Annotated in this window: 850 protein-coding genes, 9 tRNA genes, 3 rRNA genes, 1 other RNA gene, 12 pseudogenes and 2 riboswitches (2 of these 877 cut by a window edge); of the genes and pseudogenes, 360 read left to right on the top strand and 515 right to left on the bottom strand. The window is 71.3% G+C overall.

Features of this window, described 5'->3' with window-relative positions; translation table 11 throughout:
• Positions 1-56, top strand: partial view of a Stk1 family PASTA domain-containing Ser/Thr kinase gene (pknB, locus tag OG992_RS29645; RefSeq protein WP_238682847.1) — the 3' portion only. Its footprint begins 1933 nt before the window's first position; only the last 56 of its 1989 coding nucleotides appear in the window; its start codon lies beyond the left edge, outside the window; its stop codon occupies positions 54-56.
• Entirely contained in the window at positions 56-925 is an 870-nt protein-coding gene (locus tag OG992_RS29640) for a deoxyribonuclease IV (RefSeq protein ID WP_238682846.1), read from the top strand. The genes pknB and OG992_RS29640 overlap by 1 nt, the downstream gene beginning before the upstream one ends.
• A gap of 85 nt (positions 926-1010) precedes the next feature.
• Here the strand turns inward: OG992_RS29640 and OG992_RS29635 are convergent, their stop codons facing one another.
• The 4 genes from OG992_RS29635 to OG992_RS29620 all read right to left on the bottom strand — a co-directional run bounded on the left by OG992_RS29635 (position 1011) and on the right by OG992_RS29620 (position 5947).
• Positions 1011-2045, bottom strand: a complete 1035-nt coding sequence (locus OG992_RS29635; RefSeq protein WP_238682845.1) for a low specificity L-threonine aldolase — start codon at positions 2043-2045, stop codon at positions 1011-1013.
• A 94-nt stretch (positions 2046-2139) separates the two neighbouring features.
• Positions 2140-3546: a class II 3-deoxy-7-phosphoheptulonate synthase gene (locus OG992_RS29630; RefSeq protein ID WP_266304873.1), complete on the bottom strand. Its 1407-nt coding sequence runs from the start codon at positions 3544-3546 to the stop codon at positions 2140-2142.
• An 87-nt stretch (positions 3547-3633) separates the two neighbouring features.
• On the bottom strand, positions 3634-4140 hold the full coding sequence (locus tag OG992_RS29625) for a nuclear transport factor 2 family protein (protein WP_266304872.1): 507 nt from the start codon (positions 4138-4140) through the stop codon (positions 3634-3636).
• Positions 4141-4321: 181 nt separating this feature from the next.
• Positions 4322-5947 (bottom strand): glycosyl hydrolase family 18 protein, encoded by a 1626-nt coding sequence (locus OG992_RS29620; protein WP_238682843.1) that lies wholly within the window; start codon positions 5945-5947, stop codon positions 4322-4324.
• 167 nt (positions 5948-6114) lie between these two features.
• Between OG992_RS29620 and OG992_RS29615 the strand changes: the two genes are divergently transcribed.
• Both OG992_RS29615 and OG992_RS29610 read left to right on the top strand, forming a co-directional pair.
• A complete protein-coding gene (locus OG992_RS29615) occupies positions 6115-6606 on the top strand; it encodes a glutathione peroxidase (protein WP_238682842.1) in 492 nt (163 codons plus the stop codon).
• A gap of 367 nt (positions 6607-6973) precedes the next feature.
• Positions 6974-7648 carry an NADPH-dependent F420 reductase gene (locus OG992_RS29610; protein ID WP_238682841.1) on the top strand — a complete coding sequence of 225 codons (675 nt, stop codon included), beginning with the start codon at positions 6974-6976 and terminating at the stop codon, positions 7646-7648.
• 76 nt (positions 7649-7724) lie between these two features.
• Here the strand turns inward: OG992_RS29610 and OG992_RS29605 are convergent, their stop codons facing one another.
• Positions 7725-8171 (bottom strand): Imm50 family immunity protein, encoded by a 447-nt coding sequence (locus OG992_RS29605; protein WP_238682840.1) that lies wholly within the window; start codon positions 8169-8171, stop codon positions 7725-7727.
• A 13-nt stretch (positions 8172-8184) separates the two neighbouring features.
• Complete coding sequence (locus OG992_RS29600) at positions 8185-9786, bottom strand: glycosyltransferase 87 family protein (protein ID WP_266304871.1); 1602 nt, start codon at positions 9784-9786, stop codon at positions 8185-8187.
• A gap of 175 nt (positions 9787-9961) precedes the next feature.
• Here OG992_RS29600 and OG992_RS29595 point away from each other — a divergent pair, with 175 nt between their 5' ends.
• On the top strand, positions 9962-10831 hold the full coding sequence (locus OG992_RS29595) for a DUF4397 domain-containing protein (protein WP_266304870.1): 870 nt from the start codon (positions 9962-9964) through the stop codon (positions 10829-10831).
• Positions 10828-11505, top strand: coding sequence for a class F sortase (locus OG992_RS29590; RefSeq protein ID WP_266304869.1), 678 nt, complete (start codon positions 10828-10830; stop codon positions 11503-11505). The genes OG992_RS29595 and OG992_RS29590 overlap by 4 nt, the downstream gene beginning before the upstream one ends.
• Before the next feature lies 1 nt (position 11506).
• On the opposite strand, the gene OG992_RS29585 is transcribed toward OG992_RS29590, so the two are convergent.
• The 5 genes from OG992_RS29585 to OG992_RS29565 all read right to left on the bottom strand — a co-directional run bounded on the left by OG992_RS29585 (position 11507) and on the right by OG992_RS29565 (position 15066).
• Positions 11507-11857, bottom strand: coding sequence for a DUF2203 domain-containing protein (locus OG992_RS29585; RefSeq protein WP_091407586.1), 351 nt, complete (start codon positions 11855-11857; stop codon positions 11507-11509).
• 46 nt (positions 11858-11903) lie between these two features.
• Positions 11904-12722, bottom strand: a complete 819-nt coding sequence (gene proC / locus OG992_RS29580) for a pyrroline-5-carboxylate reductase (protein ID WP_266304868.1) — start codon at positions 12720-12722, stop codon at positions 11904-11906.
• 72 nt (positions 12723-12794) lie between these two features.
• The gene (locus tag OG992_RS29575) at positions 12795-13823 is read right to left on the bottom strand and encodes a 6-phosphofructokinase (protein WP_088949424.1); all 1029 of its coding nucleotides are present in this window, start codon (positions 13821-13823) and stop codon (positions 12795-12797) included.
• A gap of 162 nt (positions 13824-13985) precedes the next feature.
• A complete protein-coding gene (locus tag OG992_RS29570; protein WP_238682836.1) occupies positions 13986-14489 on the bottom strand; it encodes a pyridoxamine 5'-phosphate oxidase family protein in 504 nt (167 codons plus the stop codon).
• A gap of 79 nt (positions 14490-14568) precedes the next feature.
• The gene (locus OG992_RS29565) at positions 14569-15066 is read right to left on the bottom strand and encodes a polyadenylate-specific 3'-exoribonuclease AS (protein WP_238682880.1); all 498 of its coding nucleotides are present in this window, start codon (positions 15064-15066) and stop codon (positions 14569-14571) included.
• Between the two features lie 269 nt (positions 15067-15335).
• Between OG992_RS29565 and OG992_RS29560 the strand changes: the two genes are divergently transcribed.
• Positions 15336-16028: a Crp/Fnr family transcriptional regulator gene (locus tag OG992_RS29560; protein WP_091407574.1), complete on the top strand. Its 693-nt coding sequence runs from the start codon at positions 15336-15338 to the stop codon at positions 16026-16028.
• A 181-nt stretch (positions 16029-16209) separates the two neighbouring features.
• On the opposite strand, the gene OG992_RS29555 is transcribed toward OG992_RS29560, so the two are convergent.
• Positions 16210-16467, bottom strand: coding sequence for a hypothetical protein (locus OG992_RS29555; RefSeq protein WP_084597913.1), 258 nt, complete (start codon positions 16465-16467; stop codon positions 16210-16212).
• A gap of 131 nt (positions 16468-16598) precedes the next feature.
• On the opposite strand from OG992_RS29555, the gene OG992_RS29550 reads away from it, so the two are divergent.
• On the top strand, positions 16599-20096 hold the full coding sequence (locus tag OG992_RS29550; RefSeq protein ID WP_323181988.1) for an adenylate/guanylate cyclase domain-containing protein: 3498 nt from the start codon (positions 16599-16601) through the stop codon (positions 20094-20096).
• Between the two features lie 27 nt (positions 20097-20123).
• On the opposite strand, the gene OG992_RS29545 is transcribed toward OG992_RS29550, so the two are convergent.
• Positions 20124-20816, bottom strand: coding sequence for a 1-acyl-sn-glycerol-3-phosphate acyltransferase (locus tag OG992_RS29545; protein WP_266304867.1), 693 nt, complete (start codon positions 20814-20816; stop codon positions 20124-20126).
• A gap of 324 nt (positions 20817-21140) precedes the next feature.
• Between OG992_RS29545 and OG992_RS29540 the strand changes: the two genes are divergently transcribed.
• Together OG992_RS29540 and OG992_RS29535 are read left to right on the top strand one after the other, a co-directional pair.
• On the top strand, positions 21141-21992 hold the full coding sequence (locus OG992_RS29540) for a DUF308 domain-containing protein (protein ID WP_266304866.1): 852 nt from the start codon (positions 21141-21143) through the stop codon (positions 21990-21992).
• A gap of 159 nt (positions 21993-22151) precedes the next feature.
• Positions 22152-23648 carry a trehalose-6-phosphate synthase gene (locus OG992_RS29535; protein WP_266305296.1) on the top strand — a complete coding sequence of 499 codons (1497 nt, stop codon included), beginning with the start codon at positions 22152-22154 and terminating at the stop codon, positions 23646-23648.
• Positions 23649-23667: 19 nt separating this feature from the next.
• Here OG992_RS29535 and OG992_RS29530 read toward each other — a convergent pair whose 3' ends face one another.
• The 6 genes from OG992_RS29530 to OG992_RS29505 form a co-directional block, all read right to left on the bottom strand.
• On the bottom strand, positions 23668-24462 hold the full coding sequence (locus tag OG992_RS29530) for an alpha/beta hydrolase (RefSeq protein ID WP_266305295.1): 795 nt from the start codon (positions 24460-24462) through the stop codon (positions 23668-23670).
• A 79-nt stretch (positions 24463-24541) separates the two neighbouring features.
• Positions 24542-25948 (bottom strand): NAD(P)/FAD-dependent oxidoreductase, encoded by a 1407-nt coding sequence (locus tag OG992_RS29525; RefSeq protein ID WP_266304865.1) that lies wholly within the window; start codon positions 25946-25948, stop codon positions 24542-24544.
• 118 nt (positions 25949-26066) lie between these two features.
• Positions 26067-26774 carry an endonuclease/exonuclease/phosphatase family protein gene (locus tag OG992_RS29520; RefSeq protein ID WP_266305294.1) on the bottom strand — a complete coding sequence of 236 codons (708 nt, stop codon included), beginning with the start codon at positions 26772-26774 and terminating at the stop codon, positions 26067-26069.
• Complete coding sequence (locus OG992_RS29515; RefSeq protein ID WP_091407561.1) at positions 26771-27718, bottom strand: ROK family glucokinase; 948 nt, start codon at positions 27716-27718, stop codon at positions 26771-26773. The genes OG992_RS29520 and OG992_RS29515 overlap by 4 nt, the downstream gene beginning before the upstream one ends.
• Positions 27719-27794: 76 nt before the next feature.
• Positions 27795-28499 (bottom strand): hypothetical protein, encoded by a 705-nt coding sequence (locus OG992_RS29510; protein ID WP_266304864.1) that lies wholly within the window; start codon positions 28497-28499, stop codon positions 27795-27797.
• A 31-nt stretch (positions 28500-28530) separates the two neighbouring features.
• Entirely contained in the window at positions 28531-28986 is a 456-nt protein-coding gene (locus OG992_RS29505) for an SRPBCC family protein (protein ID WP_266304863.1), read from the bottom strand.
• A gap of 118 nt (positions 28987-29104) precedes the next feature.
• On the opposite strand from OG992_RS29505, the gene OG992_RS29500 reads away from it, so the two are divergent.
• The 7 genes from OG992_RS29500 (at position 29105) to OG992_RS29470 (ending at position 37388) form a co-directional block, all read left to right on the top strand.
• Positions 29105-30919: a long-chain fatty acid--CoA ligase gene (locus tag OG992_RS29500; RefSeq protein WP_266304862.1), complete on the top strand. Its 1815-nt coding sequence runs from the start codon at positions 29105-29107 to the stop codon at positions 30917-30919.
• 14 nt (positions 30920-30933) lie between these two features.
• Positions 30934-32625 (top strand): GAF domain-containing sensor histidine kinase, encoded by a 1692-nt coding sequence (locus OG992_RS29495; RefSeq protein ID WP_238682828.1) that lies wholly within the window; start codon positions 30934-30936, stop codon positions 32623-32625.
• Between the two features lie 7 nt (positions 32626-32632).
• Positions 32633-33301 (top strand): response regulator transcription factor, encoded by a 669-nt coding sequence (locus OG992_RS29490; protein ID WP_030337723.1) that lies wholly within the window; start codon positions 32633-32635, stop codon positions 33299-33301.
• Positions 33302-33490: 189 nt separating this feature from the next.
• On the top strand, positions 33491-34300 hold the full coding sequence (locus OG992_RS29485) for an SAM-dependent methyltransferase (RefSeq protein WP_238682875.1): 810 nt from the start codon (positions 33491-33493) through the stop codon (positions 34298-34300).
• A gap of 79 nt (positions 34301-34379) precedes the next feature.
• Positions 34380-36038 carry a bifunctional diguanylate cyclase/phosphodiesterase gene (locus tag OG992_RS29480; protein ID WP_238682874.1) on the top strand — a complete coding sequence of 553 codons (1659 nt, stop codon included), beginning with the start codon at positions 34380-34382 and terminating at the stop codon, positions 36036-36038.
• An 82-nt stretch (positions 36039-36120) separates the two neighbouring features.
• A complete protein-coding gene (locus OG992_RS29475) occupies positions 36121-36705 on the top strand; it encodes a TetR/AcrR family transcriptional regulator (RefSeq protein ID WP_266304861.1) in 585 nt (194 codons plus the stop codon).
• Between the two features lie 20 nt (positions 36706-36725).
• The gene (locus OG992_RS29470) at positions 36726-37388 is read left to right on the top strand and encodes a 1-acyl-sn-glycerol-3-phosphate acyltransferase (protein WP_238682826.1); all 663 of its coding nucleotides are present in this window, start codon (positions 36726-36728) and stop codon (positions 37386-37388) included.
• A gap of 13 nt (positions 37389-37401) precedes the next feature.
• On the opposite strand, the gene OG992_RS29465 is transcribed toward OG992_RS29470, so the two are convergent.
• From OG992_RS29465 to OG992_RS29455, 3 genes are all read right to left on the bottom strand, one after another.
• Positions 37402-38526 carry a glycosyltransferase family 4 protein gene (locus OG992_RS29465; RefSeq protein ID WP_238682825.1) on the bottom strand — a complete coding sequence of 375 codons (1125 nt, stop codon included), beginning with the start codon at positions 38524-38526 and terminating at the stop codon, positions 37402-37404.
• Positions 38523-39782, bottom strand: coding sequence for a M48 family metalloprotease (locus OG992_RS29460; protein WP_266304860.1), 1260 nt, complete (start codon positions 39780-39782; stop codon positions 38523-38525). Before OG992_RS29460 ends, OG992_RS29465 begins: the two co-directional genes overlap by 4 nt.
• Before the next feature lie 102 nt (positions 39783-39884).
• Positions 39885-40103 (bottom strand): hypothetical protein, encoded by a 219-nt coding sequence (locus OG992_RS29455; protein ID WP_196918964.1) that lies wholly within the window; start codon positions 40101-40103, stop codon positions 39885-39887.
• A 229-nt stretch (positions 40104-40332) separates the two neighbouring features.
• On the opposite strand from OG992_RS29455, the gene OG992_RS29450 reads away from it, so the two are divergent.
• Positions 40333-40866 (top strand): hypothetical protein, encoded by a 534-nt coding sequence (locus OG992_RS29450; RefSeq protein ID WP_266304859.1) that lies wholly within the window; start codon positions 40333-40335, stop codon positions 40864-40866.
• Between the two features lie 101 nt (positions 40867-40967).
• Here OG992_RS29450 and OG992_RS29445 read toward each other — a convergent pair whose 3' ends face one another.
• The gene (locus OG992_RS29445; protein WP_266304858.1) at positions 40968-41687 is read right to left on the bottom strand and encodes a DinB family protein; all 720 of its coding nucleotides are present in this window, start codon (positions 41685-41687) and stop codon (positions 40968-40970) included.
• A gap of 142 nt (positions 41688-41829) precedes the next feature.
• Positions 41830-43284, bottom strand: a complete 1455-nt coding sequence (locus OG992_RS29440; RefSeq protein WP_266304857.1) for an NYN domain-containing protein — start codon at positions 43282-43284, stop codon at positions 41830-41832.
• A gap of 127 nt (positions 43285-43411) precedes the next feature.
• Here OG992_RS29440 and OG992_RS29435 point away from each other — a divergent pair, with 127 nt between their 5' ends.
• The 5 genes from OG992_RS29435 to OG992_RS29415 all read left to right on the top strand — a co-directional run bounded on the left by OG992_RS29435 (position 43412) and on the right by OG992_RS29415 (position 48912).
• Positions 43412-45166, top strand: coding sequence for a DEDD exonuclease domain-containing protein (locus OG992_RS29435; RefSeq protein ID WP_238682820.1), 1755 nt, complete (start codon positions 43412-43414; stop codon positions 45164-45166).
• Positions 45167-45292: 126 nt separating this feature from the next.
• Positions 45293-47083: a bifunctional (p)ppGpp synthetase/guanosine-3',5'-bis(diphosphate) 3'-pyrophosphohydrolase gene (locus OG992_RS29430; RefSeq protein WP_238682873.1), complete on the top strand. Its 1791-nt coding sequence runs from the start codon at positions 45293-45295 to the stop codon at positions 47081-47083.
• A gap of 53 nt (positions 47084-47136) precedes the next feature.
• Complete coding sequence (locus tag OG992_RS29425; protein WP_238682819.1) at positions 47137-47679, top strand: NUDIX hydrolase; 543 nt, start codon at positions 47137-47139, stop codon at positions 47677-47679.
• Complete coding sequence (locus OG992_RS29420; RefSeq protein WP_266304856.1) at positions 47676-48545, top strand: sugar phosphate nucleotidyltransferase; 870 nt, start codon at positions 47676-47678, stop codon at positions 48543-48545. The genes OG992_RS29425 and OG992_RS29420 overlap by 4 nt, the downstream gene beginning before the upstream one ends.
• 79 nt (positions 48546-48624) lie before the next feature.
• Positions 48625-48912: an Lrp/AsnC family transcriptional regulator gene (locus OG992_RS29415; protein WP_074313163.1), complete on the top strand. Its 288-nt coding sequence runs from the start codon at positions 48625-48627 to the stop codon at positions 48910-48912.
• A gap of 105 nt (positions 48913-49017) precedes the next feature.
• Here OG992_RS29415 and OG992_RS29410 read toward each other — a convergent pair whose 3' ends face one another.
• The 5 genes from OG992_RS29410 to OG992_RS29390 all read right to left on the bottom strand — a co-directional run bounded on the left by OG992_RS29410 (position 49018) and on the right by OG992_RS29390 (position 54191).
• Positions 49018-49710: a DUF4142 domain-containing protein gene (locus OG992_RS29410; protein WP_238680080.1), complete on the bottom strand. Its 693-nt coding sequence runs from the start codon at positions 49708-49710 to the stop codon at positions 49018-49020.
• 193 nt (positions 49711-49903) lie between these two features.
• Positions 49904-51535 carry a ubiquinol-cytochrome c reductase cytochrome b subunit gene (locus tag OG992_RS29405; protein ID WP_238682817.1) on the bottom strand — a complete coding sequence of 544 codons (1632 nt, stop codon included), beginning with the start codon at positions 51533-51535 and terminating at the stop codon, positions 49904-49906.
• Positions 51532-52620, bottom strand: coding sequence for a ubiquinol-cytochrome c reductase iron-sulfur subunit (locus tag OG992_RS29400; protein ID WP_238682816.1), 1089 nt, complete (start codon positions 52618-52620; stop codon positions 51532-51534). Before OG992_RS29400 ends, OG992_RS29405 begins: the two co-directional genes overlap by 4 nt.
• Positions 52621-52684: 64 nt before the next feature.
• Positions 52685-53521, bottom strand: a complete 837-nt coding sequence (locus tag OG992_RS29395) for a cytochrome c (RefSeq protein WP_238682815.1) — start codon at positions 53519-53521, stop codon at positions 52685-52687.
• A gap of 70 nt (positions 53522-53591) precedes the next feature.
• Positions 53592-54191, bottom strand: coding sequence for a heme-copper oxidase subunit III (locus OG992_RS29390; RefSeq protein ID WP_112582810.1), 600 nt, complete (start codon positions 54189-54191; stop codon positions 53592-53594).
• A gap of 99 nt (positions 54192-54290) precedes the next feature.
• Here OG992_RS29390 and OG992_RS29385 point away from each other — a divergent pair, with 99 nt between their 5' ends.
• The 4 genes from OG992_RS29385 to OG992_RS29370 all read left to right on the top strand — a co-directional run bounded on the left by OG992_RS29385 (position 54291) and on the right by OG992_RS29370 (position 57252).
• Positions 54291-55220, top strand: coding sequence for a cytochrome c oxidase assembly protein (locus OG992_RS29385; protein ID WP_238682872.1), 930 nt, complete (start codon positions 54291-54293; stop codon positions 55218-55220).
• Positions 55221-55323: 103 nt separating this feature from the next.
• Positions 55324-55719 carry a hypothetical protein gene (locus OG992_RS29380; RefSeq protein WP_091407513.1) on the top strand — a complete coding sequence of 132 codons (396 nt, stop codon included), beginning with the start codon at positions 55324-55326 and terminating at the stop codon, positions 55717-55719.
• Positions 55720-55810: 91 nt separating this feature from the next.
• Positions 55811-56854 carry an anthranilate phosphoribosyltransferase gene (trpD, locus tag OG992_RS29375; RefSeq protein ID WP_266304855.1) on the top strand — a complete coding sequence of 348 codons (1044 nt, stop codon included), beginning with the start codon at positions 55811-55813 and terminating at the stop codon, positions 56852-56854.
• A gap of 197 nt (positions 56855-57051) precedes the next feature.
• Positions 57052-57252, top strand: a complete 201-nt coding sequence (locus tag OG992_RS29370; protein ID WP_238682813.1) for a hypothetical protein — start codon at positions 57052-57054, stop codon at positions 57250-57252.
• 105 nt (positions 57253-57357) lie between these two features.
• Here the strand turns inward: OG992_RS29370 and OG992_RS29365 are convergent, their stop codons facing one another.
• Both OG992_RS29365 and coxB read right to left on the bottom strand, forming a co-directional pair.
• Positions 57358-57783: a cytochrome c oxidase subunit 4 gene (locus tag OG992_RS29365; RefSeq protein ID WP_091407506.1), complete on the bottom strand. Its 426-nt coding sequence runs from the start codon at positions 57781-57783 to the stop codon at positions 57358-57360.
• Positions 57784-57792: 9 nt separating this feature from the next.
• The gene (coxB, locus tag OG992_RS29360; RefSeq protein ID WP_266304854.1) at positions 57793-58764 is read right to left on the bottom strand and encodes a cytochrome c oxidase subunit II; all 972 of its coding nucleotides are present in this window, start codon (positions 58762-58764) and stop codon (positions 57793-57795) included.
• Positions 58765-58993: 229 nt separating this feature from the next.
• On the opposite strand from coxB, the gene OG992_RS29355 reads away from it, so the two are divergent.
• Both OG992_RS29355 and OG992_RS29350 read left to right on the top strand, forming a co-directional pair.
• Complete coding sequence (locus tag OG992_RS29355; RefSeq protein ID WP_266304853.1) at positions 58994-60145, top strand: cysteine desulfurase family protein; 1152 nt, start codon at positions 58994-58996, stop codon at positions 60143-60145.
• Positions 60142-60375 (top strand): sulfurtransferase TusA family protein, encoded by a 234-nt coding sequence (locus OG992_RS29350; protein ID WP_266304852.1) that lies wholly within the window; start codon positions 60142-60144, stop codon positions 60373-60375. The genes OG992_RS29355 and OG992_RS29350 overlap by 4 nt, the downstream gene beginning before the upstream one ends.
• A gap of 123 nt (positions 60376-60498) precedes the next feature.
• Here OG992_RS29350 and OG992_RS29345 read toward each other — a convergent pair whose 3' ends face one another.
• The 3 genes from OG992_RS29345 to OG992_RS29335 form a co-directional block, all read right to left on the bottom strand.
• On the bottom strand, positions 60499-61479 hold the full coding sequence (locus tag OG992_RS29345; RefSeq protein ID WP_124820724.1) for a carbohydrate kinase family protein: 981 nt from the start codon (positions 61477-61479) through the stop codon (positions 60499-60501).
• Positions 61480-61677: 198 nt separating this feature from the next.
• Positions 61678-62046: an iron-sulfur cluster insertion protein ErpA gene (erpA, locus tag OG992_RS29340; protein ID WP_091407494.1), complete on the bottom strand. Its 369-nt coding sequence runs from the start codon at positions 62044-62046 to the stop codon at positions 61678-61680.
• Between the two features lie 181 nt (positions 62047-62227).
• Positions 62228-63367 carry a glycerate kinase gene (locus OG992_RS29335; protein WP_266305293.1) on the bottom strand — a complete coding sequence of 380 codons (1140 nt, stop codon included), beginning with the start codon at positions 63365-63367 and terminating at the stop codon, positions 62228-62230.
• A 68-nt stretch (positions 63368-63435) separates the two neighbouring features.
• Between OG992_RS29335 and nadA the strand changes: the two genes are divergently transcribed.
• The 6 genes from nadA to OG992_RS29305 all read left to right on the top strand — a co-directional run bounded on the left by nadA (position 63436) and on the right by OG992_RS29305 (position 74004).
• Positions 63436-64635: a quinolinate synthase NadA gene (gene nadA / locus OG992_RS29330; RefSeq protein ID WP_266304851.1), complete on the top strand. Its 1200-nt coding sequence runs from the start codon at positions 63436-63438 to the stop codon at positions 64633-64635.
• 212 nt (positions 64636-64847) lie between these two features.
• Positions 64848-66203, top strand: coding sequence for a UDP-N-acetylglucosamine 1-carboxyvinyltransferase (gene murA, locus OG992_RS29325; protein WP_110564159.1), 1356 nt, complete (start codon positions 64848-64850; stop codon positions 66201-66203).
• A gap of 113 nt (positions 66204-66316) precedes the next feature.
• Positions 66317-66910 (top strand): DUF3043 domain-containing protein, encoded by a 594-nt coding sequence (locus OG992_RS29320; protein WP_091407492.1) that lies wholly within the window; start codon positions 66317-66319, stop codon positions 66908-66910.
• Between the two features lie 172 nt (positions 66911-67082).
• Positions 67083-67643 carry a helix-turn-helix domain-containing protein gene (locus tag OG992_RS29315; RefSeq protein ID WP_238682808.1) on the top strand — a complete coding sequence of 187 codons (561 nt, stop codon included), beginning with the start codon at positions 67083-67085 and terminating at the stop codon, positions 67641-67643.
• Positions 67644-68026: 383 nt separating this feature from the next.
• Positions 68027-72961: a WG repeat-containing protein gene (locus OG992_RS29310; RefSeq protein WP_266304850.1), complete on the top strand. Its 4935-nt coding sequence runs from the start codon at positions 68027-68029 to the stop codon at positions 72959-72961.
• 44 nt (positions 72962-73005) lie between these two features.
• A complete protein-coding gene (locus OG992_RS29305; RefSeq protein ID WP_238686663.1) occupies positions 73006-74004 on the top strand; it encodes an aldo/keto reductase family protein in 999 nt (332 codons plus the stop codon).
• A gap of 102 nt (positions 74005-74106) precedes the next feature.
• On the opposite strand, the gene OG992_RS29300 is transcribed toward OG992_RS29305, so the two are convergent.
• Positions 74107-74901, bottom strand: a complete 795-nt coding sequence (locus OG992_RS29300; protein WP_266304849.1) for a site-2 protease family protein — start codon at positions 74899-74901, stop codon at positions 74107-74109.
• Positions 74901-75101: a hypothetical protein gene (locus tag OG992_RS29295; RefSeq protein WP_238686661.1), complete on the bottom strand. Its 201-nt coding sequence runs from the start codon at positions 75099-75101 to the stop codon at positions 74901-74903. The genes OG992_RS29300 and OG992_RS29295 overlap by 1 nt, the downstream gene beginning before the upstream one ends.
• Positions 75102-75246: 145 nt before the next feature.
• Between OG992_RS29295 and OG992_RS29290 the strand changes: the two are divergent.
• The 4 genes and pseudogenes from OG992_RS29290 to OG992_RS29275 form a co-directional block, all read left to right on the top strand.
• Positions 75247-76683 (top strand): annotated as a pseudogene (locus OG992_RS29290) (protein kinase); the annotation flags it as partial.
• Positions 76684-77119: 436 nt separating this feature from the next.
• The gene (locus OG992_RS29285) at positions 77120-79048 is read left to right on the top strand and encodes a bifunctional adenosylcobinamide kinase/adenosylcobinamide-phosphate guanylyltransferase (RefSeq protein WP_266304848.1); all 1929 of its coding nucleotides are present in this window, start codon (positions 77120-77122) and stop codon (positions 79046-79048) included.
• The gene (locus OG992_RS29280) at positions 79038-79811 is read left to right on the top strand and encodes an adenosylcobinamide-GDP ribazoletransferase (protein ID WP_238686659.1); all 774 of its coding nucleotides are present in this window, start codon (positions 79038-79040) and stop codon (positions 79809-79811) included. The genes OG992_RS29285 and OG992_RS29280 overlap by 11 nt, the downstream gene beginning before the upstream one ends.
• Before the next feature lie 67 nt (positions 79812-79878).
• Positions 79879-81174 (top strand): DUF2314 domain-containing protein, encoded by a 1296-nt coding sequence (locus OG992_RS29275; protein ID WP_266304847.1) that lies wholly within the window; start codon positions 79879-79881, stop codon positions 81172-81174.
• Between the two features lie 89 nt (positions 81175-81263).
• Here the strand turns inward: OG992_RS29275 and gcvT are convergent, their stop codons facing one another.
• The gene (gene gcvT / locus OG992_RS29270; RefSeq protein WP_266304846.1) at positions 81264-82394 is read right to left on the bottom strand and encodes a glycine cleavage system aminomethyltransferase GcvT; all 1131 of its coding nucleotides are present in this window, start codon (positions 82392-82394) and stop codon (positions 81264-81266) included.
• Between the two features lie 162 nt (positions 82395-82556).
• Between gcvT and OG992_RS29265 the strand changes: the two genes are divergently transcribed.
• On the top strand, positions 82557-84131 hold the full coding sequence (locus OG992_RS29265; protein WP_266304845.1) for a leucyl aminopeptidase: 1575 nt from the start codon (positions 82557-82559) through the stop codon (positions 84129-84131).
• Between the two features lie 48 nt (positions 84132-84179).
• Here the strand turns inward: OG992_RS29265 and OG992_RS29260 are convergent, their stop codons facing one another.
• A complete protein-coding gene (locus tag OG992_RS29260; protein ID WP_238686655.1) occupies positions 84180-84509 on the bottom strand; it encodes a hypothetical protein in 330 nt (109 codons plus the stop codon).
• Positions 84510-84687: 178 nt separating this feature from the next.
• Here OG992_RS29260 and lpdA point away from each other — a divergent pair, with 178 nt between their 5' ends.
• Both lpdA and sucB read left to right on the top strand, forming a co-directional pair.
• On the top strand, positions 84688-86079 hold the full coding sequence (gene lpdA, locus OG992_RS29255) for a dihydrolipoyl dehydrogenase (RefSeq protein WP_238686654.1): 1392 nt from the start codon (positions 84688-84690) through the stop codon (positions 86077-86079).
• 67 nt (positions 86080-86146) lie between these two features.
• A complete protein-coding gene (gene sucB / locus OG992_RS29250; RefSeq protein WP_266304844.1) occupies positions 86147-87985 on the top strand; it encodes a 2-oxoglutarate dehydrogenase, E2 component, dihydrolipoamide succinyltransferase in 1839 nt (612 codons plus the stop codon).
• Between the two features lie 64 nt (positions 87986-88049).
• On the opposite strand, the gene OG992_RS29245 is transcribed toward sucB, so the two are convergent.
• Positions 88050-88985, bottom strand: a complete 936-nt coding sequence (locus OG992_RS29245) for an SDR family NAD(P)-dependent oxidoreductase (protein ID WP_238686652.1) — start codon at positions 88983-88985, stop codon at positions 88050-88052.
• Between the two features lie 153 nt (positions 88986-89138).
• On the opposite strand from OG992_RS29245, the gene OG992_RS29240 reads away from it, so the two are divergent.
• Both OG992_RS29240 and OG992_RS29235 read left to right on the top strand, forming a co-directional pair.
• Positions 89139-90476, top strand: coding sequence for a low temperature requirement protein A (locus tag OG992_RS29240; protein WP_238686651.1), 1338 nt, complete (start codon positions 89139-89141; stop codon positions 90474-90476).
• 111 nt (positions 90477-90587) lie between these two features.
• Complete coding sequence (locus OG992_RS29235) at positions 90588-91082, top strand: hemerythrin domain-containing protein (protein ID WP_238686650.1); 495 nt, start codon at positions 90588-90590, stop codon at positions 91080-91082.
• A gap of 160 nt (positions 91083-91242) precedes the next feature.
• On the opposite strand, the gene OG992_RS29230 is transcribed toward OG992_RS29235, so the two are convergent.
• On the bottom strand, positions 91243-91629 hold the full coding sequence (locus OG992_RS29230) for a MerR family transcriptional regulator (protein WP_238686649.1): 387 nt from the start codon (positions 91627-91629) through the stop codon (positions 91243-91245).
• Positions 91630-91685: 56 nt separating this feature from the next.
• On the opposite strand from OG992_RS29230, the gene OG992_RS29225 reads away from it, so the two are divergent.
• A complete protein-coding gene (locus tag OG992_RS29225) occupies positions 91686-92684 on the top strand; it encodes an aldo/keto reductase (protein ID WP_266304843.1) in 999 nt (332 codons plus the stop codon).
• A 30-nt stretch (positions 92685-92714) separates the two neighbouring features.
• Here OG992_RS29225 and OG992_RS29220 read toward each other — a convergent pair whose 3' ends face one another.
• On the bottom strand, positions 92715-93566 hold the full coding sequence (locus tag OG992_RS29220) for an NAD(P)H-binding protein (protein ID WP_238686647.1): 852 nt from the start codon (positions 93564-93566) through the stop codon (positions 92715-92717).
• A 312-nt stretch (positions 93567-93878) separates the two neighbouring features.
• On the opposite strand from OG992_RS29220, the gene OG992_RS29215 reads away from it, so the two are divergent.
• Positions 93879-94784, top strand: coding sequence for a TIGR01777 family oxidoreductase (locus tag OG992_RS29215; protein WP_238686646.1), 906 nt, complete (start codon positions 93879-93881; stop codon positions 94782-94784).
• Between the two features lie 174 nt (positions 94785-94958).
• Positions 94959-95873 (top strand): LLM class flavin-dependent oxidoreductase, encoded by a 915-nt coding sequence (locus OG992_RS29210; protein WP_266304842.1) that lies wholly within the window; start codon positions 94959-94961, stop codon positions 95871-95873.
• A 98-nt stretch (positions 95874-95971) separates the two neighbouring features.
• Here the strand turns inward: OG992_RS29210 and OG992_RS29205 are convergent, their stop codons facing one another.
• Complete coding sequence (locus OG992_RS29205; RefSeq protein ID WP_266304841.1) at positions 95972-97189, bottom strand: PHB depolymerase family esterase; 1218 nt, start codon at positions 97187-97189, stop codon at positions 95972-95974.
• 217 nt (positions 97190-97406) lie between these two features.
• Between OG992_RS29205 and OG992_RS29200 the strand changes: the two genes are divergently transcribed.
• The gene (locus OG992_RS29200) at positions 97407-99239 is read left to right on the top strand and encodes a DUF2079 domain-containing protein (RefSeq protein WP_266304840.1); all 1833 of its coding nucleotides are present in this window, start codon (positions 97407-97409) and stop codon (positions 99237-99239) included.
• A gap of 71 nt (positions 99240-99310) precedes the next feature.
• The gene (gene lipB, locus OG992_RS29195; protein WP_266304839.1) at positions 99311-99952 is read left to right on the top strand and encodes a lipoyl(octanoyl) transferase LipB; all 642 of its coding nucleotides are present in this window, start codon (positions 99311-99313) and stop codon (positions 99950-99952) included.
• 39 nt (positions 99953-99991) lie between these two features.
• Here the strand turns inward: lipB and aspS are convergent, their stop codons facing one another.
• Positions 99992-101278 carry an aspartate--tRNA(Asn) ligase gene (gene aspS, locus OG992_RS29190; protein ID WP_266304838.1) on the bottom strand — a complete coding sequence of 429 codons (1287 nt, stop codon included), beginning with the start codon at positions 101276-101278 and terminating at the stop codon, positions 99992-99994.
• 453 nt (positions 101279-101731) lie between these two features.
• Here aspS and lipA point away from each other — a divergent pair, with 453 nt between their 5' ends.
• Entirely contained in the window at positions 101732-102727 is a 996-nt protein-coding gene (gene lipA / locus OG992_RS29185) for a lipoyl synthase (protein ID WP_091407425.1), read from the top strand.
• 53 nt (positions 102728-102780) lie between these two features.
• Positions 102781-104499 (top strand): hypothetical protein, encoded by a 1719-nt coding sequence (locus OG992_RS29180; RefSeq protein ID WP_266304837.1) that lies wholly within the window; start codon positions 102781-102783, stop codon positions 104497-104499.
• A gap of 102 nt (positions 104500-104601) precedes the next feature.
• On the opposite strand, the gene OG992_RS29175 is transcribed toward OG992_RS29180, so the two are convergent.
• Positions 104602-107493 carry a helix-turn-helix transcriptional regulator gene (locus OG992_RS29175; protein WP_266304836.1) on the bottom strand — a complete coding sequence of 964 codons (2892 nt, stop codon included), beginning with the start codon at positions 107491-107493 and terminating at the stop codon, positions 104602-104604.
• Positions 107494-107642: 149 nt separating this feature from the next.
• Positions 107643-107813 carry a hypothetical protein gene (locus tag OG992_RS29170; protein ID WP_167493919.1) on the bottom strand — a complete coding sequence of 57 codons (171 nt, stop codon included), beginning with the start codon at positions 107811-107813 and terminating at the stop codon, positions 107643-107645.
• Between the two features lie 207 nt (positions 107814-108020).
• On the opposite strand from OG992_RS29170, the gene OG992_RS29165 reads away from it, so the two are divergent.
• A complete protein-coding gene (locus OG992_RS29165) occupies positions 108021-108707 on the top strand; it encodes a DUF4191 domain-containing protein (RefSeq protein ID WP_091407420.1) in 687 nt (228 codons plus the stop codon).
• 324 nt (positions 108708-109031) lie between these two features.
• On the opposite strand, the gene OG992_RS29160 is transcribed toward OG992_RS29165, so the two are convergent.
• Complete coding sequence (locus OG992_RS29160; protein ID WP_308193766.1) at positions 109032-109430, bottom strand: RDD family protein; 399 nt, start codon at positions 109428-109430, stop codon at positions 109032-109034.
• Positions 109431-109692: 262 nt separating this feature from the next.
• Here OG992_RS29160 and glnA (OG992_RS29155) point away from each other — a divergent pair, with 262 nt between their 5' ends.
• On the top strand, positions 109693-111117 hold the full coding sequence (gene glnA / locus OG992_RS29155; RefSeq protein ID WP_112671701.1) for a type I glutamate--ammonia ligase: 1425 nt from the start codon (positions 109693-109695) through the stop codon (positions 111115-111117).
• 81 nt (positions 111118-111198) lie between these two features.
• On the opposite strand, the gene OG992_RS29150 is transcribed toward glnA (OG992_RS29155), so the two are convergent.
• The 10 genes from OG992_RS29150 to OG992_RS29105 form a co-directional block, all read right to left on the bottom strand.
• Positions 111199-112404, bottom strand: a complete 1206-nt coding sequence (locus OG992_RS29150; protein ID WP_266304835.1) for a site-specific integrase — start codon at positions 112402-112404, stop codon at positions 111199-111201.
• Positions 112405-112407: 3 nt separating this feature from the next.
• Complete coding sequence (locus tag OG992_RS29145) at positions 112408-112605, bottom strand: helix-turn-helix domain-containing protein (RefSeq protein ID WP_110565749.1); 198 nt, start codon at positions 112603-112605, stop codon at positions 112408-112410.
• An 83-nt stretch (positions 112606-112688) separates the two neighbouring features.
• Positions 112689-114155, bottom strand: a complete 1467-nt coding sequence (locus OG992_RS29140) for a replication initiator (RefSeq protein ID WP_266305292.1) — start codon at positions 114153-114155, stop codon at positions 112689-112691.
• A gap of 98 nt (positions 114156-114253) precedes the next feature.
• Positions 114254-115318 carry a hypothetical protein gene (locus OG992_RS29135; protein WP_266304834.1) on the bottom strand — a complete coding sequence of 355 codons (1065 nt, stop codon included), beginning with the start codon at positions 115316-115318 and terminating at the stop codon, positions 114254-114256.
• Positions 115315-115995, bottom strand: a complete 681-nt coding sequence (locus OG992_RS33845) for a hypothetical protein (RefSeq protein ID WP_323181921.1) — start codon at positions 115993-115995, stop codon at positions 115315-115317. The genes OG992_RS29135 and OG992_RS33845 overlap by 4 nt, the downstream gene beginning before the upstream one ends.
• Entirely contained in the window at positions 115992-116546 is a 555-nt protein-coding gene (locus OG992_RS29125) for a hypothetical protein (protein ID WP_266304833.1), read from the bottom strand. The genes OG992_RS33845 and OG992_RS29125 overlap by 4 nt, the downstream gene beginning before the upstream one ends.
• A gap of 90 nt (positions 116547-116636) precedes the next feature.
• Positions 116637-116963: a hypothetical protein gene (locus OG992_RS29120; protein ID WP_266304832.1), complete on the bottom strand. Its 327-nt coding sequence runs from the start codon at positions 116961-116963 to the stop codon at positions 116637-116639.
• Positions 116960-117799 carry an FtsK/SpoIIIE domain-containing protein gene (locus OG992_RS29115; RefSeq protein ID WP_266304831.1) on the bottom strand — a complete coding sequence of 280 codons (840 nt, stop codon included), beginning with the start codon at positions 117797-117799 and terminating at the stop codon, positions 116960-116962. Before OG992_RS29115 ends, OG992_RS29120 begins: the two co-directional genes overlap by 4 nt.
• A gap of 11 nt (positions 117800-117810) precedes the next feature.
• Positions 117811-118257, bottom strand: coding sequence for a single-stranded DNA-binding protein (locus tag OG992_RS29110; protein WP_266304830.1), 447 nt, complete (start codon positions 118255-118257; stop codon positions 117811-117813).
• Positions 118258-118350: 93 nt separating this feature from the next.
• Positions 118351-119199: a hypothetical protein gene (locus OG992_RS29105; RefSeq protein WP_266304829.1), complete on the bottom strand. Its 849-nt coding sequence runs from the start codon at positions 119197-119199 to the stop codon at positions 118351-118353.
• A 219-nt stretch (positions 119200-119418) separates the two neighbouring features.
• Between OG992_RS29105 and OG992_RS29100 the strand changes: the two genes are divergently transcribed.
• The 7 genes from OG992_RS29100 to OG992_RS29070 all read left to right on the top strand — a co-directional run bounded on the left by OG992_RS29100 (position 119419) and on the right by OG992_RS29070 (position 126405).
• Positions 119419-120675 (top strand): XRE family transcriptional regulator, encoded by a 1257-nt coding sequence (locus tag OG992_RS29100; RefSeq protein WP_266304828.1) that lies wholly within the window; start codon positions 119419-119421, stop codon positions 120673-120675.
• Positions 120676-121212: 537 nt separating this feature from the next.
• On the top strand, positions 121213-121737 hold the full coding sequence (locus OG992_RS29095; RefSeq protein WP_266304827.1) for a DUF4365 domain-containing protein: 525 nt from the start codon (positions 121213-121215) through the stop codon (positions 121735-121737).
• Positions 121737-122900 carry a hypothetical protein gene (locus OG992_RS29090; RefSeq protein WP_266304826.1) on the top strand — a complete coding sequence of 388 codons (1164 nt, stop codon included), beginning with the start codon at positions 121737-121739 and terminating at the stop codon, positions 122898-122900. The genes OG992_RS29095 and OG992_RS29090 overlap by 1 nt, the downstream gene beginning before the upstream one ends.
• A gap of 142 nt (positions 122901-123042) precedes the next feature.
• The gene (locus OG992_RS29085) at positions 123043-123831 is read left to right on the top strand and encodes a hypothetical protein (RefSeq protein WP_266304825.1); all 789 of its coding nucleotides are present in this window, start codon (positions 123043-123045) and stop codon (positions 123829-123831) included.
• 303 nt (positions 123832-124134) lie between these two features.
• A complete protein-coding gene (locus OG992_RS29080; protein WP_266304824.1) occupies positions 124135-124506 on the top strand; it encodes a hypothetical protein in 372 nt (123 codons plus the stop codon).
• A 553-nt stretch (positions 124507-125059) separates the two neighbouring features.
• Positions 125060-125425, top strand: a complete 366-nt coding sequence (locus OG992_RS29075) for a PadR family transcriptional regulator (RefSeq protein WP_266304823.1) — start codon at positions 125060-125062, stop codon at positions 125423-125425.
• The gene (locus OG992_RS29070) at positions 125422-126405 is read left to right on the top strand and encodes a hypothetical protein (protein ID WP_266304822.1); all 984 of its coding nucleotides are present in this window, start codon (positions 125422-125424) and stop codon (positions 126403-126405) included. The genes OG992_RS29075 and OG992_RS29070 overlap by 4 nt, the downstream gene beginning before the upstream one ends.
• A gap of 163 nt (positions 126406-126568) precedes the next feature.
• Here OG992_RS29070 and mptB (OG992_RS29065) read toward each other — a convergent pair whose 3' ends face one another.
• Genes mptB (OG992_RS29065) through OG992_RS29045 form a run of 5 tightly spaced genes read right to left on the bottom strand, consistent with a single transcriptional unit; the run spans position 126569 to position 135009 of the window.
• On the bottom strand, positions 126569-128104 hold the full coding sequence (gene mptB / locus OG992_RS29065) for a polyprenol phosphomannose-dependent alpha 1,6 mannosyltransferase MptB (RefSeq protein WP_266304821.1): 1536 nt from the start codon (positions 128102-128104) through the stop codon (positions 126569-126571).
• Between the two features lie 14 nt (positions 128105-128118).
• Complete coding sequence (mptB, locus tag OG992_RS29060; RefSeq protein WP_266304820.1) at positions 128119-129519, bottom strand: polyprenol phosphomannose-dependent alpha 1,6 mannosyltransferase MptB; 1401 nt, start codon at positions 129517-129519, stop codon at positions 128119-128121.
• 48 nt (positions 129520-129567) lie between these two features.
• Positions 129568-131187 carry a hypothetical protein gene (locus tag OG992_RS29055; RefSeq protein ID WP_266304819.1) on the bottom strand — a complete coding sequence of 540 codons (1620 nt, stop codon included), beginning with the start codon at positions 131185-131187 and terminating at the stop codon, positions 129568-129570.
• Complete coding sequence (locus OG992_RS29050; protein ID WP_266304818.1) at positions 131180-134242, bottom strand: bifunctional [glutamine synthetase] adenylyltransferase/[glutamine synthetase]-adenylyl-L-tyrosine phosphorylase; 3063 nt, start codon at positions 134240-134242, stop codon at positions 131180-131182. Before OG992_RS29050 ends, OG992_RS29055 begins: the two co-directional genes overlap by 8 nt.
• On the bottom strand, positions 134242-135009 hold the full coding sequence (locus OG992_RS29045; protein WP_266304817.1) for a type 1 glutamine amidotransferase: 768 nt from the start codon (positions 135007-135009) through the stop codon (positions 134242-134244). Before OG992_RS29045 ends, OG992_RS29050 begins: the two co-directional genes overlap by 1 nt.
• Before the next feature lie 102 nt (positions 135010-135111).
• Here OG992_RS29045 and OG992_RS29040 point away from each other — a divergent pair, with 102 nt between their 5' ends.
• The gene (locus tag OG992_RS29040; RefSeq protein WP_266304816.1) at positions 135112-136047 is read left to right on the top strand and encodes an LD-carboxypeptidase; all 936 of its coding nucleotides are present in this window, start codon (positions 135112-135114) and stop codon (positions 136045-136047) included.
• A gap of 175 nt (positions 136048-136222) precedes the next feature.
• Here OG992_RS29040 and OG992_RS29035 read toward each other — a convergent pair whose 3' ends face one another.
• A complete protein-coding gene (locus OG992_RS29035; RefSeq protein ID WP_266304815.1) occupies positions 136223-137110 on the bottom strand; it encodes a virginiamycin B lyase in 888 nt (295 codons plus the stop codon).
• A gap of 185 nt (positions 137111-137295) precedes the next feature.
• On the opposite strand from OG992_RS29035, the gene OG992_RS29030 reads away from it, so the two are divergent.
• Positions 137296-137766 carry a hypothetical protein gene (locus tag OG992_RS29030; protein WP_266305291.1) on the top strand — a complete coding sequence of 157 codons (471 nt, stop codon included), beginning with the start codon at positions 137296-137298 and terminating at the stop codon, positions 137764-137766.
• A 140-nt stretch (positions 137767-137906) separates the two neighbouring features.
• On the opposite strand, the gene OG992_RS29025 is transcribed toward OG992_RS29030, so the two are convergent.
• The 4 genes from OG992_RS29025 to glnA (OG992_RS29010) form a co-directional block, all read right to left on the bottom strand.
• Positions 137907-138290 (bottom strand): VOC family protein, encoded by a 384-nt coding sequence (locus OG992_RS29025; RefSeq protein ID WP_238687291.1) that lies wholly within the window; start codon positions 138288-138290, stop codon positions 137907-137909.
• Between the two features lie 148 nt (positions 138291-138438).
• Entirely contained in the window at positions 138439-139131 is a 693-nt protein-coding gene (locus OG992_RS29020; RefSeq protein ID WP_238687290.1) for a YafY family protein, read from the bottom strand.
• Positions 139132-139245: 114 nt separating this feature from the next.
• The gene (locus tag OG992_RS29015) at positions 139246-139671 is read right to left on the bottom strand and encodes a DUF350 domain-containing protein (protein ID WP_112582646.1); all 426 of its coding nucleotides are present in this window, start codon (positions 139669-139671) and stop codon (positions 139246-139248) included.
• Positions 139672-139759: 88 nt separating this feature from the next.
• Positions 139760-141109, bottom strand: coding sequence for a type I glutamate--ammonia ligase (glnA, locus tag OG992_RS29010; RefSeq protein WP_091409557.1), 1350 nt, complete (start codon positions 141107-141109; stop codon positions 139760-139762).
• A gap of 284 nt (positions 141110-141393) precedes the next feature.
• On the opposite strand from glnA (OG992_RS29010), the gene OG992_RS29005 reads away from it, so the two are divergent.
• Both OG992_RS29005 and panB read left to right on the top strand, forming a co-directional pair.
• Positions 141394-143151: an NAD+ synthase gene (locus OG992_RS29005; RefSeq protein WP_238687288.1), complete on the top strand. Its 1758-nt coding sequence runs from the start codon at positions 141394-141396 to the stop codon at positions 143149-143151.
• Between the two features lie 210 nt (positions 143152-143361).
• Entirely contained in the window at positions 143362-144207 is an 846-nt protein-coding gene (gene panB, locus OG992_RS29000) for a 3-methyl-2-oxobutanoate hydroxymethyltransferase (protein ID WP_124855798.1), read from the top strand.
• Positions 144208-144272: 65 nt separating this feature from the next.
• Here the strand turns inward: panB and npdG are convergent, their stop codons facing one another.
• The 4 genes from npdG to OG992_RS28980 form a co-directional block, all read right to left on the bottom strand.
• Complete coding sequence (gene npdG / locus OG992_RS28995) at positions 144273-144971, bottom strand: NADPH-dependent F420 reductase (RefSeq protein ID WP_266304814.1); 699 nt, start codon at positions 144969-144971, stop codon at positions 144273-144275.
• A 114-nt stretch (positions 144972-145085) separates the two neighbouring features.
• Entirely contained in the window at positions 145086-146516 is a 1431-nt protein-coding gene (locus tag OG992_RS28990; RefSeq protein WP_238687282.1) for an RNB domain-containing ribonuclease, read from the bottom strand.
• An 80-nt stretch (positions 146517-146596) separates the two neighbouring features.
• A complete protein-coding gene (locus OG992_RS28985) occupies positions 146597-147484 on the bottom strand; it encodes a histone (protein ID WP_266304813.1) in 888 nt (295 codons plus the stop codon).
• 83 nt (positions 147485-147567) lie between these two features.
• Positions 147568-147771: a hypothetical protein gene (locus OG992_RS28980; protein ID WP_238687280.1), complete on the bottom strand. Its 204-nt coding sequence runs from the start codon at positions 147769-147771 to the stop codon at positions 147568-147570.
• A gap of 340 nt (positions 147772-148111) precedes the next feature.
• Between OG992_RS28980 and OG992_RS28975 the strand changes: the two genes are divergently transcribed.
• Positions 148112-149212 carry a M48 family metallopeptidase gene (locus OG992_RS28975; RefSeq protein WP_266304812.1) on the top strand — a complete coding sequence of 367 codons (1101 nt, stop codon included), beginning with the start codon at positions 148112-148114 and terminating at the stop codon, positions 149210-149212.
• A 59-nt stretch (positions 149213-149271) separates the two neighbouring features.
• The gene (locus OG992_RS28970; RefSeq protein ID WP_238687278.1) at positions 149272-149769 is read left to right on the top strand and encodes an NUDIX domain-containing protein; all 498 of its coding nucleotides are present in this window, start codon (positions 149272-149274) and stop codon (positions 149767-149769) included.
• Between the two features lie 3 nt (positions 149770-149772).
• Here OG992_RS28970 and OG992_RS28965 read toward each other — a convergent pair whose 3' ends face one another.
• From OG992_RS28965 to OG992_RS28950, 4 genes are read right to left on the bottom strand one after another with little or no spacing between them, the layout of a single operon-like run.
• On the bottom strand, positions 149773-150729 hold the full coding sequence (locus OG992_RS28965; protein WP_266304811.1) for a hypothetical protein: 957 nt from the start codon (positions 150727-150729) through the stop codon (positions 149773-149775).
• Positions 150730-150760: 31 nt separating this feature from the next.
• Positions 150761-151795: a hypothetical protein gene (locus tag OG992_RS28960; protein ID WP_266304810.1), complete on the bottom strand. Its 1035-nt coding sequence runs from the start codon at positions 151793-151795 to the stop codon at positions 150761-150763.
• Positions 151789-152124, bottom strand: coding sequence for a PadR family transcriptional regulator (locus OG992_RS28955; protein WP_238687275.1), 336 nt, complete (start codon positions 152122-152124; stop codon positions 151789-151791). The genes OG992_RS28960 and OG992_RS28955 overlap by 7 nt, the downstream gene beginning before the upstream one ends.
• A gap of 20 nt (positions 152125-152144) precedes the next feature.
• The gene (locus tag OG992_RS28950) at positions 152145-153017 is read right to left on the bottom strand and encodes an AraC family transcriptional regulator (RefSeq protein ID WP_266304809.1); all 873 of its coding nucleotides are present in this window, start codon (positions 153015-153017) and stop codon (positions 152145-152147) included.
• A gap of 144 nt (positions 153018-153161) precedes the next feature.
• On the opposite strand from OG992_RS28950, the gene OG992_RS28945 reads away from it, so the two are divergent.
• Positions 153162-153596, top strand: coding sequence for a GrpB family protein (locus OG992_RS28945; protein WP_266304808.1), 435 nt, complete (start codon positions 153162-153164; stop codon positions 153594-153596).
• 123 nt (positions 153597-153719) lie between these two features.
• Here OG992_RS28945 and OG992_RS28940 read toward each other — a convergent pair whose 3' ends face one another.
• Positions 153720-154619 (bottom strand): DUF1963 domain-containing protein, encoded by a 900-nt coding sequence (locus OG992_RS28940; RefSeq protein ID WP_266304807.1) that lies wholly within the window; start codon positions 154617-154619, stop codon positions 153720-153722.
• Between the two features lie 34 nt (positions 154620-154653).
• Positions 154654-155226 (bottom strand): GNAT family N-acetyltransferase, encoded by a 573-nt coding sequence (locus OG992_RS28935; RefSeq protein ID WP_266304806.1) that lies wholly within the window; start codon positions 155224-155226, stop codon positions 154654-154656.
• Between the two features lie 68 nt (positions 155227-155294).
• Between OG992_RS28935 and OG992_RS28930 the strand changes: the two genes are divergently transcribed.
• Entirely contained in the window at positions 155295-156179 is an 885-nt protein-coding gene (locus OG992_RS28930) for a transglutaminase domain-containing protein (RefSeq protein ID WP_266304805.1), read from the top strand.
• On the opposite strand, the gene OG992_RS28925 is transcribed toward OG992_RS28930, so the two are convergent.
• From OG992_RS28925 to OG992_RS28910, 4 genes are all read right to left on the bottom strand, one after another.
• Positions 156166-157107: a redoxin family protein gene (locus tag OG992_RS28925; RefSeq protein ID WP_266304804.1), complete on the bottom strand. Its 942-nt coding sequence runs from the start codon at positions 157105-157107 to the stop codon at positions 156166-156168. The two genes, OG992_RS28930 and OG992_RS28925, sit on opposite strands and share 14 nt — an antisense overlap.
• Positions 157108-158334 carry an epoxide hydrolase family protein gene (locus OG992_RS28920; RefSeq protein ID WP_266304803.1) on the bottom strand — a complete coding sequence of 409 codons (1227 nt, stop codon included), beginning with the start codon at positions 158332-158334 and terminating at the stop codon, positions 157108-157110.
• A 233-nt stretch (positions 158335-158567) separates the two neighbouring features.
• Entirely contained in the window at positions 158568-159314 is a 747-nt protein-coding gene (locus OG992_RS28915) for a hypothetical protein (RefSeq protein WP_266304802.1), read from the bottom strand.
• 345 nt (positions 159315-159659) lie between these two features.
• Positions 159660-160493, bottom strand: coding sequence for an SDR family oxidoreductase (locus tag OG992_RS28910; RefSeq protein ID WP_266304801.1), 834 nt, complete (start codon positions 160491-160493; stop codon positions 159660-159662).
• Positions 160494-160612: 119 nt separating this feature from the next.
• On the opposite strand from OG992_RS28910, the gene OG992_RS28905 reads away from it, so the two are divergent.
• Entirely contained in the window at positions 160613-161215 is a 603-nt protein-coding gene (locus OG992_RS28905; RefSeq protein WP_266304800.1) for a TetR/AcrR family transcriptional regulator, read from the top strand.
• 55 nt (positions 161216-161270) lie between these two features.
• Positions 161271-162200, top strand: coding sequence for an expansin EXLX1 family cellulose-binding protein (locus tag OG992_RS28900; RefSeq protein WP_266304799.1), 930 nt, complete (start codon positions 161271-161273; stop codon positions 162198-162200).
• Between the two features lie 52 nt (positions 162201-162252).
• Here OG992_RS28900 and OG992_RS28895 read toward each other — a convergent pair whose 3' ends face one another.
• The 3 genes from OG992_RS28895 to OG992_RS28885 form a co-directional block, all read right to left on the bottom strand.
• Positions 162253-163671, bottom strand: a complete 1419-nt coding sequence (locus tag OG992_RS28895; RefSeq protein WP_266304798.1) for a hypothetical protein — start codon at positions 163669-163671, stop codon at positions 162253-162255.
• A gap of 78 nt (positions 163672-163749) precedes the next feature.
• A complete protein-coding gene (locus OG992_RS28890; RefSeq protein WP_238687263.1) occupies positions 163750-164946 on the bottom strand; it encodes an RNA polymerase sigma factor in 1197 nt (398 codons plus the stop codon).
• Positions 164943-165284, bottom strand: coding sequence for a YciI family protein (locus OG992_RS28885; protein WP_238687262.1), 342 nt, complete (start codon positions 165282-165284; stop codon positions 164943-164945). The genes OG992_RS28890 and OG992_RS28885 overlap by 4 nt, the downstream gene beginning before the upstream one ends.
• A 148-nt stretch (positions 165285-165432) precedes the next feature.
• Here OG992_RS28885 and OG992_RS28880 point away from each other — a divergent pair, with 148 nt between their 5' ends.
• The gene (locus tag OG992_RS28880; protein WP_266304797.1) at positions 165433-165804 is read left to right on the top strand and encodes a hypothetical protein; all 372 of its coding nucleotides are present in this window, start codon (positions 165433-165435) and stop codon (positions 165802-165804) included.
• A 191-nt stretch (positions 165805-165995) separates the two neighbouring features.
• Entirely contained in the window at positions 165996-168791 is a 2796-nt protein-coding gene (locus tag OG992_RS28875; protein WP_266304796.1) for a TIM-barrel domain-containing protein, read from the top strand.
• A gap of 69 nt (positions 168792-168860) precedes the next feature.
• On the opposite strand, the gene OG992_RS28870 is transcribed toward OG992_RS28875, so the two are convergent.
• Entirely contained in the window at positions 168861-169097 is a 237-nt protein-coding gene (locus OG992_RS28870) for a hypothetical protein (protein ID WP_266304795.1), read from the bottom strand.
• A gap of 26 nt (positions 169098-169123) precedes the next feature.
• Entirely contained in the window at positions 169124-169390 is a 267-nt protein-coding gene (locus OG992_RS28865; protein ID WP_266305290.1) for a hypothetical protein, read from the bottom strand.
• A gap of 264 nt (positions 169391-169654) precedes the next feature.
• On the opposite strand from OG992_RS28865, the gene OG992_RS28860 reads away from it, so the two are divergent.
• Entirely contained in the window at positions 169655-170461 is an 807-nt protein-coding gene (locus tag OG992_RS28860) for a helix-turn-helix transcriptional regulator (RefSeq protein WP_151496849.1), read from the top strand.
• Complete coding sequence (locus OG992_RS28855) at positions 170448-170639, top strand: DUF397 domain-containing protein (protein ID WP_266304794.1); 192 nt, start codon at positions 170448-170450, stop codon at positions 170637-170639. Before OG992_RS28860 ends, OG992_RS28855 begins: the two co-directional genes overlap by 14 nt.
• Before the next feature lie 176 nt (positions 170640-170815).
• On the opposite strand, the gene OG992_RS28850 is transcribed toward OG992_RS28855, so the two are convergent.
• The 7 genes from OG992_RS28850 to OG992_RS28820 all read right to left on the bottom strand — a co-directional run bounded on the left by OG992_RS28850 (position 170816) and on the right by OG992_RS28820 (position 178837).
• On the bottom strand, positions 170816-171646 hold the full coding sequence (locus OG992_RS28850; RefSeq protein ID WP_266304793.1) for a hypothetical protein: 831 nt from the start codon (positions 171644-171646) through the stop codon (positions 170816-170818).
• A gap of 628 nt (positions 171647-172274) precedes the next feature.
• Positions 172275-174137, bottom strand: a complete 1863-nt coding sequence (locus OG992_RS28845) for a hypothetical protein (protein ID WP_266304792.1) — start codon at positions 174135-174137, stop codon at positions 172275-172277.
• Positions 174130-174612 carry an ABC-three component system middle component 2 gene (locus tag OG992_RS28840; RefSeq protein ID WP_266304791.1) on the bottom strand — a complete coding sequence of 161 codons (483 nt, stop codon included), beginning with the start codon at positions 174610-174612 and terminating at the stop codon, positions 174130-174132. Before OG992_RS28840 ends, OG992_RS28845 begins: the two co-directional genes overlap by 8 nt.
• On the bottom strand, positions 174609-175724 hold the full coding sequence (locus tag OG992_RS28835; RefSeq protein WP_266304790.1) for an ABC-three component system protein: 1116 nt from the start codon (positions 175722-175724) through the stop codon (positions 174609-174611). Before OG992_RS28835 ends, OG992_RS28840 begins: the two co-directional genes overlap by 4 nt.
• Positions 175725-176365: 641 nt before the next feature.
• An RNA gene (gene rnpB / locus OG992_RS28830) (RNase P RNA component class A) lies at positions 176366-176781 on the bottom strand.
• Positions 176782-176849: 68 nt separating this feature from the next.
• Positions 176850-178322 (bottom strand): hypothetical protein, encoded by a 1473-nt coding sequence (locus OG992_RS28825; protein ID WP_238687252.1) that lies wholly within the window; start codon positions 178320-178322, stop codon positions 176850-176852.
• Positions 178319-178837 (bottom strand): SigE family RNA polymerase sigma factor, encoded by a 519-nt coding sequence (locus OG992_RS28820; RefSeq protein WP_238687251.1) that lies wholly within the window; start codon positions 178835-178837, stop codon positions 178319-178321. Before OG992_RS28820 ends, OG992_RS28825 begins: the two co-directional genes overlap by 4 nt.
• A gap of 119 nt (positions 178838-178956) precedes the next feature.
• Here OG992_RS28820 and OG992_RS28815 point away from each other — a divergent pair, with 119 nt between their 5' ends.
• Positions 178957-179718, top strand: a complete 762-nt coding sequence (locus OG992_RS28815) for a sulfite exporter TauE/SafE family protein (RefSeq protein ID WP_266304789.1) — start codon at positions 178957-178959, stop codon at positions 179716-179718.
• 16 nt (positions 179719-179734) lie between these two features.
• On the opposite strand, the gene OG992_RS28810 is transcribed toward OG992_RS28815, so the two are convergent.
• Positions 179735-180958, bottom strand: coding sequence for an MFS transporter (locus OG992_RS28810; protein WP_266304788.1), 1224 nt, complete (start codon positions 180956-180958; stop codon positions 179735-179737).
• 54 nt (positions 180959-181012) lie between these two features.
• Between OG992_RS28810 and OG992_RS28805 the strand changes: the two genes are divergently transcribed.
• The gene (locus OG992_RS28805; protein ID WP_238687248.1) at positions 181013-181474 is read left to right on the top strand and encodes a MarR family winged helix-turn-helix transcriptional regulator; all 462 of its coding nucleotides are present in this window, start codon (positions 181013-181015) and stop codon (positions 181472-181474) included.
• A gap of 460 nt (positions 181475-181934) precedes the next feature.
• Here OG992_RS28805 and mctP read toward each other — a convergent pair whose 3' ends face one another.
• The 7 genes from mctP to OG992_RS28770 form a co-directional block, all read right to left on the bottom strand.
• A complete protein-coding gene (gene mctP, locus OG992_RS28800; protein WP_238687247.1) occupies positions 181935-183584 on the bottom strand; it encodes a monocarboxylate uptake permease MctP in 1650 nt (549 codons plus the stop codon).
• The gene (locus OG992_RS28795; protein ID WP_091409411.1) at positions 183584-183826 is read right to left on the bottom strand and encodes a DUF3311 domain-containing protein; all 243 of its coding nucleotides are present in this window, start codon (positions 183824-183826) and stop codon (positions 183584-183586) included. Before OG992_RS28795 ends, mctP begins: the two co-directional genes overlap by 1 nt.
• A gap of 163 nt (positions 183827-183989) precedes the next feature.
• Positions 183990-185159 carry a bifunctional RNase H/acid phosphatase gene (locus tag OG992_RS28790; RefSeq protein ID WP_238687246.1) on the bottom strand — a complete coding sequence of 390 codons (1170 nt, stop codon included), beginning with the start codon at positions 185157-185159 and terminating at the stop codon, positions 183990-183992.
• A gap of 3 nt (positions 185160-185162) precedes the next feature.
• On the bottom strand, positions 185163-185900 hold the full coding sequence (locus OG992_RS28785) for a zinc ribbon domain-containing protein (protein ID WP_238687245.1): 738 nt from the start codon (positions 185898-185900) through the stop codon (positions 185163-185165).
• A complete protein-coding gene (locus OG992_RS28780) occupies positions 185890-186762 on the bottom strand; it encodes a Nif3-like dinuclear metal center hexameric protein (protein WP_238687244.1) in 873 nt (290 codons plus the stop codon). The genes OG992_RS28785 and OG992_RS28780 overlap by 11 nt, the downstream gene beginning before the upstream one ends.
• A gap of 82 nt (positions 186763-186844) precedes the next feature.
• Complete coding sequence (locus OG992_RS28775) at positions 186845-187417, bottom strand: flavoprotein (RefSeq protein ID WP_238687243.1); 573 nt, start codon at positions 187415-187417, stop codon at positions 186845-186847.
• Between the two features lie 16 nt (positions 187418-187433).
• Positions 187434-188663: a helix-turn-helix domain-containing protein gene (locus OG992_RS28770; RefSeq protein ID WP_238680500.1), complete on the bottom strand. Its 1230-nt coding sequence runs from the start codon at positions 188661-188663 to the stop codon at positions 187434-187436.
• A 248-nt stretch (positions 188664-188911) separates the two neighbouring features.
• Here OG992_RS28770 and OG992_RS28765 point away from each other — a divergent pair, with 248 nt between their 5' ends.
• Complete coding sequence (locus OG992_RS28765) at positions 188912-189583, top strand: bifunctional DNA primase/polymerase (protein ID WP_091409390.1); 672 nt, start codon at positions 188912-188914, stop codon at positions 189581-189583.
• Between the two features lie 408 nt (positions 189584-189991).
• Here OG992_RS28765 and OG992_RS28760 read toward each other — a convergent pair whose 3' ends face one another.
• The 5 genes from OG992_RS28760 to OG992_RS28740 are packed head-to-tail and all read right to left on the bottom strand — an operon-like array spanning position 189992 to position 196282.
• A complete protein-coding gene (locus tag OG992_RS28760; protein WP_266305289.1) occupies positions 189992-190714 on the bottom strand; it encodes an FAD:protein FMN transferase in 723 nt (240 codons plus the stop codon).
• Between the two features lie 49 nt (positions 190715-190763).
• Entirely contained in the window at positions 190764-191381 is a 618-nt protein-coding gene (locus OG992_RS28755) for an FMN-binding protein (protein WP_238687242.1), read from the bottom strand.
• Positions 191382-191394: 13 nt separating this feature from the next.
• A complete protein-coding gene (locus OG992_RS28750; protein ID WP_238687241.1) occupies positions 191395-192813 on the bottom strand; it encodes a ferric reductase-like transmembrane domain-containing protein in 1419 nt (472 codons plus the stop codon).
• Positions 192810-194192: a DUF1501 domain-containing protein gene (locus OG992_RS28745; protein WP_238687240.1), complete on the bottom strand. Its 1383-nt coding sequence runs from the start codon at positions 194190-194192 to the stop codon at positions 192810-192812. Before OG992_RS28745 ends, OG992_RS28750 begins: the two co-directional genes overlap by 4 nt.
• An 8-nt stretch (positions 194193-194200) precedes the next feature.
• Entirely contained in the window at positions 194201-196282 is a 2082-nt protein-coding gene (locus tag OG992_RS28740) for a DUF1800 domain-containing protein (protein WP_238687239.1), read from the bottom strand.
• Positions 196283-196713: 431 nt separating this feature from the next.
• Between OG992_RS28740 and OG992_RS28735 the strand changes: the two genes are divergently transcribed.
• Positions 196714-196971, top strand: a complete 258-nt coding sequence (locus OG992_RS28735; RefSeq protein ID WP_091409372.1) for a DUF3040 domain-containing protein — start codon at positions 196714-196716, stop codon at positions 196969-196971.
• 46 nt (positions 196972-197017) lie between these two features.
• Here OG992_RS28735 and OG992_RS28730 read toward each other — a convergent pair whose 3' ends face one another.
• Positions 197018-197920, bottom strand: coding sequence for an SWIM zinc finger family protein (locus OG992_RS28730; protein ID WP_266304787.1), 903 nt, complete (start codon positions 197918-197920; stop codon positions 197018-197020).
• Positions 197917-201309 (bottom strand): DEAD/DEAH box helicase, encoded by a 3393-nt coding sequence (locus OG992_RS28725; protein WP_266304786.1) that lies wholly within the window; start codon positions 201307-201309, stop codon positions 197917-197919. Before OG992_RS28725 ends, OG992_RS28730 begins: the two co-directional genes overlap by 4 nt.
• Before the next feature lie 191 nt (positions 201310-201500).
• Here OG992_RS28725 and OG992_RS28720 point away from each other — a divergent pair, with 191 nt between their 5' ends.
• The gene (locus tag OG992_RS28720) at positions 201501-202373 is read left to right on the top strand and encodes a carbohydrate kinase family protein (protein ID WP_266304785.1); all 873 of its coding nucleotides are present in this window, start codon (positions 201501-201503) and stop codon (positions 202371-202373) included.
• A 29-nt stretch (positions 202374-202402) separates the two neighbouring features.
• Here OG992_RS28720 and OG992_RS28715 read toward each other — a convergent pair whose 3' ends face one another.
• On the bottom strand, positions 202403-202921 hold the full coding sequence (locus OG992_RS28715; protein WP_266304784.1) for a DinB family protein: 519 nt from the start codon (positions 202919-202921) through the stop codon (positions 202403-202405).
• A gap of 82 nt (positions 202922-203003) precedes the next feature.
• Between OG992_RS28715 and OG992_RS28710 the strand changes: the two genes are divergently transcribed.
• On the top strand, positions 203004-203210 hold the full coding sequence (locus OG992_RS28710; RefSeq protein WP_238687234.1) for a hypothetical protein: 207 nt from the start codon (positions 203004-203006) through the stop codon (positions 203208-203210).
• 8 nt (positions 203211-203218) lie between these two features.
• Here the strand turns inward: OG992_RS28710 and OG992_RS28705 are convergent, their stop codons facing one another.
• Positions 203219-204361: a polysaccharide pyruvyl transferase family protein gene (locus OG992_RS28705; RefSeq protein ID WP_238687233.1), complete on the bottom strand. Its 1143-nt coding sequence runs from the start codon at positions 204359-204361 to the stop codon at positions 203219-203221.
• A 94-nt stretch (positions 204362-204455) separates the two neighbouring features.
• On the bottom strand, positions 204456-204935 hold the full coding sequence (locus OG992_RS28700) for an N-acetyltransferase (RefSeq protein WP_238687232.1): 480 nt from the start codon (positions 204933-204935) through the stop codon (positions 204456-204458).
• Between the two features lie 32 nt (positions 204936-204967).
• On the opposite strand from OG992_RS28700, the gene OG992_RS28695 reads away from it, so the two are divergent.
• A complete protein-coding gene (locus tag OG992_RS28695; RefSeq protein WP_266304783.1) occupies positions 204968-206329 on the top strand; it encodes a glycosyltransferase in 1362 nt (453 codons plus the stop codon).
• A 20-nt stretch (positions 206330-206349) separates the two neighbouring features.
• A complete protein-coding gene (locus tag OG992_RS28690; protein WP_266304782.1) occupies positions 206350-206979 on the top strand; it encodes a Pr6Pr family membrane protein in 630 nt (209 codons plus the stop codon).
• Between the two features lie 6 nt (positions 206980-206985).
• Here the strand turns inward: OG992_RS28690 and OG992_RS28685 are convergent, their stop codons facing one another.
• Complete coding sequence (locus OG992_RS28685; protein ID WP_266304781.1) at positions 206986-207615, bottom strand: HAD-IA family hydrolase; 630 nt, start codon at positions 207613-207615, stop codon at positions 206986-206988.
• A gap of 238 nt (positions 207616-207853) precedes the next feature.
• On the opposite strand from OG992_RS28685, the gene OG992_RS28680 reads away from it, so the two are divergent.
• Positions 207854-208597 carry an SDR family NAD(P)-dependent oxidoreductase gene (locus OG992_RS28680; protein WP_266304780.1) on the top strand — a complete coding sequence of 248 codons (744 nt, stop codon included), beginning with the start codon at positions 207854-207856 and terminating at the stop codon, positions 208595-208597.
• A 70-nt stretch (positions 208598-208667) separates the two neighbouring features.
• Here OG992_RS28680 and OG992_RS28675 read toward each other — a convergent pair.
• The 8 genes and pseudogenes from OG992_RS28675 to OG992_RS28645 form a co-directional block, all read right to left on the bottom strand.
• Positions 208668-208739: transfer RNA gene (locus OG992_RS28675), tRNA-Val, on the bottom strand.
• 74 nt (positions 208740-208813) lie between these two features.
• Positions 208814-209278, bottom strand: a complete 465-nt coding sequence (locus tag OG992_RS28670; RefSeq protein WP_266304779.1) for a peroxiredoxin — start codon at positions 209276-209278, stop codon at positions 208814-208816.
• 87 nt (positions 209279-209365) lie between these two features.
• Positions 209366-209803: a DUF3052 domain-containing protein gene (locus OG992_RS28665; protein WP_030330240.1), complete on the bottom strand. Its 438-nt coding sequence runs from the start codon at positions 209801-209803 to the stop codon at positions 209366-209368.
• A gap of 112 nt (positions 209804-209915) precedes the next feature.
• A pseudogene (locus tag OG992_RS28660) lies at positions 209916-211886 on the bottom strand (thiamine pyrophosphate-dependent enzyme); the annotation flags it as partial.
• A gap of 306 nt (positions 211887-212192) precedes the next feature.
• A pseudogene (locus OG992_RS33840) lies at positions 212193-212537 on the bottom strand (transketolase); the annotation flags it as partial.
• Between the two features lie 51 nt (positions 212538-212588).
• Positions 212589-212993, bottom strand: coding sequence for a MarR family winged helix-turn-helix transcriptional regulator (locus tag OG992_RS28655; protein WP_238687308.1), 405 nt, complete (start codon positions 212991-212993; stop codon positions 212589-212591).
• Positions 212994-213233: 240 nt separating this feature from the next.
• Positions 213234-213638, bottom strand: coding sequence for a YjbQ family protein (locus OG992_RS28650; protein ID WP_167457620.1), 405 nt, complete (start codon positions 213636-213638; stop codon positions 213234-213236).
• Positions 213639-213664: 26 nt separating this feature from the next.
• Positions 213665-214111: a hypothetical protein gene (locus OG992_RS28645; RefSeq protein WP_238687224.1), complete on the bottom strand. Its 447-nt coding sequence runs from the start codon at positions 214109-214111 to the stop codon at positions 213665-213667.
• A gap of 178 nt (positions 214112-214289) precedes the next feature.
• Here OG992_RS28645 and aceE point away from each other — a divergent pair, with 178 nt between their 5' ends.
• Positions 214290-217028: a pyruvate dehydrogenase (acetyl-transferring), homodimeric type gene (gene aceE / locus OG992_RS28640; RefSeq protein WP_308193763.1), complete on the top strand. Its 2739-nt coding sequence runs from the start codon at positions 214290-214292 to the stop codon at positions 217026-217028.
• Between the two features lie 134 nt (positions 217029-217162).
• Here aceE and OG992_RS28635 read toward each other — a convergent pair whose 3' ends face one another.
• Positions 217163-217609: an SRPBCC domain-containing protein gene (locus OG992_RS28635; protein ID WP_210783445.1), complete on the bottom strand. Its 447-nt coding sequence runs from the start codon at positions 217607-217609 to the stop codon at positions 217163-217165.
• Positions 217610-217797: 188 nt separating this feature from the next.
• On the opposite strand from OG992_RS28635, the gene OG992_RS28630 reads away from it, so the two are divergent.
• Genes OG992_RS28630 through gltX form a run of 3 tightly spaced genes read left to right on the top strand, consistent with a single transcriptional unit; the run spans position 217798 to position 221882 of the window.
• The gene (locus OG992_RS28630) at positions 217798-219147 is read left to right on the top strand and encodes a GH1 family beta-glucosidase (RefSeq protein WP_266304777.1); all 1350 of its coding nucleotides are present in this window, start codon (positions 217798-217800) and stop codon (positions 219145-219147) included.
• On the top strand, positions 219144-220421 hold the full coding sequence (locus OG992_RS28625; RefSeq protein WP_238687222.1) for an MFS transporter: 1278 nt from the start codon (positions 219144-219146) through the stop codon (positions 220419-220421). Before OG992_RS28630 ends, OG992_RS28625 begins: the two co-directional genes overlap by 4 nt.
• 51 nt (positions 220422-220472) lie before the next feature.
• Complete coding sequence (gene gltX / locus OG992_RS28620) at positions 220473-221882, top strand: glutamate--tRNA ligase (protein WP_266304776.1); 1410 nt, start codon at positions 220473-220475, stop codon at positions 221880-221882.
• A 198-nt stretch (positions 221883-222080) separates the two neighbouring features.
• Here gltX and OG992_RS28615 read toward each other — a convergent pair whose 3' ends face one another.
• Entirely contained in the window at positions 222081-222698 is a 618-nt protein-coding gene (locus OG992_RS28615) for a copper resistance CopC family protein (RefSeq protein WP_238687221.1), read from the bottom strand.
• A gap of 252 nt (positions 222699-222950) precedes the next feature.
• On the opposite strand from OG992_RS28615, the gene OG992_RS28610 reads away from it, so the two are divergent.
• On the top strand, positions 222951-223601 hold the full coding sequence (locus OG992_RS28610; RefSeq protein WP_238687220.1) for a hypothetical protein: 651 nt from the start codon (positions 222951-222953) through the stop codon (positions 223599-223601).
• Between the two features lie 90 nt (positions 223602-223691).
• Here the strand turns inward: OG992_RS28610 and OG992_RS28605 are convergent, their stop codons facing one another.
• On the bottom strand, positions 223692-224021 hold the full coding sequence (locus OG992_RS28605; RefSeq protein WP_238687219.1) for a hypothetical protein: 330 nt from the start codon (positions 224019-224021) through the stop codon (positions 223692-223694).
• A 313-nt stretch (positions 224022-224334) separates the two neighbouring features.
• On the opposite strand from OG992_RS28605, the gene OG992_RS28600 reads away from it, so the two are divergent.
• From OG992_RS28600 to fabF, 8 genes and pseudogenes are all read left to right on the top strand, one after another.
• Positions 224335-225540: a sensor histidine kinase gene (locus OG992_RS28600; protein ID WP_266304775.1), complete on the top strand. Its 1206-nt coding sequence runs from the start codon at positions 224335-224337 to the stop codon at positions 225538-225540.
• The gene (locus OG992_RS28595; protein ID WP_266304774.1) at positions 225537-226229 is read left to right on the top strand and encodes a response regulator transcription factor; all 693 of its coding nucleotides are present in this window, start codon (positions 225537-225539) and stop codon (positions 226227-226229) included. The genes OG992_RS28600 and OG992_RS28595 overlap by 4 nt, the downstream gene beginning before the upstream one ends.
• Before the next feature lie 96 nt (positions 226230-226325).
• Positions 226326-227177 carry a septum formation family protein gene (locus OG992_RS28590; protein WP_266304773.1) on the top strand — a complete coding sequence of 284 codons (852 nt, stop codon included), beginning with the start codon at positions 226326-226328 and terminating at the stop codon, positions 227175-227177.
• Between the two features lie 11 nt (positions 227178-227188).
• Positions 227189-228490, top strand: coding sequence for a helix-turn-helix domain-containing protein (locus tag OG992_RS28585; RefSeq protein WP_308193761.1), 1302 nt, complete (start codon positions 227189-227191; stop codon positions 228488-228490).
• Positions 228491-228568: 78 nt separating this feature from the next.
• Positions 228569-229477: pseudogene (locus OG992_RS28580) on the top strand (ACP S-malonyltransferase); the annotation flags it as partial.
• A 14-nt stretch (positions 229478-229491) separates the two neighbouring features.
• On the top strand, positions 229492-230436 hold the full coding sequence (locus OG992_RS28575) for a beta-ketoacyl-ACP synthase III (protein WP_238687214.1): 945 nt from the start codon (positions 229492-229494) through the stop codon (positions 230434-230436).
• An 85-nt stretch (positions 230437-230521) separates the two neighbouring features.
• Complete coding sequence (locus OG992_RS28570) at positions 230522-230761, top strand: acyl carrier protein (RefSeq protein ID WP_030330276.1); 240 nt, start codon at positions 230522-230524, stop codon at positions 230759-230761.
• A 2-nt stretch (positions 230762-230763) separates the two neighbouring features.
• Positions 230764-231990: a beta-ketoacyl-ACP synthase II gene (gene fabF / locus OG992_RS28565; RefSeq protein ID WP_124855678.1), complete on the top strand. Its 1227-nt coding sequence runs from the start codon at positions 230764-230766 to the stop codon at positions 231988-231990.
• A gap of 50 nt (positions 231991-232040) precedes the next feature.
• Here the strand turns inward: fabF and OG992_RS28560 are convergent, their stop codons facing one another.
• The gene (locus tag OG992_RS28560) at positions 232041-232259 is read right to left on the bottom strand and encodes a hypothetical protein (protein WP_238687213.1); all 219 of its coding nucleotides are present in this window, start codon (positions 232257-232259) and stop codon (positions 232041-232043) included.
• A 134-nt stretch (positions 232260-232393) separates the two neighbouring features.
• On the opposite strand from OG992_RS28560, the gene OG992_RS28555 reads away from it, so the two are divergent.
• Positions 232394-233047, top strand: coding sequence for a lipoprotein (locus OG992_RS28555; RefSeq protein WP_238687212.1), 654 nt, complete (start codon positions 232394-232396; stop codon positions 233045-233047).
• A gap of 31 nt (positions 233048-233078) precedes the next feature.
• Here the strand turns inward: OG992_RS28555 and OG992_RS28550 are convergent, their stop codons facing one another.
• Together OG992_RS28550 and OG992_RS28545 are read right to left on the bottom strand one after the other, a co-directional pair.
• Complete coding sequence (locus tag OG992_RS28550; protein ID WP_266304772.1) at positions 233079-234812, bottom strand: glycoside hydrolase family 3 protein; 1734 nt, start codon at positions 234810-234812, stop codon at positions 233079-233081.
• Positions 234813-234899: 87 nt separating this feature from the next.
• On the bottom strand, positions 234900-235391 hold the full coding sequence (locus OG992_RS28545; RefSeq protein ID WP_238687210.1) for a DUF3145 domain-containing protein: 492 nt from the start codon (positions 235389-235391) through the stop codon (positions 234900-234902).
• A 309-nt stretch (positions 235392-235700) separates the two neighbouring features.
• Here OG992_RS28545 and OG992_RS28540 point away from each other — a divergent pair, with 309 nt between their 5' ends.
• Positions 235701-236030, top strand: coding sequence for a hypothetical protein (locus OG992_RS28540; RefSeq protein WP_238687209.1), 330 nt, complete (start codon positions 235701-235703; stop codon positions 236028-236030).
• 74 nt (positions 236031-236104) lie between these two features.
• Here OG992_RS28540 and OG992_RS28535 read toward each other — a convergent pair whose 3' ends face one another.
• A complete protein-coding gene (locus OG992_RS28535; protein WP_266304771.1) occupies positions 236105-236728 on the bottom strand; it encodes a carbonic anhydrase in 624 nt (207 codons plus the stop codon).
• A 172-nt stretch (positions 236729-236900) separates the two neighbouring features.
• On the opposite strand from OG992_RS28535, the gene OG992_RS28530 reads away from it, so the two are divergent.
• From OG992_RS28530 to OG992_RS28510, 5 genes are all read left to right on the top strand, one after another.
• Positions 236901-237872, top strand: coding sequence for an alpha/beta fold hydrolase (locus OG992_RS28530; protein ID WP_266304770.1), 972 nt, complete (start codon positions 236901-236903; stop codon positions 237870-237872).
• 107 nt (positions 237873-237979) lie between these two features.
• Positions 237980-240097: an AAA family ATPase gene (locus tag OG992_RS28525; protein ID WP_238687207.1), complete on the top strand. Its 2118-nt coding sequence runs from the start codon at positions 237980-237982 to the stop codon at positions 240095-240097.
• A 106-nt stretch (positions 240098-240203) separates the two neighbouring features.
• Positions 240204-241121 (top strand): cation diffusion facilitator family transporter, encoded by a 918-nt coding sequence (locus tag OG992_RS28520; protein WP_266304769.1) that lies wholly within the window; start codon positions 240204-240206, stop codon positions 241119-241121.
• Positions 241122-241239: 118 nt separating this feature from the next.
• A riboswitch (cyclic di-AMP (ydaO/yuaA leader) is annotated at positions 241240-241371 on the top strand.
• A gap of 56 nt (positions 241372-241427) precedes the next feature.
• A complete protein-coding gene (locus OG992_RS28515) occupies positions 241428-242441 on the top strand; it encodes a hypothetical protein (protein WP_238687303.1) in 1014 nt (337 codons plus the stop codon).
• Between the two features lie 141 nt (positions 242442-242582).
• Complete coding sequence (locus OG992_RS28510; RefSeq protein WP_266304768.1) at positions 242583-243092, top strand: hypothetical protein; 510 nt, start codon at positions 242583-242585, stop codon at positions 243090-243092.
• Between the two features lie 168 nt (positions 243093-243260).
• Here OG992_RS28510 and OG992_RS28505 read toward each other — a convergent pair whose 3' ends face one another.
• A complete protein-coding gene (locus OG992_RS28505; RefSeq protein WP_238687205.1) occupies positions 243261-243728 on the bottom strand; it encodes an SRPBCC family protein in 468 nt (155 codons plus the stop codon).
• A 191-nt stretch (positions 243729-243919) separates the two neighbouring features.
• Here OG992_RS28505 and OG992_RS28500 point away from each other — a divergent pair, with 191 nt between their 5' ends.
• Together OG992_RS28500 and surE are read left to right on the top strand one after the other, a co-directional pair.
• On the top strand, positions 243920-244897 hold the full coding sequence (locus OG992_RS28500) for a 1-phosphofructokinase family hexose kinase (protein ID WP_266304767.1): 978 nt from the start codon (positions 243920-243922) through the stop codon (positions 244895-244897).
• Complete coding sequence (gene surE / locus OG992_RS28495) at positions 244894-245721, top strand: 5'/3'-nucleotidase SurE (protein ID WP_238687203.1); 828 nt, start codon at positions 244894-244896, stop codon at positions 245719-245721. The genes OG992_RS28500 and surE overlap by 4 nt, the downstream gene beginning before the upstream one ends.
• 17 nt (positions 245722-245738) lie before the next feature.
• Here the strand turns inward: surE and OG992_RS28490 are convergent, their stop codons facing one another.
• The gene (locus tag OG992_RS28490; RefSeq protein ID WP_030330302.1) at positions 245739-246101 is read right to left on the bottom strand and encodes an STAS domain-containing protein; all 363 of its coding nucleotides are present in this window, start codon (positions 246099-246101) and stop codon (positions 245739-245741) included.
• Between the two features lie 385 nt (positions 246102-246486).
• On the opposite strand from OG992_RS28490, the gene OG992_RS28485 reads away from it, so the two are divergent.
• A complete protein-coding gene (locus tag OG992_RS28485; RefSeq protein WP_167457621.1) occupies positions 246487-246627 on the top strand; it encodes a hypothetical protein in 141 nt (46 codons plus the stop codon).
• 170 nt (positions 246628-246797) lie between these two features.
• Positions 246798-247196: a hypothetical protein gene (locus tag OG992_RS28480; protein ID WP_238687202.1), complete on the top strand. Its 399-nt coding sequence runs from the start codon at positions 246798-246800 to the stop codon at positions 247194-247196.
• Between the two features lie 155 nt (positions 247197-247351).
• Here OG992_RS28480 and OG992_RS28475 read toward each other — a convergent pair whose 3' ends face one another.
• Positions 247352-250060 (bottom strand): cellulose binding domain-containing protein, encoded by a 2709-nt coding sequence (locus OG992_RS28475; RefSeq protein ID WP_266304766.1) that lies wholly within the window; start codon positions 250058-250060, stop codon positions 247352-247354.
• A 375-nt stretch (positions 250061-250435) separates the two neighbouring features.
• Between OG992_RS28475 and OG992_RS28470 the strand changes: the two genes are divergently transcribed.
• From OG992_RS28470 to OG992_RS28460, 3 genes are all read left to right on the top strand, one after another.
• The gene (locus tag OG992_RS28470) at positions 250436-251122 is read left to right on the top strand and encodes a BON domain-containing protein (protein WP_238687200.1); all 687 of its coding nucleotides are present in this window, start codon (positions 250436-250438) and stop codon (positions 251120-251122) included.
• A 75-nt stretch (positions 251123-251197) separates the two neighbouring features.
• Positions 251198-251695 (top strand): redoxin domain-containing protein, encoded by a 498-nt coding sequence (locus tag OG992_RS28465; protein ID WP_266304765.1) that lies wholly within the window; start codon positions 251198-251200, stop codon positions 251693-251695.
• Complete coding sequence (locus OG992_RS28460; RefSeq protein ID WP_238687198.1) at positions 251692-252240, top strand: DsbA family protein; 549 nt, start codon at positions 251692-251694, stop codon at positions 252238-252240. Before OG992_RS28465 ends, OG992_RS28460 begins: the two co-directional genes overlap by 4 nt.
• 5 nt (positions 252241-252245) lie before the next feature.
• On the opposite strand, the gene OG992_RS28455 is transcribed toward OG992_RS28460, so the two are convergent.
• Entirely contained in the window at positions 252246-255092 is a 2847-nt protein-coding gene (locus tag OG992_RS28455; RefSeq protein WP_266304764.1) for a LuxR C-terminal-related transcriptional regulator, read from the bottom strand.
• A gap of 135 nt (positions 255093-255227) precedes the next feature.
• On the opposite strand from OG992_RS28455, the gene OG992_RS28450 reads away from it, so the two are divergent.
• The 5 genes from OG992_RS28450 (at position 255228) to serS (ending at position 260557) form a co-directional block, all read left to right on the top strand.
• Positions 255228-255677, top strand: a complete 450-nt coding sequence (locus tag OG992_RS28450; RefSeq protein ID WP_266304763.1) for a hypothetical protein — start codon at positions 255228-255230, stop codon at positions 255675-255677.
• Positions 255674-256822, top strand: a complete 1149-nt coding sequence (locus OG992_RS28445) for an alcohol dehydrogenase catalytic domain-containing protein (RefSeq protein ID WP_266304762.1) — start codon at positions 255674-255676, stop codon at positions 256820-256822. Before OG992_RS28450 ends, OG992_RS28445 begins: the two co-directional genes overlap by 4 nt.
• A gap of 50 nt (positions 256823-256872) precedes the next feature.
• Positions 256873-258069, top strand: coding sequence for a trans-acting enoyl reductase family protein (locus tag OG992_RS28440; RefSeq protein WP_266304761.1), 1197 nt, complete (start codon positions 256873-256875; stop codon positions 258067-258069).
• Between the two features lie 25 nt (positions 258070-258094).
• On the top strand, positions 258095-259177 hold the full coding sequence (locus tag OG992_RS28435; protein ID WP_266304760.1) for a MerR family transcriptional regulator: 1083 nt from the start codon (positions 258095-258097) through the stop codon (positions 259175-259177).
• Between the two features lie 96 nt (positions 259178-259273).
• The gene (gene serS, locus OG992_RS28430; protein ID WP_238687302.1) at positions 259274-260557 is read left to right on the top strand and encodes a serine--tRNA ligase; all 1284 of its coding nucleotides are present in this window, start codon (positions 259274-259276) and stop codon (positions 260555-260557) included.
• 30 nt (positions 260558-260587) lie between these two features.
• Here the strand turns inward: serS and OG992_RS28425 are convergent, their stop codons facing one another.
• From OG992_RS28425 to OG992_RS28410, 4 genes are read right to left on the bottom strand one after another with little or no spacing between them, the layout of a single operon-like run.
• The gene (locus OG992_RS28425) at positions 260588-261466 is read right to left on the bottom strand and encodes a cytochrome c biogenesis CcdA family protein (protein WP_238687192.1); all 879 of its coding nucleotides are present in this window, start codon (positions 261464-261466) and stop codon (positions 260588-260590) included.
• Positions 261463-262089 (bottom strand): thioredoxin-like domain-containing protein, encoded by a 627-nt coding sequence (locus OG992_RS28420; RefSeq protein WP_266304759.1) that lies wholly within the window; start codon positions 262087-262089, stop codon positions 261463-261465. The genes OG992_RS28425 and OG992_RS28420 overlap by 4 nt, the downstream gene beginning before the upstream one ends.
• A 51-nt stretch (positions 262090-262140) precedes the next feature.
• Positions 262141-263604 (bottom strand): NADH-quinone oxidoreductase subunit NuoF family protein, encoded by a 1464-nt coding sequence (locus OG992_RS28415; protein ID WP_266304758.1) that lies wholly within the window; start codon positions 263602-263604, stop codon positions 262141-262143.
• Positions 263604-265250 (bottom strand): ferric reductase-like transmembrane domain-containing protein, encoded by a 1647-nt coding sequence (locus tag OG992_RS28410; protein ID WP_266304757.1) that lies wholly within the window; start codon positions 265248-265250, stop codon positions 263604-263606. Before OG992_RS28410 ends, OG992_RS28415 begins: the two co-directional genes overlap by 1 nt.
• A 279-nt stretch (positions 265251-265529) precedes the next feature.
• On the opposite strand from OG992_RS28410, the gene OG992_RS28405 reads away from it, so the two are divergent.
• The gene (locus tag OG992_RS28405; RefSeq protein WP_266304756.1) at positions 265530-266975 is read left to right on the top strand and encodes an alpha-amylase family protein; all 1446 of its coding nucleotides are present in this window, start codon (positions 265530-265532) and stop codon (positions 266973-266975) included.
• 75 nt (positions 266976-267050) lie between these two features.
• Positions 267051-267962 (top strand): L,D-transpeptidase, encoded by a 912-nt coding sequence (locus OG992_RS28400; RefSeq protein ID WP_238687187.1) that lies wholly within the window; start codon positions 267051-267053, stop codon positions 267960-267962.
• Between the two features lie 16 nt (positions 267963-267978).
• Here OG992_RS28400 and OG992_RS28395 read toward each other — a convergent pair whose 3' ends face one another.
• From OG992_RS28395 to OG992_RS28380, 4 genes are read right to left on the bottom strand one after another with little or no spacing between them, the layout of a single operon-like run.
• Positions 267979-268611, bottom strand: coding sequence for a response regulator transcription factor (locus tag OG992_RS28395; protein ID WP_181539422.1), 633 nt, complete (start codon positions 268609-268611; stop codon positions 267979-267981).
• On the bottom strand, positions 268608-269738 hold the full coding sequence (locus OG992_RS28390; RefSeq protein WP_266304755.1) for a sensor histidine kinase: 1131 nt from the start codon (positions 269736-269738) through the stop codon (positions 268608-268610). Before OG992_RS28390 ends, OG992_RS28395 begins: the two co-directional genes overlap by 4 nt.
• Positions 269739-269765: 27 nt before the next feature.
• Positions 269766-270566, bottom strand: coding sequence for an ABC transporter permease (locus tag OG992_RS28385; RefSeq protein ID WP_238687185.1), 801 nt, complete (start codon positions 270564-270566; stop codon positions 269766-269768).
• A gap of 1 nt (position 270567) precedes the next feature.
• Positions 270568-271467 (bottom strand): ABC transporter ATP-binding protein, encoded by a 900-nt coding sequence (locus OG992_RS28380; protein WP_238687184.1) that lies wholly within the window; start codon positions 271465-271467, stop codon positions 270568-270570.
• Positions 271468-271607: 140 nt separating this feature from the next.
• Between OG992_RS28380 and OG992_RS28375 the strand changes: the two genes are divergently transcribed.
• Both OG992_RS28375 and OG992_RS28370 read left to right on the top strand, forming a co-directional pair.
• A complete protein-coding gene (locus OG992_RS28375) occupies positions 271608-272462 on the top strand; it encodes an alpha/beta hydrolase (protein ID WP_266304754.1) in 855 nt (284 codons plus the stop codon).
• 241 nt (positions 272463-272703) lie between these two features.
• Positions 272704-273849, top strand: coding sequence for a site-2 protease family protein (locus OG992_RS28370; RefSeq protein ID WP_266304753.1), 1146 nt, complete (start codon positions 272704-272706; stop codon positions 273847-273849).
• A gap of 101 nt (positions 273850-273950) precedes the next feature.
• On the opposite strand, the gene OG992_RS28365 is transcribed toward OG992_RS28370, so the two are convergent.
• The 3 genes from OG992_RS28365 to OG992_RS28355 form a co-directional block, all read right to left on the bottom strand.
• Positions 273951-274868, bottom strand: coding sequence for an alpha/beta hydrolase (locus OG992_RS28365; protein WP_266304752.1), 918 nt, complete (start codon positions 274866-274868; stop codon positions 273951-273953).
• Positions 274869-275011: 143 nt separating this feature from the next.
• A complete protein-coding gene (locus OG992_RS28360) occupies positions 275012-276283 on the bottom strand; it encodes an FAD-binding protein (protein WP_266304751.1) in 1272 nt (423 codons plus the stop codon).
• A complete protein-coding gene (locus tag OG992_RS28355) occupies positions 276280-277032 on the bottom strand; it encodes a hypothetical protein (protein ID WP_238686945.1) in 753 nt (250 codons plus the stop codon). Before OG992_RS28355 ends, OG992_RS28360 begins: the two co-directional genes overlap by 4 nt.
• A gap of 120 nt (positions 277033-277152) precedes the next feature.
• On the opposite strand from OG992_RS28355, the gene OG992_RS28350 reads away from it, so the two are divergent.
• Positions 277153-277575 (top strand): hypothetical protein, encoded by a 423-nt coding sequence (locus OG992_RS28350; protein WP_266304750.1) that lies wholly within the window; start codon positions 277153-277155, stop codon positions 277573-277575.
• Positions 277576-277593: 18 nt separating this feature from the next.
• Here OG992_RS28350 and OG992_RS28345 read toward each other — a convergent pair whose 3' ends face one another.
• Complete coding sequence (locus OG992_RS28345; protein ID WP_238686943.1) at positions 277594-278520, bottom strand: LLM class F420-dependent oxidoreductase; 927 nt, start codon at positions 278518-278520, stop codon at positions 277594-277596.
• A 98-nt stretch (positions 278521-278618) separates the two neighbouring features.
• Here OG992_RS28345 and OG992_RS28340 point away from each other — a divergent pair, with 98 nt between their 5' ends.
• On the top strand, positions 278619-278930 hold the full coding sequence (locus tag OG992_RS28340; RefSeq protein ID WP_238686942.1) for a helix-turn-helix transcriptional regulator: 312 nt from the start codon (positions 278619-278621) through the stop codon (positions 278928-278930).
• Positions 278931-279452 (top strand): SRPBCC family protein, encoded by a 522-nt coding sequence (locus tag OG992_RS28335; RefSeq protein WP_266304749.1) that lies wholly within the window; start codon positions 278931-278933, stop codon positions 279450-279452.
• A 47-nt stretch (positions 279453-279499) separates the two neighbouring features.
• Here OG992_RS28335 and OG992_RS28330 read toward each other — a convergent pair whose 3' ends face one another.
• The 3 genes from OG992_RS28330 to OG992_RS28320 all read right to left on the bottom strand — a co-directional run bounded on the left by OG992_RS28330 (position 279500) and on the right by OG992_RS28320 (position 282044).
• A complete protein-coding gene (locus tag OG992_RS28330; RefSeq protein WP_238686940.1) occupies positions 279500-280537 on the bottom strand; it encodes a hypothetical protein in 1038 nt (345 codons plus the stop codon).
• Positions 280537-280806 carry a hypothetical protein gene (locus OG992_RS28325; RefSeq protein WP_238686939.1) on the bottom strand — a complete coding sequence of 90 codons (270 nt, stop codon included), beginning with the start codon at positions 280804-280806 and terminating at the stop codon, positions 280537-280539. The genes OG992_RS28330 and OG992_RS28325 overlap by 1 nt, the downstream gene beginning before the upstream one ends.
• A gap of 443 nt (positions 280807-281249) precedes the next feature.
• The gene (locus OG992_RS28320) at positions 281250-282044 is read right to left on the bottom strand and encodes a class I SAM-dependent methyltransferase (RefSeq protein ID WP_266304748.1); all 795 of its coding nucleotides are present in this window, start codon (positions 282042-282044) and stop codon (positions 281250-281252) included.
• Between the two features lie 59 nt (positions 282045-282103).
• Here OG992_RS28320 and OG992_RS28315 point away from each other — a divergent pair, with 59 nt between their 5' ends.
• Together OG992_RS28315 and OG992_RS28310 are read left to right on the top strand one after the other, a co-directional pair.
• Complete coding sequence (locus OG992_RS28315) at positions 282104-282577, top strand: GNAT family N-acetyltransferase (RefSeq protein WP_266304747.1); 474 nt, start codon at positions 282104-282106, stop codon at positions 282575-282577.
• A 132-nt stretch (positions 282578-282709) separates the two neighbouring features.
• Positions 282710-283930, top strand: a complete 1221-nt coding sequence (locus OG992_RS28310) for an MFS transporter (RefSeq protein WP_266304746.1) — start codon at positions 282710-282712, stop codon at positions 283928-283930.
• A gap of 6 nt (positions 283931-283936) precedes the next feature.
• On the opposite strand, the gene OG992_RS28305 is transcribed toward OG992_RS28310, so the two are convergent.
• The gene (locus OG992_RS28305; protein ID WP_266304745.1) at positions 283937-284530 is read right to left on the bottom strand and encodes an HD domain-containing protein; all 594 of its coding nucleotides are present in this window, start codon (positions 284528-284530) and stop codon (positions 283937-283939) included.
• Positions 284531-284634: 104 nt separating this feature from the next.
• Here OG992_RS28305 and OG992_RS28300 point away from each other — a divergent pair, with 104 nt between their 5' ends.
• The 3 genes from OG992_RS28300 (at position 284635) to OG992_RS28290 (ending at position 287689) form a co-directional block, all read left to right on the top strand.
• Entirely contained in the window at positions 284635-285399 is a 765-nt protein-coding gene (locus tag OG992_RS28300; RefSeq protein WP_266304744.1) for a hypothetical protein, read from the top strand.
• 75 nt (positions 285400-285474) lie between these two features.
• Entirely contained in the window at positions 285475-286419 is a 945-nt protein-coding gene (locus OG992_RS28295; RefSeq protein ID WP_238686933.1) for an RNA polymerase sigma-70 factor, read from the top strand.
• 82 nt (positions 286420-286501) lie between these two features.
• A complete protein-coding gene (locus OG992_RS28290; protein WP_266304743.1) occupies positions 286502-287689 on the top strand; it encodes an NAD(P)/FAD-dependent oxidoreductase in 1188 nt (395 codons plus the stop codon).
• Between the two features lie 68 nt (positions 287690-287757).
• On the opposite strand, the gene OG992_RS28285 is transcribed toward OG992_RS28290, so the two are convergent.
• Positions 287758-288261 (bottom strand): hypothetical protein, encoded by a 504-nt coding sequence (locus OG992_RS28285; RefSeq protein ID WP_238686931.1) that lies wholly within the window; start codon positions 288259-288261, stop codon positions 287758-287760.
• A gap of 71 nt (positions 288262-288332) precedes the next feature.
• Between OG992_RS28285 and OG992_RS28280 the strand changes: the two genes are divergently transcribed.
• Positions 288333-288917 carry a hypothetical protein gene (locus OG992_RS28280; RefSeq protein WP_266304742.1) on the top strand — a complete coding sequence of 195 codons (585 nt, stop codon included), beginning with the start codon at positions 288333-288335 and terminating at the stop codon, positions 288915-288917.
• Positions 288918-289388: 471 nt separating this feature from the next.
• On the opposite strand, the gene OG992_RS28275 is transcribed toward OG992_RS28280, so the two are convergent.
• The 6 genes from OG992_RS28275 to OG992_RS28250 all read right to left on the bottom strand — a co-directional run bounded on the left by OG992_RS28275 (position 289389) and on the right by OG992_RS28250 (position 297337).
• The gene (locus OG992_RS28275; protein ID WP_266304741.1) at positions 289389-290597 is read right to left on the bottom strand and encodes an Imm21 family immunity protein; all 1209 of its coding nucleotides are present in this window, start codon (positions 290595-290597) and stop codon (positions 289389-289391) included.
• Between the two features lie 89 nt (positions 290598-290686).
• Complete coding sequence (locus OG992_RS28270; RefSeq protein ID WP_266304740.1) at positions 290687-292117, bottom strand: hypothetical protein; 1431 nt, start codon at positions 292115-292117, stop codon at positions 290687-290689.
• Positions 292114-292647 (bottom strand): SigE family RNA polymerase sigma factor, encoded by a 534-nt coding sequence (locus tag OG992_RS28265; RefSeq protein WP_266304739.1) that lies wholly within the window; start codon positions 292645-292647, stop codon positions 292114-292116. The genes OG992_RS28270 and OG992_RS28265 overlap by 4 nt, the downstream gene beginning before the upstream one ends.
• A gap of 191 nt (positions 292648-292838) precedes the next feature.
• Positions 292839-293708, bottom strand: coding sequence for a hypothetical protein (locus OG992_RS28260; protein WP_266304738.1), 870 nt, complete (start codon positions 293706-293708; stop codon positions 292839-292841).
• A gap of 43 nt (positions 293709-293751) precedes the next feature.
• Positions 293752-294471: a hypothetical protein gene (locus OG992_RS28255; RefSeq protein ID WP_266304737.1), complete on the bottom strand. Its 720-nt coding sequence runs from the start codon at positions 294469-294471 to the stop codon at positions 293752-293754.
• A gap of 94 nt (positions 294472-294565) precedes the next feature.
• Complete coding sequence (locus tag OG992_RS28250; protein WP_266304736.1) at positions 294566-297337, bottom strand: BTAD domain-containing putative transcriptional regulator; 2772 nt, start codon at positions 297335-297337, stop codon at positions 294566-294568.
• A gap of 131 nt (positions 297338-297468) precedes the next feature.
• Here OG992_RS28250 and OG992_RS28245 point away from each other — a divergent pair, with 131 nt between their 5' ends.
• The 6 genes from OG992_RS28245 to OG992_RS28220 all read left to right on the top strand — a co-directional run bounded on the left by OG992_RS28245 (position 297469) and on the right by OG992_RS28220 (position 301700).
• Positions 297469-298389, top strand: a complete 921-nt coding sequence (locus tag OG992_RS28245; RefSeq protein WP_266304735.1) for a hypothetical protein — start codon at positions 297469-297471, stop codon at positions 298387-298389.
• Between the two features lie 9 nt (positions 298390-298398).
• A complete protein-coding gene (locus tag OG992_RS28240; RefSeq protein ID WP_266304734.1) occupies positions 298399-299019 on the top strand; it encodes a dihydrofolate reductase family protein in 621 nt (206 codons plus the stop codon).
• A 21-nt stretch (positions 299020-299040) separates the two neighbouring features.
• Positions 299041-299493 (top strand): hypothetical protein, encoded by a 453-nt coding sequence (locus OG992_RS28235; protein WP_266304733.1) that lies wholly within the window; start codon positions 299041-299043, stop codon positions 299491-299493.
• Positions 299494-300172: 679 nt separating this feature from the next.
• Complete coding sequence (locus OG992_RS28230; protein WP_266304732.1) at positions 300173-300877, top strand: TMEM175 family protein; 705 nt, start codon at positions 300173-300175, stop codon at positions 300875-300877.
• 42 nt (positions 300878-300919) lie between these two features.
• On the top strand, positions 300920-301243 hold the full coding sequence (locus tag OG992_RS28225) for a hypothetical protein (RefSeq protein WP_266304731.1): 324 nt from the start codon (positions 300920-300922) through the stop codon (positions 301241-301243).
• 40 nt (positions 301244-301283) lie between these two features.
• Complete coding sequence (locus OG992_RS28220; protein WP_266304730.1) at positions 301284-301700, top strand: hypothetical protein; 417 nt, start codon at positions 301284-301286, stop codon at positions 301698-301700.
• Positions 301701-301721: 21 nt separating this feature from the next.
• On the opposite strand, the pseudogene OG992_RS28215 reads toward OG992_RS28220, so the two are convergent.
• Positions 301722-301868 (bottom strand): annotated as a pseudogene (locus OG992_RS28215) (uridylate kinase); the annotation flags it as partial.
• A gap of 86 nt (positions 301869-301954) precedes the next feature.
• Here OG992_RS28215 and OG992_RS28210 point away from each other — a divergent pair.
• Positions 301955-302596: a hypothetical protein gene (locus OG992_RS28210; RefSeq protein WP_238686917.1), complete on the top strand. Its 642-nt coding sequence runs from the start codon at positions 301955-301957 to the stop codon at positions 302594-302596.
• A gap of 61 nt (positions 302597-302657) precedes the next feature.
• On the opposite strand, the gene OG992_RS33925 is transcribed toward OG992_RS28210, so the two are convergent.
• A complete protein-coding gene (locus OG992_RS33925) occupies positions 302658-302873 on the bottom strand; it encodes a DUF397 domain-containing protein (RefSeq protein WP_353962157.1) in 216 nt (71 codons plus the stop codon).
• Between the two features lie 253 nt (positions 302874-303126).
• Positions 303127-303660 (bottom strand): SUKH-4 family immunity protein, encoded by a 534-nt coding sequence (locus OG992_RS28205; RefSeq protein ID WP_266304729.1) that lies wholly within the window; start codon positions 303658-303660, stop codon positions 303127-303129.
• 364 nt (positions 303661-304024) lie between these two features.
• Here OG992_RS28205 and OG992_RS28200 point away from each other — a divergent pair, with 364 nt between their 5' ends.
• Positions 304025-304843, top strand: coding sequence for a hypothetical protein (locus OG992_RS28200; RefSeq protein ID WP_266304728.1), 819 nt, complete (start codon positions 304025-304027; stop codon positions 304841-304843).
• A 204-nt stretch (positions 304844-305047) separates the two neighbouring features.
• Here OG992_RS28200 and OG992_RS28195 read toward each other — a convergent pair.
• The 4 genes from OG992_RS28195 to OG992_RS28180 all read right to left on the bottom strand — a co-directional run bounded on the left by OG992_RS28195 (position 305048) and on the right by OG992_RS28180 (position 308821).
• A tRNA-Ile gene (locus tag OG992_RS28195) sits at positions 305048-305124 on the bottom strand.
• A gap of 121 nt (positions 305125-305245) precedes the next feature.
• Positions 305246-306484, bottom strand: a complete 1239-nt coding sequence (locus OG992_RS28190) for an FAD-dependent oxidoreductase (protein ID WP_266304727.1) — start codon at positions 306482-306484, stop codon at positions 305246-305248.
• Positions 306474-308591 (bottom strand): MMPL family transporter, encoded by a 2118-nt coding sequence (locus OG992_RS28185; protein WP_266304726.1) that lies wholly within the window; start codon positions 308589-308591, stop codon positions 306474-306476. The genes OG992_RS28190 and OG992_RS28185 overlap by 11 nt, the downstream gene beginning before the upstream one ends.
• A gap of 157 nt (positions 308592-308748) precedes the next feature.
• Positions 308749-308821, bottom strand: a tRNA-Asn gene (locus tag OG992_RS28180).
• Between the two features lie 261 nt (positions 308822-309082).
• Here OG992_RS28180 and OG992_RS28175 point away from each other — a divergent pair.
• Positions 309083-309487, top strand: a complete 405-nt coding sequence (locus OG992_RS28175; RefSeq protein ID WP_091409037.1) for a hypothetical protein — start codon at positions 309083-309085, stop codon at positions 309485-309487.
• Positions 309488-309551: 64 nt separating this feature from the next.
• Here OG992_RS28175 and OG992_RS28170 read toward each other — a convergent pair whose 3' ends face one another.
• From OG992_RS28170 to OG992_RS28090, 17 genes are all read right to left on the bottom strand, one after another.
• Positions 309552-310559: a sugar phosphate isomerase/epimerase gene (locus OG992_RS28170; RefSeq protein ID WP_030488695.1), complete on the bottom strand. Its 1008-nt coding sequence runs from the start codon at positions 310557-310559 to the stop codon at positions 309552-309554.
• Between the two features lie 212 nt (positions 310560-310771).
• Positions 310772-311275, bottom strand: coding sequence for a sensor histidine kinase (locus OG992_RS28165; RefSeq protein WP_266304725.1), 504 nt, complete (start codon positions 311273-311275; stop codon positions 310772-310774).
• A gap of 355 nt (positions 311276-311630) precedes the next feature.
• On the bottom strand, positions 311631-313733 hold the full coding sequence (locus tag OG992_RS28160) for a ThuA domain-containing protein (RefSeq protein ID WP_266304724.1): 2103 nt from the start codon (positions 313731-313733) through the stop codon (positions 311631-311633).
• Between the two features lie 75 nt (positions 313734-313808).
• Complete coding sequence (locus tag OG992_RS28155) at positions 313809-316664, bottom strand: PQQ-dependent sugar dehydrogenase (RefSeq protein ID WP_266304723.1); 2856 nt, start codon at positions 316662-316664, stop codon at positions 313809-313811.
• Between the two features lie 219 nt (positions 316665-316883).
• The gene (locus OG992_RS28150; RefSeq protein ID WP_266304722.1) at positions 316884-317951 is read right to left on the bottom strand and encodes a polyprenyl synthetase family protein; all 1068 of its coding nucleotides are present in this window, start codon (positions 317949-317951) and stop codon (positions 316884-316886) included.
• Positions 317948-319363 (bottom strand): alkaline phosphatase family protein, encoded by a 1416-nt coding sequence (locus OG992_RS28145; protein WP_266304721.1) that lies wholly within the window; start codon positions 319361-319363, stop codon positions 317948-317950. The genes OG992_RS28150 and OG992_RS28145 overlap by 4 nt, the downstream gene beginning before the upstream one ends.
• Positions 319360-320559 (bottom strand): metabolite traffic protein EboE, encoded by a 1200-nt coding sequence (gene eboE, locus OG992_RS28140; protein ID WP_266304720.1) that lies wholly within the window; start codon positions 320557-320559, stop codon positions 319360-319362. Before eboE ends, OG992_RS28145 begins: the two co-directional genes overlap by 4 nt.
• Positions 320559-321416 carry a TatD family hydrolase gene (locus OG992_RS28135; protein ID WP_238686906.1) on the bottom strand — a complete coding sequence of 286 codons (858 nt, stop codon included), beginning with the start codon at positions 321414-321416 and terminating at the stop codon, positions 320559-320561. The genes eboE and OG992_RS28135 overlap by 1 nt, the downstream gene beginning before the upstream one ends.
• Positions 321417-322025, bottom strand: coding sequence for an EboA domain-containing protein (locus tag OG992_RS28130; protein ID WP_266304719.1), 609 nt, complete (start codon positions 322023-322025; stop codon positions 321417-321419).
• 57 nt (positions 322026-322082) lie between these two features.
• Positions 322083-323051 (bottom strand): sugar phosphate isomerase/epimerase, encoded by a 969-nt coding sequence (locus tag OG992_RS28125; RefSeq protein ID WP_266304718.1) that lies wholly within the window; start codon positions 323049-323051, stop codon positions 322083-322085.
• Positions 323048-324007, bottom strand: a complete 960-nt coding sequence (locus OG992_RS28120; protein ID WP_266304717.1) for an SCO3242 family prenyltransferase — start codon at positions 324005-324007, stop codon at positions 323048-323050. The genes OG992_RS28125 and OG992_RS28120 overlap by 4 nt, the downstream gene beginning before the upstream one ends.
• On the bottom strand, positions 323991-325157 hold the full coding sequence (locus tag OG992_RS28115) for an inositol-3-phosphate synthase (RefSeq protein ID WP_266304716.1): 1167 nt from the start codon (positions 325155-325157) through the stop codon (positions 323991-323993). The genes OG992_RS28120 and OG992_RS28115 overlap by 17 nt, the downstream gene beginning before the upstream one ends.
• A 572-nt stretch (positions 325158-325729) precedes the next feature.
• Complete coding sequence (locus tag OG992_RS28110; RefSeq protein WP_238686901.1) at positions 325730-326938, bottom strand: Gfo/Idh/MocA family protein; 1209 nt, start codon at positions 326936-326938, stop codon at positions 325730-325732.
• 21 nt (positions 326939-326959) lie between these two features.
• Positions 326960-328012: a substrate-binding domain-containing protein gene (locus OG992_RS28105; protein WP_238686900.1), complete on the bottom strand. Its 1053-nt coding sequence runs from the start codon at positions 328010-328012 to the stop codon at positions 326960-326962.
• Between the two features lie 98 nt (positions 328013-328110).
• On the bottom strand, positions 328111-329238 hold the full coding sequence (locus OG992_RS28100; RefSeq protein WP_091408995.1) for an ABC transporter permease: 1128 nt from the start codon (positions 329236-329238) through the stop codon (positions 328111-328113).
• Positions 329235-330743, bottom strand: coding sequence for a sugar ABC transporter ATP-binding protein (locus tag OG992_RS28095; protein WP_238686947.1), 1509 nt, complete (start codon positions 330741-330743; stop codon positions 329235-329237). Before OG992_RS28095 ends, OG992_RS28100 begins: the two co-directional genes overlap by 4 nt.
• A 133-nt stretch (positions 330744-330876) precedes the next feature.
• Positions 330877-332055: an ROK family protein gene (locus OG992_RS28090; RefSeq protein ID WP_238686898.1), complete on the bottom strand. Its 1179-nt coding sequence runs from the start codon at positions 332053-332055 to the stop codon at positions 330877-330879.
• A 533-nt stretch (positions 332056-332588) separates the two neighbouring features.
• Between OG992_RS28090 and OG992_RS28085 the strand changes: the two genes are divergently transcribed.
• Positions 332589-333062, top strand: a complete 474-nt coding sequence (locus OG992_RS28085) for a hypothetical protein (RefSeq protein ID WP_238686897.1) — start codon at positions 332589-332591, stop codon at positions 333060-333062.
• A gap of 72 nt (positions 333063-333134) precedes the next feature.
• Here the strand turns inward: OG992_RS28085 and OG992_RS28080 are convergent, their stop codons facing one another.
• The 6 genes from OG992_RS28080 to OG992_RS28055 all read right to left on the bottom strand — a co-directional run bounded on the left by OG992_RS28080 (position 333135) and on the right by OG992_RS28055 (position 337652).
• Complete coding sequence (locus tag OG992_RS28080; protein WP_266304715.1) at positions 333135-334157, bottom strand: YihY/virulence factor BrkB family protein; 1023 nt, start codon at positions 334155-334157, stop codon at positions 333135-333137.
• Positions 334158-334221: 64 nt separating this feature from the next.
• Entirely contained in the window at positions 334222-335031 is an 810-nt protein-coding gene (locus OG992_RS28075) for an ABC transporter permease (protein WP_266304714.1), read from the bottom strand.
• A gap of 52 nt (positions 335032-335083) precedes the next feature.
• The gene (locus tag OG992_RS28070; protein ID WP_266304713.1) at positions 335084-335872 is read right to left on the bottom strand and encodes an ABC transporter permease; all 789 of its coding nucleotides are present in this window, start codon (positions 335870-335872) and stop codon (positions 335084-335086) included.
• On the bottom strand, positions 335869-336633 hold the full coding sequence (locus tag OG992_RS28065; RefSeq protein ID WP_266304712.1) for a hypothetical protein: 765 nt from the start codon (positions 336631-336633) through the stop codon (positions 335869-335871). The genes OG992_RS28070 and OG992_RS28065 overlap by 4 nt, the downstream gene beginning before the upstream one ends.
• A 48-nt stretch (positions 336634-336681) precedes the next feature.
• A complete protein-coding gene (locus OG992_RS28060) occupies positions 336682-336873 on the bottom strand; it encodes a DUF397 domain-containing protein (protein ID WP_266304711.1) in 192 nt (63 codons plus the stop codon).
• The gene (locus tag OG992_RS28055) at positions 336864-337652 is read right to left on the bottom strand and encodes a helix-turn-helix transcriptional regulator (protein WP_266304710.1); all 789 of its coding nucleotides are present in this window, start codon (positions 337650-337652) and stop codon (positions 336864-336866) included. Before OG992_RS28055 ends, OG992_RS28060 begins: the two co-directional genes overlap by 10 nt.
• A 288-nt stretch (positions 337653-337940) precedes the next feature.
• Here OG992_RS28055 and OG992_RS28050 point away from each other — a divergent pair, with 288 nt between their 5' ends.
• Entirely contained in the window at positions 337941-338156 is a 216-nt protein-coding gene (locus OG992_RS28050) for a flavin reductase (protein WP_266304709.1), read from the top strand.
• Between the two features lie 22 nt (positions 338157-338178).
• On the opposite strand, the gene OG992_RS28045 is transcribed toward OG992_RS28050, so the two are convergent.
• Together OG992_RS28045 and OG992_RS28040 are read right to left on the bottom strand one after the other, a co-directional pair.
• Entirely contained in the window at positions 338179-338718 is a 540-nt protein-coding gene (locus tag OG992_RS28045; protein WP_266304708.1) for a hypothetical protein, read from the bottom strand.
• A 142-nt stretch (positions 338719-338860) separates the two neighbouring features.
• A complete protein-coding gene (locus OG992_RS28040; protein ID WP_266304707.1) occupies positions 338861-339793 on the bottom strand; it encodes an ABC transporter ATP-binding protein in 933 nt (310 codons plus the stop codon).
• A 180-nt stretch (positions 339794-339973) separates the two neighbouring features.
• On the opposite strand from OG992_RS28040, the gene OG992_RS28035 reads away from it, so the two are divergent.
• Positions 339974-342274 (top strand): TRAP transporter fused permease subunit, encoded by a 2301-nt coding sequence (locus OG992_RS28035; protein WP_266304706.1) that lies wholly within the window; start codon positions 339974-339976, stop codon positions 342272-342274.
• On the top strand, positions 342271-343290 hold the full coding sequence (locus tag OG992_RS28030) for a TAXI family TRAP transporter solute-binding subunit (protein WP_238687117.1): 1020 nt from the start codon (positions 342271-342273) through the stop codon (positions 343288-343290). The genes OG992_RS28035 and OG992_RS28030 overlap by 4 nt, the downstream gene beginning before the upstream one ends.
• Before the next feature lie 9 nt (positions 343291-343299).
• On the opposite strand, the gene OG992_RS28025 is transcribed toward OG992_RS28030, so the two are convergent.
• Positions 343300-343836: a hypothetical protein gene (locus OG992_RS28025; protein ID WP_238687116.1), complete on the bottom strand. Its 537-nt coding sequence runs from the start codon at positions 343834-343836 to the stop codon at positions 343300-343302.
• A pseudogene (gene dnaG / locus OG992_RS28020) lies at positions 343837-345739 on the bottom strand (DNA primase). It lies immediately after the preceding gene.
• 113 nt (positions 345740-345852) lie between these two features.
• Here dnaG and OG992_RS28015 point away from each other — a divergent pair.
• Positions 345853-347058: a low temperature requirement protein A gene (locus tag OG992_RS28015; RefSeq protein ID WP_266304705.1), complete on the top strand. Its 1206-nt coding sequence runs from the start codon at positions 345853-345855 to the stop codon at positions 347056-347058.
• Positions 347059-347065: 7 nt separating this feature from the next.
• On the opposite strand, the gene OG992_RS28010 is transcribed toward OG992_RS28015, so the two are convergent.
• From OG992_RS28010 to OG992_RS28000, 3 genes are read right to left on the bottom strand one after another with little or no spacing between them, the layout of a single operon-like run.
• Positions 347066-347914, bottom strand: coding sequence for a siderophore-interacting protein (locus OG992_RS28010; RefSeq protein WP_266304704.1), 849 nt, complete (start codon positions 347912-347914; stop codon positions 347066-347068).
• Positions 347915-347929: 15 nt separating this feature from the next.
• Positions 347930-349201 (bottom strand): deoxyguanosinetriphosphate triphosphohydrolase, encoded by a 1272-nt coding sequence (locus OG992_RS28005; RefSeq protein WP_238687113.1) that lies wholly within the window; start codon positions 349199-349201, stop codon positions 347930-347932.
• Positions 349202-349243: 42 nt separating this feature from the next.
• A complete protein-coding gene (locus OG992_RS28000; protein ID WP_238687112.1) occupies positions 349244-349597 on the bottom strand; it encodes a VOC family protein in 354 nt (117 codons plus the stop codon).
• A gap of 253 nt (positions 349598-349850) precedes the next feature.
• Between OG992_RS28000 and OG992_RS27995 the strand changes: the two genes are divergently transcribed.
• Complete coding sequence (locus tag OG992_RS27995; RefSeq protein WP_266304703.1) at positions 349851-350351, top strand: roadblock/LC7 domain-containing protein; 501 nt, start codon at positions 349851-349853, stop codon at positions 350349-350351.
• 42 nt (positions 350352-350393) lie between these two features.
• On the opposite strand, the gene ppdK is transcribed toward OG992_RS27995, so the two are convergent.
• Positions 350394-353102 carry a pyruvate, phosphate dikinase gene (ppdK, locus tag OG992_RS27990; protein WP_238687110.1) on the bottom strand — a complete coding sequence of 903 codons (2709 nt, stop codon included), beginning with the start codon at positions 353100-353102 and terminating at the stop codon, positions 350394-350396.
• A 325-nt stretch (positions 353103-353427) separates the two neighbouring features.
• Between ppdK and OG992_RS27985 the strand changes: the two genes are divergently transcribed.
• Both OG992_RS27985 and OG992_RS27980 read left to right on the top strand, forming a co-directional pair.
• On the top strand, positions 353428-355113 hold the full coding sequence (locus OG992_RS27985; protein ID WP_266305288.1) for a beta-N-acetylhexosaminidase: 1686 nt from the start codon (positions 353428-353430) through the stop codon (positions 355111-355113).
• 589 nt (positions 355114-355702) lie between these two features.
• Positions 355703-356365: a C39 family peptidase gene (locus OG992_RS27980; protein ID WP_266304702.1), complete on the top strand. Its 663-nt coding sequence runs from the start codon at positions 355703-355705 to the stop codon at positions 356363-356365.
• A 406-nt stretch (positions 356366-356771) separates the two neighbouring features.
• On the opposite strand, the gene dusB is transcribed toward OG992_RS27980, so the two are convergent.
• The 4 genes from dusB to OG992_RS27960 form a co-directional block, all read right to left on the bottom strand.
• Positions 356772-357944 carry a tRNA dihydrouridine synthase DusB gene (gene dusB, locus OG992_RS27975; RefSeq protein ID WP_266304701.1) on the bottom strand — a complete coding sequence of 391 codons (1173 nt, stop codon included), beginning with the start codon at positions 357942-357944 and terminating at the stop codon, positions 356772-356774.
• A gap of 64 nt (positions 357945-358008) precedes the next feature.
• Positions 358009-359388 (bottom strand): glycine--tRNA ligase, encoded by a 1380-nt coding sequence (locus OG992_RS27970; protein WP_238687313.1) that lies wholly within the window; start codon positions 359386-359388, stop codon positions 358009-358011.
• Positions 359389-359502: 114 nt separating this feature from the next.
• Positions 359503-359982, bottom strand: a complete 480-nt coding sequence (locus tag OG992_RS27965; RefSeq protein WP_266304700.1) for a hypothetical protein — start codon at positions 359980-359982, stop codon at positions 359503-359505.
• A 24-nt stretch (positions 359983-360006) separates the two neighbouring features.
• On the bottom strand, positions 360007-360348 hold the full coding sequence (locus tag OG992_RS27960) for an antibiotic biosynthesis monooxygenase (protein ID WP_112642190.1): 342 nt from the start codon (positions 360346-360348) through the stop codon (positions 360007-360009).
• A 29-nt stretch (positions 360349-360377) separates the two neighbouring features.
• On the opposite strand from OG992_RS27960, the gene OG992_RS27955 reads away from it, so the two are divergent.
• The 9 genes from OG992_RS27955 to OG992_RS27915 all read left to right on the top strand — a co-directional run bounded on the left by OG992_RS27955 (position 360378) and on the right by OG992_RS27915 (position 365945).
• Positions 360378-360635: a hypothetical protein gene (locus OG992_RS27955; RefSeq protein WP_266304699.1), complete on the top strand. Its 258-nt coding sequence runs from the start codon at positions 360378-360380 to the stop codon at positions 360633-360635.
• A 54-nt stretch (positions 360636-360689) separates the two neighbouring features.
• A complete protein-coding gene (locus OG992_RS27950) occupies positions 360690-361634 on the top strand; it encodes a metal ABC transporter substrate-binding protein (RefSeq protein ID WP_266304698.1) in 945 nt (314 codons plus the stop codon).
• Positions 361631-362392 (top strand): metal ABC transporter ATP-binding protein, encoded by a 762-nt coding sequence (locus OG992_RS27945; protein ID WP_091409689.1) that lies wholly within the window; start codon positions 361631-361633, stop codon positions 362390-362392. Before OG992_RS27950 ends, OG992_RS27945 begins: the two co-directional genes overlap by 4 nt.
• 3 nt (positions 362393-362395) lie before the next feature.
• Positions 362396-363262, top strand: a complete 867-nt coding sequence (locus OG992_RS27940) for a metal ABC transporter permease (protein ID WP_266304697.1) — start codon at positions 362396-362398, stop codon at positions 363260-363262.
• Between the two features lie 43 nt (positions 363263-363305).
• Positions 363306-363605 (top strand): metalloregulator ArsR/SmtB family transcription factor, encoded by a 300-nt coding sequence (locus OG992_RS27935; protein ID WP_030338189.1) that lies wholly within the window; start codon positions 363306-363308, stop codon positions 363603-363605.
• Positions 363602-364000: a Fur family transcriptional regulator gene (locus OG992_RS27930; RefSeq protein ID WP_145792480.1), complete on the top strand. Its 399-nt coding sequence runs from the start codon at positions 363602-363604 to the stop codon at positions 363998-364000. The genes OG992_RS27935 and OG992_RS27930 overlap by 4 nt, the downstream gene beginning before the upstream one ends.
• A gap of 64 nt (positions 364001-364064) precedes the next feature.
• Positions 364065-364868, top strand: a complete 804-nt coding sequence (locus tag OG992_RS27925) for a class I SAM-dependent methyltransferase (protein WP_266304696.1) — start codon at positions 364065-364067, stop codon at positions 364866-364868.
• A 115-nt stretch (positions 364869-364983) separates the two neighbouring features.
• On the top strand, positions 364984-365592 hold the full coding sequence (locus tag OG992_RS27920; RefSeq protein WP_266304695.1) for a hypothetical protein: 609 nt from the start codon (positions 364984-364986) through the stop codon (positions 365590-365592).
• Positions 365593-365777: 185 nt separating this feature from the next.
• Entirely contained in the window at positions 365778-365945 is a 168-nt protein-coding gene (locus OG992_RS27915; RefSeq protein ID WP_266304694.1) for a hypothetical protein, read from the top strand.
• Between the two features lie 90 nt (positions 365946-366035).
• Here OG992_RS27915 and OG992_RS27910 read toward each other — a convergent pair whose 3' ends face one another.
• The 5 genes from OG992_RS27910 to OG992_RS27890 form a co-directional block, all read right to left on the bottom strand.
• Positions 366036-368033 (bottom strand): acyl-CoA dehydrogenase family protein, encoded by a 1998-nt coding sequence (locus OG992_RS27910; protein WP_266304693.1) that lies wholly within the window; start codon positions 368031-368033, stop codon positions 366036-366038.
• A gap of 104 nt (positions 368034-368137) precedes the next feature.
• Positions 368138-368641 (bottom strand): DUF6328 family protein, encoded by a 504-nt coding sequence (locus OG992_RS27905; RefSeq protein ID WP_266304692.1) that lies wholly within the window; start codon positions 368639-368641, stop codon positions 368138-368140.
• A 139-nt stretch (positions 368642-368780) separates the two neighbouring features.
• Positions 368781-369530, bottom strand: coding sequence for an SIS domain-containing protein (locus OG992_RS27900; RefSeq protein ID WP_266304691.1), 750 nt, complete (start codon positions 369528-369530; stop codon positions 368781-368783).
• On the bottom strand, positions 369527-370333 hold the full coding sequence (locus tag OG992_RS27895; protein ID WP_266304690.1) for an aminoglycoside N(3)-acetyltransferase: 807 nt from the start codon (positions 370331-370333) through the stop codon (positions 369527-369529). Before OG992_RS27895 ends, OG992_RS27900 begins: the two co-directional genes overlap by 4 nt.
• Positions 370334-370362: 29 nt before the next feature.
• Positions 370363-371193, bottom strand: a complete 831-nt coding sequence (locus tag OG992_RS27890; RefSeq protein WP_266304689.1) for an alpha/beta fold hydrolase — start codon at positions 371191-371193, stop codon at positions 370363-370365.
• 107 nt (positions 371194-371300) lie between these two features.
• Positions 371301-371405, top strand: a riboswitch (TPP riboswitch).
• Positions 371406-371479: 74 nt separating this feature from the next.
• Between OG992_RS27890 and OG992_RS27885 the strand changes: the two genes are divergently transcribed.
• From OG992_RS27885 to OG992_RS27860, 6 genes are all read left to right on the top strand, one after another.
• On the top strand, positions 371480-372073 hold the full coding sequence (locus tag OG992_RS27885) for an ECF transporter S component (RefSeq protein WP_266304688.1): 594 nt from the start codon (positions 371480-371482) through the stop codon (positions 372071-372073).
• Positions 372074-372179: 106 nt separating this feature from the next.
• A complete protein-coding gene (locus OG992_RS27880; RefSeq protein WP_266304687.1) occupies positions 372180-373610 on the top strand; it encodes an ABC transporter ATP-binding protein in 1431 nt (476 codons plus the stop codon).
• Complete coding sequence (locus tag OG992_RS27875; RefSeq protein WP_266304686.1) at positions 373607-374407, top strand: energy-coupling factor transporter transmembrane protein EcfT; 801 nt, start codon at positions 373607-373609, stop codon at positions 374405-374407. The genes OG992_RS27880 and OG992_RS27875 overlap by 4 nt, the downstream gene beginning before the upstream one ends.
• Positions 374408-374436: 29 nt before the next feature.
• The gene (locus tag OG992_RS27870) at positions 374437-374580 is read left to right on the top strand and encodes a hypothetical protein (RefSeq protein ID WP_266304685.1); all 144 of its coding nucleotides are present in this window, start codon (positions 374437-374439) and stop codon (positions 374578-374580) included.
• Complete coding sequence (locus OG992_RS27865) at positions 374577-374717, top strand: hypothetical protein (RefSeq protein WP_266304684.1); 141 nt, start codon at positions 374577-374579, stop codon at positions 374715-374717. The genes OG992_RS27870 and OG992_RS27865 overlap by 4 nt, the downstream gene beginning before the upstream one ends.
• 86 nt (positions 374718-374803) lie before the next feature.
• Positions 374804-375091: a hypothetical protein gene (locus tag OG992_RS27860; RefSeq protein WP_266304683.1), complete on the top strand. Its 288-nt coding sequence runs from the start codon at positions 374804-374806 to the stop codon at positions 375089-375091.
• 8 nt (positions 375092-375099) lie between these two features.
• On the opposite strand, the gene OG992_RS27855 is transcribed toward OG992_RS27860, so the two are convergent.
• Genes OG992_RS27855 through OG992_RS27830 form a run of 6 tightly spaced genes read right to left on the bottom strand, consistent with a single transcriptional unit; the run spans position 375100 to position 382412 of the window.
• A complete protein-coding gene (locus OG992_RS27855; RefSeq protein WP_266304682.1) occupies positions 375100-377019 on the bottom strand; it encodes a protein kinase in 1920 nt (639 codons plus the stop codon).
• A gap of 19 nt (positions 377020-377038) precedes the next feature.
• Positions 377039-379060, bottom strand: a complete 2022-nt coding sequence (locus OG992_RS27850) for a cation:proton antiporter (RefSeq protein ID WP_266304681.1) — start codon at positions 379058-379060, stop codon at positions 377039-377041.
• On the bottom strand, positions 379057-379860 hold the full coding sequence (locus OG992_RS27845; protein WP_266304680.1) for a protein kinase: 804 nt from the start codon (positions 379858-379860) through the stop codon (positions 379057-379059). The genes OG992_RS27850 and OG992_RS27845 overlap by 4 nt, the downstream gene beginning before the upstream one ends.
• Positions 379861-379868: 8 nt before the next feature.
• A complete protein-coding gene (locus OG992_RS27840) occupies positions 379869-380450 on the bottom strand; it encodes an FHA domain-containing protein (RefSeq protein WP_266304679.1) in 582 nt (193 codons plus the stop codon).
• Positions 380447-380872 carry a hypothetical protein gene (locus tag OG992_RS27835; protein WP_266304678.1) on the bottom strand — a complete coding sequence of 142 codons (426 nt, stop codon included), beginning with the start codon at positions 380870-380872 and terminating at the stop codon, positions 380447-380449. The genes OG992_RS27840 and OG992_RS27835 overlap by 4 nt, the downstream gene beginning before the upstream one ends.
• 4 nt (positions 380873-380876) lie before the next feature.
• Positions 380877-382412 carry a hypothetical protein gene (locus tag OG992_RS27830; protein WP_266304677.1) on the bottom strand — a complete coding sequence of 512 codons (1536 nt, stop codon included), beginning with the start codon at positions 382410-382412 and terminating at the stop codon, positions 380877-380879.
• Between the two features lie 141 nt (positions 382413-382553).
• On the opposite strand from OG992_RS27830, the pseudogene OG992_RS27825 reads away from it, so the two are divergent.
• A pseudogene (locus tag OG992_RS27825) lies at positions 382554-383147 on the top strand (energy-coupling factor transporter transmembrane protein EcfT); the annotation flags it as partial.
• A gap of 367 nt (positions 383148-383514) precedes the next feature.
• Here OG992_RS27825 and OG992_RS27820 read toward each other — a convergent pair.
• Entirely contained in the window at positions 383515-383910 is a 396-nt protein-coding gene (locus tag OG992_RS27820; protein WP_266304676.1) for a hypothetical protein, read from the bottom strand.
• 290 nt (positions 383911-384200) lie between these two features.
• On the opposite strand from OG992_RS27820, the gene OG992_RS27815 reads away from it, so the two are divergent.
• Both OG992_RS27815 and gndA read left to right on the top strand, forming a co-directional pair.
• The gene (locus OG992_RS27815; RefSeq protein WP_196919265.1) at positions 384201-384497 is read left to right on the top strand and encodes a thiamine-binding protein; all 297 of its coding nucleotides are present in this window, start codon (positions 384201-384203) and stop codon (positions 384495-384497) included.
• A 189-nt stretch (positions 384498-384686) separates the two neighbouring features.
• Complete coding sequence (gene gndA / locus OG992_RS27810; protein ID WP_266304675.1) at positions 384687-386129, top strand: NADP-dependent phosphogluconate dehydrogenase; 1443 nt, start codon at positions 384687-384689, stop codon at positions 386127-386129.
• A 124-nt stretch (positions 386130-386253) separates the two neighbouring features.
• Here gndA and OG992_RS27805 read toward each other — a convergent pair whose 3' ends face one another.
• The 5 genes from OG992_RS27805 to recO form a co-directional block, all read right to left on the bottom strand.
• Entirely contained in the window at positions 386254-387012 is a 759-nt protein-coding gene (locus OG992_RS27805; protein ID WP_266304674.1) for a pirin-like bicupin family protein, read from the bottom strand.
• Positions 387006-387206 carry a thioredoxin reductase gene (locus OG992_RS27800; RefSeq protein WP_238670381.1) on the bottom strand — a complete coding sequence of 67 codons (201 nt, stop codon included), beginning with the start codon at positions 387204-387206 and terminating at the stop codon, positions 387006-387008. The genes OG992_RS27805 and OG992_RS27800 overlap by 7 nt, the downstream gene beginning before the upstream one ends.
• A gap of 335 nt (positions 387207-387541) precedes the next feature.
• On the bottom strand, positions 387542-387727 hold the full coding sequence (locus OG992_RS27795) for a hypothetical protein (RefSeq protein WP_030336441.1): 186 nt from the start codon (positions 387725-387727) through the stop codon (positions 387542-387544).
• Between the two features lie 71 nt (positions 387728-387798).
• On the bottom strand, positions 387799-388611 hold the full coding sequence (locus OG992_RS27790; protein ID WP_266304673.1) for an isoprenyl transferase: 813 nt from the start codon (positions 388609-388611) through the stop codon (positions 387799-387801).
• 4 nt (positions 388612-388615) lie between these two features.
• The gene (gene recO / locus OG992_RS27785; RefSeq protein WP_266304672.1) at positions 388616-389482 is read right to left on the bottom strand and encodes a DNA repair protein RecO; all 867 of its coding nucleotides are present in this window, start codon (positions 389480-389482) and stop codon (positions 388616-388618) included.
• A 102-nt stretch (positions 389483-389584) separates the two neighbouring features.
• On the opposite strand from recO, the gene OG992_RS27780 reads away from it, so the two are divergent.
• Positions 389585-390394, top strand: a complete 810-nt coding sequence (locus OG992_RS27780; protein ID WP_266304671.1) for a DUF4097 family beta strand repeat-containing protein — start codon at positions 389585-389587, stop codon at positions 390392-390394.
• Here OG992_RS27780 and OG992_RS27775 read toward each other — a convergent pair.
• The 8 genes from OG992_RS27775 to OG992_RS27740 all read right to left on the bottom strand — a co-directional run bounded on the left by OG992_RS27775 (position 390381) and on the right by OG992_RS27740 (position 397873).
• The gene (locus tag OG992_RS27775; RefSeq protein WP_266304670.1) at positions 390381-391529 is read right to left on the bottom strand and encodes an acyltransferase; all 1149 of its coding nucleotides are present in this window, start codon (positions 391527-391529) and stop codon (positions 390381-390383) included. The genes OG992_RS27780 and OG992_RS27775 overlap by 14 nt on opposite strands.
• A gap of 153 nt (positions 391530-391682) precedes the next feature.
• On the bottom strand, positions 391683-392588 hold the full coding sequence (era, locus tag OG992_RS27770; RefSeq protein ID WP_181518637.1) for a GTPase Era: 906 nt from the start codon (positions 392586-392588) through the stop codon (positions 391683-391685).
• Positions 392585-392971, bottom strand: a complete 387-nt coding sequence (locus tag OG992_RS27765; protein ID WP_266304669.1) for a cytidine deaminase — start codon at positions 392969-392971, stop codon at positions 392585-392587. Before OG992_RS27765 ends, era begins: the two co-directional genes overlap by 4 nt.
• On the bottom strand, positions 392964-394388 hold the full coding sequence (locus tag OG992_RS27760; protein ID WP_266305287.1) for a hemolysin family protein: 1425 nt from the start codon (positions 394386-394388) through the stop codon (positions 392964-392966). Before OG992_RS27760 ends, OG992_RS27765 begins: the two co-directional genes overlap by 8 nt.
• Positions 394364-394837, bottom strand: a complete 474-nt coding sequence (ybeY, locus tag OG992_RS27755) for an rRNA maturation RNase YbeY (RefSeq protein ID WP_030491788.1) — start codon at positions 394835-394837, stop codon at positions 394364-394366. Before ybeY ends, OG992_RS27760 begins: the two co-directional genes overlap by 25 nt.
• Before the next feature lie 15 nt (positions 394838-394852).
• Positions 394853-395911, bottom strand: coding sequence for a PhoH family protein (locus OG992_RS27750; RefSeq protein ID WP_266304668.1), 1059 nt, complete (start codon positions 395909-395911; stop codon positions 394853-394855).
• A 131-nt stretch (positions 395912-396042) separates the two neighbouring features.
• Positions 396043-397440, bottom strand: a complete 1398-nt coding sequence (locus tag OG992_RS27745; RefSeq protein WP_266304667.1) for a serine hydrolase — start codon at positions 397438-397440, stop codon at positions 396043-396045.
• Between the two features lie 73 nt (positions 397441-397513).
• On the bottom strand, positions 397514-397873 hold the full coding sequence (locus tag OG992_RS27740; protein ID WP_266304666.1) for a histidine triad nucleotide-binding protein: 360 nt from the start codon (positions 397871-397873) through the stop codon (positions 397514-397516).
• 98 nt (positions 397874-397971) lie between these two features.
• Between OG992_RS27740 and OG992_RS27735 the strand changes: the two genes are divergently transcribed.
• Together OG992_RS27735 and ppk2 are read left to right on the top strand one after the other, a co-directional pair.
• Complete coding sequence (locus OG992_RS27735; RefSeq protein WP_266304665.1) at positions 397972-398733, top strand: SDR family NAD(P)-dependent oxidoreductase; 762 nt, start codon at positions 397972-397974, stop codon at positions 398731-398733.
• Between the two features lie 72 nt (positions 398734-398805).
• Positions 398806-399717: a polyphosphate kinase 2 gene (gene ppk2, locus OG992_RS27730; RefSeq protein ID WP_266304664.1), complete on the top strand. Its 912-nt coding sequence runs from the start codon at positions 398806-398808 to the stop codon at positions 399715-399717.
• 19 nt (positions 399718-399736) lie between these two features.
• Here ppk2 and OG992_RS27725 read toward each other — a convergent pair whose 3' ends face one another.
• The 3 genes from OG992_RS27725 to hrcA form a co-directional block, all read right to left on the bottom strand.
• Complete coding sequence (locus tag OG992_RS27725) at positions 399737-400471, bottom strand: 16S rRNA (uracil(1498)-N(3))-methyltransferase (protein WP_266304663.1); 735 nt, start codon at positions 400469-400471, stop codon at positions 399737-399739.
• A gap of 1 nt (position 400472) precedes the next feature.
• A complete protein-coding gene (dnaJ, locus tag OG992_RS27720) occupies positions 400473-401618 on the bottom strand; it encodes a molecular chaperone DnaJ (RefSeq protein WP_181518639.1) in 1146 nt (381 codons plus the stop codon).
• 75 nt (positions 401619-401693) lie between these two features.
• On the bottom strand, positions 401694-402716 hold the full coding sequence (hrcA, locus tag OG992_RS27715) for a heat-inducible transcriptional repressor HrcA (protein WP_091409786.1): 1023 nt from the start codon (positions 402714-402716) through the stop codon (positions 401694-401696).
• A gap of 225 nt (positions 402717-402941) precedes the next feature.
• Here hrcA and OG992_RS27710 point away from each other — a divergent pair, with 225 nt between their 5' ends.
• Positions 402942-403568, top strand: coding sequence for a DUF4870 domain-containing protein (locus tag OG992_RS27710; RefSeq protein ID WP_266304662.1), 627 nt, complete (start codon positions 402942-402944; stop codon positions 403566-403568).
• A 67-nt stretch (positions 403569-403635) separates the two neighbouring features.
• Here the strand turns inward: OG992_RS27710 and hemW are convergent, their stop codons facing one another.
• Positions 403636-404859, bottom strand: coding sequence for a radical SAM family heme chaperone HemW (gene hemW, locus OG992_RS27705; RefSeq protein WP_266305286.1), 1224 nt, complete (start codon positions 404857-404859; stop codon positions 403636-403638).
• Positions 404860-404878: 19 nt separating this feature from the next.
• On the opposite strand from hemW, the gene OG992_RS27700 reads away from it, so the two are divergent.
• On the top strand, positions 404879-405667 hold the full coding sequence (locus tag OG992_RS27700) for an enoyl-CoA hydratase-related protein (RefSeq protein WP_266304661.1): 789 nt from the start codon (positions 404879-404881) through the stop codon (positions 405665-405667).
• A gap of 47 nt (positions 405668-405714) precedes the next feature.
• Here the strand turns inward: OG992_RS27700 and OG992_RS27695 are convergent, their stop codons facing one another.
• Complete coding sequence (locus tag OG992_RS27695) at positions 405715-406479, bottom strand: SDR family NAD(P)-dependent oxidoreductase (protein ID WP_266304660.1); 765 nt, start codon at positions 406477-406479, stop codon at positions 405715-405717.
• 323 nt (positions 406480-406802) lie between these two features.
• On the opposite strand from OG992_RS27695, the gene OG992_RS27690 reads away from it, so the two are divergent.
• The 3 genes from OG992_RS27690 (at position 406803) to OG992_RS27680 (ending at position 410159) form a co-directional block, all read left to right on the top strand.
• Positions 406803-407663, top strand: a complete 861-nt coding sequence (locus OG992_RS27690; RefSeq protein ID WP_266304659.1) for a hypothetical protein — start codon at positions 406803-406805, stop codon at positions 407661-407663.
• Between the two features lie 221 nt (positions 407664-407884).
• On the top strand, positions 407885-408787 hold the full coding sequence (locus OG992_RS27685) for a phytanoyl-CoA dioxygenase family protein (protein WP_266304658.1): 903 nt from the start codon (positions 407885-407887) through the stop codon (positions 408785-408787).
• A 184-nt stretch (positions 408788-408971) separates the two neighbouring features.
• Positions 408972-410159, top strand: a complete 1188-nt coding sequence (locus OG992_RS27680) for a low temperature requirement protein A (RefSeq protein WP_266304657.1) — start codon at positions 408972-408974, stop codon at positions 410157-410159.
• 27 nt (positions 410160-410186) lie between these two features.
• Here OG992_RS27680 and OG992_RS27675 read toward each other — a convergent pair whose 3' ends face one another.
• The 9 genes from OG992_RS27675 to OG992_RS27635 form a co-directional block, all read right to left on the bottom strand.
• Positions 410187-411380 carry a low temperature requirement protein A gene (locus OG992_RS27675; RefSeq protein WP_266304656.1) on the bottom strand — a complete coding sequence of 398 codons (1194 nt, stop codon included), beginning with the start codon at positions 411378-411380 and terminating at the stop codon, positions 410187-410189.
• Positions 411381-411553: 173 nt separating this feature from the next.
• Complete coding sequence (locus OG992_RS27670; RefSeq protein WP_266304655.1) at positions 411554-412195, bottom strand: MOSC domain-containing protein; 642 nt, start codon at positions 412193-412195, stop codon at positions 411554-411556.
• 52 nt (positions 412196-412247) lie between these two features.
• A complete protein-coding gene (locus OG992_RS27665) occupies positions 412248-413078 on the bottom strand; it encodes a carbohydrate ABC transporter permease (RefSeq protein WP_238678492.1) in 831 nt (276 codons plus the stop codon).
• The gene (locus OG992_RS27660; protein ID WP_266304654.1) at positions 413075-414061 is read right to left on the bottom strand and encodes a carbohydrate ABC transporter permease; all 987 of its coding nucleotides are present in this window, start codon (positions 414059-414061) and stop codon (positions 413075-413077) included. Before OG992_RS27660 ends, OG992_RS27665 begins: the two co-directional genes overlap by 4 nt.
• Positions 414058-415344, bottom strand: coding sequence for a sugar ABC transporter substrate-binding protein (locus tag OG992_RS27655; protein ID WP_266304653.1), 1287 nt, complete (start codon positions 415342-415344; stop codon positions 414058-414060). The genes OG992_RS27660 and OG992_RS27655 overlap by 4 nt, the downstream gene beginning before the upstream one ends.
• Positions 415345-415595: 251 nt before the next feature.
• A complete protein-coding gene (locus OG992_RS27650) occupies positions 415596-415880 on the bottom strand; it encodes a GlsB/YeaQ/YmgE family stress response membrane protein (protein WP_091410004.1) in 285 nt (94 codons plus the stop codon).
• A 317-nt stretch (positions 415881-416197) separates the two neighbouring features.
• Complete coding sequence (locus tag OG992_RS27645; protein WP_091409827.1) at positions 416198-416482, bottom strand: GlsB/YeaQ/YmgE family stress response membrane protein; 285 nt, start codon at positions 416480-416482, stop codon at positions 416198-416200.
• A 341-nt stretch (positions 416483-416823) separates the two neighbouring features.
• A complete protein-coding gene (gene lepA / locus OG992_RS27640) occupies positions 416824-418701 on the bottom strand; it encodes a translation elongation factor 4 (RefSeq protein ID WP_266304652.1) in 1878 nt (625 codons plus the stop codon).
• Between the two features lie 116 nt (positions 418702-418817).
• Positions 418818-419354, bottom strand: a complete 537-nt coding sequence (locus OG992_RS27635; RefSeq protein ID WP_266304651.1) for a DUF4240 domain-containing protein — start codon at positions 419352-419354, stop codon at positions 418818-418820.
• A gap of 61 nt (positions 419355-419415) precedes the next feature.
• Between OG992_RS27635 and OG992_RS27630 the strand changes: the two genes are divergently transcribed.
• Together OG992_RS27630 and rpsT are read left to right on the top strand one after the other, a co-directional pair.
• On the top strand, positions 419416-420402 hold the full coding sequence (locus OG992_RS27630) for a phosphotransferase (protein ID WP_266304650.1): 987 nt from the start codon (positions 419416-419418) through the stop codon (positions 420400-420402).
• 251 nt (positions 420403-420653) lie between these two features.
• Positions 420654-420920 carry a 30S ribosomal protein S20 gene (gene rpsT / locus OG992_RS27625; protein ID WP_030491765.1) on the top strand — a complete coding sequence of 89 codons (267 nt, stop codon included), beginning with the start codon at positions 420654-420656 and terminating at the stop codon, positions 420918-420920.
• Between the two features lie 162 nt (positions 420921-421082).
• Here rpsT and OG992_RS27620 read toward each other — a convergent pair whose 3' ends face one another.
• The 5 genes and pseudogenes from OG992_RS27620 to OG992_RS27600 form a co-directional block, all read right to left on the bottom strand.
• On the bottom strand, positions 421083-421505 hold the full coding sequence (locus OG992_RS27620; RefSeq protein ID WP_124856751.1) for a hypothetical protein: 423 nt from the start codon (positions 421503-421505) through the stop codon (positions 421083-421085).
• The gene (holA, locus tag OG992_RS27615) at positions 421502-422482 is read right to left on the bottom strand and encodes a DNA polymerase III subunit delta (protein ID WP_266304649.1); all 981 of its coding nucleotides are present in this window, start codon (positions 422480-422482) and stop codon (positions 421502-421504) included. Before holA ends, OG992_RS27620 begins: the two co-directional genes overlap by 4 nt.
• Positions 422483-422832: 350 nt before the next feature.
• Positions 422833-425217, bottom strand: a pseudogene (locus OG992_RS27610) (ComEC/Rec2 family competence protein); the annotation flags it as partial.
• Between the two features lie 68 nt (positions 425218-425285).
• Positions 425286-426125, bottom strand: coding sequence for a ComEA family DNA-binding protein (locus tag OG992_RS27605; RefSeq protein ID WP_266304648.1), 840 nt, complete (start codon positions 426123-426125; stop codon positions 425286-425288).
• Positions 426126-426337: 212 nt separating this feature from the next.
• Positions 426338-427081 (bottom strand): DUF3592 domain-containing protein, encoded by a 744-nt coding sequence (locus OG992_RS27600; protein WP_266304647.1) that lies wholly within the window; start codon positions 427079-427081, stop codon positions 426338-426340.
• A 276-nt stretch (positions 427082-427357) separates the two neighbouring features.
• Here OG992_RS27600 and OG992_RS27595 point away from each other — a divergent pair, with 276 nt between their 5' ends.
• Positions 427358-427579 carry a GntR family transcriptional regulator gene (locus tag OG992_RS27595; RefSeq protein ID WP_091409860.1) on the top strand — a complete coding sequence of 74 codons (222 nt, stop codon included), beginning with the start codon at positions 427358-427360 and terminating at the stop codon, positions 427577-427579.
• 20 nt (positions 427580-427599) lie between these two features.
• On the opposite strand, the gene OG992_RS27590 is transcribed toward OG992_RS27595, so the two are convergent.
• The 5 genes from OG992_RS27590 to nadD form a co-directional block, all read right to left on the bottom strand.
• On the bottom strand, positions 427600-428355 hold the full coding sequence (locus OG992_RS27590) for an SDR family NAD(P)-dependent oxidoreductase (protein WP_266304646.1): 756 nt from the start codon (positions 428353-428355) through the stop codon (positions 427600-427602).
• A gap of 21 nt (positions 428356-428376) precedes the next feature.
• On the bottom strand, positions 428377-429231 hold the full coding sequence (locus tag OG992_RS27585; RefSeq protein ID WP_266304645.1) for a DegV family protein: 855 nt from the start codon (positions 429229-429231) through the stop codon (positions 428377-428379).
• A 48-nt stretch (positions 429232-429279) separates the two neighbouring features.
• Positions 429280-429909 carry a histidine phosphatase family protein gene (locus OG992_RS27580; RefSeq protein WP_266304644.1) on the bottom strand — a complete coding sequence of 210 codons (630 nt, stop codon included), beginning with the start codon at positions 429907-429909 and terminating at the stop codon, positions 429280-429282.
• A complete protein-coding gene (gene rsfS, locus OG992_RS27575) occupies positions 429906-430313 on the bottom strand; it encodes a ribosome silencing factor (RefSeq protein ID WP_210785344.1) in 408 nt (135 codons plus the stop codon). Before rsfS ends, OG992_RS27580 begins: the two co-directional genes overlap by 4 nt.
• A 110-nt stretch (positions 430314-430423) precedes the next feature.
• Positions 430424-431020: a nicotinate-nucleotide adenylyltransferase gene (gene nadD, locus OG992_RS27570; protein WP_030336528.1), complete on the bottom strand. Its 597-nt coding sequence runs from the start codon at positions 431018-431020 to the stop codon at positions 430424-430426.
• Between the two features lie 197 nt (positions 431021-431217).
• Between nadD and OG992_RS27565 the strand changes: the two genes are divergently transcribed.
• Positions 431218-431943: a PadR family transcriptional regulator gene (locus OG992_RS27565; protein WP_266304643.1), complete on the top strand. Its 726-nt coding sequence runs from the start codon at positions 431218-431220 to the stop codon at positions 431941-431943.
• A 187-nt stretch (positions 431944-432130) separates the two neighbouring features.
• Positions 432131-433336: an NAD(P)/FAD-dependent oxidoreductase gene (locus OG992_RS27560; RefSeq protein ID WP_266304642.1), complete on the top strand. Its 1206-nt coding sequence runs from the start codon at positions 432131-432133 to the stop codon at positions 433334-433336.
• Positions 433337-433437: 101 nt separating this feature from the next.
• On the opposite strand, the gene pepN (OG992_RS27555) is transcribed toward OG992_RS27560, so the two are convergent.
• A complete protein-coding gene (pepN, locus tag OG992_RS27555) occupies positions 433438-435954 on the bottom strand; it encodes an aminopeptidase N (protein ID WP_266304641.1) in 2517 nt (838 codons plus the stop codon).
• A 69-nt stretch (positions 435955-436023) separates the two neighbouring features.
• Here pepN (OG992_RS27555) and OG992_RS27550 point away from each other — a divergent pair, with 69 nt between their 5' ends.
• A complete protein-coding gene (locus OG992_RS27550) occupies positions 436024-436242 on the top strand; it encodes a DUF397 domain-containing protein (RefSeq protein ID WP_124817462.1) in 219 nt (72 codons plus the stop codon).
• A gap of 120 nt (positions 436243-436362) precedes the next feature.
• On the opposite strand, the gene OG992_RS27545 is transcribed toward OG992_RS27550, so the two are convergent.
• Positions 436363-436764: a hypothetical protein gene (locus OG992_RS27545; RefSeq protein ID WP_238685108.1), complete on the bottom strand. Its 402-nt coding sequence runs from the start codon at positions 436762-436764 to the stop codon at positions 436363-436365.
• A gap of 145 nt (positions 436765-436909) precedes the next feature.
• Here OG992_RS27545 and OG992_RS27540 point away from each other — a divergent pair, with 145 nt between their 5' ends.
• Positions 436910-438157, top strand: a complete 1248-nt coding sequence (locus OG992_RS27540) for a cytochrome P450 (RefSeq protein ID WP_266304640.1) — start codon at positions 436910-436912, stop codon at positions 438155-438157.
• Positions 438158-438205: 48 nt separating this feature from the next.
• On the opposite strand, the gene OG992_RS27535 is transcribed toward OG992_RS27540, so the two are convergent.
• Together OG992_RS27535 and OG992_RS27530 are read right to left on the bottom strand one after the other, a co-directional pair.
• Entirely contained in the window at positions 438206-439375 is a 1170-nt protein-coding gene (locus tag OG992_RS27535; RefSeq protein WP_266304639.1) for a zinc-dependent alcohol dehydrogenase, read from the bottom strand.
• Positions 439372-440010 carry a cyclase gene (locus tag OG992_RS27530; protein ID WP_266304638.1) on the bottom strand — a complete coding sequence of 213 codons (639 nt, stop codon included), beginning with the start codon at positions 440008-440010 and terminating at the stop codon, positions 439372-439374. Before OG992_RS27530 ends, OG992_RS27535 begins: the two co-directional genes overlap by 4 nt.
• Before the next feature lie 156 nt (positions 440011-440166).
• Here OG992_RS27530 and OG992_RS27525 point away from each other — a divergent pair, with 156 nt between their 5' ends.
• Positions 440167-441237 (top strand): glycosyltransferase family 2 protein, encoded by a 1071-nt coding sequence (locus OG992_RS27525; protein ID WP_266304637.1) that lies wholly within the window; start codon positions 440167-440169, stop codon positions 441235-441237.
• A gap of 107 nt (positions 441238-441344) precedes the next feature.
• Here OG992_RS27525 and OG992_RS27520 read toward each other — a convergent pair whose 3' ends face one another.
• From OG992_RS27520 to OG992_RS27510, 3 genes are read right to left on the bottom strand one after another with little or no spacing between them, the layout of a single operon-like run.
• Positions 441345-441962: a DUF3618 domain-containing protein gene (locus tag OG992_RS27520; protein WP_266304636.1), complete on the bottom strand. Its 618-nt coding sequence runs from the start codon at positions 441960-441962 to the stop codon at positions 441345-441347.
• Positions 441959-442426 (bottom strand): phage holin family protein, encoded by a 468-nt coding sequence (locus OG992_RS27515; RefSeq protein ID WP_238678469.1) that lies wholly within the window; start codon positions 442424-442426, stop codon positions 441959-441961. The genes OG992_RS27520 and OG992_RS27515 overlap by 4 nt, the downstream gene beginning before the upstream one ends.
• Positions 442427-442457: 31 nt before the next feature.
• Positions 442458-443303, bottom strand: coding sequence for a hypothetical protein (locus OG992_RS27510; RefSeq protein ID WP_266304635.1), 846 nt, complete (start codon positions 443301-443303; stop codon positions 442458-442460).
• Positions 443304-443532: 229 nt separating this feature from the next.
• Here OG992_RS27510 and OG992_RS27505 point away from each other — a divergent pair, with 229 nt between their 5' ends.
• On the top strand, positions 443533-444024 hold the full coding sequence (locus OG992_RS27505) for a DUF4383 domain-containing protein (RefSeq protein ID WP_266304634.1): 492 nt from the start codon (positions 443533-443535) through the stop codon (positions 444022-444024).
• 66 nt (positions 444025-444090) lie between these two features.
• Positions 444091-444750 (top strand): DUF6766 family protein, encoded by a 660-nt coding sequence (locus OG992_RS27500; protein ID WP_266304633.1) that lies wholly within the window; start codon positions 444091-444093, stop codon positions 444748-444750.
• 30 nt (positions 444751-444780) lie between these two features.
• On the opposite strand, the gene OG992_RS27495 is transcribed toward OG992_RS27500, so the two are convergent.
• The 11 genes from OG992_RS27495 to OG992_RS27445 all read right to left on the bottom strand — a co-directional run bounded on the left by OG992_RS27495 (position 444781) and on the right by OG992_RS27445 (position 458062).
• Positions 444781-445230: a GNAT family N-acetyltransferase gene (locus OG992_RS27495; protein ID WP_238685117.1), complete on the bottom strand. Its 450-nt coding sequence runs from the start codon at positions 445228-445230 to the stop codon at positions 444781-444783.
• A gap of 70 nt (positions 445231-445300) precedes the next feature.
• Positions 445301-446767, bottom strand: coding sequence for a GTPase ObgE (gene obgE, locus OG992_RS27490; RefSeq protein ID WP_238685118.1), 1467 nt, complete (start codon positions 446765-446767; stop codon positions 445301-445303).
• 95 nt (positions 446768-446862) lie between these two features.
• Positions 446863-447117, bottom strand: coding sequence for a 50S ribosomal protein L27 (rpmA, locus tag OG992_RS27485; RefSeq protein ID WP_007464062.1), 255 nt, complete (start codon positions 447115-447117; stop codon positions 446863-446865).
• Between the two features lie 11 nt (positions 447118-447128).
• Positions 447129-447443, bottom strand: coding sequence for a 50S ribosomal protein L21 (gene rplU, locus OG992_RS27480; protein WP_007464063.1), 315 nt, complete (start codon positions 447441-447443; stop codon positions 447129-447131).
• Between the two features lie 166 nt (positions 447444-447609).
• On the bottom strand, positions 447610-448092 hold the full coding sequence (locus OG992_RS27475; RefSeq protein ID WP_266304632.1) for a hypothetical protein: 483 nt from the start codon (positions 448090-448092) through the stop codon (positions 447610-447612).
• Between the two features lie 116 nt (positions 448093-448208).
• Complete coding sequence (locus OG992_RS27470; RefSeq protein ID WP_266304631.1) at positions 448209-451337, bottom strand: Rne/Rng family ribonuclease; 3129 nt, start codon at positions 451335-451337, stop codon at positions 448209-448211.
• Positions 451338-451468: 131 nt separating this feature from the next.
• On the bottom strand, positions 451469-452281 hold the full coding sequence (locus OG992_RS27465; RefSeq protein ID WP_266304630.1) for a TIGR03936 family radical SAM-associated protein: 813 nt from the start codon (positions 452279-452281) through the stop codon (positions 451469-451471).
• A 156-nt stretch (positions 452282-452437) separates the two neighbouring features.
• Positions 452438-453844 (bottom strand): type VII secretion-associated serine protease mycosin, encoded by a 1407-nt coding sequence (gene mycP / locus OG992_RS27460; protein ID WP_266304629.1) that lies wholly within the window; start codon positions 453842-453844, stop codon positions 452438-452440.
• Positions 453845-453854: 10 nt separating this feature from the next.
• Positions 453855-455342 (bottom strand): WXG100 family type VII secretion target, encoded by a 1488-nt coding sequence (locus OG992_RS27455; RefSeq protein ID WP_266304628.1) that lies wholly within the window; start codon positions 455340-455342, stop codon positions 453855-453857.
• Between the two features lie 10 nt (positions 455343-455352).
• Entirely contained in the window at positions 455353-455793 is a 441-nt protein-coding gene (locus tag OG992_RS27450; protein ID WP_196919316.1) for a hypothetical protein, read from the bottom strand.
• Between the two features lie 262 nt (positions 455794-456055).
• Positions 456056-458062, bottom strand: a complete 2007-nt coding sequence (locus OG992_RS27445; RefSeq protein ID WP_238685124.1) for a TIGR03960 family B12-binding radical SAM protein — start codon at positions 458060-458062, stop codon at positions 456056-456058.
• A gap of 107 nt (positions 458063-458169) precedes the next feature.
• On the opposite strand from OG992_RS27445, the gene OG992_RS27440 reads away from it, so the two are divergent.
• The gene (locus OG992_RS27440) at positions 458170-459516 is read left to right on the top strand and encodes a hypothetical protein (protein ID WP_266304627.1); all 1347 of its coding nucleotides are present in this window, start codon (positions 458170-458172) and stop codon (positions 459514-459516) included.
• 258 nt (positions 459517-459774) lie between these two features.
• Here the strand turns inward: OG992_RS27440 and OG992_RS27435 are convergent, their stop codons facing one another.
• Complete coding sequence (locus OG992_RS27435; RefSeq protein WP_238685126.1) at positions 459775-460464, bottom strand: 1-acyl-sn-glycerol-3-phosphate acyltransferase; 690 nt, start codon at positions 460462-460464, stop codon at positions 459775-459777.
• Positions 460465-460569: 105 nt separating this feature from the next.
• The gene (gene ileS / locus OG992_RS27430; RefSeq protein WP_266304626.1) at positions 460570-463764 is read right to left on the bottom strand and encodes an isoleucine--tRNA ligase; all 3195 of its coding nucleotides are present in this window, start codon (positions 463762-463764) and stop codon (positions 460570-460572) included.
• A 430-nt stretch (positions 463765-464194) separates the two neighbouring features.
• Here ileS and OG992_RS27425 point away from each other — a divergent pair, with 430 nt between their 5' ends.
• The gene (locus OG992_RS27425; protein WP_238685128.1) at positions 464195-464635 is read left to right on the top strand and encodes a carboxymuconolactone decarboxylase family protein; all 441 of its coding nucleotides are present in this window, start codon (positions 464195-464197) and stop codon (positions 464633-464635) included.
• A complete protein-coding gene (gene sigJ, locus OG992_RS27420; RefSeq protein WP_266304625.1) occupies positions 464632-465510 on the top strand; it encodes an RNA polymerase sigma factor SigJ in 879 nt (292 codons plus the stop codon). Before OG992_RS27425 ends, sigJ begins: the two co-directional genes overlap by 4 nt.
• 36 nt (positions 465511-465546) lie before the next feature.
• Here the strand turns inward: sigJ and ndk are convergent, their stop codons facing one another.
• On the bottom strand, positions 465547-465972 hold the full coding sequence (gene ndk / locus OG992_RS27415) for a nucleoside-diphosphate kinase (protein WP_088949743.1): 426 nt from the start codon (positions 465970-465972) through the stop codon (positions 465547-465549).
• A gap of 141 nt (positions 465973-466113) precedes the next feature.
• Between ndk and OG992_RS27410 the strand changes: the two genes are divergently transcribed.
• Complete coding sequence (locus OG992_RS27410; protein ID WP_266304624.1) at positions 466114-467625, top strand: VOC family protein; 1512 nt, start codon at positions 466114-466116, stop codon at positions 467623-467625.
• A gap of 38 nt (positions 467626-467663) precedes the next feature.
• Here OG992_RS27410 and OG992_RS27405 read toward each other — a convergent pair whose 3' ends face one another.
• From OG992_RS27405 to OG992_RS27395, 3 genes are read right to left on the bottom strand one after another with little or no spacing between them, the layout of a single operon-like run.
• Positions 467664-468098, bottom strand: coding sequence for a DUF4233 domain-containing protein (locus OG992_RS27405; RefSeq protein WP_266304623.1), 435 nt, complete (start codon positions 468096-468098; stop codon positions 467664-467666).
• Positions 468095-469429, bottom strand: coding sequence for a folylpolyglutamate synthase/dihydrofolate synthase family protein (locus tag OG992_RS27400; RefSeq protein WP_238685132.1), 1335 nt, complete (start codon positions 469427-469429; stop codon positions 468095-468097). The genes OG992_RS27405 and OG992_RS27400 overlap by 4 nt, the downstream gene beginning before the upstream one ends.
• Positions 469426-472044, bottom strand: coding sequence for a valine--tRNA ligase (locus tag OG992_RS27395; RefSeq protein ID WP_266304622.1), 2619 nt, complete (start codon positions 472042-472044; stop codon positions 469426-469428). Before OG992_RS27395 ends, OG992_RS27400 begins: the two co-directional genes overlap by 4 nt.
• Before the next feature lie 69 nt (positions 472045-472113).
• On the opposite strand from OG992_RS27395, the gene OG992_RS27390 reads away from it, so the two are divergent.
• Positions 472114-472800 carry a hypothetical protein gene (locus OG992_RS27390; protein ID WP_266304621.1) on the top strand — a complete coding sequence of 229 codons (687 nt, stop codon included), beginning with the start codon at positions 472114-472116 and terminating at the stop codon, positions 472798-472800.
• A 220-nt stretch (positions 472801-473020) separates the two neighbouring features.
• Here the strand turns inward: OG992_RS27390 and rrf are convergent.
• From rrf to OG992_RS27375, 3 genes are all read right to left on the bottom strand, one after another.
• Positions 473021-473137 (bottom strand): 5S ribosomal RNA (gene rrf / locus OG992_RS27385).
• 85 nt (positions 473138-473222) lie between these two features.
• Positions 473223-476331 (bottom strand): 23S ribosomal RNA (locus OG992_RS27380).
• Positions 476332-476717: 386 nt separating this feature from the next.
• Positions 476718-478232, bottom strand: a 16S ribosomal RNA gene (locus OG992_RS27375).
• The 16S, 23S and 5S rRNA genes sit together here, the layout of an rRNA operon.
• 729 nt (positions 478233-478961) lie before the next feature.
• On the opposite strand from OG992_RS27375, the gene OG992_RS27370 reads away from it, so the two are divergent.
• Complete coding sequence (locus tag OG992_RS27370; RefSeq protein ID WP_112584164.1) at positions 478962-479186, top strand: hypothetical protein; 225 nt, start codon at positions 478962-478964, stop codon at positions 479184-479186.
• A 3-nt stretch (positions 479187-479189) separates the two neighbouring features.
• Here the strand turns inward: OG992_RS27370 and OG992_RS27365 are convergent, their stop codons facing one another.
• From OG992_RS27365 to OG992_RS27340, 6 genes are all read right to left on the bottom strand, one after another.
• Positions 479190-479987: a carbon-nitrogen hydrolase family protein gene (locus OG992_RS27365; protein WP_266304620.1), complete on the bottom strand. Its 798-nt coding sequence runs from the start codon at positions 479985-479987 to the stop codon at positions 479190-479192.
• Between the two features lie 139 nt (positions 479988-480126).
• Positions 480127-481422 carry an ATP-dependent Clp protease ATP-binding subunit ClpX gene (gene clpX, locus OG992_RS27360; protein ID WP_112676080.1) on the bottom strand — a complete coding sequence of 432 codons (1296 nt, stop codon included), beginning with the start codon at positions 481420-481422 and terminating at the stop codon, positions 480127-480129.
• Positions 481423-481631: 209 nt separating this feature from the next.
• A complete protein-coding gene (locus OG992_RS27355) occupies positions 481632-482294 on the bottom strand; it encodes an ATP-dependent Clp protease proteolytic subunit (protein ID WP_030333536.1) in 663 nt (220 codons plus the stop codon).
• Positions 482295-482304: 10 nt separating this feature from the next.
• On the bottom strand, positions 482305-482946 hold the full coding sequence (locus OG992_RS27350) for an ATP-dependent Clp protease proteolytic subunit (RefSeq protein ID WP_007464111.1): 642 nt from the start codon (positions 482944-482946) through the stop codon (positions 482305-482307).
• 272 nt (positions 482947-483218) lie between these two features.
• The gene (gene tig / locus OG992_RS27345) at positions 483219-484565 is read right to left on the bottom strand and encodes a trigger factor (RefSeq protein WP_145789660.1); all 1347 of its coding nucleotides are present in this window, start codon (positions 484563-484565) and stop codon (positions 483219-483221) included.
• 139 nt (positions 484566-484704) lie between these two features.
• Positions 484705-484778, bottom strand: a tRNA-Pro gene (locus OG992_RS27340).
• 321 nt (positions 484779-485099) lie between these two features.
• Here OG992_RS27340 and OG992_RS27335 point away from each other — a divergent pair.
• A tRNA-Gly gene (locus tag OG992_RS27335) sits at positions 485100-485173 on the top strand.
• A 136-nt stretch (positions 485174-485309) separates the two neighbouring features.
• Here OG992_RS27335 and OG992_RS27330 read toward each other — a convergent pair.
• Positions 485310-486140 carry a hypothetical protein gene (locus OG992_RS27330; protein WP_266304619.1) on the bottom strand — a complete coding sequence of 277 codons (831 nt, stop codon included), beginning with the start codon at positions 486138-486140 and terminating at the stop codon, positions 485310-485312.
• On the bottom strand, positions 486137-486646 hold the full coding sequence (locus OG992_RS27325) for a SigE family RNA polymerase sigma factor (RefSeq protein ID WP_266304618.1): 510 nt from the start codon (positions 486644-486646) through the stop codon (positions 486137-486139). Before OG992_RS27325 ends, OG992_RS27330 begins: the two co-directional genes overlap by 4 nt.
• Positions 486647-486825: 179 nt before the next feature.
• On the opposite strand from OG992_RS27325, the gene OG992_RS27320 reads away from it, so the two are divergent.
• Positions 486826-488967 (top strand): M14 family zinc carboxypeptidase, encoded by a 2142-nt coding sequence (locus OG992_RS27320; RefSeq protein ID WP_266304617.1) that lies wholly within the window; start codon positions 486826-486828, stop codon positions 488965-488967.
• A 94-nt stretch (positions 488968-489061) separates the two neighbouring features.
• On the top strand, positions 489062-489328 hold the full coding sequence (locus OG992_RS27315; RefSeq protein WP_238685431.1) for a hypothetical protein: 267 nt from the start codon (positions 489062-489064) through the stop codon (positions 489326-489328).
• Positions 489329-489493: 165 nt separating this feature from the next.
• On the opposite strand, the gene OG992_RS27310 is transcribed toward OG992_RS27315, so the two are convergent.
• A complete protein-coding gene (locus OG992_RS27310; protein WP_238685432.1) occupies positions 489494-490039 on the bottom strand; it encodes a hypothetical protein in 546 nt (181 codons plus the stop codon).
• 139 nt (positions 490040-490178) lie between these two features.
• Here OG992_RS27310 and OG992_RS27305 point away from each other — a divergent pair, with 139 nt between their 5' ends.
• On the top strand, positions 490179-490520 hold the full coding sequence (locus tag OG992_RS27305) for a hypothetical protein (protein WP_238685433.1): 342 nt from the start codon (positions 490179-490181) through the stop codon (positions 490518-490520).
• Positions 490521-490531: 11 nt separating this feature from the next.
• Here OG992_RS27305 and OG992_RS27300 read toward each other — a convergent pair whose 3' ends face one another.
• From OG992_RS27300 to OG992_RS27285, 4 genes are all read right to left on the bottom strand, one after another.
• Positions 490532-490999, bottom strand: coding sequence for a ribose-5-phosphate isomerase (locus OG992_RS27300; protein WP_112584153.1), 468 nt, complete (start codon positions 490997-490999; stop codon positions 490532-490534).
• Between the two features lie 87 nt (positions 491000-491086).
• Positions 491087-492286 carry a DUF1015 family protein gene (locus tag OG992_RS27295; RefSeq protein ID WP_266304616.1) on the bottom strand — a complete coding sequence of 400 codons (1200 nt, stop codon included), beginning with the start codon at positions 492284-492286 and terminating at the stop codon, positions 491087-491089.
• Between the two features lie 89 nt (positions 492287-492375).
• The gene (locus OG992_RS27290) at positions 492376-492891 is read right to left on the bottom strand and encodes a hypothetical protein (protein WP_238685435.1); all 516 of its coding nucleotides are present in this window, start codon (positions 492889-492891) and stop codon (positions 492376-492378) included.
• A gap of 181 nt (positions 492892-493072) precedes the next feature.
• Positions 493073-493699 carry a disulfide bond formation protein DsbA gene (locus tag OG992_RS27285; protein WP_210786053.1) on the bottom strand — a complete coding sequence of 209 codons (627 nt, stop codon included), beginning with the start codon at positions 493697-493699 and terminating at the stop codon, positions 493073-493075.
• Between the two features lie 221 nt (positions 493700-493920).
• Here OG992_RS27285 and pepN (OG992_RS27280) point away from each other — a divergent pair, with 221 nt between their 5' ends.
• On the top strand, positions 493921-496470 hold the full coding sequence (pepN, locus tag OG992_RS27280) for an aminopeptidase N (RefSeq protein ID WP_266304615.1): 2550 nt from the start codon (positions 493921-493923) through the stop codon (positions 496468-496470).
• Between the two features lie 327 nt (positions 496471-496797).
• Here pepN (OG992_RS27280) and OG992_RS27275 read toward each other — a convergent pair whose 3' ends face one another.
• The 14 genes from OG992_RS27275 to OG992_RS27210 all read right to left on the bottom strand — a co-directional run bounded on the left by OG992_RS27275 (position 496798) and on the right by OG992_RS27210 (position 509822).
• Complete coding sequence (locus OG992_RS27275) at positions 496798-497205, bottom strand: DUF5130 family protein (RefSeq protein ID WP_238685437.1); 408 nt, start codon at positions 497203-497205, stop codon at positions 496798-496800.
• Complete coding sequence (locus OG992_RS27270) at positions 497192-497488, bottom strand: hypothetical protein (RefSeq protein ID WP_112584149.1); 297 nt, start codon at positions 497486-497488, stop codon at positions 497192-497194. Before OG992_RS27270 ends, OG992_RS27275 begins: the two co-directional genes overlap by 14 nt.
• Before the next feature lie 75 nt (positions 497489-497563).
• A complete protein-coding gene (locus tag OG992_RS27265) occupies positions 497564-499027 on the bottom strand; it encodes an amidase (protein ID WP_266304614.1) in 1464 nt (487 codons plus the stop codon).
• Between the two features lie 179 nt (positions 499028-499206).
• Complete coding sequence (locus tag OG992_RS27260) at positions 499207-500208, bottom strand: amidohydrolase family protein (RefSeq protein WP_238685439.1); 1002 nt, start codon at positions 500206-500208, stop codon at positions 499207-499209.
• Entirely contained in the window at positions 500208-500732 is a 525-nt protein-coding gene (locus OG992_RS27255; RefSeq protein ID WP_266304613.1) for a 3-hydroxyanthranilate 3,4-dioxygenase, read from the bottom strand. The genes OG992_RS27260 and OG992_RS27255 overlap by 1 nt, the downstream gene beginning before the upstream one ends.
• On the bottom strand, positions 500729-501151 hold the full coding sequence (locus OG992_RS27250; RefSeq protein ID WP_238685441.1) for a RidA family protein: 423 nt from the start codon (positions 501149-501151) through the stop codon (positions 500729-500731). The genes OG992_RS27255 and OG992_RS27250 overlap by 4 nt, the downstream gene beginning before the upstream one ends.
• A complete protein-coding gene (locus OG992_RS27245) occupies positions 501148-501921 on the bottom strand; it encodes a 2-keto-4-pentenoate hydratase (RefSeq protein ID WP_238685442.1) in 774 nt (257 codons plus the stop codon). The genes OG992_RS27250 and OG992_RS27245 overlap by 4 nt, the downstream gene beginning before the upstream one ends.
• Positions 501918-503042 (bottom strand): 4-hydroxy-2-oxovalerate aldolase, encoded by a 1125-nt coding sequence (gene dmpG / locus OG992_RS27240; protein ID WP_266304612.1) that lies wholly within the window; start codon positions 503040-503042, stop codon positions 501918-501920. The genes OG992_RS27245 and dmpG overlap by 4 nt, the downstream gene beginning before the upstream one ends.
• Complete coding sequence (locus tag OG992_RS27235; protein WP_266304611.1) at positions 503039-503974, bottom strand: acetaldehyde dehydrogenase (acetylating); 936 nt, start codon at positions 503972-503974, stop codon at positions 503039-503041. The genes dmpG and OG992_RS27235 overlap by 4 nt, the downstream gene beginning before the upstream one ends.
• The gene (locus tag OG992_RS27230) at positions 503971-504768 is read right to left on the bottom strand and encodes a 2-keto-4-pentenoate hydratase (RefSeq protein ID WP_266304610.1); all 798 of its coding nucleotides are present in this window, start codon (positions 504766-504768) and stop codon (positions 503971-503973) included. Before OG992_RS27230 ends, OG992_RS27235 begins: the two co-directional genes overlap by 4 nt.
• 20 nt (positions 504769-504788) lie before the next feature.
• Positions 504789-506270, bottom strand: a complete 1482-nt coding sequence (locus OG992_RS27225; protein WP_266305285.1) for a 2-hydroxymuconic semialdehyde dehydrogenase — start codon at positions 506268-506270, stop codon at positions 504789-504791.
• Positions 506271-506293: 23 nt separating this feature from the next.
• Entirely contained in the window at positions 506294-507631 is a 1338-nt protein-coding gene (locus OG992_RS27220; RefSeq protein ID WP_266304609.1) for an NAD(P)/FAD-dependent oxidoreductase, read from the bottom strand.
• Positions 507628-508905, bottom strand: a complete 1278-nt coding sequence (gene kynU / locus OG992_RS27215; protein WP_266304608.1) for a kynureninase — start codon at positions 508903-508905, stop codon at positions 507628-507630. Before kynU ends, OG992_RS27220 begins: the two co-directional genes overlap by 4 nt.
• A gap of 14 nt (positions 508906-508919) precedes the next feature.
• Positions 508920-509822, bottom strand: a complete 903-nt coding sequence (locus OG992_RS27210) for a tryptophan 2,3-dioxygenase (RefSeq protein WP_266305284.1) — start codon at positions 509820-509822, stop codon at positions 508920-508922.
• A 148-nt stretch (positions 509823-509970) separates the two neighbouring features.
• Between OG992_RS27210 and OG992_RS27205 the strand changes: the two genes are divergently transcribed.
• From OG992_RS27205 to OG992_RS27195, 3 genes are all read left to right on the top strand, one after another.
• Positions 509971-510435: an Lrp/AsnC family transcriptional regulator gene (locus OG992_RS27205; protein ID WP_091405454.1), complete on the top strand. Its 465-nt coding sequence runs from the start codon at positions 509971-509973 to the stop codon at positions 510433-510435.
• A 200-nt stretch (positions 510436-510635) separates the two neighbouring features.
• Complete coding sequence (locus tag OG992_RS27200) at positions 510636-511160, top strand: hypothetical protein (protein ID WP_238685448.1); 525 nt, start codon at positions 510636-510638, stop codon at positions 511158-511160.
• 12 nt (positions 511161-511172) lie between these two features.
• Positions 511173-512012: a class F sortase gene (locus OG992_RS27195; RefSeq protein ID WP_238685449.1), complete on the top strand. Its 840-nt coding sequence runs from the start codon at positions 511173-511175 to the stop codon at positions 512010-512012.
• Here the strand turns inward: OG992_RS27195 and OG992_RS27190 are convergent.
• Positions 511955-512728: a MerR family transcriptional regulator gene (locus OG992_RS27190; protein ID WP_266304607.1), complete on the bottom strand. Its 774-nt coding sequence runs from the start codon at positions 512726-512728 to the stop codon at positions 511955-511957. The genes OG992_RS27195 and OG992_RS27190 overlap by 58 nt on opposite strands.
• A gap of 54 nt (positions 512729-512782) precedes the next feature.
• Here OG992_RS27190 and OG992_RS27185 point away from each other — a divergent pair, with 54 nt between their 5' ends.
• Positions 512783-514378, top strand: coding sequence for a DUF6194 family protein (locus OG992_RS27185; RefSeq protein ID WP_266304606.1), 1596 nt, complete (start codon positions 512783-512785; stop codon positions 514376-514378).
• A gap of 13 nt (positions 514379-514391) precedes the next feature.
• Here the strand turns inward: OG992_RS27185 and OG992_RS27180 are convergent, their stop codons facing one another.
• Entirely contained in the window at positions 514392-514928 is a 537-nt protein-coding gene (locus OG992_RS27180) for an HNH endonuclease (RefSeq protein WP_238685452.1), read from the bottom strand.
• Positions 514929-515281: 353 nt separating this feature from the next.
• Here OG992_RS27180 and OG992_RS27175 point away from each other — a divergent pair, with 353 nt between their 5' ends.
• The 3 genes from OG992_RS27175 to OG992_RS27165 all read left to right on the top strand — a co-directional run bounded on the left by OG992_RS27175 (position 515282) and on the right by OG992_RS27165 (position 518511).
• The gene (locus OG992_RS27175) at positions 515282-516340 is read left to right on the top strand and encodes a mechanosensitive ion channel family protein (protein ID WP_266304605.1); all 1059 of its coding nucleotides are present in this window, start codon (positions 515282-515284) and stop codon (positions 516338-516340) included.
• A 233-nt stretch (positions 516341-516573) separates the two neighbouring features.
• A complete protein-coding gene (locus tag OG992_RS27170; protein WP_238685456.1) occupies positions 516574-517959 on the top strand; it encodes an MFS transporter in 1386 nt (461 codons plus the stop codon).
• A gap of 123 nt (positions 517960-518082) precedes the next feature.
• Entirely contained in the window at positions 518083-518511 is a 429-nt protein-coding gene (locus OG992_RS27165) for a globin (RefSeq protein WP_307850661.1), read from the top strand.
• Positions 518512-518532: 21 nt separating this feature from the next.
• Here the strand turns inward: OG992_RS27165 and OG992_RS27160 are convergent, their stop codons facing one another.
• The 4 genes from OG992_RS27160 to ettA form a co-directional block, all read right to left on the bottom strand.
• Entirely contained in the window at positions 518533-519117 is a 585-nt protein-coding gene (locus OG992_RS27160) for a YbjN domain-containing protein (RefSeq protein WP_112676053.1), read from the bottom strand.
• 131 nt (positions 519118-519248) lie between these two features.
• Complete coding sequence (locus OG992_RS27155; RefSeq protein WP_266304604.1) at positions 519249-519986, bottom strand: hypothetical protein; 738 nt, start codon at positions 519984-519986, stop codon at positions 519249-519251.
• Positions 519983-520429: a thioesterase family protein gene (locus tag OG992_RS27150; RefSeq protein ID WP_266304603.1), complete on the bottom strand. Its 447-nt coding sequence runs from the start codon at positions 520427-520429 to the stop codon at positions 519983-519985. The genes OG992_RS27155 and OG992_RS27150 overlap by 4 nt, the downstream gene beginning before the upstream one ends.
• 12 nt (positions 520430-520441) lie before the next feature.
• Positions 520442-522118 carry an energy-dependent translational throttle protein EttA gene (ettA, locus tag OG992_RS27145; RefSeq protein WP_238685504.1) on the bottom strand — a complete coding sequence of 559 codons (1677 nt, stop codon included), beginning with the start codon at positions 522116-522118 and terminating at the stop codon, positions 520442-520444.
• A 209-nt stretch (positions 522119-522327) separates the two neighbouring features.
• On the opposite strand from ettA, the gene OG992_RS27140 reads away from it, so the two are divergent.
• The 4 genes from OG992_RS27140 to otsB all read left to right on the top strand — a co-directional run bounded on the left by OG992_RS27140 (position 522328) and on the right by otsB (position 527150).
• Complete coding sequence (locus OG992_RS27140) at positions 522328-522612, top strand: hypothetical protein (protein WP_238685459.1); 285 nt, start codon at positions 522328-522330, stop codon at positions 522610-522612.
• Entirely contained in the window at positions 522609-523031 is a 423-nt protein-coding gene (locus OG992_RS27135) for a hypothetical protein (RefSeq protein ID WP_238685460.1), read from the top strand. Before OG992_RS27140 ends, OG992_RS27135 begins: the two co-directional genes overlap by 4 nt.
• 112 nt (positions 523032-523143) lie before the next feature.
• Positions 523144-524544 carry a trehalose-6-phosphate synthase gene (locus OG992_RS27130; protein ID WP_124817234.1) on the top strand — a complete coding sequence of 467 codons (1401 nt, stop codon included), beginning with the start codon at positions 523144-523146 and terminating at the stop codon, positions 524542-524544.
• 41 nt (positions 524545-524585) lie between these two features.
• Complete coding sequence (gene otsB, locus OG992_RS27125) at positions 524586-527150, top strand: trehalose-phosphatase (RefSeq protein ID WP_238685505.1); 2565 nt, start codon at positions 524586-524588, stop codon at positions 527148-527150.
• 50 nt (positions 527151-527200) lie between these two features.
• Here otsB and OG992_RS27120 read toward each other — a convergent pair whose 3' ends face one another.
• From OG992_RS27120 to cobC, 4 genes are all read right to left on the bottom strand, one after another.
• Positions 527201-528487 (bottom strand): hypothetical protein, encoded by a 1287-nt coding sequence (locus OG992_RS27120; protein ID WP_266304602.1) that lies wholly within the window; start codon positions 528485-528487, stop codon positions 527201-527203.
• Positions 528488-528614: 127 nt separating this feature from the next.
• Positions 528615-529856 carry a uroporphyrinogen-III C-methyltransferase gene (gene cobA / locus OG992_RS27115; protein ID WP_266304601.1) on the bottom strand — a complete coding sequence of 414 codons (1242 nt, stop codon included), beginning with the start codon at positions 529854-529856 and terminating at the stop codon, positions 528615-528617.
• A gap of 40 nt (positions 529857-529896) precedes the next feature.
• A complete protein-coding gene (cobT, locus tag OG992_RS27110; RefSeq protein ID WP_238685506.1) occupies positions 529897-531000 on the bottom strand; it encodes a nicotinate-nucleotide--dimethylbenzimidazole phosphoribosyltransferase in 1104 nt (367 codons plus the stop codon).
• Positions 531000-532085 carry an Rv2231c family pyridoxal phosphate-dependent protein CobC gene (cobC, locus tag OG992_RS27105; RefSeq protein ID WP_266304600.1) on the bottom strand — a complete coding sequence of 362 codons (1086 nt, stop codon included), beginning with the start codon at positions 532083-532085 and terminating at the stop codon, positions 531000-531002. Before cobC ends, cobT begins: the two co-directional genes overlap by 1 nt.
• Before the next feature lie 121 nt (positions 532086-532206).
• On the opposite strand from cobC, the gene OG992_RS27100 reads away from it, so the two are divergent.
• Positions 532207-534336: a transglycosylase domain-containing protein gene (locus OG992_RS27100; RefSeq protein ID WP_238685464.1), complete on the top strand. Its 2130-nt coding sequence runs from the start codon at positions 532207-532209 to the stop codon at positions 534334-534336.
• Positions 534337-534361: 25 nt separating this feature from the next.
• Here OG992_RS27100 and OG992_RS27095 read toward each other — a convergent pair whose 3' ends face one another.
• Both OG992_RS27095 and OG992_RS27090 read right to left on the bottom strand, forming a co-directional pair.
• Positions 534362-534931 carry a GNAT family N-acetyltransferase gene (locus OG992_RS27095; protein WP_238685465.1) on the bottom strand — a complete coding sequence of 190 codons (570 nt, stop codon included), beginning with the start codon at positions 534929-534931 and terminating at the stop codon, positions 534362-534364.
• Positions 534928-536331 carry a cobyrinate a,c-diamide synthase gene (locus tag OG992_RS27090; RefSeq protein WP_266304599.1) on the bottom strand — a complete coding sequence of 468 codons (1404 nt, stop codon included), beginning with the start codon at positions 536329-536331 and terminating at the stop codon, positions 534928-534930. The genes OG992_RS27095 and OG992_RS27090 overlap by 4 nt, the downstream gene beginning before the upstream one ends.
• 206 nt (positions 536332-536537) lie before the next feature.
• Here OG992_RS27090 and OG992_RS27085 point away from each other — a divergent pair, with 206 nt between their 5' ends.
• Complete coding sequence (locus OG992_RS27085) at positions 536538-537359, top strand: SURF1 family protein (RefSeq protein ID WP_266304598.1); 822 nt, start codon at positions 536538-536540, stop codon at positions 537357-537359.
• Positions 537360-537369: 10 nt separating this feature from the next.
• On the opposite strand, the gene OG992_RS27080 is transcribed toward OG992_RS27085, so the two are convergent.
• The 5 genes from OG992_RS27080 to OG992_RS27060 form a co-directional block, all read right to left on the bottom strand.
• On the bottom strand, positions 537370-538962 hold the full coding sequence (locus OG992_RS27080; RefSeq protein WP_266304597.1) for an ATP-dependent DNA ligase: 1593 nt from the start codon (positions 538960-538962) through the stop codon (positions 537370-537372).
• A 92-nt stretch (positions 538963-539054) separates the two neighbouring features.
• Positions 539055-539261: a hypothetical protein gene (locus OG992_RS27075; RefSeq protein WP_266304596.1), complete on the bottom strand. Its 207-nt coding sequence runs from the start codon at positions 539259-539261 to the stop codon at positions 539055-539057.
• Positions 539262-539338: 77 nt separating this feature from the next.
• Positions 539339-540682 (bottom strand): dipeptidase, encoded by a 1344-nt coding sequence (locus OG992_RS27070; protein ID WP_266305283.1) that lies wholly within the window; start codon positions 540680-540682, stop codon positions 539339-539341.
• 36 nt (positions 540683-540718) lie between these two features.
• A complete protein-coding gene (locus OG992_RS27065) occupies positions 540719-541864 on the bottom strand; it encodes a M48 family metallopeptidase (RefSeq protein WP_238685470.1) in 1146 nt (381 codons plus the stop codon).
• 68 nt (positions 541865-541932) lie between these two features.
• A complete protein-coding gene (locus tag OG992_RS27060) occupies positions 541933-542577 on the bottom strand; it encodes a uridine kinase (RefSeq protein WP_266304595.1) in 645 nt (214 codons plus the stop codon).
• Positions 542578-542847: 270 nt separating this feature from the next.
• Here OG992_RS27060 and OG992_RS27055 point away from each other — a divergent pair, with 270 nt between their 5' ends.
• A complete protein-coding gene (locus tag OG992_RS27055) occupies positions 542848-543249 on the top strand; it encodes a rhodanese-like domain-containing protein (RefSeq protein WP_266304594.1) in 402 nt (133 codons plus the stop codon).
• Positions 543250-543412: 163 nt separating this feature from the next.
• On the opposite strand, the gene OG992_RS27050 is transcribed toward OG992_RS27055, so the two are convergent.
• The 3 genes from OG992_RS27050 to OG992_RS27040 form a co-directional block, all read right to left on the bottom strand.
• Positions 543413-544951, bottom strand: a complete 1539-nt coding sequence (locus OG992_RS27050; protein WP_266304593.1) for a cobyric acid synthase — start codon at positions 544949-544951, stop codon at positions 543413-543415.
• Positions 544948-546006, bottom strand: coding sequence for a cobalamin biosynthesis protein (locus OG992_RS27045; RefSeq protein ID WP_266305282.1), 1059 nt, complete (start codon positions 546004-546006; stop codon positions 544948-544950). Before OG992_RS27045 ends, OG992_RS27050 begins: the two co-directional genes overlap by 4 nt.
• 188 nt (positions 546007-546194) lie before the next feature.
• Positions 546195-547013: a single-stranded DNA-binding protein gene (locus OG992_RS27040; protein WP_266304592.1), complete on the bottom strand. Its 819-nt coding sequence runs from the start codon at positions 547011-547013 to the stop codon at positions 546195-546197.
• Between the two features lie 304 nt (positions 547014-547317).
• Here OG992_RS27040 and OG992_RS27035 point away from each other — a divergent pair, with 304 nt between their 5' ends.
• A complete protein-coding gene (locus OG992_RS27035) occupies positions 547318-547737 on the top strand; it encodes an HPF/RaiA family ribosome-associated protein (RefSeq protein ID WP_238685474.1) in 420 nt (139 codons plus the stop codon).
• A gap of 151 nt (positions 547738-547888) precedes the next feature.
• Complete coding sequence (locus OG992_RS27030) at positions 547889-548980, top strand: alpha/beta hydrolase (RefSeq protein WP_238685475.1); 1092 nt, start codon at positions 547889-547891, stop codon at positions 548978-548980.
• Between the two features lie 21 nt (positions 548981-549001).
• Here OG992_RS27030 and OG992_RS27025 read toward each other — a convergent pair whose 3' ends face one another.
• The gene (locus OG992_RS27025; protein ID WP_238685476.1) at positions 549002-549697 is read right to left on the bottom strand and encodes a hypothetical protein; all 696 of its coding nucleotides are present in this window, start codon (positions 549695-549697) and stop codon (positions 549002-549004) included.
• A 160-nt stretch (positions 549698-549857) separates the two neighbouring features.
• Between OG992_RS27025 and OG992_RS27020 the strand changes: the two genes are divergently transcribed.
• The 3 genes from OG992_RS27020 to OG992_RS27010 all read left to right on the top strand — a co-directional run bounded on the left by OG992_RS27020 (position 549858) and on the right by OG992_RS27010 (position 551081).
• Positions 549858-549930 (top strand) — tRNA-Arg (locus tag OG992_RS27020).
• Between the two features lie 231 nt (positions 549931-550161).
• On the top strand, positions 550162-550740 hold the full coding sequence (locus OG992_RS27015; protein WP_266304591.1) for an LPXTG cell wall anchor domain-containing protein: 579 nt from the start codon (positions 550162-550164) through the stop codon (positions 550738-550740).
• Positions 550741-550907: 167 nt separating this feature from the next.
• The gene (locus OG992_RS27010) at positions 550908-551081 is read left to right on the top strand and encodes a hypothetical protein (RefSeq protein ID WP_266304590.1); all 174 of its coding nucleotides are present in this window, start codon (positions 550908-550910) and stop codon (positions 551079-551081) included.
• Here OG992_RS27010 and OG992_RS27005 read toward each other — a convergent pair.
• Positions 551066-551368: a MerR family transcriptional regulator gene (locus OG992_RS27005; RefSeq protein WP_238678144.1), complete on the bottom strand. Its 303-nt coding sequence runs from the start codon at positions 551366-551368 to the stop codon at positions 551066-551068. The genes OG992_RS27010 and OG992_RS27005 overlap by 16 nt on opposite strands.
• A 730-nt stretch (positions 551369-552098) precedes the next feature.
• On the opposite strand from OG992_RS27005, the gene OG992_RS27000 reads away from it, so the two are divergent.
• Positions 552099-552596, top strand: coding sequence for a SigE family RNA polymerase sigma factor (locus OG992_RS27000; protein WP_238685479.1), 498 nt, complete (start codon positions 552099-552101; stop codon positions 552594-552596).
• On the top strand, positions 552596-553639 hold the full coding sequence (locus OG992_RS26995; RefSeq protein WP_238685480.1) for a hypothetical protein: 1044 nt from the start codon (positions 552596-552598) through the stop codon (positions 553637-553639). The genes OG992_RS27000 and OG992_RS26995 overlap by 1 nt, the downstream gene beginning before the upstream one ends.
• Positions 553640-553678: 39 nt before the next feature.
• Here OG992_RS26995 and OG992_RS26990 read toward each other — a convergent pair whose 3' ends face one another.
• Together OG992_RS26990 and OG992_RS26985 are read right to left on the bottom strand one after the other, a co-directional pair.
• Entirely contained in the window at positions 553679-554176 is a 498-nt protein-coding gene (locus tag OG992_RS26990; protein WP_266304589.1) for an STAS domain-containing protein, read from the bottom strand.
• A gap of 179 nt (positions 554177-554355) precedes the next feature.
• A complete protein-coding gene (locus tag OG992_RS26985) occupies positions 554356-555102 on the bottom strand; it encodes a GAF and ANTAR domain-containing protein (protein ID WP_266304588.1) in 747 nt (248 codons plus the stop codon).
• Positions 555103-555466: 364 nt separating this feature from the next.
• On the opposite strand from OG992_RS26985, the gene OG992_RS26980 reads away from it, so the two are divergent.
• Positions 555467-555790, top strand: a complete 324-nt coding sequence (locus tag OG992_RS26980; protein ID WP_091405580.1) for a plasmid stabilization protein — start codon at positions 555467-555469, stop codon at positions 555788-555790.
• Positions 555791-555844: 54 nt separating this feature from the next.
• Here OG992_RS26980 and OG992_RS26975 read toward each other — a convergent pair whose 3' ends face one another.
• The gene (locus tag OG992_RS26975; RefSeq protein WP_266304587.1) at positions 555845-556843 is read right to left on the bottom strand and encodes a hypothetical protein; all 999 of its coding nucleotides are present in this window, start codon (positions 556841-556843) and stop codon (positions 555845-555847) included.
• 140 nt (positions 556844-556983) lie between these two features.
• On the opposite strand from OG992_RS26975, the gene OG992_RS26970 reads away from it, so the two are divergent.
• The 5 genes from OG992_RS26970 to OG992_RS26950 all read left to right on the top strand — a co-directional run bounded on the left by OG992_RS26970 (position 556984) and on the right by OG992_RS26950 (position 561356).
• Entirely contained in the window at positions 556984-557379 is a 396-nt protein-coding gene (locus OG992_RS26970; RefSeq protein ID WP_266304586.1) for a VOC family protein, read from the top strand.
• A 119-nt stretch (positions 557380-557498) separates the two neighbouring features.
• On the top strand, positions 557499-558677 hold the full coding sequence (locus tag OG992_RS26965; protein ID WP_323181979.1) for an ATP-binding protein: 1179 nt from the start codon (positions 557499-557501) through the stop codon (positions 558675-558677).
• Positions 558667-559875, top strand: a complete 1209-nt coding sequence (locus OG992_RS26960) for a hypothetical protein (RefSeq protein ID WP_266304584.1) — start codon at positions 558667-558669, stop codon at positions 559873-559875. Before OG992_RS26965 ends, OG992_RS26960 begins: the two co-directional genes overlap by 11 nt.
• Positions 559848-560561: a response regulator transcription factor gene (locus tag OG992_RS26955; protein ID WP_238678153.1), complete on the top strand. Its 714-nt coding sequence runs from the start codon at positions 559848-559850 to the stop codon at positions 560559-560561. Before OG992_RS26960 ends, OG992_RS26955 begins: the two co-directional genes overlap by 28 nt.
• Before the next feature lie 72 nt (positions 560562-560633).
• Positions 560634-561356 (top strand): hypothetical protein, encoded by a 723-nt coding sequence (locus OG992_RS26950; RefSeq protein WP_238685488.1) that lies wholly within the window; start codon positions 560634-560636, stop codon positions 561354-561356.
• Here the strand turns inward: OG992_RS26950 and OG992_RS26945 are convergent.
• The 7 genes from OG992_RS26945 to OG992_RS26915 form a co-directional block, all read right to left on the bottom strand.
• Positions 561238-562218 carry a GlxA family transcriptional regulator gene (locus tag OG992_RS26945; RefSeq protein ID WP_238685489.1) on the bottom strand — a complete coding sequence of 327 codons (981 nt, stop codon included), beginning with the start codon at positions 562216-562218 and terminating at the stop codon, positions 561238-561240. The two genes, OG992_RS26950 and OG992_RS26945, sit on opposite strands and share 119 nt — an antisense overlap.
• Positions 562219-562222: 4 nt before the next feature.
• Positions 562223-562831 carry a cysteine hydrolase family protein gene (locus OG992_RS26940; RefSeq protein ID WP_266304583.1) on the bottom strand — a complete coding sequence of 203 codons (609 nt, stop codon included), beginning with the start codon at positions 562829-562831 and terminating at the stop codon, positions 562223-562225.
• A gap of 73 nt (positions 562832-562904) precedes the next feature.
• Positions 562905-563657 (bottom strand): 1-acyl-sn-glycerol-3-phosphate acyltransferase, encoded by a 753-nt coding sequence (locus OG992_RS26935; protein WP_266304582.1) that lies wholly within the window; start codon positions 563655-563657, stop codon positions 562905-562907.
• Positions 563658-563753: 96 nt separating this feature from the next.
• Positions 563754-565814 (bottom strand): glycogen debranching N-terminal domain-containing protein, encoded by a 2061-nt coding sequence (locus OG992_RS26930; RefSeq protein WP_238685492.1) that lies wholly within the window; start codon positions 565812-565814, stop codon positions 563754-563756.
• On the bottom strand, positions 565814-566185 hold the full coding sequence (locus OG992_RS26925; RefSeq protein ID WP_238685493.1) for an SCP2 sterol-binding domain-containing protein: 372 nt from the start codon (positions 566183-566185) through the stop codon (positions 565814-565816). Before OG992_RS26925 ends, OG992_RS26930 begins: the two co-directional genes overlap by 1 nt.
• Positions 566186-566478: 293 nt before the next feature.
• Entirely contained in the window at positions 566479-566895 is a 417-nt protein-coding gene (locus OG992_RS26920; RefSeq protein ID WP_091405600.1) for a CBS domain-containing protein, read from the bottom strand.
• Positions 566896-566969: 74 nt separating this feature from the next.
• On the bottom strand, positions 566970-567653 hold the full coding sequence (locus OG992_RS26915; RefSeq protein WP_238685494.1) for a TMEM175 family protein: 684 nt from the start codon (positions 567651-567653) through the stop codon (positions 566970-566972).
• A gap of 113 nt (positions 567654-567766) precedes the next feature.
• Here OG992_RS26915 and OG992_RS26910 point away from each other — a divergent pair, with 113 nt between their 5' ends.
• Positions 567767-568348: a nucleotidyltransferase family protein gene (locus OG992_RS26910; RefSeq protein WP_266304581.1), complete on the top strand. Its 582-nt coding sequence runs from the start codon at positions 567767-567769 to the stop codon at positions 568346-568348.
• Between the two features lie 29 nt (positions 568349-568377).
• On the opposite strand, the gene OG992_RS26905 is transcribed toward OG992_RS26910, so the two are convergent.
• The 4 genes from OG992_RS26905 to OG992_RS26890 all read right to left on the bottom strand — a co-directional run bounded on the left by OG992_RS26905 (position 568378) and on the right by OG992_RS26890 (position 572789).
• A complete protein-coding gene (locus tag OG992_RS26905; protein WP_266305281.1) occupies positions 568378-568818 on the bottom strand; it encodes a PPOX class F420-dependent oxidoreductase in 441 nt (146 codons plus the stop codon).
• Between the two features lie 158 nt (positions 568819-568976).
• On the bottom strand, positions 568977-570002 hold the full coding sequence (locus tag OG992_RS26900) for an aspartate-semialdehyde dehydrogenase (RefSeq protein WP_196919411.1): 1026 nt from the start codon (positions 570000-570002) through the stop codon (positions 568977-568979).
• Positions 570003-570165: 163 nt separating this feature from the next.
• Positions 570166-571503: a pitrilysin family protein gene (locus OG992_RS26895; protein ID WP_238685496.1), complete on the bottom strand. Its 1338-nt coding sequence runs from the start codon at positions 571501-571503 to the stop codon at positions 570166-570168.
• On the bottom strand, positions 571500-572789 hold the full coding sequence (locus OG992_RS26890; RefSeq protein WP_266304580.1) for a pitrilysin family protein: 1290 nt from the start codon (positions 572787-572789) through the stop codon (positions 571500-571502). Before OG992_RS26890 ends, OG992_RS26895 begins: the two co-directional genes overlap by 4 nt.
• 103 nt (positions 572790-572892) lie before the next feature.
• On the opposite strand from OG992_RS26890, the gene OG992_RS26885 reads away from it, so the two are divergent.
• Positions 572893-573642, top strand: a complete 750-nt coding sequence (locus OG992_RS26885) for a phosphodiesterase (protein WP_266304579.1) — start codon at positions 572893-572895, stop codon at positions 573640-573642.
• Here OG992_RS26885 and OG992_RS26880 read toward each other — a convergent pair.
• Positions 573609-573827, bottom strand: a complete 219-nt coding sequence (locus OG992_RS26880; protein WP_238685499.1) for a hypothetical protein — start codon at positions 573825-573827, stop codon at positions 573609-573611. The two genes, OG992_RS26885 and OG992_RS26880, sit on opposite strands and share 34 nt — an antisense overlap.
• 273 nt (positions 573828-574100) lie before the next feature.
• Here OG992_RS26880 and OG992_RS26875 point away from each other — a divergent pair, with 273 nt between their 5' ends.
• The 3 genes from OG992_RS26875 (at position 574101) to OG992_RS26865 (ending at position 576135) form a co-directional block, all read left to right on the top strand.
• Positions 574101-575195, top strand: coding sequence for a 3-deoxy-7-phosphoheptulonate synthase (locus OG992_RS26875; protein WP_238685500.1), 1095 nt, complete (start codon positions 574101-574103; stop codon positions 575193-575195).
• A 471-nt stretch (positions 575196-575666) separates the two neighbouring features.
• The gene (locus OG992_RS26870; RefSeq protein WP_091405642.1) at positions 575667-575891 is read left to right on the top strand and encodes a hypothetical protein; all 225 of its coding nucleotides are present in this window, start codon (positions 575667-575669) and stop codon (positions 575889-575891) included.
• A gap of 49 nt (positions 575892-575940) precedes the next feature.
• Positions 575941-576135, top strand: a complete 195-nt coding sequence (locus OG992_RS26865) for a hypothetical protein (protein ID WP_091405645.1) — start codon at positions 575941-575943, stop codon at positions 576133-576135.
• Positions 576136-576190: 55 nt separating this feature from the next.
• Here OG992_RS26865 and OG992_RS26860 read toward each other — a convergent pair whose 3' ends face one another.
• From OG992_RS26860 to OG992_RS26850, 3 genes are read right to left on the bottom strand one after another with little or no spacing between them, the layout of a single operon-like run.
• Positions 576191-576733, bottom strand: a complete 543-nt coding sequence (locus OG992_RS26860) for a DUF1360 domain-containing protein (protein ID WP_124858679.1) — start codon at positions 576731-576733, stop codon at positions 576191-576193.
• A 53-nt stretch (positions 576734-576786) separates the two neighbouring features.
• Positions 576787-577125, bottom strand: a complete 339-nt coding sequence (locus tag OG992_RS26855; RefSeq protein ID WP_238678168.1) for an SRPBCC family protein — start codon at positions 577123-577125, stop codon at positions 576787-576789.
• Complete coding sequence (locus OG992_RS26850) at positions 577125-577463, bottom strand: DUF6158 family protein (protein ID WP_238684512.1); 339 nt, start codon at positions 577461-577463, stop codon at positions 577125-577127. The genes OG992_RS26855 and OG992_RS26850 overlap by 1 nt, the downstream gene beginning before the upstream one ends.
• A 134-nt stretch (positions 577464-577597) precedes the next feature.
• Here OG992_RS26850 and OG992_RS26845 point away from each other — a divergent pair, with 134 nt between their 5' ends.
• Both OG992_RS26845 and OG992_RS26840 read left to right on the top strand, forming a co-directional pair.
• Positions 577598-578020: a hypothetical protein gene (locus OG992_RS26845; protein WP_238684511.1), complete on the top strand. Its 423-nt coding sequence runs from the start codon at positions 577598-577600 to the stop codon at positions 578018-578020.
• Positions 578021-578045: 25 nt separating this feature from the next.
• Entirely contained in the window at positions 578046-578375 is a 330-nt protein-coding gene (locus OG992_RS26840; protein ID WP_238684510.1) for a DUF3817 domain-containing protein, read from the top strand.
• Between the two features lie 52 nt (positions 578376-578427).
• Here OG992_RS26840 and OG992_RS26835 read toward each other — a convergent pair whose 3' ends face one another.
• A complete protein-coding gene (locus tag OG992_RS26835; RefSeq protein WP_238684509.1) occupies positions 578428-578949 on the bottom strand; it encodes a DUF6232 family protein in 522 nt (173 codons plus the stop codon).
• A 499-nt stretch (positions 578950-579448) separates the two neighbouring features.
• Between OG992_RS26835 and OG992_RS26830 the strand changes: the two genes are divergently transcribed.
• A complete protein-coding gene (locus OG992_RS26830) occupies positions 579449-580426 on the top strand; it encodes a C40 family peptidase (protein WP_238684508.1) in 978 nt (325 codons plus the stop codon).
• A 71-nt stretch (positions 580427-580497) separates the two neighbouring features.
• On the opposite strand, the gene OG992_RS26825 is transcribed toward OG992_RS26830, so the two are convergent.
• The 4 genes from OG992_RS26825 to OG992_RS26810 form a co-directional block, all read right to left on the bottom strand.
• Complete coding sequence (locus OG992_RS26825; RefSeq protein ID WP_091405669.1) at positions 580498-581487, bottom strand: RNA polymerase sigma factor RpoD/SigA; 990 nt, start codon at positions 581485-581487, stop codon at positions 580498-580500.
• Between the two features lie 377 nt (positions 581488-581864).
• Positions 581865-582806 (bottom strand): N-acetylmuramic acid 6-phosphate etherase, encoded by a 942-nt coding sequence (gene murQ / locus OG992_RS26820; RefSeq protein ID WP_210784546.1) that lies wholly within the window; start codon positions 582804-582806, stop codon positions 581865-581867.
• Positions 582803-583717: a MurR/RpiR family transcriptional regulator gene (locus OG992_RS26815; protein WP_238684507.1), complete on the bottom strand. Its 915-nt coding sequence runs from the start codon at positions 583715-583717 to the stop codon at positions 582803-582805. The genes murQ and OG992_RS26815 overlap by 4 nt, the downstream gene beginning before the upstream one ends.
• A 76-nt stretch (positions 583718-583793) precedes the next feature.
• Entirely contained in the window at positions 583794-584810 is a 1017-nt protein-coding gene (locus OG992_RS26810) for an NAD-dependent epimerase/dehydratase family protein (RefSeq protein ID WP_266304578.1), read from the bottom strand.
• A gap of 160 nt (positions 584811-584970) precedes the next feature.
• On the opposite strand from OG992_RS26810, the gene OG992_RS26805 reads away from it, so the two are divergent.
• Complete coding sequence (locus tag OG992_RS26805; protein ID WP_238684505.1) at positions 584971-585663, top strand: SDR family NAD(P)-dependent oxidoreductase; 693 nt, start codon at positions 584971-584973, stop codon at positions 585661-585663.
• Here the strand turns inward: OG992_RS26805 and OG992_RS26800 are convergent.
• A complete protein-coding gene (locus OG992_RS26800) occupies positions 585648-586316 on the bottom strand; it encodes a thymidylate kinase (protein WP_238684504.1) in 669 nt (222 codons plus the stop codon). The two genes, OG992_RS26805 and OG992_RS26800, sit on opposite strands and share 16 nt — an antisense overlap.
• A gap of 179 nt (positions 586317-586495) precedes the next feature.
• On the opposite strand from OG992_RS26800, the pseudogene OG992_RS26795 reads away from it, so the two are divergent.
• From OG992_RS26795 to OG992_RS26775, 5 genes and pseudogenes are all read left to right on the top strand, one after another.
• Positions 586496-587083 (top strand): annotated as a pseudogene (locus OG992_RS26795) (nucleotidyltransferase); the annotation flags it as partial.
• Complete coding sequence (locus OG992_RS26790; protein ID WP_112676011.1) at positions 587080-587355, top strand: hypothetical protein; 276 nt, start codon at positions 587080-587082, stop codon at positions 587353-587355. The pseudogene OG992_RS26795 and the gene OG992_RS26790, both read left to right, overlap by 4 nt.
• A 10-nt stretch (positions 587356-587365) precedes the next feature.
• Complete coding sequence (locus OG992_RS26785) at positions 587366-588142, top strand: metallophosphoesterase (RefSeq protein ID WP_091405690.1); 777 nt, start codon at positions 587366-587368, stop codon at positions 588140-588142.
• Positions 588133-588276 (top strand): GPGG-motif small membrane protein, encoded by a 144-nt coding sequence (locus OG992_RS26780; protein WP_007464364.1) that lies wholly within the window; start codon positions 588133-588135, stop codon positions 588274-588276. Before OG992_RS26785 ends, OG992_RS26780 begins: the two co-directional genes overlap by 10 nt.
• Before the next feature lie 172 nt (positions 588277-588448).
• Positions 588449-588943 (top strand): TspO/MBR family protein, encoded by a 495-nt coding sequence (locus tag OG992_RS26775; RefSeq protein WP_266304577.1) that lies wholly within the window; start codon positions 588449-588451, stop codon positions 588941-588943.
• A gap of 45 nt (positions 588944-588988) precedes the next feature.
• On the opposite strand, the gene OG992_RS26770 is transcribed toward OG992_RS26775, so the two are convergent.
• Positions 588989-589762 carry a M23 family metallopeptidase gene (locus OG992_RS26770; protein ID WP_238684500.1) on the bottom strand — a complete coding sequence of 258 codons (774 nt, stop codon included), beginning with the start codon at positions 589760-589762 and terminating at the stop codon, positions 588989-588991.
• A gap of 251 nt (positions 589763-590013) precedes the next feature.
• Between OG992_RS26770 and OG992_RS26765 the strand changes: the two genes are divergently transcribed.
• The 5 genes from OG992_RS26765 (at position 590014) to OG992_RS26745 (ending at position 596268) form a co-directional block, all read left to right on the top strand.
• Positions 590014-591360: an ABC transporter substrate-binding protein gene (locus OG992_RS26765; RefSeq protein ID WP_238684499.1), complete on the top strand. Its 1347-nt coding sequence runs from the start codon at positions 590014-590016 to the stop codon at positions 591358-591360.
• 71 nt (positions 591361-591431) lie between these two features.
• Positions 591432-592478, top strand: a complete 1047-nt coding sequence (locus tag OG992_RS26760; RefSeq protein WP_238684498.1) for a carbohydrate ABC transporter permease — start codon at positions 591432-591434, stop codon at positions 592476-592478.
• A 1-nt stretch (position 592479) separates the two neighbouring features.
• The gene (locus OG992_RS26755) at positions 592480-593448 is read left to right on the top strand and encodes a carbohydrate ABC transporter permease (protein ID WP_238684497.1); all 969 of its coding nucleotides are present in this window, start codon (positions 592480-592482) and stop codon (positions 593446-593448) included.
• A 69-nt stretch (positions 593449-593517) separates the two neighbouring features.
• Positions 593518-594564 carry a LacI family DNA-binding transcriptional regulator gene (locus OG992_RS26750; RefSeq protein ID WP_238684496.1) on the top strand — a complete coding sequence of 349 codons (1047 nt, stop codon included), beginning with the start codon at positions 593518-593520 and terminating at the stop codon, positions 594562-594564.
• Between the two features lie 30 nt (positions 594565-594594).
• The gene (locus tag OG992_RS26745; protein WP_238684515.1) at positions 594595-596268 is read left to right on the top strand and encodes a glycoside hydrolase family 13 protein; all 1674 of its coding nucleotides are present in this window, start codon (positions 594595-594597) and stop codon (positions 596266-596268) included.
• A gap of 369 nt (positions 596269-596637) precedes the next feature.
• On the opposite strand, the gene OG992_RS26740 is transcribed toward OG992_RS26745, so the two are convergent.
• From OG992_RS26740 to xylA, 3 genes are all read right to left on the bottom strand, one after another.
• Positions 596638-598071 carry an MFS transporter gene (locus OG992_RS26740; protein WP_238684495.1) on the bottom strand — a complete coding sequence of 478 codons (1434 nt, stop codon included), beginning with the start codon at positions 598069-598071 and terminating at the stop codon, positions 596638-596640.
• Positions 598072-598164: 93 nt separating this feature from the next.
• On the bottom strand, positions 598165-599592 hold the full coding sequence (gene xylB, locus OG992_RS26735; protein ID WP_266304576.1) for a xylulokinase: 1428 nt from the start codon (positions 599590-599592) through the stop codon (positions 598165-598167).
• Positions 599593-599601: 9 nt separating this feature from the next.
• The gene (gene xylA, locus OG992_RS26730; protein WP_210784534.1) at positions 599602-600789 is read right to left on the bottom strand and encodes a xylose isomerase; all 1188 of its coding nucleotides are present in this window, start codon (positions 600787-600789) and stop codon (positions 599602-599604) included.
• 78 nt (positions 600790-600867) lie between these two features.
• On the opposite strand from xylA, the gene OG992_RS26725 reads away from it, so the two are divergent.
• Together OG992_RS26725 and OG992_RS26720 are read left to right on the top strand one after the other, a co-directional pair.
• Positions 600868-602106 carry an ROK family transcriptional regulator gene (locus tag OG992_RS26725; protein ID WP_238684493.1) on the top strand — a complete coding sequence of 413 codons (1239 nt, stop codon included), beginning with the start codon at positions 600868-600870 and terminating at the stop codon, positions 602104-602106.
• A gap of 126 nt (positions 602107-602232) precedes the next feature.
• Positions 602233-603837, top strand: a complete 1605-nt coding sequence (locus OG992_RS26720; RefSeq protein ID WP_266304575.1) for a PP2C family protein-serine/threonine phosphatase — start codon at positions 602233-602235, stop codon at positions 603835-603837.
• Between the two features lie 28 nt (positions 603838-603865).
• Here OG992_RS26720 and OG992_RS26715 read toward each other — a convergent pair whose 3' ends face one another.
• Positions 603866-604531 carry a MarR family winged helix-turn-helix transcriptional regulator gene (locus OG992_RS26715; RefSeq protein ID WP_266304574.1) on the bottom strand — a complete coding sequence of 222 codons (666 nt, stop codon included), beginning with the start codon at positions 604529-604531 and terminating at the stop codon, positions 603866-603868.
• Positions 604532-604589: 58 nt separating this feature from the next.
• Here OG992_RS26715 and OG992_RS26710 point away from each other — a divergent pair, with 58 nt between their 5' ends.
• Positions 604590-605720: a PP2C family protein-serine/threonine phosphatase gene (locus OG992_RS26710; RefSeq protein WP_238684490.1), complete on the top strand. Its 1131-nt coding sequence runs from the start codon at positions 604590-604592 to the stop codon at positions 605718-605720.
• A gap of 7 nt (positions 605721-605727) precedes the next feature.
• Here OG992_RS26710 and OG992_RS26705 read toward each other — a convergent pair whose 3' ends face one another.
• From OG992_RS26705 to OG992_RS26675, 7 genes are all read right to left on the bottom strand, one after another.
• Complete coding sequence (locus OG992_RS26705) at positions 605728-607143, bottom strand: sugar transferase (protein WP_238684514.1); 1416 nt, start codon at positions 607141-607143, stop codon at positions 605728-605730.
• Positions 607144-607424: 281 nt separating this feature from the next.
• Positions 607425-609182 (bottom strand): substrate-binding domain-containing protein, encoded by a 1758-nt coding sequence (locus OG992_RS26700; protein WP_238684489.1) that lies wholly within the window; start codon positions 609180-609182, stop codon positions 607425-607427.
• Between the two features lie 157 nt (positions 609183-609339).
• On the bottom strand, positions 609340-610377 hold the full coding sequence (locus tag OG992_RS26695; RefSeq protein ID WP_266304573.1) for a lactonase family protein: 1038 nt from the start codon (positions 610375-610377) through the stop codon (positions 609340-609342).
• A gap of 87 nt (positions 610378-610464) precedes the next feature.
• The gene (locus OG992_RS26690; protein ID WP_238684487.1) at positions 610465-611067 is read right to left on the bottom strand and encodes an ATP/GTP-binding protein; all 603 of its coding nucleotides are present in this window, start codon (positions 611065-611067) and stop codon (positions 610465-610467) included.
• A complete protein-coding gene (locus OG992_RS26685) occupies positions 611048-611437 on the bottom strand; it encodes a DUF742 domain-containing protein (RefSeq protein WP_238684486.1) in 390 nt (129 codons plus the stop codon). The genes OG992_RS26690 and OG992_RS26685 overlap by 20 nt, the downstream gene beginning before the upstream one ends.
• Positions 611427-611849 carry a roadblock/LC7 domain-containing protein gene (locus OG992_RS26680; RefSeq protein WP_112584065.1) on the bottom strand — a complete coding sequence of 141 codons (423 nt, stop codon included), beginning with the start codon at positions 611847-611849 and terminating at the stop codon, positions 611427-611429. The genes OG992_RS26685 and OG992_RS26680 overlap by 11 nt, the downstream gene beginning before the upstream one ends.
• A complete protein-coding gene (locus OG992_RS26675; RefSeq protein ID WP_266304572.1) occupies positions 611849-614215 on the bottom strand; it encodes a nitrate- and nitrite sensing domain-containing protein in 2367 nt (788 codons plus the stop codon). Before OG992_RS26675 ends, OG992_RS26680 begins: the two co-directional genes overlap by 1 nt.
• Before the next feature lie 286 nt (positions 614216-614501).
• Between OG992_RS26675 and OG992_RS26670 the strand changes: the two genes are divergently transcribed.
• The 5 genes from OG992_RS26670 to OG992_RS26650 all read left to right on the top strand — a co-directional run bounded on the left by OG992_RS26670 (position 614502) and on the right by OG992_RS26650 (position 618838).
• On the top strand, positions 614502-615095 hold the full coding sequence (locus OG992_RS26670; protein ID WP_238670584.1) for a hypothetical protein: 594 nt from the start codon (positions 614502-614504) through the stop codon (positions 615093-615095).
• Between the two features lie 11 nt (positions 615096-615106).
• Positions 615107-616150 carry a hypothetical protein gene (locus OG992_RS26665; protein ID WP_266304571.1) on the top strand — a complete coding sequence of 348 codons (1044 nt, stop codon included), beginning with the start codon at positions 615107-615109 and terminating at the stop codon, positions 616148-616150.
• Between the two features lie 198 nt (positions 616151-616348).
• Positions 616349-618007: a sodium:solute symporter family protein gene (locus OG992_RS26660; protein ID WP_238684483.1), complete on the top strand. Its 1659-nt coding sequence runs from the start codon at positions 616349-616351 to the stop codon at positions 618005-618007.
• A 16-nt stretch (positions 618008-618023) separates the two neighbouring features.
• A complete protein-coding gene (locus OG992_RS26655) occupies positions 618024-618332 on the top strand; it encodes a hypothetical protein (RefSeq protein ID WP_238684482.1) in 309 nt (102 codons plus the stop codon).
• Between the two features lie 119 nt (positions 618333-618451).
• Complete coding sequence (locus tag OG992_RS26650; protein ID WP_210786102.1) at positions 618452-618838, top strand: hypothetical protein; 387 nt, start codon at positions 618452-618454, stop codon at positions 618836-618838.
• Between the two features lie 110 nt (positions 618839-618948).
• Here the strand turns inward: OG992_RS26650 and OG992_RS26645 are convergent, their stop codons facing one another.
• A complete protein-coding gene (locus OG992_RS26645; protein WP_266304570.1) occupies positions 618949-620745 on the bottom strand; it encodes a glycoside hydrolase family 6 protein in 1797 nt (598 codons plus the stop codon).
• 600 nt (positions 620746-621345) lie between these two features.
• Here OG992_RS26645 and OG992_RS26640 point away from each other — a divergent pair.
• On the top strand, positions 621346-622581 hold the full coding sequence (locus tag OG992_RS26640; protein ID WP_266304569.1) for a hypothetical protein: 1236 nt from the start codon (positions 621346-621348) through the stop codon (positions 622579-622581).
• Between the two features lies 1 nt (position 622582).
• Entirely contained in the window at positions 622583-623281 is a 699-nt protein-coding gene (locus tag OG992_RS26635; RefSeq protein ID WP_266305280.1) for a class F sortase, read from the top strand.
• A gap of 74 nt (positions 623282-623355) precedes the next feature.
• Here OG992_RS26635 and OG992_RS26630 read toward each other — a convergent pair whose 3' ends face one another.
• Complete coding sequence (locus tag OG992_RS26630) at positions 623356-628437, bottom strand: NAD-glutamate dehydrogenase (RefSeq protein WP_266304568.1); 5082 nt, start codon at positions 628435-628437, stop codon at positions 623356-623358.
• Positions 628438-628726: 289 nt separating this feature from the next.
• Here OG992_RS26630 and OG992_RS26625 point away from each other — a divergent pair, with 289 nt between their 5' ends.
• Positions 628727-630691, top strand: coding sequence for a penicillin-binding transpeptidase domain-containing protein (locus OG992_RS26625; RefSeq protein ID WP_266304567.1), 1965 nt, complete (start codon positions 628727-628729; stop codon positions 630689-630691).
• A 421-nt stretch (positions 630692-631112) separates the two neighbouring features.
• Here the strand turns inward: OG992_RS26625 and OG992_RS26620 are convergent.
• The 7 genes and pseudogenes from OG992_RS26620 to OG992_RS26590 all read right to left on the bottom strand — a co-directional run.
• A pseudogene (locus OG992_RS26620) lies at positions 631113-632186 on the bottom strand (arginase family protein); the annotation flags it as partial.
• 69 nt (positions 632187-632255) lie between these two features.
• Positions 632256-633179 (bottom strand): tetratricopeptide repeat protein, encoded by a 924-nt coding sequence (locus tag OG992_RS26615; RefSeq protein ID WP_238687327.1) that lies wholly within the window; start codon positions 633177-633179, stop codon positions 632256-632258.
• Positions 633180-633360: 181 nt separating this feature from the next.
• Positions 633361-635049: a methylmalonyl-CoA mutase gene (locus OG992_RS26610; RefSeq protein ID WP_266304566.1), complete on the bottom strand. Its 1689-nt coding sequence runs from the start codon at positions 635047-635049 to the stop codon at positions 633361-633363.
• 213 nt (positions 635050-635262) lie between these two features.
• A complete protein-coding gene (locus OG992_RS26605; RefSeq protein ID WP_238687329.1) occupies positions 635263-635676 on the bottom strand; it encodes an Asp23/Gls24 family envelope stress response protein in 414 nt (137 codons plus the stop codon).
• A 58-nt stretch (positions 635677-635734) separates the two neighbouring features.
• Positions 635735-636154 carry an Asp23/Gls24 family envelope stress response protein gene (locus OG992_RS26600; RefSeq protein ID WP_266304565.1) on the bottom strand — a complete coding sequence of 140 codons (420 nt, stop codon included), beginning with the start codon at positions 636152-636154 and terminating at the stop codon, positions 635735-635737.
• 215 nt (positions 636155-636369) lie between these two features.
• The gene (meaB, locus tag OG992_RS26595; RefSeq protein ID WP_238687331.1) at positions 636370-637371 is read right to left on the bottom strand and encodes a methylmalonyl Co-A mutase-associated GTPase MeaB; all 1002 of its coding nucleotides are present in this window, start codon (positions 637369-637371) and stop codon (positions 636370-636372) included.
• Between the two features lie 55 nt (positions 637372-637426).
• Positions 637427-638626, bottom strand: a complete 1200-nt coding sequence (locus tag OG992_RS26590) for an acetyl-CoA C-acetyltransferase (RefSeq protein WP_238687332.1) — start codon at positions 638624-638626, stop codon at positions 637427-637429.
• Positions 638627-638688: 62 nt separating this feature from the next.
• Between OG992_RS26590 and mce the strand changes: the two genes are divergently transcribed.
• The 4 genes from mce (at position 638689) to OG992_RS26570 (ending at position 644816) form a co-directional block, all read left to right on the top strand.
• Positions 638689-639165 (top strand): methylmalonyl-CoA epimerase, encoded by a 477-nt coding sequence (gene mce, locus OG992_RS26585; RefSeq protein ID WP_238687333.1) that lies wholly within the window; start codon positions 638689-638691, stop codon positions 639163-639165.
• Positions 639166-639541: 376 nt separating this feature from the next.
• The gene (ccrA, locus tag OG992_RS26580; protein ID WP_266305279.1) at positions 639542-640897 is read left to right on the top strand and encodes a crotonyl-CoA carboxylase/reductase; all 1356 of its coding nucleotides are present in this window, start codon (positions 639542-639544) and stop codon (positions 640895-640897) included.
• Between the two features lie 385 nt (positions 640898-641282).
• Positions 641283-642548, top strand: coding sequence for a DivIVA domain-containing protein (locus OG992_RS26575; RefSeq protein WP_266304564.1), 1266 nt, complete (start codon positions 641283-641285; stop codon positions 642546-642548).
• A 177-nt stretch (positions 642549-642725) separates the two neighbouring features.
• On the top strand, positions 642726-644816 hold the full coding sequence (locus OG992_RS26570) for a hypothetical protein (protein ID WP_266304563.1): 2091 nt from the start codon (positions 642726-642728) through the stop codon (positions 644814-644816).
• Positions 644817-644888: 72 nt separating this feature from the next.
• Here OG992_RS26570 and OG992_RS26565 read toward each other — a convergent pair whose 3' ends face one another.
• Positions 644889-645863 (bottom strand): endonuclease domain-containing protein, encoded by a 975-nt coding sequence (locus tag OG992_RS26565; protein WP_266304562.1) that lies wholly within the window; start codon positions 645861-645863, stop codon positions 644889-644891.
• Positions 645864-646140: 277 nt separating this feature from the next.
• Here OG992_RS26565 and OG992_RS26560 point away from each other — a divergent pair.
• The 3 genes and pseudogenes from OG992_RS26560 to OG992_RS26550 all read left to right on the top strand — a co-directional run.
• Positions 646141-646359, top strand: a pseudogene (locus tag OG992_RS26560) (Scr1 family TA system antitoxin-like transcriptional regulator); the annotation flags it as partial.
• Positions 646350-646538, top strand: a complete 189-nt coding sequence (locus OG992_RS26555) for a DUF397 domain-containing protein (RefSeq protein WP_266304561.1) — start codon at positions 646350-646352, stop codon at positions 646536-646538. The pseudogene OG992_RS26560 and the gene OG992_RS26555, both read left to right, overlap by 10 nt.
• A gap of 201 nt (positions 646539-646739) precedes the next feature.
• A complete protein-coding gene (locus OG992_RS26550) occupies positions 646740-647840 on the top strand; it encodes an AI-2E family transporter (protein WP_238687472.1) in 1101 nt (366 codons plus the stop codon).
• Between the two features lie 27 nt (positions 647841-647867).
• Here the strand turns inward: OG992_RS26550 and OG992_RS26545 are convergent, their stop codons facing one another.
• From OG992_RS26545 to OG992_RS26525, 5 genes are all read right to left on the bottom strand, one after another.
• The gene (locus OG992_RS26545) at positions 647868-648677 is read right to left on the bottom strand and encodes an alpha/beta hydrolase (RefSeq protein ID WP_238687338.1); all 810 of its coding nucleotides are present in this window, start codon (positions 648675-648677) and stop codon (positions 647868-647870) included.
• Between the two features lie 66 nt (positions 648678-648743).
• On the bottom strand, positions 648744-649073 hold the full coding sequence (locus tag OG992_RS26540; RefSeq protein WP_112725385.1) for an ATP/GTP-binding protein: 330 nt from the start codon (positions 649071-649073) through the stop codon (positions 648744-648746).
• 98 nt (positions 649074-649171) lie between these two features.
• Positions 649172-650962, bottom strand: coding sequence for a 3-hydroxyacyl-CoA dehydrogenase family protein (locus OG992_RS26535; protein WP_266304560.1), 1791 nt, complete (start codon positions 650960-650962; stop codon positions 649172-649174).
• A gap of 127 nt (positions 650963-651089) precedes the next feature.
• Complete coding sequence (locus OG992_RS26530; protein ID WP_266304559.1) at positions 651090-652160, bottom strand: alpha/beta hydrolase; 1071 nt, start codon at positions 652158-652160, stop codon at positions 651090-651092.
• Between the two features lie 80 nt (positions 652161-652240).
• Entirely contained in the window at positions 652241-652657 is a 417-nt protein-coding gene (locus tag OG992_RS26525) for an FHA domain-containing protein (protein WP_266304558.1), read from the bottom strand.
• A 257-nt stretch (positions 652658-652914) separates the two neighbouring features.
• Between OG992_RS26525 and OG992_RS26520 the strand changes: the two genes are divergently transcribed.
• On the top strand, positions 652915-654411 hold the full coding sequence (locus OG992_RS26520) for an aldehyde dehydrogenase family protein (protein WP_238687342.1): 1497 nt from the start codon (positions 652915-652917) through the stop codon (positions 654409-654411).
• Between the two features lie 80 nt (positions 654412-654491).
• Positions 654492-655148: a trans-aconitate 2-methyltransferase gene (locus tag OG992_RS26515; protein ID WP_266304557.1), complete on the top strand. Its 657-nt coding sequence runs from the start codon at positions 654492-654494 to the stop codon at positions 655146-655148.
• An 8-nt stretch (positions 655149-655156) separates the two neighbouring features.
• On the opposite strand, the gene nucS is transcribed toward OG992_RS26515, so the two are convergent.
• Complete coding sequence (gene nucS, locus OG992_RS26510) at positions 655157-655816, bottom strand: endonuclease NucS (RefSeq protein WP_112584054.1); 660 nt, start codon at positions 655814-655816, stop codon at positions 655157-655159.
• Between the two features lie 71 nt (positions 655817-655887).
• Here nucS and OG992_RS26505 point away from each other — a divergent pair, with 71 nt between their 5' ends.
• Together OG992_RS26505 and OG992_RS26500 are read left to right on the top strand one after the other, a co-directional pair.
• A complete protein-coding gene (locus OG992_RS26505; RefSeq protein ID WP_124857624.1) occupies positions 655888-656505 on the top strand; it encodes a DUF4126 domain-containing protein in 618 nt (205 codons plus the stop codon).
• 85 nt (positions 656506-656590) lie between these two features.
• Positions 656591-656887, top strand: a complete 297-nt coding sequence (locus OG992_RS26500) for a DUF1540 domain-containing protein (RefSeq protein ID WP_203120485.1) — start codon at positions 656591-656593, stop codon at positions 656885-656887.
• A gap of 37 nt (positions 656888-656924) precedes the next feature.
• Here the strand turns inward: OG992_RS26500 and OG992_RS26495 are convergent, their stop codons facing one another.
• Positions 656925-658931: a protein meaA gene (locus tag OG992_RS26495; protein WP_238687345.1), complete on the bottom strand. Its 2007-nt coding sequence runs from the start codon at positions 658929-658931 to the stop codon at positions 656925-656927.
• A 151-nt stretch (positions 658932-659082) separates the two neighbouring features.
• On the opposite strand from OG992_RS26495, the gene OG992_RS26490 reads away from it, so the two are divergent.
• The 3 genes from OG992_RS26490 to OG992_RS26480 are packed head-to-tail and all read left to right on the top strand — an operon-like array spanning position 659083 to position 661637.
• Positions 659083-659934 (top strand): ABC transporter ATP-binding protein, encoded by an 852-nt coding sequence (locus OG992_RS26490; protein WP_238687346.1) that lies wholly within the window; start codon positions 659083-659085, stop codon positions 659932-659934.
• On the top strand, positions 659931-660776 hold the full coding sequence (locus OG992_RS26485; RefSeq protein ID WP_091405863.1) for an ABC transporter permease: 846 nt from the start codon (positions 659931-659933) through the stop codon (positions 660774-660776). The genes OG992_RS26490 and OG992_RS26485 overlap by 4 nt, the downstream gene beginning before the upstream one ends.
• Positions 660777-660824: 48 nt before the next feature.
• Positions 660825-661637, top strand: coding sequence for an alpha/beta hydrolase family protein (locus tag OG992_RS26480; protein WP_266304556.1), 813 nt, complete (start codon positions 660825-660827; stop codon positions 661635-661637).
• Positions 661638-661681: 44 nt separating this feature from the next.
• On the opposite strand, the gene OG992_RS26475 is transcribed toward OG992_RS26480, so the two are convergent.
• Positions 661682-662530: a 3-hydroxyacyl-CoA dehydrogenase family protein gene (locus tag OG992_RS26475; protein ID WP_110561611.1), complete on the bottom strand. Its 849-nt coding sequence runs from the start codon at positions 662528-662530 to the stop codon at positions 661682-661684.
• Positions 662531-662625: 95 nt separating this feature from the next.
• The gene (gene murA, locus OG992_RS26470) at positions 662626-664068 is read right to left on the bottom strand and encodes a UDP-N-acetylglucosamine 1-carboxyvinyltransferase (RefSeq protein ID WP_266304555.1); all 1443 of its coding nucleotides are present in this window, start codon (positions 664066-664068) and stop codon (positions 662626-662628) included.
• Here murA (OG992_RS26470) and OG992_RS26465 point away from each other — a divergent pair.
• Positions 664067-664639 (top strand): cob(I)yrinic acid a,c-diamide adenosyltransferase, encoded by a 573-nt coding sequence (locus OG992_RS26465; RefSeq protein ID WP_266304554.1) that lies wholly within the window; start codon positions 664067-664069, stop codon positions 664637-664639. The genes murA (OG992_RS26470) and OG992_RS26465 overlap by 2 nt on opposite strands.
• Positions 664640-665002: 363 nt before the next feature.
• Here OG992_RS26465 and OG992_RS26460 read toward each other — a convergent pair whose 3' ends face one another.
• The 13 genes from OG992_RS26460 to glyA all read right to left on the bottom strand — a co-directional run bounded on the left by OG992_RS26460 (position 665003) and on the right by glyA (position 676009).
• Positions 665003-665458, bottom strand: a complete 456-nt coding sequence (locus OG992_RS26460) for a DUF2550 domain-containing protein (protein ID WP_266304553.1) — start codon at positions 665456-665458, stop codon at positions 665003-665005.
• A gap of 12 nt (positions 665459-665470) precedes the next feature.
• Complete coding sequence (locus tag OG992_RS26455; RefSeq protein WP_030333186.1) at positions 665471-665752, bottom strand: F0F1 ATP synthase subunit epsilon; 282 nt, start codon at positions 665750-665752, stop codon at positions 665471-665473.
• An 88-nt stretch (positions 665753-665840) separates the two neighbouring features.
• Positions 665841-666983, bottom strand: a complete 1143-nt coding sequence (locus OG992_RS26450) for an LCP family protein (RefSeq protein WP_238687473.1) — start codon at positions 666981-666983, stop codon at positions 665841-665843.
• A gap of 219 nt (positions 666984-667202) precedes the next feature.
• Positions 667203-668639 (bottom strand): F0F1 ATP synthase subunit beta, encoded by a 1437-nt coding sequence (gene atpD / locus OG992_RS26445; RefSeq protein ID WP_210785813.1) that lies wholly within the window; start codon positions 668637-668639, stop codon positions 667203-667205.
• Positions 668639-669568, bottom strand: coding sequence for a F0F1 ATP synthase subunit gamma (locus OG992_RS26440; RefSeq protein ID WP_238687351.1), 930 nt, complete (start codon positions 669566-669568; stop codon positions 668639-668641). Before OG992_RS26440 ends, atpD begins: the two co-directional genes overlap by 1 nt.
• Before the next feature lie 4 nt (positions 669569-669572).
• Positions 669573-671225 carry a F0F1 ATP synthase subunit alpha gene (gene atpA / locus OG992_RS26435; RefSeq protein ID WP_238687352.1) on the bottom strand — a complete coding sequence of 551 codons (1653 nt, stop codon included), beginning with the start codon at positions 671223-671225 and terminating at the stop codon, positions 669573-669575.
• A 165-nt stretch (positions 671226-671390) separates the two neighbouring features.
• A complete protein-coding gene (locus tag OG992_RS26430; protein ID WP_238687353.1) occupies positions 671391-672212 on the bottom strand; it encodes a F0F1 ATP synthase subunit delta in 822 nt (273 codons plus the stop codon).
• Positions 672212-672751 (bottom strand): F0F1 ATP synthase subunit B, encoded by a 540-nt coding sequence (locus tag OG992_RS26425; protein WP_112584053.1) that lies wholly within the window; start codon positions 672749-672751, stop codon positions 672212-672214. Before OG992_RS26425 ends, OG992_RS26430 begins: the two co-directional genes overlap by 1 nt.
• A gap of 32 nt (positions 672752-672783) precedes the next feature.
• Entirely contained in the window at positions 672784-673011 is a 228-nt protein-coding gene (locus OG992_RS26420; protein WP_074314047.1) for an ATP synthase F0 subunit C, read from the bottom strand.
• Positions 673012-673074: 63 nt separating this feature from the next.
• Positions 673075-673872: a F0F1 ATP synthase subunit A gene (atpB, locus tag OG992_RS26415; RefSeq protein WP_112584020.1), complete on the bottom strand. Its 798-nt coding sequence runs from the start codon at positions 673870-673872 to the stop codon at positions 673075-673077.
• A gap of 11 nt (positions 673873-673883) precedes the next feature.
• Entirely contained in the window at positions 673884-674120 is a 237-nt protein-coding gene (locus tag OG992_RS26410; protein WP_091405894.1) for an AtpZ/AtpI family protein, read from the bottom strand.
• A 181-nt stretch (positions 674121-674301) separates the two neighbouring features.
• The gene (locus OG992_RS26405) at positions 674302-674727 is read right to left on the bottom strand and encodes a hypothetical protein (protein WP_238687354.1); all 426 of its coding nucleotides are present in this window, start codon (positions 674725-674727) and stop codon (positions 674302-674304) included.
• A complete protein-coding gene (gene glyA / locus OG992_RS26400; protein WP_196919496.1) occupies positions 674720-676009 on the bottom strand; it encodes a serine hydroxymethyltransferase in 1290 nt (429 codons plus the stop codon). Before glyA ends, OG992_RS26405 begins: the two co-directional genes overlap by 8 nt.
• Positions 676010-676044: 35 nt before the next feature.
• On the opposite strand from glyA, the gene OG992_RS26395 reads away from it, so the two are divergent.
• The gene (locus tag OG992_RS26395; RefSeq protein ID WP_266304552.1) at positions 676045-677508 is read left to right on the top strand and encodes an SDR family oxidoreductase; all 1464 of its coding nucleotides are present in this window, start codon (positions 676045-676047) and stop codon (positions 677506-677508) included.
• Between the two features lie 206 nt (positions 677509-677714).
• Here the strand turns inward: OG992_RS26395 and OG992_RS26390 are convergent, their stop codons facing one another.
• The 4 genes from OG992_RS26390 to prmC form a co-directional block, all read right to left on the bottom strand.
• The gene (locus OG992_RS26390) at positions 677715-679826 is read right to left on the bottom strand and encodes a transglycosylase domain-containing protein (RefSeq protein ID WP_266304551.1); all 2112 of its coding nucleotides are present in this window, start codon (positions 679824-679826) and stop codon (positions 677715-677717) included.
• A gap of 106 nt (positions 679827-679932) precedes the next feature.
• A complete protein-coding gene (locus OG992_RS26385; protein ID WP_266304550.1) occupies positions 679933-680544 on the bottom strand; it encodes a phosphotyrosine protein phosphatase in 612 nt (203 codons plus the stop codon).
• The gene (locus OG992_RS26380) at positions 680545-681192 is read right to left on the bottom strand and encodes an L-threonylcarbamoyladenylate synthase (protein WP_091406475.1); all 648 of its coding nucleotides are present in this window, start codon (positions 681190-681192) and stop codon (positions 680545-680547) included.
• Positions 681192-682139 carry a peptide chain release factor N(5)-glutamine methyltransferase gene (gene prmC, locus OG992_RS26375; protein ID WP_266304549.1) on the bottom strand — a complete coding sequence of 316 codons (948 nt, stop codon included), beginning with the start codon at positions 682137-682139 and terminating at the stop codon, positions 681192-681194. Before prmC ends, OG992_RS26380 begins: the two co-directional genes overlap by 1 nt.
• A 73-nt stretch (positions 682140-682212) precedes the next feature.
• Here prmC and OG992_RS26370 point away from each other — a divergent pair, with 73 nt between their 5' ends.
• Positions 682213-683757: a diguanylate cyclase gene (locus OG992_RS26370; RefSeq protein WP_238687359.1), complete on the top strand. Its 1545-nt coding sequence runs from the start codon at positions 682213-682215 to the stop codon at positions 683755-683757.
• Positions 683758-683821: 64 nt separating this feature from the next.
• Here OG992_RS26370 and prfA read toward each other — a convergent pair whose 3' ends face one another.
• Together prfA and rpmE are read right to left on the bottom strand one after the other, a co-directional pair.
• A complete protein-coding gene (gene prfA / locus OG992_RS26365) occupies positions 683822-684910 on the bottom strand; it encodes a peptide chain release factor 1 (RefSeq protein WP_091405908.1) in 1089 nt (362 codons plus the stop codon).
• Positions 684911-685043: 133 nt separating this feature from the next.
• Positions 685044-685268, bottom strand: a complete 225-nt coding sequence (gene rpmE / locus OG992_RS26360) for a 50S ribosomal protein L31 (protein WP_030333150.1) — start codon at positions 685266-685268, stop codon at positions 685044-685046.
• A gap of 273 nt (positions 685269-685541) precedes the next feature.
• Here rpmE and OG992_RS26355 point away from each other — a divergent pair, with 273 nt between their 5' ends.
• A complete protein-coding gene (locus OG992_RS26355) occupies positions 685542-686438 on the top strand; it encodes an AAA family ATPase (RefSeq protein ID WP_266304548.1) in 897 nt (298 codons plus the stop codon).
• Between the two features lie 44 nt (positions 686439-686482).
• Here the strand turns inward: OG992_RS26355 and OG992_RS26350 are convergent, their stop codons facing one another.
• The 10 genes from OG992_RS26350 to argS form a co-directional block, all read right to left on the bottom strand.
• Entirely contained in the window at positions 686483-689977 is a 3495-nt protein-coding gene (locus OG992_RS26350) for a phosphodiester glycosidase family protein (RefSeq protein ID WP_266304547.1), read from the bottom strand.
• Positions 689978-690174: 197 nt separating this feature from the next.
• Positions 690175-692376, bottom strand: coding sequence for a transcription termination factor Rho (gene rho / locus OG992_RS26345; protein ID WP_266304546.1), 2202 nt, complete (start codon positions 692374-692376; stop codon positions 690175-690177).
• A 296-nt stretch (positions 692377-692672) separates the two neighbouring features.
• Complete coding sequence (gene thrB / locus OG992_RS26340) at positions 692673-693617, bottom strand: homoserine kinase (RefSeq protein ID WP_266304545.1); 945 nt, start codon at positions 693615-693617, stop codon at positions 692673-692675.
• Positions 693618-693681: 64 nt separating this feature from the next.
• Positions 693682-694926 (bottom strand): MFS transporter, encoded by a 1245-nt coding sequence (locus OG992_RS26335; protein ID WP_238687364.1) that lies wholly within the window; start codon positions 694924-694926, stop codon positions 693682-693684.
• A gap of 11 nt (positions 694927-694937) precedes the next feature.
• On the bottom strand, positions 694938-695789 hold the full coding sequence (locus tag OG992_RS26330; RefSeq protein ID WP_266304544.1) for a polysaccharide deacetylase family protein: 852 nt from the start codon (positions 695787-695789) through the stop codon (positions 694938-694940).
• A 124-nt stretch (positions 695790-695913) separates the two neighbouring features.
• Positions 695914-699192, bottom strand: a complete 3279-nt coding sequence (locus OG992_RS26325; RefSeq protein WP_266304543.1) for an efflux RND transporter permease subunit — start codon at positions 699190-699192, stop codon at positions 695914-695916.
• Positions 699193-699333: 141 nt separating this feature from the next.
• The gene (gene thrC, locus OG992_RS26320) at positions 699334-700383 is read right to left on the bottom strand and encodes a threonine synthase (protein WP_238687367.1); all 1050 of its coding nucleotides are present in this window, start codon (positions 700381-700383) and stop codon (positions 699334-699336) included.
• Between the two features lie 139 nt (positions 700384-700522).
• Positions 700523-701833 carry a homoserine dehydrogenase gene (locus tag OG992_RS26315; RefSeq protein WP_266305278.1) on the bottom strand — a complete coding sequence of 437 codons (1311 nt, stop codon included), beginning with the start codon at positions 701831-701833 and terminating at the stop codon, positions 700523-700525.
• 8 nt (positions 701834-701841) lie between these two features.
• Positions 701842-703227: a diaminopimelate decarboxylase gene (gene lysA, locus OG992_RS26310; protein ID WP_266304542.1), complete on the bottom strand. Its 1386-nt coding sequence runs from the start codon at positions 703225-703227 to the stop codon at positions 701842-701844.
• Between the two features lies 1 nt (position 703228).
• Positions 703229-704896, bottom strand: coding sequence for an arginine--tRNA ligase (gene argS / locus OG992_RS26305; protein WP_266304541.1), 1668 nt, complete (start codon positions 704894-704896; stop codon positions 703229-703231).
• 97 nt (positions 704897-704993) lie between these two features.
• Here argS and OG992_RS26300 point away from each other — a divergent pair, with 97 nt between their 5' ends.
• From OG992_RS26300 to OG992_RS26280, 5 genes are all read left to right on the top strand, one after another.
• Positions 704994-705797, top strand: coding sequence for a DUF3105 domain-containing protein (locus OG992_RS26300; RefSeq protein WP_238687370.1), 804 nt, complete (start codon positions 704994-704996; stop codon positions 705795-705797).
• 8 nt (positions 705798-705805) lie between these two features.
• A complete protein-coding gene (locus OG992_RS26295) occupies positions 705806-706474 on the top strand; it encodes a DUF305 domain-containing protein (protein WP_266304540.1) in 669 nt (222 codons plus the stop codon).
• A gap of 267 nt (positions 706475-706741) precedes the next feature.
• Complete coding sequence (locus tag OG992_RS26290) at positions 706742-707434, top strand: winged helix-turn-helix domain-containing protein (protein WP_266304539.1); 693 nt, start codon at positions 706742-706744, stop codon at positions 707432-707434.
• Between the two features lie 90 nt (positions 707435-707524).
• Positions 707525-707599 (top strand) — tRNA-Arg (locus tag OG992_RS26285).
• Positions 707600-707685: 86 nt separating this feature from the next.
• Positions 707686-708144 carry a hypothetical protein gene (locus OG992_RS26280; RefSeq protein ID WP_238687373.1) on the top strand — a complete coding sequence of 153 codons (459 nt, stop codon included), beginning with the start codon at positions 707686-707688 and terminating at the stop codon, positions 708142-708144.
• Between the two features lie 10 nt (positions 708145-708154).
• Here the strand turns inward: OG992_RS26280 and OG992_RS26275 are convergent, their stop codons facing one another.
• The 5 genes from OG992_RS26275 to OG992_RS26255 all read right to left on the bottom strand — a co-directional run bounded on the left by OG992_RS26275 (position 708155) and on the right by OG992_RS26255 (position 713978).
• Positions 708155-710536, bottom strand: a complete 2382-nt coding sequence (locus tag OG992_RS26275) for an excinuclease ABC subunit UvrA (RefSeq protein WP_266304538.1) — start codon at positions 710534-710536, stop codon at positions 708155-708157.
• 29 nt (positions 710537-710565) lie between these two features.
• Positions 710566-710976 carry a VOC family protein gene (locus OG992_RS26270; protein ID WP_238687375.1) on the bottom strand — a complete coding sequence of 137 codons (411 nt, stop codon included), beginning with the start codon at positions 710974-710976 and terminating at the stop codon, positions 710566-710568.
• A 5-nt stretch (positions 710977-710981) separates the two neighbouring features.
• Complete coding sequence (locus OG992_RS26265; protein WP_238687376.1) at positions 710982-711431, bottom strand: helix-turn-helix transcriptional regulator; 450 nt, start codon at positions 711429-711431, stop codon at positions 710982-710984.
• Positions 711432-711502: 71 nt separating this feature from the next.
• Positions 711503-712462 (bottom strand): DNA polymerase domain-containing protein, encoded by a 960-nt coding sequence (locus OG992_RS26260; protein WP_238687377.1) that lies wholly within the window; start codon positions 712460-712462, stop codon positions 711503-711505.
• A 31-nt stretch (positions 712463-712493) separates the two neighbouring features.
• Entirely contained in the window at positions 712494-713978 is a 1485-nt protein-coding gene (locus OG992_RS26255; RefSeq protein ID WP_238687378.1) for an MFS transporter, read from the bottom strand.
• A 74-nt stretch (positions 713979-714052) separates the two neighbouring features.
• Here OG992_RS26255 and OG992_RS26250 point away from each other — a divergent pair, with 74 nt between their 5' ends.
• The 3 genes from OG992_RS26250 (at position 714053) to OG992_RS26240 (ending at position 717423) form a co-directional block, all read left to right on the top strand.
• Entirely contained in the window at positions 714053-714487 is a 435-nt protein-coding gene (locus OG992_RS26250; protein ID WP_238687379.1) for a helix-turn-helix domain-containing protein, read from the top strand.
• Between the two features lie 102 nt (positions 714488-714589).
• Positions 714590-715177, top strand: coding sequence for a TetR/AcrR family transcriptional regulator (locus OG992_RS26245; protein ID WP_238687380.1), 588 nt, complete (start codon positions 714590-714592; stop codon positions 715175-715177).
• Entirely contained in the window at positions 715177-717423 is a 2247-nt protein-coding gene (locus OG992_RS26240; protein ID WP_266304537.1) for an MMPL family transporter, read from the top strand. Before OG992_RS26245 ends, OG992_RS26240 begins: the two co-directional genes overlap by 1 nt.
• 101 nt (positions 717424-717524) lie before the next feature.
• Here OG992_RS26240 and OG992_RS26235 read toward each other — a convergent pair whose 3' ends face one another.
• Positions 717525-718781, bottom strand: coding sequence for an erythromycin esterase family protein (locus OG992_RS26235; protein WP_266304536.1), 1257 nt, complete (start codon positions 718779-718781; stop codon positions 717525-717527).
• Positions 718782-718909: 128 nt separating this feature from the next.
• On the opposite strand from OG992_RS26235, the gene OG992_RS26230 reads away from it, so the two are divergent.
• Entirely contained in the window at positions 718910-719101 is a 192-nt protein-coding gene (locus tag OG992_RS26230) for a DUF2795 domain-containing protein (protein ID WP_266304535.1), read from the top strand.
• Between the two features lie 218 nt (positions 719102-719319).
• Here OG992_RS26230 and OG992_RS26225 read toward each other — a convergent pair whose 3' ends face one another.
• The gene (locus tag OG992_RS26225; protein WP_266304534.1) at positions 719320-720222 is read right to left on the bottom strand and encodes a Gfo/Idh/MocA family protein; all 903 of its coding nucleotides are present in this window, start codon (positions 720220-720222) and stop codon (positions 719320-719322) included.
• A gap of 324 nt (positions 720223-720546) precedes the next feature.
• Here OG992_RS26225 and OG992_RS26220 point away from each other — a divergent pair, with 324 nt between their 5' ends.
• Both OG992_RS26220 and OG992_RS26215 read left to right on the top strand, forming a co-directional pair.
• Entirely contained in the window at positions 720547-720939 is a 393-nt protein-coding gene (locus OG992_RS26220) for a hypothetical protein (RefSeq protein WP_266304533.1), read from the top strand.
• Positions 720932-721348, top strand: a complete 417-nt coding sequence (locus OG992_RS26215) for a hypothetical protein (protein ID WP_091405972.1) — start codon at positions 720932-720934, stop codon at positions 721346-721348. Before OG992_RS26220 ends, OG992_RS26215 begins: the two co-directional genes overlap by 8 nt.
• A gap of 104 nt (positions 721349-721452) precedes the next feature.
• Here the strand turns inward: OG992_RS26215 and fabG are convergent, their stop codons facing one another.
• Together fabG and OG992_RS26205 are read right to left on the bottom strand one after the other, a co-directional pair.
• A complete protein-coding gene (gene fabG, locus OG992_RS26210) occupies positions 721453-722211 on the bottom strand; it encodes a 3-oxoacyl-ACP reductase FabG (RefSeq protein ID WP_266304532.1) in 759 nt (252 codons plus the stop codon).
• A 43-nt stretch (positions 722212-722254) separates the two neighbouring features.
• Complete coding sequence (locus tag OG992_RS26205; RefSeq protein WP_238687387.1) at positions 722255-723907, bottom strand: alpha-amylase family protein; 1653 nt, start codon at positions 723905-723907, stop codon at positions 722255-722257.
• 110 nt (positions 723908-724017) lie between these two features.
• On the opposite strand from OG992_RS26205, the gene OG992_RS26200 reads away from it, so the two are divergent.
• Together OG992_RS26200 and OG992_RS26195 are read left to right on the top strand one after the other, a co-directional pair.
• Positions 724018-724632, top strand: coding sequence for a DUF1349 domain-containing protein (locus tag OG992_RS26200; RefSeq protein WP_266304531.1), 615 nt, complete (start codon positions 724018-724020; stop codon positions 724630-724632).
• Positions 724633-724701: 69 nt separating this feature from the next.
• Positions 724702-725373: a DedA family protein gene (locus tag OG992_RS26195; RefSeq protein ID WP_266304530.1), complete on the top strand. Its 672-nt coding sequence runs from the start codon at positions 724702-724704 to the stop codon at positions 725371-725373.
• A 51-nt stretch (positions 725374-725424) separates the two neighbouring features.
• On the opposite strand, the gene OG992_RS26190 is transcribed toward OG992_RS26195, so the two are convergent.
• From OG992_RS26190 to OG992_RS26180, 3 genes are all read right to left on the bottom strand, one after another.
• Positions 725425-726840 (bottom strand): chitinase, encoded by a 1416-nt coding sequence (locus tag OG992_RS26190; RefSeq protein WP_266304529.1) that lies wholly within the window; start codon positions 726838-726840, stop codon positions 725425-725427.
• Between the two features lie 63 nt (positions 726841-726903).
• Positions 726904-727659: a YidC/Oxa1 family membrane protein insertase gene (locus OG992_RS26185; protein WP_238687391.1), complete on the bottom strand. Its 756-nt coding sequence runs from the start codon at positions 727657-727659 to the stop codon at positions 726904-726906.
• Positions 727660-727761: 102 nt separating this feature from the next.
• Positions 727762-728055 (bottom strand): DUF6412 domain-containing protein, encoded by a 294-nt coding sequence (locus tag OG992_RS26180; RefSeq protein ID WP_266304528.1) that lies wholly within the window; start codon positions 728053-728055, stop codon positions 727762-727764.
• A gap of 162 nt (positions 728056-728217) precedes the next feature.
• Here OG992_RS26180 and OG992_RS26175 point away from each other — a divergent pair, with 162 nt between their 5' ends.
• The 3 genes from OG992_RS26175 (at position 728218) to OG992_RS26165 (ending at position 731795) form a co-directional block, all read left to right on the top strand.
• Complete coding sequence (locus tag OG992_RS26175) at positions 728218-729354, top strand: glutamate--cysteine ligase (RefSeq protein WP_091405989.1); 1137 nt, start codon at positions 728218-728220, stop codon at positions 729352-729354.
• 23 nt (positions 729355-729377) lie between these two features.
• Positions 729378-730754: an FAD-dependent oxidoreductase gene (locus OG992_RS26170; RefSeq protein ID WP_266304527.1), complete on the top strand. Its 1377-nt coding sequence runs from the start codon at positions 729378-729380 to the stop codon at positions 730752-730754.
• A gap of 72 nt (positions 730755-730826) precedes the next feature.
• Positions 730827-731795: a LacI family DNA-binding transcriptional regulator gene (locus OG992_RS26165; RefSeq protein ID WP_266305277.1), complete on the top strand. Its 969-nt coding sequence runs from the start codon at positions 730827-730829 to the stop codon at positions 731793-731795.
• A gap of 194 nt (positions 731796-731989) precedes the next feature.
• On the opposite strand, the gene OG992_RS26160 is transcribed toward OG992_RS26165, so the two are convergent.
• From OG992_RS26160 to OG992_RS26150, 3 genes are all read right to left on the bottom strand, one after another.
• Positions 731990-732943: a carbohydrate kinase gene (locus OG992_RS26160; RefSeq protein WP_266304526.1), complete on the bottom strand. Its 954-nt coding sequence runs from the start codon at positions 732941-732943 to the stop codon at positions 731990-731992.
• Positions 732940-734205 (bottom strand): AGE family epimerase/isomerase, encoded by a 1266-nt coding sequence (locus OG992_RS26155; protein ID WP_323181916.1) that lies wholly within the window; start codon positions 734203-734205, stop codon positions 732940-732942. Before OG992_RS26155 ends, OG992_RS26160 begins: the two co-directional genes overlap by 4 nt.
• 268 nt (positions 734206-734473) lie before the next feature.
• Complete coding sequence (locus OG992_RS26150) at positions 734474-735115, bottom strand: TetR/AcrR family transcriptional regulator (RefSeq protein ID WP_266304525.1); 642 nt, start codon at positions 735113-735115, stop codon at positions 734474-734476.
• A 146-nt stretch (positions 735116-735261) separates the two neighbouring features.
• On the opposite strand from OG992_RS26150, the gene OG992_RS26145 reads away from it, so the two are divergent.
• Positions 735262-736041 carry an arylamine N-acetyltransferase gene (locus OG992_RS26145; protein WP_266304524.1) on the top strand — a complete coding sequence of 260 codons (780 nt, stop codon included), beginning with the start codon at positions 735262-735264 and terminating at the stop codon, positions 736039-736041.
• A 102-nt stretch (positions 736042-736143) separates the two neighbouring features.
• Here OG992_RS26145 and OG992_RS26140 read toward each other — a convergent pair whose 3' ends face one another.
• Positions 736144-736569, bottom strand: coding sequence for a nucleoside deaminase (locus OG992_RS26140; RefSeq protein WP_091405997.1), 426 nt, complete (start codon positions 736567-736569; stop codon positions 736144-736146).
• Positions 736566-737417: an LLM class flavin-dependent oxidoreductase gene (locus OG992_RS26135; RefSeq protein WP_266304523.1), complete on the bottom strand. Its 852-nt coding sequence runs from the start codon at positions 737415-737417 to the stop codon at positions 736566-736568. The genes OG992_RS26140 and OG992_RS26135 overlap by 4 nt, the downstream gene beginning before the upstream one ends.
• A gap of 99 nt (positions 737418-737516) precedes the next feature.
• Here OG992_RS26135 and OG992_RS26130 point away from each other — a divergent pair, with 99 nt between their 5' ends.
• The gene (locus OG992_RS26130; protein ID WP_266304522.1) at positions 737517-738398 is read left to right on the top strand and encodes an aminoglycoside phosphotransferase family protein; all 882 of its coding nucleotides are present in this window, start codon (positions 737517-737519) and stop codon (positions 738396-738398) included.
• A gap of 172 nt (positions 738399-738570) precedes the next feature.
• Here the strand turns inward: OG992_RS26130 and OG992_RS26125 are convergent, their stop codons facing one another.
• A complete protein-coding gene (locus OG992_RS26125; protein WP_266304521.1) occupies positions 738571-739380 on the bottom strand; it encodes an Fpg/Nei family DNA glycosylase in 810 nt (269 codons plus the stop codon).
• Positions 739381-739537: 157 nt separating this feature from the next.
• On the opposite strand from OG992_RS26125, the gene OG992_RS26120 reads away from it, so the two are divergent.
• The 3 genes from OG992_RS26120 to rocD all read left to right on the top strand — a co-directional run bounded on the left by OG992_RS26120 (position 739538) and on the right by rocD (position 743204).
• Entirely contained in the window at positions 739538-740440 is a 903-nt protein-coding gene (locus tag OG992_RS26120) for a thrombospondin (RefSeq protein WP_266304520.1), read from the top strand.
• Between the two features lie 734 nt (positions 740441-741174).
• A complete protein-coding gene (gene ddaH / locus OG992_RS26115) occupies positions 741175-741990 on the top strand; it encodes a dimethylargininase (RefSeq protein ID WP_181518433.1) in 816 nt (271 codons plus the stop codon).
• On the top strand, positions 741990-743204 hold the full coding sequence (gene rocD, locus OG992_RS26110; RefSeq protein WP_266305276.1) for an ornithine--oxo-acid transaminase: 1215 nt from the start codon (positions 741990-741992) through the stop codon (positions 743202-743204). Before ddaH ends, rocD begins: the two co-directional genes overlap by 1 nt.
• Before the next feature lie 53 nt (positions 743205-743257).
• Here the strand turns inward: rocD and OG992_RS26105 are convergent, their stop codons facing one another.
• The 7 genes from OG992_RS26105 to OG992_RS26075 form a co-directional block, all read right to left on the bottom strand.
• On the bottom strand, positions 743258-744412 hold the full coding sequence (locus OG992_RS26105) for an FHA domain-containing protein (RefSeq protein WP_238687401.1): 1155 nt from the start codon (positions 744410-744412) through the stop codon (positions 743258-743260).
• On the bottom strand, positions 744409-744702 hold the full coding sequence (locus tag OG992_RS26100; RefSeq protein WP_266304519.1) for a 4a-hydroxytetrahydrobiopterin dehydratase: 294 nt from the start codon (positions 744700-744702) through the stop codon (positions 744409-744411). The genes OG992_RS26105 and OG992_RS26100 overlap by 4 nt, the downstream gene beginning before the upstream one ends.
• 122 nt (positions 744703-744824) lie before the next feature.
• Complete coding sequence (locus OG992_RS26095; RefSeq protein WP_266304518.1) at positions 744825-745874, bottom strand: acyl-CoA desaturase; 1050 nt, start codon at positions 745872-745874, stop codon at positions 744825-744827.
• A 136-nt stretch (positions 745875-746010) separates the two neighbouring features.
• Entirely contained in the window at positions 746011-749466 is a 3456-nt protein-coding gene (locus OG992_RS26090) for an SCO7613 C-terminal domain-containing membrane protein (RefSeq protein WP_266304517.1), read from the bottom strand.
• 48 nt (positions 749467-749514) lie between these two features.
• Positions 749515-749835 carry a divalent-cation tolerance protein CutA gene (gene cutA, locus OG992_RS26085; RefSeq protein WP_091406014.1) on the bottom strand — a complete coding sequence of 107 codons (321 nt, stop codon included), beginning with the start codon at positions 749833-749835 and terminating at the stop codon, positions 749515-749517.
• A 21-nt stretch (positions 749836-749856) separates the two neighbouring features.
• Entirely contained in the window at positions 749857-750861 is a 1005-nt protein-coding gene (locus OG992_RS26080) for a 1-acyl-sn-glycerol-3-phosphate acyltransferase (protein ID WP_238687405.1), read from the bottom strand.
• Positions 750861-751694 (bottom strand): patatin-like phospholipase family protein, encoded by an 834-nt coding sequence (locus tag OG992_RS26075; RefSeq protein WP_238687406.1) that lies wholly within the window; start codon positions 751692-751694, stop codon positions 750861-750863. Before OG992_RS26075 ends, OG992_RS26080 begins: the two co-directional genes overlap by 1 nt.
• Positions 751695-751850: 156 nt before the next feature.
• Between OG992_RS26075 and OG992_RS26070 the strand changes: the two genes are divergently transcribed.
• A complete protein-coding gene (locus OG992_RS26070) occupies positions 751851-753359 on the top strand; it encodes a serine/threonine-protein kinase (protein WP_266304516.1) in 1509 nt (502 codons plus the stop codon).
• Between the two features lie 18 nt (positions 753360-753377).
• Here the strand turns inward: OG992_RS26070 and OG992_RS26065 are convergent, their stop codons facing one another.
• From OG992_RS26065 to OG992_RS26025, 9 genes are all read right to left on the bottom strand, one after another.
• Positions 753378-754433, bottom strand: coding sequence for a glycosyltransferase family 4 protein (locus OG992_RS26065; RefSeq protein ID WP_238687479.1), 1056 nt, complete (start codon positions 754431-754433; stop codon positions 753378-753380).
• 148 nt (positions 754434-754581) lie between these two features.
• On the bottom strand, positions 754582-755253 hold the full coding sequence (locus tag OG992_RS26060) for a BON domain-containing protein (protein WP_238687408.1): 672 nt from the start codon (positions 755251-755253) through the stop codon (positions 754582-754584).
• Positions 755254-755432: 179 nt separating this feature from the next.
• The gene (locus OG992_RS26055; RefSeq protein WP_238687409.1) at positions 755433-757070 is read right to left on the bottom strand and encodes a trypsin-like peptidase domain-containing protein; all 1638 of its coding nucleotides are present in this window, start codon (positions 757068-757070) and stop codon (positions 755433-755435) included.
• Positions 757071-757132: 62 nt separating this feature from the next.
• Positions 757133-758689, bottom strand: a complete 1557-nt coding sequence (locus OG992_RS26050; protein WP_238687410.1) for a HAMP domain-containing sensor histidine kinase — start codon at positions 758687-758689, stop codon at positions 757133-757135.
• Positions 758686-759387, bottom strand: a complete 702-nt coding sequence (locus OG992_RS26045; RefSeq protein ID WP_030336721.1) for a response regulator transcription factor — start codon at positions 759385-759387, stop codon at positions 758686-758688. Before OG992_RS26045 ends, OG992_RS26050 begins: the two co-directional genes overlap by 4 nt.
• Before the next feature lie 85 nt (positions 759388-759472).
• A complete protein-coding gene (locus OG992_RS26040) occupies positions 759473-760084 on the bottom strand; it encodes a PadR family transcriptional regulator (protein ID WP_266304515.1) in 612 nt (203 codons plus the stop codon).
• Complete coding sequence (locus tag OG992_RS26035; RefSeq protein ID WP_266304514.1) at positions 760081-760905, bottom strand: DUF4097 family beta strand repeat-containing protein; 825 nt, start codon at positions 760903-760905, stop codon at positions 760081-760083. Before OG992_RS26035 ends, OG992_RS26040 begins: the two co-directional genes overlap by 4 nt.
• Before the next feature lie 121 nt (positions 760906-761026).
• Positions 761027-761965, bottom strand: coding sequence for a 1-acyl-sn-glycerol-3-phosphate acyltransferase (locus tag OG992_RS26030; RefSeq protein ID WP_266304513.1), 939 nt, complete (start codon positions 761963-761965; stop codon positions 761027-761029).
• Positions 761962-762735 carry a GNAT family N-acetyltransferase gene (locus OG992_RS26025; protein WP_238687417.1) on the bottom strand — a complete coding sequence of 258 codons (774 nt, stop codon included), beginning with the start codon at positions 762733-762735 and terminating at the stop codon, positions 761962-761964. Before OG992_RS26025 ends, OG992_RS26030 begins: the two co-directional genes overlap by 4 nt.
• 159 nt (positions 762736-762894) lie before the next feature.
• Between OG992_RS26025 and OG992_RS26020 the strand changes: the two genes are divergently transcribed.
• The 7 genes from OG992_RS26020 to OG992_RS25990 all read left to right on the top strand — a co-directional run bounded on the left by OG992_RS26020 (position 762895) and on the right by OG992_RS25990 (position 773105).
• Positions 762895-763542 (top strand): hypothetical protein, encoded by a 648-nt coding sequence (locus OG992_RS26020; protein ID WP_266304512.1) that lies wholly within the window; start codon positions 762895-762897, stop codon positions 763540-763542.
• A 142-nt stretch (positions 763543-763684) separates the two neighbouring features.
• The gene (locus OG992_RS26015) at positions 763685-764620 is read left to right on the top strand and encodes an ABC transporter ATP-binding protein (RefSeq protein WP_091406038.1); all 936 of its coding nucleotides are present in this window, start codon (positions 763685-763687) and stop codon (positions 764618-764620) included.
• Positions 764617-765429, top strand: coding sequence for an ABC transporter permease (locus OG992_RS26010; protein ID WP_238687419.1), 813 nt, complete (start codon positions 764617-764619; stop codon positions 765427-765429). The genes OG992_RS26015 and OG992_RS26010 overlap by 4 nt, the downstream gene beginning before the upstream one ends.
• Before the next feature lie 316 nt (positions 765430-765745).
• On the top strand, positions 765746-769516 hold the full coding sequence (locus OG992_RS26005) for a multifunctional oxoglutarate decarboxylase/oxoglutarate dehydrogenase thiamine pyrophosphate-binding subunit/dihydrolipoyllysine-residue succinyltransferase subunit (protein ID WP_266304511.1): 3771 nt from the start codon (positions 765746-765748) through the stop codon (positions 769514-769516).
• A 122-nt stretch (positions 769517-769638) separates the two neighbouring features.
• Positions 769639-769824, top strand: a complete 186-nt coding sequence (locus OG992_RS26000; protein WP_030490374.1) for a DUF6104 family protein — start codon at positions 769639-769641, stop codon at positions 769822-769824.
• Positions 769825-769923: 99 nt separating this feature from the next.
• The gene (gene pta, locus OG992_RS25995) at positions 769924-771993 is read left to right on the top strand and encodes a phosphate acetyltransferase (RefSeq protein ID WP_238687421.1); all 2070 of its coding nucleotides are present in this window, start codon (positions 769924-769926) and stop codon (positions 771991-771993) included.
• The gene (locus tag OG992_RS25990; protein ID WP_266304510.1) at positions 771990-773105 is read left to right on the top strand and encodes an acetate/propionate family kinase; all 1116 of its coding nucleotides are present in this window, start codon (positions 771990-771992) and stop codon (positions 773103-773105) included. Before pta ends, OG992_RS25990 begins: the two co-directional genes overlap by 4 nt.
• Before the next feature lie 145 nt (positions 773106-773250).
• Here OG992_RS25990 and OG992_RS25985 read toward each other — a convergent pair whose 3' ends face one another.
• Positions 773251-773424, bottom strand: coding sequence for a hypothetical protein (locus tag OG992_RS25985; protein ID WP_167362491.1), 174 nt, complete (start codon positions 773422-773424; stop codon positions 773251-773253).
• A gap of 156 nt (positions 773425-773580) precedes the next feature.
• Between OG992_RS25985 and OG992_RS25980 the strand changes: the two genes are divergently transcribed.
• Entirely contained in the window at positions 773581-774477 is an 897-nt protein-coding gene (locus OG992_RS25980) for an alpha/beta hydrolase (protein ID WP_238687423.1), read from the top strand.
• Between the two features lie 290 nt (positions 774478-774767).
• The gene (locus OG992_RS25975; protein ID WP_266304509.1) at positions 774768-775733 is read left to right on the top strand and encodes a chlorophyllase; all 966 of its coding nucleotides are present in this window, start codon (positions 774768-774770) and stop codon (positions 775731-775733) included.
• Between the two features lie 169 nt (positions 775734-775902).
• Here OG992_RS25975 and OG992_RS25970 read toward each other — a convergent pair whose 3' ends face one another.
• The 3 genes from OG992_RS25970 to OG992_RS25960 form a co-directional block, all read right to left on the bottom strand.
• Positions 775903-776865: a zinc-binding dehydrogenase gene (locus tag OG992_RS25970; RefSeq protein ID WP_266304508.1), complete on the bottom strand. Its 963-nt coding sequence runs from the start codon at positions 776863-776865 to the stop codon at positions 775903-775905.
• A gap of 77 nt (positions 776866-776942) precedes the next feature.
• Positions 776943-778121 carry an NADP-dependent malic enzyme gene (locus tag OG992_RS25965; protein WP_266304507.1) on the bottom strand — a complete coding sequence of 393 codons (1179 nt, stop codon included), beginning with the start codon at positions 778119-778121 and terminating at the stop codon, positions 776943-776945.
• A 145-nt stretch (positions 778122-778266) separates the two neighbouring features.
• Positions 778267-778617: a S24/S26 family peptidase gene (locus OG992_RS25960; protein WP_323181915.1), complete on the bottom strand. Its 351-nt coding sequence runs from the start codon at positions 778615-778617 to the stop codon at positions 778267-778269.
• Positions 778618-778701: 84 nt separating this feature from the next.
• On the opposite strand from OG992_RS25960, the gene sodN reads away from it, so the two are divergent.
• From sodN to OG992_RS25945, 3 genes are read left to right on the top strand one after another with little or no spacing between them, the layout of a single operon-like run.
• Positions 778702-779106: a superoxide dismutase, Ni gene (gene sodN / locus OG992_RS25955; protein ID WP_088987805.1), complete on the top strand. Its 405-nt coding sequence runs from the start codon at positions 778702-778704 to the stop codon at positions 779104-779106.
• Positions 779103-779678 carry a GNAT family N-acetyltransferase gene (locus OG992_RS25950; protein WP_238687426.1) on the top strand — a complete coding sequence of 192 codons (576 nt, stop codon included), beginning with the start codon at positions 779103-779105 and terminating at the stop codon, positions 779676-779678. The genes sodN and OG992_RS25950 overlap by 4 nt, the downstream gene beginning before the upstream one ends.
• Positions 779679-779710: 32 nt before the next feature.
• On the top strand, positions 779711-780118 hold the full coding sequence (locus OG992_RS25945; RefSeq protein ID WP_266304506.1) for an ATP-binding protein: 408 nt from the start codon (positions 779711-779713) through the stop codon (positions 780116-780118).
• Positions 780119-780140: 22 nt separating this feature from the next.
• Here the strand turns inward: OG992_RS25945 and OG992_RS25940 are convergent, their stop codons facing one another.
• Complete coding sequence (locus tag OG992_RS25940; RefSeq protein WP_266304505.1) at positions 780141-780530, bottom strand: hypothetical protein; 390 nt, start codon at positions 780528-780530, stop codon at positions 780141-780143.
• Between the two features lie 43 nt (positions 780531-780573).
• On the opposite strand from OG992_RS25940, the gene OG992_RS25935 reads away from it, so the two are divergent.
• Together OG992_RS25935 and OG992_RS25930 are read left to right on the top strand one after the other, a co-directional pair.
• Positions 780574-781524, top strand: coding sequence for a diacylglycerol kinase family protein (locus OG992_RS25935; protein ID WP_091406065.1), 951 nt, complete (start codon positions 780574-780576; stop codon positions 781522-781524).
• A 449-nt stretch (positions 781525-781973) separates the two neighbouring features.
• Entirely contained in the window at positions 781974-782231 is a 258-nt protein-coding gene (locus tag OG992_RS25930) for a WhiB family transcriptional regulator (protein ID WP_088950012.1), read from the top strand.
• A 138-nt stretch (positions 782232-782369) separates the two neighbouring features.
• Here the strand turns inward: OG992_RS25930 and OG992_RS25925 are convergent, their stop codons facing one another.
• The 4 genes from OG992_RS25925 to OG992_RS25910 are packed head-to-tail and all read right to left on the bottom strand — an operon-like array spanning position 782370 to position 785783.
• Entirely contained in the window at positions 782370-783137 is a 768-nt protein-coding gene (locus OG992_RS25925; RefSeq protein ID WP_266305275.1) for a sirohydrochlorin chelatase, read from the bottom strand.
• A 17-nt stretch (positions 783138-783154) separates the two neighbouring features.
• Complete coding sequence (locus OG992_RS25920; protein WP_210784604.1) at positions 783155-783916, bottom strand: phosphoadenylyl-sulfate reductase; 762 nt, start codon at positions 783914-783916, stop codon at positions 783155-783157.
• The gene (locus OG992_RS25915; protein ID WP_165435836.1) at positions 783913-784074 is read right to left on the bottom strand and encodes a hypothetical protein; all 162 of its coding nucleotides are present in this window, start codon (positions 784072-784074) and stop codon (positions 783913-783915) included. The genes OG992_RS25920 and OG992_RS25915 overlap by 4 nt, the downstream gene beginning before the upstream one ends.
• Positions 784071-785783: a nitrite/sulfite reductase gene (locus OG992_RS25910; RefSeq protein ID WP_266304504.1), complete on the bottom strand. Its 1713-nt coding sequence runs from the start codon at positions 785781-785783 to the stop codon at positions 784071-784073. Before OG992_RS25910 ends, OG992_RS25915 begins: the two co-directional genes overlap by 4 nt.
• Positions 785784-786168: 385 nt before the next feature.
• On the opposite strand from OG992_RS25910, the gene OG992_RS25905 reads away from it, so the two are divergent.
• Positions 786169-787677 carry a glycosyltransferase family 39 protein gene (locus OG992_RS25905; RefSeq protein ID WP_266304503.1) on the top strand — a complete coding sequence of 503 codons (1509 nt, stop codon included), beginning with the start codon at positions 786169-786171 and terminating at the stop codon, positions 787675-787677.
• Between the two features lie 28 nt (positions 787678-787705).
• Here OG992_RS25905 and OG992_RS25900 read toward each other — a convergent pair whose 3' ends face one another.
• Both OG992_RS25900 and OG992_RS25895 read right to left on the bottom strand, forming a co-directional pair.
• Positions 787706-789298: a PAS domain-containing sensor histidine kinase gene (locus OG992_RS25900; RefSeq protein WP_238687430.1), complete on the bottom strand. Its 1593-nt coding sequence runs from the start codon at positions 789296-789298 to the stop codon at positions 787706-787708.
• Positions 789299-789323: 25 nt separating this feature from the next.
• A complete protein-coding gene (locus OG992_RS25895) occupies positions 789324-790355 on the bottom strand; it encodes an SIS domain-containing protein (protein WP_124776247.1) in 1032 nt (343 codons plus the stop codon).
• A 188-nt stretch (positions 790356-790543) separates the two neighbouring features.
• On the opposite strand from OG992_RS25895, the gene OG992_RS25890 reads away from it, so the two are divergent.
• A complete protein-coding gene (locus tag OG992_RS25890) occupies positions 790544-792370 on the top strand; it encodes a tetratricopeptide repeat protein (RefSeq protein ID WP_266304502.1) in 1827 nt (608 codons plus the stop codon).
• 97 nt (positions 792371-792467) lie between these two features.
• Here the strand turns inward: OG992_RS25890 and OG992_RS25885 are convergent, their stop codons facing one another.
• Entirely contained in the window at positions 792468-794054 is a 1587-nt protein-coding gene (locus OG992_RS25885; RefSeq protein WP_238687432.1) for an MDR family MFS transporter, read from the bottom strand.
• Positions 794055-794159: 105 nt separating this feature from the next.
• Between OG992_RS25885 and OG992_RS25880 the strand changes: the two genes are divergently transcribed.
• Complete coding sequence (locus tag OG992_RS25880; RefSeq protein WP_238687433.1) at positions 794160-794744, top strand: TetR/AcrR family transcriptional regulator; 585 nt, start codon at positions 794160-794162, stop codon at positions 794742-794744.
• A gap of 42 nt (positions 794745-794786) precedes the next feature.
• Here OG992_RS25880 and OG992_RS25875 read toward each other — a convergent pair whose 3' ends face one another.
• From OG992_RS25875 to OG992_RS25840, 8 genes are all read right to left on the bottom strand, one after another.
• Entirely contained in the window at positions 794787-795296 is a 510-nt protein-coding gene (locus OG992_RS25875; protein WP_266304501.1) for a GNAT family N-acetyltransferase, read from the bottom strand.
• Positions 795293-795514: a biotin/lipoyl-binding carrier protein gene (locus OG992_RS25870; RefSeq protein WP_181518367.1), complete on the bottom strand. Its 222-nt coding sequence runs from the start codon at positions 795512-795514 to the stop codon at positions 795293-795295. Before OG992_RS25870 ends, OG992_RS25875 begins: the two co-directional genes overlap by 4 nt.
• Positions 795515-795719: 205 nt before the next feature.
• Positions 795720-795884 (bottom strand): hypothetical protein, encoded by a 165-nt coding sequence (locus OG992_RS25865; protein ID WP_238668194.1) that lies wholly within the window; start codon positions 795882-795884, stop codon positions 795720-795722.
• A gap of 59 nt (positions 795885-795943) precedes the next feature.
• The gene (gene rsrA, locus OG992_RS25860; RefSeq protein ID WP_030490399.1) at positions 795944-796231 is read right to left on the bottom strand and encodes a mycothiol system anti-sigma-R factor; all 288 of its coding nucleotides are present in this window, start codon (positions 796229-796231) and stop codon (positions 795944-795946) included.
• 1 nt (position 796232) lies between these two features.
• Positions 796233-797057 (bottom strand): sigma-70 family RNA polymerase sigma factor, encoded by an 825-nt coding sequence (locus OG992_RS25855; protein WP_210784612.1) that lies wholly within the window; start codon positions 797055-797057, stop codon positions 796233-796235.
• A gap of 235 nt (positions 797058-797292) precedes the next feature.
• Positions 797293-797910: an alpha/beta family hydrolase gene (locus OG992_RS25850; RefSeq protein WP_266304500.1), complete on the bottom strand. Its 618-nt coding sequence runs from the start codon at positions 797908-797910 to the stop codon at positions 797293-797295.
• A gap of 51 nt (positions 797911-797961) precedes the next feature.
• Complete coding sequence (locus OG992_RS25845) at positions 797962-798354, bottom strand: WhiB family transcriptional regulator (protein ID WP_238687436.1); 393 nt, start codon at positions 798352-798354, stop codon at positions 797962-797964.
• 196 nt (positions 798355-798550) lie between these two features.
• Positions 798551-799261 carry an SOS response-associated peptidase gene (locus tag OG992_RS25840; protein WP_266304499.1) on the bottom strand — a complete coding sequence of 237 codons (711 nt, stop codon included), beginning with the start codon at positions 799259-799261 and terminating at the stop codon, positions 798551-798553.
• A gap of 103 nt (positions 799262-799364) precedes the next feature.
• Here OG992_RS25840 and aroA point away from each other — a divergent pair, with 103 nt between their 5' ends.
• The 4 genes from aroA to OG992_RS25820 are packed head-to-tail and all read left to right on the top strand — an operon-like array spanning position 799365 to position 803559.
• A complete protein-coding gene (gene aroA / locus OG992_RS25835; RefSeq protein ID WP_266304498.1) occupies positions 799365-800666 on the top strand; it encodes a 3-phosphoshikimate 1-carboxyvinyltransferase in 1302 nt (433 codons plus the stop codon).
• 55 nt (positions 800667-800721) lie between these two features.
• A complete protein-coding gene (rsgA, locus tag OG992_RS25830; RefSeq protein ID WP_210784616.1) occupies positions 800722-801798 on the top strand; it encodes a ribosome small subunit-dependent GTPase A in 1077 nt (358 codons plus the stop codon).
• A gap of 28 nt (positions 801799-801826) precedes the next feature.
• Positions 801827-802645 (top strand): histidinol-phosphatase, encoded by an 819-nt coding sequence (gene hisN, locus OG992_RS25825; protein ID WP_266304497.1) that lies wholly within the window; start codon positions 801827-801829, stop codon positions 802643-802645.
• Positions 802646-802704: 59 nt separating this feature from the next.
• The gene (locus OG992_RS25820; protein ID WP_238687482.1) at positions 802705-803559 is read left to right on the top strand and encodes a hypothetical protein; all 855 of its coding nucleotides are present in this window, start codon (positions 802705-802707) and stop codon (positions 803557-803559) included.
• Between the two features lie 34 nt (positions 803560-803593).
• Here the strand turns inward: OG992_RS25820 and OG992_RS25815 are convergent, their stop codons facing one another.
• Entirely contained in the window at positions 803594-804793 is a 1200-nt protein-coding gene (locus OG992_RS25815) for a glycosyltransferase (RefSeq protein ID WP_238687440.1), read from the bottom strand.
• Between the two features lie 224 nt (positions 804794-805017).
• Here OG992_RS25815 and OG992_RS25810 point away from each other — a divergent pair, with 224 nt between their 5' ends.
• The 3 genes from OG992_RS25810 (at position 805018) to OG992_RS25800 (ending at position 807468) form a co-directional block, all read left to right on the top strand.
• Entirely contained in the window at positions 805018-806016 is a 999-nt protein-coding gene (locus OG992_RS25810) for an SDR family oxidoreductase (protein ID WP_266304496.1), read from the top strand.
• Complete coding sequence (locus OG992_RS25805) at positions 806016-806807, top strand: ATP-binding protein (RefSeq protein ID WP_266304495.1); 792 nt, start codon at positions 806016-806018, stop codon at positions 806805-806807. The genes OG992_RS25810 and OG992_RS25805 overlap by 1 nt, the downstream gene beginning before the upstream one ends.
• Before the next feature lie 88 nt (positions 806808-806895).
• The gene (locus OG992_RS25800; RefSeq protein ID WP_091406114.1) at positions 806896-807468 is read left to right on the top strand and encodes a DUF5709 domain-containing protein; all 573 of its coding nucleotides are present in this window, start codon (positions 806896-806898) and stop codon (positions 807466-807468) included.
• Positions 807469-807475: 7 nt separating this feature from the next.
• Here the strand turns inward: OG992_RS25800 and OG992_RS25795 are convergent, their stop codons facing one another.
• The gene (locus OG992_RS25795) at positions 807476-808129 is read right to left on the bottom strand and encodes a response regulator transcription factor (protein ID WP_196924633.1); all 654 of its coding nucleotides are present in this window, start codon (positions 808127-808129) and stop codon (positions 807476-807478) included.
• A gap of 23 nt (positions 808130-808152) precedes the next feature.
• A complete protein-coding gene (locus OG992_RS25790; RefSeq protein ID WP_238687443.1) occupies positions 808153-809277 on the bottom strand; it encodes a MacS family sensor histidine kinase in 1125 nt (374 codons plus the stop codon).
• A gap of 119 nt (positions 809278-809396) precedes the next feature.
• On the opposite strand from OG992_RS25790, the gene OG992_RS25785 reads away from it, so the two are divergent.
• Positions 809397-809852 carry an ATP-binding protein gene (locus OG992_RS25785; protein WP_238687444.1) on the top strand — a complete coding sequence of 152 codons (456 nt, stop codon included), beginning with the start codon at positions 809397-809399 and terminating at the stop codon, positions 809850-809852.
• A gap of 120 nt (positions 809853-809972) precedes the next feature.
• Here the strand turns inward: OG992_RS25785 and OG992_RS25780 are convergent, their stop codons facing one another.
• Positions 809973-810911 carry a ribose-phosphate pyrophosphokinase gene (locus OG992_RS25780; RefSeq protein ID WP_238687445.1) on the bottom strand — a complete coding sequence of 313 codons (939 nt, stop codon included), beginning with the start codon at positions 810909-810911 and terminating at the stop codon, positions 809973-809975.
• 101 nt (positions 810912-811012) lie between these two features.
• Here OG992_RS25780 and glpK point away from each other — a divergent pair, with 101 nt between their 5' ends.
• The gene (glpK, locus tag OG992_RS25775; RefSeq protein ID WP_266304494.1) at positions 811013-812497 is read left to right on the top strand and encodes a glycerol kinase GlpK; all 1485 of its coding nucleotides are present in this window, start codon (positions 811013-811015) and stop codon (positions 812495-812497) included.
• Positions 812498-812512: 15 nt separating this feature from the next.
• Here glpK and OG992_RS25770 read toward each other — a convergent pair whose 3' ends face one another.
• On the bottom strand, positions 812513-813346 hold the full coding sequence (locus OG992_RS25770) for a phosphoribosylaminoimidazolesuccinocarboxamide synthase (protein ID WP_238687447.1): 834 nt from the start codon (positions 813344-813346) through the stop codon (positions 812513-812515).
• Positions 813347-813484: 138 nt separating this feature from the next.
• Between OG992_RS25770 and OG992_RS25765 the strand changes: the two genes are divergently transcribed.
• Complete coding sequence (locus OG992_RS25765) at positions 813485-814804, top strand: ABC transporter substrate-binding protein (RefSeq protein ID WP_266304493.1); 1320 nt, start codon at positions 813485-813487, stop codon at positions 814802-814804.
• A gap of 58 nt (positions 814805-814862) precedes the next feature.
• Here the strand turns inward: OG992_RS25765 and OG992_RS25760 are convergent, their stop codons facing one another.
• The gene (locus OG992_RS25760; protein WP_030336617.1) at positions 814863-815111 is read right to left on the bottom strand and encodes a hypothetical protein; all 249 of its coding nucleotides are present in this window, start codon (positions 815109-815111) and stop codon (positions 814863-814865) included.
• A gap of 163 nt (positions 815112-815274) precedes the next feature.
• Here OG992_RS25760 and OG992_RS25755 point away from each other — a divergent pair, with 163 nt between their 5' ends.
• On the top strand, positions 815275-819048 hold the full coding sequence (locus OG992_RS25755; RefSeq protein WP_266304492.1) for a S8 family serine peptidase: 3774 nt from the start codon (positions 815275-815277) through the stop codon (positions 819046-819048).
• 115 nt (positions 819049-819163) lie between these two features.
• Here OG992_RS25755 and OG992_RS25750 read toward each other — a convergent pair.
• The 6 genes from OG992_RS25750 to OG992_RS25725 form a co-directional block, all read right to left on the bottom strand.
• Positions 819164-819240: transfer RNA gene (locus OG992_RS25750), tRNA-Met, on the bottom strand.
• Between the two features lie 143 nt (positions 819241-819383).
• A tRNA-Met gene (locus OG992_RS25745) sits at positions 819384-819457 on the bottom strand.
• Between the two features lie 88 nt (positions 819458-819545).
• The gene (locus OG992_RS25740) at positions 819546-820484 is read right to left on the bottom strand and encodes a hypothetical protein (protein ID WP_266304491.1); all 939 of its coding nucleotides are present in this window, start codon (positions 820482-820484) and stop codon (positions 819546-819548) included.
• Positions 820474-820983, bottom strand: a complete 510-nt coding sequence (locus OG992_RS25735; protein ID WP_238687451.1) for a SigE family RNA polymerase sigma factor — start codon at positions 820981-820983, stop codon at positions 820474-820476. The genes OG992_RS25740 and OG992_RS25735 overlap by 11 nt, the downstream gene beginning before the upstream one ends.
• 191 nt (positions 820984-821174) lie before the next feature.
• Complete coding sequence (locus tag OG992_RS25730; RefSeq protein ID WP_266304490.1) at positions 821175-824165, bottom strand: UPF0182 family protein; 2991 nt, start codon at positions 824163-824165, stop codon at positions 821175-821177.
• Between the two features lie 96 nt (positions 824166-824261).
• Positions 824262-825275: a PDZ domain-containing protein gene (locus OG992_RS25725; RefSeq protein ID WP_238687453.1), complete on the bottom strand. Its 1014-nt coding sequence runs from the start codon at positions 825273-825275 to the stop codon at positions 824262-824264.
• A gap of 115 nt (positions 825276-825390) precedes the next feature.
• Here OG992_RS25725 and OG992_RS25720 point away from each other — a divergent pair, with 115 nt between their 5' ends.
• Positions 825391-826725 carry a zinc-dependent metalloprotease gene (locus tag OG992_RS25720; RefSeq protein WP_238687454.1) on the top strand — a complete coding sequence of 445 codons (1335 nt, stop codon included), beginning with the start codon at positions 825391-825393 and terminating at the stop codon, positions 826723-826725.
• Between the two features lie 81 nt (positions 826726-826806).
• Here the strand turns inward: OG992_RS25720 and OG992_RS25715 are convergent, their stop codons facing one another.
• Together OG992_RS25715 and OG992_RS25710 are read right to left on the bottom strand one after the other, a co-directional pair.
• On the bottom strand, positions 826807-827415 hold the full coding sequence (locus OG992_RS25715; protein ID WP_266304489.1) for a hypothetical protein: 609 nt from the start codon (positions 827413-827415) through the stop codon (positions 826807-826809).
• Positions 827416-827707: 292 nt separating this feature from the next.
• Positions 827708-828241 (bottom strand): M48 family metallopeptidase, encoded by a 534-nt coding sequence (locus OG992_RS25710; protein ID WP_266304488.1) that lies wholly within the window; start codon positions 828239-828241, stop codon positions 827708-827710.
• Positions 828242-828754: 513 nt separating this feature from the next.
• On the opposite strand from OG992_RS25710, the gene OG992_RS25705 reads away from it, so the two are divergent.
• The 3 genes from OG992_RS25705 to OG992_RS25695 all read left to right on the top strand — a co-directional run bounded on the left by OG992_RS25705 (position 828755) and on the right by OG992_RS25695 (position 831601).
• The gene (locus OG992_RS25705) at positions 828755-828925 is read left to right on the top strand and encodes a DUF5679 domain-containing protein (RefSeq protein ID WP_167457767.1); all 171 of its coding nucleotides are present in this window, start codon (positions 828755-828757) and stop codon (positions 828923-828925) included.
• 220 nt (positions 828926-829145) lie between these two features.
• A complete protein-coding gene (locus tag OG992_RS25700) occupies positions 829146-830258 on the top strand; it encodes a TOMM precursor leader peptide-binding protein (RefSeq protein WP_266304487.1) in 1113 nt (370 codons plus the stop codon).
• Complete coding sequence (locus tag OG992_RS25695; RefSeq protein ID WP_266304486.1) at positions 830255-831601, top strand: AarF/ABC1/UbiB kinase family protein; 1347 nt, start codon at positions 830255-830257, stop codon at positions 831599-831601. Before OG992_RS25700 ends, OG992_RS25695 begins: the two co-directional genes overlap by 4 nt.
• Positions 831602-831939: 338 nt before the next feature.
• Here OG992_RS25695 and OG992_RS25690 read toward each other — a convergent pair whose 3' ends face one another.
• From OG992_RS25690 to OG992_RS25680, 3 genes are all read right to left on the bottom strand, one after another.
• Positions 831940-832305, bottom strand: a complete 366-nt coding sequence (locus OG992_RS25690) for a WhiB family transcriptional regulator (protein WP_030490434.1) — start codon at positions 832303-832305, stop codon at positions 831940-831942.
• 130 nt (positions 832306-832435) lie between these two features.
• Positions 832436-832684 carry a hypothetical protein gene (locus OG992_RS25685; RefSeq protein ID WP_091406140.1) on the bottom strand — a complete coding sequence of 83 codons (249 nt, stop codon included), beginning with the start codon at positions 832682-832684 and terminating at the stop codon, positions 832436-832438.
• 122 nt (positions 832685-832806) lie between these two features.
• Positions 832807-834972 (bottom strand): ATP-dependent DNA helicase UvrD2, encoded by a 2166-nt coding sequence (locus OG992_RS25680; RefSeq protein WP_238687458.1) that lies wholly within the window; start codon positions 834970-834972, stop codon positions 832807-832809.
• A gap of 92 nt (positions 834973-835064) precedes the next feature.
• Between OG992_RS25680 and OG992_RS25675 the strand changes: the two genes are divergently transcribed.
• Complete coding sequence (locus OG992_RS25675; RefSeq protein WP_112681335.1) at positions 835065-835307, top strand: mycoredoxin; 243 nt, start codon at positions 835065-835067, stop codon at positions 835305-835307.
• Here the strand turns inward: OG992_RS25675 and OG992_RS25670 are convergent.
• Positions 835297-836664: an MFS transporter gene (locus OG992_RS25670; protein ID WP_266304485.1), complete on the bottom strand. Its 1368-nt coding sequence runs from the start codon at positions 836662-836664 to the stop codon at positions 835297-835299. The genes OG992_RS25675 and OG992_RS25670 overlap by 11 nt on opposite strands.
• Positions 836665-836877: 213 nt before the next feature.
• Here OG992_RS25670 and OG992_RS25665 point away from each other — a divergent pair, with 213 nt between their 5' ends.
• The 3 genes from OG992_RS25665 (at position 836878) to OG992_RS25655 (ending at position 838661) form a co-directional block, all read left to right on the top strand.
• Complete coding sequence (locus OG992_RS25665; RefSeq protein WP_238687460.1) at positions 836878-837858, top strand: helix-turn-helix transcriptional regulator; 981 nt, start codon at positions 836878-836880, stop codon at positions 837856-837858.
• A 74-nt stretch (positions 837859-837932) separates the two neighbouring features.
• Entirely contained in the window at positions 837933-838172 is a 240-nt protein-coding gene (locus OG992_RS25660; RefSeq protein ID WP_266304484.1) for a DUF397 domain-containing protein, read from the top strand.
• A 213-nt stretch (positions 838173-838385) separates the two neighbouring features.
• Positions 838386-838661, top strand: coding sequence for a hypothetical protein (locus tag OG992_RS25655; protein WP_091406149.1), 276 nt, complete (start codon positions 838386-838388; stop codon positions 838659-838661).
• Between the two features lie 127 nt (positions 838662-838788).
• Here the strand turns inward: OG992_RS25655 and nudC are convergent, their stop codons facing one another.
• The 4 genes from nudC to OG992_RS25635 all read right to left on the bottom strand — a co-directional run bounded on the left by nudC (position 838789) and on the right by OG992_RS25635 (position 843651).
• On the bottom strand, positions 838789-839748 hold the full coding sequence (nudC, locus tag OG992_RS25650) for an NAD(+) diphosphatase (RefSeq protein ID WP_238687461.1): 960 nt from the start codon (positions 839746-839748) through the stop codon (positions 838789-838791).
• Positions 839749-839815: 67 nt separating this feature from the next.
• Positions 839816-841159 carry a pitrilysin family protein gene (locus OG992_RS25645; protein WP_266304483.1) on the bottom strand — a complete coding sequence of 448 codons (1344 nt, stop codon included), beginning with the start codon at positions 841157-841159 and terminating at the stop codon, positions 839816-839818.
• A gap of 55 nt (positions 841160-841214) precedes the next feature.
• On the bottom strand, positions 841215-842525 hold the full coding sequence (locus OG992_RS25640) for a pitrilysin family protein (protein WP_238687463.1): 1311 nt from the start codon (positions 842523-842525) through the stop codon (positions 841215-841217).
• 10 nt (positions 842526-842535) lie between these two features.
• Positions 842536-843651 (bottom strand): LLM class flavin-dependent oxidoreductase, encoded by a 1116-nt coding sequence (locus OG992_RS25635; RefSeq protein ID WP_266304482.1) that lies wholly within the window; start codon positions 843649-843651, stop codon positions 842536-842538.
• Positions 843652-843824: 173 nt separating this feature from the next.
• On the opposite strand from OG992_RS25635, the gene OG992_RS25630 reads away from it, so the two are divergent.
• From OG992_RS25630 to OG992_RS25615, 4 genes are read left to right on the top strand one after another with little or no spacing between them, the layout of a single operon-like run.
• Positions 843825-844889, top strand: coding sequence for an ABC transporter substrate-binding protein (locus tag OG992_RS25630; RefSeq protein ID WP_266304481.1), 1065 nt, complete (start codon positions 843825-843827; stop codon positions 844887-844889).
• Positions 844886-845662, top strand: a complete 777-nt coding sequence (locus tag OG992_RS25625; RefSeq protein WP_266304480.1) for an ABC transporter ATP-binding protein — start codon at positions 844886-844888, stop codon at positions 845660-845662. Before OG992_RS25630 ends, OG992_RS25625 begins: the two co-directional genes overlap by 4 nt.
• A complete protein-coding gene (locus OG992_RS25620; protein ID WP_266304479.1) occupies positions 845652-846536 on the top strand; it encodes an ABC transporter permease in 885 nt (294 codons plus the stop codon). Before OG992_RS25625 ends, OG992_RS25620 begins: the two co-directional genes overlap by 11 nt.
• Position 846537: 1 nt before the next feature.
• Positions 846538-846975: an Rrf2 family transcriptional regulator gene (locus tag OG992_RS25615; RefSeq protein WP_238687468.1), complete on the top strand. Its 438-nt coding sequence runs from the start codon at positions 846538-846540 to the stop codon at positions 846973-846975.
• Positions 846976-847197: 222 nt separating this feature from the next.
• Here OG992_RS25615 and OG992_RS25610 read toward each other — a convergent pair whose 3' ends face one another.
• From OG992_RS25610 to dapE, 8 genes are all read right to left on the bottom strand, one after another.
• Positions 847198-847398, bottom strand: a complete 201-nt coding sequence (locus tag OG992_RS25610) for a hypothetical protein (RefSeq protein WP_238687469.1) — start codon at positions 847396-847398, stop codon at positions 847198-847200.
• Between the two features lie 245 nt (positions 847399-847643).
• Positions 847644-848957: a DEAD/DEAH box helicase gene (locus OG992_RS25605; RefSeq protein WP_238687470.1), complete on the bottom strand. Its 1314-nt coding sequence runs from the start codon at positions 848955-848957 to the stop codon at positions 847644-847646.
• A gap of 224 nt (positions 848958-849181) precedes the next feature.
• On the bottom strand, positions 849182-849385 hold the full coding sequence (locus tag OG992_RS25600; protein WP_007464836.1) for a cold-shock protein: 204 nt from the start codon (positions 849383-849385) through the stop codon (positions 849182-849184).
• 226 nt (positions 849386-849611) lie between these two features.
• A complete protein-coding gene (locus tag OG992_RS25595) occupies positions 849612-853085 on the bottom strand; it encodes an ATP-dependent helicase (RefSeq protein ID WP_266304478.1) in 3474 nt (1157 codons plus the stop codon).
• A gap of 147 nt (positions 853086-853232) precedes the next feature.
• Complete coding sequence (locus OG992_RS25590; RefSeq protein WP_266304477.1) at positions 853233-856787, bottom strand: ATP-dependent DNA helicase; 3555 nt, start codon at positions 856785-856787, stop codon at positions 853233-853235.
• A 213-nt stretch (positions 856788-857000) separates the two neighbouring features.
• Positions 857001-857546, bottom strand: coding sequence for a TIGR00730 family Rossman fold protein (locus OG992_RS25585; RefSeq protein WP_112675715.1), 546 nt, complete (start codon positions 857544-857546; stop codon positions 857001-857003).
• On the bottom strand, positions 857546-858400 hold the full coding sequence (locus OG992_RS25580) for a TIGR00730 family Rossman fold protein (protein WP_238686737.1): 855 nt from the start codon (positions 858398-858400) through the stop codon (positions 857546-857548). The genes OG992_RS25585 and OG992_RS25580 overlap by 1 nt, the downstream gene beginning before the upstream one ends.
• 372 nt (positions 858401-858772) lie before the next feature.
• Positions 858773-859846, bottom strand: coding sequence for a succinyl-diaminopimelate desuccinylase (dapE, locus tag OG992_RS25575; RefSeq protein WP_266304476.1), 1074 nt, complete (start codon positions 859844-859846; stop codon positions 858773-858775).
• A gap of 78 nt (positions 859847-859924) precedes the next feature.
• On the opposite strand from dapE, the gene dapD reads away from it, so the two are divergent.
• Positions 859925-860884, top strand: a complete 960-nt coding sequence (dapD, locus tag OG992_RS25570; RefSeq protein WP_266304475.1) for a 2,3,4,5-tetrahydropyridine-2,6-dicarboxylate N-succinyltransferase — start codon at positions 859925-859927, stop codon at positions 860882-860884.
• A 51-nt stretch (positions 860885-860935) separates the two neighbouring features.
• On the opposite strand, the gene OG992_RS25565 is transcribed toward dapD, so the two are convergent.
• Entirely contained in the window at positions 860936-864355 is a 3420-nt protein-coding gene (locus OG992_RS25565; RefSeq protein WP_266304474.1) for a S8 family serine peptidase, read from the bottom strand.
• 76 nt (positions 864356-864431) lie between these two features.
• On the opposite strand from OG992_RS25565, the gene OG992_RS25560 reads away from it, so the two are divergent.
• Positions 864432-864989, top strand: coding sequence for a sugar O-acetyltransferase (locus tag OG992_RS25560; RefSeq protein ID WP_266304473.1), 558 nt, complete (start codon positions 864432-864434; stop codon positions 864987-864989).
• Here the strand turns inward: OG992_RS25560 and OG992_RS25555 are convergent.
• Genes OG992_RS25555 through fdxA form a run of 5 tightly spaced genes read right to left on the bottom strand, consistent with a single transcriptional unit; the run spans position 864986 to position 868762 of the window.
• The gene (locus OG992_RS25555) at positions 864986-865633 is read right to left on the bottom strand and encodes a nucleoside/nucleotide kinase family protein (RefSeq protein WP_266304472.1); all 648 of its coding nucleotides are present in this window, start codon (positions 865631-865633) and stop codon (positions 864986-864988) included. The two genes, OG992_RS25560 and OG992_RS25555, sit on opposite strands and share 4 nt — an antisense overlap.
• Positions 865633-866283, bottom strand: a complete 651-nt coding sequence (locus OG992_RS25550; protein WP_266304471.1) for an SIMPL domain-containing protein — start codon at positions 866281-866283, stop codon at positions 865633-865635. The genes OG992_RS25555 and OG992_RS25550 overlap by 1 nt, the downstream gene beginning before the upstream one ends.
• A 10-nt stretch (positions 866284-866293) precedes the next feature.
• Positions 866294-867313, bottom strand: a complete 1020-nt coding sequence (locus OG992_RS25545; RefSeq protein WP_238686730.1) for a prephenate dehydrogenase/arogenate dehydrogenase family protein — start codon at positions 867311-867313, stop codon at positions 866294-866296.
• Between the two features lie 22 nt (positions 867314-867335).
• A complete protein-coding gene (dapC, locus tag OG992_RS25540) occupies positions 867336-868439 on the bottom strand; it encodes a succinyldiaminopimelate transaminase (RefSeq protein WP_274531635.1) in 1104 nt (367 codons plus the stop codon).
• A complete protein-coding gene (gene fdxA, locus OG992_RS25535) occupies positions 868436-868762 on the bottom strand; it encodes a ferredoxin (RefSeq protein ID WP_030490464.1) in 327 nt (108 codons plus the stop codon). The genes dapC and fdxA overlap by 4 nt, the downstream gene beginning before the upstream one ends.
• A gap of 79 nt (positions 868763-868841) precedes the next feature.
• Between fdxA and OG992_RS25530 the strand changes: the two genes are divergently transcribed.
• The gene (locus tag OG992_RS25530) at positions 868842-869813 is read left to right on the top strand and encodes a GNAT family N-acetyltransferase (RefSeq protein ID WP_266304470.1); all 972 of its coding nucleotides are present in this window, start codon (positions 868842-868844) and stop codon (positions 869811-869813) included.
• Positions 869814-869856: 43 nt separating this feature from the next.
• Here OG992_RS25530 and OG992_RS25525 read toward each other — a convergent pair whose 3' ends face one another.
• The 3 genes from OG992_RS25525 to mshB form a co-directional block, all read right to left on the bottom strand.
• Complete coding sequence (locus OG992_RS25525) at positions 869857-870321, bottom strand: hypothetical protein (protein ID WP_238686728.1); 465 nt, start codon at positions 870319-870321, stop codon at positions 869857-869859.
• A gap of 115 nt (positions 870322-870436) precedes the next feature.
• Positions 870437-870874, bottom strand: coding sequence for a hypothetical protein (locus tag OG992_RS25520; RefSeq protein ID WP_238686727.1), 438 nt, complete (start codon positions 870872-870874; stop codon positions 870437-870439).
• A gap of 17 nt (positions 870875-870891) precedes the next feature.
• On the bottom strand, positions 870892-871818 hold the full coding sequence (gene mshB / locus OG992_RS25515) for an N-acetyl-1-D-myo-inositol-2-amino-2-deoxy-alpha-D-glucopyranoside deacetylase (RefSeq protein WP_238686726.1): 927 nt from the start codon (positions 871816-871818) through the stop codon (positions 870892-870894).
• Between the two features lie 87 nt (positions 871819-871905).
• Between mshB and OG992_RS25510 the strand changes: the two genes are divergently transcribed.
• The 4 genes from OG992_RS25510 (at position 871906) to OG992_RS25495 (ending at position 876421) form a co-directional block, all read left to right on the top strand.
• On the top strand, positions 871906-874050 hold the full coding sequence (locus OG992_RS25510) for a prolyl oligopeptidase family serine peptidase (RefSeq protein WP_266304469.1): 2145 nt from the start codon (positions 871906-871908) through the stop codon (positions 874048-874050).
• A gap of 128 nt (positions 874051-874178) precedes the next feature.
• Positions 874179-875099 (top strand): alpha/beta fold hydrolase, encoded by a 921-nt coding sequence (locus OG992_RS25505; RefSeq protein ID WP_238686724.1) that lies wholly within the window; start codon positions 874179-874181, stop codon positions 875097-875099.
• 133 nt (positions 875100-875232) lie between these two features.
• Positions 875233-875361, top strand: coding sequence for a hypothetical protein (locus OG992_RS25500; protein WP_266304468.1), 129 nt, complete (start codon positions 875233-875235; stop codon positions 875359-875361).
• 67 nt (positions 875362-875428) lie between these two features.
• A complete protein-coding gene (locus OG992_RS25495; RefSeq protein ID WP_238686723.1) occupies positions 875429-876421 on the top strand; it encodes a MerR family transcriptional regulator in 993 nt (330 codons plus the stop codon).
• A gap of 242 nt (positions 876422-876663) precedes the next feature.
• Here OG992_RS25495 and pip read toward each other — a convergent pair whose 3' ends face one another.
• The 6 genes from pip to OG992_RS25465 all read right to left on the bottom strand — a co-directional run bounded on the left by pip (position 876664) and on the right by OG992_RS25465 (position 883765).
• Positions 876664-877620 (bottom strand): prolyl aminopeptidase, encoded by a 957-nt coding sequence (gene pip / locus OG992_RS25490; RefSeq protein ID WP_238686722.1) that lies wholly within the window; start codon positions 877618-877620, stop codon positions 876664-876666.
• A gap of 62 nt (positions 877621-877682) precedes the next feature.
• Positions 877683-879425 carry an ABC transporter substrate-binding protein gene (locus OG992_RS25485; protein WP_238686721.1) on the bottom strand — a complete coding sequence of 581 codons (1743 nt, stop codon included), beginning with the start codon at positions 879423-879425 and terminating at the stop codon, positions 877683-877685.
• A gap of 156 nt (positions 879426-879581) precedes the next feature.
• On the bottom strand, positions 879582-880568 hold the full coding sequence (locus OG992_RS25480) for an ABC transporter permease (protein WP_238686720.1): 987 nt from the start codon (positions 880566-880568) through the stop codon (positions 879582-879584).
• Positions 880569-880579: 11 nt separating this feature from the next.
• Positions 880580-881587 (bottom strand): ABC transporter permease, encoded by a 1008-nt coding sequence (locus tag OG992_RS25475; protein WP_266304467.1) that lies wholly within the window; start codon positions 881585-881587, stop codon positions 880580-880582.
• Positions 881584-882645, bottom strand: a complete 1062-nt coding sequence (locus OG992_RS25470; RefSeq protein WP_266304466.1) for an ABC transporter ATP-binding protein — start codon at positions 882643-882645, stop codon at positions 881584-881586. Before OG992_RS25470 ends, OG992_RS25475 begins: the two co-directional genes overlap by 4 nt.
• A 55-nt stretch (positions 882646-882700) precedes the next feature.
• Positions 882701-883765, bottom strand: coding sequence for an ABC transporter ATP-binding protein (locus tag OG992_RS25465; RefSeq protein WP_266305274.1), 1065 nt, complete (start codon positions 883763-883765; stop codon positions 882701-882703).
• A gap of 568 nt (positions 883766-884333) precedes the next feature.
• Here OG992_RS25465 and OG992_RS25460 point away from each other — a divergent pair.
• The 5 genes from OG992_RS25460 to OG992_RS25440 all read left to right on the top strand — a co-directional run bounded on the left by OG992_RS25460 (position 884334) and on the right by OG992_RS25440 (position 891351).
• Positions 884334-885770, top strand: coding sequence for a TldD/PmbA family protein (locus OG992_RS25460; RefSeq protein ID WP_266304465.1), 1437 nt, complete (start codon positions 884334-884336; stop codon positions 885768-885770).
• 144 nt (positions 885771-885914) lie between these two features.
• On the top strand, positions 885915-887297 hold the full coding sequence (locus OG992_RS25455; RefSeq protein WP_266305273.1) for a TldD/PmbA family protein: 1383 nt from the start codon (positions 885915-885917) through the stop codon (positions 887295-887297).
• A 245-nt stretch (positions 887298-887542) separates the two neighbouring features.
• On the top strand, positions 887543-888349 hold the full coding sequence (locus OG992_RS25450; protein ID WP_112583731.1) for a hypothetical protein: 807 nt from the start codon (positions 887543-887545) through the stop codon (positions 888347-888349).
• Positions 888350-888361: 12 nt separating this feature from the next.
• On the top strand, positions 888362-890290 hold the full coding sequence (locus OG992_RS25445; RefSeq protein WP_238687709.1) for a fumarate reductase/succinate dehydrogenase flavoprotein subunit: 1929 nt from the start codon (positions 888362-888364) through the stop codon (positions 890288-890290).
• Positions 890287-891351 (top strand): succinate dehydrogenase/fumarate reductase iron-sulfur subunit, encoded by a 1065-nt coding sequence (locus OG992_RS25440; RefSeq protein WP_238687710.1) that lies wholly within the window; start codon positions 890287-890289, stop codon positions 891349-891351. The genes OG992_RS25445 and OG992_RS25440 overlap by 4 nt, the downstream gene beginning before the upstream one ends.
• A 160-nt stretch (positions 891352-891511) precedes the next feature.
• Here OG992_RS25440 and OG992_RS25435 read toward each other — a convergent pair whose 3' ends face one another.
• Positions 891512-891955 carry a (deoxy)nucleoside triphosphate pyrophosphohydrolase gene (locus OG992_RS25435; RefSeq protein WP_238687711.1) on the bottom strand — a complete coding sequence of 148 codons (444 nt, stop codon included), beginning with the start codon at positions 891953-891955 and terminating at the stop codon, positions 891512-891514.
• Between the two features lie 183 nt (positions 891956-892138).
• Here OG992_RS25435 and OG992_RS25430 point away from each other — a divergent pair, with 183 nt between their 5' ends.
• Positions 892139-892447 carry a 4a-hydroxytetrahydrobiopterin dehydratase gene (locus OG992_RS25430; RefSeq protein WP_238687712.1) on the top strand — a complete coding sequence of 103 codons (309 nt, stop codon included), beginning with the start codon at positions 892139-892141 and terminating at the stop codon, positions 892445-892447.
• Here the strand turns inward: OG992_RS25430 and OG992_RS25425 are convergent.
• Complete coding sequence (locus OG992_RS25425; RefSeq protein WP_266304464.1) at positions 892434-892898, bottom strand: VOC family protein; 465 nt, start codon at positions 892896-892898, stop codon at positions 892434-892436. The genes OG992_RS25430 and OG992_RS25425 overlap by 14 nt on opposite strands.
• Before the next feature lie 114 nt (positions 892899-893012).
• Between OG992_RS25425 and OG992_RS25420 the strand changes: the two genes are divergently transcribed.
• The 5 genes from OG992_RS25420 to OG992_RS25400 all read left to right on the top strand — a co-directional run bounded on the left by OG992_RS25420 (position 893013) and on the right by OG992_RS25400 (position 896277).
• Positions 893013-893897, top strand: coding sequence for a LysR family transcriptional regulator (locus tag OG992_RS25420; protein ID WP_238687714.1), 885 nt, complete (start codon positions 893013-893015; stop codon positions 893895-893897).
• Positions 893894-894649: a class I SAM-dependent methyltransferase gene (locus OG992_RS25415; protein ID WP_266304463.1), complete on the top strand. Its 756-nt coding sequence runs from the start codon at positions 893894-893896 to the stop codon at positions 894647-894649. Before OG992_RS25420 ends, OG992_RS25415 begins: the two co-directional genes overlap by 4 nt.
• Before the next feature lie 10 nt (positions 894650-894659).
• Positions 894660-895022: a PH domain-containing protein gene (locus OG992_RS25410; RefSeq protein ID WP_030337500.1), complete on the top strand. Its 363-nt coding sequence runs from the start codon at positions 894660-894662 to the stop codon at positions 895020-895022.
• Positions 895023-895245: 223 nt separating this feature from the next.
• Positions 895246-895977 carry a class I SAM-dependent methyltransferase gene (locus tag OG992_RS25405; RefSeq protein WP_238687716.1) on the top strand — a complete coding sequence of 244 codons (732 nt, stop codon included), beginning with the start codon at positions 895246-895248 and terminating at the stop codon, positions 895975-895977.
• 99 nt (positions 895978-896076) lie between these two features.
• Positions 896077-896277, top strand: a complete 201-nt coding sequence (locus OG992_RS25400; RefSeq protein WP_266304462.1) for a hypothetical protein — start codon at positions 896077-896079, stop codon at positions 896275-896277.
• A gap of 200 nt (positions 896278-896477) precedes the next feature.
• Here the strand turns inward: OG992_RS25400 and OG992_RS25395 are convergent, their stop codons facing one another.
• Genes OG992_RS25395 through OG992_RS25385 form a run of 3 tightly spaced genes read right to left on the bottom strand, consistent with a single transcriptional unit; the run spans position 896478 to position 897729 of the window.
• Positions 896478-896921 carry an SRPBCC domain-containing protein gene (locus OG992_RS25395; protein ID WP_266304461.1) on the bottom strand — a complete coding sequence of 148 codons (444 nt, stop codon included), beginning with the start codon at positions 896919-896921 and terminating at the stop codon, positions 896478-896480.
• A 2-nt stretch (positions 896922-896923) separates the two neighbouring features.
• Positions 896924-897274 carry a metalloregulator ArsR/SmtB family transcription factor gene (locus OG992_RS25390; protein WP_238687719.1) on the bottom strand — a complete coding sequence of 117 codons (351 nt, stop codon included), beginning with the start codon at positions 897272-897274 and terminating at the stop codon, positions 896924-896926.
• Positions 897271-897729 carry an SRPBCC domain-containing protein gene (locus tag OG992_RS25385; protein ID WP_266304460.1) on the bottom strand — a complete coding sequence of 153 codons (459 nt, stop codon included), beginning with the start codon at positions 897727-897729 and terminating at the stop codon, positions 897271-897273. Before OG992_RS25385 ends, OG992_RS25390 begins: the two co-directional genes overlap by 4 nt.
• A 114-nt stretch (positions 897730-897843) precedes the next feature.
• Between OG992_RS25385 and OG992_RS25380 the strand changes: the two genes are divergently transcribed.
• Together OG992_RS25380 and OG992_RS25375 are read left to right on the top strand one after the other, a co-directional pair.
• On the top strand, positions 897844-898218 hold the full coding sequence (locus tag OG992_RS25380; protein ID WP_266304459.1) for a VOC family protein: 375 nt from the start codon (positions 897844-897846) through the stop codon (positions 898216-898218).
• Between the two features lie 60 nt (positions 898219-898278).
• A complete protein-coding gene (locus OG992_RS25375) occupies positions 898279-899085 on the top strand; it encodes a nucleotidyltransferase domain-containing protein (protein WP_266304458.1) in 807 nt (268 codons plus the stop codon).
• Position 899086: 1 nt separating this feature from the next.
• Here OG992_RS25375 and OG992_RS25370 read toward each other — a convergent pair whose 3' ends face one another.
• Positions 899087-899416: a hypothetical protein gene (locus OG992_RS25370; RefSeq protein ID WP_266304457.1), complete on the bottom strand. Its 330-nt coding sequence runs from the start codon at positions 899414-899416 to the stop codon at positions 899087-899089.
• A 65-nt stretch (positions 899417-899481) separates the two neighbouring features.
• Entirely contained in the window at positions 899482-900252 is a 771-nt protein-coding gene (locus OG992_RS25365; protein WP_266304456.1) for a class I SAM-dependent methyltransferase, read from the bottom strand.
• A gap of 49 nt (positions 900253-900301) precedes the next feature.
• Here OG992_RS25365 and OG992_RS25360 point away from each other — a divergent pair, with 49 nt between their 5' ends.
• Positions 900302-900457: a hypothetical protein gene (locus tag OG992_RS25360; protein ID WP_266304455.1), complete on the top strand. Its 156-nt coding sequence runs from the start codon at positions 900302-900304 to the stop codon at positions 900455-900457.
• A gap of 296 nt (positions 900458-900753) precedes the next feature.
• On the opposite strand, the gene OG992_RS25355 is transcribed toward OG992_RS25360, so the two are convergent.
• Positions 900754-901347, bottom strand: coding sequence for an Imm21 family immunity protein (locus OG992_RS25355; protein WP_238687724.1), 594 nt, complete (start codon positions 901345-901347; stop codon positions 900754-900756).
• A 208-nt stretch (positions 901348-901555) separates the two neighbouring features.
• On the opposite strand from OG992_RS25355, the pseudogene OG992_RS25350 reads away from it, so the two are divergent.
• Positions 901556-901957: pseudogene (locus tag OG992_RS25350) on the top strand (tyrosine-type recombinase/integrase); the annotation flags it as partial.
• Between the two features lie 20 nt (positions 901958-901977).
• On the opposite strand, the gene ychF reads toward OG992_RS25350, so the two are convergent.
• Positions 901978-903063 (bottom strand): redox-regulated ATPase YchF, encoded by a 1086-nt coding sequence (ychF, locus tag OG992_RS25345; RefSeq protein ID WP_238687726.1) that lies wholly within the window; start codon positions 903061-903063, stop codon positions 901978-901980.
• A gap of 143 nt (positions 903064-903206) precedes the next feature.
• Between ychF and OG992_RS25340 the strand changes: the two genes are divergently transcribed.
• The gene (locus OG992_RS25340; protein ID WP_238687727.1) at positions 903207-903776 is read left to right on the top strand and encodes an exonuclease; all 570 of its coding nucleotides are present in this window, start codon (positions 903207-903209) and stop codon (positions 903774-903776) included.
• 3 nt (positions 903777-903779) lie between these two features.
• Here the strand turns inward: OG992_RS25340 and OG992_RS25335 are convergent, their stop codons facing one another.
• Positions 903780-904514 carry a peptidase E gene (locus tag OG992_RS25335; protein ID WP_238687728.1) on the bottom strand — a complete coding sequence of 245 codons (735 nt, stop codon included), beginning with the start codon at positions 904512-904514 and terminating at the stop codon, positions 903780-903782.
• A gap of 121 nt (positions 904515-904635) precedes the next feature.
• Positions 904636-905139, bottom strand: coding sequence for a hypothetical protein (locus OG992_RS25330; RefSeq protein ID WP_238687729.1), 504 nt, complete (start codon positions 905137-905139; stop codon positions 904636-904638).
• Positions 905140-905278: 139 nt separating this feature from the next.
• Between OG992_RS25330 and OG992_RS25325 the strand changes: the two genes are divergently transcribed.
• From OG992_RS25325 to valS, 8 genes are all read left to right on the top strand, one after another.
• A complete protein-coding gene (locus OG992_RS25325) occupies positions 905279-905788 on the top strand; it encodes a SigE family RNA polymerase sigma factor (RefSeq protein WP_238687730.1) in 510 nt (169 codons plus the stop codon).
• Positions 905785-906285 carry a hypothetical protein gene (locus OG992_RS25320; protein WP_266304454.1) on the top strand — a complete coding sequence of 167 codons (501 nt, stop codon included), beginning with the start codon at positions 905785-905787 and terminating at the stop codon, positions 906283-906285. Before OG992_RS25325 ends, OG992_RS25320 begins: the two co-directional genes overlap by 4 nt.
• Before the next feature lie 198 nt (positions 906286-906483).
• Positions 906484-907908: an FAD-binding oxidoreductase gene (locus OG992_RS25315; protein ID WP_266304453.1), complete on the top strand. Its 1425-nt coding sequence runs from the start codon at positions 906484-906486 to the stop codon at positions 907906-907908.
• A gap of 84 nt (positions 907909-907992) precedes the next feature.
• Entirely contained in the window at positions 907993-909507 is a 1515-nt protein-coding gene (locus OG992_RS25310) for a DNA-3-methyladenine glycosylase 2 family protein (protein ID WP_266304452.1), read from the top strand.
• The gene (locus tag OG992_RS25305; protein ID WP_238687734.1) at positions 909504-910013 is read left to right on the top strand and encodes a methylated-DNA--[protein]-cysteine S-methyltransferase; all 510 of its coding nucleotides are present in this window, start codon (positions 909504-909506) and stop codon (positions 910011-910013) included. The genes OG992_RS25310 and OG992_RS25305 overlap by 4 nt, the downstream gene beginning before the upstream one ends.
• Before the next feature lie 37 nt (positions 910014-910050).
• On the top strand, positions 910051-911907 hold the full coding sequence (locus tag OG992_RS25300) for an ABC transporter ATP-binding protein (RefSeq protein WP_266304451.1): 1857 nt from the start codon (positions 910051-910053) through the stop codon (positions 911905-911907).
• Positions 911904-913787, top strand: a complete 1884-nt coding sequence (locus OG992_RS25295) for an ABC transporter ATP-binding protein (RefSeq protein ID WP_266304450.1) — start codon at positions 911904-911906, stop codon at positions 913785-913787. The genes OG992_RS25300 and OG992_RS25295 overlap by 4 nt, the downstream gene beginning before the upstream one ends.
• A gap of 91 nt (positions 913788-913878) precedes the next feature.
• Positions 913879-916497 (top strand): valine--tRNA ligase, encoded by a 2619-nt coding sequence (gene valS, locus OG992_RS25290; RefSeq protein WP_266304449.1) that lies wholly within the window; start codon positions 913879-913881, stop codon positions 916495-916497.
• Between the two features lie 44 nt (positions 916498-916541).
• Here the strand turns inward: valS and OG992_RS25285 are convergent, their stop codons facing one another.
• Positions 916542-916659, bottom strand: the end of a protein-coding gene (locus OG992_RS25285; RefSeq protein ID WP_238687738.1) for a hypothetical protein. Its footprint extends 527 nt past the window's final position; the window shows 118 of its 645 coding nt (coding positions 528-645); its start codon lies beyond the right edge, outside the window; it ends in the stop codon at positions 916542-916544.

Genomic DNA, 916659 nt, shown 5'->3' with positions numbered 1-916659 from the left:
CGGGCGAGAATTCGCAGGTGGCGCCCGGCACCCCGGTCACCCTCACGTGCTTCTGATGCCGACGATCCCCGCGCGCCCTGTGGGCACGCACACTCCGACCTCGGGTGGGCTGGCGAAGGCCGCCCTGCCGTACGCCGACGCGACCGGTGCACAGGTGGTGCAGGTCTACGTCTCCAACTCGCGAGGCTGGGCACTGCCCAACGGCGACCCGGTGCAGGACGCGCTGTTCCGCGACGGTTGCGCCGAGCGGGGCATTCCCGCGTTCATCCACGCCGCGCTGCTGGTCAACCTCGGCTCACCCACCCCGGCCACTGTCGAGAAGTCGGCCGAGACGCTGGCGCACGCGTTGCGTCGGGGCGTGGCGATCGGCGCGCGCGGGGTGGTGTTCCACGCGGGCAGTTCGGTGGACGAGGGGCACGCCGAGGCGGCGATGGGACAGGTCCGCGAAGTGTTGCTGCCGCTGCTCGACTGGGCTGCCGACGCTGGTGGGCCGATGTTGCTGGTCGAGCCGAGCGCCGGCGGTGGCCGGTCACTGGCCTCCCGGGTGGAGCAGCTCGGCCCCTACCTGGACGCGGTGGACGGCCACCCCATGCTCGGGGTCTGCTTCGACACCTGCCACGCCTGGGCGGCCGGCCACGACCTGGCGGCCGAGGGCGGCATGACGGCGACCCTGGACACCCTGGTGGCCACCGTCGGTGCGGACCGGCTGCGGCTGGTCCACGCCAACGACTCGAAGGATCTGTGCGGCTCCACCCGGGATCGGCACGAGAACATCGGCAAGGGCAGCATCGGCGAGCCGGCCTTCGCCGAGCTGATGGCGCACCCGGCGACCGCTGGCGTCCCGACCGTCGTGGAAACCCCCAGCGAGAAGCACGTGGGCCACGCCGCCGACATCGCCACCCTCACCCGCCTGTCCCACCCCTGACCCCAACCTCGTTGATCAAGAGGTTTGCGTCACCCGGCGACCGGAATCTGACGCGAACCTCTTGATCACCGAGGTGAACAGGGGTTCAGGCTGCGGCGAGGATTCGGGGTAGGGCTGCCAGGGCGCGGTCGACGTCCGCGTCGCTGAGGCCCAGGTGGGTGACCAGGCGGGCGGTACGGGGGCCGAGCACCGAGATCAGTACGCCCTCGGCCCGCGCCGCGGCGGCCAGCGCCCGCGCGTCCAGGGTGTGCTTGGTGAGGTCCAGCGCGACAAGGTTGGTACGGACCGTGGTGGCGAGCACACCGAACGGCGCGACCGCCTCGGCGAGCCGGGCGGCCTTCGCGTGGTCGTCGGCCAACCTGTCGATGTGGTGCGCGAGCGCGTACCGGCCGGCGGCGGCGAGAATGCCGGCCTGGCGCATGCCCCCGCCCATCCGCTTGCGGATCAGCCGGGCACGTTCGATCTTCTCCGCGCTGCCGATCACCAGCGAACCGACCGGCGCGCCGAGGCCCTTGGAGAGGCATACCGACAGCGTGTCGAAGAGCCGGCCGTACTCGATCAGCGGCACCTGGTCGGCGACGTGCGCGTGCCAGATCCGGGCGCCGTCACAGTGCAGTGCGACCCCCGCCTCGTCAGCGACCCCGCGCAGATCCCGCAGGGTCGCCAGCGGAATCACCCCGCCGCCGCCGCGATTGTGGGTCTGCTCGACGGCGACCGCGCGGGTGGGGACGGCGAAGTAACCATCCGGCCGGATCATCCCGGCCACCATCTCCGGGTCGATGTCCGCGCCCACGGCGGGCCAGGTCCGCGAGGAGATCCCGCCGTACGCGGCCGCGGCGCCGATCTCGTACGTGACCACGTGCGCGTCGGCGTCGCAGAGCAACTCGTCGCCGGGCGACACCAGCAGTTGCAGGGCGATCTGGTTCGCCATCGAACCACTCGGGGCGAACAGCGCCGCCTCGTGCCCGAACAACGCGGCGACCTCGGCCTCCAGCGCGTTGACGCTCGGGTCCTCGCCGTAGACGTCGTCACCGACCTCGGCGGCGGCCATCGCCTCCCGCATCCCGGCGGTGGGTCGGGTCACCGTGTCGGACCGCAGGTCCACGAACAGATCAGGCACTGTCATCCTTTCAACTGCCGACTGCGGGCTCGCAAGCTCGCTCCCCACGTCAGCCATTGTCATCCTCTGACTTGCCGGCTGCGGGCTCGCAAGCTCAGCCCCGCAGCATTTCCGCTACGAGGAAGGCCAACTCCAACGACTGCTGGGTGTTCAGACGCGGGTCGCAGGCGGTCTCGTACCGGTCGGGCAGGTCGAGATCCTCGATCCCCTGGGCGCCGCCGAGGCACTCGGTGACGTCCTCGCCGGTCAACTCGACGTGCAGGCCGCCGGGGTGGGTGTCCAGCCCCCGGTGCACCTCGAAGTAGCCGAGCACCTCGTCGACGATGCGGTCGAAGTGCCGGGTCTTGTAGCCGTTCGACGACTCGTGCGTGTTGCCGTGCATCGGGTCGCACTGCCAGACCACCTTGGCCCCGGCGGCGGTGACCTTGGCGACGATCGGCGGCAGCGCCTCGCGTACCCGGTGGTTGCCCATCCGGCTGATCAGTGTGAGCCGGCCGGGGATGTTGTCCGGGTTGAGCTTCTCGCACAACTCGATCGCCTCGTCCGGGGAGGTGGTCGGGCCGAGCTTGACGCCGATCGGGTTGGCGATCCGGGAGATGAAGTCGATGTGCGCCCCGCTGATCTGCCGGGTGCGCTCGCCGATCCACAGGAAGTGCCCGGAGAGCCCGTACGCCCGACGGTCGGAGACCCGGGTGAGCGCCCGGTCGTACTCCAGGGCCAGGGCCTCGTGGGAGCAGTAGAGCGTGACGGTGCGCAGCGCCTCGTCGTCGGTCATGCCGCAGGCCCGGATGAAGGCCAGCGCCCGGTCGATCTCCCGGGCGATCGCCTCGTAACGCTCCCCCGCCGGGGAGTTCTTCACGAAGCCCTTGTTCCAGTCGTGTACGGCGTGCAGGTCGGCCAGCCCGCCGGCGAGGTACGCCCGGAGCATGTTCATCGCCGCCGCCGAGTTGGCGTACGCGCGGATCATGCGTTGCGGGTCGGCGACCCGGGCGGCCGGGTCGGCCTCCAGTGAGTTGATCATGTCGCCGCGGTACGCGGGCAGGCCGCGGGCGTCGGTCGGCAGCGAGCGGGGCTTCGTGTACTGCCCGGCGACCCGGGCGACCTTGACCACCGGCAGCGACGCGCCGTAGGTGAGCACGATCGCCATCTGGAGCAGGGTGCGGGCGTTGGCCAGCAGGTGGCTCTCGGTGTTGTCCACGAACGTCTCGGCGCAGTCACCACCCTGCAGCAGGAAGGCCTTGCCCTCGCAGACCAGGGCGAGCTTCTGCCGGAGCTGGTCCACCTCGTAGGGCGCGACGACCGACGGCACGGTGTCGAGGACCTTGCAGACCGCGGCCACGGCAGCCGGGTCGGACCACGGCGGGACCTGCTCGCGGGGCAGCTCCCGCCATCGGTCCAGACCGAGCGCGGCGTCCTCGGCGGAGTCGATGGTCGGTCGGCTGGTCTGCAGGCCCGGGCTGCCCACCGCGGGATGGCTCAGCTGATGCCACTCATGGCGCATGACAGAAAGCGTACGGCGACGGTCGGGGTGACCGGGCGGCGAGGGGGACGGTTCCGGCAGATGGGAGATCAATCTGCCGGGCGCTGGTCAGGACGCGGGGGTAGGGGCGACGCCGGCCGGCGTCGGGGCGGCCGGCTCACCCGGCGCTTCGGCGGCGATGCACCAGTCGCTGCCGTCCCGGGTGACGGTGAAGACCAGTGGCCGGGTGACGGTGCGCTTGCCGACCGCGACCGAGACCGAGACGCGGACTTCCTGCCCGAGCGGACCGGACCGGATGTCCGTGATGGCCGCCTCCGGCACCTGGAAGTGATCGGCGAAGTCACCGTTGGGGCCGGTGGCGCCCAGGTCGAAGCCGTCGTGCAGCAGAGCGCAGAGCTGGCTACGGCCGGCGGCGACGTCCTTGGCCGCCATCGCGTCGAGGTACGCCTGCACGCGCTCACGGGAGCGGGTGGCGGCCTCGTCGGCGGGGGCTCGGGCCGGCTTGGCGGCGGACTTCTCCTCGTCCTTGTCGCCGATCCCGCAACCGATGAGGGCGACCGGCAGCAGCATCAGCCCGGCGGCGGTCGCCGCGAGCCTGCGGTGCGTCGGGCGCATGATCACCTCCGTCGGCGGTGAGATCGAGACGTGCCGAGCCGCGAGTCTGCCACATCCGGCTGACCGAGCCCAATGGCGGCGGCCCGGTCGACGCTGGGCGTCGGCCGGGCCGCTGTGTCACGGGCGGGAAGGGACGGTGCGGGCCCCTTCCCGCCGTGTGGGTGGTGCGTCGGCCCTCGGCTCAGCCGAGACCGCCCTTGATGGCGCCGATCAGCTCGCCGTTGCTCGTGTCACCGGAGAGCTCCCAGAAGAACGCGCCACCGAGGCCCTGGTTGTTCGCGTACGTCATCTTGCCGTTGATGGTCGACGGGGTGTCGTAGCTCCACCAGTTGCTGCCGCACTTGGCGTACGCGGTGCCGGCGATCGTGCCGGTGGCCGGGCAGGTGTTCTTGAGGACCTTGTAGTCCTCGATGCCGGCCTCGTAGGTGCCCGGCGCCGCGCCGGTGGCGCTGCCACCCGGAGCGGCCTGGGTGACACCGGTCCAGCCCCGACCGTAGAAACCGATGCCGAGCAGCAGCTTGTTGGCCGGGACGCCCTTGCTCTTGAGCTTCTGGATCGCCGCGTCGGAGTTGAAGCCCTGCTGCGGGATGCCGGTGTACGAGGTGAGCGGGGAGTGCGGTGCCGTCGGACCCTGTGCGGCGAAGGCGCCGAAGTAGTCGTAGGTCATCGGCATCAGCCAGTTGAGGTTGCCGATGGCGCCGGCGTAGTCGGTGGCATCGATCTTGCCGCCGTTGCTGCCGTCCGCGGTGATGGCCGCGGTGACCAGGGCGCTGGACCCGAACTTCGACCGCAACGCGCTGATCACGTTCTTGAACGCGTTCGGGCCGCTGGTGTCACAGGTCAGACCGCAGGCGTTCGGGTACTCCCAGTCGACGTCGATGCCGTCGAAGACGTCCGCCCAGCGCGGGTCCTCGACCAGGTTGTAGCAGCTCTCGGCGAACGCGGCCGGGTTCTGCGCGGCCTGGGTGAAGCCACCGGACCAGGTCCAGCCACCGAACGACCAGATCACCTTGAGGTGCGGGTTCAGCTGCTTGAGCTTGCGCAACTGGTTGAAGCTGCCGCGCAGCGGCTGGTCCCACGTGTCGGCGACGCCGTCCACGCTCTCCGCAGCCGTGTACGCCTTCTCGTAGTCGGCGTAGCTGTCACCGATGGCACACCGGCCACCGGTGGTGTTGCCGAAGGCGTACAGGATGTGGGTCAGCTTGGCGGCCGAGCCGCTGGTCTGGATGTTCTTGACGTGGTAGTTGCGCCCGTAGACGCCCCACTCGGCGAAGTAACCGACGATCTTCTTGCCGCCCGGGTTCGGCGGGTTGGTGGTCGGCGGTGGCGTGGTGGGCGGAGGGGTGGTGGGCGGCGTCGTCGTCGGTGGGGTGGTGGTCGGCGGAGTGGTGGTCGGCGGGGTCGTCCCGCCGCCGCACGCGGCACCGTTGATGGTGCAGTTCAGTGGTGCCTTGTAGGCGCCGCTGCCGTTGTAGCCCCAGCTGAACGAGGCGCCGGGGGCGATGCCGCCGGCCCAGCTCTTCTTGACCGCGACGTAGTGGTTGCCGCTGCTGGTGACGTCGGCGTCCCACGCGCTGCTGATGGTGGTGCCCGACGGCAGGTCGAACTCGATGCGCCAGGTGGTGACGGTGGCGCTGGAGCCGTTGGTGACGGTCACCCTCGTCTCGTGACCGGTCCCCCAGTCCTGCGCCTTGGTGAAGGTGGTGGTGACAGTGCCGGCGCCGAACGCGGTGGTCACCGGCACCGCTGCGACGGTCACGGCGACCACGGCACCGGCCCAGAGGGCCCGGCGGAGCGATCTTTTCATGAGGCGTCTCCCGAACTGTTAGGAAACTTTCCAAAAGAGATGGTGAGACGGTACTCACGCCGTCATCAGTTCGTCAAGATGCGCATGTTTCGATTTCTCCTGGTGCACGGAGTGCGTACGCTGCGCCCACCCCGGGTCGACACCCGGCCGGCGCGTAGCCTCGGCCCATGACCGTCTTCGACATCCCGATCGACGCCCTCAACGGCGGCCCCGCCGACCTGGCCCGCCACCGCGGCAAGGCGTTGCTGGTCGTCAACGTGGCCTCCCGCTGCGGCCTCACCCCGCAGTACGCCGGCCTCCAGACGCTCGCCGACTCCTACGCCGACCGGGGCCTCGTGGTGCTCGGCGTGCCGTGCAACCAGTTCGCCGGGCAGGAGCCGGGCAGCGCCGCCGAGATCAGCGACTTCTGCCAGGTCAACTACGGGGTCACCTTCCCGTTGACCGAGAAGGTCGACGTCAACGGCCCCGACCGGCACCCGCTCTACGCCGCGCTCGTGGACACCCCGGACGCCGACGGGCACACCGGTGACGTGCGCTGGAACTTCGAGAAGTTCCTGGTGGCCCCGGACGGCTCGGTCGCCGCCCGCTTCGCCCCCACTGTCGCGCCCGACTCCGACGACCTGCGCGCGGCCATCGAGAAGACCCTCCCCACCTCCTGACGCCCCGGGCGCTCGCCGCACCGCCTTGATCACGCTCGAACATGGATGTAGTGGCCTGCCAACTGTCGGATGCCACTACATCCCGGATCGAGCGCGATCTTGCGGGGCCGGCATCGCAGGACGACCGGCGGTCCACATCGACCACCCGCCCGAACCGCTCACCACCGGAGAGTGGCACGTCCCCGGAGAGCCGGTCGGCGACCAGCGCGAGCAGTACGTTGTGCAGGACGGGCTCGCGCGCCACCAGGCACCCGCCGCGACGGCGAAGGTCGCGAGCAGCCTGCGCAGCTACCCGGCAGCGGGCAATCGGAATAACCCACCAGTCTGGTTGGGAATGCGTCGTGGGTGAACGAAGTTGGGAACGAGCATGACAACTGTGGGACTGATCGGCAGTGGCAACATCGGCGGCACCGTGGCCCGGCTGGCCGTCGACGCCGGCTACGACGTGGTGCTGAGCAACTCGCGGGGCCCGGAGACCCTCACCGACCTGGTGGAGACCCTGGGCGAGCACGCCAGCGCCGGCACCACGCAGGACGCGGCGCAGGTCGGTGACCTGGTGATGGTCAGTGTGCCGCTGAAGGCGTACCGCGCGGTGCCAGTGGAACCGCTGGCCGGCAAGGTCGTTCTCGACACCAACAACTACTACCCGCAGCGTGATGGCACCTTCCCGGAGCTGGACTCCGGCGAGACCACCAGCAGCGAGTTGCTCCAGCGCCACCTGCCGGACTCGCGGGTGGTCAAGGTCTTCAACAACATCAACTTCAAGGGCCTGGCCGCCCTCCCCCGGCCAACCGGTGCGGCCGACCGCAGCGCCCTCGCGATCGCCGGTGACGACGCCGCCGCGAAGGCCGAGGTGACCGCCTTCCTGGACCGGATCGGCTACGACGCGGTGGACGTCGGCCCGCTGGCCGAGGGGTGGCGGTACCAGCCGGACACCCCGGCGTACGGCACGCTCTACTCCGCCAGCCCGACCGACTGGGAGCACCCGGCCCCGGGCGACGCCGCGAAGCTGCGCGCCGCCCTGGCCGCCGCCACCCGCTGAGCAAGGCCAGCCGCCGCCCAGCCGGCGATCACCTACCGGGTGGTCGTACGGAGGGCGGCGGCGAGCCGCCTAACGGTCAGCTTCCCGCCCACTGTCTGTCCGTGTACGCCACCAGCTCGGACACCGTGACCGAAGCCGCGAACGCCGATACGACCATCGACGCGGAGCGAACGTCGAGGCTCACCCCGCTTGCGGCTCGAATCTCCAGGTCGGCGACCAGTTCGGTGGAGATGCCGACCAGCCGCAGCTCACTGACGCCGCCGAAGAGAAGTTCGACCTGAACCGTGTTGAATCCGGCGCGAAGCCATTTGGCTGGCGGGTTGGCCGGGTAGGCGGGCAGGTCCAGTCTGAGCCGAAGAGTAGGTCCCTCACGCTCGACGACCAACCCGTGCAGGCTGACCCCACTCAGTGACGGAGGCCCTTCCGGAAAAATCTCCCGGAGGCCCTGCGGATTCGTGACCAGGTCGACCCAGGTCCTGTCGCCCCGAGACCTAGGCGCATGGACCCGTACACCGTCTGACACCTCGTCCAACCTCCTACCGGGTGGTCGTACGGAGGGCGGCGGCGAGTTCGTCGTCGTAGCTGGCAATCTGCTGCCCGTCCGAGGCGTACGCGACGAGCCGACCGTGGGCCATCGTCGCTGACCGGAACGAGAAGGTACGCGAACCCGGGTACGCGGCGAGCAGCGGGATGGCCCTGGGTGCTCCACCCGGTGCGGAGTAGTACTCCAGGCGGGTCACCTGCGGGGAGACCACGCCGTTGACCCGGACCTTGGTCTTCTCGGCGCGGGTGCCGAAGGTGACCGGCACGTCGGTGGCGTAGGCGGCGCATTCGGCCGGACCACGGCAGACGAAGAAGTATCGCGGGTTGACCACGTCGTCGAGGGTGTACGCCTTGAAGGTGGGGTCGGCTCCGGCCGGCAGCGGCTGCACGGCGAAGAACGCGACCGCCACCGTGGCCGTGACGCCCACCCGCAGCCAGGCACGGCCGGCGGCCGGTCGTCTGCTCGTACGGTGGGCGGCGACGGCGACACCGCCGAAACCGACGAGGCACAGGACGCACACCCCGACGGCACGGGCGTTCTCGAAGAGGAACTGCACCCCCGGCCGCGTCGAGATCGGGCTGAGCACCGCGCCCAACGAGACGACCATGGCGGCGAGCAGCGCCACGCCGGCGACCCGCTGGGTGACGCCGGACGCGCCGATCAGCAGCATCGCGGCGAGCACCGGCCACACCTGGTGGTGGGTCCAGGAGACCGGGGACGCGGCCACCGTGGCGCAGCCGACGAGCACGGCGGCGTGCCCGGGGCAGCCCTGCCGCGTCAACTGCCGGGCCCGGAGCAGCGCCGCCACGCAGATCAGTGCCACCAGGGCGGCCCAGAGCACTGGCAGCGCCCTCTCGTCGACGCCGACGCGCAGCAACATTCCGTGCACTGACTGGTTGCCCAACGAGGACAGATTGCCGATGCGCGAGGTCTGCCGCACGGTCTCGGTCCAGTAGGACCAACTCTCGCGGGGCAGCACGATCGCGGCGAGCCCCGCGCAGGCCACGAACGCTGCCACCGACCGGCCGGCGTCTCGGTAGCGCCCGACGGCGAGGAAGTAGACCACGAACAGCAGCGGGGTGAGCTTGATCGCCGCGGCCACCCCGACCAGCGTCCCGCGCAGTCGGGGTGGGACGACGCCCAGCCCGTCGAGCACTGCCATCAACACGATGAAGATGCTGACCTGCCCGAAGCGTAGGTTGCTCTGCACCGGCGCGGACAGCATCAGCGCGGTGGCCGCCAGCGCCACGACGAGCGGGCGCCGGGAACGTCGGGTGGTCAGCGCGACACCCACCGACCCGGCGATGGCGACGACCGCCGCGCACGTCGCCACCAGCCAGATCCCCTGGAGTACGCCCTCGCTGACGAAGGTGATCGGCCACAGCACGAGAGCGGCGAACGGCGGATAGGTGAACGGACCGCCGTTCTCCGCCTCATACCCGTACAGCGGCTTGCCGGCGCGCAGGTCGGACAGCGCGCCGTAGTAGATGTGCAGGTCGGAGAGGCGATCCGGCCGATGTAGAACGAGCACACAGGACACCAGCGCGACGACGACGAAGGCCGCCCACGCCAGCGCCACCCGGCGATCCCGCATCGCCCGAGGATAGGCGAGCGTCTTGGTCCGTGTGGGACCCGCAGCGGCAGACGCGGGGCTTCGGTAGCGACAGCCGGCAGAAACATCGCTGTGGCAACTTGCGCCACAGTCCTGTTCACGGGACCCTGTTCTCTGGGTTGCCACCCGCTCACCGAACGTGCCCCCCGGAGGCGACATGCACACGCTCCGTACCGTGCCCCGCCGGCTGCTGGCCGGCTCCGGCGCGCTCCTGCTCGGCACCGCCCTCGCCACCGCCGCCGTTCCGATTCCGGCCAACGCCGCGACCGGCGCGGACACCGTCGGATACGTCCGACTCGCGCACCTCTCCCCGGACACCCCGGCGGTGGACGTCTACCTGGCCGCGCCGGGCGCTGCGAAGCCGCAGGTCTTCCCCGGGGTCGGTTACGGCGTGGTCTCCGACTACCTGGAACTAGCGCCGGGCCGGTACGCGGTGGCCATGCGCGAGGCCGGCGCCCCCGCCAGCGACCCCCCGGTGCTCACCACCGAGGTCGCGGTGACCAGCGGGAACGCCTTCACTGTGGCCGGTGTCGGCCGGCACGCCGACCTCGGCCTGCGGGTGCTCACCGACGATCTCAGCGCCCCCACCGACGGCCGCGCCAAGGTGCGGGTCGTGCAGGCGTCGGTGCGGACCCCGGTGCTCGACGTGGCCGCCGCCGACGGCCCGATGATCGCCGACGGGGTGCAGTTCGCCACCACTACCGACTACCAGCAGGTCGAGCCGGGCAGTTGGCGGCTGAAGCTGACGGGCGCCGGCGGGCCGAGCACCGACGCCGAGGTGCGGCTCACCGGCGGCGCCGTCTACTCGCTGCTGGTGCTCGACGCGAAACAGGGCGGGCTCACCGCCGAGCTGCGCCGCGACGCCGAGGGCGGCACCGTCGTGCCGGCCGGCGGGGTGGACACCGGCGCCGGTGGCACCGCCGGGGCCGGGCTCGCCGCGTACCCAGTGGTGGCCGGCGGTCTGGCCGCGGCGGCCGGCGCGGTGGCCCTGCTGCTCTGGCGCCGGCGGCGGCGCACCACCTGGTGAGCGCCGGGCCGGACCCGTCGATCCGGCGGCACCGTGAGCGCCGGATACCGCTGGCCGCGCTGGTCGCGGCCGGCGCGGCGGTCTGCCTGGCCGCCGGCACCGGGGTCGGGCTGGCCACCACCGGCTCGCCACCGCCGGTGGCGGCCTGGCACCCCGGCTGCGGCGACGACTGCCCGTCGGTGGCCGCCGCGCCCACGCCACACGGTCCACCCACGCGGGTACGCGTACCGCGCATCGACGTCGACTCACCGCTCACCGTGCTGGGTCTGGACCGCGCTGGCGTGCTGATTCCGCCGACCGACTTCCACACCGCTGGCTGGTACGGCGGCGGCCCGGCCCCGGGCGACACCGGTCCGGCCGTACTCGCCGGGCACCTGGACTCACGACGCGGCCCGGCTGTCTTCGCCCGGCTCGGCGAGCTACGGCCCGGGGACCTGGTGGAGGTGTGGCGCGGCGGGCAGCGGTTGCCGTTCCGGGTGACCGGGTCGCTGCGTACCCGCAAGGACCAGTTTCCGACTGCCGTGGTCTACGGCCCGACGCCCGGGGCGGAGCTGCGCCTGGTCACCTGCGGGGGCGACTTCGACCGGCGGCGGGGCCACTACGTCGACAACGTGGTGGTGTTCGCGGTGACCGAGGCCCCCGACCCGGTCCTGCCGACGTCCGCCGCAGGCTGAGTCAGAGGGGACGGCGGCCGGCGAAGCCGCACTCGGCCCGGTGGTACCAGCGCACGTCGGAGTCGCCCTCCAGCCAGCACCAGAGCACGGCGCGGCCGGCCCGCTCGCCGGGGAAGTCGAGCAGCACCGGGGCGATGCCCTTGACCTGGATGTCGTGCTGGTGCAACTCGTCGACGACGGCGTGCAGTCGAGCTTCCAGTGCCTTGACCTCGGCCAGCCCGCCGAGCGCGCTCACGCCGTGGTCGGCCAGGTCGACGCGCAGCTCGGCCAGGTCGGCCCGGACCCGGATCAACTCGTCGACGCGCGGTTGCAGGGTGGCCACCAGGTGCCGGGCCTGGGCAAGTGTGAACACCGAGCCAGTATGCGGCACACACGGCCCCGCGACGCGCCCCGACCGCTCAGTCGGCCTGTGCCGCCAGCTCGCGGGCGCGATCCCGGGCGGCCTCCAGCGCGGCGAGCAGCGCCGCGCGTACGCCGTGCTTCTCCAGCTCACGAATCGCGGAGATGGTGGTGCCGGCCGGCGAGGTGACCGCCTCGCGCAGCTTGACCGGGTGCTCGCCGGAGTCGCGCAGCATCACCGCCGACCCGATCGCCGTCTGCACGATCAACTCGTGCGCCACCTGACGGGGCAGCCCGAGCAGGATCCCCGCGTCGATCATGGCTTCGACCAGCAGGTAGAAGTAGGCCGGGCCGGAGCCGGAGAGCGCGGTGACGGCGTCCTGCTGCGACTCGGGCACCCGGATCGTCTGGCCGAGCGGCTTGAACATCTCCTCGGCAAGCGTGAGGTGCGCCCCGGTGGCGTGCGCGCCGGCGGAGATCGCGGTCATCGCCTCGTCGACCAGCGCCGGGGTGTTCGTCATCACCCGCACCACCGGGGTGCCCTCGGGCAACCGGCGGCTGAAGAAGCTGGTAGGCAGCCCCGCGCAGAGCGAGATGACGAGCTTGTCGGCCGGCACCTTGGGGCCGATCTCGTCGAGGAGCGCGGCGGCGTCCTGCGGCTTGACCGAGACCGCGAGCACAGCGGCCTCGTCCACAGCGGTGAGGTTGTCGACCACCCGTACGCCGTACCGGGCGGACAACTCCTCCGCGCGAGCGGGTCGGCGGGCGGTGGCCAGCAGCCGGTCCACCGGCCATCCTGAGCGCAGCAGCCCGGAGAGCATCAGCTCACCGATCTTGCCCGCGCCGATCACCGCGACAGTGTGCACTCCGGCGGACATGTCGGCCCGTACCCCCTCGCATCGGGTCGCGGCGCGGCGGACCCGCAGGCCCGCCGCGCCGCCGACGATCGATCAGCTGCCGAAGAACACCTCGGCCTCGGCGTACCGCTCCAGCGGCACGGTCTTCAGCTCGCGGGTGGCCTCGGCGAGGGGCACCCGGACGATGTCGGTGCTCTGCATCGCGACCATCTTGCCCCAGTCGCCGTCGTTGACGGCGTCGATGGCCTGCAGGCCCAGGCGGGTGGCGAGCACCCGGTCGAAGGCGGTCGGGGTGCCACCGCGCTGGATGTGGCCCAGCACCACGGTGCGGGCCTCCTTGCCGGTCTTGGCCTCCAGCTGCTCGGCGAGCCACTGGCCGATGCCGCCGAGGCGGACGTGGCCGAACGAGTCGAGCTCCTGGTTGGCGAGGACCATCTGGCCGTCGAGCGGCTGGGCGCCCTCGGCGACCACGACGATCGGGGCGTACTGGTGCTGGAAGCGCTTCTCGACGTAGCCGGCCACCTGCTCGACGTCGAACTGACGCTCGGGTAGCAGGATCACGTTGGCGCCGCCGGCCAGGCCGGCGTGCAGGGCGATCCAGCCGGCGTGCCGGCCCATCACCTCGACGACCAGGGTGCGGTGGTGGCTCTCCGCTGTGGTGTGCAGCCGGTCGATGGCCTCCATCGCGATGTTGACAGCGGTGTCGAAGCCGAAGGTGTAGTCGGTGGCGCCGAGGTCGTTGTCGATCGTCTTCGGCACGCCGACGACGTGCACGCCCAGCTCGTAGAGCTTGGTGGCAACGCCGAGGGTGTCCTCGCCGCCGATCGCGATCAGCGCGTCCACGCCCTGGGCGGCGAGGTTGTCCTTGATCCGCTCGACGCCGTTCTCGATCTTGAACGGGTTGGTACGGGACGAGCCGAGGATGGTGCCGCCGCGGGGCAGAATGCCGCGAACGTCGGCAATGTCCAGCGGGCGGGACAGACCCTCGAGCGGGCCCTTCCAGCCGTCCCGGAAGCCCACGAACTCGTGACCGTAAGTGGCGACGCCCTTGCGGACCACCGCCCGGATGACCGCGTTGAGACCGGGGCAGTCGCCGCCGCCGGTGAGCACGCCGATACGCATGATCCGCTCATCCTCCTGGAGCATCAGGTAAAGCCCGATATGCCCCAGGGTATGTGTCAGGTCAGACCATCGGCGCCGTTGCCGGCCCGGGGCGGGCCGTCACTGCGAACTGTAGTCGGCCCGCCAGTACGACGACAGCGCGCCCCGGGCACCCACCCCCGGTCAGTAGGTCACCTCGTGGCTCTCGCCGACCTTCGGTGGCCGGCCGGTGACCGCGGCCCTCGCGTAGTCGAGCAGGTTCACCACCGTGCTGTTCGGCGAGTCCCAGTACTCGGCGGAGCTGGCGTGCACCTTGATCAGCGTGAGACCGGAGGTGTCCAGCCCGTCGGGGAACCACGCCTTGAGCAGCGGGCTCCACAGCCGCTCGGCCCGGGCCCGGTCGAACCCCTCGGTGGCGGTGCCGGAGATCGACACCCACGCGTTGTGCTTCTGGTCGGAGAAGGCGACGTTGACCTCCGGGTTCACCCGGATCTGGCGGATCTTGGCCGAGTCGGCGTAGGCGAAGAACCACAACTCGCCGTCGAACTCGGCCTCCTGGAGGGCCATCGGTCGACTCACCTGCCGCCCGTCCAGAGCAGTAGTGGTGAGCATGCAGATGCGCGCGGCCCGGGCCAGGCCGGTGACCCGGGCGCGTGCCTCCGCGGCGCTGCTGGGCTGGTCGCTCATGGCTATCTCCCTCGGCTCGGCTGGTCGAACCGTTGCCCGGGACAGAACCGGTCAAAACCTGCGGCGGCGTGGCCACCACTCAACGAGCGGTCATCGCCCGCCAGCGGGCCAGATTGTGCCGGGCATCGACCAGAGCGTCGTGCCGGGCCGCGTCCGCCTCCGGCAGGGGCGGCCGGCCCCGGTCGTCCCAGAGCTGCCGCAGTTCCTTGGTGTAGCGGGGAATCTCCCGGGGCAGCGCCGGCATCGCGCCCCAGAGCTGGGCGAGCACCACGTGGTCGTACGCGGCGAACCAGGCCCACAGCTCCAGCTGCTCCCCCGGCCGGTCCCGGATCGGCTCCATCAGGAAGTCGTACAGGTCGTCGCGAATGCGCTCACGCGAGCGCCACGCCCGGTCCGCCGGGGAGGGCAGCTTGTCCAGCACGTTGCGTCGGACCCAGGGCACGGCGCGGGAGTCGTCGAACTCGGTGGAGACCGCGTAGAACTCGCGGCCGTACTCGTCGACGACACCGATCGAGACGAGGTCGACGGTCGTGCCGTCCTCGATGAACTCGCAGTCGTAGAAATAGCGGTAGACCATTCCGGGCATCCTCGCCCACCGCCGCACGGCCGCGCCCGGCGGGGCCCGTCCGGAGGTCGACCGAACTCCGACGACACCTCGTGAACGGCACGTCGCAGCTCGTGACGGTCACGGAAGTGCTTCGAGGGGTGTACAGCAAGCGACCGGACCGTCATGATCTGATGTGTACCGCTACCGGACGCCGAATCGGTGTCAGTTCACCTTGTCGGGGCCCATCAGGTTCGCCCGGTGAGCGAGTTGTGGTCCATGACCGGGGGAGGGGTTGGGCCGTGGAGGTTCGCCTGCCGGAGCCGGGTGACGCGCTCACGGGTGTCGAGATGTTCGCCGGGCTGGAGCCCGAGGTGCGGCAGCGTGTCATCGCCGCCGCCGTTCCGCGCACCTACCGCAAGGGTCAGCTGCTCTTCGTGGAGAACGACCCCGGCGAGTCGCTGATCGTGCTGCGCCGCGGCGCGGTGGCGGTCTTTCGCACCGCTCCCACCGGCGAGCGGGCCGTGCTGTCGGTTATCCGTCCACCGGACGTGCTCGGTGAGGTCTCCCTGCTCGACGCGTCCACCCGGTCCGCCTCGGCGGAGGCCATCGAGGACTGCGCGGCGCTCGCGCTCTCGCGGGGTGCGTTCATGGAGTTGGTGCACTCCAACCCCCGCATCCTGGACGCGGTGATGCGCTCACTGGGCGGGCTGATCCGCCGACTCACCGAGCAGAACGCCGATCACGTCTTCCTCGACCTGCCCGGTCGGGTCGCGAAGACGCTGGTGCGGTTGGCCGGCGAGAGCCAGGCACCGATGATCACGATCGAGCTCAACCAGAGCCAACTGGCCGAGATGGCCGGTGGTTCCCGGCAGAGCGTCAACCAGGCGATCGGCTCGTTCGCCAGCCGTGGCTGGCTGCGTACCGAGGGCCGCCGGATCGTGGTGACCGACGTGGCCGCGCTGCGCCGCCGCGCCGGCATGGCCGACCGCTGACCGACCGGCCCGCGCCGGCCTCGTCACCGACCCGGGCTCCGGTGTGGACGTCCGTCACCGGTCGCCGGCCCACCCGTACCCACGGCTGATGCCGGCCGCCACTGGCAACCGGCATCAGCGAACGCTTAGGACAGACAGGTGCGGCCGGTGGACCGATGGCCCGCCGACCGCACCCGGGCGATCAGTTCTCCGTGCTGTCGGCCGGCGGCGCGCCCGGCCCCGGACCGATCTTCTTCGGATCGGTCGGCTTACCAGCCGTGGACGTGCTCGACGAGGTGGTCGTGGTCTCCCCCGACCCGCCCGACTGACCCTCAGGCTCTTCCACCATGCCCTGCTCCTCCAGTTCGGCGAGAGTGACCGCATCGACGTCGATCGTGTCCCCCGGCGCCCACAGCGTGCCACCCGGATCGGTCCACGAGGCGGACAGTCGTACCTGCACGGCACTCTCCCTGACATGAAACTTCCTGGTACGGAACACTAACCCCGACCGATCGATGCCGTTGCCCGTCCGCACGTCGGGTACCCGACTGGGCCGACCGGCCGCGATACTGACCTCTTTCGCCCACGGAGCTGAACATCGACCTCAAGTGTGGACACTGCGCACGCGCGGCCGGGCCGGACGACCGCTTCTGCGGCGGGTGTGGCCAGCCGCTCGGGGTCAACTGTGCGCACTGCGGCCATGCCAACAGCACCGAGGTCAACTTCTGCACCAGCTGTGGTCAGCCGCTGCGGGACAACGCCGTCGCGGTGCAGGAGGACCGGCGTCAGGTCAGCGTGCTCTTCGTCGACATCGTGGACTTCACCAGCTACGCGGAGCGGGCCGACCCGGAGCAGGCCCGCGGTCTGCAGCAGACCTACTTCGCCACGGTGCGCCGGATCGTGCACCAGTACGGCGGGGTGGTCGAGAAGTACATCGGCGACGCGGCGATGGCGCTGTTCGGCGCGCCGGTGGCCACCGACAACGACGCGTTGCGATGTGTCCGCGCCGGGCTGGAGCTGCAACGGAACCTGGCCCGCCAGCCCGCCGGTCCGCAGCCGCCGCTGAGCTTCCGGGTCGGCATCGCGACCGGCGAGGCCCTGGTCGACCTCTCCGCCACCCGAGACGGGGGGCAGGCCTTCGTGACCGGGGACGTGGTCAACACCGCTTCCCGCCTCCAGGGGTTCGCCCCGCCGGGCGGTGTCGTCGTCGACGAGAGCACCTGGTCGGCCACCCGAAACGAGATGGAGTACGCCGACCAACCACCGGTCACCCTGCGCGGCCGGTCCGCGGTCAGCCGGATCTGGCTGGCCGTCCAGGTGCGACCACATCGGGACCCGCGCGGCGCCGAACTGACCCCGATGGTGGACCGGGAGCATGAACGCGGCCTGCTGGTCAACGCGCTGCACCGGATGGTCACCGAGCGGACCTCCCAACTGGTGACGGTGTTCGGCCCGGCCGGTGTGGGCAAGAGCCGGCTGTTGCGCGAGCTGGCCCGGCACGCCGGCAGCCTGCCCGGCACGCCGATCACCTGGCTCGTCGGCCAGTGCCCGCCGTTCGGCGAGAACGTCACCTGGGCCGCCCTGTCGGACATCGTGAAGACCTGGGTGGGCGTGCCGGAGGTCGACGACCCGGTTGCGCTGCGCGAGCGGCTGCGGTCCCGGCTGGGGCAACTCGCCGACCCGCACGCGATCCGGCTGGCCGAGGCGCTCGGGCCGCTGATCGGCGTACCCGGTGAACGGCTCACCCCTGTCGAGACCGAGGCCGCCTGGCGGCGGTTCCTGCTCGCCCTGGCGACCACCGGCCCGACAGTGCTGGTCTTCGAGGACATGCACTGGGCCGACCAGGCGATGCTCGCCTTCGTCGAGCAGTTGGGCGCGTCAGCGCGCGGCGTACCGCTGCTTGTCGTCGCGACGGCCCGACCGGAGCTGCGGGAACGGAACCCGGCCTGGACCGGCACGATCAGTGGCGCGATGTCCATCTCGGTGCCGCCGATGCACGACACCGACATCGACGCGCTCTACTCGCTGCTCCTCGGGCAGGCGACGCTGCCGTCCAGCTCGCGTACCCCGCTGATCGAGTTCGCCGACGGCAACCCGCTCTACGCCCAGGAGTACGCCCGGATGCTGCTGGACGGCGGCCTGCTCGACGCGGTCGGTTCGGCCGCCCGCCTCGACCTCGACGGTGGCGCGGAGATGCCCCGCACCGTGCAGGCGGTCATCGCCAACCGGCTCGACCTGCTGGACCCGGCCGACCGGGCGGTGCTCCAGGCCGCCGCCGTGGTCGGCGTGGTGTTCTGGGCCGCGCCGGTGGCGATGGCGTTGGGCCGGCCGGTGGAGTGGGTGGAGCGTGCGCTGGACCGCCTGCAACGTCGCGACCTGGTGTACGAGCAGAGCACGTCGACGATGCCCGGTCAGTCCGAGTACCGGTTCCGGCACATCCTGGTGCGCGACGTCTGCTACCAGCGGCTGCCCAGGGCCGAACGGGTGCTGCGCCACCAACGCACCGCCGACTGGATGGCACAGCTCACCGACGGCCGGCAGTACGACCTGGCCGAGGTGCTGGCCAACCATCGCTGGGCGGCCCACGAGATCGCCCGGACGGTCGGGCTGGACACCGCCCCCTACGCCCCGTCGGCGCGGGCCGCGCTGCACCGGGCGGCCCGCCGCGCGTACGAGTTGCACGCGTTGGACACCGCCGCCGCGCTGGTCGGCCGGGCGCTGGCCCTGGACGTCGGGCCGGACCCGGCGCTGGAGCTGTTCGACGCCGAGCTGGCGTTCTATCGGGACGGGGACGCCTTCCTGGTGGCGGGGGGCACTGACACCCTCACCCGGCTGGCCGAGCGGCTCGCCACGAGCGGCGACCGGACGGGGGCGGCGCGCGCCTGGACGCTGCTCGCCACCGCCGCCTGGAGTCGGGCCGACCGGTCGGCGACGTTGCGCTGCCTGGACCAGGCGATCGGCATCTACGGGGACCTACCGGACAGTCAGGAGAAGGCGGGCGCCCTGCTCGAGCTGGCCCGGGTGCACATGCTCAACGCGGAGACCGAGCCGGCGTGCACCGCGGCGCGGGCGGCAGCGTCCCTCGCCGAGCGGCTCCAGCTGCGCGAGGTCCAGGCCAACGCGCGGATCACCCTGGCCGTGGCGCGCTACCTGGCCGGCTCCGCCTCGGCGTTCCCGGAGCTGGCGGAGGTGACCGAGCACTGCCGGGTGGAACGGCTGACCAGTCGGCGTCGGGCGGTGCAGAACCTGGCCTGGGCGTTGCAGGAGGAGGGCGACCTGGCCGGCTCGGCCCGGTTGGTCGACGAGCAGCTCACCCTCGACCTGGGCGGCGAGCACAGCCTCGCCACCAGCTTCGCCGACCAGTGGGCCCGGTCGTACTACGCGGGTGACTGGACGGCGGCGCTGGCGATGGCGGCGGAGTCGACCCGACGGCCGACCGCGGAGTGGGATCTGCACATCGTGGCCGTCTCGGGTTGGATGCGCGGGCTGGCCGGAGCCGAGCTGGCCGGCCCCGACCGGCCCGACGAAACTGCGGGGCCGGCCGCATCGGGTGGGGATCTGGTCGAGCAGGCGCTGGTCGCGGCGCGGCGCACCGGTTTCCACCGGGTGCTGCGCTCCACCCTGGCGCACGCCGCCCTCTGCCGGGCGGTGCAGGGCCGCCGTGACGAGGCGATGGCGCTGCTCACCGAACTGGACGAGGACTGGCAACGGACCCGGATGATTCCGTTCGCGGAGTGGGTGCCGGCCGTCGGGCACGTCGCCGGGGTGCTCGGCGCGGACGCGGCCCGGCTGGTCCGGCAGTTGCTCGACCGGGCGCCCCGGACGACCCCGTGGGCTCGGGCCGCCGGTCAGGTCGCCGACGCCACGCTGGCCCGGCACGCCGGGGACGCCTCGACGGCGGCGAACCTGCTGCGCTCGGCGGCGGCGAGCTACGCCCGGATGACCGACGTGACCGACGAGGTCATCACGCTGGCGCTGGCGATCCGCCCGTTGGCCGAGACCGACCCACCCGCCGCCGCGGCGACTCGCGCCCGCCTGCACGACTTCGCCACCCGCCACCACGCCCCCGCCCTGCTCCACCTGCCCTGACCGCCGAGAGGGCCGGCCCGGCGGCGGTCAGGCGGCCAGCGGTGCCGGGACGGGCTGCTTGAGCTTCTGGGCGTAGACGTCGACGTACTCCCGACCGGAGAGCTCCATCAACTCGTACATGATCTCGTCGGTGACCGCGCGCTCGACGAACCGGTCGCCGGCCAACCCGGCGTAGCGGGAGAAGTCCAGCGGCGCCCCGAACCGGATCCGCACCCGGTCGATCTTGGGGATGAGCTTGCCCGGCGGCTGGATCTCGTCGGCGTTGAGCATCGCCACCGGCACCACCACCGCGCCGCTCTCCAGGGCGAGCCGGGCCACCCCGGTCTTGCCCCGGTAGAGCCGGCCGTCCGGTGAGCGGGTGCCCTCGGGGTAGATGCCGGCCACTCCCCCGGCCCGCAGCACCTGCAACTGGGTGTCCAAGGCGGCGCGCGCGGCCCGGCCACCGGAGCGGTCCACCGGAATCGTGCCGGTGCCGACGAAGAACATCTTGGTCAACCAGCCCTTGATTCCCTTGCCGGTGAAGTACTCGGCCTTGGCGACGAAGGTGACCTTCCGCGCGGTGATCAACGGTGTGAAGATCGAGTCGGAGAAGGAGAGGTGGTTGCTCGCCAGGATCACCGGGCCGGTCGCCGGCACGTTGTGCAGGCCCTCCACCTGCGGGCGGAAGATCAGCTTGAGCAGCGGACCGAGGATGACGTACTTCAGCAGCCAGTAGAGCACCGGCGTCCTTTCCCGTGGTGTGCCCGCGACAGCGCCAGCCGTCGTCGCCGCCGAGCCTACGAAGCGAGCGCTCTCACCACAACGGACGACGTTCGGGGGCCGAGGCATCGAGCCTTCCCGCGATCACCGAGATCGCACTTGTCGCGCAAGAACGGACAAAGGAGCCCCGCCGCGACCTGCGGAAGCAGCCGTGACTTTGGAAGACGCGACACAACGCACTCCCGGAACCATGCCCTGACGTGTCACGATTCAGAGCACGGCGTGCGGATGGCGCCGAAGGGCAGGGGTGGCCGCGCCGGAAGGCGCGTTAAGGGGGATGTCCGGGTGTCAGCGGGTGGGGCCCGCCGGGGACGGCGGGACAACGGGCTCGACGCGAACGAGTACGCCGTCGTCGGCGACGTCGATCCGCGCGTCGGTGAGCACCTGCTCGACGTGCTGGCCGCCGGCGGGATCGCCGCCTACCTCCAGCCTTCGGCCGACCTCAACCCGGTCACCCGCACCACCACGGTGCCGGCCCGGCCGGTCGACCGGCTCTACGTCGACCGCTCGCACCTGACCACCGCCCGGGACTACCTGACCCAACTCGCCGACGAGACCACTCCGGAGCAGCCGCCGGCTCGCGACGAACCGGACATCGACGCCGAGTGGGCGCGGATCGTGGCGGGCTTCCACACCACCTCCACGCCCGGTGACCACCCGTGGCCGGCCTCGGAGGACGTGGACGAACGGGACGGCCGGGACGAGCCGACCTCCGGGCCGCTGACCCGCTCCGGCGCCGACGAACCCGGTCCGACCGCCACCGACGTTCGCCGGCTGCCGTCCGCGACGGACATCTCCGGGATTTCCGTGGGGCGGGGCACCCGACCGGACGAGCCGTCGCTGCTGGACGGGTTGGACACCTTCGGCGCCGACCTGCCCGACGACGAGGACGACGAGGGCTACCACCCGCCGCCACCGCCGCCGCTGCCGCGGGTCAGCAAGTACGCGGTGATCGGCGTGCTCGGGGTGGTCGTCGGGTTCGTGCTGTTCCTCTTCCCCTGGCTGCTCCCGATCGACCGCTCCGCGGTCACGCTGTTCGGGTTCACCGGCATCCTGGCCGGCTTCGTCACGCTGATCTGGCGGCTGCGTCCCGGCGACGAGGACGAGGACGACCCGGACAACGGCGCGGTCGTCTGAGGGTCGGCCCGCATCCCGGGACAGCAGCGCCCCGCCGGGGGCGTAACAGTGGTGTAACTTACTGTCAGTAGGAATACCGCTGTACGTCACTTCCCCCGCTGACTGACCGGTTTTTCCTTGCTCGCGGCGGTCAGTCCTCTGCTGATCGGAATGCCCGAGATGCGACAGAGTTCTCTCGTGGTGGTGGCCAACCGCCTCCCCATCGACGACAATCAGGCCCCCGACGGGGCCTGCGAGTGGCGGCGCAGCCCGGGCGGGTTGGTCAGCGCGCTGCACCCGCTCCTGAGGCACACCCCGGCGACCTGGGTCGGCTGGGCCGGTGGCACCGGGCCTGCCCCCGCCCTGCCGGACGTCGACGGCGTGCGGATGCACACCGTCGCGCTCAGCCCGGAAGACCTGCGCGACCACTACGAGGGGTTCGCCAACGCCACCCTCTGGCCGCTCTACCACGACTCCGTCGAGCAGCCGCAGCACCACCGCCGGTGGTGGGAGGCGTACCAGCGGGTCAACCAGCGCTTCGCCGAGGCGACAGCGGAGGTGGCCGAGCAGGGCGGGGTGGTCTGGGTGCAGGACTACCACCTGCAACTGGTCCCCGGTCTGCTGCGCGCGCTCCGCCCGGACCTGCGCATCGGCTTCTTCCTGCACGTGCCGTTCCCGCCGCCGGAGCTGTTCATGCAACTGCCCCGCCGGGCCGAACTGCTGCGCGGCATGCTCGGCGCCGACCTGGTCGGCTTCCAGCGGGTGCAGGCGGCGCACAACTTCGCCCAGTTGGTGACCCGGGTGCTGGACCTGCCGGCCACCGACCGGCGGATCGGCGTCGACGACCGGGTCGTCCGCATCGGCGCGTTCCCGGTCTCCATCGACACCGCCGAGATGGCAGCGCTCGCCGACCGTCCGGACGTGGCCGCCCGGGCCCACCGGCTCCGTCAGGACCTCGGCGATCCCCGGCAGGTCGTCCTCAGCGTGGACCGGATGGACTACACGAAGGGCATCGAGCAGCGCCTCAAGGCGTACAGCGAGTTGCTCGCCAGCGGCGACGTCAAGGTCCGCGACACGGTGCTGGTGCAGGTCGCCATGCCGAGCCGGGAACGCGTCGGCCAGTACCAGATCCTCCGTGAGCGCATCGAACGCGAAGTCGGCCGGATCAACGGCGAGTTCGGCCGGGTCGGTGAGCCGGCGATCCACTACCTCACCCAGCCCTTCGACCGGGCCGAGCTGGCCGCGCTCTACCGGGTCGCCGACGTGATGGCGGTGACCCCGTTGCGCGACGGAATGAACCTGGTCGCCAAGGAGTACGTGGCCGCGCGGGTCGACGACACCGGCGCGCTGCTGCTCAGCGAGTTCGCCGGCACCGCCGCCGAGCTGTCCCAGGCGTACCTGGTCAACCCGCACGACCTGGAAGGGCTCAAGCAGGGCCTGCGCGCGGCGCTGCGGGCCGACCCGGCCGACACCACCCAGCGGATGCGCGGCATGCGCGCCCACCTGCACAAACACGACATCCGAGCCTGGGCCCGCTCCTACCTTCGCGCGCTGGACGAGGGCGGCGGCCTGATCAGTCGCCTGACCAGCACCGACACCGGTTCCGACGGTGCCGCTCGGGTGCCCCGACCGGCCACCCCGGCCGGCAGCCCGGCCGTCCACCAGGCCGGCGGCTGACCGCCGGCGGCCCGGCTGGTCAGTGCGCCACCGGCTCCTTCTCCAGCCAGTCCAGGATCGCGTCGATCGGCTCCGCCCACCGCGCGTCCAGCATCAGGTCGTGGCCCATTCCGGGAAAGAGCAGCGGGGCCGACCCGTACCGGCGGGCCACCCGGGTCAACGTCGACGCCGGCACCACCCGGTCGTCCGGGCTACCCAGCACCAACACCGGGGGCGCGCCAACGGCCGGCTCGGCCTCCGGCTCACCCAGCAGCGCCCACTGGGCCCGCCGACCCGCCCGACCGAGGCGTCCGACATACCGCCGGGCCTCCTCGTCGGGCAACTCGCGGCTGAACAACTGCCCCCGGTTGAGCCGCAACGGCCCGCCGAACACCGCCGGCAACGTGCCCGCCGGGTTGCGGCGCAACGCCGCGCCGAGCACTCCCCAGCCGCCGAAGACCGGCGCCACCAGCACCGCGCCCCGCGCCGGGTAGCGGGCCAACGCGTGCGCCACCACCAGGGCTCCGGCGCCGTGCCCCACCAGCACCGCCTGCCGAGGCAGGCTCGCGGCCACCTGGACCACATCGTGGGCGTACGCCCGCAGCGTCGCCTCCGGCGCCGGCTCGCTGCCACCGTGCCCCCGCAGGCTCACCGCGTACGCCGGGAACCCTCGCGACGCCACGTGACCCAACCAGTGCTCGGCGAACGCCCACGCGCCATGCCCGAACCCGGGTACGAACAGCAGCGGCGGACGCCCCTGCTCCAGCTCGGGGACGGCGCTGAGCACCTCCCGCCGGGCCGGCCGCACCGGCCGGGACCACTCCCGGCCCCGCATGATCCGCAGCTCGCTACTCGCGCTCACCGTGCCAGCCTTTCGTTCGCGACTGCGGGGCTCGCAAGCTCACTCCTCGCGCTCACTTGCCCTCCAGCTCGACCAGGGCGCGTTGGATGGCGCGCAGATAGTCGGCGTGCCCAACCTCGAACCAGTGCCGGCTGCTGTCCTTGACCGGCCCGGAGTACCGCTCCCCCGCCCGGTCCCGTACCCGCTGCGCGAACGCCGTGGCCCGTTCCGGCCGGTCCCGACGGGCCTGTAGCAGCCGGGCGAACAGCACCGTCTGCCAGTGCGACAGGGTGAACAGCCCGGAGTCCGGTTGCAGCAGGCCGGCGACGGCCAGGGTCGGATGCCCCGGGGTGAACGCGTTGAGCCACAGCGTGGGACGACCCGCGCCCGCGCTGTCTCCGAACACCGACGCGTCGAGGAACTCGAAGCGCGGCAGGTAACCGGTGGCGAAGACGACCACCTCGGGGTCGATCTCGCGGCCGTCGGCCAACTCCACCGCGTACGGGTGGAACCGGGCGACGTCCGGCACCGGGCCGATCCCGCCGTGGCCCACGTAGTAGACGAGCTGACTGTTCGCGATCGGGTGCGTCTCGTACACCCGGTGGTCGGGCTTGGGCAGGCCGAAGCGGGTCAGGTCGCCGACGGTCAGCCGCAGCGTCCAGTGGTAGAGCCACTGCCGCACCCGCAGCGGCACCCGCAGCGCCAACAGGCTGTCGTTGACCTGGTCGGCGGGGCGACCGAGCACGAACTTCGGCGCGTACCAGTAACCCCGGCGGGTGGAGTGCCAGCAGCGCGATGCCTGCTGGGCAGCCTCGACGGCGATGTCGCAGCCGGTGTTGCCGGCGCCGACGACCAGCACCCGCTTGCCGCGCAGCTGCGCCGGGTCCTTGTAGGACGAGGCGTGCATGATCTCGCCGCGGAACTGTTCGAGGCCCTCGTAGCGGGGCAGCTTCGGCGACCAGTTGTGGCCGTTGGCGATCACCACGGCGGCGTACCGGGCGGTGCGCTCGGGGCCGTACCCGCCGGTGGAGCGGGTGGTCACGTCCCACCGGTCGCCCTCGACGGGCTGGACCCGGATCACCTCGGTGCCGAACCAGATGTGTGATCGCAGGTCGAAGTGGTCGGCGTAGCGCTCGAAGTAGGACAGCAGCTGACTGTGGTGCGGGTAGTCGGGCCAGGAGTCCGGCATCGGGAAGTCGGGGAACTGGGTGAACGGCTTCGACGAGATCAGGTGGGTGCTGGCGTACACGGGGCTGCGGTCGTGCCGCCAGTTCCAGGCGCCGCCGACGCCCGTCTCCCGCTCGTAGCAGTCCACGCCGAAACCGTGCTCACGCAGGTTCTTGATGGCCGTCAGGCCGCTGGCCCCGGCCCCGATGACGCAGACCGTGTCGCCCCGGTCGGAGACCGGGCGGCCCTCGCTGTTCGCCGCGGGCGAGGTCGCCTCCGGGTCGGGCCGGCCGTGGTCGGTGGAGGTGGACACCGGGGACATCTCCTTTTGGTACGGCAGGCGTGCCGGTCGCCGCGAAATCCTCTCCACAACCGGGCCGGATGTCCAGTCCTGGGGCCGGATGCGCCGACGGTCGGGCCGGGGTCGGGGGTCAGCCGGTGGCGGGTAGCAGCAGGTCGACCAGGACCGGGAAGTGGTCGCTGGCCCGACGGGTCTGCGGGGTGTCCACCACGTCGTAGTCGACAACTGTGATCCGCGGGTCGACGAAGAGCGCGTCGATACGTCGGCGCGGGTCGGCGCAGGAGTAGGTGAGCCGCTCGGCCCGGTCGGCCGCCACCGCCGCGTCGGTCAACCCGCGCGACACGGTGGCCCAGGCGGGCCCGTCCGGACCCTCGTTGAGGTCCGCCCCGGCCAGCACCGGGCTGGTCGCCGCGTCCAGGCCACGCTTGAGCTCGGTGGCCTGGGAGGGCCGCTCGGCCGGGTCGGTGGACAGGTGCGAGCCGGCGAGGGTGAACCGGGCGTCACCGACCCGGCAGTCGGCGTACGCGGCCCCGCGCAGGTGCCGACCGGGGGTCAGCGGGAAACGCTGGCATCGGGTGCCCAGCACCTGGACCCGCAGACTGGTCAGCAGCAGGTTGCCCAGGGCGGGCAGCCCACCGGCGGCCACCACCAGGCCGAACGACTCGGCCAACGTGGCGGACTTCTGCCGCCACCGGAACCGGCGCGGCCCCTCCTGCACGATCACCACGTCCGGCGTCGCGGCCCGGACCACCGCAGCCAGCGCGGCGGTGTCGTCGCGCTGGCTGTGGATGTTGTACGACACCACGCGCAGTGGCACGCCCATCCCGGACCGCCTCAGATCCGGCGGGCCAGGTCAGCGGCGCCGATCACCCCGGCGCTGTTGCCCAGCTCCGCCGGGAGCACCTCGGCCACCGGCAGGCGACCGCGCTGGGCGAGCGCGTCGAGGTACGAGCGGCGGGTGGGACCGAGCAGCAGGTCACCGGCGTCGATCACGCCACCGCCGACCACCAGGGTCTGCGGGTCGAGGATCTGTGCCATGTCGGCGAGGCTGGTGCCCAGCCACCGGCCGATCTGGGCGAACGCCTCGGCGGAGACCGGGTCGCCGCCCTGCGCGGCGGCGGTCACCATCGGGCCGGTGATCGCCTCGGCCTCACCGCCGGCCAGCTTCAGCAGGGCGGTGGCCCGGTTGGGCTCCTGCCGGGCGCCGGCACGGGCGAACCGCACCAGGGCGCTGCCGCTGGCGTACTGCTCGATGCAGCCCAGCCGGCCGCAGCCGCACTGGTGCCCGTCCGGCACGGCAAGCATGTGGCCCAACTCCGCGGCGATGCCGTGCGCGCCGCGCATCAGGTCGCCACCGAGGACGATGCCGCCACCCACACCGGTGCCGATGGTGAACATGATCATCGAGTCGTCGGCGTCGCGGGCCGCGCCGTAGCGGAACTCGGCCCACGCGGCGACGTTCCCGTCGTTCTCCACGATGACGGGCAGCCCGACGGCCTCGCTGACGTACTCGCGCAGCGGTTCGTCACGCCAGGCCAGGTTGGGGGCGAAGAGCACTGTCGAACGGCTGGCGTCGATCCAACCGGCCGCGCCGATGCCGACGGCCTCGATGGTCCGCCCGGCAGCCAGCTCGCCGACCAACTCGATGATGACGTCGCGGGTCTTGGCCACGTCATCGGCGGGAGTGTCCCGTCGGGTCTGCACGAGGACCGTGCCGGTGTCGTCCACGACACCGCCGGCCACCTTCGTGCCACCGACGTCGACTCCGATGGTCAGCGTCACCGCTACCGCCCCCCTCTGCTGTGCTGTCCGGCCCAGGTTCCGGCCCAGTGCCGGTCCGGGTCGGAAGGTCCCGCGCTCAGGCGCCGTCGCCCGATGCTTCCGCGTCGGCGTCATCGGGCACCCGCGAGGCGGGCACCACGGGACGGGTGGTCGGTGCCGGTACGGTCGCCGTCCCGGCCTCGTCGACGGGTGGTACGGCGGCCGGGGCGAGTGGGTCCGCCGTCCGGGTGGCGACCGACCAGACATCCCGCTCCGGCGCCGGCTGAGAATCATGCCCGGTACGGGTGGCATCGCGCCACACGTGGTTGTCGACTGCCGCTGTGGGCGGGGCGCTCGGGGGTGCCTCGGGGAGCACGCCGTCGCTGCTCGCGGCGGGTGCCGGCGAGGGCGGGGTGGTCGGCTCGGCGGCCGGCTCGGCGGGGCTCGGCGCGGACGGTTCCGGCGGGGAGAACGCGCGGAGCAGGCTGGCGACGCCCGCGGCGAGGTCACCGGCGCCGGTCGCGAGCCGTTCGGCGAATTCCGGACTCGGGTCCCGCAACGCGGCGATGCCTCGACAGACCGGGCAGACGCAGCATTCGGCCGAACCGGTGGCGAAAGCACCACCGGCGCCGGAGCGGGCGTCCGGGCCCGCGCTGTGACCGAGGACACCGGACAGCATCCCGCCCAACGAGCCGAACGCGCCGCCCGCCGAGCCTGCGGAGGCCAGTCGCGCCCCCGCCAGCAGGGTGGCGACCAGTCGCTCCGCCTCTTCCCGGGCCGAACCCGGATCCGTTCCACCCACCGTCGGCTCCTCTACCGTGCCACCGGACACGTCACTGCGCCGCACCGGTTGCTTCTACCCGGCGCTTGAGCTGCTTCAACGCGGTGTCCATGATCATCTTTTCGGCTTTGCGCCGAAACATCCCGAGCATGCCGACCGACAGGTCGACCTCCAGCGTGTAGGTCACCGTCGTGCTGCCGTCCGGGTTACCCACCAGGTCGTACGAACCACGCTGGGCCTTCTGCATCTTCGAGGGGGCGACCAGGTGCCACTCGATCCGGGACAGGTCCTCGGCGTACTCGTAGGCGAGCACGTACTCGTCGGCCATCACCCCGGCGTCGATGGTGAAACGCACCTGACTGGGGTAGCCGTCCTCGTACTCCTCGACGACCTCGGCGCGACGCACCGCGTCGGTCCACTCCGGGTAGCGCGCGAAGTCGCAGATGACCGCCGTCACCCGATCCGGTGCGACGCCGATGATGATCGACTGGGTGGAGGAGTCCGCCATGGGGGGAGGCTACCCGCCTCCTGGTTGTCTCACCCCGACCGCCCGCCGGGTAGGTTTCGACACATGCCGACGCCACGGCGGCGGCCGGCCCAACCAGTGCGAGCACGAAGGAGTGCAGGTGCGCGAGTTCTCCGTCCCGCCGATCGTCACCGTTGGCGACGCGGCCAACCTCACCGATCCGGTCTGGGACAACGCCGAAGTCGCGCCCGACACCGTCCAGTTCGCCCGCCCCACCCCGCGCGCCGACGGCACCGTCACCGAATGGACCGAGGTGACCTGCCTCCAGTTCCGCGACGAGGTGGCCGCCGTGGCCCGCGGGCTGATCGCCGCCGGCATCGAGCCCGGTGTCCGGGTCGGGCTGATGAGCCGCACCCGCTACGAGTGGACGCTGCTCGACTACGCCATCTGGACCGTCGGTGCCGTGACGGTGCCTATCTACGAGACGTCCAGCGCCGAGCAGGCCGCGTGGATCCTCGAGGACTCCAACGCGGTCGCCGTCGTGGTGGAGAGCGAGGCCCACGCCGCCCTGATCGCCGGTGTCCGGCATCGACTGCCGGAGCTGGGCCAGGTCTGGCAGATCGACAGCGGCGGGGTCGACGAGCTGGTCACCACCGGTGCCACCGTCGAGCTGGCCGAGGTCGAGCGGCGGCGCAAGGCCGTCCGCGCCGGCGACCTGGCCACGATCATCTACACCAGCGGCACCACCGGCCGGCCCAAGGGCTGCGTGCTCACCCACCGCAACATGTACGCCGACATCGCCAACGCGGTGCCGGTGCTGCCGAACCTGTTCAACGCCGGCGCGAGCACCCTGCTCTTCCTCCCGCTGGCGCACGCCTTCGCCCGACTCATCCAGATCGGCGTCGTTCAGGCGCGAGCCACCATGGCGCACTGCGCCGACACCAAGAACCTGGTCGCCGAGCTACAGGCGTTCCGGCCGACCTTCGTGCTCTCCGTACCCCGGGTCTTCGAGAAGGTCTACAACGCCGCCAAGCAGAAGGCCGAGGCGGACGGCAAGGGCGGCATCTTCGCCCGCGCCGAGCAGGTCGCCATCGCGTACAGCGAGGCGCTGGAGACCCCGGGCGGCCCCGGCCTGGCGCTGCGCGCCCAGCACGTGGTCTTCGACCGGCTGGTCTACCGCAAGCTGCGCGCCGCGCTCGGCGGACGGTGCCGGGACGCGATCTCCGGCGGCGCGCCCCTCGGCGCCCGGCTCGGCCACTTCTTCCGGGGCATCGGCGTGACGGTCCTGGAGGGCTACGGCCTCACCGAGACCTCGCCCGCCGCCGCCGCGAACCTGCCCAGCGGCACCCGGATGGGCAGCGTCGGCCGTCCGCTGCCCGGCGTGACAGTGCGGATCGAGGACGACGGCGAGATCCTGATCTCCGGCGAGCTGGTCTTCCAGGGCTACTGGCGCAACGAGACAGCGACCGCCGAGACGATCAGCGCCGACGGCTGGTTCCGCACCGGCGACCTGGGCCAGCTCGACTCCGACGGCTACCTGAGCATCACCGGCCGCAAGAAGGAGCTGATCGTCACCGCCGGCGGCAAGAACGTCGCCCCGGCGGTACTGGAGGACCTGGTCCGGGCGCACCCGCTGATCAGCCAGTGTGTCGTGGTCGGCGACCGGAAGCCGTTCATCGCGGCACTGGTCACCGTCGACGAGGAGGCGCTGCCGACCTGGCTGGAGAGCGCCGGCATGCCCCTCGACACCACCATCGAGCAGCTGCGCGAGCACGAGGGCCTCCGCAAGGAGATCCAGGCCGCGATCGACGCCGCGAACCAGGCCGTGTCGAAGGCCGAGGCGATCAAGGTGTTCCGGGTCCTGCCCCACGACTTCACCGAGGCGACCGGCGAGCTGACCCCGTCGCTCAAGGTCAAGCGCCAGGTTGTCCACAAGACGTACGCGGCGGAGATCGCCGATATCTACCGAGGCTGACTACCATCCGTCACGTGCCCGCATCCACAGCCACCGCCCCGCACCCGCATCCCCTCGCCGCGGCCGCCCGCGTGGTGATGCTGGCGCTGATCGCCATCCTGACCCTGTTCGCCACCCGCGACGTCACCCAGCTCTGGTGGATCGCGCTGCTGGCGGTGGCCGGGCTGCCGTCGCTGCTGGCACCGCAGCACCGGCTGGTCGGCCCGCTGAGCCGGGTGGCCGAGGTGGTGGTGCTGGGGCTGGCCGCGAGCCACGTCGCCGCTGTGGCGTCCATCGGTGGCACAGTCGACGGCCTGGGCGCCTCGGCGGTGCTGCCCTACCTGGCGGTCCCGGTGACCGTCACCGCGCTGCGCCGCCGCTTCCCGGAGGGCGCCGCGCTGCTCGTGGTCACCGCCGCGACCCTGCTGCTCAGCGGCGCGCTGACCCGGGTCGACGGTGATCTCCAGCTCGGCCAACTGGGTTACCTCGCGGTCTGCGCGCAGTGGCTGATCCTGGCGGCGCTGGGGCTCTACGCCGCCGGCACGCTACACCGGGTGATGGCGGTCCGCGGTGAGGGCAAACCCCAGCCGTACGCCGAGGCGACCCGGCTGCTGACCCAGCTGCGGACTGTGGCCCGGCAGCTGCCCGGGGCGACCCTGGATCCGGGCGGCATCTCCGAGCACCTGCTGGAGGAACTGCGCACCGTGGCCCGCGCGGACCGGGGCGCGGTGCTGTCGGCCAGCGGCGGAGGTCGGCTCGTGGTGCTCGCCCAGGCCGGCGTCGACCGGGTTGACTGGGAGACGACGCTGGACGCGGACTCGGCGATCGCCGACGCCTGGGCCACCCAGCAGGCCACCACTGCCGCCAGGTCGCAGTCCCGCTCGCACCGCGGTGGCGACGTGTCCGCGCTGATCATTCCGCTGGTCGCCGGGGTGCGCACTGTGGGGCTGGTGGTGCTGGAGGCCGATGCCGCGCACGCGTACCCACCGCCGGTGGTGTCCCGGGTGACAGCACTGACCCGACCGGCCGCACTGCGGCTGGAGGCGGCGCTGCTCTTCGACGAGGTGCGCTCGCTGGCCACCAACGAGGAGCGGCAGCGGCTGGCCCGGGAGATCCACGACGGGGTGGCCCAGGAACTGGTGATGGTCGGCTACGGCATCGACAACGCCCTGGCCACCGTCTTCGACGACGCCGACGAGACCGCCGAGGCCCTGCGTACGCTACGCGGGGAGGTGACGCGGGTGATCCAGGAGCTGCGGCTGAGCCTCTTCGAGCTGCGCAGCGAGGTGGACCGGCAGGGTGGGTTGGCCGCGGCGATCGCCGAGTACGCGCGCACAGTGGGCGCGTCCGGCGGGCTGCGGGTGCACCTCTCGCTGGACGAGTCCACCGCCCGGCTGCCGGCCGCCACCGAAGCCGAGTTGCTGCGCATCGCGCAGGAGGCGGTGACCAACGCGCGCAAGCACGCCGGGGCGTCGAATTTGTGGGTCACGTGTGAGGTCGACCCCCCGTACGCGCAAATAGAAGTGTCGGATGACGGTCAGGGGATGGCTGACCAGCGCCCGGACGGGCGGTACGGTCTTGCGATCATGGCCGAGAGGGCGGAACGTATCCGGGGCCGGTTGGAGATCAGGCCGCGGCAACCCAGCGGCACGACTGTGGCGGTGGTTCTCGGCACCTCGGCCCGGCGCGATAACGTGCGCGGCAGCGCAGCACCAGAAGGGGAGTAACCCGAGGATGACCACAAGTCCGATACCGGCCACCCGTACCAAGGTCCTCCTTGTCGACGATCATGACCTGATTCGCAAGGGTTTGCGGCACGCCTTCGAGCGGGACCGCCAGTTCGAGGTCGTCGGTGAGGCGGCCACGGCGGCGGAGGGAGTACGCCAGGCCGGCGCCTTGCAGCCGGACGTGGTGATCATGGATCTGCGGCTGCCCGACGGCAGCGGCCTGGAGGCCACCCGCGCACTGCGGAAGTCCAGCGCGTCGATGGGCATCGTGGTGCTGACCATGTACGCCGGCGACGACCAGCTCTTCGGCGCCCTGGAGGCCGGCGCGAGCGCCTTCGTGCCGAAGACCGCCCCGGCCGACGAGGTGGTGGCCGCCGCACGGCACGCCGCCTCCTCCCCCAGCGCGTTCACCGCGGCCGACCTGGCCGAGGCGATGAAGCGCCGGCTCGCCCCGTCCGGCCCGCAGTTGTCTCCCCGGGAGGGGCAGGTGCTGCGGCTGCTCGCCGACGGGATGAGCGTGGCGGGCATCGCCAAGCAGCTGTTCGTCAGCGAGTCCACGGCGAAGACGCACATCTCGAAGCTCTACGAGAAGCTCGGCGCGGCCAACCGGGCTCAGGCCCTGATGACCGCGCTCCGGCTGGGCCTGCTCGAGGCACCGGACGCGCCGAAGTTCTGACCTGCCTCCCGCTCGTTCAGCGGGACGACGCGACCGACGGTCCGCGCCAGCTTCGGCCGGCGCGGACCGTCGCGCATCGACCGACGTCGGCGGGCAACCTTCGGCGCGCTATGGTCTGGCGTGCGTGGCGGGTGCACAATACCCGCGCGGGCGACGATGCTCGCGTCGCGGATTCGAGGGGTGAAACGCATGCAGCGGCCGGACTGGGCACCCGACACCATCGACATCGAGCGCCCGAGCGTCGCGCGGATGTACGACTACTACCTCGGCGGCTCACACAACTTCGCCGCCGACCGGGCCGCGGCGCAGGCCATGGTCGCCGCGGTGCCCGAGGCACCGTTGATGGCCCAGGCCAACCGGGCGTTCCTGCGCCGTGCCGTGCACCACCTCGCCGACGCCGGGATCCGGCAGTTCCTGGACATCGGTTCGGGCATCCCGACGGTCGGCAACGTGCACGAGATCGCCCAGCAGCTCGACCCGCAGTCGCGAGTGGTCTATGTGGACGTCGACCCGGTGGCGGTGGCGCACAGCCGTGAGATCCTCGCCGGCAACGAGCAGGCCGCGGTCGTGCAGGAGGACCTGCGTAACCCGGAGGCGATCCTGGCCCATCCGGACGTCCGCAAGCTGCTCGACCTGAGCCAACCGGTGGCCGTGATGGTGGTGGCCGTCCTGCACTTCGTCCCCGACGAGGACCGGCCGGCGGAGCTGCTGCGGACGCTGCGGGACGCGTTGGCGCCCGGCAGCTACCTGGTGCTGTCGCAGGCCAGCGACGACGGGCGCAGCGAGGACGAACGCGCCGAGGCGGAGCGGGTCTACCGGCGCACCGACAACCCGCTGTCGGTGCGCAGCCGCGCCGAGCTGACCGCGCTCTTCGACGGCTTCGAGCTGCTCGACCCCGGCGTGGTCTGGGTGCCCGAGTGGCGACCGGACACTCCGGAGAGCGCGGAGGACGCCGAGCGGGCGGTCTTCATGGGCGGCGTCGGGCGCCTCGGTGACTGAGTCGCCCCGGGCGAACCCCTACCCGGGGACGTTCGCCCGGGCCTGGGCGAAGGCGGTCTCCGGTACCAGCTACCTACCGATGACCCAGGCCCAGTTGGAGTCCCTGCTGGACCGGCTCACCGGGCAACTGGCCGGGGCGTTGCTCACCGAGCCGTTCGACCTGCGTGCCGGGCACCGGGTCGGCGCCGAGTTGGTCGCCGCGCACATCGCCTCCGCCGAAGGGCTGGGTCGTACCGTCGAGGTCATCCAGCTCCGCCTGGTGCGCGACCTGGGCCTGGTGGCCGAGGACGTCGAGGACCGGATGGCCCGGCTGCTGGCGGCCGTGGCGACCGGCTACGCCCGCGCGCTGCGCGACCGGACGCTCGACGAGCAGGAGTCGATCCGCCGCGCCGCCATGCGGGCCCGTACGCAGGCCGAGCGGGCGCTGCGGGCCAGCGAGGCCCGGTTCCGGCATCAGGCCACCCACGACCCGCTCACCGGTCTGCCCAACCGGACGCTGTTCACCGAACGGCTCGCCGCGGCGCTCAACGAGCCGGGCCGGGGCGCGCAGCGGGTCGGGGTGTGCTTCCTGGACCTGGACCGCTTCAAGGTGGTCAACGACACGCTGGGGCACCAGATCGGCGACCTGCTGCTGGCCACTGTGGCCGAGCGGCTGCGCAAGGCCATGGGCGAGCACCTGGTGGCCCGGCTCGGTGGCGACGAGTTCGTCATCCTGGTGGAACACACCGCCGGCACCGACGACATGGTGGCGGTGGCCGAGACCGCGCTCGCCGCGGTACGCACACCGGCGCTGGTCGACGGGCACGAGCTGCAGATCTCGGCGAGCATCGGCATCGTCGAGCGCCAGGTGGCCGGGGCCAACCCGACCGACCTGATGCGGGCCGCCGACAGCACCCTGCACTGGGCGAAGTCCGCCGGTGGGGCGCGCTGGGCGCTCTACGACGCCGAGCGCAACCAACGTGAACTGGCCCGCTACGCGCTCTCCGCGGCCATCCCGGCGGCGTTGGAGCGGGGCGAGTTCTACCTCGACTACCAGCCACTGACCTCGCTGCGCGACGGCAGCCTGGTCGGCGTGGAGGCGCTGGTCCGCTGGCGGCACCCCGAGTTGGGGGTGCTACGCCCGGACAGCTTCATCGGGTTGGCCGAGGAGACCGGCCTGATCGTCCAGCTGGGCGGTTGGGTGTTGGCCGAGGCGTGCCGCGAGGCCGAGGCGTGGTCGGCCGGGGGTGTCACCGCGCCCTTCGTCAGCGTCAACCTGGCGGTACGGCAGGTGCACCGGCCCGGGTTGGTGCAGGAGGTCCGCGCGCTGCTGCGGCAGACCGGCCTGCCACCGGAACGGCTCCAACTGGAGATCACCGAGAGCACGATGATGAGCACCGCCGAGGAGCCGGTCCGCGCCCTGCGGGTCCTTGCCGACCTCGGGGTACGCATCGCCATCGACGACTTCGGCACCGGCTACAGCAACCTGGCGTACCTGCGGGACCTGCCGGTGACCGAGCTGAAGGTGGCCGGGGAGTTCGTGGCCGGCCTGCGCTCGCCCTCCGTCGGCCGCACCGACGAGCGGATCCTCGCCTCGCTGGTCTCGCTGGCGCACGCGCTGGACCTGACCGTCACCGCCGAAGGTGTGGAGACCGCCGGGCAGGCCGAGCGGCTACGCGCGATCGGCTGTGACGCAGCGCAGGGCTGGCACTTCGGCCGCCCGGCCCCCGCCGATCGCATCCTGGCCCGCATCCGCTGACCCTCGGGCCCGCCCACTCCCCCCAAACTGCGGCCCCACCGCCGAGGTAGACGGCGTCTACGGAAGCTGGTAGACACTGTCTATGAGCGCGGACGAGACGGGGCTGCGCGCTCGGTTGGTGGCCGCCGGTGTTGACCTGGTGCTGCGCGAGGGCCAGTCGGCGGTGTCGCTGCGGGAGATCGCCCGCCGTGCCGGGGTCTCGCACGGCGCACCGCGCCGCTACTTCCCCACCCACGTCGACCTGCTCTCCGCCATCGCCCGGGAGGGCTTCGCCGACCTCACCGCCCGGGTCGAGCGAACGCTGCGTGACCTCGGCCCGGACCCGCGTACCCGATTGACCGCGCTGGCCCGGACGTACCTGGACTTCGCGGCGGACCACCGTGGCATGTTCGAGATGATGTTCCGCCACGACCTACTGGACAGCGGCCGACTGCGGCTGCGCGAGACGAGCCTGCCGCTGTTCGCCGTCCTGGCCGACCTGGTGGCGCAGGCGCGCCGGCCCACCGACGCGCCCGCGGCGGTGCTGGCCGGCGCGCTCTGGGCGAACCTGCACGGCATCGCCCAACTCTGGGCCTGGGGCAGCCTGCCGCTGGCCACCGGAGCCACCGACGACGACGCCCTGCTGCGCGCCGCGTTGGAGGCCCACCTCGGCCCCGCGCCCGCCTGAAACTCGACCCCGGAGGACACGTGCCCCTGCTGTACGACGTCACCAAGCTGACCGTCGGCACCGCGCTGCGGTTTGGCTGGCGGCCCCGGGTGGAAGGGCTGGAGCATCTGCCCCGACACGGCGGCGCGATCCTCGCCGGCAATCACCTGTCCGTCGCCGACGAGCTGTTCCTCGTCACCGCGACGCCCCGACACGTCACCTTCTGGGCGAAGGTCGAGTACTTCAACGGGCGGGGTCCGGGCGGCTGGCTGAACCGGCGGATCGTCGCCGGCATGGGTGCCATCCCGGTCGACCGCGCCGACGGCCGGGCCGCCCTGCGCGCCCTCGACGCCGCCGTACCGGTGCTGCGCGCCGGCGGCCTGGTCGCCGTCTACCCGGAGGGCACCCGCTCCCCGGACGGGCGGCTCTACCGGGGCCGGGTCGGGATGACCCGGCTGGCCCGCGACGCCGAAGTGCCGATCATCCCGGTCGGCGTGACCGGCACCGCCGAGGTGCTGCCTGTCGACGCGCGGCTGCCCCGTCGACACCCGATCGCCCTGCGGTTCGGCCCGCCGATCCCGGTCGCCGAGCGGATCAACGGGCCACGCGACATCCGGACGGTCACCGACGAGGTGATGGCGGCGATCCAGAAACTCACCGGCCAGGAGTACGTGCCGCACTACGCGCCCGCCCGGGAGAGCTGAACGACGGCGGCGATCAGCCGGCGAGCAGTGCCGCCATGCGTTCCGCCTGCGCCTCCCAGCGCCACTCCCGTTCCACCCACGCCCGGCCAGCCGCGCCCAGCTGACGGGCCAGGTCCCGGTCGGCGAGCAGCCGGGCGACCCGGTCGGCAAGCTGGGCGACGTCCCGACCGCGGACGACGTAGCCGGTCTCCCCCTCCCGGACCGCGTCCGGCGCGCCACCGGAATCACCTGCCACCACCGGCAGGCCGGTCGCGGATGCCTCCAGGTAGACGATGCCCAGCCCTTCGACGTCGAGGCCGCGGTTGCGGGTGCGGCACGGCATCGCGTAGACGTCACCGGCCGCGTAGTGCGCCGGCAACTCCACCGACGGCACGGTGCCGGTGAACACCACATCCCGTTCCACACCGGTCTGGCGGGCCAGCTTCTCCAGGGTCGCCCGGTACGGCCCGCCACCGACGATCAGCAGCGCCGCGTCGGGCACCTGGCGGCGGATCTCCGGCAGGGCCCGGATCAGGGTGTCCTGACCCTTGCGCGGCACCAGCCGGGACACACAGACGACCACCGGCCGGTCGGTCAACCCCAGCCGGGCCCGGACCTGTTCACCGTCCACGCTCGGGTGGTAGGTGTCCACGTCGACCCCGGGCGCGAGGCGGCGCAGCTCGGTCACCCCGTCCAGCACCCGGGCCAACCGGCTGCGGGTGTACTCGCCGAGATAGGTGGTCACGTCCACACCCCGACCGATGCGCCGCAGCGCCGGCCGGGCAGCCGGCACCGCCGCCCAACCGACCTCGTGCCCGTGGGTCTGCGCCACCACCCGGCGGATGCCGGCCCGACGCCGCAGGCCGGCCGCGAGCAGGCCCAACGGGGCCGCCGCGCCGAACCACACGGTGTCGCAGTCGTACGAGCGAGCCAACCGGGCCGCCCTGCGAGCGATCAACGGGGTCGGCAACAACACCCGGGTACGCTCCCGGATCACCTCGAACGGCTGGTCGGCGTCGAACTTCGCGGCCCCGCGCCAGCTCGACGCGTAGACGACCACCGAGCCGGCCGGTTGACGGACCGCGAGGTTGTGCACGAACGACTGGATCCCACCCGGGCGGGGCGGAAAGTCATTGGTGATCAGCAGGGTGCGGTTCATCGGCCGGCCTCCCGGGCGTACGCGCGGGCGGCGGCCATCCGCTCCACTGTCGACGGATGTGAGGCCGAATAGAGGTATTCCCAGCGGGGCGGGTCGGGGTCGCCGAGGTTGACCGAGCCGAGCCGGCGCTGCATCGACTCGAAGGACTCGGGGTCGTTGGTGAGCGCGAGCGCGTGCGCATCGGCCCGCGCCTCCACCCGTCGGGACATCAGCGCCTGCACCGGAGCGGCAACCAGCCCGGCCACCGTGACCAGGGCGACCAGCAGTGGGAACGCACGCGGTTGGGCCACCGAGTCGACACCGGCCAGCCGCAGCAGCGGCCCCCACGAGCCGAGCAGGTAGAGCGCCACCACGGCGGCCGCGGCGCCCAGCGCCCCGGTCAGCGTGCCGGCCGCCACGTCGGAGTCCTTCGCGTGCCCCAACTCGTGCGCCACGACGGCGGTCACCTCGGCCGGGGTCGCCTCCCGCAGCAGCGTGTCGTAGACGACCACCCGTCGGGTCGGCCCGAGACCGGAGACGTACGCGTTGACCGCCCTGGTGCGCCGGGAGGCATCGGCGACCAGCACGTCACGCACCGGCACCCCGTCGCGGGCGGCCATGCTCATCAGCTCGGTGCGCAACGGGCCCTGCTCCATCGGGGTGAACCGGTTGAACACCGGCTCCACCAGCACCGGCAGCACGAACGACAGCAGCACCACCAGCACCGCCGCGCCGGCCGCACCGAACGCCCACCACCAGCGCGGCGCGAGCCGGATGACCGCGTAGAAGCCGAACAGCGCCACCGCGCCGATCACCGCGCTGACGGCGTACGACTTGAGCAGGTCGACCGCCCAGCCGCTCCAGCCGTTGGTGCTCAACCCGTAGCGGGTGAGCACGCTCTGCCGCCAGGCGGCGAACGGGAGCGTCACCAGGTCGGCGACGAGCACCACCGCCAGCCCGCCGAGCACAGCCTGTGCTGCCCAGTGCCCACCGAACGGCCTGCCCACCAGCTCGACCAGGCGACTGCCCAGCGGGGTCAACCCGAGCGCGAGGGCGATCAGCAGCCCGACGGCGAGTGCGGCATAGCCACCGGGACGCAGCGCGGCCCGGAACTCCCGCCCCCTGGCCACCTGCTCGGCCGGAAGGTCGCGCAGCGCGGCGAGTTGGTCGGCCCGGGGTGCCGGCGGGCGGTGCCACGGGATGAGCAGCGCGGCCAGCACGACCAGCGCGAGGGTGAGCCCGGCCAGGGTCAGCAGCGCCCAGCCGCGCGGGGTCACCGCGTCACCGCCCGTTGTTCCCCGTTCATCGCGCCGCTCCTCCTGCCGTGACCGCTCATCCTATGGCCCGCGAGAAGCCCGCTTCCGGGCGCGGTGCCGCGCTCAGGCGACGCGGCGGGTGGCACGACGGCGAGCTGCCTCCGGGCGCGCGGGCGCGGCCAGCACCTCCACGTCGAAGCCAGCCCGGGCGAACACCTCGATGGCTTCGACCTCGGCGGCGACCAACCCGGCCGCCGGGGACGTCTCGTCGAACAGGGCGGTCAGCGGGCAGCCGGAACAGCCGTCGGCCCGCTTCGCGCACCCGTCGCAGTCGATGAGCATCGTGCCTCCTGATCGGCTCTCGGCGCTCGGTCGACGCCCTTTCGTCGCCGACCGAGCACCGTCGGTGACATCGACACTAACCACCGGGTACGACAGGAACCCCGTCCGACCGCCCGTTTCAGGGCTAGATCCACTCCAGATCAGCGATATCGGGGTATCCCACCCGGCCGGAACCCCGACACCGAGGAACCCGACGAACTCATGCCGTCAACCGACGGAGGGGCGTCGTTTGGCCGACCGGCCACCCGGGCACTGGGCGACGGTGGCCGACCTCGATGCTTCGTCCGTCGTGGACTTCCGGTACTCCCCTCGCCGACACCGCCGCGCCAAGGTCGTCGCTGTGCTGGGCGCCGCGGCTCTGCTGGCCGCCTACGCGGCGCTGTTCGACGAGCCCTGGTGGCAGGCACCGCTGCGGTTCGGCTGGATCGGCGCCGTCGTCGCGCTCGTCCTCAACTGGCAACTGCGCCGGCAGCCTCGTCTGCCGCTGCGGCTGACCGACGAGACGCTGCACCTGACCGGACCGAACGGCACCGGGCTCAGCATCGACTGGGTCAACATGACCAGCGCCCAGGTCCGAGGCCGCCTGGATCCGCGGCTGGTGGTCACGCCACGCGACCCGGAGCAGACCCGGCCCCCCATGCGACCCGGGCAGTGGTCGACGCCCGGACGCGGCCCCTACGAGCTGGTCGTCCGGCTCAACTGGATGACGCCGGGCCCCGACACACTGCGTCGTGAGCTGGCCCGGCGACTACCGGCCACCTGACCGGCGGCCGCCCCGAGCGCCGGCCATGCCGAGCGGTCGAACGCCGGAGCGTCGGCATGGCCGGAGCCGCCGAGCGGCCGAGCGGCCGTTGGGGCGAGGTCTCAGCCCTGCGCGTCGAGGTCACGCAAGGCGAAGCGGAGGTGCTGCCACTCCTCGCCGAAGATGACGTGAAGGCAGTGCAGGACCGACACCTGCTTCTCGGGCCACCAGGCGGCCGGCCGAGTCTCGGCGAGCAGCTCCGGTGTGACGGCCACGAGAAAGTCGCGCACCATCGCCTGCCGCTCGGCCCGCAGCTCGACGGTCGCGGCGAACGTCGGCTGCTCGACGGCGAAGATCGACACGTCGAAGCCCTCCGTCTCGTACTCGGCATGGGGTTGCCCGAGCGGGTGGAAGGGCTGCGGCAGGCGCAGGATCGACTTGCCCAACCAGGTGTCGGCGGCGAACGCGAGGTGGCGCAGTGTCTGCGCGAACGACCACTCCCCGTCGATCGAGACGTCGACAGCACCCTCGGGCATGGACACAGCCCGGTCGACCGCCGCCGCCCAGGCCCGTTCGAGTGCCGCCCACGCCACCCGGAGGTCGTCCGGATTGTCGGCGTGCCGGAGGTCGCGACCGGGAAACCGCCTGTTGAGTTCGGCCTCGACCAGCGGTACGACATCGACGCCGTTGATCAGGAACGTGCCCTCGGCCAGCCACGGCGCGTCGATGTCCAGAGCATCCACATCGACGCCGCGCATCACCGCACCGGCCAGCGTCGACCTGTTGAACCGGGCACCTCGCAGGTCCCGGTCGACGAAGTCCTTGACGTCGTCCTGTGCCATGGCGACTCCCATCCCTCGGCGGTCGCGGCGATGCTAGCGCCGGGGTGGGACAGGTTGAGGCACAGCGCGACGTGGGGCGCGCCGGCCGGGCTCACCCAACCCTCGCCGGGACCCGGCCCGTCGACGGGTCGGCCCGCTGCGGTCAGGAGCGGGCGAGCCGCCGTAGCAGCGAGTCCGCGCCCAGCGGGTAGGCGCCGTGCCGGCGTACCCCGTCGGCGACCTCGCGGTCCGACGAGACCACTACCACCGGCCGGCCCGCCGGCTCGGCACGGACCAGTCGCCGGATCAGCTCGTCGGCGGTCTCACCCTTGCGGGAGAAGAGCACCCGTACGCCGCGCGGCGCGGGCGGCAGCCCGTGCATCCGCTCGGCGCCGTCGAAGACCACAGTGACCTCGTCGCCGGTCTGCGCGGCGATCCCGCCCAGCCCGGTGATCAGGCGCTTGCGCTGCTGCTCCAGGGACATCTCGCCGAAGCCACGCTTGGTGACGTTGTAGCCGTCCACCACCAGGTGCGCCCGGGGCAGGGCGAGCAACTGGTCGAGCCGGGCCGGGTCGTCGGTGTCGCGGGCGCGGGCGGCGGGGCCGGCCGGGGCGGTGCCCGGCTGCTCGGCGAACGCGTCGGCGACGAAGTCGGCGGGGAGTTTGTCCACCGGGTCGAGCGCCAGCTCCCGGCGCAGCCCGACGGCGGCCTGGCCGATGGTCTCCAGGAGCAGCCAGAGCCGGGCGTCGTCGACCGAGCGGGCCTCCTTGGCGCTGGCCCGGGCCACCCCGGCGGCGGCCTCGGCCTCGGCCAGCCGGGCCCGGGCGCGGCGGAGTTCGGCGTCCACGTCGGCGCTGGCGCGGGCGGCCCGGCCTCGCTCGGTGGCCAGCAGTTCGGTGGCCTTCCGCTCGCGGGCCTGGGTCTCCCGCAGGGTGCGGGCCACCTGTCGGGACTCCTCGCGGAGCTGACCCAGCTCCTCGCGGACGCGGGCCAACTCGTCGCGGAGCTTCTCGGCCTCGACCCGGGCCACCGCGCGGTCGTGCTCGGCCCGGGTGGCCCGCTGCTCGGCCTCGCGGACCAACTCGGCGACGACCGCGCTGTCCGCCTCGGCGCGCACTGCCGCGCCGCTGGCGTCGATCAGCTCCCGCCAGCCACGGGGCCGGGCCAGGTAGGCCAGCGCGGCCACCTCGACCGGGTCGGCGGCGGCCGGTGCGGTGCCCTCGACCACTGCCGCGCCGAGGTCGCCGGCGTCGGCCAGGACCCGTGCGGTGACCCGCTGCCGGAACAGCGGGTCGGCGGTCAGCTGGGCGGCGATGACCGGCGCGCCGAGTCGGGCGCGTCGGTTGGGGGCGAACTTGGCCACCCGGCGCAACGGCACCGGGACCTCGTCGGTGGGAAGGGTGGGCAGCACCGCGGCGGTCAGCGTCACGATCCGCTGCCGGACCGACTCGGGCAGGGTCGGCTCCGGCTCGGCGGCGGGGCCGTCACCAGTCGTCGTCGGGCCTGATGCGCCAGAGGTGTCGGTGACTACGTTGTCGTCCGGGTTGCCCAGGGCCCCGTCGAGCGCGACCGGATCCTCCTGCGGGAGGTGGTCGTCGTACGGCTCGGTGAGGGGCATGTGGCAAGTCTCCCACCGCGACCGGGCCCACCGCCCGGTGAGTGAGCCGATCTCTCATCCTAGCCCCATGGTGACGGATGGGACGGCTGCGACGGGAGTGTCGGACCGGGGCGCTAGCGTGCCGCCGATGGCACAGGCGGAGTACGTCCAGGAGTCACTGGCCGGTCTCGACCCGGCGGTGGGCGGGGTGGACCCGGCGCTGCCGCTCTACGCGACGACGTTCGTGGTGGTCGACCTGGAGACCACCGGCGGCGCGCCGGACGGCGGCGGCATCACCGAGATCGGCGCGGTCAAGGTGCGCGGTGGCGAGCAGTTGGGGGTGCTGGCGACCCTGGTCAACCCGGGCCAGCCGATTCCGCCGTTCATCACGGTGCTGACCGGCATCACCCAGGCCATGCTGGTGCCGGCGCCACCGATCGAGCAGGTGCTGCCGAGCTTCCTGGAGTTCATCGACGACGCGGTGCTGGTGGCCCACAACGCCCCGTACGACGTGGGCTTCCTCAAGGCCGCCTGCGCCAAGCACGGCTACCGCTGGCCCAACCCCCGGGTCCTGGACACGGCGGCACTCGCCCGCCGGGTGCTGACCCGCGACGAGGTGCCCAACCGCAAGCTTGGCACCCTGGCCGCCTACTTCCGCACCGCCACCCAGCCCACCCACCGGGCGTTGGACGACGCGAAGGCCACTGTCGACGTGCTGCACGGGCTGATCGGTCGGCTCGGCGGGCACCGGGTGGACACGGTCGGCGACGCCATCGAGTTCGCCCGCGCTGTCTCCCCGACCCAGCGCCGCAAACGGCACCTGGCCGAAGGGCTGCCCAAGGTCCCCGGCGTCTACATCTTCCGGGCCGCCGACGACCGGCCGCTCTACGTGGGCACCTCGGTCGACATCGCCACCCGGGTGCGCAGCTACTTCACCGCCGGCGAGAAGCGCGCCCGGATCTCCGAGATGCTGGGCGCGGCCGAGCGGGTGGAGGCGGTGGAGTGCGCCCACTCGTTGGAGGCTGAGGTCCGTGAGCTGCGGTTGATCGCCGCGCACGCCCCGCCGTACAACCGCCGGTCCAAATACCCGGAACGAATGGTCTGGCTCAAGCTGACCGACGGTCCGTACCCTCGGCTGTCGATCGTCCGCGACCTCTCCCCCACCGACACCGCGTACCTCGGGCCGTTCACCTCCCGGCGGGCCGCCGAGCTGGCCGCCGCCGGTTTCCACGACGCGGTGCCGCTGCGCCAGTGCACGCACCGGCTCTCCCTACGCACCGTCACGCCAGCCTGCGCGCTGGCCGAGCTGGGTCGCTGCCCGGCGCCCTGCGAACACAAGATCACGCCCGAGGAGTACGACGACAGGGCCGCCGCGCCCTTCCGCACCGCGACGGCCAGCGATCCGCAGCCGGTGGTGGACGCGCTGCTCGCACGGATCGACGTGCTCTCCCGCGACCAGCGCTACGAGGAGGCCGCCGTGGTGCGGTTCCGGCTGGCCGCCGTGCTGCGGGCCACAGTGCGGATGCAGCGGCTGGCCGCGCTGACCGGGATCGTCGAGTTGGCCGCGGCCCGGCCGGCTGCTCGGGGCGGCTGGGAGTTGGCGCTGGTCCGGCACGGCAGACTGGCCGGCGCGGGGGTGTCCCCGCCGGGCGTGCACCCGCGTCCCACGTTGACCACGATCCGGGCCACCGCCGAGACGGTGTCGGGTGGGCACGGTCCGGTGCCGGCCGCCACCGCCGAGGAGTCCGAGCGGATCCTGTCCTGGTTGGAACGACCGGAGACCCGACTCGTCGAGATGTCCTCCGGTTGGTCCTCTCCGGCGAGTGGCGCGGGCCGCTTCCGTGACCTGCTGGCGAAGGCCGAGAGCGGCGCGTCCCACCAACTCTCGACCGAACGCTCATGACCAACTGACCGATCGGACTACGTTGACTCGCTTAGGCTGTTAGAGAAGTGCAGTCCTGCCCGATTCGTGGGCCTGCTCCCCCGCCGGGTCCCGGCGGTGCGGAGCCGGGGTGAGGAGGTGTCCCTCGTGGACGTCGACGCCGGACACGGCGCCGCCCTGGGGGGCGCCCTGCCGACACAGCCGGGTGAGCTGCCGCTCGCCCGCCGGCTGCGGTCGCTGCTCAGCTGGCCGACCACCGACTCGGACCCGGTCACCCAACTGGTCCGCACCCACCGGGGCATCCACGCCGGCACCGACCCCGCGGTGTTGCGCCGTGCCTACACGATCGCGGAAAACATGCACCGCGGGCAGTTCCGCAAGAGCGGGGAGCCGTACATCACCCATCCCCTCGCGGTGGCGCAGATCTGCGCCGAGCTGGGGATGGACACCACCACCCTGGTCGCGGCGCTGCTGCACGACACCGTGGAGGACACTCGCTACACCCTCCAGGCGCTCTCCGAGGACTTCGGCGGCGAGGTGGCCCACCTGGTCGACGGGGTGACCAAGTTCGACAAGGCGTTCTACGGCAAGGCCGCCGAGGCGGAGACGGTCCGCAAGATGATCGTCGCGGCCGCCAAGGACGTCCGGGTGCTGATCATCAAGCTGGCCGACCGGCTGCACAACATGCGGACGCTCGGAGTGCGCTCCGCGTCGTCGCGGGAACGGATCGCCCGCAAGACCCAGGAGGTGCTGGTCCCGCTCTGTGATCGGCTGGGCATCCAGACGCTCAAACGCGAGCTGGACGACGTGGTGCTGCTGCACCTCGAGCCCGACGAGCACGCCCGGCTGGCCCGGCACGTGCACGATCGGCCGGGCTGGGATTCCTACCTCGACTCGGTCGTCACCCGGACCCGGGTGGCGCTGCGCCGCAGCCGGGTCGACGCCGAGGTCAGCCCCCGTCCCCGGCACCTCTACTCGATCTGGAAGGACACCATCGCCGGCGGCCACACCGCCCCGTACGACCTGCCCCGCATCGTGGTGGTGGTCGACGGCCCGGCCACCGACTGTTACGCCGCGCTGGGCGCGATCCACGGCACCTGGCGACCGGTGCCCGGCCGTTTCAAGGACTTCATCGCCTCACCGAAGAACAACCTCTACCGTTCGCTGCACACCAGCGTCTGCGGCCCTCAGGACCGCACGGTGGAGGTGCTGATCCGCACCGAGGAGATGCACCGCTCGGCCGAGTACGGCATCGCTGCCGACTTCCGGTTCCCCCGCTCCGGCAGCACCGCCGCGGCCCGTGCCGAACAGTTGGACTGGCTGCGGCGGGTGCTCGACTGGGAGCCGGACGCCGCCGATCCGGCACAGTTCTACGAGTCGCTGCGCTGCGACCTGGCCGAGGGGCAGATCCAGGTGTTCGCCGACGGACGGCAGGTCGTGCTGCCGGCCGGTGCCACGCCTGTCGACCTCGCGTACGAGCTGGGCAACGACCGGGGCGACCACTGCCTCGCCGCACGCATCAACGGTCGGCTGGCCCCGCTCAGTTCGGAGCTGGACGAGGGCGACGTGGTGGAGATCTTCACCGAGAACGACGGCGACAACGGCTTCGAGGCCGGTGTGGCGCCGCGCGGCCCCCGGCGGGAGTGGCTGACCTTCGTCAAGTCGCCGCACGCGCAGATGCAGATCAACAGGTGGTTCGCCGAGCACACCGAGCCCGGCATCACGATCAGCGACAAGGTACGCCTCGGTCGGGCCACCATCGGGCTCGCCCTGCGCCAGCACAACCGGGGCCTCGCCAGTGACCTGCCACTGCTGCGCCTTTCGGAGGAGTTGGGCTACCCCGACCTGGAGACCCTGTTGGTAGCGGTCTTCGACCGGGTGATCGAACCGGACACCGTGGTCCGCCAGCTCATCGACCTGGTCGACCATCGACAGTGACCCGCCAGGCCCCAGCGCGACCGAGGGACATTCGTGACCACTAGCCTGGAGTCATGATCCCCCGCTCCCGCGCCACCGGTCGGGCCCTCTTCTACCAGGCCTTCTACCGGCTGCCGCTGCCGGTGCGTCGGCAGCTGGTCCGGCTGGCCGTGCCCAAGTACATCGTTGGCGCGGTGACCCTGGTCCGGGACACCGAGGCGACGGGCGCGGGTCGGTTGCTGATGCTGCGCCAGCCGCCCGGCAAGGGTTGGTCACTCCCCGCCGGCCTGCTCAATCGGGGTGAGGCCCCGGTGGTGGGCGCGGCCCGTGAGCTGTTCGAGGAGTCCGGCGTCCGGCTCCCACCGTCGCGGCTGCGCCCGGCGGTGCCGAACGCGATCGTGCACGCCAAGGGCTGGGTGGACATGGTCTTCGAGGCCGAGGTTCCGGCGTCCAGCACCGAGCTGACCGTCGACGGCGGGGAGGTGTTCGAGGCCGCCTGGCACCCCCTGGACGACCTGCCCAAGCTGACCTGGCCGACGGCCCGGCTGCTCGCCTACTACGACATCGGGCCGTTGGCCGGGCAGTTCCCGCCGCCGGTGCCCGACGACACCCCGTGACCGGGGCGGCCGGGGTGCCGGCGGAGCTGTGCGCGGTGGTGCTGGCCGCCGGCGAGGGCACGCGGCTTCGCCCGCTCACCGAACGGCTGCCCAAGGCGCTCTGCCCGGTAGGCAACGTCGCCCTGCTGGATCGGGCGTTGGCGCGGCTGGCCGGCCTGGGCCTGACCGGTCCCGATCGGGTGGCGGTGAACGCCTGCTACCTCGGCGATCAGGTGGTGGCGCACGTCGGCGACCGCGCACACCTGTCGGTGGAGCCGGGCGACCCGCTGGGCACCGCGGGCGGGGTGGCCAACCTGCGGGACTGGATCGACGGGCGGCCGGTGCTGGTCGGCAACGCCGACGCGTACCTCGCCGACCCGGCTGCTCCCCCGGGCCCGGACGTGGCCGCCCTGCTCGACGGCTGGGACGGGCACACCGTACGTCTGCTCGGCCAGCCCGCCGCGGACCCGGCGGCGCCGGGCACCTTCGCCGGGCACTGCTTCACCGGGTTCTCGCTGCTGCCCTGGCGGCTGGTCCGGGACCTGCCTGTCGTCTTCTCGGACCTGGTTCGCGCCGTGTGGCGTCCGGCCGAGGCCGCGGGCGCTCTGACGGTGGTGCCGTACCCGGGCACCTTCTTCGACACCGGCACCCCGGCCGACTACCTGTCGGCCAACCTGCACGCCGCGGCCGGCGGCGTTCTCGTCGAGGAGTCCGCGACGGTGACCGGCCACTGTGTGGAGTCGGTCGTCGGCGCGGGCGCGCGGGTGGACGGTGACGTGTTCCGCACCGTGGTGTGGCCGGGCGCGACCGTACGGGCCGACGAGCGGCTGCGGAACGTGATCCGGGCCGGGAGCGACCTGACCGTGCCCTGCCCCGCCCAGGGCTGAGCCCTGACGGCTCCCGCCTCCGGTCCGGGGGCGGAACATCTAGCATGGGCGACGACGCCGACGAACGGAGAAATGCCCCGTGATCACCGCGATCGTGCTGATCGACTGCGCCACCGATGCGATCCCCGAGGTGGCGGAGAACCTGGCCAACCTTCCCGGTGTCAGCGAGGTCTACTCGGTGGCCGGGCACGTCGACCTCATCGCCATCGTCCGGGTCCGCGAGTTCGACCAGATCGCCCAGGTCATCGCGGGCAGCATCTCCAAGGTCCCGGGCGTGCTCAACACCGAGTCCCACATCGCCTTCCGGGCGTACTCGCAGCACGACCTGGAGGAGGCGTTCGCGATCGGTCTGGCCAGCGCCGACTGACCGGCTCGCCGTTGCGGGGCACGCGCCGGGCCCCACGGCGGCGCGTAGCGCGCACAGGGCGGCCGGCCCACCACGAGGGTGGACCGGCCGTCTGCTGTGGCTACGTCAGCTCTCGCTGGGAGCCGGTACCTCGGTGCTGCCGCCGCCGGGAGCCGGCGACTCGGTGCCGGTGCCGCCCGGAGCCGGCGACTCGGTGACAGTGCCGCCCGGAGCCGGGGACTCAGTGCCGGTGCCGCCCGGGCTGGGCGTACCGCTGGCGCTGGTCTGCGGAACCGGGATGCCCAGCTTGTTGGCGAGCGCCACCAACTCGTCGTAGTGCGTCTGCAGCGTCGGAAGCGCCGTCTGCGCCAACTGGACCACCGACTGCTCGGAGCCCTGCGAGATCTCCGTCTGGGTGGCCTGGATGGCCTGGACGTGGCCGGCCAGCTCACTGGTCACCCAGAGCCGGTCGAACTCCGCGCCGCTGGCGTTGTTCAGCTTGTCGATGACCGCCTGCTGATCGGCACTGGGCTCGTTCGGCAGTTCCACCCCGAGCTGCGACGCGGTCTGCTGCACCGTCTGGTCCAGCTGGGTGTGGTCGGTCTTCAGCATCGCGCCCAGGTCCTTGACCCCCTGGTCCTGACCCTTCTGCTGAGCCAGGTCACCAGCGGTGATCTCGAACAGGTTGACCTGGTGTACCGCCTGCAGGTACTGGGTGTCCTGCGTTGACGGCTGTGCCGCGGCCTGCGCGGCCGCAGCCGGCGCGACACCGACAAGTACCAGCGCGGCCAACAGGCCGAGGCGTTTGATACCCAACATGCTTCCCCCCCTTGAGACGTTGGACCGCACGGATACCCGGCTCACCGTGGTTATTCCTGCGATCGCCCGTCGCGCGGGGTCGACCGGTCCCATCAGGGGCGTCCGACTCCTGGTCGGATGGGACGGGGGGTGTGGATACGACGGAGCGCCCGCCGGAATCCGGCGGGCGCTCCGTAACCGTGTAACTGGGCGGTCAGCGGCGGCTTTCGCCGCTGCCGATCTCCTCGCGCTCGGGTCGGGCCTCGACCGGCGGGTGCCCCGGCGAGACCGGTGCCTCGACCGGCTTCTCGATCGGGTAGAAGAAGCCCCGGATGGCCGGGCCGAGGGCCCCCAGCCGGTTCATCTTCTTCGGCACTACCCAGCCGACGTAGTCCAGCTGGCCGTGACCGTCAGCGTGACCGTTGGACGCGCTGAGCGGCTGGTGCACCTCGACGAACCGACCGTCCGGCATGCGCCGGATGATGCCGGTCTCCACGCCGTGCGCCAGCACCTCCCGGTCGTGCTGCTGCAGACCCAGGCAGAGCCGGTAGGTGACGTAGTACGCCAGCGGCGGGACCACCAGCAGGCCGATGCGGCCCGCCCAGGTCATCGCGTTCAGGCTGATCTGGAACTTGTCCGCGATCACGTCGTTGGCGCCCGAGAGCGTCAGCACGATGTAGAACGAGACGGCCATGGCGCCGACGGCGGTCCGGGCCGGAGCGTCCCGGGGACGCTCGAGCAGGTTGTGGCTCTTGCGGTCCTTGAGGTGCCGGGCTTCCAGGAACGGGTACATCGTCGACAGGCCCACCAGGATGCCGGGCAGCACGACAGTCGGCCAGAACAGCGGCGGGATGACGTACCCGTCGCCGAGCGGGATGTTGATTTCCCAGGCCGGCATGAGTCGGGTCGACCCGTCGAGGAACATGACGTACCAGTCGGGCTGGCTGGCGGCCGAGACCACCCACGCCTCGTACGGGCCGAACAACCAGATCGGGTTGATCTGGAACAGACCGCCCATCAGCGCGATGACGCCGAAGACGACCATGAAGAAGCCGCCCTGCTTCAGCGCGTACCGCGGGAACATCCGCTCGCCGACCACGTTGTTGTTGGTCCGGCCGGGGCCGGGCCACTGCGTGTGCTTCTGCTTGAAGACCAGACCCAGGTGGACGCTGATCAGCGCGACCAGCAGACCCGGGATGAGCAGCACGTGGGCGATGAAGAACCGGCTGATGATGATCGTGCCAGGGAATTCGCCGGCGAAGACCGACGAGGTGACCCAGGAGCCGATCACCGGGATGGACAGCATGATCGCCGAGGCGATCCGCAGGCCGGTGCCGGACAGGCCGTCGTCCGGCAGCGAGTAGCCGGTGAAGCCGGCCAGGAAGCCGACCCAGAACAGCAGCGAGCCGATGATCCAGTTGGTCTCGCGCGGCTTGCGGAAGGCGCCGGTGAAGAAGACCCGCAGCATGTGCACGACGATCGCGGCCATGAACAGCAGCGCCGCCCAGTGGTGCATCTGCCGCATCACCAGACCGCCGCGGACGTCGAACGAGATGTCCAGGCTGGAGGCGTACGCGGCGGACATCGGGGTGCCCTGCAGCGGTGCGAAGCTGCCGTCGTAGACCACCTCGGTCATCGCCGGCTCGTAGAAGAAGGTGAGGAACACACCGGTCAGCAACAGCACGATGAACGAGAACAGCGCGATCTCGCCGAGCAGGAAGGACCAGTGGTCCGGGAAGACCTTGTTCAGCAGCCTGCGCAGCGGGGTGGCCACCTGGAAGCGGTCGTCCACTCCCACCGCGGCCTTGCCCGGCGTCGCCGCAAGGTCAAACTTTCGACGCTTCATGGCCGCTCCCAGAAATCAGGCCCGACGGTCTCGGTGTAGTCGGACTTCGCCACGAAGAAGCCCTCGGAGTCCACCTCGATCGGCAGCTGCGGCAGCCGCCGGCTGGCGGGGCCGAAGACTGGCCGGGCGTTGTCGGTGATCAGGAACTGGGACTGGTGGCACGGGCAGAGCAGCCGGTTGGTCTGCTGCTCGTACAGGCTGGCCGGGCATCCCGCGTGCGTGCAGATCTTGGAGAACGCCGCGTAGTTGCCCCACATGTAGTCGCCATGGCCGATCTTCTCGTTGGCCCGGCGCGATTCCTGTGCGTCCGAGTCGCGGAGGTGGATCAGCAGCGTCGGCGAGTCGGCGTGCTTGTTGCTCACACCATGGTCGATGCCGGGGAAGACGGTGATCTGGCCACCGGTGCTGACGTCCGCCGGGCGGACCGGACGGCCGTCCTCGCGGACCAGGCGGATCCGCTCGCCGCCCTCGGACGTGCCGAACCCGGTGGTGAACATCTGGTTGTTCTTGTGCGGCTGCGAGATCAGGCCGCCGACCAGCGGCGCCGCGGCGACCGCGGCGACCGGCGCGAGACCGGCCAACAGCGAGATGCCGAGCAGAGGACGACGCTTCACGCCCAGCTCGTCCGCCATGTAGAGCATGGTCTGGCCGGTGATGGTGCGGCCGTCGGAGTCCACCTGGCCCTCGTGCCGGTCCTGGATCGAGACCTCCTTGGGCAGCAGCTTCTTGCCCCAGGTCAGGATGCCGAAGCCGACGGCGAGCAGCGCCACGCCGAGGGTGAAGCCGAGCAGCGGGGTGTAGAACTTGTCGCCGCCCCGGCCCGCCTCGTACTGCCAGGGCCACCAGATGTAGATGGCCAGGAAGGCGGTCGCGGCCAGGCCGGTGATCAGGAAGAAACCGGCGACCACCCGGGTCAGCCGACGCTCGGCCTTGGTGCCCGGCAGCACCTGTGGCTCGTAGTGGACGATCTCGATGTCGTCCCGACGCGCGCCCTCACGAACGATGTCGAACCGGGTCAGCTTGGGGTCGTTCACATCGAGCGGCTCCGGACCCTGTGAGGCCCGGTGCTCGGGGTGGGTGCTCATGCCGTCACCTCGCTACGGGTGGCGCCGAGCGGCACCACAGCACTGAATCGGATGGCCTGCTCGATCACGACTTACCCGCAATCCACAGGCTAGCGAAGACGAGCGCCACGATGCCAACCAGGAAGATCGCCAGGCCCTCGGTGGACGGGCCGTACCGCCCGAGGTTCAACCCACCCGGGTCCTGGTCGTGCTTCAGCGTCTCCTGGATGTAGGCGATGATGTCGGCCTTCTGCTCCGGCCGGAGCTGGTTGTCGCCGAACACCGGCATGTTCTGCGGGCCGCTCAACATCGCCGCGTAGATCTGGCGGTCGGTCGCGGGGTGCAGGCTCGGGGCGAACTTGCCCGAGGAGAGCGCACCACCGCCGCCACCGAAGGCGTGGCACTGCGAGCAGTTGATCCGGAACAGCTCACCGCCGGCGGCGATGTTGCCGTCCTCGCGGAGGTCGTCGCCCTCGGGCACGACCGGGCCGCCGCCGAGCTCCTGGACGTACTGGGCCAGCTGACGGGTCTGCTCGTCGGTGAAGACCGGGGGCTTGCGGTGCGCCTGGGCCTCCTGGCGGGCCAGCGGCATCCGCCCGGAGCTGACCTGGAACTCGACCGACGCCGCGCCGACGCCGATCAGGCTCGGCCCGCGGCCCTCGACGCCCTGGGCGTTGCGGCCGTGGCAGGTCACGCAGCTCACGTCGAACAGCGCCTTGCCCTCGGCGGCGGCGCCGGTCAGCTGCGGGTTGTCCTGCGCCTGGGCGCCCGGGGCGAAGACGGTGTACGCGCCACCGGCGAGCATCAGCGCGGCGATCAGCCGGACCGCGGCGCCCAGCCGGCGGCGGCCCCTGCTGCGCGCGGCGGGCCGCTCGCGCAACCGCGCGAGCAGACCGCGTCGGCGGTCGTTGTCAGAAGTCATGAGCGGTGTCCTTAACCGGTTGGACCTGTCTCAGGGGACGGAGCAGCAGCGCGGAATGTGACGCGCAAGATCACTGGAGCCAGTAGATCATGGCGTACAGCCCGATCCACACGACGTCGACGAAGTGCCAGTAGTACGACACGACGATCGCCGACGTCGCCTGCGCCGGAGTGAACCGGCCCATGGTCGTACGGACCATGAAGATGATGAAGGCGATCAGACCACCGGTCACGTGCAGGCCGTGGAAGCCGGTGGTCAGGTAGAACACCGACCCGTACCCGTCTTCGTTGATCTTGATGCCGTCGGCGACCAGGTGCCGGTACTCGTTCAGCTGGCCGAGGACGAAGATCAGGCCCATCACGAAGGTGACGGTGAACCAGCGCCGCAGCGCGTGCACGTCACCCTTCTCCGCCGCGAAGACGCCGAGCTGGCACGTCACCGAGGACAGCACCAGGATCACCGTGAAGGTGGTCGCGTACGGGATGTTCAGCGCCTCGGTGTGCTTCTCCCATTGCTCCGGCGCAGCCGCGCGGATGGAGAAGTACATCGCGAACAGCGCCGCGAAGAACATGAGTTCGCTGGAGAGCCACACGATCGTCCCGACGCTGACCATGTTTGGTCGGGTCAGAGAGTGGATCCGGCTCTTGTCAATGGCTGGGGCCGCAGTCACGCCGTCATTATTGCCCCTGACCGGGGCCGCCGATCAGCGGGGTGGCAAACCCGCGCCTTCCGTGGCCCGAGCGTCAGGGTCCGGTTCGCCTGGCCTAGCCTGAAAAGCGTGCTGCACGTCGATCCGATCTTCGCCGCCACCTCGGCCCCGCCGCCGTTCACCGTCGGCGCGGTGCTGACCGAGACCCGGCTGGACAGCTGGCTGGCCCTCGGCCTGGTGCTCGCCGCCGGCCTGTACCTCTACGGCGTGTACCGGCTACGCCTACGGGGCGACCGTTGGCCGATCGCCCGAACCGTGTTCTTCCTCGGCCCCGGCCTGGGCGGCATCGCGCTCGTCACGGTCAGCGGGCTGCACGCGTACGACACCGCGCTGCTGTCCGTGCACATGATCCAGCACATGGTGCTCTCCATGGTGGCGCCGATCTTCCTGGCGCTGGGCGCGCCGATGACCCTGGCCCTGCGCACCCTGCCGGTCGCGCCACGCAAGCGCCTGCTCGCGATCGTGCACAGCCGCGTCGCCCGGGTCTACAGCTTCCCGCTGGTGGCGTTCGCCATCTTCGTGGTCAACCCGTTCGTGCTGTACTTCAGTGATCTGTACCGCTACACCCTCGAACACGCCTGGGCGCACGAGCTGGTGCACGCGCACTTCATCATGACCGGCTGCGTGTTCTTCTGGCCGCTGCTCGGCCTCGACCCGCTGCCCGGCCGCTGGCCGTACCCGGCGCGTGCGCTGCTGATGCTGCTCTCCGTGCCGTTCCACACAGTGCTCGGCCTCACCATCATGCAGAGCAGCACGCTCTTCGGCGGTGACTGGTACCCGTCGCTCAACCTCGGTTGGGTCGACCCGTGGCAGGACCAGGTGGTCGCCGGCGGCATCCTCTGGGCCGGTGGCGAGTTCGTCAGTGTGACGATGCTCGCGGTGCTGGTGGTGCAGTGGGTCAAGCAGTCCGAACGGGAGGCCCGCCGGGTGGACCGCGAGCTGGACCGCCAGGAGGCCCGCGAACGCGCCGCCGACGCCGCGCCCGCCTGAGCTGCCCGGACGGTACGCCCCGACGCGCGACGCCGGGCGGGATGTCGGCTACGTCACGCCGACCGGTACGATCTGCGGGCAGCTACGAGGTGGGAGTTCCGGCATGACCGATCGTCTTTGCACCGTGTTGCTCTACAGCGACGACCCGCAGGTCCGTGATCGGATGCGGATGGCCGTCGGCACCCGGCCCGCTCCCGGTCTGCAGATCGAGTTCGTCGAGGCGTCGACCTACGCGGAGACGATCCGGCTGGTCGACGACTACGAGATCGACCTGCTGCTGCTCGACGGTGAGGCCAGCCCGGGCGGCGGCATCGGCATCGCGCGGCAGGTCAAGGACGACCGGGACGACGCTCCCCCGACCTGCCTGGTGATCGCCCGCGCCGCCGACCGATGGCTCGCCGCGTACGCCGAGGTCGACGCGACGCTGGTGCACCCGCTCGACCCGGTGACCACCGGCGGCACGGTGGCCGAGTTGCTGCGGACGCACGCACCCGCCTGACGTCTCACGCTCCTCCGGCACCCCCACGGCGCCGGATCTCCTCGGCGCCGGTTCCAGCCCACCCGCACTTCGCATGCTCGGGAGGCCCGCCATGGGCGATCGGACCTGGCCGCACCTGCTCAACGCGCTGCTGCGCGGTGACGAACTCTCCACCGCCGACACCGCCTGGGCGATGGACGAGATCATGACCGGCTCGGCGAGCGCGGCGCAGATCGCCGCCTTCGCCGTGGCGCTGCGGGCCAAGGGGGAGACCGCCGCCGAGCTGGCCGGCCTGGTGGAGGCGATGCTCGGACGCGCGGTCCCGGTGGCGCTCCCCGAGGAGCTGCGCCGTACCGCGCTCGACGTGGTCGGCACCGGCGGTGACCTCGCCCACACGGTGAACATCTCCACGATGACGGCGCTGGTGGTCGCCGGCACGGGCGTCCGTGTCGTGAAGCACGGCAACCGGGCCGCCTCCTCCCTGTGCGGCACCGCCGACCTGCTGGAGTTCCTCGGCATCCCGCTCGATCTCGGGCCGGAGCAGGTTGCCCGCTGTGTCGAGGAGGCCGGCATCGGGTTCTGCTTCGCGGCCCGCTTCCACCCCGGGATGCGGCACGCCGGCCCGGTCCGCCGCGAGGTGGGCGTGCCCACCTTCTTCAACTTCCTCGGCCCGCTGACCAACCCGGCCCGCCCCCGGGCCGGCGCGGTCGGCTGCTTCGACCTGCGGATGGCCCCGGTGATGGCCAGCGTGTTCGCGGCCCGTGGCGACTCGGCGATCGTGATGCGCGGCGAGGACGGGCTGGACGAGTTCACCACCGCCGCGCCCACCCGGATCTGGGCGGCCCAGGGCGGCACCGTACGCGAGGTCGTGCTGGACGCGACCGACCTGGGGGTACCCCGGTCCACCCTCGCCGATCTGCGGGGCGGTGACGCCGCGTACAACGCTGGCGTGGCCCGTCGCCTGCTGGCCGGCGAGACGGGCCCGGTCCGGGACGCGGTCCTGGTCAACGCGGCGGCGGCGCTGGCCACCCAGGGCCCGCTGGACGGCGACCTGACCGAGGCGCTCCGCGCCGGCCTGGCCCGCGCGGCCGAGTCGATCGACTCCGGCGCGGCCGCCGCGACCCTGGACCGCTGGATCGAGACCGCCGCCGCCTGACCTCACCACCACCCGAATCGCCGGCGTCGTCCGCGGGCGGATTCGTGGACGTCGCGCGGATGCCGACCAGGGGGCGACCGTGCGCGGAGATTTGTCGGACCCGTCTGGGAAACTACAGGTGAGTAGTTCTCTGCTGCCGTCGGTGCGTCGTTGTCGCATCCGGGGGCGGTCCGCCTGGTATCCGAGAGGAGACGCCCGTGTCGCATCGCGAGCTCTACTGCGACGTCTGCGAGGGCGTGGCGCTGTTCGAGGCGCCGCCCTGCGTCGACAGCCACGGCACCGACTGTCCAGAGCTGATCTGCACCGACTGCGGCGCCGCAATCGTGGTCGGCACGTTCGCCTTCCCGGTCACCCGGCTGGCCACCCGCCGCCGCCAGCCCGCCCGCCGCGCCGCCTGACCGCCGCGCCACTCTCGGCGGGGTAGAACATGACCGAAGGCCCGCTCCCCTTCCGGGGAACGGGCCTTCGTCGTGCCGGGTCGGTCGCGACGGCGACCGGGCGGATCAGTGCTCGGCGGTACGCCGGGTGCCGCTGTAGTACTCGAACAGGAGCCCACAGGCGGAGAAGACGACGGCCAGCAGACCGGCGCCGATCAGCCAGTACTGCCAGAACACCATGCCGAGCGCGGCGATCGCGGCGGCCAGCGCCAGACCGAACGGCCAGTAGCTGCCCGGGCTGAAGAAGCCGACCTCACCGGCGCCGTCGGCGATCTCGGCGTCCGGGCGGTCCTCCGGGCGCAGGTCGATGCGGCGGGAGACGAACCAGAAGAAGCCACCGCACATCGAGCAGAGCAGGAACGACAGCAGCAGGGCGACGGTGCCGACCCACTCGATGCCGCCCGACGCACCGTTCGTCCAGGCGCCGTAGAGGATGGTGGCGCCGAAGAGGAACCCGGCGATGATCAGGAAGATACGCCACTCGGTCTTCATGCGGCTGCCTCAGCTTCCCGTGCGGGCCGGAACGTCGTCCGGGTTGAAGTTGTCCTGCGTCCGCCGCGTGTCGAACGGCTGCGTGGTCGTCGCGTACGGCTGCTCACCGATCGCGGACAGCGCATCCTGGGTCGACTTGCCGCTCTGCTTGGCCGCGAGGAACTGGTCGTACTTCTCCGGCGAGACCACCCGCAGCTCGAAGTTCATGAACGCGTGGTAGCTGCCGCACAGTTCGGCGCAGCGCCCGACGTAGGCGCCCTCGGCGTCCAGGCTCGAGACCTCGAACACGTTGCGGATCTTGCCCGGCATGACGTCCCGCTTGAAGAGCAGCTCGGGCACCCAGAACGAGTGGATGACGTCGCGGCTGGTCTCCTCGAACCGGATGGACCGGTTGGTCGGCAGCACCAGCACCGGGATGACCTCACTGGTGCCGAGCGTCGACGCGGTGGTGCGGGCTTCAGTGCCCTGGCCGTCCCGGTAGTTGAACTGCCAGTTCCACTTGAACGCGACGACCTCGACAGTGACGTCCGGGTTCTTCGACAACTTGTCGACGTCGGTCTGCACGATCGCCGTGTAGTAGAAGAGCACGGAGACGATCAGGATCGGCGCGATGGTGTAGAGGAACTCCATCGGCATGTTGTAGCGGGTCTGCACCGGCAGCGCGTTGCCACGCTTGCGGTAGCGCACGACGCACCAGAAGATCAGGCCCCACACGAAGACGCCGACCGCGAGCGCGGCGATGCAGGAGGCGATCCACAGGTCGTACATCCGCTTGGACTCCGGCGAGATGCCGCCCTGCGGCCAGCCGAAGCCGTGGAACGTCTGACCCACGTCACAGCCCGTGAGCAGAACCAGCAACGCCACGCCACCGAGACCGAGCCCGGCCAGGCGACCAGCACCACGCCCCCGGCGTCCACCAACCCCTGGGGAAGCGCTGTGCCGTACGGCCGACGGCCGTACCTCCGAACTCCTTGCGACCACCTGGTCCTGCCTCCCTAGCGCGCCGCGGTGCGTCTTTCCTCAGCACCCGCGGCAAAGGCGTCACCGACGGTCGCAGATTACTCGACCATGACGGACTCGGCCGTGGTGGGGTCACTGTCCGACCCCCATCGGGGGGATCCTAGGCATACCGCCGCGATAGCGTTTGGTCTGTGAGCGCGAGGAACGAGCCGGGGTCGCGAGCCCCGCGACCGCGAACGAAGGCAGGTCTGTGAGCGCATCCCCGGTCTACCTGGACGCGGCGACCGCCGCGCCGATGCACCCGGTCGCGCGGCAGGCCCTGCTGGCCGCCCTCGACGACGGCTGGGCCGACCCGGGCAAGCTGTACACGCAGGCCCGCCGGGCCCGGCAACTACTCGACGCCGCCCGCGAGGCCACCGCGCTGACGCTCGGCGTCCGCGCCGACGAGGTCTCCTTCACCCCCAGTGGTACGACCGCAGCCCACGGCGCGGTGCTCGGCGGCCTGGTGGGGCGGCGCCGGGTCGGGTCGACGCTGGTGCACTCGGCGATCGAGCACTCGGCGGTGCTGCACGCGGCGGAACGGCACGTCAACGCGGGCGGGACGGCCACCGCGGTGCCGGTCGACCGGTTGGGCCGGCTGGACCTGACCGCGTGGTCGACAGCCGTTCGGGCCCCGTGGGTCGCGCTGGCCGCGTTGATTACCGCCAGTCACGAGGTGGGGACGGTGCAGCCCGTCGCCGAGGCGGCGGCCGCGTGCGCCGACGTGGGTGTGCCGCTGTACGTGGACGCGGCGCAGTCGGTGGGCCGGGTGCCCCTGCCGGCCGGCTGGTCGGTGCTCACGGCGAGCGCCCACAAGTGGGGTGGGCCACCCGGCGTGGGGGTGCTGGCGGTCCGGAAGGGCGTTCGCTGGGAGTCACCCTGGCCGGCCGACGAGCGGGAGAGCGGACGTACCCCCGGAGTGGTGAACCTGCCCGCGGTCGTGGCGGCGGCGGCGAGCCTGCGGGCGGCGGCGGCCGACGCGGCGGCCGAGGCGACCCGGTTGGCCGCCCTGGTGGACCGGATCCGGGAGCGGGTAGCGGCGGAGGTGCCCGACGTGGAGGTGGTCGGCGACCCGGTGCTCCGGCTCCCCCACCTGGTGACCTTCTCCTGCCTGTACGTCGACGGGGAGGCGCTGCTGCACGCCCTGGACCGGCGGGGCTTCGCCGTGTCGTCCGGCTCGTCCTGCACCTCGTCCACGTTGCGTCCGTCGCACGTGCTGGAGGCGATGGGGGTGCTCTCGCACGGCAACGTGCGGGTCAGCCTGCACCGGGAGACGACCGAGGCGGACGTGGAACGGTTCCTGACCGAGCTGCCGGGGATCGTCGCCGGGCTGCGGGCCGAGGCCGGGGTCGTGGGGTTGTGACGACGCCGGACGAGGTGGTCGACTGCCGGGGGCAGCGCTGTCCGCTGCCGGTGATCGCGGCGGCGCGGCGGATGCCCGAGGTGCCGGTCGGCACTGTGGTCCGGGTGCTGGCCGACGACCCGGCGGCGGCGGTCGACATCCCCGCCTGGTGCCGGATGCGCGGCCAGGAGTTCCTAGGGTCCGTCAACGGCCCAGACGGCCCCGCCCACGACATCCGCCGCACCCACTAACCCGGCGCTACCCCGGCGCTACCCCGGCCACCCCCGCGATCTTGCAGTTTCTGCGTGGACAAAGGGGTGCAGAAGCCGCAAGACGGCGACAGAAAGTGCAAGATCGCCAGGGTGGGGGCGGGGTTACGCCGGGAGGAGGTGGGGGCGGACCTCTTCCGCTGCGGTGTCGCCGTAGGACTCGGCGAGCCGCTTGACGAACAGGTCGCGGCGGACGTCGTACTCCTGGGTGCCGACGGTCTCCAGGACCAGCGTGGCCAGCAGCGAGCCGACCTGGGCGGCGCGTTCCAGGCCGAGACCCCAGGAGAGTGCGGTGAAGAAGCCGGCCCGGAAGCCGTCGCCGACGCCGGTCGGGTCGACCGCGCGGATCTCCCGCGCGATCGGTACGTGGATCGGGTCGATGCCGCGACCGGCGATCTCCACACCGTGCTTGCCCAGCGTGGTGACCCGCACCTTGACCAGGTCCAGCAGTTGGTCGTCGCTGAGCTGCGCCTTGCTCTGCAGCAGCGACTTCTCGTAGTCGTTGGTCATCAGGTACTCGGCGCCCTCGATCAGCGCCACCACGTCCTCGCCGGGCATCCGGGCGAGCTGCTGGGACGGGTCGGCGGCGAAGGCGTACCCGCGGGTGCGGCACTCGGCCGAGTGGCGCAGCATCGCCTCGGGGTCGTTCGCGCCGACCAGCACCAGGTCCAGACCGCCCAGCCGGTCGGCGACCGGGGCCAGCTCGATGTTGCGGGCCTCGCTCATCGCACCGGCGTAGAACGACGCGATCTGGCACATGTCGGTGTCGGTGGTGCAGACGAAGCGGGCGGTGTGCGCCACCTCGCTGATGTGCACCGAGTCGCAGTCCACGCCGTGGCGCTCCAGCCAGGAGCGGTAGTCGGCGAAGTCGGCGCCGACCGCCCCGAGCAGCACCGGGCGCAGCCCGAGCTGACCCATCCCGAAGGAGATGTTCGCCGCCACCCCGCCGCGGCGGAGCACCAGGTCGTCCACCAGGAAGGAGAGGGACACCTTGTGCAGTTGATCGGCGATGAGCTGGTCGGCGAAGCGACCGGGGAAGCTCATCAGGTGATCGGTGGCGATCGAGCCGGTGACGGCGATCTTCATGTCAACCCTCGGGGTCGGGAGCAGGGCGCGGTCAGCCTACCGGGACGGCAACCCGATGGTCACCGCTCGGTCGGACAACGGCAACCAGGCCGCCACGACCCCCTTCGGGACCGCTCCCGGACGGGTGCGACCGCCGACAAATACGCCGATGGGGCCGTCCCGAAGAACGGCCCCATCGTCGCTGGTGTGTGGTGTGACTCAGTTGAACGAGTCACCGCAGGCGCAGGAGCTGCCCGCGTTGGGGTTGTCGATGGTGAAACCCTGGGCGTCGATCCGGTCGGCGAAGTCGATCGTCGCGCCGGAAAGGTACGGGGCGCTCATCCGGTCGACGACGACCTCGACACCACCGAAGTCGGTCACGACGTCACCGTCGAGCGAACGCTCGTCGAAGAAGAGCTGGTACCGCAGGCCGGAGCAGCCGCCCGGCTGCACGGCGACGCGGAGCCGCAGGTCGTCGCGGCCCTCCTGCTCGATCAGGGCCTTGACCTTCTGCGCCGCGACGTCGGTGAGGACGACGGAAGTAGGGGCCTTGGCCTCGGTCGACTCGGTCTGCGCTGGCGTGGTCACGTGGAAGTCTCCCTGCGCGGTTTGGGTCCGGACGCACTGGCCAACGTCGCGCGTCGTCCAGTGATTCCCGGTTGTGGTCCTCACCCGATCGTACGCCGCCTTGGCCGGGCTCACCCGCGTGGCGTGACCCCCGCCGCAGGTAGGCCCTCGGTCGGGGCGGACTGACGGGCGGTCGGGAGGCTCAGCGGCTCCACTGCCGGGCCAGTCGGGCGCCCAGCTCGCGCAGCCCCTCCGCGGGCCGGCTCAGCGCCGCGTCGAGCCCGCCGCCCTCCTCGCCGCCGAAGTGCTCCACCAGGCTGTACGCGTCGGTCACCCCGGCCGAGGCGGCCTCCCGCCGACCGGTGCTCACCTGCCCGGCCACCACCACGCAGGGCACTCCCCGGTCACGGGCGGCGCCTGCCACCCCGGCGACGACCTTGCCGCGCAACGACTGGTGGTCGAACGACCCCTCACCCGTGATCACCAGGTCGGCGGTGTCCAGCGCGGTGTCGAGTCGGGTGGCGCGGGTGACCAGGCCGATCCCCGACTCGCAGTCGCCGCCCAGGGCGAGGAGCGCCGCGCCGATGCCACCGGCGGCCCCGCCCCCGGGCAGCGCGCCCAGCACCGCCGGGCAGCCGGCCAGGTCCCGTTCCAGCACCGCCGCGAAACGCTCCAGGGCCGCGTCGAGCAGCAACACGTCGGCGCGGTCGGCGCCCTTCTGCGGCCCGAACACGTTGCTGGCCCCGTGCAGGCCGAGCAGGGGGTTGTCCACGTCGGTGGCCGCTACCAGCCGGACACCGCGTAGCCGGGGAGCGCCGTCCAACGCGTCGACCGCGGCGAGCGCGGCCCCGCCGTACGGCAGCGCGGCGCCACCCTGGTCGAGGGGGGTCACGCCCAGCGCGGCGAGCATTCCGGCGCCGGCGTCGTTGGTGCCGGAGCCGCCCAGCCCGATCACCACGGTGCGGGCACCGCTCTCCACAGCGGCGGCCACCAGCAGACCCAGCCCGTACGAGGTGGTGGCCTTCGGGTCGCGCTCGGCCGCGGAGAGCAGGTGCAGACCACACGCCTGCGCGCTCTCCAGGTAGGCGGTCGCGCCGTCGGCGGTGAGCAGGATCTCACCGGCCGCCGGACGGCCCAGCGGATCGACGGTCGGCACCTGCACCCGCCGGCCGCCGAGGGCCTCGGCGAGCACCTCCACGAAGCCCGGTCCGCCGTCGGCGAGGGGCCGGATCAGCAGATCGTCTCCGTCGGTGACGGTGCGCCAACCGGCGGCGACGGCGGCGGCCACCTCCGGTGCGGACAGGGTGCCGGCGAACTTGTCCGGGCAGAGCAGCACGCGCATGCCGAGCAGTGTGGCAGCCCACACCGAGCGAGGCTGCGTCGCGCTCGCGCTGTGGGACCATGGGCTACGTGACTTCGACCTGGGTGGAACCCTCCAACACGGCGACGGCTCTGCTGCTGCTCGGCCGGGGCAGCGACCCCGACACCGAGCGCGGCGTCGAGTGTCCGGGCGACCTACCGGCGCCCAGCGATCCGGATCTGGTGGCCCGCGCCACCGCCGCGAAGGCGAAGCTGGGCAGCAAGGTCTTCGTGCTGGGGCACCACTACCAGCGCGACGAGGTGATCCAGTTCGCCGACGTGACGGGTGACTCGTTCAAGCTGGCCCGGGAGGCCGCGGCCCGCCCGGACGCGGAGTACATCGTCTTCTGCGGCGTGCACTTCATGGCCGAGAGCGCCGACATCCTCACCACCGACACCCAGCGGGTGATCCTGCCCGACCTCGCGGCGGGTTGCTCGATGGCGGACATGGCGGTGCTGGGCCAGGTCGAGGCCGCGTGGGACACGCTGACCGAGCTGGGCATCGCCGGCGACACAGTGCCGGTGACGTACATGAACTCCTCGGCCGACATCAAGGGCTTCGTGGGCCGCAACGGCGGCGTGGTCTGCACCTCGTCCAACGCCAAGCGCGCCCTGGACTGGGCCTTCGAGCAGGGGTCGAAGGTGCTCTTCCTGCCGGATCAGCACCTGGGCCGTAACACCGCGGTGTTGGAGATGGGTCTGTCGCTGGACGACTGCGTGCTCTACGACCCGCACAAGCCCGGTGGCGGGCTCACCCCGGAACAGCTGCGCGACGCCAAGATGATCCTGTGGCGGGGGCACTGCTCGGTGCACGGCCGGTTCACCCTGGAGAGCGTCAACGACGTACGGGAGCGGGTGCCCGGGGTCAACGTCCTGGTCCACCCGGAGTGCCGGCACGAGGTGGTCACGGCCTCCGACCACGTCGGGTCCACCGAGTACATCATCAAGACCATCGAGGCGGCCCCGGCCGGCTCGGCGTGGGCGCTCGGCACCGAGTTGAACCTGGTGCGCCGGCTCGCGCTGGCGCACCCGGACAAGCAGATCATGTTCCTGGACAAGGCCGTCTGCTACTGCTCGACGATGAACCGGATCGATCTGCCGCACCTGGTCTGGGCCCTGGAGGAGCTGGTCGCGGGCCGGGTCGTCAACCAGATCACTGTCGACACCGACACCGCGCACCACGCGCGGGTGGCGCTTGATCAGATGCTCGCGCTGCCCGGCGCGGACACTCCGCCGCCGACGGTGTCCTGATCACGATCCGTAGCGCTCTTGGTACGCAAAAGTGCCGGATCACCGATTAATGCCACACACGCCGATGTGACCGAGTCCTTTTTCGTCACCGAGGGCTATGCTGCCCAAGCGACGACACACGCGGGCCGTTTCGACATGGCCGCATCCGGGGTAGCGACAACGTTCAGGCTCCCCACCATCAACACGGCAGCACCGACGCGCTGGAGGTTGCGTTGACCGACGACGTCCTGGTTGTGCACGGAGGTACTCCGCTCGAAGGGCGGATCCGCGTGCGCGGCGCGAAGAACCTGGTATCGAAGGCGATGGTCGCCGCGTTGCTCGGCGACAGCCCGAGCCGGCTGTTCGACGTGCCCAAGATCCGCGATGTCGAGGTGGTGCGAGGTCTGCTCGGCCTGCACGGCGTCAAGGTCACCGACGGCACCGAGGACGGCGAGCTCGTCTTCGACCCGGCGAACGTGGAGAGCGCCAGCACCGACCAGATCAACGTGCACGCCGGTTCCAGCCGGATCCCGATCCTGTTCTGCGGCCCGCTGCTGCACCGCCTCGGGCACGCGTTCATCCCGGATCTGGGTGGCTGCCACATCGGCCCGCGCCCGATCGACTTCCACCTCCAGGCGCTGCGCGAGTTCGGCGCCACTGTCGAGAAGCGGCCCGAGGGTCTGCACCTGTCCGCGCCGAACGGGCTGCACGGCACCAAGTTCGCGCTGCCGTACCCGAGCGTCGGCGCCACCGAGCAGGTGCTGCTGACCGCCGTGATGGCCGAGGGCGTCACCGAGCTGCGCAACGCCGCCGTGGAGCCGGAGATCATCGACCTGATCTGCATCCTGCAGAAGATGGGCGCGATCATCAAGGTCCACACCGACCGGGTGATCGAGATCCAGGGCGTGCCCAAGCTGCACGGCTACACCCACCGGCCGATCCCGGACCGCATCGAGGCGGCGAGCTGGGCGGCCGCCGCCCTGGCGACCCGTGGTCACGTCGAGGTGCTGGGCGCGCAGCAGGCCGACATGATGACCTTCCTGAACATCTTCCGCTCGGTCGGCGGCGAGTACGAGGTCACCGACGCCCGCGCGCCGAAGCTGGGCGACCCCGGTCAAGAGGGCGGCATCCGCTTCTGGCACCCGGGTGGCGAGCTGAACGCGGTGGCGCTGGAGACCGACGTGCACCCCGGTTTCATGACCGACTGGCAGCAGCCGCTGGTCGTGGCGCTGACCCAGGCCCGCGGCCTGTCGATCGTCCACGAGACGGTCTACGAGCAGCGGCTGGGCTACACCGAGGCCCTCAACTCGATGGGCGCCAACATCCAGGTCTACCGGGACTGCCTCGGCGGCACCCCGTGCCGCTTCGGCCGGCGCAACTTCAAGCACTCCGCGGTGATCGCCGGGCCGAGCAAGCTGCACGCCGCCGACCTGGTCATCCCGGATCTGCGGGCCGGGTTCAGCCACCTGATCGCCGCGCTCGCGGCCGAGGGCACCTCCCGGGTGTACGGCGTGGATCTGATCAACCGGGGCTACGAGGACTTCGAGGCGAAGCTCGCCGATCTGGGCGCGCACGCCGAGCGTCCGTAACCTCGCTCACCCATCGTTCGGATATGACGGCTCCAGGTCGCGCTGCGACCTGGAGCCGTCGGCCGCTGTACCGCGATGTGCACAGGGCGCGGACCGTTGGCTACCCTTGCCGCGTGCCGTCGCTCTTTCGCCGCAAGTCCACCGACCTCGTCGACGAGGCCGTCACCTCGGTGACCCCCGAGGAGACCGCTGAGCGTTCCCGGGGTTACACCCCAGCCAAGGGTCGGGAGACGCCCAAGCGGCCGACCGTCGGCCGTCGCCCGGCCGGCCCCACTCGCCCCCTCACCAAGGAGGAGGAGCGGGAGCGTCGCCGTCAACTGCGCGCCGAGGCGGCGTCGGAGTTCCGCCGTGAGGGTGGCCCCCGCGACCGTGGCCCGGAGCGGCTGCTGGCCCGCAACGTGGTCGACTCCCGGCGTACCGTCGGCACCTGGTTCTTCGGCGGCGCGCTGATCGTGCTGGTCGGGTCGAACGCCGCCATGCCGCCGCTGGTCCGACTGATCTCCAACGTGCTCTGGGGCGCGCTGGCGCTGGGTGTGGTCGTCGACTCGGTGCTGATCTGCCGCAAGATCAGCAAGCTGGTCCGGGAACGCTTCCCGAAGACCGACCAGCGGATGGGCTCGCTCTTCCTCTACGCGGTCATGCGGTCGATCACCTTCCGCCGGATGCGCGCTCCGGCGCCCCAGGTCAAACTGGGCGACAAGGTCTGACCCCCGGCTCCACTCCCGCATCTCCAAGATCCGCGCGACATCAGCGAAACTGCTGCCTCAGACATCTCCGAGGCAGCAGTTTCGCCGTAACTGCGCGGATCTCGTCGTGCGTTCATCATGCTGAACGGGTCGTTGTTCGACAGACCGAACATTTGACCAATGGAGCGAAGGCATGCCTTCGGAACCGGCTGCTCCCCTGGCCACCATCGCCGCGGCTCTGCGCCGGGAGCGGGAACGGGTCGGCATCTCGCTGACCGAGCTGGCCCGCCGGGCGGGGGTGGCCAAGTCGACCCTCTCCCAGCTGGAGTCGGGCACCGGAAACCCGAGTGTGGAGACGCTCTGGGCGCTGGGCGTCGCACTCGGTGTGCCGTTCAGCCGGCTGGTGGAGCCCGTCGACGACGGCGTACGGGTCATCCGCGCCGGGGACGGGCCGCGCGTGCGCTCGGAACGGGCCGACTTCAGCGGAACGCTGCTCAGCGCCGGTGCGGCGCACCTGCGCCGGGACGTCTACCTGATCAGGTTGGAGCCGGGCGCGGTCCGAGCCGGGCACGGACACACCCCGCGCAGCATCGAGCACGTGGTGGTCGCTGCCGGCCGGCTGCGGGTGGGGCCCGAGGCGGCACCTGTCGACCTCGAACCCGGTGACTACGCCACGTTCCCCGGCGACGCCCCGCACCGTTACGAGGCGCTCGCTCCCGGTACGTTCGCCGTCCTCATCATGGAGCACCCCTGAACGAGGACGGCGATCCCGCCGCAGCCGGGTTGCCGTCGAGTGCGGTATGGTCGGACAGCAGATTCGCTTATAGGACCAAATGTCCGAAACCAATGGGATAACGTTTGCGCCGGTGGGCGGTGCCACAGTGGCGGTGAGCGAGCCCACGCCGTTACCCTCCATCCGCAGCCACGGCCTGCCGGAGCAGCGATCTGACCGGCACGGGCGGCCCCAGCGCGACAATTTGCAACGAGGTGACAACGCGTGAGCGAGCGGACGCGAGCCGGCCACCGGGGCGTGGCAGGCGGCGACCGGACGCCCAGCGGTCACCCGACGACGGCTGCGGACACCTCACCCCCGGCGAGAATCGGCCCAGCGGCCGGGTGTGGCGACGGGCTCGACGGATGAACGGCCGCTACACCGACCGGTGGTCAGATCCGAACGAACCGTCCTGGGTGGTCGAGCCGACCACCGAGTGGCACCCCCAGTTCCCCGGCCAGCGGTACGCCGGCGACATCGGCATGCCGCACCAGCCGCCACCGCGCGGCCGCGCGACGGTGTCCGGTCGCGCCGAGGTGCCGCCGCTGGCGCCCACCCGCCCGGACGGCACCTACCTCGGCCGGTCCTGGTCCGACGAACCACCGGCCGAACAGGCACCGCACGGCCGTTCCTGGGTGGACGACGAGCCGGGTGAGGCATCGGCCTACAGCCGACTCCGCAGCGACGAGCTCTCGGCGGACACCTACGGCCGGCCCGACAACGCCGACTCCCGCCACTACGACCACGAGCCGTACCGTCGTCCGCTGCCCGAGCCACCCCGCCGCGATGACCGCCGCTCGCCCGAGTCGGACCGACGTACCGCCTGGTCCGACCGGCGCCCCGCCGACGAGCGGGGGCCGGCGCGGGAAGCCGCCTGGCACCGGGACCAGCCCACCCCCGAGCGGTACGACAGCCGCCGTCCCCGGCAGGAGCCCACCGAGCGGGATCGGGGTTACCGGGGCTCTCCGCCGGTCTCCCCCGCGCCCCGGCCCGAACCCGGCTGGGTGCCCGAGTCGGACGACACACCACGTCGGCGCGGCGCACCGGAACGACCGGCCGCAGGTTACGAACGGCACACCGGCGACGGGTACGGCGTCCGACCGACCCGCGACCACGACGGCCGCGTCGCCGACGGGGTCGACCCGTGGGCACCCGTGGACGGCCGCGCGCGATACCGCGCCGACGGGTACCCGGACCGGGCCACCGACGACCCGCGCCGCCCAGAGCCGCGCTACCGCCCGGACGAGGGGATCGGCGCCGCACCCTCCCCCAACGGGGGACGACGGCGTCGCCCCGAGCCGGACCTGCCCGACCAGCCTCGCCTCGACGACGACCGGCGACGGCCCGACACCGACCCGCACCGGCAGCAGCCCCGTGAGGCGGCGGCCCGCGCCGAGGCGTACCCGGACCGGCGGCCCCGCGAGCAGGCCCGCCCGGACACCTACCGCGACAACGGGTACCGCGAGGACGCGCCTCGTGAGGACGCGTACCGCGAGCCCCGGCCACAGCCGGGCCAGCGCTCGGACGGCAGTCTGCCCTGGCCAGCACCGGGTCCGGTGCGCCAGGACCGCACCCCGGACCGCACCCGGGAACCGGGGCACCGCACCGATCCACCCCGCACCGGAGACCCCCACCGCACCGCGGACCCGCAACGCACCGATCCGCACCGCGATCCCGATCCGCACCGCGGTTCTGACCCGCACCGCGGTCCCGACCCGCACCGCAGTCCCGATCCGCACCGCACCGCGGACCCGTACCGCGGCGCAGAGCCGGGCATCGCGTCGCGGCCGGCCGCCCGGTCCGAACGGCCGACGACCACGCCGTCCCGGCCCGACGATCGCCCGGCGGCCACCCCGGCGCGGTACGACGATCGACCGGTACGCCCGGCCGCCTCGGCGCCGCCCGCGCCCAGCCGTGCCATGCCGGTCCCACCGGTCTCCCCGGAGCGACCGGTGTCGTCGGCCCCCGTCTCGCCCGGTTGGGACCGACCGCTGTCGGCCGTCCCGGTCTCCCCCGCCTCGCCGGATCGGCCGGTGTCACCAGCGTCCGACTCCCGCGCCACCCGCGGCTGGGACCGGCCGGTGTCAGCCGCCCCGGTCTCCCCAGATCGGCCGGTGTCACCGGCACCCGTCTCTCCCGCCGCGCCCGGCTGGGACCGGCCGGTGTCGGCCGCTCCGGTCTCCCCCGCCTCCGACCGGCCCGTCTCGGGGCCGCCCGCCGCGCGCCTGCGGCTGGAGTACCTGCCCGCGCCCGTGGACCCGCCCGGCGCCGACGAGCGCTCGGCTGCCGAGCCAGCATCGGGACGCCGGCCGCTGGCCGAACCGCCGCCGGCGTCTGGCGCGCATCCCGCCCCGCCGCCGCGTTACCCCGGCCCGGACAGCGGGGACCGTCCGGTGGACCAGCGGCGCGGCGAGGAGCCGGGCCCGGACCGCCGTCGGGTCGGCGACCCGTTGGCCGGCACCCCACCGACCGACCGCCGCCCGACCTCCCCGGACCGCTCGCCCCACGGGGAGCGGCCGCACCCCGCCGATCGCCCGGCCGCGCCGGAACGCCCGGCCGCGCAGCAGCGCCCGTACTCGCCGGAGCGACTGGCCCCGACGGCGGACGCGCGCCCGTCGGTGGCCCCGCCACCCACCTGGCAGGCACCGCCGCCACCGGCGACCCGCCCCGACCCGACCCCGGCCGACCCGACGCCCGCGGTTCCGGCTCCGGCGGCGTCGCAGCCACCGGCGCCGGTGCTCCCGCCGGCCCCCGGCACGCCGCGCCGCTACGTACCCCCGCCGCCCTCGGAAGAGCCGGTGGGGCCCGTTCACGAGCCGGACGACGTTCCGGGCACGCGCGGGCCGGAAGCGTGGTTCAGCCCCGCTCAGCCCGCCGAATCCGACCAGGCCGAGCCCGCGACCGACCAGCGGTCCGTCGACCCGGTCGACGACGAGTCGATGACCGGCGACCCCGACCTCTCCGCGACACCGATCGAACCGGACGCGCAGACGTCGGCGTCTGCGGCCGACACCCACCTCGACGTGACCGACGAGCAGGCCAGCGGGTCGACAGCAGACGACGCGTTCGACCCGGTCTCCGCACCGCCCGCCCACCCCGTTTCCGGTGCCCCTCGGATCTGGGCGGACGACCTGGACGACGATCCGCGGCCCGCTTTCGACACGGGAACGTTGCACGGCGACCAGCCCGTCTCTGGCGCACCTGTCGTCGCGATGCCCCATCAGCGGACCGAAGCCGACCCCGAAGCCGAGGGTGAGGCCGGCCAGCAGCCCCTCACCGCTTCGCCCAGCGACGACACCTACCCGGTCGAGCACACCCCGACGGACGAACTCGCGACACCCGACGAGCCGACGGACGCGATAGACGATCCGAACGCGGACCCGGCGGATGGTTCGCGAATCGACGAGTGGCGGAGCGACGCGGCACCGCACGTCACGTCTGCGGACGACACGAGCCCGCCCGTCTCCGCACCGCCCGCCTCGGTCACGCCGGTCTCCGCTCCTCCGGCACCGCCGGTATCGGCACCGCCCGCGGCACCCGTCTCCGCGCCGCCAGCGCCCGTCTCCGCGCCGCCATCACTCGCCGCAGCGCCCGTCTCCGCGCCACCCATCCCCATCGCGCCCATCTCCGCGCCGCCAGCGCCGACCCCAGCCCCGGTGTCCGCACCACCCGCCTCGGCGCAGCCGTACCCCGTAGCACCGGTCTCCGCGCCGCCGGCGCCCGTCTCCGCGCCACCGGCCTCGACACCACCGCCCACCGCAGCGCCCGTCTCCGGGCCACCAGCGTCGGTAGTGCCGACGTCCGGGCCGCCAGCGTCGGTGGTGCCGACGTCCGGGCCACCCGCGTCGGTGGTGCCAACATCCGGGCCACCAGCGTCGGTAGTGCCGACCTCCGGGCCACCCGCGTCGGCCGTGCCCGGCCCGAGGATCGGCTCGGACGGGGAGAACGGGCCGGTGTCCGCGCCACCCGACGAGGCACCGCCGGTGCTGACCCGCCCGTCGCTGGCCGACCCGGGCGACCCGGAGCAGGTGCTGGCCGCGTACCGGTGGCGGTTGGACCCGGTCACCCTGCGCGAGGAACTGACGGAGCCGGACGACCTGCGGGCCATCCGGCGGCGGCTGACCGAGAAGTTGGGATCGGCGGTCGACAACCGGGCCCGGGCCCGGCTGCTCAGCCTGCGGGCGGTGGCCTCGCGGATTCTCGGCGACCTGGACGACGCGCTGGCCGACGGTCGGCTCGCCCTCACCTACGCCGAGGCCACCGGCGAGCTGCGCCGGACCGCGCTGGCCCAGGCCCGGCTGGCCCACGTGCTGCGCTGGCGCGGCGACTTCGCCGAGGCCGACCAACTCTTCGCCCAGGCCAACTCGGTCGAGTTGCCCGACCGGCTGCGGGCCGCGCTGCACGAGCACGCCGGGCGGTCGTGTTACGACCAGGGACGACTCATGGAGGCCTGCGAACACTTCGAGAAGGCGCTCGACCTGCGCGGCGCGGGCGACGCCGAACTGTTGGACCGGGTCCGGGTGGCCCTCGACGCGGTCACCATCCGGGCCGAGGCCGATGGTTTCGGGGCGTACCCCCGGGGTCGGGACGAGGTGCTCGACCGGGACCGACCCCCGTTGCCGGACCGGGACGGGTCGCTGTGGGGTTACACCAGCCAGGACGGCGATGTGGTCGTCCCCGCCCGGTACGCCGAGGCGCAGCCCTTCCACGACGGGTTGGCCTGGGTTCGCCGGCCGGACACCGACCGCTGGTCGCTGATCAACCTGCTCGGTACGACGGTGATCCCGCCGTCCTTCCGGGCCGCGCAGCCGTTCAGCGACGGCCTGGCCTGGGTGGTCGGCGAGGGTGGTTGGACGGCGATCGACGCGACCGGGGCGGTGCAGGTCGCGCCCAACTTCGCCGAGGTACGACCGTTCCGGCGTGGGCTGGCCGCGGTGCGGCGCGAGGGGTGGGGGGCTGTCGACCGGACCGGTCGGGTCATCGTGCCCACCCGCTACCACGGCTTCGTCACCGAGTTGGCCGACGGCCAGCAGATCGACGGTTTCACCGACGAAGGGCTCGCCGTGGTCGACGTCGCGGGACGGCGGGGCGTGGTGGACCGCACCGGCACGGTACTGGTGCCGGCAGCGCACCCGATGCTGGTCATCCACCCCGTGGCGTTCCTGATCGAGAGCGACAACGGGCGGTGGGGCGCGCTGGACCGGCGCGGCGTGCCGCTCATCGATCCGGTGCACCGCGATCGCGCCGAGGTGCTGGAGGAGATCGACCGGCTACTCACCGACGCCAACCCGGTGCTCTGAGTCACCGGTCGTCAGTCTTGATCCACTGGAGTTAGGGTCGGTACATGGAATTCCGACACCTGGGCCGTTCCGGCCTGATGGTCAGCGAGATCTCGTACGGCAACTGGATCACCCACGGGTCGCAGGTCGAGGAGGACGCCGCGTTCGCCTGCGTCCGGGCCGCACTCGACGCGGGGATCACGACCTTCGACACCGCCGACGTGTACGCCGGCACCCGAGCAGAGGACGTGCTCGGCCGGGCGCTGGAGAACGAGCGCCGGGAGGGCCTGGAGATCTTCACCAAGGTCTACTGGCCGACCGGTCCGGGCCGCAACGACCGTGGCCTGTCCCGCAAGCACATCATGGAGTCGATCAACGGCTCGCTGCGCCGGCTGCGTACCGACTACGTGGACCTCTACCAGGCCCACCGGTACGACTACAGCACGCCGCTGGAGGAGACGATGGAGGCGTTCGCCGACGTCGTCCACTCCGGCAAGGCGCACTACATCGGGGTCTCCGAGTGGACCGCCGAGCAGCTGCGCGCCGCGCACCCGCTCGCCCGGGAGCTGCACATCCCGCTGGTCTCCAACCAACCTCAGTACTCGATGCTCTGGCGGGTCATCGAGACCGAGGTGGTGCCGGCCAGTGAGGAGCTGGGCATCGGGCAGATCGTCTGGTCGCCGATGGCGCAGGGTGTGCTCTCCGGCAAGTACCTGCCGGGGCAGCCGCCGCCGGCCGGTTCCCGCGCCACCGACGAGAAGTCCGGTGCGGGCTTCATCTCCCGGTTCATGAACGACGACGTGCTCACCCGGGTGCAGCAGCTCAAGCCAATCGCCGAGCAGGCCGGGCTGAGCATGGCCCAGCTCGCCGTGGCGTGGGTCCTGCAGAACCCGAACGTCTCGTCGGCGATCATCGGCGCGTCCCGCCCCGAGCAGGTGCACGACAACGTGAAGGCGGCCGGGGTGAAGCTCGACGCCGACCTGCTCAAGGCGATCGACGACATCGTCGGGCCGGTCACCGAGCGGGACCCGGCGAAGACCGAGTCCCCCGCGCAGCGTCCCTGACGCCGTTCCGGCCCGGCCGGCGCGAAACCCTCGCGCCGACCGGGCCGGGTCAGGTCAGGTCCGTCTGGTAGCCGATTCAGGTCAACTCTGCCCGGTCGCCGGTCACCGCCAGAAGCGAATCAGCTCCAGGCCGGTGGCGTAGAGCCACGACGGCAGACCGAGCAGGTCACCGACCGCGAAGACAGCGTCGAAGAACCAGCCGCCGATGCGCGGGTTCCACAGCAGCGCGAAGAGCAGGATGAAGCCGTACGGCGCGAACAGGTCGTACATCTTGCGCCACTGCGGGTTGAGCCACGGCTGGATCATGTTGCCGCCATCCAGGCCAGGCACCGGCAGCAGGTTCAGGAAGCTCGCGGTGAGCTGGAGGAAGGCGAGCAGCGCCACCCCGGCCCAGAACTCCACCGGACCACCCGACTGGGTGCCGAGCCGCACCGCCGCCACCAACACCAGCGTGAACAGCACGTTTGTCGCCGGGCCGGCGAGGCTGACCAGGGTGTGCCGCAGTCGACCCGGGATGGCGTGCCGGTCCACCCAGACCGCGCCACCGGGCAGGCCGATGCCGCCGAGCAGCACCACCACCACCGGCAGCACTATCGACAGCAACGGGTGGGTGTACTTCAACGGGTTGAGCGTCAGGTAGCCGCGATGGGCGATGTCCCGGTCGCCGGCCCGGTAGGCCACCACCGCGTGGGCGTACTCGTGCAGGCAGAGCGACACCAGCCAGCCGGACACCACGAAGAGGAACACGTTGAACCGGACGCTGCCGTACCCGTTCCAGGTCAGCACCCCGCTGACCGCGAAGAGCGCGACCAGGCCGAGGAAGACCGGGCTGGGCCGGAACGCCGCCTTGGGCACGCCGAGGACCAGCCCGTCACCGCCCGGGCGGTCGTAGGCCATCACTCGGCCGTGGGCAGCAGGCTCATCCGGTACTCCACCCGGTCGTCCTCGACGAGCGCGACCGAGGTGACGCCGGACGCCGCGAGCTCCCGCCAGGTCTGACCGATCCAGGATTCGGCGTCGGCCTGGCTGCTGAACGACTCCGCCGGCCCCTCGACCGTCTTGCCGTCCGTGCCCTCGTACCGCCAGCTCCACGCCATGCCGCGTCTCCCCTCGCCGCTGAAGTCCCCGTGGGACGAACCCTCGCCAGCGTAGTCGGCCCGACGCGCAACGGCCGCTCGCTCGCCCCGGCAGAGCCCCACGGGGTGGATCAATCCAATCGACGCCGGCCGGTACGGTGGCTCGGTGCTGACACGGGGAGTGCTGCTCGGCGACCGATACCGGCTGGGCGAGCGGGTGGCGACGGGTGGGATGGGCGCGGTCTGGCGCGGCACTGACGTGCTGCTGGAACGCGAGGTCGCCGTGAAGGTTCTGCTGCCGTCGCTGGTCGCCGATCCGGAGTTCACCGCCCGCTTCCGGGCCGAGGCGCGGATGCTGGCCGCGCTGCGGCACCCCGGAGTGGTGCCGGTGCACGACGTGGGGCAGGCCGCGCTCGACGACGGCAGCCAGGTCGACTACCTGGTGATGGAGTACGTCGACGGCGAGCCGCTGTCCGCCCGAGTGCGCGCGGTCGGGCGGCTGGACCCGGCCACCGCCATGTCGGTGCTGGCCCAGGCCGCCGACGCGCTGCACACCGCCCACCTCGCCGGCATCGTGCACCGGGACGTGAAGCCGGGCAACCTGCTGGTCAAGGCCGACGGCACCGTGGTGCTCGTCGACTTCGGCATCGCCCGGTCCCGCACCATGGCTGGGCTCACCGCCGCGAACATGGTGCTCGGCACCGCCTCGTACATGTCTCCCGAGCAGGCCACCGGGCAGCCGGTCTCGGCCGCCACCGACATCTACGCGCTCGGCGCTGTGGCGTACTTCTGCCTTGCCGGGCAGCCGCCCTTCCACGGTGACAACCCCCTCGCGGTGGCGCTGCGGCACGCGCAGGAGGACCCGGCGCCGCTGCCAGCGGACACCCCACCGGCGGTCGCCGCCGTGGTGAGCCGCGCGCTGGCCAAGCGTCCGGAGGACCGGTTCGGCAGCGCCGCCGAGTTGGCCGCTGCCGCCGCCGACGCCCGCGACGCGACACTGGCCAGCATTCCGGTCTCGGCCCGCCCACCGTGGGCGCTGGCCGCCCCCACCCCGGGGACGCCCGCGGCCGTTCCGGTCACGCCGGCTGCCACACCCCCCGCCCCGCAGGCCGCACCGGCCCCCGTGCCGCCGGCCGCACCGCCGCTCTCGGCCGGACCGACGCCGGTCGGGCAGCCCGCGCCGGTCGGGGCTGCCGCCGTGCGCACGCCGGCCGGCTTCGCGGCCTCGCCGGTGAGCGGGCCGGGGTCGACCCGGGAGGACGTGTTGCGGACGGGGTCGTCCGGCCGGCGCCGCCAACTGCTGATCGGGGTCGGCGCGGGCGCTCTCGTGGCGCTGATCGCCATGGCCGTGGCGGCCCTGGTGCCCGACGGGGAGCCGGGTGGGGCGGACCATCCACCCGCGCTGGCCGGCGAGTCGGCGGCGGCCCCGGACGGCGGCGCACTCGACGACGGAGGTGCGAGCACCTCGGGACCCGCACCGAGCGGCGCGCCGAGTACCAGCCGCACCGCGTCCGCCGCACCGACCGTCTCCGGCGGACAGCCCGACGCGCCGACCAACGCGCCGGACCCGCGCACCACGACGCCGGGCAGCACACCGACCGGTACGGCCAGCAGCCGACCGACGCCCACCCGCACCCCGTCGAGCCGGCCCAACCCGTACACGGCCGCACAGGCGTGCGGCAGCGGCTACCAGGTGATCGACTCGGCGACGCTGACCGGCGGGGACGGGCAGCGCAAGGGCCGGGTCTTCCTGCTGTACCACTCGGGCAACGGCACCAACTGCGTGGTGACCCTCAAGGACGCCGCGGTCGGTGCGAAGTCGGCCGCCTCGGCGTACCTGGAGGTGCAGGGGCGGGCACGCAGCACCGACAGCGGGTCCTTCGACTACTACGCCGGACCGGTGCGGGCCACCGCCGCTGGGACGTGCGTCAAGTGGGGCGGCTCCACCGGCGGGGTCAGTTACGGCAGCGGGTTCGAACACTGCGACTGAACGACGGGCCGGCAGGCACCACAACCCTGGGCGGCCTTAAGGTACGGGCATGTCCGTAGACGGGTGGAACACGGTCCTGGTGCTCGGCGGTATCCGGTCCGGCAAGTCCGAGTTCGCCGAGTCCCTGGTCACCGACGCGCCGGTGGTCCGCTACGTCGCCACCGCGCCCGAGGGCGACCCGGAGGACACCGAGTGGGCGACCCGGCTGGCGGCGCATCGGGCCCGACGGCCGGGAAGCTGGACCACCGAGGAGACCACCGAGGACCCACGCCGGCTAGCCGACGTGCTGGAGTCCGCCGAGCCCAACGAGATGCTGCTCGTCGACGACCTGGGCGGCTGGGTGACGGTGCTGCTCGACCCGGATCACCAGCCCGCCGACGACGTGGCCACCATCGCCGAGCTGGCCGAGGCGATCCGCGGGTGCGCCGCGCGGGTGGTGCTGGTGAGCCCCGAGGTGGGGCTGTCGCTGGTGCCGACCACCCCGCTGGGCCGGGCGTTCACCGACGCCTTGGGCGCGGCCAACCGCGCGGTCGCCGACGCCTGCGACGCGGTCGTACTGGTCGTCGCCGGTCAGCCGGTCTGGCTCAAGCCGGCCGCCACCGCTACCGAACCGTCCGTTCCCGCCACAGTGACCGCGCCGACGGCCGCCGCCACCGCACCGATCGTGGCCAGCCTGGCCGACGCCGAGCCCACCCCCGAGGTTCAGCTGCCCGACGTGCTGACCCCCACGCCACCGGCCGCCCCGACCGCGGAGCCGGGCAACCCGTGGGCCGCGCCGACAATGGCGCTGCCGATGGTGTCCACCGGGCTGGTCATTCAGCCCGGCATGGAGCTGCCGATGCCCGACGAGTACGCCGGCCCGCAGGCGGTCGACCGGCTGACCACCCTTGACGTACCGGGCGCCGGGCTGGGCGTGCTGGACCGGGTGGTGGGCTTCGCCGCCACCACCCAGGGCACCTCGACCCCCGCCCCCTGGGGCTCGGTGCGGGTGCTGCTGCTGCACGGCGACCACGCCGGCGGGGCGGCGGCCGGCACCGTCGCCGGTGAGTCGGCGCGCCGCGCCGCGCAGGCCCGCGCCGGCCAGGGCGCGTTGGCGCGGCTGGCCGCCGAGAGCGGCGCGAGTCTCCAGGTGGTGGACACTCCTGCCTCCGCGCCGATCGAAGACCAACCGGCCCTCGCGCCGGAGCAGGTGGAGTCCGCGCTGCGCTACGGCTGGCGGTTGGCCGAGCAGGCCGCCGACGCCGGCGTACAACTGCTGGTGCTCGGCGCGTGCGGCGCCGGCACCGAGGCGGCGGCCGCGGCGGTGCTCGCGGCGACAGCGGGCGCGGAGCCGCCCGCCGTGTTGGGCCGGGTGATCACCGACTCCGGCGAGATCGACGACGCGGCGTGGATGATCCGCTGCGCGGCGGTGCGCGACGCGCTGCACCGCACCAGACGCTCGTCGCGCGGCGCCAAGGACATCCTGGCCGAGCTGGGCGGCGGCGACGTGGCGGTGGCCACCGGCGTGCTGCTCGGCGCCACCGCCCGCCGGGTGCCGGTACTGCTCGACGGGCCGGTCGGGTTGGCCGCCGGCATGGTGAGCCGCGACCTGGCCGGGCAGGCCCGGCACTGGTGCCTGCTGGCCGACCACGGCGGGCACCCGGCCGTACGACTCGCCGCCGACGTGCTGGGCCTCACCCCGCTGCTCGACCTGCGGATGGATCTCGGCGAGGGCGCGAACGCGCTCGTCGCGCTGCCGCTGCTGCGCTCGGTGTTGGCGCTGTCCGCCGCGCTGCCGGTGCACCCGTCGCTGGCCGGCACCGACGACACCGAACCGGTCGCCGACGAGCCGGAGTCCACCGACCCGAGCTACGCCGACTCGGATCTCACCGAGCCCGACTCGACCGAGCCCGACTTCGCCGAGCCGGAGCCGGCCGGGCCGGGCCCGGCCAGCACCGGGGCGGACGAGCAGCCGGCGTCGGGCTGGCGTGCCGGCTGAGCCACGGCTGCTCGCGGGGGCCCGGCTGGCGGTCACCACGTTCACCACGCTGCCGGTGCGGGCCGGGCGCATCGACCGCCCGGTCGCCGGCACGGCGATGGCCCTCGCCCCGGTGGTCGGCGCGCTGCTCGGCGCAGTGCTGGCCGGTGTGCTGCTGCTGGCCGGGGCGCTCGCCCCACCGCTGGTGGCGGCCGGTGTGACAGTCGGCGTCGCCGCACTGCTCAGCCGAGGGCTGCACCTGGACGGGCTGGCCGACACAGTGGACGCGCTCGGCTCGTACCGGCGGGGCGCTGCCGCCCTGGAGATCATGAAGAAGCCGGACGTCGGCCCGTTCGGAGTGGTCGCCCTGGTGGTCGTACTCCTGGTGCAGGCCGCGGCGCTCGCCGACCTCGCCGGTCGGTCCTGGCCGGCGTGCCTCGCGGCGGTGGTAGCGGCGACCGCGGCCGGGCGGCTCGGTGTCACTGTGGCCTGCCGGCGGGGCGTGCCGGCGGCCCGGCCCGACGGGCTGGGCGCGCTCGTCGCCGGCACGGTCGGCCCGGTGGCGGTGGCCGCCGGCGCGGTCGCCGTCGTGCTGCTGGCGGTGCCCGCGGTGCCGGACCGACCGTGGCAGGGGCCGCTGGCCGTCGTCGCCGCGATCGCCGTCGCGCTACCGCTGCTCAACCACGTGGTACGCCGCCTCGGCGGGATCACCGGCGACGTCCTCGGGGCGACCGTCGAGGTGGTCACCACGCTGGTCTACCTGGGTCTGGTGCTGTCCGGCTGAACCGGGCCCGGCGGGCCGGGTAGCGTTCGGCTCGACAACACCGGCGCGGCCACCGGGGGATCCCACAATGCTCATCACGGACGACTTCCTGCCCGTACCGGTGCCGGAGTCGCTCAGCGCGACCTACCTGGTGCCGATGGCGGGGCTACCGAAGGTCAGTGCGAAGACAGCGGTGGCGGCCCTGACCGGCCGGCTGGCCGAGCCGGTGCACGGGCTGGCCCGGCAGATGCTCGACAGCCCGCTGATGAGCGTCGACACCCGGCCTATCGCCGAGTTCCCCGAGCTGCCACCGGACCTGCTCACCGCGTTCGGTGCCACCAAGGAGCAGCTGGACCGGCTGGCGGCGGCGACGCACCTGGTGGTCGTACAGGCCGAGTACCGGCCCGGTTGGCCACCCGCGCACGAGTGGGCCGCCCGGGCGGTCGCGGCCGCCGTGGCGGAATCCGTCGACAGCGACGTGGTGGACGTCTTCGGCCTCCAGTTCCTCGACCCGGCGACCGCGCTGCGCTCCCTCCCCGACGAGCAGGGCCGCATCCGACTTGTCGACTGGGTGCTGGTGCCGTACTCCTCGGACAACGAGGGCCTGTGGTTCACCACCAAGGGGCTGCGCCGCTTCGGTCTGCTGGAGTTGCAGACCCAGGGGGTGCCCGACCACCTCACCCGCGCCTGGGGTGCGGTGATGACCGGGGCGGCCCGCCGACTGCTGCGGGACTGGACCGACGGGCTCACCGGCGAGGAGGTGCCGGCGTTCGTGCAGCTCCCGGTGCTGGCCACTGTCACCGGGCACGACATCGCGGTGGCGTACGGCAACCCGGAGCAGCACGGCGCCACCGCTCCGGTGCTGCTCCGCCTCGAACTGGACCCGGCGACCGACCCGGAGGCCGACTCGTTCCTCAGCCTGCGTCCGCCTGCCGGGCACCCCGGCCCGGACGGGCGCTACTACGCCGTCGCCTGCGCGACACTGTTCTCCGGGATCCAGCCGGACGTGCGCTACGCCCGCTCCGGTGACGCGATGAGCCGTGCGGTCGCCACCGCCCGGGCCGCGCTGGATGACGCGCGGGCCCGGTTCGTCGCCGGCCAGCTCCCCGCCGAGTCGCAACTGGTGGTGAAGTACGGCCTGCCCGGAGACGACGGGCCGGAGTACGTCTGGGCGGGCGTCACCTCGTGGGAGACCCCGGAACGCATCGTCGGCGTGAGCGCCAGCGACGCCAACACCGACGAGAGCGTGCGCATCGGCGCCCCAGTGGTAGTGGAGGCGTCCGACGTTGTCGACTGGGCCGTCCTGGACGCGACAGGCGTCATAGAGGGCGGCTGGACCCAAGCGGTCCTGGACTCAGGCGAACCCCCAACCCCCTCCCGCTAACCCCCTGGCCTAGTTGATCAAGAGGTTTGCGTCAGAATCCCGTCCGAACTTGACGCAAACCTCTTGATCACCGGGGCAAGGCGGTGGGGTTACTTCACTGAGGGGGTTACGAAGGGGGGCTTCGTCAGCTTCAGGGGGGCTCGGCGGCCTCGGATGTCGATCTCTACCTCGTCGCCGTCGGTGAGGTTGGCGTTGGTGTTCAGCAGGGCCAGCGCTATGCCCTGTTTGCGGGTTGGGGAGAAGGTGCCGCTGGTCACCACACCCACCTGGGTGTCACCCACGTGCAGCGTCATGCCGGGGCGGGGGATGGCCCGGTCGACTGCCACCAGGCCGCGCAGCGTACGCCGGGGGCCGGCGGCCTTCTCGGCGAGCAGCGTGTCGCGGCCCCAGAAGGCCGGCTTGTCCCAGCCGACGGCCCAGCCGGAGCGGGCCTGCACCGGGCTGATGTCCAGGGAGAGGTCCTGCCCGTGCAGCGGGTACCCCATCTCGGTGCGCAGCGTGTCCCGGGCGGCCAGCCCGCAGGCGCGCAGCTCGAACGCCGCGCCGGCGGCGAAGAGCGCATCCCAGACGGCGACCGCGTGCTCCGCCGGCACCACCAGCTCGTAGCCCAGCTCACCCGTGTAGCCGGTACGGCAGACGGTCAGCTCCACCCCGGCCAGGCTGGCTGCGGAGAAGCTCATGTAGCCGTGTTCGGTGGGCAGGTCCAGGGCGGCCAGCAACTCGGCCGAGCGGGGGCCCTGCACGGCCAGCACCGCGTACGCCTCGTGCTCGTCGGTGACTGTCACCTGCTCGGGAGCGGCGGCGCGCAACCGGCGCACCACCTCGGCGGTGTTCGCCGCGTTCGGGATGAGGAAGACGTGGTCGTCGGCGTACAGGTAGGCGATGATGTCGTCCACCACGCCACCGCTGGCGTCGTCGCAGCAGAGCGTGTACTGCGCCCGGCCCGGGCCGATCCGGCCCAGGTCGTTGCTGAGGCAGGAGTTCACGAAGTCGGCCGCGCCGGGGCCGCTCACCCGGGCCTTGCCCAGGTGTGACACGTCGAAGACCCCGACCGCCGTACGCACGGCGGTGTGCTCCTTGAGCACTCCGCCGCCGGCGTACTCCAGGGGCATCTCCCAGCCCCCGAAGGGGGCGAACTTGGCTCCGGCGGCGGTGTGCCGCTCGTGCAGCGGGGAACGGCGCAGCCGGGTCGCGGCGGCGTCGGAGGTCACGTCGGTCATGGGTGGCAACTTACCGGGGGCAACGTCGCTGGTTAGCATCGGCGGGAGCCCGCTGGCGCTGTCGGCGGGACAGCCATGACGTCCGGCGGGTAGGTTCCGCCGGAGACCTTCACCGCTGGTACGCGACGCCGCGACCGGCCCGGCCCGCCCGGAGTAGCTTCAGTGACTTCACCCCGCACCACCAACCTGAGCCTGGTCGACACCGACCCGGCCGAGCTCGCCGTCGACGCGATCGTGATCGGCGTGCACAGCCAGACCGGAGAGCAGGGCGCCACCAGCGGCCTCGCCGGCACCCTGCTGCTCGCCAGCGGCGCGGAGAGCATCGCGGCCGCGTTCGACGGCAAGCTGACCGAGACCCTCGCGCTGCTCGGCGCGACCGGCGGGCCGGGTGAGGTCATCAAGCTGGCCACGCTGGGCACCGTAACCGCCCCGCTGGTCACCGCGGTCGGGCTCGGCCCGGAGCCGTCGGGCGCCGCCCCGGCCCCGGAGACGCTGCGCCGGGCCGCCGGTGCGGCGATCCGGGCCCTGGCCGGCGCACCCCGGGTCGCGTTGGCGCTGCCGCTGCCGGACGACGCGGACGCGTCGGCCGAGCTGCGCGCGGTCGCCGAGGGCGCGCTGCTCGGCGGGTACCGGTTCGCCGGTTACAAGACCCGGCCCCAGCCGACCCGGCGCGAGCCGGTGGCCGAGGTGCTCATCGCGGTGCCGGACGCCGGCGACGCGGGAGCCCAGGCGGAGGTTGCCCGGGCGCAGGCGGTGGCGGGCGCGGTCCGGCTCAGCCGGGACTGGGTGAACACGGCGCCGAACGAGCTGCGTCCGCCGTCGTTCGCCGACGCGGTAGCCAGCGCGGCGCGCGAGGCGGGCCTCGGCGTCGAGGTGCTGGACGAGGCGGCGCTGGCCGCTGGCGGGTACGGCGGCATTGTCGCGGTCGGGCAGGGCTCGGAGGCTCCGCCGCGGCTGGTGAAGCTGACCTACACCCCGCAGGACGGCGGCAACGGCAAGCGGGTAGCGCTGGTCGGCAAGGGCATCACCTTCGACACCGGCGGCATCTCGATCAAGCCGGCGCAGGGCATGTGGGAGATGAAGTCCGACATGGCGGGCGCTGCCGCGGTGGGCGCGGCCATGCTGGCGATCGCCGCGCTGAAGCCGACGGTGGCGGTCAGCGCGTACCTGCCGATGGCGGAGAACATGCCGTCGGGCACCAGCTACCGGCCGGGCGACGTGATCACCATGTTCAACGGCAAGCGGGTCGAGGTGCTCAACACCGACGCCGAGGGCCGGATGATCCTGGGCGACGCCATCGCCCGCGCCTGCGCGGACGGCACCGACTACCTGTTCGAGACCTCGACGCTGACCGGTGGCCAGGTCATCGCGCTGGGCAAGCGGATGGCCGGCGTGATGGGCACCCCGCAGCTGTGCGACCGGGTGAAGGTGGTCGGCGACGCCGTCGGCGAGCCGGCCTGGCCGATGCCGCTGCCCGACGACGTCCGTAAGGGCATGGAGTCGGATGTGGCGGACATCTCGCAGGTCAACGCCGGGATGGACCGCGCCGGTCACATGCTGCAGGGCGGCGTGTTCCTGCGCGAGTTCGTGACCGACGACGTGGCCTGGGCGCACATCGACATCGCCGGTCCGGGCTACCACTCGGGCGAGCCGACCGGCTACTGGACCAAGGGCGGCACCGGCGTTCCGGTCCGCACGCTGGTGCAGCTCGTCGAGGATGTCGCCGCCAACGGCTGACGGACATGCGAAAGGGGCCCCCTGCTCAGGGGGCCCCTTTCGCGTTGCTCAGTGTCGCTCGGGGCGACGTTTGCGGCGCTCGTTGAAGTCGCGCATCCGCTGTGGGTAGCCCATCAGCCGGACGTCGTACACCGGGATGCCCATCCGGTACGCGAAGCGCCGGGCGCCGTCCGGGCCGTCGATGCGCCGACGGGTCCACTCCCCGTCGTCGGCGATCAGGATGACGGTGGTCTCCGTCACCGTCGTACGGGGCTCGATGTACGCCTCGACGCCGCGCCGACTCCGGATGAAGTTCTCCAAATGGTCCAGATCGCCGCGACTGGCGGCGCGGTCATGGCTCGGCACAGCCGCCTGTTTGCGGCGCCGGAACAAGCCCACCGGATCTCTCCCCCACGTTGCGTCATCGACGACGGTGCCAAGGGTACGTGTCGATGACGTGTCGTTGGGCACCTCGGTACGCACCCTGTGCCCAGTGGTGACAAGATGACCGAGGTGGGGTGTGTCCCTGTTACACCTCTGTGACCCCCGATGCAGCGACGCGACCTGGGAGTTGGACGTGAGCGAGCCGAACGAAGCGACCTTCGACATTGTCATTCTCGGAGGTGGCAGCGGCGGCTACGCGACCGCGCTGCGCGCCGTCCAGCTGGGCCTGAAGGTCGCGCTGGTCGAGAAGGGCAAACTCGGCGGCACCTGCCTGCACAACGGCTGCATCCCGACGAAGGCCCTGCTGCACGCCGCCGAGATCGCCGACCAGGCCCGCGAGTCGGAGCAGTTCGGTGTGAAGGCCGAGCTGATCGGCATCGACATGGCCGGGGTCAACTCGTACAAGGACGGCGTGATCGCCCGCCTGTACAAGGGCCTGCAGGGCATGTTGAAGGGCAACAAGGGCATCACGATCGTCGAGGGCGCCGGCAAGCTGGTCGGCAAGAACGTGGTCGAGGTGGACGGCAAGCGCTACACCGGCCGCAACATCGTCCTGGCCTCCGGCTCGTACGCGAAGAGCCTGCCCGGCCTGGATGTCGACGGCGAGCGGATCATCACCAGCGACCACGCTCTCACGATGGACCGGGTGCCGTCGTCGGTGATCGTGCTCGGTGGCGGCGTGATCGGCGTCGAGTTCGCCAGCGTGTGGAAGTCCTTCGGCGTCGACGTGACGATCGTCGAGGCGCTGCCCCGACTGGTCGCCGCCGAGGACGAGGAGTCGTCCAAGGCGCTGGAGCGGGCGTTCCGCAAGCGGAAGATCAACTTCAAGGTCGGCAAGCCGTTCGAGAAGGTCGAGAAGACCGAGAGCGGCGTCAAGCTGACCATCTCCGGCGGCGAGACCGTCGAGGCCGAGCTGCTGCTGGTCGCCGTGGGTCGCGGCCCGAACACCGCCAACCTCGGGTACGAGGAGCAGGGCGTCAAGATGGACCGCGGCTACGTGCTGACCGACGAGCGGCTGCGCACCAGCGTGCCGAACGTCTACGCGGTCGGCGACATCGTGCCCGGCCTCCAGCTCGCGCACCGGGGCTTCCAGCAGGGCATCTTCGTGGCCGAGGAGATCGCCGGGCAGACCCCCGCCGTGATCGACGAGGTCGGCATCCCGCGCGTCACCTACTGCGACCCGGAGCTGGCGTCGGTGGGTCTCACCGAGGCCAAGGCCAAGGAGCAGTACGGCGCCGACAAGGTCAAGACGTACAACTACAACCTGGGTGGCAACGGTAAGAGCCAGATCCTCAAGACCACCGGCTTCGTGAAGCTGGTCCGGGTCGAGGACGGCCCGGTGGTCGGCGTACACATGATCGGCGCCCGGGTGGGTGAGCTGATCGGTGAGGCGCAGCTCATCTACAACTGGGAGGCCTACCCGGCGGAGGTCGCCCAGCTCGTGCACGCCCACCCCACCCAGAACGAGGCCCTGGGCGAGGCGCACCTGGCCCTCGCCGGCAAGCCGCTGCACGCGCACGCCTGATCATCCACAACCGCGGCGTCCGGCGACGGGCGAAGATCCCACCAGGGGAATGAAGGAGTCTCAGAAAATGCCGGTATCGGTCACCATGCCCCGGCTCGGCGAGAGCGTCACCGAGGGCACCGTCACTCGCTGGCTCAAGCAGGAGGGCGACACGGTAGAGGTCGACGAGCCCCTGCTCGAGGTCTCCACCGACAAGGTCGACACCGAGATCCCGTCACCCGCTGCCGGCGTGCTGAGCCGGATCGTGGTCGGCGAGGACGAGACCGCCGAGGTCGGCAGCGAGCTGGCCGTCATCGCCGGTGAGGGCGAGTCGACCGGCGGTGGCGAGGCCGCCCCGCAGGAGCAGGCCCCGGCCGAGTCGGTCGAGCCGGCCGCCGAGCCGACGGCCGCCGCCGAGGGCACCGCCGACGAGGTGGCCCAGGACGAGGCCCCGGCAGAGGCGCCGGCTCCGGCCGCCGCCTCGTCGGGCGAGGGCACCGCGGTGAAGATGCCCGCCCTGGGCGAGAGCGTCACCGAGGGTACTGTCACCCGCTGGCTGAAGCAGGTCGGCGAGACCATCGAGGTCGACGAGCCGCTGCTGGAGGTCTCCACCGACAAGGTGGACACCGAGATCCCGTCGCCGGTCGCCGGCACGGTGCTGGAGATCAAGGTCGCCGAGGACGAGACCGCAGCGGTCGGCGCCGACCTGGCGATCATCGGCGCTGCCGGCGGTGCCCCCGCCCCGGCACAGCCCGAGCCGAAGCCCGAGCCGAAGGCGGAGGCCAAGCCGGCGCCGAAGGCCGAGCCGAAGCCGGAGCCGAAGGTCGAGGAGCCGACGCAGGGCGCCTCGTACAGCGAGCCCGCCGCGGAGACCGAGAGCTCGGCGCAGCCGGCGAAGACCGAGCAGGCCGCGCAGCCGGCCGCGTCGACTTCGGCGCCGGCCCGCCCGTCCGCCCCGGCGCCGGGTGCCGGCGAGGAGGCCGCCGGTTACGTGACCCCGCTGGTGCGCAAGCTGGCCAGTGAGCACGGCGTCGACCTGTCCGCGCTCAACGGCACCGGCGTGGGTGGTCGGATCCGCAAGCAGGACGTGCTGGAGGCCGCCGAGAAGGCGAAGGCCGCCAAGGCCGCTCCGGCTCCGGCTGCCGCTCCCGCCGCCGCCGCGCCCCCGGCCAAGCCGGCCGCGAAGCCCCAGCCGAGTTCCAAGCGGGGCACCACGGAGAAGCTGCCGCGGATCCGGGCGACGATCGCCAAGCGGATGCAGCAGTCGCTGCACGAGACGGCGCAGCTGACCACCGTCGTCGAGGTCGACGTCACCAAGGTCGCCAAGCTGCGGGTTCAGGCGAAGGACTCGTTCCAGGCCAAGCACGGCGTGAAGTTGTCCTTCCTGCCGTTCTTCGCCCTCGCCGCCATCGAGGCGCTGCAGACCCACCCGATCATCCAGGCCAGCATGGACCTGGACGGCGGCACGATCACCTACCCGGCCGCCGAGCACCTCGGCATCGCCGTGGACACCGAGCGTGGGCTGCTCGTGCCGGTCATCCACAACGCCGGTGACCTCAACATGGGCGGCATCGCCAAGCGGATCGCCGACCTGGCCGAGCGCACCCGGGCCAACAAGATCACCCCGGACGAGATGGCCGGGGCGACCTTCACGCTGACCAACACGGGCAGCCGGGGCGCGCTGTTCGACACTCCGATCGTGCCGTCGCCGCAGTCGGCGATGCTCGGCACGGGTGCCGTGGTGAAGCGTCCGGTCGTTGTCAACGACCCGGAGCTGGGCGAGGTCATCGCGGTCCGGTCGATGGTCTACCTGGCCATGTCCTACGACCACCGGCTGATCGACGGCGCCGACGCGGCCCGCTTCCTGACCGCGGTCAAGGAGCGGCTGGAGGCCGGCAACTTCGATTCGGAGCTGGGCCTGGCCTGATCTGCCCGCTAACGCCGAGAGGGCGCCCCGGTCGTCGACCGGGGCGCCCTCTCGTCTGCGGTCCTCAGCTCTTGAGCAGCGCGGTCGAGACCTTCCAGAGCCGCTCGGCGGCATCCGGGTCCAGCGCGTAGTCGGCGACACCCGTCCGCCCACCGGGCTGGGCGGGGGCGGCCTGCTGACAGTCCTCGAAGTAGCGCCCGCCCACGCCGTCGAGCAGCGGCGAGGCGGCGACCAGCACTGAGGTGGCGGCACCCTGCTCGACCGTCTTCCAGGACGCCGCGTTGCCGGCGCGCAGCCGGTCCAACTCCTCCTCGCTCACGTAGCGCTGGAGGTTGGTCCGGATCGCGCCGGGCATCAGCGAGTTGGTGAGGATGCCGTCGTCGGCCCAGCGCCGGGTGGCCTCCACGGCGAACAGCACGTTGGCCGTCTTGGACTGCCCGTACGCCTGCCACGGCTCGTACTCCCGCTTGTCGTACTGGATGTCCTCGAAGACCACCGGTGAGCGCAGGTGGGCGGCGGAGCTGACCGAGACGATCCTGGCCCCGTCGCCGGCGGCGAGTGCCGGGCGCAGCCCGGTGGCGAGCGCGAAGTGCCCCAGGTGGTTGGTGGCGAACTGCATCTCCCAACCCTGCGGGGTGCGGGACAGAGGTGCGGCCATGATGCCGGCGTTGTTGACCAGGATGTGCAGCGGGCCGTCCCAGTTGGCCACGAAGTCGGCGACCGAACCCTGGTCGGCGAGGTCGAGCGGGGCCACCAGGACGCGGTCGTTGCCGGTGGTGGCGGTGATGTCGTTGGCGGCCTGCTGACCCGCGTCGGGGTTGCGAACGGCCAGGGTCACCTCCGCGCCGGCGCTGGCCAGGGCGCGGGCGGTCTCCACGCCGATCCCGGAGGACCCGCCGGTGACGATCGCCCGCCGCCCGACGAGGTCCACGCCCCGGATCACGTCCATGGCCGTGGAGTGATGGGCGAACGAAGTGGTGATCGGGTTGTTGGTCGTCATTGTCCATCCTTGTCCGGGGTGAGCGGACCGACCGGCCCGCTGCGAGAGGCCGTGGCCCCGCTGTTTCCCCGACCCGGGCCGGAGGTAACGCGGGGCCCCGCCGCCATCGCCGTTCGGGCCTCCGAGCAGCCCGGACGCTGCCAGAGTGGGATCGTGGGCGGCTACCGGCGGGGTGGACAGTTGGGACCGGCCGTCCCGATCGCCCCGGGCGCCCGGGTGGACAAGTTCGAGGTCTTCTTCGACCTGGTCTTCGTCTTCTCGTTCTTCATCATCACCCGGGCCACCGCCGCGAACATCTCCGGTCGGCAACTGGTGCACGCCGGCCTGGTGCTCGCCGTGCTCTGGTGGATCTGGGTGGTGCACAGCCTGGTCGCCACCCGGGTCCGGCTCGGCGAGGGCTACGTCCCGGTGCTCATGGTGATCGCGATGGTCGCCCTGTTCGCGTTCGCGCTGGCGCTGCCGCAGGCGTTCAACGACCCGAAGGGGAGCGCCGCCGGCCCGATGCTGGTGGCCATCAGCTACGTCGTGGTCCGGGCCGTACACATGATCCTCTATCAGCATGTGGTGCGGGACAGCCCGCAGGAGCGGCGGCAGCTGCGGCGGTTCGCGCCGGAGCTGGCGGTGAGCATCGTGCTGCTGCTGGCCGCCGCGCTCATCCCGCCGCAGATCAGCGACCCCGACCGCGCCGCCCTGGTCCGCGACGGGCTGTGGATCACCGTGGTGGTGGTGCAGTACGCCACCGGCTTCATCGTCGGGACCTGGGGCTGGGGGGTGACCAGCGCCGAGCACTGGACCGAGCGCTACGACCTCATCCTGATCATCGCGCTGGGCGAGTCGATCATCTCGACGGGCGTCGGCGGCAACCTGCTCGGCAAGCCGGTCACCTGGCCGGCGGTGGCCGCCGCCGCGCTCGGCATCGTGGTCACCGCAGCCCTCTGGTGGGCGCACTTCGACTTCATCGGGCCGGCCGCCCGGATCGCCCTGCACGCGGCGGAGGGCGCTCCCCGGGTGGCGATGGCCCGCGACGCGTACGCGTATCTCTACCTGCCGATGATCGCCGGGGTGATCCTCTTCTCGATTGGCAACGAGGAGGTCCTGCACAAGATCACCGACCCGGCCGGCGGGATCGCCGAGAAGGTCGAGGGGCCGGCGGTGCCGATGCTCTTCGGCGGGTTGATCTGTTATTTCGCCGTCAACCTGCTCTTCCAGCTACGCACCCTGCACACCGTCACGTGGACCCGCGTCGGCGTCATAGTGGTGCTCACGGCGGCCCTTCCGGTCGGCCAGCACCTGCCAGCGCTGGGCGCGCTCACCCTCGCGACAGTGATCTGCGTGGCGCTGGTGGCCGTCGAGGTGATGGTGATGGCGCAGTCCCGGCACGCCCTGCGGGCCGCCGTCTTCCAGGAGCGGACCAGCCACGAGGCCCATGAGGCCGCCTGGCGGGCGCGCTGGCACGACGTCCGGGAGACCGACGAACCGACCACGCCGTGACCGCGGCGTTTCCCGGGTTTGTCGGCATGACCGGCCGGCCCTAGACTTCGGCGCAGCGTCGCAGTGCACCCGGCCCGAAGGCCGCCGTGGGCATGGAGGCGCGGGGACAGCATGGGACGAAACGTGCACCCAACCGGTTCACCGGCCGGCCGGCTCGCCGCCGTCGGCAATCAGATGATCGAGATTCACCTCTGGCTCAGCGCGGAACTGGCCCGGCTCCAGGCAAGCCTCGACAGCCCGTCCCGGGACCTGCGGGCACACTGCCTGACCTTCTGCGCCGCGCTGGGCCGACACCACAGCGGTGAGGACGCGGGCGCGTTCCGGTTGCTGGCCGAGGAAGCCCCCGAGCTGCGCCCGGTCATCGACAACCTGATCACCGATCACGAGGTGGTGGCGGGAATCCTGGAACGGGTCGAGGCACTGCTGGGCGGCGACGCGGCGGTGCCGGTCGACCAGGTGCGCGCCGAACTGGGCGGGCTGGCCGCCCTGCTGGAGTCGCACTTCCGCTACGAGGAGAAGCGGCTGGTCACCGCCCTGAACGCGCTCACCGGTCGAACCGGTACCACCGAGGAACTACTCGGCCTGACCGCGCCCGGTCCCTCCTAGGGCCTATTTCAACAGGGCGGTCGAGCCGAGGCGGAGTCCGGGCGGCGATCCGGCAAGGCGCGGTTTCGTTCGGATACCGGTGTGGTATCCGGACGAAACCGCAACGCCGCCGGTCGTCGTTCGGGCCCGCCGCAGGCCGGCCAGTCTCATGAAACAGGCCCTAGCCGGGCTCCGACCCCGGTGCCGTGCCGGGCAGTCGCTCGTAGAAGCGGATCTTCTCCCGCAGGTGGTCGTACTGGCGCTGGAGCAGGCGCATCTGCTCCTCGACCCGCGCCGCGTGGTGGCACAGCAACTCGTGCCGCTCGTCGGTGGTGTGCTCACCGTCGCGGGCCAGTTGCGCGTAGCGGCGCATCTGCGCGATCGGCATCCCGGTGTCGCGCAGGCAGCGGAACAGCACCAGCCAGCCGAGGTCGTCGTCGGTGAAGACCCGCTGCCCGCCCGCCGTACGCTCCACGTCCGCGAGCAGGCCAATCTTCTCGTAGTACCGCAGGGTGTCCAGGCTGAAGCCGCTGCGGCGGGCGGCCTCCGAGGGGGCGTAACCGCTCATGTCGCGAGATGCTAGTGCTTGACCTGGAGCGCGCTCCAGGTTGGAGGCTGGTGACCATGACGACGACACGGACGCTGGGACGCAGCGGCATCACTGTGAGCGCGATCGGAATGGGGTGCTGGGCCATCGGCGGCCCCCTCTGGGGTGACGACGGGCAGCCGTTCGGTTGGGGTGAGGTGGACGACGACGAGTCGATTCGCACCATCCACCGGGCGCTCGATCTCGGGGTGACGCTGTTCGACACCGCCAGCAACTACGGCGCCGGGCACAGCGAGCGGATCCTCGGTCGAGCAGTGGCCGGGCGACGGGACAGCGTGGTGATCGCCACCAAGTTCGGCAACGTCAGCGAGGAGAACACGCGGCGGGCGCTTGGCACCGACGCCAGCCCGGCCTTCGCGGTGCGCAGCCTGGAAGACTCGCTCCGCCGCCTCGGCACCGACTACGTCGACCTCTACCAACTGCACATCAACGCACTGCCGGTGCCCGCCGCGCTCGATCTGGTCGACACCCTGGAGGCCCTGGTCGACCAGGGCAAGATCCGGGCGTACGGCTGGAGCACCGACGACCCGGCCTCGGCGGAGGCGTTCGCGGTCGCCGGCGCGCACTGCGCAGCGATCCAGCACGACGAGTCGGTGCTGCGCGACAACGCGGCGGTGCTGGCGGTCTGCGACAAGCACGACCTGGCCAGCCTCAACCGTGGTCCGTTGGCGATGGGGCTGCTCACCGGGTCGACCCGGGCGGTCGGGGCGGACGACGTGCGCGGACGGGCACCGGAGTGGCTGGAGTGGTTCACCGACGGCCGGCCGACGCCGCGCTGGGCGAGCCGGGTCGATCAGGTCCGCGCTGCGCTCACCGCCGACGGGCGCACCCTCGCACAGGGCGCGCTCGGCTGGCTGCTGGCGCGCAGCCCCCGTACCGTGCCGATTCCCGGCCTGCGCACGGTGGCCCAGGCCGACGAGAACCTGGCCACCCTGACGCTCGGCCCGCTGAGCCCCGAGTCGTACGCCGAGGTGGAGCGACTGCTCGCCGACCTGCGCCCGGCCCACGCGGCCTGACCGCCGGGCCGGTCCACGCCCCGGGCGTTGTCACCGGAAGTCGTCAGCGTGCTCGGCGGCCCACTGCCGGAACGTGCGCCCGGGGCGTCCGGTCACCTGCTCGACGTCCGGGGCGACCCAGGCGTTGCCGTCGAGATAGCGCCCCATCTCCAGGAACCACTCGATCACCTCAACGGGATAGTGGTCCTTCCAGTGCTCGCGGGCCTGCTCCGGGGTCAGTTCGTCGAAGCGCACCGGACGGCCGATCGCCTCGCCGATCATCCGGACCGCGTCCCGGCGACGGACCGGCTCGGGCCCCGTAGGTTGGTACACCCGGCCGGCGTGGCCGTCCTCGGTCAGCGCGGCCACGATGACCGCGGCGATGTCCGCCTCGTGGACCAGCGCGCTGTTCCAGTCCCCGAACGGCGCCCGCACCACCCCCTCGGCGCGGATGCCGGCCGCCCACTCGCGGGTGTTCGCCATGAACTCGCCCGGGAAGACGTGCGTCCATTCCAGGCCCGAGTTCTCGACGGCCCGGTGCAGCGGCCGGTGGGGCGCCTCGAGCGGGTCGTCGTCGGCCCGGCTCGGATCGTTGTGGCCGAGGTGGGTGACCCGGCGGACGCCGGCCTGACGGGCCAGCTCCAGAATCTCCGCACCGGTGCTCAGCGGCCCGTACCCGTCCATCGCGACCAGATGCATCCGCGGCACGCCGCGCAGCGCCGGGACCAGCGTGTGGGGCCTGGCGAAGTCGCCGGCCATCACCTCCACCTGGCCGGGCAGCGCGGTGGCCGCCGGCGAGGTGGGATCGCGGGTCAGTGCGCGTACGTCGTGGCCGGCGGCCACCAGTTGCCGGACCAGGCTGCCTCCGACGGTTCCGGTCGCTCCGGTCACCAGGATCGGCATGGTTCCTCCTCAGGTGTCGCCCGACGGTGGGCACGGTGAGCCGACCCCGCCATTCCGGGGCGCTCTCGGATGGCTCATGGTCAGCCAGATCGATGCCGCAAGCAATCGCGAACATTGCATTCACGTTCGCTCTGACCTGCGGAAACGCGACCGGCACCGAATGCGCGCGACAGCCTTTTTCGGTACCCGGAACAGCCGTTGACCTGCGCTTTCAGGCCGCACAAGGGTTCCGCGCACGTTCGTTCGCCGAAACGCCCCCACCTTTGGCAGCCCCACGCATCCACCGGTGGCGTTCTGGACGAAGATGGGGGTATGCGGATCCTTCTGGCCGGCGCGTCCGGCTTCCTTGGCACCCGGCTGGCCGACCTGCTCGTCAGCGACGGGCACGAGGTCACCCGGTTGGTCCGTCGAGCGCCGGGCGGGCCGCAGGAGCGGCGGTGGGACCCTGCTGCCGGGCAGCTCGACCCGGCCGTGGTCGCCGAGGCCGACGCCGTGGTCAACCTGGCCGGCGCGGGTGTCGGCGACAAACGCTGGAACGACGACTACCGGCGGTTGATCCGCACCAGTCGGGTGGACACCACCACCACGCTGGCGACCACCATCGCCGGGCTCCCCGCCGCGGACCGACCCCGGGTGCTGCTCAACTCATCGGCCGTCGGCTGGTACGGCAACACGGGCGACCGCGCGGTCGAGGAGGACGCGCCGGCCGGCGAGGGCTTCCTGGCCGACGTCTGCCGGGTGTGGGAGGCCGCGACCCGGCCGGCCGAGGACGCCGGGGTACGCGTGGTCCGGCTGCGTACCGGTCTGCCGCTGCACCGCGAGGGCGGGCTACTGAAGCCACAACTGCTGCCGTTCAAGCTGGGCATCGCCGGCCGGCTGGGCAGTGGCCGGCAGTGGCTGCCGTGGATCTCGATGGCTGACTGGCTGGACGCGACACGCTTCCTGCTCGACCGCGACGACATCGCCGGCCCGGTCAACGTGGTGGGGCCGAACCCGGTCACCAACGCCGAGTTCACCCGCGAGCTGGCCCGGCAACTACACCGGCCGGCGATCATCCCGATCCCCGCGCTGGCGCTCAAGGTGGTCCTCGGCGGCTTCTCCCACGAGGCCCTCACCAGCACCCGAGTCCTCCCCGGAGTCCTGGCGAGAGCCGCCTACCCCTACCAGCACCCCACCCTCCCCCAAGCCCTCCAAACAGCCCTAACCCCAACCCCCTGACCCGGTCCCGGTCCCGCCCCCGTTCGCGTTGATCATGAAGTTATTGCCGTTCGCCCCGGCGTGTCGTAACAACAACTTCATGATCGACAGGGTTCGCCCGGGGGTGGTTCGGCCCTTGGCAGAATCGGCTGTCGGCGGGTCGCCGGTGGGCCAGCGTGGGCCGATGCTGGACCGATGGCGACCTTCTCCCTCCAGGCCACCCCAACCGACGCGGCGAGCTGGGCCGAGCTGGCCCGCCGGGCCGAGAGCGTCGGCTTCGACGCTCTGCTCGCCGCGGACCACCCCGGCGACGTGACGTCACCGTTCGTGGCGCTGGCCGCCGCCGCCCCGGTCACCTCGACGATCGGGCTCGGCTCGTACGTGTCGAACCTCGGCGTACGGGAACCGATGCTGCTCGCGGCCGACGTGGCCACCCTCGATCTGATCTCCGGCGGTCGGGCCCGGCTCGGCGTCGGCGCCGGTCACACCCCGGCGGAGTGGCGCGCGGTGGGCCGGGAACGCCCCGACGTGGCCGGCCGGGTCCGCCGTTGCGTGGCCGTCGCCGAGGCGGTCCGCGCCCTGCTCGACGACGCCTCGGTCACCGTCGACTCGGCCGAGCTGACGATGCGCGAGGCGGTGCTGCGCGAACCCCGGCCGGTGCAGGACCGGATCCCGCTGACGATGGGTACGGCGAACTCGACGCTGCTGCGCTGGGCCGGCGCGCACGCCGACGTGGTCGGGCTGACCGGGTTCGGACGTACCCTCGCCGACGGCCACCAGCATGAGGCGCGCTGGCGGGCCGACCAGATCGAGGCGCAGGTGGCCTGCGTGGCCGCCGGCGCGGCCGGCCGAACCGACCCGCCGGCGCTGGAGGCGCTGGTGCAGACGGTGCTGGTCACCGACGACGCGGAGGCTGCCGCTGCGGAACAGGCCCGCCGCAACGGCATGACGGCCGCCGAACTACTGGCCACCCCGTTCGTACTGATCGGCACTGTGGACGAGATCGTCACGGCGGTCGCCGAACACGAACGGCGCTGGGGGGTGACCCGGTTCGTGGTCCGCAGCGACGCGCTGGATCCGCTAGCGCCGGTCCTGGCCCGCCCAACCTGAGCCCCCGCCGACAACCCCGTTGATCAAGAGGTTTGCGTCAGATTCCGGCTTCCGGATGACGCAAACCTCTTGATCAACAGGGGCAAGGAGGGTGGGACTCAGCAGCCGACCACCCAGTGGTTGGGGGCGGTCTGCTTGAGGGCGCTGGTGTAGAAGGTGTTGTAGAGGCCCATCCGCTGGTTGGAGCCGTTGGCGTAGGCGTAGCCGCCGGACTGGTACGCGCGACCAGCCGCCACGTGCGCGTAGTTGCTGGCCGTCACACAGGTCGGCGGTGTGGTCGGAGTGGCCGTCGGGGTCGGCGTGGGGGTGGCCGTCGGGGTCGGGGTCGGGTTGGTCCCGCCGCCGTTCAGACCGAAGAAGAGCGCGTCACGGTACGTCGAGCAGATGGTGTCCAGGAAGTACGCGCCAGCGGTGCCGCACTGCTCGGCCGCCGAGCCCGGGTCGACCGGGGTACCGTGGCCCATCCCGGAGATCCGGTAGAGGCGCACGTCGTCGTTGCCGTACACCTCGAGGTTGGTGTTGCCGGGCAGCGACGAGGTGCTGGTCGGGGTCTGCGACACGCCGCGCACGTTGGTCCACTGGTCGCGGGACTCGGTGCCGTTGAGCGGGGTGACCGTGTAGTCCGAGGTGCCGTGCCAGATGGCCACCCGGGGGCGCGGGCCGGTGTAGCCGGAGTACGCGCCGCGGACCAGGTCGCCCCACGCGGCCGGGGTCTTGTCCGCACCCGGGTTCATGCAGCTGAACGCGTTGACCATGCTGGTGGCGCAGCGGTACGGGATCCCCGCGATGATCGATCCGGCGGCGAAGACGTCCGGGTAGGTGGCCAGCATGACAGCGCTCATCGCCCCGCCCGCGGAGAGCCCGCTGACGTAGACCCGCGAGCCGTTCACCCCGTAGTTCGTCTTGGCGTGGTCGACCATCTGCTTGATCGACAGCGCCTCACCCTGGCCTCGTGTGGTGTCCCCCGCCTCGAAGAAGTTGAAGCAGGAGTTGGCGTTGTTGCCGGAGGGTTGTTGGGCGACGATCAGGGCGAACTTCCACTGGTCGGCGTACTTCTGCCAGCCGGAGTTGGCGAAGTAGCCGGAGGCGTTCTGGGTGCAGCCGTGCAGCAGGACGACGGCTGGGGAGTTGGCCGGCAGGCCGTCCGGCCGATAGGCGTACATGGCGAGGTTGCCGGGGTTGGAGCCGAACCCGGTGACCTGGGTGAGGGTGGCGGCCTGAGCGGGTGCGGCGACGGCGACCGCGCCCGCGACGGCGAGGGCGAGGCCGGCGACCGCACCGAGCAGCCGGGTGAGGGTGGACGAGGAGCGGCGCACGACGGCCTCCTGAGGGGCAGACTGTGAACTGGGTCACTGTCGAGTTGCCGTGACGTTACGACGATGTATCGCAGCTATGACATGGGGCACACTCACACATTCACGACGGACGCTGTGTACGTCAGACCGTCGACGTGGCGGGTCGAATCCGTCCCCAACGGTCCCGTCCTTGCAGGTCTGACCGGCCCGTCCAGGTCCGGTTGGTAACGTCCGCTGCGTGCCGTCCTCCCCGTCGCTGGCCACCGGGCCCGCACCCGTGTCGCCGCCGCGCACCGTCCGGGACCGCCGGGCCGACCTGATCGTCGTGCTGGTGGCGCTCGCGCTCGCCGTCTGGGTGACCAGTGGGCTGTGGCGGGACCCGAACGGCCGCACCATCACCGTCAACTCCAGCGACCAGGCGCTCTTCGAATGGCTGTTGGCCTTCGGTGGGCACGCGGTCACCCACTGGGACAACCCGCTCTTCACCTACCTGATCAACGTCCCGGACGGCGTGAACCTCGCGGTCAACACGACGATCACCGTGTACGCGGTGGTCTTCGCGCCGCTCACGTACCTGATCGGGCCGCCGGCGACGTTCCTGGTGATCCTCACCCTGAACCTGCTCGCCACCGCGCTGGTCTGGTACTGGCTGCTCTCCCGGCACCTGGTCCACAGCCAGCTGGCCGCCGGGGTCGGCGCCCTGTTCATCGCCTACTCCCCGGGCATGGTGTCGCACGCCAACGCGCACCTGAACTGGACCGCCGGTTGGCTGGTGCCGCTGCTGATCTGGCGGCTGTTCGCGCTACGCCGCGCCGGGCACTGGCTTCGGGACGGGGTGATCCTCGGCGTGCTGGTCGCTGTGGCCTTCTCGATCGCCGCCGAAGGGCTCTTCTTCACCGCGCTGGCGCTGGGGGTGTTCGTCGCCATCTGGGCGCTGCACCCGGCCAACCGGGTGGAGGCCCGCGCCGCGCTGCCCACCTTCCTGCGCGGGCTCGGGGTGACCGCAGTGGTCGCCGGCGTGCTGCTGTCGTACCCCCTGTGGTTGCACTTCGCCGGGCCACAACGGTTCCACGGCACCGGCTTCGACCCGGTGATCCACTCGGAGGACATCGCGGCGTTCGCTGCCTTCCCGCGCCGCTCGCTGGCCGGCGAGGCCGGGTTGGGCACCTCGCTGGCGCCGAACCCGACGGAGGAGAACTCGTTCTTCGGCATCCCGCTGCTGGTGCTCACAGTGATCTGTTTCGTCGTGCTCTGGCGGCGGGCCGACAGGCACCGCCGGGCCACCCTCTGGGCCCTGGGCGCGCTCGCGCTGATCTTCACGGTGCTCTCCTTCGGGCCGGTCGCCAAGGTCGACGGCCGACGCACCGATCTACCCATGCCGTTCGACCTGGTCGGACAACTGCCGGTGGTGAACGCCGCGCTGCCGGCCCGGCTGGCGCTGGTGGTCGCGCCGGTGGTCGGGCTGTTGCTGGCGTACGTCGTCGACCAGTTGCGCGCCGCACCACCCCGGCACCGCTCCACGGAACTGGCCTGGCTGCTGGGTTTCGCGGTGGCCCTGGTGCCGCTGCTGCCCACCCCACTGCTGACCGACGAGCGGGAGCCGATCCCGCGCTTCATCACCTCCGGGACGTGGCGGGACTACGTGTCGCCCGACGGGGTGCTGACCCCGGTGCCGCTGACTGTGGACATCTACCCGGACGGCCAGCGCTGGCAGGCGTACGCGTTGTCGCACCGCCAGGGCGAGTTCGCCATCCCGGGCGGCTTCTTCCTCGGCCCCGGCGGGCCGGACGGGCGGGGCCGGATCGGTCCGGTGCCGCGCACGTTGAGCGCGTTGATGGACCAGGCCGGCCGCACCGGGCTGGTCCCCATCGTCACCGACGGGACGATCCGGGAGGTCCAGTCGGACCTGCGGCACTGGCGCATCGAGACGGTGGTGCTCGCCGACGAGGTGCACGGCGCGAAGTTCGAGGTCGACGAGAAGGCGCTGCTGCGTACCGGCACCGCCCTGTTCGGCGAGCCGCAACGGGTCGACGACGTCTGGCTCTGGCGCATCCCGCCTGCCGATCGATAGGCCCACGACGAGATCCCTGGTGAGGCGGCTCACCAGGGAAGATCGCCGGTCGCGGGGCTAGGCTTGTTGCCGTGACGACGACGACCCCCGGCCTGACGGCCGTCCGCGCCGGCCTGCTCGACTACCAGGCCGCCTGGGACGAGCAGCGGCGCCTGCACGAGTCGGTGGTGGCTGGCGAGCGCGGCGACATGGTGCTGCTGCTGGAGCACCCGAGCGTCTACACCGCGGGCAAGCGCACCGAACCGTGGGACCGGCCCATGGACGGCACTCCGGTCGTCGACGTGGACCGTGGCGGCAAGATCACCTGGCATGGGCCGGGTCAGCTCGTCGGTTACCCGATCCTGCGCCTGCCCGACCCGGTGGACGTGGTCGCCTACGTGCGCCGAACCGAAGAGCTGCTCATCGACGTGTGCGCCGAGTTCGGGCTGACCGCCGGCCGGGTCGAGGGGCGCAGCGGCGTCTGGGTGCCCGAGGACGACCGGGGGCCGGCCCGCAAGGTGGCGGCCATCGGCATCCGGGTGGCCCGGGGCGTCACCCTGCACGGCTTCTCGATCAACTGCGACTGCGACCTGACGTACTTCGACCGGATCGTGCCGTGCGGCATCCGGGACGCGGGCGTCACCTCGCTCACCGCCGAACTGGGCCGCCCGATCAGCGTCGCCGACGTGCTGCCGGTGGTCGAGCGCCGGCTCTCCACCCTCATCAAGGTCTGAGCGGCGGCCCCCGGGCGGCGACGCCGGGGGCCGCCTCGCTCACGGCGTCAGTCGGTGCAGGTCACGCGGGAACGCGGTGACCTCCCGGATGTTTGCCGCGCCGACCAGCCGGGCCACGAACCGTTCCAGGCCGATGGCGAAGCCACCGTGCGGTGGCATGCCGTGCCGGAACGCGTCCAGGTAGCCGACGTACGGCTCGACCGGCTCACCCCGGGCCGCCAACGCCGCCAGGTAGTCGGCGTGCCGGTGCAGCCGCTGCCCGCCGGTGACCAGCTCCAGACCCCGAAAGAGCAGGTCAAAACCGTTCGAGTACGCGGGCCGCGCCGGGTCCGGGTGGGTGTAGAAGGGCCGCTTCGCCATCGGATAGCCGGTGACGAAGAGGAAGTCCGACCCGTGTTCGCGCAGTGCCCACTGGCCCAGCGCCCGTTCGTGGGCCGGCGCGAGGTCCGGCTCGTCGGCGGGCGCCTCGGCGATCGTCAGCGCCTCGGTGAAGTGCACCGCCGGGATCTCCGCCGGCACCTGCGGCGGCGTGACGCCGAGCGTCGCCAGGGCGCTGCCGGCCCGCCCGCTCACCGCGTCCAGCATCCCGGCCACCGTGTCGCGCAGCACCCGCATCACGTCCCGGTGGTCGGCGATGAAGCCCAACTCCGCGTCGAGCGACGTGTACTGGGCGAGGTGCCGGACGGTGTCGTGCGGTTCGGCCCGGAAGACCGGCCCCACCTCGTAGACACGTTCGAAGACGCCGACCATCAGTTGCTTGTAGAACTGCGGCGACTGGGCCAGGTACGCGGGTCGGCCAAACCAGTCCAGCGAGAACACGTTCGCCCCGCTCTCGGTGCTGGAGCTGACCACCTTCGGCGTGTGGACCTCCACGAAGTCCTGGGCGTCGAGTGCGGTCCGGAACCCGGCCACCGCGGCCGCCGAGATCCGCAGCGCGGCCGACCGGGTGGGGTGCCGCAGCGCGGTGGGAGCGTTGTCGAGCTGGGTGGGCAGGCTCGCGGTGAGCGCCGGCCGGTACAGGTCGAACGGTGGCGGCACGGCGGGCGGCCCGAGGAGACGTACCGTCGGGTCGGTCAGCTCGACCCCGGCGGGCGCCGTGCCGTTCGCGGTGGCCGTCGCGGTGACCTCGACGACCGTCTCCTCGGTGAGTTTCTCCAGCTCGGCGCGGACGGCCGGGTCGGTGACGACCACCTGGGCCAGGCCGGTGGCGTCCCGCACGATCAGGAAGGCCACCGACTTGAGCAGTCGGCGGCGGTGCACCCAGCCGGCGATCCGCACTGTCGTGCCGATTCTGGCGGGCAGTTGCTGGGACAGGGTTCGTTGCATGGCGGACTGCTCCTCGGTCGATCGCCACGCCGTCGCCGCCCTGGGGTGGCGAAAGCGTCGCATCAGCCCCAGGGAGGTGTGGGCGAGCGGGAACCTCGCGGTGCCACCACACCTTCGCCCCCGCCGGAACGGGGGCCTCGTTCGTCGCCTGATGACCGGGGCCAGCCGGGCGGGCTCTACTGGGCGCGGGTGACCCGCGGCCGTTCTTCCCGCAGCTCGGGAGGGTCTTCGCGCCCCGGTGCCAGACCGCCTCTCAGCACCGGCGGCTCTCTGCACTGGCGGGTCGGGGGCTACTCGGCTCCGTCGTCGCTGTTGCCGGCGACCGTAGCACCCGATTCCCCGGTCTGTGACGCCCTTTTCCGGCCGGCCGGTGTCCGGCGTCACAACGTTTGGGGCGTGACGCCGGTCGCCTGACGCACATAGACACCTGCCGTCCGGCGTAGGCTCATTTTCGTGACGATCGAGCACTCCGCGCCGACGACCGGCCAGGCAGCGCGCACCGCAACGGCGGCCCCCGAGGGGCGGCGCCTGCTGCGGATCGAGGCGCGCAACGCCGAGACGCCGATCGAGCGCAAACCGCCATGGATCAAGGTCAAGGCCAAGATGGGCCCGGAGTACACCCAGCTGCGCGGGCTCGTCTCGCGCGAAGGGCTGCACACCGTCTGCCAGGAGGCCGGCTGCCCCAACATCTACGAGTGTTGGGAAGACCGGGAGGCCACCTTCCTCATCGGTGGTGACCAGTGCACCCGGCGCTGCGACTTCTGCCAGATCGACACCGGCAAGCCGGCCGAGTTCGACGCCGACGAGCCGCGTCGCGTCGCCGAGTCGGTGGTCTCGATGGGGCTGCGGTACGCCACCATCACCGGTGTCGCCCGTGACGACCTGCCCGACGGCGGCGCCTGGCTGTACGCCGAGACCGTCCGTCAGATCCACGCCCTGCAGCCCGGCTGCGGCGTCGAGCTGCTGATCCCGGACTTCAACGCCGTCCCCGAGCAGTTGGCCGAGGTCTTCAGCTCCCGTCCCGAGGTGCTGGCCCACAACGTGGAGACCGTGCCGCGCATCTTCAAGCGCATCCGGCCGGCGTTCCGCTACGACCGCTCGCTGGACGTGATCCGCCAGGCCCGCGCCGACGGCCTGGTCACCAAGAGCAACCTCATCCTGGGCATGGGCGAGGAGCGGGCCGAGGTCTCGCAGGCGCTGCGCGACCTGCACGAGGCCGGCTGCGAGCTGATCACCATCACCCAGTACCTGCGCCCCTCGCCCCGGCACCACCCGGTGACCCGCTGGGTCAAGCCGGAGGAGTTCGTGGAGCTGCGCGAGGAGGCCGAGGAGATCGGCTTCGCCGGGGTGATGAGCGGGCCGCTGGTGCGCTCGTCGTACCGGGCCGGTCGGCTCTACAAGCAGGCCATCGACGCCCGCGCCGCCGCCTCGGTCGCCACCGCCAGCTGACGTCGCGGGCAGCGCCGCGCGGCCGTTCGGCGCCCGGGTGTCATGATCCTGTGATGACCGTCGGCGTACGCGAGCAGCCGCGCGGCGCGGACTCGCCCCGCCGGCGACCCGGCGCACGCCCCGGCCTGGTCGGTTGGCTCACCGGGTTGGCAGTGCTCGCCGGGGTGGGTCATCGGCTCTGGCTGCTGCTGCACGCCGCCCCGCCGACCAACAGCGACGAGGCCACCATGGGGTTGGCCGCGCTGCACATCGCCCGGGGTGAGGGCTTTCCGGTCTGGTTCTACGGCCAGCAGTACATGGGCACGCTGGAGGCGTACCTGGCCGCGCCGGTGTTCGCCCTCGCCGGTGGGCCGTCGCTGCTCGGGCTGCGGTTGCCCACGCTGGCCCTGTACGCGCTGTTCCTGCTGCTGGCCTGGCGGTTGACGCTGCGGCTGACCGGGGACCGATGGTTCGGGCTGCTGATGGTGGCGCTGCTGGCCCTCGGTTCCGACCGGATCGTCAAGAACCAGCTGATCGCCGGCGGCGGCTACCCCGAGATGAACGCGGCCGGGGCCGCGCTGGCCCTGCTCGCAGTGGATCTGGCCACCGGTCGACCGGGGCGGCGATCGGCCGGCGCTGGGCGACCCGACGGGCCGACGGCCGGCACCGGGCGACCCGGCTGGCGGCTGGCGCGCTGGGCCGCGTGGGGGCTCCTGGCCGGGCTGATGCTCTGGGTCGACCCGCTCGTGTTGCCGTACGTCGCGACGACCGGCGCGGTCCTCGTCGGGTTCTGCCGCCGGGAGCTGCGGGGTGCCCCCGGGGCGCTGCTCGCGGCGGCGGCCGTGCTGGGGGCGGCCCCACTGCTGTTGCACAGCCTGCTGGCCGGGCGTAACCCGCTGCACGCCGTGCTCGCGGCCAGCGGTGCGAACGCCAGCGCGGGCTGGCCGGACCGGCTGCACGGCGGCCTGGTGCTCGGCCCGCCGCTGGGCATGGGTTTCTGCGCTCCCGGCCAGTGCGCCGCCTGGCAACTGTGGTGGGCGCTCGCCCTGCCACTGCTGCTGGTCATCGCCGCCGCCACCGCCTGGCGTGCCCTGCGCGCCCCCGACCCCGACCCTGCTGGCTCTGCCGCTGTCGGCCCCGACGCGGTGTCGCCGCGGGTGGCGGCGGCGGCACGCCTGGCGCTCGTGCTGGCCGCGGTGGCCACCCTCGGCGCGTACACGGTCAGCAGTTCCGCCGGGCTCACCCCGGTGGAGAGTTCCCGCTACCTGTCCTGCCTGCTCATCTCCCTGCCGGCGCTGCTCTGGCCGGTGTGGACGGTGGCCCGGCACGGGCGGCGTCCGGCGGCGACCGGCCGGCGCGGCGTCGGGTCGACGCTGGCCCGGTCGCTCGCGGCGGTGCTGCTCGCCGCCACGCTGGGCACTGCGGCCCACGCCACCTGGCGGGCAGCGGAGACCGTACCGGCGACCCGGGCCGCCGAGGCCCGGCACACCGAGTTGGTGAGCACCCTGCGTCAGCTCGGCGTACGGCACGTGCGCGCCGGCTACTGGACCTGCAACCGGCTCACCTTCGCCAGCGCGGAGCAGGTGGTCTGCGCGGTCGTCGACGACAGTCTGCGCCCCGGTTTCGACCGCTACCCCGCGTACCGGCGGGAGGTGGACAGCGCGGCGGCACCGGCCTGGGTCGCGCCGGCCGGCTCACCCCTGGCGGAGGTGCTCGACGAGCGGCAGCGAGTCACGCCCGGCGGCCTCGACCTGGTCACCATCGAGGGCTGGCGCATCTACCTGCCGCGCTGACCTCGGCGGCGCGCGTGTGCGCGGCTCGGCGGTCTCGGCGCGCGTCAGCGCGGCTCGGCGGCCTCGGCGCGCGTGTGCGCGGCTCGCTGGCCTCGGCGCGCGTCAGCGCGGCGCGGCGGTCTCGGTGAGCAGGCCGAGGCGGTGGGCCAGGGCGGCGGCCTCCACCCGGTTGGTGACACCCAGCTTCGCGATGATCCGGGAGACGTGCACGCTTGCCGTCTTCGGCGAGATGAACAGCCGCTCGGCGATCCGGCTGTTGCTGTGCCCCTCGGCGACCAGGCGCAGCACCTCCCGCTCCCGAGCGGTCAGCAGGTCCGCGCCGGCCCCGCCCCCGGCGCGCAGGCCGACCCGCCGCGCCAGGGTGGCGGCCGCCTCGACCAGCGGGGTCGCGCCCAGCCGCCGGCCGATCTCGGTGGCCTCGGTGACCGCTGCCGCCGCCTCGTCACGTTCCCCGGCGGCGGCGGTCGCCTCGGCCAGTGCCAGCAACGCCCTGCCCAACGGGTGGGGCTGCCCATCGGCCCGCCACGCGTCGACCGCCGCACGCCAGGCCGGCAGTGCCTGGTCGCCGACCGCGAGCAGCGCGGTGACCTGGGCGGCGTGCGCGCGGGCCGCCGGGTGTCGCGCCGGCAGGTCGGTGGCGAGCGCCCCGATCGCCGCCGCCAACTCCCGGTCACCCACCCGGGCGGCGGTACGCGCGACGGCGCTGAGCACCGGCCACCCTTCCCGGGGCAGCTGTGGCAGGCTCTCGTCGGCCACGGCGACGCGGGCCGCCCGTACCGCCTCGACCTTGTCGTCCGCGGCCAGCGCCGCCTCGATCGCCAGCTCGTGCAGGGGCAGGCGGTGGTTCGGCCACAGGTACGGTCGATTGAGGAAGGTGAGCGCCCGGTCGACCAGTTCGTCGGCGCCCGGATGGGCGCGGGCCAGCCGCAGCCCGGCGCCCAACTGCAGCCAGTGCAGACCTGTGACACCGGACAGGTCGATCCGGGCGGCCTCCGCGCAGACCGCCTCGGCCTCGTCCCACCGACCCAGCGCGATGAGCGCCTCGGCCCGGTTGGAGAGCAGGTACGCCCCGGTGGAGCGGCTGATCCCCACCCGTCGCGCCTCGGCCACGCCGGCCTCGGCGGCCTGCGCCGATTCGGCGTAGCGGCCCAGCTCGCAGAGCATGTCCGACTCGAACACCATGGCGAGCACCAGGGTCGGCGCGTCGCCCGCCGCACGGGCGGCGGCGGCCGCCCGGCCCAGCTCGGCCAGCCCGCCGGTCAGGTCCCGCTCGCCGTGACAGAGCAACGCGATCCGCGTCGACAGCAGGGCCACGTGTTCTCCGAGCGCCTCGGCGTCGGTGGCGGCCTCGGCTGCCACCCGGGCCGCCTTCTGTGGGTCGATCTTGACCAGGTGGGTGGCGATGTCGGCGAGCAGCCGGACCCGCTCCCCGCCGGGCGGGCCACCGGCCGCCAGCCGGTACGCCTCATCCAGCTCGCGGCTGCCGTCGCTCTTGCCGAGCAGGGCCATCAGTCGACCGCGCTGGTCCAGCAGGCGGGCGGCGCGCAGCGGCGTGGCGTCGGCGTCCACCTCGGCCAGCCCGGCCCGGGTCAGCGTGATGGCCCGGCTGAAGTCGCCTGCGGTGACCGCGGCGTCGAGGGTCTGCTCCAGCAACGCCAGGTGGTCCATGCCGAGCAGGTCGGCGGCGTCCGGTACCAGTTCCCACAACTCCAGCGCCCGCTCCAGCAGTCGGCGCTGCTCGGCGTACGCGTAGCGGTCGGCGGCGGCGCACGCCGCGGCTCGTGCGGCGACGAGGGCACGCGGGTGGTCGTGTGCGGCGTGCCAGTGGTGGGCGATCTCGGCCGGGGCGCGGCCGGCGGCGACCAGATGCGGCTGGGCCTCGATGGCGGCGGCGAAGCGGGCGTGCAGCCGGGCGTGTTCACCGGGCAACAACTCGTCGTGTACGGCCTCGCGGACCAGCGCGTGTCGGAACTCGTAGTCACCGTCCCGGTCGGCCACCACCAACTGGGCGGCGACGGCAGCGCGTAACGCGTCCTCCAACTCGGTTTCGGGCAGCCCGGCGACCTCGGCGAGCAGGTCATGGGCGAATCGGGTGCCGCCGGCGGCCGCGATCCGCAACACCCGCTGGGCCGGCTCGGGGAGCCGGTCCACCCGGGCCAGCAGTAGGTCACGCAGCGTCTCAGGCAGCGCCGCGCAGCCGATCGGGTCACCGGCGACCGCCAACTCCTCGATGAAGAAGGGGTTGCCCTGGGTGCGGTCGTGGACGTCGTCGACGGCGCGGGCGAGCGGCTCGGCGCCGAGCAGGTCGGCGAGGATCGCGGCGGTGCCGTCGCGGTCCAGGCGAGCCAGCTCGACCCGCTCCACACCCCGGGCCCGATCCAGCTCGGCGAGGAACGGGCGCAGCGGGTGCCCGCGCTGCAACTCGTCGGTGCGGTAGGTGCAGACCAGCAGCAGCCGGCCCGGCCTCGCCGCCCGGACGAGGAAGCCGATGAGGTCGCGGGTGGAGCGGTCGGCCCAGTGCAGGTCCTCGATGATCAGGACCAGCGGGCGAGCATCGGCCAGCCGCTGGAACAGCTCGGCGACCAGGTCGAACAGGTAGCCGCGCGGGGCGTCGCTGAGCGGGACCGCGCGCGGGGTGGTCAGCGCCGCGGAGGCGCGGCCCAGCTCCGGCAGGAGCGGAGCGAACTCGGCCTCGTAGCCGGCGAAGACCTCGGGGCCGTCGGCGCGGAGCACCGCGCGCAACGCGGCGGCGAACGGCGCGAACGGCAGACCCGCCTCGCCCAACTCCAGGCACTGGCCGACGAGCACCCGCGACGCGCCGTCGGTGGCCCAGCCCGCGAACTCCTCCAGCAGCCGGGTCTTACCCACACCCGCCTCGCCGCCGACCAGCACCGTGGTCGGCTCGCCGGCCCGCGCCCGGCCCAGCGCGTCTCGCAACGCCGCAGTCTCGCGGTGGCGCCCGACGAGGACTGAGCTGGCGGCGCGTACGGTCACGTGTTCGAGCATGCCATGGCGGCCCGTCCCGCCGGCCCCGCCGATCGGCCGGTGGCCGGGCGGCGGGGCCGGATCGGGTCGAGCGGTCAGCCCGCCGGGCGCCGTGGGCGTGGCGGGCGCGCTGGGCGTGGCGGGCGCCGTGGGCGCGGTCACCGGCGGGCGTCGCTGGTGCGACCGGCCTGCCTGCGCCGGCCCAACCACCCTCGGCTGACCGGACGCGACAGCGACCGGGCGAGCCGGTCCGCGGCCGCGTCGGCGCGCAGCTCGGCGGCGTGGGTACGGTGCAGTGTGAGCAGGAAATCTGCGTCGTTGCCGAACATGTCGGGCTCCTTCGTGGCGTCGTCGTCTTCTGCTGACGACTCTTCGCGCGAAGGCCCCACCCGGGCATGGGCATGGCGCCTCATCTTCGCCGCCCACAGCCCCCTTACCCGTCCTGTCCGGGCGCGTACGGCGACGTAAGGTACTCAGCTGCCCCGGCACCCGGACGCGGATCAACCGGGCCGGCGGCGACCACTAGACTCTGCGGCATGGCAAAGCCCCAGGAGAAGGTCTCGTTCGGCCAGCGGCTGAAGCAGATCGGGATGGTGTTCCAGTTCACCGCCAAGCAGGACCGGTGGTTCGCGCCGCTGGTCGCCGCCGCGGTGCTCATCCCGCTCGCGCTCACCGTGGTCGCGGTCATCCTCTGGAGCTGGATCTGGCTGCCGATCGGCATCCTGTTCGTCCTGCTCGCGGTGCTGATCGTGCTCAACCTGCGGTCCAACAAGGCGATGATGAACGCCGCCGAGGGGCAACCCGGCGCGGCGGCGCAGATCATGGAGAACATGCGCGGCGACTGGCGGGTGACCCCGGCGGTCAGCTCGACGACCCAGATGGACATGGTCCACCTGGTGATCGGCCGCCCGGGCGTGATCCTGCTGGCCGAGGGCAACCCGCAGCGGGTGCGCGGCCTGCTGGGCCAGGAGAAGCGGCGGCTGTCCAAGGTGATCGGCTCCGCTCCCCTGCACGACTACGTGATCGGGCAGGAAGAAGGCGAGCTGCCGATCCGCAAGTTGCGGACGACGCTGCTGCGCCTGCCCCGCGCCCTCTCCGGCAAGGACGTCAACTCGCTGGACAAGCGACTCAAGGCGCTCACCGCCCGGCCACAGATGCCCAAGGGCGCGATCCCGAAGAACATGCGGCCGCCAGGCGCCTTCCGCCAGTCGCGGGGCCGCTGACCCCAGGTGTACGCGTAAGAGCCGGACCCGTGCGGGTCCGGCTCTTTTCACGTACACCCTGAGGTGCCCACCCCCGACGCTCCGCCCGCCCTTGCCCGTCGCCGTCGCCGTCGCCCTTGCCCTTGCCCTTGCCCTTGCCCTTGCCCTCGCCCTCGCCCTCGCCATGATCGTGCTCGATCCTGGATGCAGTGGCCTCGGGCGCGGAGGATGCCACTACATCCAGGATCGAGTGCGATCAGCGCGATCAGCGCGATCAGCGCGATCAGCGCGATCTTGCGGGTTGCGGGGTCGCGCGGCCCCGGACCGGCCTTGGCGGGGTCGGCCTCAGCCGCGGGGGGCGTCGACGATGACCGAGCCGGCGATTCGGTCGTGCAGGCCGCGCCGGTGCTCGTCCATGATCAGTGCGGGGACGACGAGGGCAAGCAGCAGGCCACGGATCAGCCCCCGGAGCACGCCGATCCGGCCACCGTCGTGCCAGGTCACACAGCGGATCCTGGTGATGTACATGCCCGGCGTCTGGGCGAACAGGCCGAGGAAGATGCCGTACTCCAGGACGAGCACCAGCACCGGGGCCCAGCCGTCGCGTACCGGGTCGGCGAAGAAGTTGGACACCAGCAGGCAGAGCACCCAGTCGATGATCAGCGCCCCGAACCGCCGACCGAGGCTCGGCGCGGTGAACGTGGGATCGGTGGCCGGCGCTGCCGGAAGGTGCGGGTTGGTCACAGCGGTCAAGGGTATCCGCGCCGGGATGAGGGCTTGCCGGGTGCCACCGCCGCTGTGTGCCGATTCAGGCCAAAGGCATCAGATGTCATTACACTGGCACAGTCGGTACGGCGTTCCTGGCGGGCCGAGGCGCGGACCGGGGCGTCGCTGACGCTCCGCGAGGGACGTAACACGGCAGAAACAACGGAGACACGGCCGGGCAACCCCCCGGCCCTAGCGTCGCCAGAAGCCTAGCCACCCCGTGGACGTGCCAGGAGGATGTGTGTTCGCCAATCCCGAGGAACTGCTGCGATACCTCAAGAACGAGGACGTGAAGTTCGTCGACGTTCGTTTCTGTGACCTGCCCGGCGTGATGCAGCACTTCAATCTGCCGGTCGAGTCCGTCAACGACGACCTCTTCACCGACGGCCTCGCGTTCGACGGTTCGTCGATCCGCGGTTTCCAGGCGATCCACGAGTCGGACATGCTCCTGCTCCCGGATGTCGCCACCGCGTTCATCGACCCGTTCCGCGCGCAGAAGACGCTCGCGCTCAACTTCTTCATCCACGACCCGTTCACCCGCGAGGCCTACAGCCGCGACCCGCGTAACGTGGCGAAGAAGGCCGAGGCGTACCTGGCGGCGAGCGGCATCGCCGACACCGCCTACTTCGGCGCCGAGGCGGAGTTCTACATCTTCGACTCGATCCGCCACGAGACCTCGGCGCATCAGTCGTTCTACTACATCGACTCGATCGAGGGCGCCTGGAACACCGGCCGCGAAGAGCCGGGCGGCAACCGCGGTTACAAGACCGCGTACAAGGGCGGCTACTTCCCCGTCCCGCCGGTCGACCACTACGCCGACCTGCGTGACTCGATCGTGCGCCGCCTGGTCGACACCGGCTTCAACGTGGAGCGCTCGCACCACGAGGTGGGCACCGCCGGCCAGTCCGAAATCAACTACCGGTTCTCCACCCTGCTGCACGCCGGTGACCAGCTCCAGCTCTTCAAGTACATCGTGAAGAACGAGGCCTGGGCCAACGGCAAGACCGCGACGTTCATGCCCAAGCCGCTGTTCGGCGACAACGGCTCCGGCATGCACACCCACCAGAGCCTCTGGCTCAACGGTGAGCCGCTGTTCTACGACGAGACCGGCTACGCCGGCCTGTCCGACATGGCCCGCTGGTACATCGGCGGTCTGCTGCACCACGCGCCGTCGCTGCTGGCCTTCACCAACCCGACGATCAACTCGTACCGTCGTCTGGTGCCGGGCTTCGAGGCGCCGGTCAACCTGGTCTACTCGCAGCGCAACCGGTCCGCCTGCACCCGCATCCCGGTGACCGGCGCGAACCCGAAGGCCAAGCGCGTCGAGTTCCGCGTCCCGGACCCGTCGGCCAACGTCTACCTGGCCTTCTCGGCCATGATGATGGCCGGCCTCGACGGCATCAAGAGCAAGATCGAGCCGCCGACGCCGATCGACAAGGACCTCTACGACCTCCCGCCGGAGGAGTGGGGCGACGTCAAGCAGGTGCCGGGCTCGCTGTCGGCAGTGCTCGACTCGCTGGAGGCCGACCACGACTACCTGCTCGACGGTGGCGTCTTCACCCCCGACCTGATCTCCACCTGGGTCGACTGGAAGCGCGCCAACGAGGTCGACCCGGTGCGCCTGCGCCCGACCCCGCACGAGTTCGCCATGTACTACGACTGCTGAGCCTGATCAAGGCTCCGACCTGCACGAACAGGATCACTACTGATCTTGGGTACAGGTTGGGTACAGACTGACAAGCGGCGGTCATGCTCGGCTCCCAGCCGGCATGGCCGCCGTTTGGCGTCCGCCGAGCGCGCTGTCGACGAGCAGGCGGGTCCGGTCGACCACGTCCGGCCACTCGTGTACGTACGTGTTCAGCGTGACGGTCGGCGTGCTGTGCCCGAGCGAAAGCTGGACCGTCTTCACCGACGCGCCTGCGTGGATCAGCACTGTGGCGTAGTAGTGCCGCAGTCCGTGGATCCCCCACCGCGCGGGAAGGCCGACCGCCGCCCGAGCGGTCGACCATGTCCGGGAGAAGGTCGCTGCATTGACCGGCTCGCCGCCGACACCTCGGAATAGCAGGCGTGCGGGCCGGCGCACCGGCCGGCGACGATCCGTGTCGTCGTCGAGTTCGACCGCGTCGCAGCCGTCGGCAAGGTGCAGGCGCAGCGCCGCCGCGACGACCTCGGGTAGCTCCACAGTCCGGGCGCTGGTCTTCGTCTTGACCGGGCCGAGGAACGGCTGACGGCCCTTGAGCACCTTGAGTTGGCGACGGACATGCACCTCTCGCGCGTCGAAATCGATGTCGTCCACCTCCAAGCCGAGGATCTCCCCCAGGCGCAGACCGCAGCCGGCTGCGAGGTACACCGTTGCGGCCAGCCGAGGCGGCAGCGTAAGCGCCAGGTCGTGGACTTGGTCCGCCGATGGAATGACTCTGTTCCCCCGGTCGATCGACGGCAGCCGGATGCCCTTGTCGCACGGGTTGGTAGGGATCAGGCGATCCCGTACGGCCATGGCGAACATCGACCTGAGGTAGGTGTAGACCACCCGCAGCGTGCTCGGGGCCAGGACACCCGACCGGTCCTTCACCCACCCTTGGATATGGCTCGGTCGGACGTCCTTGATCTGCTGTTGGCCCAACCTCGGCAGCACGTGGAGCCGGACAGCGTGCTCCACCAGGACGGTTGTGCTGTCGGTGTGGAGCTGGGCGGCTCGCCACAGCTCGGCGAGGGCCGCAACGGTGATGCGGCCCGCCCGGTCATCGATGTACTGACCCCGGCTCAGGTCGGCACGCACGTTGGCGTCGTGGCGGTCGGCATCCACCTTCCGCTCGAACAACTGCGTACGCGTCTCGCCGAGGTTGTCCGTCCAGCGGACCCGCCACCGCTTGCCCCGCCCGTGCCGTCTCGACGGCAGCCGCGTCCCGTCGGGTCCACGCGAGTTCAGGTACCACAGGTCGTCAACGGGCATGGCCTACGCCGCCTGCTCCGCGACCCAGGACCGCACGTCCTGCGGGTCGTACCTCAGGTGCCGTCCGACCTTGGCCGCCGGTGGCCCGAAACGGCGGTGCCGCCATTGGTACAGGGTGCCCACCGGCACGCCGAGGAAGGCGGAGACATCCTCCACCGTCCACAGCCGGTCGACAGCGCTTGTCTGCCTTTGGGTGCTCATCAGTCCAGTGCTCCATTCCACGACTGCGATGGCCGATGGTCGGCCGGTTTGGTGTCAAGGTGGGCTTGACGCTGAATCGCGCGTCAGGCAACGAGGGTCTGTAGGTACTCGCGTGCCGCGTCCTGGTGCTCTCGGGCCATAGCGGCGGAGGCGTTGGCGAGCAGCGCGTCAGCCGTGGTGTGCCAACCGGCGCCCACGAATTGCAGGAAGTTGACCACCAGCGTCGCCGGCTCGGTCCCGGCCACGGCTTGCTCCGGCCCGCTGCTCTGGGTGCGGCGGAACACGACGCGTTGGTTGCGCAGCAGGGCGAAGGTGATCGAGTAGCGGCGGGACTTGGTGAGGAAGTGGCCGCCGAAGCCGAGCATGTGCGCCCAGCGGCGCAGCCGTCGCCAATCGCGGGGCGTGCCGAGCATCCAGCACGCGTCTATGAGGCGTTCGGCGTGGCTGCCGGCCGGGTCGGCGTAGATGTCGATGGTGTCGCCGGTCAGCCGATTCGAGGCGTGGCCGGTCACCTCGGTCGACTTGGTGGCGTACTTGGCCAGGTACGCGGCAACCTGCGCGTCGGTCACTTCGCCCCGGCCGGCCACCGTGATCACCTTGGTCAGCACCTGAGTGCCCCAGGCGATCGTCCAGCCGCCCGGGCGGGCAGGGTGGTCCGGGGTGGTGAAGCCGACGGTGGCGGCGGCGTGGTCGACGGCGGCCACCAGGTCGGCGGCGTCGAGCTGCGGCGGGGCCGGCACGATGGCGTCCGGGTCGTCGAGGTCGCGGCCGTCCAGCCGGATGATGGCATGGAAGTGCACGACGCCGCGTCGTTGCATCTCGGCGGCCTTGCCGAACGACAGCCGCACCGGGGACACCCACCGGGTCTTACCGGTACGCGGTGAGGTCACGGGGATGTCGGGGATGCCACGAGCGGTGGCCAGCCGGTGCATGTAGCGGTTGATGGCGATGGTGGTGCGCCGCCACAGTTCCCCGGCCGTGAGGTTCCAGACCGCTTGCGCGTCGTGGTCGTAGCAGTCGAGGCACAGCGGTGTGCCCAACCGGGCGTCGGTGTCCTCGTGGCGGGCGAAGCAGACCAGCCGCACGCCATGCGGGCAGACCGTCAGATCCCGGCGGGCGTGGCAGGGTTCGGGTCGGCAGTCGCAGGAGGTCCGGCGGGTGCAGGTGTGCCGCTTGACGAACCGGGTGTGCACCTCGCCGAAGGACGGGGCGGTGAAGGTCGGGAACACCGCCGGGTGGTGCGCCACCTGCTCGGGCACGCCCTTGCCGCCGACCAGGCCGGCCCGCACCACCTGGTAGGCGTCGCGTTGGTAGAGCTTGGAGCAGGTCGGGCACACGGCGGCGCGGCGGTTGCCGCACGGCTTGTAGATGACGCCGTCGGGCATGTCGGCCGTTGACCGCTCCGAGAGCAGACGGCCGGTGGCGGCCTCGACGGTGGCCATGGTGCCGACCAGGCGGACCGGGCGGGTGCAGCCAGCGGCCGGGCGGACGTGGCGCAGCCAACCGGCGAAGTCGGGTTGCGTCAGCCGGGCAGCGGCCTGCCGTCGGATGTCGGCGGAGGTGGCGTACCAGGGCGGGGCGGTCGGCTCGGCGCACGGGGCCGTACCCGAAGCAGGTGCTTCGGGTACGACGGTCAGCGTCGAGACGGTCAACGGGTCGCCTTCATAGGGTGGCCGTTGGCGGGTCGGACGGGTCGGTTGTCGGTGTTGGGGTCGAGGTCCAGGACCGCGAGGGCTTGCGTGGCCTCATCCGAGGTCACCTTGAGGCGGACGGCCAGTTGGCCCGGGGTGATCGGCGTGCCGTGCTCGGTGCGGTACTGCTTCGCGACGCGGGTCGCTCGGGCGAGCAGGTCCGGGGCCACGATCGGCAGGGGAAGTTGGGCAGCGTCAGACGCGGTGACAGGAGTGTCAGTGGTGGACGGTGCCAACATCGGTGCCGGGGTGACATCAGGCTTGCTCGGTCGGGGACGGGCGGGGCGGGCAGTCGCATCGGGTGCAGGCGTCGACGGCTCCGGGGTGGGGGCCGGTCGCGGTGCGGTGATCCGGGTGGCGACCTGGGCCGGGGTCGGGATCTCGGGCTGGGCCGGCATCGGTGCCGGTTCGGCGGGGTCGATGGTGGGCATGATGGGCAGCTCGGGCCGGCCGGGCGTCGGTGCCGGGACGGCGGGAACGGTGACGGTTGGGGCTGGCGTCTTGGCGGGTGCCGGGGACGCTGGTGCGGTGCCGGTGGCGGCGGTCAGAGTTCGACCGCTTCCCCGGCGGAGCAGGGCGCGCATGTGCACGGCCAGGCCGGCGACGGCCGGGGGCAGTGCCCCGACGATCGCGGCCAGGACCACACGCCACACCTCGACTCCGGTGGAGAAGGTGGACAGCAGGTGGTACGCCGACTGGGCAGCGATGCCGATGCCGGCAGCACCGTAGGTGTTCTTCTTGGCGAATGCGGCGACCTGTGCGGGTACGGGGGCCATCCACAGCACCAGGGCGACGACCACGTAGCCGTCGACCGCGATGGGCATCAGCCAGGCCAGGGCGAGGCTGACCGAGGTGCCGGGGACTGTAAGGCGGGCGGTGAAGCCGGCGAGTTCGGCCAGCGCGATCCAGGTGGAGGAGGACAGGCCGAACGACGCGGCCAGCACCGCCCACGAGGCGATCGACGCCAACCGGGGCTCACCGGCCACCAGCCGGGTAGAGGTTGGATTCGGGTTGGTGGTCACGCCGTGGCCCTCCCGTCAGCGAGGCCGAACAGGGTCGGTTCCTCACCGGAAGGCAGCGAAGTGGGTTGGGCCGCCCTGCGGGATGCCGTCCGGTTGCTCCGGGCGGTCTTGAGGTTGTGCAGGTCGGCGAACTGGTCAGGCGTCAGCACGGACAGCGCCTGCTTGTCTTCGCCGCGCCGCCGGTACAGCAGCGGGCGGACTGTGGCGTTGGTCGGGCAGTCCGTCACCCCGTCGGGGTAGCGGAAGCCGCAGCCGGGGCACAGTGACGGTGCCGGGCTACCGGGGTAGTGATCAGCGAACACCTTCGCGAGGATCGCCACCGTGACGCCGAGGCCGGCGCGGATGAGCCGCTCGTCCAGGGCGACACGATCGGCGCGATCGCCGTAGCGCATCTGTACCGCCTGCCGGGACACGCCCAGCCGGTCGGCGATCTCCGCCCAGGAGTACCGGTACGGAGCCTGCCGCAGACCGGTGACGGCGAGCCGCGTCATGGCGTCCACGTCGGTGGACAGCGCCGCGAGTGACCGCAGCGCCTCGATGTCGCCGGCAGCGACCCGACGGGCATACGCCCGCAGGATGCGCCGCACGAACGCGTCGAACTCGGTGGTTTCCACGGACCGCTTGGCGCGCTTGGTGCGGGTGCGCGTCAAGCCGGGCTTGACGGTTTTCTTGTTCATGCCGCACCACCGGCAGTGGCGCTCCAACCGCAGACATCGCAGTCGTAGAAGCCGCAGTACTGGCAGCAGCCAGAGCGGTCCTGATTACGCGGCATGACGTCCGCGCAGTCAGAGTCCCCGCAGCGGCAACCATCCTTGGTTGGCGTGCCATTGGTGCGGTCCCACGCGTCGGCCGCCGCATTGAGGACGGCGATGACAGCGTCGGCTGTCTGGCCCTTGGCGTCGTTGAAGTCGTAGGCGTTGTCGAGCCTCTCGTAGTACTGGCTGTCGGCGAACCGGAGGGCCAAGTACCAGTCCAGGTAGGTCAACGCCGCCTCGAAGTCAGCGAACTCCGGGGCTTCGAACATGTGGGCCGGGGCGTCGACGGGTCCGCCGTAGCAGACGATGCCGATTGCGCCGACCAGACAAGCCGGGGGCGTGAACGACCCCGACGTGGCGTCGTAGTAGGCGCCCTGCGTCCAGCCGTGGCGGGACAGGTACAGGACGGCGTCCCGCAGCGTGCGGGCCGGGGTGGTCACCTGCTCGGCGACCGTGTTTTGGGTAGCGTGCATGACGGCAGCTCCTTCCGGGCTGTTGATGGGGCGGGTCGGCGGCGTCCGGGGTGCTTTCTCAGGGCTGATCCCGGTGCTGCCGGCCCGTTTCTATGGGGTTCGGCGCTGGGGGCGGACCATCCGCCGCAGGGCCGCGTCGAACTCGGTGACGATCCGCATCAGGTGCGCCCTGGCGTTGGTGTCGCCGGCCGCGAGGCTGATGCGGGTGCGGATCTCGGCGTGCTGGCTGCCGTCGGCGGCCAGCACCCGGGTCAGGACCACCACGCCGCGACCGGGAACCCGCAGGGTCACCGGCTGGGCTCGGTGCTCGCCCATCCCGCAGAGGTGGCCACGGGCGCACCAGTCCGGGTGAAGGTGGTCGTCGGTGGTCGGCCAGGTTGGCGACGTGGCCGGCCGGGGTCGGATACGGATACTCATGCCGCACGCCCCTTGCGGTCAGCCCGCATGCGGGCGGCGTAGGTCGCGATCCGGGCACAGGCCGCGTCATCGAGGTACGCGGCTTTGATCAGTTGCGGGATGCCGCCCTCGGCGATGAGCAGGCCCACGCCGGGATTGGTCGGGCTGATCGTGTTGGACGACCAGCCGCGGTCTGCCCACCCGTGCCCCAGCACGATGTCGGAGGACACGTTGGTGGTGCACCGGAAGGCGCACCGCCAGGCGAACAGGTCCCGCAGGCTCGTCGGGATGATGTCGGAAGACGGGCGTTGCGTCGCCGCGACGACGATGATGCCGACCGCCCGGCCCCGAGCCACCAGGTCCCGCAGCAGACCCGCGAAGTCCTCCCGGGTCTTCTTGTCCCCGACGGTGGCCGAGAAGTAGGCGATCTCATCGATGGCGACCAGGATCGGGCTGAACACGTCATCGCGTTGGGTCTTCCGGCGGCCCTCAACTTCCAGGTAGGCGTACCGGTTGTCCATCACGATCTGCATCCGCCGCAACGTGGCCAGGGCATGCATGATGTCCGGGCCGACGAACACGTCGGCGCAGCTCTTCCACTGGCCCAACTCGACCTGCTTGCCATCCAGCAGGCACAGCCGGCAGTCCAGCGACAGGGCGGCGTGAGCCACGATCAGGTTCAGCAGGGTCGACTTGCCGCCGCCCGGTTCCCCACCGATCAACAGATTGCGGTAGATCAGCGGGACCTGCACCGGGTGGCCGAACTCGTCCACCCCGACATGCACCGGGTCGAAAATCGACACAGTCGGGTCGGCGGGCATGCCACCCGGTGCCGGAGAAGCGGTCAGCGTCGACATCACTGGCCCGCTCAGGCCGCCGCCGGCGCAGCGGTCGACCAGGGGTCATCCGCCGGCGCTTCCGGGGTGAACCCGTCCCCACCGGAGCGGGTCCGGGACGTCTTCTTCACCGTCGCCGTGGCGAACCGCAGCGACGGGCCGACCTCATCCACGTCCAGGCCGTACGCGGAACGCTTCTCGCCCTCCTCGTTCTCCCACCGCGACAGCCGCAGCCGACCGGCCACCACCACGCGGGTGCCCTTGGCCAGGGACTCGGCGATGTGCTCCGCCAGGTCCCGCCACGCGGTGCAGGTCAGGAACAGCGGGTCACCGTCGCGGTACTCACCCGAGGCGCGGTCGAACACCCGAGGCGTGGACGCCACGGTGAACTTCACCAGCGCCACCCCGGCCGGGGTGAACCGCAGTTCCGGGTCGGCGGTCAGGTTGCCGACCACCGTCACGGTCGTGTCGTTTGCCATTACAGATCCTCCTTGGATCGGTTTCCGAGGTATGTGTGCCGTTGAACGCGGCGACACGGGTACGGGTCAGACATCTTGTGCGAGTTTTGGCGGTCAACGGCGCGGGTTGCGTTGCTCCGGTGCCGGCGCTGGCACGTCCAGCAGGTCCAGGCCCAGCGGCGGCATGGCCGGCGATACCGGGGCGTCCTCGTCGCGCATCCACGCCACCCAGGTCGACAGCGGCGAGGCCACCAGGCCGGTCAGCGGGTCACGACGGGTGATGTCGACCCGCACCAGCGCGGCATGCCGGGCCGACGCACGAACCATCCGCGCCTCACCCGCCCAGCAGGCCACCGCGAGCTTGTCCGCCTTGCCGTCCAGGTCCATCAGGTCCAGGCCCGGCCGCAGCCACACCCACGCCCGCTCCCCGGCCGGCGTCGGCCGCGCCCACAGGATCAGCGGCAACCGACCCGGGTGCAGCCGCGACGTCGAGCGGATGAACTCCGCGAAGCACAGCCGCAGCCGGTGCCGCACCACCACGCACCACACCCACGCCGACACCCGCCGACGAAGCCGGCCGACACCGAAGACGACACCCAGCACCACGGCCAGGAGCACCAGCGGCACCGCCGGGTGCGTCGCCCGGGACAGGTACGCCATGCCGACGAAGAGCGTGACCGCAGTGACGATCTCGAACGCCCACCACCACAGCACCCGTAGCGCCGGCCACACCCGGACCACGGCGGCGACCACCAGGCCGCACACCGCGCCGGACAACAGCCCGATCACCACCGCGAGCGCCAGCGGCACCGTCACCGACGCGGTAGCGGCCACCACCAGGGCGACGGACGCCGCCACGACGAGGAACGCCACCCGAGCCTTCTGCGCGTACGACCGCGACACCGGCGTCTCCACCAACGTCACCGCGCCCACCGGGCGCTCACCGAACAATCGTTTGGCCATGCCTCGACTCCCCTCCGTGGCCCAAGTACTAACCGAGTTAGTAATTGGGACGCTACGACACCGCACCCTTGATCGCCAGCCCTCCGGGTCGGCGATTTTCGGCAGCGGAACTTGTAGATATGACGATCACTCAGGTACTCATCGAACGACAGGTGTCACTGCGGGGTCAGGCCGATGTCCCCTTCCCTGTCACCCCCTTAGCGGGGCCATACTGGGCTCATGGGAGACACGGGAAGCGCGGGCGAGGGCCGGCCTCTGTGGGCTCGGCGTATCCGGAACGAGCGGGCCGCCCGAGGGTGGTCGCAAGCTGAGGCGGTCGAAGCCCTCCGGGCGCACGCTTCGTCTGAGCTGCCGTCGAGCGGCAGCCTTCTCCGAAACTGGAAGCGCTGGGAGGCCGGCGACGCCGAGCCAGACGACTTCTACAAGGGCCTCATCGCGGTTACGTTCGGCACCGTCACCGCTGCGTTCTTCCCACGACGTGGCCGCGACGACGTCGACAAGACTTTGATGGCTGGCACTGGCCTGGACACCCTCGAAATCGTCACTCGCATGCGCGCGTCGGATGTGTCCCAAGCGACCCTCGAAGGGCTGAGGATCACCGCCGACAGGCTGTGCAGCGAGTATCCCTACACCGACTCGGCAGACCTGCGAGTCGAGGGACACGCGTGGCTGCGCCGCATGACGGCACTTCTCGACGCTCGTCTCACGCTCGCCCAGCACAGAGAGCTGCTTACCTTGGCGGGAACGGTCGCCCTCCTGGTGGGTTGCGTCGAGTACGACATGGGTCGACGCACCGAAGCCGAGGCGACCCGTAGGGCGGCGTTGCAGCTCGGGGAAGAGTCCGGGGACGTGAACGTCATCGGTTGGGCGCAGGAGATGCGGGCGTGGTACGCGCTGACCGCAGGTGATTTTCGCGGCGTAGTCGCTGCCGCCGAAGCAGGCGAGGCAGCCGCGCCGCGCCAAAGCGTGGCAGTCCAACTAGCTGCCCAACGGGCGAAAGCATGGGCGCGAATGGGCGACCGGCGTCAAGTCGAGCTTGCCCTAGACCAGGGCCGCCGCATCCTTGAAGGACTGCCGTACCCGGAGAACCTGGATCACCACTTCGTCGTCGACCCGGCCAAGTTCGACTTCTACGCGATGGACTGCTACCGAATCGTCGGCGAGAACGGGCTTGCTGAGGTCTACGCGGACGAGGTGATCCGCTCATCCACGGACAGCAGCGGCACAGTGCGAAAGCCCATGAGAGTGGCGGAAGCACAGATCACCCTTGGTGTCGTGGCCGCACGAGCGGGCGACTTGGATCGCGCCGTCGACCTCGGCCGCCAGGCGCTCAGCGGGAACCGGCGGTCACTGCCATCGCTCGCCATGGTGGCCACGGACCTGTCGTCAGTGCTGGCCAAGCAGTACCCGGACGCGCCAGAGACGCGGGACTTCGCGGACGAGTTGCGAGCGGTCAAGGCCGGCCCGAGCGCCTAGCGTTCAGCGTCATCGCCCGAGGGCGGTTGAACCTCAGCCCGCGACCTGCCGCCGACACCGGGTCGTGGCCGCGCCTCGTGCCAGTTGACAATGTGCGCCGGTCGCCACACGTGCGTCCGTCCAAGCGTCAGATCGGGCGCAGGCATCTGCCCCCGCTTCCGGTACGTCGCCACCGTGCCAACCCGCACCCCGAGGTACGCAGCGACGTCCGAGGTCGTCCACCACTCCGCGTCGGGATCAGGGCTCGTCACGTCCGCCATTCTGCCTGCGTTGAACGCTCAACGCACCTACGTACCGGGGCAGCCTCCTGAGCGCTTGCGGCGCTGACCTGGCTTGGCCTCAACTCCCCTCCGAGGGTGCACGCATACAGAGCGAACACCAGCTTGGGTGCATTTCTATCTGACCGTTTGGCTGGATGCCACGCACCGTCCTCTTTAGATCGCTGGCGGACAGGGTCTAGATCCACACCACGACATGTCGCTACAGTGAGGCGTACCACCGATCACCGTCTGTGATGCGCCCCGGGGGGCACCGCACATGTGGCTTAACAGCGAGGTCTGGCAAGGGCAGTACGGCGAGGCCTTCGTCCGCGGCTTAGCCTGCGCGGCTGGCCTCACAACGTCTACCAAGAGCCTCGACGTCGACGGCACTGACATCCAGATCAGCATCCCAGGGCGGCGCGGCTCCTTCCGTTACCCGGCGATCGAAGCGCAAGTTAAGTCTTGGTCGACACCCAACTCCGACGGCGATCACTTCCGATATCCACTGAGCCTTCACAACTACGCCGACCTGGTCGGGACTGTGGGGATCGACCTCCCACTCCCCCGTTATCTTTTTCTGGTGATCGTGCCGCCCGAGAAGGACGGCTACACGCTGGCATCTCACGATTGCCTTCACTTTCATCACGCGGCATACTGGGTTTCTCTCATGGACGAGACACCCGCTTCAGAACTGACAGTTAAATCCTCAAAAACGGTTTATGTACCTAGAGATAACCTCTTGACCGTTGAAACGCTGGTTAACCTGGTTTGCCCAGAGGGACAGAAGAGGGAGGCGGCCTGATGGATGTCGAAATCGTAGACACCGATGCCCTCACTGCCCGCGACCCCTCGCAGATCGCTCTCTACTTGCGCAGCCGAGGTTGGGAGCCGGACTCTGCGCCGGGCGGAACCGTCTGGCAACTGGGAGTCGGGGACGAACGGTTGGAGGCGTTAGTTCCGACCAATAGCCGAATGAAGGGCTACGCGGGTTTCATTCGTCAGCTTCTACACCTGCTCGAAGACGTCGAAGAACGCTCGCAGCTGGAGATATTCCGAGACATCTCTACGGCTGCCGCCGACGTTCAGTACGTTCGCACCATGCCTAATTCCCCAGCAGGAACAATACCCATTAACGACGCCTCGAAAACTCTCGAAAATATTCGACAGTGGGTACTAGCTGCCGCAGTCGGAGTTGCAAGCCCTTTTCGCCGCGCGGTACAGCCCGCGAGAAAGCCAGCAGACGCCCTTGAGTTCATGCGCGGCGTGAGGCTCGGTCCTAGCTACGAGGGCAGCTACATATGGTCCGTGGAAGTACCGTTACCACCCCGCGTCGGACAGGAGATTCTCCCTTTCGACGATCCTGACGTTCAATACCATTCGCAACCGTTCCCTCGTCGCGTATCGCAGTTTCTCTACAGAGCAACGAGCAGAGCGCTCAGTGCAGCACAGCTCGTCGTGCATCAGGACCAAGGGTTAGACGCTTTCACTTCGGGTGTTAATGACGGAGTTACGGCCAACCTCTGCGAATCTTTGGCAGGTTTGGCGGGCGAGGAAGAGAGGCCCTTCCAGCTCTCGTTTCAGTGGGCTATTTCTCGCCCTGTCGAGCCCACTCCTTCGATCCGCTTTGACCCGCCAGAAGTTCAGGTGCTTGCTCAAGCCGCGAAGGAAATGCGAGCCAACCTCCCGGAAGAAGACATTCGCATCATCGGCAATGTCGTCCGCCTTCATCGCGAAAGCAGCCTCGGCTCAGGCGAGGTGAGTATTGCGGGTGTGATGGAGGGCGACACCAGTGAACGACTGTGGCGAGTATGGGTAGAACTTACGGAGCAGGACTACCTGCACGCAATCACAGCGCACGACCGAGGTCATTCCGTGTCGGTGCGGGGTGACCTCACACGCCGAGGTAATCGTTCGAATCTAAGCCGAGTCTCGGTGTTCGAGGTGCTACCTGATCAGTCTGCCTAAGTTCAGGCGAGTCTCCTCGTCGGGCAGTCGTCAGACCGTCCATCCTCCCCGGACGGGGACAGGTCCGGCTCAGCTCGCCCCGGTGGCCCCTGCGTCAGCGTTGCGTCCGCCTGCCCTTGCGGGGAAGAACTAACCTGATCGCGTGACCGAGCAGACTCCGGCTGATGGCTTGCCGAACTCGTCCGAGGACCAGTTCGAGGCAGTACCTCTGGGCCGTTGGGAGCGGCTTGGAGCATCCGCGCTCGGACTGGTCGCTGCCGGGGGCGGCGCCTGGGCTGTCTTCGCTACTGACAACCAAGCCGGATCCGCAGTTCTTGTCATCATCGGCGCGGCCTTTCTGCTGATGGGCCTGCAAGGCACACCTCTGATTCGGGTCGGTAGCGCAGATAGTGGCGTAGAGCTTGAGCGTCGTCGTCGCCGAGTCGAGAAGGCGATGGAGCAGGCCCGGCAGGAGGAGAGCCCAGAAATAGCGGCTGGGATTGTTGAGGCGGCTTCGATCATCGAACCTCGGATCTTTCAGTCGCCGCGCTACCGAAGCGAGCTCTACACCTCGAAGGTGGCTCTGGCATTCCAGATTGCGGTTGCGAACGCCACGGTTGAACGGCACTCGCTGGACTATGGCCCTGACCTCACGGTTCGCACGGGCATGGGCACGGCGAACGTCGAGGTCAAGTACCGCGAGCGAGGTCCGCTGAGAATGCAAGACGTCCGGAAACTGGAGTGGTACAGCGAAAGTTCGCGTGGCCTCCTCATCGTCACTAACGCTCCCCTTTCCCCCGAGGTCGAGGCCTACAACGCCGACGAGGCGAACCGACATGTCGAGGTAGTGACGTGGAAGGGCGAGGAAGACGCTGGGATACTTGTGCGAGCGCTTATCCGGGTAGCTGCTGCCGGTGGGGCACCAAGTCCAGCGGCTGATGTTGGTCTCTGAGGATCTCCTCGTCGGGCAGTCGTAGACCGTCCAGCCTCCTCGACCGCGGCGTTCCGCCTGAATTCTCGCCGGTGAGAACTTTCCATACGTCTTCAAGGCGGCCCTGCGGGCCGCTCGCCGGCCACTTTCGCCGGCCGTCCGCGCCTTGCCGCTTCGCTCCCGGCGCGGACCGGCAGTGGCCTCGGCGAGGCCAGCGGACACGCCGAAACCCCGGCGGCATCCGATCAACGGTGACGCCGGGGCCTACAGCTCTCCAGGCTACGGACGAGCCGGTTGGTACTGTCCCGACGGAGGCCACCCGCCATGTCGATGGATGATCCACCGCAGGAAGCGACCGAAGCTGCCGTTGCCGAGCTGCTCCGTCTCACCTTCCTGTGGATTCGCACCCTGTCTGCTCGCCTGGTCGAGGACCAGTCGACGGAAGCGCTGATTAAGCGCCACGCCCAGATCCACGAGTTGGCCGACATCTGCCACAACTTGCCGGGCCTGCTCGACCCGGGCAGGCGGCATAACCTCGCCGCAGGGCTTCGCTACGAGTGGCGCACATCGTCCCAGCGCAAGCGCGACTGGATGACCGCCTGCTGGGACCGTGCTGACTATGACTACGGCTGGCTCAGCGAACCGGAGTCCGAGCAGTCGGCCGCTGACTCTGACAGCGGTGCCTCCGGCGGGTAGGGCCTCCGGCCCTACGACCCGGGAATGGCCTCCGGCGGCCGGGGCTACTCGCCCCGAACCCTCGGCGACTCTGGGATGCCCCGGCCGCGACCGGGTACCCGTCGCACACCGGAGGCCACCAGACCGCGCCGACCTGGTCCAGGTCGTTCGTCCGGCGGGGCGCTCCACCTGGACCAGGTCGGCGCGGCCCGGCAGGGCGGAGCCTGCGCGACGGGATGCACCACCGGCCCTCTTCCGAACCCCTCGCACACAACCCCAACCCATGATCATTAGGTACACGAGGGGTACAGATGCCGCCTGGAAACACTGGATAACGATGGAAGTTGATATACGGCGTACGGGCTGCCCAGCGGCTTGATCGATGCCACTCTCCCAGGTCAGCCGCCACGCGCAGTTAGTTCGCCATGTACTACGACTGCTGAGCAGTCAGACGCACGACGACTGCTGAGCAGTCGCTGGAACACCGGCCGGGCCGGCTCCGCTCACCGCGGAGCCGGCCCGGCTCGCTGTGCGCCGCCCCCCGGCATACCTTCGCGTCCGATATATTGCTTCGGTGGACACACCACTGCGCGAACCGACCTTCCTGATCCTCACCGCGCTGGCCGGCCAGCCGATGCACGGCTACGGGCTGATCGGCGAGGTCGCCGCCCTCTCCGACAACCGGGTGTCGCTACGCCCTGGAACGCTCTACGGGGCGCTCGACCGGCTGGTCGACGCCGGCCTCGTCGAGGTCGACAGGGAAGAGGTGGTGGACGGCCGACTGCGCCGCTACTACCGCCTCTCCCCCGGCGGCGAGACCACGTTGAGCACCGAGACCGAGCGGCTGCGCCGCAACGTCGAAGCCGCCACCACCCGGCTGTCCAAGCGGACCCGCGCCGCCCTCCCGACCACCCCGCGTACGGCCGGAGGCTTGGCATGAACGACCTGGAACGCCGATACCTCCGGCTGCTGCGCGCGTACCCCGCCGACTACCGGCGTGCCCGAGGCGCCGAAATCGTCGGTACCTACCTCGACCTGGCCGCCCCCGACCAACGCTGGCCGGCGCCGGTGGACGCCGCGGACCTGCTGCGCGGGGGCCTCCGCCAGCGACTGCGGGCCGCGGGCATCACCGACCTGATCCCCGGGGTACGCCTCGCGGCGCTGCTCGCCCTGGTCACCGCGAGCGCCCTCGCCGGCGTCTGGGGTACGGCGGAGCTGCATCCGCCACCCGTGGAGTGGGGCCTCCCCCACGTCGGCCCGTTCGTCTCGCTCGGCGTCGTCGCGTGGGCGGCATGGCTGCTGGCGGCGGCGGTGATCGCCGTCGCGCCGAGCCGGGTCGCCCGGTGGGCCATCACCCTCGCGCTCCTGGTCACGATCGCGCTGCCACCGGTGGCCGCGGCGCTCGACGCACTCCGACCGCCGCTGATGGTGCTGCTGCCGCAGGTGGCCCTGGGCCTGCTGGGGCTCGCCCTGCCCGACCGAGCATCCCGGGCGACCCGCCTCGCGCCGGCGCTGTCCGCGCTGTCGGCGGTGGTGGCGACGGAATTCCTGGTGGGCTTGGATGCGGTCGGCAGCTACTACGGCGCCACCCTGGAAGTCTTCCTGCCCACCGTCGGCGGACTGTTGCTGGTCGTCGGGGCTCTGCTGGCCATGGGTCTGGCACTGGGCGGGGACACCCGGGGCGGCTGGGCGCTCGTCACACTGCTCACCCCCGCCGGCTTCCTGGCGGTGCCCAGCCTGGCGGACAGCTTCGGCCCGGCATACGGCGCCATCACCTTCGCGGAACTGGCCGTGACCGCTGTCGCCGTCGCGCTCGCCGGTCCGGCCGCACTGTTCCTGGCCGTCGTGTTCCGCTCCCGCCGGACCTCCAGCCCTCAGCCCTCGGGCCAGCCCTGCCCCACCTGCGGCGCGCGAACCTGACCCCCTTCGTCCCGCCTCAAGATCGTGCTCGATCCTGGATGTAGTGGCCTCGATCGCGTCGGACACCACTACATCCACGTTCGAGCACGATCTTGACCGCAAGACGATGACGATCCTGAGGCTGGCGAGGCGTTCCGTCCAGATTGTCCCATCAATCTCATGATCAACGGCGGCGGGCGGCGCGGGCGATGCGCCGGGTGCGCAGGGTGCGGGCGAGCACGGTCAGGAGCAGGGCGGTCATCGCCAGTGCACCGGGTGCCTTGGTGACGCGGGCCAGGTTGGTGCCGTCGGGCAGGGCCAGGAAGGCTGCCGCCGCGGTGGGCAGCACGAACCACGTCGTACGGGCGGCGGTGAGCGCCAGCAGCGCCAGCGGCCAGGTCGCGTACCAGGGGTGGAAGACTGGGGACAGGACGACGGTGGCGACCAGCGCCAACGCCGCGCCGCGCAGCGCCACCCGGGACCGCGCCACTCCCGAACACCCCACCTCGTTCAGCCCGCGCAGGGTCTGCCAGGCCCGCCACCAGAGCACTACCAGCACCCCGACGAGCAGCAGCAGCGCGACCGCTCGGAGGACCGGCACCGCCTGCGGGTCCCGGCCGACCAGCGCGCCGACGTAGTCCACGACGAAGCCCACGGCGGTGGGTGGTGACGTCCACTGCTCCGAGTCGCCGCTGTGGGTCAGCCCGCCCACCCAACCGAAGCCGAGGCCGGACACCGCCGAGGTGACCAGCAGCGCGGCGAGCAGCCCACCGGCCAGCCAACCACAGTGGCGTACCAACGCCCGAACGGTGTACTGGTCGGGCATCCCGGCCAGCACGGCGAACGGCACCACCACCACGGCGCTGGCCTTCACAGTGACCGCCAGCCCGAGCAGCGCTCCGGCCAGCAGCAGCGCCGCCGGCCGACCTGGTCGACGGACCACGACCAGCAGTCCACACAGCAGCAGGCCCAGCATCACGGCGTCGTTGTGCGCGCCGGCCACCAGGTGGACGCCGACCAGCGGACCGGCCAGCGCCAACCAGACCGCGCGCCGGGCCGGCACCCCGGCCGCCCAGCCGGTCGGCGCTCCCCGCCCCTGCCGGGCCGGCACCCCGGCCGCCCGCGCCAGAGCGGGCAGGCAGAGCGCGGCCAGCAGCAGCCCCGCCACGGCGATCACGCGCAGCGCCACGATGGTGCCGGTGAGCCCGCCGCCGAGACCGACGGCGAGGGCCGCGAGCAGGACGAACACCGGCCCGTACGGTGCCGGGGTGTCCCGCCAGATCGGCGCCACGGTGTCCAGCCAGGGGCAGCCCGCCGCCGCCACCCCCACTGTGTACGGGTCGACGCCGTGCGCGTACGTCCAGCCCTGGCAGGCGTACGAGTAGACGTCCCGGCTGCCCAGCGGCGGCGCGACCAGCAGCGGTAGCGCCCACAGCCCGGCGGTGACGTACGCCCAACGGGTCGACGGCGCACCCTCGCGCAGTGACCACCACGCCCCGACCAGCAGCACGGTGCCGGCCAGCCAGCAGGTCAGCGTCGCCGGGCCGTCCGGGGTTCGCCAGATCGACGCGGGTGTCGCGCCCAGCGGGGCGTCGGGCAGCGCCCCGCCGAGGTATCCGGCCACGGCGAGCAGAACCGCGCCGGCCAGGCCCGCGTACCGGGCACCCGATGACGCCGACGTCACAGGCGGCGGCGGAACAGGCGGGCCGGGAGCGGTCACCGGCGCACCTTCCCTCAATCGACGGCGACCGGCTGACGGGCCGCCCGAGCCGACCGTACCAACCGGATGACCAGCACGATCACCAACAGCGTCATCAGCGGCGCCCCGACCGTCTTGGTGTACCGGGGAAACCCGGTGCCGTCGGGCAGGACCAGGAAGGACGCGACCACTGCGACCACGATGAACCATCTGGTCCGTTGGGCGGTGGCCGCCAGGACGAACAGCGGCCAGGTCCAGTACCAGGGGTGCACGACGGGGGCGAGCGCGACGGTGAGGGCGAGCGCGAGGCCTGCGTGGTACAGCGGGTCGCGGGTGCGGGCCCGCCACCAGAGCCAGACGAGCAGTACGGCCAGGAGGACCACGGCGATCCCGCGGGTGACCGGCAGCGCGTCGATGTGACCGCCGAACAGCGCCGCGACGTACCCGGCCGTCTGGCCCACTGCTGTCGACGGGGACGTCCAGGCGATGGCGGCGCCACTCTGGGACAGTCCGCCGACCCAGGCGAAGTCCAGCCCACCGGCGACTGTCACACCGACAACGGTGGCGACGGTGCCGCCGACCACCCAGCCGCCGTCACGGATCAGCGTGCGGATCCGGTACGGCCCGGCGGTGGCCGCCAGTGCGGCGAACGGCACCACCACCACGGCGGTCACCTTGATCGCCACCGCGAGTCCGAGGAGCAGCCCGCCGACCAGCAGCATTCCGCGTCGGCCCGGGTGCGTCGCCACCACTGCCAGCCCACCGACCAACGCGGCGAGCATCAGCGCCTCGTTGTGGGGGCCACCGATCAGGTGCGCGGCGACCAGCGGGGAACCCAACGCCAGCCACACCGCCCGCTTCGCCGGCACACCGGCCCGACGCGCCAGCGCCGGCAGGGCCCACGCGGCGACGGCCACGCCGACCAGCGACAGCGCACGGAACAGCACGATGCTGGCGGTCAGCGAACCGGTGGCCTTCACCACGGCGCCCGCGATGAGCACGAACAGCGGCCCGTACGGCGCCGGGGTGTCGCGCCAGATGACCGACACCGTGTCCAGCCACGGGCAGGGCAGCGCGGAGACGCCCTGTTCGTACGGGCTGATGCCGCCGGCGAAGCTGGCGCCCTGGCAGGTGTACGCGTACACGTCCCGGCTGCCGAAGGGCGGCGCGATCAGCAACGGCAGCAGCCAGAGCCCGACGGTGACCAGTGCCCACCGCGTCGAGGGCCCCCCGTCACGCAGCGCCCACCAGGCGTACGCCATCAGGCCGGTGCCGACCGCCCAGGCGGCGAGGATCAGCGGGCCGTTGGGCCCCTGCCAGATGCTGACCGGGGTGCTGCGCAGGGGGCCGCTGGGAAACGCGCCGCCGAGGAAAGCGGAGAGCGCGAGCAGCATCGAGCCGGCCAGGCCGGTCCAGCGCGCGAGGTGGGAGGGCACGCCGGACATGCTGCCAGCCCGTCGGTGGGAGGCCGACGGCAGGCACTGTCAGCAGTGGCGCGCCGGTGCCAGCCCACTGGAGATCGAGTAGTCGCCGGCGGCGCGGACCCGTACCTCGGTCCACCCGTCCGCGCCCGGTCGCAGACAACCGTCCGGGCCGTTCAGAGTGAGCCAGCGTGACCAGCGCACCCGGACCGGCACGTCCCCGGGCGTGGCGGTCAGGCGGACCGCGCCGCGGTCGGCGGCGACGAGGTGACCCGGGGCACCGACCAGCGGGGTCGGATCGACCACTGCGTACATCTGCCAGGTGGCGTCTCGCCAGACCTCCCGCAGGTACGGCAGGCCGGCGCGGATCAGCGCGGCCTCGTCGCGGCCCCACCGGTCGGCGGGTGCGTCGGGGGCGAGCACCACGTAGCTCACCGCCTCGTGCCGTAACCACTGCTCGTACGTCTGCGCGTTCAGGTTGCCGTCGTAGAACAGCGCGTTGCGGTCGCTGTCGACCTGGCGTTCCCAACCTCGGGCCAGTGGCACCGTCGGCGGCAGGTACGCGGACTCCCAGTGGTCGCGCAGCGGCACCACCTCGACCCGCCCGACCGGCTGCCGCCTGTCGAGTTCGGCGACGAGCGGCTGGTAGAAGCCTTCGGCGCTCTCCGGGGCGCCGGCCCGGGTCACGTCGCTCGTCATCACCGGGGACTGCCACCAGACGGTCGCGGCGAGCAGCCCGGCCAGCCACGGTCCCGGCAACGCGGCGTATCCGGCCAGCACGGGCACTGCGAACAGCATCGGCAGCCGTAGCGCGTTGGAACCGATCGGGCTGGGCACGTAGTACGCCCCGATCAGGAGCAGCACGGTGAGCACCGCGCCGACGCGCAGTACCCGGCGGCGACGCGGCAGCACGACCGCCACCAGCACCGCGAGCGCGACGTTGATGCGCATCGACTCGGCCGAGTACGGCTGGGTGCCGCCGTTGCCGAAGACGAACGCCATCGGGGCGAGCGTGACGGCGGGTGCCACGGCCAGGACGAACCCCTCGACCAGTGGTCGCTCGGCTCGCCAGCCTCCGGGCAGCGGGCGGCCCGGCCCGTCACCGGTGCGCAGCGCGCTCAGCAGCAGCGCCGCGCCGGCCAGCCCGGTGAACAGGCCGGCGACCGGGCTGGCCGCCGTCGCCAGGGCGGCGCAGACGGCGGCGAGCGTCAACCGGAGCCAACGCGGTGGGCGTTGCGCGCTGACCGCGCAGAGCGCCAGCAGCCCGAACGCCAGCCCGACCGCGAAGGTGATGCGACCGCTAGCCAGGTTGGCGACCAGCACCACAGCGCCGAGGACGCCGGCCAGCAGTGGTCGGCGGGCCCGGTTACGGGTGAACAGCCAACCCAGCGCGGCAGCACCGACCACGGCGGCGACCGCCCCCAGCGGACGCACCCCGATCAGCGCGCCGAACCTGGCCGTGAAGAGGCTGTAGCCGTACTGGTTGACGCCGCCGTACCAGCCGAAGTCGACCGGCGCGGCCCCGTACCGCTCGGTGAACTCGGCGCGGGCCACCTGGGCGGCGAGGTCGGTGCCCATCGGCGGCGCGAGGAGGAACGCGACGGCGAGCAGCACCGCCACACCGGTCGCCGCCGCCCAACCCGTGACGCTCCGCCCGACTGGGGGCGGCGACGCGTCAGGCATCGAGGACCCGTTCGGCAGCGGCGCGGGAGCGGCGGCCGGTGCGCAGGTACTCGTCGAGGAACTCCCCCGGGTCGTCTCGGCCGAGTAGCCGGGCCACGCCGGCCAACTCCACGCCGTGCCGGGGCAGTTGGTCGCCGGCCCGGCCCCGGACCAGCATCAACGCGTTGCGGACCTGCGCGGCCAGGGCCCAACCGGCGGCCATCTCGGCGGCGTCCGCCGGGTCGATCAGGCCGGCCCGCTCGGCCGCCGCGAGGGCGTCGAGGGTACGCGTGCCGCGCAGCGCCGGGTTCGCGCCGGCGTGCCGGAGCTGGACGAGTTGCACCGCCCACTCCACGTCGGCGAGCCCACCGCGCCCCAGCTTGGTGTGGGTTGCCGGGTCGGCGCCCCGGGGCAGCCGTTCGGTCTCCACCCGGGCCTTGATCCGCCGGATCTCGACGACCTGCTCGCGGGTCAGCCCGTCGGCCGGATAGCGCACCGGCTCGATCATCGCCTCGAACTCGGCGCCCAGCTCGGCGTCGCCGCAGACGAACCGGGCACGCAGCAGCGCCTGCGCCTCCCACACCCGCGACCAGCGGGCGTAGTACTGCGCATACGCGGCGAGGCTGCGGACCAGCGGACCCTGGCGGCCCTCCGGCCGCAGGTCGGCGTCGACGCCCAGCGGCGGGTCGGGGGCGGGCACGCCGAGCAGTCGGCGCAGTTCCTCGGCGACGGCGTGCGCGGCGGCGCTGGCGGCGCTCTCGCTGGTGCCCGGCGGCGGGTCGTAGACGAAGAGCACGTCGGCGTCGGAGAGGTAGTTCGACTCGTACCCGCCGAGCCGGCCCATGCCGATCACCGCGAACCGCAGCCCCGCCGGTGCCGGCTGGCTGGCCTGAGCGGCCCGCAGCGCGGCGGCCAGTGTGGCGTCGGTGACGTCGGCGAGCGCCGTACCGACAGCGGTGATGTCGGACAGCCCGCGGGCGGGCCGGTTCGCGCCGTCCGCCCGGGTGGGGCTGGGCGCGAGCGCGCCGGCCCGGCAGAGCACGTCGGCGCAGGCCACCCGGACCAGTTCGCGACGTCGCAGCGCGCGCACCGCGCTGGTGGCCTCGACCGGGTCGGTGTGCCGGGCCGCCGCCGCCAGGAACCCCTCCCGCAGCACCTCGGGCGCGCGTGGCGCCAGCTCGTTCTCCTCGGCCAGCAGCCGCAGCGCCTCCGGGTCGCGGGCGAGCAGGTCGGCCACGTACCGGGACAGGGCGAGGACCCGGGCCAGCCGACGGGCGACCGGGCCGCCGTCGCGCAGCAGCCGCAGATACCAGGGGGTGCTGCCCAGCTTGTCGGAGACCTTGCGGTAGTTGAGCAGCCCCCGGTCCGGCTCCGGCGCGTCGGCGAACTCGCTGAGCAGCACCGGCAGCAGGGTGCGCTGGATGGCCGCCGTGCGGCTCACCCCGCCGGTGAGCGCCTGGAGGTGACGCAACGCCCCGGCCGGGTCGGCGAAGCCGAGGATCTCCAGGCGGTTCCTGGCCGCCTCCGGGGTGAGCCGCAACCCGTCGGCCGGCACTCGGGCCACCGACTCCAGCAGCGGCCGGTAGAGCAGTTTGGCGTGCAGTCGGCGTACCTCGGTGGCGTGGGTGACCCACTCGGCCCGGAAGCTCTCCACGGCGCTGCGCCCCGGCGCGGCAGTGAAACCCAGCGCGGCGGCGAGCCAGCGCAGCGCGCCCGGCTCGGCGGGCACCGTGTGCGTACGACGCAGGCCCTGGAGTTGCAGCCGGTGCTCGACGCCGCGCAGGAAGCGGTAGCCGCGCAGCAGGGCCTCGCCGTCGGCCCGACCGACGTAGCCGCCGGCGACGAGCGCGCGCAACGCCGGGATGGTGCCCGGCGGGCGCAGCGTCTCGTCGCCGCGACCGTGCACGAGTTGCAGCAACTGGACGGCGAACTCGATGTCGCGCAGCCCGCCGGGACCGCGCTTGATCTCGCGCTCCAGCTCCTTCGGCGGGATGTGGTCGATGATCCGGCGGCGCATGGCGCGGACGTCCTCGACCGCCTCGGGTCGCTCGGCCGCCCGCCAGACCAGCGGCGCGAGCTGGTCGATCCACTCCTGGGCCAGCGGCAAGTCACCGGCTGCCGGGCGGGCCTTGAGCAGCGCCTGGAACTCCCAGGTGCGCGCCCACCGCCGGTAGTAGGCAAGGTGGCTGGCGAGGGTCCGCACCAGCGGGCCGCGGCTGCCCTCGGGGCGCAGCGCGGCGTCCACCGGCCAGGCGACCAGCCCGCAGATGTAGATCAACCGGGTCGCCACCAGTGTCGCGGCGGACAGGTCGGCGTCCTCGGCGGCGACGAAGATGACGTCCACGTCGGAGACGTAGTTCAGTTCGCCGCCGCCGCACTTTCCCATCGCCACCACCGCGAGCCGGGGCCGCTCGGTCCCCTCCGCCAGCTCCGCGACAGCGATCTCGTACGCCGCGGAGAGCGTCGCGTCGGCCAGCGCGGAGAGCGCCGCCATCGTCTGTTCCAGGCCGCGACCGCCGGTCAGGTCGGCCGCCGCGATCCGCAACAACGCCAGGCGGTACGCGGTCCGCAGCGCCGCCACCGCGTTGCCGCCGTCGGCCGGCTCCAGCCGCCCCTCGGCGATCGGGGCGAGCCCGTCCGGGGCGGTCCGCAGCGCCCGGTAGTGCTCGGGGTGGGCCACCAGGTGGTCGCCGAGCGCCGCCGACGCGCCGAGCACGGCGATCAACCGCCGCCGTAGCCCGGGATCGGCGTGCACGTCCGCCAGCAGCGGCGATTCGGCGCCGCCTTCGGCGGTGCGGCCGTCGGCGGCCCGGCTTCCGGCGCCGCCTTCGATGCTGCGGCCCTCGGCCTCCACGATGCGGTGCAGTTGGCGCAGCGCCAGGTCCGGGTCGGCGGCCCGGGACAGCGCGGCGAGCAACTCCGCGGCGGCCTCGTCGACCGGCTCCTGCTCGGCCGGCCGCCACAGCCGCAGCCCCTCCGGGCCGAGCAGGTCCGCGGCGCGCGCGCCGCCGTCGCCTTCGGCGGTGCCGAAGCCGTACCGGGCGAGCCGGCCCGGTGCCCTGGTCGGCCGGCTCATCAGTGCCCGAGCAACGGCAGGCCGCGCCGCGTCGTGCTGTCGTCCAACTCGCCGAGGGCCAGCGCGGCGAACCGGGCGGCGAACGGCTGCCAGACCTCCTCGACGTCGGGCAGCACCGAGGCACAGGCCGCGACCACCAGCTCCGGGTCATAGCCCAGCTCGGCGAGTTGCGCCGAGTCGGTGGCCCAGTCGGCGATCATCGCGGCGTCGCACTCGATGTGGAACTGCAACCCCCAGGCCCGGTCACCGAGGCGGAACGCCTGATGCGGGTAGCGGGTGGAGGCGGCCAGCAGGGTCGCGCCCCGAGGCAGCTCGGTGATCTCGTCGGCGTGCCACTGGAGCACGTCCGGGATCAACGGCACGTACCGGAACAACGGGTCGTTCTCGGCGGCGTCGCGCCGGCCGACCACGCCGGGGCCGATTTCCGGCCCGGACGGGCTGCGCTCCACCAACCCGGCGTGCGCGGTGGCGAGCAGCTGCGCGCCCAGGCAGACCGCCAGGGTCGGCACCCGGTACCGGACGGCCTTGCGCAGCAGGCCCTCCACTGCGGGAAACCAGGGAGCGCCGGGCGAGCCGTCCGGCAACGGGTACGCCTGTTGGTCGCCGCCGAGCACCACCAGCGCCGCGTACCCCTCCAGGTCGGCGGGGAGCTCGTCGCCGGCGTGCGGGCGCACCACCCACAGCTCCAGCCCAGCCTCGGTCAGCCACTCACCCAGCCGGCGCGCGTCGTCCGTCGGGTCGTTCTCGATCACCAGCGCGGTTGCCACAGGTCGAGGCTAGCCGGTACGCCGCACGGCACCACCCCCCGGCACGGGCCCGCCCGCTGGGTGGCGGCCCGGCCATGGTCGGGGTGATTAGGCTCTGCGGTTGTGATCAGCGAGGACACCACCGCCGTACGCCCGCCCATGCTGCGCCCGGGTGACACGGTGCTACTGGTGTCGCCGTCCGGGCCGACCTCGCCGGAGCGGGTGGCCCGGGGCATGGAACTGCTCACCGGCTGGGGTCTACGCCCGGTGCCGGCGCCGAACGCGTACGCCCGCCACGGCTACCTCGCCGGCACCGACGACCTGCGCGCCGCCGACCTGAACGCGGCCTTCGCCGACCCGGACGTGCGCGGGGTGATCTGCACTCGCGGCGGCTACGGCGCCCAGCGGGTCGTGGACGCCATCGACATGGCCGCCGTCCGCCGCGACCCGAAGGTGGTGGCCGGCTTCTCGGACATCACCGCGTTGCAGTTCGCACTGTGGCGGGGCGCCCGCCTGGCCGGGGTGCACGGCCCCGGGGCGGCCTGGCGCGACGAGCGGACGCCACTGCGCTCCGCCGAATCCCTGCACGCGGCGCTGATGACCACCGAACCGGTGTCGATCACCGCGGTCCCCACCGAGGAGACCTTCGGCGTACGCGTACCGGGTCGCGCCACCGGCACCCTGCTCGGCGGCAACCTGTGCATGATCGCCGCCTCGATCGGCACGCCGGACCTACCCGACCTGACCGGTGCGGTGCTGTTGATCGAGGACGTGCAGGAGCCCCCGTACAAGGTCGACCGGATGCTCACCCACCTACGTCGGGCCGGCGCGCTGGACGGACTGGCCGGGGTGGCGGTCGGGCAGTTCACCGACTGCGGCGACGGCTGGGACACCACAATCGTCGACGTGCTCACCGAACGCCTCGGCGACCTGGGCGTACCGGTCCTCGGCGGCCTCCCCATCGGCCACGGCCCCAACCAGCTCACAGTCCCGGTAGGCACAACCGCCACCCTCGACACCGACACCGCCACCCTCACCGCAACCCCAGCAGTCCACTAACCCCCACCCGCCCCGCCCCCTCCCGCCCCGCGCCCCTCCCCCAGCTCCCCCCGGTGATCAAGAGGTTTGCGTCATGTTCGGGGCGGATCCTGACGCAAATCTCTTGATCAACCAGAGCGGGGGCGGGGGGAGGGGGAGGGAGATCGGCGGGTTGGTGGGGTCGGGCGGGGGTCGGTCAGAAGGTGGGTGGGGTTAGGTGGGCTACTGCGCCGATTTCCAGGGCGGCCCAGATGCCGGTGGGGGTGCGGGTGATGCCGTGCGGTTCGGCGTTGGGAGTGGGTAGGGCGTGGCCCTCGATCCGTCCGGTGGGGTCGAGGTGACCGATCCGGTTGGCACCCCACTCGGTGAACCACGCGCCGCCGTCCGGGTCGGCCACGATCGCGTGCGGGCGGGCGGTCCGGTCCGGCAGCGGGAACTCGACGATCTCGCCGTCCGGGTCGATCCGGCCAAGCTGACCGGCGGCGATCTCCACGAACCAGATGACGCCGTCGTCGCCCAGTGTGATGCCGACCGGGCCCGCGTTCGCGGTCGGTAATGGATGCAGCGTCACCCTGCCGTCGAGGTCGATCCGGCCGATGGCATTGGCCTGGTTGAGGGTGAACCAGAGCGCCTGGTCCGCGCCAGCAGTGATCATCGAGGCGAATCCCCCGGTCACCGGCAGCGGGAATGCCGTGTGGGTGCCGTCGGTCCCCACCCGGCCGATGGTGTCGGAGGTCATCCCGGCGTACCAGAGCGCGCCATCAGGCCCCGCCGCGATGCCACCCGGCCCGGTGCCGGCCGGCAGGGCGATGGTGCGCTGCTCACCGTCGACGGTGATCCGACCGATCCGGTCGTCTCCCGAGCGGGTGAACCAGAGCGCCCCGTCCGGCCCGGCCGTGATGATCAACGGGCGACCGCCGGCCGGATCCAGCGGGTAGGTCCGGACCGCGCCGTCGGGCGACAACCGGGCGATGCCGCCGGCATGGGCCAGCGTCAGCCACAGCGCGCCGTCCGGGCCAGGCGTGATGCCGTACGGCCCGGCGCCCGCCTCGACGAGTGGAATCTCCCGAATCTCGACGGTCATACCGTGGTGTCCTTCCGTCGGTGGATCGTCCACCCTGACCGCTCGGCCAGCGACCACACAACCGATTTCGCCCACCGCCGGCCCTGATTGTCAGCTCGCTGACAGGGTCGCCACGGCTCCCACCCAGACTCCCCGGTCACTGTCGGTGATGACAGCGCAGGATGACCGAACCTCTGGAGGACAGCATGTCCCGCACCATCCGTAGGAAGCACCTGCTGGCCGGCCTGGCCACCGCCGGCGTCCTCGGCGTCGGGATCGCGGCCCCGACGATCGCGTTCGCCGCCGACACCGCCACGCCGACACCGAGCGCCAGCACCGCCCCGGCTCCCGGCGGGGCCCCGGGTGCGAAGGCCGACCGGCAGGGCGAGTTCGCCGAGGCGCTCGCCAAGGAGCTGGGCGTGCCCACCGACAAGGTGACCGCCGCACTGGAGAAGATCCGCGAGCAGCACCGCCCGACCGACCGCCCGCAGCGCCCGTCCGCCGAGGACCGGCAGGCCGCGCTCACGCAGCGCCTGGACCAGGCCGTCAAGGACGGCAAGCTCACCCAGGAGCAGGCCGACGCCATCACCAAGGCCGTCGAGGCCGGCGTCTTCCCCGGCCCCGGCGGCCACCGCGGTCCGGGCGGCCACCACGGCGCTGGTACGCCCGGCAAGTAGTCCGGCGAGCCCGGCCCCGGCAGGCACCAGCAGGCCGGGGCCGGCCTTGGCCTGTCGTGCCCGGGGCAGGCCCGGGCCGCTCTGTCGTGCCGATCCCACGGCCAGGCCAGCCGGGCATCAGCGCGGCCCCGGGAATGGGGTCAGGGCTGCGGGGGTGGGGGCGTGAACACGCCCAGGTGGTTGCCGGCCGGGTCGAGTAGGTGGGCCAACGTGAGACCGCTCGGTGCCGTACGCGCTGGCACCAGGACCCGGCCGCCGGCAGCTTCGGCCTGCCGGCAGGTCTCCGCCACGTCGGCGACTTCGGCGTAGAACACCGTGTAGTTCGGCGACGTGCCGTCGGTCGCCCGGATCGCCCCGCCGATCCCGGTGTCGCCGCCGGCCTCGGTCACGCGGTAGGACCCGCCGTTGGTCGAGCCCTGCTCCTCGAAGGTCCAGCCGAACAGCTCCCCGTAGAACCGCTCCGCGTCCTCGGGCCGGTCGGTGCCGATCTCGAACCAGGTGATGGGCGTGGTGGACCTGGACATCTACTGCCTCCAGAATTTCGTGCCGGCCGTTCGGCCGTCGTCTGGAGCAGTCTCGGGGCCGTTGGCGACAGCGTCCTGTCGGTGTTTCCGGATCACCCGGCGGGGTTCCCCGCGACGAGGGCTACCAGGCCGCCGCGCCGAACTCGTCTCACACCAGGCTCAGCGGGCGGACCCGCTCGTGCGGGATGTCGAGATCCGTCAGGCGTAGCTCCCGGGCCACCACGTCGGGCAGCGCCCAGACGCTCCGGATCCGGTCGGTGCGGAAGCACCGCAGTTCGTCGCGCAGGCGGCACCAGGCGACCAGGTACCAGTGTCGGGAGTTGCCGAGGTAGCCGAGTGGCTCGACGTCACGGGTCGAGTCGGCGCCGGCGCGGTCGGCGTACCGGATGCGCAGCACCCGCCGCGCGGTGACCGCGTCGGCGACGGTGGCCGGGACGGGCGCGGCCGGCCCGTCGCCGATCAGGTGCACCCGGCCGGCGAGGCGGTGTGCCTCGGCGGCGTCGGCGGCCGGCAGCACCGCCACCAGCTTGCGCAGCGCGGTGGCGGCCGGCCCGGCGAACGGCGAGCCGGCGAGCCGGTGCAGCGCCACTGCCATCGCCACCGCCTCGGCGGCGGTCAGGTTGACCGGCGGCAGGGTGCGGGCGCGGTCCAGGACGTAGCCGCCGGTGCGCCCGGGCTCGGCCCAGATCGGCACACCGGCCTCCTGCAACGCGCCCAGGTCCCGTTCGATGGTCCGGCTGCTCACCTCGAAGCGCGCGGCCAGCCAACGGGCGCTGCGCGGCCGCGGTGACACCGCCCGTAGCTCCTCGACCAGCGCGTACAGGCGATCAGTGCGGTTCATGCCCGGCACGCTACGGCCGGGGTACGACGCCCACCGGCGCCCGCCCGCACGGCAACGCGGACGACTGAGACAGCGCCGCAGACGACCACCCGCGCGTCGACGCGGACAACCGGCTCAGGCGATGCAGGCGCAGACGATCAGCGCGGCCCCGAAGTGGGTGGCGGCGCTGACCCGGGCGGCCGGGTGCGGCTCGGGCGAGCAGATGACCTCGCCAAGCTTGCCGGGGGTGAGCAGGTCCAGCACCACGAAGGCCAGCGCCATGATCGCCAACCCGACCAGTCCGAAGACCACGGTGGAGGCGAGCCCCTTGCCGAAGTCGCTGTAGCTGGTGAGGATCGCGGTGAAGACGATCCCGGCGATGCCGAGCTGGTTGGCGGCGAGCAGCAACCCCGCGTTGGCGTTGCGCTCGACCCAGATCAGGTCTCGCAACCGGCCCGGGGTGAGCAGGTCGACGAGCCCGAAGCCGGCGGCCATGAGGCCGACGCCGACGATCCCGAACACGACGCTCTGCCAGGCACCGCTGAACAGATCCTCCAGCACCGACTTGCCTCCCGACTCTCCGCCCGGAGGGTACCGGCGCGGTGATCGAGACGATAGCGGCAGCGCGCAACGGCGTCAGCCCCCGCGTCTACAGGGCCAGGTAGCGCTGCCGCTCGTACGGGGTGACCTCACGGCGGTACTGCTCCCACTCGGCCCGCTTGTTGCGCAGGAAGAAGTCGAAGACGTGTTCGCCGAGCACCTCGGCGACCAGTTCCGAGCCGGCCATCACGTCGATCGCCTCGGCGAGGTTCTCCGGCAGCGCCTCGTAGCCCATGGCGCGCCGCTCCGCGCTGGTCAGCGACCAGACGTCGTCCTCGGCGCCCGGCGGCAGCTCGTACCCCTCCTCGATGCCCTTGAGGCCGGCGCCGAGCAGCACCGCGAAGGCGAGGTACGGGTTGGCCGCCGAGTCCAGCGAGCGGACCTCGACCCGGGCCGAGTTGGGCTTGCCGTACGCGGGAACCCGGACCAGCGCGGACCGGTTGAGGTGACCCCAGCAGACGTACGCCGGGCTCTCGGTGATCCGGTCGGGCAGGTGCTGCGGGAAGAGCCGCTTGTACGAGTTGACCCACTGGTTGGTGACAGCCGTGTACTCGCGGGCGTGCACCAGCAGGCCGGCGATGAACGACTTCGCCACCTTGGACAGCTTCATCGGGTCGCCGCTGTCGTGGAAGGCGTTGCGCTCCCCCTCGAACAGCGACAGGTGGGTGTGCATCCCGCTGCCCGGCTGGTCGGTGAACGGCTTCGGCATGAAGCTGGCCTGCACACCGGTGGAGAGTGCCACCTCCTTGACCACGTGCCGGAAGGTCATGATGTTGTCGGCGGTGGTCAGCGCGTCGGCGTAGCGCAGGTCGATCTCCTGCTGGCCGGGCGCGACCTCGTGGTGGCTGAACTCCACCGAGATGCCGATCCGTTCCAGCGCCAGGACGCCCTGACGGCGGAAGTCCCGGGCGACGGCGTGGGTGGTGTGCTCGAAGTAGCCGCCGGTGTCGACCGGGGTGGGCACCGAGCCGTCCTGCGGACCGTTCTCGAGCAGGAAGAACTCGATCTCGGGGTGGGTGTAGAAGGTGAAGCCCTTCTCGGCTGCCTTGGACAGCGCGCGGCGCAGCACGTGCCGGGGGTCTGCCCAGGACGGCCCGCCGTCGGGCAGCAGGATGTCGCAGAACATCCGGGCGCTCTCGCCGCTGACGCCGCCCTCGAAGGGGAAGACCTGGAAGGTGGTCGGGTCGGGCATGGCCACCATGTCCGATTCGAAGACCCGGGCGAAGCCCTCGATCGCCGAGCCGTCGAAGCCGATGCCTTCCTCGAAGGCCGCCTCGAGCTCGGCGGGTGCCACCGAAACGCTCTTGAGCGTGCCCAGAACGTCGGTGAACCACAGCCGGACGAACCGGATGTCCCGCTCTTCCAGCGTGCGGAGGACGAACTCCTGCTGACGGTCCACTTCCCCAACCCCTCGCGACACTTTTTGTCCGCCTTGGCCGGGCTGTACCCGGCCTGATCGCCCAGTGTTCCCGGGCCTGGTTACGCAGACGTTACGCGAACTGCCGCCGGCCGTCCTCTCGTGTCCCGCCCGGCGAGCGCGGGCCAGCGCCGTGCCGCCGAGACCGCCTCCACGACGGCCGAGCTCCTGCCGCCGCGGCCTCTCGGACGCCGGTCGCGGGCGGGTGGCGGCAATCTCGTCGGAGGGTACGGATTGTCGCGACGAGGCTGGGGCAAGATGAAGGCATGCCCACCCTGCGTCTCGCCCTGTCCCAGGTCAACCCGAGCGTCGGCGACCTCGCCGGAAACGCCGACCTGGTCCGCAGCTGGACTCGCCAGGCCGCCGATGCCGGTGCCCAGCTGGTGCTCTTCCCGGAGATGATGCTGACCGGGTACCCGGTCGAGGACCTCGTCTTCCGGCGTTCCTTCGTGGCCGCGTCCCGGGCCGCCGTGGAGCGGCTGGCCGCCGACCTGGCCGCCGACGGTCTCGGCGAGTTGCCGGTCGTGGTCGGCTACCTGGACGCCGACGGCCCGCCGCAGGTCAGCGGGGACGCCGAGCCGGGCCGGGGTGCCCGTAACGCCGCCGCGCTGCTGCACCGGGGCGTCGTGGCCGCCCGCTACTTCAAGCACCACCTGCCCAACTACGGGGTCTTCGACGAAGACCGGTACTTCGTCTCCGGTGACGCGCTGACAGTGGTGCGGATCGGCGGCGTGGACGTCGCGCTGACCATCTGCGAGGACCTGTGGCAGGCCGGCGGTCCGTTCGCCGCCGCCCGGATGGCCGGCGTCGGCCTGGTCGTCAACATCAACGGCTCGCCGTACGAGCTGAACAAGGACGACATCCGGCTGCCGCTGGTTCGCCGCCGGGCCGCCGAGGCGGGCGCCGCCATCGCGTACGTCAACATGATCGGCGGCCAGGACGAGCTGGTCTTCGAGGGCGACTCGATGATCGTGAGCGCCGACGGTGAGCTGCTCACCCGGGCACCGCAGTTCGTCGAGCACCTGCTCGTGCACGACGTCGAGTTGCCGGCCGCGAGCGCCGCGACGACCACGGAGACCGTCGCGGACGGCATGCGGATCGTGCACAGCACGCTGGACGGCATTCCGCCCACGCCGTCCGGCCCGGCCGCCACCGGCGGGCTGATCGAGCCGGTGGCCGACGAGGCCGAGGTGTGGCAGGCGCTGGTGCTGGGTCTGCGTGACTACGTCAACAAGAACCGGTTCCCGTCGGTGGTGCTCGGCCTGTCCGGCGGCATCGACTCGGCGGTGGTGGCCGCGCTCGCCGTCGACGCGCTCGGGCCGGACCGGGTGGTCGGGGTGTCGCTGCCCAGCCAGCACTCCTCGGAGCACTCCCGGGAGGACGCCGCCGACCTGGCCAAGCGCACCGGCCTGGACTACCGCGTCGAGCCGATCCAGCCGATGGTCGACGGCTTTTTGGCCAACCTGTCGCTGTCCGGCGTGGCAGTGGAGAACCTGCAGGCCCGGGTCCGTGGCGTGATCCTGATGGCGCTGTCGAACCAGGAGGGCCACCTGGTGCTGACCACCGGCAACAAGAGTGAGCTGGCGGTCGGCTACTCCACCCTGTACGGCGACTCGGTGGGCGGCTTCAACCCGGTCAAGGACGTGTGGAAGACGCTGATCTGGCGGCTCGCGAAGTGGCGCAACAGGGACGCGGCCCGGCGCGGTGAGACCGCCCCGATCCCGGAGAACTCGATCGGCAAGCCGCCGAGCGCCGAGCTGAGCCCGGGGCAGCTCGACAGCGACAGCCTGCCCGACTACGACGTCCTGGACCCGATCCTGATCGGCTACGTCGACGGTGACCTCGGCCGCGACGGGCTGGTCGAGTCGGGTCACGACCCGGCGATCGTGGACAAGGTGCTGCGGCTGGTGGATACCGCCGAGTACAAGCGACGGCAGTCGGCGCCGGGCACGAAGATCTCCATGAAGGCGTTCGGCCGGGACCGCCGTCTGCCGATCACCAGCCGGTGGCGCGAGCACGGCTGAGCCGTACCCCTGGGGGTGCCGGGTCGGTGGCGCGGCCCGGCGCCGCCTCGCGGTGACCGCGCGGCGCGGTCCCGGTTGGCCAGGTGGGGGCGGCCCCGCGCTGGTGGAGTGACATCTTGCACTGGGCCCTGCCGTCAGCCCGTCTCGCGGTGCGACGATCGCGACGGAACCCGGGGACCGCGCAGGCGGCCTCGAGGAAGGGAGACAGAGATGGTGGAGTCCACTCCGCACGAGGTGACCGCGTTGTACGGCGGCCCGGCCACCCGACGGGTCCGCACCCGCGACCTGATGGCCGCCAAGGAGCGCGGCGAGCGGTGGCCGATGCTCACCTCGTACGACCAGTACACGGCGTCGATCTTCGACCAGGCCGGTGTTCCGGTGCTGCTGGTCGGCGACTCGGCCGCGAACAACGTGTTCGGCTACGAGACCACCCTGCCGATCACCGCCGACGAGCTGCTTCCGCTGGTTCGGGCCGTGGTGCGGGCGACCCGGCAGGCGCTGGTCGTCGGTGACCTGCCGTTCGGCTCGTACGAGGAAGGTCCGGCCCAGGCGCTGCGCACCGCCGTCCGGTTCATGAAGGAGGGTGGCTGTCACGCGGTGAAGTTGGAGGGTGGCCGCCGCAACGCCGCGCAGATCGCCGCGATCGTCGGCGCCGGCATCCCGGTGATGGCGCACATCGGTTTCACCCCGCAGAGCGAGCACACACTGGGCGGCTACCGGGTGCAGGGTCGCGGCGACGCCGCCGACGAGGTGCTGGCCGACGCACGGGCTGTGGCGGAGGCGGGCGCGTTCGCCGTGGTGTTGGAGATGGTGCCCGGCGAGGTGGCCAAGCGGATCACCCACGAGCTGCCGATTCCCACTGTGGGCATCGGCGCGGGCCCGGACACCGATGCGCAGGTGCTGGTCTGGCAGGACATGGCCGGCCTGCGGACGGGCAAGGCGCCCCGTTTCGTCAAGCGGTACGCGGATCTGGCCGGCGCTCTCACCGACGCCACCCGCCGTTTCGCCGACGAGGTCCGCGGCGGCGAGTTCCCCGCCGCCGAACACACCTTCTAGCCAGCGACTCGGTCCTGCCGATATCGGGGTGTCCTGGCAGCACCGGGACACCCCGATATCGAGTGTCAGAGGTCGGTGACGCGGAGGCCGGCGTGCGCCTTGTAGCGCTTGTTGATGGCGATCAGGTTGGCGGTGAACGCCTCGATCTGGTGGGCGTTGCGCAACCGGCCGGCGTAGATGCCCCGCATGCCCGGGATCCGGGCGGCCAGCGCGCCGACGATGTCGACCAGCTCGCGGTCCTCGGTGCAGATCAGCACGTCCAGGTCGATCCGGTCGACCTCGGGGTCGGCCAGCAGCGGAGCGCTGACGTGGTTGAACGCGGCGCAGACCCGGGCGTCGGGCAGCAGCGCGGCGGCCTGCTGCACGGCGCTGCCCTCGGCGACGGTCAGCGCGTACGGGCCCTGCTTGTCGAAGCCGAGCGGGTTGACGCAGTCGACGACGATCCGGCCGGCGAGCGGCTCGGCGAGGGCGGCGACGGTGGCGGCGTGCCCGTCCCACGGCACCGCGATGATCACCACGTCGCTGCGTCGGGCCACCTCGTCGTTTGCCGCACCGGTGACGCTGCCGCCGGCCGGCACCCCGGGCAGGGCGGCGATCTCCGCCGCGGACTCGGCGGCCCGCTCAGCCGACCGGGACCCGATCAGCACCGTCTGGCCGGCCCGCGCGAAGCGGTAGGCGAGGCCCCGCCCCTGGTCGCCGGTGCCGCCGATGATGCCGACAGTCAGCCCGGACACGTCGGGCAGCGTGCTCGCGTCGTATGCCATGGCCTCATCCTCGCAAACCGCTCGTCCGGCAGCAGCGCCGAGCGCTGTGAGAATCCCCGCTACCGCGAGCGACCGCACCCCCGGGCGAGGATTGGGCCAGCGACGGCGGCCCGGTCAGGCCAGCTCGAACAGGACGGTACGGGCCGCCGGGTCGGCGGTGACCAGGCGGACCCGGACCCGTTCGCCGAGCGGCAGTTGGCCGAGGCAGCGGGCGCGTACCGGCGGGGCGTCCAGCGCGACGGTGCCACCGGGCGGTCGGGGCCGGGACTTGCCGTTGGGCGGGGCGTCGACGTCTAGGACGGCCGCGTCGAAGGTCTCGCCCACCCGGTGCTCCAGCACCGCCGCCTCGGCCAACTCGACGGCACCACGAGCGGCCGCCGAGGCGACCCGGTCGGTGCTCGCCATCACCTCGGGCAGCCGGGGCAGCGCGGCGCGGGCCCAGTCGGGCACCGCCTGGCCGGCGTGCAGGGCCAGGCAGACCTCGGTGGCGTACCGGTCGGCCAGCCGCCGCAACGGCGCCGTCACGTGGGCGTACGCGGCCGCCACGCCACCATGTTCCGGCTGCTCCGGCAGCTCCCCGTCGAAGGATGTGTACGCGGCACCGCGCATCAGCTCGGCCGCCTGGTCGATGAACGCGGCGGCGCGTGGCTGGGCGGCGTCCAGACCGGCGATGACCTGTCCCGGGCCCACGTCGTCCGGCCAGTGCACGCCCAGCGGCGCGGCGGCGGCCCGGAGCCGCTGCACCGCCTCCGGCTTGGGCGCCGGCATCGTCCGTAGCAGACCCACCCGGCCGGCCAGCATGATGTCGGCGGCAGCCATCCCGGTCAGCAGGGAGATCTGCGCGTTGTGTTCTTCCATCGGCACCGGCGCGCGCAGCACCAGCCGCCAGCCCTCACCGTCGGGCTCCAGATCCTGCTCGGGCAGCGGCAGGTTGATGGCGCCCCGGCTCAGCCCTCGCGCGGTCAGTCGGTCGCCGATCTCCGGCAGCAGCGCGATCGGGTCGGGTAGCCGCCCGGCCTCGGCTGCCGCCTGCACTCCGCTGTAGTCGAGTTTGGCGCGGCTGCGGACCAGGGCGCGTTCCAGCTCGACGGCCACGGTGCCGCCGTCGGCGTCCAGGTCGATGGTCCAGACCACAGCTGCCCGGTCGTCGTCGGGCAGCAGACTCGCCGCACCCTCGCTGAGGGTGTGCGGGTGCAGCGGCACGTTGCCGTCGGGCAGGTAGATGGTCTGCCCCCGCCGCCAGGTCTCCGCCTCCAACGCCCCACCCGGTCTGACGTGCGCGGCGACGTCGGCGATCGCGTACCGCACCCGGTAGCCCCCGTCGGGGCGGCGGCTGAGGTGCATCGCCTGGTCCAGATCCCGCGAGGTGGCCGGGTCGAGAGTGACGAACGGTATGTCCGTGCGGTCGACGGGCGGCTGCGGCGGTGCCGCAGCCGCCTCGTCGGCTTCACGCTGGGCGTCGGCCGGAAACTCCTCGGGCAGGCCGAGCTCGCGGCGCAACGCGCCGAAGTCGATGCGGGGCGCGAGTACGCGTCGGATGACCACGGGTCAATCCTGACAGCGCCACGGGTGATCCGCTTCCGGTGACCGGCCGGAAATCCGACCGGTGAGGGGATGCTCCGCGCTCAGCCGGTCGCCTTGCGGGCGGCGCTGCGGGCCCCCCTGGGTGCGGTGGCTCGGGCGGCGACCGGGCTGGCCGGAGACTTGCGGGCTGTCACCTTGCGGGCCGGCGCCTTGGCCGCGACGGTCTTCTTCGCCGGGGCCTTCTTCGCCGCCGCCTTGCGGGCGGTGGTCGACGAGGTACCCGTCGCCTTCGCGGCCGGGGCCTTCTTGGCCGGAGCCTTGCGCGCGCCACCGCTGGGGCGGGTCGACGCGGTCTTCTTCGCAGCGGCCGTCTTCTTCGTCGCTGTCTTCTTGGCGGCGGACGCCTTGGTCGCCACCTTCCGCGCCGGGGCCTTCGCCGCGCTGGTGGTCTTGCGCGCCGGGGCCTTCGCGGCGGTGGTGGTCTTGCGCGCCGAGGCCTTGGCGGCGGTGGTGGTCTTCTTCGCCGGGGCCTTGGCGGCGGTGGTGGTCTTTCTCGCCGCGCTGGCGGTGGTCTTCTTCGCCGCGCTCACCGTCTTCTTCGCCGTGCCGGTGGTCTTCTTCGCGGCGGTGGTGGTCTTGCGCGCGGCGGTGGTGGTCTTGCGCGCGGCGGACGCCGGGGCCCGCTTGGCGGCGGTGGTCGTCTTGCGGGTGGTGGTCGAGGCCTTCGCGGGGGCCTTCTTGGCCGCGGCGGTGGTCCTGGTCGTGGCCTTCTTCGCGGGGGCCTTCGTGGCCGCCGTGGTGGTCTTCCTGGCCGGTGCGCGGCCCGCCCCGCCGGCGGCCTTGCGGGCCGGTGCCTTCGCGGCAGCCGCGGTGGACTTGCGCACGGGGGTGGTCCGGCTCGCCGCCGTGTTCCGCTCCGCCGCGGCGGTCTTCTTCGCGGTGGTGCGTCGGGCGGCCGGGCGCTTGGTGGCCTGCTGTGCTTCGGCCATCGTGGTTCCCTCCTCGGGGGACGTGCTCTCGCGTGCGTCCTCGCGGAGCACGAAATACCTCGGCGCGAGCCGTCCCGCGCCGCCTATCTGTCGTCCCCGGCCCAACGAGCGTCCTCGGCATCCCACGCCTCGTTCCGCTCCTGCACTCGTTGCAGGGCGTTCTCCGCGTCGGCCGCCGAGTCGTACGGGCCGAGAACGTGCTTCGCCGGACACACGTTGGTGTCCGTCTCGACCCGGTGATGCCGGGTGCACCAGTAGAACTGCCCACCACGTCCGCTGTCGCTCATGGGAATCACTGTGCACCGCGAACCGGCCGGCCGCCACCGGATCGCACAAGTCGCCGACGATCTCCACAGTAGATATGCATTGCGTTCGTCGGGGCGGAACGCGGAAATAGGGTCGGACGAACAGTCAGTTCCGGTGCGATCCAGGGCTGAGGCATGATCTGCGCTCGTGATCAATACGGTGACCGGCGCGGGGGCGTGCCCGGGGTGTGCGGCGACGACGGCATCGGTACGCGACGCGGTGCCCTGGTGTCCCAGCTGTGAATGGAATCTGGACGCCTATGACCAGGCACGTCGCCAACGCGAGTTCGGGTGGAGTTGGGTCGACCGGTGGACCTACCGAATGGCGTTCCGGGCGACCAGGCGGCAGTTCACCGAACTGGTTGGGCGACCGTTGGGCACCAACGGGTCCGACGCCGCCCGGACGCTCACCGCAGCAGCCTCGTTGCTCCTGATCGCCGCGGTGCTCGCGCTCGCGGTCGTCGGTGGTTGGCTGATCGTGGCGTTCCCGTTTCCCAACCTGGCGATCGTGCCGGGTGTGGCGATGGTCGGTCTGGCGATCGCGTTGCGGCCCCGGTTCGGTCGCCTCGACCCGGAACTGGAGGTGCTCACCCGCGACCAGGCGCCGGAGCTGTTCGACCTGATCGACGAGGTGGCCGCTGCGGTCGGGGCGCCTGCGCCGGACGTGGTGGGCGTGGACGACACCATCAACGCGTACGCGGGCACTGTCGGGTTGCGGCGGCGGAAGGTGCTCGGTCTCGGACTTCCGCTGTGGGGTTCGCTTCCCGCCGGTGGCCGGGTGGCGTTGCTCGGCCACGAACTCGGTCACTTCGTCAACGGTGACCCGCGCCGGGGCCTGTTCACCCAGCCCGCGTTCACCATGCTCGGCTCGGCCGCCGACCTGTTCCGGCCGGTGCGGACCAGCGTCGGGGCGGGGCTGGTGGAGATGCTGGGCGACGCGGTGGGCCGCGCGTTCCAGTGGGTGGTGTCGCGGGTGCTGTTCGTCGCGTACCTGCTGTTGGTGACTGTGGCACTGCGGGACAGTCAGCGCGCCGAGTACCTCGCCGACGAACTGGCCGCCCGGGTGGCCGGCACGACCGCCGCTACCGATTTCCTCGACACCCTGCTCGCCACCGAGTCGTTGGCGCTGGCGGTGCGTCGGGAGAGCCGGGCGGGGCATGGCCCGGACCGGTGGCGCTCGGCGCTGGCCGAGTCCCGTGCGGCCAGGACGGACCGGTTGCCGTTGCTGCGGCAGCTGTCGGTCCGCGACGAGGCGTCGCTGTTCGCCGCTCACCCACCGACCGGACTGCGCCGCCAGATGCTCGCCGGGCGCGGATGGCAGGATCCCTCGGTGGTGCTCACCGAAGCCCGGATGGAACGGATCGACGCCGAACTCGGCAAGGAGTACGACCGCTTCCGCCGTACCGTCAGCTGGTCGGGCTGACGCCGGACGCGCACCCGCGGGCGGCGTTGGGCAGAGCGGCAGCGGCCTATGATCGCCGGATGGCGACACCGGACTACATCGTGGGGCTGCGCAAGCACGTCGGCCATGACCTGCTCTGGCTGCCGAGCGTCAGCGCGGTGGTCCGCAACGACGCCGGTGAGCTGCTGCTCGGCCAGCGTGCCGACGACGGGCGCTGGTCGGTGGTCAGCGGTTTCGTCGAGCCGGGCGAGCAGCCGGCCACCGCGCTCGTCCGTGAGGTGCGCGAGGAGACGGGCCTGGAGGTGGCGCCGGTGCGGATGTCCAGCGCCGTGTCGCACCCGCACACGTACCCGAATGGCGACCGCTGCGAATACCTGAACCTGGGGTTCCTGTGCCGGTTGGTGGCCGGCACCGCCCGCGTCAACGACGACGAGTCGCTGGCCGTGCGGTGGTTCCCGCTGGACCGGCTGCCCGAGCTGGACAAGCACGCCCTGCTGGTCATCGCGTACGCGTTGCGCGAGAACCAGCTGGCCGGTTACCTGGAGCCGGGTACGACGTGGGACGACGTACCCGACTGAGGTTCACACCGGGGTCGGCGCGAGCGCGACCGTCTCGGCGGGCGCCGACCGGGCCGCCCGGATGGTGTACGCGAGCGCGTACGGCGTGCAGGCCAGGTAGAACATCGGCTCCAGCAACAACTGGTCGGTGATCAGGAAGATCTCCCACGACGTGGGGCGGGGCAGGCCGAAGTTCCAGTCGGTCCAGCAGACCAGGAGCCACAGCGGCGCGGAGATCCGGTCGACGCTGTCCGGTGTCATCGCGTCGGCCGGGACGGTGCCGGGCCCCGGAATGGTCTGGAGCACGAAGAGAATCACTGCCAGGTCGGCCGCGACGAGCGCGCCGAGGAGGCCGACCAACCAGGCGACGCCAACCCGACCCCGGGCGGCGAGGTTCGCCGCAGCCCACAGGGCCAGCGTCAGGCCAGCCAACCAGAGCAGCAGACCGGGTACGAACCTGCCGAAGACACTGCCGTTGACGACGGACATGAGCCCGAGTGCGGCCACACCGACGGGGAGCACCACGCCGAGCGCGATGCGCAGCGGGCCCCGAAGTGCGGAGTGCCGGGCCGACCGTGACGTGTACCTCGCCAACAGCACCGCGAAGCCGACTGTCAGCGTCGACCAGAGCGGCAACTGCGCCGCTGTCGACCAGCTCACCCGTATCGACAGCACGTTGTGGACCTGACTCATGACCAGCGCGCTGACGACCACGATCGTGGCGCAGGCGAGCGGGGCCAGTAGCAGGGCGGCGGCGGTACGGCGGGCCCGCCGATGCATCATGCTGCGGTCGACGAGCGGGGCACCGGCCCGGCTGACGGCCAGGCTCATGGCGAAGCCGACCATCGTCGTCCAGCGACCGCTCTCGGCGAGGACGTGCAGCTCGGCGGCCCACTCGCGGCGCAGGTCGTCGCGGACGTCGGTCGGCCAACGGCGCGCGGCCAACTTCAGCAACAGCTCGGCGATCCGGCGGGTCACCATGCCGGCGCTCCGATGGTCGCTCCCGTTTTCCTCACCCGTTCGCCGCTCGGGTGCCCAGGTGGGGCTTTCCGCTCGCCGTGTATGCCCAGCCCGTGGCGCTGCGCGTCTGGGCCAGAGCGACCGGCGCGTCGGGCGAGGACCGGGCCGCCCGGATGGTGTACGCGAGCGCGTACGGCGTGCAGGCCAGGTAGAGCATGGGCTCTATCAACACCCGGTTGGTGATCAGGAAGATCTCCCACTCGATCGGCCGGGGCAGGCCGAAGTTCCAGTCCGTCCAGCAGGCGAAGAGCCACAGCGGCGCGGAGATCGGGTCGACGCGCTCCCGTGCCTCGATCGTCGGCCCAGCGCCGAATCCGGCGGGGTACGCGTCGACGATGACGAGGATCACCGCGAGGTCCGCGGCGACGAGTGCGCCGAGGACGCCCACCCACCAGGCGGTGCGGACGCGACCCCGGGCGGCGAGGCTCGCCGCGGCCCAGAGCGTGAGCGTCAGGCCGGCCGACCAGAGCAGCAGACCGGGTACGGCGTCGGCCAGGCCCTCGGCGTTGACGACGTACCTGAAGTTGACGACGTACACGAACAGGATGACGGCCGCACCGACCGGGAGCACCACGCCGAGCGCGATACGAAGTGGGCCGTCAAGTGCGTTGTGCCGGGCCCAGCGGGCGGCGAACACCGCCAGCACGATCGCCAGCACGATGGTGAACGCCGCCCAGATCGGCCTCTGCGCCCGCTCCACCCAACTCGCCCGCACCAGCAACGAGTCGACGAAGAACAGCGCCAACACACCGAGGGCCACGATCCCGACGCAGGCGATCGGGGACAGCAGTAGAGCGGCGACGGTGCGGCCGATCCGACCGCGCATCAGGCGGCGGTCGACGATCGGGGCGCCGGTGCGACTGACGGCCAGGCTCACCGCGAAGCCCAGCATCCTCGTCCGGTGACCGCTTTCGGCGAGGACGTGCAGCTCGGCGGCCCACTCGCGGCGCAGGTCGTCGCGAACGCCGGCCGGCCAACGGCGCGCGGCCAACTCCAGCAGCAGCTCGGCGGCACGGCGGGTCACCACGCCGGCGCTCCGGTGGGCTCGGTGCCGCCCCACGGGCGACGGCCACCGTCGGGGATCGCGGCCCGCAGGTCGGCGAGCGCCTGCCGAGCCTGCGTCACCCCGACGGCGGTCAGTCGGTAGTAGCGGCGGGCCGGCCGCCCGGCCGCTACGGGATCGATCGCCTCCCAGTCGGCGGCCAGCCAGCCGGCCCCCTGCAACCGGTGCAGCACCGGGTAGAGGGTGCCGCTGGGCAGGCCGGTCAATCGCATCAGGTCGAGCCCGTAGCGCTGCTCGTCGGGCTCGGCGAGCAGCGCCGCGAGCACCTTCGCGACCGGAATGGTCATCCGCATGTGACCACTGTATCGGAACTCTACATAGGGGTGGGTACCCGTTCGACGGGAATCCACAGCTCGGCGTCCGCCTGGGTGCCGTCCGCCGACACGCGGACCCGGCTGATCTCCGGTCCAGGTCGGCTGCGGTACGGGTTGGACGGAAACCACTGGGTGAACACGTCACGCCACAGGTACTGCACCGCCTGCGGAAACGCGCCGGAGGTGGTGAACACCGCCCACGACCCGGCCTGCACCGGCAGCGCGTCCAGGTCCTCCGGCGGCTCGGCTGCGGTCACCACCCCGTGCCAGTAGTCCAGCTCGGTGCCCTCCTGGCGGCTGTCGGCGAGGTTGTCGCTGACGTTGACGATCCCCTTCGGCTCCTGATCGGAGAGCGCCTCGATCCGTTCGGTCGTCTCCTTGTCGATGCTCCGGATGAACGCGACGATCGCCGGGTTCATCCCCTCGTGCACCAACGGGACCCGGGCCTTGCGCCCCACCAGTGCGAATGCGTCCTTGTCGACGATCCGGTACTCCATGCTGCCACTCCCTTCGACTGTGAGTCGGAAGGACATCCGGGGCTGGGCGCGCAGCGCCGCGCCCGTACGCCGGGCTTCTCCGGGCCCCACGCCGTGCACGGCGTGGAACGCCCTGGCGAACGCCTCCGCCGAGCCGTAGCCGTAGTGCACGGCGACGTCGAGCAACGTCCGCTCCCCCGCCAGCACGTCCGCACCGGCGACGGTGAGCCGACGCCGCCGGATGTACTCCGACAGCGGCATTCCGGCCAGTGCGGAGAACAGCCGCCGGAAGTGGTACTCCGACGTCAGCGCGATCCGCGCCAGCTCGGCCACCTCGATCTTCTGGTCGAGGTGACGCTCGATGTACGCCATGGCCTCGTTGAGCCGATCCAGCACCCGGGCCTCCTTCCCTTTCGAGCACCGACGTTAGGTCGCGGGGTCGGTCGCCCACCCGACATCCGATGCCCGCATCGGTCGGGTACGGCGGCACCGATAGCCCGTGTCGTAGCCTGGCGGACTTTGCTTCCCAAGGAGGTTGACGTGGCCGAGTATCCGCAGGACGTCGTGCAGCGCTTCCACGGCACCCCCGACCAGGTCGACGCCGGCCTGGTGGGCGAGCCGCCGCGGACGTGGGAGTCCGTCGTTATCGAGGACACCGCCCAGGAGGACGCCTATCTCCCCGCCCTGGAACGGCTCGGGTACCGGCTCGTCCTTCGGGAACCCTGGTGGCACGGGCACCGGATGCTTCTCAGCCCCGCCGAGGACGTCAACCTGCACGTCTGGCCCCAGGGTGCGCCGGAGCCGATCCGGCACCGGCTCTTCCGCGACTGGCTGCGCGCGCATCCGCACGACCGGGAGCGGTACGCCGCGACCAAGCGCCGCCTCGCACGGGACAACGCGCACCGGCCCCGCGACTACAGCCTCGCGAAGAACGACGTCATCGACGAGATCTACGCGCGAATCTTCGCCGCCTGATGACCTCACGTCGACGGCGGTCGCGCGTAGATCTTGGACAGTTTCCGTTATCAGTTAACGGAAAGTGTCCAAGATTGGGCCGTGGGCCGAGGATGTGAGCCTGCCAGTGACCACCCGGGTTCGTCAGGAACAGTCGAAGCGGTACTCGAACGGCCTGGTGGGGCAGGCGGTGCAGACGAAGAGGTAGATCCCGCCGACGTCGCCCAGCATGAGCCCGGTGGGGTTCTGGATCGTCGACCACGGATGATCGTCGGTGGTGGCCGTCTCCCAACCGGACATCGCCGGACGATCCTCTACCGGAATCCACCGCTTTTCGTCACCGCGGCTGAACTCCCAGCTCGCGACCGTCAGCAGATGGTCCATGAACGAGCCGCACCCGCAGACCGGCCAGTCCGGAGACTGGGTCCAGCCGGGGTAACCGCCGACCTTGATCCCCGAGGCGACCGCCAGATCGGTTTCGTACTCCCAACCGGTCTCCTGCGCCACCCGCTTCATCGTGTCCTCGATCTGCGGCCACACGGCACGCGGGAGGTCCCAGGATGGGTACTCGGTGACCCGCTCCGGGTCGAGCACGCACGGGTCGGGGACGTGCGCTGGATCTGACTCCACATCCGGTACGGGCATGTCGTGAAGTCGGGCGCCGATATCGGCGCGGCGACGCCACCGCAGTGAAGGGCGAGGTGACGTCCACGGGTCGTGGTCGAATGGGCACCACAACACCTGTAGGACGTCCGTGCCGGCCGGGAACGGCACTTCGGGCACGTCCTCGGCCAGCAACTGCGCCACCGGCACCAGCGGTGCCGCCGGCTCACCCGGATAGTCGAGGTAATGGTCGCCCGGCTCCGGCCCGTCGCACATCGGCCAGGCTTCGTCGGCCGGCCACAGCAGCGGGCCGCCTACCGAACTCTGCTCCGCTGTCGGCGAACCCGGACGGGGATGCAACCGGACGGTCGTCCGCGCCAACGGCGCAACCGCCGGAAAGATCTGTGGCACGTCGATGGGGCTGGAGGGGGTGGTGTGCACGCCGCCGAGCGTAGGAGGCGCGCGATCAGCGTGTTCAGCGCGGCGGCTGCTGCATGATCCAGGTGGGCACGGGCTCCGGCAGGAAGCCCGCCACCTCCCAGCCGGCCCGGCGGTACAGCTCGACGTTGCCCGGGTTGCTGGTCTCCAGGATCGCCGGCAGGCCCTCGGCGGCGGCACGGGCCAGGCCGGCCCGCATGACGGCACGGCCCCAACCGCGTCCGGCGCTGTCGGGGTGGGTGCCCAGGACGCCGAGGTACCAGAACGGGAACGTCGGCAGGGCGGCGTGCACGGCGTCGTCGTAGCCCTGGACGCGGGCCAGCACGTCAGCGGGGTAGTGAGCGGCGAGCCCGCCCGCCGGTGACCCGGTCAGCGACCCCGCCGGTGGCTCCCAGATGGCGACCGACGCACCCCCACCGAGCGTCCAGATCGACGACTGGTGCACCCGCTTGTCGAAGAGGTGCCCGAAGAAGGTGGCGGCGTACCGCGGATAGGTCTCCTCGTCGGGGAAGAGGCACCGCAGGATCGGATCCTTGACGAACGCGGCGACCAGGGTACCAACCACCGCATCGCGGTCCGCCGGGGTGGCGATGGTGATCTCGGGCGTCATCACAGCAGTCGACACTATCCGAAAAGGCGCCTTGACCCTGACACGGTGGCGGACCGGAGACTGCCCCCATGGACCTCGATTTCTACCGTGGACACTCCCCCTACAGCGACCCCGGTCGGCACGGCGGGCTCCTCGACGCCGTGGCGTCCGACGTCCCCACAGTGGCGGCGACCGCCCGCAACGTGATCGTCCACTACCGGGCCGGCGGCGTCGAGCTGCCCGTCGACCGGCTGGACGAGGTGAACCGCCGCTGGGTGGACCGCATCCTCGACACCGACCAGTCCCGCTTTCCCCTGCCGCTGAGCGTTGCGCGCCCGGCCGTGGACCGGGTGGCCGGCTGCTGCCGGGACCACACACTGCTATCGGTCGCGATCCTCCGCCAGCACGGCATTCCCAGCCGCAGCCGGATCGGCTTCGCCTCCTACTTCACCCCCGGCTGGCACCACGATCACGTGCTGCTGGAGTACTGGAACGGCGAACGCTGGGTCTGGGCCGACCCGGAGCTCGACCCGGCCGACGACCGGCGGTTCGACGGCTACGACATCGACCCGACGGCGGGGCTCTTCGACTCGGCAGCGCGGGTGTGGTCGGCGTACCGGGCCGGGACGATCGATCCGAACGTCTACGGCGTGGCCCCCGACGTGCCCGTCCACGGCGCCTGGTTCATCTACACCTACGTCCTGCACGAGCTGGCCCATCGGCAGAAGGACGAGTTGCTGCTGTGGGACAGCTTCGGCGCGATGACCGACGACCTCGCCAACGCCGACCTCACGCTCGCCGACGAGATCGCCGCCCTGCTGCTCGAAGCCGACGACGGCGACGAGGCCGCGGAGAAGGCCCTCGCCGACCGGTACGCGACCGACAGCCGTTTGCGTCCCGGCGCTCAGGTACGCAGCTTCTCACCGGTCTCCGGCACGGTGCGCACTGTCGATCTGCGCGTCAGCCGAAGGTGAAGGCGTACGCCTCGGCGCCGGGCTGGTCGAACGTGATCTCCAGGGTTCGCTCCCGGACCGCGCCGTCCTGGCGGACGAGCTGGTAGAGCCGGCCGTCCTGGAGCACGCCGTTGCCGGCCTCGTCGATGTCGACGCCGTGTGCCGGGCCGGGGGCGTCACCGTCGAGCAGCACGCGGAACGGGATCGACGCTCCCGCCCCGGGGGCCAGCACGAGATGCGCGTCGCGGGCGTGGAACCGGAAGGCGATGCCGCCACCGGCCCGGTCCAGCACGACGTTCTCCGACCTGATCGTCCACTCCCCCGCCAACGCCCACTGGTTGAGGCCGAGGCTCTGCGGCACCTGGTAGGCGCGGCGTTCGTCGAGCGCGGGGTCGTTGGGCGACGCGAAGTGTTCGCCGCGACCGAAACCGAGGTACGTCTCGGGCGTGCGCAGGTTGGCCCAGTCGGCCTCCGCCTCCGGGCCGAGCCCCTTGACGGGTACGGGTTCCCGCTCGATGCCGAGCAGTTGCTGGAGCACCCGCTCGGACTGCTCGTAGCGTCCCTCGCCGAAGTGCTCGTCACGGATGACGCCGTCGGTGTCGACGAAGTAGAGCGCCGGCCAGTAGTGGTTGTCGAACGCACTCCAGATCGCGTAGTCGTTGTCGACCGCCACCGGGTAGTCGATCGACCGGGCCGCCACCGCCCGCCGCACCCAGTCGACGTCGTGCTCGAACGCGAACTCCGGGGTGTGCACACCGATGACGACCAGCCCGTCATCGCGGTAGGCCTGCGACCAGGCACGCACGTACGGCTCCTGGCGCAGCCAGTTGATGCAGGTCAGCGTCCAGAAATTGACCAGGACGACGCGCCCACCCAGGTCGGCGGGGCCGAGTGGCTCGGCGTTGAGCCACTCGGCCGCCCCGTTGAGCGGGGGCACGTGCACGGCCATCTAGCGCAGTGACCGGAAGGCGGTGCGAAGCTCCTCGGAGAAGATCTTCGGCTGTTCCCAGGCCGCGAAGTGCCCGCCCACGTCGAGCTTGTTGTAGTAGATGAGGTTGGAGTACGCCTGCTCGGCCCAGCTCTGCGGCGCCTCGTACAGCTCGTCGGGGAAGACGCTCACGGCGACCGGGACGTTAACGCCCTTGGCGGCGAAGAACGACAGCTTGTTCTCCGCGTACAGACGGGACGCGGAGACCGCGGTGTTCGTCAACCAGTAGAGCGAGATGTTGTCCAGGATGTCGTCGCGGGTGAGGCCCGCTTGGGCCCCGTCGAACACCTGCGCGATCAGGGCCAGACTCTTCGCGTCGTGGTCGAGCAGGAAGGACGCCAGACCGACCGGAGAATCCGCCAGCCCGGTCAGCGTCTGCGGACGTGTCGCCATCATGAGGGCGTAGGCGACGTGCTTCCAGACGTAGTTGGCTTCCTCGGCGGCACGCATTTCGTCGTCGGAAAGCCCGGATGGCAGCGAGCCCATGGCGTTGTTCGCGCCGGTGGTGTCGCCCTGGAACAGCAGGTCGATCTCCGGTGGGATCGCACCGGGCATGTTGGTGTGGATGCCGAGCAGTTCCGGAGGCGCCTGGATGCCCATCTGGTCGACGATGACCGCACCCCAGTCTCCGCCCTGCGCGACGAACCGGTTGTAGCCGAGCCGCTTCATCAGCTCCGTCCAGGCGGTCGCGATCTTCTGCGGGTTCCACCCCGACTCGGTCGGTTTGCCGGAGAAGCCGTGGCCGGGCAGCGACGGGATCACCAGGTGGAAGGCGTCCGACGCGCTCCCGCCGTGCGCCGTCGGGTCGGTGAGCGGCTCGATGATCTTCATCTGCTCGATCACCGAGCCCGGCCATCCGTGGGTGACGATGAGCGGCAGCGCGTCCTCGTGCTTCGAGCGCACGTGGATGAAGTGGATGTCCACCCCGTCGATGGTGGTCATGAACTGCGGTACGGCATTCAGCCGTGCCTCGACCTTGCGCCAGTCGTACTCTTTCTCCCAATAGCGGGCGACGGCCTGAATGGTCGCGAGTGGCACGCCCTGCGACTGGTCGTCCACCGTTTCCTTGTCCGGCCAGCGGGCGGCCTTGATGCGCCTCTTGAGGTCATCAAGGTCGGCCTGAGGAATGTCGACCGAGAACGGCCGAATCTCCGTGGTGCCGGGACGAGTCTTGGTTTTGACAGCCATGCGTGTTTCCTCTCCGTCTAGGTGTGCGCCTCGCGAGGAGAAATCATGGGTGAAAGGCTCTGCCCGGACTTATGTGCCAACGATGGGCACGCCGCCGCCATATCTCGGAGCCTACTGTTGGCTGACCGCGATGGTTGGCGAAGTTTGCCACTTACTCGGCGGCGATCCGGACATTGGTCGACACACCGACCATCACGGCGGTTCTCCTTCAGCCGTGCGCTTCGTGCCCGATGCTAGCGGCGGTCGGGTTTGGTCACTCGCCGCCGCAGACGACTCAGCAAGGACTCGGGGGTGAGAGAGAAATAGACGCTTAGGGCGATGAGGAGAAGGGGCAACGTCATCACTGCCCCCAATTGATCAAAGACAGCCGCACCTAGCGAGATCATGATTATTGCAAAGGTAGGCTTCACCCACCCGCCCTCGCGGTCAGGGTCGGCCCTCCCGCGAATATCGATGTCCGCCATCTCCGCCATCACCTGGAGCTGCGGTGGGCCGTCGACAAGCAGTATGTAGCCAAGGTGGTGCCGACGGGTGAGGAGTGCCGGCCCGACGTGGAGGCCCGTTGACGTCACGGTCAACGCTGGCACGGGAACGGCCGATCTCCCAGAGTGGGACCATGAATCCAGCAGTTCGATCACCGGTGCTCCGACATCCAAGTTGAGCGGCTGAGCCCCGAAGGCGGGCCGCGGGATGTCGCGGCTGCTCCGGCTGAGCACCTCTACCGTGACCAGGTAGGGCTGGCTCAGCGGCCTTCCCTTGTGGAGCACCTCAATTCCCTCGCTGATCTCGGGCTCTGACCGGAGCAGAGACACTGCCGACGGCATGGTGATGTAGAGGACGCGGCGGGGGTTGGCCGAGCGGAAAGCTGCCCACGCCCCTACGGCGATGGCCACTACCGCCACCACGACGGCCGCGATGGCCCAGAAGGTGCCTGATCCGTACCAAGGCGCAACGGTGGAGTCAGACGGTTCCAGTGACATGCGGCAATCAAAGCAGGTAGCTCACCCCTCGGCCATGAATCGGTGCTGCCGTCGCTACACGTCGTCCGAGTCGGCTGACACGACCTGCCTGGCTCAACGTCGGCTGAGTAGCGGAATGTCTGAACTTTCCTAATAAGCGATCAGGGTTGGCACGCGGATTTCGAGGCCGGCGATGATCACGTCGTCGTCTTTCCCGGACGCGTTTCCCGCTACACCAAGGGCGATCGCCCGGGAAGACAGGCTGCCATGGAGCACTGCCGGACTGTCGGCGCAGCCGATCATCATCGGGACTGGGGCGAATGAACGCGGACGAGTCCCGCTCGTGGCCCATCCCGGACGGGCCAGTTATGAGCGTTCGGGGGCCGCGACGGCGTGTTCGGCGGCGCGGCTGACCTGCTCCCAGCCCGCCCAGGTGTCCATCCGTCGGCGGGCGATGTCGAACGCCAGGTCGTAAACCATGCTGCCGAGCAGGAGCCGCAGCGGCGGCTCGTCGCTGTCGACCAGTTGCAGGAGCGCCTCGGCGGCGAGCCGCGGTTCGCTGTCGATCGAGCCTTCCGCCCACTGGCGCTCCAGCTCGGCACGCAGTGGCGCGTAGGCGTCCATCGGGGTGGTGGCGCGCAGGTTGGTGTAGAGGTCGGTCCAGTATCCGCCCGGCTGCACGATGCTGAGCCTGATGTCGAAGGCCGCCGCCTCCATCGCCAGGGCCTCGCTCATGCCCTCCAGGGCGAACTTGCTCGCGCTGTAGAGGCCGGTGCTGGGGAAGCCGCCGAGCGCGGCGATGCTGGAGACCTGCACGATGTGGCCGGACCGTTGGGCGCGCAGGTGCGGCAGCACTGCCTGACTGACCCAGAGCGCGCCGAAGAGGTTGACCTCGAACTGGGCGCGCGCCTCGGCCTCGGTGAACTCTTCGATCATGCCCATGGACAGGGTTCCGGCGTTGTTGACGACGATGTCGAGCCGGCCGAAGTGCGCGACGGCGGTGTTCACGGCGGCGATGACCGCCGCGCGGTCGGTCACGTCGAGGGTCAGGGCCAGCAGCCGGTCGGCGTACTTCTCGTCGAAGTCGGTAGTGGCGATGGTCCGGGCGGCGGCGACCACCCGGTCACCCCGGTCGAGTGCGGCGTCGGCGAAGGCGCGGCCCAGGCCGCGGCTGGCACCGGTGATGAACCAGGTACGCATGTGTTCTCCCAGCGTTTCAAGACGAGACGGTCCGTCTCGCGATGGACCGAGACTAGGCCCGTGACGTCGCCGCCGTCAAGACGAGACGGTTCGTCTCGTCCGCTGGTATCGTTCTGCCCATGACGCCCAACACGGCCCGCCGGAGAGAGACCTCCCGACGCGCCATCCTCACCGCGGCCTTCGACCTGCTCCAGGAAACGGGGTACGCGAAGCTCAGCATCGAGGGCATCGCCGCGCGGGCCGGCGTCGGCAAACAGACCATCTACCGCTGGTGGCCGTCGAAGGGCGCTGTCATCTTCGACGCCTTCCTCATGCTCAGCGAGGCCACCGAGGATGGGCCGCCGGCGCTGCCGGACACCGGCGACCTGGCGGCGGACCTGACAGTGGTGCTGCGCGCGACGGTCGAGGAGATGAACGACCCCCGGTACGAGCAACCGATGCGCGCGCTGGCCACCGAGATCGCACTCGACCCCGAGCTGGCCGCGGCGTACGCCGAACGGTTGGACGGGCCGTTGAAGGAGGCGAAACGACAGCGCCTGCGCAGCGCCCAGCAGGCCGGTCAGATCGCCGACGACGTCGACCTCGGCGTGGCGGTGGACATGATCTGGGGGCCGGTGCTCAACCGCTGGTTGCACCGCAGCGGGCCGCTCACCGCCGAGTACGCCGATCTCGTCGTCGCCACCGCCCTCAACGGACTGCGCCCCCGCCGATCCGGCGAGTGACGATCGGTGGGACGGCTTTGCGCTGCCACAGCACGGTGCGGCAACATCAGGCGCCGTGACGGCACCAGGCACGGCTCCCGACAACGACATCCCGGCGGCCGACGACGGCACGCCTCGGTCGAGTCGGCGGGTCAGACACTGGTTGGCCGGTGCCGGGGTCACCGCCCTGGCCGCCGTCCTGGGCATCACCCTCGCCGTCCGTGGTGGCGCCACCCCGGCCTGTGCCGCGCCGCCGTCGGGCAACGCCATCCACAAGGGAACCGCCAGCTTCTACGACGCGGGCCGCTCGGGTGGCAACTGTTCCTTCCCGGGTCCGCCGGCGGACCGCCTCTACGTGGCCCTCGGGCCATCCCAGTACTCCGGATCGGCGGCCTGCGGCAGCTACCTGGAGGTGAGCGGCCCGAAGGGCAAGGTCCGGGTCATGGTGATGGACCAGTGCGGCGGCTGCGGACCCAGCAAGATCGACCTGTCCACCGAGGCGTTCACCAGGATCGCGGACCGGTCGCAGGGCATCGCACGCGTGACGTACCGGGCGGTGGTGAACCCGCCGCTCGACGGAGGCCTCACCTTCCGGATGAAGGGCGGCGCCTCGAAGTACTGGTTCGCGGTGCAGGTCGGCAATCACGGCAACCCGCTCCGCTCGGTCGAGGCGAAGGGACCGGGCGGCGGCTTCCGCAAGGCCGCCCGGCAGAGCGACAACCACTGGACCATCGAGGGCGGGATCGGCCCCGGGCCGTACAGCATCAAGGTCACCGACGTGTACGGACGCCAGGCGACCGCCACCGGCATCCGCATGGTCACCAAGCAGGTGCAACGCAGCACTGCCACCCTCGCCAGCGCATCCCCCACGCCCAGCAACTCGCCCTCGGCCCCGCCGAGCCCCACCGTCGCGCCCGCACCGACGCCGACGGAGTCGGTCGCGCCGACGGCGACAGTCGAGGCGCTCGCGGGTGCCGCCGCTCCACTCGACCGCCCCCGCTGCTGATCGAGCCGTGGCGGCACGATCGCCAGCCTTGCCGCGCGACGGGAAACCCGCCTCAGCGGAACACGCGCGCGACAAGCATCAGTAGCGCCCTGAGCAGCACCACTACGCGGTACACCGCGTAGACGATCCACACGACGAACATGCCGATGGCGCTGACGATCAGGGCGGGCCCCACGACTGTCGTTTCCTCGACCACCCAGCCGCCCGCGATCATCACTGTGACCACGACGCCGAGCAGCACGACAGCGCGTCCCACCCCCTTCGACGCCTGCCACAGGGCTGTCGTGTGCACGCGGGCCGGCTGGGCTCCCTCTGATGGCCTGGCGGGCGAGGCGACGGATGTCGGTGCCTGCGACGCCAGTTCGTCGAGTTGCCGACCTGCGGCGCGGTCCCGTTCGTCGGCGGAGTCACGCAGGACCGCCTCCACGGCACGCAGGTCGTCCCGATCGCGAAGCAGTCCGGTACGCGGATCAGCGAGGAGCAGCACGGGAACGGGAGGTTCCTCGTCTGCCGAGCGGGCCAGCACCCACGCTTCGCCGAAGCCCTTGAGCTGCCCCGGTTGCCGCACCGTGACGATCCCGGACACCAGGCTGATCCGGGGCGACTCCGGACCAGCACCGATGACGAGGTCGGTGCCGTCGATCCTCGCTTCGTCGTCGAGCAGGTCCCGGCAACTCTCGGTGAAGTGCCGAACGACAGTGGTGACGATGCCGACCACCACCAGGGACACGACCAACACGATGCCGCCGAGCAGCTCGTTGTGCTGTGTCGCCACGATGGTGAGCGACAGCAACGGGACGAGGACGAGCAGGTACCAGCCGACGAACAGCAGGGCCCTGCGCCGGTCCAGCCACCGCTTGAGCCGGGCACGGTCGGTCTGGTCCGGAAAGTGCCGCAGGGGAACACCGCTGGTCGGCGGGATCGGTGGCCGGAACAGGGGGTGGAAGCGCTCACCCGCCAGCAGCGCCAGGTCCCGCGTGAACTGGTCCTCCTTGTAGGCCACCTCACCGAGTTCGAACAGTTCGACGGCCGCTTGGCCGTCCACCGGGCTCTTCTCGGTCAGCGGGACGCCCAGGCTCACCCCGGCCGCAGGCACCAGGAGCAGACGTGGACCCCGCAGCATGCGTCGGACGGCGGTCGCGGGCGCGTCGGCGGTCCCGGGCGCGTCGGCGGTCGCGGGCGCGTCGGCGAGCACGACCGCGGCAACCTCGTCCCACAGCAGATGGCGGTTGAGCTTCGGAATCCGCACCGACAAGCCGTGCGAGTCGACATCGACGCGAAACGGCACCACCGCGTCGCGCACCAGCCGGCCACCTGTCGCCAGGCCGAGCGCCACAGCCGCCGCGCTCAGGAACAGGCCGACCCAGGCGATGTCCATTAATCCGTACGCGATACCGACAGCTCCGGCGAGCAGCAGCATCCCGAACACCAGGGGGACGAGACGGTCGAAGTACGGTCGCCGTACCTTCACCAGCTCATCGTCCAGCACGAGGTCAAGCCGGCGTCGCGACAAACGATGTGAACCGGCACGGGGCGACGGCATACCAGTTCAGGCCCAGTTGAGGCGGTGGCGCAGGAGGGACCGTTCGGCAGGGTTGGTGGCGAGGGCGAGGGCGCGTTCGTCGGCCGTCCGGGCCCGGGCGGTGGCGCCTAGGTCGCGGAGCAGCTCGGCTCGGGTGGCGTGGAACAGGTGGTAGTCGTCCAGTTCCCTGGCCAGGGCATCGACTTCGGCGAGCGCGACTGATGCTCCGCTGACGTAGCGCAGCGCGATTGCCCGGTGGAGCCGGGTGACCGGTGACGGTGCCAGGCGCAGCAGCAGGTCGTAGAGCACTGTGATCTGGGTCCAGTCGGTCTCCTCCCAGCTGGTGGCCTCGGCGTGGCAGGCGACGATGGCGGCTTGCAGCTGGTACGGGCCTGGCCTTTTCTGCGTAGCTGCTTGGGCGATCAGCCGGCCGGCGGCGGCGATGGCGCGCAGGTTCCAGAGAGATCGGTCTTGGTGCTGGAGCTGGATGATCTCATCGTGCCGGTCGAAGCGGGCGCTGGTTCGGGCTCGGTGCAGCCGGATAAGCGCTAGCAAACCGGCGACCTCCGGTTCGGTGGGCATGAGCTGATGCAGCAGAGCGGCGAGGAACTCGGCGTCGTCGGTCAGGTCGCGAGCTTGGGCCTGGTCACCGCCCGTGGACAGGTAGCCCTCGTTGAAGAGCAGGTAGATGACTGCAAGGACCTCGGTGAGCCGCGAGCCGAGATCGTCGGCCGACGGGATCCGGTACGGGATGGCCGCGTCGCTGATTTTCCGTTTGGCTCGGGTGATGCGCTGCCCGACGGTGCTCTCCGGGACGAGGAACGCTCGGGCGATCTGCGCGGTGGTCAGACCGCAGACCACCCGCAAGGTGAGGGCGACCTGGGCGGCCCGGGGCAGAGCCGGATGGCAGCAGGTGAAGATCAGCCGAAGCCGGTCGTCCGCTGGCGGCTCGACCGGCCACGCCACCAACGCCATCTTCCGGCGGTGGCGCTGCTCGCGGCGGAGCTGATCCAGACCGCGGCGACGGGCCACGGTGTACATCCACGCAGCTGGCCGGTCAGGAATCCCTTCGACCGGCCAGTGGGTCAGCGCAGCCTCGATGGCGTCCTGAACGAGGTCCTCGGCGGCGCTGAAGTCACCGACCAGATGCACCAGGGACGCGGCGAGCTGGCCCGCGTGATCGCGGACCACGCGGGCCAGCTCAGCGTACGTCGGTTGGCTCATCCGGCGATGGGGCGAATCTCCACCACCGGACAGGCTGGCCAGGACTTGGCGACCCGCAATGCCTCGTCAAGGTTGGCCACCTCGATCTCGGCGTAGCCGCTGACGATCTCCTTACCTTCCACGAACGGACCATCGGAAACCAGCGGCTCGCCCCGGTCCAGCCGCAGAGTGGTGGCGGTGTCCGGCGGCATCAGGTAGGCATGATGAGTGATCTTGTCATGGTGGTCGGCGAACCACTGCTGCACGCGGGCGTAGGCCCGGTTCCGCTCGGGCTCATCCATGGCGGCCAGGTCGGCGGCGAACTGCGGCGTGTCGACGAACATCAGCACGTACTTCATCGTTCCTCCAACGGCGGTCAACGGGACGAGGCGGGTATGCGCCTCCACCAACCAGACGACCAGCGAGGGTCCCAATCCGACAACCAGCCGAACCTGTTTCCGGGTACGTGTCAACAACGGTCAGCGACGCCCCTCGTACCATCCGACGATGATTTCGGAGACCTTCGATGCGCGCGGCGGGCTCACCTACGTTGACCGCCTCGACGTCACCCGAGGCAACCCCCTCAGGGCCGTCCGACGGATGGCCTGGCCGACAGTGACGCTGCACGCCGACGACAGGACGCTGACCTTCACGTCGCGTTCCGGATCGGACACCCTGGAGCAGTTCAACGTGGCGGCGCTGGCGCACCATCCGTTCTACCGACGGTTCCCGCTGTCGGCGACCGCCGTCTCTTTCGACGTCGAGGGACGCGACCAGATCCTGCTCTTCTGGACTCCCCGCGCGGGCGCGGTCCTGCGTGCACTCGACAGGCTGGGCTGGGACGCCGAACAGCCCGAGCCTTGGAACCCGTACGTCTGAGCCGGTGGTCGTGGGGTAGCCCGCGGCCCGGCGACCCGCCTTCGTCACCGTGCGGAGCGACGCCTGTCGGACGAGTACGGACTGTGACGAAAGAGAGAAGGGACACCCTCCGAGGCCCGTTGACATGCGTTTCGAGCGAGTGACAGCGTTGTCATCGACTCATTTCCTCCATTTGAGACGAGGAGCGCATCTTGCTCTATCGGAACTCACCCCGCCGCAGCGCGACAGCAGCCGCCGCCGTCGGCATTCTCATCACGGGGCTGGCGCTCGCTCCGTCCGCGCCGGCCCAGGCGAGCCGCCACCGGGCGCAAGACGGAGCCGTACGGTCGGGTGGCGCACGCTTCGAAGTGCTGTCCCCGACCCTGATCCGCACCGAGTACCAGAAGGACGGCAGGTTCACCGACGCCGCCACGTTCAACGCCATCGGGCGCGACGATTTCCCCCGCACGCGTTTCACGAAGCACGTCGACAACGGCTGGCTCACCATCGACACCGGCGCGATGACGCTGCGTTACCGGGTCGGCTCGGGCGCGTTCACCGCCGACAACCTCACCGTGCAGCTCAAGACCGGCAAGCAGGTCGTGCAGGGCCAACCCTGGGCCGGCCACACCGCCCCGACCTGCGCGTTCGGCGCGCTCTGCGAGGCCGAATCGCTGCAGTTGAACGGCCCCGGCGTGGCCACCGACCACCAGGGATTCACCGGACGCGGCTTCGCGGCCGGCTTCGCCTCGTCCGGCGACTCGATCACGTTCGCGCTGGACGCTCCCGAGGGCGGCACGAAGCAGCTCGCCGTCCGCTATGCCAACAGCACCGGCGGCGACGGCCAGAACGTGGACCGCACCCTGACTGTCCAGGTCGACGGCGACGCCGGCCACACGCTGACGCTGCCGCCCACCGCGAACTGGGACACCTGGGGCCTGGCCACCGTGCCGGTCGACCTCACCGCGGGCCGGCACGAGATCAGCGTCGTACGGGGTTCCAACGACTCCGGCAACGTGAACGTCGACAGCCTCGCGGTGGTCAACCCGGGTGATTCGTTCCCGGCGCCGACCCCGCCCGAGCCACAGCCCCTGCGGTTCGGCTCGCTGGCAGAGGCCGAGACCGGCGCGCTGACCGGCGGCGCGAGGCCCGCGAACGACCACAACGGCGCTTCCGGTACGGGATTCCTGGCCGGCCTGGAAAGCACCACGTCCGCCGACACGCTCACAGTGACTGATGTTCCGTCCGCCGGTGACTACCAGGTGCAGATCCGCTATGCCAACGGTCAGGCCGGCGCCCAGCCGAGCCAGACGCGCACCATGTCGGTCACCGCGGGAACCGCGGCGCCGGTCATGGCGACCCTTCCGCCGACCAGCGGATGGGACTACTGGAACACCGTTTCCGTCCCGGTCCACCTCAACAAGGGCACCAACACCGTGACGCTGGGGTGCCCCACTGACGCCAGCTGCAACGTCAACGTGGACACGGTCGCCATCACGAGCAAGGCCTCCCCGCTGCTCGCCCCGCACGCGCCGCTCGGCGGCTACCGCCGGGGCCTGGACGGCGTGACCGGTCCCGCCCTCACCGCTCCGGGCCTGCTCTACCAGGACGGCTGGTACCTGCTCGACGACTCGGCCTCGGCGCTGAGCACCACCAAGCCCCGGCCCGCCGCCGAGCAGGACGGCTACGTCTTCGCGTACGGGCAGGACTTCACTAAGGCTCTGAAGGACCTGTCGACCCTGACCGGGCCCACGAAACTGCTGCCCAAGTGGGCGTACGGGGTGTGGTACTCCGAGTACTACGACCGCACCGCCACCGAGTTCCAGAACCTGGTGACCCGGGCCAAGGCCGAGGGTGTCCCGCTTGACGTGCTCGTCCTCGACACCGACGTCAAGGCGCCGGACAAGTGGAACGGCTGGAGCATCGACCCCACCCGCATCCCCGACCCGAAGGCGTTCTTCGACTGGGCCAAGAAGCAGGGCCTGCACACCGGCATCAACATCCACCCGAGCATCCTCGGCTCGGACCCGAAGTTCGCGCAGGCGCAGGCCACCGCGAAGGGCAAGCTCCAACGCGTCGGCTGCAACGGCGGCCCCGACTGCTACGCGTTCGACTTCGGCGACCCGGACCAGCTCAAGGCCTACATGCAGCTGCACGACGGGATGATCCCGAAGGGCACCAAGGGCCCGGACCTGTGGTGGCTGGACTGGTGCTGCGACAACACGAAGTCCTCCCTCGCCGGGGTGACCGCCGACGCGTGGATCAACCAGCAGTACGCCGACAAGACCGGCTTCGCGTTCTCCCGGGCGTACGGCTCGTTGCAGGCCGGCGGCTACAGCAGCCCGACCCCGGTGTCGACCGGACCGTGGGCCGACAAGCGCACCACGCTGCACTTCACCGGCGACACCACCTCCGACTGGTCCACCCTGCAGATGGAGGTCGGCTACACGCCGGGCGAGTCGGCAGCGACCGGGCTGGCCGCGGTCAGCCACGACATCGGCGGGCACACCGGCGGCCTCCAGGAGCCGGGCAGCGAACCGGGCAGCACCAAGCTGCCCGACGACCTCTACGCCCGGTGGGTGCAGTTCGGCACGTTCCAGCCGATCGACAGGCTGCACTCCAACCACAGCGACCGGCTGCCCTGGCAGTACGGCCCGGAGGCGAACGCGTCGGCCAAGAAGTTCCTTAACCTGCGGAAGAAGCTGCTTCCGTACACCTACGCCGCCGCCAAGGAGGCCACCCGCACCGGTACGCCAATCGTCCGCTCGATGTACCTGGCGTACCCGAATGAGCAGGCCGCCTACGCCACCGCCGGTTCCCAGTACCTCTACGGCCCGGACTACCTGGTGGCACCCGTGACGACGCCCGGCACCACCGCCACCACGTCGGTGTGGTTCCCGCCGGGCAACAGCTGGACCGACATCTTCACCGGGAAGACGTACCGGGGCGGCACCACGCAGAACATCACCACCACGCTGGACACCATGCCAGTGTTCAAGAAGCACTGACGTTTCTAGAGATCCGGACGGCCGGGTGGGGGCAACCCCGCCCGGCCGGTTCGTTTGGTTGGGCTGGATTTAGTGTCGGCGAGGTCGGCGGGCCAGGGACAACCAGCCGAGGAACCTGGCGTGCATCGCCGGCAGGTCCGGACGCAGACCCAGGCCGTACATGTCGTCGGTTGCCTCCTGCATCGACGCGGCCAGGTAGAACGCCAGCGCGATCGAGTGACCGTAGAACTCGGTCACGAGGGCGAGCTGCGCCGGGCTGCACGGCCAGGGCGCGGCGCAGTTGCGGCACAGCCACGCTGGACGCATCGGCAGGTGGGGGCGAGGGCGCGCGGTCACCCGACCCGCACCGGATTCCGGCGGCGTTTGGCGGGCCTGGGCTGTTTGACGGGCAGGTCCTGCAACCGCACGCCCGCGCGCATCACGTACAACTCGCGCCGCGCCACAGCGTCGCCCGCCGCGTTCAGCTGGTAACCCTCAATCCAGACCCATCCGTCGTACGTGTGCCGCTCGGGCAACTCGCGGATGACGCGTACGAAGATCGGGCGCAGGAACTGCACGCTCGCCGCGGCGGTCAAGAGGATCACGTCGCCGGCCTTCATCTTCCCGGGTTTGTCGTCGGGCACGGTCTCCCCTTGGTGCCGTTGGGAAGGGGCCGCTCCCGTGAGTGCTCGCCCGCCGGGAGCGGCCCCGCTACGAACACGACCGTCGGATCTCGTGGGCCTGCCAGCCGCGCCGCCTGGTGACACTCTGCTGTGGAAACCATTACGCTCGGAAGGTGCTGCCGATGTCCGGGCTGACCTGGCCTGACAGCCTCCCAACGTGTGGCACCTCGGGTAGTCGATCTTTGAGTTGAGGGGCGTTGTATGGCTGACGTACCAGGGCCGTTATCGGCGTTCATCGTTGGCGAGATCCGCCGCGCCCGCGGGGCTTCCGGCATGACGCAAGAGTCGTTCGGCCGCGCTGCGGGCTTCAGCGCCTCACACGTCAGCGCCGTGGAGAGCGGCACGCGAGCGCTGACGATCGACTTCATCAAGGGTGCCGATCGAGGGCTCAACAACGGCGGGCTCTTCGAACGCCTGGCGACGAAGTTCGGAGCACCGTCGTGGTTCCTGCCCTGGCTGGACGCTGAGCGCGAAGCGACACAGCTTCGCTACTTCGAGCCCAACCTGATCCCCGGCCTGCTCCAGGTGGAGCACTACGCCCGCACCGTCCTGCGGACAGTCGAAAGCCTCACCGATGACGAGGTTGAGCAGCGCGTGCAGGGGCGCATGAGCCGGCAGGCGATCCTGACCGGCGAGCGTCGGCCGCAGTTCGTCGCCGTGCTGGACGAAGCCGCAATCCGGCGTACCGGTGATGGTCTGGGCGGCATCATGGCCCAGCAGGTGGCTCACCTGGTCGCGATGGCCGAGCTTCCGCACGTTCACGTCCACGTCATCCCGATCGGCAGCGGCCTGCACATCGGGCTGTCCGGACCGTTCGCGCTGGCTCGGTCCAGCGAGGGCGTGTGGGTTGGACACCTCGAAAACCAGCTTGGCGGGGACGTCATCGACAAGGACGATGATGTAGCTACGCTTCAGGCAAGGTGGGAGAGCGTCCGGAACGAGGCTCTACCGCGCCGGCAGTCCATCGACCTGCTGAAGGAAGTTGAGAGCCATCATGGACCTCAGTAACGCCCGGTGGCGCAAGTCCACCCGCAGCGGCGCGAGCGGCGGGAACTGCGTCGAGGTGGCAAGCAACCTGCCCGGTGTTGTCGCCGTGCGCGACTCGAAGGACGCCGCCGGACCGACCCTTGCATTCGCCCCCGCCACCTGGGCCGCGTTCGTCGCCCAAGTTTCCGGGCGGCCTTAACGTATCCCGGTGACTAGGGTCGGCGTGATACCGGCCGCGAGCACGGCGAGATGCCAGCTCTTGTTGTAGGAGGTGCGCCGGTTGATCAATTTGCGGGCAGCTGCCCCAGCATTGGGATGGTAGGTCATGCGGTGGCTTCAACATCTCCGCCTAGGCTCAAAGGTCCACCGCTAATGTCATCGGCCTCGCTCGTGCAGTAGACACATCAGGTGATCGCCTCGGCGCACCGACTCTCCCGCGAGCTCAACCACCTGCCGCAACGCGGCGAGATCCGCCAACTGTCCCTGGGCGAGGCCCACCACCAAAGGTGTTACCTCACCTTCGGCCATCTCCCAGGGCCACGGCTCCTCGGATATGAACGCGTTGCGGTCCGACAAGCTAGTAAGTAGGTCGTCAAAGTCACTAAGTGTGTCGACCAGCCGCCGGGCCGAAGCAGTCACCTGCGGGTCGTCCACTCCCAGCCGAGGAAGCAGCACAGCGATGAGCCGACGCTGCCACGCCTGGCGATCCTGAGGCGACCCGGCCGCCCACATGACAAACCACACCTCGGCGATACCGCCGAGAACCTCGTCGAGGTCGTTGGGTAGATCCCACTCCACCGGCAATCCCGCCTCGAACCGCTCGGCCAGTGCCCGTTCCTGATGTTCCAACTTCTGCCACACCCGCTCGGCCGCAACAATCCGCCCGACCACCAACTCCGCTTGCTCGACCCAAAATAGGCCGAGTAGCAACTCCCTCAGGTTGTCCCACTTTTGGCCGATTGCCCCCGTCAACTCCTGCGCGACCGCCGCCCACCGGCGCTCTCGGTTGCGGCGCACCGCAGCCTCGATTACGACATAAGCAGCGAAGAACTCCACCGGAACGACAAGCAGCCCGGCTGCTACATTCGCGGCCACCGGACGGTCTGTACTAAAAGACGGAAACCAGTCGTCCAGCCACCAGGCAACCAGAAGACACGCCACCGCCACCATCAACCAGACGGTGAGGAAAACCTTGCGCCACCACACGGAGCTGAGCGTACGCAGCCGCCCCAAGTCAACGCCGATCAACAACCGGTGGCACCGCGCAGAAGGCTCGCCAAGCCGGCGGACGGCCCTCAGGACGAGACGGACACCGGGGAAGTTCGAGGTCCCCTGAGCCTCCACCAAGGCCGTCTTCAGTCCGTCCCAGGCCGCATCCAGGCGTCTACGGTCTCGGGCGAGGCAATCGGCATCGAAGCAGGATCGGGTGTGATCGAACGGCAAGACGTCACCGGCGAAGCGGAGCTGTCGCCAAAGTCGTGAGGATCTACCGACCACCTCGAGCGGGAACGTAAGTCCGATAGGACCTTCGGCCGCGGGACCATGACGCAGCCCATCTCCCACGCTCCACGCCCAGTAGCCGGCGCGGCGCCTTGGGCGCAGCTGGGCCGACTTTCGACCATGATCGGAATTTGCCCGGTTGAGACGGCGCCCGGCAGCCGCTTCAACTACATAGGTAGCGACGGCCAACAGTCTGACTAAGGGTGCGTCGGAGGGAACGCTCTAAGCAGGAGTGCCTGCGCCGGGAAAGGGCGCAAATCGTCGGTGGTTGCCAGTTTCGCGCGGCTTTTCGGTAGGACATGCGGTTTTTGATCTCCGCCCAACGCCCGCGAGGTTAAACTGCCCCCGAACTTGCGAGCTCCCGCACCGGAACAACGGGAAAGAAGCCGTACCTGCCGTGCCGACTCTTGGTGAACTCATAAACTGTTGCCTCTTCGCTAATCTCAGACGGCGGTGCCACATTCTCCAGTATGACAGCTTGCCCGAGGAACCTGGAGGCCATATATCGGAAGAAATGAGTAGCCACATCGTTACCCATAATTCTTTCGTCCTCCGCGCTTTCTGGCTCCTTGTAAGTAACAAGGGGCGAGTCCAGAACTACGAAGCCGGGGTGCGGAAGATTGCGCACGATGCACCATTGAGCTAGACCAACGGTAAATGCCGCATGAAGAATAGCGCGCATGCCCTTGCCGTGTGACGAGCGGGGTATGCCATTCATACTGATATCACATGATTCCGCGTCGAAAGACACGTGCCGCAGTTCTGGAACCCGCCAATCTTCGAGGATTCCGAAGAGCAGCTCTCCAAATTCTTGGGCTACGCCCCCGCCGAGAGCTGTTGCCGGAACTGACGCCGGCTCGTCTACGCTTCCTAGACTCACCTTCAAAGTCTCTATGTGCTCAATTTGCTCATGAGCCGCTATTCTTCGCTCAAGATCACCCTTCGCTGCAACAAGCTCCCTCAGCTCACCTCGTTGGGGGGACAGGCGATCGTCTAGGGCTCTTGCGGCGTCACGCACACCCTCGACTTGAGCTTCCAGAACGGCAAGAGCTCTAAGTCCGCTCTCCCGCTCTGCTCCCAAGTCCTGGATCGCTAAGGCAAGGTCTACTCGCAAGCCCAGCGTCTTACTTTGTTCAGCGCGCACCGCGTCGGCAAACAGTGTTCTATCTTCGGCACGATGGGCAGCAGTGGATTGATTCTCAGGAGTTGAGCCGCAAAAAACGCAGTCGCCGACATCAAAGTAGCCTAAAAGCGTGCCAGCCTCCTCAAGCATTCCCAATCGCTCGAGGTCAGAGTCGTATTTCTGCAGCAAGAGCCGAAAGTTGCTAAGGAGGTCTGCAATTTCCGTGACCCGATGCCGCTGTTCCTCGTACTGGCGCTGCAGCTGGCGGATCTCATCTTTTAGCCGAGCCTGCTCCTCTAGGTGGCCGTCGAGAGAGTTAGAGATACCCTCGATTGACTGCTCTAGCCTTACCAGTCGGGCCTGTGCGTCGGAACTGCTCTCCCAATCACCTAAAGCTTGCCGCAACTCACCAACAATCTGCTCCATAGCGGCTAGTCGTCCTTGGTTCCGCTGGCGCTCGGCTGTCGCAGCCTTCGTCGTTCGGGGAAGGTCAGAGTCATCGTTCCCTTGCAGTACGAACTTGAGCACTGACCGCTCAGTGGTCTTTGAGATAAACTGACCACTTAATGCCGGTGGCGCCTCAGAGACAATGTCAGTCTCACTCACTAAAAAGAGGCGTGATAGTAGGCGGAGAGTCAGTGAGACAGTCTCGTTTCGATCGTTTGACCGAACCCAACTCTCGCCGATTCCCATCTCGGCAAGGAACAGGGTCGAGATATCGTTGCCAGTTTTTTGATGACGTGGCGACAGCACACGTGGACGTCCACTACGCTGAAGCCCTTCGTAAACACGAAATTTCGCTGCACTCTTGCTCTGCTCTATGGATCTTTCTAGAACCAAACCCTCCGGACTCCTTGGTGTCAGCAAGGACAACAGGCCCGTGTCGTAGCCTGCCGATTCGTCTATATGCTTGAGGTTGGATGCGCCTAGCAGGTAGTTTATAAGGTCGAAGACATAGGTCTTGCCCGTATTCGAGGCACCGTAGACGACGGTAAGACCTCGGCCCAGGTCAAGTTCAGCGGATTCTAGATCTGGGCCGATTGCGGCGAGCTTGTTGATCCTTATGCTAGTCATCCCCCGCCTCCATTGCTTGCCGTCGCGCTCCAGAAATCCAGTGATTAACCAGAGCTCTCAATTGAGGCTCCTTAGACGCCTCGTCTTGTCGTGGTAGCTGGTCAATCACCCAGTCAGCTCTCGCACGTAGGCTCTCCGCATACCTCGAACTCAGAACAGAGACGAAGGGCGGCGCGTTCTCTGACGCCTGGAAGGCGAAGCCCGCGTTCGTTGGTTTCGCTACTACAAGTCCGGCGCGCATCATTGCATCTATACCTGACTTCACGAGATCTCGCTTAATAGCCAGTTCTCCAATCGAGCCAGGAAGCTCCGGGTGAATGCTTGCCGGTCCATCATTCTGCCCGGTATGAAGAAGAGCATGGTCGAGTTGTGCAAGCGCGTCGAGATCAAAAGATAGCGGGAAGGCGCTAGACAGCAGGAAGACCACGCGCAGACCAACTTCGAGTGGACTGTTGAGGGGCGGCGTAATGTTCACTGGCACCACCTCAGCCGATCCTCATTGGCTAGCTGATGACAAATCCCCTTCTTGTCGCGAGCTTGCCACACCGTGATTAAGGCATTCGTCGTTAGGTTTATCTGCTGAGAAGCGCTAAGCACTTTTTGAAGGCGATCGTAGCCGGTGCTGTGATCGTCGTCATGAATTTCCTTCACACCTTCATGTAATTGATCTTGCAGGTTTTCGAACGTCCTCGAAGGCACTTTGTCGCGATAGAAAATACGAAATGTTTCGGCGCAATAGAAATATTCACGCTGGCTGCGCAGGTGGGCATGCGCTTTTGCATGCTCGACTAGGGCCTCAATGGTTCTGGCACTGGTGCCGAACTTCTCGGCATAGACATCGAAAAGTTGTTCCAAGTAATTTGTTTCGTCAGCGGCCGGCGCGGATGGTGGCAGCTCAGGGGGCGGCGCGAACGGGAGTGGAACGGCGAATCTAACTATATGTTGTGGAGACTTTTGATGTTGCTGGAGTAGTTCGATAGGTGTGGCTGATTGGAAAATGGAAAAGTCTACCGTCTGCGCGTAGGCGGCAACCTTGGCTCTTTCATTAGGTGTTCCGACTTTCCCTTCGCCGAGGACATTCAAGAACGCATCCTTCAGTTCGCCGGGCCTCAGAATCATTTGCTCAAGCGATGGACCCAGCCCCCGAGGTGCCATGAAATAGTACGTCCTCGGTAAAGAGTAGTAGCCAGCTTCCGCATACCGCAGAATCTTGTATATCTCCGGCCAAGCATCAGTCGGCATCAACGCATTAGCGTAATGCTTACATTGAAAGCAGTCCCATTCTCCACCAAAACCAGCTGCCGATTCGAACCCTGCAATGTCCACGCCGTGGTCATTTGCTCCACCGAATCGACGCACTTTGCGATATGGAAGGGTTCTCGCCCATTCATGGATAAACTCCTCCCACATCGCGGACGTGTAGATGAAGAGCTGAGCTTCAGGACTGAACCGTGGGCCTTGCTGAGCTGGTACTACAAGGGCAACACCCAAGGGTTCCGGAGGGACCAAGGCCAGGTCCGCCTCAGCCGGGTAAGGACCTGACAAGGAGTGCTCCTTCGGGTCAGAAGCTTCTGCCTGTTGTTTCACGCAGGGTAGAGGAGACGTGCGCGGAGCGATAGATCAAGTGACTACATCCCGACAGGCAACCGGCGTTCGCTTCGCCAGGCTAGGGCCGCAGCCCCGTGTGGAGCCGGTTGACCACCGCCACGCCGTTTCCGGGGATTCACGCGGCTTAGCAGGATGGTTGGGTCGTGTATGTCCCCTGGCGGGACAGGCTGTGATGACGTGCGGCGACGCACCTGCCGAATTCCTCTGTTTGCCGCCCCACCGAAGACAGGAACCAGCCCCAACGAGCCGTGACGGAAGCCGGCGCGGCTGCTCTGGTCGGATGGTCGGGGTTTCCGGCTGCCGCGCCAGTCCAACCCCAGGACTGGCTTGCCACCGGGTCACCGGGTCACGGCACCAACTCCACCGCCAGGACGTGCCCGGCTCTCCCCTCAGCCGCCAGGCATCGACTCAGACCCCGAAACGCGACCCCGAAAGCCCTCACCACGGGATTGCGCCCCAGACGGAGGCAAGCCCGACTGAGCCGGCGGTCAGGGCGCCTCCAGTGCGCCAGGGCGTCGTCAGGGTGCCAAACGCCGCCCAATATTGACCATGAACCACCATCGACACCCGAACATAGAACCAGCTCAGAGCCATGATCGAGTCTCTGAGCTGGTGGGCGACGGACGAGTCGACCTGTACGCCGGATTCTGTGCGCGGCGCGTACCCCGAGGGGTTTGCGCCGGCGGCGGCCATCCATCTCGGCCTGCCGTTGCCGGCAGGCTCCAGCGGCCTACCCGCAGACATCGGGCGGGCAGCCCTCAAGCGTCTGCGCCGGGTCGTCATCTTGCGGTGACGGCCCTTGCTTGGCCTTGCTCCGGGTGGGGTTTACCGAGCCACCCCGGTCACCCGGGGTGCTGGTGGGCTCTTACCCCACCGTTTCACCCTTACCGTCCCCGTTGGGGTCGGCGGTCTGTTTTCTGTGGCACTGTCCCGCGGGTCGCCCCGGGTTGCCGTTAACAACCACCCTGCCCTGTGGAGTCCGGACGTTCCTCGGCGGCGGGCCGAAGCCCGCCGACGCGGCCGCCCGGTCGACTCGTCCGTCGCGCTCTCATCCTAACGAGCCCGGGCCTACCTCCATTTCCGCCCCGGCTGCGGCGTGCCCCGTTACCAGTCCGACACCAGCAGCTCCCCGAAGATCCGCTCACCGCCGGCAGGTTCGCTTAATTGCGTGGAGGTGAGCAGGCCACCGGTGCCGTCGAGCACCCGCAGGGTGACGGTGCTTCCGACCGGCAGGGTCAGCAGCGCGGCGCCGCCGCGTACCGGGGCGCCCGCACGCACCTGGCCGCCCGCGACCGCCTCGACCCGGGCGGCCTTTCCCACCGGCACGACCAGCAGGCGGTCGGTCGGCACGGTGCGGCTCCCGGAGCGGGCGGTCACCCGCACCGCCGCCAGGTCGTCGGTAGAAGCAATTCCGGTGGCGACCAGTTCGGCCTGCTGTCCGCCGGTCGTCGGCGTCTCCGTGTCATCGTGGGCCTCCTCCCGGTCGACGGCCGTCAGCGGCAGGGAGAGTCTTTCGCCCACTCCGATCTGCAACAGCAGCGGTCCGGCGCCCGGCCGGCCGACGAGCACCGATTCGGTCTCGTCGTCGGGGTCGAGCCGCCCGGCCCACCTGATCACCGGCTGGGGCGCAGTGAGATCGCTGATCTGGGTCAACGTCCGGTACGCCCGGCCGGCGTCCCGGGGCACCCGCCAATCCGCGATCGTCGGGGCCGGTGACGGTCGGGCGTCCGGCGGCAGGTCGGGGTCGGCAGGAGTCTCGCCGGTCGCTGCGAGCAAGGGGGCGATCGGCCGCTGCTCGCGTACCTGTCCGTCGCATCGGACCCGCCACCAGCCGGGCTGCGCACCGGTTCGGGTGGACCGCTGGTCGAGCAACAGCCAGTCGCCGTCGGAGGACGGCTCCCAGTTTCGGCGCACCTCGCCCCCGGAGACCGACGCGGAGCGGCTGTACGACACGTCGCAACCGGTCGGTCCGAGACCTAGCACCCACTGCTCCTGGTCGCCGGGCAGGCCCGACCTGCCGGTGAGCACGGTGAACGGGTTGATGCGGTCATTGGCCTCGCCATCGGCGGCCAGCAGACTGCGCGGTGACGCCCCGACGGGGGCCTGCCGGGTCACCAGCGCCGCGTGGGTGTCGGAATGGAAGGCGAGCACCACCCGCCGGTAGCCGGCGGAGTCGTCCGCGTAGAGCAGCTTCACGTCGGGCAGGTCCGCAGAGACATGGAGGCTGTCCCGCTCACGGTCGAAGAGGCGGGTCACCTGGGCGGCGAAATCCCGGTCGTCCGCGAGGCTCCCCCGGGTCGGTGAGTTGATCAGTCGCCAGGTCCACGGTGAGTCGACCGGGGAGCCGTGCAGGACGAGCGACGGGTCGTGAGGTCCGTCGGAGTGCCCGCCGACGCCGAGCACCGTCGGGCCGACCAGCGCCGTCGCCAGGAGCGCGGCCACCGCACCGCCACGGCCAACGACGCGGTGCCACCGGCGCCGTCGGGCCTGCCGCACCAATCGGGTGTACGGGTCGGCGTCGGGTACCACCGTCTCGGCGATCGCCGCCAGCCGTACGCGCAGCTCGTCGACGCTCATGCCCGCTCCCCCACCAGCTTGTTCGACACCGTTGCGGAGCGGTGGCCCGGGCTGCTGAGCACGTTCCGCAGCCGGGCCAGCCCTCGCGCGGACTGACTCTTCACCGTCCCCACCGAACAGCCCATCGCCTCGGCCACCGTCGCCTCCGACAGGTCCTCCCAGTACCGCAGCACAAGCACGGTGCGCATCCGGATCGGCAGCCGGTCCAGTGCGGCGAGCAGTTCGTCACGGACGACGACCGCCTCGGTGGCATCCGCGGCCGCTCGGTCCGGGATGACCGAGATCAGCAGTTCGCGCAGTCCGAGCCGCCGCCACCGGCTGTTGCGTTCGTTGACCATCGCCCGGCGGACGTACGCCATCGGCTCGTCGACGCGACGCCAGTGCCGCATCACCTTCAGCAGCGCCTCGTGCACGAGATCCTGCGCCGCGTCCCTGCTGCCGGTGAGCAGGTACGCGGTGCGCAGCAGGTCGGGATAGCGAAGCTCGACGAACTCGCGGAAGTCCGCGTCATCCACCAGCCGACCCCCCGTCGTGACCAGGCACGTGTCATTCCTCTCGTCGTCCGTCACCCGCAATGACGCGACGGCGTCCCGAAAGGTTGAGCGCACGGGCGGCGTACTAGCCTCGGGTCGTCATGGATCTCTCCCACGCCGCGCTGCTGCTCGCCGCCGGTCTCGCCGCTGGCACTGTCAACGCGGTGGCCGGTGGCGGTTCGTTGATCACCTTTCCGGCGATGATCGCGATCGGGTTGCCCCCGGTGCCGGCGAACGTCAGCAACTCCGTCGCCGTCTTCCCCGGGTACCTGGCCAGCGTGGCGGGCAGCCGGCAGGACCTGCCGCGCCCCCGCGCGTTGGCCACGCTCGTGCCTACCACCATCGTGGGCACGATTCTCGGGGCGTTGCTGCTGCTGGCCACTCCGGCCCGCGCGTTCGAGCTGGTCGTACCCTTTCTGGTCCTCGGCGCGACAGCGGTCCTGGCCTTCCAGGACCCGCTGCGCCGCCTGGTCGGTCACCCCCGGGACCTGTCGCCGCGTCGGCGGACTGTCGCGGTGCAGACGATGGTCGCGCTCGGCGCGGTGTACGGCGGGTACTTCGGCGCGGCGCTCGGGGTGATGCTGGTGGCCGGGCTGGCCCTGGTGCTGGACGCGACACTGGCCCGGGTGAGCGCGATCAAGAACCTGCTCTCCGCGGTGGTGGGGTTGACGACGCTCGTGGTGTTCGCCCTGTTCGGCCCCTTGAACTGGGCGGCCGTCGCGGTGGTCGCGCCCGCCACCCTCATTGGGGGGTACGCGGGCGCCAGGCTCGTCCGCCGGCTGCCGGCGGTGGTGCTCAAGACGGTGATCGTGGTGTTCGGTACGACGATCGGCCTCTACCTGCTCTGGCGCGCCCTGAACTGACCCCACCTGCCGCCGCTCAGTAGGTCTCGCCGACGGGCTCGTGTTCGGTGTCGGCGGCGGCGCGGTTCCAGCGGGACCAGAGGACGCGTTCGCCGTAGCCGGCGGCCATCAGGTGGGCGAAGGCCAGGTAGACGAGCACGCCGACGGCGAGCACTCCGAAGCCGACCCAGAACGGCAGCGACAGCGACTGCTCGGCGAGCTTGCCGGAGATGATCGGTGCCGGCGCGGCGGCGCCCCAGCGAACCAGGTTGAACGCGCCGGTGGCGACGCGCCGGTCGCTGGAGCCGAGGCCGAGCGCCAGGTCGGTGAGGTTGGCGTTGGCCAGTCCCATGCAGAGTCCGGCGAGCACCAGCACCACGAGCGCCTCGGCGGTGCTGGTGGAGGTGGCGAAGAGGACCATGCAGACCAGCAGCCCGACGATGGCGACGCCGACGGTCTGTACCGCGCCGATGCGGTGGGCCAGCCGGTGGCCGATCACCAAGATGCCGGCGGCCAGGCCGAGCCCCCAGCCGGTGAACGCGAGCCCCAGCGGGATGACCTCCAGGCCGAGGAAGAGCGGCGTGTAGCCGAGCACCACGAAGAACACGAAGTTGTACGCGGCGGTGACCACGCAGAGGGCGATGAACGCCGGCCGGCGGTAGGTGGCGAAGATCTGGCCGACGCGTACCGGGGCTTGGCGGTTGGTGGGCTCGCGGAGTTTGCGGGAGGCCACGCCGAGGGCGAGGACCATGAAGACGCCGCAGACGAAGAACGGCAGCCGCCAGCTGACCTCGCCGAGCAGGCCACCGATCAGCGGTCCGACGGCGAAGCCGAGGCCGAGGGCGGTCTCGAAGAGGCCCACCACCCATTCCCGGTCGACGGCCAGGTTGACCAGGACCACCATGGCGGTGGCGAAGAACATCGCGTTGCCCAGCCCCCAGACGCCGCGCAGCACGGAGAGCTGCACGATGTTGTCGCTGAACGAGGCGAGGATTGCGGCCAGGCCGACCACTGAGACGCCGGTGATGAGCACCGGCTTGAAGCCGAACCGGCCGCTGGCCAGGGTCGCCGGGATCATGCCAAGGGCCATGACCGCGATGTACGCGGTGAACAGCAGCTCGACCTGCCAGGCGGTGACCCCGATCGCCTCGCCGATGGCCGGCAGGATCGGGTCGACGACGGCGATGCCGGCGATGGCGAGGAAGGCCACCAGCGTGGTGGCGTAGATGGCACTGCGGTTCGGTTCGGAACGCCGATCCACTCCGACTCCTCAGATAGCTGTATCGTACAGGTACTTATTCTGTATCATACAGCTATGAGCGACGACCACGACGAGAGCACCCTCGGCCGGATCGAGACCGAGGTGGCCCTGCTGATGCGCTTCGGCGAGGCCACCCGGCGGGCCACCGGCACCGCCGAGCACCGGGTGCTGGACCGCGCGGCGTACGTCATCCTGCGCCACCTGGCCGACGCCGGCCCGCAGAACGTCTCCGCGCTCGCCGCCCGACTCAACCTGGACGGCTCGACAGTCACCCGACAGGTGTCAGCGCTTCAGCGCGACGGCCTCATCACCCGCACCCCGGACCCGTCCGACGGCCGCGGCACCGTCATCTCCCCCACCCCGGCCGGTCTGCAACGGATGGCCGCCGTCCAGGCCGCCCGCACCCGGCTCTACGGCGACATGCTGGCCGACTGGACCACCGAGGACCGCGCCACCCTGGCCGCCCTACTGGGCCGCCTCAACCAGGCCCTGATAAACCGCAACCGCCCCCGCTAACCCAGCCAGTGGCGTGGCTCCCGTCGCCGAATGCGCATCCGCCGGCCACCACCACGCTGCGCGGCGAACCAGGTCGCGACAGCCCCGTCCACCGCCAAGATCGCGCAAGATCCTTGTTGTAGTGGCATTCCGCGCGGTCCGACACCACTACAACAATGATCGAGCATGATCTTGGCGGCGAAGCCGGCAAAACCGCCCGGCCCGCCGGAGCCGCCAGCCCACCAGGCCCCGCCACGGCCATCAAGCCCCGCCACAGCCCACCAGGCCCCGCCACGGCCACCAGGCCCCGCCACGGCCATCGGCGAGGCCAGGCGGCGCCTGAATCGTCTACGACATCAGCTCGACAGCCGATCCCGCGCAACCTGAGCAAGCGGCTGCCGGCGGAGACACCCCACGGCCGCCACGGCGGAACAGGTACGCCCGGGCACCGACCGACGTCGGCGCCCGGGCGTACCTGAGGTCACGCGACCGGCTCGCGGGCCGAGTCGGCGTCGCGGTCGGGGCCCGGGGTGACCCGTGGGTCGCCCTCGTCGGCGAAGTAGTCGTCCGGCTCGGTGCCGTCGACTCCTTCCTCGACCTTCGCGGCCCGCAGCGCGAGCGTCACCAGCGCCGCCACGGCCAGGTTGACCGCCACCGCCACGATGCCGACGTAGATCGTCCGGGTGGTGTCGAACCCGAACTCCGACAGCGGGAACGCCGAGCCGCCAAAGTGCTTCCGGGTCGGGCTGGCCACCTGGTAGAGCATCCACATGCCCAGCCCCATGCCGGCCACCCAGCCGACGATCAGGCCGGTGCGGTGGAACCAACGGGTGTAGAGGCCCAGCGCCACCGCCGGTAGCGTCTGCAGGATGATCACGCCACCGATCAGCTGGAGGTCGATGGAGAACTGCGGGTCGAGGAAGACGATGCAGGCCACCGCGCCGACCTTCACCACCAGTGAGGTGATCTTCGAGACGTTCGCCTCCTGGGCCGGGGAGGCGTCGCGCTTCAGGTACTCCTTGTAGATGTTGCGGGTGAACAGGTTCGCCGCCGCGATCGACATGATCGCCGCGGGCACCAGCGCGCCGATGCCGATCGCCGCGTACGCGACACCGGCGAACCAGTCCGGGAACTGCTGGTCGAACAGCAGCGGGACGATGGTGTTGTTGTCCACCGAGCCGGCCGAGTTGCCGGGCAGCGGCTTCACGCCGGCCGCGATGGCCATGTAGCCGAGCAGCGCGATCAACCCGAGCAGCAGGCTGTACGCGGGCAGCGCCGACATGTTCCGCTTGATCACGTCGCGGTTCCTGCTGGCCAGCACACCGGTGATGCTGTGCGGGTAGAGGAAGAGCGCCAACGCCGAGCCGAGCGCCAGTGTCACGTACTGGAGCTGGTTGTTGCCGTTGAGCAGGATGCCGTCGTTCGGGTTGGGTGAGGCGTCGAACTTCGCGTCCGCGGCGGCGAAGATGTCACCCCAGCCGCCCAGCTTGTACGGCAGGTAGATGACCGCCACCAGGATCACGATGTAGATCAGGCTGTCCTTGACGAACGCGATCAACGCGGGCGCGCGCAGCCCCGACTGGTACGTGTACGCGGCCAGGATGGCGAACGCGATGATGATCGGCAGGTGCCGGGCCAGCGCGTTGTCGCCGGTGACGCCCATCGTCTTGAGCACCGCCTCGATGCCGATCAGCTGCAACGCGATGTACGGCATGGTGGCGACGATGCCGGTGATGGCGATCAGCAGCGCCAGCACCGGCGAGTCGAACCGGTTGCGGACGAAGTCGGCAGGCGTGACGAACCCGTGCCGGTGCGACACCGACCAGAGCCGCACCAGCACCAGGAAGACCAGCGGGTAGATGACGATGGTGTACGGCACGGCGAAGAACCCGGCCGCGCCGGCACCGAACATCAACGCCGGCACCGCCACGAAGGTGTACGCGGTGTAGAGGTCACCGCCGACCAGGAACCAGGTGATCCAGCCGCCGAAGCTGCGCCCGCCCAGCCCCCACTCGTCCAGGTGCGCCATGTCCTTCGGTGCCCGCCACCGGGCGGCCACGAAGCCCATCACGCTGACCAGGAGGAACAGCAGGGAGAAGACGATGATCTCGGTGAGATGGTCGCGCCACATCAGCGGCCTCCCCGCTTCTTCGTCATCTGGTAGACCAACGTGGTGGTGCCGACGCCGAGCAGGATGAAGGCCAGTTGCAGCCAGTAGAAGCGCGGGAAGCCGAAGACCCGGGGCGAGTCGCCATTGAAGAACGCCGGGATCAGCGGCACCACGATGGGGATGAAGAGCAACCAGTTCCAGGGGCTGTGGTCCTTCGCCCTGGTCGGCGCCGTGGGCGGCGCCTCCGGTTCGGGTGCAGCCATCTGACACACCTCCGGGGAGTCGTGGCTCTCGATGTAACGGCCGGAGGCTACGACTCTGTGATGGCGGTCACCTGACCCGTTCGGAGGGTGCTGCGCCGAACGGCCGGCCGGCTGCGCCGAACGGCGCGGCCGACCGGCCGTTACCAACGAAGGGTGTGGCGGCTCAGTCGAGGGTGGCGAGGTGGGCGGTGTCGTTGACAGTGCGCACTGCCACGCCGCCGTCGGGCCACATGTCGAGCACCGAGATGCCGGCCGCGTCCAGGAAGAGCCGGTGCAGGAAACCGTCGCCGGCCGCGAGGGCGTCGCGCAGCATCAGCTTGATCGGCGAGACGTGCGAGACGACCACCACTGTCTCACCGGGGTACGCGGTGAGCAGCCCCGAGATGACCCGGTGCGCGCGTTCGGCGACCTGGGTGAACGACTCCCCGTCCGGCGGCGCGATCCGGGGTGACGCGAGCCAGGCGTCCATCTCCCCCGGCCACTGCTGGCGCACCTCGGCGAAGGTGCGCCCCTCCCACTGGCCGAAGTCGCACTCGATCAGGTCGTCCTCGGTGCGGACCGGCACGTCCCCGCCGAGCGCCTCGGCGATCGACGCCGCGGTGGCCGTACACCGGGACAACGGTGAGCTGAGCACGGCCGCGACGGACGGGGCCAACCCGGCGACCCGAGTGCCGGTGGCGCGGGCCTGGGCCCGGCCACGCTCGGAGAGCGGCACGTCGCCGCGCCCGGAGTAGCGCCGCTGCTCGGTGTAGGCGGTCTCGCCGTGCCGGACCAGGATGAGCCGGGTGGCGGTGAAGGTCGGCCGTGGCTCCCAGGAGGCCGGCGCGGTCGCCGGGTCGCTGCCGATGATCGGGGTCGAGGGCTGGCCGGCGGCCCCAGTCGTCGCGGGACGGGCGGGGGCCGCGGTCGCCGGGGGACGACCCGCTGCGGCGTCCATGGCGGCGTTGGCGAGGGCGTCGGCGTGCCGGTTCTGCTCGCGCGGAATCCAGCTGAACCGGACCGCTGCGAACCGGCCCACCAGCGCGGCGGCCTGGGCGGCGAGAGGCCGCAGGCCGGGGTGCTTGATCTGCCACCGGCCGCACATCTGCTCGACCACCAGCTTGGAGTCCATCCGGACGTCCACCTCGGCGGCGCCCAACTCGGCGGCGGCGGTCAACCCGGCGATCAGGCCCTGGTACTCGGCGACGTTGTTGGTGGCGGTCCCGAGCGACTCGGAGCGCTCGGCGAGCACCTCGCCGGTCTCCGGGTCGCGGACCACAGCGCCGTAACCGGCGGGGCCGGGATTGCCCCGGGACCCACCGTCGGCCTCCATGGAGACCACGCGCGGCGCCACGACCTACAGGCCCGACTCGTTGGTGCGGACCATGATCCGTCGGCAGTCCTCGCAGCGGACCACGTCGTCGGGGGCGGCCTTGCGGATCCGGGCCAGGTCGGCGCCGGACAGGTCCAGGCGGCACCCGCCGCAGCGGCCCCCGGTGAGCAGCGCGGCGCCCAACCCGGTGTCCTCGCGGATCTTGTCGTACAGGTTGACCAGGTCGCTGGGGAGGTCGGCGGCGAGCGGCTGACGGGCGCCCCGCTTGAACTCCTCCTCCTTGGCGATCTCGGCCAGCGCCTCGTCGCGGCGCTGCTCGGTAGCGGCCCGCTTGTCCCGGGTCTCGGCCAGCCGCTGCTCCACGCCGTCCAGTACGCCCTGCGCGGTCTCCCGCTGCTCCATCAGCTCCAGCTCGGCGTCCTCCAGGTCGCCCTGGCGGCGCTTGAGCGAGACCAGCTCGTGCTGGAGCGCCTCCAGCTCACGGGCCGGGCCGGTGCCGGCGGCAAGCCGGTTCTCGTCCTTCTCCTTGCGGGCCCGGACCTGCTCGACGTCCTTCTCCAACCGGGCGATGTCCCGGTCCAGGTCGTCCACAGCCACCTGGGCGCGAACCCGCTCGTCCTCCATCGACGACAGCTCCCGAGCCAGCGACTCCAGCTCGGCCCGCTCGGCAAGCGTTCGCCTGCGGTGGGCGAGCTGGGCGAGGTTGGTGTCGATCGCCTGGAGGTCGAGCAGGCGGCGCTGCACCTTGGGGTCAGCCTTCACGGTCGGGCTCCTTGTCGTCCACAGCGGGTGCGGCGGCGTGCACGGTCCACGGGTCGGTGTCCAGGTCGGACACCAGCGTCTCGACGTCCAGCGCCTCCCGGAGGAAGGCGGCCAGGTCGTCCAGCCACGGTCGTTCGGTCGCCCAGTGGGCGGCGTCGATCAGGGCGGGACCATCGGCGGCGAGGTGCTCGCCGGCCGGGTGGTGCCGCAGGTCGGCGGTGAGGAACGCGTCCACCCCGGCGGCGGTCGCGGCGCCGAGGAAGCTGTCCCCCGACCCGCCGCTGACGGCGAGGGTACGAACCATACGCCCGGGATCCCCCGCCGCGCGAACTCCCCAGGACGTGACGGGGAGCACCGCTGCCGCGTGCCGGGTCAGCTCGGCGAGGGTCATCGGCTCGGGCAGTTCGCCGATCCGGCCGAACCCCCTGTCGTCGCCGTGGGCGGGCGAGCCGGGCGCGGGTCGTTGAAGTGGGCGCAGACCGGTGAGCCCGAAGCGGGCGGCGAGGGCGTCGGAGACGCCCGGGGAGGCCACGTCGGCGTTGGTGTGCGCCGCGTAGAGCGCCACCCCGGCCCGGATCAACCGGTGGATGATCCGCCCCTTGAAGGTGGTCGCGGCGACCGACGACACCCCGCGCAGCAGCAGCGGGTGATGCGCGACGATCATGTCCGCGTCGGCGGCGAGGGCTTCGTCGACAGTCTCGGGCACCACGTCGACCACGCAGAGCACCCGGCGGACCGGGGTTGCCGGCTCACCGAGCACCAGGCCCACCCGGTCCCACTCCTCCGCCCAGACCGGCGGAAAGCGCCGTTCCAGCGCGGCCACCACGTCGCTGACTGTGGGGGCGGATCCGCTTGTGCTCACGGCGGGCCAGCTTACCGGCGTCGGGGCCGCTGGGCGGTGACACCTGGCCCGGCCGCGTCGTGTGGAAGATCTGCCGGATGCGCTAGGCGGCGCTCCAGGAAACGGTCTGCAACGCGGCCAGCGGCATCGCCCAGGGGAAGGCGTGCAGGTGCTGTTCCCCCGTTCCGGGCGGATGCAGAGCGATCACATCGTCGCCGAACAGCACTGTGACACCCCACTCGGCCAACCGGGCCACCCCGGCACGAAACGCCGGGTGGCAGGCCATCGCCGCGTTGGTGTACGGCACCGCCACGATGGGGACGCCCTTGCCCTGCGCCTCGACCAACAGCCCGAGCGCGAGCGTGTCGGTGATCCCGGCCGCCCACTTGTTGACGGTGTTGACGGTGGCCGGGCAGACGATCATGGCGTCGGCGGGTGGCAGCACGTCCGGGTCACCGGGGTTCTTGTAGTGCGTCCGCACCGGGTGGCCGGTCTGCCGAATCAGGGCCGACTGGTCGACGAACTTCGCGCCGTCCGGCGTGGTGACCACGCAGACGTCCCAACCGTCCTGTTGGGCGAGGTCGACCAGACGGCCGACGTGCCGGGCCAGCGGCGAACCGCAGGCGATGACGTAGAGCACCTCGCGGTGCCCGTTGTTGTGCGCTGCACCGGCCATCAGACCGGCTCCGCGCTCATACCCCTACTCCCATGTGCTCAGCCAACTCCGCTACCGGAGAAGGCGGCGCACCACGTGTGCGACGGAGGATGTCGGACATCACCTCGTGCGCGATCGGCCGGCAGCGGATCTCCGACGGGGCGAGCCGATCACCGAGCAGCAGCATCTCGCCCGCGTTCGCCACGTCACCTATCTGGGCGTACCCGCGGGCGATGTCGAGCAGGTGGTGGGCGCGACGCTCGGGCAGCAGCGCGTTGAAGGAGGGCTCCGCGATGCGCAGCTGGTGCACCTCCACGGCCCGCCCCCCGTCGCCCAGCTCCACAGCGGCGGCGGCCCGGTGCAGTTCGACGTTCGTCGGGCCGAACGACGTCCAGTAGTGGTTGTGGTCGCCGCCGAGCAGGGTGGCGGCCTCCTGCGCGCAGTTGATCAGGTCGTCGACGCTGGCCGAGTCACCGATGCGGGACGCGGCCATCGCCCCCTGGAGCAGCAGCATCCCGTAGACGGAGAGGCGGGCCGGCGAGACCTCGTTGCTGCCACCCGGTGCCAACCGGTTGGCGATCTGGACGTTCAGCTCCAGCGCGGGGCGGGCCCGGCCCATCGCGACCAGGGCGTTGCACACCCGGGTGGTGGCGATCCCGGCGAGCAGCGGATCGTCGGCCCGCTGGGCCACCGCCATCGACCGGTCCGCGGCCAACCAGGCGAGCTCACACTCGCCGAGCTTGCGCAGCACCGAGGAGGCGATCTGGTAGACCTGGCCGAGCAGGTGGGCCGCCTCGGCGGCCTGCTCACCGCCGTAGGCGGCGTCGGCCGCCTGGGCGTCGCGCAGCAGCTTCGGCAGCGCCCGGGTGAGCATCCCGTAGCGGCCGTACTGGTAGGTGAGCCAGGCGTGGTTGACGGCCTTGCGCATGTCGTCCATCGGCGGCGGGTACGGGGCCGCGTCGAAGTACGCGCTCATCGAGTCGTAGCGTTCCAGCGCCGCCCGGATCTCCTGCACCTCGACCTGGTCGATGCAGTTGAGGGCGTCGGCTCGCCGCTCCGGGTCCTTGCCCATCAGCAGCTGCACGTCCATCTGGAGGATGTCGGCGATCTCGTAGAGGACGGAGAACTTGTCCAGCCGTCGGACGCCGCGTTCGACCTTGTCCACCCAGCTCTTGGACTTGCCCAGCCGGTCCGCGAAGACCTGCTGCGACATCTTGCGTCGCCCCCGCCAGTAGGCCACTCGCCGTCCTATGGGTAGCTCGTCCATCTCCCCATCCTCCCCTGCCACCGACGACCAATCGAGTCGGGGCGATGTCCGCGGGTGCGGCGACTGCCGTTCATTTTCAGGTTTTCGCTGGTCGCACAGGATGTACGTCAGCCGTACAGCTGGTCCTCGTACTTTTCGTGCAAGTTGCACGAGCCGTTCGTCAACCTCAACGATCGTGGGTTACGGCAGTGACGGTGCTCGACATGCGACCTGGCGAACGCCGGGCCCGACGAGAGGAGTTGGCACACATGTGGGGGAATGTCGTACCGCGCGTTGCCGAACTGTCGCCGCTGGAACGGGTCCGGCTGCGCCGGGTCGCCATCCGGTACGCGGTACACGGCTGGGAAGTCACCCCGGGTGCCTGTCTGGCCCGCAGCCGCTTCGTCTGCGGGCGGGCCGGCTGTCCCACAGTGGGCTGCCACCCCGCCCTGGAGAACTGGGAACTGGCCGCCAGCGCCGACCCGGCCCGGGTGGCGACCTGGTGGCGGAGCCGACCACACGGGGTGCTGCTGCCCACCGGCCGAGCCTTCGACGTGCTGGAGGTGCCCGCCCACCTCGGCCGACACGTGCTCGACGCGGTCCAGATCCACCCGGCCGGCACCGGCGTACGCGGACCGGTGCTGGTCACGCCCACCGGGCGGTGGATGTTCCTCGTCCGCCCCGGCGACCCGCTCCGGCCGGAGTTGGAGCACTGCTTCCACGTGGTCCGGCACGGGCCGGGCTCGTGGATCCCCGCGCCGCCCACCCGGCTGCCGGAGGGCACTGTCCGCTGGGCGGTCGCCCCGGAGCAGGCACGCTGGCAGCTTCCGGATTCGTACCTCGTGCAGAACACGTTGATCGGGGCGCTACGCGCCGCCGGGGTGACGCTCGCCCCCGACCTGCTCCCCGGTCACCTGCCGCTGCCCCGACGAGGCATGTGAAGCCGGCCCGGTCGACGATTCGATCCGGTGCCCGACAGCGTCGCCGAGGCGTCGGTCCTCGTTGACAGGGGGACGGTGCGAACGCGCGCCACGAACGGGGGAACGATGTCCACAAACGACAGAGCGCCTCACCCCGGCGGCACCGAGCCGCCCCGGCGCAGCCACCCGGGGCGCCGCTGGGCCGGCACCCGGCCGTCCGGGTCCCGCCCCGGCCGCCCACGCCCCACCGGCTCCCGCCCAGCCGGCACCCACCGCCCCCTCCGCTAGTCGGGTCGCCGCGACCCCCACCCCAAACTCCCGTCGATCTTGCACATTCTGTCCCGACAATCTCTACATAACGGGACAAGCCAGCAACCGAAACTGCAAGATCGCGGGGAGCGGAGGGGCGCGCGGGGGGCGCGGGGGGGGCTAGTCGGTTAGGGGGAGGTTGGCGGAGTGGTATTGGCGGGCGTTGTCGGTTATCGCCGCGTGGGTGTGGTCGTCCAGGCGGGCCAGCCAGTTGAGGCCGGGGGTGCCCATGGCGAGGGCGGCGGTGGCGTACGCGTCGGCCACCCCGAGGTCGGTGCCGACCACCGTCACCGAGCGCAGCCCACTGGCCGGTGCCCCCCGGCGCGGGTCCAGCACGTGCCGGCCCCGCTCGTACACGCCGGACGTGGCCACTGCCAGGTCGGTCCCGCTGAGCACCAGGCAGGCCGCCATCGCGTCCCACGGGTGCCGGATGCCGATACGCCACGGCTCCCCGGACGGCGACAGGCCCCGCACCCGTACGTCGCCGCCGGCGTTCACGCAGTGGTTGACGGCCCCGGCCGCGACGAGGCGGTCCGAGGCGACCTGAGCGGCCCAGCCCTTGACGTAGCCGGACGGGTCGAGCCGACCGGTGGCGTACGCGTCGAAGAACCCGTCGGTGGCGCCCCACAGGTCGGCGCAGGTCTCCAGCACGTACCGCAGGTCCGCTGACGCCTCGGAGAGCAGCACCTCACCCCGGTCGAAGCGGCACGCCTCGCTGTCCGGCTTGTAGGTGCTGAACCGCGTGTCCACCTCGTGCATCCAGGCGAAGACCTCGTCCGCCAGCTCGCGCGCTGTCGCCGGTGGCAGATCGTCGGCGAGGTCCAGGGTGATCGTCGTACCCATGATCTGTTCGACCCGGCACAGCCCGGGTCGGGTCAGCGTGGCCCGCACGTCAGAATGCCTTCTCGATGGCGGACCGCAGGGACTTCTTGTAGGCGTCGCTGGTGGCTGTGGCACCGGAGACGGTGTTGAGGTTGGCGCTCTGCTTCTGCACCACCTCGGCGCCGCTGCCGTCGTAGGCGGTACGAACGTCGCCACTGTGGATGTCGGATTCACCCCCGCTGGGCAGCGACAGCGCGACGGCGTCGACGATCCGGTTACCCGAGACGACGATCTGCACCAGCACGTACCCGTACTTCTGGCTGCCCTCAACCGCGTCGAAGCCGTTTCCGTCGATCCGCCGGGTGGTCGACTGGGGTGCCTTGGTGGTGGTCCGCGGAGCGCTGGGTGCCTTCGTCGTCTTGGTGCCCGACGGGCGCGCGGTGGTCTTGCCGGGCTTGGGCGACGTCGACGGCTTGGCGCTTGCCGATGACGTCGGCGTGCCGCCGGCCGGGTCGGTGCCCGGCGCATCCGCGAGGGCACCGGGGTCGGTGCCCGCCCCGGAGGGGTTGACCGGCTGCGCTGTCGGCAGGTTCTGGGCGACCTGGCTGGTGCCTGGCGAGCCCTTGAACACCACGAGCGCGGTGGTGCTGGCGGCCAGGCCGGTGATCGCGAGGAGCGCGCGACGCATGGGGATGCCCTTCCTACAGCTCGAACGTGGCCAGGTGGATCTGCCGTCGGGGCACGCCGGCCCGCCGCAGCGCCCGCACCGACTGTTCCACCAGACCGGGTGGCCCGCACAGGTAGACGTCGCGGCGGGCCACGTCGGGCACCAGTTGCCGCAGCCCGTCCGGGCTCATCAACTGGCGGGGGCCGGGGTCGTCGCGGGAGCCGATGACGTACCAGACGGAGGTGTGGCGTTCCTGGGCCAGCCAGTCCAACTCGCGGCTGAGCAGCACGTCGGCCGGCGTGCGGGCACGGTAGATCAGCGCCGCGCCCGGCGGCAACTCTTCCAGCATGGCCCGGATCGGGGTGATGCCGCTGCCGCCGGCGATCAGCAGCGCCCGCTCACCGAGCCGGTGCGCGGCGGTGAAGGTGCCCGACGGGCCTTCGGCCCAGACCCGGGTGCCCGGTTCCAGGTCGCGCAGGTCGGCGGTGTGGGTGCCGACCACCTTCACGGTGACCCGCAGCCAGCGGCCGTTGGCGGCGGCGGAGACGGAGAACGGGTGCGACTGCCACCAGCAGCCCCGGGTGAGGAACCGCCAGCGGAAGTGTTGGCCGCCGAGCATCGCCAGCCGGCCGAGCCGCTCCCCGGTGAGGTAGATGGAGATGGTGTCGGGGCTCTCGGCGACCACGTCGGCGACCCGCAGCTTGTAGCGCAGGTTGAACGCCAGCGGCGCGATCACGCGGCCCCAGAGCAGGGCGGCGACCACCAGCACGTAGAGCGCGATCCAGCCGGTGCGCACCGGGCCGGGCCGGTAGAGCTGCGCGCCGTGGGCGAACTGGTGGCCGAAGCCGAGCAGCAGGATCAGGTAGCTGGACAGGTGCAGCAGGTGCCACATCTCGTAGGGCAACGCCCGCCGGATCGCCCGGATGCTGCTGAACCCGACGAGCATCATGATGCCGGTGGCGACGAACGCCGAGACCATGTCCTCGTAGTCGCCGAGCAACGTGCCGACCTCGGCGAGGATCGACTGCTTACGCAGGTCGGCGTAGCCGACCAGGATCAGCGACATGTGTGCCAGCACGGTGACCAGCAGGGTGGCGCCGATGTCCCGGTGCCAGCGGGCCATGTGCTCGCCGCCGATCCACCGTTCCAGCACCGGCAGTCGGCTCATCATCAGCACCTGCACCAACAGCAGGTAGCCGGCGACCAGGCCGGTGATCCGGCCGGCCGAGGTGACTGTTGCCGCGGTGGTCCGCAGCGATCCGGCCGGGGTGCCCAGCCACCAGGGCAGCACGCTGGCGAGCAGGCCGACCAGGAGCAGCACACCCAGCAGCCGTCGGCCGCCGGGTCCGCGCCGGTCCGGGATCTGCGGGGGTACGGGTGCAGCCGACCGGCCGCCGTGCCGGGACGAGGTCCCGGTACGACGGCCGGCGGCGTGGGTGTGCGAATGCGTCACGCGTACAGCTTCATCGGGGCGTACTTCTGGCGGGGGAAGACCTTGTCGACCTCCGCGTTGGTGAGCCCGAACCGGCCCTGCGCCACGGCGCCGTAGACGTTGAACATGTTGTTGTACTCCGGCACGTCACCGGAGTCCAGCTTGTCCAGACCGTTCCAGGTGCCCAGCAGCGAACCGGCCAGCTTCTTGCCGGACAGCAGGGTGACCACGCCGCCGTGCCCGTGGTCGGTGCCGTTGTTGTTGGAGCCGACCCGACGGCCGAACTCGCTGGACACCATGATCGTCACGTCGGCGGCCTTCGGGCCGAGGTCGGTGAAGAAGGCGGCCATCGCGCTGGCCAGCTCGTTGAGCCGGCGGTGCAGTTGGCCACCCTCGCGGGTGCCCTGGTTCTCGTGGGTGTCGTAGCCGCCCATGCCGACGGTGGCGACCCGGACGTTGGCGCCGCCCTTGATCAACTGGGCGAGTTGCTGGAACGCGTTGCCGACGCCCTCGTACTTGACGCCCTCGGCGGGCTGGTACGGCTTGGCGGCAAGCTTCTGGGCGGTGGCCAGCGCGCCCATGCCCTCCTGCACGGCTTCCTCGACCGGGTGGTTGATCCCGGTGAAGAGGCCCTTGATGGCCTTCTCGGTGGCGGCCCGGAACCGCTCGTCACCGTTGAGCCGCAGGGAGCCGACGTTGTTCAGCGACAGCGCGCCGTTGTTGCCGACCAGCGAACGCGGCAGCGTGCTGCCGATGCCGACGCTGCGGAACGCGGTGCCCTTGCCCAGGTTGTCGACCAGACCGTCGAGCCAACCCCGGCCGCCGGTCTCGTTGGGCAGCCCGCCCAGGTTGCAGGCGTCGGCGGCCTGGAAGTGGCTGCGGGACAGCCGCTCGTCGGAGACCGCCGGGATGAAGCCCAACTGACCGGCCGTGAGCCACTTCTCCAACGGCTTGAACGCGCTGGTCAGCTTGAAGCCGCGGCCCAGGGACAGCGAGTCGTTGCCGAGCAGCAGGTCGGGCCGGGCCTTGTTGAGCACCGCGTCGTTGTCCGGCGCGATCAGGCTCAGGCCGTCCAGCCCGCCGTAGAGGAAGACGTGGATCAGGGTGCCGGTCTTGGTCGCCGCGAACGACGCCGAAGTGGTGACGAACTGGGCGGTGGCCAGCGCGGTGGCGGTGGCCGCGGCACCGGCGACGAAGGTCCGCCGGGTCACGCCGCGACCGTCCTGCTGGGCCTCCTCCAGGTCCTCCAGGGTGCGGTACCTGTCGAACTCGGCGGCGTTCTCGGCGGCGACGATGTCCGCCTCGGCGCGCAGCAACGCCTCGGCCGGGTTGTCGGCCAGCCGTCGCACGTCGGGGCATTCGGGGTGCAGGGGGAAAGAGTTGTACACAGTCTTCTCCATCGGGTGCCTCACCGGAGGTGGTGCTGGGGGGAAGCGAGGATCGCCCGCGCGACGGCGGTGATGGCCCCGTTGAACGTGGCGTCGACCTTGGTGGTCGCCGCCACACCGGCCACGCCGAGGATGAGGTTCTTCTCCCGCGTGCTCAACTTCTGGCCCACCAGCCGCAGGGAGAGCGCGTCCACGTACGCCCCGGCCGTCGCCGGTGGCTTGGCGACCAGCTTCTCCGGCGCCGTGTACGTGAAGGTGGTGCGGTAGCCGCCGAGGATCTCGCCCGCCTCGTTCCAGCCGTTGACCATCGTGCCGGCCGAGGTCCACGCGACGTAGACGTCCGGGTAGCCGTCCGGGGTCGGATGACCCATCGGGGACTGACCCAACTCGCGCATCTTGTCGTGGATCTGGCGCAGCCCCCGGGCGTACGCGGTGCGCTTGCTGTCGCCGTTGTTGTGCTTCGGCGACGCCTCCGGCGAGACGCCCAGGGTGCGGTACGTGGCGACCAGGTACTCCATCGGCCGGCGCACCTTCTGACCCACACCGGCCCAGAACTCCGACGAGCAGAACAGCGTCATCAGGACCGGCTTGATCATGCCCTTGTTCGTGGTGTACGTCTTCGCCAGCCGGTCCACGAGGGACTTCGGCGGGGTGTCCGAGACGAACCGGGTGGCCAGGCTCTGCGCCACGTACTTCGCTGTCGACGGGTGCGTCGCGATGTAGGTGATGTACGCGTCGATCGCCGCTTCGGCCTTCTTCGGGTCGGCCGAGTTGTTCGCGTGGGTGAAGCCCAGGATCTTCACCTTGCCGACGTAGTGCTGTTCGGGGCGGAAGACGTACTTGCCCTTGTCGTCCACACCGCGGCCGGTCTGCAACATGGCGGCCTGCCGGACGTCCGGCTCCTTGTAGCCGCCGTCGACGCCGACCGAGTAGAGCTCGAGGTTCTCCCGGGCGAGGTTCTCGTTGATCGCGTCCTTGCGGGAGTCCTTCTGGTTCAGGTAGATCAGCAGCGCCGGGTGCTTGTTCGCGGCGACCAGCATCTCCGGGTAGCTGCCCAGCGCGTGCTTGCGCACGACGTCCTGGTCGAACGAGCTGCGGTACACCTCGCCGCCGTCGAAGTCCGCGGCGACGTGCAGGAAGTCGTTCCAGAAGTCGACCATCACCTCGAACAGCTGGCGCTTGGACCAGATCTGCCGGGCGATGGTGGCGTCGACCATCTCCCGCTCCGGGTGCGCGTCCTGCTCGTTGAGCTTGTCCCGCTGGTCACGCAGCTGCTGCACGGAGAGCTTCTGGGTCGGCAGCTCGGCGAGCTTCAGCTCACCCTTGCTCGGCTCCAACTTCTCCGGGTCCAGCTGGGCGCGGATCCAGGCGTCCATGCCGTCGCGCTTGATGTCGGCGACCACAGCCGGCGTCGCGCCGAAGGTGGCGCGCCGGGCCAGGTGCAGGATCGGGTCCTTGGCCAGCACGGTCTTCACTGTCACCTTGGTCGCCGCCGCGGCCGCTGCCGGGCCGGAGAAGGTGCGACCACCGGCCGGCGCGTTCTTCTTCAGCGCCTCACCGGCCCGCGAACCCATGTAGCTTTCGTTCTGCTCGGTGTAGGTACGCACGGTGCTGGGCTGCTGGCCGCTGGGCCGCGCCGCGGTGCCGTCGGTCACCGTGCTGCCGGTCGCGTCGCCCGCCGCCGCCTCGTCGCCGAAGAGGCCACGGATCTGCGGGGTCATGGCGAGCGCCGCGCCACCGGCGACGACGGCGGCGGTGCCGCCGAGGGCCACCATCGCCTTCCGTCGGCCGACCTTGCGACCCGGCTCGTTGTCATCGTCGAGGGTGGGCAGTCCGGTGCCGGCCGGGCGTGCCGGGGCCGGACGGCCGAGGCCCTCCGGGCCGACCCACTGCGGACCGCGCGGGGCGGGCGCGGGCTGCCCGGCGTACTGCTCACGCGGGTCGGCCGGCGCGGCGTAGCCGCCCTGGTAGGGGTGGGGCGAGTCGTAGCCGTAGGGCGCGGGCGTGTGGGGGTCGCCGTAGCCGTCAGCGCTGGGGTGCTGATGTCCGTCCCAACCGCGGTCGTCCCGCGGTCGACGTGGTGGCACATTCTGGTCGGCCATGTACCAATCCCGATTTCTGATGAGCGCCGGAAGCTGCTACCGGGCAGGTGCGGCAGGTGCGGCGACTGTTGCCTGAGGGGGTTGCTACGGCAAGGTAACCAAGGCCCCAGGGCCCTTCAAGGTGGCCGGAACCCACTCGTGGGGGCACTTAAGACAGCGCTCAGCGCGACCTCGGCGGTGGGCGATGGGATGGACCTGCCCGCAGACCTTCCCAGCAGGGCGTACGCGCGGCAGCCGAGCACGGATCGGACCACGCCGCCGTACGCGACAGTTTCGGCGTCGTTCACCACCAAAGGCAAACTTAAGGTTCAGGTAAGCCGGACATGAAGCGCGCTCGCGTGGAGGAAAAGTAGCAGCAGCGGGTGAGCGTGAGCCGCCACCGCAGCGGGTATGCCGCCGAACCGCTGAACGCGTGAGGGGAAGGCAGCGCCATGCTCAGCAAAGAGGATCAGCGCAGATTCGACCAGATCACCCGTCAGCTCCGGGAAAGTGACCCGGCCTTCTTCAACCGGCTGGACCACAGGGCCCGAGCCCGCAGGGGCCGCTACCTGATGTTGTTGACCATCGTGCTGTGGGCGTCGCTGCCGGCGATAGCCGTGTTCGCCGGTCGACTCACCGGCGCGATCTGCGCGGTGGTGCTGGTGGCCAACGCCGCGATCATGTGGCGGTTCCGCCGCCGCTGGACGTGACTGTTCAACCGCTCAACGGGACGGCCCCACCGGTGGACGTGACAGCTCACCTGTCGGCCGGACCGAACGCCCGGTACGCGCGGCGCAACCGTTCGAGCAGTCCCGGCCCACCGATGGCCGGGGCCGGCGCTCCGAGCTGGCGCAGCAGCAGGTCGGTGCCGGTCACCAGTCGGGGCGGACGATCCGGCAGCGGCACCGGTGCTGACCAGAACCGGTCCGCCGTATCCGCCAGCGGCGTCGCCGACAGCCCGGCGAGCGCCCGAGCGGCACCGACCGGGGCGACGACGTCCACTGTCGACACCGCACCGTCCGGTCCGGACGGTGAGCCGACCGGTGCGGACGGTGGGGTGACACCGGTGCTCGCGGCCCGCCGGGCGCGGAGCGCGTCGAGCAACTCCGCCCGGGACCGACCTCGCCAGTGCAGCAGCTCGAACGGGTCCGCGTCGAACGCCTCGGCCAGCAGGTAGAACGTCGCCGCGAGGTGCTTGCACGGCACCGCGAAGTCGGGGCAGTTGCAGCGCTGGGTCAACTCGTCCACGGCCGCCGGGAAGAGCGGCGCGCCGACGGCGGCGAACAGCTCCTCCAACTCCTCGGGGAGGTCCCCGGCGAGCAGCCGGGCGCTGAAGAACGCCTGCCCGGCCAGCTCGTCCTCGATTCGGGACCAGAGAGCCGCCCGGAACGGCTTCAGCGCGATCGACACCTGGTAAGGCTGCGGCCGGGAGCCCTGCACCACCGCGTTGACCCGCCCGGGTGTGATGTCGAGCGTGAGCACCTGACCGGCCCGCGCGTACGACCGGCCCCGGGTCAGCCGGGTGCCGAGCGCGAACGACTCCAGCACCTCCAGGAAACGCCGCGACCACCAGGACCGGCCGATCGCGCCCCGGGCACTGCGTGCCCGCAGGCCCCCGTCGACCCGACGTGGGCGCCCGTAGTCGGCGAAATCCGTCACTCGACCACCGCGCCGGCTTCCAGGGCGAACAGGTCCCGCAGCTGGCCGGTGGACAACTCGGTGATCCACTGCTCGCCGGTGCCGACCACCCGTTGGGCGAGGCTCCGCTTGTCGGCGATCATCGCGGCCACCTTCTCCTCGACAGTGCCGGCGCACACGAACTTGCGCACCTGCACCCGTCGGCGCTGCCCGATCCGGAACGCCCGGTCGGTGGCCTGGTCCTCGACCGCCGGGTTCCACCACCGGTCCACATGCACCACGTGGTTCGCCGCGGTCAGGGTCAGCCCGGTGCCGCCGGCCTTGAGGGAGAGGACGAACAGCGGCGGGCCCTCCGCCGACTGGAAACGCTGCACCAGGGCGTCCCGCTCGGCCTTGCCGAGGCCACCGTGCAGGAACAGCACCTCCCGGCCGAACCGTGCCGACAGGTGACCCCGCAACATCGCACCGAACTCGGCGTACTGGGTGAAGAGCAGTGCCCGCTCCCCCGCCGCCAGCACCTCCTCCAGGATCTCGGTGAGCCGAGCCAGCTTGCCGGAGCGGCCCTCCAGCGGTGAGCCGTCACGCAGCAACTGGGCGGGGTGGTTGCACACCTGCTTGAGTCGGGTCATGGTGGCCAGCACCAGGCCGCGTCGTTCGATGCCGTCGCTGGTCTCGATCCGGGCGAGCATGTCGTCGACCACCACCTGGTACAGGGCTGCCTGCTCAGCGGTGAGGTTGCAGAGCACCTCCATCTCCAGCTTCTCCGGCAGGTCGGAGATGATCGACGAGTCGGTCTTGAGCCGGCGCAACACGAACGGGCCGGTGATCCGGCGGAGCCGCTCGGCGGCCTCGGCGTCGCCGTGCCGCTCGATCGGCTCGGCGAACCGTTTGCGGAACGTCGCGGCCGGCCCGAGCAGACCCGGATTGGCGAACTGCATGATCGACCAGAGGTCGGCGAGGCGGTTCTCCACCGGTGTACCGGTCACCGCCACCCGCTGCCGGGCGGGCAGCGCGCGAACCGCCTCGGCCTGCCGGGTCGACGCGTTCTTGATCGCCTGCGCCTCGTCCACCACCACCCGGTGCCAGTCGATGCCGGCCAGGTCGGCGGCGTCGCGGGCGGCCACCGAGTAGGTGGTGAGGACCAGGTCCGTGCCGTGCGCGGCCGCTGTGAACTCCGCCCCCCGCGCCCGCTCGGCGCCATGGTGTACGTGGACCCGCAACTCCGGGGTGAACCGGGCCGCCTCCCGCTGCCAGTTGCCGACCAGCGACATCGGACAGACCAGCAGCGTCGGCCCGGCCTCCGGTGGGTCCCCGGCGAGCAGCGCGAGCAGTTGCACAGTCTTGCCCAGCCCCATGTCGTCGGCGAGCACACCACCCAGACCGAGTGAGCGCAGGAAGGCCAGCCAGGCCAGCCCTCGCTGCTGGTACGGCCGCAGCGTCCCCCGAAAGCCCGGTGGCGGGTCCAGCGGGGTGAGCCGCCGCTCGACCGCGCCGGCGAGCAGGTCGCCCAGCGCCCCGTCGGCGGTCACCTCCAGCACCGGCAGCTCGCCGGTGGCCTCGCCGTCGGCCAGCCCGAGTCGGAGCAGGTCGGCGACGGTCAGCTCACCCGCGGAGCGGAGCAGACGCAGCCCTGCCGCGAGCCGCCCCGGGTCCAGTTCCACCCACCGGCCGCGGAGCCGCACCAGCGGGGTCTTCGTCTCGGCCAGCGCCGCCAACTCCTCGGCGGAGAGCGGGTGGTCACCGAGCGCGATCTCCCAGCGGTAGTCGACCAGGGCGTCCAGGCCGACACCGGCATCGGCGCCACCCACAGTGCCCGGCGCGGTGCGGCTGCGCGCTCGCAAGCGGGCGCCCAGTCGCGCCGACGGCCGCTGCCACCAGGACGGCAGCAGCACCCCGAAACCCGCTGCGTGCAGCACCGGTGCGCCCGCACTGAGGAAACGGTGCGCCCCCTCGACGTCGAGTTCCATCACCTCCGGGGCGGCGGTGCGCAGGGCGACGTCCAGGTCCGGCCAGAGCCGGCTGGCCCGGCCCAGCTCGGCGAGGAGCGTCTCCTGCGGGCTGGTCGTCCGACCGACCAGGCCGCCGAGGGTCTGCGGCGCTCGCCAGATGTCCCCGGCGTCGACGTGCAGGCCGGGTTCGTCCGCGGCCTGCAACCCGAACTCCAACCGCCAGCGCCCGGCACCGATCGACCCGACCGACACCGGCGCGCTGTCGGCGGGCACCGACGCGCCGTCGGCGGGCACCGGCGCGCTGTCGGCGGGCACCGACGCACCATCGGCGGACACCGGCACCGGCGCGCCGCCGGCGGGCACCGCTCGGGTGGCAAGGATCGGTTCGGTGACCTCGTCGGGGGCCGGTTCCACAAGGCGGAAACTGGCCCGCACCGGGCCACCGGCGGCGTCGCGCTGCCAGGCGTCCAGTTCGGCGGAGAGAGTGGACAGCCCGGCCGGGTCGATGGTGAAGTCCCGCTGCGGGCCGGCGAGGGCGGCCAGCCAGGCCGGCGCCGGACCACCCGGGCGCAGCCCTCGGGCCAGCGTGGTGGTCGCCAGCGCGGCCCGCGCGGCGGCGTCGGTCAACGCGTCCAGCGCATCCGCGACCAGGGCGGCAGCGGTCAGCTCAGGCCCGCCCGAGCCGACGGTCCCCGCAGCGGAGGTGACGGCGCTCCCGGTAGACCCCTGAGCAGCGGCGGCGGAGGACGGCAGCGCGGCGGTGGACGGCAGCGCGGCAGCGGGCGGCAGCAGGACGGCGGCTCGGGCGGCTGGTGGCAGGGCCAGCGCCAGCGAGCGCGCCCAGGCGGCGTCGGTGCCGGTCAGCAGCGGACGCCAGACCGCCTGCGCCGGCACCTGCCCGGCACCGCCCGACGCCGCCGTCGCGCCAGCGCCGGGCATCCAGTCACCCGCCGTCGCGCCAGCGCCGCGCGTCTGGTCGACCGTCGTCGTGCGCACGCCGGGGAGGACGCGGCCACGGGTCACCAGGTCGGCGGCGAAGTCGGCCAGCTCGGCGAGGTGCCGCACTGTGGCCCCGGACACCGCCGGGATGTCGTCCAGGGCTCGCAGCAGCGACAGGGCGTCGTCCGGGGCGTACACCAGTGTGGGCACCCGCCACCCGGCCAGCGTGAGCCGGCCACGGGCCGCAGGTGCGACGGTGGTCCTGATCAGCTCGGGTGAGTCGGTCGGCGCGCCCGCCAGCGTGGGCAGGGTGATGAGCGCGGTGTCCGGCCGGCTCGGCTCGGCGGCGTCGGCGAGGACGGCGGCCAGGTCGGTGTGCCCGGCGGCGAACGGATGCGGGCGTTCCCGGGCTGGCCGGCCCGAACGCGCAGCGGGAATCGGTGCGGCGCTGTCCTCGGCCCAGACGGCGAGGCCGCCGGTCGAGCTGCCGCCAGGCAACCACAGCCCGTGGATGACCAGCACCTGCTCCCCCTAGTCGCCGCCCGCCCCCAGAATAGGCGGCCCGCCCGACCAGGCGTCCGCACCCACCGGCCCACCTGCGCGATCTTGCAGTTTGTGTCGTCGTTCTGCGAACTGTGCACCTTTTGTCGCCGCAGAAAACGCAAGATCGCGGAGGGCTGGAGGTGGGAGGGGTGACGGGCTAGCGTCGCTTCGTGATCGATCTGCTGGTTCTTGGCGGGCTTGGGGTGGACGTACGGGTTCGGGTGCCCGCGCTGCCCCTCCCGGCTGCCGATTCCCACACCGTCGAGCCGATCGAGCTGCGGATCGGCAACACCGGTGCCGGGGTGGCCTTGGCCGCCCGGGCGCTCGGCCTGCGCGTACTGGTTGTCGACACCATCGGTGCCGATCCGGCCGGTGAGCTGGTCCGGGCGGCGTTGACCCGGGCCGAGGTGCCGGCGCTGCTGGCCGAGCACCGGGGCGGCACCCGCCGGTCGGTGAACCTGGTGGATCCGGGCGGGCGGCGCACGTCGCTGTACGACCCGCGCCCGTGGCAGGGTGGTCCACCATTCTCCGCCGCCGAGTTGGCCGCACTGGTCCGCGACGCCCGGCACGTCCACCTCTCGATCATGGACTGGACAGTGCCGTTGCTGTCCGCCGTGCGGGCTGCCGTTCCGGCGGGCGCGGCGCTCTCCACCGACCTGCACGACTGGGACGGCGAGAACACCTACCATCAGCCGTTCGCGCAGGTCGCCGACCTCATTCTGCTGAGCGGGGTGCGGTTGGGCGGCCGGGCCCCGTCGCTCGCCGGCACGCTGGCGCCCCGGACGGTGGTGGTGACCCGCGGCGCGGACGGCGCCGAGCTGTACCCGGGTGACGGCACCGCGGTGCCCGTGCCACCCGCCGCCCCGGAAAAGCCGGTGGTGGACAGCAACGGGGCGGGCGACGCCTTCGCGGCCGGCCTGATCGCCGCCCGGTTACGCGGTGAGCCACTGACGCGTGCCGCCCGGTACGCGGCGCGGGTTGCCGCCGCGGCCTGTACGCACGACGGGATGGAGTACCCGCCGGGCCTGTTGCCCACCGGTTGACGACCGGCGGCGTGCGGCGACCAGGGGGCTCAGAGCGCGCCGGCCTCGCCGTCGGTCAGCTCGCGCAGGATGTCGGCGTGGCCCGCGTGCCGGGCCGTCTCCTCGATCATGTGCACCAGAATCCAGCGCAGCGACACCTCACCGAGCTGCGGGTGCGGCACCACGTGGTCGAGGTCGATGCTCGCGGCGACCGCCCGGGAGCGGGCACAGGCCCGCTCGTATGCCTCGGTGAGCATGACGGTGCTTTCCTGGTCGCCCAGCGTGAAGCTGGCGACCGCGTCCTCCTCGGAGGTCAGGTAGACGTCGTCGGGCTCGGGAGCCAACAGGGTCGGGAACCAGTTCCGCTCGACCAGCGTCAGGTGCTTGACCAGCCCGGCGAGCGTGGTCGCCGACGGCACCAGCCGGCGTCGGGCGTCGGCGTCGGAGAGACCGCGCAGTTTGCGCAGCACAACGGCCCTGTGGAAGTCGAGGAACGAGGTCAGGACGGCGCGTTCGTCGCCGGTGCGGGCGAGCACCGGACCGAGCGTGGGATCGATCGTCTGCTCCATCCGCCGACCCTAGCCACGGGCCGGGCGCCCCGCTGCCCCGCTATCCGCTGCGGGCTGGCGCTGGGCCGGGCAGGATGGGCGCATGGCTTCATCCGTGCAGATCCTTCTCGTCGGCGGCACGGCGGACGGGCAGACCATCACCGTCGAACTGGACAGCAACGGCCGTCCGCCGCTGACCCACCATCACCTCGGCTCCGGTGGGCTGGCCGACGCGCAGATCTACGAGTTGGAGACCGCCCGCGAGGAGGCCCGCGAGTGGTGCTACCGGTGGACCGGCCCGGCGGTGTGACCGCCCGCTCAGACGCGGGTGAGCGCCTGGCTTCGCAGGCTCTCCAACACGCCGCGGGTGACCTCCGAGGTGCCCCGCGCCTGGTCGCACACCTCCGCCACCCGTCGTGCGGTGGCCTCGGCGCGTTGCTCCCGCTCGTCCCAGAGTCGGTCGACCTCGGCCAGCAGCGGGCCCTCGACCTCCCGCTCCACGCCGCGTAGCGCCGGCACGCCGAGCCGTTGGGCCAGGTCGAAGACCTTGCCGGCGTACGGCAGGGGCAGGAACGGCGTACCGACCATCGCCGCGAAGATCAGGAAGTGCAGGCGCATGCCGACGGCCAGGTCGAAGTGGCGCATCAGCCCCAGCACCTGCTGCGGAGAGTAGGTGCCGTGCAGGATGCGACCTCGCTCGGCGGCGACCATGTGCGACAGCACCCCGTGGGAGTGCCGGATGTCGTCGCGCTCCATCGGCACGAACAGCACGTACGCGTCGATCCGGTGCACCAGGAAGTCACCGATCTGGGCCAGCAGCCGGTGGTAGCCGTCCACGTCGAGGCGTTCGGCGGCCCGGCCCGGCTCCCGCACGCTGATCCCGACGAGGCGCTTGCCGACCGGCACACCCTCCTCGGCCAGCAGGTGGGCCGGAAACTCCTCCGGTTGCAGAAGGAACGCCGGATCCGCGGTGACAGTGATCGGGTTCAGCAGGCCGGCCTCCTCCAGCACCATCCGGGACTCCTGGTCCCGGACGGTCACCTGGGTCGCGCTGGAGAGCGTCTCCCGGACCATGCCGGTGTCCACCCCGTCGCTGAGCGGCCCGACCCCCACCGCGTACGTGATCAGCGGCAGGCCGCGTTCCTGGGCCACCCGGACCACCCGCAGGTAACGGCGGGCCTCCCTGTCGTACAGGATGCCGCCGCCGCCCAGGATGAGCAGGTCGAGCTGGGCCAGGACCAGGGCCGAGTCGGTACGGCTCACGCCCTCCCAGGGCACCGCTTCGACGTCCGGATGGGCGGCCCGGGTGTGCTCCGGATTCCGAGAGAAGACGATGATCCGGGCGTTCGGTTCCTGCGTACGCAGATCGGTGAGCAGGCCGGTGAGGATCGCCTCGTCGCCGAGGTTTCGCCCACCGTACGAGCCGAGCACACCGATGGTCAGTCCGGCGCCGTGCGTCATCCGTCGCTCCTCCCCAGGTGCGGTCCGCGCCGGTTTCCCGCTGGGCAGGTGAACAGTCCTGCCGAAGGGACCCGTCCCCGGGGCCGCCGGCAGCTCAGCCCGCCGGGGTGAGGCGCTTCGCCATCTGCTGCGAGGTGACCTCGAAGCCCAGACTGCGGTAGAGGCCGATCGCCACGGTGTTCGTGCCGAAGACGTTCAGACCCAGCTCGGCCACGCCGAGGTGGGCGAGTTCCGCCTCGATGAGCTGGATCATCCGCCGCGCGTGCCCGTGTCCCCGGTGCTCCTCGTGCACCTCGATGTTGTGGATCCAGGCCTGGTTCGGGGCGGCGGCCGTCGGCAGTGTCACCCAGATCCAGCCGACCTCGGTGTCGCCGACCCGGCCCACCCGCAGCAGGGCGCCCTCGGTGGCCGCGCCCGCCGGCAGAGACTCCCGGATCTGGGTGACCGACCGGTCGAGGGCCGCCTCCGGGGTCAGCCCCCGATGCGCCACCAGGTCCTCGGCGTACCCCTGCTCCAGTGATTCGAGCAGGCGGGCCAACTCCTGTGCCGTCATCGGCGTCAACGTCAACTCCACAGCGTCTCCCCGTTCATCGTCGCGAGCGGGTAGTGCAGCAGAACCCGTCCGGCCACGCCAACTGTTTCCCGGCCCGGCCCGGGGCGGACGCGACGGCCGGGGGTGCGCGGGCGGGCGACGATGGCAGCGTGCGGATCGCCCACGTCAGCGACAGCCACCTCACCAACCCGGAGGGGGTGGCCACCTCGGTCGGCACCACAGTGGCGCTGCTGCGCGCCGCCGGGCACCGGGTCGTGCTGCACTGCCCCGGCCCACTGTCCCGGTGTCGCCGCCGACCGGGTGAGGTGCCCTCGCTGTCGGTGCCGACCCGGCCGTACCGGTTGGCGCTGCCCCGGCCGCCCAGCACACCGGTCGACGTGGTGCACGTGCACACCACCGGCCCACTCGGCGTCGCCGGGCTGCGCTGGGCCGCCACCCGGGGCGTACCGACCGTACTGACCTGGCACACCGACCTCGTCGCGTACGCCGCGCACTACCCGGAGATCCCGATCGGGGCCGCGTACGCCGGCCTGCGGTTGGGTCTGCGCTGGCGGGCGTTCGACCTGTGGGCGCTCGCCCATCCCGGACCGGGTCGACAGGCCCGGCTGGCGGCGCTCGGGCGAACCCTCCTGGCCCACACCACTGTCCTGATCGCTCCGTCGGCGAAGACCGCGGCGATGATGGCGACGATGGCGGGGCGTACCCCGATCGTGGTCCTGCCGACCCCGGCCGCCGCACCGCACGCCGACGCCGACGATCGGCGGCGGCTGCGGGCCCGGCTCGGCATCCCGGCGGACGCGCCGGTGCTGCTCGCTGTGGGACGGGCCACACCGGAGAAGAACCCGGAGTTGTTGCTGGCCGCGTTCGCCCAGGTCCGCCGCGAGCTGCCGGCCGCCCGACTGGTGCTGCTCGGGGCCCGGCGGCACCGGCTCACGGTCCGCCGGATGGCCCGCCGGTACGGCGTCAGCGGCGCGCTGCACCTGCTCCGTCCGGTGCCACGCCACCGGGTCGGCGCCCACTACCGGGCGGCGGATGTGCTCGCGTTCACCTCCACCACCGACACGCAGGGCCTGGTGCTCGCCGAGGCCGAGGCGTACGGACTGCCGGTGGCCATGGTGGACACTCTGCTCGCCGAACGGCCCGGCACCGGCACCACCCGACCGGTCGCCGATCCCAGTCCGGCAGCGTTCGGGGCGCTGCTCAGCCGGCTGCTGACCGAACGGGAGTTGCGCGGGGCCGTGATCCGGGACGGCCGGGCGGCGGCGACGGACTGGTCCGCGGAGCGCTACCTGGCCGAGTTGGTCAAGCTGTACGCCTCGCTGCCCCCCGTCGGCCCGGCGGGAGGTGCCATCCCCAAGGCACGGCGAGGTGAGGCGGGGGCCAGGCCGGAACGACCAGTCGACCCGGCGCCGTGAATTGCGCGTCGCTTCTCGTCGTGGCGTCCATCGATGCGGCGGTGATAGCGTCCGCCGGTGGCGACCGGGTCCTGCGGGTGAGCACCGCGCTCGTGCTCGCCGTCGGGCTGGTGCTCGCCGGAATCGCCGCCCGCGAGGAGCCCGTCGAGCTGCTCTTCTACTTCACTGTGCAGGTCGACCTGGCCTACCTGGTGGTGCTGCTGGTCGGGTGCGGTGACCGGGTACGCACCGCGCTCACCGTCTACCTCGTCGGCACCGCGGTGGTCTTCGTCCTCGTACTGGCCAACCCGTGGAGCGGCTACGCCATGGTGGCGACCCCCGAGGCTAGGGGGCTGGTCTCCGACGCCGCCAACCTGCTGCTGCACGCCGTGGTGCCGCCGCTGGCCGCCGTCGAGTGGCTCAACCACCGACCTCGGGCCGCGCTGCGCCCGGCGTACGCGGTCAGCCTGCTCGGCTACCCGCTGCTGTGGCTGACGGTGATCCTGGTTCGGGGCGCCGTCGGCGGGGCCGAGGGCCGCTACCTCTACCCGTTCCTCGACGTACCCCGACTCGGATACCCCACCGTCGCCCTCAACGCCCTGCTCTTCGGCGTCACACTGCTGCTGATCGCCCTGACCGCGGTTCGCCTGACTCAAGGGCGCACTGGTTGACAGTGGTCAGGGTGCCGACGGCGTCGACTCCAGGTGGTGCGCCAGTTGGGCCAGGTCGCGTAGACGCAGGTCGCCGTCGAGGCCCTTCAGCGCGGCGGTCATCGCCCCGGCCGCCCGACCGGCCCGCAGGCCGACCTCGGCGTCCTCGACGACCAGGCACCGCCCCACGGGTACGCCCAGCAGCGCCGCGCCCCGCAGGTAGCCCTCCGGGTCCGGCTTGCCGACGCTGACGTCCTCCACCGTGACGAGGACCGGCGCCTTGATGCCGGCGGCACCGAGCCGTGCCTCGGCGAGCCGTGTGTCGGCGCTGGTCACCACCGCCCAGGGCAACGCCATCCGGGCCAGCGTGTTCAGCAGCTCGTGCGCCCCGGGGGTGGCCGTCACGTCGGACAGGTCGTCGTACTGCAACGCGAGCTGTCGAGCCGCGGCAACAACGACCTCGGCGGCGTCGAGCGTGGGCAGCAGCCGGCGGATGGTCCGGTCGGCCGGGCTGCCGTGCGCGATCGCCAACGCCGCCGTCGGGTCGACGGCGTACTCGGCAGCCCACCGCTCCCAGGCCCGCTCCACTGCGGCGTCGGAGTCGACAAGGGTGCCGTCCATGTCGAACAGCACCGCGCCAATGCCCGCCAGTTCCACTACACACGCTCCCCGAATCGCCCGCCCCACCCTCCCCCACCTCGCAAGATCCGCGCAACTTCGGTGATCCTGCTGTCTCGTCGCCTCGGGAGGCAGCAGGAGCTGTGACGTTGCGCGGATCATGGCGGCCCGCCGGGTCGGCAGGCCGTCGAGGATCGCGGGAATCGGACCTTGAGGTCGGAGCGAGACGTCCGATGGCCGCCAGACGGGAGGGCGGCGCGGACAGATGATCGTTCGCATGACGACGACACTCAACGAGAAGGTCGCCCTGGTTACCGGGGGTTCCCGGGGCATCGGTGCCGGCATCGCGCTGCGCCTGGCACAGGACGGGGCCGACGTGGCGCTGACCTACCGGCAGGACGCCGCGCGGGCCGCGATAGTGGTGAAGCAGATCGAAGCGCTGGGCCGCAGAGCGCTGGCGATCCAGGCGGACGGCGCCGACCCGGCCGCCGTGCGGGATGCGGTCGACCGGGTGGCCGCCGAACTGGGCCGGTTGGACATCCTGGTGAACAACGCCGCGGTGTTCCTGGTCGGCGCCCTGGACGAGCTCGGCTCGGCAGAGGTGGAACAGACCATCGCGGTCAACATCCGGGCACCGTATGTCGCCGCGCGGGCGGCACTGCGGCACCTGGGCGACGGCGGACGGATCATCAGCATCGGCAGCAACGTCGGTGAACGGGCGGTCTTTCCCGGGCTGACGCTGTACGCGATGAGCAAGACCGCTCTGGTCGGGCTGACCCGGGGCCTGGCCCGTGAACTGGGCCCACGGGCCATCACCGTCAACCTGGTCAACCCCGGGCCGACGGACACCGACGCCAACCCGGCGGACGGACCGAACGCGGCGGCGATCACCGGGTTCACCGCCGTCGGCCGGTACGCGCGCCCCGCGGATATCGCGGCCACCGTCGCGCACCTGGCCAGCCCCGAAGCCGGCTACGTGACCGGTGCGGTGGTAAACGTGGACGGCGGCTTCACCAGCTGACCCGTCGACCCTCGCCTGACTGGCTCGTGCCGGGGCGGGTCCTCGTGGGCGGCGACGTCGTGCTGAAGGGTGGGCGCGGCAGGTTTCGAACCTGCGACCCCTCGCTTGTAAGGCGAGTGCTCTCCCACTGAGCTACGCGCCCGGATCGCCCGTGGCGGGCCGGTGGCTGGCAAGCTTACCTGCCCGCCACCGACCCGGGCGCACGGCGTACCCCGGTCAGTTTGTCGCTTCGGCGATGGCCTTGCGCCAGCCCTGCTGGTCGCGGGCCTCGCCCGGGCCGTTCATCTCGGCGAAGCGGACCACGCCGGTCTTGTCGATGACGAAGGTGCCCCGGTTGGCGAAGCCGGCCACGTCGTTGAAGACCCCGTACGCCTGGGCGACGGCGCCGTGCGGCCAGAAGTCGGCGAGCATCGGGAACTGGTAGCCCTCACGGTCGGCCCAGATCTTGTGGCTGTAGGCCGAGTCGACGCTGACGGTCAGCACCTGGACGTCGTCGTTCACGTACTCGCCGAGGTTGTCGCGCACCTCGCCCAACTCGCCCTGGCAGGTGCCGGTGAAGGCGAGCGGGTAGAAGACCAGCAGCACGGCGCGCCTGCCCCGGAAGTCCGAGAGGCGGACCTCCTGGTTGTTCTGGTCCTTGAGCACGAAGTCGGGTGCTTCGGCACCAACCTCGATGGGCATGCGAACTCCCCTCGCGTCGAGTCGGGTGACGGCGTCAGCCTGCTACCCGGCGGTGGGCGGACCGTCGGGCGAGCGGAGCGGCGCTGGCTACTTCTTGGCCTTGGCCCCTCGACGCAGCACCAGACGGGCGCCGCTCCAGTCCCGGCCGGCGTTGACGGTCGAGGTCTGCTGGAGGCCGGCGGTGGGCGCGGACTCCGCGACCTCGCTCGGCTCGACGTGCCCCTCACGCCCCGCCTTCGGGGTGAGCAGCCACACGACGCCGTTGTCGGCCAGCGGGCCGAGGGCATCGACGAGCAGCTCGAAAAGGTCACCGTCGCCGTCCCGGTACCAGACCAGCACCGCGTCGACCACCTCGTCGGTGTCCTCGTCGACCAGATCTCCACAGCGGTCGGTCAGGGCGTCTCGGAGATCCTGGTCGACGTCGTCGTCGTACCCCATCTCCATGACGACCATCCCCGGTTCGATTCCGAACCGGTCCGCCAGGCTGCGTACCCCGTCGGCGGCCTGACCAGCGGTCGCGCTCACTGTCGCGTGCCTCCTCATCTCGTCCCTGCTCGCGGCGTCGGTGCGACGCCGTCAGGCAAAGTCCACACAGTTGTTGGTCTTCGCGCAAGTGGCGCACCGGGTGGAACGGAATTTACCGTGCCAGCAGCGTACGGGCACCGTCGGTAATGGCTTCAGCGGAGACCAGTACGTGACGCGCTGCCGGACCTAATGGTACAAACGAGTCAACTCCCGCCACTCGACGTGCGGCACCGACATATCCGGCGTCGACCAGGGCGGCGATCACGCCCTCGCCGACCCCGCCGGAGCGGCGCGTCTCGTCCACCACCAGCACCCGACCGGTCGCCGAGGACTCCCTGATGATGTCGGCCACCGGCAGCGGAGCCAGCCACCGCAGATCCACCACGCGGGTGCCCACCCCCTCCTCGGCGAGGACTGCGGCGGCCCGCAGCGACATCCGTACCCCGTTACCGAAGGTGATGATGGTGAGGTCGTCCGCCGAGCCGACCCGGTAGACCCGGGCCCGCCCGATCGGCACGTGCCCGGCCACCCAGCCGCCCGGCTCCGGATATCCGGCCAACCACTCCCCGTCACCCTCCGTGTACAGGTCGCGGGTGTGATAGAGCGCGATCGGTTCCAGGAACACGCAGACACTGCCGTCCACCGCCGCGCTGGCCAGACAGGTCCGCAGCATGGGCGCGGCATCGTCCGGCCGCGCCGGCACCGCGACCACCAGGCCGGGCACATCCCGGAGTACGGCCACCGAGTTGTCGTTGTGGAAGTGCCCGCCGAACCCCTCCTGGTACGCCAGGCCCGCCACCCGCACCACCATCGGGTTGCGGAACGCCCCCTGCGAGAAGAACCGCATGGTGGCCGCCTCACCGCGCAGCTGGTCCTCGGCGTTGTGCAGGTACGCCAGGTACTGGATCTCCGGCACCGGCAGCATCCCGGCCAGCCCGGCGCCGAGGCCCAGCCCGAGCACCGACGTCTCGTCCAGCAGGGTGTCGAAGACCCGGGCCGCCCCGAACCGGTCGCGCAGCCCCTTCGTCACCCCGTACACGCCGCCCTTGGCGGCCACGTCCTCACCGAAGAGCGCCATCTGCGGATGGTCGAGCATCCCGTCGGCGAGCGCGGCGTTGATGCTCTGCGCCAGGGTCATCGGCCCGGCCAGCTCCGGCGGCTTGCCGCCGAACGCCTCCGCCCGGGCGCCCGCGCCCAGCCCGCTGGCCCGCGCCGCGGCGTCGGCCACCGCCCGCGCCACCCGCACCGGACGACGTGGGGCCAGCGCCGACACCACGTCGGCAGCGGAGGCCAGCTTCGGCTCGCCCAGCACCTCCTCGGCCAGTCGGCGCACCTGCCAGCCGGTCTCGTCGTACCGGGCCAGCAACTCCTCGCCGGTCGCCACGCCCGCGTCGACAAGCAGCCGCGCGGTGGCGGCCACCGGGTCCCGGTCCAGGTCCTCGGCCAGCTCGGCCGAACTCCGGTACGCCGACTCCGCGTCCGCCCCGGCGTGCCCCATCAGCCGTACGGTGCGCAGGTGCAGCGCCGCCGGCCGGCGGTTGCGGCGTACCCAGGCCGCGGCCTCCGCCGCCACCTCGTACGTCCGCACCGGGTCGGCTCCGTCCGCGCTGAAGTAGCGGATGCCCGGCTTGGCCCGCAGGGTCGCCTCGACCCAGCCCTCCGGCGAGCGGACGCTGATGCCCAGCCCGTTGTCCTCGCAGACGAAGAGCACCGGGATCCGCAGACCCGCGTGGTCGTACCACCCGGCGGTGTTGAAGGCTGCTGTGGCGCTGGCGTGGTTGACCGAGGCGTCGCCGAAGGAGCAGACCACTATGGCGTCCGGTGGCCAGGGTGCGTGCGTGGCCCCCGCGCCGCTGCCGACCCGCACCCCGGCCCCGGTACGCCGTCCGGCGCTGTCCAGCCGGCGCAGCCGCTCCACTGCCAGTCCCATTCCGACCGCGCGGGGCAGGTGCGAGGCGATGGTGGAGGTGGTCGGCACGATGGCCAGGTCGGCCCGGCCGAACACCTTGTGCCGCCCCCCGGCGATCGGTTCGAGGCTGGACGCGACCATCCCGCGCAGCACGTCCCGGGCCGCGTCGGCGTACGCCGCGAACCCGTTGGCCACCCCGTTCGGTTCGGTACCGGCTGACTCCGATTCGGACCCCTGCGGATCGGCGGTCGGCTCGGGTTCGCGGGTCGATGCGTCGCCGTCTGTCGACTCACTGTCGGAGGACCGCTCGGAGCCAATGGTCCGCGCTCGCTCGGCGTCCTGGTCGGGATCGGCGGTCCGAGTCCGGCCGGCGTCCTGGTCGGGATCGGCGGTCCGAGTCCGGCCGGTGTCCTGGTCGGGCTCGGCGGTCCGCGTCGGGTCGGCGGACGGCTGGGAGTCGGTGGCCAGCGTCGGGTCGGCGGCGACCTGGGCGGCGCGCAGACAGTAGAACGCGCCCGAGCGGTAGTGCAGCAGAGCCGGATCGGTGGGACGCAGCGCGGCAGCGACAGCGGCGTTGCCCTCGTGCCCGGCCGAGCCGATGGTGTAGAAACCCTCCCCGAAGCTGCGCAACCAGCGGCCGGCCAGGTCGAGCTGCCGGCTGGTCACCTGGGCGTCGAACAGGTCGAGCACCTGCGCGCCGGTCAGCGGGGCGTCGTCGGTGACCGGGTCGGCGGGGTCACGCCGCCGCTCGGCGGCAGGCAGCGCCGCCAGCGTCTCCCGGAACCGGTCGTCGAGATCTTGCGGGGTGGTCACGTCGGACAGCATTACCGACGGAAGGCCTGCTCGCCCAGTGGGACACGGCCGGCAGGGGTGCGCTCACTCCGGCCCGAGGGACTCCGGACAGCCGCCGTCGGACACCTTCCAGACCAGGTCACGAAGGGTGCTCAGCTCCTGGTCGCTCAGCCCGGACAGGAGTCGGGAGTCGGACATCACCTCGATCACCCGGGCTCGCACGGCGCGACCCTCCTCGGTCACCACCAGCGTCTTCTGCCGCCGGTCCGTCGGGTCGGTGCGGCGCTCGACCAGCCCGGCCTGCTCCAACTTGTCGACCAACACCGTCACGTTCGACCGGTCACAACCCAACTGACCGGCGAGATCCCGGGCCGGCAGCGGGTGGTCCGGGTCCAACTCCCGCAGCGCCCGGGCCGCCGCCGGGGTGAGCCCCAGATCGGCGAACGCGGAATCCTGCCGGTGTCGCAACGCGGCGGTGACGTGCGCCATCCGCCGCACCACATCGACGGCGAGACCGGTCCGATCCACCGGACCGCCCACCGCTGAACCCACCTGCCGCGTCACGACCACATCGTACGCAACAGCCCGTCACTGCCAGCTCACCGATCAGGCCAGGACGGGCCAACCCGCGCACCTGCTACGCCGATCTTGCAGTTTCGGTTGTCCAGATGAGTGGGATGTCCCTTGTGTCGGGACAGTAAGTGCAAGATCGCCGGGAGAGGGGCGGGGTTAGGCGGGGAGGAAGGAGAAGCGGACTTGGCGGGTCGGGTTGTCGCCGTTGGTGTCGACGAGGCAGATCGACTGCCAGGTGCCCAGCGCCAGTCGACCGCCGAGCACCGGCAGCGTGGCGTACGGCGGGATGAACGCCGGCAGCACGTGGTCGCGGCCGTGGCCGGGCGAGCCGTGTCGGTGCCGCCAGCGGTCCTCGGTGGGGAGCAGGTCGTCCACGGCGCTGAGCAGGTCGTCGTCGGACCCCGACCCGGTCTCGATGATCGCCAGGCCGGCGGTGGCGTGCGGCACGAAGACGTGCAGCAGGCCGTCGCCCTCGCCCGAGACGAACTGCTGGGCCTCGGCGGTGATGTCCCGGACGGTCGGCCGGGACCCGGTCTGGACGGTGATCACGTCGCTGCGCATACGTCGCATTCTGCCGCAGTGTGCGGTCAGGAACTGCCGCCACCGCCACCCGAGTCGCCGCCACCGGACCAGCCGCCACCGGAGTCACCGCCGGACCAGCCCCATCCGGACCAGCCTCCCCCGGAGTCGCCGCTGCCGCCGGCCGGCTCCGTACCGTCGGAGCTGTCGTGGTCACCGTCACGCTGACGGCCGACGTGCCCGCTGCCGGCATCCCCGGCGGGCATCGGGTAGAAGCCGTACCCGCCGCCGTCCGAGTCCGAACGAGGGCGACGACGTCCGGACTGGCCGCTCCGGCGGGCAGCGCGGATCGCGTCCCGCAGCAGGCCCGCGCCGAGCACCGCCACCAGGGCGCCGAGGGCCACCAGTCCGACCATCGGCAGGTTGCCGGAGGCGAGGGCGACCGCGCCGATGACCAGGCCGACCACCCCGACAACGATCATGATCGCGGCGACCGCGACACGGCGTCCGTTCATGGCGGTAACGGTAGGACCGGCGGTCAAACCGCTCAGGTTCCACACGGTCGTCGCGCTAAGTTACCGGCGAGTACCTGTGTTCAGCATCGCGTCGGGGGCACCTAGACGTGACGACGGGTGCCACCAGGGGGCAGGATGGCGCTAGAGACCTATCCCACACACAACCGAGGGAACGCCTGTGGCTACGGAACGCAAGCGCCCGGTGATCAGCGACGGCCTACCGAGCCAGCTTCCGGACATCGACCCTGAAGAGACCAGCGAATGGGTCGAGTCGCTTGACGGTGTCATCGACGAACGCGGGGCCAAACGCGCCCGCTACGTCATGCTGCGCCTGCTGGAGCGGGCCCGTGAGCGCCAGGTCGGGGTTCCGCCCCTGACCACCACCGATTACATCAACACCATCCCGTCGGAGCGCGAGCCCTGGTTCCCGGGTGACGAGCACGTCGAGCGGCGAATCCGGGCGTACGTCCGGTGGAACGCCGCCATGCTGGTGCACCGGGCGCAACGCCCGGAGATCGGCGTCGGCGGGCACATCTCCACCTTCGCCAGCTCGGCCTCGCTCTACGAGGTGGGCTTCAACCACTTCTTCCGGGGCAAGAACCACCCGGGCGGTGGCGACCAGATCTTCTACCAGGGCCACGCCTCCCCCGGCATGTACGCGAGGGCGTTCCTGGAGGGGCGGCTCAGCGAGCACCAGCTCGACGGGTTCCGCCAGGAGCTGTCGCACCCCGGTGGTGGGCTGCCCTCGTACCCGCACCCTCGGCTGATGCCGGACTTCTGGGAGTTCCCCACCGTCTCGATGGGCCTCGGCGGTCTGAACGCGATCTACCAGGCCCGCTTCAACAGGTACCTGCAGCACCGCGGCATCAAGGACACCTCCCAGCAGCACGTCTGGGCGTTCCTCGGCGACGGCGAGATGGACGAGCCGGAGACGCTCGGCGCGATCGGCGTCGCCGCCCGCGAGGAACTGGACAACCTCACCTTCGTGATCAACTGCAACCTGCAGCGGCTGGACGGCCCGGTCCGGGGCAACGGCAAGGTCATGCAGGAGCTGGAGGCGTTCTTCCGGGGTGCCGGCTGGAACGTGATCAAGGTCGTCTGGGGCCGTGAGTGGGACCCGCTGCTCGCCGCGGACACCGACGGCGCGTTGGTCAACCTGATGAACACCACGACCGACGGCGACTACCAGACCTACAAGGCGGAGTCCGGCGCGTACGTGCGGGAACACTTCTTCGGCCGTGACGCACGGACCCGCAAGATGGTCGAGCCGCTCAGCGACGACGAGATCTGGAACCTCAAGCGGGGTGGGCACGACTACCGCAAGCTCTACGCGGCCTACAAGGCGGCCACCGAGCACACCGGTCAGCCCACTGTCATCCTGGCGAAGACGATCAAGGGTTGGACCCTCGGTTCGCACTTCGAGGGCCGCAACGCGACCCACCAGATGAAGAAGCTGACGCTGGAGGACCTGAAGACCTTCCGCGACCGGCTCTACCTGGACATCCCGGACTCGGCGCTGGAGGACAACCCCTACCTGCCGCCGTACTTCCACCCGGGCGAGAAGTCCGAGGAGCTGGCGTACCTCAAGGAGCGGCGCGAGCAGCTCGGCGGGTACCTGCCGTCCCGGCGCACCAGCACGAAGCGGCTGGCCATCCCCGGCCCGGAGCGGTTCGCCGACGTCAAGCGCGGCTCGGGCAAGCAGAAGGTGGCCACCACGCAGGCCTTCGTCCGTCTGCTCAAGGACGTGATGAAGGACAAGGAGTTCGGCAAGCGTTGGGTGCCGATCATCCCGGACGAGGCCCGCACCTTCGGTCTCGACTCGATCTTCCCGACCGCGAAGATCTACTCGCCGCACGGCCAGCGCTACACCTCGGTCGACCGCGAGCTGTTCCTGTCGTACAAGGAGTCGACCTCCGGGCAGATCCTGCACGAGGGGATCAACGAGGCCGGTTCGGTGGCCTCGTTCACCGCGGCCGGCTCGGCGTACGCCACGCACGACGAGCCGATGATCCCGATGTACATCTTCTACTCGATGTTCGGGTTCCAGCGGACCGCCGACGGGCTGTGGGCAGCGGCCGACCAGATGGCCAGGGGCTTCCTGCTCGGCGCCACGGCGGGTCGGACCACGCTCAACGGTGAGGGCCTTCAGCACGAGGACGGGCACTCGCTGCTGATCGCCGCCACCAACCCGGCCGTGGTGGCGTACGACCCGGCGTTCGCGTACGAGATCGCGCACATCCTGGAGCAGGGTCTGCACCGGATGTACGGGGACGCGCAGGAGAACGTCTTCTACTACCTGACGGTCTACAACGAGCCGACGCTGCAGCCGGCCGAGCCGGCCGACGTGGACGTGGAGGGCCTGCTCAAGGGCATCTACCGCTACTCGCCGGCACCGCAGGTCGACGGTCCGAAGGCCAACCTGCTCGCCTCGGGCACCGGGATGCAGTGGGCGCTCAAGGCCCAGCAGCTCCTCGCCCAGGACTGGGGGGTGGGCGCCGATGTCTGGTCGGTGACCTCCTGGACCGAGCTGCGCCGCGACGCGGTGGAGACCGAGGAGTACAACCTCCTCAACCCGGGCGCCGAGGCGAAGGTTCCGTACATCCAGCAGAAGCTGGCCGAGGCGGACGGGCCGAAGATCGCGGTCAGCGACTTCATGCGCGCGGTACCGGATCTGATCGCCCGCTGGGTACCCGGCGACTACACGTCGCTCGGCACCGACGGTTTCGGCATGTCGGACACCCGGCACGCGCTGCGCCGGCACTTCCACGTCGACGCGGAGTCGATCGTGGTGGCCACGCTGCGGCAGCTCGCCCGCAGCGGCGCGGTGGCGACCACGGTGCCGGCCGAGGCCGCCAAGAAGTACGCGATCGACGATGTCAACGCCGCACCGGTCGGCGAGACCGGCGGCGACAGCTGATCCAGCACCACTGAGGAGGGCCCGGCGCATCCGCGCCGGGCCCTTTTCGGTGTACGGAGCGGCGGTGGTCCGGGAGCCCTGGCGGGGATCCGGACCACCGCCGTCGCGGGTGACGCCGGGAGGATGGGCGCTCGTCAGCCGACGGCGGCCAGGTCGGTGAGCCGGGCCAGCGAGTCCTCCAGGTCGGCGCCGACCCGACGCAGTCCGAGGCGCAGCATGGCCGCCTTGACCGGGCCGGCCGGCCAGCGGACCACGATGAGGCGCACGATCGTCCCGCCCTCCTCCTCGTCTCCGGTGAGCTGGACGTAGATCTCGGTGCGCGCCTCCGCCCGAGATCCAGCACCCTTGGCCCGTTCCCGCCAGCCGATCAGCGTCGGCTCCTGGTAGGCGATCACCTCGGCCTCATGCGCCGAGCCACGCCCTGCCTGGACGAGTTGTCGCCGCCCGAAGCCCTCTCCCGAGAGCACTTCGGCCGCTCGGACCCCGGCCAGCCAGGCCGGCAACTGCTCGGCCCGCTGCACGACATCCCAGACCACTTCAATTGGCGCCGCCACGTGCGCACTGCGTTCCACGAGGATCATTTCCGTCTTTCCTCCGGTGAGGACATCCCACGATATCGGCACTCTATGCGCTAAATCGGACTTACCTGGACGGGTTCGGAAAAAGACACGCCGATCAACCATTGCGGAATGCGTCAGGCCGGCCTATGGCGCATTCATCGAGAGCGCTCTAAAGTCCCGAACACGTTTCACGTTGACCGGGAGGGCGCATGTCGACAGCACCGATGCCCCAGTTCCCCACCGGCTTCCGCTGGGGCGTCTCCACATCGGCCCACCAGATCGAGGGCGCCACCACCGCCGACGGGCGCGGTCCGTCCATCTGGGACACGTTCGCGCACTCCCCCGGGCGGATCAGCGACGGCAGCAGCGGCGAGGTGGCCTGCGACCACTACCACCGGCACACCGAGGACGTCGCGCTGCTGGCCGGCCTGGGCGTCTCCGCGTACCGGTTCTCCATCGCCTGGCCCCGGGTCCAGCCCACCGGATCCGGTCCGGCCAACCCGGCCGGCCTGGACTTCTACGACCGCCTGGTGGACGAGTTGTTGGCCGCCGGCGTCGACCCGGTGGCCACCCTCTACCACTGGGACCTGCCGCAACCCCTCGAAGACGCCGGCGGCTGGCTGCACCGCGACACCGCCGCCCGCTTCGCCGAGTACGCCGAGAAGACCGCCGCCCGGCTCGGCGACCGGGTCCGGCTCTGGATCACCCTCAACGAGCCGTTCATCCACATGAGCCTCGGCTACGGCATGGGCGAACACGCCCCCGGCCGGGCGCTGCTGTTCGACGCCTTCCCGGTCGCCCACCACCAACTGCTCGGGCACGGGCTCGCGGTCGCCGCGCTGCGGGCCCACAGCGCCAGCCCGGTGGCGATCGCCAACAACTACTCGCCGGTGCGGGTGCTCGGTGACCGCGACGCCGACCGGGCCGCCGGGGCGACGTACGAGGCCCTGCACAACCGGCTCTTCACCGACCCGCTGCTCGGCCGCGGCTACCCGGATCTGCCCGGATTCGACCCGAGCGTCATCCACCCCGGCGACCTCGACACGATCGGCGCGCCGATCGACGTGCTCGGAGTCAACTACTACAACCCCACCGGGGTACGGGCTGCCGAGGAGGGTTCACCACTGCCGTTCGACCTCGTGCCGCTGGACGGCTACCCACGCACCGCCTTCGACTGGCCGGTGGCCCCCGACGGGCTGCGCGAGCTGCTCGGCTGGCTGCGCGACACCTACGGCGACGCGCTGCCGCCCATCGAGATCACCGAGAGCGGCTGCGCGTACGACGACGCGCCCGACGCCGACGGGCAGGTGGCCGACCCGGAGCGGATCGCCTACCTCGACGGGCACCTGCGGGCGGTCCGGGCCGCCGTCGACGACGGGGTGGACGTCCGCGGGTACTTCGTCTGGTCGCTGCTGGACAACTGGGAGTGGGCCGAGGGCTTCACCAAGCGCTTCGGTCTGGTGCACGTCGACTACGCCACCCAGACCCGTACGCCGAAGTCGTCGTACACCTGGTTGCGCGACGTGATCGCGGCCAGCCGGCCGGGGTCGGCGCGGTGACCACCCTCGACCCGACGCCGGCGTCGCTGCCGGCGGCGCTCGCCGAGCCGACGGTGCCGGTGCGGCGCGGCTGGATCGGTTTGATCTTCGCGGCCAACCTCGGCGTGTGGATGGCGTTCTTCACGCCCATCCAGGTGCTGCTGCCGCAGCAGATCGAGCAGATCGCGCCCGGCGACAAGGAGAACATGCTGGCAGTGGTCACCGGCCTCGGTGCGCTGGCAGCGGTGCTGGCCAACCCCCTGGCCGGCGCGTTCTCCGACCGGACCTGCCTGCGGATCGCCGGCCGCGAGTTCGGCCGTCGGCACGTCTGGACGGCGGGCGGGGCCGTGCTCGGCGCGGCGGCCCTGGTGCTGCTGGCCCAGCAACGGACCATCCTCGGCGTCGCCCTTGGCTGGGTCGCCGCGCAGGTCTGCTTCAACGCGATGCTGGCCAGCCTCACCGCCGCCATCCCGGACCGGGTGCCGGTGCGGCAGCGCGGTGGCGTCTCGGGGTGGGTGGGCATCCCGCAGGCGCTCGGGTTGGTGCTCGGCGCGGTGCTGGTCACCGCCGTGGTCACCGGCAACGCCGCCGGCTACCTGGCCATCGCCGTGGCCATCCTGCTGCTGTCACTGCCGTTCGCGCTGTTCACCCCCGACGAACCGCTGCCGCGTACCCATCGCCCGGCGATCCGGACGCGGGCGCTGCTCGCCTCGATGTGGATCAGCCCCCGCCGGCACCCGGATTTCGCCTGGGCCTGGATCACCCGGTTCCTGGTCCAGCTGGGAAACGCGCTGGGCACCCTCTACCTGCTGTACTTCCTCAGCGACGGGGTGCGCCACCCCGACCCCGAGGGCGGCCTGCTGATCCTGATCCTGCTCTACACGCTCGGCATGATGCTGACCGCTGTGATCGCCGGCCGGATGTCCGACCGTTCCGGCCGGCGCAAGATCTACGTGATCGTCTCCGGGCTGATCATGGCGGTGGCGGCGCTGCTGCTCGCTGTCGCGCCGGTCTGGCCGATGGCGATCGTCGCCGCGCTGCTGCTCGGCGCCGGCTACGGCGTCTACCTCTCGGTGGACGCCGCGTTGATCACCCAGGTGCTGCCCCGGGCCACCGACCGGGCCAAGGACCTGGGGGTCATCAACATCGCCAACTCGGCACCCCAGGTGCTCGGCCCGGCGCTCTCCGCCCCGCTCGTGGTGTACCTGGGCGGCTATCCCACGCTCTACGCGGTCACCGCAGTGGTCACCCTGCTCGGCAGCGCGCTGGTCGTCAAGATCCGCTCCGTCCCCTGAGCAAGGGGGCGGTGGCGGAAAGCAGTCGCGTACCGCCGTAGGCTGGGGGACGTGACAGTACGTGTGCGCTTCGCCCCTTCCCCGACCGGTATGTTCCACGTCGGCGGCGCCCGCTCGGCGCTGCAGAACTGGATCTACGCCAAGCAGCAGGGCGGCGTGTTCGTGCTGCGCATCGAGGACACCGACGCGGCGCGCAACAAGCCCGAGTGGACCGAGGGCATCCTCTCCGCGCTGGACTGGATCGGGATCTCCCGGGGCAGCTACGAAGGCCCGTACTTCCAGTCGGCGAACGCCGGCGAGCACCGGGCCGCCGCAGCGCGCCTGCACGAGTCGGGCCGCGCCTACTACTGCGACTGCACCCGCGAGGACGTGCAGGCCCGCACCGGCTCGCAGTACCAGGGCTACGACGGCTACCACCGCGACCGTGGCCTCGCCCCCGGCCCCGGACACGCCCTGCGCTTCCGTACGCCCGACGAGGGCGCGACGGTTGTGGTCGACCTGATCCGTGGTGAGCCCACCTTCGAGAACAAGCTCATCGAGGACTTTGTCATCGCCCGGGGCGACGGCTCGCCGGTCTTCCTGCTGGCCAACGTCGTCGACGACATGACGATGGGCATCACTCACGTGATCCGGGCCGAGGAGCACCTGCCCAACACCCCCAAGCAGCAGTTGCTCTGGGAAGCCCTCGGGGTCAAGCCGCCGATCTGGGCGCACGTGCCGGTGGTGGTCAACGAGAAGCGGCAGAAGCTCTCCAAGCGCCGGGACAAGGTCGCCCTGGAGGCGTACCGCGATGAGGGTTACCTCGCCGGCGCGATGCGCAACTACCTCATGCTGCTCGGCTGGGCCCCCTCCGGCGACCGGGAGATCGTTCCCTGGTCGGTCATCGAGGACGAGTTCCGGCTGGACGAGGTCAACCTCTCCTCGGCGTTCTTCGACGAGAAGAAGCTGCGGGCGTTCAACGGCGAGTACATCCGCGCGCTGCCGGTGGCCGAGTTCGTCGACGCCTGCCAGCCGTGGCTGACCGGCACCGGGACCATCGCGCCGCCGCCCTGGCAGCCGGAGGAGTTCGACGCCGACGCGTTCGCCGCCGTGGCGCCGCTGGCCCAGACGCGGATCGCGGTTCTCAGCGAGATCGTGCCGAACGTCGACTTCCTCTTCCTGGCCTCGCCGCTGATCGATGAGGCCGCCTGGACCAAGACGATGAAGGACGGTTCCGCCGAGCTGCTGGACGACGCCGTCGCGGCGTTCGAGGCGCTGGACTCCTGGGACGCCGAGTCGTTGAAGTCGACGCTGGAGGCGGTCGGCGCCGAGCGGGGCCTCAAGCTCGGCAAGACGCAGGCACCGGTACGGGTCGCTGTCACCGGCCGCACCGTCGGTCTGCCGCTGTTCGAGTCGCTGGAGGTGCTCGGTCGCGAGCGCACCCTGACCCGGATGCGCGCCGCCCGCCTGCGCCTGGTCTGACTGTCGCCCGTCAGCTCGTCAGCTCGTCAAGAAGACGTCGCCGGCCTAGCTCCGCTTCGCCCTGCCTTTGCTCTGCACCCCAATTTGCACCGGTCGCCGACCGCCGCCGACCGCCGCCGACCGCCGCCGTCGCATCCGCGGGTGCAGAGCAAAGGATGATGCGCACGCTGCCCACCGGGAGCGGCGAGGATCAGAGGGTTACCGAGCTCGTCGCTGGCGGCGGAACACGAGACCGGCCCCGAGTGCGGCGAGCAGCAACAGGCCGCCGAGCGCCCAGATCCACCAGCGACCGCCGGAGTCGGACCGCTCCGACGCCGCCGGCACCGTGGAGGCCGTCGAACCGCCGGGGGTCGCCGACGCGGGCCCGGCGGAGGGTACGCCGACGGCCGACGCGGCGGCCGAGGGCGAGCCGGCCGGGTTGGTGCTGGCGGCGGCCGACGGCGAGGCGGACGGATCGGCGGCGGTACCGGTGGTGAGGGTGAACCGCACCTCGCCCTTCACCGGGTGCCCGTCGGACGACGCGAGCTGGTAGCCGACGATGTAGAGCCCGGCGGCGGCCGGCTTGAACGGCACCCGCACTCGACTGCCGTCGAAGGCGGGAGTCCCGCCAGCGACCACATTGTCCGGTCCGGTTATTGTGATCTTCGTCGTAGTTGGTGACGGCTTGGCGAGGAACCGCAGCTCGACCCGGGCGGGCGCCGACGCCACGCGGGCGCCGTCGCGCGGGTTGCTGCCGGTCAGCTGGTTGTGGGCGGCGGCCGGAGTCGCCGGCACCAGAAACGACACACCGAACGCCACGCCGAGCACCACTGGCATGACCCGCACCGTACGTGTAACCCTGCCCCCCATGAACCCCTCCGTAAGGGTACGATCCGCCCGCTGATCAAACGGCTCCTCATTAGTCGAGCAGAGATCGCAGATAGTTCCAATTACTGTTCCGAAAGCTGCAACTCATCGACGTTCTGCGGAGTCTGTAGGAGTGGACGCGACCATCCGGTCGATGCCGCACCGGCAGATCGGTCCAGACGTCACGACGAAGCCATCCATCGAACGGGGCGAGGAGGCGGGATGGTCCGACACATGAGGCGGTTGGCCGCCGTGTTGGCGGGCACGCTGGCGGTGGCACTGCTGTCGCTAGGCACCGCCAGCTCGGCCTCGGCGGCACCGAAGCCGGCACCCGCCGGAGTGGACATCACCGGCACGGGGCTGTCCGCGCCGCTGCGGTTGCACGCGGACACGGAGCCCGCCCTCGTGGGCGCGGTCATCGACCAGGTCAACTTCCTCGCTCGCACCGGCATGCCGACCGGTCCGAAGGCAGCCAACCTCGGTCCGAAATACACTGTCGTGGTGCTCGCCGGCGAGACGCCGAAGCAGACCTACGACCTCTATCCCAAGGCGATCGGCGGCCCTCGCGTCTTCCGGCCGGCGAAGCAGCCGGACGGCCGCAAGACCAGCGCCGGCTGGTTCCTGGGTCGGCTCAGCATGTCCGAGACCCTGCGCGCCGCCGGTGTGCCGCTGGAGCGGCAGTTCGACACGGTCAGTGGCGGCGCGGGCGGCGGCGAGCGAGTTCTCCCGGAGGACACGCTCGACCCGGCGAAGGACCTCGACGAGGCGCTCGGCGACCTGCAACACCTGCTGCTGCTCAACGTCGGCGTGATGCTGACCATCACGGTCGGCCTCGCCGGGATCGCCCTGCTGATCCGTCGGCGCACGCGCTGAGCCCACGCACGCGCTGAGCCGACGCAGTCGCTGAGCCGACGCACTCGCTGACCCGACGCACTCGCTGATCAGCGAGTGCGTCGGCGGTGCTCAGCACCAGCGGCGCGGTGGGCGCTCCCGGCGGGTGGCCCGCGGCCTCGGTCGGACCGCGCCGTGCCGGTGCGCCCCGGCCCAGCCGGGAAGTTCGCTGAGGCAACCAGCGGGAACGTCCGCGTCGGGCTCGGCGAGACCGGCGGGCTCGGCAGAGCGCTGACGCGGCAGCACGGGTTCGTCATCGACGCGCCCGTGCAGTGGCTCGACCGGGTGCGCTGGTGCGCCGCCGACCGGCCGGCGGTGCTTGCCAGCCGCCTGCGGGTCGTGGTGCCCCGGCCGGCAGGGCTCGCCCTGGGCGCAGCCGTGTTCGGCCTCCCCGTGCGCCATCCCCGGTCTCCTCACGCTCGCCTCGCCCCCGGGTGCTCTCCCCGAGGTGCCCTGTCACCGTACTGGCCGGGACCGACGGGCCGCGCGCAGCGTACCCGGGGTCCGGACCGGTCGGTCCTCGAAGAGGCCGCTGAGCGCGGGGGCCGGTTACGCAGTTCACACCTTCTTTTCGCGCAGTTCACCCGGCGAGTCACGGTCGAGGGCCCACCGGCGGTCGGTAAGGGTCCGCGTACCCCTTTCGGCGCATGGCGGTGCGGTCGAGGTCCTCCCCCGGTGGGAGTTCGGCGGACGACGGCTGTGGTGGGATCGGGGCATGCGTGCGCCACCGTGGCTCGACTCCGGCACCCTCGGCCGCGACCTCGTGCTGGCCGGCGCGTCACTGGCCGGTGGCCTGGTGCTGCACGCCCTGGGTTGGCAACCGCAGGTCCGTCCGGACGGGAACGTGCCGTCGGCGCTGTTCCTGCCGCCGCTGGTGGCGGTCTGCGTCGCCGTCGGCCTACGGCGGGTCGCACCACGCGCCAGCCTGGCCGTGGGGACCGGCGCGCTGGTGGTCGACACGGCGCTGGGCAGTTCGCTGGGCACGGTCCTGGTCTACACGCAGGTGCTCTACGACGCCTGCGTGTACGGCCCGCCCCGGCTGTGGCGGTGGTTGCTGCGGATCACCGTGGCGCTGAGCCTGGTCGGGGTGGTCGTCGGCGTGCTCGGGTACGGCCAGTGGCGCGGCGCGGCGCTCGGGGTGCTGGTGGTGCTCGCCGGGGTGCTGCCGGTCCTGACCGGCATCAGTGTGCGGCAGTACCGCGACCAGGCCGCCGCCGAGCGGGCGCGGGCCGAGCAGACCGCCCGGTTGGTCGAGTTGGACCGTCGGCAGGCGGTCAGCGCCGAGCGGGCCAGGATGGCCCGGGAGCTGCACGACGTGGTCGCGAACCACCTCAGCGCGGTGGCCATCCACGCCACCGCCGTGCTGTCCGTGCCCGGGTTGGATCGCGGCCAGGTCGAGTCGGCGTTGCGGGTGATCCGGGAGAGCAGCGTGCAGGGGCTGGCGGAGATGCGTCAGATGATCGAGGTGCTGCGCGAGCCGGGGGCCACCGGTGGTTCGGCGCCATCGGGTGACGACCCGACCGTGCCGGAGGTGATCAGCGCCCGGCTGGCCGAGGCGGACGGGCTGGTCGACCGGATCCGGGCCGCCGGCCTGGCGGTGCGGGTCCGCACCGACGGCACGCCGGGGCCGCTGCCGGTGGCGGTGGACCTGGCCGCGTACCGGATCGTGCAGGAGTCGTTGACCAACGCGCTCAAGCACGGCACGGGTGAGGCCGACCTGACGATCGCGTACGGGTCGGCGGAGGTGGTGCTGACTGTGGAGAACCCGGTGCGCCGGCACGGGGTCGGTCTGCCGGGCGCCGGGGCCGGGCTGATCGGCATGCGGGAGCGGACCACGCTGCTGGCCGGTCGGATCACCGCGGGGCCGCAGGATGGTCGCTGGCTGGTCCGGGCCGCCCTGCCCACCGGGGAGGTCGGGTGACCGGGCCGTCAGGCCACGCGGGCACGGCGACGGTACGGGTGGTGCTCGCGGACGACCAGCCAGCGGTGCGGGCGGGGCTGGCCCTGATCCTGGGTGGCTCGCCGGGCATCGAGGTGGTCGGCGAGGCAGGCGACGGCGACGAGGCGGTGCGGTTGTGTCGGGAGTCGCGCCCGGACGTGGCGGTCCTGGACGTCCGCATGCCCCGCCGGGACGGGATCTCCGCGACCCGGGCCATCGTCGCCGACGGGCTCGCCGACGTGCTGGTGCTCACCACCTTCGACCTCGACGAGTACGTCTTCGGCGCGTTGCGTGCCGGTGCGGCCGGTTTCCTGCTGAAGGACACCGACGCCGACGGCCTGGTGGCGGCGGTGCGGACGGTGGCGCGTGGCGACGGCTTCATCGCCCCCGCGGTGACCCGCCGGTTGATCACCGCCTTCGCGGCCACCACGCCGGGCGCGTCCGCGGCCACCCGGGCCGCGCTGGACACCCTCACCCCACGCGAGCGCGACGTGCTGGCCTGCCTCGGCCTGGGCCTGTCCAACCAGCAGATCGCCGATCGGCTGGTGCTGGCGGAGAGCACCACCAAGACACATGTGAGCCGGATCCTGGCGAAGCTGAGCCTGCGTAGCCGGGTGCAGGCCGCGATCCTGGCCCAGGAGCTGGGGCTGCCCGCTCCCCCACAACCGTGAACCGGTTTCTGTCCACTCTGGACAGGAGGGTGCCGCCCCGCTGCCGTACGCTGCGCGCCACCGGCGTCGATGCCGGCCGCTCAGAATGGGGAAACCGTGCGACGGTGGTGGGGGACGACGATCCTGACGGCGCTGATCGTGGGGACGGGCGGTTGTGACGTCATCCTCGCCGACGAGTCGGCACCGCTCTTCGCACCTGAGGCAGGGGTTTGTCACGCCGCCGCCTCCGACGAGCGCAGCCCTGAGGCGTACACGCCGATCCCCTGCTCGTCGAAGCACGAGACGGAGACCTTCCTGGTCGGCCGGTTCGGCGGCGCGGACGCCGCCGCGTCGGCGCCACCGGCGGCCGGCACCGAGGGCAGCGGGCGGGTGTACGAGTCGTGCGACGCCGAGGCCGACTTCTTCCTGGGTGGCGAATGGCGCGAGTCACGGCTGGCGATGCGGGTGCTGATCCCGTCGGCGGCGCGCTGGGAGGCGGGCGAACGGTGGTACCGCTGCGACCTGCTGGAGATGCATGCGGTGGACCGGTGGTTCCCGAATCCCCGGGCAAACAGCCTGAGCGGCGCCCTGACCGGTGACTCGCCGCTGCGGCTGAGCTGCTTCACCGAGCCGGAGGAAACCTCCGATGGCCTTGTCAATCTGCCGCCAGCCTCGTGCGTCGGACCGCACACCACCGAGTTCGTCGGCATCTGGCGGGCCGGGCCGGACGTCGAGAAGGTGACCGACGAGATCGTGGACGCGGGGTGCCTGTCGACCATCGCCAGTCATGTCGGACTGCCGGAGAGGACTCTGGGGCGCCGTTTCGAGCCGTTGGCGCTCGCGCCCGAGGGCGAGCCGGAGTGGCAGGCGGGCACGCTCGGCGTGTGGTGCTTCCTCCACAGCACCGATCGGGTGCTCAACGCGTCGGTCAAGGGCGCCGGTCGAACCGTCCTTGCGGCGGCCCGCTGACCGGTGCCGGCGTGGTTGGCCTGCTCACGACGTGTCAGGCTAGGGCGGTGAGCACGCCGGGCGGTGGGGAACTGTCGGCCACGCTGCGTCGGATCGAACGATCGGCGGGGGCGTTGGCCACCTCCAGCGTGGCCCGGATGGACGAGACGCTGCCCTGGTTCCGGGCGTTGCCGGCCGACCAGCGTTCCTGGGTGATGCTGGTGGCCCAGGCGGGCGCGAGGTCGCTGGTGCAGTGGCTGCGCGAGGGCGGCGGCACGACGGACAGCACCCAGGAGGTCTCGGACGAGGTCTTCGCCGCCGCCCCGCAGGCGCTGGCCCGGTCGATCACCCTCCAGCAGACCGTGGCGTTGATCAAGGTGACGATCGACGTGGTCGAGGAGCAGGTGTCGCACCTGGCCGCCGAGGGCGAGGAGCAGCAGCTACGCGAGGCGGTGCTGCGCTTCTCCCGGGAGATCGCGTTCTCCGCCGCCCGGGTGTACGCGCGGGCCGCCGAGTCGCGCGGCGCCTGGGACGCCCGGTTGCAGGCGCTGCTGGTCGACGCGCTGTTGCGCGGTGACTCGCCGGACGTCCTGGCCAGTCGGGCCGCCGCGCTCGGCTGGGCGGACGCGCCGCCGGTGGCGGTGGCTGTCGGTCGGTCGCCCGGCGGCGAGGTCTCCGCGGTGCTGCACGTGGTCTACCGGCAGGCCCGCCGGATCGGCGTGGAGGTGATCGGCGGCGTCCACGGCGACCGGCTGGTGATCGTGCTGGGTGGCGCACCTGACCCACTGACCGCCACCGCGAAGCTGCTGAGCGCGTTCGGGGACGGCCCGGTGGTGGTCGGTCCGGCCGTACCGAGCCTCGACGAGGCGACCGAGTCGGCGCGGGCCGCGCTGTCCGGCTTTCGGGCCGCACCGGCCTGGCCGAGCGCGCCCCGGCCGGTGCCGGCCGCGGACCTGCTGCCGGAGCGGGCCCTCGCCGGCGACGCCGAGGCCCGTCGGCGGCTGCGTCACGATGTGTACGCGACGCTGGTGCGCGCCGGAGGGGAACTGCTGGCGACCCTGGACGCCTTCCTGGCCGCCGGTGGCACACTGGAGAGCGCGGCGCGGGCACTGTTCGTGCACCCGAACACGGTGCGCTACCGGTTGCGCCGGATCGCCGAGGTCACCGGGTTCTCGCCACTGTCGCCGCGCGACGCGTTCGCCCTTCAGGTGGCGCTGACCGTGGGTCGGTTGGATCCGGTCGCCCCGCTGGCCTCGCCGGTCCCGACTCAGACAATGACCCCGGCTACCCGGAAATCCGCCCAAACCGAGGATGATCCCCGCCGATCTTTGTAGGAACCCTCCAAAGGTCCTAGTGTGGTTTGGTCGAAGGCGGCACCGCGTTACCCGCCTTTATCCGGGAGAGTCATAGACGTGCTCGCCGTACTTAGTCCCGGCCAGGGTTCTCAGAAACCCGGCTTCCTGACCCCCTGGCTCGACCTGACCGGCACCGAGGCGCGACTGCGCGACTGGTCGGCGTTGGCCGGGGTCGACCTGCTGCACCTGGGCACCAAGGCCGACGCCGACGAGATCAAGGACACCGCCCGCACCCAGCCGTTGCTGGTCGCGGCGGCGTTGCTCGCGGCCGAACACCTGCCGCTGGACGGCGTCGCGCTCACCGCCGGCCACAGCGTCGGCGAGTTGGGTGCGGCTGCCCTGGCCGGTGTGCTGACGGCCGACGCCGCGATCACCCTGGCCGGTGTCCGCGGCCGGGAGATGGCCGCCGCGTGCGCGCTGGAGCCGACCGGAATGGCCGCGGTTCTCGGTGGTGACCCCGACGAGGTGATCGCCGCGATCGAGGCGAACGGGCTCTACCCGGCCAACCGCAACGGCGCTGGGCAGATCGTCGCCGCGGGCGCCCTGGACGGGCTCGACAAGCTCGCCGCCGCGCCGCCCGCACGGACCCGGATCATCCGGCTCCAGGTGGCCGGCGCGTTCCACACCCCGTACATGGCTCCGGCCGAGACCGCGCTCGCCGCGGAGGCCGCCGGGATCACCCCCGCCGACCCGGCCCGGACCCTGCTGTCGAACCTCGACGGCACCGCCGTCGACAACGGCGCGGCCATGGTGCAGCGCCTCGTTCGTCAGGTCACCGCGCCGGTGCGCTGGGACCTGTGCATGCGTACGCTGGCCGACCTCGGGGTCACCGGCGTGATCGAGCTGCCCCCGGCCGGCACCCTCGCCGGCCTGGTCAAGCGGGAACTCAAGGGCGACGGCGCCCCGGAGATCGTCACCCTCAACACCCCGGACGACCTGCCGGCCGCACGGGACCTGATCGCCCGTATCGGAGGTCGTTCATGACTGGCAGTCGCATCGTCTCGATGGGGCACTACCAGCCCTCCCGGGTGGTGACCAACGACGACATCGCCCAGCTCGTCGACACCAACGACGAGTGGATTCGCGACCGGGTCGGCATCGTCAGCCGGCGGATCGCCGACACTGAGACGGTCGCCGACATGGCCGCCGCGGCTGCCGGCAAGGCGCTGGCCAACTCGGGCCTGACCGCCGCCGACATCGACCTGGTAGTGGTCGCCACCTGCTCCTCCATCGATCGCAGCCCCAACGTGGCCTGCCGGGTCGCCGCCAAGCTGGGCATCACCGCCCCCGGCGCGTTCGACCTCAACACCGCCTGCTCGGGCTTCGCGTACGCGCTGGGCACCGTCGACCACGCCATCCGGGCCGGGGCGTCGCGCAACGCGATCGTCATCGGCGCGGAGAAGCTGTCCGACTTCACCGACTGGACCGACCGTTCCACCTGCATCATCTTCGCGGACGGCGCCGGTGCCGCTGTGGTCTCCGCCACCGCCGACGACGAGCCGACCGGGATCGGCCCAGTCGTCTGGGGTTCGGTGCCGGACAAGAGCGACGCGGTCCGCATCGAGGGTTGGCGCCCGTACATCCAGCAGGAGGGGCAGGCGGTGTTCCGCTGGGCCACCACCGCTATCGCGCCGCTCGCGCTGCAGGCCTGCGAGCGGGCCGGGGTCGACCCGTCGGAGCTGGCCGCGTTCGTGCCGCACCAGGCCAACGCCAGGATCATCGACGGCATCGCCAAGCGGCTCAACATCCCCGACGCGATCATCGCGAAGGACATCGTCGAGTCCGGCAACACCTCCGCGGCGAGCGTGCCGCTGGCCCTGTCCAAGCTGGTCGAGCGCCGGGAGGTGCCCTCGGGCGCACCGGTGCTGCTGTTCGGCTTCGGCGGTGGCCTGACCTACGCCGGTCAGGTCGTCCGCTGCCCCTGATGACCCCCTCGGGCGCGTACGCGTCCAGGAGTGGCGGTCGGCGACGCCGACCGCCGGAGAACCCCGATGAAAGGAACCAACCGCAATGACCCGTGACGAGATCACCACCGGCCTCGCCGAGATCCTCGAAGAGGTTGCCGGGGTGAACCCGGACGACGTGGCCGAGGGGAAGTCCTTCACCGACGACCTCGACGTCGACTCGCTCTCCATGGTTGAGGTCGTTGTCGCGGCCGAGGAGAAGTTCGGCGTCAAGATCCCGGACAACGAGGTGCAGAACCTCAAGACCGTCGGCGACGCTGTCAGCTACATCGCGGCGCAGTCCTGATCATGAGTCGTCCAGACGTCGTCGTCACCGGGCTCGGCGCGACGACCCCGCTTGGCGGGGACGTCGCGTCGACCTGGGACGCCATGCTCGCCGGCCGCTCCGGGGTGAGTGCCCTCACCCAGGAGTGGGCCGAGCAACTGCCGGTCCGGATCGCCGCCCAACTGGCCGTGGAGCCGTCCGAGGTGCTGGACCGGGTCCGCCTGCGCCGCCTGGATCGTTCCGAGGCGATCGCGATCATCGCGGCGCAGCAGGCCTGGGCGGACGCCGGCCTCGCCGGTTCCGACCTCGACGGGGAGCGGTTGGCAGTCAGCGTCGGCTCCGGCATCGGCGGTGCCACCACCCTGCTCGCCCAGGACGACATCCTGGAGGCGTCCGGGCCACGGCGGGTCTCCCCGCACACCATCCCGATGCTGATGCCGAACGGTCCGGCCGCCTGGGTCGGGCTGGAGCTGGGCGCCAAGGCCGGCGTGCACTCGGTGGCCAGCGCCTGCGCCACCGGCGCCGAGGCGATCGCCCTCGGCCTGGACATCATCCGCTCCGGCCGGGCCGACGTGGTGGTGGCCGGCGGCACCGAGGCGGTCATCCACCCCCTGCCGATCGCCGGCTTCAGCTCGATGCGGGCCATGTCCACCCGCAACGACGACCCGGAGCGGGCCTCCCGCCCGTGGGACCGGGGCCGGGACGGCTTCGTCCTCGGCGAGGGCGCCGGCATCGTGGTGCTGGAGCGGGCCGAGCACGCCGCGGCCCGGGGCGCCCGGGTGTACGCGCGCCTCGCCGGCGCCGGCATCACCTCCGACGCGTACGACATCGTGCAGCCGCACGCCGAGGGCGAGGGCGCCATCCGGGCCATCGCCAAGGCGATCGCCGACGCGGACGTGGCCAAGCGGGACATCGTGCACGTCAACGCGCACGCCACCTCGACTCCGGTCGGGGACATGCTGGAGATCGGTGGGCTGCACAAGGCGCTCGGCGACCACCCGGTGCTGTCCGCGACGAAGTCGATGACCGGTCACCTGCTCGGTGCTGCCGGTGCGCTGGAGTCGATCGCCACCATCCTGGCGATCCGCGACAGTGTCGTCCCTCCGACGATCAACCTCGACGACCCGGAGCCAGGCCTCACCCTGGATGTCGCCGCGCACAAGGCCCGCCACATGGAGATCCCGGCCGCGTTGAACAACGCGTTCGGCTTCGGCGGCCACAACGTGGCGCTGGTCTTCGCCCGCCCCTGAGATCCCGCGAAAGGGCCCCTCCTCGTCGAGAGGAGGGGCCCTTTCGTCGTTCAGCCTCGGTTGCGGGGGTGCTGCTTCGCGGTGCGCTCGTTGCCGTGGCGGTAGTTGCCGGTCCAGCGGGCCATCACCAACTGCGGGTCGTCGTCGACCTCGGCCAGGAACTCCGCGGCCCGAGCGCCACGCAGCGTGCCGGCGACCCGGCCATGGTGGGTGATCACCACAGTGCCGTCCGCCCGTTGCTCGTGCCGGAATCCTGCTGCCGCTCCCATGGGCTGAGGCTGTCAGACCGACCGGCGCGGGGGCGACCCGATTTCCGTCGCGCGGGCCCACGATCCCGATTGACGTCGAGAGACCGCACGGCTTAGATGGGCCGACTGAAGATCGACTGACGGGGATCACCACGATGGACACTCGCACCCTGGTCGCCGTGTCGACGGCGCTCACCCTCGGCCTGCTGGCCGGCTGCGGCGACGACGCTGCCGCTCCCGCCGGGCCCGCGGCCGGCGGCCCGGCCCCACAGGCCACTGGCGAGCCCTGGTACGACGAGACGACCCCGGCCTCGCCCGGCGGCACCAGTTCCCCCTGCCCGGTACCGGTGACGTTTCCGCTGGCCGACGGGTGGGCGGCGAAGGCGATCGAGCCTCCCAAGGGTGAGCTGGCCGAACAGGTCGGCGAGGCGCTCACCAAGCGCGGCGGCAGCACCGTGCGCTGCGAGGTGGATGGCCGCTCAGCCGGCGGCGGATTCCTGCGGATCTGGGCGGCGGACTCGCCGACCGTCACGCCGCGCGCCGCGCTGCAGAGTTTCGCCGCCGGGGCCGGCGAGACGGTCGCCGGTCAACAGTTCCGCGACCTCCGCGCCGGCGGCTTCGACGCCACCGAGACGACCTGGCTCGCCACCAGTCCGCTGACCGAGGAGGAGTCGCGAAACTGGGCGCTGGCCGTCCAGTCGGCGGGGCAGACGCTGGTCTTCACTGTCAGCGAGGGGCTGATCACCGAGCGGGCGGACGTGCTGCCGGCGTACCGGCTCGCGGTGCGAGGGCTCGCGAAGAGCGAGTGAGGTGGGCGCTGAGCCGTCGGCGTCCGATCGGTCAGGTGCCACAGGTCGTCGCGGGCAGTCCGGGAACGGCCACCGGGGACCGGCCACCCGGCCGGGCCTTGCCGGCGAGCACGGCGGCCAGGGCGGTCATCGAGGCACGGCTGGAGGAGTACGTGGCCAACAGCGTCGGTGACTTCGCGTCGCCCAGCACGTACGGCGTGTCCATGGCGACGGTGATCGCCGCGTCGGGACTCAGGTCCTTGGCGCCGTCGCCGTATCCCACCAGGTGCACGATGGTGCCGCCGCTGGGCTTGACCTGCACCCCGGCGGCGGTCAACGCGGCGGTGAGCGCGGCCCGGGTGCCGTCCCGACCGCCGGACGAGGTGACGGTGACCGGCCCGCGTACCGCCTTGCCGCAGGCGCCGCGCAGCACCGTGACGGCGGCGGCGGCCAGCGCGTCGGCCGCCGCCCGGTGCGCCGGGGTGTTGAGGGTGGACATCTGCGCCGCCGGCAACTCCGCGAGCTTGAACTTCATGGTCAGCACTCGGGTGACCGCCTCGACCAGCCGGGTCCGGGGCAGCGATCCGCCGCGCAGCGCGGCGAGCAGCCCGTCGTACGCCTGACCGACGTTCGGGGTCATCAGGATGAGGTCGTTACCGGCGTTGAGCGCCCGGACCGCCGCCTCGCCGGGAGCCCAGCGCATCGCGGGCGGCATGTTCATCCCGTCGGTGATCACCACGCCCTTGAAGCCGAGTTGGCCGCGCAGGACATCGGTGAGCAGCTTGTGCGAGAACGTCGCCGGGGTCCCCGGGTCGATCGTGCGCGCGTCCAGGTGACCGGACATCACTGCCATCGCGCCCGCGTCCATCCCGGCGGTGAACGGCGGCCACGCGCCGCTCCGCAACGCCGCGGCGGACTGGGTGAGCACCGGAAGGTCCTTGTGCGAGTCGTCGGCGCTGTGGCCATGCCCGGGGAAGTGCTTCAGGGTGGCCGCGACCCCGACCGCCTGGAGGCCGCGGACCGCGCCGCCCACCTGCGCCGCGGCCTGCTTCGGGTCGGCGCCGTACGACCGGGAGCCGATCACGGCGCTGCGGGTGGCCAGCACGTCGGCCACCGGAGCGAAGTCGATGTTGATGCCCATCGCGGCCAACTCGGCGCCGGCGGCCCGCCAGGCGGCCTCGGTGAGCTTCGGGTCACCGGCCGCGCCGGCCGCGAGGGCGCTGGGCAGCACTGTGACCCCGTCGGTCACGCGGGTGACGACGCCGTACTCCTGGTCGGTGCCGATGAGCAGCGGCGCCGAACCGGCGGCGAGCCGACCGGCGGCGGTCCGCAGCCCGGTGGTGAGTTCGTGGACCTGCTTGGGGTTGTCGACGTTGGTGGTTTCCTGGTTGCCCTTTGTCGGGTCGTCGGCGCTGAAGCCGACCAGGATCAGACCACCCAGTCGGTACTTGGCGATCATGTCGGCGGGGGTGTCCACCCCGGCGAGGGCCTGGTTACCGGCCGCCGAGCCGGCGGAGACCTTCGTCGCCGAGTCGCCGTAGGCGTACGGCATCAGCACTTGGCCGACCAGATCTTCGTCGGACAGCGTCGCCACCAGCGCGGCGGCGCGGCCGGCGGGGTCGCTGGCCGGCGGCGCCGCCGGGACGCTCGGGCCCGCGGACGTGGCGACCGGGCTGGGCGTCGGCGTGGGGCGCTCCGGGTCACCTGAGCAGCCGGAGACGAGCAGGGCGGTCAGGGCGGCGACAGCGACACTGGCGCGCCACGGGCGATTCGACACGCCGCCCATCCCACCAGCTTCTCCCTTATCGGGGCAACTTGACCTTACCGGTCGTCACCGGTGCGACGGCCCACGGCCAGCGGCCCGCCGACCGGGTCAGCCGACCCGAGTGAGCAAGGTCACCGGGGCACCGTCGCCGGCGTACCGGTAGGGCTCCAGGTCAGCGTCCCACGCGGTGCCGAGCGCCTTGTCGAGGGCGTGCGCCAGCGCCTCAGGGGCCCGGGAGGTCGCCATCAGCGCCCGAAGGCGGTCCTCGCCGAGCTGGATGTCGCCGGCCACGCCGACAGTTGCCCGGAACAGGCCACGGGCTGGCACGTACATGAACCGCTCACCGTCGGCACCGGGACTCGGCTCCTCGGTGACCTCGAAACGGATCATGGGCCACTGCCGGAGGGCAACAGCCAGCTCGGCGCCCGTCCCCGGACGACCGGTCCACCCGCACTCGGCCCGGCGTGCGCCGGGGTCGACGGGCTGAGCCGTCCACTGCAGGTTGACCGGCGCGGCTAGGACGCGCGCGATCGCCCACTCGACGTGTGAGCACACGGCGAGCGGGGTCGAATGGACGTATACGACGCCACGCGTTGGCACGGTGACCTCCCGGGAGAGCGAGGTGCGTCTTCCCCTACGACCTCGTCCACCCAGGTGGCTGCTGCAACACATGATGACTCTTGTGACGCGTGGTGCGCCAGGGAATCGGAAAAAACGCCGGGTGGAATAGCCGGACGGGTGGTCGCCGTTGCCTCTCAGGACACCGCGACGACCAGCATGATGTCGTGGTCCTGTACAGTTCCACCGGCGGCTTATGCCGCGTTACACCTTCGCGGGTCGAGTCACGTACGACCCGCACACAGCCCCCGGACGTCCAGTCCTCCCGTACGTCTTGCAAGGAGTACCTCCGTGGCGAGCAACACCTCTAAGACCGCGCGCGCGTCCGTCCGGGCCGGCCAGGCTGGCCAGGGTGGCGCCCTCAGCGTGCTGGGCGAGTTCAAGTACCTCATCCCGCTCAACGGCGGCAAGCACGCCTACGTGCGGAACCTGACCAACGGCAAGACCGCGCACCTGCGCACGGACTCCGACGCCTTCGTCGAGGAGATCCGCGTTCTGGCCGCCGCCGGCCACGCCGCCAAGATCCGGGCGGAGATCAACAACCTGGCTGTCACCCACCCGGGTGACGGCTGGGAGGCCACCGAGAAGCGCCTGGTCGCGGCCGGCGTCTTCGAGGGCTGAGCCCTCCCCCACCGCACCAACGAAACCGCCCGCTGGGACTTCCCGGCGGGCGGTTCCGCATGTCCGGCGGCAGGTCAGCCTGGATCGAGCAGGGCGACCTCGCCGCTGGCCAGGTCGTAGAGGCCGCCGACCACTGCCACCCGACCGGCGGCCACCGGCCCGGCCAGTAGGTAGTCCTCGCGCAGGGTGCGCACCGTGCGCCGGACGTGCCGACGGATCGCCAGCGGCTGCACCGCCGGATCGTCCAGCCCCGCCTCGGTGACCGCCGGGGCGATCTCGTCCACCAGGTGCGCCAGCGACCCGCCGGGACGCTGCCCGGTGCGCAGCGCCTCCACGGTGGCCTGCACCGCGCCGCACCGCTCGTGGCCGAGGACCATCACCAGCGGTACGCCGAGCTGGCCGACCACGTACTCGATCGAGCCGCAGACCGCGCGATCGAGCACGTGCCCCCCGGTACGGATCACGCAGATCGCCCCGAAGGTCTGGTCGAAGATCGCCTCCAGCGGCACCCGGGAGTCGATGCAGCCCAGCACCACCGCGTACGGCTGCTGGTCGCCGGAGGCTGCGGCGGCGGCCGTGACGTCGTGTCCGTGCACCGGCTGGCCGCTGACGAACCGCCGATTGCCGGCGAGCAGGTCGGCCAGCGCGGCGCGGGGTGTGCCGCCGGCCTGCCGCCCCTGCCCCGACGTCGCACCCATGGGCGCTCCCGACGACCCCATGCCGTCCAGCTTGGCCCGCCGCCGTCCGGCACGGGCGAGGTCGGGAATCTTCGGCACAGCGCGATTGGCGTGGTGTCATGGCGGGTAGCCGGTGTTACCGCCGGGTATCGGAGGTGCTGGTGGTACTGGGCGGCCCTGGGGAGGTGTGGCGATGCCGGAGCGGTTCGAGGTCGGTCTGCCGGACGGCGTACGGCTCAACGTCGAGGCGACGGGTCCGACGGACGCCCAGGTCACCGCCATCCTGCTGCACGGCTGGACGCTGGACGGGCGTGCCTGGCACCGGCAGGTCGACGCGCTCACGGCACCGCCGTTCGGCGATGCGGTGCGGGTGGTCGCCTACGACGCACGGGGGCACGGTCGGTCGAGTTGCATGGCGCTGCCCACTGCCACAGTCGCCCAGTTGGGTGACGACCTGGCCGCGGTGATCGACGCGGTCGCGCCGACCGGCCCGGTGGTGCTGGTCGGGCACTCGATGGGCGGCATGACGATCATGGAGTACGCGCACCGCCACCCCGCGCACTTCGCCGCCCGTACCGCCGGCCTGGTCTTCGTCTCGACCACCGCCGAGGGGCACACGCACACCGTCTACGGGCTCTCGCCGCGGATCGCCCGGTTGATCCGGTTGGCCGAGACGACCGGCGCCGGGGTGCTGGCCCGGTGTGGCTCGTGGCGTGCGCCCCGGGCGCTGCTGAACGCGCTGCAACCGAGCATCCGGTGGATGCTCTTCGGTGACCGCTGCGAGCCGGCCGACATCCGCCTGGTGACGTCGGCGGTGGCTCGGGCCTCGCTGCGCTCGATCGGCGGGTTCCGCGCCTCCATCGGCACCCAGCACCGACTGGACACCCTCGCCGCGTTGGCCCACCTGCCGGCCGCCGCCCTGGTCGGCGACCGGGACCGGCTGACCCCACCGCCGTGCGCCGAGTCGATCGCGGGGGCCCTGCCGGCCACCGAGCTGACCGTCTGCCCGGGTGCCGGGCACATGCTGATGATGGAGCGTCCGGACGAGGTCAACGCCGCGCTCGGCGGCGTGCTGCGACGGGTGCTCGCCGAATCGCCGCCGACTCACCGTGGCGCACCGCAGCCGACTCACCGTGGCACGGCCCCCGCCGAGGCGGGTGCCTGAGCACGTTCGCGCACCTCGGGCGCGGCGGGTCGGGCCCAGGGCCGTACTCTTCTCGGTTGGCCCGCGCGGTTCCCGCCGCCTGCCGGCGACCTCTGAAGGAGCGTGCGTTGACCGACCAGACCGGCCTGGAGCAGGAGATCGCCGTCGAGCAACGACACCTCGACCGGGTGTACGCCCGACTGGCCGAACTGCGGCAGTCGGCCGTCCGCGCCGAGCGTGACGGCTACCGGATGGCTCGGGTGGGCACGCACGGCGCCCTGGTCGAGCGCGACGCGATGGTCTTCCACGCGGCGCAGCGACGGCACACCCTGGACGCCGAGCACGAGGGGCTGGTCTTCGGTCGGCTGGACCTGCGCGACCGTCAGGTGCTGCACGTCGGGCGACTGGGGATCCGCGACGAGAACGCTGTCACGCTCGTCGTCGACTGGCGCGCGCCGGCCGCAGCCGCCTTCTACCAGGCCACCCCGGCACAGCCGCTGGACGTGGTGCGGCGCCGCACCATCCAGTCCCGCGCCGAGCGGGTCACCCGGATCGAGGACGACCTGCTGGACCCGACGGCCGCCCCGGAGGGGATGACTGTCGTCGGTGACGGCGCGTTGCTGGCCACCCTGTCCAAGGCCACCGGCCGGGGCATGCGCGACATCGTGGCGACCATCCAGCGGGAGCAGGACGAGGCGATCCGCTCGCCCGGTTCCGGCGTGACGATCGTCGCGGGCGGCCCCGGCACGGGCAAGACCGCTGTCGCCCTGCACCGGGCCGCGTTCCTGCTGTACTCCGACCGCAGCCGCTACGCCGGCGGCGGCATCCTGGTGGTCGGCCCGTCGTCGGTCTTCGTCGAGTACATCGGTTCCGTGCTGCCGTCGCTCGGTGAGGACACCGCGACCCTGCACTCGCTGGGCACCCTCTTCCCGGGGATGACCGCCACCCGCCCCGACCCGCCCGAGGTGGCGGCGGTGAAGGGCTCGCTGCGGATGCGCCGGGTGTTGGAGCGGGCGGCCCGCGACGCGGTGCCGGGCGGCCCGGGTGAGCTGCGGCTGCTCTACCGCGGCACGCTGCTGCGGTTGGACCGGGCCGCGCTGGACCGAATCCGGGATCGCGCGCTGCAACGCGGCGCACGACGCAACGAGGTGCGCCGGGCCGGTTTCGACGGGGTGTTCGCCGCGCTCTGGGCGCAGGCCCGTGAGCTGAGCAGCGGTCGGCTGCCGGAGCAACCGGCCTTCGAGGCGGAGATCGCCGAACGGTCGGAGTTCCGGGAGTTCCTCAAGGCGTGGTGGCCTCGGCTGCACCCCCGGCACGTGCTCGGCTGGCTGGCGCAGCCGGACCGGCTGCGCCGGTACGCCGGGGGGATCCTCTCCTCGGCGGAGATCCGGCTGCTCAACGCCGCGTACCGGAACCTGGACTCGGCCGGGCTGACCATCGCCGACGTGGCGCTGCTTGACGAGTTGGACGCGTTGCTCGGTAAGCCCGCGCAGCCGGCCCGCGCGCGACGCGATCCGTTCCAGCTCGCCGGCGGCGTCCGTGAGCTGAGCACCCTCGGCGAACGGCAGCGGGCCGCCCGCGCGGCGGCCCGGGAACGCCCGGAGGACTACCGGGAGTACGCGCACGTGGTGGTGGACGAGGCGCAGGACGTCTCGCCGATGCAGTGGCGGATGATCGGTCGACGCGGCCGACTGGCCTCCTGGACCGTGGTGGGCGACCCCGCACAGACCGCGTGGACCGGCGATCCGGAGGAGCTGGACCGGGCCCGCGACCAGGCGCTGGGCCGGCGCAAGCGACACGACTTCACGCTCACCACCAACTACCGCAACTCGGCGGAGATCTTCGCGGTGGCGGCGGCGGAGATCCGTCGGCTCTACCCGGACCTGCCGCTGCCGACCGCCGTCCGCTCCACCGGGGTCGAGCCGGTGGAGCTGGTGGTGCCCGCGACGGGGTTGGAGACCGCGACGGTGGAGGCCGCCGCCGGCCTGCTGGCCGAGGTGGAGGGCACGGTCGGGGTGATCACGCCGGTCCCCCGCCGGGACGAGGTCGCGGGGTGGCTGGGCGCGCTCGGCGCGCCGAGGTTGCAGGTGGTGACCAGCCTGGAGGCCAAGGGCATGGAGTACGACGGGGTGGTGCTGGTCGCCCCGAGCGAGATCCGGGCAGATCCGGGTGCCGGGGTGCGCACCCTGTACGTGGCGCTTTCCCGGGCCACCCAGCGTCTCACCACCATCGACCCGACCGGCTGACGTGTGCGGAGCGCCACCAGCGGACGGCGCTGCCCGTACACTTGCACACATAGCGATGTGAGCATACATTTGACCGGGTCCCGACCAGCGGCGGAAGGTGGTTCTCGTGGGCGCAGGTCATGACCACCACCATGGGTCCGTCGCCAATGCCGCACACCAGCACCGAGGTCGACTCTGGGCGGCGTTCGGGTTGCTCGCCACCCTGATGGTGGTCGAGGCGGTGGCCGCCCTGCACACCGGCTCGCTCGCCCTGCTCTCCGACGCCGGGCACATGTTCACCGACGTGCTCGGCATCGGGATGGCGCTCGCCGCCATCACGGCGACCCGGCGGGCGACCGGCGACCCGCAGCGCACCTTCGGGCTCTACCGGCTCGAGGTGCTCGCCGCGCTGGCCAACGCCGTCCTACTCTCCGGCGTCGCGATCTACGTGGTGATCGAGGCGATCCGCCGTTTCGGCGACCCGCACCAGGTCATCGCCGGCCCGATGCTCGCGGTGGCCGTGCTCGGCCTGCTCGCGAACATCGCCGCCTTCGCGCTGCTGCGCGCCGGGGCCCGGGAGAGCATCAACTTCCAGGGCGCCTACCTGGAGGTGCTCGGTGACCTGCTCGGCTCGCTCGGCGTCATCGGCGCGGCGCTGCTCATCACCGTCACCGACTGGTGGTGGGCCGACCCCCTGGTCGCGGTCGCCATCGGCGTCTTCATCCTGCCGCGCACCTGGCGGCTGGCCCGCGCCGCCATCCGCATCCTGGTGCAGGCCGCCCCGGAGCACCTCCAGGTGACCGCCGTGCACGACCGGCTCGCCGCCGTTCCCGGTGTCGTCGAGGTGCACGACCTGCACGTCTGGACGCTCACCTCGGGCATGGAGGTGGCCTCCGCCCACCTGACCATGGCACCCGGCGCGGAGGTCGGCGCGGTGCTCACCGCGGCGCGTACGGCCCTGCACGACGACTTCCGCATCGAGCACGCGACGTTGCAGATTGAGCCCGGCGCCGCTTCTGGAGCCTGTGGCTCCATCGAATGGTGACGGATCCGTAATTTTCCGTCGTGACGCACGCACCGTCCGTCACATCGGCTGCAGCGGCCCCACCCGCACCGGTAGGCTCGGTCCCGGCCTCCACCAGGCGGCGCCCTCCCGGCGCCGGTGGCGGTCGCCGCCTAATCGCCCAACTGGGCGAACCGGGGAACCATGTTCCTGGGGTGTATCCGCGTCAGCGGTAGGGATCTTCCGTCCCGAACCCGTCAGCTAACCCGGTCGGCGGCTGACGGAAGGACATGCGCAGTGGCACCAGCACGACCACCCGCCGCCCGACTGGCGGCCCTGATCGTCGCGATGTTCGCCCTCGGCGTCGCGCTTCCGGCCGGCACCGCCTCGGCCGCTCCCCCGACCGGCCTGCGGGCCGCCGCACCCGACTCCGACGAGGAGGGCGGCACCCCGGCGTTGCGGGCCCAACTCGAGGCGGCCAGCAAGGGCTACCTGGACGCGAAGCGCGCCCTGGACACCTCGGTGCAACGGCAGAAGCAACTCGCCACCCAGCTGACGACCATCGAGGGTGAGATCGACCAGCGCAACGGCAAGGTCGGCGAGATCGCCGAGGTGGCCTACCGCACCGGCCGGCTCGGTGCGATGTCGGCGCTGCTCAACAGCAACACTCCGGAAGGCTTCATGGACCGGGCGGCCGCGCTGGACGCGGTGGCGGCCAACGAGGACCGGGTGCTGCGCGACCTGCTGGACAGCAAGGACAAGGCCAACCGCACCCGGGTCGCCCTGGACGGCGAAATCAACGAACAACGCAAGCAGGTCGCGGTGATGGCCAAGCGCAAGGAGCAGGCCGAACGGGCCCTGACAGTGGCCACCACACCCAAACCGCAGACCACCGCCGACGGCGGCTCCAACCGGGGCACCTCCAGCGCCAACGCGAAGGCCGCACCGCGCAACTCCGACGGCTCCTGGCCCTCCGAGTCGTGCAGCGTCAACGACCCCACGCCGGCCAACGGCTGCATCACCCCGCGCACCCTGCACGCGCTCAACCAGGCCAAGGCCGCCGGATTCACCCGCTACGTCTCGTGCCACCGCCCCAGCGGCTCCGGCGAACACCCGAAGGGCCGGGCCTGCGACTTCGCGGCGCAGAAGGGCGGCTTCGGCGGGAACGCCACCGGCGGCGACAAGACGTACGGCAACAACCTGGCGGCGTACTTCATCCGCAACGCCGACCGGCTCGCCGTGCTCTACGTGATCTGGTACAGGCAGATCTGGCTGCCCAGCAGCGGGTGGAAGTCGTACAGCGGGGCGCAGGGCACCCCGTCGACCGACCACACCAACCACGTACACCTGTCGGTCTACTGACCCACGCGTCGTGATGCCTGTGAGTCATGGGTTGGCTCACAGGCATCACGTGTGTCCGGGGCGGGGCTACGTCGCCGGGCGTACCCGTGATGTCGTCGATCGTCGGACGACCCGGCAGCGGTCGGCGGGAAGCATCGCGGTATGCCTCGGATCCGACCCACCACCCGCAAGGCGCTGCTCACCCTGCATCTCGTCACCTCGCTCGGCTGGCTCGGCGCCGACCTGGTGCTGCTCACCCTCGGCATCGCCGTCCAGCGGGGCGCCGACCCGGCTGTGGTCTATCCGGTCACGGCCCTGGTCGGCACTGTGCTGTTCGCGCCGCTGAGCGTCCTGGTCTGGCTGATCGGGGTCGCCAGCTCGCTGCTCACCCCGTGGGGCCTGCTGCGCCACCGCTGGGTGCTGGTCAAGCTCGTGCTCACCACGGTGATGGTCGGGCTGGTGCTGTTCCTGCTCACCCCGAACCTGCGCCACGCCGGAGCGGTCGGCGCCGCCCTGCCCGCCCGGGATCGCGCCGACCTGGTCATCGCGCCGGCGGTGTCGACCAGCCTGATGATCATCGCGACGGTGCTGTCCACCTACAAGCCCTGGGGCCGGCGTCCCGCCACCCGACCGGCCCGCACCAGCCGTGATCGCGCCGCAACCACGATCTAGACACCACGCCCGCTGAGCACGTCGCACCAAGCGCAAGCGACCTGCCCAGCTCCGCGATCTTGCACTTACTGTCCCGACATATGGGGCATTACGCCGATATAGACAACCGAAACTACAAGATCGACGCGGCGGGGCGGCGGGGCGGCGGGCGGGGCGGGGCGACGCGGGTCAGGTCGGGTTTGGCGGGGTGCCGGTGCGGTCGAGGGCCGCGCCCAGCCGGGTGGCTAGGGCTAGGTGAGCGGCCTGGGCCTGGCGGAACGCGTAGCGGAACAGCGGCGTCGGCGCGGTCAGGGTGATCTCCACGTCGATGCGGACCAGGCCGTCCGGCTCGGCGCGTAGCCGGGTGTGGTTGCGCACTGTGGTGGCCGGCCACTGGCGGGCCACCATGACGATCTCGTCGGCCTCGCTGATCAGCACGTCCGCGTGGTAGGTGGTCCGGAAGCGCAGCGGACCGGCCGCCAACCGGTCGTTGATCGTGTAGCTGGCCTGGGCGCCAGGCCGCGGCGGCACCCGGCGGACCCGGACGATCAGCGGGTGCAGCTCGCCCTGCCGGGTCAGGTCGCTGAGCAACGCTGCCGCCTCGGCGGGTGAGCACCGGGCCTGGACGGTGTAGCTGAAGGTATCGCTGCTGCGCACACCGTCTCCCGCCGTCGTTTGTCGCTCGATCGTCCCGTACCGATGTCTGGCTGGCAACGCCCCCGGGCCCTCGGCGCCGCGCCGGACCCGGCCGATGCGACGACCTGCCACCACCTGCGCCATTAAGGTCGGTTAGTGCGAAATCTTCCCCGAAGATGCCGGAGGGCGGCCAGCATGAACGGCGACGACCGATGAGTGGGCACGTGATGGTCTTCGCGCCCACTCCACAGCTGACGGTGACCGTGGACCAGCCCAACGACCACCCCGAGCTGCACCTGCACCCTGGCGGGCAGGGCGTCTGGCAGGCCCGGATGGTGATCTCCCTCGGAGTCGACGTGGTGCTCTGCGCCGCCCTCGGCGGTGAGATCGGCCAGGTGCTGGAGCCACTGCTGGTCAGTGAGGGCGTGGACCTCAAGGTGGTGGTCCGTGACTCGGGCAGCGGCGGGTACGTGCACGATCGCCGCGACGGCTCCCGGCAGGAGATCGCCGACGTGCCCGGGCAGCCGCTGAGCCGGCACGAGATCGACGAGCTGTACAACCTCGCCCTCGGCGAGGGCCTGCAGGCCTCGGTGAGCATCCTCAGTGGGCCGAACGAACCGTGGCTCGTACCGGCCGACCTGTACCGACGCTTCGCCGCCGACCTCGGCGCGAACGGCGGCCGGGTGGTGGTCGACCTCTCCGGCGATCACCTCGCTTCGGTGCTGGAGAGCGGTGTGTTCTTCCTCAAGGTGAGTCACGAGGAGTTGATCCGCGACGGCCGCGCCCGCAGCGACGACACCGAGGAGCTGACCCGGGCCATGTACGAGCTGCACGCGGGCGGCGCCGAGACGGTGGTGGTGAGCCGCGCCGACCAGCCGGCGTTGGCGCTCATCGAGGGGGAGCTGTTCCAGGTCGAGATGCCCCGGCTGGAGGCCGCCGACCCGCGCGGCGCGGGTGACTCGATGACGGCCGGAGTGGCGGCCGTCGTGGCCAGGGGCGGGGACATTCGGACCGCCATCCGCACCGGCGCCGCCGCCGGCGCACTGAACGTGACCCGGCATGGCCTGGGCACCGGACGGCTGGACTCGATCACCGGCCTGGTGGACCGGGTCCGGCTGGTGCCGGCGGACAGCCGGCAACAGGAGCGGACCACCCCGGACGAGCTGGCCGGCCGGGTGGTCGAGCGATGACACTGCGGGTGTTGATCACCAACGACGATGGGATCGCGGCGCCGGGCATCCAGGCGCTGGCCTGGGCCGCCCGGCAGCGGGGCCTGGACGTCGTGGTGGCCGCGCCGATGGAGGAGGCGAGCGGCACCAGCGCCGCGATGAGCGCCATGGAGCGCGACGGGCGAGTCGTCGTGAACGACCATCCGCTGCCGGACCTGGCGGGTGTGCCGGCGTACGGGGTCGCCGGGTCACCGGGCTTCATCACGCTGATCGCCCTGCACGGGGCGTTCGGCCCGCCGCCGTCGGTGGTGCTTTCCGGGGTCAACCGGGGCGCCAACGCCGGCCGGGCGGTGCTGCACTCCGGGACGGTGGGTGCCGCCTTCACCGCCGCCACCAACGGCTGCCGGGCGATGGCGGTCTCCCTGGACGTGCTCTCCGCCGGTGAGGCGACGGCCGCGAGCGGTGGCGCCGCCGTGGACGCCGCAGCCCGGGTACGCGACGCCGAGCGGCACTGGGGCACCGCCGCGCGGGTGGCCCTGGACCTGCTCCCCCGCTTGACCTCCGCGCCCCTGGAGAGCGTGCTCAACGTGAACACCCCGGACCTGCCGCACGGGCAACTGCGCGGGGTGCGGCGCGGCACCCTGGCCAGCTTCGGTCAGGTGCAGATGACGGTGGCCGAATCCGGCCACGGGTTCGTCCGTACCTCGCTGGAGGAGCCGGGGCAGGCCGCACAGCCGGGCACGGACGTGGCGTTGCTGGCCGCCGGGTACGCGTCGGTGACGGCCGTCCGAGCGGTCACCGAGGCGACCGACGTCGACCTGACCGGCCTGGACGAGCAGCCCTGACGGGCAGCCCGGCGCGCTCAGGCGCCGGGCAGCACCTCGGGGGTGGCAGCGCCAGCGAAGTAGGGCTCCGGGGCGCCGAAGAGGCCGAGCAGGCCGGTCACCCAGAGCTGCCGGTGCACGAACCGGCTCGGCTCGGTGACCACCAGCTTGACGTCGCTGACCTCGGCTGTCTGGAAGCCGGCGACCATGGCGCTGATGCCGACCGAGTCGATGAAGGTGACCAACCTCATGTTGAGTTCGATACGTAGAGGGCGGCCCTTGGCCAGCACCTCTGCGATCGCTTCGCGCACCTCGTACGCTGTGTCGACGTCGATCTCACCCCGTGGGGCGATCTCCACGACACCACCGGACAGAACCGACTTCACGATCGACAGGCTCACGCGAGCACCTCCACCCGCCCGTCCCCCGGGCGCCTCATCAGTACGCGGGCCGCGACCGAGAGTATTCCTCCGACGGCCTCGGTCGCCACCCCTCGGGATGAGCAATTCGCGGATCCGGGCCCACAAAGCCACCCATATCCGCACTTTTCAGTATCTGTTTACTCAAGACTTTTCGTTATCTGAGCACCGGCGATCGGTCGTGACCGGCCCGCCGCCGAACCAGGGTAGCGGTCCCGGCCCGGCGCGCCCGACAACCGGCCCATGACGTACGCCTGCCCCGTGTGCCGTCGGCGTGTCGCCCACCGCCGACCGGCGCGACCCGCGCCCCCGGTTGCCCACGCGCCCTAGCATCGGCCGGGACACCCCGCGACGGAGAGGATCTTCGATGATCAAGCGACTTGCCGGGCTGGCCGGCGTCGGTGTTCTGCTCGCCCTCGTCCTGGCCTGCGGTTTCGGTGGCGGAGGCGACGATGACGACGATGACGACGACTTCGCCCGAGGTGTCGCCGTGTCAGCGGTGCGCTGATTCGGCGGCGCGCCGAGTTCCGGAGCGCCGAGTTACCGGGTGCTCCGCGGAGGTCGGGGTTTGCGTCCGGCTGACGCGGGGCACTGCGGGGTAGGCGACACCGTGACGCGCTGGAAAGACGCCGAAGTCCGAAGTGGCCGGCGGCTTCGGCACCCGAGGAGGTAACCACGATGTTCGGAACCAACCTGCTGGACCGTCGCAGCAAGCCGGAGCGGATCGCGGATCAGGCATGGGAGCACCTGCTCTCAGCCGTCAGCTACGCCGGAGACAGCGTGCGGGACACCGCCCGCTCGGCCCGCCAGAACAGCAGCGATCTCGCCGACGGGGCGGGTGACCTGGTGGGATCCGCCGCCGACGAGGCGCGACGCCGCGCCTCGTTGGCCTTCGACGCGCTCGCCGGCCGCCAGCCGGCACTGCCCTGGACGCTCCTGATCGGCGCCGCGCTCGTCGGCGCGGCGGTCGGCTGGGCCGTCGGCTCCGCCGCGCGGGCCGCCGGCAGCCGGGACGACCAAGCGGTCGACGACGTGGAGTTCGTCGACGTCGACCGTCCCAACTCCCCCGCCATCTGAACGTCAGCGCCACAGCGGGCCCCGATCGACTTCAGGTCGAGCGGGGCCCGCTGTGGCGCCGGGGGTGGACCCGGTCCGCCGGGTGCCGGACCCCTCAGGCGGCCCGGCGGACCGGTGCTTGGTGGTGATCCGGGGTCCCGACCCGGATCACCCGCTCAGCGGCTCGTGCAGGTGATGACGGCCGGGGACGTGTTGCTACCGGCCCACGAGCCGAGGAAGCCGGCGGTGGTGCTGGCCCCGGCGGCGAGCGCGCCGTTCCAGCCCGTGTCCCGGACCGACACGGCGGCTCCGGTCTGGGTGTGGGTGCCGCTCCAGAGCTGGTCGATCCGCTGGCCGTCGGTGAAGGTCCAGCCCAGCGTCCAGCCGGCGATGGGGGCGCTTCCGACGTTGCGGACCACCAGCTCGGCCTGGAAACCGCCGGACCAGGAGCCGGTCACCCGGTAGGTCGCCGCGCAGCCGGCGGACGGCGGCGGAGTGGTCGGGGGCGGCGTGGTCGGGGGCGGCGTGGTGGGCGGCGGAGTAGTCGGGGGTGGTGTGGTCGGGGGCGGCGTGGTCGGGGGCTCGCCCCCGCTGCGCTCGGCGACCAGGATGCCGCGACCGTTGGTGCCGAGGTAGACCCGACCGTGGACACGCGGGTCGCCGGTCAGCGCCTCGGTCGGATTGCCGTACTGGTGGCCGTCATCGTTGACGCGTACCCAGGTCGCGCCGGCGTCGTCGGAACGGTGCACGCCCGGTTGACCGTTCACGGTGCCGTAGAGGAAGACCGCGGGGTTGGTCCGCCCAGGTGCCGCCTTGCCGAAACCGACGTTGCCGGAGGCGCTGACGCCGTCCAGCCTGGTGAAGCTGGCGCCGGCGTCGGTGGAGCGCCACAGACCACCCGGCCCCGCCAGCCACAGTTCGCCGGCCCGGCCCGGCAGCGCCTTGAACCGCACGTCGGCGTTGGGCAGCCCGGTCGTCGCGGTCGGGGTGAAGCTGGCCCCGCCGTCGGTGCTCAGGTAGAAACGCCCGCCGCTGAAGCCGTAGAACCGGGTGGGGTCGACCCGGTCGGACTCGATAGTGGCGTTCGCCGGGATGCCGGTCGACGCTGCCCAGGAGTTGCCGAAACCGACCGAGTGGACGACGCGTTGGCCCGCGTCACCGGGCGCCCAGACGAAGCGGCTGCCGTCGGCCGCTGCGGCCACCGTGCCACCGAGGTTGACCCCGGACGGTTCGGTGCCCTGGAACCAGGTGGCGCCGCCGTCGGTGGAGAAGGCGACGTGGCTGTCGTTGGGCCGGTCGGCGTCGGTGAAGTTGCCGGCGCGCACCAGCACCGCGGGTTTGCTCTCGGCGTAGTCGAGGCTGGTGGTGGTCGTGAACACCGGCTGGGTGAACAGCATCGACGGAATCGCGTCCAGGTCGGTGTGCCGGAAGCCGCCGACGTCGCCGAGCGCGCTGATCAGGGGTGCGCCGCTCGGCGGGCTGATCAGGTCGAGGACGGCGGTCTCCTCAAGCCCCCGGACCATGGGCCGGAGGGTGAACTGACCACCGGTGTCCCACTTGGTCAGGTCGGTGGTGCCGTAGATGGTGGCACCGGTGCCGTACATCATGCGGTTGGAGTCGTGCGGGTCGATCTCCACCGACTCGTTCATCCAGCCGAGCTTGGGCGCGTCCTCCGGAGGTGCCCGGTGGAGACCGAAGGTCAACCAGGGCACCGAACTGATGTCCATGGTGTAGCGGCGGGACCTCTCCGGGTAGTTGCTGAACTCCCAGATCCGCGTCCAGGTCGCCCCGCCGTCGGTGCTGCGGAAGAAGATGGCGTCCGGCCACCAGGAGACCTGGGTGGCCACCAGCAGGGTGTTCGGGCGAAGCCGATCGATGGTCAGCCCGCTGTAGCCGAAGTAGGCGTCGGCGCTGGTGGAGGGCACCGGGCTGATCCGCGTCCAGGCCCCGGTCGACCGGGTGAACTTCCAGACGTCGCCCTTGCCGCCGTCGTACGGGCCGCCGGTGTCGCTGGTGGCGATGTAGAGGTGACCGCCGACCGGGTCGACGACCCCCTTGTGGGCCAGGTAGCCGGTGGGCTGACCGGGGATGCGCGCCCAGGTGACGCCGCCGTCGGTGCTGCGGTAGACCGGGTTCTCCTTGTCCGCCACGCCCACGTAGATGGTCTGCGTGGTGGAGCCGGCGGTGCCGGTGCTCTTGTCGAAACTGACCCAGGTCAGGCCCTGGTTCTGCCCGTTGTAGCCGTTCGGGTCGCCGGGGTCCGCCCGGTAGTTGCCGACGTTGGGGAAGGCGGCGACGCGGGCCCAGGTCACGCCGTGGTCGGTGCTGCGCCAGAGCCCGTTGCCGCCCTCGGCGCCGTAGTACACGACGCTGTTCCGGTTGGGGTCGACGGCGAGCCGCTCCCCCATTCCCCGGCCCGGCATGTTGCCGCCGTTCTTGAACGGCAACTCGGTGGCCTGCCAGGTGGCGCCCTTGTCGGTCGATCGCAGGATCGCGCCGTTGTTCGGGTCCCAGCCGTTTGTGTACATGCCGACCGCCGCGTACACCCGGTTGGTCTGGACCGGGTCGGTGGCGATGCTGACCACGCCGTTGTAGCCCCACCGGTCGGCGCCGACCCAGTCGAGCAGCGGCGTCCAGGACTGGCTGGTCTGTTCCCAGCGGTACGCCCCGCCGATGTCGGTGCGCGCGTAGATGAGGTTCTTCTCGGTGGGGTTGAAGACGATGCCGGGTACGAAGCCGCCACCGCCCACCGGGACGTTCCGCCAGGTGTACGCCTCCGCCGCGGCCGGGGTGGGGGCCGACCCAGCGGCGGTGAACGGGACCACCACGACGGCTGTGGCGGCGGCCAGCACGGACACGATCGTGCCGGCGAGACTTCTCCGCATCTGCGGTTCCTCTCGGGATGGAGCCCCGGGGGACGGGGTTCGATCGCCTGGGTGACGCCGTGGCCCGGGGGACGAGCAACGACGACGGGGTGAGCACGACGACGGGACGGGCGGAGCTGCCCTGGCTCCACCACCCGACGCGACGGCTCCCGCGATCGAGGAACGCGATTACCGTAACCGAAATTGGCTCGCTTTGGAAGCGCTCCCATCATCGATGTTCGTCAGCCGTTCCCGCCCGTCCCGCCCAGGTCGAGCCGCGCCGTCACCCGGTCCGGGCGAGGGCGGCTCACCCGGAGCGGCGGCAGGATCGCACACGGCGGACCTCCGGCCGCGGCCAGCACCCGGTCCGCCATCGGAACAGCGGAGGAGGGACAGATGGCCATCGCGGAGATCAACCGCACCGACCAGGACATCCAGTCCGCCGTGCTCGACGAGCTGACCTGGGAACCGCGGGTGCAGCCGCACGAGATCGGCGTGACCGTCGCCGAGGGCGTCGTCACCCTGACCGGCCGCGTGGACAGCTACGCCAAGAAGTGGGCCGCCGAACGGGCCACCCACCGGGTCGCCTCGGTCCGGGCGGTCGCCAACGACGTGGCCGTACAGCTCACCAACGGCACCGAGCGCGCCGACAGCGACCTGGCCGCCGCGGCCAGCCACGGACTGGAGTGGGACGCGTTCGTGCCCATCGAGAAGCTCCAGGTCACCGTCTCAGCCGGCTGGGTGACGCTGCACGGCGACGTCGAGTGGGAGTACCAACGTCGAGCCGCCGAACGCGCGGTGGCCCGGCTGACCGGCGTACGCGGGGTGAGCAACGGCATCACCGTCCGACCGGCCACCGCGCCGGACGCCCGCAACCTGGCCGACCGGATCGTCGACGCCCTCGCCCGGGCCGGAGCGACCGAGGCCGAACGGATCAGCGTCCGGGTGCACGGCGACACCGCGATACTCGCCGGGTTGGTGCATTCGATGCCCGAACGGGCCGAGGTCGAGCAGGTGGCCTGGTCCGCGCCGGGCATCCGGGAGGTGCAGAACCACATCGCTGTCGCCCCGGTGCTGCGCTGAGCGGGCGCTGAACGCGCGCGGAACCACCCGGGGTGGGTGAGCCCGTCTCACCCACCCCGGGAGCAGGCTGGTGGCATGAGTGATCCGAACGGGCTGATCCAACCGGGGCGCACCGCGCCCGGTTTCACCCTGCCGGCCACCCCGGACGGGGCTCTGCTGGGGCCCGAGCAGTTCCGTGGCCGGCCGGTCGTGCTCGCCTTCTACCCCGCCGACTGGAGCCCGGTCTGCGGTGACCAGATGTCGCTCTACCAGTCGGCGGCACCCGTGTTCGCCCAGTACCAGGCGGTGGTCCTCGGGGTGTCGGTGGACGGCATCTGGTCACACCGGGCGTTCGCGGAGAGCCGGGGCATCGAGTTCCCCCTGCTGGCCGATTTCGAGCCCAAGGGCGAGGTGGCCCGCAGCTACGGCGCGTACATGCCGAACGGTGAGGCGGCCCGCGCGCTCGTGGTGCTGGACCCGACCGGGAAGGTGACCTGGAGCTACCTGTCGCCGCCCGACGTCAACCCCGGCGCCGACGGCATCTTCGACGCGCTGGACCAACTCGCCGCCGACCGGAAGGTGATGGCCGAATGAGCACGCCACTGCAGGTCACCGCCCGACTTCGAGACCCGGTGACCTCCGACGACCACATCCGGGGGCCGGCCGACGCGGCGGTGACCATCGTCGAGTACGGCGACTTCCAGTGCCAGTTCTGCGGTGCCGCGTACCCGAACCTGCACGAGTTGCTGCGGCAGCGGGCCGACACCGTACGGCTGGTCTACCGCTACTTCCCGATCGCCAACGTGCACCCGTACGCCGAACGGGCCGCCGAGACGGCCGAGGCCGCCGGGGTTCGCGGCCGGTTCTGGGAGATGCACGACTGGCTCTACGAGCATCAGGACCAGCTCGACCCGGTGCACCTCTCGCTCGGCGTCGAGCAGGTCGGATTGCCGCCGGACGAGTTGAACGCCGAGGTGGAGAACCGTGCGCACGCGGACCGGGTGCGCCGGGACTTCGTCGGCGGCATCCGCAGCGGGGTGAACGGCACCCCGACCCTGTTCGTCAACGGCATCCGGCACGACGGCGGGTACGACCTGCCCGACCTGCTGACGGCCGCGGACGCCGCCGCCAACGCCTGACCCGCTCAGATCAGCCGCAACTCGCGCGCCCGCCGGACCGCCTCGCGCCGGCGGGTCGCGTCGAGTTTGCGGTAGATGTTGCGGACGTGGGTCTTCACCGTGTTGACCGAGAGGGACAACTCGCCGGCGATCTCCACGTTGGACAGGATGCTCTGCAGGTAGCGCAGGATGGTCAGCTCCCGCTCGGTGAGCGGCTCGTCGAGCGCGCCCCTCGCCCCGGTGGCCGGCCCAACGGCGCCCTGTCCCGCGCCCCGCACCAGGTCACCGACCAGAGTGAAGTGCGCGGTGCCCGCGTCCAGGTGCGCTGCCAGCAGGTCCCGCACCTGCGGTTCGGCGCGGGTGAAGACCCGACGGCAGCCCTGCGGGCCGGCCAGGTCCAGCGTCTGCTCCAGGATCCGACCCGCCCGACGACCGTCCCCGGCGCGCTGGGCCAGCACCGCGTCGAGCAGACCGGCGTCCAGGCGTACCGGTAGCGGCCAGGCAGTGGCATCTGGCGTCTGCCAGTCCGGCAGGGTCCGCTCGGCGGTGGCGGCGTCGCCGGCCCGCAGCTGCACCTTCGCCAACGTGACGGCGAGCACCGGCTCGGCCCCCTCGTCGGCGGCGTCGGCCAGCAGGTCGCGGGCGGAGTCCAGGTCGCCCCGCGCGGCCCGCAGTTCGGCCTCGGCGGCCCGCAGCAGAGCGGCCAGCTCGTCGGCGGACGGCCGGTCGGCCAGCGCCTCCCGGGCCCGGACGAGCAGGCGCTGGCCGGTCGCCGGGTCACCGGAGTCGTGGCGTAGCTGGGCCCGGCACAGCGCGGCCACCGCCGCCGCCACCGGTTGGTCGGAGGCGGCGGACAGCAAGTCGCCGTCCACCTCGGGGTCGCCGGCCCAGCCGCCGGTCACGTCGAGCGCCGGGAGGGCGAGGGCGAGGTTCGCCGTAGCCTCCTCGGGCTGGTCGCGCAGCAGTGCCACCACGGCGAGAGCCAGGTACGCGTGACCGCAGTCGAGCCGACAGGACCAGCCCCGACAGGGCGGCATGCCGAGCGCGTCCCTGGCCGCCTGCTCGGCTGCCCGCAGTTCGCCGCGCACCGCGAGCAGCAGCGCGGCGCGGCTCGCGGCGACCAGCTCGGTACGCGGCCGGCCGGCTTCCCGAGCGGCCGCCCGGGCCCGGACGAACCGGGCGGTGGGCAGCGCCCCGTCGGCCAACTCGACCAGCCCCAGCGCGGTGCCCGTGAACGCCCGCAGGTCCAGGTCGTCGGCGGCCCCGCCACCACCGGCCGTCGGGGCGGAACCGGTCGCCCCGGTCGGCAGCCGGGTCGGCGTGGCTTCCGCCGGGCGGGTGCGCAGTAGGCGAGCGGCGGCGCCCCGGACCTCGGTGCGGTCGTCGGCGAGCCGGGCCACTGTCAGCTCCAACGCGGTGACCAACCGCAGGAACCGGTCCCGACGCGGCACCGGCAGGCCCACCGCGTGCCCGGCGGCGGCCCGCAGGTGACCGGTGGCGGCCGGCAGGTCACCGGCGTACGCGCGCTCGGCGGCGCAGGCCAACGCCACCTCCGGGTCGGCGCGGATCACCTCCGCTGGCGGCGGCGTGGGTGCCGGGGCGCGCACCGGGTCCCTGTCGTAGCGGGTCAGCTCCGGCCAGTGCGCGACGAACAGGTCACCGGCCAGGTCCCAGCGGCCGGCGGCCAGGGCGTGCCGCAGAGCGTCGGCGGGCCGGCCGTCACCCGCGTACCAGTCGGCGGCCCGGACGTGCAGCTCACGTAGCTCCTCGGTGGGCAACCGGGCGAGGTCGGCGCGGAGCAGGTCGGCGAGCAGGGAGTCGTACCGGTACCAGGGCGGCCGGGTGTCCTCCCGGTGCAGCAGACCACCGGTCCCGGCCAGGTCGGCCAGCACCTGCCCGGCGTCGGCGCGGCCGGTCAGCGCCTCGGCCAGGTCGGCGCAGACGGTGTCGACGACGGCGGTCCGGCGCAGCAGATCCTCCTCGGCCGGGTCGAGCGTCGCCAGCACCTCCTCCCGCAGGTAGCCGGCGATCTCCGGTTGGTCTCCGCCGAACTGCCCCACCCAGCGTTCCGGGTCGGCCTGACCGCGTACCGCGAGGGCGGCGATGCGCAGCGCGGCCGGCCAGCCGCCGGTGCGCTCCCGCAGCCGGTGCACGGCGGTCGCCGGCAGCGCGGCGGCGTGGGCGGTGAGCAGGTCGGCCACCTCGTCGTCGGTGAACGCCAGCTCGTCCGGGCCGATCTCGGTCAGCTCGCCGGCGAGGCGGAGTCGGTGCAGTGGCAGGTGCAGTCCGGCCCGCGCGCCGATCACCAGACGGAGCCGCCGCCCGGCGTGCCGCAGCAGGAACTCCAGGCCGGTCAACGCCGCGGGGTCGGCGACCCGGTGCAGGTCGTCCAGGATCAGCAGGACCGGCCGGTCGGCGGCGGCGAGCGTGGCGGCCAGCGCCTCCAGCTGGTCGGGGCGCGGCGGCCGGTCGGGCACCGGGCCGCCCTCCGACGACCCGATCGCCGAGCGCAGCGCCGCGGCGAGGTACGCCCAGAGCCGGTCGGAGTCGTCGCCGGCCTCCACCGACATCCACGCCGAGACCGGGTCGTCGGCCGGGGAGACCGACAGGTCGCCGGAGTCCGGCAGTATCGCGCCCGGCTCCACGTCGGGTGGCGCGCCGCCCAGCCGCATCCAGGAGGCGAGCAGTGTGGTCTTGCCCCAGCCGGCGGGGGCGGCCACCAGGGTGACCGGTCCCGCGCTGCCCTCGTCCAACCGGCGCAGCAGGCGGGGCCGGGCGACCACCGGCTCCGGCGGCACAGCCGGCGTCAGCCGGGACGCCAACAGCGGTGGCCCAGGTGCCGGTTCGACGCGTACGTGATCCTGTTCCGGCACCCAGCCCCACCCCCACCACGCGCTCCGCCCCCGGTCGGCGAGCGGTTACCCGGCACGGGCGGGTTCACCCCTTCCGGGCGAGCGCGCTTCACCCGGGAGCGACAGACGATCGGGGGACGTGAACCGGGAGGACGGGTGGTACCGATGGGACGGCTGGCGCGGGCGGGACCAGCCCTCGGCGGCGTGGTGCTGGCCGGGGCGGCGCGGCTGCTGCGCGTACCCCGTCGGGTTGCCCGACAAGGCGCGGACGGCGACGCAGCCGCGCCGGCCCGGTGGGAGGTGGTGACCGTCGACCGGCCGCCGGAGCAGGTGCTGCCGGAGGGCCGTTGGCCGGAGCCGCTGCGCCGCCTGGACGGGGCGGTCGAGGTGCGGGTGCGCGCGGCGCCCGGCGACCGGGGCACCGAGTTGGCCGCCCGGCCGCTGGCCGGCGTCAGCCCGCCCACCGGGCTGGCCGCGCATCTGGTCGGCGACGACCCGGGTCTGCTGGTCCGCCGGACCCTGCGCCAGATCAAGCAACGGGTGGAGGCCGGTGAGGTGCTCCGCGCGGACCGGTCCGCGCTGGACCGCCCCGAGGTCCACGGGTGAGAGCGCTGTGTTGGGTGGCCGCCGGCGAACTGGCCGTACGCGAGGTCCCCGACCCGGAGCTGCGCAACGAGCGTGACGTCATCGTTCGGGTCCGGCGCAGCGCCACCTGCGGAGGTGACCTGCCGCTGCTGGCCGGCCGGCACCCGCTGCTGCGGCCCGGCGACGTGCTCGGCGCGGAGTTCCTGGGCGAGGTGGTGGAGGTCGGGCCCGGAGTCCGCCGACACCGCGCCGGCGATCGGGTGGTCGTCGGCGCGAGCGTGGCCTGCGGTGGCTGCTGGTACTGCCGCCAGGGCCTGCACTCCTGCTGCGACAACGCCCAGGCCGACCTTCCCAGCGCCGATCCCGACTGGGCCCGCTCCGACGCCGGCTGTTTCGGCCGGCCCCGCGCGGCGGGAGGTTTCGCGGGCGGCCACGCCGAGTACGTGCGGGTGCCGTACGCCGACGTGAGCGCCTTCCGGGTGCCGGACGTCGTCGACGACGACCGGGCGGTGTTCGCCGCCGACGTGGCGCCCACCGGGTGGCTGGCCACCGAGTTGGGTGCGGTACGCCCCGGCGACGTGGTGGCGATCTGGGGCGCCGGGGCGGTGGGTCAGTTGACCGCCCGGGCGGCGGTGCTGCGCGGCGCCGCCCGGGTGCTGGTGGTGGACCGGCACGAGGAGCGGTTGCGGATGGCCGAGCGGCACTCCGACGCCGAGCCGCTCGACTACCGCCGTACCGACGTCGCGGCGGAACTGCGCGACCGTAGCGGTGGGCGCGGGCCCGACGTGTGCGTGGTGGCGGTCGGCCCGCCGCCGGCCCGGTCGAGGGCGGACCGGTTCGCGGGGCAGCACCCCGACCGACCGGACGCGCTGCGGGAGGCCGTGCACGCGTGTCGCAAGAGCGGCGTGGTGGTGGTGCTCGGCACGGCGGGAGGGTTCGTCGACGCGTTCCCGTTGGGTGCGCTGACCGAGCGGCGACTCACGCTGCGCGGCGCCGGTCGGCCGGATCTGCGGGACGTGCCGATGCTGCTGGACCGGATGGCCCGCGACGAGCTGCGGACCGAACACCTGGCCACCCACCGGCTGCCGTTGGCGCGGGGCCCCGAGGGGTACGCGCTGTTCCGGGACCGGGCCGACGGCTGCGTACGCACCGTGTTCACGCCGTGACCGCCTCCTCGTGATCGCTGATCGGCGACCACGAATGGCAGACTCTGAGGATGACTGGCGAGCGAACGTACGACGTGGTGCTGTTCGGGGCGACCGGGTTCACCGGCGGCCTGACCGCCGAATACCTGGCTCGGCACGCGCCGGCCGAGCTGCGCTGGGCGTTGGCCGGGCGCAACCCGCAGCGCCTCGCCGCCGTACGGGATCGGCTGGCCGCTATCGACCCGAGCCTGGCCGACCTGCCGCTGCTCACCGCCGACGTGACCGACGCCGACTCCCTGCGGGCGGTGGCGGAGAGCGCCCGGGTGGTGGCCAGCACGGTCGGCCCGTACATCCACCACGGGGAGCCGCTGGTCGGGGCCTGCGCCCGGTCCGGCACCGACTACCTGGACATTACCGGCGAGCCGGAGTTCGTCGACCTCATGTACGTGCGTCACCACGCCGAGGCGACACGCACCGGCGCGCGGCTGGTGCACGCCTGCGGCTTCGACTCCATCCCGCACGACCTGGGCGTCTGGTTCACCGTCAAGCAGTTGCCCGCCGACGTCCCGATCACCGTGGACGGGTACGTGCGCGCCGGCGGCCGGTTCTCCGCCGGCACCTACCACTCGGCGCTCAACGCGTTCTCCCGTACCGGGCAGGCCAGCCGGGCCGCCCGAGACCGCCGGGCGGTCGAGCCACGCCCCACCGACCGGCGGGTCCGGGCGGTGCCCGGCCGGCTGGCCCGCTCGGCGGAGCTGGGCATCTGGACCGTGCCGCTGCCGACGATCGACCCGCAGGTGGTCCGCCGCTCGGCCACTGCCCGCCCTGAATACGGCCCGGACTTCCGCTACCGGCACTTCGCCGCGGTGAAGCGGCTGCCCACGGTGCTGGCCGGCGCGGCCGGGCTCGGCGCGCTGATCGGGCTGGTGAAGCTGCCGCCCAGCCGGCGCTGGCTGCTCGGCCGGCTGGCGTCCGGGCAGGGGCCCACCGCGCAGCAGCGGGCCTCGTCCTGGTTCCGGGTCCGGTTCGTCGGCACCGGCGGCGGGCAGCGGGTGGTCACCGAGGTCGCCGGCGGCGACCCCGGCTACGACGAGACGGCGAAGATGCTGGCCGAGTCGGCGCTGTGCCTGGCGCTCGACGAGCTGCCGCCGACCGCCGGCCAGCTCACCCCGGTCGCCGCGATGGGTGACGCGCTGCTCGACCGGCTGGTCCGGGCCGGCCTCACCTTCCGGGTGCTCAAGCAGGAGACGCGGGAGCCCGCGGCTTGACCCTCAACCGGGTCGAGGGGGCAGGATGCCCAGCGTGAGCGACCTGCACAGCATCGGCGAGCTGGCCCGGGCCAGCGGCCTGACCGTCAGCGCACTGCGCTTCTACGACTCGGCGGGGGTGCTGGAGCCGACAGTGGTCGACCCGGTGACCGGCTACCGCTGGTACGCCGAGGGGCAGATCGCCCCGGCCCGGCTGGTGGCCGGGCTGCGTCGGATCGGCATGCCGGTGCCGGAGATCGCCGCAGCGGTGCGCGCCGAGCCGGCGGGGGTGCACCACCTGCTCGACGCGCACCTGCGCCGGCTGGCCGACGGGCTCAGCGACGCCCGCCGCGAGGTCGACCGGCTCCGGGCCCTGGTCGACGCGGCCCCGCCGACCGCCACCACACTTCTGGTCGCCCCCGCCGCCCTGGCCGCCGCGCTCGACGCGGTGCGCTTCGCCGTCGGTGTCGATCCGGAGTTGCCGATGCTCGCCGGTGTGCTGTTCGACGTGGAGTCCGACGGCGTCCGGCTCGTCGCCACCGATCGGTACCGGCTCGCGCTGGCTCGGGCCGGGGCCGACGTCGACGGGCCGCCGGTGCGGGTGTTCGTGCCGGTGGCCCTCGTCGACCAGCTCCGGCCACTGCTCGACACCGCCGACACCTGGCCGGTACGGCTGACAGTGGCGGGCGCGGACCTGCGGGTGCGGGTGGCCGACCGCACGGTGACCGGCGTCGCCCTGCCGTACGACTTCCCGGACTACCACCGGCTGCTGCGCAAGTCCGTCGGTGAGCGGCCGAGCGCGCGCCGGATCCCGGTGGACGTGGCAGCGCTGCGCGCCGAGCTGGCCGACCCGGCGGCCCCCACTGTCGCCCTCGACCACGACGGCACGACCCGGGAGGTGACAGTGCTCGGCGTCGATCACCAGGGCCGGCTGCGGCTGCTTCCCGCCGCCGACCTGGGCACTGACGCGCTGCGGGTCGGGGTGGACGGCGGTTACCTGCTGGACGCGCTGAACGCGGCCGGCGCGCCGCAACTGGTGCTGGAGCTGGATGGGCCGATCGCCCCGCTGGCCGTACGCCGACCGGACGACGCGGACACCTACTCGGTGCTCATGCCGATCCGGCTCTGAGCGGGCGGCCAGCACTCCCCGTCCCGGGACGAAAAGCCCGCGACGGTAGCATCTGGTGGTTCACCTGTGACCCCGGACGGAGGCGTACGGAGCAGCATGCTCGACATGGAGTTGATCCGGAAGGATCGCGAGGCGGTGGCGACCGCGCTGGCGAAGCGTCTGGATCCCGCCGAGGTCACCCGTGCCCTGGACGAGATCCAGCGGCTCGACCAGGAACGCCGCGCCCTGATCACGGAGATCGACGCCGAGCGGCAGCGCCGCAAGGCCGAGGCCCGGGCGTACGCGCAGGCGAAGCGGGCCGGCGAGGAGCCGCAGGCCGCCGCGCCGGAGGCGGAGCGTCAGCAGCTCGCCGAGCTGGAGTCCCAGCTGGACGAGGTGCAGGCCCGGCTGCGCGACGCGATGAGTGAGCTGCCCAACCTGCCCAGCGACGATGTCGTGGCCGGCGGCAAGGAAGCCAACCGGGTGGTGAAGACCTTCGGCGAGCCGCCGGTGATCGAGAAGGTCCGCGACCACGTGGAGCTGAGCCGCGCGTTGGGCCTTGTCGACTACGAGCGCGGGGTCAAGCTCGGTGGGTCCGGTTTCTGGATGTACACCGGGGTCGGTGCCCGGCTGGAGTGGGCGCTGCTCAACTACTTCGTCGACCAGCACATCAAGGCCGGCTACGAGTTCCTGCTTCCGCCGCACCTGCTGCTGGACTCGGCCGGCTTCGCCGCCGGGCAGTTCCCCAAGTTCTACGACGACGTCTACCACCTGGACTCGGCGTCCGCCCCGCGTGGCCAGTTCCTGCTGCCCACGTCGGAGACGGCGATCCTCGGCGCGTACCAGGACGAGATCCTGGAGACCCCGAAGCTGCCGCTGAAGGCGTTCGCGTACACCCCGTGCTACCGGCGGGAGTCGGCCGGTTCGCACTCGGACGAGCGCGGCACGGTGCGGGGGCACCAGTTCAACAAGGTGGAGATCTTCCAGTTCACCCTGCCGGAGCAGGCCGACGCGGCGCTGGAGGAGATGCTCGCCCACGCCGAGAGCCTGGTCGAAGGGCTGGGTCTGCACTACCAGCGCACGTTGCTCTCGGCCGGTGACGCCAGCGCCTCGATGAAGAAGACCCTCGACATCGAGGTGTGGATGCCGAGCACCGGCAAGTACAAGGAGGTGTCGTCGGTCTCCTGGGCCGGCGACTACCAGGCTCGTCGGGCGGCCATCCGTTACCGCGAGCCGGGCGGCAAGCAGACCCGCTTCGTGCACACCCTCAACGGGTCGGCGCTGGCCACCAGCCGGCTTTTCCCGGCCATCCTGGAGCAGTACCAGCAGGCCGACGGCAGCGTCCTGGTCCCCAAGGTCCTCCAAGATCGCCTAAACACCGACCGCCTAACCCCCCGCTAACCCCGCCCGTTCCCGGCGTTGATCATGAAGTTATTGCCCCTCGCCTCGGCGTGTCAGGGCAATAACTTCATGATCGACAGGGTTGGCGCGGGGGCGCCTCACCAGGGCTGCGGTGAGGAGGAGTGCCGCTAGGGCGGCTCCGAGCAGTGCCGGGCCGATGACGTCCAGGGTGGTGGCCAGGGTTTGTTGTAGGTGGGACGCCGCTTGGATTACCGGGTCTTTGAGGGCGTCGCGGCGGCCGGCTGCCAGCCGTAGCTCGTACCAGCCGTACCAGGCGACGTATCCGCCGGTGAGCAGCAGCACCAGGCCACTGAGGCGGGGCACCAGCGCGCCGGCGACGCGCAGCCGGGCCACCAGGCCGTCGCGCAGCAGCGCCACGCCGAGCGCGGCGACCGCGACCACCAGCCCCATCCCGAGGGCGTACGCGCCGAACAGCGCCAACCCCTGAGCGGTCGAGCCGGCCTGGAGGCTGGTCACCACGATGGCCAGGAACGGCGCGATGGCGCAGCCGAGCGACGCCAGCGCGTACGCCGCGCCGAACAGCGCCATCGAGGGCCAGGACCGGGTCAGCCGAGGCGCCCGGGCGGACCAGCCGGGGGCGGGCAGCCGCCGACCGGCGAGCAACCAGCAGCCGGCCACCAGCAGCAGCACGCCGAGCGCCACCGTCAGCCACGGCAGCCGGGGCCGCAGCCAGCCGGCCAGCGGCGCGAGCGCCAGGCCGAACGCGCCGAACACCAGCACGTACCCCACTGTCAGCCCGGCCGCCGCGGTGAGCGCGCGGCCGACCGCGCCGCGGGTGTCCGACCCGGCGACCAACAGCGAGAGGTACGCGGGCAGCAACGCGAAGCCGCACGGGTTGACCGCGCCGAGCATGCCGGCGGTCAGCGCGAGCAGCAGTGTGGCGGTCACGCCCCGGCCAGTGCGGCGACCTTGGCGGTGAGCGCCTCACCGTCGAGGAAGCCGTGGTGGACGACAGTGCCGTTCCGGTCGATGATCACGAAGATGCTCTGCTCGGTCACCTTGAACCGCTTCCAGAGCGCGCCAGTGGTGTCCTCGATCTGCGGCGTCGCGCCGAGGTCGAACTCGGTGACGAACTCCTTCATGGCCTTCCGCTCGCCCAGCCCGGCGACGCCGACGATTGGCACGGTGTCCCGGTACCGGGGTTCGATCTCGGCCACGGTCCAGGCCTGGCTGGCACAGGTGGCGCACCACGGCGCCCAGAACCACAGCACCACTGGTTTGCCGGCGAGTCGTGCCGCGTCGAACGCGGCACCACCGAGGGTGGTCCCGGTGAAGCGCAGCACGTCCGGGACCTGCGCCGCGGGTGATCCGCTGGCCGGGGTGGGCGCGGCGTCGGCCGGCGGGGGCGGGGTGCCGGTCGAGGCCGGGGCCGGGGCCGATCCGGCGGCGGCGGGCCCACCCGGCGCGGTGCCGGTACAGGCGGCAACGCCGAACAGCGCCACCACGAGCGCTCCGGCGGTGGTGGCACGGCGAAGCCGCCCGGCCCCTGTCCACGCCCTGCTGATCCGCATCCGCTTCTCCGTTCCGGTCCGGAAGGGACCCCTGCTGGGCCTGAGGCTTCGCTATTCGGCCTTGGCGAGTCGGAGGGCCAACTCCGGGCAGACCTTGACCGCCTTCAGCGCGCCCTCGCGCAGCCAGGTCGGCACGGGGGTGGCCGGGAAGGCGGGATATCCGTTCGCGTCGAGCCGGATGAAGTCCGGTACGACGTGCGCGCAGAGGCCGTGCCCGTCGCAGCGGGACCAGTCCAGTGTGAGCTTCTGCGGGTTCGCGTCGGGTGCGCCCGGCAGCCCCATCACGCCCTTGACCCGTCGGCCACAGCCGTCGCCGGTGCTGTGCAGTCGCAGGTCCTCGGCGAAGACCTCGATCGCGGAGAGCGCGAAGCGGGCGGTGCCGTCCGGGTGGCTGCACGCGCCCCGGCCCTTCACCTCGCCGGCGGCGGCGCGCACCACGTCCGCCGGTTGGCTGCCGGCGACGGCCAGGTCCACGGCGCGGGCCAGGTCCGGCAGGCCCATCTTGCACGGCCCGCACTGGCCGGCGGACTCACCGGCCAGGTAGCGCACCACCTGGGCGGCCTCACCGAGCGGGCAGGTGTCGACACCGAGCGGGATGATGATGCCCGCCCCGAGGGTGCCGCCGACAGCGGCCAGGCCCTTGCGGGAGACCTCGGCCGTCTCCGCCGCCTCCGGGGTGATCCACTTGCCGTGGTAGCCGCCCATCAGGATGCCCTGGGTGGCTGGCACCTCGCACAGGTCGAGGACGTCGCGCAGCGGCATGCCGGCGGTGCACTCCACCACCGCCGGTCGGCCCGCCGCGCCGGTCACGGTGAGCAGCACGGTGCCCGGCTCGTCGTCGGTGCCGAGCGCCGCGTACTCGTACGGGCCCAGTCGGGCGCCGATGGCGAGCTGGGCGTACGTCTCGGCGTTGGACAGCAGGGTGGGCAGGCCGCTGACCCCGGAGTCGCTGGAGCGCTTCTTGGTGCCCGGCGGGATGTGCGGCAGCCCGTTGATCCCGTTGACCAGTGCGCCGCCCTCGCCGGAGATGAACCGGTGCGGCACTGTGACGATCGTCGTCTGCACCGGCATCCGGCGCTCTTCGAGCGCATCCATCAGCGAGTCCCGGCCGACCCCGTCGTCCGCCACGCCGATCACGATCTCGTCGGCGTCCAGCGCGTACGCGGCCAGCGCCGCCCCGTCCAGGACCAGGTGCGGGGCGCGGGTCAGCAGCACCTTGTCCTTCCAGCTGGCCGGTTCCCCCTCGGTGGCGTTGACGACCACCACGGCGGCGAGGTCCTGCCGCTCGCAGGACTCCAGCACCGCGCGCAGTTTGCGGGCGAATGGGAAACCCGCTCCGCCCTTGCCCTTGAGCTGCATGCCCTCGGCGAGTTGGAGCAGCTGCGCCGGCTCCATCGGGCCGATCGGTCCGTGCACCTCCTCGTGCGCGAGCAGGTCGAGACGGCCGTACTCGGCGAAGCCGGCGGTGAGCCGCGGTTCGCCGACGCAGGCGACCGGTGGCACGGCGGTGCGCATCACTTCGCCTCACCCCGCAGCCCGGCCCAGTACGCCCCGTCCACAGCGTCGGCGCTGGCCTTGCGGCGCTTGGACTTGCCCTCGCCGGCTGCCCGTCGAGCACGGCGGGACGCCAGGTCGACAAGGGTCGGGGTGTCGTCGACGGGCGGCGCCACCTCGTCCGGCACGTACCGGGCCGGCGGGCGCCAGTAGTCCGGCTCCTCGGGCAGGTCGTCATCCGCGCTGTGCCGGCCGCTGCCGCTGCGCGGCGCCGACGAGATCGGGCTGCTGGAGACCGGGCCGGCGGAGATCGGCTCCACGGAGATCGGGCCGGCGGAGATGGGGTCGTCGGCCTGCCACCGGCGTGGACTGTCCCACGGCTCCTCGGGCTCGGCGAGGGTCGGCTGCGGCGGCGCCGAGTAACGGCTGCCGTCGTCCTCGTCGCGGGAGCGGCGACGGGACCGCTCCGAGGTGACCTCGTCGGCGCGTCGCCGGCCGGTCGGTACGTCCTCGTCCCGAGTGCGGGAGGCGCGTCGCCGGCTCACCGGCTCCAACTCCTCCTCGTCGCGTCGGAACGTGCCGGTGTCCTCCACGCTGCGGCGGGCCGATCGGCTGGTGGTGGTCTCCTCGGTCCGCCGGCTGCGCGAGGACCGTTCGGTGTCGCGGCGGGCCGCCGGCTCCTCCTCCCGCCGACGTCGGCTCGGCCGGGTCGGCTCGACGAGAGAACCGGGCTCGGGCACCACCGGGACGGTGAACCGTTCGGGGTCACGTCGCGCGGCCGGCGCGGCCCAGGTGGCGGTGGTGGTCTCCGCCCAGGCGGGACGCTTGTCGGCGGCCTTGCTGCGCCGACCCAACCCGGCCAGCAGCGATCGGGCGGTCTTCGCCTCCTCGGCCCGGCCTGCCATCACCGCGTTGCGGACCGCTGCCTGGTGCTGCTCGCGGCTGCGCCGACCGATGGTGACCGAGAACCGGACCAGCAGGGCCAGCACCACCAGCAGGATGCAGCCGAGGTAGCTGAACAACACCCAGGGCGCTGCGGCCCGACCGGCGTTGAGGCCGTGAAAGACAGCGAACGGCCAGGCCAGGTACGCGGTGGAGTGCAGCGTGCGCCACAGCCACTTCGGACCGACGCCGGCGAAGCGGGCCCTGATGATGCCGGTCCAGATCACGCTGACCATCAGCAGCGCGGCCACGGTGCCGAGCCCGACGTAGAGCCCCCGGCCGCCGACGAACGGCACCAGCGCGTCGGTCGCCGCCGCCCGCCCGGTGGCGATCTTGGTGAGGACGTGGAAGCCGAGCCCGGCCACGCCCAGCACCCCGGTGGCCCGGTGCGCCGACTGCATCAACACCCGGTGCGAGATTCGCAGCACCAGCCGGTCGGTGGCGAGCAGGCCCAGCATCACGGTGAGGCTCAACGCCACCAGGGAGACCACCCCGGCGAAGAACTCGGTGAAGAAGAAGCCGTACGCGTACGCCGTCTGACCGACGCCGGTCAGCATGATCGCCGCCCAGAGCGCGGCGAGCACCGACGCGATCAGCAGTGCGCTCGCCGACCGCGACGGGGTACGCACCCCCCGACTGCTGGCGCTGGTCCGGACCGTCGCCGCCTTCTTGTCCTGCTGTGCCCGGGCCATCTGCTCCTCGATCGTCTCGCGGCGGCGTACCACCGGCCGACCCCTGCTCCCCCATCCAGTACGGACCGGCGGGGCGCGCGGATCACCCGCCGACGGAAATTTCTGGGCCGAAATCGAACCGAGGGGCGCGGCCGTGCGTTGTACCCGCTCCCACCCACCGATCTGGACAGCGACGAACGTCCATGCGTTGACAGTCGCTGCAACACGCTTGTAACCTTTCAGCAAATTTCAGCCAAGCTTGCAAGATTTCGGCAAGCCGGCACTCCCCCACCGCACCACCACCCCCCGCTCCCGCTCCCGTCAGGAGTCCCCATGCACCGACGTCGACGCGGCTCGGCGCTCCTCGCCCTCGGCCTGATCGCCAGCCTGCTCGTCCCCACCGCAGTGACGGCACCCCCGGCCGTCGCCGCCCCGTCCGGCGGCAAGAAGGTCATCGTCCAGCTCTTCGAGTGGAACTGGCCCTCAGTGGCCAGCGAGTGCCAGAGCACCCTCGGCCCCAAGGGCTACGGCTTCGTTCAGGTCTCGCCCCCGCAGGAGCACGTGCGGGGCAACCAGTGGTGGCTGGCGTACCAGCCGGTCAGCTATCGGATCGAGTCCCGTAAGGGCACCCGGGCCCAGTTCCAGTCGATGGTGAACACCTGCCACGCGGCCGGGGTCAAGGTGATCGTCGACGCGGTGATCAACCACATGTCCGGTCAGGACAACGGCGGCACCGGCTGGGCCGGCTCGTCCTACTCGCACTACGACTACCCGGGCATCTACCAGACCCAGGACTTCCACCACTGCGGGCGCAACGGCGGCGACGACATCGCCAACTACAACGACCGGTACGAGGTGCAGAACTGCGAGCTGGTCAACCTGTCGGACCTGAAGACCGAATCGGACTACGTCCGCACGAAGATCGCCTCGTACCTCAACGACCTGCTCTCGCTCGGCGTCGACGGCTTCCGGATGGACGCCAGCAAGCACATGCCGGCCGCCGACATCGCCGCCATCAGGGGCAAGCTGTCCCGCTCCGCGTACATCGTGCAGGAGGTCATCCACGGCGCCGGCGAGCCGGTGCAGCCGACCGAGTACACCGGCAACGGTGACGTGCACGAGTTCCGCTACGGCAAGGACCTGGCCCGGGTGTTCCGCTCCGAGCGGTTGGCGTACCTGCGCAACTTCGGTGAGGGCTGGGGGCACCTGCCCACCGGCCCGGCCTCGGTGTTCGTCGACAACCACGACACCCAACGCGACTCCGGTGGGGTGCTGACCTACCGCGACCGGGGCATCTACGCGCTGGCGAACGCCTTCATGCTGGCCTGGCCGTACGGCTCCCCGACCGTCATGTCCAGCTACACCTTCAGCAACCGGGACGCCGGCCCACCGTCGGACGGCGCCAACAAGACGCTCAACACCACCTGCTACTCCGGCTGGGAGTGCGAACACCGCTGGCCGGTGATCGCCAACATGGTCGGCTTCCGCAACGCCACCGAGGGCGCCGGCGTGGCCAACTGGTACGACAACGGCAACAACCACATCGCGTTCAGCCGCAGCGGCAAGGGCTTCCTCACCGTCAACGACGAGGACGCCGCTGTGAACGGTCGCTCCTACTACACGGGGCTGCCCGCCGGTCGATACTGCGACGTCGTCCACGGCACCTACGCGGGCGGCACGTGTAGCGGACCGGTGATCACGGTGGACGGTAGCGGCTGGTTCGCGGCGAACGTGCCGGCGCACGACGCAGTGGCCATCCACATCGGCGCGCGAATCTGATTCGACAGGGGCCTCCGGACGGCGGGTCTCGCCGAACCGGGGGCCCCGAAGCATCAGCCACCATAGAGTGGTTTCGTGCCGTTTGACCGAAAGACTCCGTACCGTCGTCGCGGCGTCTGGGTGGCCGCCGCGATCGGCGTACCCGCGCTGCTGGTGACCGCGCTGCTGGTCGGCCAGGCCCTCACCCCCAGCTCGACGGCCCCGGACGACCGCAACGTGGTGGTAGCCGACCCGACTCCGAGCAGTGTGGACCAGAGCCCGGAGGAGTCGATCCCCCCGGCCGCGCCCGCCCCGGACGGGCTGCCGGTGGTCGACTACGACCCCGCACCCGGAGGGTTCCCCGCCGACCCGGACACCATGGACGTCACACCGCTGACCGACGGCGTGCACCCGACCAGACGGATCGCCGCGTACGACGCGCCCGGCGGTCGGCCGCGCGCCTTCCTCGAACCGACCATCCGCGGTGTCGAGCTGACAATGCCGATCGCCCAGCGGCGCGCCGGCTGGACGGCCGTCCTGCTGCCCTCGGCCAACCGTCAGCTCGCCTGGCTGCCGCCCGGCGGGTTCGAGACGGTGCCGCTGCGCGACCAGATCGTCGTGGAACGCAAGGTCCACCGGCTCACCTGGTACCGGGCCGGCAAGGCGGTACGCACCTGGGAGGTCAGCCTCGGCCAGTCGGGCCAGGAGACTCCACTGGGGCGGACCTTCATCCTGGGCCGCACCCCACCGCCGGAGGAGGTCTACGGCGGGGTGGACATCTACGCCCTCGGTTCGGTGCCCGACGACCCGGAGTCGGTGCCGTCCGGGCTGCGCGGCGCGCACATCGGGGTGCACACCTGGCACCATGACGGCGAGCTGGGCGAGAACACCACAAACGGCTGTATCCGGCTGACCCGCAGCGGTCAGCGGGAACTGCTCGCCGAGGTCCGTCCCGGCAGCAGCGTCGTCGTGGTCGACGAACTGGCCGCCCCGCCGCCGACCGCCTGACCGCCGGCCGGCAGCGTCACTCGCCGAGCAGCCAGCCGTTCTGCTCGGCGACCCGGATCGCGTCGGCCCGGTTGCGGGCACCGGTCTTACCGATCGCCGCGGACAGGTGGTTGCGTACCGTCCCCTCGGAAAGGTGCAACGCCCTGGCCAGGTCGGCGGCGCTGCCACCGCCCCGCGCGGTCCGCAGCACCTCGGTCTCCCGCTCGGTCAGCGGGCTGACCCCGGCGGCCAGCGTCTCCGCGGCCAAGGTCGGGTCGACCACCCGCAGTCCGGCGTGCACCCGGCGGACCGCGTCGGCGAGCTGCCGGGCCGGGGTGTCCTTGACGACGAAACCGCTCGCACCGGCCTCCATCGCCCGGCGCAGGTAGCCGGGTCGACCGAAGGTGGTCACCACCAGCACCCGACAGGTCGGCAGCGCGGCCCGCAACGCCGCGGTGGCGGCGATCCCGTCCAGGCCGGGCATCTCCACGTCCAGCAGGGCGACGTCGGGAGCGCTGCGTCGAGCCTCGGGCACCACCTCGTCGCCCCGGCCGACCTCGGCGACCACCGTCAGGTCCTCCTCCAGCGAGAGCAGGGCGGCCAGCGCGCCCCGGACCAGCGCCTGGTCGTCGGCGAGCAACAGCCGGATCGGCGTGGACCCGCCGCTCACCGAGCCTCCCCCGGCGCGTGCACCCGCAGCAGAAAGCCGTCACCCGCCGGCCGACGGCCGACCGTCACCACCGCGTCCAGCCGCCGCGCCCGCTCCCGCAGGCCCACCAGCCCGTGCCCGCTCGGGTCGGGAGTGGACGGGCCACGGCCGTCGTCACTGATCTCGACCCGATCCGGGTGGACCCGGATCACGCAGCACCGAGCCCCGCTGTGCCGGACCACGTTCGTCACCCCTTCCCGTACCGCCCAGCCGAACAACCGGTCCCACTCCTCCGGCAGATCCGGCACCTCGGCCGACACGTCCGCCGCTATGCCCGCCGCGGCCAGCGCGGAGCGTGCGCCGGCCAGCTCCGCGGCGAGACTGACCTCGCGGTACGCCCCGACCGTCTGTCGTACGTCGGCCAGCGCGGCCCGGGCCAGCGCCTCCACCTCGGCGATCTCGGCGGCGGCCCGCTCCCGGTCGACCTCGATCAGACGCCCGGCCAACTCGGCCTTGATCGCCACCACTGTCAGCGAGTGCCCGAGGATGTCGTGCAGGTCCCGGGCGGCGCGGGACCGCTCCTCGGCGACCGCGAGCCGACCGATCTCCTGTTGGGCGGCGCGGAGTTCGCTGTTGCGCTGCGCCAGCCGCGACACCCCGAACATGGCGAACGAGGCGAGCAGCACCGCGAAGACGATGCCGTTCTCCGCCTCCCATCCCGGCACCAGCCAGGAGGCCAGCACGGGGGTCACCGCGCAGAGCACCACGGCGGCCAGCGCCTCCCACGGCGGCAGCAGGAACACCGCCGCCGCGGCCACGTAGACCAGGGTGGCCAGCCAGTCCCCTTCGGTGCCCGGAAGGCTGGCCAGGCCCACCGCGAGCAGCAGCGCCAGCCCGACCCGCGCCCGGCCCGTCGGAATCGGCAGCATTGACTGGCGCAGCTTGCGGGCCCACTGGAACAGCAGCACGTAACCGATGCCGAAGACGACCAGGGCCACCACACCGAGGACCCGCCGCCACGGCTCCGGCTGGTGCAGCGCGGTGGCGAGCGGCACGTTGAGGAAGAACAGCCAGACGGCGGCCAGCAGCCAGCCGGTGACCCGCCAGTGGCGGCTCACCGGCCAGGGCTGCCCGGTCGAGAGGTCCATCGGGTTCACGCTAGCTGTCGCTGCCGGTCAGACCCGCGCGGTGTCCCGGCGGAACAGCCGGGCCGCGCCGACGCCGAAGAGCAACGCCCAGACGACGAGGTTCGCCACCGCCGCCATGCTCACCCCGTCGCCGGTCAGTGGGGCGCGGGCCAACACGCCCATGCCGTACACCGGGGTGAACGTCGCGACCTGCTGGAGCACGTCCGGCAGCACCTCGACCGGGACGAACAGCCCACCGAACATGGCCAGCACGGCCAGGACGGGGCCGATGATCTGCATGACGTTCTCGGCCGGCGCCAGGTAGCCGATGAAGAGACCGAACGCGGCGAAGACCAGCGAGCCGACCCAGGCGGCGAGCCCGGACAGCAACCAGACGTACGCCGGGACGCGGACGCCGGCCACGGCGCCCACCAGGAACTCGATGACCACAGCGAGCAGACCGAGACTCATCGCGGTGATCAGCTTGGTCGCCACGTACGCCGCCGGGCGCAGCGGGGTGAGCCGCAGTTGCCGGCTCCAGCCCAACGCCCGCTCGGTGGCCACCGCGCCACCGACGCTGGTGGTGGCCACCATCGCCGCGTAGACGGCCAAGCTGATCATCACGTACGCCGTCACCGGCCGACCGTTGTCCAGTGACTGCCCGCCCTGCGGCAGGCCGAAGATGAGGAAGAAGACGCCCGGCATGATCAGCGTGAAGGCGAGGGTGCGGCGGTTTCGCAGCACCCGGCGCAGCTCGATGCCCAGGGCGCCGGGAGCGAACCCGCCCAGCGCGGGCAACCGACGGTCCGGCTCGGTGACAGCGGCGCGGGTGGGGGTGGAGGTGGTCATCTCAGGCTCCGCTCTGCGCTGTGGTCAGGGCGAGGAAGGCGTCCTCGAGGTTGCGGGAGGTGATCTCGACATCCCGGGCTGCCGTCCGGGTCAGCAGGTGCCGGGCGACGGCGTCGGAGTCGCCGGTCCGCACCAGCACGCTGTCGCCGCGCACCTCCACTGCGTCCACGCCGGGCAGGGCGGCGAGCGCGGCCTGGTCGGCACCGGGCAGGGTGGCCCGCACGGTACGGCCGGCGGCCAAGTTCTTGATCTCCGCGGTGGTGCCGTCGGCGACGATGCGCCCCTGCCGGACCAGCACGATCCGGTCGGCGTACGCGTCCGCCTCGTCGAGGTAGTGGGTGGCGAAGATGACGGTCCGTCCGCGCCGGGCGTCACGGCGCAGGGCCTGCCAGAAGTCCCGCCGACCCTCGACGTCCATGCCGGTGGTCGGCTCGTCGAGCACCATCAGGTCCGGGTCGGGCAGCAGGGCCAGCGCGAAGCGCAGTCGTTGCTGCTGACCGCCCGAGCAGCGCCCGACCACCCGGTCGGCGATGTCGGTGATACCGGCCCGCTCCAGCACCTCCGCCGCCGGGCGGGTGTGCCGGTAGAAGTGGGCCGTCATCCGTACCGTCTCGCCCACTGTGAGGTCCTTGAGCAGCCCGCCGGTCTGGAGCACGGCGGCGACCCGACCTCGGGCCACCGCGTCGTCCGGGGTGCCGCCGAGGACGCGGACGGTGCCCGTGTCCGGGCGGGACAGCCCGAGCAGCATGTCGATGGTGGTGGTCTTGCCCGCGCCGTTCGGGCCGAGGAACGCCACCACCTCGCCGGGCTGCACCCGTAGGCTCAACCCGTCGACAGCGGTGACCGCGCCGAAGCTCTTGGTGAGGCCGTCCAACTCGACAGCCGGATGCGTACTGGTCATGCCACTGATGCTCCGGCGGCGCGTACCCCGATGCCCGGAGCGGTCGTCACGCTCCGACCGTGACATTTGTCAGGGCGGCCGGATTCCGGACGGGCACAGCGGGTAACCGCCGGGCCGAGCCGCGACACCGGGAGGACGCGATGGGTGCCAACTCGCAGGGTCAGGTCGACACTGTCGTACTGATCCACGGGCTCTGGATGACGCCGCGCAGCTGGGAGGGGTGGACCCGGCGGTACACCGAGCGCGGCATGCACGTCATCGCCCCCGCCTGGCCCGGCATGGACCGTTCCGTGGAGGAGTTGCGCGACGACCCCGCCCCGATCGCCGAGCAGAGCATGGCCACGATCGTGGCGCACTACGACCGGATCATCCGGGCGCTGCCCCGACCGCCGATCATCATGGGGCACTCGTTCGGCGGCCTGTTCGCCCAGGTCCTCGCCGACCGGGGTCTCGGCGCGGCAGTGGTGGGAGTGCACCCCGCTGCGGTGAAGGGCGTGCTCAAGGTGCCGCTGAGTCAGCTGCGCTCGGGCTTTCCCATCCTGCGCAGCCCCGCCAACCGCGGCAAGGCCGTCCCGTTCACCCCTGACGACTTCGCCTACGCCTTCGGCAACACGATGAGCCGCGAGGACTCCGACCGGGCCTGGCGGCGCTACGCAGTCCCCGGCGCCGGGCGGGTCTTCTTCGAGGGCGCGTTCGCCAACCTCGACCCGCGCTCGCCGGCCCGCGTCGACGTCGGTCGCAACGACAGGGCGCCGCTGCTGCTGATGGCCGGCGAGGTCGACCACGTGGTGCCGGCGTCGGTGGTCCGCGCCAACGCCGGGCTCTACCAGAAGTCCCGGGCCCTCACCGCGTACGAGCAGTTCGCCGGCCGCTCACACTTCACCGTCGGCCAGGACGGCTGGGAGAAGATCGCCGACTACGCGCTGGACTGGGCGCTGCGCGCGGCGGCCCTGCCCCGGGAGATGACCATCGCCAGCGAAACCCCCCGCCGCTGATCGGAGCTCGGTTCGGAGGTCGACCGGCCCCTGGTCGGGGCCACCCACCACCTCAGCCGGCCGCCGTACGACCACCTCGGCGCACTGGGTGCGGGGCCGAGTGGCCAGGTCGATCGAAGGCGGTATACCTCGGGGGCATTCTTATGACTCAGAGGTATACCGCTCACCGGGACATCCGGCGACACGGGTCCAGCTTGGGTCAGGTGGGCATGCCCACGGTCTGGCGGGGTATCTCGGTGGGATGAGGGCCAGTTTCCGGCTTGGCCGGGTCGCGGGAGTGCCGGTCGGCGTCAACTGGAGCGTGCTGGTCATCTTCGCGTTGATCGCGTGGGGGTTGGCCGCGAACCAGTTCCCCCGTTCGTACCCCGACCGCTCGTCGGTGGCGTACCTGATCGCGGGGCTGGCCGCGGCGGTGGTCTTCTTCGTCGGCCTGCTCGCCCACGAGGTGTCGCACGCGGTGGTGGCCAAGCGCAACGGGCTGGAGGTCGACGGCATCACGCTGTGGCTGTTCGGCGGCGTCGCCGAGTTGCGGGGCGAGCCGCGTGACCCGGGCGCGGAGCTGCGGATCGCGGGCGTCGGCCCGCTGGTCAGCCTGCTGATCGGGGCGTTCTTCGGTGCCATCGCGGCGCTGCTCGCGCTGGCCGGGCAGGGCGGGCTGCTGTTCGGGGCGGTGGCCTGGCTGGCGGGGATCAACGTGCTGCTGGCCGTCTTCAACGTGCTGCCGGCCGCGCCCCTGGACGGTGGCCGGTTGCTGCGCGCCGCGGTCTGGAAGGCCACCGGTGACCGGACCCGCGCGTCGGTGGTCGCCGCCCGGGCCGGCTGGGTGCTTGGTGTGCTGCTGATCGGCCTGGGGTTGTGGCAGTTCCTGTCCGGTGTCGGTTTCGGCGGGCTCTGGCTGGCGCTGATCGGCTGGTTCCTGATCGGAGCGGCCGGCATGGAGGAGCGGCAGGCCCGCACCGGCACCGCGCTGCGCGGGATTCGAGTGGGCGATGTGATGACCCCGCAACCGCAGACCGCCTCGGCGCAGATGACTGTCGCCGACTTCGTCGACAACTACCTGTTCGCGTACCGGCATTCGGCGCTGCCGCTGACCGAGGACGGCCGGCCGACCGGCCTGGTCACCGTCGACCGGGTGCGGGGCGTGCCGCCGGAGCGGCGGGCGTCGACCACGCTGGCCGAGGTGGCCTGTCGAGCCGACGAGCTGGTGTTGGCCCAGCCCGGTGAACAGCTCAACGACCTGCTCCCCCGGCTCTCCGAGTGCGCCGACGGCCGAGCCCTGGTGGTGACCGAGGACGGCCACCTGACCGGCATAGTCTCCCCCAGCGACATCAGCCGCGCCGTCCAACGCAGCACCCTCCGCACCCCCACCCCCTCCCCCTCCCGGTGACCCACACCCACACCCCCACCCCTCCCGGTGATCATGAAGTTATTGCGCCGACACGCCGCGCCGGGTGGCAATAACTTCATGATCAACGAAGGTAAGGGGGGTTAGGAGTGGGGGCAGGTGTTGCGGTACTCCTGGATGGTTGACGAGGCGGGGGGTGGGGGGCAGAGGAACTGGTCGTAGCGGGTGTCGTCGTCCACGAAGCGCTTCAGCCAGGAGATGCTGTACTTGGCGACCGTCACGTTCGTCGAGGTGGGCGCGGAGTGGCTGGCGTTGTTGAGTTCCAGGTACGCCTTGTCCAGCGTGGACGGCAGGCTGGTGTAGAAGGGCTCGGAGTGCGACGAGACCGGCGCCACCGAGTCGTTCTCCGCGCCGACCACAAGCGTCGGCACCCGTACGCCGGACCAGTTCTTGACGGTGTGCCAGCCGGTCAGCGGGATCGCGGCCTGAAGCTGCGGTCGTGAGTTCGCCGCCGAGAGGCTGCCGCCGCCGCCCATCGAGTGCCCCATCACGGCGAGCCGGTTGCGGTCGATCCGGGTACGCACGCCGCTGGTGTTGGTGAGGTAGTCCAGGGCTGCGAGCAGTTGCGTGCCCCGGCTGGCCGGCTGGTCGTAACGGGACAACGTGTCGATCGTGATCACCACGAAGCCCTGCGAGGCGAGGCGCGGCCCCAGCCAGGCCACGCTGGACTGGGTGGCGGTGTAGCCGGGTGAGATCGCGACAGCGCCGAAGGTGCCCTCGGCGGTGCTGGTCGGGTAGTAGATCGTTCCGCCCCGGAATCCGCTGACGCTGGAGGCGGCGACGGTGCTCTGGGCGATGGCGAACGCGCCTCGACTGGCCTCGATGCTGGCCACTGTGGGGGCCGGGCCGCGCTCGTACGGGCTGGCGGCGGCGTGGGCGGCGGGCGCTGCGCCCAGTCCGGCGCCGAGCACGGCCAGGGCGAGCGCCCACCGCAGACCGCGGCGGGGGCGGCGGGGGTGGCGGGTGACTGGTTCGGGGGTGATGGCGGGAACGGGCTGCATGTCTCGCTCCGAGGGGTGGAGCCGACGGTCCCGGGACGGGGACCGGACGATGAGACTCATCGACAGACATCAGTGTCTGTCCGGGGTCTTCCACCCCACCAATCCCAGCCGCCCCATGCCACAGCGCTATGGCACGCGCTCGGTCACCGGGGGAAGTAGCGGTCCAGGGCGTCGGTGCGGAACGTGCCCTTCGGGTCCAGGTCCGCCACGAGCGCGGCGAAGTCGGCGTACCTCGGGTAGCGGGCGGACAGCTCCGCCGGGTCGGTGACGAAGACCTTGCCCCAGTGTGGGCGGGCAGCGAAGGGCGCCAGCCGCTCCTCCACGGCGGCCACCACGGGCAGCACCGCCGCGGTGTCGTCGACCCAGGTGAAGTGCAGCACGAAGCTGTCCCGCCGGTAGTTCGGGCTGAGCCACAGCTCGTCGGCCGCCACCGTCCGCAGTTCGGACACCAGCAGCACCGGGGCGATCAGGTCCGCCAGGTCGTCCAGCGCGGCGAGCGCGTCCGCCGCCGCCGTACGGGCGACGTGGTACTCGGACTGCAGTTCGTCGCCGCTGCTCGGGGTGAAGCCGAGCTTGAAGTGCGGCAGCCGCTCGTGCCACGGGCCCGGCTCACCGAGCTGCGGGGTGCAGTTCTCCGCCGGCATCCCGAGCACCGGGTGCCGGGGCTGGTCGGCCGCTGTGGTGCCCAGCCAGTCCGCCGATGGCGGCGGCTGGTCGGCCAACTGCTTGCGCCACACCTCGCGCAGCCGGGGCGTACGGAAGTCGGTGAAGACACTCACGCTGTACGCCGAGCCGAGCGCCTCGTCCAACGCCGTCCGGTCCAGGTCGAGGCGTACGTACTGGCGCAGCGCGAAGGTCGGCACGACGTCCAGGGTCACGCGGGTGACCAGGCCGAGCGCGCCGAGCCCGACCACCATGCCGGCGAACGTGTCGGTGTCGCGGTCGACCCGGAGCAGATCGCCGTCGGCGGTGACCAGTTCCAGGCCGGCGACAGCGCTGGCCAGGTTGCCGTGGGTCTGGCCGGAGCCGTGGGTGGCGGTGGCCACCGCACCGGCCACCGAGATGTGCGGCAGCGAGGCGAGGTTCGCCAGCGCGTACCCCTGGGTGTGCAGCTGTCGGGCGAGGTCGCCGTAGCGCAGCGCGCCGCTCACGGTGACCTGTCCCCGCTCGTGGTCCACCTCGACGACCGGGAGCAGCCCGGCGAGGCTGACCAGGTCACCGTCGGTGTCGCCGAGACGGTTGAAGGAGTGCCCGCTGCCCACCGCCCGGATCCGGCTGCTGCCGGCGACGAGCTGGCGTAGTTCCTCGATCGAGGTGGGGCGGTGGAACGCCTTCGCGGCGTACCGCACGTTGCCGGCCCAGTTGCGGCGCGGAACCTCGGTGGTCGACGCGGCGTGCGATCCCTGCGCGGTCATGTGGCGGTCTCCCGATCGGTGCTCTGGTGGTCGGCCAACGCGGTGACGAGGGCGTCCAGAACCGTATCCGTCTGGATGGTGCTGTAACCACGTTGGGCGATCGGCAGACCGGCAGTGGTGGCCCGTTCGATCTCTCCCCGGGCCGCCTGCCGGGCTGACGCGTCCCCGGACATCAGCGCGTCCTGGCCGCGTCGGATCAACCGGTCGACCCGGTCCATCTGGTAGCCACGCAGGCCGACCGGGAGGTCCGGGGTCTCGAAGGCGGCGCGACGCAGCGCGAGCAGGTCGACGAAACGGCCGCCGGCGTATTGGGTGAGCGCAGCGGACACCTGCTCGGGCTGCTCACGGACCTGGTCGAGGACGAGCAACTCGACGGCCGCTCGGCCGTCGAGCGGGTGACGGGCGGTCACCGGCTCGATCGTCACACCCGGCACAGGCACCAACAGCAGTCGCGGCGGCTCCGGATGGCCGTCGCGTCGGGACGGCTCGTCGAGGACCAGCACGTCGACCTCGGCCCACCCGATCTCCCGACGCAGGCCGGGCCGCCGGATGCTGAGCCCGTCGGAGTGGATCCTGAACCGGAACGGCCGCATCGCGCTGACCAGTGCCACCGCGCCGAGCGCGATCGCCCCCACCGCGATGATCGTCCGCAGCAGGGCGCCCTCGCTGCGATAGACCAACAGCAGCACTCCACCGAGTACGCAGACCAGGGCGAGCGCACGGGCCCCCCGATTCCGGCGCAATTCCACGCTCGGACCCCCGTTTCATGACCGTGGCGTCGGTCCCGACATCTTCCGCCAGACCGGGCACCAAGGACACCGGTCGATCGGGCACGGTTGTTCTCGTCGTCGTCGGGGAACCCTACGCCCATGAGCAGCTACCGCGATCCGGCCGCACGAGGTGACGTCTTCCCCTCCGAGGAGGAACTGGACCCCACCGGCACCGAGGTCGAGCAGGCCAGCGCGCCGCCGGCCGGCGGGTTGCCGAGCCACCCGTCGCCCACCCCCGGGCCTCGACCGACACCGGCGCCCGCGCCCGCCCCGACGCCGGTGCCGGCACCCGGCCCGCCGCCGCGCGCCGGTGGCGCACAGTCGATCGTGACGCGTCACCTGGACGGCTCGGTGGAGGTGGTCACCGACCTCGACGGTGACGGCGTCGCCGACGTCGTCCAGATCGACGCGGACGGTGACGGGATCCCGGACATCACCTACGTGGACAGTGACCGCGACGGGCGTCTGGACACCGTGCTGGGCGACCCGAACGCGGTCGGGACGGGCGTGCACCGGGCCTGACCCGGGGGCGCGGTCGACTCAGAGCTTCGCCATCACCTCGCTGGCGACCAGCTCCAGGTGCTCCAGGTCGCTGAGGTCCAGCACCTGGAGGTAGAGCCGCTCGCTGCCGATCTCGGCGTACCGGCCGATGGTGTCCAGCACCTCGGCGGGCGTCCCGGCCAGGCCGTTTGCCCGCAGCTCGTCCGGTTCCCGGCCGATGGCGGCGGCCCGGCGGGCCACCTCGGCGTCGTCGCGCCCGCAGCAGAGCACCAGGGCGTTGGACCAGACCATCCCGGCCGGGTCCCGGCCGATCTCGGCGCAGGCCGCGCGGACCCTGTCGAACTGCGCCGCGGTGTCCGGCACCGAGGCGAACGGCAGGTTGAACTCGTCCGCGTAGCGGGCGGCCAGCCGAGGGGTGCGCTTCGGGCCCGTCCCGCCGAGCAGGATCGGAGGACGCGGCTGCACGGGCTTGGGCAGGGCGGGCGAGTCCCGGACCGGGTAGTACCTACCGTCGTGGTCGAACCGCTCCCCCGGCGGTGTGGCCCAGAGCCCGGTGATGACGGCGAGTTGCTCCTCCAGCCGGTCGAACCGCTCGGCCAGCGGTGGGAACGGGATGCCGTACGCGCTGTGCTCCTCGGCGTACCAGCCGGTGCCGATGCCCAGCTCCACCCGGCCGCCGCTCATCTGGTCGACCTGCGCGACTGTGATCGCCAGCGGGCCGGGCAGCCGGAAGGTGGCGGCGGTCATCAGCGTGCCGAGCCGGATGCGGCTGGTCTCCCGGGCCAGGCCGGCGAGCGTGGTCCACGCGTCGGTGGGGCCGGGCTCGCCGCTCACGTCACCCATCATCAGGTAGTGGTCGGACCGGAAGAACGCGCCGTAGCCGGCGTCCTCCGCGCAGCGGGCGACGGCGAGCAACTGGTCGTAGCTGGCACCCTGCTGGGGCTCGGTGAAGATCCGAAGTTCCATGATCCGAGCATAGGGAGCCGATGGGCGGTGCCGCGTCGGGACGGCCGCTGTCGTCGTATGCTTTGACAGTCATATGACGGAGGAGGCATATTGGGCAGGTGTCCACCGACGCCTTCACCGTCCTCGCCGAGCCCACCCGGCGCCGGATCCTCGATCAGCTCCGCGACGCCGAACGCAGCGTCGGCGAGCTGGTCGACGGGCTCGGAGTCAGCCAGCCAGCCGTCTCCAAACACCTGCGGGTGCTTCGCGACGCCGGCTTCGTCACCTGCCGGACGGCCGCCCGACAGCGGATCTACCGCCTCGACCCCGGCCCGCTGCGGGACGTCGACGGCTGGCTCTCCCCGTACCGGCGGCTCTGGGCCCGACACCTGGACGCCCTGGAACGGCACCTCGACAGTCAGGAGCAGTAAATGGACCGCGACGCGTTCCGCCCGAGCCCACCCGCCGACGTGCGCGCCGACGACGGCGCGACACTGGTCTTCGTCCGCGACCTACGGCATCCGCCAGCCACCGTCTGGGCGGCGCTGACCGACCCGGACCAGCTCGCGCAGTGGGCGCCGTTCCTCGCCGACCGCGATCTCGGCCACGCCGGCACCGCCGTGCTCACCCTCGTCGACGGCGAGACGACCCAGGAGGACCCGGCGACGGTACGCAGGGCCGAGCCGCCGCACCTGCTGGAGTACACCTGGGGCGACGACCTGCTGCGCTGGGAGTTGAGCCCGCTGGGCAGCGGCACCCGGCTCACCCTGCGGCACACAGTCGCCGACCGGGGCCTGCTGCCGATGGTCGCGGCCGGCTGGCACCTCTGCCTCGACGTGGCCGACCGGTTGCTCGACGGCGACCCGGTCGGCCCGATCCGCGGCGCGGAGGCCAAGGACTACGGCTGGCCCGAGCTGCGCGACGCGTACGCCGAACGGCTCGGCGAGGGCTGACCGGTGCGGTCCCGGCGGCCCCGGAGCCCGGAGCCGCCGGAACCCGCTCAGACGTACGGCCGCTTGGCGTACGCCTCGCGGAGCGCGGCCAACCCGACGGCCTTCGGCGTCAGGGTGCCCCATCCGGAGTTGAAGTAGTTGGTGCGCACGATCCGTGGCCCACGCTCGGCGTTGAGCTGAGCGATCGCCGCCGGCACCGTGGCGATCCAGGCCGCCTGGTCCGGGATCTCGGCCGACCTGACCCCCCACTCGGCGATGATCACCGGTCGGGACAGCGCCACCGGGCCGAGATCCGCGACCGCCCAGTCCTTGGTACGCCGAAACCGGGCCAGCGCCGTGTGGCTGGCGTTGGTGCCGTACGCGTTCCACTGGAGATAGTCGAGGCGGGACATCAGCGACTCCGGGTGGGTGCGCTGAAAGCAGGCCCGGTCGAAGCCGCCCAGCCCCACCGAGAAGGTCGTCCCGGCCGGCAGCGTCCGCGCCTTGAACCACGTCAGGATGTAGTTCATCGCCTGCACCGCCCGAGCGTCCGACTCGGCCCAGGTGTACGCCTTGCCGTCCTCGGTGGTGCCGAACTCGTGATCGGTGTCCAGTTCCGAGGCGAGCTGGATGTTCACCCCGAAACCGAGCGTCCGGTACTGCGACAGGGCACGGGCCAGCAACCCGTCACACTGCCCCTTGATCACCTGGCCGTACCCGTACGCCTTCGGCCAGGTCGCGCCGGGCCGCTGCTGGATGGTCATCGTCGGCGCCGGCACCGTGTAGCTGGTGCCGTCCACCGTGAAGCTCTGCGGTCCGTAGTTCGGAGCGCCGTAGTGCTTCAGCTCCAGGACCATGTTCATCTGCACACCGGCCTTGCCCAGGCTGACCAGCCAGGGCCGGTTGTAGCCGGGGAAGATGTAGCCGTCGGCGAGGCTGCGGTACTGGGTGAGTGACCGGAAGTTGCCGCCGGCCATGTCGGCGGTCGGATCGGCGCCGCCGGAGAGGTAGTAGCCGCCGAGCACTGGTTGGCCCAGGCTGTAGTCGGCGGTCGCCGTCGCGGTGTTGCCGGCGGCGTCGCGGACCTGGACGGTTACCCGGGGCATCACGCCACCGACCGATACACGGCCACGGAGCCGTTGTCGGAAACCCGGGTCCAGGTACGTCCGGAGTTGTCGGTGACGCTCACGCTGAGCGGGTCGATGACCGCCGTGACCTTGACCGGCGCGCTGCTGTTGCCCTGCGCGTCGGTGACCACGATGGTGACGGTCAGCGGTTTGGTGTCGGCGTCGGAGTAGGTGACTGTCAGCAGCATCTGGTCACCCGGCGCGAAGACGGATGCGTTCAGGGCTGCGGTTGCAGTGGGAGCGGCCATGTCGGGCCCTTTCTTGCTCGGTCGCCAGGGCTCCGACGCGCGGTTCAGCGACGTCGGACCCGGCGGGGTCCACAGTGCGAAAGGCCGGCGGGGCACGGGGACGGTAGGCACGACCGGCGGACGGCGCTGCCTGACTGCCGGTGGTACTGACGTCCTTGTCCCGATGGGCGGAGGCACCGCTGCGGGCGCCCGCAGGGGTGTCGGTGACAGCCACGGCCTGTCGTACGCGCGATCGGCACGGCGGCTGTGCCGTGACCGCCACGGCTTCGAGGCCGGGCTGGGTGAGGGCGACACCGGTGCGGACGATGTTGTCCCCACCGGGCCGGAGGATCGGGATGTGGCCCGCCACCCGTCTACCTCCACCTGCCCCAAGGGTGCTCTACCAGGGGCTTTGCCGTCTTGTCCGAATTGCGACAAGAGCCCGGAACGGCTCGGCGCGACTGTTACTCGGGCGGTGTGCCGCGTACGGCCCAGGCCCGCGCGGTGAGCCGGATCGAGCCGTCCGGCTCGACCGGCAGCCGGGTGGCCAGCGACTCCCGCAGCGCGGCCCGGTCGGATTCGGCCAACGTCGCGACGTACCCCGGCGCCGACCCCTGACCGCCGAGGAACGGCGTCCAGTAGTCGGCGAAGTCGGTGAAGGTCGTCGGTACGTCCACCGGCCAGACCGACACGTCCCGCAACCCAGCCCGCTCCCACAGCGTGCGGAGCGCGTCGGGCTGGCACACAGTGGTGCGGTTCCCCTCGTCCAGCTTCGCCGAGGCCCTGTCGAGCTGTGCGGCGGCGGCCCAGAAGTGCCGCATCATCGCCATCCCCTCGGCGTAGTCCCAGACGTAGGCGGCCACCACCCCGGCCGGCCGGGCCACCCGGGCGAACTCCGCCACCGCCCGCGCGGGCTCCGGCACGAAGTTGAGCGTCAATCCGCTGACCACCACGTCCGCGACGCGATCGGGCAGCGGCAGCGCCCGCGCGTCACCGACCCGGAAGACCGCCCGGGGGTCGGTGACCCGGGTACGCGCTACAGCGACGAAACCCTCCGACGGGTCGATGCCGGTTATCTCGGCGGGATCGTGGTGGCTGAGGATCGTCGAGGTCAGCGCCCCGGTGCCGCTCCCCACGTCGAGCCAGTGCCGCCCCGGCGCAACGGCCAACCCGCGCAGGAACTCCACAGCGACCAGGCGGCTCCACCGACCCACGTACGCCTCGTACGCGTCACCGTTCGCCCACACCGGCTGCACCATCGGAGAACGATACGACAGGCCCCGCTGCTAGGACACCGGGCCGCGCTAGCTTATTGATCATGGCGGACTGGGAGCTTCGGCCGGCCTCGGCGGCGGACGTCGAGGCGGTGGCCGAGTTGCGGGCGGTGGTGCTGCGGGTCGATCTGGAGCGGCTCGGGCGGTACGACGAACAGCGGGTGCGGCAGCGCCTGCGGGACGGTTTCGCACCGGCGTACACCTGGGTCGTCGAGGTGGACGGCGCGTTCGCCGGCTGCGTGGCGTTGCGGCCCGACGCGGACGCCCACTGGCTGGAGCACTTCTACCTGGCCCCGCGACTACAGGGCAGTGGCATCGGCACTGCCGTGCTGCGCGACCTGCTGGACCGGTGCGACCGCCTCGGCACGCCGGTGCGGCTGAACGTCCTGCGGGGCAGCCCGGCCCGGAGGCTGTACGAGCGGCACGGCTTCACAGTGGACACCGAGGATCCGGTGGACGTGTTCATGGTCCGGGCGCCCAGGACGATCAGCGCCGAGTCTGGGACAGTGTCAATGTAACGTTGACAGATGACGTCGGAGCTGGCTCGGTTGGCGGAGGTCCGCGCTACCCGCGCCCGGCTGGACGAGCAGGAGCCTGTGTCTCGCTCAAGCTTGAGGATGTGAGTCTCCTCGACTCAACTCGGAGGGCTCATGCGCCGCAACGCGGGCCTGTTCGTGGCGATCTCCCTGCTGTCCGGCTTCGGCAGCAGCGCCATGTCAGTGGTCGCCGGCATCTGGATCCTGGACCTCACCGGCTCCACCAGCCTCGCCGCCCTCGCCGGGCTCTGCGTGTACGCCCCGGTCCTCGCCGGCCCGTGGCTGGGCGGTCTGCTCGACCGGGCACCCCGGCGGCCACTGGTCATCGCCGTCAACCTCATGTTGGCCGCCGCCCTGCTGGCACTGCTCGCGGTGCGCGGGCCGGGGCAGACGTGGCTCATCTTCGCCGTCTCGTGCGCCTACGGCGTCAGCTACGTGCTGATCGACGCCGGTGAGACGGCGCTGCTGCCGTCGGCACTCGCGCCGACCGAACTCGGCGATGTCAACGGATGGCGCTCCAGCGCACAGGAGGGCATGAAGCTCGTCGCTCCAGTGGCCGGGGCCGGCCTCTACGCGTGGCGGGGCGGCCACGCGGTCGCCGTCCTCAGTGCGGCCGCGCCGGTCCTGGTCGCCACCCTGTACGCGCTTCTTCGCCTGAGCCGGACGCCCGCCGAGCGGCCCACCGAACGCGGCGACGGCCCGCGTACCGGGTTGGTGGTCCTGTTCGGGAAGCGAGCAACAGGGCTACCGGTCGTGCTCGCCGCGGTGTCGATCGCCATGTCCGGCTTCACGACGGCGGGCATCTACGCGATCGTCGTGACCGATCTGCGCCTGCCGACGACGTTCCTGGGCGTGCTGGCCGGCGCGCAGGGCGCCGGTTCCATTCTCGGTGGCCTGATCGTCGGCCGGCTCATCGCGACAAGAGGTCCCGCTGCCGTCGGTGTCGTCGGAACGGCACTGTTCGCGATCGGCTGCCTGGCGCGCTGCCTGCCGTGGTGGCCGGCCACTGTCGTCGGGGCGATGGTGGCCGGCGTCGGGCTGCCCTGGACCCTGGTCGCGGCGGTCACCGCCGTGCAGACCCACACGCCGTCGGCGCTGCTGGGACGGGTCTCCGCGACGGCCAACACCGCGATGTTCGGACCGCTCGTCGTGGCGATCCCGCTCGGCTCCGCTGCCGTCCACCTCGGCGCCCGCCCGCCGCTCATGACAGCCGCGGCGATCTGCCTGACCGCAGCGGTGGTGGCCAGCCTCCACGACCGGTCGACGCCGTACGACGAAACACCGACCGCGCGCCCACCACGCCGATCGGTGGGAACGGGTCCGGCGAGCCGCTGACCCGGGTCACCCGCGTACCGGATGGGTCGCCTGGAAGGCGAGTCGACGGTCCGCGTCGGCGGCGATCCGGTCGAGGATGTCGTCCAGGTCGAGGAAGACCGACCAGCGCTCCCGGCCGGTGGCGTGGGCCAGCCGGTCCACGAGCAACTCTTCCAGGTCCGTGACCCGCTTTCCCTTCCACACCTTGTCGGCCACGCTGACCAGCAGGTCGTCGACGCCGACGCCGTCCTGGTGCCAGGACGCGTGGTCGCGCGCGAACCGGGCCGACGACTCGGCGACGCCGTGCTGGAGCAGCAGCTCGTAACCGGCGGGCTCGTGCGCGGAACCGGGCCCGGACAACTCCTCCGGGTGCCGGACCTTGCCGATGTCGTGGGTGGCGGCGCCGAAGAGCACCGCCTCGCTGTCGAACGGGAGTTGCGGGAACCGGTGCGCCATCGCGTCGGTGAGCTGCGCGGCCACGTCGTGCACGGCCCGCAGGTGCGCGGCTAGGCGCGGCGGCGCGTCCAGGGCCTCCAGTAGGGCGACGACCTGGTCGGGCAGGGGCCGTAGCGGCGGGTCCGCGGGTGCGGTGAGGGCTCGGCGCAACGGATCGGACGTCACCGCGGCAAGGGTACGACCACAGCGCACTCCCGGCCCCTCCCGCGGGACATCCAGAGCTGGTTGCGCTCGGCTACGCTCCCCCGCACCAGGGAAGGGGTCCATCGGTGCGAGATCGACTACGGCAGGTCGCGATGGTGCTGCTCGGCGCGGCGCTGTTCGGCACCGCCGGCCTGAGCCTCGGCTCCTGGTACGCCGGCCGCGGCACCGTGCCAGTCAACTTCGACCGGGTACAGAGCATGGCGGCGGAGTTGCTTCCCGGCACCGAGTCAGTCGGTTCGAGCGTCGGCCTCAACTACGTCCACGGTGCCCTGGGCCCCGACGACTTCGGCTCGGCGTACGCGGAATACCACTACGTCGACGCTATAGCTGACGAATGCAGGCACTCCGAATTGGTACGGCGCAACGCCACCGCACTGGGTTGGCAGGGCAACCATCGGGTCACTGGCACGCCATGCGATGGCTGGCGGGCCGAACGGGACGGGCTGACAGCCACGCTCACCCAGGTGGACCGCATGGCGGTCCTGAGGTTCGTGCCAACCGCGCCCGACGGCTACGTCACCGTCACCCTCATCGCCACCGTCCTGGGTGCCGCGGCCGGGGCGGCGCTGTTCTGGCTGGCGGGACGGCGACGTCCACCCGTACCCCGACTGGTGGGCACGCTGGTGACGATCGTTCTCCTCCCGGGCGTCGTCCTCACCTGGCAGGGCCTGTTGGCGAATGGATTGGCCGAACCGACGTGGCCGGTGTGGCCGGCCCTCGCTCCCGTGCTGGTGCCGCTGGTGCTCGTGCTGCTGCTGGCCGGGCTGATCTTCTACGTGGGTCGGCGGAAGCCGAGCCGGGTCTCCGGCCCCAGCACGACCCAACCCTGAACCGTCCGCCGTCCGCCGTCCGCCGTCCGCCGTCCGCCGTCCGCCGTCCGCCGTCCGCCTGGATACTGTCTAGTCATGCCGCTCAGTCCGGACGAGGTCGAGGTGTTCGAGCACTCCAGGGCCCGCCTGGAGGCGATCGCCTATCGCCTGCTGGGCTCGGCCAGCGACGCGGAGGACGCCGTCCAGGACACCTTCCTCCGCTGGCAGGGCGCCAACCGGGAGCACGTCGAGACGCCCGAGGCGTGGCTGACGAAGGTCCTCACCAACGTGTGCCTCAACCAGCTGACCTCGGCGCGGGCCAGGCGGGAGACCTATGTGGGCACGTGGCTGCCCGAGCCGGTCCTCGCCGGGGACCGGATGCTCGGCCCGCTCGACACCGCCGAGCAACGCGAGTCGGTCTCGATGGCGGTGCTCACCCTGCTGGAGCGCTTGTCGCCGAACGAACGCGCGGTGTACGTGCTGCGGGAGGCCTTCGGCTACTCGCACGGTGAGATCGCCGAGATCCTCGGCATGACCGAGTCGAACTGCCAGCAGACCTACCGGCGCGCCAAGCAGCACGTCGCCGCCGAACGGTCCCGCGCGGAGGTCGACCTGGCCACCGCCCGGAAGGTCGTCGCGGAGTTCCTCACGGCGGCCAACAACGGCGAGATTCAGCGGCTGGTGGAGTTGCTGACCGATGACGCGACGAGCACCGCCGACGGCGGCGGCAAGATCCCGGCCCGGTCCGCGCCCATCGTCGGCGCGCTGGCGGTGGCGAAGTTCCTGCGTGGCCTGTTCAAGCCCGCCGACGTCAAACGGGACCTGGTCGGTGGCAGCCCCGCCATGTACGTCACCACCGCCAACGGCGCTCCGGCCGTGGTGGTCGTGATCGACGATCGGGTCATCGGCGTGATGTCGGTGCAGGTGACGCCCGAGGGTGTCACGGCCATCCACAACCAGGTCAACCCCGACAAGCTCGTCCGCGCCACCCGGCAGTGGTCCGCCTCGGAGCACGAGGAGCCCACCCTCCGCGTCTGGTGATCCAGCTCATAGCCAACTCCTGTCAGGAATCGCGTCGCTGTCCGGTTCAGGAAGCGACCATCACCGAGACAGGAGTGCCACCATGAAGCACCGCATCGTCGTCCTCGGAGCGGGTTACGCCGGAGCCATGGCCGCCGGGCGCCTCGCCAAGCGGCTGCACCGGGACGACACCGAGATCACCCTCGTCAACGCCGACGCGGACTTCGTCGAGCGGGTCCGCATGCACCAACTCGCCACCGGACAGAACCTCACACCACGCCCACTGAGCAAGGTCTACGCCGGCACCGGCGTCAACCCTCGACGGGCGCGGGTCACCGCCGTCGACGTCGACCGCAGGACCGTCGCGCTCGCCGACGACAACGGCACCGACGAGATCGCGTACGACACGCTCGTCTACGCCCTCGGCAGCGTTGCCGCCGACCACGGCGTCCCCGGGGTCGCCGAGCACGCGTACGACATCGCCGGCAGGCCCTCGGCGCTGCGGTTGCGCGACCGCCTCGCCCACCTCGCGGCCGGCGGGACCGTGCTCGTCGTCGGCGGCGGCCTCACCGGCCTGGAAGCGGTCACCGAGATCGCGGAGACCCGGCCGGACCTCGATGTCGCGCTCGCCGCGCGCGGGGGTCTCGGCGACTGGCTCAACGGCAAGGCGCAGCAGCACCTGCGTGGCGTCTGCGACCGGCTCGGCATCACGGTGCACGAGCACACCGACATCGCGCGGGTCGAGGCGGCCGGTGCGGTCACCCGCGACGGTCGGGAGATTCCGGCCCAGGTGACGGTGTGGACGACCGGCTTCGCCGTGCACCCCATCGCCGCCGCCACGACCCTGACGGTCGCGGCGACCGGACAGATCATCGTCGACTCCAGCATGCGGTCGGTCTCGCACCCCGAGGTGTACGCGGTGGGCGACGCCGCGATCGCCGAAGGACCGGGCGGCAAGCCACTGCGGATGTCCTGCGCCTCGGGCATCCCGATGGCCTGGCAGGCCGCCGACGCCATCGCCGCACGCCTGACCGGTCGGGCGAAGTTCCCCAAGGCCCCGCTGCGCTACTTCAACCAGTGCATCAGCCTCGGCCGCCGCGACGGCATCATCCAGTACGTGACCGCCGACGACCGGGCCAGGCCGGCCCAGCTCACCGGGAAGCTGGCGGCCCGCTACAAGGAGTTCGTCTGCGCGGGCGCCGCCTGGAGCATCGCGCACCCGGTCCTGTACCCGGTCCGCCGTCACCGCGTCGTCCCGACCCGCTCGGAGATCCGTACGGCAGCGTCCTGACAGGTGGCTGAGGCACGACGCCCGGCTCCGGTGCTCCGGCAGTGAGCCAACCCAGGCGGGCGGCGGCGTCAGTGTCCTCGCGGGTTGACCGAGGGCGCGGTCCTCTGGAGATACCGCATCAACGACCGCCTGCCCAACTTCAACGCCGCGCTGGTGACCGCCTGATCGCGTTGATGGGAGAGTTCGGCAAACCGGGCTCGCACATCGGTCAGCGGTTGGTGTGGCGCCCAGATGGTCCGGAAGGCCCTGGCCTGGTCGGCCAGGGCCTGGTTGGCCGCAGCGGAGGTGAACGCCACTTCGCTGCGGTGGGCGGCCCCGGAACTGCTGGCCACCGAGGCGAGGCCGGCGGCCACCAGGGCCGCGATCGCGGCCGCCGTGCCCAACTCGGCGGAGGCCAGCCCGGCCGCCCCCGACGCGCCGGCGAGGACCGCCGACGAGACAGTGGTCAGGGTGCTCCAGCGTTGCCAGAACGCGGCTTGCCTCCGTTGGAGTGAAGCCCAGGAGTCGTGCCGCTGCTCGAGCAACTCGGCTTCAGCGATGAAGACGGCACGCTCCCGCTGCTCCCCATCCATGCATCACATCGTGTCAGAGGTCCGCACAGCCGCTTCCTGACCGGACATGTGCCAGCCCCTAGGCTGTCGCAATGGCGGCGGAACATGTGGTGATCGATCTCGACGAACACGGTCCTGAGCCGGCCCAACGGAGTGGCAGCATCCACGGGAACATCGCGAACAAACGGAAGATACTCCTTTCACTCGTCGCCGCCTTCGCGATCGGTGTGGTGCTCGGCGGCATCGGTGTCGGCGAGTTGCGCGACTCTCGGGCACAGCGCGAGCAGTCCACTGTGGTCTCGCTCGTGGCGCTACCTGAGTCGGGCTTCTCGGGAGGCTTCAACAGCAGGGGAACCGTCCTGTTGAACGGGCAGCTGACACTGATCAACACCGGCCCCGCGCCGATCACGATCCGCGCGGCCCAGGCAGAAAGGCCGGGCGTCCAGGTACGGAGTATGGGCCAGGCCCGGCAGGTTCGCCCGGGTGGCACCGGCCAGATCCCCGTCGAACTGCAATTGGAGTGCGCGACGGCGTTCGAGCTGGAGCCGTTGTCGGTGCGGTTCTCCGTCGAGACCGAGGACAAGCGGCTCAGAGAGGCGCGCTACCCCGTCGCTCTCGTCGGAAGCGCCTGGCAGGAGGACGCCCAGCGCCTGTGCGAGCCCCGACTCGACTCATAGCTGGGGCCACCCACCTTCCAGCGGCTCATCGAGGTGCGAGGACCCGCCGCGAGGCGACAGAAGTCCGGCCGTGTGGGTGTCGGGCGGGCCGGAGTCCCGCTGGGCGCCGGCCCGCCCGCATTCGCCCGAAGCCGATTACCAGCCGTGACCCCAACCGGCCTGAGCCGGCGCGGCCATCCAGGTGGCCGCAACGATGGCCCCGATGGCCGCTGCGTAGATAACACGACGGATTCGCATGATGTCTCCCTCTCCAGGGGTGTGTGTCGCCGCTTGAACAGGCGACAGCGCTGACCGAACGTTGAAGGCCCCCACATGTCGGCGAATTCATCACCCATGTCGTTCGCCGGCGTCCGGGTGATTGGACGTCAGCGTATTGCCGCCAGTTAGGTATCCACTACGGTCGGTGCTTGTTCCGAACAGCCACGCGCCCGTCCGGGCTGCTCACCGGCCTGTTCGGACCTGTTCGGGCACTCAGACCGGCTGCGTCTGCTCGACCAGGTGGACCAGCATCAGCGCCGTCCTCTTGTCGGGTTGCACGAAAGCGGTGCGGATCAGGTAGGTGCCACGAGCCAGGTCCACGGTGAGGTGGGTGGTGTGCTCCAGCCCGTCGCCGGTGTAGCCGGAGTCGAACAACTCGGCCGGCCCGCTGGTCGTCCACGTACCCGCGTCCTCCCAGCGGGCGATCCTGACCGCCCGGGGAACGAGGCGGACGACATCTGCCTCGGAGGCGGCGTAGAGCCACCGCACGAAGATCCGCCGGTCCGGGAGGTACGTGGTGGACGCCGGCTCGTCGGCCAGAACGAGCGCCTGGACGGCACCGACGTCAAGCACCCCCACGTAACCGTCGACCCGGCAGGCCCGGTCGTAGTCGCCCCAGGAGTCATCGTCGTCGTCTGACGCGCCCCTCCACTCGCCGAGCGCCGTCGTCGGCACGGCGACGAGCGGCCCGCCGCCCGAGTCGACCCACTGCAGCAGGCTGACCGGCCTGCGCGTACGAGCGAGGACCCCCGCCAGGTCGGTCATGTCGGTGACGATCGCGTCGGCGCCGGCGGCGGCGAGACGTTCGGCCTTGCCGGGTTTGTTGGCGTACCCGATGCAGGCGACACCGGCTGCTCGGGCGGCTTCCACGTCGGTGACCGAGTCACCGACCAGCACAGCGGCATCGGGTGCGACCTTCAGCTCTTGCAGGGCCCGCACAACGGGCATCGGGTTGGGCTTCAGCAGATCGGGGTGCTCACCCCGGCCGATGACGGCGGCGAAGTAGCGGGCCCGGTCGCGGCGTCCGAGATAGGCGTCGATGGCAGCGGCGGAGTTGTTGCTGACGATGGCGAGGGGGCGCCCGGTCGCCAGGCACGCCCCGACCACGTCGAAGGCTCCGATCGTGGTCTCCGCGGACGCCGCCGCCTCGACCTCCGCCGCCGCCAGGGCCGCACCGACGACGCCCACCAGCTCGGGCGCGAACACAGCTGTCGCGCGGAACAGCTCCAACGGGTCGTCCCCGTCGCGCAGCTCGTCGGGCAGGACGATGCCCCGGCCGACGATCAGCTGACGAAGGTCGGCGGCGATGCGCGGCGCGGCCTTGGAGCCGAACAGGCGGCAGATCGGACCGTCGAAGTCGACGAGGACGGCTTCGGCCCGCTCGGTGAGCCGGTCGAGCGGCCGTTCCGCCTCGCTTGTCACCATGCGCTCCCGCAGGCCGTCGCCATCAAGGCTGTCGATCCTAGAGGCCGACGCGGGCCGAGCCGTCCTCGGACGGCTCGGCCGCTGCGTCAGGGTGTCACCCGGGTGGCCGGGCTGTCGCCCGGCAGACCTCCCGCGTCACTGACCTTTTCCACCGGCGGCAGCGGGGTGGTCCCGAGGACGCCGCCGTCCCTGCCGTACGCGGTGAGAGTGGCCGCCTGGTCCGCTGGTACCCGGGTGGTGCCGGCGTTCGACGCGTCGAGGGCGACAGTGGCTGGCGGTGCGCCGCCGACCGTCACAGTGACCCGGGCCGCGTCCGGCGGGGCGATCACCCGCACCTCGCCCGTGGCGGGACGGGCGCCGTCCTCGGTCCGGACCCGCCAGCCGATCGGTCGCTTGTCGGCGCCCTCGGCCGGCAACAGCAGCCGCAGGTCGGTCCACCAGCCGGTCCGATCGTCGCCGTGCATGGCGTACGCGATCACCCCACCGCCGGCCGGCTGCACGGTGAGCAACGCGGCGGCCTGGCCGTGCTCGCGGCCCGACCACCGCACCCGCACCGTCGTGCCGGCGGCTGGAAGGTGGCTGTCCTGAAGTGCCGTCTGGACGAAGGTGCGGAGGTTGACGTCGTCGAGCGGCGTGCCGCGGGCGGGTTGGCGAGCGGCGATGAGCAGGGCGTCCATCTCCGGCCCGGTCGGGTCGAGCGCGGCGTACGGGCCGCCGCCCAGACCACCCTGGAAGAACACCCGATCGCCGCGGCTGACCCGGACAACGGGTTCGTGCGGCAGGGGTTCGGGCGGCAGCACCGCGAAACCGACTCCGACTCCGTCCGCCCTGGCAATGTCCTGGTACTCCACAGTCCCCCTGGGCGTGTACCGAGGGTCGCCACTGATCATCACTGTGGATTCGGGCGGACCGACCGCGACCGCGAACCCAGCCCGGTCGGGGTAGGCCCGCATCAACGTCAGCACCGGGTCGTCGTCACCCTCGCTGTGGCCGCCGTACCGCATCTGCTGGGCACCGGCCCCGGCCGGACCCACGTACCAGACCAGCGCTTCCCTGGTCAGCAGGCCGTACCGCAGCGGCACCGCTACCAGCGCGACCCGATGGCCCGCCTGGTCACTGCCGTAGATCAGACGGATCCGGTCGCGGTCGCCGATCTTCCAGGCACCCACCGGAGCGTCGATCCGCACCGGCGGGTCCGCGCTGATCCGCGTCCGGAGCGTGTCCAGCCAGGCCCGGTCCCCGGCGAGCGCGCCCCGCGGTGGCGCGTCGAGCAGCGCCGTCGGAGTGGCGGCGACAGCGATGCCCGGTGCCCATCCGGGCAGCGGAACCACGTTGGTCTGGACCCCGACGAGCGCGACCCCGACCGCGGCGGCCAACGCCGTGCGGATCAGCCGCGTCCGCTGGTGCCGTCGCTCCCGGCGGGCGAACCCGGGCCAGGGATCCTCGGGTACGTCGACGCCGTGCGCGGCCTGCCGCAGCGCGGGACCGAGCGTCGAATTGGCGAAGCTTCCCGTCATGCCAGTTCCTCCTCGAGCCGTACCGGGGACTGAGCGGCGGGTGGGGCGGCGAAGTCGCTCCGCAGCCGGGCCAACCCGCGCGACGCCTGGCTCTTCACCGCCCCGACGGAGCAGCCGAGAACCTTGGCGGTGTCCGCCTCGCTGAGATCCTCGAAGTAGCGCAGCACCAGCACCGCCTGCGTCCTGGGCGGTAATCGCCGCAACGCGGCGAGGAGTAGTTGGCGCTGCTCCACCTGCACGTACGCGTCATGCGTCGGCTGGCTGTCGGAGGTCAGCAGCGGCACCTCCAACGGCCGCCGCCGACGCCGCCAGGAGATCGCCGTGTTCACCATCGCCCGGCGTACGTAGACCTCGGGCGCGTCCCTGCGCAGCACCCGACCCCAGCGCCGATGGGTCTTCTCCAACGCCGACTGCGTCAGGTCCTCGGCTGTCCCCCGGTCACCGGTCAGCAGGTAGGCCGTTCGGAGCAGCGATCCCCACTGTCGTTGGACGAACAGCCGAAACTCTTCGTCGTCCTCGTGCCGACTCACGCCACCTCCAGGTCGCGTCCACCTCGCGTCTCAGTGCGGACGCAGAGTGAGACGCCACCTGTGGCCTCCGGGGTTGAGTGGAGGATCGCACGCTGCCGCCCGGCCGCAAGCTGACGAGCGGTCCCGCTCCGCACCGACCGGCGAGGTCGATGCGGAGCGGGACCATTGACGGTCTACCCGTGAGAACCCCATCAAAGGGCCGAGCACTTCCAGGTCTTCCCGCCATCCTTCGAGTCGCACCACACGAGGACCTTGCCGAGGACCGGAAAGGTGAAAGTGAAGAGGTGGCCTCTGTTCTTCGAGTACACGACGCCGGACTTCTCGGCGATGTCGGCCAGCGCCCAACCGGGGTCCGGCCCGGCCACTGTCGCCACCCGGCGCATCGACTCGATGTCCTTGCCGTCGAGGAGCGTCCTGATCTCGTCCGCCGAGGGCTCACGATCACCGATCAACGTGTCCACCGTGTCTGGGCCGTCGACGGCGACGCCCTTGGCCTTCTCGAAGGCAGCCTTCGTCCCACCGACCGTGGTGGCGCCGGCGAGGTCGAGGGTGAGGATCAGCTCGCCCGTCCGGCGCGACAGCAGGCACTGCCAGATGGTCTTGCCCGACGCGACGCACATGGTCAGGCACCACTCGGGGCCGCCGGGGTTGGACGAGGCGAAGAGCAGGGACGTCGCCGTCCCGCTGTCGCCGCTGCCGTCGTACGTCCCGTCGGCGAGGTCGGCCATTGTGGTGCCGAGGACGTCCCGGCTGCCCGGAATCGTGCCGACGACAGTGACCCCGTCGACCTCCCTACCGGCGGCGAGTGCTTCGAGTTGGTCGCCGGTGAGGTTCCGCCCGCCGGTGTCGACGGCCAGCACCTTGTCCAGGTCGCCGACGGGTCGGCCGGTGAGGTCCTCGAACTGTTGGAGCATGGTGCCCGGGGCACCGGGTTGGTCGGTGATCGTCGTGCGGGCCTCCCCCTCGGCGGCCTGCGACGGGGCGTACGAAGCGGTCAGCCCGACGATCAGGGCGGTCGTGACGATGGTGGCGCGCCTGGTGATGTCCCGCAGAGTTGTCATCCTGTCCTCATCTCGGTGATCGGTGTCGGCGGGGTGGGACGGGCTACCACTGACACGTGATCACGTCGCCAAAGTCGTTGGGGGAACCCGCGTCGCAGTGGTCGTCGATCCACTCACCGATCTCGCCGATCGTGTCCACGATCCAGGCGAACACCGCTTTGATCGCGCCCCAGATGCTGAAGTAGACGACTGTCGTCTCGGGTGTGCCGCCGGCCTCGTCGATGACGTCCTTCGTCGACATGGCGGCATGGGGCTTCTCGATGATGTCCAGCACCCGTACGCCGGTGTCGTCCTTGCCTGCCAGCAGCGCCGCGACCTGCTCCGGGGTCCGCTCCTTGCCGTCGTCGACGGCCACGATCGCGCGGTCGACCAACACCTCCCGGCTGCCGCTGACGGCCTGGGCGATGCCAGCGATCTCGCCCACCGTGAGGTCGTTGCCGAGGGCGGGGCCGGTGAACCGCCGGACCGAGACGGCACCGGATGGCTCGATCTGGATCTCGTCGGCCGTGATCATGTCGTCCGCTCCGAAGGGCGCCCAGGCGAACGTCCACTTCCCGGCGACGCAGCGGAACGGGGTGTGCTCCCGGCCCTCGGGTGCGGTCTCGGTGCGGAGGATCTTCCCGCGCTCGTCGACGTGCTGGACCACGCAGTCGGCGCCCTTCTGCGGCGGCTTCTCCGTCCGGGCCACTGCGGCGGAGGACATGGCCAGCACCGTCCCGCTGACCACCCCGATCACCGCGAGGCGGTGTGCCAAACGACTCATCGAACGCTCCATTCCTGGTGCGGAAGAAACTGGTGTCCGAAGAGTGGCGGGCTGCGCTGAAGCGGCCCGGAAACGGCGCTGAAAGCGGGGTACGTCAGTGCAGCCGTGTGGCGTCGAGCTGGTCGAGGTCGGCGCGGATCGAGTCGGCGTCGGCATCGCCGAGCTCGTCGAGGATGGTCAAGGCCCGGCGCCACGCGGCACGGGTGGCGGCGAGGTCGCCGAGCGCCCGGTGGCTGCCGCCAAGATTGACGTACGTGCTGGCTTCGGCGTACCGGTCGTTCACCTGCGTGAAGAGGTCCAGGGCGTGCTCGTAGCAGGCGATCGCTCGCCGATCGTCGCCGAGCTGGTGGTGGGCGTGGCCGAGGCTGTCCCAGGTGTCGGCCTGCCCCTGGACGTCGTCCACCTCCTGCAACATCCGCAGCGCCTCGCCGCACGATTCAAGCGCGTGCTGGTAGTTGCCGAGCAGCGCTTCCTGCCAACCGACAGCGTTGAGGGTGTACCCCTGACCGGCCCGGTTTCCGGTCCCCCGGAACAGGGCCAGCGCCCGCCGGGAGTGGCGCAGCGCCTGCTGGTGCTGCCCCTGCCGCTCGGCCAGTTGACCAAGGTTCAGGCAGGTGTGCGCCCGTCCGGCGTCGTCGCCGACGTCGGTGAACAGGTCGAGTGCGCGCCGCAGGTGGTCGTCGGCCTCGTCGTACCGTCGGAGTCGGGAGCAGGCGAGACCGAGGCTGCGGTGCGCGTGGCCCTGCCCCGCCTGGTCCCCGATGCGGGACGCGGCGGCCAGAGCGATCTGTTGCGTGCCGAGCCAGTCCTGCCAGTGCCCCTGCCGGTGCAGGAAGCCGGCCATGGCCCAGGCGAGCCGCCAGGCGTGTCCCTCGAACCCGGACCGCGCCGCGAGCGGCACCGCCGCGAGCAGGACGGGGACCTCGGTGGTGAACCACGCCGCGGCGGCCGACCGGCTCCTGGGGCGCTCCGGCGTCACGCCCGCGCCGGGCGGCGGCAGGCTGATCGTGCTGAAGTGCGGGTGCAGTGCCAGGTCGGCGGCGTGGGCGGTGTGCAGGCAGTGGTCGAGCAGTCGGTGGATGGCGGCCCGACGCTCGGCCGGCGGCTCGGCCTCGTCGGCGAGGCTGGCGGCGTACGCGCGCAGCAGGTCGTGGAACGCGTAGCGCCCGTACGTGTGCTCGGTGAAAAGATTCGCCCGGGTCAACTCGGTGAGCAGCGGGCCTGTCGCCCGACCGTCGACGCCGGCCAGGCTGGCCACGGCCGGGGCGGAGACGTCCGGGCCGGGATGCAGGCTCAGCAGCCGGAACAGCCGGGCCGCGGGTGGGCTCAGCGTCCGGCACGACCAGGAGAAGACCGCCCGTACGTCGGTGGCCTCGTCGCCTGCGCGGAAGGCGTCCAGGTCACCCAGTTCGCCGGCTACGGCGGCCAACGAGAAGTGCCTGTTGGTGGCGGCTCTGGCGGCCACGATGGCCAGGGCGATGGGCAGCCGCGCGCAACGGTCGGCGATGGTGTCGGCCGCGGCGGGTTCGGCGGCGACCTGACGCTCCCCGAGCCGGCGGACCAGCATGTCGCGGGCCTCGCCGGGGCTCAACAGGTCGAGGGGCACGGGGTGGGCGCTCTCGGTGACGACCAGCGGAATGAGCTGGTCGCGGCTGGTGACGATGGCGAGGCAGTCCGGTGAGCCGGGCAGCAGCGGCCGGACCTGTTCCGCGTCGCGGGCGTTGTCCAGCACCACCAGCAGTCGCTTGCCCGCCACAGTCGTGCGGTACAGGCTCGCCATCGCGTCCGGGTCGCCGGGCATCCGGGCCACCGGAACACCGAGCGCCTCCAGGAAGCCGTGCAGCGCACGCGCCGGTTCGGTCGGTGTGGCCGCCGGGTCGAAACCGCGCAGGTTGACGTACAGCTGCCCGTCGGGGAAGCGCTCCGCAGCGCGGTGCGCCCAGTGCACGGCGAGGGCGGTCTTGCCGACGCCGGCGGTCCCGGACACCACGACGGCGCCGCCCCGGCCGACCAGCGCGTCGAGGGCGGCCAGTTCCGCGTCGCGACCGGTGAACGTGGGTACGGGGGGAGGCAGTTGCGCCGCGACCCGCGTCGAGGCCGCCGCGGCCGGTGCGGCGATAGCGCTGTCCTGGCGCAGGATGGCGCACTCCAGGTCGCGTAGCCGCGGACCCGGATCGAGGCCGAGGTTCTCCCGCAGGTTGTCGCGCAGCCGCCGGTACGTGGCGACCGCCTCGCCCTGGCGGCCGTCGCGGTACAGGGCGAGCATCAGCTGCGCGTGCAGGTGCTCGTCGAAGGGGTGCTGTCGGACCAGCCGTTCCAACCCGGGTACGAGGCCGGCGTGCTCACCGACGGACAGCCGGGCCTCGGCGAGCGATCGTTCGGCCTCCAACCGTAGGCGTGCCAGGTGTTCGGCCTGCTCCTCAAGCCAGGCCGACCCGGCCACGTCGGCCAGCGGTGGACCTCGCCACAGTGCGACGGCGGCCGTCAGGTGCGTCACCTGCTCGTTGCGGTCCGTCGCGCGCCGGGCCAACTCGATGAGGCGCTCGGCGGCCTGGACATCAGTGGAGTCCGGCCCGGTGTCGAGCAGGTATCCGGGCTGACGCGCCACTATCGACCCGGGCTCGCCGAGCACCCCGCGTAGGTAGGAGACGTGGCGCTGCAACGTGTTCGCCGCCGTGGCCGGTAGCTGGTCGCCCCAGACCACGTCGATGAGCCGGTCGACACTGACGACACGCCCCGCGTGCAGCGCCAACGTGGCCAGAACCGCCTTGCGGCGCACGCCGTTCACCGCCTGCGGACTGCCGGCGACGACCACCTCCACCGGCCCGAGCAGCCTGACCCGCACGCCCGTACCAACCATCGACATCACCGAATCAAACTAACGTCCCCAGCCCAGCAAACTCGATCTATTCGTCGCGTAATGGACACGATCCACGGGGCACCAGGAACGGACTCCGGGAGCTACCGTCTAGCGCACTACTGCAGGGAGGTACGCCGGTGGGCCATCGGCTGCGGCGCGTCGCGATGGTGCTGCTCGGTGCGGTGTTGCTGGGTACGGTCGGCCTGAGCCTCGGTGCCTGGTACGGCGGTCGTGGTGTCACGCCGCCCAGCGGCGACCAGGCGCAAAGTCTGGCAGCGCAGTTGCTTCCCGGTGCGGCGCCGGGCGATTCGGGCCGGGTCGTGCATGGCTACCGGTGGGGCGTCCACCTCGCTGCCGACGACCTGGGCTCCGGCCGGGAGTCCTTCTGGTACCACGATGGTGACGACTGTGGGCTCTCCGAGCAGTTCCGGCGCAGCGCCGGGACGCAGGGGTGGCAGGGGCTCCGCCGCGTTCCTGGCTACCTGTGCGACGGCTGGCGGGCCGAGCGCGACGGGCTGACGGTAGCGCTCGAATACTCTGCGAGCGGGACAGAGCTGACCATCGCACCGGCCCCGCCCGGCACGTTCCTACCCAGCACGGTCGCTGGCACCCTCGCCGGCGCCGCAGCCGGCGCGGCGCTGTTCGGGTGGGTGGCACGGCGACGTCGACCCGTACGCCTGCTGGTCTGCACCCTGGTGACGGTTGGCCTCCTCCCGGGCGTCGCCCTCACCTGGACGGTCCTGGGCCGGGGCATCGTCGTCGAGCCGGTCTGGCCCGTCTGGCCCGCTCTCGCTCCCCTGCTGGTGCCCCTGTGGCTCGTCCTCCTCCTGGTCGGCGTGTATGCCTTCCCGAAACGCGAGACCGGGACCGACCTCAGCTCTCGGGTCACGGTGGTGGTGGTGAGTGTCGCGTGCGCCCTGGCCCCCGTGGCGATGGCCGCCGCGCTGCTCTTCCTGTTCCTTCGAGCGCAGCCCGACCGTCCGACGGCCGGCGACCCCGTCGTGCCGGTGTCGACAGTCGATGGCCGGAACGTCCAACCGTCCCCGTCCCCCCGATAGGTGAGCGCAGTGACCACACGTGACGGCAAGGTGATCGCCGACCAGACCATCTCCGCCGACGGGTACTCGGCCGGGCTGAACCAGACCGAGGAACGCCCGTTCGGCGACGACGGCGGTGACGGCTGGGGCCGTGGGCTGCACTCCTGGATGTTCGACGACGCCGAGGAGAACCAGGCCGAGCTCGACCTGAGCAACACCGCCTCAGCGGTCGTCATGGGCCGCAACATGTTCGGCCCCGTGCGCGGTGCATGGGATCGGCAGTGGAACGGCTGGTGGGGTGAGAACCCACCGTTCCACAAGCCGGTGTTCGTGCTCACCCACCACGCACGGGAGCCGCAGCCGATGGAGGGCGGCACCACTTTCCACTTCGTCACCGACGGGATCGAGTCGGCGCTCGCGCGGGCGCGCGCGGCCGCCGGGGGCGGCGACATCTTGATCCACGGCGGCGCGACCACCATCAACCAGTACCTCGCCGCCGGTCTGGTCGACGAGCTGCGGCTGCACATCGTGCCGATCACCCTCGGCGCCGGCGTGCGGCTGTTCGAGGGCGTCCCGCCGCTGAACCTCGAACAACTGGCGGCGCGGGCGGCGAGCACGGTCCTGCACGTCACCTACCGCGTGCTCTCCTGAACCGAACCGACGGAGGATGCGTTGTCTGCTATCGCCTCACTGACAGTGGTCCCCAGGGGCAGCATCACCGAGCTGGCCCGCGTGGCCCGCACGTCGCCGTCGTCGTTCCACACGTACCTGGCCGAGCACGGGAGCAAGGCGCGGCAGGAGTACGACTGGTCCGGCTACTGCATGCTCTACGTGCTGACCTATCTGGAGGAGCGCGGCATCGACCTTGACCAGTCGAAGCTCAATGCCGAGTCGGAGGCCATCAACAGCGCGTACGGCCTGACCACCCTCATCACTCCAGCACCAGGGTTACCGGATCAGCTCGACCCCGCCCAGCACCGCGAGGAGGAGTTGGTTGCCCACTTCGAGGAGATGGGGATTGACTTCGAGGAGAGCGGCGCGGCCGGTCTGGACACGCTGAGGCTGTTACGCGACAGCATTTCCGACCTTCGCGACGACCAGGTGTTGCTGATCAACATCGGCTGAAGCCGGCTCACCCAGCCAGCGTCACCACAGCGCGAATGGGTTGGCATGCCCTGGCCGTGGTGTGGCAAGGTGCTCGTCATGACTCAGCCCCGAAAGGTCCATGGCGCGTAGGTCACCTGGTGCGCTGCGCGCACTGTTGAAGTCGGCCGGGCGGAATGCGGGCAAGCTCCGCCCCATCGATGGTCTGTCGAACGGCGCGAACGCGGCGATCGCCAGGCTCGAAGGCACCCATCCGGGTTTCGTTCCGGTAGCGACAGCGCTGGCCGGCTACCGTCGTGCCATTCGACGCTCGGGACGGTGGCTGGATCTAGGGGATGACTGCTCCTGTCCGGGTTGCGATGTGTTGTACCAGCGAGACGTCCTGGGCGACGCGATGCGCCGACTGCCAACGGCCGCCTCCCGCGAGTTGCGGCGTGTCGTCGACCCGTTGGACGAGGAGTTTCTCCGGAAGACGCTGCCCGACCCGCGAGCTGCCGAGCTGAGCCCGTGGCACGCGCAGGCATGGTGGCCGGCAACGGATGAGGGATCGGTGACGGCAGCAGGGACTGGTACGGCAGCCGCAAGCCGGTTTGGTTCATGAGACGGCGGGAACCCGCGGCACCGGAAGGCTCGTGGATGACCACCGTGGGCAGCCCCGCCCGCGGTGCGTGACCGGGTGCTCTCACAGTGGGGGAGGCTCATGCGCTGGTTCCGCGCGGCTCGCGGCGCCTCCACGACGGGCGCGCCCAGATCCAGCAACCCGATCGGTGCGGAGCGAGATCCGAAGCGGGCAGTCACCTTCAGCGACGCGGTCATCGCCATCGCCGTCACCCTGCTCGTCCTGGAGATCCAGCCGCCGGAGGACACCGAGCACCTGCTCCGCGGCCTCATCGAACTGTGGCCCTCATACGTGGCGTACGCCATTACCTTCCTGCTGATCGGGCAGATGTGGGTGAACCACCACGTCATGTTCGACCACATCCGCTCGGCCGACCGCATGCTGCTCCTGCTCAACACCCTGCTGCTGATGGTGATCGCGTTCCTGCCGTTCGCCTCGTCCCTCCTTGCCCACGCGTTCGAGTCCGGCCACGGCAAGCGCACCGCACTCATCTTCTACGGGGCCACCTACGTGGTGGCCGCCATCCTCTTCAACGTGATCTGGGAGTACGCCAGGCACGGCCGTCGCCTGCTGACCTCCACCACCGACAACGACACCGCCCGGGCGATCAGCAGACGCTTCCGCCCCGCGCCGTTCTGGATCGTCGTCGGGACAGCTCTCGGCGCCCTTCATCCGGTAGTGGGCCTCGTAGTGGTCATCGCGTTCATCCCCTTCTACTGGCTGCCGATCAAAGGCGAGGTCGGCAGCATTCAGCGCACCCGCGCGCAGAGTCAGGGCGACTCGTAGCCCGACCTTCTCTTTCCTGACCGGTTCGGACACCGTGGACCCGTGAGTGAGTACACCGCCGGATCCCTCCTGACCTCCTACCGCATGGTCCACGCCGCAGCCGCCGCCGTGAGCACCCACACCAGGATCGAGACCTGGCACGCGGGCCACGCCCGGCATCAGGACCTCGCCGGCCTACGCCCCGCCGGCCCAGTCCACGATTTCGACGCACCAGGTGGCACCGGCACCAGACTGACCTACCACCTCGACCCGTCCTACTTCACGCCGTCCACGCTCAACGCCCCCACCTTCGACCTCCACGCCGAAGGCTGCTGCGACCTCCCTGGCCGGTTCCGTCTCCGCGACAGCCGTCCAACCAGATCCTGACCGGGGTGTGGTGGACATCGACCGTTGTAGGGTGCGCGACGTGGGATACACGGTGATGCCCTCAGGCCGTCTGAACCTCCCGGAGTCGGAGGACGCCGCCGCGGTCGCCGCCGTCCTGGCCGCCCTGGCAGGACGAGGTGGTTGGTACCGGCCGGGTGAGTTTCCGTCGGATGGCACCTTGGTCGACCTGGGGGATCCGGCCAGGGCCACGATCGTCCGCGACGGAGACTGGATCGAGTTCGGGTACGACGACGAGGGCGACCCCAAGTGGTCGAACCAGACAACGGCCTTCTACGTCGCGATCGCGCCGTTCGTTCGCTCCGGAACCGTCCAGATCGAGGGCGAGGACGGCGCCCGCTGGTCGTACACCTACGCGGACGGGCAGGTCACCCAACAGGGTTGGAACGGTTGGGATGGGTCCATCGAGCCGTTCGGCGAGTATGTGGACCACCCGTAAGCGCTGTCACTCACCGGCCGCCAGGACGTCGGAGAGCGGGTCGGCGAGAGTGGTCTTGCCGGCGGCGGGCGGCCCGTCGACGGCGACCCGCGTCGAGTGGGCGACCGTGACGGAGCCAACCGCCTCAGCCAAGCGCCCGAGCAGCTCGTCGCGGGTGCCTCGAACCATGTCCTGCCCCTCCATCACGTCACCGCCGCCTGTCGGGCCGGATTTGCACCCCCATCGAAGTCGGTCACATCACGTAGGGTCTTCGAATGGTCGCACGGGTCCTGGCGCACCTCCGCCCGCCTCTTATCGTCTGCGGACAACTGGTTGCCCTGGTGTTGCTCGTCCTGGACGCGCGCCGTGAATGGGGTGCGTACGGGCTTGTCATGCTCCTCCTGTTGCTTGGCGCGCTTGCCGCGATACCTGCGGCGTTGGTCGACTGGCCAGGGTTCCGGCTGATCAGCCTGATCGCGCAGACCATCGGAGCCGGCGTCGTCGCGTTGGCTCTCCATGACTCGGCCGACAAGCGGGCTCTCTGGGTGTACGCGCTGTCCGCCCTGGCGGCGGTGATCTCGCCGACCAGCCGGCCAGGGCTCGGCCGGACGACGGTGATCGGCGTGGGGACGGCACTGGTGCTCACCATCGGCGTGTCGGCTCCAGCACTGGCCTGGGGTGGCAGTCAGCCCGAGGCGGTGGTGTGCGTGCGGGAGGGGCAGTCCGCTGAGGAGTTGGTGCGCGAGAACCACCGCTTCGACCCGAACCACGTGGTTGCGGGCTTCGGCTCAGAAGGGCCGCAAGCGCCCTGCATGGAGGTGCTGTTCGATCCCGGCGCCACCGCTGACGACGCCGCCGACGTCGCCCGCAACTACTCCGCAGACCCGAGGGTCTCGTCCGTCAGCCGGACACGCTGACACTCAGCGCACCGGTGCGCCAGTTCGCGGGTGCCAGGAACCATGCCACCGTCCTGCCAGGTCAGGGGCGGCCGGCTTTCGTCTTGATCGTGTCGACGAACGCGTCCCATGCTGCGGGTGCAAACCTCAGCGTCCCGACATCGAGGGCCTTGGAATCGCGAACGCAGCAGTCATGCTCTGGCACAGAGGGTAGGTCGTAGCCGTGCCCCAGAGGAACGCTGTGCCGCTGCGTCGCACCCGGGCCTACTGGCTCCTTGTGTGGGCCTTTCGCTGCCATCCGGTCGCCCTGGTGTTGGGCGGACTGACAGCGGCATCGACTCTCGTTGAGGTTCCGGTCTTGACAATGGCACTCACCGCACTCATGGCAGCCTTCCTGCTTCCCGCCGTGGTCCTCGGGCTCACCGGAACGATGATGTTGTACGCCGGCGGATTGATGCCACGTGACCTGGCTGGTCGGCAGGCAATGACGGGCATGCTGTGGCGAGACGTGGTGAGACCCCTGAAGCGGCCCTGATCGCTGCCCGCGTCGATCAGTAGAGCCACCGGTCGAGCACTCCGGGCCAGAAGTGGGTCGTATGGTCGCCGTCCCCGAACGCGGGCGGGTCAAGGGCCTTGATCCGCTCCAACAGGTCGGCGAGCTCCGCGAGTGCTTCTTCTTCGGCCTGTCCGTCTTCGTCCCAGCGGTCGATGACGGTCGAGCCGGTCAGCCAGCTACCAACCAGGTGCAGCGAACACAGCCAGTGGGTGATCGTCGAGTTGACGAACCCGGTGCTGCCGTCCGGCGACCAGATCTGCACCTCACCGGTCCCCGGCGCGGCACCGTACACCCAGTCCAGGTCATCGGCATTCGCCAACCGGTACATCGTCGGCTCTGCGTGGAACGACACCGCACTCACGAGGTCATCGATCAGCGGTACGCCAGAGGAGACCAGCGCGGCCTTCTGCGGCTCGGGAAGCCGCCACGTCGCCACGTCCAGCTCGGTAGCACGCACCACCCGCCCAGGACCGGCCCAGGCCGTGACCGCCTCGAACGCGGGAGGCAACGGAAGATCATCAATGGGCACGCCAATGAGGGTAGTCCGGCCACGGTTCCAAGCCAGTGTTCGTTGTAGTGGCCAGGCATCCGATCATTGACAGATTCGTGCGTCCACGCCCGAGGGCCTGCTGCTCTAGTTCGATGGAGCCTGTCGCACTTCAACTGGCGGAGATCTGTCGCGCATCTCTTGTTGGACGACAGCGGGTTCCGTCAAGACTTGCGAGATCTCGATGGCCCTCGCTAGGAACCGCGGATGTGCACGGCACCGCACCGCACCGCAGCCTGCGACCGCCGTACGAGGTGAAATCTGGAACGGACGCGCAATGTCAGCCTTGCTCGGCGTTGCTAGCGTCGGGGCGACGTCCGGAGGGCCGGACGGGAAGGACGACGCGGTGGCCAGCAACGGAAGTGCGGCGGCCTTGGCGAATCGGCGTGCTCGCGCGCCGATGGTCGTGATCGGCAGCGTCGTCGCGTTGGCCGCCCTCATCGCGCTGGGGTACCGGCTGGGTACCGACCCGCGGGTCGAGCACGGAGAGGTCGTCATCCTCGTGGCGCTGGCTTCGGGAGCCCTTCTGGTGCTGTCCTGGCTCATCCGCCTTTTGCAGTGGTGGGGTGCCGCTCGTGCTCCCGCGAAGCGCGTCATGGTGACCGCGCATCTGGCGCAGTCGCCGCAGCCGGGAAGTGCGGGGCGGGTCACCGCTGCGGCGGGCGCCGTGAGCGCCGCCGGCGGGATCGACGCCAGTCCCAAGGGATACGCCGTGTGGCTGACGGTGAGCGGCCGGGACGGCCGTGTCCTGCACCAACGCGTCGTCTGGGAACCGTGGTTGCGCGAGCTGACCAGGCCGCGTCAGGCCACGGTCCGGCACGGGTCCGGCGTCAGCGTAGTCGACGTGGCCGGGTACGGGCGGCTCTGGCCGGCGAGTTTCACGCTTCGCCGTCGTCCCTACGGAGTCAGACTCATTCCGTTCCGCAAGGCCCGGAGGCTGCCGAAGGAGAACAGCCTCTCGCACGGCCGTCTGGTCTACCTCTTTCTCCTGCCCGTCCTGCCCTGCCTGCCCGGCGCCGTCTTCCAGGGTACGTGGGCGCTGCTCGGGTGGTGGGCGGCGTACGTCGTCGCCTCGATGGCCGCCGTCGGAGCCTGGTTCGGCATCATCCCGCCCGGCGTGCTTCCGGGAGCAGCCCGTCGGGGCCGCGCCCCGACGACCTCGTGACCACTGACGCGATCGAGCGGACAGGCGGCGACCTCGGCCAGCTCCGTGAGGCGGGGCGGCGGGCCGTGCGGCTGCGGGCTCAGTGCGCCAGCGGGATGAGCGCCGCGCGACCAAGATCGCACGCGATCGGACTGCGGGTGTCGGTCCGGACCTCGATGCGGTGCGTCCGGGTCGTCGACAGCGCCGCTGACCAGGGAAAACGGCTGGTGGGGCGGGCGGGACTCGAACCCGCGACCGAGGGATTATGAGTCCCCTGCTCTAACCGGCTGAGCTACCGCCCCGAACACCGCGCCGGATCTTATCCCGCTCGGCGGTCAGCAGCCAGCATCGAGCCGGCCGGTGCCCACGCCTGCGCCAGCACGATGGGCAACAGGAATATAACAGCGTGCTCGGGTACGCCTGTCAGCCGGCGCGCAGCTCGTCCAGCACGGCGTCGGCGGCGCGCCAGCCGCTGGTGAGGGCACCCTGGATCGATGGGCTGTCCCGGTGGTCACCGGCCACGAACAGGCCCTCCCCCAGCGCCACCGGCTTGCGCAGACGTCCCTGCGGCGGCGGTGCGGCGGGTAACGCCTCGGGGATGGCGACCGTGGTGAGGTGGGTCCAGTCGGCGGTGGAGCGGCCGTACAGCCGGGTCAACTCGGCCCGGATGGTCGGCTCGGGTGGGGCCGTCGGGCCGACCACCGAGGTAGCGATGAGGTGCCGTCCGGCGGGCGCGTACGTCGCGGCGGCGTTGCTGAGCACCACGGTGTTGGCGACGAGTTCGCGGCGGTCGCCGTCGACGAGCAGGATCGGTTCGGTGAGCGGCGGCTCGGGAGCGCTGTGGTAGTAGGTGGTGTAGCTGTGCATGCGTACCGTCGCCAGGGCTGGCAGCAGCGCGGCCGCGGCGGGCGGGTCGACGGCGACCACGACGGCGCGGCAGCGGATGTCGCCGGCCTGGGTGCGGACCCGGCCGGGGGTGACCTCCGCGACCGGGGTGTCCAGGTCGAGCAGGTCGGCGGGCAGCGGCGCGGCGATGGCCCGGGGCAGCGCGGCCATCCCTTCGGCGGGCAGGCCGATCCGGCCGCGGGCGAAGGAGCGCAGCACCATCGCCAGCACGTGACTGGAGGTGGAGAGTTCCCGGTCGATGAACACACCGGACAGGAACGGTCGCAGCAGCTCCTCGATGATGGCGTCGGACAGGCCGGCGCGACGCAGCGCCGTCTCGCTGGTGGTTTCCGGCGCGGCGAGCAGCCGGGACGCGGGGAGTGTGGCGCAGCCGGTGGCGAGCGCGGCGAAGCGCAGCCGGTCGAGCAGGGAGCCGACGTCGGCGAGCGCGGTGCCGGGCCCACCTGTCGGTTCGCGCAGCGGGTTGACCAGGCGCAGCAGTGTGTCGCCCTTGCGGACCAGCACACCGGAGGTGAAGTAGCCGAGGTCGAGCTGGTCGGTGTCGAGCAGTGTGCCGAGCCGGGGGTAGGCGGTGTTGAGCACCTGGAAACCCCTGTCGATGAGGTGACCGTCGACTACGTCGGTGGCGACCCGACCGCCGAGCCGACCCTCGGCCTCCACCAGCCGCCAGGGCACGCCGGCGCGGTGCAGCCGGCGGGCGGCGGCGAGGCCGGCCAGGCCGCCGCCGACGATGACCACATCGGTTTCAGCCAGCACCGCGCGCCTCCCGCTCACCGTTCGCCCGGGACAACCGGCCCGGCCACCAGATCTTCGGCCCGATGTCGTACGCGAGTGCGGGCACCAGCAGCGACCGGACGATGATGGTGTCGATCAGTACCCCGATCGCGACCGCCGTACCCAACTCGACGAGCACCACCAGTGGCAGGACGGCGAGGGCGGAGAACGTCGCGGCGAGCACGATGCCGGCGGAGGTGATCACCCCGCCGGTGACGGCGAGGCCGGCGAGCACTCCGGCGCGGGTGCCACGCTTGACCGACTCTTCGCGGACGCGGCTCATCAGGAAGATGTTGTAGTCGATGCCGAGCGCGACCAGGAAGACGAACGCGAACAGCGGGAACGACGAGTCCACGCCGGGGAAGCCGAAGACGTGGCGGAACAGCAGCGCGCACAGGCCGAGGGTCGCCGCGAAGCTGAGCAGAACCGTGGCGATCAGCAGCAGCGGGGCGAGCAGCGCGCGCAGCAGCAGGGCCAGGATGACAGCGATGACCACCAGCACCACCGGGATGATGACGTTCTGGTCGCGCTTCGCGGCGTCGGAGGTGTCCACGTTGATCGCGGTGAAGCCGCCGACCACAGCGTCCGCGCCGGGCACCTGGTGTACGGCCACCCGCAGCTCGCGGATGGTCCGCTCGGCGCCGTCGCTGTCGGGTGGGTCGGCCAGGGTCGCCTCCAGTTGCACCCGCCCGTCGACGACCTTCGGGGCGGCGTTCGCCTCGGGTGGACCGGTCTGCGGGCCGGAGGGAAGGGGGCGGACGTCGGCGACGCCGGGTACGTCCTTCGCCACCTGGGCGACCTGTCGGGCGGTCTGCTCGGTGGTGAAGATGGTGGCCGGGCTGCCGGTGCCGGCCGGGTAGTGCCGGGCGATCACCTCCTGGCCGTCGATCGAGTCGGTGCGCTGGGTGAACAGGTCGGACTGGCCGAGGGTGGTGGCGCCGAGCTGGGTGAGGCCGAGGGTCAGCAGGGCCAGCACGGCGGCGGTGGTCAGCCAGATCGGGCGGGCGTGCCGGGCCACGAAGCCGGCGATGCGGTTCCAGATGCCGTGTTCGGCCCGCGGGTCGGCCTGGTCGGCTCGGGGTCGGCGGGGCCAGAACGCCCACCGTCCGCCGAGCACCAGCAGCGCGGGTAGGAAGGTGAGCATCACCAGCAGGGTGGCGGCGATGCCGATGGCGGCGACCGGGCCGAGCGCCCGGTTGGAGTTGAGGCTTGACAGCAGCAGGCAGAGCAGGCTGACGATGACGGTGCCGCCGGAGGCGATGATGGCCGGCGCGGCGCCCTTCCAGGCGGTCTTCATGGCGTCCCACGGGCGGTCGTGCCGGTGCAGTTCCTCCCGGTAGCGGGCGATCAGCAGCAACGCGTAGTCGGTGCCGGCGCCGAAGACCAGCACTGTGAGGATGCCCTGGGCCTGCCCGTTGAGCTTGACCACGTCCGCGTCGGCGAGCAGGTAGACGAAGACGGAGGCGAGGGCGTACGACATGCCGGCGGCGAGCAGCGGGAAGATCCAGAGGACCGGGCTGCGGTAGACGATCAGCAGGATGACCAGCACCACGACCAGGGTGACCAGCAGCAGTGGTCCGTCGATGGCGGAGAAGACCTCGATCAGGTCGGCGAGCAGACCGGCCGGGCCGGAGACGTCCACTGTGAGGCCGTCGCGGTCGCCGCCGGTGATGTCGCGCAGTTTCTCGACGACTGTGCCGATCTCCTCGCCCTCGGCGTCGTCCACCGGTACGACGACCTGGAGTGCCTGGCCGTCGTCGCTCGGGATGGGCGGGGGCAGTGGGGTGACCACGCCGGGGATCTGGGCGAACCGGGCGGCGTCGGCGCTGACCCGTTGCCGGTCCGCGTCGGTGATCCCGGAGGGCCGTTCGTAGACGACGAGAGCCGGGATGGTCTGCCGGTCGACGAATTCGCCGGCGAGGTCCTGGGCGCGGGTCGCCTCGGCGTCGGTGGGCAGGAAGGCGGCGTTGTCGTTGGTGGCGACCTCGCTGAGGCGTCCCGCGTACGGGCCGGACACGCCGCCGATCACCAACCAGGCCAGCACGACCGCCACCGCGATCAGCGTGGCCTTGCCGCCTCGTCCGGACATCCGCACTCACCCCAAGGATCGACGCATCAATCGACGCAGCGGTAGCCTCAGTCGACATCGACCATCCTGCCGGGCAAGCAGGTCGATGGTGGGTGAAACCGGGTCACACAGACGAAAACGCCCGTCGGCCGGTGGCTGACGGGCGTACGTGGAAAAGCTCCCCCGATTGGACTCGAACCAATAACCTGCCGGTTAACAGCCGGCTGCTCTGCCAATTGAGCTACAGGGGATCGTGCTCCGCCCGACTTCGGATCTCCCCGACGCCTTGCGACGGGACAAGAGTACAGGACATCCCCCGGTGGTGGTCCAGTGGGTTGCCTCCCCGCCGTCGCATTGACAATAGGGGTAAATCGCCATCCCGGCACAACAATGCTTGAGCGGAGAGCAGGATGGGTAGTTAGCTGCGGACAGAGGACGCAGGCGCGAACAGGTCGCCTTCCGACGGGGCAACTCGCCGGGGTGACGGCGCGTCAGGTACGGAAGGAGCCGCCATGCGCGGAAAGATCATGTTTCTTGGCGGGCTGGCTGCGGGATTCGTCCTGGGCGCCCGTGCCGGCCGGGAAAAGTACGAAGAGCTCGTGGTCAAGGGCCGCAAGGTGCTCGACCACCCGACCGTCCAGGAGGCGGCCGGGGTCGCGCAGGCCCAGGCCAACAAGCTCTACAGCGAGGGCAAGGACAAGCTCGGCCAGACCAAACTGGGCGAGAAGCTGGGCACCACCAACGGCAGCACCGGCAAGCAGGAGCTGACCGCCGCCGACGACGCGTTCGCCGGCACGCCCGCCACAGTGGGCGCCAAGGCGGGCACCAGCACGGTCGGCACGACCTCCGGGTCGCCGTCGTCCACGAACCCCCGCACCAAGCCGTCCGGCTCGGGCACGAACGCCAGCACGCTCTGACCAATCGCACGTCGACGGGCCGGTCGCCGCAGGGCGACCGGCCCGTGGTCTGTCCGACGTGCGGTCAGTCCTTGCTGCTGAACGCCGCGTCGAAGGCGGCGCTCGGTGCGTCGAAGGCGAGCCGGCGGACGAACTGCAACGCCTCCGGGGCGCCGACCAGCCGGTCCATTCCGGCGTCTTCCCACTCGACCGAGATCGGGCCGGTGTAGCCAATCGCGTTCAACGCGCGGAAGCAGTCCTCCCAGGGCACGTCGCCGTGGCCGGTGGAGACGAAGTCCCAACCACGCCGCAGGTCGGCCCAGGGCAGGTGCGAGGCGAGCCGGCCACGCCGGCCATCGCCGGTACGCACCTTCGCGTCCTTGCAGTCCACGTGGTAGATCCGGTCGGCGAAGTCGAAGATGAAGTTCACCGGGTCCAGCTCCTGCCACACGAAGTGCGACGGGTCCCAGTTCAGCCCGAACGCGGGCCGGTTGCCGATCGCCTCCAGCGTCCGCTTCGTCGTCCAGTAGTCGTACGCGATCTCGCTGGGGTGCACCTCGTGCGCGAACCGCACTCCCACCTCGTCGAACACGTCGAGGATGGGGTTCCAGCGGTCGGCGAAGTCCTGGTAGCCGCGCTCGATCATCGACGGCGGCACCGGCGGGAACATCGCGAGGGTGTGCCAGATCGACGAACCGGTGAAGCCGACGACCGTCTTCACCCCGAGCTTCGCCGCCGCCCGCGCGGTGTCCTTGATCTCCTCGGCGGCCCGCTGACGAACACCCTCGGGCTCCCCGTCGCCCCAGATGCGGCCGGGCAGGATGTCCTGGTGCCGCTCGTCGATCGGGTGGTCGCAGACCGCCTGACCAACGAGGTGGTTGGAGATCGTGAAGACCTCAAGGTTGTGCTTCGCGAGGGTCTCCCGCTTGCGCTCGACGTACGAGTCGTCGGCGAGCGCCTTGTCGACCTCGAAGTGGTCGCCCCAGCAGGCGATCTCCAGACCGTCGTAGCCCCACTCGGAGGCGAGCCGGCAGACCTCCTCGAACGGAAGATCGGCCCACTGGCCGGTGAAGAGCGTGATGGGTCGCGCCATTGTCCTTCTCCCCTGATGTGATGGGGATTCCTTGTGCGGACCGGGGCGAGGGTGACCGGACGTGCACGGCACCCGAGCGGTCACCGGTGGGTGCGGAACACACCTGAGCCCGGCGGGTTGCGCCTCCCACCGGGTCACCGGCCACCAGCACGGTCGCCGACCCCCACCCTATTTCCGCAGTGCCCCATCGGGGAAGCCCCGCGGTCGGCCGATCATCCGATCATTTCCTCGGGCGCGGGCAGGACAGCCCGTACGGTGAAGCCGCCACCGGCGCGCGGGCCGGCCGAGAACGTGCCGCCGAGCCGCTCGGCGCGCCTGCGTACCCCGAGCAGACCCCGACCGGCGCCCTGGGTGCCGCCACCGGACGGAGCGGGACCGGTGCCCTCGTCGCGGACCTCGATGGTGATGCCCGCGGCGTCGTAGCGCAGGCGGACCCCGACCGGCGCGCCCGGCGCGTGCCGGCACGCGTTGGTCAGCGCTTCCTCGATGATCCGGTACGCCACCACGTCGACCGGGCCGGGCAGCGGCCGGGGTTGCCCGGCCATGGTCCAGCGCACCGGTTGACCGGCGGTGAAGCCCTCCACCAGCGCGTCGAGGCGGTTCAGGCTGGGCGCCGGCACGGACGGGTCGTCGGGCTCGTCGGCCCGGCCCAGCGCACCGAGCAGCTGATGGCCTCGCGCCAGCACCGTCCCACGCCACTGCGCGAACAACCCCATGCAGGTCAAGGTACGGCAGGCCGCTGTGAGCCGGTCGGCGGCGTCCACGCGGTGTGCCCGCATCCGAGTGCCCCGGCGGCGGCGCGGAGCCCAGCCCTCTACCGGGGCTCGGCCTCCCCGACAACCCCGCATGCGGCGTCCGGCGGGATGGCGACCCGGCGGACGAAGCGGTACGAGCGTGATGCCTCTGAGTCATCGAGATGACTCAGAGGCATCACGCTCGTTGGAGACACCGCTCGTCGCGCTTCGACGATGCGACCGGTCGGCGGGGGACGTCGACCGGACACGTCGGCGGTCAGGCCGGCTGGGCCGGAGGGGCCGACGACGTGAGCCGCGGCCCCTCCGGGTCAGTCGGTCAGGGCAGGGTCCACTTCTGGTTGGCCGCGTTGAGGCAGGTCCAGAGGTGCACGATGGTGCTGTCGGCGGAGTTGTTGCCGGAGACGTCCAGGCACTTGCCCGACGACGTGTTGCGCAGGGTGCCGTCGGACGCGGCAGCCCAGTTCTGCGCGCCGCTGCCGTTGCAGGTCCAGAGCTGGATCTTGGTGCCGTCGGCGGTGCCGCTGCCGGAGACGTCCAGGCACTTGCCGAGCGCCTTGATCGTCGAGTTCGGCGTCACGGTCCAGGTCTGCGCCGTGCTGCCGTTGCAGGTGTAGAGCTGGATCTGGGTGCCGTCGGCGGTGGCGGCGTTGCGCACGTCCAGGCACTTGCCGGCGAGACCCTTGATCGGGCCGACACCGGTGCCGCCGCCCTTCACCAGGGTGAAGTCGTCCAGGTCGAAGAGCCCCGTGCCGCTACCGGTGAAGGTGAGGTAGAGGTTCTGGGTACTGGACGGGACGTTGGACAGCGCCGTGGAGACGTTGGCGTAGGTCGTCCAACTGCCGGTGTTGGGCACCGCGACAGTGCCGAGCACCGGGCCGGTGGCCGAACCGGTACGCACCTGGATGGCGCCACCCGCGCCGCCGGAGACGACCCGGGCCGTGAACGACGTGACCCCGGCCAGGTTGACCCCGTTGTACGCGGCCCAGTCACCCGGATCGATGTAGCCGACGGTCTGCCCACCGTTGGCGCCCGCCTTGGTGAACGCGGAGACACCGTTGGCCGAGCTGAACGCCTCGGCCTGGATCGTGCCGGTGGGCGGCGGCGTGGTGCCCAGCTCCTTGATCCGGATGTTGCGGAAGGAGGCGTCGTCACCGGTGCCGTGGTTCTGGATACCGATGTGACCGGCCAGCGAGCGGACCGGGTTGGTGTTGGTGAAGTCGTTGATCTTCACCCCGTTGAGGAAGATCTGCAGCCGCTCGCCCTCGACCAGCAGCTCGTACGTGTTCCACTCCCCCGCCGCGTTCAGCGCCGCGTCACGGGCGGCGATGTCGGCGGACTTGTAGGTGTAGACCGCGCCGGTGGTGCGGTCGGCCGCGTCGGTGGCGTCGATCTGGATCTCGTACCCGTTGTCGACCGCCGACCAGGGGTCACTCGACGGCGGGAACCCGATGAAGATGCCGGAGTTGTCGTCACCGGCCAGCTTCCAGTCCATCTTCAGCGAGTAGTTGGTGAACTGCTTGGCGTTGTACCAGTACAGCCCCATGCCGCCGACCGAGGTCAGGGTGGCGTCGGTGTTGGTGAAGCTGCCCGGACCGGCCTGTGACCAACCGGCCGTCGAGCCGTTGAACAGCGGGGTGTAGCCGGTCTCGGGCCGGCAGTCGGCCTTGCTCCGACCCGAGGCGTACCGGATGCCGCCGAGCAGGTGGTTCCGGAACCCCGCCTCCGCGTACGACGCCTGGGTGTGCCCCGCGCCGGTGTAGAAGGACCGGCCGCCGCTGTAGCTCTTGCACCAGCTCAGCGGGTGGTCGGCGCCCATCCCGCCGCCGGAGTACGACGACTCGTCGAGGGTGGCCAGCACGTGGGCGCTCGACCGGGCGTTGGTGCGGTAGTTGTACCACTCGTCGGTGCGGGTCCAGGTCTGCGGCAGGTGAGCGGTGGCCGCGTGGCCCCGGTCCTCCACCTTCATGTTGGCCTGCTGGATCGCGGGGTGCGAGGCGAACCACGCCCCCACGAGGTTGCCGTAGAACGGCCAGTCGTACTCGGTGTCGGCTGCGGCGTGCACACCCACGTATCCGCGGCCGGAGCCGATGTACGACTCGAAGGCGGTCTGCTGGCTGGCGTTGAGCACGTCGCCGGTGGTGTTGAGGAAGACGACCGCCTCGTACTGGTTGAGGTTGCTCGTGGTGAACGCGGCGGCGTCCTCGGTCGCGGTGACTGTGAAGTTGTTCCCCGCGCCCAGGTCGCGGATGGTCTGGATGCCGACCGGGATCGCGTCGTGCCGGAAACCAGCGGTCTTGGAGAAGACCAGCACGTCGTACGGGGCGTCGGCGGCGCTGGCCGGGGTGGCCGGGGTGGTGCAGGCGATGACGGCGAGTGCGGCCATGGCCGCACCGAGGACGGGTCGCAGGCGTCTGCGCATATCGCTCTCCTAATTGCGGTTAGGAGGGGCCCCTCGCCTCACACTAGGCGTTGTCGAGGGGCCCCTCCCGCCAGCTCAGGGCAGGGTCCACTTTTGGTTGGCGGCGGCGGTGCAGGTCCAGAGGTGGACCACCGTGCTGTCAGCGGAGCTGTTGGCGGAGACGTCCAGGCACTTGCCCGACGACGTGTTGCGAAGCGTGCCGTCGGCCTGGGCGGCCCAGTTCTGCGCGGCGGTCCCGTTGCAGGTCCAGAGCTGGATCTTGGTGCCGTCGGCGGTGGCGCCGCCCGACACGTCAAGGCACTTGCCCAACGACTTGATCGTGGAGTTGGGGGTGACCGCCCAGGTCTGCGCGGCACTGCCGTTGCAGGTGTAGATCTGGATCTGCGTGCCGTCGGCGGTGGCGGCGTTGCGCACGTCCAGGCACTTGCCGCCGAGGCCCTTGATCGCCCCGGCCCCACCGGCCGGGGGCGTCCCGGTGACGAAGGTGAAGGCGTCCAGGTCGTAGAGCGCCCCGGTGCCCGACCCGGCGAAGGTCAGGTAGAGCGTCGTCGTGCCGGTCGGCGGGTTGGTGATCGTCCCGGTGACAGTGGTGAAGGTTTCCCAGCCGCCGGTCACCGGGACCGTGGCCGAGCCGAGCACGGTGCCGGTGGCCGAGCCGGCCCGGACCTGGAGGGTGCCACCGGCGCCCGCCGAGGAGACCCGGGCGTTGAACGAGGTCACGTTGCCCAGCCGGTACGGCTGGAACGCGATCCAGTCGCCGTTGTTGATGTCGCCGACGGTCTTGCCACCCTCGGCCGGGGTCTTGCTGAACACGTTGACCCCCGACGAGGTGCCGTAGAACTCGGCCTGGCGGTGCCGCGGCGGCAGCGTGTGCTGGGTGTGCGTGGTCAGCCCACCGGCGTCGGTGTACTCGGCGTCGAAGATCGCGAAGATGTTCGCCGCGTCGTCGTGCTCACCGTCGACCGGGATGGTGATCGAGCCCGAGCAGCCGGTCTTCGAGGTGATCTGGTGCCCGTGCTGGTCGTGGCCGAGCACGTAGGTCATCTTGACCTTCGTGCAGTCGATGGTGCCGTCCTCCGGGTCGGTCACGGTGATGCTGTATGCCACCGTGTCACCGAAGCCGAACAGCTGACCGTTGCCCGGGTTGTTGATCGTGACGGTGGGCGCGGTGTTGCCGACGCTGATCTGCACGCTGCTGCTGCCGGTGGCGCCCTGCGGGTCGCGCACCGTCAGCGTGGCGGTGTAGGTGCCGTTGGCGCTGTAGGTCTTCGTCGGGTTGGCGGCGGTCGAGGTGGTCCCGTCACCGAACGCCCACGCGTAGGTCAACGCGCCGCCCTCGGGGTCGGTCGAGCCGGCCGAGGAGAACGTCACAGCGAGCGGAGCCGCGCCGGAGGTGCGGTTGGCGCTGGCCTTCGCGGTGGGCGCCCGGTTTCCGCCGCCGACGTAGTCGAAGCGGTAGAGCGCCGAGTTGGCGTCACCGTTGAAGTAGCCGGTGCCGTAGTCGAGCACGTAGTACGCGCCGTCCGGGCCGAACGCCGAGTCCATCACCTGCTTGCCGACCCAGGGGAAGGTGTCGATGGTGCCCCGGGAGCCGTCGGAGTTGACGTGGATCGGCTTGATCCAGCCCCGGCCGAACTCGGTGGCGAAGAACTGCCCGTCGAACGACTGCGGGAACTTGGTGGTGGAGGTCGACGAGGCGTTGTACCGGTAGACCGGGCCGCCCATCGGCGACTCGGAGCCGCCGCCGAACTCGGTCGGGGTGCCGGCGTCGCCGGCGTACCGGATCCAGGCCGGCTGGGCCGGCGGCAGGGTGGTCCGGCCGGTGTTGCGGAACGAGTTGTTTGTCGGCCCGCCGGTGCAGTTGTACTTCGCGCCGCTGGCGCTGGTCGCGAAGTCGAACTCGTTGTACGTCTCGGTGCTGGTGTTGGTGCCGGTGCAGTACGGCCAGCCATAGTTGCCCGGTGCCGCGACCCGGTTGAACTCCACCTGGCCGGACGGCCCGCGGGTGGAGCTGGTGGAGCCGGCGTCCGGCCCGTAGTCACCGACGTAGACCACGCCGGTGGCCTTGTCCACGCTGATCCGGAACGGGTTGCGGAACCCCATCGCGTAGATCTCCGGCCGGGTCTGGGCCGTGCCGGGGGCGAACAGGTTGCCCGACGGGATGGAGTACGTGCCGTTGGCGTTCACCTTGATCCGCAGGATCTTGCCGCGCAGGTCGTTGGTGTTGCCGGCGCTGCGCTGCGCGTCGTACGCGGGGTTGCGGTTGGTCCGCTCGTCCAGCGGCGAGTAGCCCGACGACTCGAACGGGTTGGTGTCGTCGCCGGTGGACAGGTAGAGGTTGCCGGCGGCGTCGAAGTCGATGTCGCCACCGACGTGGCAACACACACCCCGGCTGGCCGGGACGTCGAGCACGTCGACCTTGCTGGACTGGTTGAGCGTGAAGTCCGAGTTGAGGGTGAACCGGGAGAGCCGGTTGACGCCGTTCCAGGCCGAGAAGTCGGTGCCGGTGGCCGGCGCGTCGCCGCCGGGGGTGGAGAGCGGCGGGGCGTAGTAGAGGTAGATGTAGCGGTTGCTGGCGAAGCCCGGGTCGATCCCGACGCCCTGCAACCCCTCCTCGTCGTGCTGGTAGACCGACACGGTGCCGATCACTGAGGTGGTGCCGTTGGCGTCGGTGCGGCGCAGGGTGCCGTTGCGGGCGGTGTGCAGGACCGAGCGGTCCGGGAGCACCGCCAGCGACATCGGCTCACCCATGTCGGTCACGCCGCGAGCCAGCTCGACCTGTTGGAAGTCGCTGGCGACGATCGTGTGTGCCTGGGCGGGGGCCGAGCCGGCGGCGAAGGTGACCGTGCCGGCGGCGACCGCCAGCAGCAGCGCGGATCCGGCGGAGAACCATCGTCGGGACCGTTGTCTGGGAGCGTCCTTCATGGACATTTGTGCTGTCCCTTCCTGACGTGTGACTGCCAGGCCGGGCGCGCGCCGTCGCGCCGGATGCCGTAGCGGTGGTGGGGGGGTCGATGGGTTACCGCGCCGCCGGTTCACCTCGACGAAACATTGTCGTGTTGGTCACGACACTAAGTCGCACGTGTCGATGTGTCCATACCTTCCGGCGGTTCAGCATCAACTTTTGTCGATTTGATCGAAAGTCGCCGGTCAGGCGCGTCGGTCGATCGTCTGCCCGGCCAGCGCAACCAGGGCCGCGCGGGCCTCGTCGGCCACCATGGCGTTCTGTAGGGCGGACAGCGCGGCCTCGGTCCGGACCCGGATCATCTGCTCGATCCGCTCCCGCGCGCCGGTCGCCTCGATGATGTCGCGCAGCTCCGCCGCGCCCTCGGCGTCCAACGCCGGGTTGCCGAACAGCTCCCGCAGCCGGATGGTCTGCGGCCGGTCGGCGGCGCTGCGGGCCAGCGCCATCATGACAGTGGGCTTGCCCTCACGCAGGTCGTCCAGGACCGACTTACCGGTGACCGCCGGGTCACCGAACACGCCCAGGACATCGTCGCGGAGCTGGAACGCGTCACCCAGCGGGTCACCGAACTCGCCCAACGCGGCGATCAGCTCCGGCCCCGCGCCGGCCAGGGCAGCACCGATCTGCAACGGCCGGGTGACCGTGTACCGGGCGGCCTTCATCCGGATCACTGTGAGCGCGCTGGCCACCGAGCCGTCACCCACACCCGAGACCAGATCCAGGTACTCCCCCGCGATCACCTCGGTACGCATCAGCGCGAACACGCCGTACCCCCGGTGCACCTGCTCGGTGCTCAGCCCGCACTCGTGGAACATCTGATCCGACCAGGCCGCGCAGAGGTCCCCGCAGAGCAGGGCGGTGTTGCGGCCGTACGCCTCGGGGTCACCGCGCCACGACGAGCGGGCGTGCAGGTCGGCGAAGAGCCGGTGCACCGACGGCTCACCCCGACGGCGGTCGCTGCCGTCCAGGATGTCGTCGTGGATCAGCGCGAACGCGTGGAACAGCTCCAGGGCCGCCGCCGCCACCACGATCGGGGTGCCGTCGGCCGCCCCCGCGCCGCGCCAACCCCAGTAGCAGAACAGCGGTCGTAGCCGTTTGCCACCGGCCAGCACGAACCGTTGCAGCGCGGTGAACACGCCGCGCGGGGCCCCGTCCGGCCAGTCCGGGCCCTGCCGGCTGAGAAACCCGGCCAGCTCCGCGTCGAAACGCGCCCGCAGCTCGCTGGCGTCGGTGGGCACGACGGTGACCGTCATGAGCCCTCCCCCGACCCGACCGCGCCGCCGGGGCTCAGCCCGGCCAGCTCCAGCAGCAGCGCCTTGACCTCGGTCGCCGCGATCTTGTCCCGCGCCGCGGTCGGATCGGAGCAGAGCAGCACCGGGCCGTCCGCCGGGTCGTCCGGCAGCCGCCCGTGCGAGCCCCGCACCGCCCGCGCGCCGGAATCGAGGCCGACAGCGCTCATCAGGTACCGCATGCCGAGCTTCTTGCGGGCCAGGGCGACGCCGGCCCGGGCCTTCGCGGCACCGGGGTTGGCCGGGTCGAAGAACAGCTCCGCCGGGTCGTAGCCCGGCTTCCGGTGAATTTCCACGAGCCTGGCGAAGTCCGGTGCCTGGGCGTCGTCCAGCCAGTAGTAGTAGGTGAACCAGGCGTCCGGCTCGGCCACCAGCACCAGCTCACCGGCGCGCGGATGGTCCAGCCCGTGTGCCGCCTTGCCCTCGGCGTCGAGCACCTCGGCCACCCCGGGCAGACCCGCGCAGAGCTTCGCCACCGCCGGCACGTCGGCCGGATCCTTGACGTAGACGTGCGCGATCTGGTGGTCGGCGACAGCGAACGCCTTCGACGTCCACGGGTCGAGGTACTCCATGCCCGCCTGGGTGTGCACCCGCAACAGGCCCTCGGCGCGCAGCAACCGGTTGACGTCCACCGGCCGGGACACGTCGGTGATGCCGTACTCCGACAACACCACCACTGTGGCGTCCCGGGCCCGGGCGGCGTCCAGGAGCGGGCCGAGCACCGTGTCCAACTCGGCCGCCGCCGCGGCGGCCTCGGCCGACGAGGGACCGAAGCGTTGCAGGTCGTAGTCCAGGTGCGGAACGTAGACAAGGGTCAGGTCCGGTGACACGTCGGCGAGGATCTGCTCGGCCGCCTGGCAGATCCACCGCGACGACGGCAACCCGGCGGTCGGCCCCCAGTAGGTGAAGAGCGGGAAGGTGCCCAGCCGCCCGGTGAGCGCGTCGTGCAGCTCCGGCGGGTCGGTGTAGCAGTCCGGTTCCTTGCGCCCGTCGGCGTAGTAGACCGGGCGGGGCGTCACCGTCCAGTTGACGTCGGCGCCCATGGCGTACCACCAGCAGACGTTGGCCACCGTGTAACCGGGTTCGGCCCGACGGGCGGCCTGCCAGAGCTTGTCCCCGCCGACCAGCGCGTTGTGCTGCCGCCACAGCAGCACCTCGCCCAGCTCCCGGAAATACCACCCGTTGCCGACGATCCCGTGCCCGCTGGGCTGCTCGCCGGTGAGGAAGGTGGACTGCACCGAGCAGGTGACGGCGGGCAGCACTGTGCCCAGCTCGGCCCGGAAGCCGCCGTCGGCCACCCCGCGCAGTCGAGGCATGTGCGCCAGTAGTCGGGGCGTCAACCCCACCACGTCGAGGACCACCAGTCGCCGACTCATCGCGTCACTCCCATGCTCACGGATCGTTCTGCGGTCAGGCCGAGGCCGACCAGTTCGTCCCGGGCGAAGGCCAGCTCCGCGGCGATGCCGGCGGCCAGCTCCGCGTCGGTGCCGGGCCGTCGTGCGGCCGGCAGCACCCCCCAGGTGTACGTCTCGACGTCGAGGTGGTCGCAGCCGGCGGCCGGGCCGTCGAAGAGCGCTCTCAGGGCCGCGCGGAGCACCGGCAGGGTCGAGCCGAGCGGCTCCTCGGGTGGGGCGTGCAGCGGCACGTGGTAGTGCACCCGCCACGGGCCCGGCAACGCCCGGTCCAGCGCCTCGTCCAGGTCGTCGGCCGCGTACGTCGGGTCGGCCGGGTCGGCCAGACCGGCGCAACCGGCGCCCCGGGTCTGGTGCAGGAAGCGCGGCTCCACCCAGCGGCGCAACGCCTCGGCCCCGCCCTCCGGGTCGGCGGCCTCGACAGCGGCCGAGACCTGCACCTTCACCACCGGCAGCCCGGCCGCCCGCAGTCGTTGCAGCGCTTCGGCCGGCTCCTCCCAGGCGCAGGCCAGGTGGGCCAGGTCGAGGCAGACACCCAGCCGGTCGGTGTCCATCCCGGACAGCAGCTCAGCCGCCTGACCGGTGCTCTCCACCACACAGCCGGGCTCCGGCTCGAAGGCGATCCGCACCTCACGGCCGGTGTCCCGCTGCACGTCGGCCAGGCCGGCGGCCAGCTGGTCCAACCGGCGTCGGGCCGTGTCGGCCCGGCCGGCGTCCCACGGATGACGCCAGGCCAGCGGCAGCGTGGAGATCGAACCTCGGGCGGCGTCGTCGGGCAGCAGGTCGGCGAGCACCCGGGCCAGGTTGAGGGTGTAGGTCAGGCGCTGCTCGGTGGTCCAGTCCGGGTGGTACACGTCCTGCTTGACCACCGGGGCCTGGAAGGCCGCGTACGGGAAGCCGTTGAGGGTGACCACCTCCAGGCCGCGCGCGTCCAGCTCGGTGCGCAACCGGCGGCGTAGCGTCGGGTCGGCGGCCAGCTCGGCGGCGACCGGGGCGGCCAGCCACAGCCCGAGCCCTAGCAGGTCGCTGCCGAGCGTCTCGCGGACCGGCACCGCGTAGGTGTCCAGTTGACCGAGGATGCCGGCCAGGTCCTCGGCCGGGTGCACGTTGGTGCAGTAGCCCAGGTGGACGGTCTCACCGCCGGCATGTCGCAGCCGCATCAGCTACCGCCGCGCAGGATCGAGTTGCCGGTCTGCGGGTCCACTGCGGCGGCTGTCTCCAGGTCGCTGAGGTCCAGTCGCCCCGACTGCCCGTAGAACTCCACCGGGTTTCGCCACAGCACCGTGTCGACGTCGTCGTCGCTGAAGCCGGCCGCGAGCATCGCCTCGCCGGTGGCTCGGGTCAGCAGCGGGTCGGACCGCCCCCAGTCGGCTGCCGAGTTGACCAGCATCCGTTCCGTGCCGTACTCCCGCAGCAACTCCACCATTCGCTGCGGGGTCATCTTGGTGTCCGGGTAGATGGAGAAACCCAGCCAGCAGCCGCTGTCGCGGACCAGCTTCACTGTCACCTCGTTGAGGTGGTCGACGACCACCCGGCCCGCGTCGATGCCGGACTCGGCGACCACGGCGAGGGTCCGCTCGCAGCCGCGCGCCTTGTCCCGGTGCGGGGTGTGCACCAGCGCCGGCAGGTCGTACGCCACAGCGAGCGCGAGCTGTGCCGCGAACGCCTCGTCCTCCTCGGGCGTCATCGAGTCGTACCCGATCTCGCCGACCGCCACCACCGCGTCCTTGTCCAGGTAGCGGGGCAGCAGGTCGAGGACCGGCCGGCAGCGCGGGTCGTTGGCCTCCTTGGGGTTCAGCGCGATGGTGGCGAAGTGGCGCACCCCGAACTGCCCGGCCCGGAACGGCTCCCAACCGATCAACGAGTCGAAGTAGTCGGTGAACGAGGCGGCGCTGGTGCGGGGCTGGCCCAGCCAGAACGCCGGTTCGACCACGGCGCGCACCCCAGCGGCGGCCATCCGTTCGTAGTCGTCGGTGGTGCGTGAGGTCATGTGGATGTGGGGGTCGAAGATGCGCATTCACGCCTCCCGGGGCAGTGCGGCGGTGAGCCGGTGGAGCAGGTCGTTGGCATCGGCGGGCAACTCCCGGCCGGCGGCGTGCCGTTCGGCGGCCAGCGCGGCCAGCATCGCGGTCAGCTCGCCGTCGGCCCGGGTGTCCAGGTCGGCCACGGTGGCCAGCGGGACCCCGCTGAACACGCACTTGAGCACCGCCTGCCGCCAGGCGGCCTGGTCGAGGTGCCGGGCGTACGGGCCGAGCGCGGCGGCGACCAGCCGGGTGTCGTTGGTCCGGATCGCGTCGTGCAGCAACGCAACCCCGTCGGCGCCGATCGGCAGCAGCGGCAGGGCGCGCAGCACCGCTCGTCGCTCGGCCGCGTCACCGTGTTGGTAGAGGCGCTCGGCGTACGTCGCGTGCTCGCCGGGCAGGCTGGTGAGCAGCAGCACCCGGGCCGCGTCGTCGGCGGTCCAGCCGGGGGCGTCGGGCAGCGCGGCCCGACCGCAGCGTCGGCCGACGGCGGGAAAGAGCCGGGTGATCGCGGTGGGCTCGGTGCTGACCCGGCGCAGGGCCGTGTCCAGCCATTCGGGATCGGGTACGCCTCCCAGCGCGGCCCGTAGTGAATCCGGTGTCATCCCGTCTCCTCCCTTGTGCTGCTCCCCGGTGCCCCGTCGCCACCCTTTGCTCTGCACCTACATATGCACCGGGGCCTCTTCGGCGGGTGTCGCCTCGGCGGGTGTCGCCTCGGCGGGTGCAGAGCAAAGGGTGCGGGCAGGGTCGTATTCGGTGGCCGCGGCGGCACGCAGGAACTCGATCGACCGGGCCGCCACGGCGGGTGCGGCGTGCGAGTCGCGGGGCAACTCGACGGCGACCAGGCCGCGGTAGCCGGCGTCGCGCAGCGCGGCCAGCACCGGCGGGAAGTCGATCTCGCCGACGCCGAACTCCAGGTGCTCGTGCACGCCTCGGCGCATGTCGTCTATCTGCACGTTGACCAGGTGGTCGGCCACCTCGGCGACGCACTGCGGCACCGGCCAGGGCTCCAGGCACCGGCAGTGGCCGATGTCGAGGGTGATGCCGAACCGGGCCGGATTGTCGAGTGCGGCGTACAGCCGACGCCAGTCGGCGATGTCCTGCACCAGCATGCCCGGCTCCGGTTCGAAGCCGAGTGTGACGCCAGCGGTGTCGGCCGCGTCGACCACCGTGGCGCAGCCGGCCACCAGCCGGTCCCAGGCGCACTGCTGTGACACCGCCTCGGGTCGAACACCGGCCCAGAACGAGACCGCCTCCGCGCCCAGGTCGGCGCCGATCCGCACGGCCCGGCGTAGGAACTCGATCCGCCGGGTCGGGTCGTCGTGCAGCAACGTCGGTGCGTGCTTCTGCCACGGGTCGAGCAGGTAGCGGGCACCGGTCTCGATGACCACCGCCAGGCCCAGCGACTCCAACCGTCGACCGACGGCGGCGACCCGGCGGGTGAGCCCGGGCGCGAACGGGTCCAGGTGGTCGTGGTCCAGGGTGAGCGCCACCCCGTCGTAGCCGAGGTCGGCGATGACGGCGAGCGCGTCGTCGAGGCGGTGGTTGGCGAAGCCGTTCGTGCCGTACCCGAGGCGCAGCGTGGTGGCGTCGGCGGCCGACGCACCGGGCCGGGGCTCGGGGACGCTCATGTCGGGGAGACCTTCCGGGCCAGCCGTCGACCCAGCGGCGCGGCCGCCGCGACGGCCACCCCGAGCAGACCCGCTCCACCCCGTGCGGTGAGAGCGCCCTGGAGGGCCGGCAACCCGGTGATCCCGGCGCCGACGGCAGCGCGGACCCGCCCCGCCGACGGGTCCCGGACGACCTCGGCCTGGGCCGCGCCGTACCGGGCGGCGTACCAACCGGCCAGCACTGCGGGCAGCACCGCCGCGATGGTGGCCGACCGGCTGCGACCCGTGCGCGCACCGGTCTCGTCGACGGTGTCGGCCCGGTCGGTGGCCCCGGCCTGGTTCGTCGTGCGGAGGGCCGCGCGTCGGGCGCCCGGCACGGCGACGGCGGCACTGACGGCGACCAACGCGGTGCCAGCGAGGGTCCGCATCGGCAGGGTGGCGTCGGCGCCGGTGACCTCCCGGCGGGACAGCGCGGTGACCGTCCAGGTGTGCGCGGCGACGGTGGCCGCCGCCGGCAACGCCCGGGTCATCCGGCCGCCGGACGCGCCGAGCAGCACGTCCAACCCTCGGCAGGCGGCCATCACGGCCGGGCCGGCCGCGGTGTTCTTGGCCAGCAGGTCGTACCCCCAGATGGTGGCGGCCAGCGGCACGGCCAGCGCGACGGCGCGGCGACCGCCCGCGGCGGCGGCCAGGCCCACGCCAGCGGCCGTGAGGCCCGCCGCGAGACCGACAGCGGCGGCCGGGGTGACCCGCCCGCTCGGGATCGGCCGCTCGGGCCGCTCCTCGGCGTCCAGACGCCGGTCGGCCCAGTCGTTGGCGGCCATGCCGGCCCAGTAGAGCAGCACCGAAGCGCCGGCCAGGGCGGGGGTACGCGGGCTCAACGCGCCGGCCGCCGCGGCCCCGGCGATCACGTCACCGGGCACCGAGAGCGCGGCCGGGGCCCGGACCAGCTCGGCCAGATCAGCCAACGTTGTCATGGTCACCGTCTCCGCCGTCGTTCAGTTGCCGGGTGAAGGCGGTCAGCCGGGCCCACTGCTCGCCCAGCGAGTGGGTGGGCGTGCCCAGCGGGTCCTTGAAGAAGAAGCCCAGGTCGGCCAGCGGCCCCACCTGCCCGGCGGCGTGTGCGGCGGCGGTGAGTCGGGCCAGGTCGAGGACCAGCGGCGCGGCCAGCGCCGAGTCACAGCCGTGCCAGGTGAACTCCATCCGCATGCCGGTGCCGAGGAATCCGCTGAAGGTGATCAGATCCCAGGCGGTCTTGAAGTCGCCCAGCTCCTCGACGTACTCGATGCGGGTGCCGCCCTGCGGGACGTAGCCCAGCGTCTCGCCGAGCACCCGCTGCTTGCTCTGCACCTTGGCCGCGTTCGCGGCCGGGTCGGCGAGGGTGGCGCCGTCGCCACCGCCGAGCAGGTTGACCCCGGACCAGGAGCCCACGGCCAGGTTGCGCATCGCGAACATCGGCGCGAGCACCGACTTGACCAGGGTTTCCCCGGTCTTGCCGTCGTGCCCGGCGTACGGCAGTCGGGCCTCCTCGGCCAGCGCGGCCAGCGCCGGCAGCCGCAGCCCGGTGGACGGGGTGAAGTCGACGTACGGGCAGCCGGCGAGCACTGCGGCGTACGCGTAGAGGGAGCTGACCGGCAGCACCTCGTCCGGGCCGTCGAGGGCGGCGCGTAGCGCGGCCGGGTCGGCGTGCGCGGGGTGCGGGTCAGGGGCCGGCTCGGTGGCGGACACGTTGACCACCACCACCCGGTCCAGGTCGTGCCGCTCGCGGAAGCTGGTCAGGTCGCGGACCACGGCCTCGGCCCGGTCTGCCTGGGTGTCACCGACCGGCGCGGGGCGCAGTTCCTGCTCGACCACGCCCAGCTCGTCGCGGAGCGCGGCGACCAGTCGCCAGGGGATGACACCGGCGTCGGCGAGGGCCTCGGCGCGCTTGCACAGCGGAGTGGTGGCCAGGTCGTGTCCGCCGAAGACCAGATCGGCGAAGGCCGGCAGGGCCGGGCCGCGTAGCTCGGGAAGCTCGGTGACGCAGCCGGTCGGCCCGGCCAGGCCGGCCCGCAGCGCGAGCCCCCCGACGATGCTGGTGGTCGCGACGGAACCGCGCGCTCCTACCAGCCAGACACCTGTTCGCATGGTGCTCCTTCCCCATTCACGAGGAACCGTCGGTACCGCTAAATATAGGAATATCAGAATATGTTTCGGAAAGATACGGCCCAGTTTCGGAAAGTTTCGGGCCGGGTGGATGGGCCCCGTCCGCCCGCCCCACACCGGAACAGCACCGGCTTCCGACGTCGGCGTCGGCGGCGACGACGCCGGACCGGATCCCGGCAGGTGCGAGCAGACGGGGCTGGTAGGCAGGGTCGGGTCGGCGTCTCGACCCTGCCTCCCCCGCATCCGGCCGGTCGGGGCATGGGCATGCCCCGGCCGGGCGTCTCAGGCCGCCGCGACGGGCGGTGCTATCAGGTGCTCCGGAACTTTCCCGGTGGTGGCGGTCCTCCGGTGCGGCCGGGGAATCCCGGTCCGGTCGCACCGGACGACCGTCCTGCTCGTGCGCCACCGGGCCGTGAGGCCCGGCTGCACGCTCTCCGAAGCCGACCTCTGTCCCGGCCACGGGGCGCAATCCGTGGCTGGTCCCTCGCCGGTCGACTTCGGAAAGCCGGTCGGGCGATGGCGGTGCGAACACCGCCGTCGCGGATGGTCAATGGTCAGACGGCCGCCGCTGTCAGCGTCGGTTCCACCTCGGCCCAGGAGGAGCCGAGCTCCGCCGAGCGGGCCACCGCGTCCAGCACCAGCTGGACCTGCAACGCGTCGGCGAAGGAGGGAGTCGGGTCGACACCGGTGGCGACCGCCTCGATGAAATCGCGCATCTCGTGCGTGAACGAGTGCTCGTAGCCGATGATGTGGCCCGGGGGCCACCACGCCGACATGTACGGGTGCTCGCCCTCGGTCACCAGGATGCGGCTGAAGCCCTGCTCCACGGCCGGGCGGGTCGCGTCGTAGAACTCCAACTCGTTGAGTCGCTCCAGGTCGAAGACCACGCTGCCCAGCGAGCCGTTGATCTCGACGCGCAGCGCGTTCTTACGGCCGGTCGCGAACCGACTCGCCTCGTACGTGGCCAGGGCGCCACCGTCGAGCCGCGCCACGAAGACCGCGGCGTCGTCGACGGTGACAGTCCCGGTGGGCGCCGTGTGGCCGTCCACCGAGGCCGCCAGACCGCTCGACTCGGCCGGCAACGGCCGCTCCTTGACGAAGGTCTCGGTGACCGCGCTGACGCCGCTGATCCGCTGACCCGTGACGAACTGGGTCAGGTCGATGATGTGCGCGCCGATGTCACCGAGCGCGCCGGAGCCCGCCCTGTCCTTCTGCAACCGCCAGACCAGCGGGAACTGCGGGTCCACGATCCAGTCCTGCAGGTACGTCGCACGGACGTGTCGAATCACCCCGAGCCGTCCGTCGGCGACCAACTGGCGCATCATCGTGACCGCGGGGACCCGGCGGTAGTTGAACCCGCACATCGATCGCACTCCGGAGGCCCGGGCGACGTCCGCCGCAGCGGTCATCGCCCGTGCCTCCTCCACCGAGTTGGCCAATGGCTTTTCGCACAGAACGTGCTTGCCTGCGGCCAACGCGGCGAGAGCGATCTCGGCGTGACTGTCGCCCGGGGTGCAGATGTCGACAACGTCGATGTCGTCCCGGTTGATCAGGTCGCGCCAGTCGGTGGTGTACGCGTCCCAGCCGAGTGTGTCGGCGGCGTCAGCCACCTTCGCTGTGTCTCGGCCGCAGATCAACGCCATCCGGGCCCGCGCCGGCAGGTCGAAGACACGGTTCACGGTGCGCCACGCCTGTGAGTGCGCGGCGCCCATGAACGCGTAGCCGACCATGCCGACCCGCAGTTCTTTGTCTGTCGTGGACAAGGTGGGTCTCCCCCCGGTATGTCAGAACCCGAGCTTGTCGTAGCTGCTCGCGTTCTCCTTGGTGATCGTCTCCGAGGCCAGGGTCACTTCCTTGGGCACCTGCAGCTCCGTCAGGTCGCCCAGGCCCCGACCCTGCGCGATGAGCCGCGCGAGCGAGACCGCCGAGGAGGCCATCGACGGGTTGTAGGTGACAGTGGCCTTCAGCACGGTGTTGTCGGCCTTGATGGCGTCGATCGCGAGCTTGGAGCCCGCGCCGCCGACCATGAAGAACTCCGACCGGTTGGCCTGCTTGATGGCCGCGAGCACACCGATGCCCTGGTCGTCGTCGTGGTTCCAGATGGCGTCGATCTTCGGCAGCGCCTGGAGCAGCTGGGACGCCTCACGCTGACCGCTGTCCGAGGTGAACTCGGCCGAACGTCGGTTCCGCACCGTGAACCCGTAGGTCGCCAGGGCGGCCTTGAACCCCTCGCTGCGCTCGACGGTCAGCGGGATCTCCAGGCCGGCGATCTCACCGATGACCGGGTTGGCGACGCCCTTGTCCTTGAGGATCTTGCCGATGTAGTGCCCGGCCGAGACGCCCATGCCGTAGTTGTCGCCCTTGATGACCAGCCGCGAGGCCAGCGCGTCGGGGAACGCCCGGTCGAGGTTCACGATCGGGATGCCCGCCTGCATCGCCTGGAGGGCAACGGCGTTGACCTCCTTGCCGTCGTGCGGCAGCACGACGATGATGTCCGGCTTCTGGGCGATCAGGGTGCCGAGCGTGGAGCGCTGGGCCTCGGAGTTCGACCCGCCGTCGACCTCCTTGAACTCCACGTCCGAGTAGGCAGCGGCCTGGGCCTTGGCGTTGGCGTGGATCGCGCCCATCCAGCCGTGGTCGGCGGCCGGGGCGGAGAAGCCGATGACGACCTTCTTGCCCGGGGCGTTGTTGCCTTCGGTGTTTCCGGCGGCCTTGGTCTGGGTGCTGGCGGCCGGGGTCTCGTTGCTGGTGCAGGCAGTGAGAAGGGTGGCAGCGCCCACTGCGGCTCCACCGAAGAGCAACCGGCGGCGCGACAGGTCGCGACTGTGCTGGGTCATGAATGACCTCCTGGGAGCGGGATTTGACCTATTGAGGGTGTGCGAGGCCCGGCCAGCGTCGAACGTTCTCGACGTCGCCAGGACAACGGTGCGGTGCGTCAGGTTGCGGTGGTGACCCTGTTCCGCGCGAGGAGCCGAGTGACTGACTTGAACTGGAACTGCTGGACCAGGACGGCGGCGACGATGATGCCGCCCTTGACCATGTTCTGCGCCTCGATGGAGAGGCCGTTGATGGCGAAGAGGTTCGTGATGGTGGCGAAGATGATGACGCCGAGCAGCGAGCCGACGATCGTGCCCCGGCCGCCGCTGAGCAGCGTCCCGCCGATGATCGCCGCGGCGATCGCGTCCAACTCGTACAGGTTGGCCATCGCCGCCTGCGCCGAGGTCGCCTGCGAGGTGAGCATGATGGCGGCGATACCGCAGCAGAGACCGGAGAGCGCGTAGAGCAGCATGGTGTGTCGCCGGACGTTGATGCCCGCCAGCCGGGCCGCCTCCGGGTTGCCACCGACGGCGATGGTCCGCCGGCCGAAGGTCGTGCGGTTGAGCACCACCCAACCGGCCAGCACGACAGCGCCGAGGATGTAGACCAGGATCGGGATCCCGATCACCTTGCGCGCGGCGATGTCGTTGATGAAGGTGCTGCTCGACACCTGGGTCTGCTTGTTGGAGATCGACGCCGCGAGCCCTCGCGCGGCCACCAGCATCGCGAGCGTCGCGATGAAGGGCACCAGCCGCCCGTACGAGATGAGCACACCGTTGACGAGGCCGACGCAGATGCCGACAGCGAGGGCGGCGAAGATCATGCCGCCGGCGCCGTAGCTCTGGGTGGCCACTGTGGTGCACCAGACCCCGGCCAGTGCGACGATCGCGCCGACCGACAGGTCGATGCCGCCACCGATGATCACGAAGGTCATCCCGACGGTGACCACGCCGACGACCGAGGCCAACTGGAGAATGGCCAGGACGTTGTTCCAGACCCAGTTCGGGTCGCCGTACAGGTCGGGCTTGGTGACCGCGCCGACCACGATGAGCGCGGCCAGCACCCCGATCAGACCGAGGTTGCGCTTGGCGCCGTCGCCACCGTCACCGCGCCACCAGGAGAGCTTGCCCCCGGATCCTGCCTTGTTATTGGCCACCGCCGTCTCCGCCGGGTCCACCGGCGGCGACTGCGCCGGAAGCTGCGGGCGCTCCGGTGTCGCGGTGGGAGTGGGAGTCGCGTCGCTCATGCCGGTGCGCCTTCCATCAAGGACCCCGCCATCACGAGGTCAAGCACAGTGTTCTCGTCGAGTTCGCCGGCCGCGGCTTCGCGGACGACCCGCCCTTCCCGCATCACCAGCACCCGGTCGGCCAGACCCAGCACCTCGGGCACCTCGCTGGAGACCAGCAGCACCCCCACGCCCTGAGCGGCCAATGCCCGGATGACCTGGTAGAGCTCGGCCCGGGCGCCCACGTCCACGCCCCGGGTCGGCTCGTCGAGAAGCAGCAACTTGGTGCCGCCGAGCAGCCAACGCCCGACCACCACCTTCTGCTGGTTTCCGCCGGACAGCGTGCGTACCGGCCGGTCGACGTCCCGGGGCCGCAGCTCCAGGGTCTCCGCGATCCGGTCCGCCTCGGCGCGTTCCTTGGCGGCGTTGGTGAAGCCGAGCCGCGCGTACCGGCCGAAGGTGGCCAGCGTGACGTTGCGGTAGATCGGCTCGCCGAGCAGCAGCGCCTGGCTCTTGCGTTCCTCCGGGGCCATTCCCATGCCGGCGCGAACCGCCGCGCCGACGCCGGGCCGGAGGACCTTCCCGTCCATCTGCACGGTGCCGGCCTCCGGGAGGCGGGCACCGTAGATCGTCTCCAGCAGCTCGGAGCGACCGGAGCCGACCAGCCCCGCGATGCCCACGATCTCTCCGGCACGCACGTTCAGCGACACGTCGGCGAATTCGCCCGTGCGGGTCAACCCCTGCACCTGGAGCAGGTCGGCGCCCGCGGTGTCGTCGGTCGGCCGGTCCGGGAAGACGTACTCGATGGTGCGGCCGGTCATCCGGCTCACCAGGTCGCGGGTCGGGGTGTCGCGCGCCGGCAGGTTCGCCGCCGTGGTCCGGCCGTCCTTGAGGACGGTGACCCGGTCGCCGATCTCGCGGATCTCCTCCAAGCGGTGGGAGATGTAGATGACGGCGATGCCCTGCGCGGTCAGCTCTCGGATGATCCGGAACAGGTTGCCGACCTCGTCGTGGGCCAGCACCGCGCTCGGCTCGTCCATGATGATCAGTCGGGCCTCGTGTGACAGCGCCCGCGCCATGCTGACGATCTGCTTGCCGGCCGCCGGCAGGGACCGGACCATCCGCCCCGGCGGAATCTCACCGTGGCCGAGCCGGCCGAGGATCTGCCGGGTGTGCCGGGCCATCCGGCCGCGCCGGACGAAACCGAAGTTGCGGTACTCGTGCCCGAGGAACGCGTTCTCCGCCACCGACAGATCCTCGACGAGGTCGAGCTCCTGGTAGATCGTGGCGATGCCCGCCTTCATGGCGGCCTGCGGGTTGGCGAACGTGGCCGGCTCACCGCGCCACTCCACCTGCCCGGAATCCGGTTGGTGCACCCCGGCGAGCACCTTGATGAGGGTGGACTTGCCGGCGCCGTTCTGCCCGAGCAGGCAGTGCACCTCGCCGGCACGCACCTCCAGCTGCACGCCGTCGAGCGCGCGTACGCCGGGGAAGGTCTTCACCAGATCGGTGAGGCGCAGGACCACCTCGCCCGCGACGGTGTCGGCGGGAGCCTCGACCAGCGGCGCCTCGGCGACGGCCTCGGCCGACGCGGTGGCGGGGTCATCCTCGGGCAGAGCCACAGTCTCCTCCTCGCTCACGACGGAATCTCGAACAGCTTCATGCGGCTTCCCCGAAGGCGACGTCGCTCGCGAGGACCGCCGCGCCGGTGACACCGGCGCGGCCGCCCAGCTCGGACAGGACGACGGGAAGGTTGCCGGTCGCCAGCGGCAGTGACCGGCGGTAGACCACACTGCGGATCTCGGCGAGCAGGATGTGGCCCAGCTGGGCCAGCCCTCCGCCGATCACGATCATGGAAGGGTTGGTGAAGCTGACCAGGCCGGCGAGCACTCCGCCGACGCGCCGTCCGCCGTCCCGGATCAACTGGATGCAGGTCACGTCGCCCTCGACAGCGCCCTCGGCGACGTCCAGCGCGGTGACGACACCGCGCAGCGCCAGCCGTTCGGCCAGCGCCGGCGACGTCCCACTGCGGGCGGCGGCCGCGGCGTCCTTGGCCAGCGCGGCGCCGCTGAACAGCGCCTCCAGGCAACCGACGTTGCCGCAGGAGCACATCGGACCGTGCGAGTCGACCTGGATGTGGCCGATGTCGCCGGCACAGCCGTCGGTGCCCCGGTAGACCTCGCCGGTGAGGTAGATGCCGCACCCGATGCCGGTGCCGATTTTCACGAAGAGGAAGTCGTCCACCGAGTGGGCGACCCCACCGTGCCGCTCGCCGATCGCCATGATGTTGACGTCGTTGTCGACCACCGCCGGGCAGCCGTGCTCCCGGCTGAGCAGCTCACGCACCGGGAACCGGTCCCAGCCCGGCATGATCGGTGGTGACACCGGAACGCCGTCGCGGAAGCTGACCGGGCCGGGTACGCCGATGCCGACCGCGTCCAGTCGCTCGTACGCGCCGTCGACCCGGGCCTTGTGCAGAAGTTCGTTGACCCGTTGCAGGGTCACCTTCGGGCCGTTGCGGATGTCGGCAGTCTCGGCGTAGTGGGCCACCGGTTCGAGGCGGCCGTTGACCACCTCGACGTCCATCGAACTGGCACCGAGGTCGACGGCGGCGAAGCGCAGCTTCGGGTTCAGCTCGACGAGAGTCGAGCGACGCCCACCTCGGGATGCGGCGAGCCCGGCCTCGGCCACATAACCCAGCGTCACCAGGCGGTCCAGCTCGGCCAGCATGCGCGGACGCGGCATCTGGAGCCGGTCGCCCAGCTCGGCCCGGGACACGGCGCCCTCGTCGCGGAGCAGCCGCAACAGGCGCACGTGTAGGGGGTCGACGGTGCGCACCCGGGTCCCCCTCTACTTTGGCAGCGTTCACATCGACGCAATGTCGATGTGTTGTGTCCGACACAGTAAGAGCGGTCGCATCGCCTGTCCAGAGCTTCGGCTGTTCCGACGCTAACTTTTGCTCAAACGGACAGAAGTTTCGGTCGCGCTTGCGCGGGGATGGGCCGGCTTCGCTGTGAACCGTCGTCGTACCGGCACCCACCGACCGGGTGAGCCCGCCCCGACCCCACCGCGGCGACGCCGACCTCCACGCGCTCCCGACCGAGGTGCGTCGGCGCCCATCGGCCCACCATCGGTGTCAATCGGTATCGATGCGCTCAAGCAGCGATTACGCCACCGAGACGGACGTCCGCAGCCCACCCGAATCGTCCGCGCCACCGTCTCCGCAATTGCAAAGGACGTTGACAGTCGTCTACATGGTCGTTAACGTTCCTGGGCATCGCCAGCTACGGGGCGAGTCGCGCACCGCAATTCTCCAATCGCGATGACCTTCCGTTCTGGCGTGCCCGAACACCCCGACGGGAAGGACCCCAATGAATCGACCGACGCGCTTTGTCGCGGCCGTGTCCGCAGTAGCGTTCGTCGCGCTATTCTCCCCATCGGCAGCCCAGGCGGCGCCGTCCTCGACCAGCTCCGACGTCGCCGTTGTGGCCGCGGCACCCGTCCGGCAGGCCGCTTCCAGCGCTGCTGAGGGTGACTTCGGCACCCTCGGGAACTGCACCGCGGGGATCTTCTGCGGCGAGGTGAAGAACCGGCTCGGCCGATCCATCAAGCTCTCGGGAAACTGGCCGACCAACAGCAAGACGATGTGGCTGCCGGCTGGCCAGGGCAGCGCATCCGACTCGAGGTACTACTACGAATTCCGGGACACCGACGGATTCCAGGTGCCCAGCGGTTACATTTACTACGACAGCGTGGGTAACAAATATTACCCCGGTTGGCACAAGGTGAACGACCTGCAGGTAGTCACGCTAAACGGCTGGTGCCTCACCACAGCCTGTAGCTGACGGTCGGATCCACAATAGGCGCGTCAGGGGCTGCCGGGCCGGCACGGGTCCGGCAGCCACTGACGCGTCGCCTCAACCGACCGAACCGCGCTGGTTGCGCTTCTTCTTGAGCTTGCGGTCGTCGCGCAGCTCGACGTACGGCTCGTCGTCCACCGCGTGACCGGCCGAGATGGCGCGGCCACGCTCCAGCTCGGCGTCGAACTCCGCGCCCAGCAGGATCGCGATGTTGCTCAGCCAGAGCCACACCAGGAAGATGATCACCCCGGCCAGGGTCCCGTACGTCTTGTCGTACGAACCGAAGTTGCTCACGTAGAAGGCGAACAGGCCGGAGATCACCAGCCAGATCACCACGGCCAACACCCCGCCCGGGCTGACCCAGCGGAAGCCGCCGTGCCGCGCGTTCGGCGAGGCCCAGTAGAGGATCGCGAACATCAGGCTGACCAGGATCAGCAGCACCGGCCACTTCGCGATGTCCCACACCGCTACCGCCGTCGAGCCGAGCCCGATCACGTCACCGACCGACTCGGCGAGGCGGCCGGTGAAGACCACGATCACCGCGCAGACCAGCAGCAGCACGCCGATCACCGCTGTCACACCGGCCCGGATCGGCAGCGTCTTCCAGATCGGCCGGCCTTCCGGCACGTCGTAGATCGTGTTTGACGCACGCATGAACGCACCGATGTAGCCGGACGCGGACCAGAACGCGGCCACCAGACCGATGATCGCCGCGATGCTGGCCAGGCCGCCGTTCTGCTGGGCGGTATTGATCGCGCCCTCGATGATCTGCTGAATGCTGTCGTTCGGCACGGCCTGGTTGACGGTGTCCTTGACGCCCTCGGTGGCGCTCTCGCCGAGCAGGCCGAGCAGGGAGATCAGCACCAGCAGCCCGGGGAAGATGGACAGCACCCCGTAGTAGGTCAGTGCCGCCGCCCAGTCGGTCAGGCTGTCGTCCTGGAATTCGGTGATCGTCCGGCGCATCGCCGCCTTCCAGCCACTGCCGGGCAGGTCGGTGGGGCTGTCCGGGCCCGCGTCGGGCCCGACCGGCGTGGTGGCCGGATCACGCTCACGCTGGGCGGAAGACTCGTCCGAGGCCATCGCCCCTCCTCCTGGTCGGCGGTGTCACCTCCGGACATGCCCCGTCGACGGGCGCGGATAACCCCTACTTGTAGAGCAACCTCGCCATTCGACGGGAGGCCACCAGCAAGCCGACCGCCATCATCGCCAGCAGGTAGATCACGTCGAGCAGCCAGAGCCAGCCATCACCGCCCAGCGCGAGCCTGCGGATCAGGTGCACCGACCGGTACAGCGGGGTGACCTCGACGAGCCAGTGCAGCACTGTCGGGTAGGCCTGCGCCGGAACGAAGGTGCCGGAGAAGAGGAAGAGCGTGAACTGCGCGGAGGCCATCAGGTCGAAATCCTGCCAACTGCGCATGAAGGTGGAGATCGCCATGCCGAGCGCACCGAACGCGAAGCCGACAAGCACCGCGGCCGGGAAGGCGGTCAGCGCGCGGGTGACGCTTGTCAACTCCAGCGCGACCATCACACCGAGGAACGCCGCCGAGTAGGCGCTCCCCCGCAGCATCGCCCAACCCAACTCGCCCACGGCGATCTCGAACGGCCGTACCGGGGTGGCGATCACCCCGTCGTACAGCTTCATGTACTTCATCTTGCCGAAGAAGTTGAATGTGGTCTCCGAGATCGCCCCGGTCATCGCCGAGGAGGCGAGCATCGCCGGGGCCACGAACTCGGCGTACGAGACCAGCCGCCCGCCGGGCAACGGCAGGTCGCCGACCAGCGCGCCGACGCCCACCCCGATGGACAGCAGGTAGAGCAGCGGCTCCACGAAGCCGGAGAGCAGCAGCAGCCAGTAGGCCGGCTTCAGCGCCGCGACGTTGCGCTCGAACACCGACGCCGACCGCCGGGACGCGGCGGAGACGTCGACCAGCCGGGGCAGGATCAGCGTGACCACGGCACCCTCTCTGCTTGCTCTTCGGGTTGCTGTTCAGGGGACGGGTCGCTGTTCAGACGACGAGCTTGCGACGGAACGCGCGCACCGCCAGCAACCAGCCGGCGACCGCCCAGGCGGCCAGGTAGAGCAGGTGCCCGACGATCGACCACTGTGGGGCGACGCCGAGCGTGGCCGCGCGGCACAGGTCCACGCCGTGCCACAACGGCGTCACGTACGCCAGCCACCGCAGCGCGTCGGGCAACGACTCGACCGGGAAGAACACCCCGGCGAAGAGCGTCATCGGGATGACCGCGAACCGGAACAGCATCGCGAGCCAGTTGTCGCTCGACACCGACGCGGCGTACGCGAAGGTCGGCGCGGCGACGGCCAGCCCGAGCAACGCCACCACCGGCAGGGTGACCACCGCCCACGGCGACCGCAACGCCCCGAACAGCCCGGTGACCAGCAGGAACGCCACGATAGTGGTGAGCACCCGGAACAGCACGAAGGCCAGGTGCCCGGCCACGATGTCACTGACCCGCAGCGGTGACGCGCCCTGCGCGAAGTAGGTCTTGACCCATTGGAAGTTGCTGAACACCGGCCAGGTCGAGTCACCGACTGTCACCTGGAGCGCTGTCGAGGCGATCAGCCCCGGGACCAGCCAGTCGAGGTAACGCACCCCACCGACGCCCTGGTCGATGTAGGCGCCGACGCCGAACCCAAAGCCGAGGACGGTCAGGACCGGCAGCAGGAACGAGGAGAACACCCCGGCCCGCCAGGTGCGCCGCAGACCCACCAGGTAGTGCTCGAACACCGCGTACGCCGGCACCCATGGGAACCGCGCCGATCCCGCCACACTCACCCGATCACCCCGCCCACCGCGCCGACCACCACGACCTGTCTACCCCCGGGGTACGACAGACCGCCGGTCACCCTACGACGACCCCGCCGACGTGTCGCCCCGGTTTCCCCGCGCCGCCCTGGTTTCGCGGCGTCGCCCGGTCGCGGCGTCGCCCGGTCGCGGCGTCGCCCGGTCGCGGCGTCGCCCGGTCGCGGCGTCGCCCGGTCGCGGCGTCGCCCGGTCGCGGCGTCGCCCGGTCGCGGCGTCGCCCGGTCGCGGCGTCGCCCGGTCGCGGCGTCGCCCGGTCGCGGCGTCGCCCGGTCGCGGCGTCGCCCGGTCGCGGCGTCGCCCGGTCGCGGCGTCGCCCGGTCGCGGCGTCGCCCGGTCGCGGCGTCGCCCGGTCGCGGCGTCGCCCGGTCGCGGCGTCGCCCGGTCGCGGCGTCGCCCGGTCGCGGCGTCGCCCGGTCGCGGCGTCGCCCGGTCGCGGCGGCGCCCGGGCGCGGCGTCGCCCGGTCGCGGCGTCGCCCGGTCGCGGCGTCGCCCGGTCGCGGCGTCGCCCGGTCGCGGCGTCGCCCGGTCGCGGCGTCGCCCGGTCGCGGCGTCGCCCGGTCGCGGCGTCGCCCGGTCGCGGCGTCGCCCGGTCGCGGCGTCGCCCGGTCGCGGCGTCGCCCGGTCGCGGCGTCGCCCGGTCGCGGCGTCGCCCGGTCGCGGCGTCGCCCGGTCGCGGCGTCGCCCTTGATCGACTCGGCTTCCTGAAAGTCGCGGTGTCGGAGCCGCCCCAACGGCCCGACTTCCTGAAGACCGAGTTGATCTAGACGCGTGGCCGCTATCTACCGGCCAACGGCGTCGGACTTCACGAACGTGCGCCACGCGTCGGGCGGAAAGACCAGCGCGGGGCCGGTCGGGTCCTTGGAGTCGCGGACGGCCACCAGCCCAGGCAGGTTGCTGGCAACCTCCACGCAGTTGCCGCCATCCGGGCCGCTACGAATGCTCTTGCGCCACCGGGCACCGGTTAAATCCATGTCTCCGCCACTTCCGCCATGAGATCGAGGGACTGCCCGTGCGATAGTGCCTCACCCCGGATCGACTCCCACACCTCGACCATCTGACGGACGTAATCGGCGCGGTCGATGACCTGCCCGTGACGCTGTCCAGCGAGGTAGACAAGGTCCTCCCCCTGCGACAAGCTTGCGATCACGAACGGCCCTCCGAGCCCAGCGTAAGCACCGGCGGGAGTCGGCACTACCTGGATTCGGACCCTCGGGAACGCCGTGCCGAGCTTCACGAGGTGCTGAACTTGCTCGCGCATGACTTCCGGCCCACCGACAGATCGGCGCAGCACGTGCTCGTCGATCACGGCAGTGAGCAGCGGAGGCCGGTCTCGGGTGAGCAGTCTCTGACGGTCCAGCCGGGTTGCCACCTGCTGCTCGACCTCGTCCGCCGCGAACAAGCCGCCACCGGTCAGTAGCGCGCGGGCGTACCCCTCGGTCTGCAAGAGTCCTGGCACACACAGCGGCTCGAACGAGCGCAGCGCTGTGGTTTCCTGCTCGATGCCGGCCCAGTCGCGGAACCACGGCACCACTGCCTCCCGGCTGATCCGCCGCTGGATGCGTTCGAACCGCCCGTCGGCTGCGAACACCGCGTCACACCGGCGGGCGAAGTCCAGACTTGGCCGGCGCTCGGATGTCTCCACCTTGGCGACAAGCGCCCCGGAATAGCTCAACGCCTCGGCCAGCGCGGCCTGTGACATCCCGTTGGCGGCCCGGGCCAGTCGCAACTCCTCGGCGAAGTGCTCCAGCATGGACGAACTCTCCACGGACACCCTCCGTACATTCCCGTACCGTGCCGGGCCGATCGCCGTACGCGCTGGTCGTCGGCGTGCGGAACCTCCCACCGTAGTCGGGTCTTCACCAGACTGTCACGCAGCGGAACCGCTCACGGGATCCAGACGGCGGGCGGAACCAGGCCGGGAGCGCCCCGTGACCCCCGATCCGGGGCGCTCCCACCCACCCGATGGAGGTTCCCTCGTGCGACTGACAGGGTCGGCTCATCACGGCGGCGGGCTCTGATGCCGCGGTACCGCCCACACGTGGCGGCACGCCCATCCTGGCGCTGCCGGGTCTGCGGCGCGGCGTGGCCCTGCTCGCCGGCCCGCCTGGCGCTGCTGGGCGAGTACCGCGAGGACCGGATCGGCCTGCTCATCTACCTCGCCACGTTGCTGTACGAAGCGACCGGGGACCTCCCCGGCCAGGCCGGTCACGACCGACTGACCGACCGATTCATCACCTGGGCCAGAGCCCGTTGAACGGCGATTCGTTGGCAGCCGGTCAGGCCGGTCGGTACGCGCGGACCAGCGCCTGCACGGCGTAGGCGAGCAGCAGCACTCCCGCGCCGATGCCGACCACCAGGCCGGCCGAGACCGCCGAGGCGAGGCCGGTGACGAGGCCCGCCACCGCCACCAGGCAGAGCGCGGCACCGAGCGGGCGAAGCAACGGATCCCGCAGGAGCGGGGCGAGCGGGAAGAAGTGCAGACCGACCACCAGGCAGACCAGCACCGGAACGTACTCGGACCAGTTGGCCGCGACCAGCACGGCTGCACCCAGCCCGGCGGCGGCGAACTCGGCCACGACGATGAGCAGGTACGGGCGGTCGGCGGCCCGGTCTCGCGGGCTGCCGGCACCCCGCAGGCGGGAGGACAGCACACCGCCCAGCACGGCGGTGAGCAGTGCGACGATGCTGCCCACCACGAGCAGGCCACGCAGCGGTTGCTCCGCCGCCGGCACACTGAACCAGACCATCGCGAAGATGCCCAGGTAGAGGGCGGTCAGCCCGGCCTGACGTCGGTTGGCGATCACCAGATCAGACATGAAACTCCCCCGGTTTACGACAGACCGCCGTCACCCTACGGTCCTGGCTGGTGCTTGATCGACTCGGGTTTCAGGAAGTCGGACTGTCCACTTCGCCGTGTCACCCCGACTTTCCGGAAGCCGAGTGGATCATTCGGGCCGGTCAGTCGACCAGGGTGCGGCCGGTCAGGTGCAGGAAGACGTCCTCCAGGCCGCTGCGCCGGACCAGCACGTTCGCCGGCTGAAGCCCCAACGCGGTGACCTCGGCGACCGCCGCGTCGCCGTCGGGAACGTAGAGCAGGACCCGGTCGGGCAACACCTCGACCCGCTCCCCCAGCCCGTCGAGCTTGCCGGCGAACGGTTCCTGCGACTCGGCGGCGAAGCGCAACTCGACCACCTCACGGGTCGAGTGCTGCTCGATCAGCGCCCGGGGCGAGCCCTCCGCGACGATCCGGCCGCTGTCCATCACCACCAGACGGTCACAGAGCTGCTCGGCCTCGTCCATGTAGTGCGTGGTGAGCACCAACGTGACGCCCTGCTGCTTGAGCCGGAACAGCCGCTCCCACACCAGGTGCCGGGCCTGCGGGTCCAGCCCGGTGGTCGGCTCGTCGAGCAGCACGATCTCCGGATCGTTCACCAGCGCGCGGGCGATGGTCAGCCGACGCTTCATGCCACCGGAGAGCGGCTCGACCTTGCTGTCGGCCCGCTCGGTGAGCTGGACGAAGTCGAGCAGCTCGGCGGCGCGCTCCCGGGCCGCCCGGCGGGAGATGCCGAAGTAGCGGGCGTAGACGGTCAGGTTCTCCCGGACGGTCAACTCCGGATCGAGATTGTCAAGCTGGGGGCACACCCCGAGACGCGCCCGGATCGCCGGCCCGTCAGCCACCGGATCCATGTCGAGGATGCGCAGCTCACCCCCGCTGGGTGGGGAGATGCAGCCGACCATCCGCATGGTCGACGACTTGCCCGCGCCGTTGGGCCCGAGGAAGCCGAACGCCTCACCCTGGCGAACCTCGACGTCGATGCCGTCCACGGCGGTGAAATCGCCGAACCGCTTCACCAGCCCGCGAGCCTGAATCAGTGGTCGCTCCGAAGTCACCGCCCGACCCTAACCGCCGAGTCCGACAGCCCTCCACGCAAATACGCTGGACGTGCCAGGACCTGCGACGCGCACCGCGCAGGGCGACCACGCCCGCGACCCTCCGGTCGCCCCAACCACGGGCGGCGAAACGCCGATCGATGCCCCACCCGTCAGCCAATCGACGTGTATCGTCCTTTTGTGTCGCCCATCAGCTCGCCCGATGGTTCGCCTTCACCTGCCCTACCAGCCAACTCTCCCGCCGGTGGGTCCGCAGCGAGCCCCGACGGCGGGCCACCCCGGCCACGACCGGAAGCCGAGCCGACAGAGCCCGGCGCGAGTAAGCCCGACCCGGGCACGCCCGACCCGGGCACGCCCGACCCGAGCGTCGCCGAGCGGGCGACTCGGGACCTGGCCGCCCAGTTCGAGGACGAGAAACCGGGACGGGTGCTCTCCGGGCCGGCAGGTCGGCTCCTCACCATGGCGGCGCTGGCGGTCGGTGCCCTCGCCCTGTGGCAGGTGTTCCGCCCTCTGTCGCAGGGCAGCAAGTACTACCTGATCATCTTCCTGGCCGGCGTACTCCCGTTGGTCTTCCTCGCCTACCCGGCCGACCTGCGGCTACCGGCCCGCCTGCGCGCCCGTCGACGACGCACCAACCGCGCCGACGCCACCGGCAGCGACAGGCGGATCCCGGCACTGTCGTCGTCGGGGCCCACGGTGACCGACTGGGTCCTGGTCGTCCTGGCGGTCGCGGCCTGTCTCTACCCGGTCCTGCCGATCCAAATCGGCAGCGGTGGCGGCGGCTACAACGCGTTCCTCGACCGGCAGGGCCTGCTGGCGCCGACGGATCTGGTGCTGGGCACCGTCCTGCTGCTCCTGCTGCTCGAAGCGTGTCGACGGACCACCGGTTGGATCCTGCCCGCGGTCTGCCTGCTGTTCCTGGGCTACGGCTACTACGGCGGGTTGTTGCCGCAGTCCTGGCCGGTAGCGCACGCCGGGCTCGACTTCAGTCAGCTTGTCGACGCGTTCTACAACTCCGACAGCGGCTTCTACGGCACGCCACTCGACGTGGCCGCCTCGTACATCGTGCTGTTCACCATCTACGGCGCGGTGCTGGAGTTGTCCGGGGCCGGGCGGTTCTTCGTCGAGCTGTCGGCCGCGGCGTTCCGACGTTCGCGCACCGCCGCCGGCCGGACGGCGGTGGCCTCGGGTTTCCTGCTCGGCACCGTCTCCGGCTCCGGCGCGGCGACGACGGTGAGCATCGGCGCGGTCACCTGGCCGCTGCTGCGCCGCGCCGGCTATCCGCCGGAGCGGGCCGGCGGCATGCTGGCCGCGGCCGGGGTGGGCGCCATCCTCTCCCCGCCGACTCTGGGCGCGGCGGCGTTCATCATCGCCGAGTACCTGGGCGTCTCGTACCTCCAGGTGCTGGGCTGGGCAACGGTACCGACTGTGCTCTACTACCTCGGCATCCTGCTCGCCGTGGAGATCGACGCCCGCCGCTCCGGCGTACGCCCCGTGGTGATCGACGTCGGCTCGCCGTGGCGGCTGCTGGCCCGGTTCGGCTACCACTTCGCCTCGCTGATCGCCATCATCGTGTTCCTCGCGATCGGTGTGTCAGCGACGAGGGCTGTCGTCTTCGCCATCGTGCTCACCGTCGCGTTGTCGTTCCTGGCTCCCAAGAACGAGGACCGCGCGCACCGACTCACCCCGGGCCGGCTGGTGACAGCGCTCGTCACCGGCGTACGAGGCGTCCTCGCCGTCACCGCTGTCTGCGCCGCCGCCGGCATCATCACAGCGACCACGACGAAGACCGGTCTCGGGCCGCAGGCGGCGGCGTTGCTGATCGGTGGGGCGCAGGCGGCCACGTCGGACCCGACGCTGGTGCTGGTGCTCACCGCGCTGCTCGCCGCCGTCGCGCTCAGCCTGCTGGGCCTGGCCGTGCCGGTCACCGCGTCGTTCGTGATCGGTTGGGTGATCGTCGGTCCGGCCCTGCTCGACCTGGGTGTCACCGCGCCGGCGGCGGCGATGTTCGTCTTCTACTTCGCGGTGCTGTCCGAGGTGTCCCCGCCGACAGCGCTCGCCGCGGTGGCCGCCGCGGCGGTCACCGGCGGCCGGCTGGTGCCGACCATGTGGCAGACCCTGCGGTACGCGCTGCCGGCGTACCTGACCCCGATCGCGTTCGTCATCACGCCGGCCGGGCTCGGTCTGCTCGGCATCGGCGGCGTCCAGCGGATCGCCTTCGCCGCCGCAGTCACAGCGCTCAGCGTGGCGGTGCTCGCCGTCGCCGCCGGTGGCTGGCTGCCCGGCGTGGGCCCGGCCGGCGCCCCGGAACGGGTCCTGGGTGCCCTCGCCGGCGTGATTCTGCTCTGGCTCGAACCCGTGCCGGTCACTGTCGGCGTGGCGCTGGCCGTCGTCGCGGCGGCGGGCGTGTTCATCCGACGCGGCGCCGCCAACCGGTCATCGTCCGGATCACCAGCCAATCCTGTGGAGGAACAACTGTGAGACGAATCGACGTACGGCTCGCGGCCGGCCTGAGCGTGCTCGCCCTCGTCACGGTCGGTGCCGCGGGTTGCGGAGGTCAGCAGGGCGGCGCGGCAAAAGACGACACGGCCAGCGAGGTCACCTGCGAGGTGACGAAGGAGACCCGCGTCGGCATCGCCACCGGCAACGCGACAGGCGTCTACTACGTGGTCGGCAACGCCCTGGCCGGGCAGTTGTCCGGGGCGACCGGCGGCAAGCTCACCGGCACCGCCGCCGAGACCGGCGCCTCGGTGCAGAACGTCGAGCAACTGGTCGGTGGCCAGTACGACGTGGCGTTCTCGCTGTTCGACACGGCGGTCAACGCGGTGCAGGGCAAGGGCAGCTTCACCGCGCCGCAGCCGGTGCAGGCGCTGAGCCGCATCTACGACAACTACACCCAGGTGGTGGTCCGCAACGACTCCGGGATCACCTCGGTGGCCGACATGCGGGGCAAGCGGATCTCCACCGGCTCACCGAAGTCCGGCACCGAGGTGATCGCCAACCGGCTGTTGGAGGCCGCCGGCCTCGACCCGGCAACTGACATCCGGGCGCAGCGACTGGACCTGACCAAGACCGTCGAGGGGATCAAGGACGGCAGCGTCGACGGCTTCTTCTGGTCCGGCGGTCTGCCCACCGGGGGCCTCACCGACCTGTTCACCACTGCCGGCGACTCGGTGAAGTTCGTCGACATCTCGCCGTTGCTGCCGAAGATGACAGCGTTGAGCCCCGCCTACCAGGCCGGGACGATCGGCCGGGACGCGTACCGGACGGCAACCGACACCCCGACGATCGTCGTACCCAACGTGTTGTTGGTCCGCAAGGACCTGGACGCCAACGTCGCCTGCGCGATCACCCGGACGGTCTTCGACAAGCGGGACACGCTGGCCCAGGCGAACCCGGCGGCCCGGGGCATCTCGCTGGAGACCGCCCGCAAGACCGACCCGGTGCCGCTGCACCGCGGCGCCGAGAAGGCGCTCAAGGACCTCGGCGCGAACTGACCCGGCCGGTCAGACGTCGGCCGGCGCGGTGGCGGCGCGGGCCACACCGACCAGCCGGTCGATCTCGGCGAGCAGCGCCTCGTCGTCCGCCGGAGTGCCGGGGTCGAGTCGGACCGTCCAGGTCAGACCGTCGACCCCGGCCACGCGCCGGGCCGCGACGCGCGCCGCGCCGCCGGGCACCGGCTGGTGCTCGGTGTACGCGACCGAACGGGTCACCCGGGCCCGCACCTGGTGCGGCAACTCCCCCGGGTCGAGCAGCAGGTACGTCTCGGCCGGACCGTCGGCGACCACCGCGTAGCCGTCCCGCTCGACGAGCGGCTCGGCGGGGGTGACCGTCAGCTCCCGGCCGGACCAGACCGCCTTGAGGATGGTGTGCCACCCGAACCGGTGCCCTCGACCGGGCAACCACAACCCGAGGTTGGTGGCGACCACCACCCCGTCGCCCTCGCCGTTGCCGGCGGCGGCCCAGGCCAACACCCGCTCGTCGGCGGTCAGCGGCGGCCGGTCGGCCGGCGGCAGCTTCGGCTTGCGGCTGAACAGTCCCATCTAGAGGCCTCCCGCGGCCTGCTCGCGCAACGCTCGGGCGTGCTGCTCCAGGGACAGCAGCTCACCGAAGGCGGCGAAGTACTCGTCCTTGTTGTTGACCGGGTTGATCCGCTGGATGCGTGACTTGAGGTCCCGGACCCGGGCGGTCACCGACCCGAACTGCACGCGGGCCATGGTGATCGACACGTAGCGCGGGTCCGGTTCACCGTCGATCCGCAGTGGTTCGACTGCCAACTCACCGACCAGCGCCGCGGCCGCCAGGTCGTCGCAGGCGTCGCGGACCGACTCGATCCAGACCGCGCCGCCGGTCGCCGACGCGGCACCACCGGCCGCCGCGATGGCAGTACGGACCGCGACGTGCACCGGGTGGCGGTATTCGGTGGCCTCGACCGCGTCGAACATCGGCCCGGCCAGGACCGGTTGCTGGAGGGCGAGTTTGAGCGCCTCCCGCTCGACCATCGACTGCGGGCTGTCCACCGCCGGCTCGGGACGGGCCGAGGTTGGCCGGGCTGCGGGGGCGGCGTCGCGGGCGCTGGGCGGCGGGGTGTTGGCGGCGGCGAGCACCGCCCGCTGCACCGGCTCGATCTCCATGCCGAGGTCCATGGCCAGCTTGCGGACGTACTCCGGGCGCTTCTCCCGGTCCTTCAGTCGCGCGACCAGCGGCGCGGCGTGGCGCATCGCCTCGACCCGGCCGTCGACGGTGTCCAGGTCGAAGCGGCTGATCACGTGTCGCAGCGCGAAGTCGACGAGCGGCTCGCGGCGGGCGACCAGGTCACGCACCGCCAGGTCGCCCTTGGCCAGCCGCAGGTCGCACGGGTCCATGTTGTCCGGGCTGACCGCGATGAACGTGCGCCCGACGAAGCGCTGGTCGTCTTCGAAGGCGCGCAGCGCGGCCTTCTGCCCGGCGGCGTCACCGTCGAAGGTGAAGATGATCTCGCCGGCCACCTCGTCGCTGTCGAACAGGAGCCGACGCAGGACGGAGATGTGGTCCGCGGCGAAGGCAGTGCCGCAGGTCGCCACCGCCGTGGTCACCCCGGCCAGGTGACAGGCCATCACATCGGTGTAACCCTCGACGATCACCGCCCGACCCTGCTTGGCGATCTCCCGCTTGGCCTGGTCGATGCCGTAGAGCACGTGCGACTTCTTGTAGATCGGCGTTTCGGGGGTGTTCAGGTACTTCGGGCCGTCGTCGTCGTCGAAGAGCTTGCGCGCACCGAAGCCGATCACGTCACCGGCGAGGTCGCGGATCGGCCAGAGCAGCCGGCGACGGAACCGGTCGATCAGGGTGCCGGAACGGGACTCCCGGGACAGCCCGGCGGTGACCAACTCCTGGTGGGTGAAGCCCTGCTGGCGCAGGTGCTTGGTGAGCGGGTCCCAACCCTCCGGCGCGAAACCACAGCCGTAGCGCTCGGCGGCGGCCCTGTCGAAGCCCCGTCGCGCCAGGAACTCCCGTGCCGGCCGGGCGCCGGCGGTGCTCAGTTGCGCGCTGTAGAACTCGACGGCTGCGGCGTGCGCGGCGACCAGTCGCTGCCGCTGACCCTGCTGCGGGCGGGGGCGCGGGGTGCCCTTGTCGTCCTCGATGTAGCGCAGTTGGATGCCGGCGCGGCCGGCCAGCCGCTCGACGGACTCCACGAAGCTGAGGTGGTCGGCGTCCATCAGGAACTTGATCGCGTCCCCGCCGGCCCCGCAGCCGAAGCAGTACCAGACGTTGCGGGCCGGGGACACGTTGAACGACGGACTCTTCTCGTCGTGGAACGGGCACAGACCCTTGAGGTTGCCGCCGCCGGCGGACTTCAGGGTGACCGTCTCGGAGATCACATCCCCGATCGAGGTGCGTTCCCGGACCAGTGCGATGTCCTCGTCCCGGATCCGCCCAGCCATGCGCCACCCCCTCGCCGTACATCCTGCCCTGCCCGACGGACGACACGCCGGCCGGGGGACGCCGGTGTGGCGGCGACCGCTGCCGGCTGGGCGGTTCCGGCCCGCAGGCCGGGTCCGCACGGGGACCATGACCAGATGCGCCGGGTACGGACCGAAGCCCCCCGCCTGCCGAGATGGCTGGCCGCTCGGATGGGGCTACCCGGGCAGACCCCGCAGACGGACGAGGCCGGCCACCGGCACGCCACCTGGCTGGAACTCTTCCTCGACCTCATCTTCGTGTACGCGCTGGCGGCGGTGGTGACCCGGCTGGGCAACGAACCGGCCCCGTCGCCGAGGGCGGTGCTGGCCGTGATCGGGCTCTTCGTGGTGATCCAGTGGGCCTGGATGGGGCAGGTGTACTACGACACCCGGTTCGATCCGGACGACGCGTTGCACCGGCTGCTGGTGCTTGTCGCGTTGGTCGGCGCGGGCGCGATGACCCTCGGGGTCGACGAGGTCCCGGAGAGCGTGCTCCTGCCGGTCGGGTACCTGATCGTGCGGGGTGTGCTGCTCCTGCTGTACCTGCGTGCCTGGCCGACCAGCGCGAAGGCCCGGATGGTGACGACTGTCTACCTGATCGGCTTCGGGTCGGGCTGGTTGATCTGGCTGGTGTCGCTGACAGTGCCCACCGAGCTGCGCCCGGTCCTGTGGATCGTCGCGATGGTCATCGAGCTGGCCACGCCCTGGGTCGGGGTGCGCTGGCTCAACCGCTGGCCGGTGGACAACAGGCACCTGCCGGAACGGATCGGCCAGTTCACGATCATCGTGCTGGGTAGCGCGCTGGCCAGCCTGCTCTTCGCCGTGCCGGACCACCCCCCGCCCCACATGATCCTCACCGCCGCGTTGGCCTTCCTGATCCCGGCGGCGGTCTGGTGGGTCTACACCACCTTCGTCACCACCCGGCTGCTCCAGAGCCGGCTGCGCGGCGGGCAGGCGTACACCTACCTGCACATTCCGCTGGGCGGTGCGCTGCTGCTGCTCGGCTGGTCGCTCGGGCAGGTGGTCCGGCTGGTCGACGACAACGCGAACCACCTGCCGCTGGAGCTGCGGCTGCTGCTGGGCGCATCGATGGTGATCTGGACGCTATGTGGTCTTGCCCTGTACTGGCTGTGGACACGGCCGAGCGGCGCCCGGTTGGCGATCGCCGTCTACGGGGTGGTCTCGGTCTCGCTGATCACCGCGACGGTGCACCAACCGAGACTGATGCTGTCGCTGCTCTCCCTGGCGGTCGTCGGGTACGCCGTCCTGGTCAGCCGGCGACTGGCCAAGGCCGGCGAGGCAAACCACACACCCGAGGGGTGAGCGGCGCTCAGGCCGCCGCGGCGGGCTCCGGGATGGCCGTCTCCTCGGCCGCCACCTGCTGGTTCCAGTCGGCCTTGGTGGAGCGCCAGCCCTCGTCGTCCATGCCGCGCCGCCAGTAGCCGGAGATGGAGAGCCGGTCGAGGGGAATTCCCCGCTCGCGGCGCAGCAGCCGGCGCAGCTCCCGGACGAAGGCGGCCTCGCCGTGCACGAACGCGTGCACCTGGCCGGCCGGGAAGTCCAACGCCCGCACCGCCTCGACCAGCGCCTCGCCCACCGGGCGGTCGCCGCGATGCAACCAGGTCAGCTCGACCGCCCCGGGGCTGAGTAGCTTCTGCTCCTCCGCCGGGTCGGCGATCTCCACGAAGACGTGGGCCGGGGCGCCCAGCGGGAGGCGCTCCAGCGCGGCGGCGATCGCCGGCAGGGCGCTCTCGTCACCGACCAGCAGGTGCCAGTCCGCGTCCGGGTTCGGGGCGTACGCGCCGCCGGGGCCGACGAAGTGCACCGGATCGCCGGGACGCAGCGCGGCGGCCCACGGGCCGGCCAACCCCTCGTCGCCGTGGTGTACCACGTCGACGGTCAGCTCCCCGGCCAGCGGATCCCAGCGCCGCACCGTGTACGCGCGCAGCCGGGGCCACTGCTCCCGGGGCAGGTCCCGGCGGATCGCGGCGAGGTCCAACGGCTGCGGGTACGCGACCCCCGACTGAGGGAACACCACCTTGATGTAGTGGTCGGTGAACTCGCCCACCGGCAGGCCGACCAGTTCGTCCCCACCGAGGACGAGCCGGATCAGGTGCGGGGTGGGCCGCTCGGTGCGCAGCACCTGGGCCGTTGTGACGTTCCTGGAGCGTTCCGTCATGCCAGTTAGGTTAGCCTAAGCTGGCTCGCGGTCGGTCGGGGGTGTCCCCTTGCCGACCAGGCGGGTGTGCCAGGTCACCGCCGCCGGGTCGGTGAGCGAGGCCACCTGGTCGATCACCACCCGGAGTCTGGCCCTGTCGTCGGGGGCGGCCCGCCACAGCGGGGCGAAGATCGGGTCGAGCCCTTCCGGTGCACGCCGGACCAGCGCCGCGACCACCTCCGCCAGCATCGTCCGCTGCCGCTCGTAGCGGCCCCGGAAGCCACTGCGACGCATCACGTACCGCAGCGCGATGCCCTTGAGCAGCGCGCACTGCGCCCGTACCAGTCGGGGCACCACCAGGTCGGCGGCGTAGCGGCGGTGCGGGCCCGGCCCGAAGCGCTCCTCCGTCGCCGCCACCGCCGCGGACACGAACAGCCCGGTCACCCCGCTGGTGGTGGCCTTCAACGCGACCTGCGCGCGATGGCTGCCGTCGTACCCGGTGAACGGGGCGAGCAGCGGACCGGCCAGCAGGTCGACGAGCACCTCGGCCAGGTCCGTCGCGGACTCCCCGGAATAGGCGGCGGCCACGTCGGCGCAAAGCGCGGCCCGCTCGTCGGCGTCGGTGAGCAGCGGGTGCAACGTGACATAGCCGCCGTGGATGCCGTCCTCCACGTCGTGCACCGAGTACGCGACGTCGTCGGCCCAGTCCATCACCTGGGCCTCCAGGCAGCGCCGGTCGCCGGGCGCGCCGGCACGGATCCAGTCGAAGACGGCCGCGTCGTCGGCGTACACCCCGAACTTGCGCTCCCCCGGCCGGCGCGCCCAGGGGTACTTGCCGATCGCGTCCAGCGACGCCCGGGTCAGGTTCAGCCCGGCGGACGACCCGTCCGGGGCGAGCACCTTCGCCTCCAGGCGGGTCAACACCCGCAGGGTCTGCGCGTTGCCCTCGAAGCCGCCGCATGGCGTGGCGAGCAGGTCCAGCGCAGCCTCGCCGTTGTGCCCGAACGGCGGGTGCCCGAGGTCGTGCGCGAGCCCCGCGACGTCCACCACGTCCGGGTCGCAGCCCAGCCGGGCACCCATCTCCCGGGCGATCTGGGCCACCTCCAACGAGTGGGTCAGCCGCGTACGCAGGAAGTCGTCAGTGCCGGCGGTGTGCACCTGGGTCTTTGTGGCCAGCCGGCGAAACGCCGCCGAGTGCAGCACCCGGGCCCGGTCGCGCTCGTACGGCGACCGGCGATGTCCGGTGTCCTTGGGCGGCTCGTCGACCAACCGCGCATCCGCCGCCCCCGGCTCAGTCCTCGCGCTCACGCAACAGCCGTTGTTCGCGACTGCGGGGCTCGCAAGACCGGCTCACTCCTCGCGCTCACGCAGCACGCAGAACTCGTTGCCCTCGGGGTCGGCCAGCACCGTCCACTCGACGTCGCCCTGACCGATGTCGACGTGCCGGGCGCCCATGTCGACCAGGCGCTCGACCTCAGCCTCCTGATTGGCGGGGCGCAGGTCGAGGTGCAGCCGGTTCTTGCGCTCCTTGCCCTCGCTCACCGGGCCGAAGAACAGGGCGGGCACCTGGTCCGGGGACTGGCGGATCTCCACGCCGCTCGGAGTCTCGGTGACGACCTGATAGCCGAGCGCCTCGGCCCACCAACGGGCCAGTCGGGCCGGATCGCGGGCGTCCACAGTCAGGCTCTCCCAGACACTGGTCATGCAGTCACCTCTTCCCGTTCGACGCGGCGCCCAATCGGCCGTGTGCGAGCGAGCCAAGATTACGCCCGCCACCACTGCTCGACAGGCTCACGACGCATCGATGAAGGGCACACAACCACCGATTGGCCCCCAGTTGCCGACCGATCGCCGAGGGTTACGGGCTCGCGGCCGGAAGTCGCCAGCGGTAGCGTTCCCAGCGCGGAACGTAACCAGCCGACTGACACGCAGAGCCGACCGGTGAGGGGTAACGCTCGTGGACGCAGACACGGTGATGGGAACGGAGCTTCGGCTGCTGCGCCAGCGCCGACCCGACATCGCCGGCACGGTGCTCGCGGGCACCGACGGCCTGCTCATCTCCAGTGACCTGCCCAGCACCGACGCCACCCATCTCGCCGCGCTCGCCGCCGCGAGTTTCGGGCTGGGGCACCGGGTGGCCGACACCGTCCGGCAGGGTGAGTTCCGGGAGTCGGTCGTGTGCACCACAGCAGGCTGCGTGGTCACCTATCCGGCCGGGCGCAGCGCCCTGCTGACCCTCGTCACCATGTCGGCGGCGGGCGACCTGGAGGCGCTGCACGAGGAGGCGCGAGCGGTGGCCCGCCGCGCCGGGTCGTTCCTGGACGTTCGCGGCGGAGGCATCGGCGCGACCCCCGTACCGGACGCGCACGCCCCGCTGGCCACGCGGACCCCGATGGCGACCCTGCCGGCGCAGTTACGCCGCTCGTCCCGACCCACCTGGCGTCGTCCGCCGATCTGAGCGCCGGCGGCGGCCGGGTGATCAGGCCGCCGCCGACGTGCGTCAGCGGCTGTCCGACCCGCCGGTCTCCACCACCGCCCGGCCGGCCTCCAGCCGGGCCACCGGCACCCGGAACGGAGAACAGGACACGTAGTCCAGGCCGACCTCGTGGAAGAAGTGCACCGAGTCCGGGTCGCCGCCGTGCTCACCGCAGACACCGAGCTTCAGCCCAGGCCGGGCGGCCCGACCCTCCTCGGCGGCGATCCGCACCAGCCGACCGACGCCGTCGCGATCGATCGACTCGAACGGCGAGATGCCGAAGATGCCCAACTCCAGGTAGCGCCAGAAGAACGCGCCCTCGACGTCGTCGCGGGAGAAGCCCCAGCCCATCTGGGTCAGGTCGTTGGTGCCGAAGGAGAAGAACTCGGCGGCCTCGGCGATCTGCCCGGCGGTCAGCGCCGCCCGGGGCACCTCGATCATGGTGCCGATCAGCACCTCGACGCCGCTGTCCCCGACCACCTCAGCGATGATCTTCTCGGCCTCGGCGCGTACCGTCTCCAACTCCTGGACGGCCCCGACCAGCGGCACCATGATCTCCGGCTTGGCCACGCCCCCGTTGCGGGCGCAACTGACAGCCGCCTCGGCGATGGCCCGGACCTGCATCGCGAACAGGCCGGGGATGACCAGGCCGAGGCGTACGCCCCGCAGCCCGAGCATCGGGTTTTCCTCGTGCATCCGCCGGACGGCGGCGAGCAGCGCCTCCTCCTTGGCCACGTCCTCGCCGCGTTCCTGGGCGACCGCCACGTTGACGGCGAGCTGCTCCAACGGCGGCAGGAACTCGTGCAACGGCGGGTCGATGAGCCGGACGGTGACCGGCAGGCCGTCCATCTCGCGGAAGATCTCCTCGAAGTCGGCCCGCTGCAACGGCAGCAGCGCCGCCAGCGCCGCCTCCCGCTCACCCGGGGCCCGGGCCAGGATCAGCCGCTCGACCAACTCCCGCCGGTCGCCGAGGAACATGTGCTCGGTGCGGCACAGCCCGATGCCCTCGGCGCCGAAGCGCCGGGCCCGGGCGGCGTCCGCGCCGGTGTCGGCGTTCGTGCGGACCGCGAGCCGCCGCTTCCCGTCGGCGTGCGTCATGATCCGGTGTACGGCCCGGACCAGCGCGTTGTCGATGTGCTCGGGGTCGAGGCTGCCCTCGAAGTACTGCACGACCTCGGAGGGCATGACCGGCACCTCGCCGAGATAGACCTTGCCGGTGGTGCCGTCGATGGACACGACGTCGCCCTCGGTGACGGTCTGCCCGGCCACTGTGAACCGCTTCGCCGGGACGTTCACCTCGATCTCGTCGGCGCCGGAGACGCAGGTCTTGCCCATGCCCCGGGCCACCACAGCGGCGTGGCTGGTCTTGCCGCCGCGCGAGGTGAGGATGCCCTGGGCGGCGATCATGCCGTTCAGGTCGTCCGGGTTGGTCTCCCGGCGCACAAGGATCACCGACTTGCCCTCGGCGGCCAGCTCGACGGCTCGGGCGGAGGTGAAGACCACAGTGCCGGAGGCCGCGCCGGGCGATGCGCCGATGCCCTTGGCGACCGGCTGGAACTCGTGGTCGAGCTGGAAGCGCGGGAACATCAGCTGGGCCAGTTGCGCGCCGTTGACCCGATGCAGCGCCTCGTCCAGGTCGATCAGGCCCTCGTCGACGAGTTGCCCGGCGATGACGAACGCGGCGGCGGCCGTCCGCTTGCCGACCCGCGTCTGCAACATCCACAGCTTGCCACGTTCGATGGTGAACTCGATGTCGCACAGGTCCTTGTAGTGCTCCTCCAGCCGGGCCATGATGCCGAGCAGCTCGTCGTAGGAGGTCTTGTCGAGCTGCTCCAACTCCTGCAACGGCACCGTGTTGCGGATGCCGGCGACCACGTCCTCACCCTGAGCGTTGGCCAGGTAGTCGCCGTAGATGCCCTGCGCGCCGCTGGCCGGGTCACGGGTGAACGCGACCCCGGTGCCGGAATCCGGGCCGAGGTTGCCGAAGACCATTGTCACCACGTTGACAGCGGTGCCCAGGTCGGCCGGAATGCGCTCCTGGCGGCGGTAGAGCACCGCGCGCTCGGCGTTCCACGACTCGAAGACCGCCCGGATGGCCAGGTCGAGCTGTTCGCGTGGCTGCTGCGGGAACTCCCGGCCGGTGTGCTTCAAGAAGATCTTCTTGTACGCGTCGACCAGCCCACGCAGGTCGTCGGCGTCCAGATCCAGGTCGTTGTGGGTGCCCTTGGCGTGCTTGGCCTCGTCGAGCGCGTGCTCGAACTCCTCGCCCGGCACCTCACAGACGGTCTTGCCGAACATCTGGATGAGTCGCCGGTAGGAGTCCCAGGCGAACCTGTCGTTCTGTCCCGCCTGTGCGGAGAGCCCGACCACGCTCTGGTCGTTGAGACCGACGTTGAGAACGGTCTCCATCATGCCGGGCATGGAGAACTTGGCACCGGAGCGGACGGAGACCAGCAGTGGGTCCTGCGGGTCACCGAGGCGTTTGCCCATCGCGCGCTCCAGCGATTCGAGGTGCGCCTCGATCTGACCGGCGAGCCCGTCCGGTTCCCGTCCCGTCGCGAGGTACGCCTGGCACGCCTCGGTGGTGATGGTGAAGCCGGGCGGTACGGGCAGGCCCAGGTTGGTCATCTCGGCGAGGTTTGCCCCCTTGCCGCCGAGCAGCTCCTTGAGTTCCTTGTTGCCTTCGGAGAAGTCGTAGACGTACTTGTGATCGACGGTCTCTTGCGCTGCCACCAGAGCCTCCACAACACACGCGCCGGATTGACACTTAACGAAGGTTCAGTTTTCTTCTTCCCCGGGACGGACCGCCGGTAATCCCGGGGTCAACGTCGATCGGTGGGCGAAGGTTAAGCGAACATCGAGTGACCTGGGACCGTTCGGTGACAATTGGCACAGCCATCACGACTATCCGTGTTCGTACCGGTTTTTGGGAACGCTTCCATGCGCACCATCACGCATCCCGGCCGAGCGTCGTACGCTTGACGCCACGCCAGCCGGTGAACCTCACTTTTGCCATAACCGACGCGAATACACCCCCGGAGTCGCCGCCGTGTCGACCATCCCCTCCCCCGGCCCCACCGCCGTCCCCACACCGCTGTCGGCGGAGGAACCGGACGCGGCCACGCTGGCCCGCACGGCCGAGCAGACCGCGAGCACGTTGCTCGCCCCGGCGGCCCCGCACCGGCTGGCCGACGTCGTGCCCGCCCCCCAGCACGTCCAGCCGGACCCGACCGCCGACTGGGCGCTCCCGGCCGACGCGGTCATCGTGGCCAGCGCCGACCCCGCCGCGTTGGCCGTCGCCGAGCAGCTCGCCCAGCTCCTGCGTCCGGCAACCGGCTACCCGCTGCCGGTCACCGACGCCACCAGGCCAGAGCCCGCCGGTGCCATCGCGCTGGTGCTCGACGGCAGCGCCGACCTCGGTGCGGAGGGCTACAGCGCCGACCTCGGCGTGGAGGGCTACCGCCTGGACGTCGCCACCGACGGGGTACGCGTCACCGCAGCCACCGCAGCCGGCCTCTTCTACGGCGTACAGACGCTGCGCCAACTGCTGCCAGCGGGGATCGAGAGCCCCAGCCCGGTCACCGCACGCTGGGCGTTGCCGGGTGGGACCATCACCGACGCACCCCGGTTCTCCTACCGGGGGGCGATGCTTGACGTCGCGCGGCACTTCTTCGCCGTCGAGGACGTGCTGCGGGTGGTCGACCACCTGGCCCGCTACAAGCTCAACCACCTGCACCTGCACCTCACCGACGACCAGGGCTGGCGGATCGCCGTCGACTCCTGGCCGAAGTTGACCACCGTCGGCGGGACGACCGAGGTCGGCGGCGGCCCCGGCGGGCACTACACGAAGGCCGACTACGCGCGGATCGTCTCCTACGCGGCCGCCCGCCACATCACAGTCGTTCCCGAGATCGACCTCCCGGGGCACACCAACTCGGCGCTGGTCGCGTACCCGGAGCTGGCACCGGACAAGACCGCGCCACCGCCGTACACCGGCACCGAGGTCGGCTTCAGCTACGTCGACCCGGCCGACGAGCGGACGTACGACTTCGTCGCCGACGTGCTGGGCGAGGTGGCCGCGCTCACTCCCGGCCCCTGGCTGCACATCGGCGGCGACGAGGCGTTCAAGGTGAAGGGCGAGGTCTACACCGGTTTCGTCGAGCGGGTCCAGCGCATCGTGGCCGACCTCGGCAAGACCGTCGTCGGCTGGCACCAACTCGCGCCGGCCGCCCACCTCGACGGGCGGGTCCTGCAGTGGTGGGGCACGAACGGCGAAGACCCCACCACCGTCGACGCCGTACGCAGGGGCGCCCGCCTGATCGTCTCCCCCGGCAACCACGCCTACCTGGACATGAAGTACGCCCCGGACACCCCGATCGGGCACGACTGGGCCGGCCTCATCGACGTGCGAAAGGCGTACGACTGGGATCCGGGTACGCACGTCGCCGACGTACCCGCCGAGGCGGTTCTCGGTGTGGAGGCCCCGCTCTGGACCGAATCGGTCACCTCGCTGGCCGACATCGAACTGCTGCTCCTGCCCCGCCTCCCGGCCATCGCCGAGTTGGGCTGGTCACCCCGGGCAAGCCACGACTGGGCCGGCTTCCGCGACCGCCTGGCCGGCCAGGGCCCGCGCTGGACGACGGCCGGGATCACCTTCCACCACGCGCCCGAGATCCCCTGGCCCACCGCACCGACCATCCCGACACAACGCACCACACCCCAACCCGACACCGCCAAGCCCTGACCCCCGCGTTGGACCGGTTCCACCCGCCCTCTGCCCAGTGGGTCGGGCCGGTCCGGGCCGCAGGCCGCGGTCCGGGGCGCAGGCCGGTCCGGGGCGCAGGCCGGCGCAGACGGGCATGATCCACTCGGCTTTCATGAAGTCGGGGCATCCCCGGCTCCGGGACTCCGCGACTTTCAGGAACCCGAGTCGATCACCCCGCCGTTGGCGCCGTGTCCGTTTCAGCGGGCCGGCCTGGCGGGCTGATTGTCGGGTTTGACGGTCGGTGTCGGGTGGTCGGGGCCACCCCTACGGCGGAATCGGCGGCCGGGCCGGGTCGTTATACCTGGCATGCCACCGCGACTCTCGGGTCGTGGGGCGCGGCAGCCGCCGGGAACACCCGCCAAGCCGCCCCGGTTACACCCCCCGTCCGGCCGAGCACCACGACCGGCCGACGGGTAGGCGGAATGACCCGCCACCGCGGATGGTTACACCCTGTCCCGACGCCGACCCCTTGTTGCGGGTCGCCGGGCACAAGCTTTCCCGCACGGTCGCACCACCCCCCTGTTGAGTGCCGTGCGGGCACACCCCCGATGCAGAGGAGCACGCCATCATGCGTACCGATCTGATCCGTAAGACCGCCCTGACCGCCGCCGGCCTCGCCTTCACCGGAGGCGCCATCGCCGGCCCCGTCACCACCGCCTTCGCCGCCCCCACCAGCGGCAAGCCGGCCACGCAAACCCAGACCGACCGCAAGGGCCACGGCGAGCGGGAACTCGGCGTGCGCTACGAAGCCCAGCCGAACTTCTACTACTGCGGGCCCGCCGCGACCCGTAACGCCCTGAGTGTGCAAGGTAAGAACATCAACGTCGACGACATGGCCAAGGAAATGGGCACCACCGAGGCCGGCACCAACTCCATCAACGACATCACCCCCGTCCTGAACAAGGAAACCGGCAAGGCTGACGCCTACCGGTCGGTGGAGATCAGCACCCCCGACGCCGACGCCACGCAGACCGACAAGCTGCGCGCCGACATCGTCAAGACCGTCGACGACGGCCGGGCCGTGGTCGCCAACATCGCCGGCACCAGCACCGACACCGACGGTGTCACCCACTCCTACGAGGGCGGGCACTACATCAGCGTCGTCGGCTACCACGACAACGGCAACACCGTCACCATCGCCGACTCCGCCGACCCCAACCAAGCCGCCTACCAGATCAGCGTCGAGCACCTCGCCGACTGGATCGCCACCCGCGGCTACGCCACCAGCTGACCCCCACACCACCCGCACACACCGAAGGGCCGGACCCCACCACGGGGCCCGGCCCTTCGGCATGACCGGGTCGTTGTCCACCCGCCCTCGGCAAGCCACCCACCGGACCACCCCACGGACTGCGTCACGGGTCCTTTGGAGCTGATGTCGTAGACGAATCAGGGGCATGGCCGACCGAGTCGAGCTGGTGATTCGTTCACGACATCAGCTCGATAGGACGCCACACTCATCTGCCCAGCCTCTGCGGGGAGCGTTGAGTGCCCAGCCTCTGCCCAGAGTGTCGAGGAAAGACCGAGCGCCGCGGCCCGAGGGCTCGGGGGTGACCGGAGCGCCGGCACGGACTTCGCTTCGAGCCCGCGTTCCGGAGGGACGGTCGCGGGGCGCCTCCACCCGACCGGCCAGGGGCTCAGCCGCCGGAGTCGTCCATCTCGGCGCCCTCGGGGACCGTGTCGTCGTCCCGGCTGGCCAGCCAGCCCTCCGGCAGGGAGACCTTGCCGGGCGAGTTGGTACGCCCGCGCGGCTGCCCGAGGGCGGCCATCGGGAACGGCTCCGCCGGGTCGAGCTTGCCGAGCAGGTCGTCGAGCTGGGCCAGACTTTCGATCATCGCCAGCGAGCGCCGCAGCTCGCCGCCGACCGGGAAGCCCTTGAGGTACCAGGCGACGTGCTTGCGGAAGTCGGTGCAGCCGTCCCGTTCACCGCGGGTCGGGTTGCGGGCGCCGGCTGAGAACTGGTCGACAAGCAGCTCGGCGTGTCGGCGCATGGTCACCGCCACCTCGCCGAGGGTGGGCAGCCGCCGCTCCGCTCGACCGTTGAAGGCGGCCTCCAGGTCGGCGAAGAGCCACGGTCGGCCCAGGCAGCCGCGCCCGATGACCACACCGTCGACGCCGGTGTGGGCCACCATGCGCAGCGCGTCGTCGGCCTCCCAGATGTCGCCGTTGCCGAGCACCGGCACATCGAGGGCCTGCTTCAGGGTGGCGATCGCGTCCCAGTCGGCGGTGCCCGAATAGCGCTGCGCCGCCGTGCGCCCGTGCAGGGCCACCGCGGCCACGCCGGCCTCCTGGGCGGCGAGCCCGGCTTCGACGTACGTCAGGTGGTCGTCGTCGATGCCCTTGCGCATCTTGACGGTGACCGGCACCCCGGCCGGTGACGCGGCGGCCACCGCGGCCCGCACGAGTCGCGCGAAGAGCCGTCGCCGCCACGGCAGTGCCGCGCCGCCGCCACGTCGGGTGACCTTGGGGACCGGGCAGCCGAAGTTGAGGTCGATGTGATCGGCCAGGTTGCGCTCGACGACGATCCGCACGGCGGCGGCGGTGATCTCCGGATCGGTGCCGTAGAGCTGGAGACTGCGGGGCTTCTCGTCGTCGCCAAACGCGATCATGCGCAGCGTCTTCGGGTTGCGCTCGACCAGCGCGCGCGTGGTGATCATCTCGCAGACGTAGATGCCGCCACCCTGCTCGCGGCAGAGCCGACGGAACCCGATGTTGGTGATCCCGGCCATCGGCGCGAGGACTACCGGCGGCCACACCTGGTGCTGGCCGAGAGTCAGCGGGCGCAGCGCGGGCACGGTCGAGGCAGTCACCGGACAAGTGTACGGGGCCCCGACCGGCGCTTATCGCGTCGGCCGAGGCCCCGTGCGCAGAGTCTCAGCAGCCGGGGAGACGCTCGATCAGGTAGCGCTCGACCTGGTCCAGGGAGACGCGCTCCTGGGCCATGGTGTCCCGGTTGCGCACGGTCACCGCGTTGTCGTCAAGCGTGTCGAAGTCGACTGTGACGCAGAACGGGGTGCCGATCTCGTCCTGCCGGCGGTAGCGACGCCCGATCGCCTGGGAGTCGTCGAACTCCACCACCCAGCGCTTGCGCAGCAGCGTCGCGAGGTCCTTGGCCTTGGGCGACAGCGCCTCGTTGCGGGACAGCGGCAGCACCGCGACCTTGACCGGGGCGAGCCTCGGGTCGAACCGCATCACGGTGCGCTTGTCCACGCCGCCCTTGGTGTTCGGCGCCTCGTCCTCGTCGTACGCCTCCAACAGGAAGGCGAGCACCGCGCGGGTCAGACCCGCGGCCGGCTCGATGACGTACGGCATCCAGCGCTCACTCTTGCTCTGGTCGAAGTACGACAGGTCGACGCCGGAGTGCTTGCTGTGCGTGGAGAGGTCGAAGTCGGTGCGGTTGGCGACACCCTCAAGCTCGGCGAACTCGGTGCCACCGAACTGGAAGCGGTACTCGATGTCCACAGTCCGCTTCGAGTAGTGCGACAGCTTCTCCTTGGGGTGCTCGAACAGACGCAGATTGTCCGCCGCGAGGCCGAGGTCGAGGTACCAGTTCCAGCGCTCCTGGAGCCAGTACTCGTGCCACTGCTCGTCGGTGCCCGGCTCGACGAAGAACTCCATCTCCATCTGCTCGAACTCGCGGGTCCGGAAGATGAAGTTGCCCGGGGTGATCTCGTTGCGGAACGACTTACCGGTCTGCGCGATGCCGAACGGGGGCTTCTTGCGGGCGACCGTCTCGACGTTCTTGTAGTTGACGAAGATGCCCTGCGCGGTCTCCGGGCGCAGGTAGTGCAGCCCCTCGTCGCTCTCCACCGGGCCCAGGTAGGTCTTCATCAGGCCGTTGAACATCTTCGGCTCGGTGAAGGTGCCCTTGTTGCCGCAGTTGGGGCAGTTCAGCTCGGCCAGCGAGGTGAGCGGCTTGCCGTGCTTCTCGGCGTACGCCTCTTCCAGGTGGTCGGCCCGGAACCGCTTGTGACAGAACTGGCACTCGGTGAGCGGGTCGACGAACTCGGCGATGTGGCCGGACGCCTCCCACACCTTGCGGGACAGGATCACCGCGGAGTCCAGGCCGACGACGTCGTCGCGCTGCTGGACCATCGTCTTCCACCACTGCCGGCGGACGTTCTCCTTGAGCTCCACGCCGAGCGGGCCGTAGTCCCACGCCGATCGGGTGCCCCCGTAGATCTCACTGGAGGGGAAGACGAAGCCTCGGCGCTTGGCGAGGCTGACGACGGCGTCGATACGGTCGGCTGGCATGTTTCCTCCTACGCCGGCTGGCGGTCGGCGGGGGCGAGATGTGGATGGAACGGTCGGTTCGGGACAACGGTACGACCACCGTCCCCCCGAGCCCAGCAGAATACCGGGGACGGGTCAGCTGACCTCGCAGACCTCCACGCCGCCGGTCTGCCCGTCCTGCCCGAGGCTGACCTGTTGCCGATCCCGGTCGCCGCCGTCGAGGGTCACGTCGACCGGCACGGTCAGGTAGGTGGTGTCCACCTCACCCACCCGAAACGCTGTCACCTGCGGTTCGGCGGCAGCGCGCCGCTCGAACTCCGGTCGGGACTCACGCCGCTGCGCGTCGTCGCAGAGCTGGTCGTACGCCCGCCCGTAGTTTCGCTCGACCAGCGCCTGGTAGTAGTCGCCGGTCACGGTGCGGGCCTGTTCCCGGATCGCCTGAACTCCGCTGACGGCCAGGCCGACGACGGCGGCGCCACCCCCGCCGCAGCAGAGCACCACGGCGAGCGCGCCGACGCCGAGGCCGATCCAGAGCCGAGTCCGGCGGCCCTCGGTGGGCGGCGCGGCGAACGGCGGAGCCACCCCGGGACCGGGTGGCGGGGCGGGTGCGGTCATAGGAGCAGCGTAGTGTCCGCCGGCTCAGCGGTAAGGACCCGCAGCCCGATCACTGTCGGCGACGACCACGGCCCCACCGGGGGCGGCGGTGGCCAGCGCCTCGTAGGCGGAGGGCTCGTCGACGGACTCGGCGAGCAGCGGCACGGCGCTGACCTTGACCTCGAAGGCGCCCAGCGCCCGCCGGTACGTGCCGACCGACTCCCATTCGGTGACCAGTGACCAGTGCCGGGGGTCGTCCAGCGCCCGGACCAGTTGACCGCGCAGGTAACCGGGCCGGGCGGCCAGCGCGGTGAGGGCGGCGTGCGCCCGTTCGGTGAAGCCGTCGGCGGCATCGACGTCGACCACGAACCGGTTGGTCACCAGCACCGGGGGTTCCTCCTCGTAGAGTCTGTGGGATGCAGCGTACGCAGCGCCCTCTGCTCGCCCGGTTGGCCGGGGCGAACCCGACGTCGGTGTTCCTGCTCACCCTGGTGGTGGTGCTGGTGGCGTTCTTCACGCCCGGAGTGATCGGCGGGCTGCTCACGCTCGCGCTCGCCGGGGTCCTGATCGCCCTGTTGGCGACGACCTGGGCGATTCAGGCGCCGCAGACCCGGCTGATCCGACTGGTGATGCTCACCCTGCTGGTGGCTGTGGGCCTCGCGAAGCTCCTCTGACATGCAATCATGCGTTTTTGACAATCATTATCGTTGCCACGGACAGTTGACGACATGACCAACCGCGCCACGTACCGTGTCCTGGCCGCCGCGACCGCCCTCCTCGCCCTGGGCGCCGGGGCCGGCTGCTCCACCGGCGCCGGCGCCGGCGCCGACCCCCAGCGAGTCGACGTGGTGGCCGCGTTCTATCCCCTCCAGTTCCTGGCCGAACGGATCGGCGGCGACGCGGTCCGGGTGACCAACCTGGCCAAGCCCGGCGCCGAGCCGCACGACCTGGAACTCAACCCGAGCCAGGTCGGTGAGGTCAGCGACGCGGAGCTGATCGTCTACCTCAAGGGGTTCCAGCCGGCGGTGGACGACGCAGTGGCCCAGAACGGCGGCGACCGGGCGTTCGACGTGACCAGCGTGCAGCCGCTGTTGGACGCGTCCGCCGGCGGGCACGACCACGAGGGCGAGGAAGGGCACGCCGAGGAGAGCGGCGGCAAGGACCCGCACGTCTGGCTCGACCCGACCCGGCTGGCCGGCATCGGCGACCAGCTTGCCCAGCGGCTCGGCAAGGCCGACCCGGACCACGCCGCCGACTACACCTCCCGGGCGGCCGCCCTGCGCGCCGACCTGACGACCCTGGACGGCGAGTTCAAGCACGGTCTGGCGACCTGCCAGCGGCGGGAGATCGTGACCAGCCACGCGGCGTTCGGCTACCTCGCCGACCGATACCAGCTCGACCAGGTCGGCATCACCGGGCTGAGCCCGGACGTCGAGCCCTCGCCGCAGCGCCTCGCGCACGTGATCGAGGAGGCGAAGGAGCACCAGGCCACCACGATCTTCTTCGAGACACTGGTCAGCCCGAAGGTGGCCGAGACCATCGCCGGTCAGGTCGGCGCGAAGACCGCTGTGCTCGACCCGATCGAAGGGCTCGCCGCCGGCAGCGACGGGGACTACCTTTCGGTGATGCGCACCAACCTGCGGACCCTGCAGACGGCCTTGAGCTGCTCGTGACCTCACCTGTCATCACCGTCGAGCACGGGGTGGTCGGCTACGACGGCCGCCCCGTGCTCCGGGACATCTCGCTCACCGTGACCGCCGGCGAGGTGGTCGCGATCCTCGGCGCCAACGGCTCGGGCAAGTCCACACTGATCCGCGCCGTGCTCGGGCTGGTCCCGATCAGCGCCGGCTCGGTCACCCTCTTCGACCGGCCGTTGCGCCGGTTCCGGCAGTGGGCACGCATCGGGTACGTCCCGCAGCGCCTGGGCGCCGGCGGCGGCGTACCGGCCACCGTCCGCGAGGTGGTGGCCTCCGGCCGACTGGCCCGTCGGGGGGTGCTGCGTCCGCCGGGTCGAGCCGACCGGTCCGCCGTCGACGCCGCGTTGGGCGCTGTCGGGCTCGCCGACCGGGCCGGTGACCCCGTGTCCACGCTCTCCGGCGGCCAGCAGCAGCGCACCCTGATCGCCCGCGCCCTGGCCGGCCAGCCGGAGCTGCTGGTTCTCGACGAGCCCACCGCCGGGGTGGACGCGGCCAGCCAGGAGGCGTTCGCCGGCGCGCTGCGCGACTTCGTCGGCGACGGCGGAACGGTGCTTCTCGTCGCCCACGAGCTGGGCCCGCTGCGACCGGTGATCAGCCGGGCCGTCGTCGTCCACGAGGGCCGCATCGCCCACGACGGCGCGGTGCCGGACCCGGCCGGCCACCACGCGGAGCCCGACCACGACCACGTGCACCCGCACTGCTACGACGAGCCCGCCGGGCTGTGGAGCAACTGACCCATGGAACTCTTCCAGTACCCCTACATGCAGCGCGCCCTGATCGGCGCGCTGGTGATCGGCCTGGCCGCTCCGGCGCTCGGCATCTACCTGGTGCAGCGTCGGCTGGCGCTGATCGGTGATGGTGTGGGGCACGTGGCGCTGACCGGCGTCGGGGCGGGGTTGCTGCTCAACCGCTCACCGGTGCTGGTCGCGGTGATCGCCGCCACCATCGGCGCGATCGCCATCGAGATCGTCCGGGCCCGTGGGCGTACCTCCGGTGACCTGGCTCTGGCCCTGCTCTTCTACGGCGGCATCGCGGGCGGCGTACTCCTGGTTGGCCTCTCCGACGCGACCAGCGCGAACCTCAACGCCTACCTGTTCGGGTCGCTGACCACCATCTCGCCCGCCGACCTGACCACCATCGCGGTGCTCGGCGCGGCGATCCTGGTCACGATGATCGCGTTGCGGCCGGCGCTCTTCGCGGTCAGTCACGACGAGGAGTACGCGCGGGTCTCCGGCCTGCCGGTCCGCACGCTGAACCTGCTGATCGCTGTCGCCACAGCAGTCACAGTGACCATCGCCATGCGGGCCGTGGGCGTGCTGCTGATCAGCGCGTTGATGGTGGTGCCGGTCGCGACCGCGCAGCAGGTCACCAGGGGCTTCCGCAGCACGATGGCCGCCGCGATGGCGCTCGGGCTCTTCGCCGCCGGTTCCGGTGTCTGGGTGGCGGCCACGGCGGACACCGCGCCGGGCGCCTCGGTGGTGCTGGTGGCGATCGCGTCGTTCCTGGTGGTGGCCGTGGCCGGCGCTGTCTGGCGGGCCGTGCGCCGCCGGACGACGCCGACCGCCGCACCGACACCGGAACCCCACGAGGTCGTGCTGAGCTGAGCCTGGTCAGCGTGACCTCGGTGGTATTGGTTACCGTTGCAGGATGACCAGCGCGACGGGCTACGACGGGTTCGACGGGGCCAGCGAGCTGCTCCGCGCCCTGTCCGCTCCCATTCGGCTGGCCATCGTCAGTGAACTGGCCGGCGGCGAGCGGTGTGTGCACGAGTTGGTGGAGAAGCTCGGCGCGGCGCAACCACTGGTCTCCCAGCACCTGCGGGTGTTGCGCGGAGCGGGCGTGGTGCGCGGCTCCCGCAGAGGCCGGGAGATCGCCTACAGCCTGGTCGACGAGCACGTCGCGCACATCGTGGCGGACGCGGTAAGCCACGCCGGGGAGGGATCATGAGCGAGAGCAGCGCCGCGGTGCGCAACACCCGGCAGCGTTCGGCGGTGAGCGCGCTGCTGGGCGAGATGGAGGGCTTCCACAGCGCCCAGGACCTGCACGCGATGCTGCGGCAGCGCGGCGAACGGGTCGGTTTGACCACCGTCTACCGCACCCTCCAGGGGCTCGCCGACGCCGGTGAGATCGACGTGATGCGTCCGCCGGGCGGCGAGCACCTCTACCGCCGGTGCAGCGAGGGGCATCACCATCACCTGGTCTGCCGGGTGTGCGGGCGTACGGTCGAGGTGGCCGGCCCGGCCGTGGAGAGCTGGGCCGATCGGGTCGCCGCACAGCACGGCTACGCCGACGTCAGCCACACCCTGGAGATCTTCGGCACCTGCCCCACCTGCGTCCGCTGACCCGGCGAGCCAGGCATTGAGAATTGGGCGCCTGCCGTAGGAGCGGCACTCGTACTCTCGCTGGGTGAGCGAGAGCAATGACTACGTAAGGCTGCGAGAGACTTTCAACGAGGACGCTGAACGGTATGACCGTGCGCGGCCGCGGTACCCGGCACAGATGTTCGATGATCTCGCTGCGGCCGGCGTAGCGCCCGGTGCAAGGGTGTTGGAGATCGGCTGTGGCACTGGGCAGGCGACCGTGCCGCTGGCGGAACGGGGCTACCGGATCGTGGCCGTCGAGTTGGGCGCAGACATGGCTGCTGTGGCTCGGCGAAACCTTGCCGGCTCCGACTCGGTGGAGGTGGTGACGGCAGCGTTCGAGGAGTGGTCCTTGCCTGCGGAACCGTTCGACGTGGTCCTCTCCGCGACGGCGTTCCACTGGATCGATCCGGCCGTGCGGGTGTCGAAGTCTGCTGACGCCTTGCGTCTCGGTGGTCTGCTGGCCACCGTGGGAACCCACCACATCGCCGGTGGCACCTGGACCGAGGCGTTCTTCGTCGAGATTCAGAAGCTTTACGAGCGCTTCGATCCGTCGACCCCGCCGGGCCTGCGTCTTGAAGGTGCTCAAGACATTCCGGAGGACGATCGGGAGCTGACCTCGTCGGAGCGATTCGGGCCTGCGAGCTTCTACCGATACGAGTGGGAGTTGCCGTACTCGACAGCGGACTACCTGGATCTGCTGTTGACCTACTCCGGCCACCGTGCCTTGCCGGACGTGCAGCAGAGCGCATTGCTGAACTCCATCGCGCGGCTCATCGACGTCAACTACGGGGGCCAAGTCGTCAAGCGCTACCTGACTGAACTGAGGCTCGCCGAACGTGTCCGGTGAATCGCTTCTATCGGTATCTGTCGGCACCCTTGCAGGTAGCCGTATCGTTCACGTCGAATCTGGCGGCTGATCCGACGGGTGCCCCGCCGCGTCCGTTCGTGGCACGCTGGCCGGCGTGAAAATCTATGCCGATCGGTTCCCGACCGCCGCCCGTCAGTTGCTCACCGACCTGCTCGTCGTCGCCTGGGTGTACGTGGCGATCCGCGGCGCGCTGTGGCTGCACGACCTGGTGCAGAAGCTCGCCGTGCCGGGGCAGAAGCTGGAGGGCGCCGGCAGCGGGCTCGCCGACAACCTCGCCGACGCGGGCGGCAAGGTTCGCCGCGTCCCGCTGGTCGGCGACGAGCTGACCGCACCCTTCCAGCGGGCCGCCGACGCGGCCCGGGGGCTCGCCGACGCCGGCCGCGACCAGCAGCACCTGGTCGACCAACTCGCCCTCGCCCTCGCCATCGCGGTCCTGATCTTCCCGCTCGGCATCGTGCTGTTCGGCTGGCTGCCGCTGCGGGTCCGCTGGATGCGCCGGGCCGGATCGGCGACGAAGCTGGCCGCCGGGCCGGCCGGCCGGGACCTGCTCGCCCTGCGCGCGCTGGCCACCCAGCCACTGGGCAAACTGACCCGGATCGGTCCGGACGTCGCCGAGGCGTGGCGGCGCGGCGACGACGCGACAGTCGATGCCCTGGCCGCCTTGGAGCTGCGCCAACTAGGCCTCCGCGCCCGGGGCCGCTAAGGTCGCGCCCCGTCGCGCCCGTCGCGCCCCGACCCGCCCCGTCGCGCCGATCTTGCAGTTTCGGTTGCCGACATGGGTGGAATGCCCCTTGTGTCGGGACAGCAAGTGCAAGATCGCGGAGCAGGCAGAGGTCGGGCCGGCCGGGCGCAGGCTCAGCTCGACGAGGGTGTCGTTAAAGTCGTCGGGTGTTCTACTTCCTCGTCGTCATCGCCGTCCTGCTGCTCGGCTACGCCGCAGTCCTGGTCTACTTCCTCCGCCGGGGCAAGAAGATCCCACCCGCGGCGTACCTGGCCCTGGCCGGGCTCAACGGTCTGATCCTGGCGGGAGTGCTGGCCTGGGCGGTCTCCCGCTGACCGTGCACCGCCGACCCGCACCGCTGACCGACGCCGGCGACCAGCCCTCGTGGCGACCAACCCTCGTGGCGGCAGGCCGCCCTGCGCGGTTCACGGCTTTGGGGGGATGCGGCGGCGGACGTCCTCGGAGGTGGACGGGCCGGGCGACCAGCCGGCCACCCAGGGCAGCTCCTCGGACGGGGTGAGCACGCCCTCCTCCAGGCCCGCGTAGCGGCCGGCGAGGATGCGCTTCGCGGCGGCGGTGTCGACCGAGTCGGTGTTGTCCCAGAGTGCGGCGAACAGGGCATCCACCCGCACCCGCGCCTGCCGGCAGAACAGGTCGGCCAGTTCGACGTTCTCCGGGCGGCTGTCCCGTTCGGCGCTGGCCCGGACGCAGACCGCGGACATCGCGAACAACTCGGCGCCGATGTCCACCACCCGACCGAGGAACGCCTGCTTACGCTCCATCTTTCCCTGCCAGCGGGACATCGCGTAGAACGTCGACCGGGCCAGCTTGCGCGACGAACGCTCCACCTGACGCAGGTGCGCGGCGAGCGGGCCGAACTCGGCGTACGCCGAAGGGCTCTGCCCCCGACCGACGGCGAGGGTGGGCAGCCACTTCGCGTAGAAGGCGCCCGCTCGCGCGCCGGCTCGGGCCTTGCGGCCCAACCCCGCGTCCGGGTCGATGATGTCGCCGGCCACCGACAGGTGGGCGTCGACGGCCTCCCGCGCGATCAGCAGGTGCATGATCTCGGTGGAGCCCTCGAAGATCCGGTTGATCCGCAGGTCACGCAGCATCTGCTCGACGGCGGCCGGGCGTTCACCCCGGGCGGCCAGTGAGTCGGCCGTCTCGTAGCCGCGCCCGCCCCGGATCTGGATCAGCTCGTCGGCGATCTTCCAGGCCATCTCGCTGGCGTACAGCTTGACCAGTGCCGCCTCGATCCGGATGTCGTTGCGGTCGTCGTCGGCGAGCAGGCAGCAGAGGTCGAGCATGGTCTCCATGCCGTACGTGGTGGCGGCGATGAAGGAGAGCTTCTGCGCGACAGCCTCGTGTTCGCCCACCGGCCGTCCCCACTGGACCCGGTCGGCGGCCCACCCCCGGGCCACGTTCAACGCCCACTTGCCGGCGCCCACGCACATGGCCGGCAGTGAGAGTCGACCGGTGTTCAGAGTGGTCAGGGCGATCTTCAGCCCCTTGCCCTCGCCACCGATGACGTTCTCGGCGGGGACGATCACGTCGTGGAACCGGGTCAGGCTGTTCTCCAGGCCGCGCAGGCCGATGAACTCGTTGCGCCGCTCGACGGTGATGCCGGGGCTGTCGCCGTCCACCACGAACGCGGTGATCCCGCCCCGACGTCCCTGCGTGGCCGGCACCCGGGCCATCACCACCAGCAGGGTGGCCACGATGCCGTTGGTGGCCCAGAGCTTCACCCCGTTGAGCCGGTAACCGGTGCCGTCCTCGGTCGGCTCCGCGATGGTGGCCAGCCGGGCCGGGTCGGAGCCGACGTCCGGCTCGGTGAGCAGGAAGGCGGACACCTCGCCGGCGGCGAGCCGGGGCAGGAAGCGTTGCTTCTGCTCGGCGGTGCCGAACATCTTCAGTGGCTGCGGCACCCCGATCGACTGGTGCGCCGAGAGCAGCGCGCCGATGGCCGGGCTGACCGAGCCGGCCAGCATGAGCGCCCGGCAGTAGTGCAGGTTGCTCAGCCCGAGCCCGCCGTACTTCCGGTCGATCTTCATGCCGAACGCGCCGAGGTCGGCCAGGCCGTGGAACACCGAGTCGGGTATCGACGCGTCCCGCTCGATGGCCTCACCATCCACCTCGGAGGCCAGGAAGGCGCGGAACCGACCAAGGAACTCCTCCGCGCGAGCCACGTCGTCCGGATCGGATCGGGGCCACGGGTCGATCAGGTCGAGCCGGAACCGGCCGAGGAACAGCTCCTTGCCGAAGCTGGGTCGGTCCCAGGTGGACTCCCGGGCGGCCTCGGCGACCTGCCGGGCCTCCTTCTCGGTGACCTGCCCGGCTTCCGCGGGCAGCGGCGCGGCCGCACCGGCTGTGGTTTCGGAGTCGGGGCCTTCCGGTGCCGGTCGGCCATCCTGCGTCGTGGTCACGGCTGCCCCCTCGAAGCTCGGTGCGGCTGCGTCGACGTGCGCGACTACCGCCACGCTACCCCTGGTTGTTACCCAGGGGTAGCGCTGCGTGAAGATCGGCGCGGTCAGCGACCGTCGACGTCGTCCGGGTCGTCGTCATCGTCGTCGATGTCGTCCTCGCCCCAGTTGCGTCGGGCGAACGGTAGGGCCACCCAGAACGTGAGGAACCAGATTCCGGTCAGGGCGCTGAGCACGAAGGCGATCGGCCGGTCCAGCACGAAGTCGGTGATCAGCAGCACCGCGCTGACCATCGCGATCAGCATGAAGGCGAGGCCACCGGTGGCCATCCGGTGGGCGAAACGGACCAGCTCCGGCTTGCGCCCCTGCCGGAACAACGCCCTGTGGAACGCCACCGGCGAGATGATCATCGCGGTGGCGGCGGCCGCCGCGAGCAACGCCACGATGTAGACGTCGCGCTGGAACTCCGTCGTCTCGGTGAACCCGTTACTGAACGGCAGGGTGAGCAGGAAGGCGAAGAGGATCTGCACGCCGGTCTGCGCGACCCGCAACTCCTGCAGCAGGTCGGCGAAGTTGCGCTGCCAGCGCTGCTTCTCGGTCTCCTTGGACACGCGCTACCTCCGGTGAGACGCTACTGCCGGCGGTCCCAGCCGCCGGCAGCAACGCCAATGCCCCACCCGGCCGAGCGCGAAACTGGTTCACGACATCTGCCGTTCATCGCGGCGACACACGTCAGCCGCCAGCGCCGTGTCAGGACCCGCGTCGGATCCGGCCCGCGTACCGCGCTTCCAGCTCGTTGTTGTGCGCGTCGCCGTCCGGGATGTTCGCCGAGAGGTAGACCGGGGGCCGCTCCCCCGCCGCCAGCAACCGCGCCACCACCTCCACTGTCACCTGCTGCGCCAGCAGCGCCGCGGTGATCGAGGAGACCGCGCCGACCGCGCCGCCGCCGGGCAGGGGCAGCGTCGCGTCGCCGTACGGCGCGCCGTTGTCGAGCACCACGTCGGCGAGGTCGCTCAGCTTGCGCCCGGACGGGTGCCGGGAGGTCATCCGCCCGGAGTGCTGCGCCGAGGTGATCGCCACCAAGCCGTGGCCGTGTTCCTTTACCAGCGTGGCGAACTCCACCATCGCGCCGTTGACCCCGGAGTTCGAGGCGAGCACGAAGACGTCGGTGGGACGCACCGGGGCCAGCTCGTAGAGGCGGTGCGCGACGGCCGGGTCCCGTTCCAGCAGTGGGCCCAGCCGGTCGGCCGGTTCGCCGCCGAGCAGCACCAGGTCGCGTAGCGCGATCCGGTTGGTCGGCACCAGACCACCCGCCCGTCCGGCGATCTCCATGGCGAGGGCCTCCGAGTGCCCGGTGCCGAACGCGTGCACCACGCCGGCGGCTCGGACGGCCTCGGCGATCAGGTCGGCGGCCCGCCCCACCGCCTCCCGCTGACTGGCGGCCACCCGGCCGATGGTCTCGGTCACCACTGCCAGGTAGTCCTCGGCGCTCACCGTCATACGTCCTCCGTCGTTCGATTACGGGCCAGCCAGCGAACCGCGAAGTCGACAGCCGCCCGCTGGCGCATCAACCTGCCGGACCCGGTGCCGACCGGTGCGGTGCGAACCGCCCCGGTGGCCTCCAGCTCCTCCCCCAACGCGGCGAAGTCGTCCGCGTCGAGTCGTACGTCCTGCCACCACACCCACTCCCGACCACCGTCGGCGGTACGCACTGCGGCGCCGATCCGCTCCCGGGGCGAGCCCGGGCTGCGGTACTCGGCCAGGTGCAGTGAGGTGCTCACCGAGTGGTCCACGCCGAGCAGCAACACGTCGGCGTCGAGATCGTAGAGGCGGGCCAGCGGGGAGCCCTCGCCGAGCATGTCCGCCAGGGTGTGCCCGGCCACCACCTGTTCGGCGGCCGGACCGAGCGCGGCGAACGACACGTGCGGATGGGAGCTGCGCAGCGCGCCGGGCCAGCCGCGGACCGTCTCGGCGAGCGCACCCATGTACCGGCTCGGGGTGACCGCCGGGTCGAAGCCCGGCATCTCCGAGCGGATCAGCGGCCACCAGCCCGCCGGCACCGGCGGGTTGCGCCACTGCGCGGGGTCGCTGTTGTCGGGCGTATGGGTGGGCACGACGATCGTGCCGTCCGGGCCGAGCGCGTCGCGCAGGGCGAGCACCACCGCGTGCGGGCCGCCGCTGACGAAGCCCAGCGGACGCAGCGACGCGTGCACCAGCAGCGTCGCGCCGGGGCGTACGCCCAGCACGCGCAGCTGCGCGGCGATCGAGCGTCGGCTGCCCGGCCCGCTGGCGTCCGTCGTCACGATGACTCTCCCTCGCGGACCCGCACGGCTCAGGCCGTCCCGGCGGCTCGGGCCAGGATCGCCTCGGCGAGCGGGGCCGGCGCCGCGTCCGGGATCCAGTGACTCACAGCGGGCAGTTGCACGAAGCGGTAGTCGCCTGTGACGTTCTGCGCGCACGCCTCGGCGGCGGTCCGGCCGATGGCGACGTCCCGGTCACTCCAGACGTACGTGGTGGGCACCGCGACCGGGCCGACGCCGGCCAGATCGGCGCGGGACATCGCCCGGTACCAGTTCAGCGCGGCCGTGAGCGCCCCCGGCTCCCGCATCGGGTCGGCGTACCGGTTCACCCGGGCCGTGTCGCCCACCCCGCCGAGCAGCTTGCGCAACGCGGTGGCGTGCCATGCCAACAGCACCTTCTCCGCCTTGTCGGGCTTGCGGAACAGCGCGATGTACGACGAGCGGGCCTTCTGTTGGGCGTCGGTGCTCAGGGCGTGCGCCATGGCCGCCGGATGCGGTACGGACACCGCGGTCAGCGTGTGGACCCGCTCGGGGTGCCGGGCGGCGACGGCCCAGGCCACTATCGCGCCCCAGTCGTGGCCGACCAGGTGGACGGCGTCCAGCCCGAGCGCGTCGAGCACCGCCACCACATCGGTGACGAGTTCGGGGATCCGGTAGTCGGCCACCGCCGTGGGCCGGGCGCCGGGTGAGTATCCGCGCTGGTCCAGCGCATAGGTGCGCAGCCCACCCGCGTGCAGCGCCGGCACCACGTCGTCCCACTCGCCGCTGTGCTGAGGGAAACCGTGCAGCAGCAGGACGGGTACGCCGTCCGTCGGACCGCCGACGGTCACCTCGAACGTGAAGCCTCGCGCGTCAACCCGCATGATCAGAAGCGTACCCAGCCGGCGGTCGGCCGGTCGCTCCCGCAGGTCAGGCGGATGCCCTGCTGGGCCCGCGACACCTGTCGGTGTTAGCGTCAGCGAGACAACTTCATATCCGACAGGGGAGCGCACAGCGCTGAGAGTGCGGGCACGCCCGCAGACCCTCGAACCTGATCTGGGTAATGCCAGCGCAGGGAGTTCGGTCGACCTCCAGCCGCGCCGCAGTCCGGTGCCACCGGACGCGGCGTGCGTCTTCTCCTGGTTCGCACTCACGAACTGGGAGCAACACATGAATTCCACCACTGACACACACCGTTGGCGCACCATCGACATCGTGGTCGCCTCGGTGATCGCTGTCGCCTTCGGCGTCATCTTCTGGGCCTGGGGCCTGGTCTGGAGCGCCACCGAGGGTGCGTTCGCCTTCTTCCCGCCGGCGCAGACGCTGCTCTACGGCGTCTGGCTGATGCCGGCGGTGATCGGTGGGCTGGTCATCCGCAAGCCCGGCGCCGCGCTCTACTGCGAGACGGTGGCCGCGGTCCTGTCCGCGCTGCTGGGCAGCCAGTGGGCCGGCACGGTCATCCCGCAGGGCATCGTGCAGGGCATCGGCGCCGAGCTGGCCTTCGCCGCCTTCCGGTACCGGTCGTTCCGGCTGCCGACCGCTGTGTTCGCGGGCGCGCTGACCGGCCTCAGCGCCGCGCTGTTCGACTTCTTCGTCTGGAACGTCGACTACGCGCTGACCGACTACCGCATCCCGTACGCGCTGCTCACCATCGTCAGCGCCACAGTGATCGCCGGCCTGGGCGGCTGGCTGCTGACAAACGCCCTGGCAAACACCGGCGTCCTGGACCGCTTCCCCGCAGGCCGAAACCGAGCCCTGATCTAACCCCCCACCCAATGGCGTTGATCAAGAGGTTTGCGTCAGCGGAAGGCGACTTCCTGACGCAAACCTCTTGATCAACGGACGAGAGCGCGGACCGGAAGGGGGTTCGGTGAGCGGGGTACTGCTGCGGGGGTTCGGGTGGCGGCACGCTGGGCGGCGCGCCTGGGCCGTTCGCGGGGTTGACCTGCGGGTTGAGGCTGGGGAGCGGGTTTTGCTTCTCGGGCCCTCCGGGGCCGGCAAGAGCACAGTGCTCAGCGCGTTGGCCGGGCTGCTCCCCGAGGACTCCGGCGAGCAGGAGGGCACCGTCGAGATCGACGGGCTCGACCCACGCAAGGGGCGGGAACGGGTCGGCATCGTCTTCCAGGACCCGGAGACCCAACTGGTGATGGCGCGCTGCGGCGACGACGTCGCGTTCGGGCTGGAGAACCGGGGAGTGCCGGCCGACGAGATCTGGCCCCGCGTGGACGAGGCGCTGCACCGGGTCGGCTTCCCGTACTCCCGCGACCGCCACACGGCGGCGCTCTCCGGCGGCGAGCAGCAACGCCTCGCCCTGGCCGGCGCGCTGGCCCTACGCCCCGCCCTGCTGCTGCTCGACGAGCCGACCGCCAACCTCGACCCGGCCGGGGCCGAGCTGGTCCGACACGCGGTGGCCGGCGCACTGGACGCCGACACCACGCTGATCCTGGTCGAGCACCGGGTCGCCGAGGCACTGCCGCTCGTCGACCGGGTGGTCGTCCTGGAACCGGGTGGCGGCGTCCGCGCGGACGGCACACCAGAGGCGGTCTTCGCCGCCCACGGCGCCGCCCTGGCCGCCGAGGGGGTCTGGGTGCCCGGTCACCCCATCGCGCCCCGGCCGGCCACCGCCGGCCCCGGGGAGCTGTTGCTCACCGCCGACCGGCTCGGCCTGCCGCCCCGGCTGGGCTCCACCGACCTGGCGGTACGCGCCGGTGAGGCACTCGCCGTACGCGGACCGAACGGTGCCGGCAAGTCCACGCTGGCGTTGCTGCTCGGCGGTCTGCTCCGGCCGGGCAGCGGACGGGTCACGGCATCCGCCGAGTTGGCCGGCGCGGACCACCGCACTCCCCCGCACCGATGGCGGGCGCCCGCGCTGGCCCGACGGATCGGGTCGGTCTTCCAGGATCCCGAGCACCAGTTCGTCACCAGCACGGTCTTCGACGAACTGGCGCTGGGTCCGCGCCGCACCGGTCAACCCGAGGCAGCCGTCAACGAGACGGTGGCCGGGCTGCTGGACCGGCTGCGGCTGGCCCGACTCGCCGCCGCCAACCCGTACACCCTCTCCGGTGGTGAGGCGCGGCGGCTGAGTGTGGCGACCGCCCTGGCCACCGCGCCACGCCTGCTGATCTGCGACGAACCCACCTTCGGCCAGGACCGGCGGACCTGGCGGGAGCTGGTCGACCTCTTCGCCGACCTGCGCGACGCCGGGCACGGCGTGGTCACTGTCACCCACGACGCGGACTTCGTCGCCGCGCTCGCCGACCGCACCGTCACCCTGCACCGGGCCCCGGACGACCACCGATGATCAGCATCGAGCCGGTCGCCGCGCCGAACGCGCCCTTGGCCCGCCGCAACCCGGTGGCGAAGGTAGCCGCCGCACTGGTCTTCTCGTTCACACTGCTGGCGACCCTGGACCCGGTGGCCCCGGCGATCGCCATCGCCCTCGAACTGGCCGTCCTGCCGCTGTTCGGCATCCGCTACCGGGTGCTGGCCCGACGGGCCTGGCCGCTGCTGCTCAGTGCCGCCGGCATCCTGGTCACCCTGGTGCTGTTCGCGGCCGACCGGTCCGGTCGGGTCCTGCTGGACGTGGGACCGGTGCTGGTGAGCACCGGCGTCCTGCTCACCGCGCTCGGCCTGGTGCTGCGGGTGTTCGCGGTGGCCCTGCCCGGTGTGATCGTCTTCGCGACCACCGACCCCACCGACCTGGCCGACGCGTTGGTCCAGAACGCGAAGGCGCCGGCCCGGTTCGCCATCGGGGCGCTGGCGGCGTTCCGGCTGGTGCCGCTGCTCGGTCAGGAGTGGCAGATGATCAGCATGGCCCGACGCGCGCGGGGCGTCGACGCGGGACGCAACCCGGTGGCGAAGCTGCGGCTCTTCGCCTCCACCGCGTTCGCGCTGCTGGTGGGGGCGATCCGCCGAGGCACCCGACTGGCGGTGGCGATGGACGCCCGTGGCTTCGACGCCGGAACACCCCGTACCGTCGCCCGCCACCAGCACTTCACGGCGGCCGACGGGCTGCTGGTCGCCGGTGCAGCGGCGCTGGCCGGGGCGGCGCTGACGGTCAGCGTGCTGCTCGGCACGTTCCGCCCGCTGCTCGGCTGAGGGCGCCGCGAACGCGACTGGAGCAGCACATGGGACACGGACCGGCTCCCCGCGATGACCACGACCAGACGGCCGCCACCGACGGACTCCCGGCGCTGGACCGCTCCGCCCCGGTCGCCGAGCACTGCCGCGCGTACGGGTCGGGCTGCTACGCCTGGGCGCTGAACCGGTGATCGTCGGGCTGAGCCTGGGCCACCGGACCGTACGGGAGGCCGAGCACTGGCTGGCCGAGCACGTACCCCCGCTCGACCTGCCCGACCTGGTGGCCTGCACCCACCTGTCCTGGGCACCGCATCCACACGTGCCCTGAGCCTGGGCAGCGACCTGTCCGACGACCGGCTGGCCGGGCTGCCGGCGAGCCCCGCCGAGCTGAGACAGGCCGCCGACCATGCGGCCATGGAGCACGCCACCCGCCGTTCGGGTCGGGCGGTGCGCTATCCCGGGGTCGACCGTCTGGTCGGGACGCTGACCGTCGCCGAGCTGCTCGACGCCAGCGCCATCCAGCGGGTGATCGTGTTGGGCGCGCCGCCGGCCGGACGGGAGACCGTGGTGCAGACCCGGGACTTCGTCCGGCCGCAGTGGCAGGCCGGCGAGCTGATGCTGATGGCCACGCCGTACCGGGCCGCCGGCATCGCCCCGTGCGAGGTGCCGGACCCGCCGCCCTGCTGCGCCGGGCAGCACTGACCGGACGTTCAGTCGAGCTGCCGGATCTCGACGTCGCGGAAGGCCACCTCGTACGGCGGCTCTGCGGGCTCGTCCCGGCCCGGGTCGCGGAAGATGCCGAGCACCACCCGGCCCGGCACCGGGGCGCCGTCCCGGGCCGCGCCGATCTCCACACCTTCCCGGAGGAACCGCAGCTGCCCGCCCCTGGCGACGATGCCCACCTGGATCGTCCGGCCCAGTGCCAGCTGCCCAGCCGGGTAGGGGAAGGTGCCCGCCGGGGTGACCGCGTTCGGGCTGTCCACTCCGTGCGCCACGAGGTGATATCCGTCCGGGCAGACCCGCAGCGCGTGCCCACCCGTCAGGTCGGTGAAGCGGAACCAGATGCCGGCGCAACTGCCGGGCCGCCGCAACGCCACGTCCACCTCGACCTGAAAGTCGGCGAAGGACTGCTGCGGCCCCAGGCAGCGGTACGGACCCTCGGACCGTTTCGTCACCACGTACGCCCCGTCGAACGCGCAGCTGACCCGGTTCTTCTCGTCGGTGCGGGTCCGCCAGTAGTTGGTGACGGTGAGCGGATCCCGGATCACCACCGACGGCAGTGCCGGCGTCGCGCCGGACGGCCCGACGGACGGCCCGACGGACGGCCCGACGGACGGCGTCGCGGCGAGGCCGAGCGGCTCGCCCGGGCCTCCCCGCAGCACCCCGGTCAGCACGCCGACGCCGGCCAGCGCGGCGACCAGCGCCAGGGCGGAGAGCACCGTGGCGGCGACGAACGGCCACCGCCGGGGAGTCGGCGCGGGCGGGCTCATCGCGGGCGCGGAGGTCACGGGCGGGGGCGCGGAGGCGGGTAGGGCGTCCGCCGGCCTCGCGACGGAGGTCGGCCTCGGCGTCGGGGTGGCGGACGAGACACCCCACCGGGTGGTGGCGTCGTCGTCCGCAGGCGGCGTGGCAGGGGCACCGGACGCGACCACGGACCCGTGGGTGGTGTGCCGCCGACCGGCGAGCTCGGTCTCGAGGAGGGGACGCTGGTCGGTCGCCGCCTGCGCCTGCTCGACGGCGGCGAGCAGCGCGGACTGGTCGGCCGTCACTTCGGCGGAGCCGGTCTCCGGCCGCGGAGCGACCGTCAGCAACCGGTCCAGCAACTCCCGCGCACCGGGCCGGCCCGCCGGATCCTTCGCCAGCGCCTGCTCCACCAGTGTGCGCAACGGGCCGGTCAACCCGTCCAGGCCCGGCTCCTGGGTGAGGATACGCACCGCGGTGGCCTGCGGCGTGTCCGCTGCGAACGGGGTCCGACCCGTACCGGCGAACGCGACGACCGCGCCCCAGGCAAACACGTCGGCCGCGGCGGTCAGCGTCCCACTGCCGGCCGGATCGAACCGCTCCGGCGCCATGTACGCGACCGTCCCGACCACCTGGTCGGTCCGGGTTACGGCGCTGCCCTCAACCGCCCGGGCGATGCCAAAGTCGATCACCTTCGGGCTGCCCGGCGGCAGCAGCACATTGCTCGGCTTGAGGTCGCGGTGGATCACGCCGGCACCATGGATGGCGGTCAGCGCCGTCGCCACGCCGATCGCCAGGCCGTGCAGGTTGCCAGCGGTCAGCGGCCCCCGCTCCGCCACGACGGCAGCCAGGCTCGGTCCGTCGACGTATTCGACGACGAGGTAGGGCGGCTCATGATCGGGGTCCGCGTCGAGCACCTCGGCCGTGCAGAAGGGAGGAACCTGCCGGGCCCGCTTCACCTCGCCCCGGAAGCGCCGCCGGAACTCGGCGTCGTCGGAGCGGTCGGTGCGGATCACCTTGACCGCCACCCGTCGGCCACCCGGCTGCTCCGCCAGAAAGACGGTGCCCATCCCACCTTCGCCGAGCCGGCCGAGAAGCCGGCACGTCCCGAGGTGCCGGGGATCGCCAGGGCGCAGCGGCTGGAGGTCTTCGGTGGTATCGCCCGTCATCCCGTCCCACTTCCGTGCCTCACGCCCGGTCCGCGCCGGGAGCCGGCTCAGTATCGCACCCGTCCCGCTCATCCCGGGACCGCGGCGGAACCAACCACTGCCCAGCGGCGGCGTCCACCGACCTTCCACCCTGGACGGTGAGGTGCGCCCCGTCGGAGGCGGCGTCGCGGCCGGCAATCCGTAGGACCCCCGTCGGCGCCTCCCCGCCAGTGTCCACGGTCACCCCCTGCCGGACCAGCGCGCGAACCGCCGCGTTGGCCCGCCGGGCCCCGCCGCCGGAACCGACCGGCTCCACCACCAGCGGCACCCCCGCGCCCGCCGCGAGCTGGGCGGCCACCCGCAGCGCAGCCGGCCCGTCGGCGCCGCCCGCGGCGACCGCCACGGCGGGCCAGGGGCGGGCCGGCAACCGGTGCGCCGTGACCCACACCGCGTCGGGCACGTCCACGTCGGCGGGCTGGGTGGACAGCACCACGGCCGGCTGCGCCGTCGCCACCTCGCCCGCCAGCTCACCTCGGGGGTCGGTCGCATACCGCACCAGCACCGGTGCGCCGAGACCCGCGCTGCGGACCGACTCGGCCAACCGGGCCAGCTCCCCCATCGCGGCGGTCATCCCCGCCAGCTCCGTGTGCAGGCCCGCACCGACCTCCACGGCGGCTACCGGGTACGGCAGCAGGCGGTTCAGCACCACCTCGGCGGGTCTTCGGGATCCGGCCAGGTCGACCGCGAGCGCGGTCAGTTCGGCCGCCCGCTCACCCTCCGGCACGACCACCAGCACCCGGTGGGTGTCGGGCCCACCGAGCGCGGCCCGCTGTGCCTGGGCGATGTCCCGGTCCACCAGGCGACGGGGATAGATCACATTGAGCAGTGGCCCGGCCATCACGGTGGTGACCAGGGCCATGACCACCATCAGCGAGAACAACTCAGGGTTGAGGATGCCGAGCTGCAGACCCACGGTGAGGATGACGATCTCGGTGAGGCCACGGGTGTTCATCAGGGCCGCGAGCGCCCCCGCCGGCCGTCGGGCGACCCGCTGCGAGCGGGCGCCGAGGTACGCGCCGACGAACTTGCCGCCGATCGCCGTGACGAGGATGAGGGCGAGGTCCACCACACCGGAGAGACCGATCCGGGACAGGTCGACCTGGAGCCCGGCGATCACGAAGAAGACCGGGAGCAGAAGCAGCACGGAGACCTGCTCCAGGCGCTCCAGGATCTCCTCCCGCAGCGCCGCACCGTCCACCCGCGGCATGATCGCGCCGAAGACGAAGGCACCGAAGATGGCGTGCAGGCCGAGCAGCTCCGTGGCGTAGCAGGACAGCAGCAGGCCGACCAGGATGACACCGAGCACGTCCGGGGTGAGTCGGCCGGCACGTGCCCGGACGACCGTCAACCGGCGCAGCATCGGCCGCACCCAGCCGAACATCACCAGCAGGTACGGTGCCACGAGCAGCACCTGCCACGGGAATCCGGCCTCCGCACCGCCCACCGCGACGACCCCGGCCAGCAGGCACCAGGCGACCACGTCGTCGACGGCGGCGCTCGCAAGCGCCAGCCCGCCCAACTCCGTCCGGACCATCCCCCGATCGGCGAGGATCCGCGCCAGCACCGGAAAGGCGGTGACCGCCATCGCGGCGCCGAGGAACAACGCGAACGGCACCACCCGGTCGACGTCGTGCCGCCCCGCCAACCACCCGGCCAGACCGACGCCGAGGCCAAGTGGCACGACGATCGATCCCAGCGAGACCGCAGCCGCCGCCCGCAGCCGGCCCCGCACCAGGGACTGGTCCAGCTCGTAGCCGATGATGAACATGAACAGCACGAGACCGACGTTCGCGAGCCCGGACAGGGCGGGCCGGATCTCGGTGGGGAACAGCCGCCCGCTCAGCTCGGCGCCGAAGATGGTCGGACCGAGCAGCACACCGGCCACGATCTCGCCCACCACCGGCGGCTGCCCGAGGCGCTTCGCCGCCGCCCCGAGCAGGCGGGCGAGCGCAATCACGACGGCCAGGGCGAGCAGGAGTTGGCCGACCGCGTGCGCGGTCACGCCTCGTTCTCCGCGGCGATCCCGTCGAGCCGGGCCGCGACCTGCGCCGCGGTGGGACGGTCGCCCGCGGGCGCCAGGCAGTCCGCCACCAGCCCGCGCAGCGCGTCCGGCAGGTCGGGGTCGACGCGGGGCGGCCGCGCGAGCACCGCCCGCAGGGCGAGCAGCGCGTTTCCCGGGGGCAACTCGCCGTGGACGCCGCTGGCGGCGAGCACCCGGTGCACGGTCGCGCCGAGGGACCAGACGTCACCGTCGGGTCCGGCGGGGTCGCCGAGGAGCACCGCCGGGTCGACGTACTCGACCGAGTCGGCCGACCCCATCCCGGTGATGGTGGCGCCCTCGGTGAAGATCTGCGAGAGGCCGAGGTCGGCCAGCCGACCGCCACCGTCGCGCAGGAGCACGTTCCCCGGCTTGATGTCGCGATGCGCGATGCCCGCAGCGTGCAGGGCCGACAGCGCCCGGGCCGCGTCGGCGAGCGCCCGCAGCGCGGTCGACCGGTCGACCGGTACGGCGGGCTGGGCTAGCGAGCCGTCCGGCAGGTATTCGGTCGAGTAGTAGAAGAAGCCGTCGTGCTGACCCGCGTCGTACAGGTCGACCAGGCACGGGGACCTGACCGCGGCGAACGCGGCGAGCTCTCGGGTCGCCCGCCGGAACGCCGTCTCCTCGGACTCGGCGTGCAGCACCTTGACGGCGACCAGGTCGGCCGGGATCGGGAGCCGGGCCGGCCGGTTCGCCAGGTAGAAGGTCCCGTGGTTACCTGAGCCGAGCGGGCGGATGAAGGTGTAGTCGGCGATGCCGCGCACGGGCTTCCTCAGGGGTTCCGGTGGGATTCGTACCGCAGCCACCGTGCGGCGAACTCGATCTGGGTGCCGGGCCGGATCACGACCGGCTCGCCGGCGGGCACCCGCCGGGTGTCGGCGTCCGCTGCCTCGCGCAGCATGGTGCCGTTGGCGGAGCCTAGGTCCACCACCGCCACCTGCCAGCCGCGCAGCTGGATCCGCAAGTGCAGGCGGGAGACTCCGGAGATCTCGCCGGTGAGCCGGACCTGCCGCGCCCGCCGGGCCCGGACGTCCGGATGCTGCTCCGGACGGCGCCCGACGACATAGTCCGTGTCCAGCCGGAAGGTGACCCCATCGTCGGTGAGCAGCACGCCGAGTGGCGGCCGCGGCGCCAGCCGGGTGGCGAGCGTCTGCTGATGCATGGCGATGCCGCAGCGTTGGCAGTAGCGCAGCCCGGGGTCGTTGAAGTGGCCGTTCCGGCAGTCCACGCCCTCGACCATCGCCGGCAGCACGACCGTCGGCTCACCGGCCGTCGTCGCGACCACCTCGGTGGCGCCGGCGACGAGCAGCACCGCGGTGAACGGCACGGCCGGGTCCGGCTCCCGGCCGCTCACCCGAGCCGCCCGCCGAAGAAGCGCCAGCGCAGGAACGGCACCCGCATCGGGCCGTTGGCGACCAGCCAGACCGCCAGCCAGACCGCCGAGAAGTGCAGCAGGAACGCACCGAGCGGAGGTGGCCCGGCGAGCCCCGGCAGCGCGTGGTGGTCGAGCAGCAGCCAGATCAGCGCCGCCTCGGGCACCCCCGTGCCCAGACCGAACAGCAGCGGCCAGTCCTTTTCCCAGCGGAACTGCATGAGCAGGTGGTAGACCAGCTCCCAGCCGACGCCGAGGACGGCGACGGCGAGCAGCACCCCGAAGGTGTCCCGGTAGCCGACACCGGAGGGCAGCAGCGGGGTCACGATCGCGGTCACGAGTGAGCCGACGACCGCCAGGAGCACGAGCCGGGTCTGGATCCGTCCGGCGAGGGTGGGCACCATCGTCTCAGCCCTTCTGACCGGCAGGCCGGCCACGCATCCACCGCACCCACTCCAGGGTGGAGCGCACCGGCCCGAGGCGGGCGCCGAAGCCTCGGCGCGCCAGGTCGTCGGCGATCTCCTGGGCTGCGATCTGCAACCCCAGGAAGGTGTCCACGCCGGGGAAGTAGCCGCCGAGGGTAGCCGTGCCCGAGGCGTAGAGGGCACCGTCGCCGCTCGCTGTCCCGCGTACCTCGAAGTGCCGCTCCACGTCGAGGCGGCCGACCGGGTTGCGGCCGGCGCCGCCATGTTCGAGCAGGTCCGCGATGACTCGGTGCTCGGCGATGTCGGCCTCCAAGCCGGTGCAGTCGATGACGTAGTCCGCGAGCAGCGTCCTCGTGCCGGCGTCGCCGGTGACCCGGCTGGCGATCCGGCCGTCGGCGGTCGGTTCCACCTGGTCGACCGTGCCCTGCCAGGTGCGGTACCAGCCGCCCTTCCGGCCGGCGCGCATCTGTTCCTGCCAGCGGCGGCGCTTCGGCGTGTTGGTGCCGCCCATCGCGGCGTACGCGGCGGCCCGGTCCGCGCCCTCGAGGCGGCGCATCCGGGCCTTGAGCTGGCCGCCCCACACCGACTTGGGATAGTTGAACCCCTGGTACGCCCATCCGTCGCCGCCCCGGCGGCGCAGCCACGGGTGCGGCCCGTGCGCGCCGCTGACATAGGTGCGGAACAGGTGCTCGATCTCGGTACCCAGACCGTGCCGTTCCCGGTCGTCCATCAGGCGCTGCAGCACCCGGGACGCGACGATGCCGCCGCCCCGGACCAGCACGGTGCCCGGCCGGGTCTTGAGCACCTCGTACACGTGCTCGTGCGGCTCGTAGGCGTTGACCACGTGCTCGAAATCCTGGTGGGTCTCGCGGAACTGCTGCAGGTCCGGCAGGAAACGCAGGCCGGGATAGCCGACCGCGAGGTGCACGAATCGGGACCGGTAGGCAACCCGCCGGGTCGACGAGCTGCCGGCCGGCGGAGTGAGGATGGTGAAGTAGCCGCCCCCGGCACGCCGCCGGACCATCCGCACCACGCCGTCGACCAGCATGTCCCGGTATCCGATCCGCTCCGCCTCCCGCTCCAGGCCGGCGAACACCTGCCCGGCCCGGGGCGTCCAGTAGTCGGTGAACAGCGGCTCACCCAGCACGTGCAGCAGCGGCCGAAGGCTGCGCTCCTGCCAGGCCTCCGCCACCGCGTACGACGGGAAGCCCCAGATGTTGTCGGGCCGGGAGGACGAGTCGGAGCGGATCCGCTCGTGGCGCGGAATCTGCGACACCCGGGTCAGATATTCGTACGTCTGCCAGGGATGGTCGATGTTGGACAGCACCCGGATCCGGTCGGCAGCCACTCCGGCGATGCGGAGGTAGTCCACAGTGACGAAGGAGCCGATCCCGCCGCCGACCGTCACGAACGGGACATCCACCATCGGTATGCCGGCGCCGGCCAGCATCTCGTCGGTCCACACGTCGCTGGCCAGCAGTTCGGAGTTGAGATCTCCGGCCGCCTCCTGTTGTTCCACCAGACCGCTCCCCGTTCGCGCGGCACGCCCCGCCCGTGCCACGTCGGAGAGTTTCTAGCACGGCGGCCGACGCCCCGCTGCCCCGCGAATCCGGGAACGGACCCCAGCCGCGGCCGGGCCCCACTGGTTTCTCCGGTGCGCCTACTGCTCAGCGCCGCCGGCATCCTGGTCACCCTGGTGCTGTTCGCCGCCGACCGGTCCGGCCGGGTCCTGCTGGACGCCGGGCCGGTGTTGGTGAGCACCGTCGTGCTGCTCACCGCGCTCGGCCTGGTGCTTCGGGTGTTCGCGGTGGCGCTGCCCGGTGTGATCGTCTTCGCGACCACCGACCCCACCGACCTGGCCGACGCGTTGGTCCAGAACGCGAAGGCGCCGGCCCGCTTCGCCATCGGGGCGCTGGCCGCGTTCCGGTTGGTGCCGCTGCTCGGCCAGGAGTGGCAGATGATCACCATGGCCCGCCGGGCGCGCGGGGTGGACGCCGGCCGCGATCCGGTGGCCAAGCTGCGGCTGTTCGCCTCCACCGCGTTCGCCCTGCTGGTCGGGGCGATCCGCCGGGGCACCCGGCTGGCCGTGGCGATGGACGCCCGCGGATTCGACGCCGGCACCCCGCGTACCGTCGCCCGGCGGCAGCACTTCACCCGCGCCGACGCCCTCCTCATCGCCGGGGCGTTCGTGCTGGCCGGAGCCGCCCTGACCACAAGCATCCTCCTAGGCGCCTTCCGCCCCCTGATCAGCTGACCCCGCCCACCCCCCGCTGGGCCCCGCTGGGCCCCGCTGGGCCCCGCTGGGCCCCGCTGGGCCAAGATCCACACAACATCAGGGATGTAGTGGCCTCGCTCGCCATGGAGGCCACTACATCCCTGATGTTGCTGTCACCACCCCGCGCCCAGCGCCCCCGCCCTCGCCCGCCTACGCCGATCTTGCGACTTCTGTCGTTGGTTCATCCCGATATACCGTTTGTGCGAGGACAGGAAGTGCAAGATCACGGGGCGCAGCGGGGCCGGGCGGCCCGGGGCAGGGTGGGTTAGGCCGGGCGATCCGGGGCGGGGTGGGGCGCGGCGGGGCCGGGCGGCCTCGGGCGGGCGGGGCGGGGTGGGCGGCTCGATCAGCTGCGGCGGAAGGCGTAGCGGCGGGCCTGGCCGGCCTGCTGGCTGCGGCCGCCGGAGCGGTTGCCGCCACCCTGCGGTGGCCCTGCTGTCGGCGCCTTCGGTCGTGCGGCTGGCTTGGGCAGATCTCCCACCGTCGGCGCGTCGACCGCTGCCGGCACATCGACCGGCGGCGCCACCTCGCCCAGGCCAGATGCCGGCTCCACCAGCACCGCCGGCAGGGCCGGCTCGGCCGGCAGGGCCGGTTCCACCAGCACCGCCGGCAGGACCGGTTCGACCGTGAGGTCCAGGTCGGGGCGGGTGGGTGGGAACGGGCCGTTGCCGGCCGCCGGGTCGACGCCGAGCGGCGTCGCTCTCGGGGTACGGGTCTTCTTCGGGTTACGCCTGGCAGGCATCCGGGCCTCCTTCATTGCCGACCGGCACGGCCGGTCCCGCGCTGCGGCGGTCGGTCGGATCGGCTGGTGACCGCCGTTGCGCGACGGTCGAGTGGGGAAGGGACTGCTCACCGGGGCCAGGCAGGGCCATCGCCGCCGAACGGCGGGGAGGGAATGCGGGACGCCCGGGAGCGCGCGGACCGCGACGCGGGACGGCGGGCCGGCTCGGAAGTGGGGCGTCAGTTACGCATGTTCGTACCGTAGCCACCGCCCGACCGACGCGCATCCGTTTTTACTGACAGGATCGGCACATGCTGATCGCGTTCTCGATCACCCCGCTCGGCGGCGACGACTCCGTGGGTGACCTGGTCGCCGAGGCGGTGCGGGTGGTCCGTGCGTCCGGCCTGCCCAACCGGACCGATGCCATGTTCACCACCGTCGAGGGCGAGTGGGACGAGGTGATGGCGGTGGTGAAGCAGGCGGTCGACGTGGTCGCCGCGCGGGCGCCCCGGGTGAGTGTGGTGCTCAAGGCCGACGTCCGGCCCGGGGTCACCGACGCGCTGACCGGGAAGATCGCCCGAATCGAAGCCCGTCTCGCCGAAGGCTGACGCGCGCGGCGCCGGATGACGACACGTTTCCCTGTGCGGGGCTCGCCGACCAGTGTCGATAGCCCGAGCCGCCAGCGGCGATGTCCACATCACGTGCAGTAACGGGACGTCGATCACTGGTCCGTATCGGCTCACATCACGGTAAGTTTCCAAGCGCTGATAGTGGTGTGACGAGAGGTGGCGGCACGAATGGCTGATCAGGCGAGGGCACAAATCGGTGTGACCGGGCTGGCGGTGATGGGTCGCAATGTGGCCCGCAACCTGGCCCGCAACGGCTTCACGGTGGCAGTGCACAACCGCTCGCCGGAGCGCACCCGCAGCCTGGTCGCCGAGCACGGCGACGAGGGCACGTTCCTGCCGGGCGAGACGATGGCCGATTTCGTGGCGTCACTGGAACGACCCCGCGCGGTCATCGTCATGGTGAAGGCCGGCGCGCCCACCGACGCGGTGATCGACGAGTTGGTGCCTCTGCTCGACGAGGGCGACATCATCGTCGACTGTGGCAACGCCCACTTCGCCGACACTCGTCGTCGTGAAGAGGCGCTGCGGGCGCAGGGGCTGCACTTCAGCGGCACCGGCGTCTCCGGTGGCGAGGAGGGCGCGCTGCGTGGGCCGAGCATCATGCCGGGCGGCTCCACCGAGTCGTACGCGAAGCTCGGCCCGATGTTCGAGAAGATCGCCGCCCAGGTGGACGGCGTGCCGTGCTGTACGCACGTCGGGCCGGACGGCGCCGGGCACTTCGTCAAGATGGTGCACAACGGCATCGAGTACGCCGACATGCAGCTCATCGCCGAGGCGTACGACCTGCTCCGGGCAGGCCTGGACGCGACGCCGGCCGAAATCGCGGAGATCTTCCGAGAGTGGAACAACGGCGAGCTGGAGTCGTTCCTCATCGAGATCACCGCCGACGTGCTCGCGCACACCGACGCGGCGACCGGCCGGTCGTTCGTGGACATCGTGCAGGACCGGGCCGAGCAGAAGGGCACCGGTCGGTGGACCGTGCAGAGTGCCCTGGACCTGGGCATCCCGATCACCGGGATCGCCGAGGCGACCTTCGCCCGTTCGCTCTCCGGGCACGTCGACCAGCGTGAGGCGGCCCGCCGGGCGTTCCCCGACGCGGGTGACAAGTGGCAGGTCACCGACCGCGACACGTTCGTCGAGGACGTCCGCCGGGCGCTGCTCGCCTCCAAGATCGTCGCGTACGCGCAGGGCTTCGACCACATTCGCGCGGGCAGCCAGGAATACAACTGGGACATCGACCTTGGCGGCACCGCGACGATCTGGCGGGGCGGCTGCATCATCCGGGCCCGCTTCCTCAACCGGATCCGTGAGGCGTACGACGAGCAGCCGGACCTGCCGACGCTGCTGGTGGCGCCGTACTTCGCCGAGGCGGTCAGCGCTGGCGTGCCGAGCTGGCGGCGGGTGGTGGCCGACGCGACCCGGGCCGGTGTGCCGACGCCCGCGTTCTCGTCGTCGTTGGCGTACTTCGACGCGTTGCGCGCGGAGCGGCTGCCCGCCGCGCTGATCCAGGGTCTGCGGGACAACTTCGGCGCGCACACCTACCAGCGGGTGGACCGCGAGGGCTCGTTCCACACCACCTGGGCCGCCGACCGCACCGAGTCGCCGGCGTAGCCGGGGTGGCGCCCTGCGCGCCACGGTGATCCTGCTCGATCCTTGATGTAGTGGTCTCCCCCGATGGGGAGGCCACTACATCCCTGTTCGGGCGAGATCATGGGTGAGGCCGCGCGGGTGACGGTCAGGCGACAGTGGCGTGCATCTCCCAGACGAGGATCTCGGCCGGTTCGTCGGCGGTCACCCGTCGGCCACCGGTCATGGTGAGCCGGGCCGCGTCGCCGCTGCCGAGCGGACCGCTGCCCTCCAGGGTCACAGTGCCGTCGGGCACGTAGACGTGCACGTAGGGCGCGTCCGGGATGGTGACCTCGTCGCCGAGGGCGAGACGGGCGGCGTGCAGTGTCGTGTACCGGTTGCGGATCCGGATCGCGGACGCGCCGTCGTAGCGGTCCATTCCGGAGGCGATCGGCACCAGGCCCCCGCGGAGCAGCTCGTCCTCGATCTCGAGCTGCTCGTAGCCGGGGTCGACGCCCTGCTCGTCGGGGAGCACCCACATCTGCACGAAGTGCACCGGGTCGGTGTGCGGCTCCTGGTTGTTGAGCCGCCAGGCGTCGTTCTTCTCCGAGTGCAGGATGCCGGTGCCGGCGCTCATCCGCTGGGCCAGGCCCGGGTAGATCACTCCGGAGTGCCCGGTGGAGTCCTGGTGCACCAGGGAACCGCGCAGCACCCAGGTCACGATCTCCATGTCCTGGTGCGGGTGGGTCTCGAAGCCAGCGCCGGGTCGGACCACGTCGTCGTTGTTGACCAGCAGCAGGCCGTGGTGGGTGTTGGCCGGGTCGTAGTGCCGGGAGAACGAGAAGGAGTGCTTGGAGTCCAGCCAGGAGATCCGAGTGGCGAAGCGATCATCGGCACGACGGATGTCGACAGCGGGCGCGGTCACCACGCACGCTGCCCGGCGTCGGGGGTCGACGGCGCCCAGGTCAGGGCCGGCTCACCGGTGGCCAGTTCGGCGATCTCACCGGTGCGCAGCTGAGGTGTGTGGCCAAACTCGGCGCAGTGCTGCTCGGCGATCTCGGCACAGATCTCGGCCACCTGCTCGCACATCGGGTCGCCCAGGTCGGCGGCGTTCAACGCCATGATCATCTTAAAGCGGAGATCGCGCATCTGCCCCCCAACCGCCGTCGTCCCACCACCTCCGGACCCTACCCGCCGCCCTTGCGCAGGACCCCGAAACGAGCGCACTCACCCCAACCCGCCCACCGGCCGCGCGCCCGACCCCGGGTCGCTTCGATCATCGAGTTGTGGTGATGAACATAAGTCACAAATGCCCCCAATCCGGCCATCACCACTCCATGATCGACGGGCGGAGCGGGGCGGGGCGGAGCGCGGATGCGGAGCGGGGCGGGGCGGGAGGGATGCGGCGGCGCCCCCCGCACGAGGGGTGCGGAGGGCGCCGGGGACAGTTGGGGTGGTCAGAAGAAGCGGCGGCGCTTGGCCTTCTGCGGACGGATCAGGTCCGCACCCTTGGTCAGCAACCGGGTCGCCCCGGAGGGACCACGCCGGGCCTCCAGGGTGTGGCTGAGCCGGCGGGCACCGGCCGCGGCCAGCGGCACCGCGATCGCCATCACCGCCCACTGGGCAATGCGCTTCTGGATCATGTGGGTTCACCTCCGTCAGTGACTTCTGACGTCTCTGATACCCAGAGTGACGTGCGGGTAAGCGCGTCGGCTCAGATAACCGGGGCGACCGGGTTGGGCAGCGCGCCGCCGAAGCGTCGGTCCCGCTGGGCGTACAACTCGCACGCGTACCAGAGGTGGCGACGGTCGAAGTCGGGCCAGAGCGTGTCCAGGAAGACCAACTCGGCGTACGCGGTCTGCCAGAGCAGGAAGTTGGAGATCCGCTCCTCCCCGGAGGGGCGCAGGAACAGGTCCACCTCCGGGATCTCCGGGTGGTAGAGGTACTTCGCCACGGTCTTCTCGGTGACCTTCGCCGGATCCAGCCGGCCGGCCGCCACGTCCCGCGCGATCGCGGCGGCGGCGTCACCGATCTCGGCGTGCCCGCCGTAGTTGACGCAGAACTGGAGGGTCAGCGTCGAGTTGTCGCGGGACATCTCCTCGGCGGTCTGCAACTCGGAGATGACGCTCTTCCACAGCCGACCGGGCCGGCCCGACCACACCACCCGTACGCCCAGGTCGACCAACTGGTCACGGCGGCGACGGATCACGTCCCGGTTGAACCCCATCAGGAACCGGACCTCGTCGGGCGAGCGCCGCCAGTTCTCAGTGGAGAACGCGTACGCCGACAGGTACGGGATGCCCATCTCGATGGCGCCCTCGATGGTGTCGAAGAGGCTGTGCTCCCCCGCCTCGTGCCCCTTGGTGCGGGGCAGCCCGCGGTCCTTGGCCCAGCGGCCGTTGCCGTCCATCACCACCGCCACGTGCTTCGGCACCGCCTCGGTGGGCAGCGCCGGGGGGCGGGCCCCGGACGGGTGTGGCACCGGCGGCGTCGGCTCGCGCCGGCCGGCCTTCTTCGATCGGATCACTCGGTCACTCCCTGTTCGCGCCGTCCGCCCCGGCCTCGACGTCGCCGCGTGGCCGGAGCACCACGGCCCCGGTGCCCTCCGGCTGCGGGGCCGTGCCGGCCGCCGAGGAACCCCGGTCGACCAGCGGCAGCGAGCGTAGCGCGCGCTCCAGGTGCCACTGCAGGTGAGCCGCGACAAGCCCACTGCACTCCCGACGTACGGCGGCGTCGGTGGCGTCGGCGATCACCCAGTCGCCGGAGGTCAACGCGGACATCAGATCGATGGTGGCCGGGGCGGGATGAGCCGCTCCGGGTGGCCGACAATCCGGACAGACCGCGCCGCCGGCCGGCACCGAGAACGCCCGGTGCCGCCCGGGCGTCCCGCAGACCGCACAGGCGACCAGCGCCGGCGCCCAGCCGGCCAGGGACATCCCGCGCAGCAGGTACGCGTCGAGCACCAGGGTGGTGGCGTGCTCACCCCGGGACAGCGCCTTCAGCGCGCCGATGGTGAGCTGGAACAGCCGCAGCGACGGCTCCCGTTCCACCGGGGTCAGCCGCTCGGCGGTCTCGGCGATCGCGCTGGCCGCCGTGTAGCGCGGATAGTCGCCCAGGAACCGCTTGCCGTACAGGTCGATGCCCTCGACCTGGCTGACCGTGTGCAGAGAACTGCCGTGGTTGCCCTTCGGGTCACCGGCGAGCTGGAGGTCGACGTGGCCGAACGGCTCCAGCCGGGCACCGAACTTGCTGGTGGTGCGGCGGATCCCTCGAGCCACAGCCCGCAGCCGGCCGTGCCGGCGGGTGAGCAGGGTGATGATCCGGTCGGACTCGCCGAGCTTCTGCACACGCAGCACCACCGCGTCGTCGCGGTAGAGCTGTCGGCGATACCCGGCCATCGGACCATTCTCCCTCGGGGTGTGAAATCAGGGTTGGTTCGGGGTGCAAGCGCGGATGAACCCCGATGCGGCCACCTCGTGCTCGGTCGTAGCGTGCTGGTCATGGCACTGCACCTGACCACCACCCCCCGCCGTCGTCGCGTCGCCGCTCCCGTCGCGCTAGGGCTCGCCACCACGCTCATCGTGCTCACCGGGTGCGACAACCTGTCGTTCCGTCGGCTCGACTACGACAACACCGAGGCGGTACGGATCACCACGGTCCGGCTCTCCGGGGGCTCGGGCGACGTGGTGGTCCGCGGCACCGGCCCGGCGTCCGAGGTGCGGATCAAGCGAGTGGTTCGCTACCAGGGCGGCGAACCGGACAACACCCGCTACGAAATCAAGGGCAGCGAGCTGGTGCTGGACACCGACTGTGGCTCACGGTGCAGTGTCTCGTACGAGGTGACGGTGCCGGAGGGTGTGGCGGTGCAGGGCGAGACCAGCTCCGGCAACGTCGAGCTGAGTCGGGTCGGCACCGTGGAGCTGCAGGTGCGCTCGGGCGACGTGCGGATCTCCGGTGCGTCGGGCGCGGTCGGGGTGGAGGCCCGTTCCGGCAACATCGAGGTGAGTGAGGCCGCCGCGGCGGTACGCCTGCGCGCCTCGTCCGGAGACATCAGCGCACGCCGGTTGGGCGGCACTGTCGACGCCGAGGCCAGCTCGGGCAATGTCAACGTCGAGCTGGACAAGCCCGCCTCGGCCCGGGTCCACGCCTCCAGCGGTGACGTCACGCTTGTGGTGCCGCAGGGCAGTTACCGGGTCCGGTCCAGCGCCGACTCCGGCGACAAGACCGTCACCGTCACCGACAACCCGGCGGCGTCCCTGGTGCTCGACGGTTCGGCAAACAGCGGCAACCTCACGATCAGCCAGCGCTGATCTCGACGTTGGCCCCGGCCGTGCGCTGCGCCGGCGCCACAGCTCGTCCGACGGTCGCCCCGGTAGCGTCAGCAGCGTCGGCACCCGGTCGGGCCCTGGAGTCGGCACCCGACCGGGCCGCCGCGTCGGCGGACTCCACCGGACCACCAGGGATCAGCTCCGGACGGCGGCGGGCCGCGACGTCCTCGACCCAGCCGACGGCCAGGGTGACCAGCCCCACCAGAGCGAAGACCAGCAGCACCCGGATGGCCAGGCCCACCGGGTCCTGGTGGGACCAGCCCACCACGTCGACCAGCGGAGTGAGCGCCACCACGAACGGCATGTGCCAGAGGTAGACGGTGAGCGCCCGCCGGTTGAGCACTGTCACCGCCCGGTCGGCCGGTCGGCTCCGGCTCAGCCAGGCCACCCCGGCCGGCGCCCGGCCCAGCACGATCAGGATGAACGCGGCCGACCAGAGGGCGTTGCCCAGGGGGTTGTCGTTCAGGTCGTACCCGCGCGGCCCGGGATGCGCGACGATCCAGGCGCCGCCGCCCACGGCGAGGGCGAGCGCCACCGGGTACAACACCCGGCCGGAGAGTCGGCGCAGCATCCCGGCCTGGTGGGCGAAGCCGAGCAGCCACGCACCGAAGTAGAGCCCGAACTCGCGCAGCACCGGCGGCGCCGGGTAGATCCCCACCTCGATCGTCACCAGCAGGACGTACGGGGCGAGCAGGGTCATCAGCGGGGCACGCCGGAACAGCCAGAGCGCGACCGGCGAGGCGAGCACGAACCAGAGATAGTCGCGCAGGTACCAGATGATGCTCAGCGCCAGCGCGCCCCAGTGATTGGCCGGCGGGTCAGTGATCGGGAACAGCCACAGCAGCACCCGAGGGGTCACCGACAACCCGCTGAACAGCATGGCCGGCACGAAGACCACAGCGAGCACCCACAGCGACGGCAGCAGTCGACGCAGCCGACGCCCGACCGCCGCCGGCCCGACCCGGGTCAGCGACGCGGCCATCAGCGAGCCTGCCAGCGCGAACATCACCGACATGGCGGGGAAGACGAGGGTGAGGGTCGCCCATCCGGTGACGTGGTAGACCACCACTCGAACGATGGCCAGGGCACGGAGGAGGTCGAGGTACCTGTTGCGCATCAGCCTGCATCTCGGTCGGGGACGCGGGGTAGAACTTTCCTACCCTGCGTGGCGCCCGCACCAAACGACAGCCATCTCAACCGAGCGTGAACATCCCCGGCGGCCCGACCGAGGGCGATAGTGCCGCCGGTCGGGCACGGTCGACGAGGTGGGTCAGAAGCCCAGCTTGCGCAGTTGCCTCGGGTCGCGCTGCCAATCCTTCGCGACCCGCACGTGCAGGTCGAGGTAGACCCGACCGCCGAGCAGCTCCTCGATCTGCTTGCGGGCGTTGGTGCCGACCTCCTTGAGCCGACTCGCCTTGTGCCCGAGCACGATGGCCTTCTGGCTGGGCCGCTCCACGTACAGGTCGGCGTAGATCTTCATGACCTGACCCTCGGGGATCATCTCCTCCACCACCACGGCGATGGAGTGCGGCAGCTCGTCGCGGACCCCCTCCAGGGCGGCCTCCCGGATCAGCTCGGCGACCAGCACCTGTTCCGGGTCGTCGGTGAGCATGTCGTCCGGGTAGAGCTGCGGCGACGGTGGCAGGTACTTGGTCATCACGTCGACGAGGGTGTCCACCTGGTGCCCGGACACCGCGCTCACCGGCACGATCTCGGCGAACTCCCCCATCTTGCTGACCGCCAGCAGCTGCTCGGCCAGGCGACGCTTGTCCACCAGATCGGTCTTGGTGACCACCGCCAGCACTGTCGCCTTCAACTCGGCCAACTCGCCGGTGATGAACCGGTCACCGCGCCCGACCGGCTCGTCGGCGGGGATGCACAGGCCGATCACGTCGACCTCGGTCCAGGTGGACCGGACCAGGTCGTTGAGACGTTCGCCGAGCAGCGTACGGGGGCGGTGCAGGCCCGGCGTGTCGACGAGGACCAGCTGCGACTCCGGTCGGTGCAGCACCGCCCGGATGACGTGCCGCGTGGTCTGCGGCTTGTTCGAGGTGATGGCGATCTTGGTGCCGACGATGGCGTTCGTCAGCGTCGACTTGCCAGCGTTGGGGCGACCGACGAAGCAGCCGAACCCGGCCCGGTACGGACGCGCCTCCGGATCCTGCACCGGGCTCACTGGGTCACCGTGCCGAGGACAGTGCCGTCCGGAGCGGCCACGTGGACCGGTGCGTCCGCCGCGAGGTCGCGTACCGCAGCGTGCCCGGCACCATCCAGCGTCGACGCCTCGGTCACCACCACCGCCGCCTCCAACCGAGTCGCCCCGGCCGCCACGGCCGAAGCGACCGCCAGCTGCAACGCGGTGAGCGTCAACGACGGCAGCGCGACACTGGCCGCCGCATACGTCCGGCCGTCCTGGTCGCGAACCGCGGCGCCCTCCACGGCACCGACCCGCGCGCGGGCTCCCCGGGCCAGGACGACGAGCTTGCCGTCCTCGGCGCTCAGGGCGCCCGACGCGGTGGGGGTGGGCCGGGCGGCAGGCGCGGCGGGTGTGTCAGGCATCGGCGGGTTGCCTCTCGTCGTCTCGATAGTTGTCAGTGTCGTCCCCCGGGCCGGCGTGCGCGCCGCGCCCCGCGGTGTCCTGCTCGTCGCCCGGTTCCACCCGACTGACCAGGACGGTGTCGATCCGGTTGCGCCGGCCGGTGGTGCCCTCGGCGACCAGACGGAGACCGGCGACCTCGGCCTCGGCGCCCGGGATCGGCACCCGCCCCAGCGACTGGGCGAGCAGACCGCCGACCGTCTCCACCTCGTCGGTGGGCAGGTCGGTCTCGAACATCTCGCCGAGATTCTCCACCGGCAGGCGAGCGGTCACCCGCACCGAGGAGTCCGCCAGACGTTCGACGGGCGGGCGCTCGACATCGTACTCGTCGGTGATCTCACCGACGATCTCCTCGAGGATGTCCTCGATGGTGACCAGACCGCCCGTGCCGCCGTACTCGTCGACCACGATGACCAGGTGGTTGCGGGCCGCCTGCATCTCGGACAGCAGGTCGTCGACCGGCTTGGACTCCGGTACGAAGGTAGCCGGGCGCATCAGCTCGGCCACCGGCAGCTGCTCGGCCTCCGGGTCACCGCCCCGGGAGCGCCGGATCAGGTCCTTGAGGTAGAGCACCCCCAGCACGTCGTCCACGCTCTCGCCGATCACCGGGATGCGGGAGAAACCGGAGCGCAGGAAGAGCGCCAGCGCCTGCGCGAGCGTCTTGCCCTCCTCGATCCACACCATCTCGGTACGCGGCACCATCACCTCACGGGCGATGGTGTCGCCGAGCGCGAAGACGGAGTGGATCATCTGGCGTTCGCCGTGCTCGACCACGCCGCGCTGCTCGGCCAGGTCGACCAGCTCCCGCAGCTCCACCTGGGTGGCGAACGGGCCTTCCCGGAAGCCGCGCCCCGGGGTGACCGCGTTGCCGATCAGGATCAGCAGCGACGCGAGCGGGTTGAGCGCCCGGCCCAACCAGCGGACCAGGGGCGCCACCGCACGACCCACGGCGTAGGCGTGCTGCCGGCCGATGGTGCGCGGGGCGACGCCCACGACCACGAAGCTGACCACCGTCATCGCGCCGGCGGTCACCAGCGCGGCCCGCCAGCCGGCGCCGAAGCTGTCCACCGCCACGAGCGCCACCAGCGTGGTGGCGGTCAGCTCGGCAAGCAGCCGCAACAGCAGGAGCAGGTTGAGGTGCCGGACGACGTCGCCGGCCACGACCTGGAGGGTACGGGCGCCGCGCACGCCGTCGCGGGCCAGCTCGGCGGCTCGGGCCGGTGACACAGCGGCGAGGGCCGCCTCGGTCATCGCGATCAGGCCGGCCAGCACCACCAGACCGGCCGCGAAGACGATCAGCTGAAAGTCGGGAAGGCCGGCGGTGGCGCCGGCCGCGAGTAACGGAGGAGTGGACATCACTGGGTGCGGGTCGACCGCCAGCTCGCCAGCAGCCGAGCCTGGAGTGCGAACATCTCCCGCTCCTCCTCCGGCTCGGCGTGGTCGTAGCCGAGCAGGTGCAGCACACCGTGCACGGTGAGCAGGTGCAGCTCGTCGGCCGGCGCGTGCCCGGCGGTCGCGGCCTGCTTGGCCGCCACCTCCGGGCAGAGCACGATGTCGCCGAGCAGTGCGGGCTCGCCGCCGGCCGGCGCCGACTCACCCGGGCCGTGGTCGACGCTGCCCTCGTCCATGGGGAAGGCGAGCACGTCGGTCGGGCCGTCGCCACCCATCCAGCGGTGGTTCAGCTCGGTCATGTAGTCGATGTCGACCAGCAGCACTGACAGCTCGGCGAGGGGGTTGACCCCCATCTCGTCGAGGGCGTGCCGGGCGACGGCGAGCACGGCGTCGGTGTCGACGTCGACACCGGACTCGTTGGCGATCTCGATGGACAACTGCTTTCCTCTGCTTTAGCGGCGGCGGGCGGCCCGGCCGCCCTGGGCGGGTCGCCCAGGCACGGCGTGAACGCCCTGCGCCTGCTGGTTCTCCCGCTCGGCGTCCCAGCGGGCGTACGCGTCGACGATCTCCCCGACCAGCTGGTGGCGGACCACGTCAGAGCTGGACAACTGGGAGAAGTGCACGTCCTCGACGTTTTCCAGGATCTCCCGAACCACCCGCAGGCCGCTGCTCGTCCCGCCGGGAAGGTCCACCTGGGTGATGTCACCGGTCACGACGATCTTGGAGTTGAAGCCGAGTCGGGTGAGGAACATCTTCATCTGCTCGGGCGTGGTGTTCTGCGCCTCGTCCAGGATGATGAACGCGTCGTTGAGCGTCCGACCCCGCATGTAGGCGAGGGGGGCGACCTCGATCGTGCCGGCGGCCATCAGCTTCGGGATGGTCTCCGGGTCGAGCATGTCGTGCAGCGCGTCGTAGAGCGGGCGCAGGTACGGGTCGATCTTCTCGTTGAGCGTGCCGGGCAGGAAGCCCAGTCGCTCGCCAGCCTCGACCGCCGGCCGGGTGAGGATGATCCGGTTGACCTGCTTGGCCTGCAACGCCTGGACGGCCTTCGCCATCGCCAGGTAGGTCTTTCCGGTGCCGGCCGGGCCGATGCCGAAGACGATGGTGTGGGTGTCGATCGCGTCGACGTACTTCTTCTGCCCGAGCGTCTTGGGGCGGATGGTGCGCCCGCGCCGGGAGAGGATGTTGAGTGTCAGGACCTCGGCGGGCCGCTCGGCGCTGCCCTGCTCGAGCATGCCGACGGTACGCCGGACGGCGTCACTGGTCAGGGTCTCGCCTTTCTCGATGAGTTCGAGGAGCTCGCTGAAGACCCGCTCGGCGAGGGCGTTGTCCGCGGGGTCACCGGTGATGGTGATCTCGTTGCCGCGGACGTGCACGTCACTGGTGACCGAGCGTTCGACGAGTCTGAGGATCTCGTCGCCTGCGCCGAGCAGATTGACCATGATCTTCGGGTCGGGCACGGTGATCCTGGTCTGCACCCGGGGCGGGCCGGGAGGTGGGGTGCCGGTCATAGGTTGGGCCGAAGGGCCCTGCGCCACCTGCTCTCGATCTCGGCGCCGGCCTCCTGGCCTGGCGTGCGGACGTTACACCCATCGTATCGGTTCAACGCGGGCCGCATCGCGCCCATTTCCGCTGGCCGCGATCAACTCCCGGCCCGGAAGTCGTACCTGTCGAAGGTCTCCTGGTGGCGGGTGAACCGGTACGTCGCCCAGTGCATCCGGACCACAGCGCCGGCCTCGTCCCGGGTCAGCCGCAGCAGCTCCCCGACCTCCCGGCCGGAGACCACCCGGAACACGTCCGGCTGGTCCGGCAGCGGGGTGAAGATCGCCGGCGGACGTCCGGCCGGGTCACCGACCCCGCGCGCCCGCAGGGTGCCGTCGTGCCAGGAGAAGACGTACTCGGAGCCCTCTCCCCACCAGCGGCCGAGAGCACCCCGCAGGGCCGCCGGTGCGGGTGCGCCGGGCCGCCAGGGCTCGATCTCGGCCGGGTCGTGCTCGACCGCCACGGCGAGCAGCCGGTGCGACAGATCGAACAATTCGCTCGCCGTGCCGGACGAGCCGAGCACCGCGGCACCCATCGCCCCGGGTGTGCCGTCACCGCCGCGACGGCCGTACGCCCCGGCGAGGAACCCGGGCATCGCCCCGTCGTGCCCCACGTGCATCACCCGCTCCCCCTGCGGGATCAGGATCAGCCCGAGCCCGAAGCCCGCGCCCCAGAGCGTCTCGTCGGTGGTGGTCAGCGGCCAGCGCATCTCGTCCAGGGTGGCCGGGGCGAGGACCGCGCCGGTCGGGTCCAGCGCCGCCGGGTCGGCCAGGAACGCCGCCCAGCGGGCCATGTCGGTGGCGGTGCTCCAGAGCTGGGCGGCCGGGCCGACCGCGCCGAAGTCGGTCGGCGGTTCCGGGTGCGCCTCGTCGGAGTACGCGTCGACCAGGAACCCGGTGGCCGCCGTCGGCCGTGGGGTCACAGTGGTGTCGGTCAGCCCCAGTGGCGTCAGGATCCGCTCGGTGAGCGCCTGCGCCCAGCTGCCACCCCGGAGCCGGGCGACGAGTTGACCGAGCACGGCCACGCCCAGGTTCGAGTAGTGGAACCGCCGGCCGGTCGGCAGCACCCGCTCGGCCCGGTCCAGCTCGGCGACAAGTTGGCGGTCGTCCGGTGCGCGCAGGCTGTCCCACACATCGCCGAACGGCTCGCGTTGCAGGCCACCGGTGTGCGACAGCAACCGGCGCACTGTCAGCTCGCCGTGCGCCGGAAGGTCCAGGTGCCGGCCCACCGGGTCGTCCAGGTCCAGCAGCCCGTCGTCGCGGCACTGCAGGACCAGCACCGCTGTGAACGTCTTGGTGATCGAGCCGATCCGGAACTGGGTGCCCGCGTCCAGAGGGCCGGCGGTGCCGGTCTCGCCGACAGTGCAGCTCCAGAGCGGTCGGTCGGCCCGGTGCAGTGCCGCGGACACCGCCGGCACCCGGGCGTCGGCCTGCACCCGCCGGACCAACCGGTCCAGGTGCTCGTTCACCCCGGAGCCGGGCGCCGCATCTGCGGTCATGCCCCCGCTCCGCTTCGCTGCGCGTCGGCGTGCGGCGCCCCACTGAGCCTTCTGGTTCGCTCGCTGCGCTCGCTCACGCGAGGTCCCGGGCGAGCATCGGGCCGAGCGGCGCACCGCCGAGCAGGTGCGCGTGCACGTGGAAGACCTCCTGCCCGCCGTACGCGCCGGTGTTGAACATCAGCCGGAAACCGTCGCCGAGCAGCCCCTCGTCCTCGGCCACGGCGGCGGACGTCGCCAGCACGTCGGCCGCCAGCGCCGGGTCGCCCTGGGCGAGCGTGGCGACGTCGGCGTAGTGCTCCTTCGGAATGACCAGGACGTGCACCGGCGCCTTCGGGTCGATGTCGCGGAAGGCGAGCGTGGTCTCGGTCTCCCGGACCACTGTGGCCGGGATCTCCCCGGCGACGATGCGGCAGAACAGGCAGTCGGATCCCATCGGGGCAGTGTAAGGACCAACGGGCCGGGGCGCTCCGGCGCAGCATGCGCCGCCGGCCCGTTCGAAGGGGAAGACACGGCTGAGGCAGGATGGCCGGCATGACGGATCGGGCGGTACTCGTGACCGGGGCCTCGCGCGGGATCGGCCGCGCGGTGGCGACGGCGTTCGCAGTCGGCGGCGACCGGGTGGCCATCCACCACCGCGACTCCGCCGACGCGGCCGAGGAACTGCGCGCGCAACTGCCGGGCACCGGGCACGTCGTGGTCCGCGCCGACCTCACCGATCCGGGCGCGGTCCGGGTCATGGTGGACCGCGCCGCCGAACTGCTCGGCGGGCTCGACGTGCTCGTCAACAACGCCGGGACGTACGGCGACCGCGACGACCCGCACCCGATCTTCGGCGCCTCGTACGAGGAGTGGCAGCAGCGCTGGCGGCAGGTCATGGAGACCAACCTGACCGGCGCCGGCAACGTCACCTGGTGCGCCGCCCAGCACATGCGCGAACGCGGCGGGAGGATCGTCAACGTCTCGTCCCGTGGCGCGTTCCGCGGCGAACCGGAGCAGCCGGCGTACGGCGCCAGCAAGGCGGGGCTGAACGCGCTGGGCCAGTCGCTCGCCGTGGCGCTCGCGCCGTACGGCATCACTGTCGCCACCGTCGCGCCGGGCTTCGTGGCGACCGACATGACCACCGAGCACCTGCGCGGCGAGCGGGGCGCGGCCATCCGGGCGCAGAGCCCGTTCGACCGGGTCGGCCAACCGGAGGAGATCGCCGCCGCCGTGCACTGGCTGGCCTCGCCGCAGTCCGAGTGGGCCTCCGGCACCATCGTCGACCTCAACGGCGCCTCCTACCTGCGCAGCTGAGGTCGACGCGTTCGGCAGATCACCCGACCGGGGAGGTGGTTCGCGGTTCGCGGGAGGGTAAGTCCCACCGACATGGCCGACTCCGCGTTGCTGGACCTCACCGCCGACTACCGGGTGGCCGATGGCCACGACGACGACCCTGTCTTGCTCCGCCCCGACGGCACCCCCGTCGAGACCTGGCGCGAGGACTACCCGTACGACGAGCGACTGGACCGCGAGGAGTACGACCGCGACAAGCGGCTGCTCCAGATCGAGCTGCTGAAACTCCAGGACTGGATCAAGGAGTCCGGCGAGCGTTTGGTGATCCTCTTCGAGGGCCGGGACGCGGCCGGCAAGGGCGGCACCATCAAACGCTTCATGGAGCACCTCAACCCGCGTGGCGCGTCGGTGGTGGCGCCCGCCAAGCCGGACGAGCGGGAAGCCGCCCAGTGGTACTTCCAGCGGTGGCTGGCGCACCTGCCGGCGGCAGGTGAGATCGTGCTGTTCGACCGTTCCTGGTACAACCGGGCCGGCGTGGAGCGGGTGATGGGCTTCTGTAGCCGCAAGGAGTACCTGGAGTTCCTGCGGCAGGCCCCGGAGCTGGAACGGATGCTGGTGCGCTCGGGCATCCGGCTGGTCAAGTTCTGGTTCTCCGTCTCCCAGAACGAGCAGCGCACCCGGTTCGCGATCCGCCAGGTCGACCCGGTCCGGCAGTGGAAGCTGTCCCCGATGGACATCGCCTCACTCGATCGGTGGGACGAGTACACCGAGGCCAAGGAGGCGATGTTCTTCTGGACCGACACGGCCGACGCGCCGTGGACGGTGGTGAAGAGCAACGACAAGAAGCGGGCCCGGCTCGAGGCGATGCGGCACGTGCTGCACCGTTTCGACTACACCGGCAAGGACCCCGAGGTGGTCGGCGCACCGGACCCGCAGATCATCGGGCCGGCCGGGCTGGACCTGGGGCCCGAGGAAGAGGTGGTGCCGGTCTTTCCCCGGCCCTGAACGAGCCCGGGGCCCGCTGTCACCAGCGGCCGAGGCGGGTGGCGAGCACGCTGAGGGCCGCCACCCCGGCGGTGGAGGTGCGCAGCACGGCCGGCCCGAGGCGTACGGGTCGCCCGCCGGCCTCGGCGAAGGCGGTCAGCTCGGCCGGGGCGATGCCACCCTCCGGGCCGATCACCAGCACGATCTCACCGGTGGAGGGCAGCTCGGCGGTGGTGAGCCGCTCGTCGGCCTCCTCGTGCAGCACGAACCCGGCGGCGGCGCCGGCGATCCGACAGGCAACGGTGGCGGTGGACTCGTCCGGCGCACCGGCCACCACCGGCAGCCACGGCCGGCGGGCCTGCTTGGCCGCCTCCCGGGCGGTGGCCACCCACTTCTCCCGGGCGCGTACGCCCCGGTCACCGCGCCACTGGGTCACCGAACGCGAGGCCGCCCAGGGCACGATCTCGTCCACCCCGACCTCGGTCATCGCCTGCACGGCGAGCTCGCCCCTGTCGCCCTTGGCGATGCCCTGCACTGTCACCAAACGGGGTACGGGCGCGTCCGCGTACCCCCGGGAGGTGATGCTGACCTCCAGGCTGCCCCGGCCGACGGCCGTGACCACGCCGGCGGCCGTGCCACCCCGACCGTCGGCGAGCAGCAACTCCTCGCCGACGCGCAGTCGCTGCACTGTGGCGGCGTGGTGCCCCTCCGGGCCGTCCAGTGTCAGCGCGTCACCGGTGGGCAGCGCCTCCACCAGGAACAGCGGCGCGGACACCTCAGGCGTGCCCGTTGAACGCGTCGCGCATCCGGGAGAAGAAGCCGCCCTGCTTGGACAGCTCGGCGACCTCCTCACCACGGGTCTTGGCGAAGTCGCGCAGCATCTTCTCCTGGTCCGGGTCGAGCTTGGTCGGCGTCCGCACGTCCAGGTGCACGTAGAGGTCGCCTCGGCCGGTGCCGCGCAGGTGCGGCACGCCCCGGGCGCGCAGTCGCAGCGTGCTGGCCGGCTGGGTGCCGGCCTTGACGTCGACGGTCTCCTCGCTGTCCAGCGTCTTGATGGTCAGCCGGGTGCCCAGGGCCGCCGCCGTCATCGGCACCGTGACCCGGCAGTGCAGGTCGTCGCCCTTGCGGGAGTACACGTCGTGCGGGCGCTCGTGGATCTCCACGTAGAGATCGCCGGCGGTGCCGCCGCCGGGGCCCACCTCGCCCTGCTGGGCCAGCCGGATCCGCATGCCGTCCTCGACGCCGGCCGGGATCTTGACGGTCAGCGAGCGGCGGGTCCGCACCCGGCCGTCGCCGGCGCAAGTGGGGCAGGGGTGCGGGATGGTGGTGCCGTAGCCCTGGCACACGGTGCACGGCCGGGCGGAGACCACCTGGCCGAGGAAGGTGCGCTGCACCGACTGCACCTCGCCCCGACCGCCGCACGCCTCGCAGGTCGCCAGGTGCGTGCCGGCGGCAGTGCCGGCGCCGGAGCAGGTGGTGCAGAGCACAGCGGTGTCGACGGTGATCGGCGCCTCGACGCCGAAGGCCGTCTCGTGCAGGTCGAGTTCGAGCCGCAGGATCGCGTCGGCGCCCGGGCGGGTACGCGGCCGTGGGCCACGCGCGCCACCTCCGGCACCGCCGAAGAACGCGTCCATGATGTCCTGGAAACCGACGAACGGGCCGGCGCCTCCGGGCCCACCCGGGCCACCGGCGCCGCCACCACCAGGGGCGAGCGGGTCGCCACCCAGGTCGACGATCTGCCGCTTCCGGTCGTCCGAGAGGACCTCGTACGCGGCGTTGATGTCCTTGAACTTCTCCTGAGCCTCCGGGTCCGGATTGACGTCCGGGTGGAACTGGCGCGCCAACTTGCGGTAGGCGCGCTTGATCTCGTCATCGGAGGCTTCCCGGCTCACACCGAGAATGCCGTAGTAGTCCCTGGCCACTGCGTTCCGTGTCCTCATGTTCGTCTCGCGTTGCGCCGGTCGGCGGCCGCAGCCGGCCGCGTCGGCCCTGACCAATCAGTTCTGGGCCAGCAACTCGCCCACGTAGCGTGCCACGGCGCGCACCGTGGCGATGTTGCCGGGGTAGTCCATCCGGGTGGGCCCCAGCACCCCCAGGCCGCCCACAATTGTGGTGCCCGGGCCGTACCCGGTGCTGACCACCGAGGCGGCGCGCAGGTTGTCGAACTCGTTCTCGTCGCCGATCAGCACCCGGGTCGTGCTCGGCTCGGTCTCACCGATGAGTTTGAGCAGCACGACCTCCTCCTCCAGAGCTTCGAGGATCGGCCGCAGGGAGCCCTGGAAGTCGAGCAGGCCACCCCGGGTGAGGTTCGCGGTGCCGGCGAGCGCGATCCGCTCCTCGTGCCGCTCGACGAGCGTCTCCAGCAGGACTGTGGCGAGCGTGGTCATTGTCGGACGCAGGCCGGTCGGCGCTTCCTCGACCAGCGCCTGCACCAGCGGCGGTGTCTCGGACAGCCGGGCGTTGGCGAGCTTCTCGTTGATCAGTCGGCGCAGGTCGGTGACGTCGTCGGCGGGCACCGGCCCGGGCAGCTCGACGAGGCGCTGCTCCACCCGCCCGGTGTCGGCGATCATGACGAGCATCAGCCGGGTGGTGGAGATCGGCACCAGCTCCAGGTGACGCACCGAGGAGCGGGCCAGGCTCGGGTACTGCACGACGGCGACCTGCCGGGTCAGCTGGGCGAGCAACCGCACCGTGCGGTGCACCACGTCGTCGAGGTCGACAGCGCCGACCAGGAAGCGCTCGATGGCCCGGCGCTCGGCCGGGCTGAGCGGCTTGACCCGGGACAACCGGTCGACGAAGAGGCGGTAGCCACGGTCGGTGGGCACCCGGCCGGCGCTGGTGTGCGGCTGCCGGATGTAGCCCTCCTCCTCCAGCACGGCCATGTCGTTGCGGACCGTGGCCGGGGAGACCCCGAGCTGGTGCCGCTCGACCAGCGCCTTGCTGCCGACCGGCTCCTGGGTGGAGACGTAGTCTTCGACGATGGCGCGGAGCACTGCGAGTTTCCGGTCGTCGAGACCCATCCTCCGCACCTCCTGTCGCACGTCGGCCGCCGGCGCTCTGGGCCGGCCGGGCCGTCCTGGCACTCGACTGTAACGAGTGCCAGTCTACGTCGGCAGGCCCGCCGACGCGATGATCAACGGCCACCCTTCGGTGCGGCCCACACCACCCTGTCAGGCCGATCGGCCCACACTGCCAGGCGGTGTCGCTCTGGTGCGGCGTTGCCACTGGCACCTACCGTGACATCCATGACTGAACCTCCTCGCCCTCCCGGGTCGGGCGACCCCGGCAACTACCCGCCGGAGCCCACCTCCCCAGGCCCGTTCCCGTCGGCCGAGCCGCCCACCGCACCACTGTCCGGGGCACCCGGCCCGGCCGGGTATCCCCCGCCCGGTGGCTATCCGCCGCCCACCGGTGACCAACCGCCGTCAGGCGGCTACCCTCCGGCAGGCGGCTACCCCCCGGCGGGGGGCTATCCCCCGCCCGGCGGCTACCCGGCCGGTGGGGCCTACGGCGGCCCCGGCGGCGGCTACGCCACCAACGAGGACAAGACCTGGGCGCTGGTCGCGCACTTCGGCGGCGCGCTCGGCGCGCTGGTCAGCTTCGGTCCGCTGGGCTTCGTCGCCCCGCTGATCGCCTACCTGGCCCGCGGCCAGCAGTCGCCGACCGTCCGGGCGCACGCCCTCGCCGCCCTGAACTTCCAGATCCTCTGGTCGATCATCGCGTTCGTGCTGCTCTTCGTGAGCTGGTGCCTGCTCTTCCTGCCCAGCATCGCCGTCGTGGTGATCCAGATCCTGTTCGGGATCATCGCCGGCATCAAGGCCAACGAGGGCACCCCGTACCGCTACCCGATGACCGCCAACTTCATCAAGTGAACCAGGCCGGCCGCTCCCCCGGCCGGCCCGGTTCACCGCTGTCCCGGTCCGGGGGGCGGTGGGCCAGTCAGGGCAGCAGGTCGCGGACCACCGCGTCGGCGAGCAGCCGCCCGCGCAGTGTGAGCACCGCCCGGCCGGCGGCGTACTCGTCGGCGGCCAGGAGACCGCCGGCCAGCGCCCGTTCGGCGCCGGCCCGGCCGGTGGCGTCGAGCACCGCCAACGGGAGGCCGCTGGCCAGCCGCAGCCGGAGCATCACGTCCTCCATGTGCGCCTCGTCGACGGTGAGCACCTCCCGGGCCAGACCGGGAGACGCGCCGGCTGCCAACCGCTGGGCGTACGCCGAGGGGTGCTTCACGTTCCACCAGCGCACCCCACCGACGTGGCTGTGCGCCCCCGGCCCCAGCCCCCACCAGTCCGCGCCGGTCCAGTAGAGCAGGTTGTGCCGGCAGCGGGCCTCCTCGGTGCGGGCCCAGTTGGAGACCTCGTACCAGGAGAGCCCGGCCGCGTCGAGCGCGGCCTCCGCGGCCAGGTAGCGGTCGGCGGCCACGTCGTCACTGGGGTACGCCAGTTCGCCGCGTCGCATCCGGGCGGCGAGCCGGGTGCCGTCCTCGACGATCAGGGCGTACGCGCTGACGTGGTCCACCCCGGCGGCGACCACCTGCTCCAGCGAGGCGGCGAAGTCCTCGGCCCGCTCCCCGGGGGTGCCGTAGATCAGGTCCAGGTTGACGTGCTCGAACCCGGCGTCGCGCGCCTCCAGGGCTGCGGCGGTGGCCCGGCCGGCGCTGTGTTTGCGGTCCAGGATCGCCAGCACCCCCGGGGAGGCGGACTGCATGCCCAGCGAGATCCGGGTGTAGCCGGCGGCCCGCAGCAGCTTCAACGATTCCGGGGTGACCGACTCGGGGTTGGCCTCGGTGGTCACCTCGGCGTCGGCGGCCAGCCCCCAGGTGCGGTCGATGCCGTCGAGGATGCGGGCCAGGTCGTCGGCGGGGAGCAGGGTGGGCGTGCCGCCGCCCACGAAGACGGTGTCGACCCGGGGCGGCGGGGTGTCGCCGAGCACCCGGCCGGCGAGCTTCAGCTCGGCCAGGACCGTGTCCGCGTACCCCTCGCGGCTCGCGCCGCCACCCAGCTCGGACGCCGTGTAGGTGTTGAAGTCGCAGTATCCGCAGCGGCTGGCGCAGAACGGGACGTGCACGTACACGCCGAAGCCGCGCGCGCCGACCGCCGTGGTGGCGGTGGCGGGCAACGATCCGTCGACGGGGACGGTCTCACCATCTGGAAGGACGCCGGGCATGGCCACTAGTGTGCCCGGCATGACCTCTCCCGACGTCCTCGTGCGGGTCGCCACGGCCCGTGGGGTGACCACCCTCACCCTGGACAGCCCGCACAACCGCAACGCGCTCTCCACCGGCCTGATGACCCAACTGCTGGCCGGGCTGGCGGATGCTGTCGCCGACGAGGCGGTCCGCGTGATCGTGCTCGACCACACCGGCCCGGTCTTCTGCTCCGGCGCGGACCTGAAGGAGACCGCCGCGGCGTACGCCAGCGGGACGGTGCCGGCCGGGATGCTGGGTGACGTGCTCGCGGCGCTCTGGGAGTGCCGGAAGCCGGTGCTGGCCCGGGTCGGCGGGCCGGCGCGGGCCGGTGGGCTGGGCCTGATCGCCGCCGCCGACCTGGCGGTCTGCGCCGACGAGGCGACGTTCGCGTTCACCGAGGTACGCATCGGGGTGATCCCGGCAGTCATCTCGGCGACCGTGTTGCCCCGGCTGCACCCGCGCGCCGCCGCCGAGCTGTACCTGACCGGCGACACCTTCGACGGGCGCCGGGCCGCCGAGATCGGGCTGGTGACGGCCTCGGTCCCGGCGGACGGGTTGGACGACGCGGTACGGGGCTACTGCGACTCGCTGGTGCGCGGCGCGCCCGGGGCACTGGCCGGCGCGAAGGAGCTGCTGCGCCGACCGGGTACGGCCGAGCTGCGCGCCGATCTGGCCCGGCTCTCCGCCGTCTCGACCGGTTACTTCCTGTCGGACGAGGGGCGTGAGGGGGTCATGGCGTTCCGCGAGAAGCGACCGGCGCGCTGGGTGCCCGCTCTCGACGACTGACGATCGGGGCGCCGCCGTCGTTCGGCGGCGCCCCGTTTCCTGCCGGGTCACCAGGCGGTCGCGCCGCCGTCGACCGGGTAGTTCGCCCCGGTGATGTACGACGCCCGATCGGACGCGAGGAAGACCACCAGCTCGACGACCTCCTCGGGGCGCGCGAAGCGCTTGAGGAGCGTCTTGGCGGTGATGGCGTCCCGCGCCTCCTGGTTGTCACCGAGGTCGCGTTCGCTGGCCGGAGTGAGTGTGGGCCCGGGGCTGATCGCCACCGCGCGGATGCCGTGGGGCGCGCCTTCGAGCGCGAGCTGTCGCGTCATGCCGATGATGCCGGCGTTCGCGGCGGTGTGACCGACCATCGGCGGGACGTGGCCGCCGATCAACCCGGCCATGGAGGCGGCGCTGATGATGACGCCGCCACCGCGCCGGACCAGGTGCGGCCAGGCGAACTTCGACACGAAGTACGGAATGTCGAGTTCCCCGGTGATGGTGTAGCGCCAGTCCTCCACGGAGAAGTCGGGCATCGGGCCGAAGCGGAGCGCGGCTGCGTTGTTGTAGACCACGTCGAGCCCGCCGTAGGCGGCTGCGGCGTCGTCGACGAGCTTGCGTACCTGCTCGGGGTCGGTGAGGTCGACCGGCGCGATGCCGGTCATCTCGCCGCCGGCGCTGCGGACGAGTTCGACAGTCTCGTCGTTACCGGCGACCTGGAGGTCTGCCCCGACGACCTTCGCGCCCTCGCGGGCGAAGGTCAGTGCCGCGACGCGCCCCAGACCACCGCCGGTGCCGGTGATCAGCACGACCTTGCCATCGAGCGTTCCCATGGAAATCCTCCTCGTTCGGCGACCAACACGTCCGGCTATGCGGTGGTAGGTCGGATTGACATGTCAACCGACTCAAGTCCTTGACCGGTCAATCGCTTCCCGATATCGCTTACCCGGTGACGCGCGCGACACCCCTGCACCACGGGCTGATGCCGCAACGACGCGGCAGGTGAGATCGCGAGCTGAGCGGGAACGTCGCCAACCGGTACGCGACAGCGGAGCCGCCCCGAATCGGTCGGAGTCGGCCAGGCTGGGCCCGAACCGCTCGGACGACCCGCGGAGGGCCTGCGGGGACGTACGCTTGGCGAACTGTCGATCTGGGGGTGTGGGTGCGAACTCGGGCAACCGTGGCGGGTGGAGTGGCGCTCATCCTCATCGCCGTGATCGCGATCTGGCTCGTCGTACGGCAGGTCGGCGACAATCTGACGTTGCCACTGATGGCACGCAAGTGCACGGTGCAGGCCGACGGACGGGTCGCGCTGGACGCCGACCAGATGGCCAACGCGGCGACCATCGCGGCGATCGGCGCGAAGCGCGGAATGCCCGAGCGGGCCGTCGTGGTCGCGCTAGCCACCGCGTACCAGGAGTCCGGGCTGCGCAACCTCGCCGCCGGCGACCGCGACTCGGTCGGCCTGTTCCAGCAGCGGCCAAGCCAGGGCTGGGGCACTCCGGCGCAGATCCGCGACCCGCGTTACGCGGCCAACCGGTTCTACGCGGCCCTGAAGAAGGTGCGCGGCTGGGAGGAGATGCGGGTCACCGACGCCGCCCAGCGGGTGCAGCGCTCGGCGTTCCCCGAGGCGTACCAGAAATGGGCCGACGACTCCGAGGTGCTCAGCCGGGCTCTGCTCGGCGACGCCAGCGGCGCTGTCGCCTGCTCGGTGGGGCGCACCCCGGCGATGCACGGGGCGGCGGCGGCCGCGCAACTGACCCGCAACCTGGTGCTGGACTGGGGGCTGAAGGGCACCGACCCGACCGACCCGACCGGGTTGGCGGTGACTCCGGGTGACCAGCGCGACGGCTGGCGGTACGCGCACTGGCTGGTCTCGCACGCCCAGGACCACGGCGTGAAGCGGGTTCGCTTCGGCGACCTGGAGTGGACCGCCCGCGACGGCTCGTGGGGCCGGGTGGACGGCCGGCAGAACCCCGCCGGCCAGGTGGTGGCCGAGGTGTTCAACGAGGGCTGATCGACCCGGATCTCTTAACCGGCAGTCACCGCACAATCGGGCAAAGCGCACCTAATCGCACTATTGATCACTCGGATCTCACTCTGTGCGATTCTCTCGCTGCGTGGGGTCCCGCCGTGGCCCAATCCCGCACGACACCCTCCCCGAGGCCTGGACCGCCGCGTTACGATCGGCGGCCTGTGCCAGAAAAGGTTTCACCTCATGGGGAGGGGTACGACGCGGTGTTCGATTACGGCGACCGGACCGGTTACGAACCGATCAGCGACACTGACCGCAAGGAGTTCCACGAGCAGGGCTTCCTCCTGCTGCGCAACGTCCTGACGGAGGACCACCGGGCGGCGCTGGAGGCGGCGGTCGACCGCGTCTACGCGGAGGAGCAGGCCAAGGGCACCACCAAGAAGGACGGCACCCTGCACCTGCTGGGCTTCCTGGAGCGCGACGAGCTCTTCGGTGAGCTGCTGACCCACCCGGTCGCCTTCCCGTACATGTGGGGGCTGGCCGGCTGGAACATCTACACCCACCACAACCACCTGGACGTCACCCCGCCGGCCGCCGAGCCGGAGAAGCCGTACTGGGGTTGGCACCAGGACGGGTACCGGCAGAACTCCGACCCGGAGACGATGGACCCGAACCTGCCCCGGCCGATGTTCTCGCTGAAGGTCGCGTACGTCCTGTCGGACCTCTCCGAGACCGGCCGCGGCGCCACCAAGGTCATCCCGGGCAGCCACCTGAAGAACTCGCTGCCCCGGCCGGCGGACCTCACCGTGCAGAACCCCGACCCGGAGGGCACGGTGGAGATCACCGCCAACCCGGGCGACGCCTTCATCTTCGACCGCCGGCAGTGGCACTCGCGGTCGACGAACCTGTCGACCATCACCCGCAAGATGCTCTTCGTCGGGTACACCTACCGGTGGATCCGTCCCCTGGACGAGCTGCACCCCGACGTGGACGGCGAGTGGTACCGCAACCGCACCCCCGTTCAGCGCCAGCTGATCGGTGAGGGCACCCACACCGCCAACTACTGGGGCATCAACTGGGACGGGTACGTCGACGACGAGATCCCGCTGCGCAAGGAGCTCAAGGAGCGCGGTCTGCTCGACCGCAACATCCCCTGGCTCCGCTGATCCACTGCTCGTAGGACGGCCCCCTGCCGACGCCCAGCGTTGACAGGGGGCCGTTGCACGTCCGCGGACCGACCGCTCGGGCCGAGCCCGTTCCGGCCACCGGGAACCGCCCTGTCGGTAGCGTGGCGGGTGCGCAGGTCGGGGCGTGGTGCCCAGGGCGTGGGGTGGCACAGGAGGCAGCGCAGTGACATCCGCTCCGCTCCCCCGGATCCTCCGCCGCCGCGGCGAGCCGCAATACCCGACCTTCCTGGAACTCTTCTTCGACCTCGTCTACATCTTCATGTTCTCCCGGCTCGCTGCCAGCCTTGCCGAGGACCTGACCATCCGGGGCGCGGCGCAGACCGCCGTCCTGCTGCTGGCCGCCTGGTGGGTCTGGGTGCTGACCGCGTGGCTCACCGACCTGTTCAACCCCCGACTTCCGATCATCCAGGCGACCACCCTGCTGGTCATGCTCGGCACCCTGCTGATGGCGATCGCGACTCCGTACGCCTTCGGTCGGTACGGCTGGCTCTTCGTAGCGGCCTACTTCGCCATTCACCTGGTCCGCGACGCCGTCCTGATCCCCGGCACCCGGGTGAACCGGCCGATCCAGGCCAGGAGCATCCGGGTGTTCTTCTGGTTCGGCGTCACAGTGACGCCCTGGGTGGCCGGGGTGTTCGCGGACGAGACCGCCCGACTGGTGCTCTGGTCGCTCGCGGTGGCTGTCGACCTCGGCTCCGCCCGGATCGGTTGGCCGACGCCGAGACTGGGGCGTACCGAGCTCACCAGCCAGATCTTCACCGGGGTGCACCTCTCCGAGCGGCACCGGGCGATCTTCATCGTCGCGCTCGGCGAGTTGATCCTGAGCACCGGCACGGGGCTGGCCGGCAGCGGATTCACTGCCGGCGCGGTGGCTACCGGCGCTGTCGCGTTCGTCAGCGCGGTTCTGCTGTTCCAGCTCTACTTCCAGCGGGTCCAGCGGATCCTGGCACCACCGAGCGTCGCGACTGTGGAACGCGTCCGCTCCGGCACCTCCACCTCGTACAGCCATCTGGTCATGGTCGCCGGGGTGGTGTTGGTCTCGACCAGCACCTCGCTGGTCATCGACCGGCCGTTCGGTAGCGCCCCGGCCGAGCTGATTGTCGCCACCCTCGGCGGACCGGTTCTGTTCCTGCTCGGCAGCGTCCTGTTCGACGCGGTGGTGACCGGCCGGACCCTCTGGTCCCGAGTGCTGGCGATCGTGGTGTTGTGTGCCCTGATGGCGCCCGCCACACTCCTGCTTCCGCCGCTGGCCGCCCTGGTGCTGGCCAACCTGGTCCTCCTGGTCACCCTTGTCGGCGAGGGGATGGCCGCGCGTAGCCGCCTGGTCGGGGCCGCCGCGCCATCGCGATGAAGCGCCGTCGACGGCCCCCGGACAGAGTCACCGCAGCATCGGCGGTGCCGGTGTACGCGCGTGTCGCCGGGTGCTCACCAGGTTCGCCACGGCGATCAGGAGCAGCACCGCCATGGCGAGCAGGGCGATCAGCACCGGCGGCAGCAGGGGCGTGGCCGGCGCCACGCACGCCAGCAGCGCCAGCCCGGCCACCCGGGACCGCGAGATCCGCCCGAACACTGTGAAGTCGAGGACGCCCCGGCCGACCAGGTACAACGCGGGTCCGCCGAGGATCACCGCGGCCCACGAGGGCGGGGTCTCGCCCAACGGGCGGCTCACCACGAGCCGGCTGGTGACCGCCGCGCCGACGATTCCGGCCACCATGATCAAATGGGTGACCGCGGCGGACTGGGTGAGCAGCGCCGGATAGGACGACCGGGCGATCGCGTCGGTCAGCAGCTCACCGGCGCGGTAGATGTAGATCCGCCACATCAACACGATGGTGGTGAACACCACGAGGAGAGCCCAGGCTCGCTCCATCGTGTACTCGCTCATGCTGAAGGTCGTGCCGGTCACGAAGATCGAGACACCGAGCGCGACGATGACGAACTGCCGGTAACGCTCGGCCACCCGCGCGCCGACCAGCCGCCAGTCGCGCGGTCGTGAGCGGCCGATCCCGGGCACCGGCCAGCCCAACGCCGCTGCGCCGTACTCGACGATGACAGCGAGCACCCAGATCGCCAGCTGCCCCGAGCCGCCGACGAGCGCCCCGCCGATCCAGCCGACGCCGGCGACGGCCTCCCAGATCAGGATCCGGATGCTGCGACGCGGCGGCCTCCTGAGCGAGACGACAAGGATGTAGTAGGCCGCGGTACTGAGGTGGATGACCACGTACGTGGTGGCGAAGAGCAGCCGGTGATCGCCGTACGCATCGGCCGCGAGCGCGGCCAACAGCAGGCTGGCCGCCGCCACCCAGATGAACAGCCCCTGCCCAGCCGGGCGGGTCAGGTCGACGCTGTCCGCCGTCCACACCGTCAGCGCCCAGATCATCGTGAACCCGAGCAGCAGCACCAGCGTCTCTGCGACGCCCGCCCAGGTCAGGTTCTCGGCCAGCACCGTCGCCAAGGTGACCAGCGCGAAAACGTAGACGAGGTCGAAGAACAGCTCCAGGAACGCCGGACGCTCCAGGCCCGGATCGGGGGGTGACGCCCCTGCGGCACCACCGTCCGTCGCCATCGACATCGCGCTCCACCCGGTCCCCGCCGCACGCCCTCCGTGGGGACAATACGGGCAAGTCCGGCGCTGGACCGGTCATCGGGTTCTTCCGGGTCGGATTCGCCGAGCCCGCCGGTGCTCGTCGCGGCCGACACCGTCGGTGCTCGTCGCGGCGTCGCGGCGGATGCCGTCGGGGTCGGTCAGCCCTGGGCGGCGAGGCGGCGGCGGGCCTTCTCCTGGATCGACGCCGGCAGATCCTCGACGTCGAGCAGCCGGGGCAGCAACTCCGGTTCCAGGCTGGTCGCCCGGAACACCTCGCCGATGGTCACCCCGTGCGCCGGACGGTCCACCACCTCGACCGGGTCACCCGCGCCGACCTCCCCCTCGCGCAGCACCCGCAGGTAGGCCCCGGGCGATGCCCGGACGGTGAACCGCTTGATCAGATCCGGTACGCCCCAGAACCCGGCGAACGTGGTGCAGGGCGTGCGCGGCTTGGTGACCTGCAGCAGGGCGGAGCCGACCTGCCACTGCTCGCCGATCACCGCACCCGTCACGTCGACCGCGTAGGTGGTCAGGTTCTCGCCGAAGCCGCCGGGCGGTATGGCGCGGCCCAGTTCGGCCACCCACCAGGCGGCGTCCTCCTCCGCGTACGCGTAGACCGCCTGGTCCGGGCCGCCGTGCTGGGGTCGCTCGGCGATGAAGTCGCCCGCCAGGCCGCCGGTGAGCAGCGACACCGGGACGTCGACCGGCCGCTTGTCGATGCCGCTGCGACCGCTCGCGTCGCTGGCCCACCCAGCCTCGGTCACGATGCCGAGGTTCACCGCTGCCACCCTGCCCGTCATGAACGCCAGCCTAGTGGCGGTCAGCACCGACGTCGGCCCACGCGGGGCGGGGTCAGCCCTTGACGGCGCCGGCCACCAGGCCGGAGACCATCCGACGTTGCACCAGCAGGAAGAAGATGATGACCGGCAGGGTGAACAGGGTGGACGCGGCCATCACCGGCCCCCAGTTGGTGTCGTCCCGACCGAAGAAGAAGGTCATCGCCACCGGAAGCGTGTAGCTGCCCTGGTCGTTGATGAACGTCAACGCGAAGATCAGCTCGTTCCACGCGGTGATGAAGGAGAAGATGCTGGTGGCCACCAGGCCGGGCGCTACCAGCGGGAAGAGCACCCGGCGGAAGATCTGGGCCCGGCTGGCCCCGTCGATCGCCGCCGCCTCCTCCAATTCCTTGGGCACCGCTGCGACGAAGCCGCGCAGCATCCAGACCGCGAACGGCAGCGAGAAGCCGAGGTACGTGAGGATCAGGCTGGGCAGGGTGTTGTAGAGCCCGAGTCGCTGGATCATCAGGAACAGCGGGATGACCAACGCCTCCAGCGGGATCATCTGCACCACGAGCAGCATGATCAGGAAGCTGGTCCGCAGCTTGAAGCGGAACCGGGCCACAGCGGTCGCGGCGAGCAACGCCACCAGACCGCTGAGCACCACAGTCGAGACAGCTACCAGCGCGCTGTTGAGGAAGAAGTCGAGGAAGCTGACGCCGGGGATCAGGTTGCCGGTCAGGATCTCCCGGTAGTGCGCCAACGTCGGGTGAGTCGGCACCGGCTGCGGGGTGGCCGAGAAGATCTCGTTGCTCGGCTTCAGCGAGGTGGAGATCATCCAGTAGACCGGGAACGCCGCGAAGAGCGCGACCAGCAGCCCGGCGCCGTTGAGGGCGATTTTCTTCACGACTCGTCCTCCTGCCTGAGCACCATCCGTACGTAGAAGCCGGTGACCACGAGCAGGATCAGCGTGAGGATCACCGCGATGGCCGCGCCGAGCCCGTACTTGGGCGGCGGGGAGAAGGCTTCGGCGTACGAGTAGATGGCGAGCATGAACGTCGGCCGGTCCTGGGTGCCGCCGGCCAGCACGAACTGCTGGGTGAAGACCTTGAAGTCCCAGATCGTGGAGAGCACGATCAGGATCCCGAAGACCGGGCGCAGCAACGGGAAAGTGATCTTCCAGAAGACCCGCCACGGGCTGGCGCCGTCCACCCGGGCCGCCTCGTGCAGCTCACTCGGCACGCTCTTGAGACCGGCCAGCACGCTCACCGCGATGAACGGGAACGAGTGCCAGACCACCACCAGGGTGAGGATGGAGAAGAAGAGCAGCGGCGAGTTGAACCAGCCGTAGCCGGTCCAGTCGCTGCGACCGAACAGGCTGTTCGAGAGCCCGTCCGGCAACGCGTTGAACAGCCACGTGACGAGGCCACTGGTGTCGTCGAAAATCCACTTCCAGACGATGGTGCCGGTCAGCGCCGGGGTCGCCCAGGCGAGCATCACGCAGCTGGCCACGAACGTGGCCATCTTGCGACCGAGCCGGTTGAGCAGCAGCCCCACCAGGGTGCCGAGCACCATGGTGAGCAGCACGTTGGCCGCGGCGAACAGAACGGTGTTGCGCAGCACGGTCAGGAAGAACGGGTCGGAGAGGATGTCGACGTAGTTGCCGAGCCCCACCCACGGCCACTCCCGGTCGCCGCGCAGTTGCCGGACGCTGTTCAGCCGGTAGAAGGACATCACCACCACCTGGCCGAGCGGCCAGAGCAGCAGCACCCCGATGATCAGCAGGGCGGGCAGGAGCAGCAGGTAGGGCAGGCGGTCCACCCGGCGACGCCGCCGCGCTGGGGTCTCCCGCGCGGCGGCCGTCTCCGGGCTTGTGGTCTGTGAGATCACTTGCTGTTCAAAATGCCTTCCATCTCACCGGCCGCGTCGGCGGTAGCCTTCTCGACCGTCTTCTGACCCTTCATGACCGAGCTGTTCATCGCCTGGGTCACCGTCTTCGTCCGGCTGACCTCCACCCACTTCGGGGTGAGCGGCGTGAGCTTGGTGTTCTGCATGGTGGTGGCGAACGACGCCATCACCTTGTCGTTCGCGTACGCGTCACCGGCGACCAGGTCCTTGTAGACCGGGAAGAAGCCGAGGCTGCTCGCGAAGCTCTGCGCGTTCTTCTTGTTCAGCAGCACGGTCAGGTAGTCCCAGGCCAGGTCCTGCCGCTGGCTGTCCTTCCAGATCGCCACGTCCGAGCCGCCCGCGAAACCGGGTGCCGCCGTGCCGTCCGGGCCGGGGATCGGGAACGTACCCCAGACCTTCTCGATCTCGGGGTTGTCCTTCTTGATGGCGCCCTGCTGCCAACTGCCGGCGAAGGCCATCGCGGCCTTGCCGGTGGCGAACTGGGTACGCGCGTCGATCTCGTTCCAACTCGCCGCCGCCGGCGGGGCGACCTTGTGCACGGTCACCAGGTCGGTCCAGAACTTGACGGCCCGCTGCGCCTCGGGCGTGGTGTAGCCGGACTTCCAGGTGCCGCCCTGGTTGCTGGCGATCTCGCCGCCGGCGCCCCAGAGGAAGGAGTAGAAGGGCAGCTCGGAGTTGCCGGGCAGGGCGATGCCGTAGGTGCCCTTCTTCTTCGCCTGCACGGCCTTGGCCACAGTGACCAGCTCGTCCCAGTTCTTCGGGGGCTGCACGCCGGCCTCGGCGAACCAGTCGGTGCGGTAGTAGATGGCGCGCACACCGGCGTACCAGGGCACGCCGTACTGCTTGCCGTCGAGCTGAGCGTTGCGCACCAGGTCGGGCAGCAGATCCTTGCCGTCGGCCCAGCCGCCCATCCGACCACTCACGTCGGCGAGCGCCTCCTGGGCGGCCCAGCCCTGAGTCTCGGTGTTGCCGAGCTCGGTGATGTCCGGCCCCTCACCACCGGCGAGCGCCGCCTGGAACTTCTTGGGCGCCTCCAGCCAGGGAATGTACTGCACGACCACATCGGTGTCGGGGTGCTTCTGGCGGAACTCGGCCTCGACCCCGTCGAGGAAGGAGTTCTGCGCGTCGCCGCCCTCGCCCATCATCCAGACCGTGAGCTTGCTGTCGTCAGCCGCGTCGTCGCTGGAGCCTCCACAGCCGGTCAGCACCATCGCGGCCGAGGCCACCATGGCGGTGACCGGGGCCAACCGCTTCCACCTGTTCACGCCACTTCTCCCCTCGCGCCGCTTGGAACTAACCTTCTCCGCCGCACCCTAGTACGGAGAATTCCTTTACGACAGTGGGCGGGACTGGCCGAAACGTGGCGACCGTACCGCAGCGGCCCGACGACAGGCACTCCCACATCCAGCCAAAGTCGGGCCTTCCCGCACGAAAGAGCGCCCGGCTCTCGGCCGGGCGCTCTTTCGGGTAGTGCTGTCCTAGCTGTGGTGCTGTGTCGCCAGATGATGCCGGGTCGTTATCGGGTGACGCTGCGGCGGCGACCCACACCGGCCACCAGCGCGACAGCGATCGCGGCCACCACGACCTGGACCAGCAGCTCGGCCCAGTCGATACCGCTCGTCTCGGTCGCGATGCCGATGGCCCGCGCCAGGACGGTGCCCAGCAGCGCGGCGCCGACACCGATCAGCAGGTGCAGCCAGATCGGCATGTTCTGCCGGCCCGGGACGACCAGGCGGCCGAGCGCGCCGACGATGAGACCAACAACGATCGCAGTGATGATGCCCCACACGGTGAGCTCCACGGCCACCCTCCTTCAAAGAATGTCTGACACACGGTGCGTGTGCTTCCTGTCGTGACCGTTAATTGCCCTACCCACCGAAAATCCAAACCGACTTCACTCACCAAACGATCACGACTTGGTCGACAAGAGCAGGTTCCACCGCGGGCCTACCCGCCGGTCGCGGGCACGGGCCGAGCCGATCACCGTGGTCCAGCCGCCGGAGACGTCGAGCGGAACCGGCGACGGCCCTCGCGGCGGGCAGAACGCCGATGGGCGCCCGACCTGTCGGTCGGGCGCCCATCGGAGGTGTCGCGGTGGTACGAGTTGGTGCTGTGGTGTTACCGGGTCACGCGGCGGCGGCCACCCACGCCGGCCACCAGCGCGACAGCGATCGCGGCCACCACTACCTGCACCAGCAGCTCGCCCCAGTCGATACCGCTCGTCTCAGTCGCGATGCCGATGGCCCGCGCCAGGACGGTGCCCAGAAGGGCCGCGCCGATACCGATCAGCATGTGCAGCCAGATCGGCATGTTCTGCCGGCCCGGGACGACCAGGCGGCCGAGCGCGCCGACGATGAGACCAACAACGATCGCAGTGATGATGCCCCACACGGTGAACTCCACGGTCGCCCTCCTTCAAAGAATGTCTGACACACGAGTTGTGTGCTTCCTGTCGTGACGGCTAAATGCCCGACCCACCGAAAGCCCAAACCGACTCACCTCATTCGGCAACGTCAGACGTCGATGTTCCGGAGGTGCGTCGGTTGACGCGCGAGGACGTCCACACAGGTCGGAGCCCATCTCGTCGACCCGTCGGCCCCACAACACAACGGCAGAAAAGTTTTCCGCGACGACGTTCGGGCACGCTGGCGCCGGAGGCACCAGGGCGAGCGAGGCACGCGAGGCGCCCGGAAACGCGACGCGCCCGGGTGCGGGTGGCACCCGGGCGCGTACGGCGGCGCTAACTACTTCTTGCCGGCGGCCTTGCCGTCGCCGGAGTCGGAGGAGAGGGCGGCGATGAAGGCCTCCTGCGGCACCTCGACCCGGCCGACCATCTTCATCCGCTTCTTGCCTTCCTTCTGCTTCTCCAGCAGCTTGCGCTTACGGCTGATGTCGCCGCCGTAGCACTTGGCGAGCACGTCCTTGCGGATCGCCCGGATGGTCTCCCGGGCGATGACCCGGCTGCCGATGGCCGCCTGGATCGGCACCTCGAACTGCTGACGCGGGATCAGGGTGCGCAGCTTGGCGGCGATGGTGACGCCGTAGTTGTACGCCTTGTCCTTGTGCACGATGGCGCTGAACGCGTCCACCGGCTCGCCGTGCAGCAGGATGTCCACCTTCACCAGCTCGGACGCCTGCTCGCCGGAGGGCTCGTAGTCGAGTGAGGCGTAGCCCTTGGTGCGGCTCTTCAACTGGTCGAAGAAGTCGTAGATGATCTCCGCCAGGGGCAGCGTGTAGCGCAGCTCCACCCGGTCGGCGGAGAGGTAGTCCATGCCGAGCAGGGTGCCGCGCCGGCCCTGGCAGAGCTCCATCACCGCGCCCACGTAGTCGTTTGGCGTCAACACTGTGGCCCGGACGACCGGCTCGTACACCTCGGCGATCTTGCCGGTGGGGTACTCGCTCGGGTTGGTCACGACGATCTCCTCACCGTCGTCAGTGATCGCCCGGTAGACGACGTTCGGCGCGGTGGAGATCAGGTCGAGGTTGTACTCGCGCTCCAGCCGCTCCCGGATGATCTCCAGGTGGAGCAGACCGAGGAAGCCGCAACGGAAGCCGAAGCCAAGCGCGCCGGAGGTCTCCGGCTCGTAGTCCAGGGCGGCGTCGTTGAGCTTGAGCTTGTCCAGAGCCTCACGCAGGTTGGGGTAGTCGGACCCGTCGATCGGATAGAGGCCGGAATAGACCATCGGCTTCGGGTCCTTGTAACCACCCAACGCCTCGGCCGCCGGCCGGCTGTTGATGGTGACCGTGTCACCGACCCGGGACTGCCGGACGTCCTTCACACCGGTGATCAGGTAACCGACCTCGCCGACGCCGAGCGCCTCGGCCTTGACCATCTCGGGCGAGATGACGCCGATCTCCAGCAACTCGTGCACCGCACCGGTGGACATCATCTTGATCCGGTCACGGGCGCTGATCCGGCCGTCAATGACCCGGACGTACGTGACGACGCCGCGGTACACGTCGTACACCGAATCGAAGATCATCGCCCGGGCGGGCGCGACAGCGTCACCGACCGGTGGGATGAACTGCCGGACGATCTCGTCGAGCAGGTACGGAACGCCCTCGCCGGTCTTGCCGGAGACCCGGATGCAGTCGGCGGGGTCACCGCCGATGAGGTGAGCGAGCTCCTCGGCGTACTTCTCCGGCTGCGCGGCCGGCAGGTCGATCTTGTTGAGCACCGGGATGATGCGCAGGTCGTTCTCGAGAGCCAGGTAGAGGTTGGCCAGGGTCTGCGCCTCGATGCCCTGCGCGGCGTCGACCAGCAGCACGGCACCCTCGCAGGCAGCCAGCGACCGGGACACCTCGTAGGTGAAGTCCACGTGCCCCGGGGTGTCGATCATGTTGAGCACCGCGTGCTCGCCAGCCCGCTCACCCTCACGGATGGTCCACGGCATGCGAACGGCCTGGCTCTTGATCGTGATGCCACGCTCGCGCTCGATGTCCATCCGGTCCAGGTACTGGGCGCGCATCTGCCGGGGGTCGACCACACCGGTGAGCTGCAACATCCGGTCGGCCAGGGTCGACTTCCCGTGGTCGATGTGGGCGATGATGCCGAAGTTCCGGATGCGACCGGGGTCGGTGGAACCAGGGGCGTTCGCGCCGGGATCGAGCTTCGGTGGCACAGCGGTCCGTTCTGGTCGGCTGACGTGAACAGGCCGGCGCGCCGCCGACCCCCTCTATGTTCCCACGCCGCCGGGGTGCGCCCACTGCGCGGGCGATGGAACGGCCCGAGGACCCCTCACTCCATCGGCGGCTCGACGAAGAGCGCGGCCAGCCGGGGCAGCCGGCGACGCGCCTCGTCCTCGTCGTCGAAGTCCCAGAAGTCGTTGAGATCCGGCGTCCGCACCGGGTCGCGGTCCGCCGGCAACTCGGTGGCGGTGGCCTTGCGGTACGCGTCCCACGGCACCGAGAGCATCTGCTCGGCGGAGAACTCCTCGCCGCTGAGGGAGGCCGCCCGCACCTGGGGCAACTCGGCCAGCGAGTCCGGTTCGGCGACCGCGCGGGCGAAGACGGCCCGACCCTGGGTCATCAGCCAGCCCCGGAAGTGTTCGAAGCCCTCAGCCGAGGCACCACCGTTGATCAGGTACGCCGCGCCCCACAGATCCGCCTTGTGCGAGGCGGCCAGCACCCGCGTCTGGTGCCGCGCGTACCCGATGATGTCCTCGGGGTCGCGCTCGGCGAGCAACGCCACGGCCCGCGCGGCGACCGGGCCGGGCTCACCCCCGCCGCCGGCCCGCGCCTCGTCGATCAGCTGCCAGAAGTCCTCGGTCCTCATGGCTTGGCAGTCTGGCAGTGTCGCCGTGCGTCGCGCACGTACCCCGGGGCAGCATGGTGGGATGTCCCCTCCCCTGCTGCCCCCGGTGCCGTACCACGCGAGTGCCCTGCGCCCGTCGTGGCCGGCGTTACCGGCGGCGCTGCGGGCCGCGATAGCCGAGCGGCTCGGCGCGCCGGTGGTCACCGCCCGGGTCGCGGGCGCGGGCTTCACCCGCGGGTTCGCCGCCGTGCTCGACACCGCCGACGGTGGTCGGGCCTTCGTCAAGGCCGCACCCGCCGCCGAGCAACCACATCTGGTCGACTGGTACGCCCGAGAGGCAGCGATCCTCGACCGGCTGCCGGCCGACCTGCCGGCGCCCCGCCCCCGGTGGACCCTCTCCGCGGCCGGCTGGTTCGTGCTCTGCACCGACGCGGTCGACGGGCACACCCCGCACCTGCCCTGGGTGCCCGCCGAGTTGGACGCCACCCTCGCCGGGTACGCGCGGATCGCCGCCGCCCTGGCCGACCCGCCGGCCGAGCTGACCGCGCTCGGCCTGCCGCACCTGGCCGACCTGGCCCGGTCGGACATCCTCTGGTGGGAGGAGGTCGCCGCCGGTCGGGAACCGACCCCACCACTGCCCGCGCCGCTGGTGGGCCGGCTGCCCGAGCTGGTGGAACTGGAGTCCCTCCTCCCCCGGTACGCCGCCGGCGCGACCGGCCTGATCCACGGCGACCTGCGGGTCGACAACGTGCTGATCGGCCCGGACGGCCGAGCCTGGTTCTGCGACTGGACCTGGGTCTGCTCCGGGCCGGCCTGGTTCGACCTGGCCGGTCTGCTGCTCACCGCGTACGCCAGCGGGCTCGACGCGGACCGGCTCTTCGCCGCGCACCCGGCCACCGCCGGCGCGCCCCCGGACGCGCTGGACGCGACGCTGGCCGCGTTGGCCGGCTACTACCTCACCGGCGCGGCAGCGGCACCGCCGACGGCCTCGCCGCACCTGCCCGCCCACCAGCGGTGGAGCGGCGAGCAGTCGCTCGACTGGCTGGCCCGCCGCCAGGGCTGGCGGTGACGCTGACCGGCCTGAAGCGGCTTGGACTCCCGGTCACGCGTACCGGCCTGCCGCCAGGGCTGGCGGTGGGCCGCCGCCGTGTTCGAGGGCGTAACCTGGTCCCCGACGGGCCGGGTCCGTCGCGCGAAGGCCGAGCCGTTTTGGCTCGTCCCGGGCGACCTGGTAACCTGGCTCTTCGCGCAGCGATGACGCACGTTCGTCATCACGCGCAATAAGCTGACCAACCCGAGCTATCAAGACGAGGCTGTCGCGTGGCGAACATCAAGTCCCAGATCAAGCGCAACCGGCAGAACGAGAAGGCCCGGCTGCGCAACAAGTCGGTCAAGTCGTCGCTGAAGACCGCCGTCCGGAAGTTCCACGAGGCTGCCGAGGCCGGTGACGTCGAGAAGGCGACCGCGCTCATGCTGGACGCCTCGCGCAAGCTGGACAAGGCCGTCAGCAAGGGCGTGATCCACTCCAACCAGGCCGCGAACCGCAAGTCCGCGATCGCGAAGCGCGTGGTGTCGCTCTCCGCCTGACGACTTCACCGTCAGACTGATTCGGAAAACCCCGGGCCCCAGGCCCGGGGTTTCCGTGTGTCCAGAGGCCGGTCGTTCCGTGCGGCCGGCCGTTCCGTGCGGGATGCGGGCAGCGTTTCTCCCGCCGGCCGTCCCTGTGCGTGGGCTCTGACGGGTCGGCGGTCAGTCTGAGGGGTTGGCCCGCCGGGGCGGTGGCACCGGGTCCGCGGTAATCACCACACCGGGAACGCTGTGCGAGATCCACTCCACCCGGGCTCGGCCGACCACCGGTTCCATCTGCCGGCGAAACCGGTCCCGTTCCTGCTCGGGCACGAGCGCGGCGGAGCGGACCACGATCGCGGCCACCATGTCGTTGAGCTTCACCATGGCGGCCACCACGACCGGCAGCACCAACACCGCCCACCAACTGACCAACTCCGCGAGGGCGAGTAGCACCGCCAGGGCGATGGCACCCTCGAAGAAGAGGAAGCACAGCACGCCGCCGGGGTTGACGAACCGCAGGCCGAGGAGCCGGGCGTAGAGCGGCCGGTAACGCTCCTCGTCCACGGGAATGGTGGCCCACGCTGGGCGGTTCGCCCCCGTCACCTGGCGCTGCCCTGCCGGGCCGCCGCGACTGAGAAGACCGCACGCTCCAGGGCGTACGCCCGGTCGTCGGAGCCGCCCTTGACGGCCGCGTTGCACTCGGCGGCGACCTGCATGGCCCGGACCAGGCCCTCCGGTGTCCAGCCCCGCCCCTGCCGCTGCGCCCGCTCGATCTTCCAGGCGGGCATTCCGAGGCTGCTGGCGAGCTGGTACGCGCTACCCCGCCCGGCCGACGCCACCCTGGCCACAGTGCGCACCCCGTCGGCCAGGGCATCGGCGATGGGCACCGGGTCGACCCCGACGTGCAGGGCCCAGCGCAGCGCCTCGAGCGCCGCCGGCACGTCGCCGACCATTGTGGCGTCCGCCACCGTGAAGCCGGTCACCTCGACCCGGCCCCGGTAGTAACGGGAGACCGTTTCGGCGCTGATTCGCCCATCGGTGTCGGCGACCAGTTGGGAGCAGGCGGCGGCCAACTCGCGCAGGTCGTTGCCGACCGCGGCGATGAGCGCCTCGGCGGCGTCGTCGGTGCACTTTCCGCCGGCCCGCCGGATCTCGTCGCGGACGAAGGCCACCCGGTCGCGGTGCCCTTTGAGCTTGGCGGCCGGGACCACCGTCGCGCCGGCCGCCCGCAGACCGTCGGCGAACGCCTTGCCCTTGGCGGCGCCCAGGTGCAGCACCAGCAGTTGGACCTCCGGGTCGGGATTCTTCGCGTACGCCAACAGCGCGGCGACCAGGTCCTTGCGGGCGTCCTGGCCGGAACGCAGGATCAGCAGCCGTCGCCCGCCGAACAGCGAAGGGCTGAGCATCTCGGCGATCTCGCCGACGGTCAGCGCGCTGGCCTGGTACTCGCGGACGTCCACCTCGGGGTCGACACTGCGAACCTTCGCGACAGCTTCGGTGACCGCGCGCGTGGCGAGCAGTTCCTCGTCACCGAGGACGAGCAGAATGGGGGCGAGGCTGGCGGGGGTCACGCCGCCCATATTCGCACGGCCTGCGGCGGGATCGTGCCTGCTCATTCGCTGCTTGATCGGCGCAGCCCGCACACAGCGCAAATCCAGACATCCAACTCAATTCTCCGTTTAATCCACAAGTCGCCCGATTAACCGGAGATCCGTTCTTGATCCAAACGGGGTCAGGGAAACCGCGGTGTCGGACCGCCGCTGATACCCCCGAGGTCAGCAATCCCGAGTCGATCAGCGACCGGACGGTCAGCGCGGGCCAGGCCGCCGGCCCACGACGCCCGGCTGCCGGCCCGCGAGTCAGAGCCGCCGGCCGGGGTCAGAGCCGCCGGCCGGAGTCAGGGCTGGCGGCCCTGGGGTCACGTCTGGGGTCAGGGCTGCCTGCCCGCTGGCACACCTCGCCGGGCTACCGCCAGACCGACGCCCGTTCGGACCGCCGCCACGTCACCATCCGTGTCGGTGCGCAGCACCCGCACCCCGCCTCTGCCCAGTTGGGCGAGCAGCGCCGGACTCGGGTGCCCGTAGGTGTTGCCCGTGCCCACCGGCACGAGCGCCACCGTCGGCCGCACCGCGTCGAGGAAGCCCTGGTCCTGGTACGCCGACCCGTGGTGCGCGACCTTCAACACGTCCGCCCGCAACTGGCCGGGGGCCGCCCGCGCCACCATCGCGTGTTGCTCCTCGGTCTCCGCGTCGCCCGCCAACAGGATCCGCACCCCGGCCACCGTGGCGCGCAGCACCAGCGAGTTGTTGTTCGGATCGGACCTGGTCCCGGCCAGCGGGTACGGCGGGCCGAGCACCAGCAGGTCGACCCCGCCCACCGGGTGGCGAGCGCCGGCCACCGTGGTCAGCAGCGCGGCCCGCCCGCCGGTGGCCGCCGCCCGAACCAGGTCCCGACCGCTCTCCGGGTCGGTGGACGACGGCGTCAGCACGGCACCCACCCGTCGCCCCCGGAACACCCCGGCCACCCCGCCCACGTGGTCCGCGTGGAAGTGACTGATCACCAGCAGGGGCACCTCCCGTACGCCGAGTCGACGTAGGCAACCGTCCACCGCACCCGGTTCCGGCCCGGCGTCCACCACCACGGCCCGGCCGGGGTCGACCGGGAGCACCAGGGCGTCGCCCTGCCCCACCGCGCAGGCCACCACCACCCACCCGGCGGGCGGCCAGCCGGCGGCCACCAGCCGAACCGGCAGGGCACCCAGCACGGCGGCGACCCCCACCACCGCCACCAGCCGGCGTACGAGTGGCCGGCGCACCGCGATCAGCAGCGCGACGGTCAGCCCGGTCAGCAGCAGGGCACCGGGCACGCCGCCCGGCCACGGCAGGGTGCCACCTGGCAGTCGAGCACCCTGTCGGGCGATGACCACCAGCCACCAGGCCGGCCAACTCGCCAGCCACGCGACGAACTCGGCGCCGGCCGGCCAGATCGGCGACACGATGGCCGCCAGCACGCCCAGCACTGTCGCTGGTGCGATGGCCGGCACCGCCAGCAGGTTCGCCGGCACCGCCACCAAACTCACAGTGCCGGAGATCCCGGCGACGACCGGACCGCAGGCAAGTTGGGCAGCCGCCGGCACGGCCAGCGCCTCGGCCAGCCCAGGCGGGACGCCTCGCCGACGCAATCCGTCCCGCCACCGCGGCGCGAGCAGCAGCAGGCCACCGGTGGCCAGCACGGAGAGGGCGAACCCGGGATCCCCGGCCAACTCGGGGTCGACGAGCACCAGCACTGTCACGGCGGCGGCCAGCGCGGGCAGCGCCGCCCGAGGTCGACCGGCGGCGAGCGCGGCGAGCCCGATCGCTCCCATCGTGGCGGCCCGTACGACGCTCGGCGACGGGCGGACCAGGATGACGAACCCCACCAGCGCCACCGCACACAGCGCGGCGGCGAGCCACGGGCCGGCCCGCGACCACCGGGCGAGCAACAACACCGCACCCACCACGATCGCGACGTTGGAGCCGGAGACCGCGTTGAGATGTGTCATCCCGGTGGCCTGGAAGTCCGCCTCGACGGCGGGTGGCAGTCGGCTGGTGTCGCCCACCACCAGACCGGGCAGCAGCCCACCGGGGTCGTCGGGCAGCGGCGCGCAGGCCCGTTGCAGGCCGGTACGCAGCGTCCCGGCGGCGCGCTGCGCCCAGGACGGCGCGCCGTGCCGGTCCGGTGGGCCGTTGGTGCTGAGCACCGCCGCGGTGAGGTCGCCGCCGCGCGGAACGCCGAGCCGGCCGTCGACTGTGAGGCGCTGGCCGGGCAGCAGACCCCGCCACGCCGGATCGGTGGCCAGGACGAGCAGCCGCACGGACGCGTGGATCCGTCGGCCATCCGGGCCGGTGAGCCGGACCAGCTCGGTCGACACCAGCAGCAACCCCGGCCGCCCGGCGCTCCGGATCGGGCGCGGGTCGTCCCGGACGACCAGGTCGGCGGTGATCGGAGCGCGTTGCTCGGCGAGGGCACGGATCGCCGGCGCGTCGCGAACGGCGAGCCGGGCGGCGGTGGCCGCACCACCGCAGACCACACCGAGGCCGACCGCCACGGCCACCCACCCGTAGCGCCGCACCATGGCTCGGGGACGGCCGAGGCGGCCGAGCAGATGCGCAGCACCAATTGCCGTCAGACCGGCGCCCGTGCCGGCCACCAGCAACGTGGCGCGGCTGCCAAGGTGCAGGCCGGCGAGCGCCGTGAGCCAGGCCGCCACGGCGAGCCCAGCCAGTCGCAGATCCGGCGGCTCCGACCGGGCCCCGCCAACCGGTGGCGCGGCCTGAGCCGACCCAGCCGGCGACCCGGACTGAGCCCCGCCGACCGGTGGGACAGCGGTTACGGAGAACCCACTCACACCGTCACCAGGTCCTTGAGCTGCTCGTAACGGGCATCGCCGATCCCGTCGACCTGGCGGAGGTCGCCAACGGACTTGAACCCGCCGTGCTGATCTCGATGGCTGAGGATCCGTTGGGCGAGCACCGGCCCGACCCCGGGCAGCGTGTCGAGCTGCGCCAGCGTCGCGGTGTTGAGGTTCAGCGGCCCGGCGGGAGCCGCACCGCCCGCCTCAGGCCCGGCCGCACCGCCCGGCACCGGCGGTGGCGTCACCCCGACCACGATCAGCTCGCCGTCGGTGACCTTGCGGGCGGGGTTGAGCAGCGCCACGTCGACCCCCGGGAGCGCGCCGCCGGCCGCCTGCACCGCGTCGGCGAGTCGGGACCCGGCCGGCAGGCGCACCAAACCGGGCTTTCGGACCTTGCCCGCGACCGCCACCACCAGCTCGGCCGAGCTGGACACGCTCGGATCACCCGCCGGTGCGGCCGACGCGGCGTCGCTGGCCAGCGGGGCGACCGGCTCCGACTGCGGCCGGGCCTGCCAGGCCCAACCTGCCGCACCCGCTACCACCACCACGGCGACCACCGCCAACGCCCGCACACCGCGCCGCCCGGGGTCGAACGCCGACGGGCCGGCCAACCGCGACTCGGGCGGGACCGCAAGGCCGTCCGGTGCTGGCTCCGCGACCGATGCCGCGAGCTGGGACGGCAACAGGCCACCCGGGGTTGCGTCCACGAACGGCGCACCAAACGGGGGTACGCCCGCCGCCGACGCCTCGGGCCGGGGTAACGGTGCGACAACCGTCTCCGTCAACCGGCGCAGGCGCTGGCGTACCTCTGTCTCCTCGTCGTGCGACACAACGCGACGCTATGACGGCGGCCGAGACGGTGGAGTGCGACGGCACCGCCCTGTGGATGGCCAACCTCACTGTGGACAACTACCTGATCAAGCATCGATTTGCTAAGGGGTCAGCATGTTGGGTCTGGTCTGGTCGGGGCCGGCCCCGGACGCCAGAGGAGGAACCAAGCTGCGTTTCAGGATTGGGGGCGGGCCTGGCGTGGCGAAGGCTCCTAGCCCGGCGGACCGGATATCCGGCGACCGGTCCTTCCCCGCGTGCGCTTCCGCCGCGGCCGAGTGCCAGTCTTGGCAGCAGCGCGTCCAGCAGGTCGACGCCGCCTTGAGCCTGTCGTTCCGTCACCGTTGATCGCGCGTCGGCCGGCGGCCAGCATGCTGAGCACAGCGGTGATGGCAAAGATGCCCAGCCAGAGGGGCCACCCGCTCTCGCTTTCGACGAGTTCTTCCGGCAACCGCGGGTCGACCAGGCCCTGAGGATCACGCACCACAGTGACTCGTTGCCCCACTGCCCCTTCTGGCTTGTCCGAAGCCCCAGTGGGATTCCCTGGCCACCGCCCCAATTCCCCGGGAATACGCTGGTTGTGCTGATCGGCGAGGGTGTAGTGAAGCCGATGAACCTTCCCCGTGTCATCGCGCAGGGAAATGACAGTGGCTACGACCCGCTCGCCGCGATGCGTGAGCACAGCCGACCAGAATCCCTGGGCAACAACGAGCATGAGAAAGGCACTGACCAGCGAAGCGAGGACCAGCAGAATCACGTGCGGTGGCATCCCGGGCGAGGTCACCCGCACGGCCACCGCCAGGGAGACGCACCACAACAAGAGGGCTGGGATGATGGTGTCCTCGGCTCGGATCCAGGTTGTCGCTCCCACGGTCCCGACCGCCTCGGTGACGGTGAACACCACCAGGTACACCCCGGCCAACGGGTTGACCCACCGACGAACACCGGCAGCCCTCATGGGCGCAGCGTAGGTCCGGTAGGCAACGACTCAGGTATTGCGCGCCAGGCCGGAGATGCAGAACTCGGCGAGGACGGCGAAGAGGACCGGCCAGGGCGGGCAGACCGGATACCTCAGGAGTGCTGAAGTCCAGGAGCACCCGGTCACTGTCTCACTGCATCCACTGTCTCAGTGTAGTCACGTTCTCACTATCTCCACTTTGCTGCGTTGCCCGCCTTGTCTCGATCACGCCCAGGCTGGAAACATGATCTCCGCTGAAGTCCAGGAGAGCCGCTCATGCCGACGAGACCACCGCACTACCGCCGCGTGGCGGATGACATCGAGCAGAAGATCCGCTCGGGCGAATACTCGCCTGGCCAACAACTGCCGTCGGTGTCCGAGATCGGCGAGCTGTACAACGTGGCACGCTCCACGGCCTATCGAGCCGTCAAGGAGCTGCACGAGCGAAACCTGATCTACGGTCAGCAGGGCCAGGGTGTCTTCGTCGCCGACAGCTAGAAGGCGAGCGATCTAGGCGGTCAGCGGGCCTCTGGGTCGAGGCCGAGTACGGCCCGTCCGCCGTCCACCGGCAGCGTCACCCCGTTGACGAAGCTCGCCGCGGGCGACAGCAGGTACGCGACCGCCTCGGCCACCTCCTCGGCCCGCCCGATGCGGCCCACCGGGTGCAACCGGGTCAGCTCGGCGTCGATCCACTGGGCCTGGGTGGGATCCTGGGTGGCGAGGAATTCGGCGTGCCGCTCGGTGGCGATCGAGCCGAGCGCCACCGCGTTGGCGCGGATGCCGTGCCGCCCGTACTCGACGGCCAGCGCCCGGGTCAGCCCTTCCACCGCGGCCTTCGCCGTCGCGTACGGCAGGGCACCGGAGACCGGTCGGCGGGCCTGGTGCGACGAGACGTTGACGATCGCGCCGCCGGCGGCGCGGGCCAGGAAGCGGCGGACGGCGACAGCGGCGCCCACCACGGCCGGGCGCAGGTTCAACCCGATCAGGTCCAGCACCGTGTCGGCGGACGCGGTGTGCAGCGTGGCATCGCGGAAGACCGCCGCGTTGTTCACCCAGCCGGTCAGCGGCGCGGCGCGGTCGGCCAGCTCGGCGGCGCGCTCGGCCACCTGCTCGTCGGCGGCGTCGCCGACCACCGCGACGAGCCGATCGGCGGCCGGATGGTCGGCCAACCAGTCGACAGCGTCGGCGTCGCGTTCGAGTACGACGATGGTGGCGCCCGTCGCCAGCAGTCGCTCCACCACGGCCCGGCCGACACCGCGACCGCCTCCGGTCACCACGCACGACGTGAGCACAGCTCAGCCCTCCGGCCGGCGGTGGACGACCACGCAGGCCAGGCCCGGCCCGGCGTGCGCGGCGACCACCGCACCCGCCTCGGAGACGTACGTGTCGTGCAGCCGGTCACCGAACCGCTCAGTCAGCGCGGCGCGCAACGCCTCGGCCCGTTGCGGCGCGGCCAGGTGGTGTACTCCGAGATCCACGTCGTCGCCGTCGGCCGCCTCGACGGCCAGGTCCACGAGACGGGCCACTCCCCGGCTGGCGGTGCGGACCTTCTCCCGCAGCACTATCGCCCCGTCCGGCATGTGCATGATCGGCTTGACGGACAGCGCGGTGCCGACCAACGCCTCGGCCGCGTTGATCCGGCCGCCCCGGCGCAGGAACTCCAACGTGTCGACGTAGAACCAGACGGTGGTGCGGGCGGTGGCAGCGAGCGCCGCGTCGCGTACCGCGGCAAGGTCGGCGCCGGCCTCGGCGGCGGTGGCGGCGGCGATGGCCGGAAAGCCCAGCCCCATGCCCGTCGAGCGGCTGTCCACCACCTCGACCCGGCCGTCCAGGTCGGCGGCGGCGAGCCGGGCGGCCTCCACCGTGCCGGACAGCGCGGCGGAGATGTGCACCGAGACGATCCCGTCGGCGCCGGCGTCAAGCAGTCGGCGGTAGGTCCGGGCGAACTGCTCGGGCGCCGGGCGGGAGGTGGTAGCGCTGACCCGGCGGGCGCTCAGCGCCAGTGTGGCGTCGGCCGGCTGGGTCTCCACCCCCTCCAGCCCTTCCGCGCCGTTGAGCACGACTGTCAACGGCACGACGGTCAGCCGGTGCGCCTGCACCAGCTCGGGTGGAAGGTAGGCGGTGGAGTCGATGACAACCGCGACGGGCATGCCCGGCACGCTAGCCGATCGAGGCCCCGAACGCCGAGGCGCGAGTGCTCAGACCGCGTCGACGGCGACCGGGGCGGTGATCAGGCCGACGTTGTGCGCCCGCAACTGCCACCCGCGGACGTCGTCGTGGCGCAGCTCGGTCCAGTGGCAGTTGGCCAGCGAACCGACGGTGCGCAGCACGGCAGTGTCCCAACCGAGCAGGTGACCGATGCCCTGCCGGGAGCCGCCACCGTGAGTGGCGATCACCACTGTGCCGCCCGGGGCCGCGTCGGCCGCCTCCGCTAGCGCGGCGCCGACCCGCTCCCCGAGGTCGTGCAGGGGCTCCAGATCCGCGCCCGGGTCGGGGTCGCCGGCCCGCCAGCGGGCGTACTCCTCGGGGAAGCGCTCGGCGACCTCGGTGAGGTGCAGACCCTGCCACTGGCCGAAGTGCCGCTCGCGCAGCCGGGCGTCGGTGCGTACCGGTAGACCCGTCAGCGCGGCGAGCGCGGCGGCGGTGTCGGCGGCGCGGCTCAGGTCGCTGGCCACGATGGCGTCGGGCCGCAGCCCCGCGAGCAGCGGGGCGGCGGCGCGGGCCTGGTCGCGGCCAAGCTCGTTGAGGGGTACGTCGGTCTGCCCCTGAACGCGGTTGGCGGCGTTCCAGTCGGTGTTGCCGTGCCGCCAGACGATCAGCCGGGTCATTCGGCGGCGGCGGACCCGCTGGCGTCGGCCTCGACGAGGTCGCGATCGACGAACGGGATGGTGGGGCAGTCCTTCCAGAGGCGGTCGAGCCCGTAGAACTCGCGCTCCTCGGTGTGCTGGACGTGCACCACGATGTCGACGTAGTCGAGCAGCACCCAGCGGCCACCACGCTCGCCCTCGCGCCGCACCGGCTTTGCCTTGTCCGGCAGCTCCAGCAGGCTCTCCTCGATGGCGTCGACGATGGCCAGCACCTGACGCTCGTTGGGGGCAGCGGCGAGCACGAACGCGTCGGTGATGGCGAGCTGGTCGCCGACGTCGATGATCGTGATGTCCTGCGCCTTCTTGTCGGCGGCGGCCTGGGCGGCCGCGATAGCCAGCTCGTGAGCGCGTTCGGAAATCGTCACCGTTCTCCTTCGATCAAGCGTGCGATCCTCCAAGCGTCTCATACCCGGCGGCACCCCGATCGTCCAGTTCTGGTCGGTTAGCGCCACGAACCTGGGCATAACGGGTGCGCTCAGCGCTGATAGAGGCTCCGCTTGGCGATGTACTGCACCACACCGTCGGGCACCAGGTACCAGACCGGCTCGCCTCGGGCGACCCGAGCGCGACAATCGGTCGACGAGATGGACATCGCGGGCACCTGGATCAGACTGACGGTGTCCGCCGGGAGGTGCTTGTCACTCAGCGGGAAACCGGGCCGGGTCACGCCGATGAAATGCGCCAACTCGAAGATCTCGTCCAGGTCCTTCCAGGACAGGATGCGTTGCAGGGCGTCCGCGCCGGTGATGAAGAACAACTGCACCTTCGGGCCGTATTCAGCCTGAAGGTCGCGCAGCGTGTCGACCGTGTAGGTCGGCCCACTACGGTCGATGTCCACCCGGCTGACCTGGAAGCGGGGGTTGGAGGCGGTCGCGATGACGGTCATGAGGTACCGGTCCTCGGCCGGGCTGACCGGCTCGTCGGCCTTCTGCCACGGCTGACCGGTGGGCACGAAGACCACCTCGTCCAGGCCGAACCGGTCCGCGACCTCGCTGGCCGCGACGAGGTGCCCGTGGTGGATCGGGTCGAACGTGCCACCCATGATCCCGATCCGCCGGATATCTTCCTCCACCCGATGATCGTAGGCCGACCGTCGTGGCCGACCGTCCCGGCCCGGCACCGTGATCAACTCGACTTCCTGAAAGTCGGCCCATCTGGGAGACCCGGACACCGCGAGTTCATGAAAACCGAGTCAATCAAGCGAGGGGCGCCGCACGTAGGGGGTCGTAGCCTTCTGACCGTCGGCGTATATTCGTCGGCGAGTAACCGTTGACGAGCGAGGGGGTCATCGTGCCGAAGCGGCGCAAGGTCGGCAACCTGCTGGCGCTGGCCGTGCTGTCCGCGCTGGTCCAGCGGCCGATGCACCCGTACGAGATCGCCACCGCACTGCGTGCCTGGGGCAAGGACCAGGACATGGAGTTCAAGTGGGGGTCCTTCTACACGGTGATCGGCAACCTGGACAAACACCACCTCATCGAGGCGGTGGAGAGCGTGCGCGAGGGCCGACGCCCGGAACGCACCGTCTACCGGATCACCGATGCCGGGCGGGCGGAGCTGGTCGACTGGGCCCGCGAGCTGGTCTCCACCCCGATGGCGGAGCATCCCCGCTTCCGGGCCGGGTTGTCAGTGCTCGCCGCGCTGCACCCGGACGAGGCCACCGGCCTGCTGCGGCAACGACTCGATCTGTTGGAGGCCGCGATCCGCCAGGACCGCGAGACCCTCGACGCGCACCTGCGAGAGATCCCGCGGCTGTTCCTGGTGGAGTCGGAGTACGACCTCGCCATGCGGGACGCGGAGGCCGACTGGCTGCGGGCACTGCTCGCGGAGCTGACCTCGGGGAGCTACCCCGGGTTGAGCACTTGGCGGGCCTTCCACGAGACCGGCGAGATGCCGGCCGAACTGACCGAGTTGGCCGAAAGAACGCACACCTCGAACGCCAACTCCGACACCCCACCCACCCACACCCCGGGGCCCAGCGCCGACAGCGCCGGCTGAAGAGCGGCCCCGGCGAGGTGCGCCAACACCTCACCGGGGCCCTGACCCCGAACCGACGCCTGGGAAGGCACCCGGCCCGAAGCGGCAATCACGAGGATAACCGGGCTCCCTCCCAGGTCCGCGCGCCCGCGCGCCGACCACACCAGGTCCGCGCGCCCGCGCCACCGACCACACCCAGGGAGAGAGCATGACCACGGTACGAACCGCGATCGTCATCGGCGGTGGTATCGCCGGGCCGGTGACAGCGCTCGCGCTGCGCCGCGCCGGCATCACCGCAACCGTCTACGAGGCGTACCCGACCACGGCCAGCGGCATCGGCGGCACCCTCGCCCTCGCGCCCAACGGCGTGGCGGCTCTGCGTACGGTCGGCGCGCACGAGGCGGTGACGGCGATCGCCACACCAATCGACAGCAGCGCTCTGGCCGTCGGCCGCCGCCGCATCGACATGCCCACGCTGACCGGGGTGCCGCCGCTGCACGTGGTGCACCGGGCCGAGCTGTACCAGGTGCTGCACGACCAGGCATTCGCCGAGGGCGTGCCGTTCGCGTACGGCAAGCGGCTGGTCGACGCCGAGCAGACCGGCGACGGCGTGACCGCACGCTTCGAGGACGGCAGCACCGCGACCGCCGACATCCTCGTCGGCGCGGACGGCATCCGCTCCACGGTCCGGGGTCTCATCGACCCGGCCGCGCCCGGTCCCCGGTTCACCGGGCTGCTCGGCTTCGAGGCGGTCGCCCGGCACGAGGTGGACGCCGAGCCGGGCACCATGACGTTCGCGTTCGGCCGACGCGGCTACTACCTGTACTGGCCGGAGCCCGGCGGCGGCACCCGGTGGGGGGCCAACCTGCCGCAGCAGCGACCGATGAGCCTCGTCGAGGCCCGGGCGGTACCGGCGGAGCAGTGGCTGGACACGCTGCGCGCCACCTACGGCGACGACGACCCGGGCCGGGAGTTGGTCGCGACCAGCAACGCCGACGACCTCCAGGTGGTCGGGTCGTTGCAGATCATGCCGCCCGTGCCGCACTGGTATCGGGGCCGGATGGTGCTGGTCGGCGATGCGGCACACGCACCGTCGAACAGTTCGGGACAGGGCGCGTCGTTGGCCATCGAGAGCGCTGTGCAACTCGCCCGCTGCCTGCGCGACCTGCCGGACACCCAGGCGGCGTTCGCCGCGTACGTGCGGCTGCGTCGTACCCGGGTGGAGAAGGTCGCGGCCCGCGCGGCCCGCATCAACCACGCGAAGGCCCCCGGTGCGGTCGCGCGGACGCTGATGCCGTTGTTGATGCCGCTGATGGTGCGCACGGTGCTGGACCCGGAGAAGACCGTCGCCGACGAGCAGCGCTACGTCATCGACTGGGACGCGCCGGTCACGGCGGAGCCCGCCCTGCGCTGAGCGTGGCTGCGGGGTGGCCGGCCAGCCACCCCGCAGCGCGCCGCCCGCGCCGGGCCAACCCGCGCCGGCCGCCCGACGGCGTCAGACCGCGCGGGCAGCGGTCAGGCCGAGGCGGCGGCCACCGCCGTCCGGGCGACCAGCGCGCGACGCAGGTCGTCGTCGGCGTCGGTCACCACCCGGCGCAGGCCGGGGGTCAGGTCGTCGCGGGCCAGCAGCGCCGCGGCGGCCTCCCGGGTGGGCTGCGCCACGGCGTAGCGGGGGAACGCCAGGGCGGCCACCCGGTCAGCCGTCCAGGGGGTACGCCGCTGCGCGGCGGCCGGCATCTCCGCGAAGTACCGATCGACGTACGCGGCGGTCAGGTCGGCCTGCTCGGGTTGCCAGAACCCCTCGGCGATCGCCTCCAGCAGCCGACCGGACAGCTCGGAGTCCCGCAGGATGATCTCCCAGGTCGCCTGCTTCGTCACCGGGTCGGGCAGCGCCGCCCGACAGTGGGCGGCCCGTTCCGCGCCCGTGGAGCTGTTGTCGGCGGCGGCCTCGATGGCGATCTCCGCCTCGCCGGCGGCCCCCAGCACCACCAGGCGGCGCAGCACCGCCCAGCGCAGCTCCGCGTCGACCTTCAGACCGGCCGGCACGTCCCGGCCGGCGAGCCAACCGACGAGCAGATCCGCGTCGGTGGTCGCGGCGATCCAACCCCGTGCGGCGGCGAGCTGCAACGACTCCCCGGCCGGCGCGCCGTCGAGCAACTGCTGGCATGCCCCGGCGACCCTGGCCAGCGCCGTGGAGCGGGTCAGCGGGTCGAGGTAGCGGTCGACCAAGGACCGGCTGAGTGTCAACACGTCCTCCGCGATGATCACCTCGGTCTCGGCGGGCAGCGCGGCGGCCATCAGGTCGACCAGGCCGGTGACCGGGCGCTCGCCGTCGGTCACCGCGTCCAGTGCCTCGCGCCAGAGCACCGCTCGCGCCAGCGGGTCGGTCAGACCGGGCAGCATCTGCGGGACGGCGTCCACCGACGCCGGGTCGAGGCGTACCTTCGCGAAGGTGAGGTCACCGTCGTTGAGCAGCAACAATCGGGCCGCCGACTCGCCGGTCAACGCACCGAGCACGGTGCGGCCTCCGTCGGCGTTCGGGTCGATGTCCACCTCGTCCCGCCGCCCGATGCCGTCAGTCGAGTAGCGGCCCACGCCGATCCGGTGTGGGCGCAGCACCGGGTGAGACTCGGGCGCGGTCTGCACCACTGCCACCTCGGTGTAGCGACCGTCGGCGTCGACGGCGACCTCGGCACGCAGCGTGTTGACCTGCGGGCGGCGCAACCACAGCTCGGCCCAGTCGGACAGGTCCCGCCCGCTGCTGGCGGAGAGGCTCGCCAACAGGTCGGCGAGGGTGGCGTTGCCGAAGCGGTGTGCGGCGAAGTGCGCGTTCAGGCCGGCGAGAAAGGCCTCGTCGCCGAGCCACGCGACAAGCTGCCGCAGCACGCTGGCGCCCTTGGCGTACGAGATGCCGTCGAAGTTGAGCAGGCCCGCCTCGGCGTCGACGACCTCCTGTGGGGCGATCGGGTGGGTGGAGGGCCGCTGGTCGGCGGCGTAGCCCCAGGCCTTGCGCCGCATGGCGAAGGTGGTCCAGGCCTGGTCGAAGCGGGTCGCCTCGGCGGTGACCCGGGTGCCAAGGTACTCGGCGAAGGACTCGTTCAACCACAGGTCGTCCCACCAGCGCATGGTGACCAGGTCACCGAACCACATGTGGGCCATCTCGTGGGCGATGGTGCCCGCCCGCTGCTCGCGCTGGGTGTCGGTGACCGCCGAACGGAACACGTAGTCATCGCGGAAGGTGACCAGGCCCGGGTTCTCCATCGCGCCGGCGTTGAACTCGGGCACGAACGCCTGGTCGTACTTGCCGAACGGGTAGCGTTCGGTGAAGAGCTGGTGGAACCGGTCCAGGCACTGCCGGGTGATGGTGAAGATCTCCTCGGCGTCGGCGTCGAGGTGATCGGCGAGCGACCGGCGGCAGTAGATGCCCAGCGGTATGCCGTCGTGCTCGGCCCGCCGGACGTGGTACGGCCCGGCGATCAGCGAGAAGAAGTATGTGGCCAGGGGCTCGCTCGGGGCGAACTCCCAGCGCCCGGGGGCCGGGTTGGCGGCCAGCTCGGCGTTGCCGGCGACGACCCACTGCGGCGGCGCGGTGACCGAGAGGGTGAAGGGGGCCTTGAGGTCGGGCTGGTCGAAGGCGGCGAAGATGCGCGGCGCGTTGTCGAGGAAGGACTCGGCGTAGAGGTAGGTCTCGCCGTCGGCCGGGTCGACGAAGCGGTGCATCCCCTCCCCCGTCTTGGAGTACGCCATCTCGGCCTCGACGACGAGCGTGTTCTCCTCGGCCAGGTCGTCGAGCGGCAGCCGGTTGTCGGTGAGCAGTGCGGGGTCCAGGTCGCGGTCGTTGAGGCGTACGCCACGCAGTTTGGCGGGCGTGACCTCGACGAAGGTCGCGGCGCCGGCGGTGGCCCGGAACCGGATCTCGGCGCGGGAGCGGAACAGATCACCGTCACCGGTCAGGTCGAGGTCCACCTGATAGGACTCGACAGTAATCGCCGCGCCACGCGCGGTCGCCTCTACACGGGTCAGGCTCGGCATCCGCTTATCCTGCCCGATGGGGATCGGCACCCGGTCACCACACGACCCTCGGCACTGGAGGAAAGAACCATGGCGCAGCACCCCAAGGGCGACTTCGACCTCTCTCGGGCGGTCTGGCAGCGGGCCGAGGGGGACACCTCCGACAGCGCCGTCGAGGTCGCCTTCGTCGACGACCTGATCGGGATGCGCAACTCGGCCGAGCCGAACGGCCCGGTGCTGGTCTTCACCCAGGCCGAGTGGGATGCCTTCGTGGCCGGCGCGCAGGACGGCGAGTTCGACCTGGACTGACAGTGCCCGCCGACCCGTCGGTGGTGGATCGCCGTGCCGGTGCCCGTGGTCGGGACACCGGCACGGCCACGCTGGCGGGTCGGCCGGCACACCCCCGGATCGGCAATCCGGGGCTGGGGGTCAGCCATCGCCGGGGCCGTCGCCGTCGCCCCAGCCGAGGCCACCCGGGCCCGGGGCGTGGTGGAAGCCCGGATGGTCGGCCACGTCGACGCAAAGTTCGCCGTCCGGGCCGACAGCGCCGCAGAACAGCCGCTCGGCCCGCTGCCAGGCGTCCGCCGGTGACAGGGCCGCCGCACCGAGTGCCACCTCCGAGCGGAGCAGGCTCAGTGCCTCCGCGTACGCCACGGCCAGCTCGCGGGCTTCGGCCGGGCCGGGCGCGGTGAAGCCCAGGTGCACTGTGAAGAACCGGTGCGGCCGGGTGGGCCGCCGCGGCGGCCCGATCAGTGACCGCCCGTCGCGGCCTGCGCCGAGTGCCCCGGCCGCTCGCCGCTGCCGCCAGTGCGGCGATCTGTTGTCGCGCATTCGCCCTCCCCGTGCTCGTCCCACCAGCAGCAAACCAGGTTCCGCCGCCCCTGGGAGGGGCCAGCCGGGCGGGGTTCAGCGGCGTGGACGGGGGTAAGCGCACCGGTAAACGGCGACCAGCCGCACCTGCGCGTAAGGAGACCCGATGGCGACCATGCCGGCCGACCGCAGCCCGGACAGCACCCTCGCGCTGCTCCGCGCCGGTTACCGGTTCATCGGCGAGCGCTGCGAGCGGTACGGCAGCGACGTCTTCAAGACCCGGATCCTGCTCGCCCCGACCATCTGCCTGCGCGGCCGGCCGGCGGCGGAACTGTTCTACGACAACGACCGCTTCCAACGCGCCACAGCGATGCCGCTGCGCGTGCAGCGAACCCTGACCGGGCGGGGCGGGGTGCAGGGACTGGACGGGCCGGAGCACTCCGACCGCAAGGCCATGTTCATGTCGATCATGACACCGGCGGCGATCCAACGGCTCGGTCAGCTCTTCGACGACGAGTGGCGGACCCGGGTCGCCGCGTGGGAGGGCGCCGGCCCGGTGTCGCTCTATGACGAGCTGGGCCGAATGCTGACCCGGGTGGTCTGCGCCTGGGCCGGGGTGCCGCTGCCCGCGTCGCAGGTCGAGCGCCGCGCCGTCGAGCTGCACGCCATGATCGAGGCGCCGGCCGTGCTGGGACCCCGGCACTGGCGGGGACGGCTGTCCCGGTACCGCGCCGAACGCTGGCTCGCCGACCTCATCGAACGGACCCGGGTCGGTTTCGCTCCGGCACCGGCCGGTAGCGCCCTCGCCGTGATCGCCGAACACCGGGACGGGCTCGGCACCCTCCTCCCCGGGCGGATCGCGGCTGTGGAGTTGCTCAACGTGCTGCGCCCGGTGGTCGCCGTCGATCAGTACATGACCTTCGCCGCGCTCGCCCTGCACGACCATCCGGCCTGGCGGGAACGGGTCCGTGACGACGACGAGGCCACCGAGCACTTCGTCCAGGAGGTTCGCCGCTACTACCCGTTCTTTCCGATCGCTGCGGCCCGGGTCCGGCGGTCGTTCGACTGGCAGGGCCACCACTTTCCGCGCGGCCGGCGGGTGCTGCTCGACCTGTACGGCACCAACCACCACCCGACGCTCTGGCCGCAACCGGAGCTGTTCCGCCCGGAGCGGTTCGCCGACCGCCGGGTGGACCCGTTCGAGTTGATCCCGCAGGGCGGCGGCGACCACTGGGCCGGGCACCGCTGCGCCGGTGAGTGGATCACCATCGACCTGATGAAGCGGGCGGTCACCAACCTCGTCACCACCATGCGCTACGACGTTCCCGTCCAGAACCTGGCCCTGGATCTGCACCGGATGCCAGCGCTGCCGCCCGTCGGGCTGACCATCACCAACGTGCGCCGCGCCGGCTGACCCCGCCCCGTCGATCCCAGCGACCGGCGGGGCGGGTACGCCCAACCGTCAGGGATGCAGGACGCTGCGCAGACAGCCGTCCTCCTTCTTCTCGAACAGTTCGTACCCCTGGGCGCCCTGCTCCAACGAGAGCGGGTGGGTGGCCAGATAGCCGGGGTCGATCTCGCCGGCGGCCAGCCGGTCGAGCAACATCGGGATGTAGCGCTGCGCGTGCATCTGCCCCATCCGCAGCACCAGGGCCTTGTTCATTGCCGCGCCGAGCGGAAACTTGTCGACCAGACCGGCGTATACACCGACGATGCTCACCGTGCCGCCCTTGCGGCACGCCATGATCGCCTGGCGGACCGAGGTCGGGCGGTCGGTCTGCAACCGCGCCGCCTGCTTCACCCGGTCGTACGCGTAGGCCGGTCCGACGTCGTGCGACTCCATCCCGACGGCCTCGATGCAGGCGTCCGGCCCGCGCCCGGCGGTCAGCTCACGCAGCGCCTCCAGCACGTCGGTCTCCGCGTAGTTGATCGTCTCGACCCCGATCCGTTCGGTGGCGGTCTTGAGCCGATCCGGGAATCGGTCGATCATGATGACCCGCTCGGCGCCCAGGAGTTGCGCCGAACGGGCAGCCATCTGACCGACTCCACCGGCACCCCAGACGGCAACCACCTCGCCGCCGGTGAGCCCGCAGAAGTCCGCCGCCATCCACCCGGTGGGCATCGCGTCGGAGGCGAACACCACCGAATCGTCCGGCACCCCGTCGGGTACGGCGAAGGCGCCGATGTCGCCGAACGGCACCCGGATGTACTCGGCGTGTGATCCGGCGTAACCGCCGGCGGCATGCGAGTAGCCCAGGATGCCGGCCGGCGAGTGCCCCCACAGCTTCTCGGTGAACACCGGTTGCGGATTGGAGTTGTCGCAGAGCGAGTACTGCTCGGTCCGGCAGTACCAGCAGCCACCGCAGGCGACCACCGACCCCACCACCACCCGGTCGCCGACCCGGTGCCGCCGTACGCCGGGCCCGGTCTCCACCACCTCGCCCATGAACTCGTGGCCGAGGATGTCCCCCTCCCGCATCGCCGGCAGGTACCCGTTGATCAGGTGCAGGTCGGAGCCGCAGACGCTGCTGGCCCGGACGCGGACGATGATGTCCCCCTCGGCGCGGATCTGGGGCTCCGGCACGTCCCGGACCGCCAGCTTGCCGACGCCTTCCCAGCAGAGCGCCCTCACGCCCGTCCTCCCGTCATCAACTTCTCCCGCACCGTGTCGGTCGCCTTCTCCTGGGCGGGGCTCCGGCCGGACGGGTCGTCCCGGGTGTCCACCACCTGGCCACACTCGATGAGCGCCTTCACCCGCCGCAGCGCGTCCCGCAACGCCAGGTCCGGCTCGTCACCGCCGACCAGGCCGGCCAACCGCCGCACCGGACCGGAGCGGTAGCGCAACTCGGCCCGGATCTCCGTGCCCCGGCCCTGGGGGGCTTCGGTCAGCTCGATCCGTCCCATCTGCGGCACCGGCCCGTCCTCGACCCGCCACCGCAGGGTGCCCGCCCCCTCGACGGTGACCTCGGCCTGCCACTGCGTGTCCCCGCCGGCCCGGTCGCGGGCCACGCACCGCCAACGCCGCTCGTCGAGCTGCTGCAACGTGGCCCACCCGGCCAGCGCGCGGTCCAGCCGTTCGCGGTCGGTCCAGAAACCGATCACCTCGTCCCGGGACCGGTCCACTGTCACCCCGCGACGCACCACGTACCAACCGTCCTGCCGCTCGGGCTGATGCCGATGCCGACGGCGGGCCACCGCCCGTCCCACGCCGACCGCCGTCGCCGCGGTGACACCGAGCAGCGCCCACCTGGTTCCGTTGTTGGTCATCACGTCTCTCTCCTCCACCCGGACAACCGGGCATGGACAGCTCTTAGGCAGCGCTACCCGGCGTCCGCCAGTCGAAACGACCCGCTGTTTGATCGACGGAAATGCGGGCAGATGCTGCTGGACACCGACCGCGACCCTGGCCGCCACGGAGTTGCCATGTCCTCGTTCAGCCCTACTGAAGACGCCACCCGCCGGTGGGAGGTCGAGCGCGAGGGCGCCGGCACGTCGCCGGTCCGCCTACCGATGACGTACGTGCTGCCGCTGCGCTGGCACACCGACACCGGCCTGACCGAGCTGACCGACTACCTGCGCTGGCTGGGTCACCGGGTGGAGGTGCTCGTGGTCGACGGCTCACCTCCGCACCTCTTCGCCCGGCACGCCGAGGCGTGGCGAGGGCTGGTCCGGCACCTTTCACCGGCTCCGAGCGAGCGTGGGCTCAACGGCAAGGTGCTCGGCGTTCACACCGGCGTCCGCGCGGCCGGCCACGAGCACGTGGTGATCGCCGACGACGACGTCCGGTACGACGAGTCCGCGCTGAGCGCGGTAGACCGGCTGCTGGGCCGGGCCGACCTGGTGCGACCGCAGAACTACTTCGACCCGCTGCCCTGGCACGCCTGGTGGGACACCGGCCGCACGCTGCTCAACCGGGCGCTCGGGGCGGACTACCCGGGCACCCTTGCCGTGCGGCGCAGCACCTTCCTCGCGATGGGCGGCTACGACCCGGACGTGCTCTTCGAGAACCTGGAGCTGATCCGCACTGTGCGCGGGTACGGCGGCACCGAGGCCGCTCCGGCCTGGCTGTACGTTCGCCGACTGCCTCCGGACGCCGCGCATTTCCGTGGTCAACGGGTCCGTCAGGCGTACGACGATCTGGCTCAGCCGGCTCGTCTGCTGACCGCGCTCGCGGTGCTGCCGGCCCTGGCGGCGGCGGTCGCGTCGCGCCGCCCCAGGCTGCTGCTCGGCGCGGCGGCCGGTGTCGTCGCCCTGGCCGAGACTGGTCGCCGCCGCGCCGGGGGCACCCGGGTGTTCCCGCCGGCCACGGCGCTGGCCGCCCCACTCTGGCTGCTGGAACGCGGGCTGTGCGGCTGGCTGGCGGTCGCCCAACGTCTCCTGCTGGGCGGCGTCCGCTACGGCGACACCCGCATCCGCCGAGCTGCCAACCCCGCCCCGCGCAACCCACGCCTCCCCGCGATCTTGCACTTTCGGTCGGGACAAAACCGCCGGTAGCCCCACAGAACTCCGGCCGAAATCGCAAGATCGGCGCTGAGCCGAACGCGACAGCTCGCGGGCACCCGTGGGTGACCGCGAGCTGTCGTGCTGGGTTGGGGGGTGAGTCAGGGAGTGGCGTGGTCCTTGACCTGGTGGGCGGCGGACTTCGTGTCGTCCTTGACCGCGTGCACGGCGTCCTGAGCGGTGGACTTCACCGAATCGGCGGCCTGCTGGGCCGGCTCGCGCAGCTCGCTGGCCACCTCGCCCAGCTTCTCCTTCACGGCCCCGCTGTGCTCGCTGACCTTGGCCTTCACCTGGGTGGCGGCCTGCTGCTCGCGGCGGGAGGCCGGGATCAGCGACGAGGCCAGCCAGCCGACCCCGAACGCGATCAGGCCGGCGGCGAGAGGGTTGCCCTGGGACCTCTGCCGGATCACCCGCGGCGCGCTGTGCGCGGCGTCGCTGACGGTGGTCGCCGCCGAGTGCGCGGCGTCGCTGACGCTGGAGGCCGCCGACGAGGCGCGGTCACCCACCGAGTGGGCGGCCTGGCCGGTGCCGTGGCCGAGGTCAGACGCGGTTCCCATGACCTTGTCCCTCACATTCTGCAGAGCGGAACGGGCCCGCTGCTTGCGGTCGTCGACGATGCGGCTGGGGCTGACCTTGTACGCCAGCGCGTCCACATCGGAGCTGAGGCTGTTACGGGTGGCTTCGATCTCCCGGCGGATCTGATCGGGATCGGTGCTCATCGGGTTACTCCCTCCGGGTGCGGCTTGAGCGCGTCGGGGATCCGCTGCACGCTGTCGTTGGTCTGCTTGAGCCCGCGTACGTGCTGGGCGTTCTTCTTGGCCATCGAGTAGAGGACCGCGGCGACCACGGCCCAGATCACGGCCACGATCAGCGCGGCCAGACCGGAGTCCATGACGTTGTCCAGGAACTGCCAGATGGCGATGGACACGAAGAGGGCCACCATGTAGCCGCCGAAGCCGGCACCGCCGAAAAGGCCCGCGGCCTTGCCGGCCTTCTTGCCCTCCTGCCGGATCTCGGCCTTGGCCAGCTCGACCTCCTGACGCATCAGCGTCGACAGGTCGGTGGTGACCTGACGCATCAGGTCACCCAGCGAGCTGCCCTTCACCTCCGACGCGGTGTGCGGGGCACCCGCGTCAGGGTGGTAACCGGAGTCCAGTCCGGACCCCTGCGTCGGCATGCTCATGCCGTCGCCTCCCTTCGGATGACTACGCGGCTCACGGGCGGGGGCTGCCGCTGGACGGCACGCCCGGCAGCGGGTCGGTCTGGGTCACCGGCGGCAGCGGCTGGCCGGTGCCGGAGTGCTCCGGGTAGTCGCCCCGGCCCGGCTCGGAGGAGCCGCCGGACGCCGGGTCGGCGTAGGTGCCGGGCGTCTGGTCGGTGTAGCCACCGGACGTCGGCGGGGTGTGCGTACCGGGGGTCGGGTCGAGGTAGCCACCCGGCGGGACGGCGTCCGGCACCGCGCGGGGCGCCGGCGGCTGCGTCGGGATCACGGCGGTCTGCTCCGGGTCGTACGCCCCGGAGCCCCGGAAGGTCGAGGACCCGTTGCCGGAGTCGTCGCCGCCGGCCGAGATGCCACGGGTCAGCCGGCCGGCCAACACACCGAGCACCGCCGCGCCGACCAGGAAGGTGCCCGGGTTACGCCGCGCGTAGTCGCGTACCTCGGTGATCAGGTCGCCGGGCTCGCGCTGCTCAAGCCAACCGGCGACACCCTGCACCCGGTCGGCGGCCTGGCGGGCCAGCTCGGTCACCGGGCCGGCCTGGCCACCCTGCTCGGCCATCGAACGCATCTCGTCGGCCAGCGAACGCAGCCCACCGGCGGCTCGGCGCTGCTGCTCACCGGTCTGGCTGGCGAGCTGGCTGCGGGCCTCGCCGTACAGGTTGCGGGCCTGCCGGGCCGCCTCACGGCCGACCTCGGTGCCCTGCTCCTTGGCGGTCTGGGCGACAGCGCCACCAGCCTGCGCGGCCTCCGACCCGACCTGGCGCGCCTGGTCGCGGACGCCACCGCCGTTGGTCGACTGCTGCCCGTACGTGGAAGACGTAGGTGAAAGATCGTAAGTCATGATTTCCCTTCCGCTCAGAAAGTCGTAGCGGTTGTGCTGGGGGGATGCGGCGCGTTGCCGCCGCCGCTGACCATTCACCTACCCTGCGTTTCGGCTTCCATACCTCTTCGTGCATTTATCTGCGCGGCGCACCGGTTGGTCTTCACAATGGAGGATCGTCGGGCTGCGTCACGTCGCCGCTGCGGACAGTGAGGTTCGCGAGGCCGGTAGATCCACGGAGGGGGCAGCGATGGCACGAGGCGCACGGGGCGGCCGAGCGGCCGGTCCTCGACCCCGGGTCCAGCTGGCCGCACTGGTCGTGGCCGGGGTCTTCCTGCTGATCGGCGTCCTCGGCTTCGTCCCCGGCATCACCACCGACTACGGCGAGCTGCGGTTCGCCGGGCACCACTCGGACGCCCACCTGCTCGGGCTGTTCCAGGTGTCGATCCTGCACAACGTGGTGCACCTGCTCTTCGGGCTGGTCGGCCTGGTGCTGGCCCGCAGCGTCGCCGGTGCCCGCGTCTTCCTGGCCGCCGGTGGCGCGATCTACCTCGCCCTCTGGCTGTACGGCCTGGCGATCGAGGCGGTCAACCCGGAGGGCGGGGCGAACATCCTGCCGGTCAACGACGCCGACAACTGGCTGCACCTCGCGCTCGGCTTCGGGATGCTCGCGCTCGGGCTGCTGCTGTCGAACCAGGCCGGCACCGGCGGACGCCTGGACAACCCCGCCGACCGGCACTGAACTGGACTTTTGTGGTTTCGCGGTCACGCCCGCAGGGGTAAGTCGACCGGCGAAGGAGGTGCGACCATGCCTCGTTGGCTGCGTGACAACGCCCTGGCCGTCGCCATGCTGGGAGCGTTCCTGGTCTTCCTGGTGTTGCAGAGCGTCTTCGGCTGGCAGACCCACAACGAGGAGCTGACCGAGTTCGGGGCCGCGCCGCTGAGCTGGCCGGCGTACCTGACCACTGGGCACTTCGCCGAGGCGGTCTTCGAGAACTGGGAGTCCGAGTTCCTCCAGATGGGCGGTTACGTGCTGCTCACCGCGTACCTGGTGCAGCGGGGCTCGGCCGAGTCGAAGCCGATGGACCAGACCGACCGACCGGAGGACGACGAGCGCCGGGCGACCCCGCAGTCACCCTGGCCGGTACGCGTCGGCGGCCTGCCGCTGGTGATCTACCGGAACAGCCTCTCCCTCGCGCTGCTGCTGATCTTCGCCGGTTCGTTCGTCGGTCACCTGCTCGGCGGCACCGCCGCCTACAACCAGGAGCAGGCGCTCCAGAGCGGGGCACCGCCGATCGGGGTGTGGGAGTTCCTCGGCACCAGCGACTTCTGGTTCCAGTCCATGCAGAACTGGCAGAGCGAGTTTCTCGCGGTCGGCGCGCTGATCCTGCTGAGCATCGTGCTGCGCCAACACGCCTCGCCGGAGTCGAAGCCGGTGACCGTCGAGCACGCCAGCACCGGCGCCTGAGAAGGCGACGCGGCAGCGGCGAGGCGACCGTCAGGCCGCGACCGGCAACCGCTTGGCGAAACAGACGCTGTACGCGTTGCCCACGTACTCGCCGTAGACGGGGATCTGCTGGTAGCCACACGCCGTGTACAAGGCGATAGCGGCCGGCAGGTAGGTGCCCGTCTCCAGGCAGACCACCGAGTGCCCCTGCCGGAACGCGCACTCCTCCAGCGCGGCGAGCAACTGACGACCAATCCCCCGCCCCCGGTACGCGGGCCGGACGTACATCCGCTTGACCTCGCCGGTCTCGGCATCGAGCGCCTGGAGGCCCCCGCAGGCGACCGCCCGACCGTTCACCACCGCCGCCAGGTAGCGGACGTCGTCATGGGGGACGAAGACCTGCCCGTCCAACCCGCCATCGGCCTCGCGCAGCTCACGCTGCTGCGCAATGACCAGGGCGGCGATCTCCGGATCGGTGGCAGGCCGGGACTCGATCAGCATCACCCCACGCTAGGACGCGTGGATTTCTGGGAGGTTTCCGGAAATCAACCCCACCACGGAGCGCAACGAACTACTCGGCGTCGTCCTCGTCGTCGATGTCGTCGTCGGACGCGTCCGCGCCCAGATCGTCGGCCGAGCGCACCCGGCGAGCCTTCCGGGCGGCGAGTCGATCCGCGGCGGAGGCCCGGTTCGACTTCTCCTCCAGGCGGACGTCGGTGCCCCGGTTGCCGGGTTTGAAGTCCACACCGGCGAAGAGCGTCGGCTGCCAGTCGAACTCGCGCACACCGATCCGGACCAGATCACCGGGCTGCGCGCCGGCCTTGGCCAGCTTGTCCTCCACCCCGAGCCGGGCCAGCCGGTCAGCCAGGTAGCCGACCGCCTCGTCGTTGTCGAAGTTGGTCTGCTTGACCCAGCGCTCCGGCCGGACACCGCGCACCGTGAACGAGCCGTCCGCCTCAGCCGTGATGGTGAAACCATCGTCGTCCACGGCGATCGGGCGGATGACGATCCGGGTCGGCTCGGCGGGCGGAGCGGCCTTACGCTCTGCGTCGACCAGATCGGCCATCGCGTAGGTCAGCTCCTTGAGCCCCTCCCGGGTGGCCGCGGAGACCTCGAACACCTGGTAACCGCGCTCCTCCAGGTCGGGGCGCACGATCTCGGCGAGGTCACGGCCGTCCGGCACGTCGATCTTGTTGATGGCGACCAGCCGTGGACGGTCGGTCAGGCCGCCGTACTGGCTCAGCTCGGCCTCGATGGCGTCGATGTCGGCCACCGGGTCTCGGCCGGGCTCCAGGGTCGCCGAGTCGATGACGTGCACCAGCACGGCGCAGCGCTCGATGTGCCGCAGGAACTCCAGGCCCAGACCCTTACCGGTGGCAGCGCCAGGGATCAGGCCCGGCACGTCCGCGACGGTGAAGGTGTGGTTGTCCATCCGGACCACGCCGAGGTTGGGCACCAGTGTGGTGAACGGGTAGTCGGCGATCTTCGGCTTCGCGGCGGAGATCACCGAGATCAGCGACGACTTGCCGGCGGACGGGAAGCCCACCAGGCCCACATCGGCGACGCTCTTCAGCTCCAGCACGATGTCGAGTTGGTCGCCGGGCTCCCCCAGCTCGGCGAAGCCGGGGGCCTTGCGCTTGGCGTTGGCCAGCGAGGCGTTGCCCCGCCCGCCGCGCCCGCCGCGGGCGACCTCGAAGGTGGTGCCGGCGCCGACCATGTCGGCCAGCACGGTGCCGTCGGAGGTCTGCACCACGGTGCCGTTGGGCACCTTCAGCACCAGGTTGTGGCCGTTGGCCCCGTCCCGGTTCGAGCCGGCGCCGCCCTTGCCGTTGTCGGCCTTGACGTGCGGGTGGAAGTGGAAGTCGAGCAGCGTGGTCACCTGCGGGTCGACCACCAGGGACACACTGCCCCCGTGCCCACCGTTGCCGCCGTCCGGCCCACCGAAGGGCTTGAACTTCTCGCGGTGGATCGAGGCACAACCGTGCCCGCCATCGCCGGCCTGCAGATGCAGAACGACCCGGTCAACGAACGTTGCCACGGCGTCAATCCTTCCAGCGAGGTCCAACCTCGCACTTCGCTAAAAAGGCTAAGCGGGCCGGGACCCGGAGGTCCGCGGCCCGCTTAGCCCGAGAACTACTGCTGCGGAACGATGCTGACGGTCTTGCGACCGCGCTTGGTGCCGAACAGGACCGCACCGGCGGACAGCGCGAACAGCGTGTCGTCGCCGCCACGGCCGACCAGGTCACCGGGGTGGAACTTGGTGCCACGCTGCCGGATGATGATCTCACCGGCGCTGACGACCTGACCACCGAAGCGCTTCACGCCGAGTCGCTGGGCCGCGGAGTCACGACCGTTACGCGAGCTGGACGCACCCTTTTTGTGAGCCATTGGAGGACGACCTACTTCCCGCTGGAGATGCCGGTCACCTTGACCTGGGTCAACGGCTGACGGTGACCCTGGCGCTTGTGGTAGCCAGTCTTGTTCTTGAACTTGTGGATCCGGATCTTCGGGCCCTTGGTGTGCGCGGCGATTTCGCCGGACACCGCGACCTCGGCAAGCTTCGCCGCGTCGGTCACCAGGTCGTCACCGTCGACGAGGAGCACCGCGGTGAGCTTCACCGCGTCACCGGGGGCACCGGTGAGCTTCTCGACCTCGATCACGTCGCCCTCGGCGACCTTGTACTGCTTGCCGCCGGTCTTGACGATCGCGTACATCGGAGGCGGACTCCCTGTCGTTGAGGCTGCTGGCGGTCGTTCCCGCAGCGGCTCGCCGGGTAGCAGTGCACGGCGGCGCGGGCACACGGGAACTCGGCACACCAAAGGTGGGCCGCAGGCAAGAGTACGCCATCGCGAGCCCGGACCCCAAACCGGCCCGCCCTGGTCAGCGCGCGCAGAGCTGGTCGAGGCGCTGCTGGAGCCGGTCGAGTTCGGTCTCGTCGATCGACTCGACGTCGGCACCGAGAGCGGAAACCTCGGTGCCGAGGTCGGTGAGCAGCGTCTTGAGCTGCGGATCGTCGGTCCGCTCCGACTGCTCCCGCAGTACGGTCCGCCACTTCGCCAGCGCCGCCTCGGCCCGTACCCGGGCAGCCTCGGCCGTACGGCTGTCCCCGGCGCCCACCGCCGCGAGCATCCGACCCAACTCCCCCACGTACGTCCGGACGGCGGTCGTGCTGGCCTCCTGCGCGGCGGCGCAGACCTCGGTGGCGTTGCCGCCCGCCACACCACCGCTGGCCGGCATGCCGGTCGGGCCGGGAGGGGTGCCAGCGGCCGCCGAGCCAGCGCCCTCGGCGGTCCCACCGGTGGAGCAGCCGGCCGCGACGGAGAGCATGGTGAGCAGCGCGGTGAGCGCGAGCAGACGGCGCATCTTCTTCTCCTGACCTGGGACGGCCGATCGACGACCGGGTGGCCACAACGACGAGGTCCCTCCCCCGTCACTTTGCCGGGAGAGGGACCTCGTCAAACACGGGGCCGGTCAGGCGCTCAGGGGCGGGTCCGCCGACGTGCGCCACCGCGACGCGACCGGCGACGGCCGCCCCCGCCCTCGGTGGTCTCCTCGTCGCCCTCACCGTCAGCGAGCGCGTCCGGATCGTCCGCCGCGGCCAGCCGGGCCGACTCGCCCTGCTGAGCGTCGGAGATCGCCGGTGCGGCGGCGGTGTCCGACTCGTAGCGGGACAGGTCGTAGCCCATGGTGTCCTGGTAGTCGGCGCCCGGCTCGGCCGTGGTGTCGGTGTCGACGACCTCGACAGCAGTCCGCTCGGCCGCGGCCGGGGCGTTCTTGCGTGCCCTGCGGCGGGACGAGGTGGCACCCTGCTCGGCCACCGGAGCCGGAGCGGGAGCCACCGCCGAGGCGACAGCCTTGACCTTCTCCCCCGCACCGGCGGGACGCGGCTTCTCCGGCACCGGCTCGGTGTGGATGATGACGCCCCGGCCCTTGCAGCACTCGCAGGTCTCGCTGAACGCCTCCAGCAGGCCCGCGCCGATCCGCTTACGGGTCATCTGCACCAGGCCGAGCGACGTGATCTCGGTGACCTGGTGCTTGGTGCGGTCCCGGCCCAGGCACTCGGTGAGCCGGCGCAGCACCAGCTCACGGTTCGACTCCAGCACCATGTCGATGAAGTCGATCACGACGATGCCGCCGATGTCCCGCAGCCGGAGCTGACGGACGATCTCCTCCGCCGCCTCCAGGTTGTTGCGGGTGACCGTCTCCTCCAGGTTGCCCCCGGAGCCGGTGTACTTGCCGGTATTGACGTCGACGACAGTCATCGCCTCGGTGCGGTCGATCACCAGCGAGCCGCCGGAGGGCAGGAAGACCTTGCGGTCCAGGCCCTTGATGATCTGCTCGTCGATCCGGTACTCGGCGAAGACGTCACTCGTGCCGACGTGCCGGCGCACCCGGTCGACAAGGTCCGGGGAGACGTGCGACAGGTACGACTCGACGACGTCGTACGACTGCTCGCCCTCGATCACCAGCTCGCGGAAGTCCTCGTTGAACAGGTCCCGGACAACCCGGATGACCAGGTCGGGCTCCCCGTAGAGCAGCGCCGGAGCGCCACCCTCGGCGGCCTTGGCCTGGATGTCCTCCCACTGCGCCTGGAGCCGCTTGACGTCGCGGGCCAGCTCGTCCTCGGTGGCGCCCTCGGCTGCCGTCCGGACGATCACGCCCGCGCCGTCCGGGACCAGCTTCTTGAGCACGTCCCGCAGCCGCTTGCGCTCGTTGTCCGGCAGCTTGCGGCTGATCCCCGAGGCGTTGCCGTTGGGTACGTAGACCAGGTGCCGGCCCGAGAGCGCGATGTGGCTGGTCAGCCGTGCGCCCTTGTGCCCGATCGGGTCCTTGGTGACCTGGACCAGTACCGAGTCGCCGGAGCGCAGCGCCTGCTCGATCGAGCGGGCCCGCCCCTCCAGCCCGGAGGTGTCCCAGTTGACCTCACCGGCGTACAGCACGGCGTTGCGGCCCCGACCGACGTCGACGAACGCGGCCTCCATGCTCGGCAGCACGTTCTGCACCTTGCCGAGGTACACGTTGCCGGCCATCGTCCCGGAGGAGTTGCGAGTGACGTAGTGCTCGACCAGCACGCCGTCCTCCAGGACGGCGATCTGGGTACGGTCACCGCGCTGGCGGACCGCCATCACCCGGTCGACGGCCTCCCGGCGCGCCAGGAACTCCGACTCGCTGAGGATCGGCGGGCGGGTACGGCGCTGCTCCCGACCGTCCCGGCGGCGCTGGCGCTTGGCCTCCAGCCGGGTCGAGCCGGACACACCCTGCACCTCGTCGACGGTCCGGCGCGGCTCGCGGATCTTCACCACGGTCGGCACACCGTCGTCCGCCGCGCCCTCGGTGTCACCGGCGCCCCGACGACGACGGCGACGACGACGACGGGTCAGACCGTCCCCGCCCTCGGACTCCTCGTCCTCGTCGGCCTCGGCCTCTGCCTCGGCGGTCTCTTCCTCGTCGGCCTGCGCCGCCTCCTCGGACTCCTCGTCCTCGGCGTCGTCGGCCCCGCCCTTGCCCCGGCCCCGGCCCCGGCGACCACGCCGGCGGCGGCGACGCGCGGCGGCGCTGTCCTCGTCGTCCTCATCCGCCTCGGCGGCCTCGTCGGCCTCGTCGGTCGGCTCCTCTTCGGCCTCGATGGCCTCGATCGGCTCCACCGGCTCGACCTCGCGGCGGCCACGCCGACGGCGGCGGGACGGCTCGGCGGCCTCCTCGACGGCCGGCTCCTCGGTCGCCGCGGCGGGCTCCACCGGTCGGGTCACCGGCACGGCGTCCGGCTGGGGTGCCATGAACAGCACTGTGGGCGCGGAGAGCGCGGCGCGTCGACGACGGGTACGCGGCTGTTCCGGCTCGATCTCGGCCGGCTCGTTCGGCTCATCCGTCACACCGGAGACGGCCACACCCGGTGGCACCTCGCCGGAGCGGTCCTGCGCACCGCTACTCCAGGCCAGCTCGGCGGCGGACGTGCTCGGAAGGGCCGGGGAGTCGTTCAACTCGGCCTCGGCCTCGCGCAGGTCGGACTCCGCCGGCTCCTCGGCGATGTCCGGCTCCTCGACGACCGGCTCCTCGACCGCAAGCGGCTCGTCGGCGGCGGCCGGCTGCTCGGCGGCGGGCGGCTCCTCGACGGCCGCCGGCGTGGCCTTCTTTCGCCGGGTACGGGTCACCTTGACCGGCGGCACCACCTCGGCCGAGGCCGCCTCCGCAGAGGCGGCGACCAGCGGCTCCTCGGCGGTCGTCTCGACGGGGGTGGCCTTGCGGCGGCGTCGGGGGGTCTTCGGTGCGACGTCCAGGTCACCGGAGACCGGGGCGAAGACCTCCGCCTGCGGCGACTCGACGTTGCCGGCGCCACCGGTGGGCGCCTCGATCGGGGCGTCGGTCTGCTCCGGCTGGTTGAGCGGGGCGGCCCGACGACGGGTCGCCCGGGTGCGCCGCACCGGGGCGGCCGGTTCGGCGGCCTCAGCGGGAGCGCTCTCCGCGCCGGCCGGTTCCACCGAGGCCGAACCGACAGCCGTGGTGGAGGTCTCGACGGCGGCGCCGTCGGCCGTGGTGCTCTGGTCGGCGGTGTCACCGGCCGGCTGTGAACCGGTCCGTTCGCCGCCCTCGGGCTCGTTCTCGAGCATGGACGTTCTCCAGTTCTGGCTAGCCCGGGCGCGGGTGAGCGCTGCCACGCAGGGTCGCCGCAAAAGTGTTTCCGCCGGGCGCGCGTGGTGCGCGACCGCCGAAGTCTGCCTGCCAGAACACCGACCGTCGGTCAGTGCCCAACGATGGCTGCCCCGTCGCGGTCCGCATCCAACGGATCCACGATCGCACCCTGCGCGGTCAACGTGCCCTGAGCCAGCCGTGTCACCCTCGGCGAAACCGGCGGCTCCAGGTCGGCCACCACGCGGAGGCCGGAAAGGACGTCATCGGGCCGTACGGACGGGGTGACCTGCCGCACGACCAGTTCGAGTATCGCACACGGTACGGCCGGCGCCCCGGAAGGCGTCGGCGTAGGCAGTTGGACATCGATCGATATCACGGCGGCTCGGGCGTCGAAAGTACGTCGGCCCTGCTTGGTCATCCGCTCGACCAGCACCTCCTCGGCCGCGACGAAGGCGTCCACCGCGGCGCGCAGCACCGCGGTGTCGACCTCAGGCAACTCGATGTGCCAGTGCGACGCCTCGATCCGGTCCGGCAGGTTGCCCCCTTCGGCGATCACGGCGTCCAGGACGTCCAGCCCCGGCGAGAGCGCGGCGTCCAACGCGGCGCGCAACGCCTCCGGGTCGACGGTCGCCTGAAGGGCGATTTCCAGGTACTCCGCCTCGCTCGCCACCCCGGTCGGCGCGGCGCTCGCGTAGGAGATCTTCGGGTGCGGGTGAAAACCCTGGGAGAAGGCGACCGGCACAGCGGCCCGGCGTAGCGCGCGCTCGAACGCCCGGGCGAAGTCCCGGTGCGAGGTGAATCGCAGCGGCCCGCGCTTGGCGTACCGGATGCGGACGCGCTGGACGACCGGTGCCTGGCCGCCCTCGGGTTGAGGCTTTCTGGCGATCGTGGGCTCCTCGGGTGTACCTGCGTGTCCGCCCATCCTGGCGCAGGGCTCGTGACGGTACGCAGCCGGGGCGGCCGAGCCGCCGGACAGACGGTCACCAACCGGTCGCCGGGGTCGTGACCACCCGGCGCGAAAGCCGATGGCCGGCCGGCGACACAGAGGTCACCAGCCGGCCACCCTGATCGGGACGGGTTACCGCTCTCTCGGCGGCGCGGGCGGTGTCCCGCCGGGCGGCGGGCCGTAGCCGGAGGGCGGGGTGTAGCCCGAGGGCGGGGCATAACCGGAAGGCGGGGCATATCCGGCAGGAGGGGCATGACCGGGCGGGGGTGGGTAGCCCGGCGGTGGGGCGTAACTCGCGTCAGGCGACGGGTACGCGCCCTGGGCCGCCCGGTCGAGCACCTCGTCCGGGATGTCGGCGGCCCGGGCCGCCTCCCGCCGGTACCGACGGCGGTTCCAGATGAGGAAGACCACCAGACCCAGCAGCAACACCAGCACCACGGCGATGCCGATGCCGATCACCATGACCTGCTGGTCGGTGGGGCCACCGCGATCGCCGTGCTGGGTGACGTCGAACTCCTCGTCCGCGCCCTCGGCACGGGCCGGACCGGGGTCGGTCGCCGCCGCGGCCGGGTCGAGCAGCGGGTTGACGGTGACCGCTGGCACGTTGGCCGTCAGCGCCTTGATCGGGTCGATCACCCCGAAGCCGTACTGCGGATCTCGCCCGGACGGGCCCGCGTCGCGCGCGGTCCGGATGATCCGGTTGATCACGCTCGGAGCGTTGAGGTCCGGGTACTTGGCTCGGATCAACGCGGCCAGAGCGGAGACGATCGCAGCGGAGTCGGAGGTGCCGTCACCCCAGCCGTAGCCCCCCTCGTTGGTGACGTTGTAGACGCTGTCGCCGGGAGCGGCGACCACCGACTCCGGCCCCTGGACGGAGCCGGACCAGAACGCGCCGCCCTTGGTCGTCCCGGTCACCGCGATCACACCGGGGGTGTTGGCGGGCTTGCCCACTGTGGTGCGGCCCTGGGCGGTGTTACCAGCGGAGGCGACCAGGACGACGTCACGGTCCAACGCGTACTGGATTGCGCTCTTCTGCACGGGATTGGCGAAGCCGGGGCCACCAATGGACACGTTGATCACTTTGGCCCCACCGTCGACGGCCATCCGGATGCCCCGGGCAATCCCGGCGTCGGTGTAGACCCCGTCCTCCTTGCGCATCTTGATGGGCAGGATCTTCGCGCCGGGAGCGATGCCGTCCACCCCGTCACGGCTGGGTTTCGCCGCGATGATGCCGGCCATGTGCGTCCCGTGCCCGACCTCATCGGCCCGGCCGTCTCCGGAGGCGCCGTAGCTGCGTCCACCGGGAAGCACCTGACCTCGCAGGTCCGGGTGGCTGGCCTCGACGCCGGTGTCGACCACGGCCACCACCACGCCCCGCCCGGTCGAGATCTTGTGCACCTGGTCGATCCGGAGCTCGTCCAGATACCACTGCTCGGCCCGACGGGGGGCGGCGACCGCCGGTTGAGCGGCCCCCACCACCAGGAACCCCGCCACCAGACAGGCGACTACCGGCCGGAGGCCTCCGACGTTCACCCTCATCCGTCCATCCTCATCGAAGGACACCCGGGGACGCACCGTCACCAGGGCCCCACGGATCGTCATCCTCAGTCAACCACGACGAGTGCTCGGAGCCGGTGCCGCCACCCTGCCCGGCACCACCCGCGCCGCCCATCATGCCGCCGCCCATCATTCCGGCACCGCCGACGCCGGCACCACGCGCGCCGCCCGCCATCCCGGCGCCGCCGGCGGCCTGGGCCGTGCGCAACGCGTTCGCCGCGCTCGTCATCGGCGGCAGCTTTCCGTTGCCGCCACCCACCATGCCGGGGATGCCGCCCACGCCGATCCCGGCACCGCCGCCCAGGCCACCACCGGCGCCGCCGCCGATCCCGCCGGCCGAGCCGACGCCGGCACCGCCTCCGAAACCACCGCCGGCGCCACCGAGACCGGCGCTGCCGACCCCGCCGCCGCCGATGCCGCCGCCCAGGCCGCCGACCCCGCCCGGCGTGGCGCCAGCCAGACCGCTGCTGTAGCCAGCGTCACCGTCCGCGTAGCCCGGCAAGCCGGAGCCCGTCGACGGGGGTGTGAACTGACCAGTGCCGCCGGTGGGCGAGCCATCGCCGAGCCCACCGGGCTTGGTCGGGGAGAACGGGTCGACGGCGGACGTCGGACCGCCCGTGTCGCCGATGGTCGGTGGCCTGCTGCCGATCGTGGGGCCGCCACCACCGATGTCGGGCTTCCCGCCGAATTCGCCACCACTGATGTCGGGTCGCCCCGAGGGCGGGACCCGGGGGTCCCGACGAATATCGTCCTCTATATCCGATTTATCCGGGCTGTTGACGGTGAGCTTGGGGCGCTCCGTATAGACAGCCTGGGGCAGCGGCGCCATCGCGGTGTTCGCCGCGTTCTGATTGTCCCGGTACCAGTTGTCCAGGTGGGCTCCGGTGTCCCACCAGCCGCCCCGCTTCTGGTCACCGGCCTGGCCGTCGACCTTCATCGTCGCTTCCAGGTCGTCGGCCTTGTCACGGAACGCGCCGTCGGCGTACGAGCCGGGGTTGTTCTGGTAGTCCTTGCGCAGCGCGGCGAGGAACCCCGACGAGCTCTCGCCGTCGCGGGCATCGTCGAGCTCGGTGCCGTTGGGCAGGCTCCACTCGTTGAAGCCGAAGTCGTCCATCAGGGGGATCGGGATCGTGGAGACCGACTTGCGGATGTCGCCCTCGATCCGCGTCAACGCGCCACTGACGTTCGTCGCGTCGGTGATGAGATCCTCGATCTGCTTGCCGATCTTGCCCAGGTGCTCGCGGTACGCATCGCCACCGCTGCCCTGCCAACCGGCGAGCATCCCGGGCAGACCGCCGACGTGCGGGCGCTCCTGGCCCGTCGCGATCGGACCGACGAACGATCGACCGACGAGCGCGTCCCGCAGTTGCTGCAGGCCGCTCGAGAGGTTGCTCCAGCCCGCTCCGACCGATCCGACCGTTTCCGGGTCCGCGGAGAGCGTCACCTCGCGGACGCACCGCTCCCAGGTTCCTCCAGCCATGACGTCCCCCTCAGGCCGTGTACGGGTAGGTGGGTGCGCCGCTGGCAGTGGGCGGCGGCGCCGCCGATTCCAGCAGCCGCTCGATCTCCTTGCCGTTGGCGCCGTTACGCGCCTCGGTGTCGCGGAACGCCTTGGCGATCTCCTCGGTGCCCTCCTTCAGCGCGGCGAGCTTCTGGGAGAGCGTCGTGAGGTGCGCTTCCATGTTCGCCGTGGAGGTCTCCAGGGCCCGCCACTGCATGACGGCGTCCTCGTACGCGCCGAAGGGAGTGCCGTTCGGGACGGTCTGGGCGTTGTTGCTGTCGCCCTTCATCCGCGTCTTGATGCGTTCCATCTCGTACTTGATGGTGTCGTCGATGTACTGCCTGAGCCGCTCGACGTACGTGGCGGCGGCGTCCAGGTCCTCGACGCTGACTTGCAGATCGCCGATGCTCGGCGGCGGGATGCTGCCCATGCGTTTCCTCCCCCGTCCCCGACCCGCCGGGTCGGTCCATGTCAGACGCAGCGTATCGAGTCTGACCTAGTCGAGGCAGCCCCAGCCACCAGCACGTGGTACAGATGGCTGCCGATCTCGCGGAAGGTCCGGTGCGGGCCACCGCGCGGGCCGAGCCCGAACAACGCCAACGGGCCCGCGAGACGCGGACCCGTTGGCGTGACATGTCGGATGTGGAGGGTGGTGGGTCACCGCCGACCGGCGCTGCCCGAAGGCAGCCCGGTCAGGGGTGCGAGTGCGAGTGCGAGTGGCCCGACGGGACCTTCATGCCGTTGCCACCCAGCGGGGTGAGCGGCAGAAGCTTCTTGCCGGTGGGGCCGATCTGGATCTCGGTGTCCATCGACGGGCAGACGCCGCAGTCGAAGCAGGGCGTCCACCGGCAGTCGTCCTGCTCGAACTCGCTGAACGAATCCTGCCAGTCCTGCCAGAGCCAGTCCTTGTCCAGACCCGAGTCGAGGTGGTCCCAGGGCAGGACCTCCAGCTCGTCGCGCTGACGGGTGGTGTACCAGTCGAGGTCCACCCCGAACGCGGGCAGCGTCTCGGCCGCGGCCTCCACCCAGCGCTGGTACGAGAAGTGCTCGCTCCACCCGTCGAACCGGCCGCCGTTCTCCCAGACCTTGCGGATGACCGAGCCGACCCGGCGGTCACCCCGGGAGAGCAGCCCTTCGATGAGCGACGGCTCGCCGTCGTGGTAGCGGTAGCCGATGGCCCGGCCCAGCGACCGGTCCGCGTTGATGGCCTGCTTGAGGATCTTGAGCCGGTGGTCGATGACCTCCGGACGGTCCATCGCTGCCCACTGGAACGGGGTGTGCGGCTTCGGCACGAACCCGCCGATGGAAACGGTGCAGCGGATGTCCTTGGAGCCGGTCGCGGCCCGGCCGGCCCTGATCACCTCGTGGGCCATCTCGGCGATCTCGAGGACGTCCTCGTCGGTCTCGGTGGGCAGGCCGCACATGAAGTAGAGCTTCACCTGCCGCCACCCGTTGGTGTACGCGGTGACGACCGTACGGATCAGGTCTTCCTTCGACACCATCTTGTTGATGACCTTGCGGATCCGCTCCGACCCGCCCTCCGGGGCGAAGGTCAGGCCGGTACGCCGCCCGTTGCGGGACAGCTCCTGCGCGAGGTCGATGTTGAAGGCGTCCACCCGGGTCGAGGGCAGCGACAGCGAGACGTTGGTGCCCTCGTACTGCTGGGCGAGGCCCGAGCACATGTCGCCGATCTCGGAGTGGTCCGCCGAGGAGAGCGACAGCAGGCCGACCTCGTTGAAGCCGGAGAACTCCAGGCCCTCGCGGACCATCTGCGCGACAGTGGTGATCGACCGTTCCCGCACCGGGCGGGTGATCATCCCGGCCTGGCAGAACCGGCAACCCCGGGTGCAGCCCCGGAAGATCTCCACCGCGTACCGCTCGTGCACCGTCTCGGCCAGCGGAACGAGGGGCTTCTTCGGGTACGGCCAGGCGTCCAGGTCCATCGTCGTGCGCTTGTGCACCCGGAACGGCACGTCAGCCCGGTTCGGTACGACCCGCTGGATCCGGCCGTCCGGCAGGTAGTCGACGTCGTAGAAGCGCGGCACGTAGACGCTCTCGGTGCGGGCCAGCCGCAGCAGCAGCTCGTCGCGGCCGCCCGGGGAGCCCTCGGCCTTCCACTCCCGGACGATCGCGGTGATCTCCAGGACCGCTTCCTCGCCGTCGCCGAGCACCGCTGCGTCGATGAAGTCGGCGATCGGCTCAGGGTTGAACGCGGCGTGCCCGCCGGCCACGATCACCGGGTCGGCGTCGGTGCGGTCGGCGGCCAGCATCGGGATGCCGGCCAGGTCGATCGCGGTGAGCATGTTGGTGTAACCCAGCTCGGTGGAGAAGGAGATGCCGAACACGTCGAACCCGCGCACCGCCCGGTGCGCGTCGACGGTGAACTGCGGCACGCCGTGCGTGCGCATCAGCGTCTCCAGGTCCGGCCAGACCGCGTACGTCCGCTCGGCGAGGGTGTCGGGCAGCTCGTTGAGCACCTCGTAGAGGATCTGCACGCCCTGGTTGGGCAGGCCCACCTCGTAGGCGTCGGGATACATCAGCGCCCAACGCACGGTGGCCGAGTCCCAGTCCTTCGTCACCGCACCCAACTCGCCCCCGACGTACTGGATGGGCTTGGAGATCTGGGGTAGCAGCGGCTCGAGCTGGGACCACACGGAGTTGGTCGCGGCCGCGCGCGGCGTCGTGGACGGGGCACTCATGATGCCCAAGGGTACGCGTTCGTTCGGCGGCGATCGCGCGCACGCCCGATCGGCGGTGGTGGCGGCGCGGTATTAACCTCGGTTCGGCGCGAGAGGAGATTGCCGCGATGCCGGAGCCCCAGCCGGGAGCACGGCCGGCCGACGGGAGCACCCCGGGCGCGGAGCCGGAGCGGGACCGGACGGTCGCCGACGAGCCGACCTCCCCACCCGTACCCTCGGACCAGCCGGAACCCTCGGACCACCAGGAACCCCCGGACCACCAGGAACCCCCGGACCAGCCGGAACCCCCGGACCACCAGGAGCCCCCGGACCAGCCGGACCCGCCTGAAGCCCCGGACCAGCCGGAACCCTCGGACCAGCCGGAGCCCGCCGCGACCGCTGAGGTCCCGGCGCCCAGGTGGAGTGGTTCGGCCCCGGTACCGCCGCCGCTGCCCCGCCGAACCGCCTGGGGCGAGTCGGCCGAGCCGACCCCTCCCCCGCCGGTGACCGTCGGGCCGCCGGAGCACCAGACCCCTGTCGACCCGTGGGCCGGCGTGGACACCGGCGGCTGGGACCTGCCCTCCGCCGAACTGCCCCCGCTACCGCCCACGCTGTCGTATCCGACGCCGCCGGACACCCGGCAGTGGTCCGGGCCGCCCGCTCCTCCGGCCCCGTCGCGGGACACCCGGCAGTGGCCCGGGCCGCCCGTTTCCCCGGCCGGGTCGCACCCGGTGCCACCGCCGGCCGCCCCGAGCGCACCCCGGGCCGTCGGACCCATGGTGCCGGCCCGGCCGATGTCGCCACCCGCACCACCCGCGCCGCCGAAGGTGCCGAAGCAGCGCCGAGGTCGGCGATCCGCAGCGCCACCGCCGACGCCGCCCGGTTGGCAGGCCCCCAAGGGGTACGGGCCGGCGCCGGCCCGCCGACGACGCCGCTGGCCGTGGCTGCTGCTGCTCACCCTGGCCTGCTGCTGTGGCTGCCCCGCCTACTACGGGTTCCCGATCTCGGCCCAGTACCCGGCGCGCGCGGCCCTGCCCGTCCAGGTGGACGACCTCAGCCTGCGGCAGGACAGCCGCAGCACCGAGGCCGCCCAGAAGTTGGAGAACGAGGTACGCAAGGAGCACTGGCTGGCCGAGGACACGTTCGCCGGCGTCTACGCCACGACGAGCGGCAAGCGGGTGACCGTCTTCGGCGGCACCGGTTTCCGGCTGAGCCCGGAGTCGGACGCGGAAGCCGAGATCAGCCGGCTCACCGACCGATACGCGTTGGATGCCCCGGAGAGCGTGGACACCGGCGTGCGGGGCAGGCACGAACGGTGCGCGGTGGGTAGCGCCGACGGCAGTGCCGTGGTGGTCTGCACGTCGGTGGACCACGGCAGCATCGCCACCGGCGTCTTCACCCGACTCTCCGTCGCCGACAGTGCCGACCTGCTGGGCACCCTGCGCGCCCAGATCGTCCAGCCCGAGCGGGGCTGAGCCGGACACCGGCTGACCGGGGCGCGGTGATTCGCACCCGGGGCGCTCGGCCCAAGCGGCACGCGCACCGGCGGCAGTCGTGACGTAGCGTCACGGCGCACCGAGGCCACGAGGCAGAAGGCGGTATACCTCTGAGTCATATTTATGACTCAGAGGTATACCGCCTTTGAGACCGGGTGCTTCGCGACCGGAAGGCCAGGAGGCCAGGAGGCCAGGAGGCCAGGAGGCCACGGGCCAGGCAGGGTGCGCCCGGCGGGGTCAGGCCTCGCGGGTCGGGTCCGGGTGGGCGCGCGGCGGGGCGTAGCGGGGGACGTACTCCTGGCCGGTGAGCTTCTGGATCTCACTCATCAGCTCGTCGGTCATCTGCCGCAGCGAGGTGCGGTCGTCCGGTCGGCCGGTGAAGTCCAGCGGCTTGCCGAATCGAACCGTGATCTTGGCAGTGCCCGGCCGGGGCACCCGGGCACCGATCGGCTGCGCCTTGTCCGTGCCGATCATGCCGACCGGGATGATCGGCACGCCGGCCGAGATCGCCAGCCGGGCCGCGCCGGTCCGCCCCCGGTAGAGCTTGCCGTCCGGCGAGCGGGTGCCCTCCGGGTAGACCACCACCAGGTCACCGCCCCTGAGCGCCGGGATCGCCGCGTCGAACGCGGACAGCGCCGCCCGGCCACCGGCCCGCTCGACCGGGATCGCACCCAGGCCGGTGAGGACGAACTTGGAGATCGCACCCTTCACGCCGGCGCCCTTGAAGTATTCCGACTTGGCCCAGAACGCCAGGTGCCGGGGCACTACCGTGCCGAGGAACAACTCGTCGGCCACCGAGAGGTGGTTGCCGGCGAAGACAGCGCCACCGGTCTCCGGCACGTGTTCCAGCCCCTCCACGGTCGGGCGGAACGCCAACCGCAGCGTGGGCGCCACGGTGAGCTTGCCGATGGTGTAGAGCAGGGGCACTGGTCCTCCGGCAGATCAGGTGCGAACAGGCGGTGTCACGGTAGCGGACGCCTCCACACCTCCCGGACGGAGGTGGTGAGGCGCCCGCACCCTGGCGCTGGTCCGTTATACCCGGCGGACGACCACAGTTACCCGCTCACCATCGCCGACCTCGCCAGCGAAGCCCTCCAGACCCTCGACGGCGGAGCCGTTCCGGCCCTCGACGGCGGAGCCGCCCGGGCCCTCGGCGAAGTCCACCGAGTCGGCCAGCACCTCCGCGGAGACGAAGTCGACGTACGCGGACACCGCCGCGCGTACCTCGTCAGACGCCGACACCAACACCACGATCCGGTCCGAGACGTCCAGATCGGCGTCCCGGCGGGCCTGCTGCACCACCCGCACCACGTCGCGGGCCAGCCCCTCGGCTGCCAACTCGGGGGTGACGTCGGTGTCCAGCACCACCACGCCCTCGCCGCCGGGCAGCGGCGCGGAATGCTCGGCGTCGGCGGCGACCAGGCGCAACTCGTACTCACCCTCGGCGAGGGTGACGCCGGCGGCCACCGGGGCACCGTCGACCAGCTCCCACTCGCCCGCCTTGACCGCCTTGATCACCTGCTGCACCTGCTTGCCGACCCGTGGGCCGAGCGCCCGGGGGACCACAGTCAACACCTGCTCGCAGTACGCGGACAGCTCCGCGCTGAACTCCACGGTCTTCACGTTGACCTCGTCGGCGACCAGGTCGGCGAACGGCCGCAGTTGCTCCGCGGCCGGCGAGGCCACTGTCAGCTTCGACAGCGGCAGTCGCACCCGCAGCCCCTTGGCCTTGCGCAGCGACAGCGCCGCCGAGGCGACCGCCCGCACGTTGTCCATCGCGGCGACCAGGTCGTGGTCGGCCGGGAACTCGCTCGCCTCCGGCCAGTCGGTCAGATGCACCGAACGCTCCCCGGTCAGGCCACGCCAGATCTCCTCCGCGGTCAGCGGCGCGAGCGGCGCCACCACCCGGCAGAGGGTCTCCAGCACCGTCGACAGGGTGTCGAAGGCGTTGGCGTCACCGGACCAGAACCGGTCCCGGGACCGGCGCACGTACCAGTTGGTCAACGCGTCCAGGTAGGACCGGACGGTGGCGCAGGCACCGGAGATGTCGTACGCGTCCATCTGCGCGCCGACAGTGGACACCAGCTCGTTCGTCTTCGCCAGCACGTACCGGTCGAGCAGGTGGGTGGAGTCGGTGCGCCGCCGCGCCTGGTACCCGTCGGCGTTGGCGTAGAGCGTGAAGAAATACCACACGTTCCACAGCGGCAGCAGCACCTGCCGGACGGCGTCGCGGATGCCCGCCTCGGTGACCGCCATGTCCCCACCGCGCAGCACCGGCGAGGACATCAGCATCCAGCGCATGGCGTCCGAGCCGTACGCGTCGAAGACGTGGTAAACGTCCGGGTAGTTGCGCAGGCTCTTGGACATCTTGCGCCCGTCCGAGCCGAGCAGGATGCCGTGGCTCAGGCAGTTGCGGAACGCCGGCCTGTCGAACAGCGCGGTGGCCAGCACGTGCATCGTGTAGAACCAGCCGCGGGTCTGCCCGATGTACTCGACGATGAAGTCACCCGGGTAGTGGTGCTCGAACCAGTCGGCGTTCTCGAACGGGTAGTGCACCTGGGCGAACGGCATGGACCCGGACTCGAACCAGCAGTCCAGCACCTCCGGCACCCGGCGCATCATCGACTGACCGGTCGGGTCGTCCGGGTTGGGGCGGACCAGGTCGTCCACCGCCGGCCGGTGCAGGTCGGTCAGCCGTACGCCGAAGTCCCGCTCGATGTCGGCCAGCGAACCGTAGACGTCCAGGCGCGGGTAGTTCGGGTCGTCGGACTTCCACGCCGGGATCGGCGAGCCCCAGAACCGGTTCCGGCTGATCGACCAGTCCCGGGCGTTGGCCAGCCACTTGCCGAACGAGCCGTCCTTGATGTGGCCGGGCGTCCAGTTGATCTCCTGGTTCAGCTCGACCATCCGGTCCCGGAACTGCGTCACCGCGACGAACCACGACGACACCGCCTTGTAGACCAGCGGGGTGTCGCAACGCCAGCAGTGCGGGTACGAGTGGGTGTAGGTGTCCTGCTTGAGCACCACCCCCCGGTCCTTCAGTTCCCGGATCACCGGCTTGTTGACGTCGAAGACCTGCTCACCCTGGTACGGCTGGACCAGCGCGGTGAACCGGGTGTGGTCGTCCACGGTGACGATGGTGGGGATGCCTGCGGCGTTGCAGACGTTCTGGTCGTCCTCACCGAAGGCCGGGGCCAGGTGCACGATCCCGGTGCCGTCCTCGGTGGTGACGAACTCCGCGCCGAGCACCTGGTAGGCGTTCTCCCCGGCCTGCTCGACGAGGAAGTCGAACAGCGGCGTGTAGCGGCGTCCGGCCAGGTCCCGGCCGTACACCGTGCCGACCTGCTCGTAGCCCTCCAGCTCCTTGGCGTACGCGGCCAGCCGCGCCGCCCCCACCAGGTAACGGTCGCCGTCGCGTTCGAGCACCGCGTACTCGATGTCGGGCCCGACGGCGAGCGCCAGGTTCGACGGCAGGGTCCACGGCGTGGTGGTCCAGACGCCCAGCTTGACCGGCCCGCGCACCAGCTCCGGCGCGGACTCGTCGGCGGTCAGCTCGAACCACACCGACAGGGTGGGGTCGTGCCGGTCCCGGTAGACGTCGTCCATCCGGGTCTCGGTGTTCGACAGCGGCGTCTCACAGCGCCAGCAGTACGCCAGCACCCGGAAGCCCTCGTAGATCAGACCCTTGTCGTGCAGGGTCTTGAAGGCCCACATGACGCTTTCCATGTAGTCCAGGTCGAGGGTCTTGTAGTCGTTGGTGAAGTCGACCCAGCGGGCCTGCCGGTTGATGTACCGCTCCCAGTCCTGGGTGAACTCCAGCACCGAGGCGCGGCAGGCCTCGTTGAACCGGTCCACGCCCAGGTCGATGATCTCCGCCTTGCTGGTGATGCCGAGCTGCTTCTCGGCCACCACCTCGGCGGGCAGGCCGTGGCAGTCCCAGCCGAAGCGCCGCTCGACGTGCCGCCCGCGCATCGTCTGGTAGCGCGGCACCACGTCCTTGACGTAGCCGGTGAAGAGGTGACCGTAGTGCGGCAGGCCGTTGGCGAACGGCGGGCCGTCGTAGAAGACGTACTCGTTCTTGCCGTCCGTGCCGGCGGGGCGGGCCTCGACGCTGGCTTCGAAGGTCTTGTCGGCCGTCCAGTGCTCCAGCACCCGGCGCTCGACCGCGGGCAGGTCCGGGCTCGCCGGGACACCGGCGGCGGTCGGGTCGTGCAACGGATAGGCCATCGGGGGTCGCTCTCCTCATGCAGCTCACTCAACGTGGGTCTGCGAGGACGAACCTCCGGGTACGCCTGGAACGGCGCTCCCGGGTGGCCCGCGGTACCACCCCGCTTGGCGGTCAGGATCGACCGCCCGCTCATTGTCGGCTGTGACGGGCCGCACCCGTCCGGTTCTACTGGGCCGGTTGCCCGGCTGTTCTTCCGGAGGCTCACCGGTGATGGCCGGGTCATCGCCTTACGGGGTCCAACGATACTCGACGCGCCCACCGCCATGCCGTCGACTAACGGCGAACCCGCCCAGGGGCGGGAGAGCCGCCTGACCAGCCCCGCCGACCACTCTCGCCACCTCGCCGGCATGAGCGGGATCACAGCCCCGGTTGTCACGACCCACCCCGGCTTACCCGTCGTAAAGGCGTCGGACCGATCAGGAGGTAGTCGTGCAACGGATGAACCCGGCCGAGGTCGCACCGCAGGCGTACAAGGCCGTCTTGGGGTTGGAGAAGTACGTCCAGACGAATGTCGACCGCACAGTGCTGGAGCTGGTGAAGCTGCGGGCGTCGATGATCAACGGGTGCGCGTACTGCGTGGACATGCACAGCCGGGACGCGCTCGCCGACGGCGAGTCGAGCCGGCGGTTGTTCGCTGTCGCCACCTGGCGGGAGGCACCCTTCTTCGACGAGCGGGAGCGAGCCGCGCTGGCCCTCACCGACGCGGTCACCCGGCTCGGCGAGCACGGGGTGCCGGACGAGGTGTGGGATGACGCCGCGAAGGTCTGGTCGGAGAAGGAACTGGCCGACCTCGTCATCGCGATCGCCACAATCAACGTGTGGAATCGGATCGGGGTGACGATGCGGCTGGAGCCTCCGGCCCAGGCGTGACCACCGAGGCGGCAGCGCAGGCGGCCGGTGCGCTTGAGGCGCACCGGCCCATGCTGCTTGGGCTCGCGTACCGCCTGCTCGGCAGCCGGCACGACGCGGAGGACGTGCTCCAGGAGGCGTACCTGCGCTGGCTGGGTGTGGACCGGACCCGGGTCGAGGAGCCACGCCGGTACCTGTCCCGGGTGGTCACCCGGCTGTCCCTGGACCGGCTGCGGGCCCGGCAGGCGGCCCGCGAGACGTACGTCGGGACGTGGCTGCCCGAGCCGGTGCCGACCGCGCCCTCGCCGTTCGGGCCACTGGACCGGGTGGAGCTACGCGACTCGCTCTCCACCGCGTTGCTGCACGTCCTGGAGCGGCTCACCCCGCCGGAGCGGGCGGTGTACGTCCTGCACACGGCCTTCGACCTGCCGTACGCGGAGATCGCCGAGATCCTGGACCGGTCCGTCGCCGACTGCCGGCAGCTGCACCATCGGGCGACCGCGCGGGTACGGCAGGAGCAGCGTCGGTTCACCGCCAGCCGTCCCGAGCGGGAGCGGCTGCTGGACGCGTTCCTCGCCGCCGCCCGCGACGGTGACCTGGCGAGGCTCACCGACCTGGTGGCCGCCGACGCCACAGCGTGGAACGACGGCGGCGGTCGGGCGCGGGCCGCCCTCAACCCGGTCAGCGGCCCCGACCGGATCGCCCGGTTCTACGCAGGGGTCTACGGTCCGCGTCACCGAGTGGCGATGGATCCGGTCGAGCTCAACGGCGAACCGGCGATGTTGATCACCCGCGCGGACGGCAGTCGGTACACGCTGACCATCGCCGCGGCCGACGGACAGATCACCGGGATCTACGTGGTCGGCAACCCGGCGAAGGTGCCGGCGATCGAATGAACCCGGGCGTCGTCGGTCGATCCCGCCCGGTGGGCGTCAGCCCAGCTCGGGGAACCAGAGCGCGATCTCGCGCTTGGCGCTGTCCGTCGAGTCGGAGGCGTGCACCAGGTTCTCCCGGTTGGACAGCGACAGGTCACCCCGGATGGTGCCGGCGGCGGCCTTGCGTCCGTCGGTGGCGCCGACCAGCCCGCGGACCACGTCGATGACCTGGTCGCCGGAGAGCACCAGGGCGACCAGCGGGCCGCCGGTCATGAAGTCCTTCAGCGGCGGGTAGAACGCCTTGTCGACGTGCTCGGCGTAGTGCTCGTCGGCGAGCGCGGCATCCATCGTCCGGTGCGCCATCGCGTCGATCCGCAGCCCCTTGCGCTCGAAGCGGGAGAGGACCTCGCCGACCAGGCCGCGGCGGACCGCGTCGGGCTTGATCAGAACGAGGCTGCGCTCATCCGGGCTGTTGCTGGACACGCTGGGTTCCTCCTGTACGCGCTGAACGCTTGGGATCGGTACGGTCAGCCTAGCGACCCGGTCCCGGCACCGGCGCGGCGGCCGGTCTTTCCCCCGGTGGCCGATCCGGCCTAGCCTGGTCCTGACCCCGGGAGGTCCACTGTGGCGAATGGCGGGAACCGACCCATCGCGCCGGTACGCAAGCTGATCGGCGCGGTGCTGGGCACCGTGGCCACGTTCGTCGTCCTGTTCGGGCTCGGCATGACGAGTTGGGCCATCGTGGCCCTCGGGGTCGCCCTGCTGGTGCTGGCGATCGCGCTGGCGACCGTACGCGGCGGCGGGCGCACGTGGGTCGTCGGCGTCGGGCACGTGCACAGCGCCTCCGAACCACCCACCCAGTACGCGTTCGGCCGCTGCGAACTGCAACTGGTGATTGACGCCCCTGGTCTGCCGCCGCGGTCCAAGAAGATCATTGAGCCGAGGGTGCCGGTCTCCAAGTGGCCGTCGCTGGGCCAGACCCTGCCGATCCGGGTCGCGTTGGACGACCAGCGGCACGTCAAGGTCCTCTGGGACGAGGTGCCGACCCATGCCGAGACCGCCGCTGCCGTCGCCGATCTTCCGCCGGAGTTCGCCGACGCGGAGGCGATGGACGAGCTGTTGATCCAGCAGGACGCGCCGCCGTGGGCCGACCGCGCACCCGACGACGACTTCCGGGACGACTTCCGCGACCCGGTCGGTGACCCGTTCCGCGACCCGCTCGGTGACCCGCTCGGTGACCCGCTGCGCACCGACCCTTCGCGCGACGACCTCCCGCGCGACGACCCGGGCGTCATGCCCGAGGAGCGCGAGCCCGTGGTGATTCACCAGAGCCCGGGTGGTCCGATGGTGTTGGAGGGCGTCGTCGTCGAGCCCCAGTCCGGTGGGCTGCCCCGACGGGCGACCACTCCGGCGCCGCGCCCGCCCGCCGAGGAGCGCTTCGACGAGCCCGCCGCCGACCGGTTCGACGCTTCGCAGGCGGGCGGCACGACCGCCGCGCCGGCCGAGGACCCCGTCGAACCGCCCGGCGCGCAGCGCTTCGACCAGCCCGACGCGCAACGCTTCGACCAGCCCGACGCGCAGCGCTTCGATCCACCTCCCGCGCAGCGGTCCGGCCCTGGCGCGGCCGACCCGCTGGACCCGCTCGATCTTCCGCTGGACGATCCCTCCCCGGCCGGGGCCGCACGCGCGACAGTGACCGACGAGGAGCTGGACCAGGCGATCTTCGGGTTCGACGCCGGCTCGGCTGCGGACCCGGCCGCGCCGATCAGCGGGGTGGGCCTCACCCTCCTGGTCACCGACCTGCCCCGGTCGCTCCGTTTCTACCGTGACGTGCTCGGCTTCAGCGAGGTCGACCAGGGTGCCCACAACGCCGTCCTGGCCTCCGGGTCGACCCGGATCGTCCTGCGCGAGGTGACCGGGGCGGCGCCCATCAGCCGTCGACTCGTGCACGTCAACCTTGAGGTGAGCGACATCGAGGCGGCGTACGAGCGGTTGCGCGGGTCGGGCGTCCGGTTCACGTACGCGCCCCGGGTGGTCAACAGGGGCACCAAGCTCGAGGGGTGGGCGGCGGCCTTCCGCGACCCGGATGGCCACGGCGTCGCGCTCACCCAGTGGCGCGAACGCGCCGACGCCTGACCCGGCCCGCCTTCGGACGGCGCCAGCCGGGTCCGGCGTCAGCCGAGAATGACGCGGCGAACGTGCAACGCGTACGCCCAGACCAGGGCGAAGATGATGCCCAGCCCGAGCAGCGACCAGTGCAGCAGACCGCCCAGCAACAGCAGGCCCTGGAGCACGGTGCCGGCGTTCCAGGCCCACTGGCGACGCATCATGCCGGCGAGCACCACTGCTGCCACCGCCAGTGCCACCACCGCACCGATCGCGGCGCCGCCGAGGTCACCGCCGACCACCCGGATCGGCTGGATCGCCAGCAGCAGCACCAGCGCCTCCAGGCTGAGGGTGCCAGCACCGAGACCCCGTACCGCCCGCTCCGGGTTGCGCAACCCGGAGCGTCGCGGCTGCCCGGCCGTGGGCTCGTCCCCCACCGGCTGCTCGACCGGCGGGCCGGTCGGGTCCTCGGTGGGGTGCGGGTCCCGCTCCGGGCTGGTCATCGCTTCAGCAGCCGACGGGCGTCGGCGACAGTCACCACGGACCCCGTGACCAGCACCCCGACCCCGCTCAGCTCACCGGGGACGTCCTCCTCGGCCATCGCCACCGCCAGCTCGATGGCGTCCGGCATCTCCTCGGCCGAGGCCACCCGCTCCTCGCCGAAGATCTCGGCGGCCAGCGCGGCGAGTTCCTCCGTCGGCATCGCCCGTGGCGAGGTGTTGCGGGTGACCACCACCTGGTCGACCACCGGCTCCAGCAACTCCAGCAGCGCTTCCGCGTCCTTGTCGGCCAGTACGCCGATCACGGCCACCAGCTTGCTGAACGCGAACTCCTCCTGGAGCGCGGTGACTGTGGCCTTCATGCCGTGCGGGTTGTGCGCACCGTCCAGCAGGATGGTCGGGGCGTTACGGACCCGCTCCAGCCGACCCGGGGAGCTGGTCGACGCGAAGCCCTCCCGGACCGCCTCGATGTCCAGCTGACGTCGAGCCCCCGCACCCAGGAACGCCTCCACGGCGGCGAGCGCCATTGCCGCGTTCTGCGCCTGGTGGGCACCGTGCAGCGGAATGAACACGTCGTCGTACACGCCACCCAGCCCCTGGAGGGTGAGCACCTGACCGCCGACCGCGACCGCCCGACCCAGCACGCCGAACTCGCCGCCCTCCCGGGCGATGGTGGCCCCGACCTCGGCGCAGCGTTCGAGGAGGGGACCGGCGGCCTCCTCCTCCTGGGCCGCCGAGATCACTGTGGCCCCCGGGTGGATGATGCCGGCCTTGGCCAGCGCGATGTCCTGGAGCGTGTCACCGAGCCACTCGGTGTGGTCTAGCCCGATCGGGGTGATCACGCAGACCCCGGCCTGGAGGACGTTCGTGGCGTCCTCGGCCCCGCCGAGGCCCACCTCGACCACCGCGATGTCGACCGGCGCGTCGGCGAAGGTGGCGAACGCCAGCGCGGTGGTCATGTCGAAGTACGTCAGCGGCTCGTCAGACCGCGCGTCGACCAGCTCGGCCAGCGGTTTGATCTCCCGGTACACCGACGCGAACCGTTCCTCGCTGACCGGCTCCCCGTCCAGGCTGATCCGCTCCCGGACGGTCTCCAGGTGCGGGCTGGTGTACCGCCCGGTGTGCAGCCCGTGCGCCCGCAGCAGCGAGTCGATCATCCGCGCCGTGGAGGTCTTGCCGTTGGTGCCGGTCAGGTGGATCGTCGGGTACGCCCGCTGCGGGCTGCCGAGCAGGTCGAGCAGCGACTCGATCCGGTCCAGCTCGAAGACCATGCGGGTGAAACCACGGGCGTTCAGCTCGGCCTCGACGGCGGCGAATTCGTTACGGTCGGTCACGAGGGCAGTGTCTCCAGAGCAGCGTCGATCCGGACCAGGTCGGCCTCGGCGGTGGCGAGCCGGTCGCGGATCTTCGCGACCACCGGCTCGGGGGCCTTGCCGATGAAGGCAGGGTTGTCGAGCTTCGCCTGGGCCTGCGCGACCTCCTTCTCGGCTGCCGCGCGGTCCTTCGTCAGCCGGGCCCGCTCGGCGCCCACATCGATCGACCCCCGGGTGTCCAACGCGACACCGACGGCGCCGGGCATGGCCAACGTGGCGCTGGCCTGGAAGTCGTCACCGGCCGGATCCAACCGGACCAGCGAACGGATCAGCGGCTCGTGGGCAGCGATACCCGCGCCGGACAGCCCGTCCAGGCGGGCAGCCACCCGCTGCGTGGGGCGCAGCCCCTGGTCGGAACGGAACCGGCGGATCTCGGTGACCACCCGCTGCACGCCGACCAGCTCGGCCTCGGCGGCGTCGTCGACCAGCGACCGGTCGGCCACCGGCCAGGCGGCGGCCTGCACCGTCTCGCCGCCGGTCAGCGCGAGCCACAGCTCCTCGGTGACGAACGGGATGACCGGGTGCAGCAGCCGCAGCAGCTGGTCGAGCACGTGCCCGAGCACGCGGCGGCTGGCCTCCGCGCGCTCACCGCCCTCGGCGAGCACCGGCTTGCTCAGCTCGACGTACCAGTCACAGACGTCGTCCCAGGCGAAGTGGTACAGCAGGTCGCACACCTTGGCGAACTCGTACGCCTCGAACTGCTCGTCGACCTCGGCGGTGACGTGCGCCAACCGGGACAGGATCCACCTGTCGACGGTGGAGAGCTGCTCGGTGGGGGGCAGGTCGCCAGTGGTGTGCGCGCCGTTCATCAGGGCGAACCGGGTGGCGTTCCAGAGCTTGTTGCAGAAGTTGCGGGAGCCCTGACACCACTCCTCGCTGACCGGGACGTCCTGGCCGGGGTTCGCGCCCCGCGCCAGGGTGAACCGGGTGGCGTCCGCGCCGTACCGGTCGATCCAGTCCAGCGGGTCGACCACGTTGCCGAAGGACTTCGACATCTTCTTGCCGAACTGGTCACGGACCATGCCGTGTAGCGCGACCACGTCGAAGGGCGGCCGGCCGTCCATCGCGTAGAGGCCGAACATCATCATCCGGGCGACCCAGAAGAACAGGATGTCGTACCCGGTGACCAGCACGCTGGTCGGGTAGAACTTCGCCAGATCCGGGGTTTGCTCGGGCCAGCCCAGTGTGGAGAACGGCCACAGGCCGCTGGAGAACCAGGTGTCCAGGACGTCCTCGTCCTGGTGCCAACCCTCGCCGGTCGGCGGCGCCTCGTCGGGGCCGACGCAGACGATCTCGCCCGCCGGGCCGTACCAGACCGGGATGCGGTGCCCCCACCACAGCTGGCGGGAGATGCACCAGTCGTGCATGTTGTCGACCCAGGCGAAGTAGCGCTTGGCCAGCTCGGCCGGCTCGATGCGCACCCGACCGTCGCGCACCGCGTCACCTGCGGCCTGGGCCAGCGGGGCGGTGTTGACGAACCACTGCAGCGACAGCCGCGGCTCGACTGTGGTCTTGCACCGCGAGCAGTGCCCGACCGCGTGCACGTACGGGCGCTTCTCGGCGACGATCAGGCCCTGCTCCCGCAGCGCTGCCACGATCGCCGGTCGCGCCTCGAACCGGTCCAACCCCTCGAAGGGGCCGGGCACGGTGATCACACCGCGCTCGTCCATCACGGTCAGCGCGGGCAGGTCGTGCCGCTGGCCGATCTCGAAGTCGTTCGGGTCGTGGGCTGGCGTCACCTTGACCATGCCGGTGCCGAAGGACGGGTCGACGTGCGCGTCGGCGACGATCGGGATGCGGCGGCCGGTCAACGGCAGCTCGACCTCGGTGCCGATCAGGTGCTGGTAGCGCTCGTCGTCGGGGTGCACCGCCACAGCGGTGTCGCCGAGCATCGTCTCAGCCCGGGTGGTGGCCACCACGACCTCGTCGCTGTAGCGGATCGAGATCAGCTCGCCGTCGTCGTCGGTGTGCTCGACCTCGATGTCGGAGAGCGCCGTGAGGCAACGCGGACACCAGTTGATGATCCGGTTCGCCCGGTAGATCAGGCCGTCGTCGAAGAGCTTCTTGAAGATCGTCTGGACGGCGCGGGTCAGCCCCGCGTCCATGGTGAAGCGCTCGCGGTCCCAGTCGACGGAGTCGCCGAGGCGGCGCATCTGGCCGAGGATGGCGCCACCGGACTCGGCCTTCCACTGCCAGACCCGCTCGACGAACTTCTCCCGGCCGAGATCGTGCCGGGACAGCCCTTCGGCGGCGAGCTGACGCTCGACCAGGTTCTGGGTGGCGATGCCGGCGTGGTCCATGCCCGGCAGCCAGAGCGCCTCGAAGCCCTGCATCCGCTTACGCCGGGTCAACGCGTCCATCAGCGTGTGCTCGAACGCGTGGCCCATGTGCAGGGAGCCGGTGACGTTCGGCGGCGGGATGACGATGGTGAAGGGGGGCTTGTCGCTGTCGGCGGAGGCCCGGAAGTGCCCGCCGGCTACCCACTGCTCGTACCGTCGCTGCTCTACCTCACCGGGCTGGTACTGGCCGGCAAGGGTCGGGGCGTCGGGGCGTCGGGCATCCAGTCTCTCGGTCACCGGACAAGTCTACGGAGGGCTTCCGCAGACCTGACGTGCGCCACCTGCCGTTCGCGTACGGTGTCGGCTATGTCCGACGCACATCTCACCGAGCGGTCGCGCGACGGCGGCCGCGAGCCGGTCGAGCTGACCGAAGAGCCGATCCAGCTGAGCACCCGGGACACCGGAGGCGACCCCGACGAGCGGTCCGGCGGCTGGTCACGCCGCCGCAAGATCGGTTGGACGGTCGCACTGGTGGTCGGTCTCGCCGGTGCCGGCGTGCTCGGTGTCGGTGGTTGGCGGGTGGCGCAGGAGAAGGACACCCAACTGGCCGCACCCGATCGGGTGGCGGGTCTGACCCGCGACGACAGCGAGCGGGCCAAGAGCACTGCCGACTATCTGCGCAGCGGCCTGGCGGCGAACATCGAACTGGACAGCAGTTTCGGCACTGTCTACCGCGACCCGGCCGACGACAAGCGCTCGGTGCTCATCTTCGGGGGCACCACCCTGCTCTGGCAGCCCGAACGGGACCTCGACAGCCTCTTCCGCCTGATGTCGGACGAGACCGGCGCGGTCAACGGTCTGCGGGAGCTGCCCGCGGGTGATCTCGGCGGGGTGCTGAAGTGTGGCAGCACCAGCGGCGAGGGCGGGGACTTCGCGGTGTGCGGCTGGGCCGACCACGGCAGCGTGGTCATGGCGATGTTCCCGGGCCGGTCGGTCAGCGACGCCGGCGGCCTGCTGCGCAACCTCCGCGACGGTATGCAGACCCGAGACTGAAAGATCGTGCAACATCCTGGATGTAGTGGTGTCCCAACGCAGGAGAGGCCACGACAACCAGGATCGAGCGTGACCTTGCCGGCCTCAGGGGCGGCTCGGACTCCAGACCCGGCCTCACCGGTCATTCGGGGAGCCCGGGCCGATCAACCACGCGCGGAAACGCAGGAAAGGGAAACGCAGATAAGGCCACCCCGTTAGGGGTGGCCTTATCTGGAAGATTGTCCGGCGGCGTCCTACTCTCCCACACCCTCACGAGTGCAGTACCATCGGCGCTGGAGGGCTTAGCTTCCGGGTTCGGAATGTAACCGGGCGTTTCCCCTCCGCCATGACCGCCGTAACTCTATGAACATATCAAACAACCCCGGCACACACTCACGGGTGTTCGCTTGTTCAGAGTTGCACAGTGGACGCGTAGCAGCTTAGTAGTCAAGTCCTCGGCCTATTAGTACCGGTCAACTGAACCCGTTACCGGGCTTACATTTCCGGCCTATCAACCCAGTCGTCTAGCTGGGGGCCTTACCCCACAAAGTGGGTGGGATACCTCATCTTGAAGCAGGCTTCCCGCTTAGATGCTTTCAGCGGTTATCCCTTCCGAACGTAGCTAACCAGCCGTGCCCTTGGCAGGACAACTGGCACACCAGAGGTTCGTCCGTCCCGGTCCTCTCGTACTAGGGACAGCCCTTCTCAAGTATCCTACGCGCACGGCGGATAGGGACCGAACTGTCTCACGACGTTCTAAACCCAGCTCGCGTACCGCTTTAATGGGCGAACAGCCCAACCCTTGGGACCTGCTACAGCCCCAGGATGCGACGAGCCGACATCGAGGTGCCAAACCATCCCGTCGATATGGACTCTTGGGGAAGATCAGCCTGTTATCCCCGGGGTACCTTTTATCCGTTGAGCGACACCGCTTCCACTCGCAAGTGCCGGATCACTAGTCCCGACTTTCGTCCCTGCTCGACCTGTCAGTCTCACAGTCAAGCTCCCTTGTGTACTTGCACTCAACACCTGATTGCCAACCAGGCTGAGGGAACCTTTGGGCGCCTCCGTTACCTTTTAGGAGGCAACCGCCCCAGTTAAACTACCCACCAGACACTGTCCCTGAACCGGATAACGGTCCGAAGTTAGATACCCAAATCAACCAGAGTGGTATTTCAAGATTGCCTCCACCCATACTGGCGTATGGACTTCACCGGCTCCCACCTATCCTACACAAGCTAATTCGAGTACCAATGTCAAGCTATAGTAAAGGTCCCGGGGTCTTTCCGTCCTGCCGCGCGTAACGAGCATCTTTACTCGTACTGCAATTTCGCCGGGCCTGTGGTTGAGACAGTGGGGAAGTCGTTACGCCATTCGTGCAGGTCGGAACTTACCCGACAAGGAATTTCGCTACCTTAGGATGGTTATAGTTACCACCGCCGTTTACTGGCGCTTAAGTTCTCCGCTTCGCCCCGAAGAGCTAACAGGTCCCCTTAACGTTCCAGCACCGGGCAGGCGTCAGTCCATATACATCGAATTACTTCTTCGCATGGACCTGTGTTTTTAGTAAACAGTCGCTTCCCCCTGCTCTCTGCGGCCATACAACGCTCCACCCGCGCGGGGCTTCACGTCTCCGGCCCCCCTTCTCCCTAAGTTACGGGGGCAATTTGCCGAGTTCCTTAACCACAGTTCGCCCGATCGCCTCGGTATTCTCTACCTGACCACCTGTGTCGGTTTGGGGTACGGGCCGCTAAGAACTCGCTAGAGGCTTTTCTCGGCAGCATAGGATCACTGACTTCACCTGAATCGGCTCGGCATCACGTCTCAGCCTTCATGTGTTGCGGATTTGCCTACAACACGGCCTACACGCTTACCCCGGCACAACCACCGGCCGGGCTCAGCTACCTTCCTGCGTCACCCCATCGCTTGACTACTACCCATCAGGTTCCCACGCTCCCTCAGCTCAGTCCGAAGACCTCACCAAGTTCGGGTGGTTAGCACAACGAGGTTCATCAGGGACGCTCTTTCGCGGGTACGGGAATATCAACCCGTTGTCCATCGACTACGCCTCTCGGCCTCGCCTTAGGTCCCGACTCACCCAGGGCGGATTAGCCTGGCCCTGGAACCCTTGGTCATCCGGCGGAAGGGTTTCTCACCCTTCTTTCGCTACTCATGCCTGCATTCTCACTCGTGCCGCGTCCACAACTGGGTCACCCCGCTGCTTCACTCGCGGCACGACGCTCCCCTACCCATCCACACACCTGCACAAGGAATCAAGTCCAAGCGAGGATAAAATGTGAATGCCACAGCTTCGGCGGTGTGCTTGAGCCCCGCTACATTGTCGGCGCGGAACCACTTGACCAGTGAGCTATTACGCACTCTTTAAAGGGTGGCTGCTTCTAAGCCAACCTCCTGGTTGTCTATGCGACCCCACATCCTTTTCCACTTAGCACACGCTTAGGGGCCTTAGCTGGTGATCTGGGCTGTTTCCCTCTCGACTACGAAGCTTATCCCCCGCAGTCTCACTGCCGCGCTCTCACTTACCGGCATTCGGAGTTTGGCTGATTTCGGTAAGCTTGTGGGCCCCCTAGACCATCCAGTGCTCTACCTCCGGCAAGAAACACGCGACGCTGCACCTAAATGCATTTCGGGGAGAACCAGCTATCACGGAGTTTGATTGGCCTTTCACCCCTAACCACAGGTCATCCCCCAATTTTTCAACATTGGTGGGTTCGGCCCTCCACGCGGTCTTACCCGCGCTTCAGCCTGCCCATGGCTAGATCACTCCGCTTCGGGTCTAGGACACGCGACTGAATCGCCCTATTCAGACTCGCTTTCGCTACGGCTCCCCCACACGGGTTAACCTCGCCACATGCCACTAACTCGCAGGCTCATTCTTCAAAAGGCACGCCGTCACCCCGCAAGGCTCCGACGGATTGTAGGCGAACGGTTTCAGGTACTATTTCACTCCCCTCCCGGGGTACTTTTCACCATTCCCTCACGGTACTTGTCCGCTATCGGTCACCAGGAAGTATTTAGGCTTACCAGGTGGTCCTGGCAGATTCACGGCAGATTTCAGGGGTCCGCCGCTACTCGGGAACACCCACAGAAGGTCAGCAACTTTCACCTACCGGACTCTCACCGTCTACGGTCAGCCATTCCAGACTGTTCGACTAGCCACTGACTTTGTAACTTCTCGAACAAGTGTCAGCTTGTTCAGCAGGGTCCCACAACCCCGACCACGCAACCCCTGACAGGTATCACACGCAGCCGGTTTAGCCTCGATCCGCTTTCGCTCGCCACTACTCACGGAATCACTAAATTGTTTTCTCTTCCTACGGGTACTGAGATGTTTCACTTCCCCGCGTTCCCTCCACACACCCTATGTGTTCAGGTGTGGGTGACACCACATGACTGGTGCCAGGTTTCCCCATTCGGACACCCTGGGATCACAGCTTGGTTGACAGCTCCCCCAGGCCTATCGCGGCCTCCCACGTCCTTCATCGGCTCCTGGTGCCAAGGCATTCACCGTTCGCCCTTGACAACTTGACCACAAAGATGCTCGCGTCCACTGTGCAATTCTCAACAAACGACCAACCCACAACCCGATCCGCCCCACACCAAACCCAGCCCCTCTCAGGACCAACGGTATGTGGGGCCAGGCCATGCCTGGCAGACTTCCAGCCCCCACACAGGAGGCCGGCGCGTCTCTGAAACAACAACCAATGGTTGTTCCTTCAGGACCCAACAGGGTGCTCACATTTCTTCTCAGCCGCACCGAGACCATCCGTTCCCACCACCCCGAAGAGTGGCTGTACTAAGTGAGCCCGGCCGTTGCCGAGGAAAAACTTGCCAGTGTCTCCGCCATCTGAGCACCCCGACCCAACATTCGTGGGCCGCGGGCTCCTTGCACCCTTTCGGGTGAAGGTGCTCCTTAGAAAGGAGGTGATCCAGCCGCACCTTCCGGTACGGCTACCTTGTTACGACTTCGTCCCAATCGCCAGCCCCACCTTCGACGGCTCCCTCCACAAGGGTTGGGCCACCGGCTTCGGGTGTTGCCGACTTTCGTGACGTGACGGGCGGTGTGTACAAGGCCCGGGAACGTATTCACCGCAGCGTTGCTGATCTGCGATTACTAGCGACTCCGACTTCACGGGGTCGAGTTGCAGACCCCGATCCGAACTGAGACCGGCTTTTTGGGATTCGCTCCACCTCGCGGTATCGCAGCCCATTGTACCGGCCATTGTAGCATGCGTGAAGCCCTGGACATAAGGGGCATGATGACTTGACGTCATCCCCACCTTCCTCCGAGTTGACCCCGGCAGTCTTCGATGAGTCCCCGCCATAACGCGCTGGCAACATCGAACGAGGGTTGCGCTCGTTGCGGGACTTAACCCAACATCTCACGACACGAGCTGACGACAGCCATGCACCACCTGTGACCGCCCCCGAAGGACCTCACATCTCTGTGAGTTTTGCGGCCATGTCAAACCCAGGTAAGGTTCTTCGCGTTGCATCGAATTAATCCGCATGCTCCGCCGCTTGTGCGGGCCCCCGTCAATTCCTTTGAGTTTTAGCCTTGCGGCCGTACTCCCCAGGCGGGGCGCTTAATGCGTTAGCTGCGGCACAGGGAACCGGAGAGGCCCCCCACACCTAGCGCCCAACGTTTACAGCGTGGACTACCAGGGTATCTAATCCTGTTCGCTCCCCACGCTTTCGCTCCTCAGCGTCAGTATCGGCCCAGAGACCCGCCTTCGCCACCGGTGTTCCTCCTGATATCTGCGCATTTCACCGCTACACCAGGAATTCCAGTCTCCCCTACCGAACTCTAGCCTGCCCGTATCGACCGCAGGCTTGGGGTTGAGCCCCAAGTTTTCACGGTCGACGCGACAAGCCGCCTACGAGCTCTTTACGCCCAATAAATCCGGACAACGCTCGCACCCTACGTCTTACCGCGGCTGCTGGCACGTAGTTGGCCGGTGCTTCTTCTGCAGGTACCGTCACTCTCGCTTCGTCCCTGCTGAAAGAGGTTTACAACCCGAAGGCCGTCATCCCTCACGCGGCGTCGCTGCATCAGGCTTCCGCCCATTGTGCAATATTCCCCACTGCTGCCTCCCGTAGGAGTCTGGGCCGTGTCTCAGTCCCAGTGTGGCCGGTCGCCCTCTCAGGCCGGCTACCCGTCGTCGCCTTGGTAGGCCATCACCCCACCAACAAGCTGATAGGCCGCGAGCCCATCCCAAGCCGAAAAACTTTCCACCACCAGCCATGCGGCCAGAAGTAATATTCGGTATTAGCCCCCGTTTCCGAGGGTTATCCCAAAGCTTGGGGCAGGTTGCTCACGTGTTACTCACCCGTTCGCCGCTCGAGTACCCCGAAGGGCCTTTCCGCTCGACTTGCATGTGTTAAGCACGCCGCCAGCGTTCGTCCTGAGCCAGGATCAAACTCTCCAACAAAAAATTAGTTGAACAGCATCCTGACAACAAACAAATGTTGCCAAAGGAATCCCAACCAGCCAGCAAAAACTGACCAGTCCGGGGTATAAATCATAATTGGCACTGGCTTTACAAGCACCCTGTTGAGTTCTCAAAGAACAACCACACACCGACCAGAAGCCCCACCACGTGGAACCCCAACCGGGGTATTTCCCGCTCTCACACCCGGCGCTTTCAGCGCCAGGCACTTTTACTACGTTACCCGCTCGTTTCCGCCGTGTCAAACCGATATTTCGCGGTTCGTCATGCTTCAACCCGATAACGCGGATAGTCTTGCTTGCTCGAGTCCACGATGACGCACGTCGTTACCGACGTTCGTTTCTGTCGTGGGAAGCCGCAGACCGGCCGATCACCGCTTCGCGGCTCTCCGCCCGGCTCCTGCCGGCTTCGAAACTCTACCCGGTCGGCTTCGCGTTCGCAACCCCGTTTCCGGAGTGTTCCGCACCGCCCGATCCTCAGTCTCGCTCGGCGTTCCCGCCACGAGCCTGGCGCCCGTTCTCGGCCGGTTTGTCCGGCCTCCCCCGTGCAGAGAGAAAGTTACGCGGACGGCCCGGAGAAGGCAAATCAGGGTTCATCACTGGTTCGGGTGAACAGCGCCGACCGGTCGCCAGCGCAGCCGAGGACGCGAGCGCGTCGACTCCCCGGCGCAGCCGAGGACGCGGGCCACCTCGACGTGCCAGAGTGTCAGTCATGGATGAGTCCGGGCACGGTGCCAGGGTGTTCGCCGAGGAGGCGCTACTCGGCCTCATCGGGCCGTTCTGGCAGGTGGTGATCGGCGCGGTAGTGCTGGTCGTACTTGTGCTCTCGGTGGGACGACTGGCCCGACGGGGCAGGTCCCGGATGACCACGGCGCTGCTGGTCACCGCGGCGGCCATCGCCGGGTTCGCGGTCATCGGCGTCCTGCTGGAGGGTTGAGGTTCAGAGCCGGCGGTTGGCCAGGCTGGGCAGCTCGGCGCGGATCGTGTCGAGCCGCTCCAGGTCCAGGTCGACGACGGAGAGCCCCGGGCCGTCCGGCACCTGGCCGATGACCGTGCCCCACGGGTCGACCACCATGCTGCGCCCAAAGCACGTGCGGCCTGGCTCGTGGTCGCCGGTCTGACCCGCCGCCGCCACGAAACACTGGTTCTCGATGGCCCTGGCCCGCAGCAGGACCTCCCAGTGATCCCGGCCGGTGTGCATCATGAACGCCGCCGGAACCACAAACAGCTGCGCGCCGCCATCGGCGGCGAGCAGCCGGTACAGCTCCGGGAAGCGCAGGTCGTAGCAGATCGACAAGCCGACCCGCAGCCCCTCGACGTCGACCACCACCGGCTGGACCCCGCGCGCGACACTCGCCGACTCCCGGTAGGAGACCCGACCGGGGATCTCCACGTCGTACAAGTGGATCTTGCGATAGCTCGCGGCCAGGCTGCCGGAACGGTCGAAGACCAGCGAGGTGTTCCAGGTGTGGTCCGGGTCCGGGCCGGCCTCGTGGAACGAGCCGGCCACCAGCCAGATCCCGAGCCGCCGCGCGACGCCGGCGAAGAAGCTGCCCACCTCACCGTCGACCGGCTCCGGTTCGGGCAGCCCAGCGGCAGGACCCAGGTAGTCGACGTACTCCGGGAGGACGGCGAGATCCGCGCCGCCGGCGGCGGCGCGCTCCAGTAGGGCCTCCGCGGCCGCCAGATTGGCCTTACGGTCGTCCCGGGCGTTCAGCTGGCAGACGGCGACACGCATGAGCAAAGGGTACGGCTGGAGGGCTCTGACGGACAGCGTCACAGTCTGGCCGGCACGGGTGGTGGGTCACTGGCAAACGGCGCCGAACACGATCACGCCGGCCGCTCAGGATCGAACGACCGGCGTGACACGGGAAGGATCAGGCGGACTTCTCTTCGCGGTCGCGCCGAGCCCGGCGCCCGGTGAACTCACGCGGCACGATCGTCGGGTTGACGTTCTCCAGGACAACCTCGCGGGTGATCAGCACGCGGGCGGCGTCGGGGTTGCTCGGCACCTCGTACATCGCGGAGAGCAGGACCTCCTCGATGATGGCCCGCAAACCACGGGCACCGGTGCCCCGCAGCATCGCCTGATCGGCGATCGCCTCCAGCGCCGGCTCGTCGAACTCGAGCTCGACACCGTCCAGCTCGAACAGGCGCTGGTATTGCCGGACCAGGGCGTTGCGCGGCTCGGTGAGGATCCGAACGAGGGCGCTGCGGTCCAGGCTGCGAACGTTGGTGATCACCGGCAGCCGGCCGACGAACTCGGGGATCAGCCCGAACTTGAGCATGTCTTCCGGCATGACCTGGCTGAAGATGTCGTCGGTCGACCGGTCCGAGACCGACCGGAGTCGGGCGCCGAAGCCGGTGCCGCCCTGCCCGGTGCGGGACTCGATGATCTGGTCGAGGCCGGCGAACGCCCCACCACAGATGAACAACACGTTCGTGGTGTCGATCTGGATGAACTCCTGATGTGGGTGCTTACGGCCACCCTGCGGCGGCACGTTTGCCACAGTGCCCTCGAGCATCTTGAGCAGGGCCTGCTGCACACCCTCACCGGAGACGTCCCGGGTGATCGACGGGTTCTCCGACTTGCGGGCGATCTTGTCGACCTCGTCGATGTAGATGATGCCGGTCTCGGCGCGCTTGATGTCGTAGTCGGCGGCCTGGATCAGCTTGAGGAGGATGTTCTCGACGTCCTCGCCCACGTAGCCCGCCTCGGTCAGCGCTGTGGCGTCGGCGATGGCGAACGGGACGTTCAACATCCGGGCGAGGGTCTGCGCCAGGTGGGTCTTGCCGCACCCCGTCGGACCGAGCAGCAGGATGTTGGACTTGGCCAGCTCGACGGCGTCACTGCCGGAGCCCGGCGCGCCAGCCGCCTCGGCCTGAATCCGCTTGTAGTGGTTGTAGACCGCTACGGCGAGCGCCTTCTTTGCCTGATCCTGACCCACGACGTAGGTGTCGAGGAACTGGCAGATCTCCATCGGCTTGGGAAGCTCTTCCCACTTCACCTCGCCGGACTCGGCCAGCTCCTCTTCGATGATCTCGTTGCAGAGATCGATGCACTCGTCGCAGATGTAGACCCCTGGGCCCGCGATGAGCTTCTTGACCTGCTTCTGCGACTTGCCGCAGAAGGAGCATTTCAGTAGGTCGCCGCCGTCACCGATCCGTGCCACCTACGTTCTCCCTGCACTCATCGGCCGGAGACCCGGCCCTGACCTGCGGACGTTGCGCGCCGCCCGGCTTAGTTCGCGCCGCCGGCCCAACCGGCGAAGCGGTACGGACCCGACGTTACCCGCTGGCGGGGCATTCTCCGACCCCCAAAACGGGTGTGTCAGAGGTCGGCCGGGAACGGAGCCCCGGCCAACCTCTGACCCGGTACAGCTCAGCGGGCGGCGTTGGCCGCCAGCAGACCCTTCTTGCGGCTGGTCAGGATCGTGTCGACCAGCCCGTACTCCTTGGACTCCTCGGCCGTCATGATCTTGTCGCGGTCGATGTCCTTGCGAACCTGCTCGATCGGGCGGTTGCAGTGGCGGGACAGCATGTCCTCCAGCTGCGTACGCATCCGCAGGATCTCCCGGGCCTGGATCTCGATGTCCGAGCCCTGCCCGTAGCCGCCCTCGGTGGCCGGCTGGTGGATGATGATCCGCGAGTTCGGCAGGGCCATCCGCTTACCCGGAGTGCCCGCCGACAGCAGCACCGCCGCCGCGCTCGCCGCCTGCCCGAGGCAGACCGTCGAGATGTCCGGACGGACGTACTGCATGGTGTCGTAGATCGCCGTCATGGCGGTGAACGAACCGCCCGGCGAGTTGATGTACATGATGATGTCGCGGTCCGGGTCGGTGCCCTCGAGCGTCAGCAGCTGGGCCATCACGTCGTTGGCCGACGCGTCGTCCACCTGGACGCCGAGGAAGATGATCCGGTCCTCGAAGAGCTTGTTGTACGGGTTCGACTCCTTGACCCCGTACGACGTGCGCTCGACGAACGACGGCAGCACGTAGCGGTTGTGCACGGCCGCGAACTGGGGCGGCAGGCTCAGATCGGTCATCGTCAGCTCCTCAGCTCAGGGTCCCGGCGCCATCCGGAACCTGTGCGGCCCCGATGATCACCTTGTCGATGAAGCCGTAGTCCATGGCCTCCTGGGCGGTGAACCAACGGTCCCGGTCCGAGTCGGCCTCGATCTGCGACTGGCTCTGGCCGGTGTGGTGCGCGACCCGCTCCTGGAACATCCGCTTCGTGTAGAGCATCTGCTCCGCCTGGATGGCGATGTCGGACGCCGTGCCGCCCAGACCACCGGACGGCTGGTGCATCATGATCCGTGCGTGGGGCAGGGCGTACCGCTTGCCCTTGGTGCCCGCGCAGAGCAGCAGCTGACCCATCGAGGCAGCCATGCCCATCGCCACGGTCGACACGTCGTTGTCGATGAACTGCATGGTGTCGTAGATCGCCATGCCGGAGTAGACCGAGCCACCCGGCGAGTTGATCCACAGGTTGATGTCGCGGTCCGGGTCCTCCGCGGCGAGCAGCAGCAGCTGCGCGCAGATGCGGTTGGCGACCTGGTCGGTCACCTCACTGCCCAGGAAGATGATGCGTTCCTTGAGCAACCGGTTGTAGACCGAGTCGTCGAGGTTGCCAATGGAGTCGCCACCGCGCGCGTCAATCGCCCGGAGCGACTTCTTGGGGATGTGCATGTCGGTCATGGCAGCCCTTCGCTCTCCGTACCGTCTTTCCCGACACTAACCGCTGTGCGAGGCGGCAGAGTCCCGGTCGGGGCAGTGTTCGCTCTCAGCGCAGCTGTGTCGGGTACCCGCGGCGCGGGCTTCCGGGCGTACCCGGCAGTGCTTGCTGCCCGGGCGTACCCGGCAGTGCTTACCGCCCGGACGTACCCGGCAGTGCTTGCCGCCCGGGCGTACCCGGAAAGGAAACGGCCGCCGTCCGCCGCTCAGCGGCGGACGGCGGCCGCACCCGACGATCAGTGGTCGTGGTTGTGCTCCGCCTCGTTGGCGGCGCGGAGCGCGTCGAGGGTGATCCCGTTGCCGGCCGAGTCCTTGATCGTGATCTTCTCCATGACGGCCGCGAGCGCCTTGCCCCGCCGCACGTCGCCGAAGACCGCGGCGGCCGCGCCGGAGCGCACCAGCTGGTCGTAGTACTGCTGCGGGGCCATCCCGGCACGCTGCGCCCGGTGCACGATCTCGTGCCCGAACTCGTCGTCGGAGACCTGCACGTCCTCCGCGTCGGCGAGCGTGTCCAGCAGGAGCTGGACCTTGACGCCCTCGGTCGCCGCCTCGGTCAGCTCGGCGTCGATCTGCTCCTCGGTCTTGTCCTCGGCAGCGAGGTACTCCTCCATCGAGGCGCCGATCCGCTCCAGCTGGTCGACCATCGCCTGCTTGCGGCTCTCGACCTCCTCGCGGACGACACCCTCCGGGGCCGGAATGTCGGCGGCCTCGACGAGCTGGGCCAGCGCCTTGTCCCGAGCGGCGTAGATCTGCTCGACCTGCTTGCCCTGGGTGACCCGGGACCGCAGGTCGCCGCGCAGCTCCTCGATCGTGTCGAACTCGCTCGCCATCTGGGCGAACTCGTCGTTCAGCTCCGGCAGCTCCTTCTCCTTGACCGTGCGCACGGTCACCGCCACGTCGGCGTCCCGACCGGCGAAGTCGCCGCCGACCAGCTGGGTGGTGAAGGTGGTGTCGTCACCGGCGGCGAGGCCGACCACTGCCTCGTCCAGGCCCGGCAGGAGCTGCTTGCTGCCCACCTCGTGGGAGATGTTGCTCGCCTGGCCGCCCGGCACGTCCTCGCCGTCGACGGTGGCGTTCAGGTCGATCTGGACGTAGTCGCCCTCGGCGGCGGCCCGCTCGACGGTCTTGAGGGTCGCGAAACGCTCCCGCAGGTTCTTCACCTGCTCGTCGATCTCGCTCTCGTCGATCTGCAGCTCGTCGACCGTCACCTCGATGGTGCTCGCGTCCGGGATGGTGATCTCCGGGCGGACGTCGACCTCGGCCGTGAAGTTCAGCGAATCACCGTCGTTGAACTCGGTGATCTCGACCTCCGGGCGCCCCAGCGTCTTCAGGTCGTGCTCACGCACCGCGGCGAGGATGTTCTCCGGGATGGCCTCCTGGACCGCCTCGTTGAGGACGGTGCCCCGGCCCACCCGCTGGTCGATCACCGCGGTCGGCACCTTGCCCCGGCGGAAGCCCGGAACCTGGACCTGCGAACCGATCTCCCGGTACGCCTTCTTGAGGCTCGGCTCGAGCTCGACGAACGGCACCTCGATGGCGAGCCGCACGCGCGTCGGGCTCAGAGTCTCGACGGTGCTCTTCACAGGCGTACTCCTTGACGGATCTCAGTTGAGTCTGGGCGTGATTCAGCCCATCGAGTGTAGGCGAGCCGGCCTGACGCTCCGGCATCGCCCGGGGACCGCACTGGGCAGCACCCGGGGCGGCCCGGCCCGCGGACGACAGTCGGGGTGGCGGGATTTGAACCCACGGCCCCTCGCTCCCAAAGCGAGTGCGCTACCAAGCTGCGCCACACCCCGTGGCGACGTGCAGTCTATGCCGTCGCCACGCCTCAGTCGGTGCCGGGGCATCCCCCACCCGGGCACATCACCCGAAAATTACCATTCCGCCCCGCCCAGGTGCCGCCAAGATCCGTAGGGCGACGTCAAGATCCGCACAACGTCGCGGATGTAGTGGCCTCCTCGGACGGCGAGGCCCCTCCATCCCGGATGTTGTGCGGATCTTGGGTCGCCGTACCGCCGGGTCGCGGACGACGCCGCACCGCGGGGCGGTGACGCGGTTACGCGTCGGGCGTCGACATTGGGTACGCTGTGGGCGCGTCCCGTTTCGGCGGGATGCACGCGGGCGTAGCTCAATGGTAGAGCTTCAGTCTTCCAAACTGACTACGCGAGTTCGATTCTCGTCGCCCGCTCCAACGCCCTCCGGCCCAGGTCGGAGGGCGCTTTGGCGTACAGGGCCGTCTCCAGTGTCGGCGACGGCGCACACGGCAGGGCCCAGGCGCACACACGGTGGCGGCACCTGGACCCACTCGGCGAGGCCGAGTCGCCGTGTCACTTCAGATGAAACCGTTCGTCGACGGCGAGAGCCGCCAACTGCGGCACGGAGAACGGCAGCTTCGACAACGCCGGCCGGCTCTCGTCCAGCCGTACGCCCTGCGCCACGAAGACCACCACGCCGTCCGGGTGCCGGTACGCCGACCACTGGTCGAGCCGATCGTCGCCGCTCGGTCGGACCACCACGCCGACCCGCACGGCTCCGACGGTCTCGACCTGGCACCCACCCCGCATGCCCCAGAATTTCTGGGCCAGGTCGCACGGCTCGGTCGGCAGCTGATTGCCGGCGGCGTGCACCTCGACGATCACGCGACCGGTGCCCTCGCCCTGCGCCACGGCCACCGAGGACGAGTAGCTCCACACGTCGACGCCGTCCACCTTGTCCTCGAACTGCGCCTGGTGGGTCCGCAGCGTCCGCTCCTCGGCGGACTGGCTCGACGGGTCCTCCGGCGTGGTGTAGCCGGAAGGTATGACCGAGACAGCCTCGCCGAGCAGGTGAGCCCCCTGCTCGTACCGGGACCCGGCCCGCGCGGTCCGGTCCTCCTGCGGTTGCCCGTCCGGCCCGGTCGGCCACGGCTCCTTGGTGTCCGGAGCAGCCAGTGGCCCCTGCCCCGCCGGTTGGTAGACGTGGCCGCCGGGGGTGGCGACGGCCGCGAAGCCGGTGACGGCCAGCACGACAGCAGCCGATCCGAGGGACGCCAACAGCGCGCGTCGCCGGAAGTGCGTCCGCCGTGCCGCGCCGAGCGCGGCCGTCGTACTCAATGGTGGTGGTGGGGTTGTCCCCGCCATCTCGCTGCGCAGCCCCTCGCGCAACTCCTGCTCGTTCATCGCTCCCCGATCTCGATCCCGCTGTAGGTGGGTGTCAGGAGGCCGCGCAAGGTGTCGAGCCCGCGTGCCGCCTGGCTCTTCACCGTCCCTGGAGAACACTCCAGCAGCGCCGCGACGTCATCGACCGACAGGTCCTCCCAGTACCGCAGAACCAGCACGGCCCGCTGACGCGGTGCCACCCGGGTCAGCGCCTGCAGCAGCACCAGTCGGCTCTCCGGCGAGTCGGGCGGGGCCACCTGTTCGGCGTCCTCCCCACCCACCCGTTCGCGCCGCCACCAGCCGCGGCGGCGCTCGTCGAGGAAGGTCCGGATCAGGATCCGGCGCACGTAGCTGTCGAGCACCTCGTGCCGGGAGATCCGGTTCCAGACCCGGTAGAGCTTGACGAACGTGGTCTGGACCAGGTCTTCGGCACGGTGCCAGTCGCCGCACAGCAGGTACGCGGTGCCGCGCATGGCACCGGACCGTGCCGCGAAGTACTCGGCGAACGCCTCGTCGCGATCGCTCATTCAGGCCTCCGATCCCCGTTTCGAGTTAGTCACGCGGGGTCTGCCCCAGGGGGTTGCTCCGGATCTCGCGGACCTGTCACGGGATCAACGCCGGGAAGGCGCGGAGGACGCCTTGACAGGTGTCGATCCGTGCACTGGTGTAAGGACCAAGCACATCGACGTCCGTCACAGGAGGGCACATGATCGTCCGACGACGGTGGACAGCTGCCGCCACCACAGTGATCCTGTTCAGCGCAGTGTTGTCCCATCCGGCTTCCGGAGCGGCCGCACCCGCCGACCCGGCCGCCCCGATCGCTCTGAGCGCCACCGAAACCGCAGTGGTCCGAGTCCAGCTGCGCGATCAGGCCCAGTTGGACCGGCTCGTCGCCACCGGCGCGGACCTGGCCAACCGGCCCCGGGCACGGGACGGCCGGATCACCGCCGACCTGGTGCTCAGCGGCGCGCAGCTCGGCGACCTGACCGCGCAGGGCGCGACGGCCGTGCAGATCGTGCAGCGCGCCGGGGACGGCAACCGGCACTACGCCGACAGCGTCCGGGCGGCGCGGGCCCGCACCGCCGCCGGCCTGCGCGCGCCGGCCGCGGGCCAGCGGTCCGCCGCCGCCGCCGTGGACACCCTGCAGGTGCAGCAGGCGTACTGGTGGACCACTACCGGACAAACCTTCCTGCAGGCCCAGGTGGCCACCACCGCCACCGACGACCCGGACGTGGAGATCACCGTCAGTTGGCGCACTGCGGACGGCGCCACCGGCTCGTTCCCGCTGTACCGGTTCGAGGACTCCGGTGAGTACCAGTACCACTACGCGCTCCCCCAGCCCGTGCCGAGCCGACCGGTTCAGCTGACCGCCACCTCCAGCCTCGGCGGGGTCAGTCGGGCGATCACCCCGACGCTCTGGCCGAACGCCTCCCCGCCGCCGCTGCCGGCCGGCTACCAGAAGGACTTCATCGACGCGTACCTGACGCCGGTGGACATCCAGGCGCGGATCAAGCGACTGGCCCGCCAGTACCGGGACCTGGTGGACGTGATCGACCTGCCGAACAAGACCCAGGGGTACCGGCGCAACGCCGTCGGCTATCTGGGCGACCCGGCGGTGGCCGCCCTGGTGGTCGAGTCGGTTCGCTTCGGCGACCAGAACATGAACGGCGTACAGGTGCGGACTGTCGACCCGGGCCGGGCGAACCGGCCACTGACCGTCGGCTACCGCGACCGCGTCCTCACCGTGTCACTGGCCACCGACACCGCGGGCAAGACGGTGAGCACCACCGACGAGGTCGCGGCGGCGATCAACGCCCGTCAACCGGACCGGTTCCGGGCCACCGTCGAGGACGGCTCGGCCGGGCTGCCGATGCCCGTCGCCGGCCCCACCCGACTCGACGACGGCCTCCAGGGCACCGAGGTGCCGGCGCGGCCGTGGACGGTGCAGGCGCTGCGCCTCGGCGTACACCGGGACGGCTCCCGGGTCGGAGTGCTCGCGTACTCCCAGGAACACGCCCGAGAGTGGGCCACCCCGCTGGTGACGCTGGAGTTCGCCGAGCGGATGCTGGCCAACGCCCAGACCGACCCGGCCACCCGTGAGCTGCTGGAGCAGGTCGACATCTTCGTCATCCCGATGGTCAACCCGGATGGCGCGAACTACTCGTTCAACGACTTCAACTTCCAGCGCAAGAACCTCGTCAACCACTGCACCGGGGCGGCCCGCGACCCGAAGAACCGCACCTCGTGGGGCGTCGACATCAACCGCAACTACACAGTCGGGTCGTACTTCGACGGCTACGTGGGGGCCAGCGCCAACTGCCTGTCCGGCACCTACGCGGGCACCGCCGAGCTGTCCGAGGCGGAGAGCGGCAACGTGATCGCGCTCGCACAGGACCACCCGAACATCAAGTTCGCGATGAACGTGCACTCCTACGGCGGGTACTTCATGTGGCCGCCGGGGGCGTACCGGGCCGACGGCAGGGTGACCCTGCCGCGACCGTCGATCGACGAGTCGACGCTGTTCCTCGACAGCGCCCGACGGATCGTCGGCGCCATCGCCCAGGAGCGCGGCACCGTCACCTGGCCGTCGCAGACCGGACCCGTAGCCGACGTGCTCTACTCGGCCGCCGGCAACTCGGCCGACCAGCTCTACTACGAGCTGGGCATCTTCGCCTGGGACTTCGAGGTCGGCAACGACCGGTGGAACCCGGCGACCAACGAGTGGGAGGGCGTCGGCTTCCAGCCACCGTTCGACGAGGCGCACGGCGAATCCCAGGAGTACGCCGGCGGGCTGGTGGAAATGGTCCGGGTGGCCCGCGACTACGCCGCCGCCGAATCCGCCGGCTGATCCCTCGGTGGTGCCGCGTCCCCTCGTCGGGGCGCGGTACCCCCGGCCGGATTTCACCCGTTTCCGCCGGATGCCTGGTGGGTAGGGCCCGTGCATGGACACGAACACCACTGCCCACCTGGTGGGCGGCCCTCGAGACGGCAGCACCCACGAGACCGGCAACGAGGCACTCGTCGAGGTGGAGATCGACGGCCTGATGCACCGCTACATCAAGACCACCAAGCGGCACGACGATGGTCGACCGCTCTACAACTACGACGGGGCGGTCGCCCCGGACGGCGGCGAGCCCGGCGTCGAGGATCCGGCCGCCCGGGTCGCGTCGCCCCGGGCCGACGCCGAGGGGCACGGCGGCACCCACTGACCGCCGCACCACCGGAATCACCCAAGCCCACGAAGGAGAAACCGGTCGGAGCGGCCGGCTGCGGATGAACCGCGGCCGGCCGGGTAAGCAACGACCTTGCCTGGTGGGGAGACGACCGGGTGCACGGGTGGGCGGTCCTGGACCAACCCGCCCGTGCACGCCCGGTCAGTTCGAGGAAATCCAGTTCCAGGCCGAGACGACCCACTCGGTCTGCTGGAGCCACGCCACGCCGAGGCCGACGAGGAACACCGCCGTCGCCAGGTGGGCACCGCGGGCGCTGCGCCGGACCCGGCCGAGCTGCCGCTCCAGCACCACCCGGCCGACCAGCCGGAACAGGGCGAACAGGCCGAGCGCCACCAGCAGGCTGAGCACCAGCACCAGCAGCGGGCCGCTCAGGTTCCCCTGGCCGGACAGCGCCCAGATCCCCCAACACACGAACGCGAAGAGGCCCGCCGCCGCGCTCCATTCGCCACCGAGCCGAAGCTGTGCCATCCGCGAGCTGAGCGAGCGGCGGGGCACCGGTTCGCCGGGCCAACCGGTGCCGGTCGGCTCCTGCTCGACCACCGGGAACGGCTCCGTCCGCGGGGTGCGACGCTCACCCACCGGAGCGACCCCCCGGCGGAACCCGTCACGCTGCGGCGGCACCCCGACGCCGGCCTGCGGTGGCACCTCCACGGTCCGCTCCGCCCACGGCTGCGTCTGGTCTGCCATCTCGTCCTCCCCCTGACCGACGGCAACAGCACCGCCTGGATTCGAGGGTAGCCAGCCGGCAAATCGGTCGCCGACCCCGGCCGGGACGCGTGGCCCCACGACGGTGCCGGATCGAACCCGGCCAGGGTACGGTCGGCTGATGGGTGACCCCGACCGACGACGGCGACGGCTGCGCCACCACGGCGACACCGAGACGGCCAGACCGGGTGCGGACGGCCCGACGGTCAGCACGCCGGGCGTGCACGACGGTGACGAGCCGCCGCCGCGACGCAGGAACACGGGCGGCGACGAGCGCGACGGCGAGCGAGGGCTGCGCGGGTTGGTCGGTTCCGGCTCGTCCCAGGTGGGGCTGAGCGCCGCACTACGGGCCCGGGACGCGGCCCGCCCCACCGACGACGACCTCGCCCAGGCCGAAGCCCGGGTGGTGGTCGTCCGGCGAAACTGGGTGCCCCGCGAGGAGCTGCCCCGCTCGCCGCGCTGAGCGCCGCACCGTCAGGGCAGGTCGGGCAGCTTCCGGGTCCGCTCGTACTCGGCCACCTGGGCGATCCGACGAGCGTGCCGCTCGTTGCCGGAGAACGGCGTGTTCAGGAACGCCTCGACGATGCCGGTCGCCTCGTCCAGCGTGTGCTGGCGGGCACCGATGGCGACCACGTTCGCGTCGTTGTGCTGGCGGGCCAACTGAGCGGTCTCGACGCTCCAGGCCAGCGCGGCGCGAACCCCGGCGACCTTGTTCGCGGCGATCTGCTCACCGTTGCCGGAGCCACCGATGACCACCCCGAGGCCGGTCTCGTCGGCCACCACCTGGTCGCCCGTGTGCAGGCAGAACGTGGGGTAGTCGTCGTCCGGGTCGTAGCTGTGCGGGCCGACGTCGACCACGTCGTAGCCCTGCATGGCCAGGTGGTTGGCCAGGTGCACCTTCAACTCGAAACCGGCGTGATCGGATCCCAGGTAGACGCGCATACCGGGCAGTCTGTCAGGCCGCGCTCGGGGACGTCACAGGGGCGGCGTCCCCGAGCCGGGTTCGTCACACGGTCGTGGGGATGACGCTCACCGCGGCAGCTCGGCGACGACAAGACCGCCGCGCGCCTTCGGGGTGAACCAGGTGCTCTTGCGGGGCATCTTCTCCCTGGCCAGGTTGACGGCGACGAAATCCGCCACGGTCACCGGCGCGATCAGGATGGCCAACTCGGCCCGCCCGGCGTCGACCTCGCCGGTGAGCCAGCTCGCCGGGTAGTCACCGCCGACGTAGGTGATTCGCTTGTCGCCCGGGTCCAGGCCGAGCGCGTCGCGCAGCACCAGCCGCTCGACCAGGGCGTGGTCCAGGTTTTCCAGGCGGGCGGAGGCGGTGGCGGGCAGGCGCACCGCGTACCCCTGGCCGTCGAGGCGGAGGTGCACGGAGCCGCCGGCCGCCGGCACCTCGACCGGGCCGTCGATCGGCTCGACCTCGGCGCCCGCGGCCCGCAGCCGGTCGAGCAGCTCGGCCGGGGTGGTGGTCAGCTCGCTGACCAACCGGTTGTACGGCTGGATGGCCACCGACGCTGGGGTGGTGACCACGGCCAGGAAGCGCGGCAGCCCTCCGGTCTGGGCGGCCAGGCTGCGGTGGTTGCCGTCCGCGACGACCAGGTCCCCGCCGCCGGCGAGAGCGGTCAGCGTGGCCTGCTCCGGGCCGGGGCCGAGCAGCCAGATGGCGTGCGTGCGCCCCGCCTGGTCGGTGTCCGTCGCGGCGGGCGCGCCGGCCGTGTCGGTCGCCGCAGCGAGCGCGGCGTGAAGGTCGTCGCCACGCCCGGTCTGGAGCAGGAGTACGGGTGAGAGCAGGTGGCCCAGCGCGTCGGCCAGCGCCACCCGCTCGCGCACCTTGGCGATGAAGACGTCCTCGTTGCGGATGACCAGGCCCGGCTCGTCTGCCCGGGTGGAGATCTGGTCGGTGTCCACCATCGCGAACAGCCCGTACGCCGGCTCCTCGCCGGGCGCGCTGATCCGGTAGAGCACCACCACCTGCTCGGCGGGGGTGTAACTGCCGTCGGCCTTGGCCTCGGCGAAGCGGGCCACCGCGTCCGGCAGCGCGTCGAGGAACGACTTGCCCAGGCTCTGCGGGGCGCGGTGCGGCATCTCGATGCCGAGAGCACTGTGCGGGTTCGACTCGATGATCGCGGTGATCTCCGCGTCGTCGGCGAACTCGTCGTAGTTTTGCGCGCCGGTGCCGCCAGTGGTGACCCAGGCCCGGGTGATCGGATGCACGACCGTCATGCCCACTGACGCTACCGGCGACGGTGTCGCCGCCGACGGGGACCCGCGGGGCGTCCACCAGATGAAAGCGCCCGGTGAGCCCCTGTCGGTCAGCCGGCGCGGTCGGAGGTGCCCCGGCGGTGCTTGCCCGCGCTCACCGGCCCACCGTTGCCACGCCGACCGGTCCCGATCGGCCCGGTGTTCAGGGCGCGGCGAGGCGACGCGGGCGGCCCCGGCACGGGACGGTCGGGAGGAGGCGTGGGAACGGGCCGCGGGCTCAACGGCGGCGTCGGCACCGGGCGCGGAGGAGCCGGCGCCGGCGGCGGCGGAGCCGGTTCGGCCGGTGCCGCCAACGACGGCACCAGCGCCGGCGCGTTGGCCGGCACCGCGTCGACGGACGACGGCAGTGGGTCGACCGCCCTGGGCGGGGTGAGCCGGGAGGTCACCGGGACCCGGGCCACGCCCACCACGATGGGCGGCGCGAGTAGATCCACCAGGTGGGCGGGCAGGTCCGGGCGGACCGTCGGCCAGCGGGAGTCGTCAACGGACCAGTAGTCCGCGCCGGGAGTCTCGATCACCCCCTGCCGGGTCAACTGATCGTCACCGGACGCACGGTGCTTGGCCATCGGGATTTGCCTCCACGAACTGCGGCGTGCGGCCCTGCGGGCCGCTGCGGCGGACACCGAGGGAAACGACGCCGCCCGCCTCCCGGTGACGCCACTACCCTCCGCCGACCTCGGCACCCGACGAGAAACGCCCCCGTCCGCGCCACTGACGACGCACGGACGGGGGCGCGACGGTCGTCGCTCAGTCGAAGATCGGGCTCTGCTCGCGGGTGCGCTTGAGCTCGTAGAAGCCCGGAGTGCCGGCGACCAGCAGCACGCCGTCCCAGAGCCGGCCGGCGGCCTCCCCCTTCGGAGCCGGAGTGATCACCGGGCCGAAGAACGCGACAGGGGTGCCGTCCGGGCCGGGCGCGTGCACGACCGGAGTGCCCACGTCCTGCCCGACCGGGCGCATACCCGCCTCGTGGCTGGCCCGAAGTGCCTCGTCGTAGTCCGTGCTGTCGGCGGCCGCGGCCAGTGCCGGGTCGAGGCCGGCCTCGGTGAGCGCGGCCACGTACAGCTCCGGACCCCGCTCCTGCTTCTGCAGGTGGATCCGGGTGCCGAGCGCGGTGTAGAGCGGGCGCAGCACGTCATTGCCGTGCAACTGCTCGGCGGCGATGCAGACCCGCACCGGGCCCCACGCGGTCTTCAGGAACTCCTTGTAGTCCTCGGGCAGCTCGTCCCGACCGTCGTTGAGCACGGCCAGGCTCATCACGTGGAAGCGGATGTCCACATCCCGGATCTGCTCGACCTCGAGCAGCCAGCGGGAGGTTATCCACGCCCACGGGCAGGCCGGGTCGAACCACATGTCGGCGGTGACACGTTCGGTCACTGTGAGATCCCTTCACGACGGGTGGCGCCGACAGGTCGGCGTCTCAGGAGAATCTTCACCCCGCAGCGCATCGACCGGCACACGAATGAGAGCGTGACCTCGGCCACCGCGGGCTGCCCGTACATGGAAGACTCGAATCGGGCCAGCCGTCACGAGCGGTAGGCGAACGGGCGCCGCCGGGCGTACGGCGACATGTGGGATGGAGACGAACAGTGCCGGGAGTGCGCAACCTGACGCAGGTCGAGGCGACCGAGCGGGCACGCCTGCTCAACGTGACGGGGTATGACATCAGTCTGGACCTGTCCAGTGCCGTACTGGCGGCCGACGGCCGTACGTTCAGGTCGACGACCGAGGTCCGGTTCCGCTGCTCCGAACCGGGCGCGAGCACCTTCATCGAGCTGGCCGCCGACTCGGTGCGGTCCGCGACGCTGAACGGCACGCCTGTCGACCTCTCCGACTGGTCCGCCGAGAAGGGCCTGACCCTGTCCGGGTTGGACAGCGACAACGTCCTGGTGGTCGATGCCGACTTCGGTTACTCCAACAGCGGTCAGGGTCTGCACCGGACGGTCGACCCGGTGGACGGCGAGACGTACCTCTACAGCCAGTTCGAGACGGCCGACGCGCAGCGGGTGTTCGCCTGCTTCGACCAGCCCGACCTGAAGAGCGTCTACACCTGGCACGTCACAGTGCCGGCGCACTGGCGGGCGGTCTCCAACATGCCCGTGCAGCGGGAGGAGCCGGCGGGTGAGGCGCTCAAGACGCTGCACTTCACCGAGTCGCCCCGGATGAGCACCTACATCACGGCAATGTGCGCCGGGCCGTACCACGAGGTGCGCGACGCGCACGACGGCATCGACCTGGGGGTGTTCTGCCGGGCGTCGATGGCACAGTACCTGGACTCCGACGACCTGTTCCTGATCACCAAGCAGGGCTTCGACTTCTTCCACGAGAAGTTCGACGTGCGGTACCCGCTGCCGAAGTACGACCAGCTCTGGGTGCCCGACTTCAACGCCGGCGCGATGGAGAACTTCGGCTGCGTGACGCACGCCGAGTCGCACTACCTGTTCCGCTCGCAGGTCACCGACTTCGAGTACGAGCAGCGGGCCAACACGATCCTGCACGAACTGGCCCACATGTGGTTCGGTGACCTGGTCACCATGCGCTGGTGGAACGACCTGTGGCTGAACGAGTCGTTCGCCGAGTGGGCCAGCCACTGGTGCAACACCAACGCGACCCGGTTCGCAGAGGCGTGGACGACCTTCCTATCCATCCGGAAGAACTGGGGCTACCGGCAGGACCAGCTCTCCTCCACCCACCCGGTCTACACCGAGATGCCGGACATGGAGGCCGTGGAGGTCAACTTCGACGGCATCACCTACGCCAAGGGTGCGAGCGTGCTCAAGCAGCTCGTCGCGTACGTGGGTGAGGAGCCGTTCGTGGCCGGGCTGCGGGCCTACTTCGGCAAGCACGCCTGGGGCAACGCCACCTTCGACGACCTGCTCACCGAGCTGGAGGCCGCATCCGGGCGGGAGCTGCGCAAGTTCGCCGCGCAGTGGTTGGAGACCGCGCAGGTCAACACGCTGCGTCCGGAGGTGACCATCGGGGCCGACGGCACGTACGAGCAGGTGCTGGTGCGGCAGGAGGCCCCGGCGGCGTACCCGACGCTGCGGACCCACCGCATCGGCGTGGGCCTGTACGACCTGACCGACGGGCGGCTGGTCCGTCGGGAACGGTACGAGGTGGACGTGACCGGCGAGCACACGGATCTGGCCCCGCTGCGCGGCGTCCGGGCGGCCGACGTGTTGCTGCTCAACGACGACGACCTCAGCTACACCAAGCTGCGCCTCGACGAGCGCTCGATGGCGACAGTGGTGCAGCACATCGGTGGCTTCGACTCGTCGCTGGCCCGCGCGCTCTGCTGGACCGCCGCCTGGGACATGATCCGCGACGCCGAGTTGTCCGCCCGCGACTACGTGGCGCTGACGCTGAGCGGGCTGCCCGCGGAGACCGACATCAACCTGGTCACCGCCACCCTGCGGCAGGCGACCACGGCGCTCACCCTGTACGCCGACCCGGCCTGGGCGCCGACCGGCTGGGCCGACCTGGCCCGTACCGCCCGCGACGCACTCGCCGCCGCCGAGCCCGGCAGCGGGTTCCAGTTGGCCTGGGCCCGTGCGTTCACGTCGGCGGTCCGCTCCGAGGAAGACCTGGCCACGCTGCGCGGTTGGCTGGACGGCACCGGGATGCCGGCCGGGCTGACCGTCGACACCGAGCTGCGCTGGTCGGTCCTCGCCGCGCTGGTGGCCAACGGCGCCGCCGGCACCGCCGAGATCGAGGCGGAGCTGAGCAGCGACCGCACGGCCAGCGGCGAGCGGGAAGCCGCGTACGCGCACGCGCTGATGCCGACGGCCGAGAACAAGGCCGCCGTGTGGGCCCTGCTCACCGGCCCGGACGCACTGCCCAACTGGCGGCACCGGGCGCTGTTGCAGGGCTTCGCCCACCCGGCGCAGGTGGAGCTGGTCGCCCCGTACCGGGAGCGGTACTTCGCGGCGGTCGGGCAGGTGTGGGCCACCCGGGACAGCGAGCCGGCGCAGGAGTTCGCCCAGCTGGCGTACCCGACCTACCTGGTGGAGGACGACACGGTCGCGGCTACCGACGCGTGGCTGGCCGGCGACGGGCACCCCGCCCCGCTGCGTCGACTGGTGGCCGAGGGCCGCGACGGCGTGGTGCGGGCGCTGAAGGCCCGCGCGAAGGACGCCCAGAGCGCCTGAGCAGCTTGTCCGGGGCCGGCGTGGGTGTGAGCCCGCGCCGGCCCCGGGCGTTATCGTGACGCGATTCGCCAGGCGGCGCCCACCGGTTGGCGCGTGATCCGGGAAATCGGGGTGCAGGTCCCCGGCGGTAATCTCATCCCCGATCTGACGGTGTTGCGACCAGGCGCACCCCCGCGGGCTGGGCACGATTGGTCCGGACGACGCCGTGACAGTGGACGAGCCGTGGACGATGAGGTTGGACCCGAGCGCCTGGCCGCACTGAGACAGCCCCAGACAGATCAAAGCCCGGCCCGCTCGCAGCGGGCCGGGCTTTGTCGTGTGTGTGGGTCAGCCCTTGCCGGCGTGGCTGGCGAGCTGGTCGAGGCCGTTGATGATGCCGCCGGCCAGGTCACCGCCGCTGAACGCGCCGACCATGGAGAGCGCGGCCAGCTTGGCGTACGTGTCGGGGATGCGCTTGCGGGCGTACCGCCCAGTGATGATCTCCAGCTGACGCTGGTTGGGTGACACGGCGATCAGCACCGACTTGTCGGGCTCGGCGAGCTGACGGTGCAGCCGCTGGGCGTGCTCGCGGATCGGCTCGTCGAGACCACCGACGAAGACCGAGAAGACCAGGCCGGTGCCCCTGTCGGCCAGGCGCAGGGCCTCGTCGATGCGCAGCAGCTGGCGGGTCGAGAACGGCCCGTCGAGCACCTCGGGCGGATTTTCCGACCCGGTCTGCTTCTCACCAACGGTCACTTGCGCCTCCGGTTCCACCGGCCGGCGCCTCGACGCTGGCCTGCTCAAGCTTGTGGCTGGTCAGCGCGGGCGCCTGCGCCCCCGCCGTCAGCGCGGTGCCGGCCGAGTCGGCCAGCTGCTCCGGTCGGCCCAGGAACCAGACCGGAGTGAAGTCGAAGGGCCGGCCCGGACGGTAGCGCTTGGCGCCACCGCCACCGCCGGTGGCACCCCCGCGGCTACCGGCGTACGACAGGCCGGCGATGACCAGCACAGCGGCCAACGGGATGCCGACGAAGACCAGCAACGTCTCGGTAACAGACAATCCCAACGCCCCCAGGCGGAAGAAGGACGACAGTGAAAAACCGGGTCGGATGGACGATCACGCTGCCGACCGCCCGACTCCGTCACCATTCACGTTAGCGGAGTCGACGGCCCGCCAGATTGCGGGGTGCCGATCCCATCCGTCACTCGAGTTCTCCAGTTGCGCAGCGGTAGCGATAAGCCGCGCGTCGTCGCCGTACCGACCGGTGAGCAGCACCCCGACGGGCAGGCCGTCGGTAGTGGTACCCAGTGGCAGGGAGACGGAGGGATCGCCGGTGACGTTGAAGATGGCGCAGTAGGGCGAGAATCGGCGTTGCCTGTCGAAATCGGCGGCCGGGTCCGCATCGGCGGTGAACCAGCCGACGGGCGCCTGCGGGGTGGCCAGGGTGGGACAGAGGAGCAGGTCGCAGCCGGCGGTGCGGCGGGCACCGAGGCGCACCTGCGCCTGCAACTCCCCGAGGGTGGCGGCCAGGGTGCCGGCGGAGAGTTCGGCGCCCCGGGCCCGGAGCAGCCGGGTCAACGGCAGCAGCTCCGCCTCCCGCTGGGGTGGCACCGGGGTGAGCGCCAGCACGTACCAGAGGATCTCGAACAGCGGCCACGCCGCCGGCCCGAGCGGCGGCGGCACCTCGACCACCTCGTGGCCGGCCGCCGTGAGCAGCGCGGCGGCCCGGTCCACGGCGGCCACGCAGTCGGGATGCACCGGCTCGTCGGCGAGCATCGGCGTGGTGAACCGACCGATCCGCAGCGGGCCCGGCTCGGCCCGCCGCGCGACGGCCAGGTAGCCGCCGGGCGGCGCGGGCGGCGGCAGGTAGGGCTCGCCGGGGACCGGGACGGCCATGACGTCGAGCAGTGCGGCGACGTCGGTGACCGTCCGCCCGAGCGGGCCGCTGGTGGGCAGGCCGAACGCGCCGGAGCCGATCGGCCCACCGGAGACGAGGCCCCGGCTGGGCTTGTAGCCGACCAGGCCGCAGAGCGACGCCGGGATGCGCAGCGACCCACCACCGTCGGACCCCTGGGCGACCGGGACCAGCCCGGCCGCGACCGCCGCTGCGGCGCCGCCGCTGGACCCGCCCGCTGTGTACGCCAACTGCCACGGGTTGCGGGCCGGCGGCGCGACCCGGCCCTCCGAGTAGAGCGAACAGCCCAGCTCGGAGGTGGTCGTCTTGCCCAGGCTGACCAGACCGGCGGCCTTGATGAAGCGGACCACGTCGGCGTCGACCGGCGGGACGAAGTCGAAGAAGGCGGCCGAACCGAAGGTGGTGCGGACTCCGGCGGTGAGCGTCAGGTCCTTGATCGCGGTCGGCACGCCGTGCAGCGGGCCGCGCTCCTCGTTCGGCACCGCGTCGGCCGCACGCGCGGCCTGCCGCGCGAGGTCCGGTGTGACGGTGACGAACGCGCCCACGGTGTCGCCGAGCGCGGCCACCCGCCGCAGGGAGTGCTCGACCAGGTCGACGCTGGACAGCTCGCCGCGGGTCATCGCGGCGGCCTGCTCCAACGCGGTCAGGTCGTGCGGCTCGGCCATGCCGCCATCCTGCCGGCCGTCGGCCCTTCGCGCAGCCGACACGCGCTGGCGACCGGAAACGGACCAACCGGGCGTCCACCCCACGCGTGGCCGGTCGAGCCGCAGATCCTGGACAGTTCTCGTCAACGCCGGACGGAAACTGTCCACGATCTCCTCGCGCCGAGGGCGAGGCGCTGCGCTCAGCCGTGCAGGAAACGGAGGGCGTTGGCGGACAGGAGTTTGTCGCGTTGGTCGTCGCTGAGGAAGTCGGCCGCGTGAACCACAGCGCCGGCCGGCCGTTCGCCCAGCGGGTACGGGTAGTCGCTGCCGACCAGCACCCGGTCCTCCCCCAGGGTGTCGACAAGCAGCCGCAGGGCGGGCGGCGCGAAGACCACCGAGTCGACGCTGAACCGGTCGAGGTAGCTGCTGGGCGGGCCGGCGGACGCGCCCCGGACCAGGTCGCCACGGCGGTGCCAGGCGTTGTCGGCGCGGCCGAGCCAGAACGGGAAACTGCCGCCGCCGTGCGCGAAACAGATCCGCAGCGTCTCGGGCACCCGGTCGAAGACGCCGCCGAGGATCATCGCCAGCACCGACAGGTGCGTCTCGGCGGGCATCCCGGTGAGCCAACGGGCCATCCAGCGGTCCAGTCGCGGCCCGCCAGGCATGTCCCACGGGTGAACGAAGACGGGTGCGCCCACCTCGGCACAGTGCTGGAGGAAGGTGACCACCCCGGCGTCGTCCAGGTCCCGGTCGCCGACGTGGTTGCCGATCTCCACGCCCACGTGCCCGGCGGCGAGGCTGCGGTCCAGTTCGGCACAGGCGGCGTCCGGGTCCTGGAGCGGCACCTGGCAGAACGGCACCAGTCGGTCAGCCCCGGCCGCGGTGACCTCCAGTGTCAGGTCGTTGAAGATCCGGGCGACCTTCACCGCCTGGTCGGCCGGGCGGTCGTAGCTGAAGAAGACCGGGGTGGGCGAAACCACCTGCACGGCCACGCCGTCGGCGTCCATGTCGGCCAGTCGACGCGACGCGTCCCAGCACTCGGCGCCAACCGGGCGGAACTCCGTCTCCCCCACCATGATCATGGCGGCGCGCTCGGAGTCGACCCGCAACCACGGCCAGCCGGACCCGCCGCACGCCGCGCCGAGGTCCGGCCAACCCTTCGGTACGACGTGCGTGTGCACGTCGACCACGCCTGCGGGCATCAGCCCTTGCCCGGGTGCAGGGTGCCGCAGTTGGCGCAGGTGCGTGCCTGCTCGTCGGCGTAGAACGCCTGGAACACCGGGGGCAGATCGGCGGCGATGTCGCGGACCTGCAACTCGACCTCGTGCACCTTGCTGCCGCACTCCGGGCAGTACCACTGGAACGTCTCCAGCGTGCCCTCCTCGCGGACCCGCTCGACGACCACACCGATCGAGCCGGCCTCCGGCCGCTGCGGCGAGTGCGGGGTGTTGCGCGGCAGCATCCACATCTGCCCCTCGCGCACGTGCACAGTACGCGGCCCCTCCGAGGTGACCAGGTTGATGTGCATGTTGCCCTTGACCTGGTAGAAGAACTCCTCGTACGGGTCCACGTGGAAGTCGGTGCGCTGGTTGGGCCCGCCCACCACCATCACGATGAAGTCGTCCCCGCCCGGGAACATCTCCTTGTTGCCCACCGGGGGCTTCAGCAGGTGCTGGTTGTCGGCGATCCAGCCCGGAAAGCTGAACGGCTCGGCGATCTCACTCACGACTGACCTCCCGAGGGAAGAAGGGCCACGGCCTGGATTTCGATCAGCAGGTGCGGGTGCGGCAACTGGTGCACCGCCACCGTCGTACGGGTCGGTCCGGAGGCGTCGAAGAACTCGGCCCACACCTCGTTGTAACCACCGAAGTCGTTCATGTTGACCAGGTACGTCGTCACCTGGACCAGGTCGGTGAGGTCAGCGCCGACCGAACGCAGCAGATCCCGCACGTTCTCGATGACGGCCCGCGTCTGCACACGGATGTCGAGGTTGGTGGTGCCGAACCCGTCCACGTCGACACCGGCGAAGGTGTTGTCCGCACGCCGCGACGACGTACCGGAGACGAAGACGAACCCGCCGGCGACCTTGACGTGCGGAAAGGCCCCGCGTGGAACGGCCTTCCCGGCCACCACCCGGGCGGTCATGACGACGCCCGCAGCGAGGCGGTGCCGAGCTTCTCGACGACGGCGCGGACGTGGGCGCCGGGACGCAGCGGAACAGCGGCGGTGGCGGCACCGGCCAGGAAGACCCAGCCGGACTCCAGCCGCACCCCGTGCCGGCCCGCCAGCCGGATGCCCTCGTCGAGGGCCCGGCGCGGATCACCGAGGATCGCCGCCGTCGAGCCGACCTGCGCCACCCGCCCGTCGACCTCCAGCAGCACGCCCAGGTTGTCCAGCCCCGCCGGCACCGGCGACCACGGTCCGATCACGAACGCGGCCGCCGAGGTGTTGTCCGCTACGACGTCCGGCAGCGAGAAACGGAAGTCCGCGTACCGGGAGTCGATCAACTCGATGGCCGGAGCGACAGCGCGGACCGCCGTGGCGAAGTCGCCGACCGGCTCGCCCGGCTCGGGTAGCCGGTCCAGCAGGAACGCCACCTCCGGCTCGACCCGGGGATGGATGTACGCGGCGGGATCCACGGCGCCGCCGTCGGGCACCCGCATCGCGTTGGTGAGCCGCCCCCAGATCACCTCGTCCACGCCGACCTGGGCCATCTTCGCCCTGCTGGTCAGCCCCATCTTCAGCCCGACCAACCGCTCACCGGCGTTCAGCCGGCGCTGCAGCAGCGCGGCCTGCACCGCGTACGCGGTGTCCACGTCGAGGCCGGTCTCGGCGGCGAGCTGCGGGATCGCGGTGGCCGTGTCGGCAGCCGTGCCCAGCTTCTCGGCGATCCCGACGATGTCCACGCCAATCATGCTGCGCCACCTTCCGTTCGCGACTGCGGGGCTCGCAAACCCGGCTCACTCCTCGCGCTCACCGCCTGCTCCTTGTCGGCCAGGTCGAGTGCCACGTCCACGATCATGTCCTCCTGGCCGCCGACCATCCGGCGGCGGCCCAGCTCGACCAGGATCGACCGGACGTCCACGCCGTACTTCGTGGAGGCCCGCTCGGCGTGCCGCAGGAAGCTGGAGTAGACCCCGGCGTACCCCAGGGAGAGGGTTTCCCGGTCCACCTGGACCGGCCGGTCCTGCAGCGGACGGACGATGTCGTCGGCGGCGTCCATCAGCGCGAACACGTCGCAGCCGTGCTTCCAGCCGTGCAGCTCGGCGACCGCGACGAAGACCTCCAGCGGGGCGTTGCCGGCACCCGCGCCCATGCCCGCGAGGGAGGCGTCGACGCGGACCGTCCGGCCGTGCGCCACGTCGGGGCCGACCGGCGCGGACCCGGTGACCCGGCCGTGCTCGACGGCGAGCACGCTGTTGGCCACCCCGAGCGACAGGTTGTGGTGGGCGTGGATGCCGATCTGCGTCTCCGGGGCGAGGACCTGCCGGTACGCGTCGACCCGCTGCGCCACGTCGGACATCAGCAGCCGGCCGCCGGAGTCGGTGACGTAGACGCAGTGCGCCCCGTACGACTCCATGAGCTTGGCCTGCCCGGCGAGCCCGGCCGGATCGTTCATGTGCGACATCATCAGGAACCCGGCCACGTCCATGCCGTTCTCCCGGGCCCAAGAGATGTGCTGGGCGGAGATGTCCGCCTCCGTGCAGTGGGTGGCGATCCGGACGCTCGTCACCCCGAACGCCTTCGCGGCCTTCAGGTCGGCGATCGTGCCGATGCCCGGCAGCAGCAGGGTGGTCAGTTTCGCGGTGGTCAGCACCTCGGCCGCCGCCGAGATCCACTGCGCGTCGCTGGCAGCGCCGTGGCCGTAGTTGACGCTGGAGCCGGCGAGACCGTCACCGTGCGCCACCTCGATGGCGGCCACCCCGGCGGCGTCCAACGCGGCGGCGATGGTGCGCACGTGGTCGACCGTGTACTGGTGGGCGATGGCGTGCATGCCGTCGCGCAGCGTCACGTCCTGGATGTACAGCTCGGTCATGGCGCGGCCACCTCCGAAGAGCGCAGGGCGACCAGCCGCTCCGCGGTGCGCAGCGCGGCCGAGGTCATGATGTCCAGGTTCCCGGCGTACGCGGGCAGGTAGTGCCCGGCGCCGGAGACCTCCAGGAACACCGACACCTGAAGAGCGGTGAGCCGCCGCCCGAGCGTCGGCAGGTACGCCTGCACCCGGTCGAACTGCACGTCCTGCTTGAGCCGGTAGCCGGGGACGTACTCCTGCACGGCCGCCACCATCTCGGCCACCGAGGCGGCGATGGCGTGGGTGTCGGCGTCGGCGTCCGGGCAGAGGCAGTAGACGGTGTCCCGCATCAGCAGCGGCGGGTCCGCCGGGTTCAGCACGATGATCGCCTTGCCCCGCTCGGCACCGCCCACCACCTCGATGGCTCGGGCCGTGGTCTCGGTGAACTCGTCGATGTTGGCCCGGGTGCCCGGCCCGGCGGACTTCGACGCGATCGACGCGACGATCTCCCCGTACGCCACCGGGGTGACCCGGCGTACCGCGGCGACGATGGGCACCGTCGCCTGCCCGCCACAGGTCACCATGTTGACGTTGGGCTGGTGCAGGTGCTCGTCGAGGTTGACCGGCGGCACCACGTACGGGCCGAGCGCGGCCGGGGTCAGGTCGACCACGGTGCGGCCGTGGGCGCGCAGCACCTGGTCGTGGCGTCGGTGCGCGCCGGCCGAGGTGGCGTCGAACACCAACTCGACGTCGGCGAACTCGGGCAACGCGACGAGCCCGTCCACGCCGTCGGCGGTGGTGGCGACGCCGAGCCGGCGAGCGCGCGCCAGGCCGTCGGAGGCCGGGTCGATGCCGGCCATCGCCACCATGCGCAGGCTGTCGCTCAGGCGCAACACCTTGATCATCAGGTCGGTGCCGATGTTTCCCGATCCCAGCACCGCCACATTAGTGGTCACTGGTTGCCTCCATCACTGAAACACGTCCGCACCGAGCCGAGCCCGGAGATCCGGGCCTCGTACGCGGCACCCGGGGTGACCGGCACCATCGGGCCGAGCGCCCCGGAGAGCACCACGTCACCGGCGCGCAGCGGGTCACCGGCGCGGGCCAGGGTGCCCGCCAACCACTGCAGGGCGTGCAACGGGTTGCCCAGGCAGGCGGCTCCCGCGCCCACCGAGACCGGCTCGCCGGCGTGCTCCAGCACCATGCCGCACAGTCGCAGGTCCACGTCGGCGAGCCGGCGCGGGGTGGTGCCGAGCACGAAGAGCCCGCTGGAGGCGTTGTCGGCGACCGTGTCCACGATGGAGATGTCCCAGGCGGCGATCCGGGAGTCGACGATCTCGATCGCCGGCAACACGTGGTCGACCGCGCGGATCAGGTCGACGGTGGTGAGCTGCGGGTTGGGAAGATCCTTGTCGAGCACGAAGGCGATCTCCGCCTCCACGCGGGGCTGGAGCAGCCGGTCGATGGGCACCTCGACCCCGTCGCCGACCGCCATGGCGTCGGTCAGCATGCCGAAGTCCGGCTGGAACACCCCGAAGGTCTCCTGCACGGCCCGCGAGGTCAACCCGATCTTCGCGCCGACCCGGCGTTCGCCGCGGCCCTGCCAGGCCCGCGCCTGGAGTTGCTGCACCCGGTACGCGGCCTCGACGTCGCCCTCCGGCAACAGCCGGCCCCGAAGCGGCGCGCACGGCTTGCCGGTGCTGCGGGCGTCGGCCAGCTCCCGGTTGGCGCCCTCGATGTCAGCTTCCATGCCCGCTCCCTCGCTACGGCTCACGACAGGTCCACGCAGACGTTCGTGAGTTCGGAGTAGAAGTTCAGCGAGTGCACGCCGCCCTCGCGACCGATCCCGGACGCCTTCACCCCGCCGAACGGGGTACGCAGGTCACGCAGGAACCACGTGTTGACCCAGACGATGCCGGCGTCGAGCCGGGCGCCGGCCCGGTGCGCGACGCCCACGTCCCGGGTCCACACGGTCGCCGCCAGGCCGTACTCGGTGCCGTTGGCGAGGGCGTACGCCTCGTCCTCGGTGTCGAACGGCGCGACGTGCACCACCGGGCCGAAGATCTCCTCCCGGTTGGTGCGGGCGTCCGGGCCGAGCCCGGTGAGCACCGTCGGCTGCACGTACGACCCGCCGTCGCGGGTGTCGCCGAAGGTGGGCGTGCCGCCACCGGTGAGCACCTCGGCGCCCTCGGAGCGGGCCAGCTCGTACGCGCTGAGCACCTTCCCGCGGTGCTGGTGGGAGATCAGCGGCATGGTGGCGGTGGCCTCGTCTGTCGGCCAGCCGTACGCCAGTTCGCCGGCCCGCTTCGCCAGCCGGGCGGTGAACTCCTCGAAGACCGGGCGCTGCACGTAGATGCGTTCGGTGCAGAGGCAGACCTGCCCGCCGTTGGTGAAACTGGACCGCACCGAGCCGGCCACCGCGGCGTCCAGGTCGGCGTCGGCGAAGACCAGGCCGGCGTTCTTGCCACCGAGTTCGAAGCTCACCGCCTTCACTCCGTCGGCGGCGGCCCGCATGATCGCGCCGCCGGTGGCCGACTCGCCGGTGAAGGTGATCGCGTCGACGCCGGGGTGGCGGGTGAGGAATTCGCCCGCCGAGTCCGGCCCGAAGCCGTGCACCAGGTTGAACACCCCGGCCGGTACGCCAGCGGCGGCCATCACCTCGGCCAGCACCGTCGCCGAGGCGGGAGTCTCCTCGCTGGGCTTGACCACGACGGCATTGCCGCAGGCCAGCGCCGGAGCCACCTTCCAGGTGAGCAGCAGCAGTGGCAGGTTCCACGGCACGATGACCGCTACCACGCCGACCGGCTTACGCAGCGCGTAGTTGAGTGCCCGGCCGCCGGTCGGTGTGACAGTCGTGAACGACTCGGTGGGCGCGGTCGCGACGATCTCCGCGAACGCCCGGAAGTTCGCCGCACCGCGCGGAATGTCCAGGGTGCGGGCCTGGGCGATGGACTTGCCGGTGTCGGCGACCTCGGCGGTCACCAGGTCGTCGAAGCGGCGCTCCAGCTCGTCGGCGACGCGGCGCAGCACCTCGGCGCGCTCGCGCTCGCCCATCCGGCCCCACGGCCCCCGCAGCGCCGCCCGGGCAGCCGCCACCGCGTCGTCCACCGTGGACAGCGACGCCTCGTCCACCTCGAAGACCTGCTCCCCGGTGACCGGGCTGGCCTTGGCGAACGTGTTTCCGCCGTCGACGAACTCGCCGGCGACGAAGTTGCGCAACCGCTGCGGGCCACTCGGCGCGTGGCCGGCCATCAGCCGCGGATCCCAGTTGCCGGTCATGCCCGCCTCCCTCGGCTCAGTGCCGCACCGATCGCGCCGACCAGCAGCAGCGCGGCCCCGCCGACGACCGCCCCGAGCACCCGGTGCTGTCGGCGCACCCGACGGCGAACCTCCGCGTACGGGGTGGTGGAGAACGACACCAGCTCGTACTGGGAAACGTACCGGCCGGGCAGGGCCCGTTCCAGTGCGTGCTCCACCCGCCGCCGGGCCTGGAAGACCGGGGAGGCGACCTTGTCCCGCATCTCCACGAAGTTGGTCAGCGCCATCGTGGCGATGGCCTCGGCGTTCTCCTGTCGGCGCCGCTGGAACAGCGGCAGCGCCGCCAACCAGTCGTCGGCGCACTCGTCCAGGCAGCGGTCCAGCTCCACCACGTCCTCGAAGGCGCAGTTGGCGCCCTGGCCGTAGAACGGCACGATGGCGTGCGCCGCGTCGCCGAGCAGGCCGACCTTCCCGTTGACCTGCCACGGGGTGCAGCGCACAGTGCCGAGCACGCCCACCGGGTTGTGCTGGTAGTCGTCGATGAGGTTCGGGGCCAGCGGGACCACGTCCGGGTAGTGCTCGGTGAAGTGCCGTTCGATCTCCGCCGGACTGGTCAGCGAGGCGAAGCTGCCGGCACCGTCGTTGGGCCAGAACAGCGTGCAGGTGAAGGAGCGGTCCGGGTTCGGCAGCGCGATCATCATCGAGGTGCCGCGCGGCCAGATGTGCAGCGCGTCCTCCTCCAGGGCGAAGTCCCCGCCCAGCGGCGGAATCGTCAGCTCCTTGTAGCCGTAGTCGAGGAAGTCGACGCTCTCGTCCAGCAGCCCGTACGCCAGCAGTTGCCCGCGCACCACGGAGCCGGCGCCGTCGGCGCCCAGCACGACCGACGCCTTCGCCGCGACCGGGCCCTGCGGGGTCTCGAAGCTCAGCGCGCCGTCGGTCGGGTCAAGCCCGACCAGCCGGTGGTCGAACACGACCCGCACGCCGGGCAGCGCGGTGGCCTCGTCCAGCAGGGCGTTGTTCAGCGCACCCCGGCTGATCGAGTTGATCGCCCGGTCGCCGGCCGCGCTGTAGGACTGGAACTGCTGCTCGCCCTCGACCGGGTGAATCATCCGGCCGCGCATCGGCAGCGCGTCGGTCATCACCTGCTCGGCCAGCCCGATGCGGCGCAACGCGTCCAGGCCGCGTTCGGAGAGCGCCAGGTTGATCGAGCGACCGCGTTCGGCGGTGCCGGCGCGCGGGTCGGAGCGGCGCTCGTAGAGGGCCACCGGGTAGCCGCGCCGGGCCAGGAAGCAGGCCGCGAGGCAGCCGGCCAGCCCGGCACCGATGATCGCGATCTCGTCGCGCCGCGCGGTCATGAGCTCGCCCCCACCGTCGCGGCGAGCGCCGCGGCGGCCCGCCAGCAGTCGAGGTACGTGGAGTACAGCGGCACCGGGGCGAACCGCACGACATCGGGTTCGCGGGCGTCGGCGATGACCCCGTGCTCGTACCGTAGGCGTTTGGTCACCTCGTTGGCGCTGCCGGAACCGATGCGCACGGAGAGCTGGCAGCCTCGGCGGGCCGGGTCGCGAGGGGTGACCACCCGCAGCGGCCGGCCGACTGTCACCTCGTCGAACAGTGACTCCAGCCAGCCGGTGAGGCGCTGGCTGCGCGCGCGCAGCGCGGTCATCCCCACCGCGTCGAACAACTCCAGCGAGGTACGCACCGGACCCATCGCGAAGATCGGCGGGTTGGAGATCTGCCAGGCCTCCACTGTGGCCGGCGGCCGGGACACCGGCGTCATCTCGAACCGGGTGGCCGCAGCGGTGCTCCACCACCCCTCGAACCGGGGCAGGCTCTCGTCGCCGAGGTGCCGCTCGTGCACGAAGACGCCGGCGAGGGCGCCCGGGCCGGAGTTCAGGTACTTGTAGGAGCACCAGGCGGCGAAGTCGACGTCCCAGTCGTGCAGGGCCAGCGGCACGTTGCCGACCGCGTGGGCCAGGTCCCAACCGACCACCGCGCCGGCGGCCCGGCCGGCAGCCGTGATCGCCGGGATGTCCAGCAGCTCACCGGTGAGGTAGTTGACCCCGCCGAGCAGCAGCAGCGCCACCCGGTCGCCCTCGGCGGCCAGGTAGTCGGTCACGTCCTCGGTGCGCAGGGCGTCCTCACCCGCACGCGGACGCAACCGGACCACTGTGTCGTCCGGATCCAGGCCGTGGAACCGGGCCTGACTGCGCACGGCGTAGCTGTCCGAGGGGAACGCGGCGTCCTCGATGACGATGCGGGTGCGCGCGCCGGCCGGTCGGTAGAAACTCACCATCAGCAGGTGCAGGTTGACGGTGAGCGAGTTCATCACCACGGCCTCCGCGGGCCGGGCGCCGACCAGTCGCGCGGCCGGCCCGGTCAACAACTCGTGGTACGGCAGCCAGGGGCGCTCCGCCTCCAGGTGCCCCTCCACGCCGAGCCGCCCCCACGCGTCCAGGTCGGCCAGGAGTTCGTCGCGGGTGGCCCGAGGTTGCAGGCCGAGCGAGTTGCCGGCCAGGTACGCCGACTCGGGGTGGTCGCCACCGTCGGCCGGCGGCACGTGGAACAGGTGCCGGTGACCGGGGTCGGCCTCGTCACGGCGATGCGCTTCGTGTTCTGGGGTGTGCATGTCTCGCTCTCCGGTCACATCGCTGTGCGGGCCGACCACAGCTCCGGGAAGACCACCCGGGCCATGCTGCGCTGCAGCCACGCCAGGCCGGCGGAGCCTCCGCTGCCGACCTTGGCGCCCATCGTCCGCTGCACCGCCTTGACGTGGTTCCAGCGCCAGTCGCCGAACTCCTCGGCGACACCGCTCAGCGCCTCGCCGAGCAGCCGCAGGTGATTGTCCGGGCTGGCGTCGTCGTAGATCCGTACCCAGGCCGCCTCGACCAACGGGTCCGGGTCGTGTTCGACGGCCACGTCCCGGTCGAGCAGGTCGGCGGGGAGGTCGAAGCCGTGCCGGGCGAGCAGCGCGAGCACGTCGTCCCAGAGGCTCGGGGTGGTCAGCGCGGCGCTCAGCTCGGCATGCACCTCGGCCTGCCGGCGGAACGGGCGGATCAGCGTCGGGTCGCGCAGCCCGAGCAGGAACTCCAGCTGCCGGTACATCGCCGACTGGAAGCCGGAGGCCTCACCGAGCAGATTGCGGAACCTGTTGAAGTCTGCCGGGCTCATCCAGCGCAGGCCCTGCCAGGCGGCGTTGAGCCCCTCCAGGTGCAGCTTGGCTCGGCCCAGCGGGGCCAACGACTCCCAGATCTGGTCGGCGCGGATCAGCCGCTGGGTCTCCCGCAGCTCGTGGCAGGTCAGCCCGAAGTACAGCTCCATGATCTGACTGACCATCAGGAAGGACATCTCGCCCGGGTCGCTGCTGAGCGGGTGCTGCATCTTGTGCAGGGCGCTGGCCTGCACGTACGCGTCGTACGGCACCATGTCGGCGAACTCCAGGGTCGGCTCGCCACCGGTGCGCTCCGCCTGCGCGGCACGCTGCCCGGGGGTCACCGGTTGCACCATGGCACGGCGGTTCGGCGCCCGCCGCTCCGTCTGATCCACCATCTCGTCTCCCTCCCCCGGACTAGCCGACGTCATGATCTCGCGGTCGGATCGGCCTACGGAATGCCGAATCAACGGCTCTCGCCGCCTTCTCCTGGCAAACCAAAGGCAACTAGGCGAAGTCGGTTCACGAAAGTAAGGTCTGAGCGTGGACGACATGGACTGGGCGCTGCTGCGCGAGTTGCAGGCCGACGCGCGGCTGTCCTTCAGCGAGTTGTCCCGGCGGGTGCACCTCTCGCCACCGTCGGTCGCGGAGCGGGTCCGCCGGCTGGAGGAGGCCGGCATCATCACCGGCTACCACGCCCACGTCGACCTCAGCCGCGCCGGCCGTACCGTGGTCGCGCTGATCCGGATGTCCTGCTACGGCGCGCGGTGCATCCTGCACGACCCGGCGGTTGCCGACTGGCCGGAGATCCTGGAGATCCACCGGATCACCGGGGACGCGTGCAGCGTGCTGAAGGTGGCGGCCGGCTCGATCGGCGCGTTCGAGGGGGTCATCGACCGTCTCGCCCCGTACGGCCAACCGTCGAGCACGATGGTGCTCTCCTCACCGCTGAACTGGCACCCCGTCACCCCCCTGCCCGCCACCGGCCCCATCCCCCGCCCGCGCTGACCGCACCCCACCTCTCCCCCGCGATCTTGCAGTTTCTGTTGGTGAAATGCCGGCTAAGTGCCGGTTCGTCGCCGCAGAAAGTGCAAGATCGCGGAAAGTGGGTGGGGTGGGGTGGGGCGGGTTTGCCTTTGGGCCAGGGGGAAAGCAGCGCGCGTGCCCAGGGGAGGGTTCCGGCGGTCGTCGCCGGTTGGGGGGAAATCATGCAGGCAATCCGCACGATCAACCGCGCGCTCTCGTCCGCACTGACACTGGTGGGGCTGGTCGGGGCGTTCGTCCTGTTGTCGGTAGCTCCGGCGCGAGCCGGCGAGAACGTCTTCGTCGAGGTGACACCGAACAGCGCCCAGGCCGGCAGCCGGGTCAGCATCAAGGCGAGCTGCGACAACGACAACAACAACCGCCAGTCCAGCGTGCACTCCGACGCGTTCGGGCACGTCCAGCTCAAACCGGACAAGGGCTTCCTGACCGCTCAGGTCACCATCGCGAGGGACAAGCCGGCCGGTGACTACCCGGTCGACCTGCGCTGCGAGAACGGCCAGACGTCGTCGACCACGCTGACAGTGCTGAACATGGCCTCACCCAGCAAGGGCCCGGCGACCGGTGGCGGTGGGATGGCCGGTGGGCGCGGCGCCGGCTCGCTGCTGGTGCTCGGTGGCGTGGCGTTGGTGGCCACCGCGATCGTGCTCGGGATGGCCGGCGGCCGACGTCGACCGGGAGCCGGCTCCTGAGCCGGATCACCCATGACCCGCAGATCCGCGCGTGCGCGGCCGAATCGCCGCGCCCGCCTCCGGGCCGGGCCGGCGCTGCGCGCGTCCGGCCGGCTGGTGGTCCGCGTCTCCGGACGGCTGCGCCGGATCGCCGGGCAGGCCGTGTCGGCCAGCGTCACCACCGCCGATCCGGCCGCCCGCCCGCTGCCGCCGCGGCGTCCGGCCGGGCCGTCGTCGGCCCGACACCGGTTCGGTACGAGCCCCGGGTTCCCGGTGCTGGCCATCGCGGCGCTGATGGTGCTGATCGTGGCGATGCTCGGCGTCGAGCAGGTCACCGGCATGAGCCTGCTGCCGGACCGGCTCAGCGCCGGACTGCGACCGCCGCCGAAGAAGTTCCCGGTGCTGCCGGCCAGCCATCCGACCAGCCTCGCCATCGAGAAGATCGACGTGCGGGCACCCGTACACGACGTGGGCATCGCCCCGGACGGCACGATCGCCGTGCCGGACGCGGCCCGCGCCCAGGAGGCCGGCTGGTACGACCAGGGGCCCACCCCGGGCCAGTACGGCCCAGCCGTGATCGTCGGGCACGTCGACACCACCAGCGGACCGGCGGTCTTCCACAAACTGCGCGAGCTGCGCTCCGGTGACGAGATCGAGGTCACCCGCACCGACCAGCGCGTGGCGGTCTTCGAGGTCAACTCCGTGGAGAAGTTCGACAAGGGCCGACTGCCGGTGGACGAGGTGTACGGCGACTTCAGCCGCCCGAGTCTCCGACTGATCACCTGCGGCGGCCAGTGGGTCGGCGGCGAGACCGGCTACGCGGACAACGTGGTGGTGTTCGCCTCGCTGGTCGAGGCGCGTTCAGGCGGCTGACCGGCGTCGACGTAATCGGCGAGCCGGGCGGCGCCGGTGAGCATGGCCCGGCCTCGTTCGGTGAGCCGTTGCCGCCACTGGCTCAGCGACGCGGCGAGCGGTTCGGCACCGCCGGCGTCGCGCACGCGACGCAGCACGCCGGCGATGTGGTCGAGCCGGTACCCGCCGCGGCGCAACAGGTGGGCCAGTTCGGCGTCCCGGACGTCGTCGGGACGGTAGAGCCGGTAGTGAGTCACCGGATCACGTACCGGTCGCAGCACCCCGGCCCGCTCCCACTTGCGCAGCGTGGCTGGCTGAAGACCGAGCCGGTGAGCCACCACGCTGATCGGCACGGCTTTCTGGCTCTGCGGTTGCGGTCTCGTTCCGGTCAGCGTCGCCACCGCGGCCTCGACCGCGTCCAGGGTGTCCCGATCGCGCTGGAGCAGGGCGTGCCCCTTGTCGATGGTGCGCAACGCCGTGTCGATCTCACCGCGGTTGACGGCCCGCATGATCTCGCCGCTGGCCGCATAGCCGTGGCCCGGGATCAACGCGAGGTAGGCACGCAGCGCCTTGGCGTGCTGCTCGGTGAAACGACGGTAGCCGTTCGGGGTGCGCTGGGCCGGAGGCAGGACGCCGTCTCGTTCGTAGTTGCGCACTGCCTGCGCGGAGAGGCCGTGGGCGCGCGCGAGGTCGACCGGCCGGCGTACCTGTGGGTTTGAAGGTTTTGGGGCTGTCACCGCGCTCCACCGCTCGTGAGTCTCAACCGCTGGTTCAACGATACGGTTCATGGAATGCCATCTTTTCTCGACCTGCTGGCGGTAACCCCGGACCTGCTCGCGCTCGGCGAACCGACGCACGGTGAGTCCGCCTTCCTCCAACTCCGCAACGAGGCTTTTCTGTCGCTGACCGAGCACGGCTTCCGCTCGATCGCCGTGGAGAGCGACCGGGCGGCCGGGCTGATCGCCGACGAGTTCGTGCAGGGCGTCGCCGACGTGACGCTCGACCGGGCGCTCGCCGAAGGGTTCAGCCACGGTTTCGGGGCAGCCCCGGCGAACCGCGACCTCCTCCTGCGGATGCGGGAGTGGAACGCCGGACGGTCGGCCGCCGAGCGCCTGACGTTCCACGGCTTCGACGCCCCGGTGGAGCTGGAGAGTGCTCCGAGCCCGCGCTGGCACCTCACCCAGGTCTGCCGGTTCCTCGACCTGGACCGGGCTGCCGAGATCGACGACCTGATCGGGGACGAGGCGCGGTGGAGTGACACGGCCGCGATCTGGGAGCCCGGCCGTTCGGTCGGGCGCTCGACCGACGCCCAGCGACTGCGGGTGTTCGCCGACGACCTGCTGACCGAGCTGTACCTGCGGGCGCCGGGGAAGTCAGTGGGCTGGCCGGCGGCATTCGTGCACGCCACGGCCGCTGTCGCGTTGCTGCGGTACCACGCCGCGGCCGCCGCACCACTGGCCCAGGAGGAACGCTTCGCCCGCCTGGCCGCCGTCCGGGACGCGCTGATGGCCGAGAACCTGCTCGCGATCCGATCGGCCGAGGCACACCGCGGGCCCACACTGGTCTTCGCGCACAACACGCACCTCCAACGCCACCAGAGCACGATGACGCTGGCCGAGACGCAGGTGTCCTGGGCCGGTGCCGGCGCGATCGTCGCGTCGCTGCTGGGCGACCGGTACGCGGTGATCGCCGGCAGCCTCGGCGCGAGCCCGGCGCTCGGCATCGGGCCGCCCGCCGCCGCCACCTACGAGGGCAGACTCCAGCAGGAGACCAGCCTTCCCCGTTACCTGCCGACGTCCGACATCGCAGCGGCCGAGCGGCGGACCCACGACTATCGCTACTTCCCGCTGGACCAGGCCACCATCGAACACGCCGACGCGGTCCTGCACGTCCCGACCGGTGTCGACACGGCCGTGCTCGTCGATCGGATCGCCGCACTGCCCGGCGTCGAGCAGGTCGTGGCGAGCGAGGAGAACGGATCACCCGAGGCGGCCTGGGGTGACCGGTTCTTCTTCGTCGGCCCGGACCGCCGCCAGCCGTTCGCCACCATCGTCGAGCACGACGTGCCCGGCTTCGACGAGGCCGCACAGCTTGACCGCCCCGGCGTCTTCCGCCTCAACCTGGACCTGGGCCGGGCCGAGTTCGAGCGGCTGTTCGGCTTCCCGCCCAAGGCGTTCGAGGAGCATCGGCACGAGTTCGACTTCGCCCGACTGGACACCCTCGTGCCGCACCCGGGCTACGCGCAGTACGGCTTCGCCAGCATCGTCATGCCCGGTCCGCACCTGCTGCCCGAGATCGACCGGCTGCTCGCGATCGCGTACCGCCGAGCTGTCGACCGCCACGAACGCGCAGCGCGCCGGGCAACCCGCCCGCAATCCGGAGCCTGACCACGCCGCGGGGTCAGGCCGCGGCCTCGGGCTCCCGCAGGTCCAGCCAGTCGGCCCAGCGGGGGTCGGGGGCGCGGTGGCCCAGCACCCGCCAGGCGGTGCCCTTCGGGGCGGTTGGCAACGCGTGTAACCGCCACCCCATCTCGGCCGGAGTCTTGTCGCCCTTGGTGTGGTTGCACCGGGCACACGCGGCGACCACGTTCTCCCAGGCGTGCCGGCCACCCCGGCTGCGCGGAAAGACGTGGTCGATGGTCTCTGCCGGCCCCCGGCAGTAGGCGCACCGCCACCCGTCCCGGGCGAAGATCGCCCGGCGGGACAGCCCGACATGCGTTCGGTACGGCACCCGGACGAAGCGCGTCAGCCGGACCACTGATGGCACCGGGAGCGCGTCCCGGGCGCTGTGCAGGATGCCGTCACCGTCGGCGACGCAGACCGCCTTCGCGGAGAGGACGAGGATCGCGGCGCGGCGCACCGACACGACACACAGCGGCTCGTAGGTGGCGTTGAGGACCAACGCGCCGGAGCCCACCGTGGGTCGTATGTCAGGCATCGCGCTCACCCTCCCGGTTCAGCGGCTGCTGGGGACCGCCGCCGACCGGGGCCGGGCACAGGGGCCCACACGGTCGACGCCGGGCCGATCACCGACGTCCGTTGCGCCAATAGTCCCTGATCGGACCCCGGATTGCACGTACTAATCTCTCTTCTGGTAAGCGGATCACCCGCGCCGGGACGGAATCGATGCCGAACGCACCGCTTCGGCCTGGTTGCTCCGCGCGACTGCCACCCCAACCGGTCCAGGACCTTGCGCGCATGGGGTCGACGCGCGCGCTCCGCCTCTCCAGTCGCCATGCTCGCAACGACCGGTCCGCCGGTCGGTGGGTCGGCGGCGGACGCTCGGGCTCCTTGCGGTACGAAGACATAGTGAGTGCCGCCAGCGTGACGCCCCTAGCCCTGTCCGACGCCGTCTCGGTGAGCTGCCAGGGCAGCACCTCCTGCGAGTGGATCTACGACATCACCAGGTCGGCCTGGTTCGCCGAGGGAAGCTACTGGATCCTGCTCAAACCGCTTCGGGTGTTGCTGATCCTGGCGCTGGCGATGGTGGCCCGCTGGGCGCTGCACCGGACCATCAACCGGTTGGTGCGAACGACCACCGACGGTGCGGTGCCGACGATGCTGCGGCCGCTGCGCGAACGGGTACCCACCGCCGCTGTCGACCCTGCCGAGTTCGTGCCGGAGCGACGGAGGCAGCGGGCAGAGGCGATCGGGTCGGTGCTGCGCAGCCTGACCACCGCCTTCGTCTTCGGCATCGCGCTACTGATGATCCTGCGGGAGTTCAGCTTCGACCTGGCGCCGCTGCTGGCCAGCGCGGGGATCGCCGGCGTCGCGCTGGGCTTCGGCGCGCAGAGCCTGGTGAAGGATCTGATCGCCGGCCTGTTCATGCTGATCGAGGACCAGTACGGCGTGGGTGACAACGTCGACCTGGGCGAGGCGATGGGCGTGGTCGAGTCGGTCGGCCTGCGGGTCACCACGGTGCGCGACGGCCGGGGCGTGCTCTGGTACATCCGCAACGGCGAGATCATCCGGGTGGGCAACAAGAGCCAGGGTTGGGCTCTCGTGGTGGTGGACCTGCCCATCGGTTTCAACAGCACCGAGGAGGCCACGGCGGTGCTACGGACCGCGGCCGCCTCGATCGCAATGGACCCGGAGCTGTCACCGGAAATCGTGGAGGCGCCCGAGGTGCTGGGTGTCGAGCAGGTGACGGTGGACGGCGCGGTCATCCGCACCGTGGTGAAGACCACTGCGGACGGGCAGTTCGCGGTGGGCCGGGAACTGCGTCGGCGTCTCGCCGAGGCGCTGGAAAATTCGGGGATCACCGCGCAGATCGCCGCGGCCCGCATCTATCCCGGCCTGTCGACCCGGCCGTTGCCGGAAGGTGAAACCGGTCAGGGCGGTGCCACCTGACACCGCCGACACTGTCCGGCAATTCAGGGGTCGCGATCCGGCCGGCCCCTCGGGTATCGTCCGTTCGTTCAGTCGGGGAGGCGACGAACGACCCGTTCGACCTAGCTAGTTGTCAGACGATCGGGCAGAATCCGGAGCACGCGTTCCCACCAAAGCGTGATCACATCCTCGCTGATCCGTAGATCTGACGAGCGCTTCCGGCCGGGCTGCCACGAGCGGCCGAGCCGGGGCCGATGGAGGCGACGGTGCCTGAGGAGCGACCTTCTGCGGAAGGCCCCGCCACATTCCGCGAAGTCTTCGGCCAGCACGAGTTCCGGGCTGTGTTCGTGGCCGGCGCTCTCTCCTGGATCGGCGACTATGTCGCGAAGGCCGCCGTCACCCTGCTCGTCTATCAGCAGACCCGGTCCGTCGCGCTCTCCGCGGCTGCCTTCGCTGTCAGTTTCCTGCCCTGGTTGCTCGGCGGTCCCGTGCTCGCCGCACTCGCGGAGCGGTACCCGTTCCGACGGGTGATGGTGGCATGCGACCTCATCCGGATGGCGCTGATGCTGCTCATCGCCATTCCGGGCCTGCCGTACCAGGCGGTGCTGGTGCTCATCTTCGCCGCCACGCTGGCCAACCCGCCGAGCCAGGCGGCGAAGTCCGCGCTGATCGCTCAGTTGCTCACCGGGGACCGACTGGTGCTGGGGCTGTCACTGAACAGCAGCGTCGGGCAGGCAGCCCAGGTCGTGGGGTACGTCTTCGGCGCCGCTGTCGCCGCGGTCGACCCGGAGGCGGCGCTGCTGTTCAACGCGGTCACGTTCGGTGTCTCGGCGCTGCTGGTTCGCCTGGGTGTGCGCGACCGCCCGGCGATGATGAACCCGGAGCACCGCAGCCATCTGCTGCAGGAGACTCGGCAGGGGTTCGGCATGGTGTTCCGCACACCGGTGCTGCGGGCCATCGCGGTGTTGGTGTTCAGTTCGATGCTCTTCTCGATCGTTCCCGAGGGTCTCGCCGCAGCCTGGGCCAACGAAGAGGGCCGTGGCGCGCTGAGCGCGGGCACCGCACAGGCGGCGATCATGGTGGCCAATCCGATCGGCTTCATCGTCGGTGGGTTGCTGGTGAGTCGCCTGTTCGGGCCGGCTCGCCGACTGAAGCTGATGCGGCCACTCGCGGTGCTCGCCCCGTTGATGCTCGTGCCGGTGCTGCTCGACCCCCCGCCGCTGGTGGTCGCGCTGCTCGCCTCGCTCTGCGGGTTCGCGGTCGCCGGCATGATGCCGATGGCCAACGGGTTGTTCGTCCAGGCGCTGCCCAACGGCTTCCGAGCCCGCGCCTTCGGGGTGATGGCCACCGGCATCCAGGTCATTCAGGGCCTCGCGGTGCTGGTCACCGGGTTGCTCGCCGAACGTTTCCCCATTCCGATCGTGGTGGGGGTCTGGAGCGCAGCCGGGGTGGTGCTGATGGCGGTCGCCACGCTGCGTTGGCCGGACCGGCAGACGGTGGACGAAGCGATCACTGCCGCCTCGTTGGCCAACGCCGATCCGCCGCCCTCCGGGCTCGGCGACCCGGCCAGCGACCGCCCGGTGGGAGGCACGTCCGACCCGCATGCCGGTGACGGCCACCGCCGGCACGCTGTCACCTGACGGCCGAAGCGACCTCCACCCACAAACGCCGGGTGCCCGACATTCGGGGTTGTCGACCCGGCGTGATCCGACGCACGTCGTGCGGGTCGGGCCGGCGCCGGGCGCACCTGGCAGGATGGAACTGTGACTTCCGCAGGTGAATCCGACCGTCCCGGTGCGTCGATGACCCTCTTCGAAGCGGTCGGCGGCGAACCCACCTTCCGCAAGCTGGTCGACGAGTTCTACGCCGGCGTCGCCACCGACCCCCTGCTGCGACCCATGTACCCGGAGGAGGACCTGGGCCCGGCCGCGGACCGGATGACCCTGTTCCTGATGCAGTACTGGGGCGGGCCGAACACGTACTCCGCTCAGCGCGGGCACCCGCGGCTGCGGATGCGCCACGCGCCGTTCCGGATCGGCGCGGCCGAACGGGACGCCTGGCTACGGAACATGCGCCGCGCCGTGGACCGGCTCGACCTTGAGCCGGAGATCGCCGCAACCCTCTGGGACTACCTGGAGCGGGCCGCGTACTTCATGGTCAACGTCGAGGACGACCCGGCCAACGGCGGCTGACCCACCCCATCCGGAGCGTCGTCAGAGCAGCGCGCCCTCGTCGTGCAGCCAGTCCACGAAGCTGGTGGCGACCGCCGCGCCGCAGTCGAGCATCTCGACCAGGAGCGCGTCGTGGGTGCCGGCGCCCAGGGGCACCTGAAGCTCGGCGTAGATCGGTAGCTGACCGCGCTCGGTCGGGTCACCGATGTACGCCTTGCAGAACCGGCGGGTGTGGTTCCACTCGTTGACCACCCGGTACGCCCGGTCGGCCCAGTCCGGCGGGACCGTGGCGTGCGGACGTGCCCGCATGACCAGGATCTCGTCCTCCGGCCCTTCGAGGGTGACCAGCACCGCGTGCCGCTCCCACATCGCCAGCAGGTTGCCGTCGCCGTCAGCCAGATAACGCACGTCGAGCAGATCGAGCGCGTCACAGACCCGGCGCAGACTCACCGGCTCCACGGTGGCGGGCATCTCGGTCAGCACGGGCCGCTCGTTGGACGGGCAGTCGTCCCCCGGCTGGCGAGGGCTGGGCGGCCCGATCCGGACCGCGTTGTCGACTGTGATCCCGCTTCGGGTTTCCGGATCGCCGCCGTCGGCGGGACCGGGGCGCCATGACCACCACGGCATCGCTCGCGCACCTCACTCCCCAGCGGATCCAGTCGCCTACGGTGCGTTGGATCCGAGGATGGACGGTACCCGGACAGCCGGGTTGAAGCACCCCCCCAACGACCGCCCCTGACCAGAAGAATGATCTGGGGTCATCCGTTCGGATGAGCGTTCAGGGGTGTCACGGCAAGATCGGTGGCCTTCTGCAACCAAGCCGCTCCGTGCGGTCCCACCAGGCCGACCCAACGACCGGCCACCCGCACCTGAACGGCGTCCCCACCCTCGCCAGCCGCCGAGCCGCTGGCGGCGCCCAGGAAGCCCATCCGGACCACACCCTGCACCAGCCGCTGCGGCACCTCGACCGGCGCGGCGGGCGTCCCGTCCGGGGTGATCAGCACCGCCACGTGGTCGAGCAACGCGTCACGCAGGGCCCGCTGGCCCACGGCACGGCCGGCCACACCCTGCTCGCTCGCCGTCCGCAGGGTGCCCGCCGCCGCGTCGGCGATCCGTCGCACCTCGGCAACGGGCAACGCCTCCACCTGGCGGCTCCGCGTCGGCGGCAGCGGCCACCGCCACTGGGCGTCCCGGCGGGTCGGCAGGGTCACGCCGCCCCGCTCCAGCTCGGCGAGCAGCTCCGCGGCCGCCACGGTGACGTCCTCAGCGACGCCGTCGGCCGGCCCACCGGCAACCGTGCGGACCACCAGGACCTGCCACGGCAGCCGCGCCCACAGGGCGACCCGGCCCGGTGCGCCGGCCGGCCGCAACCGGACCGGCGCGACCGGATCCAACCGGACCAGCCGGGCCAGGAAGGCGCCCGCGTCCGCCACCCCGGCGACACCGTGGGTGGACGCCGCCGTCCGGCCCGGCTCGGCGGTGCCCGGCCGGGTCACACCACACAGCCCTGCGGCGCGTACGTGAGCAGGAAGTCCCGTTCCTCGGTGGTGATCCGCCGGGGCACCTGGCGGGTCAGGTCGAACGGCACCAGCACCGAGCGGGCCCGGCTGGCCAGCACCTCACCGTCGTACAACTCGTAGGCGACGGTGAACCGGGAGGCCCGGATCTCCTCCACCCAGAGCTCGATCCGGACGGTGGGCGCCGCCTCCGCGGTGGCCCGGCCGAGCGCGTAGTCGACCGGGCGCAGGTAGTCGACCTCGTGCCGGCGGATCACCACCCCGTCGGCGAACGAGCCGACGCCCCAGGCCCGGCCGCCGGCGAACATCAACGCCACCCGCGCCTCCTCGTACAGCGTGAGGAAGCGCGAGTTGTTGACGTGGCCGTACGCGTCCAGGTCGGACCAGCGCAGTGTGCAGTGGTAGACGAAGCGGTCAGACACCTTCTCGGCCGGTCAGTCGCGGGTCAGCTTGCGGTAGGTCACCCGGTGCGGCCGGGCAGCCTCCGCGCCGAGGCGGTCGATCTTGTTCTTCTCGTACGCCTCGAAGTTGCCCTCGAACCAGAACCACCGGGACGGGTCCTGGTCGTCGCCCTCCCAGGCCAGGATGTGCGTGGCGACGCGGTCCAGGAACATCCGGTCGTGCGAGATGACCACGGCGCAGCCGGGGAACTCCAGTAGCGCGTTCTCCAGGCTGGACAGCGTCTCCACGTCCAGGTCGTTCGTCGGCTCGTCGAGCAGGATGACGTTGCCGCCGATCTTCAGGGTCAGCGCCAGGTTGAGCCGGTTGCGCTCACCGCCGGAGAGCACCTTCGTCGGCTTCTGCTGGTCCGGTCCCTTGAAGCCGAACGCGGCGATGTACGCCCGCGACGGCATCTCGACCTTGCCCACCATCAGGTAGTCCAGCCCGTCGGAGACGACCTCCCAGACGGTCTTGTCGCCGTTGAGGCCCTCACGGTTCTGGTCGACGTACGACAGCGAGACGGTGGGACCGACCCGGACCTGGCCGCCGGTCGGCTCCTCCAGCCCGACGATGGTCTTGAACAGGGTGGTCTTGCCGACGCCGTTGGGGCCGATGATGCCGACGATGCCGTTGCGCGGCAGCGAGAACGACAGGTTGTCGATCAGCAGCCGGTCACCGAAGCCCTTGCTGAGGTCGACCGCCTCGATCACCGTGCTGCCCAGGCGCGGGCCCGGCGGGATCTGGATCTCCTCAAAGTCGAGCTTGCGGGTCTTCTCCGCCTCGTTGGCCATCTCGTCGTACCGGTCCAGGCGGGCCTTGGACTTGGTCTGCCGGGCCTTGGCGTTGGAGCGGACCCACTCCAGCTCCTCGGTGAGGCGCTTCTTCATCTTGGCGTCGCGGCGGCCCTCGACGGCCAGCCGGGCGGCCTTCTTCTCCAGGTAGGTGGAGTAGTTGCCCTCGTACCCGATCGCCCGGCCGCGGTCCAGCTCCAGGATCCAGCCGGCCACGTTGTCGAGGAAGTACCGGTCGTGGGTGATCGCCATGACGGTGCCGGCGTACTTGGCGAGGTGCTGCTCCAGCCAGGAGACGCTCTCCGCGTCCAGGTGGTTGGTGGGCTCGTCGAGCAGCAGCAGGTCGGGCGCCTCCAGCAGCAGCTTGCAGAGCGCGACCCGGCGACGCTCACCACCGGAGAGTTGGGTCACGTCGGCGTCCGGCGGCGGGCAGCGCAGCGCGTCCATGGCCAGTTCGAGCTTGGAGTCGATGTCCCAGGCGTCGAGGTGATCAAGCTCCTCCTGGAGCTTGCCCATCTCCTCCATCAGCTCGTCGGAGTAGTCGGTGGCCATCTGCTCAGCGATCTTGTTGAACCGCTCCAGCTTGGCCTTGGTCTCGGCGACCGCCTCCTCGACGTTGCCGAGCACGGTCTTGGCCTCGTTGAGCGGGGGCTCCTGGGCGAGCATGCCGACCGTGTAGCCGGGCATGAGTCGGGCCTCGCCGTTGCTCGGCTTGTCCAGCCCTGCCATGATCTTGAGGAGGCTGGACTTACCGGCGCCGTTCGGACCGAGCACACCGATCTTGGCTCCCGGCAGGAAGCTCAACGTGACGTTGTCGAGCACGACCTTGTCGCCGTGCGCCTTGCGCGCCTTTTCCAGGACGTAGATGTACTGGGCCACGGTGCGGGCTACCTCCGTCGGTTGCTGTCGCTGATCGGCGGCGCGGCGCGGGCTGCGAGGACCGCCCGCCGCCGCCGGCCGGTAGCCGGCCGCGCGCACGCCATCGTCAATCCTGACAGGTACGGCGCGCTTCGCCCACATCACCCCGCCCCAGGGGTACGCGAGCGCGCCTCCTTGCCAGAGCCGGTAAGGCAAATTACGGTTTCGGTATGACCAAGAAGATCACCATCAGCCTGCCCGATGAGCTTGCCGACAGGCTGGCCGACGAGCCGAACGCCTCCGCCTATGTCGCTGAGTCTCTGCGCCGGAGGGTGGCCGGGGAGAAGACGCGGGAGATCCTCCGGCGGGTGGGTTTTGAGATCACCGACGAGGGCGTCGCGCGGGTACACGCCGAGATGGAGCAGTTGCGGGCGAGCATCACGCCCGAACTGCGCGAACAGGCAGCCCAGCTCCAGGCGGAGGTCTTGGCGGCACGCGCGAGAGCCACCCGGTGACGGGCTACGGCTTGGCGCTGGATGCGACCGCCCTGCTGGCATATTCCTCGTCCGAACGGGATGTCGGACACCGCATCGCGGAAGCCGCCGACTATGGCGTGCACGTGCTGGTGCCGGCACTCTGCCTCGTCCGTGCGCACCAGGAGGCCACTCCCGATCAGTGGGAGATGCTCGAAGTGCTCGCCGCGTTGCCGCACATCCGGGTAACACCTGTCGAGCCGAACATGTGCTCGTTTCTCGGCGGATGGTCGCGCCGGATGGCCGGACACACGGACCTAGCTCAGTTGGCGATGGACGCCGCCGCCCACCCCCTCGTGCCGATCATGACGGACCGGCGGGAGCTGCTCGGCGAGGTGCTGCCCAAGGAATGGCCGATCATCGACCTCCGACCTGCGGGCTGTCGACAAGATCACCTCTAGGATTCGGTCGCACCGAGGCGGGTAGGAGACTCCGGCACGGGGCACAAGACGCCGCAGCTACGCTCAGTACGCTCATCGCGGTGGACCCGTCAGTACCCGGAGGTGGCCGATCGTGACCGTCCGTAGCTCCTTTGTCGTAGTGGCGAACCGTCTGCCGGTCGACGAGGTGAGCACACCCGAGGGCCGGCAGTGGCGACGCAGCCCTGGCGGGCTGGTCACCGCCCTGCATCCCGTACTCGCCGAACACAAGGGCACCTGGGTCGGCTGGGCCGGTGGCACCGGCGCCGCCCCCGAGCCGTTCGACCTGGAGGGGATCCGGCTGCACCCGGTCCCGCTCAGCGCCGAGGAGTTGGAGCGCTACTACGAGGGCCAGTCCAACGCGACGATCTGGCCGCTCTACCACGACGCGGTGGAGACGCCGGCCTACAAGCGCCGGTGGCGGGAGGCGTACCGCCTGGTCAACGCCCGGTTCGCGGAGGCCGCAGCCGACGTGGCGGCCGAGGGCGCGACGGTCTGGGTGCAGGACTACCAGCTCCAGTTGGTGCCGGCGATGCTCCGTGAGCTCCGCCCGGACCTGCGGATCGGGTTCTTCCTGCACATCCCGTTCCCGCCGATCGAGCTGTTCATGCAGATGCCGTTCCGTACCGAGATCCTGCGCGGTCTGCTCGGCGCCGATCTGGTCGGTTTCCAGCAGCGGCTGGCCGCGCAGAACTTCGTCCGGCTGGCCCGGCACCTGCTCGGGCTGCGCTACGAGGGTCAGATGATCCAGGTCGACGGTCGGCAGGTGAAGGCGGGCGCCTTCCCCATCTCGATCGACACCCAGGAAATGGAACGGATGGCCGCCGACCCGGCGATCCAGGCCCGGGCCAAGCAGATTCGCGCCGAGCTGGGCGACCCGAAGACGATAATCCTGGGCGTGGACCGGCTGGATTACACAAAGGGCATCGAGTTGCGGCTCAAGGCCTTCCGGGAGCTGCTGGCTGACGGAAAGTTGACAGTTCCCGACGCGGTCATGGTTCAGGTCGCGACACCCAGCCGTGAGCGCGTGGAGCACTACCAGGCACTACGGGTGAAGGTGGAGCGCGAGGTCGGTCGGATCAACGGCGAGTTCGGCAGGGTCGGCGTGCCGGCGGTCCATTACCTCCATCAGTCGTACAGTCGCACTGAGCTGGCAGCGATGTACGTTGCTGCCGACGTGATGATGGTGACCCCGCTGCGAGACGGAATGAACCTCGTGGCGAAGGAATACGTAGCATCACGTGCCGACCAGGGTGGCGCGCTCGTACTCAGTGAGTTCGCCGGCGCCGCCACCGAGCTTCGCCAGGCATTTTTGTGTAACCCGCACGACCCGGACGCGGTCAAGGACGCCCTCCTCCGGGCAGTGCACGTGGAGAAAACCGAGGCACGCCGCCGGATGCGGACAATGCAACGTCACCTGCGTACCCACGACGTGGGCCACTGGGCCAAGTCTTTCCTCTCGGAGCTCGGAGTTCCCGAGGCGGAGGCCGAGTGAACACGTCCGTCAACGATGGGGCGGCAAACGCCACCGGGGTCATGGACCCTGAGCTGCGTTCCGCCATAGGCCGGATCGCCCGGGTCCCCCAGCTCCTGGTCGCCTGCGACTATGACGGCACGCTGGCGCCGATCGTGGAAGACCCGAGCACAGCCGTCCCACTGCCCGAGTCGGTCGCCGCGGTCCGCGCGCTCGCCGCGCTACCGCAGACCACAGTGGCGGTGGTTTCCGGTCGGGCGCTGCGCGACCTGGCCGCGCTCTCGCGGCTGCCGAGCGAGGTGCACCTCGTCGGCAGCCACGGTTCCGAGTTCGACATCGGCTTCGTCGAGCGGCTCTCCCCCGAGTTGGTAGCCGTACGGACCCAGGTCCGCAACGCGCTGCGTGAGATCGCGGCCCAGCACCCGGGCATCCGGCTGGAACGCAAACCGGCGAGCGTCGCGATGCACACCCGTGGGGTCGACCCGCAGATCGCCGCCGCCGCCATCGAGGCGGTCCGCAACGGTCCGGCCACCTTCGACGGCGTCACGGTGACCCAGGGCAAGGAGGTCATCGAACTCTCCGTGGTGGCCACCCACAAGGGCACCGCACTCGACCAGTTGCGGACCCAGCTCGCCTCCAGCGCTGTGCTGTTCATCGGCGACGACATCACCGACGAGAACGGCTTCGGCCACCTGCACGGTCCCGACCTCGGCATCAAGATCGGCCCCGGCGACACCCAGGCCAGCTACCGGGTGGCCGACCCGCTGGAGGCCGCCCGCGCCCTGGCGCTGCTGCTGGAGACCCGGCGGCACTGGCTGTTCGGTGAGCGGGCGGTGCCGATCGAACGGCACTCCATGCTGGCCAACGGTCGTACCGTCGCTCTGCTCACCCCCGAGGCCAAGGTGAGCTGGCTCTGCCACCCCAAGCCGGACTCGGCGGCGATCTTCGCCGACCTGGTCGGTGGCAGCCCGGCCGGCCACTTCAGCATCGCCCCGGAACGTGGCGGCATCCCGCTGGGCCAGCGCTACCGCTCCGGCACGATGACCGTGGAGACTCGCTGGTCCGGGCTCACCGTCACCGACTGGCTGGACAAGCCGGCCCGGGAGACCACCCCGGACGACAGCCCGGCGGTCATCACCGGCGACTCGACACTGGTCCGGGTGCTGACCGGCAGCGGCAAGGTGAAGGTGGAGTTCGCGCCGAGGCCGGAGTTCGGCCAGGTCGCCGTGCAGTTGCAGCCGATCGGCGACGGTCTGCTGGTGCTCGGCTCCAACGAGCCGGTCGCGCTCTACGCCCCCGGTGTGGAGTGGGAGGTCGGCAACGACGGGGGGTACGAGACCGCCAAGGCGATCGTCGACCTCTCCGCCGCCGGTGGGCAGGTAGTGCTGGAGCTGCGCTTCGGCACGCACAGCCTGGAGCACCACCGGGTGCCGATCCACGAGCGGCAGGCCGCCGCCGAGCAGCCGTGGAAGGACTGGGTGGCCTCGCTGCGGCTGCCGTCCACCGCCCGGGACCTGGTCGCGCGCAGCGCCCTCACCCTGCGCGGGCTCTGCCACGAAGCCACCGGCTCGATCCTGGCCGCGGCGACCACCTCGCTCCCCGAGGAGTTGGGCGGCGTCCGCAACTGGGACTACCGCTACTGCTGGCTGCGCGACGCCGCGCTGACCGCCCGCGCACTTGTCGACCTGGGCTCCGTCGAGGAGGCCGAGGCGCTGCTGCGCTGGGTGGACGGCTGCATCGAGCGCACCGGCGGGCACCCGGAACGGCTGCACCCGCTCTACACCATCGACGGCTACGAGTTGGGCGCCGAGGCGGTCATCGACACGCTGCCCGGGTACGCCGGCTCCCGGCCGGTCCGGGTCGGCAACCTCGCCAACCACCAGTTGCAGCTGGACGTCTTCGGCCCGATCGCCGACCTGATCGCGGCCGTCGCCGACGCTCGCGGTTCGGTCCGTGACGACGAGTGGCGGGTCCTGGAGAACATGGTCGAGGCGGTCCGCCGCCGCTGGCACGAGCCCGACCACGGCATCTGGGAAGCCCGGCTGCCACCCCGGCACCACGTCTTCTCCAAGGTGATGTGCTGGATGACAGTCGACCGGGCCCTGCACGTGATGCGCGAGCACGGCGGCGAGGACCGGCCCGAGTGGAAGGACCTGCGCGACCGGATCGGCGCCAACGTGCTGGAGCACGGCTGGCACTCCGACGTCGAGGCGTACAGCGTCGCGTACGGGGACGAGGACATGGACGCCTCGTCGCTCTGGATCGGCCTCTCCGGCCTACTCCCGGGCGACGACCCGCGCTTCCTGTCCACCGTCCTGCGGATCGAGGCGGATCTGCGCAGCGGCCCGGTCGTCTACCGCTACCACTGGGACGACGGCCTGCCCGGCCGTGAGGGCGGCTTCCACATCTGCACGGCGTGGCTGATCGAGGCGTACCTGCGCACCGGCCGCCGCACCGACGCGGAGGAACTGTTCGCGCAGATGGTGCTGACCGCCGGCCCGACCGGGCTGCTCCCCGAGCAGTACGACCCGCTCGCCGAGCGCGGCCTGGGCAACCACCCGCAGGCGTACAGCCACCTTGGTCTGATCCGCTGCGCCCTGCTGCTGGACAACATGCTCAAGCAGTAGTTCGCCGTCTGTGTGACGGGGCCGGAGCGCTTGCGCTCCGGCCCCGTCGGTCACTGCGGGTACGGCAGGCTCGGTTGCCACCCGTGCAGGTGGGCGGCGAGGTCGGCGGGCACCGTCCAGTGCGCGTACGGCAGCAGCGCGCTGCTGCCGGTGTGGACCAGGCACAGGAGTGGGGCGTCGCCGGTGTGGTCGAGCGCGAGCTTCGGTTTGCGGGCCGCGCCGACGCCGCCGAGGCCGAACAGGACAACCGGGTCCCGGACCGGAAGCCCCTGTGCCTGTCGGGCGTCACGCCACCCTCGGTACGCCGCGTCCAGCCGCCAGGGCGCGAGGTCGGCGAGACCGCGGTACAGGTTGGCCACCCAGGTCGGTGTGAGTTCGGCGTCGGAGAGCCGGTACGGCACCCCGGTCAGCAACGCGTCGAGTTCCGGGTCCGTCTCCACACCGGCGTTGAGCAACGCCTCGGGCAACGCGCCACGGCGGACGGCCGCGACCGCGGGAGCGGCCTGCTCGACCCGATCGACCTGCCAGCGAAGCCGTGCCGGGGTGTTCGCCGCTCGGCGGTCCCACAACCAGCGGGCGTTGTCCCAGCGGTGCCGCTGGTTGGCCGGGATCAGGTCGTCGATGCCGACGACCAACTCCTCGCCCTCGACCCGTGCGGTGAGCCACCGGCCCCGCAGGTGCGGCCGCTGCTCGCCGTAGCCGGCCAGTGCGACCACCGCCGACCGCAGGTAGGCGCCGGTGTTCCCGCGCGGGAAGTGCCAGCACAACGCGGACAGGTCGAGGGCCTCGAGGTCGGCGGCGGCCTCGTCCGACACCGCGCCGAACCGGACCGGTGGCGATGCCGCGCTGGCCTGGCGGTTGTCGAACTGTCGACGGTCTCGGCGCTGTCGTGCCTCGGCCCGCTCGACCGACGGGCTGACCGAGCACGCCGCCTTCCTCCCGGCCCACCGCAGCACCTCCGCCCCGGCCGCCTGCGGGTCGCCGAAGAGCCGGAACGCCAACAGCTCGGGCTCGTCGGACCCGTCGTCCTCGGTCACCTGCAGCTCGTACACCAGGTCGCCGGGCGAGCCCAGGTCGTAGGCGGTGTGCGGGTCACGGCCGAACTCGTTGCCGACGAGCGAGTCGCCCGCCTGCTGGCGATAGCCACGGACCACAGTTACCAGGACGGCCCAGGAGCTGTCCGCTTCCGCGCACCTCAGGGTCCGGACCGGAGCATCGCGCCATCGCGAGGGAAGGTCCTCGAAGGTGCTGGTCAGGCCGGGACTCCCGCACAACAGCGCGACGGGTGTGAGCAGTTCCGTTCGCCACGTCTCGTGCGGATCCTTCACGGTGAGCATGGTCGACATTGTGTCGACAGCCACCGACAACCGCCGCAGCTGGCAATCTTGGGACAGTTTCCGTTAGCGCGTAACGAAAACTGTCCGAGATCTACCCTGCCAGCACCCTCCCGCGTCCGGTCGGCTGTCAGCCGTCGAGGGCGCCCACCACGTCGCCCACCACGACGACGGCAGGTGGGCGTAGGTCGGCGGCACGCAGGTCGGCGGCCACCTCGCCCAGCGTGGACCGCAGCACCCGCTGGGTGCCCGTCGTGGCTTCCTGGACGACGGCGGCCGGCGTCTGCGGCGACCGGCCATGGGCGATCAGGGTGGCCGTGATGGCGGCGAGGTTCTTCAACCCCATCAGGATCACCAGGGTGCCGTGCAGACCGGCGAGGGCGTCCCAGCGCACCAGCGAAGCCGGAGCGTCGGGTGCCAGGTGCCCGGAGACCACAGTGAACTCGTGCGCCACCCCCCGATGGGTGACCGGGATGCCAGCCGCTGCCGGCGCGGCGATCGAGCTGGTCACCCCGGGCACCACTGTCACCGGCACGCCGGCGGCCGCGCAGGCCAGCAACTCCTCGCCGCCGCGGCCGAAGACGTACGGGTCACCGCCCTTGAGCCGCACCACGAAGGCGCCGGCCAGGGCCCGGTCGACCAGGATCTGGTTGATCTCCTCCTGGGCCCGGGACGGGCCGTAAGGGATCTTCGAGGCGTCCACCAGCTCGACGTCCGGGCGCAACTCGTCGAGGAGCAGCCCGGGCACCAGCCGGTCGGCGACCACCACGTCGGCCTCGGTGAGTAGCCGCCAACCCTTCACGGTGATCAGCTCCGGGTCCCCCGGCCCCGCCCCAACCAGCGCCACCCGCCCGGCCTGCGGCCCACCGGTCATCCCCGTCGAAGGGTCGGGCCGGCCAGCGATCCCGCCCGGAGCCAGGCGGACCGCCAGGAGGTCACGGATGGCGTCGCGGACGGTCATCGCCCGGCGCGGGTCGCCGCCTCCGAACACCGCCACGGTGACCGGGCCGTGCCGGGTCACCGCCGGGGTCCAGGCGGTGGCGGCCGTCCGGTCGTCGGCCCGGACACAGAAGATCCGCCGCTCGGCGGCGACGGCGCTCACCGAAGCCGCCGCGATCGGGTCGTCGATCGCCACGTGGACCAGCCACGCGCCGTCCAGGTCCTCGGGTGCGAACCGGCGCGGCACCCAGTGCAGCCGACCCGCGTCGACCCGCGCGCGCAGCGCCGGAGTCAGCTCCGGGGCCACCAGCAGGACGTCCGCACCGGCGTCCAGCAGCGCGGGTACGCGCCGGGTGGCGACAGCGCCGCCACCCACCACTACCACCCGCCGCCCGTGCAGCCGCAAACCCAGGGGGTACGGATTGGAGGTCACGCCGCACCACCGAGGCGGACGGCTTCTTCGTCGCGGGTGCTCACTTCTCGGCCACCCCTGCGGAGTCGAAGGTGGCCACCTCGTGCAGCACCCGGACCGCGCCGGTGACCACTGGCAACGCCAGCAGCGCGCCGGTGCCCTCGCCGAGGCGCAGCCCCAGGTCGATCAGCGGATCGAGGCCGAGGTGGCGCAGCGCGACAGTGGCACCGGGCTCGGCAGAGCGGTGGCCGGCGACCATGGCGCAGACCGCGTCCGGGGCGAACGCGGCGGCGGCGAGCGCGGCCGAGACCGCGATCACACCGTCCAGCAGCACCGGCGTGCGGCGCGCTGCGGCCCCCAGGATCAGCCCGGTCAGGGCGGCGTGCTCCAGACCACCGACGGCGGCCAGCACCCCGAGCGGGTCGGTCGGGTCGGGAGTGTGCCGGGCCAGCGCGGCCCGCACCACAGCCACCTTGCGCGCGTACGTCGGGTCGTCGACCCCGGTGCCCCGGCCTGTGGTGTCGAGCGGGTCTTCGCCGGTGAACGCGGCGATGAGCACTGCGGCCGGGGTGGTGTTGCCGATGCCCATGTCCCCGGTGAGCAGGATGCCGGCGCCGGCGTCGATCAGCTCGTCGGCGATCCGGATGCCGGTCCGCACCGCCGCCAGCGCCTCGTCCCGGGTCAGCGCTGTGGTCACCGTGAGGTCGCGGGTGCCCCGGCGGACGGACGCGACAACCAGTCGGGGCACGGCCGGGTCGAGCACCGCCGGGTCGAGGGCCGTCGGGTCGAGCACCGCCGGGTCGGTGGGCAGCGGGGTGGCCACGCCGACGTCGACGACGGTGACCGAGGCGCCGGCCTGCCGGGCGAACGCGTTGACCACCGCTCCGCCGGCCAAGAAGTTGCCGATCATCTGCGCGGTGACCTCCTGCGGCCAGGGACTGACCCCCTGGGCGTGCACCCCGTGGTCGCCGGCGAAGATCGCCACCGCGGCCGGTTCGGGCAGCGGTGGTGGGCAGACTCCGGCCAGGCCGGCGAGCCGTACCGAGAGCTCCTCCAGCGCACCCAGCGAGCCCGCCGGCTTGGTCAGCCGGCCGTGCAACTCGCGGGCGGCGGCCATGGCCGCCTCGTCCGCCGCGCGGATCGCCGCGATCGTGGTCTCCAGCATCATGCCTCCATGGTCTCGCGCAGCACGTCGATGAACGCGTCGGTGGTGTTTCGGTCGCGTACGGCCACCCGCAGCCAGTCCGGGCCGAGGCCGGGGAACGTGTCGCCTCGGCGCACCGCCCAGCCGCGCTCGCGCAGGGCGGCCCGGATCGCTGTCGCGCCCGGCAGGCGCAGCAGGACGAACGCGCTGGCGGGACGGCCGACGACGCGTACACCGGGCAGTTCGGCGAGGCGCGCTACCAGGTGGTCGCGGTCGGCGGCGAGGTCGGCGGCGATCGCGCGTTCGGCGTCGACCGCGACGGCGCTGGCGCAGGCCGACGCGGCCGCCAGCGCGGGCGTGGAGACGGCCCAGAGCGGCTGGACGGCGGCCAGCCGGGACAGCAGCTCCGCGGCGCCCAGCAGGTAGCCGATCCGCAGGCCGGCCAGGCCCCACGTCTTGGTGAGGCTGCGCACCACGAGCAGGCCGGGCAGATCGCGGCGTTCGGCCAGCGACTCCGGTTCGCCGGGGTGCCCGGCGGCGATGGTGGTGTCGGCGAACGCCTCGTCGACCACCAGCACCCGGCCGGGGCGGGCCAGCGCGGCCACCGTCTGGGCGGGGTGCAGCACCGAGGTCGGGTTCGTCGGGTTGCCGATCATCACGAGGTCGGCGTCGGCGGGCACCCGGGACGGGTCGAGCCGGAAGTCGTCGGCGGCGTCGAGCAGCACCCGCTCGACCGGGTGTCCGGCGGCCCGCAGCGCCGCCTCCGGCTCGGTGAACTGGGGGTGTACCACCACGGGGCGGTGCACGCCGCGCAGCGCCTGGGCGATCAGCACGAAACCCTCGGCGGCGCCGGCGGTGAGCAGCACCTCGTTCGGGTGACGGCGGTGTCGGGCGGCGACCGCCGCCCGGGCCGGTGCCGGGTCCGGATAGCGGGCCAGGTCGGTCAGGGTGGCCGCGATCGGGTGGGCCAGCCAGTCGGGAGGCCGCGCCCGCCGAACGTTGACGGCGAGGTCGATCAGGCCGGCGGTGGCCTCCGCGTCGCCGTGGTGAGCGAGGTCCGGCTCGACCCCGGTGGGTGGGGCGACAGCGCTCGGCTGATCAGACATGTCCGCGATCCTGCCGGGAAGGTGGCCGGTGGGACAGTCGATGTCGGCGTAAGCCGCGTCACCACCCGGCGGTTTAAGAGTTCTTCTCATGTACGAATCGGAAATGTCATAACTTGACCAGGTGAGCAACCGACCCCTTGCTGCCGCTGGTCGTCTCGTCCCTCTCCTCCGCGCCGGACTGATCGCCGGAATCGTGATCGCCGCCGCCGCGTACCCACTGGTCGCCCTCACCGGGCTCGGCGCGAAGGCCACCGCGCACGCCGTGGATCAGAAGACCCGGGTGCTGAAGACCGCCCTGCCCGCCGAGACCTCGTACGTCTACGGCCCGGACGGCAAGACCGTGCTGACCATGTTCTACGAGGAGTACCGGCAGTACACCAAGCTGTCGGACATGTCGCCGAACATCCAACAGGCGATCGTGGCCGCCGAGGACTCCCGCTTCTACCAGCACCACGGCGTCGACCCGAAGGGCGTGGCCCGGGCCTTCGTCTCCAACGCCCGCTCCGGCGGCTCCCAGGGCGCGTCGACGCTGACCATGCAGTACGTCCGGATGGCCCTGCGGGACAGCGCGACCACGCCCAAGGAGGTCCAGGAAGCCACCCAGCAGACCAGCATTCGCAAGGTCAAGGAAATGCGGATGGCGCTGGACCTGGAGAAGGAGATGAGCAAGGAACAGATCATGGAGCGGTACCTGAACTCGGCGTACTTCGGGCACCGGGCGTACGGCATCTACGCGGCCAGCGAGATCTTCTTCTCCAAGACCCCGAAGGACCTCACCCCGGTCGAGGCCGCCACCCTCGCCGGACTGGTCAAGTCCCCCTCCGAGTACGACCCGGCCGACTCCGACCAGAAGGAGGCCACCGGGCGGCGCAACTACGTGCTGGACCGGATGAGCCAACTCGGCTACCTCTCCCCCGACTCGGCCGCCGCCGCCAAGTCCGAGCCGATCCGGCTCAAGCTGACCACCCCACCGCACGACTGCGCCGCGGTGGCGGAGAAGTACAACAGCTGGGGCTTCGCCTGCGACTACCTGAAGAACTGGTGGAGCGCGCAGCCCGCGTTCGGCGCGAACCGGCTGGAACGGATGGACAACCTCCGCCGGGGCGGCTACCGGATCGTGCTCAGCCTCGACCCGAAGATCCAGGAGGCGGCGGAGAAGAACGTCGGCGCCAAGGAAGCCACCGGCAGCCCGTTCGCCAACGGCATAGTGGTCTCCGAGCCGGGCACCGGGCGGGTGAAGGCCATGGCGGTGAACCGGACGTACTCGCTGGACCTGGCCGAAAACCCGCAGAGCTCCAACCCCGAGGCCGGGCCGAAGGTGAAGGCCAACTACCCGAACACTGTGGCACCACTGCTCGGCGGCGGTGACCTGGCCGGCTACCAGGCCGGCTCGACGTTCAAGATGTTCCCGATGCTGGCCGCCCTCGACGCGGGGATGCCCCTCTCCACCTCGTTCAACGCGCCACACCGCTACCGGTCCGAGGTCTACGACGGGTGGGCGCCCTCCAACGCCAGCGGCGCCATGTCCGGCCAGCAGACCATGTGGTCCGGCTTCGGCAAGTCGGTGAACACGTACTTCGTCTGGCTGGAGGAGAAGGTCGGCGCGGACCGGGCGGTCCGGTTGGCCGAACAGCTCGGGCTGCGGTGGCGCACCGACGTCGACCGGGACCACGCGTCCCCGGACAAGGCGAAGAAGTGGGGCGCGTTCACCCTGGGAGTCTCCGACGCCACCCCGCTGGAGATGGCGAACGCGTACGCCGCGATCGCGGCCGACGGCCGCTACTGCGAGGCCATCCCCGTGCAAGCCATCATGAACCGGGACGGCACACCCGCCACCTACGCCACAGCGGGCGGTCTGCACCGTGAGGTGGCCAAGCCGCGCTGCCGGCAGGTGGTGAGCGCGGACGCCGCACGGGCGGCCACCGACGCGGCCCGCTGCCCGACCGGCGACACCCCGGCGCGCGGCAGCTGCGGCGGCTGGTCCACCGCCGACAGCGTGCGCGGCACAGTCGGACGCCCGGTGGCCGGCAAGACCGGTACGACCGACAGCACCCGGTCGGCCTGGTTCGTGGGCTACACCCCGGAGTTGGCAGCGGCGAGCTTCATCTCCGACCCGGACAACCCGTTCAACGCGGTCGGTGACGGGCAGTCCCAGATCCCGATCAAGGCGGTTTCGGAGACCCTGCGCGACGGCCTGAAGGGCACCCCGACCCGCCAGTTCACCCCACCGTCGGACGCCATCGTCGGCTGACGGGTCACGGGCCGGTGCGCGCCGCTCAGCGCAGGTCGGCGGCGACGAACGACCACAACTCCAGATCCACCCGGCCGCCGCTGACGAACCCGGCGTTGCGCAGCAGGCCCTCGTAGCTGAACCCGCCCTTCTCGGCGACCCGGCGCGAGGCCAGGTTGCCGGGAGCCACCCGCAGCTCGACCCGCTGGAAGCCGTGCTCCAGGATCAGCGCGATGGCCACCGCGTCGACCGCCTCGGCGGCGAAGCCGAAGCCCCGCGCGTGCGCCGCCATCGCGTAGGAGATCTCGGTGAGGCGGGCGCCCCAGTCGGTGCGCCGGGTCCACAGCGAGCCCACCACCTGGTCGTCCTCGCGCCGGAGCACCGCGTAGTGGTCGCCCTCCCCGCTGTCGCGCCGCTGCCGGGCCAGGTCGGTGCACCAGGCCAGCCCGTCGATCGGGCCGGAGTCGTCGGGCAGCGGCAGCCAACGCCGGGTCAGCTTGTCGGCGAAGATCTCCCCGGCCGCCGCCGCGTCGGCCGCCGTGAGCTGACGCACCTCGGTACGCGGGGTGGAGACGGTCAACGTCGGGAACCGGCGCACCGCCACCTGGCCGATCACACCGACACCTCGCCCGGCTGTGCTGGTACCACCTCGCTCGTCGGGTCGGCCGCCGCCGCGGCGACCAACCGGGCCGCCGTCGCCGGATGGCTCGCCCAGTGCACTGTGAGCTGCGAGGCGTGCACGTTGCGCCAGACGAAGCCTTCCGGCGCGCCGCCGTCCCAACTCCAGGCCGGGCGCTGACCAGCGCGGGGGGTGAGCACCGCACGGTGTGCCTTGTGCCCGACCAGCACCGTGCCGGTGGCGGCGACCACGCTGTCGGTCTGGGCGGTCGCCTCCCGGTAACCGGCCACCACCCCGTCACGGCTGACGCCGACCGCGTCCAGGACACCGCACATCGGCAGCCCGTCCAGTTCCCGGGCCAGCCAGAGCAGCCCGGCGCCCTCGGCGATCACCGGACGCCCCGTCCGCGCCAACTCGGCCACCGCGATGCAGAGCCGCCGGTTGGCCGACAACTGCTCGGCGTACGCCTCGGGTAGCGCGCCGCCGACGACCAGTGCGCGGGTACCGACCGGCAGCGCCTCGTCGCGCAGCGGGTCGACGACGACGACCTCGGCGCCGGCGGCCCGGAGCAACTCGCTGGTCTCCGGGTGACTGAAGCTGCCGCCCGGCCCACCGGCCACCGCCACCAGTGGGCGGTTCGCCGGGGGTGTGAACGTGCCGAGGGCCTCCTCGGGAGACCAGGCCGGCCCCGGCAGCGGCGGAGCGGAGCGGGCCAGCCCGAGCAGCCGTTCCAGGTCGACAGTGGCGGCGACGGCCTCGCCCAGCCGGCGGACCGCACGGACGGCGTCGGCCGACTCGTCGACCACCGGCGCCACCCCGTGCCGTCGCGACGGCAGCACCGGGGGCAGGTCCTGTCGACGCAGCGCGCCGTAGACGGGCACCCCCACGTCATCCAACGCCTCGCGCAGCATCCCCTCGTGTCGCGACGACGCCACCCGGTTGAGGATCACCCCGCCGAGCCACAACTGCTCGTCGTAGGAGCGGAAACCGTGCACCAGGGCCGCCACCGACTGACCCATCGCGGCCACGTCGACAACGAGCACCACCGGGCTGCGCAGCGCGGCGGCCGCGGCGGCGGTGGACTCCTGCTCGGGACGGCCACCGACCGAGTCGTACAGCCCCATGCTGCCCTGCACCACGGCCAGCCCGGCACCGGCGGCACCGTGCGCCACCAGTGGGGCGAGCCGGTCGAGACCTACCAGTCGGGGGTCGATCATCCGGCCCGGCCGACCGGAGGCGAGGCCGAGGTAGGCGGCGTCGACGTGGTCCGGCCCAAGCTTGAACCCGGCGACGTCGACCCCTCGCTCGGCCAGGGCGGCGAGCAGCCCGATCGCCAGCGCGTTCTTACCGTGCCCGGAGGACGGCGCGCTGAGCACCAGGCGCGGCACGACGGTCATCATCGACTCCTCGCGAGCGGTGGCGGGTACGCGACGGGACGACCGAGGCCGATCCGTCGGCGTGACGATACCCGCCCGGCTGAAGGCGCGAGCACCGCCAACCGGGGTGGGCGGCCCGGCCCTGGCAGTGCCCCGGGCGTCGGCCGCGGCCCGGTCCCGGCCCGGTCCAGCTCAGTGGCGCCGGTCATACGAGTAGCCTCGGTGCCGTGTACCGGTTCCTGCTGAGCCCACGCTGGCTGGGCGCTCTCGCGCTGACCCTGGTCGCGGCCGCCGTCATGGTGTTCCTCGGCAACTGGCAGCTGGACCGTTACCGGGGGCGCACCGAGGTCAACGAGCGGATCGACGCGGGCCAGCGGATGGCTCCCGTGCCGCTCGCCGACGCGCTGCGCGCTCCCGCTGGCGGCGCGGGGACGGCCGGTCCGGCCCCCGCCGCGGACAAGGTCTGGACCCGGGTCACCGTCACCGGCCGGTACGACCCCACGAACACCGTGCTGGTCCGTGGCCGGACGGTGGACAGCCGGGTCGGTTTCGAGGTGCTCACGCCGCTGGTGCTCGCCGACGGCACGGCGCTGCTGGTGGACAGGGGCTGGATCCCACCGGCGCCCGGTGGGGCGACCGCCCAGCCGTCGGTGCCGGCCGCGCCGACCGGCGACGTGACTGTGGTCGGCCGGGTGCACGAGACGGAGAGCGGCGCTGGCGCGGTGGCCCGACGCGACGGGCTGCTGGAGATCCGGCGGGTCGGGGTGTCGCGGCTGGCCGGCGAGCTTCCCTACCCGGTCTACGGTGCCTATCTGCTGCTCGACGAGCAGACCCCGGCGGCCGATCCGGTGTTCAAGGCGGTGCCGGTCGGGCACGCCAACAACTGGCAGAACTTCGGCTACGTCGTGCAGTGGTGGTTGTTCGCGGTGATGGCCCTCTTCGGCTATGGCTGGGTGGCCCGTCGGGAGGCCCGCCGGGCCGCCGGCATCGGCGCCACCCCGGCTCCGCTGGACCGCGCCGCCGAGCCGACGCCGACCGCTTCTGCCTGACCTCGCCCGGTCAGCCGCTCACGCGGCCGGCGTGGATGGCGCGGACCGCGTCGATGGTGTCCGCCTCCGCGGCGGACTTGTCGTCGCGATAGCGCACCACCCGGGCGAACCGCAGCGCCATCCCACCGGGGTAGCGCGAACTCGTCTGCACCCCGTCGAAGGCGATCTCCACCACCTGTTCGGGCCGAACCCGGACCACCCAGTCGCCGCGTTCCACGGCGAGGCCGAGGAACCGCTCGGTCTGCCACCGCAGCAGCTCGTCGGTGAGCCCCTTGAACGTCTTGCCGAGCATCACGAAGTCGCCGGTGCGCGCGTCACGCGCACCCAGATGCAGGTTGGACAGCCAACCTTTGCGTCGGCCGCTGCCCCACTCGACGGCGAGCACCACCAGGTCGAGGGTGTGCCGCGGTTTCACCTTGACCCAGGCGGCACCGCGCCGGCCAGCGTCGTAGGGGGCGTCCGGCGCCTTGACCACCACGCCCTCCTGCCCGGCGTCGAGCGCGGCGGCGAAGGCGGCGGCGGCCTGCTCCGGGCCGTCGACCTCCATCCGGCCGACCAGCAGCGACGAATCCACCGAACCGGCGAGGGCGGCCCATCGTTCCCGGCCGGGAAGGTCGATCAGATCCTGGCCGTCGAGGTGCAGCAGGTCGAAGAAGTACGGGGTGAGCACCGTCGCACCCGTGCTGGCGGCCGCCGCGAGCACCGCCGGAGCGACAGGTGTGCGCCCGGTGGTGCTGGGGGTGGTGCGTCGGGCGGCCCGGCTCGACGTCTGCTGGAACGGCAGTGGGCGGCCGGTCTCGTCCAGGCCGATCGCCTCGCCGTCGAGGACCAACTCCCGGCCCGGCAGAGCACGGACCGCGGCGACCACCTCGGGCACCCGGGTGGTGATCTCGTCGAGGCTGCGGGTGAACACGGCGATGTCGGTGCCGGAGCGGTGCACCTGGATGCGGATGCCGTCGAGCTTCACGTCGACCACCGCCGGCGTGCCGGTCGCGGCGAGCGCCTCGTCGACAGTGGGGGCGCTCTGCGCGAGCATCGGCGCCAGCGGGCGGCCGACCTGTAGACCGAACCCGGCCAACTCGGCGGCCCCTCCGGCCAGCGCGGCCACCGCCACGGCCCGGAGATCACCGGCGAGCAGCAGTGCCCGGCGGACCGCCGCCACCGGCACCTCGGCGGCCCGGGCCACCGCGTCCGCGAGCAGGCCGGCCTGGGCGCCCTGCCGCAGCTCGCCACTGAACAGGCCGGTGAGCAGCCTCTGCTCGTCGGCAGTGGCCGCCGCGTAGAGGGCACCGAGCAGCGCCCGACGCCGAGCCTGTGAGCCCGAGCCGTGCACCGCGGCGATCTGCGCGATGGCCGCGTCCACGGCGGCCACCGTCAACGTCGGCTCGGCGGCCGGCGGCGGCAGGTCACGCAGGCTCGCGTAGCCGACCCCGGTCTGCCGTTGGCGCAGCTCACCGGCGAGATAGCCGGCGCCGGGCTCAACCTCGCCAGGATCGAGCCGGCGCAGCGCGTCAGCGAGCAACTCCACCTTGGCCCGTCGGCCGCTGGTGGCGCCGACGGCGGCGGAGGTCGCTGCCAGATCGAGGAACCGCACGCAGCTCATCCTGCCAGTCACCTCCGACACCGCCCGGGCATTGCCGTGCCCGGGCGGTGTCGGCAGGGTGCCGCCCACTCACGCGGACGACGGATCAGGGCCTAGGCGGAGATGGGCTCCTCGATGCGCAAGCCTCGGGCGCGGACCTCGCCGGCGACCCGGGCGAGCACCGAGTCGAGGGCGACCAGTGCGGCGGAGAGCTCACCGAGCTGTTCGTTGAGCGTGTCCTCGGACCACGCGGAGACATCGACATCTCCCAGCGCGCTGACAGCGGCCCCCAACCGGGCCATCACCTCGTTCGTACTCATGTACGAAAGGCTATAACAGCTGACCATCCGACACGCCGTAAACTCCCAGATCAGGCCCAAAGTTGCCGTTCTGACACCTAACTGCTCACGGCCGCCACGTTGCGCAGAAGCAGTGCCTCGGCGAGGCAGACCCGGGCGAACTCACCCAGGTGCAGACTCTCGTTCGGGCCGTGCGCGCGGGCGTGCGGGTCCTCCACGCCGGTCACCAGGATCGCCGCCTTCGGGAACATCTCCTGGAAGGTGGCAATGAACGGAATCGAGCCGCCTACGCCGATGTCCACCGGGTCGGTGCCGTCCCAGGCGGTCCGGAAAGCCGAACGGGCGGCGTCGAACATCGGCCCGGACGCGTCGATCACGCACGGGTCGCCGTCGTGTTCGAAGGTGACGGTCACCTGCGCCCCCCACGGCGCGCGCTGCTCCAGGTGCGCGCGCACCGCCGCGTACGCCCGCTTGGGGTCGTCGCCCGGGGCGAGGCGAATGCTGAGCTTCGCCTTCGCGGCCGGGACCAGGGCGTTCGGCGCCTCGCCGGTGGACGGCGCGTCGACCCCCAGAATGGCCAGCGCCGGCTTGGTCCAGAGCCGGTCGGTCATCCGGCCGGTGCCGATGAACTGCACGCCGTCGGCGAGCCCCGCCTCGGCCCGGACCCGGTCCTCCGGGTAGTCGACGGTGGCGCCCTCCCGGCCGACCAGGCCGTCCACTGCCACGTCACCGGCGTCGTCGTGCAGCGTCGCCAACAGCCGGACCAACGCGGTGAGCGCGTCCGGCACGACGCCGCCGAACATGCCGCTGTGCACCGCGTGGTCCAGCGTGCGCACCTCGACGAAGCAGTTGACGATGCCCCGCAGCGAGGTGGTCAACGCCGGTACGCCGATGTCCCAGTTGCCGGAGTCGGCGATCACGATGACGTCCGAGGTGATCTCGTCGCGGTGCTCGGCCAGCAGTTGCTCCAGCGAATCGGAGCCGTACTCCTCCTCGCCCTCGATGAAGAGGACCACGCCGACCGGCAGCGCGTCACCGTACGCGCGCAGCGCCGCCACGTGCGCCATCACGCCGGCCTTGTCGTCGGCCGCGCCCCGGGCGTAGAGCCGGCCGTCCCGTTCCACCGGCTCGAACGGGTCGGACTCCCACAGCGACCGGTCGCCGACCGGCTGGACGTCGTGGTGGGCGTAGAGCAGCACTGTGGGCGCGCCGGGCGGGGCGGCCCGACGGCCGATCACCGCCGGCTGGCCGCCGGATCGCACGATGTCGACGTCCAGGCCACAGCCGCGCAGCAGCTCGGCGACCGCCTCGGCGGAGCGTTCCACGTGCGAGTGGTCGAAGCCCTCGAAGGCGATGCCGGGGATGCGGACGAGGCGCTCCAGGTCGGCCCGGACGCCGGGCATCTCCCGCTCGACGGCGGCCCGCACCTCGGACTCGGACATGATCGGTGAGGTCATGACCGGCATCGTATGCCGGCCTTACCGAGGAGTGTCGGCGGAGCCCGTACCGTCACCGCTGTCCGCGGGGCCGGCGCCGGCCCGCGCGCCCGGGGCGGCCCGCCCGGCGCGATGTGCGCGGCCGGCCGCCTCGGTGGCGGCGTCCATCCAGGAACGGGCCCGACCGGCGGTGCCGCCCACCCACTCGCCGACGTCGCTCGCGCCGTCGCCGAGCCGACGCAGCAACCCGACCAGTGGGTCGGTGGACCTGCTGAACTCCTCGCGGTACGACTCGGCAGCCGCCTTGATCTCCTCGGACACGCTTGTCGAGCTGTCGTCCTCGCGGCGCGGATAGTCCCCGGCCAGAACCTGCCCGTACGCCCCGGAGTCGATCCACTGGCGCAGCGACGCCGCCCGCGCCACCGGCACCGGGTGGGTACTCCACGCGGTCATCCGGATCTTGTGCAGGCTGTCGCGCAGGTCGCCGCCGCCGGCGTACTCGGCGGCCTGCTCCAGGAAGGCGGTGGTGTCGACCTGGGACAGGTCACCGCCGCCGGCGAGCTTCATCAGCAGTCGCAGCGCGGCGGCCGGGTCCTGCCCGGCGAGCAGGCCGGCCCTGTCGGCGGAGAGTTCCGCCTTGCGCCACCACTCCAGCATCGCCGCGATGATGGCGCGCAGCGCGATCGCGCCGACCGGCAGCCAGCTCAGGTTGGCCGCCCACCGGGTGAGGATCATGAGCATGGTCTTGTAGACCGCGTGCCCGCTGCCCACGTGCCCCAACTCGTGGCCGAGCAGGCAGCGCAGCTCGTCCTCGTCGAGTTGCTGCACACAGGCGGAGTTCAGCACGATGAACGGCCGCTCCAACCCGACCGCCTCGGCGCCCAACCAGGGCGACTGGGTCACGTACAGCTCGGGCAACTCGGCCACGTCGAGCACCGCCGCCGCCTCGGTGTAGCGCTGCCACACCGCCGGGTACTGCCGATGGTCGACCCGGATGCCGGAGGCCAGCACGGACAGCCGGAAACCCCGCTCGTTCCACATCCCGAAGAACGCCCGCAGCACGTCGTCGAAACCACGCAGCTCCCGCAGCGCGACCAGGGCACCCCGGTCGGCCGGATGCTCCCAGGCCCGCGAGCTGATGCCGGTGAGGGTGATCCGACGCCGCGCTGGCGCGTCCGCTGCCGTCATTGTGGGCTCCCCGTTCGCCGTAGCTCTTCGCATCGTGCCGCAGTCGGTGGCCCACGTCCATGCCCCGCTCAGCGAAGCCGCACGTAGTACCGGTCCCAGTCGTGCGGCAGTGTCGGTGCCCCGTCGACCAACAGGTCGGCGTGGGTCGCGGTCTCGTCGGCGGCGAAGTGCGTCCGCTCCCCGTCATGCCAGCGGCGCAGCTCGGGCAGGATCTCCGGACCGTCCCGGGCGACAGCCCGAGCCAGCCGCAGCGACGCGGGCGCGGTGACGAACACGGCCAGCGTCAGCTCCGGCCGGACGGCCGCCCGGGCGGCGCTGACCCCCTCGACCACCAGCACCGGAGCCACCGGCACCGGGACCGGCCGGGGCAGAAAGCACTGCCGGACCCAGCTGTACCGCCGGTAGGTGCCCGGCTGCCCGTCGCGCAGCGGGGCGAGCACCCCGTCGTCCAGCCGGGGCCAGAAGGTGACCTGGTCGTCCCACCCGTCGAGCAGGTCGTCGGTGTGCACCACCGGCGGTCGGTCGCCGAGCGGCCCGGCCAGGGCATCCGCGAGCCGCGCGGCGAACCGGCTCTTACCCGCGCCGCTCGGCCCGTCGACAGCGACCAGCCGGGTCCGCCCCAGCCGCGCCGGGCCCGCGAGCACCCGACGAGCCAATTCGGCGTACGCCTCGACAACCGCCACTGTCGGCCCGCCAGTTCCCGGGTTCAGCACAGCCTCCCGTGGTGCATGCCCGAAGTATGCCGCCACCGCTGGTGAGCAGGCTGATCGACTCGGTTTCATCGACGTCGCGGCATCCCTGTCGGCCCGTGTCGATCGTGCTGGGTGCGGGGCCGCCTCGGGCCACCCTGACACGTCCGGCTGACCGCCCTGGCCGGCCATCGTCACGTCCGGGGGATTTGGTGCGGCGACGGGTGACGGGCGGCCCGTTCCCCGCCCGGGGTGCCGCCGAATCGGCATGATCGGGTGGTGCTCCGAGACGTGATGAGCCCCGGTATAGACGCCCTACTCGAACAGGCCCGCGCCGGGCTGCACCGACTGACTCCGCAGCAGACCGTCGAGGCGGTCCGCGGCGGCGCGTTGCTGGTCGACACCCGTACCGAACTACAGCGCCGCGAACAGGGTGACCTGCCGGGTGCTGTCGTCATCGACCGGACGGTGCTGGAGTGGCGCCTCGATCCGGCCAGCGCCTGGCGGATCCCGGAGGCCACCGGGTACGACCGGGAGATCATCCTGGTGTGCCGGCAGGGTTACAGCTCCAGCCTGGCAGCCGCCAGCCTGCAGACCCTCGGCCTGCGCCGGGCCACCGACATGATCGGCGGCGTAGACGCCTGGCTCGCCGCCGGCCTGCCCACCACCGACCGTCCGGCCGACATTCGCCAGTGAGCCCCGACCTTGCCCCTCACGTACCATTCCGGTCGGTCTGTGCAAGATCGTGCCCGATCCAGGAAACAGGCCCCTCCTTGCGTGGACGAGGCCCCTCCAACAACGATCGAGCACGATCATGCGCGGTCCGCGCTCTCACCCTCCCCAAGGGACGGTGCGCCGATCAGGACGGGGCGCCGGGTGGGATGAAGGGCAGGTCGGCGGGTGGGCCGGCTTCGATGAGACGCCAGAGGGCATCGGTGTCCAGGTGTTCCTCGACCAGGTCGCCGAGCAGGTCGAGTGAGCGCTCCCGGGCGGCGGCGAAGCTGGTGGCCGGCGCGACCCGGAACCCGCTGCGGCCGGCCAGGCGAGCCGCCTCGGTGAGGAACCACCGGCGGAACTCGTCGGACTCGAACGCCCCGTGCCAGTGCGTGCCGTGCACCACGCCGAGCACTGCCCCCTCTCCGACACCGTCGTCGCTGGTCAACAGCGGGGTCAGGTCGGGGTCGGCCTGTGACACGTACCCGTGGTGGATCTCGTAGCCACGCACCGGGACGCCACCGGGGCCGGTGCCCACCGACTGCCGGACGGTCTTGCGCGGGTCGAAGGTGATGTCGATGGGCAGCAGACCGAGCCCCGGCACGCTGCCCTGCCGGCTCTCCACCGGATCGTGGATGGCACGGCCGAGCATCTGGAAGCCCCCGCAGAGGCCGAGCAGGGGCTTGCCGGCCGCCACATGGGTGGCGACCGCGTCGGCGAGACCGGTTTCGCGCAGCCACCCGAGGTCGGCGACTGTGGACTTGGAGCCGGGTAGGACGACAAGGTCGGCGGCGGCCAGTTCGGCCGGTTCGATGGTGAGGCGTACCCGGACGCCCGGCTCGGTGGCGAGCGCCTCCACGTCGGTGGCGTTGCTGATCCGGGGTAGGCGGACGACGGCCACGTCCAGCCATTCGCTGCCCTGCGGGGCGGCGGGTCGGCCCAGCACCCGGCCGTAGGCGAGTGAGTCCTCCGCGTCGAGCCACAGGTCCAGTGCCCAGGGCAGCACCCCGTACGTGGGGCGGCCGGTGACCTGACGCAGCATGTCCAGGCCCGGCTGGAGCAGCCCGAGGTCGCCCCGGAACTTGTTGATCACGAATCCGGCGATCAGCGCCTGGTCGGCCGGGTCGAGCAGGGCCACTGTGCCGAACATCGAGGCGAAGACACCGCCCCGGTCGATGTCGCCGACGACGATGGTGGGCAGGTTGGCGTGCCGGGCCAGCCCCATGTTGACGTAGTCACCGGCCCGCAGGTTGATCTCCGCAGGGCTGCCGGCACCCTCGCAGATCACCACGTCGTACGTTTCGCGCAGCTCGGTCAGTGCGGCGTACGCGGTCTCGGCGAGCCGGGGACGCAACTGCCGGAAGGTGCCCGCGGTGATCGTGTCGACCGCCTCGCCCAGCAGCACCACCTGACTGGCCAGGTCGCTTCCCGGCTTGAGCAGCACCGGGTTGAACCGCAGGTCGGGTGCGAGCCCGCAGGCCGCGGCCTGCATGGCCTGGGCGCGCCCGATCTCGCCGCCGCGCCCGTCCGGCCCGACGACCACCGCCGAGTTGTTCGACATGTTCTGCGCCTTGTACGGCGCCACCTTCACGCCCTGCCGGTGCAGCCAACGACAGATGCCGGCGGTGAGCACGCTCTTGCCGGCGTCGGACGTCGTGCCGGCCACCAGCAGCCCGCCGCTCACCGACCACTCCCCCGCCGCACCGCGACGCCCCCGGCCGCGCCAGCCGGCCCGCGCCCTCCAGCCGCAGCAACCGGCCCTCGCCGACGCGCCGCGCCGACCAGTGCACGCCTGCTCACCGCGCCGACCAGCCGACCGAGCGTCACCGGGTACGCGGCGGCCAACCCGACGGCGGCCAGCCCCACCGCGCCGGAGATCCGGGCGGCCCGCTTCAGGTGCCGCGCCTCCGGGCGGGGGCCATCGCCGAGGAACGGCCGCACCTCGGAGCGCCCGAAGTAGATGTTGCGACCACCGAGGCGGACCCCGAGCGCACCGGCCATCGCCGCCTCGCACTGACCGGCGTTGGGGCTCGGGTGGTCGTTGCGGTCGCGCCGCCACACCTGCCAGGCGCGCTGCCGGTCCCCGTGTGCGACCGGCGCGACGGCGATGGTGAGCAGCCCGGTCAGCCGGGACGGCACGAGGTTGAGCGCGTCGTCCAGCCGAGCGGCCGGCGTGCCGAACCGCGCGTAGCGCGTCGACCGGTGCCCGACCATCGCATCGAGGGTGTTCGCCGCGCGGTAGCCCAGCAGCCCGGGCAGACCAGCGACCGCGCCCCAGAGCAGCGGAGCGACCACCGCGTCGGAGGTGTTCTCCGCGACCGACTCGACTGTCGCACGGGCCAACTCCGACTCGCCCAGCGTCGACGGGTCCCGCCCGCAGAGGTGACCGAGGCGTCGCCGGGCAGCGGGCAGGTCGCCGTTACGCAGCGTACGACCCATGACTGTCGCCTCGTGCCGTAGCGTGCGGCCGCCCAGCACTGTCCACGTGCCGGCCGCCACCAGCACCGCCCGGGTCACCGGCCGGTGTCGGGTAGCCGCCGCGGCGACCGCCCCGAGCAACACCGGCCCGCCGACGGCCAGCGCGGTGAACGCCGCACCCGCCGTACGGTCCGGGCGGTAGAGGCGGCGCTCCAGCGCACCCGCGGCCTGCCCGAAGCCGGCCACCGGGTGCCACCGGCGGGGGTCGCCGAGCGCCCTGTCCAGCGCGTACCCGGCCAGCAGCCCCACCGCGTTCGCCATCGGCGCTGTCCGTCGCACCCGCACCACCTCCGGCCGGCCAGCCTAGACGAGCACTCCGTGAACCAGCCCATCCCACGGTCCCGCACCGGCAACGAGAACCCGTGGAGTGAACGGGCAGGCCAGCGCCCACGCCCGTCACGCGGGGTGACGACGCTGTCGCGCCGCCACCCCGCCCCCGTCGTGATCGGTCAGGCTGGCTGGGGGATCCGGCCCCGACCGCGGCGCCCTCGACCGGGCTGCGCCGGCTCCGGCTGCCCCTCGTCGGGCACCGGCCCCAACTCGATGTCCACGTCACCGTCGGCGTTGTCGTCGTCGTCCGCCTCGGGCGGAGGGGCCAACTCGTCGTCGAGAGCCGGCGGAGCGTCGATCTGCCCTGCCTGCCCTGCCTGCCCTGCCTGCCCGCGGCTCGCGATCGCTCCGCCGTCACCGAAGACCCCGCCGCTCGGGGAGCTGTCGTCGTCCGCCGGGACATTGCCGAACGGGCTGCTTCGCAGCTCCGCGTAGTCGGGCAGCTCGAAGTCGTCGTCCAGCAGACGGTCGTCGGGCAGCACGGGCGCCTGCCCGGCCGGCACCGGCTCGGTGGGCTCACCGTGCACCCGGCTCTCGGCCTCCGAGTCCTCCACGGTGCTGGTCGTCATGCTCGGCCGGTTGCGCAGGAACCGGGCCCGACCTCGGGACAGGTCGTGGCCGACGGCGACCGCCTCCAGCTCGTAGAGCGTGCGGTGGTTGCCGGCGTCGTCGGTCCAGTCGCGGGTGTAGAGCCGTCCGCAGACCACCACCGGGTCGCCGACCATGACGGAGGCCGCCACCCCCTCGGCGAGCTTGCGCCAGCAGTTGACGCGGACGCGGAGCGAATTGCCGTCGACCCACCGGCCGCTGTCCCGGTCGAGGCGGCGGGCGGTCGAGGCGACCTTGAAGTTGGCCACCAGGGTGTTGCTCTGGGTCGTACGTCGCCATTCCGGCGTGGTCAGCACATTGCCGACGATTGTCACGTAAGTGTCGAACATCGTCCCTCCAGGGGGATCGGGGCCTGCCAGCGCGAGTCGACTCGACACCGAGCATCGACACTGAAAGCACCCGTCGCGAGGGCCCATCCTCGGCCTGTGGATGACGAACGCACCTGTGGACAACGCCCTGATCACGCCCCGATGTGGTACGCCCGACCCGCCCGACCCGCCGTCCACGGTTTCCCAGGCCACCCGAACTGGGTAAGGACTTGATCAACGCACCACCGACAGCTCCACGTCGACGAGAGGTCAGCGCCATGATGATCACCACCATCGACTCCGCGAACGCTTCCGAGGCGCAGCGATGAGCGCCGTGGCGAACCCGGCCACCGTGGCTGAGTGCCTGCGGGTGGGCGCCGGGTTCTCCCAGGGCGACCGCAACTGGATCGCCGAGCAGTTCGCCACCCTCGACGCCCGGCTCGCCAGCTTCCACGCTGACGCCACCGAGCTGGAGGTGTCGGTGAAGGACCGGGAGGCGCGTGGTCAGAAGGTCACACTGGAGTGCTGGATCGCCGGCCGGCAGAAGATCGTCACCACCTCCGCGGAGGAGGATCTGCACGCCGCCCTCAATGACGTTCGTGACGACCTGCGCCGCCGGCTCAACGATGCCAAGACCCGCCAGGAGCCCCGGCACAACAAGCACCTGCGCGACCTCCCCCAGCCGCAGTTGGAGCCCGACGAGTCGGAGAACCCGGCCCTCCGCGCCGACGCGGAAACTGCCTGACCCACGCCGCACCCCGCGATCTTGCACTTTCGGCTCCCGAACAGCGGCTATTGCCCCTTATGTCGGGACAGAAAGTGCAAGATCGCGGGATGAGTGGGGGCGGGCGGGGACGGGCTACCGCTCGGTAGGTTGGCGGCGTAGCGTCGCGTTCGTGGAACCGGACGTGTTGGGGCCGCCGTACGAGCGGCAGACGATCGACCTGGGCACCGACGACGAAGGCCCCGTTGTCGCGACACTGGTCCGACGGCGGGCCGAGCGCCCCACCGGACGGGCCGTGCTCTACGTGCACGGCTTCGTCGACTACTTCTTCCAGACTCATCTGGCTGACTTCTTCGCCGAGCGAGGCTGGGACTTCTACGCGCTCGACCTGCGCAAATACGGCCGCAGTCTGCTCCCCGCCCAGACCCCCAACTTCTGCCGCGACATCAGCGACTACTTCCCCGAGCTGGACGCCGCCGCCGAGATCATCCGCGCCGACGACGGGCACGACACCCTGCTGGTGATGGGCCACTCCACCGGCGGCCTGATCATCTCGCTCTGGGCGGATGCCCGCCGCGACACCGGCACCATCGACGGCCTGGTGCTCAACAGCCCCTTCTTCGATCTGAACGCCCCCTGGGCGGTCCGTCGCCCCCTCGCGGCCGCCGCGTCCCGGCTGGGCCGCAGGGCGCCGCACCGCATCCTCCCGTTCGGGCTCGGCACTGTGTACGGCGAGAGCATCCACTCCGACCACCGCGGCGAGTGGACCTACGACCTGGCGTGGAAGCCGCTGGCCGGGTTCCCGGTCCGGGCCGGCTGGCTGAACGCGATCCGCACCGGGCAACGTCGGCTCCGCGCCGGGCTGGACATCCAGGTGCCGGTGCTGCTGGCCTGCTCGACCCGGTCCTTCCGGGGCACCAAGTGGCACGACAACGCGACACTGGCCGACGCCGTTCTGGACGTCGAGCACATGGTCCGCTACGCGCCCCGCCTCGGTCGCCACGTCACACTGGCCCGTTTCGACGGAGGGCTGCACGATCTCACGCTCTCCGGCCCCGTCGTACGGAAGAAGGTGTTCGACGAGGTGGGCCGCTGGGCCGAGGCGTTCCTCGCCGCCGGCCCCACCGCCCCGGCCGACGCGGCGCCGACCGATGCTGCCCCAGCCGACGGCGCATCCACCGCCGCCGACACAGCGCCGGCCAACGCGCAGACGGTCGGCGCGCAGACGGTCGACCCGGCGGGGGCGGCGACGCCCGGCGGCTGACAGGCCGGACGGCGCGAAAGGTCAGATGTCGCCGGGCGTCGCCGGGAGGACGGCACGGATCCGGTCGAAGGTCGCCACCGGGTGCGCGCCGACGCCGGGCAGGACCAGGCCCAGGCAGTACGGGGAGACCTCACCGGTGGGTTCAGCCTGCACGATGAAGACCGGCGCGCCGACGTACCCCAGCGGCAGCTCGGTGGTGATCAGCACGGCGTCCCCGTCGCGGACCACCCGCTCGATCGCGACCTCCAGCGGTCGCGACCCGTCTTCGCGTACCCCATGGGCCAGCACGAAAGCGGAACTGGCGTCGGCGCCGAGGCGGGCGACGACCTCGGGCCCGGCGGCGATCCCCGCCGGCACCGGCTGGACGCGCCACCGCCAGCCGCCGTCGCCGGCGTGCCGGTGCAGGCCGGCGGTCGGCAACACCGCGACCCCGTCGCCCGGAAAGCGGGCCCAACCGGGCACGATCTCGGCCTCGAGAATGACGGCCGGGGCAACCCCCGCCGGCTCGGTGACGCTCGTCCGCAAGCTCAACTCACCACCCGAACCGCCCACCAGGTCGGCCGCCGTCAGCAGCGACTCCCCCACCGGGTCGTCGCCGCCCCGGAAGAAGAAGGCGGTACCGACGTCGCCCGACGACCGATACGGCAGGATGGCGCGACCGACGACCTGGCACAGCTCGTAGGCGACGTCGCTCTCGGCGTCGGAATCCAGCAGCACCAGCCAAAGGTACGGTCCACGGCCAGGCCGGTCCGCGGTAACCCGGATGCCCGCCACGGGGCGGACGTGAGACTCTGCTCGGCAACGTGGACGCGGGCACCCTTTTCGCCGTCGGGCAGTGGGACGGCGGTACCCTCTGGGCGCGACATCCACGCCACACGCGCCCGTAGCTCAGCGGATAGAGCAGGGGACTTCTAATCCCAAGGCCGCAGGTTCGAATCCTGCCGGGCGCACCCCCACCACCGCAGGTCAGCGGCTTGCCGCGCAGGGTCCCGTCGATCACCTCGACCCGTACAGCCATTCATGCAGCTCGGAGATCCGCTACCTAGCCTTGAAGCCGCTGCGCCCAGTACACCTGCCCAGCGGACCCATGTAGACCAAGGCCAGCAGCAGGTTCGATATCGCAACCGGTGCAGTGGCTCCCCTGGCCGCTTTCCGTTGCGCCTCCTCCGGGTACGGGAAGGGTGCGACGAACGTCAGCGGCCACCGAGCAGGAGGTACGGGTGTTGGCCGCCCGGATCCTGTCCGCGGCGAACGCCGACGAGTTGCCCGTTCTGCCCGGCGCCATTCAGGATGCGCTGAAGGGCACCGAGGATGAGCTCCGCGCATTCCTCAAGACGGGCGTACAGAATGCCTGGTCGGTGGCTCTACGGATCACTGTGGTTCGCACGTTGACGGACGCCGGCACCAACGTGGAGGCGGCCGCGCAGAAGGTGCTCGGGGAGGCGACCGTCGATGCCTACCTGGCTTACCTGAATGACGGTCTGTACGCCGCCCGTGAGCTTGACTGCGCGTCTCAGCCCACGCCGACGCCGACGTCTCAGCCCACACCGAGCGCTTCGCCCAGCGCCACGAGCGTCGCACCGACTCCTACCGTCTCCGCCAGCCCGGGCGGGCCCGGCGGCGAGGGTGGCGAGGGCGGTGGGCTGCCCGTGACCGGTGCTGACACCGCGACGGTGGCCGGCATTGGCGGTGTGCTCCTGCTCCTCGGCGGCGCGGGCTACCTGATCGGCCGCCGACGCCGTTCGCGCTTCGTGGCATAGCTCACCTGACGCGCCCGGCTCGATGCGTCGTCGAGCCGGGCGCGTCAACGCCGTGCGTGGCCGTCGCGGATGCGGCGGGGGCAGTCGTGCTGGGCGAACGCGCGCTTGCGGGAGTTCATGGGACGTGCCCGCGTAGCGAGAAGCCACTGCGCTGATGGCGTCGGGCCGTGTCGATGTTCGGCACTCCTCAGGTGATCCTCTTCAGCGAGGACGTCTCCCGCGCCGCCGAGTTCTACGCCGGCCTCGGCTTCACCGAGTCCTTCCGGGTGCGGGACCGCGTGGCGCTCGGCTTCATCGTGGGGGCAGGCCCGCACGGACGGTGTGCTCAGCCCTGCTGGTGACGCTCATTGCGCCGAAGGGCCTCTTCGAGTTGGTCCTCAAGAATGATGATCCGGCAGGCCGAGGCCATGTCGGTGCCCTGGTCGCACATCTCCCGAGCCCTCGCGGCAAGGCGCAGTTGGTAGCGGGAGTAGCGGCGGTGCCCCCCACTGGAGCGCTGCGGGTCGATCAGTTTCGCCTCGCCGAGCCGGCGTAGAAAATCCTGCGAGCAGCCGAGGATCTCGGCGGCACGGCCCATCGTGTAGGCGGGGTAGTCCTCATCGTCGAGCATGTCGTCGGGTTGAGCCATGGAACCTCCATCACGAGGGCCCCGGTGCTCGGAAGCACCGGGGCCCAAGGGTTGTGGGTCAGGAACACCATCTACCGACAGAACGTCGGCTTGTCTTGTCCGCACCAGCCGTCAGGGACGGCTTCGGGTGCGAGGATCGCGTAAGCGTGACCGGAGACCACCTCTCGTTCGAGGGAAACTGCGGTGTCCGCGCCCAGCCCACGATTGCGACTGGCAGCGGGCGATCCAACGGTGTAATGCCCTCCCTTGCCTCTGATTTCCTCTGTCGTACTCCGTGCTATCCGTCGGTGTCCGAGCCCCACGCGACTTCATGGCCCCAACACGTACGACGAACTCTCCTCACCTCGGGTGAAGCCCTGAACAAGCGTTGGCCCCACCCGCTGTCACACGCGTACTGCCTAACTGCGGCACATGTCTGCCGCCGAACCGAGCAGGACTTGCAAGATCCCTGCCCCACTCCTTCGCCCTCGTGCGGGGCGGCAACGTCAGCGTCTTTGTTTGCTCTGCTCTCGACCACAGGAACGTTAGTTGGCGACGGCGCGAATGTCTAGCGCTTCGCGCATAGATTTTCTCCGAGGACGGAGTAAGTCCTGCCGGTGCCAAGGCCAGCGGGCGCGGTGATCCTCTGGACCCACGACACCGCCGCCGCGTGCGCCGCACTCCCGGCCTGCGGCGCACAAAGTGCCCGGTGGGTGTCTACGGAGCGGCCGGCCTGAGGCGTTAATAGGGCGTGACGTTCGAGGAGTACGCGTTCGCTCGCACTTCGGCGCTGGTGCGGCTCGCCCGGCTGCTGACCGGTGACGAGCACCGAGCCGAGGATCTGGTTCAGGATGTCCTCGCGCGGGCGTACGCCCGGTGGGGTCGCATCTCACGGACGGACCGTCCTGATGCCTACGTCCGGCGCATGCTCGTCAACACCCACAACTCGTGGTGGCGTCGGCTCAGCAGCCGCGAGATCTCGGTTGCCGCGGTGCTCGATCGGGCGGGCGACGTGGACGAGGCCGCCGGGGTCGCCGAGCGCGACGCACTGTGGCGGCTGGTCTGTGATCTGCCGGCGCGTCAGCGCACCGTGATCGTTCTGCGCTACTACGAGGATCTCGACGACACCTCGATCGCCGAGATCCTCGCCTGTTCGACAGGCACGGTACGCACACACGCGAGGCGGGCCCTGGCGACGTTGCGTCAGCGGCAGGTTGCAGCTACCCACGCATGGGCAGGAGAGCTCTGATGTTCAGTGACCTCGACGAGCAGCTCGCCACCACGCTCAAGCGTCGGGCGGGCGGCGACATCGATCCGACGCCGATCGTGCAACGGGCCCGTCATCGTGGCCGGCGGTTGCGACTGCGGCGACGAGGACTGATCGCCGCCGGTGTGGCGACGGCGTGTGCCGCTCTCACCTCGGTGGTGCTGGTGTTTCCGGGCGGCGGAACCACCGATGACCCGATCATGCCGGCCGCGGCGTTGATGCTGCCGGAGGCACAGAGCGGTGGGACCGTACGCCCCGAGGAGGTCGGTGCCGATCCCGCGACTGTGCACTTCTCGACCGAGACGCTGGTGAGCGATGCCAGTTCCGCGTCGTGGCGCACCGGGCGCGGCATCGAGAGCGTCGAGTTTCGCGGCCCGACCGGTCAGGCTCGTTTCGTGTTGGCGCGTACCGAAGATTTGCTGGACGGGCTCCAGCAGACGTTGTCCTCGCAGGGGCAACCGCAGGGACGGACCGAGGTGCGGGTCGGCGACCGCCCCGGGGTCGCCTGGTTCGATCCGTCCGGCGACCGGAAGCTGTGGTTCGTCCGCTGGCAACCCGCCGACGGGCTCTGGGCCCAGTTGGAGATCTACGCGACCACCCGGGACGAGGCGGCCGGTACGGCGAGCCGGGTCCGGTTCGATGGCGCCCACCGCTGTGTCGTGCCGTTCCGCCTGGAGTCGCTGCCGCCCGACGGACGGCTGCTGGAGTGCTCGGTCACGCTCGGCCGGTCGGCGCGGGACTCCTTCGTCGAGGGCTCTCTGGTGGTCGGTGACGCATCCGGTCGTTGGCTGACCGTTCGGGCGCAACTCGCCCCGGCCGGCGACGACGCCCGCCGCGGAGACCTTGTCGCGGGCCCCTACCGGGTCCGCCGACAAGGCAGGGACGTGCTGGAGATGGTGGTCAGGCCCTGCCACGTCGAGGCGTTCCGCAAGGGTCGGGGGAACGGCTACACCGAGGCGGAGGGCTTGGCGATCCTCGGCGGGTACCAGCCGGCCCGCGATCTCGACCGCCCGGACACCTGGTGACACCGCCCCCTGGCGAGGGTGTGGTGCACGAGCTGCGGATCACCCGAGCCGCGCGGCTGGCCCGCCGTCTTGTTCGGGGCCGAGGAGCAGACGCTCCACCCCGGTGATCCGCAGCACCCGCTGGGTGATTCCCCCGGCGCCTCGGATCGAGAAGCGGGAGCCGACCTGGTCCGCCCGGTCTCGCGCCAGCAGAAGTACGCGCACGCCCGCGGCGCTGAAGAAACCGACGCCGGTCAGGTCGCAACAGACTTCGGGATGGCTGTCGATCGCGTTCATCAGCGCCGTGGCCAGGCGTGGCGCCGTGTCCATGTCGACGTACCCCACCGGGGCGACGACCATCCGGTCGGGCGAGATGGTCGCGGACAGGTTCGTGGGCTCGGTGTAGCGGGTCACCTGGAACGACGGCCCGGAGGAGTCGAGGTCGAGGCGGCCATCCCGCTTGCTGCTGGCGAGCGCCGCTGGCGTGACCTGCCCGAGGCTGACTGCCGTCGGGATACCGTCGAAGCGGCTCGGGAAAGACCAGGAACGCTCATTCATGGGAGCACACGCCTCCTGTTGAAATCCGTAACAGGATTGGCGCGTGGCTTGACCAACCTCGACGATAACCGCCTGAGTAGTCGGCCGCCACTCGGTCGCGTCGGCTCTGGCCGACCTCAGTCGGCGCTGCGCTGGCGGACCGTCAACTCCCGAACGCACAGCAGACTGTTGCCGGACGCCTACGGTAGGTTGCCGGACGCACCGCGATCACGCTTGAGACTCGGCGTCCGGGTGGTCCGTTCCACAAGGGCGGCAGCGACCTCCCGCAGCTTGCGGTTGGAGTCCTGGGAAACCTTCGCGAGGACGGCGAACGCCTCGTCGGGGGTGCAGCGGCGTTCGCCCATGATGATGCCCTTGGCCTGCTCGATGACGGCCCGGCTCTCCATGGCCGACTGCATCTGTGCGGCAAGGGTGGCGGTGGTGTCGTAGAGGTGGGCGTTGGCGAGGGCGATGGCGGCGTATCCCGCGAACGTCTCCGCGAGGGCGACCGCGTCGTCGTCGAAGGCACCCGCCTCGGCCCCGTAGATGTTCAGCGCACCGAGCACGGACTCCTGGATCGGAAACCCGATCGACAGTGAGCTGTGAGCTCCGCCCTGCACGGCTTCGGCCGCCCACTGCGGCCAGCGGACCTCGTCGGACATGTCCGGGACGGACACGACGGCGGAGTCTCTGGCCGCCTCCAGGCACGGACCCTCACCATGCTCGTACTGCAGTTCGTCGAGTCGCAGCGCCATGTCACCGCTGAACGCGGCGGTGTGCGCACCCTCCTGCTTCAGCAACGTCACCGACACCTCCTCGGCACCGGGGATCGTCCGTCGCGCCAACTCGGAGACCTGGGTCAACACTCCAGACAGGTCGGTTTCGCCGAGCTTGATCTGGCCGAGTTCGGAGATCGCCGCATTGGGGTCAATGGGCTGCTGTGCCATGACTTCAAGGTCCTCGTGCCCGGGGCGCGTACCGGTTGCAGGAAGGCGACGGCAGCGCGCGTGGTGATGGCGCACCGCGAGCACGGGGCGCCGCACGGACTCGCCAACCGAGCCCGGGCGCCCGCTGCTGGACGCTGACTGACCGACGCCCACGCGTCGGCTGCGGCGACAACTATACGACGCGGAGTGGAACGTCCCCGAAGCAGCCGGATCGGCTCGGGCGCACTCGTTTGACCCCCGGCCGGCGGGGCATCGTGCTCAGACAGCGCGTACACCACGCCCCGGCTCGGAATGTGCCGATGTCAGCTCAGAAGCGCACGAGCCGGGCCTCGACCGCACCCGACAGCGGAGGTGGGAGGCACCGATGCCAGCAGGATCAAGCCCGAAGAGAGAACGACAGTACGAGCACATCAAGGAGAGCGCGCAACAGCGGGGCGCCTCCTCAGGGCGGGCCAAGGAAATCGCGGCCCGCACTGTCAACAAGGAACGGGCCCGCTCGGGTGAGTCCCGAACGGCGAGCCGGTCCTCCCGCAACGACGTGTCGTCCGGGCACCGTGGCGGTAAGCGCTCCCACAGCGGCGCACAGGGTCGCACCAAGGAGCAGCTGTACAACGAGGCGAAGCAACGCGGCATCAAGGGCCGCTCGTCGATGTCGAAGAGCGAGCTGGAGCGGGCCCTGTCGAAGTAGCTACCGGTGGTTCCCCGCCCCGACAGGGCGGCGTCGTGGACCCGCCGAGCCGGCTCAGACGGGCCCCAGCAGGGCGACGAGCGCGTCGTCGCCCTGGCCGAGCTGCGCAGCGCCGCTCGCTGGCGCGACCAGGAATCGGCGGCAGCCGTCGAGTTCCACGTACCGGTCGGGGCCCGTACCTTCGAGCGGGCGTAGCACAGCGAAGCGGGTCGCTGGGGTGGCACAGTCGACCACTGCCCGGCGGTTGGACAGCGCCCGGAGCACGCCCGCCTGGCGCTCGGTTGGCAGCGGACCGCCGTACACGAAGTCGCCCGCTGGTTTCTCGCCTTCCTGGAGCGACGCGGGCACCTGGTAGACGCAGAGGCGCAGCCGCCCGGCGGCCGGCGGTAGCCCCGGCCCGGGCGGCGCGGGGCTACCGTTGCGGGTCCGCACCCACACCATGTCCGTCCACTGCTGCGCGCATCCGGCGGTCTCGGCCGCCGCGGATTCGATCTGCCGGATGGTACGGGTGTCCACTGTGGTCCACTGCGGCCCAGCCAACGCGGCGATCACCTCGGCGCGAGGCTTGCCGCAGGAGTCCGTCGGGATGTGCGGCCGCAGCCAGCGCCCGCGGTCGTCCACCAGGGCCAACCACGGCGGGATGACCATCTCGAGGGTGCAGGCGACCTCACCGCCGGTCTGCTCGCTGGGCAGACGCAGCGCGGTGAGCAGCGGTGCGATCTGCTCGGCGCGTCGCTCGGTGGCGATCTGCTCCTGGCCGCCGTTGGGGCCCGGCCGGATCTCCCGCCCGCAGATCACGGCAGCGACCGCTGTGAATGCGCTGTCGATGCGACCGATCGTCGGCTCTTTCACTGCCGGCGGAGGCGTCTCCGTGGTCGGCGCCGTGATCACCTCGCCGGCCCGGGGTGCCGCCTTGGCGCAGGACGTCCACCCGTCGACGATCTGGGCCGGACCGGGCGCCCTCGGATCGCTCGGCCCGATCACCGTGCCACCGCAGCCACCCAGCGCCATGCCGAGCAGTGCCACCGCCAGTACCGTCCGGGACGAGCGCATCCGGCTCACCACCCTTCCACCCGAGGATGAGACGGACGACAGACGCGTCCGGTTCCGGCCGGCCGGCCCGCGGCGTGACGAGGGTGACCGGCGCGGACGTCGCCAGCCGGGCCCGGGGCGTCCGCCGGCAGAATGGCCGAATGGCACATCTGGGACTTGTCACCCTGCTGGTCAGGGAGTACGACGAGGCGATCGACTTCTACGTCGGCGCCCTCGGTTTCGAGCTGGTGGAGGACACCGCGCGACCCGACGGCTCACGCTGGGTGGTGGTCCGCCCGGCGGGGGCCCGGGAGACGGCAGTGCTGCTGGCCCGGCCGAGCAGCGCCGAGCAGCAGGCTCGGATCGGCGACCAGACCGGCGGCCGGGTCGGGCTGTTCCTCTATACGGAGGATTTCGCCCGGGACCACGCTCGGATGGTGGCGGCCGGCGTGCGCTTTCTGGAGGAACCGCGGCATGAGGCGTACGGTTCGGTAGCGGTATTCATCGATATCTACGGCAACCGCTGGGACCTCCTTCAGCCCCACAGCACAGAGTGACACATTAGCGACACTCCGCACACATAGGATCACCCCGTCACGGTCCGCCATGCTATTGTCCGATGTCGATCTACGCCGTGTGGACCCGGACCGGGTCGTTGTCGGAAGGACACTTCCCGATGCCGGCCGTTGCCACCCCAACCGTGCCGCCGCCCACGCTGGACAACCCGGCCGGCGGGGCCCTGGGCCTCATCTTCACCACGCTCCCAGCGCTGCTCCGGCTGAGCTGCGGGGTGTTCGGCGCGGCGGTGGCCGTGTCGGTGCAGACCCCGCCGGTGCGGCAGGCGGTGTTGCTGCCCGCTGTGGCAGTGCTGACCGGCTGGTCCCTCTGGTACGCGCACCGCGCGTTGCGCCACGGCATCGGCCCCGGCCTCGTCGGTGGTGACGTGGCGGTCACCGCGCTGACCTGCCTGCTCATCCCGGTGTTGGTGGCGCCCGAGGTGCTGCCCGGCGAGGGCAGTTGGATCGCCGTGCTGGCCAGCACCACGGTGATCAACACGCAGGCCACGACCTCGGCCCGCTGGTCGATCCCGGCCGGGCTGCTCGTGATAGCCACCTACGTGACAGGGGCGCAGGCCGCCGGCAACCCCACCGAAGCCAGGGCACACGCGGCCACGCTACTGGCGCAGACCGCCTGCACGGCGATGATGGCGGCGGTCATGCGCCGACGCATCGGCCGGGCGGACCGCGCCTTCGTCGAACACCAGCGGATGACCCGGGAGGCGTTGGTCGCGCGCGCCGCCCGCGAAGCCGAACGCCAACAGAACCGCGACCTGCACGACACAGTGCTCGGGACGCTGACCATGGTGGGGCTGGGCGCGGTGGCCGGGCCCTCGGCCGTCTTCCGGGACCGTTGCGCGGCCGACCTGCGTACCCTCGTCTCGCTCACCGACGTCGGCCCGGTGGCCGGCGACGGCCCGGTGCCACTCGACGGGCGGTTGCGGTTGGTGGTCGGCCGGCTGCCCGAGCTCGCGGTACGGCTGGACCTGGCGTCCTGCGCCGTCCCGGTCGGCGTGGCCGACGCGATCAGCGAGAGCGCCTACGCGGCGTTGTCCAACGTGGTCCGCCACGCGCCGGGCGCCGGGGCCACGCTGCGGCTGACCCGCGACGCGATCGGCGTCGTGATCGAGGTCGCCGACGACGGCCCCGGCTTCGACCTGGCCACCGTCCCACCGCACCGGTACGGGTTGCGCGAGTCGATCCGCGGCCGGATGGCGACCGTCGGTGGCCGGGCCGACGTGCACTCGGCCGTCGGCGCGGGCACCCGGATTCGGCTGGAGTGGCCCGGTGTCGGCTGACCTGAACGCCCCGGCGCACCCCACCGAGGCGCCGGAGGCACCGGACCGGACCAGCGTTCCGACGCCCCGGGAACCGGACTCCCCCGCGACGCTCGCCGCACCGGCCGCCGTGGCGCACGCGTCCGACAGGGGTGCCCGGATCGCCGCCGTCGCCATCGCGTTGGCCTGGCACGTCGCGATCGCGCTGCCGGCGGTGCTGTCCGCCCGCGCGGAGTTCGCCGCGCCGGCGGTGGTGCTCGGCGCCTGGATCCTGGTCGCCGTGACCGGCGCGGTGGCCGGGGTACGGCTGCTGCACGGTTCGCCACTGCCGCCGTGGCCGCTGGCCGGGCTGCTGCTGGTCGTCGACGCGGCAGTCTTCGCCGCGGCCGGTGAGCGGCAGTTGTTCACCGCCGCCAACTGGGTGTGGGGCACGCTCGGCTGGTTCTTCGTGCTGGCGGTGTGGGGTCGGCGCGTCGTGGGGCTGATCGCGCTCCTCGGCACGCACGCGTTGATCGCCCTGGTCGCCGTGCTCGTGCACGGCCCCGATCCGGCGGACGTGGCCCGTTACGTGATGTACGTCTACGGCACGTTCTCCCTGCCGGTGGCGGTCTTCGTGGGCAGCACCGTCATCGTCGGCCTGGCTCGGGAACGGGCCGCCGTCTCGGCCGCCGGTCACGCCATGGCCGCGGAGCGAGATGCCGCCGAGCGGGGCCTTCGGGAGCGCCGGGACCGGCTCGCTCTGGTCAGTTCGGCGGCCGGGCGGGTCCTCGGGGACCTGGCCGCCGGCCAGGCCGACCCGGACGACCCCGAGGTGCAGCGCCGGTGCATGCTGGCCGCCGCCCGGCTGCGCCGGCTGATCGCCGAGTCCGACGATGTGCCCGACCCGCTGTTGCACGAGTTACGAGCCGCCGCCGACCTGGCGGAACGCAACGGCCTACCGATCGACCTGGTCACCATCGGCACCCCACCGCCGCTGCCGGTGGAGGTCCGCCGTCGGCTGGCCGACCCGCTCACCGGCACCCTCGCCGACGCCCGGGGATGGGCGCGGCTGACAGTGGTCTCCGGCTCGGACGAGGTGGTGGTCAGCCTGGTCACCCCGGATCGGGATGGGCCGGAGTCGACCGGCCCACCCCCAGGGGAGCACGACGACGGGCCGGTGCAGCACCTCTACGAACGGGACGGGAACATCAGATGGGCGCAGACCCGGTGGCGGCGGTGACCGGCGATCGGCCGGTCGGGGTGGCGATCGTCGACGACCATCCCGTGGTCGTCGAGGGGGTCCGCGCCTGGCTCGCCACCGAGCCTCGTCTGACGGTGCTCGCCACCGGCGACGACCCGGACGCGGTGCTGCGGGCGGCGCCGGACGCCGACGTCGTCCTGCTCGATCTGCGGCTGCACGGGCGGATGGCATTGGACAAGTTGGCCGAGCTGAGCGCCGCCGGCCGGCGGGTGGTGGTCTATTCGGAGCACACCGACCCGCAGACGATGCTCGCCGCGCTGGACGCCGGGGCGGTGGCGTTCCTGGCCAAGCACGAGGGCCGGGAACACTGCGTGGAAACGGTGCTGGCCGCCGCGAGCGACCGCCCGTACGTGCCGCCGGCGCTGGCGGGTGCGATGGTCGGCGACCCACGGCCGGACCGGCCGATGTTGTCCGACAAGGAGCGTGAGGCGCTGCTGCTCTGGTTCCAGTCGATGTCCAAGGCGTCGGTGGCCCGGCGGATGCAGATCAGCGAGCACACAGTGAAGCAGTACGTCGACCGGGCGCGGATCAAGTACACCCGGGCGGGGCGGCCAGCCGCCACAAAGGCGGCACTACTCGCCCGTGCGATCGAGGACGGTCTCGTCCGCCCGGAGGAGATCGGCATCTACCGGTCACAGGCGACACACGACCGGCCGACCCCCTAACAGGCGTCATGACAGGGGCGCTCCGGTCCGGAAGGCTTCAGTACACAGCCAGCTGACCGGAAGGTCGTGACGATGCATTCCGACGCGTCCCCCTTCTTCATCGGTCCTCACCGGTTCGACGCCCCCGACGACGACGTGGGCCCGACCCTGGACCGCCGCTACAACCTGCGACCGATTCCCGGCGAGCGGTTGCTCGGGCGACACCAGCTGCTGGTCGCGGGCTACCTGCTCGGGCCGAGCGAGGTGCGACGCCGTTGGCAGTTGCCCGAGCCGGTTGCCGTGACAGTCACCGACCAGCGGATCTGCTGGGTGGGCAGTGGCTCGCAGCTGTCGCTGGTCGGCGACGGCACGCACCGGGCCCGACCGCCGGCTCGACTGAACGGCCTGATGAGCGGCCAGATCCGCTGGCAGTGGCCGTCCCGGTTGGAGCTGCCCACGAGCCCGCCGGACGCTCCGGCGCAGTTGCTGATCGTCTGCGACGCGCTGCGCACCATTCAGCAGCCGGCGTTGGCCCTCAGCGGCGCGACCGCCGAGGTCGTGGCGCTGGCCCGGCAGGTCCGCCGGGCGGTGGCCATGTTCCGGCTCAACCGTCCACAACTGGTCGACCTCTCGGCCCAGGAGCGCGACGTGCTGCTGCTGCGGGCCGGCCCCGGTCTGCTCGCCGGGGACAGCCGGATCACGCTGCCCGGCTCGTTGCCCGTGGAGTTCCACTCCCGGGACGACTACTACCGCTCCAGACCGGATCCGACAACGTGGGGCGGGCTCGCAGGCGGCGCAGCATCCGGGCATCGGTGAAACCGACAGCGCGCGCTGCGGCTTCCACTGTGGTGCCGTGCCCGATCAGGTGCTCGGCCCGTTCCACCCGGAGCAGCTGCTGGTAGCCGAGCGGGGTGAGGCCGGTGCTCGCCCGGAAGATCCGGGTGAGGGTTCGTTCGGCCACCCCGCCGGCGGCGGCCAGTTCGGCCAGCGGCAGGGGCTCGGCGTACCGGCTGTCGATCAGATCCTGCACCCGGTGCACCGAGTCGGACAGGTGTGAGCGGTGCCGCATCAACGCGCTGGCCTGCGGCTCGTGCCCGTTGCGGCGGGCGTAGACGACCAGCGTGCGGGCGATCTTCGCGGCGGTCGCCGGGCCGTGCCGGGTCGCCACCAGATGCAGCGCCACGTCGATGCCACTGGCGATGCCCGCCGAGGTGACCACCCGGTCGTCCACCACGTACAGCACGTCGCGGACGACCTGGGCCGCCGGGTGCCGGCGGGCCAGGTCGTCCTGCACCTCGTGGTGGGTGGTGCAGCGTCGGCCGTCGAGCAGCCCGGCCCGCCCGAGCGCGTAAGCCCCGGCGCAGACACTGGCCACCGTGCCACCGGCCGCGTGGTGCTCGGCGAGCCGCCGCAGGTCGCCGGGCGACACCGGCCCCTGCGGCCCGTGCGCCGCCGGCCGCCAACCGGGCACGATCACCAGGTCGTCCGGGGCCAGCTCGGGCCACCGGGTGTCGGCGACCAGCGGTACGCCCTGCACCGTGGGCACCTGCTCGCGCTCCGCGACGTAGTGCAGTCGATAGTCGTACCCGAGGTCGGCGGCGCTGGAGAAGACCTGGGCCGGCCCGGCGAGGTCCAGCAGGTGCAGCTGTGGGACCAGCAGGAAGACGACCCGGGTCACGACGTCAGCCCCGGCTGCCGGCGAGGGTCACGCCGGTGACCTCGTCCACGGTGCGGATGGTCGCGAAGCGGCCAGCCAGCGCGTACTCGGTGCGGGTCACGATTTCCTCGTTCGTCAGGGTGCGCGGGTCGGCGAGGATCTCCGCGACCGTGGCGGTCTCCGGCAGGTCCCGGTGTGGGATGGGGAAGGTGAGCGTGGCGTCGGTGACGAAGGTCATCCGGTAGCCCAGGTCCGCGCCGACCCGGGCGGTGGTTTCCACGCACTGCTCGGTGCGGATGCCGCAGACGGTGATGTCGGTGATGCCCGCCTGGGTGAGCAGTTGCTGGAGGTTCGTCGTGGTGAACGCGTTGTGCGCGGTCTTGACCAGCGTCGGCTCACCCTCGGCGGGGACCAGCCCGTCGATCAGCCGGACGTAGGAGAGGACGGGGTCGAACAACCCGCCCGTTCCGGGCTCCGAGTGCAGGACCCACACCACCAGGTCGCCGCGCTGCCGGGCGGCAGTCACCAGCCGGTCGACCTGGCGGATCATGTCGGGGTTGGAGCCGTACGCCCAGATCGGGCGCTGGCGGAAGGACTCTTGCACGTCGATCACGACGAGTGCTGCTCTGCTCATGACGTCGATCCTGGTCGGACGGCGTTCGCGCCGGCAGACACCATTGTGCCCAGGTGCGGAACGATCCGGCCAACTACGGCGTGGGGGCGCGGTGTTCGGCGGCGGCGTCCAGAGCGGCGGCCTCCTCCGGTGTGGGCGCGCTGCCGCCCAGGTGCGCGGGCTGCCACCAGGTGTCGTCCGGGCCTGCCGGGGTGTCCGGATAATCCCGCTGCGCCCGGTCGACGAGGGCGCTGAGCCGGGAGGTCAGCTCGGCGGCCAGCACGTTCGGGTCCGGGAAGTCCGCCGGGTTGATCGGCCCGCCGATCAGGATGGTGATCGGCGTGTGCCGGCGGGTCAGGGTGCGCGGGCGGCCCTTGGTCCAGAGGCGCTGGGTGCCCCACAACGCGACAGGCAGCACAGGCACCTTGGCCGAGCGGGCCATCCGGACCGTGCCGCTCTTGAGCTCCTTGACGGTGAACGACCGGCTGATCGTCGCCTCGGGGAAGACGCCGACGACCTCGCCCTGCTTGAGCGCGCCCACGGCGGCGCGGAACGAGGCCGCGCCGGCCTGCCGGTCCACCGGAATGTGCCGCATCCCGCGCATCAGCGGGCCGGAGATCTTGTGCGTGAAGACCGAATCCTTGGCCATGAAGCGGACCAGCCGACCCGACGCGTTCGCGCCCAGACCGGCGAAGATGAAGTCGAGGTAGCTCACATGGTTGCTGGCCAGCACCGCCCCGCCCGTGCGGGGTACGTGGTGGGCGCCCTCGATCGTGATCTTCAGGTCGAGGACCCGGAACAGCGTCTTGGCGGCGGCGATAACGGGCGGGTACACGAGCTCCGGCATTCGCAGAATCTACCCTGACCGGCTGGGGATCGGCTGGGTGGCGGGACCGGCGGCGACGCGGATGGCGCGCCACCGCCGGCCCGGCGGTCCAGCCGGTCAGTCGGAGAGTTTGTTCAGGTCCAGTCGACCCCGGGCGAACGCGTCCACCCGCCCCCAACGACCGGGGATGTCCAGCACCTCGATGCGACCCATCCCCACCGGCAGCCGCGGCTCGACCGCCAGGTGACCCTCGTGCGGCTCCAGACCGAGCATGGTGCGCAGCAGCAACAGCGGCGTACCAGTCGACCAGGCCTGCGGGCTGCACGCCGTCGGGTACTCCACCGGGAACTTGGTCAACTCCCGCGGGTAGCCGCCGAACGCCTCCGGCAACCGGCCGTCGAAGTACGTGGCCGCGTCCAGGATGCCGTTGGCGATGGTCGCGGCCTCCTCGGCGAAGCCGTAGCGGCGCAGACCCCAGGCGATGAACGAGTTGTCGAACGGCCAGATCGTGCCGTTGTGGTAGCCGATGGGGTTGTAGCGGGCCTCCCCCTCGGCGAGGGTGCGCACCCCCCAGCCGGAGAAGAGCCGCGGCCCGACCAGGTGCGCGGCGAGCTTCTCCGCCCGCTCGGGTTCGACGATCCCGCTCCACAGCAGGTGGCCGATGTTGGAGCTGAGGATGTCGCACTGCCGGCCGTCCGGGTCCAGGGCCAGGGCGAAGTACTCCCCGTCGTCCACCCACCAGTCCCTGTTGAACCGTTCCTTCAGCTCTGCCGCCTCCCGCTCCAACTGGTCGGCGAACTCCGGGTCACCCCAGAACTCGCGCGCCAACCGGGCCGCGCGGACCTTCGCGTCGTACGCGTACCCCTGCACCTCGCAGGTGGCCCGTGGGAACGGCGGCAGCGTGCCGTCGGAGTAGGAGATCGAGTCCCAGGAGTCCTTCCAGCACTGGTTCTCCAGGCCGGTGTCGGTGTTGCGTCGCTCGTACCAGATGTAGCCGGTGCCGACCAGGTCGGCGTAGTTGTCGATCCACCTCAGCGCCGCCCGGGACTCCTGCTCCAGCTCCTTGACCAGCGCGACGTCCCCGCTCCACCGCTCGTACTCGTCGAGCAGCACGATGAACAGCGGCGTCGCGTCGACCGAGCCGTAGTACGGCGAGTGGGGCTGCTCCTCGAAGGCCGCGGTCTCGCCGTAGCGCATCTCGTGCAGGATGCGCCCCGGGTCCTCGTCCCGGAAGTCGTCGAACCGGCTGCCCTGCAGCGACGCCAGGATGCGTAGCGTCGTCTTCGACAACTGCGGGGTGAACGGCAGCGTCTGTAGGCAGGTGAGGATGCTGTCCCGGCCGAACATGGTCATGAACCAGGGCAGACCGGCGGCGGGCAGGGTGGCGCCGCCCAGCGACAGTGGCGAGAAACGCAGCGCCGCCAGGTCGATCAGACTGCGCCGGTACGTGCTGGCCACCCGGCCGTGCTCACTGTTGACCTTCGGTGCGTCGGCGATCCACTTCTCCAGGTCGTGCTGGAGGGCGAGCCGCTCGGTGCCGTGTTTGCGCAGCCCGAACCGCAGGTCCCGGCCGCCGGGCCCGACCGCGTGGGTCTGCACGTCGATCGAGGCATCCCACTGCTCGTTGGGCTCCAGGTGCACCGTGTACGCGAAGCCCTTGCTGTCGTAGCGGGCCGACATCGACGACGAGATGATCGTCTCCCGCTGGAAGTTTCCCCGCCGGTACCCGAGCCGCAGCCGGTCCGACTCCACCTCGGTGTAGATCTCGCCCTTCTTGTTCAGGATCTCGTCCTTGACCTGGAACAGGTCGGCGAAGTCCGACGCCGCGTCCATCCGGACTTCCAGGTCGACGGGCTTCTCGTCGTGGTTGAGGATGGTCAACTGCTCACAGAAGCTGCCGCCCACTGTGCGCTCCCGGATGATCGACAGCTTCGCGTCCACGTAGTGCGTGGCCATCCCCGGGACCAGGAAGAATCGCGACTCGAAGTACTGCAGGTCGTCGTAGGAGAGCGAGTTGAGTCGCTCACCGTTGACCGTCAGCACCCACGTCGACAGGAACCGGGTGTCGATGGAGAACAGCCCGGTGGGCTCGCTCGGCGTCGCCTCGATGTCACCGGTGTCCTCGCAGACGACGAACGTGTTGCCGTCCAGGATCCGGATCGTGTTGCTCTGCCCCATCAGTGCACCTCCCCGGAGAATCGCCGACGCGGCCCACGGGCGTCCGGGGAACCCGGAAAGATCCGCTCCACCTGTACGACGAGACGAGCGTCACCGGACACCGTCATGTCCCCCCGCAACAGCGCCGCCAGGCCGTGCTCGCGCCCCGAGGCGATGTCGTCGAAGAGGACCGGGCTCGCGCCGATCACCGTGTCGGCCTCCTGGTCCTCCTGACTGACGTTCAGCCGGCCGTGGTCGATCCTCAGCAGCCAGTGCCGGGTCTGCGCCCCCTCGTGCAGGTCGATCCGCAGCGTCCCGGAGGTCTTGGCCAGCAGGGGTTCGTACCCCCGCCGGTCCAGGTCCTCGAAGAACCTCGTGGTCGCGTCCACCATCGGGTCCACTCCTCCCAGTTGCCGGGCCGGGGATCCCACCCACCGCGCTCGCGTCGCACGGACGGCCGGCGTTGCACGTCCCCGCACGGGTCCCCGCCACTCCCCCGGCCAACCTCGCCCAATTCGGGTGACCCGACCTTGATCACCCACCCCGCCCTGCGCCGGTGATCAAGAGCTTTGCGTCATCGCTTCCGGCGTGTCGCGACGCGAACCTCTTGATCACCGAAGGGGTGGAGACGCCACAGCGCCGGCCCTCCCGGACGGGAGAGCCGGCGCGCGCCGCGGCGGACGGGTCAGTTGTTCGGGTCGTCGGCGCTGATGTCGGCCAGGACCGACTGCGGTTCGCGCTCGACAGCGAGGTCACCCATCGACACCAGGCCGATCAGGCGCCCGTCGTCGATCACCGGAAGTCGGCGTACGGCGTACGTCCGCATCAGGTCCGCGGCGGCCACGGCATCGTCGTACTGACTCACCGTGATCACGTCGCGAGTGGTGATTTGACTCAACCGGGTCGAGCCCGGGTCCATGTTCTCCGCGACACCTCGGACCGTGATGTCCCGGTCCGTGACGATGCCAACGACGCTGTCGCCGTCGGTCACCACCACATCACCTATCGCGCTGTCGCGCATCTCCTGCGCGGCGGCGATGAGCGTGTCGTTGCCGTCCATCGTCACCAACCGGGTCGTCATGAACTCTCCGACCGTTGTCATGGTGCTCCCCTCTCGGTGTTCGGCACGGCCCGTCTACCCGCCGCCCGGGAGGGGGTAACGCCGACGGCCCCGGCCTATCCGCGCGGGTGTCGCAGGCGTCGAAGTTCGTAGAGGCCGCTGCTGGTCAGGCTGTAGAACACCGGCAGCAGCAGGAAGATCACCAGCGCGAACAGCGGGCTGGTCACGAATCCGACCAGGATCGCCAGCGCGTACCCCAGGAGGCCGACCGCGGCCCGGGCCCGTTCGGCCGGGAAGAACCGAAGCGGCACCGTCTGGTCCAGCAGATCGTGATGCCGGGCGAGGTAGTGGTACAGCCCCAACCAGCTCACCGAGACCAGCACGCCGACCAGACCGTAGACGACCACGCCGGTCCGCTGGTCGGCCTGGTCGCCGTCCCGCATGGCCTGCGAGACGACCGAGGTGGCGAACGGCAGCAGCGCGGTGCTGAACAGCACTGCGAGGTTGTACCACTGGAGGGCCTTTCCGCTGTTCATCACCCGGTTGAAGGCGGCTCGGTGGTTCAGCCAGCCCACCGCCACGTACACGTACGACGTGACATAGGCGAGGTACGCGGGCCACTGCTCGACCAGCGCGTGCAACATCTGACCGCGGCCGACCCGGGGAGGCTGGAGGTCGAGCACCAGCAGCGTGATGATGATGGCGAAGACCCCGTCGCTGAACGACAACAGCCGGGAGGTTTCCCGCCGCAGGGGCGGCCCACCGGGACGGGTCTCGTCGCTGCTCGTTCCCGCGCCCATCGCCCATCCCCTCCCCGACGTCCCGCAACGGCAGATCAGCGCGGTATACCCGTCGACGGGCGGCACACCCGCCCACGGCGGCGCACGTCGACTCCGCTGCCTACCGTGGGCGGATGATGACGGGCGAGGAGGAGCTGCGGGACCTGGTCGCCGGCAGCGAATGGCTGACCCGGGCGCTGACAGTGGTGCGTGATTCCGGGCTGCCGGACGCCTGGATCGGCGCGGGCGCCCTGCGTGACCTGGTCTGGGGCGAGCGATACGGCCACGGGTTCGACCCGGCGCGGGTCCGCGACGTGGACGTGGTCTTCTTCGACCCGGCGAGGCTGACCCGCGTCGACGACGACCGGGCCACCGCGCTACTGGCGGGAATGTGGCCGCAGCCGCCGTGGCAGGCGCGCAACCAGGCGGCGGTGCACACCTGGTACGCGGCCAGGTTCGGCGGCGACCCGATCAAGCCGTACCGAAGCGTGGCCGAGGCGGTCGCCACCTGGCCGGAGTACGCGACAGCCGTGGCCGTCCGCCTGGACCCGGACGGCCGACTCACGGTCTGCGCCCCGTACGGCCTGACGGATCTGCTGGTCGGGGTGTGGCGGCACAACCCGGCTCGGGTGGATGTGGACCGGTCGCGGCAGCGGTTGGCCCGGCACCGCCCGGCGCAGCGCTGGCCCGGCGTGACAGTGATCGAGCCGGGCTGATCGGCTGTGGGCGGTCTCCGTTGGGCGGGTCAGCCTCGGGGCGGCATCCCGTAGATCCGCTCGACGTGCAGGCGTAGCACTATCCGCCCCTCGTCGACCATTGCCTGGCGGTACTCGTCCCAGTCGGGGTGTTCGCCGCTGAGCCCTCGGTAGAGCGCCACCAACTCCTCGACAGTCTCGTCGCCGAGTTCGGTCGCCGGCGGGCTGAGTTCGGCGCGACCCTCGACCACCGCGTACGCCCAACCGTCCTCGCTGCTCACGTGGAAGCTGGCACGCGGGTCGCGGCGCAGGTTGGCGGTCTTGGCGCGGCCGTCGGTGACCGAGACCCGGATCAGGCCCGCGTCCCGGTCGAAGGAGTAGAGCACCGTCGACAGCTGCGGACGCCCGTCTCGTTTGATGGTGGCGAGCACGCCCATCGAGCGGCCGGCCACCAGATCGGTCAACGCCTGCTGGGTGCGGTCATCCGGCATGGTGTCCTCCAGGTTGGACGATCGTCTCCGACCCATCCAAGCACGACCTGCCGGCCGCCGCGGGCGACCACCCGCAACGGCGGGGCGACCACCCGGAATGGCACCGAGCCCTCGCCGACGGACGGCGAGGGCTCGGTGTTCTCGGCGATTCGTGTCGGTCAGCGGCGCTCTGCGGCGACCAGTTCGGCGAGTTGCACAGCGTTCAGCGCGGCGCCCTTGCGCAGGTTGTCGTTGGAGCAGAACAGCGCCAGCCCGTACTCGACGGTCTCGTCGGCGCGGATCCGGCCCACGTAGGTCGGGTCCTGGCCGGCGGCCTGCAACGGCGTCGGGACGTCGGTCAGTGCCACCCCGGGCGCGTCGGCCAGCAGTTCGTGGGCGCGCTGCGGGGTGAGCGGCCGAGCGAACCGTGCGTTGATCTGGAGCGAGTGCCCGGTGAAGACCGGCACCCGGACGCAGGTGCCGGAGACCAACAGGTCGGGAATCTCCAGGATCTTGCGGCTCTCGTTGCGGAGCTTCTGCTCCTCGTCGGTCTCGAACGAGCCGTCGTCGACGATCGAACCGGCCAGCGGGAGGACGTTGAAGGCGATCGGCTGGGTGAACGAACGGGGCGCGGGGAACTCCACGGCCGATCCGTCGAAGGCCAGCCCGGCGGCGTGCTCGGCCACCTTACGGACCTGCTCGTCCAGCTCGGCGACGCCGGCCAGCCCGGCGCCGGAGACCGCCTGGTAGGTGGAGACGACCAGGCCGACCAGGCCGGCCTCGGCGTGCAACGGACGCAGCACCGGCATCGCGGCCATCGTGGTGCAGTTCGGGTTGGCGATGATGCCCTTGGGTCGGTCCAGGGCGGCGTGCGGGTTGACCTCGGCGACCACCAGCGGCACCTGCGGGTCCATCCGGAACGCCGACGAGTTGTCGATCACCACGGCGCCGGCCTCGGCGACCCGGGGCGCCAACTCGCGAGCGGTGCCCTTACCGGCCGAGAAGAGCACGATGTCCAGCTCGGAATAGTCGGCGGTCGCGGCGTCCTCGACTGTCACCTCGCCGTCGCGCCACGGCAGCGTACGCCCGGCGGACCGCGCCGAGGCGAACAACCGCACCTGCTCCGCTGGGAACTCCCGCTCCGCCAGCACCTGCCGCATCACGCCACCGACCTGGCCGGTGGCCCCCACAATGCCGATCCTCATGCCCGCGAGGCTACCGACCCCACCCCCGAAACCGGGACCCCTTTCCCACCCCCCGGGTCCCACCTCACAGCCCGCCCTACATCTGTCGATCAAGAGATTCGCGTCAGAAACCGTGCTCCGGATGACGCAAACCTCTTGATCAACGGCGTTCGTCCGGTGCGGGTCAGGGGAGGAGATCTCCCAGGGCGGTGGCTTGCAGGTCGTCGCGGATCACCGCGGCGTCGCCCTCGATGACCAGGGTCAGAGCTTCCGGGTGCAGGTGGGTGGCTGCCGCCGCCGAGACCTGGTCCACGTCGGCGGAGAGCAGCGACTCGCGCAACCGCGCGTGGTAGTCGTCCGGCAGGTCGTGCACCACCAGGGTGGTCAGCGCGGAGGCGATCGCCCGGGGGCTCTGCAACTCGACCGAGAGCTGCCCGGCCCGCCAGGAGCGGGCCACCTCCAACTCCTCCTCGGTCACCCCGGTGGCCTGGGTACGGGTGATCTCGCCCACCGCCTCGACCAGGGCCGGCGCGGTGACCGCCGTCTGCACGCCGGAACTGACAGCGAACCGACCGAACCGCCGCGACGCGGCGAAGTCGCCCCGGATGCCGTAGGTGTAGCCGTGCACCTCCCGCAGCAGGTGGTTGAGTCGGGAGGTGAACGCCCCGCCGAGCACAGTGCCGGCGAGCGTCATCGGCACGTGGTCGGGGTGCGCCCGGTGTGGCGACGGGTGGCCCAGCCGCAGCGTGGACTGCACCGATCCGGGTCGGTCCACCAGGATGATCCGCCGACCGCCGTGCAGCGGCACCTCGATGGGACCGCCCCGTTCGGTGGGGCCACCACCGGTGCCGGCGAACGCCGCGGCGGCCAGCGCGTCCAGGTCGATCCGGTCCAGGTCACCGGCGACGATCAGGGTGCCGGGGCGCAGGAACCACTCCGAGTGGAAGACGGTCACGTCCTCCACGTCCAACCCGGCGACCGACTCCGGGTCGCCGTGCATCGGCCGCCCCCAGCGGTTCTGCGCGCCGAACAGGTCGGCCCGCAGCGCGGCATCGGCGCGCGGCCCGGGGTTGGCCCAGTCCATCCGGAGCGCGGTCGCCTCGTCGTCGCGGACCCGACGTACGTCGGCGGGGTCGAGCCTGGGCGTCCGGACCGCCTCGGCGAGCAGTTCCACGGCCGCGCTCAGCCGGTCCACCGGGATCACCACGCTGGCCTGGAACGAGTCCCAGTCCAGACCGGTCGACAACGCGGTGCCGAGCCCCTCGACGGCGAGCGCGTACGCGGCGGCGTCCCGCTGCGCGGTCCCCTCCTCCAGCGCCTTGGCCAGCACACCGGACAGCCCCTCCTTGCCGACCGGCTCCTGGCCCGCGCCCACGTCGAGCAGCAGCAGGGCCACGGCGAGGTTCTGCCCCGGCAGGTGCGCGGCGACGACCTGACCACCGGCCACGGCGCGGCGGACCACCGGCGGGAACCGGTACGGGCGGGCGGCACCCGGGCCGGGACGGTCGGCGATCAGCGTCATGAGGTCTCCTCGGGCAGGTAGGTCAGGGTCACCCGGTCGGTGGCGAGCACCTCGGCGGCTGCCTCGGCGATCTGCTCGGCGGTGACCGCGAGCAGGGCCGGCAACTGCTCGGCGATGCGGGCCGGGTCACCGAACTGCGTGGTGTACCGGCCGAGCAGGTCCGCGCGGCCGTCGACGGTGGACAGCTGACGCCACCACCCGGTGCTGAGCAACGCCTTGGCCCGATCTAGCTCGGCGGCGGTGACCGGCACTGTGGCCAGCTCGTCGACGACCTCGGCCAGCCCTTCGGCCAGCCGCTCGGCGCTCACCCCGGGGCGGGCGGTGGCGGTGGCGATCAGCGGTGCCGGGGCGTGTGCGAGGTCCACCCCGTACGCCCCGACCAGGTCCGGTTGCGCGATCCGCTCGCCGTCGGCGAGGCGCTGGTAGAGCCGGCTGCCCCGGCCGCTGCCCAGGATGGTGGCGAGCACGGTGATCACGTTGTATCCCGGGCTGCCGAACGGGTAGCTGCGGTGGGCGATGTAGACCCGTGGCGCCGGCACATCGGCGCTCACCGACTCGACGGCCGTCTGCCCGGTGGCGGGGACGTTGCGGCCGTCCGGTGCCGGCGGGATGTCGTCGCGGGCGGGCAGCGCGCCGAAGTACTTGTCGGCGAGCGCGAACACGTCGGAGGCGGTGGCGTCGCCGACCACGGTCAGCACCGCGTTGTTCGGCGCGTAGTAGGTCTGGTGGAACGCCTGGAAGGTGGCCAGGTCGGCGGCGTTCAGGTCGGCCATCGAACCGATCGTCGCGTGGTGGTAGGGGTGCCCCGGCGGGTAGAGCAGCGGAAGCAACCGCAGCCAGGCGTCGCCGTATGGCACGTTCTCGTAGCGCTGCCGGCGTTCGTTCTTCACCACGTCCCGCTGGTTGTCCAGCGTCTCCTGGGTGAGGGCGGGGACCAGGCCGCCCATCCGGTCGGCCTCCAACCAGAGCGCCAGCTCCAGGTGCTCGGCCGGAACCGTCTCGAAATAGTTGGTCCGGTCCGGGTTGGTGGTGGCGTTGAGCGAGCCGCCGGAGCCCTGGATCAGCTTCATGTGCTCGGTCTTCGCCACGTTCACCGAACCCTCGAACATCAGGTGCTCGAAGAGGTGGGCGAAACCGGTCTGCCCAGCCGGCTCGTGCCGGGAGCCGACGTCGTACCAGAGGTTGATGGCCACGGCGGGCGCGGTGCGATCCTCACTCACCACCACGCGCAGGCCGTTGTCCAGTCGGGACGTCTGAATGGGCCAGGGGTAACCGCTGTCGGGCATGCCCCCGACGCTATCCGATCTCGGAGGCGGAAAGGTGACGTGCCGTCGGTCGGCGAGCCGACCTGGGCGGCATCGGAGCCGCCGCGCGGGGTACCGGGAAGCAATGACCGTCACCCCGCCTCCGTCCCGGGCCGCCGGCCGGGCCGCCACCGCCGTCGAACGCGCCAGCACGGCACTCGGCCGGCTGCGCCGTGGCCGGTTGCTGCATCCGGCCGGTCGCTCGTTCGTCGGCGAGACGGTGATCTGGGGTACGCCCGGACCGCCAACCGGTGTCGCTCTGCTGGACCACCCCGGCCGGTACCGGACCAGCATCCGGCTCTCCAAGGGGACGCCCACGCCCGGCAGTTGGCCGGACGTTCTTGGCCTCGCGCTGCGCCTGCACCGCGGCGACGGCCGGCCGTTCGACCTGCTGGTCAGCTCCAGCGGCGCGGCCCCGGTGCTGCGGAACCTGCCGCTGCCCCGACGCCGCTTCACGGGCACGTACAGCACGATCACGTGCTACCGCGCGGGTCGGCGCCGCCTCTGGCTGGCCGCGCTGGCCGACCCCGACTCGGCCGACCTCGGTCGCAGCCTGGCCACGGCGGCCGCCGTGACCCGGACGGACACCCCGCGTCTGGTGCTCGCGGTCGCGTCGGCGGTGGGGCCGTGGCGGCTGGTCGGGCAGGTCAGTCTCGGTGCCCAGCTCAGCGCCGAGGAGGACGCGGCGCTCGCGTTCGACCCGGTGCGCAACCTGCCACCCGAACTGCGGGTGGCAGGTCCGCTGGCCTGGCTGCGAGACCAGACCTACCGGGGGTCGCGCCGGGCCCGTGGGGCGACAGCTCAGTCCGGCGGTTCGACCGCCACCACTGTCTGATCCGAGGTACGACGCTCCAGCACCGTGTCCGGGGCGGCGTTCTGGTCCGCCTCGCGGATGTCCGAGTCGGCGAGGATGGCCTCCGCCTGCGCCTCCGGGTCGTCGCTGCCCACCGCCCTCTCCTCGGGCAGGAGGTGGTGCGCGCGGGACTCCACCCGGTCCTGATCGCTCTGCTCGTGTGTCATGGCACCCCTGTTACCCCGACCGCGCCCCCGGCACGCGATCTTCGCCCCGCATCTTGGGACGACAGGACGGGAGACCCCGTTTGGTCGGGTACGCTGGCCCGGTGACGCGTTCCTATCGATGGTTTAGGCAGCCGGCTCGCACGCCGGTGACTTCACTATGAACTGACGTCACCACAGACCGAGCCGGCCGGGCAGGAGCTGTCGTTCCTGCCCTTTTGCGTACGAGCAGCCGGCTCGTCCCGGGCACCGGCCCCGGGCACGGTCGGCGGAAGGATGCCCACCGTGACGACCCCGGAGACTGATCGGGTCAGCGATCAGCGAATCGACCGTGTCGTGCCGCTGACCACGCCCGCCCTGCTGCACCACGAGTTACCCCTGGACGCCCCGCTCGCGTCGGCCGTGTTGACCGGCCGCCGCGCGGTCGGCCGCGTGCTGGACCGCGAGGACGACCGCCTGCTGGTGGTGGTCGGCCCCTGCTCGGTGCATGACCCGGCCGCCGCCCTGGACTACGCGCAGCGCCTTCGGACGGCTGCCGACCGGCTCGCCGACGACCTGCTGATCGTCATGCGGGTCTACTTCGAGAAGCCGCGCTCGACTGTCGGTTGGAAGGGCCTGATCAACGATCCCGGCCTGGACGGCAGTGGGGACGTCAACACCGGTCTGCGGCTGGCCCGTGCGCTGCTGCTCGACGTGCTCCGCCTCGGCCTGCCGGTGGGTTGCGAGTTCCTCGACCCGATCACCCCGCAGTACATCGCGGACACGGTGGCCTGGGGCGCGATCGGTGCCCGCACCGTGGAGAGCCAGGTGCACCGCCAGCTCGCCTCCGGCCTGTCCATGCCGATCGGCATGAAGAACCGCCCGGACGGCAGCATCGGCACGGCCGTGGACGCGATCCGCGCCGCCGGGGTGCCGCACGTCTTCCCCGGCATCGACTTCTCCGGCACCCCGGCGATCCTGCACACCCGGGGCAACACCGACGGGCACCTGGTGTTGCGCGGTGGGGGCGGCCGGCCCAACTACGACGCCGGGTCAGTCGCCGGGGCACTCGACCTGCTCCGCGCCGCCGACCTGCCGGAGCGGCTGGTGATCGACGCCAGTCACGCCAACAGCGGCAAGGACCACCGCAACCAGCCGCTGGTCGCCGCGGACGTGGCCGCCCAGATGGCCGCCGGCCAGCGGGGTATCACCGGCGTGATGCTGGAGTCCTTCCTGCTGCCCGGCCGGCAGGAACTCGACCCGACCCGGGAGCTGGAGTACGGCCGGTCGGTCACCGACGCCTGCCTGGGCTGGGACGACACCGCCGAGGTGCTCGACCACCTCGCCTCGGCCGTGCGGGCCCGCCGGGCCACCCTGCCGACGACGGTGTGACAGCCGACACCGCTGCCCGCGGAACACGAGCGGGGGTCGGCTCGTTGACTGGGGTGTCGGTGTGTCCAGTGTCCCCGGGCCTCACCTAAATAGCCTTCGCGGAATACCGTCCGGCTGGAGCCGCGTAGTGCCACTCGCCGAGAGGCGACCTGCACACCGACACCAGCGCCGCCCCCGGCCCACAAGGCCGGGGGCGGCGCTGTCTGTATTCGGCGAACACCAGCGGACGGACCGGCCTGGCCGAGAGGGCCGAGCAACATCACCCTCGCCCTCCTTCGCCCCCGCTACGTCGTTGCCTCCCTTTGCTCTGCGCCCGCCCTTTGCTCTGCACCCGCCCGCGCACCACCTACCGAGCGTGACTGTCGCCTGGGCGGGTGCAGAGCAAAGGAGGATTCGAGGGGCTGTCGGCCGAGAGCGCAGGCCGCCACCGGGGTGACGTTTGACCGATTCCGCCCCGGGTAGCTGATCGACGTGACCGACGACGCATCTGTGGCCGGCGAGCCGGACACCCAGGCCCTCGACGACCTGCTCGACGACATCTTCCGGGCGCAGGAGCGGGTCACCCAGGCGGAGATCTATCGCCGGGCGGTGGCCGCCGAGCTTCCACCGGACCTGCTCGCCCGCATCGACGCGCTTCCCGAGGGCGAGTACGCGGTGGACGAGGCCAGCGACCTGCTGGGCGGTTCCATCGGCTGAGCGACCTGGGCGGCACCATCGCGTGAATGACCGCAGGAGGGACATCGACATGACGCACCACGAGGACCACGACGAGAAGGTGCCGGCGCTGGGTCAGCCACCGAAGGGCAGGGACACCACGCCCGAGCCGGACTTCGCCAACGAGCACGACCGCACGGCGGTGGATCGGGACATCATCACCGGGGCGGACGAGGACGAACGGGAGCCGGAGTCGCCGCACGGTTGGTCCGGCATGCAACGTTGAGGCGTACGCGAAAAGGGGGGCCGGTGTCTGCCGGCCCCCTTTCCCGTCCCGCTGGTCAGTCGTCGTCCTGGTGCCCACCCTCGGCGGCCTGTTGAGCCGTCGCGTACGCCATCTGGAGGAAGTCGGACGCGGCGACCGCCGTCAGCGCGGTGGCCACCAGGCGGGTGAGCCGGGGCGCGAGCACCAGGCCACCGGTCAGCCCGGTGGCCACCCAGACCGCCAGGCAGAACGGGCAGCTCAGCAGCTCGCCGATGGCGTGCCGGGTGGGGCTGCCCGAGTCGCGCACCTGCTCCATCACCTCGCCGCTGCCGATCGGACGGTCATAGCGGGTGAACGGCGCCCGCAACGGGCTGGTCACCGCGTCCTTCGACAGCAACCGGCTCAGTTTGTGCGTGGCGATGGAGAGCAGCACCACGTCGGACGGCGCGGGACGCTCCGGCACCGGACGGCCGGTCGCCTTGACCAGACCGGCGAGAGCCCCGGTCACCCCGGCGTAGGCGCCCATCGCCACCAGGTAGCCGCCGAGCGGCCGGTGCTCGTGCGGCGCGTACGCCCGGCGCAGCCGGGCCGCCTTCTGTCGCAGGCCAGTGTCGCTCACCCGATCTCCTCAACTGTCGTGGTGGTGCGGGAACGACGTCCCGCGCGGCCGGCTCAGCCGGCCTGGAGGTTGTCGGCGACCTCGCGTGCCAGGTTGGTGAGCGCCTCGTCGGCCAACTGGTCCGGACCGGGCCCGCCGGACCCGTCGGCGAGGTCGAGTTGGATCCGGGCACCACCGGAATCCGCCGGCTCCACCCGGATTTCGGCGGACCAGTCGTCGGCGTCGCCGTCGCCCCAGCGGGCGCGCAGCTCCTCACCACTGATCTCCGCGGCGGGGCTGCCGTCTCCGCGCAGCGGCTCCGGCAGCCAGGCCGAGGCACGGTCGGGGTCGGTGGCCGTGCTGAAGACCACCTCGGGTGGCGCGGACATGCCGCGCACGGCGCGCGCCGGCATCACGCGTCCCGCAGGCGGCTGGGATCGACCTCGCGACCCGGGTGGCGGGCCAGGTACTCGGTCTCCAGCTCCGCCGTGCGCCGCAGGTGGTTCGCGAGTGCGGAGTCCGCCGCGTGCCGCAGCGTGTCCAGACGGGTGCGGTGCAGGCTGTGCATCTCGCGGATCAGGTCCTCGTCGGTCAGCTCCGTCGGGTCGATGCCGAGCAGGTCGCCGTCGAGGCCGGGAGCGCCGGCCGGGTCGCCGAGCTGATCGCCGCCCCACTCGGGCACCCGCTGCTCCGGGCTCATATCCGCACTGCCGCTGGACGCAAAGCCGTCCCCACGTACCGATCCGGTCATGATCGCCCCCCTTGATCTCGTTTGGGCTGGCGTCTAGACGATTGCCCAGGCGCGGTGATGCCAAACCAAGCCGGCGAGGCGACGACTACGACACGGTGTCGGAGACCGGTAGCGCCCCCGGTACCCTCAATGTCATGAGGCGGCTCTGGACCCCGGCGTGGATCGCACGCCACGTGGCCATGGTCGTGCTGGTCGTGGGCTTTCTCGGGCTGGGCTGGTGGCAGATCAGCCGGGCCACCGCCGGCAACAGCCTGAGCTGGGGGTACGCGGTCGAGTGGCCGATCTTCGCCGGCTTCGTGGTCTACGTCTGGTGGCGTGAGGTGAAGCTGGCCCGCCGCAAGGCGGCGGAGGCCGACGCGCCGCCCGCGGATCCGGCCGTCGAGCCGGCGCCGACGGTCACCACCGGGTCCCGACCGGCGGTACGCCGCCCGGTGCGCGTGTCCCGGGTACCGGCCACCGGCGATGTCGTCGAGGACACCGATCTGGCCGCCTACAACCACTACCTGTCATGGTTGAACGCCAATCCGGGCGCCCGGCCCGGTGACTATCCCGGCTGAGCCGGGCTCGGAAGGACGGACGAAGGTGGGCGCTGCCCTTACCCGGTACCGCGTGATCGCCTGGATCGTGGGCGTGGTGCTGATCCTGCTGGTCGTGATCGGCATGCCGCTGAAGTACGCGTTCGACAACCCGGTCGTCGTGGAGACCATCGGGCCGGCGCACGGCTTCCTCTACATGATCTACCTGGTGGCCGCGTTCGACCTGAGCCGCCGAGCCGACTGGCCGCTGAAGCGGATGCTGCTGGTGATGCTGGCCGGCACGGTGCCGTTCGTCTCGTTCTACGCCGAGCGCCGGGTCAGCGCCTGGGTGGCCGCTCCGCAGCAGGCACGGACTCCGGAGCCGATCGCCCGCTGAGCTTGCTGGACGGCCGGTGGGCCCAATGCGGCTCCGGCCCACCGCCGTCGGGTCATCGGTTGGGCCGCCACGGGTCCGCTCCGGCGAGCGGGTCGACCCAACTGCCGTAGCGGTTGACCTCCCGGGCCCGCAGCAGCGACCGGGTGACCTGGCCGAACTGCCGTTCGTCGTCGGCGCTGAACAGCAGCACCTCCGAGCCCTGGTACCACCCCCACAGTTCGTGCGGTGGTGGGCGCCAGCGATCGCCGACCAGGGCGAGAGCGGCCGGGAGCAGGAACACCGCGCCGAGGATCAGGTACGCCCCGGCGGTGAGGCGGTGCAGACCGCCGGTGAAGCCGAGGAGCACCCCCACACCGCCGAGCATGCTGGCGGTGATGACAACGGCCCGGACGGCGATCCGGTCGTGCGGACCCCGGGTGGTACGCAGATGGGTCAGGTCGGCGATCCGGTAACTGTTCCGACCGACGGTGAACCTGTCGACGGTCACGATGATGCCGGGCCGCGCGTACAGCAGGGTCGACCGAGCGCCCGGCACCGTTCGCGGGGGTCGCGTCTTTGCGCCTTCACGATTCACGGTTCCTCCCGAAGGGGACGGTTGGCCGAGTGGCCCCGTCGGCGATTCATCGCTGCCTGTTGACGGGATTCCCGGCTCCGGACTTCATTGTGTTGCGGCGCCGCCAGTCGACCTGGGCATTTACCGGGTCCCGACAGCTCGCCACCACCGGGTGACATCGCCGAGAAACCGCATCCATTTCAGCTTTTATCGGTTATGGCGGCTAGGAATCCGGCGGCATACGCCCGGAACGACGAAAGTCGCATATCCGCCAGTAGGCCGCCAAAAGGGCGATGTTCCCCCGCTCGCAGGTGTCATCAGCCACGATGGCGCCACCCAGCGCAGGCGCCCGACCCGCAACTCTCCCAACTTTCGCCCCTGCTTCAACTGCGAGCGACATCCGTCCCGGGTTAGGTTGGGCGAGCCGGTCCGGCCCAGTGCCGTCCGCCCGGATGGCCCCGGCCGGTGTCGTCGAGGGCGTCAGCAGCCCCGACGGCCGTGGGAGAGGGGCCTTCCGCTCTTGTCATCCCTGAGAAATCTGCTGCGCACCGTGGCGCTGGTCGGCATGTCGGCCGCGCTGATCGCCCCGACGGCGGTGGCCCAGGCCGAGCCGTCCCCCGCCGACCTGACCCGCCGGATCGAGACGTCCTCGGCCGAGTTGGAGCGGGTCGTCGAGTCCTACAACAAGTTGCGTGAGGAGATCAAGACAAACGAGGCCGCCGTGGCCCGATTACAGACCCGCATCGGCCCGCTCGAACAGCAGGTCGAGCAGAGCCGAGCCGACGTGGCGGAACTCGCCTCCACCGCGTACAAGAGCGGCGGTCTGCGCACCGCGGACGCATTGCTCCGTCCCGGCGGCTCGGCCGCACTGCTGGACCGGCTCGGCACGATCGAGCAGTTGACCCGTCAGCGGCAGGAGCGGATCTCCGGCTTCACTGCCGACCAGCAGCGGCTGCTCGACGAGAAGGCACGCCTGGGCGCGACGCTGACCCGGCAGGCCGCACAGGCTCGTCAGCTCGCCGCGGGTAAGAAGCAGATCGAGCAGGACCTGGCCAAGCTGTACGAGCTACGCCGGCAGGCGTACGGGGCCGCCACCGAGCGACCCGAGCCCAGGGCGGCGACGAGCGAGGCCAAGAACGTGCCCGCCGTGTCCGGTGCTGCCGGAACGGCGGTGCGTTACGCGTTCGGCGCGATCGGCAAGCCGTACGTCTGGGCGGCCGACGGGCCGAACGGTTACGACTGTTCCGGCCTGACCTCGGCTGCCTGGCGGGCGGCCGGGAAGTCCCTGCCGCACAACACCCGGATGCAGTGGAGCGCTGTCGCCCACATCGGGCGGGGCGAACTGCGCCCCGGCGACCTGGTCTTCTACAGCGGGCTCGGGCACGTCGCCCTCTACGTGGGCGACGGTCAGGTGATCGACGCGCCCAGCGCCGGTCGCAACGTGCTCAAGCGTGGCATGAACATGATGTCCATCCAGGGTTACGGCCGGGTGCGCTAACCACCTCGGAAACGGCGAACGGCCGGCGTCCCCCTATCGGACGCCGGCCGTTCGCCGTCATTACTACCAGGTCAGGCTGCTTGCAGCCCCTCCGCCCGGGCCAGCTCGCGGAGCCGGCCGAGGGCCTGGATCTCCAGCTGTCGGATCCGCTCGCGGGACAGCGAGAAGCGGGACGCTACCTCGGTGAGCGAGTGCTCCCGGCCGTCCTCCAGCCCGTAGCGGGCCCGCATGATGCCGGCGGACCGGTCGTCGAGGTGGTTGAGCAGCCCTTCGATGCGCTGCCGCTCCAGGCCGCTGAGGACGATGTCCTCCGGCGACGGCGCGTCACTGTCGGCGACCAGGTCACCGAGGTTCGTGTCGCCGTCGTCGCCCACCGGGGTGTCCAGCGAAACGGTGTCCTGCGACCAGCGGCGCAGCTCGTTCACCCGCTCGACGGTGACGCCGAGGGCGTTGGCGATCTGCTCCGGCTCCGGGTCGCTGCCCAACTCACGGGTCAGCTGCCGGGCCACGTTGCGCATCCGGTTGACGTCCTCCACCAGGTGCACCGGCAGACGGACGGTGCGCTCCTGCTGGGCGATCGCCCGGCTGATCGCCTGCCGGATCCACCAGGTGGCGTAGGTGGAGAACTTGTAGCCGCGCTCGTAGTCGAACTTCTCGACCGCCCGGACGAGGCCGGTGTTGCCCTCCTGGATCAGGTCCAGCATGGGCATCCCCGAGCGCACGTAGCGCCGGGCGATCGACACGACCAGTCGGAGGTTGGCACGGATGAAGAGGTCCTTCGCCCGCTCGCCCTCGACGACCAGCCACTCCAGGTCGGCCCGGTCGACACCGGCGGGAACGGCTTCCTCACCGAGCAGGTGCTCGGCGTAGAGGCCGGCCTCGATCGCCTTGGAGAGATCGACCTCCTTGGCGGCGTCCAGCAGTGGCGTCCGGGAGATCTCGTGCAGGTAGACGCCGACCAGGTCGCGCTCCTCGGCAACCTCGTCGGTTCGCATGCCGATGTTCTTGTCCACGTTGCCCACGGTCCCCTCGCTCGCGCCGGTTGCCCGGTTCCTTGCCATTCCCCACACCTGTCGGCCCCTGGTAACTTCTGCTGTGCCCATCGGTGCTGACACCTACACAACAGATGAGACGTGTCGGGGATTCCTCGTCGTGAGTCGAAAGTGTCACGAATGCCTGAGTAGTAGCTGAGAGCACGGTCCATGTTTGCTGTCAGCACCCCATCGGGTGGCTCGCCACTGGGCACCACGTACGGGTTACCGCACCATGGCAACACCGCCCGCCGTGGGGGCACAGCGACCCGGGTCACCACCGCGATGCGATCCTGGTCACTGCCAGATACGCACCGGCGCACCGGTCGGTTCATTCACGGGGGTGTTATTACCCCCCGGCCAGATGAACAATCCGAAGGCCGGTTCGCTTCCCGATGCGGGTGGCGCTAGGAGGCGAGCAGGGCGAGGGCGCCGCGCACCTGGTCGGCCGAGCGGGCCAGCGCGGCACGGGCGGCGTCGATCTCGGCGCCCGAGACGAGGGCGACGAGCGCCGTCTTCAGGTCCCCGTCGGCCTCGGTGAGGGCCTGCCGGGAGAGCTCCTCCGAGCAACCGGTGGCCTCGACCAGGATCGAGATCATTCGTCCCCGGAGTTTCGCGTTGGTGGCCACCATATCGATCATGAGGTTCGAGTAGACCCGCCCCAGGCGCACCATGACGGCGGTCGAGAACGTGTTGAGGACCAGTTTCTGCGCTGTGCCCGCCTTCATCCGGGTCGACCCGGTGACCACCTCGGGTCCGGTGTCCACCCCGATGAACACGTCGACCGACCGGGCGGCCTCCGCCTCCGGATTGGCGCAGAGCAGCACCGTCGAGGCGCCCTTGGCGCGGGCCGCGGCAAGCGCCCCGAGGACGTACGGGGTGCGTCCGCTTGCCGCCAGACCAACCACCAGGTCCCCGGCCCGTACACAACTGGCCGCTTCGACCGCGCCGCCCCGGTCGTCGTCCTCGGCGTCCTCGACGGCCCGCCACATCGCGTCCGGGCCCCCGGCGAGGTGCGCGCAGAACCAGTGTCGGGGCGAGTTGAAGGTGGGGGCCAGTTCGGCCGCGTCGAGCACGCCCAGTCGGCCGGAGGTGCCGGCCCCGAAGTAGTGCACCCGGTGACCACCGCGTAGCGCCGCGACCGCCAGGTCGACGGTGGTGGCGATCTCGTCGAGCACCGCGGCGACCGCCGCGGGCACCCGCCGGTCCGCCTCGTTGATCACGGTGAGCACGTCCCGGGTCGACATCAGGTCGAGGTCGACGCTGAGCGGGTTACGCCGTTCGGTGGGGGCACCCACCCGGACCGTGGGGCGAGCGGGCCGTGCGGGCATCTCCGCACCGGCCGTCATGCCCGCCTCCGGTTGGCACCCACCCGGTGCGACTGGACCGCCTCGGCGGTCGCCTCCAGGGCCTTGCGGGCCCGGGCCCGGTTGCGGGCGGCCACCCCGACGAAGAGGCAGTCGACCACTGTGAGCTGGGCCAGCCGGCTGGCCGTCGCGCCGGAGCGGTAGGTGGTCTCCCGTGCCGCCGTGGTCAACACGAAGTCCGCCACGTCGGTGATCGGCGAGCGCGGGAAGTTGGTCAGCGCCACTGTCGCGGCACCGCGGGTGCGGGCCTGCTCCAGCACCTCGATCACGTCGGAGGTGGTGCCGGTGTGCGAGATGCCGATCGCCACGTCGCCCCGGCCCAGGAGGGCGGCCGACGTCAGCGCGGTGTGCACGTCCGGGAAGTAGAAGGCGATCCGGCCGATGCGGTGCAGCTTCTGCTGGAAGTCCGAGGCGACGAACCCGCTGGCGCCGGCGCCGTAGATGTCGATCCGGCCGGCACCGCTGATCGCCTCGACCACCTGCTCGCAGATGGCGGGGTCGAGTTGCTCGGCGGTCTCCTCGACGGCGCGGGCGTCGTTGAACGCGATGGTGGCGATGATCTGGGCGAGGTCGGCACCGGGCGGGATGTCACCGCCCACCACTCGGGCGTCTGGCGGCTCGATGCGGCGGGCGGCCTCGGCGGCGAGGCGGATGCGCAGCTGGGGGTAACCGTCCATGCCGACCGAACGGCAGAACCGGATGACTGTCGCCTCGGATGTCTCGGCCGCGGTGGCGAGGTCGGTGATTGTCCGCCGGGCGGCGGCCGCCGGGTCGGACACGACCAGCCGGGCGACCCGCTGCTCGGCGGGCGACAGCGATGGCAACAGCCCGCTGATGTGGACGATCAGCCCACCGGGCTCGTGACTCGCAGAAATCTTCGGACTCTTCGCCACGGATGAAACTTACTTTCAGCAGGCGTGAGCGTCAACTATGACTGTCCGAGGTGGGGGGAAACTTCGATCGCCGGGATCACCGGTCCCGCACAGCCTGCCACCTTCCCAGGATCGCCGCCTCATCCGCCGGGTCGAGTCCACCCTGCCGGACGGCCGCCGGGTGTGCGGCCATCCAGGACGCTGTCGCCCGAACGGTGTCGGCCAGCGGACGGACCGTCAGACCCGCCTCAAGAGCCGGCCGGACGTCCCGGTCCATCAGGCCGGCGGTCTCCGGCAGCCGCACCCAGAGCGGCAGCGCCCGCTCCCCCGACCACTCGCGGACGTCCTGGGACAGCAGGAACTCCTGGTCGACCCAGGTGAACTCCGGATCGGCGACGCCAAGCCCGGCGGCCACCCCGGCCAACAGATCGGCCCGGGACATCGCCGGACCGGTGCCGTCGTACGTGCCGCCGAGGCGGGTGCCGGCGGCGTGCAACAGCCAACGTGCCAGATCGGCGACGTCCACGAACTGCACCCGGTCAGTCGGCTGCCCGGGGGCCAGCACCTCGCCACCGGCCGACAGCCGCCGCACCCAGTACGGGAAACGGTCGCTCGGATCCTCCGCGCCGACGATCAGCCCCGCCCGACAGATGAACGAACGGTCCACGCCGACCCGCTCCCGGACCAGTTCCTCGATGCTCACCTTGCACTCGCCGTACCAGCGGTGGTCCGGGCCGACCGGACCGTCCACGTCCGGCGGGGCCGGTACCAGGATCGGCGCGTCGGCAGCGGTCTGACCCGGGGTGGCGTGGTCCGCGTACACCGAGATCGTCGACACGAACGACCAGTGGCCGACGTGGTCGGCGAGCGCGCTGAGCGCGTGCCGGGCGTGGCTGATCTGGCGGGTCACGTCGACCACTGCGTCGAAGCCGTCGGCGGCGAGCGGGACGAGCGAGTCGGGATCATCGCGGTCGGCCACCACGAAGCGCACCCCGTCCGGCACGGCGCCGGACACACCCCGGGCCGCGCAGGTCACCTCGTGACCCTGCTCAAGGGCGAGCCGGGCCGTCGCCCGGCCGAGGAACTTGGTGCCACCGAGAATGAGGATCCGCATCCGCCGATCCTGCGCCCTCAAGGCTCGAACGACCCCACCAATCTGCCCACGGCAGACCGCGATCATGAAGTTGTCACCACTCGGATCGGCGTGTCACGGCAACAACTTCATGATCGACGGAGGGGCCCGAAGGAGGCGTGGGGGCACTAGCGTGGGGTTCATGGGACAGGGCAGCGTTCTGGTGACCGGGGGGTTCGGGGGGCTTGGCGGGGCGGTCGTCACCGCGTTCGTCGAGGCGGGCTGGCGGGTGGTCGTACCGGATCGGAAAGCCCGGCCCGGGTCGGAGCCGGCGACGGCCGGACTGGTCCGCGTGCTCGCGGACCTGGGCGAGCCGGCGGGCGCGGCGCGGGCGGTCGAGGCCGCGGCCGGCGAACCGGCGGCACCGCTGCGCGCGGTGGTCAACCTCGTCGGGGGGTACGCCAGCGGCGGATTGGTGCACGAGACCCCGGTCGAGGAGTTCGAGCGGATGCTCACCGTCAACCTGCGGCCGACCTACCTGGTCACCCAGGCAGCGCTCCCGCACCTGGTGTCGTCCGGCGGCGGCGCGGTGGTCTGCGTCTCGGCCCGCGCGGCGGTCACCCCGTTCCGCGGCGCGGCCGGCTACTCGACGGCCAAGGCGGCGGTGCTGGCCTTCGCCAACGCGGTCGCCGTGGAGTACCGGTCGCAGAACGTGCGCTGCAACACCGTGTTGCCCAGCGTCATCGACACCCCGGCGAACCGGGCGGCCCAGCCCGACGCCGACCATTCCCGCTGGGTGACCCCGGCCGAGATCGCGCCGGTGATCCGGTTCCTCGCGTCGGCCGATTCCGCCCCGACCAGTGGTGCCACGGTGCCGGTCTACGGGCGGGCCTGAGCCACCACCGGACCGACGTCCTCTCCGCTCGAGGCGGACGGCGGTAGCCAGGTCTCCAGGTGCGCCTGGATCTGCTCGGTCACCTCCTCGGCCGGGCGGCCCGCGTCCACCAGCACGAAGCTGGGGTACTCGGGCAGTGCCCGGTAGGCGGTGTCGGCGGCGGTCAGCCACCCCATCGTCTCGTGGTCGGTGCCGCGTTCCTCGATGCGCCGGTACGCCTCCGCCGGGTCGACGGCGAGCAGGAAGGTCACCTGCGGCGTCGGGAACAACCGGTAGCCGGCCCGGGCGAGCCGCTCCCAGCGCTGCCCGCCGTGCGCCCGGATGCTCGCGTACTGGCACGCCGAGTAGCGATCCATCACCGCCGTCCGGCCGGTGAGCAGACAGCTGATCAGTGCGATGGCGATGGCCAGCCAGCGCAGCACCGACTCCACGGCCAGCACGCCGTCGCGACCGACGAGCCGCTGCGCGTCCGGCCGGCCGAGGCGTTGGGCGAGCCGACCGAGCCAGCGGCGGCCACTGGCGTTGCGGCGGTAGGTGGCGGGGCGTCCGGCGGCGGTCAGCGCGTCGGCCAGCCGGTGTGCCTGCGTGGTCTTGCCCGAACCGTCGATCCCGATCAGGGCGACGGTGCGCAATCGGGCCTTGCGTCGTCGCATCCCCGATGATCTGGCCACTCTCCACAGGTTATCCGACCCACGCACTTGGTCCGCGAGGTTTGTGGTGCTTCATCCCTGTTGACGCCCGACCGAGACACCAGCAGGTGTGGACGACCTGAATGCCGGGTACCGGAGTTTGAAATCCAACCGCCGGTCCACCAACACGACGACGGAGGAACCAGATGGCTGAGCGCGGAGACGAGAGTCTGGTGCACACCCTCAAGAAGGTCGCCGCCGTGCTCAAGCAGTCCGAGATTCCGTTCGCCCTGGGCGGCAGCTTCGCGGTCTACGCCCACGGGGGCCACTCCAGCGATCACGACGTCGACTTCCTGATCCGGGAGGCCGACGTGGACGAGGCACTGGAGGCCCTGGTGGCGGCCGGCTTCGTCGCCGAGCATCCCCCGGAGGACTGGCTGGTGAAGGTGTTCGACGACGGCCGGATGGTGGACCTGATCCATCGGCCGATCGAGACGCCGGTCACCGAGGAGACGTTCGCCGACACTGTCATCCGACCGGTGGACGCGATTCGCATGCCGGTGCTGTCCGCGACCCAGCTGATGGTGCACAAACTGCTCAGCTTCTCCCAGCACTACTGCGACTTCGCCCGCGGTCTGCCACTGGCCCGCTCGCTGCGGGAGCAGATCGACTGGGAACGGGTACGCAAGGAGACGCAGCACTCGCCGTACGCCGAGGCGTTCCTGGTGCTGCTGGACCGGCTGGAGGTGGTGCCGGCCGCCGGCACCCAGCCAGGAGAGGGGACATCGTGACCCATCATCGCGACATCGACGCCGGGCCACCGGACGAGTACGTCGAGGCGGAGATCCAACGGCTGCTCGTCGAGGACCCGGCCGTCGCTGAACAGGGGATCACAGTGGTTCGACGGGAACGCGCCCTCGTGCTCTACGGCGAGGTGGAGAGTCCGCACCGGCGGGAGGAGATCCTGCGTCGGGTGTCCGAGCGCTTTCCGGACGTGCCGGTCACCAGCGACATCGGGGTGATCCGCGCCCAAGCGCCCACGGAGATCGAGCAACTGCCCTGAGGGAGGTTCCATGGTGATCCGGATTGCCGCTGTGGGCGACGTGCATCTGGACGAGGACGTGGTCGGCCGGTTCCGACCGGCGCTGGAGGAGTTGCCGGAGTGCGCCGACGTGCTGCTGCTGGCCGGGGACCTGACCCGGCACGGCACCGAGGCCGAGGCGCGCTGCGTGGCCGAGGAGTTCGGTGGGTTGGCCGTACCCGTGGTGACAGTGCTGGGCAACCACGACCACCAGTGTGACCAGGTGCCACAGGTGGTCAAGGTGCTGGAGGACGCGGGCATCACAGTGCTGGAGGGCAACGGCGTCGTGCTGGACTGCGCGGGTGGCCGACTCGGCATCGCCGGCGTCAAGGGCTTCGGCGGCGGGTTCGCCGGTCGGTGCGCCAGTGACTTCGGCGAGCCGGAGATGAAGGCCTTCGTGCGGACCACCACCGACAGCGCGGACCGTCTCGGTGCGGCGCTGCGCTCGCTGGACTGCGACATGCTGGTCGCGCTCACCCACTACTCGCCGGTGCCGGACACGCTGGCCGGCGAGCCGTTGGAGATCTACCCGTTCCTGGGGTCGTACCAGTTGGGGCAGGCGATCGACTCGGCGCCCACGGCGCTCGCCGTGCATGGGCACGCGCACGCCGGGACCGAGCGCGGCACGACCCCCGGCGGGGTACGCGTCCGCAACGTCGCGCACCCGGTGATCAAGCAGGCGTACAGCGTCTTTCACGTTGGCGATCAACTCGACACCGACCAGGTTTCCCCGATCGGCCAGTCGGGTAGTCAGAGGTCATGGAGCTGATTCTCTGGATTCTCGCAGTCGTACTCGTGGTCGCCGGCATCCTCGCGCTGTTCCGCCGGCAGATCCTGTGGGGCATCGTCCTCATCGTCGTCGGGCTGTTGGTCGGCCCGGGTGGTGTCAGCATTTTCAATTAGCGCTCGTACGCCTCAACACCGGGACCCGCCGGGGTCGCCGCGACCGGAGCTTCGTCCTCCCGACAGAAGCACCGGCCGTGGCGATCCCGGCGCTTTTTCGTGCGTGGCCGGCCCCGTGAACCGCCCTCCCGCTCGGCGGTTTGAGCCGACAGCGAGAGGAAATATCTCGACCATGGAGACATCTCAGGAGGCACCGGCCACCTCCGGGCGGCGAGCGTGGTGGGCCCTCGCCGGTTTCGCGGCGGCGGTCTTCGTGGCGGCCGCGATCGGCGGGCTGGGCGTGCAGGGCACCACCGAGGAGTACGCGAACCTGCGGCAGCCCGGCTGGGCCCCGCCCTCGTGGCTCTTCGGCCCGGTCTGGTCGCTGCTCTACGCGCTGATCGCGGTGGCCGGCTGGCTGGTGTGGCGGCGGGTCGGCTTCTCCCCCGCCCTCTGGGCGTGGACCGCCCAACTGGTGCTCAACGCGATCTGGACCCCGCTGTTCTTCGGCGCGGGGCAGTACGGGCTGGCGTTCGCCGAGATCGTGCTGATGTGGCTGGCGATCGGGCTCACAGTGGTGCTGTTCGCCCGGGTGTCCCGGGTGGCGGCGGCGCTGATGCTGCCGTACTGGGCCTGGGTCACCTTCGCCGCCGCGCTGAACCTGTCGATCTGGCAGCTGAACAACTGACCGACCGGTCCCCGGCGGCGGTGGCCGCCGGGGACCGTGGCCGGATCAGCAGCGGGGAACGCCGGGGATGTAGCCGTCGGAGCCGGTGTACACGTACGCGTCGGCGATGTAGCGGCCGGAGCCGATCCGGTCCCAGATCGAGCTGGTGCCGTACGTGCCGGTGACAGTGGTGCCGCTGGTCTGGCAGGCGATGGTCACCCGGGCGCCGTCGGCGACGGTGCCCACCGAGGCGTACCCGGTGCCGGGGCCGGAGCGGACGGTCAGCGCCGTGCCGCTGGTGTCGACAGTGCCGTTGCCGCTGCCCGAGGAGCACCCGTTGTTACTGGTGTAGCTCTTGGTGCCCCAGTACAGCGCGAGAGTGCCGTTGAAGCGGACCTGGATGTCGGCGCCGTTGAGGCGCTGCTCGTAGTGCAGGTGGGGGCCGGTCGATCCGCCGGTGGTGCCGACCCAGCCGAGCACCTTGCCGTACCCGACCGTCTGCCCGACCGAGACGTTGAAGCCGTTGAGGTGCGCGTAGTAGGTGCTGTAACCGCCGCCGTGGTTGATCCGGACGTACTTGCCGTAGCTGGTGCCACCGAGGTCGGTCACCCGGTCGACGGTGCCGGGGGCGCTCGCCACCACCGGGTCGCCCTGATCGTCGGTGCGGTTGAAGTCGACGGCGTTCGCCGGGCTGTGACCCGATCGAGTCTGCCCGGACCAGGACTGGCCGCACGGGAACGGCACCTTGAAGGTCGGCGCGGCCAGCGCCGGGCTGGCTGGCGCCAGGACTCCCCCGACGATGAGACCCGTCACCAGCAGGCTGATCCACCGCTTTCGCATACAGCTCCTCCTATGTCGAAAACCTTCGATACGAGGTGTCCAGCCTGACAGATATCGTCAATCTTCGAAAGAGTCCCCAGCTTGTCGCCGGGAGCGCGCCCACCAGGCAGACCGCAGGTTTCCGGATTGTTACTCGCTCGTGTCTGACAGGGGGTGGACCGGGCCGGATGCAAGCGCTTACATGTGTGCACGCCCAATCGGACCGGCGACGGGTCACCAGCACGACCGCGCCGGCTAGGAAGGAGGACGGCATGGCGGTCTTTACCAGACCACGCCAGGCCTTCGTGATCGCCGGTGTAATCGGGCTGGCGCTCAGCGCCACCGCCTGCGGTACCGGCGACGACAAGAAGAGCAGCAAAGCGGGCTCCGCGGAGTGCGCCGCATACGACAAGTACCAGGGCCACGACGGCAAGAAGGTCTCCATCTACGCGTCCATCCGTGATGCCGAGGCCGACCTGCTCGAGCGGTCGTGGTCGCAGTTCACCGAGTGCACCGGCATCGAGATCGACTACGAGGGCAGCGGCGAGTTCGAGGCGCAGCTCCCCGTCCGGGTCGACGGTGGCAACGCCCCCGACATCGCCTTCGTGCCGCAGCCGGGCCTGGTGAAGCGTTTCGCGGACGCCGGCAAGCTGAAGTCCCTCGGCGCCGACACCAAGGCCCTCGCCGAGCAGAACATGCCGGCCGACTGGCTGAAGTACGGCACCGTGAACGGGACGCTCTACGGCGTGCCGCTCGGCGCCAACGTGAAGTCCTTCGTCTGGTACTCGCCGAAGACGTTCAAGGAGAAGGGCTGGGAGGTCCCGACCACCTGGGACCAGCTCATCGCCCTGAGCGACAAGATCGCCGCCAGCGGCACGAAGCCGTGGTGCGCGGGCGTCGAGTCCGGTGACGCCACCGGCTGGCCGGCCACCGACTGGATCGAGGACGTGGTCCTGCGGACGCAGGGTCCTGAGGTCTACGACCAGTGGACCACCCACGCCATCCCGTTCAACGACCCGAAGATCGTCGACGCGGTCGACCGCGCCGGCAGCATCCTCAAGAACGACAAGTACATGAACGGCGGCTTCGGCGGCGTCAAGAGCATCACCACCACCGCCTTCCAGGAGGCGGGCCTGCCGGTGACCACCGGCAAGTGCGCGATGCACCGACAGGCGTCGTTCTACGCCAACCAGTTCCCCGAGGGCACCAAGGTGGCCGAGGACGGCGACGCGTTCGCCTTCTACTTCCCGGCCATCGACCCGTCCAAGGGCAAGCCGGTTCTGGGCGCGGGTGAGTTCGTCGTCGGCTACGCCGACCGTCCCGAGGTCCAGGCCGTGCAGACCTACCTGGTCTCGGCGGAGTACGTGAACAGCCGCGCGAAGCTCGGCAACTGGGTCACGGCGAACAACAAGCTGGACATCGCCAACGTCGCCAGCCCGATCGACAAGCTCTCCGTCCAGATCCTCCAGGACAAGACGGGCACCTTCCGCTTCGACGGATCCGACCTGATGCCGGCCGGCGTCGGCGCGGGAACGTTCTGGAAGGGCATGGTCGAGTGGCTGAACGGCAAGGCGACCGCCCCGGTGCTCCAGGGCATCGAGAGCAGCTGGCCTAAGTGATCCCCGACGGTGGCCCGGTCCGCTGACGCGGGCCGGGCCACCGGCCGAGGTGGACCCGGAAGGGAGGGTTGATGGAGTTCGACTTCGCCGATGAGCAGCCGAAGCTCCTCATGCTGATGTACGGGCTGGTTGCCTTCGTGCTGGTGGTGGGTGGTCTCCTACTGCTGCTCGACGTGGTGCCGGCCTGGTTCGCCCGGCGACGGGAGGCGCAGCTCGTCGCCGCCTCGGCGAGTGGTGCTCCACTTCCCCGTCGGCTCAAGCAGCGGGAGGGGATCTTCGCGCTCTTCTTCCTGCTGCCGACGCTGTTGCTGCTCACCATCGGTCTGGTCGTACCGGCCATCCGCACCGTGCTGCTCTCCCTGATGAACAGGACCAGCACCGAGTGGGTCGGGTTGGAGAACTTCGGCTGGATGTTCTCCGACGACGCGATCGTCCGGGTCCTGATCAATACCCTGATCTGGGTGCTCCTGGTCCCGCTGGTGGCGACCGGATTCGGCCTCATCTACGCCGTAATGGTGGACAAGGCCCGGTTCGAGGCGGTGGCCAAGTCACTGATCTTCCTGCCGATGGCCATCTCCTTCGTCGGCGCCAGCATCATCTGGAAGTTCGTCTACGCCTACCGAGGCGACGGCGACCAGATCGGTCTGCTCAACCAGATCGTGGTCAGCCTGGGCGGTGAGCCCAAGCAGTGGCTGCTCGAATCACCACTGAACACGCTGCTGCTGATCGTCATCATGGTCTGGATCCAGGCCGGCTTCGCCATGGTGGTGCTCTCCGCCGCGATCAAGGCGATCCCCGGCGACATCGTCGAAGCCGCCCGGCTCGACGGTGTCAGCCCGTGGCAGATGTTCTGGCAGATCACCATGCCGAGCATCCGACCGGCGCTGATCGTCGTGATGGTGACCCTCACGATCGCCACGCTCAAGGTCTTCGACATCGTCCGGACCTCGACGAACGGCAACTACGACACCAGCGTGATCGCCAACGAGATGTACAACCAGGCGTTCCGGTACAGCGAGAACGGGCGGGGTTCCGCGCTCGCGGTCTTCCTCTTCATCCTGGTCATCCCGGTCGTGATCTACCAGATCCGTAACCTCCGTCAACAGCGGGAGGGCTGAGATGACCACCGCAACGCCCACCGTCGCCGCCGGCACCCAGAAGACCGACGGCACCCCGACCAGCGCGGTCGGCCGGGTCCGCAAGCGATTGAACAGCCGCACCGCGACGCTCGTCTCGATCGTCATCGCGGTGGTCTGGACCATCCCGACCTTCGGTCTGCTCATCTCCTCCCTCCGCCCGGAGGACGAGATCAAGACCACCGGCTGGTGGACGGCCTTCACCAACCCGCAGTTCACCTTCGAGAACTACGAGCAGGTCCTGTTCGGGCGCTCGGCGTCCTCCGGGCAGCTCGCCGGTTCCTTCATCAACTCGCTGGCGATCACCATCCCGTCGGTGCTCTTCCCGCTCGCCTTCGCGGCCCTCGCCGCGTACGCGCTGGCGTGGATCAACTTCCGTGGCCGGGACTGGGTCTACATCGCGATCTTCGCGTTGCAGATCGTGCCGCTGCAGATGGCCCTGGTGCCGCTGCTGAGGTTCTTCTCCACCGGGGTCAGCCTCGGCGGCGTCACACTGATGCCGGCCTGGGACCTGGTCGACGAGCAGAAGTTCGCCCAGGTGTGGTTCGCCCACACCTGCTTCGCGCTTCCGTTCGCCGTCTTCCTGCTGCACAACTTCATCTCGCAACTGCCGGGGGACCTGATGGAGGCGGCCCGGGTCGACGGGGCCACCCACCCGAAGATCTTCCGCACCATCGTGCTGCCGCTGATCACCCCGGCGCTGGCGGCGTTCGGCATCTTCCAGTTCCTCTGGGTCTGGAACGACCTGCTGGTCGCGCTGATCTTCGCGGGCGGCGGCGACGAGACCGCTCCGCTCACCGTCCGGCTCGCCGAGATGGCCGGCACCCGCGGCAACGAGTGGCAGCGCCTGACCGCCGGTGCGTTCGTCAGCATCGTCGTACCGCTCATCGTGTTCCTGTCCCTGCAGCGCTTCTTCGTGCGAGGTCTGCTCGCCGGCAGCGTCAAGGGCTGACCCAGGCGTCCGCCGCCGCCTGGCCCCTCGGGCGGCGGCGGACGCTCCGGGCACCGAGCGGGGGAAACCGTGACGAGGATCGATGATGTGGCCCGGCTGGCCGGAGTGTCCACTGCCACCGTCTCGCGGGCGCTGCGCGGACTACCGACGGTCTCGGCCGCCACCCGACGCCGGGTACTCGCCGCCGCCGAGCAACTCGACTACGAGGTCTCGCCGAGCGCGTCCCGGCTCGCCGGCGGCCGGACCGGCACTGTCGCGGTGGTGGTCCCCCGGATCACCCGCTGGTTCTTCAGCACCGTCGTCGAGGCGGTCGAGGAATACCTCCACCAGTCCGGCTACGACCTGCTGCTCTACAACCTGGGCGGCCGGGAGCAGGTCCGCCAGCGGGTTCTGCGTACGGCGAACCTGCACAAGCGGGTCGATGCCATGATGCTGGTCGCCACGCCCCTGCGTCCGGCCGACCTGACCGCGCTGGCCACCCTGGAACTGCCCGGCGTCACCATCAGCTCGGGCAGCAGGGTGCCCAACTGGCCGTGCGTACGGATCGACGACGTGGCTGCCGCGCGGGTCGCGACCAAGCATCTGATCGACCTCGGCCATCACCGGATCGCCCACATCTCCGGCGACCCGGACGACGAGTTGGCCTTCACCACCCACCTCGACCGACGTCGGGGTTACCAGTCGGCGCTGCGCTCCGCCGGCCTGCGACCCGACCCCACCCTGGACATCGAGTCCACCTTCACCATCGACGGCGGCAACCGTGCCACCGCCGAGTTACTGGCCCGCGGCGAGCCACCGACGGCGATCGTCGCCGCCTGCGACGAGATGGCGATGGGCGCGTTGACCGCCCTGCGCGACGTCGGACTGCGGGTGCCGCAGGACGTCAGCGTGATCGGCATCGACGACCACGACCTGGCCGGTGTGCTCGGGCTCAGCACCGTCGCCCAGCCCGCTGCCGAGCAGGGCCGGCTGGCCGCCCAGATGTTGCTCGACCCGCTCGGGGCCCGACCGCCGGGCCCCATCGTCAGTCAACGGGGCGCCGATTGCGACACTCCGGTGGTCCTGCCCACTCGGTTGGTGGTCCGGGACTCGACCGCACCGCCCCGGGCACACTGAAATCCACACACCGCAACACGGGAGACGACCCTGAACACCGATCCGACGCAGCAGACCCCCTCCGGTCACCCGGCCACCGGCTGGTGGACCGAGGCCGCCATCTACCAGATCTACCCCCGCTCGTTCGCCGACTCGGACGGGGACGGAATCGGTGACCTGCCCGGCATCACCGCCCGCCTCGACCACCTGGTCGAGCTGGGCGTGGACGCGGTGTGGCTCTCCCCCTTCTACCCCTCGCCGCAGGCCGACGCCGGCTACGACGTGGCCGACTACCGCGACATCGACCCGCTGTTCGGCACCCTCGCCGACGCGGACAAGCTGATCGCCGAGGCCCGGGCCCGCAACCTGCGGGTGATCGTCGACCTGGTTCCGAACCACACGTCCTCGGCGCATCGCTGGTTCCAGGCCGCGCTGCCGGCCGCGCCCGGCAGCGCCGAACGGTCGCGGTACATCTTCCGGGACGGCCGAGGTCCGGCCGGCGACCAGCCGCCGAACGACTGGCAGAGCGTCTTCGGTGGTCCGGCCTGGACCCGGACTGTCGACGCCGACGGACAGCCCGGCCAGTGGTACCTGCACCTGTTCGACACTGGGCAGCCGGACCTCAACTGGGACAACCCGGAGGTGCACGCGGAGTTCCTGGACGTGCTGCGCTTCTGGTTGGACCGCGGCGTGGACGGCTTCCGGGTCGACGTGGCGCACGGCCTCATCAAGCAGGCCGACCTGGCGGACTGGCAGGAGCCGCAGGAGATCCTCTCCGGCAACGAGATCGACAAGCCCCGCCCGCCGATGTGGGACCAGGACGGCGTGCACGAGATCTACCGGCAGTGGCGGCAGGTGCTGGACAGCTACCCCGGCGAGCGGGTGCTGGTCGCCGAGGCCTGGGTGGAACCGGCCGAGCGGCTGGCCCGCTACGTCCGCCCGGACGAGATGCACCAGGCGTTCAACTTCGAGTATCTGCTCGCCGCCTGGAGCGCACCGGCCCAGTACGCGGTGATCACCCGTTCGTTGGAGGCGACCGACTCGGTCGGCGCGCCAACCACCTGGGTGCTGTCCAACCACGACGTGGTGCGGCACGCCTCCCGGCTCGGCCTGCCGGTCGGCACCGTACGCCCCAACGGCATCGGCATCGGCGACCCGCAGCCGGACGCCGCACTCGGTCTGCGCCGGGCCCGGGCGGCGACCCTGCTGATGCTGGCGCTGCCCGGCTCGGCGTACCTGTACCAGGGTGAGGAGCTGGGGCTGCCCGAGCACACCACTCTGCCCGACGAGGCCCGGCAGGACCCGACCTGGGCACGCAGCGGGCACACCCAGCGCGGCCGGGACGGCTGCCGGGTGCCGATCCCGTGGGAGGCCGACGCCCCGTCGTACGGCTTCGGGCCGACCGACGCGAGTTGGTTGCCGCAGCCCGCGCTCTGGGCGGAGTACGCGCTGGACCGCCAACGCGACGTGCCCGGCTCGACGTACGAGCTGTACCGCACGGCGCTGCGGTTGCGCCGTGCCCACGGGCTGGGTCGCGGCACCCTGGAGTGGTTGTCCTCCGGCGACGAGGTGCTGAGCTTCCGCAACGGTGAGCTGACAGTGCTGACCAACTTCGGTGCCGCCCCGGTGCCGGTGCCGGCCGGCGCCGAGGTGCTCGCCGCCAGCGCGCCCCTGGACGACGACGGCGCGCTCCCGGCTGACGTGACCGTCTGGCTGCGAGGCTGACCGAACGCTGACCGGCCCGTTCCGCGGTACTCGCGGGCGGGCCGATCAGCGTGGACCGGCCCGCTATGGAGCTGATGTCGTAAACGATTCATGCCCGCCCGCCGTGCGCCCGCGCCCCGCACCCTCGAGATCGCACTCATTCCAGGATGCGGTGGCCTCGGCCCGCCGGAAGGCAACGAGAACCAGGAAGTAGCGCGATCTCGAGTGGCGCGGGACGCCTGAGCCCTCGGAACCGCACACCGAACGTGCCACCCACGCCGCCGCCGCGCCGATCTTGCAGATTCGGTCGTCGGTATGGGTTCTATGCCGCTTGTGTCGGGACAGTAAGCGCAAGATCGCGGGGCGGGGGTGAGTGGGGGTGAGTGGGGGTTAGAGGCGGTTGGCTCGGGTGTGCAGCAGGTCGTGCACGTTGTCGATGTCCGCCGGTGAGGTTCGCGAGGCGAGCCAGTACATGACACCGGTCGGGATGAAGAAGAGCTGGAACGCGGCCAGCCCGACGGCGAAGTTCAGCGGTGGCGGGAATGCCGCCCGCAGGGCCTGGAAGGCCACCCCGACCAGCCCGTTGCCGGCCGCGCGACCAACCCCGTTGACCAGGTTGCCCAGGCTGTAGACAGTGCCCCGGTGCTCCGGTGGGTTGACGTCGGCGATCAAGGCGAACCAGTTCGGCGAGTTGGCCGAGGTCAACGCGAGCGCCACGATGGCGGTGAGCAGGCTCAGCCCGACCGACGGCTCGGTGAACACACTGGCCAGTACCGCACCCACCACCGCGCCGCCGCTCGCGCCGTCCGGCACGTCGATGGTCACCGGTACGAAGAACAACACCAGGTAGAACGGCAGCGCGGCGAGGATGCCGATCGAGGCGACGAGTGCCCGCCCTCGCGGGGTACGCCGTTGCACGGCGTCACCGATCAGCCCGCCCACGATGGACAGCACCCCACCGAGCTGGAACAGGGTGGCGAAGACGCTGCCCACCACCACCGCTGTCGAGGTGGAGTAGCCCTGCGCCTCGGCCCGTTCGGCGAAGAGCACCGGCAGCCAGACCAACGAGCCGAACGCGGCCTGCGCGGTCAGGCCCTGCAGGATCAGCCACCGGTTGGTCCGCCGGGCCAGGATGCGTGGCAGGTCGGCGCGGCTGATCCGGTAGTCGTACTCGGCGCCGGCGTCCAACCTGCCGGCCAGTTCCGGCTCGCTCTGGCCACGCCGGACGTCGTACGTGAACAGGTAGGCCACTGTGGCGACCAGGCCGACGCCGGTCAACAGCAGGAACGGCCGCCGCCAGTCGGCAGCCCCGAGCAGCCCGCCGACGAGAGTGCCCGCGAGGGTGCCGACCCCCTGGGAGAGCCCCCAGAAACTCATCACCAGCCCGCGCCGGGTCGGTGAGATCAGATCGGTGACCACGGAGAAGCCCACCGAGCCGACCGCGCCGAGGCCGACAGCCGCGACCAGTTGCGCGGCCAGGAACGTCAGGTAGCCGTCGGCGAGCGCGCTACCGCCGGTGCCCGCCGCCCAGAGCAGCGTTCCCACCATGAGCAGTGGCTTGCGGTTGGTGTGGTCCCCGACGTACGCCCAGCCGACCGCCGCGACCGCGCTGACCAGGAAGCTGACCGCTGTGACCACACCGAGCAGCCGACCGGACACGTCGAACGCGTCGGAGATCGGGCCGTACAGCGGGGGAACCAGCCCGATCGCCACGTTGTCCAGCGAGGCGAGCAGCACGAACACCACGACGCTGTACAGCCGGTGCGCCGGCCCACCGCCCCGACCGTGCGGGCGCAGGCCGGGCCCGCCACTGGTCACCGTCATGACCGGCAGCCAACCAGACCACGTGAAGGAGGTCGTCACGCGGGTGGGTGCCGGTCACCGTCGGCCCGCACCCACCCGCGTCGATCCCGACTGTCAGCGCCGGTCGAGCACCAACCCGCGCGCCGCGGCGTACTGGTCGCGCACGGCGGGGACGGCCGTCGCCGCGTACTCCTCGGTGCCCTCGACCGCCCAGACCGGCGGCGCGTCGCCGCCCAGGGCGACCCAGGCGGCCTGCCGGGCGGCACCGTCGGCGACGTACTCCCCGGCTGGCGGGACGACGACCGGGCAGCCGAAGACCTGCGGGGCGATCTGCCGCACCGCTGCCGACCGGGCCCCGCCGCCGACCAGGATGACCCGGCGGGCGGTGGCACCCTGCGCGGTCAGCGCGTCCAAGCCGTCGGCGAGCGCGCAGAGCAAGCCCTCCACGGCGGCCCGCGCCAGGTGCGCGGGGGTCGACGTGCGCAGCGTCAGGCCGTGCACGGCGCCGGTGGCGAGCGGTCGGTTCGGCGTCCGCTCGCCCTCCAGGTAGGGCACCATGACCAGCCCGTCCGCCCCGGCTGGCGCGGAGAGCGCCAACTCAGCCAGCTCGTCGAGGCTGACCCCGAGCATCGCGGCGGCGGCGTCCAGCACCCGGGCCGCGTTGAGCGTGGCGACCAGCGGCAGGAAGCGACCGGACGCGTCGGCGAAGCCCGCCACCGCACCGCTCTCGTCAGCGGCGGGCACGTCGGCGACGCTGAACACGGTGCCGGAGGTGCCGATCGAGACGATCACGTCACCGGGCCCGGCGCCGACACCGAGCGCGGCGGCGGCGTTGTCCCCGGTGCCCGCGCCCAGCAGCGCGCCGCCCGGCCCACCCAGTACGTCGGACAGCTTCCCCGCCGAATCCGCCGGACCGAGCACCTCGGGCAGCACCAACCGCCGGCCGAAGCCCTGCTCCAGCAGGTCCAGCCGGTATTGACCGGTGGCCGGCGACCAGTAGCTGGTGCCGCTGGCGTCGCCCCGGTCGGTACGCAGCGCGTCCAGCCCCGGTGCGCCAGCCAGCCGCCAGGTCAGCCAGTCGTGTGGCAGGCAGACGGCCGCCACCTGGGCTGCCCGCTCCGGCTCGTGCGTGGCCAGCCAGCGCAGCTTGGTGAGGGTGAAGCTGGCCACCGGAACGCTGCCGGTGGCCTCCGCCCAGAACCGACTCCCGGCCGAGCCGCCGCCGGCCTCCTCGATGAGGTCGGCGGCGGCGTCGGCGGATCGGGTGTCGTTCCACAGCAGCGCCGGGCGGACCACCCGGCCGTCCTCGTCGAGACACACCATGCCGTGCTGCTGGCCGGCGACGGAGACCGCCGCCACGTCGGCCAACCCGCCGGCCTGGTCGGCGGCGCTACGCAGCGCCTGCCACCAGGCTTCCGGGTCGACCTCCGTGCCGTCCGGGTGCGGTGCCCGGCCCTGCCGGAGCAGGGTGCCGGTCTCCGCGTCCCGGATCACCACCTTGCAGGACTGGGTGGACGAGTCAACGCCTGCGACCAACGGCATGGCGGGGCCTCAGCGAGCGCCGAGCAGGTGCTCGACGGCGAGCTGGTTGAGCCGGACGAAGGCGAAGCCCCGGGCGGCCACGGCGTCCACGTCGACGTCCTCGAACGCGGACCGGTCGGCCAGGAGCTCCTCGTAGCCCTCGCCGTCGCCCAGCGTCGGCGTGCTCAGCTCGCCGACCTTGCTGGCGGCGAGCGCCTCGACCACCTCGGGGTCGGCGCGGAACGCCGCTGCCCGCTCCTTGAGCAGCAGGTAGGTGCTCATGTTGGCCGCCGCGGAGGCCCACACCCCGTCCATGTCCTCGGTGCGGGACGGCTTGTAGTCGAAGTGCCGGGGGCCGTCGTAGGCCGGCCCGCCGTTGGGGCCGCCGTTCTCCAGGAGGTCCACCAGGGCGAACGCGTTCATCAGGTCACCGTGGCCGAAGACCAGGTCCTGGTCGTACTTGATGCCGCGCTGGCCGTTGAGGTCCAGGTGGAACAGCTTGCCCTGCCAGAGCGCCTGGGCGATGCCGTGGGCGTAGTTGAGCCCGGCCATCTGCTCGTGGCCGACCTCCGGGTTGAGGCCGACCAGCTCCGGGTGGGCCAACTGGGAGATGAAACCGAGCGCGTGCCCGATGGTCGGCAGCAGGATGTCGCCGCGCGGCTCGTTGGGCTTGGGCTCCAGGGCGAACCGCAGGTTGTAGCCCTTGTCGATGGAGTACTGGGTGAGCAGGTCCACGGCCTCGCGGTAGCGGTCCAGGGCGGCGCGGACGTCCTTGGCGAGGTCGTACTCGGAGCCCTCGCGGCCACCCCACATGACGAAGGTGCTGGCACCCAGCTCGGCGGCCAGGTCGACCTGACGCAGCACCTTGCGCAGCGCGTAGCGGCGGACGTCGCGGTCGTTGCTGGTGAAGCCGCCGTCCTTGAAGATCGGGTGGGTGAAGAGGTTGGTGGTGACCATCGGCACCACCAGGCCGGTCTCGTCGAGGGCCTTGCGGAACCGGGCGATGTGCTGGTCCCGGGTGGCCGCGTCGACGCCGAACGGGATCAGGTCGTCGTCGTGGAAGGTGATGCCGTACGCGCCCAGCTCGGCGAGCCGGTGCACCGCCTCGACCGCGTCGAGCTCGGGACGGGTGGCGTCACCGAACGGGTCGCGGGCCTGCCAGCCCACGGTCCAGAGCCCGAAGGAGAACTTGTCGGCGGGGGTGGGACGGGGTGCCATGAGCGACCTCCGGGGTGGTGTTGTCCGCTATTTGTTCAGCGATTGAATTATTTGCCCACCCTATGGCACTGTCAAGGGGTGAGCCTCACCCACGCCCCGGCCGGCGCAGTCCGTCAGGGCAGCCTGCGCGAGCTCAACCTCGCCCTGGTCCTCGGCCGAATCGCCACGGCCGACCGACCTCCCTCCCGGGCCGACCTGGCGACAGCGACCGGCCTGACCAGAGCCACAGTGTCCGCGGTGGTCGAGGACCTGCTCGCCGGCCGGCTGGTCAGTGAGTCCGACCCCGCGCCCCGCTCGGGCGCCGGCCGCCCGGCGCGCGGACTGGTCCTGGCCGATCAGGGGCCGGCCGGGCTCGGCCTGGAGGTCAACGTGGACTACCTGGCGGTCTGCGTCGTGGACCTCACCGGCCAGGTCCGGCACCGCACCGTCCACCGGGCCGACCTGCGCCCGGTGGCCCCCGCCGACGCCCTGGCCCGCCTGGTCGAGATGGCCGGAGCAGCCCGCGAGGACGCTGCCGAGGACGGCCTCACCCTGGTCGGGGCCGCGCTGGCGGTGCCCGGCCTGGTGGACGACGCCGGGCTGGTCCGGCTCGCGCCGAACCTCGGCTGGCGTGACGTGCCGGTGCCCGCGCTGCTCGCCGAGCACCCTCCGCTGATCGAGCAGGTGCCCGGCATCCCCGCACTGGTGGTAGACAACGAGGCCAACCTCGCGGCGCTCGGCGAGTTGCACTCTCAGCCACCCGGCCCGTCCAGCTTCCTGCACATCTCCGGAGAGGTGGGCATCGGCGCCGGCATCGTGCTGGACGGCGCGCTGTTTCGCGGCGTACGCGGGTGGAGCGGCGAGATAGGGCACCTTCCGGTGCACCCCGAGGGCCGTCCGTGCCGCTGCGGCGGGCAGGGCTGCCTGGAGCAGTACGCCGGCCAGGAGGCGATCGTGGCCGCCGCCGGGCTGGCCCGGGCGGAGCTTCCCGCGGACACCGCGACGGCCCGGTTGGCCGAGTTGGCCCAGGCCGGCGACGCCGATGCGCTGCGGGCGCTGCACGACGCCGGAACGGCGCTCGGCGTCGCGGTGGCCAGCGTCGTCAATCTGCTCGACCTGGACACCGTGGTGCTCGGTGGCGGTTACGCGGCGCTCGCACCCTGGCTGTGTCCCCCGGTCCTCGCCGAGATCGGCGCCCGGGTGCTCACCGCGGCCTGGTCGCCGGTCACGGTCCGCCCGTCGACGCTCGGCGCGGAGGCCGCCGCGGTGGGCGCCGCCGGCTCGGTGGCCCGCCGGATCGTCGCCCAGCCCGCCGGCTGGCTGGCCCGCGCCGGCTGATCGCCACCCCGCGCCGTGCGCCGCTGTCGGGGAGAATCGGTACCCTTGCTCTCAGGCAACGATCCCCGGTGAGGAGTCGAGAAGCAGCATGCGCACACGTCGTCAGACGCGAGCCGGCGTCCGGCGGTGACCACGACCAAGCAACCCGGCGGCACCCCGTTGCCGGCCGACGAACGGTTGGCCCGGGAGCTGCTCGACGGGCTCGCCGAGGCCGTGCTGACAACGGACGGGACCGGTCGGGTCACCCTGGTCAACGCCATGGCGGCCGAGTTGATCCCGGAGATCGACGCCGGCACCGAACTGGCCGGTTGCCCGGTGGCAGCCCTGGCCCGGGCGGTCGCCAGCGGCGCTGACCGCTTCGACGCCGACCACCACGGCCGGCGACTGCGCGGCGTCCGACGGCAACTCGCCGGCTCCCGATGGGCGTGGTACGTCCGCGACGTCACCGAGGAGCACACCCGCGCCGAGGCCCTGCTCGCCGAACGCTCCCGCACCGCGTTCCTCGCCCAGGCCGGCAGTCGGCTGGCGCTGGCCCTGCACCGGGACCAGGTCCTCCTGGCCGCCACCACGCTCGCCGTTCCCTACCTGGCCGACGTCGCGGTGGCACTGCCCCGACCGACCGCGCCGGCCGAGCCACACGCCCGATGGATCCGGTACGCCGACGGCGAGCCTGCCCCGATCACCGGGCTGGCCAGCCCCGCGCTGACCAGCTCCGTGCCCGGGCTGGCCGAAGCGTTGGCCGGCGACCGGGCCGAGCCGGGCCCCTGGCCGGACGTCCCGCTCACCGACGTGGCCGACCTGCTTCCGCCCGAGTTCGACCCCGCCGGCATGGTGCTGGTCAGCCCGCTGCTCAGCGCTGGCGGGTCGGCCGGTGCGCTGCTGCTCATCCGTCGGGCCGGGCGGGCCGGCTTCGACAGGCGCGACGTGGAGCTGGCCCGGGAGTTCGCCGCCCGCGCGGGTGCCGCGCTGGCCACCGCCGACCTGCACGGTGAGCAGGCCCACCTGGCCCGGGTGCTGCAGACCAGTCTGCTCCCGCCCGAGCTGCCCGTCGTGCCCGGTGTGAGCCTGGCCGGCGGTTACCGGGCAGCGGGCGACACCCTGCGCATCGGCGGCGACTTCTACGAGGTGTTTCCGCACCCCCGCGGCGCCCTGTTCGCGCTCGGCGACGTGTGCGGCAAGGGCGTGGGCGCGGCGGTGCTGACCGGCCGGGTCCGCCAGTCGTTGCAGACGCTGCGACTCGTCGAGCAACGCCCGCTGGAGCTGATCCACCTGCTCAACCAGGCACTGCTCGACGCGCCGGACGCGGCACGGCGAAACCAGTTCACCACCCTGCTGCTCGGTTCCCTGGACCGGGGGCCGGCCGGGCTGGACCTCCGCATCGCCGGCGGGGGTCACCCGGCGCCCCTGCTGGTCACCACCGACGGCACTGTCACCCCGGTCCCGGTCGGTGGCATGCCGGTGGGGGCGCTGACGGCCGCACGGTTCGCCGAGACCCGGGTGCACCTCGATCCGGGCGATCTGCTGCTCGCGTACACCGATGGGGTGACCGAGGCGCGCGGTCCGCGTGACGCGGCGATGTTCGGCGAGGCCCGGCTGCGGGCCGCGCTCGTGGCGGCGGCCGGGCAACCGCCGGCGGCGCTGATCGACCAGGTGCTCCGGGCGGTCGACGACTGGCTGGGCGGGCAGGCCCACGACGACATCGCGATGCTGGCCGTGGGCGCCTCGGCGTGACCGACGGGCGACCGCCGGGCCGGCTCGATCAGGCGGTACGCGCCACCGGCGGGCCGCCGGCCGGCCATTCCCTCGTGGTGCCGACCGATCGTTCCGGACCGCCCGACGAACCCGTCCACCCCGTTTGGATCTGCCGATCCGAATCGCCCGACCAGTCATCCGGCCGCCCACCGGGCCGGTCCGGGTCGCCCGGCCAGTCCCCCTGGCCCGTCGACTCATCCGACGCCGGCGCGTGCTGCGCCTGCTGGCGTCGAGCGGTCTCGTCGAACTCCCGCATCCCGCGCAGCAGCGCGTCGCGGCCCTCCCGGCTCATCCCGGCCAGCACGGCGGCGAGTTGGCCCTGGCGGTCGGCCCGCAGCTCGGCGACCAGCCGGCGGGCCTCCGGGGTGAGGTGCAGCGAGATCTCCCGCCGGTCGAAGCGGCCCGGCTCGCGTTCCAGCATGCCGGCGGCGACCAGCCGGTCGCAGAGACGGCTGGCGGAGCTGAGCAGCATGTCGAGTCGGGTGGCGAGCCGGCGCAGGTTGATCCCGTCGTACTGTTCCACCACCATCACCGCCCGCAACTGGGCACCGGAGACGCGGTTCGCGGTCCCCTCCCGGGCAGACTCCCAGATGCCCAGCAGGGCAGCGGCCGCCGCATCCAGCGCGGCAGCCATACTCGTCTCAGGGTCCGTCGGACGGTTCTGTTCGGCCATGGTGGCCCGAGAGTACTCCGAACCTCCTGGTGGTCGAGCTTTCAGTGAAGGACTGACGATGAGCGAACCGGTCAATCGGGCACGACGTGCCCTGAACGAGACACCAGCTGACCGGCTTGTCGGTGGTATCGGGGACGTGCTCGCCGAGTCGTACGGCATCACCGACGTCGAGCTCTACCAGGTCGACTACCGGCTCGCGGAGCTGCTGCCACTCGGCGACGACGATTCGATCACGAGCCCCGGGCACCCGGCCTGGCGCGCCTTCGACCACCAGTCGCCGATACTGACCGACGGCACCGCCTGGTTCCCGGTCACCATGCGTGGCGAGCGTCGAGGGGTGCTGCGCCTGTCACCCGTTGCGGACGACCAGGACGTCGTCGCCGCGCTGGCCGAGATCGCCACCGCACTCGCCCACGAGGTGGCGGCGGTCTCCGCCGGGACCGACGTCTATCTGGCGGCCCGGCGCACCCAACGCCTCACCCTGGCCGCCGAGATGCAGTGGGATCTGCTCCCCGGCCGCAGCCGGATCCGTCCCTCGTTCAGCCTGGCCGGGCAGTTGGAGCCGGCGTACGCGGTGCGCGGCGACAGCTTCGACTGGTCCGACGACGGGGAACGGGTCTGGTTGTCCACCATCAACGGCACCGGTGAGGGGGTGGCCGCCTCCCTGCTCACCTCGCTGGCCACCCACGCGCTGCGCAACGCGCGTCGGGCCGGGCTGAGCCTGGCCGACCAGGCAGCCCTCGCCGATCAGGCCATCTACGACCTGTACCGGGGCGAGCAGCACCTCTCCGCCTTGCTGATGGAGTTGGACCTGCGCTCCGGGATGATGACAGTGGTGGACGCGGGGTCGCCCCGGCTGGTCCTGCTTCGCGACGGGGACGTCACCGAGCAGCCCCTGGAGGCGCAGTTCCCGCTGGGCATGTTCGAGGCGACCGACTATCACGAGCAGAAGTTCCCGTTGCAACGCGGCGACCGGGTCTTCGTGGTCAGTGACGGCGTGGTGGAGGCCACCGGTCAGCACATGCGCTACGGCGAGACGGCACTGGACCGGTTCCTGCGGCGGACCGGGCCGATGGCACCCCTGGACGCCGTCCGGTCGCTGATCGGTGATCTGCGCGCGTTCGTGGCCGGTGACCTGGTCGACGACGCGGTGGTCGTCTGCCTGGACTGGACCGGCCCGCAACCGTGACCGGTGGTCAGTAAGCGCCCCGGCCGTTCAGCACCGCTCCGAAGGTCTTCCAGAGGATCGTGAGGTCGGCGGCGAGGGACCAGTTCTCCACGTAGTAGAGGTCGAGCCGGATGCCGTCCTCCCAGCTCAGGTCGGAGCGGCCACTGACCTGCCACAGGCCGGTCATGCCGGGCTTGACCAGCAGCCGTCGGGCCACGTCACCGTCGTAGCGGGCCACCTCCGAGGGCAGCGGCGGGCGGGGCCCGACCAGGCTCATCTGCCCCAGCAGCACGTTGACCAGCTGTGGCAGCTCGTCCAGTGACCATTTGCGCAGCAGCCGACCGACGCGGGTCACCCGTGGGTCGTGGCGCATCTTGAACATGAGGCCGTCGGTCTCGTTGCGCGCTGTCAACTCGGCGAGCAGCGCGTCCGCGTTCACCACCATCGTGCGGAACTTGAACACGCCGAACTCCTGCCCGCCCCGGCCCACCCGGACCTGTCGGAACAGCACCGGGCCCCGGCTGTCCAGTTTGATGGCCAGCGCGATGAACGCGATCAGCGGCAGCAGCACCGCCAGCGCCAGCGACGAGACGGACCGGTCGACGAAACCCTTCACCAGCTTGCGGACGCCGCGGAACTCGGGCGCCTCGACGTGGATCAGCGGCAGGCCGGCGACCGGGCGGGTGTGGATGCGCGGGCCGGCGACGTCGGTCAGCGCGGGTGCCACGACCAGGTCGATGCCGGTCCCCTCCAACTGCCAGCCGAGGCGGCGCAGCCGGGTCGCGGTCAGCTCACCGGAGGCGGTCACCGCGACCGTGTCCGCGCCGATCGCGGTGGCGGCCTCCGGGATACCCCGGAACGACCCCACCACCGGCACGTCACCCAGCCGCTGCGCCACCGGCGCGAGCAGCGCGTCCGGGATGCAGGCGCCCACCACCTGGTAGCCGGCGTACGGCTCACGGCGCAGCGTGTGGACCAACTCCAACACGTGGGCGGTGTCGCCGACCACCAGCACCTTGCGGGACCAGCCGGCGCCCACCGAGCGGGCCCGGTGCAGCCGCTTGCGGGCGGCGAACCGCGCCACCTCCAGCCCGACGGTGCCGACCGCGAAGGAGATTCCCAGGAAGCCCCGGGAGACGCCGACGTCGGCGATGTATCCGATGATGGCGATCGCCCCGGCCAGGCGCAGGCTGGCGGAGCTGACCCGCCGGTACTCGTCCGCCCCGTAGCCGATCACCCGGTCGTCGTAGCAGCCGAGCGCCTTGAGCGAGATCAGCCAGGCCAGCACCAACCCGGGGGCGACCAGCACGTACGGGATCTCCGAGCCGGTCGGCTCGTCGTCACCGAAACGCGCGACGTACCCGATCAGCAGCGCGATGATGAGGATGGTGGTGTCCAGCACCACCAGGACCCGGACGTAGGACCGTTCGTCGGCACGCGCCACAAACCCGGCGCGTCGACCATCGGGCTCCGCCGACGTGGCGGGGGTCAACAGTGTCGCCACGCTCACCGGCCCTCCCACTCTGTACAGGATGGCCCCGGCCGACGGGTCGGACCGGAGGCGGACCGACTAAGCCGGAACAGTCGACATCCTGCCTTGACAACTATGACTGCCGATTGCTTCCGACGTATTGCCGTCACTTTTCTTCAACAAACTGGTGGCCGAAAGGGGCCTGCCACACCGAATCGACGGTACGGCAGGCCCTCGGACGTCTGAGCGTCGGATCAGCGTGGCGCTGGGGGACGCCGTGCGATGGCGCTGAGGAAGATGCTGCCGATCTCGCTCGGGTCCTTGGTGACGAAGACGTCGCCACCGGTCACCTTGGTGATCGACTCCAGCTCTGCCTTGCTGACGCCCTCGCCGATACCGATCATGATGACCTGGACCGGCCGCTCCGGGTCGGCGATCTGCTTGAGCTTGGCGAGCAGCTGCTGCTGGTTGAGGCCGTTGTTGTCCTCGTTCTTGCCGTCGGTGAACAGCACTATCGAGTTGACCCGGCCGGGCTGCCAGTTTTCCTGCACCGCCTGGTACGCGGCCAGCATGGTGTCGTAGAGGCCGGTGTCGCCGCTGGAGGGCTTGACGGTGGCGAGCGCGCCCTCCAACTGGGCCCGCTGGCCGGAGAGCGGCCCGATCGGGACCAGCTCCCGGTAATCCCGGTTGCCGACCAGCTGGGTGGAGAAGGTCCACAGGCCGATCGACCAGGAGTCGTCGAAGAGGCCGAGGCCGCGACGGGCCGCGTCGACGGTGACCTCCTCCCGGCTGCGGTTGTTGGCGCTGGGCACCGGGTCCTTCATCGAGCCGGAGACGTCGATGACGGCGAGCATCCGACCGGACTGGGTGGCGATCGACCAGCTGGAGACGACCCGCTGGATGGCGGCCGGGTCGAGGCCACCCGCCGCGGTGCCGCCGTTCGCCGGTGCGGTCGGCGCGCCGCCGGACGGGCTCGGGGCACCCTGCGGCGCCTTGAAACCCTCGCCCCAGTTGCCGTCCGGCGCGCGCAGCGACTGCGCGGCGAGCCGGTCACGGAAGGTCGGGCTGGTGAGCAGCTCGAACAGCACCTTGGCCGCCGACGCCTTGCTCGGCTCGATGCCGGGCAGCACCGCGTACGGGTAGTCCAGCGGCATCGGCGCCGGCTCCATGTAGAGCGCGGCGAGCGGCACCGGCGGCTTCTTGCTGTTGTACGCCATCACGTCTTCTTCGGACAGCGCCGCCGCGCCGAGACCACTGGCGATGGACGTCGTGTCGTTGGCCGTCGGGAAGCGGGCCAACAGGTCGTTGCGGAGCGAGGAGCGCCCGGTGGCCAGTGCGCGGAGCGCGCCGACGGTGTTGCGCTGGGCGTCGCCGCCGGCGCCGTTGGCGGCGGCGGTCAGCGAGAGCAGACCGGACAGGCCCGCCGCGTCGCGGGTCGGCTCGACGATCCCGGTCCGCAGTGGCGCGCCGGTGTTGGTGACCTGCTTGAGCAGGTCGGTCCAGGTGAACTTCTTGTCCGGCCAGCCCAGCCGGGTGGCGATCGGCTCGGGCATCGCGACGACGATCGGGCTGCGCGCGATGGACTGGCCGTTGGTCGGCGCGAACGCCGTCGCGTCCTTCTTCAACCGCAGCAGCCACGTCGAGGAGTCGGGCACCCAGACGTCGGGGCTGACCGCGGTGCCGCTGGCCTGCCCCACGCCGGCCAGCACGGCGCCGTGCTTGGCGGCCACCACGGCCGCCACGTCGACCGGGTCGGACGCGGACACGTCGACGCGGATGCAGGTCGGACCCACCGCGGCGCCATCCTTGACCCACTGGGAGGCGGCGGCGTCCACCGCTGGCGCGAGTTCGGAGGCGACCGCCACAGCGAGTCGGATCTCTCCCGAGCAGCTGGGCTGGATCAACTCCTGGTAGCCGAACCACGCGCCCGTCGTCACGACGAGCACCCCCGCCGTTGCGGCGGCGGCGGCTAGATGGAGTTTCGAACGCATGCGATGGCGGCCTGCTGACACGGTGACCATCTTGCGTACTAGGTGCCGTCTCTGCCACATCCGTTCGGACTAAAGTTACGGAGGAGAAACAGTTGACCACCTTTTCGCAACACAGAGTGACGAGGCAGCCTCACGGCGTCGCCAAACCAGTGCCGCCCTCACGTCTCTAAACCATCGTTCAGGGCAGCACGCACGTCGGGCTCGGCACCGGCACCGGCTCGCCAACCGCCTCCAGGACACCGGTGTCGGCGTCGCGCCGGAACACCCGCACCATGTCCGCCCGCTCGTCGGCGACGTAGAGGTGCTCCCCGATGAGGGCGAAGTGCCGGGGCCACTCCCCGCCGGTGTCCACTTCGGCCACCAACTCGGGCAGCTCCCCGGTCAGTGTGAACACCGCCACGGTTCCCACCCCACGGTTGGCGACGTAGAGGAACCGGCCGTCCGGGGCGACAGCGACCTCCGACGGCTGGACGTGACCGGCGCGCTCGCTCGCCTCTACCCGCCCGCGCTGGTGCAACGCGCCGTCGTGGGTCAGCTCGTAGGCGGTGACCGAGGCGTCCAGCTCACCGACGAGGTAGCAGCGCCGCCCGTCGGGGTGCCGGGCCAGGTGCCGGGGGCCGGTGCCGGGCTTCGTACGCATCCGGGGCGCCCGCGGCACCAGCCGTCCGGTCGCCTCGTCCAGGTCGTACCGGTAGACCGAGTCGGTGCCGAGATCCACGCCGAAGATCGGCCCCGGGCCGGACCCGGGCGAGACCATGTGGGCGTGGGCGTGGTCCTGGCGCTCCGGGTCGGGGCCGTGCCCCTCGTGCACCACCAGGTCGGTGCGCTCGCCGGGCGCGCCCTGCTGGTCGAGCGGGAAGACCGCGATGCTGCCGCTGCCGTAGTTGGCAGCCAGCAGGTGACCCCCGCCGGGCAGCACCGCCAGGTGGCAGGGCTCGGCGCCGCCGGTCGACCGACTGCCGATCGGGTCCAGCGCGCCGTCCGCCCCGACCCGCCAGGCGCTGATCTCGCCGTCCGTCAGCTCGTTGACCGCGTAGAGCACCGGCTGGGTGGGGTGCCGCACCAGGAAGGAGGGGGACGGGGTGACCGCCACAGTGCCGAGCGGGGTCAGCGCCCCGGTCCTCGGGTCGCGACGAGCGGCGACGATGCCGCTGCCCCGCCCGCCGCTCTGCGCCGTGTAACCCCCGATGTGGACGACCTCACCCTGACCGCTCACGCGCAACTCCTCCGCCGGCATCCTTCGTTGATCCAACCAGAGGCTGCCCGCGTTGCCGGCCCGTTAACCCGCTTTCCGGCCCGGATCTCAGGCCGCCGGCACCGGCTCGCCGCGCTGTCGGGCCACGTGCTCCACCAGAGAGATCAACACCATCTTCCCGGACTGCCGGTCCCGGGCGTCGCAGAGCACCATCGGCACCTCCGGGTCCAGGTCGAGCGCTCGGCGTACGGTCTCCAGGTTGAATCGGCGGGAGTCGTCGAAACAGTTCACGCCCACCACGAACGGGATTCCCCGCTGCTCGAAGTAGTCGATGGAGGGGAAGCAGTCGGCCAACCGCCGGGTGTCGGCGAGCACCACCGCGCCGAGCGCGCCGAAGGCCAGCTCGTCCCAGAGGAACCAGAACCGGTCCTGCCCCGGCGTGCCGAACAGGTAGACCTGAAGGTCGTCGTTGATGGTGATTCGGCCGAAGTCCATCGCCACAGTGGTGGTGGACTTGCCCTCCACGCCGGAGATGTCGTCGGTGCCGATCCCGGCACCGGTCAGCACCTCCTCGGTCTGCAACGGACGGACCTCGCTCAGGGCGCTCACCAACGTCGTCTTGCCAGCCCCGAAGCCTCCCGCGATGAGGATCTTCAGTGCCAGTGGGATCGTGGTGCTGGTGCCCACCTGGTCATAGCGCACGGAGTCCACTGACCACCGCCTTGAGGATGTCGTCGTCGGGAAGGATGCCGGCTGCCGGCGGCTCGTGCACCGCTACCAGGCCCTCGGCGAGGAGATCACCGAGCAGTACCCGGACCACACCGACCGCGAGGTCCAGCTCGGCCGCCAGTTCGGCCACCGACACCGGCCGGTGGGCCAACATGACCAGCCGTCGATGCTCCGGCAGCAGATGCGAATGGCTCGTCGCGTCGATGTCCGAACCGGCCAACACGAACGCGACCAGGTTGAAATCGTCGACGGCGGAGCGCACTCGGCCTCCGGTGAGCGTGTACGGGCGCATCACCGGGCCGGCTTCACCGTCCAGCCACTCGTGCTGCGGCCCGGGCGGCTCAGTCCGCATCTCCGGCACCCGCTGCCGATCGGGCCGGCGCGGCGAGGCTCTCCCCCACGCGGATCACCAGCATCGCCATCTCGTACGCGACCAGCCCGATGTCCGCGTCGGCGTCGCTCACCACGGCCAGGCAGGCACCCTGCCCGGCGGCGGTGACGAAGAGGTACGCCGCCTCCATCTCCACCACTGTCTGCCGGACCGGGCCGCCGTCCACGTGGCGGCTGGCGCCTCGGGCGAGGCTGGAGAAGCCGGCGGCCAGCGCGCAGAGGTGCTCGGCGTCGGAGCGCTCCAGCTCGGCCGAGCAGCCGAGCAGCAGGCCGTCGGCGGAGAGCACCACCGCCTCGCGGGCGGCCGGTACCCGTTGCACCAGTTCGTCGAGCAACCAGTCCAGGCCGGCGCTCTGCTTCGTCGAATGCCGCACTAGGCGTCCCTCTCAGTCACGGTCGGGGGTTCGGGGGTCGTCGGCGGGTCGGTGGGGGCCGCCTGAGCCGTCGGGCCGGTTGGCGCCGTCGGGGTGGTGGCGGTGGCGCGTCCGCGGGCCGTGCCGGCCTGGAGCGCCGCCATCACCTGGCGGACCTCCTCCGGCGAGCGGGGCGACGGCGTGTCGGTGACTGTCGACCGGGGCTGGGCGGCGGGGGTACGACGTCGCACCCGGCGGGGCAGGCCATCCAGCTCGTCCTCCGGCTCGTCGGAGGTCGCCGATCCCTCGTCGCGCCCATTGGCGGGCGGGATGGCCGAGGTCGGCGCTCCGGTGGGTGGGGCGGGCGGGGCCGTGCTGGCGGACGGGGCCGTCGGCGGGCGGGTACGGGGACGGGTGACAGCGCCCCGGCGCGCCGTCCGAGCCAACCGCCGGCTTGGGTCGGCCGAAGCGGTACCGAGCGTGGCGGGGTCGGGGCCGGCCGGCGGCTCGGTGGTGACCAGGTCGCCGGGGACCACCACCACGGCGGTCACGCCACCCTCGCCGGACGGGCGCAACCGCACCCGTACGCCGTGCCGGGCCGCCAGCCGGGCCACCACGAACAGGCCGAGTCGGGCGCTCTGCGCCGGGTCGAACTCGGGCGAGCTGGCCAGTCGCGTGTTGGCGGTCTCCAGTGCCGCGTCGGACATGCCCAGTCCCTGATCGGTGATCTCCAGGGCGTACCCGTTGGCAACCTGGGCCCCGGTGACGGTGACCCGGGTGTCCGGCGGGGAGAAGGCGGTGGCGTTCTCGACCAGCTCGGCGAGCAGGTGGATGATGTCGCCGACCGCCCGCCCCAGCACGCCGGCCGGCTGCACGGCCTTGACGTCCACTCGTTCGTACGCCTCGACCTCGGAGATCGCGCCGCGGATCAGGTCGACCATCGCGACCGGGTTCCGCCAGCCCCGGCCGGGCGCGGAGCCGGCGAGGATGACCAGATCCTCGGCGTGTCGGCGCAGCCGGGTGGCCAGGTGGTCGACCTGGAACAGTTCGGCCAGCTCGTCCGGGTCCTCGCTACGCCGCTCCATCCGGTCCAGTAGGTGCAACTGACGGTGCACCAGGCTCTGGCTCCGTCGGGCGATGTTGAGGAAGACCTCGTTGAGCCCGCGACGCAGTGTGACCTCGTCGACGGCGGCCTGGACGGCGGTGCGCTGCACCTCGGTGAAGGCGCGCCCGACCTCGCCGATCTCGTCGTGGCCGTACTCCAGCGGCGGCGCCTCCCGGGCGACGTCGACCTGCTCGCCACGGCGCAGCCGGGCCACCACGTCGGGCAGTCGGTGCTCGGCCAGCTCCAGCGCGGCGGTGCGGACGCCGCTGAGCCGGCGGACCAGGGTGCGGCCGACCCGCAGCGCCACGAGCACCGAGACGACGACAGCGACGAGCCCGAGTACGCCGGCGGCGGCCAGCCGCACCAGGATGCGGACAGCCATCGGCACCGAACGGTCGGCGAGAGCGTCGGCCTCGGACAGTTCGAAGTCCCGCAACTGCTGCTGCACCGCGTCCTGGCTGGCCTGCCAGGCCGCCGCGTCGACAGTCGGCCGGCCGGACCGGTTCGGTACGACCAGCGCGTCCTGCATGCTGCGCAGCCGCGTGAACGCCTCGCTCTCGGTCAACCGTTGGTACGCGACCCGGCTACTCGCGGGCAGGTCTGCCACGGCGCTCTCGGTGAGCCACCGTTGGTTGCCGATGGCCTGTACGAGCTGGGTGTGCTCCCCCTCGGCGAACCGTCCGGCGGTGAGCGCGCCGGCCAGCAGCGCGTCGCTCTGGCCGAGCAGTTCCCGGGAGCGACCGAGCGCGGTGAGCGCCAGGGCCTGCCGGTTGATGTCCGGGTCGGTCAGGGTCGCCATGCCGGCGAACGCCTGGAAGGCCGCCGAGACCATGCCGCTGTACAGGCCGATGGCGCCGGCGCGGTCCACCTTGCGCTGGTCGATGAACTTCCGCCCGTCCGGCAGCGCCGCCAGGGTGTTGACCAGCTGGTCGACCCGGGTTTCCAGCAGGTCGTCAGCGGCGTCGCGCAGCGGCTCTCCGTCCACCCGGCGGCGCAGTTCGGCGATCGCCCGATCGGTGCGCCCGCGCTGCTCGGCGAGCGCGGGCAGCTCGGAGTTACCGGCGAGCTGCACCACCGAGAGTCGACGTTCCCGTTGCAGCTCGGTGACGACTGTCTCGCCAGGGCGACCCAGGTCGTACAACAGGGTGCGGGCGGAGAGCAGGTTCAGTGCGGGACCGAAGGTCAGCGTGGTCGCGAAGATCCACAGTGCCAGGAGCGCGGTCACCGGCGCGACGACCAACGCGGTCAGCTTCGAGCGGATCGGCCAGTCGCGGGTTTTCATCAGACCTCGCCCGTACAGGGTGGCAGGAGGGTGCCGGCGCCGCCGAGCACCGCGCCTGCCGGCTGCGAGCCCGGCCGCGTCGCCGGGCACCGGCGCGGGCGCCTTGGGCAGGATACGTAATCGGAGGCTGTTTCACTACCGCCCGTGTCTCCACCGCCCATGCGCCTCATCTGGGATGAATCAGGTTTTGGCCGGTGAGTAGTTGCGCCCCTCGTCAGGAAAGTGCCTCGGATCGGGATTGGCGATCACTGCGCGGAGGGAATAGCAGATGACGAAGGAGGAGCCCATGTCGCCCACGCAGATAGTCGTCATCGTGCTCGTCGTGCTGGTGATCGTCGCGGTGCTGGCCGTGGCCGCCCGCTCGCTCAACAACCGCCGGGCCCTGCGCAACCGGTTCGGACCGGAGTACGACCGGGTGGTGGCGGAACAGGACAGCCGGTCCGCCGCGGAGCGCGAACTGCGCGACCGGGAACGCCGGCATGCCGAGCTCACGCTCACCCCACTCACCCCGGAGTCCCGGGCCCGGTACGCCGCTGCCTGGGAGGAACTCCAGGTCCGCTTCATCGACTCCCCCGGCGAGACCGTGGGCGACGCGGATGAACTGGTCACCCGGCTCATCGAGGAGCAGGGCTACCCGACCGGTGACTTCTCCGACCAGATCGCCCACCTCTCCGTCGAGCACGCCCGCACCCTGACCAACTACCGGGACGCGCACGAGATCCACCTGCGCAACTCCCGGGGCGAGGCCAACACCGAAGAGCTGCGGCAGGCGGTCGTGCACTACCGCGCACTCTTCGCCGACCTGCTGGGCGAGGAGCCGGTCGGCCACCACACTCCCGAACAGCGCCACCACCCGGACCACGACGCCACGAGCCGCTGAGGAGGCCACCGATGCGCCAGGAAGAGCAGCAGGTGAGCAACGACCACCCGGAGGCCGTCCGGTCCGCGCCCGTGCCGGTACCCCCGGCCGGCGACCGGGCCGACCGCTCCGACGTCCCGGAGGACGCCCTCGACGAGCGGGGCACCTTCGACGACCAGACCGCCGCCCACGAGCGGGCCAACGACACCGACCGGGACGCCGCGTACGACCCGGCCGACGACGAGCTGACCGACGACGCCGACCCGCGCCACCGGCGCGACGACCGGTCCACCGACGAGGATGGTTTCCACGAGCCGGGGCCGCTGCCGACCACGTTCGGCGCCACCACGGTGGCCGACGCGGTGGCCGCCTCCGCGCTGGCCAGCCCGCACCCGCAGGATCAGCCGGACCCGAGGGCCGAGCGGACCGCCCAGCCGGGCGACGGCGCCGAGGACGGCGAGCGGGAGGGTCTGCGCGCCGACCCCACCGCCGAGCTGCATCGCCGCGACACTGATGTCGACGACAGCGCGGACGTCGACGACAGCACCGATCTCGACGACCGCACCGACGCGGACAGGTCCGCGCGGACCGTCGTTCCGCCGGGGAGCACTGACGGTGACCCCGAGCGACGCGTCGATCTGACCGGCGACCGGGATGCCGCCGCGGCGGGTGCGGCCGGCTACGGCAGCGCGACACCGGAGATGGTCGACCCGGACGCGGACGGCGAACCGGTCCCCGGCGACGACACCAGCCCCACGCTGGAGTCCGCCGGAACGTCCCGATCCGCCGGGTCGACGGTCGCGGCCGAGCCGGCCACGCTCCTCGACACGGACACCGCGCAGGGCTTCCGGGACCGCTGGCGGGACGTGCAGCTGCGTTTCGTCGACGACCCACAGGCGGCTGCCGGTGAGGCGCAGTCACTGGTGGAGGAGGCCATCCAGGCCCTCTCCTCGGCGCTCGCCGCTCAGAAGAGCACCCTGGGCGGGTGGCAGGACGCCGGCTCGGCCGACACCGAGCAACTGCGGATGGCGGTCCGCAACTACCGGGACTTCCTGGACCGCGTACTCGGTCGCTGAGTACACAGCACCACCACTGGCGCCCCGGCCGAAACCGGCCGGGGCGCCCTCGTGCGTGCAGACAGTCGCCAACCCCGCCAGACCACTCGACAGGGCCCGAACACGGCGGTCTCGACCTCCGCGAGTGAAACGGCGCGGACGGGGTAATAGGGCGCGCGCACACCAACCAGCGCGGACGTCGGGACGAGGGGTGACGGGATGGACGGCGACGGTCTCCGGCTCAACATGAACGGCCTGGACTACCTGATCCTGGCGCTGTACTTCGTCACCGTCCTCGGGGTCGGCTTCGCCGCGCGCCGGGCCATCCGGACGAGCGTCGACTTCTTCCTCTCCGGCCGCTCCCTGCCCGCCTGGGTGACCGGTCTCGCCTTCGTCTCGGCGAACCTGGGCGCGTTGGAGATCATCGGAATGGCCGCCAACGGGGCCCAGTACGGCGTGATGACGGTCCACTACTACTGGATCGGCGCGGTCCCGGCGATGGTCTTCCTGGGCATCGTGATGATGCCCTTCTACTACGGCTCCAAGGTCCGCAGCGTGCCGGAGTACCTGCGGCTGCGGTTCAACCGCCCCACCCACTTGCTCAACGCGATCAGCTTCGCCGTCGCCCAGGTGCTGATCGCCGGCGTGAACCTGTACGCGCTGGCCCTCGTCATGCAGGCGCTGCTCGGCTGGCCGCTCTGGACGGCGATCGTGGTCGGCGCGGCGATCGTGCTGGCGTACATCACCATCGGCGGCCTGTCCGGGGCGATCTACAACGAGGTGCTCCAGTTCTTCGTCATCCTGGCCGGCCTCATCCCGGTCACAGTGATCGGCCTGGTCAAGGTCGGCGGGTGGAACGGCCTGATGGACGCGGTCGGCGACACCAAACTCGGCGAGGCGGGCCTGCACGCGTGGCAGGACACCGGCAGCACTGCCAACCCGCTGGGCGCGCACTGGATCGGCATCGTCTTCGGTCTCGGCTTCGTGCTGTCGTTCGGCTACTGGACGACGAACTTCGCCGAGGTGCAGAGGGCCCTCTCGGCCAAGAACATGAGCGCCGCCCGGCGCACGCCGATCATCGCCGCGTACCCGAAGCTGTTCATCCCCCTGGTCACTGTCATCCCCGGCCTGGTGGCCCTGGTCACCGTGAAGGGCCTCGGCGCGGAGAGCGGCGACCTGCAGTACAACAACGCCATCCCGCTGCTGATGCGCGACCTGCTCCCCAACGGCGTGCTCGGGGTGGCGGTCACCGGCCTGCTCGCCTCGTTCATGGCCGGCATGGCGGCCAACGTGAGCGGCTTCAACACCGTCTTCACCTACGACATCTGGCAGGCGTACATCCGCCGTGACCGGTCGGACGAGTACTACCTGCGGGTCGGCCGGTGGGCGACTGTCGCCGCCGTGGTGATCGGGATCGGCACCGCGTTCATCGCGGCCGGGTTCAGCAACATCATGAACTACATCCAGGCGCTCTTCTCCGTCTTCAACGCGCCGTTGTTCGCCACGTTCATCATCGGCATGTTCTGGAAGCGGATGAGCGCGCTGGCCGGCTTCTGGTCGCTGCTGCTGGGCACCCTGGTGTCGCTGAGCCTCTACCTGCTCTACAAGGGCGGGGTCATCCATTTCAACTCCGACCTGGAGGAGAGCTTCTGGGGTGCCGGTCTGGCGTTCGTCACGGCGGTGGTGGTCGCCGCGATCGTCACCCCGCTCACCTCACCCAAGCGGGACGAGGAACTGCGCGGGTTGGTGTACGGCATGGGCGGCGTCGACCTGAAGGGCGACGTGCTCGCGGGGGACGCCGCCTGGTACCGCTCCCCGGTGCTGCTCGGTCTGATCGCGGTCGCGCTGGCCGCCCTCTTCTACATCCCGGTCTTCTAAGGAAAGGGGTCGGCAGATGAGCAACGACGGCCAGCCGGCACAGGACCCGCTGATCGACGAGGCGCAGGCGGAGCAGAGGCGTTCCGCCGCGGCCCGGCTGTTCGACATCCGCCGGGTGATCGGTGGCCTCTTCGTCGCGTACGGGGTCATCGTGACGCTGATCGGCATCTTCGACAGCCGGGCCGAGATCGACAAGGCCGAGGGCGTTCGGATCAACCTGTGGGCCGGGCTGGCGATGCTCGCCTTCGGTCTGCTCATGCTGCTCTGGCAGTGGTGGCGCCCAGCCGAAGCGCCGGACCCGAACGAGCAGCAGCCCGACGCCTGAGCATCTGACCGCACGGATTGAGCACGGCCCGGCCGACCGCCGGGCCGTGCGGCATGAGCGCGGCACGAAGGGGTACGTGGGGGAAATCAGGCACCGTGTCGGACACAGGAGGCAGCACCATGACCGATCGCGATCGCCAACCGCCGCTGGAGGACAGCCCCGAGGTGGCCTCGGCGGTGGACGATGACGCCACCGTGCCGCAACTGCGGACCGGAGGTGGCCCGGACCGGGACACACCGGGCTTCGCCGAACCCCGCAGCCGACCGGCCGATCTCGCACCGGACACCGACGAGCTGATCGGCGACCCGTACGCCGCCGGCACCGGGGCGACCGGGACGGGCACCGGCGCTGGCGGGGACAACATCCGCACCGGGGGCGAGCAGCCCTGGGAGCCGGAGGACCTGGTGATGGCCCGCGGGCAGGACCTGACACCGGAGAACCTGGAGAAAGCCCGCCGTGACCTGGCCGAGCAGGGCCGGGCGGCGATCGAACGCACAGTGCCCTAAGGGGGGTCCCCGGCCCGACCTGTGACGGTCGAGCCGGGGACCCGGGGGGAACCTGCTGCCAACAGTGCCTCACCAACCACTGGCAGCGGGTTGGTGCGTGAGCTACCCGATCAGAGCGCCGGGTAGGCGTTGCGCATGAGCTCCTGGAACTGGGCGGAGAACCACGCACCGGAGATCGGCGCGTCGCCGAGCGCCCCGGACGGGTTGTTGCCGTTGCGGGCGTTACCGCCGTACGTCGGGTCGCACATCCGGTCGAAGCCCTTGCCCTCGTTGTTCGGGATCTCCTTGCTGGAGCCGTCCGACTCACCCGGCGGCTTCACCCAGACGTAGGCGTCGATGCCCGTCGCCGGGGTGGCCCGGGGCCGCTCACCGAGACCGGCACCAGCCTGGTTGCACCAGTTGCCGAGGTGGGCCCGGCGGTCGATGCGGCCGCCGTTGACGTACGTGTCGACGCTTGTCGTCGCGCCCGGACCGGTGGGCCGGGCGGAGCCGCCCCAGCCGTTACGGGACGTGTCGATAAGCATGCCGATGTTGGAGTTGAAGCCGACCGAGACCAGCTGGTTGCGGAACGCCTGGGCGAACGACAGCTCGTCGACGTAGAAGTTCCAGTCGACCCACTTGGACTGCCGCACCGTCTGGCCGTTCACGTTGTCGGTGACCTTGAAGTACGGCTCCTGCAACGCCGAGTAGTTCGCCGTGTTGGTGATGAACCCGTGCACGTTGTTGACAGTGCTGCCGGAGGCGACCGCTGCGGTCTTCAGGATGTTGGAGGTCGGGACGAAGTTGGAGTCCCAGCCGAGCCAGCCGTGGTGGCCTGCGTCGATGTAGTTGTAGACGTTGCCGATCGCGCCCAGCTTGGCCAGGGCGTAGCCGACACCGTTGACGTAGGCGCCGTTGGCCTTGACCGTGTCGCACATGACAGTGCCGCCGGCCTGATCGGACGTGTTGGTGACCAGGTTCGGCAGCGAGTCGATCTCGATGATGTTGATGATCCGCAGGCTGCTGTACTTCGACTCGCCCTGGATCGCGGCGATCGGGTCGATGTACTGGGCCTTGTACTTCGGCAGCTCGTCCGGGCCCAGCTCGCCGTTGGAGGCGAGCGCGGAGCAGTCCCGGCCGGGCAGGTTGTAGATCACGAACTGGATGTAACCGGCGCCCTGGCGCAGCGCCTCGTCCAGGTGCTGACGAACCCCGAAGGCGCCGTTGGAGCTGCTGTCCGGGGTGCCGTTGATCGCGGCGATCCGGTCCAGCCAGACGGCGGTGGGGTTGTTGGAGACGCGGCTTCCGCCGGCCTCGGCGTCCGCCTTGGCCTTCCACTCCGGGTTCACGTAGCCGCGCACCCCGACGTACGGGTTGTCGACCTTGGTGCCGGGCGGGTTGGTGGGCGGGTCGGTCGGCGGATCCGTCGGCGGGTCGGTCGGCGGATCGGTGGGCGGGTCGGTCGGCGGATCGGTGGGCGGGTCGGTCGGCGGAGTGGTGCCGCCGTTGCAGACCACGCCGTTCAGGGTGAACGAGGTCGGCTTCGGGTTGCTGCCGCTCCACGCGCCGTTGAAGCCGATGCTCGTCGACGCGCCGGTGGCCAGGGTGCCGTTGTAGGACAGGCTCCGGGCGGTGACCTGGCTGCCGGACTGGGTGAACGTGGCCGACCAGCCCTGCTGCACCCGCTGGCTGGAGTTGGCGAAGGTCCAGCCCAGCGTCCAGCCGTTCAGCGCGTCGCCGACGTTCTTGATGGTGACGCTCGCGGTGAAACCGCCGGGCCAGTCATTGCTCGTGTACGCGATGTCGCACTGCGTCGCGGCCTGCGCCGCGGTAACCGGAATCGTTACGAGCCCACCGGCGACCAGGGCACCCGCGCCGGCGAGCGCGAGGGCCCGGCGTGGGCCGGTTAGCCTTCTCCACACATTCATGCCACTGATCTCCTTGGGCGAGACCGGGCCCAGGTACGGCCCGGCGGGACGGCCCGATGGGCGTCCTGCACGGACGGCCGTCGGCACCACGGGATTCTTTGGGGGGCGCCCGACCCGGACGGGCGATGGTGGTGGTGATGCCCGGCCAATGCGTCGGCCGGTCGATCGGCGGCGGGGTGCGTCGCCCGGTGAAACCGGGTGCCCTCGACTCCCCTGCCTGCACGGTATGGCTCTCTGAACCGCGTCCGCCGATTCTTGCATGGGAGCGCTTCCATGGCAATGGCTCGATGTGTTGCCGGAGCCGTTTCGGACGATACCTCCGAGTGCGCCCGACCGGCACGCGCCGCTCGGACCCGCCGCTACCGGTTGACCGGGCAGGCCCGGCACGGGAAGCGCGGAACGCCATGGCACACCCACAGGGCTCCGAGCCGCCTGACACGACGCTCAGCGCAACGAAAGCCGCGTACCACCCCTTCACCTCTTACTTGGATCAAAGGTAAAACGCGAATCTTTCACTTCATAAGTCATGAAACGGTCTAACGTCGGTCTTAGCTCGGTTGTCGCCGAGCTCAGGACAACAGGGATGGAGTGACGCAGGTCATGGCTAAGAAGATGCTCGGGAAGGTCGTTGCGGGCGCCGCGCTCGGCGGCGCGTCGCTCCTGGTGTTCGCACCGGGGATCGCGTTCGCCGACGGCCACGACGACGGCAAGGTCTACGCCAAGCCGCACGTCGTCAAGGCTGGCGACGAGGTCAAGCTCCTCGAGATCTGCCCGGATCGGCAGGAGCACGCGTACGTGTGGTCCAAGGTCACCGGCAAGGTCAAGCTCAAGCCGGCGCATGAAGACCGGGGTGAGGACCGCGAGTGGCGCGAGGAGGAGAACTCCTCCGACCACGACAAGGGCAAGGACGAGCACGGCAAGGACGAGAACGGCAAGGACCACGAAGGCAAGGACGAGAACGGCAAGGACGACAAGGGCAAGGACCACGAAGGCAAGGACGAGAACGGCAAGGACGACAAGGGCAAGGACGACAAGGGCAAGGACGAGCACAAGGACGAGAACGGCAAGGGCGGCCAGGGTGGCGGCGCTGCCGCCGACGCCTACGGCGACGAGGGCAGCAAGGACTGGAAGGGCGAGGAGCACGGCCAGGACGCCGAAGAGGGCCGTGACAAGAAGGACTGGGACTCCAAGGACGAAGACAAGAAGGACTGGGAGTCCAAGGACGAGCACGGCTCGGACTACGGCTCGGACAACGGCTGGGAGTCCAAGGACGAGCACGGCTCCGAGTACGGCTCGGACAACGGCTCCGACAAGGGCTGGGACTCCAAGGACGAGCACGGCTCCGAGTACGGCTCGGACAACGGCTCCGACAAGGGCTGGGAGAACAAGGACGAGCACGGCTCGGACGAGCGTGGCGGTTACGGCAAGGACGAGCACGGCTCGGACGAGCGTGGCGGTTACGGCAAGGACGAGCACGGCTCGGACGAGCGTGGCGGTTACGGCAAGGACGAGCACGGCTCGGACGAGCGTGGCGGTTACGGCAAGGACGAGCACGGCTCGGACGAGCGTGACTGGGACGAGGAGCGCGAGTTCGTCTACTACGGCGAAGCCAAGGTCGACAAGGACGCCAAGCCGGGTCGCTACGAGCTCAAGGGCTCCTGCGGCGAGGGCGAGCTCGTCGTGCTGCCGCACGGCGGTGTCGACGGTGGTGACGGTGGCGTCAGCACCGGTACCGACCGGGGTCTGGCCACCGGCGGGGCTGGCCTGCTCGGCGCTGCCGCGCTGGGCGGGATCGTGCTGATGCGTCGTCGGCGGACCGATGGCTCGCTCGTCTGACGTGACGGCGACACCGGCCGGCGGCCGTCACGGGAAACCGTGGCGTGCCGCCGGCACGGCCGTCGTCGTCACCCTGGCCATGATCGGCGCCGGCATGATCGGCGCCTCCCTGAAGACCACGCCCACTCCCCGGCCGCCGCAGCCGCTGGCCCAGGCCGGCCCCGAGGCGACGGCGCCGGCGAGCACCGCCGACGATGCCCCGCCGGTCGACGGGCAGCCGGTCGGTCAGGCCGCGGCCGGGTTGGCCCGTTCGGCACCGACCAGCATCGAGATCCCCCGGATCGGCGTCGACGCGACGATCATGTCGTTGGGTACCAACCCGGACGGCACCGTCCAGGTCCCTCCGCTTGACAAGGCAGACCAGGCCGGGTGGTACGAGCCCGGTGCGAGCCCGGGCGAGACAGGTAACGCGGTCATCGTCGGGCACGTGGACTCGGCGGTCCTCGGCCCGGCCGTCTTCTTCGACCTCGGCGCTCTCCTCCCCGGCGACACCGTCACCGTGCGCCGCGCCGACGGAGTGCCGGCCACCTTCACTGTCGACTCGGTGAAGTCGTACCCGAAGACGGCCTTCCCCACCGAGTTGGTCTACGGGCCGAGTGACCGGCCCAGCCTGCGGGTGGTCACCTGCGGCGGTCAGTTCGACCAGGCCGCGAAGAGCTACCCGGACAACATCGTCGTCTTCGCCACCCTGGCGGCCTGACCGGCGACGGAACGAAACGCGGTCCGGCCGGTCGGGTCACCCCGACCGGCCGGACCGCGTCCGTCGTACCTGACTCAGGCGGCCGCGGAGGTCCGCACCAGGGTGCGGATCTGACGCAGCAGCACCGACAGGGCGGCGAGATCCGCCCGCGACTCGTCGAACTCACCCATCGCCCGTCGGGCCCGGTGGATGGATGTGGCGTTCGACTGCTCCCACTGCTGCACCCGCTCGTGCGGTGGCAGGTCGCCCGGGGTGGAGTCGAGTACCTCCGCGGTGAGCGCGGCCAGCGCTGCGTACAGGTCGTACCGCAGCGCCATCCGGGCCAACGTCTGCCAGCGGTCCTCCCGCGGCAGCAGGGAGATCTTCGACAGCAGCGAGTCCACCCGGAACAGGTCCGACAGCACGAAGTAGACCGAGGCCACCTCGCTGACGTCCCGCCCACTGGCGTTCGCGGTCTCCACCACGTCCATCAGACCGAAGCTGTACATCAGCCGGGTTGCCCGCTCCGCCAGCTCGCGGGGCAGCCCACGCTCGGTCATCGAATCCATGTGCGCGGCGATGCCCTGACGCTCGTTGCCGTAGAACAGCTCCTCCAGCCCCGGCAGCAACCGGGTGACCCCGTCGCGCAGCCGGGCGATCTCGGCCGGCACGTCGATCGGCGAACGCCGGTTGGAGACCAGCCACCGCACGGCCCGGTCAAGCAGCCGACGAGTGTCCAGGTAGACGCTGGTCTGCAGCTCGGGCGCCACCTTGTTGTCCAGCGCCTCGACCGCGTCCCACAGGTCGCGCAGGCCGAACACCTCGCTGACCACCACGTACGCCCGGATCACGTCGGCCGCGCTGGCCGCCGTCTCCTCGACCACCCGGAAGATGAACGAGATGCCACCCCGGTTGATCGCCTCGTTGACCAGCACTGTGGTGACGATGTCCCGGCGCAGCCGGTGCCGGCCCATCCGGTCGGCGAACCGCTCGCGCATCGGCGTCGGGAAGTAGTTCACCAGGACGTCGGTCGTCCACTCCTCGTCGGCCAACCCCTCGGTGAGGATCTCCCGCTCCAGGACGATCTTCACGTACGCGAGCAGCACGGCGAACTCCGGCGCGGTCAGCCCGGACTCGCTGCGAACCGCCAGTTCCTCGTCCGGCGGCAGCGCCTCCAACGCGCGGTCCAACCCGCCCGAACGCTCCAGCTCGTTGATCATCCGGCGGTGCACCGGGAGCAGCGAGGCGGCCTGGGCCTGGGCGTTGTTGATCGCCCGAGCCTGGTCGTAGTTGTCCCGCAGCACCAGCTCCGCGACCTCGTTGGTCATCCCGGCCAGCAGCTCGTCCCGCTCGGCCATTGTCAGCTCACCGTCGGCCACCGCCGTGTTGAGCAGGATCTTGATGTTCACCTCGTGGTCGGAGGTGTCCACACCGGCCGCGTTGTCAATGAAGTCCGTGTAGATCCGGCCACCGGTCAACGCGTACTCGATCCGGCCGAGCTGGGTCCAGCCCAGGTTGCCGCCCTCACCCGCCACCCGGCAGCGCAGGCTGCGCCCGTCCACCCGGATCGCGTCGTTGGACTTGTCGCCCACCTCGGCGTTGGTCTGGGTGGAGGCCTTGACGTAGGTGCCGATGCCGCCGTTCCAGAACAGGTCCACCGGGGCGGTGACGATCGCCTTCATCAGGTCCTGCGGCGACAACTGCGTGACGTCGTCGTCCAGGCCGATCGCCGCCCGGACCTGCGGCGTGATCGGGATGGACTTCGCGGTACGCGGGAAGATGCCGCCACCTGCCGAAATCAGCTCCGGGTTGTAGTCCTCCCAGGAGGAACGGGGCAGGTCGAACAGCCGTCGACGCTCCGTGTACGAGGTGGCGGCGTCCGGCTCCGGGTCGAGGAAGATGTGCCGGTGGTCGAAGGCGGCCACCAGCCGAATGTGCTCGGAGAGCAGCATTCCGTTGCCGAACACGTCGCCGGACATGTCCCCGACGCCGACCACTGTGAAGTCCTGGGTCTGGGTGTCCAGTCCCAGCTCACGGAAGTGCCGCTTGACCGACTCCCAGGCGCCCCGGGCGGTGATGCCCATCTTCTTGTGGTCGTAGCCGGCGGATCCGCCGGACGCGAACGCGTCGCCCATCCAGAAGGTGTGGGCCTTGGAGATCTCGTTGGCGATGTCGGAGAACGTCGCGGTGCCCTTGTCGGCCGCCACCACCAGGTACGGATCGTCGCCGTCGTGCCGGACCACGTCCTCGGGCGGCACGATCTGCCCGCTGACGATGTTGTCGGTGACATCCAGCATCGCGCCGACGAACTCCTGGTAGCAGGCCACCGCCTCGTCCCGGTCACCCGGCTTCTGCTTCAACACGAAGCCGCCCTTGGCACCGACCGGCACGATCACGGTGTTCTTCACCATCTGCGCCTTGACCAGGCCCAGCACCTCGGTACGGAAGTCCTCCCGGCGGTCGGACCAGCGCAACCCGCCCCGGGCCACCGGCCCGAACCGCAGGTGCACACCCTCGAAGCGCGGCGAGTAGACGAAGATCTCGAACTTCGGTCGCGGCGCGGGCAGGTCCGGAATGGCCTGCGGGTCGAGCTTGAACGCCACGTACGCCTTCGGCCGCCCGTCGGCGCGCTTCTGGTAGAAGCTGGTCCGCAGGGTCGCCTCGATCAGCGTCAGGTACGAGCGCAGGATCCGGTCCTGGTCGAGGCTCGCCACGTCGTCCAGCGCGCCCCGGATCGTCTCCACCAGCTCACCGCTGCGCTGCTGCCGCTGCTCGGTGCTCGACTCGCCCGGCGCGAACCGGGTCTCGAAGAGCTCCACCAGCAACGCGGCGAGCTTCGGGTACGCGATGAAGGTCTGTTCCATGTAGTCCTGCGAGAAGACAGTGCCGGCCTGCCGCAGGTACTTCGCGTACGCCCGAAGCACCACCACCTGCCGCCAGGTCAGCCCGCCGCGCAGCACCAGCTCGTTGAACCGGTCCACCTCGGCCTCGCCGCGCCAGGCGGCCGCGAAGGCGTTCTCCACGTGCGGACGCACCTCGGCCAGCTCGTGATGCCCCTCGGGCAGCATGAGGCCGAAGTCGTACAGGTAGACCCGACCGTCGATGCGGTCCACCTCGTACGGGTGCTCGTCGACCACCCGTACGCCGAGCGAGTGCAGCACCGGCAGCACTGCGGAGAGCATCATCGGCTCGCCGTACCGGTAGACCTTGAACCGGACGTCCATCGCCTCGGCCAGGTCGGCTCCCGGCACCCGGGTGCCCGGCCGGGGCGCCAACTGCTTGCGGAACAGGTGCATCTCCAGCTGGCCGGGCTCCTCCAGCAGCTCCAGCTTCGCCAGGTCCTTCATCGCCTCGTACGGCGTGTGCCCGTCCTTGTAGCCCTCCGGGAACGCGTCGGCGTACCGGGTGAACAGGTGCTTGGCCTGCTCGTCGCCGAGCTTGCGCTCCAGCACCAACCGGTAGTCGTCGTCCCAGAGCCGGGTCGCGTCGGCCAACTCCTCGGCGAGCAGGTCGGCGTCGATGTCGCCGGGTGGCCGCGTCGGGTCGGTACGAACGATGAAGTGCACCCGAGCCAGCATCGACTCGGTGACCCGGGTGGTGTAGTCCACCCCGACACCGTTCAGCTCACGCAGCAGGATGTCCTGCATGCGCAGCCGGTTCTGAGTGGTGAACCGGTCCCGGGGCAGGTAGATCAGGCAGGAGATGAACCGCCCGTACGCGTCCCGGCGCAGGAACACCCGGAGCTGCCGCCGGCCGGCCATCCGCAGCACGCCGACCACCGCGTGGTACAGGTCGTCGGTCTTGATCTGGAACAGCTCGTCGCGCGGGTAGGTCTCCAGGATCTGGATCAGATCCTTGCCCGAGTGGCTGCGCTGGCTCAGGCCGGAGCGGTCCAGCACCTCGGCCACCTTGCGGCGTACCACCGGCAGCTCGCGGACGCTGGTCCGGTAGGCGGCCGTCGAGAACAGGCCCAGGAAGCGCCGCTCACCGATCACGTCACCGGCGGAGTTAAAGATCTTGAAGCCGATGTAGTCCAGGTACGCCGAGCGGTGCACCGTCGCCCGGGAGTTGGCCTTGGTGATGATCAAAAGGCGCTTCTCCAGCACCTTCTCGTGCGCCTCGGGCGTCATCGAGGACAGCGACCGCGCATCCGGCGAATCGGAGCGCAGGATGCCCAGACCGGTGCCGAGCACCGCCTCCAACGCCTTGCCGTCGACCGGGTCGGCGGCGTCGCCGCCGTCGGCGTCCACCAACCGGTACTCGCGGTAACCGAGGAAGGTGAAGTGGTCCTGGGCGAGCCACCGCAGCAGCTCCACCGAGTCGGTGATGTCCTTTTCCGGCACCGGTGGGCGGTTGTCGGAGGTACGGGCGGACGCCAGCTCGTCGGCGAGCGCGAGGGCACGCTGACGCATCTTCGGCCAGTCCTCCACCGCCTCCCGCACGTCGGTGAGCACCCGCTGCAACTCTCGACGCAACCGGTCCCGTTCGGCAGCGTCCCGGACCGGGTCGATCTCGATCCGCATCCAGCTCTCGATGATGTCGCCGGCGATCGCGTCATCCGGTTCCACATCCGCGGAGACCTCGGTGAGCCGGCCCAGCGGCTCCCGCCGCACCACCACCAGCGGGTGCACCAGCAGATGCACGTCGAGGTGGTACGAGTTGAGCAGCGCCGTCACCGAGTCGACCAGGAACGGCATGTCGTCGGTGACGATCTCGACGACCGTGTGGTGCTGGTCGGCGTGCGGTTCGTGGATCCGCAGCTTCAACTCGCCCGGCACCCGCTGTTGGGCGAGATCCCGGTGCGCCCGGGCCGCGTCGAGCATCTCTTCCGCCGTGAAGCCGACCAGCTCCTCGTCCGGGGCGAACCTCCAGAAACGGCCGACAAGTGTCGCCGCGTCGTGGTCGTCCCCGGCGAGCGCGACGGCCTGGGCCACCAGGCGCTCCGCGTTGGGGACTGGTTCGTCGAGCTCGGCGTCCTCCACGTCGTCGGCCAGCGCCTCGGCTGGCAGACCCAGATCGTAGATGGTGTCGATGCTCGACCCGGTCAGCCCGGTGACTCCCGTGTCGAGTCGGCCGTAGCCGTCCCCGTCGGTCGCCGAATCGAAGCTGTCATCGTCCCGGCCGGAGTCATCCTGCCGGAGGTCGGGTTCCGGTTTGATCGCCGGACGCCGGTCCATCGGTGCCACTCCCCTCGACCCACCGCGTTGTGGGTCACTCTGCCGCCCAGCCTAGGCCCTGCCGTTGTGCGCCTTCGTCGGCGGACCACTGGCCAGACGTCCGGATCGGGACTTTGTCCTTTCACCCGTTGCGGGTCCGAGGTTGGCCGGCTGCGGGATACCCCGCCACGCGATGTTCATCACACGGGCGTGGCCCGTCTTTGAGCGCGGCCGAGCGCCTGGGGGACGTTGGGGACGGCGTTCCCGTACTACCGTGCGAGGGCAGTCCGAGATCGGAAGGACCAGCTTCATGCCCTTGTCGTACCCCCGGCCCCACCGGCCGAACCCCGCCCGCCGGCTCGCCGCCGCCGTCACCACGGCGCTGCTCGCTGCGGGTGTCCTGGTCGGTTGTTCCGGTGACGACGGGCCGCAGCGCGCCGTCGACGCCTTCCTGGCGGGCTGGCGCAGCGGTGACCTCCAGGCGGTCGGTCTGATCGACCCACTCGGCTCGAAACTGCCGTCGGCCGACGTGGCGCGCGAGATCAAGGACCTCTCCGGTGAGCTGGCGGCCACCCCGCCCACGCTGACGCGTCGCGGCGAGCCGAAGATCACGAAGGACATCGCCACCACGACAGTCCAGGTGGAGTGGGCCCTGCCCGGTCAGACCCGCTGGGCGTACGACCGGGAGGTGCGGCTCGCCCACGGCGAAGACGACCAGTGGCAGGTGATCTGGGAGCCGACTGTGGTGCACGAGCAGCTCACCAAGGGCGACCGGTTGGCGCTGCGGCGCGACCCCGGTGCCCGCGCCGCGGTGCTGGACAACGCCGGAAAGCCGCTGGTGACCCCGCGCCCGGTGGTCCGGGTGGGTGTGCAGCCCAACGGGGTCACCGACATCAAGAAGCTCGTCAAGGACCTCGACGCGGCGTTCAAGGCCATCCGCCCGGCGCTGGTCCCCGGCGTCGACCTGGCCGACCTGCCCGACCGGGTGGCAAAGGCCGAGCCGGGCGCATTCGTCGAGGTGGTGTCGCTCCGCGAGGAGGCGTACCGGCAGATCAAGCCCCGGATCTACGACCTGCCCGGCACCAAGTTCGTCTCCGACAAGATCGACCTGGCGCCCACCCGCGAGTTCGCCCGCGCCCTGCTCGGCTCTGTCGACCCGGCGCAGGCCGACGACCTCGCCGCACACCCCGACCGGTACGTCGTCGGTGATCTGGTCGGGCACGGCGGGCTACAGGGCCGCTACGACGAACGACTGCGCGGCGGCTCCGGGCTGACAGTGGTGGTCGAGCGTCCGGCGGAGGGCGGCAAACTCGAACCCACCGGCGCCGAGCTGTTCCGCCGGGAGCCGCAGCCCGGGCAGGCGCTGAAGACCACGCTGGACGTCGCCGTGCAGAACGCGGCCGACGGGGCACTGCGCGCCGAGTCGCGCCGGTCCGCCCTGGTGGCGGTCCGGATCAGCGACGGCGCCGTGCTCGCCGCCGCGAACGGCCCCGGTCCGGCCGGGCAGAATCTGGCCTTCGACGCCCAGGTGCCTCCAGGCTCCACCTTCAAGATGGTCAGCACGCTGGGCCTACTGGACCGGGGCGCGGTCACGCTGGACGGGCCGGTGGACTGCAAGAAGACCTTCACGGTGGACGGCCGGTCCTTCAAGAACTCGGACAACTTCGAGCTCGGCTCGGTGCCGTTCCGCACCGACTTCGCCAAGTCCTGCAACACGGCGTTCGCCGCGCTGGCCCCGAAGCTCGGCGGCGACGGGCTGGCCGCCGCCGGTCGCTCGCTGGGCCTGGAGGGTCAGTGGGACCTCGGCACGGACGCCTTCACCGGCAAGGTCTCGACGGGCGGCAGCCTGGCTGAGCAGGCCGCCGCGTCGTTCGGGCAGGGCACCACGCTGGTCAGCCCGCTCGCCATGGCAGGGGCCACCGCCGCCGTCGCCCGCGGCCGCTTCGAGCAGCCGAAGCTGCTGATCGACCCGGCGCCGGCCAAGCCGGCCCCGGCCGGCGAGCAGCTCAAGCCGGAGTCCGTCGCGGCGCTGCGCACGATGATGCGCGAGGTGGTCACCGCCGGCACCGGCAGCGCGCTCAAGGATGTGCCGGGCGAGGTGTACGGCAAGACCGGCACCGCCGAGTACGACGACAACCCGGCGCACACCCACGCCTGGTTCGTCGGCTGGCGGGGCGACGTGGCGTTCGCCGTCTTCGTGGAGAAGGGCGGGGCCAGCACCGCCTCGGCCGTTCCGATGGCGGAGCGCTTCCTCCGCGCCCTCCCAACCCCCTGACCCCACCCGGGGCCCCGGTGTCCGGCCACTCCCCCGGGGCCAACGCCCGACGCCGGGGCCGAGGGACGGGTCAGGCGCTGTCGGCTTCGTGCCTCTCGGGCGGGTTCTGCGTCGACGGGCCGGTGCGTCGGAGCAGACCCGGGCCGGCCGACGCCGGCGGGCCGACCGGTTCGCGCTCGACCAGGGGCGCGACACTGGTCGCGACGCCCGATGGCTCGGAGTGGGCCCGGCCGCCAGTGCCTGGTGACTCCCCCTCGGCCGGGGCGTCGTATGGCACCGCGCTCACCGACGGACCGACGCCCGGAACACCGACGCCGGTAGGCCCGCCATCGGCAGACCCGAGCGCAGCAGGCCCGACATCGGCGGGGTCGATGTCAGCAGGGGCGATGCCAGCGGGGAAATCACGCCGCGCAACCCGCTCAGTGCGGTCGAGCCCGTCAAGCCCAGCAAGACCGTCGAGCCGCCCGGCACGGTCGGGACGCTCGGCACGGTCGAGCCGCTCGGTGGCGGTCGCGGCCCGGCCGTTGCCGCGCCGGGGGGAGGGCGTGGGCCGGGCCGACAGCAGTCGGGGCGGCACCGCTTCCGGGGCGGTCACCGGCGCCAGCCCGGCGACCACCGTGTTGACGATCTCGGCCGCGTACGAGCCGTCCGGGTCGTAGTCGGGGTCGAAGACGGTCAGCTCCACGCCGAGGCAGTGCGGGGTGTCGACCAGGCCGGCGAGCAGGATCTCCAGCTCGGCGAAGGCGATCCCACCCGGGTCGGGGGCGTCCACGGCGGGCATCACCGCCGGGTCGAGCACGTCCACGTCGATGTGCACCCAGTAGCCCGCGCAGTCGGCGAGTTGCTCGTGCGCCCACTGGGCGGTCCGGGCTGCGCCTTCGGCACGCAGCGCCGGCACCGGTCGGGTGGTGATCCCGGCCGCCTGGAGGTCGAGCCGGTATTCGTCCTGGGCGCGGATGCCGAGCACCACCACGTCGATGTCGCGGAAGTAGGGCCGGCGGCCCTCCAGCGCGGCCAGGTCGGCCTGCCCTCGCCCGGTGACCAGGGCCAGGTCCTCGCCGGCGGCGGCGCCGACGTAGGAGGCGTTGCCGGGGTGCCGGAAGTCGGAGTGCCCGTCGACGAAGACCAGCCCGATCCGCCCGCCGACGGCCTCGCCGAGGCGGTGCATGGCCAGGGCCGAGCCGAGGAGCACTGAGCAGTCGCCGCCGAGCACCACCGGGAACTCGCCCCGGTCGATGATCGAGCCGATGCGTTCGGCGAGGGCCAACGAGTAGTCGGCGATCTCCCGGGCGTGGCACACCCCGTCGCCCGGTCGCCAGTCGCCCGGGTCGTACCGGGCGGGGGTCACGCAGCCGGCGTCGCGGGCGCGGAGCCGGGCCAGCAGGTCGTGGTCGCGCAGCGCCCCGGGTGCCTTGGCACAACCCGGGACCGACGTGGGTGTCGGCGGCCGTAGACCGAGATTTGTCGGCGCGTCGAGGACGGCGATCCGGCGCATCGTGAGCTCCCGTCCTCGGTGGTCGGGCGGGCCGGCCGGAACGCCGGCCCGCGCTGGCGTGCTACGAACTCAGAACAGGGCGCTGGCCAGGGCCCGACGCGCCGAGGCGACCGCCGGATCGTCCGGGCCGGCGATGGAGAAAAGCGAAACCAGGTGCTGGCGAACAGTCTCGCGGTCCTCACCGGCGGTGCGCCGGACCAGACCGACGAGCCGGGCGTACGCCTGCTCGGCCAGGCCGCTGAGCACCTCGATGTCGGCCGCCAGCAGTTGGGCGGCGACGTCGTCGGGGGCGCTCTCGGCGGCGGCCAGCGCGGTGGACGGGTCGGCGCCGGCCACCCGGCGGGCGACCCCGACCTGGGCCAGCCCCGCCGTCGCCGCGGCGTCCGCCGGGGCGTCGGCGAGGATCTTCCGGTACGCCTGCTCGGCGGCATCCAGATCGCCGCTCATCAGCGCGTCGTCCGCCTCGTCGAGCCGGGGGTCCTCCGGCTCGGCGACGGTCACGCCACCGGCCTTGAGGACGGCCTGGATCCACTGCCGCAGCTGAGCCTCGGGAACCACCCCGGAGAAGGCGTCAACCGGCTGGCCGCCGACGACCGCGTAGACCATGGGGACGCCCTGCACCCGGAACATCTGGGCGATTCGGGGATTTTCCTGCACGTCGACCCGGGCCAACACCCAGGTGCCGCCGCCCTCGGCGTTCAGCCGCTCCAGGACCGGGGCGAACTCGTCGCTCTCCGGGAAGCCGGCCGCACCGAAGAACACGACGACGGGCGTGGCCATCGAGCGTTCGAGCACGTCGGACTGGATGGTCGCCTCGGTGACGTCCACGATGGCGGTGTCACCGCCGGCGGTGGGCGCGCCGGGGGCGCCGTTGGTCGGGCCGCCCTGCGGGGGCGTGCCGGGGCGGGTACTTGCTGGTGCGGGGCCACGCAGCGTGCTGAGGTCGACCGCGCCGCGGGTGAAGATCGACGAGGTGATCCGTGGGTCGCTCATGGTTACCTAGTCTCGCACGTGAGCCCCCGATCTCAGCTCACCCGCAACCCCGACGTTGCAACTCTCACGCCCCCGTCCCCACCCCCGCGATCTTGCACATCCTGTCGCCGGTACGCCACATTTATGCCTTATGTCGGCGCAGAAACTGCAAGATCGGCGGGGTGGGGGTTGCGGGCAGGGGTTAGAAGCGGGCTGGCTCCCGGTAGGTGCCCCACTCGGCGCGCAGGGCGTCGCAGATCTCGCCCAGGGTCGCCTCAGCGCGGACCGCGTCGAGCATGGCGGGGACCATGTTCTCGTCGGTACGGCTCGCCTCGATCATCCGGGTCACCGCGCCGCGGACCGCCGACTCGTCCCGCGCGCCCTTGCGCTCGGCGAGCACTCGGCGCTGCTCCAACTCCACCTCGTGCGAGATGCGCAGGATCTCCAGTTCCTTGGCGACGGTGCCGGTGTGGCAGTTGACCCCGACGATCTTCTTGTCGCCCTTCTCGAGGGCCTGCTGGTAGACGAAGGCCGACTCGGCGATGTGCCCAGTGAACCAGCCGTCCTCGATGCCGCGCAGGATGCCCGAGGTCATCGGGCCGATCTGGTGTGGCCCGTCCCCGCCGAGCTGCCGGATCCGGGCGAAGATCTCCTCCGCCTCGGCCTCGATCTTGTCGGTCAACGCCTCCACGTACCAGGAGCCGCCGAGCGGGTCGGCCACGTTGACCACACCGGTCTCCTCCATCAACACCTGCTGGGTACGCAGGGCGATCTCGGCCGACTCGTCGGTGGGCAGCGCCAGGGTCTCGTCCAGCGCGTTGGTGTGCAGCGAGTTCGTGCCGCCGAGCACCGCCGCGAGAGCCTCGACGGCGGTCCGTACGACGTTGTTTACCGGCTGCTGCGCGGTCAGCGACACCCCGGCGGTCTGCGTGTGGAACCGCAGCCACAGGGCCTTCTCGCTGGTCGCGCCATAGACGTCGCGCAGCCAGCGGGCCCAGATCCGGCGGGCGGCACGGAACTTGGCGATCTCCTCGAAGAAGTCGAGGTGCGAGTCGAAGAAGAAGCTCAGCCCCGGCGCGAACACGTTCACGTCGAGCCCACGCGAGAGACCCAGCTCGACGTAGCCGAAGCCGTCCGCCAGGGTGTACGCCAACTCCTGCGCGGCGGTCGAGCCGGCCTCACGGATGTGGTAGCCGGAGACCGACAGCGGCTTGTAGCGCGGGATCTCCCGGGCGCAGTACTCCATCAGGTCGCCGATCAGGCGCAGGTGCGGCTCCGGGTCGAAGAGCCACTCCTTCTGCGCGATGTACTCCTTGAAGATGTCGGTCTGCAGGGTGCCGTCCAGCTTGGACAGGTCGGCGCCCTGCCGCTCGGCGGCGACCAGGTACATGCAGAACACCGGCACGGCCGGACCGGAGATGGTCATCGAGGTGGTCACGCCGGCCAGGTCGATGCCGTCGAAGAGCGCCTGCATGTCGGTGGCGGTGTCGATGGCCACGCCGCAGTGGCCGACCTCGCCGAGCGCCTGCGGGTCGTCCGAGTCGCGGCCCATCAGCGTCGGCATGTCGAACGCCACCGAGAGCCCGCCGCCGCCGGCGCCGAGGATCATCTTGTAGCGCTCGTTGGTCTGCTGGGCGTTGCCGAAGCCGGCGAACTGCCGGATCGTCCAGGTCCGCCCGCGATAGCCGGTCGGATACAAACCCCTGGTGTACGGATACTCACCCGGCCATCCGATCCGTTCGAAGCCCGGATAGGTGGCGCCCTCCGGCGGCCCGTACACCGGCTCCACCGGCATTCCGGAGAGCGTGGTGAAGTCCGCGTCCCGCTTGCGGGCGGCGTCGTACCGGGCCTGCCAGCGCGCCCGTCCGGCGTCGATCTCGTCGGCGTCCATGAGCAGGGCTCCTCCTCGGGTCCTCGACTGCACGTCGAGTGTAAGGCCCCTACCTGAACGATCGCTAAGTCAGGCCCGTACCGACGAGTAACGGCGAGCGCCCGCGTCGACCCTGGAGTTGTGGTGGTGCACAAATCCCTGCCGTCGCCACAGGATGGCCACCACGACTACATGATCGACGTGAAAATCGGGTCAGATCGCGCCGCGCACCGTTCAGGCTGGGGGCGTGGTGGGGGTTTCGCTGATCGCCAGGTCGTCGACCCGGATGTTGACCTCATCGACCCGCAGCCCGAAGGTCTCGACCGCCTCGGTCACTCGAGCGCGCACCTGACCGCTGACCTCTGCCACCTGTCGACCGGCCTGGATCACCAACACCAGGTTGACCACTGCGGCGTCACCCGTCACGTGGGCCGAGCAACCCCGTCGGGCGTCACCCACCTGGTCCAGCCCGACCCGGTCGAGAACCGCGTTGAAGAACCGGGCGACGTCCCCGCCCAGGTCGGCCACGCCGGGCACCGCGCGGGCCGCCGCGACGGCGATCTTCTCGATCACCTCGTCGGCGACCTGCGTCGTCCCGCCAGCCGGCACCGACGCCCTGGTCAGCTCCCGCGTTGCTTCCAGGTCCACAGTCGCTCCTGCTCCTCACACCACCGAGTCAGCCGTCAGGTTGTTGGGCAGCTACGCCTCAGGCTCCGGCTGCCGCCCCCGGCTGGTTCAGCTCGATGTCGTCCACAGTGACGTTGACCTGGGTGACAGTCAGGCCGTAATTCTCCACGGCTTCGATCACCGCGGCCCGCACCGCCTCGGTCACGTCGGCCACGACGTGCCCGGCGTCGATCACCAGGACCACGTTGATGATGGCCGAGCTGCCCTTCACGTCGGCCGAGACGCCCCGCCGAGCGTCGCCCACCTCGTCCAGGCCGATCTTGTCCAGCACGCTGTTGAAGAAGCGCGACACGTCACCGCCGAGATCGGCGACACCGGGCACCGCGCGAGCGGCCGCCCCGGCGATCTTCTCCACGACCTCGTCGGAAACCGACGTGACACCCCGGGCCGCACCCGTCGCGGGCTGCACTGCGCCGGCGTTCTCCACCGCGTCCGTCATGATCACATCTCCCCTGGTCCCGGGTGCACTGTGGACCGATCGGCTCGTCAGCCCGCTTCGCGGAAGCCCCGCTCGCGGCCACGCGCGGCGAGCCTACTAAAACCGGAGCGACCTTCGCTTGCGGGCGTGCGGCGCACGGGCGACGGCGTCGGTCCGCACCGGACGGTGCCGATCGGGTTCCTCCAGGTGGACGCGCCGGCCGGCGGGTCGCGGGGTCAGCGCGCGAGCTGGGCGAGCAACTCGTCAGCCGCCGTGTACGGGTCGGTAGCGCCCTCGGCAACCTTTGTGGCGAGCGTGGCCAACTCCGTACCGTCGCGCAGCGAGCCGATCCGGGAGCGGAGGGTGCCGAGCGCGATCGCCTCGATCTCGGCGGCGGCCCGCGCCTCCTGGCGGCGGCGCAGCTCGCCGTGCTCGACCAGCCAGCCCCGGTGCTTGTCGATGGCGGCGGCGATGTCGTCGATGCCCTCGCCCCGCGCGGCGACCGACCGGACCACCTGGGGCCGCCACTGCCCCGGCCCGCGCTCACCGAGCGCGATCATGCCCTGGATGTCACGGACGGTGGCGTCGACGCCGTCCCGGTCCGCCTTGTTGACCACGAACACGTCGGCGATCTCCAGGATGCCGGCCTTGACCGCCTGGATCGCGTCGCCCATCCCGGGTGCGAGCAGCACCAGCGTCGTGTCGGCGAGCGAGGCGACCTCCACCTCGGCCTGCCCGACGCCGACCGTCTCCACCAGCACCACGTCGCAGCCGGCGCCCTCCAGCACCCGAACCGCCTGCGGCGTAGCCGCGGCCAGCCCACCGAGGTGCCCCCGGCTGGACATCGACCGGATGTAGACGCCCGGATCGGTGGCGTGGTCCTGCATCCGCACCCGGTCACCGAGGATCGCTCCGCCGGTGAACGGGCTGGACGGGTCGACCGCCAGCACACCCACCCGGTGCCCACGCGCCCGCAGCGCGCGGACCAGCTCGTTCGTGGTGGTCGACTTGCCCACCCCGGGCGAACCGGTCAGCCCGACCACCTGGGCCTGCCCGGCGTACGGTGCCAGCGCCGCGGCGATCTCCGGCAACAGCGCGTCACCGTTCTCCACCAACGTGATCAGGCGAGCCACCGCGCGGGGGTCGCCGGTGCGGGCCCGCTCGACCAGCAGCGGTACGTCCCGGCTGCGGCGCACCGACGTGGTGCCCGCTGCCGGGACGTGCTCAGCCTCGCTCACTGCGCCATCCCCGTTCGCGACCGCGGGGCTCGCAGGACCGGCTCACTCCTCGCGCTCACTGGCTGGTCTCGGCCTTGCCCGGCACGTGGATGATCAGCGCGTCGCCCTGGCCACCGCCGCCACACAGCGCGGCAGCGCCGGTGCCACCGCCGCGCCGCTTCAGCTCCAGGGCGAGGGTGAGGACGAGGCGCGCGCCGGACATGCCGATCGGGTGCCCCAGCGCGATCGCGCCGCCGTTGACGTTGACCTTCTCCGGGCTGATCCCGAGGTCCCGGGTGGACTGGACGCCGACCTGCGCGAACGCCTCGTTGATCTCGATGAGATCCAGGTCAGCGACGCTCAGGCCACCCTTCTTCAGGGCGTGGTTGATCGCGTTGGACGGCTGCGAGTGCAGGGAGTTGTCCGGGCCCGCAACGTTCCCGTGCGCGCCGATCTCGGCCAGCCAGGTCAGCCCCAGTTCCTTCGCCTTGGCCTTGCTCATCACGAGCACCGCGGCGGCGCCGTCGGAGATCGGCGACGAACTGCCGGCGGTGATGGTGCCGTCCTTGGCGAAGGCGGGGCGCAGCTTGGCCAGCGACTGGACTGTGGTGTCCGGACGGATGCCCTCGTCCTCGGTGATCACCAGCGGGTCACCCTTGCGCTGCGGGATGACCACCGGGGCAATCTCGTCGGCGAAGTGGCCGTTCTTCTGCGCGGCGGCGGCCCGCTGGTGGCTGGCGGCGGCGAAGGCGTCCTGCTCCTCGCGGGAGATGCCGTGCTTGGCACCGAGCCGCTCGGTCGACTCGCCCATCGAGCAGCAGTCCCAGGCGTCGCTGAGCCCGTCGTGCGCCATGTGGTCCTTGACCACCACGTCGCCGTACTTGTAGCCGGTGCGCTGGCCCATCAGCAGGTGCGGGGCGTTGGTCATCGACTCCATGCCGCCGGCCACCACGATGTCGAACTCGCCGGCGCGGATCAGCTGGTCGGCCAGGGCGATCGCGTCCAGGCCGGAGAGGCAGACCTTGTTGATGGTCAGCGCCGGCACGGACATCGGCACGCCGGCCTCGACCGCCGCCTGCCGAGCCGGGATCTGACCGGTGCCGGCCTGCAACACCTGCCCCATGATCACGTACTGGACCTGGTCCGGGCTGACGCCGGCACGCTCCAGCGCCGCCTTGATGGCGATCCCGCCGAGCTTCGTGGCCGGGAGGTCCTTGAGGTTGCCCAGCAGCCGGCCCATCGGGGTCCGCGCGCCGCTGACGATCACCGAAGCCATGCCTGCCTCCGAAGGGGGTGCCGAGCTGTACGCCTTAACGATTGTTCGGCCAGACTAGCGCCATGGCAGAGAACTCCCCCGTCGAGCCCGGTGCGGACTACGTCACAGACATCGGACTTCGCAAGATTGACCACGTCGGGATCGCCGTGGCCGACCTGGACGCCGCTATCGACTTCTACCAGCGGACGTTCGGGATGCGCTGCGTACACGTGGAGACCAACACCGAGCAGGGCGTCCGGGAAGCGATGCTTGCCGTCGGGCCGACCACCGAGGGGGGCTGCGTGCAGTTGCTCGCCCCGCTCACCCCGAAGTCGACGATCGCGAAGTTCCTGGACCGCAACGGGCCGGGCGTGCAGCAGGTCGCGTACACGGTGGTGGACATCGACGCGGCCTGCGCGGCGCTCCGCGAGCGCGGCATGCGCCTTCTCTACGACGCTCCGAGGCGTGGCACCGCGGACAGCCGGATCAACTTCGTCCACCCCAAGGACGCCGGTGGCGTCCTCGTCGAACTGGTCCAACCCGCCGCCACCCCCCACTGACCCACCCACCCCTGCCCCGCCCTGCCCCCTGCCACCCCCTGCCCCGCCCTGCCACCCCCTGGTTGATCAAGAGGTTTGCGTCAGCCTGGGCCCCTCGAGTGACCGAAAGCTCTTGATCAACAGGGGGTGGCGACCGGCAGGGCCCGGTGCGCGCACGTCAGTGCGCGGTTGACGGGGTGGCTGGACACCTTCACGCATCGGCGGATGCAGTTTTTCACAGAGGACTTCCCGGCCTAGCTACCGTTCAGTAACGTCCGGCCCCACAGGAGCGCGACCGGTGCCGGATGTGTCGAATGCCGACATGGCGGTCGTGCCCACCGGCGCCGACGATGGCAGCACCCGGGCCCGTGCGGGTGCGGATGAACCGGAGGTCACCGTGCAGGACATCCTCGAAGCGATCATGGCGGCGGAGGAATCGAACGATCCGGACCGCGAACTCGCCGGCCTCGCCGGGCTGCCCGTACCGGAGAGCTACCGGGGCGTGGTGGTCCGCGCCGAGGAAGCCCGGATGTTCGACGGTATGGCCACCCGGGACAAGGACCCCCGCAAGGCCCTGCACGTGCAGGAGGTGCCGACACCGGAGCTGGCGCCGGGCGAGGCGCTGATCGCGGTGATGGCCAGCGCGATCAACTACAACACGGTGTGGACCAGCATCTTCGAGCCGCTACCCACCTTCAAGTTCCTGGAGCGCTACGGCCGGGTCTCCGAGCTGACCCGCCGGCACGACCTGCCGTACCACGTGGTCGGCTCGGACGCGGCGGGCGTGGTGCTGCGCATCGGCCCCGGGGTGACCCGCTGGGCCCCCGGCGACGAGGTGGTCGCGCACTGCCTCTCCGTCGAGTTGGAGGACGCGGCCGGGCACGACGACACGATGCTCGACCCGCAACAGCGGATCTGGGGCTTCGAGACCAACTTCGGCGGGCTGGCCGAGCTGGCGGTGGTCAAGGCCAACCAGCTGATGCCCAAGCCGCGGCACCTGAGCTGGGAGGAGGCGGCCAGTCCCGGGCTGGTCAACTCCACCGCGTACCGGCAGCTCGTCTCGCACCACGGCGCCAACATGAAGCAGGGCGACGTCGTGCTGATCTGGGGCGCGTCCGGCGGCCTCGGTGGGTACGCCACCCAGATGGCACTCAACGGCGGCGCGATCCCGGTCTGCGTGGTGTCCTCGCCGGAGAAGGCCGAGCTGTGCCGCCGGATGGGCGCGGAGCTGGTCATCGACCGGGCCGCGGAGGGCTTCCGCTTCTGGAAGGACGAGGAGACGCAGGACCCGGACGAGTGGCGGCGCTTCGGCGAACGGATTCGCGAGCTGACCAGCGGCGAGGACCCGGACATCGTGTTCGAGCACCCGGGCCGGGAGACGTTCGGCGCCAGCGTCTACGTGGCCCGGCGCGGTGGGACCATCGTCACCTGCGCCTCCACGAGCGGCTTCCTGCACCAGTACGACAACCGCTACCTGTGGATGCACCTCAAGCGGATCGTGGGCAGCCACTTCGCCAACTACCACGAGGCGTGGCAGGCCAACCGGCTGGTCGCGCTCGGCAAGGTGCACCCGACGGTGTCCCGCACCTACCCGCTGGAGCAGACCGGCCAGGCCGCGTACGAGGTGCACCGCAACGCCCACCAGGGCAAGGTCGGCGTGCGCTGCCTCGCACCCACCGACGGGCTGGGCGTACGCGACGGGGAGTTGCGGGCCCGACACGAGGACGCGATCAACCGGTTCCGGGGTCACTGACCGGCACCGCCGGCCCGGGATCACTGACCGGCACCGCCGGCCCGCGGTCACCGACCGGCACCGCCGGCCCGCGGTCACCGACCGGCGTCCGGAGCGCCGAGGCGGGTCCCGGCCGGACGGTGGAACGCCGCATGACCATTGCGCTGATCGCTCATTGTTCTTCCGCCCCCATTAGCGGATAAGCCACCCGGATCGAACAAAGGGCCTCGGGGTAACCCCGGGGCCCTTTTCCGCGTCACGCTGCGTGGCGTCCGACCCGCCGGGACCTGCCAAGATCGCCGATTGGTCCAACCTCGCCGATCGCGGGAGTTGACCATGTAAAGAGGGCACGAAAGCTTCGCACCGCTCTTGCGAAGCACCCTGGGGCGTCTGCCAGTATGTCCCAATGCCCCAGCAGCAGTCCTCCCCTCTCGCGTTCTTCGATAACGCGAACTCGCAGCCAGATTTCACCGTTGGCCTGCGCGGATACAACACCCATCAGGTCGACGACTTCCTCGGCCGGATGACCGCCGCGCTGACCCAGTCCGAGCAGGCCCGTGCCGAGGCCGAGCAGCGGATGAACGACGCCCAGCGTCGGCTCCGCCAGGCCGAGCAGCGCATGAGTGCGCTGGAGCAGAAGCTCACCGAGACGAACAAGCAGCTCGAAGAGAACAGCCGACCCACCCTCTCCGGGCTCGGCACGCGCGTCGAGCAGATCCTCCGGCTCGCCGAGGAGCAGGCCAACGACCACCGCAACGAGGCCAAGCGCGAGTCGGAGGGCATCCTCTCCGCCGCCCGCCTCGAGGCCCGCGAGATCACCGACAAGGCCCGCGCCGAGGCCGCCGCCATGAAGGCGAGCGCCGAGCGCGAGGCGGGCAACCTGCGTACGGCCGCCGAGCGCGAGGCCGCCGAGGTCCGGGTGCAGGCTCGCCGCGAGGCCGACACGCTGCGCGCCGACGCCGACCGGGAGACCAAGCAGCTGCGTACGGTCACCGCCCACGAGGTGGCCGAGCTGAAGTCGACAGTCGAGCGGGAGGTCGCCACCCTGCGGGCCACCGCCGAGCGGGAGATCACCCAGCAGCGGGCGAAGGCCGCCCGCGAGGCTGAGGAGAAGCGCGCCGAGGCGACCAAGCTGCTCACCGACGCGCGGGACAAGCGCGACAAGGACCTGCAGGCCCTGGAGCTCCAGTTGGCCGAGCGGCGGGAGAAGGCCGAGCGCGAGGAGTCCGAGCGGCACGCCGCCCAGGTCGCCCAGAGCCAGAAGATGGTCAGCGAGGCCGAGCAGCGTGCCCGGGCCGCGCAGGAGCGGGCCAAGGAGATCGAGCAGCGCGCCGAGGCGCGGCGGGTCGAGTCGGAGCGCAACGCCGCCGAGACGGTCGACAAGGCCAAGGCCCACTCGGAGAAGACCCTCAACGAGGCGAAGGCCGAGTCGCAGCGCCTGCTCACCGAGGCCCGCACCGAGGCGGAGCTGACCACGCAGGCCGCCCGCCGCGAGGTCGAGGATCTCACCCGGCAGAAGGACGCTGTCACGTCGCAGCTGGGTCAGATGCTCTCCGGCCTCGCTGGCATCGTTCCGGGAATGCCGGCGCAGGCCGCTCCGGCTGCCAAGCCGGAAGCAGCAAAGAAGACCGATGGCGGTCAGGAGCGGGTCCCCGCGGAGACCGCCGGCTGACGCGAGGCGTCAGATCGGGGCATCGACGGCGCGAGGTGACACCGGGTAACCGGTGCCACCTCGCGCCGTATGCGTTTCCTAACCCCTGGTATTCGCTGACCGCAACGGAGTGAAGTAGCTCCCACAAGGCCCGTCCGTATCGCCCCAGCAGGGCCCGTTGCGTGTGAGGATGGGGGCATGTCGCACGGCGAGGAACTGTTCGCTCTCGGCGGGGACGTGACGACGGAGCCCAGCTTCGAGTCCGCTCTGCGGGGGTACGAGAAGAAACAGGTCGACCGTTATGTCGCACGTGCTGAGCACGAGATCGCGACCCTCGCCTCCGAACGGGAACAGGCGTATACACAGATCCACAAGCTCGCCGGCCAGGTCGAGGTTCTCCAGCGCGACCTGACCCAGGTGCGCAAGCAGATGAACGTGGTCGACCGGGCGTCGTTCCGGCATCTCGGCCCGCGGGTCGAGTCGATCCTCACTCTCGCCGAGGAGCAGGCGGAGCAGATCCTCGGCGACGCGAACGGGGAGATCGAGGCCCGTCGTGCCGCGGCCGAGAACATCGTCGAGGAGGCCCGCGAGCAGGCCGCGCGGGCTCTGAAGGACTTCGAGATCGCCCTCGCCGCCCGACGCGCGGAGGAGGAGCGGCACAGCGCCGCGCAGCGGGCCGAGGCGGACGCGGCCCTGCGGTCGGCAAAGGACGAGTCGGCGCAGTTGCGCAAGGCCGCGCAGGACGCTCTGGCGAAGGCCCAGCAGGAGGCCACCCAGCTGCGGGATTCCGCCAAGGAGATCCACACCCGGGCCCAGCAGGAGGCCACCAAGCTGCGCGAGACGGCCCGCGAGACGCTGGCCAACGCCCGGCAGGAGGCCAGCGATCTGCGCGATGCCGCCAAGGAGGTGCATGCCAAGGCTCTCCAGGAGGCCAAGCGGCTCACCGACACGGCGACCGAAGCCGGGCGGGCCACCCACGCCAAGGCGCAGCAGGAGGCCAAGCAGATCATCGACGACGCGTCGATGGCCGGGCGGGCCACCCGCGCCAAGGCACAGCAGGAGGCCGAGCGGCTGACGACGCAGGCCACCGAGTCGGCGAAGCGCAGCCGGGCCGAGACCGAGGCGTACGTGCAGCGAATGCGCACCGAGACCGAGGCGTACGTGCAGCACACCCGGGCGCAGACCCAGCAGGAGCTGGGCGCGTGGCGGGCCGGGGTGGAGCAGGAGGTCAACTCCCGTCGGGAGGCGGCCGACCGGGAGCTGGCGCAGCGACGGTCCGCGGCCGAGCAGGAGTTCGCCAAGCGTCGCGACGAGCTGGACAAGCAGCACGCGGCGCGCCAGCAGGAGCTGGAGGCCGGGCTCGTCAGCCGTCAGCAGGAGCTGGAGAGCGGGTTCACCACCCGTCGGGACGAGCTGGAGACCGAATACTCCGGTCGCAAGAACGAGCTGGAGACCGAGTACACGGCTCGCAAGAACGAGATCGAGCAGGGCGCGGCCGGCGTCCGGCAGGCGGCCGAGCAGGACGCGGCGGCGCTGCGCCAGCGGTCCGAGGCGGAGGCTGCCGAGCTGCTGAGCCAGGCCGAGGCCGAGGCCAGCGACAAGCGCCGCAAGGCCGACGAGCATGTCGCGGCGTCCCGGCGGCAGTTCGAGGAGTACGCGGCCACCACGCAGCAGCACCTGGCCACCACTCAGCAGCACCTGGCGGCGACCCAGCAGGAGTCGGCGGCGGGCCGTCAGCAGTTGGCCCAGGTGATGTTGGAGATCGCCCAGGCCCAGCAGCAGTTGGCGGATCTTCGGCAGGAGACCTGGAAGGCCCGGCAGGAGTCCGACGAGTTCCAGCGTCAGATGTCGGAGCTGCGGTTGCAGAGTGTGGCCGGTCCGATCGACGGCCCGACCGCGCCGGCCGGCGACGCCAGCGCGAGCGAGGGCGTGCCCGGTGGTGGGGACGACGGCGTGAACGTTGCCGCCGGCGCGGCCTCCGGGCCGGGTACGGGCACCGGGCTGAAGACGGAGCCCGCCGACACCAGGCAGCCAGTGAACGGCGGTGCGGACGAGTCCGGCCAGTCCACGAGCCGGCCGGTAGCCGAGCCGGTGACCACAGTGGACGGCGGCACGGCGAGCGCCGGGGTGGACGGGGAGCCGACAGTGGCCGCCGTTCCGGGCGAGGGTGGCCGGGGCGCCAAGCCCACCAAGATCACTAGCACCGGTGAGAACGGCAAGCGACCCACCAAGCCGACCACCGACGAGCGCAGCGCCAAGCCCAGCAAGGTCACCATCGAGAAGGAGTGACGGGCACCCGCCCGTCGAAGCTTCGAAATCTTGGACACTTTCCGTCATCGGCTGACGGAAAGTGTCCAAGATTCATTTCTGCGTCGGGTGGCGCAGGGGCGCGGTGGGGGTCCAGCCGGCAGCGATGAGGGCGCGGCGGACGGTGTCGGCGACCTCGTCCGGGCGGGCGCGGACCAGCCAGGCCGGGAAGCGCAGAATCCGGTCGCCGTCGGTCCACACGTCGTTCTGCCGACGCATGTCGGCCGCCCATTGCTTGGCGTCCATGTGGTGTGCGCCGTCGATCTCCACCTGCACCCGCCACTCCCGCCAGTACGCGTCCAGCCAGCGGTTCCGGCCGGCCGCGTCGACCCGGTGTTCCTGCAGGTCCGGAGCGGGCAGCCGGTGCCTGCGGCACAGCCGCAGGAAGTCGATCTCCGAGAGCGCCTGTGCGCCGCCCGCGATGTCGCTGATGGTCTGCCCGATCAGCCGCCGACGGGGGGCCCGAGGGAGGACGTCGAGCACCGCCTGCAACTCCGCGGGCAGCACCCGGCGTTGCTGGCAACCGGCGGCCAGCACCGACTGTGCCTCGTCCACGCCGGTCGCCCAGCCCGCCGCGTCCACCAGGGCCCGCGCCGTCGTGGTACGCGGTGGGCGGGCACGTTGGAGATGGGCCTCGGGGAGGACCGTCGTGCGGTGGACCAGGACGGCGGGCATGTCGATCGGAAGTCGACGCAGGGTGGTCCGCGCGGCACGGCGGGCTGCCGGCACCAGCACGTGCAGCGGCTCGCGTCGCAGTCCCCGTACCCCGGCTTCGGCAGCGGCGGACACCCCGGCGAGCACCGCCCCCGGCCCGGCCGCCAGCACCGCCACCCAGAGTTGTTGGTCGCGGGTGAGCCGACCGTTGCCGGCCAGCAGGATCCCGCGGCAGACCGACCGCCACCGACCGGAGCGAATCCGGCCCCGCACCCGCCCCTCGCTGAGCAACCCGGCGACCTGCGCGGTCGTCAGCACGCCCGCCTGCTCGAAGGCGAGCCAGTCGAGTGCGTCGGCGTCGTCGGCGGGCAGCATCCGAACAGCTTTCGCCCTTGAGCGCCGCCCCACCACCAGATCTTGGACAGTTTCCGTCAGGCCGTGACGGAAACTGTCCAAGATCTGCACGGATTCGGCGGGGCCCGGACGTCGTCCGGGGTGGGTGGGGTCCGCGTCGAACTCCGCCTCGCAGCAGCCGGGCGTCCGCGCAGGGCCACGGCCGGCCGTCGGTCCGGCAGCACCACGCGGGTCGCAGCGGGATGGGCGGCGTCCGCGCGCCGCAGGGTCGGACAACCACGGGGTACGACCCGAGCCACTGGGGCCGTGGGTCCCGCTTTCCGGACCGTTCAATCTGGCCCGAGGCGCCGACGGTGGTTGGGTGGGGCACATGGAGCATCAGATTGACGGTCTCGTGGTCGATGGCGACCAGGAGGTGGCTACGCTGCTGGCGCGTTGGGAGATGATCAGAAACGGTGCGTTTTCTCGCCGCCAGTCGATCGAGCTGATGAAGGAAGTTGTGACCTCATGGACCTGACCGGCGCGTTCTGGCGCACGTCCAGCCGTAGCGGCAACGGAGAGTGTGTCGAGGTGGCGGACAACCTGCCCGGGGTCGTGGGGGTGCGGGACAGTAAGGACCCGGCTGGCCCGGTGCTGGTGTTCGCGCCCGCCGCGTGGCGGGCGTTCGTGGCCGTCGCCCGTCGTCCGACGGCCTGAGCCGGGAGGTCCCTGGTGCCACAGCACGACCCGTCCGGCGATGAGCCGAACGTGACCCCCGGTCCCCCGCCAGCCGAAACCCCACAGCCGGCGGAGACGCCACCGTCGGCGGAGACGCCACCGTCGGCGGAGACGCCACCGTCGGCGGAAGCGCAGCCGTCGGAGGCGCGGGCGGCATCGTCGCCGGCAACGCCACCGCCGGTGCCGGTCCCCGTTCCGGGGGTCGACCCGGAGGAGCCGCCGGCGGTCCCGTCCGGAAAGTTCGGCACACCGGGGCGGCCACTGCGCCGCAGCAGCTTCCTGCTCGGCTTCACCGGTGCGCTGGGCGTGCTGCTGGCGTACACCCTCTATCTGGGGATTCGCAATGCCGGCGGCATCCTCGTGCTGGTGGTGATCGCGCTCTTCCTCGCGGTCGGCCTCAACCCGGCGGTGGTCCGACTGGGCCGCTGGGGTGTGCCGCACGGCCTGGCGGTGGCGGGGGTCGCCCTGACGGTGGTGCTGCTGCTCTGCGGCGGCGTGGTGGCGTTGGTCCCGCCGATCGTCACCCAGTCGGGGCAGTTCATCGACCAGATCCCGAGCCTGCTCGACGAGTTGCGCCGCAACCCGACGGTCAATGACCTGGTGGAGCGGTACGACGTGGTGGAGCGGGTGCAGGGCGCGGCCAACGCGGAGACTGTCGGACGGGCGCTCGGCGGGGTGCTGGGCGGCGCACAACTGATCTTCGGCACGGTGTTCCGGACGCTGACCGTGCTGGTGCTGACCATCTACTTCCTGGCGTACTTCGACAAGCTGCGTTCGCTGGGCTACTCGTTGGTGCCCCGGTCGCGGCGGCAGCGGGTGCAGCTGATCGGCGACGAGATCCTGGCCAAGGTGGGCTCGTACATGGTCGGCGCGCTGAGCATCGCGGTGCTGGCCGGCGCGACCACCTTCGTCTTCGCGCTGATCGTCGACCTGCCGTACCCGTTCGCGTTGGCAGTGGTGGTCGCGGTGACCGACCTGATCCCGCAGATCGGCGCAACCCTGGGCGCGGTGATAGTGAGTCTGGTCGGCTTCGCCGCCGACCTGCCCACCGGCATCGCCTGCGCGGTCTTCTTCCTGATCTACCAGCAGGTGGAGAACTACCTCATCTACCCGAAGGTGATGCGGCGTTCGGTGGAGGTCAACGAGGTGGCCGCCCTGCTGGCCGCGCTGCTCGGGGTGGCGCTGCTGGGTGTGGTGGGCGCGCTGATCGCCATCCCCACCGTGGCCGCGCTGCAACTGATCCTGCGCGAGGTGGTGCTGCCCCGCCAGGAGCGCCGCTGAGCGGCGGCCGGGCCGGAAACGGGCGGGTCAGTCCGCCTTGGTGGCGGCCGGGCCGGGGACGGGGGTGTCGGCGAAGGCGGCCACGGTGCGGTCGGCGTACGCGCTGACGTCGCCGGCCTCCGTCGGGCCGTCCCAGGTCGTCGGAAGCGGCACCTCGACGGCTGGGTTGACCCGCCGGACGATCTCGTCGAGCACCGTCTCCGCGTCGCCCACCCACAGGTGCTTGGCGCCCGGCACCCCGACCACCTCGGCCTGTGGCACGGCGGCGAACCGCTCCCGCGCCTCGGTGGGGCGCAGGTAGTCGTCGAACTCCGGCACCAGCGCCACCAGCGGCCGACCCGAGTTGGCCCAGGTGGCCAGGTCCTCGGGGGCGGAGAAGCGCAGCGGCGGGGAGAGCAGGATCGCCCCGGCGATCGTCGGGTCGCAGCCGTACTTCAGCGCCAGGTCGGTGCCGAACGACCAGCCGACGAGCCAGATGTTGGGCAGCTCGGCGAACTCCGCGTACTCGATGGCGGCGGCCACGTCGTACCGCTCGCCCACCGCGCCGTCGAAGGCTCCCTCGCTGGTGCCGCGCACGCTGCTGGTGCCCCGGGTGTTGAACCGCAGCACCGCCAGGTCGGCCAGCGCGGGCAGCCGCCAGGCCGCCTTGCGGAACACGTGGCTGTCCATCATTCCGCCGTGGGTGGGCAGCGGGTGCAGGCAGACCAGGGTGGCCACCGGCGGCCGGTCGGCCGGCAGGGCCAGCTCACCGACCAGCCGCAGACCGTCGGCGGTGTGCAGCTCGATGTCCTCCCGGCGGCCGGGCAGGATCGACGACGCGCGGATCGCTGTGCTCACCGCCCAAGTCTGTCGCGAAGTCGCCGCCGCCGCCCGCCCAGGCACGAACAGGGTGACCCAGGTCGCTCAGTAGCGCGGGGAGCCCCGGCCACGCTGCACCGCCGGGCCGCGCCGTTCCCGGGCCCGCCAGCAGCCGCTGTGCCAGTGCCGCCGGTCGGTCAGGTCACCCAGGCCGTCCGCCGGCCAGGCCACCAGGTGCGCCACCCCGGGCCGGATCTCCTGGTTACAGCCGGGGCAGCGGTACGTCTTGACCGACGCGCCAGCGCCGATGCCGCGTACCTGCCAGGCGCCGTCGGTCCACTGCTGCACCGAGGCGACGCCCTGGCGGACCCGGTCGGCGTCCAGGTTGGCGTTCTCGTCCCGGCGAGGGCGGTTGCGACGGGGGCTCACAGTCACCAAGGTTACGGTCACTCCCAGCTGGCCGGCTCGCCACGGTCGTCGGCGACCCGGAGCCCCGCCGAAACCGTGCTGACCTCCGCGTCGTGGGCGACCGGTCAGCGGTGCGAGTGGTCGCGGAAGCCGCGGCGGGTCTTGCGGCCCAGGTAGCCGGCGGTGACCAGGTGCTCCAGCAGCGGCGCGGGCGCGAAGCCCGGCTCGCGCAGTTCCAGGTACAGCTCGCGCTGGATGGCCAGGGAGACGTCCAACCCGACCACGTCGAGCAGCTCGAACGGGCCCATCGGGTAGCCGCAGCCCAACTTCATGGCGTGGTCGATGTCGTCGGCCGTCGAGTAGCTGGCCTCCAGCATCTTCACCGCGTCGTTCAGGTACGGGAAGAGCAGCGCGTTGACGATGAAACCGGACCGGTCGCCGCAGACCACGCCGGTCTTGCCGAGCGCGGCGCAGACGGCGCGGGCGGTGGCGGTGGCCTCCGGGGAGGTGCGGATGGTGCGGACGACCTCGACCAAGGGCATGACCGGGGCCGGGTTGAAGAAGTGCAGCCCCACCACGTCGGCCGGCCGCTGGGTGGCCATCGCCACGTCGATCACCGGCAGCGACGAGGTGGTGGTGGCCAACACCACACCCGGCTTGCAGATCTCGTCGAGGCTGGCGAAGAGGGCCTTCTTGACGCTCAACTCCTCGACGACCGCCTCGACCACCAGGTCGACGTCGGCGAGATGGTCGAGTGTGGCGGACCAGCTGATCCGGCCCAGGGCGGCGTCCCGGTCGGCCTCGGCGAGCTTGCCCCGCACGACGCCCTTGTTCAGCGAGGTCTTGACCGCCTCGCAGACCTTCGCGGACTTCTCCATGCCACGGGTCACCGAGACGACCTCGTAGCCGGCCTTCGCGAAGACCTCGATGATCCCGGTGGCCATGGTCCCGGAGCCGACCACGCCGACCTTCGCGATGGCGCGCGCGCCGTCGGCGAGCGCGGCGTCAGTGGCCAACGGCGTCGCCTCGTCCGGTACGACAACCGGGGAGCCGGGCCGCTCGTAGGTGTAGAAGCCCCGGCCCGACTTCCGGCCGAGCAGCCCCGCCGTCACCATCTGCTTGAGCAGCGGCACCGGGGCGTGCCGGCGGTCCCGCCCGCCGCGCCGGTACATGGTGTCCAGGATCTCGTACGCGGTGTCCAGACCGATCAGGTCCATCAACGCCAGCGGGCCCATCGGCAGGCCGCAGCCGAGCTTCATGGCGGCGTCGATGTCCTCCCGGGTCGCGTAGTGCGACTCGAACATGGCGACCGCGTGGTTCAGGTAGCCGAAGAGCAGCGCGTTGGCGATGAAGCCGGCCCGGTCGTTGATGGTGACGTCGACCTTGCCGAGCCGGGCGCAGAGCTCCTCAACGTCGGCGACCACCTCGGGTGCGGTGACGACAGTGCGGACCACCTCGACCAGCTTCATCACCGGGGCCGGGTTGAAGAAGTGGATGCCGATCACCTGGTTGGGTCGGCTGGTGGCGACCGAGATCTCGGTGACGCTCAACGACGAGGTGTTGGTGGCGAGGACCGTCTCCGGTCGGCAGACCCGGTCCAGCTCGGCGAAGATCCGCTGCTTGAGGTCCAGGTGCTCGGGCACCGCCTCGATGACCAGGTCGACGGAGTGCAGCGCGTCCAGCCCGACAGCGAAGTGCACCCGCTCGTGCAGGGCGTCGCGGTCCGCCTCGGCGAGCTTGCCCTTGGCGACCGCCCGGTCGGTGGAGCCCTTCAGTGTGGCCCGGCCGCGCTCCAGCGCCGGCGCGGAGATTTCCACTGCCACCACGTCGATGCCGTTGCGGGCGAAGACCTCGACGATGCCGGCACCCATGGTGCCCAGCCCCACCACACCAACGGTGCTGAACTCGCGCGCCACGACCGGCCTCCCCAGAGACTCCGCACGGCCACTGAACGGCCGCTAAGGTTATGCGCGCGAGTCTGCCACGTGACGGTGAGTTGTCGAGACGCCGTGGCATATTTCACCCACGGCTCAGCGGCACCCGCTACCCGGCCGCCACGCTGGTCAGGGCCAACAACTCCGCGACGAACTCCGCGGGGCGCTCCAGGTGCGGGCTGTGCCCGCAACCGGGCAGCACCACCTCGTGGTACGCGCCGCCGGCCGCCGCGTACCGGTCGAGCACCGCCCGGGTCTGCCCGACCATCGGCTGCGGTGGGCAGGCGTCCGCGCCGGGCCAGCCGGGCACGAGATCCAGCGAACCCAGGTACGCCAGGTCGAAGAGCGAGGTGTCCGAGACGATGACGTCGACGTCTCCGCGTACCCAGGTGACCGGCGGTTTCTCGGCGACGGCCACCAGCTCGTCGGCGAGCCGGAACCAGGTCGGCGACAGCGCGTTGAGCACCCCGCGCTCCCCCGGCGCGGTGCCCGGCCAGTTCTCCGACGGCACAGCGGTGCCCGGGTAGTTGTCGTCCCCGGTGGCGGTGGACAGCACGGTGTCGAGCAACAGTTCCTCGTCAGTGCCCAGCGAGGCGGGATCGGCCACATAGGTGGCTCGCAGCACGGCGCGCGGGCTGGCCGGCGCGTCAGCGCTTCGGTCACCGGCCGCGAGGCGGGCGACGAAGTCCGGGTTCGCCGTGCCGGCGCCGGTGCCGGCGAAGTCGGCCGTGGTCGGCGTGCCGGTCAGGTCGCGGGTGCCGCCGAAGCCGTACGGGGAGACCGGTGCGGCGAGCAGCAACCCGCCCACCCGGTGCGGATGGTCGACCAGCAGGCGCATCGCCACCCCGCCGCCGAGGGAGTGCCCGACCACCACCGGGCGCGCGTCGGCGGCGAAGAGCGTCGGGTCGTCCAGCAGTGCGGCCACGTCGTCGGCGAAGTCCCGCAGGCCCCGGGTGGCGTCCACCGGGGCGGTCGCGGAGTCGCCGTACCCCCGCAGGTCGGGGGCGACCACCCGCAGCGTCGGTGGCAGACGGCGGACCAGCGGCTCCCAGAACATCGCGGACGAGCAGTTGCCGTGGATCAGCAGCACCGATGTGCCGTCCGGCGGGCCGGCCACCCGTACCGCCTGGGTGATGCCGTTCGCCGTCACGATGCGCTGCTCGGTCTCCATCCGCGGCATGGTGCCACGGGTGTCCCCGCCGGTCCAGGTGTCGGACCGCCACCCAACGGAGCCACCCGGTGTGGCAGGCCGCCAGGCGATCAGCGACGCGAGCCCGGTGGCGCGGCCAGCGGCAGCGGCAGCGTCGGTCGGACGTCGCGCCGGGACGGGCCGAAGCTGAGCCCCACCGGGTCGGTGAGCGCCACCCCGGGGTCGAACAGGCGCAGTTCGGTACGACCCAGCCGGATCACGTCGCCGTCGGAGAGGCGTTCCACCTCGCTGATCCGCCGGTCGTTGAGCCAGGTGCCGTTGGTGGAGCCCAGGTCCCGCAGGGACGGGCCCTCCGGCGCCAACCACACCTCGGCGTGGCGACGGCTCAGGTGTGGGTCGTTGATGACCACCTGACCGCTCGGCGCTCGGCCGATCACCTGTATCTCGGCCCGCATACGAAAGCTCGCGCCGCGCATCGGTCCACCCGCGACCGTCAACAGCGGCATCAGTTCCGGATGTTCCTCCATGGACAGTCAGCCCTCCACCCCGCACCGTCACTCCGCGCGTCAGCTTGCCATCAGACGGTAGTCGTCAATACCGACCGGCCGGTCAGCCTCTCGTCACCTCCCGGCCATCTGCCGTTCGACGATTCGGGCGGGCCGTATCCGTCACCAACGCCCTGACCTGCACTGATCAACGATCGGCCGGGTTGGTGCGACGCCGCTCTCCCGGCCCCGAATCGGGGACCCTACCGGCGAGTAATCCTCGGGTCTAGACTTCCGCCATGACGGCAGTGCATATCCCGGGCGTTCCGGTCATCGACGCGGGCCAGTTGGTTTCCACCAGCCCGGCGACCGGCGCTGAGGCCGGTCGCCTCCCGGTCGCCACCGACGCCGACGTGCGGCAGGCCGTCGACAGCGCCCGCGCCGCCGGCGAGTGGTGGGCGGGTCTCGGCTTCACCGGCCGCCGCCAGCGGATGCTGCGGTGGCGTGCCCTGCTCGCCAAGCGCATCGAGCAGTTGGCCGAGTTGGTGCACGTCGAGGGCGGGAAGCCGATCGCCGACGCCATCGTCGAGATCGTCACCGCGATCGAGCACATTGACTGGGCCGCCCGCAACGCCGGCCGCGTGCTCGGTCCACGCCGGGTGCGGTCCCGGCTCATCCTCGCCGAGTTCTCCGGGCACCTCGAATACCAGCCGTACGGGGTGGTCGGCGTGATCGGGCCGTGGAACTATCCGGTCTTCACGCCGATCGGCTCCGCCGCGTACGCCCTCGCCGCCGGCAACGCCGTGGTGCTCAAGCCGAGCGAGTACACGCCCGCGGTCGGCCAGTGGCTGGTGGACAGCTTCGCCGAGGTGGTGCCCGAGCAGCCGGTGTTCACCGCCGTGCACGGGCTGGGCGACGTGGGCGCGGCGCTGTGCCGCTCCGGCGTCAACAAGCTGGCCTTCACCGGCTCCACCGCCACCGCCCGAAAGGTGATGGCCGCCTGCGCCGAGACGCTGACCCCGGTGCTCATCGAGGGCGGCGGCAAGGACGCCATGATCGTGGACAGCGACGCCGACCTGGACGCGGCCGCCGAGGCGTGTGTCTGGGGCGGCATGACCAACGCCGGCCAGACCTGCATCGGCATCGAGCGGGTGTACGCGGTCGACGCCGTCTTCGACGCCTTCGTCGACAAGGTGGTGACCCGTGCCGGTCGGCTGACTGTCGGGCCGGAGGGCACCGACATCGGCCCGATCACCATGCCCAAGCAGATCGACGTGATCCGCCGGCACATCGACGCCGCCATCACGTCCGGCGGGCGCGCCGTGCTCGGCGGTCCGAGCGCCGTGCAACCGCCGTACGTCCACCCCACGGTGCTGGTGGACGTGCCGGAGGAGTCGGCCGCCGTCCGCGAGGAGACCTTCGGCCCCACGCTGACCATCAGCCGGGTCCGCGACGCCGACGAGGCCGTCACCCGCGCCAACGCCCTGTCGTACGGCCTCGGGGGTTCGGTCTTCGGCCGGCGGCGCGCGGTGGCCACCGCCCGGCGGCTGCGCTCCGGGATGGCGTCGATCAACTCCACGCTGACCTTCGCCGGCATGTCCACCCTGCCGTTCGGCGGTGTCGGCGACTCCGGCTTCGGGCGGATCCACGGGGAGGACGGCCTGCGTGAGTTCGGTCGGTCCAAGGCGATCACCCGACGTCGTGCCCGGTCACTGCTGCCGTCGATGACCTTCGAGCGCACCCCCGCCGACGTGGCCCGACTCGTCAAGGCCATCAAGGTCATGTACGGGAGGTAAGTGTCGGATAACCGATCATCAACAAGGATCGGCGTATCCACATGTTTATACGCCGTGGTCACGGCGGTACATTGCGTTAAATGGGCCCCAATCGATTGCGCTACCGCCTTGTCGACAGTGACCAGTCGTGGAGCGCCCGACGGCGTCGGCACCGCTCGGACTGGCTGGCGCGCACCTTTCCCGACATCGGCGACATGCACGTGGTCGACCTCGGCGGTCGGCTCGGCACCTGGCACCGCGCCACCGTCCGACCGGCCCGGGTGACAGTCGTCAACCTGGAGCAGCCGCCCGCCGTCGTCCCGGATTGGGCCCACGTCGAGCAGGCCGACGCCTGCGACCTGCCCCCGCACCTCAGCAAGGGCAGCTTCGACCTGGTGTTCTCGAACTCGGTGCTGGAGCATGTGGGCGGGCACGAACGCCGGATTCGCTTCGCCGCCGCCGTCCGCTCACTCGCCGACCGGCACTGGGTGCAGACGCCCTACCGCTACTTCCCCATCGAGCCACACTGGATCGCACCCGGCATGCAGTTCCTGCCGGTACGACTGCGCACCGCGTTGGCCCAACGCTGGCCGTTGGGGCACAAGCCGACCCGCAGCCACGACGCCGCCATCCACCAGGTGCTCTGGACCGAGCTGTTGGACCGCTCGCAGATGCGTCACTACTTCCCCGACTCGACGATGCTGGTGGAGCGGGTGTTCGGTCTGCCGAAGTCACTGATCGCGGTGCGCACCGGGTAGCGCGCCGGTCAGAAGAGGGTCAGCTCGTCCTTCACGATGCCGCGCAGCTTGTCGTAGTCCACTACCACACACCGGATGCCCCGGTCGGTGGCGAGCACCCGGGCCTGCGGCTTGATCTCCTGGGCGGCGAAGACCCCGACGACCGGGCTGAGCAGCGGGTCACGGTTCATCAGCTCGAGATAGCGGGTCAACTGCTCCACCCCGTCGATGTCGCCACGCCGCTTGACCTCGACGGCGACCGAGCCCGAGTTGGCATCCCGGCACAGCAGGTCGACCGGGCCGATCGCCGTCATGTACTCGCGGCGGACCAGCGTGAACCCCTCACCCAGGGCACCCGGGTTGGCGGCCAGCAGCTCCTGGAGGTGCGCCTCCACCCCGTCCTTGCGCAGGCCCGGATCCACACCCAACTCGTACGAGGTGTCCTGGAAGATCTCCTCCAGGGTGATCCGCAGCTCCTCGCCAGCCTTGTTGACGACCCGCCACACACCGGGGGCCTCCTCCAACCGACACGGCGGGCTCATCCAGTTCAACGGCTTGTACGCCCGGTCGTCGGCGTGAATAGACACCGACCCGTCCGCCTTCACCATCAGCAACCGGGTGGCCAGCGGCAGGTGAGCCGAGAGCCGTCCGACATAGTCCACCGAGCACTTCGCAATGACCAACCGCACCCGACGAGGGTAGCCGAGCACCCACCGGCCGCCAGCGAGCGGCACTGGCGCGTCGATGCGATGCTGAGATCGTGTTCGAAGTCCTCACCGGCACCGGTCTCGCCGCCTCGGCGGGGCTGAACGCCTACATACCCCTGCTCATCCTCGGCCTGCTCGGCCGTTACACCGACCTGATCGACCTGCCCAGCGGCTGGACCTGGCTCGGCAACGGCTGGGTCATCGCCATCATGGCCGTGCTGCTCGCCGTGGAGATGGTGGCGGACAAGGTGCCAGTGGTCGACCACATCAACGACGTGGTGCAGACAGTGGTCCGACCCACCGCCGGTGGCCTTGCCTTCGGCGCCGGCTCCTCGTCGGAGACGGTGACGGTCAGCGACCCGGGGAGCTTCTTCTCGTCCCACCAGTGGGTGCCGGTCGTCACCGGCGTACTGCTGGCGTTGGGCGTGCACCTGCTCAAGTCCGCGGCCCGCCCGGTGATCAACGCGACCACCGCCGGCATCGGCGCCCCGGTCGCCAGCACCGCCGAGGACGCCACCAGCGTGGTGGTCTCCCTGGTGGCGATCATCCTGCCGGTGCTGGTGCTCGTCGCCCTGGTCGGGCTGGCGTTCTTCACCTTCTGGTTCTTCCGTCGTCGATCCGAACGACGCCGCGAACGAGAGGCCGCGCGCGCCGCCGGCTTCCGCGTCTGACGCGGCGGATCGGCGGCCCGCCATACCGGGGTTCCACTGGTCGACAAAAGCCTAGGATCGGGGCAAGAGCCTAGAGGAGGTCGGCATGACCGCAGCGTTGGAGATGCCCCGAGTCCAGGAATGCGTGGTCGCCGCGTGCGCGTACAACCAGTCGGGTGACTGCCACGCGTTCGCGATCACCATCGGCAGCATGGATCACGCCCACTGCCACACCTTCGTCGAGTCGCCCGTCCGGGGTGGCGTGGAGAGCCTGATCGCGCAGGTGGGCGCCTGCCAGCGCGCCGACTGCCGGCACAACGAGCAGTTGGAGTGCCACGCGGCGTCGATCAGGGTGGGCCCGGACAACGACATGGCCGACTGCATGACCTACGCCGGCCGCTGACCCACGCCGGTCGGCGACCTGTCGGGGCAGCTCTCGGTCAGGGCAGGTCGTTGGCGCGACGGATGACAGTCACCAGGTCGTCGATGATGCCGGTGAGGGCGAAGTCCTTCGGGGTGAAGACCCGGGCGACACCGGCCGCCCGGAGAGTGTCCGCGTCACTGGCCGGGATGATGCCGCCCACCACCACCGGCAGGTCCGCCCGGCCGGCGGCGCGCAGCCCGTCGAGCACCGCGGGCACGGCGGCCAGGTGCGACCCGGAGAGCACGGAGAGCCCGACCAGGTCGACGTCCTCCTCGACAGCGGCGGCGACGATCTGCCCCGCGGTCAACCGGATGCCCTGGTAGACGACCTCGAAGCCGGCGTCGCGGGCGCGTACCGCGATCTGCTCCGCGCCGTTGGAGTGCCCGTCCAGGCCCGGTTTGCCGACCAGCAGCCGCAGCCGGCCGCTGCCCAGCTCCCGTGCGGTGGCGGTGACCCGCTCGCGGACCGCCACGAGGCCCGGCTCCCCACCGCCGCCGGTGGCGCCGGCCAGGCCGGTCGGCGCCCGGTACTCGCCGAAGACCTGGCGCAGCGCGCCGGCCCACTCGCCGGTGGTCACCCCGGCCCGCACACACTCCAGTGTGGCCGGCATCAGGTTGGTGGTGGTCGCGGCGTCCGCGCGCAACCGGGCCAGCGCCGCGTCGACGACGGCCGGGTCCCGGTCGGCCCGCCACCGGTGTACGCCGTCCACGGCGGCCGCCTCGACCGCTGGATCGACCTGCTCGACGGCGTCCGCGCCGGCGGCGGTCAGCGGGGAGGGTTCGGTCTCGGTGTACCGGTTGACCCCGACCACCACGTCGGCACCGGACTCCATCCGCCGACGGCGCTCGGCCAGCGACGCGACAAGCGCGCTCTTGAGGTAGCCGGTCTCCACGGCGGCGACGACGCCGCCCAGCTCCAGCACCTTGTCCAGCTCGACCCGCGCCCCGGTGACGACCTCGTCGACGAGCGCGGTCATCACGTGCGAGCCGGCGAAGAGGTCGGGATATTCGAGCAGATCCGACTCGTACGCCAGGACCTGCTGCATCCGCAGCGACCACTGCTGGTCCCACGGTCGGGGTAGGCCGAGCGCCTCGTTCCAGGCGGGCAGTTGGACCGCACGGGCCCGGGCGTCACGGGACATCGTCACGCCGAGCATCTCCAGCACGATGCGCTGGATGTTGTTCTCCGGCTGCGCCTCGGTGAGGCCGAGCGAGTTGACCTGCACGCCGTAGCGGAACCGCCGTTGTCTGGCGTCGGTGACCCCGTACCGGTCCCGGGTGATTTCGTCCCAGAGCACACCGAACGCGCGCATCTTGGCGATCTCCTCGACGAAGCGCACCCCGGCGTTGACGAAGAACGAGATCCGCTGGACCACGTCGCCCATCCGCTCGGCCGGGACCTGGCCGGAGTCTCGGACCGCGTCGAGCACGGCGACCGCTGTGGCCAGCGCGAAGCCGACCTCCTGCACGGGCGTGGCGCCGGCTTCCTGGAGGTGGTACGAGCAGATGTTGACCGGGTTCCACCGGGGCATCTCGCGCAGCGTGTACGCCACCACGTCGGCGGTGAGCCGCAGCGACGCCGCCGGCGGAAAGATGTAGGTGCCCCGGGACAGGTACTCCTTGATGATGTCGTTCTGGGTGGTGCCGGCGCAGCGGGCCAGGTCGGCGCCCTGCTCCAACCCGACGGTGCCGTACAGAGCGAGCAGCCACATCGCCGGGGCGTTTATGGTCATCGAGGTGTTCGTGTCGGCGAGCGGAAGACCGTCGAAGAGCGCCCGCATGTCACCGAGGTGGGCCACCGGCACTCCGACCCGTCCGACCTCGCCGGCGGCGAGTTCGTGGTCCGGGTCGTACCCGGTCTGGGTGGGCAGGTCGAAGGCGACCGACAGGCCGGTCTGCCCCTTCGCCAGGTTGCGGCGGAAGAGGGCGTTGGTCGCCGCGGCCGACGAGTGGCCGGCGTAGGTGCGCATCACCCACGGGCGGTCCCGCTCGGGCAGCCGCCCCGGGAATGCCGTCTCATCCATGGCCGGAGTCTAAGTTACCGTTCAGTAAAAGGAGCTGTGGAAAACCACACAGGTCCATGTCGGGGACGTCCGGGTGGCAAGCGCCCGCAGTGGCGTGGACCGCCACACCCCGGGCACCACCCGGCCCAGGCCAGGACGCACACTGGACGGCATGGATGACGAGCTGGCCATCTCCGTCCGGGGGCTGCGCAAGGCGTACGGCGACAACGTGGCGGTGGCGGGCGTGGATCTGGACGTCCACCGCGGCGAGGTGTTCGCGTTGCTCGGCCCGAACGGCGCCGGCAAGACCACGACGGTGGAGATCCTGGAGGGTTACCGCCGCCGGGACGCCGGCGAGGTCACCGTCCTCGGCGCCGATCCGGCCAGACCGGATGCCGACTGGCGCTCCCGGGTCGGCATCGTGCTCCAGGGCACCGGCGAGTTCGACGAGCTGACAGTGGCCGAGGTGATCCGGCACTTCTCCGGCTTCTACCCCGACGCGGACGACCCGGAGAAGGTGATCGAGCGGGTCGGGCTGGCCGACAAGGCGAAGGCCCGGACGCACACCCTCTCCGGCGGGCAGAAGCGCCGCCTGGACGTGGCCCTGGGCATCATCGGCCGTCCCGAGCTGCTCTTCCTCGACGAGCCGACCACCGGTTTCGACCCGGAGGCCCGCCGCGAGTTCTGGGAGCTGATCCGTGACCTCGCCGCGGCCGGCACCACGATCGTGCTCACCACCCACTACCTCGACGAGGCCGAGGCCCTCGCCGACCGGGTCGGCGTGATCGCCGGCGGCCGGCTGGTCGAGGTCGCCGCCCCCAACCGGCTGGGCAATCGGCAGGAGGCCCTCGCGACGGTCTCCTGGCGTACCCCGGAAGGGACGGTGGACAGCGCGCAGAGCGCGACGCCGACGGCCTTTGTGGCCGACCTCGCCGCGCGCTACGGCGGCGAGGTCCCCGGGCTCACGGTGACCCGGCCGACCCTGGAGGACGTCTACCTCACCATGATCGGACACGCGCGATGACGACCACGACGAAGCCGGCGACGCCGGTCACCGCGACTCGCGGCCGACGGCCGGGTGCCGGCGCGCTCGCCCTGCGCCAGGGACGACTGGAGATCACCCAGTTCCTGCGCAGCCGGGAGTCGGTGGTCTTCACGATGGGCTTCCCCATCATCATGATCCTGATCTTCGCGTCGATCTTCGACGGCACGATCGGCGGCGGGGTCAAGTTCACCCAGTACTTCATCACCGGCATGATCGCGACCGGCCTGATGACTGTGAGCTTCCAGAACCTCGGCATCTGGATCCCGATCGAGCGGGACCGGGGCGTGCTCAAGCGCTACCGGGGCACGCCGATGCCGAAGTGGGTCTGGTTCGCCGGCAAAGTGATCATGGTGGTGGCGATCGGGATCGCCGAGACGGTCCTGCTGCTGGCCGTCGCGGTGGCGCTGTTCGACCTCGACCTGCCGGGCACCGCCGCGAAGTGGTTCACCTTCGGCTGGGTCGCCGTGCTCGGGGTGACCGCGTGCACCCTGTGCGGCATCGCGATCTCGTCGCTGGCCCGCACCGCCCGCAGCGGCTCCGCGGTGGTCACCCCGGTGGCTCTGGTGCTCCAGTTCATCTCCGGGGTGTTCTTCGTCTTCACCGACCTGCCCACCTGGATGCAGCAGGTGGCGGCGGTGTTCCCGCTCAAGTGGATGTGCCAGGGGCTGCGGTCGGTGTTCCTGCCGGAGAGCTTCGGCGCCCAGGAGCCGGGCGGCTCGTTCGAGCTGGGCCGGGTGGCGGTGGTGCTGGCCCTGTGGTGCGTGATCGGTGTGGTGCTCTGCCTGACCACCTTCCGCTGGACGACCAAGCGCGACGGCTGACGCCTTTCCGGGGCCCCCGATCCGCCGTGGGGCTGCCAGACTCTGACGATGGCCGCTCGACCGACCCGGCGCGGGCTCCTGCTCGCGGGGGCAGGGGCGACGGCGCTGGCGGTCGGGGTCGGCTGGACGGCCCGCGACCTGATCCGGCCGTCGCCGACGCGGCCCGTTCCCCCGGACGCGCCGGCCGGCGACGAGCGACTGGTCAGCCGCCAGTCCGCCGCACGTGACCGCTCGGTCGACTTCTACACCGCCGTCCCGGACGGGCACGGCGACGGTCAGGGGTTGCCGGTCTGCCTGGTGCTGCACGGCGCGTCCACCACCGCACGGGACTTCCCCGGGCTCGGCCTGGGGCGCTTCCTGACCGACGCGGTACGTCGGGGTGCGCCGCCGTTCGTGCTCGCCGGAGCGACCGGCGACCGCCTCTCCTGGCGCCCCGCCGGCCGGGACGACCCGCAGCGGATGGTGCGTGAGGAGGTGCCGGCCTGGTGCGCCGAGCGGGGCTTCGACGCCACCCGGCTGGCGGCCTGGGGCTGGTCCATGGGGGGCTTCGGCTCGCTGTTGCTCGCCGCCACCTGGCCGGGGTCACTCCGGGCGGTGGCGGCCTTCTCCCCCGCCGTCGCGCCAGGTGATGCCGTCTTCGCCGGTGTCGACCGGCTACGCGGCACTCCGCTGGGCCTCTGGTGCGGTCGCCAGGACGACCTCCTCGCCGACGTGCAGGCGCTGGAGCGGGCCCTTCCCGAGCCGGCCGCCCGAGCCGAGTACGCCGACGGCGGGCACGACTTCCGCTACTGGGGCTCGGTCATACCCGCTGCCCTCGACTTCGTCGCGGGAGCGCTGGCCGCGCCGCCCGGCCCGAGTTGAGCTGAACCGGGGGGCCCGCGAACGGGCCCCCGCGGCTGCCGGTCTCAGTAGGTGTAGAAGCCCTTGCCGGTCTTGCGGCCCAGGTCACCGGCGGTGACCATCCGCTGGAGCAGCTCCGGCGGGAAGAACTTCTCGTCGGCGGTGTCGGTGTAGATGTTCTTCGAGGCGTGCAGCAGCACGTCCACGCCGGTCAGGTCGGTGGTGGCCAGCGGGCCCATCGCGTGCCCGAAGCCCAGCCGGCAGGCGGTGTCCAGGTCCTCCGCGGACACCACCCCGGACTCCACCAGCTTGACCGCCTCCATCACCAGGGCGGAGATCAGCCGGGTGGTGACGAAGCCGGCGATGTCCCGGTTGACCACGACGACCGTCTTACCGATCTCCTCGGCGAAGGCCCGCGCGGTGTCCAGCGTGGCGTCGCTGGTCTTGTAACCGCGTACCAGCTCGCAGAGTTGCATCATCGGCACCGGGGAGAAGAAGTGGGTGCCGACCACCGCCTCGGGCCGCTCGGTCACCGCGGCGATCTGGGTGACCGGGATGGCCGAGGTGTTGGTGGCGAGCACCGCGTCCGACTTGCAGATCTTGTCCAGGGCGCGGAACACCTCGTGCTTGATCTCCAGGCGCTCGAAGACCGCCTCGACCACGATGTCCGCGTCCGCCGCCGCCTCCAGGTCGGTGGTCGGGGTGATCCGGGCCAGCGTCGCCTCGACCTCGGACGCCTCGATCTTGCCCTTCTCGGCGAACTTCTCCAGTGACTTCCGAATGCCGCCCAGACCCCGGGTGGTGGCCGCGTCGTCCAGGTCGCGCAGCGTCACCTGCCAGCCCGCCTGCGCCGCCACCTGGGCGATGCCGGAACCCATCAACCCGGCTCCGACGACCGCGAGTCGACCCGCCATCTGCTTCTCCCTCGCTGCGATTGAGTGCCTGCCTGCACCCTAGTCGGCGAGCCTGAACGATGGCTAAGTGGCGGTCGGGCCGGGTCGTGGGGGCCTCAGATCTCCAGCGCCGGCTCCTCCGGCGTGGTGCCCCGCTCGACCGCCACCCCGAGCGCACGCAGGTCGGCCACGAAGTCCGGGTAGCCCCGGTCGACGTGGTGCACGTGGGAGACCTCGGTGACCCCCTCCGCGCAGAGCCCGGCGATGATCAACCCTGCTCCGGCCCGGATGTCGGTGGCCCGCACCGGGGCACCGGAGAGCCGCTCCCGACCCCGGACCACCGCGTGATGCCCGTCGGTCTTGATGTCCGCGCCGAGCCGCATCATCTCGTTGGCGAACATGAACCGGCCGTCGAAGATGTTCTCGGTGATCAGGGAGGCACCGTCGCTGACGGCCGCCAGCCCGATCGCCATCGGCAGCAGGTCGGTGGCGAAGCCGGGGTACGGCAGCGTCACCACGTCCACCGCCCGGGGCCGCTCGTCCATCCGTACGCGGAAGCCGTCTCCCCGGGTCTCCACTAGCCCGCCGGCCGCCACGACCTTGTCCAGGGCGACCTCCAGGAAGGCCGGGTCCAGCCCGGTCACCGTCACGTCGCCGCGGGTCATCGCCGCGCCGAACGCCCAGGTGCCGGCGACGATCCGGTCCCCCACCGTGGCATGGCGCACCGGACGCAGACCGGGCACACCGGTGATGCGCAACGTCGACGTGCCCGCGCCGACGATGCGCGCACCCATCTGGTTGAGCATCGTGCAGATGTCGACGATCTCCGGCTCCCGGGCCGCGTTGTCGATCATCGTGGTGCCCTGGGCCAGCACCGCCGCCATCACCAGGTTCTCGGTCGCGCCGACGCTGGGGAAATCCAGCACGATGTCCGCGCCACGCAGCCCGTGCGGGGCGGAGGCGATGACGAAACCGTGCTCACCGGAGATCTCCGCGCCCATCCGGGTCAGCCCGGAGATGTGCATGTCCAACCCCCGCGACCCGATCGCGTCGCCGCCGGGGTGGGCCACCCGCACGTACCCCCGGCGGGCCAGCAACGGGCCGAGCACGCAGATCGACGCGCGCAGCCGTCGGACCAGGTCGTAGTCGGCCTCCGCGCCCGGCTGCTCGGGTACGTCGATCGTCACCGACCGGGACCGGGCCACTCCACCACGGACGACCATCGGGTCGACCGGGTCGTCCGCGTCGAACTGGACGTCGCAGCCCAGCCGTCGCAGCACCTCCCCCATGATCGCGATGTCGGTGATCCGGGGGACGTTGGTGATCACACTGCGGCCCGGCGCGAGCAGCGCGGCGGCCATCAGCTTCAACGCCGAGTTCTTGGCACCGACCACGTGCACGGTGCCGGACAGTCGGCCGTCACCGCGTACCCGGATGACGTCGACATCGTTGACCGCCGAATCGCCGGCGTCGCCGGGACCCACCACCACCGGCCAGCCGGCGGTGCTGTCCGGCCGCGCCGGGATCGTCAGGTCGGGAATCCGTAGGCTGTGCGTCATGGCCGTCCACCTCACGCGCATCTACACCAAGGCCGGCGACGCCGGCATGACCAGGCTGAGCAACAACGAGCAGGTGCCGAAGACCGATCCACGGATCGCCGCGTACGCGGATGTCGACGAGTGCAACGCGGCGATCGGTGTCGCGCTCGCGCTGGGAAACCTCGACGAGGAGCTTCGCGGTGTGCTGGGGTCGGTGCAGAACGACCTGTTCGACGTCGGCGCCGACCTGTCCACCCCGGTCGAGCCGGAGCCGAAGTACCCGCCGCTGCGGGTCACCGAGGCGTACGTCGAGCGCCTTGAGGGCTGGTGCGACGAGTACAACGCACGCCTGAGCAAGCTCGACTCCTTCATCCTCCCCGGCGGCACCGCAGGTGCGGCACTGCTGCACGTGGCGCGGACCGTCGCCCGGCGTGCCGAACGGGCAGCGTGGGCGCTGGTCGGCCACGATCCGGAACGAACCAGCACGCTCCCGGCAAAGTATCTCAACCGGCTCTCCGATCTGCTCTTTATCCTGTCAAGAACGGCAAATCCGGCAGGAGACGTGCTATGGGTGCCGGGCGGCAAGCGCTGAACGTCGGGCGCTTCGCACCACGTCGAGGTCTGGGTTCCCACTCTGCCCGCCACCACGCGTAGCCAGGGCCGACTCCTCGGCGAGCCAAGCCGACCAGCACCTCGACCGACGCGCAAGCCGCGCAGCCCGGCGCGCATCGCAGCGCGGCGCGGCGCGCAGCGCAGCACCGAGAAGGCGGGACTCAGCCGCCCCGGTAACGGCAGGTGATCAAAGCCCGCCGGATCGACGCACAGCGGCAACGAAGGGTTCCCGGGGAGCCCGCCCGGCGCAGGGATCAAGCCTGACCGCCCGGAGCCGGGCGTGCTCCCCCGGAAACCCAGAAGAGCGACCACGGAAGCCAAGAGCAACCACAGAAAGAGCCGATCAGGCAGCCGGCCAGTCCTGGGAGGCCATACGCGGCGAGACCGCCCCCGGAGGGGCGGCCTCGAGCCAGGAGAGAAAACCGGTGACTGTCGATCGCGCCATGGCGATCTCCACCGGTGCGTGGTTACTCGTACAGCGGAGGATTACCCAGTCGGCCGGCATGGAGAACCGTTCCTGACCTTCGGGCAACCGGCGGCGCTCCACGGCCAGTCCCTTGCGGGAGAGCACCCGCTTGGGCCGGATCGCGAAGCTGAACATCCGGTACCAGCGAAGCTCTTCACCGGCGAACCGGCCGAAGCCGGGCGACCAGCCGCGGCCGTCGAGCATGGTGGAGACCCGCACGCTGAGCCGGATGATGCCACCGCTGCGGGTGACGAGAGCTCGCCGGACGAAGAGGGTCAGAAGCGCGCCGAGGATGACGACAACGCCGATTCCGAATCCTTCGACGATCTCCATCCCCGGTGTGGCTCAGCGGCTCTGCGCGGAGACCGGGGTTGCGCTCTCGGCCAGCACGGTGACACCGTCGGCGCTCACCGAGAGGAAGCCGCCGGCCACCTCGTAGGCGACCTGCTCGCCGCCGGCGAGCTTGATGCGTACCTGGCCGGGCTCGGCGAGTTGGCCGAGCAGCGGCGCGTGCCCCGGCAGGACACCGAGCTCGCCTTCGGTCGTCCGGGCGACGACCATCTCGGCGTCACCGGACCAGACCTTCTCCTCGACGGCGACGAGCTCGACGTGAAGCTGCTGTGCCACGCTGTCTCCTTGCTGCGGCTACGGATTGCCGAAAGTCTAGCCTGACGACGCGGCGCGCCCAACGCGGGTGGGGACAACGCCGACCTGACTACTTGGCCTTGTTGACGAATTCCGGGTGCTCCAGCAGGAACGGGTCAAGTTGCTCGTTGTGCAGGGCGGTGAAGAAGTCCGGAACACCGTCCTGGAACTGCTCGCCCAGGTACTTACTACCCTCGAAGACCCCGCCACCGGGCAGCTTGATCATCTCGATGGTGTTCGGGCGGATGTCCTTCAGGGCGAGCCCGAAGTCGACAACGCTGTTGCCCCGGCCGTTGAAGATCAACGACTGGCCGGCGGCACGGAGCACCTTGTCCAGCTTGATCGGGTTGGACACCACGTCGGCGCTGAACGCCTGGCCGACCATGGCCTTGACGAACTGCTGCTGGTGGCGCTGCCGGCCGTAGTCGGAATCCGGAACGCCGTTCTTCGGGTAGCGCTGCCGGACGTAGTCCAGCGCCTGCCACCCACTCAGGTGCCGGTTGCCCTTCTTGTAGATCGCCTGCGGGCCGACGTAGCCCTCACCACGCGTGTTGCCCGGCCGCGGCTTGCCGTCCGGCTGCTTGTGCTCGGACTTCACGTCGCGCTCGATGTACATGTCGACACCGCCCATGGCGTCGACGATCTTCTGGAAACCGGTGAAGTTGATGATCGCGCCGGCGTCGAAGCGCTTGATGCCTGTGAGGTTCTGCACTGTGGTGGCCAGCAACTCGAAGCCCCGTGCCGCGTCCGGGTTGGCTCCCGGCACCTTGCTGCCGAACGACATCGCGGCGTTGATCTTCGTGGTCTCGCCCGGGAAGTCGGCCTTCTTGAAGGCCGGGATCCGCACGTAGAGGTCACGAGGCAGCGAGAACAGGTAGGCCCGGTCCATCGAGGCCGGCACGTGCAGCACCATGATCGAGTCGGCCAGCGGCGCGGCCGTCGGCGTACGCGGGTCGATGCCGACGAGCAGGATGTTCAGCGGACCCTTGATGTCGCTCTTCTTCGCCTGGGCGCCCGCCGCCTGGTCGCCGAAGAGGTCGGCCTTGCCGACGGACCCCTCGTAGCGGGCCATGAGCACCTCGGTGCCGACCAGCACGGCGCCGCTGAGCACCGTCAGCACGGTGCCGAACACCGTGCAGATCCTGGCCCACCGCGGCACACCTCGCCAGATGGACCGCTTGCGGCCACTGTTACCGGCCTTACCCACGAGCAGCTCCGTTCGTTACGCCCACGATGAGGAAGACGGGCGCACGTCGTCGAAAGGTTGCAAAGATCAACGCTCGTTCACGTGAGCGCGGAACGAACCGTAGCTCGGGACCCTCCGGAGTGACGACCACGAGTAACGGACCGCGACGATGGTAAGACGCGAACATGAACAAAAGACTGCCCCGGCATTGCCGGGGCAGTCTTTTTGCTACGGATGAGAGCTGGGTCAGCTCTTCATCAGCTCCTCAGCCTTGCGCTCCAGGTCCTCGAGACCGCCGCACATGAAGAACGCCTGCTCGGGGAAGTGGTCGTACTCGCCCTCGCTGATCTTGCGGAACGCCTCGATGGTCTCCTTGATCGGGACCGTCGAGCCCGGCACGCCGGTGAACTGCTCCGCCGCGTAGGTGTTCTGCGAGAGGAAGCGCTCGATCCGCCGGGCGCGAGCCACGGTGATCTTGTCTTCCTCGGAGAGCTCCTCGATGCCGAGGATGGCGATGATGTCCTGCAGGTCGCGGTAGCGCTGCAGGATCCGCTTCACCTCGGTGGCAACCTGGAAGTGCTCGGCGCCGACGAACTCCGGGGCGAGGATCCGGGACGAGGACGCCAGCGGGTCCACGGCCGGGTAGATGCCCTTGTCGGAGATCGACCGCTCCAGGTTGGTGGTCGCGTCCAGGTGGGCGAACGTGGTGGCCGGGGCGGGGTCGGTGTAGTCGTCCGCCGGCACGTAGATCGCCTGCATGGAGGTGATGGCCTGGCCCCGGACGGAGGTGATCCGCTCCTGGAGTTCGCCCATCTCGTCGGCCAGGGTCGGCTGGTAACCCACGGCGCTCGGCATACGGCCGAGCAGGGTGGACACCTCCGAACCGGCCTGCGTGAAGCGGAAGATGTTGTCGATGAAGAGCAGCACCTCCTGCTTCTTCACGTCCCGGAAGTACTCCGCCATGGTCAGCGCGGAGAGCGCCACCCGAAGCCGGGTGCCCGGCGGCTCGTCCATCTGGCCGTAGACCAGCGCGGTCTTGTCGATGACGCCGGACTCGGTCATCTCGGCGATGAGGTCGTTGCCCTCACGGGTGCGCTCCCCCACGCCGGCGAACACCGAGGTGCCACCGAAGTTGCGGGCAACCCGGGTGATCATCTCCTGGATGAGCACCGTCTTGCCCACGCCCGCGCCGCCGAACAGGCCGATCTTGCCGCCCTTGACGTACGGGGCGAGCAGGTCGATGACCTTGATGCCGGTCTCCAGCATCTCGGTCTTCGGCTCGAGGTCCGCGAAGGCCGGGGCCTTGCGGTGGATGCCCCACCGGTCGTCGGCCTCGAACGTCTCGCCCTCTTTGAGGTTGAGCACCTCGCCGATCGCGTTGAACACCTTGCCCTTGACCGCGTCACCCACGGGCACCGTGATCGGCTCGCCGCGGTCGCGCACCTCGGCGCCACGGACCAGGCCGTCGGTCGGCTGCATCGAGATGGCACGGACCAGGTTGTCACCCAGGTGCTGGGCAACCTCCAGGGTCAGCGTCTTCTCACCGCCGGACAGGTTCACCTTCACGTTCAAGGCGTTGAACAGGGGCGGCATCGCGTCGCGCGGGAACTCGGCGTCGACGACCGGGCCGATGACCCGGACCACGCGACCCGTGGCCGTCTTGGTCTCTACTGGTGCAGTCATCACACTTCACTTCCCGACGCGGCCAGCGCGTTGGCGCCGCCGACGATCTCGCTGATCTCCTGGGTGATCCCGGCCTGGCGAGCCGAGTTCATCTCGCGCGTGTACTTCTCGATCATCTCTTCGGCGTTGTCGGTGGCGCTCTTCATCGCCCGCCGCCGTGCCGCCGACTCACTCGCCGCCGACTCGATCAACGCCGCGTAGATCCGCGTGTTGATGTACCTCGGCAGGAGCGCGTCGAGCAGCGCCTCCGCCTCCGGCTCGAACTCGTACGCCGGCAGCAACCCCTCGGAGCGCGGCCGGTCCTCCACCTGCATCGGACCGATGACCTTGGTGACCGGGTTCTGCGTCATGAGCGAGTGGAACTCGGTGTAGACGATGTGCAACTCGTCGACGCCGAGCACCCCGTCCGCTCCGGCCCCGCCGTCGACGTCGTCCGCACCGGCGGTGAACGCCTTGATCAGCGTCTCACCAACGGTACGGGCGTCCTCGAACGACGGCTGCTCGCTGAAGCCGGTCCAGTTCGCCTCGATCGGCCGCTCGCGGAACCGGTAGAACCCGACGCCCTTACGCCCGATGACGTAGAGCACCGGCTCCTTGCCGTCCGCCCTGAGCCGCGCGATCAGCGACTCGGCCATCCTGATCGCGTTGGAGCTGTAACCGCCGGCCAGGCCACGGTCACTGGTGACCAACAGGACGCCGGCCCGCCGCACCCGCTCGCGCGGGGTGAGCAGCGGGTGGTCGATCCGCGCGTTGGACGCCAGCGCCGTGAGCACGCCGGTGATGGCCTGGGCGTACGGCAGGGACGCCTGCACCCGGGCCTGGGCCTTGGCGATCCGGCTCGTCGCCACGAGCTCCATCGCCTTGGTGATCTTCTTCATCGACTTCGCCGAGCGGATCCGTTGACGAAGAACGCGTACCTGGGCCGCCACGGGATCAGCTCTCGGCCGGGCGGTCGGTCGCGCCGTCGCGGAAGCGGGTCACCGTCTCGCGGTTCTCGTCGCCCTCAAGCGGCGCGGCCGGCGCGTCGTTGACCTTGCGCTCGTCCTCCTTGTTGAGGAAGACCTGCTTGAACTCGGCGATCGCGCTGTCCAGTGAGCCGATGATGTCATCGTTCCACTGGTTGTCGGCGATGCCGGCCAGCACACCCTGGTGCTTGTGCCGCAGGTACTGGAGGAACTCCGACTCGAAGCGGCGGACCTCGCCCACCGGGACGTCGTCCAGCTTGCCCTCGGTGCCGGCCCAGACCGTAACGACCTGCTCCTGCACCGGGAACGGCGAGTAGTTCGGCTGCTTGAGCAGCTCGACCAGGCGCGAACCGCGGTCCAGCTGGGCACGGGAGGCCCGGTCCAGGTCGGAGGCGAAGGCGGCGAACGCCTCCAGCTCGCGGTACTGGGCCAGGTTGAGCCGCAGCGAACCGGCGACCTTCTTCATCGGCTTCACCTGCGCGGCGCCACCGACCCGGGAGACCGAGGTACCGACGTTGATCGCCGGACGGACGCCCTGGTTGAACAGGTCGGTCTCCAGGAAGATCTGGCCGTCGGTGATCGAGATGACGTTGGTCGGGATGAAGGCCGAGATGTCGTTGGCCTTCGTCTCGATGATCGGCAGACCGGTCATCGAGCCGCCACCCAGCTCGTCGGAGAGCTTCGCGCAGCGCTCCAGCAGGCGGGAGTGCAGGTAGAAGACGTCACCCGGGTACGCCTCACGGCCCGGCGGGCGACGCAGCAGCAGCGACACGGCGCGGTACGCCTCGGCCTGCTTGCTCAGGTCGTCGAAGACGATCAGGACGTGCTTGCCGCCGTACATCCAGTGCTGCCCGATGGACGAGCCGGTGTACGGGGCGAGGTACTTGAAGCCAGCCGGGTCGGACGCCGGCGAGGCGACGATGGTGGTGTACTCCATCGCGCCCGCCTCCTCGAGCTGCCCCTTGATGGAGGCGATCGTGGAGGCCTTCTGGCCGATGGCGACGTAGATGCAGCGAACCTGCTTCTTCGGGTCGCCGGTGCGCCAGTTGTCCCGCTGGTTGAGGATGGCGTCCAGGGCGACAGTGGTCTTACCGGTCTTCCGGTCACCGATGATGAGCTGCCGCTGGCCCCGACCGATCGGGGTCATCGCGTCGATGGCCTTGATGCCGGTCTGCAGCGGCTCGTCGACGGACTGCCGGGACATCACGTTCGGAGCCTGCAGCTCCAGCTCGCGGAAGCCCTCGTTGGCGATGTCGCCGAGCGCGTCGATCGGCTCACCGAGCGCGTTGACCACGCGGCCGAGGAAGGCGTCGCCGACCGGAACGGAGAGAACCCGCTCGGTGCGCTTGACGCGCTGCCCTTCCTCCAGCTTGGCGGAGTCACCGAGAACGACGACGCCGATCTCCCGGACGTCGAGGTTCAACGCCACGCCGAGCGTGCCGTCCTCGAACTCCAGGAGCTCGTTGGTCATGGTCGAGGGCAGGCCCTCGACGTGGGCGATACCGTCGCCGGTGTCGGCGACGGTGCCGACCTCCTCGCGGGAGACGTCGGACGAGTAGGAAGAGACGTAGCGCTCCAGGGCGCCGCGGATCTCCTCCGTCGAGATGGTCAGCTCGGCCATCCTCTGCTTCCTTAAAATTCAGGGGCCCGGGATACCTAGTACCGACCGGTCCGAATGGCGTCTGTCATTCCGGGCACTGAGCGATCCAGTCACCCCGATGCTGGGCGGCGGAGCCGCTCAGCGCCGGGGCGGCGAAGCCACCACATTGCTGGGCGGCGGAGCCGCTCAGCGCTTCGCGAGCGCGTTGCGGGTCTCGTTGAGGCGGCGCAGGATGGTGCCGTCGTACAGGTCGGAGCCGACCCGCACGCTCACGCCACCCAGGACGTGGGGGTCCACCGTCTGCTTGACGGAGACCTCTCGACCGTATATCGCGCTGAGGCTCGCACCCAGCCGGCGCTCGTCCTCGTCACTCAACGGGGCCGCGACGGTCACGTACGCCACCTGCCGGTCGCGTCGCTCGGCGGCGAGTTCCACCAGCCGGGTGAGCGCGCCGGTGAAGGAGCGCCCCCCATACCCGCCGAGTGCGACCTCGACGAGGCGGACGGTGACCGGACGGGCCTTGTCGGCGAGCAGCTCGCGGGCCAGGGTGGCCCGCTGCTCGACCGGGGCGACCGGGTCGGCGAGTGTGTTGCTCAGCGCCGACTGACCGGCCACTACCTGACCGAAGCGGAACAGCTCGTCCTCGACCTCGCCCAGCTCGCCGGCCTTGTCGGCGCTGGCCAGCAGCGCTTCCACGCCCAGCCGCTCGGTGCCGTCGAGCAGCTCCGAGGGTGCCGACCACCGGCCGGCGACCAGCGACACGAGCAGGTCGAGCGCGTCCGCGCCGATCCGCCCGCCGAGCATGTCGCCGAGCAGAGCGCCGCGATCCTCGCCGGACCGGGACGGCTCGGAGAGCGCCCGGCGCAGCCGCGGCTCACGCCGCAGCAGGGTCGCCACGGAGAGGATGGCGTCGGCGGTGGAGGCCACCGCTGACGGCTCCGCGCCGCGGACGTACGCGTCGAGGCGCTCGGCCGCGACCTTGTACGACTCCCGGCTGGCGGCCTGCATCAGCGGGCCCCCGTGCTCTCGAGACCGCTCAGGAACCGGTCGACGGTGCCCTTACGCCGCGCCTCGTCGGCCAGCGACTCGCCAACGATCTTGCTGGCCAGGTCCACCGCGATCGTGCCGACCTCCGCGCGCAGCTCGCGCACGATGGTGGCCCGCTCGGCGGCGAGCGCGTCCTTGCCCGCCTGGATGACCCGGTCGGACTCTTCCCGCGCCTTGGCGAGGATGTCCTGGCGGATGCCCTCGGCGTCGGCCCGCGCGTCGTCACGGATCTTGGCGGCGTCGGTCCGGGCCTCAGCGAGCTGGGCACGGTACTGCTCGAGCAGCTGGTTCGCCTCGGCCTGGGCGGCCTCGGCGCGCTTGATGCCGCCCTCGATGGCGTCGACCCGAGCCTGGAACGTCTGCTCCATGCGCGGGAAGACGAACTTCATCAGGACGAAGCAGAGCACGGCGAAGGCGACCGTGCCGACCACGATCTCTTGCCAGATCGGAATGATCGGGTTGTGGTCTGACTCACCACCCTCGGCGGCGAGGAGGAACAACATGGGTGACCTCCCGGTCGGAAGGGGCGGAATCAGCCGGCCCAGATGAAGCCGAAGGCGATGCCGAACAGCGCGAGCGCCTCGATGACGGCGAAGCCGATCCAGACGTACGGCAGGGTCATGCGCGACGACTCGGGCTGCCGGGCGGTCGACTGGATGTAGGCGGCGAAGACCAGGCCAACGCCGATGCCCGGGCCGATGGCCGCGAGGCCGTAGCCGATGGCGGCGGTGCTGCCCTCTACCGCGGCGACGTAATCCATTAGTGGTTCCTCCTGGTTATCACGCGTGACTCTCACGCGGGACGACAACGGTTGGTGCGTGGATCAGTGCTCTTCGGCGAGCGCGCCCTGGATGTAGCTGGCGCTCAGCACGGTGAAGACGTAGGCCTGCAGGACGATGACCAGCGCCTCGAGAAGGGTCAGCGCCACTGTCATCACCCAGGAGACCACCGAGATCGGCGCCAGCCAGGCGTTGGCGTTGAGCATCGCGAAGCCGCCGAGCGTGAAGACCAGCAGGAGCATGTGGCCGGCGAACATGTTCGCGAAGAGACGGACGGCCAGCGAGAACGGCCGGATGATGAAGGTCGAGAACGCCTCGATCGGGATCAGCAGCGGCAGGATGTACCACGGTGCCGGCGGGATCAGGGCGTGCTTGAAGTATTTGCCGAAGCCGTGGTGCCGGATGCCGATGTAGTTGAACAGCACGTAGCTGATCACCGCGAGGATCGCCGGGAAGGCGATGTGCGAGTTCGGCGAGATCTGGAAGAGCGGAATGATCGCGAACGCGTTCGTCACCAACACGAAGCAGAACAGCGTCGTGAAGTAGGGAGCGAACCGCACGCCCTGGTGACCGATCATGTCGACCGAGATGTTGTTCCGGACGAAGCCGTAGATCGACTCGGCGAACCACTGCTTCTTGGTCGGCACCAACTTCGGGTTCCGATAGGTCGCCAGGAAGAAGATGATCAGAAAGCCGACCGCGACCCAGATCATCAGCGTGAACTTGGTGAACCACGGGGCGTTCTCCACACCCCAGGGCACGATCGCGGGCAGGTAGAAGTCGTCCACACTGGGTGGGAATGCCGCCTGGCCCGCTGCCAGAACGTTCGCCTGTCCGAACACCGTGTCCCTTCCTAAGTAGGCGTGCCGAGCCGACGGACGACGAGGATGATCCCCCCGGTCACGCCGAGCACGACGCCGATGCCGGTGGCGACGCCACCGGTATCGAGCCACTGGTCGACCAGCCAGCCGATGAAACCCCACACGAGCATTCCTCCGATGAGGTAGCTGAGCGCGGTCCAACCCTGACCGGCGCCGGACGGATAATCGTCCGGTTCACCGGCGGGACGGGGGGTTTGGTCACCAGCCATGACGGGGCGAACGATATCAGCCGGGAAGACGAGGCTGTGCCTCACCCCCCGCACAACCGTCGTTGTGTGGGCTTCTCGTGGGCGCCGTCGTCTGTGGGCACGCTACTCCCCTTCCGCCCGTCGGAAAATGACCGGAGGCCGACACATTCCGGCGCGTCCGCTGGTTGGGACGACCGCCAGGTCAGCCGCGCGGTCGGCGAGCGTGCACCGTGGTCAGCCACCAGAGGTGCACCGCTGTCCACACTGCCACCCCGGCGACGATGCCAAGGCAAAGAGGGATCAATCCGGGCCAACCGGTCGACGCCACCGCCACCAGCACCACGCCCAGCAGGCTGAACTTCAACACGTACAGGCCCAGGCCGAGCGGCAGCAGCAACTGCGGGTTGACCTGGTCGGCCCGGGCCAGCACCACTGTGGTGAGGGTGTAGCTGAGCACCGTGACGCCCACGCCGGCCGCCGCGCCGAGCGCGCCCGTCACGCCGCCGGTCACCCCACCGACCACCGCCGCGACCGCGGCGAGCGCCGCCGACGCGGCCAACAGCACCGGCAGGTGCCGCAACCGCCACCGCCGGTCGGTGTCCGGCTCGACCACCCCGGGCTCAGCCACGGGGGTACGCCGGGAACGCCGCGACCAGCTCGGACACCTCGGCACCGAGGCGGGTCAACTCGTCGGCCCCGCCCGGAGCGCCGGGATCGGTGCGCACCGCGCGGGCGATCAGGGTCGCCACCTGGCGCAGCTCCCCCTCGCGCATCCCCTGCGTGGTGACGCTCGGTGTGCCCACCCGGATGCCGGAGGCCACCATCGGCGGCTGCGGGTCGTACGGGATGGCGTTCTTGTTCAGGGTGATCGACGCGGCGTCGCAGCGGCGCTCGGCCTCGGCGCCGGTCACCCCCAGCTCCCGAAGGTCGATCAGGGCGAGGTGGGTGTCGGTGCCACCGGACACCGGGCGCATCCCCTCGTCGGCCAGCCCGGCGGCGAGCGCCTGGGCGTTGCTGACCACCTGCCGGGCGTACGTCTGGAACTCCGGCTGGGCGGCCTCGCGCAGCGCGACCGCCTTCGCCGCTACCGCGTGCATCAGCGGGCCGCCCTGGGTGAACGGGAAGACCGCCTTGTCGATCCGCTGGGCCAGCGACTCGCGGCACAGGATCATGCCGCCGCGCGGCCCGCGCAGCACCTTGTGGGTGGTGGCGCAGACGACATCGGCGTACGGCACCGGGGACGGGATCGCCCGGCCGGCGACCAGGCCGATGAAGTGCGCCGCGTCCACCATCAGGTACGCGCCGACCTCGTCGGCGATCTCCCGGAACCGCGCGAAGTCGATCAGGCGCGGGTACGCGGTGGCGCCACAGATGATCAGCTTGGGTCGGTGCGCGCGCGCCAGGTCCCGTACCTCGTCGTAGTCGATCTGCTCGGTGTCCGGCCGCACCGGGTAGCCGACCGGGTGGAACCACTTGCCGGAGAAGTTCACCCGGCTGCCGTGGGTGAGGTGCCCGCCGTGCGGCAGGTCCATCGCCAGCACCGTGTCCCCCGGCTGCACCAGCGCGGCGTACGCGGCGAGGTTGGCGCTCGCCCCGGAGTGCGGCTGGAGGTTGGCGTGCTCGGCCCCGAAGAGCTCCTTGGCCCGGGCGATGCCGATCTCCTCGGCCCGGTCCACCTCGGCGCAGCCGCCGTAGTAGCGCCGACCCGGGTAACCCTCGGCGTACTTGTTGGTCAGCGTCGAGCCGAGCGCGGCCAGCACCGCCGGCGAGGTCAGGTTCTCGCTGGCGATGAGCTGCAGGCCGCCGCGCAACCGGTCCAACTCGCCGAGGACCACCCCGGCGATCTCCGGGTCGGTGGCCCTGAGCTGCGCGAAATCCGGCCCCCAGAAGGTGCTCGTCTCGGTCTCCACAGCGAACGAGTCTAGGGGGCCGCACACTGGAACCCGTGAGATGCCTCGTCACCGGCGCTACCGGCTACATCGGCGGGCGGCTGACACCGCTGCTGCTCGCCGACGGACACACCGTGCGCTGCCTCGCCCGCAAGGCGGTGCGGCTGCGCGACGTGCCCTGGGCCTCGGCGGCCGACATCGTCGAAGGCGACCTGAGTCGACCGGAGACGCTGGCCGCCGCGTTCGCCGACGTGGACGTCGCGTACTTCCTGGTGCACTCCTTGGGCCGGTCCGACTTCGAGGCGGCCGACCGGACGGCGGCGACCAACTTCGCGGCGGCGGCGCAGACGGCCGGCGTACGGCGGATCGTCTACCTGGGCGGCCCGGAGCCGGCTTCCGACGCGGAGGTGCCATCTCCGCACCTGCGGTCCCGCGCCGAGGTGGGCCGGATCCTGCTCGGCAGCGGGGTGCCCACGGCGGTGCTCCGCGCCGCGGTGATCATCGGGTCCGGCTCGGCGTCGTTCGAGATGCTGCGTTACCTGACCGAGCGGCTGCCCGCCATGATCACGCCGCGCTGGGTCCGCAACCGGATCCAACCGATCGCGGTCCGCGACGTGCTGCACTACCTGTCCGGCTGCGCCGACCTGCCTGCCGAGGTCAACAGGGGTTTCGACGTCGGCGGGCCGGACGTGCTGACCTTCCGCGAAATGATGCAGCGCTACGCCCGGGTGGCCGGGCTGCGCCAGCGGATCATCGTGCCGGTCCGCCCACTCACGCCGTCGCTCTCCTCGCACTGGGTCGGGCTGATCACCCCGGTGCCGAACAAGATCGCCCGCCCGCTGGTGGAGAGCCTGATCCACGAGGCGGTAGCCCACGAACACGACATCGCCCGCTACATCCCGGACCCACCCGGCGGGCTGACCGGCTTCGACGAGGCCGTGGCGCTGGCGCTGGCCAAGGTGCGCGACGCCCAGGTGGAGACCCGCTGGTCCACAGCGAGCGGCTCGGACGCGCCCGCCGAGCCACTGCCCACCGACCCGGTGTGGTCCGGTGGCACCGCCTACACCGACGTGCGGGAGCGGGCGGTGGACGCCCCACCAGCGGCGCTCTGGCGGGTCGTCGAGGGCGTCGGTGGCGAACACGGCTGGTACTCGTTCCCCCTCGCCTGGTCGATCCGAGGCTGGCTGGACCGGCTGGTCGGCGGGGTCGGACTGCGCCGGGGTCGACGCGACCCGCACCGCCTCCAGGTCGGCGAGGCGCTGGACTTCTGGCGGGTCGAGGAGATCGTCCCGGGCGAGCTGCTGCGACTGCGCGCCGAGATGCGGCTGCCCGGCCGGGCCTGGTTGGAGATGCGGGTAGTGCCGGCCGACGACGGCCGTAGCCGCTACCAGCAACGCGCCGTCTTCCTGCCGCGTGGCCTGCCGGGGCACGCCTACTGGAAGTCGGTGGCCCCGTTCCACGCTGTGGTCTTCGGCGGAATGGCCCGCAACATAGCCCGCAACGCCGAACAAACCCCCTAACCACACCCCGACCCCACACCCCGACCCCACACCCCGCACCCCGCTCCCCGCTCCCCGCTCCCCGCTCCCCGCTCCCCGCTCCCCGCTCCCCGCTCCCCGGCGATCTTGCACTTTGTGTTGCCGATTTACGGGGTCTCGGCACCTTTTGTCACGACAGAAAGTGCAAGATCGGCGGGATGGGTGGGGTGGGGTGGGATGGGGTGGGGTTAGTTGCCGGCTTGGGGTTGGGCTTGGAAGGCGGTTCGTCCGCTCGGCGGGACGAAGTCGCGGACCGGTTGGTCGCGCAGGGCGAAGGCGAGCACCTCGCCGACCGCGTTCACGATCTGGGCCTGCACCGCCTGACCGACCGCGTCCCGGGGATCGTCCGGGTTCGCCGCCATCGAGGCGACCGCGAGTTGCGGCGTGAACGCCACCACCGTCTCCGTCTCGTACCGCTCCGAGCTGCCGGTCTTGCCCGCCACCGGACGGCCGAGCTTCGCCCGCAACCCGGGAGCGGTGGCGCCGTCGCAGCGCCCGTACATCGACTGGTCGCCGACCGGGCAGCGGGCCGCGTCGGTCGCTGCCCGCGCCACGTCGGCGTCGAGCACCTGCCGGCAGTCCGGCTTGGCGGCGTCGACCGGCCTGCCGCCCGAATCGGTGATCGAGACCACCGGCAGCGGCGCGCACCAGGTTCCCTCGGCCGCCACAGTGGCGTACGCGCTGGCCAGGTCCAACGGGGTGGTCGCGGCCACGCCCAGTGTGAACGGACCCCAGTCCTTCGCGCCGTAGCGGGCCAGCTTGGCGTCGGACTCGGCTCGCAGCACGATGCCGAGCCGCTCAGCCATCTCCACCACCCGGTCGGCGCCGACCTTTTCGGTGAGCCAGGCGAAGTACGTGTTCACCGAGCGGCCGAACGCGCTCCACATGGTGCGGGGGCCGTCCATCGACGACGGGCTGGCGTTCGCCGGGCACCACCGTCCGTCGCAGCTCGCCTCCCCGGTCACCGGGAAGCGGGTGAGCAACTGGGTCGGCGCCACGAAGTCGGTCGACAGCGGTAGGCCGGATTCCAGCGCGGCCAGCAGGGTGAAGAGCTTGAACGTCGAGCCGCCCTGGTACCCCTCGATCGCGCCGCCGCCGGCGATCAACTGGTTGACGGTGTTCGGGCGGTTCTTCTGCCCGACCGGGTTGCCCGCGACGCTGTAGGCGCGGTTCACCGACATCGCCAGCACCCGCCCGGTGCCCGGTTGCACCACCGCGGTGGGCAACGCCTCGGCCCTGGTCGTCGGATAGATCCTCAACACCTGCTCGGTGGTGGCCCGCTGCACGCCCGGGTCCAGCGACGACACGATGGAGAAGCCGCCCCGGCGCAGCGCGCGCTGCCGCTCGTCGGCTGTCGCCCCGAACGCGGGCTGGCTGCTCCACCAGCGGGTGAACCAGTCGCAGAAGAAGCCCCAGTCGTTGTGCGCGTCGGGCACGCCCGTGCAGTCGTTCGGGGTCTCGCTGGTGCGCAGTTGCAGCGGCTCGGCCCGCGCGGCGGCCGCCGCGTCCGCCGGCACCTGTCCCGACTCCACCAGCCGTTCCAACACGTACGACCGCCGGGCCACAGCGCTGTCCGCGTCGCCGTTTATCGGATCGTCGCTGTCGGGCGAACGCACGAGACCGGCGAGCAGTGCCGCCTGGGCCAGGGTCAGCTCGGCCGGGGAGCGGGAGAAGTACCGCTTGCTGGCCGCCGCGATGCCGTACGCCCCGGCGCCGAAGTAGGCGATGTTGAGGTAACGGGTCAGGATCTCGTCCTTGTCGAGTTCCCGCTCCAACGCGAGCGCGTACCGCATCTCCTGGAGCTTGCGGACGGTGGTGAGTTCGGTGGCGGCGTCCCGCTGCGCCTCGGTCAGCCGGGGGTCGTTGCTGAGCACGTTGCGGACGTACTGCATGGTCAGCGTGGAGGCGCCCTGCCGGGTCCGGCCGTCGCGCTTGTTGACTGTGAACGCGCGCACCACGCCCCGCAGGTCGACACCGCTGTGCTGGTAGAACCGGACGTCCTCGGCGGCCACGATCGCCCGGCGCATGACCGGAGCCACCTCGTGCAGCGGCACGTCCACCCGGTCCTCCTGGTAGAAGGAGGTGATCAGGGTCGTGCCGTCGTTGGCGTAGAGGTTGGAGCGCTGCGCGGTGGGTGGCGTCCGGAGTGTGTTCGGCAGCTCCGAGTACGGCGTCGACAGGGCGCTGAAGCCGATCCCGAAGACCAGGGCCGCGGGTAGGGCGGCGGCGGCCAGCACCAACCCGGCCAGCACTCCGGCGATCACCACGGTCAGCAGTTTGTCGAGTTGGGCCCGGATCATCAGCTCTCCCCGCAGGAGCCGGTCACGCTAGGACCCGTTCAGAATGACCCGGAACGCCCCTTTAGCCCTGGGTTTTCCCCAAACCCGGAGGAAACTCGCACCACGCTCAGGGCAGCAGCGCGCCGGCCAGCGGGTGGACCGTCTCCTCGATCTCGTCGGCGACCCGGCTGAAGCACTGGTCGCCACGACCCCACGGGTCGTCCAGATCATCGGTGGTCAGCGCCGAGGCGCCCAGCCGCGCGTCGTGAGCCGCCGCCACCAGGGCCATCCCCCGGGCGTACACGGCCTCCGGGGTGGCGTCACCCGGCGGCAGCGCGGCGGCGTCCACAGCGGCCAGCAGCCGGCCGAACTCGCCCAGCACGAACGCGCGGGCCGCAGCGTCCGGACGAAGCGCCACCACGTACTCCTGCTGGTCGGCGGTGGCGGTCAGGACCAGGTCGGCGGCGTCGATGTGGTCCGAGCGCAGCTTGCGCGCGGCGAACCCCGCCACGTCCCCACCACGGCCGGTGACCTGCCGTGCCGCCGGCGGGTTCATCTCCTCGCCCGCGTGCCAGCCACCAGTGCCGGCGCTGTGGCTGTGCACCAACTCCTCGGCCTGGGCCGGGTCCTGCGAACGCCGGGTCAGCCGCTCCCGCACCGCCAGGGCCAGCAGCCGCTCCGCCATCGGCGAGCGGCAGATGTTGCCCATGCAGACGTGCAGAACAGTGAACGGGGGCACTCAGACCGCCCGACCGTCGACGAGATCCGGAACCACGTCGCGCAGCTTCTCCAGCGGGATCGCCCCGGCCCGCAACAGCTGCGGCACCTCACCGGTCAGATCCACGATCGTGCTGGGCACCGGGTCCGGGCAGGGCCCGGCCTCCAGGTAGGCCCGCACCGAGTAGCTGAGCTGGTCACGTGCCTCGTCGGCGGTGACCGCGGCCGGCTGGCCGGTCTTGTTGGCCGACGAGACCGCCATCGGGCCGGTCTCGCGCAGCACCTCCAACGCCACCGGGTGCAGTGGCATCCGCACCGCCACAGTGCCGGTCTTGTCGCCCAGGTCCCACTGCAGGCTCGGCGAGTGCTCGACCACGATCGTCAGGGCACCCGGCCAGAACGCCTCCACGAGGTCCCGGGCGGCGGTGGGCAGCGAGAAGACCAACCCGTCCAGGGTGTGCCGCGAGCCGATCAGCACCGGCGGCGGCATCTGCCGACCCCGGCCCTTGGCATCGAGCAGCGCCTTCACCGCGTACGGGGTGAACGCGTCCGCGCCGATCCCATACACGGTGTCCGTCGGGAGAACGACCAGCTCGCCGTTCTTGACCGCCTCGATGGCCGCAGCGATGCCGCGGTCCCGATCGGCGGGCGACCGGCAGTCGTAGAGCATCACGAGGAGTCAGTCTGCCACGCCGGCCCGATCGGGGCGTGCTGGCCGTCCGCCCGTCGGGACGCGGTCGCGTAGCGGGGACGCCCGGTGAGGTCCAGATGCTCCGCGACAGCGGTGAAGCCGCCGTCCTGGGCGAGCAGCTCGGGCACCGCCGCGCCGTGGGTGTCGTCGTGCTCGACGCCGAACACACCCCCCGGGCGCAACAGCACCGCCGCCCGGGCGACGACCGGCCGGATCACCACCAGACCGTCCGCGCCGCCGAACACCGCCTCCGCCGGGTCGTGCCCGGCCACCTCCGGCGGGACCACGACGTCGTCCGGCACGTACGGCGGGTTGCAGAGCAGCACGTCCACCCGGCCCACCAGATCCGCCAGCAGATCCGGCGCGGTCACGTCGGCCTCCACCACCTCGATCGGCCGGTCCCCCGCCGCGGCCCGCTCCGCCGCGTTGCGCCGCAGCCACACCAGCGCCGCCGGGGACCGCTCCACAGCGATCACCCGCGCTCCCGGCAGCTCCTGAGCCACCGCCAGCGCGATCGCGCCCGAACCGCTGCACAGGTCCACCACCACCGGATCGGGCCGGCCCTGGGCCTGCTCGACACCCCAGCCGGCCAACAGCTCGGTCTCCGGCCGGGGCACGAAGACACCAGCGCCGACCGACAGCTCCAGGTGCCGGAACCCGGCCCGACCGGTCAGGTGTTGCAACGGCTCACGCGCGGCGCGGCGGCGCGTCAACTCGTCGAGCCGCACCAGTTGGTCGTCACTGAGGTCGTCGGCGAGAGCCAACCGACCCCGGGGAACGCCGAGCACGTACGCCGCCAGCAACTCGGCCTCCACCCGGGCCGAGCCGACCCCGGCGGCGCCGAGCGCGCGGGCCGCTCGGGCCACCGCGGCGGACGGCCGGATGGGGCCTGTCCCTTCGGGGGGGTGTTGCGGCAAAGTACTCACGACATAATCATGAAGCGTCGCGGGCGACGTGACGAACAGGTGCGCCCAGGCGCGCACGACAGGAGGTTGGCGGGTGGGCTGGCTCGACCGGGTCGATGACCAGGTTGACGCCCTGACGCACGCCCGGGCGTTGCAGGAGGCCAGCCGCTCCGCGGAGGCGTACGTCCTGCTGGAGCGTGTGATCCGCACCACCAACGATCCGGCGGCGCGGGCGGACGCGATGGTGCAGCGCCTCTCCGCGCTGATCAATCTCGGTCGGACCGCGGAGTTCACCCGGGCCATCGAAGAGGCGTCGGCGGCGGTCCGTGACCTCGCCGAGCCCTATCTGCACGGTCACCTCAACGCGTTGGCCGCGCTCGCCGCGCACCACCAGGGCGCACTGGACCGGTGCGTCATGCACCTCGTCCGGGCGGCCCGGGCGCTGGGCGCCGTCGCCGACCCGGACCGGGACACCGCCTGGGGTTGGCACGACCTGGCCATGGCCTACAGCTACCTCAGCTTCCACGGGTACGCCCTGGGCGCCATCGAGCGGGCCCGGCAGCTCGGGCTGACCTCCGGGATCCCGGAGGAGACGTTCGCCGCGCCGGGCATCCGGCTGCGCAACGCCGTGGCCCTCGACCACAACGGCGACAGCGACGGTTGTCTGCGGGTGCTCCGGGACGTGGCCGCCGACCTGACCCGCTTCGTCCGCGCCGGGCGGGCTGGCCAGCTACGCCCGAGCAGCCTCGCCGCGTACGGCTACGCGGCGGCCCGACAGGCCGCGCTCGGCGACCAGGTGGCCCCCGAAGGCCCCGAGCCGGCCCGGTTGATCACCCACGGCGGGGACAGCGCCCGTGCCCGCGACCTGCGTCAGCTCGGGCAGGTGTGCCTCGCCGTCGCCGACGGTAGGCCGATCGAGGCGGTCGCGCGACTGGATACCGTCCAGGTCTCCAACGAGACGCTCGGGGCGGCCGAGCCGGCCCGGCTGCGCAGCATCGCGTTGACCCGCGCCGGGGACCACCTGGCGGCGCACCGGGCCGACCGGCTGGCGTTCCGGCTCGCCGCGCAGCGCAACGACCGGCTGCGCGACGTCTACATCGACGGCATCGCCGCCCGCATCGACCACGAGGAGATGCGCCGCGAGGCGGCACGCTTCGAGGGCGAGGCGTTGACCGACCCGCTCACCGGGCTGCCCAACCGCCGCCGGCTGGAGCGCTACATCACTGCCGTTGTCACCCGCGGCGATCGAGTGGTGATCGGCGTCTGCGACCTGGACGGCTTCAAGGCGGTGAACACCCGGCACGGGCACCACTCAGGCGACCTGGTGCTGCAACGCATCGCCGGTGTGATCAACCGGGTGATGCGCCGGGGCGACTTCGTGGCCCGCTACGGCGGTGACGAATTCGTTGTGGTGCTGCCGGACACCGGCATGACCGAGGCCGCCGAGGTGGCCCGCCGGATCGAGGCCGCGGTCCGCCTGGAGGACTGGGAGTCGTTGGTCCCGGGCACCCCGGTCGGGGTGAGCATCGGCTTCGCCGAGGTCTCCGGTGGCAGCGGGCTGCGCGACGCGCTCAGCGTCGCGTTCGAGCAGGCCGACCGCGAGATGCTCCGCGCCAAGACCCGCCCCCGCGCGAGCTGACCCCCGCCAGGGGGCGCTGGCGCGGGCGTCGATCAAGCGCGGCGGGTCAGCTTGAGTGCCGTGGTCAGCGGCGGGTCAGCTCGGTGTCGCCAGCGAGCCGGGCGGCCCGGTCGGCCTCGGTGAGGGCGTCCAGTACCCCGTCCAACTCGCCGCCGAGCGCCAGATCCAGGTTGTACGCGGTGTAGCCGATCCGGTGATCGGTGATCCGGTTCTGCGGGAAGTTGTAGGTGCGGATCCGCTCCGAGCGGTCAACAGTGCGCACCTGGGCCTTGCGCGCGTCCGAGGCTGCGGCGTCGGCCTGCTCCTGGGCGGCGGCGAGCAGCCGGGCCCGCAGGATCCGCATCGCCTGCTCCCGGTTCTGCAACTGGGACTTCTCGTTCTGGCAGGAGACGACGATGCCGGTCGGCAGGTGGGTGATCCGCACCGCCGAGTCGGTGGTGTTCACCGACTGGCCACCCGGGCCGGACGAGCGGAACACGTCGATGCGCAGCTCGTTCTGGTCGATGGTGACGTCGACGTCCTCGGCCTCCGGCAGCACCAGCACCCCTGCGGCACTGGTGTGGATCCGGCCCTGCGACTCGGTCACCGGGACACGCTGCACCCGGTGTACGCCGCCCTCCCACTTGAGCCGCGACCAGACGCCGTTGCCGCCGTCCGGCACACCCTTGGTCTTGATCGCCAGGGAGACGTCCTTGACCCCGCCGAGGTCGGAGTCCTGTGCGTCGATCACCTCGGTGACCCAGCCGTGCCGCTCGGCGTAGCGGGTGTACATCCGCAGCAGGTCACCGGCGAACAGCGCCGACTCCTCGCCACCCTCACCGGCCTTGATCTCGACGATCACGTCCTTGGCGTCGTGCGGGTCGCGGGGAATGAGCAGCTCGGCGAGCCGCTCCTCCAGCACCGGCAGGGACCCGGCGATGGCGTCCGCCTCGGCCGCGAAGGACGGGTCCTCGGCGGCCAGCTCGCGAGCCGCGGCCAGATCGGCGCGGGCCTGCTCCAACTCGTCGGCGGCCTTGTGCAGCGGCACCAGCTCGGCGTACCGGCGACCGACCCTGCGCGCGGTGGCCTGGTCGGCGTGGATGGCCGGATCGGCCAGCCGCTTCTCCAGTTCCGCGTACTCGTCGAGAAGGCCGGCCAGACGCTCGCTGCTCATGCTGCGGATGCTCCTTCGACGGTGCGCGACGACCGGGCCGGGGCCGAAAGGCCACCGGCCGGGCGGAATTGGAGGAAAACGCGGACGGCGCCCGCGTCCGGTGAAAAACCGGACGCGGGCGCCGAACGAGGAGTTACTTGGCCTTCTTGGCCTGAACCTTGGCGTACTTCTGCTGGAACTTCGCGACCCGGCCGGCGGTGTCGAGAACGCGCTGCTTACCGGTGTAGAACGGGTGGCAGGCGCTGCAGGTCTCGGCGTGGATCGCCCCGCCCTTGGCGGTGCTGCGGGTCGTGAACGTGTTGCCACAGGAGCAGCTGACCTCGGTGGTCACGTACTCCGGGTGGATGTTTGCCTTCATCGCCTCGGTCCTCTCGTTGGTGGTCGCCGGGTCGCCGTCATCGCTCGTCGCGCCGTACGCGACGGGCTCGGGCGTGAACCGGAACCGGTGGCCGATTGACCAGTGTGCCATGGGCCTGAGCCGACCCGGTAATCGGGCCGCACACCTCGTCCGGCATCGTCAACACGTGCCTACCCGTCCGCATTCCCGCCGCCCGGCGGGGCATTCGCGCACCCGGCGGATCGCCGCCAGGTACCCCGGCCGGGGTACGCCCGTCGAGCCGGAGGTGCGTCCATGACCCGCCTGATCGCCACCCGGGGACTGCCCGCCTCGGGCAAGACGACGTTCGCCCGCACGCTCCAGCCGTCCGTATCGCGGGTCAACCGGGACGATCTGCGCCGGATGTTGCACGGCGAGCGGTTGTTCACCCAGTGGGCCGAGGCGCAGGTGACCGCCGTACAGCAGGCTCAGGTCGAGGCGCTGCTGCGGGCCAGAGCGGACGTCTGCGTGGACGACACCAATCTGCGCGCGCGGACCCTGCGGGGCTGGGCCGAGCTGGCCGCCCGCCACGGCGCGGACTTCGAGGTGCACGACTTCACCGACGTGCCGCTTGACGAGTGCCTGCGCCGCGACGCCGCCCGGCCGGCCGCCGACCAGGTCGGCGCGGACGCGATCCGCCGGCTGCACGAGCGGTACCTGCAGGGGCGGGAGCTGCCGTTGCCGGTGCCGCAGGCCCGCACCGGCAGCCCCGCCGTGGTGCACCCGCCGTCGACCGAGCCACCGGAGATCGTCCTGGTGGACATCGACGGCACCGTCGCGCTGGCCGTCTCCCGCAGCCCGTACGACATGACCCGGGTGGGCCAGGACCAGCCGAACACGGCGGTGATCGCGGCGGTCCGGGCGATGCACGCCGCCGGCTACGGGGTGGTCTTCTGCTCCGGGAGGGACGCCTCCGCCCGCGCGGCCACCGAGGCGTGGCTGGCCCGGCACGTACGAGTGCCCTACCTGGGCCTGCACCTGCGGGCCATCGGTGACTCCCGGAAGGACTCGATCGTCAAGCGGGAGATCTACGACCGGGAGATCCGAGACCGTTACCGGGTGGCCGGCGTCTTCGACGACCGCGTCCAGGTGGTCCAGATGTGGCGATCCCTCGGCCTCACCGTCTTCCAGGTGGCCGACGGCGACTTCTGAGGTGTCCGGACGGGCCCTCACGCGTGGGGGCCCGTCCGGACAGTTCACCCGGTGACGGTGATGGTGGCCTCGGCACGGACGCCGTTGACCTCGACCGCCAGGCGTATCGGCGCGCCGGGCCGCAGTGCGGTCAGGGTGCCGGTGGCCGGGTCGAATCGGGCGGTGTGCCACTGGCGCACCCCGGCCGCCGAGCCGACGTGCACTCCCGGCGAGGCCGACCAGTCGGCGCTGACCGGTGCGACCACCGGGACCGTACGCCCGCCGGGCTGGGTCAGCGTGGCGGTGACCGCGGCGGGGGTGCCGACCGCGACGCCGGCCGGGGCGGTCACCGTGAGGCGGTCGGCGTGCGCGTGGAACTCCGCGTCCACCCAGCGCGGGCCCTCGGCGAGCGGGTTACGACGGGCCCGGTCGGCCTCGGCCGGGGTCACCGGATCCACGCCGAACTCCGTCCACCCGGTGAAGCCGCCCTGATCGGCGGGGGTGGACGGCGTCTTGCCCGCGTTGCCGTTGATCACGTACGGCACACCGTCCACCCGGTCGGCGTGGAAGGTGCCGACGTGCCCGCCCACGAACAGCGCGCCCTTGCCGGTGCGGTGCTGGAAGTCGGCCAGCCACTGCTCCAGCAGCGCTGCCTCCTTGCGGTCGCCGAGCTGGCTGGCCTGCGCCGGGCTGGGGTCGCGCGGCGGGTGGTGGTGCAGGACGACCACCGAACCCACGCGCCGGTCGGTGGCCGCCGCGTCCAGCGTCTCCCGAAGCATCCGTACCTGGTCGAAGCCGCCGCCGCGCAGCGTCCCGGTGGACGAGTTCAGCGTGACGAACCGGGTGCCGTTGTGGTCGAACACCCGGGAGGTGGCGCCGAACGCGGCAGCGAAGTTGCTGATCGGGGCCCCCATGATCTCGTGGTTGCCGGGCACGTAGTACCAGGGCAGCGCGTCGCCCAACTCCTCGTCGAGGATCCGCCGGGCCAGCGCGAAGTCGGCCGGGTAGGCGGTGTCCACGAAGTCGCCGTTGATCAGCAGGAAGTCCGGCCGGGCCGCCCGCACCTCGCGCAACGTCCGCCGGGCCTGGGCGACCAGGTCGCTGTCCGGGTCGGCGGCGACGAACTGGGCGTCGGAGAGCACCGCGAACCGCCACGGCGCGCCGTCCACGGTGCCGTCGCGGACCACCACCCGATCGGTACGCGGGGCCACCTGCGGCACGTCGACAGTCGGGGGCACCTTAGCCACCAGGTCGTCGATGATCACCTCGCTGGTGTACTGCGCCGCGGCGTTCGTCTCGGCCACGTAGAAGCGGCGTACCCGCACCGGGTACTGCACCCCGGCCGGCACCGCGAACTCCACGTACCGCCAGCCGGTCCAGGTGATCAGTGGGCCGCGCAGCACGTGTTGGGTGTCCTGGGCGTCGTGCAGGTGCAGACTGGGCCACTCCCCGGTGCCGTTGCCGTGGATCCACATCCCGAAGGCCTGCGGCTGACCGGGCACCTCGATCCAGGCGGGTGGGTCGGCGTACGCGGCCCGCGTGCCGGTGGACTGGCTGAAGTCGTACGACATGCGCAGACCGGTGCCGGTGTGTCCGGGCGCCGGCGTGACCGAACCGCTGGCGCGGGCCTGGCTGAACCGCCAGGACGCCGCGTCGTCGAAACCGGCGACCGGCACGTCGGTCAGCCCGACGGTGACCGGCAGGACAGCGCTCGTGCGTCCGACGTGAACGGTCACCAGGCCCGAGCCGGTGTCCCGCAACGCGGCGATGGACAGGTTGCCGTCCCCGGTCGGAGTGATCCGCAGCAGGTCCCGGTCGTAGTCGACTGTGAGGTCGGCCGGCTCGATCGGCGCGGTGTTGCCCTCGGCGTCGTACCCGACCACGCCGATCGTGGCGTTGCCGTCCCGACCGGTCAACCCGACCCGCGGCTCGGTGGTGCCGATCCGGGCCAGCGGGCCGAGCACTGTGAGGTTCAGTGAGCCGGTGACCCGCCCCCGTGCGGCGGTGACCGTGCTGGCCCCCGGTGCGCCGGCGCGGAAGACGCCGTCACTGTCGACCCGGCCGCGTGCCGCCGGGGTCACCCGCCAGGTGGGGGCGCCCGCCGCCGGGCCGTACGTCTCGTCGTAGCCGGATGCGGTGAGGGTGCGGGTCAGCCCTGGGAAGACCCGGTCGGGCCGCCCACCTCGCACCGGTGAGACGCCCGGGGCGGCGGTGGGGTCGCTGGCCGTCTCGACCCAGTAACCGGTGAGTCGCCCACTGCCCTTAGGGGCGTAGATGGCCAGGCCGTTGGGCACGGCCCGCTCGCTGCCGTCGGAGGGGCCGTTCTCCAGCTGCACGTCGGGCGCGCCCGGTTCCCGGGCCAACAGCGTGGACGATCCGCCACCATCCAGGTTGAGCGCGTGATGGGCGCCCAGCTCGGCCATCATCCGGCCCATCTCGGTCTGCGTCACCCCGCGGCTGTCGACCTGACGGCCGTCCACCGTCAGCATGATCATTTTTCGACCGTCGGCGCTGAACCCGACGGCGGTGCGGGGGGCGAGGGTCGGGTCGGCGATGGTCTGCACGACGCCGCCGCGGACCAGGACGTTGCCGCCACCGACCGCCGCGTGCAGGGTGCTGCCGTCGGAGGGCTTCGGCCGCCAGGCCACCGTCACGGGGTCACCGGGGCGCAGGCCGGCCAGCGCGTCCGCGCCGAGATCGCGCCCGAGCAGCACGGTGCTGCCCGCGACGATCGGGCCGCTACCGGCCACGCTTCCCACCGCAGCCACCCGACCGTTGGTCACTGTGACCTCGACCACCCGCGCCGCGCCCTCCACGGCACGCTGTCGGGAGTACGTCCCCCACAGCTCGGTGAAGGCGCCGATGCCGTCGGCCTGCACCATGTTGTTGAACTGGGTCAGCGGGACCGGCCCGGTGGGCAGTGTGGCGCTGCCGTCGAAGTTCACCTCGATCACTCGCCCGAGGCCGTTCGTGGTGACCGCCACCGCGTTGCGGTGACCGCTGACCCCCGACTGGATCAGCTCGCCGTCGCGGACGCCGACGCCCTGGGCGGCACCGGAGTTGTTGATGTCGAAGAAGTCGCCGTTGACGGCGGCGACCGCGTGCGACTGGTCTACAGCCTTTCGCAGCGGCTCGGCCCGGCTGACCGCGCCGGAGTTGACGTAGTCGACGGTGGAGCCGCCGGCCAGGTCGGTGGTGAGCGCGTCGGCGCGCAGCCAACCCTCGGCGTCGTACCTGTCGAAGGACGTCAGCTGCACGCCCGGCGCGACCGGCCGGGTGGCAGTAGTGGTCTCCAGCCCGCCGGCCGGCTCCAGACCACCAGCGCCGGCGGTCGGGGCGGTCGCGACTGTCGGAGCGGCGGCCAGGCTGACCGAGCCGGCCGGGCGGGAGGACGCGGGCGGCGCGTCCTCGGCGATGGTGGGTGAGGCCACCGACGGTGGGGCCACTGTGGGCGGGTCGATGGTGGGTGCGGCGGTGGCCGGCGGCGACAGGGCCAGGGCGAGCACCGGCGTCAGCAGCAGGACGCCGGTGCGGCGGGCGGATCGTCTGCGGGTACGCATGGACGACAGTCAACCCGGCGATGAATAGAAGTTTCAATACCTGTCGACTGAACCGAAGGAAAATTCCATCACCGCGCGGCGCGGGCGTCATCTCCCGCCCGCTGCGGCTCCCGCCGACTGCCGGTGTCGGGCCCGGGAACATGACGAAGGGGCACGGCCGCGATGGCCGTGCCCCTTCGATCGTCACCCGGGGATGGTTACTCCCCCGGCGTCGACTTCGCGATCTGCATCAGGAACTCGATGTTCGTGCGGGACTGCTTGAGCCGGTCCAGCAGGAGATCCATCGCGGCCTGCGAGTCCAGCGAGTGCAGCACCTTCCGGAGCTTGTGGATGATGGCCAGCTCTTCCGGTGCGAGCAGGACCTCTTCCTTACGCGTACCGGACGGGTTGATGTCGATGGCCGGGAAGGTCCGCTTGTCGGCGATCTTCCGGTCCAGCTTCAACTCGGCGTTGCCGGTGCCCTTGAACTCCTCGAAGATGACCGTGTCCGCCATGGACCCGGTCTCCACCAACGCCGTGGCGATGATGGTCAGCGACCCGCCGTTCTCGATGTTGCGGGCCGCGCCGAGGAAGCGCTTCGGCGGGTACAGCGCGGTGGAGTCGATACCACCCGACATGATCCGACCGCTGGCCGGCGCCGCCAGGTTGTACGACCGACCGAGCCGGGTCACCGAGTCGAGCAGCACGACGACGTCGTGTCCAAGCTCGACGAGGCGCTTGGCCCGCTCGATGGCCAGCTCCGCCACCGTGGTGTGGTCCTGCGGCGGACGGTCGAACGTGGCCGCGATGACCTCGCCCTTGATCGACCGCTGCATGTCGGTGACCTCTTCAGGCCGCTCGTCCACCAGCACCACCATCAGGTGGCACTCCGGGTTGTTGCGGGTGATCGCGTTCGCGATCGCCTGCAGCACCATCGTCTTACCCGCCTTGGGCGGAGACTGGATGAGTGCCCGCTGGCCCTTGCCGATCGGCATGACCAGGTCGATGACCCGGGTGGTCAGGATGTGCGGCTCGGTCTCCAGCCGCAGGCGCTCCTGCGGGTAGAGCGGGGTGAGCTTGTAGAACTCCGGACGACGCCGGGCCTCCTCGGGCTCCATCCCGTTGATCGTGTCCAGCCGCATCAGCGGGTTGTACTTGTCGCGCCGCTGGTCGCCGGTGTTGCCGCCCTCGCGGGCCGCCCGCACCGCACCGGTGATCGCGTCACCGCGGCGCAGGCCGTACTTCTTGATCTGGGACATCGAGACGTACACGTCGTTCGGGCCGGCCAGGTAACCGGTCGTCCGCACGAAGGCGTAGTTGTCGAGCACGTCGATGATGCCGGCCACCGGGACGAGCACGTCGTCCTCGTTGACCTGCGGCTCACGCCCACCGGTGTCGGCACCGGTCTCGGTGCGCTCGCCGCGCCCGCGGCGACGGTCCCGGAAACGGCTGCGCCGGCCGCGCCGGCCGCCACCCTCGTCGTCGTCGTCGCTGTCCCGCTCGGCACGCTGACCACGGTCGTTGCGGTCGTTGCGGTCACCGCGGTCGGGTCGGTCGTTGCGCTCGGCCCGCTCACCCCGGTCGGAACGCTCGGTCCGGTCGTTGCGCTCGCCACGATCGGCACGCTCGCCCCGGTCGTTGCGCTCGGTCCGCTCGCCACGCTCGGTCCGCTCGCCACGGTCGGCACGCTCGGTCCGCTCGCCACGCTCGGTCCGCTCGCCACGGTCGGCACGCTCGGTCCGCTCGCCACGGTCGGTCCGCTCGCCACGGTCGGCACGCTCGGTCCGCTCGCCACGGTCGGCACGCTCGGTCCGGTCGGCACGCTCCGGACGCTCGGCCCGCTCGCGGCGGTTCTCGCCACGGTCGGCCCGCTCGCCGGCTTCCGCCTCGTCGGTACGCGTCTCGGTCGCCCGAGCCTCAGTCGCCCGAGCCTCAGTCGCCCGCGTCTCAGTCGCCCGCGCCTCGGTCGCCCGCGCCTCAGCGGGGCGAGCCTCGGTGGCACGGGCCTCTGCCGTTGCGGTCCGGCTCCGCCGGGTACGGCTACGGCCCTCGGTCTCGGCGGCCGGCTCGGCCGGCGCCTGCTCGGCACCGCGTCCTTCGGCTGCCGGCCGGTCGGCGGTCTCCCGCACCTCGGCGCGCACTCCCTCACGGGTCGGGGCGGCCGCGGCCGCGACCTCGGCCCGTGGTCGAGGGGTCCCGGCGGCGTTGCCGCCCTGCCGCTCGGAAATCGCGGCGATCAGCTCGCCCTTGCGCATGCGAGCCGTGCCGGAGATGCCGAGCGACGCAGCCAGGCTCTGCAGCTCTGGCAGCAGCATCGCCGACAGACCGGTGCCGCTACGCCGACGACGGGCGGGAGCGGCTGCGGTGGCATCGCCAGCGACGTTGGAAACATCCGACGTCACGTCGGTGGTGTCGCTCAATGGATTCCTTCCCTCGATAGGCCGGGACTGCCCGGAGTCGGAGCTCAGGTGGCCGGGCGGCCTCGGTGCACCCGCCTCGCAAGGACGCGTCGCGGGAGTCTGTGACACAGCAGCCGGTCGGTATCCCGACTCACCAACGTCGGTGAGCAGGTCTCGCCGTCTGCGGCGACCTGTGGAAACTGCGGTGCGGCGTGGGCCTTTGGCAGGGGTAGACGGGCTGACCGCCGAGAGCTTCGGGGGTGCGCCGCCCCGCAGGAGATCGCGTGCTTCGCGGCTGTGCTAGGTCTAGAGCGTAATCAACTCTTCCGACCTGCGGCAACAGGGTCCCGCTCGGCGTGTCCAAGTCTACCCCGTGCGACCCGCGCGCCGCTGACGTCTATCGGTAACTGCCAGATCTCCCAGTCTGTTCCCACTGGGAAGCCCGCTGGAGGCTGGCTGAACGCCAGCACGGTCGGCCCCGCCCCACTGACCACAGCTGCCACACCGGCCGCTCGCAACGCGCTGACCAGGGCAGATGTGCCTGGCATCCCGGCTGCGCGGTAATCCTGATGGAGTCTGTCGACGGTGGCCGGCAGCAGCAGGGTCGGGTCCGTGGTGAGCGCGTGCACCAGCAGCGCTGCCCGCCCGGCAGTCAACGCGGCGTCACCGTGCGGCACTGTTGCCGGCAAAGCCGCCCGCGCGGTCGCTGTCAAACCGCGTTCCGCCGGGACGAAAACAGTGGGCCGCACCGCTGCGGCGACCGGCAGGGAGACCGCCCGGGCGCCGCCCGGCTCGGACCAGGCCACCGTGAAACCGCCGAGCAGGCACGGCGCCACGTTGTCGGGGTGGCCCTCGATCTCGGCGGCCAGCCGCAGCGCGCCGGCGTCGTCGAGGTGGTGCTCCCCATCGACGACCAGGGCGCGGGCCAGCAGCACCCCGGCGACGATCGCGGCGGACGAGGAGCCCAGCCCACGTGCCTGGGGGATCCGGTTGACGCACTCCACGCTCAGCCCCGCGGGGTGGGCCCCGAGCACGTCGAACGCGGCACGCATGGCCCGCACCACCAAATGCCGGTCGTCGTCGGGCAGCTCACCGGCGCCCTGCCCGGTCACCATCACCCGAACACCACCCGAGGCGACCTCGGCGGCCACGTCGTCGTAGAGCCCGAGGGCGAGACCCAGCGCGTCGAAGCCCGGGCCCAGGTTGGCGCTGGTCGCCGGGACGCGGACCCGGACCGGCTCGGCGGTGAAGTTCGTCGGCACGCGCTCATGCTAGGGCCCGGGACCGACGAACCGGTCCCGCGCCCGCTGCCTGGGATCGCCGAGTTCAGCCGGCCGGGTCCGGGACCGGCTCGACGGCCGGATCGGTGAGCGACAGCCGGCGGGTGGCGATCCGCCAGCCGACCGCGTACACGAGGGTGATCAGACCGCAGCCGGCGAGCACCACCCGTTCGTCGACGGAGTCCACCACCAGGGCCACCGCCAGTTGACTCACCGAGATCGCCAGCGTCGCCAGCATCATGTCGGTGGCGAAGACGCGGCCCCGCAACCGGTCCGGAACTTCACCCTGAAGGGCGAAGTTCGACATCACCCAGTTGCTGCCGCCCGCGAAGTGGGCCACGAAGACCAGCAGCAGCACCAGCGGAAACCATCGCACCACCGAGGTGCCCAGGTAGGCCAGGCCGTAGAGCGACATGGACAGCGCGAGCCCGGGAAGCAGCCACGCCCGGTTGGTCAACACCCGGCGCATCAGGATCGGCCCCACCAACGCTCCCGCGCCGCGTACCGCGAAGAGCAGGCCGGCGCCGAGCGGACCGACGCCGTACACGCCGGCCAGCAGCGGAAACACCGTCAGCACGCCGTTGCCCAGGCCCACCGCCGACTTGACGGTGACCAGCGCGAGCACCCGGGGGCGGTGACCGATGTAGCCGAGCGCCTCGCGGACCGCCGACCAGGTCCGCTGGGCCGGTTGGTCGGCGTCCCGGGGCGCCTGCAACGGCCGGCGGATCCGGGTGGCGAGGGTCGCGGCCGCCGCGAGGCCCGCCGCCGCCACCCAGAAGCAGACGTACGGGCCGGCAGCGGTGCTGAGCACACCGCCGAGCGAGGCGCCGACCACCGTCATGGTGCCCCAGGCCGAGCCAGCGATGGCGTTGCCAGCGGCGAGCTCGTGCGGCTCCAGCACGTTGGGCAGCGCGGCCTGGGCGGCCGGCGAGTAGAACGCCTTGGCGACCGCCACCACGCCGATCGCTACCAGTGCCAGCCACGCGGTTGCGGCGTTCCGCACGCCGAGCAGCAGCAGCACGCCCACCAGCGCGGCCACGTTCGCGGCGATCATGACCTTCCGGCGGTCGAAGCGGTCGGCGATCGTGCCGGTGTACGGCAGCAGCAACGCCACAATGCCGGTGTCCACCGCCAACACCAGCGCGCCCCAGACGCCACTGCCGGTCAGGTGCGGTAGCAGCACCAGCAGCGGCACCATGACGAACCAGTCGGCGCCGAAGACCACCAGCTCGGCGAGGAACAGGTTGCGGAAGCTCCGATTGCCGGTCAGAACCGAGAGGGTGGACGCCACGGAGCGCGACCCTACCCGGTCGTCGTCGAAGCCATACCCGCTCCCAGCAGCGCCGAGACCGTGACGAATGTGTAGCCACGCGACCGTAGCCCGTTGATCATGTCGGGCAGGCCCCGCAGTGCGACCAGCCGCCTTCGCGCCCCCACATCGTGACCGAGCACTATCGTTCCCGGTCGAACCTCGGCCATGATCCGTCGGGCGTGACCGGCCGGATCGTGAGGGAACTCACGCTCCACCATCTGCAACGACCAGAGCACCAGCCGATAGTCCAGCCGAGCCGCCGCGTGCAGCACCGCCCCGCCCAGGTGGCCGTACGGCGGGCGGAGAAGCGCCGGCGGCACCCCGGTCAGGTCGGCGATCGCGTCGTGGCTGCGGCGCAGGTCGTCGTACGCCTCGGCGGCGTCCAGGTCGGCCAGGTCCCGGTGCGCCCAGCTGTGGTTTCCCACCTCGTGCCCGTCGAGCCGGTCGCGGACGACGTCGGCGTGCCGGCGGACCTGCGTCCCGACCATGAAGAAGGTAGCCGGGACCCGGTGCTGGGCCAGGGTGTCGAGCACCATGGGGGTCCACTGTGGCGCGGGGCCGTCGTCGAAGGTGAGGGCCACCAGGCGCTGGTTGGTCCGCCCGGACCAGACGACCTCCAGCGCGCCGGAGCTGACCTTCTGCTGGCCGTTACCGAGGGTGGCGCTGGCGGGGCCGCCGGCGATCGGCATCCGGCGATGCGTGATCCGCCACGCCTCGGACGTCCCCGCGCCGATGGCCATACCGCCCGCCACCAGCAGGCCACGGCGCAACAGATCGCGCCGCCCCCATCCGCTCGCGCCCTCGGCCATCCGCCCGCCCCACTTCACCCACACCCCACTCACCCACAAGGAGTATGCAAGAAGTTACACAAAGTATGGGGTGGGCGAGTCGGAGTGTTTTCGGTCGAACGAACCTGAAACGCCCCCGGCGAAAATCCGCCGGGGGCGTTCCGAAACGCGCTGCGACCTACTCGGTCGGCTCCGCCGGAGGCAACGGCGAGGTACGGCTACGCGGTAGCCGCAGCACCTCGAACTGGTCCGTGCCCTCCACCAACGCGGCCGACGGCGCGGGTCGCCCGGCCGGTCGCACACCCTCGGCCGCGACCGGGGCGGGCGCGCCGCTCGGCACCGCTACCTGGTTCGGCGCTGGCACCTCGTCGGTCTCCGTCGTGGTCACCGTCGACCCTCCGGAGCGCCGCCGTGCGCGCCGACCCCGCAGCGACTCCTTGGTGTGCTCCACCATCGTGTACAACGTCGGCACCAGGATCAGCGTGAGCAGCGTCGAGCTGAGCAGACCACCGATCACCACGACCGCCAGCGGCTGAGAGATGAAGCCGCCCTCACCGGTCAACCCGAACGCCATCGGCAGCAGCGCGAAGATGGTCGCCACCGCCGTCATCAGGATCGGGCGCAGCCGGCGACGGCCACCTTCGACCACCGCCTCCCGGACCCCCATGCCCTGCGCCCGGTACTGGTTGATCAGGTCGAGCAACACGATCGCGTTGGTCACCACGATGCCGACCAGCATCAGCACACCGATCAGCGCCGGCACACCGAGCGGCGTCCCGGTGACCAACAGCAGACCGATGGCGCCGGTCGCCGCGAACGGGATGGAGATCAGCAGGATCAGCGCCTGCGTGAGGCTACGGAACGTGGCCACCATGATCAGGAAGACGATGGCGATCGCGGCCAGCACCGCCAGGCCCAGGTCCGCGAAGGCATCCGCCTGATCCGCGCTGACACCACCGATGGTGAAGCTCGCACCCGGCACGTTGATGCCGTCCAGCCGCTTCTGCAACTCCGTGCTTGTCGCGCCCAGGTTCGAGCCGGTCGCCGCGCCGGTCACCGACACGCTGCGCTCACCGTCGATGCGGGTGACCTGCTGCGGCCCCTCGCCCTGGGTGACCTGCGCGATGTCGCCCAGCTTCACCGGACCAACCGGCAGTGCCCGCAGCTGCTCCACTGTCGTCGGCGGTTGCGTGCCCGACCGCAGCACCACGTTCTGCTGCTGGCCGTCGAGCGCTACCTGACCCAGCGGCGCTCCCCGGAACGCCTGCGACACGAACTGCCCCACGGCGGCCTCGGTGAGCCCGACCCGACCCGCGGCGACCCTGTCGACCACCACGTCGACCCGCGGCACCCGCGCGGCCAGGCTGGTGGAGACGTCCTCGACGTCCGGGACGCCGGCCATCGCCGCCCGCGCCTCCTCGGCGGCCCGGGTCAGCGCCTCCGGGTCGCTCGCCTGGACGATCACCTCAAGCTGGCTGGTCGACGCCTCCTGCCCGCCACCGAAGCTGATCTCGCCCACACCGGCGCCGAGCTTGTCGAACTCCTTGCGCAGCACCTCACGCATCTGCTTCGCGTCGGTGTCACCGTCGAGCGCCAGCGACCAGCTGGCGACGTTGTTGCCGCCGCCGCCCGCCCACGGGTTGTCGCCACCGCCCGCTGTCACCTGGTACGTCTCGACGCCGTCGGTGCGGGACAGCACCGACTCGACCTGCTTGGCCGCCGCGTCGGTGGCCGCCAGGCCACTGCCGGCCGGCAACTCCTGGCTCATGTTGAGGGTGTCCTGGCCGGAGTCGTCCAGGAAGTTGGTCTCCAACTTCTGCGCCAGACCGAAGGTGCCGAAGAGCACCAGCAGGCCCAGCCCGACGGTGATCCAACGGGTCGACCGCTTGCGGGTGGCGAACCCGATGACGGGCAGGTACGCCCGCTGCAACGGGCTGCGCAGCTCCTTCTCCTCCGCGGCGTGCCGTACCGCCTCGTCGTCCGCGGTGCCGCCGCGCGGCTTGAGGAACCAGTACGCGAGGACCGGGATCACTGTCAGCGACACCAGCAGCGAGGCGAGCAGAGCCACCGTCACGGTGATCGCGAACGGCGCGAAGAGCTGGCCCACGAACCCGCCGACCAGCGCGATCGGCGCGAACACCGCCACCGTGGTGAGGGTGGACGCGGTCACCGCACCGGCGACCTCCCGGACACCGGTGATGATGGCGTGCCGCTTCTCCTCGCCGTACTCCAGATGTCGTTTGATGTTCTCCAAGACCACGATCGAGTCGTCGACCACCCGACCGACCGCGATGGTCAACGCGCCGAGGGTGAGCAGGTTGAGCGAGTAGTCGCCGATCCACAGAGCGATCAGCGCCACCAGCACGGAGAGCGGGATGGAGACCGCGGTGACCACCGTCGAGCGCACCGACAGCAGGAAGACCAGGATGACGATGACAGCCATCACCAGGCCCAGCAGGCCCTCCGTGGTCAGCGACTCGATCGACTTCTCGACGAACGGCGCCTGGTCGAAGACCACGGTCAGCTCCGCGCCGGAGGCGTCCTTCAGGTCGTCGAGCCGGTCCCGGATCTCGTGCGAGATCTCCACGGCGTTGCCGTCCGGTGCCGCGGTGACAGCGATACCGAGGCTGTCCTTGCCGTTGGTCCGGGTGATCGCCGTGGCCGGGGCGAGCTGCTGCTCGACAGTCGCCACGTCACCGAGGCGAACCGGCGCCGCGGCCGGGGCGACCACGATGCCGCGCAGCTCCTCCAGGGTGGAGATCGGCGTGCCGACCTGCACCGGGAGGGCCAACGCGCCGTCGGTCACCGCGCCGGCCGGAACCGCCACGCCGTTTGTCTTCAGCGCCGCGCCGATCGCCGTCGGCTGGATCTTCGCGGCGGCCAACTTGGCCGGGTCCGGGGTGACCACCACGACGTCGTCGCGGGTGCCGGTCACCTCGACGGTGCGTACCCCCTCGATGCCCTCCAGCTCCGGCACCACGGTCTCGCGCAGCTTCTCGGCGAGCGCCCGCTCGTCCGCAGCGCCGGCCGCGGCCAGCACCACGGCCGGCAGGTCGTCGGTGCTACCCGCGATGACCTGCGGGTCGACGCCCTCCGGCAGCTGGGCGTCGATCCGGCTCAACGCGGTCTGCATCTTGTTGACCACGTCGTCGAGGTCGGTGCCGAACTCGTACGTCACCTGGACGGTGGCCGCCCCCTCGCGGGAGGTGGAGGTGACCTGGTCCAGCCCCGGGATGCCCTGGAGGGCGTTCTCGATCGGCTCGGTCACCTGCGACTCGACGATCTCGGGGCCGGCGCCGGGGTAGGGAGCCACGATGAACGCGGCCGGGAACTCGAGCGACGGCAGCAGTTGCTGCTTCAGCGACGGCACGGCGAACACTCCGAACACCGTGGTCACCACCGCGATGAGGGCAATCAGCCCTCGGTTGGCGAGGCTGAATCTGGCGAGCAGCGACATCGGCCTGGCTCACTCCTGAACGAGAATGCGGGCGGGGATACCCGAAAGTGTGCCGGACTCGCATACCTCGGCCCCCGCCGCCCCCGGGCCGTCGCGCCGCCCAGCTACCCGCCGTCGATCACCACCCGGACGGTGGCGCGCTCAGGCCAGGTCGAGGGCGCGCGCCGCGGCCAGCGGGTCGTTCGCGATGGTCACCGGCGCCGGCGCTGTGGAGATCGCCCATTCCGGATCCTTCAGCCCGTGGCCGGTCACCGTGCAGACCACTGTCGAACCGGGCGGCACCGCGCCCGCCGCGGCCTGCTGCAGCAGGCCGGCCACGCTGGCCGCGCTGCCCAGCTCGACGAAGACCCCCACCTCACGGGCGAGCAGACGGTACGCGGACAGGATCTCCCGATCGGTCACCGACGCGATCAGGCCACCGGAGGCGTCCCGGGCGTCGAGTGCCTTGGTCCAGCTCGCCGGGTTGCCGATCCGGATCGCCGTGGCGATGGTGGACGGCTCCGGCACCACCTGACCGGTCACGATCGGGGCCGCCCCGGCGGCCTGGAAGCCGTACATCTTCGGGGTGCGGGTGGTGGCGCCGGCGGCCAACTCCTCCCCGTATCCCATCCAGTACGCGGAGATGTTGCCGGCGTTGCCGACCGGCAGGCAGTGGATGTCGGGCGCGTCACCGAGCGCCTCGACGATCTCGAAGGCTGCGGTCTTCTGGCCGTGCAACCGGTCGATGTTCACCGAGTTGACCAACGCGACCGGGTAGTCCTGGGCGAGCTTGGCGGCCGTCGCGAGGCAGTCGTCGAAGTTACCGTTCACCTGGAGCAGCTTCGCGCCGTGCACCAGCGCCTGGGCCAGCTTGCCCAGCGCGATCTTGCCCTGCGGCACCAGCACGGCGCAGGTCAACCCGGCCCGGGCCGCGTACGCCGCGGCGGAGGCGCTGGTGTTGCCGGTGGAGGCGCAGATGATGGCCTTGTTGCCGGCCTCGACCGCCTTGGACACCGCGAGGGTCATCCCCCGGTCCTTGAAGGAGCCGGTCGGGTTGGCGCCCTCCACCTTGAGGTGCACGTCGCAACCGAGCCGGGCGGACAGCACCGGCGCCGGCAACAGCGGGGTGTTGCCCTCGTGCAGCGTGACGACCGGCGTGGCCGCGGTGACCGGCAGCCGATCCCGGTACGCCTCGATCAGACCCCGCCACATGTCGTTCTCCTCGCCTCTACCGCCGCGCCCACCCGATTGTCAGGGCCACCTTGGACCAGCCTGCTGGAGTGGTCAACGGCACACCCTGGCTTACCCACCTGGCGGGACGCGCGAGCCGTCCCGTCGATGATGCAACGACTCAGGCGTCGCCCTCGACCCGCAACACACTGGTCACCGACCGGACGATGTCCAGACCGCGCAGCTCACCGACGGTCGCGGCGAGCGCGGCGTCCGGTGCCACATGCGTGACGATGACCAGCTCGGCGTCGCCGTCGCGGCCCGCCGGCCCGCCCGCCGAGCCCTGCCGCACCGTCGCGATCGACACGTCGTGCCGGGCGAACACGCTCGCCACCGAGGCCAGCACACCCGGGCGGTCGGCCACGTCGAGGCTCACGTGGTAACGGGTCAACGCCTCACCCATCGGCCGGACCGCGAGGTCCGCGTACGCGCTCTCGCTGGCCGCGCGCACCCCGGCGAGCCGGTTGCGGGACACCGCGACCACGTCACCGAGGACCGCGCTGGCGGTGGGCGCGCCACCGGCGCCGCGACCGTAGAACATCAACTGGCCTGCCGAGTCCGCCTCCACGAAGACCGCGTTGAACGCGTCGCCGACGCTGGCCAGCGGGTGGCTGCGCGGGATCATCGCCGGGTGCACCCGGACGCTGACCGTCTCCCGGCCGGTGGAGTCGACACCCCGGGCCGCGATGCAGAGCAGTTTGATCGTGCAGCCCATCGCCTGGGCGCTGGCCATGTCCGCGGCGGTCACCTCGGTGATGCCTTCGCGGTGCACGTCGGCGGCGCCGACCCGGGTGTGGAACGCCAGCGAGGCGAGGATCGCCGCCTTCGCCGCCGCGTCGAAGCCTTCCACGTCGGCGGTCGGATCGGCCTCCGCGTACCCGAGGGCGGTGGCCTCTTCGAGGGCCTCGGCGAAGCCGGCGCCGGTCGCGTCCATCGCGGAGAGGATGAAGTTGGTGGTGCCGTTGACGATGCCGGTGACCCGGTTGATCCGGTCGCCGTGCAGCGACTCCCGTAGCGGACGCAGCAGCGGGATTGCCCCCGCGACGGACGCCTCGTAGTAGAGGTCGCCGCCACCCTCGGCCGCCGCCTCGTGCAGGGCCACGCCGTCCTCGGCGAGCAGCGCCTTGTTGGCGGTGACCACGCTCTTGCCGGCGCGCAGCGCCTCGACCAGCCAGCTCCGGGCCGGTTCGATGCCGCCGATCACCTCGATCACCACGTCCACGTCGTCGCGCTTGATCAGGCCAAGCGCGTCGGTGGTGAAGAGGTCCTCGTCGACCGGCAGGTCACCCCGGTCGCGGCCGAGCCGACGGACGGCGATGCCGGCGATCTCCAGCGGAGCGCCGATCCGCGCGGTGAGGTCGGCGGACTGCTCGTGCAGCAGCCGGACCACCTCCTGGCCGACAGTGCCACAGCCGAGCAGCGCCAAGCGCACAGGTGACGTCATCCCACATCCAAAGCCAGCAGGTCGTCTTCGGTTTCCCGCCGGACGATCAGGCGCGCCTGGCCGTCGCGCACCGCGACCACCGGTGGCCGGGGCACATGGTTGTAGTTGCTGGCCATGCTTCGGCAGTACGCACCGGTGCCGGGCACTGCGACAAGATCTCCGGGCTGCACGTCGGCGGGCAGGAATTCATCCTTCACCACGATGTCCCCGGACTCACAGTGCTTTCCCACCACGCGGGCGAGCAACGGCTGCGCGGTCGAGGCCCGCGAGGCCAGCGTCGCCGAGTAGGACGCGTCGTAGAGGGCGGTGCGGATGTTGTCGCTCATCCCGCCGTCGACGCTGACGTACGTCCGGAGGCCGTCGAGGTCCTTGACAGTGCCGACCTCGTAGAGGGTGAACACGGCCGGCCCGACGATGGCCCGGCCCGGCTCGATCGACAGGTGCGGCACGGCCAGGTTCTCCGCCGCGCACTCCGAATCGACGATCTTGCGAAGCCGCTTGGCGAGATCCTGCGGGGTCGCCGGGTCGTCCTGGGTGGTGTACGCGATGCCGAAGCCACCGCCCAGGTCCAGCTCGGGCAGCTCCACTCCGCGCGCGTCGCGGATCTGCGCCTGAAGGGCGAGCACCCGCCGGGCCGAGACCTCGAAGCCGCTGGCGTCGAAGATCTGCGAACCGATGTGCGAGTGCAGACCACGCAGCTCCAGCACGCCCTCGTCGAGGATCTTGAACGCGGCGTTGGCGGCGGCACCGCCGGCCAGCGAGAAGCCGAACTTCTGGTCCTCGTGGGCGGTGGCGATGAACTCGTGGGTGTGCGCCTCGACCCCCACGGTGACCCGGACCAGCACCCGGGGCCGGACCCCGCGCTCACGGGCCAGCGCGGTGAGCCTGTCGATCTCGGTGAACGAGTCGACGATGATGCGGCCCACGCCGGCGTCCAGCGCCCGGCCCAGCTCGGCGACCGACTTGTTGTTGCCGTGGAAGCCGATCCGCTCCGGCGGCATCCCGGCCGACAGTGCGGTGGCCAGCTCACCACCGGTGCAGACGTCCAGGTGCAGCCCCTCCTCGGCGATCATCCGGACCACAGCGCGGCAGAGGAACGCCTTGCCGGCGTAGAAGACGTCCTCGGTGGGGAAGGCCGCCCGGAAGTCGCGGCAGCGCGAGCGCAGGTCGGCCTCGTCGAGGACGTACACCGGGGTGCCGAACTCGGCCGCGAGGTCGCGGACGCTCAGGCCCGCGACGGCGACAGCGCCGTCGGCCCCGCGCGTCACCGACCGCGGCCACAGCGCCGGCACGAGATCGTTGACGTCGGCCGGGGTACGCAGCCAGGCCGGCCCCTGGTTGCTGATGTCCGCGTGTAGCGCACCAGCCTCATGAGCCCTCATGTCACATCCTCTCGGGTGCGGAGACGCCGAGCAGGTAGAGGCCGTTGGCGATCACCGTGCGGGTGGCGTTGTTGAGCCAGAGCCGAGCGCGGTGCAGGTCGGTGATCTCCTCGTCGCCCAGCGGCAGCACCCGGCAGTTGTCGTAGAACCGGTGGTAGGAGGCGGCCACGCTCTCCTCCAGGTAGCGGGCCACCCGGTGCGGCTCCCGCAGCTCGGCGGCCGTCGCCACCACAGCGGGGAACTGCGCGAGCGCCTTGAGCAGCTCGTTCTCCTTCTCGTGGTCGAGCAGCTCGGGGCGGAACCCGTCGGCGTCGCCCGGAACCAGCCCCACCTCGGCGGCGTTGCGGGCCACGCCCGCCGTCCGGGCTGCCACGTACTGCACGTAGTAGACCGGGTTGTCGCGGGTCGCCCGGGTCCACAGCTCGATGTCGATGTCGATCGGGGAGTCGCTGGAATAGCGGGCCAACGCGTACCGGGAGGCGTCCACGCCGATCGCCTCGACCAGGTCCTCCAGCGTGATCACCGTGCCGGCCCGCTTGCTCATCCGCATCGGCGCGCCGTCGCGCAGCAGGTTGACCAGCTGCCCGATGAGGATCTCCAGGTTGCGCTCCGGGTCGTCGCCGAAGCAGGCGGACATCGCCTTCATCCGGCCGATGTAGCCGTGGTGGTCGGCGCCCAGCATGATCACGACCCGCTCGAAGCCGCGCTCGCGCTTGTCCAGGTAGTAGGCGCAGTCCGCGGCGAAGTACGTCCACTCGCCGTTGGACTTGCGCAGCACCCGGTCCTTGTCGTCGCCGAAGTCGGTGGTGCGCAGCCAGGTGGCGCCCTCGGACTCGTAGAGGTGGCCCTGCTCGCGCAGCCGGTTCAACGCCAGGTCGAGCTCACCCCGGTCGTGCAGGTCCTTCTCGTTGAAGTAGGTGTCGAACTCCACCCCGAAGTCGCGCAGCGAGGTGCGGATCTCGTCGAACATCAGCGCGACGCCCTCGACCCGGAAGACCTCCTGGGCGGCGTCGTCGTCGAGCGAGCGCACCTCCGGCCGGCGGGCCTGCACCTCGGCGGCGATCTCGGCGATGTACGCCCCGCCGTAGCCGTCCTCCGGCGCCGACTCACCCTTGGCGGCGGCGAGCAGCGACCGGGCGAAGCGGTCGATCTGCGAACCGGCGTCGTTGAAGTAGTACTCCGTGCCGACGTCGGCGCCGGTGGCCCGCAGCAGCCGGCTCAGCGCGTCACCGACGGCCGCCCAGCGGACCCCACCGATGTGCACCGGCCCGGTCGGGTTGGCCGAGACGAACTCCAGGTTGATCTTCTCGCCGGCGAGACGGTCGCTGCGGCCGTACTCCGCGCCGGTATCCACGATCACCCGCGCGAGCTGACCGGCCGCCGCGGCGTCGAGCCGGATGTTCAGGAAGCCCGGCCCGGCGATTTCCACCGACTTGACCCCTGGTGCCCGGCCCAACTCGTCGGCCAGGGCCGTCGCCAGCTCCCGGGGCGGGACGCCGACCTTCTTGCTCAACTGCAGTGCGAGCGTCGAGGCGTAGTCGCCGTGCTCGGGGTTGCGCGGTCGCTCCACCACGGTGCTCGCCGGCAACGCGGCGCGATCCAGCCCACGCTGCTCGAAGACGGCGTGGGCGGCGGCAAGGACGACCGAGGCTAGTTCTGCAGGAGTCACCCAACCATGTTATCGGGGGTAGACTCGGGCACTCGGCGGCTCCCCTGCGCGTCATCCGGCCCGCCACTCCCCTGACCGACCGACTTGACGAGGCACGATGAGCATCAGCACCCCGGGTGGCCCTGAGCGCCGCCCGACCGTGGTCAGCACCGGCAAGAAGCCGGCCGCGGGCCGGCCGGCGTCCGGCGCCAAGGCCGGTTCCGGCAAGCCGACGGGCACTCCCCGGTCCGGGGGCAAGGGCCCGCGCAAGCCGGTCACCCCGGTCAAGGTGAGCCAGGGCCGCGCGTGGGGGCCGATCGCGCTCTTCGTCGCGGTCGGCGTGCTCGCGGCCGGCATCATCGGTTACGGCGCCTGGGCGTCGTTCCAGGGCTCCAAGCCCTGGGACAAGCGGGCCAACGCCATCGAGGGCATCGTCAACATCCGCAAGACCGACAAGACGAGCCTCGACTACGAGTCGCACAAGTCGGGCCCGCTGACCTACAAGTACTCGCCGCCGGTGGGTGGGGTGCACAACGCCGCCTGGCAGAACTGCATGGGCGACGTCTACGACGCCCCGATCGCCAGCGAGCACGCGGTGCACAGCCTGGAGCACGGCGCGGTGTGGGTCACCTACCGCCCGGACCTGCCCAAGGACCAGGTCGACAAGCTCGCCGGCAAGGTGCGCGGCGTCGAGAAGATGCTGATGAGCCCGTACGAGGGCCTGGACAAGCCCATCTCGCTGCAGGCCTGGGGCTACCAGCTCAAGCTCGACAACGCCGACGACTCGCGGATCGACGAGTTCATCAAGGACCTGCGGGTGAACGCCTCCGTGGAGGGCCCGACGGCGCTCTGCAACACCGGCATCACCGCCACCGGCACCACGCCGCGTGAACTCCAGCAACAGCAGCAGCCCACCCAGTAAGGACGGCAATGACCGCTCCGGCAACCACCGACAGCGAGCACGACGAGATCCCGGCCGCCCTGGACGAGGGCGGCCGGGCCCCGGCGTCGCGCTACGGCGTGCTGGCGCTCGCCATCATGCTGGTGGTGGGGCTCCTCCTCGGGTACGCGGGCGGTCTGCTCACGCCACGGATCACCCGACCCGGTGACGCCTCGGTCGAGGCGGGCTTCGCCCGGGACATGACGACCCACCACGCGCAGGCGGTGGAGATGAGCCTGATCGCGTACCGGTCGGCGACCCTCCCCGAGGTGCGGCAGATCGCCGTCGACATCGCCACCGGGCAGCAGGGCGAGATCGGCGCGATGCAGACCTGGCTGCGCGAGTGGGGCCTCAGCCCGACCGGGTCGAACCCGCCGATGTCGTGGATGTCCGACGGGGCCGCCGTCAAGGACGGTCTGATGCCGGGCATGGCCACGCCGCAACAGATGACCGCCCTGCGCGAGGCCCAGGGCATCGAGGTCGACAGGCAGTTCCTCACCCTGATGTACAACCACCACCTGGGCGGCATCCACATGATCGACGCGGCACTCGGCGCGACCGACAACGCCGAGGTGGTGCGGGTGGCCAACACCATGAAGAACACCCAGCAGACCGAGCTGAACAACCTCCGGCAGCTCCAGGCGCAGGCCAAGGGCTGACCGAGCGGACTGGCGCACCCGGCCCGCGTCCCCGCCGATCAGAGGCGGTGACGCGGGCCGCTCCATGTCGACTCCAGAGCGCCCGCCGGCTCGGCCCCTGCCAACCGCTGGCGCAGCCCCGGCCCCCATGCCGAAGCCGTCGTGTATGACCTGAAAACCCCTCTCGCACCTTGTGGGCGTTTTGCGTAACACAGGCGATTACGTTGCTTAGAGAGTTTTCTCCCCACATATCGTGACCAGTTGCGATTCGGGCTCGTTGCCCAAGACGTGGGGGTTGCACTCAGAGACGCACGGCGTTCGGTAACCAGTTGGTGCCGACGCCACACCATCGGTGGTGACGGGGCGGTGGCAGCCGTCCGTCGCGGACAGCGGCAGGGCGAGCCGGGATTGCTCAGCCGCGAACAGGAACTCGAGTTGATCGACACGCTGCGGGGCGTCCATCCCGACGAGTTCGGCCTGGACGAGGAGCTGTGGACGCGGCAGAGCCTCACCACGCTCATCCAGCGGCGCTTCGAGCTGCCGCTGGACACTGGCGCGGTCGGGGCGTACCTGCGGGCCTGGGGGTTGGGTCCGCGGGAACCGCGTGAGCGGGCCTGCGGGCTCTGCGTCAGCGCTGTCGAGCGTTGGGTCCGCAGCGAGTACCCGGGGATCACCCGGGCCGCCCAGGAGCACCTCGCTGAGGTCTACTGGATCGGCCGGGTCCGGCTGCGCGGCACGATGCCGGCCGCCGACGTGATCTCCGCCGTCTCGTCCCGCGGTCGGGTGCGCTTCATGATCACTACGCCGACGGTGGACCCGCCGCTCCCCCGCGACTTCGTGCTGCGGCTCAGTGGCGAGGAGCAGCGCACCGTCCACCTGATAGTGGACGGCTCCTGGCCGCGCAACGAGTGGCCGCGCCGGCTCCCTCGACGAATCGTCCTGCACCCGCTGCCCAGCTGCGGGCGGGCGGTAGCCGCCTGAGCACCGGGTGGGCCGGTCCGACACGATCGGCTCACCCGATACCGATTCGGCGTACGCAGGGGAGGTTTGCTAGTCTTCTCCAGTCGCTGAGCCCCCGTAGCTCAGGGGATAGAGCACCGCCCTCCGGAGGCGGGGGCGCAGGTTCGAATCCTGCCGGGGGCACCAAGATTGACCAGCACGAGAGGCTCCTGACCAGAAATTCGGTCAGGGGCCTTCATTGTTTTGGCGGAACACCCACCAGAATGTCGATCATGCTGTTTCTCGGTCTGCTCCTCTCCGCGCTGGGTGGGGCCGTCATCGCGACCGCCCTCACCGTGAGTGGATTCCGCGCGATGGTCAGGAAGAACGAACGGTCGGGTCGCCTCCGCGCTGCGGCGCTGCTCGTCGGCGCGGGTGCCGTCGCCCTGTACGCCTGGGGTCTGCTCCACCTCGCCTACGCGGTGATGCAGGCCGAGGACGGCGGTGCCGGATCCGCCCCGGTCGGCCCCTGTCGCGAGGCCGGACCACAGGTGGCGAGCCTGGTCGTCGGTTACGACGTCAGCTTCCTGCCGATCCACTTCGAGTGCCGCCTCAGCGGTGGCGGCTCCTACGTCACCTCGTCCGTGCCCGGGTACGTCAACCAGGGCACGGCCGGCCTCGGTCTGGTCGCCGCCGCCTGCGGAGTCCTCGCCAGCACGACGGCTCGGCGCACCCGACAAGCGGTGACGTGAATGGCGGCCGTCATCTGCCGACGTACGCCGCCAGGTGCTCGCCGGTGAGGGTGGAGCGGGCGGCGACGAGGTCCGCGGGAGTGCCCTCGAAGACGATCCGGCCACCGTCGTGGCCGGCGCCGGGACCGATATCGATGATCCAGTCGGCGTGCGCCATGACGGCCTGGTGGTGCTCGATGACGATCACCGACTTGCCGGAGTCGACCAGGCGGTCGAGCAGGCCGAGCAGTTGCTCGACGTCGGCCAGGTGCAAGCCGGTGGTCGGCTCGTCGAGGACGTAGACGCCGCCCTTCTCGGCCATGTGGGTGGCCAGCTTGAGCCGTTGCCGTTCCCCGCCGGACAGAGTGGTGAGCGGCTGCCCCAGGCTCAGGTAGCCGAGCCCGACGTCGGCGAGCCGGTCGAGGATGGCGTGCGCTGCCGGCGTACGCGCCTCGCCGGCGCCGAAGAACTTCTCGGCCTCCGTCACCGACATCGCGAGCACCTCGCTGATGTCGCGACCACCGAAGCGGTATTCCAGCACCGATGCCTGGAACCGCTTGCCCTCGCAGTCCTCGCAGGGCGCGGCGACGCCCGCCATCATTCCCAGGTCGGTGTAGATGACACCGGCGCCGTTGCAGCTCGGGCAGGCACCCTCGGAGTTGGCGCTGAACAGCGCCGGCTTCACCCCGTTGGCCTTCGCGAACGCCTTACGGATCGGGTCGAGCAACCCGGTGTACGTGGCCGGGTTGCTGCGCCGTGAGCCGCGGATCGCGCCCTGGTCGATCGAGACCACGCCCGCGCCGGCCGGGATCGATCCGTGCACGAGCGAACTCTTGCCGGAGCCGGCGACGCCGGTCACGACGACGAGCACCCCGAGGGGTACGTCGACGTTCACGTCCCGGAGGTTGTTGGCAGTGGCGCCCCGGATCTCCAGCTTGCCGGTGGGCGTCCGCACCGTCTCCTTGAGGGCCGCCCGGTCGTCGAGGTGACGGCCGGTGATGGTGCCGCTGGCCCGCAGACCTTCCACTGTGCCCTCGTAACAGACGGTTCCGCCCTCGGTGCCGGCACCGGGCCCGAGGTCGACGACGTGGTCGGCGATGGCGATGGCCTCCGGCTTGTGCTCCACGACCAGTACCGTGTTGCCCTTGTCGCGCAGTTGGAGCAGCAGCTCGTTCATCCGTTGGATGTCGTGCGGGTGCAGCCCGATCGTCGGCTCGTCGAAGACGTAGGTGACGTCGGTGAGCGAGGAGCCGAGATGGCGGATCATCTTGGTGCGCTGCGCCTCACCGCCGGAGAGGGTGCCCGACGGTCGATCGAGTGACAGGTAGCCCAGCCCGATCTCCTCGAACGAGTCGAGGAGGTGTTGCAGGCCGGCCAGCAACGGGGCCACCGACGGGTCTTCGATTCCGCGCACCCAGGCGGCCAGGTCGCTGATCTGCATCGCGCACGCGTCGGCGATGTTCTTACCCTTGATCTTCGACGACCGGGCCTCCTTGCTGAGCCGGGTGCCGGCACACTCGGGGCAGGTCGTGAAGGTCACCGCGCGCTCCACGAAGGCGCGGATGTGCGGCTGCAACGCGTCGATGTCCTTGGCGAGGAAGGACTTCTGGATCGACGGGATCAGGCCCGCGTACGTCAGGTTTATCCCGTCGATTTTGACCTTGGTGGGCTCCCGGTGGAGCAGGTCGTGCAGCTCCCGCTTGGTGAACTTGGCGATCGGCTTGTCCGGGTCGAAGTAGCCGCAGCCCCGGAAGATCCGGCCGAACCAGCCCTCCATGCTGTAACCCGGGATGGTGATCGCGCCCTCGTTGAGCGAGAGGTTGTCATCGTAGAGCGCCGACAGGTCGATGTCGGTCACCGCACCCATGCCCTCGCACCGCGGGCACATGCCGCCGAGACGGTTGAAGGTCGCCTTCTCGGTCTTCGTCTTGCCGGCGCCGCGATCGACTGTGATCGCCCCGGTCGCCTTCACCGAGGGAACATTGAAGGAGTACGCGTTGGGCGAGCCGATGTGCGGCTGCCCGAGCCGGCTGAACAGGATGCGCAGCATCGCGTTGGCGTCGGTGGCGGTGCCGACGGTGGAGCGGGAGTTGGCGCCCATCCGCTCCTGGTCCACGATGATCGCCGTGGTCAGGCCATCCAGCAGGTCGACCTCGGGCCGCGCCAACGTCGGCATGAAGCCCTGCACGAAGGCGCTGTAGGTCTCGTTGATCATCCGCTGCGACTCGGCCGCGATCGTGCCGAACACCAGAGAGCTCTTGCCGGAGCCGGAGACACCGGTGAACACCGTCAGCCGCCGCTTCGGGATCTCGACGCTGACGTCCTTGAGGTTGTTCACCCGCGCGCCCTGCACCCGGATCAGGTCGTGGCTGTCGGCGACGTGCGGCTCGGACGGCTGGATGGCCGTGCTCATCGTGTCTCCATCTGTCGGGCGCGCAGGACTCAGCGCACTTCCTGGATGCGGACCATGTTGCCCGCCGGATCGCGGAAGGCACAGTCGCGCACGCCGTACGGCTGCTCGGTCGGCTCCTGGACGACCTCGGCGTCGCTGGCCTCCAGCTTGGCGAAGGTGGCGCCGAGGTCGGTGGTGGCGAGGTTGACACCGAAGTAGCTGCCCTTGGCCATCAGCTCAAGGATCGTCTGCCGCTCGTCGTCGGTAATACCGGGGTTGGCGGCCGGCGGGTGCAGGACGATGGCGGTGCTGGGCTGGCCGACCGGCCCGACCGTGATCCACCGCATCCCCTCGTACCCGACGTCGAGGCGGACCTCGAAACCGAGGATGTCGCGGTAGAAGGCCAGCGAGGCCTCCGGGTCGGTGTGCGGAAGAAAACTCGAGTGAATGGTGATGTCCATGCTGGTCACGCTAGTTGCGGCTCGGTGACCCGCGCTTCTCGATTCCTGACCGGTCTGGTCACCTGCTTCGCCACGCACGACGGCATTCCCGCCGTCGCCTGCGCCGCCTGCCGCCGGTAGACGCTGGGCGGCACGCCCACCAGCTCCGTGAAGCGGGTGCTGAAGGTGCCCAACGACGAACAACCGACAGCGAAACAGACGTCGGTGACGCTCAGGTCGCCACGGCGCAACAGGGCCATCGCCCGCTCGATCCGTCGGGTCATGAGGTAGCTGTACGGAGATTCGCCATAGGCGAGCCGGAACTCGCGGCTGAGGTGCCCGGCCGACATGTGCGCGCCACGGGCGAGCGCCTCGACGTCCAACGGAGACGCGTATTCCCTGTCGATCCGGTCGCGGACCCGACGCAGCCGCGCCAGGTCGGCCAGTCGCTGGGCCGCGTCGGATTTGCTGCTCACCTGCGAAATCGTGCCACAACCCACCGACAATCCGCCGCACGCCGAGCGCGGGCGGGGGTCCGACCAGCCGGTCAGCCGGCCTCGCGGCGGGCGCGGGCTCGGCGCTTCCCCTCGTGCATGGCCTGCACCCTGGCCACCGGGATGGTCCGGCCCTCGGCCACCAGGTCGGCGGGGAGCGGTTGCGGGGCCGGCATCAGGGCGGCCCACGGGTCGCCGTCGGCGAGCAGCGCTGGCGCGGTCCGGATGGTGAAGTCGGCGGGGGTCACCTCGGTCAGGTCGGCCCAGTCGACCGGAAACGAGACCGGCATTCCCGGGCGCAGCCGGGGGCTGTACGCGGCGGCCACTGTCGCACCGCCCGCCCGGGTGGCGTCCACGAAGACCCGGCCACCCCGGTCCTCCTTGATGTACGCCGTGGTGGCCAACGCCGGGTCGAGCCGCTCGGCGCGGACGGCGAGGGCCCGGGTGGCGGCGGCCAACTCCTCGGCCGTTGGTTCGTCGGTCACCGGGACGAAGACGTGCACGCCCTTGGCGCCGCTGGTCTTGACGGCGCCGGCCAGGCCGGCGTCGGCGAGCGCCTGACGGACCAGCAGGGCGGCGTCGACCGCCGCGCGGAACCCGTCGCCGTCCGGCGGGTCCAGGTCGAGGATCAGGTGGGTCGGGCGGTGCAGATCCGCCACGGTGGCCAGCGTCGGGTGGTACTCCACCGCCCGCTGGTTGGCGAACCAGAGCAGGGTGCGGCGGTCGTCGCAGAGGGCGTACGAGATCTCCCGGTGCGACGCCTCCGCCCAGACCGGCGCCCGGCGGACCCAGTCCGGGGTGTACCGGGGCAGGTTCTTCTGCATGAACGGCGGCTGGCCGGGGCGGACCCTGATCACCGACAGCGGCCGGCCCCGCAGCTGCGGGAGGATCCGGTCCCGGACCGCGTCGAGGTAGTCGACCAGGTCACGCTTCGTCGCGTCGTCGCGGTCGGACAGCGGCTGGTCCAGGTTGGTCAGGGCCACGCCGTCCCGGGTCTCGTCAGCCTCGCTCACCCGACCACCCTCCCGGCCCCGCTGCCGTCGGTCAACTGGACGCGGCGCTTCGGTACGAATCGATTCCGGCACCAACCCCGGCCGGATCCGACGGATCGGTGACCGGCGACGGCCGGGCCGGGCGTCGGGGCACCGTGGTCAGCGCCACCAGCCACGCGGCGACCACCAGACCGGCGGCCACGGCGAACGCGGTCCGGTAGCCGCCGGCGAGCGCGGCGGTCTCGGCCCAGCCGGCGGCTCGCAGCCCGTCGCTGCGGGTGGCGGCCAGGGTGGCCAGCGCGGCCAGGCCGACCGCCCCGCCGACCTGTTGGGTGGTGTTTGCCAGGCCGGAGGCGAGCCCGGCGTCGGTGTCGGTCGCGCCGGCCATGGCGAGTGTGGTGACCGCCGGCAGGGTCAGGCCGCCGGCCACCCCGAAGATCACCATCGCGGGGAGCACGTCCGCTACGTAGGCGCCGTCGGCGGGCAGTCGGGCAAGCAGGAGGAAGCCGACGGTCGCCAGGCCGAGCCCGACCAGCAGAACGCTCCGGGCACCGAAGCGGGCGATCAGCCGACCGGCCAGGCCGAGCGAGACCACGGCGATCACGACCGGGGTGGGAAGGAAGGCCCAGCCGGTCGTGGCGGCGTCCAACCCCAGCACCAGTTGCAGCTCCACGGCGAGCAGGAACTGGAATCCGAAGTACGCGCAGACCATGAGGAACTGCACGGCGTTCGCCGCCACCAGGCCCGGGACGCGCAGCACCCGGGACGGCACCAGCGGGGTCGCCGCCACCCGTTGGCGCAGCGCGAACCCGCCGAGCAGCAGCGCCGCGAGGGCCACCGCGCCGAGCGTCCGAGGGCTGGTCCAGCCGTGCTCGCCCGTCCCGACGATGCCCAACACGGCGACCATCAGACCGGCGGTGGCGAGCAGCGCGCCGGGCAGGTCCAGGCCGGCGCGCAGGCCGATCCCTCGTTCGGCAGGGAGCCGGCGGAGGGCCGCGATGAGGATGGCCACCCCGATCGGCACGTTGACCAGGAAGATCGTCCGCCAACCGGCGGCCTGGGTGAGCACCCCTCCGGCGACAGTGCCTACCGACGCGCCGGCGGCGCCGGTGAAGCTGAAGACGGCGATGGCGCGGGCCCGCTCGGCCGCTTCGGGATAGAGCCGAACGATCATGCCGAGGCTGACCGCCATGGCCAGCGCGCCTCCGACGCCCTGCCCGAACCGCGCGGCCACCAGCACTGCCGGCCCGGTGGCAACCGCGCAGGCCAGCGAGGCCAGCGTGAACAACGCGACGCCGGCCAGGAAGACCCCGCGCCGGCCCAGCAGGTCACCGAGCCGGCCGGCGAGCAGCAGCAGCCCGCCGAACGCGACCAGGTAGGCGTTCACCACCCAGGCCAGGCCAGCGGCGCTGAAGCCCAGGTCGCGTTGGATGGCGGGCAGCGCCACCGCGACCACTGTGCCATCCAGGATGATCATCAGGCTGCCGGCGCAGAGCACCAGCAGCGCCGGCCAACGGGATGGGACGACACGCTCCACGAAACCCTCCTTGGTGCACGGTTTGTTACCGAGGTCATCGTCTGTGACCATGAACCGGAGCGGAAGGAGGCACTTTGATGTCCCAGAGGAACAGCGATGTGTCCGCGCTGGTCGAGGCCGAGCTGACCTGCGCAGCCGAGAACGTGCCGTTCACCCCGGGTCAGGCTCGGGCGTGCACGGTCCGCGAGGTGCTGGACCGGGTCGGCGGCAAGTGGAGCATCGGCATCCTGGTGGCCGCCTCGCACGGGCCGGTGCGCTTCACCGAGTTGGAGCGGCACATCGAGGGGATCAGCCGCCGGATGCTCACCCTGACGCTGCGCAACCTGGAACGGGACGGCCTGCTGCACCGCACGGTCTACCCGACCGTCCCGCCCAAGGTCGAATACACAGCCACCCCGATGGCGCTGGAGCTCTACGAGTCGCTCGTCGCGCTGACCAGCTGGGCCGAGCGGCACCGCCGGGCCATCGCCGAGGCGCGGACCAGGTACGACACCCAGCACGCCGGATAAAACCCGCCAGGGGTGTGGTGAACGCCACCGCTTCCATCTGACCGATCGGTCAGGGTCTGACCGATCGGTCAGGCATGCTGGTCTGCGGGAGGTGGACCGGGCATGGCCAGAGCGGTACCCGACACGCACGGCGAGATCCTCGCCGCGGCGGCACGACAGTTCACGGTGACCGGCTACCGGGGCACCTCCCTGCAGGACATCGCCCGGGAGGTCGGCTGCTCCAAGGCCACTGTGCTCTACCACTTCGCCAACAAGGAAGCCCTGCTCGCCGAGCTGATGGCCCCCGCGATCGAGGTGCTCCGCAGCCTCGACGACCAGCTCACCGGTCTGACCGGAGCTGCCGCGCAGGAGGTCGCCGCACAGGGCTTCGTCGACCTCGCGGTCCGGTTCCGGCAGGAGATCGCGGTACTGCGCGGCGAGTTCCCGGAACTGCTGTGCCAGCCGGCCTTCGCACACATCCAGGAGATCTCCGACCGGCTGCGGGATGCGTTGGCCGGGCACTCCGACCGGCCGGGCGCCCGGATCGCCGCGCTGGTGCTGCTCGCCGGCATCTCCGAGGCGTGCGGCGAGTTCGCCGACATCCCCGACGACGAACTGCGCCTCGCCCTGCTCACCCTCGCCCGACGGGCAGTCGAACCCGTCGACGCGCCACTGCCCCATCCACCCACGACCGAGGACAAGGACTCCTGATGGCCACCCTGCTCTACCGGCTCGGCCGGGGCGCGTTGCGCCGGCGACGGCTCGTCGTCGCGCTCTGGCTCGTCGTACTCGTCGCCGCCGGCCTGGCCGCGGCGACCCTGCGCGGCCCGACGGCGAGCAACTTCACAATGCCCGGCACCGAGAGCCAGCGCGCGCTCGACCTGCTGGCCGACCAGTTCCCCGCTGCCAGCGGCGCCACCGGCACCATCGCGGTCAAGGCGCCCGCCGACGGCCAACTGGCCACCCCGCAGGGTCAGGCAGTGGTGCAGGAGCTCGTCCAGCAGGCGTCGGCACTGCCCGGCGTGGTCGGCGCGGTCAACCCGCTCCAGGTCGGCGCGGTCTCACCCAACGGCCGGTACGCGCTGGTCCAGGTCCAGTTCGCCAGCGGCGGGGACGACGTCACCGACGAGCAGCGCACCGCGTACGAGCAGGTTGGCGCAGCGGCGAAGGCGCAGGGCTGGCAGGTAGCCCCCGGCGGTGAGGTGCTCGGCGGCGAGCCGGAGATCGGCTCCACCGAGGCGCTCGGCGTACTGGTCGCCGCTATCGTCCTGATCATCACGTTCGGCTCCCTGGTCGCCGCCGGCATGACGATGCTCAACGCGCTGATCGGCGTGGGCGCCGGCATGGCCGGACTGTTCGCGCTGAGCGGCGTCGTCCAGCTCACCAGCACCGCGCCGATCCTGGCGCTGATGCTCGGTCTCGCGGTCGGCATCGACTACTCACTCTTCATCACCTCCCGACACCGGCAGAACCTGCTCGACGGCCTGTCCCCGGAGGAGGCGGTCGGCCGGGCCGTGGGCACCGCCGGCTCGGCAGTGGTCTTCGCCGGCGCCACAGTGGTCATCGCCCTGGCCGGGCTCGCCGTGGTGGACATCCCGTTCCTCACCGTGATGGGTCTCGCCGCCGCCGGCACCGTCACGGTCGCCGTCCTGGTAGCCATCACCCTCCAGCCGGCGTTGCTCGGCTTCGCCGGTCGCCGGGTGCTCCCCCGCCGGCTGCGCTCCGTTTCCACCGACGGCACCGCCACCGACGGCACCGCCGTTGACGAGGACGACTCGGACGTCACCGATCGGCCGGCCGCGACGACGACCACGACCACGACCGAGGAGCGCAACCGGTTCGGTTTCCGCTGGGCGCGACTGGTCACCCGGTTCCGCGTACCGGTCATCCTGGTCGGCCTGCTCGGCCTGGGGCTGCTCGCGCTGCCCACGCCGGACATGCGGCTGGCCCTGCCTGGCGCCGCGACGGCCGCCGTCGGCTCACCCGCCCGGGTGGCGAACGACCTGACCGTCGAGGGCTTCGGAGCGGGCTTCACCGGCCGGCTCGCGGTGGTGGTGGCCGGCGACACGCCACAGGCCACCTCGGCTGCCGTACCGCAGGTCACCGCCCTACTCCAGCGCACCGAGAACGTCCTCGCGGTGGCGCCACCCCAGCTCAGCCCGGACGGCCGGACCGCGCTGCTCGGCGTGGTGCCCAAGACCGGCCCGACCGACGAGGCCACCGAGACCCTGGTGCACGACATCCGTGGCGCGGTGAGCGGTATCCCCGGCGCGGAGGTACTGCTCACCGGCGTCACCGCCATCGGCATCGACGTCTCCGAGAAGCTCTCCGACGCGCTACCGATCTACCTGCTGCTGGTGGTCGGGCTCTCGGTGCTGCTGCTGATGCTGGTGTTCCGCTCGCTGCTGGTGCCGATCAAGGCGGCGCTGGGCTTCCTGCTCACCGTCGCCGCCACGTTCGGCATCACCGTGGCCGTCTTCCAGCAGGGGCACCTCGCCGACCTGGTCGGCCTGGACACGCCCGGCCCGCTGATCAGCTTCCTGCCGATCCTGCTCATCGGCATCCTGTTCGGGCTCGCCATGGACTACGAGGTGTTCCTGGTGTCCCGCATGCGGGAGGACTTCGTGCACGGTGAGACGGCCCGACAGGCCACCATCAGCGGCATGGGGCACGGCGCACGGGTGGTCACGGCCGCCGCGCTGATCATGATCTCGGTCTTCGGGGGCTTCGTCTTCCTGGAGGACCCAGTGATCAAGTCGATGGGCTTCGCGCTCGCCATCGGTGTCGCCATCGACGCGTTCGTGGTCCGGATGACCATCGTCCCGGCGGTGATGTCGCTCCTTGGCGACCGCGCCTGGTGGCTGCCCCGCTGGCTCAACCGCGCCCTGCCCAACGTGGACATCGAAGGCGAGGGCCTGCGCACCCACCTAGAAGACCGCACCCCAACCCGCGTCTAACCCGCACCCCTGTCGATCATGGAGTTGTGGTGCCCGTCGTGCCCCGATCAGAGGCCTTCGTCCAGCACCACAACTCCGTGATCGACGCGAGCAGGCGGCCGTCAGACGCCTGCCGGGTAGGTTTCCATCTCGCCCGGAACCGCTGGCACCGGTAGCGGGTGCAGGGCCGTGGTGTCGTCGCACCAGATGAAGGCGTCGTAGCGGTCGCCGAGCCGGGTGGGCACGTAGTTGCCCCAGGACTCGAACGACGGGTCGTAGACGACCCCGATCGCCCGGTGGTCCACGGTGTCGGTGACCCAGCCCGGCTGGTCGTCACCGCCGAAGATCAGCACCGCCCGCTCCGGCATCAGTTCGTGCAACCGCCGCTCGATCGAGCCCTCCCGGGCCGGGGGCACCACCATCGCCTCGGGCGGCGAACCCCAGCGGGGTGCGGCGATCACGGTCCCCCGGTAGCTGCCGAAGCCGACCAGGGCCACCGCGTCCTCGCCGTGCCGCTCCCTGGCCAACTGACCAATGTTGACCATCCCATCGGCGGCCATGTCGGTGGCTCGCGCATCCCCGACGTGCGTGTTGTGCGCCCAGACGATGCCTCGGGCGTCGGGGCCGTACCGGTCCAACAGCCGGTCCAGGGTGTCCTGCATGTGGGTGTCGCGGATGTTCCACGAGTCCGGCCCGCCGGCCACCATCGCCCGGTAGTAGCGCTCGGCGCCGGCCACCACCTCCGCGTTCTGCCAGGCCGAGAAGCGGTCCGGGCCGTCGGAGAGGGCGTGTTCGCGGGTCCGGGCGAGCAACCGGACAACTTCCTCCTCGCACCGGGCGGAGACGAACCGGCTGGCAGCGCCGTACTCCTCGATCCTCTTGCCGTACGGTTCGAAGCACCGGTACGCGTCCTGCGCCGCCTCCAGCGACTTCGGGTCCTCCTCCCCCAGGTAGTCGAAGATCGCCTGCATCGACTCCCAGAGGCTGTAGACGTCGAGGCCGTGGAACCCGGCCCGTTGCTCCTCCGGCCGCTCCACGTTCCAGGCCCGCAACCAGCTCGCGAACCGGGCCACCTCGGCATTGGCCCACATCCAGGTCGGCCATCGCTCAAACTGATCGAGTGCGAGCTGCGGTTCGAGCGCACCGCCCGGCGCGGCAGTCACCGAACGGTGCACCCGGTCGCAGTCGGGCCAGTCACCCTCAACGGCGACGAAGGAGAAACCGCACTCCGCGATCAACCGGCGGGTGAGCTGCTCGCGCAACCGGTAGTAGTCGTAGCTGCCGTGGGTGGACTCACCGATCATCACCACCCTGGCGTTACGAACGCGCTCCAGCAACGGGTCGAAATCGCTCGGCGCGCCGAGCCGCTGAACCAGCATGCCAGCGGCTACCCGGCCGCCGCTGCGGCAAACCGTGCGCGCGTCGCGGGCCGACACGCCGGCCGCCGGGCCGTCGTGGGCCCCAACCAAGCCGGTGTACGACCACCGCGAGCGGGTAGCCGGCCGACATGACCGTCACCGGGGTTCAGTTGCAGGAGTACCTGGCCGGGCTCGACTACCCGGTCTCCCGCGAGGACCTGATCCGCTGGGGTCAGGAGAACGGGGCCAGCACGGCGATGTTGCAGATGCTCCAGGCCCTACCACCCGAGCAGTTCAACTCCCCCGACGAACTGAACGCCGCCCTCTCCACCGCCACCTAAACCGACCCAGCCCCGCCCCGCCCCGCCCGAACCCGGGTGCCCGGCCCGAACCCGACCCGGCCCGACCCGGCCCGGCCCGCCCCGGCTCGACTCGGCCCCGGTGATCAAGAGGTTTGCGTCATGCCCTGTGGCGTGTCGTGACGCAAACCTCTTGATCAACCTGAGCTGGTGGGTGGGTGGGTGGGGTGCGACGGGACCCGGGGGGCCGGGTTGGGGGGTTAGGGGATTGGGATGGTGCGGGATTCGGCGCGGGCGGTTTCGGCGGCGGCGAGGATGGCGACGACCTCGCGGCCGAAGCGGACGTCGCAGCGGTGGTCCCGGGTGCCGGCCCGCACCTGCTCGACCAACTGGTCGATGGCGACGCCGAACGCGGTAGCGGCGTCGTTCTCGCCGAACGGGACGTTCTCGATGCCGTTCTCGCCATAGAACACGAACTCCCGGGCCATCGACTCGGTCGCGGCATCCAGGGAGAGCGACGCGCTGCTCGTGGCACCGCCCTCGTGGGTGAGCAGCAGATGCACCATCCCGCTCGGTCCGTCCATCGCCGCCACCTGCGTCACCCGACCCAGCACCGGCAGGAGGATCGAGAGCGCGTGCGGGGCGATGTCCCAGAGCGCGCCGTGCTCGCGACGCCACAACGAGCCGCCGTACGGGCTGCCGTCCTGGAAGATCGAGGCGAACGCGGTGGTCCGGCCATGCTGCCAGCCTCCCGCGGCGGCGGTGGCGGCGAGGAACGCTGTCACGTTCGGCTGGAACCGCTGGGTGAAGAAGACGACCGAGGCGACCCCGGACTCCTCGGCGGCGGCCACCACCCGGTCGGCGTCGGCCACGCTGAGCGCCAGCGGCTTGTCCAGCAGCAGGTGGCGGCCGGCGCGGGCGGCCCGGACCGCGATGTCGGCCTGGATGTCCGGCGGCAGGGCGACGGCAATCGCCTCGCACTGCTCGATCAGCGCGTCGACGTCGGCGTAGGCCGGCACGCCGTACCGCTCGGCCAGCGCGGAGGCACGCTCCGGGTTGCGGCCCCACACTCCGACCAGTTCCGCGTCGGGATGTGCGTGCAACGCCTTCCCGTGCGTCTCGATCGCCCAGTGACCGGTGCCGAACAAGCCGAACCGCAGCACGTGTACCTCCGCTGTTTCCCCGCACCGCGACAACGCCACGGACGTGATCCACGCTAGTCGCCCGGGCGGCCATGACGGCGGCGGGTTCGACCAATCGAAGCAGCTCACCTTCACTTCCAGACTCGGAACGACGGACCGGACCCGCTCCTTGCCATCTCCGTCCACTGGCCGCAAGCAGACGACTGACGCCCATCCGAGGAGCGTGGGCACCGGGGCCGCGGACCCCTCGACGGGTGCGCGTCACACCCGGAGAGGCAGGGCACTCCTTTACTACGACGGTTAGTAGGCTGTGCCGGTGACCGAGGCAACGACCGGGTGGTGCCGGTGACCAGCGTGGGCGCCGATTCGCCGGTGGACGGGATCGTCGCGACAGTGCCGATCGTGCTGTCGCTGCTCGTGGCGGTGTGGGCGCTGGTGGCGGCGGTACGCCACCGGCCACCGGACCGGTTGCAGTTCGTCGGTCTGGCCGTCGTCGAGGTGGCGTTGTTGGTGTTGAGCGTGCTGGCGCTGATCGCGGTGGGCGGCGGGGATCGGCCCGGCGAGCCCGGTGCCTTCTTCGGCTACCTCGTCACGCTGGTGTGCCTGCCACCCCTGGCCTGGGTGCTGGCCCGGATGGAACCGACCCGCTGGGGCTCGGCGATCGTGTGCGCGGTCTGCCTCGTGGCCCCGGTGGTGGTGGTCCGGTTGCAGCAGACCTGGGAGGTGCTCGGTGGTTGAGACAGGATCGGCCCGGCAGCGTACGAACTCCGGCCCGGGTCGGCTGTTGATCGCGGTCTACCTGCTCTTCGCCATCGCGGCGACGAGTCGGGCGGGCTTGCAACTCGCCACGAAGTTCGACGAGGCGCCGGTGGCGTACCTGCTCTCCGGTGTCGCCGCGCTCATCTACATCGTGGCGGCTGTGGGGTTGGCCCGCGCCGGTCACACCGGCCGTCGGGTGGCGCTGGCGTGCTGCTCGGTGGAGCTGGTCGGGGTGGTCGCGGTCGGCATCCTGAGCCTGGTCGACAAGGACCTCTTCCCGGACGAGACGGTCTGGTCGCAGTTCGGCAGCGGGTACGGCTACATCCCGTTGGTGCTGCCGGTGCTCGGCCTGATCTGGCTCTGGCGCACCCGCCGCGCACCCGCCTGACCCGCCGCGCACCCGCCTGACCCGCCGCGCACCCGCACGAGGGCGCAGACCCGGCGACGAGGGCGCCGGCTCACCTGCCGGAGCGCCCTCGTCGGGAGTACGGGTCAGTCCCGTGGGCCGCCCGCGACGTAGATGACCTGACCGGAGACGAAGCCCGCGCCCTCGCTCGCCAGGAACGAGATGGTGTGCGCGACGTCCTCCGGCCGACCCGGGCGACGAACCGGGATCTCGGCGGCGGCGTGCTTCTGGAAGTCGTCGAAGTCGACCTTCATGCGGGCAGCGGTGGCGGCCGTCATGTCGGTGACGATGAAGCCGGGCGCGACAGCGTTCACTGTCACCCCGAACGGACCCAGCTCGATGGCGAGCGTCTTGGTGAAGCCCTGGAGACCGGCCTTGGCGGCGGCGTAGTTCGCCTGGCCCCGGTTGCCCAGCGCGGAGGTGCTGGAGAGGTTGACGATCCGCCCCCACTTCTGGTCCACCATGTGCTTCTGGGCGGCCTGGCTGAACAGGAACGCGCCGCGCAGGTGCACCCCCATCACCGTGTCCCAGTCGGCGTTGGTCATCTTGAACAGCAGGTTGTCGCGGAGCACACCGGCGTTGTTGACCAGCACGGTGGGCGCGCCCAGTTCGGCGGCGACGCGGCTCACCGCCGCCTCGACCTGGTCCCGGTCGGACACGTCGGCGCCCACTCCGAGTGCCCGGCCACCGGCACCGGCGATGGCGTCCACCGTCTCCTTGGTGGCCGCCTCCTCGATGTCGACCACGGCGACTGCCATTCCGTCGGCGGCCAGCCGTCGGGCGGTGGCCGCGCCGATGCCGCGTGCGGCTCCGGTGACGATGGCGACGCGGGACTCCTCCGACATGATTACCTCCCGGTAACTTGGGGTCGATCGGAGGAGCTTAACCTCAACAGGCCGACCCTCGGCATAGGCGAATCCACCGGTATCCGTAGCCGGAGACCTTCACCGCGCCGAGCTTGCCCAACTCTCCGTAGCCACGGTCGGCGAGCACGTCGATCGGCAGGTCGGCCTCCGGTTCGAGGCTGCTGAGGTCCACCTCGACGTCGTCGGTGCCCAGGTTGTGCACGAAGACCATCGTCCCGGTCGGCCCGTCCGCCCGGTGCGTCAGCACGCCGGGCGGCACCGGCACGTCGATGTGGCTGGTCGAGCCGGAGCCGATCTCCGGCGCCTCCCGCAGCGTGCGGATCATGCGCTCGAACCAGGCGAGCAGCGACTTCGGGTCGCCCCGCTGGGCGGTGACGTTCACCGTCTGGTAGCCGAACTCACCCTTGTCGATGACCGGGCGGACCAGCTTCTCCGGGTCCGCCGTGGAGAAGCCGGCGTTCGGCTGGTACGACCACTGCATCGGGGTACGGATCGCGTCCCGACCGCGCAGCGACAGGTCCTCACCCATCCCGATCTCCTCGCCGTAGCGCAGAACCGGCGTACCGCGCATCGAGAACTGCAGGGCGTACGCCAGCTCGATGCGCCGCCGGTCGTTGCCGAGCATCGGGGCGAGCCGGCGACGGATGCCCCGGTCGTAGATGCGCATGTTCTCGTCCGGGCCGAACTCCGCGTACACCTGGTTGCGCTGTTCGGTCGTCAGCCGGGACAGGTCGATCTCGTCGTGGTTGCGCAGGAAGGTGGCCCACTGCCCACCGACCGGCAGCTTCGGGGTGTCGTGCAACGCGTCGATCAACTGCTCCGGGTCCTGGCGGGCCAGGGAGAGCATGAGTCGCCCGTTGAGCATGAAGTCGAAGAGCATGTGGATCCGGTTGCCGGAACCGCTGGCATCGCCGAAGAACGTCGGTAGCTGGTCCGGCTCGACGTTCGCCTCGGCCAGCAGGACGGCGTCGCCGCGGCGCCACTGGACGTGCTGGCGCATTTCGGTGAGGAACTCGAAGTCCTTCGGGGAGTTCGGGTTGCCCGGTTCGGTCAGCTCGATGATGAACGGCACCGCGTCCATCCGGAAACCGGAGACGCCGAGCTGGAGCCAGAACGACATGATCTTCTTGATCTCGTCCCGGACCTGCGGATTGGCGAAGTTGAGGTCCGGCTGGAACTTGTAAAACCGGTGGTAGAACCACGCCTTGGCGGTCCGGTCGTAGCTCCAGGTCTCGTCCTGCTCGCCGGGGAAGACCATGCCCTGGTGCCGGTCGTCCGGCTCGGTGTCGGACCAGACGTACCAGTCCCGGTAGGGCGAGTCCGGCGAGGAGCGGGCGGACTGAAACCACGGGTGCTCGTCGGAGGTGTGGTTGACCACCAGGTCGATGATCACGCGGATGCCCCGGTTCTGCGCCTGGTGCAGCAGCTCGGCGAAGTCGCCCAGGGTGCCGAAACGCGGGTCCACGTTGTAGAAGTCGGTGGCGTCGTAGCCGTCGTCACGGTTGGGCGACGGGTGGATGGGGTGCAGCCACAGGCAGGTCACCCCGAGCCGGGCCAGGTAGTCCAGCCTCCCGATCAGCCCACGGATGTCACCGACCCCGTCGCCGTCGGAGTCGGCGTACGTGTCGATGTCGAGGCAGTAGACGACGGCTTCGGAATACCAACGGTCACCCATGTCGGAGGAACATCTCCGTTCGGTCACCGCGGCAAACCCGTCCGGCGGGCGCGGGGCGGGCGGCGCACGGCGGGCGGCGGGCGGCACACGGCGTTGGCTACCGTGCCGTCATGGAGAACGACCTCGTACCGCCGAGCGAACTGTTGGACTGGTCCCGGGGCAGCTGGCTGAACCCGCCGGTACGCGTCGAGGAGGGCCCGGCCGGCGAGTTGGTCGTCGAACCGGCGGCGGAGAGCGACTTCTGGCGACGGACCAGCTACGGCTTCGTGCACGACAACGGCCCGGCCCTGCTGGCGCCGCTGCCGGTGGGCACCGCCATGGAGGTGAGCTTCCGGCTCGACTTCTCGGCGCAGTTCGACCAGGCCGGGGCGTTCGTCCGCGTCGACGAACGGACCTGGACCAAGGCCGGTGTCGAGGTGAGCGACGGCGAGGCGCAGCTCGGCGCCGTGGTGACCCGGGAGTTCTCCGACTGGTCGGTGGGGCCGGTGCCGGAGTGGGCGGACCGGGAGGTGACCGTCCGGGTCAGCCGGGCCGGCGACGCGCTGACCATCCGCGCCCGGGTCGACGACGAGCCGTGGCGACTGGTCCGGCTCGCCCCGCTGGACCCGACGGCCGAGGCCGTCGCCGGCCCGTTCTGCTGCGCGCCGTCCCGCGCCGGCCTGACAGTGGTGTTCACTGGTTGGCGGCAGGGGCCGGCGGACACCGCGCTGCACCCGGAGCACTGAGCGCAGGTGTGGTTCGCGCCCCGCTGGGTATGACCATCCGATCCCCGACAGCCGACCGGAAGGACGACCATGGCGTACGCCCAGGCTGGCGACCCGTCCGAGTTCACCGGGTTGACCGGCTGGGTGGCCTCGGTGATCGAGGCGATGGGCCCGGTCGGAGTGGCGCTGCTGGTGGCGCTGGAGAGCATCGTTCCGCCGATCCCCAGTGAGATCGTGCTGGCCCTCGCCGGTTTCCTGGCGCACGAGGGTGAGTTCAACGTCTTCCTCGTGGTGCTGGCCGCGACGGTCGGCTCGCTGGTCGGCGCGTTGGTGCTCTACTGGCTGGGCGCGGCGCTGGGCGAGGAACGGCTCAAGCGCTGGCTGGACCACATCCCGTTGGTGGACAGCGACGACCTGGAGAAGGCCGACAAGTGGTTCGAGCGGCACGGTCGGTGGGCGGTGCTGATCGGCCGGGTGGTGCCGGTGGTCCGCAGCCTGGTTTCCGTGCCGGCCGGGGCGAACCGGATGCCGCTGGGTGAGTTCATCCTGCTCACCACCATCGGCAGTGGGGTGTGGAACGGTCTCATCGTGGGAGCCGGTTACGCGCTCGGACGCCGTTGGCAGGACGTCGAGCGCTACAGCGACTGGTTCAACTACGCGATCGTCGCGGTCTTCGTCGTGATGGTGGCCAGTTGGGCGATCCGTAAGGTTCGCAAGCGTCGGGACCGCGGCGACCGGCGGTCGGTGACCGCCGGTCGCTGATCCGCGTTCCCGCTCACCGCCGGCGTCCGGTCCGGACGCCGGCGAGCGCGGTCAGGGCAGGGTGTCCAGGTGTGGGCCCACCGTGTTGGCGAAGCCGTTGCCGTTGCTGACGTCCCAGTTCACCGACCAGGTCATCGCGCCCCGAATGCCGGGGTAGGTGCGCGGCGGGCGGAAGCTGCCGCAGTTGGTGCCTCGGGCCAGGCAGTCCAGGGCGGCGTTGACCACGCTGGGCGCGACGATGCCGCCGCCAGCCGCTCCCGCTCCGGCGGGCAGGCCGAGGCCGACCTGGTCGGGGCGGAGCCCGGCCTCCAACTGGATGCAGGCCAACGCGACGATGAAGTTCACGGTGCCCTGGCCGTACGCGGCGTTCTGGTCGCAGCCGAGCATGGCGCCGGAGTTGTAGTACTGGGTGTTGACGACGGTGAGGATGTCCTTGATGTCGAGCGCCAGCTTGAAGTAGCCGCCGGCCGGGTTCTGCATGTCGATGGTCTGCGGCGCCATCGCGATGATCAGGCTCGACCCGACAGCGGCCCGCAGCGCACGCAGCGCCTGCGCCATGTAGGTCGGGTTGAGCCCGTTCTCCAGGTCGATGTCGATCCCGTCGAAGCCGTACCGGGCGATCAACGCGGCTGCCGTGTCGGCGAACGCGGTGGCCGACGCGGCGTTGTTCACTGTTACCCGGCCGGTCTCACCACCGACGGAGAGGATCACCCGCTTGCCCCGGCTGTGCAGGGTGCGCACGTCGGCGGTGAAGTCCGCGTCGGTGTAGCCGCCGAGCGCGGCGGCCAGCCCGGGGTCGACGCCGAAGGTGAGCGCGCCGGGAGTCGCGGTGGCCTCGGCGAAGGCGACCGCCACCAGGTCGTACTCGGCGGGGACGTCGCGGAGCCGCAGCTCGACGGCGGGGTTGTCGAAGTTGTGCCAGTACCCGGTGAGCAGGTGTTTCGGCAGCCCACCGGTGGGCGGGTCGGTGGGCGGTGGCGTGGTGGGCGGTGGCGTGGTGGGCGGTGGCGTGGTGGGCGGCGGCGTGGTGGGCGGAGGCGTGGTGGGCGGTGGCGTGGTCGGTGGGGTACCGCCGCCGCAGGACGCGCCGTTGAGCTGGCAGCCGCTCGGTGAGCCGGAGCCGCTGGCCAGGAAGCCGAAGGAGACCGACGCGCCCGGGACGATCGCGCCGTTCCACGATCGGTTGGTGAAGGTGTGCCGCTGGCCGGACGAGCTGAGCAACGCGTCCCAGTAGCTGCCGAGGGTGGTGCCGGACGGCAGGTCGAAGGCGAGGTTCCAGCCGTTGATGGTCGAGCTGCCGCCGTTGGTGATGGTGTACTTCCCCTCCCAGCCGGAGCCCCAGTCGGCGGTCTTGACGAAGCTGGCGGTGGCCCCGGCGGCGTACGCGGGCAGCGCCACCCAGGCCGCGCCGAGTGTCGCCGCGAGGGCGGCTACGAGGGACAGGACAAGGGATCTGGAGCGTTTCATGCGACCCTCCGGGCCCGGACGGGCATTTATGGACGTCAACGTTGCTGCCAATTATTAAGACAGTTAACTGTTTCTGTCCAGGGGGCGCGTCGGGACCGCCTGCGGGCGGCGGAGCACCGCCTGCTCAAGAGCCGACCACACGCTGGTGGTCACCAGGTAGATCACTGCGGCGAGCGGCAGCACCAGCGCCACCAGCACCGTCGTGAAGGGCAGCAGGGGCAGCAGCCGGCCGAGCGTAGCCGCCCCCGGCCCCTCGGCCGGCGTACCGGCCACAGTGCCCACCGCAGCCGACGCCCGGCGGGCCCGCCGCGACGACCACCAGGCCACCACCAGCAACACCACCAGCAGTACGCCGAACAGCGGTCCGGCCGCACCGGCCAGCCCGTCGCTGAGATGGTGACCCAGTGGCACGCCGGCCAACCGCTCGTCCAGCACCCCGGTGCCACCCTCGCTGGTGCTGAACAACCGGTACAGCACCAGCAGGAACGGCGCCTGGATGAGCAGCGGCAGGCAGCCGGCGATCGGGTTCGCGCCAGCCTCGCGGTACAACGTGAACACCTCGCGCTGAAGCGTCGCCGGGTCGTCGGCGTACCGCTTCTGAAGGTCACGCACCTGCGGGGCGAGCGCCGCGCGGCGCCGCTCACCACGGACCTGCGCGACGGTCAGCGGCGAGATCAGCAGGCGGACGGCGATGGTGAAGAGCACGATGGCGGCGGCGGTCGCCCCGCCGCCGGCCAGTGGTTCGAGCAGCTCGGTGAGCCAGGACAGCGCGCTGCCGGCAGCGGCGACAGCGTCATGCAGTGGTGCGAAGGCAAGCATGGGAAGCCCCTCGGTCCGATTCCGGTGAGGCCCTCCCCCGGGCGGTATCCGCTCAGCAGGGGTGGCCGGTGACGGCGGGATCGGCCGCGCGGCGGCGAGGCGCTACGCGGCCGAGGGGTGCCCCGGAGCACGGGGACGAGGCCGGCCGGCGGCATCCGGGTCGATCTGGCGGGGCATCCGGCGACTTCGGGAGCGGGCCCGCAGGCCGGCCCACCGTGGCCCGGCACCGGGCGCGCCCGCCCGGTCGTGCACCCGGGCCGCCAGCACCACCGCGAGCAGGACCAGGGCGGTCAGCGCGGCGCCCGCCAGCAGGTCGACCGGTCGGCCCGCGAGCAGAGTGAGCTGGGCGAACGCGGACATCCACGCGACCCCGACATAGCCCAGCAGCACCGGCACCGGCTCAGCATAGGACCCGCTGTCACGTCACCCAGCCGAATCCGGCGCGGCCCGCCCTCCAACGCCGCGTCGCCGCCACGTTTCCCGGCATCGCCACGTTGGGTAACCACGAAGGACCGGCGCGGACGGACCGCGAACGGTAGGAACGGACGGGTGATGTCGATGACGGGTCAGGTGGCGGAGGCGCCCAGCGACATGGCTGCGGCGACCGGGTTGCTCACCGTGGGTGTCGAGGAGGAGTTCCTGCTCGTCGACCCGCACACCGGGGCCGCGGTTCCGGCCGTGGACCTGGTCATGGAGCAGGTGCCGGCCGAACTTCGCGGGCAGGTGGAGCGGGAGTTCCAGACCAGTCAGATCGAGATCGGCAGCCCGCCCGGCCTGGAGCTCTCGTCGATCCGGCACTCCCTCGGCGTCCTGCGTCGGGCGCTCTCCGACGCCGCCGAGCGGGCCGGCGTACGCCTGCTCGCCATCGGCACCGGCCCGGTGGACGGCCCGGTGCCGCCAGTGGTGGACAAGCCCCGCTTCGACCGGATGATCGAGCGGTTCCGGCTGCTCGTCCCCGGCCCCGGCAACAACGGCATGCACGTACACGTCGGGGTGCCCGACCCGGACACCGGCGTGCAGGTGCTCAACCACGTACGGCCGTGGCTGCCAATGTTGCACGCGGTCACCACCAACTCGCCGTTCTCCCGGGGCGAGGACACCGGCTACGCCAGTTGGCGCTCGGTGGAGTGGGAGCGCTGGCCGTCGGTGGCGCCGACGCCGTTCCTGGAGTCGCACGAGCACTACCAGCGGCTGATCCGCCAGTTGATCTCCAGCGGCGTGATGCTCGACGAGGGGATGCTCTACTGGTACGCCCGCCTGTCGGCGAAGTATCCGACCGTGGAGCTGCGGATCGGCGACGTCTGCCCGTCGGTGGACGACGCGGTGCTGGTCGCCGCGCTGGTCCGGGCGCTGGTGGCCACCGCCATGGCGGATGTCGAGGCCGGCCGACCGGCGTTGCAGACCGACCACCACCTGCTGGTCGGGGCGCACTGGCGGGCCGCCCATGACGGCCTGGAAGGTGAAGCCGTCGACGTCACCAACGGTGAGCTGCGCCCGGCCTGGGAGCTGTTGGACCGGTTCGTGGAGCGGATGCGGCCGGCGCTGGAGCAGCACGGCGACTGGGCCGAGGTGACCGACCTGCTGGGTGGGTTGCGCCGGCACGGCAGCGGCGCGGCGCGGCAGCGCGCGGTGTTCGAGCGCACAGGCCGACTCACCGACGTGGTGCAGGACGTCGCGCGGCAGACCCGCGGCTGATCACCGCATGACAGGATGAACCCGTGGCGCAACGGCTGATCGTCATCGGCGGGGACGCCGCCGGAATGTCGGCGGCGTCCCAGGCCCGACGCCGCCGTGACCGTGGCGACCTGGAGATCGTGGTCTTCGAGCGGGGCAACTTCACCTCCTACTCGGCGTGCGGCATCCCGTACTGGATCAGTGGCCTGGTGCCCGGCCCCGAGGCGTTGATCGCCCGGACCCCGGAGACGTTCCGCACCGACTACGCGATGGACGTCCGGATGCGTCACGAGGTCACTGCCATCGACCTGGAACGCCGCGAGGTGGTCGCGCGGGACCTGAAGGGCGGCGAGGTCCGCGAACGCTTCGACGACCTGATGTACGCCACCGGCGCGGTGCCGGTGAAACCGTCGTGGGCGATCACCGACGCGGGCGGCGTGTTCGGCATGCAGACCCTCGACGACGGCGCGGCGCTACGCGACTGGCTGGACGCCGACCCGCAGCCGCGCCGGGCCGTGGTGGTCGGCGGCGGGTACATCGGCGTCGAGATCGCCGAGGCCCTCATCCAACGCGGCCTCTCGGTGACCCTGGTGGAGGCCGGCGAGCAGCCCATGTCGACTGTCGACAGCGACATGGGCGAGCTGGTCGCCGAGGCGATGCGCGGGCTCGGCATCACGATCCGCGGCAGCCTGCCGGTGACCGGCCTGGAGGAGCGGGACGGCCGGGTGTCCGCCGTGGTCACCGCCGAGGGGCCGATCCCGACCGACGTCGTGGTCATGGGTCTGGGCGTACGCCCCAACGCCGCGCTCGCGGAGGCGGCCGGGCTGCCCCTCGGCCCGACCGGTGCGATCCGGGTGGACCGGCGGATGCGGGTGCCCGGGCACCCCGGGGTCTGGGCGGCCGGTGACTGCGTGGAGACCCTGCACCGGGTCAGCGGGTTGCCGGTGCACGTGCCGCTCGGCACGCACGCCAACAAGCAGGGCAGGGTCGCCGGGATCAACATCGGCGGCGGGTACGCCACCTTCACGGGCGTGATCGGCACGGCGGTGACGAAGGTCTGCGACCTGGAGGTGGGTCGGACGGGTCTGCGCGAGCGCGACGCCACGGCTGCCGGCTTCGAGTTCGTCTCGGTGATCGCCGAGTCGACCAACCGGGCCGGCTACTACCCGGGCGCCCGGCCGATGACCGTCAAGCTGATCGCCGAGCGCCCCAGCGGCCGGTTGCTCGGCGCGCAGATCGTCGGGTGGTCCGAGGCGGCCAAACGGATCGACTCGCTGGCCGTGGCGCTGTGGAACGGCATGACGGTGGACGATATGACACAGCTGGACCTGGGCTACGCTCCGCCGTACGCGCCGGTCTGGGATCCGGTGCTCATCGCCGCCCGAAAAGCGGTCGACGCGCTCGCCGCCCTCGACCGTTGACCCGCGCCCGCCGTGGAGGACCACCCCGTGACCCAGACCCCGACCCGGCCGACAGTGCGTCGGCGTCCCACGATGGTCGACGTGGCCCGGCGGGCCGACGTCAGCCTGAAGACGGTCTCCCGGGTCGTGAACGACGAGCCGGTCGGCCAGGAGTTGGTCGGCCGGGTCCTGGCCGCCATCGCCGAGCTGGGCTTCCGGCGCAACGACATCGCTCGTAACCTGCGCTCCCGGCAGCTCAACGCCACGGTCGGGCTGCTGATCGAGGAGATCGCCAACCCGTTCTACGCGACCATCGCGAGCGTCGCCGCCGAGATCGCCGCCGCCCACGGCACCATGCTGATCACCGCGTCGTCGGAGGAGGACCCGGAGCGCGAACGCGCCCTGCTCCAGGACTTCACCCAACGCCGCGTCGACGGCCTGCTGGTGGTGCCGGCGGGCCTGGACCACTCGTTCCTGCGTCGGGAGGTCGAGCTGGGCATGCCTGTGGTGTTCCTGGACCGGCCGCCGCAGGGGCTTCAGGCCGACGCCGTGCTGTTGGACAACCGGGGTGGCAGCCACGCCGGGGTGAGCGCGCTGCTCGACGAGGGGCATCGACGGGTGGGGCTGCTGCTCGGCGCTCCGAGCGTACCCACGATGCGGGAGCGGCTGGCCGGGGCACGGGCGGCACTGGACGCCGCCGGGGTCGAGCCGGACGAGTCGCTGATCCGTGAGCGGCTCATCGCTCCCGAGGAGGCCAGCCGGGCGGTGGCCGCGCTGCTCGACCTTCCGGAGCCGCCCACCGCGTTCTTCTGCGCCAACAACCGGCTCACCGTCGGCGCGCTCCAGGAGCTGCACCGGCGGGGCAGTGACGCCGCGCTGGTCGGCTTCGACGACTTCGAGCTGGCCCACCTGATGCCCCGACCGCTGACCGTCGTCGCCTACGACACCCGGGAGCTGGCGAGGGTCGCCACAGAACGGCTGTTCGAGCGCATAGCCGGCGACGACTCCCCACCGACAACCACGGTGCTCCCCACGCGGCTCCGACCCCGCGGCCTCACCTGACCCCCGCCCGCCCCATCCGGTGGCGGAACCGCGAGCGTTGAGCAGGACGTGCACGCCCCGGAGGAGCAAGGCCGACAACCCCCTGCCCCCTCCTTTGCTCTGCACCCTTATGCGCACCGGTCACGGCCGGTCACCAGCGGTCACGACCGGTCACGGCTCGTAGCCGTCGCATCCGCGGGTGCAGAGCAAAGGAGTCAGTTCGCGGGGGTGAGGCGGGCCGCCACCTCCGAGCGGCGGGGCGGGTCGGCACCCCGACGGCCGCAGGTCAGTGCCGCCACAGTGGCGGCTTGCCGGAGCACCGCACCCCACTGCTGCGGGGTCACCGCGGCGAGCCGGTCGGCAGGGCGGTCACCGAGCGCGTCGAGGTCGGCCAGCGCGGCCAGCAGGCCACCGGTGAACGAGTCGCCAGCGCCGACGGTGTCGACCACCGTGGTGCGGACCGCTGGCTCCTCGTGCAGCGAGCCGTCCGGCGCGAGCAGCCAGGCGCCGTCCCCGCCGCGGGTCACCACGGCGCAGGACACACCGGCGGTACGCCACTCGGTCATCACGTCGGCCACGGAACGGCCCGGGTAGAGCCAGGCCAGGTCCTCGTCGCTGGCCTTGACCAGGTGCGCGAGGCGAATCTGCCGGCCTACCCGTTCCTGCTCCGCCGTCCGGTCGGTGACGATGCTCGGGCGCAGGTTGAGGTCGATGGAGACGGTGAGCCCATCCCGCCGGCGTTCCCGGGTGAGCAGGCCCTCCAGCGCGTTCGCGCCGGGTGCCAACGCGAGCGCGAGGGATCCGGTGTGCAGCGCGATCGCCGGTGAGCCGGCCAGCTCGGGCAGCTCCTGCGGCGTCCACTGCCAGTCGGCCGCACCGGCCAGCCGGAACTCGTAGCTGGCCTGCCCGGCGGCGTTCAGGGTGGCCACCGCCACCGACGTGGGCTCCTCGGCGCGTACCGCCCACTCCAGGTCCACCCGGTTGGCGCTCAGATGCTCGACGAGTTGCCGACCGTACGCATCGCTGGCGAGTCGGGCCAGCAGTCGTACCGGCTGGTCGAGCCGAGCCAGGGTGACCGCGACGTTCGCCGGGGAGCCACCGGGCACGGCCCGCTGCCCCTCGGCGGTGACGACGAGGTCGATCAGCGCCTCACCCGCGACGACGATCACGCGGTCACCTCCCCCGGTGCGAGCGGGCCGGGGCCGCCGAGCCCGTCGGCCGCGCGGGACAGCAGTACCGCCTGGTAGGCGTGGTAGACGTCCGGTCGGCCGTGCCAGACCGTGTCGGCGGGCAGGTTCTGCGCGTCCAACTCGTGCCGCCATCCGGTCTGGTCGATGAGACCGCGACGGGCGTACGCCCAGAAGACCTGGTACCAGTCGAGGTAGACGGTGTCCCCGGTGCGGCGGTGCAGGGTGATCGCCGCGCCGATGGCCTCGGCGAGAACCCAGTGCATCCGGGAGCGCACCACCGGCCGGTCGTCCCAGTCGATGGTGTAGATGAAGCCGTCCGCGCCGTCGACCGCCCAGCCGCGACGCACGGCCGCGGCGAACAGGGCGCGGGCATCGGCGAGCAGCCAGCGGGGTGGCTGCGGCAGCACCGCCTCCAACTCCAGCAGCAGCCGGGCCCACTCCAGCCAGTGCCCGATCGTGGAGCCGTACGGCCGGAACGGGTCGGCGGGCTGGTCCCGGTTGTAGTCGGGCAGCGGCGTCCAGTCGGTGGTGAAGTGCTCGGGCAGCCGCCAGTCGTGTCGGGCCGCCTCACCGTGCACGAGGTGGGTGGCGATCCGCAGGGCCCGGTCGGCCCAGCTCGCGTCACCGGTGGCGGCGGCAGCGCCGAGGAACGCCTCGACCATGTGCATGCTGCTGTTGGCGCCCCGGTAGTCCTCGGTGACCGTCCAGTCCCGGTTCCACGATTCGCGGACCGCGCCGGCGTCGTCGTCCCAGAACCGGTCCCGCACGACGTCCAGCACGTCGGCGAGCAGCCGGTCCGCGCCGGGCCGTCCGGCGCGCGCGGCGCTGGAGGCGGCGAGCAGCACGAACGCGTGGTCGTAGCCGGCCTTACGGTCGTTGACGGGTACTCCCTGCTGGTCCACCGCGCCGAACCAGCCGCCGTACCGGTCGTCGCGCAGCAGCGTGCTGAGCGCGGTGATCCCGTGGTCGACCAGGGCGGCGGCGTCCGGGTCGCCGTTGCGGTGGGCGAGGGCGGCCACGTGGGTCATCCGGCAGGTGATCCAGGTGTGGATCGGTTCGCCGCGATCCGGGGTGCGGTCGTCGGTGAGCCACCAGAAGCCGCCCTCGGGCCGGACCGAGCGGCGGGCGGTGTCGAGCAGCGTCCGGGTCTGGTCGACGAGGAACTCGTTCAGATCGGGCAGGTCTGGTGACCCCACCGGAGCAGGGGTCGTTGCGGCGTCGGATCGGGGCACGTCGGTCATCTCAGCTGGTCACCGTCGGGTAGGAAAGGGACATACGGCCAGGATCGGCGACGGACCGGGTCCGCGCCGCAAAACCGCCAACGGTACGCCACGAATCGACTGGCCGGGGTCGGAGCGCGGCGGGAGGATTTTCCTCCCATTTGCCCGTTGACATCGTTGTCACCGCTCAACCCTGCTCTGGCAGCGGGCCGACTGTCAATTCCTGCTGCGTCACATCGCAACGGGGGCGGCCGCCCGTCTGTGGCGATGGTCCGCGCCCCCGCATCCATCAGGCGCCCCCGAGGTCGACCAGGCCGATCTCGGCGGGGGGAAGGGCTTGGACGTCCGGGCCAGCACGCAGGCCCTCGAGCATGAGGGTCAGGTAGCGGTCCACGCTGCGCTGGGTGAGCTCCGCGCGTAGGCCGGGTAGTGGCCTCAGCAGCAGCGCCATCATGAGGGTCAGGTCGCCGGCGTCCACGTCGGGACGCAGGTCACCGTCGGCTTGGGCGCGGCGGACGAGCCGGTCGAGGATCTTCAGCAGGGCTTGACGGAGCCGCTGCTCCTCGGGCTCGGCGTGCAGCTCTTCCCAGGTGCTGGTGAACCAGATCGACAGCCAGGTCGCCAGCCTCAGCTCGGCGGCCGCCCGGCGGACGAAGCGTGCGAGCGCATGCCACGCGTCCGGCTCCTCGTCTTCGGCGTCGCGAGCGATGGCGACCACGCGGTCGAAGCCGTCCAGCGCGACCCCGCGTACCAGAGCCTCACGGTCGGGGAACCGGCGATAGAGGGTGGCGGCCCCGACACCGGCGCGGCGGGCCACCTCCTCCATCGGCACTTCGACACCGCGTTCGGCGATGAGTGCGCGGGCCGCCTCGATGATCTGTTCGCGGTTGTGCCTGGCGTCCGCCCGGAGCCTGGGGCTCTCGCTCTTCACCTGACCAGTATACGGATGCCATTCTCTCACTTACACTTTCCTAAACGGAGGAAGTTCTCTCACTTAGGAGGTCGATGATGGACACAAAGGCAGCGATGAGGCAGACGTTGCACAGAATCGGGCACCACGGGCGCGTCGCAGCCGACGTGGAAACGCTGTTCGCACTGCATCAGGCCTGGCGGCACGCCGTGCCGTACGAAAACCTCGACATCCAGCTCGGCCGGCCGATCGCCCTCGATGCGGAGGCGCTCTTCGACAAGCTCGTGCGGCGGCGGCGCGGCGGTTACTGCTACGAGCAGAACGCCGGCCTGGCCATGCTGCTGCGTCTGGCCGGCTTCCAGGTGACGATGGTGGAGGCCGCAGTCATGCGCGCTACCCGCGGCGAGGCGATGTGGGGCAACCACAACGCGCTGCTGGTCGACCTCGGTGGCCGACGCTGGCTGGTCGACGCCGGCATCGGCGACGGATTCATCCAGCCGTTGCCGATGCGGGAAGGGCCCCACATTCAGGGAAGCCTGGCCTACCGGCTTGAGCGGCTCGATCCGGATACCTGGCGCTTCCACCACCACCCCGGCGGAACCATCGCCTCCTACGACCTACGCCTGCAGCCACGGGAGGTCGCCGACTTCGCCACCCACTCCCGGGAGTTGTCCACCTCCCCCGCCTCGGCATACGTCACCACGCTCATGGCCGCTCGGCCGAGCGGCGACCACACCCTGGTCCTGCTGTCCCGGACGTTGCGTCGGCTGGGTGCCGCCGCCAGCACCCCCCGCATGATCGCCGATGTCGACGAATTCGCCAGAACGCTGTCCACTGACTTCCTCGTACCCCTCGACGACCTCGGCCCGGAGGGCGTCGCCCACCTCTGGCACAAGGCAGGCACCCAGGACGACCTGTGGCGCGCACGCGTCCGCAACACGGCCTGAGCACCCGGGGCAGCCCTCGGCCTCGGCGCGGCCAGGTGTCGTGACGGTGGACGTGACCGGTCGTCTCGCCCTCACCTACCAGACCGCCTCAGACGGGCCCGGTCAGTAGTAGTCGTCGATCGGCTGGCGTGCCTCGTCGAACAGCGCCGGCCCCTCGTAGCGGACCGGGGGCAGCGGCGGGGTGGCCGGCTTGACCTCCTCGAACTGCTCGGTGGACAGCGCGTACACCACCCGCCCGAGGCCGGACCGGTCGATCGCCGTCGCGCACATCGCGCAGGGCTGACAACTGGTGAACATGGTGGTGCCGGCTGCCACCTCGGGGGAGAGTTCCCGAGCCGCCCAGCGGGCCAGCTTCAACTCCGGATGGGCGCTGATGTCCGCGTCGGAAACCACCGTGTTGTGGTCCTCGATCAGGACGACGCCGGCCGCGTCGACCAGCAACGAGCCGAACGGCCGTTCGCCGGAAGCCCCCGCCCGCCTGGCGATTTCCACGGCGTGGCGGAGAAACTTCTCGTCGTCGGGGGTCATCGGTCCTCCTGGGTTGCGTGATGTGCGGCCACTGCCGCGAGGGTCCGCCAGGCGCGTTCGGGCTGACGGATCTCGGTCAGGTCGCCGTTGAACGGGTCCAGCACCACCGTGTCCGCGCCGAGCGAACGAAGCTTGTCCAGGTCGGCGACGATCTGATCGATGGTGCCGACACCGGCGAGCCGGTCCGGGTCGGTGCTCGGTTCTCGGGTCTCCTGGAGCGCGATCCGCGGCACCACTGCCGGCACCGGGCGACCCAACTCGTCGGCGATCTCCGTCAGTCGTCCGACCGCCTCGGCGAGCCGTGCCGGCGTGATCCGCAGCGGGTGCCACGCGTCACCGAGCAGTACCGCGCGGCGCATGCCGGCCTCGCTGTTGCCACCGACCCAGATCGGGATCGCAGCCGTGTCGTAGTCGTCGGTGTCCTGCCAGGCCTCGCGCATGGTGTGCAGGTACTCGTCGGTCAGCGCGCCGCGCTGCCGGAACGGCACGCCGAGCGCCTCGAACTCCTGCCGGGCCCAGCCGACGCCGACACCGAGGACGAGCCGGCCGCCGCTGAGCCGGTTGAGGTTCGCCGCCATCCGGGCGGTGAGCAGCGGGTGCCGGTACGGGACGATGAGCACAGTCGTGCCCAGCCGAACCCGGCTGGTCACCCCGGCCAGCCAGGACAGCGTGGTGAACGGCTCGTAGAACGGCGCCGGATACTGCTCGGCCACGTCCGGTGTCACCGCGATGTGATCGGAAACCATCAACAGGTCGAAGCCGAGACCCTCCACCGTCTGCGCCCACCGGCGCAGCACGTCGGGGTCGGTGCCGGGGGCGAAGTTCGGTACGTTCACACCAATCTGCACCCGTCCACGCTAGCCACTGTGGACCGGCGTGGGAACGCCGTGGCCCGGCCGAATCACCTGACAGCCGGCACGAATCGCCGCACGACTCAGGAGCACCGGATGGATCTGCCCGAGGGCCTCGACTGGGTACGCGGATCACAGGCCGGTCGCGCCTGGCTGGCCACACTCCCGACGTGGCTGAACGAGTGCGCCGAGCGCTGGTCGCTGCGGGTCGGCCCGCCCTTCCGGCAGGCGTACGCGTCACTGGCGCTCCCCGTCCACCTGCCCGACGGCACCGCGGCGGTGCTGAAGCTCCAGTACCCCGACGAGGAGAGCCGGTACGAGGCCGACGCCTTGGCCCAGTGGGACGGTGACGCGGCGATCCGTCTGCTCGCCCACGACCCCGAGCGGCGTGCCCTGCTGCTCGAACGCTGCCAGCCCGGCACTCCCCTGCACGACCTACCGCCGGACCGAGCGCTGGACGTGGTGGTCGGTCTGCTCCCCCGGCTCTGGCGATCGGCCGGCGCGCCGTTCACCCCGCTGGCCCAGGAGGCCGCCGGCTGGATCGACCGGATGCCCCGGGCCTGGGAACGGGCCGGCCGACCGTATGAGCGACGGCTGCTGGACGCGGCGCTCGAACTGGTCACCGGCCTGGCGTCGAGCCAGGGCGAGCAGGTGCTGGTCAACCAGGACCTGCACGCCGGCAACATCCTCGCCGCCGACGCACTCGACGCCGCCCGAGGGCCTTGGCTGGCGATCGACCCGAAGCCGCTGACCGGGGAACGGGAGTTCTCGGTCGTGCCGATGGTGCGCGGCCCGGAGTTGGGCCACTCCCCGGCCGCCGTCCGGCATCGACTGCACCGACTCAGCGACGAACTGGGCCTGGACCGGGAGCGGGTCCGGGGTTGGACGATCGGCCACACGCTGTCCTGGAGCGTCGCCGACGACACCGTCTTCCCCGAGAAGATCGAAGTGGTCCGCTGGCTGCTCGACACCGACTAAGGCCCGGCTCGGCGATCACGCGGCGGTGCCGCCGACCCACCTCCGCGATCTTGCACTTTCTGTCCCGACCTAGGGTGCATATCCACCCATACCGACAACAGAAACTGCAAGATCGGCGCGGGGGGTACGGCGCGGGGGCGCGGGGGTGCGGGGGTGCGGGGGTGGGGTGGGGTCAGGCGGTTTGGCAGGTGGGGCACCAGTACAGGTTGCGGCCGGCCAGTTCGCCGCGACTGACCTCGGTGCCGCAGACGTGGCAGGGCGCTCCCGGGCGGCGGTAGACGTACACCTCGCCGCCGTGCCGGTCCACCCGTGCCGGCCGCCCCATCGCCTCCGGCAGGTGCGCGTCGCGGACCGTGTCGATCCGGCCGTGCTCGACCGCGAGCCGCATCAACCCGACCAGGTCGGCCCAGAGCGCGTCCCAGCCGGTCCTGGTCAACTGTCGGCCCGGCATCGTCGGCGGCAGCCCCGCCCGGAAGAGCGCCTCGGTCACGAAGATCAAACCGGTGCCGGCCACCACGGACTGGTCCAGCAACAGCGCGGCGAGAGGGGTGGGGCTGCGGGCGATCCGGGCGTACGCCCGCTCCGGGTCGGCGTCGGCGCGCAACGGGTCCGGCCCAAGACGGTCGCGCAGCGCGGCCACCTCGGGTGGGGTGAGCAGCTCGCAGGCCGTCGGCCCGCGCAGGTCGAGCCAGTGCCGGTCGCTGACCAGTCGTAGTCGCACCTGCCCGACCGGCTCCGGCGGCTCCCCCGGCCCGTCGGTGAACGTGCCGTACAACCCGAGGTGTACGTGCAACGTCAGTTCGCCTGCGTAGTGGTGCAGCAGATGCTTGCCATACGCCTCGGTGCTCTCCAGCACCGTCCCGGAGAGCCGGGTGGCACCCTCGGCGAAGCGGCCCTGCGGGCTGGCGGCGTGCAGCTTGTCCCCGGCGAACAGCTCGGCGTGCCGGGCCGCCAGGCGATGGATCGTGTGTCCCTCTGGCACAGGTGCCAAGGATAGCCAGCCCCGCCCGGTCAGGGCCGTTCTCGGCGACCGTACCCAGGATTGGTGTCAGGAAACGCTCAGGTGGGTATTTGAGGGCCGACACCGCGTGGGTGCCACCCTTTCCGTCGGCCACCACGCATTCATCAGGAGGTGTGTAGTGGTCAGGATTCCTTCGCTGTCCCGCCGGTCCGAGCCGGCACCGACGCGGGACGAGAACCTCGACGGCCGCGTCGACGGCCGCGACACCCCGGTCACCGAGACCGGTCAGTCCGACGACACCGTCGGCCGCCCGGTGGTCACCGACCGGGACGCCGAGCAGACGACGTATCGCAGCGCCGGCGCGACCGGCGGCCAGACCAGCGAGGCCGAGCGGCGGGCAAACGAGCGGGCGGCGGTTGCCCGAGCCGCCACCGGGCGACCGGCGGAGACCGATTCCCGGGGCACTGCCTCCCGCCCGGTCGCACCCGAGCCGGTGAACGGCACGACCCGCCCCGTCGCACCCGAGCCGGTTACCGGCACGACCAGCCCGGTCGCACCCGAGCCCCGCACCGCCCACGGGGTGGAGACCGAGTCCCGGCCCACCGTCACCCCGACCACGGCGCGCACCGCCGAGCGGGACGCCGACCTCGACAGCACCACCCGTCGGCCCGACACCACCGACCGGGTCGCCACGGACCGCCCGGTCGACCCGACCCCGGGCGTGAGCACGCCCGAGCCGCCGGTGACGCGTGGCCCGAAGCCGCGGGCCAGCCTGCTCGCCACCCTCGGCCTGATCGTCTCGGTCGCCGGCGCGATGTTCGTGCTGACCGGGACCCTGGCCGGGTACGGCATCGGGCTCGGCGCGTTCGGCGCGGTGCTCGCGGTCCTCGGCCTGATGGCCACCCGTCGTCGGCACGTCGCCGGCAAGACCGACGCGCTCTTCGGCGTGCTGATCGGGTTGGCCGCGGTCGTGATCGGGGTGCTCGCGATGACCGGCCAGTTCGACTGGCCGACCACCGACGGCGACTGGGTGCCGCGCTTCCGAGAGTGGCTTGACTCACAGTTTGTGGATCGTTTCTAGCGGGCACTTTTCCGCTCGCCGGTGATGCACCGGCGAACAGCCGGCGGTTCGCCGGCAGCCCGATCAGTCCGGTGGTTCACCGGCCGGGCGACACCCTTTCAGGGGCGGCGGTTCGCCGCCCCTGAAGTGTGTCCGGGGTTCGACGGTTCCGGTCCAGGTCGCCGAGCAGCCAACTCGCGCGTCCCCGCGGTCGGGAGAACCACGAACACCGCCCTTTGCTCTGCATACCTATATGCGCCACCGGGCGTCCGGCGGGGCTTCCACCGGCGTCCGGCGGGCTTCCACCGGGCGTCCGGCAGGCGTCCGGCGGGCTTCCGGCGGGCTTCCGGCGGGCTTCCGGCGGGCTTCCGGCGGGCTTCCGGCGGGCTTCCGGCGGGCTTCCGGCGCGGCGGCGCCGGACAGTGGCCGACGGATCCGGTACTCGCCGGTGAGGGTGGAACCCGTCTGGCGGCGCATATAGGGCAGCAGAGCAAAGGCTGCGAACGAGCCCTCCGGCCCCGACTCTCGGCCCCCGCCCCCACTCCGATCGCCTCGCCTGCGGCAAGAGACCCGACGCATCCACGCTCCAACGCAACAAATCGCTTTACACGGCCCGCCACACGCAACGAATGTTCGGTCTGCGCAACTCTCGGTGGTGGATCCTGCCGCCGACGCCGCATACCGTTGAGCAACGGCGCCAGCCCGTGGGCCACGGTGGCCGGGCGCGCCCGACCCCTGGGAGCAGGACAATGACGATGGACGCCACCAGCCAGCGCCTGTTGATGTGCCGGCCGACGTACTTCGCCGTCGATTACGCGATCAATCCCTGGATGGACCCGAGCGCGCCGGTCGACGCCGCGCTGGCCGTCCGGCAGTGGGAGCAGCTGCGCCAGACGTACCTTGACCTGGGCCACACCGTCGAGGAGATCACTCCGGTGCCCGGACTGCCTGACATGGTCTTCGCCGCCAACGGCGGCACCGTGATCGACGGCAAGGCGATGGCCGTACAGTTCCGCGACCCGCAGCGCGCCGACGAGGCGCCCGCGTACCGGGCCTGGTTCGAGGCCGCCGGCTTCGAGATGTACGACCCGAAGCACGTCAACGAGGGCGAGGGCGACGTCCTGCTGGCCGGTGACCACCTGCTGGCCGGCACCGGCTTCCGCACGGCGCACGCCGCACACGCCCAGTTGCAGGAGGTCTTCGGCTACCCGGTGATCACCATGCAACTTGTCGACCCGCGCTTCTACCACCTGGACACCGCGTTGACAGTGCTCGACGAGCGGACCGTGGCGTACCTGCCGGAGGCTTTCTCCCCGGGCAGCCAGGCTGTGCTGCGCCGGCTCTTCCCCGACGCGGTGCACGCCACAATGGCCGACGCCGAGGTGCTGGGGCTGAACGCGGTCAGCGACGGACGGCACGTGGTGCTGCCCGCGCAGGCCACCGACCTGGCCGCCAAGCTGCGCGACCGGGGCTACGAAACCATCGGGGTCGACCTGTCCGAGCTACGTAAGGCCGGCGGCGGACCGAAGTGCTGCACGCTGCGACTCCGTCAGGGAAAGGCAAGCAAGTGATAGTGGATGACAAGCTGCGTACGCCGGGAGCGGTCCGAGACGCCGAGCGCTGGACCGCGCACAACTACCACCCGCTGCCGGTGGTGATCTCGTCCGCCGAGGGCGCCTGGCTCACCGACGTGGACGGGCGCCGCTACCTGGACTGCCTGGCCGGCTACTCCGCGCTGAACTTCGGTCACCGGCACCCACAGTTGATCGCCGCCGCGCACGCCCAACTGGACCGGCTGACGCTGACCAGCCGGGCGTTCATCCACGACCAGTTCGCCGACTTCTGCCGGGAGCTGGCCGAGCTGTGCGGCAAGGACCTCGTGCTGCCGATGAACACCGGCGCCGAGGCGGTGGAGACCGGGATCAAGGTGGCCCGCAAGTGGGGCTACCAGGTCAAGGGCGTGCCCGCCGGACAGGCCAACATCGTGGTCGCCGAGGGCAACTTCCACGGGCGGACCACCACCATCGTGAGCTTCTCCACCGACGAGGACGCCCGCGCCGACTTCGGGCCCTACACCCCGGGGTTCACTGTCGTGCCGTACGGCGACCTGGCCGCGCTGACCGCCGCGATCGACGAGAACACAGTCGCCGTGCTGCTGGAGCCGATCCAGGGTGAGCAAGGTGTGGTGGTGCCGCCGGAGGGCTACCTGCCGGGCATACGCCAGCTCTGCACCGAACGCGACGTGCTGTTCATCGCCGACGAGATCCAGTCGGGTCTGGGGCGTACCGGCGCGACCTTCGCCTGTGACCACGAGGGCGTCGTGCCGGACATGTACCTGCTCGGCAAGGCGCTCGGCGGCGGCATCGTGCCGGTCTCCGCGGTGGCCGCGAACGCCGACGTCCTCGGCGTGCTCAAGCCCGGTCAGCACGGCTCCACCTTCGGCGGCAACCCGCTCGCCTGCGCGGTGGCGATCGAGGTGGTCCGGCTGCTGGCCACCGGCGAGTTCCAGCGCCGCTCGGCCGAGCTGGGTGAGCGGCTACGGGCCGGTCTGGAAGGGCTGCTCGGCAAGGGGCTCGTCGGGGTACGCGTCCGTGGCCTGTGGGCCGGGCTGGACATCGACCCGGCGCTGATGAGCGGTCGGGAGGCGTGTGAGCGGCTGGCCGCGCGCGGAGTGCTCGCCAAGGACACCCACGGCTCCACCATCCGGCTCGCCCCGCCGCTGGTGATCACCGAGGAGGAGATCGACCTGGCGGTGGCCAAGCTGGCCGAGGTACTGGCCGGCTGACCCGGGAACGTGGTGAAAGGCGGGCGTCGGTTTTCCGGCGCCCGCCTTTCGCGTCAGGGACGGGGTAGGCGCATGGCCATCGTCGGGGCCTCGGCCATCACCGAGGTGGGCGTGAACGGTGCGCCGGTGGGCAACTCCTCGGCCCGACCGATCTGCACCCCCGGGTACAGCTCCACCATGTCGTTCTCACCCAGCACCCTCGACTGCTGCGGCGCCAGCGGGATCCGGTCGGACTCGGTCATCGAACCGGCCGGGCGGATGCCGGAGCCGTTGGTGCTGACGTCGGTCACGATGACCTCGCCGACCCGCAGCTCGAAGCGGACGTGACCACGGCTGATCCACCGCCGGGCCTCGTCGTTGAGCCACTGCCCGAGCATGATCCCGCCGTCCTGCTCGGGAGCCCGACCGGCCACGATCGGCTGTTCCTCGCTGAGCACGAACCGCCGTCGGACCAGGCCGCCGACCCGCACCGCGAGCACCTCGGTACGCGGACGCGGGCCGGCGTCACCGAGCCGTACGCCATGGCGGGGGCAGGTCGGCACGCCGTTGCGCAGCGCGGGCGGCGGCTGCGCTGCGGGGCTGCGGTCGGCACCCCCGGCCAGGTCGGCGAACGCGCCACCCCCACCACCACCGCCGAACAGCGCGCAGCCCGACTCCGGGCAGCGCCACTGGCGGGCCAGCAGCTTGACGCCGGTCGGCGACCGCTTCCCGGCCACCGGCGAGTGCCCACCACCGACGTGCGCGATGAACACCGGCCCGCCGGCGCCCGGCACCGGCGCGACCACCCGACCGGGCTGTTCGACCAGCCACGGGAACCGACCGCGCAACCCGTCGAAGCGGACTCGGCTGAGCACCGGCAGACCGAGCAGGTCGGCGACCTCCAACATCCGGTCGCCCGGGTTGTCGAGCACCTCGACGAGCCCGTCGTCGGCCCAGCGGCGGACGACCATCCGCTCGTTCGAGGTGAGGTCGGCGTCGGAGAGCAACGCCCGGTGCACGACCGCGTAGACCTGGACGCTGTCCTCCTCCAGCTCGCGGGAGAGCGCGTCGATGACCATGCCGAGGCGCAGCAGGCTGGCCGGCCGGCCACCGTCGATGTCCTGGTAGCGGATCACCTCGGCCAGGTCGATCACGGCTCGGGCCAGTGACGGGTCGGTGCAGACGCGACCCTCGATGGCGTCCAACACCTTGCTGATCTCAAATCTCATGCCGCGCTCCGGACGATGTCGTCGATCCGCCCGGCCAACTCGATGTCCCGGTGGGTGACCCCACCGGCCGAGTGCGTGACACAGCGGAAGGTCAGGGTCCGCCATCGGATGTCGATGTCGGGATGGTGGTCGAGCTCCTCGGCCAGGTTCGCCACCCGGTCCACCACGGCGATGGCCGCCGGGAAACTGCCGAGCTGGACGGTACGGCCGATGCCGGTCGGGTCACCCGACCAGTCGGGCAACCGGCTCAGCTCTTCTCGCACCGCCTCCGCGGTGAGCAGGTCTACCATGCGCCGACCCTACCGGGGACGCCGGCCGGCATCGACCAGCGGTAGCGGGATGTCGATCGGCCCGATACGCGCAGGTGGGGGCGGTGCCGTTTGGCACCGCCCCCACCTTCCCCCTGGTGTGTTCAGCCGCGCAGCGGCCGACCCACCTCGTGCAGGTGACCGAGTGCCTGCCGGTACGACTCGACCAGCCCGGTCTCCGCGTACGGGATGCCCTGCTCGACACAGTAGGCGCGAACGATCGGCTGGGCCCGGCGCAGGTTGGCGCGGGGCATGTTCGGGAAGAGGTGGTGCTCGATCTGGTAGTTGAGGCCGCCGAGCGTGGTGTCCACCAGTCGGCTGCCGCGCACGTTGCGGGAGGTCAGCACCTGCTTACGCAGGAAGTCCAGCTCGTCCTCGGCGGTCGGCATCGGCATGCCCTTGTGGTTCGGCGCGAACGCGCAGCCCATGTAGAGGCCCCACAGCGCCTGGTGCACGACGGCGAAGAGCAGCGCCTTGACCGGGGACATGACCGCCAACAGCAGCGCCACGTAGGCGGCGGTGTGCGCGACGAGCAACGCCGCCTCGACCGCCCGGTGCCGCATCGGGACGGCGTACTTGCCGTCCTCCCGCCCGACGATCGCCCGGATGCTCGCCATGTGCAGGCTCAGGCCCTCGAGCAGCAGCATCGGGAAGAAGAAGTACGCCTGCCGCTGCGCCATCCAACGGCCGAACCCCCGGGTCTCCAACGCCTGCTCGGGCGTCCACACCAGGGCCCCCGCGCCGACGTCCGGGTCCTCGTCCTCGTGGTTCGGGTTGGCGTGGTGCCGGTTGTGCTTGTCGACCCACCAGCCGTAGCTGATCCCCACCGCCACGTTGCCGGCGAGCAGCCCGACCAACTCGCTGGGGCCACGCCGACGGAACATCTGGCGGTGCCCGGCGTCGTGACCGAGGAACGCGACCTGGGTGGTGGCCACTGCCATCAGGGCCGCGAGCGGGAGCTGCCACCAGGAGTCGCCGAGCAGGAACACGGCCACCCAGCCGGCCGCGAAGGCACCGAGGGTGAGCACGATGCGGGTGACATACCAGCCGGGGCGCCGATCCAGCAGGCCCGCCTGGCTGATCCGTCGGGACAACTGTGCGTAGTCACTGCCTCGCCGTCGTACCGGCGGTTCCGCCACCGCTCCGAGCGCCATCGCTGCTCCCGTTCCGCTTGCGCCCGTACCGGGGTGGTTCGGGCTTAATGTCAAGTCTCCCGATCGCGGTAGCCCTCAGTAACCCCGACAACCCCCGAATGGGGGGTAGGGCAGGCCCTACCCCTAATGGTTCGACTCAGGTCAGTCGGCCCACCGCGGCGCGCAGTCGAGCCAGGTCACGTCGACGCCGCTCGTAGGTGGCGGCGAGTCCGACCAGCGCCAGCCCGCCGATTCCCAGGTAGATCCACCGGGGCAGCAGATCCCACCCTCGGGCCAGCTCGTGCAGCGCCAACAACGTCAACACCCCGCCGCCGAGCAGCACCGGCGCCTGCCACCGGCGGGTCGCGCCGGCCAGCACCGCGCCGGTCGCCGCCACGCCGAGGAGCAGTCGCCGCCAGGGCTGCGGGTCCGCCCCGGCCAGCACCGACACGAGGCTGGGCAGCAACGCCGCGACCAGCCCCGGGCCGAGGGCCGGCCAGCTGGTCAGCCCCGGGCGGGTGCGCAACGCCAACAGGCCCGCCCCGACGGCGAGCGCCGCGGCCGGCAGCGTGTACGCCTCCAGCACCGTCACCCCACCGGCGGCCAGCAGCACCCAGGCCCCGAGCAACTCGCTGCCGGCGGCGATCCCGGCGAACGCCCACCGCCGACCGGCCGGTTCGCCCCGACGCAGCAGCCGCAGCGCGACGGCGACACCCCAGAGCACGCAGACGGTGGCGAGGTGCCGCGCCGCCTCGACGGCGAGCACCGCCGCCACCAGCGCGACGGCCTGCGAGGCGGCGTCCAGCACCCGTCCCAGCCGGACCCGCGCCGGGGTGACCGCCGCGGCGGCCAGCACCAACGCGGCCACCGTCAGCAGTGGGTACGCGGCGGCCCGCAAGGGAAGCCCACCGGCGAGCGGGGCGGTCACCGCCAACGCGGACGCCGCGCCCACGGCGGCGAGACAGCCGGCGACCCGTACCTCGAACCGGCGCGCCCCGGCGGCGATCGCGACCGCCGCCACCAGCAGCGCCCCCTCGGCGGCAAGCGTCCCGGCGCGGGTGGCCAGGAGACCGAGCACACCGGAGGCCACCAGCACCACGCCCACCGGCACGGCGACCGGTGTGAGCGCCGGGCGGGCCGCCGCCAGCGCGGTGAACAGCAGCGCCGCCAGGCCGGCGAGCAGAACGGCGGCCGGCAGCATCGGCCACGGCGCGCCGATCGCGATGAGCAGCACCGGCAGCGCCGCCGCGACGAACGGCAGCGCGGGTGGCACCGGCAGGCCGAACCGCCGACCGGCCAGCGCGCCGGCCACCGCCACCACGAGCAGCGCGAACCCGACCGGGAGCACCGTCGGGTCGGCGACGACAGTGGACACCCCCGACCACACCCGGTTCCCGCCGCCGTAGGGCGACCCGAGCGCGGTCAGCACCGTCGGCAGGGCCGCCAGGACGGCGACCACCGCCAGCGTTCCGCCGGCCGCCAGCAACAGCGCCGACCGGGCCGACTCGCGCCCGTGGGCCGCCGACCGGTCCCCGAGGGCCGCCTGGCCGGGGGCGCTCGCCGACGGCAGCCAGCAGGCGACGAACGTGACACCCAGCGCGGCCAGCGCCGCGTACAGCACGAGCGGCTCGTCACCCGCCCCTACCAGAGGCGCGAGGCCGGGCACTGTCACCGCCGCGACGGCGCCGGTCACGGCGTACCCGATCAGCTCCACCCGCTGGCGGCGGGCCGCGAGCGCCGCGACCAGCGACAGCCCGGCGGCGGCCAGCGCGAGCCGGGCCTGCCACCAGGGCGGCTCGCCCGCGGCGAACATCGCCACCGCCGCTATCCCGGGCAGCGCGAGCTGCCCGACCAGCAGACCCACGCCGGCCACCTCCCGGTACGCGCCGGCCCCCCGCCGGACGGCCAGTGCCAGCCCGACCACGGCGAGCGCGCCGAGCGCCACCAGGGCACCGGTCGGCGCGGCCAGGGCAACCAGCAGCCCGTGCCCGAGCAGGACGGCACCGCCGAGCGCGCGGGTGCGCAGGGCGACCGATGGGGTACCCGGGCGGGCCAGCACGGCGAGCAGCAGCGCAACCCCGCCGACCAGGTCGATGGCCACCACCTGAGGCCAGGAGGCCGACCAGCCGGCGGGTACGGCGAAGAGCACCGCCACCGCGCCGGCCGTGGCGAGCACCGCCCGCGTATTCAGAGGGAGCAGCAGCACCGTGGCACCGATCGCCAGTGCCACAGCGGGTGCCAGCTGCCAACCCCAGCTCAGGTCGAGCCCGGTCCCGGCACCGCCCCAGGGCGGCAGCGACCGGCCGACGGAGGCGACCGCCAGCCCGATGGTGATCAACGCGGTGACCTGCGCCGTACCCGCCGCGACGACCAGCGCGCCGGCCCGCCAACCCCCGCCACCGTCCACCACCGACACCACCGGCAGGAACCGCACGGCGGCGGCCATCGCCAGCGCCACCGTCGCCGCCGCGAGCAGCAGCACTGACGGCCGCAGCTCCGCCACCGGACGCAGCAGGGCGGCGGCGAGCACCGGCACCAGCAACCCGGCCGCCACCGCCCGCAGCGCCCGCCCCCCGACGAGCCAGGCCGCACCGAACCCGGTCAACGCGACAAGCAACAGCGGCACCCCGGCCAGCAGTGGCGAGCCCCCCGCCCGCCCAGCGACCAGCGGCACCATCGCGCACGCCGAGGCACCCACCAGCGCGGCGACGTGACCGGCACCGGCCAACACCCGGCCGACGAGCTGCGCCGCCCCTCCCCGGCCACGCAGCGCGGCCAGCACGGCCAGGTTCAGCGACGCCACCCCGAGCAGTACCAACGCCCACCCCGCCGCGCCCAGCCCGGCCTCGGCAGCGAGCAGCGGCAACGCCGGCTGGACGGCCACCAGGGCGGCGAACCAGGGCCCCGTCAACCCGCTCCACCGGCCGTACGCCACGGCGACCGCCGCGCTGGCCCCCCCGACCAGCGCGGCGTACCGGCTGCCCGGCCAGCCGGTCACGCCGGCCAGGTCCACCGACCAGGCCGCGTAACCGTCCAGCACCACCAGCAGCAATCCCACCGCGGCGAACGTCTCCGCCGTACCGCGCAGCCCCCGCCGGACCGCCAGCAGCGGTACGCCGAGCGCGAGCGCTGTGAACGCCACCAGGATCAACGCCCGCCCGGCGACCCCCACCGCCGCCCAGGCCACCGCTGTGAACACCACCGCCGCGGTGCCCAGCAGGAGTCCACCGAGGACGAAGAGCAGACCCTGGACCGTGCGGGTCGAGGTCTCCGCCGCACCCGGCCGCGAACCCGTGGCGACCCCGGGGCCCGGACCGATGAACGGCGCCGGGCCGACGACAGGCGCCTGGCGCGCCACGACCGAGGCCGCCACCCCGGCGCGGACGACGGCGGCCAGTTTGGCCCGCCGCCCGGACACTGTCGACAGCCGCCCGGCCAGCTCGGCGTACGCGCGGCGAGCCCGCTCCACCTGCGGCTCAAGCTCGGCCACCTCCCGGCTCAGCCGAACCACCTCGGCGGCGATCGGGTCGGGCGCGCGTCGGCAGCCGGAGCAACCAGCGCTCAGATCGGCCGGTGCACCGCAGGCGGGGCAGGGGTAACGGGTGTCGTCCACCCGGTCATCATCGACAACCGACCGGGGTACGACCCAGAGTGCGCGTACTCAGGATCGGGTGTGCTCGTACACCCAGGTGGCGTAGTCGGGGTTGCCGCTCTCCACCCTGGACACCAGAATCTCCGGCACCTCGTACGGGTGGCTGACCCGGATCTGGTCCAGCAACGCGGTGAGCCGATCCGGTGCGGTCTTGAACTGCACCGACCACTCGGTGCTCGTCTCCATCCCGGACCGCCACCAGTAGGTGCTGTCCACCTGACCACCAACCTGGGCGCAGGCGGCGAGCCTGCCGGCGACGGCCGCAGCCGCCAGCACGTCGGCGACCGAACGCGCGTCCACCACCGTTGTCACCACGCAGATCTCGTCCACGCCCGCACCCTACGCGGACATTTACCGATTAGCGGCGATCCAGGCATCAATCTGCGCCCACCAATCGAAGAGCCAGTCGATGCGTTCCTGCCGTCCGGTCGGTACGTCCTCCGGCGGCACGGACCAGAACCGCATCACGATCCGCTTGTCCATCGGCAGTTCCCGCCACACGTCGGCGACGGTGAGCATCCGGTCCAGACCGGTGTGGGCGACGAAGATGACCCCGGCGTCCGGTGCGGCGTCCAGCGCGGCGAGCATCCCACCGGGTTGCGGGGCGAGCACGTGGCGCATCCGCTCGGCGCGTAGGGCCATCCTCTCCAGGCCGAGGGAGCGCAGGCGGGCGATGGCGCGCAGCCGTCGCCTGGGGGTGAAGTTGCCACCCTCGGGGAAGATCACGAACGCGTCGTTGTCGTCCAGGCCGGTGGCGAGGTGCCCGACCTGGCGTACCGTCTCCTCGCCGCGCTCCGGGGTCGGCGCGATGAACCGGTTGGGCAGCCGGTTGAGCAGCACGTCGATCGCCGGATCCCACTGGAGGCTGTCCTTGAGGACGATCCGTGGCTCGCGGTGGAACCAGTTGACCAGCCCGTGGATCAGGATGAACGAGTCGCCCGGCCCGGCGTGCCGGCAGAGCACCAGCTCGGGCCGGCCGGGCAGCGCGGTGTCCGGGTCGGTGCCCACCACGTCGATGCTCAGGCGCAGTGTCCAGCGTGCCTGCCAGAACAGCACCCGCAGGAACCAGCCGGCCAGCACGTAGTGCGCGCGCTGGAAGGCCGGGGACCGGGCCCGCCAGCCGAAGCCGGAGACGACCCAGAGCAGGAAGAGCGCGAGCAGCGCGGCGGCGTCCCAGACCAGGTAGAAGCAGCCGATCCAGAGCAGTCGCAGCGGGCGCAACCGGCCGGGGACCAGCGGGGACGCGGCTGCGGCGAGCAGCGCCCAGATCGGCAACGTGGTGACCACGAGGAAGGCGAGCAACACGACGGCGGGAGCGAGCAGCAGCCGACGCAGCCACCGGGGAGGCAGCGACATCAACTCTCCAGGTGGGTGGCGAGGTAGCGCCGGGAGGCGGTGTACGCGCGGCTGATCCGCCGGCCCACCGCCGCCATGTCCCGGTACGCCCACGGCGTGTCGTCGCGCGGGTTGAGCCCGCCGGTCGGCAGGACGTGCACCTCCACCCCCTCCGGCAGCGCCGCCAACTCCCGGAAGAAGCGGTGCCGGCGGGAGATCTCGAACGCGACCTGCGCGATCTCCCACGGCCGACGGGGTGGGGTCAGCTCCCGTTCGATCCGACCCACCTGGAGGACGTAGATCCGGCGGGCGCCGACGGCCACCGCCTCGCCGATCGGGATGGAGTTGACGATGCCGCCGTCCACGTAGTGCGCGCCGTCGATCTCCATCGGCGGAAGCAGGCCCGGCACCGAGGCCGACGCCATCACGGCCGGCACCACCGGACCGCTGTCGAACCAGTGCTCGGCGGCCCGCTCGATGTGGGCGGCGCAGCACCGGAACGGCACCCGCAGGTCGGCGAAGGTGGTGTCCACCCCCAGCTCGGTCTCGAGCAGGCGGCGCAGCGGCCGGGGTGAGTGCAGGTGGGTACGGGCGGCGAAGCGGCGCAGTTGCCGGGCGACCGAGTCGCCGTACACCTCGCTCGCCTCCGGCGAGGCCCAGAGCCGGACCAGCCGGTCGGTCACCGCCTCCGACGGGTCCGCGGCGACCAGCGCGCCGTTGACCGCGCCGATCGAGGTGCCGAGGACCATGTCGGGTTGGATACCGGCCCGGAACAGGGCACGCAACATTCCGACCTCGACCGCGCCGAGCACTCCACCACCGCCGAGCACGAACGCCACCGGTCCCCCCGCCATGTCTCTCATCCTGGCACGGGCCCGCAGCCGCCCGGTGGGCCGCTGTCGACCGGCGGTCGGCGCACGGCAGGCACCGTCCGTCGACGGCCGGTGGCGACGGCGTTGACAGGCAGGACGCATTCGCGCAACCTGATACCGCTCCCACCCCTGAGGCAGGTGCGATCGTTGAAGGCAGCGCTGCATCCGGGCCGATTACTGGCTCGCAGATACCGACTTCTGGACCAGATCGGCGCCGGTGGCATGTCGGTCATCTGGCGTGCCCGGGACGAGGTACTGGACCGGGTGGTCGCGCTGAAGGTGCTCGCTCCGTCACTCGCCGCCGACGCGCGGTTCCGGGGCATGGTGCGCGAGGAGGCACGGGCCGCCGCCCAACTGGTGCACCCGCACCTGACCTCGGTGCACGACTACGGCGAGACGGTCGACCCGGACGGCTCGATCACCTCGTTCGTGGTGATGGAGTTGCTCAGCGGCGAGGAGTTGAAGCTACGGCTCACCGAGGGGCCGTTGCCGTGGACCGAGGCGGTCCAGGTGGGCGCGCAGGTGGCGGACGCGCTGGCCGCCGCGCACCGGCTCGGCATCGTGCACCGGGACATCACCCCGGCCAACGTGATGATGACCGGGACGGGCGTCAAGGTTCTCGACTTCGGCATCGCCACCCGGATCGGCGCGCCCGACGAGGACGAGGACGGCGAGACCTTCGGCACCCCGGCGTACGTCGCCCCGGAACGTCTCGACGGCGCGCCGGCCCAACCGTCCACCGACGTCTACTCGCTCGGTGTGCTGCTGCACGAGGCGCTCACCGGCCGGGTTCCGTATCCGGCGGACACCTGGGAGCAGCTCAGCGCCGCGCTGGCCACTGGACCGCCGCCGACGCTGGCCGACCTACCGGACCTGCCCGCACCGGTGGCCCAGATCTGCCTGCGCAGCCTCGCCCGGAACCCTGCCGATCGGCCGACCGCCCGGCAGGTCGCCACCGCGCTCCGCGACCACGCGCTGCCCGCCGAGCCCCCGACGGCGACCATCCGGGTGCCCACCCAGCCCCTGCCACAGCAGTCGCCCGCCGTCGCCACGGCCAGCGTCCCGGCGGCGGCACGACTGGACGGAGACACGTCGGACGGCGGAACCTCCTCCAGCGCGGGCGAGCCGGCGACCGGGTCGGGCTGGTCGCGGCGGCGGCTGGTGTTGCTGCTGGTGCTGGCCGTCGGGGTGACACTGGCCGGGGTGGCCCTGCTACCCGAACAGCAGCCGACCCGCCGGGCGCAGCCCTCCGCCGGGCCGGTCACGACACCGTCGACCGACCCGCCGGCCCCCGAGTCGTCCCCGCCGATCACGTCGACCCCGCCGACCCCGGCGCCGTCGACGAAGCCGACCACCGGTGCGCCCACCTCGAACCCGGGCACCCTGACCGAGGTCGCGAACCGCGTCGACAGGTTGATCGGCGCCGGCCTGAGCGCCGGCGAGATCCGCGACGACGTGGCCCTCGACCTGCGCAACGAGCTCCGCAACCTGACAGTGGCGGTCAGCTCCGGCCGCGAAGAGCTGGCGCCGCCGGTGGCCCGGCTGCGCGCGAAGGTCGCCGTCCGTCTCGGTGAGGGTGGCATCAGCCCGGCGTACGCCTCTCGGCTCGACGCCGCCATCGCCGAGCTGGGCGCGACCGGGGCCTGACCCGGCGACACCGGCGGGTCAGCGCACCGGCACCCGGGCCGGTTCACGGACGCCGTGCCGACCGAGGGCGAAGCGCCGATAGACATCCGCGTAGCCGCTCGCCATCCGCTCGACCGAGAAGTTCCCAGCGACGTGCGCCACGCAGTCCTCCGGGTCGAGCCGCTCCGCCTCGAGCAACGCCGCGGGCAGCTCCTCCGACCGCTCGACGACGAGCCCGGTCAGCCCCGGCCGCACCAGCTCCGGCACCGCACCCCGGTTGAGAGCCACCACCGGGGTGCCGGTGGCCATCGCCTCCAGCATCACCATGCCGAACGGCTCGTCCCACTGGATCGGCATGATCAGGCAGCGGGCGTCGACAAGCATCCGCAGCGTCGTCGCGCGGTCCGCGTTGAGCACGACTGTCACGTCCTCGTCGACCATCGGCGCGACGACCTGCTCGTAGTAGCGGCGCTCGGCCGGCTCGTTGCACTTGCCGGCCAACAGCAGGGGCAGTCCGGCCGCCCGGCACGCGCGGATGGCGGTGTCCGGGCCCTTGTCCGGGCTGAACCGGGCCAGCCACAGCACCGGCCCCGCGCCGGGCGTGTGCTTGCGCGGGAAGCCGCGGATGTCGAGCGCGTTGTGCACGGTGCCGGCCCAGGGCAGGTTCGGGTTCAGCCGGCGCTGGGCGTGCGAGATGGCCACCAGTGCGACGCCCGCGTCGATGTCGCTCAGCACGTCGCCGTACTCCCCGACGGGGTTGCCGTGCACCGTCGCGACAGTCGGCACGGCCCGACGGCCGGCGACCAGCGGACCGATGGTGGTGTGATCGTGGATCACGTCGAAGTCGGCGGGGCTGATCAGCCGATTCACCCGGGCCAGGTGGGCCAGCTCGGGCAGTGACTCGCCGAGCCGCTCGTACTGCACCTCGGCCACTGTGGAGACGAAGCCGTCGGCCGCCGTGCCGTGGTCACCTCCGGCGCCGAACAGGGTCACCGAGTGCCCCTGCCCGCAGAGCGCGTCCACCAGGGCGGCGACGACCTGTTCGAGGCCGCCGTAGCCAGGCGGCGGCACGGACAACCACGGCGGAACCACCATCGCGATGCGCAGCGACCGCTCCTCTGGGCGGCCCGCAGGCGAGTGGTTCACGGCCACGAGTCCTCCCCGTTGCTCCCCGGTGCGGCGGCACCGCCGGTCGGCGGCGGTTTCCCGGTGGCGTCCCAGGTAAACCGGACATGGCGGACGATCACCCGCCCACCAGGAGTTGGTCGTGGACCACCCGCACCCCGGGCGCGGACCACGCCACCCGCTCGACCTGATCGCGTTCCCACCAGGAACGGACCACGCCCGCGAGGACCAGCGTGTCGCCGTCCACCTCGACGCTCACCCGCTCGCCGCCGAGCGTGCGCAGCAACGCCCGCTGGACGTCGCGCCGCAGCCGTTCGGCATCCGGTGGCGCCGCGGGTCGTACCTCGATCAGGTTGGTGATCCCGCGTACGCCGTCGAGCCGGCGCACCTCGCCCTCGGCGGCCCGCCGCTGCCATCCGAACTCGACCTCACCGCGCAGCATCAGCCAGCCGTTCGCCACTGTCACGTCCAGCCGTTCGGCGGGCACGAAGCTGTCCCACTCCAGGGCGCGGGTGGCGGCGTTGGCGACCTCGGCATCGGTACGCCCCGGAGTGCCGGGCAGCCGCACCTCCATCTCGTCGGCCACCGCCCGTACGCCGCGAACCCGCTGCGCGCACCGCGTCGCGGCCCAGCCGCGGGCGGCACCGTCCACGAATCCGGTCAGGGTGACAACGCCCTGGTCGACTGTCACCCCGATCTCGTTCGGTCGCAGCCGGGCGTCCCAGGCCAGCTCGGCCAGAACGTCGCGTTGGATCCGCTGGTCGTCGCGGACACCCACCACCTCGGTCATGGCACCTCACCCCCGGTTCCGGTCGTCGCCCTCCGAACCTGCCGGGCAAACGGGTGACGGCGGTTCACCCGATCCGGGTGAACCGCCGTCTGGGCGGAAAAGAGCGGCGGGTGACGGAGCCGACCCCCTCGGCCCCGCCACCCGCCGCCGGAGGAAGGAAGCAGGTTTCACATAGCTGGTTAGGACGTCTCGGCGAGCGTCACGGTCTCCGTCTTCTCGACACCGTTGCGCTTGAACTGGACCTCGACCCGGTCGCCGACCTTGCCGGCCTGCACCGCGCCGACCAGGTCGTCCGAGTCGTTGACGGGCTTGTCGCCGAACCGGGTGACGACGTCGCCGCGCTGGAGGCCGGCCTTCTCCGCCGGGCTGCCCGGGGTGACCGACGCGACGAGGGCGCCGCCGCCCTCGGCCTGGTTGACGCCGACTCCGAGCGACGGGTGGCTGACCTTCTCGCCACGCTGGAGCTTGCCCGCGACGTCCTTGGCCTTGTTGCTGGGGATGGCGAACCCGACACCGATGTTGCCGGTGCTCTGCCCGGAGGTCGCGATGGCGGTGTTGACGCCGATCACCTCGCCCCGGGTGTTGACCAGCGCGCCACCGGAGTTGCCGGGGTTGATCGGGGCGTCCGTCTGGAGCAGGCCGGAGATCGAGCTGACCGGCTGGCCCTGCTGCTGGGTCGGGTCCTGCGGCTGACCCTCACCGGCCCGGATGGTGCGGTCCCGGGCGCTGAGGATGCCCGAGGTCACCGAACCCTGCAGACCGAGCGGGCTGCCCAAAGCGAGCACCTGGTCGCCGACCTGCATGGCGTCGCTGTCGCCGAACTTGGCCGGCTTGAGGTCGCTCACCCCGTTGGCCTTCACCACTGCCAGGTCGGTCTTCGGGTCGGTGCCAATGATCTTCGCGTCGGCGGTCTTGCCGTCGGCGAAGACCACCCGCACGGCGTCGCCGGCGGCGGACGCGACAACGTGGTTGTTCGTCAGCACGTACCCGTCGGCGCTGAGCACCACCCCGGAGCCCTCACCGCTGCCGGTGGTGATCGATACGACGCTGTCCTGCACCGACGCGGCGATCTTCGGCAGGTCGGCGCCATTGATCACGGGAGCTGCGGAGTAGGTGCGGGTGATGCCGCCACCGTCGCCGTCGAGGGCGAGCGCGAGCGCCCCACCGGCAACACCGGAACCGAGCATCAGGGCGAACACCGCGACACCGGCACCGGCGAACTTGGCGATCCGGCCCGGCCGGGGGCCGCTGCCGGGCGGCGCGACCTGCGGGCCCCACGGCGGGACCGGCTGGCCGGGGTGGTGCGGGTGCTGTCCGGGGTGCTGGGCGTGCTGCCCGGGGTGCTGCTGGTGCTGGGCGTACGGCATGCCCGGCTGGCCCCCGCCGGCCCAGCCGGACTGTTGACCCGGGTACCACTGGGCACCTGGGTAGTGGCCGGCGGCCGGCTGCGGGTAGCCGGGCTGGCCGGGCGCCGGGTGACCGGAGACCGGGTACGGCGGCGCGGACGCGGCGGCGGCCGGACGCTCGTAGCCGGTCGACGGCTCGTATCCGGTCGGCTGAGCGGCGGCCGGCTGACCGGCGGGCGCGGCGGAACCGGGGTACCCGACCGGCGCGGCGGTCGGGGTGACGGCGGTGGCCTCCGCGTCACCGGTGGTGGAGGCGACCGTCGGGTCGCCGCCGGTCGAGACGACCGGTACGGGAGTGGTCGGGGAGTCGGACTGCGCGCGCTCGTCTCGCGGCAGCTCGGCGGTGGGGTGCGACGGCTCGGCGTCGGTGGGGGCCGGCCGGCGCTGCGGGTCGGACTCGAACTCGGTCATGGGACTACCTTCTCCCTCCGCACTGCAATCAACCTGGAACCGTCCTGGAAGTTGGCTGAAAGTCACTCGCCCGCTCCGTCGACCTGTGGCAGCAACGGCAGCCGAACCCGGAAGGTGGCACCACCGCCGGGCGTCTCGGCCACCTCGACCGAGCCGTGGTGGGCGGCGACCAGCGCCGCCACGATGGCCAGGCCGAGGCCGGTGCCGGTGTTGCCGTCGGCCCGCCGGGTACGGGCCGCGTCGGCCCGGTAGAACCGTTCGAAGACCCGTTCCGCCTGCTCGGCCGAGAGGCCGGGACCGGTGTCGACCACCTCCACGACGGCGAAGTCACCCGGTTCGGCGCGCAGCCGTACCCGGACTTCGGCCTCCGGTGGGGTGTGGGTGAGCGCGTTGGTGACCAGGTTGCCGATCACCTGCCGCAGCCGGGCGTCGTCGGCGGAGACGACGAGCGGGCCGGATTCGGGCGCGATCTCCAGCTCGATCCGCCGGTCCGGCGCCATCGCCCGCGCCGCCTGCACCGCGTCGGAGGCGAGCACCGGCAGCTCCACCGGGGTCAGCGAGAGCGGCCGTTCCATGTCCAACCGGGCGAGCAGCAGCAGATCCTCCACCAGCAGCCCCATCCGGGCCGCCTCGTCCTCGATCCGGCGCAGCAGGCCGGCGGTCTGCTCCGGCGCACTTGCCGCACCCTGCCGGTACAGCTCGGCGAAGCCACGAATGGTGGTGAGCGGCGTCCGAAGCTCGTGCGAGGCGTCGGCGACGAACTGCCGCATCCGCTCCTCGGAGCGGATGGCCCGCGCCTCGGACGCCTGAGCGGCGGCGGCGGCGTCCCGGGCGGCGCTCTCCGCCCACCGGGCCGAGGTTTCCGACGCGGCTCGGGCGGTGAACGCCGCCTCGATCTGGGTGAGCATCGCGTTCAGCGCGCGGGAGAGCCGGCCCAGCTCCGAGGTCGGCTCGGCCTGGCCCTCCTCCGGGTCGGGCACCCGGCGGGTCAGGTCACCGCCGGCGATCGCCGCGGCGGTCTGTTCGATCTCGACGAGGGGCTTGAGGCTGGTCCGGACGATCGCCGCGCCGACCGAGGCCAGCATGATCAGCACTGCGCCACCGACCAGGAGGTCTATCCAGACGAGCTGCTTCACCGCCCGGTCCACCTCGGTCAGCGGCTGACCCACTGCCAGCACCGACCCGTCCGGTTGAGCCGCGTAGTAGACCCGCCACCGGGTGAGGCGATCGTGTGAGACGACAGTGCGCGGTTCGCCCTCCGCCGCCTCGAAGTCCTTGCGGCTGGCGGGGAACGTGGGTAGCTGCGCGGGGTCGAAGTTGCGCTTGTCGTACAGGGGGTCGTACACCCGCCGCTCGTCGGCCACGATCACGACGTAGTCGCTGGGCAGCAACGCGCCGACCTCACCGCTGCGCAGCTTCAGAAGCACCTGGCCGAGGCCCTGGGCTGTCGACCGGACCTGCCCGTCGACCTGGCCCTCCAGGTAGTTGCGAAGGAAGTACGCGGTCAGCGAGCTGATCACCAGAAGCGCGACGGCGACCAGCGCGAGCACCGAGGTGACCAGCTTCACCCGCAGTGGAACGCTGCGTACCCGTCCCTTCGCCTGCTGGACCGCGTTCACGCCGCCGGCTTGCGCAGGACGTACCCGACGCCGCGAAGAGTGTGGATCAGCCGGGGTTGGGTGGTGTCGACCTTGCGCCGCAGGTACGAGATGTAGGACTCGACGATGTTGTCGTCGCCCCGGAAGTCGTAGTTCCAGACGTGGTCGAGGATCTGCGCCTTGGACAGCACCCGGTTGGCGTTGAGCATCAGGTACCGCAGCAGCTTGAACTCGGTAGGCGAGAGCTGCACGCGCTGGCCGGCCCGGTGCACCTCGTGGGTCTCCTCGTCCAACTCCAGGTCGGCGAAGGTGAGCCGGGACGGGGCCTGCTCGCCGGTGGTGGTGCGGCGCAGCACGGCGCGGATCCGGGCGGTCAGCTCCTCCAGGCTGAACGGCTTCGTGACGTAGTCGTCGCCGCCCAGGGTCAGCCCACGGATCTTGTCGTCGGTGGCGTCCCGGGCGGTCAGGAACACCACAGGGGTACGCGTGCCGCCCTCGCGGAGCATCCGGATGACCTCGAAGCCGTCCAGGTCGGGGAGCATCACGTCGAGCACCACCAGGTCGGGCCGGTGGTCCTTGGCGGCGTTGAGCGCCGCGCTCCCACTTGTCGCGGTGGCCACGTCGAAGCCCGCGAACCGCAGGCTCGCGGAGAGCAGTTCGAGGATGTTGGGGTCGTCCTCGACGACAAGCAGTCGCGCCTCGGTCTGGGTAGCGGGCATGCGCCCATCATCGGTGACGTCACTGCGCCAGCGCTGGACGCTTCCTGCAAAAAGGCTGTGAGTCGCCGACGCCCGGCGACGCCCGTCAGCGCAGCAGGCGACGCAGCCCGTCGAGGGCGCCGTCGAGCAGCCGGATCGCTGTGCGAAGTTGGGTGTCGCTGAACTGTCGGGCGCGGATCAGCCGGCCCACCTCGGCGGTGAACGCGGCCAGCCGCTTGTCGAGTTCGTCGAGCAGCTCGGCCTGCGGCCCGGTGGTCGACGCCGGCCGGGGCGGCGGCGCGGGCGCCTCCCAGCGGGCCCGCCGAGTCTGCCGGGTGGCCTCGCTCAACTCCCGCTTGAGGTCGCGTGCCGATCCGCGTACCTCGCTGCGGATCTCGCCGGCCAGGCTGGAGAGGTCCGCCACGGAGGCCGCGATGTCCGTTTCCAACGCGGCCAGCTCACCGGCCCGCTGGCGCAGCTCGGCCCGGCCGGCGTCGGTGATGTCGTACGTCTTGCGGCCGCCGGCCGCGGTGTGGCTGACCAGACCCTCGACCTCCAGCCGTTGCAAGCGGGGGTAGATGGTGCCGGCGCTGGGCGCGTACAGCCCGAGGAAACGGTCCTCCAGCAGGCGGATCAGCTCGTAGCCGTGCTTCGGGCCGTCGTCGAGGAGCTTGAGCAGGTAGAGCCGGAGCCGCCCGTGGCTGAACACGGCGGTCACGGCAGCTCCTCTGCATCGTCGTCGACGGCTCGGGCGAGCAGGGCGATGCTCCCCGAGGTCGCGGAAGCCCAGAGCTTACCGTCGCCCGCGCCGAGCACCCCTTCGCTGCTGGGCAGTGGGAACGTCGAGGTGCGCAGCTGCGGAAAGCCGCTGGTGATCCGGCCGGAGGCGGTGTTCAGCTGGACGGCGAGGTCGCTGTCCGCACGGACCCGGACGGTGATGCTGCCCGAGATGGTGGTCAACCGGATCTCGCTACGCCGGGGGTTGTCCAAATCACAGGTGATCTGACCTGAGACGGTCTGCGCCCGCACCCGGTCGGCGGCACTGTCGGCGAGGATCACCTCCCCGGAGACCGTCTCCACCGTGAGGTCGCCGCGGACGCCGAGCGCCTCCACAGGCCCCGAGGTGAGCTTCGCGGAGGTGCTGCCGCGCAGCCCCATCAGGGTGATCTGGCCGGCGACGACGTTGGCGGTGGTCTGCCGGCGCAGGCCGGAGGCGACCAGCGAGCCCGCGACCAGGCCCAGGTCGGCGAGGACGTCGGCGGGCACGGCGACGGAGACGTCCACCCGGGGATAGCGGTGGATCATCCGGAACCAGCGCAGGACGTCCGACCAGCCCCGACCGCGCTCCTGACGGATGCTGAGCCGACCGTCGGTGTGGTCGATCAGGACCGGCCGACGGCCGACCTGGGTCACGTCGATCCGGGTCGGCCCGTCGGTGGCGACCACGTTGAGCCGCCCACTGATCAGTCGAACGTCCAGGCGGACGACCGGAGCGTCCAGTCTGAGCCGTTGTGGGCTCTCGACAGTCCATCCGGCCATGGCATCCCCCTCTCGACGACGCGCGGGAGGCACGCCGAACAGGAGGAGACTGTAACGCGATACATCGCGACACCACAACACAGGTTGCGAGTTGGTCGCCGGCACGCTCGGCGTGCTCCCCTCAGGCCGCCAGGTCCAGCTCCCGATCGGCAAGCGGAGCCGGCGCGGAAACGGCTGGGGTCACCGTCGGCACCGGCCGCAGACGGGCCCGCGCCACGGCGCCCGCCGTCGGCACCAGGTGTACTGCCGACTCGGCGGCCCGGGCCAGCAACCGCCGGTCGGCGTCACGGGCCGGGTGCAGCGCGGCGGCGATCGTCACCGAGACCACCAGATCCCGCGCCGCGACCACCCGTGCCACCGAACGCAGCAGGGTGTCCGCACCGAGGAAGGCGGCGGCCGTCGTGGTCGACCCGGTGGCCGCACAGCTATAGGTGAGCCGCAGCGGGACCACCGGGCTGCCCGTGTCGATGGCCGCCTGGAACGTCGCGGGCCGGAACCCACCCCCCGGGCGGCAGTCGGTGGAACCGATCCCGGCACACGACGTCGTACCCTCCGGGAAGACCGCCACCGACCGCCCGGCGCGCAGCGCCTCGGCGACCCGGGCGACGGTCCTCGGCAGCGCCAGAGGTCGGGCGCGGTCCACGAAGACAGTGCCCGCCGCCGCTGCCAGCAGACCGACCACCGGCCAGGAGCGGATCTCCCGTTTCGCCACCATCCGGGTGGGCGCGACCGCCAGCACCGCGAGGATGTCCAGCCAGGAGACATGGTTCGCGACCAGCAGCGCGCGTCGCCGGGGCAACCGACCCCGAACCACGAGGCGGACGCCGAAGGCGCGCGCGGTGGCCCGCGCCCAGCCGCTGAGCAGCGCCCGCCGTTCCCGAGTGGGGAGCACTGGCAGCAGCGCCACCACCGGGATCCCTGCCAGCAGCATGCCGAGCGCGGCGACCAGCCGGAGTACCTGGCGGGCCACCGGCACCGTGGGCACCTCGCCGGCCCCCGGCAGACAGTCGTCGCCGCAGCCCGAGGAGGGCCGCCACAGGTCGCGCGACACCGCGGTCACCGCTGCTCACCGCCGAGGAAGTGCCGCAGGTAGCGCGGGTTCATCCGGTCCAGGGAGAAGAGGACGTAGAAGTCCGCGCACCCGAAGTCGCTGTCGTACGACGGCTCGCCGCAGATCCACGCGCCGAGCCGGAGATAGCCGCGCAGCAGCGGCGGAACCGCCACCCGCCCGGCCGGGGCTGCGGCGACCGGGCCGGCGGCAGCCGCCTCGGTGAACCAGGGCCGCAACGGACGGACCCTTAGCGGCGGCGGCGACAGGTGCCGGGCCCGGGCCTGGGTCCACACCTCGGCGACCGTCCGCCCGCGGTCAGCCACCGGCACCGAGGCGCAGCCGCCGAGCCATCGGGAGCCGCGCAGGTGCAGGTACCGGATGATGCCGGCCCACATCAGGTTGATCACCGCGCCGGAGCGGTGGTCCGGGTGCACGCAGGACCGGCCCGCCTCGACCAGGTCGTCGCGGAGCGGGTCGAGCGGGCTCAGGTCGAACTCGTCCTCGGCGTAGCGCCGGGTCGTACGCCCCGGCGGCAGCAGCCGGTACGTGCCGACCACCTCGCCGGTGCTGTCCTCGCGGACGATCAGGTGATCGCAGTACGCGTCGAAGGGGTCCACGTCCAACCCGGCCTCGCCGGGAAGGAGGGTGGCGCCGAGCTCGGTGGCGAACACCTCGTGGCGCAGGCGTTGCGCGGCCGCGACCTGGGTGGGGTCGTCGGCGATCAGCAGGGTGTATCCGCTGGTCTTCAGGGGTGCGCCAGCGGCATGCAGAACGGCCATGGGATCTGTGTAGGTGCCCGGGTTGCCATCCACGGGGACCACCGGTGTCGATCGGATGAACGCCGGCAGGCGAGACCGCTAGCGACGCCCGGCGCAGAGCGTGCGAGGCTGCCGGACCAGGCCGGCGACGGCGCCGACACGCACCACCGGAGGTCGACGATGCGCATCGAAACCCGCTACAACGGGCCCGCCGGTTCCGGCAACGGCGGCTGGAGCGCCGGGATCTTCGCCGCCGAGGCGGACGGCAGCGGGCCGGTCGAGGTGACCCTGCGCCGGCCACCACCGCTGGACACCGAGCTGATCCTGGTCGACGGCGAGGTCCGGGACCCGGCCGGCGAGCTGGTGGCCGAGGTGCGCCCGGCCGGGGTGATCGATGCCGTCGTACCCCCTGTCGACCTGGAGACGGCGGTGGCCGCCGCGGCCCGCTACCCCGGCCTGGTCGAGCATCCGTTTCCCAGCTGTTACGTCTGCGGCCCGCAGCGGGCGGACGGGCTGCGGATCTTCCCCGGCCGCCTGCCCGATGGCCGGACCGCCGCGCCGTTCCGCGCGCCCGCACAGGTCAGCGCTGCCACGGTCTGGGCCGCGCTGGACTGTCCCGGTGGTTGGGCGGTGCTCGCGCCGGGCCGCCCGTACCTGCTGGGCCGGATCGCCGCCGAGGTCGCGGCGCTGCCCGGGCCGGGCGACGAGTGCGTGGTGACCGGGGCGTTGCGCCGCGTCGATGGGCGCAAGGCGCTGGTGCACACCAGCCTGTACGGCCCGGACGGGTCGCTGCTCGGCGCGGCGCGGGCAACCTGGATCGCCCGCTGAACCCGGGCCGTCGTCCGCAGGGATGAGTCGCGTCCGCCCCGCGACGGAGGCAAACGTAGCGACCGCGCCTGATTGACCTTGTTGCCACGGGCCGTCACGCTGTGCCACGGCGTACCTCGACGCCACACACGGGAGGAGAACGATGACTGACGGGCAGCGAAGCCCCACCAGCGACGGTCAGATCGTGGTGTCCGGTCTGACGAAGCAGTACAAGAACGTCCGGGCGGTGAACAACCTGTCCTTCACAGTGGCGCCGGGACGGGTGACCGGCTTCCTCGGCCCGAACGGCGCAGGCAAGACCACCACGCTGCGCATGCTGCTGAATCTGGTCACGCCGACCGCCGGCACGGCCACCATCAGCGGCCAGCGCTACGCCGACCTCGCCACCCCGTTGCGGCAGGTCGGCGCGGTGCTGGAGGCCTCCAGCGCGCACAAGGGCCGCACCGGCATCAACCACCTCCGGGTCATCTGCGCGGCGGCCGGGCTGCCCAAGCAGCGGGCCGACGAGGCGTTGGCCCTGGTCGGGCTGACCCCGGCGGCGAAGCGCAAGTTCAAGGGTTACTCGCTGGGCATGAAGCAGCGGCTCGGCATCGCCGCCGCGATGCTCGGTGACCCCCGCGTGCTGATCCTCGACGAGCCGGCCAACGGGCTGGACCCGGAGGGCATCCGGTGGATGCGTGGGTTCCTCAAGAACCTCGCCCACGAGGGTCGTACGGTGCTGGTCTCCAGCCACCTGCTGTCGGAGATGCAGCTGCTCGCCGACGACGTGGTGATCATCGCGGCCGGGCAGTTGGTCCGGCAGGGTCCTGTCGACCAGGTGCTCGGGTCGATGGCCCAGGGCGCCCGGGTCCGGGTCCGCACCCCGCAGGCCGAGGCGTTGACCGCCGCCCTCAAGGCGCAGTCGGCGACCATCGAGACCGACGAGCAGGGTGTGCTGCTGGTCGGCGGGGTGGACGCCCCGACGATCGGCCGGTCCGCCCTCGCGGCCGGGGTCGAGCTGCACGAACTGACCACCGAACGGCCCGATCTGGAACGGGTCTTCCTGGAGCTGACGGCCGGAAAGGCGGGCATCCGATGAACCTGGTCCGATCCGAGCTACTCAAGATCCGTACCACCAGCACCTGGTGGTGGCTGGCCCTCGGCGCGTTCCTCTCGATCGCCCTGGCGTTCGCGATCAACGCGTGGTTGGCCGTCACGACGCTCGGCGGCGACGCCGAGGACATCGGCGTCAGCGCCGAGCAGGCGACCGCGCCGGCGCAGGCGGCGAACCTCTACACCTCGGGCCAGTACCTCGGGCTGATGTTCGTGATGCTCATCGGCATCCTGATGGTCACCAACGAGTTCTTCCACCAGACCGCGACCACGACGTTCCTGACGACTCCCCGGCGTACGTCGGTCATCGTCAGCAAGCTCGTCGCCGCCAGCCTGCTCGGCTTCATGTTCTGGCTGGCGACCACGCTCATCGACCTGGCCGCTGGCGCGATCTTCCTGTCCGCGAACGACTACGGCACTCAGCTCGGCGAGTGGCCGGTGCAGCGGGCGCTGTTGTTCAACCTGCTGGCCTACGCCATCTGGACGATCCTCGGGGTGGGCATCGGCACGCTGATCACCAACCAGCTCGGTGCGGTGATCACGGCGGCGGTGCTCTACCTGATCGGCACCCAGGTGGTAGGTCTGCTGTTCCTGCTCCTGTCGAACGTGCTCGACAGCCAGGCGGTGCTCAAGTGGCAGGTCATCTGGCCCGCTGTGGCATCCCAGGTCATGATCACGGAGGGCACCTCGGAGTTCACACCGTCCTGGTGGGTCGGGGCCCTGGTGCTGATCGGCTACGCGCTGGTCAGCGGAATCGCCGGTGTCCTGCTCACCCGGCGGCGCGACATCGCCTGATGGCGTCTGCGACCCGCGACATCGCCTGATGGCGTCTGCGACCCCGGAGCGGCAGTGACAGGCTGGCCGCTCCGGGGTCGGGCGTCACCCTCGGCGACCGGCCGTGCGCGGGCCGGGTGTTACCAGTTCGACACGGTGCGCGCAGGCGTTGCTGAACTTCTGGCATCTTCTGTGAAACCGGCCACGGGACCGAGGCGGAAATGCCTGCGGGATCGGTACGGCGTAGCCTGGGAGGCGTCTAGTCCGTGCTCCTAATCGGGCGCGACGGACCCACCGCGTGCCACACAAACCCGCGTGAAAGAGGCGATTACCGGCCGTGTCGACCCAGCAGACTTCGCAGGAGAACCCACTGGCGGGTTTCGGCCCGAATGAGTGGATCGTCGAGGAGATGTACCAGCGCTACCTCGCCGACCCATCGAGCGTCGATTCGGCCTGGCACGACTTCTTCGCCGACTACCGACCGGCACCGGGAGCGGGCACCCCGCGCGGCGCCGAATCGTCGGACAAGCCGGCCGCCGCCCCGGAGCCGGACGGTCAGCCGGAGGCAGCCGCCACCGTCGCCCAACCGAGCGCCCCGGCCACGCCGGCGACCGCTAGCAAGCCGGCCGCCGCCCAGGCGGCGCCGGCCAAGCCCGCCGCGCCGGCCACGAAGGCCGCGCCGGTGAAGACCACCGCACCGGAGAAGACCGCTGCGCCCAAGCCGGCCGCCAAGGCCGCCGCGCCGAGCGCCGACGGCCCGCAGACCACACCGTTGCGGGGCGTCGCGGCGAAGATCGTCCAGAACATGGACGCCTCGCTGAGCGTGCCCACCGCGACCAGCGTGCGCGCGGTCCCGGCCAAGCTGCTGGTGGACAACCGCATCGTGATCAACAACCACCTCGCCCGTGGGCGCGGCGGCAAGGTCAGCTTCACCCACTTGGTCGGCTACGCGATGGTTCGCGCGCTGGTCCAGCACCCCGAGATGAACAACTCCTTCGCCGAGGCCAACGGCAAGCCGGCGGTGCTCCGCCCGGCACACGTCAACCTCGGCATCGCGATCGACCTCGCCAAGCCGGACGGCAGCCGCAACCTGGTGGTCCCCTCCATCAAGGGCTGCGAGCAGATGGACTTCCGGCAGTTCTGGCAGGCGTACGAGGACGTGGTCCGACGGGCGCGGCGCAACGAGCTGACCATGGAGGACTACTCCGGCACCACGATCTCGCTGACCAACCCGGGCGGCATCGGCACCGTGCACTCGATGCCGCGGCTCATGCAGGGGCAGAGCGCGATCATCGGCGTCGGCGCGATGGAGTACCCGGCCCCCTACCAGGGGATGTCCGAGGCCACCCTGGCCGAGCTGGCGGTCAGCAAGATCATCACGCTGACCAGCACGTACGACCACCGGATCATCCAGGGCGCGCAGTCCGGCGAGTTCCTCAAGGTGATGCACGAGCTGATCCTGGGCGAGCACGGTTTCTACGACCAGATCTTCACCGCGCTGCGCATCCCGTACGAGCCGGTGCGCTGGATGCGCGATGTCGCTGTCAACTCCGAGGGTCAGATCAACAAGACCGCCCGGGTGCACGAGCTGATCCACGCGTACCGGGTGCGCGGTCACCTGATGGCCGACACCGACCCGCTGGAATTCAAGATCCGCAAGCACCCCGACCTGGACGTCCTCCAGCACGGGCTGACCCTGTGGGACCTGGACCGCGAGTTCCCGGTCAACGGCTTCGCCGGCCGGCAGCGGATGAAGCTCCGCGAGATCCTCGGCGTGCTGCGCGACTCGTACTGCCGCCGCGTCGGCATCGAGTACATGCACATCCAGGACCCGGAGGAGCGCCGCTGGGTCCAGGAACGGATCGAGCGCAAGTACGAGAAGCCGTCCGCCGACGAGCAGAAGCACGTGCTCAACCGGCTCAACGCCGCCGAGGCGTTCGAGACCTTCCTCCAGACCAAGTACGTCGGCCAGAAGCGCTTCTCGCTGGAGGGCGGCGAGTCGCTGATCCCGCTGCTCGGTGAGGTGCTGGAGTCCTCCGCCGAGAACGGGCTGGACGAGGTCGTCATCGGCATGGCCCACCGGGGTCGGCTCAACGTGCTGGCCAACATCGTCGGCAAGCCGTACGAGAAGATCTTCTCGGAGTTCGAGGGTCACCTGGACCCACGCTCGACGCAGGGCTCCGGCGACGTGAAGTACCACCTGGGCCAGAACGGCAAGTTCACCACCCCCGACGGCGAGCACGCGGTCAAGGTGTCGGTGGTGGCCAACCCGTCGCACCTGGAGGCCGTCGACCCGGTGCTGGAGGGCATCGTCCGGGCCAAGCAGGACCGGATCGACCTCAAGCTGGAGGGTTACACGGTGCTGCCGCTGGCGGTGCACGGTGACGCCGCCTTCGCCGGGCAGGGTGTGGTCGCCGAGACGCTCAACCTGTCCCAGCTGCGCGGCTACCGCACCGGCGGCACCGTGCACGTCGTGGTGAACAACCAGGTCGGCTTCACCACCGCCCCGGAGTACAGCCGGTCCAGCCTCTACAGCACGGACGTGGCCCGGATGATCCAGGCGCCGATCTTCCACGTCAACGGCGACGACCCGGAGGCAGTGGTCCGGGTGGCCCGGCTGGCCTTCGAGTACCGGCAGACGTTCAACAAGGACGTCGTGATCGACATGGTCTGCTACCGCCGGCGCGGGCACAACGAGGGCGACGACCCGTCGATGTCCAACCCCCAGATGTACAAGATCATTGACTCGAAGCGCTCGGTCCGCAAGCTCTACACCGAGGAGCTGATCGGTCGCGGTGACATCACCGTGGAGGACGCGGAGGAGCTGCTGCGCGACTACCAGGCGCAGCTGGAGAAGGTCTTCAAGGCCACCCGGGACGCCGCCTCGGCACCGCGCCAGCTCAACCGGCCGCGCCGCGAGGAGGAGCCGGAGCCGCAGGTCGACACCGCCACCGACGCGTCAGTGGTCAAGGCCATCGGCGAGGCGCACGTCAACCTGCCGGAAGGCTTCACCCCGCACAAGCGGATCCAGCAGCTGCTGGACCGGCGGGCCAAGATGTCCGTCGAGGGCAACATCGACTGGGGCTTCGGCGAGATCATCGCGCTCGGGGCGCTGCTGCACGACGGGGTCACCGTCCGGCTCGCCGGGCAGGACTCTCGTCGCGGCACGTTCGTCCAGCGACACGCCTCGGTGGTCGACTCCCGCACCGGCGACGACTACCTGCCGCTGAAGTCGCTCACCGGCGACGGCGACCGCTCCCGGTTCTTCGTGCACGACTCGCTGCTCAGCGAGTACGCGGCGATGGGCTTCGAGTACGGCTACTCGGTGGAGAACATCAACGCCCTCGTCGCCTGGGAGGCCCAGTTCGGCGACTTCGTCAACGGCGCCCAGTCGGTGATCGACGAGTTCATCTCGTCCGGTGAGGTGAAGTGGGGCCAGCGCTCCGCCATCACCCTGCTGCTGCCGCACGGCCACGAGGGTCAGGGCCCGGACCACACCTCCGGCCGGCCGGAGCGGTTCCTGCAGATGTGCGCCGAGGACAACATGCGGGTGTCCATCCCGACGACCCCGGCGAACTACTTCCACCTGCTGCGCCGCCAGGCCCTGTCGCCCAAGCGCAAGCCGCTGGTGGTGTTCACGCCGAAGTCGCTGCTGCGGCACAAGCTCTGCGTCTCGTCGGTGGAGGACTTCACCACCGGCACCTTCCAGACGGTGCTGCGCGACACGGCCGCTCCGGCGCCGGAGTCGGTGAAGCGGGTGCTGCTCTGCTCCGGCAAGGTCTACTACGACCTGTTCCAGGCCCGGCAGGAGCGCGGCGTCACCGACACCGCGATCCTCCGGCTGGAGCAGCTGTACCCGCTGCCGGTGGAGGAGATCCGGGCCGCCCTCGCGCAGTTCCCGAACGCGGAGGACTTCGCCTGGGTGCAGGAGGAGCCGGCCAACCAGGGTGGCTGGTCGTTCGTCGCGCTCAACCTTCTGGAGCACCTCACTGACGTTCGGCTGCGGCGGATCTCCCGCCCGGCCGCGGCCGCCCCGGCGGTCGGCTCGGCCAAGACCCACGAGGTCGAGCAGAACGCGCTGATCGAGGCGGCTCTCCCCCGCCCGTGACCTGACCTGAGCACGGAAGCCGGGGCAGGGCCGTTTCACCACGGTCCTGCCCCGCTCTGTCGGTCCACCCACCACCCACCACCCGCCCGGCCCGAGCCGGGCCGAGCACGAGGACGTACGCGATGTACTTCACCGACCGTGGCATCGAGGAGCTGGTCGAGCGCCGGGGCGAAGAGCAGGTCACGCTGGAGTGGCTAGGCGAGCGCCTGCGCGACTTCGTCGACCTCAACCCCGACTTCGAAACCCCCATCGAGCGCCTGGCAACCTACCTGGCCCGCCTGGACGACCCCGACGACGAAGACGCCTAACCCCTAACCCCGTTCCGCACCCGGTGATCAAGAAGTTTCGGTCACGATGGGGGCCGGAGCTGACGCAAACTTCTTGATCAACGGGCGGGGGGTGGGAACGTGGCTCGGAGTGTTTACCTCACCAGCGTGGGGTCCGGCGGGGGCAAGTCGACGATTGCCCTCGGGTTGGCGGAGTTGCTGTCCCGCCAGGTCGGGCGGATCGGCGTGTTCCGGCCGTTGGTGGCCGACACCGGCCAGGACCCGATCCTCGCCCTGCTGAGCGAGCGGTACCGGGTCGAGGTGCCGCTGTCCGAACTGGCCGGGGCGAGCTACGCCGAGGCTTCGGCGCTGGTCGCCGACGGCCGCCGGGAGCAGCTCATCTCCGCCATCGTCGAGCGCTACCGGGCGGTGGAGCGGCAGTGCCCGGCGGTGGTGGTGGTGGGCAGTGACTTCGACGAGCCGGGCGACCCGGCCCACCCCCGGGAACTGGCCTTCAACGCCCGGCTGGCCACCGAGTTCGGCAGCGTGGTGGTGCCGGTCGTGGACGGCTTCGGGCAGGAGCCGGCGGCTGTCGCGTCGGCGATGCGGGGGGCGTACCACGATTTGGCCGACCTCGGCGCGACGGTGCTCGCGGTGATCGCCAACCGGGTGACCGCGCCGATGACGCTGCCCGACCTGCCGGTCCCCGCGTACGCCATCCCGGAGGTGCCGAGCGTGTCCGCGCCGACGGTGGCCGAGGTGGCTGCGGCGCTCGACGCCACCCTGCTGGCCGGGGACGACGCCGCGCTCGGTCGCGACGTGCTGGACTTCGTGGTCGGCGCGGCGCACGTGCCGACAGTGCTGGGCCACCTCACCGAGGGCGCCCTGGTGATCACCCCCGGGGACCGGGCCGACCTGCTCGTCGCCGCGAGCGCCGCGCACGTGGCCGGGCAGGTGTCGGTGGCCGGGCTGGTGCTCACCCTCGGCGAGCAGCCCGACCCCAGGGTCATGCGGCTGGTGGAGGGACTCAATACCGGGTTGGCGGTGCTCTCCGTACGTCTCGACAGCTACGACACGGTGGCCGCGTCCAGTCGCATCGAGGGCCGGCCCAGCGCGACAAATCCCCGCAAGGTGGAGGCCGCGCTCGGCGCGTTCGAGCGCTGTGTGGACACCGACGACCTGGCCCGTCGGCTGCGGTTCAGCCGGTCGGCGCGGGTCACCCCACTGATGTTCGAGAACGAGCTGATCGACCGTGCCCGCTCGAAGCCCCGGCACCTGGTGTTGCCGGAGGGCACCGACGAGCGGATCCTGCGCGCGGCGGAGATCCTGCTACGGCGTGGAGTGGCCGAACTGACGGTGCTCGGCCGGCCGGACGACATCTCCCGACGCACCCGGGAGCTGGGCATCGACCTCGGCGACGTGCAGGTGGTCGACCCGGGCGCCAGCGAGTGGCGCGACGACTTCGCCGCCGAGTACGCCCGGCTGCGCGCCCACCGGGGCGTCACCGCCGAGTTGGCGCACGACATCGTGGCGCAGCCCAACTACTTCGGCACGTTGATGGTGGCCACCGGCCGCGCCGACGGCATGGTCTCCGGGGCCACGCACACCACCGCAGCTACCATCCGGCCGGCGTTCGAGATCATCCGTACGCTGCCGGACGTCTCGGTGGCCTCCAGCGTCTTCTTCATGCTGCTCGCCGACCGGGTGCTGGTCTACGGCGACTGCGCTGTCAACCGCGACCCGGACGCGGCCCAGCTCGCCGACATCGCGATCTCGTCGGCCGACACCGCCGCCCGGTTCGGCATCGAACCCCGGGTGGCCATGCTGTCGTACTCGACCGGCAGCTCCGGCGCGGGCGCCGACGTGGAGAAGGTCGCCGCGGCCACCGCGCTGGTCCGGGAGCGCCGGCCCGACCTGCTGGTCGAGGGGCCCATCCAGTACGACGCGGCGATCGACCCGGCGGTGGCGGCCACGAAGCTGCCCGACAGCCCCGTTGCGGGGCACGCCACTGTCTTCATCTTCCCGGACCTGAACACCGGCAACAACACGTACAAGGCGGTGCAGCGCTCGGCGGGGGCGGTCGCCGTCGGCCCGGTGATGCAGGGCCTGCGGAGGCCGGTGAACGACCTGTCGCGGGGTGCCACGGTGCCGGACATCGTCAACACCGTGGCGATCACCGCCATCCAGGCGGCCACCGAGGAGGCGTCGTGAGTCGGGTACTGGTGCTCAACTGCGGGTCGTCGTCGGTGAAGTGGCGCCGCTACGACGGTGACCGGGCACTCGACCACGGCACCGTCGAGCGGATCGGTGAGCCCGGCGGCGGCCCGGCGGACCACGCCGAGGCGGTCCGGCAGATCCTGGACGGGCTGGACCTGGCCGGGCTGGCGGCGGTCGGACACCGGGTGGTGCACGGTGGCCGGACATTCAGCGCGCCGGTACTCGTCGACGACGCCGTGCTGGCCGCGATCAAGAATCTGGTGCCGCTCGCCCCACTGCACAACCCGGCCAACCTCGCCGGCATCGAGGTGGCCCGCGGGGCGCTGCCGGACGTCCCGCAGGTCGCCGTCTTCGACACCGCGTTCCACCACACCCTGCCGGAGGCCGCCGCGACGTACGCGATCGACCGGGACACCGCCGAGCGGTACGACATCCGCCGGTACGGCTTCCACGGCACCTCGCACGCGTACGTGTCCCGGCGCACCGCCGAACTGCTGGGCCGCCCGTACGAGCAGATCAACACGATCACCCTGCACCTGGGTAACGGGGCCAGCGCCTGCGCGGTGGCGAACGGTCGCAGCGTCGCCACCTCGATGGGCATGTCCCCGTTGCAGGGGCTGGTGATGGGGACCCGCAGCGGCGACGTGGACCCGACCGTGATCTTCCACCTGCGCCGCGAGGGTGGGCTGTCGGTGGACGACATCGACGACCTGCTCAACCACCGCAGCGGCCTGCTCGGGCTGACCGGCGCCAACGACATGCGCGAGGTGCTCGAACGCCGGGCGGCCGGTGACCGGGCGGCGGCGTTGGCCTTCGACGTGTACTGCCGGCGCATCACCGAGTACGTCGGGGCGTACTACGCGCTGCTCGGTCGGGTCGACGCGATCGCCTTCACCGCCGGGGTCGGCGAGCACGCCGCGCCGGTGCGGACCACCGCGCTGGCCGGCCTGGGCCGGCTCGGCATCACAGTGGACGACGCCCGCAACGACGGCGAGGGCGACCGGTTGATCTCGCCCGACGGCGCCGAGGTGAGCGTCTGCGTCATCCGCACCGACGAGGAGCGGGAAATCGCCCGGCAGACCCGGGACGTGGTCGGGGCGGCCTGACGCCACTGAGGCGCGCACCCCCGGGGAACCCGAGGGTGCGCGCGAGTCGGTGAAGCCCGTTCGGTGCCGGCGCCAGCCACGCGACTCGATCAGCGAGACGCCGGCCAGGCGTATCGATCAGCCGGTCGCCAGCCAGGCGACTCGATCAGCCGGTCGCCAGCCAGGCGACGAGTGCCACCAGCACCACGACGACCACTGCCGCACCGATGATGAGCGGCAGGCGGGACGGGGCCTCCGTCGGCGCAGCGGTCTCCGGCGTCTGGTTGAAGGCGCGGAACGCCTCGGTGTTGCCGCTGGGGTCCGTGTAGTTCTCAGGCATGTCGGTGACCCTAGCGAAGCCGGCCAGGCGGCACCGTCCCCGGCCCGCGGCGTCCCAGGGGTGGACCCGGCCGGCGGAGGGGACCGACCGGGTGGCGCGTGCACCCGAGCCGGACGGCGGGGCCGCCACGCCCGCCCGGGCACCTACCGTGGAACGATGGGGGCGGGCCGGCTGATGGCCGTACTGGTGACAGCGCTGTTGGCCGGTTGTGCGCCGGCCACCGCCGTGGCCGGCGGGGCCACCGGGCCGGTGTCGGCGCGTCGGGCGCCCGAGGTGTCGTACGCCGTCGGCGTGCGTACGTTCACCCTCGATCCGCGCTCGACGCGCCCCCTGCCGGTGACGATCTGGTACCCGGCGTCGACCGATCAGGTGGCGGCCGGACGGTTCCCGGTGGTGGTCTACAGCCACGGGCTGGACAGCCTGCCCGAGCTGCACGCCGGCCTGACCACCCGCTGGGCGGCGGCTGGCTTCGTGGTGGCCGCACCCGCGTACCCGCACACCCGACAGGGTGCCGCGCACTTCACCCGGGCCGACGTACGCCACCAGCCGGCCGACGCCTGGCGACTGATCCGGTATCTGGGCGACCTCGACCGGAGCCCTGTCGATCCCCTCGCCGGGCACCTCGACCTGACCTCGGTCGCCGCCGCCGGGCACTCGGCGGGCGGCTTCACCACCTCGGGCATGTTCAGCGAGGGTCACCCGGCTCGGCTACGCGCCGGGATCGTGATCGCTGGCGGTGGGCTGCCGGGCAGCTTCGCCGGGCCGGCCGCGCCAGTGCTCTTCGTGCACGGCACGGCCGACCCGGTGGTGCCGGTGACTGTCGGCCGGGCCGCGTACGCCCGCACCCCCGGGCCGGCCGGGTTCCTCAGCCTGCTCGGCCAGGACCACGGCACCTACCTCACGCCGGGTCACCCCGGCTTCGCCCCGGTGCTCGCCACCACCACCGACTTCCTGCGCTGGACCCTCTACGGCGACCGGGCCGCCGGTGCCCGCCTCCCCGCCGACGCCCACTCCCCCACCCTGACCCGTTACGAGTCCCGCCCGGCCCACTGACCCGACCGACACAGGTAGCGGCCCAGGTCGGGTTCAAGCAGATGCACCCGGTCTGGATGCCGGAACGACGCGCCCCCGACCGGATCGACGAGATCGTTGCGCTGGAACGAACCGGTACACCCCCAACGCCGCCTTCCCTCCGCGCGCGCTGACCGACGCCGCATGTCGGCGACGCCCGCTCGCCGAACGTGCTACGGCCTGATACCGACCGCGCAGCGCTGGGTGAGTCGACGGGCACACCGCGTCGAAGTCCACCAGGCACGTCGGCGGGGCGAGGCACAATCGGATTCATGCCACGTCGCGTCACCCCCGCCCTGCTGGCCAGCGCCGTGCTCATGGCCGGTCTGGTCGGCTGCTCAGCGGACGCCAGGAAGACCGAGGGTCAGCAGGCGCCCGTCGAGCCACCGCCCGCCGCCACGCCGACACCGCAGGTCCCCGCCGGCGAGGCCCCGCAGCGCGCCTTCGCGGTCGGCGTACGCCAGCTCAAGCTGAACCGGGACGGCCGCGCGCTGCCGACGACGCTCTGGTACCCGGCGGCCGGGCAGTCTGGCGGCGCGGCCAAGCGGTCGGCGACGGCGGCTGAGGGCCGGTTCCCGGTGGTGATGTTCAGTCACGGCCTGGGTGGGCGACCGGACGACTACGCGACGCTGCTGACCCGCTGGGCGGCGGCGGGTTTCGTGGTGGCCGCGCCGACATTCCCGCACACCTCGCGGGGCGCTGACAACAACGTCCTCGACGTGCTCAACCAACCCGCCGACGTGTCGTACGCGTTGGGCCAGGTGCTGGCGTTGGACGGCAAGGCCGGCGACGCGTTGCGCGGCCGGCTGGACGGCGAGCGGGTGGCCGCGGCCGGGCACTCCGCGGGAGGGGTGACCACCATCGGCCTGTTCACCGCGAGCCGGGACGAGCGGCTGGACGCGGGTGTGGTGTTCGCGGGCACGGCGCTCGGCGTGGGCACCGCGTTCGCGGGTGCGGCAGCGCCACAGCTGTTCGTGCACGGCGAGTTGGACGAGGTGGTCGAGTACGCGGCGGGCAGGGCCGCGTACGACAAGGTGCCCTGGCCGAAGGCGATGCTGAGCCTGCCCAAGGGCGACCACGGGCGGGCGCTGCTCGGCGACGGCGCGACGCTGCGGGTCGTCTCGGACACGTCGGTCGAGTTCCTGCGTTGGTCGCTCTACGGCGACGCCGACGCCAAGAAGCGCATCTCCACCGACGCGACGCGCGGCGACATCGCCACCTTCGACGACCACCTCTGACGGCCGCTCCGGCACTCGACCGCCACAAGATCGTGCAGTAACCAGGAAATAATTGCCTCCCACGACGCGGAGGCCACTATTTCCGTGATGTTGCACGATCTTGCGGCGGGCCAGGCCAGGCCGGGCGGGGCCAGGCCGGGCGGGGCGGCGACGCCGCGCGCGGTGCGCGTCAGGCCGTGTGGTCGATGACGACCTTGCCGAAGGCGTCGCCGGAGTGCAGTCGGGCGAAGGCGTCCTCGACCCGGCTGAACGGGATGACGCTGTCCACCACCGGGCGCACCTCGTTGTCGGAGCAGAACGCCAGCAGCTCGTACAGCTCACCGGGCGTGCCCATCGAGGTGCCCAGGATCTCCAGCTGCATGGCGAACACCCGGCGCAGGTTGACCGACGGCTCGTGCCCGGCCGTCGCGCCGGAGACCACGATCCGGGCCATCGGCGCGGCCGACTTCAGCGAGTGGTCGAAGGTGGCCGCACCGACCGTCTCGATCACCACGTCCACCCGCTCCGGCAGCCGGGCACCGGGTTCCACGGCGATGGCGCCGAGGGCCGAGATCCGGTCCCGCTTGACGGCGTCGCGGCTGGTGGCGTACACCCGCTTGCCCATCGCGACGGCGAGCGCGACGGCCGCTGTGGCCACGCCGCCGCCCGCGCCCTGGACCAGCACGCTGTCGGCGTCCGCGACGCGGCCCTTGGTGGTCAACATCCGCCATGCGGTCAGCCAGGCCGTGGGGAGGCACGCCGCGTCGGTCGCCGCCATGCCGTCGGGCAGCGGGATCAGATTCGACCGGGGTACGGCCACCCGCTCGGCGAGCGTCCCGGCAAAGTGCTCGGAGAGGATGGAAACCCCGCGCGGGTCACCTGGCGTGACGACCACCGGGTACACGACCACCGGGCGTCCCTCCGGGTCCAGCCCGACAGCGTCACAGCCGAGGATCATCGGCAGCTGGGCCTTGGTGAGACCCACCCCGCGCAGCGACCAGAGGTCGTGGTGGTTGAGCGAGGTGGCCCGCAACTGCACGGTCACCCAGTCGTCGGCCGGAGGGGTCGGCTCGGGCCGCTCGCCGACGGTGAGCGCGGCGAGCGGATCGGCGTCGTCGAAACGGGAGGCAAAGGCAGCACGCATGATCGGCACGGTAACAAGCTGAGCGCTCGTTAAGAAGCCTGCGCGCAGGCCGGCGGCGTCGGAGCGCCCTCGGCCAACGCGTGCGTTCAGCGGCGGGCGACGCCGTCGCGGCGGGCGGCCTCGGCGACCGCCTCGGCCACGGCCAGCGCGACGCGCGGGTCGAGCGGGGACGGAACGATCGCGTCGGCGGTCAGGGACTCCGCCACCACACCGGCGATGGCGTCCGCGGCGGCGACCTTCATCGCCTCGGTGATCCGGGTGGCGCCGGCATCCAGCGCGCCGCGGAACACACCGGGGAAGGCCAGCACGTTGTTGATCTGGTTCGGGTAGTCGCTGCGCCCGGTGGCGACCACAGCGACGTGCCGGGCGGCCACCTCGGGGTGCACCTCGGGGGTCGGGTTCGCCAACGCGAACACGATCCCGCCCGGCGCCATCCCGGCCACCGCGGCCTCGGGGATCTGCCCGCCGGAGACCCCGACCAGCACGTCCGCGTCGCGCAACGCCTCGGTGATGTCGCCGTGGCGGCCGTCGGCGTTGGTGCTCGCCGCCAACTCGGCCTTGGTGCCGGTCAGCTCGGTGCGGTGCCGGCCGATGATTCCCTTGGAGTCACAGACCACCACCTGGTCGGGGTTGACGCCCCCGGCGATCAGCATCTTCGTCACGGCCACGCCGGCCGCGCCCGCGCCGCTCACCGCCACCCGCAGGTCACCGAGCTTGCGGTCGAGCAGCGTCGCGGCGTTGCGCAGCGCGGCCAGCACCACGATTGCGGTGCCGTGCTGGTCGTCGTGGAAGACCGGGATGTCCAGCGCCTCGTCGAGCCGACGCTCGATCTCGAAGCAACGCGGCGCGCTGATGTCCTCCAGGTTGATCCCACCGAAGGACGGTGCCAGCGCCCGCACCACGGCGACGATCTCGTCCACGTCCTGGGTGTCCAGGCACACCGGCACGGCGTCCACCCCGGCGAACTGCTTGAACAGCACCGCCTTGCCCTCCATCACCGGGAGCGCGGCCCGGGGACCGATGTTGCCCAGCCCGAGCACCGCCGAGCCGTCGGTGACCACCGCGACCGTGTGCGACACCCAGGTGTAGTCGTCCACCAGGGCGGGGTCGGCGGCGATCGCCTCACACACCCGGGCCACCCCCGGGGTGTACGCCAGGGAAAGGTCCTCCCGGCTGGTGAGCGGCACTGTCGAGGTGACGGCCATCTTGCCGCCCCGGTGCAGGAGGAAGACGGGATCAGCGGGGTCCACGGTGGACGACGACATGGTGGTGACTCCAGGATCTGTCGAGCAGATGTGAGGCGGCCTGCCTCGCCGCGAGGTGGGCGGCGAGCGGTGGCACGCGGTGCGGGGGGTCACCCGGGCACTTTCCGAGCATAGTGTCGGCACCACCCCTCGGATGTGAGCAGGGTCATAACTGCCGGCGAGGTACCCGTCCGGGGCGTGGCCAGTAGCGGGCCACCACCCGCCCTCGTACGTCGGCCACCCCGTACGCCCGGGAGTCATCGGTGATCAGGTCGTTGTCGCCACGCAGCCACCAGCCGCCGTCCTGCGGCCGAACCGCACGCTTCACCACCAGCAGATCGGGCCGGGTCCGGAAGACAGCGACCACCACGTCGCCGGCGCGGATCGGGCGGCCACCGGGACGAACCAGAACCGCGTCGCCGTGCCGCAGGGTCGGGGCCATGGACGGGCCGGTCACCAGAACGGCGGTCAGCGGCCCGCGCATCCGGGGCACCTCAGCCGGGTGATCGACGGCCACTGGTTTCACCTCCACCCCGTTCGGGGAGCATTCCCAGGAGTAATGTCGCCTTTGATCATCGCAAACTTCCCATGGAGGATCCCGATGCGACTTCCGCGCATCCTTGCGCCCCGCGTCACCGCGAGCGCTCACTGCGACCTGCCGTGCGGTGTCTACGACCCGGCTCAGGCCCGGATCGAGGCCGAATCGGTCAAAATGATCTGCGAGAAGTACCAGGCGAACACCGACCCGGAGTTCCGCACCCGCGCCGTCATCATCAAGGAGCAGCGCGCCGAGCTGGTCAAGCACCACCTCTGGGTGCTGTGGACCGACTACTTCAAGCCGCCGCACTTCGAGAAGTACCCGAACCTGCACAGCCTGTTCAACGAGGCCACCAAGCTCGCCGGCGCCGGTGGCGTCAAGGGCAGCCTCGACCCGGCCACCGCCGACAAGCTGCTCGCGAAGATCGACGAGATCTCGAAGATCTTCTGGGAGACCAAGAAGGCGTGACCTCCCCGGTCATCCCGACGATCCGGCCGGCACGTCCCGAGGACGTGCCGGCCGTCGTCGCCATGGTGCACGAGTTGGCCGAGTACGAGCGTGCCGCGGAGCAGTGCCACCTCACCACCGAGCAACTGACCTCGGCGCTCTTCGCGACTGCTCCAGGTCGCGGCGTGGCGTCAGACGCGCCGAGCTGGAGCGGTCGTACGACCGCTCCAGCGCTCTTCGGTCACGTCGCGGTGGACGCGCACGACGAGCCGGTCGGCTTCGCGCTGTGGTTCCTCAACTTCTCCACCTGGGCCGGCGTGCACGGCATCCACCTGGAGGACCTCTACGTCCGGCCGGCCGCCCGGGGCACCGGAGCCGGTCGACTGCTGCTCGCCGCGCTGGCCGACATCTGCGTACGACGCGGCTACCAGCGGCTGGAGTGGTGGATGATCGACTGGAATCCGGCGGCCGGCTTCTACGCCTCGATCGGCGCCGAACAGATGAGCGAGTGGGTTCCCTACCGACTCAGCGGCGCCGCGCTCCGCGAGCTGGCCGAGCACGCCACCACCGCCGGCACGCGTACGGGCGACTGACCGGGTAGAGTCCCCGACCGGGGGGATGAGGCGTGACTCAACTGACTGGCCAGCCAGCGACCGACGACGACGTGGTGCACCTCACGGTGCCTGCCGACGGCGGTTACCTCGGCGTGCTCCGCACCGCCACCGCCGGTCTCGCGGCCCGGTTGCAGTTCGCGCTCGACGAGATCGAGGATCTACGGATCGCTGTCGACGAGGCGTGCGCCATGCTGCTCGCCATCGCCACCCGCGACGCCGAGTTGGAGTGCCGCTTCGCGGTCACCGAGGACGCGCTGACCGTCGAGGTGACGGTGCCGACCGTGCGCGGTGCCACCCTGCCCGGCGAGTCATCGTTCGCCTGGAAGGTGCTCACCGCGCTGACCACCTCGGCGTCCGCCACCGCCGCCGACGATCGGGCCACGATCGCGCTGCTCACCCGCCGCTCCGGCGGCTACTAACCGGTCCGACGCACCGGCGGGGTCACTCGAAGCCGAGGGCCCGGGTCGTCGGTGGGCAGATCAGCAGCCAGGCCACGCCCAGGCCGAGCGCCATCAGCGGCACGCCCAGCCAACCCAGGCCGGCCTGGATCATGAACCACCCGATCGGCAGCAGCATCAGCTGAAGCACTATCGCGGGGGCTCGTGCGCCCGCCTGACGGCGTAGCAGCGCGCGACCCAGGGCCCAGAGCGCGACGGCCGCCCCGATGGCGAACACTGTCACCAGCAATGCCACCAGCAGGTCGGTGCGGGTGGCCGTGAGGTCGGCCCAGATCAGCCAGACGGCGATCAGCCCGACGACGGCCGCCTCCGCCCACAGCAGCCGGACCGCCCAGCGGAGCGTGACGGGGATCGGGTCCGAGTCGATGGTCACGCGCGCCACGATACCCGGGCTGCCGGAAGGTACAGTGCCGCCCATGCGGGCCGTCCTGGTGGTCAATCCGAAGGCCACCACCACCAGCGAACGCAGCCGGGACGTGCTCGTCCGGGCGCTGCGCAGCGAAGTCGATCTCAGCGTGCGCTACACCCGTCGGCGTGGACACGCCGTGGCGCTGGCCCGGGAGGCAGCCGCTGAGGGCGTCGACCTGGTCGTCACCCTGGGTGGCGATGGCACTGTGAACGAGGTGGTGAACGGCCTGATGACGGCCGAACCGCCGACTCGCGCCGGCGACGCGCCGATGGCGGAGCGACTGCCCGCGCTGGCGACCGTCCCCGGTGGCTCGACAAACGTGTTCGCCCGCGCTGTGGGTCTGCCCCGGGAGTGGCCGGAGGCGACCAGCATGATCCTGGAAGGGCTGCGGCTGGGCCGGAGCCGGACGGTGGGGCTGGGCCTCGCCGACGACCGCTACTTCACCTTCTGCGCCGGCTTCGGCCTGGACGCCGCGGTGATCCACCGGGTGGAGCAGGCCCGGCGGAAGGGGCGGGTCTCGACACCATCGCTCTATCTGCGTTCGATCATGAACCAGTACTTCTTCGCCTCGGACCGGCGGCATCCGGCGATCGTCCTGGAGCGTCCGGGTGAGCCGGCGGAGGCCGAGCTGGCCACCGTCATCATCCAGAACACGGCACCGTGGACGTACCTGGGCGACCGGGAGGTCAACCCGAACCCGGCGGCGTCGTTCGATCTGGGGCTCGATGTGCTGGCGTTGCGTCAGCTCCGGGTGGCTAGCACAACACGGACAGTGACGCAGTTCCTGTCCCGGCAACCGGATCCACGCGGTCGGCAGGTGTTACGACTCCATGACACCGCGGAGTTCACGCTGGTCTCCAGTCGTCCGCAGGCGTTCCAGCTGGACGGGGACTATCTCGGCGAGCGGGAGAAAGTCAGATTCACCTCCGTTCCGGCCGCACTGAGAGTAATCTGCTAGGTCTCGGGTACTGCCCTTGGTCGACACGGTGGCCACAACCGATCGACTTGGTCGCCGCCACACCGAGGGGCAGGTGCCGGAAATGTCAGCAATGTCACGCGGACTGTACTATATTGATCCTCGACTGTGGCACGGCGGGTAACCAGGAAAGCACTGGAATCCGGACAAATGGGTTGTGGGCTTGCTCACCGCCCGGAGTTTTTCCGAGCGTCACCCTTGACATCGCGACTGTTCGTGAAAGTATTCACAAGCGAACTTGAGTTACCGGGACATTGCCTGGATATGCTCGTCAGGTTGAGCTGTTCCAGCAGGTCCCCGGCGCTGAACGCCTGCTCACGCACTGCCGAATGGACAGACGCTAACTGTCACCATCGGCACTGCGGATGCATATAGGAAAAGCACGACAAGCAATTGTTCGCCACCCATCCAGAATGAGGAGTGTTGCCGCCATGGACTGGCGTCACCATAGTGTCTGCCGCGACGAGGACCCCGAGCTGTTCTTCCCGATCGGGACGTCTGGACCGGCTCTGCTGCAGGTCGAGCAGGCCAAGGCCGTCTGCAGGCGCTGCTCCGTGACCGACCAGTGCCTTCAGTGGGCACTCGAGTCTGGTCAGGACGCCGGCGTCTGGGGCGGAATGAGCGAGGAGGAGCGGCGCGCCGTCAAGCGGCGCGGCGGTCTCCGGGTGTTGCGCGCTCACTCCGCCTGAACCCCAACACACAGCTGTACGCCCCGGTGGGTTCGCCCACCGGGGCGTTCTGCTGTCCGGCACCGGATCACCCAGTGCCCGCACGGGCCGGGATCACCCAGTGCCCGCACGGGCCGGATCACACCGCGCCGGCACGGGTCAGCCCGTAGACGCCAGCACCGGCCGATCGTCGACCCGACGCAGCACCAACTCGACCAACTCCGGTGCGTCGGTCAGCGGCGCGGCGACCGCCACCGCACCCGCCGCCCCGGCCGCCTCGGTCACCGCGTCATGGAACAGCCCCGGCGCGAGGAAGTACGCGGACACCGCGACCCGACGCGCGCCGGACGCCCGCAACCGGGACACCGCCACACCGGCCGCTGGTGGAGCCGCCGAGGCGTACGCCACCCGGCAGGGCACCCCGAACTCCACGCCGAGCGCATCGGCGACCCGGCCCACCGATCGCCGCGCCCGCGCGTCCCGGGTGCCCGCCGCGGCCAGCACCAACGCGTCGAAGCGGCCCGGACGCGTCTCACCCAGCCGTCGGCACAGCCCGGCCAGCAGCCCAGGATCGGGAGTGTCCTCCGCCGGCCCGAGCACATCGGTCACCCGTACCGACAGCGGTGGCCCGGACCGCGTCGCCGCGGCGACCGCCGCCGGAATGTCCACCCGATGGTGGTACGCGGCGGTCAGCAGCAGAGGCACCAGCACCGCCCGGCGGTGACCGGCCACGGCCAGGTCCCGCAGCACCTCGGTCGGCCCCGGCTCGGTGTGGTCCAGCCAACTCGCCCACACCGGTGTGCCCGGCCGGGCCGCCGACACCGCCCGAGCCAGCGCCCGGGTGGCATCGGCAGCCCGTGGGTCACGACTGCCGTGCGCGACAAGCACCACCGGGTCCGCCCCGCCAGCCGCACCGAGGTCGGTCAGGGGCGTCGCCGGGGAGGTCAGACGTGCAGCCCGCACTCGGTCTTCTCGAACATGGCCCACCGGCCGGCCCGCGCGTCCTCGCCGGCCTTCGTACGGCGGGTGCACGGCCAGCAGCCGATCGACCCGTAACCCTGCTTGAACAGCTCGTTGACCGGCACGTTGAAACGGGCGATGTAGGAGTCCACATCCTTCTGCGACCAGGCCGCGATCGGGTTGACCTTGACCTTGCCCCGACGGGCGTCGAAGGTCACCACAGGTGTGTTGGCCCGGCTCGGCGACTCGTCCCGACGCAGACCGGCGGCCCACGCGTCGTACCCGGTCAGCGCCCGCTCCAGCGGCTCCACCTTGCGCAACTGGCAGCAGTCGTCCGGCGACTTGTTGAACAGCCGAGGGCCGTACTGGCCGTCCTGCTGGCCGACGGTGAGCCGGGGCCGGATCGACCTGACGTTCACCGGCAGCGTCCGGGCGACCTCGTCGCGTACCCGTAGCGTCTCGGGGAAGTGCAGGCCGGTGTCGAGGAAGACCACGTCCACCCCGGGGGCCACCCGGGAGACCAGGTGCGCCAGCACGGCGTCGGCCATCGAGCTGGTCACGCAGAACCGCTCACCGAAGGTCTGCGCCGCCCAGCGGGCGATCTCCAGTGCCGGGGCGCCCTCCAGGTCCCGAGCGGCCTGCTCGGCCAGGGCCCGCAGCTCGTCCGGGTCGCGCCGGGCCGGGTCGGCCGACGTCGAGCCGCCCGGGCCCACCAGGCGCAGGCTCGCGGCTGAGACGAGACTCATGAGGTCACCGCCCGACTCAGCAACCCGGTGAACTTCACCGAGAAGACCCGGGTGCAGGCGTGGCACTCCCAGGCGCCGTGACCCGCCTCGTGCGGCCGTAGGTCCTCCTCGCCGCAGTACGGGCAGTACAGAGGTGCCGCTCGGTTCTCGCTGCTCACCGCAGTTCCTCCTCGTCGACTCTGATCACCCAGTTGGCGAACGTCTCGCCCTCGCTCCGACCGGCCAGGTAGCGACGGGCCAGCCGTTCCACGTACTCCGGAAGTTCGTCGGCGGTGGTCTTCAGGCCGCGAAGCTTGCGGCCGAAACCGGCGGTCTGCCCCTGGGCCATGCCCAGCCCGCCGCCCAGGTGCACCTGGAAACCCTCGACCTGCCGGCCGTCCGGGCCGACCACCAGTTGCCCCTTGAGCCCGATGTCGGCCACCTGGGTGCGTGCGCACGCGTTCGGGCAGCCGTTGATGTGGATCGAGATGTCCGCGTCGAAGTCGCGCAGCCGCTGCTCCAGCCGGGCCACCAACTCCTCGCCGCGGGCCTTCGTCTCGACGATGGCGAGCTTGCAGTACTCGATGCCGGTGCACGCCATCGTGCCGCGCCGCCAGGCGGACGGCCGGGCCTCCAGACCGATTCCGCGCAGTGCGTCGATCAGCGACTCCGTCCGCTCCGACGGCACGTCGAGCACGAGCAGCTTCTGGTACGGGGTGAGCCGCACCCGGTCGCTGCCGTGCGCCTCGACCACGTCGGCCAGCTGGCTGAGCTGCGCGCCGGAGACCCGCCCGACCACCGGAGCGGCACCCACGTAGTGCCGCCCGTCGGACTGCTCGTGCACGCCCACGTGGTCGACCGGCTTCGACGGCAGGATCGGCGCCGGGCCGTCGAGCAGCGTACGACCGAGGTAGTCCTTCTCCAGGACCTCGCGGAAACGCTCCACGCCCCAGTCGGCCACCAGGAACTTCAACCGGGCCCGGTTGCGCAGTCGGCGGTAGCCGTAGTCGCGGAAAATCCCGACCACCCCGGCCCACACGTCCGGCACCTCGGCCAGCGGCACCCAGACGCCGAGCCGCTTGGCGAGCATCGGGTTGGTGGAGAGCCCCCCGCCGACCCAGACGTCGAAGCCGGGCCCGTGCTCCGGGTGGTCGACACCGAGGAAGGCGATGTCGTTCGACTCGTACGGGGTGTCCACCAGCCAGGAGATCGACGTCTTGAACTTGCGGGGCAGGTTGGAGAACTGCTTGTCGCCGACGTACCGGGAGACGATCTCGTCGATCGCCGGGGTCGGGTCGAGCAGCTCGTCGCGGGCCACCCCGGCGACCGGGCTGCCCAGCACGATCCGCGGGCAGTCGCCGCAGGCCTCGGTGGTTTGCAGACCGACCGACTCCAGCCGACGCCAGATCTCCGGCATGTCCTCGACCCGGATCCAGTGGTACTGGATGTTCTGCCGGTCGGTGATGTCGGCGGTGTCCCGCGCGAACTCCCGGGAGATGTCCGCGATCACCCGCAGCTGGGCAAGGCTGAGCTGCCCGCCGTCGATGCGGACCCGGAGCATGAAGAACTCGTCCTCCAGCTCGTGCGGCTCCAGCACCGCGGTACGCCCGCCGTCGATGCCCGCCTTGCGCTGGGTGTAGAGGCCCCACCAGCGGAACCGGCCCCGCAGGTCCTGCGGATCGATCGAGGCGAAGCCGCGATGCGCGTAGATGGTCTCGATGCGGGCCCGGACGTTGAGCGGGTCGTCGTCCTTCTTGATCCGCTCGTTGGGGTTGAGCGGCTCGCGGTGGCCGAGCGCCCACTGACCCTCACCCCGTGGCCGGCGCGGCGCTCGGGTCGGGCGAGCCGTCGGGTCCTCGGAACGGGCCGGGATGCTGCTGACCGCCATCGCGGCGTCCTCCGTTGTCTGCTGTGCCTCGGGATACGCGGGGCGCGGCGGCCGGCCCGGCGAAGCGGGCGGGACAACGGTGTCTGAGACAGCCGGCGCGGAGCGCGCCCGAGACAGAATGGTCGGGCGTCGTCAGTAGGCCGGACAGATCGCGCTGCGCACGCGGCCGTAATCGACGTGGCGACGTGCCACGAAGCGGCGGACGACTGCGGCGGTCATGGGCCCATGCTGCCACACCCCATGGGGGCCGGCCAATGTCCACGTGCTGGATCCCACATCACGGGCCGGAGCTCAGCCGACCAGCTGGTCACCAAGGACAGTTCGGGCATAACGCGGAGAGCGCCGGTGACGCCCACGGAGGGGGTGGTCGTGGCAGGCTCGGACCGTGCGGCAATTGTCCGAGAGGTCGGCCGGGGCGGCGTGGGAGCACCTGCGCCGCCTGCCGGTCTGGCTCCCCCCGGTGCTGTTGACAGTGGCGGTGACAGTGACCGGGCTGGGCTCCGCCCAGCTCTGGCGCGACGAATTGGCGACGTGGAGCGCGGCCACCCGGTCGCCCGGCGACCTGGCCCGACTGGCCGGCACCATCGACGCCGCCACCGGGCCGTACTACCTGCTGATGCACCTCTGGACGGGGGTCTTCGGCGACTCCACGATCGCCCTGCGCGTACCGGCCGTGTTGGCGATGACAGTGACCGCCGGGCTGCTCGCCGTGCTCGGCGCGCGGCTCGTCGACCGGCGCGGCGGCCTCTTCGCCGGGCTGCTGTTCGCGGTGCTCCCCGGCACCTCCCGCTACGGGCAGGAGGCTCGCCCGTACGCGCTGGCCACCATGCTCGCCGTGCTCGCCACAGTGCTGCTGGTGGCCGCGTTGCGTCGACCGAGCTGGGCCCGCTGGGCCGGTTACGCCGCCGCCGTCGCCGCTCTCGGGCTCATCCACCTGATCGCGCTCACACTGCTCGCCGCCCACGCGCTGGTCGTCCTCATCGTCTGGTGGCGCGGCCCGGCCCCGGCCGGCATCGCCACCCCGGCCCAGCCCGACGCCGAGCGGGACCGGCGGGTGTGGCGGTGGCTGGTCGCCGTGGTGCCGGTCGCGCTGCTGGCCGGCCCGCTGCTGGTCAAGGCGCGTAGCCAGCAGTCCCGGCAGTTGAACTGGGTCCACCTGGCCCGGCTGGACGACCTGAGCGCGCTGCCCGGCGGTGTGGCCCAGAGCAGTGTGGTCGGTGGCCTGCTGGTGGGGGTCGCCGCGCTGGGCGCGGCCCGGCTCGGGCGGCGCTCCCTGCTGCCGGTCGGCGCGGTGCTGCTGCCCGTACTGCTGCTCTTCGCCGCCGGCACTGTCGTACCGCTGTGGGTGCCCCGGTACCTGGTCTTCGTGGTGCCCTTCGCGTGCCTGCTGGCGGGCGCGGCGCTGGCCGCCGTGGCCGCTCCGGCCGCGCTCGTCGTGGTGGTCCTGGCCGGGCTGCTCGGCCTACCCGACCAGGCCGCGCTGCGACGGACCCACGAGTGGCCGCGCAGCGCGCCGGTGGACTACGCGGGGGCGGCCCGGGTGATCGCCGACGGCCAACGCCCGGGGGACGCGGTGGTCTACTCGCCCCGGCACAGCTGGCTCTTCCTCGATCTCGGCATCGAGTACCACCTCAGCGACCCGCCACGCGACGTGCTGGTCACCGAGGACGAGGTCCGCCGCGGCGACCTGTGGGCCGCCGAGTGCCCCCAGCCAGCACCGTGCCTGGCCGGTACGACGAGGGTGTGGCTCGTCGTCTCCGGCCGGCACGCGGAGCCGCTGGCCGCTGTGCCCGGCCCCAAGGGCGACGCCCTACGCACCGACTTCACCGTCACCCAGGTCTGGCCGCGCCCCGGCCTGACCATTGCCCTGCTGACCAGCCGCCCCGACCGCTGACCGGCCCGTCCACGGGCAGGCCGGCGGCTCAGGTCTGCGAGCGGCCGTCGTGGGTGTTGCGGGCCAGCGGGACGACCAGCATTGCCTCGGTGCCACCGTTGGCGCCGGCACGCAGTTCGATGGTGCCGCGCAGCTCCCCGGTGATCAGCGCTCGGACGATCTGCAGGCCGAGCCGGCTGCCGCGTTCGGCGTCGAAGTCCGGGGGCAGGCCGCGCCCGTTGTCGGTCACCGAGACGTGCAGCATCTTGCGGAACCGGTGCGCGGAGACCACCACCTCGGGTCGCAGCGACGGGTCCACCTCGGGCGCGGCGACCGGCACCATGCCGGAGGCGGAGGCCACCGGGGGATCCTCCGCCTCGTCGGCCGGTGGGAAGCCGTGCTCGACGGCGTTGAGCAGCAACTCGTTGAGAACCATCACCAGCGAGGTGGCGATCTCCGCCGGCAGTACGCCGAAGCTGCCCCGCCGGCGCATGCCGACGCTCACCTCGGTCGCCGCGACCTCGGTCGCCGCGCTGGCCACCCGGTCGACGATGCCGTCGAACTCCACCGCCTCGTCGCTGGACATCGAGAGGGTCTCGTGCACCAGGGCGATCGAGGCGACCCGACGGACCGATTCCTCGAGCGCGACCCGGGCCTCCGGCATCGCCACCCGGCGGGCCTGCAACCGCAGCAGCGCGGCCACCGTCTGAAGATTGTTCTTCACCCGGTGGTGGATCTCCCGGATGGTGGCGTCCTTGGTGATCAGCGCCCGGTCCCGGCGGCGTACCTCGGTGATGTCCCGGACCAGCACCAACGCTCCGATCGGCACCCCGGCCGGCATCAGCGGCAGCGCCCGGGTGAGCATCGTGGCACCTCGTGCGTCGATCTCCCGGCGGGGTGGCGCCTCACCGCGCAGCGCGGCCAGGATGCCGTTCGAGGCCTCGGTGCCGTCCAGCGGGTCACCGGCCAACCGGCGGTGCAACGCGGCCAGGTCCTCCCCCACGAGGTGCGAGGCGTAGCCCAGGCGGCGGTACGCGGACTGCGCGTTCGGGCTGGCGTAGGTGACCTTGCCGCCGGCGTCGAGCCGGACCAGGCCGTCGCCGACCCGGGGCGCCGATGTGGTCTCGCCCGGATGCCGCGGCGGCGGGAAGGTGCCGTCCGCGATCATCTGCGCCAGGTCGTCGGCGGTGGTGAGGTAGTTGAGCTCCAGCTGGCTGGGCGTACGCGCGGTGGAGAGGTTGGTGTCCCGCCCCACCACGGCGATCACCTCGCCGGCCTCCCCCTCGGCGGTACGCAGCCGAACCGGGATCGCCTCGTGGCGGGCCGGCACGTCGCCGTACCAGACCGGGTCGCCCTCGCGCCAGATCCGGCCCTGGGAGTACGCCACCCCCAGGTGGGCCACCTCCGGACCGCCGACGATCCGACCCACCTGGTCGTCCTGGTAGGCGGTCGGTGCGGTGGTCGGGCGCACCTGGGCGACGCAGAGGAACGTGCCGTCGGCGTCGACCGGCACCCAGAGCAGCAGGTCGGCGAAGGACAGATCGGAGAGCAGTTGCCAGTCGCCGGCGATCCGGTGCAGGTGGTCGATGTCGGCCGGACGGAGATGGGTGTGCTCCTCGGCGAGGTCGCGCAGCGTGGACACGGTGACCAGGGTGCCACGCCGCGCCTCACATCGTCGCGGTGACCTTCTTCAACCCGCGCGGCGCGTCCGGGTCCTCGCCTCGGGTGAGCGCCAGGGCCAGCGCCAACCGCTGCATCGGCAGGATGTCCAGGAGCGGGGCGTACCGCTCGTCGACCTCGGGGACGGCCAGCCGGGTGGCGCCCGGTACGTCGGCGGAGCCGACCACCACGACGTCGGCGCGGCGTTCGCCGAGGCGCGGCAGCACCTCACCCATCGACCGGCCGCCGGGGCCGGAGCCGACCACGGCGAGCACGGGGACCTCCGGGTCGGTCATCGCGAGCGGGCCGTGCAGCAGGTCGGCGCCGGAGAAGGCGAGTGCCGGCAGGTACGAGGTCTCCATCAGCTTCAGCGCGGCCTCCCGCGCGGTGGGGTAGGCGTACCCCCGGCCGGTGGTGACCAACTGCCGGGCGAACCGGTAGCGCGGGGCGAGCTGGGCCGGGGTGCCGTCGGCCAGGGTGCGGGCGGCCAGCTCGGGCAGTGCGTCGAGCGCCTCCCGTTCGGCCTTCGGGAGCACGCCGTCGCCGGCCCGGATCCCCTCCACCAGCATCAGCAGGGCGAGCAGCTCCGCGGTGTACGTCTTGGTGGCGGCCACCGCCCGCTCGTGCCCGGCGGCGATGTCGACGCTCAACTCGGCCACGTCGACCAGCGGCGAGTCGGGGGCGTTTGTCACAGCGAGGGTCAGCGCACCGGAGGCTCGGGCGGCGCGCAGCACCTCGGCCAGGTCGGGCGAGCCGCCGCTCTGGCTGACCCCGACGACCAGCGCGTCGGAGAGGTCGGGGCGGGCCCCGAACAGGGTGACGACGCTGGGCGAGGCCAGCCCGGCGGGCAGGCCGAGCCGGATCTCGGTCAGGTAGGCCCCGTAGAGCGCCGCGTGATCGGAGGTGCCCCGCGCGGTGAAGACCACGTGCCGTGGCCGACGTTCCGCGATGACCGCTGCCACCCGGGCGATCTCGGCGGCGTTGGCAGCGGAGAGCAGGCGCGCGTAGCCAGCCGGCTGCTCGTCGATGTCGGCTGCCATTCCAGCCCCTGCACGTGTCACGGAAACCCTCCCCCTGCGCGGTTGCCGCGCGATTCTTGCTCAGTCTTGCACTTTTGAGCGTATCTCAGCAATCGAACGAGCAGGATTGCGCAGCTGATCACCAGTTGATCTCAATATCAACTAAGCTTTACCCGTTGCACCCGGTCTAACTGCCACGAGAGGACGACGTGCCCGAGGGAACGGACGATCCCGCGCTCTCCGCGACGGAGGAGCTGGCGCTGGCCCGGCTGGCACTCGACGAGGGCGACCTGCACCACGCCGCCGGCCACCTCGCCGGCGCGTTGGCACGGGCCCCCACCCTGCCGGAGGTGCACGAGACGCTGGCCCGGCTCGCCGTGTCGAGCGGCGGCGGCCTCGACCTCTTCCCCATCAACCACCACACGTTCGTCGGCGCGGTCGTCGCCCGCGCCCACCTCCTCGCCACCGCCGGGCGCCCCGCCGAAGGGCTGGAGCTGCTGGCCGCCGCGACGTCGTACGCGCCCGGCACCGAGTGGGCCGGCGTGCCCTGGGTCACCGCGCCCGAGCTGGCCGAACGACTGGAACCGGAGCACATCGCCCGCGTCCTCATGCAGGTCTGCGCCGCACTACCCGACCCGGTGCCGCGGATCGGCCGGGCCCCGCTGACCCCGTACCTCACGCTCGCCCGCAACGCGGCCACAGTGCACCCCGAACACGGCCTGCTGCTGGGCGCGGCGTCCGCGCTGGCCCGGCGCCTCGGCGAGGTCGAGCTGGCGGTCCGCTGGGCCACCCGAGGGGTACGCGCACAGCCCTCGAAGATGGGCGAGGTGTGGCTCGGGTACGCGTACCGCAGCTCGGGCCGGACCCGCGACGGCCTCGCGGCCCTCGGTCGGGCCGTCGAGCTGGACCCCGACGACCTGGCGATCTACGCGGACATCGCCGGCACCCTGGCCGAGATCGGCCGACTGGACGAGGCGTTGGAGTGGACCGAGCGGGCGCTGGCGCGCGATCCGTCGTTCGACTGCGCGGTGCACACCGCCCACCGCCTGCGGCACCTGCGCGACGGTGACCTCGCCCACCTTGTCGCGCTCGCCGACTTCGTGCGGGACCACCCGGACGACAGCCACGAGCACGGCGACCTGGCCCAGTGCTGCCGAGGTAGGCCCTGGCTCGGCCAACTCACCCCGGCCGGTGGGCCCCTGGTCGACGCCATGCGCCAGGCGGTGGCCGATGACGAACTTGGTCTCGGTGGTGCCGTACGCCTGCCCGCCGCCGCCCCGCCGAGCGCGGTCGGGACGGCGATCTCCACCGCCCCCGGGCTGCGGATCGAGGTGGTCGGCACGCCCGAGCCCGACCCGCGCGAGCCCCGCCGGGAGACCGCTCAGCGGTTGTGGCACTACGCGGACGCCGTCCCGACGCCCGCGCTCGCGGCGCCCTCGGCGACGGCTGTCGAACGGATCGGGCAGATCGCCCACCCGGCGTGGGCACATCCACCGGCGGCGTACGACGCCGCGGTGGGCCTGGCCGGCCTCGACCTGGGCGACCTGCTCGGTTTGCTGGTGCACCCGCCGGCGGCGCCGGCCAACGCGGTGGGTCGACTGCTGGCGGCCCACGACCCGTCGGTCTGGGTCCGTGGAGTGCAGGTGTGGGCCTGTCTGGGGCTGCTGCACCACCGCACCGACGAGCCGTGGGAGGGCTCGACCCGGCGCCGGGTGCTGCTCGATCTGATCTGGGGCGTCGAGGACTGGGTCACCGAGGCGGCGCTGTTCGCCCTGGTCACGGCCGCCTGGGTGGACCCCTCGGTGCGGTCGGACGTGGCCCGGGTGGTGGCGGAGCGGCTGGCCGACGCGGCTGCCGTGGCGCGGAGCCGACCGGTCCCGATCGCCGCCTCGCTCGCCCACCTGGCACTCGCCGCCCCGCAGTTGGATCCGGCGACGGCGGCACTGGCCACCGAACTGCTGGCCACCTACTCCCCCCGGCTCCCCCGCCCCCGCAACCCCCTACGCCGCCTCTGGCAACGCCTGCTCCGCCGCTGACTCCCACCACCCCGCGATCTTGCACTTACTGTCGCCGTTTTGTCGGAAACAGTGCTTATGCACGCGCACAAAGTGCAAGATCGCGGAGGTTCGTGGGTCAGGCGACCGGGGCCTTGCCGAGGGCGACCTCGGCGTCCTCCTCCGGGGTGGCCTGCGGCGGCGCCTCGTTCGCGGTGCGCAGCGGGATCTCCTTGATGAACCAGGCGAGCACCGGGATCACGATGGTGAACAGCACCGCCCAGAGGAAGACGTGCGAGATGGCGTCGGACAGACCACCGAGCACCGCCTCGCGCGCCTGGGCGGGCAGTTCCCTGAGCTTCTCCAGGTCCATCCCGGCGCCGGCCTCGCCGCCACCGAAGGCCCGGCCGCCCTCGGAGCTGGCCAGCCGGTTGGCGAAGATCGCGCCGAACAGCGAGATGCCGAACGAGCCGCCGATCGACCGGAAGAAGGTGGCCGCGCCGCTGGCCGCGCCGAGGTCCTTCTGCTCCACGCTGTTCTGCGCGATCAGCATCGACGTCTGCATGAGGAAGCCCATGCCGACGCCGAGCACGATCATGTAGAGCGAGGACATCAGCTTGCTGGTGTCGGTGTCGAGCATGGACAGCAGCGCCATGCCCGCCGTCATCGTCACGCCACCGATGATCGGGTACGCCCGGTACCTGCCGTTGCGGGTGATCGCCCGGCCGATGACCAGCGAGACGACGAGCATGCCGAACATCAACGGCAGCAGCAGCAGACCACTGTTGGTGGCCGACGCCCCCTGCACTGTCTGCTGGTAGAGCGGCAGGAAGTTCATCGCGCCGAACATCGCGAAGCCGAGCAGGAAGCCGATCACCGAGATCAGCGCGAAGTTACGGTTGGCGAAGAGCGCCAGCGGCAGGATCGGCTCCTGGACACGGCGTTCCACAAGGCCGAACGCCGCCAACGCGACGACGGCCAGCACGGCCAGGCCAAGGATCGGCAGTGACACCCAGTCGTACTCGTTGCCACCCCAGGTGGTGATGAGCACGATCGCTGTGATGCCGACCGAGAGCAGCCCGGCGCCGAGCCAGTCGATCCGATGCTCGGTGCGGTACTTGGGCAGGTGCATGGTGGTGATCAGCACGAGCAGCGCGATTCCGCCCAGCGGCAGGTTCACGTAGAACGCCCAGCGCCACGAGAGGTGGTCGGTGATGAACCCGCCGACCAGCGGGCCGGCGACCATGGCGATGGCCATGATGCCGGCGATCATGCCCTGGTAGCGCCCGCGCTCGCGGGGCGGGACCAGGTCACCGATGATCGCCATCACGCCGACCATGAGGCCACCGGCGCCGAGGCCCTGCACGGCCCGGAAGGCGATGAGCTGGACCATGCCGTCCTCTGGGCCGCCGAGCATCCCGGAGCCGGCCATGCCACAGAGGGCGGAGCCGACCAGGAAGACGACGACCGAGGTCAGGAAGACCGACTTGCGGCCGTAGAGGTCACCGAGCTTGCCCCAGATCGGGGTGGAGACGGTGGTGCCGAGGACGTACGCGGTAACCACCCAGGTGAAGTGGTTGAGCCCGCCGAACTCGCCGACGATCCGCGGTAACGCGGTGCTGACGATCATATTGTCGAGCATCGCGAGCATCATCGCGATCATCAGCCCGAACAGCACGACCCGGATGTTGTTGGGTCGAGTGCCGGCCTGGGTTGCCTGAGTCATGGGTAAGCTCCCCCCGAGGATTGCCGTACTTACTTGCCGCCCGGCTAGTCACCTTACTAGCCGCACGGTAAGTTGGGTACAAGCAACGGTCAAGCCATTTGGAGGGTGTGCGTGAGCGAGAGCACAGGCGGCGGAACGCGGGAACGGATCAAGGCCGTCGCGCTCGAACTCTTCACCGAGCAGGGGTACGAGAAGACCTCGCTCCGGGAAATCGCCGAGCGCCTCAACGTCACCAAGGCCGCGCTCTACTACCACTTCAAGAGCAAGGACGACATCGTCGCCAGCTTCGTCGAGGACCGGCTGGAGGGGATGGATGCGCTGATCGCCTGGGCCGCCACCCAGCCCGCCACCCTGTCCACCCGGCGCGAGCTGATCTCCCGGTACGCCGACACGATGTTCGACGGCACTCAGCCGTCGGTGATGCGCTTCTTCGAGCAGAACCAGACCGCGCTCAAGAGCCTCTCCTCCGGGCAGAAGATGCGCGGTCGGATGTTGGAGCTGGCCGACGCGCTCTGCCGGGGCGACGACTCCCCCGCCGCCCAACTGCGCGCGGCGCTGTCAATCTTCGCTGTGCACACCAGCTGGTTCGCGGTCCGCGCGCCGCACATCAGCGACGACGAACGCCGCAAGCTCGCCCTGGAGGTGGCAGACGAACTGCTGGCCGCCATCGGCACGCAACCCGACGCCTGACCGGGCGTGATCGTGCCGGCCCGGGGCTCGTCGGTCGCCGGCTCAGCCGCGCGTCAGCTCCAGCCGCAGGCCGAGCAGATCCACACCCGGCAGCGGTGACCAGTCCTTCTCCGGAGAACGGACGAAACCGCGCCGCGAGTAGAGCCGGTGCGCCGAATCGGCCATCCCGGCCCGGACGCAGATCGCCACCGCCGTGCAACCCAACTCGGTCGCCCGGTCGACACACGCCTCGACCAGCGCGGCACCCACACCCCGCCCCTGGGCGCCCGGGTCGACGGCGAGCATCCGGAACTCCGCCTCGCCCGGCCCCGCCAGTTCGGCGAACGGGGTGCCCGGCAGCACGAACGTGACCGAGCCGAGCACCGCCCCGGTCACCTCGTCGACTGCGATCAGCACCTCGCCGCTGGCGGCTCGGGTCGACACGTCGGCCAGCACCTCGCCGTACCCGTGTTCGCCCTTGAGCTGGCCGTCCGCCTCGTACGCGGCCACTGTCAGCCGGGCCACCGCCGGGAAGTCGGCCGACTCGGCCGAACGGACCCGCAACCCGGTCAAGCGATCACCGCGATCAGGTCACCGTCCTGCACGACGTCGCCCTCGTTGACGACGAGCTGCTGGAGCACACCATCGGACTCGGCGACGACCGGGATCTCCATCTTCATCGACTCGAGGATCACCAGGGTGTCGCCCTCGGTCACCGTGTCACCCGCCGTGGCGACGACCTTCCAGACGTTGGCCACCATCTCGGCGCGGATCTCCTCGGCCATGTCCAGGCCCTCCCTCTTCGCGACGTGCCTGCCGATGTATCCAATCATGCGTCGACCGGCGATGGGCGGGCAGCGGCGCAGCCGGGATGACAGGCCCGCCCTGGGGAAGGCGGCGGCTGTCGACCGCACTACCATCAGCGGGTCGGACCCGACGCCGGACCGCCGGTGGCCGCATCCGCGCCGAGGTCGTGCGCAGGACGGATCCGACCCATCACGAGGAGGTCAGCATGGCGAAGAAGTCCCGGAAGAAGAAGGCTCGTAAGAAGAACGCCGCGAACCACGGCAAGCGTCCCAACTCCTGAACGGGTCGACGGGCCGACTGCCCGTCGCCGCTCAGCCGGCCGAGGCCGGGTACACCGGTGGCCCGGGTCGACATCGACCCGGGCCACCGGTCTTGCCAGCTGGTGCCGGCGCTCGATCGGCCAGCTCAGACGATCAGTCGGCCAGCTCACGAGAGTCGCTGGTCTCGAAGACCACCAGCTCGGTGAGCTTGACCCGCAGCCGCTCGCGCAGCTGATCCGGCGCGGTCTCGTTGCCACAGCAACGCGCCACCAGCGCCCGCACCTCCTGCTCCAGCCCGTACTCGCGCAGGCAGGGCCCGCACTCGTCCAAGTGGTGCCGGATCAGCGAGCGGCGCTCGTCGGCGCACTCCAGATCCAGGTAGAGATACACCTCCGCGAGCACTTCGCGGCAGTCCGTCTCGTGCGGCTCCCCACAGCTCACGTCACACCTCCCGGCCGGCAGCGGCGGTCGAGCCCTTCGCCGAGCGGGCCGCACTGAAGCCCCGCTCCCCGGCGTAACGCTCGAGCAGCTTGCGCAGATTACGACGGCCCCGGTGCAGACGCGACATCACGGTGCCGATCGGCGTGCCCATGATGTCCGCGACCTCCTTGTAGGAGAAGCCCTCGACATCGGTGAGGTAGACGGCCAGGCGGAACTCCTCCGGCAACTGCTGGAGGGCCTCCTTGACGTCGCTGTCCGGCAGCCGGTCCAGTGCCTCGGTCTCGGCCGAGCGCAACCCGCTGGAGGTGTGCGACTCGGCCTCGGCGAGCTGCCAGTCGGTGATCTCCTCGGTGGGCGCCTGGATCGGCTGACGCTGCCGCTTGCGGTAGGAGTTGATGTAGGTGTTGGTCAGGATCCGGTAGAGCCAGGCCTTGAGGTTCGTGCCCTGCTCAAACTGGTGGAAGGCCGCGTACGCCTTCAGGTACGTCTCCTGGACCAGGTCCTCGGCATCCGCCGGGTTGCGTGTCATTCGCAGCCCAGCAGCGTAGAGCTGATCGACGAATGGCATCGCGTCCCGCTCGAATCGGGCCCTGCGCTCGTCCGTCTTCTCGGTGGTCAACCGCACATCCCCTCGCGTCGGATGCTTTCCCGCCGAGGATACGCGCACGGACCTGCCCGCAGATTCACTTCCGGCCGGTGTGCCCGTGCTCACCGCACCCACCACGCCCGGTCCCGCCGTCGCCGGCCACTCCGGACCGTCCAGCAGCCGCTTCAGCTGCCGGGCGTCCCGCTCGTCCCGTTCCAGGCTTCGTGTCTCGGTTGGCACCGGTCACCCCCCTCGAAGAAAAGTCGTCCGGGGGTAGTAACGCGAGATGACCACTGGGGCATTCCGGCCGGTCCTCCCCGTTCCTGGTCCCGGCCCCGACGTCGGCCGGCGCTGGGACCAGGAAGGGCCTGGGAGGACTGGTGTAACGGGCCCTGCTCGGGCCTGCGGCACCAACGGATGCAACGACCCGTGCCCGCGCCGGAAACGGTCGCCCCGGCGAGCCGACCGCGACGCGTCAGCCGGCCGCCCAGCCCTGGGCGGACAGCCAGTCGCGCACCGCGGCGGCGGTGCCGGCCGGATCGCGGCGCAGGTCGTGCGTCTCACCGGGACGGCTCACCACCTGCACTGCCGGTCCCGGCTCCGGGGTCCCGAACGGATCCCGGTCTCCGTTGACGACCAACGTCGGCAGGCCCGTGCCCAGTTCCGCGGCGCGCGAGCGTTCCGGCCGGCCGGGCGGGTGCAGTGGAAAGGCCAAGGCGACCACGCCCACCGCGCCCACCGCACGGGCCGTCCGACAGGCCACCCGTGCGCCGCTGGAACGCCCACCGACCACCACCGTCGGCACGTCGGCGTGCCGGTCACGCAGCTCGGCGAGCACCGCCGCCCAGGCCTCGTCGAGGTGACCTGCCGGTGCCGGGGCACGTCGACCGGCGACCCGGTAGGGCTGCGTGACCCGGACCACCGCCAGGCCGGCCGCCACCGACGCGTCCCGGACCGCGAGCAGGTCGGGCGCGTCGACGCTGCCGCCCGCGCCGTGCCCGAGGACGAGCAGGGCGGTGGCCGGGCGGACCGGCAGGTCGGTGTCGATCCACGCCGGACCGCGCGGGGTGTCGATCTCGTTGCTGGCTGGCACCGGCCTATTCTGCGCCGCCGGACGGGCGTCGGGTGCGAACCGGGCCGCCGATCAGCTCAGCGGGACCAGGGCCAGCAGGCGATCGCGCACCGGCGGGCCCGCGTCGTCGACGGCGTCCGGATCGGGTTCGACCTCGCCGCGCCAGGCGACAAGCATCGCCCGTCGTTCCCGCGGCGTGGTGCCGCCCCACACGCCGTGGCAGTCACCGACGTCGAGGGCCCAGGCCAGGCAGGACCCCTGCACGTCACAACTGCGACACAGCGCGACGGCGGCGTCCGCCGGCTCGTTCGGTGCCGGAAAGAATGTCTCCGGATCGACGCTCTGGCAGGTTCCTCTGGTGCGCCATGCGTCGTCCTGTCGCCGTTCTCGCACGGCCCGCAGCAGTCGCGGATCTCGCCGCGCCGCCGCCACCTCGTGCGGGCGCGGCATACGTGCCCGTGTCATCCACCCACCTCCCCCGTGGGACCGGCAAGAGCTGTGGACGTCGTCCGCCCCGTGCGGACCGACAGCCACTACCGGCGCTGTGTTCTATCGCACTTCGCAACACCGGGACAAGGGTCTGCCGGGAACATGACTGAACAGCCAGGAGACGAATCGCGCGGAACCCTGGCAAATCGGCGGCCGACGATGCGCGGCGGCGTCAGAAGAGGGTCAGCTCCTGCGGTGTCACAGTCGGCGCCACCGCCACCCGCGCGGTCAGCTGTGGCCCGTCGTTGCGAACGTCTCCCACCGCCGCGCCCACCGGGCGGATCTCCAACCCGGCCAACTGCTCGGCCGACGCCGGAGTGAGCAGCCGCTCCGGCTCCTCGGTCGGCGCGAGCCACGACGACCACCGCTCGGGTGGCAGCAGCACCGGCATCCGGTCGTGCACCTCGGCCAGGTCGCCGAGCGCCGCGGTGGTCAGCACGCTGAAGGTGAGCCGGGTCTCCGCGTCGGACTTCCAGACCGACCAGATGCCGGCCAGCGCGAGCACCGAGCCGTCCCGGGGGGTCATGAAGTACGCCTGTCGCCCGCCCTCGGGCAGCCGGACCCACTCGTACCAGCCGTCGGCCGGAACCAGGCAACGGCGACGGGAGAAGGACCGGGCGTACGCCCGGCTGGTGGCCACGGTCTCCGCCCGCGCGTTGATCATCCGGGCGGCTCCCGAGGCGGACCGGGACCAGTGCGGCAACAGACCCCAGCGACCGACACAGAGGCTGCGGTGCCTCTCCGGGCTGACCCGGACCAGCGGCACCGGGTCGGTCGGCGCGACGTTGTGGTCCGCCCTGATCAGGCCGTCGGAGTCGTCGGACGACTCGAACAGCGCGCTCAGCTCGCCGGAGCTCCGGGTCGTCGCGTACCTGCCGCACATGGGGCACACGCTAACGCGTCGGAGGCCCCGTCGGCTGTCCCGCCAACCGGGAGTACGAGTGCCGGGCGCCGCCGCCCGCCCGCCGACACGGCAGAATGTAACCGTGGGCAACCTGACCGCGACCCGGCCGCCGCAGCCGTGGACCGCACCGACCGCATCCGACCCGGTGGCGGCGACGCTGCGCCTGCCCGGTTCCAAATCGATGACCGCCCGGGCCCTGGTGCTCAGCGCACTGGCCGCCGGCCCGTCGACACTGGCCCGGCCACTGCGCGCCCGCGACACCGAGTTGATGGCCGCCGGCCTGCGGGCGATGGGCGCACACGTCTCGATCAGCGACGACGAGCGCTGGCTGGTCCGACCGCACCCGCTGGCCGGCCCCGCCCACGTCGACGTCGGGCTGGCCGGCACCGTGATGCGGTTCGTGCCACCGGTGGCGGGCCTGGCCGACGGGCAGGTCACGTTCGACGGTGACCCGTACGTGCGCACCCGCCCACTCGGCCCGCTGGTCGGCGCGCTGCGCTCGTTGGGCGTTCGGATCGACGTCACCGGCACCGGCAGCCTGCCGCTGACAGTGCTCGGCACCGGCCGGGTCACCGGCGGCGAGGTCGTGATCGACGCGTCGGCCTCCAGCCAACTCGTCTCCGGGCTGTTGCTGGCCGCCCCACGCTTCGACCGGGGCGTCGTGGTCCGCCACGTCGGCCCGCCGGTGCCCTCCGCGCCGCACGTTCGGATGACGGTGCAGATGCTGCGGGCCGCCGGCGCGGCGGTCGACGACAGCACCCCCGACGTCTGGGCAGTCGAGCCCGGCCCGCTCACCGGGCGCGGCTGGGACATCGAACCGGACCTCTCCGGCGCCGTGCCGTTCTTCGCCGCCGCGCTGGTCACCGGCGGCGAGGTCACCTTGCAGGGTTGGCCGCACAGCAGCGGTCAGCCGGTCGAGAAACTCCGCTCGCTGCTCCAGCGGATGGGCGGCGAGGTCACCCTCTCCACAAACGGGCTGACCGTCCGTGGCACCGGCGTGGTGCACGGTCTGACCGCCGACCTGTCCGACGTCGGCGAGCTGACCCTCGTGCTGACCGCGCTGGCAATGCTGGCCGACTCGCCGTCGGTGTTCACCGGCGTCGGGCACATCCGTGGCCACGAGACCGACCGGCTCGCCGCGCTCGCGCGCGAGTTCGGCGGGCTCGGGGCGGACATCACCGAAACGCCGGACGGGTTGGAGATCCGGCCCCGACCGCTGCGCGGCGGCGTCTTCCGCACCTACCACGACCACCGAATGGCGCACGCCGCAGCGGTGGCCGGGCTGGCCGTTCCGGGCATCGAGGTGGACGACGTGGGGTGTACCTCCAAGACCATGCCCGAGTTCCCGGCACTATGGTCAGCGATGGTGACCGGCAAGAGCTGACGCGAGAAGAGGACAGGTCCTGGCGACCAAACGGCGGGAGTACGACGAGGACGACGTGCGGGTCCGGCCCGGAAAGTCGTCGCGCCCGCGTACGCGCACCCGCCCGCAGCACGCCGACGCTGTCGACGGGTTCGTCATCGCCGTCGACCGGGGGCGCTACACCTGCGTGCTCTCCGGGGCCGAACGTGGCGTGGTCGGCGCCGAGCTGCCCACTGTCACCGCCATGCGGGCCCGCGAGCTGGGCCGCAAGTCGGTGGTGGTCGGTGACCGGGTCAGCCTGGTCGGCGACACGTCCGGCGCGGAGGGCGCGCTCGCCCGCATCGTGCGGATCGCCGAACGTCGTTCGGTGCTGCGCCGCACCGCCGACGACGACGAGACCACCGCCGAGGGGCGGCTGGAACGGGTCGTGGTGGCCAACGCGGACCAGTTGGTGATCGTCAGCGCGTTGGCCGACCCGCCGCCGCGCACCGGGTTCATCGACCGCTGCCTGGTGGCCGCGTACGACGCGGACGTCGAGCCGCTGCTCTGCCTCACGAAGGCCGACCTGGCCGGGCCGGAGGAGGTGCTCGGCTACTACACCGAGCTGGAGCTGCCGTACGTGCTCAACCGCCCCGACTCCGACCTCGACGCGCTCCGCGCGCTGCTCAGCGGCAAGGTGTCGGTGCTGGTCGGGCACTCCGGGGTGGGCAAGTCGACGCTTGTCAACCGCCTCGTTCCGGACGCGCTGCGCGCGGTCGGCGTGGTCAGCGCGATCGGCCGGGGCCGGCACACCTCGACCAGCGCGGTGGCGCTGCGACTACCACCGGTGCCCGGGATAGACACCGATCCTGGCTGGATCATCGACACCCCCGGCATCCGCAGCTTCGGGTTGGCGCACGTCTCGGCCGACAGCCTGCTGCACGGCTTTCCGGACCTGGTCGAGGGCACCGTCGACTGCCCACCGAACTGCCCCCACACTGCCGACGAGGCCGACTGTGGGCTGGACGCCTGGGTGGCCGCCGGTAAGGCCGACCCGCGCCGGCTGGCCTCGTACCGTCGGTTGCTCGCCTCCCGGGCCGGCGAGGGCGACTCGCGCGGCGACAGCGACCAGCGCGGCCCCGGCGAGGGTGACCGGCGCGGCCCCGACGAGTGACCCGAAGGGCGTGGGCTAGGTTGCCGGCATGACCGGGTACGCCGACGACCTCGCCCTCGCCCACCTGCTCGCCGACCGGGCGGACGCCATTGCCACGGCCCGGTTCCGCGCGCTCGACCTGCGCGTCGAGGCGAAGCCCGACCTGACCCCGGTCTCCGATGCGGACACCGCGGTGGAGCGGGACATCCGGGCCCTGCTGGCCGAGCACCGACCGACCGACGGCCTGCTCGGCGAGGAGTACGGCGCGCAGCCGCCCGCCGACCCGAACGGCCGCCGGTGGATCATCGATCCGATCGACGGCACCAAGAACTTCGTCCGTGGCGTGCCGATCTGGGCCACCCTGATCGCGCTCTACGACGGCGACCAGCCCGCGGTCGGCGTGGTGTCCGCACCAGCGCTCGGACGACGCTGGTGGGCCAGCGCGGGTGCGGGCGCGTACGCCGGGCCGGGCCCCGCGGCCGGCGAGCGGATCGGCGTGTCAGCGGTGCGGGGGATCGCGGACGCCAGCTTCTGCTACTCGTCACTGAACGGGTGGGAGGAAGCCGGGCGGCTCGACGCTGTGCTCGACCTGATGCGGGACACCTGGCGCAACCGGGCGTACGGCGACTTCTACGGCTACATGCTGTTGGCCGAGGGGGCACTGGACGTGATGGCCGAGCCGGAGTTGTCACTGTGGGACGTGGCGGCGCTGGTGCCGATCATCACGGAGGCGGGTGGCACGGTCACGGATCTGGCCGGACAACCGGCCCCCGCCGGCGCTCCGGGCACCGACAGCAGCGTGGTGGCCACCAACGGTGTGCTGCACGCCGACATCCTCGCCCGCCTCAATCGACCAGCCGAGCGCTGACCCCCGGCAACCTCTATCCTCGCCAGGTGGTCTCCTCCGGTTGGTGCTTTCTCGCGGCGATGATCGTCGCGTACGGCTTCGCCAACCTGCTCCAGTCGGTGGCGGCGGCCCGCACCACCGTCCACCACACCTTCGATCCGGGTCTGCTGCTGCGCCTCGCCGGGCACCGGACGTATCTGGTCGGTCTGGGCTGTCAGATCGCCGGTTTCGTGCTCGCCTTCCTGGCCCGGCGGGACCTGCCGCTGTTCCTCGTGCAGGCCAGCGTGGCCGCCGGGCTCGGGGTGACCGCCATTCTCGGCGTGTTGGTGCTGAAGTGGCGGCTGCCGGCGGCGGAGGTGGTGCTGCTGGCGCTGCTCTTCGCGGGGATCACCGCGCTGGTGCTGTCCGCCCGGCCGGCGCCGTCGAAGCAGCTCGGCACCGCCGGCTCGATCGCCCTGCTGGTGGCGTTGGGCCTGATAGCGGTGCTCGGCTTCTTCGCCGTCCGACTGCACGGGGCGCCGGGTTCGGTGGCCCTCGGCTCACTGGCCGGGCTGGCGTTCAGCTCGGCCGCGGTCGCCGCCCGACCACTGGCATCCGCGCCGTCCGCGGAGGCGTTCCTCGCCGACCCGCTGTTCTACCTGCTGATCGCCCACTCGATAGTGGGTCAGCTGCTGCTCGGTCTGGCCATGCAGCGCGGCTCGACGACAGCCGCTGTCGCCGCGATGGACGCCGCCGGCGCGGTGCCGGCCGCGATCGTCGGCCTGCTGCTGCTCAACGACAAGATCTGGCCGGGGCGGGAGTGGCTGGCCGCCGTCGGCTTCCTGGTGACCCTGGCCGCGGTGATCGGCCTGACCCGGTATGCCGAACCGCAGCAGCACCGTTCGGTGGCACGCCGTCGGGACCCCGCCATGGTCGGTGCCGGCCGGCCGGGCTGACCGTCCGGCACGGCACCACAACAGAGCTGCCGGCTTAGGCCTCGACCGGCTTGCGGCGACTCACCACACGTTCGTAGAGGCGCTCCAGCGCACCGGCGGTCCGCTCCCAGGTGTAACTGCTGCGCACCCGGTCCACAGCGGCGTGCCCGTACGCGAACCGACCGGCGTTGTCGGCGAGCAGCCGGCGCAGCGACACTCCGAGTGCCCGTACGTCACCGGGGGGCACCAGGCGGCCGGTGACCTCGTCGACGACGGCGTCCGCCAGCCCACCCATCGCGTAGCCGATCACCGGCACCCCGCAGGCCATCGCCTCCAGCGAGACCCGCCCGGCCGAGGAGTAGTGCGGCGTGCAGGCGACCACGTCCGCCGACCGGTACCAGGTGGCCATCTGGTCGTGCGGCACCGCCCCGACGAGCCGTACCTGGTCGACGACGCCGAGCTGTTCGGCCAGTTCGCGTAGCCGTCGCGCCTCGGCGTGGTTGGTCAACTGGTCGGCCGGCGGCCCACCGGCGATCACCAGCTCGGCGTCACCGACCAGCCGCATCGCCCGGATCAGGTCCTCCTGGCCGTGCCCGGCGGCCAGCGAGCCCACCGAGAGGATGCGCGGCCGCTGTTCGCGCGGTGCTGCCTCGCCGTCGGGATGGAACAGGTCGATGTCGACGCCGGCCGGCACCAACGCTACCGAGCTGCGTTGCAGACCCATCCGGGTCAGCTCGTCGACCTCGTCGTTGGACTGGGCCACGGCGATGTCGACCGCCCGGGTCAACGCGCGCTCCAGCGTGATCCGCTGACCCGGCCCGTCGTAGTGGCCTCCCAGGTGACGCAACTGCTCGATGCCGAGCGAGTGGAACGTCTGCACCACCGGAATGTCGGTCTCCCGAACGGCGTGCGCGGCGGCCAGGCCACCGACCCAGTAGTGCCCGTGCACCACCTCGGGCCGCCAGGAACCCGACCACTCGTCGGCCAGCCAGCGGCCGACCTCCGTCACGTGCGGGATCAGCTCGACGGTCGGTAGTGGGGTGGGCGGGCCGGCGGGCACCTGGTGCACCTGGTAGCCGTCGACGTTCATCGTCGCCGGTAGCGCCGGGTCGTCCCGGCGCACGTAGAGCCGGACGTCATGGCCTCGCTCGGCCAACTCGGCGGCGACCCTCGCTGTGTGCTGTCGGGTGCCGACCGGCGGGCCGTCGGCGTGGCGGTAGGAACTGGCGTGCGCGCAGACGAGGCCGACGCGCATGGGTCACCTCCCTGCGATCTTTCCTCGGCGGTGGTCCTCCCGGTCAGAGCGTCCCATTAACCCCGCGACGCTGAGCCGAAACCTGGCAGATCAGGAAGAGTCAGCGCGAGTGCCACCGACACTTGCGCCACGGCAAGCACACGCGACACGTGGCGGCACGCTTCGACGATGATCGACAAGCCGTCGTCGGTGTGACCAGGCCCGGCCCGGGGTACCGATCAGGAATGCCGCTGACCCGCAGTCTCGACGATTCGACCGTGGTGATCACCGGCGCGTCCAGCGGGATCGGCACGGCGACCGCGTACGCGTTGGCCCGCCGGGGCTCCGCCGTCGTGCTGGCCGCCCGCAGCGAGCCGGCGCTGCTACAGGTCGCGCAGCGCTGCCGGGAGTTGGGCGGCCGGGCGCTCGTCGTACCGACCGACGTCACCGAGTTGGAGTCGGTGCGGCGGCTGGCCGAGCAGGCGGCGGCCGAGTTCGGCCGCATCGACGCCTGGGTGAACAACGCCGCGGTGAGCGCCGTGGGGCTGTTCGACGAGATCCCGGTCGCCGAGTTCCGCCGGGTGCTGGAGGTCAACCTGCTCGGGGCGGTGCACGGCATCAAGGCTGCCCTGCCCTACCTGGGCGCCGCCGGTGGTGGTGTGCTGATCAACAACGCCTCGGTGCTGGCCGAGGTGGCCATGCCGTACCAGTCGGCGTACAACGCCTCCAAGCACGGCATCCGCGGGCTGGCCGACACCGTCCGACAGGAGCTGCGGGTCACCGGTCGCGGTCACATCTCCGTCTGCACGGTGCTGCCGGCCACTATCGACACCCCGTTCTTCCGGCACACCGGCAATCACAGTGGTCGGGAGCTGAAGCCGCCTCCTCCGATCTACCCGCCGGAGGTGGTCGCCGAGACCATCGTCCGGCTGCTGCGCCGACCCCGCCGCGAGGCGTACGCCGGCGGCGCGGCCCGGCTGATCGGCCTGCAGTGGCGGCTGGCGCCCGCGCTGGTCGAGCGCACCCTCGGCTGGTACGCCCACCGCACCCAGTTCGGCCCGGGCGCCCGGGTGGACAGCAGCGGCAACGTGTTCCACCCCGATGCTCGGGCGCGTCAGGACGGTGACTGGCACGGTCGGCGGCGACAGTTGGTGCGGATGACCGCCGCGTTCGGTCTGGCCGCCGCCGGCACCGCTGTCGGCACCCTGGCGGCCATCAACCGCCGCTCCCGGTCGGACCGCTGATGGCCGATGTCGAGCGCCCGAATGCGCTGACCGTCACCGGCGCGCACAATGGGGCGATCATGTCGAGCTGTCTCGTGGAAATCGACGAGTCGTCAGCGGTGGTCCGGCTGACCGGTGTGCTCGATGCCGCCGGCGCCGAGGCGGTACGCGGCGCGCTGCTCGCCCGTCTGCTGGCCCGGCCCGGCCCGGTGGTGGCCGACGTGACCGGCCTGCGGGTCGTCGACCCGGCCGGGCGCGGCGTCTTCGCCGACGTACGCCGGGAGGTCGCCGACTGGCCCGCCGCGGACCTGCTGCTGTGTGACCCGGCGGTCGACGGGCCCGCCCACCCGGACGTCGCGCTCGCCGGGGTGCCGGCCTGGCCGACGCTCGACGGGGCGCTGGCCGCTGTGGCGGCGACACCACTGGCGGCGGTGCTCACCGCCGACCTGGCTCCGGCGGTGGGAGCGGCCAGGCAGGCGCGCGAGCTGGTCGCCACCGGTTGCGAGCGCTGGGGCATGCCGACGCTCACCGACCCGGCGTGCATCGCGATCACCGAGATGGTCAACAACGTGGTGGCACACGCCCGGACCCCGATGACCGTTCGGCTGGCGCCTCAGGAGGCCACCCTTCACCTGGCGGTTCGCGACCACTCCCCGCGTCAGCCGACCTTCGCCGGGATCTCCCCGCCGAACCGTGCCGGCGGCCGGGGCCTGCTGCTGATCGACACGGTGACCCGTCGCTGGGGCAGCAGCGCCGTACCGGACGGCAAGGTCGTCTGGTGTGTGCTGCACCCCGACGACGAGGCCGCCTGACGGGGCTTTCGCCATCGGCGCACGGTTCGGCGACGTACCGCCGGAGCCCGCCCGGTTATGGCGGCAGGGCAGCGGGTAGTGATCAGACATGCGCGACAACGAGTACCCGACCCCCCTGTCCGACACCGAGGCGCAAGGGCTGCCCGACACCGCCGATGACGACTCGACCGCCAACGACGACGTCCTCACCGGGCGCGAGGCGGACGGTCCGGACCCGGCCCAACTGCCCGGCGATCGGACGCCGGTGGCGGTGGACCGGTTCGGAACGACCGCCGAGGAGCAGCTCGACGGTGAGTCGTTGGACTACAAGCTCGACCGCGAGGTCTACGAGCGCCCGGCGGACGACCCGCTGGCCGGCACCATCGACCCGAAGATCGCCTTCGAGGCGGACAACCTGGAAGCCGCGGCGGAGGCTCAGTTGGACGCCGACGTGATGGATCCCGGGCCGACCTCGGATCCGAACTCACCGGTCTCCCTCTACGACCACGGTCAGCTCGGCACGGTGGCCGACGCCACTGTGGGCCGACTGGTGGAACCGGACGAGGGATCGCACACCGACCAGGAGACCGACTCGGTGGCGTACGACGCCGGATCGGCCGGGGGCGGAGCGACAGCCGAGGAGTTGGCCATCCACGAGACGGAGCCGCCGCGCTCGGTCTGACGGCCGCTCAGTCGTCCAGGCCGCGTTCGATGGCGTACCGGGTCAGCTCGACCCGGTTGTGCAGTTGCAGCTTGCCCAGGGTGTTCTGCACGTGGTTCTGCACCGTGCGGTGCGACAGGCCGAGCCGCTGGGCGATCTGCTTGTACGACATCCCCTTCGCCACCAGCCGCAGCACCTCCGTCTCCCGTTCGGTGAGCTGGGGGGTCGCGGGTTCGGCAGCGCCGGCCGGGCCGGTCCCCCGCCCCGGGCCGGCGGCCAGCCGGCGGTACTCGCCGAGCACCAGGCCGGCCAGGCCGGGGGTGAAGACCGCGTCGCCGGCAGCGGTGCGGTGCACCGCCTCCAGGAACTCGGCGGGCGCTGTCGACTTCACCAGGTAACCGGTGGCCCCGGCCTTCACCGCATCCAGCACGCTCTGCTGTTCGCCGCTGGCGCTGAGCATCAGCACCCGTACGGCGGGCAGTGCCGCGCGCAACCCCAGGATCACCTCGACGCCGGAGATGTCGGGTAGTTGCAGGTCGAGGACGACGACGTCGGGCCGGGCGGCGGCGGCCACCCGGATGGCCTGTCGTCCCTCGCCGCTGGTCGCCACCACCAGGAAACCGGCCTCGGTCAGGTCGCGGGCCACACCCTCCCGCCACATCGGATGGTCGTCCACCACCATCACCCGGATCGGGTTCGCCGCTGTCACCTCGGCACGCTCAGCTCGATCTCGGTGCCTGCCTCGGGGGCGGACACGATCCGAACCGTGCCGCCCACGTCGGCCACCCGACCCCGGATCGACTGGGTCACGCCGAGCCGGCCCTGGGCGGCCGCCTCGTCCAGTCGACCGTCCGGGATGCCCGGCCCCTCGTCGCGGATCGACACGGTCACCGTCGCCCCCTCGTCCTCGATCAGCACCCAGGCCCGTCCGCCGGCGTGCCGCCCCACGTTGTCCAGCGCCGCGCCGGTCGCGGCGGCCAACTCTCCGGCCACCCGCCGGGGCAGCGGCACCGGGGTGGCCGGGGCGGAGAGCGCCACCGCCGCCGAGGCGTACCGGCCGAGCAGGGTCCGCAGGTCCACCGCCTCGCCGCCGTCCGGGAGGCTCGCGGCGGTCGGGCCGGCGCCGGCGATCAGCGCCCGCAGGGCAACCTCCTGCTCGCCAGCCAGCCGGGCCAGCTCGCCGGCCTCCCCGGGCAGGTCGGCGCCGCGCCGCTGGACCAGCGCCAGCACCTGGAGCACCGAGTCGTGAATGTCCCGGGCCAGCCGCTCCCGCTCCCGGGTGGCGGCCTCCAACTCCACAGCGCGCTGCAACCGCTCCTCGGCGCTCGCCGCGAGCCGGGCCACGTGCCCGACCACCACTCCGGCGAGCAGCATCAGGATGACCCCGGTGAACGAGGACTGGCCGATCCGCTCCCGGGTGGCCAGGTCCGCGCCGGCCACCAGCAGCGCGGCGACAGTGCCCCGCCGCCGGCCGCCGGAGACGGCCCAGGCCAGCACCGGGCCGGCCATCCAGGCCACCCCCAGGGTGGGTACGCCGTGGGTGAGCGCCGTCCGGCCGACCACCCACGGGGTGGCCAGCACGATGGCCATCACCACTCCGAGGTCGGCCAACAGCAGCGGCCAACGCCGCCAGGCCGGTCGGGCGTACCCGATCGCTGTCGCGCCGGTCCAGGCGATCATCAGCAGGATCAGGGCGCCGACGGCGTACGGGTGGGCGTACCGGTCGGCGTCGCGCACCGCGAGCGCGCAGACGTACGCCAGGGAGGCCAGCCTGAACACGGTCAGCGCACGCCACAGCGGCACCTCGAACCCACCCGGCGGCGACGGCATGGCGGTCAGGATGCCACAACCGGGCCGGCGCACGGCGAGCAGCGAGTGCGGTTCGGGAAACCCTGACGTACGGTGGAAAAGCCGCGAAATACTCCGAGATGCGCCGCCGGGACGGGCCCATGACGAACGCAGATCCGCACGCACCGCGTACGGTTGTGCCCATCGAACCTGCCCTCCTGATCGCCGAAGCCTTTGACCAGGCCCAGGTGACCGAGATTCGACACTCGGTCACCTCCTGCGCGCACGCCTCGGGTCTCAGCGGCCAACGGCTGGACGATTTCGTGCTCGCGATCAACGAATTGATCACCAACGCGGTGCGGCACGGCGGCGGGCGCGGCTGGCTGCGGCTCTGGCACGAGTCGGGTGTGCTGGTCTGCGAGGTCGCCGATCACGGGCACGGGATCAGCCCGCAACGTCTGGGCGACCGCAGCCGACCCGCCCCGGACACCGCCGGCGGCTGGGGTCTCTGGCTGGCCCGCGAGCTGACCGACGCGATGGAGGTCGTCACCGGCACCGCCGGCACCACCGTCCGCATCACCACCGGCGTCACCACCCAGAACCCCACCCCGCGCTAACCCCGCGCACCCCTCCCCCTCAGCGCGCGATCTTGCACTTACTGTCCCGACGAATCGCCCGAAACTACTCATTCCGACGACACAAAGTGCAAGATCGCGCGGTAAGGGCGCGGGGGTGGATCAGGCGAAGAGGGCTGAGACGGATTCCCCGTTGTGGATTCGCCGCGTCGCCTCGGCCAGGGCGGGGGCCACCGACAGGACCTGCAACTTGGGGACCCGCTTGTCGGCCGGGATGGGCACCGTGTTGGTGCAGACGATCTCCAGGACGCCGTCCTGGTCGCTGAGCCGCTGCAACGCGTCGCCCGAGAAGAGGCCGTGCGTGCAGGCGAGCCGGATCGACCGGACCTTCAGGCCGCGCAGATGCTCCATCAACTCGACCACTGTGCTGCCCTTGGCGATCTCGTCGTCCAGCACGATGACGTCCCGGTCGGTCACGTCGCCGATCACCGCGCTGATCTTGACCAGGTCGTCGCTGAACCGCTGCTTCGCCCCGGCCGCGACCGGCGTGCCGAGCAGCCGGGCGAAGGCCGCGGCCTCCTTGGCGTTGCCCAGGTCGGGCGACACCACCACGGTGTTGCTGAGGTCGTAGCGCCGGAAGTGGGTGGCCAGCTCCCGCAGCGCGTGCAGGTGATCCACCGGGACGCTGAAGAAGCCGTGCACCTGCGGCGAGTGCAGGGTCATCGCGAGCACCCGGTCCGCCCCGGCCGAGGTGAGCAGGTCGGCGACGAGTCGCGCGCCGATCGAGATCCGTGGCGCGTCCTTCTTGTCCGATCTGGCGTACGCGTAGTGCGGGAGCACCACGGTGATCCGACCGGCGGAGGCGCCCCGGGCGGCGTCGATCATCAGCAGCAGCTCGACCAGGTGCTCCTGCACCGGCGGCACCAACGGCTGGATCAGGAAGACGTCCCGCTCCCGGCAGTTGGCCTGCAACTGGACTTCCAGACAGTCGTTCGCAAACCGGGAGACCCGCACCGGGTGCAGCGGCACCCCCAGGTGGGCGCAGATCTCGGCAGCCAGGTCGGGATGGGCGGTTCCACTGAAAACTGCGATGTCGCGCACGTTCGCACATCGTAGGGGAAGCCGACGGCCACCGACGGCGGCGGGCCGGAACCCGCCGTGACGCCTGTCGCGCCGCGCCGCCGTCCGGGTACGGTGCTGCGGTGACCCCCCAGTACGTCGCCGCCATCGACCAGGGCACCACCTCCTCGCGGTGCATCGTCTTCGACCGGGCCGGGGACATCGTCGCCGTGGCTCAGCGCGAGCACCGGCAGATCTTCCCCCGACCGGGGTGGGTGGAGCACGACGCCGAGGAGATCTGGGACAACGTCGAGCAGGTGGTCGCCGAGGCGCTACGGGCCGCCGGCACCGACGCGGCCGGGCTGGCCGCCGTCGGCATCACCAACCAGCGGGAGACCACGGTCGTCTGGGACCGCGCCACCGGCCGCCCGGTGGCCAACGCCATCGTCTGGCAGGACACCCGGACCGGGCCGCTACTGCGCGAGCTTGCGTCGGCGTACGGCGAGGAGCGGTTCCGGGCCCGCACGGGCCTGCCGCTGGCCACCTACTTCGCCGGGCCGAAGCTGCGCTGGCTGCTCGACGAGGTCGACGGCCTGCGCGAGCGCGCCGAGCGCGGCGAGGTGCTCTTCGGCACCATGGACAGCTGGCTGATCTGGAAGCTGACCGGCGAGCACGTCACCGATGTGACGAACGCCAGCCGGACGATGCTGATGGACCTCACGACCCTGGACTGGGCCCCGGAGCTGCTGGACGCGATGGGTGTTCCGGCGGCGATGCTGCCGGAGATCCGCTGCTCCGCCGAGGTGTACGGCACTGCCGGCGGGGTGCTCGACGGGGTGCCGGTGGCCAGTGCGCTCGGCGACCAGCAGGCCGCCCTGTTCGGGCAGACCTGCTTTCAGCCGGGTGAGGCGAAGTGCACCTACGGCACCGGCAGTTTCCTGCTGCTCAACACCGGCGCCAGCCCGGTCCCGTCGACACACGGCCTGCTCACCACGGTCGCCTACCGGATCAAGGACCAACCACCGGCGTACGCCCTCGAAGGCGCCATCGCGGTCACCGGATCGCTGGTGCAGTGGCTGCGCGACAACCTCGGGTTGATCTCCACGGCCGCCGAGGTGGAGGAGTTGGCCCGCACCGTGGACGACAACGGCGGCTGCTACGTGGTGCCGGCGTTCTCGGGGCTGTTCGCCCCGCACTGGCGCAGCGACGCCCGCGGGGTGATCGCCGGCCTGACCGGTTACATCACGAAGGGGCACCTGGCGCGGGCGGTGCTGGAGGCGTCGGCGTGGCAGACCCGCGAGGTGGTCGACGCGATGAACGCCGACTCGGATGTGGCGTTGCGCCGTCTCCGGGTGGACGGCGGGATGACAGCGAACGGCCTGCTCATGCAGTTCCTCGCCGATGTGCTCGACGTGCCGGTGGTCCGTTCCCGGATCACCGAGACCACCTGCCTGGGCGCCGCGTACGCGGCCGGTCTGGCGGTCGGCTTCTGGCCGGACCTGGCCACCCTGCGGGCGCAGTGGCGCTCCGACGCGCAGTGGGAGCCGGCCATGGCCCCGGACCTGCGCGAGACGGAGCTGCGCCAGTGGCGCAAGGCAGTGCGGCGCACCCTCGACTGGGTGGAGTGAGCGCCGCCGCGGCGGTCACTCCCAGCGGTTGCCGGTGAGCTTCTCGTAGACGTCGATGTAGCGAGCCCGGGTCGCCTCGACCACCTCGGCCGGCATGTCCGGGGCGGGGGCCTGCTTGTTCCAGCCGCTGCCGGTGGCCCAGTCCCGCACGTACTGCTTGTCGTAGGAGAACTGCACCCGGCCCGGCTGGTACGACTCGGCCGGCCAGAACCGCGACGAGTCGGAGGTGAGCAACTCGTCGGCGAGGACCAGGGTGCCGTCCGGCGCCCAACCCAGCTCGATCTTGGTGTCGGCGACCAGGATGCCCCGGTCGGCGGCCAGTTCGGCGCCGCGCCGGTAGATGTCGATGGTGATCTGCCGGAGCCGCTCGGCGGTGGCCTGACCCACCTTGTCCACCACGTCGTCGTACGTGATCGGCTCGTCGTGCTCGCCCGCCGGGGCCTTGCTCGACGGCGTGAAGATCGGCTCGGGCAGGATCGACGCCTCGCCGAGCCCTCGCGGCAGTGGTACACCGGAGACCGCGCCGGTCTGCTCGTACTCCCGCAGGCCGCCGCCGGTCAGGTAACCGCGGGCGACACACTCGACCGGGACCATGTCCAGCCGCTGGCAGCGGATGGCCCGCCCGGCGAACTCGGCGGGCACGTCGGTGGCCGAGATGACGTGGTTCGGCACGAGGTCGGCGAGCTGCTCGAACCACCAGAGCGAGAGCGCGGTGAGCAGACGGCCCTTGTCCGGGATCGGCGTCGGCAGCGCCACGTCGTAGATCGAGATGCGATCCGAGGCCACCAGGATCAGGTCGTCGCCGTCGGCGTAGACGTCCCGGACCTTGCCCGAGTGCAGAAGTTCCACGCGCCCTAGTACACCACGCGATATGGGAAGCCCCTGATTCGACCACCCAGCCGAGGGTGACCGGACGGACGTTGACACCTTCGTGTGCTGCCTGCGTGAATGGTCCGACCGCCACCCCCGTAGGTCCAGGAGAGCCCCGTGCCCGTTGTTCGACCCCCGCTGGACCGCCTCGGCGCCGACCCGGGCCGACGCCGACTGCTCGGCGCGCTGCTCGGCGCACCTCTGCTCGCGTCCGGCGGGCTGGCGGGGTGCAGCGACGGCGCCGCCACCTCGACCCAGGACGGGCCCGTCGAACTGTCGGTCTTCTGGTGGGGTGGCACCAAGCGGGCCGAGCTCACCGAGAAGGCGCTGCGGCTCTACTCGGATCGCAACCCCCGGGTCACCTTCCGGGTCACCTGGCAGGGCGCCGACGGCTACTACGACCGGCTGGCCACCCAGGCGGGCGGCGGGAACGTACCGGACCTGATCCAGATCGACGACGCCATGCTGACCGAGTACACCCAACGTCAGGTCATCCTCGACCTCACCGACCACCACCTGGATCTTCGGGGCCTGCCGGAGGGTCTGATCCGCTACGGCACCGTGGAGGGGCGGACGATGGCGGTGGCCGCCGGGCAGACCCACGCCGTTGTGGTGTTCAACCGGGACCTGCTGCGGGAACTGGAGATGCCAGAGCCCCGCGGCGGGATGACCTGGGCCGACTACATCTCCTGGGCCACGCAGGTCACCGAGGCCAGCAACCGCCGGGTGGCCGGCACGATGGACGGGTCGGGCGACTACCGGGCGCTCTGGCTCTGGCTGCGGTCGCAGGGCGGCGAGTTCTACCGGGGCAACCAACTCGGCTTCGGCGCGGACGAGCTGATCGCGTGGTTCGAGTTGTGGCAGCGGGCCCGCCGGGGCCGAGCCACGCCGAGCGCCGCCCTGGTCGAGCAGGCCGACAGCGGCGAGCCGGCCCGGCAACTCGTGGTGAGCGGGGTGACGGCGGCGTCCTTCGCCTGGTCGCACCAGCTACCGGAGCTGCAACGGCTCACCGATTCCGAGTTGGGCATCGTCGGCGTTCCCGGCCCGACGGGGGCTCAGTGGGCACGAGCGTCGATGTACTGGGCGGCGTTCCGGGGCACCCGCCACCCGGACACGGTCGCCGACGTGATCAACTTTCTGACCACCAATGGTGAGGTTGGCGCGGTTCTGGGCCACGAGCGCGGGCTGAACGCCAGTGCGGCGGTGCGCCGCTACGCCGAGGGCAGCATCACCGACCCGGCCCAGCGACGTGCCGCCGAGTTCGGCGCCAGCATCGCCGACCTGCTCGGGCCGGCGCCGGCGCCGCCGCCCAGGGGGCACGCCAAGGTGCGCACCCTGCTGGTCACCGCCGCCGAGCGCATCCGCGTCAAGCGCGACGGCACCCGCGAGGCCACCGCGCGCTTCCTGTCCCAGGCGATCGCGGCCCTGGCTGTGTGAGCACCGGCGGCCGGCCCCGGAGCCGGCCGCTGGTGACCCGCCGACGCCTCGGGTCCGGTCAGCGCGGCGGGCCACCCCGGCGGTTGCGCATCAGCCGCAACACCAGGAACACGACGATCGCGACCACCACCAGGCAGCAGAGCAGCGGGAGCACCCCGAAGCCGCTGCGGCCTCGCCGCCGGGCGGCCTCCACCACGAGTTCGCCGGTGCCCGTGGACGCCCAAGCCGCGACGGGCACGAAGACCGCCAGTACGACCGCACCGAAGACCGCGCTCAGGCGGCCCCACCACTTTCCAAATGAAGACATGTGCCCATCCTCGCCGAAGCGCGCAACCTCGGCACGTCGGTCCACGCCGAATCACGGGACCGGATGGTCCGAAAGCTCTCCGGGCGGTGCGCAACGCGCTCGCAACATCCCGGCAAAGATGATGATCTTTACATGAATCTCTCGAGGTGATCGGATTCGCCTCATGCTCAACTCTGTAGACAGTGCGCGGATCTCTCGCACCCGAAGATCTGCGGCGGCAGCGGTCGGCGTCACCCTCGTCGCCGCTCTCCTCACCCCCACGGCGGCGCACGGCGCCCCGCCACCCCAGCCGCCGCCGACGAGACCCGCTCCGAACGGCAACGCGGACCGCACACCCGTCACTGTCACGCTGATCACCGGCGACCGGGTGACGGTGACCCCGGGCGTCCACGGCGCAACCGATTCGGTGGACGTCAAGCGCGCCCCGGGCGCCACCGGCTCCGTACGCGTCTCCACTGAGGGCCGGGACACCTACGTGTACCCGGACGAGGCGATGCCGTACCTCGCCACCGGTCGACTCGACAAGCAATTGTTCGATGTCACCCAGCTCATCGCCCAGGGCTACGACGACGCGCGGACCGCCGAACTCCCCCTGATCGTCACCCGCACGACGGGTGCGGCGAAGCTCAGGACCGGCACCACGCTGCCGGGCGCGCGGACCACGCTGGAGCTTCCCTCCGTCAGTGGTGAGGCGATCCGCGCCCGCCGATCGCAGGCTGCGGACTTCTGGTCGGCGCTCACCAGTGGACAGTCGCCGACCGGCCGCAGCGCTGTCACCCCGGCACCCTCCTTCGCGGCCGGCGTCGACAAGGTGTGGCTCGACGGCAAGGCGAAGGCCACCCTGGCCGACACCACCGCCCAGATCGGTGCGCCCGCGGCGTGGGCCGCTGGTGGCACCGGCAGCGGTGTCCGGGTCGCCGTCCTGGACAGCGGGGTGGACACCACCCACCCGGATCTCGCCGACCAGGTGGTGGCCTCCCGGAGCTTCATCCCCGGCCAGGACGTGATCGACCGGAACGGGCACGGCACCCACACCGCCTCCACCGTCGCCGGGACGGGCGCCGCCTCCGGCGGCAAGGAACGGGGCGTGGCCCCCGACGCCGACCTGGTGATCGGCAAGGTCCTCGACGAGTACGGCAGCGGGTCCATCTCCGGGATCATCGCGGGCATGGAGTGGGCGGCACGGGCCGAGCACGCCAAAGTGATCAACATGAGCCTCGGCGTGAGCGCCTGGCACACCCAGGACGACCCGCTGAGCCAGGCCGTCAACCAGCTGACCGCCGAGACGGGTGCGCTCTTCGTCGTGGCCGCCGGCAACAGCGGACCAGACCCGTACACCCTCGGTGCGCCGGGCACCGCTGACGCCGCGCTGACCATCGGCGCGGTGGACACCTCCGACCACCTGGCGAGCTTCTCCAGCGTCGGACCCCGGATGAACGACGAGGCCCTCAAGCCCGACATGACCGCTCCCGGGGTGGACGTGCTGGCGGCGCGCTCGCAGCACATCTCCTGGGGCGAGGGCTACTACTACGCCGACAGTGGCACCTCGATGGCGGCGCCGCACGTCGCCGGGGCGGCCGCCCTGCTGGTGCAGAAGCACCCGACCTGGAGCGCCCGGCAGATCAAGGACGCCCTGATGAGCACCAGCGTCCGCACGCCCGACTACGACGCCTACCAGGCCGGCAGCGGTCGGCTGAACGTCGCCGCCGCCTACCACCAGGACCAGGTCATCGCATCCGGGTCGGTGGACGCCGGACTCGTCGGCTGGGGCACCACGCCCCAGCCCGTCAAGCGGACGATCACCTACACCAACACCACTGACAGCCCGATCGCGTTGGAGCTCTCCGTCGACCACGGCACCGCCCCCGCACAGACGTTCACGGCAACCGCCGACAGCGTCACGGTGCCCGCTCGGGCCAGCGCGACTGTCGACGTCGTGGTGGCCCCGGCCGGCCTTCCCGCCGGCAGGTACTCCGCCCAGGTCACGGCCCGCTTCGCCGCCGGCGAGGTGCACACGGCCGTCGGGGTCGCCGTCGAGTCCAAGAAGCACGACCTCACCATCCACCTGAAGGACCGCGCCGGCCGGCCCATGAGCGGCGAGGTCGAGGTCGTCAACGCCGAGACCGGCTCCGCCTTCCTGTGGGTGCCGGACGGAAAGCTCACCGCCCGCCTGGCGCCCGGCTCCTACACAGTCGTCACGGCGGCGGACGTGGAGGGTCTGCACGGGCCCCGCTCCCTCGGGCTCGCGATGCTGACCGCTCCCGAGGTCGACCTGACGACCAACCGGGTCGTGGACCTCGACGCCGCACGGGCCCGCCAGGTGAAGGTGGCGACGCCCCAGCCGACCGCCGTCGTCAACAGCAGAGTCGACGTCTACCGCTCCTTCACCTCGAGCGAGCCGACGCCCACCGACTGGAGCGCCCTGCGCGAGACGTTCTGGCCGGGCGCCGCCTACGACAGCCTGTGGGCCCTTCCGACCGGGGACAAGGTGCGCAAGGGCAGCTTCGTCTTCACCACCCGGATCCGCGCCGCGCAGACGCCACTGGCGATCAGCTACCACGGCCGGCACCTCAGCGACCCGCTCGCGCAGCCCGGTTCCCCGCCGCTGCCCGACGGCACCTCGCGCCTGGACGCCGTCTTCGCGGGCGTCGGCGGCACCGCCGACTACGCCGGCGTCTCCGCCCGTGGCAAGGCGGTGGTCGTCCGCGGCAGCGACTCGGTGACCCCCACTGACCAGGCAGCGGCGGCACACACCGCCGGTGCGGCGATGCTCGTCGTGGTCAACGACCGCGCGGGTCGCAAGAGCGACTGGTACGGCAACCCCGACGCCGTGACGCCCGGACCGATCCCGGTGACCTCGGTGACCACCGACGAGGGCGAGGCGTTGATCCAGAAGATCACCGCCGCGGGCCGCGGGCCGGCACGACTGGTGGTGGTCGCCCACCCCAGGGCGACGTACCTGTACGACCTGGTGGACTACCACGATGGCGGGGTGCCGAAGGACCCGTCCGCCACCACCGACCCGCGCAGCCTCGCCCGGATCGACCTCACCTTCTCCCCGCCCCCCGGAAAGCAGTCCAGCGAGACGCGGATGGACTTCCCGCCGTACGAGTACGCGGCGGCACGGCCGTTCCCGTTCGAGCCGGTCGCGCCGGGACCGCGTACCGACTGGGTCTCCGCGGGTGGCGGCATCAAGTGGATGCAGTACGCCGACGTCGCCGACTGGGCGCGGTCCAACACGGAGGCCATCGCGTACCGGCCGGGCAGCGTCCAGAAGGACCGCTGGTTCGGGCCCATCACCCGGCCTCGGCTGCTCAGCACCGAGATCCCGTTCCGTGGTGAGACCGCCATGAGCGCCTACATCCAGGGGTTCGGCGACGCGGGCGCGGCGCACAGCGGCGGGGCCAGCATGTCGCAGATCGCCACGTTCTATCAGGGCGACAAGCAGCTGACCCGGTTCGACGGCTGGCCGGAGGTCGGCGCTGGTGACCTGTCGCCGGAGAAGCTGCCGTACCGACTGGTCGTCGAGACCACTGGCAAGCCCGAGTTCAGCCCGTACTCGACCGCCACGCACACCGAGTGGAGCTTCGTCTCCGGCGGCAGCACCGAGGTGCAGGCCATCCCGCTGGTCCAACTGGACTACGGAACGGACGTGGACGTCGCGGGTCGGACGAAGCGCCGAACCGACTTCTCGATCACGCCCGTGGTGGTGGGCAGCACCGCGGCTCGGGACGCCGTGTCGTCACTCCAGCTGGAGATCTCCTACGACGACGGGGCGACCTGGCAGCGGCAGGCCCTGCGGGAGAAGAAGGGCACCTGGCAGGCGTCGCTGAACGCGCCGCACCGGACCGACTTCGTGTCGATCCGGGTCACCGCCAAGCAGCGCAACGGCGGCGGCGTCACCCAGACCGTCACCCGGGCCTTCGGCCTGCGGTAGGACCCGCCGGGGCCGGTGCCGAGGAGGTGCCGGCCCCGCGGGCCCTCAGTTCTGACAGCGACACCAAACAAGTCCGGCCCCCACACTGTGGGGGCCGGACTCACATCACTTTCAGTGGTAGCGGGGACAGGATTTGAACCTGCGACCTCTGGGTTATGAGCCCAGCGAGCTACCGAGCTGCTCCACCCCGCGTCGACTGGTTAAGACTAACTCACCCGTTCCGGGCAATGATCACCGGGGTCACCAACCGCTACGGGGGCCCGTACTCGACGATGCCCGACGTGCCGGACAATGCCGAAAGCCCGCCCCGGTTTCCCGGGACGGGCTTTCTCTCGTAGCGGGGACAGGATTTGAACCTGCGACCTCTGGGTTATGAGCCCAGCGAGCTACCGAGCTGCTCCACCCCGCGTCGGCTCGATAACCGTAGCGCACCGACCCGGGACACCGCAAAGCGACGCCGATACCGCACTCGCCGACACCCCTGACCTGGGCCGTTGTCAGTCGAGCCAGTTCTCGATCGCCGCGACCGCCCGCCGACTGTCAGCATCGACCTGGGACCGAACGGCCGCCGTGTGCTCCCAACCCTGCTCCCAGAGCACCGTCACGACGTCGCCGACCCGGACCGCCCGGACCAGCCGAACCTCCTCCGCACCCGGCTCGCCCATCCCGTCCGGCATCGGGGCCCGCATCTCGAACAGCACCGACCCGTCCCCGTACGCCCCCGAGGCCAGCAGCCGCTGCCGCCACGTCCTGGTGTCGTCGGACAGCTTCTGGTCGGGGCAACCGCGCACGGCCTGCCGCAGCTCCCGCAACGCGTCGTCGGCCCGGCCGGCCCGGTAGATGGTGATGGTGTGCCGGTAGCTGCCGTCCGGAACGTGCCCCGTCGGCGTCCCCGGCAACTTGTAGGCCAGGTAGCGACCACGGCGTTGGACCATTGCCGAGTCGCTGGACAGGCGCGTCCCGCACAGCGTCGGCAGGGCCGGACCCTCCCCCGAGGATTCCAGTCCGGTCCGGTTCGGGGCCGCCAGCACGAAGAAGGCGCGGTCCGGGATCGAGGTGGGCGGCCGAGGCGCCGCCGGTCCGGTGGCCGGCTGGGACGGCGTACCGCTCGGGGTGGTCCGCGACGGTGGCGGGAACGAGGGTGTCGACGCCGGGGTCGGCGTGGGTGACGGCCGGGAGGTCGCAGTCGCCCCGGTCGGCAGCGGGCCAGGGGTGTCGGCGGGCGGCGGCAGCGATGCGGAGCCGTCCGCCGGGTACGCCAGGCGGCCACCAACGGCAACCCCGCCCACGAGCAGCGCCACCGCGAGCGTCGAACCGGCTACTCGGGCTCGGGCCCTCCGGTCGGCGAACCGTCGAAGTGACTCGGGGTGGGTCAGCTCGTGCCCGTCCGCGACGGTGCTGAGCGACCGGTACAGGTCAGAGAGTTCAACTGACATCGTTCGCCTCCAACTCCACGGTGCTGAGGTCGGGCAGCAGCGCGGCCAGCCGGGACCGGCCTCGGGACAGCCAGGACTTCACGGTGCCGACCGGGACGTCGGTCTCCCGGGCGATCTCCTCGACGGACATGTCGAAGAGGTAGTGCAGGGCCAGCGCCTGGCGGTGCGTGGCGGGCAACTGCCGGAGCGCTCCGACCAGGAGCACCCCGTCCTCGCTGGGCGGGGGTGCGACAGCAGGCGGTCCGGTGCGGCTCAGCACCACCCGCCAACGGTGCAGGCGCCGCCAGCGGTCGGTGGCCAGCCGGGCCACCACGAGCCGCAGCCACGCCTCCGGCGCCGGATGCGACGACAGTCGCCCCCACTGCCGCCAGGCCCGGGTGTACGCCTCCTGCACGAGGTCCTGCGCCTCACTGTGGTCGCCAGCGACCGCATAGCCGTACCGCAGCGTCCGCCGGGCGGTGCTGCGGTAGAAGTCATCGAAGCTCTGCGCGTCCCGCACGACTGTTCCCCCTCGTCCCCACCCCGTTGCATTGAGGACGGCGGACCGGCGTCGCAGGTTGCGGAGGTGGAGGGTGCTGTCGGTGACGTGACAGATACGCACAGATCAGGACAACGGTCGAGCCCCCGCCGTTCGGACCTGATGCGGTCCGAACGACGGGGGCTCGGGAAGGAACTGCGTGCGGTGGCGGATCAGCCTCCGGCACTCGGACTGGCACCCGGCGCACCAGCGGCCTGCTGCGCCTGCTGGAACGCGGTGAGCGCCTCGTCGAGGGCCTTCAGCGCCCGCCCGTACCGCTCGAAGTCGCCGGACGCCTGCGCGGCCCGGACCTCGGTGATCGCGGTCTGCACCCGGTCCGCGGCGGCAGCCAGGTCACCGGTCGGCGGTGGGGTGCCCGGGCTCGGGGTCGCCGTCGGCGCTGGCGTCGCCGTACCCGAAGGCGTCGGCGTCGGCGTCGGCGTCGTCGGGTTACCCCCGGTCGTCGGTGGCGGCGACGTGCCCTGCCCGGCCTTCTTACCCTGCTCGACCAACTGCTTGATGCCGTCGTTGATGTTGTCGGCGAGCGCCACGAACGAGCCGCCGTCACCGTACGAGAGCAGCACCTTCTGCAACAGCGGGTACGCGTCCTGCTGGTTGCTCTTCACGTAGACCGGCTCGACGTAGAGCATGCCGTCGGCGAAGGGCAACGACAGCAGGTTGCCGTACTGCACCTGAGCCTGGTTGCTGGAGAGCAGGTTGAGCTGCTGACGGATGTTCGCGTTGTTGGTCATCTGCTGGTGCACCTGCACCGGGCCGGAGATCCGGGTCTGGTCCGGCAACTCCAGCACCTCCAGCCGGGGCTTCCCCTCGACGTACGACCCGGAGATCAGCGCGGCGAGGTTCTGCCGGCCGTTCGGGGTGACCGCCGAGGTGAGCTGGAACCGAGGGCTCTCCTGCCCGGGGAACTGGGTGAACAGGTAGTACGGAGGCTGCTTCTGGCCGCTGTCCGGGGCGTCCGGCACGTTGGGCACCTGCCAGAAGTCCTGTGCGGAGTAGAAGTCACCCGGGTTGGTCACGTGGAACTTGGTGAGCAGGTTGCGCTGCACCTTGAACATGTCCGCCGGGTAGCGCAGGTGCTCGGTCAGCTCGACCGGGATCTCCGCCTTCGGCAGCACCAGGTCACCGCCGAACGCCTTGTTCCACGCCTTGAGCACCGGGTCGGTGTCGTCGTACTCGTAGAGCTTCACAGTGCCGTCGTACGCGTCGACGGTGGCCTTCACCGAGTTGCGCATGTAGTTGACGTCTTCCCGGGCGAGCTGGAAGGTGCCCCGGTTGGTCAACTCGTCGGTGGTCTCGGTCTGCAGGTTGACCCTCTCCGCGTACGGGTAGGAGGCCGCCGTGGTGTAGCCGTCCACGATCCACTGCACCCGACCGTCGACCACCGCCGGGTACGGGTCGCCGTCCAGGGTGAGGAACGGCGCCACCTTCTCCACCCGGTCGCGCGGGTTGCGCACGTAGAGCAGCTTGGAGTCCTTGTTGACCGCCTCGGAGAGCAGGAAGTTCGACTCCTGCTCCTTGATGGAGTACAGCAGTCGCCGGGTGAAGGAGCCGATCTCCACGCCGCCCTCACCGGTGTAGGTGTAGGACTCGCCGCCGCCCTCACCGACCGGCCTGTCGAACTCGGCCTTCTTGTTCGGGTCGGACTGCCCGACGATGGCGTAGTCGTCGGCCGCCATCCGCTCGCCGTAGTAGATGCGCGGCTGCTTGGCCGGGATCTGCTCGGTCTGCGAGGAGCACGCCTCCTGGGTCTTCTCGCCGAGGAAGCCGGAGACGAAGAACGGCTGCCCGCCGCAGACCACCTGGTTGGCCGGGGCGGCCACCAGCCCGTACCCGTGGGTGTAGACGGTGTGCCTGTTGATCCAGGTGTTCTGCTGGTCGGTCAGCTCGCCGTAGTTGATCTCCCGGACGCCCACCACGTAGTCGGAGACCTTGCCGTTCACCCCGTACCTGTCGATGTCCAGCTTCGGACCGAAGTCGTAGAAGCCACGCACCTGCTGGAGCTGGGTGTACGTCTCGCTGACCAGCTGCGGGTCGAGCAGCCGCACGTTCGACACCACCGAGGTGTCGGTCGCCAGGTTCCCCGGTGGGGTCAGGTTGTTCGCCGCGTACGGGGTCGTCTCGGTGGCCCCCAACCCGAACGCCGCCCGCGTCGCGTCGATGCTGCGCTGGATGTACGGCGCTTCCTTGTCCTTGGCGCTCGGCTTGACCTCGAAGGTCTGCACCGCCCAGGGGTAGATGCCGCCGATGGCCACCGCGGACACGCCGAGCAGCGCCAGCGAGATCCCCGGCCAGACCAGGTTCCGCATCCAGGCGTTGGAGAACACGAGGATCGCGATGGCGACCACGATCGAGATGTAGGCGAGGATCTCCTTCGCCGGCAGCAACGCGTTGACGTCGGCGTAGCCGGCGCCGTACAACTTGGCGCCCTCGTTGTACTCCAGCAGCATGGCCCGCCGGTCCAACACGTACGCGATCGCCTTCAACAGCACGAAGACCGCGACCAGCGTGCTCAGGTGCGCGCGGGCCGCGTTGCTCATCCGGTCGCCGACGCCCTGCAGGCGGACCCCGCCGAAGAGGTAGTGCACCGCCAGCGCGCCGATCACGGCCAGCACCACAGCGGTGAAGGCGACCCCGAGCAGGTAACGCCAGAACGGCAGTTGGAAGACGTAGAAGCCGATGTCGACACCGAACTCCGGGTCCTTGATGCCGAAGTCACCGCCGTTGCGGAACAGCAGCCACTGGTTCCACCGGTTCTGCGCGGAGAGACCGGCGAAGAGCCCGACCACAGCGGCGGTCAGCGAGATCCAGGTGCCGAGACGCGGGCTGAGCACCATGCGGTAGCGCTCCAGCGTCGCCTGCTCCATCGAGTGCGGACGCAGTCGCGGGCGCAACCGGTAGGCCAGCCAGAGGTTGCCGCCGACGATCAGCGCCATGCCGAGGCCGATGGCGAGGAAGAGCACCAGCCGGGTGAGCAGGACGCCGGTGAAGACCTCGGTGTAGCGAACCTCGTCGAACCAGAGCCAGTCGGTCCACGCCTGGACACCCCAGCCGAGCAGGGTGAAGAGCACGAACACCCCGACCAGGACCGCGATGGTGACGCGCCCGCGCCGGCTCATCCTCGGGAGGGGGCTGCTGCTACGCATGACCACTGTTGGCTCCGCACGCTCGATATGATCGGCTCCGACCAGGCACCCAGAGTACGGGGTGTTCCTGAGCGTGGCGGGGCACGGTCACACCGGTCAGCAACGCGTCGGCTGACCACCCGCCCGCAACGTCTCCAGAGCGGTCATCGCCTCGTCCAACGAGCCCACCCGCAACAGCGGCAGATCGGGCTGCGGATTGCGGACCGCCTCGGCGCAGTTGTCCGCCGGCACCAGGAAGACCTTCGCCCCGGCGCGCTTGGCGCCGACCAGCTTCTGGGCGATCCCGCCGATCGGGCCGACGGCGCCCTCGTCGTCGATGGTGCCGGTACCGGCGATGATCTGGCCGCCGGTGAGGTCGGCCGGGGTCAACTTGTCCACGATCCCCAGGGCGAACATCAGACCGGCGCTCGGCCCACCGATGTCCCCCAGGTCGATGCCGAGCGTGAACGGGTGGGGCTGCTGCTGATCGATCTCGACACCGATCCGCGGTCGGCCGTCCTGCTCCTGACTGGTTACCGTCGCGGTGGCCGGCACGCCGCCACGGGTGTAGCCGATGGTCAACGCCGTGCCCGCCGGCTTGGCCCGGACCAGCTCGGTGACCTTCGCGGCCACCGGCACCGGCTGGCCGTCCACCGAGGTGATCACATCGCCGGCCTTCAGCGCCCCGGCCGCCGGGCCGTCCCCGGCCACCGTCTTGATCACCACCTGCACCGCAAAGCCCAACTCCCGCAGCGCGGCGGTCTCCGCGCTGGTCTGCGACGCCTTGAAGTCCTCGGCGTTGCGCTGCTCGACCTGCTCCGTCGACTCCCCCGGCGGGTAGACCAGCTCACGTGGCACCACCGCCTCGTCGTCGGAGAACCAGCCAGCGATCGCCCCCCGCAACCGCACGGTGGGCTGCACCCCCACCGTGGTCAGCCGCAACTGGCCGGCCGAGGTCGAGGTCTCCCGACCGGAGACCTGGATGACCTCCTTACCGTCGGTCGTACCGAGGGTGTTGACAGTCGGCCCCGGGCCCAGCACCACGTACGGAATCGGCACCCTGAGCACCCCGATGCTCAGCAGGGCGGTGAACAGGGCACCGAGCAGGACCGTCAGGCCACGACGTCTCATGCCGCAGAGCGTACCGATCGGTTGCGGGCCACCCGCCGGATGCGGCGCGCGACTTCGCCCTCAGCGCAACGCCAGCGGCGGCTACCTGGGGCGCGGTCCGCGTACCGTAGATGTCGTGCCTGATATTCCGTTCGGTTTCGCGCTCCCGGGTGGGCAACCACCAGACCCCAACGATCCCGCGCAGATGCAGCAGTTCATGTCGCAGTTGCAGCACCTGCTCTCCGCGCCGGGCAGCGGGCCGGTCAACTGGGACCTGGCCCGGCAGGTAGCAGCCAGCCAGCTCGCGGCCGCCGGTGACCCGGCGGTGTCGATGTACGAGCGCAACGCGGTCGAGGAGGCCCTGCGCCTCGCCGACCTGTGGTTGGAGCCCGCCTCGGCGTGGCCCTCCGGCATCCAGAACCCCGTTGCGTGGAACCGCAACGAGTGGATCTTCAAGACGCTGGACGTGTGGCGCAAGCTGTGCGATCCCGTCGCCAGCCGGATGGTCGGTGCGATGGGCGACCTGGTGCCACCCGAGGCGCGCGCCCAGCTCGGCCCGATGCAGTCGATGGTGGCCTCCCTCGGCGGCGCGCTGTTCGGCGGTCAGCTGGGCCAGGCCCTCGGCTCGCTCGCCGCGGAGGTGCTCTCCGCCGGCGACATCGGGCTGCCGCTCGGCCCGGCCGGCACGGCCGCGCTGATCCCGGCCAACATCCGGGCGTACGGCGAGGGCCTGGAGCTGCCCGAGGACGAGGTCCGCCTCTACGTGGCGCTGCGCGAGGCTGCCCACCAGCGGCTGTTCCAGCACGTCCCGTGGCTGCGTGGGCATGTGCTCAGCGCTGTCGAGATGTACGCCTCGGGCATCCGCGTCAACCGGGAGGCGATCGAGGAGGCGATGGGCCGGGTCGACCCGACCGACCCCGAGTCGATGCAGGCCATCGCCCTGGAGGGCATCTTCACCCCGGAGGACACTCCGGCGCAGAAGGCCTCACTGGCCCGCCTGGAGACCGCGCTCGCCCTGGTCGAGGGCTGGGTGTGCCACGTCGTCGACAGCGCCGCCAGCGACCGGCTGCCCAATGTCGTCCGGCTGGGCGAGGCCTTCCGCCGTCGCCGGGCCGCCGGTGGTCCCGCCGAGCAGACCTTCGCCGCGCTGGTCGGTCTGGAACTGCGCCCCCGCCGACTTCGCGAGGCCGCGGCGCTCTGGGCCGCGCTCACCCAGCACCGTGGCATCGAGGGCCGCGACGCCGTCTGGGGCCACCCGGACCTACTACCGTCGGACGACGACTTCGCCGACCCGGTCGCCTTCGCGATGAACGACATGGACCTCAGCGAGCTGGACAGCTTCGATTTCTCCGCCCCCGGCGGGGTGGAGGAGAAGGCCCCCGGCCAGTCGGGGCAGCCCGGTCCGTCGGGTCAGTCGGGGCAGCCCGGTCCGTCCGATGAGACCGACGGCGAGGACGACGCCAAGTCCTGACGCCCGCGCATCGATGGCCTGCGCCCCGGGTGCCCGCAGATCGACGGCGGGCACCCGGGCGCGTTCGTCAGGTGCGTCGGTTCAGGTGGGTCGGCCCGACCCGGAGAGCAGGGCGCGGGTCGCTTCCCAACCCTCGAATGCCGGGTCCAGCGTGGCCAGGTCAGCCGGGCCGCGCAGTCGTCGCCAACCGGTGGTGACCGCCACGTCACCCGGGCGCGGGGCGTTGGCGCGCGCCTCAGCCGGCGTCGCCGTGTCCAGTTCCAGCGTCGGCAGCCAGTCCGGCGCGGGCAGTCGTACCGCGACCCCGAGCAGACCAAGGCCGCCGCCCTCGACCGGCGCCACAGCGACCGGCCGGCTGGTGAGTGGGCGGAGCAGCTTGCCGACGGTCAGGGCGGGCAGGTCAGGCACGTCACTGACCAGCACTGCCGCCTGGTCGTACCCCTCGAGCGCGGCGAACACGGCGTTCGGCGTCGGCTCGGCCACCTCGTACACCGCCGTGCCGGGCCACACCAGCGCATCGGCCAGGGCCCGGTCGGCCGGGGTCACCGCGACCGCGACCTCCACCTCGTTGAGCGTGGCGAACAGGTCGATGACGTCTTCCGCGAGCGCCGCTCGCCACTGCGCCAGGTCGACGCCGGGCGGCGACCAGTGCACCGGCCCGAGCAACGCCACCACCACCCGTCGCGCCATGCCCCGACCCTAGCGCCCCACCCCACCCACCCCACCCACCCCACCCGGCCCGCTCGGCCCGCTCGGCTCGGCTCGCTCCGCAACATGATCGACTCGGCCTCATTGAAGTCGGGGTGTCCCGGCAGCCTGGACAGCGCGTTTTTCAGGAAGGCGAGTGGATCTAGGCCGATCGCGCGTCAGACAGCGGTCGGCGCTCGGCGCGGCGCCGCAGGGTCTCGACCCGGCGCCCGAAGAGCGCGGCGCGGTGTCCGAAGGGATTCGACGGGCTGCGCCAGCGCCTCGGGGGCGTGGGTCAGGTGGGCAGCGGCGGGCAGGAGGAGGCTGCGGCGACCCCTTCGAGGTAGCCACGGGCGCGTTCCGCCTTGGGGTAGCGGCCGACCAACGCCCAGAACCGGGCGTTGTGGCTGGGCACGATGAGGTGCGCCAACTCGTGCAGCAACACGTAGTCGATCACCCAGTCGGGCATCTCCTGGACGCGGTGCGAGATGCGGATGCTGCGGTCCGCCGGCGTGCAGGAGCCCCACCGGCCGTTCTGGTTGGTGACCCATCGGACGCTGGCCGGCACCGCCTTCGTGGCGTATCCGGGGAGGTAGAGGTCGATGAGCCGATTAGCCCGGGCCAGCAACTCGTCGTCGGACCGGGCGAGGCGCCCCTCCCGGGCGGCGAGCCGGGCGAGCATCCGGTCGACCCACTCGCTCTCCTCGGCACGGGAGAACTGGTCGGGGATGAGGACAACCACTCGCTCACCGTCACGGTACGCGGACACCGTGCGTCGTCGACGCTGACTGCGCCGCACCTCGACGACCGGCTTGCGCGTCCCCGCCATCACTGGCCCGCGCAGCCTCGACTACGTGTCACGAAGGCAAGCTAATGCCCACTGACCAGGGGTCCGCAAGAGTCAACCGCACGACACGCGCCCGGAAAATGGTGATTGGTCGCCAGCCGTCCCGAAAATTTCTTGACCACGGCGTCATCGCGCCATCTCGTCACCCTTGGTGAACCCCGATGGCACCGGCGCGCGGCACGTCTCCACCGTAGGTGATCACGGCCCCGGATGCCGCCGCGGGGGCACTCGCACGGGTGGCTGTCAGGGTTTGGTCGGCGTGTCCCCGCCAAACTGACTTATCCGACCTATTTCGCCATGCACACTCTCGACGTCGACTTGCTCACAGTGTCGATGCACAGCTGACATGGAACCGCCCAGACCTGGGTAGGGTCCGCGGACCAGCGGTCACGAAGGTGGCCGCGGAGTGAGACCCAGCGCCGGCGCCCCGTGTGGCCCGCCGCCGGGCACCCCGCCGGAACGGCATTGACCGGCGGACGAGACGAGGAGGGCACCGTGGCCGACCAGGCCCAGACGACCTACAACGGTTACTGCGTGAAGTGCAAGGAGAAGCGGGACTTCGAGGGGCACGTCGAGGTCTCGAAGACCGGAATGAACATGGCCAAGGGCAAGTGTCCGGTGTGCGGCACAACAGTGAACCGCATCCTGGGCAAGGCCAAGGTCTGACCCGAACGGGTGGACGGGGGTGGGGTGGCCGGGTGGCCACCCCACCCCCGTCGCCGGATCGGGAGCGCGTGCCACCGCTGCCAGCCCTGTCGGGTGACCGACAACAGGCGCGAGGGGCTGTGGAAAACCCGTCAAATCCTGTGGATAGCGCTGGACAGCGGCCTGACCGCCTGTGGACAACGATCGACTGAAAGCGAAGATGCGGTCACGATTCGTGACCATGAGCCGCACCGTACTGCCCCGCCCCACCCTGCTGCCCGGCCTCAACCGGCTCTGGCGGGACCGGCACACCCTCCAACTCGGCGTCGGCCCTGGGCCGGCCGCCCTACTGGAGCTGGCCAACCCCCGCGCCGCCCACCTGCTCGACCTGCTCGACGGCACCCGCAGCGAGCGGACCGTGCTGACCCAGGCGGCATCCGTCCAGGTCAGCGCTGACGACGCGCGTACCCTGCTCGACACCCTGCGGGCCGCCGGCCTGTTGGTGCCCGCGCACAGCCTGCTCCCCCGCGACCTGGCCGGTCCGGTCCGCGCCCGGCTCGCGGCGGAGGCCGGCGCGCTGGCCCTGGCCGCCGCCCGACTGCCCGGCACCCCCGCGCAGGTCCTGCGGAGGCGACGTGCGGCCCGCGTCCTGCTCACCGGCCCCGGGGCGCTCGGCGGGCCGCTGACCGTGGCGTTGGCCCAGTCCGGCGTCGGGCAGGTGATTCCCCAGCTCACCGGCTCGGTACGCCCCGTCGACCTGATCGGCACCGGCATCCCCGCCGCCGAACTGGGTCAGCCGCTCGCACCGGCGGTGCGGGCTGCGGTCAACCGCGTCGCACCGGGCACCGGCACCCGCCCGAGCCGCGCCGTACGGATCGACCTGGTGATCCAGCTCGGCACGGATCGGCCTCCCGCGCTGCTCGCCGCCGGTCTCGCCCAGCGCCGGCAGCCGCACCTGCTGGTCACACTGCGCGAAGGCGTACCGGTGATCGGGCCGTTGGTCCGTCCACCCGCCGGCCCCTGCCTGCACTGCGTCGAGCTGCACCGGGCGGACCGCGACCCGGACTGGCCCAGGCTCGCCGCGCAACTCGCCGCCGCCGACCCGGTGGCCGCCGCAACGACCGGCGCGCTGCTCGTCGCCTGCGGGTACGCCCTGACCGAGGCGCTGACGCAGCTGGACGGCGGCCAGCCGGAGACGCTGGGCAGTGCCATGGAGATCACCGGTGCCGGCCGTTTTCGTCGTCGGGGTTGGCCGCCACACCCGGCGTGTGGGTGCTCACGAGGCCGAGTGTCCGCACCAGCCCGGCCGCAGAGCAGCAGCGGGGCCCTCCGGTCGGTAACAATGACCGGGTGACCGACATCCCGCGCCGCGCCGTGTCCCGCACCGCCAAGCTCGCCGCCCTGCCGCTCGGCTTCGCCGGCCGGACCGTTCTGGGAATGGGAAAGCGCGTCACCGGGCTGGCCTCCGACGTGATCTCCGCGGAGATTCAGCAGCGCACCGCCGAGCAGTTGTTCAGCGTGCTGGGCCAGCTCAAGGGTGGGGCGATGAAGTTCGGTCAGGCGCTGTCGGTCTTCGAGGCCGCGTTGCCGGAGGAGATCGCCGCGCCCTACCGGCAGGCGCTGACGAAGTTGCAGGAGGCGGCGCCACCGCTGCCGGCCGCCAGCGTGCACAAGGTGCTGGCCGAGCAGCTCGGCCCCGACTGGCGGGACCTGTTCGTCGAGTTCAACGACGTCCCGGCCGCCGCCGCGAGCATCGGCCAGGTACACCGGGCGCGCTGGCGCGAGCCGGGCTTCGACGAGTCGGGCGAACCGAACAGCCGCGACGTGGCGGTCAAGATCCAGTATCCGGGGGCCGGCGACGCCCTGCTCGCCGACCTCAAGCAGCTCTCCCGACTCGGCGGAATGTTCCGGGCCATCCAGCCCGGCCTGGACGTCAAGCCGCTCCTGGCCGAGCTGCGCGAACGGATCACCGAGGAGTTGGACTACGAGTTGGAGGCCGAGTCGCAGCGCACCTTCGCCGCCGCGTACGCCGACGATCCGGAGATCTACATCCCGGAAGTGATCAATGCCTCGCCCCGGGTGCTGGTCACCGAATGGGTGACCGGCACCCCGCTGGCCGACATCATCCGCGAGGGCACCGAGGAGGATCGGGACGAGGCGGGCCGATTGATGGCCACCCTGCACCTCTCCGCGCCGCAGCGGGCCGGGCTGCTGCACGCCGACCCGCACCCGGGAAACTTCCGGCTTCTGCCCGACGGTCGGCTCGGGGTGATCGACTTCGGTGCGGTGGCCCGGATGCCGGAGGGCACTCCGGAGCCGATCGGTCGTATCGCCGCGACGGCCCTGCGCGGCGATGCCGACGAGGTGGTGGCGGGGCTGCGGTCGGAGGGGTTCATCGGCTCGGCCGAGGAGATCGACGCCGAGGGGGTGCTCGACTTCATCCGCCCCATGTTGGAGCCCATCGCGGCGGACGGTTTCCGGTTCACCCGAGCCTGGCTACGGGCCGAGGCGGGTCGACTGGCCAGCCCTCGCTCTCCCACGTACCAGCTGAGCAAGCGGCTCAACCTGCCACCGTCGTACCTGCTGATCCACCGGGTGACGCTCGGGTCGATCGGGGTGCTCTGCCAGTTGGAGGCGAAAGCCCCCTACCGGAGCATCCTGGAGCGCTGGCTTCCCGGCTTCGCCCCGGTCGCCTGACCATCGAGGCCCCGGCGCCTGAACACTCGAAAACCCGGCGCCTGAGGACATGGGGAAGGGCGGGTGCCGACCGGCACCCGCCCTTCTGCGTGAGGTGGTATCAGAGAACGCCCAGGTCGCGGGCCGCCTGGTTGCGGCCGGTCATGGCGACGGTACGGGCGGATCGGGTTGCCTCAGTGCTCGTGGTGGTACGACCGGCCTGAGGCCGGCGCATTCGAGCCCGGGTCAACGCTTCGTGGAGTAGTTGCATCTCGAAGGCTCCACTCGGAACGTTCAACATCGTTTTCTCACTCACTGCCGGTGTGCCACCGGCGTAGTTGGAACGGGTCGGGAACATGTCAGGCTGCCAGCCGGACCGCGCCACGCACCTCGGACAGCCCACTGGCCGCCAGGCGCGCCTCGGCCTCGACCCGAAGCTCGGCGTCACGGGCGACGTCCTCCTTACGCGGACGGCCACGGGGCCGCTTACGCGGGACAACCGCGCCACGCTCGAAGATCTCGCCGCCCCAGACGCCCCACGGCTCCGCTCGCTCAACGGCTCCGGCCAGGCATTCGACACGCAGCGGGCAGTCCCCGCAGAGTGACTTGGCCAGCTCGAGCTCGGTGGGCGAGTCGGAGAACCACAGGTCGGGGTCGAACTTCCGGCAGGGCAGGTTCGCCTCCATCTCGACGCTCATGTCGAGGGGGGCCAACGCCAGACTCATCTCCCGGTCACCTCTCTCTCACTTCGATCTCGTGGATCGCATTCCGACGTACTTACGGCGGGCAAAAAACTGAGGCCGCGGATCCCGGTAAGCGGGTTCCGCGGCCTCGAGGTGAGCCGGAGTCTGATGGTCAGACCGGTTTACCTCGAGGTGGAACGCCGCGGACATCCATGCGCTTCTTGGCGACCTGGATGCCATTGCCCGTGAAGCCACTGGTCCCCTCGACTCCAGCGGGCGCGACGGTCAGGATCAGCTCGGCCTGAACCTGGTGCACCTGTGGAACCGACGGTCGTGCAGCCGCAAGGGCCACCCGGACAGCCGACAGCGGAGCGCAGACAGACGGCATCGCCGCCAGACGCTCATAGGTGAAGATCTTCACGGGAACCACCTCCCTCACGTTCCTCGAATCGACTGGACCGCACCCCGTGAGCAGCCGGAATGGCGCCGCTCGCGTGGTGTGTCCTGAGGCTATTCCTCGCGCCGGGGCGAGGGCAAACGAATTTACGACGAGATTTCGAAAGTTTTCTCCGGGCAGACATCGTCCACCCCGGCACCGGCCACGAGGGCCAGCACCGACTCCCCGTAGAGGCCCAGCTTGCGCGGGCCGATACCGGCGATGGCGATCAACTCTTCCGACCGGCCCGGCCGCCGCTCGGCCAACGCGACAAGCGTCGCGTCGGTGAAGACCACGTACGCCGGGACCTTCTGCGCACCGGCCACCCGCTGCCGCCACTCGCGCAGCCGTTCGTGCAGCTCATCGTCTATGTCGGACGGGCAGGTGGGGCAGCGGCCGAGCTTGCGGTCCGGGCCGGCGAGCAGGGTGGCGCCGCAGATCCGGCAGGAGACGATCTGGGTCCGCCGTCGTTCGGGACTGCGGGCCGGAGCGGCGCCGCCGGTCGCCCGTTCGGTGCCGCCGGAGCGGTCCAGCTGCGGCAGGAACCGCGACGGCCGCCGGGCCCGGCCGCCCGGCGAGCGAGCGGCGGCGTACGACAGCCACAGCCACTCCCGGGCGCGGGTGATCCCGACGTAGAGCAGCCGACGCTCCTCCTCGACCTGTTCGACGGTCTTGGCGTAGATGGTGGGCAGGGTGCCCTCGGCGAGGCCGACCAGGAAGACCGCGTCCCACTCCAACCCCTTGGCCGAGTGCAGGGACGCCAGCGTCACGCCGTCCACCGTCGGCACGTGCTGCTGGGCGGCCCGGCGCGCCAACTCCTCGGTGAAGTCGGTGAGGGTGACCGGGCGCTCCACCGAGGCGGCCTCGCCGATCGGCACGACCTCGGGGGTGGCCGCGTACTCCTCGGCGAGCTGGACCAGCGCGGACAGCGCCTCCCATCGCTCGCGGGCGGCGCCGCCGGCCGGGGGCGCGTCCGGGGCCCAGCCGACGGCGGTGAGCGCCTCGACGACGGCGGCCGGCAGCGGTGTCTCCCCCGGGATCGAGCGGGTGGCCGCGCGCAGCGCGACCATCGCCTGGCGCACCTCGGTCCGTTCGAAGAACCGCTCCGCGCCCTGCACGACGTACGGCACCGCGGCCTCGGTGAGCGCCTTCTCGTACGCCTCGGACTGCGCGTTGACGCGGAACAGCACGGCGATCTCCTTCGCCGGCGTGCCCGCGTCGATCAGCGACCGGCAGCGCGCGGCCACCGCGTTCGCCTCGGCCGGCTCATCGGTGAAGATCCGCAGGTCCGGCTCGGGGCCGGGTGGGCGTTGCCCGCTCAACTCCAGCCGCAGGCGCGCCTCGGTGCCGCGGGCCTGGGAGATCACCGCGTTGGCCAGCCCGACCACCTGCGGTGTCGAGCGGTAGTCGCGGACCAGCCGGACCACTGTGGCGTTGCGGTGCCGGCGGGGGAAGTCGACCAGGTACGCCGAGGTCGCCCCGGTGAACGAGTAGATCGTCTGGCTGGCGTCGCCGACCACTGTCAGGTCGTTGCGGCCGGCCAGCCAGGCGTCCAGCAACCGCTGCTGGAGTGGGTTGACGTCCTGGTACTCGTCGACCACGAAGTGCCGGTACTGGGTGCGGATCTGCTCGCCGACGTCCGGGTGCTCCTCGATGCCCCACACCGCGGCCCGCAGCATGTCCTCGAAGTCGATCACGCCGTTCGAGCGCTTGAGCTGCTCGTACGCGGTGAACACGTCGGCGACCTTCGTCGGCTCGTGCGGTGTGTCGCGCAGTGCCCGGGCCGCGGCCACCACGTAGTCCGTCGGCTCGACCAGCGACGACTTCGCCCACTCGATCTCGCCGGCCAGGTCGCGGGCGGCGGCCCGGTCGGTACGCAGGCCGACCCGGGCGGCGGCGAGGGTGACCAGTCGTACCTTGCTGTCCAGCAGTTCGGGCATGGCGCGGCCGGCCAGCAGCCGGGGCGCGAAGTACCGCACCTGGCGCAGCGCGGCGGCGTGAAACGTCCGGGCCTGGACACCGCTCGCCCCGAGCAGAGTGAGGCGGTGTCGCATCTCGGCGGCGGCGCGGGCGGTGAAGGTGACCGCGAGCACGTGCCGGGGAGAGATCTCCCCGGAGAGCGCCCGGTGGGCGATTCGGGAGGTGATCGCCCGGGTCTTGCCGGTGCCGGCGCCGGCCAGGATGCAGACCGGGCCGGCGGGTGCGGTCACGGCGGAGCGCTGCTCCGGGTCCAGCCCGGCGAGCACCTGTTCCGACGCTGAGTGAACCACCACAACCAGGAATCATCTCAGCTCCTCCCAGCGTTGCAGCGAACAGGCTCGGCTTGATCCGCAAGCCGCGGCCGGAGGAGTTGGAGGATCCGAGGATGCTGACGATGTATTCCACCCCCTGGTGCGGCTACTGCCACCGGCTGAAGTCGCAGCTCGACCGGGAGGGCATCGGGTACGAGGTGGTCGACATCGAGCAGGACCCGAAGGCCGCGGACTTCGTGATGAGCGTCAACGGCGGCAACCAGACGGTGCCGACGCTGCGCTTCGCCGACGGCAGTGCCCTGACGAATCCCTCGATCACCCAGGTGAAGCAGCACCTGGAGACGCTCAACGCCTGATCTTCCGGTTCATTCTCGGTGCGCGGCCGCCCCACCCGGGGCGGCCGCTCGTCGTGTTCGGGAACGGGTGGCCGCTGTCGGTGGGTGCCGGAAGCCCGGATCGGTCGGCGTCCTCGGCCGGACGGCGAGGTGCCGGAAGCGTCGGGCGGGTGGGCGGCGTCGGCGGGCGGGCCCCGCCCGGCGCGCTCAGGTGGCGGCCCCGCCACAGGTAGCTGCCAGCGGCGAGGGTGGCCACCCCGACCAGCGCGAACAGCAGCCGGTAGTCCACGAACCCGACCAGCAGGGCACCCGCCCCGATGGAGACCGCCTGCGGCCCGCTGACCATCGCCTGGGTGGCCGCGGCGACCCGACCGACCAGCGACGGCGGCGTGCGGCGCTGGATCAGCGTGTGCAAACCCACCATCGTCAGCGGGAGCGAGACCCCGGCCAGCAGCACCGCGGCGAACCCGAGCCACAGATCGGGGAACGCGAGCGCGAGCGCGGCCGGAGAGAAGAAGGCGACTCCGGCGGCCAGCGTGCCGACCTCTCCGAGCCGGCGGACCAGCGTCGGTGAGCAGAGCCCACCGAGCAACCCACCGACGCCCTGCACGGTGACCAGCACCCCCACGAACGCGGCATCCCGGTGCAGCCCCTGGTCGACGTAGGCGAAGATGAGCGACTCGCTGAAGCCCATCACCAGTGACCCGAGCCCGTAGCCGAGCAGGGCCCGTCGCAGGGCCGGCTCACCGGCCAGGTGCCGCAGACCGGCGCCCAGTTCGGCCGGCCACCGTAGCCGTACTGGCGGTGGCAGCCGTTGCGGGGTGGGCAGCGCGGTGACCACCGCCGCCGCGGTCAGAAATCCGACCATGCCGATTCCGGCCAGAACCCACCCACCGAGCGCCGCGTAGAGCGCCGCGCCCACCAGCGGTCCGACCAGCCGGATCCCCTGACGTACGGTCTGCAGCACGCCGTTCGCGTCGGCCAGCAACTCGACCGGCACCATCTCGCGGATGAGCCCACTGAGCGCCGCGCCGAGCGTGATCGACGAGAGTCCGTACAGGGCGGCCACCAGATAGACGACCCAGACGTCGCCAGCGTCGCGGACTGTGAACAACGGGGCGAGCAGGGCCGCGGTCAGCACGTTCGCGGCCACGAAGAACGGTCGGCGCGGGTAGCGGTCGACAACCCAGCCGACCAGCGGCGCCAGCGTCATCGGCGCGATGACCGCGAAGATCGTGGCACCGGCCAACCCGTTCGAGCCGGTCAGATCCTTGACCCAGATGGCGAGTGCGAGCAGCAGGATCGACTCGGCGGTCATGCTGGCCAGCAGGCCGCCGAAGAGCAGGCGGAAGTCGGGTCGGCGCAGGATCGTGCGCATGGGTCCCTCCGGCGGGATGGCTGCCCAGGTGGGCGAGGTCGACGGGCCGCGACCGCGGGTCCGTCGTCATCCGGCATTCCCGTGGTGCGATTTTCGCAAGACACGCCCTCGCCGGAACCTCCGACACCGGTCGCGCCGTCCATACTGACCGTGGGGGGCGAATTTCATACAGTTACCGTCGCGTCTGCGGCGGTCGACGGGAAAGAGGACACTGTGCCTCCTGCCGCACCCAGCCCGATCCTGCGTCGTCGCCGGTTGGGCGTCGAGCTGCGCCGCCTTCGTGAGGCCGCGGGCCTCACCGGCGATCAGGTCATCGAGCGTATCGGTTGGGCCTCCGCGTCCAAACTGTCCCGCTTGGAGAACGGCCGCAGCCGACCGGACCCGCAGGACGTCGGCGACCTGCTCGACCTCTACGGCGCCGACCAGGCGCTGCACGACGAGCTGCTGGGCATCACCAACGAGGCCGGCGACATGCGCGGCTGGTTGAAGAACTTCCCGGTGATGACGCAGCAACAGCGCGGTTGGGCCGAGTTGGAGGCGGGCTGCGCGGAGATCTCCGAGTACAACCCGGTGCTGGTGCCGGGCCTGTTGCAGACCCCCGGGTACGCCCAGCTCCGGATCATGTCGGCCCGACAGGTGAACGCGGGCGCGGGCGAGCCGGAGCCCGGCGACGAGCCGGAGACCGAGGTGCAGGCGCGGCTGGCCCGCCAGTCGCTGCTGACCCGCGAGCCGCACGCTCCCCGCTACACCGCCGTGTTGGAGGAGGCGGCTCTCGGCCGCCGGGCCGGGCCGCCGGAGGTGCTGCACGAACAACTGCTCCAGCTCTGCGAGTTGGCGCTGCTGCCCAACGTGGCCCTGCACGTGCTCCCCCGGGACACCCAGATCGGCAATTGGTACCTTCCGCCGACCGCCTTCTCGGTCTATCGGTTCGCCGATCCCCTCGATCCGGAGACATTGGCCATCGAAGGTGGCTTCACCGACGTCATGTCGACCGAGTCAATCACGCTAAATCGCTATAAAGTGGTGTTCGAGTGGCTATGCACGGCGGCACTTAACGCCTCGGACACCCTCTCCTGGCTGATCGAGGCGACGGGACGGCTGACCGAGGCGACGCCCCCATCCACAGTGGCGTTCGGGCCGGCAACGGCGCCGACCCAACGCCGCAGGGAATCAGGGCGACTGACGGACCGGTGATCCACGGGGGACCCTCCGTCGGGACGTGCGGCACCACTCGTCCCATCGGATCGCTGCACATCAGGAGCAGAGCCATGAACGAAATCCGCAACACGCCGTCCGTCTCCGCCCGCTCGTTGGCGGACGCCCCGTGGCGTACCAGCACACGCAGCCAGACCTCCAACTGCGTGGAGGTCGCCCCACTGGCCACCGGCCCGTCGGCGGTCGCCCTGCGCGACAGCAAGGACCGGGGCGGCCCGGTCCTGCTGTTCAACCGCGCCGGATGGCTCGGTTTCATCACCGGGGCGAAGAAGGGCCAGTTCGATCTGAACTGATTCGGTGACTGGTACGGGGCCGTCGGCGCACTGCCGGCGGCCCCGTCGCTGTGCGACCCGGCGACCCTGCTGAGCAGCCATCCGCCGATCGGACGAGGCTCGAAACCGATAGGCGCGTTTCAGTTGCTGGGACGAACACGGGGCGTAACATGACCCTCGAGTACGTGGAACTTCCACACTGGCTCATCCGTCGCGGTTCATCCGGAGACCCTCATGCGGTTCCTGATCGTTCGCACCGACATCCGCGCCGTCGCTGACGGGGACATCGCCGCCGCCTGGGCGGACGGCCACCGACTTCGCGACGAGACGACCACGCCCGAGCCACGCCGGCAGATCGTGCACGCCGAGGACCGGGACGCCGCGCTGCTGCTGGCCCGCGCCCTGGCCACCGTCGGCGCGGTCCGCGCCGGCAAGCAACGGGTCAAGGTCCTCCCGCTGATCGAGTCGCGGCCCGCCTTCCGACACAGACCGGGCCGCACCGGCACCTGATTGCACAGGTCGTCCGTCGTGGTCGGACCGGCTCCCCCGCCGCGTTACTCGCACCCGCCGACCACGACGGCCCGTGTTCCCGGCCCGTGACCGCCGCGGCAACGGCGGCCACGGGCCGGGACCGTGCTCAGCTGTCGGCGTCCACCCAGCCGTCCAGCCAGCGGTGGATGAGGAACAGCGCTATCGACGACGGAGGCGGCAGGATCAGCCGGGCCCCGTCGCCCACGTCCACCGTCTGCCCGGCCAACGCCGCCCCGATCTCCCCGCGGGAAAACCACCTGGCGTACGCGATCTCGGACGGGTCGACCCGCACCGGCTCGGTCGGGTTCGCGGTGGCCAGGAAGCCCAGCATCAGCGAGCCGGGGAACGGCCAGGCCTGGCTGCCCACGTACCCGATGCGCTCGACCCCGATGCCCACCTCCTCGCGGACCTCGCGCAGCACGGCGGCCTCCGCCGACTCCCCCGGCTCCACGTAGCCGGCCAGGCAGGAGTAGCGGCGACCACCCGGGGTGCCCTGCCAGCCGGCGTTGTTGCCGAGCAGGCAGCGGCCGTCCGGGCCGTCCACGCCGTCGTGGACGAGCACGATCATCGCCGGGTCGGTACGCGGCCAGATCCGCCCACCGTTGCGGTCCACCCGGGACCAACCCGCCTCGTCCATGGCGGTCGGCGCGCCGGTGCTCGTCGAGTAACCGTGTCGGGTGTGCCAGTTGACCAGCGCCAACGCGGTGGTGAAGATGCCGGCCTCGCGGTCGGCGAGCAGGTGACCCACCTCCCGGAGGTGGACCGCCCGGGTCCCCGGGATCGCCGGCAGCGGCGCGTCGACAGCGAAGACCGGCACCCCGTCCGGCTCGACACCCAGGAACATCGCCATCGACTCCGACCCGGCGGGCACGTCAGCCGACCCGAACAACACCAACGTCGGAGGCGACGTCTCGGTCCGGGCCAGGGTCCGACCCTCGTCGGTCGAATCGAGCAGCAGCACCCGGGCGCGCAACCACGCCTCGGTCAACCACTGCGAGTCACCCCGCCGGTGCGCGGCCCGATCCAGCGTGGACCGCGCCAACGGCGGCGCCGCCTCCCCGCTCACGCCGCCGCTCCGCTGCTGAGCCCCATGGTTCGCTCACTTCGCTCGCTCACGCCAGCGCTCCGCTCGCTCACGCCTTCTGCTCGGTGTGAACAGTGGTCAGCGCGGCCAGCCCGGGGGTGATCCGCTCCGCGTCGCCGAGCACCACTATCGCCGCCCGAGCCGGGGCCAGGTAGCGGGCTGCCGCCTGCGCGACGTCGTCGATGCTCGCCTTCGCCAACCTCGCCGCGTACTCGGCGAGGAAGTCCAGGCGCAGACCGTTGCCGGCGTACGCGCTGGTCAACGCCGCCAACCCGGCCTGGGTGGACATGCCGAGCTGGAGGGTGCCCAGGGCGTACTGCCGGGCCTGCTCCAACTCCTCTGGCTTCGGCGGCAGCGACGCCAACCGACCCAGCTCGTACGTCGTCTCCAGCAGCGCCGGGCCGGTGACCTCGGTGGCCACGTCGGCGGCGGCGACCAGCACCGACCCGGCGACCGAGTGCTCGATCACCGAGTGCGGGCCGTACGTGTAGCCCTTGTCCTCGCGGATGTTCTCCACCCACCGGGAGGAGAAGTAGCCGCCGAAGATCAGGTTGGCCAGTTGCAGCGGGGCGTGGTCCGGGTCGGTGCGCGACACCGCTGGCAGCGCGATCCGCAGCGAGGACTGCACCGAGCCCGGCCGGTCGACCAGCAGCAGTGGCCCCGGCTCCAGCGGCGGGGTCGCCGGCAGCTCGGCCACCCGCCCGGCACCCGACCAGCCGCCGAGCGCCCGCTCGGCCGCGTCCAGCGCCTTCTCCGGCTGCACGTCACCGACCAGCACCAACTGCGCGCCGGTCGGGTGGACCCGCTCCGAGTGCAGGGTGCGCAGCGCCGCCGGTCGGACGGCACGGATCTGGCCGGGCTCCGGCGTCTGCGTCGCGTACGGGTGCCGGCCGTAGATCCGCTTCAGCAGCGCCTCCCGGGCCAGGTGCGAAGGCTGGCTCTGCGCCACCTGGATCCGGTCGACCAGCCGGTCCCGTTCGGTGGCCACCTCGTCGCTGGGGTAGCTGGCACCGGTCAGCACCTCGGCCAGCAGCTCCAGCATCCGGTCCAGACCGGTGACCAGCCCGGCGCCGGAGAGCATCAGCCGGTCCGGGTCGACGCCCGCGGACAGCCCGCCGCCCACCTTCTGCAACTCGGCGGCGATCTGCACGCTGGTCATCGACTCGGTGCCGGAGAGCATCGTCTGCGAGAGCATCGCGCCGCGGGCCAGGTGGACCCGACCGAACGGCACCCAGAGCCGCAGTTCGACGAGGGGTACGGCGGGCCGGCGTACGGCGATCACTGTGAGCCCGTTGCGCAGTGTGCGCTCGGCCTGCTTGGGCACCTTGAGCTTGCGGGTCGGCCCGAGCGGCGGCAGCGTACGCGGACCGGCAGGAGAAGTAGCGATACTCACTGTGTCACCTTCGTTCGCGACTGTGGGGCTCGCAAAACCGGCTCGCTCCTCGCGCTCACCGAACGCCTCCGGCGATGACCTCGATGGCGGCCCGGCGCTCCGGGCGCACTGTGGCCGCGGCGGCCCGGACCTGCTCCTCGGTGACCTCGCCGACCAGCCGGGGCAGTTCGTTGAGCAGACCCGGTTCACCGCGTTGCTGCTCCAGCACGGCCATCCGCAGCGCCCGACCGAGCACCGCGTCGGTGTCCCGTAGCAGGTGGGTCGCCATCCGGGCCTGGGTGCGGGCCAGTTCACCGTCGGTCAGCCCGTCGGTGGCCAGCCGGTCCAGTTCCTCGTCGATGGTGCGCAGCACCTTGTCCACGTCGCCACCGGGCGGCAGGTGCGCCTGCAACAGCAGCGCTGTGGGGTCGCGGACGTCGAACGGGTCGCCCATGAAACCGATGTATCCGCCGAGGCTGGTCACCGTGCGGTCCCGCTGCACCAGTCGTTCGACCAGCCGCGACGCGTCGCCGTCGGTGAGCACCTCGGCCAGCACCACGTACGGCAGGTAACCGGCGAAGTCGGTGACCGGGTCGGGCACGCGCCAGGCGCCGGCCACCGCCGGCAGCGGCGCCAATGCATCGGTGTACGAGGTGCGCCGCTCGGCACTCAGGTCGGGTTCGGTGAAGTCCGGCCGTTGCGGTGCCGGTCGGGCCGGCACGTCGCCGAAGTGCCGGGTGACCAGCTCGGTCGCCTCGGCCACGTCGATGTCGCCGCTGACGGCCAGCACGGCGTTGCCGCTGGCGTAGTAGCGGCGGAAGAAGTCCGCGGCGTCGGCGACGGTCGCCGACTCCAGGTCGTCGAAGGAGCCGTAGCCGTCGTGGGCGTTCGGGAAGGTGTCGAACATGACCGGCGGCAGGGTGAGCCAGGGGAAGCCGCCGTACGGCCTGTTGAGGACGTTGACCCGGATCTCCTCCTTGACCACGTCGACCTGGTTGCGCAGGTTCTCCTCGGTCAGCCGGGGCCCACGCATCCGGTCCGCCTCCAGGAACAGCGCGCGCTCCAGCGCGTTGCTCGGCAGCGTCTCGAAGTAGTCGGTGTAGTCCAGGTGGGTGGAACCGTTGAAGGTGCCACCCGCGCCCTGCACGTGCCGGAAGTGGGCCAGCTTCTCCAGGTTCTCCGAGCCCTGGAACATCAGGTGCTCGAAGAGGTGGGCGAAGCCGGTACGCCCCTCCGGTTCCGAGCGGATGCCGACGTCGTAGACCACCGCCACCCCGATCACCGGGGCACTGCGATCGGGGGTGAGCACCACCCGCAGGCCGTTGTCGAGGGTGAACCGCTCGACCGGATACTTCGTCGCTGGAATTCTGGATCTCCGCGCCGCCACGGAGTCGACCCTAGCGCGTCGACACCTCCGCCACCCGCGACCTTCCCGGAGCCGCCGCGACCGGGGCTGTCACCAGGGGCAGCACCTCGGCGCCGACCCGCTCGGCCTCCTCGCGGTGCGGCCAGCCGGAGAGGATGAACTCGTCGACGCCGAGCGCGGCGTACTCGTCGATTCGGGCCGCGACCTCGGCGTAGCTGCCGACCAGCGCGGTGCCGGCGCCCTCGCGGACCAGGCCGACGCCGGCCCAGAGGTTCGGTGCGACGGTGAGTCCGTCGCTGCGGCCGGCGTTCAGCGCGGCCATCCGGGCCTGACCCACCGAGTCCATCCGGCGGAACCGGGCCTGGGCGGCGGCGATCCGCTCCGGGCTCATCCCGGCCAGCAGCCGGTCCGCCTCGGCCCACGCCTGCGCACTGGTCGGACGGGCGATGACGTGCAGGCGGAGGCCCGTGCGCACTGTGCGGCAGTGCTCGGCGGCGAGCGCCCGGACCCGGGCGACCCGGGCCGCGATGGACGTCGGTGGTTCACCCCACATCAGGTACACGTCGGCCTGCCGGGCGGCCACCGTCTCGGCAGCCGGGGACGCGCCGCCGAAATAGACCGGCGGCGGCGCGGCGAGCGGGGTGGCCAGGCCGCCACCGTCGACCCGGTAGTGCTTTCCGGCGTAGTCGAACGGCCCGCCGGCCCAGGCACGGCGAAGCACCTCGACGAACTCGCCGGTGCGCGCGTAACGGTCGTCGTGCCCGAGGAAGTCGCCGTACGCCCGCTGCTCGGCCGGGTCGCCCCCGGTCACGATGTTGAGCGACAGCCGGCCACCCGAGACGGCCTGGAACGCCTCGGCCTGCTGGGCGATCAGGGTGGGCAGCGCGAAACCGGCCCGGACCGCGACCAGCATGCCGAGCCGCTCGGTGTGCTGGGCGACCGCCGCGCAGACGATCCACGGGTCGGGGCAGCCGGCGCCCACCGGTGTGAGAACGGCGGTGAACCCGTTGGTCTCGGCGGCCCGGCCAACCTCGGCCAGGTAGGCCACCGTCGCGGCCCGGTCGTGCCTCGCGGCGCCCGCGGTGACTGTGGCGGCACCGACCTGGTCGCCGTCGCCGGAGGTGGGCAGGAACCAGTGGAAGGTCATCGCGAAGTCGCCTCTCTGCCGGTGACCGAATGACGGTTACCCTAGCAAGCTGGTAGGAAATACCGACATAACTGAGACGCGCCATCCCGCCATGTGGATGAGCCTTGACGCTGACCGCAGCCTGGCCCACTCTTCCTACCAACTAAGTAGGAATACTGCGGATTGGATGGACGATGAGACGGCTCCCCCTGCGCCGGTTGGTCACCCTGGCCACCCTCGCCGCCCTCGGCGCGGCGACCCTGGGCAGCACCGCCGCGTGCGGCGACGACAGCGATGGCGCGGGCGGCAGCTCCGGCCCGGTGACGCTGCGCCTCGGCTACTTCCCCAACATCACCCACGCGCCGGCGGTCGTCGGCGTGGAGAAGGGCATCTTCGCGGAGAAGCTCGGCACCGACGTCAAGCTGGACCCGAAGACCTTCAACGCCGGTCCGGCCGCCATCGAGGCGGTCTTCTCCGGCGCGCTGGACGCCACCTACATCGGTCCGAACCCGACGGTGAACGCCTTCTCCAAGTCAAAGGGCGAAGCCGTCCGGGTCATCTCCGGCGCGGCCTCCGGCGGCGTGGCACTGGTCGTCAAGCCCGGCATCACCGGGGCGCAGGACCTGAAGGGCAAGAAGATCGCCACCCCGCAGCTGGGCAACACCCAGGACGTGGCGATCCGTTACTGGCTCAAGCAGCAGGGCCTCACCACCACCAAGGAAGGTGGAGGCGACGTCAAGATCGTGCCGCAGGAAAACGCCCAGACCATCGAGACGTTCAACAGCGGCGCGATCGACGGTGCCTGGGTGCCCGAGCCGTTCGTCTCCCGCCTGATCAACGCTGGCGGCAAGGTGCTCGTCGACGAGCGCGACCTGTGGCCGGACAAGAAGTTCGTCATCACCAACCTGCTGGTCAGCACCAAGTTCCTCAAGGCGCACCCGGACGTGGTGCAGAGGCTGGTCGACGGTCAGGTGGCCGCCAACGAGTTCGTCAACACCAAACCGGAGGAGGCGCAGCAGGCCATCTCCGACGCCATCGGCAAGATCACCGGAAAGCCGCTGGACCTGAAGCTGATCAAGCAGGCGTGGCCGACGTTGGAGTTCACCAACGACCCGATCTCGTCCTCCCTGAAGGCAGGGCTCGACCACGCCGTCGACGTGGACCTGACCGAGCCGGTGGACCTCAAGGGCCTGTACGACCTGAAGTACCTCAACAACGCGCTCAAGGCGCAGGGCAAGTCCGAGGTCGTCCAGCCATGACGTCGACGACGACGCCGCGGAGCGCGACCACAGCGGTCGCGCTCTCCGGTGTGACCAAGGTGTACGGGCGCGGGGCGAACGCCGTCCTGGCCCTGGACGGTGTGTCGCTGAACGTCGCGCCCGGCGAGTTCGTCTGCCTGGTCGGCGCGTCCGGCTGCGGCAAGAGCACCCTGCTCAACCTGGTGGCCGGGCTGGACCGGGTCAGCGGTGGGCAGATCACCCTGGCCGGCGACGCCAACCCGGGCCTGATGTTCCAGGAGCCGGCGCTTTTTCCGTGGCTGACCGTCGACGCCAACGTGGAGGTGCCGCTCAAGCTGCGTCGGCTCCCCCGGGCCCAACGCCGTGAGCGGGTGGCCGAGCTGCTGCGGACGGTGCACCTTGCCGACTTCGGCCGCAAGCGCCCGCACGAGCTCTCCGGCGGAATGCGGCAGCGGGTCGCGCTCGCCCGCACGCTGGCCCTGGACACTCCGGTGCTGCTGATGGACGAGCCGTTCGGCGCGCTGGACGCGATGACCCGGGACATCCTGCACGACGAGCTGGAACGGATCTGGTCCGAGCGCAAACTCTCGGTGCTCTTCGTGACGCACAACGTCCGCGAGGCGGCCCGGCTGGCCGACCGGATCATCCTGCTCTCCAGCCGACCCGGCCGGATCATCTACTCCACCGAGGTGAACATCCCGCGCCCTCGCCGGATCGACTCCCCCGAGGTCGCCGCCATCGCCGCCGAGGTCACCGAGCGGCTCCGTACGGAGGTGGGCCGCCATGGCCAGTGACACCCTGACCAGTTCGGCGCGTACCGACGCGGAGATCACCGGCCTCGACGCGCTGGAGATCGCCGGTCGGGACAAGGAGGTCTCCCGGGGCGCCCGGATCTGGGCGGCCACCTGGCCCAAGCTCGCCGCCCTGGCCATCACCATCGCCGCCTGGCAGTTCGTGGTCTGGACGGGTTGGAAGCCGCCTTACTCGTTGCCGGGGCCGCTGGAGGTCGGCCGCGAGTTGCTGACCCAGGCCCAGGGCCCGCAGCTCTGGGAAGGCATAGCCACCACGTTGCGCCGGGCCGCCGTCGGGTACGTCTTCTCGGTAGCCGTGGGCCTGCTGCTGGGCCTCGCGGTAGCCCGGTCCACGGTGCTGCGCGCCGCCATCGGCTCGATGATCACCGCGTTGCAGACCATGCCGTCGATCGCCTGGTTCCCGCTGGCCATCCTGCTCTTCGAGCTGAGCGAGAAGGCGATCTTCTTCGTGGTGGTGCTCGGCGCGGCACCGTCCATTGCCAACGGGGTGATCTCCGGAGTGGACTACGTGCCGCCGCTGCTGCTACGTGCGGGCCGCAACCTGGGCGCCCGAGGGCTCAACCTCTACCGTTACGTCATCGCACCGGCCGCCCTTCCGGCGATCGTCGCCGGCCTCAAGCAGGGCTGGGCGTTCTCCTGGCGCAGCCTGATGGCGGGTGAGCTGCTCGTGGTCGGCATCTCGCAGACCTCGCTCGGCGCCCAGCTCACCTACTCCCGCGAGTTGTCCGACTCACCCTGGCTGCTCTCCACGATGATCGTCATCCTGGTCGTCGGCCTCGTCGTGGACGCCGCGTTCGGCGCTGCGGACAAGGCGATCAGGCGCCGCTGGGGCGTACTGGACCAGGCCGGTCAGTGACGTGTTCGTCTCCGCGCGCAGCGACTACGCGCTCCGGGCGATGCTCGCCGTCGCTGCCGCCGGTGGTGGCGGCGACGGCGACCGGGTCGGGGAGTTGGTGAAGGCGGCCAGCCTGGCCGAGGTGCAGGACATCCCGCTCAGCTTCCTGCAGGGCATCCTGCTCGACCTGCGCCGGGCCGGTCTGCTGCACAGCCATCGTGGCGCCGACGGCGGGTACGCGCTGACCCGCCCAGCCGACGAGATCACCGTCGGAGACGTGCTGCGTGCGGTCGGCGGCTCGCTCACCACGGTGCGCGGCCTGCCGGCCGAGCGGGCCGGCTATCACGGAGTGGCCGCCGGGCTCACCGACGTCTGGCTGGCGGTACACGGGGCGATCGCCACCGTGGTCGACAGCACCACCCTGACCGACCTGCTCACCCACGCCCCCACCACAAGGTGAGTCCCGGTCACACCCCGAGCTCCGCGATCTTGCACTTACTGTCCCCGCATAAGAGACATTTCGATCATATCCGCGTCCGAAAGTGCAAGATCGGCGCATCGGGAGGGGGCTGCGGGGGCGTGAGGCGATGTGGCCGGGCCGGTGCCCCGCCGACCCGACCACATCTCGCACCGATCCTGACCGGGCCTGCCCCTCCGCCGGCACCGGTAGGCCGGTCGCTGCTCAGCCCACGTGCGCGGTCGCCGGGGCGAGGCCCGGGTCGCCGGGACTGTGCAGCTCCACCAGACCGGCGGGAGCGTTACCCGCCGGGGTGGCATGCCAGGGCGCGAAGGCCGCGACCATGGCGAGCAACAACCCAGCGAGCGCGACCGCGACCACCAGGATCAGTTCACGCAGTGCGCCCGAGCCGGCTTCGCCCGCCATGGTCACCCCTCCCGTGCCGGGCCCCCCGCCCGACATCCCCCGTCGGTCAGCCTCGACCACGTCCGGCCGGGGCGCAGTCGGCCAGCCGACCCAGCGAAGGCTGATTACCGACTCAGCAGAGCGGGCCGCACGGCGCGGTCGGCTGACCGGTCGGGCCGCACGGACAGCCGACCGGCCCGGAACACCGCGCAGACAAAACCGACCCGCCCCGCCGAAGCGGGACGGGTCGGTCGACGCGCAGAAGATCAGACGGTACGGGGACGACGCGGCCGACGGGACCGGCCCGACGCGCGGTGCGCCGGACGGGCGCCACCATCGGCGGCCGAGCCGCCGGAGGTACGGGCCCGAGAGACGGGCGCCGGCGGAGCGACGATGGTCACCGGCACGCCGGACGGCTCGCGAGCGCCGGTCACCCGGGCCAGCGATCCGTCACCCGCGCGGACCTGGACCGACTCGGGCCGGATACCGGCGGTGGCCATCAGCCGGGACACGTCCCGGCGCTGCTCCGGCAGGACCAGGGTGACCACGGAACCGGACTCGCCGGCCCGGGCGGTACGGCCGCCCCGGTGCAGGTAGTCCTTCGCCTCGGTCGGCGGGTCCACGTTGACCACCATGTCCAGGCCGTCCACGTGGATGCCACGGGCCGCCACGTCGGTGGCGACCAGGGCGGTCACCTGACCGTTGCGGAACTGCTCCAGGATCCGGGTGCGCTGCGGCTGGGACTTGCCGCCGTGCAGCGCTGCCGCGCGTACGCCCTTGGAGAGCAGTTGGCGGGCCAGCCGGTCGGCGCGGTGCTTGGTACCCATGAACAGGATGGTGCGGCCCTCACGGGCGGCGATCCGGGTCAACGCGTCGGGCTTGTCCGCAGCGTCGACGTGCAGCACGTGGTGGGTCATAGCGGTGACCGTCGCGGTGCCCGGGTCGACCGAGTGGGTGACCGGGTTGCTCAGGAAACGGCGGACCAGCCGGTCCACGCCGCCGTCCAGGGTCGCGGAGAAGAGCATCCGCTGCCCCTGCGGCGCGACCTGCTCCAGCAGCTTGGTGACCTGCGGCAGAAAGCCCATGTCGGCCATCTGGTCGGCCTCGTCGAGCACTGTGATCTCGACCTGGTCGAGCCGGGCGTCGCCACGGTTGATCAGGTCGTGCAGCCGACCGGGGGTGGCGACGACAACCTCGGTGCCGGCGCGCAGGGCGTCCGCCTGCCGCTGCAACGACAGGCCGCCGACCACAGTGGCGCAGCGCAGCCCGACGGCGCGGGCGTACGGGGCCAGCGCGGTGGTGACCTGCTGAGCCAGCTCGCGGGTCGGCACCAGCACCAGGGCCAGCGGGCGACCCGGCCGGGCCTTACGGCCGGCGGTGCGGGACAGCAGCGGAAGCCCGAAGGCGAGAGTCTTGCCGGAGCCGGTACGACCGCGGCCCAGCACGTCCCGGCCGGCGAGCGAGTCGGGCAGCGTCGCCGTCTGGATCGGGAACGGCTCGGTGATGCCCTGCGCGGTCAGCGCGGTGAGCAGCGCCGGTGCCAGACCGGTATGAGCGAACGACGGAATAACTGTGGTCATGCGAAAGCCTTCCTCGACGCGGCACGTGTCGAGGGAGGGCGCCGAAGTCGGCGCTGTCAACCGGCGGCGCAAGGCAGCCAGGACTCACAAGCACGAACCGAAAGGGAGTACAGGCCGGCCCGCCGCCGGGCCGCCGCCTGCGTAGGCAGGTGGCAGCGGGGCGGGCCGGTCCCGTCACCGTCACACCCGGAGGGCGCGACAGGTAATGCTGACCGATCCGAAGATCAGAGCGGGCGGATGTTCTCCGCCTGCGGGCCCTTCTGGCCCTGGGTCACCTCGAACTCGACCCGCTGGTTCTCGTCCAGGCTCCGGTAGCCGGAGGACTGGATCGCCGAGAAGTGGGCGAAAACGTCGGCGCCGCCGCCGTCGGGGGTGATGAAGCCGAAGCCCTTGTCAGCGTTGAACCACTTCACGGTGCCAATAGCCATGTGTTTCGTCTCCTTGACGGAACGTCGGACGCGCACTTGTTGCGTGCCCGAAGAGGAGCGCTCCGCGCGGGGATGCGCGAATCGCCTGTCGCTTCTGGTCGCCCCGCCCGGAGAACTCCGGACACAACAAAGAGCGCCTGGGGCCACAATCCCGCCAGGCGCACACAGAGTCTCTGGTAACCAAAACTGCAACCCGGTCAACCTACCACGGTTTTCCCCGCCATGGTCAATGTTGGGCAGAATCCTCGGGCAACTGGGCGATCATGGCCGTGAGGCCCGTCACATCCAGCAGGTCGGCGGGCCGTACGGTCACCCCATGGCGGACGTAGTGGAACGCCGCGCCCACCCGATCGACCGGCACGCCGGCCAACTCCGCCCAGGCCAGCCGGTACACCGCCAGCTGCACGGCGGCCACGTCGGCCGCCGGCCCGGTGGGCTGCGCGCCGGTCTTCCAGTCGACCACGTCGAACCGGCCACCCGGCCGGGCGAAGACCGCGTCCATCCGGCCCCGCACCACCACTCCGGCGATCACAGTGGCGAAGGGCACCTCCACCTCCACCGGTGACCGGTCGGCCCACTCGCTGGCCAGGAACCGCTCCTGAAGCTCGATCAGCGCCTCGTCGGGTGCGGCATCGGCGTCGGCCGCTCCGGGCAGCTCGTCCAGGTCCAACAGGCGGTCGGCGCCGAAGCGCTGCTCCAGCCAGGCGTGGAAGGCGGTGCCTCGACGGGCGTACGGGTTGGGTTCGGCCGGCACCGGGCGACGCAGCGTACGGGCCAGCGCCGCCGGATCGCGCCGCAGCGCGACCAGTTGGGTGACGCTCAGCGCCCCGGGCAGCGCCACCTCGACCGCACCGGAGAGCCGGGTCAGCTCGGCGCGCTCCGCCAACAGCAGGTCCGCCTCGCGCTGCCAGCGCGCCACCTCCGGATCCACCTCCGGCTCGACCGGCTCGGCCTTGACCGACGGCACCGGCCCGGCAAACACCGGCCCGACCTCCGACCCGACCGGCGACACCGACCCGACCGGCCCGGCGAGCACCGGCCCGACCGGCCCGGGGAGCGCCGCCGTCGGGCCGTCGGCCATCAGGCGACGCACCAGCCCGGCCGCCTCGGCCAACGCCGGCCGTCGACCGCCCAGCGGGTCGGCCGGCCACTCCGCGCGGAGCACCACCTCGGCAGTGGGGTTCGTCGCGTCGGGAGTCGGCTCCGGCGCCCACGCGTCGATCAGGTGCCCCGGCCCGCCGTCGAGGCAGGCGTCGTACACCTCACGCAGGAAGACCGACGGACCTCGCGGTCGCTTCGTGCCCTCCCCCCACCAGTAACCGGAGCAGAGCAGCAGCCGACGCGGCCGGGTGACCGCCACATACGTCAGCCGGCGTTCCTCCCGCTCGTCGTGGGCCCGCCACGCGTCGGTGAAGTCGGTCACCGCCCGCGCCACGGCCCGCTGGTCCCCCGCCTCGTCGAGTGCCAACTCGGGCAGCCCGTCGGCGTCGCCGCGCAGCGGGAACGGCAGCACGCCCAGCCCACCCAGCCAGTGGTCGGAGTTGCGCACCGGCCCCGGCCACAGACCACGACTGAGCCCGGCCACCGCGACGACGTCCCACTCCAGGCCCTTGGCGGCATGCGCGGTGACCACCTGCACCGCGCCCTCCACCACCTCGACCTCGCCCGGCGCCAGACCGCGCTCCTCGTCCTCGGCGGCGGCCAGGTAGGACAGGAAGCCGGACAGTGTCGCGCCGGGCGTCTCCCCGCTGAACCGGGCCGCCACGTCGCCGAGCGCGTCCAGATGCCCCCGGGCCAGGCCCGCGTCGCCGGCGCCGTCCCGGCCGGCCCGCACCGCGACCTCCACGTCCAGGCCGATGGTCCGCTCGATGTCCGCGATCAGGTCCGGCAGCGCCTGGTCCAGCCGGTAGCGCAGCAGCGCCAGTTCCCGGCCGTACGCGCGCAGCCGCGCGAACCCCTCCGCCGAGTACGCCTGCGCCGGCCCGAGGTCGGCCAACGCCTCCACCAGGGTCGCCTCGTCCAACAGGTCGGGGCTGATCTCCGAGGCCTCGTCGGCGGCCACCTGTCGCCGGGCGTTCGCGATGGCCCGCGCTCGTCGGTGCAACGCCACCAGGTCACGTGGCCCGATCCGCCAACGGGCACCGGTGAGCAACCGCAGCAGCGCGGCGCCATCGGTCGGGTCGGCCAGGACCCGCAGCGTGCAGACCACGTCGCGCACCTCGGGAGTGTCCAGCAGGCCACCCAGCCCGACCACCTCGACCGGTAGGCCCCGCTCGCGCAACGCCGACTCGATCGCCGGGATCTGGCTGCGCACCCGGACCAGCACGGCGGTCGTCGGGCGGCGGTCCACCGGGATGTGTTCCGGGGTCGCGCCCGGCATCCCGGCCGCCCCACGCCAGGCGGCCAGCACGCTGTCGGCGATCCAGTCGGCCTCGTCGGCGTACGTGGGCAGCATCGCGCAGTGCACGGTGCCGCCGGCCGCGCCGCCCGGGCTGCGGTGCGGGATCGGGTCCCGGACGGTCAGCGCGGAGCGCAGCTCCGGCACCCGGGCACCCGCCGCCCGCAGCGGGGTGGAGAGCGCGTTCGCCACCCGGAGGATCTCCGGGCGGTTGCGCCAGCTCGTGGTGAGCCCCAGCGCCGGGGCCGGTTCACCGTTGGCGCGGGCGAACTCGGTGGGGAACCGGTCCAGGGTGCCCGCGCTGGCCCCCCGCCAGCCGTAGATCGACTGGCACGGGTCGCCCACCGCGGTCACCGGGTGCCCGCCACCGAACAGCGCGTTGAGCAACACCACCTGGGCATGGCTGGTGTCCTGGTACTCGTCGAGCAGCACCACCCGGAAGCGGTCCCGCTCGATCACGCCGACCCCCGGGTGGTCCCGGGCCACCCGGGCCGCCCGGGCGAGCTGGTCGGCGAAGTCCATCGCCTCGAAGTCCTCCTTGCGCCGGGCGTACGCCCGCACCAGCGGCAACAGGCGCAACCGGGTCTGCTGGAGGGTGAGCGCCTTGCGCACGTCCGCGTACACCCGACCCGGCCGGGACTGCACCTCGGCGAAGAACCGACCGGTCCAGGCCGCCAGGTCGTCCGGCGCGACCAGATGCTCGTCCAGCTCCCCGGCCAGCGCCAGCACCGCGTCGGTGATGGTGCTCGGCATCCGGTCCACCTCGGACATGTCGCCGTCGTAGTTGCGCACCAGCAGGTCGACCAACTGCCAGCGGGACGCCTCGGTGAGCAGCCGGGTGGACGGCTCGTAGCCGGCCCGCAGCCCATGCTCGGTGACGATCCGCCCCGCGTACGAGTGGTAGGTGGAGACGGTGGGCTCACCAGCGAGCGGATCGTCCAGCGGGTCCCGCCCCTGCCGACCGAGTCGACGGATCAGCTGGTCGAGCCGGGTCCGTACCCGATGGGCCAGCTCGCCGGCCGCCTTGCGGGTGAAGGTCAGCCCGAGGATCTGCTCCGGCCGCACGTACGAGTTGGCCACCAGCCAGACCACCCGCGCGGCCATCGTCTCGGTCTTGCCCGACCCGGCGCCCGCGACCACCAGCAGCGGCTCCACCGGGGCGGCGATGATCGCGGCCTGCTCCCGGGTGGGTGCCGGCAACCGCAGCAGCTTGGCCAGCTCCACCGGTGTGTAGCGGGGGCCGGAGTCCGCGAGTCGGGGCGTCGGCGCGGGGCCCGCGCCGAACAGGGTGGGCTGACTCACCGTGCCATCTCAGTTCGTGACTGCGGGGCTCGCAAGCTCACTCCTCGCCCTCACGGGTGCCATCTCAGTTCGTGACTGCGGGGCTCGCAAGCTCACTCCTCGCCCTCACGGGTGCCATCTCAGTTCGTGACTGCGGGGCTCGCACGCTCACTCCTCGCCCTCACCTGCGCGTCGGACGGTGGGTGGCTCGACGACCTGACGACCCTGGCCGGAGACCGGGCAGCTGGTGCGCACCGGGCAGACCCGGCACTTCGAGTTGGCCACCGCGGCGAACGTGGCGGCTGCCATCGTATCGGCGGTCCGCCGGACCAGCGCGGTCGCCCAACCCGCCGCCGGACCCTCGCTGGCGGCCGGCTGATTCTGCTCCCTGGCGTCCTTGGCGGAGGTCCCGAGCTGCACCAGCGCGGCGCCCCCGGACTCGTCGCCGAACTCGGCGAACGCGCCCGCCTCCACCGCCGCCTGGTAGGCGCCGAGCTGCGGGTGCTCGGCAAGGTCGGTGCCGGTGACAGCTGTGGACTTGCCGGTCTTCAGGTCGATCACCACGAGCCGCCCGGCCTCGTCGACCTCCAGCCGATCGACCCGACCGGTCAGGTCGATCGGCCGGTTCGGGTCGTCCAGGCGCACGGCGAACTCGTGCTCGATGGCGAGCAACCTGCGCGGGTTGGTGGCCAGCCAACGCAGCAGCTTGTCGACCATCGCCTCGGCGCGTTCCCGCTCCGGCCCGGCCATCCACCGGGCCGCCAGCTCGATCGCGTCGAACCGGGCGGCCACGTAGTCGAGCAGCGCGCCCCGGTCGGCGCTGGCGTCCTCGGCGAGCATCGCGGCGGCGTGCACCAGGTTGCCCACCCCCTGCGCGGTGCTGGTCGGGCCGCTGCCGCCGTGCCGTTCCAGCAGCCAGCGCAGGCTGCACCGCAGCGCACTCTCCATGGCCGACGGGGTGACCCGCACCGCGTCGCCGTCGTCGACGAGCGGCCGGTCGTCGGAGAGCACCCGCAACCCCCACCAGTCGTCGGGGTGCGCGCCGGGCACCCCGGCGGCGGCGAGCCGGGCCAGCTCGGCCGCCGCGGCGCGCCGCCGGGCCGCCGGAGCCGCCGGGTCGGTGATGGCGGTACGCAGTTCCGCTACCAACGCCGGCAGGGTGAGCGCCCGGGGTGGACGGGTCACCGGCAGTGCTCCGGGACGGCCCGGCTCCTCGTCATCAGTCTCACTCGCCGCGGCGCCCCCGTTGCCGCCGGAGGACGGCTCGGTGCGGGGACCGGGCGGCGGGCCGGGCGTGCTCGGCGGGGTCGGTGGCGTGCTCGGCGGGTTCGGTGGCGTGCTCGGCGGGGTCGGTGGCGGTGTGCTCGGGCCCAGCTCGTGCAGGAACCGGCTGGGTTGCTCCTCGTGGTCGTCGCCGCCGACGGCGGCCGACGCCACGGCGCTGACCAGCAGCCGGTGCCGGGCCCGACTGATGGCGACGTGGAAGAGTCGACGCTCCTCGTCCAGCAACGCCGAGGTCTGACCCACCACGTTCGCCGCTGTGGCCCCGTCCACCGACCGGCCGGCCAGCACGTCGACCAGGCGCTCGGAGCCCAGCAGGCTGCCGCGCAGCCGCAGGTCCGGCCAGATGCCCTCCTGCACACCGGCCACCGCCACCAGGTCCCATTCCAGGCCCTTCGCGGCGTGCGCGGTGAGCAGGCGTACCGCCGCACCCCGGTCGGCGGTCGGGGCGATGGTGTCGGCCGGCAGGTCCTGGGCGAGCACGTGGTCGAGGAAGACCTCGGTACGCGCGCCGGGCAGCCGGTCGGTGAACCGTGCCGCCGCGTCGAAGAGGACCAGCACGGCGTCCAGGTCGCGGTCGGCAGCCTCGGCCCGTCGACGCCGGGCCAGGTCGCCCTCGCCGGCCTCCGGACGCCCCTGGTTGATCGCGCCGGCCCACCGCTCGGCGAGACCACTGGCGTGCCAGACGGCCCAGAGCACGTCCTCGGCGGTCGCACCCGGCCGGGCGGCGGCTTCGCGGGCGATGGCCAGCAGCCCGGCCACCGCCTGCGCCGGCTCCGCCCAGCGCCGCTCGATGCCGGCTAGCTCCTCCGGATCCTGCAGGGCCTCGACGATCAGCTCCCCGGAGGGCCGTCGGTCACCGCCGGCCAGGGCGAGCGCCCGCAGGCCCTGCCGCAGCCGTCGCTCGGCCAGCGGGTCGGCCCCGCCGAGCGGCGAGTGCAGCAGCGCGACGGCGGCCTCCTCGTCGAGTCTCTCCGGCTCCAGCGCGCAGCGCAGCAGGAGCAGCAGCGGCGCGACCGCCGGTTGCAGGTGCAGGGGCAGATCCTCACCGTGCACCACAGTGGGTACGCCGGCAGCGTGCAGCGCCCGTCGCAGGGTGGGCAGCTGCAACGCTGTGGACCGCACCAGCACCGCCATCCGTGACCACGGCACGCCGTCGAGCAGGTGGGCCGAGCGCAGCGCGTGGGCCAGCCAGGCGGCCTCGCTGGTCGCCGAGCGGAAGGTGTGCACCTCGACCACGCCGGGCGGCGCGTCCGGCAGGGGGTGCAGCCGACGGTGCGCGGCCGGGCCCCGCAGCCGCCGACCCAGCCGGGCGATCGCCGCGAGCAGACCCGGCCCGGCCCGGTACGACGTGGTCAGCAGCACCTGCGCGGCCGGCGCGCCGGATGCCGTCCGGAACCGGTGCGGGAACGTCGCCACCCCGGCCGGGTCGGCGCCCCGGAAGGCGTACGTGGAGGAATCCGGGTCGGCGAACGCGACAAGCGACTTGCCACCGCCGGCGATGACCGAGAGCAGCTCCAGTTGGGCGGGGTCGGTGTCGGCCAACTCGTCGAGGTAGACGTACGCGAGCCGACGACGCTCGGCGGCCAGCAACTCCTCGTCGTCGCGCAGCAGCCCGGTGGTTGCCCGGACCAGCTCCGCCGGGTCGTACGCGATGGAGCCCCGGTTGCTGACGTCGCGCAGCGCGAGCACTGCGACGTACTCCCGCAGGAAGCGGGCGGCGGCCGGCCAGTCGGCGCGACCGAGCCTCTCACCCAGCCGGGCCAGGTCCATCGGGCCCACGCCGCGCTCGGCGGCGCGCATGAGCAGGTCGCGCAGTTGGCCGGCGAACGCCCGGGTGCGCAGGGCGGGACGCAGGTCGGTGGGCCAGCCGACCGGGTCGTCCTCGGGCTCCTCGCCCACCACGTCCAGCAGCTCACGGATGATCAGATCCTGCTCGGGGCCGGTGAGCAGCCGGGGCGACGGTTCACCCCGCTCGGCGGCGGCGCGGCGGAGCAACCCGAAGGCGTACGCCGGGAAGGTGCGAACCAACGGCTCGCGCAGCACCCGGTGGCCGTCCTGCGCGATCCGGGCCTCGATGCGCTGTCGCAGCGCGGTGGCGCCTCGGCGGCCGAAGGTCAGCACCAGGATCCGTTCGGGGTCGACCCCCTCGGCCACCCGGGCGGCGACCGCCTCGACCAGCGTGCTGGTCTTGCCGGTGCCCGGGCCGCCGAGCACGAGCATCGGCCCGTCGGTGTGCCCGACCACCTCGGCCTGCACCGGGTCGGCCCGCCAGCCGTCGCCGACGACCAGCTCGGGCCCGGCCACACCATCGGACCGACTCGACGTGCCGACGCCGCCCCCGGACGTGCCGCCGCTGGCGGGCCCGGAGGCGGTGTCAGGCGTCGCCCCGTCCCCCCGCGCCGGCCTCTCGGGCCGCCGCACCAACCGGTACGCCTGCATCAGCTCATCCCATCAGACCCATACGACACCACCCAGTCCCCACCCACTCCCCCTCACCCCAACATCCACCCCCGTCGATCATGAAGTTAGCGGCGCGACACGCCGAGAGCGACGTCGCTAACTTCATGATCACCGCGAGCGGGCCGGGACCGGCCCGGGATGCGGTGGGGTGGGGTGGGGTGGGGTGGGGTGGGGTGGGGTGGGGTGGGGTGGTCAGGTCAGGTGGGATTCCAGGACGTCGAGGGCCTCGGTGACGGTGGTGGTGACCGTCAGGAGGTCGCGGCCGGCGGGCTTGAGGAAGGTCTGGTCGGCCAGCGCGTCGAGCCAGTCCAGCAGGGGGCGGTAGAACCCGTCGGTGTCGATCAGCACCATCGGCTTGGTGTGCAGGGCGAGGGTGGCGGTGGTCCAGACCTCGAACAACTCGTCCAGGGTGCCCAGCCCGCCGGGCAGGGTGAGGAAGGCATCCGACTTGTCGATCATCAAGGTCTTGCGGCTGGCCATCGAGTCGGTCACCAGCAGCTCGTCCGAGGCCAGGTCGGCGACCTCCAGATCGACCAGCGACTGCGGGATCACGCCGACGGTGCGCCCACCGGCGGATCGGGCGCCGTCCGCCAGCGCGCCCATCATGCCGACGCAGCCACCACCGCTGACCAGCGTGTGCCCGCGCCGGGCCAGCTCCGCGCCGGTCTCGGCGGCCAGGTCCAACCAGCGCTGATCGAGGGTACGAGAGGAGGCACAGAAGACGCAGATCGCCGCCATCAGTCGTGGTCCCGAGCCTGCTCGGCGGCGGCCTGCTGGTCTGCGCCGGTGCGCGCGACAGCCTCCTCGCGAACGGCCTCCTGCTCGGCGGAGAGCGCGGCCTCCGATTCGACGATGTACCGGACCGCCTCGCTGACGTCGTCGGTGAGGCAGATCAGGTCCAGGTCGACCGGCCCGATCTTGCCGGTGGCGGCCATCGTGCCGCGCAGCCAGTCCAGCAGGCCCTGCCAGTAGGCGACGCCCATGAGCACCACCGGGAACCGGGTGACCTTGCCGGTCTGCACCAGTGTGAGCGCCTCGAACAACTCGTCCATGGTGCCGAACCCGCCCGGCAGCACGACGAACGCCTGGGCGTACTTGACGAACATCGTCTTGCGGGCGAAGAAGTAGCGGAAGTCGATGGCCAGGTCGACCCAGTCGTTGATGCCCTGCTCGAACGGAAGCTCGATGCCGAGCCCCACGGAGAGCCCACCGGCCTCGCTGGCGCCGCGGTTGGCGGCCTCCATCACGCCGGGCCCACCTCCGGTGATCACCGCGTAGCCGGCTCGGGCCAGTGCACCGCCCAACTGCTCGGCCAACTGGCACTCGGCGCTGTCCGGCGCGCTGCGCGCGGAGCCGAAGACGCTGACCGCTGACGGCACGTCGGCGAGGGTGTCGAAACCCTCGACGAACTCGGCGAGGATGCGCAGCGCGCGCCAGGCGTCCTTGGTCTTCCAGTCACCCCGCCCCCGTGAATCCAGGAGTCGCTGGTCGGCGGTGCTGCTCGGGATCGCCCCTCTGCGCAGGGTGACCGCACCGCGATGCCGCTCCTGTCCCGGACCGCGACCGGCCTCCCGCCCGTTGCTCTGGCTCATGGGGCAACCGTAGTGGAGCAGCACCGGCCGGGTGCGCGGGGCGGGGACGCCGAGAAATTGTTCGGGATCATGGGCAACTATTCGGCGCTCCCGTACGTCTTACTATTCACATACCGGGTATGCCCCGGCGCGCGCCTTCGGGGGAGGAGACAGCGTGATCAGTAACAGCGAGATGATCCGGATCCGTCGCCAGATGCAGCGACGGATCCGAGACGTGGTGGCCGAACGCCGCCGCATCCGCCAGCAGAACCCAATCCCCGTCTCCCCCACCCCATCCGGAGCCGATCAAGAGGTTTGCGTCGCCGACAACGGGCCAGGCTGACGCAAACCTCTTGATCACCGGTGCGACCGGACGTGACGGGGCGACCAGGGTCAGGCCGGGGCCAGCCAGCGGTGCAGGGTTGCCGCACCGTCGCGGATCTTGCTGATCTCGACGTGCTCGTCGGGGTGGTGGGCGAGGTTCGGGTCGCCCGGGCCGAAGTTCAGCGCGGGGATGCCCATCGCCGCGAACCGGGCCACGTCCGTCCAGCCCAGCTTGCCGATCGGCGCGGCGCCGACCGCCGCCAGGAACTCCTTCGCGGGTGCCGCGTCGAGGCCGGGCGCGGCACCGGCAGCCGTGTCGGTGACTGTCACCTCGAAGCCGGCGAACACCTCACGCAGGTGCGCCTCCGCCTCGGCCGGGGTGCGGTCCGGGGCGAACCGGTAGTTGACCTCGACCTCACAGAGGTCGGGAACCACGTTGCCGGCCACCCCACCGTTGATCCGCACCGCGTTCATGCCCTCGCGGTAGTCGCAGCCGTCAATGGTGACTCGGCGCGCCTCGTACGTCTGGAGGCGTCGCAGCACCTCGCCGGCGGCGTGGATGGCGTTGACCCCGTGCCAGGAGCGCGCCGAGTGGGCGCGTACGCCGGTCGTGGTGACCACCGAGCGCATGGTGCCCTGGCAGCCCGCCTCGACGATGCCGTACGTCGGCTCCAGCAGCACCGCGAAGTCCGCCCGCAACCACTCCGGGAGCGCCTGGGCGACGAGGTTGAGCCCGTTGTACCGCGACTCGATCTCCTCGGCCTCGTAGAAGAAGTACGTCACGTCGTAGCGCGGCTCGGGCAGCGTCACCGCCAGGTGCAGCGCGTACGCGGTGCCGGACTTCATGTCGGAGGTGCCGCAGCCGTACATCAGGTCGCCGCGCATCGTCGACGGAAAGTTGTTGTTCAACGGCACCGTGTCGAGGTGCCCGGCAAGCACGACACGCTGCGCCCGACCGAGGTCGGTACGCGCCATCACCGTGTTGCCGTGCCGGTGGGTGGTCAGGTGCGGTACGCCCCGCAGCACCTCTTCGACACAGTCGGCGATCGCCTTCTCGTTGAGGGACACGGACTCTATGTCGACCAGAGCGCGGGTCAGCTGCACCGGATCGGCGAGGACCTCGGGGGTCAGCGGGTTCTCCATGGTTCGCACGGTACCTTCAGGTCTGTCAGCGCGAGGAGCGAGCCGAGGTCAGCCCGGCCGTGACCGAGAGGTGTAACAGTGACGTCCGCAGATTCCGCCTGGGGCATCGGCCTGGCTACGGTCACCGCCGACGAGCAGGTGCTCGATACCTGGTACCCGACCGGCAAGCTGGGCCTGGGCGAGCTGCCGCTGGTCGCCGGCGAGGACAAGGCGGACGTGCTCGACCTGCCGCCGGCCGCGCTCGGTGACCGGTCCCTGCCTGGCCTGCGTACCGTGCAGGTGGTGACCGTGATCGGTTCGTTGGACGACCCGATCAAGGACGCGTCCGACGCGTACCTCCGGTTGCACCTACTCTCGCACCGCCTGGTGCGACCCAACCAGCTCAACCTGGACGGCATCTTCGGCAAGCTGGCAAACGTGGCCTGGACGTCCGCCGGGCCGTGCCCCCCGGAGCGGGTGGACGAGCTGCGGGTGATCGAGCGGGCCGCCGGCCGGCACCTGGCGGTGTACGGGGTCGACAAGTTCCCCCGGATGACCGACTACGTGGTGCCCTCCGGTGTGCGGATCGCCGACGCCGACCGGGTGCGCCTCGGCGCGCACCTGGCCGCCGGCACCACTGTGATGCACGAGGGCTTCGTCAACTTCAACGCCGGCACCGTCGGCACCTCGATGGTCGAGGGGCGGATCGTGCAGGGTGTGCTGGTCGGCGACGGCTCCGACATCGGCGGCGGCGCCTCCATCATGGGCACCCTCTCCGGCGGCGGCACCGACAAGATCAGCATTGGTGAGCGGAGCCTGGTCGGCGCGAACGCCGGCGTCGGGATCTCACTCGGCGACAACTGCGTGGTCGAGGCCGGCTGCTACATCACCGCCGCGTCGAAGATCACGCTCCCCGACGGCCGGGTGGTCAAGGGCCGGGAGCTGTCCGGCGTCGACGGCCTGCTGTTCTGGCGCAACTCGGTCACCGGCGCGCTGGAGGCCCGGCCGCGCACCGGCCGGGGCATCGAGCTGAACGCCGCCCTGCACGCCAACGACTGACGGCCCCGCCGGGTCCGCGGCGCTCGGCCGCGGACCCGGACGGGGTACGCCTCAGCGCAACCGGTACGCCTGGATGATCCGTTGGGTCACCGTGTTGCCGGCGGTGTCCCGTGCGGTGGCCCGCAGCGACACGTGGCCGGCACCGGCCGGATGCCGCAACACTGCCGACCAGCCGTCGGCCGAGGTGCGGACCAGCTTCGCCTTGCCCCAGGTCTTTCCGCCGTCGTACGAGACGTCGACGGTGAGCTTCTCCACCCGGGTGGCCGGCGAGCCGGGCTGCCGCTGCACCCGTACCGGTACGACGAAGCCCTGACCGGCCGGTGCGCTGTTGTCGACCCGCAGTGGCGGCGCGAAGCGCACCGCCGACAGCGGCAGTCGGGCCGGCGTCTCACCGGCGACGTGCCTCGACCGGAAGGTCCAGCTGGACTCCACCTCGGTGCTCAGGTCGGTGAAGCTCCGCTTCGACGACGTGACGAGCCGGTAGTCCGCCGCACCCGGTGGCACCGTGAACTCCCCGTAGCCGGCGTACTCGCTCTCGCCGACCAGCTTGCCGTTGCGCCAGAGCTTGGTGTGCTCACTGTCGCTCAGCGAGAAGCCCGGGTGCCCGGCCGCGTCACTGAAGATCGGCACGTCGACCAGGATGGTGTCGCCGACCCGGGTGACGCTCTGCTGCGGCCAGCGCGGGTTCGGGAAGGACGGTCCGTAGGGCGCCTGGTTCCAGATCTCCTGGACCGTCCGCCCGGCCCGGTACGCGGTGGAGGTGGAGACGAGCGCTGCCTTCGGGATCAACCACCCTTCCTCGTCCACAGTTCCGAAGAGGATTTCGGATTCCCACTTCACGCCCTTGGTGTTGTAGTACTCGACCCGCTGGCCGGGCACGACGGTGGGCAGGATCACGGCCGAGTAGCCGACGTTGTACTCCAACTCGGGGAGCACGATCCGCTCGGCCTCCATGCCCGGGTAGCCACCGCGGAACTGGTGCACGACGGTGGCCAGGTCCCGTCGGGCGTAGTCACGCACGAACCCGGTGGGCATTCGGCCCGGGATCGCCTCGGCCAGCGCGTACAGGTACGGACTGTTGGCCGAGTCCGGCGTGGTCCAGTTGCTGCTGACGGTGGCGACGAACTTGTCGGCGGAGACCGGCTTGCCGAGCTGACCGCTGGTCAGGCCGGTGAACGTCTCCGCCCAGAGCCCGACGCCGTACCCGCTGCCGTCGTCGGCGGTGAAGTTGGCGCTGAGGTCGATCAGTTGCGGGACGGCGGTCCGGTCCGGCACTGTCGTCCGTACCGGCTTGGCCCGGCGAGCGTCCACGACGATCCGGGTGTCCTGATCGACAGTCAGTTCGGGCTGTGCCAGCAGGGACATCCCGCGCTGCTCATCCTCCGGGCCGGGCTCGAAGACGAGGCCGGTCAGGCCGTAGTGCCCCTTGGGCACCCGCACTGTGGCCACTCCGTCGGAACTGACGAGGTCCCAGAAGCTGTAGGTGTCCAGCCCGACCAGGGACGTCCAGTGGTCCGCCGTGCGAGCGCCGGCCCGGTTCAGGTGCTCCACTGTGAGCGTGTAGCTCTCGACCTCCCGGTGCACCGCCAGTGGAGTGACAGCGACCGCCGCACCGGAGCGGGCCACGATCCGACCGGTCCAGTAACCGTCGGCGTCGCCGAGCCGGGTGTCAGTGGTGACGGTAGTGGCGGCCGTGCCGCCCGCCGGCACTGTGAGTTGGCTGGCACCCAGAACGAACAGGCCGGCCGGTAGCGCCCGACCGCCGGGGCCCGCGCCCTCGATGCTCAGGTCCACTGTGACCGCTGCCGGGCCGTCGTTGCGCCAGGTCACCGTACGGGTGATCGGGGCGTCGTCGGCGTGCGGCCAGAGCGTACGCCCGAACGAGACGCTCACCGGGTCGGTGGTGATCTGCTGGGTGATCGCGTGTGCGACGTCGACCCGCCCGGCACCCTGCTGGTAGGCGGTCTGGTCCGGGTGCGGCTTGGCGGCGGCCATCAGGGTGGCCTTGAGCCGGTCGGCCCGCCATCCCGGGTGCTGCTGGGCCAGCAGCGCGGCCGACCCGGCCACGTGCGGGGTCGCCATCGAGGTGCCGGAGAGCGTGACGTAGCGGTCCCCCACCGGATCGCCGATGACGCCGGTGGCGGACCGCGCGGCGACGATGTCGACGCCGGGCGCGGTGATGTCCGGCTTCAGCGCGTCGTCGCCGACTCGCGGTCCCCGGCTGGAGAATTCGGCCAGCTCGTCGTCGCGGTCCACAGCGCCCACGGCGAGCGCGGCGTCAGCGGAGGCCGGGGAGCCGACCGAACCGTCCGAGCCGTCGTTGCCGGCGGCGATGACGAACAGGGTGCCGGTCTGGGCGGTGAGGGTCTGCACGGCCTCCTCGACCGGGTCGACCTCCGGGGTGTCCCAGCCGCCGAGGCTCAGGTTGACCACTGCGGCCTTCTTCTCCACAGCGGCCCACTGCATCCCGGCGAGGATCGCCGAATCGGTGCAGCCCGCGTCCTCACAGACCTTGCCGTCCAGCAGCGTCGCGTCCGGCGCCACACCCCGGTACTTGCCACCGGAGGCGGCGCCGCTGCCCGCGATGGTCGAGGCCACGTGGGTGCCGTGGCCGACAGTGTCCCGAGCGTCGGCGACCTCGGTGAAGTTGCGCGCCTCGGCCACCTTGCCGGCCAGGTCCGGGTGGGTGGCGTCGACGCCGGTGTCCAGCACCGCGACGGACACCCCCGTACCGGTGAACCCGGCCGCCCAGGCGGCGGGCGCGCCGATCTGCGGCACGCTGTGGTCGAGGGTCACCCGTCGATGACCGTCCAGCCAGATCCGCTCGACGCCCCCCGCCGCGTCGAGCCGGGCCCCAGCGGGACCGGTGGCGACCGTCTCCCACACCGCGCCGAGGGAGGACTTCTCGCTGGTCAGGGCGGCACCGCGAATCAACGGCAGGTCCCGGGTCAGCCGCGTGCCGGGCAGAGCGGCCGAGGCACGCTTGGCGGTACCCGTCGAGCCGTACCCCACCAGCAGCGGCAGGGTGTTGCGGTTGGCGTCGTCGTAACCTGCCTCGACCAGCCCGGTGACGTCGAAAAGTCGCCGGTCCACCCGACCGGAGCGCAGCAACGGCACCGCGTCCGTCGGCGTCACGGTGAGGCGGCCGCGCTCGCGCTGGACCAGGAACTGCACGTCCTCGCGGCCGGCGCCGGGCCGGACCGAGGCACCGGACGCGGTGACGGTGACCCGGTCACCGGTGATCAGCGTGACAGTGGTCGAGCGGTTGGTCGGGTGTCCACCCGGAGTGGACTGTTGGTCGGTGTCGCCCGGTGGGGCGGGCACGGCGGCCGTGGCTGAGGCGGGAGCCGGCGCGGAGAGCGCCAGCGCGAACACGAGGCCGAGAGCGGCCAATTTTCTTCCCTGGTGCAACGGATCCTCCTCGTCAAGCGTCTTGATGGATGGAGTCACATTGACAACCCAGAATTGCATACCGAGTATGCAAAAAGAAGGCCGAAAAGTGACGGACCTGCCACGAGCCGACGAACCGGGCCGGCATGATCGGGCGGTGACCTCCATGAAGGACAAGATGCTCGCCGGTGAGCCATACATCGCCGACGATCCCGAGATCATCGCCGACCTGGACCGGGCCGCCCGACTGATGGAGCGCTTCAACACCAGTCCCGCGGCCGATCCGCAGGACCGGATCGCGGCCCTGCGTGATCTCCTCGGCGAACTGGGCGAGGACACCTGGATCCGCCCACCGTTCTACTGCGACTACGGCTGGCAGATCCGGATCGGCCCGCGCAGCTTCGTCAACTACAACGCGGTGTTCCTCGACGTCGCTCCGATCACCCTCGGCGCGGACGTCCAGGTCGGCCCTAACGTGCAGCTACTCACCCCGACGCATCCGGTCGAGCCCGGCCCGCGACGGAACAAGTGGGAGGCGGCCAAGCCGATCACCATTGGCGACAACGTGTGGCTCGGCGGTGGCGCGATCGTGCTGGCCGGCGTGACGATCGGCGCGGACACCGTCGTCGGCGCGGGCGCTGTCGTCACCCGGGACCTGCCCGCCAACGTGGTGGCCGTCGGCAACCCGGCCCGGCCGGTCCGCGAACTCGGCTAGACCGTCGGTGGATCCGACAGGCGGACCACCAGGTCGGCCCGGTCGGCGGTGGGGGTGATCAGGGCGGCGTTCGACTCGTCGCTGCCCAGCGCCCACGCCCGTGCCTGCTCCGGAGACCGACCGAACGCCTCGTGCCGGGCGGTCAGCCGGCGGTGCCGCACCTCGGCGTCCAGGTCGAGAAACCACGCCTCGTGCAGCAGCGGTCGGATCTCCTGCCAGGGGAAGTCCGGCAACAGCAGGTAGTTGCCCTCGGTCACCACCAGCCGGACCGACGGCGCCACCTCGATCGCGCCGGCCACCGGCTCCTCGAGCTCCCGGCGGAACTCCGGCGCGAAGACCGACGTCGGCTCCAACCGGCGCAACCGGCGCAGCAGCGAGACGTACCCATTGGCGTCGAAGGTGTCCACCGCGCCCTTGCGGTCGGCGCGACCCAGGCGGACCAGTTGCGACTGCGCCAGGTGAAAGCCGTCCATCGGCACCAGGCAGGCGGCCGACCCGATCTCGGCGACGATCCGCTCCGCCAGTGTGGACTTCCCGGCGCCCGGCGCGCCGGCGATGCCGAGCAGTTGTCGCGGGCCGGCCTCGGCGAGCACCAACGCCCGCGCCACCAACTCGTCGGGGGACAGCACCCGGGCCGGCGGCATCAGCCCAGAACCGGGTCGCTGATGGTGAACCGCGCCTGCACCGCCGCCTGCACGGTCTGCGGCTGCGGGTCCAGCTCGAGCTCCGGCGGACCACCGCCCGCGCCAGCGCTACCGGCGAAGGCCGCACGAGCGAACATCGGCCGGTCGGCGGGGCCCGCGTCGGCCAGCTCGATCAACGAGGTGACCCGGGCGCCCAGCGCCTCCGCGTACTCCCGGGCCCGCAGCAGCGCGTCGCTGATCGCGGCGTGCCGGGCCGCGCGATGGGCCGGGCTGTCCGGACGAAGCTCCCACCACGGGCCGGCGACCTCGACCTGGTCCTGGTCGGCGAGCCGGAGCATCAGCTCACCCAGCGCGGTGAAATCGGTGACAGTGACTGTGGTGGTGACACTGCCGTGCCAGGCGACCACCCGCTCACCCGAGCGCCGGGTCTCCGGTCGCACCCGCAGGTCGCCGGTCTCCCGCCGCGCCACCGTCGGCCCGGAACCGTCCAGCAGCACCCGGATCGCCGCGGCCCGCTCGGCCAACCGGGTCAGCGTCGCCTCCCGGTCCCGGTCGCGGGCTGTCGCGGTGACCGCGAACCGGGCCAGCTCGGGAGGCACCTCCCGGTACGCCTCGCCGCGCACCTGCACCACCGGACCGTCCACCGCCATGCCCCTCAGCCTAGTCAGCGACGGGGCGCCGCGCCGCGTAGGAGACAGTGTCCGCGTCGACGTGCAGGCCGGTCAGGTAGCCGCCGGCCACCCCCAGTTCGCGCAACCAGGACACCTCCCCGGCGTGGTCACCGCCGGCCGGGAACTGCCTGTCGTACGCGTCGAACCGCCGGTCGCGCAGCGCCACCCGGGAGGCCCGCGCCTCGTCGTAGCGTGCGGTGAGCGCCTGGGCGTCGTCGGCGCGCAGCGCGGCGGCCAGATCGTCCAGGAACGCGGTGACCTCGGCCAGCTCACGCAGCACCCGGTCCCGGTTGCCGAGCAGCATGTTGGCGGTCCGATCGGCAGGGGTTCCGGCGACCCGGGTGCCGTCGGAGAAACTACCGGCGGCGAGCGCGAGGATCGCGTCGCGCAGCGGTGCGCGTTGCACGGCGCCGGCCAGCGCGCCGGCGAGCAGGTGCGGCACGTGTGAGGCGAGCGCGGCGGCCGAGTCGTGCTCCGTGGCGGACATCGGCACCACCCGGGCCTCGAAGACCTCCACCAGCAGCTCGGCCAGCCAACGGAACGCGGTGGTGGCTGGCCCGGGTGCCGGACAGAGCACCCAGGCCGCGCCGGTGAGCAGGTCCGGTCGCGCGGCCGTCAAGCCCGCCCGGTCGGTGCCCGCCATCGGGTGTCCGGGCACGAACCGGTGCGTCAGCCCCTGCGCGGCGGCGAACGTCGCCACCTGCTCCTTGGTGCTACCGACGTCGGTCAGCACACAACGCTCATCGGTCATCGCCGCCACCTCGACCAGTGTCGCCGGCAGGGTGGGCAACGGCCCGCACAGGAAGACCACGTCGCGGTCGGTCACCGCTTCGACCAGGCGGTCGGGCGCGGGTACGCCCACCCGGCGGGTCTCCCGCCGGGTGGCCTCGTCCGGGTCCCACCCGACCACGTCGATGCCGGCGGCGACCATCCGGAGCAGCACCGAGCCACCGATCAGGCCGGTGCCGACTACCGCCGCCCGCACCCGCGCACCTGGCCTGTCCACCATGCTCGACCGCCCGGAGCCGCGATCAGGCGAGACGCGCCGCGACGCCGGCGATGTGCTCGTCGGACTCGGTCAGCGCGACCCGGACATGTTGCCCGGCCGTCGGGCCGTAGAAGACGCCGGCCGCGACCAGGATGCCGCGTCGGGCCAGCCAGTCGACCGTCTGCCAGCAGTCCTCGCCCCTGGTCAGCCAGAGGTACAGGCCCGCCTCGGAGTGCTCGACGGTGAACCCGGCACCGGTGAACGCCGCGGCGAGCACCTCCCGCCGGGCGCGGTAACGCTCCCGCTGCTCCTCGGCGTGTCGCTCGTCCTCCAGCGCGGCCACCATCGCCGCCTGCACCGGCGCGGGCACGATCATGCCGGCGTGCTTGCGGACCTTGAGCAGCTCGGCGACGAGCGCCGGGTCGCCGGCGACGAAGCCGGCCCGGTAGCCGGCGAGGTTGGACCGCTTGGAGAGCGAGTGCACGGCCAGCACCCCGGCATAGCTGCCCCCGCTCACCTGCGGAGACAACACCGAGACCGGGTCGGCCGACCAGCCCAGCGGCAGGTAGCACTCGTCGCTCGCGACCACAGCGCCACGTTCACGGGCCCAGTCGACCACCTTGCGCAGGTGCGCCGCGGGCAACACCCGGCCGGTCGGGTTGCCGGGCGAGTTGACCCAGACCAACCGGACTCGCGGGGTCGGCCCGAGCGAGGTGAGCGAGTCGGTACGAACGACTGTGGCACCGGCCAGCCGGGCGCCGTCCTCGTAGGTGGGGTACGCGATCGACGGCACCACCACCACGTCACCCGGGCCGATGCCGAGCAGCGTGGGCAGCCAGGCCACCAGCTCCTTCGAGCCGATGGTCGGCAGCACACCGAGACCGTCGACGCCAGCGCCACAGGCTCGGGACACCCACGCCGCGATCGCGGCCCGCAGCGTCGGGGTGCCGGCGGTCAGCGGGTAACCGGGAGCATCGGACGCGTCAGCCAACGCCCGCCGGATCACCTCGGGCACCGGGTCGACCGGGGTACCCATGGAGAGGTTGATCAGGCCCTCCGGATGCGCCGCGGCCAACGTGGCCGCGGCGTCCAGGGTGTCCCAGGTGAACTCGGGCAGCCGCGACGAGACCGGCGCGGGCCGGTTCAGTGGCCCTCGCCGCGCGGCGGCTGCGCGGCGACGAAGGTGGCGTCCTTCTCCACCTTGCCGACCTTCGAGGCGCCACCGGGCGAGCCCAGGTCCTCGAAGAACTCGTAGTTCGCGCCGGTGTAGTCCTTCCACTGCTCCGGGACGTCGTCCTCGTAGAAGATCGCCTCCACGGGGCAGACGGGCTCACAGGCACCACAGTCGACGCACTCGTCGGGGTGGATGTAGAGCATCCGATTGCCCTCGTAAATGCAGTCGACCGGGCACTCCTCGATGCATGCCTTGTCGAGCACATCTACGCACGGCTCGGCGATGATGTAGGTCACCGGTCTTCTCCTCCGCAAGACTCGCCGCGATCTCCCGCGACGCTAAGAGCCTAGTATCTCGCCGGGGAGGGGGTCGATCGTGCTCCGACAGCAGGATGTGGGACACCGGATCGTGGTCCGCCGGATTGTGGGGATTCGCGAAGGCCGCCCGCAATTTTCCGATGCCCTCGGCGAGCTGGTAGAGCTGAGCGAGACTCATCTCACGCTGGCCACCGCTCAGGGGCCGCTTCGGGTGCCGGTGGCGCAGGTCCACCGCGCCAAGCGCGTTCCGCCGACCCGTCGGCCGACCGCCGCGGCGGTCGTGGCGCTGGAGCGGGCCGCCGACGAGGCCTGGCCGGCACCGACCCGGGGCCGACTCGGTGACTGGCTGCTCCGTTCGGCCGAGGGCTGGACCGGGCGCGCCAACTCGGCGCTGCCGATCGGCGATCCCGACCGACCACTGGCCGCCGCTGTGGACGCGGTGGAGCGCTGGTACGCCGAGCTGGGGCAACCCGCGCTGATCAACACCCCGCTGCCCCTCGCCGCTCCGGTCGGCGCCGAGTTGGACGCCCGCGGCTGGGGCACCCGCCCGCCGACGCTGGTGCAGACCGCGCCGCTGCCCCTGCCGGAGTCGACGCCCTCCACCGGCCGGGCCGACGGGTGGGCCAGTGCGGTCGTCGAGCTGGCCACCGCGCCCAGCGACGAGTGGCTGGCCATCGCCGCCGGCCGCAAGGGCGGCCTGCCGGACGCCGCCCGGCACGTCCTCACCGCCGTGGACCAGGTCCGCTTCGCCCACGTGTACGTCGACAACGCCCTGGTGGCCGTCGGCCGTGGCACGGTGACCGGCCAGGGGCGCTGGTTGGGCCTCAGCCTGATCGAGGTCCTACCGGCGGCCCGCCGCCAGGGGTTGGCCCGCCGCGTGATCCACGAACTGGCCAGTTGGGGCGCGTCGGGCGGCGCGACGCACGCGTTCCTCCAGGTCGAGCAGCGCAACACGGCGGCGGTCGCGCTCTACCAGCGGCTCGGCCTCGTCACCCACCACACCTACCTGACCCGGGTCGCCCCGAACTGACCAGCGACGCGGCCGGGCGGTGCTTGACCGGGCTGGGCGGTGATCAGCGGCGGACGACGCGGCGGGGCTTGGCGGCCTTGACCTCGGCGTACCGCTTGAGCTGCTGAGAGCGGTAGTCACGGCCGAGCGCGGTGAGCACCAGATAGCCGATCAGCAACCCGGCGCCGGTGGCGAGCAGGTAGAGCCAGATCTGGGCGAAGAACGTCGCCGCGCCGCCGTCGAACGGGTTGTGACCGACCAGCAGGGGCCCGACCAGCACGGTCAGCAGCATCGCCACCGGCACCACGAGGGCCATGTCGGCGGCCCAACCCGCCAGCGGCCGGCGACGACCCCAGCGGAAGGCGACCACGGCGAGGATCAGCCCGATCACCACGAACATCGCGAGCGACACCCGGTCGGCGGCGGTGTCGTCACCCTCGAAGCCGAACCGGATGATCAGTCGGGCGACCACGTTGACCGCGAAGAGTGCCGCCGCGAGCACCCCGATGTCACGCCACCGCTTGTCCATCGCCGGACCCTCCTGCCGTACGCCCCGTCGCGGGGTTCGCATCCCTGGCAGGAATATCTACCACCCTTTCCTGGGAGACGTCACCACCCGGCAGCAACCCGAAACCAGCCCGACGTCAGCTGCCGAGCATGGGCGGCTGTGGGGCGAGGATCTGCCGGAAGCCCATCACCGCGAAGGTCATCGCGCCGGCCACGATCATGGCCAGCCCGACCCAGTTGTCGCCGGCCAGCAACAGGTCACCCTCGTTGGTCCGGATGGCGGCGACCGCCATCAGCGCGAACCACGGCACCGCCGGCAACGCCACCGCCCAGCGACGGCCGACCGCCTCGTACGCGAACCAGCTCAGCACGATGTTGGCGCCGATGGCGAGGAGCACCGACACGCCGATCAGTTGTCCGCCGACGCGGAGCGTGGCGAGCAGCAGCTCCAGTACGCCGGTCAGCACACCGGCGAGGACCACGACGATCCCACCGACCAGCCGGACGCCCAGGTCCAGCAGTCGCGGCGGCGGCCCCGCCGGCGGCGGGGCTTCCTGGTCCTCCACGACCGTCATCGGTGCGGCCGGCACTGTCACCGGAGACCCGCCGCCGCGACCGGGGACCGGTCCGGGGCGGTCTCCGCGGGCAGGCCGGCGAAGAGGTCGTCCTCCCAGCCGTACGGCCCGGTGCCCGGGCCCTTCTCACCGACCGCGAGAGTGAAGAACTCCACGCCCATGAACTCGCCACCGAAGTTGCCGGCGATCGAGTAGAGCCACGAGGTGGCCGGGATCTGGGTGGCGTGCGCCCGCATCGCGGCCTCCTTCGCGGTGTGCTGGTCGGTGCCGTCGATCCGGGCGGCGATCTGAGCGTCCGGGGTGCCGAAGGGCAGGTCGGCGATGTCCTCGATGCCACCGAACGGGTTGTCGGACGACTCGGCGAAATGCGTCATTCCGGCTTCCAGGACGCTGAGCGGCATGGCCGTCCAGTAGACCTTGAGCGGGGCGCAGCCCTCGGCGGTGGCCAACTCGACGGCGCGCATGGCCACCCGGTGCGCCTGGATGTGGTCGGGGTGGCCGTAGAAGCCGTTCGGGTCGTACGTGACGAGCACCTGCGGGCGTACCTCTCGCAGGATCTCCACGAGGTGCCCGGCGGCCTCGTCGAGGTCGGCCTGCCAGAAGGCCCGGGGGTGCTCGTTCGTCGCGAGCCCCATCATCCCGGAGTCGCGGTAGCGGCCGGCGCCACCGAGGAAACGGTGGTCGCTGACGCCGAGCGCGGCGCACGCGGCGGCCAGCTCGGCCACGCGGTACCCGCCGAGCTGGTCGGCCTCGGCGGCGGCGAGCTGCGCCAGCGCGGGCACGTGGATCTCGCCCTCCTCGCCGAGCGTGCAGGTCACCAGCGTGACGTGCGCGCCGTCGGCGGCGTAGTGGGCCATCGTCGAGCCGGTGCCGATCGACTCGTCGTCGGGGTGCGCGTGGACCAGCAGCAGGCGGCGGTCGGGCAGCATCGTCACGACGGTCACTCTAACTGGCGGTTCTTCCCCGGCCGACGCTGACGCGTCCGCCCAGGTCGGCCACATCACCCCCGCTCCCGCTCTACGATTTGGGCTGTGGACTTTCCGGAGCTGGCCGCCCGCACCCGCCGGTTCAGCCACGGCGCGCCGCGCGCTGTCTCGGTGGCTGAGGACGGCTCCCGGGTGATCTTTCTGCGCTCCGCCGGCCCCGAGGATCCGGCGGACGCGCTCTGGCTGTTGGACGTGGCCACCGGCGAGGAGCGGCTGGTCGCCGACCCGGCCACCCTGCTCGGCGAGGGCGGGGATGTCCGCTCCCTCTCCGCCGGTGAACGCGCGCTCCGCGAGCGGCTGCGGCTCAGTGCCGCCGGCATCGGCTCGTACGCGCTGGACGCGGCCGGCCGGGTTGCGGTGTTCGCGCTGGCCGGGCGGTTGTTCCGGGCCGATCTGGTGCACGGCGACGTGGTGGAGGTCGCGGCCGTCGGCCCGGTGTTGGACCCTCGTCCGGACCCGACCGGGCAGCGGCTGGCGTACGTGACGGACGCGGCCGAGGGCGTGCGCCGGGGTGAGCTACGGGTGATCGACCCCGACGGCACCGACACCCTGCTGGCCGGCGAGGACGCCGGCGTGAGCTGGGGGTTGGCCGAGCACATCGCGGCGGAGGAGTTCGGCCGGTTCCGGGGGTACTGGTGGGCGCCCGACGGCCGGTCGGTGCTCGCCGCCCGGGTCGACGAGTCCCGCCTGGAGCGGTGGCACCTGCACGACCCGGCCGAGCCGGCGAGCCCCCCGACCGCCGTCGCGTACCCCCGGGCCGGCGGCCCCAACGCGGAGGTCAGCCTGCACCTGCTGGACCTGGACGACGGCTGGGTCGACGTGCACTGGGACCGGGAGACCTACCCGTACCTGACCGGGGTCAGCTGGGGTGAGGGCAGTCCGTTGATCACCGTGCTGCGCCGCTCGCAGCAGCACGGGCTGGTGCTGGCGGTGGACCCGCGCACGGGTGAGACGCAGGTGCACGCCGAGCTGGCCGATCCACGCTGGGTCGAGCCGATCGCCGGCACCCCCGCCCACCTGCCGGACGGCCGGGTGCTGGTCGGCGGGGAGTTGGCCCACGACGGGTACGACGCCCGGTGCCTCTTCGCGGACGGCACCCTGCTCACCCCGCCGTCGCTGTACGTACGACGGGTGGTGGGTCGGCTTCCGGCCGCCACCGGCCCGGCCGACCTGCTGGTGGAGGCGAGCGACGGCGAGCCGAGCGAACGGCACCTGTTCCGGGTCCGCACCACCATCGGTGGTGGGGTGGACGCGCGCCGGCTCACCACCGATTCCGGCTGGTACACCGCCGCGGTGGGCGGGGACGTGCTGGCCGTCGGCGTCGCGTCGCTGGACCACGCCGGAGTGCGCTGGACGGTGCGCCGCGGCGATCAGGAGATCGCCGCGCTGCGCTCGTTCGCCGCCACCCCGCCGTACTCTCCGCTGCCACTGCTGGAACGGGTGACCGACCGGCGGCTGCCGGCGGCGGTGCTCTACCCCGACAACCACGTGACGGGTCGGCGGCTGCCGGTGCTGCTGGACATCTACGGCGGCCCGGGGCACCAGGAGGTCGTGGCGGCGCGGGCCGCGTGGCTGGAGCGGCAGTGGTGGGCCGACGCCGGGTTCGCTGTGGTCACCATCGACAACCGGGGTACGCCGGGCGTGGCGCCGTCGTTCGAGAAGGCGATCCACCGGCGGGTCGCCGACGTGATCCTGACCGACCAGATCGACGCGCTCACCGCGCTCGCCGGCAAGCACCCGGACCTGGACCTGGGGCGGGTCGGGGTGCGCGGTTGGTCGTTCGGCGGGTGGCTGGCCGGCTTGGCGGTGCTGCGCCACCCGGAGCTGTTCCGGTGCGGGATCGCCGGTGCCCCGGTGACCGACTGGGCGCTGTACGACACCGCGTACACCGAGCGTTATCTGGGGTTGCCGGAGGACGGCCAGGACATCTACGCGCACCACTCGCTCGTCGAGTTGGCCGCCGAGCCGGTCACCAGCCCGGACCAGGCCCGGCCGTTGCTGCTGGTGCACGGCATGGCGGACGACAACGTGGTGGCCGCACACACGCTCCGGCTCTCCGCTGCCCTGCTGAGCACCGGCCGGCCGCACGCCGTGCTGCCGCTGACCGGGGCCACCCACATGGCCGCGAACGGCACCGCCGAGCGGCTACTCCCCCTGGAGCTCGACTTCCTCCGTACCCACCTGCTGTAAGCGGCATTCGATAAGTGGGTTCGGCACACCGAGCCCCCTGCCGAATGCCATGCTGGCCGAAGCGGCACCCGGCGGCGTGGGTTACCCCGGCGATACACCGCTTTCCCTTGTGCCGAAAGGACTCCAGGATGGTTGGCATCGCGCAGAAACCCTCGGTCGCCGCCGTCCAGGAAGGCGAACTTCCGGTCACGCACTTCCGCACGGCGACAGTGAACGGGATCGACATCTTCTACCGCGAAGCCGGACCGGCCGACGGGCCCGCAGTCCTGCTCCTGCACGGATTCCCCACGTCGTCCGCGCAGTTCCGGCACCTGATCCCCCTGCTCGCGGACCGCTACCGGGTGATCGCGCCGGACTTCCCGGGTTTCGGCCACAGCGCCAGCCCGGACCGGTCGACGTTCGACTACACGTTCGCCAACTTCGCCGACCTGATGGACGGCCTGCTCAGCCAGCTCGGCGTGGATCAGTACGCGCTCTACTGCTTCGACTACGGGGCACCGACCGGTTTCCGGATGGCTCTCAAGGGGCCGGAGCGGATCAGCGCGCTCATCGTGCAGAACGGCAACGCGTACGAAGAGGGCCTGAGCCCGTTCTGGGATCCGATCAAGGCCTACTGGGCGGAGAAGACCGACGAGCACCGCCAGGCCATCGCGTTCATCCTCAAGCCCGAAACGGTGAAGTTGCAGTACACGCAGGGGGTGCAGGACCTCACCCGGCTCGACCCCGACATGTGGATCCACGACGACGCGCAGCTCGCCCGCCCCGGCAACGCGGACATTCAACTGGATCTGTTCTACGACTACGGCAGCAACGTCACGTTGTACCCGGAATTCCACGCCTTCTTCCGCGACCACCAGCCACCGACGCTGATCATCTGGGGCCAGAACGACTCCATCTTCCCGCCCGATGGTGCCCACCCCTATCGGCGCGACCTGCCGTCGGCCGAGTTTCATCTGCTCGACACCGGCCACTTCCTGCTGGAAGACAAGCTCGACGTGGCTGCGCCGATGATCCACGATTTCCTGGACCGCTCCATCGGCCGTTCCTGACCGCAAACACCGCTCGGCCAGTCCGCCCGCACCCCGCGCCCCGCACTCTCACACCCCGCGCCCCCAAGATCGCGCTCGATCCAGGATCTAGTGGTATCCCGGCGCAAGGTGGCCACTCGATCCAGGATCGAGCGTGACCTTGGCGCGATCCCGCCTCACGATGCCGTTCCGCCACACCCGAATACGGCCCGAGCGCAACAAGGCCGCCCACGAGCGGCTGGCCCGAGGCGGCGTGCGCGGCGGCGTGGTGATCGTCCCCTGATCCGCCGCCGCGAAAGCTCGATGAGGGGCTTGTATCTCAAGCCGCTCGAGATCGCATAGTGGGTGCCGTGGACAGAGACGAGCTGTACGCCATCGGAGATGTCGCCCGGCGGACCGGCCTGAGCGTCAGCGCCGTCCGGTACTACGCGGACGCCGGTGTCGTCACGCCGGCCGCCAGCACCCCGGCCGGCCACCGCCTGTACGACGTGTCGGCCATTGCCCGGCTGGAACTGGTCCGGACGTTACGGGAACTCGACGCCGGCCTGGACGAGATCCGGCGGGTGCTGGCCGGCGAGGCGACGCTGCGCGAGCTGGCCGCCACCCACCTGGCAGTGCTGGAACGGCAGGAGGCACGGCTGCGCAGCCGGCGCGCGGTGCTGTCGGCCATCCTGCGGCAGGACTCCACTGCCGAGCAGGTCACGCTGATGCACAGACTGGTCGGCCTGTCGGACGAGGAACGCGACCGGCTGATCGACGAGTTCTGGACCGAGGTGTCCGCCGGCTGGGAGCCGCCGGAGCGGATGGTCGAGTGGTGGCGGGCGGCCCGACCGGAGCTGCCCGACCATCCCACAGCAGCCCAGTTGGAGGCGTGGATCGAGCTGGCCGAGCTGGTCCGGGACACCGAGGTCCGGCAGGCCGTACGCCGTGAGCTGCACGAGGCGTGCACCACCGGGGCCGGGCCGCTGATGACCTCGTCGCCGATGCTGGACGCCCTGGAGGAGGGCGCGGCGATCGGTCAGCCGGTGATGGACGCGGCGCGCGAGCAGGTGCCGCCGGGCTCGCCCCGGGGCCGGGAGATCGCCGACCAGTGGATCGGGTGGCTGACCGGCATCTTCGCGACGCCGGACAGCCCCGGGATCCCGGACACGCCCGAGTTCCGGATCCAGGCGGCCGACCAGATGCGCAAGGGCGCGGAGTGGGACCGCACGCCGCCGGAGCAGGAGGGACCGTTCGACAGGTACATGGAGTTGGTAAGCACGGTGAACGACGCGCCGCCGGAACGGTTCCCGTACGAGTGGCTGGCCGACGCGCTGCGCGCGTCCGCCGTACCGGCGTCCTGATCGCCGATCCGCGACCCGGCACGTATGTCCGTGCCGCCGCCAGCGCCGAGGCTGGAACGCATGACAACGTGGTGGATCTCGACGGGGTGCGCGATGAGCCTCACCGGGAGCGCACCCTCCAGCGTGCGCCTCGGCTGGCACCCATGTCGATGTGCTGTTGAGCCGTATACCTCAGAGGTATGAATATGACTTTGAGGTATACCGCTCAACACCGAATCCGCCCGGACGGAGGTGACGGACGGTCACCGCCGGCCCTCGAGGAACTGGGTGGTGGCTTCGATGAGCAGACTGCGGGTGCCAGGTTCGGAGCCGCTGTGGCCCGCGTCCTCCACGATGTGGAACTTCGCCTCAGGCCAGACCCGATGCAGGTCCCAGGCTTGGCTCGGCGGCGTCTTGATGTCGTAACGGCCGTTCACGATGACCGTCGGGATGTGTCGAATGCGGTCGACGCCCGCCAGGAGACCTTCCGGCGGGAGGAAGCCGCCGTTGCTGATGTAGTGGTGTGTGATGCGGGCGAACGCCAGCAGGCTGGTGTCGTCGATGGCGGGCGGCGTCATCGGCAGCAGGGTGTTGGCCGAGAGCTCCCAGCCCATCCAGGCGCGAGCCGCCGGGCCGTGGACCGCGGGGTCGGGGTCGGAGATGCGGCGGCCATAGGCGCCGACTAGGTCGTCCTGTTCCGTCACGGGGATCGCAGCACGAAACGCCGCCCACTCGGCGGGGAACAGGTGCGCCGCGCCCGCCGGGGTGAAGGCCCATGCCTCGTCTGACCTGCGAACCAGCCACACGCCACGAAGCACGAGTTCGGTGACCCGTTTGGGATGGGCCTGCGCGTAGGCCAGGCCGAGGGTGCTGCCCCAACTGCCGCCGAAGACGAGCCAACGCTCGATCCCCAGGTGATCGCGTAGCCGCTCGATGTCCGCCACCAGGTGCGGGGTGGTGTTGTGTTCCAGTGACGTCTTCGGGTCGCCCGCGAAGGGCCGGCTGCGACCGCAGTTTCGCTGGTCGAACAGCACGATCCGGTAGCCGGACGGGTCGAAGTACCGCCGATTGTCCGGGAGCAGGCCACCGCCGGGGCCGCCGTGCAGGAACACAGCGGGTTTGCCGCCGGGGTTCCCGCACAGTTCCCAGTAGAGCTCATTACCGTGGCCGACGCTGAGCATCCCGGAGTCGTACGGCTCGATGGGCGGATACCAGTCCATGACAGAAGGGTCCCCTCCCGACGGCGCTGTCGGGAGGGGACCCTCCTGGTCTGCGGTGTGACTTACGGCTTGACGTGCGCGTTCACGAACGACGGGTAGCCGAAGACGCTGGAGATGAACACCCCGCCCGCCTTGGACCCGTGCACGTTGTAGGCCACGTCGACGAAGAGCGGCACCACCGGCGCGTGCTCCTTCATGATCCGCTCGTCGAGCTTGGCCCACTCCGGGCCCTGCTCGGCTGCGGGAAGCGCCGAGATGCGATCCATCTCGGTGTTGATCGCCGGGTCGTTGAAGTAGGCCTGGTTGCTGTTGCCCTCGGCCTTGATGGTGCGGCCGTCGTAGAGCACCGGCAGGATCGAGGCTCCGCTCGGCCAGTCAGCCGCCCAGTTGCCGATGTACAGGTCCCAGGGGTTGTTCTTCTTCTTGATCTCGTCGAGCTTCGCGTCGTCGGAGATGTTCCGCAGCGTGATCTTGAAGCCGGCCCGCTCCAGGTTGGCCTTGAGCTGGGCGCCCTGCTGCTGCTCGGTGGAGTTGTCGGCGACGCCGAGGACCAGCTCCGGAGTCTTTCCGCCGAGCAACTCCTTGGCCTTGTCGACGTTGCCGTTGGCGCCCGCCGGGTACGCGTCGTACGCCTTGTAGCCGATGGTGGCCGGCGGCATCAGCGTGGTCAGCGGCGCGGCGACGGTCTGCCCGCCCATCGCCTTGATGAAGCCCTCGCGGTCGATGGCGTAGTTGAGCGCCTGACGGACCTTCAGGTCGGTGACCCGCTGGTTGTTGATCACGAGCTGGTTGGCGCTCGGGGTCGGGGAGAGGATGCTGCGCGACTTGAGCGTGGCGTCCCCGGCCACCTTGGCGACCAGCGAGGCGGGCACTGTGTTGAAGGCGAGCGCGCTCTGGTCGGCGCCGTTGTCGGCGATCACCCGGTTGTTGGCGGCGTCCGCGGTCGGGCCGAAGCTCCAGACGAACTGGTCCGGGTACTGGTGCCGGACCGGGTCGGTGTTCGGGTCCCAGTTGGTGTTGCGGTCCAGGGTGATCTGCACGCCGACCTGGTTCTTGGCGACCTTGTACGGGCCGGACGAGAACGGCTGCTTGTCCAGGTCGACGCCGGTGTCCTTGTCGGCCGGCAGCGGCGCGGTGGTCGGCAGCGAGACCGCGAACGGCAGGTCACAGCGGGGCTTGGCGAACTCGAAGCGCAGCGTCTTGGCGTCCGGCGTGCTCAGACCGGGCGGCAGCGACGTCTTGTTCTTCTTGAAGTCCCACTTGGTGTCGAACTGTGGGGTGTCGGCCAGCCACTCCTGGATGTAGGTCGGGCCGCCGGACAGGTCCGGGTCGAAGGACCGGGCGATGCCGTACGCGATCTCCTTGGAGGTGATCGGTCGACCGTCCTCGAACTTCACCCCGTCCTTGACGGTGAATTCCCAGACCTTGCAGTCGTTGTTGACGTTCTTGCCCGGCGTCTCGGCCAGGTCGCCCACCAGCACCAGGCCACCCTTGCCGTCGTCCTTCCAGGTGGTCAGGTAGCGGGCGAAGAGCGGGTTGGCCATCAGACCGGCGAACGAGTACGTCCGCTGCGGGTCGAGGTGGGAGATCGGCGACTCCCGGATGATGGTGAAGGTGCCACCCTTCGCGGCGCCGCTCACCTCGGCCGCCGGCCCCTGCGAGTCCTTGGGGTCGGTAGCGATGACCCCGGTCTGCTGCCGTTCGGTGTCGACAGTGGTGCCCTCGCCCGTGTTCTTCGAGCACGCACCCAATGCCACAACCAGTGCGATCGCGCCGCCTGCGGCAACCGCCACGCGTGGTCTCATGAAGTACCCCCTCCACCCATGTGCCGTGCGATTTCGTCGGGGCGAGAACCGCCGACGTCCCGAGGATCGTAAGGAAGAAAACCTACGAGTTGTGTAACAGTTGTCGATAAATTTCGCCACAGCCCAGCGGCCGGTCACACGCTGGACCTTGACAGGTCAGCGCAGCCGCACCCGGGGGTCGATGGCCGCGTAGAGCAGGTCCACCAGCACGTTCGCCACCACCACGAAGACGGCGGCGATCAGCACTGTGGCCATGATTGTCGGCAGGTCGCCCGAGCGCACCGCGTCCACCGCCGTACGCCCCAACCCCTGGATGCCGAACGTCGTCTCGGTGATCACCGTCCCGCCCAGCGCCCCGCCCACGTCTAACCCGGCGATGGTCACCACCGGAGTGATCGCCGCGCGCAGCGCGTGTCGCCCGTAGACCTTGGGTTTGGCCAGGCCCTTGGCCCGCGCGGTCCGGACGAAGTCCTCCGACAACGTCTCCAACATCTGGGCCCGCGACAACCGGGCGTAGATGGCCGAGAAGAGGAAGGCCAGCGCCACCCAGGCGAGCACCAGCCCACTGGCCCACTTCGCCGGATTGTCGAAGAGGGACGTATAGCTCGGCACCGGCAGCAGCCGCAGGTTGTAGACGAACACCAGCAGCAGCACCGCACCCACGAAGTACAGCTGCAACGACGCGCCGGTCAGCGAGAAGCCGATCGCCAGCCGGTCCAGCCAGGTACCCCGACGCAGCGCGGACACCATGCCGAGCCCCACGCCGAGCAGCAACCAGAGGATGGCCGCCGGGATCACGATGCTCAGCGTCACCGGCAGCACCCGGGCGATGGTGTCCGAGACGGCCTCGTTGGTGACGTACGACCAGCCCAGGCAGGGCGCGTCGCACCGGCCACCCTGGGCGCTGCCCAGGTCCCGACCGGTCACGATGCCCTTCATGTAGCCGGCGTACTGGCTGATCAGCGGGTCGTTCAGGCCCAGGTCGTCGCGGACCCGCTCCAGCCGCTCCGGGTTGCAGTTCTTGGAGCAGATGCTGCTGACCGGGTCGCGCGGCAGGGCGAAGAACATCAGGAAGGTCAACACGCTCACCGCGAACAGGGTCAGCGTGGCGGAGAAGAGTCGCTTGAGCAGAAACCGCGCCATGATTTTGACCCCTACCGGGACGACTTCGGGTCGAGCGCGTCCCGCAACGCGTCGCCGAAGAGGTTGAAGGCGAACACCAGCGCGAAGATCGTGATGCCCGGGAAGAACACGTACGCCGGGTCGGTCTGGAGGAAGTCCAGACTGCGGTAGATCATTCGGCCGAAGCTGGGCGTCTCGTCGCTGAGGCCGACGCCGATGAACGACAGCGCCGCCTCGCTGGTGATGAATTGCGGCACCGCCAGGGAGAACGACACCAGGATCGGCGCCCAGATGTTCGGCAGCAGTTGCCGGAAGATGATGTGCCCCAGCCCGGCGCCACTGGCCTTGGCCGCCTCCACGAACTCCCGCTCGCGCAGAGCGATCACCTGCCCCCGGACCAGGCGGGCCGTGCTGGTCCAGCCGAAGATGGCGAAGACGGCGATCAGCACCCCCACCCCGAAGGCGGACGACACCTGCCCCCGCTCACCGTAGAAGCGCAGCGTGATGGTGGGTGTGAGCGCCAGCGCGATGATCAGGAATGGCATGGCCAGGGTCAGGTCGGTGATCCAGTTGATCACCGCGTCGAGCCAGCCGCCGAGGTAACCGGCGAGCGCGCCCAGCACGATCCCGATCGTCGCGGTGATCAGAGCCGCCGCGAACGCGATGAACAGCGAGGTCCGCAGCCCGTAGATCAGCCGGATGAAGATGTCCCGGCCCAGCCCCGGCTCCAGACCGAACCAGTGCTCGCCGCTGACCCCGCCGGCGTACCCCAGCGGCATGCCGAAGCCGTCCAGCATGTTCTGGAACTGCTCCCGCGGGCCGATCCCGTAGACCATCTCGATCAGCGGGGCAGCCAACCCCAACAACAGGAAGAACACCAGGAGTACGCCGCTGACCATCGCCGTCCGGTCGCGGCGCAGCCGCAGCCAGGCGAGCTGACCGGGTGAGCGTCCGACGACGCCCTTGGTCGCGGCTCCGCCCTCGTCGCCACCGGACTCGATCTCGGCCAGCGCCACACCCTCCACCGGGGACAGGCTCACGACGACACCTCCTCGACCGCCGCAGTCGACTCCGCCGATCCCGGACTCGTGCTGGCCGCTTCCCCTTCGGGGCCCGTGCTGGCCGCTTCCCCTTCGGGGAAGTGACACGCGGTGGCCTGCGAACCGCCGTCGCGCGGGATCAACGCGGGCTCCTCGGTGGCGCAGATGTCCTGCGCCTTCCAGCAGCGGGTACGGAACCGGCAGCCCGACGGCGGGTCCAACGGGGTGGGCACGTCACCGGTCAGCCGGATCCGCCCCGCCGGGCCGAGCTGGGTGACGTCCGGAATCGCCGAGAGCAACGCCCGGGTGTACGGGTGCTGCGGGCGCTCGTAGATGTCCGCCCGGTCGCCGATCTCCACGATCCGACCCAGGTACATGACAGCGACCCGCTGGCAGAAGTGCCGGACCACGGCCAGGTCGTGCGCGATGAACACGAAGGCCAGGCCAAGCTCCCGTTGCAGGTCGCGCAGCAGGTTGACGACCTGCGCCTGGATCGAGACGTCCAGCGCGCTCACCGGCTCGTCCGCGACGATCAGCTTCGGCCGCAGGGCCAACGCGCGGGCGATGCCGATGCGCTGACGCTGACCACCCGAGAACTCGTGCGGGTACCTGTTGTAGTGCTCCGGGTTCAGCCCGACCAGCTCCAGCAACTCCTGCACGCGGGCCTTGATCCCACCCGGCGGCTTGATCCCGTTGACCTGTAGCGGCATCGCCACGATCCGGCCCACAGTGTGCCGAGGGTTCAGCGAGGCGTACGGGTCCTGGAAGATGATCTGGAATTCCTGGCGCAGCGGGCGCAACTCCCGGCGGCCGGCGTGCGTGATGTCCCGCCCGTCGAACTCGATGCTGCCGCTCGTCGGCTCCAGCAGCCGCACCAGCATCCGACCGGTGGTGGTCTTGCCGCAGCCCGACTCCCCCACCAGGCCGAGCGTCTCGCCCGGGCGCACGTCGAAGTCGAGCCCGTCGACCGCTCGGACCAGGCCGGCGGCGCGCAGCCCCTGGCGTACCGGGAAGTGCTTGCTCAGGCCGCGTACCCGCAGCAGTGGTTCATCGGTCATCTCCACGGTCCTCCGTTCGGGACTGCGGTACTCCGCTGCGCTGCGTTCCTCGCCCTCACACAGCCACCCCCACTCGTGCGACGTCCTCGGCGTAGAACGTGGCGCGTTCCTCGGCGCTCAGGTGACAGGCGACGAGGTGGCCGGTCGAATCGCCCTCCCCCGCCGGGCGCAGCTCGGGCACCTCGGTGCGGGAGCGGCTGCCGGCGCGGTCCGCGTACCGGCAGCGGGGGTGGAACGCGCAGCCCGACGGCAGGTTGATCAGGCTGGGCGGGTTGCCGGGAATGGGCACCAGGTCCGCGTCCGCGTCGCCGTGCAGCGACGGCACGCTGGAGAGCAACCCCCAGGTGTACGGATGCTGCGGCGCCCGGAGCACCTGCTCGACGCTGCCCCGCTCGACGGCCCGCCCGCCGTACATGACCAGCACGTCATCGGCGACCTGGCCGACCACGCCAAGGTCGTGGGTGATCAGGATGATCGCGGAGTGGAACTCGGCCTGCAGGTCGGCGAGCAGGTCCAGGATCTGCGCCTGCACCGTGACGTCCAACGCGGTGGTCGGCTCGTCGGCGATCAGCAGCGCCGGGTCGTTGACCAGGGACATCGCGATCATCGCCCGCTGGCGCATGCCGCCGGAGAATTCGTGCGGGTACTGGTCGAAGCGGCGCGCCGGCTGCGGAATGCCGACCCGGTCCAGCATGTCGACCGCCCGCTGACGGGCCTCGCGCCGGTTGGCCTTCGGGTGGTGCACCCGGTACGCCTCGGCGATCTGCCGGCCCACCGTGTAGTACGGGTGCAGCGCCGACAGTGGATCCTGGAAGATCATCGCCATGTCCCGGCCACGCAGTCGGCGTACCTCATCGTCCGCGAGGCCGACCACCTGCCGGCCACCCACGGAGATCTCCCCGCTGACGGTGGTCCGTTTCGGGTCGTGGAGGCCGAGAATCGCCAGCGAGGTGACGCTCTTGCCGGAGCCGGACTCACCGACGATGCCCAGGGTGCGGCCCCGCTCGACGGCGAACGACACCCCGTCGACAGCGCGCACCACGCCGTCCTCGGTGTCGAACCGGACCCGCAGATCACGCACCCGCAGGTAGGCGTCCTGGTCGGAGCGCTGCGCCGGCACGGCGGGACGGTCGTCCGGGTCCCTGGACGGCGAGGGTTCCGAGCTGTCCACGGCCACCTCCCTCAGTGACGAAGAGAACTTACAGCAAAGTCCCGAGGGTGAAAATAAGCTACAAAGCCGGCACGTGTCAGCGGGCCCGAGCGTAACGAGTCGGCATCGGCGCCGCACCCCGTCACCTCGCCATCCACACCCATTCATGTCGCGCCCCGCACCCGCGCACCGCGCACCGCGCACCGCGCACCGCGCACCGCGCCAAGATCTCCGCAACTTCCCCGATGTTGCTGCCGCCGACACGCGAGGAGACAGCAACATCTCCGATATTGCGCGGATCTTGACGACGAACACCGCCCCCGCGAGTAGGAGTGGGGTTTGGTGCGCCCGCCGCCACCAAGGTCACGCTCGAACCAGGATCTAGTGGCATCGCCGACGCGCCGATACCACTACAACCAGGATGTTGCGCGATCTTGCGGTTCCGAAGCGGCGGGGCGACGGATCCGGTGCGGGGCACCATTCGACCGGACGATCTGCTGGCCTGACGGGTGTCGGTCGGCTGGCCTAGGGTCGGTCCATGACCGAGTTCGACGCGGCCACCGCCGCCGTCCAGGCCGCCCTCGACGCGGGCGCCCGGTACGCCGACGCCCGGGTGATGCACCGCCGCTACGAGTCGATGACCGCGCGCAACGGTGACGTGGAGGAGCTGACCCAGGACGAGAGCATCGGGCTCGGGGTCCGAGCGTTGGTCGGGGCGAGTTGGGGCTTCCACGCCGTACCCGATCTGTCGGACGCCGCCGCCCGCGACGCCGGCCGGCGCGCGACGCGGACCGCCATGGCGAGCGCGCGGGTGCCGGGCCCCTCGGTCGACCTGGTGCCAGTCCAGGCGGTCACCGCGAGTTGGACCTCCGGCTGCCAGATCGATCCACTCGGGGTGCCCCTGTCGGACAAGGGCGATCTGCTTGTCGACGCGACCCGGACAATGGCCGAGCACGGCGCTGACCTGGCCGAGGGCCTGTACCAGATCTGGGACACCGCGAAGTGGTTCGTCTCCAGCGAGGGCCACCGGATCGACCAGCGCATCCGCGAGTGCGGCGGCGGCATCTCGGCCACCTCGATCGGCGACGGCGAGACGCAGCGTCGCTCCTGGCCGAGCTACCGCGGCCAGTACGGCACCACGGGGTGGGAGCTCGTCGAGTCGCTGGATCTGGCCGCGCACGCCGCGCAGATCGCCGAGGAGTCCCGGGCGCTGCTCACCGCGCCGGTCTGCCCGGCCGGCGAGACGGATCTGATCCTCGGCGGCGAGCAGTTGGCCCTGCAGATTCACGAGTCGGTCGGGCACGCCATCGAACTGGACCGGATCCTCGGCTGGGAGGCGGCGTTCGCCGGCACGTCCTGGCTGGACCTGGCCCAACTCGGCTCGCTGCGGTACGGCTCGGAGCTGATGAACATCACCATCGACCCGACGATCCCGGGGGCGCTGGGCAGCTTCGGTTTCGACGACGAGGGCTCCCCGGCGGTCAAGCGGGACGCGGTCCGCGACGGTCGGTGGGTGGGTGTGCTCGCCGGCCGGGATTCCGCCGCCATGGCCAGCCTCGACTACGGCGGCAGCGTACGAGCCGACGGGTGGGCCCGCCTGCCGATGGTGCGGATGACGAACGTCGGCCTGGAACCCGGCCCACACACGCTGGAGGAGATCATCGCGGCCACCGACGACGGCGTGTTGATGGACCTCAACCGGTCCTGGTCGATCGACGACAAGCGGCTCAACTTCCAGTTCGGCTGCGAGGTCGGCTGGGAGATCAAGAAGGGGCGGCGGGGGCGGATGCTGCGCAACCCCACGTACACCGGGATCGGCCCGCTGTTCTGGCGTTCGATGGACATGCTCTCCAGCGAGACGGTCTCCTGGGGGACGCCCAACTGCGGCAAGGGCCAACCCGGCCAGGTCGGGCACACCGGCCACCCGGCCGCGCCGGCCCGTTTCCGCAACGTCCGTGTGGGGATCTCGGCGTGAGCGCGAGGAGTGAGCCGGGTTTGCGAGCCCCGCAGTCGCGAACGAAAGGCGGCGCAGCGTGAGCGCGAGGAGCGAGCCGGGCTTGCGAGCCCCGCAGTCGCGAACGAAAGGCGGCGCAGCGTGAGCGCGAGGAGCGAGGTCGAGCTGGCGGGGCAGGTCGTGGAGCTGGTTCGGCGTCTTGGCGGGCCGGCCGCGCAGGCCGAGGCGGTGGTGACGCGGGCGGACCTGGCGCTGACCCGGTTCGCCAACTCGGGCATCCACCAGAACGTCTCCGAGTCGACCGTCGGGGTCCGGCTGCGGGTGCACGTCGACGGACGGACGGCTGCCGGTGGCGGCAGCGTGGTCACCGCCGACGGGTTGTCCGCCCTGGTGGAGCGCACCCTGGCCGCGGCGCGGCTCTGCCCGCCCGACGCGGGTTGGCCGGGGCTGACCCCGCCCATGCCCACGCCGGCCGCCCCGCCCGTCGACGAGGCCACCGCGCACGCCGAGCCGGATCAGCGGGCCGATCGGGTGGGGGCGTTCGTGGCCGCCGCCGGGGGCCTCAGCACCGCCGGTTACTGCCGCACCGCGCACCGCTCGTCGGCGTTCGCCAACTCGGCCGGGCACTCGGCGTACGGGCGCTCGGTGGAGGCGGCGATGGACGGCATCGCCCGCCGCGATGGCGCGGACGGGGTGGCCCGGCGCAGCGCCGACCGGCTGTCCGACCTCGACGGCGCCGAGTTGGGCGCGCAGGCGGCCGCCAAGGCGCAGGCGGCGGCCGACCCGGTCGAGTTGCCGCCGGGGCACTACGAGGTGGTGTTCGAGCCGGCCGCCGTGGCGGACCTCCTGCAGAACCTGTCCTTCTACGGCTTCAACGGCAAGCGGTACGCCGAGCGGCAGTCGTTCGCCGAGCCGGGCGCCGCCCAGTTCGACCGGGCGGTGACAGTGGTGGACGACCCGCTGGGCGGGTCCGGGTTGCCCTTCGACGCGGAGGGCACCGGCCGACGGGCGCTGACGCTGGTCGAGGCGGGCACCACCCGCGCGGTGGCGCACGATCGCCGCACCGCCGCCGAGGCGGGCGTGGAGTCCACCGGGCACGCGGTCGCGGGCGGTGCCACCTGGGGCCCGATGCCGCGCAACCTGCGGCTCACCGGCGCGGTGGCGGGTCCGGCCAGTGCGGTGGGCCGGAGCACCACCGGCGCGGCGGCCGGGGCTGTCGTCGACGCGGACACCGCCGCGTTGGTGGCCGGCGTACGCCGAGGGCTGCTGGTCACCGACCTCTGGTACACCCGGGTGCTCGACCCGAAGAGCCTCGTCGTCACCGGGTTGACCCGCAACGGCGTCTGGCTGATCGAGGACGGCACTGTCGTCCGGGCGGTCCGTGACCTGCGGTTCACCGAGTCGTACCCGCGGGCGCTCGGGCCGGGGGCGGTGCTCGGGCTGGGGGCGCGAGCGGTGCGCCAACCGGACCGGGTGGACGGTGCCTGGTGGGCGGCGCCGTCGCTGCGGCTGGCGTCCTGGCACTTCACCGGAGGAGCCTCCGGCTGACGTTCTCGACCGGGGGCGCCAAACCGGCGCGTCGAGGGCTTTTCCGCAGGCCAGACACACGGACCACTCCCTTGCGCGGACGGCTCGCGGAGATCGGCGTAACGTGTGTCACTTAGCTGCGTCGGTCGATCCGGCGTGGTCGTTGGTGTGCGCATGACGTGGCAGCGGGTGCGGGTTCGCCGGTCCGCGTGCCGACCGGAGAGAGACCAGCCCGCCCGTACGGGCCCGTCGAGGAGACGACTCGAATGACTTCAACGGCAACGAGGCCGAGGGGGGCGCGGGCGCGCGCCGCCATCGCGGCGAAGACGTTGCGTACCGACCGATGGTGGTTCGCCCCGCTGATCACCGTGATCGGGCTCAGCGCCTGGGTCGCGTACGCGACCGTCCGGGTCTTCATGCACAAGTGGTACTGGGTGGACCAGTTCCACTACCTGACCCCGTTCTACTCCCCGTGCGTGACCGACCGGTGTGTCGAGGAAGCCTCGCACTTCGGCCGGTTCCTGCCCGGCTGGTGGATCATCCCGGACGCCGCGCTGACCCTGCCGTTCCTGCTGCTGTTCCGGCTCACCTGCTACTACTACCGCAAGGCGTACTACCGGTCGTTCTGGCTGTCGCCGCCGGCCTGCGCCGTCCCGGACGGGCACAAGGAGTACGGCGGTGAGACCCGTTTCCCGTTGCTCGGGCAGAACCTGCACCGCTACTTCTTCTACGCCGCCGCGATCATCTCGCTGATCAACACCTGGGACGCGATCCTCGCCTTCCACTCGCCGAAGGGCTTCGGCTTCGGGCTGGGCAACATCATCCTGCTGCTCAACGTGGTGATGCTCTGGGCGTACACGATTTCCTGCCACTCCTGCCGGCACATCATCGGCGGCCGGCTCAAGCACTTCTCCAAGCACCCGGTGCGGTACAAGGCCTGGACGTTCGTCTCGGCGTTGAACGTCCGGCACATGCAGCTCGCCTGGATCACCCTCGGCACCCTGGCGCTGGCCGATTTCTACATCATGGCGCTCGCGGCCGGCTGGTTCTCCGACCTGCGGTTCATCAACTAAAGGGCCCCTGACATGACCACAACCACTCGCATCGAACGACACCACTACGACGTCGTCGTCATCGGGGCCGGCGGCGCCGGTCTGCGCGCGGCGATCGAGGCCCGGCTGGCCGGCAAGAAGACCGCGATCATCTCCAAGTCGCTGTTCGGCAAGGCGCACACGGTGATGGCCGAGGGCGGCGCGGCCGCCGCGATGGGCAATGTGAACAGCCGGGACAACTGGCAGGTGCACTTCCGCGACACCATGCGCGGCGGCAAGTTCCTCAACAACTTCCGGATGGCCGAGCTGCACGCGAAGGAGTCGCCGCAGCGGATCTGGGAGCTGGAGACGTACGGTGCGCTCTTCGACCGCACCAAGGACGGCAAGATCTCGCAGCGCAACTTCGGTGGCCACGAGTACCCGCGCCTGGCGCACGTGGGCGACCGGACCGGCCTGGAGCTGATCCGCACCCTCCAGCAGAAGATCGTCTCGCTGCAGCAGGAGGACCAGCGGGAGTTCGGCTCGTATGACGCCCGGATCAGGGTGTTCTCCGAGACAACCATCACCGAGCTGCTGCTCGACGGTGACCGGGTGGCCGGCGCGTTCGGCTACTACCGCGAGTCGGGCGAGTTCATCCTCTTCGAGGCGCCGGCGGTCGTGCTGGCCACCGGCGGCGTCGGACGCTCCTACAAGGTCACCTCGAACTCCTGGGAGTACACCGGGGACGGGCACGCGTTGGCGCTGCGCGCCGGGGCGACGCTGATCAACATGGAGTTCCTCCAGTTCCACCCGACCGGCATGGTCTGGCCGCCCTCGGTGAAGGGCATCCTGGTCACCGAGTCGGTGCGTGGTGACGGTGGCGTCCTGAAGAACTCCGACGGCAAGCGGTTCATGTTCGACTACGTCCCCGACGTCTTCCGCAAGCAGTACGCGGAGACCGAGGAGGAGGCGGACCGCTGGTACACCGACCCGGACAACAACCGACGCCCGCCGGAGCTGCTGCCCCGCGACGAGGTGGCCCGCGCCATCAACAGCGAGGTCAAGGCCGGCCGGGGTTCCCCCGCCGGTGGCGTCTTCCTGGACATCGCGAGCCGACGTTCGGCCGACGAGATCCGCCGCCGGCTGCCGTCGATGTACCACCAGTTCAAGGAGCTGGCCGACGTCGACATCACGGCCGAGCCGATGGAGGTCGGGCCGACCTGCCACTACGTGATGGGCGGCGTCGAGGTCGACCCGGATTCGGGTGCCGCCTTCGGCCACGTACGCGGGCTGTTCGCCGCCGGCGAGGTGTCCGGTGGCATGCACGGCTCCAACCGACTCGGTGGTAACTCCCTGTCCGACCTGCTGGTCTTCGGCAAGCGGGCGGGCGGGCACGCGGCCAGCTACGCCGACGGGCTGACTGCCCGGCCGAAGGTGGCGGTGAACGAGGTCGAGGCGGCCGTGGAGACCGCCCTCGCGCCGCTGCAACGGGACACCGGCGAGAACCCGTACACCCTTCAGCAGGACCTCCAGGCGGTCATGGGTGACCTGGTGGGCATCATCCGCCGGGAGGGTGAGCTGGCCGACGCGCTGGTCCGGCTCGCCGAGCTGCGTGAGCGGGTGGCCAAGGTGAGCGCGGCCGGCGGCCGACGCTACAACCCGGGCTGGCACCTCGCGCTGGACCTGCGCAACATGCTGGTGGTCTCGGAGTGCACGGCGAAGGCGGCGCTGGAGCGGCAGGAGTCGCGCGGCGGGCACACCCGGGAGGACTACCCGGCGATGGAGCCGAAGTGGCGGCAGGTCAACCTGGTCTGCGCGCTGGACGGCGACACAGTGCAGCTGACCCGCAAGCCGCTGCCGAAGATGCGGCCGGAGCTGATCGGCCTCTTCGACCGGGCCGAGCTGGCCAAGTACCTCACCGACGAGGAGATCGCCGACTTCGACGCCCTCGTTGCCGACGCTGGAGAGGCGGACAACCGATGAGCGGGAAGCGTCAGTTCCGGATCTGGCGGGGCGACGAGAGCGGCGGTGACCTCCAGGACTACATGGTGGAGGTGAACGAGGGCGAGGTCGTCCTCGACGTCATCCACCGCCTGCAGGCCACCGACGCGCCCGACCTGGCCTGCCGGTGGAACTGCAAGGCCGGCAAGTGCGGCTCCTGCTCCATGGAGATCAACGGCAAGCCGCGGCTGGGTTGCATGACGCGGATGTCGACCTTCGGCGACGACGAGACCGTCACTGTCACCCCGCTGCGCACCTTCCCGATCATCCGGGACCTGGTCACCGACGTCTCGTTCAACTACGAGAAGGCTCGGGAGACCCCGGCGTTCGCTCCTCCGGCGGACGTGGCCCCGGGTGACTACCGGATGCAGCAGGTCGACGTGGAGCGCTCGCAGGAGTTCCGCAAGTGCATCGAGTGCTTCCTGTGCCAGACGGTCTGCCACGTGATCCGCGATCACGAGGAGAACAAGCAGGCGTTCTCCGGCCCGCGGTACTTCATCCGGGCGGCCGAGCTGGACATGCACCCGCTGGACGCCCGGACCGACCGCAAGGAGTACGCGCAGGCCGAACAGGGCCTCGGCTTCTGCAACATCACCAAGTGCTGTACCGAGGTCTGCCCCGAGCACATCAAGATCACTGACAACGGGATCATCCCCATGAAGGAACGGGTCGTCGACCGCAGGTACGATCCCCTTGTGTGGCTTGGTAGCAAGATCTTCCGTCGGGGCGAGACGCCCCAGACCAGCGTGACCACCGCCCGTCAGGGCTCGGCGACCCCGGGCTCCGCCCGGGGTGGGGTGCACTCGCACGCGGGTGGCTCCCACGATTCGCGGGCTGAGGCGCAGGCGCAGAGCGGCGTCAACTGGCACCGGGAGGTGCCCCACCCGACCGCTCCGGCGGTCGACGACCGGGGCAAGCTGCCGCTGACCGAACTCACCTTCGACCGGGCCGCCGCGCCGTCGCCGTTCGGCGACGACGTGACCTTCCCGCTGCCTCCGGAGCACCTCAACTTCGCCCACCCGGAGCAGGACAACAAGCACTAACCACCTGAACAGAGACGGGGGCCGTGGCGATAGCCACGGCCCCCGTCCCACGTCCGCCCCCGGCCCCCGGCCCCGACCCCCGGCCCCGACCCCCGGTCGCCCCCGTCGATCATGAAGTTATTGCCACGACACGCCGCCGGCGGTGGCAATAACTTCATGATCAACGTGAGGTGAGCAGGAGGGGGCGGAGGGCGGCCACGATGGGGGCGTCGGCGGGGAGCCAGGTGACCGAGTCCAACTCGTCGGCGGTGAGCCAGCGGAGCGCCTCGTGCTCCAGCGCCTGTGGCTGGTCGCCACCGAGCAGGCGGGCCGCGTACACCTTGAGCACCGAGCGGCCGTGCGCCATCCGTACGTTGCGGCCGACCCGGTCGCCGATCTCGACGCGTACGGCCAACTCCTCGGCGCACTCCCGGATCAACGCGTCGGTCTCGGCCTCCCCCGGCTCGACCTTTCCGCCCGGAAACTCCCACATGCCCGCTACCTCGGGTGGTGCGGAACGCGCACAGGCGAGCACTCGCCCATCCCGGATGATCGCCGCACCGACGATCACCTTCAGGTCCCGTCGTTCGGCCTGCCCGCCATCATTCGCCCGTTCGGTCCGCACGGGCGTCCAGGGTGCCAGATCAATCGGCGGTTTGGGTACCGTAGCCGTCCGCTAGGCCAATAAGACACGGAAGTGTGGGCGTGGACACCCCCTCCGAGCAGCGAGAGACTAGGAGCCACCGACAAGACACGGGATGGCGACGATTTGGCCACAAGCCGGCAACGGCGCTTGGGGGGTGCGGTGATGCGCGTGCTGTTCAGCAGCAGGGCCAAGCACGACTACCTTTCCGACGCGTTGACCTTGCTATCTGGTTGGACGCGCGAGGGCGAGCAGATCCGACGAACGCTCGTGATCGACGATACCCAACACGCCGCACTAACTGAACGGGTCAAGGTCGTCGCGGATGCGCTGCATCTGCGGCCCGAGATCAGCCGCCGGGCCGACAGCACCCAGATCCGGGTCGGGCACGGCAGCGGCGACCCGCTGACCGAGGGCGAGGTGTTGTTGGCCGCCCGCATCGAGGACGCCTACCGGGCGGTCACCGAGGCCTGACGACCGTCTCCGAATCCGATCCGGCGTCCTGCGGGTACCAGCGCAGCTCCACCGAGTTGCCGTCCGGGTCCCGCATGTAGATCGAGGTCGCCGAACCGCGCGCGCCGAACCGGCTGACCGGCCCGGTCAGCACCGTGAAGACCCCCGAATCGATCACCTGCGCCCAGTCCAGTGGTGCCACCACCAGGCAGAAGTGGTCCACGTTCGCGCCCTGCGGCTCACCGTGGACGAGGTCGATGATGCTGTCGGGGCTGATCCGCACCGACGGGAACGGGACGGTGCCCGCACGCCACTCGTCGACCCGCACCGGCGCCAGCCCGAGCCGGCCGCAGTAGAAGTCCAGGGACCGTTCCACGTCGGCGACGGTCAGCACCAGGTGGTCGAAACCGGTTACCCGCATCGCGCTCACGCCTCCTCCAGGCAGGTCGCTCAGGTAGTCGTCAACGCTCATGTCGGAGCCTTTCGCTTGGTTTTCGCTGGCCCATTCACGATCCTCGGACGAGGGGCGTCGACCAAGACCCGATGCCGCTACGATCGTTGCCCACAGGTCAACGATGGGAACGATGTGCTGGAGCGGTACGAGGTCGAGACGTTCCTGACCCTCGCGGACGAACTGCACTTCGGCCGGACCGCCGAGCGGTTGACAGTCAGCACCGGCCGGGTCAGCCACATCGTGAAGAAGCTGGAGCGCCGGATCGGCGCGCCGCTGTTCGCCCGCACCAGTCGGGTCGTCCGGCTCACCCCGATCGGCCGGCAACTCGCCGACGAGCTGGCCCCGCTGGTCGCCGAGATGGACGAGGCCGTCCGCCGCGCGACCGACGCCGCCCGGGGCGTGACCGGGACGCTACGGGTGGCCTTCCTCGGCGAGTGGACCGCGCCGGTACTGCTCCGGGCGGTGGCCCTGTTCGGTGAACGGCACCCCGACTGTCGGGTGGAGGTGCACGAGGCGCAGTTGTCCACCACCCGATCGGGGTTGCTCGACGGCTCGACAGACGTGTTGATCGCTTCGTACCCGTTCGACGGGATGGCCACCGGCACGGCGCTGCTCTCCGAGGACCGGGCGCTGGCGGTAGCGGCGGGTCACCCACTTACCCGGGAGCGGTCGGTGTCGTTGGAGGTGCTCGCCGACCACCCGGTGGTGCAGTACCCGACGGTGACCTCGGTGGAGTTCAAGCGGGACCGCACCCCGGAGCGCACCCCGTCCGGCCGGGCGGTGCCGAAGGGGCCCGCCGGGAACACCTTCTCCGAGATGCTGTCCCTCGTCGCCCTGGGCCGGGGCGTCCTGCCGGTGGGCGAGCACACGCGGCATTACTACCCGCGCCCCGACGTGGCGTACGTGCCCATCCACGACGCGCCACCGATCGAACGAGGGCCGGTCTGGCTGCCCAGCAACACCACCACCCGGGTACGCGAGTTCGTCAGTGCCGCCACCGACGCGAACCCCCGATGAGGCACGCCGAGTTCCGCCACCACCGGCTGGTCCAGGTGTACGACGCGGAGTGCCGGTGGGGGCCGGACGACGACTTCTTCCAGGCGGTGGTCGACGAAACCCCGGCTGCCCGGGTGCTGGACCTCGGCTGCGGCACCGGCCGGCTGACAGTTGCCCTCGCCGCCGCTGGTCACACCGTCACCGGAGTGGACCCGGCCGACGCGTCACTGGCCGCCGCCCGTGCCAAGCCGGGTGGTGAGCGGGTGACCTGGCTCGCTGGCACCTCGGCGCTGCTGCCGGATCGGGCGTTCGACGTGGCGGTGCTGACCAGCCACGTCGCGCAGTTCTTCGTGAACGATGCGGAGTGGGCGCGTACCCTCGCCGACCTGGCCCGGGCACTCGTGCCCGGCGGTCGGCTGGTGTTCGACGCGCGCGACCCGGCGGACCGTCGCTGGGAGCTGTGGAACCCGGTGGATTCGCACCGGCTGGTCATGCTGCCCGACGGCGGCGAGGTCCGGGCGTGGACCGAGGTCACCGGGGTACGCGACGGAGTGGTCGACTTCACCCACCACTACCACTTCGACGACGGGGAAGAACTCCTCAGTGCGGCGAGCCTGCGTTTCCGCACCGAGGTCGAGCTGCGCACCTCTCTGACCAGGGCGGGCTTCCTTGTGGACCGCGTTCACGGCGGCTGGCGCGGCGAGCCCGTCGGCCACGGCGACGGCGAGTTCGTGGTCATCGCCCGGGTGGGCACGCTGGCACCGGTTTTCTAGCCTGGAGCACATGGCGAACATCGCGTACGACCGCAAAGAGCAGGTCCAGCAGATTGAGAGTGGCCTCCTCGAAGGCGAGCAGATCATCGCCGTCTACGACGCCGTCGGCACCGGCACCGGGTTCATCGGGCTGACCGACCGTCGCGTGATCATTCAGGACCGGTCGTTCGTCGGCAAGCGGTTCGCGATCACCAGCATCCCGTACTCGAAGATCACCAGCGTGAGTGTGGTCAGCAACAAGTCGTGGGGTGGTTCGTTCTTCTCCACTGGCGCCATCGCCATCCACGTCGGTACGCACACCTACGAGGTGGAGTTCCGTGGCGCGCAGAAGAGCCACCACGTGCACAACGTGATCCTGCACCACATCTCCTGATCGCACGTGCCGTCGTGGGCCCGGCTGGCGTAATTGCCTTGCCGGGCCCACGGCGTCTCTGGTGTCCTGGGTCGACAGCCACGCGGAGGGAGCAGCCATCATGCCCAACACGACGAAGTCCCCCGAACCAACAGTCGTCCGACCCGAGGAATCGAGACTTCGTGAGCAGGTTTGTTCCCTTGGCGCTGCTGGGCGCCACTGATCCCAACCCCGGAGGCCGCTGATGTCGGTCTTCGACGATCCCGGCCTCTTCGGCCGGCTCTGGGCCGCCGACTACGACGCCCCAGGCAACCCCGACCCCGCGCCGGCGGTGGACTTCCTTGCCGACCTGGCCGACGGGGGGCCCGTTCTCGAACTGGCGATCGGCACCGGCCGGGTCGCGTTGCCGCTGGCCGAACGCGGCCTCGCCGTGCACGGCGTCGAGGCGTCCGAGGAGATGCTCGCGCAGCTGCTGGCGAAACCCGGCGGCGACCGGATCCCGGTGGTCGTCGCCGACATGGCGGACGTGCCGGTGGCCGGTGAGTTCCGGCTCGCGTACCTGGTCTTCAACACCCTGTTCAACCTGGTGGACGCCGAGCGGCAGGCGGACTGCTTCCGCAACGTCGCCCGGGTGCTGTCGCCCGGCGGCGCGTTCGTCATCGAGACGTTCGTGCCCGACCCGCGCAGCTTCGACTCGGACGAGCAGGTGCAGGTGCGTGAGGTCACCGAGGACTCCGCGACGATCCGCCTGCACCGGTACGACAGGCCGGCGCAGCGGTTCGTCCGGCAGACGATCACGTTCGACGCGGACGGTGTGCACCTGAAGCCGTTCGCCATGCGGTACGCCTGGCCGCACCAGATCGACGAGATGGCGCAGCAGGCCGGGCTCCGGCTCACCGAGCGGTACGCCGACTGGCACCGGCGACCGTTCCAGGCCGACAGCCCGTCGCACATCTCCGTCTACCGGGCGGAGTAGCGGTTTGATCGGCTCGGGTTCCGGAAAGTCGAGGTGTCATCGCCCCGACGTCATGGAACCCGAGTCGATCTCCCGCCGCCGGAAAGGTGAGATGCCGCCATGAGCAAACGAGCCGTCCAGGTAGTCCTGGCCCTGTCGGTCGTCCTGATGGTCACCGGCATCATCCTCAGGGTGGCCGGGGACGGCTTGGCCGACACTGCCGGCACGGTGGCGGTGGCGCTCGCCTCGGTGGGTTCGATAGTGGCGAGCATCGGCTCGTCATTCGGCGCCGCCCGCGGAAACGATGGCCCGCAACGGTGACCCGGCTTTCACCCTCGGTTTGATTCTGCTGGTAGCAGTAGGTGTTGATAAGCGGGTCTCGCGCCGGGTGAGCGCCATCGGCGCACGCCCGACGCTGCTGCTCTGTGCGGTGGCGATAGCCGCTCTCGGCCTGGCCGCCGGGGGGATCGCGATCTCGCGGCGAGGCGCGCGATCCCCCGGAAGCCCAACCGGCATCGAGGTCAGTGCCCGTCGCTGATCTGGACGTCGTTCGGCGCCGGCCGGCCGCGCCCCGTCTCGACCAACTCCTTGAGACTCATCAGGAAGACCGCCCACTTGGTGCTGCACTCGTGCATGAGTTCGGTCGGCTCGCGCCAACCCGCGTGCGTGAAGTCGACGACCGTGAACCGGCCTCGCTGGCCGAGCCGCCAGTCGATCTCGGTGCCGATCCACTCCTCGGGCCCACCGACGACCCGCCACCGCACCCGGCCATCCGGGTCCAGCTCAAGGATCTCCAGGTCGAACCCGCCCTCGTCACCGAAGTGGACGGCCAACTGCCCGCCGACCTCACTCTTGCCGGTCGTGTCGACCGACCACCAGCCGGCGACGCCCTCGGGGGTTGCCACCGCCCGGTAGACGTCGGCAAGCGGAGCGACGACGCCGACCTGGTGCAGGATGTCCACCATCTTCAGCCTCCCTGGTTGTTGGTGCGGTGGCGTTCGATCGTCTCGGCGATGCGCTTGATCCGGCGAAGGCGGGCGTCCCAGGTGGAGCCGACCGCCGACAACTGGGCGACGGCGCGGGCGAGTTGTGCCTCGTCCACCTGGTAGTGACGCTCGCGACCGGCCGGCTCGGCGTTGATCAGCCCCACCCGGTCGAGGACCGCCAGGTGCTTCGAGACGGCCTGACGGGTGACGGGTAGCCGTCTGCTCAACGAGGTGGCCGTGCCCGGCCCGTCAGCGAGAAGAAGATCGATCATCGTACGCCGGATCGGGTCGCCGATCGCCGACCACAGCTCGTCGTCGACCGCCGTGCTCATGCTGTCGCGACCAGCCGCGCGACGTACTCGCCCAGCCGGGGCATGTAGTGGTCCCAACCGTTCTCGTGGTCGCGGTACTGCTCTTCCAGGACAGCGACCTCCCAACCCAGCTCGCGGAACCCGGTCTCGGTCATCCGGATCAGCGTCCCGGCGCCGCTGGGCACCAGGTCGAAGGTGACGAACAGCGCCTGCCCGCTCCGATCCGGCTCGGTGAAGCACCACCGGAAGGAGAACCGCTTTGGCGGGTCGACCTCGACGACGGCGAGCGCGACGGTCTTCGTCTCGCCGGTGTCGGCGTCGCGCCAGACCAGCTCGCCGGGCGCACCGGCGACCGACTCGAACCGCGCGTCGTCGGGCCACCACTCCCGCATGTGCTCGGGTTGGCTGACCACCTCGAAGACGACCTCGGGGGACGCGTTGACGTGGATGTCGCGTTCGATCGTTCCCTGTTCCATGCCCACAACCTTTCGCAACCTTTGGTTGCACTCAACCTACGACAGCCCGCGGCAATCGCGCAACCTTTCGTTGCGTGTCGTGGTTTCGTCGTACCCGGGGTGCAGGATCGCCGCATGTCTGAGCCATCGACCCACCGACACCACGCCATCGACTACGTCGAGCTCACGGTGACCAACCTCGCCGTGGCCAAGCGGTTCTACGCCGACGCCTTCGGCTGGCAGTTCAACGACTACGGGCCGGAGTACGCCGGCATCCGCAGCCCACACGGCGACGCCGCGCCCGAGGTCGGCGGTCTTCGTGTGGACAGGGAGGTTCGGGCGGGTGGCCCGCTCGTGCTGCTCTACTCCAGCGACCTGGACCGATCGGTGCAGGCCGTCAAGGAGGCCGGCGGCCAGGTGGTGAACGGACCGTACGAGTTCCCCGGTGGCCGGCGGTTCCACTTCACCGACCCCAGCGGCAACGAGTTGGGCGCCTGGGCCGAGCAGTAGGACGCCGAGGTCGCCCGGGCGGGGGTGATCGTCGTCGCCAACTCCCGGCAGAGTGTCCCCATGGCCGGGAGAGGGCTGGACGCCGAGGGCTGGATTGCGCGCGAGGGTGCGCTGAGTCGGGTCCCGGCCGCGTTCGCCGGTGTTGTCGACGCGGCACGCGCTCGGATAGCCGAGTCGTTCGACGGTGCTCTGCTGCACAGCGCCTACCTCTACGGCAGCATCCCGCGTGGCACCGCTGTCCTCGGCGTCTCCGATCTCGACCTGCTGCTCGCCCTGCGCACCGAGCCAACCGAGGCCGACCGGGCGGCTGCCACCAGGATCGAGCAAGACCTCGATCGATCCTCTCCGCAGATCGACGGCGTGGGCGTCCTGCTGTTCAGTGCCCGTACGCTGCTCAGCGAGCTTGAGCGGCACGACCTCGGCTTCTTCGTCGCCTGCCTGTGCACTCCGCTGCTGGGTGACGACCTCGCCGACCAGCTCCCCCGCTACCGGCCCACTCCCCTACTCGCCCGCGAGACGAACGGTGACCTGTCCCTTGCGCTTCCGGAGTGGCGCCGCCACGCAGCCGAAGCAAACACCGACCAGCAACGTAAGGCCCTCAGCCGGCTCGTCGCCCGGCGCATCGTCAGGACGGGATTCACGCTGATCATGCCTCGGTGGGGAGGCTGGACGAGCGACCTCACCGAGTCCGCTGAGGCGTTCGGGCTTTACTATCCGGAACGCGCCGGGCAGATGCGGAGAGCTGCCGCTATCGGCCGCGCGCCTTCGCCGGTTCCGGATGTGCTTCACGAACTCATCGACGACCTCGGGCCCTGGCTCGCCGCGGAGTACGCAACCGTCCATGGCGAGAAGGCCGTCCGTCCCTGACCTATCGGAGGTCCTCGCCAGTCAGGACGGGACAGCCGAACATATCCGTAAGGACGGCCCGCTGGTGGTCGGTCAAGGGGTTCGCGAACACCGCGACGCCGACCCCGCGCTGCCAGCAGGCCTCGGCGATTTCGCGGGCCCTGCCGGGGCTGAGCAACGTTCGCCGCGAGAACGGGTCGCCCATCTTGTCCGCGCCGCCGGAAGAGACACCCCGCCGCTGCACGTGCCGGCTCACGACCTGGCCACCGTGGGCTTCCACCACGCTGGCCAGCAGATTGAGCTTGCTGTCGAACTCCCTGTCCTTCGCCGAGAACAGGCCCACGAGCGCCACCTCGGCACCTGCCAACAAAGCTTTCAATGCCCCGCCCCGATGTCGGTTCACCGGGTCGCGGACCCTCAGCTCCGGCGGGCGCGCAGCACGCCGGTCAGCATCGGCAGCGTGAACTCGCCGTGTGCCGTTTCGGGTCGGCTCCCGAGGAAAGAGCGGATCCGACCGAGGGCATCCTCTCGCTCCTCTTCCGGCATGACCAGCATCCCGGCCCGCGTCGCGAGCGTCGCGACGAGCGAGTCGGCGGTACGCCGCTGACCGTGCGGGAACTCGACCTGCTCCGCCGACCCGAACCGGGCGACCAGGCCGGTCCTCGGAACGAGCATGTCCGCCGTCGCCGCTCGCCAACTGCTCAGCGTGTCACGCGGGCCGATGGCCGCACTCCCGCTGACCCGTTCGAGCCCGGCAACCCAGCCGACCCGGTCGTCCAGAATGTTCCACAGACTAGCCAGGACACCGCCGGGCGCGAGGACTCTGGCGATCTCCGCCCCGGCGACGGCCATGTCGAACCAGTGCAGGGCGTTGCCAGCGAGCACGGCATCGACGGACCCGTCCGGCAACGGAATGGCCTCGGCGCTACCCGGCAGGGCACCGACGGCCGGCACCGCACGGCGTAGCTCGGCGAGCATCGCCGGGTCGGGCTCGACCGCCACGACGTCCGCGCCCACCGCCACGAGCGTCGCGGACAGCTTGCCGGTGCCAGCGCCCAGGTCGAGCACGCGTAGGCCTGGGGCGGGCTCCAAGGCCCACCGCACCGCTGCCTGCGCGTAATCCGGGCGGTGCTCGGCGTACGCGGTCGCCGCCGCGCCAAACGACGACCGGAGCAGCTGTTCCGTCATCCGGTCAACCTACCGCCGCTTGTCGACATTGACTGCGACCATGGCCGCCGTGCAGATCTTGCGGAGCTGGTGGCGCGTCCGCTACCCCGTCTACGTGCTCGGCCTCGCGGTCGGGCTGGTCATGCTGTGGCTGCCGTTCAAGACCTTTGAGGACAACGACGCCTGGACGGGTCCATGGCGTGCCAGCCCAGGCAGTCGTCGATGAACTCGTGCACAAGCGGCGGAACACGATGCACCTGCGCGTGGCTGGCCCCGACCGGCTAAGGGAGGGGTCAGACGCGCTCCCAGGGCGCTCCCAGGCGGCGGCGCGTGCGGCCCGTCTCGGGCCGCCTTGAAGACGTACAGGAACTTTGCACAACATCGCCGGCAGTCCGGCTGTCGTGTCCCGGGAGATGCTTGACACTCGCGTCCCGCCTGATGCCTGACATGGTCTCAAGACGCGTCGCGGAGGCCTTCACGGTCCCTGACAAGGCGCGCATCGCGGCGGATCAGCTCAATCGATCAGCTCTGCGGTAAGGGCAAGAGTTGAACCAGGCCTACCGCGGTTTCCTCATTCGCCCAGGTGTGAACGGCGCGGACGGCCCACCGGCCAGCCGGTGTCGGAATAGGGGCTTGCTCGGGCACCGTCTCTTCACCGGGGTACGCAACCGTCAGCTCGGTTCCAGGGGTGACGGAATCTATAAGCACCGCCGGTCCGTCCGTCTCCCAGATGCCACATTGCGCCCACTCGACGGCAGGGTCGTCGAGGATGGACTTCGCGACGTTGATCAGCTCAGCCTCGGAGTCGGCCCCGAGCCAACGGACGAACGTCCGCCACTCCGGCAGATAGCAGGTTCTGGCGGGTTCGTCCGCCAAGACAAGTCCCTGCTGGCCGCTGTTACCGATAGCGATCACACCTGCCAGGCCAGCAACCTCGCAGGCGCGGTCGTAGTCATCCAGGGCGTCCCCGGTACCCGCGATCGTCCCGGCGGCCGTGCAGCCACCCCACTCGTTCAACACCGCAACCGGTACCGCGAGCAAAGGACCACCCATCGACTCGACCCACGCGGGGGAGGACTCTACCGAAGGCGATGAGGTGGACCAGGCGGCTTCCATACCGCACAGTCTCCCGCCCGACCAGCGGCGATGCCGCATCAGTCTCCGCAGAGACGGACGTACGACCACGACCGGCTACCGACGCACCGTCACCGACTGCAACCAGAACGACTGAGCAACCAAGGCCGGCTGTCGTGCATGTGTTGGGACGGATTCGTCAAGCATATGGTGGGACTAGACACGCCGCACTGAGCCGAAGACCCGCCGCTCGCGCCGAACCATCCCGCTCCCCCAGGTCGTGGCGACCGCCATCCGCGAGCACACGGCGCAGTTTCCGCCGGCTGCCGGCGGCACCATCTTCACCACCCGCTTCGCCGGCCCATACCGGCGCGACTACTACGGCTCCCTGATTTTCTCGGCCGTCGAGCGGGCCGGGCTACCGAAGGGCACCACGAGTCACTACCTACGGCACCACTACGCCTCTGTACTGCTGATGCAGGGCGTGTCGGTCATCGTGGTCGCCGAGCGGCTGGGGCACGAGAATGCGACCTTGGTCCTGTCGGCATACGGCCACCTGATGCCGGACTCGGAAGAACGCACCCGCCGCGCCGTCGATGACGCGTGGGGTTGTGCCCCCGGTGTGCCCCAGAGCGAGGGTCCAACCGCCTGACCTGCGGGAACAGGCCCGATTCAGACGTTGAAGCGGAACTCCACCACGTCGCCGTCCTGCATGACGTACTCCTTGCCCTCGATGCGGACCTTGCCCGCCGCCTTGGCCGACGCCATCGAACCGTGCTCGACCAGGTCGTGGTACGAAACCACCTCGGCCTTGATGAAGCCGCGCTGGAAGTCGCTGTGGATGACACCCGCGGCCTCCGGCGCGGTGGCGCCGACCGGGACGGTCCAGGCGCGCGCTTCCTTGGGGCCGGCCGTGAGGTACGTCTGGAGGCCGAGGGTGCGGAAACCGACCCGGACGAGTTGGTTGAGGCCGGGCTCGTTCTGCCCGATCGACTCCAGCAGCTCGCGGGCCTCGTCCTCGGGCAGGTCCACCAGCTCGGATTCGATCTTGGCGTCCATGAAGATCGCCTCTGCGGGGGCGACCAGGGCGCGCAGTTCGTCGAGGAACGTCTCGTTGGCCAGCTCGGCCTCGTCGACGTTGAAGACGTACAGGAAGGGCTTGGTGGTGAGCAGGTGCAGCTCGCGCAGGTGCTCCAGCTCGATCTTGGCGGCGGCGGCCCCGGAGTAGAGGGTGGTGCCGCCGTCGAGCACCTCGATCGCGGCCTTCGCGGCGGCGACAGCGGCGGCCCGGTCCTTGCGGAGCTTGGCCTCCTTCTCCAACCGGGGCAGCGCCTTGTCCAGGGTCTGCAGGTCGGCGAGGATCAGCTCGGTGTTGATCGTCTCGATGTCGTCGGCCGGGGAGATCTTGCCGTCGACGTGCACCACGTTCGGGTCGGAGAAGGCCCTGACCACCTGGCAGATCGCCGAGGCGTCCCGGATGTTGGCCAGGAAGGCGTTGCCCCGGCCCTGCCCCTTCGACGCGCCGCGGACCAGGCCGGCGATGTCGACGAACGACACCGGCGCCGGCAGCACCTTCTGCGAGGAGAAGATCTCGGCCAGCTTGCCCAGCCGCTCGTCGGGCAGCCCGACCACGCCGACGTTGGGCTCGATGGTGGCGAACGGGTAGTTCGCCGCCAGCACGTCGTTCTTGGTCAACGCGTTGAAAAGCGTGCTCTTGCCGACGTTGGGCAGGCCGACGATGCCGATGGTGAGACTCACGACGGGCCAGCTTACGCCGGTCCCGGCCGGGCCGGTCCACGCGGCTCCGATTCGGCGCCTCGCCGCTTGTCGATCGTCGCTCCCACCGGGTCCTGTCAGGCGTTGCTAATCTCCCGGTTCGATGTTCCGCTGCTGGAGGTGAGATGACCTCGACGTTGCCCGAGCTGTACATCGCCGTCGACGTGGAGGCGGACGGGCCGATCCCCGGGCCGTACAGCATGATCTCGCTGGGCATGGCCGTGGCCGGCCGCCCGGACCTCACCTTCTACACCGAGTTGCGTCCCATCTCCGACGAGTTCGTCCCCGCGGCGCTGGCCGTCTCCGGCCTGGACCGGGACCGGCTGCTGCGGGAGGCGCCCACCGCGCAGGAGGCGATGTCCGCCGCGGCGGCCTGGGTCGACGGGCTCCGCCGGGTCGGCCGTCCGGTCTTCCTGGCCGCCCCGGCCGTCTGGGACGGCATGTTCGTGCACTGGTACTTCGTCCGCTTCGTCGGGCGCAGCCCGTTCGGTGCGACCGGCTCCGGTGTCGATCTCCGCAGCTACTGGATGGGGTTGACCGGCAGCGAGTGGGCCGGAACCCGCCAGGGCTCGATCAAGAACGAGGTGGGCCTGCACGACATGCCGCACACGCACCACGCCGGGGAGGACGCCGCCGAGCTGGCCCAGGTCTTCGACGCGGTGCTGCGCCGCCGACAGCCGGTCGAGGAGGCGTGACGCTCAGCCGAGCCGGCGGGGGGCGATGACCGCCTCGCGGACGCTGCCGTCCGCGCCGCGGCTGACCTCGTACGCCGAGACGCCGTCGCGGTCCGCGATTGCCTCGACGAGCTGGGTGCCCCGGTAGACCAGGCCGACGCCGTCGTCGGTGCAGTGGCTGGTGGGGAGCGTGCCGTCACCGACCAGCTCGTGCATGAGCGGGCGGCGCTGGCCCTCGCTGTCGTAGTGCACCCCGTTGCCGTACGGCAGCCAGGCCAGGCCCTCGGTGAAGCCGCGCAGCCGGGGGCCGAAGCTGTCGGTGGCACCGCCGACATGCCAGCAGATCGAGCCGGCGGAGACGCCGGCCAGCACCACGCCGGCCTGCCAGCACTCGTGCAGGATCTCGTCGAGCCCGTGCACCCGCCACACCGCGACCAGGTTGGCCACGCTGCCACCGTCGACCCAGATGACGTCCTGGGCGAGCAGGTGGGCGCGGACGTCCTCGACGTTCGGCATCGGGAACAGGGCGAGGTGTGACAGCCGGAAGCGGGTGTCGGCGAACGCGCCGTAGACGGCGGTCAACGAGGTGGGCTGGTCGCCGACGGCCTGCCCGAGGTAGCAGACCCGCGGCTGCGGACCGGCCTCGGCCAACTCGGCCGCCAGCTCGAAGACCGGGCTGGGACGCAGGTCGTAGGGCCCGCGGTTGCCCCGAAAGAAGCCCATGCTGGTGGCGATGATGGTCGGTGCGCTGGCGGGCATCGGAGCGTCCTTCCGTCGACTGCGGTGCGGCGTCCATCCTGCCGCAGCCGGTCTTCCGCCCGCTCGGTGCGGGGCCCGACCGCCACTCGCTGGTGGCGGTCGGGCCCGGCCAACGTCATGATCAACTCGACGGGTCGGGCCGCCGTTGGCGGGGCACCTCTACCTCGGGCCAATGGCCCAGGGCCCGACGGTCGGCCGGGGGCAGTTGCCCGGCGGCGGCGCGGGGCAGGGTGAACCGGTCGGCGGCGGCTGGCCCGACCGAGACCGACTCGCGCAGCATCCAACGCACCTCGTCGGCCGTCCAGCCCAGCCCCGGCCGCGCGGCGATCTCACGGATCAACCGCCGGCCAACACTCGTGTCGTCGTCGTAGAAGCGCATGCACCAGTGGTGCGTCCACATCCCGAGCGCCCGCAGGCCCGCGTCGTCCAGGGAGCCGGCCAACCGGCCGCAGGCCGTGTCGGGAAAGCTCTGCTCGGGGTCGCCCGCCCGGTCCCGTTCGATGGCGCCCACGGCCGCCGGCGCGACGGCCCGCATCCGGCGGTAGAAGGACTGCGCCACCGCACGGGGCAGCGGCGGGAACGCACCCGGTGTCGACGCCGCCGCCCAACCCGCCACGCTCGTCATCCACCGCACCCCTTCTTCAGTTGGTGGCCGGACGCTACCCGGCACGACCGACACTTTCGGGCCGAAAAACCCCACCGATCGTGGATAGCGACGATGACCTGGGACGTCTGTATCTGTGACAACGAAACGGGGGTGGTGGGTGGACGAGGACGAGCGCGCACGGCTGGCCGAGTTCGTCGGCAGCCGGACTCCGGCGCTGATGCGGGTCGCGTACCTGCTGACCGGGGATCGCAACGCCGCCGAGGACCTGTTCCAGTCGGCGTTGGCGCGGACCATCCCGAAGTGGGGAACCATTCGGCACGCCGATCCCGAGGGCTATCTGCGGGTGGTGATGTACCGCGAGCAGATCAGCTGGTGGCGGCGACTCCGCCGGTGGCGGGAGACACCGCTCAATCCGGGCGACGAACCGGTCGGCGGCGACCCGAGCGGCGGCACCGACGTGCGGTTGGCGATGCGGGCCGCGCTGCGTCACCTGCCACCGACACAGCGGGCGGTGGTGGTCCTCCGCTACTACGAGGACCTGCCCGAAGCCCGGGTGGCCGAGTTGCTGGGCTGCTCGGTGGGGACCGTACGCAGCCGTACCCATCGAGCGGTGAAGCGACTGCGTGACCTGCTGCCGGACGTCGACAGGCTGGAGGTACGGCGATGACCGAACCCTTCGAGCACCTCATCCGCTCCACCCTCACCGACCTGGCCGAGGAGGCACCGATCGTGCATGACCAGTTGAGCCGAGCGGAACGGCTGGTGCGCAACAGACGTCGCGCCACTGTGACGGTGGGGGCGGTGAGCACCCTGGCGGCGATCCTGATCGCCACCCCGATCGCCCTGGCCGCGACCGGCTCGGACGAGCCTCCCCCGGCCGTGCCCAGCCCGGCTGGCCCGGCGGCCGTACCCAGCCCACCCGTGCCCACCCCGTCCGCGCCGACCACGGTGCCGACCGTGGAGCCGAGCCCCGGGGGCGCGCCCGGGGACCCGTCGATCACGCCGGGTCCGCCCGGCGTACCGGGCCAACCGACTGTCAAGCCGAGCCCGTCGGGCCCGCCCGGTGTTCCGGACCGGCCGACTGTCACGCCAACCCCGTCGACTCCGCCCGCCCCGGGCGGTGTGCCGGGCCGGCCGACTGTCGTGCCGAGCCCGGCGCGTTGAGCAGAACCGCCCCGGCCTGAGCGGTCAACCCAGGAGATTCCGGTCACCTTCGCGCGGCGCTCCCCCGTACCGGCGAGCGCCGCGCGTCGCAGTGGCCAGCGGGCACCGGTCCACCGGATTTGTCGAGGCCGACATGCCCGCTCATTCTTGGGCCATGACCGATCCCGGACACCCGAGGCGCGAGCTGCGGGGGCACCGATGAGCACCGCCATGGCCCGGGTGCCCGACTCCCTGCGGGGGCAGATCGTCACCCCCGGCGACCGCCGGTACGCGCAACTGCGCTCGACGTACACCAGGTCGGCGTCTCCGGCAGCGGTCCTGCTGCCGAAGACCACCGCGCAGGTGGTCGACGCGCTGCGCTACGCGCGGGAGCAGCGGCTGCCCATCGCGGTCCGCAGCGGCGGGCACGGGCTCTCCGGAGCCTCCTCCAACAACGGCGGGGTGGTCATCGACCTGTCCATGCTCAACCGGGTTCAGGTGATCGACGAGCGGGCCGGGCTGGTCCGGGTCGAGGCCGGTGCGCGCTGGGCGAACGTGGCGAAGGCGCTGGCCCCGTACGGGCTGATGATCAGCTCGGGTGACTACGGCGGTGTCGGCGTCGGCGGCCTGGCCACCGGCGGTGGTGTCGGCTGGCTGGTCCGCGCCCACGGCCTCACCATCGACCGGGTCCGCGCCGTCGAGGTGGTGCTGGCGGACGGGACGCTGGTACGCGCGGACGCCGACCACGAGCCGGAGCTGTTCTGGCTGGTCCGCGGGGCCGGGGCTGGCACGGGCATCGTGGTGGCCTTCGAGATCGAGGCGGCCGAGCAGCGCAACGTCGGTGTCGCGCAACTGGTCGTCGAGGCGCATCCGGACGGCCGCACCGTCCGGGAGTGGACGAGCTACCTCGCGCAGGCGCCACGGGAGTTGTCAGCGGCCGCCGTGGTGTACGCGGAGGGTCGATCGGTCCTCATGTCCATCACCGCGGTGGTCGCCGCCGAGAGCCTGCGCCGGGCCCGACCGGCGGTGGAACCGCTGCTCGCCATCGGCAAGGTGCTCGAACACCGGACCGACCTGCTGCCCTACCCGACGCTGGTGCCGACAGCGCACCTCAACCCCAACGTCGGGCAGCAGCGCGGCACGACCACGAACGGTCTGTTCACCGCGCTGGACGACGCCGGGGCGCGGGCCGTGACGCGAGCGGTGACCGGGCCGGGGCGGGCGGTGATCCAGCTCCGCTCGTTGGGTGGGGCGGTCAACGACGTCGCCTCCGACGCGACCGCGTACCCGCATCGTCACCAGGACACGCTGATCGTGGCCTCGGTGTTTCCGCCGCAGGCCGACGCCGCCTTGAACGCCGCCTGGCGGGCCGCCGGGGCACGCGCCGACGGCGCGTACGTCAACTTCGAGAGCCGGCCGGACCCGGCCGCGTTCGCCCGGATCTACCCGGGCGAGACCGGAGCGCGGGTCCGGCGGCTGTGGAAGCGGTACGACCCGGACGGGGTGTTCCGATCGGCCCTGCTGACCGGCCAGGCCAACCGCGCCGGTCAGGGCAACCGGTCCAACGGCGCCGGCCAGGTCGACCGAACCGGTCAGGGCTCCCGCGCCGGCCGGTCCGGTCAGCCGCACCGACGCCGCCGCTGACGCCGGAGCCGATCCCGCGCCCACGCACACCCAGGTCCGATTCCCGCCAGCCGACGACCGGTCGAGCGGGGCATCATCGGTGACATGGAGATGGACTTCGAGCGGTGTTACCGGGCCGTGGACAGCCGTGACCAGCGGTTCGACGGCTGGTTCTACACCGGTGTGACGTCCACCGGGATCTACTGCCGGCCGTCCTGCCCGGCGATCACACCGAAGCGGCAGAACGTCCGGTTCTTTCCGTCCGCCGCCGCCGCACAGGGCGCCGGGCTGCGTGCCTGCCGCCGCTGCCGGCCGGACGCCGCGCCCGGCTCACCGCTCTGGGACGTCCGCGCGGACGTGGCCGGTCGGGCGATGCGGCTCATCGCCGACGGGGTGGTCGACCGGGACGGCGTACCGGGGTTGGCCTCCCGGCTGGGCTACACCGAGCGGCACCTGCACCGGATGCTGAGCGCCGAGATGGGTGCCGGGCCGCTCGCGCTGGCCCGGGCCCAACGCGCCCAGACCGCCCGGATTCTTATCGAGACGACCGACCTGGCGATGGCCGAGATCGCGTTCGCCGCCGGCTTCGGCAGCGTGCGGCAGTTCAACGACACGCTTCGCGAGGTGTACGCGAGCGCCCCGTCCGACCTGCGCACGGCCCGTGGTCGCCAGCAGGCGCCGACCGGGGCGGGGACCATCGCGCTCCGGCTGGCGTACCGCCCGCCGCTGCACGCCCGGGCGCTGCTGGACTTCCTCGCGGTGCGGGCGTTGCCCGGCGTGGAGGCGGTCCGCGACGGGACGTACCACAGGGGTCTGCGGTTGCCGCACGGCACCGGCCAGGTGGCCCTGACCCCGGTGGACGGGCACGTGGCGGCGACGTTGCGCCTCGCCGACCTGCGCGACCTGGCACCGGCGGTGGCCCGCTGCCGCCGGTTGCTCGACCTGGACGCGGACCCGGCGGCCATCGACGCCACGTTGGCCACCGATCCGGCGCTGGCCCCGGCGGTCGCCGCCGAACCCGGCATCCGCGTCCCCCGCGCTGTCGACGGCTTCGAGCAGGCCGTCCGCGCCATCATCGGCCAACAGGTCTCGGTCACGTCCGCAAGAACAACCCTCACCCGCCTCCTCACCGCCCACGCCCACGCCCAGGTTGATCATGAAGTTGTTGCCACTGACGACGGCGTGTCGGGACAACAACTTCATGATCAACGGGGTGGGTCACCGGGTGAGGCGCCGGGTGGGCTGCGGGGGTTCTTGGGGGCGGAGGAACTTTTGGGGCTGCCGGACTCGGGGTTCGGGATGCCGGTGGGGCGGCGGGAGGCTCTGCGGGGGTTGGCTCGCGCCGTTGTGGACGGGTCTGTCGACCTCGCCGCTGGAGTGGATCGGGAGGAAGCCGTTCGGCGGCTGCTCGCGCTGCCCGGCATCGGCCCGTGGACCGCCAACTACCTGGCCATGCGCGCCTTCGGCGACCCCGACATCCTGCTCAGCTCCGACCTCGCGGTCCGACGCGGCGCTGCCGCGCTCGGCCTGCCCGACACCCCACCAACCCTCGACAGGTACGCCGAGCGCTGGCGGCCCTGGCGGTCCTACGCCACGATCAGACTCTGGAGAGCGGCATGAACATCGACAGCACCGTACTGAGCACACCGGCCGGCCCACTGAGCATCCTCGCCGGCCCCGACGGTGACGTACGGGCGGCCGGCTTCACACCGGACCCGGCGGCGCTGCTGCCCCTGGTCCACCCGGCCCTGCGGGCACCGCTACGGGAGCGGGCAGACCTCGGCCCGGTCAGCGCGGCGGTCCACTCCTACCTGGACGGTGACCTCGCCGCCATCGACACCGTGCCGGTCCGTCAACGCACCGGTGGGGAGTTCATGGCACACGCCTGGCAGGTGCTGCGCGAGGTGCCGCCGGGCACCCCGGTCACCTACACCGGGTACGCCGCGCTGGCCGGTCGACCACCGGCGGTCCGAGCCGCAGCGGCAGCCTGCGCCCGGAACGCGGCGGCTCTCTTCGTGCCCTGCCACCGGGTTCTTCGCACCGACGGCACGCTCGGTGGCTACCGCTGGGGGCTGGACGTGAAGAAGTGGCTTCTCGGTCATGAGCGACGCTTGACAACAAGCTGACAGGAGCATCGACACTCATTGACGCTACCGTCTGGTAGTGCCTGTGGAGAGCGACGGCGACCCGGCCGCCCGGGCCGCCGCGGGCACCCACCCCGTGCACAACCTCTGGCGGCTGCGCCCCTACCTGCGCCCGTACGCCGCCGAGTTCGCCTGGCTGCTCGTCGCGGGCCTCGCCGGCACCGCGGCCGGGATCGCCGTGCCACTGGTCGTGCAGCGGGTAGTGGACGGGCCGGTGGCCCGACACGAACCGGCCGGGCTACTCCAGCTCGGTGGCTTGGCGCTGCTGCTCGGCGTGGTCGAGGCGGTGCTCATCTTCATCCGCCGGTGGGTGCAGTCGTCCTCGGCGGTGGGCATGGAGGCGGCACTGCGCGCCGACGTCTACGCCCACCTGCAACGGCTGCCGACCGGCTTCCACGACCGCTGGCAGTCCGGCCAGTTGCTCTCCCGGATCACCAGCGACCTGTCGGTGATCCGCCGGTTCCTCTCCTTCGGCGTGTTCTTCCTGGTGCTCAACCTGACCACGTACGTGGTCGTGGTGGCGCTGCTGATCAACCTGCATCCGGCGCTCGGGGTGCTGGTCGCGGCCAGCGCGGTGCCGCTGCTGCTGATCAGCCGCCGCTTCGGCAGGCACTACCACGCCGCGTCCCGCCGGATGCAGGATCAGCAGGGCGACGTGGCGACGCTGGTCGAGGAGACCGCGCAGGGCCTGCGCACCATGAAGGCGTACGGGCGGGGGCCCGAACTGGCCGCTCGCTTCGCCGGTGCGGCCCGGCGCCTGCACGACACCGGCGTCGGCAAGGGGCGGCTGCTGGCGAACACCTCGGCGCTGCTCGACCTGGTGCCCAACGTGACACTGGGCGTGGTGCTCGCGGCAGGGGCGGCCGCCGCCGCGCAGGGCACGCTCACCATCGGTGAACTGGTCGCGTTCGTCAGCCTCCAACTGATGCTCATCTGGCCGGTGCAGTCGCTGGGTTGGATCATCGCCAACGGTCAGGAGGCGGCCACCGCCGCCGACCGGATCCAGGAAGTGCTGGACACTCCACCGCAGATCGTCGACTCTCCCGACGCGGTCGCGCTGTCACGCGGCGCGGTGCGCGGTCGGCTGCGCTTCGAGCGGGTCGCGTTCAGCTACCCGGGTGCCACCAGTGGGGTCCTGCGCGAGATCGATCTGACCATCGAGCCGGGCGAGACGTTGGCCCTGGTCGGCGCCACCGGCTCCGGCAAGAGCACGTTGCTCTCCCTGGTGCCCCGGCTGCACGACGTGACCACCGGCCGGATCACGCTGGACGGGCACGACCTGCGCGAGCTGCGGCTGGCCTCGCTGCGCCGGTTGGTCGGGGTGGCGTTCGAGGAGCCGACGCTCTTCTCCATGTCGGTACGGGAGAACCTCACACTGGGTCGCCCGGACGCCGGCGACGACGAGATCCGCGCGGCCCTCGCGCTGGCCCAGGCCGACTTCGCGTACGACCTGCCCTGGGGGTTGGCGACCCGGGTGGGCGAGCAGGGGTTGTCCCTCTCCGGCGGGCAACGGCAACGGCTCGCGTTGGCGCGGGCCGTGCTCGGCAGACCGGCGGTGCTGGTGCTGGACGACCCGCTCTCCGCTCTCGACGTGCACACCGAGGCCCTTGTCGAAGCGGCGCTACGGCGGGTCCTGCGCGACAGCACCGCACTGCTGGTGGTGCACCGGCCGTCGACGATCGCGTTGGCCGACCGGGTCGCCCTGCTGGAGGACGGCCGGATCACCGCGACCGGCCGGCACTCCGACCTGCTGGCCACCGTTCCGGCGTACCGGGCGCTGCTCGCCGCCGAGCCGCCCGCCGGGCATCCACCCCCGGCTGGAGCCAGCGGTCCGAGTTCGTCCCCTTCGGACGGGTGGGGGCTGGTGCGCTCGTGAGGGTGCCGGAGCAGGCCGACCCACCTCCCCCCGAGGAGGAGCCCGAGCTCACCCGCTGGCGCGGGACCGCCACCGACCCGGAGGCCGACCGCAGTCGAGCCGAGGACACCAGCCCGGAGGCGGTGGCCCGGCTACGCCGGCTCAGCCGCACCCTGCTGGGCGACCTGCTCCGCCCGCATCGGAGGCGTCTCACCGCGGCGGTCGCCCTGCTGCTGGCCCAGAACGCCGCCGCGATGGCCGGCCCGTACCTGGTCATGATCGGTATCGACCGGGCCATCCCGCCGTTGCGCGCCGGCGACGCCGGCCCGCTGGTCGCCGTCGCCGGGGCGTTCGCGGTGGCCGCCGTGACCGAGTACGCGGCCCGCCGCGGCTTCCTCACCCTCTCCGCCCGGATCGGCCAGGCCGTCCTGCTCGACCTGCGGCAGCGGGTGTTCGGGCACTTCCTGCGGCTGTCGGTGGGCTTCCACGAGCGCTACACGTCCGGCCGGATGGTCTCCCGGCTCACCAGTGACCTGGACTCGATCGCCGAGCTGGTCGACGGTGGGATCGACAGCCTGGTGCTGGCCGGTCTCTCCATCCTGTCGGTGGCCGCCATCCTGCTCTGGCTGGACCTGCCGCTGGCGGCAGTGACGCTGTTCGCCTTCCCCTTCCTGTTCTGGCTCTCCCGCTGGTTCGCCCGGTCGTCGGCCAGCGCGTACCGACGGACCCGGGACGCCGTCGCGCTGGTCATCGTGCACTTCGTCGAGTCGATGCGGGGCATCCGTGCGGTGCAGGCGTTCCGCCGGGAGCCTCGCAACCAACGGATCTTCGTGGCGCTCGGCGACGACTACCGGCGGAGCAGCCTGCACGCGTTCCGGCTGATCGCCACGTACTCGCCCGCGATCAAGCTGATCGGCAACGTCACAGTGGCGGTGGTGCTCTGCTACGGCGGTTGGCGGGTGCTCGGCGGGCAGACCGAGATCGGTGTGCTCGCCGCGTTCCTGCTCTACCTGCGCCGATTCTTCGAGCCGATGCAGGAGCTGAGCCAGTTCTACAACTCGTTGCAGTCGGCCACCGCCGCACTGGAGAAGCTGGCCGGGGTGCTCGACGAACGACCGGGCGTCGCCGAACCGGCCCGGCCCACACCGCTGCCGACCGGTCCCGGCCGTGGTGAGTTGATCTTCCGCGCGGTCGGCTTCGGCTACCGGGCCGACACCCCGATTCTCTGCCGGCTGGAGTTGACAGTGCCGGCCGGGCAGACGGTGGCGCTGATCGGCCCCACCGGGGCGGGCAAGTCGACGATCGCGAAGCTGGTCGCCCGGTTCCACGACCCCGACACCGGCACGGTCCGGCTGGACGGGGTCGACCTGCGCGACGTGCGCGACGCCGACCTGCGCCGCGCGGTGGTGCTGGTGACGCAGGAGAACCACCTGTTCACTGGGACCGTCGCGGAGAACATCAGGTTCGGTTGCCCGGGGGCCGACGACGCCGCCGTCCAGGCCGCCGCGCGGGCGATCGGCGCGCACGACTTCATCGCCGCACTACCCGAGGGGTACGCCACCCAGGTGCACCGGCGCGGCGGCCGGCTCTCCGCCGGGCAGCGGCAGTTGGTCGCGTTCGCCCGCGCGTTCCTGGCCGACCCGACAGTGCTCATCCTGGACGAGGCGACGTCGTCGCTGGACGTGCCGACGGAACGTCTGGTGCAGCGGGCACTCGGCACCATCCTGCGCGACCGCACCGCGCTGGTGATCGCCCATCGGCTTTCCACTGTGGAAACCGCTGACCGGGTGCTCGTCCTCGACGGCGGAAAAGTCGTCGAGGACGGCCCACCCGCCGTGCTCGCCGAGGCAGATGGCCGGTACGCCGCCCTGCACCGCCAGTGGCGTGACTCGCTGATCTAGTCGGGCCACCCCGTCGCGGCCACGACCGCCGGCCGGTGTGTTCGGCAGCAACTACGTCGCCCCGCACCCGGTAGATGCCTACGATCGCATGATGACCGATACGGCGAGGACGGCCCGCGCCAGCGTTCCCGAGCGTCCGACCCTGGACGGGCTCGAGGAGAGCTGGGCACGCCGCTGGCAGGAGGACGGCACGTACACGTTCGACCGCTCGAAGCAGCGGAGCGACGTGTTCTCGATCGACACCCCGCCGCCGACCGTATCGGGCGAGTTGCACATGGGGCACGTCTTCTCGTACACGCACACCGACACCACTGCGCGGTACCAGCGGATGCGCGGCAAGGCCGTCTTCTACCCGATGGGCTGGGACGACAACGGCCTGCCCACCGAGCGTCGGGCGCAGAACGTGTACGGGGTGCGCTGCGATCCGGCGCTGCCGTACGACCCGGTGTGGCGGCCACCGGCGGCTCCGGTCGACGACGCGGCCCGCCGCGACCCCACCCCGATCTCCCGGCGCAACTTCATCGAGCTGTGCGAACGGTTGACTGTCACCGACGAGCAGGCCTTCGAGGCGCTGTGGCGACGGCTCGGGCTGTCGGTGGACTGGTCCCTGACGTACACGACCATCGGCCGGATCGCCCGGACCACCAGCCAACGGGCGTTCGTCCGCAACCTGCGCCGCGGCGAGGCGTACCAGTCGGAGGCCCCGACCCTCTGGGACGTCGGCTTCGCCACCGCCGTCGCCCAGGCGGAGTTGGAGGACCGGGAGCGCCCCGGCGCCTACCACCGGCTGCGGTTCACAGCGGCCGACGGTCGGGAGGTGCTCATCGACACCACCCGGCCCGAGCTGCTACCGGCCTGTGTGGCGCTGGTCTGTCACCCCGACGACGAGCGGTACGCCGACCTGGTGGGCGGCACCGTGCGCAGCCCGCTGTTCGACGTCGAGGTGCCGGTGTACGCCCATCCCCTCGCCGAACCCGGCAAGGGCACCGGTGTCGCGATGGTCTGCACCTTCGGTGACCTGACCGACGTGACCTGGTGGCGTGAGCTGGGGCTGGACACCCGGGTGGTGATCGGCCGGGACGGTCGGTTGCTCCCCGAGCCACCGCACGGGGTGCCGGCGCAGCCGTACGCGGCGCTGGCCGGGCAGAGCGTCAACGGCGCCCGCCGGGAGATCGTCGGGATGCTGGCCGACGCCGGTGACCTGATCGGCGAGCCGCGCCCGATCACCCACCCGGTCAAGTTCTACGAACGCGGCGATCGGCCACTGGAGATCGTCTCGACGCGACAGTGGTATCTGCGCAACGGCGGCCGGGACGAGGCGCTGCGAGCCACGCTGCTGGGCAGGGGCGAGCAGTTGCACTGGGTGCCGGCGCACATGAAACACCGCTACGACAACTGGGTGGGCGGCCTCAACGGGGACTGGCTGGTCAGCCGTCAACGCTTCTTCGGCGTGCCGGTGCCGGTGTGGTACCGGCTCGACGACACTGGCGAGCCGGACTGGTCCCACCCTCTCACGCCGGACGAGTCCGCGCTGCCGGTCGACCCATCCAGCGATCCGGCGCCCGGTTACGACGAGTCGCAACGCGGCCGACCGGGCGGTTTCATCGGCGATCCGGACGTGCTGGACACCTGGGCCACGTCCTCGGTGACCCCGCAGATCGTCGGTGGCTGGGAGACCGACCCGGACCTGTTCGCCCGGGTCTTCCCGATGGACCTCCGCCCGCAGGGGCAGGAGATCATCCGGACCTGGCTCTTCGACAGCGTGGTCCGGTCGCACTTCGAGCACGGGGTGCTGCCCTGGCGGGACACAGTGCTCTCGGGCTGGATCCTCGACCCGGACCACAAGAAGATGGCCAAGTCCAAGGGGAACGTGGTCACCCCACTGGCCCTGTTGGAGCAGCACGGCTCGGACGCGGTGCGCTACTGGGCGGCCAGCGGCAAGCCCGGCATGGACCTGGCCTTCGACCCGGCGCAGATCAAGGTCGGCCGGCGACTGGCCACCAAACTGCTCAACGCGTCCAAGTTCGCGCTCGGGCTGGGCGCGGCGGACGCGTTGCGCGCCCCGTACGACAACTCCAGTTCGGCGCGTCTGACGCCGCGCCGCGACCTGGAGCTGTCGGCCACCACCCCACTGGACCGGGCCATGCTCGCCGAGCTGGCCACCGTGGTCACCGCCGCGGGCACCGCCTTCGACTCGTACGACCACACGGCGGCCCTGCAGGTCACCGAGGCGTTCTTCTGGCGATTCTGCGACGACTACATCGAGCTGGTCAAGGAGCGGGCCTACGGCACCGGCGCGGCGGCGGACTCCGCACGGGCGGCGCTGGCCTCGGCGCTGTCGGTGCAGCTGCGGCTGTTCGCCCCGGTGCTGCCGTACGTGACCGAGGAAATCTGGTCGTGGTGGCGGTACGGCTCGGTACACCAGGCGCCGTGGCCCACCACCCACGAGGTGGCCCGGACCATCGATGGCTCGGGTGAGCCGGCGCTGCTGCGGCTCGCCGGTGACGCGTTGAGCCAGGTGCGACGGGCCAAGTCGGAGCGGAAGCTGTCGATGAAGGCGGAGGTGCCGTTGGCGGAGGCACTCGGCCCGGCGGCGCTGCTGGAGCAGCTCACGCTGGTCGCCGACGACCTACGGGCGGCGGGCCGGATCGGCAAACTCGACCTGCTTCCCGACCGTACCCCTGAGTTGGTCATCGCCTGCGCCTTCTGACCGGGGTCCGCCGCCGCCCGCTCGGGCGGCGGCGGACCGGCGGGTCACCAGCCGCGCAGGAAACGCAGCCCGAGCAGGAACGCGATCACGGCGGGCCCCACCAACAGGGTGATCGCCTGGAGCCGGTACGGCATCCGGTGCCGGGTCAGCTCGCCCGCGTTA

Origin of the sequence: Micromonospora sp. NBC_00362 (genome assembly GCF_026342155.1) — a bacterium.
GTDB classification, from domain to species: Bacteria; Actinomycetota; Actinomycetes; order Mycobacteriales; family Micromonosporaceae; genus Micromonospora; species Micromonospora hortensis.
The sequence above is the reverse complement of the archived record's forward strand: the minus strand, read 5'-3'. Positions and strand labels throughout refer to the sequence as shown.

Excerpts from the sequence above, each read along its gene's own strand:
- OG992_RS29640 (WP_238682846.1), top strand. The coding sequence starts at position 56 with ATGCCGACGATCCCCGCGCGCCCTGTGGGCACGCACACTCCGACCTCG.
- OG992_RS29630 (WP_266304873.1), bottom strand. The coding sequence starts at position 3,546 with ATGCGCCATGAGTGGCATCAGCTGAGCCATCCCGCGGTGGGCAGCCCG.
- OG992_RS29625 (WP_266304872.1), bottom strand. The coding sequence starts at position 4,140 with ATGCGCCCGACGCACCGCAGGCTCGCGGCGACCGCCGCCGGGCTGATG.
- OG992_RS29620 (WP_238682843.1), bottom strand. The coding sequence starts at position 5,947 with ATGAAAAGATCGCTCCGCCGGGCCCTCTGGGCCGGTGCCGTGGTCGCC.
- OG992_RS29615 (WP_238682842.1), top strand. The coding sequence starts at position 6,115 with ATGACCGTCTTCGACATCCCGATCGACGCCCTCAACGGCGGCCCCGCC.
- OG992_RS29610 (WP_238682841.1), top strand. The coding sequence starts at position 6,974 with ATGACAACTGTGGGACTGATCGGCAGTGGCAACATCGGCGGCACCGTG.
- OG992_RS29600 (WP_266304871.1), bottom strand. The coding sequence starts at position 9,786 with ATGCGGGATCGCCGGGTGGCGCTGGCGTGGGCGGCCTTCGTCGTCGTC.
- OG992_RS29595 (WP_266304870.1), top strand. The coding sequence starts at position 9,962 with ATGCACACGCTCCGTACCGTGCCCCGCCGGCTGCTGGCCGGCTCCGGC.
- proC (WP_266304868.1), bottom strand. The coding sequence starts at position 12,722 with ATGTCCGCCGGAGTGCACACTGTCGCGGTGATCGGCGCGGGCAAGATC.
- OG992_RS29575 (WP_088949424.1), bottom strand. The coding sequence starts at position 13,823 with ATGCGTATCGGCGTGCTCACCGGCGGCGGCGACTGCCCCGGTCTCAAC.
- OG992_RS29570 (WP_238682836.1), bottom strand. The coding sequence starts at position 14,489 with ATGAGCGACCAGCCCAGCAGCGCCGCGGAGGCACGCGCCCGGGTCACC.
- OG992_RS29565 (WP_238682880.1), bottom strand. The coding sequence starts at position 15,066 with ATGGTCTACCGCTATTTCTACGACTGCGAGTTCATCGAGGACGGCACG.
- OG992_RS29535 (WP_266305296.1), top strand. The coding sequence starts at position 22,152 with ATGCGACAGAGTTCTCTCGTGGTGGTGGCCAACCGCCTCCCCATCGAC.
- OG992_RS29530 (WP_266305295.1), bottom strand. The coding sequence starts at position 24,462 with ATGCGGGGCCGGGAGTGGTCCCGGCCGGTGCGGCCGGCCCGGCGGGAG.
- OG992_RS29505 (WP_266304863.1), bottom strand. The coding sequence starts at position 28,986 with ATGGCGGACTCCTCCACCCAGTCGATCATCATCGGCGTCGCACCGGAT.
- OG992_RS29490 (WP_030337723.1), top strand. The coding sequence starts at position 32,633 with ATGACCACAAGTCCGATACCGGCCACCCGTACCAAGGTCCTCCTTGTC.
- OG992_RS29485 (WP_238682875.1), top strand. The coding sequence starts at position 33,491 with ATGCAGCGGCCGGACTGGGCACCCGACACCATCGACATCGAGCGCCCG.
- OG992_RS29480 (WP_238682874.1), top strand. The coding sequence starts at position 34,380 with ATGACCCAGGCCCAGTTGGAGTCCCTGCTGGACCGGCTCACCGGGCAA.
- OG992_RS29475 (WP_266304861.1), top strand. The coding sequence starts at position 36,121 with ATGAGCGCGGACGAGACGGGGCTGCGCGCTCGGTTGGTGGCCGCCGGT.
- OG992_RS29465 (WP_238682825.1), bottom strand. The coding sequence starts at position 38,526 with ATGAACCGCACCCTGCTGATCACCAATGACTTTCCGCCCCGCCCGGGT.
- OG992_RS29455 (WP_196918964.1), bottom strand. The coding sequence starts at position 40,103 with ATGCTCATCGACTGCGACGGGTGCGCGAAGCGGGCCGACGGCTGTTCC.
- OG992_RS29445 (WP_266304858.1), bottom strand. The coding sequence starts at position 41,687 with ATGGCACAGGACGACGTCAAGGACTTCGTCGACCGGGACCTGCGAGGT.
- OG992_RS29440 (WP_266304857.1), bottom strand. The coding sequence starts at position 43,284 with ATGCCCCTCACCGAGCCGTACGACGACCACCTCCCGCAGGAGGATCCG.
- OG992_RS29435 (WP_238682820.1), top strand. The coding sequence starts at position 43,412 with ATGGCACAGGCGGAGTACGTCCAGGAGTCACTGGCCGGTCTCGACCCG.
- OG992_RS29425 (WP_238682819.1), top strand. The coding sequence starts at position 47,137 with ATGATCCCCCGCTCCCGCGCCACCGGTCGGGCCCTCTTCTACCAGGCC.
- OG992_RS29410 (WP_238680080.1), bottom strand. The coding sequence starts at position 49,710 with ATGTTGGGTATCAAACGCCTCGGCCTGTTGGCCGCGCTGGTACTTGTC.
- OG992_RS29405 (WP_238682817.1), bottom strand. The coding sequence starts at position 51,535 with ATGAAGCGTCGAAAGTTTGACCTTGCGGCGACGCCGGGCAAGGCCGCG.
- OG992_RS29400 (WP_238682816.1), bottom strand. The coding sequence starts at position 52,620 with ATGAGCACCCACCCCGAGCACCGGGCCTCACAGGGTCCGGAGCCGCTC.
- OG992_RS29395 (WP_238682815.1), bottom strand. The coding sequence starts at position 53,521 with ATGACTTCTGACAACGACCGCCGACGCGGTCTGCTCGCGCGGTTGCGC.
- OG992_RS29380 (WP_091407513.1), top strand. The coding sequence starts at position 55,324 with ATGACCGATCGTCTTTGCACCGTGTTGCTCTACAGCGACGACCCGCAG.
- trpD (WP_266304855.1), top strand. The coding sequence starts at position 55,811 with ATGGGCGATCGGACCTGGCCGCACCTGCTCAACGCGCTGCTGCGCGGT.
- OG992_RS29365 (WP_091407506.1), bottom strand. The coding sequence starts at position 57,783 with ATGAAGACCGAGTGGCGTATCTTCCTGATCATCGCCGGGTTCCTCTTC.
- OG992_RS29345 (WP_124820724.1), bottom strand. The coding sequence starts at position 61,479 with ATGAAGATCGCCGTCACCGGCTCGATCGCCACCGATCACCTGATGAGC.
- OG992_RS29335 (WP_266305293.1), bottom strand. The coding sequence starts at position 63,367 with ATGCGCGTGCTGCTCTGCCCGGACAAGTTCGCCGGCACCCTGTCCGCA.
- OG992_RS29315 (WP_238682808.1), top strand. The coding sequence starts at position 67,083 with ATGCCTTCGGAACCGGCTGCTCCCCTGGCCACCATCGCCGCGGCTCTG.
- OG992_RS29310 (WP_266304850.1), top strand. The coding sequence starts at position 68,027 with ATGAACGGCCGCTACACCGACCGGTGGTCAGATCCGAACGAACCGTCC.
- OG992_RS29305 (WP_238686663.1), top strand. The coding sequence starts at position 73,006 with ATGGAATTCCGACACCTGGGCCGTTCCGGCCTGATGGTCAGCGAGATC.
- OG992_RS29300 (WP_266304849.1), bottom strand. The coding sequence starts at position 74,901 with ATGGCCTACGACCGCCCGGGCGGTGACGGGCTGGTCCTCGGCGTGCCC.
- OG992_RS29295 (WP_238686661.1), bottom strand. The coding sequence starts at position 75,101 with ATGGCGTGGAGCTGGCGGTACGAGGGCACGGACGGCAAGACGGTCGAG.
- OG992_RS29285 (WP_266304848.1), top strand. The coding sequence starts at position 77,120 with ATGTCCGTAGACGGGTGGAACACGGTCCTGGTGCTCGGCGGTATCCGG.
- OG992_RS29275 (WP_266304847.1), top strand. The coding sequence starts at position 79,879 with ATGCTCATCACGGACGACTTCCTGCCCGTACCGGTGCCGGAGTCGCTC.
- gcvT (WP_266304846.1), bottom strand. The coding sequence starts at position 82,394 with ATGACCGACGTGACCTCCGACGCCGCCGCGACCCGGCTGCGCCGTTCC.
- sucB (WP_266304844.1), top strand. The coding sequence starts at position 86,147 with ATGCCGGTATCGGTCACCATGCCCCGGCTCGGCGAGAGCGTCACCGAG.
- OG992_RS29245 (WP_238686652.1), bottom strand. The coding sequence starts at position 88,985 with ATGACGACCAACAACCCGATCACCACTTCGTTCGCCCATCACTCCACG.
- OG992_RS29235 (WP_238686650.1), top strand. The coding sequence starts at position 90,588 with ATGGGACGAAACGTGCACCCAACCGGTTCACCGGCCGGCCGGCTCGCC.
- OG992_RS29230 (WP_238686649.1), bottom strand. The coding sequence starts at position 91,629 with ATGAGCGGTTACGCCCCCTCGGAGGCCGCCCGCCGCAGCGGCTTCAGC.
- OG992_RS29225 (WP_266304843.1), top strand. The coding sequence starts at position 91,686 with ATGACGACGACACGGACGCTGGGACGCAGCGGCATCACTGTGAGCGCG.
- OG992_RS29220 (WP_238686647.1), bottom strand. The coding sequence starts at position 93,566 with ATGCCGATCCTGGTGACCGGAGCGACCGGAACCGTCGGAGGCAGCCTG.
- OG992_RS29215 (WP_238686646.1), top strand. The coding sequence starts at position 93,879 with ATGCGGATCCTTCTGGCCGGCGCGTCCGGCTTCCTTGGCACCCGGCTG.
- OG992_RS29210 (WP_266304842.1), top strand. The coding sequence starts at position 94,959 with ATGGCGACCTTCTCCCTCCAGGCCACCCCAACCGACGCGGCGAGCTGG.
- aspS (WP_266304838.1), bottom strand. The coding sequence starts at position 101,278 with ATGCAACGAACCCTGTCCCAGCAACTGCCCGCCAGAATCGGCACGACA.
- OG992_RS29180 (WP_266304837.1), top strand. The coding sequence starts at position 102,781 with ATGACCGTCGGCGTACGCGAGCAGCCGCGCGGCGCGGACTCGCCCCGC.
- OG992_RS29170 (WP_167493919.1), bottom strand. The coding sequence starts at position 107,813 with ATGTTCGGCAACGACGCAGATTTCCTGCTCACACTGCACCGTACCCAC.
- OG992_RS29165 (WP_091407420.1), top strand. The coding sequence starts at position 108,021 with ATGGCAAAGCCCCAGGAGAAGGTCTCGTTCGGCCAGCGGCTGAAGCAG.
- OG992_RS29150 (WP_266304835.1), bottom strand. The coding sequence starts at position 112,404 with ATGCCCGTTGACGACCTGTGGTACCTGAACTCGCGTGGACCCGACGGG.
- OG992_RS29145 (WP_110565749.1), bottom strand. The coding sequence starts at position 112,605 with ATGAGCACCCAAAGGCAGACAAGCGCTGTCGACCGGCTGTGGACGGTG.
- OG992_RS33845 (WP_323181921.1), bottom strand. The coding sequence starts at position 115,995 with ATGAACAAGAAAACCGTCAAGCCCGGCTTGACGCGCACCCGCACCAAG.
- OG992_RS29125 (WP_266304833.1), bottom strand. The coding sequence starts at position 116,546 with ATGCACGCTACCCAAAACACGGTCGCCGAGCAGGTGACCACCCCGGCC.
- OG992_RS29120 (WP_266304832.1), bottom strand. The coding sequence starts at position 116,963 with ATGAGTATCCGTATCCGACCCCGGCCGGCCACGTCGCCAACCTGGCCG.
- OG992_RS29115 (WP_266304831.1), bottom strand. The coding sequence starts at position 117,799 with ATGTCGACGCTGACCGCTTCTCCGGCACCGGGTGGCATGCCCGCCGAC.
- OG992_RS29110 (WP_266304830.1), bottom strand. The coding sequence starts at position 118,257 with ATGGCAAACGACACGACCGTGACGGTGGTCGGCAACCTGACCGCCGAC.
- OG992_RS29105 (WP_266304829.1), bottom strand. The coding sequence starts at position 119,199 with ATGGCCAAACGATTGTTCGGTGAGCGCCCGGTGGGCGCGGTGACGTTG.
- OG992_RS29100 (WP_266304828.1), top strand. The coding sequence starts at position 119,419 with ATGGGAGACACGGGAAGCGCGGGCGAGGGCCGGCCTCTGTGGGCTCGG.
- OG992_RS29095 (WP_266304827.1), top strand. The coding sequence starts at position 121,213 with ATGTGGCTTAACAGCGAGGTCTGGCAAGGGCAGTACGGCGAGGCCTTC.
- OG992_RS29090 (WP_266304826.1), top strand. The coding sequence starts at position 121,737 with ATGGATGTCGAAATCGTAGACACCGATGCCCTCACTGCCCGCGACCCC.
- OG992_RS29080 (WP_266304824.1), top strand. The coding sequence starts at position 124,135 with ATGTCGATGGATGATCCACCGCAGGAAGCGACCGAAGCTGCCGTTGCC.
- OG992_RS29070 (WP_266304822.1), top strand. The coding sequence starts at position 125,422 with ATGAACGACCTGGAACGCCGATACCTCCGGCTGCTGCGCGCGTACCCC.
- OG992_RS29055 (WP_266304819.1), bottom strand. The coding sequence starts at position 131,187 with ATGCCTGACGCGTCGCCGCCCCCAGTCGGGCGGAGCGTCACGGGTTGG.
- OG992_RS29050 (WP_266304818.1), bottom strand. The coding sequence starts at position 134,242 with ATGAGCCGGCCGACCAGGGCACCGGGCCGGCTCGCCCGGTACGGCTTC.
- OG992_RS29035 (WP_266304815.1), bottom strand. The coding sequence starts at position 137,110 with ATGACCGTCGAGATTCGGGAGATTCCACTCGTCGAGGCGGGCGCCGGG.
- OG992_RS29030 (WP_266305291.1), top strand. The coding sequence starts at position 137,296 with ATGTCCCGCACCATCCGTAGGAAGCACCTGCTGGCCGGCCTGGCCACC.
- OG992_RS29025 (WP_238687291.1), bottom strand. The coding sequence starts at position 138,290 with ATGTCCAGGTCCACCACGCCCATCACCTGGTTCGAGATCGGCACCGAC.
- OG992_RS29020 (WP_238687290.1), bottom strand. The coding sequence starts at position 139,131 with ATGAACCGCACTGATCGCCTGTACGCGCTGGTCGAGGAGCTACGGGCG.
- OG992_RS29005 (WP_238687288.1), top strand. The coding sequence starts at position 141,394 with ATGCCCACCCTGCGTCTCGCCCTGTCCCAGGTCAACCCGAGCGTCGGC.
- panB (WP_124855798.1), top strand. The coding sequence starts at position 143,362 with ATGGTGGAGTCCACTCCGCACGAGGTGACCGCGTTGTACGGCGGCCCG.
- npdG (WP_266304814.1), bottom strand. The coding sequence starts at position 144,971 with ATGGCATACGACGCGAGCACGCTGCCCGACGTGTCCGGGCTGACTGTC.
- OG992_RS28985 (WP_266304813.1), bottom strand. The coding sequence starts at position 147,484 with ATGGCCGAAGCACAGCAGGCCACCAAGCGCCCGGCCGCCCGACGCACC.
- OG992_RS28980 (WP_238687280.1), bottom strand. The coding sequence starts at position 147,771 with ATGAGCGACAGCGGACGTGGTGGGCAGTTCTACTGGTGCACCCGGCAT.
- OG992_RS28975 (WP_266304812.1), top strand. The coding sequence starts at position 148,112 with ATGGCGTTCCGGGCGACCAGGCGGCAGTTCACCGAACTGGTTGGGCGA.
- OG992_RS28970 (WP_238687278.1), top strand. The coding sequence starts at position 149,272 with ATGGCGACACCGGACTACATCGTGGGGCTGCGCAAGCACGTCGGCCAT.
- OG992_RS28965 (WP_266304811.1), bottom strand. The coding sequence starts at position 150,729 with ATGGTGACCCGCCGGATCGCCGAGCTGTTGCTGAAGTTGGCCGCGCGC.
- OG992_RS28955 (WP_238687275.1), bottom strand. The coding sequence starts at position 152,124 with ATGCGGATGACCATTCCGGTCGCGAAGGTGCTCGCGGCGCTGCTCGCC.
- OG992_RS28935 (WP_266304806.1), bottom strand. The coding sequence starts at position 155,226 with ATGACGCCCGAGATCACCATCGCCACCCCGGCGGACCGCGATGCGGTG.
- OG992_RS28930 (WP_266304805.1), top strand. The coding sequence starts at position 155,295 with ATGGACCTCGATTTCTACCGTGGACACTCCCCCTACAGCGACCCCGGT.
- OG992_RS28925 (WP_266304804.1), bottom strand. The coding sequence starts at position 157,107 with ATGGCCGTGCACGTGCCCCCGCTCAACGGGGCGGCCGAGTGGCTCAAC.
- OG992_RS28920 (WP_266304803.1), bottom strand. The coding sequence starts at position 158,334 with ATGGCTGTCAAAACCAAGACTCGTCCCGGCACCACGGAGATTCGGCCG.
- OG992_RS28915 (WP_266304802.1), bottom strand. The coding sequence starts at position 159,314 with ATGTCACTGGAACCGTCTGACTCCACCGTTGCGCCTTGGTACGGATCA.
- OG992_RS28910 (WP_266304801.1), bottom strand. The coding sequence starts at position 160,493 with ATGCGTACCTGGTTCATCACCGGTGCCAGCCGCGGCCTGGGCCGCGCC.
- OG992_RS28905 (WP_266304800.1), top strand. The coding sequence starts at position 160,613 with ATGACGCCCAACACGGCCCGCCGGAGAGAGACCTCCCGACGCGCCATC.
- OG992_RS28890 (WP_238687263.1), bottom strand. The coding sequence starts at position 164,946 with ATGAGCCAACCGACGTACGCTGAGCTGGCCCGCGTGGTCCGCGATCAC.
- OG992_RS28885 (WP_238687262.1), bottom strand. The coding sequence starts at position 165,284 with ATGAAGTACGTGCTGATGTTCGTCGACACGCCGCAGTTCGCCGCCGAC.
- OG992_RS28880 (WP_266304797.1), top strand. The coding sequence starts at position 165,433 with ATGATTTCGGAGACCTTCGATGCGCGCGGCGGGCTCACCTACGTTGAC.
- OG992_RS28870 (WP_266304795.1), bottom strand. The coding sequence starts at position 169,097 with ATGCGTCCAGCGTGGCTGTGCCGCAACTGCGCCGCGCCCTGGCCGTGC.
- OG992_RS28865 (WP_266305290.1), bottom strand. The coding sequence starts at position 169,390 with ATGAAGGCCGGCGACGTGATCCTCTTGACCGCCGCGGCGAGCGTGCAG.
- OG992_RS28860 (WP_151496849.1), top strand. The coding sequence starts at position 169,655 with ATGGCTGACGTACCAGGGCCGTTATCGGCGTTCATCGTTGGCGAGATC.
- OG992_RS28855 (WP_266304794.1), top strand. The coding sequence starts at position 170,448 with ATGGACCTCAGTAACGCCCGGTGGCGCAAGTCCACCCGCAGCGGCGCG.
- OG992_RS28845 (WP_266304792.1), bottom strand. The coding sequence starts at position 174,137 with ATGACTAGCATAAGGATCAACAAGCTCGCCGCAATCGGCCCAGATCTA.
- OG992_RS28825 (WP_238687252.1), bottom strand. The coding sequence starts at position 178,322 with ATGAGCGTCGACGAGCTGCGCGTACGGCTGGCGGCGATCGCCGAGACG.
- OG992_RS28815 (WP_266304789.1), top strand. The coding sequence starts at position 178,957 with ATGGATCTCTCCCACGCCGCGCTGCTGCTCGCCGCCGGTCTCGCCGCT.
- OG992_RS28805 (WP_238687248.1), top strand. The coding sequence starts at position 181,013 with ATGAGCGACGACCACGACGAGAGCACCCTCGGCCGGATCGAGACCGAG.
- mctP (WP_238687247.1), bottom strand. The coding sequence starts at position 183,584 with ATGTGGCGCGACCATCTCACCGAGATCATCGTCTTCTCCCTGCTGTTC.
- OG992_RS28795 (WP_091409411.1), bottom strand. The coding sequence starts at position 183,826 with ATGGCTGCACCCGAACCGGAGGCGCCGCCCACGGCGCCGACCAGGGCG.
- OG992_RS28775 (WP_238687243.1), bottom strand. The coding sequence starts at position 187,417 with ATGGCCGGTGCAGCGCACAACAACGGGCACCGCGAGGTGCTCTACGTC.
- OG992_RS28770 (WP_238680500.1), bottom strand. The coding sequence starts at position 188,663 with ATGGACGAGCTACCCATAGGACGGCGAGTGGCCTACTGGCGGGGGCGA.
- OG992_RS28765 (WP_091409390.1), top strand. The coding sequence starts at position 188,912 with ATGTGGGGGAATGTCGTACCGCGCGTTGCCGAACTGTCGCCGCTGGAA.
- OG992_RS28760 (WP_266305289.1), bottom strand. The coding sequence starts at position 190,714 with ATGGGTACGACGATCACCCTGGACCTCGCCGACGATCTGCCACCGGCG.
- OG992_RS28755 (WP_238687242.1), bottom strand. The coding sequence starts at position 191,381 with ATGCGTCGCGCGCTCCTCGCGATCACCGGCCTGGCCGCCAGCACCACC.
- OG992_RS28745 (WP_238687240.1), bottom strand. The coding sequence starts at position 194,192 with ATGGAGAAGACTGTGTACAACTCTTTCCCCCTGCACCCCGAATGCCCC.
- OG992_RS28740 (WP_238687239.1), bottom strand. The coding sequence starts at position 196,282 with ATGGCCGACCAGAATGTGCCACCACGTCGACCGCGGGACGACCGCGGT.
- OG992_RS28735 (WP_091409372.1), top strand. The coding sequence starts at position 196,714 with ATGCTCAGCAAAGAGGATCAGCGCAGATTCGACCAGATCACCCGTCAG.
- OG992_RS28715 (WP_266304784.1), bottom strand. The coding sequence starts at position 202,921 with ATGGAGCAGACGATCGATCCCACGCTCGGTCCGGTGCTCGCCCGCACC.
- OG992_RS28710 (WP_238687234.1), top strand. The coding sequence starts at position 203,004 with ATGGCTTCATCCGTGCAGATCCTTCTCGTCGGCGGCACGGCGGACGGG.
- OG992_RS28705 (WP_238687233.1), bottom strand. The coding sequence starts at position 204,361 with ATGACGCACGGCGCCGGACTGACCATCGGTGTGCTCGGCTCGTACGGT.
- OG992_RS28680 (WP_266304780.1), top strand. The coding sequence starts at position 207,854 with ATGACGACGACACTCAACGAGAAGGTCGCCCTGGTTACCGGGGGTTCC.
- OG992_RS28670 (WP_266304779.1), bottom strand. The coding sequence starts at position 209,278 with ATGCCCATCGAGGTTGGTGCCGAAGCACCCGACTTCGTGCTCAAGGAC.
- OG992_RS28655 (WP_238687308.1), bottom strand. The coding sequence starts at position 212,993 with ATGGCGCACGTCACCGCCGCGTTGCGACACCGGCAGGATTCCGCGTTC.
- OG992_RS28650 (WP_167457620.1), bottom strand. The coding sequence starts at position 213,638 with ATGCGCAGCGACGTGATCACCGTCCAGACCGGGTCCCGGCCGACCGTC.
- OG992_RS28645 (WP_238687224.1), bottom strand. The coding sequence starts at position 214,111 with ATGAACGGACGCCGTGTCGCGGTCGCCGCGATCATGATCGTTGTCGGG.
- OG992_RS28635 (WP_210783445.1), bottom strand. The coding sequence starts at position 217,609 with ATGATCCTCGTGGAACGCAGTGCGCACGTGGCGGCGCCAATTGAAGTG.
- OG992_RS28630 (WP_266304777.1), top strand. The coding sequence starts at position 217,798 with ATGTCGACAGCACCGATGCCCCAGTTCCCCACCGGCTTCCGCTGGGGC.
- OG992_RS28615 (WP_238687221.1), bottom strand. The coding sequence starts at position 222,698 with ATGCCAGTGGTGCTCGGCGTGGCGTTCGGTGTGTCGTTTCTGGTGCCG.
- OG992_RS28610 (WP_238687220.1), top strand. The coding sequence starts at position 222,951 with ATGGTCCGACACATGAGGCGGTTGGCCGCCGTGTTGGCGGGCACGCTG.
- OG992_RS28605 (WP_238687219.1), bottom strand. The coding sequence starts at position 224,021 with ATGGCGCACGGGGAGGCCGAACACGGCTGCGCCCAGGGCGAGCCCTGC.
- OG992_RS28600 (WP_266304775.1), top strand. The coding sequence starts at position 224,335 with ATGCGTGCGCCACCGTGGCTCGACTCCGGCACCCTCGGCCGCGACCTC.
- OG992_RS28575 (WP_238687214.1), top strand. The coding sequence starts at position 229,492 with ATGACTGGCAGTCGCATCGTCTCGATGGGGCACTACCAGCCCTCCCGG.
- OG992_RS28570 (WP_030330276.1), top strand. The coding sequence starts at position 230,522 with ATGACCCGTGACGAGATCACCACCGGCCTCGCCGAGATCCTCGAAGAG.
- fabF (WP_124855678.1), top strand. The coding sequence starts at position 230,764 with ATGAGTCGTCCAGACGTCGTCGTCACCGGGCTCGGCGCGACGACCCCG.
- OG992_RS28560 (WP_238687213.1), bottom strand. The coding sequence starts at position 232,259 with ATGGGAGCGGCAGCAGGATTCCGGCACGAGCAACGGGCGGACGGCACT.
- OG992_RS28555 (WP_238687212.1), top strand. The coding sequence starts at position 232,394 with ATGGACACTCGCACCCTGGTCGCCGTGTCGACGGCGCTCACCCTCGGC.
- OG992_RS28550 (WP_266304772.1), bottom strand. The coding sequence starts at position 234,812 with ATGGGCGGCGTGTCGAATCGCCCGTGGCGCGCCAGTGTCGCTGTCGCC.
- OG992_RS28535 (WP_266304771.1), bottom strand. The coding sequence starts at position 236,728 with ATGGGTGCGACGTCGGGGCAGGGGCGGCAGGCCGGCGGCACACCCCGC.
- OG992_RS28530 (WP_266304770.1), top strand. The coding sequence starts at position 236,901 with ATGCCGGAGCGGTTCGAGGTCGGTCTGCCGGACGGCGTACGGCTCAAC.
- OG992_RS28515 (WP_238687303.1), top strand. The coding sequence starts at position 241,428 with ATGTTCGCCCTCGGCGTCGCGCTTCCGGCCGGCACCGCCTCGGCCGCT.
- OG992_RS28510 (WP_266304768.1), top strand. The coding sequence starts at position 242,583 with ATGCCTCGGATCCGACCCACCACCCGCAAGGCGCTGCTCACCCTGCAT.
- OG992_RS28500 (WP_266304767.1), top strand. The coding sequence starts at position 243,920 with ATGAGTGGGCACGTGATGGTCTTCGCGCCCACTCCACAGCTGACGGTG.
- surE (WP_238687203.1), top strand. The coding sequence starts at position 244,894 with ATGACACTGCGGGTGTTGATCACCAACGACGATGGGATCGCGGCGCCG.
- OG992_RS28485 (WP_167457621.1), top strand. The coding sequence starts at position 246,487 with ATGATCAAGCGACTTGCCGGGCTGGCCGGCGTCGGTGTTCTGCTCGCC.
- OG992_RS28480 (WP_238687202.1), top strand. The coding sequence starts at position 246,798 with ATGTTCGGAACCAACCTGCTGGACCGTCGCAGCAAGCCGGAGCGGATC.
- OG992_RS28475 (WP_266304766.1), bottom strand. The coding sequence starts at position 250,060 with ATGCGGAGAAGTCTCGCCGGCACGATCGTGTCCGTGCTGGCCGCCGCC.
- OG992_RS28470 (WP_238687200.1), top strand. The coding sequence starts at position 250,436 with ATGGCCATCGCGGAGATCAACCGCACCGACCAGGACATCCAGTCCGCC.
- OG992_RS28465 (WP_266304765.1), top strand. The coding sequence starts at position 251,198 with ATGAGTGATCCGAACGGGCTGATCCAACCGGGGCGCACCGCGCCCGGT.
- OG992_RS28460 (WP_238687198.1), top strand. The coding sequence starts at position 251,692 with ATGAGCACGCCACTGCAGGTCACCGCCCGACTTCGAGACCCGGTGACC.
- OG992_RS28440 (WP_266304761.1), top strand. The coding sequence starts at position 256,873 with ATGACTGGCGAGCGAACGTACGACGTGGTGCTGTTCGGGGCGACCGGG.
- OG992_RS28435 (WP_266304760.1), top strand. The coding sequence starts at position 258,095 with ATGCCCAGCGTGAGCGACCTGCACAGCATCGGCGAGCTGGCCCGGGCC.
- serS (WP_238687302.1), top strand. The coding sequence starts at position 259,274 with ATGCTCGACATGGAGTTGATCCGGAAGGATCGCGAGGCGGTGGCGACC.
- OG992_RS28420 (WP_266304759.1), bottom strand. The coding sequence starts at position 262,089 with ATGCGGATCAGCAGGGCGTGGACAGGGGCCGGGCGGCTTCGCCGTGCC.
- OG992_RS28415 (WP_266304758.1), bottom strand. The coding sequence starts at position 263,604 with ATGCGCACCGCCGTGCCACCGGTCGCCTGCGTCGGCGAACCGCGGCTC.
- OG992_RS28405 (WP_266304756.1), top strand. The coding sequence starts at position 265,530 with ATGCACCGACGTCGACGCGGCTCGGCGCTCCTCGCCCTCGGCCTGATC.
- OG992_RS28390 (WP_266304755.1), bottom strand. The coding sequence starts at position 269,738 with ATGGACCTCTCGACCGGGCAGCCCTGGCCGGTGAGCCGCCACTGGCGG.
- OG992_RS28385 (WP_238687185.1), bottom strand. The coding sequence starts at position 270,566 with ATGACCACCTCCACCCCCACCCGCGCCGCTGTCACCGAGCCGGACCGT.
- OG992_RS28380 (WP_238687184.1), bottom strand. The coding sequence starts at position 271,467 with ATGACCAGTACGCATCCGGCTGTCGAGTTGGACGGCCTCACCAAGAGC.
- OG992_RS28375 (WP_266304754.1), top strand. The coding sequence starts at position 271,608 with ATGGGTGCCAACTCGCAGGGTCAGGTCGACACTGTCGTACTGATCCAC.
- OG992_RS28370 (WP_266304753.1), top strand. The coding sequence starts at position 272,704 with ATGAGGGCCAGTTTCCGGCTTGGCCGGGTCGCGGGAGTGCCGGTCGGC.
- OG992_RS28365 (WP_266304752.1), bottom strand. The coding sequence starts at position 274,868 with ATGCAGCCCGTTCCCGCCATCACCCCCGAACCAGTCACCCGCCACCCC.
- OG992_RS28360 (WP_266304751.1), bottom strand. The coding sequence starts at position 276,283 with ATGACCGCGCAGGGATCGCACGCCGCGTCGACCACCGAGGTTCCGCGC.
- OG992_RS28350 (WP_266304750.1), top strand. The coding sequence starts at position 277,153 with ATGAGCAGCTACCGCGATCCGGCCGCACGAGGTGACGTCTTCCCCTCC.
- OG992_RS28345 (WP_238686943.1), bottom strand. The coding sequence starts at position 278,520 with ATGGAACTTCGGATCTTCACCGAGCCCCAGCAGGGTGCCAGCTACGAC.
- OG992_RS28335 (WP_266304749.1), top strand. The coding sequence starts at position 278,931 with ATGGACCGCGACGCGTTCCGCCCGAGCCCACCCGCCGACGTGCGCGCC.
- OG992_RS28330 (WP_238686940.1), bottom strand. The coding sequence starts at position 280,537 with ATGCCCCGGGTAACCGTCCAGGTCCGCGACGCCGCCGGCAACACCGCG.
- OG992_RS28325 (WP_238686939.1), bottom strand. The coding sequence starts at position 280,806 with ATGGCCGCTCCCACTGCAACCGCAGCCCTGAACGCATCCGTCTTCGCG.
- OG992_RS28320 (WP_266304748.1), bottom strand. The coding sequence starts at position 282,044 with ATGGTGCAGCCGGTGTGGGCGAACGGTGACGCGTACGAGGCGTACGTG.
- OG992_RS28315 (WP_266304747.1), top strand. The coding sequence starts at position 282,104 with ATGGCGGACTGGGAGCTTCGGCCGGCCTCGGCGGCGGACGTCGAGGCG.
- OG992_RS28310 (WP_266304746.1), top strand. The coding sequence starts at position 282,710 with ATGCGCCGCAACGCGGGCCTGTTCGTGGCGATCTCCCTGCTGTCCGGC.
- OG992_RS28295 (WP_238686933.1), top strand. The coding sequence starts at position 285,475 with ATGCCGCTCAGTCCGGACGAGGTCGAGGTGTTCGAGCACTCCAGGGCC.
- OG992_RS28290 (WP_266304743.1), top strand. The coding sequence starts at position 286,502 with ATGAAGCACCGCATCGTCGTCCTCGGAGCGGGTTACGCCGGAGCCATG.
- OG992_RS28285 (WP_238686931.1), bottom strand. The coding sequence starts at position 288,261 with ATGGATGGGGAGCAGCGGGAGCGTGCCGTCTTCATCGCTGAAGCCGAG.
- OG992_RS28280 (WP_266304742.1), top strand. The coding sequence starts at position 288,333 with ATGGCGGCGGAACATGTGGTGATCGATCTCGACGAACACGGTCCTGAG.
- OG992_RS28270 (WP_266304740.1), bottom strand. The coding sequence starts at position 292,117 with ATGACGGGAAGCTTCGCCAATTCGACGCTCGGTCCCGCGCTGCGGCAG.
- OG992_RS28260 (WP_266304738.1), bottom strand. The coding sequence starts at position 293,708 with ATGACAACTCTGCGGGACATCACCAGGCGCGCCACCATCGTCACGACC.
- OG992_RS28255 (WP_266304737.1), bottom strand. The coding sequence starts at position 294,471 with ATGAGTCGTTTGGCACACCGCCTCGCGGTGATCGGGGTGGTCAGCGGG.
- OG992_RS28250 (WP_266304736.1), bottom strand. The coding sequence starts at position 297,337 with ATGTCGATGGTTGGTACGGGCGTGCGGGTCAGGCTGCTCGGGCCGGTG.
- OG992_RS28230 (WP_266304732.1), top strand. The coding sequence starts at position 300,173 with ATGCGCTGGTTCCGCGCGGCTCGCGGCGCCTCCACGACGGGCGCGCCC.
- OG992_RS28210 (WP_238686917.1), top strand. The coding sequence starts at position 301,955 with ATGGTCGCACGGGTCCTGGCGCACCTCCGCCCGCCTCTTATCGTCTGC.
- OG992_RS33925 (WP_353962157.1), bottom strand. The coding sequence starts at position 302,873 with ATGGCAGCGAAAGGCCCACACAAGGAGCCAGTAGGCCCGGGTGCGACG.
- OG992_RS28185 (WP_266304726.1), bottom strand. The coding sequence starts at position 308,591 with ATGTCCGGACGAGGCGGCAAGGCCACGCTGATCGCGGTGGCGGTCGTG.
- OG992_RS28175 (WP_091409037.1), top strand. The coding sequence starts at position 309,083 with ATGCGCGGAAAGATCATGTTTCTTGGCGGGCTGGCTGCGGGATTCGTC.
- OG992_RS28170 (WP_030488695.1), bottom strand. The coding sequence starts at position 310,559 with ATGGCGCGACCCATCACGCTCTTCACCGGCCAGTGGGCCGATCTTCCG.
- OG992_RS28165 (WP_266304725.1), bottom strand. The coding sequence starts at position 311,275 with ATGGGGTTGTTCGCGCAGTGGCGTGGGACGGTGCTGGCGCGAGGCCAT.
- OG992_RS28160 (WP_266304724.1), bottom strand. The coding sequence starts at position 313,733 with ATGCGCAGACGCCTGCGACCCGTCCTCGGTGCGGCCATGGCCGCACTC.
- OG992_RS28155 (WP_266304723.1), bottom strand. The coding sequence starts at position 316,664 with ATGTCCATGAAGGACGCTCCCAGACAACGGTCCCGACGATGGTTCTCC.
- OG992_RS28150 (WP_266304722.1), bottom strand. The coding sequence starts at position 317,951 with ATGACGGTCACCGTCGTGCCCACCGACGCCAGCGAGCTGCGGGCGCGT.
- OG992_RS28145 (WP_266304721.1), bottom strand. The coding sequence starts at position 319,363 with ATGAGTCGGCGACTGGTGGTCCTCGACGTGGTGGGGTTGACGCCCCGA.
- eboE (WP_266304720.1), bottom strand. The coding sequence starts at position 320,559 with ATGCGGCTGCGACATGCCGGCGGTGAGACCGTCCACCTGGGCTACTGC.
- OG992_RS28135 (WP_238686906.1), bottom strand. The coding sequence starts at position 321,416 with ATGCGCATCTTCGACCCCCACATCCACATGACCTCACGCACCACCGAC.
- OG992_RS28130 (WP_266304719.1), bottom strand. The coding sequence starts at position 322,025 with ATGACACCGGATTCACTACGGGCCGCGCTGGGAGGCGTACCCGATCCC.
- OG992_RS28125 (WP_266304718.1), bottom strand. The coding sequence starts at position 323,051 with ATGAGCGTCCCCGAGCCCCGGCCCGGTGCGTCGGCCGCCGACGCCACC.
- OG992_RS28120 (WP_266304717.1), bottom strand. The coding sequence starts at position 324,007 with ATGACAACGTTGGCTGATCTGGCCGAGCTGGTCCGGGCCCCGGCCGCG.
- OG992_RS28115 (WP_266304716.1), bottom strand. The coding sequence starts at position 325,157 with ATGCGAACAGGTGTCTGGCTGGTAGGAGCGCGCGGTTCCGTCGCGACC.
- OG992_RS28105 (WP_238686900.1), bottom strand. The coding sequence starts at position 328,012 with ATGACCCAGCACAGTCGCGACCTGTCGCGCCGCCGGTTGCTCTTCGGT.
- OG992_RS28100 (WP_091408995.1), bottom strand. The coding sequence starts at position 329,238 with ATGAGCGACGCGACTCCCACTCCCACCGCGACACCGGAGCGCCCGCAG.
- OG992_RS28085 (WP_238686897.1), top strand. The coding sequence starts at position 332,589 with ATGAATCGACCGACGCGCTTTGTCGCGGCCGTGTCCGCAGTAGCGTTC.
- OG992_RS28080 (WP_266304715.1), bottom strand. The coding sequence starts at position 334,157 with ATGGCCTCGGACGAGTCTTCCGCCCAGCGTGAGCGTGATCCGGCCACC.
- OG992_RS28060 (WP_266304711.1), bottom strand. The coding sequence starts at position 336,873 with ATGGATTTAACCGGTGCCCGGTGGCGCAAGAGCATTCGTAGCGGCCCG.
- OG992_RS28055 (WP_266304710.1), bottom strand. The coding sequence starts at position 337,652 with ATGCTGGAGCACTTCGCCGAGGAGTTGCGACTGGCCCGGGCCGCCAAC.
- OG992_RS28045 (WP_266304708.1), bottom strand. The coding sequence starts at position 338,718 with ATGTCTGATCTGGTGATCGCCAACCGACGTCAGGCCGGGCTGACCGCC.
- OG992_RS28025 (WP_238687116.1), bottom strand. The coding sequence starts at position 343,836 with ATGGGACTGTTCAGCCGCAAGCCGAAGCTGCCGCCGGCCGACCGGCCG.
- OG992_RS28015 (WP_266304705.1), top strand. The coding sequence starts at position 345,853 with ATGCGCCGGGTACGGACCGAAGCCCCCCGCCTGCCGAGATGGCTGGCC.
- OG992_RS28010 (WP_266304704.1), bottom strand. The coding sequence starts at position 347,914 with ATGACGGAACGCTCCAGGAACGTCACAACGGCCCAGGTGCTGCGCACC.
- OG992_RS28000 (WP_238687112.1), bottom strand. The coding sequence starts at position 349,597 with ATGACCAGTGTCTGGGAGAGCCTGACTGTGGACGCCCGCGATCCGGCC.
- OG992_RS27980 (WP_266304702.1), top strand. The coding sequence starts at position 355,703 with ATGCGTACCGATCTGATCCGTAAGACCGCCCTGACCGCCGCCGGCCTC.
- OG992_RS27970 (WP_238687313.1), bottom strand. The coding sequence starts at position 359,388 with ATGCCAGCCGACCGTATCGACGCCGTCGTCAGCCTCGCCAAGCGCCGA.
- OG992_RS27965 (WP_266304700.1), bottom strand. The coding sequence starts at position 359,982 with ATGACCGCACCCGCCCCGCCACCCGGTCCCGGGGTGGCTCCGCCGTTC.
- OG992_RS27955 (WP_266304699.1), top strand. The coding sequence starts at position 360,378 with ATGCAGCGTACGCAGCGCCCTCTGCTCGCCCGGTTGGCCGGGGCGAAC.
- OG992_RS27950 (WP_266304698.1), top strand. The coding sequence starts at position 360,690 with ATGACCAACCGCGCCACGTACCGTGTCCTGGCCGCCGCGACCGCCCTC.
- OG992_RS27940 (WP_266304697.1), top strand. The coding sequence starts at position 362,396 with ATGGAACTCTTCCAGTACCCCTACATGCAGCGCGCCCTGATCGGCGCG.
- OG992_RS27935 (WP_030338189.1), top strand. The coding sequence starts at position 363,306 with ATGACCAGCGCGACGGGCTACGACGGGTTCGACGGGGCCAGCGAGCTG.
- OG992_RS27930 (WP_145792480.1), top strand. The coding sequence starts at position 363,602 with ATGAGCGAGAGCAGCGCCGCGGTGCGCAACACCCGGCAGCGTTCGGCG.
- OG992_RS27900 (WP_266304691.1), bottom strand. The coding sequence starts at position 369,530 with ATGACGGTGAGCGCCGAGGACTACCTGGCAGTGGTGACCGAGACCATC.
- OG992_RS27890 (WP_266304689.1), bottom strand. The coding sequence starts at position 371,193 with ATGCGGGTTGACGCGCGAGGCTTCACGTTCGAGGTGACCGTCGGCGGT.
- OG992_RS27885 (WP_266304688.1), top strand. The coding sequence starts at position 371,480 with ATGAATTCCACCACTGACACACACCGTTGGCGCACCATCGACATCGTG.
- OG992_RS27875 (WP_266304686.1), top strand. The coding sequence starts at position 373,607 with ATGATCAGCATCGAGCCGGTCGCCGCGCCGAACGCGCCCTTGGCCCGC.
- OG992_RS27870 (WP_266304685.1), top strand. The coding sequence starts at position 374,437 with ATGGGACACGGACCGGCTCCCCGCGATGACCACGACCAGACGGCCGCC.
- OG992_RS27860 (WP_266304683.1), top strand. The coding sequence starts at position 374,804 with ATGGAGCACGCCACCCGCCGTTCGGGTCGGGCGGTGCGCTATCCCGGG.
- OG992_RS27855 (WP_266304682.1), bottom strand. The coding sequence starts at position 377,019 with ATGACGGGCGATACCACCGAAGACCTCCAGCCGCTGCGCCCTGGCGAT.
- OG992_RS27835 (WP_266304678.1), bottom strand. The coding sequence starts at position 380,872 with ATGGTGCCCACCCTCGCCGGACGGATCCAGACCCGGCTCGTGCTCCTG.
- OG992_RS27820 (WP_266304676.1), bottom strand. The coding sequence starts at position 383,910 with ATGCCTGCCAGGCGTAACCCGAAGAAGACCCGTACCCCGAGAGCGACG.
- OG992_RS27815 (WP_196919265.1), top strand. The coding sequence starts at position 384,201 with ATGCTGATCGCGTTCTCGATCACCCCGCTCGGCGGCGACGACTCCGTG.
- gndA (WP_266304675.1), top strand. The coding sequence starts at position 384,687 with ATGGCTGATCAGGCGAGGGCACAAATCGGTGTGACCGGGCTGGCGGTG.
- OG992_RS27800 (WP_238670381.1), bottom strand. The coding sequence starts at position 387,206 with ATGGCGTTGAACGCCGCCGACCTGGGCGACCCGATGTGCGAGCAGGTG.
- OG992_RS27795 (WP_030336441.1), bottom strand. The coding sequence starts at position 387,727 with ATGATCCAGAAGCGCATTGCCCAGTGGGCGGTGATGGCGATCGCGGTG.
- recO (WP_266304672.1), bottom strand. The coding sequence starts at position 389,482 with ATGGCCGGGTATCGCCGACAGCTCTACCGCGACGACGCGGTGGTGCTG.
- OG992_RS27780 (WP_266304671.1), top strand. The coding sequence starts at position 389,585 with ATGGCACTGCACCTGACCACCACCCCCCGCCGTCGTCGCGTCGCCGCT.
- OG992_RS27775 (WP_266304670.1), bottom strand. The coding sequence starts at position 391,529 with ATGCGCAACAGGTACCTCGACCTCCTCCGTGCCCTGGCCATCGTTCGA.
- OG992_RS27765 (WP_266304669.1), bottom strand. The coding sequence starts at position 392,971 with ATGCCTGACACACCCGCCGCGCCTGCCGCCCGGCCCACCCCCACCGCG.
- OG992_RS27750 (WP_266304668.1), bottom strand. The coding sequence starts at position 395,911 with ATGACCGGCACCCCACCTCCCGGCCCGCCCCGGGTGCAGACCAGGATC.
- OG992_RS27745 (WP_266304667.1), bottom strand. The coding sequence starts at position 397,440 with ATGACCGCAGATGCGGCGCCCGGCTCCGGGGTGAACGAGCACCTGGAC.
- OG992_RS27740 (WP_266304666.1), bottom strand. The coding sequence starts at position 397,873 with ATGGGATCCGACTGCCTGTTCTGCCGCATCGTCGCCGGGGAGATCCCG.
- OG992_RS27735 (WP_266304665.1), top strand. The coding sequence starts at position 397,972 with ATGACGGATCGGGCGGTACTCGTGACCGGGGCCTCGCGCGGGATCGGC.
- ppk2 (WP_266304664.1), top strand. The coding sequence starts at position 398,806 with ATGGCCGACTCCGCGTTGCTGGACCTCACCGCCGACTACCGGGTGGCC.
- hrcA (WP_091409786.1), bottom strand. The coding sequence starts at position 402,716 with ATGGGTCTCGACGACCGGAAACTCGCAGTGCTCCGCGCCATCGTCGAA.
- OG992_RS27710 (WP_266304662.1), top strand. The coding sequence starts at position 402,942 with ATGACTGAACCTCCTCGCCCTCCCGGGTCGGGCGACCCCGGCAACTAC.
- hemW (WP_266305286.1), bottom strand. The coding sequence starts at position 404,859 with ATGCCCGGCGTCCTTCCAGATGGTGAGACCGTCCCCGTCGACGGATCG.
- OG992_RS27700 (WP_266304661.1), top strand. The coding sequence starts at position 404,879 with ATGACCTCTCCCGACGTCCTCGTGCGGGTCGCCACGGCCCGTGGGGTG.
- OG992_RS27695 (WP_266304660.1), bottom strand. The coding sequence starts at position 406,479 with ATGGGAACGCTCGATGGCAAGGTCGTGCTGATCACCGGCACCGGCGGT.
- OG992_RS27675 (WP_266304656.1), bottom strand. The coding sequence starts at position 411,380 with ATGTCGATGGCGACGGACGGTGGTGCCGCAGGGGCGTCACCCCCCGAT.
- OG992_RS27670 (WP_266304655.1), bottom strand. The coding sequence starts at position 412,195 with ATGACGGGCAGGGTGGCAGCGGTGAACCTCGGCATCGTGACCGAGGCT.
- OG992_RS27635 (WP_266304651.1), bottom strand. The coding sequence starts at position 419,354 with ATGAGGACCGAGGACTTCTGGCAGCTGATCGACGAGGCGCGGGCCGGC.
- OG992_RS27630 (WP_266304650.1), top strand. The coding sequence starts at position 419,416 with ATGTCCCCTCCCCTGCTGCCCCCGGTGCCGTACCACGCGAGTGCCCTG.
- holA (WP_266304649.1), bottom strand. The coding sequence starts at position 422,482 with ATGGGCGGCGTGACCCCCGCCAGCCTCGCCCCCATTCTGCTCGTCCTC.
- OG992_RS27600 (WP_266304647.1), bottom strand. The coding sequence starts at position 427,081 with ATGAGGGCTGCCGGTGTTCGTCGGTGGGTCAACCCGTTGGCCGGGGTG.
- OG992_RS27595 (WP_091409860.1), top strand. The coding sequence starts at position 427,358 with ATGCCGACGAGACCACCGCACTACCGCCGCGTGGCGGATGACATCGAG.
- OG992_RS27585 (WP_266304645.1), bottom strand. The coding sequence starts at position 429,231 with ATGCCCGTCGCGGTTGTCATCGACTCCACCGCCTACCTTCCACCCGAG.
- OG992_RS27580 (WP_266304644.1), bottom strand. The coding sequence starts at position 429,909 with ATGACCCGGCTGATCGTCTGGCGGCACGGCAACACCGACTGGAACGCC.
- OG992_RS27560 (WP_266304642.1), top strand. The coding sequence starts at position 432,131 with ATGACCACGGTACGAACCGCGATCGTCATCGGCGGTGGTATCGCCGGG.
- pepN (WP_266304641.1), bottom strand. The coding sequence starts at position 435,954 with ATGCCGAGCCTGACCCGTGTAGAGGCGACCGCGCGTGGCGCGGCGATT.
- OG992_RS27550 (WP_124817462.1), top strand. The coding sequence starts at position 436,024 with ATGGCGCAGCACCCCAAGGGCGACTTCGACCTCTCTCGGGCGGTCTGG.
- OG992_RS27545 (WP_238685108.1), bottom strand. The coding sequence starts at position 436,764 with ATGCGCGACAACAGATCGCCGCACTGGCGGCAGCGGCGAGCGGCCGGG.
- OG992_RS27540 (WP_266304640.1), top strand. The coding sequence starts at position 436,910 with ATGGCGACCATGCCGGCCGACCGCAGCCCGGACAGCACCCTCGCGCTG.
- OG992_RS27530 (WP_266304638.1), bottom strand. The coding sequence starts at position 440,010 with ATGACCAACAACGGAACCAGGTGGGCGCTGCTCGGTGTCACCGCGGCG.
- OG992_RS27525 (WP_266304637.1), top strand. The coding sequence starts at position 440,167 with ATGTCCTCGTTCAGCCCTACTGAAGACGCCACCCGCCGGTGGGAGGTC.
- OG992_RS27520 (WP_266304636.1), bottom strand. The coding sequence starts at position 441,962 with ATGAGCACCGATCCCGATCAGATCCGCCGGGAGATCGAAGCCACCCGT.
- OG992_RS27515 (WP_238678469.1), bottom strand. The coding sequence starts at position 442,426 with ATGAGCATGCCGACGCAGGGGTCCGGACTGGACTCCGGTTACCACCCT.
- OG992_RS27510 (WP_266304635.1), bottom strand. The coding sequence starts at position 443,303 with ATGACTTACGATCTTTCACCTACGTCTTCCACGTACGGGCAGCAGTCG.
- OG992_RS27505 (WP_266304634.1), top strand. The coding sequence starts at position 443,533 with ATGGCACGAGGCGCACGGGGCGGCCGAGCGGCCGGTCCTCGACCCCGG.
- OG992_RS27500 (WP_266304633.1), top strand. The coding sequence starts at position 444,091 with ATGCCTCGTTGGCTGCGTGACAACGCCCTGGCCGTCGCCATGCTGGGA.
- OG992_RS27495 (WP_238685117.1), bottom strand. The coding sequence starts at position 445,230 with ATGCTGATCGAGTCCCGGCCTGCCACCGATCCGGAGATCGCCGCCCTG.
- rpmA (WP_007464062.1), bottom strand. The coding sequence starts at position 447,117 with ATGGCTCACAAAAAGGGTGCGTCCAGCTCGCGTAACGGTCGTGACTCC.
- rplU (WP_007464063.1), bottom strand. The coding sequence starts at position 447,443 with ATGTACGCGATCGTCAAGACCGGCGGCAAGCAGTACAAGGTCGCCGAG.
- OG992_RS27475 (WP_266304632.1), bottom strand. The coding sequence starts at position 448,092 with ATGCGCCGTCTGCTCGCGCTCACCGCGCTGCTCACCATGCTCTCCGTC.
- OG992_RS27470 (WP_266304631.1), bottom strand. The coding sequence starts at position 451,337 with ATGCTCGAGAACGAGCCCGAGGGCGGCGAACGGACCGGTTCACAGCCG.
- OG992_RS27465 (WP_266304630.1), bottom strand. The coding sequence starts at position 452,281 with ATGGGCGGACACGCAGGTACACCCGAGGAGCCCACGATCGCCAGAAAG.
- mycP (WP_266304629.1), bottom strand. The coding sequence starts at position 453,844 with ATGAGGGTGAACGTCGGAGGCCTCCGGCCGGTAGTCGCCTGTCTGGTG.
- OG992_RS27455 (WP_266304628.1), bottom strand. The coding sequence starts at position 455,342 with ATGGCTGGAGGAACCTGGGAGCGGTGCGTCCGCGAGGTGACGCTCTCC.
- OG992_RS27450 (WP_196919316.1), bottom strand. The coding sequence starts at position 455,793 with ATGGGCAGCATCCCGCCGCCGAGCATCGGCGATCTGCAAGTCAGCGTC.
- OG992_RS27445 (WP_238685124.1), bottom strand. The coding sequence starts at position 458,062 with ATGAGTGCCCCGTCCACGACGCCGCGCGCGGCCGCGACCAACTCCGTG.
- OG992_RS27440 (WP_266304627.1), top strand. The coding sequence starts at position 458,170 with ATGCCGGAGCCCCAGCCGGGAGCACGGCCGGCCGACGGGAGCACCCCG.
- ileS (WP_266304626.1), bottom strand. The coding sequence starts at position 463,764 with ATGGCCTATCCGTTGCACGACCCGACCGCCGCCGGTGTCCCGGCGAGC.
- OG992_RS27405 (WP_266304623.1), bottom strand. The coding sequence starts at position 468,098 with ATGACCAGCCCGGAGCGGGACCCGCACCCCACCGAGGACCCGACCGGC.
- OG992_RS27390 (WP_266304621.1), top strand. The coding sequence starts at position 472,114 with ATGTCCGACGCACATCTCACCGAGCGGTCGCGCGACGGCGGCCGCGAG.
- OG992_RS27370 (WP_112584164.1), top strand. The coding sequence starts at position 478,962 with ATGGATGAGTCCGGGCACGGTGCCAGGGTGTTCGCCGAGGAGGCGCTA.
- OG992_RS27365 (WP_266304620.1), bottom strand. The coding sequence starts at position 479,987 with ATGCGTGTCGCCGTCTGCCAGCTGAACGCCCGGGACGACCGTAAGGCC.
- OG992_RS27355 (WP_030333536.1), bottom strand. The coding sequence starts at position 482,294 with ATGACCGATCTGAGCCTGCCGCCCCAGTTCGCGGCCGTGCACAACCGC.
- OG992_RS27350 (WP_007464111.1), bottom strand. The coding sequence starts at position 482,946 with ATGACCGACATGCACATCCCCAAGAAGTCGCTCCGGGCGATTGACGCG.
- OG992_RS27330 (WP_266304619.1), bottom strand. The coding sequence starts at position 486,140 with ATGAACGAGCAGGAGTTGCGCGAGGGGCTGCGCAGCGAGATGGCGGGG.
- OG992_RS27325 (WP_266304618.1), bottom strand. The coding sequence starts at position 486,646 with ATGAGCGATCGCGACGAGGCGTTCGCCGAGTACTTCGCGGCACGGTCC.
- OG992_RS27320 (WP_266304617.1), top strand. The coding sequence starts at position 486,826 with ATGATCGTCCGACGACGGTGGACAGCTGCCGCCACCACAGTGATCCTG.
- OG992_RS27315 (WP_238685431.1), top strand. The coding sequence starts at position 489,062 with ATGGACACGAACACCACTGCCCACCTGGTGGGCGGCCCTCGAGACGGC.
- OG992_RS27310 (WP_238685432.1), bottom strand. The coding sequence starts at position 490,039 with ATGGCAGACCAGACGCAGCCGTGGGCGGAGCGGACCGTGGAGGTGCCA.
- OG992_RS27305 (WP_238685433.1), top strand. The coding sequence starts at position 490,179 with ATGGGTGACCCCGACCGACGACGGCGACGGCTGCGCCACCACGGCGAC.
- OG992_RS27300 (WP_112584153.1), bottom strand. The coding sequence starts at position 490,999 with ATGCGCGTCTACCTGGGATCCGATCACGCCGGTTTCGAGTTGAAGGTG.
- OG992_RS27295 (WP_266304616.1), bottom strand. The coding sequence starts at position 492,286 with ATGACGGTCGTGCATCCGATCACCCGGGCCTGGGTCACCACTGGCGGC.
- OG992_RS27290 (WP_238685435.1), bottom strand. The coding sequence starts at position 492,891 with ATGGCCAAGCACCGTGCGTCCGGTGACGATCAGTTGACCCGGCAGGGG.
- OG992_RS27265 (WP_266304614.1), bottom strand. The coding sequence starts at position 499,027 with ATGGCCGAGCCGCACGACCTGACCGCGTTGGAGCAGGCCGCCGCGATG.
- OG992_RS27260 (WP_238685439.1), bottom strand. The coding sequence starts at position 500,208 with ATGCCCGCAGGCGTGGTCGACGTGCACACGCACGTCGTACCGAAGGGT.
- OG992_RS27250 (WP_238685441.1), bottom strand. The coding sequence starts at position 501,151 with ATGACCGCCCGGGTGGTGGCCGGGAAGGCCGTTCCACGCGGGGCCTTT.
- OG992_RS27245 (WP_238685442.1), bottom strand. The coding sequence starts at position 501,921 with ATGATTGGCGTGGACATCGTCGGGATCGCCGAGAAGCTGGGCACGGCT.
- dmpG (WP_266304612.1), bottom strand. The coding sequence starts at position 503,042 with ATGACCGAGCTGTACATCCAGGACGTGACGCTGCGCGACGGCATGCAC.
- OG992_RS27230 (WP_266304610.1), bottom strand. The coding sequence starts at position 504,768 with ATGGAAGCTGACATCGAGGGCGCCAACCGGGAGCTGGCCGACGCCCGC.
- OG992_RS27225 (WP_266305285.1), bottom strand. The coding sequence starts at position 506,270 with ATGGCCGGCCACGCGCCGAGTGGCCCGCAGCGGTTGCGCAACTTCGTC.
- OG992_RS27220 (WP_266304609.1), bottom strand. The coding sequence starts at position 507,631 with ATGACCGCGCGGCGCGACGAGATCGCGATCATCGGTGCCGGGCTGGCC.
- kynU (WP_266304608.1), bottom strand. The coding sequence starts at position 508,905 with ATGCACACCCCAGAACACGAAGCGCATCGCCGTGACGAGGCCGACCCC.
- OG992_RS27200 (WP_238685448.1), top strand. The coding sequence starts at position 510,636 with ATGCAGGCAATCCGCACGATCAACCGCGCGCTCTCGTCCGCACTGACA.
- OG992_RS27195 (WP_238685449.1), top strand. The coding sequence starts at position 511,173 with ATGACCCGCAGATCCGCGCGTGCGCGGCCGAATCGCCGCGCCCGCCTC.
- OG992_RS27185 (WP_266304606.1), top strand. The coding sequence starts at position 512,783 with ATGCCATCTTTTCTCGACCTGCTGGCGGTAACCCCGGACCTGCTCGCG.
- OG992_RS27180 (WP_238685452.1), bottom strand. The coding sequence starts at position 514,928 with ATGCCTGACATACGACCCACGGTGGGCTCCGGCGCGTTGGTCCTCAAC.
- OG992_RS27170 (WP_238685456.1), top strand. The coding sequence starts at position 516,574 with ATGGAGGCGACGGTGCCTGAGGAGCGACCTTCTGCGGAAGGCCCCGCC.
- OG992_RS27160 (WP_112676053.1), bottom strand. The coding sequence starts at position 519,117 with ATGCCGTGGTGGTCATGGCGCCCCGGTCCCGCCGACGGCGGCGATCCG.
- OG992_RS27140 (WP_238685459.1), top strand. The coding sequence starts at position 522,328 with ATGACCAAGAAGATCACCATCAGCCTGCCCGATGAGCTTGCCGACAGG.
- otsB (WP_238685505.1), top strand. The coding sequence starts at position 524,586 with ATGGACCCTGAGCTGCGTTCCGCCATAGGCCGGATCGCCCGGGTCCCC.
- OG992_RS27120 (WP_266304602.1), bottom strand. The coding sequence starts at position 528,487 with ATGCTCACCGTGAAGGATCCGCACGAGACGTGGCGAACGGAACTGCTC.
- cobT (WP_238685506.1), bottom strand. The coding sequence starts at position 531,000 with ATGCTGGAGACCACGATCGCGGCGATCCGCGCGGCGGACGAGGCGGCC.
- cobC (WP_266304600.1), bottom strand. The coding sequence starts at position 532,085 with ATGTCTGATCAGCCGAGCGCTGTCGCCCCACCCACCGGGGTCGAGCCG.
- OG992_RS27090 (WP_266304599.1), bottom strand. The coding sequence starts at position 536,331 with ATGACCGTCGTGCCGCGCCTGGTGCTCAGCGCGCCGTCCTCCGGGCAC.
- OG992_RS27080 (WP_266304597.1), bottom strand. The coding sequence starts at position 538,962 with ATGAGCTGCGTGCGGTTCCTCGATCTGGCAGCGACCTCCGCCGCCGTC.
- OG992_RS27075 (WP_266304596.1), bottom strand. The coding sequence starts at position 539,261 with ATGAGTACGAACGAGGTGATGGCCCGGTTGGGGGCCGCTGTCAGCGCG.
- OG992_RS27070 (WP_266305283.1), bottom strand. The coding sequence starts at position 540,682 with ATGTCCGAGTCCGAGGTGCGGGCCGCCGTCGAGCGGGAGATGCCCGGC.
- OG992_RS27065 (WP_238685470.1), bottom strand. The coding sequence starts at position 541,864 with ATGACGGCAGCGGACGCGCCAGCGCGGCGTCGGATCACCCTCACCGGC.
- OG992_RS27055 (WP_266304594.1), top strand. The coding sequence starts at position 542,848 with ATGAGCCCCGGTATAGACGCCCTACTCGAACAGGCCCGCGCCGGGCTG.
- OG992_RS27045 (WP_266305282.1), bottom strand. The coding sequence starts at position 546,006 with ATGGCGAACGCGGTGGGGCTGCTGGCCGGGTACGCGCTGGACAGGGCG.
- OG992_RS27040 (WP_266304592.1), bottom strand. The coding sequence starts at position 547,013 with ATGTTCGACACTTACGTGACAATCGTCGGCAATGTGCTGACCACGCCG.
- OG992_RS27035 (WP_238685474.1), top strand. The coding sequence starts at position 547,318 with ATGAGCGCCGTGGCGAACCCGGCCACCGTGGCTGAGTGCCTGCGGGTG.
- OG992_RS27005 (WP_238678144.1), bottom strand. The coding sequence starts at position 551,368 with ATGGCTCAACCCGACGACATGCTCGACGATGAGGACTACCCCGCCTAC.
- OG992_RS26995 (WP_238685480.1), top strand. The coding sequence starts at position 552,596 with ATGTTCAGTGACCTCGACGAGCAGCTCGCCACCACGCTCAAGCGTCGG.
- OG992_RS26990 (WP_266304589.1), bottom strand. The coding sequence starts at position 554,176 with ATGAATGAGCGTTCCTGGTCTTTCCCGAGCCGCTTCGACGGTATCCCG.
- OG992_RS26985 (WP_266304588.1), bottom strand. The coding sequence starts at position 555,102 with ATGGCACAGCAGCCCATTGACCCCAATGCGGCGATCTCCGAACTCGGC.
- OG992_RS26980 (WP_091405580.1), top strand. The coding sequence starts at position 555,467 with ATGCCAGCAGGATCAAGCCCGAAGAGAGAACGACAGTACGAGCACATC.
- OG992_RS26975 (WP_266304587.1), bottom strand. The coding sequence starts at position 556,843 with ATGCGCTCGTCCCGGACGGTACTGGCGGTGGCACTGCTCGGCATGGCG.
- OG992_RS26970 (WP_266304586.1), top strand. The coding sequence starts at position 556,984 with ATGGCACATCTGGGACTTGTCACCCTGCTGGTCAGGGAGTACGACGAG.
- OG992_RS26965 (WP_323181979.1), top strand. The coding sequence starts at position 557,499 with ATGCCGGCCGTTGCCACCCCAACCGTGCCGCCGCCCACGCTGGACAAC.
- OG992_RS26955 (WP_238678153.1), top strand. The coding sequence starts at position 559,848 with ATGGGCGCAGACCCGGTGGCGGCGGTGACCGGCGATCGGCCGGTCGGG.
- OG992_RS26950 (WP_238685488.1), top strand. The coding sequence starts at position 560,634 with ATGCATTCCGACGCGTCCCCCTTCTTCATCGGTCCTCACCGGTTCGAC.
- OG992_RS26940 (WP_266304583.1), bottom strand. The coding sequence starts at position 562,831 with ATGAGCAGAGCAGCACTCGTCGTGATCGACGTGCAAGAGTCCTTCCGC.
- OG992_RS26935 (WP_266304582.1), bottom strand. The coding sequence starts at position 563,657 with ATGCCGGAGCTCGTGTACCCGCCCGTTATCGCCGCCGCCAAGACGCTG.
- OG992_RS26930 (WP_238685492.1), bottom strand. The coding sequence starts at position 565,814 with ATGGGGCAGAGCAACACGATCCGGATCCTGGACGGCAACACGTTCGTC.
- OG992_RS26925 (WP_238685493.1), bottom strand. The coding sequence starts at position 566,185 with ATGGTGGACGCGACCACGAGGTTCTTCGAGGACCTGGACCGGCGGGGG.
- OG992_RS26920 (WP_091405600.1), bottom strand. The coding sequence starts at position 566,895 with ATGACAACGGTCGGAGAGTTCATGACGACCCGGTTGGTGACGATGGAC.
- OG992_RS26915 (WP_238685494.1), bottom strand. The coding sequence starts at position 567,653 with ATGGGCGCGGGAACGAGCAGCGACGAGACCCGTCCCGGTGGGCCGCCC.
- OG992_RS26910 (WP_266304581.1), top strand. The coding sequence starts at position 567,767 with ATGATGACGGGCGAGGAGGAGCTGCGGGACCTGGTCGCCGGCAGCGAA.
- OG992_RS26905 (WP_266305281.1), bottom strand. The coding sequence starts at position 568,818 with ATGCCGGATGACCGCACCCAGCAGGCGTTGACCGATCTGGTGGCCGGC.
- OG992_RS26900 (WP_196919411.1), bottom strand. The coding sequence starts at position 570,002 with ATGAGGATCGGCATTGTGGGGGCCACCGGCCAGGTCGGTGGCGTGATG.
- OG992_RS26895 (WP_238685496.1), bottom strand. The coding sequence starts at position 571,503 with ATGACGCTGATCGCCGACCGTCCCGGCCCGGGTGCCGCCCGCCCGTAC.
- OG992_RS26890 (WP_266304580.1), bottom strand. The coding sequence starts at position 572,789 with ATGCCCGACAGCGGTTACCCCTGGCCCATTCAGACGTCCCGACTGGAC.
- OG992_RS26885 (WP_266304579.1), top strand. The coding sequence starts at position 572,893 with ATGACCGTCACCCCGCCTCCGTCCCGGGCCGCCGGCCGGGCCGCCACC.
- OG992_RS26880 (WP_238685499.1), bottom strand. The coding sequence starts at position 573,827 with ATGACACACGAGCAGAGCGATCAGGACCGGGTGGAGTCCCGCGCGCAC.
- OG992_RS26875 (WP_238685500.1), top strand. The coding sequence starts at position 574,101 with ATGCCCACCGTGACGACCCCGGAGACTGATCGGGTCAGCGATCAGCGA.
- OG992_RS26865 (WP_091405645.1), top strand. The coding sequence starts at position 575,941 with ATGACGCACCACGAGGACCACGACGAGAAGGTGCCGGCGCTGGGTCAG.
- OG992_RS26855 (WP_238678168.1), bottom strand. The coding sequence starts at position 577,125 with ATGCCGGCGCGCGCCGTGCGCGGCATGTCCGCGCCACCCGAGGTGGTC.
- OG992_RS26850 (WP_238684512.1), bottom strand. The coding sequence starts at position 577,463 with ATGACCGGATCGGTACGTGGGGACGGCTTTGCGTCCAGCGGCAGTGCG.
- OG992_RS26845 (WP_238684511.1), top strand. The coding sequence starts at position 577,598 with ATGAGGCGGCTCTGGACCCCGGCGTGGATCGCACGCCACGTGGCCATG.
- OG992_RS26825 (WP_091405669.1), bottom strand. The coding sequence starts at position 581,487 with ATGGCAAGGAACCGGGCAACCGGCGCGAGCGAGGGGACCGTGGGCAAC.
- murQ (WP_210784546.1), bottom strand. The coding sequence starts at position 582,806 with ATGACGGCCGGTGCGGAGATGCCCGCACGGCCCGCTCGCCCCACGGTC.
- OG992_RS26810 (WP_266304578.1), bottom strand. The coding sequence starts at position 584,810 with ATGCGGATCCTCATTCTCGGTGGCACCAAGTTCCTCGGCCGGGCGACG.
- OG992_RS26805 (WP_238684505.1), top strand. The coding sequence starts at position 584,971 with ATGGGACAGGGCAGCGTTCTGGTGACCGGGGGGTTCGGGGGGCTTGGC.
- OG992_RS26800 (WP_238684504.1), bottom strand. The coding sequence starts at position 586,316 with ATGCGACGACGCAAGGCCCGATTGCGCACCGTCGCCCTGATCGGGATC.
- OG992_RS26785 (WP_091405690.1), top strand. The coding sequence starts at position 587,366 with ATGGTGATCCGGATTGCCGCTGTGGGCGACGTGCATCTGGACGAGGAC.
- OG992_RS26780 (WP_007464364.1), top strand. The coding sequence starts at position 588,133 with ATGGAGCTGATTCTCTGGATTCTCGCAGTCGTACTCGTGGTCGCCGGC.
- OG992_RS26775 (WP_266304577.1), top strand. The coding sequence starts at position 588,449 with ATGGAGACATCTCAGGAGGCACCGGCCACCTCCGGGCGGCGAGCGTGG.
- OG992_RS26770 (WP_238684500.1), bottom strand. The coding sequence starts at position 589,762 with ATGCGAAAGCGGTGGATCAGCCTGCTGGTGACGGGTCTCATCGTCGGG.
- OG992_RS26765 (WP_238684499.1), top strand. The coding sequence starts at position 590,014 with ATGGCGGTCTTTACCAGACCACGCCAGGCCTTCGTGATCGCCGGTGTA.
- OG992_RS26760 (WP_238684498.1), top strand. The coding sequence starts at position 591,432 with ATGGAGTTCGACTTCGCCGATGAGCAGCCGAAGCTCCTCATGCTGATG.
- OG992_RS26755 (WP_238684497.1), top strand. The coding sequence starts at position 592,480 with ATGACCACCGCAACGCCCACCGTCGCCGCCGGCACCCAGAAGACCGAC.
- OG992_RS26740 (WP_238684495.1), bottom strand. The coding sequence starts at position 598,071 with ATGACGGTGACCAGTGGCGGGCCCGGCCTGCGCCCGCACGGTCGGGGC.
- xylB (WP_266304576.1), bottom strand. The coding sequence starts at position 599,592 with ATGCCGTTGGTCGCAGGCGTTGACTCGTCCACCCAGTCCTGCAAGGTG.
- xylA (WP_210784534.1), bottom strand. The coding sequence starts at position 600,789 with ATGGCACCCCGTCCCACCCCCGCCGACAAGTTCTCCTTCGGGCTCTGG.
- OG992_RS26715 (WP_266304574.1), bottom strand. The coding sequence starts at position 604,531 with ATGGCCGAACAGAACCGTCCGACGGACCCTGAGACGAGTATGGCTGCC.
- OG992_RS26710 (WP_238684490.1), top strand. The coding sequence starts at position 604,590 with ATGAGCGAACCGGTCAATCGGGCACGACGTGCCCTGAACGAGACACCA.
- OG992_RS26685 (WP_238684486.1), bottom strand. The coding sequence starts at position 611,437 with ATGCGGACTGAGCCGCCCGGGCCGCAGCACGAGTGGCTGGACGGTGAA.
- OG992_RS26675 (WP_266304572.1), bottom strand. The coding sequence starts at position 614,215 with ATGAAAACCCGCGACTGGCCGATCCGCTCGAAGCTGACCGCGTTGGTC.
- OG992_RS26670 (WP_238670584.1), top strand. The coding sequence starts at position 614,502 with ATGTCGCCCACGCAGATAGTCGTCATCGTGCTCGTCGTGCTGGTGATC.
- OG992_RS26665 (WP_266304571.1), top strand. The coding sequence starts at position 615,107 with ATGCGCCAGGAAGAGCAGCAGGTGAGCAACGACCACCCGGAGGCCGTC.
- OG992_RS26660 (WP_238684483.1), top strand. The coding sequence starts at position 616,349 with ATGGACGGCGACGGTCTCCGGCTCAACATGAACGGCCTGGACTACCTG.
- OG992_RS26655 (WP_238684482.1), top strand. The coding sequence starts at position 618,024 with ATGAGCAACGACGGCCAGCCGGCACAGGACCCGCTGATCGACGAGGCG.
- OG992_RS26650 (WP_210786102.1), top strand. The coding sequence starts at position 618,452 with ATGACCGATCGCGATCGCCAACCGCCGCTGGAGGACAGCCCCGAGGTG.
- OG992_RS26645 (WP_266304570.1), bottom strand. The coding sequence starts at position 620,745 with ATGAATGTGTGGAGAAGGCTAACCGGCCCACGCCGGGCCCTCGCGCTC.
- OG992_RS26640 (WP_266304569.1), top strand. The coding sequence starts at position 621,346 with ATGGCTAAGAAGATGCTCGGGAAGGTCGTTGCGGGCGCCGCGCTCGGC.
- OG992_RS26630 (WP_266304568.1), bottom strand. The coding sequence starts at position 628,437 with ATGGACCGGCGTCCGGCGATCAAACCGGAACCCGACCTCCGGCAGGAT.
- OG992_RS26625 (WP_266304567.1), top strand. The coding sequence starts at position 628,727 with ATGCCCTTGTCGTACCCCCGGCCCCACCGGCCGAACCCCGCCCGCCGG.
- OG992_RS26615 (WP_238687327.1), bottom strand. The coding sequence starts at position 633,179 with ATGAGCGACCCACGGATCACCTCGTCGATCTTCACCCGCGGCGCGGTC.
- OG992_RS26610 (WP_266304566.1), bottom strand. The coding sequence starts at position 635,049 with ATGGACGCCGACGAGATCGACGCCGGACGGGCGCGCTGGCAGGCCCGG.
- OG992_RS26600 (WP_266304565.1), bottom strand. The coding sequence starts at position 636,154 with ATGACGGACGCGGTGGAGAACGCCGGCGCAGTGCAGCCCGCGACGGGT.
- OG992_RS26590 (WP_238687332.1), bottom strand. The coding sequence starts at position 638,626 with ATGGCTTCGGTGATCGTCAGCGGCGCGCGGACCCCGATGGGCCGGCTG.
- mce (WP_238687333.1), top strand. The coding sequence starts at position 638,689 with ATGGCAGAGAACTCCCCCGTCGAGCCCGGTGCGGACTACGTCACAGAC.
- OG992_RS26575 (WP_266304564.1), top strand. The coding sequence starts at position 641,283 with ATGCCCCAGCAGCAGTCCTCCCCTCTCGCGTTCTTCGATAACGCGAAC.
- OG992_RS26570 (WP_266304563.1), top strand. The coding sequence starts at position 642,726 with ATGTCGCACGGCGAGGAACTGTTCGCTCTCGGCGGGGACGTGACGACG.
- OG992_RS26565 (WP_266304562.1), bottom strand. The coding sequence starts at position 645,863 with ATGCTGCCCGCCGACGACGCCGACGCACTCGACTGGCTCGCCTTCGAG.
- OG992_RS26555 (WP_266304561.1), top strand. The coding sequence starts at position 646,350 with ATGGACCTGACCGGCGCGTTCTGGCGCACGTCCAGCCGTAGCGGCAAC.
- OG992_RS26530 (WP_266304559.1), bottom strand. The coding sequence starts at position 652,160 with ATGCCGCGGATGGAGACCGAGCAGCGCATCGTGACGGCGAACGGCATC.
- OG992_RS26525 (WP_266304558.1), bottom strand. The coding sequence starts at position 652,657 with ATGGAGGAACATCCGGAACTGATGCCGCTGTTGACGGTCGCGGGTGGA.
- OG992_RS26520 (WP_238687342.1), top strand. The coding sequence starts at position 652,915 with ATGACGGCAGTGCATATCCCGGGCGTTCCGGTCATCGACGCGGGCCAG.
- OG992_RS26515 (WP_266304557.1), top strand. The coding sequence starts at position 654,492 with ATGGGCCCCAATCGATTGCGCTACCGCCTTGTCGACAGTGACCAGTCG.
- OG992_RS26500 (WP_203120485.1), top strand. The coding sequence starts at position 656,591 with ATGACCGCAGCGTTGGAGATGCCCCGAGTCCAGGAATGCGTGGTCGCC.
- OG992_RS26495 (WP_238687345.1), bottom strand. The coding sequence starts at position 658,931 with ATGGATGAGACGGCATTCCCGGGGCGGCTGCCCGAGCGGGACCGCCCG.
- OG992_RS26490 (WP_238687346.1), top strand. The coding sequence starts at position 659,083 with ATGGATGACGAGCTGGCCATCTCCGTCCGGGGGCTGCGCAAGGCGTAC.
- OG992_RS26485 (WP_091405863.1), top strand. The coding sequence starts at position 659,931 with ATGACGACCACGACGAAGCCGGCGACGCCGGTCACCGCGACTCGCGGC.
- OG992_RS26480 (WP_266304556.1), top strand. The coding sequence starts at position 660,825 with ATGGCCGCTCGACCGACCCGGCGCGGGCTCCTGCTCGCGGGGGCAGGG.
- OG992_RS26475 (WP_110561611.1), bottom strand. The coding sequence starts at position 662,530 with ATGGCGGGTCGACTCGCGGTCGTCGGAGCCGGGTTGATGGGTTCCGGC.
- OG992_RS26465 (WP_266304554.1), top strand. The coding sequence starts at position 664,067 with ATGGCCGTCCACCTCACGCGCATCTACACCAAGGCCGGCGACGCCGGC.
- murA (WP_266304555.1), bottom strand. The coding sequence starts at position 664,068 with ATGACGCACAGCCTACGGATTCCCGACCTGACGATCCCGGCGCGGCCG.
- OG992_RS26460 (WP_266304553.1), bottom strand. The coding sequence starts at position 665,458 with ATGGAGATCGTCGAAGGATTCGGAATCGGCGTTGTCGTCATCCTCGGC.
- atpD (WP_210785813.1), bottom strand. The coding sequence starts at position 668,639 with ATGACTGCACCAGTAGAGACCAAGACGGCCACGGGTCGCGTGGTCCGG.
- atpA (WP_238687352.1), bottom strand. The coding sequence starts at position 671,225 with ATGGCCGAGCTGACCATCTCGACGGAGGAGATCCGCGGCGCCCTGGAG.
- OG992_RS26430 (WP_238687353.1), bottom strand. The coding sequence starts at position 672,212 with ATGCAGGCCGCCAGCCGGGAGTCGTACAAGGTCGCGGCCGAGCGCCTC.
- OG992_RS26420 (WP_074314047.1), bottom strand. The coding sequence starts at position 673,011 with ATGGATTACGTCGCCGCGGTAGAGGGCAGCACCGCCGCCATCGGCTAC.
- OG992_RS26410 (WP_091405894.1), bottom strand. The coding sequence starts at position 674,120 with ATGGCTGGTGACCAAACCCCCCGTCCCGCCGGTGAACCGGACGATTAT.
- OG992_RS26390 (WP_266304551.1), bottom strand. The coding sequence starts at position 679,826 with ATGATCCGGGCCCAACTCGACAAACTGCTGACCGTGGTGATCGCCGGA.
- OG992_RS26380 (WP_091406475.1), bottom strand. The coding sequence starts at position 681,192 with ATGCTCTACGACTGCCGGTCGCCCGCCGATCGGGACCGCGGCATCGCT.
- prfA (WP_091405908.1), bottom strand. The coding sequence starts at position 684,910 with ATGAGCAGCGAGCGTCTGGCCGGCCTTCTCGACGAGTACGCGGAACTG.
- rpmE (WP_030333150.1), bottom strand. The coding sequence starts at position 685,268 with ATGAAGGCAAACATCCACCCGGAGTACGTGACCACCGAGGTCAGCTGC.
- OG992_RS26355 (WP_266304548.1), top strand. The coding sequence starts at position 685,542 with ATGACCCGCCTGATCGCCACCCGGGGACTGCCCGCCTCGGGCAAGACG.
- OG992_RS26350 (WP_266304547.1), bottom strand. The coding sequence starts at position 689,977 with ATGCGTACCCGCAGACGATCCGCCCGCCGCACCGGCGTCCTGCTGCTG.
- OG992_RS26325 (WP_266304543.1), bottom strand. The coding sequence starts at position 699,192 with ATGTCGCTGCTCGCCAGATTCAGCCTCGCCAACCGAGGGCTGATTGCC.
- thrC (WP_238687367.1), bottom strand. The coding sequence starts at position 700,383 with ATGTGGCGGGGTCTGATCGAGGCGTACCGGGATCGGCTGCCGGTCACC.
- lysA (WP_266304542.1), bottom strand. The coding sequence starts at position 703,227 with ATGAGGGCTCATGAGGCTGGTGCGCTACACGCGGACATCAGCAACCAG.
- OG992_RS26300 (WP_238687370.1), top strand. The coding sequence starts at position 704,994 with ATGAGCATCAGCACCCCGGGTGGCCCTGAGCGCCGCCCGACCGTGGTC.
- OG992_RS26295 (WP_266304540.1), top strand. The coding sequence starts at position 705,806 with ATGACCGCTCCGGCAACCACCGACAGCGAGCACGACGAGATCCCGGCC.
- OG992_RS26280 (WP_238687373.1), top strand. The coding sequence starts at position 707,686 with ATGCTGTTTCTCGGTCTGCTCCTCTCCGCGCTGGGTGGGGCCGTCATC.
- OG992_RS26275 (WP_266304538.1), bottom strand. The coding sequence starts at position 710,536 with ATGAGCACGGCCATCCAGCCGTCCGAGCCGCACGTCGCCGACAGCCAC.
- OG992_RS26270 (WP_238687375.1), bottom strand. The coding sequence starts at position 710,976 with ATGGACATCACCATTCACTCGAGTTTTCTTCCGCACACCGACCCGGAG.
- OG992_RS26245 (WP_238687380.1), top strand. The coding sequence starts at position 714,590 with ATGGCCAGAGCGGTACCCGACACGCACGGCGAGATCCTCGCCGCGGCG.
- OG992_RS26240 (WP_266304537.1), top strand. The coding sequence starts at position 715,177 with ATGGCCACCCTGCTCTACCGGCTCGGCCGGGGCGCGTTGCGCCGGCGA.
- OG992_RS26235 (WP_266304536.1), bottom strand. The coding sequence starts at position 718,781 with ATGCTGGTTCAGCGGCTCGGCGCGCCGAGCGATTTCGACCCGTTGCTG.
- OG992_RS26230 (WP_266304535.1), top strand. The coding sequence starts at position 718,910 with ATGACCGTCACCGGGGTTCAGTTGCAGGAGTACCTGGCCGGGCTCGAC.
- fabG (WP_266304532.1), bottom strand. The coding sequence starts at position 722,211 with ATGTCGGAGGAGTCCCGCGTCGCCATCGTCACCGGAGCCGCACGCGGC.
- OG992_RS26205 (WP_238687387.1), bottom strand. The coding sequence starts at position 723,907 with ATGGGTGACCGTTGGTATTCCGAAGCCGTCGTCTACTGCCTCGACATC.
- OG992_RS26200 (WP_266304531.1), top strand. The coding sequence starts at position 724,018 with ATGGAGAACGACCTCGTACCGCCGAGCGAACTGTTGGACTGGTCCCGG.
- OG992_RS26195 (WP_266304530.1), top strand. The coding sequence starts at position 724,702 with ATGGCGTACGCCCAGGCTGGCGACCCGTCCGAGTTCACCGGGTTGACC.
- OG992_RS26190 (WP_266304529.1), bottom strand. The coding sequence starts at position 726,840 with ATGAAACGCTCCAGATCCCTTGTCCTGTCCCTCGTAGCCGCCCTCGCG.
- OG992_RS26185 (WP_238687391.1), bottom strand. The coding sequence starts at position 727,659 with ATGCTTGCCTTCGCACCACTGCATGACGCTGTCGCCGCTGCCGGCAGC.
- OG992_RS26175 (WP_091405989.1), top strand. The coding sequence starts at position 728,218 with ATGACGGGTCAGGTGGCGGAGGCGCCCAGCGACATGGCTGCGGCGACC.
- OG992_RS26165 (WP_266305277.1), top strand. The coding sequence starts at position 730,827 with ATGGTCGACGTGGCCCGGCGGGCCGACGTCAGCCTGAAGACGGTCTCC.
- OG992_RS26155 (WP_323181916.1), bottom strand. The coding sequence starts at position 734,205 with ATGACCGACGTGCCCCGATCCGACGCCGCAACGACCCCTGCTCCGGTG.
- OG992_RS26140 (WP_091405997.1), bottom strand. The coding sequence starts at position 736,569 with ATGACCCCCGACGACGAGAAGTTTCTCCGCCACGCCGTGGAAATCGCC.
- OG992_RS26130 (WP_266304522.1), top strand. The coding sequence starts at position 737,517 with ATGGATCTGCCCGAGGGCCTCGACTGGGTACGCGGATCACAGGCCGGT.
- ddaH (WP_181518433.1), top strand. The coding sequence starts at position 741,175 with ATGGACGCCACCAGCCAGCGCCTGTTGATGTGCCGGCCGACGTACTTC.
- OG992_RS26105 (WP_238687401.1), bottom strand. The coding sequence starts at position 744,412 with ATGAGATTTGAGATCAGCAAGGTGTTGGACGCCATCGAGGGTCGCGTC.
- OG992_RS26100 (WP_266304519.1), bottom strand. The coding sequence starts at position 744,702 with ATGGTAGACCTGCTCACCGCGGAGGCGGTGCGAGAAGAGCTGAGCCGG.
- OG992_RS26095 (WP_266304518.1), bottom strand. The coding sequence starts at position 745,874 with ATGGCGCTCGGAGCGGTGGCGGAACCGCCGGTACGACGGCGAGGCAGT.
- OG992_RS26080 (WP_238687405.1), bottom strand. The coding sequence starts at position 750,861 with ATGTCGCTGCCTCCCCGGTGGCTGCGTCGGCTGCTGCTCGCTCCCGCC.
- OG992_RS26075 (WP_238687406.1), bottom strand. The coding sequence starts at position 751,694 with ATGGCGGGGGGACCGGTGGCGTTCGTGCTCGGCGGTGGTGGAGTGCTC.
- OG992_RS26065 (WP_238687479.1), bottom strand. The coding sequence starts at position 754,433 with ATGGTGGTTCCGCCGTGGTTGTCCGTGCCGCCGCCTGGCTACGGCGGC.
- OG992_RS26060 (WP_238687408.1), bottom strand. The coding sequence starts at position 755,253 with ATGACCGAGGTGGTGGGTGTCCGCGACGACCAGCGGATCCAACGCGAC.
- OG992_RS26055 (WP_238687409.1), bottom strand. The coding sequence starts at position 757,070 with ATGACCGAGTTCGAGTCCGACCCGCAGCGCCGGCCGGCCCCCACCGAC.
- OG992_RS26045 (WP_030336721.1), bottom strand. The coding sequence starts at position 759,387 with ATGCCCGCTACCCAGACCGAGGCGCGACTGCTTGTCGTCGAGGACGAC.
- OG992_RS26035 (WP_266304514.1), bottom strand. The coding sequence starts at position 760,905 with ATGGCCGGATGGACTGTCGAGAGCCCACAACGGCTCAGACTGGACGCT.
- OG992_RS26025 (WP_238687417.1), bottom strand. The coding sequence starts at position 762,735 with ATGGCCGTTCTGCATGCCGCTGGCGCACCCCTGAAGACCAGCGGATAC.
- OG992_RS26020 (WP_266304512.1), top strand. The coding sequence starts at position 762,895 with ATGCGCATCGAAACCCGCTACAACGGGCCCGCCGGTTCCGGCAACGGC.
- OG992_RS26015 (WP_091406038.1), top strand. The coding sequence starts at position 763,685 with ATGACTGACGGGCAGCGAAGCCCCACCAGCGACGGTCAGATCGTGGTG.
- OG992_RS26010 (WP_238687419.1), top strand. The coding sequence starts at position 764,617 with ATGAACCTGGTCCGATCCGAGCTACTCAAGATCCGTACCACCAGCACC.
- OG992_RS26000 (WP_030490374.1), top strand. The coding sequence starts at position 769,639 with ATGTACTTCACCGACCGTGGCATCGAGGAGCTGGTCGAGCGCCGGGGC.
- OG992_RS25985 (WP_167362491.1), bottom strand. The coding sequence starts at position 773,424 with ATGCCTGAGAACTACACGGACCCCAGCGGCAACACCGAGGCGTTCCGC.
- OG992_RS25980 (WP_238687423.1), top strand. The coding sequence starts at position 773,581 with ATGGGGGCGGGCCGGCTGATGGCCGTACTGGTGACAGCGCTGTTGGCC.
- OG992_RS25975 (WP_266304509.1), top strand. The coding sequence starts at position 774,768 with ATGCCACGTCGCGTCACCCCCGCCCTGCTGGCCAGCGCCGTGCTCATG.
- OG992_RS25965 (WP_266304507.1), bottom strand. The coding sequence starts at position 778,121 with ATGTCGTCGTCCACCGTGGACCCCGCTGATCCCGTCTTCCTCCTGCAC.
- sodN (WP_088987805.1), top strand. The coding sequence starts at position 778,702 with ATGCGACTTCCGCGCATCCTTGCGCCCCGCGTCACCGCGAGCGCTCAC.
- OG992_RS25935 (WP_091406065.1), top strand. The coding sequence starts at position 780,574 with ATGCGGGCCGTCCTGGTGGTCAATCCGAAGGCCACCACCACCAGCGAA.
- OG992_RS25930 (WP_088950012.1), top strand. The coding sequence starts at position 781,974 with ATGGACTGGCGTCACCATAGTGTCTGCCGCGACGAGGACCCCGAGCTG.
- OG992_RS25920 (WP_210784604.1), bottom strand. The coding sequence starts at position 783,916 with ATGAGTCTCGTCTCAGCCGCGAGCCTGCGCCTGGTGGGCCCGGGCGGC.
- OG992_RS25910 (WP_266304504.1), bottom strand. The coding sequence starts at position 785,783 with ATGGCGGTCAGCAGCATCCCGGCCCGTTCCGAGGACCCGACGGCTCGC.
- OG992_RS25895 (WP_124776247.1), bottom strand. The coding sequence starts at position 790,355 with ATGGCAGCCGACATCGACGAGCAGCCGGCTGGCTACGCGCGCCTGCTC.
- OG992_RS25885 (WP_238687432.1), bottom strand. The coding sequence starts at position 794,054 with ATGACTCAGGCAACCCAGGCCGGCACTCGACCCAACAACATCCGGGTC.
- OG992_RS25865 (WP_238668194.1), bottom strand. The coding sequence starts at position 795,884 with ATGTCGACCCGGGCCACCGGTGTACCCGGCCTCGGCCGGCTGAGCGGC.
- OG992_RS25845 (WP_238687436.1), bottom strand. The coding sequence starts at position 798,354 with ATGACACGGGCACGTATGCCGCGCCCGCACGAGGTGGCGGCGGCGCGG.
- OG992_RS25840 (WP_266304499.1), bottom strand. The coding sequence starts at position 799,261 with ATGTGCGGCAGGTACGCGACGACCCGGAGCTCCGGCGAGCTGAGCGCG.
- hisN (WP_266304497.1), top strand. The coding sequence starts at position 801,827 with ATGACCGGGTACGCCGACGACCTCGCCCTCGCCCACCTGCTCGCCGAC.
- OG992_RS25820 (WP_238687482.1), top strand. The coding sequence starts at position 802,705 with ATGATCGTCGCGTACGGCTTCGCCAACCTGCTCCAGTCGGTGGCGGCG.
- OG992_RS25815 (WP_238687440.1), bottom strand. The coding sequence starts at position 804,793 with ATGCGCGTCGGCCTCGTCTGCGCGCACGCCAGTTCCTACCGCCACGCC.
- OG992_RS25810 (WP_266304496.1), top strand. The coding sequence starts at position 805,018 with ATGCCGCTGACCCGCAGTCTCGACGATTCGACCGTGGTGATCACCGGC.
- OG992_RS25805 (WP_266304495.1), top strand. The coding sequence starts at position 806,016 with ATGGCCGATGTCGAGCGCCCGAATGCGCTGACCGTCACCGGCGCGCAC.
- OG992_RS25800 (WP_091406114.1), top strand. The coding sequence starts at position 806,896 with ATGCGCGACAACGAGTACCCGACCCCCCTGTCCGACACCGAGGCGCAA.
- OG992_RS25795 (WP_196924633.1), bottom strand. The coding sequence starts at position 808,129 with ATGGTGGTGGACGACCATCCGATGTGGCGGGAGGGTGTGGCCCGCGAC.
- OG992_RS25790 (WP_238687443.1), bottom strand. The coding sequence starts at position 809,277 with ATGCCGTCGCCGCCGGGTGGGTTCGAGGTGCCGCTGTGGCGTGCGCTG.
- OG992_RS25785 (WP_238687444.1), top strand. The coding sequence starts at position 809,397 with ATGACGAACGCAGATCCGCACGCACCGCGTACGGTTGTGCCCATCGAA.
- OG992_RS25760 (WP_030336617.1), bottom strand. The coding sequence starts at position 815,111 with ATGTCTTCATTTGGAAAGTGGTGGGGCCGCCTGAGCGCGGTCTTCGGT.
- OG992_RS25755 (WP_266304492.1), top strand. The coding sequence starts at position 815,275 with ATGCTCAACTCTGTAGACAGTGCGCGGATCTCTCGCACCCGAAGATCT.
- OG992_RS25740 (WP_266304491.1), bottom strand. The coding sequence starts at position 820,484 with ATGTCAGTTGAACTCTCTGACCTGTACCGGTCGCTCAGCACCGTCGCG.
- OG992_RS25730 (WP_266304490.1), bottom strand. The coding sequence starts at position 824,165 with ATGCGTAGCAGCAGCCCCCTCCCGAGGATGAGCCGGCGCGGGCGCGTC.
- OG992_RS25725 (WP_238687453.1), bottom strand. The coding sequence starts at position 825,275 with ATGAGACGTCGTGGCCTGACGGTCCTGCTCGGTGCCCTGTTCACCGCC.
- OG992_RS25715 (WP_266304489.1), bottom strand. The coding sequence starts at position 827,415 with ATGGCGCGACGGGTGGTGGTGGCGTTGCTCGGGCCGGTGCACTGGTCG.
- OG992_RS25710 (WP_266304488.1), bottom strand. The coding sequence starts at position 828,241 with ATGGCGGGGACGCGCAAGCCGGTCGTCGAGGTGCGGCGCAGTCAGCGT.
- OG992_RS25700 (WP_266304487.1), top strand. The coding sequence starts at position 829,146 with ATGAGCCGCACCGTACTGCCCCGCCCCACCCTGCTGCCCGGCCTCAAC.
- OG992_RS25690 (WP_030490434.1), bottom strand. The coding sequence starts at position 832,305 with ATGAGTCTGGCGTTGGCCCCCCTCGACATGAGCGTCGAGATGGAGGCG.
- OG992_RS25675 (WP_112681335.1), top strand. The coding sequence starts at position 835,065 with ATGCTGACGATGTATTCCACCCCCTGGTGCGGCTACTGCCACCGGCTG.
- OG992_RS25670 (WP_266304485.1), bottom strand. The coding sequence starts at position 836,664 with ATGCGCACGATCCTGCGCCGACCCGACTTCCGCCTGCTCTTCGGCGGC.
- OG992_RS25660 (WP_266304484.1), top strand. The coding sequence starts at position 837,933 with ATGAACGAAATCCGCAACACGCCGTCCGTCTCCGCCCGCTCGTTGGCG.
- OG992_RS25655 (WP_091406149.1), top strand. The coding sequence starts at position 838,386 with ATGCGGTTCCTGATCGTTCGCACCGACATCCGCGCCGTCGCTGACGGG.
- OG992_RS25635 (WP_266304482.1), bottom strand. The coding sequence starts at position 843,651 with ATGACCTTCCACTGGTTCCTGCCCACCTCCGGCGACGGCGACCAGGTC.
- OG992_RS25630 (WP_266304481.1), top strand. The coding sequence starts at position 843,825 with ATGAGACGGCTCCCCCTGCGCCGGTTGGTCACCCTGGCCACCCTCGCC.
- OG992_RS25625 (WP_266304480.1), top strand. The coding sequence starts at position 844,886 with ATGACGTCGACGACGACGCCGCGGAGCGCGACCACAGCGGTCGCGCTC.
- OG992_RS25620 (WP_266304479.1), top strand. The coding sequence starts at position 845,652 with ATGGCCAGTGACACCCTGACCAGTTCGGCGCGTACCGACGCGGAGATC.
- OG992_RS25610 (WP_238687469.1), bottom strand. The coding sequence starts at position 847,398 with ATGGCGGGCGAAGCCGGCTCGGGCGCACTGCGTGAACTGATCCTGGTG.
- OG992_RS25605 (WP_238687470.1), bottom strand. The coding sequence starts at position 848,957 with ATGACCACAGTTATTCCGTCGTTCGCTCATACCGGTCTGGCACCGGCG.
- OG992_RS25600 (WP_007464836.1), bottom strand. The coding sequence starts at position 849,385 with ATGGCTATTGGCACCGTGAAGTGGTTCAACGCTGACAAGGGCTTCGGC.
- OG992_RS25590 (WP_266304477.1), bottom strand. The coding sequence starts at position 856,787 with ATGCAGGCGTACCGGTTGGTGCGGCGGCCCGAGAGGCCGGCGCGGGGG.
- OG992_RS25585 (WP_112675715.1), bottom strand. The coding sequence starts at position 857,546 with ATGGCGGCGATCTGCGTCTTCTGTGCCTCCTCTCGTACCCTCGATCAG.
- OG992_RS25580 (WP_238686737.1), bottom strand. The coding sequence starts at position 858,400 with ATGAGCCAGAGCAACGGGCGGGAGGCCGGTCGCGGTCCGGGACAGGAG.
- dapE (WP_266304476.1), bottom strand. The coding sequence starts at position 859,846 with ATGGAGAACCCGCTGACCCCCGAGGTCCTCGCCGATCCGGTGCAGCTG.
- OG992_RS25565 (WP_266304474.1), bottom strand. The coding sequence starts at position 864,355 with ATGCAATTCTGGGTTGTCAATGTGACTCCATCCATCAAGACGCTTGAC.
- OG992_RS25555 (WP_266304472.1), bottom strand. The coding sequence starts at position 865,633 with ATGCCGCCGGCCCGGGTGCTGTCCCCCGACGAGTTGGTGGCGCGGGCG.
- OG992_RS25550 (WP_266304471.1), bottom strand. The coding sequence starts at position 866,283 with ATGGCGGTGGACGGTCCGGTGGTGCAGGTGCGCGGCGAGGCGTACCGG.
- OG992_RS25545 (WP_238686730.1), bottom strand. The coding sequence starts at position 867,313 with ATGGTGGACAGGCCAGGTGCGCGGGTGCGGGCGGCGGTAGTCGGCACC.
- OG992_RS25525 (WP_238686728.1), bottom strand. The coding sequence starts at position 870,321 with ATGGACAAGCGGTGGCGTGACATCGGGGTGCTCGCGGCGGCACTCTTC.
- OG992_RS25520 (WP_238686727.1), bottom strand. The coding sequence starts at position 870,874 with ATGACGGTCGTGGAGGACCAGGAAGCCCCGCCGCCGGCGGGGCCGCCG.
- OG992_RS25505 (WP_238686724.1), top strand. The coding sequence starts at position 874,179 with ATGGTTGGCATCGCGCAGAAACCCTCGGTCGCCGCCGTCCAGGAAGGC.
- pip (WP_238686722.1), bottom strand. The coding sequence starts at position 877,620 with ATGGACTGGTATCCGCCCATCGAGCCGTACGACTCCGGGATGCTCAGC.
- OG992_RS25485 (WP_238686721.1), bottom strand. The coding sequence starts at position 879,425 with ATGAGACCACGCGTGGCGGTTGCCGCAGGCGGCGCGATCGCACTGGTT.
- OG992_RS25480 (WP_238686720.1), bottom strand. The coding sequence starts at position 880,568 with ATGGCGCGGTTTCTGCTCAAGCGACTCTTCTCCGCCACGCTGACCCTG.
- OG992_RS25470 (WP_266304466.1), bottom strand. The coding sequence starts at position 882,645 with ATGACCGATGAACCACTGCTGCGGGTACGCGGCCTGAGCAAGCACTTC.
- OG992_RS25460 (WP_266304465.1), top strand. The coding sequence starts at position 884,334 with ATGACCGAGTTCGACGCGGCCACCGCCGCCGTCCAGGCCGCCCTCGAC.
- OG992_RS25450 (WP_112583731.1), top strand. The coding sequence starts at position 887,543 with ATGACTTCAACGGCAACGAGGCCGAGGGGGGCGCGGGCGCGCGCCGCC.
- OG992_RS25445 (WP_238687709.1), top strand. The coding sequence starts at position 888,362 with ATGACCACAACCACTCGCATCGAACGACACCACTACGACGTCGTCGTC.
- OG992_RS25440 (WP_238687710.1), top strand. The coding sequence starts at position 890,287 with ATGAGCGGGAAGCGTCAGTTCCGGATCTGGCGGGGCGACGAGAGCGGC.
- OG992_RS25430 (WP_238687712.1), top strand. The coding sequence starts at position 892,139 with ATGCGCGTGCTGTTCAGCAGCAGGGCCAAGCACGACTACCTTTCCGAC.
- OG992_RS25425 (WP_266304464.1), bottom strand. The coding sequence starts at position 892,898 with ATGAGCGTTGACGACTACCTGAGCGACCTGCCTGGAGGAGGCGTGAGC.
- OG992_RS25415 (WP_266304463.1), top strand. The coding sequence starts at position 893,894 with ATGAGGCACGCCGAGTTCCGCCACCACCGGCTGGTCCAGGTGTACGAC.
- OG992_RS25410 (WP_030337500.1), top strand. The coding sequence starts at position 894,660 with ATGGCGAACATCGCGTACGACCGCAAAGAGCAGGTCCAGCAGATTGAG.
- OG992_RS25405 (WP_238687716.1), top strand. The coding sequence starts at position 895,246 with ATGTCGGTCTTCGACGATCCCGGCCTCTTCGGCCGGCTCTGGGCCGCC.
- OG992_RS25400 (WP_266304462.1), top strand. The coding sequence starts at position 896,077 with ATGAGCAAACGAGCCGTCCAGGTAGTCCTGGCCCTGTCGGTCGTCCTG.
- OG992_RS25395 (WP_266304461.1), bottom strand. The coding sequence starts at position 896,921 with ATGGTGGACATCCTGCACCAGGTCGGCGTCGTCGCTCCGCTTGCCGAC.
- OG992_RS25390 (WP_238687719.1), bottom strand. The coding sequence starts at position 897,274 with ATGAGCACGGCGGTCGACGACGAGCTGTGGTCGGCGATCGGCGACCCG.
- OG992_RS25385 (WP_266304460.1), bottom strand. The coding sequence starts at position 897,729 with ATGGAACAGGGAACGATCGAACGCGACATCCACGTCAACGCGTCCCCC.
- OG992_RS25380 (WP_266304459.1), top strand. The coding sequence starts at position 897,844 with ATGTCTGAGCCATCGACCCACCGACACCACGCCATCGACTACGTCGAG.
- OG992_RS25375 (WP_266304458.1), top strand. The coding sequence starts at position 898,279 with ATGGCCGGGAGAGGGCTGGACGCCGAGGGCTGGATTGCGCGCGAGGGT.
- OG992_RS25365 (WP_266304456.1), bottom strand. The coding sequence starts at position 900,252 with ATGACGGAACAGCTGCTCCGGTCGTCGTTTGGCGCGGCGGCGACCGCG.
- OG992_RS25355 (WP_238687724.1), bottom strand. The coding sequence starts at position 901,347 with ATGGAAGCCGCCTGGTCCACCTCATCGCCTTCGGTAGAGTCCTCCCCC.
- OG992_RS25340 (WP_238687727.1), top strand. The coding sequence starts at position 903,207 with ATGACCTCGACGTTGCCCGAGCTGTACATCGCCGTCGACGTGGAGGCG.
- OG992_RS25335 (WP_238687728.1), bottom strand. The coding sequence starts at position 904,514 with ATGCCCGCCAGCGCACCGACCATCATCGCCACCAGCATGGGCTTCTTT.
- OG992_RS25330 (WP_238687729.1), bottom strand. The coding sequence starts at position 905,139 with ATGACGAGCGTGGCGGGTTGGGCGGCGGCGTCGACACCGGGTGCGTTC.
- OG992_RS25320 (WP_266304454.1), top strand. The coding sequence starts at position 905,785 with ATGACCGAACCCTTCGAGCACCTCATCCGCTCCACCCTCACCGACCTG.
- OG992_RS25315 (WP_266304453.1), top strand. The coding sequence starts at position 906,484 with ATGAGCACCGCCATGGCCCGGGTGCCCGACTCCCTGCGGGGGCAGATC.
- OG992_RS25310 (WP_266304452.1), top strand. The coding sequence starts at position 907,993 with ATGGAGATGGACTTCGAGCGGTGTTACCGGGCCGTGGACAGCCGTGAC.
- OG992_RS25305 (WP_238687734.1), top strand. The coding sequence starts at position 909,504 with ATGAACATCGACAGCACCGTACTGAGCACACCGGCCGGCCCACTGAGC.
- valS (WP_266304449.1), top strand. The coding sequence starts at position 913,879 with ATGACCGATACGGCGAGGACGGCCCGCGCCAGCGTTCCCGAGCGTCCG.